General features: G+C 70.6%; 836 protein-coding genes, 14 tRNA genes, 3 rRNA genes, 8 pseudogenes and 5 riboswitches (2 of these 866 cut by a window edge). Of the genes and pseudogenes, 405 read left to right on the top strand and 456 right to left on the bottom strand.

Annotated features, from left to right (window positions below; translation table 11 throughout):
- Positions 1–731 carry the 3' portion of a vWA domain-containing protein gene (locus J2S55_RS21315; protein ID WP_306863789.1) on the top strand. The gene continues 1216 nt to the left of window position 1, outside the view, so only the last 731 of its 1947 coding nucleotides appear in the window; the start codon falls outside the window, past its left edge; its stop codon occupies positions 729–731.
- Between the two features lie 212 nt (positions 732–943).
- On the opposite strand, the gene J2S55_RS21310 is transcribed toward J2S55_RS21315, so the two are convergent.
- On the bottom strand, positions 944–1366 hold the full coding sequence (locus J2S55_RS21310) for a DUF6292 family protein (RefSeq protein ID WP_306863786.1): 423 nt from the start codon (positions 1364–1366) through the stop codon (positions 944–946).
- Positions 1367–1846: 480 nt separating this feature from the next.
- On the opposite strand from J2S55_RS21310, the gene J2S55_RS21305 reads away from it, so the two are divergent.
- Entirely contained in the window at positions 1847–2272 is a 426-nt protein-coding gene (locus J2S55_RS21305; protein ID WP_306863784.1) for a hypothetical protein, read from the top strand.
- Between the two features lie 191 nt (positions 2273–2463).
- On the opposite strand, the gene J2S55_RS21300 is transcribed toward J2S55_RS21305, so the two are convergent.
- Both J2S55_RS21300 and J2S55_RS21295 read right to left on the bottom strand, forming a co-directional pair.
- On the bottom strand, positions 2464–3603 hold the full coding sequence (locus tag J2S55_RS21300) for a cystathionine gamma-synthase (protein WP_306863783.1): 1140 nt from the start codon (positions 3601–3603) through the stop codon (positions 2464–2466).
- A gap of 233 nt (positions 3604–3836) precedes the next feature.
- Positions 3837–4049 carry a hypothetical protein gene (locus tag J2S55_RS21295; protein WP_306863781.1) on the bottom strand — a complete coding sequence of 71 codons (213 nt, stop codon included), beginning with the start codon at positions 4047–4049 and terminating at the stop codon, positions 3837–3839.
- A gap of 137 nt (positions 4050–4186) precedes the next feature.
- Here J2S55_RS21295 and J2S55_RS21290 point away from each other — a divergent pair, with 137 nt between their 5' ends.
- Positions 4187–5410: a sensor histidine kinase gene (locus J2S55_RS21290; protein ID WP_306863779.1), complete on the top strand. Its 1224-nt coding sequence runs from the start codon at positions 4187–4189 to the stop codon at positions 5408–5410.
- Here J2S55_RS21290 and J2S55_RS21285 read toward each other — a convergent pair whose 3' ends face one another.
- Complete coding sequence (locus tag J2S55_RS21285; RefSeq protein WP_306863777.1) at positions 5411–6781, bottom strand: cystathionine beta-synthase; 1371 nt, start codon at positions 6779–6781, stop codon at positions 5411–5413.
- A 133-nt stretch (positions 6782–6914) separates the two neighbouring features.
- Here J2S55_RS21285 and J2S55_RS21280 point away from each other — a divergent pair, with 133 nt between their 5' ends.
- The 3 genes from J2S55_RS21280 to J2S55_RS21270 all read left to right on the top strand — a co-directional run bounded on the left by J2S55_RS21280 (position 6915) and on the right by J2S55_RS21270 (position 10803).
- A complete protein-coding gene (locus tag J2S55_RS21280) occupies positions 6915–7889 on the top strand; it encodes an SGNH/GDSL hydrolase family protein (RefSeq protein ID WP_306863774.1) in 975 nt (324 codons plus the stop codon).
- A 54-nt stretch (positions 7890–7943) separates the two neighbouring features.
- Positions 7944–9293, top strand: a complete 1350-nt coding sequence (locus J2S55_RS21275) for an outer membrane protein assembly factor BamB family protein (protein ID WP_306863771.1) — start codon at positions 7944–7946, stop codon at positions 9291–9293.
- A 289-nt stretch (positions 9294–9582) separates the two neighbouring features.
- On the top strand, positions 9583–10803 hold the full coding sequence (locus J2S55_RS21270) for an acetyl-CoA C-acetyltransferase (RefSeq protein WP_306863769.1): 1221 nt from the start codon (positions 9583–9585) through the stop codon (positions 10801–10803).
- Between the two features lie 27 nt (positions 10804–10830).
- Here the strand turns inward: J2S55_RS21270 and J2S55_RS21265 are convergent, their stop codons facing one another.
- On the bottom strand, positions 10831–11982 hold the full coding sequence (locus tag J2S55_RS21265; protein ID WP_306863766.1) for an IS630 family transposase: 1152 nt from the start codon (positions 11980–11982) through the stop codon (positions 10831–10833).
- Positions 11983–12024: 42 nt separating this feature from the next.
- Between J2S55_RS21265 and J2S55_RS21260 the strand changes: the two genes are divergently transcribed.
- Positions 12025–12378 (top strand): hypothetical protein, encoded by a 354-nt coding sequence (locus J2S55_RS21260; protein WP_306863763.1) that lies wholly within the window; start codon positions 12025–12027, stop codon positions 12376–12378.
- A gap of 16 nt (positions 12379–12394) precedes the next feature.
- Here J2S55_RS21260 and J2S55_RS21255 read toward each other — a convergent pair whose 3' ends face one another.
- The 13 genes from J2S55_RS21255 to eno form a co-directional block, all read right to left on the bottom strand.
- Positions 12395–12805 (bottom strand): PPOX class F420-dependent oxidoreductase, encoded by a 411-nt coding sequence (locus J2S55_RS21255; protein WP_306863761.1) that lies wholly within the window; start codon positions 12803–12805, stop codon positions 12395–12397.
- A 113-nt stretch (positions 12806–12918) separates the two neighbouring features.
- Positions 12919–13146, bottom strand: coding sequence for a DUF4287 domain-containing protein (locus J2S55_RS21250; RefSeq protein WP_306875516.1), 228 nt, complete (start codon positions 13144–13146; stop codon positions 12919–12921).
- Between the two features lie 212 nt (positions 13147–13358).
- The gene (locus tag J2S55_RS21245) at positions 13359–14144 is read right to left on the bottom strand and encodes a Bax inhibitor-1/YccA family protein (RefSeq protein ID WP_306863758.1); all 786 of its coding nucleotides are present in this window, start codon (positions 14142–14144) and stop codon (positions 13359–13361) included.
- A 305-nt stretch (positions 14145–14449) separates the two neighbouring features.
- Positions 14450–14522 (bottom strand) — tRNA-Leu (locus J2S55_RS21240).
- 170 nt (positions 14523–14692) lie between these two features.
- Positions 14693–15220: a peptide deformylase gene (locus J2S55_RS21235; protein WP_306863756.1), complete on the bottom strand. Its 528-nt coding sequence runs from the start codon at positions 15218–15220 to the stop codon at positions 14693–14695.
- 76 nt (positions 15221–15296) lie between these two features.
- Positions 15297–15794 carry a glycine cleavage system transcriptional repressor gene (locus tag J2S55_RS21230; RefSeq protein WP_306863752.1) on the bottom strand — a complete coding sequence of 166 codons (498 nt, stop codon included), beginning with the start codon at positions 15792–15794 and terminating at the stop codon, positions 15297–15299.
- Between the two features lie 106 nt (positions 15795–15900).
- Entirely contained in the window at positions 15901–17217 is a 1317-nt protein-coding gene (locus tag J2S55_RS21225; RefSeq protein WP_306863750.1) for an NAD(P)/FAD-dependent oxidoreductase, read from the bottom strand.
- Positions 17218–17388: 171 nt separating this feature from the next.
- A complete protein-coding gene (locus J2S55_RS21220) occupies positions 17389–18186 on the bottom strand; it encodes a uracil-DNA glycosylase (protein WP_306863748.1) in 798 nt (265 codons plus the stop codon).
- A 178-nt stretch (positions 18187–18364) separates the two neighbouring features.
- Positions 18365–19711 carry a hypothetical protein gene (locus tag J2S55_RS21215; RefSeq protein ID WP_306863747.1) on the bottom strand — a complete coding sequence of 449 codons (1347 nt, stop codon included), beginning with the start codon at positions 19709–19711 and terminating at the stop codon, positions 18365–18367.
- A 230-nt stretch (positions 19712–19941) separates the two neighbouring features.
- The gene (locus J2S55_RS21210) at positions 19942–20901 is read right to left on the bottom strand and encodes a Ppx/GppA phosphatase family protein (protein WP_306863745.1); all 960 of its coding nucleotides are present in this window, start codon (positions 20899–20901) and stop codon (positions 19942–19944) included.
- Entirely contained in the window at positions 20898–21431 is a 534-nt protein-coding gene (locus J2S55_RS21205) for a DUF501 domain-containing protein (protein ID WP_306863743.1), read from the bottom strand. Before J2S55_RS21205 ends, J2S55_RS21210 begins: the two co-directional genes overlap by 4 nt.
- Positions 21432–21474: 43 nt before the next feature.
- Entirely contained in the window at positions 21475–21882 is a 408-nt protein-coding gene (locus tag J2S55_RS21200) for an FtsB family cell division protein (protein ID WP_306863741.1), read from the bottom strand.
- 189 nt (positions 21883–22071) lie between these two features.
- On the bottom strand, positions 22072–23349 hold the full coding sequence (eno, locus tag J2S55_RS21195) for a phosphopyruvate hydratase (protein WP_306863739.1): 1278 nt from the start codon (positions 23347–23349) through the stop codon (positions 22072–22074).
- Positions 23350–23460: 111 nt separating this feature from the next.
- Here eno and J2S55_RS21190 point away from each other — a divergent pair, with 111 nt between their 5' ends.
- Positions 23461–24204: a class I SAM-dependent methyltransferase gene (locus J2S55_RS21190; RefSeq protein ID WP_306863737.1), complete on the top strand. Its 744-nt coding sequence runs from the start codon at positions 23461–23463 to the stop codon at positions 24202–24204.
- 22 nt (positions 24205–24226) lie between these two features.
- Here J2S55_RS21190 and J2S55_RS21185 read toward each other — a convergent pair whose 3' ends face one another.
- The 3 genes from J2S55_RS21185 to mfd are packed head-to-tail and all read right to left on the bottom strand — an operon-like array spanning position 24227 to position 29374.
- Positions 24227–25183 (bottom strand): nucleoside triphosphate pyrophosphohydrolase, encoded by a 957-nt coding sequence (locus J2S55_RS21185; RefSeq protein ID WP_306863734.1) that lies wholly within the window; start codon positions 25181–25183, stop codon positions 24227–24229.
- 10 nt (positions 25184–25193) lie between these two features.
- The gene (locus J2S55_RS21180) at positions 25194–25817 is read right to left on the bottom strand and encodes a SurA N-terminal domain-containing protein (RefSeq protein WP_306863730.1); all 624 of its coding nucleotides are present in this window, start codon (positions 25815–25817) and stop codon (positions 25194–25196) included.
- Positions 25818–25843: 26 nt separating this feature from the next.
- Positions 25844–29374, bottom strand: coding sequence for a transcription-repair coupling factor (mfd, locus tag J2S55_RS21175; protein ID WP_306863728.1), 3531 nt, complete (start codon positions 29372–29374; stop codon positions 25844–25846).
- Positions 29375–29544: 170 nt separating this feature from the next.
- Here mfd and J2S55_RS21170 point away from each other — a divergent pair, with 170 nt between their 5' ends.
- The 3 genes from J2S55_RS21170 to J2S55_RS21160 all read left to right on the top strand — a co-directional run bounded on the left by J2S55_RS21170 (position 29545) and on the right by J2S55_RS21160 (position 32677).
- Positions 29545–30279 (top strand): class I SAM-dependent methyltransferase, encoded by a 735-nt coding sequence (locus J2S55_RS21170; protein WP_306863726.1) that lies wholly within the window; start codon positions 29545–29547, stop codon positions 30277–30279.
- Positions 30280–30358: 79 nt separating this feature from the next.
- Complete coding sequence (cysC, locus tag J2S55_RS21165; RefSeq protein WP_306863723.1) at positions 30359–31588, top strand: adenylyl-sulfate kinase; 1230 nt, start codon at positions 30359–30361, stop codon at positions 31586–31588.
- 135 nt (positions 31589–31723) lie between these two features.
- Complete coding sequence (locus J2S55_RS21160) at positions 31724–32677, top strand: sulfite exporter TauE/SafE family protein (protein ID WP_306863720.1); 954 nt, start codon at positions 31724–31726, stop codon at positions 32675–32677.
- Here J2S55_RS21160 and J2S55_RS21155 read toward each other — a convergent pair.
- Positions 32561–33643, bottom strand: coding sequence for a glycoside hydrolase family 26 protein (locus tag J2S55_RS21155; RefSeq protein WP_306863718.1), 1083 nt, complete (start codon positions 33641–33643; stop codon positions 32561–32563). The two genes, J2S55_RS21160 and J2S55_RS21155, sit on opposite strands and share 117 nt — an antisense overlap.
- A gap of 303 nt (positions 33644–33946) precedes the next feature.
- Here J2S55_RS21155 and J2S55_RS21150 point away from each other — a divergent pair, with 303 nt between their 5' ends.
- The 6 genes from J2S55_RS21150 to J2S55_RS21125 all read left to right on the top strand — a co-directional run bounded on the left by J2S55_RS21150 (position 33947) and on the right by J2S55_RS21125 (position 40612).
- Complete coding sequence (locus J2S55_RS21150) at positions 33947–35278, top strand: YveK family protein (RefSeq protein ID WP_306863715.1); 1332 nt, start codon at positions 33947–33949, stop codon at positions 35276–35278.
- Positions 35275–36585: an O-antigen ligase family protein gene (locus tag J2S55_RS21145; protein ID WP_306863712.1), complete on the top strand. Its 1311-nt coding sequence runs from the start codon at positions 35275–35277 to the stop codon at positions 36583–36585. The genes J2S55_RS21150 and J2S55_RS21145 overlap by 4 nt, the downstream gene beginning before the upstream one ends.
- Positions 36582–37481, top strand: coding sequence for a hypothetical protein (locus J2S55_RS21140; RefSeq protein ID WP_306863709.1), 900 nt, complete (start codon positions 36582–36584; stop codon positions 37479–37481). Before J2S55_RS21145 ends, J2S55_RS21140 begins: the two co-directional genes overlap by 4 nt.
- A complete protein-coding gene (locus J2S55_RS21135) occupies positions 37478–38335 on the top strand; it encodes a sulfotransferase domain-containing protein (protein ID WP_306863707.1) in 858 nt (285 codons plus the stop codon). Before J2S55_RS21140 ends, J2S55_RS21135 begins: the two co-directional genes overlap by 4 nt.
- A gap of 91 nt (positions 38336–38426) precedes the next feature.
- Positions 38427–39713, top strand: a complete 1287-nt coding sequence (locus tag J2S55_RS21130; protein WP_306863705.1) for a lipopolysaccharide biosynthesis protein — start codon at positions 38427–38429, stop codon at positions 39711–39713.
- Positions 39698–40612 (top strand): sulfotransferase, encoded by a 915-nt coding sequence (locus J2S55_RS21125; RefSeq protein ID WP_306863702.1) that lies wholly within the window; start codon positions 39698–39700, stop codon positions 40610–40612. Before J2S55_RS21130 ends, J2S55_RS21125 begins: the two co-directional genes overlap by 16 nt.
- A 146-nt stretch (positions 40613–40758) precedes the next feature.
- Here J2S55_RS21125 and J2S55_RS21120 read toward each other — a convergent pair whose 3' ends face one another.
- The 7 genes from J2S55_RS21120 to J2S55_RS21090 form a co-directional block, all read right to left on the bottom strand.
- Positions 40759–41598: a WecB/TagA/CpsF family glycosyltransferase gene (locus tag J2S55_RS21120; RefSeq protein ID WP_306863699.1), complete on the bottom strand. Its 840-nt coding sequence runs from the start codon at positions 41596–41598 to the stop codon at positions 40759–40761.
- Positions 41598–42539, bottom strand: a complete 942-nt coding sequence (locus J2S55_RS21115) for a glycosyltransferase family 2 protein (RefSeq protein WP_306863696.1) — start codon at positions 42537–42539, stop codon at positions 41598–41600. Before J2S55_RS21115 ends, J2S55_RS21120 begins: the two co-directional genes overlap by 1 nt.
- Positions 42536–43579 carry a sulfotransferase gene (locus tag J2S55_RS21110; RefSeq protein ID WP_306863693.1) on the bottom strand — a complete coding sequence of 348 codons (1044 nt, stop codon included), beginning with the start codon at positions 43577–43579 and terminating at the stop codon, positions 42536–42538. Before J2S55_RS21110 ends, J2S55_RS21115 begins: the two co-directional genes overlap by 4 nt.
- Positions 43580–43876: 297 nt before the next feature.
- Entirely contained in the window at positions 43877–45139 is a 1263-nt protein-coding gene (gene cysN, locus J2S55_RS21105) for a sulfate adenylyltransferase subunit CysN (protein ID WP_306863690.1), read from the bottom strand.
- A 118-nt stretch (positions 45140–45257) separates the two neighbouring features.
- Positions 45258–46172 carry a sulfate adenylyltransferase subunit CysD gene (gene cysD / locus J2S55_RS21100; RefSeq protein WP_306863687.1) on the bottom strand — a complete coding sequence of 305 codons (915 nt, stop codon included), beginning with the start codon at positions 46170–46172 and terminating at the stop codon, positions 45258–45260.
- Between the two features lie 20 nt (positions 46173–46192).
- Positions 46193–46960, bottom strand: coding sequence for a 3'(2'),5'-bisphosphate nucleotidase CysQ (locus tag J2S55_RS21095; RefSeq protein WP_306863685.1), 768 nt, complete (start codon positions 46958–46960; stop codon positions 46193–46195).
- A complete protein-coding gene (locus J2S55_RS21090) occupies positions 46960–48345 on the bottom strand; it encodes a sugar transferase (protein WP_306875514.1) in 1386 nt (461 codons plus the stop codon). The genes J2S55_RS21095 and J2S55_RS21090 overlap by 1 nt, the downstream gene beginning before the upstream one ends.
- A 156-nt stretch (positions 48346–48501) precedes the next feature.
- Here J2S55_RS21090 and J2S55_RS21085 point away from each other — a divergent pair, with 156 nt between their 5' ends.
- The gene (locus tag J2S55_RS21085; protein ID WP_306863682.1) at positions 48502–49047 is read left to right on the top strand and encodes a 3'-5' exonuclease family protein; all 546 of its coding nucleotides are present in this window, start codon (positions 48502–48504) and stop codon (positions 49045–49047) included.
- A gap of 140 nt (positions 49048–49187) precedes the next feature.
- Here J2S55_RS21085 and pth read toward each other — a convergent pair whose 3' ends face one another.
- From pth to J2S55_RS21060, 6 genes are all read right to left on the bottom strand, one after another.
- Entirely contained in the window at positions 49188–49793 is a 606-nt protein-coding gene (pth, locus tag J2S55_RS21080) for an aminoacyl-tRNA hydrolase (RefSeq protein WP_306863679.1), read from the bottom strand.
- 63 nt (positions 49794–49856) lie between these two features.
- Positions 49857–50471, bottom strand: coding sequence for a 50S ribosomal protein L25/general stress protein Ctc (locus tag J2S55_RS21075; RefSeq protein WP_306863676.1), 615 nt, complete (start codon positions 50469–50471; stop codon positions 49857–49859).
- Between the two features lie 287 nt (positions 50472–50758).
- Positions 50759–51736, bottom strand: coding sequence for a ribose-phosphate diphosphokinase (locus J2S55_RS21070; RefSeq protein WP_306863673.1), 978 nt, complete (start codon positions 51734–51736; stop codon positions 50759–50761).
- Positions 51733–53184: a bifunctional UDP-N-acetylglucosamine diphosphorylase/glucosamine-1-phosphate N-acetyltransferase GlmU gene (gene glmU, locus J2S55_RS21065; protein ID WP_306863670.1), complete on the bottom strand. Its 1452-nt coding sequence runs from the start codon at positions 53182–53184 to the stop codon at positions 51733–51735. Before glmU ends, J2S55_RS21070 begins: the two co-directional genes overlap by 4 nt.
- Positions 53138–53359, bottom strand: a complete 222-nt coding sequence (locus J2S55_RS48335) for a hypothetical protein (RefSeq protein WP_370879688.1) — start codon at positions 53357–53359, stop codon at positions 53138–53140. Before J2S55_RS48335 ends, glmU begins: the two co-directional genes overlap by 47 nt.
- Positions 53348–53422: transfer RNA gene (locus tag J2S55_RS21060), tRNA-Gln, on the bottom strand. Before J2S55_RS21060 ends, J2S55_RS48335 begins: the two co-directional genes overlap by 12 nt.
- Before the next feature lie 540 nt (positions 53423–53962).
- On the opposite strand from J2S55_RS21060, the gene J2S55_RS21055 reads away from it, so the two are divergent.
- The 4 genes from J2S55_RS21055 (at position 53963) to J2S55_RS21040 (ending at position 59078) form a co-directional block, all read left to right on the top strand.
- Positions 53963–54904 (top strand): acyl-CoA desaturase, encoded by a 942-nt coding sequence (locus J2S55_RS21055; protein ID WP_306863669.1) that lies wholly within the window; start codon positions 53963–53965, stop codon positions 54902–54904.
- Between the two features lie 178 nt (positions 54905–55082).
- Entirely contained in the window at positions 55083–56081 is a 999-nt protein-coding gene (locus tag J2S55_RS21050; RefSeq protein ID WP_306863666.1) for a TetR/AcrR family transcriptional regulator, read from the top strand.
- A 62-nt stretch (positions 56082–56143) separates the two neighbouring features.
- Positions 56144–58207, top strand: a complete 2064-nt coding sequence (locus J2S55_RS21045) for an RNA degradosome polyphosphate kinase (protein WP_306863663.1) — start codon at positions 56144–56146, stop codon at positions 58205–58207.
- A complete protein-coding gene (locus tag J2S55_RS21040) occupies positions 58200–59078 on the top strand; it encodes an NUDIX hydrolase (RefSeq protein ID WP_306863660.1) in 879 nt (292 codons plus the stop codon). Before J2S55_RS21045 ends, J2S55_RS21040 begins: the two co-directional genes overlap by 8 nt.
- 74 nt (positions 59079–59152) lie before the next feature.
- Here the strand turns inward: J2S55_RS21040 and J2S55_RS21035 are convergent, their stop codons facing one another.
- Both J2S55_RS21035 and J2S55_RS21030 read right to left on the bottom strand, forming a co-directional pair.
- A complete protein-coding gene (locus J2S55_RS21035; RefSeq protein WP_306863658.1) occupies positions 59153–60631 on the bottom strand; it encodes a CYTH and CHAD domain-containing protein in 1479 nt (492 codons plus the stop codon).
- Positions 60632–60721: 90 nt separating this feature from the next.
- Entirely contained in the window at positions 60722–61462 is a 741-nt protein-coding gene (locus J2S55_RS21030; RefSeq protein ID WP_306863655.1) for a trans-aconitate 2-methyltransferase, read from the bottom strand.
- A gap of 80 nt (positions 61463–61542) precedes the next feature.
- On the opposite strand from J2S55_RS21030, the gene J2S55_RS21025 reads away from it, so the two are divergent.
- On the top strand, positions 61543–62073 hold the full coding sequence (locus tag J2S55_RS21025) for a MarR family winged helix-turn-helix transcriptional regulator (RefSeq protein ID WP_306863653.1): 531 nt from the start codon (positions 61543–61545) through the stop codon (positions 62071–62073).
- Positions 62074–62121: 48 nt separating this feature from the next.
- Here J2S55_RS21025 and J2S55_RS21020 read toward each other — a convergent pair whose 3' ends face one another.
- The 3 genes from J2S55_RS21020 to rsmA all read right to left on the bottom strand — a co-directional run bounded on the left by J2S55_RS21020 (position 62122) and on the right by rsmA (position 65950).
- On the bottom strand, positions 62122–63927 hold the full coding sequence (locus J2S55_RS21020; protein WP_306863650.1) for an ABC-F family ATP-binding cassette domain-containing protein: 1806 nt from the start codon (positions 63925–63927) through the stop codon (positions 62122–62124).
- Between the two features lie 27 nt (positions 63928–63954).
- Entirely contained in the window at positions 63955–64857 is a 903-nt protein-coding gene (locus J2S55_RS21015; RefSeq protein WP_306863648.1) for a 4-(cytidine 5'-diphospho)-2-C-methyl-D-erythritol kinase, read from the bottom strand.
- Positions 64858–65086: 229 nt separating this feature from the next.
- Positions 65087–65950, bottom strand: coding sequence for a 16S rRNA (adenine(1518)-N(6)/adenine(1519)-N(6))-dimethyltransferase RsmA (gene rsmA / locus J2S55_RS21010; protein WP_306863645.1), 864 nt, complete (start codon positions 65948–65950; stop codon positions 65087–65089).
- A gap of 162 nt (positions 65951–66112) precedes the next feature.
- Here rsmA and J2S55_RS21005 point away from each other — a divergent pair, with 162 nt between their 5' ends.
- Both J2S55_RS21005 and J2S55_RS21000 read left to right on the top strand, forming a co-directional pair.
- The gene (locus J2S55_RS21005; RefSeq protein WP_306863642.1) at positions 66113–67753 is read left to right on the top strand and encodes a serine/threonine-protein kinase; all 1641 of its coding nucleotides are present in this window, start codon (positions 66113–66115) and stop codon (positions 67751–67753) included.
- Complete coding sequence (locus J2S55_RS21000) at positions 67750–69132, top strand: hypothetical protein (RefSeq protein WP_306863640.1); 1383 nt, start codon at positions 67750–67752, stop codon at positions 69130–69132. The genes J2S55_RS21005 and J2S55_RS21000 overlap by 4 nt, the downstream gene beginning before the upstream one ends.
- A 33-nt stretch (positions 69133–69165) precedes the next feature.
- Here J2S55_RS21000 and J2S55_RS20995 read toward each other — a convergent pair whose 3' ends face one another.
- The 3 genes from J2S55_RS20995 to J2S55_RS20985 all read right to left on the bottom strand — a co-directional run bounded on the left by J2S55_RS20995 (position 69166) and on the right by J2S55_RS20985 (position 73152).
- Positions 69166–70026: a TatD family hydrolase gene (locus J2S55_RS20995; protein ID WP_306863637.1), complete on the bottom strand. Its 861-nt coding sequence runs from the start codon at positions 70024–70026 to the stop codon at positions 69166–69168.
- A 62-nt stretch (positions 70027–70088) separates the two neighbouring features.
- Positions 70089–71870, bottom strand: a complete 1782-nt coding sequence (metG, locus tag J2S55_RS20990; RefSeq protein ID WP_306863634.1) for a methionine--tRNA ligase — start codon at positions 71868–71870, stop codon at positions 70089–70091.
- A gap of 25 nt (positions 71871–71895) precedes the next feature.
- Positions 71896–73152: a glycosyltransferase family 2 protein gene (locus J2S55_RS20985; protein ID WP_306863632.1), complete on the bottom strand. Its 1257-nt coding sequence runs from the start codon at positions 73150–73152 to the stop codon at positions 71896–71898.
- Between the two features lie 101 nt (positions 73153–73253).
- Between J2S55_RS20985 and J2S55_RS20980 the strand changes: the two genes are divergently transcribed.
- Positions 73254–74783 carry a hypothetical protein gene (locus J2S55_RS20980; RefSeq protein WP_306863630.1) on the top strand — a complete coding sequence of 510 codons (1530 nt, stop codon included), beginning with the start codon at positions 73254–73256 and terminating at the stop codon, positions 74781–74783.
- On the opposite strand, the gene J2S55_RS20975 is transcribed toward J2S55_RS20980, so the two are convergent.
- Complete coding sequence (locus J2S55_RS20975) at positions 74731–76290, bottom strand: dolichyl-phosphate-mannose--protein mannosyltransferase (protein WP_306863627.1); 1560 nt, start codon at positions 76288–76290, stop codon at positions 74731–74733. The genes J2S55_RS20980 and J2S55_RS20975 overlap by 53 nt on opposite strands.
- Positions 76291–76487: 197 nt before the next feature.
- Positions 76488–77327, bottom strand: coding sequence for a 16S rRNA (cytidine(1402)-2'-O)-methyltransferase (gene rsmI / locus J2S55_RS20970; protein WP_306863625.1), 840 nt, complete (start codon positions 77325–77327; stop codon positions 76488–76490).
- A gap of 130 nt (positions 77328–77457) precedes the next feature.
- Between rsmI and J2S55_RS20965 the strand changes: the two genes are divergently transcribed.
- From J2S55_RS20965 to J2S55_RS20955, 3 genes are all read left to right on the top strand, one after another.
- On the top strand, positions 77458–79074 hold the full coding sequence (locus J2S55_RS20965) for a dolichyl-phosphate-mannose--protein mannosyltransferase (RefSeq protein ID WP_370879687.1): 1617 nt from the start codon (positions 77458–77460) through the stop codon (positions 79072–79074).
- 112 nt (positions 79075–79186) lie between these two features.
- Positions 79187–80401 carry a hypothetical protein gene (locus J2S55_RS20960; protein WP_306863623.1) on the top strand — a complete coding sequence of 405 codons (1215 nt, stop codon included), beginning with the start codon at positions 79187–79189 and terminating at the stop codon, positions 80399–80401.
- Positions 80402–80581: 180 nt separating this feature from the next.
- Positions 80582–81877, top strand: a complete 1296-nt coding sequence (locus J2S55_RS20955; RefSeq protein WP_306863621.1) for an AI-2E family transporter — start codon at positions 80582–80584, stop codon at positions 81875–81877.
- Positions 81878–81988: 111 nt separating this feature from the next.
- Here the strand turns inward: J2S55_RS20955 and J2S55_RS20950 are convergent, their stop codons facing one another.
- Entirely contained in the window at positions 81989–82690 is a 702-nt protein-coding gene (locus J2S55_RS20950) for a hypothetical protein (RefSeq protein ID WP_306863619.1), read from the bottom strand.
- A complete protein-coding gene (locus tag J2S55_RS20945; protein ID WP_306863618.1) occupies positions 82687–83259 on the bottom strand; it encodes an RNA polymerase sigma factor in 573 nt (190 codons plus the stop codon). The genes J2S55_RS20950 and J2S55_RS20945 overlap by 4 nt, the downstream gene beginning before the upstream one ends.
- 402 nt (positions 83260–83661) lie before the next feature.
- On the opposite strand from J2S55_RS20945, the gene J2S55_RS20940 reads away from it, so the two are divergent.
- Positions 83662–84945, top strand: a complete 1284-nt coding sequence (locus J2S55_RS20940; protein WP_306863616.1) for an MFS transporter — start codon at positions 83662–83664, stop codon at positions 84943–84945.
- A 99-nt stretch (positions 84946–85044) separates the two neighbouring features.
- Here the strand turns inward: J2S55_RS20940 and J2S55_RS20935 are convergent, their stop codons facing one another.
- Positions 85045–85650, bottom strand: a complete 606-nt coding sequence (locus tag J2S55_RS20935) for a hypothetical protein (protein ID WP_306863615.1) — start codon at positions 85648–85650, stop codon at positions 85045–85047.
- Between the two features lie 261 nt (positions 85651–85911).
- The gene (locus J2S55_RS20930) at positions 85912–86085 is read right to left on the bottom strand and encodes a hypothetical protein (RefSeq protein WP_306863612.1); all 174 of its coding nucleotides are present in this window, start codon (positions 86083–86085) and stop codon (positions 85912–85914) included.
- A 3-nt stretch (positions 86086–86088) separates the two neighbouring features.
- Here J2S55_RS20930 and J2S55_RS20925 point away from each other — a divergent pair, with 3 nt between their 5' ends.
- From J2S55_RS20925 to J2S55_RS20915, 3 genes are all read left to right on the top strand, one after another.
- On the top strand, positions 86089–86280 hold the full coding sequence (locus tag J2S55_RS20925) for a hypothetical protein (protein ID WP_306863609.1): 192 nt from the start codon (positions 86089–86091) through the stop codon (positions 86278–86280).
- Between the two features lie 229 nt (positions 86281–86509).
- The gene (locus J2S55_RS20920) at positions 86510–87475 is read left to right on the top strand and encodes an RNA polymerase sigma-70 factor (RefSeq protein ID WP_370879686.1); all 966 of its coding nucleotides are present in this window, start codon (positions 86510–86512) and stop codon (positions 87473–87475) included.
- Positions 87476–87540: 65 nt separating this feature from the next.
- Positions 87541–87942, top strand: coding sequence for a hypothetical protein (locus J2S55_RS20915; protein WP_306863607.1), 402 nt, complete (start codon positions 87541–87543; stop codon positions 87940–87942).
- 292 nt (positions 87943–88234) lie between these two features.
- Here the strand turns inward: J2S55_RS20915 and J2S55_RS20910 are convergent, their stop codons facing one another.
- The 4 genes from J2S55_RS20910 to J2S55_RS20895 all read right to left on the bottom strand — a co-directional run bounded on the left by J2S55_RS20910 (position 88235) and on the right by J2S55_RS20895 (position 92221).
- Positions 88235–89044 carry a neutral zinc metallopeptidase gene (locus tag J2S55_RS20910; RefSeq protein ID WP_306863605.1) on the bottom strand — a complete coding sequence of 270 codons (810 nt, stop codon included), beginning with the start codon at positions 89042–89044 and terminating at the stop codon, positions 88235–88237.
- A 137-nt stretch (positions 89045–89181) separates the two neighbouring features.
- Positions 89182–89442, bottom strand: a complete 261-nt coding sequence (locus J2S55_RS48630; protein WP_442480498.1) for a DUF7710 domain-containing protein — start codon at positions 89440–89442, stop codon at positions 89182–89184.
- 261 nt (positions 89443–89703) lie between these two features.
- Positions 89704–90606: a VOC family protein gene (locus J2S55_RS20900; RefSeq protein ID WP_306863600.1), complete on the bottom strand. Its 903-nt coding sequence runs from the start codon at positions 90604–90606 to the stop codon at positions 89704–89706.
- Positions 90607–90901: 295 nt separating this feature from the next.
- Positions 90902–92221 carry a M14 family zinc carboxypeptidase gene (locus J2S55_RS20895; protein ID WP_306863597.1) on the bottom strand — a complete coding sequence of 440 codons (1320 nt, stop codon included), beginning with the start codon at positions 92219–92221 and terminating at the stop codon, positions 90902–90904.
- Between the two features lie 69 nt (positions 92222–92290).
- Here J2S55_RS20895 and J2S55_RS20890 point away from each other — a divergent pair, with 69 nt between their 5' ends.
- From J2S55_RS20890 to J2S55_RS20840, 11 genes are all read left to right on the top strand, one after another.
- Positions 92291–92902 (top strand): TetR/AcrR family transcriptional regulator, encoded by a 612-nt coding sequence (locus J2S55_RS20890; protein WP_306863595.1) that lies wholly within the window; start codon positions 92291–92293, stop codon positions 92900–92902.
- Between the two features lie 62 nt (positions 92903–92964).
- Positions 92965–94398, top strand: a complete 1434-nt coding sequence (locus tag J2S55_RS20885; RefSeq protein ID WP_306863592.1) for an MFS transporter — start codon at positions 92965–92967, stop codon at positions 94396–94398.
- A gap of 67 nt (positions 94399–94465) precedes the next feature.
- The gene (locus J2S55_RS20880) at positions 94466–95311 is read left to right on the top strand and encodes a M55 family metallopeptidase (RefSeq protein WP_306863590.1); all 846 of its coding nucleotides are present in this window, start codon (positions 94466–94468) and stop codon (positions 95309–95311) included.
- 91 nt (positions 95312–95402) lie between these two features.
- Complete coding sequence (locus J2S55_RS20875; RefSeq protein WP_306863588.1) at positions 95403–96962, top strand: serine hydrolase domain-containing protein; 1560 nt, start codon at positions 95403–95405, stop codon at positions 96960–96962.
- A gap of 243 nt (positions 96963–97205) precedes the next feature.
- Positions 97206–97466: a hypothetical protein gene (locus J2S55_RS20870; RefSeq protein WP_306863585.1), complete on the top strand. Its 261-nt coding sequence runs from the start codon at positions 97206–97208 to the stop codon at positions 97464–97466.
- Positions 97463–99052 (top strand): PucR family transcriptional regulator, encoded by a 1590-nt coding sequence (locus tag J2S55_RS20865; RefSeq protein WP_306863583.1) that lies wholly within the window; start codon positions 97463–97465, stop codon positions 99050–99052. The genes J2S55_RS20870 and J2S55_RS20865 overlap by 4 nt, the downstream gene beginning before the upstream one ends.
- A 54-nt stretch (positions 99053–99106) precedes the next feature.
- Entirely contained in the window at positions 99107–99859 is a 753-nt protein-coding gene (locus tag J2S55_RS20860) for a GNAT family N-acetyltransferase (protein WP_306863580.1), read from the top strand.
- On the top strand, positions 99856–100965 hold the full coding sequence (gene menC / locus J2S55_RS20855) for an o-succinylbenzoate synthase (protein ID WP_306863578.1): 1110 nt from the start codon (positions 99856–99858) through the stop codon (positions 100963–100965). The genes J2S55_RS20860 and menC overlap by 4 nt, the downstream gene beginning before the upstream one ends.
- Before the next feature lie 292 nt (positions 100966–101257).
- Positions 101258–101458 (top strand): Arc family DNA-binding protein, encoded by a 201-nt coding sequence (locus tag J2S55_RS20850; protein WP_306863574.1) that lies wholly within the window; start codon positions 101258–101260, stop codon positions 101456–101458.
- A complete protein-coding gene (locus tag J2S55_RS20845; protein WP_306863571.1) occupies positions 101455–101829 on the top strand; it encodes a type II toxin-antitoxin system death-on-curing family toxin in 375 nt (124 codons plus the stop codon). Before J2S55_RS20850 ends, J2S55_RS20845 begins: the two co-directional genes overlap by 4 nt.
- A 247-nt stretch (positions 101830–102076) precedes the next feature.
- Entirely contained in the window at positions 102077–102940 is an 864-nt protein-coding gene (locus tag J2S55_RS20840) for a pentapeptide repeat-containing protein (RefSeq protein WP_306863568.1), read from the top strand.
- On the opposite strand, the gene J2S55_RS20835 is transcribed toward J2S55_RS20840, so the two are convergent.
- A complete protein-coding gene (locus J2S55_RS20835; protein ID WP_306863565.1) occupies positions 102906–103298 on the bottom strand; it encodes a hypothetical protein in 393 nt (130 codons plus the stop codon). The two genes, J2S55_RS20840 and J2S55_RS20835, sit on opposite strands and share 35 nt — an antisense overlap.
- 270 nt (positions 103299–103568) lie before the next feature.
- Here J2S55_RS20835 and J2S55_RS20830 point away from each other — a divergent pair, with 270 nt between their 5' ends.
- Positions 103569–104162 carry a hypothetical protein gene (locus tag J2S55_RS20830; RefSeq protein ID WP_306863563.1) on the top strand — a complete coding sequence of 198 codons (594 nt, stop codon included), beginning with the start codon at positions 103569–103571 and terminating at the stop codon, positions 104160–104162.
- Between the two features lie 217 nt (positions 104163–104379).
- On the opposite strand, the gene J2S55_RS20825 is transcribed toward J2S55_RS20830, so the two are convergent.
- Entirely contained in the window at positions 104380–104988 is a 609-nt protein-coding gene (locus tag J2S55_RS20825) for a TetR/AcrR family transcriptional regulator (protein WP_306863560.1), read from the bottom strand.
- Between the two features lie 82 nt (positions 104989–105070).
- On the opposite strand from J2S55_RS20825, the gene J2S55_RS20820 reads away from it, so the two are divergent.
- The 3 genes from J2S55_RS20820 to J2S55_RS20805 all read left to right on the top strand — a co-directional run bounded on the left by J2S55_RS20820 (position 105071) and on the right by J2S55_RS20805 (position 108151).
- A complete protein-coding gene (locus J2S55_RS20820) occupies positions 105071–106243 on the top strand; it encodes a DUF418 domain-containing protein (protein ID WP_306863557.1) in 1173 nt (390 codons plus the stop codon).
- A gap of 68 nt (positions 106244–106311) precedes the next feature.
- Positions 106312–106566, top strand: coding sequence for a hypothetical protein (locus J2S55_RS20815; RefSeq protein ID WP_306875920.1), 255 nt, complete (start codon positions 106312–106314; stop codon positions 106564–106566).
- Positions 106567–106969: 403 nt separating this feature from the next.
- Positions 106970–108151, top strand: a complete 1182-nt coding sequence (locus J2S55_RS20805; protein ID WP_306863555.1) for an esterase-like activity of phytase family protein — start codon at positions 106970–106972, stop codon at positions 108149–108151.
- 206 nt (positions 108152–108357) lie between these two features.
- On the opposite strand, the gene J2S55_RS20800 is transcribed toward J2S55_RS20805, so the two are convergent.
- The 7 genes from J2S55_RS20800 to galU form a co-directional block, all read right to left on the bottom strand.
- Positions 108358–108431 (bottom strand) — tRNA-Ala (locus J2S55_RS20800).
- Between the two features lie 58 nt (positions 108432–108489).
- A complete protein-coding gene (gene sepX / locus J2S55_RS20795) occupies positions 108490–109095 on the bottom strand; it encodes a divisome protein SepX/GlpR (protein WP_442480489.1) in 606 nt (201 codons plus the stop codon).
- 124 nt (positions 109096–109219) lie between these two features.
- Positions 109220–109873 carry a GNAT family N-acetyltransferase gene (locus J2S55_RS20790; protein WP_306875504.1) on the bottom strand — a complete coding sequence of 218 codons (654 nt, stop codon included), beginning with the start codon at positions 109871–109873 and terminating at the stop codon, positions 109220–109222.
- 46 nt (positions 109874–109919) lie between these two features.
- Positions 109920–110393 carry a MogA/MoaB family molybdenum cofactor biosynthesis protein gene (locus J2S55_RS20785; RefSeq protein ID WP_306863551.1) on the bottom strand — a complete coding sequence of 158 codons (474 nt, stop codon included), beginning with the start codon at positions 110391–110393 and terminating at the stop codon, positions 109920–109922.
- A 53-nt stretch (positions 110394–110446) separates the two neighbouring features.
- On the bottom strand, positions 110447–110920 hold the full coding sequence (gene moaC / locus J2S55_RS20780) for a cyclic pyranopterin monophosphate synthase MoaC (protein ID WP_306863548.1): 474 nt from the start codon (positions 110918–110920) through the stop codon (positions 110447–110449).
- Between the two features lie 91 nt (positions 110921–111011).
- Complete coding sequence (gene glp / locus J2S55_RS20775) at positions 111012–112199, bottom strand: molybdotransferase-like divisome protein Glp (RefSeq protein ID WP_306863546.1); 1188 nt, start codon at positions 112197–112199, stop codon at positions 111012–111014.
- Positions 112200–112204: 5 nt separating this feature from the next.
- Entirely contained in the window at positions 112205–113104 is a 900-nt protein-coding gene (gene galU, locus J2S55_RS20770) for a UTP--glucose-1-phosphate uridylyltransferase GalU (RefSeq protein ID WP_306863544.1), read from the bottom strand.
- A gap of 25 nt (positions 113105–113129) precedes the next feature.
- Between galU and J2S55_RS20765 the strand changes: the two genes are divergently transcribed.
- From J2S55_RS20765 to J2S55_RS20755, 3 genes and pseudogenes are all read left to right on the top strand, one after another.
- Positions 113130–113717 (top strand): 5-formyltetrahydrofolate cyclo-ligase, encoded by a 588-nt coding sequence (locus J2S55_RS20765; protein WP_306863542.1) that lies wholly within the window; start codon positions 113130–113132, stop codon positions 113715–113717.
- A 44-nt stretch (positions 113718–113761) separates the two neighbouring features.
- A complete protein-coding gene (locus tag J2S55_RS20760; RefSeq protein ID WP_306863540.1) occupies positions 113762–115267 on the top strand; it encodes a potassium/proton antiporter in 1506 nt (501 codons plus the stop codon).
- A gap of 177 nt (positions 115268–115444) precedes the next feature.
- A pseudogene (locus J2S55_RS20755) lies at positions 115445–115636 on the top strand (FmdB family zinc ribbon protein); the annotation flags it as partial.
- 62 nt (positions 115637–115698) lie between these two features.
- Here J2S55_RS20755 and J2S55_RS20750 read toward each other — a convergent pair.
- Positions 115699–115980, bottom strand: a complete 282-nt coding sequence (locus J2S55_RS20750) for a hypothetical protein (RefSeq protein WP_306875918.1) — start codon at positions 115978–115980, stop codon at positions 115699–115701.
- Between the two features lie 368 nt (positions 115981–116348).
- Complete coding sequence (locus J2S55_RS20745) at positions 116349–116795, bottom strand: hypothetical protein (RefSeq protein WP_306863538.1); 447 nt, start codon at positions 116793–116795, stop codon at positions 116349–116351.
- 399 nt (positions 116796–117194) lie between these two features.
- On the opposite strand from J2S55_RS20745, the gene J2S55_RS20740 reads away from it, so the two are divergent.
- Both J2S55_RS20740 and J2S55_RS20735 read left to right on the top strand, forming a co-directional pair.
- Positions 117195–118004 carry an S-methyl-5'-thioadenosine phosphorylase gene (locus J2S55_RS20740; protein WP_306863536.1) on the top strand — a complete coding sequence of 270 codons (810 nt, stop codon included), beginning with the start codon at positions 117195–117197 and terminating at the stop codon, positions 118002–118004.
- Between the two features lie 335 nt (positions 118005–118339).
- A complete protein-coding gene (locus J2S55_RS20735; protein WP_306863533.1) occupies positions 118340–118945 on the top strand; it encodes an RcpC/CpaB family pilus assembly protein in 606 nt (201 codons plus the stop codon).
- 150 nt (positions 118946–119095) lie between these two features.
- Here the strand turns inward: J2S55_RS20735 and J2S55_RS20730 are convergent, their stop codons facing one another.
- Complete coding sequence (locus tag J2S55_RS20730) at positions 119096–120313, bottom strand: M15 family metallopeptidase (protein WP_306863531.1); 1218 nt, start codon at positions 120311–120313, stop codon at positions 119096–119098.
- 858 nt (positions 120314–121171) lie between these two features.
- Here J2S55_RS20730 and J2S55_RS20725 point away from each other — a divergent pair.
- Positions 121172–121244, top strand: a tRNA-Arg gene (locus J2S55_RS20725).
- 251 nt (positions 121245–121495) lie between these two features.
- On the top strand, positions 121496–122149 hold the full coding sequence (locus J2S55_RS20720) for an HAD family hydrolase (protein ID WP_306863529.1): 654 nt from the start codon (positions 121496–121498) through the stop codon (positions 122147–122149).
- 142 nt (positions 122150–122291) lie between these two features.
- Here J2S55_RS20720 and J2S55_RS20715 read toward each other — a convergent pair whose 3' ends face one another.
- On the bottom strand, positions 122292–123344 hold the full coding sequence (locus J2S55_RS20715; RefSeq protein ID WP_306863526.1) for a hypothetical protein: 1053 nt from the start codon (positions 123342–123344) through the stop codon (positions 122292–122294).
- A 570-nt stretch (positions 123345–123914) separates the two neighbouring features.
- Between J2S55_RS20715 and J2S55_RS20710 the strand changes: the two are divergent.
- Both J2S55_RS20710 and J2S55_RS20705 read left to right on the top strand, forming a co-directional pair.
- A pseudogene (locus J2S55_RS20710) lies at positions 123915–124402 on the top strand (transposase family protein); the annotation flags it as partial.
- 100 nt (positions 124403–124502) lie between these two features.
- The gene (locus tag J2S55_RS20705; protein WP_306863523.1) at positions 124503–124979 is read left to right on the top strand and encodes an NUDIX hydrolase; all 477 of its coding nucleotides are present in this window, start codon (positions 124503–124505) and stop codon (positions 124977–124979) included.
- A 44-nt stretch (positions 124980–125023) separates the two neighbouring features.
- On the opposite strand, the gene J2S55_RS20700 is transcribed toward J2S55_RS20705, so the two are convergent.
- The 9 genes from J2S55_RS20700 to J2S55_RS20660 all read right to left on the bottom strand — a co-directional run bounded on the left by J2S55_RS20700 (position 125024) and on the right by J2S55_RS20660 (position 131175).
- Complete coding sequence (locus J2S55_RS20700) at positions 125024–126394, bottom strand: tyrosine-type recombinase/integrase (protein WP_306863520.1); 1371 nt, start codon at positions 126392–126394, stop codon at positions 125024–125026.
- The gene (locus J2S55_RS20695) at positions 126391–126585 is read right to left on the bottom strand and encodes a helix-turn-helix transcriptional regulator (protein WP_306863517.1); all 195 of its coding nucleotides are present in this window, start codon (positions 126583–126585) and stop codon (positions 126391–126393) included. Before J2S55_RS20695 ends, J2S55_RS20700 begins: the two co-directional genes overlap by 4 nt.
- Positions 126585–127961: a replication initiator gene (locus J2S55_RS20690; RefSeq protein WP_306863515.1), complete on the bottom strand. Its 1377-nt coding sequence runs from the start codon at positions 127959–127961 to the stop codon at positions 126585–126587. The genes J2S55_RS20695 and J2S55_RS20690 overlap by 1 nt, the downstream gene beginning before the upstream one ends.
- 101 nt (positions 127962–128062) lie before the next feature.
- On the bottom strand, positions 128063–128194 hold the full coding sequence (locus J2S55_RS20685) for a hypothetical protein (protein ID WP_306863509.1): 132 nt from the start codon (positions 128192–128194) through the stop codon (positions 128063–128065).
- Entirely contained in the window at positions 128191–128367 is a 177-nt protein-coding gene (locus J2S55_RS20680) for a hypothetical protein (RefSeq protein WP_306863506.1), read from the bottom strand. The genes J2S55_RS20685 and J2S55_RS20680 overlap by 4 nt, the downstream gene beginning before the upstream one ends.
- Positions 128368–128383: 16 nt before the next feature.
- Positions 128384–128725, bottom strand: a complete 342-nt coding sequence (locus tag J2S55_RS20675; RefSeq protein WP_306863503.1) for a hypothetical protein — start codon at positions 128723–128725, stop codon at positions 128384–128386.
- Between the two features lie 18 nt (positions 128726–128743).
- The gene (locus J2S55_RS20670) at positions 128744–129445 is read right to left on the bottom strand and encodes a DUF2637 domain-containing protein (RefSeq protein WP_306863500.1); all 702 of its coding nucleotides are present in this window, start codon (positions 129443–129445) and stop codon (positions 128744–128746) included.
- Between the two features lie 21 nt (positions 129446–129466).
- Positions 129467–130840, bottom strand: a complete 1374-nt coding sequence (locus J2S55_RS20665; RefSeq protein WP_306863499.1) for an FtsK/SpoIIIE domain-containing protein — start codon at positions 130838–130840, stop codon at positions 129467–129469.
- Complete coding sequence (locus J2S55_RS20660; protein WP_306863496.1) at positions 130837–131175, bottom strand: SCO3933 family regulatory protein; 339 nt, start codon at positions 131173–131175, stop codon at positions 130837–130839. The genes J2S55_RS20665 and J2S55_RS20660 overlap by 4 nt, the downstream gene beginning before the upstream one ends.
- A 138-nt stretch (positions 131176–131313) precedes the next feature.
- On the opposite strand from J2S55_RS20660, the gene J2S55_RS20655 reads away from it, so the two are divergent.
- The 3 genes from J2S55_RS20655 to J2S55_RS20645 all read left to right on the top strand — a co-directional run bounded on the left by J2S55_RS20655 (position 131314) and on the right by J2S55_RS20645 (position 133589).
- Entirely contained in the window at positions 131314–131682 is a 369-nt protein-coding gene (locus J2S55_RS20655) for a GntR family transcriptional regulator (RefSeq protein WP_306863493.1), read from the top strand.
- A 564-nt stretch (positions 131683–132246) separates the two neighbouring features.
- Positions 132247–132999, top strand: a complete 753-nt coding sequence (locus tag J2S55_RS20650; protein WP_306863490.1) for a P-loop nucleotide/nucleoside kinase family protein — start codon at positions 132247–132249, stop codon at positions 132997–132999.
- Positions 132996–133589: a nucleoside/nucleotide kinase family protein gene (locus J2S55_RS20645; RefSeq protein ID WP_306863488.1), complete on the top strand. Its 594-nt coding sequence runs from the start codon at positions 132996–132998 to the stop codon at positions 133587–133589. The genes J2S55_RS20650 and J2S55_RS20645 overlap by 4 nt, the downstream gene beginning before the upstream one ends.
- 457 nt (positions 133590–134046) lie before the next feature.
- Here the strand turns inward: J2S55_RS20645 and J2S55_RS20640 are convergent, their stop codons facing one another.
- Genes J2S55_RS20640 through J2S55_RS20630 form a run of 3 tightly spaced genes read right to left on the bottom strand, consistent with a single transcriptional unit; the run spans position 134047 to position 134780 of the window.
- Positions 134047–134334, bottom strand: a complete 288-nt coding sequence (locus J2S55_RS20640; RefSeq protein ID WP_306863485.1) for a hypothetical protein — start codon at positions 134332–134334, stop codon at positions 134047–134049.
- Complete coding sequence (locus J2S55_RS20635) at positions 134331–134588, bottom strand: hypothetical protein (protein ID WP_306863483.1); 258 nt, start codon at positions 134586–134588, stop codon at positions 134331–134333. The genes J2S55_RS20640 and J2S55_RS20635 overlap by 4 nt, the downstream gene beginning before the upstream one ends.
- Positions 134589–134648: 60 nt before the next feature.
- Positions 134649–134780 (bottom strand): hypothetical protein, encoded by a 132-nt coding sequence (locus J2S55_RS20630; RefSeq protein WP_306863480.1) that lies wholly within the window; start codon positions 134778–134780, stop codon positions 134649–134651.
- A gap of 96 nt (positions 134781–134876) precedes the next feature.
- Between J2S55_RS20630 and J2S55_RS20625 the strand changes: the two genes are divergently transcribed.
- Positions 134877–135143, top strand: a complete 267-nt coding sequence (locus J2S55_RS20625; protein ID WP_306863477.1) for a GntR family transcriptional regulator — start codon at positions 134877–134879, stop codon at positions 135141–135143.
- Positions 135144–135563: 420 nt separating this feature from the next.
- On the opposite strand, the gene J2S55_RS20620 is transcribed toward J2S55_RS20625, so the two are convergent.
- On the bottom strand, positions 135564–135716 hold the full coding sequence (locus J2S55_RS20620; protein ID WP_306863474.1) for a hypothetical protein: 153 nt from the start codon (positions 135714–135716) through the stop codon (positions 135564–135566).
- Positions 135717–136217: 501 nt separating this feature from the next.
- Here J2S55_RS20620 and J2S55_RS20615 point away from each other — a divergent pair.
- From J2S55_RS20615 to J2S55_RS20600, 4 genes are read left to right on the top strand one after another with little or no spacing between them, the layout of a single operon-like run.
- A complete protein-coding gene (locus J2S55_RS20615) occupies positions 136218–139493 on the top strand; it encodes an ATP-binding protein (protein WP_306863472.1) in 3276 nt (1091 codons plus the stop codon).
- The gene (locus J2S55_RS20610; protein ID WP_306863470.1) at positions 139490–139969 is read left to right on the top strand and encodes a DUF7680 family protein; all 480 of its coding nucleotides are present in this window, start codon (positions 139490–139492) and stop codon (positions 139967–139969) included. Before J2S55_RS20615 ends, J2S55_RS20610 begins: the two co-directional genes overlap by 4 nt.
- 12 nt (positions 139970–139981) lie before the next feature.
- Positions 139982–142903, top strand: a complete 2922-nt coding sequence (locus J2S55_RS20605) for a DUF1156 domain-containing protein (RefSeq protein WP_306863467.1) — start codon at positions 139982–139984, stop codon at positions 142901–142903.
- A 2-nt stretch (positions 142904–142905) separates the two neighbouring features.
- A complete protein-coding gene (locus tag J2S55_RS20600; protein WP_306863464.1) occupies positions 142906–146211 on the top strand; it encodes an SNF2-related protein in 3306 nt (1101 codons plus the stop codon).
- Positions 146212–146360: 149 nt separating this feature from the next.
- Here the strand turns inward: J2S55_RS20600 and J2S55_RS20595 are convergent, their stop codons facing one another.
- From J2S55_RS20595 to J2S55_RS20580, 3 genes and pseudogenes are all read right to left on the bottom strand, one after another.
- Positions 146361–147569 carry an IS110 family RNA-guided transposase gene (locus J2S55_RS20595; protein WP_306863462.1) on the bottom strand — a complete coding sequence of 403 codons (1209 nt, stop codon included), beginning with the start codon at positions 147567–147569 and terminating at the stop codon, positions 146361–146363.
- 321 nt (positions 147570–147890) lie between these two features.
- A protein-coding gene (locus J2S55_RS48625) for an IS630 family transposase (RefSeq protein ID WP_442480488.1) occupies positions 147891–148960 on the bottom strand; the annotation gives its coding sequence in 2 pieces (ribosomal slippage) (positions 147891–148462 and positions 148462–148960; 1071 coding nt in all).
- A gap of 87 nt (positions 148961–149047) precedes the next feature.
- A pseudogene (locus tag J2S55_RS20580) lies at positions 149048–149890 on the bottom strand (IS5 family transposase).
- 357 nt (positions 149891–150247) lie between these two features.
- Between J2S55_RS20580 and J2S55_RS20575 the strand changes: the two are divergent.
- From J2S55_RS20575 to J2S55_RS20560, 4 genes are all read left to right on the top strand, one after another.
- Positions 150248–151249, top strand: coding sequence for a hypothetical protein (locus J2S55_RS20575; protein WP_306863456.1), 1002 nt, complete (start codon positions 150248–150250; stop codon positions 151247–151249).
- A gap of 641 nt (positions 151250–151890) precedes the next feature.
- The gene (locus J2S55_RS20570) at positions 151891–152463 is read left to right on the top strand and encodes a hypothetical protein (protein ID WP_306863454.1); all 573 of its coding nucleotides are present in this window, start codon (positions 151891–151893) and stop codon (positions 152461–152463) included.
- The gene (locus J2S55_RS20565; RefSeq protein WP_306863452.1) at positions 152460–152981 is read left to right on the top strand and encodes an ASCH domain-containing protein; all 522 of its coding nucleotides are present in this window, start codon (positions 152460–152462) and stop codon (positions 152979–152981) included. The genes J2S55_RS20570 and J2S55_RS20565 overlap by 4 nt, the downstream gene beginning before the upstream one ends.
- Positions 152972–153502, top strand: coding sequence for a phosphotransferase-like protein (locus tag J2S55_RS20560; protein WP_306863450.1), 531 nt, complete (start codon positions 152972–152974; stop codon positions 153500–153502). The genes J2S55_RS20565 and J2S55_RS20560 overlap by 10 nt, the downstream gene beginning before the upstream one ends.
- 28 nt (positions 153503–153530) lie before the next feature.
- On the opposite strand, the gene J2S55_RS20555 is transcribed toward J2S55_RS20560, so the two are convergent.
- From J2S55_RS20555 to J2S55_RS20545, 3 genes are all read right to left on the bottom strand, one after another.
- On the bottom strand, positions 153531–154193 hold the full coding sequence (locus J2S55_RS20555) for a DUF4186 family protein (RefSeq protein WP_306863448.1): 663 nt from the start codon (positions 154191–154193) through the stop codon (positions 153531–153533).
- Positions 154194–154417: 224 nt separating this feature from the next.
- Positions 154418–155911 carry a helix-turn-helix domain-containing protein gene (locus J2S55_RS20550; RefSeq protein WP_306863446.1) on the bottom strand — a complete coding sequence of 498 codons (1494 nt, stop codon included), beginning with the start codon at positions 155909–155911 and terminating at the stop codon, positions 154418–154420.
- A complete protein-coding gene (locus J2S55_RS20545; protein WP_306863442.1) occupies positions 155908–156354 on the bottom strand; it encodes a DUF6932 family protein in 447 nt (148 codons plus the stop codon). Before J2S55_RS20545 ends, J2S55_RS20550 begins: the two co-directional genes overlap by 4 nt.
- A 145-nt stretch (positions 156355–156499) precedes the next feature.
- On the opposite strand from J2S55_RS20545, the gene J2S55_RS20540 reads away from it, so the two are divergent.
- Together J2S55_RS20540 and J2S55_RS20535 are read left to right on the top strand one after the other, a co-directional pair.
- Positions 156500–156658, top strand: a complete 159-nt coding sequence (locus J2S55_RS20540; protein WP_306863441.1) for a hypothetical protein — start codon at positions 156500–156502, stop codon at positions 156656–156658.
- A gap of 18 nt (positions 156659–156676) precedes the next feature.
- Positions 156677–157465 (top strand): hypothetical protein, encoded by a 789-nt coding sequence (locus J2S55_RS20535; protein ID WP_306863439.1) that lies wholly within the window; start codon positions 156677–156679, stop codon positions 157463–157465.
- A 357-nt stretch (positions 157466–157822) separates the two neighbouring features.
- Here J2S55_RS20535 and J2S55_RS20530 read toward each other — a convergent pair whose 3' ends face one another.
- Entirely contained in the window at positions 157823–158179 is a 357-nt protein-coding gene (locus J2S55_RS20530) for a nucleotide pyrophosphohydrolase (protein ID WP_306863437.1), read from the bottom strand.
- Between the two features lie 161 nt (positions 158180–158340).
- On the opposite strand from J2S55_RS20530, the gene J2S55_RS20525 reads away from it, so the two are divergent.
- Entirely contained in the window at positions 158341–160239 is a 1899-nt protein-coding gene (locus tag J2S55_RS20525) for a DUF2075 domain-containing protein (RefSeq protein ID WP_306863435.1), read from the top strand.
- A 162-nt stretch (positions 160240–160401) separates the two neighbouring features.
- Here J2S55_RS20525 and J2S55_RS20520 read toward each other — a convergent pair whose 3' ends face one another.
- The 6 genes from J2S55_RS20520 to J2S55_RS20495 all read right to left on the bottom strand — a co-directional run bounded on the left by J2S55_RS20520 (position 160402) and on the right by J2S55_RS20495 (position 166944).
- Positions 160402–160578, bottom strand: coding sequence for a hypothetical protein (locus tag J2S55_RS20520; protein ID WP_306863433.1), 177 nt, complete (start codon positions 160576–160578; stop codon positions 160402–160404).
- A gap of 96 nt (positions 160579–160674) precedes the next feature.
- On the bottom strand, positions 160675–161604 hold the full coding sequence (locus tag J2S55_RS20515) for a hypothetical protein (RefSeq protein WP_306863430.1): 930 nt from the start codon (positions 161602–161604) through the stop codon (positions 160675–160677).
- Between the two features lie 3789 nt (positions 161605–165393).
- A complete protein-coding gene (locus tag J2S55_RS20510; RefSeq protein ID WP_306863427.1) occupies positions 165394–165894 on the bottom strand; it encodes a hypothetical protein in 501 nt (166 codons plus the stop codon).
- Positions 165895–166062: 168 nt separating this feature from the next.
- The gene (locus tag J2S55_RS20505; RefSeq protein WP_306863425.1) at positions 166063–166254 is read right to left on the bottom strand and encodes a site-specific integrase; all 192 of its coding nucleotides are present in this window, start codon (positions 166252–166254) and stop codon (positions 166063–166065) included.
- 271 nt (positions 166255–166525) lie between these two features.
- The gene (locus J2S55_RS20500) at positions 166526–166732 is read right to left on the bottom strand and encodes a hypothetical protein (RefSeq protein WP_306863424.1); all 207 of its coding nucleotides are present in this window, start codon (positions 166730–166732) and stop codon (positions 166526–166528) included.
- Positions 166729–166944, bottom strand: coding sequence for a hypothetical protein (locus J2S55_RS20495; protein ID WP_306863422.1), 216 nt, complete (start codon positions 166942–166944; stop codon positions 166729–166731). The genes J2S55_RS20500 and J2S55_RS20495 overlap by 4 nt, the downstream gene beginning before the upstream one ends.
- 153 nt (positions 166945–167097) lie before the next feature.
- Here J2S55_RS20495 and J2S55_RS20490 point away from each other — a divergent pair, with 153 nt between their 5' ends.
- The 4 genes from J2S55_RS20490 to J2S55_RS20475 all read left to right on the top strand — a co-directional run bounded on the left by J2S55_RS20490 (position 167098) and on the right by J2S55_RS20475 (position 168961).
- Positions 167098–167838, top strand: coding sequence for a helix-turn-helix domain-containing protein (locus tag J2S55_RS20490; protein ID WP_306863421.1), 741 nt, complete (start codon positions 167098–167100; stop codon positions 167836–167838).
- Positions 167839–167840: 2 nt separating this feature from the next.
- Entirely contained in the window at positions 167841–168317 is a 477-nt protein-coding gene (locus J2S55_RS20485) for an NUDIX hydrolase (protein ID WP_306863419.1), read from the top strand.
- Positions 168318–168405: 88 nt separating this feature from the next.
- A complete protein-coding gene (locus tag J2S55_RS20480) occupies positions 168406–168792 on the top strand; it encodes a nuclear transport factor 2 family protein (RefSeq protein ID WP_306863417.1) in 387 nt (128 codons plus the stop codon).
- Between the two features lie 10 nt (positions 168793–168802).
- Positions 168803–168961, top strand: coding sequence for a hypothetical protein (locus tag J2S55_RS20475; protein ID WP_306863415.1), 159 nt, complete (start codon positions 168803–168805; stop codon positions 168959–168961).
- A gap of 294 nt (positions 168962–169255) precedes the next feature.
- On the opposite strand, the gene J2S55_RS20470 is transcribed toward J2S55_RS20475, so the two are convergent.
- The 4 genes from J2S55_RS20470 to J2S55_RS20455 all read right to left on the bottom strand — a co-directional run bounded on the left by J2S55_RS20470 (position 169256) and on the right by J2S55_RS20455 (position 171706).
- Positions 169256–169798: a cytochrome b family protein gene (locus tag J2S55_RS20470; protein ID WP_306863413.1), complete on the bottom strand. Its 543-nt coding sequence runs from the start codon at positions 169796–169798 to the stop codon at positions 169256–169258.
- A gap of 197 nt (positions 169799–169995) precedes the next feature.
- Positions 169996–170355, bottom strand: coding sequence for a DUF1801 domain-containing protein (locus tag J2S55_RS20465; RefSeq protein WP_306863410.1), 360 nt, complete (start codon positions 170353–170355; stop codon positions 169996–169998).
- Between the two features lie 110 nt (positions 170356–170465).
- Positions 170466–171002, bottom strand: coding sequence for a dihydrofolate reductase family protein (locus tag J2S55_RS20460; RefSeq protein ID WP_306863407.1), 537 nt, complete (start codon positions 171000–171002; stop codon positions 170466–170468).
- 56 nt (positions 171003–171058) lie between these two features.
- On the bottom strand, positions 171059–171706 hold the full coding sequence (locus J2S55_RS20455; RefSeq protein WP_306863403.1) for a DUF998 domain-containing protein: 648 nt from the start codon (positions 171704–171706) through the stop codon (positions 171059–171061).
- Positions 171707–171805: 99 nt separating this feature from the next.
- Between J2S55_RS20455 and J2S55_RS20450 the strand changes: the two genes are divergently transcribed.
- A complete protein-coding gene (locus J2S55_RS20450; RefSeq protein ID WP_306863400.1) occupies positions 171806–171994 on the top strand; it encodes a hypothetical protein in 189 nt (62 codons plus the stop codon).
- Positions 171995–172003: 9 nt separating this feature from the next.
- Positions 172004–172183: a YciI family protein gene (locus J2S55_RS20445; protein WP_306863397.1), complete on the top strand. Its 180-nt coding sequence runs from the start codon at positions 172004–172006 to the stop codon at positions 172181–172183.
- A gap of 39 nt (positions 172184–172222) precedes the next feature.
- Here the strand turns inward: J2S55_RS20445 and J2S55_RS20440 are convergent, their stop codons facing one another.
- Positions 172223–173320: an FUSC family protein gene (locus J2S55_RS20440; protein ID WP_306863393.1), complete on the bottom strand. Its 1098-nt coding sequence runs from the start codon at positions 173318–173320 to the stop codon at positions 172223–172225.
- An 842-nt stretch (positions 173321–174162) separates the two neighbouring features.
- On the opposite strand from J2S55_RS20440, the gene J2S55_RS20435 reads away from it, so the two are divergent.
- From J2S55_RS20435 to J2S55_RS20425, 3 genes are all read left to right on the top strand, one after another.
- Positions 174163–175044, top strand: a complete 882-nt coding sequence (locus J2S55_RS20435) for a S1 family peptidase (protein WP_306863391.1) — start codon at positions 174163–174165, stop codon at positions 175042–175044.
- Between the two features lie 212 nt (positions 175045–175256).
- On the top strand, positions 175257–175727 hold the full coding sequence (locus tag J2S55_RS20430) for a hypothetical protein (protein ID WP_306863388.1): 471 nt from the start codon (positions 175257–175259) through the stop codon (positions 175725–175727).
- A 265-nt stretch (positions 175728–175992) separates the two neighbouring features.
- Positions 175993–176493 carry a hypothetical protein gene (locus J2S55_RS20425; RefSeq protein WP_306863386.1) on the top strand — a complete coding sequence of 167 codons (501 nt, stop codon included), beginning with the start codon at positions 175993–175995 and terminating at the stop codon, positions 176491–176493.
- On the opposite strand, the gene J2S55_RS20420 is transcribed toward J2S55_RS20425, so the two are convergent.
- The 6 genes from J2S55_RS20420 to J2S55_RS20395 all read right to left on the bottom strand — a co-directional run bounded on the left by J2S55_RS20420 (position 176490) and on the right by J2S55_RS20395 (position 183317).
- Entirely contained in the window at positions 176490–177209 is a 720-nt protein-coding gene (locus tag J2S55_RS20420) for an HIT family protein (RefSeq protein WP_306863384.1), read from the bottom strand. The two genes, J2S55_RS20425 and J2S55_RS20420, sit on opposite strands and share 4 nt — an antisense overlap.
- 237 nt (positions 177210–177446) lie before the next feature.
- A complete protein-coding gene (locus J2S55_RS20415) occupies positions 177447–177725 on the bottom strand; it encodes an antibiotic biosynthesis monooxygenase (RefSeq protein WP_306863382.1) in 279 nt (92 codons plus the stop codon).
- Between the two features lie 188 nt (positions 177726–177913).
- Positions 177914–178504: a DUF2867 domain-containing protein gene (locus J2S55_RS20410; protein WP_306863379.1), complete on the bottom strand. Its 591-nt coding sequence runs from the start codon at positions 178502–178504 to the stop codon at positions 177914–177916.
- Positions 178505–178661: 157 nt separating this feature from the next.
- On the bottom strand, positions 178662–180590 hold the full coding sequence (locus tag J2S55_RS20405; RefSeq protein ID WP_306863377.1) for a fumarylacetoacetate hydrolase family protein: 1929 nt from the start codon (positions 180588–180590) through the stop codon (positions 178662–178664).
- A 243-nt stretch (positions 180591–180833) separates the two neighbouring features.
- The gene (locus J2S55_RS20400) at positions 180834–182057 is read right to left on the bottom strand and encodes an MFS transporter (RefSeq protein ID WP_306863374.1); all 1224 of its coding nucleotides are present in this window, start codon (positions 182055–182057) and stop codon (positions 180834–180836) included.
- 702 nt (positions 182058–182759) lie between these two features.
- Positions 182760–183317, bottom strand: a complete 558-nt coding sequence (locus J2S55_RS20395; protein ID WP_306863372.1) for a YceI family protein — start codon at positions 183315–183317, stop codon at positions 182760–182762.
- A 304-nt stretch (positions 183318–183621) separates the two neighbouring features.
- Here J2S55_RS20395 and J2S55_RS20390 point away from each other — a divergent pair, with 304 nt between their 5' ends.
- Positions 183622–184356 (top strand): TioE family transcriptional regulator, encoded by a 735-nt coding sequence (locus J2S55_RS20390; RefSeq protein ID WP_306863370.1) that lies wholly within the window; start codon positions 183622–183624, stop codon positions 184354–184356.
- 118 nt (positions 184357–184474) lie between these two features.
- Here the strand turns inward: J2S55_RS20390 and J2S55_RS20385 are convergent, their stop codons facing one another.
- Positions 184475–184822 carry a VOC family protein gene (locus J2S55_RS20385; protein WP_306863367.1) on the bottom strand — a complete coding sequence of 116 codons (348 nt, stop codon included), beginning with the start codon at positions 184820–184822 and terminating at the stop codon, positions 184475–184477.
- Between the two features lie 230 nt (positions 184823–185052).
- On the opposite strand from J2S55_RS20385, the gene J2S55_RS20380 reads away from it, so the two are divergent.
- A complete protein-coding gene (locus tag J2S55_RS20380; RefSeq protein ID WP_306863364.1) occupies positions 185053–186129 on the top strand; it encodes a lytic transglycosylase domain-containing protein in 1077 nt (358 codons plus the stop codon).
- Positions 186130–186277: 148 nt separating this feature from the next.
- Here the strand turns inward: J2S55_RS20380 and J2S55_RS20375 are convergent, their stop codons facing one another.
- From J2S55_RS20375 to J2S55_RS20360, 3 genes are all read right to left on the bottom strand, one after another.
- Positions 186278–187069, bottom strand: a complete 792-nt coding sequence (locus J2S55_RS20375) for a permease-like cell division protein FtsX (RefSeq protein ID WP_306875501.1) — start codon at positions 187067–187069, stop codon at positions 186278–186280.
- A gap of 400 nt (positions 187070–187469) precedes the next feature.
- Complete coding sequence (locus J2S55_RS20365; protein WP_306863358.1) at positions 187470–187793, bottom strand: putative quinol monooxygenase; 324 nt, start codon at positions 187791–187793, stop codon at positions 187470–187472.
- A gap of 233 nt (positions 187794–188026) precedes the next feature.
- Positions 188027–190945: a toll/interleukin-1 receptor domain-containing protein gene (locus J2S55_RS20360; protein WP_306863355.1), complete on the bottom strand. Its 2919-nt coding sequence runs from the start codon at positions 190943–190945 to the stop codon at positions 188027–188029.
- Positions 190946–191138: 193 nt separating this feature from the next.
- Between J2S55_RS20360 and J2S55_RS20355 the strand changes: the two genes are divergently transcribed.
- Positions 191139–191855: a ferritin family protein gene (locus tag J2S55_RS20355; RefSeq protein ID WP_306863354.1), complete on the top strand. Its 717-nt coding sequence runs from the start codon at positions 191139–191141 to the stop codon at positions 191853–191855.
- Between the two features lie 139 nt (positions 191856–191994).
- Here the strand turns inward: J2S55_RS20355 and J2S55_RS20350 are convergent, their stop codons facing one another.
- The gene (locus J2S55_RS20350; protein WP_306863351.1) at positions 191995–192819 is read right to left on the bottom strand and encodes an alpha/beta fold hydrolase; all 825 of its coding nucleotides are present in this window, start codon (positions 192817–192819) and stop codon (positions 191995–191997) included.
- Between the two features lie 169 nt (positions 192820–192988).
- Positions 192989–193405: a VOC family protein gene (locus tag J2S55_RS20345; protein WP_306863348.1), complete on the bottom strand. Its 417-nt coding sequence runs from the start codon at positions 193403–193405 to the stop codon at positions 192989–192991.
- A 57-nt stretch (positions 193406–193462) separates the two neighbouring features.
- Here J2S55_RS20345 and J2S55_RS20340 point away from each other — a divergent pair, with 57 nt between their 5' ends.
- On the top strand, positions 193463–194074 hold the full coding sequence (locus J2S55_RS20340; RefSeq protein ID WP_306863345.1) for a TetR/AcrR family transcriptional regulator: 612 nt from the start codon (positions 193463–193465) through the stop codon (positions 194072–194074).
- 233 nt (positions 194075–194307) lie between these two features.
- On the opposite strand, the gene J2S55_RS20335 is transcribed toward J2S55_RS20340, so the two are convergent.
- Both J2S55_RS20335 and pdxR read right to left on the bottom strand, forming a co-directional pair.
- Positions 194308–195294, bottom strand: coding sequence for an aldo/keto reductase (locus tag J2S55_RS20335; RefSeq protein WP_306863343.1), 987 nt, complete (start codon positions 195292–195294; stop codon positions 194308–194310).
- Between the two features lie 255 nt (positions 195295–195549).
- Positions 195550–196959 (bottom strand): MocR-like pyridoxine biosynthesis transcription factor PdxR, encoded by a 1410-nt coding sequence (gene pdxR / locus J2S55_RS20330; RefSeq protein WP_306863341.1) that lies wholly within the window; start codon positions 196957–196959, stop codon positions 195550–195552.
- Positions 196960–197006: 47 nt separating this feature from the next.
- Between pdxR and J2S55_RS20325 the strand changes: the two genes are divergently transcribed.
- The gene (locus J2S55_RS20325) at positions 197007–197465 is read left to right on the top strand and encodes a carboxymuconolactone decarboxylase family protein (RefSeq protein ID WP_306863339.1); all 459 of its coding nucleotides are present in this window, start codon (positions 197007–197009) and stop codon (positions 197463–197465) included.
- 31 nt (positions 197466–197496) lie between these two features.
- Here the strand turns inward: J2S55_RS20325 and J2S55_RS20320 are convergent, their stop codons facing one another.
- Positions 197497–198381: a hypothetical protein gene (locus J2S55_RS20320; protein ID WP_306863336.1), complete on the bottom strand. Its 885-nt coding sequence runs from the start codon at positions 198379–198381 to the stop codon at positions 197497–197499.
- Positions 198382–198719: 338 nt separating this feature from the next.
- Here J2S55_RS20320 and J2S55_RS20315 point away from each other — a divergent pair, with 338 nt between their 5' ends.
- The 4 genes from J2S55_RS20315 (at position 198720) to J2S55_RS20300 (ending at position 202968) form a co-directional block, all read left to right on the top strand.
- Positions 198720–200048 carry an alpha-amylase family protein gene (locus J2S55_RS20315; protein WP_306863333.1) on the top strand — a complete coding sequence of 443 codons (1329 nt, stop codon included), beginning with the start codon at positions 198720–198722 and terminating at the stop codon, positions 200046–200048.
- Positions 200049–200167: 119 nt separating this feature from the next.
- The gene (locus tag J2S55_RS20310; protein ID WP_306863330.1) at positions 200168–200599 is read left to right on the top strand and encodes a hypothetical protein; all 432 of its coding nucleotides are present in this window, start codon (positions 200168–200170) and stop codon (positions 200597–200599) included.
- 198 nt (positions 200600–200797) lie between these two features.
- Positions 200798–201913 carry a sugar ABC transporter substrate-binding protein gene (locus J2S55_RS20305; RefSeq protein WP_306863329.1) on the top strand — a complete coding sequence of 372 codons (1116 nt, stop codon included), beginning with the start codon at positions 200798–200800 and terminating at the stop codon, positions 201911–201913.
- A gap of 68 nt (positions 201914–201981) precedes the next feature.
- A complete protein-coding gene (locus J2S55_RS20300; protein ID WP_306863326.1) occupies positions 201982–202968 on the top strand; it encodes an NAD-dependent epimerase/dehydratase family protein in 987 nt (328 codons plus the stop codon).
- A gap of 14 nt (positions 202969–202982) precedes the next feature.
- Here the strand turns inward: J2S55_RS20300 and J2S55_RS20295 are convergent, their stop codons facing one another.
- The gene (locus J2S55_RS20295; RefSeq protein WP_306863324.1) at positions 202983–204317 is read right to left on the bottom strand and encodes a hypothetical protein; all 1335 of its coding nucleotides are present in this window, start codon (positions 204315–204317) and stop codon (positions 202983–202985) included.
- A gap of 214 nt (positions 204318–204531) precedes the next feature.
- Here J2S55_RS20295 and J2S55_RS20290 point away from each other — a divergent pair, with 214 nt between their 5' ends.
- From J2S55_RS20290 to J2S55_RS20275, 4 genes are read left to right on the top strand one after another with little or no spacing between them, the layout of a single operon-like run.
- Positions 204532–205197, top strand: a complete 666-nt coding sequence (locus tag J2S55_RS20290; protein WP_306863322.1) for a glycosyltransferase family 2 protein — start codon at positions 204532–204534, stop codon at positions 205195–205197.
- Positions 205194–206099, top strand: coding sequence for a TIGR04282 family arsenosugar biosynthesis glycosyltransferase (locus J2S55_RS20285; RefSeq protein WP_306863321.1), 906 nt, complete (start codon positions 205194–205196; stop codon positions 206097–206099). The genes J2S55_RS20290 and J2S55_RS20285 overlap by 4 nt, the downstream gene beginning before the upstream one ends.
- Before the next feature lie 22 nt (positions 206100–206121).
- Complete coding sequence (locus J2S55_RS20280; protein WP_306863320.1) at positions 206122–207222, top strand: molybdopterin-dependent oxidoreductase; 1101 nt, start codon at positions 206122–206124, stop codon at positions 207220–207222.
- A gap of 17 nt (positions 207223–207239) precedes the next feature.
- Positions 207240–207653: a hypothetical protein gene (locus tag J2S55_RS20275; RefSeq protein ID WP_306863318.1), complete on the top strand. Its 414-nt coding sequence runs from the start codon at positions 207240–207242 to the stop codon at positions 207651–207653.
- Positions 207654–207698: 45 nt separating this feature from the next.
- Here the strand turns inward: J2S55_RS20275 and J2S55_RS20270 are convergent, their stop codons facing one another.
- From J2S55_RS20270 to J2S55_RS20255, 4 genes are all read right to left on the bottom strand, one after another.
- Positions 207699–208073: an STAS domain-containing protein gene (locus J2S55_RS20270; RefSeq protein ID WP_306863316.1), complete on the bottom strand. Its 375-nt coding sequence runs from the start codon at positions 208071–208073 to the stop codon at positions 207699–207701.
- The gene (locus J2S55_RS20265; RefSeq protein WP_306863313.1) at positions 208073–209479 is read right to left on the bottom strand and encodes a PP2C family protein-serine/threonine phosphatase; all 1407 of its coding nucleotides are present in this window, start codon (positions 209477–209479) and stop codon (positions 208073–208075) included. The genes J2S55_RS20270 and J2S55_RS20265 overlap by 1 nt, the downstream gene beginning before the upstream one ends.
- Positions 209480–209571: 92 nt before the next feature.
- Positions 209572–210510: an anti-sigma factor RsbA family regulatory protein gene (locus tag J2S55_RS20260; protein WP_306863310.1), complete on the bottom strand. Its 939-nt coding sequence runs from the start codon at positions 210508–210510 to the stop codon at positions 209572–209574.
- Positions 210507–210911: an STAS domain-containing protein gene (locus tag J2S55_RS20255; protein ID WP_306875498.1), complete on the bottom strand. Its 405-nt coding sequence runs from the start codon at positions 210909–210911 to the stop codon at positions 210507–210509. Before J2S55_RS20255 ends, J2S55_RS20260 begins: the two co-directional genes overlap by 4 nt.
- 341 nt (positions 210912–211252) lie before the next feature.
- Here J2S55_RS20255 and J2S55_RS20250 point away from each other — a divergent pair, with 341 nt between their 5' ends.
- The gene (locus J2S55_RS20250; protein ID WP_306863306.1) at positions 211253–212233 is read left to right on the top strand and encodes an NAD-dependent epimerase/dehydratase family protein; all 981 of its coding nucleotides are present in this window, start codon (positions 211253–211255) and stop codon (positions 212231–212233) included.
- 168 nt (positions 212234–212401) lie between these two features.
- Here the strand turns inward: J2S55_RS20250 and J2S55_RS20245 are convergent, their stop codons facing one another.
- The gene (locus J2S55_RS20245; protein ID WP_306863303.1) at positions 212402–212986 is read right to left on the bottom strand and encodes a YceI family protein; all 585 of its coding nucleotides are present in this window, start codon (positions 212984–212986) and stop codon (positions 212402–212404) included.
- Between the two features lie 140 nt (positions 212987–213126).
- Here J2S55_RS20245 and J2S55_RS20240 point away from each other — a divergent pair, with 140 nt between their 5' ends.
- Positions 213127–213516 (top strand): winged helix-turn-helix transcriptional regulator, encoded by a 390-nt coding sequence (locus J2S55_RS20240; protein WP_306863300.1) that lies wholly within the window; start codon positions 213127–213129, stop codon positions 213514–213516.
- Between the two features lie 11 nt (positions 213517–213527).
- Here the strand turns inward: J2S55_RS20240 and J2S55_RS20235 are convergent, their stop codons facing one another.
- Entirely contained in the window at positions 213528–213776 is a 249-nt protein-coding gene (locus J2S55_RS20235; RefSeq protein ID WP_306863298.1) for a hypothetical protein, read from the bottom strand.
- 169 nt (positions 213777–213945) lie between these two features.
- Positions 213946–214284, bottom strand: a complete 339-nt coding sequence (locus J2S55_RS20230; protein WP_306863295.1) for a DUF6204 family protein — start codon at positions 214282–214284, stop codon at positions 213946–213948.
- A gap of 299 nt (positions 214285–214583) precedes the next feature.
- On the opposite strand from J2S55_RS20230, the gene J2S55_RS20225 reads away from it, so the two are divergent.
- Genes J2S55_RS20225 through J2S55_RS20215 form a run of 3 tightly spaced genes read left to right on the top strand, consistent with a single transcriptional unit; the run spans position 214584 to position 219003 of the window.
- Positions 214584–215261 carry a TetR/AcrR family transcriptional regulator gene (locus J2S55_RS20225; RefSeq protein WP_306863289.1) on the top strand — a complete coding sequence of 226 codons (678 nt, stop codon included), beginning with the start codon at positions 214584–214586 and terminating at the stop codon, positions 215259–215261.
- On the top strand, positions 215255–216988 hold the full coding sequence (locus J2S55_RS20220; RefSeq protein ID WP_306863286.1) for an ABC transporter ATP-binding protein: 1734 nt from the start codon (positions 215255–215257) through the stop codon (positions 216986–216988). Before J2S55_RS20225 ends, J2S55_RS20220 begins: the two co-directional genes overlap by 7 nt.
- Positions 216985–219003 (top strand): ABC transporter ATP-binding protein, encoded by a 2019-nt coding sequence (locus J2S55_RS20215; protein WP_306863283.1) that lies wholly within the window; start codon positions 216985–216987, stop codon positions 219001–219003. Before J2S55_RS20220 ends, J2S55_RS20215 begins: the two co-directional genes overlap by 4 nt.
- On the opposite strand, the gene J2S55_RS20210 is transcribed toward J2S55_RS20215, so the two are convergent.
- Positions 218966–219964 carry an acyl-CoA desaturase gene (locus J2S55_RS20210; protein ID WP_370879791.1) on the bottom strand — a complete coding sequence of 333 codons (999 nt, stop codon included), beginning with the start codon at positions 219962–219964 and terminating at the stop codon, positions 218966–218968. The two genes, J2S55_RS20215 and J2S55_RS20210, sit on opposite strands and share 38 nt — an antisense overlap.
- 462 nt (positions 219965–220426) lie before the next feature.
- Between J2S55_RS20210 and J2S55_RS20205 the strand changes: the two genes are divergently transcribed.
- From J2S55_RS20205 to J2S55_RS20180, 6 genes are all read left to right on the top strand, one after another.
- Positions 220427–221758 (top strand): cytochrome P450, encoded by a 1332-nt coding sequence (locus J2S55_RS20205; RefSeq protein WP_306863277.1) that lies wholly within the window; start codon positions 220427–220429, stop codon positions 221756–221758.
- Complete coding sequence (locus J2S55_RS20200) at positions 221755–223347, top strand: peroxidase family protein (protein ID WP_306863274.1); 1593 nt, start codon at positions 221755–221757, stop codon at positions 223345–223347. Before J2S55_RS20205 ends, J2S55_RS20200 begins: the two co-directional genes overlap by 4 nt.
- Positions 223344–225671 carry a hypothetical protein gene (locus J2S55_RS20195; protein ID WP_306863271.1) on the top strand — a complete coding sequence of 776 codons (2328 nt, stop codon included), beginning with the start codon at positions 223344–223346 and terminating at the stop codon, positions 225669–225671. The genes J2S55_RS20200 and J2S55_RS20195 overlap by 4 nt, the downstream gene beginning before the upstream one ends.
- A gap of 113 nt (positions 225672–225784) precedes the next feature.
- A complete protein-coding gene (locus tag J2S55_RS20190) occupies positions 225785–226027 on the top strand; it encodes a hypothetical protein (RefSeq protein WP_306863266.1) in 243 nt (80 codons plus the stop codon).
- Positions 226028–226103: 76 nt separating this feature from the next.
- Positions 226104–228581, top strand: a complete 2478-nt coding sequence (locus tag J2S55_RS20185; protein WP_306863263.1) for an NACHT domain-containing protein — start codon at positions 226104–226106, stop codon at positions 228579–228581.
- A gap of 179 nt (positions 228582–228760) precedes the next feature.
- A complete protein-coding gene (locus tag J2S55_RS20180) occupies positions 228761–229570 on the top strand; it encodes an NAD-dependent protein deacetylase (RefSeq protein ID WP_306875496.1) in 810 nt (269 codons plus the stop codon).
- Positions 229571–229650: 80 nt separating this feature from the next.
- On the opposite strand, the gene J2S55_RS20175 is transcribed toward J2S55_RS20180, so the two are convergent.
- From J2S55_RS20175 to J2S55_RS20160, 4 genes are all read right to left on the bottom strand, one after another.
- Entirely contained in the window at positions 229651–230616 is a 966-nt protein-coding gene (locus J2S55_RS20175; RefSeq protein WP_306863260.1) for an endonuclease/exonuclease/phosphatase family protein, read from the bottom strand.
- 123 nt (positions 230617–230739) lie between these two features.
- Positions 230740–231516, bottom strand: coding sequence for an alpha/beta fold hydrolase (locus tag J2S55_RS20170; protein ID WP_306863257.1), 777 nt, complete (start codon positions 231514–231516; stop codon positions 230740–230742).
- 182 nt (positions 231517–231698) lie between these two features.
- Positions 231699–232409 (bottom strand): haloacid dehalogenase-like hydrolase, encoded by a 711-nt coding sequence (locus tag J2S55_RS20165; RefSeq protein WP_306863254.1) that lies wholly within the window; start codon positions 232407–232409, stop codon positions 231699–231701.
- Between the two features lie 28 nt (positions 232410–232437).
- Complete coding sequence (locus tag J2S55_RS20160; RefSeq protein ID WP_306863251.1) at positions 232438–235479, bottom strand: DEAD/DEAH box helicase; 3042 nt, start codon at positions 235477–235479, stop codon at positions 232438–232440.
- A 330-nt stretch (positions 235480–235809) separates the two neighbouring features.
- Here J2S55_RS20160 and J2S55_RS20155 point away from each other — a divergent pair, with 330 nt between their 5' ends.
- Both J2S55_RS20155 and J2S55_RS20150 read left to right on the top strand, forming a co-directional pair.
- Positions 235810–236166, top strand: a complete 357-nt coding sequence (locus tag J2S55_RS20155) for an effector-associated constant component EACC1 (protein ID WP_306863249.1) — start codon at positions 235810–235812, stop codon at positions 236164–236166.
- A complete protein-coding gene (locus J2S55_RS20150) occupies positions 236153–237793 on the top strand; it encodes a caspase, EACC1-associated type (RefSeq protein WP_306863246.1) in 1641 nt (546 codons plus the stop codon). The genes J2S55_RS20155 and J2S55_RS20150 overlap by 14 nt, the downstream gene beginning before the upstream one ends.
- Positions 237794–238420: 627 nt before the next feature.
- Here J2S55_RS20150 and J2S55_RS20145 read toward each other — a convergent pair.
- Complete coding sequence (locus J2S55_RS20145; RefSeq protein ID WP_306863242.1) at positions 238421–239587, bottom strand: hypothetical protein; 1167 nt, start codon at positions 239585–239587, stop codon at positions 238421–238423.
- Positions 239584–240102, bottom strand: coding sequence for a SigE family RNA polymerase sigma factor (locus J2S55_RS20140; protein ID WP_306863239.1), 519 nt, complete (start codon positions 240100–240102; stop codon positions 239584–239586). The genes J2S55_RS20145 and J2S55_RS20140 overlap by 4 nt, the downstream gene beginning before the upstream one ends.
- Positions 240103–240361: 259 nt before the next feature.
- Between J2S55_RS20140 and J2S55_RS20135 the strand changes: the two genes are divergently transcribed.
- Positions 240362–241318: an alpha/beta fold hydrolase gene (locus tag J2S55_RS20135; RefSeq protein WP_306863236.1), complete on the top strand. Its 957-nt coding sequence runs from the start codon at positions 240362–240364 to the stop codon at positions 241316–241318.
- Between the two features lie 89 nt (positions 241319–241407).
- Here the strand turns inward: J2S55_RS20135 and J2S55_RS20130 are convergent, their stop codons facing one another.
- From J2S55_RS20130 to J2S55_RS20120, 3 genes are all read right to left on the bottom strand, one after another.
- A complete protein-coding gene (locus J2S55_RS20130) occupies positions 241408–242406 on the bottom strand; it encodes an alpha/beta fold hydrolase (RefSeq protein ID WP_306863233.1) in 999 nt (332 codons plus the stop codon).
- A gap of 374 nt (positions 242407–242780) precedes the next feature.
- The gene (locus tag J2S55_RS20125) at positions 242781–243053 is read right to left on the bottom strand and encodes a hypothetical protein (protein WP_306863230.1); all 273 of its coding nucleotides are present in this window, start codon (positions 243051–243053) and stop codon (positions 242781–242783) included.
- A gap of 137 nt (positions 243054–243190) precedes the next feature.
- The gene (locus J2S55_RS20120; protein ID WP_306863227.1) at positions 243191–244045 is read right to left on the bottom strand and encodes a L,D-transpeptidase; all 855 of its coding nucleotides are present in this window, start codon (positions 244043–244045) and stop codon (positions 243191–243193) included.
- 81 nt (positions 244046–244126) lie between these two features.
- Here J2S55_RS20120 and J2S55_RS20115 point away from each other — a divergent pair, with 81 nt between their 5' ends.
- The 3 genes from J2S55_RS20115 (at position 244127) to J2S55_RS20105 (ending at position 247651) form a co-directional block, all read left to right on the top strand.
- Positions 244127–244825, top strand: coding sequence for a response regulator transcription factor (locus J2S55_RS20115; protein WP_306863224.1), 699 nt, complete (start codon positions 244127–244129; stop codon positions 244823–244825).
- A complete protein-coding gene (locus J2S55_RS20110; RefSeq protein WP_306863220.1) occupies positions 244822–246609 on the top strand; it encodes a sensor histidine kinase in 1788 nt (595 codons plus the stop codon). Before J2S55_RS20115 ends, J2S55_RS20110 begins: the two co-directional genes overlap by 4 nt.
- Before the next feature lie 235 nt (positions 246610–246844).
- Positions 246845–247651 carry an SAM-dependent methyltransferase gene (locus J2S55_RS20105; RefSeq protein ID WP_306863217.1) on the top strand — a complete coding sequence of 269 codons (807 nt, stop codon included), beginning with the start codon at positions 246845–246847 and terminating at the stop codon, positions 247649–247651.
- Positions 247652–247977: 326 nt separating this feature from the next.
- Here J2S55_RS20105 and J2S55_RS20100 read toward each other — a convergent pair whose 3' ends face one another.
- Entirely contained in the window at positions 247978–248796 is an 819-nt protein-coding gene (locus J2S55_RS20100) for an alpha/beta fold hydrolase (protein WP_306863215.1), read from the bottom strand.
- A gap of 154 nt (positions 248797–248950) precedes the next feature.
- Here J2S55_RS20100 and J2S55_RS20095 point away from each other — a divergent pair, with 154 nt between their 5' ends.
- Positions 248951–249613 carry a TetR/AcrR family transcriptional regulator gene (locus J2S55_RS20095; RefSeq protein WP_306863212.1) on the top strand — a complete coding sequence of 221 codons (663 nt, stop codon included), beginning with the start codon at positions 248951–248953 and terminating at the stop codon, positions 249611–249613.
- Here J2S55_RS20095 and J2S55_RS20090 read toward each other — a convergent pair.
- On the bottom strand, positions 249568–250164 hold the full coding sequence (locus J2S55_RS20090; protein WP_306863209.1) for a hypothetical protein: 597 nt from the start codon (positions 250162–250164) through the stop codon (positions 249568–249570). The two genes, J2S55_RS20095 and J2S55_RS20090, sit on opposite strands and share 46 nt — an antisense overlap.
- 228 nt (positions 250165–250392) lie before the next feature.
- On the opposite strand from J2S55_RS20090, the gene J2S55_RS20085 reads away from it, so the two are divergent.
- Positions 250393–251013: a pentapeptide repeat-containing protein gene (locus J2S55_RS20085; RefSeq protein ID WP_306863206.1), complete on the top strand. Its 621-nt coding sequence runs from the start codon at positions 250393–250395 to the stop codon at positions 251011–251013.
- Positions 251014–251074: 61 nt separating this feature from the next.
- Here J2S55_RS20085 and J2S55_RS20080 read toward each other — a convergent pair whose 3' ends face one another.
- On the bottom strand, positions 251075–252238 hold the full coding sequence (locus J2S55_RS20080) for an alpha/beta hydrolase family protein (protein ID WP_306863203.1): 1164 nt from the start codon (positions 252236–252238) through the stop codon (positions 251075–251077).
- A gap of 96 nt (positions 252239–252334) precedes the next feature.
- Between J2S55_RS20080 and J2S55_RS20075 the strand changes: the two genes are divergently transcribed.
- The 4 genes from J2S55_RS20075 to J2S55_RS20060 all read left to right on the top strand — a co-directional run bounded on the left by J2S55_RS20075 (position 252335) and on the right by J2S55_RS20060 (position 255361).
- Positions 252335–252499 carry a hypothetical protein gene (locus J2S55_RS20075; RefSeq protein ID WP_306863199.1) on the top strand — a complete coding sequence of 55 codons (165 nt, stop codon included), beginning with the start codon at positions 252335–252337 and terminating at the stop codon, positions 252497–252499.
- A gap of 36 nt (positions 252500–252535) precedes the next feature.
- The gene (locus tag J2S55_RS20070) at positions 252536–253075 is read left to right on the top strand and encodes a DUF4262 domain-containing protein (protein ID WP_306863196.1); all 540 of its coding nucleotides are present in this window, start codon (positions 252536–252538) and stop codon (positions 253073–253075) included.
- A 107-nt stretch (positions 253076–253182) separates the two neighbouring features.
- Positions 253183–254265 (top strand): hypothetical protein, encoded by a 1083-nt coding sequence (locus J2S55_RS20065; RefSeq protein WP_306863194.1) that lies wholly within the window; start codon positions 253183–253185, stop codon positions 254263–254265.
- Between the two features lie 31 nt (positions 254266–254296).
- Positions 254297–255361, top strand: coding sequence for a cobalamin-independent methionine synthase II family protein (locus J2S55_RS20060; protein WP_306863191.1), 1065 nt, complete (start codon positions 254297–254299; stop codon positions 255359–255361).
- 91 nt (positions 255362–255452) lie between these two features.
- Here the strand turns inward: J2S55_RS20060 and J2S55_RS20055 are convergent, their stop codons facing one another.
- From J2S55_RS20055 to J2S55_RS20040, 4 genes are all read right to left on the bottom strand, one after another.
- Complete coding sequence (locus J2S55_RS20055) at positions 255453–255785, bottom strand: carboxymuconolactone decarboxylase family protein (RefSeq protein WP_306863188.1); 333 nt, start codon at positions 255783–255785, stop codon at positions 255453–255455.
- Positions 255786–255797: 12 nt separating this feature from the next.
- Positions 255798–256016, bottom strand: a complete 219-nt coding sequence (locus tag J2S55_RS20050) for a carboxymuconolactone decarboxylase family protein (protein ID WP_306863184.1) — start codon at positions 256014–256016, stop codon at positions 255798–255800.
- A 228-nt stretch (positions 256017–256244) separates the two neighbouring features.
- Entirely contained in the window at positions 256245–257807 is a 1563-nt protein-coding gene (locus tag J2S55_RS20045; protein WP_306863181.1) for an FAD-dependent monooxygenase, read from the bottom strand.
- A gap of 10 nt (positions 257808–257817) precedes the next feature.
- Positions 257818–258411: an MFS transporter gene (locus tag J2S55_RS20040; protein WP_306863179.1), complete on the bottom strand. Its 594-nt coding sequence runs from the start codon at positions 258409–258411 to the stop codon at positions 257818–257820.
- Between J2S55_RS20040 and J2S55_RS20035 the strand changes: the two genes are divergently transcribed.
- The 6 genes from J2S55_RS20035 (at position 258410) to J2S55_RS20010 (ending at position 264188) form a co-directional block, all read left to right on the top strand.
- A complete protein-coding gene (locus J2S55_RS20035; RefSeq protein ID WP_306863178.1) occupies positions 258410–259954 on the top strand; it encodes a recombinase family protein in 1545 nt (514 codons plus the stop codon). The two genes, J2S55_RS20040 and J2S55_RS20035, sit on opposite strands and share 2 nt — an antisense overlap.
- A 473-nt stretch (positions 259955–260427) precedes the next feature.
- Positions 260428–260679, top strand: a complete 252-nt coding sequence (locus J2S55_RS20030; RefSeq protein ID WP_306863177.1) for a hypothetical protein — start codon at positions 260428–260430, stop codon at positions 260677–260679.
- Positions 260676–262112, top strand: a complete 1437-nt coding sequence (locus J2S55_RS20025) for a replication initiator (protein ID WP_306863176.1) — start codon at positions 260676–260678, stop codon at positions 262110–262112. The genes J2S55_RS20030 and J2S55_RS20025 overlap by 4 nt, the downstream gene beginning before the upstream one ends.
- 52 nt (positions 262113–262164) lie before the next feature.
- The gene (locus J2S55_RS20020; RefSeq protein ID WP_306863174.1) at positions 262165–263385 is read left to right on the top strand and encodes a helix-turn-helix domain-containing protein; all 1221 of its coding nucleotides are present in this window, start codon (positions 262165–262167) and stop codon (positions 263383–263385) included.
- 132 nt (positions 263386–263517) lie between these two features.
- The gene (locus J2S55_RS20015; RefSeq protein ID WP_306863172.1) at positions 263518–263904 is read left to right on the top strand and encodes a hypothetical protein; all 387 of its coding nucleotides are present in this window, start codon (positions 263518–263520) and stop codon (positions 263902–263904) included.
- Positions 263901–264188: a hypothetical protein gene (locus J2S55_RS20010; protein WP_306863169.1), complete on the top strand. Its 288-nt coding sequence runs from the start codon at positions 263901–263903 to the stop codon at positions 264186–264188. The genes J2S55_RS20015 and J2S55_RS20010 overlap by 4 nt, the downstream gene beginning before the upstream one ends.
- Before the next feature lie 981 nt (positions 264189–265169).
- Here J2S55_RS20010 and J2S55_RS20005 read toward each other — a convergent pair.
- Positions 265170–266120, bottom strand: a complete 951-nt coding sequence (locus J2S55_RS20005) for an MFS transporter (RefSeq protein ID WP_306863166.1) — start codon at positions 266118–266120, stop codon at positions 265170–265172.
- Between the two features lie 104 nt (positions 266121–266224).
- On the opposite strand from J2S55_RS20005, the gene J2S55_RS20000 reads away from it, so the two are divergent.
- The 4 genes from J2S55_RS20000 (at position 266225) to J2S55_RS19985 (ending at position 269996) form a co-directional block, all read left to right on the top strand.
- Entirely contained in the window at positions 266225–266560 is a 336-nt protein-coding gene (locus tag J2S55_RS20000) for an ArsR/SmtB family transcription factor (RefSeq protein ID WP_306863163.1), read from the top strand.
- A gap of 118 nt (positions 266561–266678) precedes the next feature.
- A complete protein-coding gene (locus J2S55_RS19995) occupies positions 266679–267230 on the top strand; it encodes an RNA polymerase sigma factor (protein WP_306863160.1) in 552 nt (183 codons plus the stop codon).
- A complete protein-coding gene (locus tag J2S55_RS19990; protein WP_306863157.1) occupies positions 267230–268141 on the top strand; it encodes a hypothetical protein in 912 nt (303 codons plus the stop codon). The genes J2S55_RS19995 and J2S55_RS19990 overlap by 1 nt, the downstream gene beginning before the upstream one ends.
- 448 nt (positions 268142–268589) lie before the next feature.
- The gene (locus tag J2S55_RS19985; RefSeq protein ID WP_306863156.1) at positions 268590–269996 is read left to right on the top strand and encodes a hypothetical protein; all 1407 of its coding nucleotides are present in this window, start codon (positions 268590–268592) and stop codon (positions 269994–269996) included.
- Here the strand turns inward: J2S55_RS19985 and J2S55_RS19980 are convergent.
- The 7 genes from J2S55_RS19980 to J2S55_RS19950 are packed head-to-tail and all read right to left on the bottom strand — an operon-like array spanning position 269929 to position 277864.
- Positions 269929–271842 (bottom strand): sensor histidine kinase, encoded by a 1914-nt coding sequence (locus J2S55_RS19980; RefSeq protein WP_306863154.1) that lies wholly within the window; start codon positions 271840–271842, stop codon positions 269929–269931. The genes J2S55_RS19985 and J2S55_RS19980 overlap by 68 nt on opposite strands.
- 59 nt (positions 271843–271901) lie before the next feature.
- Positions 271902–273227 (bottom strand): amidohydrolase family protein, encoded by a 1326-nt coding sequence (locus tag J2S55_RS19975; RefSeq protein ID WP_306863152.1) that lies wholly within the window; start codon positions 273225–273227, stop codon positions 271902–271904.
- Complete coding sequence (locus tag J2S55_RS19970; RefSeq protein ID WP_306863150.1) at positions 273224–274042, bottom strand: energy-coupling factor transporter transmembrane component T family protein; 819 nt, start codon at positions 274040–274042, stop codon at positions 273224–273226. Before J2S55_RS19970 ends, J2S55_RS19975 begins: the two co-directional genes overlap by 4 nt.
- 3 nt (positions 274043–274045) lie before the next feature.
- Positions 274046–274609, bottom strand: a complete 564-nt coding sequence (locus tag J2S55_RS19965; protein ID WP_306863147.1) for an ECF transporter S component — start codon at positions 274607–274609, stop codon at positions 274046–274048.
- Positions 274606–276285, bottom strand: a complete 1680-nt coding sequence (locus J2S55_RS19960) for an ABC transporter ATP-binding protein (protein ID WP_306863144.1) — start codon at positions 276283–276285, stop codon at positions 274606–274608. The genes J2S55_RS19965 and J2S55_RS19960 overlap by 4 nt, the downstream gene beginning before the upstream one ends.
- The gene (locus J2S55_RS19955; protein WP_306863141.1) at positions 276282–277442 is read right to left on the bottom strand and encodes an adenosylhomocysteinase; all 1161 of its coding nucleotides are present in this window, start codon (positions 277440–277442) and stop codon (positions 276282–276284) included. Before J2S55_RS19955 ends, J2S55_RS19960 begins: the two co-directional genes overlap by 4 nt.
- Positions 277436–277864: a Rossmann-fold NAD(P)-binding domain-containing protein gene (locus J2S55_RS19950; RefSeq protein ID WP_306863139.1), complete on the bottom strand. Its 429-nt coding sequence runs from the start codon at positions 277862–277864 to the stop codon at positions 277436–277438. Before J2S55_RS19950 ends, J2S55_RS19955 begins: the two co-directional genes overlap by 7 nt.
- A gap of 347 nt (positions 277865–278211) precedes the next feature.
- Here J2S55_RS19950 and J2S55_RS19945 point away from each other — a divergent pair, with 347 nt between their 5' ends.
- The 5 genes from J2S55_RS19945 (at position 278212) to J2S55_RS19925 (ending at position 284217) form a co-directional block, all read left to right on the top strand.
- Positions 278212–280077 carry a CASTOR/POLLUX-related putative ion channel gene (locus J2S55_RS19945; RefSeq protein ID WP_306863136.1) on the top strand — a complete coding sequence of 622 codons (1866 nt, stop codon included), beginning with the start codon at positions 278212–278214 and terminating at the stop codon, positions 280075–280077.
- A 142-nt stretch (positions 280078–280219) separates the two neighbouring features.
- Entirely contained in the window at positions 280220–281398 is a 1179-nt protein-coding gene (locus tag J2S55_RS19940) for a sensor histidine kinase (protein ID WP_306863133.1), read from the top strand.
- Positions 281395–282060, top strand: a complete 666-nt coding sequence (locus J2S55_RS19935) for a response regulator (RefSeq protein ID WP_306863130.1) — start codon at positions 281395–281397, stop codon at positions 282058–282060. The genes J2S55_RS19940 and J2S55_RS19935 overlap by 4 nt, the downstream gene beginning before the upstream one ends.
- Before the next feature lie 153 nt (positions 282061–282213).
- A complete protein-coding gene (locus tag J2S55_RS19930) occupies positions 282214–283461 on the top strand; it encodes a cytochrome ubiquinol oxidase subunit I (protein ID WP_306863127.1) in 1248 nt (415 codons plus the stop codon).
- Positions 283462–283470: 9 nt separating this feature from the next.
- On the top strand, positions 283471–284217 hold the full coding sequence (locus J2S55_RS19925) for a cytochrome d ubiquinol oxidase subunit II (protein ID WP_306863124.1): 747 nt from the start codon (positions 283471–283473) through the stop codon (positions 284215–284217).
- A 283-nt stretch (positions 284218–284500) separates the two neighbouring features.
- On the opposite strand, the gene J2S55_RS19920 is transcribed toward J2S55_RS19925, so the two are convergent.
- Positions 284501–284731, bottom strand: coding sequence for a hypothetical protein (locus J2S55_RS19920; protein ID WP_306863121.1), 231 nt, complete (start codon positions 284729–284731; stop codon positions 284501–284503).
- Between the two features lie 178 nt (positions 284732–284909).
- On the opposite strand from J2S55_RS19920, the gene J2S55_RS19915 reads away from it, so the two are divergent.
- From J2S55_RS19915 to J2S55_RS19900, 4 genes are all read left to right on the top strand, one after another.
- The gene (locus J2S55_RS19915) at positions 284910–286106 is read left to right on the top strand and encodes a sensor histidine kinase (protein WP_306863119.1); all 1197 of its coding nucleotides are present in this window, start codon (positions 284910–284912) and stop codon (positions 286104–286106) included.
- Positions 286103–286786: a response regulator gene (locus tag J2S55_RS19910; RefSeq protein WP_306863117.1), complete on the top strand. Its 684-nt coding sequence runs from the start codon at positions 286103–286105 to the stop codon at positions 286784–286786. Before J2S55_RS19915 ends, J2S55_RS19910 begins: the two co-directional genes overlap by 4 nt.
- A 289-nt stretch (positions 286787–287075) precedes the next feature.
- A complete protein-coding gene (locus J2S55_RS19905) occupies positions 287076–287432 on the top strand; it encodes a hypothetical protein (RefSeq protein ID WP_306863115.1) in 357 nt (118 codons plus the stop codon).
- Between the two features lie 153 nt (positions 287433–287585).
- The gene (locus J2S55_RS19900; RefSeq protein WP_306863112.1) at positions 287586–287987 is read left to right on the top strand and encodes a VOC family protein; all 402 of its coding nucleotides are present in this window, start codon (positions 287586–287588) and stop codon (positions 287985–287987) included.
- Between the two features lie 88 nt (positions 287988–288075).
- Here the strand turns inward: J2S55_RS19900 and J2S55_RS19895 are convergent, their stop codons facing one another.
- Entirely contained in the window at positions 288076–289734 is a 1659-nt protein-coding gene (locus tag J2S55_RS19895) for an alpha-amylase family protein (RefSeq protein WP_306863109.1), read from the bottom strand.
- Positions 289735–289877: 143 nt separating this feature from the next.
- On the opposite strand from J2S55_RS19895, the gene J2S55_RS19890 reads away from it, so the two are divergent.
- The 4 genes from J2S55_RS19890 (at position 289878) to J2S55_RS19875 (ending at position 296086) form a co-directional block, all read left to right on the top strand.
- Complete coding sequence (locus tag J2S55_RS19890; protein ID WP_306863106.1) at positions 289878–290285, top strand: hypothetical protein; 408 nt, start codon at positions 289878–289880, stop codon at positions 290283–290285.
- Between the two features lie 91 nt (positions 290286–290376).
- A complete protein-coding gene (gene secD / locus J2S55_RS19885) occupies positions 290377–292641 on the top strand; it encodes a protein translocase subunit SecD (RefSeq protein WP_306863104.1) in 2265 nt (754 codons plus the stop codon).
- Positions 292642–294514: 1873 nt separating this feature from the next.
- Positions 294515–294715 carry an EF-hand domain-containing protein gene (locus tag J2S55_RS19880; RefSeq protein ID WP_306863101.1) on the top strand — a complete coding sequence of 67 codons (201 nt, stop codon included), beginning with the start codon at positions 294515–294517 and terminating at the stop codon, positions 294713–294715.
- Positions 294716–294832: 117 nt separating this feature from the next.
- Entirely contained in the window at positions 294833–296086 is a 1254-nt protein-coding gene (locus J2S55_RS19875) for a PucR family transcriptional regulator (RefSeq protein WP_451931708.1), read from the top strand.
- Here J2S55_RS19875 and ccrA read toward each other — a convergent pair.
- Together ccrA and J2S55_RS19865 are read right to left on the bottom strand one after the other, a co-directional pair.
- Positions 296067–297377, bottom strand: a complete 1311-nt coding sequence (ccrA, locus tag J2S55_RS19870) for a crotonyl-CoA carboxylase/reductase (protein WP_306863097.1) — start codon at positions 297375–297377, stop codon at positions 296067–296069. The genes J2S55_RS19875 and ccrA overlap by 20 nt on opposite strands.
- Positions 297374–303790 carry an SDR family NAD(P)-dependent oxidoreductase gene (locus J2S55_RS19865; protein ID WP_306863094.1) on the bottom strand — a complete coding sequence of 2139 codons (6417 nt, stop codon included), beginning with the start codon at positions 303788–303790 and terminating at the stop codon, positions 297374–297376. The genes ccrA and J2S55_RS19865 overlap by 4 nt, the downstream gene beginning before the upstream one ends.
- A gap of 254 nt (positions 303791–304044) precedes the next feature.
- Here J2S55_RS19865 and J2S55_RS19860 point away from each other — a divergent pair, with 254 nt between their 5' ends.
- Positions 304045–305199 carry an alpha/beta hydrolase gene (locus J2S55_RS19860; RefSeq protein ID WP_306863092.1) on the top strand — a complete coding sequence of 385 codons (1155 nt, stop codon included), beginning with the start codon at positions 304045–304047 and terminating at the stop codon, positions 305197–305199.
- A 20-nt stretch (positions 305200–305219) separates the two neighbouring features.
- Here J2S55_RS19860 and J2S55_RS19855 read toward each other — a convergent pair whose 3' ends face one another.
- The 8 genes from J2S55_RS19855 to J2S55_RS19820 all read right to left on the bottom strand — a co-directional run bounded on the left by J2S55_RS19855 (position 305220) and on the right by J2S55_RS19820 (position 318596).
- A complete protein-coding gene (locus tag J2S55_RS19855; protein ID WP_306863081.1) occupies positions 305220–306014 on the bottom strand; it encodes a L,D-transpeptidase family protein in 795 nt (264 codons plus the stop codon).
- A 33-nt stretch (positions 306015–306047) separates the two neighbouring features.
- Positions 306048–307163, bottom strand: a complete 1116-nt coding sequence (locus J2S55_RS19850; protein ID WP_306863078.1) for an FAD-dependent oxidoreductase — start codon at positions 307161–307163, stop codon at positions 306048–306050.
- A 593-nt stretch (positions 307164–307756) separates the two neighbouring features.
- Complete coding sequence (locus tag J2S55_RS19845) at positions 307757–309106, bottom strand: hypothetical protein (RefSeq protein WP_306863076.1); 1350 nt, start codon at positions 309104–309106, stop codon at positions 307757–307759.
- A 309-nt stretch (positions 309107–309415) separates the two neighbouring features.
- Complete coding sequence (locus tag J2S55_RS19840) at positions 309416–310633, bottom strand: glycosyltransferase (protein ID WP_306863072.1); 1218 nt, start codon at positions 310631–310633, stop codon at positions 309416–309418.
- Complete coding sequence (locus tag J2S55_RS19835) at positions 310630–312003, bottom strand: MFS transporter (protein WP_306863069.1); 1374 nt, start codon at positions 312001–312003, stop codon at positions 310630–310632. The genes J2S55_RS19840 and J2S55_RS19835 overlap by 4 nt, the downstream gene beginning before the upstream one ends.
- Complete coding sequence (locus tag J2S55_RS19830) at positions 312000–315554, bottom strand: MMPL family transporter (RefSeq protein ID WP_306863066.1); 3555 nt, start codon at positions 315552–315554, stop codon at positions 312000–312002. Before J2S55_RS19830 ends, J2S55_RS19835 begins: the two co-directional genes overlap by 4 nt.
- On the bottom strand, positions 315554–317278 hold the full coding sequence (locus J2S55_RS19825; RefSeq protein ID WP_306863063.1) for a fatty acyl-AMP ligase: 1725 nt from the start codon (positions 317276–317278) through the stop codon (positions 315554–315556). The genes J2S55_RS19830 and J2S55_RS19825 overlap by 1 nt, the downstream gene beginning before the upstream one ends.
- 118 nt (positions 317279–317396) lie before the next feature.
- Entirely contained in the window at positions 317397–318596 is a 1200-nt protein-coding gene (locus J2S55_RS19820) for an NAD(P)/FAD-dependent oxidoreductase (RefSeq protein WP_306863060.1), read from the bottom strand.
- 141 nt (positions 318597–318737) lie between these two features.
- Between J2S55_RS19820 and J2S55_RS19815 the strand changes: the two genes are divergently transcribed.
- The 16 genes from J2S55_RS19815 (at position 318738) to J2S55_RS19740 (ending at position 334962) form a co-directional block, all read left to right on the top strand.
- Entirely contained in the window at positions 318738–319370 is a 633-nt protein-coding gene (locus J2S55_RS19815; RefSeq protein WP_306863057.1) for an IclR family transcriptional regulator, read from the top strand.
- Positions 319371–319673: 303 nt separating this feature from the next.
- Positions 319674–320192 carry a hypothetical protein gene (locus J2S55_RS19810; protein ID WP_306863056.1) on the top strand — a complete coding sequence of 173 codons (519 nt, stop codon included), beginning with the start codon at positions 319674–319676 and terminating at the stop codon, positions 320190–320192.
- Between the two features lie 356 nt (positions 320193–320548).
- Entirely contained in the window at positions 320549–320782 is a 234-nt protein-coding gene (locus tag J2S55_RS19805; protein ID WP_306863054.1) for a ferredoxin, read from the top strand.
- Positions 320772–322166, top strand: coding sequence for an NAD(P)/FAD-dependent oxidoreductase (locus J2S55_RS19800; protein WP_306863051.1), 1395 nt, complete (start codon positions 320772–320774; stop codon positions 322164–322166). The genes J2S55_RS19805 and J2S55_RS19800 overlap by 11 nt, the downstream gene beginning before the upstream one ends.
- A 39-nt stretch (positions 322167–322205) precedes the next feature.
- Complete coding sequence (locus J2S55_RS19795; protein WP_306863049.1) at positions 322206–323444, top strand: cytochrome P450; 1239 nt, start codon at positions 322206–322208, stop codon at positions 323442–323444.
- Positions 323445–323626: 182 nt separating this feature from the next.
- Positions 323627–324796, top strand: coding sequence for a homogentisate 1,2-dioxygenase (locus J2S55_RS19790; RefSeq protein ID WP_306863047.1), 1170 nt, complete (start codon positions 323627–323629; stop codon positions 324794–324796).
- A complete protein-coding gene (locus J2S55_RS19785) occupies positions 324778–325566 on the top strand; it encodes a hypothetical protein (protein WP_306863045.1) in 789 nt (262 codons plus the stop codon). Before J2S55_RS19790 ends, J2S55_RS19785 begins: the two co-directional genes overlap by 19 nt.
- Positions 325566–326702, top strand: coding sequence for a fumarylacetoacetase (gene fahA, locus J2S55_RS19780; protein WP_306863043.1), 1137 nt, complete (start codon positions 325566–325568; stop codon positions 326700–326702). Before J2S55_RS19785 ends, fahA begins: the two co-directional genes overlap by 1 nt.
- An 88-nt stretch (positions 326703–326790) precedes the next feature.
- Positions 326791–327993, top strand: coding sequence for a L,D-transpeptidase (locus J2S55_RS19775; protein WP_306863041.1), 1203 nt, complete (start codon positions 326791–326793; stop codon positions 327991–327993).
- A 108-nt stretch (positions 327994–328101) separates the two neighbouring features.
- Positions 328102–328536, top strand: a complete 435-nt coding sequence (locus J2S55_RS19770; protein WP_306863040.1) for an NfeD family protein — start codon at positions 328102–328104, stop codon at positions 328534–328536.
- Positions 328537–328538: 2 nt separating this feature from the next.
- Complete coding sequence (locus tag J2S55_RS19765) at positions 328539–329609, top strand: SPFH domain-containing protein (protein ID WP_306863038.1); 1071 nt, start codon at positions 328539–328541, stop codon at positions 329607–329609.
- A 206-nt stretch (positions 329610–329815) separates the two neighbouring features.
- The gene (tdh, locus tag J2S55_RS19760; protein WP_306863036.1) at positions 329816–330844 is read left to right on the top strand and encodes an L-threonine 3-dehydrogenase; all 1029 of its coding nucleotides are present in this window, start codon (positions 329816–329818) and stop codon (positions 330842–330844) included.
- Complete coding sequence (locus J2S55_RS19755) at positions 330844–332016, top strand: glycine C-acetyltransferase (RefSeq protein WP_306875493.1); 1173 nt, start codon at positions 330844–330846, stop codon at positions 332014–332016. Before tdh ends, J2S55_RS19755 begins: the two co-directional genes overlap by 1 nt.
- Before the next feature lie 19 nt (positions 332017–332035).
- Complete coding sequence (locus tag J2S55_RS19750) at positions 332036–333202, top strand: LysR family transcriptional regulator (protein ID WP_306863033.1); 1167 nt, start codon at positions 332036–332038, stop codon at positions 333200–333202.
- 264 nt (positions 333203–333466) lie between these two features.
- Complete coding sequence (locus tag J2S55_RS19745) at positions 333467–333835, top strand: STAS domain-containing protein (protein WP_306863030.1); 369 nt, start codon at positions 333467–333469, stop codon at positions 333833–333835.
- Positions 333836–334671: 836 nt separating this feature from the next.
- On the top strand, positions 334672–334962 hold the full coding sequence (locus tag J2S55_RS19740) for a MerR family transcriptional regulator (RefSeq protein WP_306875490.1): 291 nt from the start codon (positions 334672–334674) through the stop codon (positions 334960–334962).
- A gap of 133 nt (positions 334963–335095) precedes the next feature.
- Here J2S55_RS19740 and J2S55_RS19735 read toward each other — a convergent pair whose 3' ends face one another.
- Positions 335096–335341, bottom strand: coding sequence for a hypothetical protein (locus J2S55_RS19735; RefSeq protein ID WP_306863027.1), 246 nt, complete (start codon positions 335339–335341; stop codon positions 335096–335098).
- Between the two features lie 43 nt (positions 335342–335384).
- Between J2S55_RS19735 and J2S55_RS19730 the strand changes: the two genes are divergently transcribed.
- Both J2S55_RS19730 and J2S55_RS19725 read left to right on the top strand, forming a co-directional pair.
- On the top strand, positions 335385–337208 hold the full coding sequence (locus J2S55_RS19730; protein ID WP_306863025.1) for an alpha/beta hydrolase: 1824 nt from the start codon (positions 335385–335387) through the stop codon (positions 337206–337208).
- 193 nt (positions 337209–337401) lie between these two features.
- Complete coding sequence (locus J2S55_RS19725) at positions 337402–337908, top strand: SRPBCC domain-containing protein (protein WP_306863023.1); 507 nt, start codon at positions 337402–337404, stop codon at positions 337906–337908.
- Positions 337909–337944: 36 nt separating this feature from the next.
- Here J2S55_RS19725 and J2S55_RS19720 read toward each other — a convergent pair whose 3' ends face one another.
- Positions 337945–338679: a GbsR/MarR family transcriptional regulator gene (locus J2S55_RS19720; protein ID WP_306863022.1), complete on the bottom strand. Its 735-nt coding sequence runs from the start codon at positions 338677–338679 to the stop codon at positions 337945–337947.
- Positions 338680–338902: 223 nt separating this feature from the next.
- Here J2S55_RS19720 and J2S55_RS19715 point away from each other — a divergent pair, with 223 nt between their 5' ends.
- The 3 genes from J2S55_RS19715 to J2S55_RS19705 all read left to right on the top strand — a co-directional run bounded on the left by J2S55_RS19715 (position 338903) and on the right by J2S55_RS19705 (position 341494).
- Positions 338903–339571 carry a DUF4097 family beta strand repeat-containing protein gene (locus J2S55_RS19715; protein ID WP_306863020.1) on the top strand — a complete coding sequence of 223 codons (669 nt, stop codon included), beginning with the start codon at positions 338903–338905 and terminating at the stop codon, positions 339569–339571.
- 61 nt (positions 339572–339632) lie between these two features.
- Positions 339633–340733, top strand: a complete 1101-nt coding sequence (locus J2S55_RS19710) for a serine hydrolase domain-containing protein (protein ID WP_306863017.1) — start codon at positions 339633–339635, stop codon at positions 340731–340733.
- Between the two features lie 185 nt (positions 340734–340918).
- Positions 340919–341494, top strand: a complete 576-nt coding sequence (locus J2S55_RS19705; protein WP_306863016.1) for a YdeI/OmpD-associated family protein — start codon at positions 340919–340921, stop codon at positions 341492–341494.
- A gap of 180 nt (positions 341495–341674) precedes the next feature.
- On the opposite strand, the gene pip is transcribed toward J2S55_RS19705, so the two are convergent.
- Complete coding sequence (gene pip, locus J2S55_RS19700; RefSeq protein ID WP_306863013.1) at positions 341675–342634, bottom strand: prolyl aminopeptidase; 960 nt, start codon at positions 342632–342634, stop codon at positions 341675–341677.
- A 51-nt stretch (positions 342635–342685) separates the two neighbouring features.
- On the opposite strand from pip, the gene J2S55_RS19695 reads away from it, so the two are divergent.
- The 3 genes from J2S55_RS19695 (at position 342686) to J2S55_RS19685 (ending at position 346063) form a co-directional block, all read left to right on the top strand.
- The gene (locus tag J2S55_RS19695; protein ID WP_306863011.1) at positions 342686–344065 is read left to right on the top strand and encodes an MFS transporter; all 1380 of its coding nucleotides are present in this window, start codon (positions 342686–342688) and stop codon (positions 344063–344065) included.
- Between the two features lie 368 nt (positions 344066–344433).
- Positions 344434–345102 (top strand): HAD family hydrolase, encoded by a 669-nt coding sequence (locus J2S55_RS19690; protein WP_306863009.1) that lies wholly within the window; start codon positions 344434–344436, stop codon positions 345100–345102.
- Positions 345103–345376: 274 nt separating this feature from the next.
- Complete coding sequence (locus J2S55_RS19685; RefSeq protein WP_306863007.1) at positions 345377–346063, top strand: HAD family hydrolase; 687 nt, start codon at positions 345377–345379, stop codon at positions 346061–346063.
- 69 nt (positions 346064–346132) lie between these two features.
- On the opposite strand, the gene J2S55_RS19680 is transcribed toward J2S55_RS19685, so the two are convergent.
- The gene (locus J2S55_RS19680) at positions 346133–347023 is read right to left on the bottom strand and encodes an NAD(P)-dependent oxidoreductase (protein WP_306863003.1); all 891 of its coding nucleotides are present in this window, start codon (positions 347021–347023) and stop codon (positions 346133–346135) included.
- A gap of 277 nt (positions 347024–347300) precedes the next feature.
- On the opposite strand from J2S55_RS19680, the gene J2S55_RS19675 reads away from it, so the two are divergent.
- Positions 347301–348368 carry a GlxA family transcriptional regulator gene (locus tag J2S55_RS19675; protein WP_306863000.1) on the top strand — a complete coding sequence of 356 codons (1068 nt, stop codon included), beginning with the start codon at positions 347301–347303 and terminating at the stop codon, positions 348366–348368.
- Here the strand turns inward: J2S55_RS19675 and J2S55_RS19670 are convergent.
- From J2S55_RS19670 to J2S55_RS19640, 7 genes are all read right to left on the bottom strand, one after another.
- Positions 348296–349945 carry a GTPase gene (locus J2S55_RS19670; protein ID WP_306862997.1) on the bottom strand — a complete coding sequence of 550 codons (1650 nt, stop codon included), beginning with the start codon at positions 349943–349945 and terminating at the stop codon, positions 348296–348298. The two genes, J2S55_RS19675 and J2S55_RS19670, sit on opposite strands and share 73 nt — an antisense overlap.
- Complete coding sequence (locus J2S55_RS19665; RefSeq protein WP_306862995.1) at positions 349942–351831, bottom strand: GTPase family protein; 1890 nt, start codon at positions 351829–351831, stop codon at positions 349942–349944. The genes J2S55_RS19670 and J2S55_RS19665 overlap by 4 nt, the downstream gene beginning before the upstream one ends.
- Before the next feature lie 260 nt (positions 351832–352091).
- Positions 352092–352796, bottom strand: a complete 705-nt coding sequence (locus J2S55_RS19660) for a response regulator transcription factor (protein WP_306862992.1) — start codon at positions 352794–352796, stop codon at positions 352092–352094.
- Between the two features lie 65 nt (positions 352797–352861).
- Positions 352862–353440, bottom strand: coding sequence for a hypothetical protein (locus J2S55_RS19655; RefSeq protein ID WP_306862989.1), 579 nt, complete (start codon positions 353438–353440; stop codon positions 352862–352864).
- A gap of 28 nt (positions 353441–353468) precedes the next feature.
- Complete coding sequence (locus tag J2S55_RS19650; RefSeq protein WP_306862986.1) at positions 353469–354710, bottom strand: ABC transporter permease; 1242 nt, start codon at positions 354708–354710, stop codon at positions 353469–353471.
- Positions 354707–355438: an ABC transporter ATP-binding protein gene (locus tag J2S55_RS19645; protein ID WP_306862983.1), complete on the bottom strand. Its 732-nt coding sequence runs from the start codon at positions 355436–355438 to the stop codon at positions 354707–354709. Before J2S55_RS19645 ends, J2S55_RS19650 begins: the two co-directional genes overlap by 4 nt.
- Positions 355435–356616, bottom strand: coding sequence for an efflux RND transporter periplasmic adaptor subunit (locus J2S55_RS19640; protein WP_306862981.1), 1182 nt, complete (start codon positions 356614–356616; stop codon positions 355435–355437). The genes J2S55_RS19645 and J2S55_RS19640 overlap by 4 nt, the downstream gene beginning before the upstream one ends.
- A 149-nt stretch (positions 356617–356765) precedes the next feature.
- On the opposite strand from J2S55_RS19640, the gene J2S55_RS19635 reads away from it, so the two are divergent.
- The gene (locus J2S55_RS19635; RefSeq protein ID WP_306862978.1) at positions 356766–358694 is read left to right on the top strand and encodes an efflux RND transporter periplasmic adaptor subunit; all 1929 of its coding nucleotides are present in this window, start codon (positions 356766–356768) and stop codon (positions 358692–358694) included.
- Between the two features lie 178 nt (positions 358695–358872).
- On the opposite strand, the gene J2S55_RS19630 is transcribed toward J2S55_RS19635, so the two are convergent.
- Genes J2S55_RS19630 through lhgD form a run of 3 tightly spaced genes read right to left on the bottom strand, consistent with a single transcriptional unit; the run spans position 358873 to position 362191 of the window.
- On the bottom strand, positions 358873–360261 hold the full coding sequence (locus tag J2S55_RS19630; RefSeq protein ID WP_306862976.1) for a sensor histidine kinase: 1389 nt from the start codon (positions 360259–360261) through the stop codon (positions 358873–358875).
- Positions 360258–360965, bottom strand: coding sequence for a response regulator transcription factor (locus tag J2S55_RS19625; RefSeq protein ID WP_306862973.1), 708 nt, complete (start codon positions 360963–360965; stop codon positions 360258–360260). The genes J2S55_RS19630 and J2S55_RS19625 overlap by 4 nt, the downstream gene beginning before the upstream one ends.
- Before the next feature lie 35 nt (positions 360966–361000).
- A complete protein-coding gene (gene lhgD, locus J2S55_RS19620) occupies positions 361001–362191 on the bottom strand; it encodes an L-2-hydroxyglutarate dehydrogenase (protein WP_306862971.1) in 1191 nt (396 codons plus the stop codon).
- Between the two features lie 406 nt (positions 362192–362597).
- Here lhgD and J2S55_RS19615 point away from each other — a divergent pair, with 406 nt between their 5' ends.
- Positions 362598–363638, top strand: a complete 1041-nt coding sequence (locus J2S55_RS19615) for a hypothetical protein (RefSeq protein ID WP_306862968.1) — start codon at positions 362598–362600, stop codon at positions 363636–363638.
- Here the strand turns inward: J2S55_RS19615 and J2S55_RS19610 are convergent.
- Both J2S55_RS19610 and J2S55_RS19605 read right to left on the bottom strand, forming a co-directional pair.
- Positions 363622–367542 carry an SCO7613 C-terminal domain-containing membrane protein gene (locus tag J2S55_RS19610; RefSeq protein WP_306862965.1) on the bottom strand — a complete coding sequence of 1307 codons (3921 nt, stop codon included), beginning with the start codon at positions 367540–367542 and terminating at the stop codon, positions 363622–363624. The two genes, J2S55_RS19615 and J2S55_RS19610, sit on opposite strands and share 17 nt — an antisense overlap.
- Before the next feature lie 81 nt (positions 367543–367623).
- Positions 367624–368640: a hypothetical protein gene (locus J2S55_RS19605; RefSeq protein WP_306862962.1), complete on the bottom strand. Its 1017-nt coding sequence runs from the start codon at positions 368638–368640 to the stop codon at positions 367624–367626.
- Between the two features lie 290 nt (positions 368641–368930).
- Between J2S55_RS19605 and J2S55_RS19600 the strand changes: the two genes are divergently transcribed.
- Positions 368931–369899, top strand: a complete 969-nt coding sequence (locus tag J2S55_RS19600) for an aldo/keto reductase (protein ID WP_306862959.1) — start codon at positions 368931–368933, stop codon at positions 369897–369899.
- A 199-nt stretch (positions 369900–370098) separates the two neighbouring features.
- On the opposite strand, the gene J2S55_RS19595 is transcribed toward J2S55_RS19600, so the two are convergent.
- The 5 genes from J2S55_RS19595 to J2S55_RS19575 form a co-directional block, all read right to left on the bottom strand.
- Positions 370099–371004: a LysR family transcriptional regulator gene (locus J2S55_RS19595; RefSeq protein ID WP_306862957.1), complete on the bottom strand. Its 906-nt coding sequence runs from the start codon at positions 371002–371004 to the stop codon at positions 370099–370101.
- Positions 371005–371269: 265 nt separating this feature from the next.
- Positions 371270–371842: an RNA 2',3'-cyclic phosphodiesterase gene (gene thpR / locus J2S55_RS19590; protein ID WP_306862954.1), complete on the bottom strand. Its 573-nt coding sequence runs from the start codon at positions 371840–371842 to the stop codon at positions 371270–371272.
- Positions 371799–373040: an MFS transporter gene (locus J2S55_RS19585; protein ID WP_370879790.1), complete on the bottom strand. Its 1242-nt coding sequence runs from the start codon at positions 373038–373040 to the stop codon at positions 371799–371801. The genes thpR and J2S55_RS19585 overlap by 44 nt, the downstream gene beginning before the upstream one ends.
- A 245-nt stretch (positions 373041–373285) precedes the next feature.
- Positions 373286–373741 carry a MarR family winged helix-turn-helix transcriptional regulator gene (locus tag J2S55_RS19580; RefSeq protein WP_370879789.1) on the bottom strand — a complete coding sequence of 152 codons (456 nt, stop codon included), beginning with the start codon at positions 373739–373741 and terminating at the stop codon, positions 373286–373288.
- An 801-nt stretch (positions 373742–374542) separates the two neighbouring features.
- The gene (locus tag J2S55_RS19575; RefSeq protein ID WP_306862946.1) at positions 374543–376006 is read right to left on the bottom strand and encodes an NCS2 family permease; all 1464 of its coding nucleotides are present in this window, start codon (positions 376004–376006) and stop codon (positions 374543–374545) included.
- Between the two features lie 130 nt (positions 376007–376136).
- Between J2S55_RS19575 and J2S55_RS19570 the strand changes: the two genes are divergently transcribed.
- A complete protein-coding gene (locus J2S55_RS19570; RefSeq protein WP_306862944.1) occupies positions 376137–376427 on the top strand; it encodes a DUF2530 domain-containing protein in 291 nt (96 codons plus the stop codon).
- Between the two features lie 343 nt (positions 376428–376770).
- Here the strand turns inward: J2S55_RS19570 and J2S55_RS19565 are convergent, their stop codons facing one another.
- A complete protein-coding gene (locus tag J2S55_RS19565) occupies positions 376771–379857 on the bottom strand; it encodes a sacsin N-terminal ATP-binding-like domain-containing protein (protein WP_306862941.1) in 3087 nt (1028 codons plus the stop codon).
- A 94-nt stretch (positions 379858–379951) separates the two neighbouring features.
- Positions 379952–380770: a DUF3027 domain-containing protein gene (locus J2S55_RS19560; protein WP_306862938.1), complete on the bottom strand. Its 819-nt coding sequence runs from the start codon at positions 380768–380770 to the stop codon at positions 379952–379954.
- Between the two features lie 411 nt (positions 380771–381181).
- Here J2S55_RS19560 and J2S55_RS19555 point away from each other — a divergent pair, with 411 nt between their 5' ends.
- Positions 381182–382753, top strand: a complete 1572-nt coding sequence (locus J2S55_RS19555; RefSeq protein WP_306862935.1) for an MFS transporter — start codon at positions 381182–381184, stop codon at positions 382751–382753.
- A gap of 42 nt (positions 382754–382795) precedes the next feature.
- Here J2S55_RS19555 and J2S55_RS19550 read toward each other — a convergent pair whose 3' ends face one another.
- Positions 382796–383194, bottom strand: coding sequence for a cold-shock protein (locus J2S55_RS19550; protein WP_031169890.1), 399 nt, complete (start codon positions 383192–383194; stop codon positions 382796–382798).
- Positions 383195–383322: 128 nt separating this feature from the next.
- A complete protein-coding gene (locus J2S55_RS19545) occupies positions 383323–383952 on the bottom strand; it encodes an HAD family hydrolase (RefSeq protein ID WP_306862932.1) in 630 nt (209 codons plus the stop codon).
- 227 nt (positions 383953–384179) lie between these two features.
- On the opposite strand from J2S55_RS19545, the gene J2S55_RS19540 reads away from it, so the two are divergent.
- The 6 genes from J2S55_RS19540 (at position 384180) to J2S55_RS19515 (ending at position 393162) form a co-directional block, all read left to right on the top strand.
- Positions 384180–384803 (top strand): TetR/AcrR family transcriptional regulator, encoded by a 624-nt coding sequence (locus J2S55_RS19540; RefSeq protein WP_306862930.1) that lies wholly within the window; start codon positions 384180–384182, stop codon positions 384801–384803.
- Between the two features lie 306 nt (positions 384804–385109).
- Positions 385110–387476, top strand: a complete 2367-nt coding sequence (locus J2S55_RS19535; protein WP_306862927.1) for a helicase-associated domain-containing protein — start codon at positions 385110–385112, stop codon at positions 387474–387476.
- A gap of 183 nt (positions 387477–387659) precedes the next feature.
- On the top strand, positions 387660–388268 hold the full coding sequence (locus J2S55_RS19530) for an MgtC/SapB family protein (RefSeq protein ID WP_306862925.1): 609 nt from the start codon (positions 387660–387662) through the stop codon (positions 388266–388268).
- Positions 388269–388401: 133 nt separating this feature from the next.
- Positions 388402–390048, top strand: a complete 1647-nt coding sequence (locus J2S55_RS19525) for a DNA repair helicase XPB (protein ID WP_306862923.1) — start codon at positions 388402–388404, stop codon at positions 390046–390048.
- A 665-nt stretch (positions 390049–390713) separates the two neighbouring features.
- Complete coding sequence (locus J2S55_RS19520) at positions 390714–392732, top strand: HelD family protein (RefSeq protein ID WP_306862920.1); 2019 nt, start codon at positions 390714–390716, stop codon at positions 392730–392732.
- Positions 392733–392742: 10 nt separating this feature from the next.
- Positions 392743–393162: a GNAT family N-acetyltransferase gene (locus J2S55_RS19515; protein ID WP_306862918.1), complete on the top strand. Its 420-nt coding sequence runs from the start codon at positions 392743–392745 to the stop codon at positions 393160–393162.
- A gap of 322 nt (positions 393163–393484) precedes the next feature.
- Here the strand turns inward: J2S55_RS19515 and groL are convergent, their stop codons facing one another.
- The 6 genes from groL to J2S55_RS19485 form a co-directional block, all read right to left on the bottom strand.
- Entirely contained in the window at positions 393485–395110 is a 1626-nt protein-coding gene (groL, locus tag J2S55_RS19510) for a chaperonin GroEL (protein ID WP_306862916.1), read from the bottom strand.
- Between the two features lie 340 nt (positions 395111–395450).
- Positions 395451–395651: a cold-shock protein gene (locus J2S55_RS19505; RefSeq protein ID WP_012895270.1), complete on the bottom strand. Its 201-nt coding sequence runs from the start codon at positions 395649–395651 to the stop codon at positions 395451–395453.
- Between the two features lie 328 nt (positions 395652–395979).
- Complete coding sequence (locus J2S55_RS19500) at positions 395980–396255, bottom strand: MoaD/ThiS family protein (protein ID WP_306862908.1); 276 nt, start codon at positions 396253–396255, stop codon at positions 395980–395982.
- 23 nt (positions 396256–396278) lie between these two features.
- Positions 396279–397541, bottom strand: coding sequence for a threonine synthase (gene thrC, locus J2S55_RS19495; protein ID WP_306862905.1), 1263 nt, complete (start codon positions 397539–397541; stop codon positions 396279–396281).
- 14 nt (positions 397542–397555) lie between these two features.
- Positions 397556–397696, bottom strand: a riboswitch (SAM riboswitch).
- Positions 397697–397869: 173 nt separating this feature from the next.
- Entirely contained in the window at positions 397870–399366 is a 1497-nt protein-coding gene (locus tag J2S55_RS19490) for a S1 family peptidase (protein ID WP_306862902.1), read from the bottom strand.
- 248 nt (positions 399367–399614) lie between these two features.
- On the bottom strand, positions 399615–400172 hold the full coding sequence (locus J2S55_RS19485; protein WP_306862899.1) for an RNA polymerase sigma factor: 558 nt from the start codon (positions 400170–400172) through the stop codon (positions 399615–399617).
- Positions 400173–400273: 101 nt separating this feature from the next.
- Here J2S55_RS19485 and J2S55_RS19480 point away from each other — a divergent pair, with 101 nt between their 5' ends.
- Positions 400274–401698 carry an alpha,alpha-trehalose-phosphate synthase (UDP-forming) gene (locus J2S55_RS19480; RefSeq protein WP_306862897.1) on the top strand — a complete coding sequence of 475 codons (1425 nt, stop codon included), beginning with the start codon at positions 400274–400276 and terminating at the stop codon, positions 401696–401698.
- 216 nt (positions 401699–401914) lie between these two features.
- A complete protein-coding gene (locus J2S55_RS19475) occupies positions 401915–403072 on the top strand; it encodes an MFS transporter (RefSeq protein ID WP_306862894.1) in 1158 nt (385 codons plus the stop codon).
- Here the strand turns inward: J2S55_RS19475 and J2S55_RS19470 are convergent.
- The 3 genes from J2S55_RS19470 to J2S55_RS19460 all read right to left on the bottom strand — a co-directional run bounded on the left by J2S55_RS19470 (position 403059) and on the right by J2S55_RS19460 (position 404877).
- The gene (locus J2S55_RS19470) at positions 403059–403664 is read right to left on the bottom strand and encodes a hypothetical protein (RefSeq protein WP_306862893.1); all 606 of its coding nucleotides are present in this window, start codon (positions 403662–403664) and stop codon (positions 403059–403061) included. The two genes, J2S55_RS19475 and J2S55_RS19470, sit on opposite strands and share 14 nt — an antisense overlap.
- A gap of 35 nt (positions 403665–403699) precedes the next feature.
- On the bottom strand, positions 403700–404473 hold the full coding sequence (otsB, locus tag J2S55_RS19465) for a trehalose-phosphatase (protein ID WP_306862890.1): 774 nt from the start codon (positions 404471–404473) through the stop codon (positions 403700–403702).
- A 101-nt stretch (positions 404474–404574) separates the two neighbouring features.
- On the bottom strand, positions 404575–404877 hold the full coding sequence (locus J2S55_RS19460) for a DUF3263 domain-containing protein (protein ID WP_306862887.1): 303 nt from the start codon (positions 404875–404877) through the stop codon (positions 404575–404577).
- A 143-nt stretch (positions 404878–405020) separates the two neighbouring features.
- Here J2S55_RS19460 and J2S55_RS19455 point away from each other — a divergent pair, with 143 nt between their 5' ends.
- The 4 genes from J2S55_RS19455 to J2S55_RS19440 all read left to right on the top strand — a co-directional run bounded on the left by J2S55_RS19455 (position 405021) and on the right by J2S55_RS19440 (position 408043).
- A complete protein-coding gene (locus J2S55_RS19455) occupies positions 405021–405824 on the top strand; it encodes an SAM hydrolase/SAM-dependent halogenase family protein (RefSeq protein WP_306862882.1) in 804 nt (267 codons plus the stop codon).
- Between the two features lie 77 nt (positions 405825–405901).
- Positions 405902–406306 (top strand): Zn-ribbon domain-containing OB-fold protein, encoded by a 405-nt coding sequence (locus J2S55_RS19450; RefSeq protein ID WP_306862880.1) that lies wholly within the window; start codon positions 405902–405904, stop codon positions 406304–406306.
- The gene (locus J2S55_RS19445) at positions 406303–407487 is read left to right on the top strand and encodes a lipid-transfer protein (RefSeq protein WP_306862877.1); all 1185 of its coding nucleotides are present in this window, start codon (positions 406303–406305) and stop codon (positions 407485–407487) included. The genes J2S55_RS19450 and J2S55_RS19445 overlap by 4 nt, the downstream gene beginning before the upstream one ends.
- Positions 407488–407617: 130 nt before the next feature.
- Positions 407618–408043, top strand: a complete 426-nt coding sequence (locus J2S55_RS19440; RefSeq protein WP_306862875.1) for a hypothetical protein — start codon at positions 407618–407620, stop codon at positions 408041–408043.
- 156 nt (positions 408044–408199) lie between these two features.
- Here J2S55_RS19440 and J2S55_RS19435 read toward each other — a convergent pair whose 3' ends face one another.
- From J2S55_RS19435 to J2S55_RS19415, 5 genes are all read right to left on the bottom strand, one after another.
- On the bottom strand, positions 408200–409213 hold the full coding sequence (locus tag J2S55_RS19435; RefSeq protein WP_306862873.1) for an ABC transporter ATP-binding protein: 1014 nt from the start codon (positions 409211–409213) through the stop codon (positions 408200–408202).
- Positions 409197–410234 (bottom strand): ABC transporter ATP-binding protein, encoded by a 1038-nt coding sequence (locus J2S55_RS19430; protein WP_306862870.1) that lies wholly within the window; start codon positions 410232–410234, stop codon positions 409197–409199. Before J2S55_RS19430 ends, J2S55_RS19435 begins: the two co-directional genes overlap by 17 nt.
- A 9-nt stretch (positions 410235–410243) precedes the next feature.
- Positions 410244–411170, bottom strand: coding sequence for an ABC transporter permease (locus tag J2S55_RS19425; protein ID WP_306862867.1), 927 nt, complete (start codon positions 411168–411170; stop codon positions 410244–410246).
- Positions 411163–412086 (bottom strand): ABC transporter permease, encoded by a 924-nt coding sequence (locus J2S55_RS19420; RefSeq protein WP_306862865.1) that lies wholly within the window; start codon positions 412084–412086, stop codon positions 411163–411165. Before J2S55_RS19420 ends, J2S55_RS19425 begins: the two co-directional genes overlap by 8 nt.
- 121 nt (positions 412087–412207) lie before the next feature.
- Positions 412208–413851, bottom strand: coding sequence for a peptide ABC transporter substrate-binding protein (locus tag J2S55_RS19415; protein WP_306862863.1), 1644 nt, complete (start codon positions 413849–413851; stop codon positions 412208–412210).
- Between the two features lie 503 nt (positions 413852–414354).
- Between J2S55_RS19415 and J2S55_RS19410 the strand changes: the two genes are divergently transcribed.
- From J2S55_RS19410 to J2S55_RS19395, 4 genes are all read left to right on the top strand, one after another.
- The gene (locus tag J2S55_RS19410; protein WP_306862861.1) at positions 414355–415305 is read left to right on the top strand and encodes an ABC transporter permease; all 951 of its coding nucleotides are present in this window, start codon (positions 414355–414357) and stop codon (positions 415303–415305) included.
- A complete protein-coding gene (locus tag J2S55_RS19405; RefSeq protein ID WP_306862858.1) occupies positions 415298–416152 on the top strand; it encodes an ABC transporter ATP-binding protein in 855 nt (284 codons plus the stop codon). Before J2S55_RS19410 ends, J2S55_RS19405 begins: the two co-directional genes overlap by 8 nt.
- Before the next feature lie 153 nt (positions 416153–416305).
- Positions 416306–416827 (top strand): YbhB/YbcL family Raf kinase inhibitor-like protein, encoded by a 522-nt coding sequence (locus tag J2S55_RS19400; RefSeq protein WP_306862856.1) that lies wholly within the window; start codon positions 416306–416308, stop codon positions 416825–416827.
- 179 nt (positions 416828–417006) lie between these two features.
- A complete protein-coding gene (locus tag J2S55_RS19395) occupies positions 417007–417186 on the top strand; it encodes a hypothetical protein (protein WP_306862854.1) in 180 nt (59 codons plus the stop codon).
- 184 nt (positions 417187–417370) lie between these two features.
- Here the strand turns inward: J2S55_RS19395 and J2S55_RS19390 are convergent, their stop codons facing one another.
- Entirely contained in the window at positions 417371–418282 is a 912-nt protein-coding gene (locus J2S55_RS19390) for a hypothetical protein (protein ID WP_306862852.1), read from the bottom strand.
- A gap of 446 nt (positions 418283–418728) precedes the next feature.
- Entirely contained in the window at positions 418729–420135 is a 1407-nt protein-coding gene (locus tag J2S55_RS19385) for a KamA family radical SAM protein (protein WP_370879788.1), read from the bottom strand.
- A gap of 176 nt (positions 420136–420311) precedes the next feature.
- Here J2S55_RS19385 and J2S55_RS19380 point away from each other — a divergent pair, with 176 nt between their 5' ends.
- From J2S55_RS19380 to J2S55_RS19365, 4 genes are all read left to right on the top strand, one after another.
- Complete coding sequence (locus J2S55_RS19380; protein ID WP_306862848.1) at positions 420312–420932, top strand: DUF1707 SHOCT-like domain-containing protein; 621 nt, start codon at positions 420312–420314, stop codon at positions 420930–420932.
- Positions 420933–421029: 97 nt separating this feature from the next.
- A complete protein-coding gene (gene plsX, locus J2S55_RS19375) occupies positions 421030–422037 on the top strand; it encodes a phosphate acyltransferase PlsX (protein ID WP_306875487.1) in 1008 nt (335 codons plus the stop codon).
- 179 nt (positions 422038–422216) lie between these two features.
- Positions 422217–423971 (top strand): arginine--tRNA ligase, encoded by a 1755-nt coding sequence (argS, locus tag J2S55_RS19370; RefSeq protein ID WP_306862846.1) that lies wholly within the window; start codon positions 422217–422219, stop codon positions 423969–423971.
- Between the two features lie 143 nt (positions 423972–424114).
- The gene (locus J2S55_RS19365; RefSeq protein WP_306862843.1) at positions 424115–425443 is read left to right on the top strand and encodes a hypothetical protein; all 1329 of its coding nucleotides are present in this window, start codon (positions 424115–424117) and stop codon (positions 425441–425443) included.
- A gap of 134 nt (positions 425444–425577) precedes the next feature.
- Here J2S55_RS19365 and J2S55_RS19360 read toward each other — a convergent pair whose 3' ends face one another.
- Entirely contained in the window at positions 425578–425970 is a 393-nt protein-coding gene (locus J2S55_RS19360; RefSeq protein WP_306862840.1) for a cell division protein SepF, read from the bottom strand.
- 188 nt (positions 425971–426158) lie between these two features.
- Between J2S55_RS19360 and J2S55_RS19355 the strand changes: the two genes are divergently transcribed.
- Positions 426159–426950, top strand: a complete 792-nt coding sequence (locus tag J2S55_RS19355) for a PhzF family phenazine biosynthesis protein (RefSeq protein WP_306862838.1) — start codon at positions 426159–426161, stop codon at positions 426948–426950.
- Between the two features lie 109 nt (positions 426951–427059).
- Here J2S55_RS19355 and rrf read toward each other — a convergent pair.
- The 3 genes from rrf to J2S55_RS19340 all read right to left on the bottom strand — a co-directional run bounded on the left by rrf (position 427060) and on the right by J2S55_RS19340 (position 432385).
- Positions 427060–427176, bottom strand: a 5S ribosomal RNA gene (rrf, locus tag J2S55_RS19350).
- 148 nt (positions 427177–427324) lie between these two features.
- Positions 427325–430448: ribosomal RNA gene (locus tag J2S55_RS19345) — 23S ribosomal RNA — on the bottom strand.
- A gap of 414 nt (positions 430449–430862) precedes the next feature.
- A 16S ribosomal RNA gene (locus J2S55_RS19340) occupies positions 430863–432385 on the bottom strand.
- Together the 16S, 23S and 5S rRNA genes form the textbook arrangement of a ribosomal RNA operon.
- Before the next feature lie 566 nt (positions 432386–432951).
- On the opposite strand from J2S55_RS19340, the gene J2S55_RS19335 reads away from it, so the two are divergent.
- Both J2S55_RS19335 and mgrA read left to right on the top strand, forming a co-directional pair.
- Complete coding sequence (locus J2S55_RS19335) at positions 432952–435012, top strand: S9 family peptidase (protein WP_306862835.1); 2061 nt, start codon at positions 432952–432954, stop codon at positions 435010–435012.
- Positions 435009–436037 carry an L-glyceraldehyde 3-phosphate reductase gene (mgrA, locus tag J2S55_RS19330; protein ID WP_306862834.1) on the top strand — a complete coding sequence of 343 codons (1029 nt, stop codon included), beginning with the start codon at positions 435009–435011 and terminating at the stop codon, positions 436035–436037. Before J2S55_RS19335 ends, mgrA begins: the two co-directional genes overlap by 4 nt.
- Positions 436038–436157: 120 nt before the next feature.
- Here the strand turns inward: mgrA and J2S55_RS19325 are convergent, their stop codons facing one another.
- A complete protein-coding gene (locus J2S55_RS19325) occupies positions 436158–438584 on the bottom strand; it encodes a lysylphosphatidylglycerol synthase transmembrane domain-containing protein (protein WP_306862832.1) in 2427 nt (808 codons plus the stop codon).
- Between the two features lie 73 nt (positions 438585–438657).
- Here J2S55_RS19325 and J2S55_RS19320 point away from each other — a divergent pair, with 73 nt between their 5' ends.
- The 3 genes from J2S55_RS19320 to J2S55_RS19310 all read left to right on the top strand — a co-directional run bounded on the left by J2S55_RS19320 (position 438658) and on the right by J2S55_RS19310 (position 443040).
- Positions 438658–439095, top strand: coding sequence for an RpiB/LacA/LacB family sugar-phosphate isomerase (locus J2S55_RS19320; protein WP_306862830.1), 438 nt, complete (start codon positions 438658–438660; stop codon positions 439093–439095).
- A 303-nt stretch (positions 439096–439398) separates the two neighbouring features.
- Entirely contained in the window at positions 439399–440949 is a 1551-nt protein-coding gene (locus J2S55_RS19315) for a M28 family metallopeptidase (protein WP_306862827.1), read from the top strand.
- A gap of 75 nt (positions 440950–441024) precedes the next feature.
- Positions 441025–443040, top strand: coding sequence for a molybdopterin-containing oxidoreductase family protein (locus tag J2S55_RS19310; RefSeq protein WP_306862825.1), 2016 nt, complete (start codon positions 441025–441027; stop codon positions 443038–443040).
- Here J2S55_RS19310 and J2S55_RS19305 read toward each other — a convergent pair.
- Together J2S55_RS19305 and J2S55_RS19300 are read right to left on the bottom strand one after the other, a co-directional pair.
- Positions 443018–443809: an alpha/beta hydrolase gene (locus tag J2S55_RS19305; RefSeq protein WP_306862823.1), complete on the bottom strand. Its 792-nt coding sequence runs from the start codon at positions 443807–443809 to the stop codon at positions 443018–443020. The genes J2S55_RS19310 and J2S55_RS19305 overlap by 23 nt on opposite strands.
- A gap of 181 nt (positions 443810–443990) precedes the next feature.
- On the bottom strand, positions 443991–444440 hold the full coding sequence (locus J2S55_RS19300) for a GNAT family N-acetyltransferase (protein WP_306862822.1): 450 nt from the start codon (positions 444438–444440) through the stop codon (positions 443991–443993).
- A 91-nt stretch (positions 444441–444531) separates the two neighbouring features.
- On the opposite strand from J2S55_RS19300, the gene J2S55_RS19295 reads away from it, so the two are divergent.
- Positions 444532–444999, top strand: coding sequence for a hypothetical protein (locus J2S55_RS19295; protein WP_306862820.1), 468 nt, complete (start codon positions 444532–444534; stop codon positions 444997–444999).
- A gap of 24 nt (positions 445000–445023) precedes the next feature.
- On the opposite strand, the gene J2S55_RS19290 is transcribed toward J2S55_RS19295, so the two are convergent.
- The 4 genes from J2S55_RS19290 to J2S55_RS19275 form a co-directional block, all read right to left on the bottom strand.
- Positions 445024–445491 carry an SRPBCC family protein gene (locus tag J2S55_RS19290; protein ID WP_306862818.1) on the bottom strand — a complete coding sequence of 156 codons (468 nt, stop codon included), beginning with the start codon at positions 445489–445491 and terminating at the stop codon, positions 445024–445026.
- A gap of 42 nt (positions 445492–445533) precedes the next feature.
- Entirely contained in the window at positions 445534–445902 is a 369-nt protein-coding gene (locus tag J2S55_RS19285) for a VOC family protein (RefSeq protein ID WP_306862814.1), read from the bottom strand.
- Between the two features lie 64 nt (positions 445903–445966).
- On the bottom strand, positions 445967–446290 hold the full coding sequence (locus J2S55_RS19280) for a DMT family transporter (RefSeq protein WP_306862811.1): 324 nt from the start codon (positions 446288–446290) through the stop codon (positions 445967–445969).
- Between the two features lie 16 nt (positions 446291–446306).
- Positions 446307–446372: riboswitch (guanidine-III (ykkC-III) riboswitch) on the bottom strand.
- Positions 446368–447177, bottom strand: coding sequence for a class I SAM-dependent methyltransferase (locus tag J2S55_RS19275; protein ID WP_306862808.1), 810 nt, complete (start codon positions 447175–447177; stop codon positions 446368–446370). It overlaps the preceding riboswitch by 5 nt.
- 205 nt (positions 447178–447382) lie before the next feature.
- Here J2S55_RS19275 and J2S55_RS19270 point away from each other — a divergent pair, with 205 nt between their 5' ends.
- The 6 genes from J2S55_RS19270 to J2S55_RS19245 all read left to right on the top strand — a co-directional run bounded on the left by J2S55_RS19270 (position 447383) and on the right by J2S55_RS19245 (position 453899).
- Positions 447383–449206 (top strand): acyl-CoA dehydrogenase, encoded by a 1824-nt coding sequence (locus J2S55_RS19270; protein ID WP_306862803.1) that lies wholly within the window; start codon positions 447383–447385, stop codon positions 449204–449206.
- A 256-nt stretch (positions 449207–449462) separates the two neighbouring features.
- Positions 449463–450197, top strand: coding sequence for an NUDIX hydrolase (locus tag J2S55_RS19265; RefSeq protein ID WP_306862801.1), 735 nt, complete (start codon positions 449463–449465; stop codon positions 450195–450197).
- Positions 450194–451159 carry a lipopolysaccharide kinase InaA family protein gene (locus J2S55_RS19260; protein WP_306862799.1) on the top strand — a complete coding sequence of 322 codons (966 nt, stop codon included), beginning with the start codon at positions 450194–450196 and terminating at the stop codon, positions 451157–451159. The genes J2S55_RS19265 and J2S55_RS19260 overlap by 4 nt, the downstream gene beginning before the upstream one ends.
- 289 nt (positions 451160–451448) lie before the next feature.
- Positions 451449–452405: a hypothetical protein gene (locus J2S55_RS19255; RefSeq protein ID WP_306862797.1), complete on the top strand. Its 957-nt coding sequence runs from the start codon at positions 451449–451451 to the stop codon at positions 452403–452405.
- Complete coding sequence (locus tag J2S55_RS19250) at positions 452402–453622, top strand: adenylosuccinate synthetase (protein ID WP_306862794.1); 1221 nt, start codon at positions 452402–452404, stop codon at positions 453620–453622. The genes J2S55_RS19255 and J2S55_RS19250 overlap by 4 nt, the downstream gene beginning before the upstream one ends.
- A 52-nt stretch (positions 453623–453674) precedes the next feature.
- Entirely contained in the window at positions 453675–453899 is a 225-nt protein-coding gene (locus J2S55_RS19245; RefSeq protein ID WP_306862792.1) for a DUF6458 family protein, read from the top strand.
- Positions 453900–453909: 10 nt separating this feature from the next.
- Here J2S55_RS19245 and J2S55_RS19240 read toward each other — a convergent pair whose 3' ends face one another.
- Entirely contained in the window at positions 453910–454203 is a 294-nt protein-coding gene (locus J2S55_RS19240; RefSeq protein ID WP_306862789.1) for a Dabb family protein, read from the bottom strand.
- A gap of 269 nt (positions 454204–454472) precedes the next feature.
- Between J2S55_RS19240 and J2S55_RS19235 the strand changes: the two genes are divergently transcribed.
- Positions 454473–454751, top strand: coding sequence for a hypothetical protein (locus J2S55_RS19235; RefSeq protein ID WP_306862786.1), 279 nt, complete (start codon positions 454473–454475; stop codon positions 454749–454751).
- A 539-nt stretch (positions 454752–455290) separates the two neighbouring features.
- Here the strand turns inward: J2S55_RS19235 and J2S55_RS19230 are convergent.
- The 4 genes from J2S55_RS19230 to pdhA all read right to left on the bottom strand — a co-directional run bounded on the left by J2S55_RS19230 (position 455291) and on the right by pdhA (position 461254).
- Entirely contained in the window at positions 455291–457192 is a 1902-nt protein-coding gene (locus tag J2S55_RS19230) for an ABC transporter ATP-binding protein (RefSeq protein ID WP_306862780.1), read from the bottom strand.
- 568 nt (positions 457193–457760) lie between these two features.
- Entirely contained in the window at positions 457761–459170 is a 1410-nt protein-coding gene (locus J2S55_RS19225) for a dihydrolipoamide acetyltransferase family protein (RefSeq protein WP_306862778.1), read from the bottom strand.
- Positions 459171–459182: 12 nt separating this feature from the next.
- Complete coding sequence (locus tag J2S55_RS19220) at positions 459183–460166, bottom strand: alpha-ketoacid dehydrogenase subunit beta (RefSeq protein WP_306862775.1); 984 nt, start codon at positions 460164–460166, stop codon at positions 459183–459185.
- The gene (gene pdhA / locus J2S55_RS19215; RefSeq protein ID WP_306862772.1) at positions 460163–461254 is read right to left on the bottom strand and encodes a pyruvate dehydrogenase (acetyl-transferring) E1 component subunit alpha; all 1092 of its coding nucleotides are present in this window, start codon (positions 461252–461254) and stop codon (positions 460163–460165) included. The genes J2S55_RS19220 and pdhA overlap by 4 nt, the downstream gene beginning before the upstream one ends.
- Before the next feature lie 288 nt (positions 461255–461542).
- On the opposite strand from pdhA, the gene purS reads away from it, so the two are divergent.
- From purS to purL, 4 genes are all read left to right on the top strand, one after another.
- Positions 461543–461788, top strand: coding sequence for a phosphoribosylformylglycinamidine synthase subunit PurS (gene purS, locus J2S55_RS19210; protein ID WP_306862769.1), 246 nt, complete (start codon positions 461543–461545; stop codon positions 461786–461788).
- 222 nt (positions 461789–462010) lie between these two features.
- On the top strand, positions 462011–462400 hold the full coding sequence (locus tag J2S55_RS19205; RefSeq protein WP_306862766.1) for an ATP-binding protein: 390 nt from the start codon (positions 462011–462013) through the stop codon (positions 462398–462400).
- Between the two features lie 300 nt (positions 462401–462700).
- Positions 462701–463384 carry a phosphoribosylformylglycinamidine synthase subunit PurQ gene (gene purQ / locus J2S55_RS19200; RefSeq protein ID WP_306862763.1) on the top strand — a complete coding sequence of 228 codons (684 nt, stop codon included), beginning with the start codon at positions 462701–462703 and terminating at the stop codon, positions 463382–463384.
- Positions 463381–465678 (top strand): phosphoribosylformylglycinamidine synthase subunit PurL, encoded by a 2298-nt coding sequence (gene purL, locus J2S55_RS19195; protein ID WP_306862760.1) that lies wholly within the window; start codon positions 463381–463383, stop codon positions 465676–465678. The genes purQ and purL overlap by 4 nt, the downstream gene beginning before the upstream one ends.
- 194 nt (positions 465679–465872) lie before the next feature.
- Here purL and J2S55_RS19190 read toward each other — a convergent pair whose 3' ends face one another.
- Positions 465873–466769: a collagen-like domain-containing protein gene (locus J2S55_RS19190; protein ID WP_306862757.1), complete on the bottom strand. Its 897-nt coding sequence runs from the start codon at positions 466767–466769 to the stop codon at positions 465873–465875.
- A 230-nt stretch (positions 466770–466999) separates the two neighbouring features.
- Here J2S55_RS19190 and J2S55_RS19185 point away from each other — a divergent pair, with 230 nt between their 5' ends.
- The 4 genes from J2S55_RS19185 to J2S55_RS19170 all read left to right on the top strand — a co-directional run bounded on the left by J2S55_RS19185 (position 467000) and on the right by J2S55_RS19170 (position 472298).
- A complete protein-coding gene (locus J2S55_RS19185; protein WP_306862754.1) occupies positions 467000–469054 on the top strand; it encodes an adenylate/guanylate cyclase domain-containing protein in 2055 nt (684 codons plus the stop codon).
- A 98-nt stretch (positions 469055–469152) separates the two neighbouring features.
- Positions 469153–469821, top strand: coding sequence for a Crp/Fnr family transcriptional regulator (locus tag J2S55_RS19180; protein ID WP_306862752.1), 669 nt, complete (start codon positions 469153–469155; stop codon positions 469819–469821).
- A 201-nt stretch (positions 469822–470022) separates the two neighbouring features.
- Entirely contained in the window at positions 470023–471510 is a 1488-nt protein-coding gene (locus tag J2S55_RS19175) for an MFS transporter (protein ID WP_306862749.1), read from the top strand.
- Positions 471511–471752: 242 nt separating this feature from the next.
- Positions 471753–472298 carry a hypothetical protein gene (locus J2S55_RS19170; protein ID WP_306862746.1) on the top strand — a complete coding sequence of 182 codons (546 nt, stop codon included), beginning with the start codon at positions 471753–471755 and terminating at the stop codon, positions 472296–472298.
- Positions 472299–472310: 12 nt separating this feature from the next.
- Here the strand turns inward: J2S55_RS19170 and J2S55_RS19165 are convergent, their stop codons facing one another.
- Both J2S55_RS19165 and J2S55_RS19160 read right to left on the bottom strand, forming a co-directional pair.
- The gene (locus J2S55_RS19165) at positions 472311–473090 is read right to left on the bottom strand and encodes a methylenetetrahydrofolate reductase (protein WP_306862743.1); all 780 of its coding nucleotides are present in this window, start codon (positions 473088–473090) and stop codon (positions 472311–472313) included.
- Between the two features lie 188 nt (positions 473091–473278).
- Positions 473279–473953: a TetR/AcrR family transcriptional regulator gene (locus J2S55_RS19160; protein WP_306875484.1), complete on the bottom strand. Its 675-nt coding sequence runs from the start codon at positions 473951–473953 to the stop codon at positions 473279–473281.
- A gap of 83 nt (positions 473954–474036) precedes the next feature.
- Between J2S55_RS19160 and J2S55_RS19155 the strand changes: the two genes are divergently transcribed.
- A complete protein-coding gene (locus J2S55_RS19155) occupies positions 474037–475491 on the top strand; it encodes an MFS transporter (RefSeq protein ID WP_306862740.1) in 1455 nt (484 codons plus the stop codon).
- A 49-nt stretch (positions 475492–475540) separates the two neighbouring features.
- On the opposite strand, the gene J2S55_RS19150 is transcribed toward J2S55_RS19155, so the two are convergent.
- Positions 475541–477583, bottom strand: coding sequence for a PhoX family protein (locus tag J2S55_RS19150; RefSeq protein ID WP_306875481.1), 2043 nt, complete (start codon positions 477581–477583; stop codon positions 475541–475543).
- A 169-nt stretch (positions 477584–477752) separates the two neighbouring features.
- Here J2S55_RS19150 and J2S55_RS19145 point away from each other — a divergent pair, with 169 nt between their 5' ends.
- Positions 477753–478208 carry a sterol carrier family protein gene (locus J2S55_RS19145; protein ID WP_370879787.1) on the top strand — a complete coding sequence of 152 codons (456 nt, stop codon included), beginning with the start codon at positions 477753–477755 and terminating at the stop codon, positions 478206–478208.
- A gap of 110 nt (positions 478209–478318) precedes the next feature.
- Here J2S55_RS19145 and J2S55_RS19140 read toward each other — a convergent pair whose 3' ends face one another.
- Complete coding sequence (locus tag J2S55_RS19140) at positions 478319–479539, bottom strand: hypothetical protein (RefSeq protein WP_306862735.1); 1221 nt, start codon at positions 479537–479539, stop codon at positions 478319–478321.
- A gap of 463 nt (positions 479540–480002) precedes the next feature.
- Here J2S55_RS19140 and purF point away from each other — a divergent pair, with 463 nt between their 5' ends.
- On the top strand, positions 480003–481439 hold the full coding sequence (purF, locus tag J2S55_RS19135) for an amidophosphoribosyltransferase (protein WP_306862732.1): 1437 nt from the start codon (positions 480003–480005) through the stop codon (positions 481437–481439).
- A complete protein-coding gene (purM, locus tag J2S55_RS19130; RefSeq protein WP_306862730.1) occupies positions 481436–482461 on the top strand; it encodes a phosphoribosylformylglycinamidine cyclo-ligase in 1026 nt (341 codons plus the stop codon). The genes purF and purM overlap by 4 nt, the downstream gene beginning before the upstream one ends.
- Before the next feature lie 216 nt (positions 482462–482677).
- Here the strand turns inward: purM and J2S55_RS19125 are convergent, their stop codons facing one another.
- A complete protein-coding gene (locus J2S55_RS19125; protein WP_306862727.1) occupies positions 482678–482911 on the bottom strand; it encodes a DUF3073 domain-containing protein in 234 nt (77 codons plus the stop codon).
- Between the two features lie 150 nt (positions 482912–483061).
- Positions 483062–484165, bottom strand: a complete 1104-nt coding sequence (locus J2S55_RS19120; protein WP_306875479.1) for a Leu/Phe/Val dehydrogenase — start codon at positions 484163–484165, stop codon at positions 483062–483064.
- 222 nt (positions 484166–484387) lie between these two features.
- Between J2S55_RS19120 and J2S55_RS19115 the strand changes: the two genes are divergently transcribed.
- Both J2S55_RS19115 and bldC read left to right on the top strand, forming a co-directional pair.
- Complete coding sequence (locus J2S55_RS19115; protein ID WP_306862724.1) at positions 484388–485245, top strand: DUF8083 family protein; 858 nt, start codon at positions 484388–484390, stop codon at positions 485243–485245.
- Between the two features lie 319 nt (positions 485246–485564).
- On the top strand, positions 485565–485768 hold the full coding sequence (gene bldC / locus J2S55_RS19110) for a developmental transcriptional regulator BldC (protein ID WP_013133571.1): 204 nt from the start codon (positions 485565–485567) through the stop codon (positions 485766–485768).
- A 145-nt stretch (positions 485769–485913) separates the two neighbouring features.
- Here bldC and J2S55_RS19105 read toward each other — a convergent pair whose 3' ends face one another.
- Complete coding sequence (locus tag J2S55_RS19105) at positions 485914–486603, bottom strand: TetR/AcrR family transcriptional regulator (protein WP_306862645.1); 690 nt, start codon at positions 486601–486603, stop codon at positions 485914–485916.
- A 136-nt stretch (positions 486604–486739) separates the two neighbouring features.
- Here J2S55_RS19105 and J2S55_RS19100 point away from each other — a divergent pair, with 136 nt between their 5' ends.
- From J2S55_RS19100 to J2S55_RS19085, 4 genes are all read left to right on the top strand, one after another.
- On the top strand, positions 486740–487825 hold the full coding sequence (locus J2S55_RS19100; protein WP_306862643.1) for a LacI family DNA-binding transcriptional regulator: 1086 nt from the start codon (positions 486740–486742) through the stop codon (positions 487823–487825).
- 123 nt (positions 487826–487948) lie between these two features.
- The gene (locus J2S55_RS19095; RefSeq protein WP_306862640.1) at positions 487949–488197 is read left to right on the top strand and encodes a hypothetical protein; all 249 of its coding nucleotides are present in this window, start codon (positions 487949–487951) and stop codon (positions 488195–488197) included.
- Between the two features lie 70 nt (positions 488198–488267).
- The gene (locus J2S55_RS19090; RefSeq protein ID WP_306862638.1) at positions 488268–489125 is read left to right on the top strand and encodes an N-acetylmuramoyl-L-alanine amidase; all 858 of its coding nucleotides are present in this window, start codon (positions 488268–488270) and stop codon (positions 489123–489125) included.
- Positions 489126–489160: 35 nt separating this feature from the next.
- Positions 489161–490798 (top strand): beta-N-acetylhexosaminidase, encoded by a 1638-nt coding sequence (locus J2S55_RS19085; protein ID WP_306862634.1) that lies wholly within the window; start codon positions 489161–489163, stop codon positions 490796–490798.
- Between the two features lie 215 nt (positions 490799–491013).
- On the opposite strand, the gene J2S55_RS19080 is transcribed toward J2S55_RS19085, so the two are convergent.
- The 4 genes from J2S55_RS19080 to J2S55_RS19065 form a co-directional block, all read right to left on the bottom strand.
- Complete coding sequence (locus tag J2S55_RS19080; RefSeq protein ID WP_306862631.1) at positions 491014–491217, bottom strand: heavy-metal-associated domain-containing protein; 204 nt, start codon at positions 491215–491217, stop codon at positions 491014–491016.
- 41 nt (positions 491218–491258) lie between these two features.
- Positions 491259–492326 (bottom strand): quinone-dependent dihydroorotate dehydrogenase, encoded by a 1068-nt coding sequence (locus J2S55_RS19075; protein WP_306862628.1) that lies wholly within the window; start codon positions 492324–492326, stop codon positions 491259–491261.
- Between the two features lie 68 nt (positions 492327–492394).
- Entirely contained in the window at positions 492395–493006 is a 612-nt protein-coding gene (locus tag J2S55_RS19070) for a GAF and ANTAR domain-containing protein (RefSeq protein ID WP_306862625.1), read from the bottom strand.
- A 141-nt stretch (positions 493007–493147) separates the two neighbouring features.
- A complete protein-coding gene (locus tag J2S55_RS19065) occupies positions 493148–493618 on the bottom strand; it encodes a GAF domain-containing protein (RefSeq protein ID WP_306862622.1) in 471 nt (156 codons plus the stop codon).
- Between the two features lie 183 nt (positions 493619–493801).
- Here J2S55_RS19065 and J2S55_RS19060 point away from each other — a divergent pair, with 183 nt between their 5' ends.
- From J2S55_RS19060 to J2S55_RS19050, 3 genes are all read left to right on the top strand, one after another.
- Positions 493802–494185 (top strand): hypothetical protein, encoded by a 384-nt coding sequence (locus tag J2S55_RS19060; RefSeq protein ID WP_306862619.1) that lies wholly within the window; start codon positions 493802–493804, stop codon positions 494183–494185.
- A 105-nt stretch (positions 494186–494290) separates the two neighbouring features.
- Positions 494291–494977: a phosphatase PAP2 family protein gene (locus J2S55_RS19055; protein WP_306862617.1), complete on the top strand. Its 687-nt coding sequence runs from the start codon at positions 494291–494293 to the stop codon at positions 494975–494977.
- Positions 494978–495005: 28 nt separating this feature from the next.
- A complete protein-coding gene (locus tag J2S55_RS19050; RefSeq protein WP_306862615.1) occupies positions 495006–495710 on the top strand; it encodes a phosphatase PAP2 family protein in 705 nt (234 codons plus the stop codon).
- Here J2S55_RS19050 and J2S55_RS19045 read toward each other — a convergent pair.
- Positions 495700–496209 carry an isochorismatase family protein gene (locus J2S55_RS19045; RefSeq protein ID WP_306862613.1) on the bottom strand — a complete coding sequence of 170 codons (510 nt, stop codon included), beginning with the start codon at positions 496207–496209 and terminating at the stop codon, positions 495700–495702. The genes J2S55_RS19050 and J2S55_RS19045 overlap by 11 nt on opposite strands.
- Before the next feature lie 438 nt (positions 496210–496647).
- Here J2S55_RS19045 and J2S55_RS19040 point away from each other — a divergent pair, with 438 nt between their 5' ends.
- From J2S55_RS19040 to J2S55_RS19030, 3 genes are all read left to right on the top strand, one after another.
- Complete coding sequence (locus J2S55_RS19040; RefSeq protein ID WP_306862611.1) at positions 496648–496887, top strand: hypothetical protein; 240 nt, start codon at positions 496648–496650, stop codon at positions 496885–496887.
- A gap of 514 nt (positions 496888–497401) precedes the next feature.
- On the top strand, positions 497402–498211 hold the full coding sequence (gene lepB, locus J2S55_RS19035) for a signal peptidase I (protein WP_306862609.1): 810 nt from the start codon (positions 497402–497404) through the stop codon (positions 498209–498211).
- A 71-nt stretch (positions 498212–498282) separates the two neighbouring features.
- A complete protein-coding gene (locus tag J2S55_RS19030; RefSeq protein WP_306862607.1) occupies positions 498283–499230 on the top strand; it encodes a universal stress protein in 948 nt (315 codons plus the stop codon).
- On the opposite strand, the gene J2S55_RS19025 is transcribed toward J2S55_RS19030, so the two are convergent.
- The 4 genes from J2S55_RS19025 to J2S55_RS19010 form a co-directional block, all read right to left on the bottom strand.
- Positions 499163–501082: a glycoside hydrolase family 15 protein gene (locus tag J2S55_RS19025; protein ID WP_306862605.1), complete on the bottom strand. Its 1920-nt coding sequence runs from the start codon at positions 501080–501082 to the stop codon at positions 499163–499165. The genes J2S55_RS19030 and J2S55_RS19025 overlap by 68 nt on opposite strands.
- A 266-nt stretch (positions 501083–501348) precedes the next feature.
- Positions 501349–501723, bottom strand: a complete 375-nt coding sequence (locus tag J2S55_RS19020; RefSeq protein ID WP_306862603.1) for a DUF2267 domain-containing protein — start codon at positions 501721–501723, stop codon at positions 501349–501351.
- Positions 501724–501808: 85 nt separating this feature from the next.
- Complete coding sequence (locus J2S55_RS19015; RefSeq protein WP_306862598.1) at positions 501809–503335, bottom strand: extracellular solute-binding protein; 1527 nt, start codon at positions 503333–503335, stop codon at positions 501809–501811.
- The gene (locus J2S55_RS19010) at positions 503332–505344 is read right to left on the bottom strand and encodes a vWA domain-containing protein (RefSeq protein WP_306862596.1); all 2013 of its coding nucleotides are present in this window, start codon (positions 505342–505344) and stop codon (positions 503332–503334) included. The genes J2S55_RS19015 and J2S55_RS19010 overlap by 4 nt, the downstream gene beginning before the upstream one ends.
- Positions 505345–505757: 413 nt before the next feature.
- Between J2S55_RS19010 and J2S55_RS19005 the strand changes: the two genes are divergently transcribed.
- Positions 505758–506405 carry an O-methyltransferase gene (locus tag J2S55_RS19005; protein WP_306862593.1) on the top strand — a complete coding sequence of 216 codons (648 nt, stop codon included), beginning with the start codon at positions 505758–505760 and terminating at the stop codon, positions 506403–506405.
- Positions 506406–506551: 146 nt separating this feature from the next.
- Here the strand turns inward: J2S55_RS19005 and J2S55_RS19000 are convergent, their stop codons facing one another.
- The 14 genes from J2S55_RS19000 to J2S55_RS18935 form a co-directional block, all read right to left on the bottom strand.
- Positions 506552–507046, bottom strand: a complete 495-nt coding sequence (locus J2S55_RS19000) for a hypothetical protein (protein WP_306862589.1) — start codon at positions 507044–507046, stop codon at positions 506552–506554.
- Positions 507043–507426, bottom strand: coding sequence for a hypothetical protein (locus tag J2S55_RS18995; RefSeq protein ID WP_306862585.1), 384 nt, complete (start codon positions 507424–507426; stop codon positions 507043–507045). Before J2S55_RS18995 ends, J2S55_RS19000 begins: the two co-directional genes overlap by 4 nt.
- Positions 507427–507887: 461 nt before the next feature.
- On the bottom strand, positions 507888–509066 hold the full coding sequence (locus J2S55_RS18990) for a CU044_5270 family protein (RefSeq protein ID WP_306862582.1): 1179 nt from the start codon (positions 509064–509066) through the stop codon (positions 507888–507890).
- On the bottom strand, positions 509063–509584 hold the full coding sequence (locus J2S55_RS18985; RefSeq protein ID WP_306862579.1) for an RNA polymerase sigma factor: 522 nt from the start codon (positions 509582–509584) through the stop codon (positions 509063–509065). The genes J2S55_RS18990 and J2S55_RS18985 overlap by 4 nt, the downstream gene beginning before the upstream one ends.
- Before the next feature lie 917 nt (positions 509585–510501).
- The gene (locus J2S55_RS18980; RefSeq protein ID WP_306862576.1) at positions 510502–511476 is read right to left on the bottom strand and encodes a TauD/TfdA family dioxygenase; all 975 of its coding nucleotides are present in this window, start codon (positions 511474–511476) and stop codon (positions 510502–510504) included.
- The gene (locus J2S55_RS18975) at positions 511473–516998 is read right to left on the bottom strand and encodes a non-ribosomal peptide synthetase/MFS transporter (protein ID WP_306862573.1); all 5526 of its coding nucleotides are present in this window, start codon (positions 516996–516998) and stop codon (positions 511473–511475) included. The genes J2S55_RS18980 and J2S55_RS18975 overlap by 4 nt, the downstream gene beginning before the upstream one ends.
- Positions 516995–520159: a non-ribosomal peptide synthetase gene (locus tag J2S55_RS18970; protein ID WP_306862572.1), complete on the bottom strand. Its 3165-nt coding sequence runs from the start codon at positions 520157–520159 to the stop codon at positions 516995–516997. The genes J2S55_RS18975 and J2S55_RS18970 overlap by 4 nt, the downstream gene beginning before the upstream one ends.
- A gap of 4 nt (positions 520160–520163) precedes the next feature.
- Positions 520164–520367 carry an MbtH family protein gene (locus J2S55_RS18965; RefSeq protein WP_306862569.1) on the bottom strand — a complete coding sequence of 68 codons (204 nt, stop codon included), beginning with the start codon at positions 520365–520367 and terminating at the stop codon, positions 520164–520166.
- Positions 520364–525751, bottom strand: a complete 5388-nt coding sequence (locus tag J2S55_RS18960) for a type I polyketide synthase (RefSeq protein ID WP_306862568.1) — start codon at positions 525749–525751, stop codon at positions 520364–520366. The genes J2S55_RS18965 and J2S55_RS18960 overlap by 4 nt, the downstream gene beginning before the upstream one ends.
- Positions 525741–529373, bottom strand: coding sequence for a non-ribosomal peptide synthetase (locus J2S55_RS18955; protein ID WP_306862565.1), 3633 nt, complete (start codon positions 529371–529373; stop codon positions 525741–525743). The genes J2S55_RS18960 and J2S55_RS18955 overlap by 11 nt, the downstream gene beginning before the upstream one ends.
- Complete coding sequence (locus tag J2S55_RS18950) at positions 529370–530794, bottom strand: lantibiotic dehydratase (protein WP_306862562.1); 1425 nt, start codon at positions 530792–530794, stop codon at positions 529370–529372. The genes J2S55_RS18955 and J2S55_RS18950 overlap by 4 nt, the downstream gene beginning before the upstream one ends.
- A 43-nt stretch (positions 530795–530837) precedes the next feature.
- On the bottom strand, positions 530838–531653 hold the full coding sequence (locus tag J2S55_RS18945) for a lantibiotic dehydratase (protein WP_306862559.1): 816 nt from the start codon (positions 531651–531653) through the stop codon (positions 530838–530840).
- The gene (locus tag J2S55_RS18940; RefSeq protein ID WP_306862556.1) at positions 531650–532417 is read right to left on the bottom strand and encodes a thioesterase II family protein; all 768 of its coding nucleotides are present in this window, start codon (positions 532415–532417) and stop codon (positions 531650–531652) included. The genes J2S55_RS18945 and J2S55_RS18940 overlap by 4 nt, the downstream gene beginning before the upstream one ends.
- Complete coding sequence (locus J2S55_RS18935; RefSeq protein WP_306862553.1) at positions 532414–535863, bottom strand: amino acid adenylation domain-containing protein; 3450 nt, start codon at positions 535861–535863, stop codon at positions 532414–532416. The genes J2S55_RS18940 and J2S55_RS18935 overlap by 4 nt, the downstream gene beginning before the upstream one ends.
- A gap of 223 nt (positions 535864–536086) precedes the next feature.
- Here J2S55_RS18935 and J2S55_RS18930 point away from each other — a divergent pair, with 223 nt between their 5' ends.
- The 3 genes from J2S55_RS18930 (at position 536087) to J2S55_RS18920 (ending at position 541569) form a co-directional block, all read left to right on the top strand.
- Positions 536087–537904 carry an AfsR/SARP family transcriptional regulator gene (locus J2S55_RS18930; RefSeq protein ID WP_306862550.1) on the top strand — a complete coding sequence of 606 codons (1818 nt, stop codon included), beginning with the start codon at positions 536087–536089 and terminating at the stop codon, positions 537902–537904.
- Between the two features lie 488 nt (positions 537905–538392).
- Positions 538393–539817 (top strand): alkaline phosphatase PhoX, encoded by a 1425-nt coding sequence (locus tag J2S55_RS18925; RefSeq protein WP_306862547.1) that lies wholly within the window; start codon positions 538393–538395, stop codon positions 539815–539817.
- A 255-nt stretch (positions 539818–540072) separates the two neighbouring features.
- Positions 540073–541569, top strand: a complete 1497-nt coding sequence (locus tag J2S55_RS18920) for a serine hydrolase domain-containing protein (protein WP_306862544.1) — start codon at positions 540073–540075, stop codon at positions 541567–541569.
- 61 nt (positions 541570–541630) lie between these two features.
- Here J2S55_RS18920 and J2S55_RS18915 read toward each other — a convergent pair whose 3' ends face one another.
- Together J2S55_RS18915 and J2S55_RS18910 are read right to left on the bottom strand one after the other, a co-directional pair.
- Positions 541631–542047 (bottom strand): VOC family protein, encoded by a 417-nt coding sequence (locus J2S55_RS18915; protein ID WP_306862541.1) that lies wholly within the window; start codon positions 542045–542047, stop codon positions 541631–541633.
- Positions 542048–542051: 4 nt separating this feature from the next.
- The gene (locus J2S55_RS18910) at positions 542052–542888 is read right to left on the bottom strand and encodes a helix-turn-helix domain-containing protein (RefSeq protein ID WP_306862538.1); all 837 of its coding nucleotides are present in this window, start codon (positions 542886–542888) and stop codon (positions 542052–542054) included.
- A gap of 71 nt (positions 542889–542959) precedes the next feature.
- Between J2S55_RS18910 and J2S55_RS18905 the strand changes: the two genes are divergently transcribed.
- From J2S55_RS18905 to J2S55_RS18895, 3 genes are all read left to right on the top strand, one after another.
- A complete protein-coding gene (locus tag J2S55_RS18905; protein WP_306862535.1) occupies positions 542960–544174 on the top strand; it encodes an amidohydrolase in 1215 nt (404 codons plus the stop codon).
- A gap of 576 nt (positions 544175–544750) precedes the next feature.
- Positions 544751–544966, top strand: a complete 216-nt coding sequence (locus tag J2S55_RS18900) for a hypothetical protein (RefSeq protein WP_306862532.1) — start codon at positions 544751–544753, stop codon at positions 544964–544966.
- A gap of 286 nt (positions 544967–545252) precedes the next feature.
- A complete protein-coding gene (locus tag J2S55_RS18895) occupies positions 545253–546209 on the top strand; it encodes an NAD(P)H-binding protein (RefSeq protein ID WP_306862530.1) in 957 nt (318 codons plus the stop codon).
- Positions 546210–546448: 239 nt separating this feature from the next.
- On the opposite strand, the gene J2S55_RS18890 is transcribed toward J2S55_RS18895, so the two are convergent.
- A complete protein-coding gene (locus J2S55_RS18890; RefSeq protein ID WP_306862527.1) occupies positions 546449–546919 on the bottom strand; it encodes a MarR family winged helix-turn-helix transcriptional regulator in 471 nt (156 codons plus the stop codon).
- 75 nt (positions 546920–546994) lie between these two features.
- Between J2S55_RS18890 and J2S55_RS18885 the strand changes: the two genes are divergently transcribed.
- Positions 546995–549088 (top strand): MMPL family transporter, encoded by a 2094-nt coding sequence (locus tag J2S55_RS18885; protein ID WP_306862525.1) that lies wholly within the window; start codon positions 546995–546997, stop codon positions 549086–549088.
- Positions 549089–549145: 57 nt separating this feature from the next.
- On the opposite strand, the gene J2S55_RS18880 is transcribed toward J2S55_RS18885, so the two are convergent.
- The 4 genes from J2S55_RS18880 to J2S55_RS18865 are packed head-to-tail and all read right to left on the bottom strand — an operon-like array spanning position 549146 to position 552121.
- Positions 549146–549784, bottom strand: coding sequence for an NAD(P)-dependent oxidoreductase (locus J2S55_RS18880; protein WP_306862523.1), 639 nt, complete (start codon positions 549782–549784; stop codon positions 549146–549148).
- A complete protein-coding gene (locus tag J2S55_RS18875) occupies positions 549781–550605 on the bottom strand; it encodes an SGNH/GDSL hydrolase family protein (RefSeq protein WP_306862520.1) in 825 nt (274 codons plus the stop codon). The genes J2S55_RS18880 and J2S55_RS18875 overlap by 4 nt, the downstream gene beginning before the upstream one ends.
- Positions 550602–551342 carry a hypothetical protein gene (locus J2S55_RS18870; protein WP_306862517.1) on the bottom strand — a complete coding sequence of 247 codons (741 nt, stop codon included), beginning with the start codon at positions 551340–551342 and terminating at the stop codon, positions 550602–550604. The genes J2S55_RS18875 and J2S55_RS18870 overlap by 4 nt, the downstream gene beginning before the upstream one ends.
- On the bottom strand, positions 551339–552121 hold the full coding sequence (locus J2S55_RS18865) for an SDR family NAD(P)-dependent oxidoreductase (protein ID WP_306862514.1): 783 nt from the start codon (positions 552119–552121) through the stop codon (positions 551339–551341). Before J2S55_RS18865 ends, J2S55_RS18870 begins: the two co-directional genes overlap by 4 nt.
- Positions 552122–552192: 71 nt before the next feature.
- Here J2S55_RS18865 and J2S55_RS18860 point away from each other — a divergent pair, with 71 nt between their 5' ends.
- Positions 552193–552684: a MarR family winged helix-turn-helix transcriptional regulator gene (locus J2S55_RS18860; RefSeq protein WP_306862511.1), complete on the top strand. Its 492-nt coding sequence runs from the start codon at positions 552193–552195 to the stop codon at positions 552682–552684.
- A 274-nt stretch (positions 552685–552958) separates the two neighbouring features.
- Positions 552959–553243, top strand: a complete 285-nt coding sequence (locus J2S55_RS18855) for a hypothetical protein (RefSeq protein ID WP_306862508.1) — start codon at positions 552959–552961, stop codon at positions 553241–553243.
- A gap of 190 nt (positions 553244–553433) precedes the next feature.
- On the opposite strand, the gene J2S55_RS18850 is transcribed toward J2S55_RS18855, so the two are convergent.
- Complete coding sequence (locus tag J2S55_RS18850) at positions 553434–554150, bottom strand: TetR/AcrR family transcriptional regulator (RefSeq protein ID WP_306862504.1); 717 nt, start codon at positions 554148–554150, stop codon at positions 553434–553436.
- Positions 554151–554216: 66 nt separating this feature from the next.
- On the opposite strand from J2S55_RS18850, the gene J2S55_RS18845 reads away from it, so the two are divergent.
- From J2S55_RS18845 to J2S55_RS18835, 3 genes are all read left to right on the top strand, one after another.
- Positions 554217–554831 carry a hypothetical protein gene (locus J2S55_RS18845; protein WP_306862502.1) on the top strand — a complete coding sequence of 205 codons (615 nt, stop codon included), beginning with the start codon at positions 554217–554219 and terminating at the stop codon, positions 554829–554831.
- A 159-nt stretch (positions 554832–554990) separates the two neighbouring features.
- The gene (locus J2S55_RS18840; protein WP_306862499.1) at positions 554991–555998 is read left to right on the top strand and encodes a hypothetical protein; all 1008 of its coding nucleotides are present in this window, start codon (positions 554991–554993) and stop codon (positions 555996–555998) included.
- Complete coding sequence (locus tag J2S55_RS18835; protein WP_306862496.1) at positions 555998–556363, top strand: GntR family transcriptional regulator; 366 nt, start codon at positions 555998–556000, stop codon at positions 556361–556363. The genes J2S55_RS18840 and J2S55_RS18835 overlap by 1 nt, the downstream gene beginning before the upstream one ends.
- Positions 556364–556483: 120 nt before the next feature.
- Here the strand turns inward: J2S55_RS18835 and J2S55_RS18830 are convergent, their stop codons facing one another.
- On the bottom strand, positions 556484–557035 hold the full coding sequence (locus tag J2S55_RS18830; RefSeq protein ID WP_306862493.1) for a dihydrofolate reductase family protein: 552 nt from the start codon (positions 557033–557035) through the stop codon (positions 556484–556486).
- A 243-nt stretch (positions 557036–557278) separates the two neighbouring features.
- On the opposite strand from J2S55_RS18830, the gene J2S55_RS18825 reads away from it, so the two are divergent.
- Complete coding sequence (locus J2S55_RS18825; RefSeq protein ID WP_306862491.1) at positions 557279–558481, top strand: alkene reductase; 1203 nt, start codon at positions 557279–557281, stop codon at positions 558479–558481.
- A 58-nt stretch (positions 558482–558539) separates the two neighbouring features.
- Here the strand turns inward: J2S55_RS18825 and J2S55_RS18820 are convergent, their stop codons facing one another.
- From J2S55_RS18820 to J2S55_RS18795, 6 genes are all read right to left on the bottom strand, one after another.
- Positions 558540–561845: an AfsR/SARP family transcriptional regulator gene (locus J2S55_RS18820; RefSeq protein WP_306862488.1), complete on the bottom strand. Its 3306-nt coding sequence runs from the start codon at positions 561843–561845 to the stop codon at positions 558540–558542.
- Positions 561846–561879: 34 nt separating this feature from the next.
- A complete protein-coding gene (locus J2S55_RS18815) occupies positions 561880–563547 on the bottom strand; it encodes a hypothetical protein (RefSeq protein WP_306862486.1) in 1668 nt (555 codons plus the stop codon).
- A 297-nt stretch (positions 563548–563844) separates the two neighbouring features.
- Positions 563845–563918 (bottom strand) — tRNA-Phe (locus tag J2S55_RS18810).
- Between the two features lie 28 nt (positions 563919–563946).
- A tRNA-Asp gene (locus tag J2S55_RS18805) sits at positions 563947–564021 on the bottom strand.
- 106 nt (positions 564022–564127) lie between these two features.
- Positions 564128–564200 (bottom strand) — tRNA-Glu (locus tag J2S55_RS18800).
- Positions 564201–564293: 93 nt separating this feature from the next.
- Positions 564294–565793, bottom strand: coding sequence for a metallophosphoesterase family protein (locus J2S55_RS18795; RefSeq protein ID WP_306862483.1), 1500 nt, complete (start codon positions 565791–565793; stop codon positions 564294–564296).
- 33 nt (positions 565794–565826) lie between these two features.
- Here J2S55_RS18795 and J2S55_RS18790 point away from each other — a divergent pair, with 33 nt between their 5' ends.
- The gene (locus J2S55_RS18790) at positions 565827–566177 is read left to right on the top strand and encodes a metallopeptidase family protein (protein ID WP_306862480.1); all 351 of its coding nucleotides are present in this window, start codon (positions 565827–565829) and stop codon (positions 566175–566177) included.
- Between the two features lie 167 nt (positions 566178–566344).
- Positions 566345–567640: an MFS transporter gene (locus tag J2S55_RS18785; RefSeq protein ID WP_306862478.1), complete on the top strand. Its 1296-nt coding sequence runs from the start codon at positions 566345–566347 to the stop codon at positions 567638–567640.
- 1 nt (position 567641) lies between these two features.
- Here J2S55_RS18785 and J2S55_RS18780 read toward each other — a convergent pair whose 3' ends face one another.
- Positions 567642–568103 carry a PspC domain-containing protein gene (locus J2S55_RS18780; protein ID WP_306862475.1) on the bottom strand — a complete coding sequence of 154 codons (462 nt, stop codon included), beginning with the start codon at positions 568101–568103 and terminating at the stop codon, positions 567642–567644.
- A gap of 121 nt (positions 568104–568224) precedes the next feature.
- Here J2S55_RS18780 and J2S55_RS18775 point away from each other — a divergent pair, with 121 nt between their 5' ends.
- Entirely contained in the window at positions 568225–569382 is a 1158-nt protein-coding gene (locus tag J2S55_RS18775; protein ID WP_306862471.1) for an acyl-CoA dehydrogenase family protein, read from the top strand.
- 64 nt (positions 569383–569446) lie between these two features.
- Here J2S55_RS18775 and J2S55_RS18770 read toward each other — a convergent pair whose 3' ends face one another.
- Positions 569447–570070, bottom strand: a complete 624-nt coding sequence (locus tag J2S55_RS18770) for a 3'-5' exonuclease (protein ID WP_306862469.1) — start codon at positions 570068–570070, stop codon at positions 569447–569449.
- A gap of 118 nt (positions 570071–570188) precedes the next feature.
- On the opposite strand from J2S55_RS18770, the gene J2S55_RS18765 reads away from it, so the two are divergent.
- Positions 570189–570264: transfer RNA gene (locus J2S55_RS18765), tRNA-Lys, on the top strand.
- Between the two features lie 255 nt (positions 570265–570519).
- Here the strand turns inward: J2S55_RS18765 and J2S55_RS18760 are convergent.
- The 3 genes and pseudogenes from J2S55_RS18760 to J2S55_RS18750 all read right to left on the bottom strand — a co-directional run.
- A pseudogene (locus J2S55_RS18760) lies at positions 570520–570732 on the bottom strand (tyrosine-type recombinase/integrase); the annotation flags it as partial.
- 32 nt (positions 570733–570764) lie between these two features.
- Positions 570765–571616, bottom strand: a complete 852-nt coding sequence (locus J2S55_RS18755) for a tetratricopeptide repeat protein (protein WP_306862467.1) — start codon at positions 571614–571616, stop codon at positions 570765–570767.
- Positions 571617–571662: 46 nt separating this feature from the next.
- A complete protein-coding gene (locus tag J2S55_RS18750) occupies positions 571663–572124 on the bottom strand; it encodes a hypothetical protein (RefSeq protein ID WP_306862465.1) in 462 nt (153 codons plus the stop codon).
- Positions 572125–572318: 194 nt separating this feature from the next.
- Between J2S55_RS18750 and J2S55_RS18745 the strand changes: the two genes are divergently transcribed.
- Positions 572319–572471, top strand: coding sequence for a hypothetical protein (locus J2S55_RS18745; RefSeq protein ID WP_306862462.1), 153 nt, complete (start codon positions 572319–572321; stop codon positions 572469–572471).
- A gap of 747 nt (positions 572472–573218) precedes the next feature.
- On the opposite strand, the gene J2S55_RS18740 is transcribed toward J2S55_RS18745, so the two are convergent.
- Positions 573219–573437, bottom strand: coding sequence for a hypothetical protein (locus J2S55_RS18740; protein ID WP_306862460.1), 219 nt, complete (start codon positions 573435–573437; stop codon positions 573219–573221).
- Positions 573438–573692: 255 nt separating this feature from the next.
- On the opposite strand from J2S55_RS18740, the gene J2S55_RS18735 reads away from it, so the two are divergent.
- Positions 573693–574010, top strand: coding sequence for a hypothetical protein (locus J2S55_RS18735; protein WP_306862458.1), 318 nt, complete (start codon positions 573693–573695; stop codon positions 574008–574010).
- A 48-nt stretch (positions 574011–574058) separates the two neighbouring features.
- Here J2S55_RS18735 and J2S55_RS18730 read toward each other — a convergent pair whose 3' ends face one another.
- The gene (locus J2S55_RS18730) at positions 574059–574724 is read right to left on the bottom strand and encodes a tyrosine-type recombinase/integrase (protein WP_306862456.1); all 666 of its coding nucleotides are present in this window, start codon (positions 574722–574724) and stop codon (positions 574059–574061) included.
- A gap of 102 nt (positions 574725–574826) precedes the next feature.
- A complete protein-coding gene (locus tag J2S55_RS18725; protein ID WP_306862454.1) occupies positions 574827–575279 on the bottom strand; it encodes a hypothetical protein in 453 nt (150 codons plus the stop codon).
- 347 nt (positions 575280–575626) lie between these two features.
- Between J2S55_RS18725 and J2S55_RS18720 the strand changes: the two genes are divergently transcribed.
- Both J2S55_RS18720 and J2S55_RS18715 read left to right on the top strand, forming a co-directional pair.
- A complete protein-coding gene (locus tag J2S55_RS18720) occupies positions 575627–575983 on the top strand; it encodes a hypothetical protein (RefSeq protein WP_306862452.1) in 357 nt (118 codons plus the stop codon).
- 458 nt (positions 575984–576441) lie between these two features.
- The gene (locus J2S55_RS18715) at positions 576442–576684 is read left to right on the top strand and encodes a hypothetical protein (RefSeq protein ID WP_306862449.1); all 243 of its coding nucleotides are present in this window, start codon (positions 576442–576444) and stop codon (positions 576682–576684) included.
- A 152-nt stretch (positions 576685–576836) separates the two neighbouring features.
- Here J2S55_RS18715 and J2S55_RS18710 read toward each other — a convergent pair whose 3' ends face one another.
- Together J2S55_RS18710 and J2S55_RS18705 are read right to left on the bottom strand one after the other, a co-directional pair.
- The gene (locus J2S55_RS18710) at positions 576837–577130 is read right to left on the bottom strand and encodes a hypothetical protein (RefSeq protein WP_306862447.1); all 294 of its coding nucleotides are present in this window, start codon (positions 577128–577130) and stop codon (positions 576837–576839) included.
- A gap of 78 nt (positions 577131–577208) precedes the next feature.
- Positions 577209–577922 carry a LysR family transcriptional regulator substrate-binding protein gene (locus tag J2S55_RS18705; RefSeq protein WP_306862443.1) on the bottom strand — a complete coding sequence of 238 codons (714 nt, stop codon included), beginning with the start codon at positions 577920–577922 and terminating at the stop codon, positions 577209–577211.
- Between the two features lie 54 nt (positions 577923–577976).
- Here J2S55_RS18705 and J2S55_RS18700 point away from each other — a divergent pair, with 54 nt between their 5' ends.
- Positions 577977–578342: a DUF5997 family protein gene (locus tag J2S55_RS18700; protein ID WP_306862440.1), complete on the top strand. Its 366-nt coding sequence runs from the start codon at positions 577977–577979 to the stop codon at positions 578340–578342.
- Between the two features lie 162 nt (positions 578343–578504).
- Here the strand turns inward: J2S55_RS18700 and J2S55_RS18695 are convergent, their stop codons facing one another.
- Positions 578505–578690, bottom strand: a complete 186-nt coding sequence (locus tag J2S55_RS18695; RefSeq protein WP_306862437.1) for a hypothetical protein — start codon at positions 578688–578690, stop codon at positions 578505–578507.
- A 475-nt stretch (positions 578691–579165) separates the two neighbouring features.
- Here J2S55_RS18695 and J2S55_RS18690 point away from each other — a divergent pair, with 475 nt between their 5' ends.
- Positions 579166–579714, top strand: coding sequence for a Pycsar system effector family protein (locus tag J2S55_RS18690; RefSeq protein WP_306862434.1), 549 nt, complete (start codon positions 579166–579168; stop codon positions 579712–579714).
- 102 nt (positions 579715–579816) lie between these two features.
- Here J2S55_RS18690 and J2S55_RS18685 read toward each other — a convergent pair whose 3' ends face one another.
- Together J2S55_RS18685 and J2S55_RS18680 are read right to left on the bottom strand one after the other, a co-directional pair.
- Positions 579817–580209, bottom strand: a complete 393-nt coding sequence (locus tag J2S55_RS18685) for a hypothetical protein (RefSeq protein WP_306862431.1) — start codon at positions 580207–580209, stop codon at positions 579817–579819.
- A 96-nt stretch (positions 580210–580305) separates the two neighbouring features.
- Complete coding sequence (locus tag J2S55_RS18680) at positions 580306–580854, bottom strand: hypothetical protein (protein WP_306862428.1); 549 nt, start codon at positions 580852–580854, stop codon at positions 580306–580308.
- Positions 580855–581895: 1041 nt separating this feature from the next.
- On the opposite strand from J2S55_RS18680, the pseudogene J2S55_RS18675 reads away from it, so the two are divergent.
- A pseudogene (locus J2S55_RS18675) lies at positions 581896–583014 on the top strand (PLL family lectin); the annotation flags it as partial.
- Between the two features lie 64 nt (positions 583015–583078).
- On the opposite strand, the gene J2S55_RS18670 reads toward J2S55_RS18675, so the two are convergent.
- Both J2S55_RS18670 and J2S55_RS18665 read right to left on the bottom strand, forming a co-directional pair.
- The gene (locus J2S55_RS18670) at positions 583079–583861 is read right to left on the bottom strand and encodes a hypothetical protein (RefSeq protein ID WP_306862423.1); all 783 of its coding nucleotides are present in this window, start codon (positions 583859–583861) and stop codon (positions 583079–583081) included.
- Positions 583862–584141: 280 nt separating this feature from the next.
- On the bottom strand, positions 584142–584888 hold the full coding sequence (locus tag J2S55_RS18665) for an SAM-dependent methyltransferase (RefSeq protein ID WP_306862421.1): 747 nt from the start codon (positions 584886–584888) through the stop codon (positions 584142–584144).
- Between the two features lie 518 nt (positions 584889–585406).
- Between J2S55_RS18665 and J2S55_RS18660 the strand changes: the two genes are divergently transcribed.
- The gene (locus J2S55_RS18660; RefSeq protein WP_306862418.1) at positions 585407–586969 is read left to right on the top strand and encodes a glycosyl hydrolase family 18 protein; all 1563 of its coding nucleotides are present in this window, start codon (positions 585407–585409) and stop codon (positions 586967–586969) included.
- Between the two features lie 287 nt (positions 586970–587256).
- Here J2S55_RS18660 and J2S55_RS18655 read toward each other — a convergent pair whose 3' ends face one another.
- A complete protein-coding gene (locus J2S55_RS18655; RefSeq protein ID WP_306875475.1) occupies positions 587257–587946 on the bottom strand; it encodes a DUF4097 family beta strand repeat-containing protein in 690 nt (229 codons plus the stop codon).
- Positions 587947–588048: 102 nt separating this feature from the next.
- Positions 588049–588342, bottom strand: a complete 294-nt coding sequence (locus J2S55_RS18650; RefSeq protein WP_306862414.1) for a putative quinol monooxygenase — start codon at positions 588340–588342, stop codon at positions 588049–588051.
- 196 nt (positions 588343–588538) lie between these two features.
- Between J2S55_RS18650 and J2S55_RS18645 the strand changes: the two genes are divergently transcribed.
- The 7 genes from J2S55_RS18645 (at position 588539) to J2S55_RS18615 (ending at position 597975) form a co-directional block, all read left to right on the top strand.
- Entirely contained in the window at positions 588539–589975 is a 1437-nt protein-coding gene (locus tag J2S55_RS18645; RefSeq protein WP_306862412.1) for an MFS transporter, read from the top strand.
- A 39-nt stretch (positions 589976–590014) separates the two neighbouring features.
- A complete protein-coding gene (locus J2S55_RS18640; RefSeq protein WP_306862410.1) occupies positions 590015–591595 on the top strand; it encodes an FGGY family carbohydrate kinase in 1581 nt (526 codons plus the stop codon).
- A complete protein-coding gene (locus J2S55_RS18635) occupies positions 591592–593265 on the top strand; it encodes a glycerol-3-phosphate dehydrogenase/oxidase (protein ID WP_306862408.1) in 1674 nt (557 codons plus the stop codon). The genes J2S55_RS18640 and J2S55_RS18635 overlap by 4 nt, the downstream gene beginning before the upstream one ends.
- Positions 593262–594824: an FAD-binding oxidoreductase gene (locus J2S55_RS18630; RefSeq protein WP_306862406.1), complete on the top strand. Its 1563-nt coding sequence runs from the start codon at positions 593262–593264 to the stop codon at positions 594822–594824. The genes J2S55_RS18635 and J2S55_RS18630 overlap by 4 nt, the downstream gene beginning before the upstream one ends.
- Before the next feature lie 16 nt (positions 594825–594840).
- Positions 594841–595452, top strand: coding sequence for a glycerol-3-phosphate responsive antiterminator (locus tag J2S55_RS18625; protein ID WP_306862404.1), 612 nt, complete (start codon positions 594841–594843; stop codon positions 595450–595452).
- 450 nt (positions 595453–595902) lie between these two features.
- The gene (locus J2S55_RS18620) at positions 595903–596754 is read left to right on the top strand and encodes a DMT family transporter (protein ID WP_306862402.1); all 852 of its coding nucleotides are present in this window, start codon (positions 595903–595905) and stop codon (positions 596752–596754) included.
- 99 nt (positions 596755–596853) lie between these two features.
- Positions 596854–597975 carry an alcohol dehydrogenase catalytic domain-containing protein gene (locus J2S55_RS18615; protein ID WP_306862399.1) on the top strand — a complete coding sequence of 374 codons (1122 nt, stop codon included), beginning with the start codon at positions 596854–596856 and terminating at the stop codon, positions 597973–597975.
- A 54-nt stretch (positions 597976–598029) separates the two neighbouring features.
- Here the strand turns inward: J2S55_RS18615 and mltG are convergent, their stop codons facing one another.
- The 7 genes from mltG to J2S55_RS18580 form a co-directional block, all read right to left on the bottom strand.
- Positions 598030–598989 (bottom strand): endolytic transglycosylase MltG, encoded by a 960-nt coding sequence (mltG, locus tag J2S55_RS18610; protein ID WP_306862396.1) that lies wholly within the window; start codon positions 598987–598989, stop codon positions 598030–598032.
- Positions 598986–599498: a SigE family RNA polymerase sigma factor gene (locus J2S55_RS18605; protein ID WP_306862394.1), complete on the bottom strand. Its 513-nt coding sequence runs from the start codon at positions 599496–599498 to the stop codon at positions 598986–598988. Before J2S55_RS18605 ends, mltG begins: the two co-directional genes overlap by 4 nt.
- 106 nt (positions 599499–599604) lie before the next feature.
- A complete protein-coding gene (locus J2S55_RS18600; protein ID WP_306862391.1) occupies positions 599605–602433 on the bottom strand; it encodes a DUF5682 family protein in 2829 nt (942 codons plus the stop codon).
- Positions 602430–603545 carry an ATP-binding protein gene (locus J2S55_RS18595; protein WP_306862389.1) on the bottom strand — a complete coding sequence of 372 codons (1116 nt, stop codon included), beginning with the start codon at positions 603543–603545 and terminating at the stop codon, positions 602430–602432. Before J2S55_RS18595 ends, J2S55_RS18600 begins: the two co-directional genes overlap by 4 nt.
- A 12-nt stretch (positions 603546–603557) precedes the next feature.
- The gene (locus tag J2S55_RS18590; RefSeq protein ID WP_306862387.1) at positions 603558–605003 is read right to left on the bottom strand and encodes a VWA domain-containing protein; all 1446 of its coding nucleotides are present in this window, start codon (positions 605001–605003) and stop codon (positions 603558–603560) included.
- Positions 605000–606403, bottom strand: a complete 1404-nt coding sequence (locus J2S55_RS18585) for a hypothetical protein (RefSeq protein WP_306862384.1) — start codon at positions 606401–606403, stop codon at positions 605000–605002. Before J2S55_RS18585 ends, J2S55_RS18590 begins: the two co-directional genes overlap by 4 nt.
- Complete coding sequence (locus tag J2S55_RS18580; protein WP_306862383.1) at positions 606400–606891, bottom strand: hypothetical protein; 492 nt, start codon at positions 606889–606891, stop codon at positions 606400–606402. The genes J2S55_RS18585 and J2S55_RS18580 overlap by 4 nt, the downstream gene beginning before the upstream one ends.
- Before the next feature lie 315 nt (positions 606892–607206).
- Here J2S55_RS18580 and J2S55_RS18575 point away from each other — a divergent pair, with 315 nt between their 5' ends.
- On the top strand, positions 607207–608397 hold the full coding sequence (locus tag J2S55_RS18575) for a sensor histidine kinase (RefSeq protein ID WP_306862382.1): 1191 nt from the start codon (positions 607207–607209) through the stop codon (positions 608395–608397).
- Here the strand turns inward: J2S55_RS18575 and J2S55_RS18570 are convergent.
- Positions 608394–609026, bottom strand: coding sequence for a response regulator transcription factor (locus tag J2S55_RS18570; protein ID WP_306862380.1), 633 nt, complete (start codon positions 609024–609026; stop codon positions 608394–608396). The genes J2S55_RS18575 and J2S55_RS18570 overlap by 4 nt on opposite strands.
- A gap of 105 nt (positions 609027–609131) precedes the next feature.
- Here J2S55_RS18570 and J2S55_RS18565 point away from each other — a divergent pair, with 105 nt between their 5' ends.
- Together J2S55_RS18565 and J2S55_RS18560 are read left to right on the top strand one after the other, a co-directional pair.
- Complete coding sequence (locus J2S55_RS18565) at positions 609132–609335, top strand: DUF6229 family protein (RefSeq protein WP_306862377.1); 204 nt, start codon at positions 609132–609134, stop codon at positions 609333–609335.
- A gap of 17 nt (positions 609336–609352) precedes the next feature.
- Positions 609353–612265, top strand: a complete 2913-nt coding sequence (locus J2S55_RS18560) for a type 2 lanthipeptide synthetase LanM family protein (RefSeq protein WP_306862375.1) — start codon at positions 609353–609355, stop codon at positions 612263–612265.
- A 123-nt stretch (positions 612266–612388) separates the two neighbouring features.
- Here J2S55_RS18560 and J2S55_RS18555 read toward each other — a convergent pair whose 3' ends face one another.
- A complete protein-coding gene (locus J2S55_RS18555; protein WP_306862372.1) occupies positions 612389–614653 on the bottom strand; it encodes a bifunctional polysaccharide deacetylase/glycosyltransferase family 2 protein in 2265 nt (754 codons plus the stop codon).
- A complete protein-coding gene (locus tag J2S55_RS18550) occupies positions 614650–615192 on the bottom strand; it encodes a hypothetical protein (protein WP_306862369.1) in 543 nt (180 codons plus the stop codon). The genes J2S55_RS18555 and J2S55_RS18550 overlap by 4 nt, the downstream gene beginning before the upstream one ends.
- Before the next feature lie 553 nt (positions 615193–615745).
- Between J2S55_RS18550 and J2S55_RS18545 the strand changes: the two genes are divergently transcribed.
- On the top strand, positions 615746–616504 hold the full coding sequence (locus tag J2S55_RS18545; protein WP_306862368.1) for an IclR family transcriptional regulator: 759 nt from the start codon (positions 615746–615748) through the stop codon (positions 616502–616504).
- A gap of 123 nt (positions 616505–616627) precedes the next feature.
- The gene (locus tag J2S55_RS18540) at positions 616628–617521 is read left to right on the top strand and encodes an SMP-30/gluconolactonase/LRE family protein (RefSeq protein WP_306862365.1); all 894 of its coding nucleotides are present in this window, start codon (positions 616628–616630) and stop codon (positions 617519–617521) included.
- Positions 617522–617756: 235 nt separating this feature from the next.
- On the opposite strand, the gene J2S55_RS18535 is transcribed toward J2S55_RS18540, so the two are convergent.
- Positions 617757–618038, bottom strand: a complete 282-nt coding sequence (locus tag J2S55_RS18535; protein WP_306862362.1) for an extracellular solute-binding protein — start codon at positions 618036–618038, stop codon at positions 617757–617759.
- 201 nt (positions 618039–618239) lie between these two features.
- Between J2S55_RS18535 and J2S55_RS18530 the strand changes: the two genes are divergently transcribed.
- A complete protein-coding gene (locus tag J2S55_RS18530; RefSeq protein WP_306862359.1) occupies positions 618240–619265 on the top strand; it encodes an endo alpha-1,4 polygalactosaminidase in 1026 nt (341 codons plus the stop codon).
- Here the strand turns inward: J2S55_RS18530 and J2S55_RS18525 are convergent.
- The 4 genes from J2S55_RS18525 to J2S55_RS18510 form a co-directional block, all read right to left on the bottom strand.
- Positions 619226–619765, bottom strand: coding sequence for a hypothetical protein (locus J2S55_RS18525; RefSeq protein ID WP_306862357.1), 540 nt, complete (start codon positions 619763–619765; stop codon positions 619226–619228). The genes J2S55_RS18530 and J2S55_RS18525 overlap by 40 nt on opposite strands.
- A 2-nt stretch (positions 619766–619767) precedes the next feature.
- Complete coding sequence (locus J2S55_RS18520) at positions 619768–621060, bottom strand: alpha-glucosidase/alpha-galactosidase (RefSeq protein WP_306862355.1); 1293 nt, start codon at positions 621058–621060, stop codon at positions 619768–619770.
- Positions 621061–621073: 13 nt separating this feature from the next.
- Positions 621074–622009, bottom strand: coding sequence for a zinc-binding dehydrogenase (locus tag J2S55_RS18515; protein ID WP_306862353.1), 936 nt, complete (start codon positions 622007–622009; stop codon positions 621074–621076).
- 87 nt (positions 622010–622096) lie between these two features.
- The gene (locus J2S55_RS18510; RefSeq protein ID WP_306862350.1) at positions 622097–622927 is read right to left on the bottom strand and encodes a fumarylacetoacetate hydrolase family protein; all 831 of its coding nucleotides are present in this window, start codon (positions 622925–622927) and stop codon (positions 622097–622099) included.
- A gap of 387 nt (positions 622928–623314) precedes the next feature.
- On the opposite strand from J2S55_RS18510, the gene J2S55_RS18505 reads away from it, so the two are divergent.
- The 7 genes from J2S55_RS18505 to J2S55_RS18475 all read left to right on the top strand — a co-directional run bounded on the left by J2S55_RS18505 (position 623315) and on the right by J2S55_RS18475 (position 629102).
- Positions 623315–623476, top strand: coding sequence for a hypothetical protein (locus J2S55_RS18505; RefSeq protein WP_306862347.1), 162 nt, complete (start codon positions 623315–623317; stop codon positions 623474–623476).
- Positions 623477–623508: 32 nt separating this feature from the next.
- Complete coding sequence (locus tag J2S55_RS18500; RefSeq protein ID WP_306862344.1) at positions 623509–624273, top strand: SDR family NAD(P)-dependent oxidoreductase; 765 nt, start codon at positions 623509–623511, stop codon at positions 624271–624273.
- A 50-nt stretch (positions 624274–624323) separates the two neighbouring features.
- Positions 624324–625727, top strand: a complete 1404-nt coding sequence (locus J2S55_RS18495; protein WP_306862339.1) for an FAD-binding oxidoreductase — start codon at positions 624324–624326, stop codon at positions 625725–625727.
- Positions 625724–626935, top strand: coding sequence for a (Fe-S)-binding protein (locus J2S55_RS18490; protein WP_306862336.1), 1212 nt, complete (start codon positions 625724–625726; stop codon positions 626933–626935). Before J2S55_RS18495 ends, J2S55_RS18490 begins: the two co-directional genes overlap by 4 nt.
- A gap of 162 nt (positions 626936–627097) precedes the next feature.
- Positions 627098–627508 carry an NUDIX domain-containing protein gene (locus tag J2S55_RS18485; protein ID WP_306862333.1) on the top strand — a complete coding sequence of 137 codons (411 nt, stop codon included), beginning with the start codon at positions 627098–627100 and terminating at the stop codon, positions 627506–627508.
- Positions 627509–627658: 150 nt separating this feature from the next.
- Positions 627659–627880 (top strand): hypothetical protein, encoded by a 222-nt coding sequence (locus tag J2S55_RS18480; protein WP_306862331.1) that lies wholly within the window; start codon positions 627659–627661, stop codon positions 627878–627880.
- Positions 627881–627941: 61 nt separating this feature from the next.
- Complete coding sequence (locus tag J2S55_RS18475) at positions 627942–629102, top strand: carboxylate-amine ligase (RefSeq protein ID WP_306862329.1); 1161 nt, start codon at positions 627942–627944, stop codon at positions 629100–629102.
- Here the strand turns inward: J2S55_RS18475 and J2S55_RS18470 are convergent.
- Together J2S55_RS18470 and J2S55_RS18465 are read right to left on the bottom strand one after the other, a co-directional pair.
- The gene (locus J2S55_RS18470; RefSeq protein WP_306862326.1) at positions 629075–630787 is read right to left on the bottom strand and encodes an NAD(P)-binding domain-containing protein; all 1713 of its coding nucleotides are present in this window, start codon (positions 630785–630787) and stop codon (positions 629075–629077) included. The genes J2S55_RS18475 and J2S55_RS18470 overlap by 28 nt on opposite strands.
- Positions 630788–631047: 260 nt before the next feature.
- Positions 631048–631560, bottom strand: coding sequence for a hypothetical protein (locus J2S55_RS18465; protein ID WP_306862323.1), 513 nt, complete (start codon positions 631558–631560; stop codon positions 631048–631050).
- 595 nt (positions 631561–632155) lie between these two features.
- Here J2S55_RS18465 and J2S55_RS18460 point away from each other — a divergent pair.
- Complete coding sequence (locus J2S55_RS18460) at positions 632156–632551, top strand: nuclear transport factor 2 family protein (protein ID WP_306862320.1); 396 nt, start codon at positions 632156–632158, stop codon at positions 632549–632551.
- A gap of 613 nt (positions 632552–633164) precedes the next feature.
- Here the strand turns inward: J2S55_RS18460 and J2S55_RS18455 are convergent.
- The 4 genes from J2S55_RS18455 to J2S55_RS18440 form a co-directional block, all read right to left on the bottom strand.
- Entirely contained in the window at positions 633165–633761 is a 597-nt protein-coding gene (locus tag J2S55_RS18455) for a carboxymuconolactone decarboxylase family protein (RefSeq protein ID WP_306862319.1), read from the bottom strand.
- Positions 633762–634097: 336 nt separating this feature from the next.
- A complete protein-coding gene (gene soxR, locus J2S55_RS18450; protein ID WP_306862317.1) occupies positions 634098–634610 on the bottom strand; it encodes a redox-sensitive transcriptional activator SoxR in 513 nt (170 codons plus the stop codon).
- Positions 634611–635264: 654 nt separating this feature from the next.
- Positions 635265–635777: a DUF4440 domain-containing protein gene (locus J2S55_RS18445; RefSeq protein WP_306862314.1), complete on the bottom strand. Its 513-nt coding sequence runs from the start codon at positions 635775–635777 to the stop codon at positions 635265–635267.
- Positions 635777–636688, bottom strand: a complete 912-nt coding sequence (locus tag J2S55_RS18440; RefSeq protein ID WP_306862311.1) for an SDR family oxidoreductase — start codon at positions 636686–636688, stop codon at positions 635777–635779. Before J2S55_RS18440 ends, J2S55_RS18445 begins: the two co-directional genes overlap by 1 nt.
- 104 nt (positions 636689–636792) lie before the next feature.
- On the opposite strand from J2S55_RS18440, the gene J2S55_RS18435 reads away from it, so the two are divergent.
- The gene (locus tag J2S55_RS18435; protein WP_306862308.1) at positions 636793–637761 is read left to right on the top strand and encodes an AraC family transcriptional regulator; all 969 of its coding nucleotides are present in this window, start codon (positions 636793–636795) and stop codon (positions 637759–637761) included.
- Here J2S55_RS18435 and J2S55_RS18430 read toward each other — a convergent pair.
- Entirely contained in the window at positions 637742–638956 is a 1215-nt protein-coding gene (locus J2S55_RS18430) for a serine hydrolase domain-containing protein (protein WP_306862305.1), read from the bottom strand. The two genes, J2S55_RS18435 and J2S55_RS18430, sit on opposite strands and share 20 nt — an antisense overlap.
- Positions 638957–639374: 418 nt before the next feature.
- On the opposite strand from J2S55_RS18430, the gene pcaD reads away from it, so the two are divergent.
- From pcaD to J2S55_RS18405, 5 genes are all read left to right on the top strand, one after another.
- Positions 639375–640115, top strand: coding sequence for a 3-oxoadipate enol-lactonase (pcaD, locus tag J2S55_RS18425; protein WP_306875472.1), 741 nt, complete (start codon positions 639375–639377; stop codon positions 640113–640115).
- Positions 640116–640167: 52 nt separating this feature from the next.
- Entirely contained in the window at positions 640168–641901 is a 1734-nt protein-coding gene (locus tag J2S55_RS18420) for a pyruvate dehydrogenase (RefSeq protein ID WP_306862303.1), read from the top strand.
- Between the two features lie 93 nt (positions 641902–641994).
- Entirely contained in the window at positions 641995–643071 is a 1077-nt protein-coding gene (locus J2S55_RS18415) for a DUF2293 domain-containing protein (protein ID WP_306862301.1), read from the top strand.
- Complete coding sequence (locus J2S55_RS18410) at positions 643055–643435, top strand: MmcQ/YjbR family DNA-binding protein (protein WP_306862299.1); 381 nt, start codon at positions 643055–643057, stop codon at positions 643433–643435. Before J2S55_RS18415 ends, J2S55_RS18410 begins: the two co-directional genes overlap by 17 nt.
- A 354-nt stretch (positions 643436–643789) precedes the next feature.
- Complete coding sequence (locus J2S55_RS18405; RefSeq protein WP_306862297.1) at positions 643790–644506, top strand: hypothetical protein; 717 nt, start codon at positions 643790–643792, stop codon at positions 644504–644506.
- Positions 644507–644566: 60 nt separating this feature from the next.
- Here J2S55_RS18405 and J2S55_RS18400 read toward each other — a convergent pair whose 3' ends face one another.
- The 10 genes from J2S55_RS18400 to J2S55_RS18355 form a co-directional block, all read right to left on the bottom strand.
- On the bottom strand, positions 644567–645181 hold the full coding sequence (locus J2S55_RS18400) for a LysE family translocator (RefSeq protein ID WP_306862294.1): 615 nt from the start codon (positions 645179–645181) through the stop codon (positions 644567–644569).
- 124 nt (positions 645182–645305) lie between these two features.
- A complete protein-coding gene (locus tag J2S55_RS18395) occupies positions 645306–647090 on the bottom strand; it encodes an LVIVD repeat-containing protein (protein ID WP_306862291.1) in 1785 nt (594 codons plus the stop codon).
- Positions 647091–647210: 120 nt separating this feature from the next.
- The gene (gene kynU / locus J2S55_RS18390; protein ID WP_306862288.1) at positions 647211–648434 is read right to left on the bottom strand and encodes a kynureninase; all 1224 of its coding nucleotides are present in this window, start codon (positions 648432–648434) and stop codon (positions 647211–647213) included.
- A gap of 185 nt (positions 648435–648619) precedes the next feature.
- Positions 648620–649135: a 3-hydroxyanthranilate 3,4-dioxygenase gene (locus tag J2S55_RS18385; protein ID WP_306862285.1), complete on the bottom strand. Its 516-nt coding sequence runs from the start codon at positions 649133–649135 to the stop codon at positions 648620–648622.
- On the bottom strand, positions 649132–649554 hold the full coding sequence (locus J2S55_RS18380) for a RidA family protein (RefSeq protein WP_306862282.1): 423 nt from the start codon (positions 649552–649554) through the stop codon (positions 649132–649134). The genes J2S55_RS18385 and J2S55_RS18380 overlap by 4 nt, the downstream gene beginning before the upstream one ends.
- Positions 649551–650339, bottom strand: a complete 789-nt coding sequence (locus J2S55_RS18375) for a 2-keto-4-pentenoate hydratase (protein ID WP_306862279.1) — start codon at positions 650337–650339, stop codon at positions 649551–649553. The genes J2S55_RS18380 and J2S55_RS18375 overlap by 4 nt, the downstream gene beginning before the upstream one ends.
- A 76-nt stretch (positions 650340–650415) precedes the next feature.
- The gene (gene dmpG / locus J2S55_RS18370; protein ID WP_306862276.1) at positions 650416–651429 is read right to left on the bottom strand and encodes a 4-hydroxy-2-oxovalerate aldolase; all 1014 of its coding nucleotides are present in this window, start codon (positions 651427–651429) and stop codon (positions 650416–650418) included.
- Positions 651426–652415, bottom strand: a complete 990-nt coding sequence (locus J2S55_RS18365) for an acetaldehyde dehydrogenase (acetylating) (protein WP_306862272.1) — start codon at positions 652413–652415, stop codon at positions 651426–651428. Before J2S55_RS18365 ends, dmpG begins: the two co-directional genes overlap by 4 nt.
- A complete protein-coding gene (locus J2S55_RS18360; RefSeq protein WP_306862269.1) occupies positions 652412–653209 on the bottom strand; it encodes a 2-keto-4-pentenoate hydratase in 798 nt (265 codons plus the stop codon). Before J2S55_RS18360 ends, J2S55_RS18365 begins: the two co-directional genes overlap by 4 nt.
- Entirely contained in the window at positions 653202–654656 is a 1455-nt protein-coding gene (locus J2S55_RS18355) for a 2-hydroxymuconic semialdehyde dehydrogenase (protein ID WP_306862266.1), read from the bottom strand. The genes J2S55_RS18360 and J2S55_RS18355 overlap by 8 nt, the downstream gene beginning before the upstream one ends.
- A 74-nt stretch (positions 654657–654730) precedes the next feature.
- On the opposite strand from J2S55_RS18355, the gene J2S55_RS18350 reads away from it, so the two are divergent.
- Entirely contained in the window at positions 654731–655489 is a 759-nt protein-coding gene (locus tag J2S55_RS18350) for an IclR family transcriptional regulator (RefSeq protein WP_306862264.1), read from the top strand.
- Between the two features lie 60 nt (positions 655490–655549).
- On the opposite strand, the gene J2S55_RS18345 is transcribed toward J2S55_RS18350, so the two are convergent.
- Positions 655550–656281 carry a class I SAM-dependent methyltransferase gene (locus tag J2S55_RS18345; protein WP_306862261.1) on the bottom strand — a complete coding sequence of 244 codons (732 nt, stop codon included), beginning with the start codon at positions 656279–656281 and terminating at the stop codon, positions 655550–655552.
- A gap of 443 nt (positions 656282–656724) precedes the next feature.
- Here J2S55_RS18345 and J2S55_RS18340 point away from each other — a divergent pair, with 443 nt between their 5' ends.
- Positions 656725–657606 carry a hypothetical protein gene (locus J2S55_RS18340; RefSeq protein ID WP_306862259.1) on the top strand — a complete coding sequence of 294 codons (882 nt, stop codon included), beginning with the start codon at positions 656725–656727 and terminating at the stop codon, positions 657604–657606.
- Between the two features lie 45 nt (positions 657607–657651).
- Here the strand turns inward: J2S55_RS18340 and J2S55_RS18335 are convergent, their stop codons facing one another.
- Entirely contained in the window at positions 657652–658005 is a 354-nt protein-coding gene (locus J2S55_RS18335; protein ID WP_306862257.1) for a YbaB/EbfC family nucleoid-associated protein, read from the bottom strand.
- 17 nt (positions 658006–658022) lie between these two features.
- Entirely contained in the window at positions 658023–658376 is a 354-nt protein-coding gene (locus J2S55_RS18330) for a hypothetical protein (RefSeq protein ID WP_306862254.1), read from the bottom strand.
- 466 nt (positions 658377–658842) lie between these two features.
- Here J2S55_RS18330 and J2S55_RS18325 point away from each other — a divergent pair, with 466 nt between their 5' ends.
- From J2S55_RS18325 to J2S55_RS18310, 4 genes are all read left to right on the top strand, one after another.
- Positions 658843–659541 (top strand): dienelactone hydrolase family protein, encoded by a 699-nt coding sequence (locus J2S55_RS18325; protein ID WP_306862251.1) that lies wholly within the window; start codon positions 658843–658845, stop codon positions 659539–659541.
- A 110-nt stretch (positions 659542–659651) separates the two neighbouring features.
- Positions 659652–660194, top strand: coding sequence for a VanZ family protein (locus tag J2S55_RS18320; RefSeq protein ID WP_306862249.1), 543 nt, complete (start codon positions 659652–659654; stop codon positions 660192–660194).
- Positions 660195–660344: 150 nt separating this feature from the next.
- Positions 660345–661097: a GntR family transcriptional regulator gene (locus J2S55_RS18315; RefSeq protein WP_306862246.1), complete on the top strand. Its 753-nt coding sequence runs from the start codon at positions 660345–660347 to the stop codon at positions 661095–661097.
- A 126-nt stretch (positions 661098–661223) separates the two neighbouring features.
- Entirely contained in the window at positions 661224–661445 is a 222-nt protein-coding gene (locus J2S55_RS18310; protein ID WP_306862243.1) for a hypothetical protein, read from the top strand.
- A 160-nt stretch (positions 661446–661605) separates the two neighbouring features.
- Here the strand turns inward: J2S55_RS18310 and J2S55_RS18305 are convergent, their stop codons facing one another.
- Positions 661606–662673 carry a hypothetical protein gene (locus J2S55_RS18305; protein ID WP_306862240.1) on the bottom strand — a complete coding sequence of 356 codons (1068 nt, stop codon included), beginning with the start codon at positions 662671–662673 and terminating at the stop codon, positions 661606–661608.
- Between the two features lie 140 nt (positions 662674–662813).
- Here J2S55_RS18305 and J2S55_RS18300 point away from each other — a divergent pair, with 140 nt between their 5' ends.
- Both J2S55_RS18300 and J2S55_RS18295 read left to right on the top strand, forming a co-directional pair.
- Positions 662814–663374, top strand: coding sequence for a gamma carbonic anhydrase family protein (locus J2S55_RS18300; RefSeq protein ID WP_306862237.1), 561 nt, complete (start codon positions 662814–662816; stop codon positions 663372–663374).
- Between the two features lie 23 nt (positions 663375–663397).
- The gene (locus J2S55_RS18295) at positions 663398–664741 is read left to right on the top strand and encodes a hypothetical protein (protein ID WP_306862234.1); all 1344 of its coding nucleotides are present in this window, start codon (positions 663398–663400) and stop codon (positions 664739–664741) included.
- Between the two features lie 484 nt (positions 664742–665225).
- Here the strand turns inward: J2S55_RS18295 and J2S55_RS18290 are convergent, their stop codons facing one another.
- From J2S55_RS18290 to J2S55_RS18265, 6 genes are all read right to left on the bottom strand, one after another.
- Positions 665226–665507 (bottom strand): metal-sensitive transcriptional regulator, encoded by a 282-nt coding sequence (locus J2S55_RS18290; RefSeq protein ID WP_306862231.1) that lies wholly within the window; start codon positions 665505–665507, stop codon positions 665226–665228.
- A gap of 24 nt (positions 665508–665531) precedes the next feature.
- The gene (locus tag J2S55_RS18285) at positions 665532–666602 is read right to left on the bottom strand and encodes a glycosyltransferase (RefSeq protein ID WP_306862229.1); all 1071 of its coding nucleotides are present in this window, start codon (positions 666600–666602) and stop codon (positions 665532–665534) included.
- Positions 666599–667393, bottom strand: coding sequence for a hypothetical protein (locus J2S55_RS18280; RefSeq protein WP_306862226.1), 795 nt, complete (start codon positions 667391–667393; stop codon positions 666599–666601). The genes J2S55_RS18285 and J2S55_RS18280 overlap by 4 nt, the downstream gene beginning before the upstream one ends.
- Positions 667394–667549: 156 nt before the next feature.
- Positions 667550–669700 carry a (Fe-S)-binding protein gene (locus tag J2S55_RS18275; protein WP_306862223.1) on the bottom strand — a complete coding sequence of 717 codons (2151 nt, stop codon included), beginning with the start codon at positions 669698–669700 and terminating at the stop codon, positions 667550–667552.
- Positions 669701–669880: 180 nt separating this feature from the next.
- Positions 669881–670507 (bottom strand): TetR/AcrR family transcriptional regulator, encoded by a 627-nt coding sequence (locus J2S55_RS18270; RefSeq protein ID WP_306862218.1) that lies wholly within the window; start codon positions 670505–670507, stop codon positions 669881–669883.
- A gap of 127 nt (positions 670508–670634) precedes the next feature.
- Positions 670635–671447: a sugar phosphate isomerase/epimerase family protein gene (locus J2S55_RS18265; protein WP_306862217.1), complete on the bottom strand. Its 813-nt coding sequence runs from the start codon at positions 671445–671447 to the stop codon at positions 670635–670637.
- 160 nt (positions 671448–671607) lie between these two features.
- On the opposite strand from J2S55_RS18265, the gene J2S55_RS18260 reads away from it, so the two are divergent.
- From J2S55_RS18260 to trxA, 3 genes are all read left to right on the top strand, one after another.
- A complete protein-coding gene (locus tag J2S55_RS18260; protein ID WP_306862214.1) occupies positions 671608–672306 on the top strand; it encodes a class I SAM-dependent methyltransferase in 699 nt (232 codons plus the stop codon).
- Between the two features lie 106 nt (positions 672307–672412).
- The gene (locus tag J2S55_RS18255) at positions 672413–672793 is read left to right on the top strand and encodes a MerR family transcriptional regulator (protein ID WP_306862212.1); all 381 of its coding nucleotides are present in this window, start codon (positions 672413–672415) and stop codon (positions 672791–672793) included.
- Positions 672790–673104: a thioredoxin gene (gene trxA, locus J2S55_RS18250; RefSeq protein WP_306862208.1), complete on the top strand. Its 315-nt coding sequence runs from the start codon at positions 672790–672792 to the stop codon at positions 673102–673104. The genes J2S55_RS18255 and trxA overlap by 4 nt, the downstream gene beginning before the upstream one ends.
- Here the strand turns inward: trxA and J2S55_RS18245 are convergent.
- A complete protein-coding gene (locus J2S55_RS18245) occupies positions 673101–673268 on the bottom strand; it encodes a hypothetical protein (protein ID WP_306862206.1) in 168 nt (55 codons plus the stop codon). The two genes, trxA and J2S55_RS18245, sit on opposite strands and share 4 nt — an antisense overlap.
- Before the next feature lie 81 nt (positions 673269–673349).
- Between J2S55_RS18245 and radA the strand changes: the two genes are divergently transcribed.
- Both radA and disA read left to right on the top strand, forming a co-directional pair.
- Positions 673350–674750 (top strand): DNA repair protein RadA, encoded by a 1401-nt coding sequence (radA, locus tag J2S55_RS18240; RefSeq protein ID WP_306862204.1) that lies wholly within the window; start codon positions 673350–673352, stop codon positions 674748–674750.
- 79 nt (positions 674751–674829) lie between these two features.
- Positions 674830–675915, top strand: coding sequence for a DNA integrity scanning diadenylate cyclase DisA (disA, locus tag J2S55_RS18235; RefSeq protein WP_306862202.1), 1086 nt, complete (start codon positions 674830–674832; stop codon positions 675913–675915).
- 186 nt (positions 675916–676101) lie between these two features.
- On the opposite strand, the gene J2S55_RS18230 is transcribed toward disA, so the two are convergent.
- Positions 676102–676767: a hypothetical protein gene (locus tag J2S55_RS18230; RefSeq protein WP_306862201.1), complete on the bottom strand. Its 666-nt coding sequence runs from the start codon at positions 676765–676767 to the stop codon at positions 676102–676104.
- 112 nt (positions 676768–676879) lie between these two features.
- Between J2S55_RS18230 and J2S55_RS18225 the strand changes: the two genes are divergently transcribed.
- A complete protein-coding gene (locus tag J2S55_RS18225; protein ID WP_306862199.1) occupies positions 676880–677755 on the top strand; it encodes an iron-sulfur binding domain-containing protein in 876 nt (291 codons plus the stop codon).
- A 223-nt stretch (positions 677756–677978) separates the two neighbouring features.
- Here J2S55_RS18225 and J2S55_RS18220 read toward each other — a convergent pair whose 3' ends face one another.
- From J2S55_RS18220 to J2S55_RS18190, 7 genes are all read right to left on the bottom strand, one after another.
- The gene (locus tag J2S55_RS18220) at positions 677979–678929 is read right to left on the bottom strand and encodes a TIM barrel protein (protein WP_306862197.1); all 951 of its coding nucleotides are present in this window, start codon (positions 678927–678929) and stop codon (positions 677979–677981) included.
- Positions 678930–679334: 405 nt separating this feature from the next.
- Complete coding sequence (locus J2S55_RS18215) at positions 679335–681842, bottom strand: ATP-dependent Clp protease ATP-binding subunit (RefSeq protein ID WP_306862195.1); 2508 nt, start codon at positions 681840–681842, stop codon at positions 679335–679337.
- Between the two features lie 265 nt (positions 681843–682107).
- The gene (locus tag J2S55_RS18210) at positions 682108–682440 is read right to left on the bottom strand and encodes a histone-like nucleoid-structuring protein Lsr2 (RefSeq protein ID WP_012895497.1); all 333 of its coding nucleotides are present in this window, start codon (positions 682438–682440) and stop codon (positions 682108–682110) included.
- 118 nt (positions 682441–682558) lie between these two features.
- The gene (locus tag J2S55_RS18205) at positions 682559–682795 is read right to left on the bottom strand and encodes a hypothetical protein (protein WP_306862188.1); all 237 of its coding nucleotides are present in this window, start codon (positions 682793–682795) and stop codon (positions 682559–682561) included.
- Positions 682796–682824: 29 nt separating this feature from the next.
- The gene (locus J2S55_RS18200) at positions 682825–683151 is read right to left on the bottom strand and encodes a hypothetical protein (protein ID WP_306862186.1); all 327 of its coding nucleotides are present in this window, start codon (positions 683149–683151) and stop codon (positions 682825–682827) included.
- A gap of 574 nt (positions 683152–683725) precedes the next feature.
- Complete coding sequence (locus J2S55_RS18195) at positions 683726–684997, bottom strand: RDD family protein (protein WP_306862182.1); 1272 nt, start codon at positions 684995–684997, stop codon at positions 683726–683728.
- A gap of 241 nt (positions 684998–685238) precedes the next feature.
- The gene (locus J2S55_RS18190) at positions 685239–685889 is read right to left on the bottom strand and encodes an amino-acid N-acetyltransferase (protein ID WP_370879685.1); all 651 of its coding nucleotides are present in this window, start codon (positions 685887–685889) and stop codon (positions 685239–685241) included.
- 338 nt (positions 685890–686227) lie between these two features.
- Positions 686228–686378: riboswitch (cyclic di-AMP (ydaO/yuaA leader) on the top strand.
- 92 nt (positions 686379–686470) lie between these two features.
- On the opposite strand from J2S55_RS18190, the gene J2S55_RS18185 reads away from it, so the two are divergent.
- Positions 686471–687433, top strand: a complete 963-nt coding sequence (locus tag J2S55_RS18185) for a C40 family peptidase (RefSeq protein ID WP_306862181.1) — start codon at positions 686471–686473, stop codon at positions 687431–687433.
- 196 nt (positions 687434–687629) lie between these two features.
- On the opposite strand, the gene J2S55_RS18180 is transcribed toward J2S55_RS18185, so the two are convergent.
- Positions 687630–687830 (bottom strand): LuxR C-terminal-related transcriptional regulator, encoded by a 201-nt coding sequence (locus J2S55_RS18180; RefSeq protein ID WP_031157992.1) that lies wholly within the window; start codon positions 687828–687830, stop codon positions 687630–687632.
- 216 nt (positions 687831–688046) lie between these two features.
- Between J2S55_RS18180 and J2S55_RS18175 the strand changes: the two genes are divergently transcribed.
- A complete protein-coding gene (locus tag J2S55_RS18175) occupies positions 688047–688664 on the top strand; it encodes a TetR/AcrR family transcriptional regulator (RefSeq protein WP_306862177.1) in 618 nt (205 codons plus the stop codon).
- Positions 688665–689063: 399 nt separating this feature from the next.
- Here J2S55_RS18175 and lysX read toward each other — a convergent pair whose 3' ends face one another.
- From lysX to J2S55_RS18150, 5 genes and pseudogenes are all read right to left on the bottom strand, one after another.
- Complete coding sequence (gene lysX, locus J2S55_RS18170) at positions 689064–690566, bottom strand: bifunctional lysylphosphatidylglycerol synthetase/lysine--tRNA ligase LysX (protein WP_306862174.1); 1503 nt, start codon at positions 690564–690566, stop codon at positions 689064–689066.
- Positions 690567–690590: 24 nt separating this feature from the next.
- Complete coding sequence (locus J2S55_RS18165; protein ID WP_306862173.1) at positions 690591–691373, bottom strand: type III pantothenate kinase; 783 nt, start codon at positions 691371–691373, stop codon at positions 690591–690593.
- The gene (locus J2S55_RS18160; RefSeq protein WP_306862170.1) at positions 691373–693982 is read right to left on the bottom strand and encodes an L-aspartate oxidase; all 2610 of its coding nucleotides are present in this window, start codon (positions 693980–693982) and stop codon (positions 691373–691375) included. The genes J2S55_RS18165 and J2S55_RS18160 overlap by 1 nt, the downstream gene beginning before the upstream one ends.
- 890 nt (positions 693983–694872) lie before the next feature.
- Positions 694873–695256 (bottom strand): annotated as a pseudogene (gene panD / locus J2S55_RS18155) (aspartate 1-decarboxylase); the annotation flags it as partial.
- 155 nt (positions 695257–695411) lie between these two features.
- Positions 695412–697778, bottom strand: coding sequence for a M28 family peptidase (locus J2S55_RS18150; RefSeq protein WP_306862167.1), 2367 nt, complete (start codon positions 697776–697778; stop codon positions 695412–695414).
- A gap of 151 nt (positions 697779–697929) precedes the next feature.
- On the opposite strand from J2S55_RS18150, the gene J2S55_RS18145 reads away from it, so the two are divergent.
- Genes J2S55_RS18145 through J2S55_RS18135 form a run of 3 tightly spaced genes read left to right on the top strand, consistent with a single transcriptional unit; the run spans position 697930 to position 700269 of the window.
- A complete protein-coding gene (locus tag J2S55_RS18145) occupies positions 697930–698547 on the top strand; it encodes a DedA family protein (protein ID WP_306862164.1) in 618 nt (205 codons plus the stop codon).
- A complete protein-coding gene (locus tag J2S55_RS18140) occupies positions 698531–699634 on the top strand; it encodes a sensor histidine kinase (RefSeq protein WP_306862161.1) in 1104 nt (367 codons plus the stop codon). The genes J2S55_RS18145 and J2S55_RS18140 overlap by 17 nt, the downstream gene beginning before the upstream one ends.
- A complete protein-coding gene (locus J2S55_RS18135; protein ID WP_306862158.1) occupies positions 699625–700269 on the top strand; it encodes a response regulator in 645 nt (214 codons plus the stop codon). Before J2S55_RS18140 ends, J2S55_RS18135 begins: the two co-directional genes overlap by 10 nt.
- Before the next feature lie 113 nt (positions 700270–700382).
- Here J2S55_RS18135 and panC read toward each other — a convergent pair whose 3' ends face one another.
- Positions 700383–701240: a pantoate--beta-alanine ligase gene (gene panC / locus J2S55_RS18130; protein WP_306862156.1), complete on the bottom strand. Its 858-nt coding sequence runs from the start codon at positions 701238–701240 to the stop codon at positions 700383–700385.
- Positions 701231–702121 carry a Rossmann-like and DUF2520 domain-containing protein gene (locus tag J2S55_RS18125; RefSeq protein ID WP_306862153.1) on the bottom strand — a complete coding sequence of 297 codons (891 nt, stop codon included), beginning with the start codon at positions 702119–702121 and terminating at the stop codon, positions 701231–701233. The genes panC and J2S55_RS18125 overlap by 10 nt, the downstream gene beginning before the upstream one ends.
- A 361-nt stretch (positions 702122–702482) precedes the next feature.
- On the opposite strand from J2S55_RS18125, the gene J2S55_RS18120 reads away from it, so the two are divergent.
- Together J2S55_RS18120 and J2S55_RS18115 are read left to right on the top strand one after the other, a co-directional pair.
- On the top strand, positions 702483–703448 hold the full coding sequence (locus J2S55_RS18120) for an SAM-dependent methyltransferase (protein WP_306862151.1): 966 nt from the start codon (positions 702483–702485) through the stop codon (positions 703446–703448).
- 225 nt (positions 703449–703673) lie between these two features.
- Positions 703674–704285: a hypothetical protein gene (locus J2S55_RS18115; protein WP_306862148.1), complete on the top strand. Its 612-nt coding sequence runs from the start codon at positions 703674–703676 to the stop codon at positions 704283–704285.
- A 67-nt stretch (positions 704286–704352) separates the two neighbouring features.
- On the opposite strand, the gene J2S55_RS18110 is transcribed toward J2S55_RS18115, so the two are convergent.
- Positions 704353–705552, bottom strand: a complete 1200-nt coding sequence (locus J2S55_RS18110; RefSeq protein ID WP_306862147.1) for a cytochrome P450 — start codon at positions 705550–705552, stop codon at positions 704353–704355.
- Positions 705553–705921: 369 nt separating this feature from the next.
- Between J2S55_RS18110 and J2S55_RS18105 the strand changes: the two genes are divergently transcribed.
- Together J2S55_RS18105 and J2S55_RS18100 are read left to right on the top strand one after the other, a co-directional pair.
- A complete protein-coding gene (locus tag J2S55_RS18105; RefSeq protein ID WP_306862144.1) occupies positions 705922–706479 on the top strand; it encodes an RNA polymerase sigma factor in 558 nt (185 codons plus the stop codon).
- Positions 706476–706802 (top strand): hypothetical protein, encoded by a 327-nt coding sequence (locus J2S55_RS18100; protein ID WP_306862140.1) that lies wholly within the window; start codon positions 706476–706478, stop codon positions 706800–706802. Before J2S55_RS18105 ends, J2S55_RS18100 begins: the two co-directional genes overlap by 4 nt.
- 151 nt (positions 706803–706953) lie before the next feature.
- Here J2S55_RS18100 and J2S55_RS18095 read toward each other — a convergent pair whose 3' ends face one another.
- Complete coding sequence (locus J2S55_RS18095) at positions 706954–707814, bottom strand: TerC family protein (protein WP_306862137.1); 861 nt, start codon at positions 707812–707814, stop codon at positions 706954–706956.
- Positions 707815–707951: 137 nt separating this feature from the next.
- Positions 707952–708067, top strand: a riboswitch (SAM riboswitch).
- A gap of 52 nt (positions 708068–708119) precedes the next feature.
- Here J2S55_RS18095 and J2S55_RS18090 point away from each other — a divergent pair.
- Positions 708120–709418 (top strand): aminotransferase class V-fold PLP-dependent enzyme, encoded by a 1299-nt coding sequence (locus J2S55_RS18090; RefSeq protein WP_370879684.1) that lies wholly within the window; start codon positions 708120–708122, stop codon positions 709416–709418.
- A gap of 17 nt (positions 709419–709435) precedes the next feature.
- Positions 709436–710632 (top strand): NADH-quinone oxidoreductase subunit D, encoded by a 1197-nt coding sequence (locus J2S55_RS18085; protein WP_306862134.1) that lies wholly within the window; start codon positions 709436–709438, stop codon positions 710630–710632.
- 24 nt (positions 710633–710656) lie between these two features.
- Here J2S55_RS18085 and J2S55_RS18080 read toward each other — a convergent pair whose 3' ends face one another.
- The 11 genes from J2S55_RS18080 to dacB all read right to left on the bottom strand — a co-directional run bounded on the left by J2S55_RS18080 (position 710657) and on the right by dacB (position 720512).
- The gene (locus tag J2S55_RS18080; RefSeq protein WP_306862131.1) at positions 710657–711109 is read right to left on the bottom strand and encodes a DUF3180 domain-containing protein; all 453 of its coding nucleotides are present in this window, start codon (positions 711107–711109) and stop codon (positions 710657–710659) included.
- On the bottom strand, positions 711106–711603 hold the full coding sequence (gene folK / locus J2S55_RS18075; protein WP_306862128.1) for a 2-amino-4-hydroxy-6-hydroxymethyldihydropteridine diphosphokinase: 498 nt from the start codon (positions 711601–711603) through the stop codon (positions 711106–711108). Before folK ends, J2S55_RS18080 begins: the two co-directional genes overlap by 4 nt.
- Positions 711600–711962 carry a dihydroneopterin aldolase gene (gene folB / locus J2S55_RS18070; protein WP_306862126.1) on the bottom strand — a complete coding sequence of 121 codons (363 nt, stop codon included), beginning with the start codon at positions 711960–711962 and terminating at the stop codon, positions 711600–711602. Before folB ends, folK begins: the two co-directional genes overlap by 4 nt.
- Complete coding sequence (locus J2S55_RS18065; RefSeq protein ID WP_306862124.1) at positions 711959–712399, bottom strand: nuclear transport factor 2 family protein; 441 nt, start codon at positions 712397–712399, stop codon at positions 711959–711961. The genes folB and J2S55_RS18065 overlap by 4 nt, the downstream gene beginning before the upstream one ends.
- Positions 712396–713247 carry a dihydropteroate synthase gene (gene folP / locus J2S55_RS18060; RefSeq protein WP_306862121.1) on the bottom strand — a complete coding sequence of 284 codons (852 nt, stop codon included), beginning with the start codon at positions 713245–713247 and terminating at the stop codon, positions 712396–712398. Before folP ends, J2S55_RS18065 begins: the two co-directional genes overlap by 4 nt.
- A 265-nt stretch (positions 713248–713512) precedes the next feature.
- The gene (gene folE, locus J2S55_RS18055; RefSeq protein WP_306862118.1) at positions 713513–714094 is read right to left on the bottom strand and encodes a GTP cyclohydrolase I FolE; all 582 of its coding nucleotides are present in this window, start codon (positions 714092–714094) and stop codon (positions 713513–713515) included.
- A gap of 3 nt (positions 714095–714097) precedes the next feature.
- The gene (ftsH, locus tag J2S55_RS18050; protein WP_306862115.1) at positions 714098–716068 is read right to left on the bottom strand and encodes an ATP-dependent zinc metalloprotease FtsH; all 1971 of its coding nucleotides are present in this window, start codon (positions 716066–716068) and stop codon (positions 714098–714100) included.
- A gap of 282 nt (positions 716069–716350) precedes the next feature.
- Entirely contained in the window at positions 716351–716908 is a 558-nt protein-coding gene (gene hpt / locus J2S55_RS18045; protein WP_218919784.1) for a hypoxanthine phosphoribosyltransferase, read from the bottom strand.
- Between the two features lie 11 nt (positions 716909–716919).
- Complete coding sequence (gene tilS, locus J2S55_RS18040) at positions 716920–717936, bottom strand: tRNA lysidine(34) synthetase TilS (RefSeq protein ID WP_306862111.1); 1017 nt, start codon at positions 717934–717936, stop codon at positions 716920–716922.
- A 43-nt stretch (positions 717937–717979) separates the two neighbouring features.
- On the bottom strand, positions 717980–719080 hold the full coding sequence (locus tag J2S55_RS18035; RefSeq protein ID WP_306862108.1) for an Rv3626c family coenzyme F420 biosynthesis-associated protein: 1101 nt from the start codon (positions 719078–719080) through the stop codon (positions 717980–717982).
- A 49-nt stretch (positions 719081–719129) separates the two neighbouring features.
- On the bottom strand, positions 719130–720512 hold the full coding sequence (gene dacB, locus J2S55_RS18030; RefSeq protein WP_306862105.1) for a D-alanyl-D-alanine carboxypeptidase/D-alanyl-D-alanine endopeptidase: 1383 nt from the start codon (positions 720510–720512) through the stop codon (positions 719130–719132).
- A 105-nt stretch (positions 720513–720617) separates the two neighbouring features.
- On the opposite strand from dacB, the gene J2S55_RS18025 reads away from it, so the two are divergent.
- A complete protein-coding gene (locus J2S55_RS18025) occupies positions 720618–721106 on the top strand; it encodes an inorganic diphosphatase (protein ID WP_306862102.1) in 489 nt (162 codons plus the stop codon).
- 3 nt (positions 721107–721109) lie between these two features.
- Here J2S55_RS18025 and J2S55_RS18020 read toward each other — a convergent pair whose 3' ends face one another.
- The 7 genes from J2S55_RS18020 to J2S55_RS17990 all read right to left on the bottom strand — a co-directional run bounded on the left by J2S55_RS18020 (position 721110) and on the right by J2S55_RS17990 (position 729490).
- Complete coding sequence (locus tag J2S55_RS18020) at positions 721110–722390, bottom strand: C40 family peptidase (protein ID WP_306862099.1); 1281 nt, start codon at positions 722388–722390, stop codon at positions 721110–721112.
- 306 nt (positions 722391–722696) lie between these two features.
- Positions 722697–724463, bottom strand: a complete 1767-nt coding sequence (locus J2S55_RS18015) for an RNA polymerase sigma factor (protein WP_306862096.1) — start codon at positions 724461–724463, stop codon at positions 722697–722699.
- Positions 724464–724581: 118 nt separating this feature from the next.
- The gene (locus tag J2S55_RS18010; RefSeq protein WP_306862093.1) at positions 724582–725628 is read right to left on the bottom strand and encodes an alkaline phosphatase family protein; all 1047 of its coding nucleotides are present in this window, start codon (positions 725626–725628) and stop codon (positions 724582–724584) included.
- Positions 725629–725737: 109 nt separating this feature from the next.
- Complete coding sequence (locus tag J2S55_RS18005) at positions 725738–726541, bottom strand: hypothetical protein (protein WP_306862091.1); 804 nt, start codon at positions 726539–726541, stop codon at positions 725738–725740.
- Positions 726542–726604: 63 nt separating this feature from the next.
- A complete protein-coding gene (locus J2S55_RS18000) occupies positions 726605–728215 on the bottom strand; it encodes an ABC-F family ATP-binding cassette domain-containing protein (protein WP_306875465.1) in 1611 nt (536 codons plus the stop codon).
- A gap of 328 nt (positions 728216–728543) precedes the next feature.
- Positions 728544–728840, bottom strand: coding sequence for a hypothetical protein (locus J2S55_RS17995; RefSeq protein WP_306862088.1), 297 nt, complete (start codon positions 728838–728840; stop codon positions 728544–728546).
- 197 nt (positions 728841–729037) lie between these two features.
- Positions 729038–729490: a MarR family winged helix-turn-helix transcriptional regulator gene (locus J2S55_RS17990; RefSeq protein WP_306862085.1), complete on the bottom strand. Its 453-nt coding sequence runs from the start codon at positions 729488–729490 to the stop codon at positions 729038–729040.
- Positions 729491–729558: 68 nt separating this feature from the next.
- Here J2S55_RS17990 and J2S55_RS17985 point away from each other — a divergent pair, with 68 nt between their 5' ends.
- Positions 729559–729987, top strand: coding sequence for a MarR family winged helix-turn-helix transcriptional regulator (locus J2S55_RS17985; protein WP_306862082.1), 429 nt, complete (start codon positions 729559–729561; stop codon positions 729985–729987).
- Between the two features lie 143 nt (positions 729988–730130).
- Here J2S55_RS17985 and J2S55_RS17980 read toward each other — a convergent pair whose 3' ends face one another.
- Entirely contained in the window at positions 730131–730739 is a 609-nt protein-coding gene (locus J2S55_RS17980) for an NAD(P)-dependent oxidoreductase (RefSeq protein WP_306862078.1), read from the bottom strand.
- Between the two features lie 226 nt (positions 730740–730965).
- Positions 730966–731637 carry an MOSC domain-containing protein gene (locus J2S55_RS17975; RefSeq protein WP_306862075.1) on the bottom strand — a complete coding sequence of 224 codons (672 nt, stop codon included), beginning with the start codon at positions 731635–731637 and terminating at the stop codon, positions 730966–730968.
- 408 nt (positions 731638–732045) lie between these two features.
- Between J2S55_RS17975 and J2S55_RS17970 the strand changes: the two genes are divergently transcribed.
- Together J2S55_RS17970 and J2S55_RS17965 are read left to right on the top strand one after the other, a co-directional pair.
- Complete coding sequence (locus tag J2S55_RS17970; protein ID WP_306862073.1) at positions 732046–732648, top strand: TetR/AcrR family transcriptional regulator; 603 nt, start codon at positions 732046–732048, stop codon at positions 732646–732648.
- 253 nt (positions 732649–732901) lie between these two features.
- Positions 732902–733729: an alpha/beta fold hydrolase gene (locus J2S55_RS17965; protein WP_306862071.1), complete on the top strand. Its 828-nt coding sequence runs from the start codon at positions 732902–732904 to the stop codon at positions 733727–733729.
- 275 nt (positions 733730–734004) lie between these two features.
- Here the strand turns inward: J2S55_RS17965 and J2S55_RS17960 are convergent, their stop codons facing one another.
- The 3 genes from J2S55_RS17960 to J2S55_RS17950 all read right to left on the bottom strand — a co-directional run bounded on the left by J2S55_RS17960 (position 734005) and on the right by J2S55_RS17950 (position 738391).
- Positions 734005–734802, bottom strand: a complete 798-nt coding sequence (locus J2S55_RS17960) for a lytic polysaccharide monooxygenase (RefSeq protein WP_306862068.1) — start codon at positions 734800–734802, stop codon at positions 734005–734007.
- 285 nt (positions 734803–735087) lie between these two features.
- A complete protein-coding gene (gene fusA, locus J2S55_RS17955) occupies positions 735088–737193 on the bottom strand; it encodes an elongation factor G (RefSeq protein ID WP_306862065.1) in 2106 nt (701 codons plus the stop codon).
- 499 nt (positions 737194–737692) lie between these two features.
- Entirely contained in the window at positions 737693–738391 is a 699-nt protein-coding gene (locus J2S55_RS17950; protein ID WP_306862062.1) for a macro domain-containing protein, read from the bottom strand.
- Positions 738392–738782: 391 nt separating this feature from the next.
- Between J2S55_RS17950 and J2S55_RS17945 the strand changes: the two genes are divergently transcribed.
- A complete protein-coding gene (locus J2S55_RS17945) occupies positions 738783–740399 on the top strand; it encodes an ADP-ribosyltransferase domain-containing protein (RefSeq protein ID WP_306862060.1) in 1617 nt (538 codons plus the stop codon).
- Between the two features lie 118 nt (positions 740400–740517).
- On the opposite strand, the gene J2S55_RS17940 is transcribed toward J2S55_RS17945, so the two are convergent.
- Together J2S55_RS17940 and J2S55_RS17935 are read right to left on the bottom strand one after the other, a co-directional pair.
- Complete coding sequence (locus tag J2S55_RS17940) at positions 740518–741063, bottom strand: dihydrofolate reductase family protein (RefSeq protein ID WP_306862057.1); 546 nt, start codon at positions 741061–741063, stop codon at positions 740518–740520.
- 130 nt (positions 741064–741193) lie between these two features.
- The gene (locus J2S55_RS17935; protein ID WP_306862054.1) at positions 741194–741895 is read right to left on the bottom strand and encodes a helix-turn-helix domain-containing protein; all 702 of its coding nucleotides are present in this window, start codon (positions 741893–741895) and stop codon (positions 741194–741196) included.
- A gap of 262 nt (positions 741896–742157) precedes the next feature.
- Between J2S55_RS17935 and J2S55_RS17930 the strand changes: the two genes are divergently transcribed.
- Positions 742158–743039 (top strand): hypothetical protein, encoded by an 882-nt coding sequence (locus tag J2S55_RS17930; protein WP_306862052.1) that lies wholly within the window; start codon positions 742158–742160, stop codon positions 743037–743039.
- A gap of 237 nt (positions 743040–743276) precedes the next feature.
- Here the strand turns inward: J2S55_RS17930 and J2S55_RS17925 are convergent, their stop codons facing one another.
- From J2S55_RS17925 to J2S55_RS17885, 9 genes are all read right to left on the bottom strand, one after another.
- Positions 743277–744122 (bottom strand): permease-like cell division protein FtsX, encoded by an 846-nt coding sequence (locus J2S55_RS17925; protein ID WP_306862049.1) that lies wholly within the window; start codon positions 744120–744122, stop codon positions 743277–743279.
- 240 nt (positions 744123–744362) lie between these two features.
- Positions 744363–745112 carry a DUF6461 domain-containing protein gene (locus tag J2S55_RS17920; RefSeq protein WP_306862046.1) on the bottom strand — a complete coding sequence of 250 codons (750 nt, stop codon included), beginning with the start codon at positions 745110–745112 and terminating at the stop codon, positions 744363–744365.
- A gap of 142 nt (positions 745113–745254) precedes the next feature.
- Positions 745255–746022, bottom strand: coding sequence for a PIG-L deacetylase family protein (locus tag J2S55_RS17915; protein ID WP_306862043.1), 768 nt, complete (start codon positions 746020–746022; stop codon positions 745255–745257).
- 3 nt (positions 746023–746025) lie between these two features.
- The gene (locus tag J2S55_RS17910) at positions 746026–747213 is read right to left on the bottom strand and encodes an ROK family transcriptional regulator (RefSeq protein WP_306862040.1); all 1188 of its coding nucleotides are present in this window, start codon (positions 747211–747213) and stop codon (positions 746026–746028) included.
- Positions 747213–748043, bottom strand: a complete 831-nt coding sequence (locus tag J2S55_RS17905; RefSeq protein ID WP_306862038.1) for a carbohydrate ABC transporter permease — start codon at positions 748041–748043, stop codon at positions 747213–747215. Before J2S55_RS17905 ends, J2S55_RS17910 begins: the two co-directional genes overlap by 1 nt.
- Position 748044: 1 nt before the next feature.
- Positions 748045–748950 (bottom strand): carbohydrate ABC transporter permease, encoded by a 906-nt coding sequence (locus J2S55_RS17900; RefSeq protein ID WP_306862036.1) that lies wholly within the window; start codon positions 748948–748950, stop codon positions 748045–748047.
- A gap of 3 nt (positions 748951–748953) precedes the next feature.
- On the bottom strand, positions 748954–750363 hold the full coding sequence (gene ngcE, locus J2S55_RS17895) for an N-acetylglucosamine/diacetylchitobiose ABC transporter substrate-binding protein (RefSeq protein WP_306862034.1): 1410 nt from the start codon (positions 750361–750363) through the stop codon (positions 748954–748956).
- Between the two features lie 111 nt (positions 750364–750474).
- Positions 750475–751425, bottom strand: a complete 951-nt coding sequence (locus J2S55_RS17890) for an N-acetylglucosamine kinase (RefSeq protein ID WP_306862031.1) — start codon at positions 751423–751425, stop codon at positions 750475–750477.
- Positions 751419–752669, bottom strand: coding sequence for a 6-phospho-beta-glucosidase (locus tag J2S55_RS17885; RefSeq protein ID WP_306862028.1), 1251 nt, complete (start codon positions 752667–752669; stop codon positions 751419–751421). The genes J2S55_RS17890 and J2S55_RS17885 overlap by 7 nt, the downstream gene beginning before the upstream one ends.
- Positions 752670–752896: 227 nt before the next feature.
- Between J2S55_RS17885 and J2S55_RS17880 the strand changes: the two genes are divergently transcribed.
- A complete protein-coding gene (locus J2S55_RS17880; protein WP_306862025.1) occupies positions 752897–753202 on the top strand; it encodes a hypothetical protein in 306 nt (101 codons plus the stop codon).
- A 108-nt stretch (positions 753203–753310) separates the two neighbouring features.
- On the opposite strand, the gene J2S55_RS17875 is transcribed toward J2S55_RS17880, so the two are convergent.
- Positions 753311–753532, bottom strand: coding sequence for a hypothetical protein (locus J2S55_RS17875; RefSeq protein WP_306862022.1), 222 nt, complete (start codon positions 753530–753532; stop codon positions 753311–753313).
- A 278-nt stretch (positions 753533–753810) separates the two neighbouring features.
- Here J2S55_RS17875 and J2S55_RS17870 point away from each other — a divergent pair, with 278 nt between their 5' ends.
- Positions 753811–754017, top strand: coding sequence for a hypothetical protein (locus J2S55_RS17870; RefSeq protein WP_306862019.1), 207 nt, complete (start codon positions 753811–753813; stop codon positions 754015–754017).
- Between the two features lie 33 nt (positions 754018–754050).
- On the opposite strand, the gene J2S55_RS17865 is transcribed toward J2S55_RS17870, so the two are convergent.
- Together J2S55_RS17865 and J2S55_RS17860 are read right to left on the bottom strand one after the other, a co-directional pair.
- Positions 754051–754458, bottom strand: a complete 408-nt coding sequence (locus tag J2S55_RS17865) for a hypothetical protein (RefSeq protein ID WP_306862017.1) — start codon at positions 754456–754458, stop codon at positions 754051–754053.
- Between the two features lie 124 nt (positions 754459–754582).
- On the bottom strand, positions 754583–754969 hold the full coding sequence (locus J2S55_RS17860; protein WP_306862015.1) for a hypothetical protein: 387 nt from the start codon (positions 754967–754969) through the stop codon (positions 754583–754585).
- Between the two features lie 45 nt (positions 754970–755014).
- Here J2S55_RS17860 and J2S55_RS17855 point away from each other — a divergent pair, with 45 nt between their 5' ends.
- The 5 genes and pseudogenes from J2S55_RS17855 to J2S55_RS17840 all read left to right on the top strand — a co-directional run bounded on the left by J2S55_RS17855 (position 755015) and on the right by J2S55_RS17840 (position 757731).
- Entirely contained in the window at positions 755015–755155 is a 141-nt protein-coding gene (locus tag J2S55_RS17855) for a hypothetical protein (protein WP_306862013.1), read from the top strand.
- Positions 755156–755438: 283 nt separating this feature from the next.
- Positions 755439–755996 (top strand): hypothetical protein, encoded by a 558-nt coding sequence (locus J2S55_RS17850; RefSeq protein ID WP_306862011.1) that lies wholly within the window; start codon positions 755439–755441, stop codon positions 755994–755996.
- Between the two features lie 336 nt (positions 755997–756332).
- Positions 756333–756824, top strand: a pseudogene (locus tag J2S55_RS48330) (tyrosine-type recombinase/integrase); the annotation flags it as partial.
- A gap of 83 nt (positions 756825–756907) precedes the next feature.
- The gene (locus tag J2S55_RS17845; RefSeq protein ID WP_306862009.1) at positions 756908–757039 is read left to right on the top strand and encodes a hypothetical protein; all 132 of its coding nucleotides are present in this window, start codon (positions 756908–756910) and stop codon (positions 757037–757039) included.
- Complete coding sequence (locus J2S55_RS17840) at positions 757036–757731, top strand: hypothetical protein (RefSeq protein ID WP_306862007.1); 696 nt, start codon at positions 757036–757038, stop codon at positions 757729–757731. Before J2S55_RS17845 ends, J2S55_RS17840 begins: the two co-directional genes overlap by 4 nt.
- A gap of 118 nt (positions 757732–757849) precedes the next feature.
- Here J2S55_RS17840 and J2S55_RS17835 read toward each other — a convergent pair whose 3' ends face one another.
- Together J2S55_RS17835 and J2S55_RS17830 are read right to left on the bottom strand one after the other, a co-directional pair.
- Positions 757850–759085, bottom strand: coding sequence for an epoxide hydrolase family protein (locus tag J2S55_RS17835; protein ID WP_306862005.1), 1236 nt, complete (start codon positions 759083–759085; stop codon positions 757850–757852).
- 137 nt (positions 759086–759222) lie between these two features.
- Entirely contained in the window at positions 759223–759681 is a 459-nt protein-coding gene (locus J2S55_RS17830; RefSeq protein ID WP_306862003.1) for a nuclear transport factor 2 family protein, read from the bottom strand.
- A 404-nt stretch (positions 759682–760085) separates the two neighbouring features.
- Here J2S55_RS17830 and J2S55_RS17825 point away from each other — a divergent pair, with 404 nt between their 5' ends.
- Complete coding sequence (locus J2S55_RS17825) at positions 760086–760445, top strand: site-specific integrase (RefSeq protein ID WP_306862001.1); 360 nt, start codon at positions 760086–760088, stop codon at positions 760443–760445.
- Between the two features lie 290 nt (positions 760446–760735).
- Here the strand turns inward: J2S55_RS17825 and J2S55_RS17820 are convergent, their stop codons facing one another.
- Positions 760736–761134 carry a hypothetical protein gene (locus J2S55_RS17820; protein WP_306861999.1) on the bottom strand — a complete coding sequence of 133 codons (399 nt, stop codon included), beginning with the start codon at positions 761132–761134 and terminating at the stop codon, positions 760736–760738.
- A gap of 382 nt (positions 761135–761516) precedes the next feature.
- Between J2S55_RS17820 and J2S55_RS17815 the strand changes: the two genes are divergently transcribed.
- Positions 761517–762005: a hypothetical protein gene (locus tag J2S55_RS17815; protein ID WP_306861997.1), complete on the top strand. Its 489-nt coding sequence runs from the start codon at positions 761517–761519 to the stop codon at positions 762003–762005.
- Positions 762006–762148: 143 nt separating this feature from the next.
- Here the strand turns inward: J2S55_RS17815 and J2S55_RS17810 are convergent, their stop codons facing one another.
- The gene (locus J2S55_RS17810; protein WP_306861995.1) at positions 762149–763834 is read right to left on the bottom strand and encodes an IS4 family transposase; all 1686 of its coding nucleotides are present in this window, start codon (positions 763832–763834) and stop codon (positions 762149–762151) included.
- A gap of 308 nt (positions 763835–764142) precedes the next feature.
- Positions 764143–764646, bottom strand: coding sequence for a hypothetical protein (locus tag J2S55_RS17805; RefSeq protein WP_306861993.1), 504 nt, complete (start codon positions 764644–764646; stop codon positions 764143–764145).
- A 763-nt stretch (positions 764647–765409) separates the two neighbouring features.
- On the opposite strand from J2S55_RS17805, the gene J2S55_RS17800 reads away from it, so the two are divergent.
- From J2S55_RS17800 to J2S55_RS17775, 7 genes are all read left to right on the top strand, one after another.
- Entirely contained in the window at positions 765410–766204 is a 795-nt protein-coding gene (locus J2S55_RS17800) for an RDD family protein (protein WP_306861992.1), read from the top strand.
- A 783-nt stretch (positions 766205–766987) separates the two neighbouring features.
- Positions 766988–770035: a S8 family serine peptidase gene (locus J2S55_RS17795; protein WP_306861990.1), complete on the top strand. Its 3048-nt coding sequence runs from the start codon at positions 766988–766990 to the stop codon at positions 770033–770035.
- Positions 770036–770459: 424 nt separating this feature from the next.
- Positions 770460–770987 (top strand): helix-turn-helix transcriptional regulator, encoded by a 528-nt coding sequence (locus J2S55_RS17790; protein WP_306861988.1) that lies wholly within the window; start codon positions 770460–770462, stop codon positions 770985–770987.
- 154 nt (positions 770988–771141) lie between these two features.
- The gene (locus J2S55_RS17785; RefSeq protein WP_306861986.1) at positions 771142–772182 is read left to right on the top strand and encodes a S66 family peptidase; all 1041 of its coding nucleotides are present in this window, start codon (positions 771142–771144) and stop codon (positions 772180–772182) included.
- A gap of 78 nt (positions 772183–772260) precedes the next feature.
- Positions 772261–772584 carry a helix-turn-helix domain-containing protein gene (locus J2S55_RS17780; protein ID WP_306861984.1) on the top strand — a complete coding sequence of 108 codons (324 nt, stop codon included), beginning with the start codon at positions 772261–772263 and terminating at the stop codon, positions 772582–772584.
- A gap of 17 nt (positions 772585–772601) precedes the next feature.
- Complete coding sequence (locus J2S55_RS48325) at positions 772602–772799, top strand: winged helix-turn-helix domain-containing protein (RefSeq protein ID WP_370879683.1); 198 nt, start codon at positions 772602–772604, stop codon at positions 772797–772799.
- Complete coding sequence (locus J2S55_RS17775; RefSeq protein WP_306861981.1) at positions 772769–773329, top strand: transposase; 561 nt, start codon at positions 772769–772771, stop codon at positions 773327–773329. Before J2S55_RS48325 ends, J2S55_RS17775 begins: the two co-directional genes overlap by 31 nt.
- A gap of 110 nt (positions 773330–773439) precedes the next feature.
- Here J2S55_RS17775 and J2S55_RS17770 read toward each other — a convergent pair.
- Positions 773440–773512, bottom strand: a tRNA-Arg gene (locus tag J2S55_RS17770).
- Between the two features lie 129 nt (positions 773513–773641).
- Between J2S55_RS17770 and J2S55_RS17765 the strand changes: the two genes are divergently transcribed.
- On the top strand, positions 773642–773965 hold the full coding sequence (locus J2S55_RS17765) for a hypothetical protein (RefSeq protein ID WP_306861980.1): 324 nt from the start codon (positions 773642–773644) through the stop codon (positions 773963–773965).
- Between the two features lie 221 nt (positions 773966–774186).
- Here the strand turns inward: J2S55_RS17765 and J2S55_RS17760 are convergent, their stop codons facing one another.
- Positions 774187–774756, bottom strand: a complete 570-nt coding sequence (locus J2S55_RS17760; RefSeq protein ID WP_306861978.1) for a hypothetical protein — start codon at positions 774754–774756, stop codon at positions 774187–774189.
- Between the two features lie 132 nt (positions 774757–774888).
- Between J2S55_RS17760 and J2S55_RS17755 the strand changes: the two genes are divergently transcribed.
- Together J2S55_RS17755 and J2S55_RS17750 are read left to right on the top strand one after the other, a co-directional pair.
- Entirely contained in the window at positions 774889–776019 is a 1131-nt protein-coding gene (locus J2S55_RS17755) for a sensor histidine kinase (RefSeq protein WP_306861976.1), read from the top strand.
- Positions 776016–776651: a response regulator gene (locus tag J2S55_RS17750; protein WP_306861974.1), complete on the top strand. Its 636-nt coding sequence runs from the start codon at positions 776016–776018 to the stop codon at positions 776649–776651. The genes J2S55_RS17755 and J2S55_RS17750 overlap by 4 nt, the downstream gene beginning before the upstream one ends.
- 39 nt (positions 776652–776690) lie before the next feature.
- On the opposite strand, the gene J2S55_RS17745 is transcribed toward J2S55_RS17750, so the two are convergent.
- From J2S55_RS17745 to J2S55_RS17725, 5 genes are all read right to left on the bottom strand, one after another.
- A complete protein-coding gene (locus J2S55_RS17745) occupies positions 776691–777155 on the bottom strand; it encodes a MaoC family dehydratase (RefSeq protein WP_306861972.1) in 465 nt (154 codons plus the stop codon).
- Between the two features lie 10 nt (positions 777156–777165).
- Positions 777166–778509: a hypothetical protein gene (locus J2S55_RS17740; protein WP_306861969.1), complete on the bottom strand. Its 1344-nt coding sequence runs from the start codon at positions 778507–778509 to the stop codon at positions 777166–777168.
- A complete protein-coding gene (locus J2S55_RS17735) occupies positions 778509–778985 on the bottom strand; it encodes a SigE family RNA polymerase sigma factor (RefSeq protein ID WP_306861967.1) in 477 nt (158 codons plus the stop codon). The genes J2S55_RS17740 and J2S55_RS17735 overlap by 1 nt, the downstream gene beginning before the upstream one ends.
- A 93-nt stretch (positions 778986–779078) precedes the next feature.
- Positions 779079–780278, bottom strand: a complete 1200-nt coding sequence (locus tag J2S55_RS17730) for a TolB-like translocation protein (RefSeq protein ID WP_306861966.1) — start codon at positions 780276–780278, stop codon at positions 779079–779081.
- Positions 780275–780790 carry a SigE family RNA polymerase sigma factor gene (locus J2S55_RS17725; protein ID WP_306861964.1) on the bottom strand — a complete coding sequence of 172 codons (516 nt, stop codon included), beginning with the start codon at positions 780788–780790 and terminating at the stop codon, positions 780275–780277. The genes J2S55_RS17730 and J2S55_RS17725 overlap by 4 nt, the downstream gene beginning before the upstream one ends.
- A 356-nt stretch (positions 780791–781146) precedes the next feature.
- Here J2S55_RS17725 and J2S55_RS17720 point away from each other — a divergent pair, with 356 nt between their 5' ends.
- Positions 781147–782331 (top strand): esterase-like activity of phytase family protein, encoded by a 1185-nt coding sequence (locus J2S55_RS17720; protein ID WP_306861962.1) that lies wholly within the window; start codon positions 781147–781149, stop codon positions 782329–782331.
- Positions 782332–783216: 885 nt separating this feature from the next.
- Positions 783217–783411: a hypothetical protein gene (locus J2S55_RS17715; RefSeq protein WP_306861959.1), complete on the top strand. Its 195-nt coding sequence runs from the start codon at positions 783217–783219 to the stop codon at positions 783409–783411.
- 242 nt (positions 783412–783653) lie between these two features.
- Here J2S55_RS17715 and J2S55_RS17710 read toward each other — a convergent pair whose 3' ends face one another.
- Together J2S55_RS17710 and J2S55_RS17705 are read right to left on the bottom strand one after the other, a co-directional pair.
- Complete coding sequence (locus tag J2S55_RS17710) at positions 783654–784166, bottom strand: HPP family protein (protein WP_306861957.1); 513 nt, start codon at positions 784164–784166, stop codon at positions 783654–783656.
- Positions 784167–784395: 229 nt separating this feature from the next.
- Positions 784396–785256, bottom strand: a complete 861-nt coding sequence (locus J2S55_RS17705) for an alpha/beta fold hydrolase (protein WP_306861955.1) — start codon at positions 785254–785256, stop codon at positions 784396–784398.
- A gap of 104 nt (positions 785257–785360) precedes the next feature.
- Between J2S55_RS17705 and J2S55_RS17700 the strand changes: the two genes are divergently transcribed.
- On the top strand, positions 785361–785933 hold the full coding sequence (locus J2S55_RS17700) for a CGNR zinc finger domain-containing protein (RefSeq protein ID WP_306861953.1): 573 nt from the start codon (positions 785361–785363) through the stop codon (positions 785931–785933).
- Positions 785934–786123: 190 nt separating this feature from the next.
- Here the strand turns inward: J2S55_RS17700 and J2S55_RS17695 are convergent, their stop codons facing one another.
- The 3 genes and pseudogenes from J2S55_RS17695 to J2S55_RS17685 all read right to left on the bottom strand — a co-directional run.
- The gene (locus J2S55_RS17695) at positions 786124–787272 is read right to left on the bottom strand and encodes a diaminopropionate ammonia-lyase (protein ID WP_306861951.1); all 1149 of its coding nucleotides are present in this window, start codon (positions 787270–787272) and stop codon (positions 786124–786126) included.
- 98 nt (positions 787273–787370) lie between these two features.
- Positions 787371–787763 (bottom strand): Cpe/LpqF family protein, encoded by a 393-nt coding sequence (locus J2S55_RS17690; protein ID WP_306861949.1) that lies wholly within the window; start codon positions 787761–787763, stop codon positions 787371–787373.
- Between the two features lie 217 nt (positions 787764–787980).
- Positions 787981–788208, bottom strand: a pseudogene (locus J2S55_RS17685) (IS30 family transposase); the annotation flags it as partial.
- Positions 788209–789049: 841 nt separating this feature from the next.
- Between J2S55_RS17685 and J2S55_RS17680 the strand changes: the two are divergent.
- Together J2S55_RS17680 and J2S55_RS17675 are read left to right on the top strand one after the other, a co-directional pair.
- Positions 789050–789361 carry a DUF6342 family protein gene (locus J2S55_RS17680; RefSeq protein WP_306861947.1) on the top strand — a complete coding sequence of 104 codons (312 nt, stop codon included), beginning with the start codon at positions 789050–789052 and terminating at the stop codon, positions 789359–789361.
- 575 nt (positions 789362–789936) lie between these two features.
- Positions 789937–790371 carry a tyrosine-type recombinase/integrase gene (locus J2S55_RS17675; RefSeq protein ID WP_306861945.1) on the top strand — a complete coding sequence of 145 codons (435 nt, stop codon included), beginning with the start codon at positions 789937–789939 and terminating at the stop codon, positions 790369–790371.
- Between the two features lie 416 nt (positions 790372–790787).
- Here the strand turns inward: J2S55_RS17675 and J2S55_RS17670 are convergent, their stop codons facing one another.
- The 4 genes from J2S55_RS17670 to J2S55_RS17655 form a co-directional block, all read right to left on the bottom strand.
- Positions 790788–791246: a suppressor of fused domain protein gene (locus J2S55_RS17670; protein WP_306875463.1), complete on the bottom strand. Its 459-nt coding sequence runs from the start codon at positions 791244–791246 to the stop codon at positions 790788–790790.
- A 402-nt stretch (positions 791247–791648) separates the two neighbouring features.
- Complete coding sequence (locus tag J2S55_RS17665; protein ID WP_306861943.1) at positions 791649–792257, bottom strand: hypothetical protein; 609 nt, start codon at positions 792255–792257, stop codon at positions 791649–791651.
- A gap of 497 nt (positions 792258–792754) precedes the next feature.
- On the bottom strand, positions 792755–793735 hold the full coding sequence (locus J2S55_RS17660; protein ID WP_306861941.1) for a CU044_5270 family protein: 981 nt from the start codon (positions 793733–793735) through the stop codon (positions 792755–792757).
- Entirely contained in the window at positions 793728–794318 is a 591-nt protein-coding gene (locus J2S55_RS17655) for an RNA polymerase sigma factor (protein WP_306861939.1), read from the bottom strand. The genes J2S55_RS17660 and J2S55_RS17655 overlap by 8 nt, the downstream gene beginning before the upstream one ends.
- Positions 794319–794761: 443 nt before the next feature.
- Here J2S55_RS17655 and J2S55_RS17650 point away from each other — a divergent pair, with 443 nt between their 5' ends.
- The gene (locus J2S55_RS17650) at positions 794762–795949 is read left to right on the top strand and encodes a tyrosine-type recombinase/integrase (protein WP_306861937.1); all 1188 of its coding nucleotides are present in this window, start codon (positions 794762–794764) and stop codon (positions 795947–795949) included.
- An 85-nt stretch (positions 795950–796034) separates the two neighbouring features.
- Here J2S55_RS17650 and J2S55_RS17645 read toward each other — a convergent pair.
- Both J2S55_RS17645 and J2S55_RS17640 read right to left on the bottom strand, forming a co-directional pair.
- A tRNA-Ser gene (locus J2S55_RS17645) sits at positions 796035–796124 on the bottom strand.
- A 286-nt stretch (positions 796125–796410) separates the two neighbouring features.
- Positions 796411–796971 (bottom strand): YceI family protein, encoded by a 561-nt coding sequence (locus J2S55_RS17640; RefSeq protein ID WP_306861935.1) that lies wholly within the window; start codon positions 796969–796971, stop codon positions 796411–796413.
- A gap of 102 nt (positions 796972–797073) precedes the next feature.
- Here J2S55_RS17640 and J2S55_RS17635 point away from each other — a divergent pair, with 102 nt between their 5' ends.
- Positions 797074–797553 carry a MarR family winged helix-turn-helix transcriptional regulator gene (locus J2S55_RS17635; RefSeq protein WP_306861933.1) on the top strand — a complete coding sequence of 160 codons (480 nt, stop codon included), beginning with the start codon at positions 797074–797076 and terminating at the stop codon, positions 797551–797553.
- A gap of 236 nt (positions 797554–797789) precedes the next feature.
- Here the strand turns inward: J2S55_RS17635 and J2S55_RS17630 are convergent, their stop codons facing one another.
- A complete protein-coding gene (locus J2S55_RS17630; protein ID WP_306861931.1) occupies positions 797790–798401 on the bottom strand; it encodes a SigE family RNA polymerase sigma factor in 612 nt (203 codons plus the stop codon).
- Between the two features lie 217 nt (positions 798402–798618).
- Here J2S55_RS17630 and J2S55_RS17625 point away from each other — a divergent pair, with 217 nt between their 5' ends.
- Positions 798619–799569, top strand: coding sequence for a hypothetical protein (locus J2S55_RS17625; protein WP_306861930.1), 951 nt, complete (start codon positions 798619–798621; stop codon positions 799567–799569).
- Between the two features lie 5 nt (positions 799570–799574).
- Positions 799575–800420, top strand: a complete 846-nt coding sequence (locus J2S55_RS17620) for a MauE/DoxX family redox-associated membrane protein (RefSeq protein WP_306861928.1) — start codon at positions 799575–799577, stop codon at positions 800418–800420.
- A 113-nt stretch (positions 800421–800533) separates the two neighbouring features.
- Here J2S55_RS17620 and J2S55_RS17615 read toward each other — a convergent pair whose 3' ends face one another.
- Entirely contained in the window at positions 800534–801715 is a 1182-nt protein-coding gene (locus J2S55_RS17615; RefSeq protein WP_306861926.1) for an ATP-binding protein, read from the bottom strand.
- A 420-nt stretch (positions 801716–802135) separates the two neighbouring features.
- On the opposite strand from J2S55_RS17615, the gene J2S55_RS17610 reads away from it, so the two are divergent.
- Entirely contained in the window at positions 802136–802894 is a 759-nt protein-coding gene (locus J2S55_RS17610; RefSeq protein ID WP_306861924.1) for a M15 family metallopeptidase, read from the top strand.
- 100 nt (positions 802895–802994) lie between these two features.
- On the opposite strand, the gene J2S55_RS17605 is transcribed toward J2S55_RS17610, so the two are convergent.
- Positions 802995–804131, bottom strand: a complete 1137-nt coding sequence (locus J2S55_RS17605) for a DUF4328 domain-containing protein (RefSeq protein ID WP_306861922.1) — start codon at positions 804129–804131, stop codon at positions 802995–802997.
- A 217-nt stretch (positions 804132–804348) separates the two neighbouring features.
- On the opposite strand from J2S55_RS17605, the gene J2S55_RS17600 reads away from it, so the two are divergent.
- From J2S55_RS17600 to J2S55_RS17590, 3 genes are read left to right on the top strand one after another with little or no spacing between them, the layout of a single operon-like run.
- Positions 804349–805212, top strand: coding sequence for an NUDIX hydrolase (locus tag J2S55_RS17600; RefSeq protein ID WP_306861920.1), 864 nt, complete (start codon positions 804349–804351; stop codon positions 805210–805212).
- Between the two features lie 44 nt (positions 805213–805256).
- Positions 805257–806288: a permease gene (locus J2S55_RS17595; protein WP_306861918.1), complete on the top strand. Its 1032-nt coding sequence runs from the start codon at positions 805257–805259 to the stop codon at positions 806286–806288.
- A gap of 5 nt (positions 806289–806293) precedes the next feature.
- The gene (locus J2S55_RS17590) at positions 806294–807070 is read left to right on the top strand and encodes a TIGR03943 family putative permease subunit (RefSeq protein ID WP_306861917.1); all 777 of its coding nucleotides are present in this window, start codon (positions 806294–806296) and stop codon (positions 807068–807070) included.
- 7 nt (positions 807071–807077) lie between these two features.
- Here the strand turns inward: J2S55_RS17590 and J2S55_RS17585 are convergent, their stop codons facing one another.
- Together J2S55_RS17585 and J2S55_RS17580 are read right to left on the bottom strand one after the other, a co-directional pair.
- Positions 807078–807887, bottom strand: a complete 810-nt coding sequence (locus J2S55_RS17585) for a PrsW family glutamic-type intramembrane protease (RefSeq protein ID WP_306861915.1) — start codon at positions 807885–807887, stop codon at positions 807078–807080.
- A 52-nt stretch (positions 807888–807939) separates the two neighbouring features.
- A complete protein-coding gene (locus J2S55_RS17580; RefSeq protein WP_306861913.1) occupies positions 807940–808509 on the bottom strand; it encodes a cadmium resistance transporter in 570 nt (189 codons plus the stop codon).
- Between the two features lie 156 nt (positions 808510–808665).
- On the opposite strand from J2S55_RS17580, the gene J2S55_RS17575 reads away from it, so the two are divergent.
- The gene (locus J2S55_RS17575) at positions 808666–809382 is read left to right on the top strand and encodes a hypothetical protein (RefSeq protein ID WP_306861912.1); all 717 of its coding nucleotides are present in this window, start codon (positions 808666–808668) and stop codon (positions 809380–809382) included.
- Positions 809383–809404: 22 nt separating this feature from the next.
- A complete protein-coding gene (locus tag J2S55_RS17570; protein ID WP_306861910.1) occupies positions 809405–809917 on the top strand; it encodes a hypothetical protein in 513 nt (170 codons plus the stop codon).
- A gap of 84 nt (positions 809918–810001) precedes the next feature.
- Here J2S55_RS17570 and J2S55_RS17565 read toward each other — a convergent pair whose 3' ends face one another.
- The gene (locus J2S55_RS17565) at positions 810002–810766 is read right to left on the bottom strand and encodes a transposase family protein (RefSeq protein WP_306858828.1); all 765 of its coding nucleotides are present in this window, start codon (positions 810764–810766) and stop codon (positions 810002–810004) included.
- Between the two features lie 161 nt (positions 810767–810927).
- On the opposite strand from J2S55_RS17565, the gene J2S55_RS17560 reads away from it, so the two are divergent.
- Together J2S55_RS17560 and J2S55_RS17555 are read left to right on the top strand one after the other, a co-directional pair.
- Positions 810928–811518, top strand: a complete 591-nt coding sequence (locus J2S55_RS17560) for a hypothetical protein (protein WP_306858830.1) — start codon at positions 810928–810930, stop codon at positions 811516–811518.
- Positions 811519–811596: 78 nt separating this feature from the next.
- Complete coding sequence (locus J2S55_RS17555) at positions 811597–811899, top strand: hypothetical protein (protein WP_306861908.1); 303 nt, start codon at positions 811597–811599, stop codon at positions 811897–811899.
- 107 nt (positions 811900–812006) lie between these two features.
- Here the strand turns inward: J2S55_RS17555 and J2S55_RS17550 are convergent, their stop codons facing one another.
- Positions 812007–812324: a hypothetical protein gene (locus tag J2S55_RS17550; RefSeq protein ID WP_306861906.1), complete on the bottom strand. Its 318-nt coding sequence runs from the start codon at positions 812322–812324 to the stop codon at positions 812007–812009.
- 416 nt (positions 812325–812740) lie between these two features.
- Here J2S55_RS17550 and J2S55_RS17545 point away from each other — a divergent pair, with 416 nt between their 5' ends.
- The gene (locus J2S55_RS17545) at positions 812741–813184 is read left to right on the top strand and encodes a hypothetical protein (RefSeq protein WP_306861905.1); all 444 of its coding nucleotides are present in this window, start codon (positions 812741–812743) and stop codon (positions 813182–813184) included.
- A 127-nt stretch (positions 813185–813311) separates the two neighbouring features.
- Here the strand turns inward: J2S55_RS17545 and J2S55_RS17540 are convergent, their stop codons facing one another.
- Both J2S55_RS17540 and J2S55_RS17535 read right to left on the bottom strand, forming a co-directional pair.
- The gene (locus J2S55_RS17540; protein WP_306861904.1) at positions 813312–814244 is read right to left on the bottom strand and encodes a CU044_5270 family protein; all 933 of its coding nucleotides are present in this window, start codon (positions 814242–814244) and stop codon (positions 813312–813314) included.
- Positions 814237–814809 carry an RNA polymerase sigma factor gene (locus J2S55_RS17535; RefSeq protein ID WP_306861902.1) on the bottom strand — a complete coding sequence of 191 codons (573 nt, stop codon included), beginning with the start codon at positions 814807–814809 and terminating at the stop codon, positions 814237–814239. Before J2S55_RS17535 ends, J2S55_RS17540 begins: the two co-directional genes overlap by 8 nt.
- Positions 814810–815090: 281 nt before the next feature.
- Between J2S55_RS17535 and J2S55_RS17530 the strand changes: the two genes are divergently transcribed.
- The 4 genes from J2S55_RS17530 (at position 815091) to J2S55_RS17515 (ending at position 818239) form a co-directional block, all read left to right on the top strand.
- Positions 815091–815531 carry a YcxB family protein gene (locus tag J2S55_RS17530; protein ID WP_306861900.1) on the top strand — a complete coding sequence of 147 codons (441 nt, stop codon included), beginning with the start codon at positions 815091–815093 and terminating at the stop codon, positions 815529–815531.
- A gap of 462 nt (positions 815532–815993) precedes the next feature.
- Complete coding sequence (locus J2S55_RS17525) at positions 815994–816392, top strand: spore-associated protein A (RefSeq protein WP_306861898.1); 399 nt, start codon at positions 815994–815996, stop codon at positions 816390–816392.
- Between the two features lie 132 nt (positions 816393–816524).
- Positions 816525–817385, top strand: a complete 861-nt coding sequence (locus tag J2S55_RS17520) for a 3-methyladenine DNA glycosylase (RefSeq protein ID WP_306861897.1) — start codon at positions 816525–816527, stop codon at positions 817383–817385.
- Between the two features lie 392 nt (positions 817386–817777).
- Positions 817778–818239 carry a hypothetical protein gene (locus tag J2S55_RS17515; RefSeq protein WP_306861895.1) on the top strand — a complete coding sequence of 154 codons (462 nt, stop codon included), beginning with the start codon at positions 817778–817780 and terminating at the stop codon, positions 818237–818239.
- 330 nt (positions 818240–818569) lie between these two features.
- On the opposite strand, the gene J2S55_RS17510 is transcribed toward J2S55_RS17515, so the two are convergent.
- A complete protein-coding gene (locus J2S55_RS17510; protein WP_306861893.1) occupies positions 818570–819049 on the bottom strand; it encodes a hypothetical protein in 480 nt (159 codons plus the stop codon).
- A gap of 194 nt (positions 819050–819243) precedes the next feature.
- Positions 819244–819356 (bottom strand) — tRNA-OTHER (locus tag J2S55_RS17505).
- A gap of 85 nt (positions 819357–819441) precedes the next feature.
- Between J2S55_RS17505 and J2S55_RS17500 the strand changes: the two genes are divergently transcribed.
- A complete protein-coding gene (locus J2S55_RS17500) occupies positions 819442–819747 on the top strand; it encodes a hypothetical protein (RefSeq protein ID WP_306861891.1) in 306 nt (101 codons plus the stop codon).
- A 498-nt stretch (positions 819748–820245) separates the two neighbouring features.
- Positions 820246–820653, top strand: coding sequence for a hypothetical protein (locus J2S55_RS17495; protein WP_306861890.1), 408 nt, complete (start codon positions 820246–820248; stop codon positions 820651–820653).
- Between the two features lie 478 nt (positions 820654–821131).
- Here the strand turns inward: J2S55_RS17495 and J2S55_RS17490 are convergent, their stop codons facing one another.
- Positions 821132–821335, bottom strand: a complete 204-nt coding sequence (locus J2S55_RS17490; protein WP_306861888.1) for a hypothetical protein — start codon at positions 821333–821335, stop codon at positions 821132–821134.
- A gap of 763 nt (positions 821336–822098) precedes the next feature.
- Here J2S55_RS17490 and J2S55_RS17485 point away from each other — a divergent pair.
- From J2S55_RS17485 to J2S55_RS17470, 4 genes are all read left to right on the top strand, one after another.
- Entirely contained in the window at positions 822099–822251 is a 153-nt protein-coding gene (locus J2S55_RS17485; protein ID WP_306861885.1) for a hypothetical protein, read from the top strand.
- Positions 822209–822337: transfer RNA gene (locus J2S55_RS17480), tRNA-Ala, on the top strand. Before J2S55_RS17485 ends, J2S55_RS17480 begins: the two co-directional genes overlap by 43 nt.
- A gap of 262 nt (positions 822338–822599) precedes the next feature.
- Complete coding sequence (locus J2S55_RS17475; RefSeq protein WP_306861882.1) at positions 822600–823586, top strand: aldo/keto reductase; 987 nt, start codon at positions 822600–822602, stop codon at positions 823584–823586.
- 403 nt (positions 823587–823989) lie between these two features.
- Entirely contained in the window at positions 823990–824391 is a 402-nt protein-coding gene (locus J2S55_RS17470) for a hypothetical protein (RefSeq protein WP_306861880.1), read from the top strand.
- 431 nt (positions 824392–824822) lie between these two features.
- On the opposite strand, the gene J2S55_RS17465 is transcribed toward J2S55_RS17470, so the two are convergent.
- The 5 genes from J2S55_RS17465 to J2S55_RS17445 all read right to left on the bottom strand — a co-directional run bounded on the left by J2S55_RS17465 (position 824823) and on the right by J2S55_RS17445 (position 830899).
- Positions 824823–825332 (bottom strand): hypothetical protein, encoded by a 510-nt coding sequence (locus tag J2S55_RS17465; RefSeq protein ID WP_306861878.1) that lies wholly within the window; start codon positions 825330–825332, stop codon positions 824823–824825.
- 478 nt (positions 825333–825810) lie between these two features.
- Positions 825811–826773, bottom strand: a complete 963-nt coding sequence (locus tag J2S55_RS17460; RefSeq protein ID WP_306861876.1) for an ankyrin repeat domain-containing protein — start codon at positions 826771–826773, stop codon at positions 825811–825813.
- 338 nt (positions 826774–827111) lie between these two features.
- Positions 827112–827555 (bottom strand): hypothetical protein, encoded by a 444-nt coding sequence (locus J2S55_RS17455; RefSeq protein ID WP_306861874.1) that lies wholly within the window; start codon positions 827553–827555, stop codon positions 827112–827114.
- A 347-nt stretch (positions 827556–827902) separates the two neighbouring features.
- Positions 827903–827991 (bottom strand) — tRNA-Ser (locus J2S55_RS17450).
- Positions 827992–828109: 118 nt separating this feature from the next.
- Positions 828110–830899, bottom strand: a complete 2790-nt coding sequence (locus tag J2S55_RS17445) for a nucleotide-binding protein (protein ID WP_306861872.1) — start codon at positions 830897–830899, stop codon at positions 828110–828112.
- Positions 830900–831014: 115 nt separating this feature from the next.
- Between J2S55_RS17445 and J2S55_RS17440 the strand changes: the two genes are divergently transcribed.
- Both J2S55_RS17440 and J2S55_RS17435 read left to right on the top strand, forming a co-directional pair.
- Positions 831015–831971 carry an NAD(P)H-quinone oxidoreductase gene (locus J2S55_RS17440; RefSeq protein ID WP_306861870.1) on the top strand — a complete coding sequence of 319 codons (957 nt, stop codon included), beginning with the start codon at positions 831015–831017 and terminating at the stop codon, positions 831969–831971.
- A 5-nt stretch (positions 831972–831976) separates the two neighbouring features.
- Positions 831977–832486, top strand: a complete 510-nt coding sequence (locus J2S55_RS17435) for a bacterial proteasome activator family protein (protein WP_306861869.1) — start codon at positions 831977–831979, stop codon at positions 832484–832486.
- Here J2S55_RS17435 and J2S55_RS17430 read toward each other — a convergent pair.
- A complete protein-coding gene (locus tag J2S55_RS17430; RefSeq protein WP_306861867.1) occupies positions 832477–833274 on the bottom strand; it encodes an HAD family hydrolase in 798 nt (265 codons plus the stop codon). The two genes, J2S55_RS17435 and J2S55_RS17430, sit on opposite strands and share 10 nt — an antisense overlap.
- A 237-nt stretch (positions 833275–833511) precedes the next feature.
- On the opposite strand from J2S55_RS17430, the gene J2S55_RS17425 reads away from it, so the two are divergent.
- Positions 833512–833715 carry a cold-shock protein gene (locus tag J2S55_RS17425; RefSeq protein WP_179821289.1) on the top strand — a complete coding sequence of 68 codons (204 nt, stop codon included), beginning with the start codon at positions 833512–833514 and terminating at the stop codon, positions 833713–833715.
- Positions 833716–833993: 278 nt separating this feature from the next.
- Here J2S55_RS17425 and J2S55_RS17420 read toward each other — a convergent pair whose 3' ends face one another.
- Entirely contained in the window at positions 833994–835148 is a 1155-nt protein-coding gene (locus J2S55_RS17420) for an FAD-dependent oxidoreductase (RefSeq protein ID WP_306861864.1), read from the bottom strand.
- Between the two features lie 96 nt (positions 835149–835244).
- On the opposite strand from J2S55_RS17420, the gene J2S55_RS17415 reads away from it, so the two are divergent.
- On the top strand, positions 835245–835790 hold the full coding sequence (locus J2S55_RS17415) for a TetR/AcrR family transcriptional regulator (RefSeq protein WP_306861862.1): 546 nt from the start codon (positions 835245–835247) through the stop codon (positions 835788–835790).
- A gap of 109 nt (positions 835791–835899) precedes the next feature.
- Here the strand turns inward: J2S55_RS17415 and serS are convergent, their stop codons facing one another.
- The 4 genes from serS to J2S55_RS17395 form a co-directional block, all read right to left on the bottom strand.
- Positions 835900–837162 (bottom strand): serine--tRNA ligase, encoded by a 1263-nt coding sequence (gene serS, locus J2S55_RS17410; protein ID WP_306861860.1) that lies wholly within the window; start codon positions 837160–837162, stop codon positions 835900–835902.
- Positions 837163–837311: 149 nt separating this feature from the next.
- Complete coding sequence (gene pheA, locus J2S55_RS17405; protein ID WP_306861858.1) at positions 837312–838232, bottom strand: prephenate dehydratase; 921 nt, start codon at positions 838230–838232, stop codon at positions 837312–837314.
- Positions 838233–838498: 266 nt separating this feature from the next.
- Positions 838499–838960, bottom strand: a complete 462-nt coding sequence (locus J2S55_RS17400; protein ID WP_306861856.1) for a DUF4446 family protein — start codon at positions 838958–838960, stop codon at positions 838499–838501.
- Positions 838961–838982: 22 nt separating this feature from the next.
- Positions 838983–840299, bottom strand: coding sequence for a glycosyltransferase 87 family protein (locus J2S55_RS17395; RefSeq protein WP_306861854.1), 1317 nt, complete (start codon positions 840297–840299; stop codon positions 838983–838985).
- Between the two features lie 66 nt (positions 840300–840365).
- Here J2S55_RS17395 and J2S55_RS17390 point away from each other — a divergent pair, with 66 nt between their 5' ends.
- Entirely contained in the window at positions 840366–842567 is a 2202-nt protein-coding gene (locus J2S55_RS17390) for a hypothetical protein (RefSeq protein WP_306861852.1), read from the top strand.
- Here J2S55_RS17390 and J2S55_RS17385 read toward each other — a convergent pair.
- From J2S55_RS17385 to J2S55_RS17375, 3 genes are all read right to left on the bottom strand, one after another.
- Positions 842449–843909, bottom strand: a complete 1461-nt coding sequence (locus J2S55_RS17385; protein ID WP_306861850.1) for an MptA/MptB family glycosyltransferase — start codon at positions 843907–843909, stop codon at positions 842449–842451. The genes J2S55_RS17390 and J2S55_RS17385 overlap by 119 nt on opposite strands.
- Positions 843910–844046: 137 nt before the next feature.
- On the bottom strand, positions 844047–844727 hold the full coding sequence (locus J2S55_RS17380) for a glycosyltransferase family 2 protein (RefSeq protein ID WP_306861848.1): 681 nt from the start codon (positions 844725–844727) through the stop codon (positions 844047–844049).
- Positions 844724–845077 carry an STAS domain-containing protein gene (locus tag J2S55_RS17375; protein WP_306861846.1) on the bottom strand — a complete coding sequence of 118 codons (354 nt, stop codon included), beginning with the start codon at positions 845075–845077 and terminating at the stop codon, positions 844724–844726. Before J2S55_RS17375 ends, J2S55_RS17380 begins: the two co-directional genes overlap by 4 nt.
- 224 nt (positions 845078–845301) lie before the next feature.
- Here J2S55_RS17375 and J2S55_RS17370 point away from each other — a divergent pair, with 224 nt between their 5' ends.
- On the top strand, positions 845302–845814 hold the full coding sequence (locus J2S55_RS17370; RefSeq protein ID WP_306861844.1) for a hypothetical protein: 513 nt from the start codon (positions 845302–845304) through the stop codon (positions 845812–845814).
- Between the two features lie 26 nt (positions 845815–845840).
- Here the strand turns inward: J2S55_RS17370 and J2S55_RS17365 are convergent, their stop codons facing one another.
- Together J2S55_RS17365 and J2S55_RS17360 are read right to left on the bottom strand one after the other, a co-directional pair.
- Positions 845841–846968 carry a sensor histidine kinase gene (locus J2S55_RS17365; RefSeq protein WP_306861842.1) on the bottom strand — a complete coding sequence of 376 codons (1128 nt, stop codon included), beginning with the start codon at positions 846966–846968 and terminating at the stop codon, positions 845841–845843.
- Complete coding sequence (locus J2S55_RS17360) at positions 846965–847660, bottom strand: response regulator transcription factor (protein ID WP_306861840.1); 696 nt, start codon at positions 847658–847660, stop codon at positions 846965–846967. The genes J2S55_RS17365 and J2S55_RS17360 overlap by 4 nt, the downstream gene beginning before the upstream one ends.
- Before the next feature lie 117 nt (positions 847661–847777).
- Between J2S55_RS17360 and J2S55_RS17355 the strand changes: the two genes are divergently transcribed.
- From J2S55_RS17355 to J2S55_RS17345, 3 genes are all read left to right on the top strand, one after another.
- On the top strand, positions 847778–847945 hold the full coding sequence (locus J2S55_RS17355; RefSeq protein ID WP_306861838.1) for a hypothetical protein: 168 nt from the start codon (positions 847778–847780) through the stop codon (positions 847943–847945).
- The gene (locus J2S55_RS17350; protein ID WP_306861836.1) at positions 847942–848208 is read left to right on the top strand and encodes a DUF6412 domain-containing protein; all 267 of its coding nucleotides are present in this window, start codon (positions 847942–847944) and stop codon (positions 848206–848208) included. The genes J2S55_RS17355 and J2S55_RS17350 overlap by 4 nt, the downstream gene beginning before the upstream one ends.
- 68 nt (positions 848209–848276) lie before the next feature.
- Positions 848277–848966, top strand: a complete 690-nt coding sequence (locus tag J2S55_RS17345; RefSeq protein ID WP_306861834.1) for a YidC/Oxa1 family membrane protein insertase — start codon at positions 848277–848279, stop codon at positions 848964–848966.
- 49 nt (positions 848967–849015) lie between these two features.
- Here the strand turns inward: J2S55_RS17345 and J2S55_RS17340 are convergent, their stop codons facing one another.
- A complete protein-coding gene (locus J2S55_RS17340) occupies positions 849016–849471 on the bottom strand; it encodes an ATP-binding protein (RefSeq protein WP_306861832.1) in 456 nt (151 codons plus the stop codon).
- Positions 849472–849628: 157 nt separating this feature from the next.
- On the bottom strand, positions 849629–851551 hold the full coding sequence (locus J2S55_RS17335; protein ID WP_370879682.1) for a PAS domain-containing sensor histidine kinase: 1923 nt from the start codon (positions 851549–851551) through the stop codon (positions 849629–849631).
- Positions 851552–851625: 74 nt separating this feature from the next.
- Here J2S55_RS17335 and J2S55_RS17330 point away from each other — a divergent pair, with 74 nt between their 5' ends.
- A complete protein-coding gene (locus tag J2S55_RS17330) occupies positions 851626–852210 on the top strand; it encodes a methylated-DNA--[protein]-cysteine S-methyltransferase (protein WP_306861831.1) in 585 nt (194 codons plus the stop codon).
- A 30-nt stretch (positions 852211–852240) separates the two neighbouring features.
- Here the strand turns inward: J2S55_RS17330 and J2S55_RS17325 are convergent, their stop codons facing one another.
- From J2S55_RS17325 to J2S55_RS17310, 4 genes are all read right to left on the bottom strand, one after another.
- Positions 852241–853590, bottom strand: coding sequence for a purine-cytosine permease family protein (locus tag J2S55_RS17325; RefSeq protein ID WP_306861829.1), 1350 nt, complete (start codon positions 853588–853590; stop codon positions 852241–852243).
- Positions 853581–853720, bottom strand: a riboswitch (TPP riboswitch). It overlaps the preceding gene by 10 nt.
- A gap of 45 nt (positions 853721–853765) precedes the next feature.
- Positions 853766–854098: a rhodanese-like domain-containing protein gene (locus J2S55_RS17320; RefSeq protein ID WP_306861827.1), complete on the bottom strand. Its 333-nt coding sequence runs from the start codon at positions 854096–854098 to the stop codon at positions 853766–853768.
- A gap of 102 nt (positions 854099–854200) precedes the next feature.
- Positions 854201–854806 carry a TenA family protein gene (locus J2S55_RS17315; protein WP_306861825.1) on the bottom strand — a complete coding sequence of 202 codons (606 nt, stop codon included), beginning with the start codon at positions 854804–854806 and terminating at the stop codon, positions 854201–854203.
- 190 nt (positions 854807–854996) lie between these two features.
- Positions 854997–855593, bottom strand: coding sequence for a DM13 domain-containing protein (locus J2S55_RS17310; RefSeq protein ID WP_306861822.1), 597 nt, complete (start codon positions 855591–855593; stop codon positions 854997–854999).
- A gap of 109 nt (positions 855594–855702) precedes the next feature.
- On the opposite strand from J2S55_RS17310, the gene J2S55_RS17305 reads away from it, so the two are divergent.
- Positions 855703–856356 carry a GOLPH3/VPS74 family protein gene (locus J2S55_RS17305; RefSeq protein ID WP_306861821.1) on the top strand — a complete coding sequence of 218 codons (654 nt, stop codon included), beginning with the start codon at positions 855703–855705 and terminating at the stop codon, positions 856354–856356.
- Positions 856357–856486: 130 nt separating this feature from the next.
- Here J2S55_RS17305 and J2S55_RS17300 read toward each other — a convergent pair whose 3' ends face one another.
- Positions 856487–857467 (bottom strand): LCP family protein, encoded by a 981-nt coding sequence (locus J2S55_RS17300; protein WP_306861819.1) that lies wholly within the window; start codon positions 857465–857467, stop codon positions 856487–856489.
- A 622-nt stretch (positions 857468–858089) separates the two neighbouring features.
- On the opposite strand from J2S55_RS17300, the gene J2S55_RS17295 reads away from it, so the two are divergent.
- Together J2S55_RS17295 and J2S55_RS17290 are read left to right on the top strand one after the other, a co-directional pair.
- On the top strand, positions 858090–859532 hold the full coding sequence (locus tag J2S55_RS17295) for a hemolysin family protein (RefSeq protein WP_306861817.1): 1443 nt from the start codon (positions 858090–858092) through the stop codon (positions 859530–859532).
- Positions 859529–860563 (top strand): hemolysin family protein, encoded by a 1035-nt coding sequence (locus J2S55_RS17290; protein WP_306861815.1) that lies wholly within the window; start codon positions 859529–859531, stop codon positions 860561–860563. The genes J2S55_RS17295 and J2S55_RS17290 overlap by 4 nt, the downstream gene beginning before the upstream one ends.
- A 345-nt stretch (positions 860564–860908) precedes the next feature.
- Here J2S55_RS17290 and J2S55_RS17285 read toward each other — a convergent pair.
- Positions 860909–860991: transfer RNA gene (locus J2S55_RS17285), tRNA-Leu, on the bottom strand.
- 157 nt (positions 860992–861148) lie between these two features.
- On the opposite strand from J2S55_RS17285, the gene J2S55_RS17280 reads away from it, so the two are divergent.
- The 7 genes from J2S55_RS17280 (at position 861149) to pknB (ending at position 869936) form a co-directional block, all read left to right on the top strand.
- A complete protein-coding gene (locus tag J2S55_RS17280; protein ID WP_306861813.1) occupies positions 861149–861889 on the top strand; it encodes an FHA domain-containing protein in 741 nt (246 codons plus the stop codon).
- 17 nt (positions 861890–861906) lie between these two features.
- Positions 861907–862374 (top strand): FHA domain-containing protein FhaB/FipA, encoded by a 468-nt coding sequence (locus tag J2S55_RS17275; RefSeq protein ID WP_306861810.1) that lies wholly within the window; start codon positions 861907–861909, stop codon positions 862372–862374.
- Positions 862371–863708, top strand: coding sequence for a Stp1/IreP family PP2C-type Ser/Thr phosphatase (locus tag J2S55_RS17270; protein WP_306861808.1), 1338 nt, complete (start codon positions 862371–862373; stop codon positions 863706–863708). The genes J2S55_RS17275 and J2S55_RS17270 overlap by 4 nt, the downstream gene beginning before the upstream one ends.
- A 4-nt stretch (positions 863709–863712) precedes the next feature.
- Positions 863713–865092 carry an FtsW/RodA/SpoVE family cell cycle protein gene (locus J2S55_RS17265; protein WP_306861805.1) on the top strand — a complete coding sequence of 460 codons (1380 nt, stop codon included), beginning with the start codon at positions 863713–863715 and terminating at the stop codon, positions 865090–865092.
- The gene (locus J2S55_RS17260; RefSeq protein WP_306861803.1) at positions 865089–866546 is read left to right on the top strand and encodes a peptidoglycan D,D-transpeptidase FtsI family protein; all 1458 of its coding nucleotides are present in this window, start codon (positions 865089–865091) and stop codon (positions 866544–866546) included. Before J2S55_RS17265 ends, J2S55_RS17260 begins: the two co-directional genes overlap by 4 nt.
- Positions 866543–867982 (top strand): serine/threonine-protein kinase, encoded by a 1440-nt coding sequence (locus J2S55_RS17255; protein ID WP_306861801.1) that lies wholly within the window; start codon positions 866543–866545, stop codon positions 867980–867982. The genes J2S55_RS17260 and J2S55_RS17255 overlap by 4 nt, the downstream gene beginning before the upstream one ends.
- 82 nt (positions 867983–868064) lie before the next feature.
- Positions 868065–869936: a Stk1 family PASTA domain-containing Ser/Thr kinase gene (gene pknB / locus J2S55_RS17250; RefSeq protein ID WP_306861799.1), complete on the top strand. Its 1872-nt coding sequence runs from the start codon at positions 868065–868067 to the stop codon at positions 869934–869936.
- A 338-nt stretch (positions 869937–870274) separates the two neighbouring features.
- Here the strand turns inward: pknB and J2S55_RS17245 are convergent, their stop codons facing one another.
- From J2S55_RS17245 to J2S55_RS17235, 3 genes are read right to left on the bottom strand one after another with little or no spacing between them, the layout of a single operon-like run.
- Positions 870275–870847, bottom strand: coding sequence for an anthranilate synthase component II (locus J2S55_RS17245; RefSeq protein WP_306861796.1), 573 nt, complete (start codon positions 870845–870847; stop codon positions 870275–870277).
- The gene (locus J2S55_RS17240) at positions 870847–871002 is read right to left on the bottom strand and encodes a hypothetical protein (RefSeq protein WP_306861794.1); all 156 of its coding nucleotides are present in this window, start codon (positions 871000–871002) and stop codon (positions 870847–870849) included. The genes J2S55_RS17245 and J2S55_RS17240 overlap by 1 nt, the downstream gene beginning before the upstream one ends.
- Before the next feature lie 10 nt (positions 871003–871012).
- Positions 871013–871642: a class E sortase gene (locus J2S55_RS17235; RefSeq protein ID WP_306861792.1), complete on the bottom strand. Its 630-nt coding sequence runs from the start codon at positions 871640–871642 to the stop codon at positions 871013–871015.
- 209 nt (positions 871643–871851) lie between these two features.
- On the opposite strand from J2S55_RS17235, the gene J2S55_RS17230 reads away from it, so the two are divergent.
- The gene (locus J2S55_RS17230) at positions 871852–872097 is read left to right on the top strand and encodes a cell division protein CrgA (protein WP_306861790.1); all 246 of its coding nucleotides are present in this window, start codon (positions 871852–871854) and stop codon (positions 872095–872097) included.
- Between the two features lie 49 nt (positions 872098–872146).
- On the opposite strand, the gene J2S55_RS17225 is transcribed toward J2S55_RS17230, so the two are convergent.
- Together J2S55_RS17225 and J2S55_RS17220 are read right to left on the bottom strand one after the other, a co-directional pair.
- Positions 872147–872905 (bottom strand): rhomboid family intramembrane serine protease, encoded by a 759-nt coding sequence (locus tag J2S55_RS17225; RefSeq protein ID WP_306861788.1) that lies wholly within the window; start codon positions 872903–872905, stop codon positions 872147–872149.
- A 240-nt stretch (positions 872906–873145) separates the two neighbouring features.
- Positions 873146–873682 (bottom strand): peptidylprolyl isomerase, encoded by a 537-nt coding sequence (locus tag J2S55_RS17220; protein ID WP_370879681.1) that lies wholly within the window; start codon positions 873680–873682, stop codon positions 873146–873148.
- A gap of 243 nt (positions 873683–873925) precedes the next feature.
- On the opposite strand from J2S55_RS17220, the gene J2S55_RS17215 reads away from it, so the two are divergent.
- The gene (locus tag J2S55_RS17215; protein WP_306861787.1) at positions 873926–874453 is read left to right on the top strand and encodes a hypothetical protein; all 528 of its coding nucleotides are present in this window, start codon (positions 873926–873928) and stop codon (positions 874451–874453) included.
- 131 nt (positions 874454–874584) lie between these two features.
- The gene (locus J2S55_RS17210; protein ID WP_306861786.1) at positions 874585–875676 is read left to right on the top strand and encodes an Rv3169 family protein; all 1092 of its coding nucleotides are present in this window, start codon (positions 874585–874587) and stop codon (positions 875674–875676) included.
- Between the two features lie 165 nt (positions 875677–875841).
- Here J2S55_RS17210 and J2S55_RS17205 read toward each other — a convergent pair whose 3' ends face one another.
- Entirely contained in the window at positions 875842–876459 is a 618-nt protein-coding gene (locus J2S55_RS17205) for a hypothetical protein (RefSeq protein ID WP_306861785.1), read from the bottom strand.
- 101 nt (positions 876460–876560) lie between these two features.
- Here J2S55_RS17205 and J2S55_RS17200 point away from each other — a divergent pair, with 101 nt between their 5' ends.
- Together J2S55_RS17200 and J2S55_RS17195 are read left to right on the top strand one after the other, a co-directional pair.
- Complete coding sequence (locus tag J2S55_RS17200) at positions 876561–877253, top strand: response regulator transcription factor (RefSeq protein WP_442480487.1); 693 nt, start codon at positions 876561–876563, stop codon at positions 877251–877253.
- Position 877254: 1 nt separating this feature from the next.
- Positions 877255–878826, top strand: a complete 1572-nt coding sequence (locus J2S55_RS17195) for a sensor histidine kinase (protein ID WP_306861783.1) — start codon at positions 877255–877257, stop codon at positions 878824–878826.
- A gap of 15 nt (positions 878827–878841) precedes the next feature.
- On the opposite strand, the gene J2S55_RS17190 is transcribed toward J2S55_RS17195, so the two are convergent.
- The 5 genes from J2S55_RS17190 to J2S55_RS17170 form a co-directional block, all read right to left on the bottom strand.
- Positions 878842–879804, bottom strand: a complete 963-nt coding sequence (locus J2S55_RS17190) for a GNAT family N-acetyltransferase (RefSeq protein ID WP_306861781.1) — start codon at positions 879802–879804, stop codon at positions 878842–878844.
- Between the two features lie 251 nt (positions 879805–880055).
- The gene (locus tag J2S55_RS17185; RefSeq protein ID WP_306861779.1) at positions 880056–881276 is read right to left on the bottom strand and encodes a hypothetical protein; all 1221 of its coding nucleotides are present in this window, start codon (positions 881274–881276) and stop codon (positions 880056–880058) included.
- Positions 881273–881785: a SigE family RNA polymerase sigma factor gene (locus tag J2S55_RS17180; RefSeq protein ID WP_306861777.1), complete on the bottom strand. Its 513-nt coding sequence runs from the start codon at positions 881783–881785 to the stop codon at positions 881273–881275. Before J2S55_RS17180 ends, J2S55_RS17185 begins: the two co-directional genes overlap by 4 nt.
- A gap of 100 nt (positions 881786–881885) precedes the next feature.
- Entirely contained in the window at positions 881886–882422 is a 537-nt protein-coding gene (locus J2S55_RS17175) for a DUF6609 family protein (protein ID WP_306861775.1), read from the bottom strand.
- 152 nt (positions 882423–882574) lie between these two features.
- Positions 882575–883492 (bottom strand): LysR family transcriptional regulator, encoded by a 918-nt coding sequence (locus J2S55_RS17170; RefSeq protein WP_306861773.1) that lies wholly within the window; start codon positions 883490–883492, stop codon positions 882575–882577.
- A gap of 70 nt (positions 883493–883562) precedes the next feature.
- Between J2S55_RS17170 and J2S55_RS17165 the strand changes: the two genes are divergently transcribed.
- On the top strand, positions 883563–884477 hold the full coding sequence (locus tag J2S55_RS17165) for an NAD-dependent epimerase/dehydratase family protein (protein ID WP_306861771.1): 915 nt from the start codon (positions 883563–883565) through the stop codon (positions 884475–884477).
- A gap of 11 nt (positions 884478–884488) precedes the next feature.
- A complete protein-coding gene (locus J2S55_RS17160) occupies positions 884489–885382 on the top strand; it encodes an aldo/keto reductase (RefSeq protein WP_306861769.1) in 894 nt (297 codons plus the stop codon).
- A 58-nt stretch (positions 885383–885440) separates the two neighbouring features.
- Here J2S55_RS17160 and J2S55_RS17155 read toward each other — a convergent pair whose 3' ends face one another.
- A complete protein-coding gene (locus J2S55_RS17155) occupies positions 885441–886625 on the bottom strand; it encodes a hypothetical protein (protein ID WP_306861767.1) in 1185 nt (394 codons plus the stop codon).
- Complete coding sequence (locus J2S55_RS17150) at positions 886618–887079, bottom strand: hypothetical protein (protein ID WP_306861765.1); 462 nt, start codon at positions 887077–887079, stop codon at positions 886618–886620. The genes J2S55_RS17155 and J2S55_RS17150 overlap by 8 nt, the downstream gene beginning before the upstream one ends.
- Positions 887080–887842: 763 nt before the next feature.
- On the opposite strand from J2S55_RS17150, the gene J2S55_RS17145 reads away from it, so the two are divergent.
- From J2S55_RS17145 to J2S55_RS17095, 11 genes are all read left to right on the top strand, one after another.
- On the top strand, positions 887843–888391 hold the full coding sequence (locus J2S55_RS17145; protein WP_306861763.1) for a hypothetical protein: 549 nt from the start codon (positions 887843–887845) through the stop codon (positions 888389–888391).
- A gap of 410 nt (positions 888392–888801) precedes the next feature.
- Positions 888802–889914 carry a Vgb family protein gene (locus J2S55_RS17140; protein WP_306861761.1) on the top strand — a complete coding sequence of 371 codons (1113 nt, stop codon included), beginning with the start codon at positions 888802–888804 and terminating at the stop codon, positions 889912–889914.
- A 254-nt stretch (positions 889915–890168) separates the two neighbouring features.
- Positions 890169–890873 (top strand): MarR family winged helix-turn-helix transcriptional regulator, encoded by a 705-nt coding sequence (locus tag J2S55_RS17135; RefSeq protein ID WP_306861759.1) that lies wholly within the window; start codon positions 890169–890171, stop codon positions 890871–890873.
- Between the two features lie 46 nt (positions 890874–890919).
- The gene (locus J2S55_RS17130) at positions 890920–891309 is read left to right on the top strand and encodes a nuclear transport factor 2-like protein (protein WP_306861757.1); all 390 of its coding nucleotides are present in this window, start codon (positions 890920–890922) and stop codon (positions 891307–891309) included.
- A 248-nt stretch (positions 891310–891557) separates the two neighbouring features.
- A complete protein-coding gene (locus J2S55_RS17125) occupies positions 891558–891821 on the top strand; it encodes a hypothetical protein (RefSeq protein WP_306861755.1) in 264 nt (87 codons plus the stop codon).
- 213 nt (positions 891822–892034) lie between these two features.
- Positions 892035–893363, top strand: coding sequence for a cation:proton antiporter (locus J2S55_RS17120; RefSeq protein WP_306861753.1), 1329 nt, complete (start codon positions 892035–892037; stop codon positions 893361–893363).
- Positions 893364–893379: 16 nt separating this feature from the next.
- Complete coding sequence (locus J2S55_RS17115; RefSeq protein WP_306861751.1) at positions 893380–894792, top strand: pyridoxal phosphate-dependent decarboxylase family protein; 1413 nt, start codon at positions 893380–893382, stop codon at positions 894790–894792.
- Positions 894735–895334: a GNAT family N-acetyltransferase gene (locus J2S55_RS17110; RefSeq protein ID WP_306861749.1), complete on the top strand. Its 600-nt coding sequence runs from the start codon at positions 894735–894737 to the stop codon at positions 895332–895334. The genes J2S55_RS17115 and J2S55_RS17110 overlap by 58 nt, the downstream gene beginning before the upstream one ends.
- Positions 895324–895956 (top strand): DUF6875 domain-containing protein, encoded by a 633-nt coding sequence (locus tag J2S55_RS17105; RefSeq protein ID WP_306861747.1) that lies wholly within the window; start codon positions 895324–895326, stop codon positions 895954–895956. The genes J2S55_RS17110 and J2S55_RS17105 overlap by 11 nt, the downstream gene beginning before the upstream one ends.
- Positions 895957–896218: 262 nt before the next feature.
- On the top strand, positions 896219–897322 hold the full coding sequence (locus J2S55_RS17100) for a sensor histidine kinase (protein ID WP_306861745.1): 1104 nt from the start codon (positions 896219–896221) through the stop codon (positions 897320–897322).
- Complete coding sequence (locus J2S55_RS17095) at positions 897319–897954, top strand: response regulator (RefSeq protein WP_306861743.1); 636 nt, start codon at positions 897319–897321, stop codon at positions 897952–897954. The genes J2S55_RS17100 and J2S55_RS17095 overlap by 4 nt, the downstream gene beginning before the upstream one ends.
- Here J2S55_RS17095 and J2S55_RS17090 read toward each other — a convergent pair.
- A complete protein-coding gene (locus tag J2S55_RS17090) occupies positions 897941–898888 on the bottom strand; it encodes an LLM class flavin-dependent oxidoreductase (protein ID WP_306861741.1) in 948 nt (315 codons plus the stop codon). The genes J2S55_RS17095 and J2S55_RS17090 overlap by 14 nt on opposite strands.
- Positions 898889–898963: 75 nt before the next feature.
- Between J2S55_RS17090 and J2S55_RS17085 the strand changes: the two genes are divergently transcribed.
- Positions 898964–899689 carry a helix-turn-helix domain-containing protein gene (locus tag J2S55_RS17085; protein ID WP_306861739.1) on the top strand — a complete coding sequence of 242 codons (726 nt, stop codon included), beginning with the start codon at positions 898964–898966 and terminating at the stop codon, positions 899687–899689.
- Positions 899690–899846: 157 nt separating this feature from the next.
- Here the strand turns inward: J2S55_RS17085 and J2S55_RS17080 are convergent, their stop codons facing one another.
- The 5 genes from J2S55_RS17080 to J2S55_RS17060 form a co-directional block, all read right to left on the bottom strand.
- The gene (locus tag J2S55_RS17080; RefSeq protein WP_306861737.1) at positions 899847–900269 is read right to left on the bottom strand and encodes a hypothetical protein; all 423 of its coding nucleotides are present in this window, start codon (positions 900267–900269) and stop codon (positions 899847–899849) included.
- A gap of 147 nt (positions 900270–900416) precedes the next feature.
- A complete protein-coding gene (locus J2S55_RS17075; RefSeq protein WP_306861735.1) occupies positions 900417–901040 on the bottom strand; it encodes a hypothetical protein in 624 nt (207 codons plus the stop codon).
- Between the two features lie 242 nt (positions 901041–901282).
- On the bottom strand, positions 901283–901855 hold the full coding sequence (locus tag J2S55_RS17070; RefSeq protein WP_306861733.1) for a dihydrofolate reductase family protein: 573 nt from the start codon (positions 901853–901855) through the stop codon (positions 901283–901285).
- A gap of 179 nt (positions 901856–902034) precedes the next feature.
- Entirely contained in the window at positions 902035–902766 is a 732-nt protein-coding gene (locus tag J2S55_RS17065; protein ID WP_306861731.1) for an SRPBCC family protein, read from the bottom strand.
- On the bottom strand, positions 902763–903350 hold the full coding sequence (locus J2S55_RS17060) for an ArsR/SmtB family transcription factor (RefSeq protein ID WP_306861729.1): 588 nt from the start codon (positions 903348–903350) through the stop codon (positions 902763–902765). Before J2S55_RS17060 ends, J2S55_RS17065 begins: the two co-directional genes overlap by 4 nt.
- A 304-nt stretch (positions 903351–903654) precedes the next feature.
- Between J2S55_RS17060 and J2S55_RS17055 the strand changes: the two genes are divergently transcribed.
- Together J2S55_RS17055 and J2S55_RS17050 are read left to right on the top strand one after the other, a co-directional pair.
- The gene (locus tag J2S55_RS17055) at positions 903655–904305 is read left to right on the top strand and encodes a class I SAM-dependent DNA methyltransferase (RefSeq protein ID WP_306861727.1); all 651 of its coding nucleotides are present in this window, start codon (positions 903655–903657) and stop codon (positions 904303–904305) included.
- A 629-nt stretch (positions 904306–904934) separates the two neighbouring features.
- Positions 904935–905168 (top strand): hypothetical protein, encoded by a 234-nt coding sequence (locus tag J2S55_RS17050; protein WP_306861725.1) that lies wholly within the window; start codon positions 904935–904937, stop codon positions 905166–905168.
- A 319-nt stretch (positions 905169–905487) separates the two neighbouring features.
- Here J2S55_RS17050 and J2S55_RS17045 read toward each other — a convergent pair whose 3' ends face one another.
- Positions 905488–906651, bottom strand: a complete 1164-nt coding sequence (locus tag J2S55_RS17045) for a hypothetical protein (protein WP_306861723.1) — start codon at positions 906649–906651, stop codon at positions 905488–905490.
- Between the two features lie 412 nt (positions 906652–907063).
- Here J2S55_RS17045 and J2S55_RS17040 point away from each other — a divergent pair, with 412 nt between their 5' ends.
- From J2S55_RS17040 to J2S55_RS17030, 3 genes are all read left to right on the top strand, one after another.
- A complete protein-coding gene (locus J2S55_RS17040) occupies positions 907064–907657 on the top strand; it encodes a TetR/AcrR family transcriptional regulator (protein WP_306875453.1) in 594 nt (197 codons plus the stop codon).
- 227 nt (positions 907658–907884) lie between these two features.
- Complete coding sequence (locus J2S55_RS17035) at positions 907885–908163, top strand: hypothetical protein (RefSeq protein ID WP_306861721.1); 279 nt, start codon at positions 907885–907887, stop codon at positions 908161–908163.
- A 56-nt stretch (positions 908164–908219) separates the two neighbouring features.
- Positions 908220–909131: an alpha/beta hydrolase gene (locus J2S55_RS17030; RefSeq protein WP_306861719.1), complete on the top strand. Its 912-nt coding sequence runs from the start codon at positions 908220–908222 to the stop codon at positions 909129–909131.
- A 27-nt stretch (positions 909132–909158) separates the two neighbouring features.
- Here the strand turns inward: J2S55_RS17030 and J2S55_RS17025 are convergent, their stop codons facing one another.
- Positions 909159–909425 (bottom strand): hypothetical protein, encoded by a 267-nt coding sequence (locus tag J2S55_RS17025; protein ID WP_306861717.1) that lies wholly within the window; start codon positions 909423–909425, stop codon positions 909159–909161.
- A 253-nt stretch (positions 909426–909678) separates the two neighbouring features.
- On the opposite strand from J2S55_RS17025, the gene J2S55_RS17020 reads away from it, so the two are divergent.
- A complete protein-coding gene (locus J2S55_RS17020) occupies positions 909679–909828 on the top strand; it encodes a hypothetical protein (protein WP_306861716.1) in 150 nt (49 codons plus the stop codon).
- A gap of 289 nt (positions 909829–910117) precedes the next feature.
- Here the strand turns inward: J2S55_RS17020 and J2S55_RS17015 are convergent, their stop codons facing one another.
- On the bottom strand, positions 910118–912425 hold the 3' portion of the coding sequence (locus tag J2S55_RS17015) for a helix-turn-helix transcriptional regulator (RefSeq protein WP_306861714.1). The gene runs 380 nt beyond the window's last position; the window shows 2308 of its 2688 coding nt (coding positions 381–2688); the start codon falls outside the window, past its right edge; it ends in the stop codon at positions 910118–910120.

Genomic DNA, 912425 nt, shown 5'->3' with positions numbered 1-912425 from the left:
CCGGGGAGCTCACCGGCTCCTCCCGGCCCTGGCGGTTCGGCGACGAGCAGCCCATCGACGTGGTGCGCACGGTGGTCAACGGCGTACGGCGCGGCGGGGGCGGCGGCACGGTCACCCTGTCCGTCGACGACTTCGAGGTGGCCGAGACCGAGAGGCGCACAGCAGCGGCGGTGTGCCTGCTGGTGGACCTGTCCTACTCGATGGCCCTGCGTGGCACCTGGGCGGCGGCCAAGCAGACCGCGATGGCCCTGCAGGCACTGGTCAGCTCGAAGTTCCCGCAGGACTCGGTGCAGATCATCGGCTTCTCCAACTACGCCCGCGTCCTGCAGCCCGACGAGCTCGCCGGGCTGGAGTGGGACATGGTCCAGGGCACGAACCTGCACCACGCCCTGCTGATCGCGGGCCGCCACCTCGACCGCCACCCCGACTTCGAGCCGGTGGTGCTCGTGGTCACCGACGGCGAGCCCACCGCCCACCTGCGGCGCAACGGCTCGGCGGCCTTCGAGTGGCCCCCCACCCAGGAGACGCTGGAGCTGACGCTCGCCGAGGTCGACAAGATGACCCGGCGCAGGGCGACGCTCAACGTGTTCATGCTCGCCGAGGACGAGCGTCTGAAGGAGTTCGTCAACGAGGTCGCCCGGCGCAACGGCGGCCGGGTGTTCTCCTCCGGCGCCGACCGCCTGGGCGAGTATGTCGTCAGCGACTTCCTGCGGACCCGCCGCACCCGCTGACCACGGGAGCGGCGGCTACGGGCCGGGCCGTACGCGCGGGACCGGCCATGCCGACCGAGAGAGGGCCGGCCGCGCGTGGCCGGCCACGCTGACCGCGAGAGGGCCGTACGCGCTGATCGCGTGCCGGCCGCGGGCGGGCCGTTCGGCGGCGGCTCAGGAGCGGGAGCGGGCGCTGCGGGTCTCCCCGGCGGGGACGCCGCCGCGGACCCGGCTCACGCGTCGGCGTAGGCGAGGTAGCCGTTGAGCGCGAGGTCGAAGCCGTCGCGGTAGTGGCGGTAGGAGCGGTAGCAGGGCCGCCAGGCCGTGCTGTTGCCCACGCCCGCCCGGGCGTCGGCGACGGCGGAGGGGACCCGCTCCGGGCGGAGCAGCAGGCCACCGCCGAGATAGCGGCCCTCGGCGAGCACCGTGCAGGTCTCGCGGTCACCGGAGACATAACGGCCGCGGCGCCAGCCGCTCTCCTCGTCCCACACCAGCGCCTCACCGCCGGCCAGGAGGATCGTGACGGTGCGCGGGTCGCAGGGACCCTCCCACCAGTCGACGGCCTCGGCGCCCAGCGCCTCGACGACACGGCTCGCGTAGAGAGCCGGCTGCCTCAGCCACTCGTCGGTGTATGGCTCGACATGTTTCACACCCACAGTGGGCACTCCCTTGTGCCGTCGTGCACGGTCCGTTCCGGCGCCCGCCCGGCACGGCCGCGACCTCACCGCCGACGACCTCGTCACACAGGAACAGGCTCGCCAGTGATCCTACTCACTCCACCGGGATGCTCAGGGCCGAAATGCGAAGATCTACCGTCGCACGACGACTGAAACGGGACCATCCGAAAATGTGACCTCTCCGTGACAACCACTTCTCCGTCCGCTCGGTCTTTACTCATCGATGGCGCTCGCCATCAGGGAACAGAAGTGAGGTTGTCCGATGGTCACGGCGATTCTCGTGGCGCTGATGCTCATCGCCTGCGTCTGCTACGAGCTGTGCGCGGTCTCCCGCACCCGCGACAGGCGGGACGCCTTCAGGACGGAGTGACCCCGCGTCCCCGCCCCAAGACCGGCGACATCCGGAGAACTCCCGCGCGCCATACCCATGCGAGATCATCGAAGGCTAATGTCTGGCGCATGACAGACCTGCTGCTCTGGCTGCACATCGGTTTCGCGATCTTCGCTCTGGGGCCGGTCACCGCCGCCACCATGTCCACGCCCAGGTTCATCCGCGCCAAGGACGTCAACGTCCTGCGCTACCTGCACAAGACCACGCGCGTCTACGCCATCGCGGCCATCGGCGTGTTCGTGTTCGGCCTGCTGCTGGGCCGCGAGTTCCTGGGCAAACCCTACTTGTCGGTCTCCATGACGCTCTTCATCGTCGCCGCGGTGCTCCTGGTCCTCGTGGACCGGGACCAACTCGCCGCCATCCGGGTCCTCAGCGCGGAGAACCCGGGTGACGACGCGAAGATGCAGACCGGCCGGATCGCCGCGTTCTCCGGCGTGGTGGCGCTGATCTGGCTGGTCATCCTGGCGCTGATGGTCTGGGGCGACCCGTACTGATCGGGGCGCCTCAGACCCACCGGCCCCACGCCGGGGCGGGGCGGCCCGTACCCGCCGCCCCGGCCCGGCGCCGTCCAGCCCGGCGTCTTCCGGCCCACCGGCCACCGGCCGTACCGGTCTGAGCCGTACCGGCCTTACTGGCCTGTGCCGTACTGGCCTGTGCCGTAACTGGCCTGAGAGGCCGGGTACGGCTAGCCCAGCGCCTGGCTCAGGTCGGCGAGCAGGTCGTCGATCGACTCGATGCCGACCGACAGGCGGACCAGGTCACCGGGGACCTCCAGCGGCGAGCCCGCCGCGGAGGCGTGGGTCATCCGGCCGGGGTGCTCGATCAGCGACTCGACGCCGCCGAGCGACTCGCCCAGGGTGAAAAGCTTGGCCCGGTTGCACACCTCGACCGCCTCGGCCTCTCCTCCGGCGACCCGGAAGGAGACCATGCCGCCGAAACGCTTCATCTGCTTGGCCGCGACCTCGTGACCGGGGTGGTCGGGCAGCCCCGGGTAGAGCACCGAGGTCACCCGCGGGTGGGCCAGCAGGAGGTCGACCACCCGCTCGGCGTTGTCGGAGTGGCGGTCCATCCGCACCCCGAGCGTCTTGAGACCGCGCAGCGTCAGCCACGCGTCGAAGGGCCCGGCCACCGCGCCCATCGCGTTCTGGTGGAAGGCGAGCTCGGCGCCCAGCTCGGCGTCGGCCGTGACGAGCGCGCCGCCGACCACGTCGGAATGGCCGCCCACGTATTTGGTGGTGGAGTGCACCACGATGTCCGCGCCCAGCGACAGCGGCTGCTGAAGGTAGGGCGAGGCGAAGGTGTTGTCGACCACCAGCAGCGCGCCGTTGTCGTGCGCGAGCTCGGCCAGGGCCGCGATGTCGGCGATGCCGAGCAGCGGGTTGGTGGGCGTCTCCACCCATACGATCTTGGTCTTCTGGGTCATGGCGGCCGCGACCGCGCTCAGGTCGCCGAGCGGCGCCGGGTCGTAGCGCAGGCCCCAGCGCGCGTGCACCTTGGAGAACAGCCGGTAGGTGCCGCCGTAGGCGTCGTTCGGGATGATGACGTGGTCATCCGGCTTGCAGACCGTGCGGAGCACGGCGTCCTCGGCCGCCAGGCCGGAGGCGAAGGCCAGGCCCCTGGTGCCACCCTCGACGGCCGCCATGGCCTCTTCCAGGGCGGTCCTGGTCGGGTTGGCCGACCGGCTGTATTCGTACCCGGCGCGCAGCCCGCCCACGCCGTCCTGCTTGTACGTCGACACTGCATAGATCGGCGGGACGACCGCCCCTGTGTGGGGCTCGGCCTCCTGACCTGCGTGGATGGCAAGCGTCTCGAATCCTTCACTCATACCGCCAACGCTACTCGTAAAACCGCCTGCGCCATGCGGCAGCATGAGGGGGCCGCGGGCCGGACGGCCACCGATCAGGCCGCCCGGGGTTCGCGGTTGCCCGTTCCAGCCGGACGGCCACCGATCGGACCGCCCGGGGTTCGCGGTTGTCCGCTCCGGCCGGACGGCCCGCCGTACAGACCGCTCCGCCGGACGGCCCGCCGTACGGGCCGGACCGGGCGGCGGTCCACCGGTCAGGCCGCCTGGGGCTCGCGGCTGTCCACCAGGCGCGGCCGCAGCCGCACGACCTCTCCGCCGGCGGCCACCTGCGGGACCTGGATGTGGCGGCCGCTGGCGCCCTCGGCGGGCTCCCCGTTGATGCGCGACAGCAGGACGGGGTCCGCGAGTGCCAGAGACACCACGACCACGAGTCCGGCGGCCAGCAACATGATCCCGATGACGGTCATTTCCCTCTCCCCTTCGACACCTCAAGCATCGGTGGCGGGCCCCCCGCCCCGCCTCCGCTGAAGGGCCGGTCCGGGGGCGGACGGGTCGGCCGAACGGTTGATATGTCACTCAGCCGGGAGGCTTAGGCTCGGGGGCCGTGGGTGAAACACATCGCGTCGTTTACTGGATCCAGCGGCTCAGCGAGTTCGCGCTCATCGGGTGGCTCTCGCTGCTGCTCATGGTCGACCTCGCGGCGGCGGTGTCGGACGGCGGCTGGGCGATGTGGCTGAGCCCGCTGTGCGGCCTCGCCGGCATCCTGGCCGTGCTGTGGCGCCGCACGAGGCGGGTCGGCGGGTTCGTCGCCGTCCTGGTGCTGTCGCTCACCTGCACCCTGGTCATCGGGGCCACCGGCGGCCGCGGGTTCCCGGGGGTGGCCGAGACGGGATCGCTGCTGATCCTGACCATCGGCGGGCTGCGCTGGATCGAGCCGATCAAGCGGGCCGCGCTGTTCTCCGTCGCCTCGATGATCGTGCTGGAGACGGCGGCGGGGCGGACGAACCATGGCAACGAGTCCGTGGCCGCCAGTTTCCTCATCTTCGTCGGCTGGTCCGTCGCCGCCGCGGTCGGCGCCTACCTCCGCTTCCAGCTGGAGCGGCGCAGGGAGGCGGTGAACTCCGTACGGCGGGCCGAACGCCTGGAGCTCGCCAGGGAGCTGCACGACCTGGTCGCCCACCACATCACCGGGATCGTCGTCCAGGCGCAGGCGGCCAAGGTCGTCGCCGAGCAGAAGCCGGAGGCCGTGGTCCCCTCGCTGGAGGCGATCGCCAACGCCGGCGCCGACGCGCTCACCTCGATGCGCCGCCTGGTGAGCGTGCTGCGGGCCGAGGACGAGGCCGCCCGTTCCCCCGGCAGCAGGCTCGTCGACATGCGCACGATGGTGGAGCGCTTCTCCGCCGGCGGCCCCCGGGTCGCCTTCGACATCGGCCAGGGCATCGACGACGAGACCCTGGCCCCGGAGGTGATGACCACCCTCCACCGGGTCCTGCAGGAGTCGCTCACCAACGTCCGGCGGCACGCCCCGGGCACCGGCTGGGTGGAGGCGGACCTGCGGCTGATCGCCGCCCCCGACGGGCCGGCCGGACCCGGCCGGCGCTCCCCGAACGGCAGGCCGGATCCGCGGATCCGGCCGGGCCGCGCGACGGGCACGGTGCGACTGCGCGTGCGCAACTACGGCTCGGCCTCCGACACCAGGGTCTCCCGGCTGGGCGGCGGGTTCGGCCTGGTGGGCATGGCTGAGCGCGTCGAGGCGCTCGGCGGCCGCCTGGTCGCCGGCCCCACCCCCGAGGGAGCCTGGGAGGTGCTGGCGGAGTTTCCCGTCTGACTAGTGGTTGGCGAGGAAGGCCAGCAGGTCCTGCCGGGTGAGCAGCCCGACGGGCTTGCCGTCGTCGAGGACGACCGCGGCGTCGGCCTTCTCCAGCGCCTCGACCGCCATGGAGACCGGCTCGCCCGCGCCGATCATCGGCAGCGGCTGGGACATGTGACCGGCCAGCGGGTCGTTCGGCCGCACCCGGCCGCGGTAGAGGGCGTCGAGCAGGTCGCGCTCCAGGATCGAGCCGACCACCTCGGCGGCCATGACCGGCGGCTCCTCCTTCATCACCGGGAGCTGCGACACGCCGTACTCCCGCATGATGGAGATGGCCGTGTCCACCGACTCGTGCGGGTGGGTGTGCACGAACTCCGGCATGCCCGAGCCCTTGCGGGTCAGCACGTCCTTGACCAGGCCCTCGTCGCTGGAGGTGGTCAGGAAGCCGTAGTCGGCCATCCAGTCGTCGTTGAAGATCTTCGACAGGTAGCCCCGGCCGCCGTCGGGCAGCAGCACCACGACCACGTCGTCCGGCCCGGCCTGCTTGGCCACGCGCAGCGCCGCGACCGCCGCCATGCCGCAGGACCCGCCCACCAGCAGCGCCTCCTCGCGGGCCAGGCGGCGGGTCATGCCGAAGGAGTCCTTGTCGGAGACGGCGATGATCTCGTCGCAGATCGTGGTGTCGTAGGTGGCCGGCCAGATGTCCTCGCCGACCCCCTCCACCAGGTAGGGCCGTCCGGTGCCGCCGGAGTAGACCGAGCCCTCCGGGTCGGCGCCGATGATCTTCACCCGGCCGCCGGAGACCTCCTTGAGGTAGCGGCCGGTGCCGCTGATCGTGCCGCCCGTGCCGACGCCCGCCACGAAGTGGGTGATCCGGCCCTCGGTCTGCTCCCAGATCTCCGGGCCGGTGGAGTGGTAGTGGCTGTCAGGGTTGTTCTGGTTGGAGTACTGGTCCGGCTTCCAGGCGTTCGGCGTGTCCCTGGCCAGCCGGTCGGAGACGGAGTAGTAGGAGTCGGGGTGGTCGGGCGAGACCGCCGTCGGGCAGACCACGACCTCGGCACCGTAGGCGCGCAGGACCGCGATCTTGTCCTGGGCGACCTTGTCGGGCACCACGAACAGGCACTTGTAGCCCCGCTGCTGCGCGACGATGGCCAGGCCGACCCCCGTGTTGCCCGACGTGGGCTCCACGATCGTGCCCCCGGGGCGCAGCTCGCCCGATTTCTCCGCGGCGTCGATCATCCGCACCGCGATCCGGTCTTTCACCGAGCCGCCCGGGTTGAAATACTCCACCTTGGCCAGCACCTGGGCCGGCAGCCCCGCCGACACATTGTGCAGCCGGACGAGTGGAGTGTTGCCCATCAGCTCCACGAGTGAATCATGTACGCGCACCGGGTGATCACCTCGAAATACCAAAGCTCTGTCAGCTTGTTGTGTTGGGCGCCGAGATCCCCTGGGGGTGGGTGGGGCTCGGCTAGTTTCAAGGCAACGCTACCGCCGCGCCGCATCGAGGGAGCAACACCACGTGACCTGGACACCGGGGGCGGCGCGGGCCGCCCGGCGCATAGCGGCCGCAGCGGCCGTGGGCGGTGGCGGGCTCACCGCGCTCGGAGTGGCCACCTACGGTGTGCTGCTCGCCGAGGCGCTGGTGGCCCGCCGGATCGTCGGCCGCCCGCACGGCATGGAGGGACCGCCGTCGGACGGGCTCTACGGCGACTTCCCGGGCGAGCCGATCCGGATGGTCATGCTCGGCGACTCCACCTCGGTCGGCCTGGGCACCACCGACCCCGCGGAGACCCCGGCCGTGCTGATCGCCTCGGGGCTGGCCGTCGTCGCCGAGCGGCCGGTGCGGCTGACCGTGGTCGGCAAGTCGGGCGCGGCCTCCGCCGAGCTGGGCGAGCAGGTGGACCAGGCGCTCGACGCCGACCCCGAGATAGCGGTGATCTTCATCGGCGCCAACGACGTCACCACCCAGACGCTGCCCGCGCAGGCCGTACGGCATCTGCAGAAGGCCGTGCGGCGGCTGCGCGAGGCGGGGGCCGAGGTCGTCGTGGGCACCTGTCCCGACCTCGGCACGGTCCGGCCGATCGTGCAGCCGCTGCGCTGGGTGACCCGGCGCTGGAGCCGCCAGCTCGCCGCCGCGCAGACGGTCGCCGTGGTCGAGGCGGGCGGGCGGACGGTGGCCTTCGCGGACCTGCTGGGGGCGGAATTCGATGCAAACCCAGCCGAAATGTTCGGACCGGATCGTTTCCATCCATCTGTCCAAGGTTATCTACAGGTTGCTTACGCGGTGCTACCTTCTGTAGGCAGTGCGTTGGGACTGTGGCCCGAACCACGGGTCCGGCGCAGTGAGTCGATCTACCTCGCGGCGGCTATGGCCGCGGAGGAACCCGGCACCGAGGTCTCCGCGACCCGCGTCGCCGGCCGAGCAACCGGACCCCACGGACGGTGGGTGACGATGTTCCGCCGGAGGCCAGGGGCGCCGCCTCACGACGCCTGAACCCGGTTACCCTCCGCGGCGAAGTCGTGACCCTCTCGCCGACCTTGGAGTGGAATGCCCGTGATCTGGCCTCACGCGAAACCGGCCCTGCTGCTCGCCGGAGCCCTGGCCCTGGCCGGCTGCTCCGGCAGTGAAGCGGCCACACCGGCCCATCCCACCTGGCACAACACCGAGGTGAACGCGGTCAGCCGCACCACCGCCGCCGGCGGGGTCGCCATGACGACCTCCATGAGGCCCGACGGCGCCCTGGAGACGGTGGCCGTCGACCTCGCCTCGGGCAAGAAACTGTGGGCCCATCCCGCGACCATGGCCGGCCGTCTGCCGGGGATGGGGATCCCGGCGCCGGCGATCGTCGAGACCGGGCCGGGCCAGGCCGTCGCGGTGGCGATCGACCCCGCCAGGCGGGGCCGCTGGAACGCCACGCTCATCGCCCGTGACGCGAGGACCGGCGCGCAGAAGTGGACCCGCCCGGTGCACTCCACGTTCGGGCCGCAGCGGTGCGGGGCGTTCGTGTGCCTGTCGGAGCAGACCGCCCTCGCCACGGCCCGGGTCGTCGTGCTCGACCCCGCCACCGGCCGGCTGATGTGGAAGCTCCCCGGCATCGCCGAGGTCGAGTGGTCCGACGCCTCCCGCGTGGTCCTCCTGCGCCTGGCCCAGCACCCCGTCCTGGAGTCCTACGACCTGAAGACCGGGAAGGCCGGCTGGCGGCTCCCCGTCGAGCAGCCCCTCGGCACCGGGGTCGACATGTCGGGCGGCTGGTCGTTCGGCGCGACGGCCGACAACCTCATCGGCTACGTCGCCCCCTACACCCACCCGGAGACGGAGAAGGTCTCCGCCTTCGGCCTGTTCTCCGTCAAGCTCGCCGACGGCACGGTCAACTGGATCCGCCCCTCGGTGGTGCGCGTCTACCCCAGCGGCAGCCCCGGCTACGCACCGGTGGTCCGCCCGGTCGACCAGCAGGGCCAGTACGGCGGTTTCGCCCGGCTCGACGCCGAGAGCGGCCGGGTCCTCGGCCAGATCCCCGCCACCCAGGTCCCCGACTCGGGCTGGTGGCTGGCCTTCCCCGCCCGGATGGACAGGCTCGGCTTCCTCAAGCACGGCAGGCCGGGCAGCGCCTTCGACCTGGCCACCGGCCAGAACGCCGAGGTCAAGGACGCGCGGGGCTGGTCCTTCTGCGTCACCGATCCCAAGCCCCTCGCCCTCAAGGGCCAGAACCCGGGCTTCTACTCGGTCGCCTCGCTGTGCGAGTTCGAGCTGGCCGACGGCAGGAAGGTCGCGGGCTCCGGCGCCCCGCCGGCCTGGTTCACCGGCAGCCAGGACGGCTGGCGGACGTGGCGTGACGAGCGGGGCGGCCTGCACGGGATCAAGGACAGCACCGGCACCGCGCCGGGCATGTACGGCTGACGCACGGAGCGGGTACCGGCACCGCGCCGGGCATGTAAGGCTGACGCGCGGAGCAGACACGGCCGGCGCACTCCGGACATGTACGGCTGACGCGCGGAGCAGACACGGCCGGCGCACTCCGGGCCGGCCCGGCCGGGGGCGGCGCTCCCCCGTGACGGGCCCCGTCTCCGGGCGGGGTCCCGGTGCGCGCCGTACAAAGTTCTGTTTCATCCCGCCCCGGGGCGTGGCATCCGAGCTACCGCGCGGTAACCTCCGCATGAGGAGCGACCAACGAACCCAGGAGAGCCACATGCCCGAGGCAGTCATCGTCGCGACCGCGCGCTCGCCGATCGGACGCGCCTTCAAGGGGTCCCTCAAGGACATCCGCCCCGACGATCTGACCGTGCAGATGATCAAGGCCGCGCTGGCCAAGGTCCCGCAGCTCGACCCGGCCACCATCGACGACCTGATGCTGGGCTGCGGCCTGCCGGGCGGGGAGCAGGGATTCAACATGGCCCGCGTGGTCTCCACCCTGCTCGGGCTGGACACCGTGCCCGGCACCACCATCACCCGCTACTGCTCGTCCTCGCTGCAGACCACCAGGATGGCCCTGCACGCGATCAGGGCGGGCGAGGGCGACGTGTTCGTCTCGGCGGGCGTGGAGTGCGTCTCCCGCTTCGCCACGGGCAACTCCGACTCGCTGCCCGACACGCAGAACACGCTGTTCGACGAGGCCCGCGCCCGTTCGGCCAGGGCCGCCGAGGGCGGCGGCGGCGTCTGGCACGACCCGCGCGAGGACGGCGCGGTGCCCGACGTCTACATCGCGATGGGCCAGACCGCGGAGAACCTGGCCGGGCTCAAGGGCGTCTCCCGCCAGGAGCAGGACGAGTTCGGCGTCCGGTCCCAGAACCTGGCCGAGAAGGCCATCGCCAACGGCTTCTGGGAGAGCGACATCACCCCGGTCACCCTGCCCGACGGGACCGTGGTCAGCAAGGACGACGGCCCTCGCGCGGGCACCACCTACGAGGCGGTCTCGCAGCTCAAGCCGGTCTTCCGCCCGGACGGGACGGTCACCGCCGGCAACTGCTGCGCGCTGAACGACGGCGCCGCCGCGGTGATCGTGATGAGCGACACCAGGGCCGCCGAACTCGGCATCACCCCGCTCGCCCGGATCGTCTCCACCGGCGTGACCGGCCTGTCACCCGAGATCATGGGCCTGGGCCCGGTCGAGGCCTCCAAGCAGGCCCTGGCCCGGGCCGGCATGTCCATCGGCGACGTGGACCTCGTCGAGATCAACGAGGCTTTCGCCGCCCAGGTCATCCCGTCCTACCAGGACCTCGGCATCGACCTCGACCGGCTCAATGTCAACGGCGGCGCCATCGCGGTGGGCCACCCGTTCGGCATGACCGGTGCCCGGATCACCTCCACGCTGATCAACAGCCTCCGGTTCCACGACAGGTCGATCGGCCTGGAGACCATGTGCGTGGGCGGCGGCCAGGGCATGGCCATGGTCCTGGAGCGCCTCAGCTAGTGGTCGCGCCCGTTAATTCGTCGGGGGTCATCCGGCCAGCGGGTGCGGTGCATGCCGGTCGTGCTGTCTGATGCGTGCCAGGAGGCGGTTGAGGTCGGTGCGGGTGAACTTCCAGTCGAAGGGCCTGGCTGCGGCGTTGTAGTGGTTCTCGAAGGCGAGGATTTGGGCGGCGAGCTCATCGAGGTCCTCAAAGTCGTCGGGGCTGAGGAGCTTGCGCTGGATGACGGAGAAGTAGACCTCGATCTGGTTGAGCCAGGAGGCGTGGACGGGCAGATGGACCATCTGGGCGTTCGGGTAGGCGTCGCTGAGCCGGGCTGCCGCCGCCCAGTTCCGGTGCGAGGAGCCGTTGTCCACGACCCAAAAGACCCGCCTGGCCGAAGCGTATGGCTCGCTCTGCATCACCTGGTCCACGAGCGCGGTGAACGGCCTGATGCCAGTGGTTGGCTCGCACCGACCCATGACCCGGGCATGATGGACGTCGTAGGCGGCCAGGTAGGCGAGGGTGCCGAAGCGGTGGTACTCGCTCTCGATCCGCATCGCCCGCCCCGGCCCCGGTGGGAGCGGGAGGTGGATGCGCATGCGGGCCTGGACGCCGGGCTTCTCGTCGGCGCTGAGCACGTACTCGTCCTCACCGAGCGGCTCCCCTTCCCATTCCCGCTGGTAGAGGTCCAGGACGCGGGATGCCTTGAGGGCGAAGTGCGGGTCACGAGGAAAGATCCACGACCGGTGCTGCCAGGGCTTCAGGGCGTCGTCGGCGAGCCAGCGGCGCACGGTGGACGCCGAGGGCGCGGGAGCGATGCCGCTGGCTGCCGTATGGCGGGCCAGCTCGGGGCAGGTCCATCGGGCCAGGGGAGTTCCGCTCGAGGTGGGCATCTCGCACGCGAGGGCCTTGACCCCGGCCACGATGCGGGCGGAGAACACGCGCGGCCTGCCGGGGCGCGGCGCGTCGGCCAGCCCCTCGATGCCCTGTTCACAGTACCGACGCCGCCATTTGCGGGCCGTGTCCTGGCAGATGCCCAGTCGCTCCGCGATCATCCGGTTCGCTGTGCCCGCCGCGGCGAGCAGCACAATCTGTGATCGCAGCACCAGGCGAAACGGCGCTGAGCCGCGCCGGGACAGGGACTCCAGCTCAGCGCGCTCAGCGTCGCCAAGGCATATGACATAGGGACTGGAGGGCATGCCCTCCATGGTGCAGCCAGGCGGGTAGGGCACGATGGCCGTATGGCAAGGCCACCTGAGTCGACCATGACCTCGCTACGCCAGCGCCTGGCCGCCAGGGCACGCGAGCGCTGGCCTCAGCTCGCCGGCATCACCGTCCGCTATCACGGCGAGTTCGCCTATGTCGCCGGCCGGCTCCCCGATGGCACCACCCTGCCGCTCTGCCGGCTCCGCTACGCTGGATCCGCCACCAGCTGGGGGTTCGCCATTTACCGCGCCAGCCACGACGACTACGAGAAGTCCGTCCTGTCCACCGGCTACCCGGCCGGCACCCCGCAGGAAGCCCTCGACTGCGCCTGTGGCCTCTACCTCGGCGACACTACGGCCTGGCTCAACCCGCCATCCCCGACGAATTAACGGGCGCGACCACTAGTCACCCGTGGACGTCGGGACCGGCGCGGGTGATCTCGATCCTCAGGATCACCCGCCTGTCCCGCTCCATGGCCCTGCGGTAGTCGTCCCAGTCGGGGTGCTCGCCGGAGATGTCACGGTAGTAACTGACCAGGGGTTCCATCGCCTCGGGCAGCGAGACGATCTCCGCGGTGCCCTCGATCTGGATCCACTCACCGTAGAAGGCGTCGGTCGTCACGCAGAGCGCCACCTGGGGGTCCCTGCGGAGGTTACGGACCTTCGCCGCGGTCTCCCTGGTGCTGACGATCACGTGCCCCTCGGCGTCGACCCCTACGGTGACCGGGGACATCTGCGGCCGCCCGTCGGCGTGCCGGGTCAGCAGGACCGCGTGATGGTTGTCGCGGATGAAGTTACGTGCCTTGTCGAGATCCATGGCACCATCATGCACGCTCACCCACGCGAAGATCAGGTATGTGGAGGCCGGGCTCGCGCGTGCGAGGACCCGCGCCGCTGGACGGGGCGCGGGCCCTTCAGAAGGTAGGCGGCTTACAGGTGACGGCTGCGGCGGTGGCGCTCGTGCTCGTGCACGATGGCGGCGGCGTAGCCATGGGTCAGCCCGTGCTCGTCGGCGAGCCAGTTGGCACGCTCGTCGCAGCGCAGGAAAGACGGGCCGTTGTCGATAGCCTGGAACCACTCTGGGAGTGCGCGTCCCGTGATGTCCGGGACCCTTGCGATCAGCTTGCTCTGCGTCTCCATCGAGTGGTTCAACGACATGGGCACCTCCACGGATAGGGCTCCTTTGCTCGACAGTGCATCACGAGTCCGCAGATAGCAAGCCCTCACTAGCTGGTCATCGGTGATGATTCGTCGCTCATTGGTGGCTTCTCGTTCACCGGCGTTCCCATCCTGAGCAAGAAGAAACCCCCGCCTCCTGAGCAAGAAGAAACCCCCGCCGGAGACACTCCGACGGGGGCTCTCGCCTACGCTCAGTCGCTGCTGGAGAAGTAGCTCAGCAGACGGAGGATCTCCAGGTAGATCCAGACCAGGGTGACCGTCAGGCCGAAGGCCATCAGCCAGGAGTATTTCTCCGGGGCGCCGGCGCGCACGCCCTGCTCGACCGAGTCGAAGTCGAGCAGCAGGAAGAAGCACCCGACGAGGATCGCGGCGATGCTGAACACGTAGGCCAGGGCGCCGCCGGAGCGGATGCCGATGCCGTCGGCGATGAAGAAGGTCGCGACCCAGTTGACGAGCATGAGCCCCATCAGGCCCAGGCCCGCCGCCACGACGAACTTGGTGAACTTCGGCGTGACACGGACGATGCGCAGCGAATACACGACGAGTGTGGCGGCGAAGGCGAGGGCCGTGCCGACCACCGCCTGGAAGACGATGCCGCTGAACCGGTCGTTGTAGATGTGGCTGGCCACACCGACGGCGACACCGTAGGAGACCGCGTAACCGAGGATCAGCGCCGGGTTCATGCTCTGTTTGAACGAGATGATCAGACCGAGCACCAGGCCGACGAGCACGCCGGCGATCATCGCGCCGATGCCGAGGTTGAGCGCCCAGGCCACGGCCGCCGAGACGGTCAGGGTGCCCAGGGTGATGAAGCCGCGCACCACCACGTCGTCGATCGTCATGGTCCGCTGTGCGGGGGGTGCGTACGCCGGCCTGTCGTACATGCCCTGAAGCTGGTCAGGGGTGGGGGTCGGCGATCCCCACGACTGCTGGTGCCCCTTGGACTGCCGACTGAATACGGGGTTCTTACTCTCCATCGCTGCCTCCACGCTGCGACCTACGCGATCAGCGTATTAGATCGGTTGTCACACGGCCGTATCGTGTTGATATCCATGTCTGCCTGATCCATGTGGCCGTACGGCTACCGCCGAATGATCCAACGAACGGCCTGTCCGCCGGGTTCCCACCTCTCGCACCGCAATCGTCGCCCGTCCGTCGGGCCGGCCCCAGGGGTGGTCAGCCCCTCCGGCGGGCGGCCGCCCGAGCGGCCCCGGGAGATCGGTGCACGGACAGGCCCGTGCCCATATCCGGTCACGGGCCTGAACCAGCTGATAACCGTCAGTGCCCCCGGAGGGACTCGAACCCTCACTCGAACCCTTTTAAGGGGTTTGCCTCTGCCGTTGGGCTACGGGGACGCCGTAATCATACGTAACGGACCACTCATCCGAGGAGCACAACTTCGTATCAGGCGTCACACGGATCATGTCCCGCGGTCCGCCTCTCAGGCCCCGGAGGCGACGGCGGAACGGGCGGACGGGATACCGTTTTAAGCCAGAAAAACCTTAATAACCGCATAACACGCTTATCATCCACTTCTGGCCTGCTCAACCGTCGGCCCCATACGGTGGACCGCCCATGAATGGACGAGGCGGTCGAGGAACAGCACACCGTCGAGATGGTCGAGCTGGTGCTGGATGCAGCGGGCCTCGAAGGCGTCGGCGTCGACGGTGACGGGAGCGCCACTGCCGGGGCGTTCGCCCCGGACGGTGATGCGGGTGGCCCGCAGGACGTCCCCGGCCAGGCCGGGCACGGACAGACACCCCTCGCGAGTGGGCTCCCATCGGGAGGCGGCCACCAGGCGGGGGTTGGCCATGACCAGCTCCCCCGCGCAGGAGCGGGCCCCGGGGTGGAGGGAGACGTCGACGGAGAGCAGCCGCCAGCCCAGCCCTATCTGCGGCGCGGCCAGGCCCGTGCAGTGCCGCACCCGGCGCATGGTGGCCAGGAGGTCGGCCGCCGCGGAGACGACCAGGGGGTCGGCGGGGTCGACGGGGAGCGCCTGGGCGGTCAGCACGGGATGCGGGGCGATGATCAGCTCCCGGGCGGTGCCGGTCATGCCCCTGCGCCGCCCCGCCGTACGGCGCCGTCCCCGGCCCACCGCACGACACCGGCGGCACAGCGCCTCCGGCCCGTCACAGCACCTCCGGCTCGGCGGGGCGGAAGGCCATCCGGGAGCCGAGGTCGGCGGCCACCGCGGCCAGACGGCACATCAGGCCGGCCACGTCCACCGCCTCCGGCAGCCGCACGTCCGCGACCAGGACGTACAGCCGGCCGCAGAGGCGGGTCGTCATCCCGGTGATGTCGCCGCCGGCGCCGGCGAGCACCGCGCTGACCGCGGAGATGACGCCGGGACGGTCGGGGCCGTGGAGGGTGAGGACGTAGCCGAGGCCCTCCGGGGCACGGTCGAGGTCACGGCGGGACTCGACCCCGGTCACGGTGACGGCCATCCCGGGGAAGGCCGAGGGCGGTGGCAGCCGGCCGGAGACCAGCATCATCATCGCGACGTGGCCGCCGAGCAGCGCCACCGCCGATTCCTCGACGTTCGCCCCGCACCCGGCGAGCACCGCGGTCACCTCGGCGATCGTTCCCGGTCTGTCCACTCCCAGCACGGTGATCGCAGACAAGCCCACCCCCGGCCCCCTCCCGGCTCGGGCTGGGGCTCAAGGGGCGAGCATGACGGTCAGCAACAGACCCTGACGAGGACCCAGCGGTTTCCCACCTGCGGGCGCCCGGGACTCAGGTCGTCGCCGCCTCGCGGAACTCCGTGCGCGGAGCCTCGATCTCTCCGAGCGAGACGGTCTCCCGCTTGAAGAACAGCGCCAAGGTCCAGTCCGCCATCACACGGACCTTGCGGTTGAGAGTAGGCACCCGCGACAGATGGTAGGTGCGGTGCATGAACCACGCAGCCAATCCGCGAAGCTTGACCCCGTAGACGTTGGCGACGCCCTTGTGGAGGCCCAGACCGGCGACCGATCCGACGTACTTGTGCCGGTAGTCGACCAGTTCCTGCCCGTGGAGGCGGCGGGTGATGTTGTCGGCGAGGACCTTGGCCTGCCGTACGGCGTGCTGGGCGTTGGGCGCGCAGTACTGGCCGGGGTTGGTCATGTCGGGCACCCCGGCCACGTCTCCGGCGGAGAAGGCGTCCTCGACCCCGGCCACCGTCAGGCGGGTGGTCGTCTTGATCCGGCCGCGCTCGTCCAGCGGCAGGTCACCGGCGTTGACGACGGGGCTGGGCTTCACACCGGCGGTCCACACGATGGTCGCCGACTCGAACTCCTCCCCGTCGGAGAGCTTGACCAGGCCGCCCTCGCAGGACTCCAGCCGGGTGTTCATCTTGACCTCGATGCCGCGCTCGCGGAGCTGCTCGGCGGTCCACTTGCCCATCTCGGGGCCGACCTCGGGGAGGATGCGGTCGGTCGCCTCGACGAGGATCCAGCGCATGTCCTTGCGGGAGACGGTGCGGTAGTAGCGGACGGCGTCGACGGCCATGTCCTCCAGCTCGGCGAGCGCCTCGACGCCCGCGAAGCCGCCGCCGATCACGACGAACGTCAGCGCCCGGCGGCGCAGGGCGTCGTTGTCGTCGGACTCGGCCCGGTCGAGGAGTTCGAGCACCCGGTTGCGGAGCGCGATCGACTCGCCGACCGTCTTGAAGCCGATCGCGGCGTCGGCGAGGCCGGGGATGGGGAGCGTGCGGGAGATCGAGCCGGCCGCCATGACGACGATGTCGTAGCCGATCTCGTGCGGCGTGCCGACGTTCGGCGCGAAGGTGAGCGACTTGTCCGCGTGGTTGACCTTGGAGACCTTGCCGTTGAGGATCGTCGCCTTCTTGAGAACCCGGCGGAGCGGGACCACCACGTGCCGGGGCGAGAGGTTTCCCGCCGCCGCCTCGGGGAGGAAGGGCTGGTAGGTCATGTGGGATTCGGGGGTGAGGACAGTGATGCGAACGCTGCCGTCGCGCAGTTCCTTGCGGAGCGTGTGCTGCAGACGCAGCACGGTGTAGAGACCGACGTAGCCCCCACCGACGACCACGATGTGCTTGGAGTTGCGGTTCACTTCGGCGCCATCCTTAGGTCCAAGGCTTTGTGAAAGCTTTCACAAGCATACGTCCGCCTCCGGGGTCGCGCCATGCGCCCCTCGGGCAATTTGCGCGAAACTTTCCCGAATCAGGGGAAACAGTCTCCCTTCTCCCCTAAAAACCGGCCAAGATTCTCTTTGTGATCGAGTTCACAAGCTACGTAGAACGTTTGCCCTGGTGAAGAGCTGGTCAAGCATCTCGGCGGTCACGCGGCCGGTGAAAGTGTTCTGCTGGCTCGGGTGGTAGCACCCGAGAAGACGGGCCGGGGTCCCGTTACGGGTGATCTCCACCTCTGCGCCGTGCCCGAAGGGCGGCCTCGGGCGCGGCAGGTCGTATCCGGCCTCCTTCAACGCGGGCCAGACCGCCTGCCAGGCGAAGCCTCCCAGCGCCACCACCACCCGCACGCTGTCGGCGACCAGCGCCACCTCCCGGCTCAGCCAGGGGAAGCAGGCGGCCCGCTCCGACGGCTCGGGCTTGTTGGCCGGCGGAGCGCACCGGACGGCCGCCACCATGCGCGCGCCGATGAGCCGCTGCCCGTCGCCGGCGTGGACGCTGGTCTCCTGCGCGGCCAGGCCCGTCCGGTGGAGCGAGGCGAACAGCCAGTCCCCGCTGCGGTCGCCGGTGAAGATGCGGCCGGTGCGGTTGCCCCCGTGCGCGGCCGGGGCCAGGCCGACGATGAGGACCTCCGGCCGCTCCTCACCCCACCCCGCGATGGGCCGTCCCCAGTAGGTCTCCGCGGCGAACGCCCGCCGCTTGACGGCCGCGACCTCCTCGCGCCACTCCACCAGGCGCGGGCAGGCCCGGCAGACCGACTGCCGGGCGGTGAGTTCGGCGAGCGTACGGCTCGCCCCCGCGAGCGCGCTCACCTCCGAGGGGTCATGGGCGACGGGGGTGTCCGGCCGCGCGGGGTCGTCCGGCCAGCCGGATCCGGGAGGAACACAGGTCATGTCCTCGATGGTGCCCGATCCGAGCAGGCCGATCGACCGGAAGGGTCACCCGGGGAGCCGGAAGACGGAGAGCGGGAACACGGAGAGATGGAGAGCGGGAAAACAGAGAGGCGGCGCCCGCTTGGAGCGGGCGCCGCCTGTCCTACTTCGGATGTCCTACTTCAGACGAGACTCGGTGTCAGGCGCCGGTCTTGTCAGCGGACTTGTCGTTGGCCTGGGCGCAGACCGCGTCGTAGTTGACGGTCGTCGAGCCGCCGCCGACGATCCCGAACCTGACGGTCCCGGCCTTGAGGCCGTCCGACGCACCGGTGAAGGTGCTGGACTTGGTGCCCTCCGAGGCGAAGTCGAGCTCCTCGGACTTCACCACGGTGCCGTTGAGGCTCCAGGTGACGGTGACCTTGATCGGACCGGTGGCGTAGACGCTGCCGGTGCCGGTGACCGAACCCGCCGGGCAGCCGGCCGCGACCTGCTTGGCCGACGTGCCCTCCTGGATCCAGGCCTTGGAGTCCGGGGTCGGCACCTTGCAGGTGACCTTGCCCTGGACGGTGCCGCTGCTCGGGCCACCGTAGATCTCGATCGAGCGCCTGCTGGTCCCGGACGCCGAGGCGCTCCAGGAGTCGCTCACGCTGCGGCTCTGGTAGCCGTGACCGCCGAAGTAGACGCTCTCCCAGCTACCCGGGACACCGTCGCGGACCCAGCGGTACTTCACGTGGCCACGGCCGTACGAAGCGCTGATCGTGCCGGTGAAGGAGCGGGTGACCGGGCAGGTGCCCTCGTAGTTCGCCGGAGCGTCGACGGAGGCCGAGACCTTCGGCGATGAGTCCCCGCACCAGATCTTGAAGTAGGCGCGGTTGGAGGAGCTCTCCACCGGGTCGATGATCTGCAGAGCCGCCCAGCCCCGCAGGCTCTCGCGCGGCCTGATCACGTGGTAGACCTTGCGCGACCCGTCGACGCGGACGGCGTCGCGGTCGATGACGCGGCCGTTGACGACCCACTGGTAACGCACCCAGCGCGAGCTGGAGGAGGAGATGCGACCGATGAGGGTGGCCTCGCAGTTGCCCTCGTCGACCCAGATCCGGGCGCCGACGCTGCCGGTGTTGACGACTTCCTTGCCGCCGTCCCAGTCGTCACCGCAGGAGATCCTGAAGTAACCCTTGGCGGAGGTGACCTTGCGCGGGGCCAGGACCTGGACGGCCTCCCAGCCCTTGAGGTCGCCGCCCTTGAAGGTCGACGACTCCTTCACCGTGACGGTCTTGACGCCCTTGCCCGTGAGGGTGAACGACTTGACCGCGCTCTTGGTGCCGTTGCCGCGCAGGAAGCGGTAGACGACCTTGGTCTTGCCCCCGTAGGCCTTGACCTTGATCCTGGAGGAGAAGGTCACCCGGGTGGGGCACTCGTCGGAGTTCGACGGGGAGGCCTTGGTCTGGCTCACCGAGACGGCGGGCCTGGGGGTGGCTGCCGCCGCCCCCGCCTGGTTGGAACCACTGGCCGCCGCTGCGGGCGAGGCCAGAAGCCCTGCCGCCATGGTCGCCAGCATGGCCGCGCTGGCTCCAACGGCGGCTAGCTTACGAGCTAGTCCGGACATGAGGGGATGCTCCGTTTCGTTAGGAACGAGAGTGCGCTCCGGAGACGGTTGCCGCCCCGACACCAGCTGTGCCGGGCCCCACGGCAAAGCCTCGCTAAAGCTTCTTTACCTAACCATAAAACGGAACGATCTCTCAATACCCCCTCAGCATAGGAAATGTCTAGATGTTGTTAAGGTTTAGCCGCAGACCAGGCGATTCCGTCCAGAATGTCGTGTTCACTGACAACAACGTCGGTGAAACCGTACCTTTCCATAATTCGGGCCAGAATCAGGGCCCCGGCGCCGATCACGTCGACCCGGCCCGGATGCATGACCCCGATGGCCGCCCGCTCGTCGTGGGTCATCTCCAGCAGACGCTCGGAAACCTTCTGCACCTGATTTGCCGGAATTCGTGAGTGATGAATTTTATCCGGATCATATCCAGGCAGGTCAAGAGCTATTCCGGCGACAGTGGTGACAGAACCCGCGAGACCGACCATTGTGAGCGCCCGCTCCACCGGGATTTCCCCGGAGACCCGGTCGAGCGCCTCGTCGATGTCGGCGACCACGGCCTCGACCACCTCGGCCGGCGGCGGGCTGCCCGCCTCGCGCAGGTGCCGCTCGGTCAGCCGGACGCAGCCGATGTCCACCGACAGCGCGGCCTCCACGTGCGTGGACCCGAGCACGAACTCGGTGGAACCGCCGCCGATGTCGACCACGAGGTATGGCGGGCGGGTGCCGTCGGGGGTGGGCAGGCCGGTCTCGGGCGAGAGCCGCACCAGATCACGGGTGGCGCCGACGAACGACAGCTCCGCCTCTTCGGCTCCCGTGACCACCTCGGGCTCCACGCCGAAGATCTCGCGCACGCCGTCCACGAACTCCTGCCGGTTGGCGGCGTCTCTGGTGGCGCTGGTGGCCACCACGCGGACCGCGCGGGCGCCATGGCGGTCGATGAGCTCGGCGTAGCGGCGCATCGCGGCGAAGGTGCGCTCCAGGGCCTCCGGGGCCAGCCGGCCGGTCCGGTCCACCCCCTCGCCGAGCCGGACGATCTCCATCAGCCGCTCGACGTCGGTCAGGGTGTCGGCCTCGATGTCCGCGATGAGCAGGCGGACGGAATTGGTGCCACAGTCGATGGCCGCGACGCGGGTCACTTGGTCTCCTCTTCTTCTTGTGTTTCCTCGGTGCCGACGGCGCAGCAGGGCCCGTCGGCCCACCACTCACCGAGCGCGTCGAGGGCCTCACGGCCGAAGGGGTTGCTGCCGGGCACCGCCAGCTCGTGGCCGACCAGGGCGTGCAGGCACTTAACCCGGTTGGGCATGCCCCCGGTGCTCTGCATGTCCCTCGGCAGCGGCTCCAGGCCGTCCTCGGCGGCGGCCTTGTCACGGCGCGCGATGTAGTCGTCGTGGGCGGCCTGGTACGCCTGGGCCAGGCCGGGGTCCTCGGCCAGCCTCGCCTGCATCTGCCGCATCATCCCGGAGGTCTCCAGGGTGCCGATGGCCGAGGCGGCCCTCGGGCAGGTCAGATAGAACAGCGTCGGGAACGGCGAGCCGTCGGGCAGCCGGGGCGCGGTCTCCACCACGTCGGGCAGCCCGCACGGGCAGCGGTGCGCCACCGCCCGCAGACCTCGCGGCGTCCGGCCGAGCTGCCGCTCCACCGCCGCCACGTCGCGCTCATCCACCATTCGTGACACACCCCCTGAGAAGACGACACCCAGGTTATCGGGGTCACCCCGCGGCCCCGGCCGCCTTCTGCCCCTTCCCGGTGTCGGCCGCCTCAACCGACTCCCAGAGCGTCTCGTACCACGGGGGCCCGACCGCCTTCTTCTCCCCCGCCGTGCCCTTGCCCGCCGAGGGTTCCCTGCCCATGACGACGAAGCACTTGTGACCGGGATCGCAGTAGTAGAGCCGCTCCCTGGCCTGCCGCTTGATGTAGCCGGGGTCCTGGAGCTGCTTGCGGCGGTCGTCGAGGGCCTTGATTGCCTCCAGCTCCCTGGTCTGCTGCTGCTGGAGCTGGGCGATCTGGCGGCGCTGCGCGATGTATTCCCTGACCGGGTAGGCGAGGCTCATGGCGATCGCGCACACCACGATCGCCAGGATCGCGGCCCGCCCCGTCAGCTGCGGCCGTTTCGCCATACGCCTCTCCCGTCTGTGCTCTCCGCCGTGCCGTACGCGACGGCCCGGGCGCCCGGCCGGGGTCGCGCCACGGCCGGCTGTCACCGGGTGGGCTTCCCCGTGCCGCGGCCCGGACTCCGGCGCCGGGCGGTCTCTTCCGCGGTACGGCTCGCGCCCGGCGAAATCGGGCGCAAGCCGTAGGGTGCGAAACTACCGCTGGAAACGCGGGAACGCCGCGCGACCCGCGTAACGGGCGGCGTCGTCGAGAAGCTCCTCGATCCGCAGGAGCTGGTTGTACTTGGCCACGCGGTCGGAGCGGGCCGGGGCGCCGGTCTTGATCTGGCCGCAGTTGGTGGCCACGGCGAGGTCGGCGATCGTGGTGTCCTCGGTCTCGCCGGAACGGTGGCTCATCATGCAGCGGTAGCCGCTGCGGTGGGCCAGGTCCACGGCGTCGAGGGTCTCGGTCAGGGTGCCGATCTGGTTGACCTTGACCAGCAGCGCGTTGGCGGTGCCCTCGGCGATGCCGCGGGACAGCCGCTCGGGGTTGGTCACGAACAGGTCGTCGCCGACGAGCTGGACCTTGTCGCCGAGCGCCTTGGTGATGGCGTTCCAGCCCTCCCAGTCGTCCTCGTTCAGCGGGTCCTCGATGGAGACGAGCGGGTAGCTCGCGACCAGGTCCTCGTAGAAGGCGATCAGCTCGGCGGCCGACAGGCCCTTGCCGTCGATGGTGTAGACGCCGTCCTTGTGGAACTCGGAGGCGGCCACGTCGAGCGCCAGCGCGACGTCCTCGCCGGGCACGTAGCCGGCCTTCTCGATGGCGACCAGGATCAGGTCCAGCGCGTCGCGGTTGGAGGGCAGGTTCGGCGCGAAGCCGCCCTCGTCGCCCAGGCCGGTGGCGTAGCCCTTCTCCTTCAGCACGGCCTTGAGCGCGTGGTAGACCTCGGTGCCCATCCGCACGGCCTCGCGGAACGACCCGGCGCCGATCGGCGCGATCATGAACTCCTGGATGTCCACGTTGGTGTCGGCGTGCGCGCCGCCGTTGAGGATGTTCATCATCGGGACCGGCAGCACGTGCGCGTTGGGGCCGCCGAGGTAGCGGAACAGCGGCAGTTCGGCGCTCTCGGCGGCGGCCTTGGCCACGGCCAGGGAGACGCCCAGGATGGCGTTGGCGCCCAGCCGGGCCTTGTTGGGCGTGCCGTCCAGGTCGATCATGACCTGGTCGATGCTGCGCTGCTCGGCGGCGTCGAACCCGACGATCTCGTCGGCGATCTCGTCGGTCACGCCGAGGACGGCCTTCTCCACGCCCTTGCCGCCGTAACGCTCATCGCCGTCACGCAGCTCCACGGCCTCGAACTGGCCGGTGGAGGCGCCGCTCGGGACCGCGGCGCGACCTTCGCTGCCGTCGTCCAGCAGGATGTCGACCTCGACCGTCGGGTTGCCCCTGGAGTCAAGGATCTCGCGGGCGGTGACGCCCTCGATGGAAGCCACGAAGCGCTCCTAAAGTCGCAGGACAGTTTGCCTCAGAAGCCTATCGAGGACTACTTGTCGGTACGGCGGCCGCCGTCCCCACCGGCCGGGCCGTGTGATCCAATCAGAGGCATGAGCGATCTCACCGCGCTCGACCGGATCCGCGAGCTGCTGGACCCCGCCCTGCCCGAGCCCTCCACCGGCCACGGCTATCTGGACCTGCTCGGCGAGGAGCGCGTCGATGCGTCACCGGCCCAGCGGCTCATGCGCTCGGGATTCCTGCCGAGGATCTACGAGCGGGTCTGGCGGCCCGCGCTGATCGGGGCGATGAAGGGCCCGCTCGGGCCCGACACCCGGCAGGAGGTGGCGCTGGTCCGGGGGATGCTCGCGCTCGGGCCCGCCGACCAGGTGCTGGACGTGGCCTGCGGCCCCGGCAACGTGACTCGGGCCCTGGCCCGCGACATCGACGGCGGGCTGGTGGTGGGGATCGACGCCTCGGCGCCGATGCTCGCCCGCGCGGTCCGCGACACCCGGTCGGGCAGTGTCGGCTACGTGCGCGCGGACGCCGTCGACCTGCCCTTCCGGCCCGCGAGCTTCGACGCGGTGTGCTGCCTGGCCGCGCTCTACCTGTTCGCCCGGCCCTTCGACGCCCTGGCGGAGATGGCCCGGGTGCTCAGGCCCGGCGGCCGGATCGCCGTCATGACGACCCGGCGGCTGCCGCTGGCCGGCCCGCTCAACGACGTGGCGGGCGCTCTCTCGGGGGTGCGCATGTTCGGCGACCACGAGGTGACCGACGCCCTGGCCCGGCTCGGTTTCTCCGGGGTCCGGCACCGGGTCTACGGGCTCACCCAGTTCGTGAGCGGCCGCCTGACCTGACCGGGCCCCGGCCCCGGCGGCGTCAGGAGGCGCCGCCCGCCTCCCAGGCGCGGACCCGGTCGCGGTAGGCCCGGGCGGCGGCGCGCAGCTCGGCCTCCGGGTCGAGACCGGCCGCGCGCGCCTGCCGTACGAGCTCGAACAGGCGCGCCCCCAGGTCCTCGGCGGGCGGCCCGGAGGGGAGGTCTGCGGGGGCTCCGGCGCGCTCGGCGCGCCGCAGGAGCTGGGCGGCGAGGGAGAGCGCGGGCTGGCCCATCGGGACGCCGTCCAGGACCGACCCCGAGTCGCCGTCGTTCTTGGCCGCGCGCTCGGCCGCCTTGATGGTCTCCCAGTTGTCGCTGACCTCCTCGGCGCCCTCGACCCGGGTGTCGGCGAACACGTGCGGGTGGCGGCGGACGAGCTTGGCGACGATCCCCTCGGCGACGTCGTCGATGTCGAAGCCGCCGTCGCGGTCGCGGGCGACCCGCGCGTGGAAGGCCACCTGGAGGAGCAGGTCGCCCAGCTCCTCGCGCAGGGCCGCGTAGTCGCCCTCCTCGATGGTCTCCAGCACCTCGTAGGCCTCTTCGAGGAGGTAGGGCACCAGCGACTCGTGGGTCTGCTTGGCGTCCCACGGGCACTCGGTCCGGAGCCGGTCCATCACCGCGACCAGATCCAGCAGCCTCGCCCCCGGCAGGTCGTAGGAGCCCGGCACGACCTCGATCACCGGCGGGTCGTCGAGCGCCACCGCCGCGTAGCCGATGGAGCGCATCAGCGCCTCGTCGGCCTCCAGCCACACGACGGTCCCGGCGCACGCCTCCCGGACCAGGGCGGCCGGGTCCGGTGTCACGACCTCGACGGCGACCCCGGCCTCGGCGAGGTAGGGCAGGTGCGGATGACCGGCCGACCCGGTGCGCACCGGCCCCTCCTCGAGAACCTGCCACGCGCGGCGGCTGAGCAGCCCCGGGGCGACCCGGGGCGAGGTGGTGACGACGATCAGGGGCATGCCACCGAGGTTACTGCTGCGGCGCGGCCACGGCGGAGCTCGCGCCGAAGCGGCCGCTGTCGAGGAAGAGGCTCGGCTGCTCCTGGCTCGGCTGCGCGTTGATCTTGCCGTAGCGCGGGTTCCAGGTGATCTTCACGGACTCCAGGTCCTTGATCGCCTGCTGCTGGCCCCGCTGGAGGGCCGCCTGGTCGCTGCCGCCGCCGTATTTGGCCATCAGCTTGGTGATCATCAGCTTCGCCCGGGTGAAGTCACGCAGGTGCGAGGGCGCCACGGCCTGCTGGAGCATCTGCTGTTCGTACTGGGCCAGGCCGCCGGTGGAGGTGATGAGTTGGTCGACCTCGGCCTCGGTGGCCGTGATGCCCTTGCTCTCGGCCACCTTGGTGTATTGCTTGGCGGTGGCCAGCTGGAAGAGCACGACCTGCGGGACGCTGCCGGGGAACTGCAGCTGCGAGGCGGAGACGTTGGCCTTGGCCAGCGCCGCCTCGAACTCCCGCACGTTGCTGTCCAGCTGGCTGGAGCTGATCCGCTCCCCGCCCACGATGGCGGCGGCGCCGGCCTGCTCCGCAGAGCAGGCGGTCAGCGCGACACCCGCGGCGGCGACCGCCAGGATGACACGCACTCGAGTCGACTTCACATGCGATCCCTTCACGACAACGCCGCTCATTTTACCGGCACGTTCTCCAGGAACATCGCCTGGACCAGGTCGCCGCACCACTTGAGCAGCTCCAGGTCGCGCAGCGGCTGGCCGCCGAGCGGCCTGGTCTTGGGCACGGGCACCAGCAACGTACCGCTCGCCTGCTTCAGCAGCGCCTTCGGGTACAGGCGCTGGAGCCTGACCTGCTGGGAGTCCCTGAGCGAGACCGGGGCGAACCTGATGTGCTGGCCCTGCAGCGTGACGTCGGTCAGCCCCGCCCGGCGGGCGCGGATCCGGAAGCGGGCGACCTCCAGCAGGTTCTCCACCTCCTGGGGCGGCCTGCCGTACCGGTCGACGAGCTCGTCGCGCACCTCGGCGATCTGGACGTCGGCGTCGATCCCGGCGATCCGCTTGTACGCCTCCAGGCGCAGCCGCTCGGAGGTCACGTAGTCGTGCGGGATGTGCGCGTTGATCGGCAGCTCGACCTTGACCTCCGGCCGCTCCTCCTCCGCCGTGCCGCCGGACAGCTTGGCCTTCTGCTCCTGCACGGCCTCGGCCATCATCCGCACGTAGAGGTCGAAGCCGACGCCCGCGATGAAGCCCGACTGCTCGGCGCCCAGGATGTTGCCCGCGCCGCGGATCTCCAGGTCCTTCATCGCGACGTACATGCCCGCGCCCATCTCCGTGTGCTGGGAGATGGTGGCCAGGCGCTCGTGGGCGGTCTCGGTGAGCGGCTTCTCCGGCGGGTACAGGAAGTAGGCGTAGCCGCGCTCGCGGCCCCGACCGACCCGGCCGCGGAGCTGGTGGAGCTGGGACAGGCCGTAGTTGTCGGCCCGGTCCACGATCAGCGTGTTGGCGTTGGGCACGTCGAGGCCGGACTCGACGATCGTGGTGGAGACCAGCACGTCGAAGTCGCGCTCCCAGAAGCCCACCATGATCTTTTCGAGCTGGTGCTCGTTCATCTGGCCGTGCGCGACGGCGATCCGGGCCTCGGGCACGAGCTCGCGCAGCATGGCCGCGACCTTGTTGATGCTGGAGACGCGGTTGTGGACGAAGAAGACCTGGCCGTCGCGCATCAGCTCGCGCCGGATCGCGGCGCCGATCTGCTTGTTGTCGTAGGGGCCGACGAAGGTCAGGATCGGGTGCCGCTCCTCCGGCGGGGTGAGGATCGTCGACATCTCGCGGATGCCGGTCAGACCCATCTCCAGCGTGCGCGGGATCGGCGTGGCGGACATGGCCAGCACGTCGACCTGGGTCCGCATGTGCTTCATGGCCTCCTTGTGCTCGACGCCGAAGCGCTGCTCCTCGTCGATGATGATCAGGCCCAGCTCCTTGAACCTGACCTCCGGCGAGAACAGCCGGTGCGTGCCGATCACCACGTCCACCGAGCCCTCGCGCAGCCCTTCCAGCGTCGCCTTGACCTCGGAGTCGGTCTGGAAGCGCGACATCGGCCTGACGTTCAGCGGGAACCCGGAGAACCGCTCGGCGAAGGTGGACAGGTGCTGCTGGACCAGCAGCGTGGTCGGCACCAGCACCGCCACCTGCTTGCCGTCCTGCACCGCCTTGAAGGCCGCCCGCACCGCGATCTCGGTCTTGCCGTAGCCGACGTCGCCGCAGACCAGCCGGTCCATCGGGATCCCGCGCTCCATGTCGCGCTTGACCTCGTCGATGGCCTCCAGCTGGTCGCCGGTCTCGGCGTAGGGGAAGGCGTCCTCCATCTCCCGCTGCCACGGCGTGTCGGGCCCGAATGCGTGCCCGGGCGAGGCCATCCGGGCGGAGTAGAGCCGGATCAGCTCCCCGGCGATCTCCTTGACCGCCTTCTTCGCCTTGGTCTTGGCCTTGGCCCAGTCGGCGCCGCCCATCCGGTTGAGCGTGGGCGACTCGCCGCCGACGTAGCGGGTGACCTCGTCGAGCTGGTCGGTCGGCACGTAGAGCCGGTCGCCCTTGGCGTATTCGATCACCAGGTATTCGCGGGTGGCGCCCTGCACGGTCCGCTGCACCATCTCGATGTAGCGGCCCACGCCGTGCTGCTCGTGCACCACGTGGTCGCCGACCTTGAGCTGGAGCGGGTCGACCATGTTGCGCCGCTTGGAGGGGAGCCGCCGCATGTCCTTGGTGGAGGCCTTCTGCCCGACCAGGTCCAGGTGGGTCAGTACGGCCAGTCCGGGGCTGACGAAGCCGTGCTCGATCAAGCCGGTGCTGACGTGGACGACCTTCGCGTCCGGCGCCCGGTCGAGCGCGCGCTCCAGCCGGGCGGGCAGGTCCACGCCCTTGAGCAGCTCGACCATCCGCTCCGCGGGGCCGTGGCCCTCGCTGAGCAGCACGACGACCTTGCCCTCCTCCAGCCAGCCCTTGATGTCGCCCAGGGCCCGCTGGGTGTCGCCGCGGTAGGCCTCCGACTCGCGCGCCTGCAGGACCAGCCCGTCGCCGGGGCCGTCGCCGCCGAACGGCGCGATCGACCACCAGGGCTGGCCGAGCTCCCGGGCGTGGTCGCGGACCTCCTCCAGCGTGCGGAACGCCGCCGCCTCCAGGTCGATCGGCGCCTCTCCCCCGGAGGCCGCGTTGATCCAGGACGCCTCCAGGAACTCCTGGCTGGTCCGCACCAGCTCGTCGGCGCGGCCGCGGATGCGCTCGGGGTCGCACACGAACACCGCCGCCTGCGCCGGCAGGTGGTCGACGAGCAGGTCCATCTCCCCGGCGAGCACCGGCGCGAACGCCTCCATGCCCTCCATCGGGACGCCCTCGGCGAGCTGGTCCAGGATCTCCGCCAGCGCCGGATACCGCTCGGCGAGCTCCCGCGCCCGCTCCCTGACCTCCTCCGTCAGCAGCAGCTCGCGGCAGGGGGCCGCGAACAGCCCCTCCTCGGCCACCTCCAGCGACCGCTGGTCGGCGACCTTGAACCAGCGGATCTCCTCGACGCTGTCGCCCCAGAACTCCAGCCGCAGCGGATGCTCCTCGGTGGGCGGGAAGACGTCCAGCAGGCCGCCCCGGACGGCCACCTCACCGCGCTTCTCCACCATGTCGACCCGGTTGTAGCCGTTCTCGACGAGCCTGTGGACGACGTCTTCGAGGTCGGCGTCGTCCCCGGCGCGCAGCCGTACCGGCCGCAGGTCGCCCAGGCCCCGCACGATCGGCTGGAGCACCGCCCGGACCGGCGCGACGATCACCTGCAGCGGGCCCGCCGCGGCGTCACCCTCGACCGGGTGGGCCAGCCTGCGCAGTACGGCGAGCCGCTGGCCCACGGTGTCGCTGCGCGGCGACAGGCGCTCGTGCGGCAGCGTCTCCCAGGCCGGGAAGACGGCGATCGTGCCGGGGTCGAGGAGGCTGGTGAGCGCCGCGGCGAGGTCCTCGGCCTCGCGCCCGGTGGCGGTCACCGCGAGAACGGCCCGGCCCCCGTTCTTGGCCCCCTCCCGGGCCAGCGCGGCCACGGTGAACGGCCGCAGCGCGGGCGGCGCGATCATCGACACGTCGGAGGAGTCTCCCCCTCGGACGTCCTCAAGAACGGAAGCCAGCTTCGGCTCCCCGGCGACAAGGTCCAGCAGTCCGGAAAGGCTCATCAGATTCGCCCACAGCCCCACGACGGCAACACGACAGGCCCCCGGCCGGTGCGGCACGGGGGGTACCCCCCAAGGCTACTTGCCCGGGGACCCTCTCCCGCAGGGAGATCACTTCTGTGAGGAGGGGGAAATGCGCGACGAATCGTGTTGAGTTGACTACTCTTAGTCACATGTCAGAGGTACGGTCGGTCGTCACGCGAGACGACATGTTCAGCCGGCGGATCCGTGAGCAGTGGACGGGCCAGTCGGGCCGGCGACTCGACGTCCTGATCGCCGGATGCGGGTGGCCCGAGCCGCTGGAGCTGGAGCTGGACCAGATGGAGGCGCGGGTCATCGGGATCGACGAGGACCTGCCGGCCCTGCGGGCCAGCACGTCCGCGCGCAAGGATCTCGACTCCTGGGCGCTGGGGGATCTGCGGTCGGTGCCGGTGCCGCCGCGCTCCTTCGACATCGTCCACGTGTCGTTCCTGCTGGAGCGGATCGAGCATCCCGAGCTGGTGCTCGACCGGCTGCTCACCGGGCTGCGGCCGGGCGGGCTGCTGCTGCTGCAGATGCGCGACCGGGCCTCGGCCTACGGGGCGTGCGACCGGCTGCTGCCCGCGGCGCTGCGGCGGACGCTGTGGCACAGGTTCGCCCCCTCCGGCACCGTGGGCCCGCTGCCTCCCTTCTACGGACAGATCACCTCGCGCGAGGGGATGCACTCCTTCTGCCTGACGCGCGGGCTCATGGTGACCGACGACACCTCGGCCACGAGCGGACCGGCGCTGAGGGGGCCGCTGGGCAAGCTGGCCCGCGCCGCCTGCTCGGCGATGGAGACCTTCTCCAGGGGACGGTGGCCCGCCTCGCACGATGAGATCATCATGGTCATCCGCAAACCCCACAGCCACTTCGCCCGGCTGATCTGAGAGTCGGCGGGCTGGTGCGGGGGAGACGGAGTAGGTAAGCTGACGAAATCCGACTAATTCGATCGGGATTGTGGAGCAGATGACGGCGCCTTTCGAGTGGACCCCCGACGCGCGCGAGCTGGCCGATCTGGAGCTGCTGCTCTCTGGCGCCTTCCAGCCGCTGACGGGCTTCCTGAGCTCGGCGGACGCGCACGCCGTGGCCGAGCACGGCACCCTGGCCGACGGCACCCCGTGGCCCGCGCCCGTGACGTTCGCCCTGCCCGACGACCACCCCGCCGTCCCCGGTGACCGGATCACGCTGCGCGACCCCGAGGGCGCGGCACTGGCCGTGCTGACCGTCACCGACCGGCGGGACGGTCACGTCGCCGGCCCGGTGGAGGCCCTCGACGCGCCCGAGCACGGACCGTTCGCCCGGCTGCGCCGCACCCCGGCGGAGGTCCGCGCGGAGCTGGCCGGCCGGGAGGTGCTGGCGGTCACGATGCGCGGGCCGCTGGACGACCTGGCGGAGATCAAGGCGACCGCCGAGGAGCTGGGCGCGGCCGTCCTGCTGCTCCCGCTGGCCTTCGGCGAGGGCGGCCCCGCGGTGGTCCGCGCCGCTCTCAAGGCCCGCGACCTGCTGCCCGACGGCACCGTGGTGGCCGTGGTGCCGCTCGCCCCCCGCGAGGAGCCCAGCATCGACCTGGAGCTGCGCGAGCACGTGGCCGAGGCCTACGGCGCGACCGAGCACCTGGCCGGCCCCGAGCCCGTGACGCTCCCCGGGCCGCCGCACCGGCGGGGGCTGGTGGTCTTCTTCACCGGCCTGTCGGGCTCCGGCAAGTCCACCGTCGCCCGCGGGCTGAGAGACGCGCTGCTGGAGCGCGGCAGCCGCACGATCACCTACCTCGACGGCGACGTGGTCCGTCACCTGCTGTCGGCGGGGCTGAGCTTCTCCAAGCAGGACCGCGACCTCAACATCCGCCGGATCGGGTTCGTCGCGGCCGAGGCCGCCAGGCACGGCGGGCTGGCGATCTGCGCCCCCATCGCCCCCTACGCCGCCACCCGCGACGAGGTCCGCGCGATGGTCGAGGCCGTCGGCGCCGACTTCCTGCTGGTCCACGTGGCCACCCCGCTCGCCGAGTGCGAGCGCCGCGACCGCAAGGGGCTCTACGCCAAGGCCAGGGCCGGGCTCATCCCCGAGTTCACCGGCGTCTCCGACCCCTATGAGGAGCCCGACGACGCCGACCTGGTCATCGACACCACCTCGATCAGCGTGGAGTGGGCCGTCCAGCAGGTGCTCGACCCCCTGATCCAGGGCGGGTGGGTCCGCTGAGACGACGGACCCGCTGAGACGACGGGCCCGCCGCGGAGACGGGCCCGTCACGGAGACGGGCCCGTCACGGAGACGGGTCCGCCGAGATGACGGACGGCACGGCGAGCGAGACGAGAAGAGAAGGGATAACGGCCCGTGGACATCGACTTCCCCCTGGCCGCGGGGTCGTTCCTCGTCGCGATCGTCGTCGGCCTGACCGGCATGGGCGGCGGCGCGCTGATGACGCCGATGATGATGCTGTTCTTCAACGTGCCGCCCCTGGCGGCCGTCTCCAGCGACCTGGTCGCCTCGGCCGTGATGAAGCCGGTGGGTGGGGCCGTCCACATGCGGCGGGGCACGGTCAACCTGCGGCTGGTCGGCTGGCTGTGCGCGGGCTCGGTGCCGGCGGCCTTCTGCGGGGTGCTGGTGGCCCGGGCCTTCGGGGACGGCGAGCAGATCCAGCAGACGATCAAATACGCCCTGGGCGTCGCGCTGCTGCTGGCCGTCGCGGGGCTGGTCGCCAAGGCCTGGCTCGCGCGCCGCGAGGGGGGCGTCTCGGCGGACCTCGGTGAGATCGTCGTGCGCCCATTTCCGACCTTACTGGTCGGTATGGTCGGTGGCCTGGTCGTCGGCATCTCGTCCGTGGGCTCGGGGTCCCTGATCATCGTGGCGCTGCTCGCGCTCTATCCCGCGCTGAAGGCCAACCAGCTCGTCGGCACCGACCTGGTCCAGGCCGTCCCGCTGGTCGTCTCGGCCGCGCTCGGGCACCTGCTGTTCGGCGACTTCCAGCTCGACGTCACCGCCTCGCTGCTGGCCGGCTCGATCCCCGGCGTCTATCTGGGCGCGCGGATCTCGGCCTGGGCGCCCGGCGGAGTCATCCGGGCGCTGCTGGCGGTGGTGCTGCTGGCGTCGGCGCTGAAGCTCCTCGGCGTGGGCAACACCGCCACGCTCTGGATCCTGGCCGGCGCCGTGGCGGCCGGGGCCGCCGGATGGTCACTTCTCAGGGACCGCGGTGGCCTGGAGGTAGGGGTCGCCGGCGAGGTCGGAGAAGGATCTCAGGCCGCCGGCGGTGGTGTCGAAACGGGTGTCCCCTCGCGGGGCGCGCGGTGAGTCGAAGTAGACCAGCGCCTTGATCTGCGGATAGTCGCGCATCTCCCGGCGGACCGAGGAGAAGAACGACTCCTTGAACCCGGGCTGGCCGTGGCGCTCGAACACGCCCCACTCGGCGATCATGATGGGCTTCCCCGGGAAGCGCGACTGCATCCAGCGGTAGAACCCGGGCCACCCGGCGGACTCCTCGCGGGTCTTGTTGACCAGTCCGTCGAAGGTGTGCACCCGGCCGTCGACGTAGGGGTCCATCGCCACCCAGTCGACCACGTCGTCACCGGGGTAGAGCCGCTCGAACCAGGGCTTGGCCGCCCAGTTGGGCGCGCCCATGTAGGTCATGACCGTGACCGCGTTCGTGACGCCGCGCTGCCGCAGGCGCAGCACCACGTGCCGGAACATCGCGGAGTAGTCCTCGGCGGTCATCCCCGAGTCCGGGTCCTCCCGCACGTCGTCCTCCGGCTCGTGGTGGACGGTCAGGAAGAACCTCTCGGGGAAGGTCTTCCTGACATGGCCGGCCAGCCGGTCGATCCGCCGGTCCAGCGCGCCTGCGGCGATCTCCGCCCAGGTGCGGTCGGAGGACGGCTTCCAGTTGATCAGCAGGAGCCTGCGGCCGCCGGGGTCTCGCGCGATCTTCCGCTCCTCCCGGGTCGGGAAGAGCTCCGGGCCCCGGTGATAGAGGTGCATGATGCCGGCCGGACGGCCCATGCGCTCCTCGGCCCGCTCCAGCGCCCGCCGGGGAGGCAGGCCGGTGAAGATCTCCGGCGCGACCCCCCACCACGCCCCGCACGAGGGGATGAGCTTGGCGGTCACCTCACAGGCGGACGCCGACGGACGGATGCCCGGCAGGCCGCCGGTCCGGGCCGTGACGCGCTCGGACGGCTCTTCGGAGACCACGGGGGGCCGGCCGCACGCGCTCATTCCCAGGGCCAGCGCCAGCGCCGCACCGGCGATTCTGTCCTTGCGGGACAATATCCCTAAAGCGGCATTTATCCGATGCAACGGTCCCTCACTGATGCTCCCATGCACGTTTCCCGACTTTACCCGGAGCCCACTTTCCCACCTCCTGGACGTGCCACGTCACGCACTTTGCCACTCCGTGCCGGAGCCCACCCGAAAGGTGGGGGGAAATATCGGATAAACGCTAGTTATCGCACCGTGATTAGCCGGATCAATCTGAAGAAAATCTTGTGTATTGGACCGGGGAAATGGCGGACCGACCTATAGTTCCTAGGGTTCTCAAGCGCCGATGCCGCCCGAAAGGGACCTCACCGTATGAGCCTGCCGCCGGACGCCCCGGTCCACCGCTCCGGCGGAGAGCTGGCGGACTACGCCTCCCTCATCCGCCGCAGGTGGCCGATCCTGCTGTTCTTCCTCGCGGCCGGGACCGGCTGCGGCGCCGCCCTGCTCCGGCTCACCCCGCCCTCCTACACCGCCTCCGCGCAGGTGCTGGTCTCCCCGACGGGCCTGCCGGAGCAGACCAACCAGGTCACCAGCCGGCAGCGCGAGCCGCTCAACCTCGACACCGAGGCCCAGATCGCCCAGTCCGCGGTGGTCGCCGGGAAGGCCCGGGCCACGCTCAAGAGCACCCCGGGCCCCGTCGAGGTCTCCGTGCCGCCCAACACCTCGGTCCTGGAGATCTCCTACACCGCCGCCGACCCGCGCGCCGCCGCGGCGGGGGCCGACGCCTACGCCCGGGCCTACCTGGCCCACCGGGGCGAGTCCGCCACCCAGGCGCTGGACGCCCAGCTCAAGGCGCTCCTCACCAAGCTCAAGCAGGTCAACGCGTCGCTGGTCACGGTGGCGGACACGCTGCCCGGGCTGGCGAGGGGCACGGCGGAGCGGACCGTCGCGCTGCAGCGGCAGAACATGCTCAGCCGGCAGATCTCCAGCCTCACCCTCAGATACGACGCGCTCAAGACCGTCGCCGTCACCCCGGGATCGGTGATCAGCGACGCGGTCGCCCCGGCCGAGCCGACCGCTCCCAGCCCGCCCCTCCACCTCGGCAGCGGCCTCATGATCGGCCTGCTCGCCGGGACCGGCGCCGCCTGGCTCCGCGACCGGCTCGACACCAGGATCCGCGGGCGCTCCGACGTCAGGCGCCTGACCGGCCTCGACCTCGTCACCGGGGAGGAGATCGGCGAGCTGGCGGTCGCGGGGAGCGCCGTGCTGCTGGTCACCGTGCCGGGGACGTCCTCGCGCGACGTGGCGCAGGCCGTACGGCGGCTGGGCGAGCGCGGGATCCCCGTGATCGGCGCGGTCGCCACCCCGCCGGACGGCCCCCCGGCCGTGTCCGGCGGCCGGGCGGCGGAGAGCGGCAAGGCCCCGAAGCCCGGCCGGGTCCGGAAGTCCGGCCGGGTCTCCGCGGCGGGCCGGGGCTCCAAGACCGGCCGGACCCGCCCCGCCTCCGCTCCCGCCGCCGCCCCCGTCCCCGCTCCCGCCTCCACCTCCGCCGGCGGGACGGCCCACGCCGTCGCTCCCGGCCCCTCCGACCGGACGGCCTACCCCGTCACCGGGGGGCGGCCCGCGCCGGCCCCGCCCCAGGCCCCCCGACCGCCGCTGCCGCCGCACCCGCCCGCGGCCGACAAGATGGTCTTCCCCTCGTGACCCTCGTGACCCTCGTGCGGGGCCTCCACCCGGCGGCCTGGCCGGTCGCCGCGCTCCTGGTCGGCTACCCCCTCTGGTGGGCGCTGGGCTTCGGCGGGCTGTCGGTGATCGTGCTGGCCCCGCCGATGGCGCTGGTCCTGTGGCGGCGGCGGCCGATCAGGGCGCCGCGCGGGTCCGGCCTCTGGCTGCTGCTGCTGGCGGGCTACCTGGTCAGCGCGCTCATGCTCGGCGAGATGCCGCCGGGCACCTACGGCGAGCTCGGCGCCGGGCGGGTGATCGGCTACCTGATGCGCCTGCTCCTCTACGTCTCCCTGATGATCATGGTGCTCTACCTGGGCAACCTGACCGAGCGGGAGCTGCCGCAGCTCACCCTGGTGCGGATGCTCGGCGTGCTGTTCGTCACGACGGTCGCGGGCGGCCTGCTGGGCGTGCTCGCCCCGCAGACCGGCTTCACCTCGCCGGTCGAGCAGCTCCTGCCCCGCTGGATCAGCGGCAACTCCTTCGTCCACAACCTGATCCACCCCACCACCGCCCAGGTGCAGAAGGTCCTCGGCCACGCCTCCCCGCGCCCGGAGGCCCCGTTCGAATGGGCCAACGCCTGGGGCAGCAACGTCTCGGTGCTGCTCATCTGGTTCGTGGTCGGCTGGTGGGTGTACGGCGGGCCGCGCAGGCGCCTGGCCGTCGCCCCGCTGATCGCGCTGGCCGCCGTCCCGATCGTCTACTCCCTCAATCGCGGCCTCTGGATCGGCCTGGGCGTCACAACCGCCTACCTGTTCCTGCGGCTGGGCACGAAGGCCCGTGTCACGGTCTGCGCCGCCGCCGCCTGCGGGGCGCTGGTGTTCTTCCTCAGCCCGCTGCAGACGATGGTGGCCCAGCGGCTGGACAGCCCGCACAGCAACGACATCCGCGCCTTCACCGTGTCGGCGACCGTCGCCGCGGCGAACACCTCGCCGATCATCGGCTACGGCAACACCCGCAACGCGATGGGCAACCACCGCACCATCACCACCGGCAAGACCGGCTGGTGCGACACCTGCGGCCACCCGCCGCTGGGCAGCGACGGCCAGCTCTGGCACCTGATGATCACGCAGGGGTTCGTCGGAGCCGCGCTCTACGTGGCCTTCTTCGCCGGGGCCGTCCGCCGCCACTGGCGCGACCGGAGCCCGATCGGCCTGGCCGGGGTCCTGGTGATGATCCTCACCCTCCTCTACATGTTCGTCTACGACGGGCTGGTCACGCCGCTCAGCCTGTATCTCATCTCATTCGCGCTGCTCTGGAGGAACTCGATGGCGAGCAGGGCCACATGAACGACGCCCGCGCCCGGCTGCGCTACCTCGGCGAGACCCTCGACCTGCTGTTCCCCGGGCCCGGCCGGGCCCGGCCGTACAGCGTGCTCCCCCACCCGCTGCTCCCCCGCAGGCTGGTCCCCCGCGCGTGGTGGCACCCCGGCGGGAAGATCATGGTCCCGTCCGGGGAGGCCACGATCGAGACCTACCTCAGCGAGGCGCTGGGCACCCCCATCAGGGCCGTGCTGCACGTCCGGCCCGCCCGGCGGGTCAACCGCAAGCCGATCCTGGAGGCCCACGCCCCGGACGGGCTGGCCGCCTACGTGAAGATCGGCGACACCGACCGGGCCCGCGAGCTCATCGCCGACGAGGCGCGGACGCTCGACCTGCTCGCCGGCGTGCCGCTGAAGACCGTCGTCCCACCGGCCGTGCTGCACCACGGGTCCTGGCGCGGGCTGTCGGTGCTCGCGCTGAGCCCGCTGCCGGTACGGCGGGGCCGGATCCCCGCGGATCTGCTCGTCGACGCGGTCGGCGAGATCAGCCGGATCTCCGGCCCCGAGCACGCCTGGCACGGCGACTTCGCGCCGTGGAACATCGCGCGCGGGGCCGACGGGCGGCTGCTGGTCTGGGACTGGGAGCGGTTCGCCACCGGGGTGCCGCTCGGCTTCGACGCCGTCCACCACTTCTTCCAGCGCGCCCTGCGCCGCGCCGCCCCGGTGACCGCCGCCCGGGCCTGCCTGGCGCAGGCCCTGCCGGTCCTGGCGCCGTTCGGGCTGTCGGCGGCCGAGGCCAGGCTGACCGCGATCCGCTACCTGATCACGCTGGCCGACCGGCACGCGGCCGACGGCCACACCCCGCTCGGCCCGCCCGGCCACTGGCTCAACCCCGTCGTCGACTTCCAGGAGGCCCTGACGTGAAGCCCAGGCTGAAGCGTTCCGTCCACGCCGTGTCGCGGACCGCCGGGCGCCTCACCTCCGGGAGCCGGATGCTGCCCTCCTTCCTGATCGCCGGGGCGCAACGCTCCGGCACCACCTCGCTCTACCGGGCGCTGGCCCAGCACCCGCTGATCCTCAAGCCCGTCTTCCACAAGGGCGTCCACTACTTCGACGTGGCCTACGACCGGGGCCTGTCGTGGTATCGCGCGCACTTCCCGCTGCGGGCCACGGCCTCCCGGCTGGCCCGCCGGTACGGCTGCCGCCCGCTGGCCTTCGAGTCCTCGCCCTACTACCTGTTCCATCCGCTCGCCTGCCCCCGGATCGCCTGGGACCTGCCGGGCGTGAAGGTGATCGTGCTGGTCCGCGATCCGGTGGAGCGCGCCTTCTCCGCCCACGCCCACGAGGTGGCCCGGGGCTTCGAGACCGAGACCTCCTTCGCCAGGGCCGTGGAGCTGGAGGAGAGCCGGCTGGCCGGGGCGGTGGAGGGGCTGCGCGCCGCCCCGCACTCGGTGAACCACGCCCACCGCCACCACGCCTACCTGGCCAGGGGTCGCTACGCCGAGCAGCTCGCCCCGCTGGAGCCGCTGATCGGCCGGGACCGGCTGCTCGTCCTGGACAGCGGGCGCTTCTTCGCCGGGCCGGAGGTCGTCTACGACCGGGTGCTGGAGTTCCTCGGACTGCCGCACATCGGCGACCCGGTGTTCGAGCGGCACAACGCCCGGCCCCGGCCCGCGCCGATGCCCGACTCGCTCCGCCGCGAGCTGGCCGACCACTTCGAGGAGTCCGACGCCCTGCTGACCCCGTGGCTCGGCGCGGAGCCGACATGGCGACGCTGACCCCGCCCCGGCCCGCCGCCGGCCGGCGCGGAGCCGACAGGGGAGCACCGGCCTCGGCCCGGCCGCTCACGCCGGACGAGGAGGAGCCGACATGGTGACGCTGACCCCGCCCCGCCTGAGCGGCCTGGCACGGGGCGGGCTGGCCGGGGTGGCCGGGGCCGGGATCGGCGCCGCCGCGCAGTTCGGGGTGGTCGTGCTGGTCGTCCGGGGAGCCGGTCAGGAGGTCGCGGGCGCCTTCTTCGCGGCGACCGCGCTGTGCCTGATGGCCGCCGGGATCCTGCGGCTGGACGCCGGCAGCGGGCTGATCTACTTCATCGCCCGGTCCCGGCCGTTCGGCTACCGCTGCACCTCCGGCTACGTCCGCGCGGCGCTCGTCCCGGTCGGGGCGCTCTCGCTGGCCGCCGGGGCGACGGCGCTGTCCGTCTCCCCCGACCCCACGGTCCTGGTGCTGGCCGCGGCGCTGCCGGTGCTGGTGTGCGCCGACGTCGTGGTGGCCGCCTCCCGCGGGTTCGGCGCGATGCGGCCGACCGTGCTGCTGGACGGCGTGCTCCAGCCGGTGGGCCAGCTCCTGCTGGTCTCGGCCGTGGTGCTGGCGGGCGCGGAGTCGGTGCCGCTGCTCGCGGCGGCCTGGGCCCTGCCCTCCCTGCCGGTCCTGCTGCTGTCGGCGCTCTGGCTGCGCCGGCGGCTGCCGCGCGGCCCCTACCTGCCGGGGACCGCGCACGACCTGTGGCGCTACACCTGGCCCCGGTCGATGGCCGCCGCGATCCAGGCGGTGTTCCAGCGGCTCGACATCGTGATCGTGGCCGTGCTCGCCGGACCGGCCGAGGCCGCCGTCTACACCGCCGCCACCCGGTTCAAGGTCGTGGGCCAGCTCGTCAACCAGGGGCTGACCCAGGCCGTGCAGCCGAGGCTGGTGCGCGCGCTGGCCGAGGGCGACCTGGCGCGCGCCCGTGAGCTCTACCAGTCGACCACCATGTGGCTCACCCTGCTGACCTGGCCGCTCTGGCTGTGCTACGCCGCGCTCGCGCCGTGGCTGCTCGGCCTGTTCGGCGACGGCTACGCCTCCGGCGTCCCGGTGGCGCTCGTGCTGGCCGCGACGATGATGCTCGCCACCGCCTGCGGCATGGTCGACGTGGTGCTGACCGCCGCCGGACACACCGGTCCGAGCCTGGCCGTCCTCGCCGCCGCCATCGCGGTGACCCTGACGCTGGACGCGCTGCTGATCCCCGCCTGCGGGGCGTCCGGAGCCGCCCTCGGCTGGGCCGGGGGCATGCTGGTCAAGAACCTGCTGCCGCTGTGGCTGATCCACCGCCGGTACGGCCTGCGCCCCTTCGGTGTCCACAGCCGGGCCGCCCTGAGAACATGGCGGGCGCGATGACGCCGGTGCTGGTGACCGGGCTGCCCCGGAGCGGGACGAGCTGGACGGGCAAGATGCTCGCGGCCGGCGGCGAGCTGGTCTACGTCAACGAGCCGCTGAACCCCCAGCATCCGCCCGGGCAGAGTCCCGGGGTGCTCAACGCCCGGGTCACCCACCGTTTCCAGTACATCTGCCCGGACAACGACGGCCGCTGGCTGCCCGCCTTCTCCGACACCGTCGCGCTGCGCTACAGGTTCCTGGCCGAGCTGCGCCGCAACCGCTCGCCGTACGACCTGGCGAGGATGGTCCGCTACGGCACGGCGTTCACACTCGGTCGGCTGGCCGGGCGCCGGGCGCTGCTGGACGACCCGTTCGCGCTGTTCTCGGCCGGCTGGTTCGCCGAGCGGCTCGGCTGCCGGGTGGTGATCCTGGTCCGCGACCCGGTGTCGTTCGTCGGGAGCTGGCAGCGGCTCGGCTGGACGGTCTACTTCCACGAGCTGCTCGAACAGCCGCTGCTGGTCCGCGACCACCCGCACCTGGAGGAGCTGCGCCCGCTGGTCGGCTGCCAGGATCGGGTCGTCAAGGCCGTCGCCCTGTGGCGCGCGGCCCGGACCGTCGCCGCCGACCTGGCCGCGCGCCATCCGGGGATCCTGCTGGCCCGCTACGAGGATCTGGCCGCCGACCCGCAGCGGGGCTTCCGCCGGCTGTATGAGTGGTCGGGCCTGAGCTGGTCCGACCGCGCCGGGGAGCGCATCTCCCGCGCCTGCACCTCGGCTGCCACCGGCACCGGCGGCTTCGCCTGGAGCGGCCTGTCCCGCACCGCCTACCGGCCGATGGACTCCCGCCAGGCCCTGGCCACCGCAGCCGGACGGCTGACCCCGGAGGAGATCCACCGGGTCACGGAGCTGGCCGCCCGCTGACCCACGGTCGCCGCAGCCGCTCAGGGGCGCTGTCCGGCGTGTCCGGCCGCCGGCGCCCATGATCACGGCCGACACGGGCGGCGCCCGGGGAACGGGCTGTCTCCGGGAGCGGGCCGGCCTCGGGAGAACAGGCCGGCCTCGGGAGCTCAGGAGAACAGGCGGCGCAGCAGGCAGGCGGTGAGCAGCCAGAGCGCGAACGGCAGATCATGGAGCAGATACCGGCGGGCCAGCCGGCCGGGCTCGTTGAGCAGCCGGAAGAGCCACTCCAGCCCGGCTCCCTGCATCCACCGGGGCGCCCGGCGGACCGCGCCGGCCGCGAAGGCGATGGCCGAACCGCACCCGACGAACCAGGTGCCGGGCAGGTCCTTGCGGAGCGCCGCGATGAGCCGGTCCTGCTTGGGGAAGCCCAGTCCGACGAAGACCAGCCGGGGCCCGGCGGCCACCACGGCGTCCCGGACCTCCGCGTAACCCTCGTCGCTGGCCTCGAACCCGTACGGTGGGGTGTCGGTCCCGGCGACGAGCAGTCCTGGATGGCGGGCAGTCAGCCGTTCGGCCGCCTGCCTGGCCACTCCCGGCGGGCCGCCCAGCAGGTAGATCGGGTAGCGGTAGAAGGTGGCGGCCTCGGCCAGGGACCAGATCAGGTCGGCGCCGGTGACCCGGGCGGGGACGGGCGTGCCGAGCAGCCTCGCCGCCCACACCAGCGGCATGCCGTCGGCCACCACGAGATCGGCCCCCTCGATGATCCCGCGCGCCTCGGGATCACGGGCGGCGGCCCAGGTGATGTCCACGTTCGGAGTGACGAGGTGGCCGCCCTCGCCGCGTTTCAACGCGGCGACCACGTGGTCGACGACCTCGCCCTCGGTCATCGGGTCGATCGCCAGCCCCGCCACCTGCACCCTGCGGCGCAACCGCCTGCGGGTGGCCCTGTCCGGCCGCGACCGCTGGCGCGGGACGCTCAACGTCTCATGGACGGTCCTGAACGCCATCAGATGCCGTGCCCGCGGTGGTGCAACGTGCTGAGCACGGTCTGCGCCGAGACCAGGCCCGCCGCCACGGCGAGCGCGATCGGCGCGCGGAGTTCGCCGCGCCGCGCGGCGAAGGCCCGCCAGGCCCAGCGGCCCGCCTCCCGCCGCCGGCCGAGGGCGGCGTGGTGGAAGGCGAGCTGACCGTAGACCCGCGCCGCGCCGCGCGGATCCACGGCCAGATCAGGGTGCCGGGCGAGCATCCACTCCAGCCCGGCGATCCGGTCGGCCCAACGGGTGGCGTACAGGGAGCCACCCCAGCGGACGCGTACCAGAGGACGGTCGACATGCGCGATCGGGTGGCGCGCGGCGGCGCGCAGCGCCAGGTCCCAGTCCTCGTTCTGGCCGCCGGGCGCGCTCTCGTCGGCCCAGAGCGTGCCGCGCCGGAACAGGAACGTCGAGGAGTGCACCATCACCATGCGCGAGCGCACCAGGTAGGCGCGGGTGACCAGGCCGGTCCCGGCGAGGCGGGGGACGCGGCGCGAGCCGTACTCGACCTCGATGGCGCAGCTGGAGAACTCCGCGCCCGGCTCGGCCTCCAGCGCGGCGACCTGGGCGCCGACCTTGCCGGGCAGCCACTCGTCGTCGTCGTCGCAGAAGGACACCAGGTCGGTGCCGAGCGCCGCGATGCCCGTGTTGCGCGCCCCCGGCAGGCCGGGGCTGAGCCGGTTGGCCGCCACCCGGACGCCCCGCGGGGCCGTCTGCTCCCGCCGGGCCCCCGGAGCGCGGCGGGCCAGCAGGCCGGCCACCTGGTCGGTCACCAGCGCCGGGTCTGCGCCGTCGACGACGATGACGACCTCGACGGCGCCGGGATGGTCCTGGCCGAGCGCGGCACGCGTGGCCGAGCGCAGCTGTTCGGGCCTGTGCCCTCTCGTGGGGATGACCACGCCCACCGATGGACTCACGCGAGCCTCCCGCGATAGCCGTACTTGTTCATGAGCGGCCAGGTCAGTGCGGTGACCAGGCGTTGGTGCCGGGCCGAGGCGGCGGTGCGCCAGCCGTCGTCCGGGGTCAGCCCGATCCGGCCGACCGTGAAGCGCATGGGGTTGCCCGAGGCCGTGTGGGCCACCGAGAGCTCGGCCTCGCCGTCGGCGAGGAAGTCGAGGCGGGGCCGGAGGCCGATCCTGGCGACCACCCGCCGGAGCGTGTCGACCGGCGCGCCGAGGAGATCCTCGTAGCGGACCCGGGTGACGGAGACACCCCGGCGGCCCAGGAGTTCGAGGCTGAGGTTCTGGGCCAGCCAGTGCAGCGAGGTGCGGGCCGGCGACCAGCGGGTCATCGGGTGGCCGTCCTCGGGGCGGGCGACCCGCCGGTGCCAGGAGTGCGCGACCGCGCGGGGGTCGCGCACGACGTGCACGACGTGCACGTCGACTCCGGTGGCGGCCAGGCAGAAGGCCAGGGAGGCGTGCTTGCTGGAGTCGATCACGATCGGGCAGCCGGCGACCTCGCCCGCCGCGTCGTAGAGGCGGCGGTGGGCGGCGGCGTATTCGCCCAGCTCGGCCAGCCCCGGGGAGGGCCATCCGCCGGTGTGCCCGCCCAGCTCGGCCAGTCCTGGGAACGGCCGTCCGGCCCCGCCCGGCTCCCCCAGCCCCGTGGACGGCCGTCCGGCCACGCCCGGCCATTCCTCGGTGAGGAGCTGGGCCAGCGTGGGGATGCGGCGGGTGCGGTCCACCCGGTGGCGGAGCGCCAGCACCCGGTGGGCCAGTGCCTCCGACCAGCCGCCGAACGCGCGCTCGCCGACCTCGCGCCAGAACGGGCACGAGCCGAACGGCTCGCGGCATCCGCACGCCTCGTCCGCCAGCACGCCTCTGGCCCAGAGGTGCACGACCTCCCCGAGCGGCGCGATGCCGGGCACCTCGCCGAGGAGACGCTCCAGCAGCGTGGTGCCGCTGCGGCCGAGGCCGCCCACGAAAACGACCCTGGCGGGGGCCGGGCTGTCAGACACAGGCACGAATCCTTACCCAGCGGATACGGAACGTGCTGACAATAGCGCGGAGAGTAATCAATGGGTTAGGGAACAGACAAAGGATCTACCTGCGGGACGTCATGCCGAGACCGCGTCCGTCCACAGCCCACCGGCCCCGCCCCACCCCCCAGGGCAGACCGTCCCCCTGCTGTGTCCCGTCCGGAGTCTCCGGCTCCCTCCCCGCCTCTCCGGACAGCGCGACGGCCCCCTCCTCCGCCCGTGGTGACGGCGGTGGAGGGGGCCGGCGTGGGGTGCGCGGCGGGTGGCCGGGGAGCCCTACTTGGCTTCGACGATCATCCCGGCGCCGACGGTGTTGCTGGTGGCCTCGTCCACGAGGATGAAGCCGCCGGTAAGACGGTTTCGCGCGTAGTCGTCGACGAACAGCGGCTGGGTGACGCGGAGCGAGACCCGGCCGATCTCGTTCAGGGTGAGCGACTGGGCCGACTCGTCGCGGTGCAGGGTGTTGACGTCGAGCCGGTAGTGCAGATCGCGGACCAGGGCCCGCGCCGTGCGGGTGGTGTGCTTGATGGTCAGCTTGGTGCGCGGGCCCAGCTTGCTGGCGTCGGTCATCCAGCAGATCATCGCCTCCAGCTCCTGGGCGACGTGCGGCTGGTTGTTCGGACGGCAGATCATGTCGCCGCGCGAGATGTCGATGTCGTCCTCCAGCCGGAGGGTCACCGACATCGGCGCGAACGCCTCCTCCACCGGCCCGTCGAAGGTGTCGATCGACGCGATCCGGGTGACCAGGCCCGAGGGCAGGTGCATGACCTCGTCACCCGGCTTCAGCACGCCGCCGGCGACCTGGCCCGCGTAGCCCCGGTAGTCGTGGAGGGCCGGGTCGGTGGCCCGCTGGGGCCGGATGACGTATTGGACGGGGAAGCGCACGTCGACCAGGTTCCGGTCGGAGGCGATGTGCACGTGCTCCAGGTGGTGCAGCAGGGAGGAGCCGTTGTACCAGGGCATGTTCTCCGAACGCGAGACCACGTTGTCGCCGTGCAGCGCCGAGATCGGGATGAACGTCAGGTCGGGCGCGTTCAGCTTCGCGGCGAACGAGGTGAACTCCTCGCGGATCTCCTCGAACCGCTCCTGGGAGTAGTCGACCAGGTCCATCTTGTTGACGGCCAGCACCAGGTGCGGCACCCGCAGCAGCGTCGTCAGGAAGGCGTGCCGCCGTGACTGCTCCAGCACGCCCTTGCGCGCGTCGATCAGGACGATCGCCAGGTCGGCCGTGGATGCGCCGGTGACCATGTTGCGGGTGTACTGGATGTGCCCGGGGGTGTCGGCGATGATGAACTTGCGCTTGGGAGTGGCGAAGTAGCGGTAGGCCACGTCGATCGTGATGCCCTGCTCCCGCTCGGCCCGCAGGCCGTCGGTGAGCAGCGACAGGTCGGTGTATTCGGTGCCGCGGTCGCGCGAGGTGCGCTCGACCGCCTCAAGCTGGTCTTCGAAGATCGCCTTGGAGTCGAAGAGCAGCCGCCCGATGAGGGTCGACTTTCCGTCGTCGACGCTTCCCGCCGTGGCAAAGCGAAGGATGTCCATCAGAACTGCTCTCCAGAGGTCGTACGGCTTTCGCGGGAAGACTGCGTCGGAAGTGGCCCTCGGATCTCACGCGGCCGCCCTTCCGTGCGGGCCGAGCGGCGCGGCAGGAGGTCTCGCACTAGAAGTAGCCCTCCCTCTTGCGGTCTTCCATGGAGGCCTCGGAGGCGCGGTCGTCGGCGCGGGTGGCGCCGCGCTCGGTGATCCTGGTGGCGGCGATCTCGTTGATGATCTCTTCGACCGTCGCGGCGGCGGACTGGACGGCGCCGGTGCAGGTCACGTCGCCGACCGTGCGGTAGCGGACCACGGCCTCGAAGAGCGGCTCGTCCTCGTCGCGGGTGATGAACTCGCTGTCGGCCAGCAGCATGCCGTCTCGCTCGAACACCTTGCGCGTGTGCGCGTAGTAGATCGACGGGATCTCGATGCCCTCGCGCCGGATGTAGTCCCAGATGTCGAGCTCGGTCCAGTTGGACAGCGGGAACACCCGGATGTGCTCGCCCTTGCGGATCTTGGAGTTGTAGAGGTTCCACAGCTCCGGCCGCTGGCTCTTCGGGTCCCACTGGCCGAACTCGTCACGGAAGGAGAACACCCGCTCCTTGGCGCGGGCCTTCTCCTCGTCGCGGCGGGCGCCGCCGAACACCGCGTCGTACTCGTTGTCCTCGATCGCGTCGAGCAGGGTGGTGGTCTGCAGCCGGTTGCGGGAGGCCCGGCGGCCGGTCTCCTCGGCCACCCGGCCGGCGTCGATGGAGTCCTGCACGCTGGCCACGACCAGGCGCGCCCCCAGCTCCGCGGCCCGGCGGTCCCGGAACTCGATGACCTCGGGGAAGTTGTGCCCGGTGTCGACGTGCATCAGCGGGAAGGGGATCGGCGCGGGCCAGAACGCCTTCTCCGCGATGCGGAGCATGACGATGGAATCTTTACCACCGGAGAAGAGCAGACACGGACGCTCGAACTCGGCCGCCACTTCGCGCATGATGTGAATGGCCTCTGCCTCGAGGACATCGAGCTGCGACGTGGTGTAGTCGCACTGGAGCATCAGACTCTCCTAGCGGGGATTTATCGGTGCAGATCCCGGATTCCAGCGAGCAGCGTTGGCGCTAGTCCCGGTAGGGAAACAAGGATATCCGGCAGTGACGGGTCACCTTGGTTATACGTCAGCGGCGAGCCGTCGACACGGCTGGCGTGGGCCCCGGCGGCCAGGGCCACCGCCACCGGCGCGGCGGAATCCCATTCGTACTGACCACCGGCGTGCACGTAGGCCTCGACCTCTCCGGTGAGCACCGCGGAGATCTTCGCGCCCGCCGATCCGATCGGCACCAGGTCGGCGCCGGCCCGGGTGGCCAGGTTCTGGACGAACTCCGGCGGGCGGGTCCGGCTGACCGCGATCCGCGGCCTGGCCTGCGGCCGCGCCGCCGGCAGCACGGGGGGTTCGAGGGTGGACAGCGTGCGGCCCTGGGCGGGGAGCGCCACCGCCCCGGCGGTCAGCTCCCCACGCTCCCAGAGCGCCACGTGGACCGCCCAGTCGGCGCGGCCCTCCTCGGCGAACTCGCGGGTGCCGTCGAGCGGGTCGACGATCCAGACCCGCTCGGCCCTGAGCCGCCGGGGGTCGAGACGCTCCTCCCTGGTCGCCTCCTCCGACAGCACACTGTCACCCGGGCGCGACCGTGCGAGGGCCTCCATCAGGAACAGGTGCGCGGAGGCGTCGCCCTCCTTGCGGAGCGCGGTGGGGTCGGCGAACCCCTCTTTCTCCCTCAGGGCCAGCAACCTCTCACCGGCCTCGGTCGCCAGGTCCGTGGCGAGAGTGTGATCGTCGCGGATCGTCATCAGTATGCTCCAGCTCCTCGCGCGACAGCCGACCAAGTCTTCCACAGGATCTGCAGGTCCAGCGTGAGGGACCAATTCTCCACATAACGCAAATCCAACCGCACCGATTCCTCCCAAGATAGGTCAGATCGTCCACTCACTTGCCAAAGGCCGGTCATCCCCGGCTTGACCAGGAGCCTGCGCCGGACGTCGTCCCCGTAGCGGGCGACCTCGTCCGGCAGCGGCGGCCGGGGCCCGACCAGGGACATGTGACCGAGCATCACGTTGATCAGCTGAGGCAGCTCGTCCAGGGAGTGACGGCGCAGCCGGGCGCCCAGCGGGGTCACCCGCGGATCTTTCCGGATCTTGAACAGCACGCCCTGCCCGTCCCCGGTGAGCTCGATCCGCTGCCGCTCGGCGTCGGCGCCCATCGTCCGGAACTTGTAGATCGTGAACTCGGTGCCGCCCCGGCCCACCCGTGTCTGGCGGAAGAACGCGGGGCCGGGACTCGACATCCGCACGGCCACCGCCAGGGCGGCCAGCAGCGGCAGCAGCGCCACCAGCAGCAGCCCCGCCCCCAACCGGTCGAAGAGGTTCTTGACCACCTGACGCAGGCCGGCGATCTCGGGGTGGTCCACGTGCAGCAGCGGTAGCCCCGCCGCCGGGCGGATCGTGATCCGCGGCCCCGCCACCTCCATGAGCGCCGGCGCCACCACCAGATCGGTGTCGGTCTTCTCCAGCCGCCAGGCCAGCCGCCGCAGCGCCACCCCGTCCATCTCCGGACAGGCCAGCACGGCCACGGTGTCGGCCGCGATCTGCCCGACCACGAGCGGGACGTCGGACAGGTCCCCCAGGACGGGGACCCCCTCCACGTCGCCCATGCCGTCACGCGGCATGCAGACCCCCACGACCTCCATGCCGTGATAGCGCTCCCGGCGGAAGCGGCGGATCAGCTCGGCGGTCGCGGCCCGGTGGCCCACCGTCACGACCCGCCGCATGCAGCCGCCCTGCGCCCGCCTGCGGTGCAGGCGACGGCGCAGGCCGTAACGGGCCAGGAGGGTGAGGAAGGTCGTCAACGGGATCGCGAGCACCACGTAACCGCGGGCCACGTCGGTCTTGGTCCCGTAGGCGCCGATGGCGAGGGCCGCGGTGAGCATGAACCCGCACTGGAAGACCCGCTGGAACTCCTCGGACCCCAGGCCGAACAGCCGGGGCTCGTAGGCGCGGTTCAGCGCGACCGCGCAGACCCAGGCGGCGGGGAGCGCGGCGCTCAACATCACGTAGGGGATGACGTAGGGAGTAACCTCGCCGAAGCGGACGAACAGCGCGAGAAAACCGGCGAGGGAGGCGGAGCAGAGGTCTGCGGCGACGGCCCGCGCCCGGTAACCGCGCACCCACCCCGGCATGCGCGGCCGGGACACCGGGACGGATCTCGGCGCCGCCTGGACGACGGTCACGTCGCGCACGCGCTCCCCCTACGTAACCATTGACAAACGGACAGTCACCGAATGCTAGCGGGCGGAAGAAAGGCCAGGAGGTTGAAGACCGAAACGTATATCTCTGTGGACATTGAGGCTGATGGCCCGATCCCGGGGCCGTACTCGATGGTCAGTTTCGGCATGGCCGTGGCCGGGCGGATGACCGGAAAGGTCTTCGAACCCGTCGACCCGCAGCTCCACACCTTCTACGCCGAGCTGAGGCCCATCAGCGACGACCACGTGCCCGAGGCGCTCGCCGTCAGCGGGCTCGACCGGGAGACGCTGATCCGCGAGGGCGCCGACCCGGCCGAGGCGATGAAGGGCGCCGCCGGGTGGATCCGCGAGGTGTGCGGCAACAGCACGCCGGTGATGGCGGCCTATCCACTCTCCTACGACTGGATGTGGATGTACTGGTACTTCATGCGCTTCGGCGGCGCCTCGCCGTTCGGGCACTCACGCTGCCTCGACCTCAAGACGTTCTACGCCGCCAGGGCGGGCGTGCCCGTCGGATGGGCCACCAAACGGCAGATGCCCAAGCACCTGCTCTCCTCCCGGCCGCACACCCACAACGCGCTCGACGACGCCGTCGAGCAGGCCGAACTGCTGCAGAACCTGATGACCCTCACCTGAGCCGCCCGTACGGCACGGCGCGGAACGTCGGAGCGGCCCGTACGGCACAGCGCTGAACACCGGGGCGGCCCGTACGGCACGCCGGCGGGTCCGCCACGGCACGGCCGGCGCGGCACGGGAACGCCGGCGCCGCGCCCCGGCTACCTGGGCGGGCCGGAGACGTTCAGATCACCGGCGTGGAAGGTGTTCTGGGTCGCCTCGAGCCCTGAGCCGATCAGCGACTCCACCACGTCGGCGGCCCGGTCCACCAGGAACGCCAGGTCCTTGCGCTCGGCGGTGGCGAAGTCGCGCAGCACGTAGGCCGCGGCGTCCATCCGGCCGGGCGGGCGGCCGATGCCGAACCGGACCCGCAGGTAGTCCTTGGTCGCCAGGGACTTGGTGATCGACTTCAGCCCGTTGTGGCCGTTGTCGCCGCCGCCCAGCTTGGCCCGGAGCGCGCCGTAGGGGATGTCCAGCTCGTCGTGGACGGCGATCACCCGTGCCGGGTCCACCTTGTAGAAGTCGGCCAGGGCCTTGACCGGTCCGCCCGACAGGTTCATGTAGGACAGCGGCTTGGCCAGCACCGCGGGGGCGCCCGCCAGGCGGCCCTCCAGCACCTCGGCCCGCGACCGGTGCGCCTTGAAGCGCCCCCCGGCCCGCGCGGCGAGCTCGTCGAGCACCATGAAACCCGCGTTGTGCCGGTTCCCGGCATACTCCGGCCCGGGATTCCCCAGGCCCACCACCAACCAGCGGTCCATGGTCGGCATCCCTTCATATGCGCGTCAGGGCAGTCCGGTCGCGGACTGCCCTGACAGGTGTAGCAGAGAAAACTACTCGGCGGCCTCGGCGGACTCGCCCTCCGCGCCCTCGCCGGCCTCGGCGGCCTCACCCTCGGCCTCGGCCTCCGGCTCGGCGGTCGGGACGGCGGTGACGTGCAGGACCAGCGTCTCCGGCTCGGCGACCAGGGTGGCGCCCTGGGGGAGCTTCAGGTCGCCGGCGGTGATCTGGGCGCCGACCTCCAGGCCCTCGACGTCGACCTCGACACCCGTCGGGATGTGGGTGGCCTCGGCCTCGACCGAGACGGAGACGAGCTGCTGGTCGAGGATGCCGTCGGCCACCTCGCCCACCACGGTGACGGGGATGTCGACGGTGACCTTCTCGCCGCGCTTGACGAGGAGGAGGTCGACGTGCTCGAGGAAGCCCTTGATCGGGTCACGCTGGACGCCCTTGGGCAGCGCCAGCTCGGTGACCGCGCCCTGGAGGCGGATCAGCACGTTCGGCGTGCGCAGGGCGAGCAGGAGCTCGTGGCCCGGGAGGGACAGGTGCTGCGGGTCCGTGCCGTGTCCGTAGAGGACGACGGGCACCTTGTGCTCGCGACGGATCTTGCGGGCGGCGCCCTTGCCGAACTCGGTGCGCGACTCGGCGTTGATGACTACTTCGGACACGACGGATCTCCTAGGGATCTTCGACGGATGGAAAGGCGCGTTCTCCCTCACCCGCCCTAGCGGAAGGCGTTACGAACGCACTCAACCTGACCAGCCTACCGGCATATCGCCGGGCTCCGGCCCTGGCGCCCGCGGCGCCGCGCGTCGCGGGCGCCGCGGCCCGGGCGCCGCGGGCCGGGCGCCGCGGGCCGGCTGCTGAGGGCCGGTGGCCTACCTCGTGTTGTCCGCGACGCCGCGCGTCGCCGCTCGGTCCGGCCACCGGCATACCCTCGCGGGTCGGGACGCGGTCAGCTGTCGCCTTCGAACAGGCTCGTCACCGAGCCGTCACTGAAGACCTCGGTGATCGCGCGGGCGATCAACGGGGCGATCGACAGCACGGTGAGCTTGTCGAACCGCTTGTCCTCGGCGAGCGGCAGGGTGTTGGTGACGATCACCTCGGAGATCTTGGAGTTCTTCAGCCGGTCCACCGCCGGGTCGGAGAACACCGCGTGCGTGGCGGCCACGAGCACGTTGGTGGCGCCCTGCTCGTACAGCGCGTCGGCCGCCTTGCAGATCGTGCCCGCGGTGTCGATCATGTCGTCGATCAGCACACAGGTGCGGCCGCGCACCTTGCCGACGACCTCGCTCACCTTCACCTGGTTGGCGACGTCGAGGTCGCGGCGCTTGTGGATGAAGGCCAGCGGGGTGCCCAGCGTGTCGGCCCAGCGCTCCGACAGCCGCACCCGACCGGTGTCGGGCGAGACGATCGTGGTCGTCTCCAGGTCGAGCTTGTCCTTGAGGTAGTTGACCAGCACCGGCATGGCGAACAGGTGGTCCACCGGGCCGTCGAAGAAGCCCTGGATCTGGGAGGTGTGCAGGTCGATCGACATCAGCCGGTCGGCGCCCGCGGTCTTGAACATGTCGGCCATCAGACGGGCGGTGATGGGCTCGCGGCCCCGGCCCTTCTTGTCCTGGCGGGCGTAGCCGAAGAACGGCATGATCACGGTGATCCGTTTGGCGGAGGCGCGCTTGAGCGCGTCCACCATGATCAGCTGCTCCATGATCCACTTGTTGATGGGGCCGGTGTGGCTCTGGATGACGAACGCGTCACACCCCCGGACCGACTCCAGGTAGCGGGCGTAGATCTCGCCGTTGGCGAAGTCACGCAGCGCGGTGGGGGTCATCTCCACCCCGAGATGGCTGGCCACCTCCTCCGCGAGATCCGGATGCGCGCGCCCGGAGAAGAACATCAGGTTCTTCTCACCGGTCTGCTTGATGCCACTCACGACTTGCTCCCCTGCTGATTCCCGGCCTCGGCGGCCCGCAGCGCCGCCTCGGCCGATTTGGTGCCCGCGCGCCTGCGCGCGACCCATCCTTCAATGTTGCGCTGCTGGCCTCGGGCCACCGCCATCGCCCCGGGCGGGACGTCGTTGATGAGCACCGAGCCCGCCGCGGTGTAGGCGCCGTCCCCGACGGTGATCGGCGCGACGAGCATGTTGTCGCTGCCGATCCGGACGTGTTCGCCCACCGTCGTGTGGTGTTTCTCGACTCCGTCGTAGTTGACGAAGACACAGGCGGCCCCGATGTTGGAGCCCGCCCCGATCGTGGCGTCGCCGACATAACTCAGGTGGGGAACCTTCGCCCCCTCGCCCACCTGGACGTTCTTCATCTCGACGTAGGTCCCGGCCTTGGCCTTGCGGGCGAGCACGGTGCCCGGCCGCAGGTAGGCGTAGGGTCCCACCAGCGCCTCGGGGCCGATCTCGGCCTCGACGCAGACGGCGTTGCGGACCAGCGCGCCCTCGCCGACGACCGTGTCGGTCAGCGTGGCGGCCGGGCCGATCTCGGCGCCCTCGGCGACGGCCGTACGGCCGTGCAGCTGGGTGCCCGGGTGGAGCACCACGTCCTGTTCCAGGGTGACGTCGACGTCCACCCAGGTGGTGGCCGGGTCGATGACCGTGACCCCCGCGCGCATGTGGGTCTCCAGCAGCCGGGTGTTGAGCACCTTGCGGGCGAAGGCGAGCTGCACCCGGTCGTTGACGCCTTCCACCTCGACGTAGTCGGCCGCGATGTGCGCGCCCACCCGGTGACCGTCCTCCCGCAGGATGGACAGGACGTCGGTGAGGTATTCCTCACCCTGGACGTTGGAGTCCGACACCCGCTTGACCGCGTCGGCCAGCAGGGCCCCGTCGAAGGCGTAGACGCCGGAGTTCATCTCCCGGATCGCCCGCTGCTCGGGGCTGGCGTCCTTCTCCTCGACGATCTCCAGGACGGCCCCCGTGGTGTCACGGATGATCCGGCCGTAGCCGTACGGGTTGGGGACCTCGGCGGTGAGCACGGTGACGGCGTTACGGTCGCGCTCGTGCCGCTCCAGCAGCGTGGCGAGGGTCTCGGTGCGCAGCAACGGCGTGTCGCCGTAGGTCACCAGGACGGTGCCGTCGATGCTGCCGGCCTTCTCCAGCACGACCCTGACGGCGTGGCCGGTCCCCCGCTGCTCGGCCTGCACCACGGCCTGGGCGTCGGGGCTGGTCCGCGTCAGGTGCGCCTGGACGCGCTCCCTCTCATGGCCTATGACAACAATGAGCCGCTCGGGTTCGAGACCTCGAGCGGCGGTGAGCATGTGGTCGACCAGGGTGCGGCCGCACAGCTCATGCAAGATCTTGGGTGTTTTCGACTTCATCCGGGTGCCCTCACCTGCGGCAAGGACGATGACGGCGGCCGGGCGCGGCACACTCACGGACGAGGCTCCCTCGGCGTCGCGGCTGAGACATGACAAAGCGGGATGCCGGATGGCTACCACGAGGGCATCGTCCGGTCACCCACTCGACAACGTGAGGATACCTTCCCCACCGGGAACCCACCCAGCCGACCAGCCCGAACAATAAAACGGACAGAGATGATGGCTCCGGCACCAGGACTCGAACCTGGACAACAAGGACCAAAACCTTGCGGGCTGCCAATTACCCAATGCCGGATCAGCCTGGCGGCTCGGACGGGGCCCGAGTGCCCGGCCCCCCTACGATACCGAGCCCTTGATATCGAACGCGCCTCGATTTGGGTGTCTGTCGACCACGGAGGCGATCAGACGGGGAGAGAACGCCCGTGCCGCGTGGCCCCGGCAGGCCATGTCCACGGCCATGGCGCGCCCCACCCCCGCCGGACGCGACGGCTCCGGCCGGACACCGCACGGGAACGCACCGCCGCACGGGCGGACGCGGGCGCCGCCGTACGGGACGGGAGCCCTGCGGGGCAGGTGGACGAGAGTCCTGCGGGGCAGGTGGACGAGAGTCCTGTGGGGCAGGTGGGAGCAGGGGTCCGCGCACGGACACCGGGCGCGCCGTTTAGCAGGTCAAACCGGTGGTAGACAAGATACGAAACCACTACGGGATCTCCCGGTGAGAGTGAGCTTCCCTCCATTCGATGCTTAGGGATTCCTAACTTACGATGGCGTAGGTTACGGTGGCGTAGCCAGGCATGACCTCACCCTTACTCACCGAGCCTCCGCGAGGTAGCGCATGACCGTCATCGCAGATCGCCCTGCTCCGGGCCCCAAACCAGACGCCGACCCCGAGCCGAAGACCAGGCCCGAGATCATCACCTTCGGGGTGGTCGTGGCCGCGCCGCTGATCGCTCTGATCGCCGCCGTCCCGTTCGCGTGGGGCTGGGGCATGGGCTGGAGCGACGTCGTGATCGCCGGCGTCCTCTACGTGATCACCGGGCTGGGCGTGACCGTCGGCCTGCACCGCCACTTCACCCACGGCTCGTTCAAGGCCAAGCGGCCGTTGAAGATCGCGCTGGGCATCGCGGGCAGCCTCTCCCTGGAGATGTCGGTGCTCGACTGGGTGGCCACCCACCGCAAGCACCACAAGTTCTCCGACAAGGAGGGCGACCCGCACTCGCCGTGGCGGTTCGGGACCGGCTTCCGGGCCGTGTCCAAGGGACTGCTCTGGGCGCACATGGGCTGGCTGTTCGAGACCGACCGCGCCAACCGGGAGAAGTACGCCCCGGACCTGGTCAAGGACCCCGACATCGTCAAGCTGCACAAGTTCTTCCCGGTGATGGCGATCACCTCGCTGGTGCTCCCCGCCCTCCTCGGCGGCCTGCTGACCTGGTCCTGGTGGGGCATGGTGACCGGCTTCTTCTGGGGCACGCTGGTCCGGATCGGGCTGCTGCACCACGTGACCTGGTCGATCAACTCCATCTGCCACGTCTTCGGCGAGGAGGTCTTCGAGTCGCGTGACAAGTCGCGCAACGTCTGGTGGCTGGCCATCCCCTCGTTCGGCGAGTCCTGGCACAACCTGCACCACTCCGACCCGACCTGCGCCCGGCACGGCGCGCTCAAGGGCCAGATCGACCTCAGCGCGGGTGTGATCCGCTGGTTCGAGAAGGCCGGCTGGGCCTATGACGTCCGCTGGCCGACCCCCGAGCGGCTGGCGGCGAAGCGCATTGCCGCCTGACGGTCCCACCGGGGCCGCCCCGGCGGCCCGCACACTGCTCATGCAGCCCGACGCTCCCACGGAGGCCGCTCCGGCGGCCCGTGCGACGCCGGCGCCACCCGGAGCTCCCACCGGGACCGCCCCGGCGGCCCGGGGCGCGGTTCCCGCTTCACAGCCGGGGAGCGCCATTATTAGAACCGTGAGCGAACCCCGACGACGCATGTCAGGTAAGGAACGCCGGGAGCAGCTGATCCAGATCAGCAGGACCCTGTTCGCGGAGAAGGGGTTCGACGGCACGTCGGTCGAGGAGATCGCCGCGACCGCGAACGTCTCGAAGCCGGTGGTCTACGAGCATTTCGGCGGCAAGGAGGGCGTCTACGCGGTCGTCGTCGACCGGGAGATGCAGAAGCTGCTGGCCCTGGTGACGGAAGCGCTGTCGGCCTCGCACGCGCTGATCAAACTGGAGCGGGCCGCCCTGGCGCTGCTGGCCTACGTGGAGGAGAACAGCGAGGGCTTCCGGATCCTGGTCCGCGACTCGCACGCCGCCTCCGGGACGGGCACGTTCGCCAGCCTGATCAACGACATCGCCAGCCAGGTCGAGGACGTGATGGCCGACGAGTTCAAGGGGCGGGGCTACGCCCCGGAGCTGGCGCCGATGTACGCGCAGATGCTGGTGGGCATGGTGGCGCTGACCGGGCAGTGGTGGCTGGACGTGCGCAAGCCCCCTCGCGAGGAGGTCGCCGCGCACCTGGTCAACCTGGCCTGGAACGGTCTCGTCGGGCTCGATCCGCGTCCCCGCCTGACCGGCTCCTCCCGTGGCCCGGAGCAGCGGCGGGCGCCGCTGCCGCCGCGGCCGACCGACAAGGAACTGCGGGAGATGAGCAGGGCCCGCGAACGCGAGCTCAAGGAGCAGGAGAAGATCCGCGAACGCGAGCAGCGCGAGGCGGAGAAACTGGCCCGGGATCAGGAGAAGGCGCGGCTGCGGGAGCAGCGTGACCTGGAGAAGGCCCGCGAACGCGAGCTCAAGGAGCAGGAGCGGCTGCTCAGGGAGCAGGAGAAGGTCCGCGAGCGCGAGCTCAAGGAGCAGGAGAAGATCCGGGTCCGGGAGGCGAAGGCCGCCGACCGGGACGCCGTCCGGCAGGCCAGACTCGCCGAGCGCACAGGCGAGGGACAAGACAAACTTGAATCAAGCGAGTAAGCAACAGCGGCCGTTGAGCCGAAATTAACGTTCTGTTCAACCAAAGCGGGCATTCTGGTCATATGTCCGCCGAACCCGCGCACCCCGTCACCGAAGGACTGCCCCTTCCACAAGAACGCTTCCTCAACCGCGAGGAGAGCTGGTTGCAGTTCAATCAGCGGGTTCTCGAACTGGCGGAGGATCCGTCCCTGCCGCTGTTGGAGAGGGTCAGGTTCCTGGCGATATTCGCCAGCAACCTGGACGAGTTCTTCCGGGTGCGGGTGGCTGGCCTCAAACGGCGGATGGCCACCGGCCTGCTGCTGCGGACCAAGAGCGGGCTGAAGCCCCGCGAGGAGCTGGCCAGGATCGCCGCCATAGCCGACGACCTCGCGCAGCGGCACTCGGCCTGTTTCCACGAGCGGCTCTGCCCGCAGCTGGCCACCGAGGGCATCGAGATCACCCGCTGGGAGGACCTCGGCCGGGACGAGCGCACCGAGATGCGCAAGCTGTTCCGGGAGCGGATCCGGCCGGTGCTGACGCCGCTGGCCGTCGACCCCGCCCACCCTTTCCCCTACATCTCCGGCCTGTCGCTCAACCTGGCCGTGACGGTACGCAACCCCGCGACCGGTCACACCGTGTTCGCCCGGGTGAAGGTGCCCAGCCAGCTCCCCCGGTTCGTGGCGGCCTCCAAGGACCGCTTCGTCCCGCTCGAAGAGGTGATCGCCGCCCATCTCGGCCAGCTCTTCAAGGGCATGGAGGTCGTCGAGCACCATGTCTTCCGGGTGACCCGCAACGAGGACCTGGACGTGGACGAGGACGTCACCGAGAACCTCATGCAGGCGCTGGAGCGGGAGCTGCTCAAACGCCGCTTCGGCCCGCCGGTCCGGCTGGAGGTCGAGGACACCATCACTCCCGAGGTGCTCGACCTGCTGGTGGACGAGCTGGGGGTGGCCGAGCACGAGATCTACCGGCTGCCCGGCCCGCTGGACCTGACCGGGCTGCACGCGATCGCCGACCTGGACCGGGGCGAGCTGGGCTTCCGTCCCTTCGTGCCCGCTGAGGTCGTCCACGTCGAGGACGACATCTTCGCGGTGCTCCGCGAGCGGGACGTGCTGCTGCACCACCCCTACGACTCCTTCTCCACGAGCGTGCAGCGCTTCATCGAGCAGGCGGCGGCCGACCCGAGCGTGCTGGCCATCAAGCAGACGCTCTACCGGACCAGCGGTGACTCGCCGATCGTGGACGCGCTGATCGACGCGGCCGAGGGCGGCAAGCAGGTCGTCGTGGTGGTGGAGATCAAGGCGCGGTTCGACGAGCACGCCAACATCAGCTGGGCGCGCAAGCTGGAGCGGGCCGGCTGTCACGTGGTCTACGGGGTGGTGGGGCTGAAGACCCACTGCAAGCTGGCCCTCGTCGTACGGCAGGAGCCCTCCGGCGAGCTGCGCAGCTACTGCCACATCGGCACCGGCAACTACAACCCCAAGACCGCCCGGGTCTACGAGGACCTGGGGCTGCTCACCGCCGACCCGCTCGTCGGCGAGGACGTCACCGACCTGTTCATCCATCTGACCGGATACTCCAACCACTCGGCCTACCGGCGGCTGCTGGTCGCCCCGCACTCGATGCGCGGCGGGCTGCTGGCCAGGATCGAGCGGGAGACCGCCCACCAGCGGGCGGGACGGCCGGCCGGCATCAGGATGAAGACGAACTCCCTGGTGGACGAGCCGATCATCGACGCGCTCTACCACGCCTCCCAGGCCGGCGTCCCGGTCGACCTGTGGGTGCGCGGGGTGTGCACGCTGCGGCCGGGCGTCCCGGGGCTGTCGGAGAACATCCGGGTCAGGAGCGTGCTGGGCCGCTTCCTCGAACATTCACGGATCTACGAGTTCGGACGCGGGCGCAGGCCGGAGATCTGGATCGGCAGCGCGGACCTGATGCGCCGCAACCTGGACCGCCGGGTGGAGGCGCTGGTCAAGGTCACCAGCCAGCAGCAGCGGGTCTATCTCAGCGACCTCCTCGACCGGGCGATGTCGGAGGAGACCTCCACCTGGTGGCTCAACTCGGACGGGACGTGGTCCCGGCGCGGCGGCGAGGACCTGCAGACCCATCTGATCGGCACGCGGAGGTGGAGGACGATTGATGACTGAGCTGGACGTCCATCCGACAGACATGATCCGCGCCGCCGGGGCGGTGGTCTGGCGGGGCCCGGAGTCCGCACCCGAGGTCGCGCTCGTCCACCGGCCGAAGTACGACGACTGGACGTTCCCGAAGGGGAAGCTGAAGCCCGGCGAGCACGTCATCGCCGGGGCGCTGCGCGAGGTGGCCGAGGAGACGGGGATCACCGCCCTGCTCGGCCGGTCGCTGCCGCCCATCCACTACCTGAAGGGCAAGCGGCTCAAGCGCGTCGACTACTGGGCGGCCCGGGCCGTCTCCGGGGACCGCCACACCGCGGTGGAGGAGGTCGACGAGGTGGTCTGGCTGCCGGTGAAGGAGGCCAGGCGGCGGCTGACCTACGAGTGGGACGCCGGGCTGCTCCGCGCGCTCACCGCGGTGCCGCTGGAGACCACGCCGCTCGTCCTGGTCCGGCACGGCCTGGCCGGGTCACGCCAGGACTGGGAGGGCGACGACGACGAGCGGCCGCTCGACGAGGCCGGCAGGATGCAGGCCGAGGTGCTCGCGGACGTGCTGTCCGGCTACCACCCCACCGAGCTGATCAGCTCCCCCAGCAAACGGTGCGTGCAGACCCTGGAACCGTACGCCGGGCGGAGCGGCCTGGAGATCCGCCGCGAGCGCCTGCTGTCGGAGACCCACTACGAGCCCCGCGCCGCCCTGCGCCTGGTCTCCAAGGCCCTGGCCACTGACCGGCCCACGGCGCTGTGCAGCCACGGCAAGGTGCTGCCCGAACTGATCGCCGGGGTCAGTGACCGGCCGGGAGACGTGCAGTTGCGCAAGGGCGCGTTCATGGTGCTGCACCACACCGCCGGCCGGATCGTCGGCATGGACCGCTACCTCACCTAGCCGTACCGGCCGGGGCGCCGGGCGGCGAGCGGGGCGGCGGACGTTCCCGGTCGCCGCGGCGGGCCCCGCCGGGGTCACAGGAGCTTGTCGACGGCCTGCGTGGTCTCGGCCCAGATGCGGGGGAACTCCTCGAAGGCGCGCTCGGCCTCGGCCCGTTCCAGGCCGGTCAGCACGCCGTAGGTGAAGGTGTCCTCCCCGGCCAGCCTGGCGGTCTCGGCCTCGGCCGCCAGCCGGCCCTGTGCGACGACGCCGTCCAGGTGCGCGCCCAGCACCTCCTGTACGGACTCCGCCTGCTTGGCGAGCTTCTGCATCCCGAGCGCCTCGGCGGTGTAGCGGGCCCGCTTGGCCGCCTTGCGCACGTCGTGCATGGCGTGCTCGTGCTCGGCGGGGGCCTCGACGGCCTGGGCCCTGTCGTAGGCCCGGGTGACCCGGCGCCAGCCCTTGGCGGCCACGGCGTCCAGGGTCCCGGCGGGCCTGCGGGCGGCCTTGCCGAGCACGGGGGTGCCCACCACGTCGTCGAGGGCGTCGAGCAGGGCGAAGTAGCGTTCCCCGCCGAGCGTCTCCCTGATCCGGTCGTAGGCCTCGTGCTCGGCGTCCAGCAGGTCGGAGCTGAGCCGCGCCCGCACCGGACCCACGACCATGGCGCCGTCCAGGCCGTCGAGCCTGCCGGCGAACCGCGCCCGGATGACCTCCAGGTCACGCGCCTCGCCGAGGATCCGGCCGAGCCACTTGAGCTCCTCCTGGAGGTGCTCGCTCCCTTCGACGATCGTCCTGAACGACTTCAGGGCGCTGCGGAGCCTGCGGCTGGCCACGCGCATCTGGTGCACAGCGTCCTCCTCGGCCCGCCGTACCCGGGGGTCCTGGGCGAGCAGGGCGCCGGCCTGGGCGGAGAGGTAGCCCATGACGACCTCGCCGGCCGACCCCGACCTGGTCTCGGCGCGCGGCGGCTCGGGGACGGGCGTGACGGCGTTGAGCAGGCGGGAGAGCTTGCTGGCGGAGCCCGCGGGGACGGCCCCGGCTCTGGCCAGCCGCTTGCCGGTCTTGCGGAGCAGCTTCTCGTCGCCCTCGACCAGCTCCGCCTCGACCTCGCGCCAGCGCTCGGTGTGGGGCTCGGCGCCGAACACCGTGCCCTTGACCCGGTCGTCGGCGATCTCCACCAGCCGCACGCCCGCGCCGTTGACCAGCGCGGTCACCCCGCGGCGGGTGACGAGCTCGGCGATCGGGGCGAGGGGGGCACCCCGGGTGTAGGCGAGCACGAGATCCGCCAGCTCCGGGGGGACGGCCTTGATGCTCCGGGTCAGGGGATGGGTGATCTCCTGCTTGACGCCCTTGGCCTGGGGCAGTTTGAGGTGCCAGCCGGGGTCGGTCCCGCCCCTGCGCCGCCGCAGGGTGATGCCCCGGGTGGCGAGCCTCAGGTCGGGGGTGTCGAAGTAGAGCGCGACGAGCTGATGGGACTTGGGTCCGACGGCTTCCGCGATTCCCGGTATGTCGGCCAGCTCGGGGATCTCATAGTCCACCGGTACGTCGAATTTGTCCTCGATCTCGATTGCCACCGGTCATCCCCTGATTTGCCCAGATATCTACCGCGTTCTAGCAGTATTTATTGATGCCCGGTTATCCGTCTAGAAACTCTGGGCAATCGATCATTTCTGGGCCACCACGAAGATACGACGGAAGGGGAAGACCGTCCCGTACGGCCGGCGTGGGTACGCCTCCTCCAGCAGAGCGGCGCAGTCGCCGAGGAAGGCGTCCGCCTCGCCGGGGTCCAGCCGGTCGAGCATGGGGCGCAGCGCGGTGCCGGCGATCCACCTGAGCACGGCGTTCTCACCGGGGAGCACGTGCAGGTAGGTGGTCTCCCAGGCGTCCACCCGGCAGCCCCGCGCGGCGAGCAGGTCGAGATAGCCGGCCGGGCCGTCGACCGGCGACTCCCTGGCCAGGTCACCGAGCCGGTCCCGCCATCGCGTCCGGCACAGCTCGCGGACCAGGGCGTGGCTGGGGGCGTCGAAGTTGCCCGGCACCTGGAAGGCGAGCCAGCCCTCCGGGGCGAGCGCGCCGACCCAGCGCGGCAGCAGCTCCCGGTGCTCGGGCACCCACTGCAGGACCGCGTTGGAGACGATCACGTCCACCGGCCGCTCGGGCCGCCATCGCGTGACGTCGCCGACGGAGAAGGTCAGCCGGCCGCCGGCCGGGGCCTCGCCGATCATCGCCGGAGAGGAGTCGAAGCCATGGACGTCGGCCTCCGGCCAGCGTCTGGCCAGCTCGGCGGTGAGCTCGCCGCTGCCGCAGCCGGCGTCCACCATGTAGCCCGGACGCTCGGCCGATATCCTTGCGACGAGGTCGAAGAAGGGCCGCGCGCGCTCGTCGGCGTAGCGACCGTAGATCACGGGATCCCACATATCTCTTGACATCAAGATAATTGATATCGAGCGGGATATCTCGATGTCAAGAGAGATAGAATCGTGGCATGACCCTGCACCATGCGGACCACGACGCGGACGAGGTCGACCGGCTGGTCGCCGCCTGGCACCAGGAACGGCCCGACCTGGACGTGGAGCCGCTCCAGGTGCTCAGCCGGGTCTCCCGGCTCGCCCGCCACCTTGACCGCGCCCGCCGGGCCTCCTTCGCCGAGCACGACCTGGAGAACTGGGAGTTCGACGTGCTCACGGCCCTGCGCAGGGCCGGCGAGCCGTACGAACTGAGCCCCGGGGCCCTGCTCCGCGCGACCCTGGTCACCTCCGGGACGATGACCAACCGGATCGACCGCCTCGCCGCCGCCGGGCTGGTCCGCAGGCGCCCCGATCCCGAGGACCGGCGCGGGGTCCTGGTCTCCCTGACCGACGCCGGGCGGAGCCGGGTGGACAGCGCCTTCGCCGACCTGCTCCGCCGCGAGCGCGAGCTGCTGGCCAGCCTCGGAAAACATGAACAGCAGGCCCTTGCGGGCCTGCTGCGCACGCTACTCGTCCCTTTTGACGCGACCGACACCGGAGCGCACTGAGCACTCTTCCCCGGTGGAACGGGATAAACCGATCGGGGCGGACGGACCTCATTCACCGAGGCGGTCGGCCACCTCCAGCCATTCGCCCTCGACCGTGTCCTTCTCCGCGAGGATGTCCTTGAGCTCGGCGTCGAGGGAGGCCAGGCGGCCGTAGTCGGCGGCGGCGTCGGCCATGGAGGCGTGCAGCTTGGCCTCACGGTCACTCAGCCTGTCGAGCTGGCGCTCCAGGCGGGAGAGGTCCTTGCGGAGCTCGCGCTCCTCCTTGGCGGACAGGCCGGACGCGGGCGCCGACGCGGCCGCGGCCGCAGCCGTCGCCGGAGCCGCCGCGCCGGAGGCCGCCCGGGCCGACAGCGCGGCGCCCGAGGCGCGGCGCGCCAGGTATTCGTCGACGCCGCCGGGGAGCATCGACAGCTTTCCGTCGCCGAGCAGGGCGACGATCCGGTCGGAGACCCGCTCCAGGAAGTAACGGTCGTGGCTGACCAGGATCAGCGTGCCGGGCCAGCCGTCGAGCAGGTCCTCCAGCTCGTTGAGCGTCTCGATGTCGAGGTCGTTGGTCGGCTCGTCGAGCAGCAGCACGTTGGGGTCGTCCATCAGCAGGCGCAGCAGCTGGAGCCGGCGCCGCTCGCCGCCGGACAGGTCGCCGACGACCTTCCACTGGGCGTCGCCCTTGAAGCCGAGGCGCTCCAGGAGCTGGGAGGCGGTCCACTCCTTCTTGCCGACCTGGATGAACTTGCGGACCTCCTCGACGGTCTCCAGCACCCGGCGCGTGGGGTCGAGCTCGCCCAGCTCCTGCGACAGGTGCGCCAGGCGGACCGTACGGCCCCGCACGACCCTGCCGGAGTCAGGCTGGACCGTGTCGGCCAGCAGACGCAGCACCGAGGACTTGCCGGAGCCGTTCACGCCGATCAGGCCGACCCGGTCACCCGGGCCGAACTGCCAGGTGGAGCGGTCGAGGACCAGCGGGCCCTGCCCCGGACCGCCGGCGTGCAGGGTGACGTCCTCAAGGTCGTAGACCGTACGGCCCAGCCGGGCGGCGGCGAACTTGACCAGCTCGACGCTCTCCCGGGCCGGGGGCTCGTCGGCGATCAGCGCCTGGGCCGCCTCGATGCGGAACTTGGGCTTGGAGGTGCGCGCGGGCGGGCCCCGGCGGAGCCAGGCGATCTCCTTGCGCATCAGGTTCTGGCGGCGGGCCTCGGAGGCGGCGGCGATCCGGGCGCGCTCGGCCTTGGCGAGCACGTAGGCGGCGTATCCGCCCTCGTAGCGCTCGACCGAGCCGTCGACGACCTCCCAGGTCCTGGTGGAGACCGCGTCCAGGAACCACCGGTCGTGGGTGACGACCAGCAGCGCGGTCTTCCGGCCTGACAGGTGCCTGGCCAGCCAGTCGATGGCCTCGATGTCGAGGTGGTTGGTGGGCTCGTCCAGGATGATCAGATCGTGCTCGTCGATGAGCAGCTTGGCCAGGGCCGTGCGGCGCCGCTCACCGCCCGACAGGCTGCCGGCGAGCGCGGTGAGGTCGATGTCGCCGAGCAGGCTGGCCAGGATCTCGCGGATGCCCGCGTCACCGGCCCATTCGTGCTCGGGCCTGCCCCCCAGGACGATGTCCTGCACCGACAGCGCCGGGTCGAGGTCGTCGCCCTGGGACAGGGTGCCGACGTGCAGGCCCCGGCTGTGGGTGACCCGCCCGCCGTTGGGCTTGAGATCGCCGGCGATCACCGAGATGAGCGTGGTCTTGCCGCCGCCGTTGCGGCCGACCACCCCGACGCGGTCGCCCGCCTCGATGCCGAGGGAGACGTCGCTGAGCAGCGGCTTGGGACCGTAGGAGTGGGAGACCGACTCAAGATTGACCAGATTCATCGCCCTACAAGGGTATCGGCTCCCGGCCTATACCACCGTCGGACCGGGGACGGGACCGTAGGCGGTGATGACGTCGCGGGCCACGCCCGCGGCCCTCAGGGACAGGGCCAGCTGCTCGGCGTGGGCCTCGGAATCGGCCAGGAAGGCGCAGGTGGGGCCGGAACCGGAGACGAGGTCGCCGAGGGCGCCGTGCTCGCGGCCGGCCTCCAGGGTGCGGGCCAGCGATCGGCGGAGCATCACGGCGGCGGGCTGCAGGTCGTTGGCCAGCTCGGCGCCGAGGGCCTTGGCGTCGCCCCGGCGGAGCGCGGCCAGCAGCGGGTCGGCGGCCTGGGGCCAGGCGACCTTCTCACCGGTCGCCTCGCGCAGGCGATCGCACTCGGCGTAGACCCTGGCCGTGGACAGGCCGCCGTCGGCCAGGGCGAACACCCAGTGGAAGGTGCCCCCGACCTCCAGCGGGGTGAGCCGCTCTCCCCTGCCGGTGCCGACGGCCGTCCCGCCGAGCAGCGCGAACGGGACGTCGCTGCCGAGGTCGGCGGCGATCTCCAGGAGGTCCTCGATCGGCAGGCCCAGGCCCCACAGCTCGTTGCAGGCGACCAGCGCGGCGGCGGCGTCGGCGCTGCCGCCGGCCATGCCGCCCGCCACCGGGATCGCCTTGCGGATGACCAGGTTCACCCCGTAGGAGCGGCCCGCGTGCCTGGCCAGCGCGAGGGCGGCCTGGATGGCGAGGTTGTCGTCGTCCTCGGGCACCTGGTCGGCGGACTCGCCCTCGACCCGGACGCTCATCCCGGTCTCCGCCGTGGCCGTCACCTCGTCGAAGATCGAGACGGCGTGGAAGACGTTCACCAGGTCGTGGTAGCCGTCGTCGCGCAGCGGCCCGACCGCCAACTGCAGGTTGACCTTGGCGGGCACACGGACGGTCACGGAGTTCATGCGTCCCTCATCGGCGCTCGCTTGCTCGTCACGGTCCCGATCGTAACGGGGTGTCCAGCCACCCCGCGCAGACCCCCTCGGCGGGCCCCCGCCGCGGGCGTCCGGCACAGGCCCCTCCACGGGCGTCCGGCACGGGCCTCTCCACGGGCGTCCGCCACGGATCTCCCCCACGGGCGTCCGGCACGGGCCTCTCCACGGGCGTCCGGCACGGATCCCCTCCGTGGGTCCCTCAGCCGGCCGCCTCCGCCTCCGCGCGGTGCTCGGCGATCCGCGCGAAATCCTCGACGGTGAGCTGCTCGCCCCGCTGCGCGGGGTCGATCCCCGCGGCCCGGAGCGCCCGCTCCGCGGCGGCGGCCGTACCGGCCCAGGAGGCCAGCGCGGCGCGCAGGGTCTTGCGGCGCTGGGCGAAGGCGGCGTCCACGACGGCGAAGACCTCCTCGCGGGTGGCCTTGGTCGCCGGGGGCTCGCGGCGCGCCATCGCGACGAGGCCGGAGTCGACGTTGGGGACCGGCCAGAAGACCGTGCGGCCGACGGGCCCGGCCCGGCGGACGTCGGCGTACCAGGCCGCCTTGACCGAGGGGATGCCGTAGATCTTGGAGCCGGGCACGGCGGCCAGCCGGTCGGCGACCTCGGACTGGACCATGACCAGGATGCTGCGCAGGGACGGCAGGGTCTCCAGCAGGTGCAGCACCACCGGGACGGAGACGTTGTAGGGCAGGTTGGCCACCAGCGCGGTCGGCCCGTCCTCCGGCAGGTCGCCGGGCTGGACCCGCAGGGCGTCGGCCAGCACGACGGTGAGGCGCCCGGCGGACTCCGGGGCGCGCTCGGCGACGGTCAGCGGGAGCTGGGCGGCCAGGACCGGGTCGATCTCCACCGCCACCACGTGGCGGACCTCGGGGAGCAGCGCGAGGGTGAGCGAGCCCAGGCCGGGGCCGACCTCGATGACCACGTCGTCGGGCCGCAGCCCGGCGACCCGGACGATCCGGCGGACCGTGCCGCCGTCGATCACGAAGTTCTGGCCGAGCTTCTTCGTCGGCCGGATATCCAGCTTCTCCGCCAAATTACGTATTTCCACCGGACCGAGAAGGCTCATGCTGGTGCCCCGCCCGGAGGGACGACGCCTGCGTCCACCGGGCCGCTGTTGATGTCCGTTCGTCCGCTGCGTTCGCTCACGGCTGCACTCCCCACGTCATCCGACAAGTTTCGCGCATCGAACAGACTGCGATGACGCGTGATGGACACGAGAGGTTCCGTTATGGATAACGTTGCCACACGGGGGATCGTCGGCGAGGAAGGGGATCCGCCCCGTGGTGAGGACGTGAGCCAGGCCGGCGCCGAGGGGCTGCGCCCCGGCGATCCCGAGCAGGTCAGGGACTACCGGCTGCTCGGCCGCCTCGGCGAGGGAGGCATGGGCACCGTCTACCTCGCGCTGGCCCCCACCGGCCGGCCGGTGGCGCTCAAGATGGTCAAGGCCGAGTTCGCGGTCGAGGACGGGTTCGCCGCTCGGTTCCACGCGGAGGTGCGCAACGCCCGGCGGGTGGCCTCCTTCTGCACCGCCCAGGTGCTCGACAACGGCAACGCCGAGGACGGCCGTCCGTACATGGTCACCGAATACATCGCCGGCACGCCGCTGTCCCGCCAGATCGCGCTGCACGGTGCGCTCGAACCCGGCCCCCTGCACGGCGTGGCCCTCGGGGTCGCCGCCGCGCTGGCCGCCATCCACGTCGCCGGGCTGGTCCACCGCGACCTCAAACCCGCCAACGTGATCCTGTCGATGTCCGGGCCCCGCGTGATCGACTTCGGCATCGCCCGGGCGCTGGACTCCACCCAGGGCTTCACTCAGTCGGGCGAGGTCCTCGGCAGCCCCGGCTGGTGGGCCCCCGAGCAGGTGCGCGGCCTGGAGATCACCCCGGCGGCCGACATCTTCGCCTGGGGGTGCCTGGTCGCCTACGCGGGCAACGGGCGCCACCCCTACGGCCGGGGCGACCTGATCACCATGGCCACCCGGCTGCTGAACAGCCCGCCCGACCTGGGCGCGCTGCCCGCGCCGCTCGACGACCTGGTCCGCCGGGCCACCGCGATGGACCCCTATCAGCGGCCCACCGCCCAGGATCTGCTGATCGCCCTGGTCGGCGGCGGGATCGCGGCACCGGCCACGGCGGACCCCGCCCCGGCGGACCCGCCCACCCTCGCCACCGACATGCTGAACCGGTCGTGGGAGCCTCCCGCCGACGTGGAGCCCGACTCCACCCGGCCCCTGGCCGTCCCGGGCACGGACGCCCCCTCGGCCTCGCCGTCCCGGGCCGCGGCCGCCGCACCCGGGACGCGGCCCGTCCCGCCGGGTACGGCTCCCGCGCCGCCCGGTGCGGCTCCCGCCGGGAGACCCTCGCGACGGCGCCTGCTGCTCGCCGTACCGGCCGTGGCGGCGGCCCTGGCGGTCACGGCCCTCGTGCTGGTCAACGCCGGCGACAGGGCCACGCAGGGGCCGCGGGGGGAGAGCGTCGCCCCGACCGGCGCCACCGACGTGGGCAGGCGGATCGCCACCGGCTCCCTCATCGAGGACCCGCAACTGATCATCCCGCGGGCCCCGCAGTGCGGCCTGACCGGCTACCGGGGCGCCGTCCCGGCCCGCGGCCGGTTCTGCGTGCTCCGGTGGACCCTGCTCAACGCCACCGGCAGGGCGGCGCCGCTCAGCCGCGCCCCCCTCACCCTGCTGGACGACCGCGGGGCGGTCCACAGCCCCGAGCCGGTCTCGACCGGCCTGCCGGCCGCTCTGGCCCCCGGCGGCAGGGTGGACGGCGTGCTCGTCTACGACCTGCCCCCGGTCCGCAGGCCGCTGAAGCTGACCGGCCGGGTGATCGAGGGCGGGACGGAGATCGAGGTGAGGCTGTCATGAGAATCCTGGCGTCCCTGCTGCTCGCGGCCGCGCTCCCGCTGCTGCCCGCCGCCTCCGCGGTCACCGTCCCCGCGGTCTCCGCCGCCGACTGCTCCGGGGCGGGCGCGAGCGACTTCGACGGCGACGGCACCGACGACACGGTGGCCGGCGACCCGTTCGCCGCCCCCGGCGGGGTCGACGGCGCCGGCAGCGTGCACGTGCTGTTCGGGCGGGGCACGGGCGGCAGGGCCGTGAGCGCCCCCGTACCCGCCGCGGGCGACGGCTTCGGATGGTCGGTGAAGCTGACCCACCTCGACGCCGACCGGTGCGCGGACCTGCTGATCGGCGCGCCGTACGCCGACGTGTCGGGACGGGCCGACGCGGGCGCGGTCTACGCCGTGTACGGCGGGGCGGAGCGGGCGGCGGTCCGCGTGGTCGCCCCCGGACCGGAGGCCGACGCCCACTTCGGCTGGTCCCTGGCCTCCGGCGGAGGCGTGGTGGCGGTCGGCGCGCCGTACGAGGACGTCGGCGGGGTGACCGACGCCGGGGCGGCGTACCTGTTCGAGGCCGGCGCGCTCGGCAGGGGCAGGCGGATCTCCCAGGACACCGGGGGTGTCTCCGGCAACGGCGAGACCGGCGACCTGTTCGGCTGGTCCGTGGCGGTCGGCAGGCTGGGCGGCGCACCCGGCGAGCCGGACCTCGCGGTCGGCGCGCCGTACGAGAACGACGACGGGCCGGGGCGGCAGGACGGCGTGGGCACGCCCGACTCGGGGGCGATCTCCGTGATCTACGACGTGCGCGGCTCCCGGGAGACGTACGCCGGCCGGGGATGGAGCCTCCACGAGCTCACCGACGCCGGCGCGGGCGACCGGTTCGGCTACGCGATGGCCTACGCCGAGGAGGGCGACGTGGCCTACCTGGCGGTGAGCGCGCCGCTCGGCGACGGCGGCCGGGTGAAGGACTCCGGGCTGGTCCGGCTCTTCCAGGCGTCCAGCACCGCGGAGATCACCGCCGCGGGCGCCTTCGACCAGGGGGCGGAGGGCGCCGCGGGCGAGGGATACGGCTTCTCGCTGGCCTTCACCGGGGAGGCGGGCGCCCGGCTGGCCGTCGGCGTCCCGTTCGACGGGCCGGACCAGCGGGGCGGCGTATGGCTGACGCCGGTGCGGGAGCCGGGGCGGGCCCGGCTGGTCGGGCGGGGCGGGCCGGGCGACCGCTCCGGCTGGTCGGTGGGGTTCAGCGGGAACCGCCTGGTAGTCGGCGCGCCGGACCGGGGCGCCGCGGGGGCGGTGACGCTGCTGGGCCGCAACGACGCCACCGGGATCCCGCTCTCGCCGGGGACCGGCGAGGTGCCCGGCGTCGCCGGCGGCGGCTCTGCCGACTTCGGCGCGGCGGTGGGCTGACCGCCCGCCGCCCGCCGGGACGGGCGGGTGCGGTCACCAGCGGCCGAAGACGGTCTCCCCGTTGGCGTTGACGGCCGCGGCCAGCTCGTCCGCGCCCATCCCCTTGACCTCGGCCAGGCAGCGGAGCGTGAGGGGGATGAGATAGGGCGCGTTGGGCTTGCCCCGGTGCGGCGTCGGCGGGAGGTAGGGCGCGTCCGTCTCGACGAGCATCAGCTCCTTGGGCGCGACCGCCGCGGCCTCGCGGAGGTAGGCGGCGTTCTTGTAGGTGACCGGCCCGGAGAAGGACATGAAGTAACCGGCCTCGACGCACTGCCGGGCCATCTCGGCGTCGCCGGAGAAGCTGTGGAAGACCACGACGTCCGGGGCGCCCTGCTCGGCCAGCACGCGCAGCACGTCGTCGTGGGCCTCGCGGTCGTGGATCACCAGGGCCTTGCCGGTCCGCTTGGCGATCTCGATGTGGGCCCGGAAGCTGGCGTGCTGGTCGTCCTTGGAGGCCCAGTCGCGGTAGTAGTCGAGCCCGGTCTCCCCCACCGCCCTGACGTGCGGGAGGCGGGCGAGCTCCTCGATCTCGGCGAGGGTCTCCGGCGTCGAGGCGTGCGCCTCGTTGGGGTGGATCGCCACCCCGGCGTAGACGCCGTCGTGGAGCCCCGCGGTCTCGGCGTTCCAGCGGGAGGACGGCAGGTCGTAGCCGATCGTGACGAGCCGGGTCACGCCGACCGCGCGGGCCTCCCGCAGGATCCCCTCGACGCTCGCCCGGGCCGCCTGAGCGGCCTGGGCGACGGGGTCTCCGGAGGACGCCTGGCGGTTGCCCACCATGATGTCCAGGTGGCAGTGGCTGTCGAACACCTCGGTGGCCAGGGGCTCGGGGGCGGCGGGAAGCTTCGTCGTGCTCACACCGTCCAACCTATCGAGGTGCCGCCCAGGCCCGCGCCGGGCGCGGGCCTGGGCGGCCCGTCTCACCCGCTCAGGCGGGCGAGCTCCTCATCGACGATCTTGGGGTCGAGCTTGGGGAACAGCGGGGTCGGCGGGGCGAGCGGGATGCCGGCCCGGATCGGGGTGGACTCCCAGCGCGCGGCGCCCTCGTAGGAGCCGGTGATGATCGGGTAGGTGCGGCCGCCCTCCTCGTCGACCTCCTCGATCTCCGGCATGCCCGACCACAGGCCGGTGCCGCCGAGCATCTCGTAGACCTTGTTGGAGGAGTTGGGGAGGAAGGGGGTGAGCATGGTCTTGGCGTCGTCGACGACCTGCAGGGCCACGTGGAGGATGGACTTGACCCGCTCGGGGTTGTCCTTGATCTTCCACGGCTCCTGCTCGGCCAGATATTTGTTGGCCTCGCGGATGACGTCGAACGCCTCGGTGATCCCGTTCTTGAACCGGGAGCGCTCAAGCTCGGCGCCGACCTTCGGGAAGGCCGACCGGCTCCGCTCCAGCATCGCGCGGTCGGCGTCGGTGAGGTCGCCCGCCTCGGGGATGACGCCGAAGTTCTTGGCGGCCATCGAGATCGAGCGGTTGACCAGGTTGCCCCAGGCCGCCACCAGCTCGCCGTTGTTGCGGTTGAGGAACTCCGACCAGGTGAAGTCGGTGTCCTGGTTCTCCGGGCCGGCCACCGCGATGTAGTAGCGCAGCGCGTCGGCGTCGTAGCGGGCCAGGAAGTCGCGCACGTAGATGACGACCTGGCGGGAGGAGGAGAACTTGCGCCCCTCCATGGTCAGGAACTCGCTGGAGACGACCTCCGACGGCAGGCTCAGCGCGCCGAGCGAGCCGGGGGCGCCGTCGCGGGCCCCCTGGCCGTTGTAGCCGAGCAGGATCGCCGGCCAGATCTCGGCGTGGAAGACGATGTTGTCCTTGCCCATGAAGTAGTAACCACGGGCCTCGGGGTTCTGCCACCACTGCCGCCAGGCGTCCGGGGCGCCGGAGCGGCGGGCCCACTCGATGGAGGCGCTGAGATAGCCGATGACGGCGTCGAACCAGACGTAGAGCCGCTTGTTGGCCTGCTCGCTCCAGCCCTCCAGCGGGATCGGCACGCCCCAGTCGAGGTCGCGGCTGATCGCCCGGGGCTGCAGGTCGCCCAGGAGGTTGAGGGCGAACTTCAGCACGTTGGGCCGCCAGTCGCCCTGCTTGGACTGCAGCCAGGAGCCGAGCACCTCGGCGAAGGCCGGCAGGTCGAGCATGAAGTGCTCGGTCTCGACGAAGATCGGCGTCTCACCGTTGATCTTGCTGACCGGGTTGATGAGCTGGATCGGGTCGAGCTGGTTGCCGCAGTTGTCGCACTGGTCGCCGCGGGCGCCGTCGTAGTGGCAGATCGGGCAGGTGCCCTCGATGTAGCGGTCGGGGAGGGTGCGGCCGGTGGAGGGCGAGATCGCCCCCATCGTGGTCTTGGGGAAGATGTAGCCGTTGGCGTGGAGGCCCTTGAAGATCTCCTGGACCACGGCGTAGTGGTTGCCGGTCGTGGTCCGGGTGAACAGGTCGTAGGACAGACCCAGCGCCCGGAGGTCCTCGACGATCACCCTGTTGTAGCGGTCGGCGAGCTCCCGGGCGCTGACGCCCTCCTTGTCGGCCTGCACCTGGATGGGGGTGCCGTGCTCGTCGGTCCCGCTGACCATCAGGACCTTGTTCCCCACCATCCGCTGGTAGCGGCTGAAGATGTCGGACGGCACGCCGAATCCGGAGACGTGCCCGATGTGGCGGGGGCCGTTGGCGTAGGGCCACGCGACCGCGGTCAGGATGTGCTGGGACATGATGCCAAGCCTAAGGGACGCGGGCTCAGGCCTTGGTGCTCTCCCGGGATACGGCCTCGGCCGCCTCCTCGGCGCTCTCCCGGGTCACGGCCTCGGCGGCCTCCTCGGCCGCGGAGGCGGCCACGTCGACGAGCGTCTCCTTGGTCCGGCGGATGCCGAGGATGCTGACGAACAGCGCCGCGAAGATGGTCTGGAAGCTCATGATCAGCGCGGTGGCCGAGGGCACGACCAGGCGCAGCGACTCGGAGGGGATCAGCGTGCCGAAGCTGCGCGTCTGCCAGTGGACCAGCGAGGCGACCAGGCCGCCCAGACCGGCCAGGGCCAGCAGGCCGCCGACGACCAGGCCCTTCTCCAGGGTCACGATGTCGACGAGCTTGCGCACCCGCCTGTCTTCGGGCAGGAAGCCCTCCTCGGCCGCGTAGACCTTGGTGAACACCGCGAACAGCACCGCCTGGAAGCCGATCACCATCGCGGCGGAGGCGCCGACCAGGGTGTCGACGTCGAAGGCGAGCTTGCCGATGTATACCGGGCCGAAGGTCAGGGCGGCGCCCGCGACCAGGCCGATGGTCATCAGGACCATGCCCGGGATGAGGAACAGCCAGCGCGGGCTGTAGAGCATGAGGAAGCGCAGGTGGCGCCAGCCGTCGCGCCAGGAGCGCAGGTGCGGCGGGCGGGAGCGGCCGTCGGGCGACAGCGTGGTGGCCACCTCGCGCACGTCCAGCCCGGACAGCGTCGAGCGCACCACCATCTCGCTGGCGAACTCCATGCCGCCGGTCTGCAGGCCGAGCTTGAGGATGGAGTCGCGCCGGAAGCCGCGCAGGCCGCAGTGGAAGTCACCGATCGCGCTGGGGAAGAACAGGCGGCCGATGAAGGACAGCACCGGGTTGCCGAGGTAGCGGTGGAGCGGGGGCATGGCGCCCGGCGCGATGCCGCCCTTGAACCGGTTGCCCATCACCAGGTCGGCCCCGTCGCGCAGCTGCTCGACGAACGGCAGCAGCGCGGTGAAGTCGTAGGAGTCGTCGGCATCGCCCATGATGACGTATCTGCCCCGGGCCGCCCGGATGCCGCCCATGAGGGCGTTTCCGTAACCCTTGGCGTCGACGTGCACCACCCGGGCCCCGGCGTCCCGCGCGAGCTGCTGCGAGCCGTCGGTGCTGCCGTTGTCGGCGATCAGCACTTCTCCGTCGATCCCGTGTTCCCGCATGCAGGCCAGTGCCTTGCGTACGCAGGTCTCCACGGTCTCCGCCTCATTCAAACAAGGCATCACCACGGTCAGTTCCACGTCTCAACCCTTCATTTACGGCACAGGCCAATCTCATCATGATGCCCTCTAACCTCTACTGCGCGGGTCAACTCCGCGAAACGACTGGCATCCTGTAATGCATGGTGACCGTCGCAGAACGAGCACGTCTGGAGGTGCCTCCAGCTGACTGGAGCGCGCGCCTGCGGGCTTTCCTACGCCGCCATCGCCTCTTCGTGGCCGCGCTCGCACTGGCGTTCGTGCTGCGTGTGGTCACCATGCTCGGGTACGGCCCGGCCCTGTGGTTCAACGACTCCTTCGAATACGTGTCGGGGGCGGTCAACCCCGAACGCCCCAGTGCCCTGCGCCCGAACGGTTACTCCTTCTGGCTGCTACTGCTGCGTCCCTTCCACAGTTTCGGTCTGGTCGCCTTCACCCAGCACCTGATGGGCCTGTCCATCGCGGTGCTGGTCTACGCGCTGCTGCGCAGGAGGTTCGGGCTGCCCGGCTGGGGGGCGACGCTGGCCGCCGTGCCGGTGCTGTTCGACGCCTACCAGATCCAGCTCGAACACCTGATCATGTCCGACACGATGTTCATGCTGCTGGTCATGGGCGTCATCACGCTGGTGCTCTGGCACCGGAAGGTGTCCTGGCGGCTCGGCGCGGTCATCGGCCTGCTGCTCGCCCTCACCGCGCTGACCCGGTCGATCGGACTGCCGATCCTCGCCCTGGTCTGCGTCTACATGCTGATCAAGCGCACCGGGTGGAAGCCGATCGCGGCCATGGTGACCGCGTGCGCGGTCCCGGTGCTCGGCTACATGGGCTGGTTCGCCTCCGCGCACGGCAACTACGCCATGACCAACAGCGACGGCGCGATCCTCTACATGCGCACCGCGCTGTTCGCCGACTGCACGAAGATGGGGGTCGACCCCCGCAAGGAGCTGGAGCTGGCGCTGCTGTGCATCACCGCCCCGCCGAGCGAGCGCAGCTTCTCCGGCCAGAACTACCTGTGGTGGGCCAGGGGCGGCCAGCGCTTCCACGCCTTCGGGACGGGCAGCACGTTCACCCCGCAGATGAACCAGACCGCCGGGAAGTTCGCCAGGCGGGCCATCATGTCCCAGCCGGGCGACTACCTCGCCAAGGTGGCCGTCGACTTCTTCCGCGCCTTCCACTGGGGCCGGCCGCGCTTCCCCGACTACGCGACCTTCCAGCAGTACGAGTTCTCCTTCGAGGACAAGGTGCTGCCCGCCTGGTCGTCCTACAAGGGCACCACCGACGGCGACGCACGCAGATACGATCCGGGCCTGCCGACGGCGGAGATCCGCGGCCGGCAGAGCGTGATCGGCACCCAGCTCCACGACCCCTGGGCCTCCTTCATGCAGGCCTACCAGCGGACGGTCAGGCTGCCCGGCATCGTCGTCGGCGTCCTGCTCCTGATCGGCCTGGCCGGGGTGGCGGTGCGCTGGCGCACCCTGGGCGGACCGGTGCTGCTGCCGTGGCTGGCCGCCTTCGGCCTGATCCTGGCCCCGGCCGCGACCGCCGAGTTCGACTACCGCTACCTGCTGCCTGCGGTGCCGCTGGCCTGCCTCGCCGCCGCGATCTCCCTGCGCCGGGGGTTCGCTAGACCCACCGCGAAAGCAGGATCCGCGCCCACCACTGCGAGTGCGGAATGATCTCGGCGACGAGCACGGGGTGGAGCCAGGCGAAGTTGACCAGCGCGAGGATCATGAAGGCCCCGGCGAACGCGGCCCCGACCGCCCTGCGGTTGGGCGCGGCCTCCGCCTTCCCGATGACCAGTCCGGCGGCCAGGGTCAGTGCGAGGATCATGAACGGGACCATGGGGATCGCGTAGAACAGATACATGGTCCGGTTGTCGGCGATGGCCCAGTAGAACCAGGGCAGCCAGCCGACGGCGTAGGCCAGCAGCACCGCTCCGGCGCGCCAGTCGCGGGTGGCGACGTACCAGGCGATCATCGTGATGAGCGCGGCCAGCCCGCCGTACCAGATGACCGGGGTGCCGACCCCGAGCACCTCCTGGGCGCAGGTCTCGGTTCCGCAGCCGCCCGGCGTCTCCCAGAAGAACGCCACCGGGCGCAGCAGCAGCGGCCAGCTCCAGGGTTCGGACTGGTAGCTGTGCGGGGTCGCCAGGCCGGTGTGGAAGCCGAGGACCTGGAAATGGTAGCTGAACCACGACCGGATCGAGTCGAAGACGAAGTACGCCGGCCCCTGGGAGGTCGCCTGGGCCCAGTTGCGCCCCCAGCCCAGCGGGGAGGCGAACCAGCCGGTCCACGAGGCCATGTAGGTGAGCGCCGGTACCAGCGCCATGGCCAGGAGCGCGGTGGGCAGGTCCTTGCCGAACATCCCGCCGTACGGCCTGCGCAGTCCGACGGCGCGGCGGGCGCCGGCGTCCCAGACGAGGGACATCACGGCGAAGGCGATCAGGAAGAAGATCCCTGACCACTTGACCGCGCAGGCCGCTCCCAGGCAGAGTCCGGCGGCGATCCGCCAGGGCCGTGCGCCCAGCCACGGGCCGTGCTCGCTGAGTGGTGAGGATTCGTACCAGTCGGCCAGCCGGCCGCGTGCCCGGTCGCGGTCGACCACCAGGCAGGCGAACCCGGCCAGCACGAAGAACATCAGGAAGATGTCCAGCAGCGCGGTCCGCGACAGGACGAAATGGAGCCCGTCCAGCGCGAGCAGCAGGCCGGCCAGGCAGCCCAGCACCGTGGAGCGGGTCATCCGGCGGGCCACCCTCGCCATGATCAGGATCGAGAGCGTGCCGATCAGGGCGGCGGCGAACCGCCAGCCGAACGGGGTCATGCCGAAGATTTGCTCACCGACGCCGATCATCCACTTGCCCAGCGGCGGATGGGCCACGTACAGCGGGCAGGGGTCGACGTCAGGAGGGGTGCACCTGACCCAGATGTCGGTGTCGCCGGCGATGAGCATCCGGTCGGCGACCGGGTCCTCGATCGTGCCGAGCGAGGCCCGCTCCACACCGTAGGTGATCAGCGCGAACGCGTGCTTGACGTAGTACGTCTCGTCGAACATGACCGCGTGCGGGCGCCCCAGGCCGGTGAAGCGCAGGACCGCCCCGAACGCGGCCACCAGCAGCGGGCCGAGCCAGCCCCACAGGACGTTCCCCGGCATGGGCGGCGACAGCCGGTCCCGCGTTGATCCCATTTTCAGGATTATGGTGATAAATCATCTTTGGTGATGGAGTAATAGCGATCATTTAGCATTCCGCACCCTGAGACACCACCGCGGAGCCCCCTCCGGAGCCGGGCGGAGCGCCCTCGCGGGACGGCCCTCGCGGGACCGCTCTCAGGACGGCCCTCGCGGGGTCGCTCTCGGGACCGCCCGCGCGGCGCCGGAACGCGTCAGCCGCGGTGGACCGCGTCGTAGAGCTCCCGCTTGGGGATCCCCGCCGCCTTGGCGACGTCGACGATCGCCTGCTTCCTGGGCACCCCCGTCTCCTCGCGGCGGACGACCTCGGCGACCAGGTCCTCGATGACCGGTGGCAGGTCCTCCGGGACGTGCCCGGCGACGACCACGGTGATCTCCCCCTTGACGCCCTTGGCCGCCCACTCGGCCAGCTCTCCCAGGCCGCCCCGCCGTACTTCCTCGTAGGTCTTGGTGAGCTCCCGGCAGACCGCCGCGGGACGGTCGGCGCCGAACGTCTCGGCCATCGCCCCCAGCCCGGCCGCCAGCCGGTGCGGCGCCTCGAAGAACACCATCGTGCGCTCCTCCCGCGCCAGGCCGTCCAGCCTGCGCGCGCGCTCGCCGGGCTTGCGCGGCAGGAAGCCCTCGAAGCAGAAGCGGTCACTGGGCAGGCCGGAGACGGCCAGCGCGGTGGTGACCGCCGACGGGCCGGGCAGCGAGGTGACCGTGATCCCGGCCTCGACGGCCAGGCTGGTCAGGCGGTAGCCGGGGTCGGAGACGCCGGGCATGCCCGCGTCGGTGATGACCAGGACGGTCCGGCCCTCCTGGAGGGCCTGCAGGAGCTCGGCCGCCCGGCCGGTCTCGTTGGCGTCGTAGTAGGAGACGATCCTGCCCCTGATCTCCGCGCCCAGCTCACCGGCCAGGCGGCGCAGGCGGCGGGTGTCTTCGGCCGCGACCACGTCGGCGGCCTCCAACGCCTCCCGCAGCCGGGGCGAGGCGTCACCCACCTGCCCGATCGGAGCTCCCGCCAGCACCAGCCTGCCGTTGTCCATCACCATGCCATCCTCCCCCATTCCCGGTGAGATCCCATCCCAGGTGGGGTTTTCAGGAGGGGGAGAAGTTCCCTAATTAGGCATGTAGGCGGTGTTTCCCGGGTTCCCCGGCTGGAGGGGCCCGTACGATGTCCGGGTGGCCGTGACCGACTTCACCAACCAGGCGCCCAAGCAGCCGGAGCCCCAGCCGGGTGGCGGCTCGGCGGATTCCGTGCGCGACCGGCTGGTGCCGCCGATGCGCGGCGGCGCCCTGTGGGGCTGGCTCGGCCCGCTGCTGGTGGCCGCGTTCGGGGCGGTCCTGCGCTTCGTCGACCTGGGGCGCCCGCACGCGGTCATGTTCGACGAGACGTACTACGCCAAGGACGCGTGGGCGCTGATCAACTTCGGCGCCGAGCGGAACGCCGTCAAGGACGCCGACAAGCTCCTGATGCAGAACAGCACGGAGATCTGGCAGCAGTGCGCGCCGGCCGAGATCGACAAGTGCGCCTCCTACGTGGTCCATCCACCGCTGGGCAAGTGGATGATCGGCGTCGGCGAGCAAATCTTCGGCATGACCCCGTTCGGCTGGCGGTTCGCCGGGGCCCTGATCGGCGTGGTGTCGATCCTGATCCTGGCCAGGACCGCCCGCCGGATGACCCGCTCCACGGTGCTGGGCTGCCTGGCCGGCCTGCTGCTGTCCATCGAGGGACTCCACTTCGTCCTGTCGCGGACCGCGCTGCTGGACATCTTCCTGATGTTCTTCGTGCTGGCCGGGTTCGCCTGCCTGGTGGTCGACCGCGACCGGGCACGCGGCCGGCTGGCCGACTGGTACGAATCCTCACCACTCAGCGAGCACGGCCCGTGGCTGGGCGCACGGCCCTGGCGGATCGCCGCCGGACTCTGCCTGGGAGCGGCCTGCGCGGTCAAGTGGTCAGGGATCTTCTTCCTGATCGCCTTCGCCGTGATGTCCCTCGTCTGGGACGCCGGCGCCCGCCGCGCCGTCGGACTGCGCAGGCCCTACGGCGGGATGTTCGGCAAGGACCTGCCCACCGCGCTCCTGGCCATGGCGCTGGTCCCGGCGCTCACCTACATGGCCTCGTGGACCGGCTGGTTCGCCTCCCCGCTGGGCTGGGGGCGCAACTGGGCCCAGGCGACCTCCCAGGGGCCGGCGTACTTCGTCTTCGACTCGATCCGGTCGTGGCTCAACTACCACTTCCAGGTCCTCGGCTTCCACACCGGCCTGGCGACCCCGCACAGCTACCAGTCCGAACCCTGGAGCTGGCCGCTGCTGCTGCGCCCGGTGGCCTTCTTCTACGAGACCCCCAAGAGCGGGTGCGGAGCGGAGAGCTGCTCGCAGGCGGTGCTCGGGGTCGGCACCCCGGTCATCTGGTACGGCGGGCTGGCCGCGCTCATCACGATGATCGCCTGGTACGTCGCCACCCGCGACTGGCGCGCCGGAGCGGTGCTGCTGGCCTACGCCGTCGGCTGGCTGCCCTGGTTCTACTGGGCCATCGCCGACAACCGGACCATGTTCCTGTTCTACGCGATCCCCATGGTCCCGTTCATGATCCTCGCGATCGTGCTCGCCGCCGGGCTGCTCATCGGCCCGGCGGACGTCGCGCCGCGGCGGCGCGTCGTCGGCGCCTCGATCGTGGGCGCCTTCACGCTCTTCGCGCTGGTCAACTTCGCCTGGCTCTACCCGGTGCTCACCGCCGAGGTCATCTCATACGCGGAGTGGCATTCGCGCATGTTGTTTAAGAAGGGCTGGATCTGACCGTCCGCACATATGAGCTGCTTAGAGCTGATTCCTTAGGGTAGGCGACGTGCACGATCCATTACGTCACGTTCATCGTCAGGGCAGGCCCGCATACGGCAGACTTCGGAGCATGCCTGCACCGGACGTGGCCGCGCTCCTCTCCGAGCTGGAGCGGTCCGAGCCCGACTACGCCGAGCACGCCCGCAGTGCCATCGACTGGCTGACCGGCGGTGAGCCGTTGGAGACCATCACCGAGCTCAACGTGTGCGAGTTCCTGTGGTACACGCTGCCGACCAAGCTCGGCGGAGACCGCCCCGCCGTCGCCCGCGCGCTGGGCAGCCTGCTCCGGCTGGGCGGCCTGGAACGTTACGCCGCGCTCTGCTCCTCCACCACGACGGCGCAGATCCTGCGCACCTACGCCCGTTCCGGCGAGGACGCCGGGACGGCCGCCTACCAGAGCGCCCTGGACGCCACCGGGGTGCTCCCGCCCGACGTGCCCGAGCTGCGGTGGAGCTCGATCATGGGCCCTGAGGAGCTGGGCGCGCACGGCGCCTGCTCCGCCGCGCTGGAGCTGGCCATCGTCTCCGGGGAGCTCACCGCCGGCTCGCCCGAACGGCAGGCGCTGACCCGCCACTGGCTGACCACGCCCCGCGTCGAGCTCGGCGGGGACAACTGGCTCCACCGGGTCCAGGGAGAGCGGCTGAACCGCTGGGTGCTCGGCCGGGGCACCGCCTGGCGCGAGCTGGCCCAGCCCTTCGAGGTGCGCCTGCACGCCCCGATCCCGGCTCCGGCCGGGGAGCACCTCGAAGCGCTGCGGTGGCTGCTGGAGCTGGGCCGCCGGCCGGGCGGCATCCCGCTGACCCAGCGGCACAACCTGGCCCGCTCCGTGCTCGCGGAGAGCGGCTGGAGCGGCGCGGAGCTGGCGGCGGTCCGCGAGATGGCACAGGGCCGGATGGGCGCGCTGCGGCGCGCCGGGAGACGGCTGGTGATCACTCCGGCCGGGGAGAGCCTGCTCGGCGACCGCGATCTGCTCTGGGAGGCCGCGGCGGCGGCCCTCCTGGCCCCGGAGCCCGGGGAGGCCGGGTTCCGGGCGTCGGCCCGGGAGGTGGCGCTGATGCTGCTCGCCGACGGCTCCCCCGCCGACCGCGACCGCGTCGCGGCGGTGGTCGACTGCGAGGAGTGGCAGATCCCGGAGGTGGACGCCTCGCTGGCCGACCTGGGGCGGCGCCTGGACGCCTTCGGCCTCCGGCGGGCGGGCGAGCTCACCCCGGCGGGCCGGTCGGCCGCCCTGGCCGCGCTGCGGAGCCACGCGCTGCGGCCCCGCCAGTACGTCAACATGAGCTGAGCCCCCAAGTGGCCCCCGCCACCCCCTGAGCCGGGTCCCCGGACGTCCCGCGGGTCGGGTCCCCGGACGTCCCGCCACGCGCGGACCGGCCCCTCGGGAGCCGTCTCCGCCCCGGACTGGGCCGGGTCCCGCCGCTGCCCAGAGGCGACTAATCCGTCTCATCTCGGGCAGTGGCCGTCCGTGCCCGAGCCCCTCTCCAGTGACCGCGCCGAACCGGCCGCCCCCGCCGGCGGGGCAACCGCCGTACCGGCCGCCCCCGCCGTCGCCACCGCCCCGGCCGCCTCCGCGGTCTCCGCCGCCGGTCCGGACGGACCGGTCCTCACCTCGGCCGGCCCCGTGCACCCCCACGGAACCCCCGCCGCTCCGGTCCTCACCTCGGCCGGCCCCGTGCGGCCGTCGGCGGCCGCCGACGCGGCCTCCGCCGACCTCCCCTTCGGCCGGCCCGGGCGGTCGATGCGCAACAACCCGTTCGTGTTCGGCTTCACCGCCGCGCTGGGCGTGCTCACCGCCTGGTGGCTGGTGCAGGCGGTGATGAGCGCGAGTTCGGTGCTGATCCTCATCATCGTCTCGCTCTTCCTCGCCATCGGCCTGAACCCGGCCGTGGAGAACCTGCACAGGCGCGGGCTCCCCCGCCTGGCCGCGATCACCGTGGTCTTCCTCGGCGTCATCGCCGTCTTCGCCGCCTTCGGCCTGGCCGTGGTGCCCCCGCTCACCACACAGTCCACCGACTTCGTGGCCAAGCTTCCGCAGTACGTCCAGGAGCTGCAGAACAACCCGATGATCCGGGACCTGGACCAGCGCTTCCAGCTCCTGGACAAGATCCAGCAGTATGTGACGAGCGGCGACTTCGGCAGCCAGATGTTCGGCGGCGTCCTCGGCTTCGGCCAGGTTCTCATCGGGGCGGTCTTCAACGCGCTGACGGTCCTGGTCCTGACGCTCTACTTCCTCGGCTCGCTGAACTCGCTCAAGAAGATGGCCTACCGCCTGGTGCCGAGGTCCCGCCGGACCCGCGCCGGCCTGCTCGGCGACCAGATCATCGACAGCATCGGCGGCTACGTCGCCGGGAACCTGATCATCTCGCTGATCGCCGGGGTGACGACCTTCTTCTTCCTGGTCATCATGGAGGTCCCCTACGCCCTGGCCCTGGCCCTCATCGTGGCCCTGACCGACCTCATCCCGATGGTCGGCGCCTTCATCGGGGCCGGGGTCGCCTCCCTCGTCGGGTTCTTCGTCTCACCGACCGTCGGCATCATCTGCGTGATCTTCTTCACCGTCTACCAGCAGATCGAGAACTACTGGATCGCACCGAGCGTGATGAAGAGTTCGGTGGACGTCCCGCCGCTGGCCACGATCGTCGGGGCCCTGGTCGGCGGCGCGCTGCTCGGCGTGGTCGGCGCCCTGCTGGGCATCCCCATGGTCGCGGCGGTCCTGCTCATCGTCCGCGAGGTCGTCATGCCCCGGCAGGAGAGAGCCTGACCCCGCCGCCGACGCCCCTCCGGCCGCGGCACGCGGCAACTGGCACATGCCGGCCGGAGGGTCCACGGGAGGTACGGCGGGCGCCCGCCGTACCTCCCGTGGATCAGTGGATCAGCTGCCCGGGGGCGGGAACGCCTCGGGGTTCTTCGCCGGGTCTCCGATGTCGTTCCAGGACGGGTCGTCGACGACCGTGCACGGCTTGACCGGGCCGTCGATGAGGACGAAACCGAACTGCCAGAGCGCCCTGGGCTTCTCCGGGCCCGAAGTCTGGTCGTCGTTCTCGGTGAACATCATGACTGCGGTCTGCTCCGGCTTGATCTCCTTGGGGTAGATCCTCACCCCGCCGTTGCGGACCAGGTCGTACGCCCTTTCGGAGGGCGAGTCCTCCATCAGCTTCGAAGCCCTGGCCTTGACCTTGGGGTCCTTGCTCTTCAGGTCCGCCAGGTCGACGGACGACGACGGCCCCGCCATCCGCCCGCGGTCGGGGGCGCACCACTTGCCCGGCTTGACGTAGGAGACATCGGCCCTGACGCCCAGCTCGGCCAGGTCCCGTTCGACCTGGCCCGGGTCCCGGAACTCGTTGATCTGCAAGGTCAATGATCCGTCCGGGTTCTGGGTCAGCGCGTACGCCGGGCTCTCCGTCCCGGTGACCAGCGGCACGGCCACCACCGCCGCGGCGGCGATGCCCGCGGCCGCGACCCCCGCCAGCAGGCGGCGGCGCATCTTCGAACGGGCGGGTCCCCGTGCCGCCCGCTCGTTCCGCTCACCGATCTCTGCCTTCAGCTCCATGAGCAGTCTCTCCTCGAAGTTCATCGGAGTCCTTCCATGACAGTGGGCGGGACGACGCCGGGAACGCGGCGCAGCGACCGGCGGGCGCGGTGCAGCCGGACCCGGGCGGTCCCCTGCCGGATTCCGAGCGCGGCGGCCGCCTCCGCCACCGAGAGCTGGTCGATGGCGACCAGTTCCAGGACGGCGCGCTCGCTCTCGGGCAGTCCGGCCATGGCCTCGAAGGCCCGCCGGGCCGTGCTCTCCGCGTCCAGACGCTCCTCCATGCGCGACAGGTCGTCGGCGTCGAGGAGACGGCGTCCCCCGATCCGGCCGGCGATACGCAGTTCACGCGCCGCCCGCCGCCATTCGGCGGACAGGGTGTTGCGCGCCACGCCGTACAACCAGCCGATCTCACTGCCCAGGCCGGGGCGGTAGGTGTGCGCCGAGTCGAGCACCGCGATGAACACCTCCGCGACCAGGTCGGCGACCGTGTGAGGGTCGGCCACCCGGCGGGCCAGGAATCGCGTGACCGCTTCGACGTGGCACCGGTAGAAGGCTTCGAAAGCCTCGGGGTCGGTGGAGATCTCCGCCGACCCCTTCTGTCTGAGGCGCACCGGCCGTGCTCCCTTCGTCGTCCTCCCGAATACATCCCTGCTTGGAAGAAGGTGGACAGAGCGTTACATGGCCGGGCGAAAAGGATCGTTGCCTGGCCGGACGAGAGTGTCAACCACGGGAGCGGGCACGGTGGATCACGGTCCGGCCGGGCTCCGGACCGCCGGCGGGGCCGGGCCGGTCACCGGGTGGCGGACGCGGGCGCGCCGATGACCGCCGGGTGCCGGATCGCCGACGGAGCCGACCGGTCACCGGGTGCCGGACCTCCGACGGAGCCGGCCGGTCACCGGGTGGTGGACGCGGACGGACCGATGACCGCCGAGCTCCGGACGCGCCCGTGACCGCGTCCGGCCGATCTCCCCGATGGTTTGCGATGGCCGAACGATCATGGAAATGATGGCCGGATGACCACCCCCAGCCCGTTACGGTCCCGGCGGTTCCTGATCTTCGGTCTCGCCTTCGCCGCTCTCCACATCTCCTTCATGTTCGCCGAGCCGAGCCTGCTGGGAAGCGGCCCGGAGCCGCCGACGGACCCTCGCGACGTGATCGTCCTCAACGGGGCCGCGGGGACCCTCGCGCCCATCCTGCTGGGGCTGCCGCTCGGGGTGCTGGTCGACCGGGCGCGGCGCCGCCGGTCCGTACTGATGGTGATGGCCCTGCTGGGGACGGTGGCGGTGGCCTCCGTCACGGTGGCCGAAGGTCTGGGCACGCCCGGCGGTCCGCACGTCACCGCGGTGATCATGGCGACGACCGCCCTGGCGACGGTGGCATCGGTGGGCCAGGACGCCTACCTGCCGTCCGTCGTCGGGCGTGAGCGCCTGGTCCCGGCGAACGCCCTGCTGTCGGTGCTGCCGCAGCTCCTCCTTCTCCCGCTGGTGCCGGCGCTGTCCTTACTGGACGGGGACGAGTTCGCGCTTCTGGTCGTCGTCAGCGTGACGATGGCCGGGGCGGCGTCGCTGTGGCGCGGCGTCGCCGCCGTCGAGGAGCCACCGCCGCCCCGGGCGGGGCTGTGGCGGGAGATGGCGGAGGGGATCCGCTTCACCGTGAGGCAGCCGGTGCTACGGGCGATCACCCTGTATCTGGTGGTGTCGGCACTGTCGGCGGAACTCGCCGACGAAGTGACGGACGAGGCACGGAGCGCGGCCACGGACGCGGCACTGAGCCACATGCCGTGGGGCGAGTTCATCTGGTGGGCGGTCATGCTGCCGCTCTACAGTGCGCCTTTCCTGGGGGCGCTGCTGGCCGTGCTGCTGCACCGGAGGCTCGGCGCCTTCCGGCTGGCCTGGTCGGCCGTGCTGGTGAGCCAGCCGTTCATGCTGCTGCTCGCGCTGTCCGGCACGGGCTGGGGGCACCTCTGGCACCTGATCGGAAGATCCGTCCCGTTGGTCGGAACGATCGTCGTCGCCATCGCCCTGCTCAGCCACCGCCAGGCGATCATGCCCGACCGGCTGCTCGGCCGGGTGGGCGGCCTGCTGCTCGCGCTCACCGCCCTGGCCGACGGCCTGGGAACGCTGCTGGAGGCGCCCGCCGAGTGGCTCGCCGAGCTCGGCGGTCCCTCACCCACGCCGCTGACCCTGCTCCCCGGCCTGGTCCTGGCCACGGTGGCCGCGCTCGCCGCCGCCGTCCCGCTGCTGAGAGTACGGCGCCTCACGGCCGTCCCCGTCCCGGAGACGACGGCCGCCGGATAAGGACCCGGCACCCGGGTCCCCCGTGAGCCGCGCTCGCCCCCCCGTCCGGCGCTGGAGACGGTCTCGCCGGTGCGCGGCAAGGACGGCGAGCGCGGGGTCTCAGCCGCCGACGGTGAGAGCGACCTTACCGAACTCGTAGAAGGTGTCACCGTTCTCGTCCCCGTTGTGCCAACGGCCGATCATGACCTCGTTGTAGCTCGCCCGTCCGAGGTGGTCGCTCTCCTTCATCGCCGTGGTCCACCTCCGAGAGGCGACCCGCACCTGGGTGTCGCGCCAGTGCACCGTGCCGGTGAAGTACTGCGTCAGGCCGTTCTCGTCGCCGTCGTGCCTCCTGCCGAGGATGACCCGGTCGTTGAAAGCGGAGAAGCGGGAGCTGCTCTCCACAACAGTGGGGCTCCACCCCCCGTTCTTCACGAAGACCGGTTCACCGTCGATGACGATCCGGCCGCACCAGTACGTGGTCCAGCCGTTCTCGTCCCCCTTGTGGTCCCGGCCGGTCAGCACCTCGCCCTCCGGGCAGACGAAGACGCTGTTCGGTTCCCTGAGGCGCAGGGAGGTTCCGGGGAGGATCTCGATTCTCGGTACCGTGACCGCGGATGCCGTCGCGGCCGCGGGTGCCACCGGGGCCGCCGCGGACGCGGGTGCCCCGGCCAGCGTGACCAGGGCGGCCGCCGCCATCGCGACGGGCAGGGCCTTCTTGTACATGTCCATCTCCTCCGGTCCGCGTTTGCTCCGTCCGACGCGCGCCGAGAGCACGGTGCCGACGGCTCACGTCACCCCTGCGATCCGGGCCCGGCATGCGTGACCGGTGGCGCCGGTCCCGTCCCGCGGATCGTCCGCGGGTGCCGGAGAAGGCCGGTACAGGGGAGGGATCACATCGTGGCCGTCACCGCGCCGCCGGATCGTCCCTCTGCGGGGTGAGCGCCGCTCCGCCCCGGAGATGACCCCCGGCGCCCCAGCGGATGATCACGGCGACGACGGCTCCACGGAGGCGTCGTCCGGGAGCCGGTGGAGCGTCACCGATCTTCTTGAGCGAGCGTGCCGTGAGCCTCTGCCGACGAGCGTGCTGTGAGCCTCTGCCGAAAGGTCCTGCCAGTCGGCCCAGGTCTTGAGCCGGTCGGCGTAGACCTGCTGGATCATCGGGTGGAATCCCTGGCCGAAGAGGATCCGCAGGGGCGGGTTGTCGGCCTCGACGATCTTGAGGAGTGCCTGGGCCGCGGCGGCCGGGTCGCCACGCGACAGGGCGGCCTCGACGAAGTTGCGGCCGAGGCCGCGGGACGGACCGGTGACGAATCAGACCTTGCTCATGATGTCTTACCGTTCTCTCTGCGATGACGGCTGTGCGGCGGTCACCACGCGACGGGGCCAAGGCGATCGCTTATGAAGCCGTGGTGCCGCGTGGATCGTCCGTGTGGCGTCCTGACGAACATGAGGCACCGGCGACCCGGACTCTGTGACAGCGCGGTCACGTGACGTACGTCACCGATCACGGGTGTCACACGGCGGTGAGGGCCGGTGTCTTGTGCACGGAGCAAGGTGGAAAGCGAACAAGCAGGAGCCGGCGATGAACGAGCACAGCGAGGCGACGACGGGCCCGGTCGGGCCGCCCCCGGGTGGCGATCGGATGGACTCCGCCACCGAGGCCTTCGTCGCCCACCGCAACCTGCTGTTCACCGTCGCCTACGAGATGCTCGGCTCGGCGGCCGACGCCGAGGACATCCTGCAGGAAACCTGGCTGCGCTGGGTCAAGGTCGACCTGGGGCAGGTGCACGACCAGCGCGCCTACCTCGTCCGGATCACCACCCGGCAGTCGCTCAACCGGCTGCGCACCATGAAACGCCGCAAGGAGACGTATGTCGGCCCCTGGCTGCCCGAGCCGCTGCTCACCGCACCGGACGTGGCCGAGGACGCCGAGCTCGCCGAGAGCGTGTCGATGGCGCTGATGCTCGTCCTGGAGAGCCTCTCGCCGACCGAGCGCGCCGTCTTCGTGCTGCGTGAGGTCTTCGACGTCAGCTACGAGGAGATCGCGGCCGCCGTCGACAAGAGCCCCGCGGCCGTCCGCCAGATCGCGCACCGCGCCCGCCGGCACGTCGATGCCCGCCGCCCTCGCGAGGCGGTCTCCCCGAGCCAGGCCCGGGCGGCCCTGGAGACCTTCCAGCGCGCGCTCGAGACCAGGGACCTACAGGCCCTCCTTGATGTGCTCGCCCCCGAGGTCGTCCTGATGAGCGACGGCGGCGGCATCAAGCAGGCCGCGCCGCGGCCGATCACCGGCGCCGACAAGGTGGCCCGCTTCATCGTCGGCGGCATCGGCAAGTTCGTCGTCGGCGGCACCGGCAAGGCCCAGGCCGCGCTCACCGGTGACCCCACCATGGTCAACGGCAACCTGGCACTCCTCCTCCGTGTGGACGGCGAGCTCGACGGCGTCCTGGCGATCCGTGTCGAGGATGCCCGCATCAGCGGCCTCTACTACGTCCGCAACCCGCAGAAGCTGACCCGCGTGGCCTCCGAGACCCCGCTCACCCTGCGATGAACAGACCGGACCACCGAAACACCACTCATCCACTGCCACCCGCCAGCAAAGGGACACCACGCACCATGACCGGACAGACGACGGCAACGCACGGCGGCCACACCTTCCTGAAGATCGCGGTCGCCGTGCAGACCTTGAGCATCTTCTTCCAGGCGGCCACCGCCGGAATGCTGCTGTCGTCCCACGACACGGAGCTGCACCACATCGGATCACCCGTGATGTACGGCGCGACGGTGCTGTACGTGCTCGCCGCGATCCTGGCCTGGCGCCCGGGCGGCGGCACACCCCGCCCCATCCTGTACGCCACCGGCTTCCTCGTCCTCGCGTCGGCGCAGGTCGCGCTGGGCATCGCGGGCATGAGCTCGCTCCATGTCCCCCTGGGCGTCCTGATGTTCGGCCTCAGCACCTTGGCCCTTGGCCAGGTACTGTCCACCGCTCGGCGAGGCCGCTCCAGCACCCGGTCGTAGCCGCCGCCGACCCCAGGTTGTGCCCCCGCACCGGACCGGTCCCCGTCGCCTTCACGATCATCCACTCATCCCGCCTGGCCGTACGACCGGTAGCGCTCGCCCACCGCCTGGCCGTGGTCACCGCAACCTGAAAGGGTCCCCGTCGGCTCGATGTAGGTGTCGCGATCCACACCGAACCCGGAGACCCTCCTTCATTCCAAGAACAATGGACCATGAAGTTCCCACGCTGCGGCAGGGCGGCATCCACCTCTCATCTCGGAGTACAGCCCATGGCTTCCCTGGGAGGGCGTGATCAGGCGACGCGGGACGCCGGCGCGCTCCAGGTGTTGCAGGCGGCCGGGGAGGCAGCAGCGAATCCCTTCTGCAGCCAGGCGACCCGGTTCTTCCCTGTGCCGTGGCTACGTTCCTTGTCGAGACTGTCATCACCACTGCGCCGGTAGAGGTCCACGACCTCCTTCCAGTCCTTGTCCTGATAGTCCTCCTGCGAGGCCCAGATACTGCCCATGAACGCCGCCCCCAGGCAGTCGGCCTGCAACTCCACGCGACGGCTCTGCGCCAGCGCCTGCTCCTTCGTGGGAGCCGGCATGTTCCGGTAAGCGGTCCACATACCGGTGAGGTTCTGAACATGGTGGGCATACTCGTGCGCGATCAGGTGCAGCAGCACCGGGTCAGCCGGGTCCGCGACGGCGTAATCCTTGATCATGATCACCAACTGCCGCTCATCGACGCAGTAACGGCCGGTGACGTTCTTGCCCCAGGCCGACCCGCACGCATGGCCGGGCTTGGACATGAACCGGATCTTCGGTTTCTTGAATGCCAGACCGGCCTTCTTCAGCTGTCCCGACCATGAGGCGTTCAAGCAGCTCAGCATCGTGGTCAGGTGCTTTTGGGCGGCTGCGACGCTGCCGGAGCTCTCCGGTCGGCGGCCACAGGGCACCGTCAGCTTGCCGCCACGGTACAGCGGGTTATGGGTCAACGCCTTGGTACCGGTGGGAACCGGCGCACCAGCAGCACCGGTGGGACCGGTACCGGCGTGGGCGGTGCCGGTGAGCATCAGACCGGCCAGGGCCCCGGCCAGCAGGGCGATATGGGGGGTACGCATGGCGCCAAACTCTACAGAAACGGCAATAACGGAACGTCGCGCTGCTCTGCGAGGTCCCCAAGGGAAAAAGAGGGAAAGCCGCCCACGTCGCTCACCCTCGCAAGGCGAAAGTGTTCACCTGGCCGGGCCACCTCGTTCTAGTCCGGGTCCCCGTCGGTGTAGTGGAAGTGCTCCTGATGCGCGGTCGTGAAGCGCCCGACGGACGAGGGGGTCTGCTGATGGGCGGCGCGAGGCTGAAAGTGGCCGTGCTCGATCGCCCAGTCGTAGACACCCGTGTCGAGGGGGTACTCCGTGAGCATCCCTGTCACCTTGCCGGCCTTGATCCAAGACTCTGCGCGCTCTCGTGTCCGGAACACACCGGACGGCCACTGAGCGCCCTCGCCCAGGAAGACCCACACGGTCGCGAGGCTGGAATCGCTCACCGCTGATACACCTCATCACTGGACTCTGCGAAACCCGGAGGGGCACGGACCTGGTGGATGGACCGTAGTCACTCAGTCAGTCACCCGGCAACGCAGAAGGCCGCTCCCGATTCCGGGCAGCGGCCTTCGACCTGGTGGGGTGTCACAAGTAAGCCTGGCCTGGTACGGGAGCGAGGGGCGGAAGATCGCTTCCCGGGCCGAGTTTGACCTCCCCCAGGTGAGACCAGGGCTGCTGGATCAGTCGTAGGTGGCGATCTCGATGAGGTTGTGGTCCGGGTCTCGGATGTACAGGCTGGTGATCGGGCCAAGCGCACCGGTTCTCGGGACTGGCCCCGCTTCGATGGGTACACCCGCCGCGGTCAGATGGGCGGCCACCTGATGCAGGGGCGAGCTGGTGATCAGGCAGAGATCGGCGCTGCCGGGCTCCGGGTGAAGGGCATGCGGCCTGATCTCGTGCCCGGCCTGGTGCAGGTTGATTTTGCTGGAGCCGAAGGTGAGCGCCTGGCGGCCGTCGCCGAAGGCCACCGGCTCCATGCCGAGGGCGTCCCGGTAGAAGTCGATCGTCCGGGAGATATCGGCCACGGTCAGGACCAGGTGATCGAGGCTTGCGATGCGGACCGCGAAGGTCTCTTTGACGGCCTCCCAGGCGATCGGTGGCAGCAGGTGCCGACAACGAGTGAAGAACGCATGCAGCCCGGCCCCGTGTTCGGCGCGGATGTCTGCGTTGTGCCGAACGACGTCGATCTCGTTCGCGGCCGTGATCAGGAGAAATGCCGCCAGCTCGGCGTCGGAGGGCTCCACCGGCCGGCCCGTGAAGCGGTCCACGAAGCGCAGGGCAGGGTAGGTCGCTGCACGGTCGCAGGAGGCGTAGAGATATACCAGCGCCTCGGCCCGGGACCCGATCGTCTCGATCAGTGTGGCTCGATCGGTGAGGTCGAGGAGTCGGCGGTCGTAGCCGTCTGTGCCGTAGGTTGCGTGACACAGTCCGGCGAACCGCACGTCTTCGTCTGCCCCCCAGTCCTTGAGCTGGGCTGCGACGCGTTGCAGGTGCTGCAGGAGTGTGCCGCCGGGGTGAGGGATCTCGGCGGCGCCCTTGGAGGTGAGGAATGTCGTCGAATCCGTAAAGGTATCCGCTGCCATGATCCCGGTTATACGCCATCAGGCGAGAGCCGATACGGCAACGGACCGGTGAGCTCTCCAGCGGCGGGCCCCGCAGACAGGCGATGCCCTTGGCCCGCACCGACCAGCGGGCCAAGGGGGTGAACGCCTCGGTGGCGAACGTCTCGGGTCGTTGACAGACAGTGGCCGATCTACTCACACCGCATGTCGCCCCGACTGCCGGCGGCTGCCGTTTCCCACTGACATCTCGTGATGTCGAGCGCGGCGGAACCGGTAGCGATCATGGGGAACCAACGGGTGCACCCTGCGCCAGGGCTCAGGAGAAATCTGCCCGATTCACGGACTCCGCCGCGAGCAACGCCGCGCCGAGCTGCACGGCGACCAGCGAGCGGAGCGGGATCGGCGTGGCCACCGCCTCGGCTTCGGCCTCGGCGAACCACTCATCGAAGCGCGCCCCGAGCCGGGCCCGCTCGGCCCGGATGGCCGGTGTCTGGTTGCCCGCGCCGAGCTCGGCGTCCAGCATGCGCAGGTAAGTCCCGCAGTACCTCAGCCGCATGGTGTGCACGGTCTGCCGGTTGCCGACCATCTCGGCCACGGTGGCGGGCCGGTCGGTGCCGGGGAAGCTCTCCCACTCGCCGATGAACTCGTCGTGGGTGCCGACGAAGTCCTCCAGGGCGCGGCGGAAGGGGGAGCTGACGGTCAGATCGGCCCTGACGGAGGCGAGGGATTGCGCCAGTTCGGCGATCAGGGCGCGTTGCGCGGCGAGGCCGTCCTGGATCGCGTCGCCGTACTGCTGGTCGGTGGGGGTCTGGTCGGCGACGCGGGAGTCGGCCCAGTAGGGCAGTTCGGTGACCAGGTGCAGGGCGCCGAAGCGGTCGGCGTAGTCGACGCTGGCGCCGCCGATGCCGTAGGTGGCGGCGATCTGGGCGCCCCTCGGGGTCATGTAGGCGGCGGGGCCGATCGGCACGGCGCTCGGCACCTCCGGCGGCCCCATGTGCAGGGGCAGGCCCTCGGCGGTCGCGATGGCGGCCAGGCGGGCGGCGAGCGCGGGGTCGTGCTTGCTGAGGTAGTAGAACGCGCCCTGGAGCTCGCCGTTGTGCAGGGAGTAGACGAAGGCGGGCTTGACCTCGTCCATCAGCCGCATCAGCGCCTCGGTCTCCGGCAGGGTGCGGTCGAAGAAGTAGTCCTCGCCGGTCAGCGGGAAGGTCCATTCGACCTGGTCGACTTCGGCGGGGCGGTAGAAGTGCTCGGCGTAGGCGCGGCGGTCGCTCGGCCGGGTGTACCAGCCCTCGTTGAGGCGGGCGCCGTCGGGATCGACGCACGGGATGAGGTGCCAGCGGAAGCCGAAGTCCTCGCGCAGCGCGGCGTCCTCGACGAGCTGCCGCAGCAGCGCGCTGACGGTGAGCGCGCCGATGGGCTCGTTGGGATGGGGGCCGCCGATGATCACGGCGTCATGGGGGCCCGCGCCGATGGTCGCCACGCGCAGCGGCTCGCCCAGACGTGAGGTGCCGATGCGGCGCAGCCGTACCAGGTCGGGGTGGGCGGCGGCGAGGTCGTCGAGCTCGGCGTGCATCTGGTCCACGGTGGGGAACGCGGTGTAGTCCGGCACCCGGCTCATGTGGTGGGCGATGTCCATTTTCGAGCCTCCTGATAATCTGGATTATTTTAGTAAACCAGATTATCCTTCTGGCATGCAGGAGATGTCATGCGGCTGAACAGAGCGGAAAGCAAGGCGGCCAACAAGCGTGCGCTGATCGAGGCGGCGCGCGAGGTCGTCGGCAGGGAGGGCTCCAAGGCGAAGCTGGAGGACATCGCCGAACTGGCCGGCCTGACCACCGGCGCGGTCTACTCGCTGTTCGGCGGCAAGAACGACCTGATGGTCGCCTTGGTCGACGACTACACCGGTCCGCTCGACCTGCGCTCGATCGGGGCCGCCGAGCCCGGCATCCCGCTGGAGGAGGTCGTGGCCGAGGTCGCCCGCCGGTTCCTGCGCATGTCGGCCGACCCTCGGGCCGCCGGCGGGCTCCTGTTCGAGACGCGCGTACTCGACCTCGTGCTCAACGACCCCGACCTGCGCGGCAGGCTCAACGCCTCGATCAGGTCGACCGAGGTCGACCTCGCCGCGCTGTTCACGGGCCGGGAGCACGACGGGGCCGCCGTCACGGGCGAGCAGGCACTTCGCCTGGCCCGCGCGCTGAAGGCCCTGCTGTCCGGGCTCGGCCAGGGCGTCGTGCTCGGCGCCCACGAGGCCGACGAGGAGTTCTTCGTCGAGACCGCCCAGGCGCTGATCACGCCGAAGGTGCTCGGCCCGGCCTAGATCACGGCCGGGGTTCGGGGGACCACACGGCCGTACGTCACCCCACCCCGAAAGGCAGAACCATGTCCAGATCCGGCTTCGGCGTCATCGGCGCGCCGGTGTTGTTCATCGGCGTCCTCCAGACCATGGAGATGATGCTCTCGCCCGCGCTCCCACTCGTCCAGCGGGACCTGGCGGCCTCGCCCGGCGCGCTCGCCTGGATCTTCACCGGCTCGCTGATCAGCTCGGCGATCAGCACCCCGATCGTCGGCCGGCTGGCCGACATGTACGACAAGCGGCGTGTGCTGCTCGCGCTGATGGCGATCAGCGGCGCCGGGGTCCTCCTCGCCGCCCTGGCGCCGAACATCACCGTGCTGATCGCGGGTATGGCGGTCGAGGGCGTCTGGCTGGGCGTGCTGCCCCTGACCGTGGGGCTGTTCCGCGACACCCTCACCCCCGAGCGCGCCGCCACCGGCAACGGCCTGATGGTCGGCGTCGCCGCGCTGGCCAGCGCCCTCGGCCTCATCCTGGCCGGGCCGATCAGCTCGGCCCTCGGCTACCGGGCGCTGTTCCTGCTGGCCGTGGCCGGCGTGGCGGCGGCCGCCCTCCTGGCCTGGTTCACCGTGCCGGCCACCCCGCGCGCGGCCGGCGGTCGCGTCGACTGGGCGGGCGGGCTGCTGCTCGGCGGCGGCGTGGCCCTGCTCATGCTGGGCCTGACCGCCGTCTCCACCTGGGGCTGGACGGCTCCGGCCACCCTCGCCCTGTTCGCCGCCGCCGCGCTGACGCTGGGCCCGTGGGCGGTCGTGGAGCTGCGCGTCGCCGACCCGCTCGTGGACCTGCGGCTGCTGGCCGGACGCACTCCGGCCGGGGTGACCGCCATGGGGGTCCTGCTCGGCTTCGCCTCCTTCGGCCTCGTCGTCGCCCTGCCGATGATGCTGGCCGCGCCCGCCGACACCGGGTACGGCCTGGGCGCCGACACCCTGTGGATCGGCATCTACATGTTCCCCATGGGCGTCGCGGGCACCGTGATCGCGCCGCTGGTCGGGCCGATGACCAGGCTGCTCGGACGGCGCACGGTGCTGGTGCTCGGCAGCGCGCTCGTCTGTGCCGGGACCGGCGGGCTGGCCCTGTGGCACTCCTCCCCGTGGCAGGTCATGGCCGCGGTGACGGTCATGGGGCTGGGCGCCTCCATCGGCCTCACCGCCGGGCTCAACGCCGTGGCCTCCGACGTGCCCGGTGAACGCGCGGCCGGGGTCAGCGGCGTGGTCTTCGTCGCCAAGAGCGTCGGCGGCACGTTCGGGGCGCAGCTCGGCGCCATGGTGCTGGCCTCCGGAGCGGTGGCGGGGGTGCCCACCGAGCAGAGCTTCGTCGACACGTACCTGCTGTCGGCGGCGCTCGGCCTGCTGGCCGTCGGCGCCGCCTTCGTGATCCCGGCCGCTGTGCGGGACACCAAAGGCGGGCGCCCGGCTTCGGCCCCGGCGACGGAGCCTGCCGTTCCCCAGGCTGACATCCTGTGACGGCGGCCAAGGAAGTGACGGCGGCCGAAGAAATGACGGCGGCCAAGAAAAAGGAAGGGAGTAGCCGGTGCGGGTCTACATCTCCATCGACATGGAGGGCGTGACGGGCATCGCCACCATGGACCAGGTCGTCCGCGGTGGCCACGGGTATCCGCGATCACAGCGGCTGATGACCGCCGAGGCCAATGCCGCCATCGAGGGCGCGTTCGCGGCCGGGGCCGACAGCGTCCTGGTCAACGACAGCCACGGCACCATGGACAACCTGCTGCACGAGGAGCTCGATCCGCGCGCCCGGCTGATCTTCGGCACTCCCAAGCTGGACTGCATGGCCGAGGGCATCTCGGCCGAGCACGACGTGGCCATGTTCCTCGGCTACCACGCCGCGGCCGGCTCGCCGGGCGTGCTCGCCCACACCTACTCCTCGCACTTCTACGAGGTGCGGCTCAACGGCCGGCCGGTGTCGGAGGCCGAGGTCAACGCGCTGCAGGCCGCCGCGGTCGGCGTCCCGGTGGGGCTGCTCACCGGCGACGACGTCATCTGCGGCGTCGCGGAGAAGGCCTTCCCCGGCGTGCGGACGGTCGCCGTCAAGGTCGCGCACGGGCACACCGCCGCGGACAGCCTCTCGCCCGCCGAGGCCAGACGGCTGATCCGGGAGGCGGCGGCGGAGACCGTACGGGGGGCCGGGGAGCTGACGCCGCTCCGGCTGCCCGAGGTGTTCGAGCTTGAGATCGACATGCCGAGCACACCCGCGGCCGAGCTGGGGGCGCAGATCCCGGGCGTGCGCAGGATCGCCGACAAGACGCTCGCCGGCACCTTCACCACGCCCACGGAGGTGCTGGGCTGCGTGACGGTCTGCTACCACCTCGCCGCCGACGCCATGATCAGCCGGATGGCCCTGTATGGCAGGCGCTAGCCGGCCCGCTGGCCCGTACGCCAACCAGACAGGCCACAGGTTTGCCGCTCAGGCCAAACGGTTCGCGCCCGGGGATCCAGATACTGGAAAGATGGATCTTGAGCAGGTAGAACACGCCATCGCCGCCCTCCCCGGCGTCCGCCCGGACACCCCGGGCCTGGCGGTCGGCGTCTACGCGGACGGCAGGGCGCTGCACACCTCGGCCAAGGGCGTGGCCACCGTCGAGTTCGGCGTCCCGATCGACTCCCGCACCCGCTTCGACATCGCCTCCATCAGCAAGCAGTTCACCGCCGCGTGCCTGCTGCTGCTGGCCAGGGACGGCAGGCTGAGCCTGTCGGACGACGTCAGGACGCACATCCCCGAGCTGCGGCTCAACATGCCCGTCACGATCGCCCAGTGCCTGCAGCACACCGGCGGCCTGCCGGAGTGGTACGCCCTGCAGGCCGTCACAGGCGTCCCGCTCCAGGTGCTGGACGAGGAGCGGCTGATGAAGATCGTGGCAGGCATCCGCCGGACCATGTTCGAGCCGGGCACCGACTTCTCCTACTCCAACACCGGCTACATCCTGGCCGCCGTCGTGATCAGGCGGGTCAGCGGGCGGTCGCTGGCCGAGTTCGCCCGCGACCGGCTGTTCGGCCCGCTCGGCATGGACGACACCGTCTTCCGCGACGACGCCTCCGTTCCGTTGCCCCGCATGGCCTTCGGCTACACCGGTGCCGGCACCAGGGCCGACACCGAAGAGAGCGCGGTCGGCGACGGCGGCGTGGTGACCAGCGTCGCCGACCTCGCCCCGTGGTTCGGCTTCTTGGCCGACGGCCGGGTGCTGGGCGCCGACCTGCGCGAGGCGCTGCTGGAGAGGGCCGTGCTCGCCGACGGCGCCGTGCTGCCGTACGCGCACGGGATCTGCCACTTCACGGTCGGAGAGCTGAGCGCGTACGGCCACGCGGGAGGCATGCACGGCTATGTCGGGAACCTGCTGTACCTGCCGGAGCCCGGCCTCGGCGTGGCCGTGCTGACCAACCAGAGCGGGCTGGACCCGGTCGGCATCAGCATGCACCTGGCCCGCGCCCTCACCGGCCAGGACCCGGCGGCCCGGCCCGCCCTCGCCGACGCGGCCACGGGCGAGGCGGGCAGGACCGCGCTGCTCGGGCACTGGCGCGATCCGGCGGGCGGGGCCACGCTCACACTCGAACCCGCCGAGGAGGGCAGGATCTCCCTGACCGGCTCCGCCGCCACCGCCGTGCTCGCGCCCGGCGACGACGGCCGCTGGCACGGGCAAGGAGACGCCGAAGGGGCCTGGCTGGCGCTGGAGGACGGGCGGCTCCTGCTGGGTGACGCCAGGTCGATCCGGTGGCCGGCCTCCTTCACCCCGTGCGGCCCGCCGGGCGACGGCCCCGCGCCGGAGGGAGCCTGGCTCAACGACGAGCTCGGTGTGCTCGCCGTACTCCAGAAAGAGGTGCTGCGCGTCGGTCTCACGTTCGAAGTGCCCGTCACGCCCGCACCCGCGGGAACGTGGCGGGCGGGCCCCTTCGCCTTCTGTCTCGACGAGGGCGGCGACCTGCTGCTCAGCGGCTCCGGCCTGCGCGGGATGCGCTTCGTCGCACAGCCCAAGGGCACCGCGGCCGTCGGCATCCCTCCTGGCCTGGTCTAGGACGGGGGGTTGGCCTGCAGCACGGGCCGGGGCACGCGGAGTTCGGCTGTCGGGTCAGTGAACGCGGGAGGTCGGGCTCCCATCGTCCGGCCGTCCCCCGCTCATTCCCCGAGACCGTGCGGTTCGCCGTCCTCGACACGATGGTGGCCGCCACCCCCTGCAACGCCGACGAACTCCTGAAGCCGACGGACTTCTCGTCGACTGACGGAGCGGACAGAGTTCATCCCAGGAAAGGCTCACCCCATGCACGACCTCATCCTGCGTGGCGGCACCCTGCGTGACGGGTCCGGTCCGCCGGGCCGTACCGCCGACGTGTGCGTGTTCGACCCTGCGGCCATCAGGCACGACGGCACCTACGACGAGCCCGGCATACGGCCGGCGGGCGTCATCCACGTGCTCCTGGGCGGCCGGATGGTGATCGACGGCGGCGAGTTCACCGGCGGCGGGCATGGACGCCTTCTCCGCCGGGGCGGCGGGTGCCTCCAGCGGCGGGAAGCCGGGTGAGCGCACAGGGCCGGGTGACGCTCGGCGTGCTGCTCGACAGTCTCGGGCCGGAGGCGGTCACCGCACTGTGCCTGCCGTCCGGCCGCCAGGCCATGGTCGGCGCGCCCGTCATCTACGGCTCCGACGAGCCGCTGACCGCCTTCGACGGAGCGCTGCTGCTGGTCACCGTCAACCCGGAACCGTCCCTGCTGGAGCGCGCGGCCGAGGCGGGCGCCACCGCGGTCGTGGTGCGGGCCGGGCTCGGCAACGCCGTCGCGCTGACCGAGGCGGCAGAGGGCGCGGGCGTGGCGCTGCTGGCCGCCGCGCCCGGCCTGTCGTGGGGCCAGCTCTACGCGCTGGTCGATGCCCTGCTCGCACTTGTCGCCCCCGCGGCCGACCTGGGGGGCGGCGCCCAGGCAGGCGACCTGTTCGCGCTGGCCAACCAGGTCGCCGCCCGGATCGGCGGCGCCGTGGCCATCGAGGACCTGGCCATGCGCGTGCTCGCCTACTCCACGATCGGCGGCCAGCGCATCGACGAGCTACGCAGGGAGGGCATCCTCGGCAGACGCGTCCCCGAGCACCCGACGAACACCGAGGAGTACGCCGCCGTTTTACGCTCCGACCAAGCCGTCTGGAGCTTCGAGCCACGCGAGTACCTGCCGAGGCTGGCGATCGCGGTGCGCGCCAGGGGCGAGGCGCTCGGCACGATCTGGGCCATCCAGGCCGACGAGCCGCTCACGCCCGACGCCGCCACCGTGCTCGCCGAAGCGGCCGGGACCGCCGCCCCGCACCTGGCACGCATCAGCCTCGCCGCCGACAAGGCCCGCAGGAGCAGGGACGAGTGGCTGGGCTGGCTGCTGCGGGGCGTCGGCCCCGTCGGCGAGCTGGCCGCTTCCTTCGGCCTGCACCCGGAGGAGCCGGTCACGGTCGTGGCGGTCGGCGCCTGGGAGGTCAGGAGGCGCACCGACGTCTTCGCCGCCACGCACGCCGGAGACCTGCTGCGTACCGCCTACAACGCCTACCGGATCAGGGCCGCCGTCGGCGCGGTGGACGGCAGGACCTACGCCGTCGTGGCCGTCGAAGCCGGCACGCCGCTGCTGCGGCGCATCACCGCCGACACTCTCGGCCAGATCAACGGCCGCCTCGGCGGCCGCTGGCGGGCCGGCGTCGGCAGGACCGTGGCCTCGGTCACGCAGGCCCCCGCCAGCGCCAGGCAGGCCGACGAGGCGCTGCGCGTGATGTGCGGGCCGTTCGCAGGCGGCGAGGTGGGCCTGCACGAGGAGCTGGCGGCGGCGCTGTTCCTGCTGGACGCGGCGGCGTCGATGCGCACCAGCCCGGTGCTGCTGGGCGAGCCGCTGTCGCTGGTGGCCGAGCACGACGCCAGGCACGGCACCGACTACGTCCACAGCCTGCGCGTCTGGCTGGCCGCCCACTACGACGTGCCCAGGGCCGCCGAGACGCTGTCGCTGCACCCCAACACACTCAGGTACCGGCTACGCCGCATCGGCGAGCTGATCTCGCTCGACGACCCCGACGTCAGGATCGTCCTGGGCCTCCAGCTGCGGCTGGGCGAGATCCGGGCGTCCGGCACAAACAGCGGCGAGTGAAGTTTGGCTCGCACGCCAACGCCCCGGCGACGGCCCGGCGGAATGCTGGTGAGCATGGTCGAACTCCGCATCCTCCACGACACCTCCGAGTTCCAGGCCGCCGACCGGCTGCTGCGCCGCATCTGGGGCGTCAGACCGGGCGACGACCCGCCGCTGGCCGTCGACCTCATGTGCGCCTTTCACCACGCCGGCGGCTATGTCGGCGGCGCCTTCCTCGACGGCGAGCTCGTCGCCGCCGCCTCCGGGTTCCTGGCCGAGGGCGGCAGCCTGCACTCCCACATCGTGGGCGTAGCGCCCGAGGCGCGGGGCCGAGGGGTCGGCCAGGCGATCAAGGCGCACCAGCGCCGGTGGGCCGTCGAGCGCGGCCTGAACTCCATCTCCTGGACCTTCGACCCGCTCGTGCGCCGCAACGCCTTCTTCAACCTGGCCAGGCTCGGCGCACGGGCTGAACGGTACGTGCCCGACTTCTACGGGCCGATGAGCGACGGCATCAACGGCGCGGACGCCTCCGACCGGCTGTTCGCGCACTGGCCGGTGAACCCGGGCCCGGTCCCGGGACCGCCGCGCGGGAGCGAGGCGGCCGTGGTGATCCTGGACGAGACCGGGTCAGCGCACGAGCCGGGCGGCGCCGCCGTACTGCGCTGTGCCACGCCCGCCGACGTGGAGCGGCTGCGGCGCGAACACCCCGAGGAAGCCGCGAGGTGGCGGGCGGCGCAGCGGGCCGCGCTGGACGGCGCGCTCGCCGGCGGCTACCGCATCACCGCCTTCACCAAGGACGGCTGGTACGTGCTGGAGCGTGCGGCATGAGGATCGTCGAAGCCGAGCTGCACACGGTCGCGTTGCCGCTGCTCACGCCGTTCCGCACCTCGCTCGGCACGCAGACCGTGCGCAGGGCGCTGCTGGTGCGCGTGCGCGGCTCCGAGGGGGAGGAAGGCTGGGGCGAGTGCGTGGCCGACGACGAGCCCACCTACAGCCCGGAGTACCTGGAGGGGGCGGCCGACATCATCCGGCGTTTCCTCCTGCCGGGTCTGTTGACCGTACCCGACCTCGATCCGGCCGGCGTGGCGCCCGCGCTGGCGCACCTGCGCGGGCATCCGATGGCCAAGGCCGCCGTCGAGATGGCCGTCCTGGACGCCGTGCTCAAGGCACGCGGCCTTTCACTCGCCGCCTATCTGGGAGGGGTACGGCGCAGCGTCCGCGTGGGCGTGTCGGTGGGCATCGCCACCACCCTCGACGCCTTGCTCGACACCGTCGACCGGCACGTCAGCGCCGGCTACGCCCGGATCAAGCTCAAGATCGAGCCCGGCTGGGACCTGGAGCCGGTCAGGCTGGTCCGTGAGACGTTCGGCGCCGGGCTCATGCTGACCGCCGACGCCAACACCGCCTACGCCCCCGCCGACGCCCGCCACCTGGCCCGCCTCGACGCCTACGGCCTGACGCTGCTGGAGCAGCCCTTCGCCCCGGACGACCTGCACGGGCACGCCGAGCTCGCCGCCCGGATGGAGACGCCGATCTGCCTGGACGAGTCGATCACCTCGGCCCGCGACGCCGTCGCCGCGATCAGGGCGCGCGCCTGCTCCATCATCAACATCAAGCCCGGCAGGGTCGGCGGCTACCTGGAAGCCCGCCGCATCCACGACCTGGCCCAGGCGGGCGACGTGCCGGTGTGGTGCGGCGGCATGCTGGAGACCGGGCTGGGCCGGATGGCGAACCTGGCGCTGGCCAGCCTGCCCGGCTTCACACTGCCGGGCGACATCTCAGCGACCGCCCGCTACTACGATCGCGACATCACCGCCCCGGTCGAGCTGGAGGGCGACTCCATCGCGGTGCCCGAGGGCCCCGGGATCGGCGTCGCGCCGGACCCGGACGCCCTGGAGATGTTCACCGTCGACCCGCCCGTGCGCGTCATGTGACCCGTCGTGCCCGGAAGCCGCTGATCGTCTTCCGTATCCAGCCCGCGTAGGCGGAGGCGCATTCTGACGCGGCCGCCCCGCAGGCGTTCAGTCCCCGCAGCCGGCCGGGCGGGACCGGCCCGGAGAGGCCGCACGCCCGCCCGGTTCCGGCCCGACCGCCCGCCACCCACCGGGCGGCGGCATGATGACGTAGAGAAGATTCGACCTAGGATCGTCAGATTCAACGGCCGGCTCAGCCCGGCGGCCGGAACAATTCCGTTGCTCGGTACCGCATTGAGGTACCATTCAGTTCATGGATCTGCGACTTCGGCTTCCCGATGAGACTCACCGTCGGCTACGTGCCGCGGCAGATGAGGACGGCAACAGCCTGAACTCGGAGATCGTGATCGCCATCGAGGAGTATCTGACGCGCAAGCAGACCAGCGCGGTGCGGGCCATCGCCCGTAAGGTCGCCCAGCGCGATGCCGAGTTGCTCCACCGCCTGTCCCAATGACGCTCTACCTCACCAAGGCCGACGTCCTCGCCATCGCCGAAGAGATCCTGCCCACGGTCGGTCTACGTGACGGCGGCCAGCTCCACGCGGCCGTGCTGCGGCCGCAGACCACCGTCTTCGGCGAGGACGCCTACCTCGACCTGTGGACCAAGGCCGCCGCGTTGTTGCAGAGCCTGCTCATCGGGGATCCGCTCGTCGACGGGAACAAGAGGCTCGCCTGGACCTCCGCCGTCGTCTTCCTCGACCTGAACGGCGAGACGCTGAGCGGCACCGATGCCGACGCAGCCGAAGCTCTGGTGATCTCGGTGACCACCGGAGAGCTGAAGGACACAGCCGACATCGCCGAGCGGCTGCGCGCCCTGGAGGGATGAGCGGGCGAGCCGTGCCCGACAAGTGCCCCACGACGTCCGTCCCTGCACATACCATGACCGGTGAGGCCGGGAAAGGGCTCCCCGGACCGGCCTGGTCACTCGGCCGGCTGTTTGTCGGATCAGACTGCGAGACTCCGCGCATGCATGATCTCGTACTCTCACAGGGGGTCGCCGCAGCCGGTCCTCTCGCTGCGGTGAGGCGCTCTGCGGAAACGTCTCCTGGTCCCAGCCGCAGCAGGCGGCCGGCGTGAGCGCGTTCGAGCGGTTCAGCCTCCAGGCGAGCCCGGAAGAGTGGTCACCTGTGTGGATCGCTCGCGGAGAGCTCCGCCACCAGCGGTTCGACCTGCCCGCCGGAGTATCCAGCGTGACCTTCGACCGGGCACGGCTGGTGAACGTGGACTTCTCCGGAACGCGGTTCGCCGACGTCAACGTCCACGGTGGCGTATTCCAAAGCTGCGACTTCTCCGGCGCCGTCTTCGAACAACTGTCCATGGGCATCACCGGCATGCGAGGGCGCTGGGACGGGGCCGACTGGCCGCAGTCGGTCTTCCGCGATTGCGTGTTCCGGCGCACCCGCTTCGCGCCCTTCACCTTCTTCGGCAACGTCCGGTTTGAAAGGTGCGTGTTCGACCGCTCTCGCCTGAGGGACCAGACATTCACGTCCGAAGCCGAGTTCGTCGACTGCGTCTTCCGCGGCCGCGTGCGGAACATCAACTTCTGGGGCCGTCCGGCCGACCACCAGGCCGCGCTGGGCAGGGACCGCAATGACTTCACCGGCAACGACTTCACCGGCGCGGAGCTCGACTACGTCGCCTTCCACCACATCGACCTCCAGGCCCAGCGCCTGCCCGGCCTGCCCGGCTACGCGCTCCTCGACCGGATCAGTGAACGGGTGGAGGCGGTGCTGCCCCTGGTGGGGAACTGGCCGGACGCACGTCACCGGGAGCAGGCCGGCTTCAGCCTGGAGTTCCTCGCGGACAGGGCCCTGGAGCAGAACGACGATCAAGCGCTGGTGAGCCCTTTGGACATGGGCCGGAAGCTTCCGCCCGCGCTCCGCGAGGAGTTGTTCGAGGCGTTCAGGCGCATGCCCAGCGATACATCCCCTGGTTGAGCCGTACCGCCTCGCGGGCCAGGTCTCGCAGGGCCATGACGCGTCCGAGCTCGAACTCGTCGAGTAGTTCCTCCTCGGCGTACTCGCGCAGCCGCGCGTCGTCCACGGTGGCGAGCGCGGCGACGGTCTCGGGTGCCATCCGATCCACGCTCGCCGATTCGCCGTCGTCCGCAACGGCCTGGCTGTCCCCGAACTCGCTGAGGTCACGTCCGCTGAGCTCCGCGGCCAGCGTGTCGGGCTCGTCGAGCCATCCCTTGCAGTCGACATACGGCAGGTTCACGGCCCCCGGCCCTCCGGACAGGGCCGATCGGGCGGCCTGCTCGGAGTCCACCGTGAAGTAGTCGACGAGAACACCCATGGCGACCACTTTACCGATCACGCCCACACCGGCACGGGAGAAGAGTGCACACCTCAAGCGCACACCTCAAAGGGATTGGACTCCGGGGCGAGGACGCCGTGCAGTGTTCGACTTTTCGCTGACTCCAGCCCGCGAGAACCCCGTGGAGGCCGTACGGCCCGCCTCAGACGGAGAACCGGCCGCATAGTTCCTGATCAGACAGGAGGCCCGATTCCACCCGTCTGGAGTCGGGCCTTCGTCAGGCTGCTCGACCTCCGCCACAATGATCATGTGATCGATCACTACCGCGGCCTCTTCGAGTGGCAGGAGTGGCTGGAGAACGGGCTCTGCTGGATCATCGTGCAGCCCCTCAACGAAGAGATCACGGTGGACGATCTCCTCCGGCGGCTGAACGGGGGTCGCGACCCCGAGCATCGCGTCATGGAGTACCCCACGGAGGAGGCCCTAGATGAGCTCCAGCCCGTGTTCTTCGTCTTCGAAGGCGCAGGAACCTGGGGTTTCCTCGAATTCACCTACGGCATGGCCCCGTCCGGCCACACCCTCGTCGAGCTCAGCAAGGAGTCACGGGTGTGGATGACGACCTGGCACTTCAAGGGGGGATACACCGTCCTCTACGCGGCCGACGGCAGGATCAGGGCGCGGATGGGCGACTTCGTCTTCACCGAGCACATCGTCGAGGAAGGCGATCGGAGCATCCTGGCAGACTTGCGCATCATGCTCGACGGCCTCGACCCGCAGGACTACCGCGGCAAGCAGAGTGCGGCGTTCGCCTTCATGGAAGCGGCCACCGGCATGGGCCTGGAGAGTGAGTGGCTGGATGTGGAGAACGCCCCCGTCGTCATCCTCGACAACCCTGACGCCTGACCTGGTCACCGGCCGGTCTCCTCGTCACGATGCGGCGTCTCACCCCCTCCGGGGAGATCTGCTGACTTTCCACTGACTCCGCCCAACCAGCCGGCTTCTCCGCCGACGACGCTGCCGGTCATGTGGGGCGATCGTTCGTCTCCGTGGCCGGCGGTCACGGCATGCGCACCAGTGCCGGGTTTCCGGCCCGGCTGCAGGAGAGCGCCGTTCCCTGAGCTCACGCTCGCGATGCTCGCGGGTCGAACCCGATCGCGGGCAGAATCGCCTGATCGACGATCGCCGCGAGGTCCTCGTCGGTGGGCGGTGCCCCGGTGTCGATCAGGCGCTTGGTGACGAGGGCCTCACCGATGTCGGCCACGACCGGGGTGAGCAGCTCGGCCGGGAAGCGGTCCCGGTCGGCATAGTGCTGCAGCACGGTGCGGGTGAACGTGCCCCCCCGGTTGGCGAAGACTCGTTCGAAGAGCGCCTTGGACATCAGCGCGGCGCTCTTCGGGTCGGTGAGGATGGAGGCGACCGCGCGGCCTGCCGGGCTGAGAGCCCACTCGACCATGAGGCGCAGGGCATGGATGAGGTCACCGCGCAGATCGTCGGCCCCGGGGGACGGCTCCTCGACCGGGTGCTGGTGGTAGAGCGCGTCCAGGAGCACCTCTACCGGATCTGACCAGCGGCGGTACAGCGTGGTGCGGGGTGTGGCCGCGCGTCGGCCGATGCCCTCCATGGTCAGCCGTCCCACGCCGACCTCCACCGCCTCTTCCAGGACGGCATCGTGGATGGCCTTGATCAGTTCTTCGCCGCGTCGGCGCGGCCTGACGCCGTGGTCGCCCATCACCACCCCTTGCCCAGCTACACAGATGTAGCTTACCTTGAGCATAAGCTACATTTATGTATCTAATCCAGAGGGGACAACCATGTCCATTGCCCCACCGACCCCCAGGGACGTGGCCGCTCCCATCGCCCGGCGCGCGCTCGCGCCCGATCTCGCGCGCGGGCTGATGCTGCTGCTCATCGCGTTGGCGCACGCGCACCTGTACCTGCCAGGTCACGAGGTGGGCTTCCGCGGTTACACCCTCGACGGGGGCGCCCTCGACCGCCTGGTCGCCGGTGTGCAGATCCTCCTGGTGGACGGGCGCGCGCTACCGATGTTCGCCGCCCTGTTCGGCTACGGTCTGGTGCAGCTCGCCAACCGGCAGCTCGCCGCAGGCAGGAACTGGGCTCAGGTGCGCAAGGTGCTGCGCCGCCGGAACCTCTGGCTGCTGGCGTTCGGGTTCTGCCACGCGTTGCTGCTGTTCTTCGGTGACATCCTCGGAGCGTACGGACTGGTCGGACTCGTGCTCGTCGGGTTCATACGGCGCGAGGACAGGGCCGTGCTGCGGGCCGCCGTCGTCGGGCTCGTGCTGCACGTCGTGGTGCTGTTCGCATTCGGGCTGCTCACCGTCTCCGCACCCAAGGGCGACACGCCCGCCGCCATGGCGGACCCGATCGAGGCGACGGTGATGCGGCTGATCGGGTGGGTCTGGATGACGCCCACCTACTTCGCCGCCAGCGTGGTGCCGGCCTTCCTGTTCGGGATCTGGGCGGCCCGGCGCCGCGTGCTGGAGGACCCGGTGCCGCACCGGGGCCTGCTCTCCCGAGTCGCGGTCATGGGCGCAGGGCTGGCCGTCGCCGGAGGGGTGCCGTTGATGCTGATCGACACCCGGATCTGGACGCCGGCGGACATGCCGGCCGTGGCCGCGTACGCCCTGCACAGCGTGACGGGCATCGCCGGCGGGCTCGCGTACGCGGCGATCATCGGACTCGCCGCCGGCCGGATGCGACGTGGGCGTCCCGGCCCGGTCGTCAGGGCTCTCGCCGCATGCGGTCAGTGGTCACTGACCTGCTATCTCCTCCAGTCGGTGATCTTCGTAGCGGTGTTCGCACCGTACATGGGAGGGCTCGGCGCGCGTGTCGGCGATGCCGCGGCGTCCGGCATCGCCGTGGTGACCTGGCTGGCCACCGTGGTAATCGCCGCACTGTCGGCCTCCGGCGGGCGGAGGGGACCGGCCGAGACCGCCCTGCGGTGGTTGACGTACAGGCACCGCTGACTCATCTGCCGACCGGTGGTGAACCACCCGCCTCGGACTGGGACCGAAGCCGTTCCGGAAGCCGCTACTTGACCTCCGGAAAGATCTGCGCGATCAGTTGCCACTCCGGAGACTGCACCCGTTACACGGAGTTCGATCTTGGTCGGCAGGGCCACGAGTGGCAGTTCAGGGCCCACCGCAAACTCCTCAGCCACGAGGACTTCACGGCGGACATCGTCGGCTCCGCCCTGTTCAAGCCGCAGTTCCGGTCGCCGGCGGAGGCCGTACGGCCCTGCCGGCTCGCCCGGGACCATGGACGATTCCACGGCCGTGGCGGTTGCTGAACCGGCCCCGCCTGAGCAGGCGCAGCCTGTGCCGGCGGGTGCGGCGGATGGCCATTGGCGTTGCAGGACATCTTGCTCATCCCGCACACCGGCACCGCCTGGGAACACCTGCCGCAGGAGCTGGGCTGACGGCACGCGAAGACCCGCTCCTCGACGAGACCACGTGGACGGCGACGGTCCCGGACGGGTGGGTGGTCAGGCTCCCGCGGGGACGGAGGCGGACGGCGCGACCAGCGGATGTCATCGGCATTTCGCCATCGCTACAGCCTGCCGCCATCAAGTCCGTAACAGCAATTAATGGTCGACCGATTTGATCCGACTCGCCAATGCCCCATCACCGCTCCGCCCCTCAGGAGAAAACGTGCGACGTCGCCCTCTCGTTCTTTTGGCCACCGCGGCACTCATGCTGGTCGGTACCCCCGCCTTCGCGGCCGGCAAGGCGGCCCCGCCCACCGGCGACCCCGCTCGCGCGACCCTGCTCGCCCGCGCCACGCTGCCCGCCTACACGCCGGCCCCCGGCCCGCCCACCGGCGCCTTCAGCGACCCCAACAACGGCATGACGCCTCCCTACCCCAGCCAGCTGGTGCTCGGGATCTCGTCCATGCTCCCCGACGGCAAGGGCGCGTTCTGGGCCATGCCCGACAACGGTTTCGGGACCAAGGGCAACTCGGTGGACTTCCTGCTCCGGCTTTACCACTTCACGCCACACTGGGAAACGGCCCGCGGCGGAGCCGGGACCATCGACGTGGGCCAGTTCCTCTCACTCCGCGACCCGGATCACAAGATCCCCTTCAAGATCGTCAACGACGGCACCGCGGACCGGCTGCTCACCGGTGGCGACTTCGACGTGGAGGCGGTGACCCGGACCCCCGACGGGTCGATGTGGGTCGGCGACGAGTTCGGGCCGTTCCTCCTGCACTTCGACAGCACCGGCAAGCTGCTGCAGGCCCCGATCGCCCATCCCTCGCTCAAATCCCCGAACAGCCCGACGTCGGCGGACGGCGAGCCCACGACGGTGCAGGGCAGCCGCGGCTTCGAAGCCCTCGCTTCCTCCCCCGACGGACGCTTCCTGTACCCCTCGGTGGAAGGCCGGCTGACCGACGACGCCAACCCGTTCCGGCGCTACATCTACGAGTTCGACACCCAGAAGAACCAATACACCGATCGTTCCTGGCAGTACCGGACGGACGGCGAAGACTACCGCATCGCCGACATGCAGTCCCTCGACGCCAACCGGGCCATCCTGATCGAGCGTGAGGACGACGAGGGGCCCAAGGCCACCTTCAAGCGCGTCTACTTGATCGATCGGCGCAAGATCGACGCGGACGGCTACCTCGTCAAGACCGAGGTCGCCGACCTGCTGAACCTGCGCAACCCTGCCCACATCGGCTCGGACGACCCCGCCGGGGGTTACGGTCTCGGCGACCCCTTCAAGTTCCCCCTGCAGTCCGTGGAGGCCCTGCTCCCTCTGCCGGGCAACAGGATCGCCGTCATGCAGGACAACAACTTCCCGGACAGCGCCGGCCGTGTCCCGGGCAAGACGGACGCCACCGAGATGATCGTGATCGGATTCCCGAAGCGGTAGCACCGAAAGGCGCCGGAAGGGCCTGCCCCCAGAGCCGCTGTGCCCAGGCGACGACCAGCCTCGGAAACATCGAACAATCGGGCAGGGGAAGATGATCCTGCTGCCGGGCTGGGGCGCCTGGGAGCAGGGCATCATCGTCACCCAGTTGGTCACTCAGCAACGCAGAAGGCCGCTTCCGATCTCTCGGAAGCGGCCTCTGGCCTGGGTGGAGATGAGGGGATTCGAACCCCTGGCCCCTTCGATGCGAACGAAGTGCGCTACCGGACTGCGCTACATCCCCAAGACGTGCACTAGGTTAGCAAACTTCCGGAGCCGCTCGCGCCATTCGGAGCCGGAGATCAATCTCCGACCGCGCGGCGGGGGGTCTCGGCGTACTGGTCGAAGATCTCGTCCCGGTGCGCGGCCAGATCGATGATCTCCGCCACCGGCCGCCGGGCCTCCAGCTCAGCGGCCCGCCGGCGGGCGCGCCTGGCACGTTCCGCACGGGCCTGGGCGGCTGCCCTGCGCTGTTCGGCGTCGATCTGGACCGAGACCCGCAGGATGGCCAGATAGGAGCCCAGGAGCACCACGGAGGGCGCCACGGCCCACCAGGGGATCACCTGGACGGCGGCCGTCACCACCGAGGCGAGGACCAGCAGCGTGCACCAGAGGGTCAGCCGCCTGCGCTTGGCCACCCGCAGCGCCCGGCGGCGCCGCTCGGCACGGCGGCGCTCGCCCGGGGCCCGCGCGGGCCGGGGTCCGGTCGCGCCCTCGGGCACGACGCCGGGCTCGGTGTCGGGCCCGGTCTCGGGAGCCTCGGCCTCGGCCGGCTGCTCGTCCTGGGCGTACGGCTCGGCGCCCCCGTCGAGCTCGTCGAAAGTGGATCGGTCCCGGCGCAACCACATGGGAACGAGGACGCACAACCACATAATGACAATGGCCAGGTACAGAAGAGCGCTGCTCACGGCCACCTCCGGGCAGCATGAAAACGCCTGTGGTCTCTTGGCGTCTTCAATGTGCTCACGTCACGCACCGTAAGACCGCGTGTCACTATTTGACGAGTATTCAGTGCGGTGTGTCGCGAGATCTTCAAACCTCTTCATGCGGAGCGCCACCATGGGCTGCCGCTTCCCGTGCTCTCCGCCACCGCACGAGCAGGCCTCTTGGTGCGTCTTCGACCGTGAGCGCGTAACAAATATGGTCACGCCAAGCACCGTCGATGTGCAGATGCCGCCTTCTGATGCCTTCTTCCCTGAAGCCGAGCTTTTCAACCACTCGGCGGCTAGCGTGATTTTCCGGTCTGATATTCGCCTCCACCCGGTGCAGCCCGGTGGTGAAGAAACAGTGGTCGACCGCCATGGCCACGGCGGTGGGGATGATGCCCCGGCCGGCCAGGGCGCCGTCGACCCAGTAGCCGATCTGGGCCGACCTGGCCGAGCCCCAGACGATGGCGCCGACGGTGAGCTGCCCGGCGAAGGCGCCCTCGTAGGTGACGACCCAGGGCAGCGCGAGCCCCTGCCTGGCCTCCCTGCGGAGGGTGCCGGTCATCGCGATGTAGGGGCCGAGCCCCGTCCGGAACAGGGGGGTCTCGGGATTGCTCGGCTCCCAGGGGCGGAGCCAGTTGGCGTTGCGCAGCCGTGACTCCCGCCAGAGACGAACATCACGCAGGCGCAGCGGCCGGAGTCCCACCGGGCCTTCCGTCAGGGTCACCGGCCAGCCACGAAGTCGATCCACGCCCTCCATCATCCCCCCAAGACACGCCGGCGTGCCATGGAGTCCGCCAGGCGGTTCAGCGGGGATGGTCTCCCCCGCGGATCTGGTCCACGGCGTGCTCCAGCACCGGCAGGAGCACGGCCATGCCGTCGCGGACCCCGCCGGAGGAGCCCGGCAGGTTGACGATCAGGCTGCCGCCCGCCTGCCCGGCGAGCCCGCGGGACAGGATCGAGGTGGGCACCCTGTCGCGGTCCGCCTGGCGGATGGCCTCGGCGATGCCGGGGATCTCCCGGTCGAGCACCCGCCCGGTCGCCTCCGGGGTGAGGTCGGCCGGGGTCAGCCCGGTGCCGCCGGTGGTGACGATCACGTCGTAGCCCTCGGCCACCCCGGCCCGCAGCGCCGCCTCGACCGGATCGCCGTCGGGGACCACCTGCGGACCGTCCACCTCGCATCCGGCCCCCGCGAGGAGCTCCGCCAGCAGTTTCCCGGATTTATCCTCGTATATCCCGGCGGCGGCCCGGTTGGAAGCGGTGATCACCAGAGCTCTCATGCCGCCATCCTCCCAGCTCCGGCCACCGGACTCCCAGCCTCGGCCACCGGAGGTCATTCCTGCCGGGTCCACACCCCGGTCTTGCCACCGGTCTTCTCCTCGACCCGGACATCGGTGATCACCGCCGCCGGATCCACCGCCTTGACCATGTCGATCAGCGCGAGCGCGGCGACCGAGACGGCGGTCAGCGCCTCCATCTCGACCCCCGTCCGGTCCGCGGTCCTGACCCGGGCGGTGATCTCCACACCGTCGTCGACCACGGCCAGCTCGACCTTCACACCGTGCAGCGCGATCGGGTGGCAGAGCGGGATCAGGTCGGGGGTCCGTTTGGCGCCCATGATGCCCGCGATCCGCGCGGTGCCGATCGCGTCACCCTTGGGGATGTCGCCCGACCGCAGCAGGGCCACGGCCTCGGCCGACAGCAGCACCCTGCCGGTGGCGCTCGCCGTACGGACGGAGACGTCCTTGGCCGAGACGTCCACCATGCGTGCCGCGCCGGTCTCGTCGATATGTGTGAATCCACTCATACGGACACCATGCCCTGTGATCCGATGTCGGTGCTCATCGCCCCTGTGATCCGGTGCCGGTGCTCATCGCCCCGGCCCGCCCGCCGGCCGTTCAGAGCGGGATGACCTCCACGGTCGCGCCTCCGGGCAGCTCGGTGACCTCCTCCGGGACCACGATCAGAGCGTTGGCCGAGGCCAGGGCGGCGAGCTGGTGCGAGCCCTGCCCCCGCACCGGTGCGACCGACCCGTCGGCCGACAGGACCGCCCGCAGGTACGACCGCCTGCCCTCGGGCGAGCGGAGCGGCGAGGCGGTCACCGCGCGCACGGTCGGCGTCGGCCCGGCGGGCAGACCGCGCATCTTCCGCAGCGCCGGCCGGACGAACAGCATGAACGATACGAAGGACGACACCGGGTTGCCGGGCAGCGCGAAGATCGGGATCTGGTCCTCGCCCACCACGCCGAAGCCCTGGGGCATGCCGGGCTGCATGGCGACGCGGTCGAAGCGGACCGTGCCGAGCGGGGCGAGCGCCTCCTTGACCGGCTCGTAGGCGCCCATCGAGACGCCGCCGCTGGTGATCACGATGTCGGCCCGCAGGAGCTGGGCGTCGAGCTGGTCGAGGAACAGCGCGGCGTCGTCGGCCACGACCCCGGCCCGGTAGGCCTCACCCCCGGCCTCGCGGACGGCGGCGACCAGGGTGTAGCTGTTGGACTCCCAGATCTGGCCGGGGGCCAGGGGCGTGCCGGGCTCGGCCAGCTCGGCGCCCGTGGAGATCACCACGACTCTCGGGCGGGGCCGTGCCAGCACCCGGCGGCGGCCGACCCCGGCCAGTACGCCGAGCTGCGCCGGGCCGATGAGGGTCCCCGCCGGCAGCACGACGTCGCCGGCGCGCACGTCCTCGCCCGCCCGGCGGATCGCGTTCCCCTCCGGCGCCGACCGGCCGATCGTGACCTGTCCGGTGCCGCCGTCGGTCCACTCGACCGGGATCACGGTGTCGGCGCCCTGGGGCACCGGGGCGCCGGTCATGATCCGCGTGACCGTGCCGGGGCCCACGGCGAGCCGCCCGCCGTCGCCCGCGGCGACGTCACCGATCACCGGCAGCGTCACCGGGACCTGTCTGACGTCCTCGGCCCGTACGGCGTAGCCGTCCATGGCCGAGTTGTCGAACGGCGGCAGCGGGACCGGGGAGGTGACCTCCTCGGCCAGGGTGGTGCCCAGCGCGTGCTCCAGCTCCAGCTCCAGCGGGGCCAGCGCCCGCACGGTGAGCAGGATGTCGGCGAGGTGCTCGTCAACCGATCTCATCGGACTCATCGGGACGCCAGGAACTCCTTCAGCCATGGCATGAACTCCGGGGCCAGGTCGGAACGGTCGGCGGCGAACTGCACCACCGTGCGGAGATAGTCGAGCTTGTTGCCGGTGTCGTAGCGGCGGCCGCGGAACAGCACTCCGTGGACCGGTCCACCTTCGTCGCCGCCGCGTCCGGCCAGGGTGCGCAGGGCGTCGGTCAGCTGGATCTCGTTGCCGCGGCCCGGAGGCGTGTTCTCCAGGACCTCGAACACGGCGGGGTCGATGACGTAGCGGCCGATGACGGCCCAGTTGGACGGGGCCTCCTCCGCCGGGGGCTTCTCCACCAGGTCGGTCACCCGCACCACGTCCTGCTCGGAGGTGGGCTCGATGGCGGCGCAGCCGTACAGGGAGACCTGCTCCTTCGGCACCTCCATCAGTGCGACGACGCTGCCGCCGTAGGTGGCGCGGACCTCGATCATGCGCTTGAGGAGCTCGTCGCGGTAGTCGATCAGGTCGTCGCCGAGCAGGCAGGCGAACGGGTGGTCGCCCACGTGCTGCTTGGCGCAGAGCACCGCGTGACCGAGGCCGCGCGGCTCGCCCTGCCGGACGTAGTGGAGGGTCGCCAGGTCGGCGGGCTCGCGCACCTGGGAGAGCCGCTCGTCGTCGCCCTTGGCCTCCAGGGCGTCCTCAAGCTCGATCGCCCGATCGAAGTGGTCCTCGATGGAGCGCTTGTTCTTACCCGTGACCATCAGGACGTCGAGCAGCCCGGCGGAGACCGCCTCTTCGACGACATACTGGATCGCGGGCTTGTCGACGATCGGCAGCATCTCCTTGGGAGTCGCCTTGGTCGCCGGTAGGAAGCGGGTGCCAAGCCCCGCTGCGGGAACAACGGCTTTGGTCACAGGATGGAAGTCGGCCATAACCGAAACCATAGTGGAGGGATCCGTGGACAAGCTGAAGCTGCGTTCGACGATCGAGGCCGCGCGGGCCTCGATCCCCGAGGACGAGCGGCGCGCGGCTTCCGTCCGGACACGGGAGACGCTGCTGGACCAGCCGTGGGTCCAGATGGCCGGGCTCGTCGCGTGCTACTGGTCGATCGGCACGGAACCGGCGACCCACGGGCTCGTCTTCGCGCTGTGGAAACACGGCGCCACCGTGATCCTGCCGGTGCTCCGCGACGACGACGACCTCGACTGGGCGGTCTACGACGGACCCGACACGCTCGCCCCCGGCCGCTTCGGGATCATGGAGCCGGTGGACACCCGGCGGGGCGTCGACGCGATCAGGACGGCCGCCCTGGTCATCGTGCCCGCCCTGGCGGTGGACCGGTCCACCGGCGTACGGCTCGGCCGCGGCGGCGGCTCCTACGACCGGGCGCTGGCCAGGGTCGGCCCGAACGTGCCGACGGTCGCCCTGCTGCACGAGGGCGAGCTGCTGGAAGGCGTCCCCGCCGAACCTCACGACCTGCCGGTCCGCTACGCGGCCCTGCCGAGCGGGATCACCGCCCTCCCGTACGGTGTGCCTGACGACTAGGCCGAATGCGACACAATGGTCCCTGGAGTCAGAGAGGGGGCCAGATGGGATGGGATGTCTGGCTGCTTCTCGGGGCTGGAATCGTCATCTCGGCCATCCTCGCGGTGCGGGTCGCCCACCGGAGCGGGCTGCCGAGCCTCCTCATCTTCCTGGGCTTCGGCCTGATCGTCGGCGAGTCGGGCTTCGGGCTCCAGTTCGAGAACCCTGAGCTCGCCCAGCAGATCGGCCTGGTCGCCCTGGCGATCATCCTGGCCGAAGGTGGTCTGACCACCAACTGGAACCACGTCAAACGTTCCATCCCGACCGCGCTGGTGCTGGCCACCGTCGGGGTCGGGGTGAGCATCGTGGCCGTCGCCGTCCCGGTGCGCCTGCTGCTCGGCATGGACTGGCAGACCTCGCTGCTGCTCGGCGCGATCCTCGCCTCCACCGACGCGGCGGCCGTCTTCTCCGTCCTGCGCCGCCTGCCCCTGCCCCCGCGCCTGGCGGGCGTCCTGGAGGCCGAGTCCGGCTTCAACGACGCGCCCACCGTCATCGCCGTCATGCTGCTGAGCGCCGGCACCTCGCCCAGCCTGGGGAGCGCGCTGCTGCTGGTCGTCTTTGAACTGGCCGTGGGTGCGGTCGTCGGCCTGGCGGTCGGGCCCGTGGGGGTCTACGCGCTGCGCCGCATCGCGCTGCCGGTCTCCGGCCTGTATCCGATCGCGGTGCTCGCGCTGGCGTTCGTCGCCTACGCCGGCGCCGTACTCCTGCACGGCAGCGGCTTCCTGGCGGTCTACCTGGCCGCCCTCGTCATGGGCAACTCCCGGATGCCGCACCGGGCCGCCTCCCGGGGCTTCGCCGAGGGCGTGGCCTGGCTGGCCCAGATCGGCCTGTTCGTCATGCTCGGCATGCTGGCCAGCCCGTCGGAGATGCCGTCGGCGATCGTCCCGGGCCTGGTGGCGGGGCTGTTCCTGGTCGCGGTGGCCAGACCGCTGTCGATCATCGTCTCGGCCCTCCTCGTACGGCTGGCCCGCCTCGGCCGGCTGAACTGGCGGGAACAGGCGTTCCTGTCGTGGGCGGGGCTGCGCGGAGCGGTGCCCATCGTGCTCGCCACCATCCCCTGGGCCGCCCACTCGGTGGCCGAGGGCACCGCCAAGTTCGTGTTCAACGAGGTCTTCGTCATCGTCGTCGTCTACACCCTGCTGCAGGGGCCGACGCTCCCCTTCGTGGCGAAGATGCTCGGGATCTCCACCCCCGACGAGGCCCGCGACCTGGAGGTCGACTCGGCCCCGCTGGAGGAGCTCAACGCCGACCTGCTGCAGATCAAGGTGCCGCCGACCTCGAAGCTGCACGGCGTGGAGATCTTCGAGCTGCGGCTGCCCACCGACGCCCAGGTCACACTGATCGTCAGGGAGGGCCGGACGTTCGTCCCCTCCGACTCCACCCGGATCAGGGTCGACGACCAGCTCCTGGTCGTGACCACCGCCGCCTGCCGGGACCCGGTCGAGCGGCGGATCCGGGCGATCAGCCGCCGGGGCAAACTCGCCGGCTGGTTCGGCGAGCTGGGCACCTGAGCCCGGCGGGCCGGACCTCCGGATCGGACGGGCCGGACCTCCGGATCGGATGGACTGGGGTACCCCGATCCTGCGGGCCGGACCTCCGGATCGGACGGGTCGGGGTACCCCGACCCGGCAGGCCGGGCACCCGATTTTGGAGGGACGAACCCCTGGTCGGCACCTGATCCGAGTGGAATGCGACAGCTCCGACTCGCGTTTAAGCTTGTCGGCTGCGTACCATTAGCAGTCGCGTCTATAGAGTGCCAATCGGCGCGGACCAACGAGGAGGATCGCGTGCCCACCTACCAGTACGCCTGTAGTGCATGCGGCAACGAGTTCGACATCGTCCAGAAGTTCTCCGACGACGCGCTCACCGAGTGCCCGAAGTGCTCGGGCGAGCTCCGGAAGGTGTTCTCCGCGGTCGGCATCGTCTTCAAGGGCTCCGGCTTCTACCGGACCGACAGCCGCTCCTCGTCCACCAGCACGGTGAGCTCCGCGAGCACGAGCTCCTCGTCGGGCTCGTCCGGCTCCTCGGGTTCCTCCGGCTCGTCGACGGAGTCCGCGTCCTCGTCGTCCTCGTCGTCGGCGAAGACCGCCAGCAGCCCGGCGCCCGCGGCCTCCTGAGGCCGCCCCTCCCCGGGGCCGGCCCAGCCGCTCCGGGCGGGCCGAGCGCTCCGACGGACAGGCCGGCCACCGAGCCAGCCGGGCGGCCACTCCTGCGGACAGATCAACGGCCGGACAGGCAGGGCAGCCCGTCTGGAGAGCCCGACACCGTGCCTCTGAAGCCGGTTCAGCCGCTCCGGGAGCCGGGCCGAGCACTCCGACGGACAGGCCCGCCACCGAGCCGGCCGGGCGACCGCTCCTGCGGACAGATCAACGGCCGGACAGGCAGGACAGCCCGTCTGGAGAACCCGACACCGCGCCCCTGAAGCCGGTTCAGCCACTCCTACCGACAGATCAGCGGCCGGACAGGCGGGACAACCCGTCTGGAGAGCCCGACATCGCGCCCCTGAGACCGGTTCAGCCGCTCCCCGGGCGATCGGCCACCGAGTCGAGCAGCTCCTGGGGTTCGGAGGCCCGTCGGGGCCCCAGTCGCGGATCAGCGGTCCGCCCCCTTTACAGGTCTTCGTGACCAGCCGGTCGGCCACCTGCCCGCCGGCCGGGGCCGGCTCCAGGACGCCGTCGCCGGTCCGGCGGACCAGGGCGGGCGCGACGAGCAGCTCCGTGTACGGCATGCCCCCTTCGACCATTGCCCCGCGACCGGCACCCCCACCTCGACCGGCACCCCCGCCCGCTCGGCGAGCTCCGCGCCCGCCTGAGGGCCCCTGGCGCCCAGCCGTGCGAGCAGCCGCGCGGCGCCGCCGGGTGGCAGGTCCGTCCCGGCCGTGTCGCCCAGGCGGCGGGGGCAGTCCCCGCGCCTCTCCGCCTCGGCCGGCCGCCACAGCCCTCGCCCGACCTCCGCGGGCGAGGAGCGCTCGGCGGGCACGGCGCCGGACAGGCCCTCGATCACGCGGAAGGCGGCACCCGAGGCGGTCACCGAGGTCACGAGGCCATTAAGGTCACCGAGGCCACCCAGGCCGCTGAGGCCAATGGCATTCCGTTGAAGTCACCGAGACCGACGACGCTCTACTGAGGTCACCGAGACCAACAGCGTTCCATTGAGGTCGTCAAGACCGACGGCGCTCCGCTGAGGCCATCAGGTCGTCGAGGTCCATTGAGGTCACCGAGACCGGTGGTGTTCCGCACCGCGATCACCAGCGCCTGCGTCACCGGGCCGAGGCCCACTCCCGGAACGAGCGGGGAGACGCTACCGCCGACCAGTGGTTCCCACCGAGAGCGATCAGAACGCTATATTTGACGATCTGGTTATCCACAGGCTCGGCACTTATCCACAGGAAGGGATTCGCCCTCCTCCGGAGCTGTCCATAACGCTAATCTCGGCGCCATGGTCACTCGCGCGGATATCGGAGTCATCGGCGGCTCGGGCTTCTACTCCTTGCTCGACGACGCCACGGAGGTCGAGGTCTCAACCCCCTACGGCCCACCCAGCGACGTCGTCACCGTCGGCAGGATCGGATCGCGCCCGGTCGCCTTCCTGCCCCGCCACGGCCGCGACCACCGCTTCCCGCCCCACCGCATCCCCTACCGCGCCAACCTGTGGGCGCTGCGCTCCCTCGGCGTCCGTCAGGTTCTCGCCCCCAGCGCCGTCGGTTCCCTCCGCCCCGAGCTCGGCCCCGGCACCCTGGTCATCCCCGACCAGCTTGTCGACCGCACCTCCAGCCGCGCGCAGACCTACTACGACACCGGCGGCGTCGTCCACGTCGCCTTCGCCGACCCCTACTGCCCGGCCGGCCGCGCGGTGGCCGCGTCGACCGCCCAGTCCTCCCAATGGGACCTGACCGACAGCGGCACCCTGGTCGTCATCGAGGGCCCCCGCTTCTCCACCCGCGCCGAGTCCCGCTGGTTCACCACCAACGGTTGGACGGTCGTCGGCATGACCGGCTTCCCCGAAGCCGTCCTCGCCCGCGAGCTGGCCCTGTGCTACACCTCGCTGTCACTGGTCACCGACCACGACGCCGGGGTCGAGGCCGGCGAGGGGGTCACCCACGAGGAGGTCCTCGCCTTCTTCGCCACCAACGTCGCCCGCATGCGCACCCTCGTCACCGACGTCGTCACCGCCCTGCCCCAAGACCGCACCTGCCCCTGCAGCACCGTTCTGGACGGTCTCAAACTCCCCTTCGACCTCCCCGAATAGCCACCGCCTCCCGCCCCCTCCTATTCCTCGCCTTCCCCTCCACCGGATATCGGGTCCATTGGATACCGGGTCCCCTCCACCGGATGTCGGGCTCCTCACCCCCACCCCGTCGTCCGGCGGTGGCACCCCGCCGCCCCTCGCCCCGTCGATGGCAGGCCCCGCCCGGCCCGTACAGCGGGCGCCCCGCCGCCACCCCCGCCCCGCCGTACGGCGGGCATCTCGTCACGGGCTCCGCGCCGCCCGGCTCTCCCCGCCTGCTGTCTGCTACCTGTTCCCCCGCAACGGAGCATGGAGCACAGGGGCACAACAGAGTAAACGGAGTAATGGAGCCAGTCATGCGTGCCTTCCGCCGTCTCCTCGGCCGTCGCCACCGCCTCATCGCCGCCGCCGTCGCCGCCCTGGCGATGGCGTGCGCCCTCATCGGACTGCGGCCGGACACCGCGTCGGTGACCGTCCTCGCCGCGGCCAGAGACCTGCCCGGCGGCACGCTGGAGGCCACCGACCTGAAGGCGGTCGCGCTGCGGCCCGACACGGTCCCCGATGGCGTGGTACGGCCCGGCGCCCCGGTCGCCGGGAGGGTCCTGGCCGGCCCCATGCGGCGCGGGGAGCCGCTGACTGACCTCCGCCTGCTCGGCCCCGGGCTGCTGGCCGCCCACGGCCCCGGAACGGTCGCCACACCGGTCCGCGTCGCCGACCCCCAGAGCGCGCGGCTGCTGTCACCCGGCGACGTCGTCGACGTCCTGGCCGCCTCCTCCACCTGGGAGGGCGCCGTCCCCGCCCGGACCGTGGCCGAAGACGTCACCGTCATCACCACCCCGGACGGGGAACCTGACCGGGGAGCGCTCATCGTGCTGGCCACCACCTCGGAACAGGCGGTCCGACTGGCCTCGGCCCAGGCCGGCGGGCACCTGTCGATCACGATCAACCATCGCGGACGATAACCGCCGGCCGCCTCCCCGCTTCCCGCCGGACTTTCCCGCATCCGGACGGGCCTCCCACGCCCCCGGCCGGTCACACCGGCGGCGCGGCCCCCACGACAGCGAGTCCCTACGGCAGAGAGTTCTGCAGCAGCGCATCTACAGCGGAGAGATCTAAAGCAGGGAGCCCAGCTTCGGGTCATACTCCCAGTGCCAGGGCTCGAACGGGCTGATGTAGGCCCACTTCGGGTGGAACCAGCCGAACTTCTTGCCGTTGGCCTCCAGCCAGTTGAACTGGGGCGACCGGAAACGCTCCACGCCCCCGCACAGGTCGACGGCGAGCCCCAGACCGTGGTTGCTACGGCCCGGGACCGCCGCGAAGCCCGGGCGGCGGTAGTAGACCGACTGCTGCTCGGCCAGGTTCCGGTAGCTGTCGGTCACGCACATGGGCCTGCCGAACTGCCGCTTGTACGCCTCGTTGAGGCTGATGAACGCCAGCGCCGCGTCTCCGCGCAGCTCGTTGCCCCGCTGCTGGAGCGGGCACAGGTAGGCCTTGGGGATCAGCCCGTTGGCGAACTCGTTCGCCGACAACGCCTTGGTCGGGGCACAGCCCTCCGCGGGCTGTCCGCCCTTGTCGACCTTCACTCCCAGCTTCACCAGAGCCTGGGTCAGCGATTTCACGATCTTGCTCGAACGGACCCTGAGCGTCTCGATCTCGGCGCCCATCTGCGCCTCCGACAGCAGGGTGCCCGCCCGAAGCTCCTGCGCCTCGGCTGCCAGCCGCTCGCGCTCGACCTGCAGGCGGCTGCTCTCCTGGAGGATCTGATCGCGCTGGGCCACGATCTGGGAGACGGCCGCCATGGCCCGCAAGGTCGACGCATCGGACGCGCCGGACAGGAAACCGGCCACGTCGCTGCCCATGGTCTGGTGCTGGTAGAGCTGCCCGACGATATCCGACAGCGGCTGCCGCACCTGGGCGAAGGCCCTCTCGGCGGCCTGCAGCTCGCGCAGCTTGGCGGTGAGCTCCTTCTGCGAAGCCTGGATCTTGGCCCGCCGCTGCTCCAGGGCCTTCGTCGCGCCCTCCAGATCCTTGGACGCCTTCTCCGCCTCACGGCGCAACTCCGTGAGGTTCACCGGCTCGCGCCGCAGCCCGTCGAGGCTCGCGGACTCACCACGCGCCCCACGGAGACCGACCGACTCACCACGCAGCTCGCTGATGCTCGCGGACTCACCACGCGCACCGCGAAGACCGGCGGACTCGCCACGCGCCCCGGCCAGGCTCACGGACTCGCGGCTCGGCATGGCATGGCTCGTGGATCCGCGGGCGGCGACGGGCTGGACCTCCGCCGACGCCCGCTGCGTGGCAGCGGCCCCCGGCAAGAGGGAAGTCATGGTCGCGACAACGGCGATCAGACCCGCTGATCGACGAGGTGGCACTTTCGACCCCTCCGTTTGCGAACTCGTGACCTGGGTCAGGCACGCACGTTACTACAGCTGGCTGAGTGCCCGGGCCGGGCCCAGCACAGCCGATATGCGTTGAACACCCCATTTAGCAGCCCACTCCCTCAGACCTCTCGCCGCTCTTGCTCCTTACAGACCTCCCACAGCCAGGTATCCCGCCACTCCCCCGGACAGCCGAACCCGCCCTCCGTCCGCGCCGGCTGCGGCGGCGTCCGCCTCACCTGAGGCGGCTCGGACCGCCGGGGCACCACCTTCCGCACGACGTCGGGGACGTCCACCGGAGCGGCGTCCGCCGCCGAGCGCCGCACGTCGGCCACAACCGGGGACGTCCACCCCCCGTACGCCTGGACCGGATCCGGGGAAGGAGAGGGCGAGGGAGGAGGCACCAACCTCGGCTTCAGGATCACATCCCGGCCGGGCGCCACCACCGACGCCACGGCGGGTCCGCCCCCCTGAGCCACCACCCCCCGGGGCCCCACCTTGGCGACGTCCCCCCGGAGGACCCGGTCATATCCGGTGAGCTCGGCCACCAGAAGACCGCCCGCCAGAAGCGCGGGCGCCAGCATCGCCCCACACAGCACCAGCGGCCGCAGCGCGCGATGCCCTCGGATACGCCTCCGTCGCCGTTCGATCACGGAGCGTGACATTAGCCATCCCAAACCCCGGGTCTGTGCCCACTTGCCGCCCTTTTACCGCAGCTCAGCAAAGCGATAACCCGCCATCCACCCCCCACCCACCCTCCGACCGCACACGCACTCGCCATTTTCGCTACTCTTACCTGTAGCCCCTGCCTCCGTAGCTCAGGGGATAGAGCACCGCTCTCCTAAAGCGGGTGTCGCATGTTCGAATCATGCCGGGGGCACTCTCTTGACCAGCGATCATGCCCTTGACCTGGGTATGTCTTTCCGATCGCCATCCAGCTCTGTGCAGTCGTGTGCCGGCGTAGGCAGCCGTATGTCAGCGGCTGTGGGATATGCGTGGGATGGATCTTGGCGCGTTTGCGCAGGTCGTACCTCGTCGGAGCGGACCAGGGCCGGGCGATCCCACAGGGTCGGACTGTGGCCGGGATACAGATCGGCAGCACCGAGCCGGCCCCGCCTAAGATCGGGCATCGTGCAGCGATTGGCGCTCTTCGACCTGGACAACACGCTCATCGACTTGGATGCCGCCTTCCTGCTGTGGGCGGAGGAATTCGCCGAGGAACATCGACTTAGCCGGAAAGCCGTCGACTACCTTGTCAAGCTGGACCGTAACGGCCTGCCTCACCGTGAGCTGTTCTTCGCCAAGGTGCGCGAGCGGTTCAAACTGTCCGCTTCGGCAGTAGACCTGTGGGCCGCTTACCGCCGCCGGATGCCCCACCTTGTCGAGTGCCGTCCCGAGGTCATAGCCGCACTGGCAGAGCTACGCGCGTTCGGATGGCGGGTGGGGATCGTCACCAACGGCACGGCCGACAACCAACTCGGCAAGATCCAGCGGACGGGACTGGCCGATGCCGTCGACGGCTACGCGCTCTCGGGTGTCGAGGGCATCCGCAAGCCCGACGTCGGCCTGTTCGAGATCGCCGCCAGGCGGTGCGGCGCGGACATCGCCGGCGGAGGGTGGATGGTCGGAGATCATCCAATCGCGGACATCGGCGGAGGGCAGGCAGCTGGCTTGCGTACGGTCTGGATCAACCGCGGAACATGGACCGGCCATGAGCATTCCTCGGACCACGTGGTTACCGATGTGGCCTACGCGATGGACATCTTGCACGCCGCCCTTGATTGATCTCTTGGAGATCTATCAGACACCCGAGGCATAGGAGGCTGTCTACATAGCGCAGCCCTGGAGAGATAGCCGACCTCAGTGTGCATAACCATGGGCTTCCGGGAATCCCTTAGAACCACCAAGTCATCCAAGGATGAAATGGTTAGGACAGGTCTGCCAAGCGCAGCACCTCAATCACCCCCCGCAGCTCCTTCTGGATGCCTTTAATAGCCATCTCAACGGCAGGGTTTTCCAGGCCGGAAGCAGTGATCCGGAACTGGTGGAGGGGGTTCCAGTCAGCATCCTTGTGGTTCACCACCGTGCCATCGCTCCGCCGATTGGGGTCGGCCTCGAGTTCGACAAGTCCGAAGCGAGTAAGCAGTCGATGGGCTTCATAGGTTTCCTTGCCAATCCCGTAGTGCAGGACCCTTATATCGCTGGGGATCTTGACCTGGAACGTTTGGGTCATCTCCCGCCAGTGGATGAGCATCATGAGGAACGCTAGCTCGCTGTCCTCCAGCACATGAATCCATCCATTGAGGAACAGAGCAGCCGGGAGGGTGAAATGGTCGTCTCTTCTGGAGGGGATGGTGTACGGCACCGGGTCGGCGTGGGCCTGCAGGCCTGCTTCGTGCAAGAGCTGGAAGTGTTCGTAGGTGTCAACGCGCTTGCCTTGGTTAGGTAGGTGCACGAGCTGAATGTCGTCCTTGGCCAGCGCCTTGAGCGCAGAAACGATGCGGCGCTTCTTTTTGTCCGCGGTGCTCATGGCAACGTTGGTCGGCCCCCCCGTGGTGAGGTTGCTCCGGGGCGCCAGGAGGTCGACCCACCCGTGCCCGGGGGCGTCGTAGCTGATCACGGGGCGGCGATTGCTCGGCCGTTGACCGGGGCGGGCGTGGAGATGCGCCTCGTAGAGAGCTAGGAGATACAGGCGCAGCGAGCTACCCGTAGGCGAGATAAGGCGCGTGGCTGGCGGGCGGTGGATAGGAGCCGGGGCGCGACGGTCGGATGGGTCGATGGGAGGGGCGTCGGCCTGGTAGACGAATCCGCTGCGGATGCGGATTTCTGAGGGCGAGTTGGTCTTGAGGTTGGCCAACGTCCTGGTGGCCCTCTCAATGGTGGGCTCAAGGTTTCGCAACCGAGCGACCCGCGCCTGAAGCTGATTCCGAGTCTTGATATTCAAGATCACAAGTCTTCTCAAAAGATCTTGGAACGTCATGAGCTGAACGTCCTGACCCGCCTAGTACACCTATCTAGGTACCCATATCCATTACTGGACGCCAGGCGGGTCAGCGCGTTCACAAAGTCTACTCGCACAAGTCCCCCGTACGCCGCATCCTGGGAGCAGACGCCGAGGCCCTCAGGGAGTGAGGCCCCCAAGGACCATTCGACTGGCGTCACCAACATCACGAGCGAATGGAGTTTTCGCATGTCCAAGGTAACCCCCCAGACGGGGTCAGGGAAGTCGTCTCCTGAGCGGCTGCCGCTCAGGTGGGCCGTGATCGGCATAGCAGCGGCGGTGGTCGCGGCCGTGGCGTCCCCGGCTGGAGCCCTCGTTGTCATCGGCGCAGGCCTCGGCACCGCCGCAGCACTACATAAGATGATCATGTAAAGCTTGGGCGGCAGTGTGCAAGGGCACGCTGCCGCCCAAAATTCGGGCCTGTCCAGTGAGCTCTTTCCAACCTGGCAGCGCTAGTCAGCGTAGGCACCGGGAGCCGGGTTGAGGTGAGATAAGACTCCCGGTAAGACAGCAGCCGACCAAGATTCGATGCCCCAACCAGGAGCCTCGTTGCTGTCCTGCCCTGCCGTGATTTCGCTGTCTGACCGCACCCTGAGCCGTCCGCCGAGCTGATCCGCACCCGCCGCACCGAACGCCACCGCCGATGGCTGCGCCTGGATCACGCACTCCCGGTGCCGACCCATCTGCGTGGACGGCGGTACCTATGCCTGCCTGGCCGCCGGATTCACCATCGGAACCACCACCGCCTAGCGCTACGTGCGCGAGACGGCCGACCTCCTGGCCGACCTTGCCGAAGACCTGCATGCTGCCGTGCCGAAGGCCTCCCATCCGGCCTACGCCCCCTCAATGACGATCTCATCCCGATCGACCGGCTCCCCGATGAAAGCCCTACCACTCCGGCAAACACCACCATCATGGGGGTGAACGTCCAGCTCCTCGCTGATCCGACCAGCCGGTTGGTGCGGACCTCACCCGCGCTGCCCGGGGCGATACACGATCTGACCGCTGCACGACAGGTCGGACTGATCGACGCGCTCATCCCCATGCCAACCTGCCGGTCTTTCACTTGGTACAGGCTGAATGGGCTGAAGCTTCAAAAGCCTCTGAAATGGAAGCCACGTCGGTAGAGTCCTGACCATGGCCTGCCGGATCGATTTCTACAACGACCCCGCTGCCCCCAAGCCCAACAGCCTCGTCCCGTCAGTGAACATCGTGGTCACCAACGAGGCGGGCGAGATTCTGATGATCCGCCGGTCCGACAACGGCAACTGGGCCGTCCCCGGCGGCGCGATCGACCTCGGCGAGTCCCTGCCCGAGGCCGCGATCCGCGAGACGTTGGAGGAGACCGGGATCAGGTGCGAGATCACCGGCCTTGTCGGGACGTACACCGACCCCAAGCATGTGATCCTCTATGCCAGCAACGGTGAGGCCCGCCAGGAGTTCTCCATCGTGCTCACCGGCCAGGCCGTCGCTGGGGAGCCAACGCCAAGCGACGAGTCCCGGGAAGTGCGTTGGGTGCCGCGGGACGAGGTCTGCTCACTGTCGATGGACCGCTCAATGCGGCTGCGGATCGGCCACTTCCTCGAAGGACCGGGCAAGCCGTACATAGGTTGAGGCCCCGGCTTGCGCCGGGGCCTGGAGGCGAGCATCTATGGGGATCATTCGCCGAGAGCGTTGCCGATCTTCCCGTTCATCCGTTCCTGCTGTCCTTCCATGCACTTGGCGTACACCCGGTGGAGGACCTCCACGCTGTGCCCGGCTCGCTTGGCCACCTCGGTGGCTGGTACGCCCGCGTTGAGCCAGAGGGACAGGGCGGCGTGTCGCAGGTCGTAGGGGCGGGCGGCGAGCGGTGACCTCACCTGCTCATCGGTGAAGACGAGCGCTCGCGCTTCCTGCCAGACGTAGGAGCATGCCGAGCTGGAATAGGAACCTCCCTTGGTCGTCCGGAAGAGCCGGCCGTCGTCCTCGGCGCCGTAGGCGTCGACGTGTGCGCGAAGGATGGCGACCAGAACAGGCGGGATGGGAATCTCCCTGGTCTCCTTCTTCGCTCGGTGCTTGAGGCTGCGCGACTCGTGGGTCTCCCCCGAGTTGGTCCATCGCTTGTTCGCCTGCGGTCGCGCCCTCTCCAGGATGATCTGACCCCATCCCGATTCGGGCAGAGTGCAGTTCTTCAGGCGAAGGTCCGCCGCCTCCTCCGGGCGCAGACCCGCGTAGTAGATGCAGGCGAACAGAGCCTTGAGCCGGACGCCCCGAGTACGGCCGACCTTGGGCACGGCGGCCAGGAGCTGCTTCGCCTGAGTCGGGTTGATCACCGTACGGGGGTCGACGACGGTGACGGCCTTGGGCGGCTTCCACTTGATCTCGTGCAATGGGTTGGTCGCGAACACCTTCTGTTCCACCGCCAGCTCCAGGAGGTGATGAAGGATCGCTCGCTTCCGCCGTACGGTGTTGGCTGCGGCTTCCTTGCCGTCGAAGGTGACCGAGATGGCATCGAGTGCGATCCGGGCGACGCGTGCCTCTTGGAGATCCGCCAGCGGAAGGGACGCCTTCTCCAGCCAGCGCAGCGCCACGGTCTGCGTGCGGGTCAGCGTCCCCCGCCGGCCTTCCGGGAGCAGCACGTGGTTACGTAACACCTGTCGCAGCTCGTCGTCCTCCGGCCGATCTGGAATGTCGGCCACCAACACCGGGATCAACGACAGCAGCGCGTACGCCTCGGTCTCCCGCGTCCGCGGAGCTGTCCTCCGCCACCGGCCGACCACATACGACTGCGCGAAATGCATGAAAGACGGTCCCGAAGGCTCAGAGTCCGCCGCCAGCATCGAGACCGGCAACCCGGTGGCGACGTCGAACGCCTCTCCCTTCCTCGCTGCCTGGCGGAGGTCGGACAGGAAGTTCTCGGCCAGCGCCTTGGTCCGAAAGGTCTTTGACCGTGACTTGGTGCCGGCCTTCCACCGAGCTTCGAAGGATGGCGTCTTGCTCGACTGGTTCCGGCGGACTTCCCAGATGCGTACTTCGTAGGTGACTGTCACGACGCCTCCCTCAGCGAGTCGAGCCACGCTTCGAGGTCGCTACGCCGGACACGCAGCTCGTCATTGGGGTACTGGATGCAGACGGGCGCTTTGCCGAGCTCTCGCCACCGATAGAAGGTGCGGCGAGAGACTCCGTTCAGCTCGGTGAGCACTTCAGGCAGGGTGAGGAGCTTGTCATCATGCCGAGGCATCAGGCACCTCCCCCAAGCGCCGGAAGCGACGGCAGAGATCTCCCGGTCAACGCGGCTGAGAGAAGCGCGTCACCGGCCGACAGACCCTTTCCGGCGTACTCCCAGTGAGAGATCACGAGGACGGTGTCCTCGTCGAAGAGCGGAAGCCGCCCGGTGCTGACCGCTTCACCGCGCATGTACTCGGCGCGTTCCTGGCGGATGTCGCCGAGGGTGGTGGAGTAGCGGCGGCTCTTGGTGGAGAAGTGGCCGCGGAAGCCGAGCATGTGGGCCCATTTGATGAGCCGGAGGTCGGTCAGTTCGTCGAGGGCGCCCAGGCGCATGCACTCGGCGATGAGTCGCCGGGGGTGGTCGCGGAGGTCGAAGGCGGTCAGGTCGTCGAGGGGGTTGATGCGCCGGTCCAGGGTGCCGACGCATTCGGCGGCCTTGGTGGCGTACTTGGCGATGTAGGCGGCGACCGCCTGTTCGGTGAGGTCTCCGTTCATGGTGATCTCGCGGGTGTCGAGCTGGGCGCCCCAGCGCAGGCCCCGAGCTGGTTGGCTGGCCGCCGCAGGGGTGGTGACCGCGACGGCCGAGGCGGCGTGCCGTACGGCGTCGGCCAGGAGGTCGGCCGTCGCCCAGGCCGGGGGCGGTGTGGCGGGTCCGTCCGGGCCGTCGAGGCGGATCACGGCGTGGAAGTGGACGACGCCGCGGCGCTGGTATTCGGCGACCTTGGCGAAGGAGATCGTGACCTGGTCGCGGAGCTCCCGCAGGGTCAGGCCCCCGATTTTGGCGACGTGTCGGCGAAGCGCCAGGGTGAAGCGCCGCCACAGTTCCGGGGACATGGCGTTGAACAGCACGCTTCCCGCGTAGTCGTAGCACTCTGGGCAGAGTGGCTCGCCGAGGCAGGAGTCATCGGCGCCGTGCCGGGCCGTACAGGACATGATCTGACCGTGCGGGCATGTGGCGGCGTCGCGCCGGGCGTGACACGGCAGGACCGTGCCGTTCTTCTCTCGCCGGGTGTGGACGGTCCCGAAGGACGGGGCGGTGAGGGTGACGAACAGGCACGGGTGGGCGGTGACCGAGTCCGGGACGCCCTTGCCGCCCACCAGGCCGGCGCGGATGAGTTGGTAAGTGTCGGCCCGGTAGGTCTCGGCGCAGGACGGGCAGCGGGAGGCGCGGCGGGTCTTGCACGGGACGCGCAGGATGCCGTCCGGTTCGCATGCGGTGGTGTAGGAGTGCAGGCGCTGGCCGGTGGCGGGGTCGACGTGGTGGACGTGGCCGCGCAGGTGGATGGGCTGTCGGCAGCCGCCGGTCCGGCGGATCTGGGAGGCCCAGCGGGCGTATTGGGGGTCGTGGAGCCGGGTGATGAGTCCAGCTACCGCGTGGGTGCTTGGCATGATGGGTGCGTCCCTTCCGGGCTTTCGAGGTTCGGTGCGGGATGGCCCCCGACGTGGCGGACGTCTTGGCGGATGTGTGGTCACGCCGGGGGCGCCGAGGCTCAGCAGAAGCCGAGGCCCTCGCAGTGCTGGCAGGTCTGGCCGTGGCTGTCGACGCCGGTCCCGCCGCAGTGGCAGCACAGCCAGCGCTTGGGCGTGATGTCGACGGACGGGGCGTCGTGGTCGTCGGTCATGTGATCCATCTCCCGGTGTCGCGCTTGGGGGCAGTGTTGATGAACACGCGCCAGGTATGGGGCCGTTCGTGGAGCGGCATGATCGGCGATATCTGGCCGATGGGGAGGATCGTGCGGATCTTGTTGGCGGCGTAGGCGAGTTCGGCGTAGGTGCCGTCGATGCGGATGCGCATGGGGGTTCTCCCTTGGTCAGGCGGCGGGGGTGAGGGGGGCGGGGTCGATGCAGCCCGCATACGAGGTCTCGGCCTTGTGGCGAGCGCGAGCGGCGGCGAAGATGCCCACGGCCGTGTACTCGACCGGCCCGAAGGCCAGGTAGGTCCGGTAGTGGCCGTGGTCCAGGTCGCTGGTGTCGACCTCGGTGTCGAGGAGCGTGGCGATGGCGTCGATCTCGGCGCGGATGTCGGTGTCGGTTCCTCGGGCGTAGTAGGAGAGCCCGGTAAGCGAGGGGATGGGGACCTCGGGGCTGGCCTCCAGGAAGGCGGCCAGGTCGCGCAGGCCGTTGATGAGGGCGGCGCGGGGGACGGTGGTCATGGTGGTTCTCCTTTGCAGTCAGGCGGGGTCGGGGTTGTCGCGCAGGGTGCGCAGCAGGTCGGAGGCGAGTTGGCTGGACACCCCGAGGCGGGCGCGAAGGGTGTCGCGGGTGATGGGTCTGCCGTGCCGGTTGTGGTGTTCGTCGGCGACCCGGCGGGCGTAGTCGAGGAGCGCGTCCGTCGTTCCGGTGTCGTTCTGGCCGTTCTCGGCGCCGTTCTGGTCGGGTACGGCGGGGACGGGGAGCGGGACGGGCGTCGCGGGTTCGGCCAGGGGTTCCGGTACGGCGTCCGGGACGGGGACGAGATCCGGGGACGGTTCAGGACGGGGTTCGGAGGCCCGCCGTTCGAGCATGGAGACCGCGATCAGGAACGCGCCGGCCGGAGTCGCGGCGGTGATCCAGCCCCAGGCGGAGGGTTCGGCCTGGGCGAGGTTGGCGGCCAGGGACAGGGTGATCCCGCCGACCAGGACGAGGGTGGGCCAGGAGATCCAGCCGTCCCGCTGGCGTCCGTTCTTCCTGTCGCGCTGCCGTTCCCGGGCGGCCATGACGCAGGTGAGGTCGACGCAGACGGCCACGGCCCAGGCCATCCATCCGCTCTGCCCATGTTCGGTGGCGGTGTCGCGGATGTGGGTGAAGCTGCCCGCCCCGGCGATGAGCGCGAGGACGAGGACCGGTGCGGAGTCGGCCAGCCGTACGGCCAGGCGGGGCGCGGTCGTGGTCATGGTCGGGTCTCCTTCCGGATCTCAGGCGGCGAGTTCGGGGGTGTCGGAGCCGGGCAGTTCGTGGCCGAGGCCGGAGGCGGCGACCTGGTTCCAGGAGGGGGTGACGTCGGCGTAGGTGTCGGCGGCTTGTTCGGCGGCGGTGGTGGAGACGTAGCCGGACCGGGCGCGATACCACCGGCCGTCAGAGCCGGTGATCACGGCGACACCGGGTAGTTCTGGGGCGATGGATCGGGCGGCGACCAGGGCGTCGGGGTCGAGGTCGCCGAGGGTCATCACCGCGGTTTCGGGGTCGTTGACCCGGTGGCAGACGCGTCCGCCGATCTGGGCGCGTAGCGCGGTGACGCCGGGGCCGAGGTCGGAGCCGATCCGCTGGCCGGACAGGATCAGGTGGATTCCGAAGGCGCGGCCGAGCTGGGCGATGCGCAGCAGGGCGGTAGCCGTCCGGGTGACCTGATCCTTTTCGGCCTTGTCGGCGGTAAGGAACAGCTCGGCCAGCTCGTCGACCAGGACCACGACCGGGATGGGTCGGGCGGCGTCGGGAAGCTGCCAGATGTCGCGCACCCCGTAGCGGCGGCAGGCCAGCATCCGGGCGCCCATGACGGCGATCAGGTCGGACAGCAGGTCGAGGCACTCGGCGCGGGTCGTGGCCAGCGCGGTGAGCCGGGCGGCATAGGCCGACAACTCCACCCCGCCCTTGAGATCGAAGCCGACCAGGGCGACCGGTTGCGGGGCCAGGCCGACGATGAGCGCGTTGATCAGGTTGGACTTGCCGGACTGGGTGGCGCCGGCGTTCATCCAGTGCGGGATGAGCCGCAGGTCCATCCGCCAGGCCGCGCCGGTCTCCAGTACCCCGACGACCGGCCGCAGCAGGTCTTCCGCGCGCCAGCCGTCGTGCGGTTCAGCCGGGGGTACGGCGGGTGCGACGTGGGCCAACGGGTCGCGGGTGATCCCCTGGAGGGTGACGCGGCCGGGTCGGGAGCCGACCACCCGGACCGCCTCGATCCGCCAGGCGTGCGCAAGCCGTTCGCAGACCTTGGCGTAGTCGTCGGGCACCTGTCCGTCGAGCAGGTGGAAGGTGATGCGGAAGCCGTCCCGGATCGGCCGGGGCAGGCTCATCCAGGGCTTGGTGTCGACCGCGACCCGCTGGAAGCGCCGCTTGACCCGCACGACACCGGTGGAGGCGACCAGGCCGGGGACGGTGGTGAACCACCAGCGGTGCCGCTTCTTGGTCAGCCCGCAGCCGGAGGCCACGTGCCGCCAGGTCCAGCGCAGCCACAGGGCCTTGCGCGGGAAGACCAGCAGGTACCAGTAGGAGACCGGGGCCCAGCGCCGCCAGACGATCAGGGCGACCAGGACGGCGAGGAGCTTGAGTAAGGGGTGGCCGAGGTCGATCACAGGTCCGCCCCCGTTTCGGTGAAACCGGCGGGGACGAAGGACTGCGCCCGGTAGGAGATGCCCCAGCGGCCGCCCTGCTCCCAGACGTAGCCAACCAGGCCGACCGGGACGACTTCCTCACCGGCGGTGATCTGCGGTTCCGGCGTGATGCTGACCTTGACCAGTTCCATGCGGTTGAACTCGTCTTCGAACAGGAGGGTGAGCTCGTACATGACGTTGCCGTCCTTGTCGCGTTTGATCTCGCCGGTGTCCTTGTTGACCAGGCGGGGCTTGGCGGGCTTGACGCAGGTGACCTGGAGCTTGGTGACGTCGACGGGGATGGGGATGGTGCGCATGATCGTTTCCTTTGCTCGGTTGAATCCTTAGAACACATAGAACGCTTAGAATTCTAAGTTGTCAATGAGTGCCTCGCAGACTTAGTTGGTTTCTTTACCGAAGTGTGCTCAACTGGAGGTGAGACGAGGAGAGCGCAGATGATGGTGGAGAAGACCGGCCAGCCGGCCTACCTGCAGATCGTCGACGAGCTGCGCGGCCAGATCCGCAGCGGTGCACTCGCGCCCGGTGCGGCACTGCCGTCCATCGCCCAACTGGGCGAGCGCTTCGACGTCTCCGCCAGCGTCGTCAAGGCCGCGATCAGTGTGCTTCGCACCGAAGGCGTGGTCATCGGTCAGCAGGGCAAGGGCGTGTTCGTCCGCGAGACCCCCGCCGAGACCTCCAAGCCGGAGACGTCCGACGCGACCGCCGAGATCCTCGACCAGCTCGCCCAGACCCGCCACACCCTCAAAGAACTGGGGGATCGGCTCGCCGCTCTGGAGGCGGCAGTCTTCGCAGCGCCGAAGTGATCTCCCCGATCCGGCACGCCAACTCGTCCAGCTCCGCCCGAATCGCGGCCAATTCCCAGATGATGCGCTGCGGGTCGACGTTCATCGGTTTCTCCCTTGCTCTGCGGTGCGTTTCCCCTTTCGGGATGGCCTAAGTTCACCGTGAGCTGGGGGTTTCCGGTATCACGCCGATCTAGTTAAGCTTCTTCAGTTCCGCTCAACGACCATTTACACATGCGTTTTCACATGCACGACCGCACACCGCGCACCAACCCTTGAGCGTGAAGGCGAAGGTATGCAATGAAGACGACCCAGCGCCCCGGCTGGACCCCCTCCCGCCTGCGGGAACACCGTGAAGCCCACGGCCTTACCCTCGAAGCTGCAGGCGAACGACTCCGCCAGGCCGCCGGCCGCCACGGCCTGACCGTCCCGGCCGCCAACTTCCAAACGCTCTGGGGACACGAGCAGGGGACCGTGTTCCCCGGCCCGCATTACCGGCGCGCTTATTGTCTGCTCTATGAGGCCACCGAGCCCGAACTAGGCTTTCGTCCCGCTCTGCCCGGTGAATCACAGAAAGCGGAAATCGTGATTTCCGATCTGCCTGCGCCCGCTGATCCCGTCGCCGACAACGCCGCCGCCCAGGTCATCGAGGAGGCGTTCACCAAGGTCTCCGTCGGCGGCATCCAGGCCGATGGCTCCCCGCAGGCGCTTCTTCGTAACCGGGTGGTCGACGCCTGGCGTCGGCGCCACGGCGGAGGCAGCCCCAAGCCCATCCTCGTTCTCGTCGGCGGATACGCCGGATCCGGCAAGACCGAGTTCTCCCGCTTCCTGTCCGACATCACCGGTTGGGCGTTCCTGGACAAGGACTCCCTGACCCGGTGCATCGTCGAGCGGCTGCTCGTCTCCCTGGGCGGTGATCCCAACGACCGGCACACCGACCTGTATCTCAAGGAGGTCCGGCCGCTGGAGTACCGGTGCCTGATGGAGACCGCGTGGGACAACCTCAACGTCGGCACCTCCACCATCCTGTCGGCCCCGTTCATCGCGGAGCTCAAGGACGAGGCGTGGTTCACCCGGCTGGAGAACCGGTGCGCGGCCAAGGGCATCGACGTCGCAGCGATCTGGGTCCGCTGCGACCCCGAGTCCATGCGCGAGTACATCGAGTTCCGCGGCGCCGCCCGCGATGCCTGGAAACTGGACAACTGGCAGCAGTACGCCGAGGGCCTCCAGGTCGAGGCCAGCCCGCCCACCGCACACGTCACGGTCGACAACCGCCTCGGTGCGGCGATCAGTCTCGCCGACCAGACACGCGAGGCACTTAAGCGGATCCTGACGTGACCCTGAAAGGCATCGTCCTGTACGGCCCGCCGGCCAGCGGCAAGGACACCATCACCGCCGCCCTCGCCCGGTTGGATCCGCGGTTCGTGCTGCTGCCCAAGCTCAAGGTCGGCACCGGTCGGGCGCAGGGGTACGAGTTCGTCAGCGCCGAACACCTGGACAAGCTGCGCGAGGCCGGCCGGCTGCTGGTCGAGACCCGCCGCTACGGCAACGTCTACGCCGTCGACCGGCAGACCATCGAGGACCGGCACGCCGCCGGCTACGTGCCCGTCGCGCACATGGGCAACATCGCTGATCTGCGTCGGCTCACCGGCAAGGCGCCGGACGGGTGGCTGCGCGTGCTGCTGTGGGTGCCGCGCGAGGTCACCGAACAGCGCTCCCGGGATCGTGGAGACGCCGACACCGCCAAGCGCCTGACCGCATGGGACGAGACACTCGCCGACCTGGAGACAGGCACCGACGCGGGGTTCTTTCATCTGCGCCTCCACACCGACCGCATCGGGGTCGACGCCGCAGCCGGGGAGATCATAGGTGCCTACAACCGGTTGCGGGTGGCGGCGCTTCCTCGCGAGGAGGCATGCCCCCCGTGAGCCGGGCCGCGACGTCCGGCGGGATCAGATCCAGCCGCCACCAGGTCCCGCAGCAGGTGCACTCGGCTCCCGTCCAGACTCCCTGGGGACTCGACGCCCAACGCGCTGAGCTGTGGGAACAGACGTCGGAGGAGAGCCGGTAGCCCGCCAGCAGGACCGTCACCGTTTCCGCCCTTCTCCGTGCCGATGTCCGCTCGTTGAGCTGGTGGTGCCTCCCCCGCCCCTGACCGCCGTGGTGCCCGTGCCTCTCCCCAGGCCAACCCCGTCGGTGGGGATGGGGTGGGATGAACGGTGTCCATCTGGGGTGGGCGGACACCGCGGACGACGTTGACCTTTTGGGGCCTGACACGGGACGGCTGTCCGAGGCGGGGGAAGAGAGTGGGCCAGGAGTCACCCGGCTGACTCCTGGCAGGCGGGGCGGTGCACGTCCCTTCAGATTCCGCCCCGCCCCGCCCGTCTAACGGGCGCTCCCGGACAACAGCGCCGTCCAGGTCGCCCGAGCTTCACTGAGGGGCATGAGCGAGGTCTCGTGAATGTCGGGTCCGCGGTCGAGCTGGACCGTCCGCCGCAGGAACGCACGACCTCCGCCGGCGCACAGCTCATACACCGTGGCCCGGCACCAGCAGGTCCAGGCGACCGGCCGTGCCCGTTCCAACGAGGGATACGGCCGCTGCCACACCAGCCGCACATGCACGCGTTGGAGCATCGCCACGTGCGGGCTCACGCACTCATCCAGCGCGATCACGACGTGTTCTCCTCGGGGTGCGCGTGCTTCCTGCGCAGATCGCCGTAGCGGAAGGCGACCCGCCGAGCGGCCCGAGCGGGATCCACCGCCGGATGCCAGGCGTAGGTGAACCGCTGTCGCCGATCGTCCCAGCCGGTCCGCCACCAGAATCGCTCGCCGTCGCACCAGACGACGAGCCCGACCCAGACCGACACCAGCGCCAGGCCGTGCCCAGCGTGGACATCGGCCGGGATCTCGTGCCTGTCCAGAGCCACACGGAGTTCCTCGGCCGCATCCATCGGCCCCACGCCATCAAGGGAGACCGCGGTCATCCTTCACCTCCTACCGCGCTGGCCGTCTGCGGGCATGTCATTTCGGCTTTCAAGGTCGAACCTGTCTGAGTCGGACGGGTCGAACTCGAAGGCGTCCGCCTGTTCCTCGGACGCGGGTCTTTCGTCGTCGGCCATGCTCGCATCATAAGCACACCATGCTGTAGTACACCATAGAACACCGCAGTATGTGCTGGTGGAGGGGTCTGCACTGTGGGCTTCTAGCGTGTTCCCATGACCGAGCTGCGCGACGATCTGCCCAGGTGGCGACAGGTGCGAGACATCATCGTCAAGCGTATCGAGACCGGCCAGTACAAGCCGGGCCAGCGGATCCCCTCGGTCATCGATCTGACCCAAGAGTTCGGGATCGCCACCCAGACCGCGCAGAAGGTCATGAACGCCCTCCGCAAGGACCGCTGGATCCGGACCGAGCGCGGCATGGGCAGCTTCGTCACCACGATCGAGGAGCGCACAGCCGAGGCCGACGAAGCTCCCGAATAGTCGTCACAGAGTCCAAGATCACCGGAGGTCGACTCCTCTGGATGAGGATTTTCTCTACGTCTTTAAAGGCGATCCGCCTACGGCGTCTCGCCGCGCGTCGGGCGGCCGCCGGCCGCGCTGCGGCTCTTCGGCCGGTCGCGGCCGCGCCGCCCACGCGCTGATGTCCACCAAGCGGACACTCATGACTGGAAGAAGCCTCCCGGCAGTCTGGATGAGGCGACCGTAAGGGCTGCCGCGGGGCTTCCGAGCCTCCGGGCCTGGCGGCCCTACGGTTCGGGTCCCCTTGCCATCGGATATCCCGGGTGACAGTGGAGAGTCACCAACTGCGGGATAGCTCAGTCAGTCGTCCGATCTGGCTGGCTGGCTAGAGCCGGTCATGCCAGCCGGTCGTGCATGCGGCCCATTCGGGACCATCGAGGGTCAGGCCCGCCAGGCGGGCGAACTTCTCCGAGCGACACCCGACAGGCTGACGTGGTGGATCAACGTGGGCGTCTTCCGGTCGCCCATGCCGTACCGGACGAACACGCCGATGCACGGCGGGTGCTGCACACCGGGAAAGACTCGGGTGGACACGTCGGGTTGGTGCCCCTCTGGCGAGAGACGGAATCGCAATCCGACACCTGGGGCTGTAACAATCATCCGCTTCGGTCACTGCCGTACGGGGTTGGGGCGCTCGACTGCCGCAGACCGACTTCGTTGGTCCTTGCCACCGGATGACCACGGCTGAGGTGGTAGCTCAAGGACCCCGAGATTCGAGCCCGTTACGGAGCGATCGCACATCCCTCCGCGTCAGCTCAATTGGTACACAAGGTAGGAAATTCCTCAATGCGGCATGAGCATGACGAACAGCCCAAGTTTCATGGCCAGGATCAGCGAATGCTTGCGCCTCAAATGCTCCACAGGCCTCGTACTTTACTCGGGAGTCGACGTGCCAGATAACGACTTAGACGCGAATTGATCATTGATTTACCACGCCCCAACACCCTCTGGTGTCATGTCAAGGATCGGAGCTTTGGAGAAAATCTCACGCTCCTGGACTTCTTGAGCGCGTTAGTAACGATGGGGTGGAAGCTTGTGGCACATCTGGTACCGCTCCGGGAGGTATGTCATCCTCGCGACGACGTCCTCGAAGGCGGGTTGGCAGACAACCACTTCGCAGCCCAGCTGGATAAGGTGGTCCGCGACGCGGAGCACTATCCGGTGTACGGCAACGCAGAAGCATTCTTCGCACAGACCTACCCCACGAGCGGCCTGAAGACGCTACTCACCAAGACTTTCGGCCGCCTGAGCGGACTGAAGGGTGTCGTGGGGGAGAACGGCGTACTTCGCCCGACAACCTCGTTCGGTGGCGGTAAGACCCATGGCCTGACCGCCGTCTACCACCTCGCCAAGGGTGCCAGGCCGTCCAACACCACTGAGTTCCTCGACCTGAGCCTGCTTCCTGACGGCCCAGTCCAGGTCGCGGCCCTGGTCGGCGACGCGCTCGACCCCACCGCGGGTATCGAGACCAACGGCCATCGCACTTACACGATGTGGGGTGAGATGGCTGCCCAGATCGGCGATGACGCGTTCGCAGCGATGGAGGCGAACGACACCCAACGCACCGCTCCGGGCACCGCCACGATCAGGGCTGCCTTCCGTGGCAAGCCGACGGTTGTGATTATCGACGAGATAGCCAAGTATCTGCGCGCGGTGGCCTCCTCAGGGAGCGAGGACATACGCCGCATGGCCGGCGCGATACCGGTCTTCCTCGGCAACCTCTTCGAAGTCGCCTCCGATCCGACCAACAAGGTTTCGGTCATCATCACCCTGGCCGCGACCACCAACGCGTTCGGCGCGGAGACCACCGAGATCAGTGAGCTGACCGGTGAAGAAAAGGAAAAGACCGACGCCGCCAACACCGCCTCGGTCAAGGCCGCCCAGGAGATTGGCGACGTGCTCGCCCGCGCGGTGCAGCCGAGCGCGGTGATCAAGCCGGCCGATGACAACGAGATCGGCGAAATCCTCAAGAAGCGCATCTTCGCTTCCGTCGACGAGGACGCCGCCAAGGCAGCCGGGGACGCTTACCGAGACTTTTACGAAAAGCTCGCCAAAACCGAGCAGCTTGCCGGCGGCGCCGAGCACCCGGCTTCCTACGGCGATTTGGTTACCAAGAGCTACCCGTTTCACCCTGAGCTGGTCCGCGTCCTCGATAAGCGCCTGGGCAACATAACCCAGTTCCAGCGCGCCCGCGGCGCCCTGAAGCTCCTGGCTGAGGTCGTGGCCAACATCTACGTCACCAACGACAACACGGCGATCATTAACGTCGGCGACATCGACTATTCCAACGAGCCGGTCCTCAACCACCTCACCGACGGCCTCGGCCGCGCCGAGTATGCGAGCGTAGCCAAGGGCGACTTCGCCTCCAAGGCCTCCCACGCCGCTGTCGTCGACGCCGACGTCTTCCCCGGCAAGCCTGCCTACGCCACCCGCGTGGCCCGCACCGTATTCACTCACTCCCTGGAGATGGTGTCCACTGCAGGGGCAGGCCGCAACGACTGGCTGGTCGGCACTCTGCGTCCAGGTGAGGACGCCACCGTCTTTGAGAAGGCGCTGACCGAGTCGGAGAAGGTCTTCTGGCACCTGTCGTACGACGGTGCTCGCTGGCGCTTCAACATCGAGCCCAACGTCAACGCCATCATCGAGACCGAGAAGCGAAACGTCGCCAACACCGCGGTGGCCGCGGAAGTCGACAATCTGATACAGAAGGCGTTCGCCAACGACGGCGGTGTCACCGCGATCCATTTCCCATCAGGTCCTGCTGAGATCCCGGACAAGGATGTGCTGCGCGTGGTCGTACTCGACCACGATGTCGTCACCGTCGACCCGGCCCACGCCGACCAGCCACCGGCACAGATCGTAGAGATGCTCGATAAGGTCGGCTCGGTCGGTGCGCCGCGCAAGTACCGAAACTCCCTGGTTTTCGCCCTGGCCGACGCCGAGCAGGTCCACGTGCTCAAGGACCGTGCACGTGCCCTGATCGCTTCTAATAACCTCGCCGCCGATACTCACCGGCTGGGTCAGTTCAGTGAGGAGGTTCGCAAGAAGGTCGAGGCCTACGACAAGGAGGCCCGCCTCCAAGCACGCATCGCTGTCACTCGGTGCTTTAAGCACATCTACTACCCGGCCGACGAGAAGGCCACTGGCTACCTACGCCACCGGGAGCTTCCCGCCCAGTCCCAGGGCGACCCGAAGAATGCCACCTCCGCAGTCATCACCTTGCTGACCGACGAGGACAAGATCCGTACCAGCCCGTTCACCGCCTCCTTCCTGCGCAACCGCACCTGGGCCAACAAGGAGGCCACGAGCACGGCGGCGATCGCCGACTACTTCTGGTCCGACCACAGGGCTTCCATCGTTCGCAATACCTCCCTGCTGCGTGACGCGATTGTCAACGGCGTTAACCACGACCACTGGGTCTACTACGACTCGGCCAGCGGCAAGGCCTACACGGCCAATAACCAGGCTGGCATGTCGATCGCCTTCAGCGCCGACGCCGAGGTCATGACCATGGCCGAGGCACAGAAGCGCGGCCTGCTGGTCCGTAAACCCACCCAGACTGACCTTCGCTCGGTGCTCACCAGCGACCAGCTCACCGGCGCCGACGTCCGCACCCGCCTTGAGGCCGTCTGCGGCGGCGAGCCCTCCAAGACCGACGTGCTCGACCTGTTGGCCACCGCCGTCCAGTCCAGCGAGTACAGCTGGTTTGTCGTTACCGACACCGAGCCTGCCGCTGGCGTCCGGGCGCTCTCACCCTCGGCGATCAAGGACAAGGGCCTCGACACCCTCCATATCCTCCCCCGTGAGGCCTCCGACGAGATCGGCGTCGAGGTCCCCACTCGCATTGCCACCTCCAAGACTTTCACCGCGAACGGTCCCGGCGGCGCGGCCATGCAGACCCTGCTTGATGCCGTCTCCGACTACGCGATCCGCACTATCAGGACTCTCACTTTGAGGGTGAGTGCGGATACTGCGTCTGGCACTAGCGACATCGACCTCGCCGTCGTCTCGCTCGGCATGCTGCAGAAGCAGACCATCACGGTCCGCTCCACCATCCGCGCGGAATACAAGGGTCTCACCGGAGGCGGCATCCAGTTCCAGGGCACCGCCGAGCGTGCCGACTTCCAGGTGGCCTATGGCCACGCCAAGAAGGCGCTCACCGCCGCCACGAAGGTGGTCGGCGACGTCACCCTCACCTTCCGGTTCGACCCGGCACTCGACGTCAACGACCCACAGTTCGCGCAGATCCATGACGTCATCAAGAAGCTCGGCATGAAGAACACCACCATGACTGCAGAGGTGACCAAGTGACCGCCCCCCAGCGAGCGGCGACTGTCCCGAGCCGACGGCTCGCTGCCGTCACAGGCGTCCGTGGTTTCCGTCTCATTGTGCAGCCCGGCCGTGGCGAGACCTATGGCCTCACTATTGAGGAGACGTACGGCGAGGCTGGCTCTGTCCTTACCACGGCCGTCGCCACCCTCACTCCTCAGCAGACGGGCCGCGTCGTCGACGCCCTCTTTGCAGCCATAAGGGGATCGGGCCACCAACCCAGTGTGCTGACCTTCACCCGGAAAGCACCAATTCGGCTCGCCGAATCCGACGGCGTACGTCTGGCCCTGATTCTGATGGCCACCCAGCCCATTGCCAAGCACGAGCGCGTCCGCGCACTCATCGCTGGCATCAATGCCATGAGCACCGAGGAGACCTACTACTGGTATTCCAAGTGCATTGGCATCGACGCCAATCGCGCCCGTAAGGCCCTCCGCACCCTCCTCTCCGACGACTGAAAGAGCCACCTCATGAGCACCAAACCGCGTGTCCTCATTGAGGACTGGCTCCCCGTCGCTGAGCTCGGCATCGAGTCCCGCCGCGAAGCGGCCCCCATCCCGGGCCAGTTTCCGAAACTAAAGGCACTTCACGTGTGGTGGGCTCGCCGTCCGCTGGTGGCGTCGGCCACAGTCGTGTTAGCAGGCCTGCTCCCTGCATGGACCCCAGAGCTGGGCGACGTCTTTCCCGATCATCCCGAATTGTCGAACCCGGCAGCCTACAAACTCTGGGTCCTGAAGTTAGTTGGGATCTGGGGTGATCCCATTGCCGCACGCCGGCGGATTGCCGCCGCCACCGAGCGAGGGGAGACGCTGGGTGCAGCCGCATACGGGTACCGTCCAGCCTTCAAGAACCTACCGGGCGCTGGCGACATGGCACTTCTCCACGAAGTATTGCGTCACACCTGGGGTGGCTGCCTGCCGTTGGTGGCGGACCCAACAGCAGGAGGCGGATCCATCCCTTTCGTCTCAGCTCGGTTCGGTCTTCCTACCGCGGCGAATGATCTTAACGCGGTAGCCGCCGCCGTTCTAAAGGCCGGGGTCGAGATCCCCGTCCGCTTCGGCCACGAGCTGACGCCTGAGCTCAAAAAGTACGGGCACCGTTGGCGTAGCAGGGTGGAAGAAAGGCTTGGCAAGTTATTCGTTTACGAAAAGGGCGAGAAGTACCTTACCTATATCTGGGCGAACGCCATCCGCTGCCCACGTACGGGCGGACTCGTACCGCTCATCACTGATCAGTGGCTGGATAAGGCCAAGGGCCGCGAGACAGCCGTGCGAATTGTCGTGCACGACCAAGACGGCAACCTTCTGAGCGAGCCCACCTTCGAGATCGTTCGGGGCGACGAGATCGACTTCGTCCCCTCTGTCGGGCTGATGACTGGCGGCACCGCCCGCAGCCCTTATGACGACCTTGCGATTGATGACGCTTACATCAAGGCCGAGGCCCAGTCCGGTCGGTTCGAGCAGGTTCTCTACGCGGTTTACTACCGCAAGATTGACCGCACCAAAGGATATCGGGCGCCAAGCAGCGAGGATGCGGCATGCCTCGAGCGCGCCAGTGGCTACCTCGCAAAACATCGGGTTAGCTGGGAGGTGTCCGGCTGTCTCCCGACAGAGGAGATCACCGAGATCTCGAACTACGACCGCGGTCACCGTATGTACGGGATCACCAAGTGGGCAGAAATGTTCACGGACCGCCAGCTGGTTGTCCATGCCATCTTCGCAGAAGAACTCCAGCATCTCCTGACTGAAGTAGAAGAGGACCTTGGGCAGGAGAAGGCGCGTGCGCTTCTGACGGTGCTCGGGATGATCCAGGCCAAGGCGCTAAACTACAATGCTCGACTAACAACGTGGGATGTGGGTAGGCAGAAGACACGGAGTGTCTTCGAGAAACACAATTTCACGTTCAGATGGACCTTCGCCGAGTTCCAAGGTTCACAGGAACTTCCCTCTTTCGCACTAAATCAGGTCCTCGACGCGTACGATCAGCTGGTTACGCTGGTCGGACATGTGTCGCCAGATTCTTTGGCTGAGCCTAAAGCCCAAACGCCGGTCATGGTGACTCAGGGGACTGCAGCCAACCTCAGCGCGCTGGCGTCAGGGAGTGTTTCTCACCTGTGTATGGATCCGCCGTATTACGACAACGTCATGTATGCAGAGTTGTCTGACTTCTTCTACGTCTGGGAGAAAGCAACGCTTGGCCGCCTTTACGCAAACTTCTTCGCCGACACGGCGACCGACAAGGAGAACGAGGCGATCGCTAATTTCGCACGTTTCGCCGCGTTCGGGCGACGGAAGAAGCAACTCGCGGATGCCGACTACACAGCGAAGATGACCGGAATCTTTGCGGAGTGTAGTCGTGTTCTGCGAGAGGACGGCGTCATGACCGTGATGTTCACGCACAAGAAGGCCGAGGCGTGGGATGCGCTGGGCACCGCCATCATCGACGCGGGCTTCACGATTGAGACATCCTGGCCGGTAAACACCGAGTCGGAGACATCGTCCCATCAGAAAAACAAAAATGCAGCGAATAGCACCATCATGCTAACCTGCAGGAAGCGCGAGCAGGATAAGAGCAATGGACCGCTCTACCTCGAAGATGTCGAGGCCGAGATTCGGCGCGCAGCTCGCGATGCGGTGCTTCGGTTTCAGAACGACGGCATCGGCGGAGTCGACCTTCTGCTCTCGACCTATGGGCCAACGCTATCTGTCATCTCGCGTCGCTGGCCCGTGTACTCCTCGACACCGGACGAGAACGGGCGCGACCAACTTCTTCGGCCCGAGGATGCCCTGTCCCTGGCTCGAGAAGAGATCGTCGACCTTCGCCGGGCGAGATTGATTGGACAAGGCGCGAAGTCCGACACGCTGACCGACTTCGTCCTCCTCGCTTGGGACACCTTCGCGGCCAGGGAGTTCCCGTACGACACAGCCCGCCTGCTTGCCCTCGCGGTGGGTGGTCTTGATGTGGACAAGCTTGAGCGCGCGAAGATTCTCAAAAAGGGATCTGGCACAGTCAAGCTCCTGACACCCAGCGAGCGAGTGCGGCGCGGTGCCGAGAGCGATCTTCCAGGAGTACGTCCAGACGCAGAGTCCTTCGCGAACGTCATCGACGCGGTCGACACGGCCCTCTACATCGCTGAACACGACGACTGGCCAGCGGCCAAGAGGTTTCTCGACAAGCACGGCTACACCAGCGACGCAGGGTTCAACGCCGTACTGCAGGGCCTTGTCAACGCGATTCCCCGCACGAAGGTCAAGGGCGCGTGGGCGGTGCCCGAGGCGGGTCGTCTCGACACGATGTGCACGCTCTATTTCCCTGACGTGACCCTGCCCGAGGCCACCGAACTAGCCATGCAGGATGACGGCAAGCCCGACACGCTCTTCGAAATGGAGTGAGATTGGCTGAGCACGACGCCCTGTTTCCCGGTGCAGCTGCCAAGCCAACGGCACCGGCACAGGGTGGTCTCTTCGAGCACGATCCAGCCACGGCCGAGGACTCGTTCCGCAACGTGACGCTTAAGGCGATGTACTCGCCCAACGACGCACCGTTCGAGACGTTCTACGAGCCGTTGCTTTCCCGAGCTGTTGCCTACGACCGAGCGGTCGGCTACTGGTCCGGGGCAGAGCTGCAGTTTGCCGCACAAGGCACGGCGTACTTCATCGCCCGTGGCGGCGTGATGAGACTCATCGTCGGCGCCCAGCTCGGTAAGAAGGACCTCGACGCAGTGCTCTCCGGCACTCCACTCAACGATGTGGTCGCCGAGCGTCTACTGGCTGATCCTGGCCTGGAGGGCACGAAGATCGTGCAGAGCGAGCATCTCAGCGTGCTGGCCTGGATGGTCGCCAACAACCAGCTTCACATCCGAGTCGGCATCCCGGTCGACAAGCATGGCCACCTGCTTACCCATAAGGAGTCGGGCCGCTACTTCCATACCAAGTACGGCATCTTCACAGACCGTTACGGCCACAAGGTCGCATTCAGCGGCTCCAACAATGCCTCGGTCACCGCATGGGTGAAGAACCACGAGACCTTCGACGCCTACCGCTCCTGGCGTACCGAGTCCTGGGAGGACTACGGCAAGCCCAAGGAACGAGCCTTCGATCAGCACTGGCGCGGCCACCCCGACAAGGGGTGGGCGGTCATCGATCTGCCCACCGCCGTCCGAGAACACCTGATAGAGCACGCTCCTGACGCTCCGCCGTTTCCCCCCGACACTCTCGTGCCGCAGCCGAGGCCCAAGGGGGCCGATCACAAGACACCGCCTGTCGAGGTGGACGTCGATATCCAGGCGGCCTGGGACGAGCTGGTCGTTCTCCGGGATGCGCCGAAGGCGTTCGCATGGACTGGCGTGGGTACAGCGTGGGCTCAGCCGCTGCCGCATCAGGCCGAGCTGATCCACCGGGTGGTGTCGACGTACCCGCGGGGTTATCTCTTCGCCGACGAGGTCGGTCTCGGCAAGACCATCGAGGCAGGCATGGTGCTACGCGAGCTCTTCACCTCCGGCCAGGCAAGAAAGGCCTTGCTTCTAGTGCCGGCCTCGGTGATGAAACAGTGGCAGGAAGAACTCCACGAGAAGATGAACCTCGACGTTGCCCGCTACGACAAGGGCAACTTTGTCGACCGATTCGACCAGCCTCTCGAAGCTGACCCGAAGGCCAACCCGTGGTCGGCCTTTCCGATTGTGCTTGCCTCCTCTCACCTCGCTCGCCGCCGCACTCGCCGTACCGAGATCCTCGATGCCGGACCATGGGATGTCGTTCTCGTCGATGAGGCCCACCACGCCCGCCGCCGCGGCTCCAAGGCGACCGACACTCCCAACTCCCTGCTCGCGCTACTCCAGGAGATGAAAAAGCGCGGCCTATGGCGTGCGCTCTACCTCGCTTCTGCGACCCCGATGCAGATGCACCCCCACGAGGCCTGGGACCTCATCGAGCTCCTCCGGCTGCCTGGCAAATGGGGTGAGCAGGCGTTCTTCTTTACCCAGTACTTCACCTACCTCGGCGACCCGCCCGAGGGGCGCGGCTGGAAACTCATTTGCGACATGCTGGAGGATTACTTCTCCGACCCGCTCGCTGAACATGACTACGAGCTGGAGCAGCAGGTCAACGATGCGCTCGGATGGGCCGACGCGTTGACGGTGATCGGGATGGCCAGCAACCCACCCTCGCCTGACCTCAGGGCGCAGTTCCCCAATGCCACTTCCGAGTGGATGGATAAGTGGGCTCGTCGCCACACCCCGATGCGCGATCGAGTCTTCCGCAACACCCGCAAGACCATGCGGGCCTACCAGGCGGCCGGCGTCATCCCTGCCTCGGTCGTCATCCCGTACCGACATGTCACCGACGAGTTCATCCCCCTGGCTCCGAACGAGCGGAGGCTGTACGACCGTATCGAGGAGTACATCCGCCGTCACTACAACGCCTACAAGTCCGACAGGGCCACCAGGGCTCTCGGCTTCATTATGACCGTCTACCGGCGCCGACTGACTTCCTCCTTCGAAGCGATCAAGCAGTCCCTCCAGCGCCGCCTCGACGTACTCGAGCAGGGCAAGAGCCTGGCCGACCTCCTCACGGATGACGATGGCGCCGACCTGGAGAGTTCTCTCTTCGACCCCGAGGTCTTCGACGTCCGCGCCGACCGCCTCAAGAAGGAGATCGGTGAGCTCCGCTCTTTCCTCAACGACCTCGGCGATATCACCGGTGAGGACACGAAGGCCAAACAGCTCGTCGAGGATCTGGCCGAGTCGTTCAAGACGTATGACTCCGCGGTGGTCTTCACTCAGTACGCCGACACCATGGACTACGTCCGCGAGCGCCTCCTGGCCGCTGGCTACAACAAGCTTGGCTGCTACTCCGGCCGCGGCGGCGAGATTTACGATCCGGTCGCAGAGAAGTGGAGCTCGGTTACCAAGGCCGAGATCAAGAACCGGTTCCGCAACGGCAGCATCGAGGTCTTGATCGGTACCGACTCAATGAGCGAGGGCCTCAACCTGCAGACATCGGGCCGCCTCATCAACTACGACATGCCCTGGAATCTGATGCGCGTCGAGCAGCGCATCGGTCGCATCGACCGCATCGGCGCTACCTACAGGCATCTCCAGATCAGCAACTACTTTTACCAAGACACTGTCGAGGAGCAGGTCTACAAAGGCATCAAGGAGGACTATGACGACTTCACCAACATAGTCGGCGGCGCTGCACCTGTCCTTGGCACTGTCGAGAAGGTCATCGAAGACCTTGTCCTCGCCGCACACCTCAGCGACGAAGTCATCGCCAGCGAGATCGCCAACATCCGAACCCAAATCGACGACATCAACAACCAACCCGTTAACACCGACGACCTCGGCGCCCCTGACGACGGCATCAGCATCAAGACTCCACCGAACCTGGTAGGAGACATTACTCCGCCAGTCCTTGCCACCAAACTCACGGACAACCTTCTCTCAGGCCGCTGGCTGACCCCAGACGACGGACGTCCCGGTATCTACAACCTCTTCCTTCCGCGTGACGACGCCCGTGTGTCCTTCAGACGTTTCGACGGCGCGATATCCATCGAGTGCTACTTGGGTCAGCCACCCACGGCCTCAATCCCCGTGACATTCGACCGCGACATCTGGGACACCAGCAGCGACAGCGACCTTGTCTTCCTGACCTACGGGTCACCCGAGTTGGCCTCCCTCCTCCCCCGCGAACCCGGTGAGTGATAGATGGCGGCATGGATCACTCCAGCCGGATAGCAGCGCCCTTCGGTCCCCAACTCTTACTGATCTGACTCGAAAATAGGACCTCAGCCGGGCAGGCGGCAGCGAACCTCAGCCGGTGATCGTCGGATGAGGCTGTGCCCGCGGGGCGGTCAGGCGGCAGGCTGCTGGTCGGGCCGGTCGAGGGTGACCTTCTTGCCGGTGAGACGTTCGAGTTGGCGGACCAGGTCACGTTCCCGGCGCTGTCTGTTGATCTTTGATTCGTAGAAGTCGGCACCGAGATCTTGATAGCGGACATCAGGGTCGGACAGCAGATGCCAGACGATGGTGAGGATGCTGTTGCCTAGCGCGACGATCGCGCGTTTCTTTCCCCGGCGTCTGATCAGCCTGCGGTAGCGGGCGCCGAGGAAAGTGTCGGTGCGGCCCGCGACGACGACGATCTCGCCGAGGGTGGCGGCCAGCCAGGGGTTGCCCTTGCCGGTGGAGCCGCCCTTCTTCTTGCCCGCGGAGTTCTTGTCGATAGGGGCGAACTTGGCCCAGGACACCAGATGACCGGCCGTGGGGAAGGCGGCCATGTTCACGCCGATCTCGGCGATCAACTCTTGGACGGAGGTCACTCCGACCCCGGTGATCTCGTCCAGGCGTTCGGCCGCCGCGGCGAACGGCGCGATCAACTCTTCGATCCGGGCGGTGACCTCGGCGATGTCGCCGCTCAGCGCGTCGATGCGGCCGAGCATCTTGGCGCACAGGAAGGCATGGTGGTCATCGAAGTGACCGCGCAGCGCCTCTTTCAGCAGGGGAATCTTGTTGCGCATCGAACCCAGGGCCAGTTCGGCCAAAACGTTCGAGCTGTGTTCTCCCTCGATCATCGCCTGGAGCATCTTGCGCCCGGAGACACCGAAGATGTCATTGATCACGCTGGAGAGTTTGATCTGGGCGTCTTCCAGGAGCTTTTCCATCCGCTGCTTCTCGCGGGTGCGGTCGCGCACCAGGCTGCGCCGATATCGGGTCAGGTCGCGCAGCCGGCGGATCGGCTGGGGGTGCACCAGGCTGGGCCGGCACATGCCGCATTCGACGACTTTGGCCAGCCAGACCGCGTCCAGCTTGTCGGTTTTGGGGCAACCGGGCACGTTCTTGACGTGCTTGGCATTGAGTAGTTCGCAGGCGAAGCCCTCCGCCTCCAGCAGGTAGTAGACCGGTTTCCAGTAGGTGGAGGTGGACTCCATCGCGACCCGACCTTCTGCACCTGCTGGCAGCGCAACCAGTCGGCCAGTTCCAGCAGTGAGGAGGTCAAGGTCGCGTACTCGCGGACCTGCTGCACGCGTCTGCCGGGCTTTTCCTCGTGCGGCACCCGCACGCATGCCACCAGCGCGGTCTTGCCGATGTCGATCGCGCAGATGCGTTCGACCAGCTCTGTCGGCTCTTCGGTGAGCTCATTCATGGGGGCGGTCCCTGTTCGGCTCGGGGGTGGAGGCCGCCCGCGGGAGCTGCGGGGCAAGAGAGAATCGGACTCTCGCGCTCGAAGCGGCAATGCGGGGCCCCTGATCCAGCTCCCGGCGTCAGACTTTAACGCGGCCTCAGCCAGGCACCAAGATCAAACCGACGGCGGCGGGCGACCGTCCCCTATTTTCACGCCCAGCCGGGCGTCACAGCAGAGACACAGAGGACTTTAATGCGTGAAGTTACAGCGGCTTGAGAAGCAGGCCGGTCCCGGCCAGGCAGCCGTCGATCAGATACGGCCGATACTGGATCTTCTTCAGGCCTCGCTTGATCACGCGCGTTAGGTGGTCCAGGCCCGTGGCGGCGAGGTTGGCCAGCCCGTCACGGTTCAGCAGCGACCACAAGCCCTCCACCGGATTGAGATCGGGAGCATAGGCCGGCAACCGGACGACCCATAGCCAGTCGGCGTTGTCGGCGATGAATTGCCGCATCTGCGGGCAGGTGTGCCGGTTGAGGTTGTCCCAGATGAGCACGATCGGCGCGCCGAGCTGCCGATGCGCCATGGTGATCAGGTCCCGGTAGTCGCGCCAGGTGAAGCTCGCCGCCTCGTTCTTGCGCCGCCGGTAAAGGTGCACCCGGTAGATCAGCCGGGAGCGCCGGCCGGGCCGATAGCAGGCCAGTGCCGCGACGGAGACCCTGCCCGTGCGGTGGCCCGGTACCCGCACCACCGGGGTGGCGCCGCGCACCGCCCAGGTGCGGGCGATCGGCGGCCTCAAAGTGCGCCCGCACTCGTCTTCGAAGCAGACCCACGCGCCCAGGTCCGCCGCGGTCTTTCCACGGCCGGCCACACCTGCTCCTTCCATACCTCGATCGCCTTCTCGTCGCGTTCGCGGGCCCGGCGCGCGGGCACCTGGCACGACCAGCCATGGCGGGTCAGCAGTTTCCACACCCCGGGCAGGGAGTACGACACGTGGAACATCCGGCCGATCACCCGCCGGATGCGGGTCAGCGTCCAGTACTGGTCGTTCCAGCCGTGCGCGGCCGGGCCTCGCAGCAGCGCGGCCTCCAGCCGGGCGAACTGCGCCTGGCTCAGCCGCGGCAGGGACGCCGGTCCCCTGGAGGTCAGGGCCGCGCCGCCGCCGTGCGCCCAGGCGCGGCGCCATCGGTTGGCCGACATCCGGCTGACGCGCAGTTCCTTGGCGATCTGCAGGTCGGTGTATCCGCGGGCGAACAGTTCGGCCGCGCACAGCCGTACCTGTTCGCGCTTGGCTCGTTGTGCGGCGGTCAGCCCGCCGCCTTGCGCGTACCGCATGACCTGGACATACCGCCAGAAACCGGCAGTGTCACATGATCGCTTAACACCACGAATTAAAGATCAGTAGAGGGTGTCTGAAAAGCGTCAGATTGGTGCTCGGGCGAGGCGGTGGAGCAGGGTGAAGGCCATCGCCAGGTAGATGGTGCTCTCGGAGGTGGCGGGCAGGTATTCGTAGTCCTTGGCCAGGCGGCGGTAGCGGCCCCGCCAGGCGAACGTGCGCTCCACCACCCAGCGGCGCGGGACCACGGCGAACCGGGGCACGATCCGGGGCGGCGCCCCGACGGGCGCCCAGGTGGATCGCATCCCGCCATCGCGTCGGACGACCACCTGCAAGGTGATTCCGGTGACTTGCTTGACCCATTGCAAGAACGGCCCCCGATACCCCTGGTCCACCCAGCCGTAGGCCAGACGCGGGAAGGAGTCGCCAAGGCCGGTCAGCAGCACCGCTGCCCCGTCCCGGTCACTGAGGTTCGCCGCGCTCACGTGCGTCTTGCAGACGATCCCAAGCGTGTCAACGAGCAGGTGACGTTTGCGGCCGTTGACCTTCTTGGCGCCGTCGTAGCCGTGCAGCCCCCCTTTTCGGTGGTCTTGACGCTCTGGCTGTCCACGATGCCCGCGCTGAGCAGCGGGTGCCGGCCCTGCCTGAGGCGTTCGCGTTCCCGCAGCACCGTCGTGATCTGCTCCCAGCGGCCCTCGATCCGCCACAGGCGCCAGTAGTGGTAGACCGTCTGCCAGGGTGGCAGATCGTGGGGCAGCAGCCGCCAGGCGCAGCCGGCTCGCAGCCAGTAGGCCAGAGCGTTGATGATCTCCCGGCGCTCATGCACCGCGGGACGCCCCCCCCGGCTTGGCCGGCGGGATCAGCGGGGCAAGGGTCTCCCATTCGGGATCGGACAGATCCGTCGGATACGCAGCGCGCTTCCTCGACATCGGCGGCCTCCCGTACTTCCAGACGGGGCACTACGCCATCATCATGCCCATTCAGGGACTTTTCAGACACCCTCTAGTTGTGGCCCTATGACCACAGGTTCGCATGCGCACGAACTTTCCCAGACTCACGAGCTATGGCTGGAGTGCTAGGAGCACCCTTGCGTACCGCCAATCGCGGTCTGCGCACAAGTTATTCCGCTTCAGCATCAATCAGGTGCTGAAACTGTGGGTACATAGTCACATCACCAGTCGATTCTCGAAATGAGCCATAGAGGGGTAAAGCACTTAACGGACGCAATGTCAACCCTTAGAGAGCGCACCTCTCGAACTACCTACGCATACGACGGGTTGGTGACCATGGCCAGCATCAAGACAGACGATCTATCCACCGCATTGCGGGAGCGTTCGATTCGTCCAAGCACCCGCCAGTTGCTCATTTCACGCATTGAGGGATCCTCGCAGGAGAGGGATCTATCGGAGCCGCCAAATTGCGGCGGTCACGGCCGGATCCGGCACTTCCGCATCGAGACTCCGGCCCCCTGGCCTGCGAACCCGCTGCCACTGCTGCCAGCATCGCGTCGACTCGGTGTGTCCCCGGCCACCGCGAGCAACGCACAAGTCTTCCAAAATGCCGCCTGCAACTGGCGGTGTTGGTACTGCTTCGTTCCCTTCAATCTTCTCTCCGCTAACGAATCCCGCGCCTCCTGGCTGACCGCCGATGAGCTTGTCAACATGTACCTCGCTGAGCCAGAGCGTCCCCTGGTCATCGACTGCTCTGGCGGACAACCTGACCTCATACCGGAGTGGATTCCTTGGATGATGGACGCTCTGGCTAAACGCGGCTTACAGGACGAGGTCTACCTATGGTCGGATGACAACCTAAGCAATGACTACTTTTGGCGATATCTCACTCTGCAGCAGCGAGCTGAGGTTGCCGACTACCGGCTCTATGGCCGTGTCTGCTGCTTCAAAGGCTTTGACGCCGACTCATTCACCTTCAACACCAAGGCCGAACCCGATCTGTATGACCGCCAGTTCGAGCTCTTTGGCAGGTTGCTTGCACTGGGGATCGACCTCTATGCCTACGCAACGTTCACTGCCAGCCACGATCGTGGCCTGGCCCAGGCAATGACGACCTTCGTGGACCGCTTGCAGCAGATCCATCCCAACCTGCCACTCAGGCTTGTCCCGCTCCGCATCGAGGCCTTTGGCGTGGTTCAACCGCGAGTGGGCGAGATACAGCAACGAGCGCTGGCCATTCAGGAAGCGGCTGTCCTGATCTGGAACGAGCAGCTACGAAGCCGATTCTCCGCAAAGGAACGTGCGATACCCATGCCCGATGTCGCTATCCAAGGTTAGGTGCTATGCGGTTCGACTCAGAGAACGAGGAGTTCACAGCCCAGGCCCTTGCTTGGCTGCAGTCGCTAGATGAGGAGGTACGCGGCGACCTCCAAGCAGTGCTGCGCTTGTCGCCTGGCTACTATCCGACAACGCTTGCCCAATTATGGCTAATAGAGGTCGCCGAACAACGTCCGCGTGCCGCGGTCATGCCTGGCCCCGTGGTTAGGCAGACAGTTGAGCTGCCAGTGCCCCACCCTGCGGACTATGAGTGGCGCTTCACCGAGTCGGCAGCCCACGCCCTTCTTGGCCGGGCGACAGCGAACCTCCCAGACGGTGCCCCAATTGTACATATAGGGACACCAACGACATTCCTCCTCGGCTGTGAACGTTACAACCGATTCAGACATGTGCTTCTGGAAGGAAACTCCGCAGCGACCACTGCTTTGGCAGGGATACCGCACGTGTACTGCATCAACTTGATGAGGACGGATCCCCCAGCTCTGGAAGCACGTGTCGCGATCGTCGACCCCCCGTGGTATCCGGCAGAAACACGCGCCTTTCTTATGGCAACTAACCACACATGCATGATCGGTGCGCGTATCCTACTGTGCCAACCGACAATGGCCACTCGCCCTGGTGCTGCAGAGGAGCGTGCCACCTTGCTCGACGACTTGCCCCAGCTGGGGTTTGCCTGCGTCGACGTCGGTGTGGGCCACGTTCGCTACCGCATGCCCCATTTCGAAGCCTCATCGCTCAAGGTAACCGCGCCTCACTTACCTGTCCCCACGGATTGGCGTGCCGGCGATGTGTTAGTGCTCGAAAAGGTTGCCGATTCCAATATGTCCCGTCCCTCGGATCTTGATATGGAACTTTGGCGAGATTGCCGATTCGGACCAGTCCGCATCAAGACTCGACACACCAAGGGAACTGATCTCGGATCTCTTGTGGCCGGAGATGTTCTCGACACAGTCAGCCGGCGCGACCCCATCCGCCAGCAAATAGGTCTATGGACAAGCGGTAACCGCGTATTTTCTTTAACTCACGACCGCGCAATTAGCAAACTTATTGATCTTTGTCACAGCGATCTTATGCGTTCGCAATTTAGTGAAGCAAGTACACGAAATCACGCCCGCAAACTACGCTTGACCAGCCGTATAGCCAGCCGACTCTTTCATTTGCTCCTTGTTGAGTTTCAGGAGCATACGATACAAAAGGATCTTCAAGTACCATGATAGAACCGCGCATCCTCCACCAGATTGCCGCAGCCACCCGAACCCGTGATGACTGGAATCGGCTGAACCTATTCGACAACAGAAGCTCATCATCCGGCATCCATATCGCCTGCATGGTCGAACCCTTCCTCACCTACATACTCGAAGGCAAGAAGACCATTGAGTCTCGCTTCTCCAAGCCATTAATTTCTCCTTATCGTCGGGTGGCAGTTGGTGACACTGTATTGCTCAAAGCGGGTCCGATCGTGGCGTCCTTCAGTGTCGAATCCGTAGAGTTCATCGAGCTAAATACACGAGAGATCTCCAGACTTATCAGCAACTACAGTGATGCCATCTGCGCTGATAGCGAGTTCTGGGCCGCCCGAACGGACAAGCGCTACGCAACTCTCCTTGGAATCGCTGACGTCCGGCAGCTTACGCCACTTCGGGTAGATAAGCAGGACCGCCGCGGGTGGCTGGTCTTGCGCGATGGCTGCACACAGGAGTCCAATGAGCAATTGTCCTTATCATGGAATTAGTGGTCTGCCTGAGCGGCAAAATGGCCAGCGGCAAGACCAGTACTGCACGGCGATTAGCGACTCATCTTTCGAGCGCTGTTGTGCGCAGCTTCGGTGAGGTGGTCCGCAGCCACGCCATACAGAATGGGCACGCTTTAAATAGAGCAGCGTTGCAGAAACTGGGCTTACAGCTCATTGCCGCTGGCTGGCCACCGTTTATCGAGACTCTACTCACAGACGTGCCTGCTGATACGCATACTCTCGTGGTCGACGGCGTACGCCACGCAGAAGCGATCGAAGAACTACGCCGCCAGCTGCCTGACGCCCGCATCGTGACTGTCTACCTCATGCTCAATCAACACGCGCAGCACACACGGATGCAAGCACGGGGTGACCCCCCAGGGACAGGAAACCATGCTGTCGAGGCGTCACTAAGCCATGTACAGGCTGTGGCCGATCTTGTCATTGACAGCGAACTGTCACCTACTGAGATCGACGCCTGCATTCTCGACTACCTGTCGCTGACACCACCCGCGCTATGAAGGTGGTGTATGCAACCTCACCCATTCTTTAAGAGGCGTGAGGGTGCTGGTGCTTCAGAGTGATGGCTTCGTGAGGTCTGGCTGTGGGCAGGCGCAGCACCGTATCAGCCTTCGGTCGGCTAGGAATCTTCCGCGGTTGGTCATCCAAGTCAGGCAGGCGAGCCTGAAGGTAGCGACGCATTAGCTCTGCGAGGTAGGCGATCTCCTCCTCAGTGAGAGGCTGCCCCACCGGAATGCCATGCCAGTACTCCACGCACTTCCGGCAGCAGGCCGCCACGGCATGCATGGAGTAATCAAGCGCGTCTGCCTTCTCGGTGGCAATCGGCGTCTGTGTGCCGTCGCGGAACGGCTCAGCTTTGCCGATGCGCGATCGCAACCGCCGAGGCATCCGTTCCTCAAGTGCCAGGCGGCCTGCGCGATGGGCATAGTTCAATGCCCTCTGCCCGAAGGGGATGTGCCAGAAGTAGTGACGAATGCACTCACGCTGCAGCGCAGCGAAGGTGTGGTCGATATCTGCGAGATCCCGCTGCGCGACGCGCTCCATGGAGACGAGCGGCTGTTTGCACTCTCGGCATGTGCCGGCGCCCAGCACCGTTGCCAACTTATTACCGAGCTTGAAGCAGTGGAGATTGTCCTCGCAGGCACTGGCAAGGCATCGCACCTTGATCTTCCCGTCCAGCCGCTTCCACACGCCGCTCAACGGTGTGGTGGCTGTCGGAGCGCTCCAAACAGGCGGAAGCGGGGGAAGTCGCTCCGCCTCAAAGGGCAGACTGCCCAATGGCTGGGCAGCCGTGGTCCACTTCTGGCTTAGCGAATCCCCCGAACCTTCATGCATGGCTACCTCCGAAAGGGCTGACTCCATAGTGCGTTGGTTGACGAATAGGTGTCTAGGCATAGCGCACAGCGATACAAGACTCACGCTGCCAGGGCATCCATAAGAGCTGCCCGCTCAATGGAGTCCAGGGCGGTGAAGTCGAGATGCTCGAGTAGGAGGTCGGTGGCTGTGCGCCAAGGCGTACCCGCAACTTGGAAGGAGGTCGCAACCCCCCACCAATTAATCCCTCTGGTGGAGAGCTGAAAGGCCACGTAGTTCGCCAGTACATCAACTGGCACTTCCGCTTCCTGAGCCACAGCTGGCACAGCCCTCTTCAAACGTTCGATCGATCCTCCTGCCAGCAGGAAGCACCGCTCGATAACTGCCTCCCCCCGCCCTTGGAACAGAACATCCGCAGCAAAGGCGTTCGCTCGCTGCTCTTCAGGGTCATCGCTCCAGGTACTGACGTCACCTAACTCGTACCAGCTACGCAGCTCGCCGCGGCTGGGGTCGGATAGGTGAGGCAGTTCGTGGAGCAAATCGTGAAGCCACTTGGCCATCGAGTCGGTTGTCTGCTTCATGATCAGTATCGAACGGCCTCCAGCAGTAAAACATGCTCCATGGAAGGTACCCGGGTCCCGCAGCGCGATTACAGGGATACCGAGGTGAAATAGGTATCGCAACGTCGCCTCATACAGCTGTCCAGACGACATCTTGTTTACGGGGCCATCCTCGTCATGCTGCGCACCCACCTGAGCCCGAAGCAGCTTGTCGATGCCCGCTCGAGCAGCCCGTGCATCTGCAGGAGGTCGCGGTGCCCCCATTTGCTTCGTGGCCTTCAGCACGATCTCCGCTAGCCCTTCCGCGTAGCGGGTATAGGCATCGAGCTTCTGAGGCTCCGCATTAGCTGGCGCTTTGAACCGGGCGGTTGTCGCGAGAGGAGGTAGGGCAGTGTCGGCTGGCGCCAGCAGCTGCTCCACTTGCAACCCCAGCAAGCGGGCAGCGCGTTCAGCCACACCGAGCACCGCGGCAGGACTCGCCTTATCACCGATATCACGCAACAGCCTGCCCTCGACGACCTTGCGGTCGAGCTTGAGGCCCAGCAGTCGCTGCTTCAAGCGCCGCAGCGGCGACTCTATTGCCGGAAGCTGGATTCCGGCATCGAGCTCGACATTGAGTGCTCGCCGTACCTCTTCCAGACGCGTCAGAGAGGCCGACTTATAGCCCTCGTTCTCATACCGCTGGATCTGCTGTTCTTTGAGGCCCAGTAGATGGGCGAGGTCGCGCTGGCTCAGCCCCGACGCGATCCGGGCCTTGATGAGCGCCTGAGGGAAGTCGCTAAGCGAAGTAACTCGGACTCGCTCCACTCCCCCGGCGCGCAGCTCCTCATACTCTCGGAGCTGGTCATCGAGGCCGATGATCTGGCCATCCAGCGAGGCCTCCTCCAACTGGAACCGTAGGAGGTCGTGACCGTCGTCAACATGGCTTGGGTCTCGTAGCGTATCTGCGCGAGCAGCGTGCAGCTGCTCCAGCGCCTCAGCCAATACCTGGCGCTGACGAGCGGTGATGCGGTATTGGCGCTCATTCTGAATCATGGCAATGTCCTCAGATCGAGCAGAACAATTCCTTTGGCAGTGCCGTCCTTGCTCTGCTGAAAAAAGAGCTGGAAGGGCATCCCCGACCCTCGCTCAGTGCCGACCAAGAACTCGCCGAAGTACTTGGCCTTCTGACGCAGCCGTCCATTGCGGATGTCCACGGGGTCGATGAGCACTGGGTCGATCTTGGAGAGGTCTACCCCATCGTGGGCCCAAGCACAGTCGAAGTCGGACGGTTCGGCTTTGGATGTGGTGAAGCTGCCGTCCAACCACAGGTGCCGAGCGCCGGCGTCACGCAAGTTGGTCCCAGCTTCACGCAGTCCGCGCAACAACCGTTGCCGCTGGGCGCTGAAGCCAAACCGGCCCACCACCTCGTCCCAGGAGGCCCGGTGCAGGCCGGGCGGAAGTAATCCGTCATCGGTGAAGTCTGGCAGCACAAACACAACATAAATGTTGTGTTGTGCTGAGTCAACTTGATCTTGAGGCTGTCAACTTTCTAGTGCCGCATCAGACAGCGTTCGCCCCGTTGTGACGTACCGCGCCGCCTAAGTCCTGTCCTGGGCGATGCCTGGCCGTCAGGCTGTGCGGGTGGCGGAACGAGTACGCGTCCGTGAGATCGACGATGACGAGGGCAGGCGGCTACTGCGGATCAGCCGCCGGGGCGCCGAATCGGTGGTGACCTGGCGGCGGGCCCAGATGGTGCTGCTGTCCGCGCAGGGCATGGCCGTGGTGAGGGTCGCCAGGTGACGTTCACCAGTCCGAAACGTGATCCACGACTTCAACGTCGGCGGCTTCGCCTCCCTCTACCCCAGGTGCAGGGGGCTGGCCAAAGACTTTCACCTGCCCGAACGCCGGAAGGTCACGAAGATCGCCAAGTTCCGGTCGACCGGGCACGGCCTGCCGTTTTCAACCTGGAGCCTCACCAAACTGACGGACTTCCCGGCCGCCGAGGGGGTGGTCGACGACATCAACCACGAGGGCCTGCGCATCCTGCTCCACGAGGAAGGTGTCTCCTTTCAACGCGTGAAGACCTGGAAGACCTCCCGTGACCCGGACTACACGGCCAAGAAGACGCGGGTGGAACACCTGTACGCGATCGCCGGCGGCAAGGTCATACCCGAGAAAGGCGAGCCGGGTGCGGTGTTCTGCCTAGACGAGTTCAGGCTGTTGAACCTTCAGCCGCCCCCGGGCAGGCAGTGGGCCAAGCGCGGCGGCAAGCACAGGAACCCCGACCGTGAGCCCAGGCCCAGGCAGCGGGCAACTTATACCCGCCCGCAAGGGGTCCAGCACCTGCTTGCCACCCACGACCTGGCCCAGGACAAGCTTTATGGCCATATCAAGAAGACCAAGCCCCGGTCGAGGTTCCTGAAGTTCTGCCACTACCTGCGCACGCTCTACCCTCCGACGATCAGCCTGGCGATCGTCTGTGACAACTACTCCCCGCACCTGACGACCGGGAAGTGCCGCCGGGTGGCGGACTGTGCTCAGGCCAACAACGTCGAGATCGCCTACAGCCCGACCAACTTCTTCTGGCTGAGCCGCATAGAGGCTTAGTTCGTCGCCCTGCACTACTTCACTCTCGACGGCACACCGACCACGCCAGCTGCAAGGAACAGAGCAGCATGATCCGCCGCTACATCATCTGGCGAAATCGCCACGCAACGACGAGCGGCTACAAGCCGTGCTTGACAAGGCGAACCTTGCCTGATGCGACGCTAGCTCGACGGCTTCTTCGAAGAATGCCGGGCAGGGGCAGCCGGTAGGACCACTCGTCCAAGATGCTTGGGCGGGTTCACAGCCGCTCAAGCGGGTAACCTCCGAATCCCGTCATGGACATGTTTGCCCCTATCTGCGCCTTACAGCACCTTTCGCAATTCCACCGACTTCATCCGCCTGAATCACCGATTTCTCTCAGGAGGACAATGGGGGTGCCTTGCGTGCCGAACCTCGATACACATCAGGGGCGTACCGTCGTTCGGAAACGTCGATCTTGTCGTAAGCAGCCTCCACCAGGTCGACCTCTAGGGCGGCGGCGAGTTGTACGAGGTAGTTCAGCACATCAGCCAGCTCCCCACGGATCCGGCCCAGGGTCTCAGGGTCTGGACGCCGAGACTCCTCGGGAGTCAACCACTGGAACTCAGCCAGCAGCTCACCTGCCTCACCTGCCAAGGCCATCGCCAGATTCTTTGGGGTATGGAACTTCTCCCATTCACGCTCCGCACCGAACCGGCGAAGACGCCCGGCGAGTTCCTCAAGTTCTGTCGCCATGGGTGCCGACTTTACCGCCCTGTCGTCATTGGAACTCGCAATCGACGTCCGCAACAGGAGGTGACGGAGACCGACAATTGTCGGTCGACGGCGTTACGGTACGTCTCACACCACACATCACCTCCGTCTGGATGGCGTCACTTTGTGAAGGAGCGGCTTTCGTGGCCTCACGCTGTCTATACCAGGCAACCGCCGGTGAACTCGCCAACGTCATCTCCGAAGACCGTCTCATCAGAGAGCTCAGGCGCAGCTTCGATGAGCTGATCGGCGGCAAGCTGGACCATAGGGAAGTCGAATCGTGGCGCAACAGCATCCCGACGGTCGTCAATCTCCTGGTCGAGGCGGATCTGGCCGATGTGCAGGTGCTGGTGGAGTTCAAGATCCCGATCACCGACGTGCGTATGGACCTGGTCTTGGTCGGGTCCTACCCGGGCGAGGGCCGGATGTCGGTGGTCGTGGTGGAGAACAAGCAATGGGAGTGGGTGCGGCCGGATCCGGGCTCGGAGATGGTGCACGCTCCCGGGGCACCCAACAGTAACCCGCGGCTGCATCCGGTCAGGCAGGTCTGGGACTACCGTCAGGTTCTGATCGACTACGTTCCCCTGCTGAAGCAGTCGGCCGAGGTCTTCTGCATCGTCAACATGCACAACGCCACCGGTGAGACCCTGACGACGATCCGGCCCTCTGCCATGGGCCTGCAGTGCGATCCCGCCTATGTGCGGATGTATGGCAAAGATCATCAGGAGCAGTTCAAACGTGCTCTTCGCACTGTCCTGGCCCCCGAGAAGGCAACCCACTACGCCCAAGAACTTCTGGAGGCTCCGGTTTTGCCGACCGAAGGTCTGATGGCGGTGGTCAGCGAGAGCGTCTGCCGCCGGTCGGTCTTCCCGCTGCTGGATGAGCAGCGGGAAGCCTACGACTACGTGCGAGGCGCGGTCGCCAGAAGCAAGCAGGGCGCCCCCAAGGAGGCCATCGTGATCGTGGGCGGTCCCGGTACCGGTAAGAGCGTGATCGCGGTGGAGCTGCTGGGCGCTCTAAACCGCCAGGGCGTACGCGCCGTCCACGCCACCGGCAGTAAATCCTTCACCCAGACCCTGCGCGACAACGTTCAGAAGGTCGACCAACGGGCACGGCGCAGTTTCTCCTACTTCAACAGCTACACCCACGCCACCCCCAACAACCTCGACGTCCTGCTGTGTGATGAGGCCCATCGGCTGCGCGAGACCTCCCACAAACGCAACACAAACAACGGCTACGACGACGGCCGACAGGCACCGCCTCAGGTGCAGGAACTGATCAACGCTGCGCACGTCCCGGTGTTCCTGCTGGATGAGCACCAGTTGGTCCGCCGCGGTGAGGTGGGCTCCATCGAGCTCATCCGTGACACCGCCACGGCGATGGGAGTGAAGGTCCACCAGATCGACCTACGTCACCAGTTCCGCTGCGGAGGCTGCCCCGAATACGTCACCTGGATCGAGCAGCTCCTGGGCCTGGGTTCGGAGCAGGGCCCACAGCGGTGGCTGCCGCTGGACACTTTCGAGCTGTACGTGGCCCGCACCCCCGCCGTGATGGAGAACTTCCTGCGGACCAAGCTGACCCAGGGACACACCGCTCGCATCGCGGCCGGCTTCTGCTGGCCCTGGAGCGAACCTCAGCGCGACGGCGCCCTAATCAACGACATCAAGATCGACGATTGGCATCGCCCCTGGAACTCCAAGGCCGATCGCACGGTCAACGGCATTCCCCCCTCCAGCTTGTGGGCCAGTGCCCCGGCCGGCTTCAACCAGATCGGCTGCATCTACACCGCTCAAGGATTTGAGTACGACTACGCGGGCGTCATCTTCGGAAAAGACCTGACCTGGACCGAACAGGGGTGGAAGGCCGACCGTAAGGCCAATGAGGACACCATGGTCAATCGCGCCCCCCGCTTCGACCAACTGGTTCGCAACACCTACCGGGTTCTGGCCACCCGCGGTATGCGCGGCGCCGTTCTGTACTCCGAAGACCTCACCACCAACCGCCTGTTCGCCAGACTCGGCGTGCCCGTCCTGCCGGAGTAACGACCATTAGCCTCGTCCTAGCTGAGCGATGTACCGTACGCGGGTCTCACGGCTCGTCGGCTTGGGAAACTCACTCTCATCCATCGGTCCGCAAGCGGCACAACGGGATGTTGCGGCCCTCGTGCGGTCAAGGCGGTACTGCGTGACGCTCTTCTGTGGCTTCTACTCGCCCTTGGCCGCCTTGATCCACTTGGTGAACTCTCGGATCAGGTCCAAGATGAACACCCGTCCCGCCTCCCGGAACGGCAGATAGAGCCACACGGGCAAGGACAGCATGATGATCATCAACATCGGCAGGACAAGGACGGCGACGATGAGCGTGCGCTGCCAACGCGACAAAGGCATGAGCATGGGTGGTCCCTCAGACGACCGAAGACAGGGAAATCCCCACCAGGGCGTGAGGCAGATCCATACAGGCGACTAACGCACAACTAGCTAGAAGAGAGGAAAGAGGGAGCCCTTGACGACCTCCGCCCGATGGAACGCGAAATACTTGTCGCTATCCGCATTGTGCTCGGCGCATCGCCGACCGACCAGCTCCCGGGCAAGCTTGCCCAAATCCGACAGGTCGGTTTCTGGAATCGACGAGCGGATGACACCCTCGTTGTCGACGTAGATGTAGCCGTACTCGAACAAGGCGTCGCAGCCTGCCAGGCAGGCGCCCATCACATTGTTCAGGTCCAGCCGCTCGGTGTGGCTGGCTCGCGAGCGAAGCTTGATATGTGCCAGGCGCATCAGTTTCCGGGGCAGAGTGCGCCCGCACAACGCGCAGGTCAGAAGGGTCCGCTTACCAAACTTCGCCCCGCGCAGCTTCTGCTGTTCGCGCCGGCCGAGCATCATCCTGACCACATCGGTGGATCCGTCGATCGTCAGCAGATCGCCGAGCTTCGAGGCATCCTGCGGATGGGCGTCCTGGCGTGTTGCCGCGAGCGCCAGCACGGCGTCTGAGCTGCTGAGGACAGCGCTTCCCTGCTTGTTGGCCGACATCCGAAGCGCCTCCATGGCGTCAGCCGCCAGCATGGCTCCGGTCACGTCGGTGTCGTCGCTGAGAATATCGACATCCACCCGCTCCGGATAGATGTCATCAGGCCAGACCTGTGAAGCGTCGGTATACAACGGTCGGGTGATCTGACCGACGACGACCCGTTGCAGGTGCGCGTCGCGCCATCCATCCGCGGCGACGCGGCTGTTGGGGCCGCGGTGCCCGAACATGAGGTAGTCGCCAGTCTTAAGGGAGACGATGGTCTCCCGGCCGCCTGCCTTGCCTAAGGTGGCCGAGTGCCATCCCCAGATGCCGTTGTCGATCCCGATGGTGAAGTTGATGATCGAGTTGCGGGGAACGTAAACATACGCGGTCTTACTCACAGAGCGAAGTCTTCACTTTGCGCTTCCGAAGAAGCGAAGCAGGCACTGTGGCGATGAGCGGGTAAGGCTGATGAGCCACGGCTCGGTATGAACGGCATTGAGATCTCGTTTTCTTTTGCTGACTTGTTCCAGGAGGCAGACTTATCGTTCATGTAAGTCTGCTTATCACGGCTGCGATACGGCGTGCCGTCTCCACAGGATCAACGAAGTCCAACGAGGCGGTCTCACTAGCGCCTCGCTGTGGCATCTGATCCCGAGTGACTGCGGGTGGTGCGGCCAGGACGTCGCGCCACCACTTAAGGATCTCTTTTTCTACGGCCTCCGCTAGCGCCCCAGTTGTCGTTGCCCATTGGCAGTGAGCGCCATCAATTTTTGCCAGAGCCCATCCGGCCCTGCGGTGCTCGTGGAGTCGATTGGCTCCTCGGTTAGAGACACCAATCTTCACCGCGTTATGTGTCTCGGAAGTGACGAGATACACGATGGCGGGTAGAGCAGGGTCGAATCCATATTTTGCACAAGTGCGGCAACCACCTTGGCCCATACGGATTCTTGTGTAAGTTGGCGTGACGACCTGGCCGCATTTCAGGCAGCGTGAGGGCCAAGAGTTCCCGGACCCGGGATATGGAGTCAAAGGCTCCAAGTCAGCAGCCTGCATTACCTGGGAGGCGAGATGCGGATCTACGATCAATCCGGTGCAGTATCCGCAGGCTGCGTGGCCGCGGCGTACGTTGTTGTAGGCGGGGTAGACGGTTCGGCCACAGGCTATGCATTGGCACTCCCAAGACTGGTCGGCTCTACCTGGCCATGGCCCCTTCGGGTCAACACCGGCAGAATGCATGAGGGCAACTGCGTCCTTGAGGTCAACGGCTCGGCCAGCGCAGTACCTGCAGCCCGACTGGCCCGCTTTGATGCTGCTATATCGAGGGCTGACGATCTTGCCGCACGTCAAACACTCAGATTTCCATTTCATGTCCGAACCCGGGAAGTTGACACTGGGGCGAACTCCGGCGGCCTCCATGACCGCCCGGGCCGCCTCAACGTCGACCCGCTGACCAGAGCAGTAGGCGCACGCGTTGCTACCGTTGCGCACGTTGTGCAAGGTAGGGGTGATTTCTCGTGTACAGCTGGTGCAGCGAGATCGCCAAGGTGTTTTACTGCCCGGATAGTCCTCCAAAGGGACTGCGCCTGCTCGGATCATCACTACTTGTGCTGCCTTCTCAGAGATCCGGCTGGCCAGGCCTCCGCGAACCTTGCCGCAGTCCCAACATCCGCGCCCACCCTGCTGGATGGTGTTGTACCGCGGGATAACCTCCTTGCCACAAGTCAGGCACCGGCACCGCCAAGCCGCCTTGTTGAACCCCGGGTAAGGTTCCAGCGGCTCCAACCCCGCCTCGTGCATCACTTGCGCGGCTTTTTTGGGATCGATGCGTCGAGTCGCGCCACGCACAGCCGCACTACAGAATCGGCACGGCCGGGTACCCCTGCGTACGGCCTTGAACCACGGCGTCACCTCCTTGCTGCACGTCAGGCAACGGCACCGCCACGGAGAATGAGCGCCAGGGTAGGGCTCCAATGGCTCCACTCCCGCAGCCCGCATCACGGCGGTGGCCTCATCGTGCGAGATCTTTCGCGGCATGGCGGAACTATTGCATGAACCAGGACAAGATCATGCGATTTTGGAAGCTACCGCCTCAGCAAATCACTCAGGTTTCCATCTGGACGATGAGTCCAGGAAGCAGGTGAGGATGCATACTCGTCGTCACCTTCTAGAACATGCAGTGTCTTGGACGAGCCGCCATACCTCTATTGCCCGAACCTCCTGCAGATCGAACGTCTCCGTCCATCCGTTTGGCATCTCCCGCCTGGTCAGGAACGGTGGAATGCCGTATACGTCGCGAAGGATCTTCATGACTGCCTGTTCGATCCGTCTCGCTTCAGTACCCGTTTCCACTCGGTAAAGCTTGTCCTCGTGCCGCGTCCAGCCATTGCGTTCATGGGCTGCAAGCCGGTCAGTCCGCGTTGTTAAGCCTGTGATACCGATCTTCCCAGCTTCGTGTTCTTCGTGGGTGATGACGTACACGAGGGCAGGTGCGCCAGGGGCCGGGCCAGCCGGACGGCAGTAGAGGCAACCTCCCTGCCCCTGCCGGATGTTGCCATATTCTGGGGCCACGACGTTGTCGCAGGTTAAGCATCGACAGCGCCAGGGAGAGCGGCTTCCTGGATAAGGGACTAGAGGTTCCAGCCCGGCTTCCCGCATCTTCGCAGCTGCGAGTTCGGAGTCGAGGAGGGCATTGCCAGCGCAGTGCTGGCAGCGGTGTCCTCGACGAACAGTGGAAAGGCGCGGATGGGACACCTTTCCGCAGTCCAAACACTGTGACTTCCATGTCCAGCTGGCGCCCGGGTAGGGCTCTAGGGGTTCAAACCCGGCAGCGTTCATGTCCTCCACCGCAGTCTGCGGGTCAACCGGGGCTGTCCCAGAGCAGTACCGACAGCCGCCTTGGCCCTGCTGGACACGGTTGAAGCAGGGCGTGACCGTCTTTCCGCAGTTCATGCACTTGCATCGCCACGGCTCTTTACTGCCTGGATAAGGATCAAGGGGGTCCACCCCAGCATCCCGCATTAACTTCATCGCCGCCTGAGGGGCGACGCCGTTCCCGGCGCAGTACCGGCATCCGCCCTGGCCTTGCCGGATGTCACCAAGACGCGGTGTGACCTCTTGGCCGCAAACTGTGCATCGACACCGCCACGGCTCCTTGGTCCCTGGGTAAGGCTCTAGGGGTTCCAGTCCGACCTTGTGCATGTCCCTCACCGCCATTAGCGGATCGACTGGGGCGTTAGAGGCACAATCTCGACAGCCACTGCCACGCCGTCTGATGTCGCTGAGTCGGGGGGCCGACTCATGCCCGAAGGCTGTGCACCGGCTTCGCCATGGCTTCGTGGAATTGCCCGAGGAGGGGTCGAGAGGCTCGAAACCGGCAGCGAGCATCTGCTTCACCGCCAGCTCTGCCCCAATGGGCGCATAACCGCTACAGTTCCGACAGCCAACTCCTCGCTGGATATGGTTGAGTCGAGGCGAGGCTTCTTGGCCGCAACTCGTGCATCGGCATCGCCATGGCTCATGGGTACCTGGATAAGGGTCGAGAGGTTCCATCCCGGCCTTGAGCATGATTGCCACGGCCACCTCCGGGATGATGGGTGCGTTACCAGCGCAGTGCCGGCACCCGCCCTGCCCCCGCAGAATGCCGTCAAAGCGGGGTGTGACCTCCTTCTCACAGGTCACACATCGACATCGCCACGGCTTGCCGCTGCCTGGATAAGGATCGAGAGGTTCAAGCCCGGCCATCAGCATCCGAGCAGCGGCCTCATGCGGATCTCTTCTGGGGGGCATAGCCAAACATCTTGGGGCATCGCACCGACAAAATGGCTGGGACGATGAGTTACGCCGACGGGGATACATCCACGAACGTGATCAAGCAACTTCTCCACCGCATGGCAGCCCTCGGATAGAGCATCGACGTTTCAGCAGGACGCGGGACATGCGCGGGATGATCACACAAACCATGCGCGCTACACAGTGCGTTTGAGCACGTCAAGTTATGCGCGGGGGCGATGTGGTGCCTGCTCTCCTAAAGCGGGTGTCGCATGTTCGAATCATGCCGGGGGCACTCTTCTGACCAGCCGTTGAGCCTCTGACCTGGGGTTCAGCACGCCCTCTCTTGGCGATCACATGCTACTGAGTGCCACCATAGGCAGCCGTAGGTCAGCACCTGCGGGACATGCGCGGGACGATCATGGACCTGCTTCCGCCACCGGTCCCGGCGTCAGCCCCAAGCTCTCGCGTGTCCACTGGGTGATGGCCCCCATCTGGACGGCAGCCGGGCGAGGATCTCCCGCCGTGATGCGCCGGCCGAGCTGAAGGTCCTCCCCCTCCAGGCCGCTCTCCTCTTCGAGGATGCGACCGAGGTGGTAGGCGGCGGCCAGAACAGCGAGAGCCTCGTCCCTCAAATACCAGTAAGGGATCTCCATATAGGCAGAGTCCCCGGAATAGTCGAGCTGGAAAACACCGCGAGGCCCCTCGTACCGCAAGACAGGACCTGACATGTACTCCTCGGTCTCCACGTGCCCGAGCTCTTCGACGGCACGATGGACGACCCGGTCCCATATGGCTCTCTGCTCCGCGGTGAGATGGACCGGACGAGGCTCGTCATCAGCCTCCTCAAGGTCTACCGGCACCGATTCAAGCTCGGCTCCATCCGCGCGAGGACGCCCGAAATAGATGTCATAGGTCACAAGATCCGAATCTTAAGATCGCATCTCACGACGGTCCACCCACTTCTCGGCCAGCTCTTCCTCTCGACGGACGGCGCCCGTCGAGGAAGGACGGAGTCCGCTCACCCTGCTTTCTCGTGTAGAAAGATAAAAGCCCCGGTAACGCCGAGGCTTGTGTCATCAACCGATCTATTCGCCATCGAGAGCGTTGTTGATCTTTCCGTTGATGAGGTCCTGCTGGCCGCCCATGCACTTGGCGTAAACCCGCAGCAGAACGTCCACACTGTGACCGGCACGCTTGGCCACCTCGGTGGCCGGCACGCCTACGTTCAGCCAGAGCGACACGGCCGCGTGGCGCAGGTCGTACGGTTGAGCGGCCAACGACGACTCCGCCTGAGCCGGAGTCAGGGCGAGCTTTCGCGCCTCCTGCCAGACGTACTTTCGCGCCCCCCTGCCAGACGTAGGAGTGTGCCGAACTGGAGTAGGACCCGTCATTGGCCGTACGGAACAGCCTGCCATCCTTCGCCGTGCCGTAGGTCTCAATGTGCTCGCGAAGAATGGCCATGAGAACGGGCGGAATCGGAATCTCTCGTGTCTCCTTGTGCGCCCGGTGCTTGAGGCCGCGGGACTCGTGGGTCTCCCCCGAGTTGGTTCACCGCTCCGTCGCCTGCGGCCGGGCACGCTCCACGATGATGTGGCAGCCGGTGACTCGCCGGGCCAGGCCCGCCGCGCGGCTGGGAGGGACGTCGGCCAGGCGCATCCGCCGGTCCTCCTGGCGCATCCCGACCAGGACGAGCACATAGCCGACGAGTACGGTCGCGCCGAGCATGAGACCGATGATCAGGAGGATCGCGGTCACGTCCAGATCACCCCCGCCTCGACGATGCCGCGCGGACGGTTCGCCGGACGCCGGGACTGCTCGTTCCTCGTGGTCGTCCTGCGCTGGGCCGCCTGACGCCACACCCAGCGGTCCCCGGCTCGGCACTTGAGGCAGAGGAATCGCCCCCGCTCCAGGGCCGCGCCGCACTCGCAGGCGGGGGTCTCGTCGATCGGCTTGATGTGATTGATCACTGTCGACTCTCCTCTCGGTCGCTGCCGGTGGTGCCTTGCGATACCGAGAGTGCGACAAGGAGTTAGGACGTGATCACTACAGGATGGGACATGTTCGGGACGTCCGGTCTACGATTGCCAGGTCCCCGGACGTCCCCTCTACGGGCAGGTGAGATGGCGAACGAGCGGCTGCGGGTAGCCCTTCTCGAACGCGGGACATCGGTGGCCGAACTGGCCGAGGCGATTGCGGTCGACCCGAAAACGGTGGAGCGGTGGATCACCAAGGACCGCACGCCGTACCGAAAGCACCGTTACGCAGTGGCTTCGTTCCTGGAAATGGACGAGAGATACCTGTGGCCCGAGGCGCTGACGCCTCAGCAGGTGGCCGCCGCGTCCGAGAGCGAGATCATCACCGTCTACCCGCATCGCTGGGCCGTCCCCAGGGACGCCTGGGGACGTCTGTTCACACAAGCCGAACGAGAGATCGGTGTGCTGGTTTACAGCGGCATCTTCATCGCTCAGGACACCGGCATCATGCGGACGTTCACAGAGAAGGCCAAGGCCGGTATACGGGTGCGCATCCTGCTGGGTGACCCGGACGCGCTTGAGGCCGCCCAGCGTGGGGCTGACGGAGGCGTCGGTGAGGGCATGGCCGCGCAGACCCGGATGGCTCTGACGCTCTACCGCCCGCTGAGGCAGATCGACGGCATCGAGATACGGCTGCACCACACGATCCTGTACAACTCCATCTACCGCGGAGACGATCAGCTTCTCGTCAACGCCCATGTCTACGGCAAGTTCGCCGCCGATGCTCCGGTCATGCACCTACGTAAGGTGCTGGGCGGAGACATGGTCTCGACCTATATGGAGAGTTTCGAAAACGTCTGGGCCGGCGCCACTCTCGCAGGGTCCTGATCGTGGCCTACCGCATCGATTTCCACGACGCCCCGGACGCCCCCGCACCCAACAGCCTGGTGCCATCCGTGAACGTCGTGGTCACCAACGAAGCGAGCGAGATCCTGATGATCCGCCGGTCGGACAATGACAACTGGGCCGTGCCGGGCGGCGCGATCGACCTGGGCGAGTCACTGCCGGATAGGACCATCCGCGAGGCACTGGAGGAGACCGGAATCCGGTGTGAGATCACCGGTCTCGTCGGCACCTACACCGACCCCCGGCATGTCATCCTCTACACCTCCAACAGCGAGGCCCGTCAAGAGTTCGCCATCGTGCTGACCGGCCGCGCGATAGCCGGCGAGCCGACGCCGAGCGACGAGCCACGCGAGGTGCGGTGGGCGCCCCGCGACGAGGTCGACTCGCTGGCCATGGACCGGTCGATGCGCCTGCGGCTCGGGCACTTCCTCGACAACGCCGCCAGCCCGTACATCGGGTGAACGAGCTCACGCCGACGGGCTGCACGGCGACCCGAGGCACCTTTGCCCACACGTCCCCGAACGGTTCCTCACCCTGGAAGGCGATCCCATGGCCGAGCACACCCTCACCGATGAGCTGTACAAGGCCGAACGCCGTCTGCAGGCGGCGATGCTCGCCGGAGACGTCGAGGAGCTCGACCGGCTACTCGACGAGCGACTCGTCTTCACCGGCCCGCCGGACGGCGCGTGCCACCCGCAGGCCAAGCAGCTCGACCTCGACAACCACCGCTCGCGTAGGCAGGTCATGACCAAGCTCGTCCAGGAGGACCTCACCGTGGTCGTCGCCGGCACCACCGGCGTCACCTGCTTCCTGGGCGTGCTGGAGGGCACGTTCACGGGCACGCCGTTCGCCTCGCGGCTGCGCTACACCCGCACCTGGGTCCACACCGGCGAGCACGGCTGGCGCATCCTGGCCGCCCACGCCAGCCCGGCGTGATGTCACTCCCGTGCTCAGCCCGGCCTGTACGGCGCGCACGGCCGACTGGATGCAGTTGGACCGCCTGGCCCGTGCACAGGACGCCAACGGTGAGCTGACTGACTCCGAGCGGGAAGAGGTGATCCAGCTGCGCCGGCAGCGGGCCGAGGGCCACTGGACGCAGTTGTAGGCCAGTGATCGCTAACCATATGCGTACCGAGCTTGAGGTGGTTTGCTCAGGTCGCTGGCTTCTCTATGGCGGTGCACACTGCCGGGTTGTGACGATCGCCGGCGGTGGCGACGGCGGAGAGCCGTACGGAGCTGGGCGATCGCCGTAGCAGGACTTCCTCCGTTGGACCCATGGCATCGGTGACCGTGGCCGACGTCCGCATTCACACCGGTGACCACCAGATCCTCCACGAGGGACCAGCCCAGGCTGCGGAGCGGGCGGACGGAGGCCTGTCCTCGCCTCAGCGGGGGGCGATCAGAGGTAGAAGATCATCAGAATGGTGAGGCCGATGCTCAGGGCTATGAAGCCCGGCGTTCGAGGCTGCCTGGCGGCCTCCCTCCGTGAGGAGATCACCAATACGGCGCCCATGGCCAGCACCACCAGTAGGTGCAGGCCGTACCACATGGGGATGGGCAGTTTCCCGAGGATGGTCCCGGACAGCAGGTCGTCGGCGGCTCCGTAGCCGGAGAGGCCGGTGAGCACACCCAGGCCCAGCGCCGCGAGGGCGTATCGGAACCGTCCGAGCAGGGCCCAGAGAACCGTTCCAAGGACGAGCAGGGCCGAGGAGGTGTGGTGCAGTTGCCGGATGCGCAGGCCGCCGCGCACATCGAAGCTGAGGTTCAGGAGCGAGTTGTAGGCGGCGCTCATGGGAGTGCCCCGGAGGGGCTCGTAGGAGCCGCTGTAGGCCACCGTCTGGCCGCTGGGCACGTAGAAGAAGGCCAGGAAGCCTCCGGTCAGCAGGACGACCACAAAACAGTAGATCAGCATCTCGCCCACCAACTGCCTCAAGCGCTCCATCCGGCATATCTCACCACAACGGCCAGACACCGGCCCGGCGACAAGGGCCACCGACACAAGGAGAATGAGGAGGACGAGGAGGAGAGAATGGCCGAGAGACGCGGCAGGCCGAAGGGCCCCGGTGAGAGACGGGTTCTGGCTGCCGACAAGGCGGAGCCCCGCCCCGGATGCTCCGGGACGGGGCTCGGGGGCCTCGGTCAGTTTTCCAGGTCACGGGCCAGGCGCAACCACGTGGTGAACAGGTCGGGGTCGATGTCGGCCAGGGTGCGGAGCCTGACGGCGGCCATCTGCCTGGCGGCCGGCTCCAGGCGGCCGGAGGGGTCGGAGATCTCTTGGCCTCGCCACAAACCGAACGTCACGTAGGAGGAGTAGGCCTTGAAGTAGGCCACCGGGGTCTTGCCCGGGGCCGGGCCGAGACTCCAGACCGGGTGCCCGTGCCAGACCGCGCCCGCCTGAGGAAACACGGTGTCGACGATGGTCTGCAGCTTCTCGGCGATCTCGCGCAGGGCCGGGTCGAGGGCGGCGGCGTACTCGGTGACGGTGGCGGGCTTGGTCATCGCTGGCTCCTTGGACGGACTGGTAACGGAGGTCCAGGGACCCCTTGGGCAGGCTGGTAACGAGGTCCGGGGCTCCTTGGGCGGGCTGATAACGGGATCCAGGGACCTTCTTAGGCGGGCTGGTAATGGAGGTTCAGGACACCGGACTTGAAGGTGGTCGAATCGACCAGCTTGAGCGGCAGGCGGCCGGTGCTCTCGTCGAACAGCCGGGTTCCGGTGCCGAGCACGATCGGGTGGACCATCAGGTGGAGCTCGTCGATGAGGCCCGCACGCAGCAGCATCCTGGTCAGCGTGATGCTGCCGGTGATGCTGATGTTCTTGCCCGGCCGCTCCTTCGTCCTCCTCAGCTCGTCGATCACATCTCCGCTGATCAAGGTGGAGTTGTTCCACTCCGCCTTCTGCAGGGTGGTGGAGGCGACCAGCTTGGGGATGTTGTTCAGCTGGTCGGCCATCTCGCCGGTCCGGTGGGGCCAGACCTCGGCGAAGGACTCGTAGGTGGCCCGGCCCAGCAGGAGCGTGTCCGCCTCGGCCTGGATCGCCATGACCGCCGCGCCCATCTCCTCGTTCATGTAGGGGAAGTGCCACGTCTCGGGCGACTCCACGACGCCGTCCAGCGAGACGAACAGTCCGGAAACGATCTTCCTCATGGGTTTCTCCTCAGGGATGAAGTGGTGTGTGGTTCAGAGGGATGGAGTGGTGTGATTCAGGCGGACTTGCGGAAGCGGGCCGCGACCAGGGAGACCCAGGCCATCGCGATCATGACCCCCGTGGCGAGTGTCACCGAGCCGGCGTGCCCGCCGGTGATCGCCCAGCCGTCACCCACGATCAGGGCCACACCGGCCAGGCGGGAGGCGACGGCCGTGCCGCGGGCGCCGGTGCGGGTGAAGTACCGGCCGAGGACGAAGCACGCCGCGGCGAGGGCGATGAACGTCACCGCCCCCGTCACCATGTGCATGATGCTGTGCCAGCTCATCGCCGCCGGCGGCCCGGCGGGCGTACCCACGGGGAAGCCGTCGGCAGGATCCATGACGAAGACGCCCGCCCCGATCATTCCGATGCCGGCGGCCAGCGTCAGGCGCGGCACCCAGGTGCCGCCGGGCTCGCCGTACAGGGCCCCGCGGAACCCGAAGGAACCGGCGACGAGCAACGAGCCGACGATCAGGAAGTTGGTGATCTGGATCCACCCGAGCGAGCCGGTGGCGAACTGGCTGAACGGGTGGCGGACCAGGTCGAAGCCCTCACGGGTGAACGCCTGCGCAAGAGCGACCACGGTCCAGACGGGCATGGCGGCCGCAGCGGCGGTGAGCAGCGTGCGCGTGGAGGCGGAGCTGCGGGTCATCGTGCTGGTCATGTTCCCGGTTCCTTTCGTGGCTCTGCCTACACGTCGCCCAAGCGATGTGACAGGGAATGCAGGAAGGCCAGGGCCGCCGGAAAGGAATGGGAGTACGGCATGCGATCTCTCGTGACGAGCGTGAGCGAGCAGAAGGCGGACGAGACGCTCCGGATCGAGATGGGCACGTTCATCCAGGAGCCGGCACAGGCCGGGGTGCCGCCGGCCATCGGCGGGATGGAGTTGGGAGACAGCCTGCTCAAGTCCGCCGGTGGTAGGAGACAGCCTGCTCAGGTCCGCCGGTGGTAGGGAGACAGCGTGCTCAAGTCCGCCGGTGGCGGACTCACGGTGACCGACGGCCCCTTCGCCGAGGCGGAGGGGCCGTCGGGCGGGTCCGCGCTGATCGAGGCGGGGTCCAGGGAGGAGGCGTTGGAGCTGTCCCGCCGCTTCTTCAAGATCGTCAACGATGCCGTGGTCCGGATGGAGCAGATCTACTGACCAGCGCGCCGAGCCGGCGAGTCTTCGGGCTGTTCGGCCTCAGCCGCGCGTGCTCTCGTCGCTCGGCTCGTTCAGCGGGGTCAGCGCGGCCGAGGCCGCGTCGTGGTCCATGCCGGTCGCCTCCAGCAGATCGACAGCGATGGAGCGCAGCTGCGCGATGGTGACGTTCGCGGAGAAGCCCAGGTTTCTGGGCCGCTCCCGCGCGGCGACGGCAAGCAGCGCCTGCCTGGCCAGCATCGGTTCGCGTCCGGCCCCCAGTTCGAGCTGGAGCAGCAGCGCCGCCTCCGAGACCTCGCGCAGCGACTCGGCCAGCGCGGCCGGTGGCGGGCTGGCCTCGCCCAGCGCCGCGAGCGTGCGGCGGACCAGCACCCGCGCGTTACGCAGCGCCAGGTCCACCGGTACGGCGGCGGTCTCGTACCTGGTCAGTCTGGCCCGGTGATGCCAGCGCAGCGGTGAGATCATGATGATCTCCTTGCCGTTCTCCAGCGCCGCCTCGAACTCCTCGACCGCCGTCTGGGTCTTGCGTCCGCACTCCAGGGCCTCGGCGGCCAGGTCCACATCGCGCTTCTCGATCGCCTCCGCCGCCTGCTCCAGCACGGTGGAGAGGGCGTCGAGCACGCCGGACAGTTGCTTGCCCACGATGGTGAGCGGGCTGGCGGGCAGCAAGGCGACCGCGATGATGCCGATGACGCCGCCGGTGAGCGCGTCGGCCATCCGGTCCAGCCCGCCGACGTCCTCGCCCGGCACCAGCATGGCGACCAGCACCGCGGACGACCCGACCTGCGACACGAACAGCTCACCGCTGTTCAGCAGTCCCGCGATGGTCATGGCCAGCGCGATCACGAGCGCCATCTGCCAGGGGCCCGAGCCGATCCAGGACACCAGCAGGTCGCCGATGCCCACGCCCAGACTGACGCCGACCACCAGCTCGACCACCCTGCGCAGCCGCTGTCCGAGCCCCACACCCACACAGATCATCACGGAGATGGGCGCGAAGAGGGGGTGGGCGTGACCGAGCAGATGAACGGCGACGATCCAGGCCAGCGCGGCACCCACGGCGCACTGCGCGATGGATGGCGCAATGAGGCCGAACGTGCCCAGCCGTTTCCTAACTTGATCACTGAGCCACGTCCGCACTCCTCCACGATGGCGGATCTTTATGACATTGGGATCACATTTGCCCTGGATTCTTCTTATTCGGTCCATTCGGCGAAAGTCAGGGAGGCCACCGCCGCCTGCCCTTTGGCACCGGCGACCTGGGGCTCGGCGTGTGCTCTCTCAGGGATTCCGATGGGCTCTGGCGACGGGTCGATCCGTCTCTCCCGGCGGTCGGACGCCGCTACCGCCATCCCGAGCGCAGGCGTTTCAACGGCCGTAAGGCGTCAAGGCGTCAAGGCGTTGTGCGGGACCTTGTCTATGCTCTGCGACGCGATCCCGCGAGGGTTTCCGCTCCAAGGGCCGGGCTCCGGCTCGGGCGTGACGTGCTGACGGCGGTTACGCGACTGACACCGGGCCGGCGGCAGGGGCCGACTCCATGAGCCGCTGCTCGCCACCGGTCGACCGAGGCGAGACCGGCTCCAAGCCCCCTGTGATCACCGGCGGGGGCGGCGTCCCACCGGCGGTCAGTCTCGGCGGCGGGATGCCGCGGGCGACATCTTGGCCGATAACGCACCAGGTCAGCGCGGTGCACATGGTCCTGGTCGGCCTGGCTCATCGACGTCGGGCCGCAGGTAGCCTTGGGTGGCTGCGTGCCGAGCCGGTGGGTGCTTCTGGTCCGATCACCGGGAAACCGCCCGACTCGCCGCTGTCGGAAGTCCGCGGCGCGGACCGGTGGGTGAGCTGGGCCAGTGCGGCTGCCACCGGTTGAGCTCGCCGCCCAAGAACCGTGATCGAATCACGGAACGTTCGAGGTGTCTCCCCAGCCGCACCCCTCAACTGATGGGAGATCTGTGTTCAGGGCAACTGGCAGACGATCAGCGGTGCTCACCGCCCTCATGGCCACCGGGCTCGCACTGACCACCGCCACAACGGCCGCCGCGGCCACCGTCCACGAGGCGGTCTCAGCCCGCTCAGCGGGCGCAGGCCACCCCTCCATCATCGGTGGGAGTGCTGCGCCGGAGCCCTACTCGTTCATGGCCTCCTTCCGGCTGCGAGGGCTGCCCGGCCACCACTGCGGCGGTTCCCTTGTCGCCCCGGACTGGGTCGTCACCGCCGCCCACTGCAAGGGACTCATGAAGCCTGGCAGGACGCAGGTGCGGGTCGGCTCTCTCGACCGCGACGAGGGCGGAGCCCTCACCGGTGTGAAGCGTGTCATCACCTATCCCGGCCACGACGGACCCGGCCGGAGCGGGAAGTTCGAGAACGACATCCTGCTGGTCCAGCTGGACCGGCAGGTGGACCTCGAGCCCATCCGCATCGCCGACGACCCCGGCCGGGTGGGCGAGCCGAGCCGCGTCATCGGCTGGGGCATGGCATGCGAGGACAGGAACAATCCGACCTGCAAGAACGGCCCTCGGCGGTTGCAGGAGCTCGACACCGTACGCGTGCCCGACAACCGGTGCGCCTCCCTCAACCGCGGCAGCGAGCTGTGCACCGGCGAGCGCCGCGGGCGTGCGGCCAGCGCGTGCAACGGCGACTCCGGAGGTCCGCAGATCCGCAGGGTGGGCGGCCGGTGGGAGCTGATCGGAGCCACCTCACGCGATGGCGACGACGTGGAGGACCGCATGGACGGCGGCGCCGGCTGCTCCACCAACCCCAAGGGTGAGCCGGGAGTCGGCATCTGGACCGACGTGACCCACTACCGTTCCTGGATCACCGAGACCATCAAGGAACAGTCCGCGGAGCTTCACAGCGCCTCCTGATCACCCGTCGGACCGCGCGGTCGCCGATTAACTTGATCTTCAACCTGCGCGCTGTCGTCGGGCGGTCACGGTCTGTCCAGCCGCATGAGGGTTTGGCGTCCGAGAATCGGTCGGCGACCGGCTGACCAGACGCTCGGGACCACATCGGGAGCGGATCTCCGCCAGGCGTATCTCGGCCTCGACCGGCACGGCTACCATTCATGATCATGTCGATGTGGTTGAACCTCGCGAAGATCGATGTCGAGCTGCTGGAGTCCGTACAGGCGGACCCTGATCTGATCGGAGAGATCTTCTTCGATAACGGGCAGGCACCCGTCGGCTTCCAGCCGGAAACCGACATGTTCGGAGATGACTACCGAACCCTCAACGCCATCGCGGAGGGCAGAGCCAAGGCCGAGCATGAGAGTGCGCAGTGGAAGGAGTGCTATCCCTGGCTCGCGGCGGCGACCGGCGAGGACGGCGAGAACGACGTGGAGGGGTACGAGTTCGACTACGGTCCGGCCTTCGTCCTCGATCCCGGCCAGGTGACGGCCATCGCGCAAGGCCTGATGGGCGAGGGATGGGGATTCGGCGCCGCCCGGCGGGACGCGACAGACGGCACTTATGAGGGGTTCGAGGACCTCGGGCCGTTCTACGCGGCGGCGGCACGAGAGGGCAAGGCCATCGTGGGCGGGGTGAGCTGACCCGCTGCGGTGGCCACCGCACCGCTTCCGACGTGCCGTCCTCTCGCCGGGACGGCTGCGAACGGCCAGAGAGGACGCCGGAGGGCTGTCGCCTCGATCTCCTCGCGCTCCTCCTGTCTCATGCCTCACTCACGTTGTCCTCATACCTCACTCACGGTGAGTGAGGTCGCGGTCTTCGCGCCGGAGCCAAAACCCGTTGGTCATGTCTTGTCGGCACTCGTAAAGTGCCGATCATGGTGGAGACGATATCCGGGGAACACGCCCGATGACCCTGTTCACGCACCTCACCTCGGCCGACGACGTCCGCTCGATACGGCGGGCCGGCGTCCGCGCCCGCAGCCGAGGCTACGAGGGCACGGCCGGGGTGTTCTGCCTGCCGATCCTGCCCTCCTACCAGCTCACCCACCAGTGGGGCCGAGAGCTGCGGCGTGGTGGGCGGCGCACGATGGTCGCCGTCGACTTCCGGCTGCCCGACGACGAGCCCGTGTCCGTGGGCCGCTATGGACGGGCCCATCAGGAGCTTCCCAGCGCCGAGGCCGCGGCCCTGATCGCCGGGTGCGAGGACGCCCGCGGGTATGAGGTGTTCGTCTCCCGGGCGATCGGCGCCAAGGAGATCCACCGGGTCCGGGGGGTCAACCGGGTCACCGGCTGGCGATACATGCCCGACGCCCACGGCAGGTTCCCCTGCCCGTGTCCGGGATGCCTGCGGCGTGGGGAGTACGGCAGCGCGAAGATCCGCCAGGCGGCCGAGAGCCGCGGCTACTAGAGAAGCCGGCCGAGCGTGACGGCCATCTCGTCCATCTGATCGGCCTGGACGCCGTCGGCCCCGGTGCGCCCCATGAGCCCGAACACCCGGGGACCGCGGAGGTCCTCCGGCAGGTCACGCATGCGTGGCACGACATGGAAGTGCACGTGGTTGAAGCCTTCCAATTCGGCGAACTGCACCACGTAGGTCTTCACGCAGCCGGTCGCCTCCCGCAGCGCCCGCGACAGGCGGACCTGCCACAGACCCAGCGTGGACGCCTCGGCATCGCTCAGGTGCGCGACGGTCGTGACATGGCGCCGGGGGACCAGCACCAGCCACCCCGGCAGCGCCGTACCGATCGCGTGGGCGACACGCCAGTGATCGTCGAACGCGATCCTCTCCCGTGGCGGCAGCGTGTCGAACTGCGCTTCCTGATCGCAGGTGTAACAGCCCGAGAAGGTCGTCATGTCGTCCGATGCTATGAGGTCGGCATGCCGTCCGACCAGGCCGCGCCTCTGCTCCGCCGCGGCCTGGTCGGCGCGCACGGCCGAGGTGACGCACGGGGTCGCGTTGGCGATCGAGCGGCTGACCAGGTGTTCGGGGCCGTACCGAGAGTGGATCTCCATCAGGCGGACGTCGACGTCGAGGAGGTGTCCGTCCAGGCTGGCGGTCATGTCGCAGCAGGTCGACGCCGCCACCGGCTCCGGGTGCTCCTGGTCGAACTCCTCGTTCAGCACGTCCAGCGGATCGCGCCCGGTGACCCCGTAGCAGCCGGGCAGGGTCTGAGATCGCCGCGCGGGCGTACGTGGGGCGCCGCGGGGCGACCTTCGATCGTGGCCGTGCCGTACAAGAGCTCCGGGCGCGTCTCGATCGCCGGTTCAGTCGCGACCAAGGCAGGTCGGCCACCGCGGCTGGGCTTCACCGTACTCTCGCCCATCGGGGCCGTACGGGCGAACTCAAAAGCTTTGCCGGGGTCAGGCCGCCACGAGTCGAAGAATCTCGCGAGGGCGTGATTCGCGCTCGTCATAGGCGAGGTCCAGTCCTGCCGCCTTTATGGCGGCGAACGACGCGGCGAACGCGTCCTCGGACTCCCATTGCACGATGGAGATCACCGCGTCGGCCGACACCCAGCAGTCGGCTGAAAGGCATCCCGCTGTCCCCCGGAAGACCTCGGCGACCTGGTGGACGCGTGAGATGAACTCCTCGCGGTGAGAGGCGTGCGGATAGTGGCTTGCTACCATTCCTACCTTCATGATGCGCTCCTTGGCGTTTCTCGATGGTGTATCTGATATCGGATATCGGATCGTCGGCGAGCGTCCGGGCCGGACCGGCTCCAGGTGTGGCCGGTCACGGCGCCTTCCGCCCGCCGTCGCGGGTGGAGGTGGTGGTCGGCCCGGCGCTCAGCGGTCAGCGTCCTGAACGCGGTGGCCGCTGGATCCGGTCATCCAGCGCCCCGCTCGCCGACCCGCATCCGCCAGCCGTATCCGATCATTCGGACCAGCGCCGGGTCCACGATGAGGTGCCGGAACGGCCTGATCGCGGCCATGTAGACCTTCCCGAAGAGGCCGTTCGGCTTCACCAGCACGGCCATCTGGCCGCGGTGGCCACCGGCCCCGTCCGGGACCCAGCCGATGTGCATCACCGTGTGCACGGTCCGGTTGGCCATCTCCGCCGCCCACTCGTCGTCCGTCAGGTAGACCGAGCTGAACGGGACCGCGCGGAAGTCCGGCCCGGGGGAAGCGTCGCGGAGATCCGCCGGCAACCGGTCGCGCAGCGTCCGCACCCGCGCGCCGATGCCGGAGCCGGGCCCGTCCCAGCCGAGCAGCGCCCCGAGCTTCCAGCGGAGCGCGAACAGCGCGCGGGTGGCCCCGGAGAAGCGCCCCTCGCCGGAGCTCATCTGCCGCACCAGCCGCGGGAGGTCGTCAGGACCGCCCGGCGTCGGCAGCGCCCACACGTCCTCAACCCGGAAGTCAGGCGCGAGCTCATGGATCCGCCAGGGCCGGGAGGTGTGCGCGGTGTTCGGGATTCTCATCAGTGGACCTCTTCAGTTCAGATCAGAGGAGTACGTGGAGCGGGGGTCAAACCCGAGCACGCCGGCGACGGCGCCGGCGCCGGTCGCTCGCGGGAGCCCGTACGGCCCGCGGCTCACGAGGGTCGTGGAAGCCCGTACGGCCCGCGGCTCGCGGGGCTCACGGCTGTCGCCGGCTGTCCCATTCGGCCATCAGGCCGAACAGGGCGAGCTGGTCGAGTGCCGGCTGGTCGGGGTGGATCTCGCGGTAGCGCCGGTAGACGTTGACCACGACCCGTTCGGCGTCCAGCCAGTCGCCGTACTCGGCCAGGTCGATCCCGAACGCGGCCTCCTGGAAGTCCATGCCCTTGGCATGGGCGGCGTCGGCCTGCTCGACGACGTGGCTGAGATACCCGCGCACGGCGCGGATCCCGTCGGGGTCCGTCACCGGGCCGTGGCCCGGCACCACGGTCGGGGCGTCGAGGGCGAGCATCGTGTCGCAGGCGGCGATCCAGTTGGCGATGGGTCCGCTCCACACGATCGGCGTGCCGCCGATGAACAGCAGGTCGCCGGCGAAGAGCACGCCGGCGTCGGGTACGTGCACCACCGTGTCAGCCTCGGTGTGGGCGGGCCCGAGGTTGAGCAGACGCACCTCGCGCCCGCCCACGTCGAGGGTGAGCCGTCGGTCGAAGGTCTGGTCGGGCGTGCGCAGGCGGATGCCGCCGAAGTCGAAGGGCCCGAAGCGCTCGCGCAGGTACGGCGTGAGCGTGGGCCCGAGGTCCATGATCTGCAGGGCCGTGGTCAGCTCCGGCGCCATCTCGGTGTGCATCTCGTGCGCCGTCCCCTCGGCGGCGACGACGCGCACCGAGCCGGCGAGCAGCTGGCCGCCGTGGGTGTGGTCGCCGTTGGCGTGGGTGAGCACGGCGTGGCCGATCGGGTGCCGATCGGTGATCGGCTCCATGCCGGACAGCATCTCGGCGGTGAGCGGCAGGTCGTAGAGCGTGTCGACCAGCAGGGAGGCGCCCTCGCCCGCGACGAGGCCGGCGTTGCTCCTGCCGTACCCGCCGTCGGGCAGCAGCCACGCCCAGACGCCGTCAGCGACCTGGTGCAGCCCCTTCGTGTACGGCAGGGCGGGCTTGGCCGGGTTGACCCGGGGCCGGCGGGGCTTCGCGGTGGGGTCGGGCCTGGCGGCGAGCGGATGGGGGGCGGCGCTCGCCCGCACGGTCTGCCGCACCTCGCCCAGCCCCTCGGCGCGCAGCGACACCACGTCGCCGTCTTTGAGCCAGCCGCGGAAGGCACCGAGGTCGCCGAAGTCGAGGTGTTCGATCAGGCAGCAGCCGGGCACGGTGCCCGAGCCGAAGACGTCTCCCGGCCGGAGCTCGACGCCGCGGGAGGCGTAGGAGACGACCTCGCCGAAGGACCAGTCCATGGCGTCGGTACGGCCCTCGCCGACCGGCCGGCCGTTGACCTCGGCCCGCACCTGGAGCGCGAGCCCGCCGTCCGGGCCGAAGGGCAGCTCGTCGGGTGTGACCAGCCACGGCCCGAGCGTGGTCGCGCCGTCCTTGCCCTTCGCCTGGCCGATCTTGAGCTGGCTCTCGAGACCCTGCAGGTCACGGGCGCTCCAGTCGCAGAGGAGGGTGTAGCCGGCGATGTGCTCGATTGCCTGCTCGGGGGTCAGGTCGCGGCCCGGGGCGCCGATCACCGCGCCGATCTCCAGCTCGAAGTCGAACCAGGCGCTGCCGGGGGAGATGGGCACGTCGTCGTGGGGTCCGATGACGGTGGCGGGGTTGGCGAAGTAGAAGGCGGGGATCTGGTACCAGGTCGCCTCCAGCGTTCCCGTGCCGCCGGAGGCTCTGAGGCAGCCGCGCATGTGGTCGAGGAAGCACAGACAGTCCCGTATGGACGGCGGCCTGGGGATGGGGGCTCTCAGTGTGACGTCGGCGAGCGCGACGATCTCGTCGGGCTCGGCGAGCGCTCGCTCGCCCGCCTGCCGCAGCGAGGGGCCGAGCAGTTCGATCAGGGTCGTGCCCCTGGGCAACGCGTGGATCAGGTCACCGTCGATGACGCCGACCCGGTCGCCGTCAGCCGAGGCGTAGGTGACGAGGCGCAAAACGACCTCCTGTGTTGGTCAACATAGAATATGATTGCTAGCACAGAAGGAGGTGGCGTGACAACACGACGAGGCGGTGCTGCAGGTCAGGGCGTGAGCAGGCCCCGCGTGCGCGAGGTGCCGCCTCCAACCGCCGGCTCGGAACGCTCCTCCTCGCAGGGGAACGCCAGTGGGCAGGGCGTCATAGGGCAGGGCGCTATAGGGGAGCGCCGGCGGGCACGGCGCGGAGGTCCGGCTCCGCCGTCATCCGGCTCCGCTCCCGGCGCGCCGGGAGTCGAGCGGACCGCAGGCCACGGCGGACAGCACCGCGACCAGGCCCAGGGCGGCCAGCGCCACCGCCGGTCCACAGCCTCCGGCGTCGAGGAGCCGGCCTACGGCGACCCCTCCCAGGAAGGCGGACATGCCGGACAGGAAGCTGAGCACCCCCAGATAGGCCCCGAACCGATCGGCCGGCGCGCACCGCGCGACGGTCTGGAACAGCGCCGGCTGCATGAGCCCCTTGGCCAGCCCGTTGAGTACGGCGGCCGCCAGCAGCCCGGCCGTCTGACCGTCACCGCCTCCCGACGGCGTCACGAGCAGCACCAGATAGCCGGCCCCCGCGCAGAGCAGTCCGCTCCGCAGCACCCACGGGCGTTCCCCCCGTCCGCCCGTCGCGCACCACGGCTGAACCGCCGTCGCGACCATCGCCACCACCGAGAAGAACAGGGTCGTCGCGCCCGCCCCGACGTCCTTGAGCGGGACGACGGTCACGATCTGGTCGGCGAGCAACGTGCTGGGCGCGGCGACCACGGCGAAGCGTACGAACCTCCGATCGCGGAGCACCGCCGCCACTCCTTCGGCGACCGTCCGTGTGCCATGCCGGGCACCGGCCCAGCGTTCCGTACGGAGATGCGGGTCCGCGCGGAGATGCGGGTCCGCGCGGAGATGCGGGTCCGCGCGGGGAGCGGTGCGGCGCTCCTCCCCCAGCAGGGTGAACAGCACGGCGGCGATCGCCCACGCGGCCGCCGCCGCGGCCGACAGCACCCAGAACCCGGCAGTCAGCAGGAGCAGCCCGACAGGCGGACCGGCCACCGCGGCCACCTGCCCGGCGATCGTGTAGGCCGCGAACCCTCGGGAGCGGCGCGCCGGCGCCAGCCCGGCCAGCAGGGACTGGGCGGTGGGATGGAACAGCGCACCGCCCACCCCCAGCAGCACGGCCGCACCGAGCAGCCCGGCGAGCTCGTCCGCGGTCCCGAGCAGCACGAATCCCGCCGCGCGCAGCGTGCAGGCCAGCACCCCCGCCCTCGTCGCACCGATCAGATCGGTCACCGCGCCCACCGGCAGGAACAGCGCGTACTGGACCGCGATGCGCACACCGAGCACCAGGGTGATGGTCCCGGCGAGCATGCCGAGATCGTGCCGCAGATGGGCCACCAGATGCGCCATCACCGCGAAGAATCCGAGCGAGATGGCGGACTGCACCCCCACGACCACCACGATCACTCGCCGGTCGGACGGCCCGCCCGCTGGGCGACGGCACGCCACGGACTGCCCGGGAGAATTCACGCGAGCACGGTCCGGACGGCGGCGGCCGACTCCACCCGAAGCCGCAGCGGGCAAGTGGGGGTACGGCGGTGCGACACGGGGGACTCCTTGCTCTCGGCGAACGGTGAGAGCAGACCAGGTCGATCCAGGTCGTGTCTAATATCGACAAGAGGGTGCGATCGATACCGGAATGAATAACCATGCTGCTCAGACATGGTTCAGCGGCTGGCCCGGCACGGTCTGCGCACGCCGTGAAGCCCGGGGTCCGCGCTGAGAGCCGCCGGGCCGGATCACTCGTTCCCACGGAGCCGAGGGACCTGGTCGGGATTCCCGCAGAGTCGAGATCTGGTCGAGGTTCCTGTGGAGCCGAGAGACCTGGTCAATGTTCCTATGGACCCGTGAGACCTGGTCGAGGCCAGAGGGTCACGGTCCGTGCCGGTCCCTCAATGTCGATCCGTGCCGATCCGGGTGTTGCGGCGAGCGACGGAAGGCGAACGATGGAAGGCGAGGGACGATCGCCCTCGGATTACCGCGGTCCGCGCCTTACGGAGCACCCGCGGGCCGGGGTCCCCGTGGTCGGAAGTGTTCTCCGATGGTCCGCGCCCTCTCGGGAGCACCCACGGACCGGACCCCGCGTGGCCGGGGTCACCGCTTCGGGGTGAGGTCGGCGTCGAACCGTATCTCGACTCCGTCACCGACCTTGAGCGCGCCGAACAGCGCCGAGTAGGGCCGGATCCCCCATCGGGTCTGCACGATGGTCGCCGAGCCCTGTGCGCGGCTCCCGGCCAGCGAGCCCTGTATCTCGACGGGCTGTGTGACGCCGACGATGGTGAGGTCGCCCTCGACGCGGAACGACTCCGCGGTCCCGTCGACCCGGGTCGACCGGAACGTGATCATTGGGTTACGCCCGGTGTGAAGGATCTTCTCTCGGAGGATTTTCTCGATCTCCCGGCGGTCGGAGCCCGTGAGGGGCTTGACGCCACCGGTCCCTTCCCGGACTTCGAACGACCCGGCGTCGATCTCGACGGTCACCGAGGAGCCGGCCGGGTCAGTGGTGTCGACTGTGGCCTCGCCATGCCAGCGGGTGACCTCGATGGTGAGATCGTGGCCGGCCTTCGCCCCCAGCCCGCTGCGGGCCGTGTTGACGAGGAGCCTGCCGGACTCAGGCCCCAACGTGTAGCTACCGGTGGTGACGCCCACCATGCCAGGTTATCCCGCGTCCGAAGGACCCGTAGCGGCACCTACCGCCGGCATGACGTGCCTCCGGCGCTCCGGCGCTCCGGCGCTCCGGCGCGTCGTCGGCCGCCCTCAGGCGTACCGGCGGCGCTTCCGCCGGGGAAGGCCCAAAGCGGCGTCCTGGATCGATGAGTCGGCAGCCGTGGCGGTCCTGTCCGCTTCAATGAAACTGGCAGCATCTTCGACCACATCGTTGAACCATAAGTGTAAACTTTCATCCGTTTTTACTGGGCCAATGAGGTAATAACCTTCAACTCCATGAGGCGGTCACATGTCCGGTGAGCGACTCCGGCCGGTCGACCTGGCGCGTGAGCACGGCCTGTCGACACAGGCGGTGCGGAACTACGAAGAAGCCGGCATCCTCCCGCCGGCGGACCGCACACCCCACGGCTACCGGACCTACACCCCCCTCCACGCGCAGGCCCTTCGCGCGTTCACCGCCCTGGTGTCGGCCCACGGACACCAGACGGCAACGTCGATCATGCGGGCGGTGAACCAGGGCGCGGTCGAGGACGCCCTGGAGCTGATCGATGGAAGCCATCTCCAGCTCCTCGAGGACCGCCGGACGCTCTCGGCCGTGGAAAAGGCGCTCCGGGACCTGGCGCAGTCAGGAACGCCCGACCCTCCCCCGCCCGGCGTCACGTTCATCGGGCCGCTGGCCCGGAAACTGGGGATCCGGCCGGCGACCCTCCGCAAATGGGAGCAGGCCGGATTGATCCGTCCGCAGCGGGACCCGCAGACCGGTTACCGCGTCTACACCCCTGCCGACGTGCGGGACGCCCGGCTGGCCCACCAGCTCAGACGCGGAGGGTATCTGCTGGAGCAGATCTCCCCGCTGCTCGCACAGGTGCGGACAGCCGGAGGCCTGGCCCCCCTGGAGTCCGTCCTGGGCGACTGGCGCCGCCGGCTGTCCGCGCGCGGCCTCTCAATGCTGGCCGGCGCGGCCGAACTCGCCGCCTACCTGCGTCAGCGCGGCACCCTTCATGCAGGGGACGCCCTGGACTAGGTGTCGCCACCGTGCTGGCCGAGCGCGTCGAGGATCGGGCGTCGCGCGGCGACCGGTACCTGCCCGGCCGGCAGGGCCGGGCCCCGCGTCGGCCGACACCGCTGCCTGATCCCCGCGGTCATCGATGCTCCAGAACGTTGACCACACGGCCGTTCGGGTCGCGGACGAAGAACCGGCGGACTCCCCACTCCTCGTCCCGCAGCGGGTGCACGATCTCGGCGCCGCGCTCGCGCATGGCCGCGTAAGCCGCGTCCACATCGTCCACCTCGATGCTCACGTCCGGGATGACGGATGCGGTCTTGTCGCTGATCATGAAGCTGACCTGGGCCGCAGGCGTGGACGGAGAGGCGAGGGTCATGATCCAGCCGTGGTTCATGACCTCCTCCAGGCCGAGCAGGCCGTAGAACTCCGAGCTCTCCTCCAGGGCTTCCGACTGGATGTTGGGGACGATCCGACGGGCTGACATCGGCGACTCCTGCGGCAGAGGGGGTGTGGGTCTGATCCTTCCGTCCAGGATGGCGCATGTGTTCCCGGACCGGGTTCCGGCGCCGGTACGGCGGGCCGCCCCTCACCGCCGCGTCACCCGGGAAACATGTCGCTCGGGAAAGCGTGCCACCCGGGAAACATGCCACTTGGGAAAGCCGTGTCACCCGGGAAAACGGCCTGGGAGGTCGTCGCTCGGGTACGTTGGGGCCGATGAACGATCAGCGCGCGGGAGTCGCAGGGCAGGAGCGTGGCCGTCGGCCGGGTGGGCGGGCGGTGCCCGCGCGGCCGGACGCCTCGGGTGGCGGGCCGCCGGACATGCGCGCGGGCCGGTCGCGCGGGAGGCCGATGGCCGCCTCGCTCGTCGCCCTGGCCCTCGCGGTCTCCGGCTGCGCCGGCGCGCAGGGCGCCGCCTCACCGGCCGCTCCCGGCCAGACGGCGGTCCGGCCCGCCGCGGAGCGTCCGGCGACGCCACCGGCGAAGGCGAAGGAGTCCGCACCCCGGACGCCCGCGGGTCAGGCGCCCGCCCTGCCCGCTCCGGACGTGGCCATCCCCACCGACCCGTCACGGCTGGCCCGTTCCCTGACCGGCACCGTCGCGGAGCTGCGACGTGCCGTCGACGGCTGGATCCGCGACGGCGACCCCGCCAAGGGAGACCCCCCTGAGCCGGTGGTGCTGCTTGCCCTGCACCAGCAGCGCATCTACCGCTACCTGGCCCGCAACCCACAGGTCGCCTCCCGCACCTACGCCAGGCTGCCGAAGGCCCTGGCCGGGCAGGCGAAGGACAACGTGACGGCCGCCCGGAACCTGCTCTCCCTCGTCCGGCCCATCAGCAAGCCGGCGCAATTCCGCGTCCAGCCGCCCGAGCCCGCCGATGTCCTGCTCGGCCACTTCCGGCACGCCGCGCGCCGCTTCGGCGTCGAGTGGGAGGTGCTGGCGGCGGTGATGTTCGTCGAGACCAAGTTCGGCCGGGTACGGTCACCGAGCCACACGGGCGCCAAGGGCCCCATGCAGTTCATGCCGGGAACGTGGGACGCCTACGGGATGGGCGGTGACATCCAGGACACCCGCGACGCCCTGCTGGCCGCGGCCAACTACCTGCACGCCTCGGGGGCGCCGCGCGACTACCGGCGCGCGCTGTACGCCTACAACCACTCCCAGGCGTACGTCGACGCGGTGCTGCTGCACGCCCGCCAGATCAAGCGGGACATCAGGAACTACTACGCCTACTACAACTGGCAGGTCTTCGTGGTCACCACCCGCGGCGACCGCCGCCTCACCGGCCCCTGACCTCGCGACCCGGCACCGCTCCTGGCTCCCCCGAGTCGATTCACCTCTCGTAGGCCCGTCAGGTCGCGGGGAGAACCGGCTGCTGCGGTGACCGCTCTGCCGGGGCTCTGTCTCCGTCCTGAACGCTCCCGGCCACCCGGAGGCCGGGCTATCGCACCACGACCTTGCCGACTCCCGGGACGTTCCGGAGCGCTGCCTTGACTGCGTCTATCACCCGCCTGTCGGCAATCTTGATCTCGTAGCTCTCGACCACCTCATGGAGGGCGGGCGGCTCGCCCAGCAGGTACTCAGCGACCTTGCGGGTGTGCTCGGCGTCCTGGAAATAGACTTTGTCGATCCCGTCGACCCTCGCGAGCACCGCCTCGATCGCCTCCCGCTCCTGCCCGGTGGGCCGTCCCCGCCCCGTACAGGGCGGTTCCTGCTCCAAGCCCTCCCCACAGAGCTGAACCGACAGATCCGATTTTCCGTCCCAGAAGAGACGGTCGGTGGAAAAGTTCACGGACACCACGCCAGGCAGGTCCTCAACAGCCGCTCGCAGGCCGTCCATCAGGGGACGCGTCAGGTCCTCATCCCCGACATTCCGCAGGTGACCGTCGAACGACGGCGGAGCCTCCTCCTCGGTGAGAAGACCCTCCTCACCGAACTGCTCGGCCGTCTGCCTGGCCGCCTCTTCGGCACTCACAAACATGAACTTCTCGACACCGGGCACTCCGCGGATCGCCGTCTCGACCGCCCGCCGCTGCCGGTCGGTGACCCCCCTCCGGCATTTCTCGGCGCCCTCGCCCTCCCCCTTCTTGTCCGGACAGAGCCAGACGGAGAAGGACGTCACCGGCCAGGGCCCGTCAGGTGGGGGCAGGACGGTGAGGGACGGCCGGTCCCGGAGCAAGAAGGCCGCCACCACCGCACACAGAACGACGGCAACCACCGTAACCGTCGCCACCGTCAAGGGTCGCCGCCGAGGAACAGCCGACACGACCTTGCCAGAGCCAGAGACACCTTTTGCCGCAGCATCTCTCCCACCAGGGCCGGAAGTCACATGAGCCAAGATCCCGGAAGAACGGCGAGCCGGTCAAGCCTCCGATATCACCTCGCTTCCGACGCCCCGGTCATGCATCTATGCGAGGTGCCGAGCGGGGACCACGGGGCGAACGCCGTGGTCACCGACGACGCCGGAGACATCCTGATGATCCATAGCACGGACAGCCATGACTGGACGGCGCCCGGCGGCGCGATCGACCCGGGCGGATCCTCGCCGCCGGCGGCGATCCGGCGATGGACAGCCGACGCGGCTGCGGACCGGGCGCTCCCCGTCCGGTGCCGCCGGGCCGTACAGCGGCGGGTCAGGCCGGCGACAGCTCCGCCATCCGCGACCAGCCCTCGCCGGGCACCTCGACGTTGATGATCTCCGGTGTCTCCGCGATCACTTCGGGCATCCACGCCATGGCGGTCTTGAAGTGTTCGGAGCCCACGTGGGCCTCGCCCGCCGCGGATGAGGCGAACGCCTCAAGCAGGACGAACTGGTTGGGCGTCTCGACGCTCCTGGACCATTCGAAGAAGACGTTGCCCGGCTCCTGCCGGGTGGCCCGGGTGAAGTCGTCGACGAGCGAGAGCCATTCCTCGCTCCGCTCGGGACGGACGGTGAACTTGACGGTAATGAAGATCATGACCTGGTCTCTCTCGCCGTGGTGAAGCCGTGGTGAAGGGGCGTGTGCTCCGCGTGCGGGTGCCGCACCGGACAGGCACGCGACGCCATGACCACGATAGGCGAGAGCCCGGTCGGCCGGATGTCAAGGCGTCCCGAGCCGGCCTGTCTGTCACGCCCTGAGGCCGGCGGAGCCGATCACCGGGCAGCCGGGGGTCTCGGTGAGGACGTTCCGCTGATGCTCGGTCAGCGGATTCAGGACATCCCTGTCGGTGAGCTCCGCAGGCGAGGGGGAACTCCGTCCCTCCGACGGTCGTCCGTTCCGCGGCGGGCGGCGGCCCCGCCGCAGGGGGAGGTCGCCGGCGCCGGTGTGCCCACGTACTGCTCCCATTCCGCCGCCGTGAGGTCGCGGCCCACCGTGGCGCATGCCGTCGACAGCCATCTGCTGATGGACAGGTCCCACACCTGGGCCTCGCCGATCTCCTGGCCGGTGATGTCGTCCTCGGTCACGGTGATGAGGGAGGCGCCGTCAGGGGTGAGAGCCATCCCCGTCCGGGTGGTCGGCGACTTGCTGGGCAGGTCGAACGCGCCGAGTGTGGAGCCGTCGGCGATGTCGACGAGCAGAACGGTGCCGTCCCTGCGCTGCCTGGCGACGAGGGTGGACCGGGGAGCGGTGACCATCTCCCCCACGGGGTCCCCCTCGCCCCCGATCGACCGGATGTGGTGCTCTCCCCGCTCGTCGAACACGTCGAGCCGCCCGTTCTCCCGCTGCACGAGGAAGTGGTGCCCGGAGAAGCCGATCGCCTCCACCGGATCGCCCCGGACGGCACGCCGCCGTCCGGACGCCAGGTCGACGACCCACACCTGTCCGTCGTGCTCCCAGCGGGTTTCGAAGAATCCGGCCGTCATGGCTCCGGGGTTGACGACGGCGCTCGTCACGTCGTCGGGGTCGCTCACGGGCAGCGCGCGGGACTCACTGACGAGAGCGCCGTCGGCGACGTCCCTGACCGTGATGTCGCCGGACGGGTGGGCGATGATGACCCGGCGGCTGTCCCGCGACCAGGCGATCGACAGGGCCGCCGGGTCCTTCCAGGAGCCGAGAGGGCGGTTGTGCCCGTCCCAGACCCGGTAGCTGTCGCCGGCCCCGCCGTCCACGGTGAGGATCAGGTGTCCGTGCGGAGACCACGAGAGGGGGACCTGGCCTTTCACCGGGAAGTCCTGCGCGGGCGACCCGTCGGCATGATGGAACTCCGCCCCGCCCCGGTCGATGACGAACTGCCGCCCGTCGGGACGTACCTCGACGCGCGGGCCGGGGCAGGCCATGCATCCCCAGGGGACCTTCATCCTGATGCGCGTGCTGATCCGTGACACCTGCCGGAGGTCCCACAGCGTCAGTGTGCGCCCGGAGGCCGAGACCAGGCGGTCGCCCTCGGCGCCGAGGAACACCACGCCACGCTCGTTGACGGAGCTGTTGCCGGTCAACTCCCTCGGCTGTCCGTTCTGCTCCGCGGTCACATCGGACATCTTCTCCGCGGTCACATCGGACACGTAGACGGTGCCCGCGCTGGCCACGGCCACCCGGCGCCCGTCACCGCTGATCGCCATCGCGGTCGGCCGGCCGTTCCGGATGGGCGTGACGAAGTCGGGCTTCTCAGGGTCGTAGGACCGCTCCGCCCTGTCCCACACCGATGCGGGCGTTCTCCCGTTGGCCATGCCCAGCCTGCGGCCGGTGGGCGATATCGCGCCGGCCGGGTCGTACATGGGGAAGAAACCCGTTGAAACCGTCCTGTTCCTGAGGGGGCGCACCTCCCACTCCTCCAGCGCCCCGTCCGAGCCGAAGAAAATCACCGACGACTCCGACGGGAACACTATTTCGGCAGCCCCTTTGGGGAGGTCACGCGGGCGGAACGAGCGCCATTCCCCGTCGCGCCGGTCGAACACGGCGAGCCGGGCCGGCTTGTCGTACGGCTCCCCCGGCGGCTCGGAGAGGGCGACGAATCTCCCGGAAGGGGAAAGACCGACGGCGGTCGCCCTCATCGGCGGCCGGCCGGGGAGTTCCTGAGCGCCTTCCCGCGCGTCCCAGTACGCGATGGACACGCCGTCGGTGGCGGCCACCGCCTGTCCGCTGAAGCCGACCGACACGTCGACCACCGGTCTGGCCATGCGGGTGAGGTGTGTCCGCTCCAGTGTCGCGACGTTCCAGCGCAGAAGGTCACCGCCCCGGGTGCCGGCGACGACGGACTCACCGTCCCCCGAGGCTCTGACGACCGATATGTCCTCGGGGGCGTGGAGATATCTCACCAGGTGGGGGCTGGCCGTGACGGCTCTGAACAGCGCCGCCCGCGTCTGCGGGTTGTCATCCAGCCGGTAGGCGGCCACCGACAGCAGCTGCGCCACGTCGGCGTGGGTGCCGAGCAGGGAGTCCGCCGTGGCGGCCAGCTGACGGGAGTTGCTCACCTTCTCCCTGCTGGTCGCGACGTCGCGCTGCTGGAAGGCGACGGCGGCCGCGTAGGAGAGGCCTACCAGCAGGGCGGTGAGGACGGCGATGACGCCGCCGACCGTCTGGCGCAGCCGGCGCCGGTAACGGACGTGCAGCCCCACCATCGTGTCCTTGGGACGTGCGCGGATCGGCGCGGCGAGGTCCGCGACGACGAGGTCTCCCAGTGGCTCCGGACCGTCCGCTCCCGGTCCGGTGTCACCACCCGCCGCGGTGGCGCCCCGCAGGCCCTTCTCCCGCCGGAGGTCGGCCCATATCGGTTCTTGGGCGAAGGCTCCGGCGAGTTCCCGCCTGGGCAGTGCGGTGGTCGCGCACCAGTCGAAATCGTCGCCCTCCCAGACGATGTCACCCGCCGTCAGGGCGATCAGGAACCTGTCCGCCCCGCCGGGCTTGCGCGACATCCACCACTGGATCTCCCTGCGCACCCACGGCGACGCCGCCGACGCGGGCGAGGCGACGAGCAGGAACCACTCCGACCGGGCCAGCGCCCTCTCGATCTCCGGCCAGGCGCTGCCGCCGGCGGCGAGATCCGTCCTGTCGCGGAAGATCCTGAGCGATCTCGGTCTCCACCAGGGCCGCGCGAATCGCTGAAGCCTGTTCTGCAATTCCTCGGCGACAAAGGCGTCTCCGCCATGACTGTAGGATATGAAAGCATGATATTTACTTTTTTGTCGCATTGCAGGTAATCCGCGCCCGTTCACCTGATCACCAATGGCATTTATCGCGACCAGGAAAGCACATGATGGATTGACGTGATGCGGGCATCGCGACAATCCACCGTTCAGCCGGTGCGGCAGACCGCCTGATCTCCACCGAATCTCCACAGAAAAGCCAGTCATATCTGCATACGTCCTCCGTAGATTGCGGCTTATGGCAGATATGCACGACTTCGGCGGGTGGGTACGGGACTTCGAGGCCGAGGCCGAGCGCCGCGGGCTACAGGGCGATCCGGCCTGGGAGCGTGGGGCGCGGCTGGACCGTCCGGTGCTGCGCAGTTTGCAGCGCTTCCAGGTCGGCGAGGACGGCGACGGCGCGAACCTGATGGCCAAGGCCGCCGGCACGGGCGACGGGGCCTACGCTGAGGCGGTGCGGCTGTTCGTCGCCGAGGAGCGGAACCACGCGCGGCTGCTGGCGCTGCTGCTCGCCGCCGGAGGCGCGCGGACCATCACGGCGCACTGGAGTGACACGGTCTTCGTACGGCTCCGCCGGACGCTGGGGCTCCGGCTTGAGCTGCTGGTGCTGATGGTCGCGGAGGTGGTCGCCCTCCGGTACTACCGGGCTCTGCGCGACGGGAGCGGGGACCGGCTCACCTCGGACGTGGCGGGCCGGATCCTCGCCGACGAGCAGCGGCACGTGCCGTTCCACTGTGACCGGCTGCGGGAGTCGTTCCGGTCCACGCCCCGGGCGATCCGGACGGTCGTGCGCTGCGGCTGGTGGGTGCTCCTGCTGGGCGCCTGCGCCGTCGTCGTCTGGGATCACGGCCCCGCCCTGCGCCGTCTCGGGGTGTCCGGAGCGGCCTTCGTCACCGATGTCACCGGCCTGTTCTCGGCGGTGACCGAGAAGGTCTTCGGGGCGGGACGGCTCTGAACCGGACAGGCGGGCCCGGCACAGACCGGCTCGCCCGCCCATACCGAACAGGCAGGCTCGGCACAGACCGGCTCACCCGCCCGCACCGGACAGGCAGGCTCGGCAGACCGGCCCGCCCGCCCGCACCGGACAGACGGGCTCAGCCGTCCGTACCGGCCAGGAAGCCGAGCAGCAGCTCGTTGACCTCGTCCGGCGCCTCCAACTGCATCCAGTGGCCGGCTCCGTCGAGGCGTTCGTAGCGCCAGGGCCCGGTGACGTGCTCCGCCGTACCGGTCATCGCCCGCTCGGTGAGGAACCGGTCGCGGGTGCTCCAGACGCCCATGGTGGGCACCTGGATGGCGGGCAGGTCGTACGGCCAGGTGACCAGAGTCTCGGGCGGGACCCCGGTGCGGTAGATCGCCAGGCCGCTGCTGAGCGCCTGGGGGTCGCGCATGCGCTCGACGACCTCCTCGGCGTCGGGGTGCTCGGTCAGCATCTCGCGGAGGTTCCTGAAGTCGTCCTGAGCGAGCCACCGCTCGGCGATGTCGGGGAACTGGAACAGCAGCATGTACCAGGACTTCTCCCGCTGCTCCCAGCCCGCGGCCCGGAAGGCGGCGGGGTGGCCGACCGACAGGCAGGCGAGACCGGCCACCCGATCGGGTGCGGTGATGGCCAGGAGCTGCGCGAGCGTCGACCCCCAGTCGTGCCCGACCAGGTGCACCCGCTCGACGCCGACCTGGTCGAGGACGCCGGACAGGTCGGCGACGTACTGGCCGAGCTCGTAGCTCTTGAGGTCGGCGGGTTTGCCGGAGGCGCCGAAGCCGCGCAGGTCGGGGGCGATCGTACGGTATCCGGCGGCGTTCAGCGCGGCCACCTGGTGCCGCCAGCAGGCGTGGGTGTCGGGGTAGCCGTGCACCAGCAGCACGGCGGGGCCCTCCCCGCTGACCTGGACCTCAAGGTCGATGTCGTTGACATTGACGCGCATCACGTGGCTCCGATCGCGGACGGCGGCTCGGTGTGGACGGGGCCCAGTGCGGCACGTCCCCACCCGGTCCCATGATTGTGCCAACGGGACCGGGGACGGCCAACGCCCCGCCGGAAGTCGCCCAGACCGGCGACGTCACGGTTCGACCGACGTCACGGTTCGACCGACGTCACGGTTCGACGTACTGGTCGGCGTACGCCGTGGTGGGCGCGATGGGGGTGATCACGTCGATCAGGACCCCGTTGGGGTCGGCCACGATGAAGTGCCGCTGCCCGAAGTCCTCGTCGCGCAGCTCCAGTTCGGCCCGGAGCCCCCCGCGCACGACGAGCCGCTCCCACTCCGCGTCCACGTCCTCCACCTCGAAGTTGAGCAGCAGCCCCCGCACGGGAGCGCGATAGGCCTCGGGCAGCGTCGGATGGCCGTGGTCGAGCAGGGCGAGCTCGTACGGCAGCGCTCCCGGCCGCCGCAGGCTCACGTACCAGTCGGCCTCGAACGTCGGCTCGAACCCCAGCAGCCCGGTGTAGAAGTCGCGGGACTCCTGGAGCAGTGAGGTGCAGATAACCGGATAGAAGCTGGTCAGCGTCATACGGACTCCTTCACATACCGTCGGTATGTGAAGGTAATGTATTGACGTACCATCGGTATGTCAACGGACGGGGACGTGATGACGGACGGCGGCAGGGCGCAGCAGAGGGAGCAGACCAGGCGGGCCCTCATACGCGAGAGCAGACGCCTGTTCGCGGCCCTGGGCTACGGCGCGGTGGGCCTGTCGGAGATCGTCCGCGCCGCCGGGGTCACCAAGGGCGCGCTCTACCACCACTTCGACGGCAAAGCCGCCCTGTTCCGCGCCGTCCTGGAAGAGGTGCAGCAGCAGGTCGCCCGGACGGTGGCCGCGGCCGCCGAGGCTCACGACGATCCATGGACGCAGTTCACCGCCGGTTGCCAGGCGTTCCTCACCGCCAGCACCGACCCGGACGTCCAGCGGATCATGCTCGTCGACGGCCCCGCCGTACTGGGCTGGAACGAATGGCGCGCGCTGGACGAGGCCGCTTCGGCCCACCATCTGGCCGAAGCGCTCACCACCCTGATCGAGGAGGGAACGATCGCCCCGCAGCCGGTCGCGCCGCTGACCCGCCTGCTGTCGGGCGCGATGAACGAGGCGGCCCTGTGGCTGGCGGGGTCGGCCGACCCCGGAGACCTGGCCGACACCAGGGCCGCCCTGTCACAGATGCTGGAGGCGCTGCACGTCGGATGAGCCGCCGCCGGCCCGCGCGCACGGGCGGCAGCCGGCCCCTCGGGATCGATCGTCCGGTGACGCGGAGCCGGCTCCCGCGGGGCGACGGCGGGCAGGACGAGCGAGGGCGGTATGACGGCGAAGACGGTGATCCGACGGCCTCCGGACATGCCCGCACTCGCGGACCCGCCGCGTTCGCCGACCCACCGCACTCGCGGAGCCGGCCGGGGCGCCGACCCGCCCGGGTGGTACGCCTAGTGCGCCGCGTCCAGCCGGGCCCGCTGCTCCTGGGTCAGCTCCAGGTCCACCGCGGCCAGGTTCTCCTCCAACTGCGCCACCGAGGACGCCCCGGCCAGCGGGATCACCGGCAGCCGTCCGCCGATCTGCCAGGCCAGCACCACCTGGTTCACGTTCGCCCCGGTCTCCTCGGCGACCTCGCGCAGCACCGCCAGCCGGGCGGGCGTGCCCGGGTGGTCGTAGTCCGGCGGCAGCGGCTTGTCCTCCCGGACGTAGGCGCCGCCGAGCAGCGGCGAGTAGGCGACCAGGGTCAGGTCGGGCTCGGCCCGCAGGTAGCTGTGCAGCTCGGCCCCGGCATGGCCGAGGCTGCCGTCCTCGAAGAGCGGTTCGGGCATGTCGAAGCGGGGGCGCAGGTGGCTGTGCTGGTACTGCAGGACCTCGTAGCCGGGCAGCCCGGCCGCCGCGGCGAGAGCACGGGCCCGCTCCACCCGCCAGATCGCGTGGTTGCTCACCCCGAGCAGCCCGACCGTCCCTTCCGCCACCAGTCCGGCGAAGCCCTCGACGGTCTCGCCGAGCGGGACCGTCCGGTCCTCGATGTGCGCGTAGAGCAGGTCGATCCTGTCCACCCCGAGCAGTTCCCGGCTGCGCTCGGCGGACTCCCGGATCACCTTCGCCGACAGTCCCTCCGGGTTGTCGATGTAGCCGGTGCCGGGCGCGAGCGGCCGCGCTCCCAGCTTGGTGGCGATGACGATCTCGTCTCCGATGCCGCGGCTGCGCCGCCACCGCCCGAGCAGCGCCTCGCTCTGCCCGCCCTGGCCGCCGTCGACCCAGAAGGCGTAGTTGTCGGAGGTGTCGATGAACGTCCCGCCCGCCTCGACGTAGCGGTCCAGGATGGCGAAGGAGGTCTTCTCGTCGGTCACCGAGCCGAAGAGCATCGCACCGAGGGCGAGCACGCTCACCTCGCGGCGGGTCTCCGGGGCAGTGCCGATGGTGCGGTATTTCATGCTGTCCCCTTTGGTCCGGCCCTTCGTCTCCGGGCCTCGGACGGAAGTCTGGGACGTGGAGCGCGCTCCAGGTCAAGCCCGCCGGCCGCGCGGGATCCACCGGACGGCCCCGGACCCGGACCCGGACGGGCCTGAAACACCGGCCCCGGACCGGAACGGGCCTGGACACTCACCCTGAACCGGAGCGGGCCTGAACGGCCGGCCCCGGGCCCGAGCGGGCCTGAAGCTCGCCCGGACCCGAGCGGGCCTGGACGGCTAGCCCGCGCCGACCTGGGACAGGACGTCCGCGAGGGCGTCGAGTGCGGCCGGGTAGGCGTGCTCGCGCGGCGTGCCGTACCCGACGATGACCGCCTGCGGATGGTCACCGGCCCGGTGCCAGTGGCCGCCCAGGCTCCCCAGGGCCAGACCCCGCTCCGCGGCGCGGTCGAGCACCTCCTGCTCGCCGGGCCCACCGGGAGGCAGGTTGACCATCGCGTGGAGCCCCGCCGCGATCCCGTGGACGGCCAGGCCGGACACGGGTCCGAGCCGGTCCAGCAGGAGGTCGCGGCGGCGGCGGTAGTGCAGGCGGCAGGCGCGGATGTGCCGGTCGTAGACATGAGTGGTGATCAGGTCGGCGAGGGCCAGCTGCCCGATCACCTCGGTGTGGTGGTCGAGGTGCAGCTTGGCGTCCACCACCGCCTCGACGAGGCGGTGCGGCAGCACCATCCAGCCCAGACGCAGAGCGGGGCCGAGGGTCTTGGACGCGCTGCCCACGTAGACGACGTGGTCGGGCGCCATGCCCTGGAGCGCGCCGACGGGCTGGCGGTCGTAGCGGAACTCACCGTCGTAATCGTCCTCGACGATCAGGCCGTCGCGGGCGCGCGCCCACTCGGTGAGGGTGTGGCGGCGGGCCGGGTGCAGGGTGACGCCGGTCGGATACTGGTGGGCCGGGGTCACCACGAGCGCCCCCACCTTCCCGTGCTCGCCCATCAGGCCGGGGTGGGCCCCACGCCGGTCGACCGGGAGCGCGACGACGGCCGGACCGGCCCGCCGGACCACCTCCCGGTGAAAGCCCAGGCCCGGGTCCTCCATGGCCACCGCGTCGGCCCCGGCGTCGCCGAGCACCCTGGCCAGCAGGGCCAGCGCCTGGACGTAGCCGGAAGTGATCACGATCTGCCCGGGGGTCGCGAGCACGCCGCGGGTCCGCCCCAGATATTCGGCCAGCGCGGCGCGGAGCTCGGGCCGGCCGCGCGGGTCGCCGTAGTCGAGGGCACTGGCCGGCGTCGCGGCGAGCGCGCGCCGGATGGACCGCGCCCAGGCAGCGGCGGGGAACATGCCCACGTCGGGACTGCCCGGCCGCAGGTCGTGCCGGGGGACGGCGGCGCCGGGCCGCGGCGGCGGCTCCGGCGCGGACCGTCCGGTGAGGTCGGCGACCATGGTGCCGGACCCCCGGCGGGCGGTCAGGTAGCCCTCGGCGATCAGCTGATCGTAGGCGGCGCTCACCGTGCCGCGTGACAGGCCGAGCTGGGTGGCCAGCTTGCGGGTCGAGGGCATCCGGGCCTGCGGCGCGAGCCGCCCGGCGCGGACGGCGTCGCGCAGGGCGTGCTCCAGGCCGGCCCGGCGGCCGGTCGCGGTGTCGAGTTCCAGATACAGGTCGACCCCGAAAGTGGCCCAAAATTCCGACATAGATTTGGATCTTATTACCGGTCCAGTCGATCTCTAATGTCGAGGGCATGACCACGACGAACCCTCCCACCGTCCGGCTGGCGGTGGACAAGCTCGCCCCCCATGTCAACCGGGCGATGAACGCCCTCGACGCGGCCTCCAGGGAGACGGAGCTGGAGCCTGGCCTGCTTGAGCTGGTCAGGGCCCGCGCCTCGCAGCTCAACGGCTGCGCCTACTGCGTCGACATGCACTCCCGGGACGCGCGCAAGGGCGGGGAGAGCGAGCAGCGGCTGTTCGCCCTCCCCGTCTGGCGGGAGACGCCGTTCTTCACCGACCGGGAGCGCGCGGCGCTGGAGCTGACCGAGGCGGGCACCCGGCTCACCGACGGTCCGGTCTCCGACGAGGTGTACGGGCGGGCGGCGGCCCAGTTCACCGAGACCGAACTGGCCGAGCTCATCTGGACGATCACTGTGATCAACGCGTGGAACCGGCTGGGCGCCGTCGCTCACCCCTGGCCGCTGGCCTGACCGCCCGCGACCAGCCGGCGGGGGCGGCCGGTCAGAACAGCCAGTCGAGCAGGCCGCCGCCGCTGCTGTCCTGGCTCGGGCTCTCGCTGGGGGGCGTCTCGCTCGGCGCCGAGCTCTCCGTCGGGGCGCTCCGCGTCGGAGCGGGCTCCGTCGGCGGGCCGGTCTCGGGTCCGGAGGAGTCCTGCGGCCGGGAATCCAGCTTGTGGGAGCCGTCCCTCTCGCGCTCCCGGGTGGGGTCGGGGCTCGGCCGCGCCGGCGGACGGCTCCGCGTCGGCGTCGGCCGGGGCGGCTGCGTGCGGGGCACCGGGGCGCGGGAGACCTCCGGCTCGGGAGTCTCGCTCTCCTCGGCGGACGGCCGCGCCGTCTCCTCCGGCCCGGTGGACTCGGTGGGCTCGGCGGACGGCGTCTCCGGCTCCGGCCGCGGCGGTTCGGCCCTCGCGCACCCGGTGCCCGCCGGGCACGAGGTGTCGGGTGCGGACCCCACGGTGGAGGAGATCACCCAGCCTCCGACGAGCCCCAGCGCCACGATGCCCGCGACGACCGTCAGCAGCATCCTGCTCCGGCGCCGGGGCCCGTCGTCGGGCTCCGCGTCTCCCCTCCAGCCCGACCCCAGGAAGCCGCGGGTCTGCCCCGCGCCGTCGCGGGTCTCCCGCGAGGAGTCCCAGTCCTCCTGATCGTGGAGCTCGTAGGCGGCGTCCCGGGCCTCCTCGTCGCGGGTCTCGTACGAGACGTGCCGGGCCTCCTGATCATGGAGCTCGTAGGCGGCGTCCCTGACTTCCTCGTCGCGGAGCTCGTACGAGGCGTGCCGGGCCTCCTCGGCTCCGGCCCCTGCGACCTCGGGGGTCTTCCGGGACGCGTGTCCGTCGTCCCGGCCCGGCTCCTGGGCGACCTCCGGATCCCATCCGTCCGACAGCACGTCGCCATCCGGACGGTCAGGTCTGTGCTGTGGCGTGACGGGCCCCATGGGGCCGGTCCGCTCACGGGGATCCTCGTCGTATGGCCCTTGGATGCCGTCCTGCCCCACAACGACCCTCTCTGACGTGAATTTCGGTCGGGCAAATTCCTAGCAGATCCGACAGCGACCTGTCCGAAAAATTCACACACCGCGGGCAGTGTTCGAGGTTTTCCCCACCGCACGGAGCCGTCGGCCAGGCGGATGTCATCCGGCCGATGAGGCATGACGGCCGGAGCGAGGGTAGCCGGGACACATGCGGGCCGTACCGGTCCGGGGAGACCGGGGGTGAGGGGGCGTTCATGGCGTCATGGGTGGACCACGCGGTCCTGTGGCAGGTTTACCCGCTCGGGTTCACCGGCGCGGAGGGCTCGGCGCCGCCGCCGGGGGCGCCGGTCCGGCACCGCCTGCGGCAGCTCGACCCCTGGCTCGACTACGCGGTGGAGCTGGGCTGCTCGGGGCTGCAGCTGGGACCGATATTCGCGGCGGAGACCCACGGCTACGACACCGTCGACCACTTCCGGATCGATCCGCGGCTCGGCGACGACGAGGATTTCGACCATCTCGTCGCGGCGGCGCGCGGGCGGGGGCTCCGGATCGTCCTGGACGGGGTCTTCAACCACGTGGGCCGGGGGTTCCCGGTGTTCGCGCGGGCGACGGCCGCCGATCCCGATCCGCGTGCCGTGCGCTGGTTCCGGCGACCGGCCGGGAACGGCGGCGAGCCGGACTACGCGACCTTCGAGGGGCATCACCACCTCGTGGCCCTCAACCACGAGGAGCCCGAGGTGCTCGACCACGTCGTGCGGGTCATGAACCACTGGCTGGACCGGGGCGCGTCGGGCTGGCGTCTCGACGCGGCCTACGCGGTGCCGCCCGGCTTCTGGCGCGGAGCCCTGGAACAGGTGCGGCCGCTCCACCCCGACGCGTGGTTCGTCGGGGAGGTGATCCACGGCGACTACGCCGGATACGTCCGGGCGAGCGGCCTCGACTCGGTCACCCAGTACGAGCTCTGGAAGGCGATCTGGAGCTCGCTCAACGACGGCAACCTCTTCGAGCTCGCCTGGGCCCTGGACCGGCACGACGGCCTGCTCGACGCCGTGCCGCCACCGCTGACCTTCGTCGGCAACCACGACGTGACCAGGCTGGCCAGCCGTCTCACCGACGTCCGGCACCTGGGCCACGCGCTGGCCGTGCTGTTCACCGTGGGCGGCGTGCCCAGCGTCTACTACGGCGACGAGCAGGCGTTCCGGGGCGTCAAGGAGGAGCGGGCCGGCGGGGACGACGCCGTCCGCCCGGCCTTCCCCGACCGTCCCGGCGCCCTCGCCGCCTCGGGATGGCCCGTCTACCACCTGCACCGGCGCCTGATCGGCCTGCGCCGCCGCCATCCCTGGCTGGTCAGGGCCCGCACCGTTGCGGAGCATCTGACCAACCGGGCGGTCGCGCTGACCTCGACCTGCGCCGAGGCCCCGGGCCGCAGGATCGTCACCCTGCTCAACGTCGACGACCGGCCCCACCCGTTCCCGCTGGAGACCGGCGGGCTCACCGTCGAGGTGACGTCGGAGGCCGCGCCGCCCTCCGGCGACCCGGCCCTCGTCCCCGCCCACGGCTGGGCCGTCCTCAGTGGCCGGTGACCCCCGAGGGCGGCGTCCCGGGCGGGCGACGGCCCCCGGCCGGCGTGACCGGGTAAGGACCAGCCGAGCATTTGATCTGCGAGGACCACACATGGGAGCCGGGAAGGTACGGTCGGCTCATGTCTGAGCGCAGCATGCCGCACGACGCCGCCTCCTGGGCGTGCCCCCACGGGCAGGACGCCCGCCGAGGCTGCGTGGCCTGCTACGAGAGATCGGTCACCCCGGACCCGGCGCTGCCGTTCTGGGAGGTCGCCGCCTGGTTCACCACCGAGCAGCCGATCCCCATCAGGACCTTGCAGGACGTTCACCACCACGGCCGCCGTTTCGCCCTCGATCAGCCGTCCACGCCGCTGGTCTACCTCCTGACCGGTCACGCCCGCGCCCACGACAGCGTCGAGGCCCTGGCGGGCGTGATCGGTTTCCTCCTCCACAACCGGCATGTGGTCGCCGACTTCACCGTGACGGAGACCCGGGCCACGCCTCAGTCGCCCGCCAGGACCAGCGCCGCCCGCCAGACGGACGTGTGGCTCGACGACCGGCGAGCCACCTGAGAGGCGGGGCGGACCGGCCTCCGCCCCACTGCCGGAAAAGCGCTCCCCAGTGGGAGCGCCGGTGGACCAAGATCTCACCAGGATCGGGACCCGCCGGGCATCGCGTCCCCCGCGCCGGGTACGGCTGCCGCTAATTACACTAAATGCCCGGTTTCATAGCTAAAGGTGGAATTTCGGGGGTCCGTAGTGAAGAGAGCGGTGGCTCGCCTTGCGGCGGGCGGGATGGCCGTCGTCGCGGCGTTCGGGCTGACGGCCTGCGGGGTCATCGGGCGGCCCGGGTCCGACGAGACGGCCTCCGCTCCCGGCCGCGCCGTGGCCGAGGGCTTCAAGATAGGTCTGCTGCTGCCGGGGACGGAGGCGACGCGCTACGAGAAGTTCGACCGCCCCTACATCACCGAGAGCGTGGCCGAGCTCTGTCCCAGGTGTCAGGTCGTCTACGGCAGCGCCGGCCGCGATCACGACCGGCAGCGGCGGCAGTTCGACTCGATGCTCGGCGACGGCGTCAAGGTGATCATCCTGGACGCGGTGGACGCCAAGGCGATCGCGCCGTCGGTGTCCAGGGCCGTGGAGCAGGGCGTGAAGGTCATCGCCTACGACCGCCTGGCCGGCGGGCCGATCGACGCCTACACCTCCTTCGACAACGTCCAGATCGGCAAGATGCAGGGCCAGGCCCTGCTCGACGCCCTCAAGGCGGAGGGCGACCCCAGGCGGGGGCCGATCGTGATGATCAACGGCTCACCGGCCGACCCGAACGCGGGCGACTTCAAGAAGGGCGTCCACTCGGTCCTCGACGGCAACGTGGTGATCGGCGGGGAGTACGACATCCCGGGCTGGAGCTCCGACCTGGCCGCGTCCGACGCGGCCGGCGCGTTCGCCACGCTCGGCCCGGAACGGGTCATCGGGGTGTATGCGGCCAACGACGGCATGGCCGGCGGCGCCGCCCGGGCGATGCGGATCACCGGGATCGCCAAGGGCACGCCGCTGACCGGCCAGGACGCCGAACTCGCGGCCATCCAGCGCGTCCTGCTGGGCACCCAGACGATGACCATCTACAAACCGATCAGGCCCGAGGCCCGCAACGCCGCCCAGATGGCCGTCGACCTCGGCTCGGGCAGGACGGTGACGGGCGGCGCCGACGGCGAGGGGACCGTGGCCAACGGGACCTCGTCCTCGATCCCCGCCCAGATCATCCAGCCGATCGTGGTCACCAAGGACAACATCGAGGACACCGTGGTCAAGGATGGTCTCTGGAAGGTCGAGGAGATCTGCACGGCCGACCTCCGGGCCGCGTGCAAGTCCGCCGGGCTCACCTGAGCCAAGTTCACCTGAGAGACCCCGAGGACCGGCGCCCCCTCCGCCGAAGAGGGGATAGCGTCGGCCGCATGAGGACACTGGTCACCGGCTCCGCCGGGTTCATCGGAGGCCATGTGGCCGCCGCCCTGGAGGAGGCCGGGCACGAGGTCGTCGGCTTCGACCTGCGGACCGGCGGCGACGTCCGGGACCGGGAAGCGCTGGACCGCGTGCTGGGCGGTGTCGGCGCCGTGGTGCACCAGGCGGCGAAGGTGGGGCTCGGCGTGGACGTGTCCGACCTCCCGGACTACGCCTCGGCGAACGTGCTGGGCACCGCCACGCTGCTGGCCGCCATGGCCGGGCACGGGGTCGGGCGGCTGGTGCTCGCCTCGTCGATGGTGGTGTACGGCGAGGGCGCCTACGAGTGCGCGGCGCACGGCCGGGTGCGGCCGGGCCCGAGGGCGGAGCGCGACCTCGCCCGAGGGCGGTTCGAGCCGCGCTGCCCGCACTGCGCGCTGCCGGTCGGCCCCGTCACCATCGGCGAGGACGCCCCGGCCGACCCGCGCAACGCCTACGCCACGACCAAGCTCGCCCAGGAGCACCTGGCGGCGAACTGGGCGCGGGAGACGGGCGGCACGGCCGTCGCGCTGCGCTACCACAACGTGTACGGGCCCGGGATGCCGCGCGACACCCCCTACGCCGGGGTCGCGGCGATCTTCCGGTCGGCGCTGGAGGCGGGCCGGGCGCCGCGCGTGTTCGAGGACGGCCGCCAGCTCCGGGACTTCGTGCACGTGCGTGACGTGGCGCTGGCCAACCTCGCGGCGCTCGGCGGGGGGACCCCCGGGACGCTGGCCGCCTACAACATCGCCAGCGGGCAGCCGCACACGGTCGGGGAGATGGCCGCGGCCCTCGCGGCCGGACACGGCGGCCCGGCACCGGTGACCACCGGCGAATACCGGCTGGGCGACGTGCGGCACATCGTCGCCGGCCCGGAACGGGCGGCGGCGGAGCTCGGCTTCCGCGCCGCGGTGCCGTTCGCCTCAGGGATGGCGGAGTTCTCCACCGCCCCGCTGGGCTGACCGGGCGGCAGACCTCACCACGGGGAGCTGACGAGCCCCTGCAGCAGGAGCCCGGTCAGGGCCTGGGCGGCGAGCCACCACCGGCCGGGCGACGACGCGGCGGCCAGGACGATCCAGACCGCGTAGGGCACCCAGATCCGCTCGACCTCTCCCCTGGTCACCCCGCTGACGTCGAGGGCGAGCACGGCCACAACCGCCGCCGCGACCAGCGCGCGCACCCCTCCGGGCGGCGTCCGTGCCAGCCCGGCGGCGGTCGCGGGGCCGGTCAGGAGGGCCAGCACCGCCAGGTTGGCGGCCAGGAAGTAGAGGTAGGGCCGGGCGGCGCCCGGGTCGGCGGCCCACTCCGCGTGGGTGGCGAGCACCCCGAGCGGCCACAGGAAGCCGCCCGCGACGGCGGCCGCGGTCACCGCGGCCGCCCCCGCCAGGCAGGCGACCACGGTGGCGTGGGAGATCCGCGCCACCACGGCGGCGACCACCGGGATCAGCAGGTACGGCACGAGCCCGTAGCTGAGGTAGGGCAGGGCCCCCAGCAGCACCCCCGCCGCCCCGGACAGCACCCGGCCCCGCCCCCTGCCCCCGGACACCAGCAGGGCGACGCCCCAGGCGCCCACCCCGGCGAAGAAGGCGTCCATGGTCGTGGCGATCCAGACCGCGGCGGGGGTCAGCGCGAGGTACGGCAGGGCGAGACGGGCGCTCTCCTCCCCCGCCAGCCGCCGGACGGTGAGCGCGACGGCCACGGTCGCCGAGCATCCCACCGCGACGGCCAGCACCGCCGCCCAGAACGGCCCGGGCAGCCCGGCCTCCGCCAGGGCCCAGAGCACCAGGACGGGCAGCGGGGGATGGCCCCGCACATGGGTGGGGTAGCCGGGGAGCCGCTCGGTGAAGGAGGCCAGCCAGCCGAGTGGGTCGTCCCCCACGGCGGGCAGCACGGCCAGATACTCGTAGCGGCTGGTGAACGGCTGGGCCAGGCCGTCGCCGGAGACGGCCAGCAGCACCGTCCACGTCAGGGCCGTGCCGTACGCCACGGCCAGGGCCTGCCCGAAGCGGAGCCGGACGGCCAGGCCGGGCAGTACGGCGACCGCCGCCGCGGCCAGGAGCAGGGGCGGCAGGAGCGCGGCCGTCGGCGTGCGGAGCCGCCCGTGCAGCGGCGGCAGGCGGTCGATGGGCAGCGCGCCGCGGGCGCGCAGGACGGCCCCGGCCGCGAACGCCGCGACGACGAGCGCGGCCCAGACGGCGAGCGCCGCCCGGCTCCGGCGGCCACCGGAGCCGGCGCCTCGCCGGGACGGGCCACCGGCCGCGGACAGGCGCCTCCCAACGCCCCACCGGAACAGGCCACCGGCCGCGGACAACCGCCTCCCAACGCCCCACCGCAACGGGCCACCGGCCGCGGACAACCGCCTCCCAACGCCCCGCCAGGACGGGCCACCGGCCGCGGGCGGGCCCCCTGCCTGCCGCCGAGACTGTTTGATCACACCCTCACATTAGGTCTGACCTGCTATTTTTCCGCGACACGTCACCACTCCGTAAGGGTTGACAGGCCCTGCCGGCCGTAGCGTCGCAAGCATGGAGATCGATGTGGTGCTCCCGTGCCTGGACGAGGAGGCGGCCCTGCCGTGGGTGCTGGGACGCATGCCGGACGGCTACCGCCCGATCGTGGTGGACAACGGCTCCACGGACGGGTCGGCACGGGTCGCGGCCGAGCTGGGGGCGCTGGTGGTGAGCGAGCCCAGGCGCGGGTTCGGCGCCGCCTGCCACGCGGGCCTGCTGGCCGCGACGGGCGAGGTGGTGTGCTTCATGGACGCCGACGCCTCGCTGGACCCCGGCCAGCTCCCGCGGGTGACCGGGCCCGTCGCCTCGGGCCGGGCCGACCTGGTCCTGGGCAGGCGGGTGGCCGGCCCGGGAGCCGCCTGGCCGCTGCACGCGCGGCTGGGCAACGCCTTCCTCGGCTGGCGGCTGGCCCGCCGCACCGGCACCCGGCTGCGCGACATCGGCCCGATGCGGGCCTGCCGCCGGGCGGACCTCGTGGCCCTGGGCCTGACCGACCGGCGTTTCGGCTACCCGCTGGAGATGGTCCTGCGGGCGGCCGAGCGAGGCTGGCGGATCACCGAGACCGGAGTGGACTACCTGCCCCGCAGCGGACGGTCCAAGGTGACCGGCACCGTACGCGGCACGCTCCGCGCGGTCGGCGACATGCGCAGGGTCCTGAGCGGGCCGGGCGGCACCGGATGACCGGCGGCCGCGACGGGACCGCCCACCGGGACGCGGCCCGCGCCGGGGCCGGTCCGCGGCGGGGGCGGCTCCCCCGGGAGGACGGGGGCCGGGCCGTCCGCGGCGGCGGGGCCCAGGTCGTCGTCATCGCCAAGGAGCCGGTGCCGGGGCAGGTCAAGACCAGGCTCACCCCGCCGTTCACCCCGGAGGAGGCCGCGGCCCTGGCCGCGGCGGCGCTGGCGGACACCCTGGGGGCGGTGGCCGCCGCCCCGGTGGACCACCGGGTGATCGCGCTGCGCGGCGGCACCGGCCCCTGGCTCCCGCCGGGCTTCACCGTGGTGCCGCAGCGGGGCGCCGGCCTGGACGAACGGCTGGCCGCCGCCTTCGACGACGCCCACCGGGCCTGCCCGCTGCCCGTCGTCCTGATCGGCATGGACACCCCGCAGGTCAGCTCACTGCTGCTGGCCACCGCGGTGGCCGGGCTCGCCACCTGCGACGCCGTCTTCGGCCCCGCCACCGACGGAGGGTTCTGGCTGCTCGGCCTGCGCCGTCCCGACCCCGCGCTCCTGCTCGGTGTGCCGATGTCCCGGCCCACGACCGGCGCCGTCCAACTGCGGCGGCTGCGCGCGGCGGGTCTGTCGGTGGGGATGCTGCCTCCCCTGCGGGATGTGGACACCGCGGAGGACGCGCTGGCGGTGGCGTCCGAGGCGCCGTCGTCCCGCTTCGCCGCCGCCCTCGCCGGGCTCGGCGCGGGAGTGCTCCCGGCGGCCGGTCCGGCCCCGCGGCGGGGCCGCCGCCCCTCGGACGGAAGCGGCCCGGCGCCCCGGCCCCCGCCCCGGCCCCTCGGCCCCCTCCGCAGGAGCGGCCCCATGACCGGGCGCCTGTCCGGGGCGTCCCCCGACGCGACGGATCCACCTGCGTAGACTCGTGGAAGGAGGCAGGACGATGGTCGACAAGCCTGCGCTGACGGAGAAGGTGGTGTTCACCAGCGGGCTGCGCTCGGAGGGCGTGGCCGCCCGGCTCGGCGCGCTGCTGGGCATCAGCTTCACCCTCGCCCTGATCACCGGGCTGTTCAGCCACTTCATGCAGCACCCGCCGCCCTGGCTGGACTGGCCGTCGCGGCCCATCGGGCTGTACCGCGTCACCCAGGGGGTGCACGTCATCAGCGGCCTGGCCACGATCCCGCTGCTGCTGGCCAAGCTGTGGGCGGTCTACCCGAAGCTGTGGCAGTGGCCGCCGTTCCGCTCCGCGGCGCACGCGGTCGAGCGCGCGTTCGTCCTGCTGCTGGTCGCCGGAGCGCTGTTCCAGCTCTTCACCGGGCTGCTGAACATCGCCTACACCTACCCCTGGTCGTTCTTCTTCCCGGCCGCGCACTACTGGACCTCGTTCATCGTCTACGGCGCCCTGATCATCCACGTCGTCACCGAATGGTCCAAGGTCCGCCGGTCCGTCCCCGTCCCGCTGGAGCCGGCCCGGCGCCGCTTCCTGCTCACCATCGGCGCGGCCTCCGGGCTGACCGTGCTGCTCACCGTCGGCGAGGCCTTCGCCCCGCTGCGGCGGCTGGCCCTGATCGCGCCGCGGAACCCGGCGATCGGGCCACAGGGCCTGCCGGTCAACAGGACCTCCCAGGCCGCCGGGGTCAGGCCCGTCGACGCCAGCTACCGGCTGGTCGTCACCGGCGCGGTCCAGGCGGAATACTCCTACCAGGACCTGGTACGGCTGCCGCAGCACACGGTCGAGCTGCCGATCGCCTGCGTCGAGGGCTGGAGCGCGTCCGCGCGCTGGACCGGCGTCCGGCTCCGTGACCTGGTGGCGGGCGCCCCGCCCGACGCCCTGGTCACGGTGGAGTCGCTGGAGCGTCCCTCCGGCGTCTACCGGACCAGCGAGCTGCGGCCACCGCACTGGAACGATCCGCTGACCCTGCTCGCCCTGCGCGTCAACGGCGAAACGCTCCATCTGGAGCACGGCTACCCGCTCAGGCTCATCGCGCCGGACCGGCCCGGCGTCATGCAGACCAAGTGGGTCACGAAGGTGGTGGTCTCGTGAAGGCGGACGGTCACCGGGTGAGCGGTTACAGAATGGTCGGTTACGCCGCCGGGGCCGGGCTGGTCCTGCTGGGGTTCGCCGGGCTGCTCGCCGACGCCGACCAGACCCGGCCGCTGAGCTGGGCGGTGTGGTTCGGCGGGATCCTGATCGCGCACGACCTGCTGCTGGTGCCGTTGGTGCTCGCGACGGGCGTCCTGACCCGCCGGATGCGCCGGCCGTACCGGGCGGCGCTGGTGATCGGCGCGGTGATCACCCTCGTCGCCCTGCCCATGGTCCTGGGCTTCGGACGGCGCGCCGACAACCCCTCCCAGCTGCCGCTGGACTACGGGCTCAACCTCGTCGTCATCCTCGCCGTGATCGCCGCCGCCGGGTTCGCCGCCGGGACGCTCGCCCGCGTCCGCGAGGCGCGCCCACCCCGCCCCCGCGGCTGAGCCCCGCCCCGTCCCCGCGGGGCCTTCCGCCAGGGGGCCGGGGGCCTACGTGCGAGGAGGCAGGTCGTCGAGGGCGTCCTGGACCGTGGGGTAGACGGGGATGCGCGTCGTCAGACCGGTGATCCACAGGATGCGCGTGGCCCCGCGCTCGGTCCCCACCAGCGCCAGCCGGCCGCCCTCCCCGAGGGCGCGCCTCCAGCAGTTGACGATCAGGCCGGTGCCCCGGGAGTCGAGGAGGTCGAGACCCGTGAGGTCCATGATCAGACGCGGGCCGAACGCGGCGAAGACCTGGTCGACGAAGTCGACGGCGAGAGCGTGGACCGTGTGGTCGAAGCTCCCCCGGATCGCCACGACCGCCGCGCCCTCGGCGGCCCTGGCCGTGAACAGCGCCGCCGGCGTCTCCAGGCGAAGATCGGACATCAGCCGGCCCCGCGGACGTGCGGGCCGAGCTGACCGTCCTGGGTGACCTGGGCGACCAGGACGCAGGTGTCGTCGGCCGCGTTGGCCGGCACCATGGCGTTCATGACCGCCGACAGCCGCTCCTGGGAGGCGGGCGCGATCGGCCTGAGCGCCTCGGCCAGGGCGGCGCTCGTGAGATCCAGGCCCTCGTAGAGGTCGCTGCCGCGCTTCTCGATGAGCCCGTCGGTGAACATCACCATGAGATCGTCGGGCCTGAGCCGTACGGTGCCGCAGGTGTAGGTGGCGTCCTCGAAGACGCCGAGCAGCACGCCCGGGTGGAGCAGGCGCTCCACGTGGGAGCCCCGGGCCAGCAGCATCGGGGGGTGACCGGCGTGGGTCCACCGCAGGGTGCGGTCGGCCGGGTGGTAGCGGGCCACCAGCGCGGTCGCCAGCACGTCGGGCCGGAGCTTGCACAGCAGACGGTTCAGCACGGTGAGGATCTCCGCCGGATCGTGCCGGGCGAAGGCCAGGCCGGTGATCGCGTGGCGGAGCTTCGCCATGGCGGAGGCGGCGGCCACCCCGTTGCCGGCCACGTCCCCCACGGCGAGCAGCACGTCGCCGTCGTCCAGACCGATCGCCTGGTACCAGTCACCGCCGAGATACGCCGCCGTCTCGGCGGGCTGGTAACGGGCCGCCACCCGCAGGCCCGGCAGGGTGAAGGGCTCGTCCTGGACCGGCATGACGATCTTCTGCAGGTGGGCGGTGAACCGGTTCTCCTCCTCCAGCCGCTGCTCGCTGTCGTCTCGGACCCAGGTGGCCAGCAGGCCGTCGTCGTAGCGGGCGAGCCGCATGACGTAGTCCGACCGGTGCGGGACGCCGTCGGCGGCCTCGACGTGCTCATACCGGCTGGGCCGCTCGGACACGCCGGTCTCCATCACACGCAGGTGCGCCTGCCACAGCGGTGTGTCCAGCACCGAGGGGTAGCACTGCCGGACGCGCAGGCCGACCAGCTCCCCGCCCCGCCGGCCGTGAACGTCCTCCGCCTCCGGGCTCACGGCCTGGATGACGAAGTCGACGATCGTCCCCGAGGCGTCACGGATCGGCACGGACCAGCTCGCCGACCCGGGCATCACGTCGAGCATGACCTGCGCCCGGGCCGTCGAGGCCGACAGGCGCTCGGCGGCGGGCAGCACCTCCATGAGCCCCTCGAACACGCGATCGTCCGCCGGCGCCGAGCCGTCCGGGGCCGCGCACGCCTCCGGCGGGACCGCGTAGGCTCCCGCCGGAGCCGCGTACGCTCCCGTCTGGGCCGCACCGCGCCTGCCGGGGGAGGGCATGGTCTGTCTGGTCGATTTCAGGACGTCCGGCCTGCTGGAGGGCAGCAGGCGACGCTCATCTCCTGGGCTCAGGATCGCTTCCTTCCGCATGGCCGCGCGCCGGCCTTGAGGGAGCCGGGGTGACGGGGCGCCGGCACGGGCTTTGACAGATGGTGCAGATGGTCGTGTGCGGTCGGGGCGGTTCAAGCACTGAAATATACGCGGACGGTGGTGCCGCCCTGGATGGTGTGGACGCGGACGAGATCGCTGAGCAGGTTGGTGACGAGCAGGCCGCGGGATCCCCGCTGGCGGGGATCGACGGGCCGGCGTCCGGCAAGGGGGTCGACGATGTGACCGGCGTCGCTGACGTCCATGACCACATGCCCGTTCTCCGACCAGATACGCACGGTCCCCGAGCCCCCGCCGTAGTCGAGGCTGTTGGCCGCCAGCTCGCTGGCGATCAGCCGCAGGTCCTCGAGCCGCTCTCCGGACAGTCCCATCCGGCCGGCGTGTCCCACGACGAAGTCGCGCACCCGCCCCAGGTCGCCCGGGGAGAAGCCGAGGGCGGCGGCGTCCGCCGGGTCGCGCAGCGGCCGGTTGTAACGGCCGATGACGCGTTCGGGCGCGTAGTCGCGGCTGGGACGCGAGCCCGAGGCGTCCACGAGGAGGGGGTGGGTCATCTCCGCGTCAGCGATCACCGAGGGGGCGAGCCCGTCGAGGTCGTAGGGGCACAGGATGGTGACGGCACGCCCGGAGAACGCCAGGTTGATCAGCGCCTCGTGCTGGGCGCAGGCGGGATACTCCGTCTCCGAGCGGCCCGGCCAGATCGGCTCGCCGATGATGCGGACCCTGCCGGCGGGGTGGAGGTCGGCGAAGGCGTACAGGACCCCGGGGATGATGCGGCCCGGGTTCCGGCCGGCCTCCGTCATGTCGAGGAAGCGCACTCCGGAGGCCGCCGCGCCGAGCTCGTCCCGGAGCAGCTCCACGTTCGGCGCGGGCACGGCCACCGCGACCGGCTCCCCGGCCGCCAGGCCCTCGCGGACGAACGGCACGGTGCCGTCGAGATACTGCTGGGCTCCCCGGTAGAACAGCGCCGGGTGGACGAACGGATCCACCGTGGTGGTGGTCGCCGTCGTGCTCATTGCGTCTCCACTTCGATCGGGGAGGGGTCCGGTCCGATCAAGGTGAGTACGGATCTCAGACAGTAGGGCGCGTGGTGCAGGAACACCTTTTTCCCGACGGGGAGGCTACGCGCGGCCTCGGTCAGCAACCAAGCCCCCCGGACGTCTACGAACGTCAGCCCGGAGAAGTCGAGGTGCATGTCCTCACCCCTGATGACCAGTCCGCCCAACGCCTCCTCCCAGAGTCTCCTGGTCGTGCGGTCGATCTCACCGCTCACCCTCAGCAGGGCGGGCGCCTCCAGCAGGTCGACGTGGAGATCGTGGGGGCTCGGGTCACGGAGCCCGGCGGCCGGAGGCGGTCTGCACGGTCGCGCCTCTGGCCAGATCGTCATGATGACCGTCCTGAAGTCGGCGTTGAACACCTCCAACGTACCCGTTGTCCTCTTTCACAGCGAAAAGGGTGCGCCGACTCCATGGCGAAAGGGGACGAGAAGATCACGGCGGCGTGGAAGAGGTGACGGCGGCGCGGAAGGGGAGGTCACGGTGGCGGCGCGGAAGGGGACATCAGCGCGGCGCGGAAGGCAGCGCGACATGGAAGCAACACGGCGCGGAAAGCGGGGGGCGGAGCCACGGCGGCATGGAACGGAAAGCACGGCGGCACGGAAACGGAAAGGAGGGAAGACCGGTCCAGGCGTCCCTCATGCCGAAAAATTCCGGCATACCCCACTAATTCCGGTGCACCTTATGCAGGAAAATGACGGGCATGCGCATTCTGATCATCGGTGGGACCCGGTTCGTCGGCCGGCACATCACCGAAGCCGCGATCGCGGCCGGGCACGAGGTCTCCCTGCTGCACCGAGGGCAGACGGGGCCGGAGCTGTTCCCCGAGGCGGAGCACCTGCGGGCCGACCGCAACGCGGATCTGTCGGTCCTGCGTGAGCGGCGGTGGGACACGACGATCGACGTCAGCGCCTACCATCCGGGGCAGATCGCCTCCCTCGCCGGCGCGCTCTCCACGGGCCAGTACGTCTTCGTCTCCAGCACCGCCGTCTACACCGTCCCGAAGGAGCCGGGCTTCGCCGAGGACTCGCCGCTGGTCGAGCTCGACGGCCCGATCCCGGAGGCGGTCACCATCGAGACCTACGGGGCGCTGAAGGTGCTCTGCGAGCGCGCCGCGGTCGAGCACTTCGGGTCGGAAACCCTGATCGTACGGCCGACCTACGTGATCGGCCCGTACGACTACACGGGCCGGTTCACCTACTGGGTGAACCGGATCGCACGCGGCGGCGAGGTCCTGGCTCCGGGCGACCCCACGGACCCGATCCAGGTGATCGACGGACGCGACATGGCCGCCTGGATCATCGCCATGGCCGAGAAGGCGGGCTCGGGCGCCTTCCACGCGGTCAGCCCGCCCCCGCCGTTCTCCTTCGGAGACATGCTGGAGGCGATCGTGGCCGAGGTCGGACCGCCCGGGACCACGCTGACCTGGGTCGGGCAGGACTTCCTGCGCTCCGAGGGAGAGGACGGGCGGTCGCTGCCGCTCTGGTCGGAGGGCGGCGGGCACGCGGCGGTCAACACCGCGGATCCGGCCGCCGCCGCGGCGGCCGGTCTCAGCCCGCGTCCGTTCGGCCGGTCGGTGCGTGAGATCCGCGAGTCCGAGGCGTCCTTCTCGACGGACACCACGATCAGCCCGGACCGGGAGGCGGACCTCCTGGCCAGGTGGCGCTCCCGCCCTCAGGGATGATCACACCCTCACGGGTCCGGCGCCCGGGTCCGGCGCCCACGGGACGGCCGTCATGAGGTGGCGCGGGACCGGCGCGCGCGAACGGCCGTCATGGGGCGGCACAGGGCCGGCTCCCGCGAGGGATCGTCACGGGATGGCCTGCGCGGGTCCGGCTCCCGCGAGCGGCCGTCACGCGGTGGCGTCGGTCTGGAGGACCGCCTGGATCTCGATGACGATCTGGACCTTCTCGCTCAGGGCCACGCCACCGCCGGGGATGGGGCCGTTGTAGCTGACGCCGAAGTCCATGCGGTTGATCTCCCCGGTGGCCGTGAACCCAGCGCGGCCACCGGCGAAGGGGTCGGCGGCGAAGGGGTCGGGGCCGAACCCGTTGACCTCCAGCTTCAGCGGGACCGGGCGGGTCACCCCCTTGAGGGTGAGCTCGCCGTCGAGCAGGAAGCCGTCACCGTCGGGGCGGATCCCGCTGGAGCGGTAGGTCATGGTCGGGTGGACGTCGGCCTCGAAGAAGTCGGCGGAGCGGACGTGGTCGTCCCGCTGCTTGTTACCGGTGTCGACCGAGGCCAGATCGATGGTCGCGGTCACGCTCGACTCCAGCGGGTCGCCGCCGGTGACGATCCGGCCCTCGAAGGCGAGGAAGCGCCCGCGCACCTTGCTGATCATGAGATGCCGGACGACGAAGCTCACCTCGGAGTGGGCCGGATCGATGGCCCACGTGCCGGCGACGTAGCCGGGGATCTCGACAGCCTTGGTCGTCATCGTGTCTCCTTGGGTTACCTGGGGTAAGGCGGTTCCCTTTGATAGGTCGGTTCCGAAGGGGAACCGCCTCTATCCTGGTGACACTTCGCCAAAAGTGACAAGAAGGCACTTTCACCTCATTTAGTTACCTGGAGAGAACCATGGACAGCACGGCCTTCTCCGAGCGCACCAGGGCCGCCTGCCAGGCCCGCGAGATCCTGGACCGCGTCGGGGACAAGTGGTCGCTGTATGTGATCTCCCAGCTGAGCGACCGCACCAAGCGGTTCAACGAGCTCAAGCGCGACATCGACGGCATCAGCCAGCGCATGCTGACGGTCACCCTGCGCGGGCTGGAGCGCGACGGCATCATCTCCCGGACCATGTATCCGGTCATGCCGCCCCGCGTCGACTACGCGCTCACCCCGATGGGCCGCACGCTGCTCGACACCGTCGGCTCCCTCGTCTCGTGGGCCGAGGAGCACGTCGACGAGATCGAGGCCACCCGCGCCCGCTACGACGCCCGCACCGAGAGCTTCCCCGAGCCCGAGTGAGCCGCCGGGTCTCAGACCCCTATGTCCCGGGCGACGTTGTCGAGCCGGTCGGCCAGCAGGTCGAGCTGTTCGTCCGTGACCACATCACCGGCGGTGAAGTCCGCCACGTCCCGGCGGCGCGCGATGATCAGCGCCCGGTGGTCATCGTCGATCTCCCCCTTCTCCAGGACCAGGCAGTCGCCGCGGACGAACACCAGGGCGGTGTCGGGGTCCGGTGATTCCAGCAGCCGCCGGACGCATTCCCGGTCGATGAGCGCCATGGAAGCACCTCCTTGTCCGAAGGCGGCCATACCCTGCGCACCCGCCGGCTTAACGGACACGCAGGTCAAGCCGGTCCACCGGACGGCACGGCCCGCCCGGGACCGCGGCGAGGTCGGCCGGGCCGGCGGCGAGATCGGCCGGGCCGGCGCGGCGGCCGGAAGAAGCGCGTCAGCTCACCCGGCGGCCCTTCCTGCGGATGGGGATGGTGCTCATGTTCGTCATCGCCGGACGCGGATCCCTGAACCCGTAGCCGTGGGCCTCAAGGAGGGCGATCGCCTCCTGCTGGGCCGCGGCCTCGCCGCCCGCCGCGTCGGCTGACACCTGGCAGCGGAACGTGAACCAGCTCAAGGTCTCGTCATAGACGAAGGTGCCCTCCTCGCTGAAAGGGCTCCCGGTCACGTCCTGGTCGTCGGCCCGGCCGAGGCGGTCGAGGAGCGCGGCCCGGTCGGCGTCGCCCAACCGGTCGAACTTGCCACGAATGATCACTCGAAAGACGTGCCGCGTCATGGTGTCCTCATCCTTTCCGGACGGCGCGCGCCGGAGCCCGCCCGGCGGGCCACCGCCCCGGACGCACCCCGCCCGGCGGGCGGGTGCCGCGCTCCGCACCCGCCCGTCCATCGTTGAACGTAGTGCAAATTTGAAGTCCACTGCAAATTTATACTAGCCTCCAGACGGACCTCGATGCCCACCGGCGGCGGAGCGACCGGACCGCCACGGACACCGGGCCGCCCACCCCTGTAAACGGATTGCTCACCCTTATGAGTGAGTAACTCACTCACTCGCCGTGTAGGGTCATCCGCGTGATCATGACGTCCCATTCCCAGCGCGCCGCGCCGCTCCCGCCGGACGAGCGGCGTGCCGCGCTCATCGCGTCCACGCTGTCGCTGGTGCTCGCCCACGGCCCCGACGTCAACACCCGGCAGATCGCGCAGGCGGCCGGCGTCGCGGAGGGGACGATCTTTCGGGTCTTCGCCACCAAGGACGAGCTCGTGGACGCGGCCGTGGCCAGCGCCTTCGACCCCGACCCGCTGCTGCGCGACCTGGCGGCCATCGACCGCGCGGCCCCCCTGGACGCCCGGCTCGTCGCGGCGGTCGAGATCCTGCAGCAGCGCACGACGCGCGTCTTCCGGCTGCTGGACGCCCTGGGGTGCGGGAGTGCCGTCGAGGCCGGCCGCAACCGCCAGATCCGGCTCGGCCAGAACGTCGTCATCCGGCAGGCGCTCATCGACCTGATCGAGCCCGGCCGCGACCGGCTGCGCTGCGGTCCGCAGGAGGCCGTGCGCCGGCTGCAGCTGCTGACCGTCGCGTGCAGCCATCCCCGGTTCGTCGAGGACGACCCGCTGTCACCGGCGGAGATCGTCTCCATGCTGCTGGACGGCATCCGCCTGCGCCCGGAGCACGACGCGCCCGATCCGGACGCCACCGGCGGTCCGGAGACCTCCAACAGCTCCGACACCCCAAGCGGAGGGCACCACTCATGCTGAGCCGGCTGCTACGCACCTATCTCAGGCCCTACTCATCGACGCTGACCGCCGTGGTGGTGCTGCAGATCGTCGGCACCATGGCCTCGCTGTACCTGCCCAGCCTCAACGCCGACATCATCGACCAGGGCGTCGCCACCGGCGACGCCGGCTACATCCTGTCCGCCGGCGGCTGGATGCTGTTCGTGTCCCTGATCCAGATCATCTGCTCGATCGCGGCGGTCTACTACAGCGCCCGCGCGGCGATGGGATTCGGCCGGGACGTCCGCTCAGCGGTCTTCCACCGGGTGGGCGAGTTCTCCACCCGGGAGGTCTCCCAGTTCGGAGCGCCCTCGCTGATCACCCGCAGCACCAACGACGTGCAGCAGGTCCAGATGCTCGTGGTGATGGGCTGCACGATGCTGGTCTCCGCGCCGATCACGGGCATCGGCGGCATCATCATGGCGCTGCGCCAGGACCTCACCCTGTCCTGGCTCCTGGCGGTCTGCGTCCCCGTGCTGCTGGTGTCGATCGGACTGATCATCTCCCGCATGGTCCCCCAGTTCCGCGCGATGCAGGAGCGCATCGACCGGGTCAACCAGGTCCTGCGCGAGCAGCTGACCGGCATCCGCGTCGTGCGCGCCTTCGTCCGGGAACGCGAGGAGACGCTCCGGTTCGCCGGGGCGAACGACGCGCTGACCGCGACCGCGCTGCGCGCCGGGCAGCTGATGAACCTCATCTTCCCCGTCGTGCTGCTGATCCTCAACGTCTCCGCCGTCGCCGTGCTCTGGTTCGGCGCCGGCCGCGTGGACAGCGGCGAGATGCAGGTCGGCGCCCTCACCGCCTTCCTGATGTATCTGATCCAGATCCTCACCTCGATGATGATGGCCACCTTCATCTCGATGATGATCCCGCGCGCCGCGGTCTGCGCCGAGCGCATCGGCGAGGTGCTCGACACCGAGTCGTCGGTGCGCCCGCCCGACGATCCCGTACGGCAGGTGCACGGCCGCGCCGAGCTGGAGCTGCGGGACGTCGAGTTCCGCTACCCGGGCGCGGCGGCTCCGGTGCTGTCCGGCATCTCCTTCCGCGTCTCCGCCGGGCAGACCACCGCCGTCGTCGGCAGCACCGGAGCCGGCAAGACGACGCTGGTCTCCCTGGTGCCCAGGCTGTTCGACGCCACCTCCGGCACGGTTTCGGTCGACGGCGTCGACGTCCGCGACCTCGACCCCCAGATGCTCTGGACGCGCATCGGCCTGGTGCCGCAGAAGCCGTACCTGTTCACCGGGACCGTCGCGAGCAACCTGCGTTACGGCAACCCGGACGCCAGTGACGAGGAGCTGTGGCAGGCGCTGGAGGTCGCCCAGGCCCGCGACTTCGTCGAGGCGATGCCCGGGGGCCTCGACGCGCCCATCACACAGGGCGGCACGAACGTCTCCGGTGGTCAGCGGCAGCGGCTCTCCATCGCCCGAGCGCTGGTCAACAAGCCCGAGATCTACCTGTTCGACGACTCGTTCTCGGCTCTCGACCTGGCCACCGACGCCCGGCTGCGCGCCGCCCTACGCCCCTACACCGCCCAGTCCGCCGTCGTCATCGTCGCTCAGCGGGTCTCCACCATCGCCGGCGCCGACCAGATCATCGTGCTCGACGACGGCGTGATCGTCGGCATGGGGACCCACGACGAGCTGCTGGAATCCTGCCCGACATACATCGAGATCGTCGAGTCCCAACTAGCCGCGGGGAGCGCAGCATGAGCGACCGGCCCATGACGACCACGCCACCACGCCCGCCGGCGGGCGGCGGCCTCTTCGGGCGGGGCCCCTTCGCCGGGGCCGGGATGCTCGTGGAGAAGTCGATGAGCTTCTGGCCGTCCACGCGGCGGCTGATGCGGCGCCTGGCGCCCGAGCGCGCGAGGATCACGGTGGTGCTCGTCCTCGCCCTGATCGGCGTGGTGCTCTCCGTCATCGGGCCGAGGCTCCTCGGCTGGGCGACGGACATGATCTTCGACGGCGTGATCGGCAAGCAGCTGCCCTCCGGGATCACCAAGGAGCAGGCGGTGGCGGCCGCCCGCGCGGCGGGCGACGACAGCTTCGCGGACATGCTCTCGCGGATGGACGTCGTGCCCGGTCGCGGAGTCGACTTCGGCGCACTGGGCACGCTCGTGGTCTGGGCGGTGGTGCTCTACGTCGCGACGTCGGTCTTCGCCTGGCTCCAGGGCTACATCCTCAACGACGTGGTCCAGCGCACCGTGTACCGGCTCCGGTCCGACGTCGAGGACAAGCTGAACCGGCTCCCCCTGCGGTTCTTCGACGGCCAGCCGCGCGGCGAGCTGCTCAGCCGGGTCACCAACGACATCGACAACGTGTCCCAGACCCTGCAGCAGACGATGAGCCAGCTGCTGACCTCGCTGCTGACCGTGATCGGCGTGCTGGCGATGATGTTCGTGATATCGCCGCTGCTCGCGCTGATCGCCCTGGTGACCATCCCGCTGTCGATGGTCGTCACCAAGCAGGTCGCGAAGCGCTCGCAGAAGCTGTTCGTCGCGCAGTGGACCCACACCGGCACCCTGAACGCCCACATCGAGGAGGCGTTCACCGGCCACGAGCTGGTGAAGGTGTTCGGCCGCCGGCCGGAGGTCGAGCAGGCGTTCCAGGACCGGAACGAGGAGCTGTTCAAGGCCAGCTTCGGCGCCCAGTTCATCTCCGGGATCATCATGCCGACGATGACCTTCATCGGGAACCTCAACTACGTCGCCATCGCCGTCGTCGGGAGCATACGGGTCGCCACCGGGACGATGAGCCTGGGCGACGTCCAGGCGTTCGTCCAGTATTCGCAGCAGTTCACCCAGCCGCTGACCCGGGTCGCCTCGATGGCCAACCTGCTGCAGTCGGGGGTGGCCTCGGCCGAGCGGGTCTTCGAGCTGCTGGACGCCGAGGAGCAGGAGCCGGACCCCGCCGACCCGGTGCCGCCCGCCTCCCGGCGGGGCCGCGTCGAGTTCGAGCACGTGTCCTTCCGCTACGAACCGGAGCAGCCTCTCATCGAGGATCTGTCGCTGGTGGCCGAGCCCGGGCACACGGTCGCGATCGTCGGCCCGACCGGCGCGGGGAAGACCACCCTCGTCAACCTGATCCTGCGCTTCTACGAGCTGGACTCCGGCCGGATCACCCTCGACGGCGTCGACGTCACCGCGATGCGCCGTGAGGACCTGCGCTCGCACATCGGCATGGTGCTCCAGGACACCTGGCTGTTCGGCGGCACCATCCGCGAGAACATCGCCTACGGCAACCCCCGGGCCACCGAGGAGGAGATCCTGGCCGCCGCGCAGGCCACGTTCGTCGACCGGTTCGTCCGCACCCTGCCCGACGGCTACGACACCGTCATCGACGAGGAGGGCGGCAACGTCAGCGCCGGGGAGAAGCAGCTGCTGACCATCGCCCGCGCCTTCCTCTCCGACCCGTCCCTGCTCATCCTCGACGAGGCCACCAGCTCGGTCGACACCCGGACCGAGGTCCTGGTCCAGCACGCGATGGCCGCGCTCCGCTCCGACCGCACCAGCTTCGTCATCGCCCACCGGCTGTCCACCATCCGCGACGCCGACCTGATCCTGGTGATGGACGCCGGCCGCATCGTCGAGCACGGCACCCACGACGAGCTGCTCGCCGCCCAGGGCGCCTACCACCGGCTGTACGCGGCGCAGTTCAGCGGCGCGCTGGTCACCGATGACGACGAGGTCAGCGGGGAGGAGGAGGTGGCGGGGGTGCGGGGATAACCGGCGGTTCCGCCGGGGCGGCGCCCGCCCCCGCCCCGGCGGAACCGGCGGAGCGGCGGGCGGTCAGGCGCGCGGCGTCCGGCCAGCGCACGCCGTACGCCCAGCCTGCCCGTTCGAACCAGCGGATCAGGCGGGCGCTCGGGTCCAGCTGGCCTCTGAGCACCCCGTGGCGGGCGCAGGTCGGGTCGACGTGGTGCCAGTTGTGCCAGCCCTCGCCGAGGGTCAGCAGCGCCACCCACCGGACGTTGGAGGAGCGGTCCCTGCTCCTGAAGGGGCGTTCGCCGAAGGTGTGGGCGATGGAGTTCACCGACCAGGTCACGTGGTGCACCACGGCGTAGCGGACCAGCCCGCCCCAGAAGAGGGCGGTCCACATGCCGCTCCACGACATCGCCCACAGCCCTCCCACCGCGGCGGGCAGCAGGAACGACAGCACCGCGACGGCGGGATAGGCGGAGTCGAAGCGCCGGACGTCGGGATCGGCCATCAGGTCCGGCACCCAGTGCTGCCGGCTGGAGCGGCGGCGCGCGGTGTAGAACCAGCCGACGTGGGCGTGCGCCATGCCTCGCAGCAGGGCCAGGCCGCTGTCGCCGTAGCGCCACGGCGAGTGTGGGTCGCCGGGCCGGTCGGCGTACTTGTGGTGGCGGCGGTGCTCGGCCGTCCACAGCGTGACGGGGCCTTCGAGCGCCATCCCGCCGGCCAGCATGAGCGCGATCCGCAGCGGCCTGCGGCATCTGAAGGCGCGATGGGTGAAGTGCCGGTGGTAGCCGACGGCGATCCCGAAAACGCTGACCAGATACATGACGACGGCGATGACCGCGTCGCGGGGACCGATCCCCCACCCCCAGACGGCGGGGACCGCGACCGCCAGGGCCAGCACCGGCAGTATGACGAGGGCGACCAGATAGACGGCGCGGCGCCCGGCCGTGACCGCCACCGTCTCGGCCGCGCCCGGCTCCGGCACCGTCTCGGCCGCGCCCGGCTCCGGCACCGTCTCGGCCGTGCCCGATTTCGGCACCGTCTCGGCTGCCCCTGACTCCGGCACTGTCTCGGCCGTGCCTGACTCCGGCTGACCCGGCGGGAAGGCCGACGTGGTCACGCTACCTCCTTCTCCTGGCGGTCTTCTTCTGCTTCTCCTGGCGGCCTCCTGGCGGCCTCCTCGCGGTCGGCGGAGACCGACCGGTCTCCTCGCGGCGGCGGAGACCGCCTGCGCACGGTCCGGCCACCCATTCAACGGCCGGACGGCGGGGTGGCGGGACTTGCCGGGAAGTGACGTCTTGATTACGTACGGGAGTCAAAACAATGCATTCGGTAGCCATCCTGAGGTAATGTGACGCCCACCTGAGCAATGGCTACGGAAAGTGACGATCTCCGTCCGCCATGGCTTCAGCGGCCGGTTCACGCGTGAGACGGAGGGTCCTACGGCATGGGTGCTGTCGATCAGTCGGCTGCGGGCGACCACCTGGAGAGAACGGGCGACCATCTGGCGAGATACGACGCGGCCGTGGCACGCGATCCGGGGTCCGCCTCCGCCCTCGTCCAGGAGTGGATGCGCACCGACTGGCGCGCGCTGTTCGCGGAGCTCCGCGAACAGCGGCCGATCTTCGTCACGCCGGCGTTCACCGTCGTGACCCGTTACGCCGATGTCGTCGAAGTGCTCTCCCGGGAGGAGACCTTCACGGTCAGGGCCTTCGGCCCGCGCCTGGACGCGGCCCTGGGCGGGCCGTTCATGCTCGGCAGGGACGCGACGCCGATGAACTGGCGGGAAAAGGGGCTGATGCAGGTCATGCTCGCCCCGCAGGACGTGGCGGACCTGCGCGGACTGGTGGGACGGATCGCGGACGAGGCGTTGGACGCCGCGGCGCGGCGCGGACGGATCGAGGCCGTCGGCGAGCTGTTCCGGCACGTCGCCCTGCGCGTGTGCGGAGATTACTTCGGTTTCCCCGGGCCCACTCCGGAGACCCTGTCACGGTGGACGAGGGCCGTTGTCGTCGACGGCTTCGCCAACTTCCAGGGCGACCCGGCGGTCCAGGCCGAGTCGGTCCGTGCGGGCGAGGAGATGATGGGCTACCTGCGCGGCCTGCTCGCCGAGCGCCGGGCCGCCCTGGCGGCGGGGCGGGGACCACTCCCCGACGACGTCTTCACCCGCCTCCTCCACACCGCCCTCCCGGCCGAGGTCGGCGTCGGCGACGAGCGACTGCTGATCAACATGGCGGGGCTGCCCCTCGGATCCGTGGAGAGCGGGCCGGGCGCCATGGTGGAGGCGGTGGAGCAGATCATGCTCCGCCCGCAGGTGCGGGCGGAGGCCGTCGAGGCCGCCGCCGACCCCGACCCCTCCCGTTTCGACCGCTACGTCTGGGAGGCGCTGCGGTTCAGCCCGTTCTTCAAACTGCTCCCCCGGCTGTGCGAGCGCGACTACGTCCTGGCCGCCGGCACCCCGCGCCGGACGGTCATCCCCGCGGGGACGTTCGTGCTCGCCGCGCCGGCCTCGGCCATGTTCGACCCGGACGTGGTGGAGGAGCCCGACGATTTCCGCCTCGACCGGCCGGAGCACCTCCGGCTCTACTTCGGCCACGGCCACCACGCGTGCCTCGGCGTGCATCCCGCCCGGGCCGTCATCTGCGAAACCGTACGCCGCCTGCTCCGCCGCCCCGGCCTGCACCCGCTCCCACCGCCGGACGGGGTGATCGTCCGCGCCCACGGGATCTTCCCCGACCGATACGTCCTGGGGCTCGGCCCGGCGGGGAAGGGGGCGTGACGGTGAAGCCCACCAGAGCGAGCGCGCGGAGCATCGCGACCGACGGCGCCGCCAACCGGCTGAGGTTCCTGGCCCTGACCAACGGGCGCCCGCTCTGGGACCTCGCCCAGCGCGTCCAGCCCGTACGGCGGCGCCTCAACGCCTCGCTGATCGACCACGCGATCCGCGAGATGCCGCCCCGGCCCGAGCCGCTGAGCACCATGGCCGACTACACCTCGTGGGCCTCACTGACCGACCGGACGTTCAACGGGCGCCACATGCCACCGGCCACGGGAGACGGGAGCGGCCGGCCCACCCCCGAGCGCGCCGCCGACCTGTTCACCCGCGGCGACGCCATGATCCCGTGCCCCCGGTCCACCGTGCTGTTCGCCTACTTCGCCCAGTGGTTCACCGACGGCTTCCTCCGCGGCGACACCCACGTCCCCAGAGATCCGCGCAAGAACAGCTCCAACCACCACATCGACCTGAACCAGCTCTACGGGCTCGACGACACGGCGACCGCCGCCCTGCGGACGTTCGACGGCGGACTGCTCAAGAGCCAGCTCATCAACGGCGCGGAGTTCCCTCCCCACCTCTGCGAGAACGGCAAGGTCAAATCCGAGTTCTCCGCCCTCGGTGTGATCCGTTTCGCGGAGCTCACCGACGCGCAGCGCGACACCCTGTTCGCGACGGGCAGCGACCGGGGCAACATCCAGATCGGCTTCACCATGCTCACGGTGCTTTTCCTGCGCGAGCACAACAGGGTGGCACGCCTGCTGGCCGGGCACTATCCGCGCTGGGACGACGAACGCCTGTTCCAGACGGCGCGCAACATCCTCATCGTCCTCCTCATCAAGCTGGTGGTGGAGGAATACATCAACCACATCACCCCGTATCACTTCCGCTTCACCCTCGACCCACGGCTGTCGGCCATGCTGGCCCACGCGCCCTGGCACCGGCAGAACTGGGCCTCGGCGGAGTTCAACCTGGTATACCGCTGGCACAGCCTGATCCCCTCCACCCTGTCCGTGGGCGGCCGGGAGCTCCCGATGGCGGAGACCATGATCGGAGGAGCGCTCATCCCCGGGCCGGGTCTGGGCCGGCTCTTCGAGGACGCCTCCCGGCAGCGCGCCGGCCGTATCGGCCTGTTCAACACCGACCCCGTCCTGCGGGAGGTCGACGTGGCCAGCATCGCCGACTCACGCGCACTGAACCTGGCCCCCTACAACGGCTACCGCGAGCACTGCCGCTTCCCCCGCGTGCGCCGCTTCGATCAGGTCTCCGGTGACCCGAGGGTGAGCGAGGCGCTGCGTGGGCTCTACCGGAGCGTCGACGACCTGGACCTGTACGTCGGCCTGTTCGCCGAGGAGCCGGGGGCCCCGGAGGCCATGCTGCCGCCGCTCCTCACAAAGATCATCGCCATTGACGCCTTCTCGCAGGCGCTGACCAATCCCCTGCTGGCCTCGCGGGTGTTCAACGCCGCGACCTTCTCCCCGGCCGGGATGAAGATCATCGCCACCACGCGGACGCTGTCGGACGTGCTCCACCGCAACGTCCCCGAAGACCCGCGGCCGCGTCCGGTGAGCCTGACCTGGCAGGCGACGCGGTGAGCGGCGGAGATGCCGCCGCGGACCACCCCCGCCCCGACGCCCGCGGGGCGGGCGCCCCAGCCGGAGACTCTCCGGCCACAGGCGCCCCGGTCGAAGGTGCCCGAGCCGAGAGCCCCTCGGCCGGAGACGCCCCGGCCGGAGTCACCCCGGCCGGAGGTGCCGCAGCCGAGGGCGCCCTGGCCGAAAGTGCCCCGGCCGCGGTCGCGGAGCTGCTGCGTGCCGCGGCCCGTGAGCTGGCCGACATCGGGACGGCGGTCCAGGAGGCGTCCGTCCACGCCACCGCGGCGCTCACCGACGGTGCCGTGCTCGGCGCCCTGCCGCGCGCCCCGGCGGAGGGATACCGGGCACAGCGTGCCCTGCTCCGTGCGGTGACGGACCGCAACGGGCTCGGATACGCGGTCGCCGGCGGCCGGCTGGGCGCTCTCGCGGCCAAGCTGGGCGGCATGGCGGGCGCCGAGAGCCTGGCCGTCCTCATCCTGGCGACCTCGCTGCGGCTGCGGATCACCGCCGTGACCCTGAACCACCCGGAGCTGCTCGACGACCCGCTGCTGAGCAGGCTCATCGGAGCGGTCGGCGCCGACCGCGACATCGAGTCGGTCCGGGCACTGCGCGCCCTGCTGAAGGACCGCGGCGCCGTACGCACCCTCAGCGGGCTTGCCCCGGTCTTCGGCGAGGTTCTCGCCCTGCGGGCCCTGCTGGACGAGAACCCGCTCAACGACACCGCCGCGTGGCTGATCGCGACCGGGAAGGGGTATGCCAGCGCCGATCCGATCACCGGCCTGAGCAACCGGGCCATAGCGGTCCTCGACACGGGAGACGGAGCCGCACGCCGCCTGGAGCCGGACCCCGCCGAGGCCGCACGGCTGGGATCGCGGGGCTCGCTGCTCGACTTCCTCGCCAACATCGGCGTCGTCGGCACGACCGGGCGGATGCTCATCCAGAGCGTGACGGGCCCGGACGGCGTGGTGCGCCACGTCGTCCAGGTGCCCGGCATGAGACCCGGCCGGCCCGACACCGACTCCCCGCAGGATCTGCTCGGCGCCTTCAGCAGCGCCGTACTGGACAGCGGCCCCTACAGCCGCGCACTGATCAAAGCCATCGACGATTTCGGCATCCCGCCGGGGGCCGAGATCGCCCTGATCGGGCACAGCTCGGGCGGTGCGGCGATCATGAACCTGGTGCAGGACACCGGATTCTGCGCCCGCTACACCGTCACCCACGCCGTGGCCGTCGGATCGCCGGTCGACTTCAAGAGGCCCGCGGACCCGCGGACCTGGATCGCCAGCGTCACCAACCAGCACGACATCATCCCCACTCTGGACGGGCAGGGCGCGGGCAACTGCTTCGACCTGCATCCTGACTGGTATGTGGTGGACTATTTCGACTCGACCCACCTGTTCCCGATCTGCCACAGCATCGAGCACTACGCCGCCAACATCGCCAACGACCTGCCCGAGGCCCGCGACCGGATCGACCGACAGCTCACGCCGTACCGGGGGCCGGTCACCCGCTCACAGATCTACCTGCTGTTCGACCGCGCCCCCCACCCCGAGGGCTTCCCCTTCCTGACCGTGCCGACCTATCCGGCGACGACGTCGCGGGGAGCGCTCGAACTGCCGGTCAGGTGCCAGGACGGCTCCGCCCTCACCGCCTACTTCGCCGCCGACCCGGGCGTGGCGGCGGCCCTGCTGGAGGAGACCGGGCTCGGGCCCGCCGTCCGGATCGCGGGGCGTGCCCTCGTCGCCCTCCACGCCTCCTGGGACCGGCGGACCAGCCTGGGGGGCTACCGCGAGGTCGACCTCGGGATCATCGTGCACGATCCGTGGCGGCCGCGGCCGTTCCGGATCTGGCCCGATCTGCTCCGGAGGGCGGACCGCCGGCACTCCGGCAGCTGCTCCGTCGGCTCCGTGGTCGACGCCGACACCGTGTCGGCCGTGGCTCCGGAGATCTGGGGCCGCCGGCCGTCCGTCGCCCCCCTGGACATCCGGCTCACCGCGCGCTCCGCCCGTATCGTGGTCGGCGGCCCGGACGACAGGCTCCTCACCCTCCGGGGGCCGCTCGGCCCTGGAGTCCCGATCGAAGGCCGGGACCTGGTCAGCTACTCACGCCACGGGGGCACCACGCTGCGGTCGTGCGTCGAGACGCGGGGCCGGGGACGGGCGCATCCCGCGCCGCGGGCACGGCTGACCGTCGGACGGACGGCCCATCCCATGGCGCGGCACCTGCGCGACCTGGGCCTCGACGGCGCCCGCCCCCTGCTGTGCCTGTCCACCGCCGCCCACCAGACGCTCCGCGCCGCCGGCGTCCCGGTGCGGACCACCTGACCTGGCGTCCCAGCGCCGACCACCAGACCTGGCGGACCGGTGCCGACCACCTGAACGACGACCACCTGACCGCCTGACCGGCGTCCCCGACCACCTGACCGAAGGAGCATCCGATGCCCACCGCCCCCCAGGCGATCGCCGCCCACGCGGAGGTCCTGCGGTCCGATGCCCGCGTGCTCACCGAATGCGCCCAACGTCTACGGGAGATCGGGGCCAAGCTGGACGGAGCCGACACCGCCCCGCAGTGGCTGCGGGAGACCCTGAACGCCCACATCGCCGCCTGCGCCGCGGCCTCCGACGACCTGGCCGGAGCCGCGACCCTGCTACGCCTCTACGCCGACCGGGCAGGTCGCTGACGGGCCTGCGGGTTACCCGTGAACACGATGCGACGTTTCAATGCCGGATCGGGACGGAACGCATCATCATACGATCATGCGGAATCTGTGGCGGCGGTCGCGGGCGTCCACACGGCTGGGGCTGGTCTCGCTCGGGCTCACGATCCTCCTGAGCGGCTCGATCTACCTCATCATCGCTGCCGGAGGTCCTGAGTCGCTCGCCGTCGTGGCCAACATCGGGCAGGTCATCGGCCTCCCGCTGGCCGTGGTGAGCATCGTGGCGCCCTTCGTCATCGCTCGCCGCTCCACCGTGCCGGAGCCGGTGCGGGTGGCGCTGGCCCGCCAGATCCATCAACAGGAGTGCCAGGTGCGGGCCGCGTTGCTGCGTGGTGTCATCGCGGCCGATCTGTCCTTCGACGACACCGATCCCGCGGCCGCCGACTACGGCGCCGATCGCGGCCATGACAGCGACAGCCGGGAGCCAGAGGGCGGCGCGGTGGCGAGGTGGGTGTCGAAGAAGGCGGCGGGGCTGCTGTTCTGGCAGGAGACCGATCCCCTCCCGCCCCGGAACGGCGCCGGCGGGCCGCTGGCCGGACAGGGCACGCTGGCCAACGCCGCCGGTTATCTCTCGGCCTTGCCCGGCCAACGTCTGATCATCGTCGGGGAGCGGGGATCGGGCAAGACGATGCTCGTGATCCAAATGGTGATCGACCTGAACCAGGCCGTCCTCGACGACCCCGCCGCCGGCGGACCGGTCGCGATCCGGCTGAGCGCCGCCTCCTGGCCCACCGGCCGGCCGCTGGTCGACTGGCTGGCCGACCAGCTCGTCCTCGGCTACGCCATGTCCCCTCAGGAGGCCAGGCGCCTGGTCGCCGAGCACGCCGTCCTCCCGATCCTGGACGGCCTGGACGAGATGGACCCCGACCTCGTCCAGGCCGACGGCGGCGGCCCCGCCCCCGGCACCACCCCGGCGCCGGGCGACCAGGACGACGCCCCGGACAAGCGGGACGCCGCACCGGTGCGGGCAGCCGCGCTGATCGACGAACTCAACCGCTTCTACACCGGCGCGGTGTTCGGCCCGGTGGTGGTGACCACCCGCCCGGACCGTCACACCCAGCTGATCGAACGCGGCCTGCTGCTCGAACAGGCCCGTCAGATCATCATCCGGCCGCTCACCGTTCCGCAGGTCACCGACTACCTGCACAGGCGCTACCGTTACCAGCCCCGCCAGCACCACGCCTGGCAAGCCGTACTGGACCGGCTCGACCACTCCGGGCATGCGGGCGTGCGGGAGTTCCTGTCCACACCCTGGCGGCTGATACTGGCCACCAGCGCCATCGACCACGACCCCGGCCAGGCCGCCCAGCTCGTCCCTCACACCGACCGCCACAGCACGGAGACGGCAGCCCAGACCCGGCGGCGGCTGGAGGGAAGCATGCTGGCCAATTTCATCCCGGCCGCGACCGCGCTGACCCCCCGCGGCCGTGGCTCCTACACCCCCGAGCAGGTGGAGCGGTGGCTCACCGCGCTGGCCCGGCACCTGCGCTGGCAGGCCGACTATCTGCGGCACCACCCCGCCCCCAGGGGCATGTCCGAGGTCGACATCGTCCCGCACCTGCTGTGGCCGATCGGCGGCCTCCGCCTGACCCGTCTGCTGCACACCACAGCGCTGCTCGTCGGCATCGTCGCCGTCGCCGCCCTCGTCCTCACCCCGTTCCCACCCGCCCCCTGGCCCGACGGGACCCCTCGCTGGGTGTTAGGCGCCACCCTCGGGGCGTTGGTCCTCCCTTTCCTCTTCATCCGCACCGAGTGGCCCGCACCTCACATCGCCATGCGCAGCATCTCCGCCCCCGCACTCCAGGCCGGGCTCGGGGGCGGTCTCATCAGCGGACTCCTGACCGCGGGCTTGGCCGCGGTCGGAAGCCTCTTCGGCACCGTGAAGACCGAGCTCGTGCTGATGGCCGTATTCGGGATCGTGGGAGGGCCCGTCGGCGGGCTCGTGTTCGGGCTCATGGGCGGTCGAGGGTCGTGGAACCCGTCAGCCGATCTCGCCTCTCCTCGGCAGGCCGTCCGCCGCGATCTCGTGTTCGGGCTCGTGTTCGGATTCGTCTTCGGGACCGTGGGAGGGCTCGTGGGCGGACCGTTCGGATTCGTGTTCGGACTCGCATTCGTCATGCTCGCGGACTTTGCGTCCACGCAGGGATTCGCCCCGGGCGAGAGAGAAGACGAGGATCGCCTGTCACTGGTGATCACGATCGCGGTAGGTTTCGGGCTCATGGTCGCGCTCGGGGCCGGGGTCGATCCTCCGATGGGGATCCGGGCCGATCTCGGAGTCGGGCTCTGGTCCGGTCTCGTGGGAGGGCTCATGCTCGCGCCCGTGGGCGGGCTCACTGTGGGAAGCGGCGGCGCGTACTACGCGATCGGCATCATGCTCGCCGCCCTGCGCGGGCGGCTGCCCTGGCGGTTCACCGCGTTCTGCCAGTGGGCGTGCCAGGCGGGGCTCCTGCGGGTGGCGGGTACCGGCTACCAGTTCCGGCACCGCGAGTTGCAGTCCTGGCTCACCGATCACGGGTAGCCGGGCATGCGGTCCCCGGCCCGCCGACGCCTGACCCAGGCCCGGAAAGACGGATGGTCCCCGGCCCGCCGACGCCTGACCCGGACGCGGAGAGGTCGAGGCAGCGCGGCTCGACGGCGGCCGGAGGCCGCTCGGCACATGCGGTGGGGCAGCATGGAGGGGTGAGCGAGGGTACGAGCATGCTGGCGGAGCTGCTGACCGCGGGCGAGGTCGTGGTGCTGAGCGGGGCCGGGATCTCGACGGAGTCGGGGATCCCCGACTACCGGGGGCCGAGCGGCTCGTTGAAGCGGCGCACTCCGATGACCTACCAGGCGTTCGTCGGCGACGCGGCGGCCAGGCGGCGCTACTGGGCCCGCAGCTATGTCGGGTGGCGGGCGATGACCCGGGCGGCGCCGAACAGCGGCCACCACGCGGTCGCGCACCTCCAGCGGCGGGGCCTGGTGGCCGGCGTCGTGACGCAGAACGTCGACGGCCTGCACCAGGCGGGCGGCGCCCGGGCGGTCATCGAACTGCACGGCAGCCTGCACCACGTGGTCTGCCTGAGCTGCGGCGACTCGACCTCGCGGGAGGAGCTGGACCGTCGCCTGACAGAGGCGAATCCACAGTTCGGCGCCCGTGCCACCGCGGTCAACCCGGACGGTGACGTCGAGCTGGGCGACGCGGAGGCCGACGCGTTCCAGATGGTCGGCTGCCGGGCCTGCGACGGAGGGGTGTTGAAGCCCGACGTCGTCTTCTTCGGGGAGACCGTCCCGGTGGAGCGGGTGCGTGAGTGCTTCGCCCTCGTGGAGAGAGCACGCCTGCTCCTGGTCCTCGGGTCGTCGCTGACGGTGCTGTCGGGCCGCCGGTTCGTCCTGCACGCCGCGAAGCTCGGCATCCCCGTGGCGATCGTCAACCAGGGCCCCACCCGCGGCGACAGATACGCGACCCTCGCCATCGACGCCCCACTCAGCACAGTCCTCCCGGAGCTGATCCGTCTCGTCGACGTATGAGCCGTGACCACCGGCCCCGGCCCACCGGGAAGGCGCGAGACGGCCGCGGGCCCCGGCCGCCCGTGGACGTCCGGTGGACATCAGAGCTTGACGCGGGCCGCGATCGGCAGGTGGTCGCTGCCGGTGGCGGGCAGGGTCCAGGTGGCGACGGGAGTCGCCGCACGGGTCATGATGTGGTCGATCCGGGCGAGGGGGAGAGCAGCGGGCCAGCTGAACCCGAAACCCCCGTCCGCCGGGGTCATCCGGGAGATCACCGGGGCCAGACCACGGTCGTCGAGGGTGCTGTTGAAGTCGCCCAGCAGGACGACCCTGTCCAGCTCCTCCGCGGCGATGGCCGCGCCCAGCGCCACGGCGCTCTCGTCCCTCCAGTCGGAGCTGAAGCCGTCGGGCAGCCGGATACGGACCGAAGGCAGGTGAGCGACGTACACGGCGATGTCGCCGAGCGGCGTCCGCGCGGTGGAGCGCAGCCCACGGCTCCAGTCGCCCCCGACGCCCACCGGCCTGATGTCCACCGGCCGGGAGCCGGTAAGGGGATACCTGGACCAGAGCCCGACGGTGCCCACGACCGCGTGGTAGGGATGGCCGGGTGCGAGGACGGCCTCGTAGACGGGCAGGGCTTCAGGCGTCAGCTCCTCCAGCGCGATGAGGTCGGCCCCGGCTCGGGCCAGGACTCGCGCGGTTCCCCCGGGATCGGAGTTCTCGTCGCTGACGTTGTGCTGGAGCGCTGTCAGGTCGTGAGCCGCCCCGGGGTCGGCGGGCAGCAACCGCCCGCCGAAGATCGCGGCCCAGACCGCCGCGGGCAGCACCAGGGCCACCGTCGCGGTGGCCGAGCGGCGCAGCAGCGCCACGCCCAGCAGCACGGGAACAGCCAGGCCACCCCAGGGGAGGAAGGTCTCCAGCAGGCTGCCGAGATTGCCCACGGTGTTGGGCACGGCGGCGGGGAACGCCAGCAGCCCGGCCACCAGCACGGCGATCGACGCGAGGACCCACCCGCGCGTCCAGGGCGTCCGCCCTGGCCCCTCCCCACCCCAATGCCACCGGCCCATACGACACCGGCCTATACGACGAGCGCCCCTCCCGGCGGCGCTGCCCTTCCGGTCTCCGATGCTCATGCACCCGACCGTACGGGCCGCCGCCTGTCCCCGTGCACCACCCGACCGCGGGCCGGTTCAGGCCGTGAAGAACTCCACCAGCGCGGGGGCGATGGCGGCCGGGTCCACGTTGTGGGGCTGGCCCTCCAGCGTGCGGCGCCGCGCGTCGGGAAGCGCGGCGGCGACCGCCTCGGCGGCGTTGCTCATCCACGGGGTCGTGCCGCCGTCGATCACGAGCGTGGGCACCCCGACCGCGGCCAGCCGCTCGGTGGGCAGGGAGAAGTCACCGGTGATCGTGGCGTCGTAGACGAGAGTGTGTGCCAGCGCCTCCATCGACGACCAGAACGGCAGATCGCGCATCGGGGCGACGAACTCGGCGGGCATGCCCACCGCGTCGGTGAAGAACAGCTCCAGCATGTCGCCCCGGCGACCGTCGGCCAGGAGCTTGATCAGCCGGTCCCTGTAGTCCGCCGGCACGGCCGGGCGGCTGTCGTCGACGATGTAGGGCGTCTCCCAGACCACCAGCCGGGTGATGGCCAGCCCACGCGCCGCCGCCTCCAGGGCGATGATCCCGCCACCGGAAGTGCCGTACACCAGAGCCGATCCGCCGGCCTCGGCGATGAGGGCCTCGATGTCCTCATATTCGCGGTCGACGGCGTAGGGCAAGGTGTCGCCGCTGTCGCCACGGCCCCGCCGGTCGTAGTTGAACACGGTGAAGTCCTTGGCCAGCAGTTCGGCCAGCGGGGCGTTCACCGACCGGTCGGTGGGGCCGCCACCGATCAGGATGACCGCCGGCCCCTCCCCCATCCGGTCGAACACGATGGTGGTGCCGTCCTTCGAAATGACCTTGTTCATGGTGATCTTCCTCCGACTCCGGTTCCGGACCCCGCCGCGCGGCCGGGCCTGACGTGCCTCTGCCTACGCGTCGATCGGCGGACGGCTTTTTCGACAGGCCTCACGAATTTTTTTCGCGCAGGCGATGAGCGGCTCACCGCCGGCCCGTCCGAGGTCGAGATCCGCGGATCTTCGGACCCGCTCTACCGATCCGCCACGACGAGTACGGCCCGCACGACGGCGTCCGTGTCGGTGAGATCCTCCAGCACCAGCTCGGCACCGGCCTCCTTCAGGGCCTGGACATCGCTGGAACCGGTGGCGACGGCCACCACCCGCGCCCCGCCCAGGTGACCGGCGAGGACGTCGTTCGGCGTGTCCCCGACCAGCACGGTGTTGCGCATGGTGAAGGGCTCCCCGTACTTCCGGGCGGCACGCTCCTGCGCCAGGCCCACCAGCACGGCACGGTCCTCGTGGTCCATCCCGTAGGCGCCCACCTCGAAGTCCACGAAGTGCTCCAGCCCGAACGCCCTGAGCTTGCCGATCGCGAGAGGCTCCATGTTCCCGGTGAGCACCGACTGGACCACATCGCCCCGGCCCGCCAGCACGTCGAGCACCTCGCGCACCCCGGTCAGGACCCTGCCCCGCTCCGAGACCGCCGCCTCGTGAACGACGAACGCCTCGGCGAGGGCCGTCCCGAAGGACTCCAGAAGCCGATCCGACACCTCGACGCCATGCATCCGGAGCGTCTCCACCGTGATCGCCCAGTCGGTCCGCCCCGCCATGGCCGCGACCCGCTCCATCGACTGCCCGGTGACCGCACGGAAGGCATGGGCGTAGATGTCCCTGCCGATGCCATCGGCATTGATCAACGTGTGATCGATGTCCCACAGCACAAGCGTTCTCAGGGAGCCCACCTCCCGAGGATAACGGGGTTCCCCTTCCCTAAGGCGTAGCGAGGCTGGCCTGGTGGAAGACATCTGCGGGGAGAGGGTGCGCCAGCTGCCAGAGGACCTGCATCGGCCGATCACCCTCGGATGACACGTAGGTCATCGGTCCGGCGTAGAAGAACGGTGGGGCTCCGAGGGAGCCGTCCTCGTCTTTGCTCTCACGGAGGAAGAGGTGCACGGTCGAGCCGCCGTTGACGTAGCGCTGACCGGTCGGTGACGATGCGCGTGTGGTGCTCTGCGACTCCCAGTGGAAGAGCGTCGGGCTGATCGCGCGATCGTTGTACATGGTCGTCGGAGAGAATCCCTTCGACTTCCGCAAAGTGACGAAGAAAACGTCAGCCTCCGCCTCTGGCACCCACTTCACACCCTCGCGGACGTTACCGGGACGGTCCACGCCGAAGGCAGCCAGAGCTTCGTTCTTGGCATATCGAGCGTGAAGGCGCAGGGGTAAGCCCGCGACCTCCATGGTGACCCGGTGCATACGTTCCTCAAGAATGGATGCCACCTCACGTAGTTCTTCCCGTCGCTGAGGATGGATCTCCAGCAGGTTCAGCACCCCCTTCCCCGAGTCGAAGGGCACGTCGCCACCGAGCAGCGCAACATGCAACATGGCCAGCAGACGTTGATCGTCCGTTGAATCGTCGCGGAGCAGTGCCAGCCGTACCGGGTCATCGACGTGCAGTAGACGCCCGATTGCCCGACCGAGCTTGCGGTCGGCATCGTCCTCCACAACGGGACGGTTCTCAGCACGGCGACGCAACTCGGCCCAGCCTCCCTTAGCGGACCGGTAAAGGTCCTCCAGCTCAAGACCAGTCTCTTCCAGAAACCCTGCCAGCGAAATTTCGGGCATCGAGCGGAGTTCGGTGACGAGATCCTTCCATGGCAGACGGAGGGCGCGGCGCACGTTGGCGAGGACCATCTCGGTCACCACGCTGTCGAGTTGGAGATGACACCCGGCAGGGAGTGTTGGGTTCGGCAACGCCTCGGGGAGCCTACGCCGGGGCAACCCGGTGAGTGCACGCAACCGCAGGTCGAAGCGGAATTCGGCGCGCTGGTGGCCAACGAAGTCCAGCGCAGTGAGACACGTCTTGTTCGGGTCACGACGCAAACCACGACCGAGCTGCTGCAGAAAGACCGTGGCGCTCTCCGTAGGACGCAGAAATAGGACGGTATCCACCTCGGGAATGTCCACACCTTCGTTGAACAGGTCAACGGTGAACAGCGCGTTGACCTCCCCCTTTCTCAGGCGGTGTACGGCGAGGCGACGCTCATCAAGTGGCGTATCACCAGTCACGGCCAAGGAAGGGATGCCGTGCTTGGTGAACTGGTCGGCCATGAATCTGGCATGTTGAACGCTCACGCAGAAGCCGAGCGCCCGCATCTCACCAGGGTGCGCGATCTTGTCCTGTACGGCCTGCAAGATAAGGCGTACTCGGGCGTGGTTCCCGGTATATAGCTCGCTGAGAGCCACCTCGTCGTAGTGTCCGCGTCGCCACGTCACGTCAGCCAGAGAGACTTCGTCGTGGATGCCGAAATAGTGAAACGGAGCGAGAAGCTGCTGTTCAAGGGCCTGCCAGAGTCGCAGCTCGTAAGCGATCCGCCCGCCGAAGAACACACCGACATCGACCCCATCGGTGCGCTCAGGGGTAGCAGTCAGACCGAGAAGATACCGCGGCTGAAGATGTTCAAGCAGTCGCCGATACGTGGGGGCCTGAGCATGGTGGAACTCGTCCACAATCACCATGTCGAACCGGGCCGGGTTGAGCTCATCGAGATTGATGTTGGCCAGCGACTGAACTGAAGCGAAGACATGCCGCCACTTCTTCGGTCGGTGCCCAGCGACAAGCTTCTCCCCGAACTCCCCATCGCGGAGCGTCTGCCGGAAAGTAGCCCGGCTCTGGTCCAGGATTTTCTCTTGATGAGCGACGAACAGTACGCTGTCGACCTTGCCTGCAGCAGCAAGTCGGCGATAGTCGAGTGCAGCAATCACTGTCTTGCCGGTACCAGTGGCCATGACAACCAAGTTGTGCATACGGCCATGCACCTCACGCTCGGCTTCCAACTCTTCCAGTGCCTCCGCCTGATACCAACGCGGGAGCACATCCAACGTGGCGATCTCCAAAGGCAGATCAGTTGGAGTTGACCCACCCTCGCGCTTGAGCGCCTCAGCTAGCCGAGACCCGTCGCGAGCCGGGTCATAGTCCTCAAACGCCGGGTCGGCCCAGTACTGCTCGAACGTGGCAGTGAACGTCGAAAGCAGATGGGCCTGTTCAATCTGGGTGAGCCGCACGTTCCACTCCAGACCGTCCAACTGCGCGGCCTTGGAGAGGTTGGATGAGCCTACGTAGGCAGTCGAGAAGCCGGTGTGCCGGTGGAACATCCATGCTTTGGCGTGAAGTCTCGTGCTGTGCGTCTCGTAAGAGATCTTGACCGTGGCACCAAGGGCAACCAAGCGGTCCAGCGCGGCCCTGTCCGTAGCGCCGATGTAGGTCGTAGTGATCACTCGCAGCTCACCGCCTCTGGCAATGAACTCCTTGATCGACCCTTCGATGAGACGCAGGCCGTACCACTTGATGAAGGCGCAGATCAGGTCCACTCGATCAGCAGTCGCAAACTCACGCTTAACTTCAGTGCCAATGCTCGGCTGACCTCGCCCGTTCACGAGGAGAGCACTGGCGGACAGTGGGATCTCCGGCCTGGTCCGTGGCTCCGGCCGTCCAGGAATCCCCGATGGCCTCCGCACCTCGGTAAGCAACTGCCCGGGCTGAACGATCCTTTCCCCTTCATCCTCGGTGTCGAGGAACTCCCTGATGATCGCTTCGGCGATGTGGTTCGCTCGACCGATCTGCTGTTCAGGAGTCTTGGCCGCGCGTAGGGCGTGACGGGTCAGAGCGGCAATGTGCCGGATGAGATAGTCCTCCGCATCCGCCTGATCGATGGAGGTTACCTCCACGAGCTCGCCTGGAACTGCGCGTAGACGTCGGTCGAGGGCATGCGTGACGAGTTGCTCATAGACGCCAGGCGTGAGATCACTCATAAGCCGGAACTCTAAATGACTCGACTCCAGTACTCGACACGACGAAGCGGGCAAATCGGGCGCTTAGCTCTCACGCGCCACTGCCTCTACCCGCACGTACTGCATGGCGCTTTGTCTGAATGTGCCTCACGCCCCGTGACAGCAGAGCTGCAACCTTCCCACCATGGGCTAAGAGCTGGTCACGCTACGGGGGACTTCTGAGGCAAACGATCTAGACCAGCGAGAATCAGTTTGCTACCCTCCCTCTTCCCGCCTTCCTTAAAAAGGTACATATATACCATCATTCGGGTGGATGTGTATCGATAGGCGGCATAAGCGACAGGGGGCAGGGTGACTTTCAACATCCGTATCAGCGGAGAGCATGCAGAGCAGGAGCTACGGTCGCTCTACGACTGGCTGCTACGTGAGCCAGAAATCCTTGATCACGCCGACGTGCTTCTTGTCACGAAGGAGCCCTCTCCCGGCCAGATGGGCGACACTCTGGACCTGATCGCATTGGTAATAGCCAGTGGGCTACAGCTACCGAGCCTGGCTGCTGTGTTAACGAGCTGGCGCAAAACGCGACGCCACAAACCACAGGTGACCATCGAACGCGGCGGCACCACTGTCGCCCTCTCCGAAGCCGACCCCGATCTCATCATTCAGATTCTGGACGCCATGAAGGATCATACCATTGAGCCTTCCTGATCCGTTGAGGTCGCGTGCTGTACTGATTGGAACAAGTCAATACGAGCATATGCCGCCAATTCCTGCAGTCGAAAATAACCTACAAGAACTCAGCAAGCTTCTACAGAGCGCAGATCTATGGGGATTGCCTGCCGCTAATTGCATAGTTGTAAGTAATCCACAAACCGCCATTGACATGCTTGATCCTCTACAGCTAGCTGCAGAGGAAGCAAGGGATACCCTCATCGTTTACTTCGCCGGACACGGATTGGTTCACTCAACGGGAAGTGATCTTTATCTGTCCTTGGTCGGATCGGACGATAAGCGGATGTACCGATCAGTGGCTTACGATCATGTCAGAGACGAGCTAAGGGCCAGCAGGGCGCGCCGACGAATAGTCATTCTAGATTGTTGCTACAGCGGGCGCGCATTCGGCCTGATGAATGGTGTTGACCAGCCGACAGAACGGGTGGCAAACGGTGCAGCGCTACGCGGAACTTATCTCATGGCCGCAGCTGGGGAGAACAAAACTGCCGAAGCCGGGGATGAGTACACAGCATTCAGCGGAGAGCTAATCAGCCTCATTCAAAAAGGGATTCCTGATCAACCCGACCTACTAGACGTAGATACATTATTTACGCATGCGAGAGAGGCACTCCAAGACAAGGGATTGCCGGTACCACAGAAACGAGAAGAAGACTTCAGTTCAAAGTTAATACTTTTTCGAAACCGCGCCCATGGAAGAATTACTAAGGAGCATTACGGTCCGATTCCTGGAGTCACTCCAGGCGCACTTTTCCCTAATCGCCACGCACTTCACAACGCAAAGATACATCGGCCGCTTCAGGCGGGGATATGTGGAACCGCTGCACGAGGCGGCGCAGAGTCTATCGTAGTCTCCGGCGGATATAATGACGACGAAGACTACGGCAACACTATCATCTACACTGGTCACGGCGGTCGCGACCCGAACACTGGCGAGCAAATTAAAGATCAGTCTCCAACAGATTCTGGAAATGCCGCTCTTATCAAGAGCGTTATAACGGGGCTTCCGGTACGAGTGGTACGGGGCTCTGGCGGAAATAAGAAATTCTCGCCCGCTTCTGGATATAGCTACGACGGCTTATTCGCCGTAACAGACTACTGGGCGAAACCTGGCACCGACGGTCCGGCTATCCTACAATTCCGGCTAGAAAAGCTCATTGATCATGACGTGCACTCCAGAATAGATTTGAATCGCAAACTTCACCCTGGTCGCTGGGAACTCGTGGCACCCGGATCCTACGCCGACAGATCACTTGCTACCGAGGTGAAGCAGATATACGACTATGCCTGTCAAATTTGCGGAGTTATTCTCGAGGCTCCCGGTGGCTTGAAATTTGCCGCAACCGTACACATTCGGGGACTAGAGATGCCCCACAGCGGACCAGATGTCAAAGAAAACATGCTATGCCTCTGCTCCAATCATCGTGACCTCTTTAAATATGGCGCTATCACCATTGAGGATGACTTCAGAGTAATTGACCAGACCGATGGAGAGATAATCACGAATCTCACATTGAAGCATAAGGTCGATCTCGGCTATATCCGATACCATCGGAAACATCACATGATCGGCCAGCAACATCTAATAGTCGACCTTGATTAACTATTAAATGTTGCTGAGCAAGCCGTTCGATATTTCACAGCAAGGCTGCCACTACACGGTTAAAAGTGAGCGTACGCACCTGGACCTCCTCCAGTTCTCTCCAGCAACCAGAAAAAGGTTCCGAGATCGCAGTGAGATAGCCTCCGCGAGGCTGGTGGTCCGCAGCTCATCAGCCACTACCACCAGACCGAGGGCACTGTAGAAGACGGCTCTGCCCGGCGAGTCGAGTCGCCTGGCAGAGCCAGGATCACACACTGGAGGTGCGGCCACGTGTCCAATTTTGGTGAGCCATCCGGATCATCAGGGCCCGTTGGTATGCCGAGCAACCCCCGTCCCCTCTCGGCTGCCAGTGGTGTGGCCATCCGCCGTACGCCCGCCGAGGCTCCACCACCCCGCGATCTTTCCGGGAAGCCAGGGATGCCAAGACGTCATTCATGGCCTGCTGTGCCGTACGGGCGAGAGTCACCACCGGGCATGCACCCGTGGAACGGCCGTCTCGATGCCGCAGCGGGAAGTCCCGTGGCGAAAGGGAGTGACAAAGGCGGCGGTGTGACTTCTGTTCATGCTCGTCGGCGCGTTCACCGATCAGTTCGCGGTACGGCCCGCGTTCTGGCGCGAGCCGTGTCCTCAGCCTGCGAACCCCGCCCCTGGGATGACCAGTTGGAACGGGTGCTGGCCCGTATAGACGCCCAGCATCCGGGCCTGGCCGGTCGCGACGTTCACCGCGTAGGTGATCTGGCGGTTCTCCCAGATGCGACCTGACGGGAGGGTGGCGAGCGTGACCTCGGTGCGGTTCAGCCAGGCTCCGAGGGTGAGCAGGACCGTGTCCTTCGGCAGGCCGCGCACCGTAACCTTCCTACTGGTCCGGCCGGTCGTGGCGTCGAGGACGGCCAGGGTGCCGTCCATGTGCATGCCACCACTTTTGACCTTCTCCATGCCGAGGGCGGCGATGCTCCTGCCGTCGGGGGCGAGTGCGCTGAATCTTGTGTACGTCTCGTCGAGTGTGACGGGAGAGCCTCCACCCGGCCGGGGCATCAGCCAGGCCTTTCCCTTCGGCGGGTAACTGACCATCGTCACGGGATCGCCGCCGTCGGCAACGCTCGTCGGAGCCCACCCGCTCGGGAGGGGGGTGGTCGTCCCGGCACGCATGTCGATGAGCAGGCCGGGCTCCTTCCCCGCCGGGTAGGCGGTGAACGCCAGGTGGCGTCCGTCGTCGGACAGCACCAGGGACGCCCGCGGGCGCAGTCGCCGCTCCGCCACCGTGACGGGAGCCGTCAACTCCTTGCCGCTCTCCAGGTCGCGGACCTTGAACGTCTGCTCCTCACGGCTGTAGTAGGCCATCATGCGGCCGTCCCTGGTGATCGCCAGCGGGACGGAGTTCAGCGTGCCGGCCATGCCGAGTGCCTGGGGCACGTGGTAGGTCTTGCCGTCGCGGGTGACCACCCGCCACTCGCCGTTGCGGCAGTCCTCGGGCACGCCACGGGCGACGTGGCAGAAGGTCTTGTAGGCGTGACTCAGCGGCCCCACCCCCCGTGGCGGCAGGTCAGCGAGTGCGCCGTCGCCCCGAGAGGGAGAAGAGTCCTTCGGCGTGGCGGCGATGACGTTGTCGCGCCAGCCTGGCAGTAGGCCGGTGCCCGCCACCGCACCGAGCGCGACCACGGCGACCACGGCGACCACGACCAGCGCCACGCCGGTCCGCCGCCTGCGCCTGTCGCCTGTGATCGCACGGTCGGCCAGATCCACGGCCGGGGCCTCACCCGCGATGTCGGTCAGTGCGTCGTGCAGCCGGGTCATCGGTCCGCCTCCTGGATTTCGATCTCGGCGAGCAGGTGGGTCAGCTCGGGCGCGAGCGCGCGCAGGCGGCCCAGCGCGTGGTGGGTCTGGCTCTTGACCGTGCCGAGTGAGCAGCCCAGCAGGTCGGCGGTCTCGCGCTCGGTACGGTCCTCGTAGAAGCGCAGGACGATCACAGCGCGCTGCCGGGGGGTCAGGCGGCCCAGGGCCTGGCGTAGGACGATCCGGTTCACCGTGGAGTCGTCGTGGGAGTGCCCGCGCTCGGGTGGGTCGGCGCTCGGCAGTTCTCTCGTGGTACGGCGCCGCCAGGAGATGTGCTGGTTCACCAGCGCCTTGCGGGTGTACGCCTCGGGATTGCCGTGCCGTAAGAGCTTCGGCCAGTGCCCGGCGACCTTGATGAGAACGCTCTGCAGCAGGTCCTCCGCAAGGTGGGCGTCTCCCGTGAGCAGGTACGCGGTCCGCATCAGCGACTGCTGGCGGGCGTGCACGAACTCGTGGAAGCCGTCGTAGCGGTTCAATGTGATCCCCCTTCGCCCGTTACCAACGCGCGCGAGAGGCTGAAGGGTTGGAACCCTCACCGGAATAGCGAGTGCCCGGGTTGGTCCACGCGCCGCCGGGTGGACGACCGGACGCGGCCCCTGTCCTCACCAGGGGCTGAGGACGGGGGCGGATATTTTCCAGAAATCTTCTGGGTGGGATGTCGAGGACGTGGCCGTGGCTCCGACTCTGCTGCGATCGACCGAACCGAGACAGACGACAACCCCCGGGGGAACGAGCATGGAACCCACGAAGACGGACATCCTGAAGGTGCCCGGTGCGGAGCTGTACTACGAGGTCTGCGGCTCCGGTCCCGTCCTGCTGCTGATCTGCGGCGGGATCTATGACGCCGCCGGATATGCCGGCCTCGCCGAGCGGCTCGCCGGCCGGTACACGGTGGTGACGTACGACCGGCGCGGCAACTCGCGCAGCCCCCTGGCCGGGGCGCCGGAGCGGCAGAGCATCGAGGTCCACGGCGACGACGCACACCGCGTGCTGACGGCGGTGGGCGTCACGGCGGACGAGCCCGCGTATGTCTTCGGCAACAGCTCCGGCGCGGTCATCGGCCTGGAACTGGCCGCCCGCCACCCCGAGCAGGTGCGCGCCCTGGTCGCCCACGAACCCCCCGTCCTCGGCCTGCTGCCCGACCGTGACCACTGGCACGCCGTCATCCAGGAGGTGGAGGACACCTTCCTCAAGGAGGGCGCCGGGCCGGCGATGCAGGTCTTCGCCACCGGGATGGGGATGGGCGGCGAGCCGGCGCAGGGCGACGGCGGCGAGCCGGCGCAGGGGGACGGCAGCGAGCCGGCGCGGGGAGACGCGGCCGCACAGGCCCCGCAGGGGGACGCCGCCCAGGCATCGCGGGAGGAGCCGGCCTTGGAGACGGCGGAGGGACCGGACCCGGAGATGATGGGGATGATGGCGCGCATGGAGCGGAACATGCAGTTCTTCATCGGCTACGAGGTGCCGCCGTTCATCGGGTACGCCCCGGACATCGCCGCGCTCCAGGCGTCCTCGGCACGCGTCGTCCTGGCGGTGGGCGGCGCCTCGGCGGGAGAACCGCCGTACCGGGCCTCCTTCGCCGTGGCCGAGCGGTTGGGGACGCTGCCCGTGGTCTTCCCCGGCGACCACGGGGGCTTCGGCGCCCAGCCCGAGGAGTTCGCCGCCAAGCTCCACGAGGTGATCTCGAACCCCTGAGAACGTGGTGGTCCGGCAGCGCCACCACGCGGTCGGACGCCGACTGGGCATGGGCGGGGCCGGCGGCGGCCCCGGCCCGGGGCGGGCGGTCACCTCTGCCCGTAAGCGGCGATGACCTCGTGGACGGCGTCGAGGACGAGTCCGGGCTCGGCGTTCTGGACGTAGTGGTCCGTCGTGGCCGCGACCACCAGGCGGCCCCGGGCCGACAGTGCGGCAAGGCGCCTGGCGTGATCGGTCACCTCCGCCGGCTGGCCTCCTGCGGAGATGACCACGGCCGGCAGATCGCCCCATGCTCGCGGCCGGACCGTCGCGGCGACCTGGGCGGCGCTGTCCGCTGAGGCCCAGGCCTCGGCGCGGGCGGCCGCCATGCTCCGGTCCCCGTAGACGACGGTGGCGCCGGCGCGGGCCGCGGCGGTGGCGCCGGGCGGCACGAGGGCGTCGCCCGACAGTCTGAGCAGGCCGAGGCGGGCGACGAGCTGGTTGACGGTGAACTGGACGGCGAGCAGAGGGCGGGAGATCCGGAGCGCGGTGACGGCCGTCTCGTCGGTGACGTCGATCAGCACCAGCCCGGCGGTCAGGTCCCGCCACCGGTCGGCGAAGACGCGCACCGTGTTGCCGCCGTAGGAGTGCCCGACGAGGACGTACGGCCCCGCCTCCCCGGCCGCGGCCAGCAGGGTGCGCAGTTCCCCGGCGGTGCGCTCGGCCGTACGCGGCGACGGGCCGTCCTCGCTCCAGGCGTATCCGGCGCGATCGTAGGAGCACGCCCGGTTACCCGCGGAGAGCCGCCGCTGGATGGCCTCCCAGCTCGCGCTCGACTCGGCCAGCCCCGCCTCCAGCACGACGGTGGGAGCGCCTGTCCCGGTGCAGTACAGATGCAGGCGGTGACCGCCGACGTCGACCAGCCGCCCCGGCGCCCTGTGGCGCGCGGCATCGCCCTGCCGGGCGTCCGTCTCGTAGAGGAATCCCGCACTCGCCGCGAGCACGGCCAGGCCCGCGCCCCAGGCGGTGATCCGCAGCAGCAGCCGCCACGGTCGCCGCCGCTCTCTGGGCCGCGCCACCTGTGCGTCCTCGAACTCTCCGTCCGTCACACCTCGAACCTAGGTATGCGGCCCGTCCGTTTCCTCCTCCGCACAGCGGAACCCGCTGTGCCACCGGCGCTTCGGCCGCCGCCGTCCCCTCCTCCGTCAGGAGGAGCCGGCCCGTGGAGCGGACGTGGCGGCGCCTGGTCCGGAGGGACGGCGCCGCCACGCTTGGGCAGGAGAGGCCAGGACACCTCCTGACCTGCGGGGAGACTACTCCGCTGCGGCGGACGGTCCTACAGCGACAGCCGGATCGGACTTGGTCGTCCTCGTGGGGGATCCGCGACCGGGTGCCGGCCGGTCCAGGCCGGGACCGGCGATGATCCGCCCAGTGCTGCGGGCGCCCGCCGGTCACGGGCGCCCTCGCCGTCCGCCGCCTGTGCTCAGCCGGTGTAGCTGGGCTGCCGCACCGAGGGCTCGCCGGGCTCCGGTGCCGGGGCCGTGGTCGGATCCGCCTCGCCCCTGGCCGGAGCGGGCCGGGGAGTGTCGGATTCGGCGGGCGTGACCACGGGCCGGGGGGCGGTGGGCTTGGCGGGCTCGGCCGAGGGCCCGCTGACGGCCGGTCTGGCGGGCCCGGCGGCCATCGCCGTGCCGGCCAGACCGGCGCCGAGGGCCAGGGCGGCGGCGAGGCCGCCGAGTACGAGCTTGAGACGCATGTATCTCACCTTCCGTTGTTCTCCGTGGCGGAGCCGTTCTCCGCGGTGGAGCCGTTCTCCGTGTTCGACATGTGGTCGGTCGATCCATGACCGGTCGATGTCGATCCGTGACCGGTCGACATGTGGTCCGGAGGGCGTCAGCCCTTCACGACGACCGGGGTGCCGATCGCCAGGTTCTTCGCCATCCAGGTGATGTCGGCGTTGCCGACCCGGACGCAGCCATGGCTGGCCCGCGTGCCGATGGCCGCCGCATCATTGGTCCCGTGGACGGCGAGCTGCCCCGGGCCTCCGGCGAAGCGCTTCAGCGTCGGGGAGAACCCGCTCAGCCCGAAGGCGTAGGCGCCGTACGGCCCGCGCGGGTCCGGCGGGCGCACCAGCTCGGTGAAGAAGTAGCGGCCGGGGGGCGTGGGCGTGCCGGCCTGGCCCGTGGCCACCCTCCCCCGGCGCAGGACGCGCTCCCCGTCGTAGACCGTGAACCTGAACGCCGTGGGGTCGATCTCCACCCGGCGCGTGGTTCTGGCCAGCGTGACGTCATCCGCCCTGATCCAGCCCGTGCTGCCGTTGGGCCTGACCGGCAGCAGCACCCGCAGCCACCGGCCGTCGCGGCGCTCCACGAGGAAGACCCGCTCGGCGCCGTAGTCGTTGGGGCTCGCGAGCTCACGCCAGGGCAGGCTCGCCCCTTTGCGCTTGTACACCGCGATGCGTGGTCCCCGCACGGTCGCCACCTCCACGCCGGCCCCGGTCTCGGCGTGATCGACGGCGACAGCCCCGGTCCCGGCCTGATCAGTGGCGGTGCCGTCCCCGGTCCCGGCCTGACCGGTCGCGACAGCCCCGGTCCCAGCCTGATCAGTGGCGGCGGCAGCCCCGGTCCCGGCCTGACCGGTGGCGGTGAGTGCCTGCGGAGGGACCGGACGGGCCTCGGAGGCCGCGCACCCGGTCAGCGTGGCCACGGCGGCGAGTGCCGCCGCGGCGAGACAGCCGTTGAACTTCACGTGACGCAGACTGGCGGAGGAATGTGAAGGTCCTGTTTGCTCGCTGTCAACGACCTGTCTTGGTCACATAACCTCGTCCCGATGTGCGCATATGTGCTGGTTGCAGAGGACGACGTGAAGCAGGCCGAGCTGGTCCGCCGCTATCTGGAGCGGGAGGGCCACTCGGTGCTCGTCGTGCATGACGGGCGGGCCGCGATCGACGAGGCCCGCGGGCGCGAGCCCGACCTCGTGGTGCTCGACGTGATGATGCCGAAGGCCGACGGCCTCGACGTCTGCCGTGTCATCCGCGCGGAGTCGGACGTCCCCGTGCTCATGCTGACCGCCCGCACCACAGAGGACGACCTGCTGATCGGCCTTGACCTGGGGGCCGACGACTACGTCACCAAGCCCTACAGCCCGCGGGAGCTGATGGCCAGGGTCCGCACGCTCCTGCGGCGGGCGCGGCGTTCCCGGGACACCGTGGACCCCGAGGAGACGCTGAAGGTCGGCGATCTCCTGGTCGACCCCGCACGCCACCTGGTCAGCGTCGCCGGCAGCCCGGTGGACTGCACGCCCGCCGAGTTCCGGATCCTGGAGACGCTCGCCGCCCAGCCGGAGCGGGTCTTCACCCGCGCGCAGCTCCTGGAGGAGGTCCACGGGTTCGACCGCTTCATCACCAGGCGCACGATCGACGTGCACATGCTGAACCTGCGCAAGAAGATCGAGTCCGACCCGCGCAGGCCGACCCGGATCCTGACCGTCTACGGGGTCGGCTACAAGCTGACCGACGGCTCGGGATGAGGGTCCGGCGGCACGGCCTGCTCACGCGGCTGCTGGCGAGCTCCGTCCTGGTGGCCGTCTGCTCGATTTCGGCGACCGCCTGGCTGACCAGCCAGAGCACCTCGGGCGCCATCCGTGAGGAGCAGGACCAGACCCTGGTCACCGACACGCGCATCAACGACACCCTGCTCGGCTACGGCGCGACGCACGCGAGCTGGGACGGCGTCGGTCAGACGGTGCGTGACCTGGCCCGGAAGACAGGGCGCCGCATCGCGCTCACCACCGAGAGCGGCGAACCGATCGCCGACTCCAGCGACACTCTCCTGCCCGCCAAGCCCTCGGTGGTCGTCGATCCGCTGCGGGTGGACGTGACTCTGGTGCCGGGAGCGGCCAAGGACCGCATCGACCCTCGGGCGGTCGGGCCGTTCAAGCTCGCCGCCGCGGAGCGGTCCCGGCTGAGGAAGGCCGCCAACGCGGGGGCGGCCTGCGCGCGCCGCAACGGGCAGGAGGCCGACGTCGTCCTCTCCCCGTCCGGGCGTCCCTCCGTCGAGATCCCCAGCAAGAGCACCTATGTGGTCTCCGCGTGCGCCCTGAGGACGCTGGAGAGTCCCACCGCGACCGAACGCAAGGCGCTGCGCCAGCTCAACCACCTGCTCAACCGGTGTCTGTCGAGGCAGAACAAGTCCGAGGTGACCCTCGCCCTCGACCTGTCCTGGACGTTCAAGCCCGTCGCCCCCGCCCCCGCCCCCAGCCCGCGCGTCCTCGACCAGCAGCCCGTCTCCGCCTGCCTGGCGGGCGCCCGGCGCGAGCAGCTCAGGGCGTACGTCGCGCCCGCGGCCCTGCTCTACCTCGGCTCCTCGGCGCAGCAGCCCTCCACCGAGCTGACCTCGGCCGGGGTGGCGCGCATCGCGGGCACCGCGCTGCTCGTCCTGCTGCTCGCGATCACGGTGAGCTTCGTGATCTCCACCCGGCTGACCAGGCCGGTGCGGGCGCTCACCGAGGCGGCCCAGCGGATGCAGCGGGGTGACAGCTCCGCCCGTGTCGCGGTGACGGCCACCGGCGAGGTGGGCGAGCTGTCGGAGGCGTTCAACAGGATGTCGGAGCATCTGGAGCGGATGGAGGCGCAGCGCAAGGCCATGGTCAGCGACGTCTCCCATGAGCTCCGCACTCCGCTGAGCAACCTGCGCGGCTGGATGGAGGCCGCCCAGGACGGCGTCGCGGAGCTGGACCCCGCGCTGATCGACTCACTGGTGGAGGAGATCATGCAGCTCCAGCACATCGTCGACGACCTGCAGGAGCTGGCTCTCGCGGACGCGGGCAGGCTGCGGCTGCACCCCGAGCCGGTGAACGTGGCCGACCTGCTCGACCAGATCGCCACGGCGCACCGCGGCCGCGCCGACGCGGCCGGCCTCGCCCTGACGGCCGAGACCACCGGCGCCCCCGAACTCCTCGCCGATCCGGTACGGCTGCGCCAGGCCGTGGGGAACCTGGTGAGCAACGCCGTGCACTACACGCCGCCGGGCGGGCGGATCACGCTACGGGGCCGTCTCGCGGACGGGCACGTCCTGATCGAGGTGGCCGACACCGGCGTCGGCATCGCCGCCGAACACCTCCCCCACGTCTTCGACCGGTTCTGGCGGGAGGAGAAGTCACGGAACCGGCGGACCGGCGGCAGCGGGCTCGGCCTGGCCATCGTCCGCAACCTGGCCGAGGCCCACCACGGGACCGTGAGCGTCTCCAGCGTCCCGGGCGAGGGCGCCGTCTTCACGCTGCGGCTGCCGGTCGACCCGGGTCTGCCGGCATGAGCCGCTCCCGGCCCGGCGGAACCCGCACCAGGCGCCCCGTACCGACGAAATCCACACCAATCACCCGGTACCGACGGAGTCCACACCAGGCGCCCCGTACCGGCGAAACCCATACCAGTCGCCCGACATCGGCGGAATCCGTACGGATCACTACCGGTCCTGCAAGATCCGCACGAACCGGCGGAAGTTTCTCTAAGATCGATTCCAGCAGGACGGCGACAGATCGGAAGACAGCGTGGATGATCAGGCTACGCCGGACGGGGTCGACCCGAACGTGCCCAATGTCGCCCGGATGTACGACTACTACCTGGGCGGCAAGGACAATTTCGCCGCCGACCGGGCCGCGGCCGAACAGATCCTGAAGCTCTTCCCCGCGACCCGCGACTCCGCGAGGGAGAACCGCGCGTTCCTCTCGCGTGCCGTACGCCATCTGGTCGGATCAGGCGTCCGGCAGATCGTGGACCTGGGCTCCGGGCTGCCCACGCAGGGCAACACCCACGAGATCGCGCACGCGGTCGCGCCCGGCACCCACGTGACCTACGTGGACTACGACCCCGTCGTGTGCGCGCACGGCCGGGCGCTCCTGGCGGGCGGCGACGACGTCACCATCCTGCAGGCCGACGTGCGCGATCCGGAGAAGCTGCTGGCCGAGCTGGGCGGGCACGTCGACTTCGACCGGCCGGTGGCGTTCCTGATGCTGGCCCTGCTGCACTTCATCCCGGACGAGAGCGCCGAGGGCGCGGGCGCCCACGAGATCATCCGGCGGCTGCACGGGGCGAGCGCGCCGGGCAGCTACCTCGTTGTCAGCCATGCGATCGACGCCAAGCCGGACACCACTCCGGAGGCCCTGGAGATCTACAACCAGGCCACCGCGGCGCTGAACCTGCGCACGCACGCGGAGATCACCCGCCTGTTCGACGGCTACGAGCTGGTCGAACCGGGCCTGGTGTTCCCCAAGGACTGGCGCCCCGCCGATCACCCACCGCTGATCGGCGACCAGGACACCTCGATCGGCTACGCCGGCGTGGGCCGCAAGCCCTGAACGCCGCCCTCCTCGCCGGGGCGGGACCAGCTCGCCGATCTTGACGGTCATCGGGCCCGCCGGACCGTGAACGACCCTCACCGGCGTCCTGTCCTCGCCGAGCCGGCTGCCCAGGTCGACGGCCGGCTCCAGCCGTGGACGGAGGTCCGTACGGCGGGCAATCCGCGGCGACGACGGCTCCGAAGCATGTGAGACCCCGCCTGTTGCCGGCGGGTGAGGCTCGGGTGGTCCGGACGGCTCGTTCCGGACCGGCCCGGTGAACGGACGTGGCGGCGCGAGCTTGGAGGGGTGGCGCCGCCACGTCTGACCGGCCGGCGCGCCGCGGGTCACGCGGCAGGGTCCAGGGACCGGAGGAACCCGCCGACGGCCCGGGTGAAGCCGTCGGGGTCGCCGGTGTGGACGAAGTGGTCGGTCTCCAGCTCGACGAGGCGGGTGCCGGGGCGGCGTTCGATCATGGCGTGGGCCTGCTCGGCGGGGATGACCCCCTTGACGCCGCGCACCAGGAGGGCCGGGCAGATGCTCGCCAGCCAGTCGTTCCAGTGGTCACCGTGGACGAGGTCCTCGGAGTCGACGATGTCCTGGGGGTGGAAGGGCAGGCGCCAGGTGCCGTCGGGGCTCTCCCGCAGGGCGTCGCCGAAGAAGGCGGCGGCCTGGCCGAGACCTTCGATCAGCGCCTCGCGGGTGGGGGCCTGGTAGGGCAGGGCGAGCACGAAGGCCAGCGGGTTGGTGCCGTCGAGCCCGAGTGAGGCCGCCCCTTCCGCGTTGACGAGGGCACTGACCCGCTCGGGGTGGCGGGCGGCGAGCTGGTAGGCGTTGATGGCGCCGAGCGAGTGGCCCAGGACCACGGCCCGGTCGAGGCCGAGGTGGTCGAGCAGGGCGACGACGTCGGCGACGTAGCCCTCCCGGGAGTAGTCGGCCGCCCGGTCGGACTCGCCGTGGCCGCGCTGGTCGGGGGCGATGACCCGCCACTCGGGGGCCAGCGCGGCGGCCAGGGCGGCGAAGCTCGCCCCTTCGGACATGTGGCCGTGCAGGGCGACGAGGGGGCGGCCGGCCCCGCCGAAGTCGACGTAGGACAGGCGGCGGCCGTCGAGGTCCAGCTCGGCCCGGATGGGGGTGGTCGTCTGGAGGGTGTCGCCGCGGCTCATGTCTGTCTCCTCAGTGTCGTTCGGTGTCTCTTGCCTGACCCGAACAGTACAGAGGATTTGGGCGCTTGCGCAATGCATATGCCCAATTCGATCGCACAAGACATTTGTCTGAAAATCAGGCGGCGCGCCTGCCAGGGCAAGTAGCATCCCGGGTATGGGAAATCGTGAGGATCTGCTCGCCGGCGCCAGGCGCTGCCTGGAGGAGAAGGGGTGGGCGCGGACGACCGTCCGTGACATCTCCGCCGCCTCCGGAGGGGTCAGCATGGCCGCCATCGGCTACCACTTCGGCTCCCGAGAGGCGCTGCTGAACGCGGCGCTCATCCAGGCGATCGACGAGTGGGGCGCCGAGACCGGGCGCACGCTGGCCGCCTACGGCGACCCCGCCTCCACTCCCGCCGAGCAGTACGAGGCCATGTGGACGCGGATCATCGAGTCGTTCGGCGAGCACCGCAAGCTCTGGCTCGCCACCGTCGAGGCGCTTCTGCAGGCCGAGCACTCCCCCGACCTGCGGCAGTATCTGGCCGGCGCCCAGAAGGAGGGGCGCCGGGGGCTGGCGGCGACGCTGCTGGGCACCCCGGAGGAGGAGCTCCCCGACCCCACGACGCGCACCGTCGGCTCGGTGCAGCTGGCGCTGTTCTCCGGCGTGATGCTGCAGTGGCTGACCGACCCCGGGCAGTCACCCTCCGGACCCGAGGTGCTGCAGGGCCTGCGCGCCATCGTGGCCGGCCTCGGGCCGGCCACGGGCACCGGGGACCCGGCGGCCGGACCCGCTCAGCCGGCTCCGGGGACGACGACGTTCTTCTCCTTGAAGTCGTAGCCGTTCTTCAGGGCGTCCTGCTTCAGGCTGTCGAAGGCGTTCTTGCTGACATCGAGGTCGGCCTCCGTGGCGGTGCCGCTCTTCAGCTTGTCGGTGAGGCTGGTGAAGCTGTCGCTGACCGCCTGGACGCCCTTGCACAGCGTCGGGCTGGCCATGGCGAACTTCTTGGCGACCTTCAGCTCGTGGATGGCGAACAGGCCGGCCACGGCCGCCTTCACGAAAGTGCGCTTGCGCTTCTCCGCCCCGGCCTTGAAGCCCCCGCTCCGCAGCGGCCGGTAGATGTAACGGTAGAACGCCCCCAGCGCGAGGCCGGCGTGCAGCGCGAAGCGCGTCTTGGCGAACCGCCTGGTGTTGCCCGTGGTCGGACACTCCTCGTCGAGGCTCCCCTGGGCGCCCGCCGGCGGCGGGGTGCTCGCGGCCGCCGGGGGCGCGGCCCCCGCGCCCTGGGGGGCCGGGTCGGCCGGCCGGACACCGCCACAGCCGCCGATCAGCGTCACCGCCAGCATCACCGCCACCGGGAGGGTGGCGGACCGAGCTCTCCTTATAGCCATTTCTTCCCCCACGGAACCTTCATGGCGCTACGACCTGCACTCTCTCCTTTTTTCACTCCGTAGTCCAGCGAACACACTCGGTGATGACGCAGGGTTGGCCGCCGGGCCCTGGGCGCCGCTGTCACCCGGGGGCACTACCGTTACAGGGCCGGTCCTCCCCCTCGACGGCTCCGCAGGGGCCCGGAGCCGGTGACCTCCTCCGCCCCGGCACGGAAGGCACGACGAGTGATGGCTGAGCGCAAGTACGGCGTGCCCGCACCCGAGACCCGGACCACCATCCGGTCGCAGGACTGGGACAGCGAGGACCTGTCGGGCCGGCGCCACGACCGGGTCGCCTTCCTCGACGTGGACATGACCGAGACGTCGAGCCACGGCGCGGTCTTCCACGAGTGCACCTTCACAGGGGTCCGGTTCAACGCCTCCGCGCACTCCGACACCGCGTTCACGAACTGCACCTTCAAACGGTGCACGTTCTTCGACGCCACCTTCACCGGCTGCAAGTTCGTCGGCAGCCTGTTCGACGGCTGCACCTTCGACCTTCTCAAGGTCGAAGGCGGTGACTGGTCGTTCGTCGGGCTGCCCGGAGCCGGACTGCGCAGCGCCTCGTTCAACGACGTGCGGATGCGCGAGGCCGACCTCACGGGCGCGCGCGGCGAGGGGGTCACGCTCCGGGGCGTCGACCTGTCCGGCGCCTGGCTGCACAGCGCCGACCTCTCCCGGAGCGACCTGCGGGGCAGCGACCTGTCATCCCTGGACCCGTCCGTCGTCAAGCTGAAGGACGCGGTGATCGACATCCGGCAGGCCGTCACGATCGCCACCGCGCTCGGCCTGCAGGTGCGCTCCGACTGAGCCGGCCCCGGGCGGCGCCCCGCCGCCCCCGCACCGGCAGCCGGGCCCGCCGCGCGGGGAGCTACCGGACGGGGGTCACCTCGGGATACTCGGACGTCCCACCGCGCAGCAGCCGCCGCGGCCGGTGCTTGAGGCTCTGGTCGAAGAACGCGGTGAGATAGGCCCGCTGGGCGGCGACGCTCCGGCCGGGGTCGACGGTGCCGATCCGCTGGGCCCTGACCTCCGGCACGACCTCAAGCTCCTCATCCAGCTCCGGCAGGAACGCCTGGACGTCGGTGAAGCTGTAGTGCATCGCCCCGGGCATCGACAGGTCCAGCTTCCAGCCGGTCGACCTCTCCCAGAAGGACGTCCAGGCGGGGGCGGTCAGATGGTCCCTGATCCGCCCGTCCGCGGTGCTGCCGGGCGAGCCCATCAGCAGGAACGGCCGGTCGACCCCTTCGGTGGCCGCGGGGCTGGGGGCCTCGCCGCCGACGTCGTGGGCGAGCCAGCCGTCCAGATCGGCCCCGGCGTCCACCCGCCGATCGGCGCGCATCGCCTCGGCCGCGGTGTCGCCGCCGTAGGAGTGGCCGAACACCCCGATCCTCGACAGGTCCATCGCCGGGGCGAGCCCCTTCACGGACGGGAGCCGGTCCAGGACGGTCCGGATGTCCTCGCGCCGGGTCTCCAGGGCCTGGCGCATGTGCGTGAGCCGGTCCCCCTGCGGCGGTCTGGCCACCTCCAGCCTGCCGTCGGGGAACTCCACCGCCGGAGCCTCGTAGGTGTGGTCCACGGTCACCACGACGTATCCCCGGCTGGCCAGCTCCTCCACCGTCGAGGTGCCGAGCGTGCGCGGCACGCCGTACCCGGGCGAGTAGATCACCACCGGCCAGCGCCCCTTGGCGGGCGCGTCCTGGCGGGCGTGCGTGGTGACCGCGCCCCAGTCGACCTGGCCCGGCCTCAGGCCCAGCGCGGGTGCGCCGCCGTCGAAGTAGGCGGCGGCCTTCGGGGTCATGTACGGCGCTCGCGGCCCCTTCCCCGGCCGGGCCGGGTACCACACGCTGATCATCAGCTCCCGCGACCGGGCCTTGTCCACCAGGTGGACCTCTGTCGTCCCGAGGGCGTGCGGCCCGGTGGGCGGGGGCAGCTCGAAGGTGATCTTGGGGCTCTCGGGCACGGTGCCGGCGTGGGCCACGGCCGGGACCGCCAGGAGGGCGGCGGCGAGGAGGGCGGTCATTGTCTTTCGCATGAGCACCAATCTGGCCGCACGGGCCCCTGCGCCACCTCTGGCATCCGTCAGACCCCACCCCCGACTTCCGTCAGGGTCGCGCCCCGCCGGGCCGCCATGCGGGGGCTGGACGCCGGGCTGCCGACGCCCCTCGCCGACCTGCCGGCGGAGGCCGTACCGGCCCTGCGGCACCGGCCCCGCCACCGGCGGACAGCCAGGTCGGGGCTGGAGGAGGCGGGACCGGGGAAGACCGTCACCGGAGCCGACCGTCGCCGGAGCTGACGGTCACCTCACCTACGGACCACTACGCTCGACATCATGTTCGACCAGCTTGCCTGCCACTGTCTCCTGTGCGTCGAGCGCGACATCGAGCTCGACGAGCTCGACCGCGACATGATGCGGCACGTCCAGGAGCGCGGGTGGGGCGTCATCATGATCCCTGCGGACGAGGCCGGTCCCGGGTGGGCGTTCACCGTCGGGCTGTGGCACACGCTCCGCTCGCCCGAGGCGGCGATGTTCGGGCTCCGGGTCGAGGTGCTGAAGGACTGCCTGAACACCCTGGCCGACAGGGTCGCCGCCGGTCACCGTCTCGTCGCGGACCAGGAACGGGACGACGTCATCAAGGACTACCCCGTCGTCGCGAAGACCGTGGACACGAGCTGGTACCGCTCGCTGTTCGGCATGGCGCTGCACTTCTACCAGCAGCCGCCGCTGCCCTTCATGGAGATCGTCTGGCCCGACGCCGGGGGCCGGTATCCCTGGGACCCCGCCGCGGCGCCGAGACTGCGCGAGCTCCAGCCCGCGCTGTGGATCCCGAAGGACGACCACGCCCCAGGCCCGTGGACCGAGCTGCCCTGAGGCGTGTCCGGGGGCGCCCGGCATCCGGGGCACCCGACAGGTGTCCGCCGCGCCCCGCATGACACCCTGTCTCGGTCGATCAACACCAAAACGGGACACAGCGAGCAATGACCGATCAGGATACGGCCGACCGGGGCAGCGTCATCGACCTGCTGCAGCGCATCGGCTCGGTGGTGCTCCCCGTGGGCATCGCGCTCTACGCCCTGCTCTACCTCGGCATCCAGCAGGTGTACGGAGTCTTCAACATCAGCCCCGAACAGGCGGGCATCGACCAGGCGACCATGTTCGGCCGCCTCGTCGGGTGTCTCATCCTGCTGGCTCTGGTGGGCGCGCTGGTCCTGGGCGCGCTGGTGGCGGTCGGCTGGCTGGTGGACAGGGCCGCCCGGGGCCACGTGTCCAGGCTGGCCCGCGCCGTACGGGAACGGCCCTGGGCGGCGGCCGCCCTCGGCGCGGTGTGGTGCGGCGGGACGTACTGGGGCTTCCTCGGCTATCTCGGCCTCGCCGAGGGAGTGGGGCCCGCCACGGTCGTGCTGGTGGCGACGGGGATCGGGGTCGTCGCCTTCGTCGTGCCCTTCCGGCTGCTCCGGCGCCGCCCGACGGGCCGGGCCGGGATGCGGGTCGTGGTCGCCGCGTTCACCGGCATGGGGCTCGGCTTCGTGCTGATCGGGCAGATGGAGTCGGACGCGGTGCGGCTGGCCACCACGGGGCGGAGCAGCCTCGTGCTGACCCTGTCGGGCTTCCAGGACCAGTGGGTGCTCGCCACCCACCCGGGCAACGGCAAGCCCATGCGCGGGGGCGTGCCCCTGCTGCTGCTCGGTGAGCGCGAGGGGACCTACGCCTTCTACGACTGCGTCAGGCAGGAGACCTTCCGCCGTCCGACGGGCTCGACCGTGCTCCAGCAGATGGTGCTGGAGCCCGACCACGACGAGGGCTTCACCTGCGACTCTCTCGTCCCCGCCGGACCCGCCTCCGCCGAGCCCCGCGCGACCCCCATCCCCACCGGACCCTCCTCCGCCGAACCTCGCGCGACCCCCATCCCCACCGGCCCGGCCCCCGCCCGGACCGCTCCCGCCAGACCCCGCGCGACCCCCCGTCCCACCGGCCCCCGCCCCACCCGCCCGGCCCCCACCGAGGCCGCCGGCGGTCACCGGAGCGAAACGGGAGAGCGCTCCATATCCGTAAGTGATTGATGGGGCACGGATCGTTATTTACGATCACGGCATGGACATCCCCACCGAACCGATCGGCAGCATCCCCCGTCCTCCCGCTCTGCTGGCCGCGCTGACCGACCACGCCGCGGGCCGGATCGGCGACGCCGAACTGGCCACGCAGCAGGCCGGAGCCGTCGCCGACACCATCGCGCGGCTGGAGCAGCTCGGCTGCCCGGTCCTCGTCGACGGCGAGCAGTCCAAACCCAGTTTCGTCACCTATCCGATCGCCGGACTCGACGGCCTCAGCCCCGACGGGGCGGTCATTCCGTTCGCCGACGGGCACACCCGGCAACTGCCGTGCCTGACCTCCGGCCCGTTCCGCTACCGCGTCCACGCCTCGGAGTATCTGAAGCAGGCACAGCGCCACACCCGCCTGCCGGTCAAGCAGGCGGTCATCGCCCCGTCGGCGCTGAGCCTGCTCTATCCTGCCGACGGCATCGCCGACTACCCCCGCAAGGTCTTCCTGGACGACCTGCTCGCCGAGGCCGAGGCCGACATCCGCGGCTGCCTGGACGCGGGTGCGCACGCCGTACAGCTGGACTTCACCGAGGGACGGCTGTCGCTCAAGCTCGATCCCAGCGGCGGGCTGCTGGATGACTTCATCACCCTCAACAACCAGCTCCTGGAGCGCTTCAGCGCGGCCGAGCGGGCCCGGATCGGCGTGCACACCTGTCCCGGCGGCGACCAGGACTCCACCCACAGCGCCGACGTCGACTACGCCGCGCTGCTGCCCAAGCTCCTCGGGCTGCGGGCCGGCAACTTCTACGTCCAGCTGGCCGGCGAGCCCGACCCGGACCGGGCGCTGGAGGTCATCGGCGCCCACCTGCGCCCCGGGACCAGGGTCTTCGTCGGGGTGACCGATCCGATCGACCCTCAGGTGGAGACTCCCGAGCAGGTGCGTGACCGGGTGCTGCGGGCGGCCCGCCACATCCCGGCCGAGCAGCTGGGCACCTGCGACGACTGCGGCTTCTCCCCCTTCGCCGACGACACCTCGACCTCCCGCGAGGTCGCCTTCGCCAAGATCGACGCCCGGATACGGGGGACCGCGCTCGCCGCCGAGGCCCTGGGCGCCTGATACGGCCGGCCCCACGCGGGCCGCGCGCCGCCTTCCCCGCGGGGGGCTCGGCCTTCCCCGCGGGGGCGGGCGGCGCGCGCTCCGCGCGGGGTCATCCGCTCTGGGGCTCCGCGACGGGCGAGGTGGTCGTGTAGCCGTAGGCGATGATCCGGTCGGCCGCCATCGCGTAGTCCGCCGCGTCGTCGGGAGCGATCGTGGCCAGGCCGTCGACGTAGCGGTTGAACATGCAGAACGCCGCCGCGATCAGCACCGTGTCATGGATCTCCACGTCCGTCGCGCCCTCCGCCCGGGCCGCGGCGATCTGCTCGTCGCCGACCCGCTGCCCGCTCTGCTGGACCGCGCCCGCGATGGCCAGCAGGGCCTTCAGCTTGGCCGAGATGGGCGCGCCGTCCGGATCGGCGCGCACCTGATCCACCAGCGCCATCCCCTCCGGCAGCTACGCGGCGGCGAAGGCCGCGTGCGAGGAGGTGCAGAACCGGCACTGGTTCAGCCCCGACACGTACGCCGCGATCAGTTCGCGCTCCCCGCGCGACAGGGTGCTCTCCCCGCGCAGCAGCACCTCGGCCAGGTCGTTCAGCGGGCGGGCCGTCTCCGGGCGGAACCTCAGCAGTCCGCGGATGCCTGGTTCGTCGGTGTTCAACGTGATGTGTGGCATGAACGCTCCTTCAGTGACCATGGCGGAGAGGTGCCCGCGCGGCCTCAATGGAAGATCACCTGGCAATCACCCACGATCGCCGCGCCACCGTCCGCCGTCAATGGCCGATTTCCGCCACTCCCGCACCGCCACTCCCACACTGCCGCCCGCCTCACCACCATCCGCCGGACGCCGCGCCGCGGGACCTCCGGCGAACGGCGTCCGGTGCGGGGCCGGGCCCGTCGCGGCTCAGCCGGGCTCGCCGAACCAGCGGCGGAGCGCGGCCCGGAGGGAGGCGGCGTCGCCGGGGGGACACCAGGCGACATAGCCGTCGGGCCGGATGAGCAGCGGCTCGCACTGGGCCGCCCGTACGGTGTCCACCCGGTCTGCCCACCCCGCCACGACGTCCACCGGCCGCTCACCACCGCTCGCCGAGCCACCGCCCGAGCCGTTCCCCGGGCCACCGCCCGGGCCCCCGTACGAGGCGTTCCCCGGGCCACCGCCCGAGGCGTCCCCCGGGCCACTGTCCAGGCCGCCGTCCAGGGGGCACAGGAACAGGGGCCGGCCCCGGTGGAGCAGCTCCACCAGGCTGACCGCGCCGTCCTCGGTCTTGAGCTCGGTGTCCGGGGCGAGCCGGCCGGCGCCGGGGTGGCCGACGTCGTAGGCCGTCCGGGTGCCGCTGATCATGCCGCTCAGGTGGTCGTTGACCTGCTCCAGCCGCATGAGCTCGGCGAACAGCTCCCGCAGCGGGTCGACCCGGGGATCGGGGTCGGCCAGGGCGGTCTGCGCGCGGACGTTCCACAGGACCCGCGCCGCCACCGGGTGCCGCTCGCCGTGGTAGGTGTCGAGCAGCCCGTCGGGGGCCCATCCCCGCACCTGGGCGGCGAGCTTCCAGCCCAGGTTCATGGCGTCTTCCATGCCGGTGTTGAGCCCCTGCCCTCCCCAGGGGAAGTGCACGTGGGCGGCGTCCCCGGCGACGAGCACGCGCCCCCGGCGGTAGGTCTCCGCCTGGAGGGCCGCGTCGCCGTACCGGGTCAGGGCGCGCGGCTCGGCCATCCGGACCGGGTGGCCGGCGATGTGCTCCACCACACCGCGCAGCTCCTCCAGGGAGACCGGCGCCTGCCGGTCGGCGTGCGGGCCGCGGAAGTCGTAGGTGCTGATCCGGCTGTGGCCATGCGTCCCGCCGCCCCAGACCATCAGCCAGCCTCTCGGGGTGCGGTGCCAGCCACCGGGGAGGGGGTCCAGCAGCCGGACGTCGCCCATCAGCGCGGCGACGCCCGCCGGAGTGCCGGTGAACGCGATGCCCGCGAGCCTGCGCACGGCGCTGCGGGCGCCGTCGGCGCCGACCACGTAGCGGGCGGCCAGCTCGTACGGCCCGGCCGGCCCCTCCACGGTCAGCGTGACGCGGTCGGCGTCCTGGGTGAGGCCGACGACCTCGTGTCCCCGCCGGATCTCCGCGCCCAGGTCGGCGGCGCGGTCGGCGAACACCTGCTCGGCCCACGCCTGCGGGCTGCCGACGATGCTGGGCCCCTCTCCGGCCACCGCGCCGAGGTCCAGTTCGAACATGCCGGAGAAATGGAAGCGCACGCCACCGTAGGAGGATCTCCCCACCTCGTCGAGCAGGCCCCGGCGGTTCAGGCTCTGGGCGGTCCTGGCGTGCAGCGTGCCGGCCTTGGACTCCCCCGTCGGGGTGGGGAGCCGCTCCAGGACCACCGGTCGGACGCCCTGGAGGGCGAGCTCGGCCGCGAGCAGCATGCCGACCGGGCCGCCGCCGGCCACCGCGACGTCGAAGCTCGGAACGTCGGAACTCATGGGGATCTCCTCAGGCGTCCACGCGCGCGGGCCGGGGCTCTGCCGCCTCGCGACGTTGGAAGGTCAGGGCCAGGAAGGCGCTCAGCAGGATACCCGCGGCGGCGACGTAGATCGCGGCCCGCAGGCCGCCGGTGATCTCGCCGAGCAGGGCCTCGCCCGCCAGGCCGGTGACGTCCTGGCCGGCGACCGCGACGAGCACGGCCAGGCCGAGCGCGGTCCCGACCTGCAGGGCGGTGGACGCCATGCCGGAGGCGACCCCCTGCTCTCCGGCGGCGACCCCGGAGGCGGCGGCGATCCACATCCCGGTCCAGGTCAGGCCCTGCCCGAGCCCCATGACGACGATGCCGGGCAGCACGTTCCAGTAGGAGCCGCCCGCGCTCATGCCCGTGGCGAGCAGGGCGGTGCCGGCGGCGCCGGCGACGATGCCGGTGAGCAGGGTCAGGCGCATCCCGGTCCGGGTGGCCATCCGCTCGCCGATCTGGGTGCCGGCGGCGATCATGAGGGACGGCACGAGGAAGGCCGCCCCGGTCACGAGCGGGCTGTAGCCGTGGACGCTCTGGAAGTAGAACCGACTTAGAGGGAATATTTCAACGGAGGTGCTCATGTTACGTCTGGCAACACTGGCCCCAGGCTCGCCCATTCCGGTGGTCTCCTACGCCCGGATCTCGGCAGATCTCAAGAAGGACGAACACGGTGTGAGGGATCAGCACCGGATGAACCACGAGACCGCCAAGCGCCAAGGGTGGACGGTCGTGCATGAGTTCACCGACAACGACAAGTCGGCGTCCAAGGTCAACGTGGTGCGCGACGACTTCGAGGCGATGGTCTCGGCGCTGCGGGCGGGACAGCTTGCCGACGGCACCCCTGTTCGCGGAGTGGTGGTCGTGGCCGACGACCGCCTTGCGCGGCGTCCGGGCGACTATGAACGTTTCGTGGAGGCGTTCACGCTGCACGAGGGGTTCGTGTTCGCCGACTACCGGCAGGTCAAGAACCTCTACAGCGAAGACGTGGAGAGCATGGGCCTCTACAGCGTGGTCGGGGCCAGGATCGAGGCAAGGAAGATCGCGCGCCGGATGCGTGACTCACACCGCAACCGTGCCAGCGAGGGCAGGCCGGTGGGCGGTCATCGGCCATTCGGCTGGCAGGCCGATCGGCGGACGCTGGCCCCGGTCGAGAGCCGGATCATTCAGGAGGCGGCACGCGAGTTCATCGGAGGCCGCTCGCTCAACTCCATCGTCGGCCAGTGGCGGAAGTTGGGTGTGCGCACACCTCGGGGCAATGAGTGGAGCGTCCAGACGCTCCGAGTCATGTTCACCTCTCCTCGGCTGTGCGGATGGCGGCTCTTCCATGGAGAGATCATGCGGGATGCGGATGGCGAACCGATCATCGGGGAGTGGACGCCGATTCTCACTCAACAGGAGTGGCACGCCGTACAAGCGATCATCAACAGCCGTAGGGGGCGACGCGTCGGGGTGGACGGTGTGCCCCTCGGGCCGTTGCCGCTCCCCGGTGACGCACGCGAAGTCCACTACCTGCTTACCGGATTCCTTCGCTGCGGACGCCCTACCGAGGACGGCGGAATCTGCGGCAAGTCGCTACGGGTGACCACCCCGAAGAACAGCGCCACGCACCGCTACGCGTGTCAGGCGAAAGGCTCGGGTGGCTGTGGCGGAATCAGTCGGCGCGGCGACCTGGTGGACTTCTTCATCTCAGAACTGGTTCTCAATCGGATGGCGAAGAAAGCGGCATTCAACGCTCCTCGGGAATCCGTGGAGTGGGCAGGAAGAGATGAGCTGAAAGACGCCATGGAACAGCTCGCTATGCTCCGGGAGCAATGGCACGCACGGAACATATCCAATCAGAGCTACTTCCACGATCTACCGATCCTGGAAAAGAAGATCAATGGCCTTCGCAGCGAAAAGGCCAAGCACGACGCGGCGGTGAAGCGGCAGGAGGTTGCGGCGGCCGTCGATGTCGATGACATCCGGCGGCGCTGGTACCTCCCCGAGGAGGAAGGCGGCCTACCCCTGTCGCAGAAGCGGGCGCACATCCGGGCCGACCTCATCACCGTGATCATCCATTCGGCGGGGCCTGGTAGGCGGGCCTTCGACCCGAACCTACTGGAACCGGTCTGGCGGGAGGAGTAACAGCGAGACGTCTCAGGACGTCCTCGACGATTAGGGATCTGGCCACCTAGCCTCATGGTGACAGCTTCCTTACTCGTTAATACATGAGATTCATATGCAGCCGTATGCAGTTGGACGCCACTGGACGACAGTGGACCCCTGGAGACACTTATGAGGACGTCCGAGGCTCACCGAGAATGGCGGTGACGGGAACTTTTACCTGTGTTCATTCGTTCTCTTAGTGGTAGAACTGAAGGCACGAAAGAGCTCCGCCGTTCGGGAAGCAGCGAGAAACCAGCAGCGACAGAGAAAGAGCGCAGGACACCACCGGGCCACATGGCGAACACCGGCCGTTCCGATGGGGAGACCCGGCCATCGGTAGGCCAGCATCACCGGCAGCGCTCACTGGTTTAACAGTCGCATAAAAACACTCCGAAACTCTCGCTGATAAACGTCATCATACGAACAGTCATGCAATATCAGCATGCCTGGCAATGACGCTTATCGCTTTCCGAATCAAGCGGCGGCTTTCCTGCGAGGAAAGGAGTCGGTTGGTACCTCCTGAACTGGTACCGTACGCCGCGCTTGCCGAGGAGTGGAGCACGCGCATGATCGCTCAGGCCCCTGAGCGTTCCCCCGAGGCATGGCGGCGTGTGGCTGCCATCTACGGCATCGAGTTCTCTCACGAGATCGCCGACGCCCCCGCCCCTGTCTCCTCGGAGGCCGGAAGGGATGCTGCCGCGTGAGCACCGTCCCTCCGTTCTCCTCTGACATCCTGGCCGCCGTACAGCGTGCAGCCATGCCGGACTTCACCCGGTGGCAACGCATGGTGTACGCCACTGGCGGCTGTGCTCAGCCCGTCCGGCTCCACGGCGAACGCATCACCGTGGACGCCGGGACAGGTGAGGTCCTGGACGTCTACCGGACCGCCGACGAACCCACGGGTTTCCTACTGACCGCGTGCGGCAACCGCCGCGCATCCCGCTGCCCGGCCTGCTCGGCGACGTACAAAGACGACACCTATCACCTGATCATCTCCGGTCTCCGGGGCGGCAAAGGCGTCCCGGAGGATGTGAGCGGCCATCCTCGCGTGTTCGCCACCTTCACCGCTCCGTCCTTCGGCGCGGTCCACGCCCACCGGGAAGGGAAGGACGGCAAGACCGTGCCCTGCCGTCCCCGGCGCGATGTCCCCGTGTGCGAACACGGGCGGCTGGAAAGCTGCGGCGCACGCCATGACCGCGATGACCCCCAGGTCGGACAACCGCTCTGCCTGGACTGCTACGACTACCAGGGGGCGGTGCTGTGGAACGCCCACGCGGGCCAGCTCTGGCGGGAGTTCACCAAGGCCATGCCGTCCGTCTTCGCCCGCCTGCTCGGCGTCATCCGTACCGAGCTACGCCGGACGTTGCGGCTGTCATACGCCAAGGTCGCTGAGTATCAAGCGCGCGGCCTGGTCCACTTCCATGCTGTGATCCGCCTCGACGGACCGGAGGGGCCTGCGGACCGACCGCCGGACTGGGCAACGGCCCCCTTGCTGGACCGCGCGATCCGGCAGGCTGCCGGACAGGTCGCCGTTCCCGTCCCAAGCCGTTCTCCTGGCCCTGTTCCCGTTCTGGGCTGGGGCGATCAGCTCGACGTCCGACCGGTCTACGTCTCCTCGGACCTGGGCGGGGTCAGTGATCAGCGTGTGGCGTCCTACGTGGCCAAGTACGCCACCAAGGGCGCGGAGTCAGCCGGGACGGTAGACCGTCCGATCCGCAACATCTGGGACATCACCAGTCTGGACGTGACCGAACACGCCCGGCGTATGATCCTGACCTGCTTCAGCCTGGGTGAGTTACCCCAGTACAGGGACATTCCCCTGCGGCGTTGGGCTCACATGCTCGGCTACCGGGGGCACTTCTCCACCAAGTCCCGCCGCTACTCCACGACCCTGGGCGATCTTCGGCAGGCACGGGCCGACCACCGCGCCGAACAAGCCCGGCTGATCCTCGGTCTCCCGGAGCGGGACGACAGGGAAACGATCACCTTGCAGGACTGGCGTTATGCCGGGAGCGGGCACCGACACGGCGAAGCCTTCTGGGCCGATAACGCCCGACAACACATCGTCACCGCACGCAAGATCGCTCGTGAACGGGAAGACAACAGAACCGCCGCTGCGGAATGTCCACCTCTTTGAACTGGGCAGGCAGTTATGGTGGAGAAGCCGCGCGACTGCGAGGGGAGTCGGTATGACCGGACACGACTGGAATCCTGACCTGGCGCACACCGATCGCAGCGAGCACACCGGGCAGCGGATAGCCAGGGTACGGAAGCTCCGCAACCTCAGCCAAGAGGGCCTGGCCACGCTGGCGAACGTCTCTCGAAGTCTCATCGCCAAGGTTGAATCCGGCTCGAAACCGGCAACCCCTTCCCTCGTCGCCGCTGTCGCGCGGGCCTGCTCCGTGGACCCGGCAGAGATCAACGGCCAGCCGTATCGAGGCACCGACAAGCGCAGCGATGCCGTTCACGCAACGATCCCCGCGATCCGGATGGCTTTGGCTTATGTAGATGTCGCGCCCGAGTTGGATATGCCTCCTCGGACACTCGATGAACTGGCTCTGGAGCTCGTCAGGCTTCAGAAATTCCAGAAGGCCGCATCGCATATCCGACTTGGCGCTCTCCTCCCTGCGGTCCTGGAAGAGCTCACCGTGCAGGTCATGGAGTCGGATGCTCCTCGTGCCTGGCGTCTGCTCAATCGCGCCCAAAGCCTCGCTGGCTCCCTGGCGCGTCGCCTCGGCTACCACGACCTGGCACAGGTCGTGGTGGAACGGACATCTGTCTCTGCCCAACGCGCCGAAGATCCTCACCTACCTCACTTGGTCAGCCTGGGGCGGGCGCGGCTGCTGATGACGCTTGGCTCATGGGACGTCGCGCTCAAGATGATCAAACAGACTGCGGGCAAAGTCGATCAGGACAACCCGGTGTCAACGGAGGTCTTCGGCTCGCTCCATCTCAGCGCGGCCATTGCCGCCGCACGGGCAGGGAAGGTCTCGGACGCCTGGGAGCATCACGGGACCGCGACTGAGGCGGCGGCACGGGTCAATCCAAGAGATCGGCGTGACCCGTACGGTCTGCAGATGAATCCGGGCAATGCCGCTATCCACGGATGTGCGGTGGCCGTCGAACTAGGTGATTCCGATCAGGCGATACGGCTGGACCAAGGAGTTGATCTAGCTCGGGAAAAAGTCACCGACGAGCGCCGGGCGCACCACGAGTTGGACATGGCACGCGCTCACCTATGGGCTAACGATCATGACAAGGCGCTCAAGCGTATGATCGCTGCCGAGCGGACCGCACCGCAGATGACGCGCTTCCATCCCTCGGCCAGGGAGACGGTACGTCAGCTTGTGCGGGTCCACCGGAGAGTTCCGGAGCCCCTGCGGGTCCTGGAAAACCGCATGTCCCTCTAGGACAGCTTGTCAAGGGGTCTGGTGTACACAACATGTGCACACCAGACCCCTTGACCATTTCTAAGGTCACTGTGGCAGCGAGAACTACGGTCCTCGCCGCCCGAATCTGATGGTTCCGACCTTGGAGGCCAGGTGACACAGCACACGGCAACGGCTGAATCTCCAAAGGCAATCGATGAAGCCACAGCGGAGAGCCAGGACAAGGCGTTGGCCGTCGTACAGCGGCTTCTCAAGGAGCGGGGGATCCGCGCCCGGTGCCATCACACGATCAGTCTCGGGCTTTTCGCCAACCGCGCCGATGAGGTCACCTGGCCCAACCGGCCTCTCCGATGCTGGCTGGACCGGCACCCTCCTGAGCTGGCTGTCATCGGTTCTCAAGGCGGCTACGACGTCACGGTGACCATGGGGCCGCGCTCCGGCTCCTACCTGGTATCCCGACGCACCGACCCTGAGCCGCAGGTCGTCAGGCGCGAGCACCCGGAAAAGGTGGTCGACCTGATCGCGGAAAGCATGTCGTGACGGTGCTGGATGAGTGCCTGAGCCCGCACGTGGCCATGCTCCAGCGTGATCACGTGCGGCTGGAGTGGCGCACGCCGTACCCGGTGCTGGAGCGGGCGCGTGCGGTGGCCTGGACGTGCTTCTGCCGGGCGACGGTCTACGAGCTGTGCGAGGGCGGCGGGCGGGCGTTCATCCGTCGGACTGTCCAGCTCGACGGTAAGCCTGAGGTGCATGAGACCTCTGTCCGGCCGATCAATGAGACTCGGGCGATCTGGACGGGACTGCTGTCCGGTAGAGCCCGGTAGAGACGGGCGTGGCGGCGTGAATCCAGCCGGAGGGACGGCGTCGCCACGCCTGCCAGGAGTCAACCGGGTGACTCCTGGCCCATTCCTCCCCCGTCCTGGCACCGGCCGGTCTCGTGGCCTGGCTGAGGCTCGACTCCGTCCTAGCGTGCCCCCACACGCGCTGGTGCACTGTTGCCCCCACAGCGTGCACCGACGGAGACGGCACACGCTCAGGGATACGAGCACGTCAGGCAGCCGAGGGCGGGGGAGGAACCGTCAGCGTCCCTGGCGCACCATCGACGAGAGCGGAGCGGCCGGCGCCAATGCGGAGCACCCCGAAGGGGCCGCGTAGCGGTTGGGGCCGGTGGTCGGAGCGGCGGAAAGCAAGGAACAACCCCCTTGCTCATCCTGGATAGCTCATAGACGAGCATGAGTAGTCCGCTCCTGGTGAGTCCTCGTGATCGCTCTAAGAAACCTGCTGGCGGGCATATGGCGGGCCTGCAATGAGTGAACTGTCCCCGGATGTTCGGTGGGCTGGTGCTGAGGAACGAAGCGCCGGACCGTCGATCGCCCCCGACCCCGTACGGAGATCAGCCACCATCAGGCGATCGTGAGGGCGTTGCCGACTGCCTGGATGATCACAATCCCGACTGCTTCCGGTACGGATTTGCGGCAGTGCGTGGGTGGTCGGCGCGGCGGTTGGCTGCGGCGGGCGGCCTGGTGCGGCGGGCGGCGGGGTCTGACCGTCCGCGTGGCGCGGGCGCGGGCCGGGACCGGCCGCCAGGGCCGCATGCCCGGTCCCGATGTCCGCGCGGCGCGGGCGGGCACGCCCCGCCGTGCGGCGGCGCGGAGCGCTGCCGCCTTGACCCTGTAATGAAACTCGTCGCCGATCATGGTTCGTAGTCTCTGGATGATCACGCTCCCGATGCGGCATCGAGGGCATCGAGACACCACCTACGCACGTCAAAGCCCCTCGGCTCATCTCCTGAGCGTCGGGGCTTCCTAGACTGGGCTGAAACTGCATCTCGTTAAAAGCTTGCCTGGAGGCATGTTCTTCAAGTAGAGGGTCAGGAAGTACGGCAGGGCGTTGAACGTGGCCCCGAAGAGCAGGGTGATGGCCATCGATCCGCTCAGGCTGCGGTTGCCCAGCAGGCGCAGCGGCATGAGGGGGTCACGGCTGCGGGCCTCGATGACGAGGAAGGCCGCCAGCAGCACGGCGGCGAGGGCGAAGCCCACCAGGATGACCGGCGAGGTCCAGCCGGACTCGGGGCCCTGGATGAGCGCGAAGGCCAGCAGGGTGACCCCGGCGGTGACGGTCACCGCGCCGGGCAGGTCGAAGCTGCGGCCCCGCTGCCGCGCGCCGTCGGCGGGGATGAGCGGGTAGGCGAGCAGCGCGGCGCCACCGGCGAGCGGGATGTTGACGTAGAAGACCGCCTCCCAGCCGAAGGAGTCGGTCAGCACCCCGCCCAGCAGTGCCCCCAGGGACAGCCCACTGGCCCCGGCGCCGCTCCAGATCGCCAGTGCCCGGTTCCGTTCGGGGCCTTCGGCGAAGAGGGTGTTGACCAGCGACAGGGTGGCGGGGAAGAGCAGCGCACCGCCGAGCCCCTGCACCGCACGGGCTGCGACCAGCAGGCCGGAGCTCTCGGCGAGCCCGCCGATCAGCGAGGAGACCGCGTACAGCAGCAGGGCCGTGACGAACAGGCGCCGGCGTCCCAGCAGGTCGGCCGCCCGTCCGCCGAGCAGCAGGAAGCCTCCGTAGGTGACCGCGTACGCGCTGGTCACCCACTGCAGGGTGTGGGCGGAGAAGCCGAGGTCCCGGCCGATCTCGGGGAGGGCGACGAAGACGATGTTGAAGTCGAGCGAGGTGATGAGCTGGGCGAAGGCCAGCAGGGCCAGGGTCCGGCCGACATGGCGGCGCCGGGTGAGCGGCTGGGACGGAGAGGGGGACGGCATGGCCACCTTCACATTGTTCGGGAAATACGAACAGTTGGACAGTTCGGGATACTCGTACAAAGCAGGTCGCGCCGTCAAGTTCGACTCTTCCGTACAATCGCCCTATGACCGCCCTTCACCCGTCCAGCGAGCAGTTCCAGCTCGAAGCGGTGCTGGCCGCGCTCGGCCACCCGATCCGGGCGTCGATCGTGCGGGCCCTGTCCTCCGGCGAGGAGAGGTTCTGCGGCGCGATAGTCCCCGACGTGCCCAAATCGACCCTCACCCACCACTGGCGGGTGCTGCGCGAGAGCGGCGTCATCCGGCAGCGCCCCTCCGGCCGCAAGCTCTACATCACCCTCCGCCGCGACGACCTCGACACCCGCTTCCCCGGCCTCCTCGACCTGCTCCTGTCCGACGAGACCTTCGGCAGGACGGCCTGGCACGCCGCCTCCACCGGCTGAGCGCCCGCCACCGTCCCGGCAGCCGACGGAGAACCGTGAGACAGCCAGAAAAAGGGGTGAAACAGAAGCGCGGGTCCGGACAGGTGTAGGTGACGAGTCCCCTCCGGAAGGCAACAGCGTGGGCCCCCCTGACCCGAAGCAGCGCTTCGAGGAGATCTACAACGCGCACTACCCGGATCTCCTCGCCTACGTACGGCGGCGCACCGGCTCCCCCGACGACGCGGCGGACGCCATCGCCGAGACCTTCACCACGGCCTGGCGCCGGATGGGCGACATCCCCGACGGGCACGACGCGCGGCTCTGGCTGTACGGCGTGGCCCGGCGGGTCCTGTCCAACCGGCGGCGGGAGGAGAACCGGCGGACCGCGCTGGCCGTACGGCTCCGCGCGGAGCTGGCCGTCTGGGCCGAGAGGACCGTGGAGGAGGATCCCGACGGCGTCCGCCGGGCCTTCATGCGCCTGAGCCCCGACGACCGGGAGCTGCTCTCCCTGGTCAGCTGGGAGGGGCTGAGCAGCCAGGAGGTCGCCAAGGTGCTGGGCTGCTCGCGCGGCGCGGCCCGGCTGCGGCTGCACCGGGCCCGCAGACGGCTCGCCAGGGAGCTGGACTCCGGGGGATTCGACATGGCCAGATACGGCTCGCGCGCGGTCGCGCTGGCGAAGGGACAGCTGTGATGAACGACGTCGACCGCCTCGTCGCCGGGATCGTCCCCGACCCCGGCCCCGGCATGACCCCCGGCGCCAGGGAGCTGTTCGACGAGATCACGGCGGTCCCGGCCGTCGCGCCCGGGAGGCGGTGGCCGCGCCTGACCTCCGCCCGTCCCGCCGCGCGCGGACGCTCTCAAGGACGGTGGAACCGCCGGTGGTTGAGCGTGCCGGCGGTCGCCGGACTCGCCGCCGCGGCCATGATCACGGGCTGGGTGCTCCCCGGCGGCTACGGCACGGCTCCGGCCTCCGCCTCCCTCGACATCAAGCGGGCGGGCGGCTACTACGTCATCACGGTCAAGGACCTCTACGCCGACCCGAAGATGTACGAACGCGAGCTCAACGCCCGTGGCCTCGACATCAGGCTCCTGCTCGAACCGACCTCTCCGAGCATCGCCGGCCGGATGTTCGTGATGAGCGGAGGGGTCGAGGGGCTCCGGCAGGGACGGACCGTACCCGAGCAAGACTCCATCCGGACCATCGAGGCTCCGGGGCCCTGCAGCCGGTTCGGGGGCTGCCCGATCGGCCTGAGGGTCCCGGTGGACTTCAAGGCGAGAGGCGAGATCCTCCTCGGCCGTGTCGCCCGTCCCGGCGAGCGCTACACGATGCCGCCCGGCATCGACACGCCCGGTGAGCCGTTCCACTGTGTCGACTACGTCAACAAGACCGTCGACAAGGTGCGGGCGATGCTCCGGCAACGCGGTGTGGAGCCGGAGTTCACCCACTACGGCGCCAGGAAGGGCGAGAAATTCTCGATGCCGGGCGGCTGGTACGTCCACGACGGCGTGATGAGCGCGGCGGGTGAGGCGCTCCTCCTGGCCGGCCCCACGGCGAACGACGCCCCCCGGCCCAGGAGAGCCTCCTGCCCCAGGGGTTCCTGAACCCGGGCGCCAAGGGTCCCCGCCCTCGGGCCGTGCCCTCTGCCCGGCCAGGCCGTGCCCTCTGCCCGGCCGGGCCGCGTCCTCTGCCCGGCCGTGCCCGGCACCCGGTGAGCGCGTCCGGCCCGCGCCCCTGACGGCACGCCTCCGGCCCCGGCACGCTCCGCCGCCCGCGCCCCTCCGACCGCCTTTCCGGCCCGCGTGACCTGAGCGGTCGCCCCTCACCCGCCACGAGCTTCCAAGCGCGGCGAGCGGGGAGTCCCGGCCGCCGGAGTCGCCCCGTGCGCCATGCGCTCTCCTCCGCATGCGCGTTCCCCCGCCACGCCGCGTGCTCTCCTCCGCATGCGCCGACTCCCGCCACGCCGCGTGCTCTCCTCCGCGCGCGGGTCCCCTCCACGCCATGCGTTCTCCTCCGCATGCGCCGACCCCCACGACGACGATCGGATCCGGCGTGCTCACAGACCTCCACCCGGCGGCCACCTCCCGGACCCGCCGCGCCCTCGGCGGCCACCGCCTGTTCGCCGTGGTCCTCGCGCTGGCCGCGGCCCTGCGCGTGGTGACGATGCTCGGCTACCGCCCGGCCCAGCTCTACTGGTACGACTCCTTCACCTATCTGGACACCGCGGTCCACCTCAGGCCCTCGGCCACCTTCCACCCGATCGGCTACCCGCTCCTGCTGCGGGCCCTGTGGCCCTTCCACAGCGTCGAGGTGATCGCGGCCGTCCAGCACGCCATGGGCCTCGGGACCGGGCTGCTGATCTACGCCCTGCTCCGTCGCAGGTCGCTGCCCGCCTGGGGCGCGGCGCTCGCCACCGTGCCCGTCCTGTTCGACGCCTCGTTCCTGCGGCTCGAACACGCCGTCCTGTCGGACACGCAGTTCGTCTTCCTGGTCGTCGCCGGGCTCACCGCCCTGATGTGGTCGCCGGGGCTGTCGACACGGGCCGCCGCGGGGGCGGGCCTGCTGTTCGCGGCGGCCGCGCTCACCAGGACGATCGCGCTGCCCCTGCTCGTCCTGGTCCTGCTCCTGCTGGCCGTACGGCGGGTCGGATGGCGGCCCCTGGTGGCCACGGCGCTCGCCGGGACGCTGCCGCTGGCCGCCTACGCGGGGTGGTACGACCACCACCACGGCAGGTTCGCCCTCAGCGGCGCCGACGGGGTCGCGCTGTGGGCGCGCACGATGACCTTCGCCGACTGCTCGGTCGTCAAACCGCCGCCGGACCAGGCGAAACTCTGCCCCAACGGGACGGTCGTGGACGCGGCCTCGGAGTATGTCTGGGCCCCCGGCGCCTCGCTCAACAGACTCCCGGGCGACCGGTTCGGCCACAACGAGCTCGCCCGCTCCTTCGCGCTGCGCGCCATCGCGGCCCAGCCGTTCGACTACCTCCGCGAGGTGGTGAAGGACACCTCACTGGCCTTCGCCTGGACCCCGGTGGCCCACCCCAGGCGGGTCACCCCGGCCTTCGGCTTCGCGCACGGGAGCTGGTCGCTGCCGGCGCAACCCCTGATCGACGAGGTGAAGCGGGAGTACGACCCGGGCATCCGCGGTCTCTACTCGGTCGAGCCGTACGCCGACCTCCTGGTCGCCTACCAGTACCCGGCCTACCTGCGCGGCCCGCTGCTCGGCGCGATCCTGCTGCTGGGCGCGGCCGGCGCGGTGCTGCGGCGCCGTACCGTGCTGCTGCCCTGGGCGGTCGCGGTCGGTCTGCTGGTGGGCCCGGTGGCGGTGCTGGACTTCGACCATCGCTACGTCCTGCCGGTGGTCCCGGTCGCCTGCCTGGCCGCCGCGCTGGCTATTCGAGAGCTCGTACGGCCGACGCCTCCTGCGTCTCGGGCTCGGCGAGCACGGTCCGCGGGATGAGCACGACCGCCGTCGTCCCCCCGAAGGGGGAACGGCTCAGGGTGACCTTGATGCCGTGGCGGGCGGCGAGCTGGCTCACCACGAACAGGCCGAGCTGCTCGCTGTCGGCCACGTCGAACTCGGGCGGGGTGGCGAGACGTTCGTTGATCCCCTCGCGCTCCATGTCCTGCAGGCCGAGGCCCCGGTCCTCGATCTCGAGGACGTAGCCCCGCCCGACGGTCTCCCCCCGGACGTTCACCGGGGTGGTCGGCGGCGAGAAGACGGTCGCGTTCTCCAGCAGCTCGGCCAGCAGGTGGGTGACGTCGGCGGTGGCGGAGCCGGTCAGCCTGGCCTCCGGCAGCGGCGGGACGACGATCCGCTGGTAGTCCTCGACCTCGGCCACGGCCGCGCGGACCACGTCCATCAGGGAGACAGGGGTGCGCCAGGTGCGGCCGGCCGTGGCTCCGGAGAGGATGACCAGGCCCTCCGACTGCCGCCGCATGCGGGTGGTGAGGTGGTCCAGCCGGTAGAGGTCCTCCAGCGCCTCCGGCTGGGTGGTCTTGCGCTGCATGGAGTCGAGCTGGACGAGCTGGCGCTGGACCAGCGACTGGTTGCGCCGGGCCAGGTTGCGGAAGACCCGGTTGAACCCCTGGCGGAGCCGGGCCTCGCCCACGGCGGCCTCGACGGCCGTGCGCTGCACGGTGGAGAACGCCCGGCCGACGTCGGTGATCTCCAGGGTGGTCCCGGTCGTGGGGATGGGCGGCGCCTCGGTCTCCACGTTCACGGACTCGCCCTTGCGGAGCCGCTCGACGACCTGCGGCAGCCGCGCCTCGGCCAGGTCCAGGGCCGCCAGGCGCAGGCTGCCCAGCTCCTCGGCGAGCCCCCGGCCGAGCCTGGCCGACAGGATCATCGCGCCCAGGATCGCGGCGAGGCCGAGGCCGCCGGCAATGATGATCTTCGCGATGATGCCGCCCGCGGCGTCGTCGGCGCGGTCGTTCAACAGCTTGGCCCGGGTGATCAGGAGCTGGTCCATCTCGCCGCCGACCTCGGCGGCGGCGGCCTGCCAGGAACCCCGGTCCCGGGGGAGCCGCGAAGTCTCGATGATCTGCTTTTCGAACTCGGTGATCCGCCCGTGGCGGGGGGAGCTGAGAAGCTCCTCGAAGGGGCCGCGCAGCTCACCGTCCAGCACCGCCATGCCCTCGCTGAACAGCAGCCACCGGTTCGGCGCGATCACCTCGATCGCCTCGTACTCGTCGTGGGTCAGCGCGCCGGCGAGGACGGCGCTGGAGATCAGCGAGTCCTCCCTGGACATGAGGTCGCGGGCGTGCGCGATCCGCTGGAGCCCGATGGCCTGCTGGTAGAGCCCGATCTCCGGCACGGTGACGAGCTTGTCCTGGAGCCGGTAGATCGTGTCGGTGATGCGGCTGAACGCCTGGACGGCCTGGAGCCGGCTGGAGACGCGCCCGTCGACGTCCCGGCGGATGGCGCGCAGCCTGCCCACCTCGCCCATGACCTGCTTGATCGACGCGTCCAGCTCCGGCCCGATGATCGAGGTGGCCTCCAGCGAGGTGACCCGCGTGCGGAATTCGCTGACCGCCTTGTCCGTCCGCTCCCGGACCTCGGAGAGCTCCTCGGGCTGGGAGCCGGACTTGCTCAGCGCGGCGGCCGAGAACTTGCGCTCGTTCTGCATCTCGGTGGTCAACGCGATGGCGGGCGCCGACACCCGGTCGTAGAGCGTGGTGGCCTGGCGCAGCTCGAAGAGGTCACCGACGAGATAGCCGGTGACGAACGTCCAGAGTGCGATGAGCGCCACGATCGGGAGGCTGAGCAACGCATACAGCTTGAAGCGAATGGTCCGGGTTGCCATGACTCATGCCTGCCATATCGACGACCGCAATACCGACAAATAGTGCGAAAGATCGGAGATTAACATCCAACGGTGGCCGCTGTCCGCTGATCCCAGATCAGCTCGCCTCCGACGGCCGTCGCGACGCAGCGTCCCGGCCCCTCCTCGATCAGCGTCCGGTACGGCTCCCGCGCCGGGGAGACGTCGAAGACCGCGAAGTCGGCCGGTCCGCCGGGAGCGAGCCCCCCGGCGATCCCCAGGGCTCGGGCCCCGCCCAGCGTCGCGGCCTCGACCAGCCGCCGGTCCAGGTCACCGGCCCGGTAGCCCTGCCGTGTCGCGAGATCGCGCAGCAGCGCCACGTCCTCCAGCAGGTCCAGCGACGGCGAGGAGGACAGGGAGTCGGTGCCGACCGCGATGGGGTTGCCCTCGGCCAGCAGCGCGGCCACGTCCGGGGCCCGCGTGCCGACCGTCCGGTTGGAGCGGGGGCAGAGCGCGACGGCGGTGCCGCGCGCGCGGAGCAGGGCGCGGTCGGCGGCGTCGAGGTGGACGCCGTGCGCGACGTGGCACTCGGGCCCGAGCACGCCGAGCCCGTCCAGGAACGCGGTGGGCCCGAGGCCGGTGCCGCCCTCGCGCAGGATGGCGAAGTCGAACTCCAGCTCCCTGACCATCTGGGCCAGCGGCCCGGTGCCCGAGACCGTGTACTCCCGCTCGTGCGCGCCCTCGGCCAGATGGATGTGCCGGCGCAGTCCCCGGGCGCGGGCCAGCCCGGCCACCTCCCGCAGCGCCCCGGTGTCCAGCGTGTACGGCGCGTGCGGGGAGACGCCCATCGGCACCCCCGCCGCGTCGAGCATGGCCGCGAACCGCTCCCGCCCCGACTCCGCCCAGCTCGCGTCGGTGTCGCCGAGCGTCTCCAGGTACGGCAGGCCGCCCAGGCCGGCCTCCCGCAGCGCGGTGGCCGCGGGGAGGTCGGTGACGACGTCGGCCGCCGCGGTGGTCCCGGCGCGCAGCGCCTGCCGGGCGCCGTCGAGGGCACTGGCCGCCCAGTCGATCGCGGAGCCGTGGTAGACCTCGTCGAAGGCCGTGGACCACTCCTCGAAGGAGGCGTAGACGCGCTGCCCCACCTCGGCCATGTGCGTGTACTGCAGGTGGGTGTGGGCGTTGACCAGCCCGGCGACGATCGTCCCCGGCCAGCGGGTCTCCTCCCGGCCCGGCCACGCGGCCAGGACCTCCGCGCGCGGGCCGAGCGCGACGACGCGGCCCCGCCGTACGGCCAGGGCCCCGTCGCGGACGGGCGGCGCGCTGACCGGCAGGACCAGCGGCGCCGAGTGGATCACAGTCGGCGGCGCGGAGTGGGTCGCAGCAGGTGGGGCGGGGTGGGACGCCGCCGGCGGGGCGGGGCGGGTCACGGCGTCCACACCTCGCCGAACGGGCCGAAGACCTTGGCGGCGGTCATCGCCGCGGCGAGCGCCAGGAAGCCGCCCATGACCAGGTAGTCGGTGCGGCCGAAGCCGAGCTCGCGCATCCAGGTGCGGTGCTTGGCGCCGAAGCCGCGCAGGTCCATGGCGTTGGCGGTGTCCTCGGCGTCGATCAGCGCGTTCACCGTCACCGGGACGACGACGGGCTTCAGCGAGGCGAGTTTCCTGAACGGGTTGCGGCTGCGGCTGTGCTCGTAGCCGCGGACCCGCTGGGCGTCGATGGTCTCGCGCATCGAGGCGACCGTGGACGGCAGGAACCGGAAGGTCAGGTCCACGCCGTAGGCGAGGCGCTGCGACAGGCGCAGCCGCGCGAAGGCGGTGCCGAAGTCGGAGGGGGCGATGTCGAAGGCCACCGGGAAGCTGACCATCGCCAGGGAGACGTAGCGGACCAGCAGGGTCAGCGCGTACGACAGGCCGGCCCAGGTGATCTCCGTCCCGGCGAGCGGGATGGTGAACAGCGTCTCCCCGTCCCCCGAACGGGCATCCGTCGCGGTGAAGACGCTGTTGACCACCACCAGCACCGTCGTGAAGGTCAGCATGAAGATCCAGTTCGCCCTGACACCGCGCCACGGGATGCCCGCGGCGCGGTAGTACACCAGGGCGACCACGGCGCACAGGATGATGCCCCGCAGGTCGGCGACGTTCACCACCGCCACGAGATAGAGCACGGGGACCAGCAGGAGCACGCGCGGGTCACGGCGCGCGAGGAAGGAACCCGCCCCCAGATAACGTGGCGTGACGTCCATCGCTTACAGGCCCGCCCTCTTGGCCAGCGGCTCCCAGGCGGCGTCCAGCGCCGGGACGAGGATGACGACCGCGATGCCGTTGGCCAGCAGCGCCGGCAGGTAGTTGATGAAGACGAAGGTCTCGAAGTCGACCCCCAGGAGCCAGATGTCGGTGACCACGAAGAGCAGGCCGACCGCCGTCGCGAGGAGCGCCCCGAGCGCGGTGACCAGGTGCCGGACGGTCTCGTTGGAGATCGGCGGGATCACTGTGAAGATCAGCGCGGCGAGCGCGCCGACCAGGCCGTTGGCGACGCTCCAGTTCCACCAGAGCAGGCCCGCCCCCTGGATGAGGTCGATGACGATGTTGCCCACGCAGCCGACGAAGAAGCCGGCGATCACGCCGAAGCGCTTGCCGAAGAACGGCACCAGCGCGAACGCGGGACGGACGGCGACGCTCTGGGTCCCGGGGATGACGAAGCTGAACAGGCCGAGCACGGCGTACAGAGCCGCGCCGACGGCGCCGAACACGATCGTCCTGGAGTTGAGCCTCCACGGGGAGTGGCGCGGTGACAATGCCTCTGTACTCACGAAGGGGGGATTCCTTCCGGGTGGGGGATGAGGCGGCGCGCGAGGTCGAACGGGTGGGGTATCCCTCCCGCGCCATGGACGTGGTCGCGGATCGCCCGGACCAGGCTGGTCTGCCGGAGCCCCGCGCGGGACCAGATGTCCGCGTCGTGGGCCAGTTCGGCGGGCGGCGCGTCGGCGACGACCCGTCCCCCGTCGACGACGACGATCCGGTCGGCCGAGGTCAGCGCCAGGTCGACGTCGTGGGTGATGAAGTAGACGCTCTCGACGGCGCCCAGGACCTGGGTCATGAACCGCGTGGTGGTGTGCAGGTCCTGGCCGGCGGTGGGCTCGTCGAGGATGAGGGTGCGGGGCCGCATGGCCAGGGCCAGGGCGACGGTGAGGCGGCGCTGCTGGCCGAAGGAGAGCGTGCGCGGCGAGCGCTCCATGACGTCGGCCTCGTCGTCGAGGAGCATCGCGCGCAGCGCCTCCTCCGAGACCCGCCGGATCTCCTCCTCCGGCCGGCCGAGGTTGCGCGGGCCGAAGGCCAGCTCGTCGCCGACGGTCGCGCAGAACAGCGCCTGGCCGGGGTTCTGGAAGACGTATCCGAAGGTGGTGGCCAGCTCCCTGGTCGAGCGCTCGGTGACCGGCGCGCCGTCCACGTGGACGGTGCCGCGCAGCGGTTCGAGGAGCCGTACGGCGGCGCGCAGCAGGGTGGACTTGCCCGCCCCGTTCCGCCCGAGGACCGCGACCCGCTCGCCGCCTCCGAGCGCCAGGTCCACCCCGTTCAGCACGGCCCGCCCGCCGTACCCCAGCGAGGCCCCCCGGTAGTCCAGCCTCGCGGCCGTGTCCCGGCCGTCCCGTACGGCGGGCCCGCCGGGCCGCGCGGCGGGCGGCTCGGCGGCGTGGCCGGGCCGCGTGAGACCGGCGGGCGCGTCGGGCAGTTCGGCGGCGCGGGCCACCAGCGTCTCGAAGGGCAGCTTCACGTGGGCCACCGGCGCCGAGGCCAGGAAACCGGCCACGTCCCCGGCGTAGCCGCTCCGCCCGCCCTCCAGGTAGAGGACCTGGGTGGGCGCGAACCGCAGGATCTCCTCGACCCGGTGCTCGACGACCACGGCGGCCCCGCCCTCGTCGACGAAGCGGCGCAGCTCGCGCATGAGCCGCAGGCCCGCCGCCAGGTCGAGGTTGGCCAGCGGCTCGTCCACCAGGACGGCCCGGGGCCGCATCACCAGCACGCCGGCGAAGGCGACCAGCTGCAGCTCGCCGCCGCTCAGCTCGGCGGTGGCCCTGCCGAGCAGGTGCCGGATGCCCACCCGGTCGGCCACCTCGCCGATCCGGCGGCGGATCTCGGCCCGGGGCAGGCCCAGGTTCTCCGGTCCGAAGGCCAGCTCGGCGTCCACGGTGGTGCCGACGATCTGCTTGCGGGGGTCCTGGAGCAGGGTGCCGACGATGGTGGACAGCTGCCTGACGCTCTGCTCGGCCACCGGCCGCCCACCGACCAGGACCTCACCGGTCACCTCGGTGCGGTAGGCGTGCGGGACGAGCCCGTTGAGCAGCCGGAGCAGGGTGCTCTTGCCGCCGCCGGAGGGGCCGCTGACCAGCGCGAGGTCGCCGGGGCCCACGGCGAGGTCGACTCCGGCGAGCACCTGCCGCCCGGTGGTCTGGTAGCGGACCGAGGCGCCCCGCAGCTCGATGATCACAATCCTCTTTCCAGGAAGTCGCGCTGGCGCGCGGACGGCGTGTCGAGACCGATCCCCAGCGCGCGCAGCTTGAGCCGGGCGACCCGCTCGTCCAGCTCGCCGGGCATGAGGTGGACGGCGGGCTCCATCGCCGGGCCGTGGGTGACCAGGTGCTCCACGGCGAGCGCCTGCACCGACAGCGAGAGGTCCATGATCTCGATCGGGTTGCCCTCGGCCGCCGCGCAGTTCACGCACTCCCCCTCGGCCAGCACGGTGACGCCGGGCGGCACGTCGCCGGTCTCGACCTCGTCCGGCACACCCCCGGCGACGGCCACCACGGCGCCGGGCCGCATGGCGCGCAGGTGCTCGCGGGTGACCGTGTGCGCGACGCCGGTCGCGGAGAACACCAGGTCGGCCTCCGGGCAGGCGTCGAGGAGCGGGACGACCTCGAAGCCCTCGTGGTGGGCGCGCAGTGCCGCGAACGGCTCCACCTCCGTCACGACGACCCGGGCGCCGAACGCCCTGGCGTAGCGGGCCACGCCCTGGCCGACGTAGCCGTAGCCCGCGACCACGCAGACGGCGCCGGCGAGCTGGAGCCCGGTCAGGTCCAGGGCGGCCAGCACGCAGGACTGCCCGGTCCCGTGCACGTTGTCGAACAGGTATTTCGAGCGGGCGTCGTTCACGGCCAGCACGGGGATCCGCAGCTCGCCCCGGCCGGCCATGACCCGGAGCGGGTGCAGGCCGCTGGTCGTCTCCTCGGCCGCCCCGAGCAGCCCTCCCAGGAGATCGGCGGCGTGCGCCAGCCGTACGACCCTTGAGCCGTCGTCGGCCAGCACGTCGAGCCCCTGACGGAGCATGCGCAGCGCGGAGTCCCGGTCCTGCTCCGGCGAGGCGTCGGAGCGGGCGAGCACGGCGACGCCCTCGGAGACGAGGGCCGCCGCCACGTCGTCGGCGACCTCGCTCGCCGGGCAGGTCACGATCACCTCGGCCCCGGCGTCCCTGAGCGTCAGCGCCAGGTTCGCGGTCTTGGGCTCCAGCACGAGCACCAGGCCGACCCGGCGCCCGGTCAGGTCGAGCTCGCCGGCGATCGCGTTCAGCACCGGCATGGACCGGCGTGCCCAGGCGATCCGCTCCAGCCCGCGTGCCTGGAGCGAGGCGTCCCTGATGTCGGCTAGCACGCCATGTCCAGCACGAACACCTCGCGGTCCGGGCCGAGCCGGTAACCGGTGATCCCGTCGCGGACCCGCGTCCCCGGCATACCCGCCAGGACGCCGGCCGCCCCGGCCGGGCGGCCGTCCACGCCGGTCCGGGGCCCGGCGCAGGCCAGGATCGCCCCGTCCCGCAGGAGGGGCAGGTGCGCCTCGGTCGCCCCGATCACCAGGTCGGCGACCGCCACCGCGTCCTCCTCGGCGAGCACCCGGTGGCCCAGGAGCGCCGCCGCCGGGTCGGTCAGGAGGGTCTGGGCGCCCATCGCCCGCAGGCAGGCGGCCAGCTCCGGCTCGTGACCGATGACCGCCACGCGCTTGCCCGCCATCAACAGGTTGGTGAGCCGGAGGATGGTCTGGACCGCGGCCTGAGCCCGGCGATGTCCGTTGTTCATGACCCCTCATCCGACTGTTTTGCAAGATCCGATTAAAGGGGAGATCCACACCCAGTGACAATGCTCTTGAGCGGATAAACGGTACCGATGAGCGGACAAACGGTACCGATCAGCCCGGGTGAGCCTCCGCGGACGCCCTTCCGCGACGAGGAACGCGCTGAACCACGGCACCCGAGCCGCCCGTGACCCCACCCCGCGCCCCATCCCGGCCACCGCCCGCCCGCCCTCCACCAGGGCCCCTGGGCCCGGGATCCCCGAGGCCCAGGATCATGAATTTGCGAACACCAGAGCGACCTGTAATTTTTGTGCGATTGTTGGTCGGGCGTTTACCTACGGGGAGGGTACCGGTGTCCAGGGCGACGTTCCGGGAACGGGTGCGGTACTGGTTCGACAACACCATGTCGCGGGGCGCGGTCGCCCTGATCGGCTGGCTCGCCCTGATCTCGCTCGGGCTGATCCTGCTGGTCACCCTGTTGAGTCTGTGGCTGACCCCGGTCGAGGCGGCCAAGAACAACGGCTTCGCGGGCATGCTGTGGATGTCGCTCATGCGCACGCTGAGCCCCGGCAAGGTCGCCAGCGACACCGGGAGCACGCTGTTCGTCGCGCTCATGTTCACCGCGTCACTGGGCGGGATCTTCATCGTGAGCGCGCTGGTCGGCGTGCTCTCCAACGGGCTCAAGACCAAGTTCGAGCAGTTGCGCAAGGGCAAGTCCCGGATCATCGAGACCAGGCACACCGTGATCCTCGGCTGGTCGGACCAGGTCTTCACGATCGTCGACGAGCTGGTCCAGGCGCACGCGAGCCAGCGCGGCTCCGTCATCTCGATCCTGGCCGACAAGGACAAGGTCGACATGGAGGACGAGATCCGCCAGCACGTGGGCGAGACCGGGAGGACCAAACTGGTCTGCCGGACCGGGCGGCCCACCGAGCCGACCGACCTCGACCTGATGAACCTCGACGCGGCCCGCTCCGTGGTCGTCCTGTCCCCGCAGGGCGACGACCCCGACGCCCACGTCATCAAGACCCTGCTCGCCCTGGCCAAGCGCTCCGGCGACCACCCGCCGGTGGTGGCCGCGATCGCGAGCACCTCCAACATGGCCGCCGCCCGCCTCGCCGGGGGCCCGGCCGTCCACCTGGTCGACTCCGACGACACCGCCTCCCGGCTCATCGTGCAGTCGTCCCGGCAGTCGGGCACCTCCGTGGTCTGCATGGACCTGCTCAACTTCTCCGGCGGCGAGATCTACCTGCGCTCCGACCGCGACCTGGCCGGCATGACGTACGGCGACGCGCTCCCGGCCTACCAGACCGCCACGGTCATCGGCCTGCGCCGCGAGGGCCGGACCATGCTGAACCCGCCGATGGACACCGTGATCGCCGCCGACGACCAGATCATCGTGATCGCCCAGGACGACTCGATGATCCATCTGGCCGACGACATGCCGCAGGCCCAGGAGGAGTCGATCGTCTCGGCCGAGCCCGACAGGCCCGGCCCGGAGCGGACCCTGGTCCTCAACTGGAACGGCCGGGGCCACCAGATCATCCGCTGCCTCGACGGCTACGTCGCCCCCGGCTCCGTCCTGGACATCGCCTCCGACCACCCCGACGCCTCCGCCGGCTTCGAGGGCCTGGTCAACCTCACGGTGAACGCCAAGGACTGCGACACCACCGACCGCTACGCGCTGGAGGCCCTGGGGCTGGGCGTCTACCAGCACGTGGTGGTGCTCTCCGACGACCGCTACGAGCCCGCGCACGCCGACACCCGGACGCTGATGACCCTGCTCCAGCTCCGCGACATGCAGACCACGCTCGGCGAGCGCTACTCCATCGTCAGCGAGATGCACGACGAGAACAACCGCGCCCTGGCCGAGGTCACCCGGGCCGACGACATCGTGATCAGCGACACGGTCATCGGCCTGCTCCTGGCCCAGCTCACCGAGAACCAGCACCTGGTCGACGTGTTCGGCTACCTCTTCGACTCGCGCGGCTCGGAGATCTACCCCCGTCCGGCCGGCCAGTACGTCCGTGCCGGGGCCCCGGTCAGCTTCGCCTCGGTGATCGAGTCGGCCCGCCGCCGCGGCGAGACCGCGATCGGCTACCGCCTGGCCGACCGGGTGAACGAGGCCCCCCACTTCGGCGTCGTGCTCAACCCCGACAAGTCACGGCCGCTCCGCCTCGGTCCCGGAGACTCGGTGATCGTCCTCGCCGAGCGCTGACCCGCCGTCGCCGGAGAGCGGGAGCGGGAGCCGGCGCCGAGGACCGGGGCCGGGAGAGCAGGGCCGGGGCCGGGGCCGGGAGAGCAGGGCCGGGGCGGCCCGCCGTACCCGGCCCCGGCGGACGGTCGGTAGGGTGCCGGGCGTGGGACTCCGCCGCATCCCGATCGAGACCGTGGTCACCGCCCTGGTGATCCTGGGCGTGCTCGGCGGGAGCGCCGTCATGGCCCGGCTCCGGCCGGAGGTGACGCCCAACGCCTGGGACTACGCGATGCCGCTGGTGGCGTGCGCCGCGGTGGCGATGCGCCGCCGCCTCCCGATCCCGGCGCTGCTGCTGGCCGTGGCGGCGGCCGGACTCTACTATCCGCTGGCCCACCTGGACGGCTGGATCTTCCTCGCCGTGCTGCTCACCCTGTTCACCGCCGCCGACCTGGGCCATCTGGCGGCCGCGGCGACCATCACGCTCATGAGCCTGCTCGCCGTCGTCCTCGGCGAGGCGAACAGCCCGATCCGGCATCTCGACGACAGCCAGTTCCTGCTGCTGGGCGGCTGGGTGCTGGCGACCCTGGCGATGGGCGGGGTCTCGCGCAACCGGCGCGCCTACCTCACCGAGGCCCGGCGGCGGGTGGCGGAGGCCGAGCGCACCCGCGAGGAGGAGGCACGGCGCAGGACGGCCGAGGAGCGGCTCCGGATCGCGCGGGAGATCCACGACACGCTCGGCCACAACCTCTCGATGATCAACGTGCAGGCGGGGGCCGCGCTGCACCGGATCGGACAGCGGCCCGAGCAGGCCGAGGCGGCGCTGACGGCCATCAAGGAGGCCAGCAAGGAGGCCCTGCGGGAGCTGCGGGCCACGCTGGGCGTGCTGCGGCTGGTGGACGAGGACTCCCCCACCAGCCCGGCGCCGAGCCTGGCCCGGATCCGGGAGCTGGCCGACCGGACCGGGCTCGCCGTGCGGATCGAGGTCCTCGGCGAGCTCCGGCCCCTGCCCGCCGAGGTGGACCACGCGGCCGTGCGCATCGTCCAGGAGTCCCTGACCAACGTCACCCGCCACGCGGGCGCCGGCGCCGCCGAGATCACCGTCCGGTACGGCGGCGCCGACCTCACCCTGCGGATCGACGACCACGGCCGCGACGCCGGCGACGGGGGCCCCGGTGGCGCCCCGGAGCCGGGCGACGGCGACCGGTCGCGGCCCGGGAGCGGGTTCGGGATCGTCGGCATGCGGGAGCGGGCCGCCGCCCTCGGCGGCTCCCTGGAGGCCGGGCCCCGCCCCGGTGGCGGTTTCCGGGTCTCCGCCCGGCTCCCCCTGAGAGGAACTTCATGATCCGTGTGCTGCTCGCCGACGACCAGACGCTGGTCCGTGCCGGATTCCGGTCGATCCTGGAGGGCGAGGACGACATCGAGGTGGTCGGGGAGGCCGCCGACGGGGCGCGGGCCGTACGGCTCGCCGGGGAGCTCGGCCCCGACGTGGTGCTGATGGACATCCGGATGCCCGAGTTGGACGGGCTGGAGGCCACCCGGCGGATCGTCGCCGACGGCCGGCTGGCCGCCACCAAGGTGATCATCCTGACCACCTTCGACCTCGACGACTACGTGTACGGCGCGCTGCGCGCCGGGGCCGGCGGGTTCCTGGTCAAGGACACCGAGCCGGCCGAGCTCATCCACGGGGTCAGGGTGGTGGCCAGGGGCGACGCGCTGATCGCCCCCTCGGTCACCCGGCGGCTGATCTCGGAGTTCGCCGGGCGGGTGAAGCGGCCCGAGCCGGGGCCGGAGTTCAACGGGCTGACCGAGCGCGAGCGCGAGGTGCTGACGCTGGTCGCCGGCGGCCTGTCCAACGACGAGATCGCCGCGAGGCTGGTGCTGAGCCCGGCCACCGCCAAGACCCACGTGAGCCGGATCATGACCAAGCTGCACGCGCGGGACCGGACCCAGCTCGTGGTCCTCGCCTACGAGGCGGGCGTGGTCACCCCCGGCTGGATGGACTAGCGGCCGGCCCGGCCGGCCACGCGTCGGCGCCCAGAGGCCGCAGGGGTGAGGTGGCGGGTGTACGGACGGGCGGCGGGGACACAACTTCTGGAGTACGGCGTATGCGCGCCGGGAGGGACGCGCGGGCGGTGACCGTACCGGAAATCTGAGGGCATGGAGACGCTCGACCTCGCCCGCCTGCAGTTCGCCCTCACCGCAGGGTCACACTTCCTGTTCGTCGCCCTCACCCTGGGTCTGGCCACCCTGGTCGCGTTCATGCAGACCCGGGCGACGCTGACCGGCTCGGCCGTGCACCGGCGGATGACCCGGTTCTGGGGACGGCTCTACGTGATCAACTACGCGATGGGGATCGTCACCGGGCTGGTGATGGAGTTCCAGTTCGGCCTGGTCTGGAGCGGGCTGACGCACTTCGCGGGCAACGTGTTCGGCGCCTCGCTGGCGATGGAGACGCTCACCGCGTTCTTCGTCGAGTCGACGTTCCTGGGACTGTGGATCTTCGGCTGGGACCGGTTGAACCGGTGGGCGCACCTGGGGGTGCTCTGGGTGGTCACGCTCACCGCCTACGCCTCCGCCTACTGGATCCTGGTCTCCAACGGTTTCCTGCAGAACCCGGTCGGCGCCGAGGTGGTGGACGGCGTGCTCCGGCTCACCGACGCGGCGGCGGTGCTGACCAATCCGGCGGCGCTCACCGCGTTCGGCCACATCCTCTGCGGCGCGCTGGTGGTCGCCGGGTTCTTCGTGGCCGGGGTGAGCGCCCACCACCTGCGCAGGCGCACCGAGGAGCAGGAGTTCTTCCGCCGGTCGCTGCGGATCGGCGTGTTCACCGCGCTGCCCGCGCTGATGGCCACCGCGGCGTTCGGCGGCGTCCAGTTCGGTACGGCGCAGCCGATGAAGCTGGCCGTCTACCGCGGCGCGGCGCAGGAGGTGGCCCGGCTCCAGGCCGAGACGGCCGCCGCGCACGGGCCCGGCGACTACGCCCCGCCCGCCGGGCTGGTGCAGGGCAGCGCCACCACGATGATGATCCTCTTCGCGCTGATGCTGCTGATCGCGGGGCTGAACGCGCTGCTGGCGCTGTTCCCGTGGGCGGTCCGCCGGCTGCGGATCTGGCACGTGCTGCTGACCGCGGCGGTCCCGCTGCCGTTCGCCGCCATGCTCGCCGGCTGGGTGTTCCGCGAGGTGGGCCGTCAGCCCTGGGTGGTGTACGGCCTGCTGACCACCCAGGACGCGCTGGGCGAGCTGTCGCCCGGCGCGGTCCGGTTCTCGCTGGCCGCCTTCGCCTCGCTGTTCGGTCTGCTCATCGCGGTCAACACCTGGATGCTCGCCCGCAGCGCCCGCCAGGGCCCGGCGGCCACCGAGACCGGCCACGTCCCCGCCGAGCCGCTGCCGGCCCCGGCCTTCTGAGGAGATTCCATGGAGATCACGCTTCTGGCGTTCTTCGCCGTCGGCTACTTCGTCCTCGCGGGCGCGGATCTGGGGATCGGCATGCTCCTGCCCCACCTCGGCCGCTCCTGCGACGAGCGCGGCCGGGTGCTCGCCTCGATCACCCCGCTCTTCATGAGCAACGAGGTCTGGCTGGTCGCCGCGGCCGGGGTCCTGGTGGGCGCCTTCCCCCTCCTGGAGGGGGAGCTGCTCAGCGGGCTGTACGTGCCGTCCGTGGCGCTGCTGCTCGGCTGGGTGGTCCGGGACGCGGGGATCTGGCTGCGCGGCGGGGTCGACCGGGCCGCGTGGCGGCGCGGGTGTGACGGCGCCGTGGTCGCGGGGAGCTGGGCGGTGGCGCTGAGCTGGGGGTTCATCCTCGCCGCGATGGGCGAAAGGTCCGTCACCGGCTCCGCGGCGATCGTCGTGCCCGCCGTCGCCGCCCTGTTCTGCGCCCACGGGACGGCCTTCGCCGGCCTGCGGCTGGGCGGCGCCCCGAAGGCGCGGGCCCGGCGGCTGTCCGGAGCCTCGGGCGAGCGCCTGGTCTACGCCCTGACCTCGGGCGGGATGGCGCTGGTCTGTCTGCTGGCCGGGTCCCGCCTGCCACTGGCGGAGAACCTGGCCGATCCGGCGACCCTCGCCCTGCTCACCCCGGCACTGCTGGTGATCACTCCCGTGCTGGTGGCGTCGCAGGTGTGGCTCTGGCGGGTCTTCGACCGCGCTCCGATCAGGTCGCAGTGATCATGTAGGCCAGGCCCAGCAGGATGACGACAGGGATCAGCCACACCACGGCCTCGACTGCGAACTCCTTGTACACGGTCAATTTCTCCCTTTAGGTCGCACTAAATCCATAGCATTGGCAATGCGAAGCATATGCGCCCCCAGGGATGGTCCCGCACGCGGGCCCGGGACACCCGCCCGCTGTCGGCCGGGGACACGGCCGCGGGAATCGTTCCGGTGGGCGAGGGGCGCCCTGTACGGATGCGACGGGGTGCCTCCGGAGGTCATGGGGTGCCTCCGGAGGTCATGACGGCCGGGTCCGTTCCTCGGCGATGACCAGGATGGCCCCCAGGGCCGCCAGGGTCAGGTTCGCGTAGAGCTCGTAGCCGGCCAGGAAGTCCAGGCGGGGGAGGATGACGCGGTTGAAGAAGTTGAGGAAGACGCCGAAGAAGGGCTGGACGGCCAGCTGGTCGATGGTCCCGCTGACACCTTGGAGGATCATGACGATCCCCAGTAGCCGGATGATTCTGCGCATGATCGAACGCTAGGGACCGTCGCCCCCCGAGACGGATCGGTCATCGGGATCCTCCGCCTCGACCGATGTCGCCGCCCCTGGGCGCCGTGGCCGACGGAAGTATCGCCCGCCGCGACTTCGGTATCGCCCGCTGCTCGCGGCGGACCGGCCTCTCCTCGAAGCCCTAGGCTCGGGAAGAATGAACGGATCTGCGACTGCGTCCACGCGCCGGCGCGGCCTCCGCGACTGGGTCGTGGACACCGGCCTGTTCCTGCTCGCGGCGCTCTACGGGGTCCTGATGTCCGCCACGCGGCTGGAGGCGCTCCCCCTGCCGGGACCGAGCTGGCTGTTCGGCCTTGACCAGCTCACCGGTGTGCTGGGCTGCGTCGCGCTGTGGCTGCGCCGCGGCCGGCCGGTCGAGCTCGCCTTGGTGCTGGTCGCCCTGTCGACGTTCTCCGAGCTGGTGGCCGGCGCGATGCTGGTGGCGCTGTTCACGGTCGCGGTGCACCGTTCTCCGCGGACCACGGCGGCCATCTTCGCGCTCAGCATGCTCACCGCGCTCGGCTACGTCGTGCTCCGCCCCGAACCCGGCACGCCCGGTGTCCTGGTGCTACTGCTGGGCGTCACGATCCAGGGCGCCGCGGTCGGCTGGGGCCTGTTCATCCATCACCGGCGCCGGCTCGTGCTGTCGCTGCGCGACCGCGCGGCCCGCGCCGAGACCGAGGCCCACCTACGCGCCGAGCAGGCCCAGCTCCACGCCCGCGAGCGGATCGCCCGGGAGATCCACGACGTGCTCGGCCACCGGCTTTCGTTGCTGAGCGTGCATGCCGGCGCGCTGGAGTACCACCCCGGCGCCCCTGCCGAGGACGTCGCCCGCGCGGCCAAGGTGATCCGGGAGAGCGCCCACCAGGCGCTGCAGGACCTGCGCGAGGTCATCGGCGTTCTCCGCGCCCCGGTCGGCGAGCTGCCCCAGCCCACCCTCGCCGACGTCCGGCAGCTCACCGCCGAGTCGGGCCGGGCCGGGATGCGGGTGGACCTGTGGGAGGAGCTCACCGGGACCGTCCCCGACCGGGTGGGCCGCACCGCCTACCGGATCGTGCAGGAAGCCCTGACCAACGCCCGCAAGCACGCCCCGGCGGCCGAGGTGCGCATACACGTGGCGGGGGCGCCGGGCCGAGGGGTGACCGTCGAGGTGCGCAACACCGCCCCCGCCGCCGCTGCCACCACACCCGCGCCCATGACCGACACCACCGCCGCGCCCGCGCCCGCCGCGGGGTCCGGTCAGGGCCTCGTCGGCCTCGCCGAACGCGTCGCCCTGGCCGGCGGGCGCCTGGAACACGGGCCCACCGCCGCGGGTGGCTGGCGGCTGGCGGCCTGGCTACCCTGGCCGCCATGACCGCATCAGAGCCGTGGACGGTCGGCGTGCTCATCGTCGACGACGACCCGCTGGTCCGCACCGGCCTGGTGATGATGCTGGGCGGCGCTCCCGACATCCGCGTGGTGGCCCAGGCCGGTGACGGCACCCAGGTGCTGCCCCTGGTCGATCGGCACGCCCCCGACGTGGTCCTGATGGACATCCGGATGCCCGTGATGGACGGGCTGGCCGCCACCGAGGCCCTGCGCGCCCGTCCGGGCGCGCCGGAGGTCATCGTGCTGACCACCTTCGACGCCGACGACCACGTCCTGCGTGCCCTGCGCGCCGGAGCCGCCGGGTTCCTCCTCAAGGACACCCCACCCGACGAGATCGTGACCGCGGTGCGCCAGGTCGCCCAGGGCTACCCCGTGCTGTCCCCGGCGGTCACCCGGCGCCTCATCGCCCGGGTCGCCGACTCCGGCCGCGACCGGCGTCGCACCCGTGCCGGGGACCGCCTGGCACTGCTGAACGACCGCGAGCGCGAGGTCGCCGTGGCCCTCGGCCACGGCAGGTCCAACGCCGAGATCGCGGCTCTGCTCTACCTCAGCGTCCCCACGGTCAAGACTCACGTCTCCGGCATCCTCACCAAGCTGGGCCTCAACAACCGCGTCCAGATCGCGCTGCTGGTCCACGACGCCGGACTCCTGGACGACCAGGAGTGACGGCCCGCGGGATCCTCCGCCGCCCGCCTGTCCGGCCTCCTCCGTCCGCTACGCCGGCCCGGAGGGGGCACGCCTCTCCGACGCCCGCCTCCGGCTGATCGCGCTCAGCGCCTCCGTCCGGAGGGCGCCGGCCCGGCGGCTGCGAGGAGACGGCCGACCTCCGTCGGCTCTCTCCCGGCCGGGCAACGCGCCCCGGTAGGGAGTCGACACCTCGGGACGATGCCAGCCAGAGGCACTTCGGTTGCTGATTGTAGTGTTATGACTACATTTCATCGAAGGGGTGCGGGCGATGGCAGACACGGGTGACGGGCAGCCGGACGTCCTCAGCGAGCGGCTCACGCTCGGCACGGGCTTCACCGAGGACGACCACCCCCAGGTCCTCGAACGGCTCGCCTCGCTGGGGAAACGGCTGCGCTCCCATCCCAGCGACTCGGTGGACCTGCGGCTGAGCGTCAAGAACCGTGGCCGGGCGGAGCAGAAGGTGACCCTCGAATGCCGGCTCGCCGGCGCCGAGCCCCTGGTGGCCACCTCGACCGAGCAGGAGCTGTCCACCGCGCTGACCGAGGTCCGCGACGACACGATCCATCAGCTGGACAAGCTCAAGACCAGGAGGGATCCGCGCCACGACCGCCCGCACCGGCCGTGATCCGCCGTGGCCGGGCGTGATGCGCCGGCGGACGGTTGAGCTCCGTCGGAGGGGTGGGCGAGATCCGTCACTGACGGGCGAGATGCCGGGAATGTCAAGTATGGCGATCACGCTGTGCCCGGCAGGGAACCACCGACTGTCCGAGGAGCCGTCATGACCGTCCGAGAGCTGCGCCTGGTCGTCACCGCCGCCGACTACGAGGAGGCACTGCGGTTCTACCGCGATGTGCTGGGCCTGCCCGAGCGGGCCGCCTTCTCCTCCCCCGACGGCCGGGTGACGATCCTGGAGGCGGGCCGGGCCACCTTGGAGATCGCCGACCCGGCACAGGCCGATTTCATCGACCAGGTCGAGGTGGGGCAGCGGGTGGCCGGGCACATCCGGGTGGCCTTCGAGGTGGACGACTCGTCCGCCACCACCGCGGAGCTGGCCGGGGCCGGGGCCAAAGTGATCGCCGAGCCCGTCCGCACCCCGTGGAACTCCCTCAACTCCCGCCTCGAAGGCCCGGCCGGGCTCCAGCTCACGCTCTTCACCGAGCTGGGCCCCGAGGAGAGCTGACCTGGACCCGCCCCCCACCTCCGGAGAGCTCCCCGGGGGTTCCGACGAACTCCCGGATCAGCTCGGTGAGCTCGGCGGGCCGCAAACCCTAGTGGCTCTTGGCCGAGGTGCTCTCCAGGGGCGCGTCGGGGACGGCGGCGCGCAGCCAGCGGGTGCCGTACGGCTCGAGGCCGAACGTCACCCGGCCGTCCGGGGGCAGTTCGAGGCTGCCGTCCACCAGTAGGTCGGTCAGCAGCTCGCAGTGGCCGAGATCGCGCAGCACGAGCTCCACCCGCGCCTCACGGTCGGCGAAGTTGTGGACGGCGATCACGGTGCCGCCCTCGGCGTCGGCCCGATGGGCCAGCACGGCCGCGTCCCCGGCGTCCAGCACCTCGTAGCGGCCCCAGGCCAGCTCCGGCGACTCCCGGTAGCGCTCGACCAGCATGGTGACCCATCTCAGCAACGAGTCAGGGTCACGCCGCTGGTCCTCCACGTTGACCTTCCGCGGGCCGTACTCGCCGTCGGGAGAGGCGACGAGGGTCTTCGGGTCGGGTGAGAACCCTCCGGAGCGGGACCACTGCATCGGGATCCGGACCGCCATCCGGCCCTCGGCCCCGAGGTTCTCGCCCAGGCCGATCTCCTCACCGTAGAAGAGCACCGGCGTGCCCGGCAGGGAGAACAGGACGCTGTAGGCCAGCTTGAGGCGCCGCGGGTCGCCGTCGAGCATCGGGGGCAGCCGGCGGCGCAGGCCGCGGCCGAAGACCTGCATGTCCTTCTCTGGCCCGAAGGCGTCGAAGACCTCCTGGCGCTCGGCGTCGGTGAGCTTGTCCAGGGTCAGCTCGTCGTGGTTGCGGACGAAGGTGGCCCAGTGGGAGTCGTCTGGCGGGTCGGGCCGCTCGCGCAGGGACTCGGCGAGCGCCCGCGGGTCCTGCCGGGCCATCGACAGATGGAACCGCTGCATGCCGATGAAGTCGAAGCACATGGTGACCTGGTCGCCGTTGCCGTTGCCGAAATACTTCATCAGGTCCGGGTAGGGCAGGTTCACCTCGCCCAGCAGGATCGAACTGCCGTCACGACGGTTCATGAACGCGCGCAGGTCGGCGAGGAACTCGTGCGGATCACCACCGAGGCCCTCGATCAGGAACGGCACCGCGTCCACCCGGAAGCCGGACAGCCCCAGCTCCATCCAGAACCCGAGGATGCGCGCGATCTCGTCGCGGACCTCGGGGTTGTCGACGTTCAGGTCGGGCTGGAAGCGGTAGAAGCTGTGCAGGTAGTACTGGCCCGTCTTCTCGTCCAGCTCCCAAATGCTGTCCTCCTTGTCGGGGAAGACGATGGCCTTGGGATCGACCGGGTCGGGGTCGTCCTGCCAGACGTACCAGTCCCGCTTGGCGGAGTCCCGGCTGGAGCGCGCCTCCTTGAACCAGGGGTGCTCGTCGGAGGTGTGGTTGACCACCAGGTCGGCGATCACCCGGATGCCCCGGTCCCTGGCGGTGCGCATGAACTCCACGAAGTCGCCGAGGGTGCCCAGGCGAGGGTCGACGGAGTAGAAGTCCGTGATGTCGTAGCCGTCGTCACGGTTGGGGGTCGGGAAGAACGGCATCAGCCAGATGCAGGTCACCCCGAGCCGGTCCAGGTGGTCGATCTGCTGGGTGAGGCCGCGGAAGTCCCCGATGCCGTCACCGTTGCCGTCCTTGTAGGTCTCGACGTCCAGGCAGTAGACCACCGCGTTCTTCCACCACAGATCAGCTGTGTAGGTCAGTCGCATGCCGACGCACTACCCGCGTGCGGGCCGTTTACCGGAGGATCGCGCACGCGCCTCGCCGGAGGAGGGGCCCGTGCTCCCCGTCCGGGCACCGGCCACACCCGCCGCCGAGGGGCTACGGTGGGAGCGACACCCTGGAGGAGAACATGCGGCAGTCGAGGCGCGGAGCGCCGTTCGGCTGGCTGCTCGCCCTCCTGTTCCCGCTGCTCGTCGCCGGCGGGACGCACGCGGGCGGCGTCACCGCCCTCCTGGGACACGCCGGCGTCATCTCGGTCGCCGGGGAGCACCGGCCGCTGTTGCGCGAGGCCCGCCCCGGCGGGGAGCGCCGGCCGCGGTCCCACCAGGTTCTCCCCGGCGGGGAGCAGCACCTGCTCACCACGGGCCACGCCGGGACCGGAGCCGGGGGCGGCCACCCGGCCGTGGCCGGCCCGGCCGCCCGGCACCTGCCCCCCGCCTCCGGCTCCGGCCCGCGCCCGGCCGGCGCCGACGATCCACGCCCGCTCGCGGCCCTGCTGGTCAGGCCCGCTCGGGCACCACCCTCCACAGGCGTCTGAAGCACCTCGTAGCCGGGTCGCGGACACTCCGCGCCGGCCACGGGTGCTTCGCCGTACCCGGACACCATTCCCCAAGCCTGTGGAGGCTTCCATGTCGCGTGCCCCCGTGGTGCGCGCGGTGACGGCGTTCGCCGTCATCGCCGTCTCACTCGTCATCGCGTTGACCATGTCCCCGCGCCTCGGTCTCGACCTGCGCGGCGGCACCCAGATCGTCCTGGAGACCAGGGACTCCCCGACCGTCAAGGCCGACGCCGAGGCCACCGACCGCACCCTTGAGGTGCTCCGCCGCCGCGCCGACGCCCTGGGCGTGGCGGACGCGCCACTGGCCCGCTCCGGCGAGCGGCGCATCATCGTGGAACTGCCCGGCGTGCAGGACCCGACCAAGGCCGCCGAGGTCATCGGCAAGACCGCCCAGCTCACCTTCCACCCCGTCGTCGCCCTGGCCGACGCGGCGACCTCGCCCAAGTCCGGCGAACAGGTCGTCGCCGACGAGGACGGCGTCAAGCTGCTCATCGGCCCGGCCCGGCTCACCGGGGACGGTGTCGGGGACGCCCAGGCCGGGATCGACCCCCAGCAGGGCAGCGGCTGGTACGTCACCGTGGACCTGCGTGAGGGGGGCCGCCGGGCGTGGGCCGAGCTGACCGGTGAGGCCGCCTGCAACCCGGTGGGCGACCCGAAGCGGCGGGTCGCCATCATGCTCGACTCCAAGATCGTCGTATCGCCCCAGGTGAACGAGGGCGTGGCCTGCGAGGTGGGCCTGCCGGGCGACTCCACGCAGATCACCGGCTCCTTCACCGCCGAGGAGGCGGCGGACCTGGCCGCGCTGATCAAGGGCGGCTCGCTGCCGGTGCCCGTCGAGATCGTCGAGCAGCGGATCGTCGGCCCGACGCTCGGCGCGGCCGCGATCGCGGCCAGCGCCCAGGCGGCCGTCATCGGCGTGCTGCTCACCGCCCTGTTCATCGTGGTGACCTACCGGCTGGTGGGCTTCATCGCCGCCATCGCCCTGGCCTGCTACGCGCTCGTCTCCTACGCGGCGCTGGTGGCGCTCGGCGCCACGCTCACCCTGCCGGGACTGGCGGGTTTCGTCCTCGCGATCGGCATGGCGGTGGACGCCAACGTGCTGGTCTTCGAGCGCGCCAGGGAGGAGTACGCCGCCGGGCCGAGGCTCCGGCCGGCACTGGAGAAGGGCTTCCGCAACGCCTGGAGCGCGGTGGCGGACTCCAACATCACCACCCTGCTCGCGGCGGGACTGCTGTTCTTCCTGGCCTCGGGACCGGTGCGCGGCTTCGGCGTCACGCTGAGCATCGGTGTGGTCGCCTCACTGGTCACCGCGATGGTCGTCACCCGCGTGCTGGCCGAGTGGGCGGTGCGGCGGCCGGCGGTGGCGAGGCGGCCGGGGCTGACCGGACTGTCCGGCATCGGACGCGTCCGGACCTGGCTGAACGCGCGCGGACCGCGCCTGATGCGCCACCGCGCGGTGTATTACACGGTCACCTGCGTGCTGCTGGCCGGGGCCGTGGCCGGGGTGGCGGTGCGGGGGATCAGCTTCGGGGTGGAGTTCACCGGCGGCCGGCTGGTGGAGTACTCCACCGGCGTCCCGATCAGCGCGGACGCCGCCCGCGACCTGGTCGCCGGGGCCGGGTTCCCGGACGCGGTGGTGCAGGCGTCGGGCGAGGACGTCTCGGTGCGGACCGGCCGCATCGGCGACGCCGACCTGGCGAGGATCGAGACGGCGCTGGAGAGCGGGGCCGGGCCGATCGCCAAGGAGCGCGACGAGCTCATCGGGCCGAGCCTGGGCGAGGAACTGCGCCGCAACGCGCTGATCGCGCTGGGTGTGGCGCTCGCCGCGCAGCTCGGCTACCTGGCCTTCCGCTTCCGCTGGACGTTCGGCCTGGCGACGGTGCTGGCCCTGGTCGTGGACGCGTCGGTCGTGGTCGGCGCGTTCGCGTGGCTGGGCAGGCCGGTGGACGGGGTGTTCCTGGCCGCGATGCTCACCGTGATCGGCTATTCGGTCAACGACAAGGTCGTGGTCTTCGACCGCGTCCGCGAGCTGTGGGCGCGGCGGCCCCGGACGCCGTTCGCGGAGGTGACCGACACCGCGATCCTGCAGACCCTGCCCCGTACGGTGAACACGGGTCTGGGCGCGCTGTTCATCCTGGTCGCGCTGGCCGTGCTCGGCGGTGACTCGCTGACCGACTTCGCGGTGGCGCTGCTGATCGGCGTCGTCACCGGCACGCTGTCCTCCGCGCTGGTCGCCGCCCCGCTGGCGGTGGAGTTCGAGAAGCGCAGCTCCGCGCCGCCGCCGCGGCCCCGGAGCGCGCCCCGGCCTCGCGAGGGGTCGGGTGCCGTGGTCTGACGGCGGCCGGTCGGGATCGGCCGCCGTCGCCTCCGGGGCGACCCCTCGGGAGATCGGGGGCAGGCCCTCCGGGGAGGGCACAGGCGGGTGAAGGTGCGGGCCGAGACCGGCCCGCACCCTCACCTGTTACACCTACCGAGCTTCACCTGTCGAACGTCTGCCCCACCGGTCCGGACGTCTGCCCTACCGGTGCCCCGGTGTCCCCGTGTCCCGTTCGACCGCGCCGGCCGGCCCTCGGCCCGCGCGGTCTCCGGCACGGTCTTCACCGGGCGTGGAGTCCGATCCCGCTTCCGGCGGGGATCAGAAGCACCAGCTCTGGCAGGCCGTGAAGGCCGGCAGGACGTGCAGGACGGGGCGGGGTACGACCTGCAGGACGACGGGACGGGTGGGGACGGCAGGGCGGATGGAGACGGTGCGCACCTGCTGAGCCGCTCCAGGAGGACCGGGAGGTCCTTCCGGCCCCTGCGGGCCTTCCGGCCCCTGCGGGCCTTCGGGACCCTGGGGACCCTCCGGACCGGCAGGACCCTCGGGGCCTTCAGGTCCAGCGGGGCCCTCAGGTCCAGCGGGACCCTCAGGACCGGCAGGGCCCTCAGGACCGGCAGGACCCTCAGGACCGGCAGGACCCTCAGGACCCTCGGGACCCTGCTGGCCTTCCGGTCCCTGCGGACCTTCAGGTCCTTGGGGGCCCTCGGGACCCTGCGGACCTTCAGGGCCCTGCGGTCCCTCCGGACCTTGGGGACCCTCAGGTCCGGCGGGACCCTCAGGACCGGCGGGACCCTCAGGACCGGCAGGACCCTCAGGACCGGCAGGACCCTCAGGACCGGCAGGACCCTCAGGACCGGCAGGACCCTCAGGACCGGCAGGACCCTCAGGACCTTGCGGACCGGCGGGACCCTCGGGACCTTGCGGACCGGCGGGACCGGCAGGACCTTGCGGACCGGCGGGACCCTGGGGACCGGCCGGGCCCGGGGGGACCGCGCAGAGGAACAGCGGCAGGTGGAGCCACCTGCACAGCGGAATGTAGCTCTGCGGAGCCGAGCCGGTGGCCGGCTTCACATAGCTGATCTCACTGACCTGGGTGATCTCCGGAATGAAAGTGGCGCGATTCTCCCAGTAACCGAGGGAGGCGTTGCAGAAATCACTGGACACCCCTGCCGCAAGGGGAAGGAATGCCAGCTTTCCGCAATAGGGGTCATTTGCCTCATAGCGGGCATGCGCCTGATTCATCAGCCAGCCCGGCGCCGTGTCGGCACTCGCTGGGACAGACGACTGAGCAAGAACAGCCCCGGCGAGCGCGCCGCCAGCCAGGATGCGTTTCATAAGGGTAGCCACACCGTCTTCTCTCTCCTGCCCCAACCGCCGAAAAACCCGGCGCCGGCAGTTTTGAACCGACCGGGAACACCCACGAACAATGCCTTCCAAATCCAGTTGATGCATCAGACGAGAAACGCGCGTTTCTTTGCCGACGGTAAATATGAATCGCCAGATAAAGCCAATATGCATATCGCGTTAATATTCGCAGTAAACGGCCCTATTCTCGCAACACCGGCAACGGGGCCGAACCCGTCACGGCGGGCGGACCGGGCCACCGTCACGGCGGCACCTGGCAAGCGGGTCGCGCCGGGAGGCGGGGAGCACCTCCGAGCGGGCCCCTCGGACCGGCCGGGAAGCCCGCAGGATCGGCCGGAGGGACGCGCCAGGCCCGCCCGGGGACGCACCAGGCCCGCCCGGGGAAGCCCGCCGGGCCGGCCGGGGAGGCGCACAGGCGGCCGGGAGCGGCCTCCGGCGCCGCCGGCCCACCCTCCTCCGCGCCGCGATCCCCCGCTAATGTGCTTGCGTCTCATTTCCCTGCTGCCGGAAGGCGGATGCACCCGTGGCGGATGACTACGCGACGACTTTCAAGATCATTGATGTCGACGGTGACGGCCTGATCTCGGCCACCGAGATGACGCGCCTGATGGAGGTGCTCGGCCAGCCGATCACCCCCGAGGCCGCCGAGGCCGCCATCGCCAGGATCGACCTGGACGGCGACGGACTGATCTCCCTGGAGGAGTTCGCCGGCTACCTCAAATAGCCCCACCCCTCCCGCCGGAAGCCGCACATGTTGCATTTGAGACAAGAACAAGCGTTTGCTACTTGCTCAAAGTGTCAATGAGATCAGAATGTGAGGCGCACTCCGACGGGAGGGTCCATGGCGACAAAAGAAGATTCCAGGCTCGTTGCCACCGGTTTCGGTGACCGTAAGAGAAGATCTCACGACCTGTCCGACCAGCGGCTATGGAGATCCGCACCGGCGGAAGTGGCCAGGCTGCTGAGACCGGGCCTCACCGAGGTGGCCGATCAGGTGATCAAGGAAATCACGGTCCGGATCCCCGAATACTCCCGGCCGGCCGACGCGATCTACATCAAGGCCATCCGGCTGGCCGTGGACGAGGCCCTGCGCCAGTTCGTGGACCGGATCGAGAACCCCAGTGCGCCGTGGGAGCCCGAGGTCTTCCGCACCATCGGGCGCGGTGAGGCCAACGAGGGCCGCAACCTCGACCCCCTGCAGACCGCGATGCGGCTCGGCGCCCGGGTGGCCTGGCGGCGGCTGACCGAGCAGTCCGAGCACCTCGGCCTCACCCCGCAGCACCTCTACGACCTGGGCGAGGCCATCTTCGTCTATCTCGACCAGCTCGCCGACGCCGCCGCCGAGGGCTTCGAGGAGGCCAGGGCCCGCGCGGCCGGAGAGATCGAGCGCCGCCGCCGACGGCTGATGGACCTGCTGCTGAGCCAGCCGGCCGCCTCCCCCGACGCGATCGCCGACCTGGCCAAGGCCTCGGGCTGGCGGCTGCCCAGGACCGTGGCCGGGGTCGCCCTGGACGAGCACTCCAGGGGCTACCGCCCCCCTTCGCTCCCGCCGGACGTGCTGTCCGGCCTCGACCGGCCCGGCCCCTGCCTGATCGTCCCCGACCCCAACGGCCCGGGCCGGGCCCAGACCCTGGAGGCCGGGCTGCGCGGCTGGAAGGCCGCCGTCGGGCCCGCCGTACCGCTGGCAGCCGCCGCGACCTCGCTGCGCTGGGCCCGTGAGGCGTTGGACCTGCACCGGCGGGGCGTGCTCACCGAGGAGCGCGGCGTGCTCCGCTGTTCCGATCACATGGCCACGCTTATCGTGTTCAAGGACGAGGAACTGGTCAGCGCCCTCACCGAGGTGCGGCTCGCGCCGCTGGCCCACCTGCGTCCCAGCCAGCAGGACCGGCTGGCCGAGACGTTGCTGGCGTGGTTGCGGCACGGCCGGGGCGCCGGGGAGGTCGCCGCCCGGCTCCACGTGCACCCGCAGACCGTGCGCTACCGGCTGCGCCAGCTCGAGGAGCTCTACGGCGACCAGCTCAGCGATCCGGACATCCGGTTCGAGCTGGAGATCGTCCTGCGGGCCAGGCGGTCCGTCAGCTCCGGAACAGCCTGATCCGATCCTCACCGATGCGCTCCCTGAGCGCGCGGTCCTCGACGCCGAGGTCCTCGGCGGGGGCCAGACCCAGCACGCCGACCTTGCCGACATGCTTGTTGAGCTGTACGGCACGGGCGGCGTCGCCGGTCTGGTCGAGGGGGTAGACCGTCGACAGGGTGGGTTGGAGCACGCCCAGCGAGAGCAGCCGGTTGACCTCGTGGCACTCCTGGTAGTTCGCCCCGTGGGAGCCGACGATCCGCTTGAGCTTCATCCACAGGTGCCGGTTGTCGTACTCGTGGGCGTAGCCGCTGGACGACCCGCAGGTGACGACCGAGCCGCCGCGCCGCGCGACGTAGACGGACGCACCGAAGGTGTCCTTGCCGGTGTGCTCGAAGACGATGTGCGGATCCTCCCCCACCTGCCGCCGGACCTCGGCGCCGAGCCTGCGCCAGGACTTCTCGTCGTTGAGGTGGTCGAACTGCGAGCGGTCCACGATGTGCTCGCAGCCCATCCGGCGCAGGAGGGCGGCCTTCTCGTCGGAGCTGACCACGCCCACCGGGATACCGCCGCCGTTCCTGACGAGCTGCACGGCGTACGCGCCGAGCCCGCCGGTCGCGCCCCAGATCAGCACCACGTCGCCCTGCTTCATCCGGGAGCCGCGCTCACTGACCAGCATCCGGTAGGCGGTGGAGGCGCACAGCATGTTGCAGGCGGCCTCCTCCCAGGTCAGATGCCTGGGCTTGGGGAGGAGCTGGGTGGCCTTGACCACCGCGAACTCGGCCAGCCCGCCGTAGTTGGTCTCGAACCCCCAGGCGCGCAGGTCGGCGCCGAGCATGGAGTCGGAGTGGGTGATCGGGTCCTGCTCGTCGACGTAGGCGGGCGAGGTGACGACCCGGTCGCCGATCTTCCAGCGCCGTACGGCGGTGCCCATCCGGACGATCACCCCGGAGGCGTCCGAGCCGAGCACGTGGAAGTCCCGGTCGTGGCGCGGGTCCTCACGCCCGAACCGCTCCAGGAACGCGAACGTGGGGATCGGCTCGAACATGGCCGTCCACACGGTGTTGAAGTTGATGGCGCTGGCCATGACCGCGATCAGCACCTCGTCCGGGGCGAGCTCCGGCATCGGCACCTCGGACACGTGGATGGACCTGGTGATGTCCTTGTCGACGTCGTTGACGCCGTGCGGGCTCCGGCCGAACATGCCGACCTCGTCCTTACGGGTGTGGGCCGCCCGGAAGGTCGTGGGGACCTCCAGGCGCGCGAGCTCTTCGGGATCGGCACCGTCGACGACGGCCTGTGCGAGTGTCACAGCTGGCCTCCAAGGTGAGCGGCGATGACTTCGACGTGGGGCGGGTCGAGCAGGTTGAGGTGGTGCGACCCGGGGATCGTGACGATCTCCAGCCCCGGGCTGAACGGGCCGAATCCCCTTGTGGGGTCGTCGGCGTGGGCGTATCGGGTGTCTTCGACCGCCCAGGGGGTCGGGTCCGTGGAGCGGTAGAGCACCACGCGGCCCTCGTAGGTCCCGGCCCGGTATCCCTCGATGGCCCGGGTGTCCTCGTGCGAGGTGATCTGATGCCGGAGGATGGCCTCCCCCAGCAGGTCCAGCACCCCCGATCCGGCGATGCGCGCCTCGGCCAGGGCGAGCTGGCCGGCCTCGCTCAGGCCCGCGAGCTCGTCGTAGGCGAGCCGGACGGGCACCCCGTAGGTCTCGGTGAGATAGGTGGCGAAGTCGGCGTACCGCCTGGCCGCGATCCGGGTCCGCTCCGCGGCTGTCACCTCGTCCGGCAGGCCCGAGTCGATCATCGCCACCAGCTCCACGTTCTCCGCCCCGAGCTGCCGGGCGATCTCGAACGCCAGGATCCCCCCGAACGACCATCCCCCCACCCGGTACGGCCCGGCGGGCTGCACCTTCCTGATCTCCGCCACGTACCGGGCGGCCCGCTCGCTCACCCCCGCCTCGGCGCCGAGGGTCCCGACGCCGTCCAGGCGCTCCAGCCCGAACACCACCTGGCCGGCTCCCAGCGCCCCGGCCAGCAGCGCGTACACCCCCGTGGTCCCACCGGCCGGATGTCCCAGGAACAGCGGCACCCGTCCGTCCCCCGGCGCCGTGGGAGCGCCGGCCGCCGGTGCACCAGGCCCCGGCGCTCCGGCCGCCGTCGCCTCGGCCGCCGGCGCGGCGCGGCGGGCGGCCAGGTACGCGCGGGCCGCGGGGGTCAGCGGGCGGACGACGCCCCGGGCGGCCTCCTCCTCGTCGATCTCCCGGAGCAGGTCGGCGACCTGGGCCCCGGTGAGCACGCCGTCGGCGGCCAGCTCGCGGCCGGCCTCCCGGCCGAGGACGTCCAGCACGACGGGCAGGACGCCGGCCGGGATCTCCTCGGTGACCCCGGGCACGCGCCCGAGGATCCGGGTGAGGGCCGCCACGACCTGCCGTTCCGCCGCGTCCCTGGGCTCGACCGGGCGCGTCCCGGCGGTGCCGTGGATGCCCAGCCCGGCGGCCACGGCCACGGCGACGTCCCCGAGCGTCGCGCCCTGCAGCAGCAGCGCGGTCGGCACGGCCACCCCGAAGTCGTGCTCGATCATGCCCCGCACCCGGGTGGCCGCGAGCGAGTCGAGGCCCGCCTCGGTGAGCACCGTGCCCTCCTGGAGCCAGGCGGTCTCGAAGCCCAGCACGACGGCCGTCCGCTCCCTGACCTTGGCGACGACGGCCTCCAGGGCCTGGCCGGGCTCCATCGCGGCCAGCGCCTCGGGCCCCGCCCAGTCGCCACCGGTCACGGCCGCGCCCGCCAGGTCCGCGAAGTACGGCATACGCGCGATGCCGGGGAAGGCGGCGACGGCCGCCGCCGCGTCCAGCCGCAGCACGCCCGCGGCGTCCACCCCCCGGGCCAGGAGCGCCTCCAGCGCCTCGACGCCCTCGTCCGGGGTCAGGGGCGCGACCGCGGGCAGCACCGCCTGGCCGGCCCCGCCGACGTCGGCCCAGGTGCCCCAGTTGATCGTCGTCCCGGGCAGTCCCTCGGCCCGGCGCAGGTCGCACAGGGCGTCCAGCCAGGCGTTCGCCCCCGCGTAGGCCGCCTGCCCGGGTGACCCGAGCAGTGCCGCCGCCGAGGAGAACGCCACCCACCAGTCGAGAGGCGCGTCCCTGGTCGCCTCGTGCAGCTGCAGGCCGCCGTGGACCTTGGCCGACCAGACCCGGTGCAGGTCCCCGGGGCCCACGTCGGTGACCAGGTGGTCGTCCAGCACGCCCGCCGCGTGGATCACCCCGCGCAGCCGTACGCCGCCGGCGGTGACCACGTCGACCAGCCCCTCGGCCACGCCCGGCAGGGCCAGGTCACCGGTCACCACCTGGACGTCGGCGCCCAGCGCCCGCAGTCCCGCGATCGTCGCGGCCCCCGCGGCCGACGGCCCCGACCGGCCGCCCAGCACGATCCGCCCGGCCCCCCGCTCGGCCAGCCACCGCGCCACCACCAGTCCCAGCCCGCCGTACCCGCCGGTGATCAGATAGCCCCCGCCCCGCCGTACCACCGGCCCGTGCGCGCCGGCGCGGCGCCGGTCGCCGTCGTCCGGGAGCGCGGCCAGCCGGGCGGTGTAGCGGACGCCCGCCCGCCAGGCCACCTCGTCGTCCGGCCGGTCGGCCGTCAGCTCGGCCAGGAGCGCGTCCGGGCCGTCCACGTCGAGCAGCCGGGCCCGCAGCCCCGCCTGTTCGAAGGCCAGCACCCGGACGAGGCCGCGCAGCGCGGCGGCGCCGGGGTCGCCCGGCTCCCCGTCCAGTACGGCCTGCGCCCGGTCGGTGACGAGCCGCAGCCGCCGCCCGGTCCCCGCGAGCTCGGCGGCGATCCGGGTGACGGCGAGGTACAGGGCCTCGGCGCCGGCCGGGTTCAGGCCGCTCGGGGCCAGCACGACGACCTCCTCGGCCCCGTCGCCCGCGGGGAGTGCGAGCGGGGCCGGGACCGGCGCCGTCCGCCGGGGGGCGGAGCGCTGGGCCGGGACGAGGGAGGGCACGGGAGCGCCCGGCGCCACGCCGGGCAGGTCGAGGTGCACGCCGGGCAGGTCGAGGCGGCCGACGGTGTGCCCGGCGGCGGTGAGGTCACGGGCGAGGCGCCCGGCCCGCGGATCCCCCTTTACGGCCACGACGAGCCAGCCACGGGCCGGGCGCGGATCGGATCCATTCCCGGCCGGCGCGGTCTCGACACCTGGTCCCGGCTCCCACACCCGTGCCACGAGCTTGCCGGCCAGCGGGACCGGCACGGCGGTGGCCGGGATGTCCTTGGCCAGCAGTCCCACCGGAGTGCCGTCGCCTCCCAGCCGTCCGATCCCCACCGGCACCCCCGAGGGGCCCCGCAGCCGCTCGGCCAGCTCGGCGGGGCTCGGCGGGGGCCCGGCCGGGGAGGGGCCGGGCACGACGGTCGCGGTGCCGTACCGGATCCAGACGCCCGCGGCGTTCCTGGCGTCGATCTCGACCTCGCCGGACGGGGTGAGGGTGGTGGTGACCGTGGCGGGCAGGGGCAGCAGCGCGTCCAGGGTGACGCCGGTCAGCTCGGCCTCGCCCCGGACCTCGGCCCCCGCCGCCTGGGCGAGGGCCGCCACCACCGCCAGCGGCAGGACGGGCAGGCCGTGCAACCGCCAGAGCGAGGGGTCCAGGCGCCAGGGCGCCTCGGAGAGGTCGTCGACGGTCGTGGTCCACAGGTGCCCGGCGGGGCTCTCGACGTGCACGCCGAGCAGCGGGTGGCTGCCGGGCGGGAGCGCGGCGCGCCGGGCGGCGGAGACCCAGTGCCGCCCGTGCCGCCAGGGCGAGAGGGGAAGGTCGACGACCCGGCCGGAGGAGGTTGCGACCAGCGCGGGCATGGCGACCGCGGCCGCCGCGAGCTGCAGGCGCAGCTCCTCGTCGTGTCCCCGGCGCAGGGAGTGGATGATCACCGTGCCCGCGGGGAGCGAGTCACGCATCGCCGAGGCCAGGACGGGGTGCGGGCTGATCTCGGTGAAGACGGTGTGGCCGTCCTCGGCGGCGGCCTGGAGGGCGGTGAGCAGGCGCACCGGGCGGCGGACCCCGGCGGCCCAGTAGGCGGGCTCGAAGGTGGGGACCTCGCGGGGGTCGTCGAAGACGGTCGAGTAGAACGGGATCTCGGGCTTGCCCCCGGCGATGGCGGCCAGTGCCTGGCGGAGCTTCGGCAGGAGCGGCTTGACCTGCGGCGAGTGCCCGGCGCCCTCGGCGGTCAGCACCCGCGACAGCAGGCCCCGCGCCCTGACCTCGGCGGCGAACTCCTCGACCCGGCCGGGGTCGCCGGTGACGACGCACTGCCGCGGCGAGGCGTGGACGGCGACGTGGAGGTCGGCGGGGACCTCTTCCGCGGCCACCTCCAGCACCGCCATCGCCCCGCCGCCGCCCAGCGTCCCGAGCAGGCCGGCGCGCCGGCAGATCACCCGGACCGCGTCGCGCAGCCCGATCCCGCCCGCGACCACGGCCGCCGCGACCTCGCCCATCGAGTGCCCGACGACCGCCACCGGCCGTACCCCGTGCGACGTCCAGAGCCCGGCCAGCGCCACCTGCACCGCGAAGATCACCGGTTGCGCGGTGGCCACGCCCTCCGCCTCCCGGCCCCCGGCGACGATCTCCCGCAGCTCGATGCCCGCCTCGTCCCGGAACATCGGGTCCAGCTCGTCGATCACTCCGGCGAACACCGGTTCCTCGGTGTAGAGCCGGGCCCCCATCCCCGTCCACTGCGAGCCGTAGCCGGAGAACACCCACACCGGCCCGCGCCCGCCGGCCACCGCCGCCCCGGCGACGCCCCCGCCGCCCTGTACGGCCCGCAGCCCGGCCAGCAGCTCCCCGGCGTCCGCGGCCACGACGGCGGCCCCGGCCCGCCCGCGCCCGGCCCGCCGGGCGAGCGTGTGCGCGATGTCGCCGAGCACGACGCCCTCGGACGCGCGCTCCTCGGGTACGCGCTCCTCCGACGCGGCACGGTCGGACGCGGGCTCCTCGGACACGGCACCGTCTGACGTGACCTTCGCGGACGCGGCCGCCTCAGGCGGGACCCCGCCGGGTGCGAGCTCGGCGCCGACCCAGTCCGCGAGCACCCGGGCGTGGTCCCGGACCCGCTCGGCGGACACGTCCGTGAGCAGGAACACCTTCGCCCCCGGCCGATCGCCTCCGGCCTCGCCGTACCGGCCCGGGGCCGGGGCAGGGGGCGCGACCGGCGCGGCGCGCTCCAGGACGACGTGGGCGTTGGTCCCGCCGAAGCCGAAGGAGGAGACCCCGGCCCGGGGGTGGTCGCCCGGCCAGGGGGTCGGGGCGGTGACGACCTTGAGACGCTCCCAGGGGATGTGCGGGTTGGGCCGGTGGAAATGGACGCTGGGCGGGATCACGCCGTGATGGAGCGCGAGGACGGTCTTGATCAGGCCGGTGATCCCCGCCGCGGCCTCGAGATGGCCGAGGTTGCTCTTCGCGGAGCCGATGAGCAGCGGCGTGGTACGGCCGCCGCAGAGCGCGGCGTCGATGGCCCGGGCCTCGATGGGGTCGCCCAGGAAGGTCCCGGTGCCGTGGGCCTCGATGTAGTCGGGGCCGTCCAGCCCGGCGTAGGCGGCGCGCAGGAGCTCCTCCTGGGCCTCCGGATTGGGCGCGACCAGCCCGTTCGAACGGCCGTCCTGGTTCACCGCGGTGGCCCGGACGACGGCCAGGATCCGGTCGCCGTCGCGCTCGGCGTCGGCCAGCCGCTTCAGCACGGCGACGCCGCATCCCTCGGCCCTGACCATCCCGTCCGCCGAGGCGTCGAAGCTCTTGCAACGGCCGTCGGGCGCGGTCCCGCCACCCTGGTCGAACGCCATCGTGATCACCGGTGAGAGCAGCAGGTTTACCCCCGCCGCGAGCGCCAGGTCGCTCTCCCCCGAGCGCAGGCTCCGGACGGCGAGATCTGTGGCGACCAGCGAGGACGAGCAGGCGGTGTCCACCGACAGGCTCGGCCCGCGCAGGTCGAGCAGGTAGGACAGCCGGTTGGCGGCGATGCTGAACGCCGCCCCCGTCGCCGTCCAGGCGTCCACCTTCGCCGGATCGGCGGTGGTCAGGTAGGCGTACTCGTTGCCGGAGATGCCGACGAACGCCCCGGTGCGGCTGCCGCCCAGCGACCGGGGGGCGATGCCGGCGTGCTCCAGCGCCTCCCAGGCCGTCTCCAGCAGCAGGCGCTGCTGCGGGTCCATGACCTCGGCCTCCCCCGGGACGATCCCGAAGAAGTCGGCGTCGAAACCGGCCACGTCGTCCAGGAACCCGCCGTGCCGGGTGGTCGCGGCCAGTGCCTCGGCGGTGCGGGGGGAGCCGTCGTCGAAGGCCGCCCACCGGTCCTCGGGCACCCGGCCCACCGCGTCGCCGCCCGCCATGAGCAGCCGCCAGAAGTCCTCCGGCCCGTGCACGGACCCCGGGAGGCGGCATCCGACGCCGATCACCGCGATCGCCTCCTCGGGGTCGGCCGTGCGGCCGGCCGCCGGGGCGACGGCCGTACCGGACGCCAGGCCCCGCGCGAGCCGGTTGATCGTGGGGTACTCCCAGACCAGCGTGGGCCCCAGCTCCCGGCCCAGGAACACCTCCAGCTCGCCGGCCACCGCGACCGCGTCACGGGAGGACAGCCCGAACTCCTCCAGGGGGCGGTCGGGGTCGACGTCCGCCAGGGGCAGACGGCAGCGGGTCGCGATCCGCTCCCCGAGGAAGCGGCGGATCTCTTCTTCGCCGATCAGGTCCACGTGGCGGCTCCCAAGAACACCCGAGGTGATCGGCAAACTTACAGAGACAAATCGACATAAGGGAGCCCTGACAGCCCACAATCCACCAGCGCGTTTTGTCACCACTGTGATAACGGCCACCCGTTCGGGGGATTTGTTCGCGCGGCTCAATCACCTCTCCCGTTTCGTTGCGAACGCTCATATCCGCGCCCCGGGGGCCGGGCTTAGGGTCGCCTGCCACGGCCCCTGTCTCCAGGCCGGGTGGAGGAAAGACGATGCGACCTGCTCGACGCGGACTCCTGGTGCTGGCGACCGCGCTGATCGTCGGCCTGCCGACGGCCGCGCACGCCGACCTCGGCGGCACGGCCGGCGAGAGCCCGTCCGGCAAGAGCCCGTCCGGCCCCTGGCCGGCCGCGCTGGCCGGCAGCGCGCGAGTGGTGAAGGAGCGCCGGCTCGGCCCGCGCATGCTCGACATCCAGGTGTCGTCGCCCTCGGTCAACGCGATCCTGCCGGTCCGGCTGCTGCTGCCCCGAGGCTGGTCGAAGCGGGCCGGGCGCACCTGGCCGGTGCTCTACCTGCTGCACGGCGGCGCCGACAACTACACCTCGTGGACCCGGATGACCGACATCGAGGAGATGGCCGAGGACCTGGACGCGATCGTCGTGATGCCCGAGGCGGGCCGCGCCGGGAACTACTCCGACTGGTACAACGGCGGCAGGGGCGGGGCGCCCGCCTGGGAGACCTTCCACACCTACGAGGTGCGCCGCCTGCTGGAGATCGGCTACCGGGCCGGCGGCCGCCGGGCCGTCGCCGGTCTGTCCATGGGCGCCTACGGCGCGATGAAGTATGCCGCGCGGCACCCCGGGATGTTCCGCTTCGCCGGCTCCTACAGCGGCGTCATGTCCACCCGCCTGCCCGGCATCCCCGAGCTCATCATGAACGCGCAGACGGCCGAGCGGAAGGACCCGAAGGCCCTGTGGGGGGACCCGGTCAAGAACTGGCGGGTCTGGCGGGACAACGACCCCGCCTACCTGGCCAGGAACCTGCGTGGGACGAGCGTCTACATCTCCAGCGGCACCACCAGCCGGCTCGGCGAGCTCGACCCGCCCGGCGCGCCCTGGAGCCCCGCCCACCTCAGCGAGCCGATCTCCGCCTACACGGCCAAGGACCTGATCGCCAAGCTCCGTCGGTACGGCGTCAAGCCCGTGGTCCACCTGTACAAGGACGGCACCCACACCTGGCCCTACTGGACCCGCGAGTTCAAGCGCTCCTTCCCGATGATCCTGGCGGCCCTCGGCCTGGAGGGCGGCGGCCCGCCCTCCTCGCCGGATGAGCAGGCGCCCCCGCAGGACGAGGTGGACGACGGCATCGGGGACCTGCTCGGCCACCGCTCCTCGATCGTCATCTCCGGCGCCGGACCCTCCCGTTAACCTCCGGGCCCTCCGCTCCGTCAGACGTCCCGCTCGGGACGGCGGACGTAGACCTGGTCCCCTGTCTGGATCATCCGGAAGAGGGGCTTGGCGTTGTGGAGCGGGACGCGGATGCATCCGTGGGACGCGGGGTGGCGCGGGACCCGCTCGGAGCCGTGGAAGCCGATGCCGCCGTTGAAGTAGACCGTGTAGAACTGCTCGCCCAGGGGCCCGGTGGTCCATCCGGCCGTCCGCCACCAGGCGCGGAAGTCACCGGTGGGCGTGACGGCGACCCCACAGTGGCCTTTCTTGCAGTAGGACTCGCCGTTACCGGTCGAAATGTGGGTGACCAGCGCGGGCCTGCCGCCCTTCCAGGCCGTGAGCAACTGGCGGCGCAGGTCGATCTCCACCCGCGCGGGCCCGCCGTAGCTCACCAGCGGCCTGATGCGCGCCGGACGGGCCAGCGCCCGCCAGGTCGGCAGGTCGACCTGGTCGACGGGGGGCAGCCCGTTCGCCTTCTGGAAGGCCCACACGGCCACGCGCAGCGCGGGGTCGTATCCGGACCCGGCGGACCCCGGGCTGAAGCCCAGCCGGTCCAGCCGCCTGCGCACCTCCTCGACCCGGACTCCCTCGTCGCCGAGACGCAGGGTGGGCCACCGCGGCGGCGCGGGGGCGGCCCCGGCCTTCGGCGGCTGAGGAGTCGCTCCGGAGGCCGGCGCGGGGCGCCCGGAGCTCCGCGGCGAGGCGATGCCGGTGTGCGCGAGGATCAATGGCAGTGACACGGCCAGGGCGACGGCCGTGCCCGCGATCAGGAGGAAATGAACAGTTCTTCGCATGTTTCGCTTCCAACCGCTCTCGGGCGGAATCAGCTAGCAGGAATATGAGTATTCACGGTCCGCCACGGCTGAACGCACCAGCGCGACCGCCTCTTTCGCGCATCCCCAGGAGAAACTGAATCCGGCCCCACCGTGCGCGAAATTGTAAATGACCTGGTCCGCCTCATCCCACTCCAGGCAGACATTCTCATTCCGGAATGGCCGCAGTCCGGCCCGGACCGGCTCATCCGGGTCTATTCTGGCGTTCCGGAGTGCGGGCATGAACGCCAGGCAGCGCTCATACATCTCCCGCACGGGCCGATGATTGTCCAGATTGATGCCGGTGTCCCACTCGTCCTTCTCCGCCAGTCCGCCGAGAACGAGAAGCCTCTGGTTACGCGGCACGATGAAGACGATGTCCTGCTCGTCCTGGCCCTCGACGTGGGAGACGCAGTGGGCCTCGCTGATCCGGGGGCCGCCGAGCCCGCCGTTGCGGACCCGCACGAGCGCGCCGCGCAGCGGATACATGCCGATCCCGCGGAGCTGGGCGGTGCCGAGTCCCGCGCAGCAGACGATCACCTCGGCGCCGAACCGGTTGAGCAGCTCGGCTCTCCGCTCGGCCAGCGTCCCCTCGACCCGATACCGCCTGACCTGCACCCCGTGGGCCTTGACCTGGCGCATCAGCCACGCCATGTACTGGTCGGTGTCGATCATCGGGGCCATGTGGGAGTAGGCGTCGACCACGCCGTATCCGGGGCTGACGCCGTTGCGCTCGGCGAGCGACGGGTCGCGGACGAAGCCGCGCACCTTCCCCGCCAGCTCCTCCATCTTGTGCAGGTCGTGCGGGCTCTCGTCGACGGGGCGTCTGAAGTAGAAGTTGGATCTCCGCATGGCCACCCCGGGGACCCTGGCCCGCGCCAGTTCCTCGAACATCCCGTAGGAGGTGACGCACCACTCCTTGGAGCGGGCGAGGGAGATCTGGTCGTGGTGGTAACCGCACACCGCGGGCGGCCACTCCCACAGCGCGCCCGCGACGACCGAGACGATCTCGGGCGCGAACTTCTCCGCGATCACGGTGACGCGGAATCCCTCCCTGGCCAGACAGAGCGCGGTCGTCAATCCACTCACACCGGCCCCGACGACGAGAACCTTCTCCGAATTCGCGCGCACCTGGGAAAGCCTTCTTTCTTCAGTCCGTCCAGCTCGATCAGTTTTGGACGTGGCCGGCCACGGGAGGTCGGCGCGACGGACACCGAAACTCCCCCAGGTTAAATGGGGGTGTCCGCGGATTCCGGAACGGAGACGGGCCGGGCCCGGGGCGGGGTCGGCCGCGGATCGTTGGAGAAGCATTACCGATCAGCACGGCGAACCGGATCGAACGGGGACGGAGCCACGTCCCGGCCGACGCCCCGGATGACGGGCGCTTGACGGCCGGCAGGATTTCCGCCGTGGATCCATTGGCCGCGCCGGGCCGGTGTTGACGCGTTTTTGGCCGGCCCCCGGCGGTCACGGCGGGGGGAAGGGGGCTGGATTGCCTGCGTTCGGCGCAGGCTCGCCTATATGCCCTCGGTGGGGTCGTTGGAGGCGGCAGCCGACGCGGCCCGTCCGGCTGAGGGCGGACCGGCGACCGGGCCGGCGCGGCTGAGAGCAGCGGCCCGCGCCCCGGGGGAAACGGCTGAGTGCGGCGCCCCGCGCCCCGGTGGGAAACGACGGGCCCGCGACCCCGGTGCTGGGGTGCGGGCCCGTCGGCGGTGGCACTGAGGTCAGGCGGTGGTGAGGTAGACCTGGCTGAAGACCTCGGAGATCTTCTTGAGGTCGGTGGTCACGTCCACCTCGGGGGTGGTCGGGTTGTAGACCGCGGCCAGGCGGCGCTTGATCGGGTTGAGCTTCTTCAGGTCGTCCCAGGCGGTCAGCCGGTTCACCGTGCCCTGGGCGTTCTGGACGCGGGTCCAGAGGTTCACCTGCTGGGCGGCGCCGTCCATGACGGGCGTGGACGCGCGGGTGGCGACCTGCTCGGGCGTCACCTGGCCGACCAGTCCGGTCTCCTCGGCGGCGACCTGGGCCAGGACGTCCCAGGAGCGGGCCCGGACCTGGATCCACTGGTTGCGGTGGGCCTTCTCGGCGTCGATCTTCCAGGTCTCGTAGCCGCCGTACAGCAGGCCGGTGTCCAGGGAGATCTGGTCGGCGCGGCCGGCGCTCAGCAGGGTCTCGACCCGCTCCGGGACGACCAGCGGGTAGCGCTTGCGCATCTCGGTCTTGCACGCCTCGTCCGCGCCGCAGGCGAGCTCGGGCACCACCGTGTGCACGCCCAGCCGCTTGCCGGGGGCCGCCTGGCGCAGCGCCGCCGAGGCGGCCGTGACGAAGGCGGTGATCTCCTCGTCCGTCTTGAACGTCGTGTTGTAGCCGAGCTGCGAGGTGAACCGGATCCCGGCCACCTCGGGCCGGGCGGCCAGCGCGCCGACCCGCTTGACGGCCGCGGCGAACTGCGTGGCGCCCGCCTTCCAGTCGTCGGCCAGCTCGGTGTCGAGCCAGACCCGGATGCCGGTGGCCTTGGCGGCGACGACCGCCTGGCCGGCGGGGGTCTGCGCGGCCGCGGCGATCTCCTGCTCCGTCGTGGCGAAGCTCTGCGTGGCCGCCGTCTTGGCGGGCGAGGTGGAGGGGGCGGCGGCGCTGCCCGGCTCGGGCCGGCTCGGCGTGCCGTCGCCGCCTATCTCGTTGCCGTCGACCGAGCACTGCTGGCCGGCCTCGCACTCGGGCGTCCCGCCGTCCTCGGCGCCCTCGGGGGCCGGGGAGTTCTCGTCGCCGACGGTGTCGTCACCCTCCAGCGCCGGGCAGGAGCTTCCGGGGGCGGAGCAGTCGATGAAGTTACCCTCCGACGGGGTGGCCTCCTTGAGGCTGGCCCCGTCGTCGCTCAGCCAGAACATCGCGACGCCGAGCGCCTCCTCGGGCTTGGCCAGCCAATGGCACACGACGTATGCCGGGGTGTCGGCGCTCATCAGGTCGTTGCAGCTACGAGGGTCGTCCTGCGAGTAGGCGGCGACCGCGGGGGTCACGACCCCGGCGACCGTGAGCATGGCACCGACGGCGAGGGCCCGTCGCAGCGTGAATCGCATGTTCTGAAACTCCCCGGTAATGCCAGCCAAAACGGTTGCCTCGCACTCTACAGAGATCACCATCACCCCAACAGGGCCTGACACTAAAACGTCAAATTCCAGACATGTCCTGTCCAATTACGGCAAGAACGGACTGATCATCGCCGGTCCCGGGGCGACCGGCGACAAGTCCCGCCGGGGAGCCACCCGGAATCGACGGTCGTCGCGGAGGCGGGCGGGCAGGCGGTCCCCGCCGGGGAGCCACCCGGAATCGACGGTCGTCGCGAGGGCGGGCGGGCGGTCCCCCGCCGGGGACGGGACGTCCGCAGGTCAGACCCCCAGCGCCTCGCACGCGCGCCCCACCCCGTCCTCGGCGCGGAGCCGCTCCCCCAGCCGAGCCGCCGCCGCCCTCATCCGCCCGTCCCGTACGGCCTGCGCCACCCTCCCGGCCAGTGCCTCCACGGTGACCTTCCGCACCGGCAGCGGCGCGGTCCCCGCGCCCAGCAGTGCCACCCGGGCGCCCCAGAACGGCTGGTCGGAGAAGAAGGGGCAGACCACCCCCGGGACCCCCGCCCGCAGCCCGCTCCCCGTCGTACCGGCCCCGCCGTGATGCACCACCGCGGCCATCCGCGGGAAAAGCCATCCGTGGTCGGCGTCGCCGGTCACGAACATGTCCTCCGCCCCGCCGTACGGCATGCCCTGGAGGACTCCCCGCACCCCGGCCCGGCGCAGCGCCGCCACCACCGTCTCCGCCATCGCGCCGGGGTCGGCCGGGACCATGCTGCCGAACCCCACGTAGACCGGTGGCGGCCCGGCGTCCAGGAACGCCGCCAGCTCCGGAGCGGGCGCCCAGGCCCGCTCCAGCGGCCAGAACCCCGTCAGGTGCACGTAGCCGGGCCAGTCCACCGGGCGCGCGACGACCGAGGGGCTCACCCCGCACAGCACCGGCACCCGGCCGGCCCGCGCCTGCCGGAAGGGGCTGCCCCGCATGGGGCCGAGCGCGAGCACCCTGCCCCGCACCCGGTTCACCATGCGGCCGAGCAGCAGCCAGCTCACCCCCTCGACCAGCGCGTAACTGGCCCGGTTGCCCGCCCTGCCGAGGGTGCGCAGCGGGACCAGCGGGTTGGGGAAGGCCCCGGTGGGCTCGCTGGGCTGGAAGTGGAGCAGCGCGTACGGCATGCCGTACCGCTCGGAAAAATGGTGCCCGAAGCCGCCCAGCGCGGGCGAGAGCACCAGGTCCGCGCCGGAGCAGGCCGCGTCCACCTCGGCGACCAGCCGCTCGGCGAGCGGCTCCACGATCCTGCGGAACCCCCGGACGAATCCGGCCGGGCCGCTGCGCAGCCACGCCTGCCCCTCCTCGGACTCCACGATCTTCAACGGGTCGACGCTGATCGGGGCGGACCCGAGCCCGGCCTCCTCGACCAGCCCGCCGTACCGGGCGGCGGCGACGACCGTGACCTGGTGCCCCCTCGCGGCGAGTCCCGCCCCGAGCGCCACGCAGGGCTGGGTGTCGCCCCGCGACCCGAAGGCCAGGACCGCGACCCTCACCGGAGGGTCACCAGGCTCACGACGGCGCCGACCACGACCAGGCCGGCCGCGGTGAGCAGGCCGGCGGAGTAGCCGGCGGTGAAGCTCGCGGAGCTGTTGACGATCACCCCGATGACCGCGATGCCGAACAGCCCCGACATCTCACGTGCCACGCTGAACACTCCTCCCGCCACTCCCGCCCTGGACTCCGGGACGGCCCCCAGCACCGCCGAGCCCAGCGGCATGGTCAGCGCCGAGCCGATCCCGATCACGCACACGGCGGGCAGCAAGTCGGCCCAGCCGTCCCCGGGCCGCAGGAACCCCACGGCGGCCATGCCCGCGGCGACCAGGAGGAGCCCCAGGGCGACCGTGCGGCCCGCGCCGATCCGGCGCTCGACGGCCGGGACCAGCGGCGTGACCACGACGACGAGCAGCGCCAGCGGGACGAACGCCAGCCCCGACATGGTCGGGCTGAAGCCGAGGACCCCCTGCAAAAACAGCGCCGTGAAGAAGAACACGCCGTTGACGCCGAGCCCCCAGAGCACCTGGGCGGCCACCCCGCCGGTGAACGCCCGCGACCGGAACAGCGCGAGATCCACCATCGGGTCCCTGCCGAGCCTCTCGACGGCGACGAAGACGACGGCCGCGACCACGCTGACGGCCGCCGCCGCCGGGATCACCGGAGTGGTCCAGCCCAGCTCCGCCCCGAAGGTCAGCGCGAACGTGCCCGTCGACAGGACGACGACCGACGTCACGACCCCGGGGACGTCCACCCGGGCGGCCGCCCCGTCACGTGACTCGGGGATCGCGACGGCCGCGAGCGCGATGACGAGCGCGCCGAGGGGGACGTTGAGCAGGAAGACCCAGCTCCAGTGGGAGTGCTGGGTCAGGTAGCCGCCGACGACCGGGCCCAGGGCCAGCGCACCCGCCCCCGAGGCCATCCAGACCGCGACGCCGGCCGACCGCCGCCGGTCGTCGTTGCCGACCGAGACCACCGCCAGCATCGCGGGCAGGATCAGCGCGGCGCCGGAGCCCTGCACCAGCCGGGCGGCGACGAGCGCGCCCGCCGAGGTCGCCAGCCCGGCGGCGAGGGAGGCTGCCGTGAAGACCGCGAGCCCGGCGATGAGGACCCTGCGGCGGCCGTAGACGTCGGCCAGGCGCCCTCCGGCGAGCATGAAGCCCGAGAAGGTGAGGACGTAGCCGGTGACGATCCATTCGAGCGCCGCCAGGGACGCGCCCAGCTCGGCCTGGATGGTGGGCAGGGCGACCGTGACGACCGTGTTGTCCAGGGTCGTCACGAACCCGCCCAGGCCGACGACCAGTAACAACAGACCGTGCCGGGCGGGCCGGACCGGGGCGGCGCCCTCGGGGCCGGCGGCGAGGTCGCTCACTCCCGTACCTCCACCCACTCCCAGCCGGACCCGTCCGGCTTGGGCCGCACGACCCTCGTGGTCCGGGTCCCCACGGGGACCCAGCCGCCGCCCCCCTCCTCGATCTCCTGCCTCTGCTCCCACACCCCTTCCGGCTCCCGCACCGGTTCGGGCACCGGTTCCGGCTCCGGTTCCCGCACCGGCTCCGGTTCCCGCACCGGTTTCCGCACCGGCTCCGGCTCCGCTCCCGTCCGCCGGGACACGCCGCGCTCGGACTCGACCGTCGGCGGTACGGCATGCGCGGCCGGGGGCTCTCCGGCCCGTGCTCCGTTGACCGGCCCCGGACGGGACTCCGGACGGGCCTCAGGACGATGCTCCATGGCCGGTACGGCGGGTCCGACCGGCCGGCCGTCCTGCCGGACGAGCGGCTCAAGCTGGTCGATCAGATGGCTGCTGACCAGTGGCGTGCTCCGCGCGCCGGGCGCGTCCCCGGCGCCCGCCGTGGGAGCGGGCGTCGTGGCCGCCGGGGCGGCGGGGGCGGGTCCGGGACGCGGGCCGGGATCGGGAGGCGCCGGGTCGGGACGCGGGTGCGATTCCAGCTCCGCCCCGGAACGCGGGCGGGGGGCGGGCGTCGGCTCGGGACGCCGGTGCGGATCGGGACGCGGGCCGGAGGCGGGAGGCCCCGGGGCGGGACGGGGGTGCGGATCGGGCTCCGGCCGTACCCGGATGACCGGGGGCGGGGGGAGCTCCGGGCGGGGCGGCACGGGCGGGGCCGGCCTGGGGACGGGGCGGCCGGGGATCGGGGAGTGCACCGGGGAGTGGCGGGCGGGCCCCACGGCGTCCTGGACGGTGAGCAGGGGCTGCGGCGGGGACGGATCCTCGTGCTCCTCGGCCCAGTGCCAGCCCGGGCCGTCCAGGTTGGGCTTGATGACCTTCTTGACCTTGCGTGCCCGGGCCGGCTCGCGCTCCGGCGGGCCGGAGGGCTCCGCCGGGGTGGGAGGAGGCGAGCCGGGGTCGAGTCCCGGAAGGGGGTAGGGGTTCGACCGGTGCTGCCGGTGCCGGGTGTCCGAGGCCCGCGACGGCTCGGCCCGGGGCTCCGGACGCGAGGGGCGGGGAGGGGGCGGCGGAGCCGGAGTCACCCGAGGAGGGGCCGGACGCGAGGGAGGTGAGGGCGCGGGGCGAGGCGGGGTCGCGGGGCGGGGCGGAGCGGTGATCTGCGGGACCGGCGGGGAGGTGTCCAGGCGGTGCGCCGGGGTGACGTAGCGGCCGCCGGGGCCGTCCTCGCGCTCCACGGTGACGTAGGTGGGGGCGATCTCGGCGGGGCGGTGGTCGCGGACGTCGTGCTCGCGGATCTCGATGCGCCGGTGGATGCCCCGCAGGAAGTCCGGCAGCCACCAGTTGGCGTTGCCCATCAGACGCATCGTCGCGGGCACCAGCAGCGCCCGGACCAGCGTGGCGTCCACCACGATGGCCACGAACATGCCGACGCCGAGCATCTTCACGATGGTGATCCCGGCGGTGGAGAACGCCGCGATGACCACGAGCAGCAGCAGTGCGGCGCTGGTGATGACCCCGCCGGTCCGCTCCAGGCCGACCGCCACGGCGGCGGTGTTGTCCCCGGTCCTCAGCCACTCGGCGCGGACCCGGCTGAGCAGGAACAGCTCGTAGTCCATCGACAGCCCGAACACCACCGCCAGGATCAGCACGGTGATGGTCGCCTCGATGCTGCCGGTCGGGGTGAAGCCGAGCAGTCCGGCCAGGTTGCCGTCCTGGAAGGCCCAGACGATCACGCCGAAGGACGCGCCCAGGGACAGGACGTTCATCAGGATCGCCTTGATCGGCAGCAGGACCGAGCCGAACGCGGCGAACAGCAGCACGCCGGTCATCAGGCAGACCACCAGCGCGGTCCAGGGCAGGGTGGACTCCAGGCTGGCCTGCAGGTCGAGCTGGGCGGCGGTGGGGCCGCCGACGACCACGTCCTGGAAGTTCCGCTCCAGGGGGAGGTCACGGATCCGCTCGACCAGCGCGCGGGCCTCCTCCGACATCGGGTCCCTGTCGTAGCGGACCGCCAGCCGTATCGCGCCGTTGTTCTGCGAGATCCCGGTGACGTCCACGCCGGTGACGTGGTCGAGCGCCTCCAGCCTCTCCACGAAGGGCCTGACGTCCAGCGGGCCGACCTCGGTGACAGGGGTGATCCCCGAGTTGCCGACCCCGAGGGGGCCGCGCCGCGTCCCCACGTCCGAGGTGAGCGCGCCGGGCGCCGCCACGGTCATCGGCCCGACGAGGTCGCGTTCGACGAGCACGATGACCTCGATCGGCGACATCGCGTTCCGGGCGAACCTCGCGTTGATCTCCTCGGCGACCTGGCGGCTCTCGAACCGCTCGGGCAGCACCCGGTGGTCCACACTGCCGAACCGCGCGTGCAGGAACGGCGCGGCCAGCGCGATCAGCACCACGCCGACCCCCACGAGATAGGCCACGGGCCGGCGCATCACGCTGGAGGCGACCGCGTGCCAGGTCCCGCTGCCACCCTTGTGCCTGCCGAAGTCGGGCACGACCCGGACCGCGTCGACCTTGGGCCCGAGCACGGCCAGCAGCGCGGGCAGCACGATCAGCGCGGCCGCCATCGCGACCAGCACCACCGCCGCCGCGCCCAGGCCGATCGAGCGCAGGAACATCTGCGGGAACAGCAGCAGCCCGCTGAGCGAGGTGGCCACGGTCAGTCCGGAGAAGGCGACCGTGCGGCCGGCCGTCGCCATGGTCCGCACGACGGCCGTCTCCACCGGCGATCCCCGGCGGATCTCCTCGCGGAAGGCGTTCAGCACGAACAGCGAGTAGTCGATGGCCAGGCCCAGGCCGAGCATCGTCACCACGTTCAGCGAGAAGACCGAGACGTCGGTCACCTCGGTGAGCAGCCGCAGCAGGAAGAGCGCGCCGGCCACCGCCACCAGCCCGACGACCAACGGCAGCCCGGCCGCGACCAGACTGCCGAAGACCATGACGAGCAGGACGAGCAGGACCGGCATCGACAGGGCCTCGGCCTGCTGCAGGTCGGCGCCGGTCTGCGCGTTGAGGTCCTTGAGCAGCGGGATCGGGCCGCCGACCTTGACCGTGTATCCGGCCGGCGCCTCCCTGAGCCGGTCCTTGATCTGCTCGTAGCCGCTCTGTCTCGTCAGCTTCCCGCCGCGCAGGGTGATCAGGGCGTAGGTGGAGTGCCTGTCCTCGGAGACGAGTTCCTTGGCCTTGGTCGTCCAGTAGGTGGAGGTCTTCGCGACGCGCTCGGCGGGCAGCGCGCGGAGCGCGGCGTGCACGTCCCGCTTGAACTGCTCGTCGCCCGCCTCGAACGTCGGGTGCGTGTAGAGGACCACCACGTCGGGCGCGCTGCCGCCGAACCACTGCCCGCTCCATCGGGCGGCCGAGGTCGACTCGGCACCCGGATCCTCGAACCCGCCGTCGGCCATCCGCCCGAACAGTCCCAGTCCGAGGTATCCGGCGACGACCGTGAACACCGCTCCCAGCACCAGCAGGGACCAGCGTCCGCGGTAGACGGTCCGCCCGAACGACTCGAACATCAGACGCCGGCGTCCCTGGGTCCGGCCTGCCGCGCGCCGAAGGCGCCGTCCAGGTAGGCCCGCACGCACGCCCTGCGGGCGATCTTCCCGCTCGACGTGCGCGGTACGGCTCCCGCCTCGGTCAGCACGAAGTCGTGCAGCCGCAGGTCGTGATTCTTCGCGACGGCGGCGCGGACGTTGGCCGTGATCTCGGCCAGGTCCCGCCCGTCGGCCCTGCGTGATCGTTCGGCCACCACGACCAGGCGTTCGGTCTCCTCCCCGGCCACCGCGAACGCCGCCACGTGGTCCCGGCGGACGGCCGGGTCGGCCTCCTGCACGGTGACCTCCACATCCTGTGGATAGTGGTTGCGCCCGTCGACGATGATCAGATCCTTGATCCGCCCGGTGATGTAGAGCTCGCCCCCGTGGATGACGCCCAGGTCACCGGTCCGCAGCCAGGTGCCGTCCGCGCCGTCGAGCACGTTGCCGAAGACCTCGGCGCTGCGCTCCTCGTCCCGCCAGTAGGCCCGCGACACGTTCGGCCCCTGCACCCAGATCTCGCCGACCTCGCCGTCCGGCCTGGCCGTACCGGACTCCGAGGCGATGACCACCCGCTGGCCCGTCGGCACCCCGCAGGAGACCAGGTCGCTGACCCGCCCCCGCCCCGTGTACGGCACGGCCCGCCCGGCGGTCAGCTCGTCCCTGTCGAACAGGGTCACCCGGGCCGGCAGGTCCCGGTCCATCACCGTGACGAAGACCGTCGCCTCCGCCAGGCCGTACCCGGGGGTGTGCGCCTCGGGCCGCAGCCCGCACCCGGCGAACGTCTCGGAGAACCGGTCGATCGTGCTGCCCCGCAGCGGCTCGGCACCGTTGAGCATGACCGAGACCCCGGACAGGTCGAGCGTCGCCTTCTCCTCGTCGGTGACGCGGCCGGCCGTGTACTCGTAGGCGAAGTTCGGGCCGCCGGTGAACACGTCGTCGTACTCGCTGAGCATCCGCAGCCACCGCACCGGATGCATGACGAACGCCACCGGGTCCATGAACACCGCCTGGTTGCCGCCCACCATCGGCGCGGCGACTGTGGCGATCAGCCCCATGTCGTGGAAGAGCGGCAGCCACAGGGCCGCCGTCGACACCCGGGGGGTGGCCCGGAACGCCTCCCAGAGCTGCCGGGCGTTCGCGGTGAAGTTGGCGTGGCTGATCTCCACCCCGGCGGGGGCGCGGGTCGAGCCGGAGGTGTACTGCAGGTAGGCCAGGTCGTCGAGCCCGATCGGCTCGGGCTCCCACTCGTCGGCGAGCAGGTCGGAGACCGTGTCCAGCGTGATGACCTGCTTGGGCCGGGGCGCGGACCCGCCGTCCAGGAAGGCGTGGACGCTGTCCAGCGCGGAGGTCGTGGTCAGCACGCAGACCGGGTCGGCGTCGGCGTAGGCCCGGACCAGCCGGTCGGCGTGGCCCGGCAGGTCGGGTGCGAACAGCGGCACCGCGACCACCCGGGCGTACATCGCCCCGAGCATCGCGACCACGTACTCCAGCCCTTGCGGCGCCAGGATCGCCGCCCGGTCGCCGGGGAGCGTCACCTCGCGCAGCCGTACGGCCAGCGCCCGCGCCTTGAGATCCGCCTTCGCCCAGGAGAGCGTGTGCTTCACCCCGTCGTGCCCGGCGGAGTAGTCCAGGAAGGTGTACGCGGGAGCGTCCGGGATCTCTCTCGCCCACCGCTCGACCTGGGCGATCAGCGCATCGCTCATGTTCAAGGTCCCCTCGCCGAGATACAGGGACCTAGCAAGTTACGTCAGGCGACTCCGACAGTTCTTGCCAAAGACCTGCACATTCCGGGCCTCCGGTTATTACCGACATGACAACTGATCACCGGTCGGTCAGACCGCTCGTGCGCAGGCCCCGGGCGGCGGTCCGGGGGTGGAGGCCGAAGCGGGGTTCGGGCTCCCGCCCGCCGTCGAGGATCTCGGCGACGTACTCGGCCAGGGCCGGGGCGTGCTTGAACCCGTGTCCGGAGTCGCCGCCGAGCAGCCAGACCCCGTCCTGCCACTCGGCGAGCACCCATTCGGCGTCGGGGGTGAGGGTGTACTGGCAGACCTGGCTGAACAGCACCGGCGCCCCGGCCAGGCCCGGGAACCTGCGGCGGAGGTAGGCGCGCGAGGCCTCCTCGCTCGACGGCGAGATCCGCCGCTCCCCCGTCTCCGGGTCGTACGGTCCGCCCTCGGCGTCCGAGGTCACCTTCATCCCGAGCCCGTCGACGTCCCCGTGCCCGTAGACCGAGCCGTCGTAGTCGACCCAGGCGGGGGTGTCCCATCCGGGCTCCACCGCGAAGTGCACGGTGTCCTGCTTGGTCACGCGCAGGTCCGCGGTCCCGGGGAAGAGCCGGGGCAGCCACGCCCCGCAGGCCCACACCACCCGGTCGGCCCGCAGCACCTCCTCCCCGATCCGCACCGCGGGCCCGCCGGGTCCGCCGTCCGGCTCCGCCCACCCCTGGAACGCCGTGCCGTACGGCTCCGGCCCGCGCGGGACCACCACGTCGTACGGCTCCGCGCCGTACGGCTCGGCCCGCCCCCTGACCACCGTGACCCCGGCCGCGCGGGCCAGACGGGCCGTCACCTGCGTGGCCCGCCGGGCCCGGACCACCCCGGCCTGCGGCTCCCAGAGCACGAACTCCAGGTCGTCGCCCCGGAAGTCGGGGAAGAGGGTCCCCGCCCGGGCCGGGTCCCAGAGCTCGTGCGGGATGTCGAGCCGTTCCAGGACCGCGGCGCTCATCCGCTCCCAGCCCTGCTCCCGCCGGGCGAACCAGAGCATGCCCGTCTCGGCGTACAGCTCCTCGCCGACCCGCTCGCCGAGCCCCCGCCAGAGCTCACGGGCCCGCCGGGCCATCCGGGCGTACCAGTCGTCGCTCCCGTGCGAGGCCCGCAGCAGCCGCGTCTCCCCGGCGCTCGCCTGCCGCAGGTGCCCGGGTTGGTACTGCTCGACCAGCGTGACCCGCCACCCCGACTCCGCCAGCCGCAGCGCCAGCGACGTGCCCCAGATCCCCGCTCCGACCACGATGACGGACTTCATCCCCCGGCCACCCCTTTTTCTGTGGATCCCTTCACCGTGGACCACTCCCGGTCCCCGCCGCAAGGCCGCCGGGCCCCGCCCGCCTCCGTCCCGGGCACCACCGATAATCGGGAGCATGTTCCCAGCCCAGCAGGTGCCCTGATGCCGGCCGAATCGTCGCAGACCCTGGAACGCGGCCTGCGCCTGCTCCGCCTGCTGGCCGACGGCCGCCGCGGGCGCACCCCGACCGAGCTCGCGGCCGAGCTCGGTCTGAGCCGCCCGGCGGTTTACCGCCTGCTCACCACCTTGCAGAGCGAGGGCTTCGTCCGCCGCGACGGCGACGGCCGCGCCCACCTCGGCTTCGGCGTCCTGGTCCTGGCGCGCGCCGTCCAGCCGCTGCTCCGTGAGGGCGCCATGCCGACCCTGCGCAGGCTCGCCGAGGAGGTGGGCGCGACCGCCCACCTCACCGTGGCCGAGGGGGACGACGGCCTGGCGGTGGCGGTGGTCGAGCCCTCCTGGACGGACATGCACGTCGCCTACCGCGAGGGCTCCCGCCACCCGCTCACCCGGGGCGCCGCCGGCCTCGCCGTCCTCGCCCTGCGCCAGGGCCGCACCGACTACGTGGTCACCGAGGGCCAGCTCCAGGAGGGCGCCCGGGGCATAGCCGCCCCCGTCCCCGACGTCCCCTGGCTGGAGGCTTCGGTGGGAGTGATCTCCTTCACCCCGCTGGACCCGGCCGTCATCGGCCCCCGGGTGGCCGCCGCCGCCGCCGAACTGGCCACGGCCCTGGCCTGATGTCCGGTGCCGGGCCGGACGGGGGAGACGGGCGGCATGACGCGCCACGCGTCGGCTCCACGGTGTCGCACGCGGTGAATCCCCCCACCTGCAGAGTTTTGAAGGACCGCTCCGCTGCTCGCCATGCATTTTCAGCTTTTGATATGAATTCCAATTACTTCATACTGTTTGCGGATTTTCACGATCCTCCGCGGCCCGCTCATCCGGGGCGCCGCCGCCCCCGTTCCGGGGATACCCCGGGGCATGAAGGCCGCCAATGGGAATCACATTGACCGGGCAACCGGGATTCGCCATATTGGCACGATGATCTCTCTACGTCCCCTCGCGGGAGCGATCCTCACATCCGTTCTCCTGGCCGGTCTCGCCGCCGGCCCCGCTGCCGCGTCCACGCGGGACACCGCCTCGGCGTCCTCGGCGTCCTCGGCGCTGACCGCCGCGCGGCCGGGCAACGGCACGCTCCTCTACGACCGCCTCAGCAGCGGGCAGGGCACCCTGAAAATCAAGAACGGCACCGGCAAGGACGCGGTCGTCACCCTCGTCCGGGGCAGGTCCAAGGCGATCAGCCTCTACATCCGCGCGAGGTCGAACGCGAGCACCGACGTGGTCGAGGACGGCACCTACCGGATCTACTTCACCAGCGGATACAAGTTCAGCACCGCGAAGGGCAGGTTCACCCAGAGCGCCGTCTACCAGCGTTTCGACGACCGGCTGAAGTTCACCACGACCTCCTCCAGCTCCACCATCTGGACGCTGACCCTCAACCCCGTCAGGAACGGCAACGCCCGCACCAGCGGCGTCGACCCGGACGACTTCCCGGCCTGATCCGGGAGTGACTTCCCGGCCTGATCCGGGAGTGACTTCCCGGCGTGGACCGGGAGTGAGACGACTTCCCGGCGTGGTCCGGGAGTGAACGGCGGTCCCGGCGGGCGGAGCCTCCGGGACCGGCCGCCGGGGCCGCTCCCCGGCCGGGAGCACGGCCCCGCCAGCGCGCGTGCGAGACACCCGAAATCTCGGTGAGAACCGCCCATCGCTCACCGTTTGGGAGCCGTTTGGGAGAAGCCCGGCAAAGGTCACGCCAAAATGCGCAACACGGCGATTACCGGTGACGACTGCCCTGCCCAGCGCTTTTACGCTGGGCAGAACTTGATGACCGAACCCGTCGAAGGGACAGGGTCCTCATGAGGCTCGTCGTCGATCTCAACCGGTGCCAGGGATACGCGCAGTGCGCCTTCCTCGCCCCCGACGTGTTCACCATGCACGGTGAGGAAGCGCTGATGTACGACCCCGGCGCCGACGAGGCGCGGCGCGAACAGGTCATGAGGGCCGTGGCGGCATGCCCGGTCCAGGCCATCCTGGTCGACCGGACAGACGCGCCGATCGCGCTGGAGAGGGCGCAGGCCCATGACCGTTGACGGATCCGCGAGGGCGTTCAGGCAGCACGGCCGCGTGGTCGTCGTCGGCGCCTCCCTGGCGGGGCTGCGCGCGGCGGAGACGCTCCGCGAGGAGGGCTTCGTCGGGGCGCTGACCATGATCGGGGACGAGCCGTCCGAACCCTACGACCGGCCGCCGCTGTCCAAGCAGGTCCTGCTCGGCAAGGTGCCGGCGGACGGCACCGCCCTCCCCCGGCGCCGCGCGCTCGACGCCGAGTGGCGGCTCGGGGTCGCCGCCACGGGGCTGGACCTGACCGGCAAGCGGGTGCGCCTGGCCGACGGCCAGGAGGTCGGGTTCGACCGCCTGCTGATCGCGACCGGCACCCGTGCCCGGCCGTGGCCCAGGGAGACGGAGGCCGACCTGGACGGTGTCTTCGTCCTGCGCACCGCCGACGACGCCGCCCGGCTGGAACGTCGGCTGGCCGCCAGGCCCCGCCGGGTGCTCGTCATCGGCGCCGGGTTCACCGGCTCCGAGGTCGCCTCCGCCTGCCGTGAGCGGGGCCTGGAGGTCACGGTCGCCGAGCGCGGCCCGGCCCCCCTGGTGGGTGCGCTCGGGGGCGTCATCGGCGCGGTCGCGGCGGAGCTCCAGCGCGAGCACGGCGTCGACCTGCGCTGCGGCATCATGGTGACCGCGCTCGAAGGCGATCCGGCCGGGCGGCTGAAGCGCGCCCACCTGTCCGACGGCACCACGCTGGACGTCGACGTGGCGGTGATCGCGCTCGGCGCGATGCGCAACACCGAGTGGCTCGCGGGCTCCGGGCTGGGCGCCGGACCCCGGGGGGTCGCCTGCGACGCCGGGTGCCGCGCGTTCGACGTGCACGGCATCGTCACCGACGACATCTTCGTCGCGGGCGACGTCGCCCGGTCCCCGCACCCGCTCTTCGGCTACCAGTTCCTCTCCCTGGAGCACTGGGGCAACGCGCTCGCGCAGGCCGAGGTCGCGGCGCACAACATGATCAGCTCCGGGCCCGACCGCCGCCCCCACCTGTGGGTGCCGGCCTTCTGGTCGGCCCAGTTCGGGGTGAACATCAAGTCCGTCGGCGTGCCGCCCATGGGCGAGGAGCTCATCGTCACCCAGGGATCGCTCGCCGAACGCAGATTCGCCGCCGCCTACGGCCACCAGGGCCGCGTCATCGCCGCGGTCACCTTCGACCATGCCAGATGGATCGACTTCTATCGCGAGCAGATCGAGTCGGCCGCGCCGTTCCCGCCCGTCTTCGCCAACGTCGACCGGCGGCCCGAGGGACTGCGGCCGGTCGGGGCCGACTTCCCGGACCCCGCACTGCCCACCCACGGGCCCACCGTCACCCTGAGCGGCTACTCGCCCAGCGAGCGGCGGGTCACGTTCACCCCGGCCCGGGCCTGACAACCGGCGCGCCGGCCGATCACGTCCAAGGACTCCACCATGACTGCGACTTCGGGCACCCTGCTGCACCAGATCACCGATTACGCCAACCGCGCCGACCCCTACCCCCTCTACGCCGAGCTCCGCAGGACCCCGGTGGCGCGGCAGGACGACGGCGTCTACACCGTCAGCACCTACTGGGAGATCCTCAGCCTGCTCCACGACCCGCGGATCAGCTCCGACGTGCGCAACCGCACCCCTCAAGCGGGCGGCGACCTCCCGCCGGAGGACGACACGACGCTCCCGCCCAGCTTCCTGCGGCTCGACCCGCCCGAGCACGACCGGCTGCGCCGCCTGGCGACGCGGCCGTTCGGACCGCCGCACAGTCCCCGGCGGATCCACGACATGGGCGGCGACCTCGTCCGGATGGTGTCCGGCCTGATCGACGGCTTCCAGGGCCGGGAGCAGGTCGACATCGTCGAGGACTTCGCCTATCCCTTCCCGGTGATGGTGATCTGCAAGCTGCTGGGGGTCCCGCACCAGGACGAGGTGCTCTTCCACGGCTGGGCCGACGCGATCGTCGCCGCCCTCGACCCCAGCCCCGCCGAGGGCCCGCAGGAGCGGCAGCGCACCGCCCAGCGGGCCCGCACCGAGCTGGGCACCTACCTCGCCGGGCTCGTCGAGGAGCACCGCCGCGCGCCCGGCGACGACATGCTCTCCGCGCTGATCACCGACCACGGACCCGACGGGCAGATGTCGCCGGTGGAGCTGATCACCACCGCCGTCCTGCTCCTCATCGCCGGCCACGAGACCACCGTCAACCTCATCACCAACGGGACGCTCACCCTGCTGCGCCACCCGGAGGCCCTCAAGCGGCTGCGCGAGGACCCCGACCTGGCCGTCCCCCTGGTGGAGGAGCTGCTGCGCTACGAGCCGCCGGTGCAGCTCCTGCCCCAGCGCACCGCCCTGGCCGACATCGACATCGCCGGCACCGTCATCCCCGCCGGGGCGTCCATCTGGCTGATGCTGGCCTCCGGCAACCGGGACCCCAGGCGGTTCGACGACCCCGACCGGTTCGACCCCGGACGCCGGGACAACGAGCACCTCGGCTTCGGCAGCGGCATCCACTACTGCTTCGGCGCGCCCCTCGCCCGGCTGGAGGCGCAGCTCGCGCTGACCGGGCTGGCCCGCCGGCTCGACGGCCCGCGGCTCGTGGCGGACCCGCCCCCCTACCGGCAGAACCCGGTCCTGCGCGGCCCCCGCCACCTCCCCGTCGCCTTCGACGGCGTCACGGCATAGCGCGCCGCCGGGGCCGGTCACCCGTTGCGCCTGATCGACCCCGGAGCCGTCACTCCGGGCGGCTGAGACCCACCCCCGGGTCCGCGCGCCGGAGCCCTGGTTGACATCATCCCGCCGGTGAAAGATGGTTGTTCGTATAAAGGACAACAACGTCCGTTAATCGGACAAGCTGGGAGAAGCGGATGCCGTACTACCGCACCGTGGGCGAGGTCCCCAGGAAGCGACACGTGCAGTTCCGGCGGCCCGACGGCGGGCTGTACGCCGAGGAGCTGATGGGCGAGGAGGGCTTCTCCAGCGACTCCTCCCTGCTCTACCACCGCCACCTCCCCACGGCGATCATCAAGGCCGAGGCGGTCGAGCCCACCTCGGCCACGGCGCTCACCCCCAACCTCCCCCTCTCCCCCCGCCACTTCCGTACCCAGGACCTGCCGACGGGCGGCGACCTGGTCACCGGGCGCGGCCTGCTGGCGGGCAACGCCGACGTCCGCATGTCGTACGCCGCGAGCGAGACCCCCAGCGAGCTGTACCGCAACTCCATGGGCGACGAGTGCGTCTACATCGCCGACGGCCGGGTCAGGTTCGAGTCGACCTACGGCGTCATCGAGGCCGGCGCGGGCGACTACGTCGTCATCCCGACCGGGACGATCCACCGCTGGGTCCCCCAGGGCCGGGTCACGGCCTTCGCCATCGAGGCCGCCGGGCACATCCGGCCGCCCAAGCGCTACCTGTCCAAATACGGCCAGTTCCTGGAGCACGCCCCCTACTGCGAGCGCGACCTGCGCACCCCGCAGGAGCCGCTGACCGTCGAGGGCGAGGAGGTGCCGGTGCTGGTCCGCACGCGCGGCGGGCTGACCCGGCTGGTCTACCGCAACCACCCCTTCGACGTGGTCGGCTGGGACGGCTGCCTCTACCCCTACGCCTTCAACATCAACGACTTCGAGCCCATCGTGAAGCGGACCCACGCCCCGCCGCCGGTGCACCAGACCTTCGAGGGCCCGAACTTCGTGATCTGCTCGTTCTGCCCCCGGCCGCTCGACTTCCACCCCGACGCCGTCCCCATCCCCTACAACCACCACAACGTCGACTCCGACGAGCTGATGTTCTACGCGGGCGGCGACTACACCGCGCGCAAGGGCTCGGGCATCGACGTCGGCTCGATCTCGCTGCACCCGGCCGGGTTCACCCACGGCCCGCAGCCGGGCGCCGTCGAGGCCGTCATCGAGGCCGTACGGCAGGGGCACACCCAGACGAGCGAGCTGGCCGTGATGGTCGACACCTTCCGCCCGCTCGACCTGGGCCCCGCCGGACTGTCGGTCGAGGACCCCGCCTACGCGTGGACCTGGGCCCGATGACGCTCTTCCACGACCTCGTCGACGACGCGGGGCTGTTCCCGCCGACCGCGCTGCCGATGGCCGAGGCCCTCCGGCGGCACAGCGCCGACCTCGCCAAGGGCAGCCCGGTGCTCACCCACCGCTTCCTCTGCCCGGCCAGCCGCCTGCCGGAGCTCCGCGCCCGCCTGGACTCCCCGGTCAGGCTCGGCCTGATCCTCGACACCCCGGAGGTCCCACCGCTCGACGGCCTCACCGTCGAGCTGGTCGAGGTGCCGGGCGGCCGGGCCGTCGGCCTCGGCTTCCCGGCCCGCCAGTTCGTCGAGGTCACCGCCGCCCAGCTCCCGGTGGACGTGCCGCCCGGAGTCGGCCTGAAGATCCGGTGCGGCGGGCTGACCGCGGCGGCCTTCCCCACCGCCCAGGACCTGGGCTCCTTCATCACCTACTGCGCCGAGCACGGCCTCCCGTTCAAGGCGACCGCGGGGCTGCACAACGCGGTCCGCCACTTCTACCCGACGCTGGGCACCGACCGGCACGGCTTCCTCAACCTGGTCCTCGCGGTCTGCGCGGCGGTGGAGGGCGGGGACCCGGTGCCGGTGCTGCGCTCGACGGACGTGGGCGGGCTGGTACGGCTGGCGCAGGCCGTGCCGGACGCCACCGCCAAGCGTGCCAGGGAGCTGCTGGTGTCGTACGGCTCCTGCAGCACGAGCACCCCGGTCGAGGACCTGCTGGCCCTCGGCCTGATCACCGACACGACTGTCGACGCGCCCGTCGACGCAGAGGAGAACGCGTGATGTCTTGGGGCCTGGAGCACCTGCCCTACGGAGTCTTCTCCCGGCAGGAGGGTGAGACCCCGCGCGTCGGCGTGCGCTACGGCGAGCACGTGGTCGACCTCGCCGGGGCCCTGCACGACGAGGTGTTCGCCACCGGTTCGCTCAACGCCTTCATGGCCAGGGGCGCGGACGCCTGGCGCGACACCCGGGCGGTGATCCAGAACAAGCTGGGCACCGACCTGGGCGCGGTCGAGCCGCACCTGATCCCGCTGGAGCAGGTCACGCTCCACCTGCCGATCGAGGTGGCCGACTACGTCGACTTCTACTGCTCGCTGGAGCACGCCTCCAACCTCGGCCGGATGTTCCGTCCCGACGATGAGCCGCTGAAGCCCAACTGGCGGCACCTGCCGGTCGGCTACCACGGCCGGGCCGGGACCGTCGTGGTATCCGGGACCCCGGTCGTCCGGCCGTCCGGACAGCGCGGCGCCGGGGTCTTCGGCCCCTCGGCCAAGCTGGACATCGAGGCCGAGCTCGGATTCGTGGTCGGCTCGCCGACGGCCCTCGGCGAGCGGGCCGGCCGGTTCGAGGACCACGTGTTCGGTGTGACGCTGGTCAACGACTGGAGCGCCCGGGACATCCAGGCGTGGGAGTACGTCCCGCTGGGCCCGTTCCTCGGCAAGTCCTTCGCCACCTCCATGTCGCCGTGGATCACGCCGCTCGCGGCCCTGTCGGAGGCCCGTGTCCCGGGCCGGGAGCAGACCCCCGAGCCGCTCGACTACCTGCGCCGCCAGGAGCCGTGGGGGCTCGACCTGACGCTGGAGGTCGAGCTGAACGGCGAGGTCGTCTCCCGCCCGCCGTACCGGGAGATGTACTGGACGCCCGACCAGATGCTCGCCCACATGACCGTCAACGGCGCCCGCCTGCGCACCGGCGACCTGTACGCCAGCGGCACGGTCTCCGGCGCCGAGCCGGGCGAGCGGGGCTCACTGATCGAGCTGACCTGGAACGGCACCGAGCCGCTCAAGCTGCCCGACGGCTCGGCCCGGACCTTCCTGGAGGACGGCGACACCGTCACGATCACCGCGTCCGCCCCCGGCCCCGGCGGCACCGTGATCACCCTGGGCGAGGTGTCGGGGACCGTCCGGCCGGCGAGGTAGCCACGCCGCGTGACGCCGCGCGCCCATCTGATCACTGATCGCTAATGTGGGGTAGTCGATCATTCGCGTACCCCGAAGGCAGGAACAGATGCGGCGCGCCGCGGGATGTCTCCCGATCGTTCTTCTCCCGCTCGCGGTCACGGGGTGCTCATCGGTCGTCGCCGGCGACGGCCGCCCGACGACGGTGACGGCGGCCGGCGTGCGGATCTCCCCTCCCCTCGACTCGGTGCGCGCCCGCACCGGCCGGGGCCTGGTCGTCCGGGCCGGCACGGGCACGCTGACCGGGGTGAGCGCCTACGCGGGCGGCGCCCCGGTGCCCGGCCGGTTCGACCGCGCCCGGACCACCTGGCGCTCGGACTGGGCCCTGACCCCTGACCGGGAGTACATCGTCAACGTCACCTCGGCGGGAGCCGACGGCACCACGGCGACCGCCTCCGGCAGGTTCCGCACGCTCACCCCGGCCCGGACCTTCCAGGTCCGCTCCGTCACCCCCTACCCCGGCGAGACCGTGGGCGTCGGCATGCCGATCATCGTCGACCTCACCGCCCCGGTGGAGGACAGGGCCGCCGTCGAGCGGGCCCTGGAGGTCCGCTCCACCAAGCCCGTCGAGGGCGCCTGGCACTGGGTGAGCGACACCCAGGTGGTCTACCGGCCCCGCCGCGGCTGGCCGGCCCGGCAGCGGGTCTCCTTCACCGCGCACCTGTCCGGCGTCCGCGCGGCCAGGGGCACCTACGGCACGGCCGACCACACGGTGCCCTTCACCGTCGGCCGGGGGCAGGTCAGCTTCATCGACACCCGGACCCACCGGATGCGGGTCACGCGGGACGGCAGGACGGTCCAGCGGATGGCGATCAGCGCCGGCACGGCCACCACCGAGGAATACACCACGACGAGCGGCGTCCACCTGACCATGGACAAGGCCAGCCCGGTCCGCATGGTCTCCCCCGGCCGGGACAAGGGCGACCCCGGCTTCTACGACGTCATGATCGACCACGCGGTCCGCATCTCCGGCAGCGGCGAGTACGTCCACGCCAAGGACAACCTCTGGGCCCAGGGCAGGGCGAACGTCAGCCACGGCTGCGTCAACGCCCGCCCCGACCAGGCCGCCTGGTTCTTCGACACCTCCCTGCGCGGCGACCCCGTCATCATCCGCGGCACCGACCGCGAGCTGGAGTGGGACAACGGCTGGGGCTACTGGCAGCGCTCCTGGGAGGAGTGGCTCGCCGGCAGCGCCCTGCGCACCCCCGGACCGCCCCGCCGCCTGACCGCCTCCGCCCCGGCGCCGCCCTGACCGCAAGTCCCGCGACGCGGGCACTGACGGTGCTCCAGATAACGACATACGGTAGGGGGAGGAACCTCCTGGACATCCGAGCCGTTCATCTAAATAGGAGGCCGGAGCATGGAAGACTGGGTCATCTGGTTGGTCCTCGCGGTGGTGCTCGGTGTGGCTGAGATCTTCACCCTGACCACCGCCCTGGGTCTGCTCGGCGGCGCCGCCCTGTTCGCCGCCATCGCCGCCGGTCTCGGTCTGCCGATCCCCCTCCAGCTCATGGTGTTCACCGCCGCTCTGGCCGCGGGAGTGGTCGCGGTCCGGCCCATCGCCAGGCGCCAGCTCCAGCGGATGCCCGCCGAGCAGCGGTTCGGGGTCCAGGCGCTCGTCGGCAAACCCGCCTATGTCGTGCGAGAGGTCACCGGGCGGGACGGCCGGGTGCAGATCGGCGGCGAGGAGTGGTCGGCCAGGGCCTACGACGAGACGCTGGTGATCCCAGCGGGGGCCGTCGTCGACGTCATCGAGATCGAGGGCGCCACCGCGCTCGTATATCCCCGGGAGTGACCATGGATGCGCTGTTGATAGCCGGTCTGCTCATCGTCCTGTTCGCCGTGATGACCGTGGTCCGCTCGGTGCGCATCGTCCCCCAGGCCCGGGCCCGCAACGTGGAGCGGCTCGGGCGCTACCACAGCACGCTCAAGCCGGGCCTGAACTTCGTGATCCCCTACATCGACCGGGTCTATCCGATGATCGACCTCCGCGAGCAGGTGGTCTCCTTCCGCCCGCAGCCGGTGATCACCGAGGACAACCTGGTGGTCGAGATCGACACCGTACTGTACTTCCAGGTCACCGACCCCCGCGCCGCCGCCTACGAGATCGCCAACTACATCCAGGCCGTCGAGCAGCTCACGGTCACCACCCTGCGCAACGTCGTCGGCTCGCTGGACCTGGAGATGACGCTCACCTCGCGCGACACGATCAACAGCCAGCTCCGGGGCGTGCTGGACGAGGCGACCGGCAAGTGGGGCATCAGGGTGAACCGGGTGGAGATCAAGGCGATCGACCCGCCCAAGTCCATCAAGGAGGCGATGGAGAAGCAGATGCGCGCCGAGCGTGACAAGCGCGCCGCGATCCTCAACGCCGAAGGCCAGCGCCAGTCCCAGATCCTCACCGCCGAGGGTGACAAGCAGAGCGCGATCCTGCGCGCCGAGGGCGACCGGAGCGCCGCGATCCTCAAGGCCCAGGGCCAGTCCCAGGCCATCGACGAGGTCTTCCAGGCGGTCCACCGCAACGACCCGGACCCCAAGCTGCTGGCCTACCAGTATCTGCAGGTGCTGCCGGAGCTCGCCAAGGGCCAGGGCAACACGTTCTGGGTGATCCCCAGCGAGGTCACCTCCGCCCTCCAGGGCGTCTCCAAGGCGTTCACCGAGTCCCTGCCCCCGTCGGCGGCGACCCGCGAGGCCCCCGCGATCAGTGAGGCGACCGCCAGGGAGACCGCGCAGGCGGAGCAGGCCGCGGCCGAGGCGGTGGCCGAGGCCGCCGACGTCGACGCGGGACCCCGCCAGCTCGGGCCCGCCGCCGCCCCCTCCGACGCCCTCGCCGACCTGAACAAACACCACCACCCCTCCACCTCCTGACCCCACGCGCCGTACGGGCCCTACCAGCGCGTCCGATCGCAGGTGATCCGGCGGAGCCTCCGGGCAGACCCTCCGGGAGGGGCGCCCGGAGGGCGTCCGGACCGAGCGTGAAGCAGCACTGTGGGCGGGGTTAAGAAAACCGCGATGGACACCTTCGGAGCCGGCCGGGCACAGTGCGTAAGGTCGGACCTGAGGGGGGATCTGTGATGAAGGCGCTGGTCAAGGAGAAGGCCGAACCGGGCCTGTGGTTGCTGGACGTTCCGGAGCCGGTAGTCGGCCCCGGAGAAGTGCTGATCAAGGTGCTGCGGACCGGGATCTGCGGGACGGACCTGCACATCCGCAGTTTCGACGCGTGGGCGCGGCACACCCTGCGGACGCCGCTCATCGTCGGCCACGAGTTCAGCGGCGAGGTCGTCGAGGTGGCACCCGGCGTGGAGGACATCGCGGTCGGCGACCTGGTCAGCGGTGAGGGGCACCTGGTCTGCGGCAAGTGCCGCAACTGCATGGCCGGGCGGCGCCACCTGTGCCGCAACACGGTCGGGCTGGGCGTCAACCGGGACGGCGCCTTCGCCGAATACGTGACGCTCCCGGCCTCCAACGTCTGGGTGCACCGGGTGCCGGTCGACCCCGACATCGCGGCGATCTTCGATCCGTTCGGCAACGCCGTGCACACCGCCCTGGCGTTCCCGATGGTCGGCGAGGACGTGCTGATCACCGGGGCCGGGCCGATCGGGCTGATGGCCGCCGCCGTGGCCACGCACGTGGGCGCCCGCAACGTGGTCATCACCGACGTCAGCCCCGAGCGGCTCGCCCTGGCCGGCAAGCTCGGGGTCACCCTGGCGCTGAACGTCGCCGAGCGGTCCGTCGCCGACGGCCTGCACGACCTCGGCATGCGCGAGGGCTTCGACGTGGGGCTGGAGATGTCCGGGCACCCGCAGGCGCTCCGCGAGATGATCGCCAACATGACGCACGGCGGGAAGATCGCCATGCTCGGCCTGCCCGCCGAGGAGTTCGCGGTCGACTTCGCCACGATCGTGACCTCGATGATCACCATCAAGGGCATCTACGGCAGGGAGATGTACGAGACGTGGTACGCCATGTCCGTGCTCCTGGAGAAGGGCCTCGACCTGTCCCCCGTCATCACCGACCGCTTCTCCTACCGCGACTTCGACGCGGCCTTCGACACCGCCGCCAGCGGCAAGACCGGCAAGATCATCCTGGATTGGACCGCCTGATGTTCGACAACGTCCGCGACGACCTGCGCGCCACCCTCGACGAGATCGCCTCCGCCGGGCTGCTCAAGCCCGAGCGGGTCATCAGCACCCCCCAGCGCGCCGGCATCGCCGTGTCCGGCGGCGGCGAGGTGCTGAACTTCTGCGCCAACAACTACCTCGGCCTGGCCGACCACCCCGAGGTGGTGGCCGCCGCCAAGGAGGCCCTCGACCGCTGGGGCTTCGGCATGGCGTCGGTCCGCTTCATCTGCGGCACCCAGGAGGTGCACAAGGAGCTGGAGGCGCGGCTGTCGGACTTCCTCGGCCAGGAGGACACCGTCCTCTACAGCTCCTGCTTCGACGCCAACGGCGGGGTGTTCGAGACCCTGCTCGACGAGCGCGACGCGGTCATCTCCGACGCGCTCAACCACGCGAGCATCATCGACGGCATCCGCCTGTGCAAGGCCCGCCGCCTGCGCTACGCCAACCGCGACATGGCCGAGCTGGAGGCCCGGCTCAAGGAGTCCGCCGACGCCCGGCGCAGGCTGATCGTCACCGACGGCGTCTTCTCCATGGACGGCTACGTCGCGCCGCTGCAGGAGATCTGCGACCTGGCCGAGCGCTACGACGCCATGGTCATGGTGGACGACTCGCACGCGGTCGGCTTCGTCGGCCCGAACGGCCGGGGCACCCCCGAGCTGCACGGCGTGACGGACCGGGTCGACATCATCACCGGCACGCTCGGCAAGGCGCTCGGCGGGGCCAGCGGCGGCTACGTGGCGGCCCGCAAGGAGATCTGCGAGCTGCTCCGCCAGCGTTCCCGCCCCTACCTGTTCTCCAACTCCCTCGCCCCGGTGATCGCCGCCGCCTCCCTGCGTATCCTCGACCTGATCAGCGGCCACAGCGAGGCCCGCGAGCGGCTGCGCGCCAACACCGAGCGCTTCCGCACCAAGATGACCGAGGCCGGATTCGACATCCTGCCCGGCGACCACCCCATCGCCCCGGTGATGATCGGCGACGCCGCCGAGGCCGCCGCGATGGCCGAACGCCTGCTGGAGCAGGGCATCTACGTGATCGGCTTCTCCTATCCCGTGGTCCCGCACGGCAAGGCCCGGATCCGGGTCCAGCTCTCGGCCGCCCACTCCACCGAGGACGTCGACCGGGCGGTGGACGCCTTCGTCACGGCCCGCGGGTGACCTCGGCGAGAATGGAGAGGTGATAGACACGCGGCGGCTCAGGACCCTGCGCGCGGTGGCCGACCACCGGACGGTCACCGCCGCGGCCGCCGCGCTTCACCTGACCCCCTCCGCGGTGTCCCAGCAGCTCGTCGCCCTGGAGCACGAGGTGGGCCACCGGCTGCTGGAGCGCGACGGCCGGGGCGTCCGGCTGACCTCCGTCGGCCGGATCCTGCTCGGCCACACCAACGAGGTGCTCGCCCAACTGGAGCGGGCCGAAGCCGACATCGCCGCCTACACCGCCGGCACGGCGGGCGAGGTGAAGGTGGCCTCCTTCGCCACCGCGATCGGGCTGGTCGTCGCGCCGGCGGTGAGCACCCTGCGGGACAAGGAGCCGGGCATCCAGGTGCGGGTCCTCGACGCCGAGGGCGACCAGAGTCTCACCAAGGTCCTCGACGGCGCGGTGGACGTGGCCGTGGCCGTCGAATATCGCGGAGCCCCCGCCGAGGACGACCGGCGGCTGTCCCGGATCCCGCTCTACTCCGAGCCGTTCGACGTGGTGCTCCCCCGTGGCCACGCCCTGGCGGACCGTCCCCCGGCGGACGCGGGCCACGCCCCGGCGGGCATGAGCCACGCTCCGGCGGACATGGACCGCTCCTCGGCGGACGCGGGCCACGCCCCGGCGGGCATGAGCCACGCTCCGGCGGACATGGACCGCTCCTCGGCGGACACGGACCACGCCCCGGCGGACGCGGACCTCGCCGGAGGCGCCCTCCCGGTCACGGGGGTCCCGGGCGCCCTTCACCCCACGGGCCGGCCCGAGCCGCCCGCGGACGGCGGTCCCGGCCTGTCCGTCGCCGACCTGGCGGGCGAGACGTGGATCGGCCCCTACCCGGGCAATCCCTGCCACGACGTGATCGCCCTGGCCTGCGAGCACGCGGGCTTCACCCCCGAGTTCGCGCACTCCTCCGACGACTTCAGCGCGGTGGTCGCGCTGGCCGCCGCCGGGGCGGGCGTGGCGATGGTCCCGCGCCTGGCGCTGCGCGCGGCCGACCTGTCCGGCGTGGTGATCCGCCCGGTCCCGGGCCCGGAGCGGCGGGTCTTCGCCGCCGTACGGCGGGGCGCCGAACGGCACCCCCTGCTCGTCCCCCTGCTGGACACCCTCCAGGACGCCGCGGCGGCACTGCGCCGGGCCCCGTCACTGTGACGGAGGCGGGCGGCTCCCGGCAGGACGGCCACCGCCCCTGAGAGGAAGGTGGCCGCCCCGTCAGGCGGCAGACCACGGCGTTCCCGGTGACCCGCCGGGTGACGGGACGGCTCAGAGGGGAGCGCCTCCGCGGGCCGTACGGGAAGGGGATGCGTCTGTCCTCGCGCGACGTCATGCCTCCTTCCGTCGGCGGCGATGGGCATTCCCGCTCTTCATCGGGGTATCGCAGGGCTTCGCCGACGGTACGCAGGAGGAGGGGCTGAGGTGAATCATCACGAGCAGGAGTTGCGGGTGCGGGTGACCCATCGGGGGCATTGCAGCGTGCTGGAGGTCGGCGGGCACCTGGACTTCATCACCGCGCCCACGCTCACCGACCACATCGACACGCTCTGGGAACCAGACGTGGGCCCGCGCCTGGTGCTGGAACTGTCGCAGCTGACCTTCTACGACTCCACCGCCCTGGGGGTCCTGGCCCACACCCTGCAACGCGTTCAGGCCACCGCCACCAGCCGGCTCCTGCTCGTGGGGATCCCGGACGGCCTGCGGCATCTGCTGGAACGCACCGGCCTGCTGGCCCACTTCGAGCTGCGCGACAGCATCGAGCAGGCTGTCGCCGACCTTCTCTCGACGTAGGAATCATCCTTACTTCCTCGGGATCAAAAATCTGCAGTGACTGCGGTAGACACCTGAGCTAGTTGAGGATAGAGTTCCTGACATCGCAAGGAACGGATCCACGAGGGCAGCGCAAGACTCAAGCATCACGACGGACTGCCCGGGCGGACGTGGACAGCAGTGGACGAGGTAGGTAGATGGCAGAAGGTCGGACGTGCCAGGGCCAATGCAGGTGAAGGGTCCCGGCCGTGGACGCGCTGCCACAGCAGTAGTAGTGAATGGCAGAAGGTCGGACGTGCCAGGGCCAATGCAGGTGAAGGGTCCCGGCCGTGGACGCGCTGCCACAGCAGTAGTAGTGAATGGCAGAAGGTCGGACGTGCCAGGGCCAATGCAGGTGAAGGGTCCCGGCCGTGGACGCGCTGCCGCGTGGTGTACGAGTTCGGAGAAGAAGCAGGGATAAACGAAAGGAGTGTTGAACGCCATCAGGATCGCCCGTTGCCGGCTGAAGTTCGCCGCACGGGTACCGCAGCTCCACAGATTGGACGGTGGTCTACGGTCACGCATTCGCGATCCCCGCATCCCCGCCCCTATCGGGCGGCCCCATGCGGAAGCAAGTAAGTCGGCCAAATGGCCGCTAGATGGTGTTGAACCTCATGGGCCCCGGCGCATTATGGCGCCGGGGCCCCTATTGGCATTCGGAAAGGTATATGGATCAAGCACCGATGGCATCGGCCGTCCGATCGAGCCCCTCGCTCCAAGACATCGCCGATAGAGCCCACCCGGCCGAGAGGCCCCCCGCCGCCTCCGATGACACCCCAGGTCACCGATTCGACGACGAGGACTACCCCGCCTACAGCATGGGCCGGGCCGCCGAAATGCTCGGCGTCACCCCGGCGTTCCTGCGCAGCCTGGGCACCGCCAAACTGATCGAGCCGCAGCGCTCCGACGGCGGTCACCGCCGCTACTCCCGCTACCAGCTGCGCCTGGCCGCCCGCGCGCGGGAGCTCGTCGACCAGGGCACCGCCCTGGAGGCCGCCTGCCGCATCATCATCCTGGAAGACCAGCTCGCCGAGGCTCTGCGCATCAACGCCGAGCTGCAGCAGTCCCGCGACCAGCGGCCTGAGAACGCCGGTCGCCGCTCGGCGTGAGGGCCGGTGATCACGGCCCTCGTCGGCGATCAAGTGGTCCGCGGCCCCCTGCCCCATAGCGGCAGGGCGGCCGCGTCGTAGTCGCGGACCTCACCGCAGGCCAGGACCACCTCGCGCCACCGGAATCCCGCGCTCACCGCAGGCCAGGACCACCTCGCGCCACCGGAATCCCGCGCTCACAGCAGGCCAGGGGCAGGCCGAACGCGGCGAAGTGGCGCGGTTCGAACGACGCGATCGCGGTGATCCGGCCGTCGTCGACCCGCAGCACATCCAACACCTGGGCGCGGAACCGTCCGGCCAGGTTCCCGGTCTCGCCCGCCGTGGGGTGTTCGACGTAGTGCACCACCGCGGGCGTGAACGACCATAAGACGGACACCACTGCGAGAAGGAATCGGACTGCGCCTCCCGAGAAGGAACCCCCCATGTCCTTGAGGAACACCACCGGACTCGCCGCGCTCATCGCCGCCGGCGCCCTGGCGTTCGCCGTACCGGTCCCCGCCGCCGCGCAGAGCGCGCCGACGCTGGAGGATCACCCGTGCCCCGTGACGGTTCCGGAGGGGACCCGGTGTGGGTATCTGGTGGTCCCCGAGCGGCGTGACCTGCCGGACGGGCCGAAGACCAAAGTGGGCTTCGCCGTGCACCGCTCAACCGCCGGGGACCGCAAGCCGGATCCCGTCGTCTACACCAGTGGAGGCCCCGCCTCGGCGTCGATCCAGCTCACCGGCTATCTCGCCGAGATGTTCCGGGACCGCGACGTGATCGCACTGGAACAGCGTGGCAGCAGGTGGTCCGAACCGCGCCTCGACTGCCCGGAGACGGTCCGCGCGATGCTGGACACGCTCAGGAGCACCGGCCAGGCCGCGGAGGAGACGGACGTGATCGCCGCCGGTGCGGCGGCGTGCCGGAAGCGGCTCGGCGTGGACCTACGAGGTTACCGGACCGGGGAGATCGCCGCCGATGTGGTGGACCTGCGGCGGGCGCTGGGATACGCGCGGTGGAACCTGTTCGGGGTGAGCTACTCGACCCGGCCGATGCTGGCGGCAGCCGCCGCCGACCCCGAGGGCACCCGCTCAGTGGTGCTGGACTCCTTCCTCCCCGCCGAGGTGAACTGGTACGACGACGCCACCCGCGATCTGACCGAGGCGGTCGCGGAGCTGTCCGGCCAGGGCTGGCCGGACCTGAGCGGACGGTTCACGGCGATGGTCGCCGACCTGAACAGGAGCCCGGCGGTCATCACCACCCGTGACCCGCTGACGGACAGGCCGATCACCGTCCGGCTCACCGGTGACGACACGGCGACCATTCTCGGTGAGGCCATGCACTCGGTCGAGGTGCTCCCGATCGTGCCCGCCCTGATCGACGGACTGGCGGCGGGCCACCACGACCTGCTGCAGCCCTTGGCCGACGCGGCCGGGCCGGGGCTCGCCAGCCACGAGTTCGGCCTCTATCACGCGGTCCAGTGTCAGGACGAGACGCCCTACAACGCCTTCCCCCAGACGCGGCCCCGGCTGTTCACCGGGGTCCACGACCGGACGGTGTGCGACACCTGGAAGCTGCCCCGCGCCCCCGTCACGGCGGCCACCACCAAGGCGCCCGTCCTGGTACTGGGTGGCCAGTACGACCCGACCACGCCGAGCCGTACGGCCAGACCCGCCGCCGAGGCGCTGCCCGACGCCCGGTTCGTCGAGTTCGCCGGGGTCGGGCACGCGGTGTTCCTGTCGAGCCGGTGCGGCCGGCAGACCATCGCCGCCTTCCTCGCCGACCCGGCGGCCGCACCGCCCTGCGACCCCGGGCAGGCCGCCTACCGGGTCGTCCGGCCGGGGGAGATCCACCTCAGCTCCGCCCCCTACCGGGCGCAGCAGGCGCCGTGGACGCTGCTGCCGTTCGGACTGCTGGGGGTCACGGTGCTGGTCCAGCTCGTCGCGGGCGCCCTGCGACCGCGCCGCCGCCTGCCCACGCTGGTCGCGGGACTGGCCGGACTGGCCTTCGTGGGGCTGACGGTCGACGCGGTGTACGGGGTGATCGCGGAGAACGAGACCGTGCTGGCGCTGGGAGTCCCCTCGGTCCTGCGGTGGTACGGCCTCCTCGCCTGGCTCAGCCTCGCCGCCACCGTCGTGGCGGTGTTCCGGCCGCCGCACGCGGACGGGCCCGTCGTGAAGAGACCGCTGAGAAGGCGGGGCGCCCACCTTCTGGCAGCGCTCGTGTACGCGGGATTCCTCGCATGGTGGCACGTCTACTTCCTGTGACGGAGAGGCCCCCCGGCGGGGCGCCGCGACAGGGACGGGGAGCGGGCACGTATCAGGGCCGTGGGGAAGGCCGGCCACGTTCTCCGCCGGGTCCACGCCGCACCTTGTGGGAGCACTATCCAAAATCGAGAGCAGTGCTCTTTACATCAGCGCTCAAAAAGGAGATCATTGCTCTCGAAGCCAAGGAGTGATCATGAGCAAGCTGTTCTACCGCGGCCCTTCCCTCGCGGTCCTGCACACCGACTACGCCACCCGGCACCGGATCGACGCCGAGGCTCCGGTGACCTCCGAGTCCAGCGTCGTCATCGACGCCACCCCCGCCCAGGTCTGGGAGGTGCTGACCGACCTCCGCAACTGGCCCGCCTGGGCACCGGACTACGAGGTCCTGGAACTCGACGAGATGGCTCCCGGCGCCGACTTCCGCTGGCGGCTCGGCAAGGTCAGGATCAGGTCAAGGTTCGCGGTCGTCGCCCCCGGGCGCGAACTCACCTGGAGCGGCGTGGTCTTCGGCTACAAGGCCGTCGACCAGCAGGTGCTGGAAGCGCTCCCCGACGGCCGCACCCGGGTGACCATGCGGGAATCGCTCGCGGGCCCGCTCGTCTCCCTCTTCTTCGGCGCCGACAAGCTCCGCGCCGGCCACGACCGCTACCTGGCCGCCCTCAAGGCCGAGGTGACCACGCGGTCCGCGGCACTGCGCTGACCCGCCGAGGCCGTCCACCCGCGATCCGGACATGGCTCATGCGGTGCCGTCCGAGGTCGTTCCGGGTTTCGTGTGGAGGACCTCGCGGGCCTGCTCCGCTGCGCGGGCGATGCTCTCGGAGATGAAGTCGACGAAGCGGGCGATGTTCTCCAGGCGGGCGGCGGCCGGGGTGTCGGGGCCGAGGACCGCGACGCCCTGCCGTGCGGTCTCGCCGAGGTGGGCGGTGGCGCGGGCGCTGGCCATCGTTGATTGGTACATGACGTCGTCGTCGACGACGTAGCGCTCGCGGCGGCGTTCGTCGCGTTCGCGGCGGATGAGGCCCTGGCTCTCCAGGAACGCGACCGCTTTGGAGATGGACGCCGGGCTGACCTGGAGGCGCTGGACGAGCTCGGACGTGGTGAGGCTGCCGGTGTCGGTGGTGTAGAGGCAGGCCAGCGCCCGGGCCGTCATCTTGGGCAGGCCCGAGGCCATGAAGACGGTGGCGAACACCTCCTCGTACTCGCGCACCGCCTCGGCGTCGCGCCCGTGGGCCTGCGGGGGCGCCTCCACCCCCCGGGGCGCGGCCCGCCTGCGCCGACGGGCGCGGTGTTCGGTGGCGCGGTGGGCCAGGTCGGCGCGGTAGGAGGTGGGGCCGCCGTTGCGCATCACCTCGCGGGTGATGGTGGAGGTGGGGCGGTCGAGGCGTCGGGCGATCTCGGCGTAGGCGAGACCGTCGGCCAACCCCAGGGCGATCTGCTGGCGGTCCTGCTGGGTGAGTCTGCCTGCCGGCATCGTGATCTCCTCCGTGTTCCTCGGGTGCCCCCACAATAGCGTTCACTCTCAATTCAGTGCAACACTCAGAGAGATCTTGTTGCGTTATATTTCCAAACCATCGCAACGATTCTGCGGCTTCTACCTGCGTTGATGTCGATTATCCGCAACGTTGCCGTTGCGAGATACGTGAAGGCAACGTAGCGTTTCCGGCATCAGAAACAACAAGCGCACGGAGCCCACCATGCAGAAGTTCGACACCCCCACCCCGATCACCGCCATCCTGGACATCCCCGCCGGACACATCCGCCTCATCGCCGCCGACCGCACCGACACCACCGTCGAGATCCTCCCCGCCGACCCCACCAAGAACCGCGACGTGAAGGCCGCCGAGCAGACCACCACCGAATACCGCGACGGCACCCTGCGGATCAAGACCACCGCCACCAACCAGCTCCTCGGCCCCTCCGGATCCCTCGAGGTGACGATCCAGCTGCCCGCCGACTCCCACCTCCAGACCAAGGCCGCCAGCGCCGACCTCCGCGCCGTCGGACGCCTCGGCGACGTCACCGTCGAGACCGCCCACGGCCCGATCAAGCTCGACGAGACCACCGCCGCCCACCTCACCACCCTCGCCGGCGACATCACCGTCGGCCGCCTCACCGGCCCCGCCGACATCACCACCGCAAAGGGCGACATCCGCATCACCCAGGCCGTCCGCGGCACCCTCACCCTGCGCACCGAAGCCGGCAACATCTCGATCGACACCGCCCCCGGCGTCTCCGCCACCCTCGACGCCGGCACCTCCTACGGCCGCATCCACAACGCCCTCAACAACACCGAAGGCACCGCCGCCCAGCTCACCATCCACGCGACCACCGCCTACGGCGACATCACCGCCCGCAGCCTCTGACCCGCGGCCTCCATCCATCCGTTCAGTTGATTCCGTAACAGTTTCGAAGGAGCACACCAACATGTCCGTCACCCTTACCGACCAGGACCGCCCGGAGCTGCGGAAGGCCATCCAGAAGATCGTCGATTCCGGTTTCGCCGGGGTGCAGCTGCGCGTGCACGACGAGCGGGGCGAGTGGGTCGGCAGCGCCGGGGTGCGCGAGCTGGGCGAGACCGCGGAGCCGCCGACGGACGGGCGGTTCCGGATCGGCAGCTCCACCAAGCCCTTCGTCGCGACCCTGGTGCTGCAGCTGGTGGCCGAGGGCAGGATCGAGCTGGACGGCCCGGTGGCCGACCACCTGCCCGAGTTCGGGCTGGACCGGCGGATCACCGTGCGGATGCTGCTGCAGCACACCAGCGGGGTGTTCAACTTCACCGGCGAGTACTACGACGACGGGACGGTCGCGCCGGGGATCGCCTCGCAGGGCCGGGAGTGGGTGGACAACCGGTTCCGCACCTACCAGGACGAGGAGCTGGTACGGCTGGCGCTGTCCAAGCCGGCGCGGTTCGAGCCGGGGACGGACTGGAGCTACTCCAACACCAACTACGTGCTGGCCAGGCTGCTCGTCGAGAAGGTCACCGGCCGCTCGTTCGCCGAGGAGCTGCAGCGGCTGATCCTGGAACCGCTCGGGATGTCGGACACCGTGGCGCCGGGCACCTCGACGGAGATCGCCGGGCCGCACGCCCACAGCTACTACCGGTACGAGGAGGACGGCCAGGACAAGACGGTCGACGTCACCCGCCAGAACCCCTCCTGGATCTCCGCCGGTGGTGACATGATCTCGACCACCCAGGACCTCCACACGTTCTTCTCCGCGCTGAACGGCGGCAGGCTCCTGCCGGCCCCGCTGCTGGCCGAGATGCGCGAGCCGCACCCGAAGATCGGCTACGGCCTGGGGGTGTTCGCGCAGGACCTGGGCCCGGACGGCGGCACCGTCTTCCACCACAACGGCGGCATCGCGGGCTCCGCGGCGCTGATGTACAGCACTCCCGACGGCAGCAGGACCCTGACCGCCTCGCTGACCTATGTGGACGACGCCGCGCTGACCCTGGCGCAGACGTTCCAGACAGTGCTGCAGAGCCTCGTCGACGAGGTGTTCTCCGGCGGACAGGCCGCAGGCTGACGGAGCCGGGCCGGCTCGGCAGACGGGCCGATGAGTGAGCCCGCGCCCCGGGTCGTGAGGCCGGACCGGACGGTAGCGCGGGTGTCGCCGGCCCCCTGGCGCGGGATCGGTTCCGGAGGCGGACCGCGTGGACCGGGCGGGCCCCGTCCTTCACTCCCGCGGCGCCGGAGTGGTTGACTGCTGCGATGAGCCACGATCTGGAGACCCTCTCGTTCCCGTCGGCCGCGGCGTTCGAGGAATGGCTCGCCCTGCACCACGGCTCCTCGCCCGGAATCTGGCTCAGGATCAGCAAGAAGGTGGCGGGCGTCGAGTCGCTGGACTACGCCCAGGCACTCGACGTGGCCCTGTGCCACGGCTGGATCGACGGGCAGAAGGGCACGTCGGACGCCGGGCACTGGCTGCAGCGCTTCACTCCCCGCAAGGCGAGGAGCCGATGGTCGAAGGTCAACCGTGACAAGGCCGTCGCGCTGGTCGAGCAGGGCCGGATGCGGCCCGCGGGCCTGCTGGAGATCGAGCGCGCCAAGGCGGACGGCCGCTGGGAGGCGGCCTACGACGGATCGCGGACCGCCACCGTGCCCGAAGACCTGGCGCGGGCCCTGGCCGGCAACCCCGCCGCGCAGGAGTTCTTCGCGACCCTCGACAGCCGTAACCGCTACGCGGTGCTGTACCGCGTGCAGGACGCCAAGAAGGCCGAGACCCGGGCACGCCGTATCGAGCAGTACGTCACGATGCTGGCCGAGCACAAGAAGATCCATCCCTGACGCGCCCGGCGCCGCGGGCCGGCGTGCCGCCCACCGGCCGCCCGGACCGCCCGGGTCGCCGGGCCGTCCAGCCCGCCGGGCGCTCACGCGGCGGGATATGGCGGGACGTGGCGGCCCTCCCCGCTGTCAGCTCGCCGGGGGGCCCTCGACGCCGGTCCACCGAGGGGCCCCGATGTCAGCTCATCGGGGGGCGAACCGGTCGATCGCTCCGAGCACTTCCGCGCGCATCGTGGGGCTGCCGGTGTGCCCCGAGTCGTCGACGATGATCAGCTCGGCGTCGGGCCAGGCGCGGGCGAGCTCCCAGGCGGTGTCGGCCGGGCCGCTCAGATCGAGGCGGCCGTGGATCAGGACGCCGGGGATCCCGGCCAGGCGGCCCGCCTCGCGCAGCAGGACGCCCTCCTCCAGCCACGCGCCGTGCGCGAAGTAGTGCGCGCAGATCCGGACGAACGCCAACAGGTCGGCCGGGGGGCGGTCGCTGTAGGGGTTCCGTTTGCCGTTCGGCTCCATGGAGACCACCACGTCCTCCCAGGTCATCCAGTCGATCGCGGCCTTCTCCCGCACCTTCTCGTCGGGGTGCTCCATGAGGCGCGCGTAGGCCGCGACGATGTCGCCGTCACGGTCGGCCTCGGGGACACCGTCCCGGAACCGCTCCCACTCTTCGGGGAAGAACCGCCCGACACCCCGGTAGAGCCAGTCGATCTCCGATCGCCGGGTCATGGTGACCGCGGGGATCACGATCTCCGTCACCCGCTCCGGATGGCGCTCGGCGTAGGCGAGGATCAGCGTGGACCCCCAGGAGCCGCCGTAGAGCAGCCAGCGGTCGACGCCGAGGTGCTCGCGGAGCCGCTCCATGTCGGTGAGCAGGTGCTCGGTGGTGTTGAGGCTCATGTCGGCGGCGGGGTCGCTCGCGTGCGGCGTGCTCCGGCCGCAGTTGCGCTGGTCGAACAGGATGATCCGGTAGCGCTCCGGGTCGAAGGTGCGGCGGTGGCCGGCCGAGCATCCGGCCCCGGGGCCGCCGTGGACGACGAGGGCGGGCTTGCCGTCCGGATTGCCGCAGACCTCCCAGTAGACGAGGTTGCCGTCGCCGGTGTCGAGCATCCCGTGGTCGTACGGCTCGATCGGCGGATAGTCCGTGGTCACGTCGTGATCCCTTCTTCGACGGAAATACAACAGCGCTGTTACATTATGGGGGTGGATTCCCCTGATCTCGCCACCCCAGCGACCGGGCGCACACCGGCCGTGCCCCGGTCACGGATCCTCACCTGGCCCCTGATCATGGTTTTCCTGTCCACCTTCGGTGCGGGAATGAGTTTCTGCCTGCTGCTGTCGGTCGTCCCGCTGTACGCCTCCTCGATCGGCGCGGGCGGGTTGGGGGCGGGCCTGACCACCGGCGTCCTGATGGCCTCCACCGTGGTCGCCGAACTGTGCACCCCCCGCCTGGCCGCCAGGTTCGGCCACCGGGCGGTGATGGCGACCGGCCTGGTGCTGCTCGGGGTCCCGGCGCTGGCGCTGCCCGGCTCGACGAGCACGGCGACGGTCATGGCCGTGTGCGCCGTACGCGGCGCGGGCTTCGCGGTCAGCGTCGTCCTCAGCGGCGCGCTGGTGGCCGCGCTGGTCCCGCCCGAGCGCCGCGGTGAGGGGCTGGGCCTGTACGGCGTCGTCGTCGGAGTACCGGCGGTCGTCGCGCTGCCGCTGGGCGTGTGGCTCGCCGGGGAGATCGGATACCCGCCGGTGTTCGTCGCCGGGGCGCTGGCCGCGCTGGCCGGGCTGGCGGCGGTGCCGGCCCTTCCGGGCCGCGCCCCGCGGCCCGGACCGCGGGCGCCCGTCCCGGGACGGTCCCCGGCACCGGCACGCGATCAGGCGGCCGCACCGGCAGCCGCCCCCGGGCGACCGCCGGCACCCGAGCACGGGCAGACACCGGCGCAGCGGGCGCTCGGGCAGGCACCCGCACAACAGACATACGGGCAGGCACCGGCACAGCACACGTACGGGCAGGCACCGGCACAGCGGGCGCTCGGGGTCCTGGCCGGGTTTCGCACTCCCGCGCTGGTCCGGCCTTCGATCGTCTTCGCGGCCACCGCGATGGCCTCGGGGACCGTCGTCACCTTCCTGCCGGTCGCCGTGCCGCCGGGGTCCGGCGACCTCGCCGCGGTGGCCCTGCTCACCCAGGCCGCGGCGTCGACCCTCACCCGCTGGTGGGCCGGGTGGCACGCGGACAGGCACGGCACGGGCCGGCTGCTGGCACCCGGCGTGCTCATGGCCGCGGCCGGCATGACGGGGCTGGTCTTCACCACCGCCCCGGCCGCGGTGGTGGCGGGCATGGCACTGTTCGGAGCCGGTTTCGGGATCGCCCAGAACGCCAGTCTGACCATGATGTTCGAGCGGGCCCCCGCCTCCGCGTACGGCACGGTCAGCGCCGTGTGGAACCTCGCCTACGACGCGGGGCTGGGCCTGGGCGCCGTCGCCGCCGGCGTGCTCGCCGTACGGACCGGCTACCCGTTCGCCTTCGCGCTCACCGCCGCCCTGGTGCCGATCGCGCTCGTCCTCGCCCGTCCCCGGCCGCACCGCTGAACGGCGCGCTGCGCGCGGTGAACGGCTGACCGCGCCGTCCGCATCCGGTCCGGTCCGGTCCGGTCCGGTCCCCAGGCATGATCCGGACCGCCGGGACAGGTCCGGTCCCCAGGCATGATCCGGACCACCGGGATAGGCCCGGTCCCCCAGGCATGATCCGGACCACCGGGATAGGCCCGGTCCCTCAGGCATGGATCCGGACCACCGGGATAGGCCCGGTCCCTCAGGCATGGATCCGGACCACTGGGGATAACCGTCATGTCCGACGGCGCGTGCCCGGCGCCGGGAGCCGCCCGCCGTACCGGGCGCGTCCGGGACGGCCGGCCGCCGGGCGGCGCGTCCCCGCCGGCCGACAACAGGAGGGCGACATGGCCGACACCGCCATCATCGACGTCGACGGCACCCTGGTCGACACCAACTACCAGCACTCGCTCGCGTGGTACCGGGCGTTCGGCCGCTACGACGTGTGGCTGCCGCTGTGGCGCATCCACCGGCACATCGGCATGGGCGGCGACCAACTGGTGGCGGCCCTCGCCGGTGACGCCGTCGAGCGGCGGCACGGCGACGCGCTGCGCGAGGCGTGGGTGGAGGAGTTCGACAGGTTCATCGACGAGGTGCGGCCCTTCGAAGGCGCCACCGAACTCCTGGCCGAGATCGGCCGGCGCGGATTCGCCGTGGTCCTGGCCTCATCGGGCAGGCCGCAGCATGTCGAGCGCTTCCTCGACCTCATCGACGGCCGCGCGCACTGCCAGGCGTGGACCACCTCCGAGGACGTCGAGGCGACCAAGCCCGCCCCGGACCTGATGCGGGTGGCGCTGGAGAAGGTCCAGGGCACCTCCGGTGTCGCGGTCGGCGACTCCACCTGGGACTTCGTCGCCGCCGGCAAGCTCGGCCTGCCCGGTGTCGCGGTCCGCACCGGCGGCTTCTCACCCGACGAGCTGCGCGAGGCCGGCGCCTCCCACGTCTTCGACTCCCTCGCCGAGCTGACCGGCGACCTCGACCGCACCCCGCTGAGATCTCCGTCGTCAGGGACCTGAACCCCGCCCGACAGCGAGATCGCGGCCGTGGAGGAGGCGCTGAAGTTCGACCGGGCCCCCATGCAGGCACTCCCCGCACTCCAGCTGCCGCCGGAGCAGGTCGTGGAGATCGCGGCCGGTGTGATCATCGTGATCAAGTACGCCGCCGCCTCCCCGGGGACGGGCGACTCCACCGGTCACGTGATGATCGTGGCGGGCGCCCGTCCCGGCGGTGGCCCCGCCGGGATCCGTCCCCCTCCGCCGATCTCTCCGGGGGCGTGCCGACAATGGAGTGGTGGACTACCCAGAGCTACCCGGACCCGCGTTCCTGTTCGACCTGGACGGCACGCTGATCGACAGCGTCTACCAGCACGTCATCGCCTGGCGCAGCGCACTGTCGGGCCTCGGCATCGACCTGTCGGTGTGGCGCATTCACCGGCGCATCGGAATGAGCGGCGGCCTGTTCGTCACCGCGCTGCTGCGCGAGACCGGCCTGTCGCTGACCAGGCAGCAGATCGACGAGTTGCAGCAGGCGCACGCGGACGCCTACACCGAGCAGGTCGACTCGGTGCGTCCGCTGCCGGGCGCGTCCGACCTGCTGGCCGAGCTGAGCGCCCGCGGCGTGCCGTGGGCGATCGCCACGAGCGGCTACGCCAGGACCGCCAGGCTGGCGCTCGGCATGCTGGGGCTGACCGAGGACACCCCGATGGTCACCCGCGACCTGGTACGGCGGGCCAAACCCGACCCCGACCTCTTCCTCGCCGGGGCGGCGCTGCTCGGCGTCGATCCCAAGTACGCCATGGTCGTCGGCGACAGCGTCTGGGACCTGCTGGCCGCCCGCCGGGCCGGAGCGCTGGGCATCGGCCTGCTGTCCGGCGGTTACGGCAGGGACGAGCTTGAGCGCTCCGGCGCGTTCCGCGTCTACGCCGATCCGGAGGACATGCGCAACCGGCTCGACGAGCTGGGTGTCCGCTCCGACTGAACCACCGCCTCACGCGCCGCGGCCGCATGCGCCGCCCGGCCACGGCGGCCCGGCGCGCATGCGGGGCGGTCAGGCGGAGGGCCTGCGGAACTGCTCGATCATCGCCGCGTAGCCGTCGCCGCCGCGGCCCTCGGCCACCGCCCGGTCGGCGAGGGCCTTGACGAGCCTGGGCAGCTCGGTGTTGACGCCACCGGACTCACTCTCGTGGATGAGGTGGTCCATCGTCGCCACGTGGGTGTCGATGGTGGCGTCGAGCGCCGGGTAGGCGCCCTCGTCGATCTGGCCCGCGTAGGCGGACACGAAGCCGGTCACCGCCTCGATCCACCTGTTCGCGAAGGGGGCGAACACCGTGGCGTCCACCTTCGCCGTCCCGACCAGGGCGGCGCCGTGCAGGAAGCTGTTCAGCGTGCCCCACATGATGCCCAGCAGCGCCACGTCGTAGAGCGACGCCAGGCCGTGGTCGGCGCCGAGGTAGGTGGTGCCCGCGCCCAGGGCCTTCAGGGTCGGCTCGTGCGCGTCGTAGGCGTCCTGCGGCCCGCTGTAGAGCAGGAAGGCGTCGGCGGTGCCGATGACCGGCGGGATGGCCATGATCGCGCCGTCGAGGTAGGTGACGCCCTCGCCGGCCGCCCACTCGGCGCTCTCGCGGGCCTGCTCCGAGGTGCCCGAGGTCAGGTTGACCAGGACCCGGCCCGCGAGAGCGTCGCCCAGGGGGGCGAGGAGCCCGTGCGCGGCCGCGTAGTCCGACACGCAGACGATCACCAGCGGGCTCGCCTCGACCGCGTCCCGGACCGAGGCCGCGAGGGTCGCGCCCCGGGCGACGAGCTCGTCGGCCTTCTCGGCCGAGCGGTTCCACACGGTCGTGGGGTGGCCGTTCCCGAGGAACGTCCCGGCCAGCGCCTGACCCATCAGGCCCAGGCCGATGACCGTCACCGGGGACTGGCCGGCATGGGGGTTGTGCATCGTGTGCTCCTGTTCGGTTTCGCTCCGCGGTCCGTCACCGCCGGAGCATTCCAAGATCGCTGTAGCCGCCGGGCCCATGCCCGTCGCGGCGGTCCGGCCCGCGGCCACCACGGTGGCCGGTCGGCCGGCCGGCCCGTGACCGCCACGGCCGTGGCAGCCGGTCCGAGTCCGTCGTAGCGGTCGATCCGCTCGGTGAATACGTTCGCACCCCGCCCAGGGCGGCGACAGTGGCAGGACTGACCGTTTCCGCAAAATTCCTGCCGTACTCTTACGGGCCATGAGTGCTGGAACCGTCGCGATAGCCGTGGTCGACGACACCGACATGCATCTGTGGGACCTGTACGAGCTGAGCATCGCCTGCTCGGTGTTCGGCAAGCCGCAGCCCGACCTGGCCGATCCGTGGTACGACCTGCGGCTGTGCTCGGGGAGGCCGGCCGGCCCCGCCGGGCCGGGGTTCTCCCTACGGACCCGCCACGGGCTGGACGGACTGGCCGGGGCGGACACCGTGATCGTCCCCTCGGTGCCGGAGGCCGTCGTCGAGGAGGGCGCGGCCGTCCCGCCGGACCTGGTCGAGGCGCTGCGCCGGGCCGCCGACGCGGGGGCGCGCATGGTCTCCCTGTGCACCGGCGCCTTCGCGCTCGCCGAGGCGGGGATCCTCGACGGGCGCCGGGCCACCGCCCACTGGATGCACACCGACGACCTGGCCAGGCGCTATCCGAAGGTGACGGTCGACGACTCGGTGCTCTACGTCGACGACGGCGACGTGCTCACCAGCGCCGGCATGACCGCCGGGCTGGACCTCTGCCTCCACCTGGTCCGCCGCGACCTCGGGGCGCACGTGGCCAACCAACTGGCCCGCCGCATGGTGATCCCGGCCCACCGGTCCGGCGGCCAGTCGCAGTTCATCGACCTGTCGGTCCCCGTCACCGACGACGACGGCCTCAGCCCGGTGCTCCAGTGGGCGGCCGAGCACCTCGACCAGCCGCTCACGGTCGACGACCTGGCCCAGCGGGCGGGGGTGAGCCCGCGGACCTTCTTCCGGCACCTCCAGGCCGTCACCGGGACCACCCCGCTGAAGTGGCTCCTCAACCAGCGCCTGGCCCGCGCGCAGTCCCTCCTGGAGGAGACGGACCTGCCGATCGAGAAGGTCAGCGAGCTCAGCGGCCTGGGCACGGCGGCCAATCTGCGCCGCCACTTCACCCTCCACGTGGGTGTCACGCCCACCCACTACCGGCGCGCCTTCGACGGGGGCGCGGCCGCCCCGGCCCGTGATCAGGTTCCGGCGGGACTCCGGTCGCCGTCGCCGTCCCGGGCCGCCGTGACCGCCTCGGTGAAGCGGCGGTAGCGGGACAGCTCCTCGCTCACGGGCGCCAGCACGAGCTCGCGGGCGACCCGGTCCACGTTCGCGCGCAGCGCCCTGCCCGCCCTGCGCGCCCGCCGCCGGCCGCCCAGCCAGGCGATCCCGCGGCACAGCAGCGCGATCACCAGCCCGAGGACGGCCCCGCCGACCAGCAGCGCGGTGGGCCAGGGCAGTTCGCCCGCGGTCGGCAGGTACGGCTGCGGCAGCCGGAGGTAGTCCATCCCGAGCAGGCCGAGCAGCCACAGCCCGCCCGCCAGCATGGCCGCGGTCACCGCCCACTGCGCCAGTCCGGCCACCCGCCACCACGCGGGCCGCCGGGCCGCGCCGAGCGAGGCGGTGGCCACGGCCCGGTCGAGGCCGTCCTCCAGCTCGTCCCCGTGCGAGCGGGCCGCCTGCCGTACGGCCGCCGCCCACGGTGCGGGCAGCCCCACCGAGGCGGCCCCGGCGGCCTCGCGGATCGCGGTGTCCATCCGGGAGCGCTGCACGGCGGTCGCGACGGGGATCGAGGTCCGCCCCACCAGCCCGCCGGAGCCTTGAGTCTCGGCGGAGCCCAGGCGGAGGCGGCGGAGCGGGTCGGGCCGGAGCCTGCGGATCCAGCGGGTCGGCGGCCAGCCGGTGGCGGCGACCGACCGGTGCCGGTGGGCCTTGGCCACGGCCTCGACGACGACCGGCACCCCCGCCGCCTCGGCCAGCGCGGCGGTCAGGGCTCTGGCGGTGCCGTCCGCGGACGCCTCTGGCGCCTGCCCGCCCGCACCGCCGGAGGCCCGCAGGAGGGTGTCGGCGGCCGTGCCGACGTCGGCGGCCAGGCGGGTGGCCCAGGAACGCCGGTCGGCGACCCGGGAGGCGAGCAGGGAGCGCAGCTCGGGCAGGCCGGCGCCGGTGCGCGCCGAGACGCCGACCAGCGGCACCCCGGCCAGCCCGTCCTCGTCGAGCAGCCGCCGCAGGTCCTTCAGGCACCGCTCGGCGGCGGCCGGGGTCAGCCGGTCGATCTGGTTGAGGACGACGACCATGACGCCCCGGTGCCGGGCCAGCGGCCGGAGGTACCGCTCGTGCACGGCCGCGTCGGCGTACTTCTGCGGGTCGAGCACCCACACCAGCAGGTCGACCAGCTCGACCAGCCGGTCCACCTCCAGCCGGTGCGCCAGCTCGATCGAGTCGTGGTCGGGCAGGTCGAGCAGGATCAACCCGGCCGCCTCCCCGTCGGCCGGCACCTCGTGGCGGCGGGGGATCTCCAGCCAGTCGAGCAGCGGCCCGGCCCCGGCGCCCTCCCAGAGGGCGGCCTGGGCGGTCGAGGTGGTCGGGCGGGTGACCCCCACCGTGGCGAGGCCGGTGCCGGACAGCAGGTTGAACAGCGAGGACTTGCCGCTGCCGGTGGCCCCGGCCAGCGCGACCGCGGTGTGGTCGACCGACAGGCTCCGCCGTACCCCGGCGCGGGAGACCACCGAGCGCGCCCCGGCCACCGCGCCGGCGTCCAGCCGTCCCTCGGCCAGGTCGGCGGCCTCCGCCAGCCCCGTCAACCGGTCGTCCAGGGAGAGGGCGCCCGCGCGCCGCAGCAGCTTCACCTGTCGCCTCCCTCCCGGTCGGCCGTCCGGGGGACGGCGCCCGGGGGCCGCTCCAGCGGGTCCGGGGCGGGGTCCGGGCCGCCGGACGGGAGCGTGAGCCTGACGGGCGTGGCGGGCAGCCGTTCCTGCCGCTCCCCGGCCGGCAGCCCGACCCGGCGGCCCGGGGCCGGGATCTCCCGCTGGTGGTCCCGTACGGCGTGCGCGGCGGCCCGGAGGGCGGGGGCGGCGTCCTCGGGAGGCTGGACCGCGTCGAGAAGAGCGGTGAAGCGGGCCGCCTCGGCGCCGAGGAGGGCGGCGACGCGGGCCCGCAGGTCGGTGCGGGCCTTGACGGTGAGGGTCCGGACGGCCTGGTCGCCGAAGACGGCCTCCAGGAGTTTCTGGCTCAGCACGCTGGTGCCTCCGGCGATGCCGAGCTCGATGCCGGTCAGGCCGCCGGTGGAGGCGAACACCGCGAGCATCAGCAGCAGCCCCGCGCCGTTCACCCCGTAGGAGGTGAGCCGGGCGGTGGTCCGCCGGTCGGCTCCCTCCTCGCGGACCAGGCCGAGCACGTATTCCTGCCAGCCCCGGACCGCCGCCTCCGCCTTCACGGGCAGGTCGGCCGAGGCCCTGCCGAGCCGCCCGGCCCCGGCGACCCCGGTCTCCTCAAGCAGGGCGAGCCCCGAGGGATGCGACGACCACGACTCCAGCACGCGCTCGGCGGCGCCGTCGGCCGAGGCCCTGATCAGCGACTCCACCCCGCTCTCCAGCGCGACGCGCAGCTCGCTCTCGGGCGCGGGCCGCCCGGTGAACAGCGCCACCACGCGGTCCCTGAACCGGCCGACCCGGTTCTCCAGGGAGCGCATCAGGTCGCCGGTCCCGATGAAGTCCTGCCAGCGGGCCAGCACCTCGCCCCGGAGCAGCGACCCGTCCAGCATGCCCTCGTCGAAGGAGGCCAGCCCTCCGGCGTAGGCGGCCTCGGTCATCGAGCGCAGCTCGGCGGCCACGGCGTGCTGGCGGTCCACGGCGTCGGCGAGGGCGGGGACCCGGGTGGCGAGGCTCTCCAGGGCGCCGGACAGGGTCTGGCGGACCACGTCGGCGCGGGCCTGGGAGTCGGCCGCGATGCCGGTCAGCCAGTCGGCGACGGCCTCGACCGCCTGGCGCGGCAGCCGGGCGTTCTCCTCGGGCAGCACCAGCTCCGGCACCTCGAACAGGAGCGTCCCACCCAGCCCGTTGGCCTCCAGCAGCCGGGCCAGGTCCCGTCTCACCACGCCCAGCGCCTCCGGCGGGACCCGCGACAGGATGACGGCCAGGGCCGTGCTCCGCTCCCGGGCGGCGCGCAGGAAACCCCACGGCACCTCGTCCGCGTAGCGGGCCGCGGTGGTGGTGAACAGCCAGAGGTCGGCCGCGGCGAGGAGCTGGGCGGCCAGCTCGCGGTTGGCGGTGACGACCGAGTCGATGTCCGGCGCGTCGAGCAGGGCCAGGCCGGGCGGGAGGCCGGGGACGGTGACCACCCGGAGCGTGCCCGGTTCGGCGGCGCCGCCCCCCGTGACCCGGGGCAGGCCGGGCAGGACGTGCTGGGCGGTGAACCAGGCGCTGTCGGCGGGGCCGGTGACCAGGGTGGGGGCCAGCGTGGTGGGCCGCAGGACGCCCGGCTCGGAGACGTCGGCGCCGACCAGGGAGTTGACCAGGGTCGACTTGCCCGCCCCGGTGGAGCCGCCGACGACGGCCAGCAGCGGGGCGTCGATCGCGCTCAGGCGCGGGATGAGGTAGTCGTCGAGCTGGCCGGTCAGCTCGCGCAGGGCGCGCCGGGCACTCCCCACGTCGCCGGCCGCGAGGGGGAACAGGTCGAGGGCGAGGTGACGCCGCAGCTCCCGCAGCGCCTCAAGCAGACCGTCACTCCCACTCATAGGAGCGATCCTTCCCGCAGGGAAGGCCCCTAGACGTGATTTTGCCCCACCGCTCGACCGGGTCACGGGGGCGAACTCGGTAGAGCGATGGGGCCTTTCCCGAGGCTCCACGTGGAGGCCGTACCGGACTCGTCTCCCCCGCAGCTGGAGGCGAGCCCTGACCTGCCGCGCGGCCGCGGGTGATCGGGGGTCATGCGCTGACCATTGGAGCAAGCGAAGCTCAGGGCCAGGTCAGCCGGAGCTGAGTGTTCGCTGAAAGTTCAATCACCACGTGGTAACCGCAGCACGTATCCCACGCCGCGCAGGGTGTGGATGAGCCGCGGCTCGGTCACGTCGACCTTCCGGCGGAGGTAGGAGACGTAGGACTCCACCACTCCGGCGTCGCCCCCGAAGTCGTAGTTCCAGACGTGGTCCAGGATCTGCGCCTTGGACAGGACCCGGCCGGTGTTGACCATGAAATAGTGCAGCAGCTTGAACTCGGTGGGCGACAGCCGTACCGGAGTGCCCGACCGCCACACCTGGTGCGCCTCCTCGTCCAGCTCCAGGTCGCCGACCTGGAGGCGGGAGGGGAGGTCGAGATCCCCCCTCGTACGGCGGAGCACGGCCCGGATCCGGGCGAGCACCTCCTCCAGGCTGAACGGCTTGGTCACGTAGTCGTCGGCCACGCGCAGGCCCGCGACCTTGTCGTCGGTGGCGTCCCGCGCGGTCAGGAAGACCACCGGCACCTGCCCGCCCATCTCCCGCAGCCGCCCCGCGACCGCGAAGCCGTCCATGTCGGGCAGCATCACGTCCAGCACGACGAGATCCGGGCGGATCCGCTCCGCGAAGTGCACGGCCTCCCGGCCGTCCGCCGCGGTCACCACCTCGAACCCGGACCTGCGCAGGCTGGCCGAGAGCAACTCGCGGATGTTCGGCTCGTCATCCACGACCAGCAATCTGGCCTCGACTCTCTCCAGCACAACCATGAGGCTTGCTCACCCTGCTGGAACGCAGCTCAGCTCAGGCTGAACGTTTCCTGAGAACCGGGCCGTCACCGGCGCCCGCCTCCCTCGTTGATCGCGGTCGCGGTGATCGAGCCGTCCTCGGCCCTGCTCCCCTGGACGACCACCGTGCCGCCGGGCTTGAGGTCGGCGACCTTGCCCTCCCGGGCCACCCGGACGGCCGTCTCGCCGCTGGTGTTCACGGTGACGACGGATCCATCCATGGTCCTGACGTAGACCTTCTCGCCGTCGACCCGCTGCACCGTGCCGACGGCCATGCCCCCAGGACCGCCCGGACCTCCCTGGCCGCCCTGCTGCCTGCCCCCGAAGCCGCCGAACCCGCCCTGGCCGCCGGACCCGCCCTGGCCGCCGGACCCGCCGGGGCCCACACCCTGCCGCACGGCGGCGCCCGGGGCGCCGGAGGCGCCGGCCTGGCCGCCGAGCGCCTTCTGCGCCTGGATGCCCACGATCACTCCGGCGATGAGCATCACCCCGGCGCCGAGCACCAGCGTGAGCGTGGAGAGACCGCGCCGCGGCCGGACCGCCAGCTCGCTCTCCAGGTCACCCGCGAAAGGGGAGGTCTCCAGCACCTTCCCGGCCGGGACCGTCTCATCCGCGTTGCCGCCCATGTCTGTCTCCTTGGGTAAGCCGTACAGGTCACTCGTGGCGCAGGGCCTGGATGGGCCGGAGCTTGGCCGCCCGGTTGGCCGGGTAGCCGCCGAAGAACAGGCCGATGCCCACGGAGACGCCGAGCGCCAGCGCGATCGACGACGGCACGATCGCGGGCTCGATGCCCGCGATCGTGAACCGGCTGCCGACGAACGCGATCGCCACGCCCGACAGGCCGCCCACCAGGCTCAGCACCGTCGCCTCCAGCAGGAACTGGCCGAGGATCGCGCTCCTGGGCGCCCCGATGGCCTTCCTGATGCCGATCTCCCTGGTCCGCTCGGTGACGGTGACCAGCATGATGTTGGTGATGCCGATGCCGCCGACCAGCAGGGAGATGGCGGCGACCGCGCCGAGCAGGGCGGTGAAGACGCCGATGGTCGAGCTGATGGTCTCCTGCAGGGTCGCCTGGTTCAGGATGCGGTAGTCGGCGGTGCCCGTGGGGGTGATGTCGTGCCGCTGGTTGAGGATGGCCGTCACCTCGGCCTGCGCCGACTCCGTCGTGTCGGCGCCGGTCGCCTGCACGACGATCGAGCCGAGCGCGCCGAAGCCGGTCAGGCTCTGCTGTACGGCGGGCAGCGGCACGATCGCGACGTCGTCGGCGTCCTGCATCCCCGCGGAGCCCAGCTCCTTCAGCACCCCGACCACCGTGAACGGCACCCCGGAGACGCTGACCTGCCGGCCGACCGGGTCCGCCGCGCCGAACAGCTCCTCGGCCACGGTCCGCCCGATCACCATGACCTTCCGGGCGGCGAGCACGTCGTCGTTGACGAAGTAGGTGCCGCTCGTGACGGGTTTGTTCGTGGCCTCGAAGTAGCTCGGGTAGGTACCGACGAGCTGGGAGATCGTGTGGCTGGTCCCCTCATGGACGGCGGTGGCCGACGTGGCGGTCACCACCGGGGAGACGCTCCTGACCGACGGGGCCTGCTCGCGGTCGGCCAGCGCCCTGGCGTCCTCCAGCGTGAGCTGCCTGGCCTGCGTGCGCGGCCCGCCGCCCTGACCGCCGCCACCGCCGCCGAAACCGCCCCCGGAGAAGGACGCGGAGATGGTGAGGGTGTTGGAGCCGAGCCGCTGGATGTTCTGCTGGATGCTCCGCGAGGCGCCCTCGCCGAAGGCGACCAGCAGGATCACCGCGGCCACCCCGATGAGGATGCCCAGCGTGGTCAGGAAACTGCGCAGCTTGTTGGCCGCCAGCCCGCGGAGGGCGAAGCGGAGGATCTCGAACCAGCTCACGCGGGGACCTCCGGCATCCGGGGCGGTGGGCCGTCGACCGGGGCCTGGCGGCGGTCCTCGACGAACTCGCCGTCCACCAGGCGCATGACCCGCTTGGCGTGCGCGGCCACGTCGTCCTCGTGCGTGATGATCACGATTGTCCGGCCCGAGGCGCTCAGCCGGTCGAGGATCTCCAGCACGTCACCGGTGGACTTGGTGTCGAGGTTGCCCGTCGGCTCGTCCGCCAGCAGGAGCGAGGGCGAGGTGACCAGTGCCCGGGCCACGGCCACCCGCTGCTGCTGGCCGCCGGAGAGCTCGTTCGGCTCGTGGCGGACCCGGTCGGCCAGGCCGACCTGCTCCAGGGCCGCCAGGGCGCGGGTCCGCCGCTCGGCCGCGCCGACCCCGCCGTACGCCATGGGCAGCTCGACGTTGGCGAGCGCGCTCATCCTGGGGATCAGGTTGAACGACTGGAAGACGAAACCGATCTTCCGGTTGCGCAGGATGGCGAGCTGGTGCTCCTCCAGCGTCCCGACGTCGGTGCCGTCGATGAGATAGCGGCCGGAGGACGGCACGTCCAGGCAGCCCAGGATGTTCATGAGCGTGGACTTCCCGGAGCCGGAGGCGCCCATGATGGCCACGTAGTCGCCCCGCTCGACGGTGAGGGACACCCCGCGCAGGGCGCGGACCTGGGCGTCGCCCTCGCCGTACACCTTCCAGAGCTCCTGGACGGACAGCACCGGGGCGGTCATCGACCGCCTCCGCCGAGGCCACCACCACCGCCGCCGAGGCCACCGCCCCGGCCGCCGCCGCCGAGGCCGGGGAACCCGCCCTGCTGCTGGGTGGTACCGGTGGTCGCCGGGCGGACGACCTGGTCGCCCTCACCGAGCCCCGACTTGATCTCGGTGAGCGCGTCGCCCTTGACGCCGACCTCGACCTGGGTGGGCACCTGCCGTCCGTCCCGCAGGACGGTCACGGTGCTCCGGCCGCCCGCCGTGGAGATCACCGCGGAGGAGACCGCGAGCACGTTCTCGGCCTGCTCGACGACCACCTCGACCGTGGCCGTCTGGCCGAGCCGGACCTCGTCGGGCACGTCGGTGAAGGAGATCGTCACCGGATACTGGACCACGTTGTTGCTGGTGGCGGCGGTCGGCTGGATCTGGGTGACCTTGCCGGCCGCGGTGACGCCGGTCAGCGCGTCGAACCGGACGGAGGCCTTCTGGCCGACCTTGAGCTTGGTGATGTCGGACTCGGTGAAGTCGCCGACGAGCTGGAGCCTCCGGGTGTCGGCCAGTTCGATGAAGCCGCCGGATCCGCCCGCCGGACCACTCGAACCGCCAGAGTTTCCCGAACCTCCCGAACCTCCCGCGCCGCCCGACCCCCCGGAGCCGCCCGAGGAGGTGTTCGACGAGGAGCCGGAGGCACTGGAGGAGCCGCCGACCGTGCCGTTGACGGCGGTGACCGTGCCGGCGAACGGGGCCTTGATGACGGTGCCCGCCACGGTCCGCCGGGCCGCCCGGTAGGTGTTCCTGGCGTTGACGTACTGGGCGTAGGAGGCGGCCGTCGAGGTGTCGTCGTCCGCGGAGTCGAGAGCGGCGGCGGCCGCCTCCAGGCTCTCCTGCGCGGCGGCGTCGTCCAGCCGGGCCAGGATCTGCCCCTTGGTGACCTTCTGCCCGACCTCGACGTAGATCTTCTTCACCGTGCCGCTCGATCCGAAGCCGAGCGAACGCGCCCGGGCGCTCTCCACGGCCCCCGAGGCGGACACCGAGGCGACCACCGTGCTCCGGGCCACCGACACGGTCCGCGCCGCGGTGTCGGCGGAGGAGACTCCCCCGCCGAGAGAGGAGTAGGCGATCCCCGCGCCGCCCAGCAACAGGACCCCGAGGGTCCCGTTCACGATCAGCGCTCTGCGCTTGGTCGACAGCTTCACAGCGCCGTACCCTGACGCATTTTCCTTAAACGCACCCCTGGCTCCGGCTGAAGGTTTGCTGCAGACCGCGCGCCGCGCCCGGAGATACGCAGGAAACCTTCAGGGATTTGTGAGGAGAGAGTGAATCGAGCAGACCAATATGGTCCGTCATGAGACCGACCAATCTCCCGAAGCCCCTGCGGACGGGAGGACTCGCCCTGGCCGCCCTCGTCCTGGTGGGCGCGGGCGTGATCTACACGCTCGACGACGGCTCGGCTCCGGCGCCCCGGGTGGAGCTGGCCTCCGCCAGGCGGGGAACGGTGACGGCCGAGGTGTCCGCCGCGGGCAACACGGTGGAGGACAGCACCCGTGAGCTGGCCTTCGGCGGATCGGGAACGGTCACGAAGGTCTACGTCAAGGCCGGCGACAAGGTCGGCAGGGGCGAGGTGCTGGCCAGGATCGGCTCCGCGCCCGCACGCGAGCGCTACGCCGCGGCCAAGGCGCAGCTCTCGGCGGCCCGCGAGGCACTGGACGGGGCCCAGGACGCGGCGACGTCGCAGACATCGCAGACATCGCAGGCTCAGCCCCAGGTTCAGTCCCAGGCCCGGACTCAGGGACAGCAGACCCAGGGGCAACAGACCCAGCAGCAGGCCGGGCAGCAGGGCACGTCGGGCGACCCTGCCCGGCAGGCGGCCTGCGTCCCCACGGCGACGCCGGGCGCGTCGGCCCGGCCCACCGCCGCACCGGGCCCGAGCGGCACGGCCGGCCGGAGAGGAACGCCCGGCCCGGACGGCACCGCGGGGCCCGGTGGCACGGGCGGTCCGACCGGATCCCCGGGTCCGGGCCGCACCTCCGCGCCGGCCACGGCCGAGCGGCCGGTGGCGGTGGCCCCGGCGGGCGGGATCGCGCCCGCCGGCTACTTCCTCCGGCCCGCGGGTTACTTCCTCGGGCCCGCGCGGACACCGGCGCCGGTGTCGGCGCTGTCCCGGGCGCGGGCGGAGACACCGGCGCCGACGCCGACGCCGGAACCCACGGCCACGCCGACACCCGCCCCCACGCCCACCGAGGGGTCCCCCGAGCCCGCGCCGACGGTGACCGTCACGGTGACGGCGGCCCCGACGGTGACCGTGACGGCCACGGCCACGGTCACCGTGACCGCCACGCCGACGGTGGGCCGCCCGCCCGCGAACACGGGCCCGACCGGGTCCGGCCCGACGGCCCGGCCGAGCGAGCATCCCGAGCCCGGCCCGTCGGCCCGGCCCACGTCCACCACGACCGCGGAGCCCGGCGCGAGTCCCACGCCGACCGTCGGCCGCACTCCCGGACCGCGGGACACCGCGTGTCCGCGGCAGAGCCCCACCCAGGGCGCCGACCGGCGCTCCGGGGAGGACGGCGGCACCGGCCGGACGGACACCGGCGGCACCGGCACCGGCACCGGCGGGCAGCGCGCACTCAGCGTGGACCAGGCCGAGGCCGAGGTGAAGCGGGCGGAGGCCGACCTGACGGACGCCCGGGAGGAGCTGGCGGGCGTGCGGATCGTCGCCCCCGCCGACGGGACCGTCCTGTCAGTGGCCGGAGCCGTCGGCGACAGCGTGGGCACCGGCGCGTTCGTCACCCTCGGGGACCTCGACGAGCTCCAGGTGGAGGCGCTGTTCACCGAGTCGGACATCGGGGAGCTGAAACTGGGACAGCGGGCGTCGATCACGCTGGCCACCCGGGAGGGCGATGAGCACACCGGTACGGTGACCCGCATCGCGCCCACCGCGACCACCACCGACCGGCTGGTGAGATACGGGGTCGCGGTCGCCTTCGACAAGGCTCCGAAGGGCCTCATGGTCGGCCAGACGGCCACCGTCACGGTGACCGTCGCCGAGTCGGAGCAGGCGCTCTACCTCCCGGCGCAGGCCGTACGGTCCAAGGCGGGCGGAGGGTCGGTGGTCACCGTTCAGGGCGGCGTCGAGCGGGCCGTGCGGACCGGGGTCCGCAGCGACCGGTACATCGAGATCACCGCGGGCCTGCGCGAGAACGAGCGGGTGGTGCTCCCCGGCGGCACGGTCACCGGAGGCTTCCCCGACAGCAGCTGGCCGGCAGGCGCTTGACGCCCGTCCCCGCGCCGGGGAGCGGAGGGTCAGCCGGGGTCCGGCCGCCGAAGATCGAAGGATCAGCCCGGCTGCCGGGGACCGGGAGATCAGCCCGGCCCGGCCGCCGGGGGCAGCCGTCCTCGGCCGCTGGGGATCCGAGGATCACAACCCGGCTCGGCCGCCGGGGACCGGAGGATCAGCCGTCTTCGGCCGCCAGGGGGAGGGCCACCCGGAAGGTCGAGCCCTCCCCCGGGACGGAGTCCACCTCGACCGTGCCGCCGTGGGTGTCGACGATGGCCGCGACGATGGCCAGGCCGAGACCGCTGCCGCCGTCCTCGGGCGCGCGGCGGCCGCGGGCGGAGTCGACGCGGTAGAACCGCTCGAAGACCCGCTCGCACTGCTCGGCGCTGAGCCCCGGACCTTCGTCGGCCACCTCGATGACGGCCATGCCGTCCCGGGCGGACAGCGTCATCCGGACGGGGGTGCCGTCCGGGGTGTGGGTGAGCGCGTTCGTCATCAGGTTGCCCACGACCTGGCGGAGCCGTACCTCGTCGCCGGAGACGATGAGCGCGGCGCCGTCCACCGAGAGCGTGATCTGGCGGGCGGGGGCGAGGATGCGGGCGTCGTGGACGGTGTCGGCGGCGATGGCGAGCAGGTCCACCGGGCGCATGGCGACCGGCCGCTGCTGGTCCATCCGGGCGAGCATCAGCAGGTCGTCCACGAGCAGCCCCATCCGGACCGCCTCGGACTCCACCCGGCGCAGCAGCGGCGCGGGGTCGACGTCGGGTGCCTGCCGGTAGAACTCGGCGAAGCCGCGGATGGAGGTCAGCGGCGTGCGGAGCTCATGCGAGGCGTCGGCGACGAACCTCCGCATGCGCTCCTCGGAGCGGCGGGCCGAGGCCTCGGACTCCGACCGGGCACGGAAGGCGGTCTCGATCTGGGCGAGCATGCCGTTCAACGACTGGCCCAGGCGCCCGACCTCGGTGCGCGGGTCGGCGTCGGGGACGCGGCGGCTCAGGTCCCCGGCTGCGATCGCCTGGGCGGTGCGTTCGATCTCCTCCAGCGGGCGCAGGCTCCGCCGTATGACCACCACGCCCACCCCGGCGAGCGCGAGCATCAGCCCGCCACCGCCGAGCAGCTCCACCAGCGCGAGCTGGCCGATGATCTGCCGGACCTCTGCCATGTCCACGGCCACCAGAAGGCTCCTGCCGTTGTCCAGGGGACTGATGTGGACCCGCCACTCACCGCTGTTGAACGGCCCGTGCACCTGTCCGGGCGACACGTGCGGGGTGGGCTTGCCCTCCACGTCGCCACCGCTGAGCTGGAGGATGATCCCGCCCCTGGCGTTGCGGAGCTCCAGCCTGGTGTCGGCCGGGAGCGGCTTGCCGACCAGCGTCACGGCTCCGCGGTGCAGGCGGCGCAGCGTGGCGTCGATGGTCAGGTCCATCTGGCTGTCCACGCGGTCGATCAGGTAGCCGCGCATGATCGAGACGCTGCCGATGCCGATGAGGGTGAGCGCGATGCTCAGCAGGACCAGGATGATCCCGATCAGCTTCACCCGCAGCGGGAACCCATTGATGATCATGAAGACGGCGGCAGGCGGAGGACGTAGCCGACCCCGCGCAGGGTGTGGATCAACCGGGGATCGGTGTTGTCGATCTTCCGGCGGAGCACCGAGACGTAGGACTCCACGATCCCGACGTCACCCCGGAAGTCGTAGTCCCACACGTGGTCGAGGATCTGGGCCTTGGACAGCACCCGGCCGGCGTTCGCCATGAAGTAGCGCAGGAGCTTGAACTCCGTCGGCGACAGCGCCACGGCCCTGCCCCTGCGCCACACCTCGTGGCTCTCCTCGTCGAGCTCGACGTCGGCGAAGGTGAGCCGGGGCGGCCGGGCCGGCAGGTCTCCCGCGCCGGTACGGCGGAGCACCGCCCGGATCCGGGCCACGACCTCCTCCAGGCTGAACGGCTTGGTCACGTAGTCGTCCCCGCCCGCCGTGAGCCCCCGGATCTTGTCATCGGTGGCGTCACGCGCGGTGAGGAAGACCACCGGCGTGTCGGTGCCGCCGCCGCGCAGGCGCCGCACGACGTCGAATCCGTCCATGTCCGGCAGCATCACGTCGAGCACGATGAGGTCGGGGCGGTGCCGTTGGACCGCGGCGACGGCGTCCGTGCCGTTGCCCGCCGTGTTCACCCCGAACCCGGCGAACCGCAGGCTCGCGGCCAGCAGTTCGAGGATGTTCGGCTCGTCCTCGACGATCAGCAGGCGGGCTTCGGGTGAGTCGGTCACGGGTTTTATCTTCACTCGCCCACATGAAAAAGCAGTTAACGGGTCAACACAGAGGTTAACCCCACGATATGCCTGGCGATCGCCAAACTCGACGTCGCCGCCGGTGAGGGGGCGTTCCGCACCAGGGTAACGCGGCCGTGCACGTCGATCGCGAAGTCGTCGAGCATGCTCCCGTCCCTGGCGACCGCCTGGGCCCGGACCCCGCCGGCGGTCCTGACCAGGTCGGCCCTGGTGAGCTCGGGCACGTAGCGGCGCGCGGCCGCCAGGAAGGACCCCTTGGCCATGGAGCCGAGCACCTCCCTCACCCCGGTCCGCCAGTGCCTGGCCGCCAGTCGCCGGGTGCCCTGCCAGGCCAGGATCCGGCGCAGGTCGGTGAGATCGATGTCACCCCAGGAGTAGCCCTCCAGCGCCAGGGCCATGACCGCGTTGGGTCCGACCAGGACCTCGCCGTCGATCCTGCGGGTCAGGTGCACGCCGAGGAACGGGTAGCGGGGGTCGGGCACCGGGTAGATCAGCCCCCGGACGAGGTCTTTCGAGGCGCCGGCCAGCTCGTAGTATTCCCCGCGGAAGGGGACGATCCGCACGTCGCCGGCCGCCCCGGCCATCCGGGCGACGGTGTCGGTGCCCAGCCCGGCGCAGACGATCAGCCGGTCGAAGCGGAGCCTGCGCGGCCCGGCGAGCACCTCCACCCCGCCCGCGGTCTCCCGCAGCGCGCGGACCGGGTGGGACAGCAGCACCGAACCGCCCGTCTCCTCCACGTCCGCGGCCAGGCGGCGGGCGACGGCGGGGAAGTCGGCGATCGCGGTGTGCGGGGAGTGCACGGCCGCCACCCCGACGGTGTGCGGCTCGACCTCCCGCAGCGCCAGCGCGTCCAGCTCGGCGATGCCGGGGACCCCGTTCGCACGGGCGCGCTCGGCGATCCCGCGCAGCCCCGGCCGCTCGGCCGCGGTGGAGGCGACGACCAGCTTGCCGACCTCCTCGTAGGGGATGCCGTGCTCGGCGCAGTATTGCCGGAGCAGGGCCACGCCCTCGCGGCAGAGCCGGGCCTTCAGCGAGCCCGGCTGGTAGTAGATCCCCGCGTGGACGACCCCGCTGTTGTGCCCGGTCTGGTGGGCTCCGACCCGGTCCTCCTTGTCGAGGACGGTCACCGTGGCGCCGCGGGTCCGCGCCACCTCCCTGGCCACCGCCAGACCGACGATTCCCGCGCCGACGATCCCGATGTTCACGGCGCGACCCTACCGGCAGGGATGCCGACCTTCCCAGAGGTGGGATTCCCCTCCGCTCCGGGACCGGCCGTGACTTTCCACGCTTTTTCTGAATCGCACACGGCGAGAAACGGCTCAGGACCGGCGGCGAGGGGCGCGACCGCCACGGGCGAGCCGACGGAACCGGACGCTCCGGCCACCGGGAGGCACATGCCCGAAAGTTAACGGCAATCCTCTCCAGAAAAGAAGGGGATGCCCCGTCTCGTTATTGATCGCACCCATATGTAGGCAAGCTTTACCCCCACTGAGCAGGGAATACGGGAATACGTCCGCACGCGGAACGCGATGCGGCTATTCATTTCGGGGGAAACATATGAAAAGGTCGCATGCCGGGGCAGGGAGCCCCCTGCGTGTTCTCCTGACGGGTGTGGCGGTGTCGTTGGCCGCCCCCGCCCTCCTCCTCACCCCCCAGCCGGTCTCGGCCGCGCGGAACGGCACGGGCGGGGAGTGCACGATGGTGAGCGGGGGCTTTGAGGAGCCGGACGGCCTGCGCGGGCAGGAGCACCTGCGCGAGGACGTCCCCGGGTGGCGCACCTCGTCGAGTGACGGCCTCATCGAGATCTGGGGCCGGGACAACCGCGCCGCCCCGATGAACTTCACGGTCCCCCCCGACACCGGCGACCAGTTCGCCGAGCTGAACGGGACCTCGGTGGCCACGCTCCACCAGGACATCAGGACCTTGCCCGGCTCCACACTGGACTGGAGCCTGGCGCACCGTGGCCGTACCGGGAGCCCGGACAGCAAAGACGTCATGCGGGTCAGGATCGGAGGCGTCGTGCAGACCCCGGCCGGGCAGGACTCACCCGACATCGCCGACGGCAACGGCGGATGGGGCCACTACAGCGGCAGCTACACGGTCCCCCGGGGACAGTGGACGACCCGGGTGGAGTTCGTCTCGGTCTCCTCCGGGACGGGTCGGCCCGACTACGGCAACCTCCTCGACTCGGTCTCGATCTCCTGCGCCTCCTCGCTCGCCGTGCGGAACCGGCCGCCCAGCGTGCCGTACCTGGTGCTGTCCGGGCCGGTGAGGCACAGCATCGGCGGCTCCCTCGACTCGGAGGACCCGGAGGGCGACGAGGTGACCTACAGCGCGGGCGCCCCGGAGCCACGGCTGGAGGTGACGGTCGGCCCCGACGGGACGGTGACCGCCAGGGCCGGCCGGCCGATCCTGTACCAGGTGCCGGTCAGGGCCTGCGACGGGCAGGGCGCCTGCAGCCGGGGCAGGGTCGTCATCGTGGCCTACCACCGCGCCAAGCCGTCCGCCGGAGCCCGTCCCGCCGGCCCGCGCGTCAAGCCGCCGGCCCGCGCCTCAAGCCGGCGGCCCGGCGTGAGGCCGGAGGGGCCGGGCCGAGAGGGTCTGGCTGAGGGGCGACCAGGTGGCAGGGGTCGGGTCAGCGCATCCGGCTGACGGCGGCACGCAGGCGACGCACGTCCCCCAGCCGCGCCTCATAGGTCGCGCCGAGCACGACCAGCAGCAGTCCCCCGGCCGCCATCGGCACCCATCTCGGCACCATCACGACGATCTGCGCGATCCATGGCGCCAGCTCGTGCAGGGCGACGACGGCCAGGGTGAGGCCGCCGAGCAGCGCGGGCGCCTGGAGCCGGAAACGCGCCCCGACGAGCAGCACGGCCAGCGAGACCGCGCCGAGCAGCAGTGGCCGGATCCAGCCTGCCCCGGCGAGCAGCGCGATCACGCTGGGGACCAGGCTGGAGGCGAGCCCGGAGCCGTAGGCGACCCACGAGGACGTCTCGCGGCCCCTCGCCCGCCACCAGCCGAACGCCAGCAGGACCACCGAGAACGGCACCGTGTACGCCTCGACGACGGTGACGTCGGAGGCGAGCAGGCGCAGCCAGGAGGCTGCCAGCAGGAAGCCGGTCCCCACGTATCCGGCCCATCGCCGGTCGGGCCGCAGCGCCGTACCGGCCATCAGCACGCCGACGACCGCGCAGGCCAGCCCGGCCAGCGGCAGATCGGCGGCACCGAGCCACAGGCCCACGGCGGCGAGGGCGTAGCCGGCCGCCTCCACCCCGATCGCGGGCGTCGCCCTCCTGAACCTGCCCGCCACGGCCGCCGCCAGGCAGGCCACGGCGAGCACGCCGAACGCCGCGTGCCGTACCGGCCACTCCAGCGCCAGCCCGGCGGCGAGCACCTCGCCGCCGGCGAGGGCCGTCGCCAGCCCCGCGCCGGCGACCCGCGCGGCCCGCGCCCGCCCCCGGAAGGCGACCGCCGCCGCGACCGCCGCGACCACCGGCAGCACGATCAGCGTCGCGGGTCTGCTCATGAGCGCCCAGGAGAGCGCGGTCGAGGCCGTCCACAGCGCCGCCGCCCCACCGAGCGCCCAGTCCGTACGGCTCCGCGCGGCCGCCCAGGCCGACGGGCCGAGACCCACGACGAACAGCCCCACCTCCAGCCCGTACGGCAGGCCGACCGAGACCGGCAGGGTCACCACCACCACCGGCCAGGCCGCCAGCCCGGCCCGGAACGCGCCGCCGCCCCCGGCGACCTGCCAGGAGAGCAGCACCGCCGCCGCCGCGACCAGAAGCGCGACCACGACGAGGAGCGGGTGGCGGCCGGCGGGGACGTCCAGCGCGGTCCACGGCAGGGTGAGCGGCCGGTAGAACCTGAGGATCTCGGCGAGGGCGGCATGCATGGGGAGCAGCGCGAGCGCGGCGAGCACGGCCCCCAGCACGAGCCCCGTCCCCCTCCGAGGGTCAACGACCCCGCCCCCGGCGGTCCCGCCGCCGGCCGCCGATCCACCGGCGACACCAGTTCCGGCCGTCCCATGCTCGGCGGCCCCGTGCTCAGCGACCGGTCCACCGGTGGCTCCAGTCCCAGCCCCGACCGTCCCACCTGGGGCCGCCGATCCACCGGCGGCACCAGTTCCGGCTGTCCCATGATCGGCGGCCCCGTCGGGCCTGGGCTCGGCGGCCGTCCCACCGGGTCCGGACTCCGTGGCCATCCCACCGGGCCCAGGCTCGGCGGCCGTCCCACCCGGTCCGGACTCCGTGGCCGTCTCTGGGACGGGCCACCGGTGGAGGGCGAGGAGCCCGGCCGGCAGCGCGCCTGCGGCCAGTGCCAGCGCCAGTCCTTCGAGCACCGGCAGCCATCCCGTCCCGACGGTCACCGCCCAGATCAGGCCGGTCGCCGACAGCACCGCCATCGCCAGGGCGGCCGCGGCGGCCCGTGGCACCCGTGCGGTGAAGGTCGCCAGGCCGCACGCGGCCAGCAGGACCGCGAGCGCCGCGTACGTGGTGGTCCGCTCGGCGAGCGCGGTGGCCACGGCCAGCGTGGCGACCGCCCCGGCCGTCACCGTGAAGGCCCACGCCCGCCGTGGCCGCCGGGCCACGGTCAGGCAGGCCACGGACACGACGGCCAGGGCCAGCAGGACCGCGAGATCCACCGTGTAGCTCCAGCCGGAGGCGGCCGGGGTGACGGCCGCCGTGACTGTGCCGACGGCCAGGGCGGCCGGCCACAGGGACGCGGGCCCCCGGCGGGCCGTCACCGCCAGGGCCGCCGTCAGCAGCCCGAGCACGGCCACGCCCTCGGGGAACGGCGAGATCCACCAGTCTCCGGCGGGCCCGTAGGCACCCGTCCAGACCCTGTCCAACCGGTTGAACGGCGCGAGCAGTGTGACGATCACCGCGGGCAGGTACGGGAGCGCGGTGATCGCGGCCAGGGTTCCGGCGGAGACGGCGCCGGCCGAGCGGACCCGTGGATCTTTCAGGCCCGGCAGACGGAGCGCGGCCACCGCGACAGCCAGCGCGGCGACGGTGTGCGAGACGATCCACCAGTTGGGCGGGAGCAGCGGCCAGACCGAGGTGGCCAGGCCGATGGTCAGCGCGAGCACCGCCCCGGCCGTCAGCCCCCTGAGCCGGCCCACGCCCACCCGGGGCGCGACGGCCACGCCGGCCACGGCGAGCAGGACCAGCAGCGCCCCCTTGGCCAGCGCGCCGGCCAGGGGATCGGCGCCGAAGGGGGCGGTCAGCCTCAGATAGGAGTCCAGAGCCCCGTAGCCCACGCCCAGCGTCCACACGAGGCCGAAACAGAACCCCGCCGTCGCCCGGACCCCGGCCACGCGCCCCGGCCCCGCCACCGGCCCCCTCGCACCCGCCCTGAGCGGCCCCGCCACGGGCCCTTCCAGGCCGACGCCTTCCGGCACCGCCACGGGCTCGCCACCGCCGGCGCCACCCGGCACCGCCGACGCACCGCTCCCCGGTGCCGCCACCGGCCCTTCCACGCCTTCCGGCGCCGGCGTGGCCTTACCCGGCCTGCGGCCGAATACGAGGAGGGCGGCGTCGGCGGCGGCCGTCACCGCGAGGGCGGGGGTGATCCAGGGGGCCGGCTGGCCCAGGGCGAGCAGCGGGAGGGGCAGTTGGGCGAGCACGACCGCCATCGGCGCCGGCAGCCTCAGCGGGAGCAGCCGCGAGTATCCCGCCAGGAAGAGCGCGGCCAGGCCGGTCAGCAGGGCGGCGTAGTCGAGCCCGCCGATGCCGTCGATCCCGGCCAGGCCGACCCGCCGGGCGGCGTAGCCGTCCAGGAGGATCAGCGTGACGCCGAGCACCGCGACGGTCTCGGCGGTGGCGGTCAGCTCTCGCTTCACCAGGAGCTTCGGCGCGGCGAGAGTCAGCACGGTGATCCCGGCGAGGATCGCCGCCCGCCCGCCGATGCCGATCTGCCCCCAGCTGACCACGGTGAAGACGATGGCCGCCACGGCCAGCAGCAGGCCCCCGAGGACGAGCAGCAGGTTCTGCACGGCCTTCGGCGAGAATTCCCGCCGCGGCGCGACGCCCCCGGAAGGTCCAGGTGACGCGGGTGCGGCGGCCCGTGGCAGGGCGGGCACGGGGACCCCCGGCCGCCCGGACATCGGGGAGCTGGGCTGGGCCGCTGCGGAGAGGACCGGCCGCCCGGGGTCGGGCGCGTTCTCCGACGGCGTGCCGGGGAGCCCCGGGGAGGCCGCCCGGGGAGGTTCCGCCGGAGCCCGCTCGGGACCCGCTCCGGCCTCCGCGTGCCGTACGCCCGGACCGCTCCCGGCCTCCGCGTGCCGTACGCCCGGACCGCTCCCGGCCGGGCCGGGCCGCTCCGCCCGGAGCAGGCCGAGCAACCGCTCACGCTTGGCCAGGAGGTCCGCCTCCTGTGCCCGCAGCCCGGCCAGTGCCCTGTCGAGCTGCCACAGCTCGGCCGCCACGGGTCCCCGCAGCGGCAGCGCGCAGCGCGGGCAACGGTCGTGGCCGCCGGTGATGGCCGTGCCGCACTCCGGGCAGTTCACCCCCAGTGGACGGTACGGGCCGGGCGGTGGACTCTGATCGCGCATGGCATGAAGGATGCCGGGCGCGGGTCGCTGTTTGGTTGCGACGCCTCCCCGCCGCCGGCGGCGAGCAGCGGTCGGAGCCGTCTAACGGGTGCGGCGGGCGATGAAGGTGATCATTCCGGTGGCCGCCGCCGCGACCGCCAGCCAGACGGCCACGGCCGAGCCCGGCACCCCGGCGTCGGCGTCCTCGTCGGCCTTCGCGTCGGCCACCAGCGTGGTGCCGCGGCCGGCGCCCCTGCTGGCCACCGGCGTGGGGGTGGGCGTGGGCGCCGTCTCCTGCAGGACCCTGGCCGGTAGCGGCACCCGGTAGACCGGGCTGCCGGCCCCTTCGCTGCCGGTCAGCAGCGCCTTGCCGTCGGCCGTGTAGGCGATCGACTCGGCCTGCTCCAGGGGCGGCATCGTCACCCGGGCGATCTGGTCTCCCGGGGCGCGGTAGACCGTGGCGGAGAAGTAGGTGCGGATCACGAAACTCGATCCGTCGGGGGCGTAGGCGGCGTCGGTGGCCATGATGGGCGCGGAGCCGACCTTGCGGAGCACGTTGACCTTGTCGGTGCGCAGCCGCTTCGGGGCCGCGTAGACCGAGCCGGCGAACTGCTTGCTCACGATGTAGAGACGCCCTGTGCGAGGGTGCACCATGACGCCCTCGGCGTTGTGCCCGCCGTCCTCGTAGCGGAACCGGTAGCGCACGGCGGGGACGACGGCGTCGCGCAGCGTGGTGGGCTCCGCCACCTTGTAGACCGAGATGTCGGGCCAGGCCCCGTCGAAGTTGTCGCCGATGTCGGCGAACCAGAGCACTCCCGCCCCGGTCGCCGGGTCCCGGGAGGCGGCCATCCCCTCCCAGTCGCGGGCCTCGGCCCCTTGCAGGGTGAACGTCGCGCGGGTCCGCCCGCTGGATCCCACGGCGAAGAAGACCGGTCCGGCCGAGCTGTCGTTGTGGGTGTAGTAGACGTTCTTGTGCGTCGGCGAGACCGCCAGGCCGCTCGACTCGTTGATCCGCCTGTCCTTGAAGGTGAACAGGGGCGAGTCATCGTCCGCCCACGCTCCCGACCCGGCGAACACCGCCGTCCCGGCCAGCACGGCCACCGCGAGCACGCGAATCATGACATTGCCCGGCCTACTCCCCATTCAGTCATCATGCCCTGACGGCGGGGGCCGGTGGTGCCGCGGAAGCCTCTTGTCCGCACCAAGGTCATCTCTGCTTTGCCGAAAGCGGGGCGGCGGGCCACGCGGTCACGGCACGGCCGGCGGCCTGACCTGGGCGCCGTGCCGGAGAGAGCGGCGGTCCCGCGCTGCGGCGGGCGGCGGGCCCGCCCCGGCCGCCGGATCCCGTCCGGCGCCACTCCGGAAGCCGTACTCGCCTGGAGCGCACTCCAGGTCCTTAGTGTGGGCACATGGAATACACGCAGCTTGGCCGTACCGGCCTGAAGGTCAGCCGCCTGTGCCTGGGCACGATGAATTTCGGCCCCGTGACCTCGGAGGACGACTCCTTCGCGATCATGGACCATGCCCACGAGCTGGGCGTCAACTTCTTCGACACAGCCAATGTCTACGGTTGGAAGAAGGGCGAGGGCATCACCGAGAACATCATCGGGCGGTGGTTCGCCAAGGGCGGGGGCCGCCGCGAGAAGACCGTGATCGCCACGAAGCTCTACGGCGACATGGGCGACTGGCCCAACGACGGCCGCCTGTCCGCGCTCAACATCCGCCGGGCCGCCGACGCGTCGCTGAAGCGGATGCAGACCGACTACATCGACCTCTACCAGGCCCACCACGTCGACCGGAACACCCCGTTCGAGGAGTTCTGGGAGGCCATGGACATCCTCAAGCAGCAGGGCAAGATCCTGTACGTCGGGTCGTCCAACTTCGCGGGCTGGCACATCGCCAAGGCCCAGGAGGTCGCCGCCCGCCGCAACTCCCTCGGCCTGGTCTCCGAGCAGTCCCACTACAACCTGATCGTCCGGGCCGCCGAGCTCGAGGTGATCCCGGCGGCCGAGGACTACGGCCTGGGCCTGATCCCGTGGAGCCCGCTCGCCGGCGGCCTGCTCGGCGGCATCCTCCGGAAGATCGACAAGGGGCGGTCGGCCTCGGAGATGATCACCCAGCAGTTGGAGAAGCACCGCGACAAGATCGAGCAGTACGAGGCGTTCTGCGACGAGCTCGGCGAGGACCCGGCCAACGTCGGCCTGGCCTGGCTGCTCCACCAGAAGGCCGTCACCGCGCCGATCATCGGCCCGCGCACGCTCGACCAGCTCGACAGCACCACCAAGGCGCTGGAGATCGAGCTGGACGACAAGGCGCTGGCCCGTCTCGACGAGATCTTCCCCGGGTTCAAGACGGCCCCCGAGGAATACGCCTGGTAGCAGGCCGGCCAGGGCCTGTATCGAGGTCGCCGCGTCGTGTGCCGGCTTGATGGTTCCGGGCAGGCCGTAGCGCGACGACGAGTGAGGTCTCCGGCAGGCGGTCGGTCGACCAAGACAGACCGCCTGCCGGAGACCTCGTGGCCTCCTCAACTGACGCGTGTCGAGGCCCTCCCCTGAGCCGTGAGAAATCGCCCGAGTCCTACACCGAGCCCGAGCCGCGGGCGGCCGTGGACACCTCCGCCGCCATCCGGGTGAAGGCCAGGCCCTTGGCGGAGACGCCGGCCGTACGCCAGAGCAGCGCGTACTCAAGAGGTGGAGCGTCCTCGATCGGGAGGTAGACCAGGTTGGGTCGAGGGTAGTACCGGGCCCCCTGGGCGGCGGCGATGGTGACGCCCTCGCCCGCGGCGACGAGTGCGAGCAGTTCCTGCCAGTACGTCGTGCTCGTCGAATGGTGGATGGGCCGGCCACCCGGGGTGCGCTCGGGGAAGTGCCGCTCCCTGAAGTAGCCGGACATACCGTCGATGATCAGCACGGTCTCGTCGGCGAGGTCTTCCAGTGAGACCGTGGTACGGCCGGCCAGGCGGTGCCCGCTGGAGAGCGCGAGCACGGTCGGGTCGCGCAGGAGGACCGGCCCCACGGTCAGGTCGGGCTCGTCCACGGGCAGCTCGATGAGCTGGATGTCGAGTTCGCCCCGGCGCAGGGGGCCGAAGCGGTCCGACAGGTGCACCTCGCGGATCTGCACCTCGCACCGGGGATGCTCGCCGCGGAACCTCTCGATCACGGTCGTGACCAGCTCGCTGGCGTGCGGGCTGGAGAAGCCCACGCGCAGGACGCCACCGGTGCCGCGCGCCGCGTCCGCGGCCTTGGCCAAGGCTGCGAGGATCCCGTGATGGTGCGGGTCGAGGTCATCGCGCAACTGCCGGCCGAGCGGGGTCAACGCCACCCGGCGGCTGGTGCGCTCGAACAGCGGGGCGCCGACGCGCCGTTCCAGGGCCTTGGTCATCTGGCTCACCCGGGCGCGCGACACGTGCAGCCGCTCGGCCGCGCGACCGAAATGCAGCTCTTCGGCGAGCGTCAGGAACGTCTCCAGCTCCTGCCAGTTCATCGGCCCCTCCCCGCGGTAAGCGCACCTTACCGAAGGGTGAGAACTCCGCCATCGCCGGCTCCAACGCCATCGCGCTGTGGCCACCCGGTACGACAAGCTCGCCGTGCGCCACAGAGCCACGATCCTTGTCGCCGCGATCGACGGACGGCTTGAACGACCTCGGTACAGGCCCTAGGAGAGCAGGGTGCCGATCACCACGAGCAGCACGAGCAGTGCGAGCACCGTGGGCAGCAGCCAGCGACGGGGACGATCCACGCCTTGGAGCTTAGCTCCGCCCACCGGGTGTCGGCGCCGTGAGGGGGTATTCGGCGACCGTCTCGTAACGGACCACGGCGCCGAGATGGCTTCTCACCAGGTGGACGGCGCCCGCCTCCCAGGGGGTCCCGGCGAACGGCCCGAAGTCCTCGACCAGGCGGCGCAGGTCGACGTCGGCGCGGGACCTGGCCAGGGTCAGGTGCGGCCGGAGCCGCCGCCGGTCGGCGTTCACGGCTCCGGCACGCCGCGCCCCGGCCCCCAGGGAGTCGGCCAGCCGGACGAGTTGGGGGCGGGAGCCGTGCACGTCGGTCCAGAAGACGCGCGCCCGGCCGGGCGCGGGGAAGGCGCCCGCGCCGATGAGCGACAGCGTCATCGGCGCGTAGCGCGACGCGGCGCGGGCCAGCCGCGTCTCCAGGTCCGGCAGGACCGTCTCCGGCACCTCCCCCAGGAACGACAGCGTCACGTGCCAGGTCGCCGGGTCCGGCCAGCGGATCCCCGGCCAGGCGGCGCGGTGGGGTCCCAGCGCGTGGTCGAGCTCGTCACGCACCCGCTGCGGCAGCGGTAACCCCACGAACAGTCGCACGCGACCTCCTGCCGATCGCCCTGGTCAGCATTATCGCCGCACCGGTGCCGGCCAGGGTGAGCACCCCGCCGATCATGACCCCTACGCGGGGGCCGCCCAGCTCGGAGATCCAGCCGAGCAGCGGCGCGCCGATCGGGGCGCCGCCGGTGAACACCAGCACGTAGATACCCATCACCCGGCCGCGCATCTCCGGCGAGGAGGCGAGCTGCACGCTGGTGTTGGCGGCGGTGTTGATGGAGATCAACGCGACCCCGGCGGGGATGAGCAGGAGCAGATAGAGCGGGTACCACGGGGCCAGGCCGGTGGCGATCTGGAACAGTCCGAACGACACCGCGCCGCCGATCAGCAGCTTCCGGCTGGGCCGTACCCGCCGGGCCGCCATGAGGGCGCCGCCCAGCGCGCCCACCGCGAACATGCTGGAGGCCAGGCCGAAGGACGACGCGCCCGCGCCGAAGACCTGGCGGGCCATCAGCGCGATGGACATCGAGAACGACTGCGTGAACAGCGACACGAAGGCGACCAGCAGTATCGGCATCAGCAGGTCCGGCCGGGCCAGCACGTAGCGCAGCCCCTCGCGGAGCTGTCCCTTGGCCCTGGGCACCGGGTCGGGGGCGGTCAGTTCCGAGGCGCGCATCAGCGCCAGGCCGCCGAGCACGGCGACGAACGACATCGCGTTGATCAGGAACATCGGGCCCGTGCCGCCGAGCACGGAGATCAGCACACCGGCGACGGCCGGGCCGACCACGCGGGCCAGGTTGAAGCTGGAGGCGTTCAGCGCGATGGCGTTGGACAGGTCCTGGCGGCCGACCATCTCGACCACGAAGGACTGCCGGGTCGGCACCTCGACGCAGGAGATGAGGCCGAGGGCGAAGGCCATCACGTAGACGTGCCAGAACTGTGCGGCGCCGGTCACCACGAGCACGCCCATGGTGAGCGCCAGCAGGCCCATGAGCGACTGGGCGACCATCAGCAGTTGCCGCTTGGGGTAGCGGTCGGCGAGCATGCCGCCCCAGAGCCCGAACAGCATCAGCGGCAGGAACTGCAGCGCGGTGGTCACGCCCAGCGCGACGGCGCTGCCGTGTGTCAGGTCCAGTACCAGCAGGTCCTGCGCGGTGCGCTGCATCCATCCGCCGACGTTGGAGACCACTCCACCGATGGCGAACAGCCGGTAGTTGTAGTTGCGCAGCGACCGGAACATCCCGCCCCGCGCCTCGGGCACGGCCTGGGCCGTCCCGCTCTCGACGGCCTGCAGCTCGCTGGCGGCCGCGGCCCGGGCGAGCCGCCGCCGGCGCAGCCTCGCCCGCCATCCCAGGCTCCTGCCGGGTACGGCGCGCACGGCGTGCAGCCGTCGCATTCTTGCCCGCCACCCCGGTCCCGTGCCCGGTGCGGCGTGCGCCTCGGCGTCCTGCGGGGCCGCCGAGGCCCCGGGTTCCTCAGGCTCGGCTAGATCCGGCTGAGCTTCTCCAGGATCGGAGCCGCCTGCCGGAGCACCGTCCTCTCCTCGGGTGTCAGCTCCTTCAGCCGCTGCGTCAGCCACGCCTCCTTGCGGCGGCGCTCCTCCTTCAGCAGCGTTGAGCCCTGCTCGGTCACGCCCACGGTCACCTGACGCCGGTCGGTCGGGTGCGGCGTACGCGACACCAGCCCCCGCTCTTCCAGCGCGGCGATCACGCGCGTCATCGAGGGCGGTTGCACCTTCTCTAGCTCGGCCAATCCGCCGGGGGTTATCCCTGAATGCCGTTCCACGGCGGCGAGCGTCGCGAGCTGGGTGGGGGTCAGCGAGTGTCCCGCGGCCTGCCTGCGCAGGCGCCTGTTCAGCCGTGCCAGTGACACGCGCAGTGCCGAAGCCAGACCTGCGTCGCTTCGCAGGATCGCGGCCTGGCTCTTCTCGGAATTCGTTATCACGTCTCATTACCTTTGCTAACTATATACGGACTCACAAGATTCCCTTCCAGGCAACGTTTTCTTGGCGCGAGCCGTACAGCGTGACAGACCGGGCGGCGATCCCCAACCTCGGCGTGACGTCCCCGCAGGCAGGAGCCGGTGGAGGCGGCACGGCGGAGGACCGACCCACAGTGTACGTCCGCCCCCTCCCGCCACCCGGCGCAAGTAAAGGATCATCCTCCGTGAGGGCCCCCGCCGGACGCGATGCCCGACGGCAAGGCAGGAACCATCCCCGCCCTTGATCCGTCTGACAGCAGGTGAGGCTCCCGCCTGGCACGAGACGGTCCGCCCTGGCACTGTCGCTTGTTCTCGCCGGGGCAGGCATCGCCTACATGTCACGTCAGTCGCCGCAGCAGCCCGAGCAGCCTGTCGAGATGCCTGCGCTCGCACGTCCTCCCACCACCCCGACAGGGGCACCAGGTGGGGTGGCGGCTACCTTGGCCCCTCGGCGCAGCTGTATGACCGGTGCGCTCAGAGGACCGCGCTGCTCGGGTTCCCCGAACGGACCAAGGCTCCGGAGGACTGGAACGAGATCCGGTTCGGCACCGCGACACCGGATGGGCCGATCCTGTTCTGGAAGAGCACCGGCAGGCGCTACACAATCCTCGATCTCTCCCGCATCACCGATCCACCTTGCAAGGACTGAGGCCACAGGCAGAGACGGTCCGCACATGACCCCATGGACGTGATGCGGGTCCGTTGATCAGAAGGCCGTCATGGCGATCGGTCCCCGCGGATCGCCATGACGGCCTTGTGCGCTCAGCCCAGGCCGAGCAGGGACTTGATGGGCCCGAGCGCGAAGTACAGGACGAACAGGGCCGCGACCACCCACATCAGGGCGTGGACCTCACGGGACTTGCCCTTGGCCACCTTGATCAGGACGAAGCTGATGAAGCCGGCGCCGATGCCGTTGGCGATGGAGTAGCTGAACGGCATGAGCACGATCGTGAGGAACGCCGGGATGGCGATCTCGTAGTCGGTGAAGTCGATCTCGCGGATCGCGGTCATCATCAGGAAGCCGACGATGACCAGCGCGGGAGTGGCGGCCTCGTAGGGGACGACGGCGACCAGCGGCGAGACGAAGATGGCCAGCAGGAAGAGCACACCGGTCACGACGCTGGCCAGACCGGTGCGCGCGCCCTCCCCGACGCCCGCCGCCGACTCGACGTAGGTCGTGTTGGAGGAGACGGAGGCCGCGCCGCCGACCGCCGCGCCGATGGAGTCGACGAGGAGGATCTCGCGGGTCCTGGGCATGGTCCCGTCCTCCTTGATCAGCCCGGCCTGGCCGCCGACGCCCACGACCGTGCCCATGGTGTCGAAGAAGTCGGTGATCAGCAGGGTGAAGACGAGCAGCAGGGCCAGGATGACCGAGACGGAGCCGAAGGCGCCGAACGGGTCGAACTCCTTGAACAGCACCAGCGGGTTGCTGAACCCGAAGATCTCCTTGGGCAGCTCCGGCACGACGAGCCGCCAGCCCGAGGGGTTCGGGCTGTCCGGCGTCCCCGAGCCGCCGATCTTGCCGATGGCCTCGACGACGACCGCGAGGACCGTGGTGCTGAGGATGCCGATCAGGATGGCGCCCTTCACCTTCCGGGCCACCAGCACGGCGATCGTCAGCACTCCGACCACGAACACGAAGATCGGCCAGCTGGCCAGGTTGCCACCGATGCCGAGCTCCAGCGGTACGGCGGGCGCCTTGCGGACGAAGCCGGCGTCCACGAAGCCGATCAGGGCGATGAACAGGCCGATGCCGACGCTGATGGCGGTCTTGAGCTGGGGCGGGATGGCGTTGAAGACCGCCGTGCGGAATCCGGTCAGCACCAGGAGCGCGATGATCACGCCCTCCAGGAAGACCAGGCCCATGGCCGACTCCCACGACATCTGCGAGGCGATGCCGTAGGTGACGAAGGCGTTGAGGCCCAGACCGGCGGCCATCGCGAACGGGACCTTGCCGATGACGCCCATCAGGATGCTGAGCAGACCGGCGACGAAAGCGGTGCCGGCCGCGACCAGCGGCACGTTGGGCACGCTCCCGTCGCCGATGAACTGGCCGTCCGCGTCCTTGACGGTGGCGATGATCAGGGGGTTGAGCACCACGATGTAGGCCATCGTGAAGAAGGTGGCCAGACCGCCGCGGACTTCCCGGCCCACCGACGAACCACGGTCAGAGATGTGAAAGAAACGGTCAAGCGCGCTTATTTGGGAGGTTTTGCTGTCACTCACGGACGCAGGGTGGCAGCGAGCATCCGCTACCGGAAGGCCCAGGCCACGATGGTGATGGTTTCGAGATCGATCCGCGCCCTCACAGGGGCGTTTTGCGGGTAGTGAGGGCCCGTCGCCTAGGCTGGATCGTGTGAACCTGCCTAGCCGTCCGGATCTCCGGCCGTTGAAGACCAACGACACGGCCACGATCCTCGCGGGCACGTGCCTGTGGGCGGTGGCCCTGGCCGTGCTCTTGATCGTGCAGCCGGACCCTGGGCACCGCTGGTGGATCTGGACCTGCGTGTCGGGCATCTGCGGCGGCCTGTTCGGCCTGTGGTATGTCCGGCGCCGCGACCGCAGGGCCCCGCCGCCCGCCGCCGAGGAGCAGGTCGAGCCCGCGACGGCGATCCCGCCCATCTCCCCCACGCCGCCGACCCCCTGACCCGGCGGGAACCGCGCCCCCTGACCACCCGGGAACCGCGCCCCCTGACCACCCGGGAGCCGCCCCCCTGACCACCCGGGAGCCGCCCCACAAGGCACGGACGAGAGCCCCCTGGCCACCGCGAGAGCCGGCCCACCGGACACAGCGGGCTCCCTGGCCAACGCCGGAGCCGACTCACCGGACACGGGCGAGAGCCACCCCCGGGCACGGCGGGAGAGGGACACCCGCCCCGTCTCCCACACCCGGGCCGCCGCCCTCTGACCCGCATCCGGGCCGCCCTGTGACCCGCACCGGCCGCGAGGAGCGCGGCCGCGGCCGGGTGACACCGCTCCGCCGGCGGGACTCAGCCGGTCGAGGCGGTCCAGCTGTCCAGGTCGGCCTCGGCCAGCAGCAGGGGCACCGCGGCCGGGTCGCGCAGCAGCGCCGCGGCCGCCAGCCGGTCGCCCCACTGACCCGACGCCCACGCGAGCCCGCGGGCCAGGCCCTCCACGCCCGCGGCGTGCACCGCGCCCTCGAAGAACCGCCAGGCGGCGGGGACGCCGTCCACGAGTAGCTTCTCGTGCTCCACGTAGGTGGTGGGCGCGCCCGGCAGCAGTGAGCGCACGGCGGGTGGGACCTCGCGGACCGTGCCCGTGGAGGTCACCTCGCCGGTGGCCTCCTCCCCGGCCAGCGGCAGGTCGAGCAGCTCCGACAGCGCCTCGGCCAGGTCGAACGGGGCCAGGACCAGCGGCCGGTCCGCGACCAGCGGGAGCAGGTCGGGCGCCTCGACCACGACCGGCTCGCCCGCCTCGCCCCCGGTCCCGCCGGACAGCAGGCGGCCGTCCTCGACGTCGGCGACGACGATCTCGCCGTCGAGGACGGCGCGGACCGCGCGGGGCGGCGCGACGCGGGCGGGGGCGACGGCGGCCAGCGCCACCCACAGGGCCCGGAGCTGGGCGCGGTCCACCTCGATCGAGGGGTCGGCGAGCAGTTCGAGGAGCTCGTCGGGGCCGCCGTGCGAGGCGAGGAGGTCGGGCAGCGTGGTCCGGACGCCGATCATCGCCAGCGCGGCCTCGTCGAGGCCCGCGGGGGCCTCGCCGTACAGGCCGAACAGCAGCGGGTCGCCGGCCGGGAGCCGCAGCTCGGTGGGGCGCCTGCCACCCAGCACCGGATGGGTGGACAGCCACCAGGCGGTGTAGGAGGGCACCTCCACGACCTCGCCCGCGACCAGGACCCGCAGCGGGTGCAGGACCGAGCGGAGCGGCGGGCGCGACAGCAGGGCGAGCGCCGCGGGCCAGTCGGCGACGTATTCCAGGTCGCGGATCGCCGAGAACTCCCTGGCGATCGGCGGGACGTCCATCTCGGGCAGCAGGTCGAGGACGGCCTCCAGCCACTCGTCCTCACGGTCGAGGTCGTGGTCGCACTCGTCCGGGTCGATCATGACGTCGGCGTCGTTCACCACGGCGAAGCCGTCGAGCACCCCGACCGCGGCCAGCACCCGCGGGCCGTACTGCTCCACCAGCTCAGGCGCGGCCGTACCGAAGTGCGTCTCCTGGTCCAGCAGCCCGGCCAGCGCCCCGTCGGCCAGGAGCAGCTCACCGGCCGGGTAGAGCTCGCCGTCGGCGCCGCGCAGCGCCAGCTCGGCCAGCCACGGAGCCTCGCCGGCGGCCAGCCCGGCTGCCTCCACCAGCGCGAGGACCGCCTGGGCCACCGGCTCCGCGTCGGGGCTGTCGAGGGACTGCGCGACCGCGGCGCGGGTCAGCGGATCCTCCAGGACCGTGCGGGGCGTCGCCTCGCCCGCGCCGAGCCGCAGCAGCAGCGGGTGGGCGGCGTCGCGGTGGACGACGCGCAGCCCCAGCGGGGCGAGCACGGCCAGGTCCAGCGTGGAGCCGTCGCTCAGCAGCAGCGTGCCGCGCGGCCCCCGGACCAGGCGGCCGTCGGCCAGCGGCACCGGCAGGGCGCCGAGCGACTCGGGGTCGTCGGCGGGCAGCACCTCATACAGCGACCGCCACCAGGCCGGGTCCCTGTCCTCGACGGCGTCGCCGGAGAGCATGTCCACGACGTCGGCGAGCTGCACCCGCCGGACGCCGAGCGTGGTGATCGCCGGGTGCCGGGACGGCCACCCCGCGGGCAGCAGGCCGGGCACCATGCCGGCGATCTTCTCCAGCATCTCGGCCGGGCCCGCGACCGCGGACGCCTGCCGGCCCGCCACGACCAGGTCCCCGCCGTCGGCGGGCAGGCCCTCGCCGTCAGCCGGCGGGGAGAGGGCGGGCAGCAGCGGGACGTCGGGGAGCCGGCGCAGGATCGCCCGGCGGATCTGGGCGTCGAGCTCGCCCTTGCCCATCAGCCCGGGGACGAGATCGAGCAGCTTGGGCGTGCGGGGCAGCCCCGTGAGCAGTTCGAGGTAGGCGTCGGCGGCCCGCTCGACCAGGAAGTCGGTCAGCGGCCCCATGGCCACGTGCCGCCGGTCGGTGGCCATCGGGAAGGAGGCGATCAGCAGCGCGGGCAGGTCCAGCGGCTCGTCGCTCGGCGTCGGGGCGTGCACCACGGGCGGCACCCGCGCGGGCAGCGGCCGGGGCTCGCCCTCCTGCGCACCGTCGTGGAGGGCCTGCCCGGCGCCGCCGGCGGCCCCGTCGACCGGGACCGCCCAGCGGACCAGCCAGTAGGGCCGGGCCCGCTCCTCGGTCGGCCGGTCGGCGAACAGCTCGGCCACCTGCTCCGGGGTGAACCCGCCGGAGGCCGACACCACCCGCCAGCCGTCCGGCAGGACCGTGCGGACCTCGCCGTCCACGTCGATCTCGATCGACTCGAGAGCGGGCAGGCCGAGCAGCAGCGCGGGCCCGGCCTCCGCCAGCATCCGCCGGACCGCGTCCTCGGCCGCCCTGTCGCGCAGCGGCAGCCGTACGAGCGTGTCGAACCCGCCGGGCACCTCCACCGGGCCGGCGGGGAACGGCAGGCGCAGCAGCGGCACGTGCCGGCCGCGCTCGGACAGCTCCTTGGCCAGCGTGGGCTCGGCGGCCACCAGGGCCGTGGTCTGGTCACGCGACCAGCGGACGACCCCGGAGCCGAGCGAGCCGATCACCGGCTCGTCGGTGACCGACACCACGGCCGCGAAACCGACGCCGAACCGGCCGGCCATGCCGGATTCGTCCCGCTTGTTGGAGACGCGCAGCGTGGACAGGCTCTCGATCCCGGCCGCGTCCAGCGGGGCGCCGGTGTTGGCGGCCGACAGCACGCCCTCGCGCAGCGACAGCCGGAGCCGGCCGGGCACCCCCGCCCGGAGCGCGGCGTCGGCGGCGTTCTGGGCCAGCTCGACGATCAGCCGGTCGCGGTAGCCGCCGAGCGCGAAGTCCTCCTCGGCGTTGGCGTCCTCGCGGAAACGCGCGGGTGAGGCCGTCCATGCCGTCAGCACGGCGGAACGCAGTCGGTCGGTGCCGAAGATGTCAGTCACAGCGATGAGTCCAAAGGTCGAAGGGCCCGCAGGTCACGTCGCGCGGCAGCCGCCGGGCCGGGGAGCCCGGCGGCGTGCGAGGAACAGCGTCAGATCAGGAGTGGCCCAGCGGTTCGGCGTCGGCGTCGTCCACGGAACCGGTCAGGTCGGGCTCCGCGGACTCCTCGGTGAGATGGTCGTAGGCGAGATCGTCGAGGATCGGCGAGGTGGGCTCGACCTGGTGCGGCAGCACGGCCGCCTCGGAGTGCGCGCCGCAGCCGTGGTCGGCGGCGACCACGCGCCCGTCGTCGGGGGCGTACTCGTTCGTGCAGACACCGAAGCCGGCCCCCAGCACACCGGCCAGCGGCCAGTAGAAGCCGCAGGTCGAGCACTGGGCGGGGGCGGCGTGCGCGAGCGGGGTGTGCGGGCCGGACTCACCGGAGTGCCAGCGCCGCACGACACGGTCGCGGCCGATCGGGGAGAGCACCCGGGCCCGGCCGAGGCCGTACTCGAAGATCATTTGACGGTCGGCGTCGTCGGCGGTCTCGGTGTAGCCGGGCGCCAGCCGGTCGTCGTCGGCGGCGGTCGGCAGCAGGTCGCCCACCCCGAGGTCGCCGGGGCGCAGCCGCTCGCTCCACGGCACCCACTCCGGGGGCAGCAGCGCCCCGGCGCCGGGCAGGAGCACGACCTCGCTGACCGTCACGTTGCGCGCCCGGGAGGCCCGGGCGACGGTGACGGCCCAGCGCCACCCCCGGTAGGCGCGGTCGAGACAGGCGAAGAAGTGGGTGACGACACGCTCGCCCTCGCCCTCGACTCCGAGGTGTTCGCCCACCTCGTCGGGCCTGACGTTCTCCTCGATGGCGGAGCGGGCCAGGTCGACGGCGGCGACGCACGCCGGGTCGAGCGGCGCGGTGCGGGATCGAGTACGGCTCACGAGTCCTCCTCCGTCGGCCTCGCAACCCGACGGCCGCTGTGCTCTCTGGCTCGCTCGCTGCGCTGACTCACAGTTCATTCTCACCTATGCCCGGAGCGTACTGCACCGGTATCGCCCTACCACGCCGCCCCGGCGCACCGGGCAACCGGCCCGTCACCGGGGTCGCGGGGCGCGGACCCCGATTTTAGCGGGGCGGAAAAAACTCCTCGGCCCCTCCTCCCGCCCACCTGACGTGGCAGGCGCCCGTGGAGCCGGGACGGGAGCGGAGCGGGCCCGGCCCGCACGGGCGATACCGGTGGGACGGGAGCGCCACGATGTGAAGGGCGGGGTCCCCGAGCCCCAGCCATGGGGATGAGTCAATCGGGTAAGACTGGATGCGTGGCAAATGGGTGGGAACGGGCACGGAAGACAGTGGGCGAGACCTCACGTCTGATCGGCCGTTCGGCCGCCGGGGCGGGACGGGCCACCGCGCGCGCGGGCAGGAGCACGGGGCGGGCGACCGTGCGGGCCGGCCGCGGCGCGGCGAGCGGGACGCGGCGGCTCGGCAGGGCCGCGCGGCGGCTGACCCACGCCCAGGGGGCGGGCCGCACGGGGCTGGGCCAGTTGATCGAGCTGACCGCGACGCAGAGCGCCGGCGACGCGCTGGTCACCGCGGCCCTGGCCGGGACGCTGTTCAAGCTCCCGGTGAACGAGGCCCGCGGTCAGGTCGCCCTCTACCTGCTGATCACGATGATCCCCTTCGTGGTGGTCGCGCCGTTCGTCGGCCCGGTCCTCGACCGGTTCCGCGCGGGCCGGCGCTTCGTGATGGCGGGCACCCTGTTCGGGCGCGGTCTGCTCTGCTTCGCGATGGCGGCGGCGATCGTCCCGGACGACGTGCTCACCATCTTCCCCGCCGCGCTGGCCGTGCTGGTGCTGTCGAAGGCCTACAGCGTCTCGCGCGCGGCGATCACGCCGAACGTGCTGCCCGCCGACATCTCACTGGTCACCGCCAATGCCAGGACGGCCCTGTTCTCCCTGGTCACGGCCGGTGTCGCGATCCCGGTCGGGGCGGGCGTGAGCGCCTGGCTGGGCGCCGAGTGGGTGCTGCGCGGCGCGACGGCGGTCTTCCTGCTCCAGGGGGTCCTGGCCGTACGGCTGCCGCGTCACGTCGACTCCCCCGACCTGGAGGAGCTGGAGGAGGAGGGTGAGCGGCCGCCTCGCTGGCGCACCCTGCTCAACGTGGGCCCGGTGGTCGCCGAGGCGATGAAGGCCAACGTGGCCATCCGCCTCTACTCCGGGTTCCTGCTGTTCTACCTGCTCTTCCTCGTGCAGGACGGGAAGCTGCCCGGACTGGCCCCCACGGTCACGATCGGCGTGCTGGCCGTGGCGGCCGGAGCCGGCGGCCTGGCCGGGACCGCCGTGGCCTCCTGGGTGCGCAGCCGCTCCCCGCAGCTCATCGTGCTGTTCACCCTCGCGCTGTCGGCCGTGACCACGGTGGTCGCGGCGATCGTGTTCAACCTGTGGAGCGTGGTGGCCGTCGCCTTGGTCTCCGCGTTCGCCCAGGGGCTGGGCAAGCTCGCCCTGGACGCGATCGTGCAGCGTGAGATCGGCGAGGAGGTGCGCTCGTCCACCTTCGGCGTGGTGGAGGCGTTCCTGCAGGTCGCCTGGGTGCTCGGCGGGCTGGCCGGCCTGCTGCTGTCGCTGTTCGCCGACGGGCCGGCCGGACTCGCGGTGATGGCCGCGGCGCTGGGGGGCTCGCTCGGCTGGCTGCTGGTACGGCGGCGCGCGGTGGCCCGCGCGAGGGACGCCCGGGTCGAGGCCGCCCGGACCGCCGCCTCCGACGGCTCCGGCGACCCCGAGGATCCGGCCGACCTCGACGGGCGCTCCCCGGCTCCCCGGGAGCGGCACCGGCCGGAGCCGGCGGGGACGACCACCGCGGTCGTGCGGCGCGAGGACCCCCCGACGGAGCGGCGGACCAAGCCGCTGACCAACCCCCACGGCTAGCCGCGGGGGTCGCTCACCTGCTGTCCGGGCCTGCCGTCAGGATCAGTCGTCCAGGTCGTCCGCCACGGCGCGGAGCACGGCGGCGATCTTCTTGGCGTGCACGGCCTCGGGGTGCTTGCCCTTCTGATAAGAGGTGGAGACCGCGTCCAGGAGCTTGATCAGGTCCTCCACGATGACGACCATCTCGTCGGGCTTCTTGCGCTTGCCCTTCGGCTTGGCGGCCTTGGCCAACGTGGGGGGCTGGTCGATCACGCGGACCGAGAGCGCCTGCTGGCCGCGGCGTCCCTCGGCGACGCCGAACTCGACCTTCTGGCCCGGCTTGAGGGAGTCCACGCCACCGGGCAGCGCGGAAGAATGCACGAAGACCTCACCGCCGTCGTCGCGGGTGAGGAAGCCGAAACCCTTGTCGGCGTCGTACCACTTGACCTTGCCACTCGGCACAGGGGTGACCTCGTTCAGACTGTCGTGAAAAGGAATGGATGTAGATTATGCCCAGCGGAGGCCGAGGGCGACCGTCTAAACGGCTTTGAATTACACCAGTGCTAATCAGACTGCTAATCGGGACTGAATTACACGAGCGCGGCGGGCGTCCGCCAGCCGTCGAACCACTCGGCGAACTCGGTCAGGTCGCCGAGCACCGCGTCGGCCCCGTAATCGCGGAGCTCTCCCGCCGGGTAGCCACCGGTCGCCACCGCCACGCTGACGGCGCCCGCCGCCCGTGCCGCCTCGATGTCGCCGACGTGATCGCCGACATAGGCCACCGCCCCGAACTCCGCCAGGGCCGGGCCCTTGGCGGCGCCGAAGACCGCTCCGGCGATCTCGTCCACCTCCAGGCCGAGGAACTCGACCGTCCTGGTCGCGTCGAAGGTGTTCTTGCCCGTCACCACGATGACCCGGCCGCCGGCCCGCCGTACGGCCGCCACGGCCTGGCGCGCGCCCGGCATGAGGGTGGTGACCGGGACGGCGATCGAGGGATACAGCGACCGGTAGAGGGCGGCGGCCGCGGGGATCTCCTCCTGGGGCAGCCAGTTGGCCAGCTCCCACTCCAGCGGCGGCCCCAGCCTGGCCACCACGGCGGCGCTGTCGATGGGCACGCCGAGACGGAGCGCCACCTCGTCGAAGACGGCGGCGATGCCGGCCCGCGTGTCCGCGAGCGTCAAGTCCAGGTCGAACCCCACCGAGCTCATTCGGTCGATCACCGCTCCTCATCCCTCCGCGTTCCTCCGCGGAGTCCCGCCCCGCCGGCCTCTCGAAGCATGCCAAATCTCGGGGAACAGAGGTAATCCTGTGCCGCCGTACGGGTGGCGCCCGCCCGGGGCTCGCTCTGCCACGGACCCGGCCCGGCCCGGCGCGGGCCCGGCCCGGCGCGCCGAGAGCCGACATGTCCGGCACTGGATAGGGTCATGGGGGAGGTATCGGCAGAGAAATGACCAGATCGACGCGCGAGCGGATCATCGACGAAGCCCTGCGCCTGTTCGCCGAACGAGGCTACGCGGCGACCTCGGTGGCGGAGATCGAGGCCGCCTCCGGGCTGTCCCCCGGCGCCGGCGGGCTCTACCGGCACTTCAAGTCCAAATACGAGGTGCTGGCGGCGGCGGTGAACGAGCACGCCGCCCGGACCCGGGCCCAGATCGCCGAGACCCTGACCGAGATGAGCGCCGTCGACCCCTCGGTCGACATCGAGGAGCGCCTGGCGCACCTGTGCAAGGCCGGGCTGGCCAAGGTCCGCGAGGAGAGCGAGCTGACGCGCGTCTTCTTCCGCGACCTGAGCCAGTTCCCCGAACTGGTGGCGATCGTCCGCGAGGGGTTGCTGCAGCCCATGTTCGACGCGATCACCACGTGGTTCCGCGCCCAGCCCGAATACGCCGGGGCCGACCTCGACTGGCCCGGGATCGGCGCGGTGCTCGGCGGCGCGGTGGTCCACTACCGGCTCTTCCAGGAGACCGTCGGCGAGCCCCCCGGACGCGCCGAGCGCGACCGTTTCGTCAGCTCCTGGGTACGGCTGGCACTCGGCCTGCTGCCGCGCCCGGCCGTCCAGGCGATCGGCTGAAGCCGGTCCGGCCGGACCGCGGAGAGCCGTGCGGTCGGACCATGGAGATCGGACCATGGAGAGCCGTGCGGCCGGACCGCGGAGAGCTATGCATCCGGACCATGGAGATCGGACCATGGAGAGCCGTACGGCCGGACCGCGGAGGAGCCCGCCCCGGCCTGCCCCGTTCCGGGCCTCGGGAGGGTCCCCCACCAGCGCCCACGGGGGACCCCGTGGTGATCACCTGGGGCCCCGCGCGGCCTACCGCCCGGGAACGGGTTTTCCCCGGGCCCCGCTCTGTCGGTAAGGCCTCCTACCATTGACGGAATGAGCACGGAGTTCACCGAGTGGCTGCGCGGCCGGAGCGATGACCAGTTACGGGCTCTCGTCGCCGTGCGACCCGAGCTCATCACCCCGGTCCCGGCGCACCTCGAAGGGCTGGCCGGGCGGGCGAGCAGCCCGTCGGCGATCGGCCGCGTGCTCGACAGGCTCGACCTGTTCACGCTGTCGGTCATCGAGACGCTGGCCGTGCTCCCGTCGCCCCTCGCCTACCGGACGCTGCGCTCCCAGACGGCCCGCGCGCTGCGGGCGGGGGCGGAGCCGGCGCTCCCGGCCGCGCTCAAGGAGACGGTCGAACGGCTGCGGACCCTGGCCCTGGTCTACGGTCCCGACAAGGCGCTGGCCCCGGCCCCCGGCGTGCGCGAGGTCCTGGAGGCGCCCGCGGGGCTCGGCCCGCCGGCGACGGAGGTGTTCAGGCACCACCCCGCCGAGCGCCTGGCCGAGCTGGTCCACGACATCGGCGGCGACGGCGCCACCAAGGAGGCCCTCGCCGATCTGCTCGGCGACCCCGAGGTCGTCGGACGGCTGATCCAGGACGTCTCGCCGCAGGCCCGGTCCGCGCTCAACGAGCTGGCCTGGGGGCCCGCCAGCGGCCGGGTGCCCAACGCGCGCCGGGAGGTCCGGACCGCCACCGCCCAGTCGCCGATCGAGCAGCTGCTCTCGCGCGCCCTGCTCGGCGCCACCGGCGAGGAGACCGTCGTCCTGCCCCGCGAGGTCGGCCTGTTCCTGCGCGGCGGCCGGATCCACCAGGACCTCTCCCCGGTCCCGCCCGCGCTCGACGGCACCGTCCGCGACCAGGGGCTCGCCGGCCGCACGGCCGCGGGACAGGCGTTCACCTTCACCCGCGCGGTGGAGGAGCTGTGCGAGCGGTGGAGCGTCGACCCGCCCGGCGTGCTCCGCAGCGGCGGCCTGGCCGTACGCGACCTGAAGCGGGCCGCGGTCCTGCTCGACGTCCCCGAGTGGGTCGCCGGGCTGATCGTCGAAGTGGCCCACGCGGCCGGGCTGGTGGCCGCCAGCGGCGCGGTGGACGGCGACTGGCTGCCCACCCCGGCCTATGACGGCTGGCGGGTCAAGGGCACCGAGGACCGCTGGACGGTGCTGGCCACGACCTGGCTCACCATGGACCGGGTGCCGGGAGTCATCGGCGAACGCGACGAGCGCGACCGGCTGCTCAACGCCCTCCACCCCGACCTGCGCCGCTCGGCCGCCGCCGAGGTCCGCACCACCACCCTGGGCATGCTCGCCGTCGCCGGTCCCGGCCTGGCGCCCACCTCAGAGTCGGTGCGTGAGCGGCTGGCCTGGGAGCAGCCCCGCCGCCGCGGCGGCCACCGCGACCAGCTCGTGGAGTTCACGCTGCGCGAGGCCGAGCAGATCGGGGTCACCGGCCTCGGCGCGATCGTCGACCACGGCCGCGCCCTGCTGCCCGGCGGCGACCGCGCGCTGTCGGCGGGCCAGATCCTGGCCCCGCTGCTGCCGGAGCCGCTCGACCACGTGCTCCTCCAGGCCGACCTGACCGCCGTCGCCCCCGGCCCGCTCACCAGCGACCTGCGGCGGTGGCTGGGGCTGGCGGCCGAGGTGGAGTCCACCGGCGGCGCGACGGTCTACCGCTTCGACGAGCGCTCGATCCGGCGGGCGCTCGACGCGGGGCAGAGCGCCGACGAGATGCTGGCCATGCTGGAGCGACACTCCGCCACGCCCGTCCCGCAGCCACTCAGCTACCTGGTCACGGATGTGGCCCGCCGGCACGGCCGGATGCGCGTCGGCACGGCGAGCGCCTACGTGCGCTGCGACGACCCCTCACTGTTGGATGAGGTGATGGCCGACAGGCGGGCCCTCCCGCTGCGGCTGCGCCGGCTCGCCCCCACCGTGATCGCCTCCAAGACGTCCCGGCCGACGCTGGTCGACTCACTGCGCGCGATGGGCTACGCCCCGGCCGCCGAGTCACTGGACGGCGACGTGATCATCACCCAGCTCGACGTCCGCCGGACCGACGGTCAGCCCATCATCCGCTCCTCGGCCACGTTCAACGGCCTGGAGGCCGAGGTCGTGGCGGCGGCCGTCCGTGCCGTCCGCGCCGGCGACGCCGCGTATCAGGCGCGCCGCGCCCCGGTGGACGCCCCCTCCGGCCAGGTGCCCCGCTCCCCCGCGACCGCCACCATCGTCGCGCTGCGCGAGGCCATCCGGCAGGGCTCCCAGGTCTGGATCGGCTACCTCGACTCCCAGGGCAACGCCACCAGCCGGATCCTCGAACCCGCCCGGATGGAGGGCGGCTATCTCACCGCCTACGACGAGACCCGGGCGGCGGTGCACCGCTTCGCCCTGCACCGCATCACCGGCATCGCCGACATCAACTGAGGGGAGCCCCACACACGCGGATCCTCGGCCTCAACCGCGCACGCGGAGGGCTCCGTCGCCCGCCGGGACGCGGGGATTCCCCCGCGGTCCGGTCCCGCCGGATACGGCTGTGACACACGGCACAAGCCCCATATCGTGATATTTCTTGATGTTCCCGGCTCAACACGAAGCGAGAGATTCACAGTGAGCACTGGTAACCCCGAAGGTCCCAGCACGAACCCGGACGACTGGAAGAGCCCCTACAGCACGGGTCCCGGTCAGACTCCCGGGTACGGCCAGCAGCCCTACGGCCACGAGCAGTCCGGCCAGGGCTACGGGCAGCAGCCTGACTACGGGCAGGGACAGGGCTACGGACAGGGACAGGGTTACGGACAGCCGACCTACGGCGAGCCGGCCCAGGGCTACGGGCAGCCGACCTACGGCGAGCCGGCCCAGGGCTACGGACAGGGCTACGGACAGGGCTACGGCGAGTCGCCCTACGGGCAGAGCTACGGGCAGCCGGGCTACGGTTACCCGACCCCGCCGCGCCAGAACAACGACGGCGTCCGGACCCACGCGATCGTCGCGCTCGTCATCAGCATCGTGCTGGCCCTGAGCTGCTACGTCAGCCTGGGCGGCATCGCCGGGGCCATCATGTCCGGTATCGCGCTGGGCAAGGTCGAGAACGACCCCCAGAGCGCGCGGAACCTTCTCAAGTGGACCTGGATCGGCATCGGCATCAACGTCGCGCTGGTCGTCCTGGGCATCGGCGCCTTCATCGTCGCGGGCGTCAACGGCGCCTTCGACAGCTGAGCCGGTCAGGGACTGTCAGGAGGCTCATCTCTGTTGGACATACGGAGCGGGGGACGACGGGCCGGGAACGGCCCGGCGGATCCCCGTGCGAGTGTCACCATGGGCTCGCCGGCCGTACACAAGGGAGAAGTCTTTGACTGACGGACCATTGATCGTCCAATCCGACAAGACCCTGCTGCTCGAAGTCGACCACGACAAGGCCGACGAGTGCCGCAAGGCGATCGCGCCCTTCGCCGAGCTGGAGCGCGCTCCCGAGCACGTGCACACCTACCGGATCACCCCGCTGGCGCTGTGGAACGCGCGGGCCGCCGGGCACGACGCCGAGCAGGTGGTCGACGCGCTGATCGGCCACAGCCGCTACCCGGTGCCGCACGCGCTGCTGGTCGACATAGCCGAGACCATGGCCCGCTACGGCAGGCTCCGCCTGGAGAAGCATCCCGTCCACGGGCTCGTCCTGACCAGCACCGACCGGGCCGTGCTGGAGGAGGTGCTGCGCTCCAAGAAGATCCAACCGCTGCTGGGCGAGCGGCTGGACGCCGACGCGGTGGCGGTGCATCCGAGCGAGCGCGGCAACATCAAGCAGCACCTGCTCAAGCTGGGATGGCCGGCCGAGGACCTGGCCGGATACGTCGACGGCGAGCACCACCCGATCACGCTGACCGAAGACGGCTGGGAGCTGCGCCCCTACCAGCGCGAGGCCGCCGAGGCGTTCTGGCACGGCGGCTCGGGCGTGGTCGTGCTCCCCTGCGGGGCGGGCAAGACGGTCGTGGGCGCGGCGGCGATGTCGCACGCCAAGGCGACGACGCTGATCCTGGTGACCAACACGGTCTCGGCGCACCAGTGGAAGCAGGAGCTGATCAAGCGGACCTCGCTGACCGAGGACGAGATCGGCGAATACACCGGCACCAAGAAGGAGATCCGGCCGGTCACCATCGCCACCTACCAGGTGATGACGACCCGCAGGCAGGGCGTCTACCGCCATCTGGAGCTGTTCGACGCCCGCGACTGGGGTCTGGTGGTCTACGACGAGGTGCACCTGCTGCCCGCGCCGATCTTCCGGATGACCGCCGACCTGCAGGCCCGGCGGCGGGTGGGGCTGACCGCGACGCTCGTGCGCGAGGACGGCCGGGAGGGCGACGTGTTCTCCCTGATCGGCCCCAAGCGCTACGACGCGCCGTGGAAGGAGATGGAGAACCAGGGCTGGATCGCCCCGGCCGACTGCGTCGAGGTCCGGGTGACCCTGACCGACGACGAGCGGCTGGCCTACGCGATGGCCGAGTCCGAGGAGCGCTACCGGTTCTGCGCGACCACGCCGTCCAAGAGCCGGGTGACCGAGGCGCTGGTCCGGCGGCACCCGGACGATCAGGTGCTGGTGATCGGCCAGTACATCGACCAGCTCGACGAGCTGGGCGAGCACCTGAACGCACCGGTGATCAAGGGCGAGACGAAGGTCAAGGAGCGGGAGCGGCTGTTCCAGGCGTTCCGCGACAAGGAGATCCAGGTCCTGGTCGTCTCCAAGGTCGCCAACTTCTCCATCGACCTGCCGGAGGCGGCGGTGGCCATCCAGGTCTCCGGCACCTTCGGATCACGTCAGGAGGAGGCGCAGCGGCTCGGCCGCGTGCTGCGGCCCAAGTCCGGCGGGGGCGGGGCCCGCTTCTACTCGGTGGTCAGCCGGGACACGGTCGACCAGGAGTTCGCCGCGCACCGGCAGCGGTTCCTGGCCGAACAGGGCTACGCCTATCAGATCATCGACGCGGACGACGTGCTCGCCGGCGATTAGCGTCACAAGGCGAACACGCCGTCATCTGTGTCAATCAGGTCCACGAAATACCGCAGGCTTTCGACAAAGAAACCACCCCCTCGCTAGGCCGCGACGGCCACTGGCGACATACCCCCATGATCTGCGTGAGTCACCGGATTTGCCCGGGTTTTTCGCTATTTTGAGGCAGAATCACGGAGGGTGTCAGCGCGGTTACCGAAATGCCGGCCGATTGGGCCGCCGAAACCCCTTTCACCGGCCCCGGGGCGGTCACCCGCGGGCCGCGGAGACCGGGAGGACCGCCTCGCCGGGAGATCCCGGAGACGGCCGGGCGCCCGCCGCGCGACGGACGGCGGGCCCCGCCGGCGGAGCGGAACCCCTGGCGTCCGCGCCCCTCCGGCCTGCCCGGACGCGGCCGGGCGGGCGGCCTCCGAGGTCCGGCCGGCCCCGCGTCCCGCCGGACGGAGAGATCGCCCGGCCGGGCAGAGGGAGAGCCGGGCGGCTCCGGGCACGGGACGTAGAAGATTGGACACGCTCGGTATATCGGGATGGTCCGCGCGATTCTCCGGGAAACCACCCCGACAGGCGGTTAATCCTTTTGAGCGAGTGAAGACGGGCCGGTAAGCTAGCCGATTCGCTGCCTGATGACCTACCACCTCCGTTTATCGAATGGGAGGCGCTTCCGCGTGCCCGCACATCAATTGGCCCCCGACATAACCGGCGACCCGGCCGACACCCTCGCCGCCGAACGCGCGCACCTGGCCGCATCCAGGGCCGCCCTGCGCGCCATGCGCGAACACGCCCAGTCCCTGTCCTCCGACGCCGCCGGAGACTGGGTCTCGCAGCAGATCCTGCAGGCCCTGCTGGACCAGCGGGTGGCGGCGCTCGCCGACCACTCCGGCACCCCCCTGTTCTTCGGCCGCCTCGACCGGGACGCGGACGACGACCTCCCCGGCACCGTCTACGTCGGGCGCAGGCACGTCCACGACGACCGCAGCCGCCCCCTGGTGATCGACTGGCGGGCTCCGGTCTCCCGGGCCTTCTACCAGGCCAGCCCGGCCGATCCGATGGGCGTGGCGCTCCGCCGGCGCTTCGGCTACCACGGCGGGGACCTGACCGCCTACGAGGACGAGCCGCTCGACCAGGGCGGCGCCCCGCAGCACAGCAGGATCCTCACCGAGGAGATCGAGCGGCCCCGCTCCGGCCCGATGCGCGACATCGTCGCGACCATCCAACCCGACCAGGACGAGATCGTCCGGTCCGAGCTCGGCCAGACCGTCTGCGTGCAGGGCGCGCCCGGCACCGGGAAGACCGCCGTCGGCCTGCACCGGGCGGCCTACCTGCTCTTCACCCACCGGGAGAAGCTCGCCCGCTCCGGCGTGATGATCGTCGGCCCGAACCGGGCCTTCCTGTCCTACATCTCCTCGGTGCTCCCCGCGCTGGGCGAGGTCAAGGTCGACCAGACCACGGTCGCCGGGATCCTGGGCGACCACTCCGCCCCGGAGGACCCCGCGGTCAGCGCGGTGAAGGGAGACGCCAGGATCGCGCCGGTGCTCAGGCGCGCCCTGTGGATGCACATCGTCAAGCCCACCGAGGGCGTGCTGTTCACCAAGGGCGTCAACCGCTACCGGGTGGCCGACCACGAGGTCCGCGAGGTCGTCGCCGCGCTCCGCGGGACCACCCGTTACGGCCCCGGCCGGGCGGCCCTCGCCCAGCGGCTGGCCCACCTGGTGCTCGTCCGGATGGAGCAGCGCGGCGAGTCCCCCGACGACCGGGTGCAGGACGCGGTGGCGCGCTCCAAGCCGGTCAAGCAGCTCGTGGACCAGGTGTGGCCCAAGCTGACCCCCCAGCAGGTGCTCCACCGGCTCTTCAGCGACCCCGAGTTCCTCGCCGCCGCCGCCAAGGACGACCTCACCGCCGCCGAGCAGGCCCTGCTCCTGTGGGCCAGACCGGCCAAGTCCCACCGCTCGGCGAAGTGGTCGGCCGCCGACGGCGCGCTGATGGACGAGCTCGGCGACCTGATCGAACGGACCGCGCCGCTGGGGCACCTGGTCGTGGACGAGGCCCAGGACCTGTCGGCGATGCAGTTGCGCGCCCTCGGCCGGCGCTGCCGTACCGGCTCGGCCACCGTCCTGGGCGACCTCGCCCAGGGCACAACCCCCTGGTCGGCCCGTTCCTGGAGCGAGGTCCTCACCCACCTGGGCTTCGAGGACGGCGCGGTCACCGAGCTGACGCTCGGCTTCCGTGTCCCCCGCGAGGTGCTCGACTACGCCGCCAGGCTGCTGCCCGCCGTCGCCCCGGGCCTGGCCGCCCCCCGGTCTCTCCGTCCCGGCCTGGGCTCCCTGTCGGTACGGCCCGCCCCCGACCCGGCCGCCGCGCTCGGGCAGGCGGTACGGGAGGCGCTCGCCCGGGAGGGGTCGATCGGCGTCATCGTCCCGGACGCCTCGGTCGCGGCCGTGTCGGAGTCGCTGTCCCAGCTGGACCACCGCGTGCTGAGCCCCGACTCGGTGGAGGAGCACCGCCTGCTGGTCATCCCGGCGACCCTGGCCAAGGGTCTGGAGTACGACCACGTCATCGTGGTCGAACCGGCCGACATCGTGGACGCCGAGCCGCGCGGTCTGGCCCGCCTCTACGTGGTCCTGACCCGGGCGGTCACCTCCCTGACCGTCCTGCACACCAGGGAGCTCCCCGCGCAGCTCTGCTAGTTTCCGGCCCATGGGAATCAATGTCCGATATGGGGAGCTCGACGACGTCGACGCGCTGCTGTCCTTCTGGCTCGGAGCCGCCGAGGGGACCGACCGGCACGACGACCCGGCCAAGGTGGTCGCGCTCATCGAGCGCGACCCCGAGGCCGTTCTCATCGCGGAGGTCGACGGGGAGATGGCCGGCACCCTGATCGCGGGCTGGGACGGCTGGCGCGCCCACCTCTACCGGCTGGCGGTGGCCCCCGGCCGCCGCCGCCAGGGGATCGGGACCGCCCTGATCCGGGCCGCGGAGCAGCGTTTCGCGCAATTCGCCGCTTTCCGCGCCGACGCCATGGTCCTGCACGACAATGTCCTGGCCCATCACGCCTGGGGCGCCGCCGGTTATGCTCCCCAGCCGCAGTGGTCGCGCTGGGTCAAGGCCCTGAGTTAGGACACCCGGCCCGATTGCCCGCGATTCCCGCGCGGACCGCGTTTCCCCGCCGGGACGGCGTCTTGACCGGCTGCCGGCCGCGTAGAAAAGAACGTTGTTCGGCCCTTTGGGCCCGGCTGAACGGCTTCATCCGGCGGACACGAGCCCCTTTGACGGGAGACCCGCCCCTTTGATGGGTGACCCGTCCCTTTGATGAAGGGTGGCGCCCGGACGGACAACGGCGCACCGCCGCGGTGGCGGGTGTTCGACCGGCGGCGCCGGTGAACGCGGAAAGAGGCGACCCCGGACACCGGGGACGCCTCTTTCTGGGAAAGCTCCGGACTTAGAAGTCCATGTCGCCGCCGCCGGGCATGGCGGGAGCGGCACCGGCCTTCTCGGGCTTCTCGGCGATGACGGCCTCGGTGGTCAGGAACAGCGCCGCGATGGACGCCGCGTTCTGCAGGGCCGAACGCGTCACCTTGGCCGGGTCGATGATGCCCGACTCGAACATGTTGACGTACTCGCCGGAGGCGGCGTTCAGGCCCTCACCCGGGGTGAGGTTGCGCACCTTCTCCACCACGACGCCGCCCTCGAGGCCGGCGTTGACGGCGATCTGCTTCAGCGGCTCCTCCAGAGCCTTGCGGACGATCGCGGCACCGGTGGCCTCGTCGCCCAGCAGCTCCAGCTTGTCGAAGGCCTTGGCGCCGGCCTGCAGCAGCGCCACGCCACCGCCGGGGACGATGCCCTCCTCGACGGCCGCCTTGGCGTTGCGCACCGCGTCCTCGATGCGGTGCTTGCGCTCCTTGAGCTCGACCTCGGTCGCCGCGCCGGCCTTGATGACGGCCACGCCGCCGGCCAGCTTGGCGAGGCGCTCCTGGAGCTTCTCGCGGTCGTAGTCGGAGTCGGTGTTGTCGATCTCGGCGCGGATCTGGTTGACCCGGCCGGCGATCTGCTCGGCGTCGCCGGCACCGTCGACGATGGTGGTCTCGTCCTTGGTGACGATGACCTGGCGGGCGCGGCCGAGCTGGTCGAGCGTGGTCGACTCCAGCTTCAGGCCCAGGTCCTCGCTGATGACCTGCGCGCCGGTCAGGATGCCGATGTCGCCCAGCATGGCCTTGCGGCGGTCACCGAAGCCGGGAGCCTTGACCGCGACCGAGCGGAACAGGCCACGGATCTTGTTGACGACCAGGGTGGCCAGGGCCTCGCCCTCGATGTCCTCGGCGATGATCAGCAGCGGCTTGCCGGCCTGCACGACCTTGTCGAGGACCGGGAGCAGGTCCTTGTTGGCGGAGACCTTGGAGTTGACGACGAGGATGTAGGGGTCGTCGAGGACGGCCTCCATACGCTCCGGGTCGGTCACGAAGTAAGGCGAGATGTAGCCCTTGTCGAAGCGCATGCCCTCGGTGAGCTCAAGCTCCAGGCCGAAGGTGTTGCTCTCCTCGACGGTGATGACGCCTTCCTTGCCGACCTTGTCCATCGCCTCGGCGATCATCTCGCCGATCTGCGGGTCGCCCGCGGAGATGGAGGCGGTGGAGGCGATCTGCGCCTTCGTCTCCACGTCCTTGGCCAGCTTGGAGAGCTCCTCGCTGACGCGCTCGACGGCGGCCTCGATGCCCTTCTTCAGCGACATCGGGTTGGCGCCGGCGGCGACGTTGCGCAGACCCTCGCGTACCAGGGCCTGGGCGAGCACGGTGGCGGTGGTGGTGCCGTCACCCGCGACGTCGTCGGTCTTCTTGGCGACTTCCTTGACGAGCTCGGCCCCGATCTTCTCCCACGGGTCCTCGAGCTCGATCTCCTTGGCGATGGAGACACCGTCGTTGGTGATGGTGGGGGCGCCCCACTTCTTCTCCAGGACGACGTTACGGCCCTTGGGGCCGAGGGTCACCTTGACGGCGTCCGCGAGCTGGTTCATACCGCGCTCGAGACCGCGCCGGGCGTCCTCGTCAAACGCGATCATCTTGGCTGCCATACGGCTAGACCTCCCAAACGCAGGGTGGCTTGCACCAGATCGAGCCGACGCCCGCGACGGCATGTGGACCCGCGACTCCGTTCGGCGGGTCCCATCGTCTCGATCCAGGGTTGGCACTCTCCAACAGGGAGTGCCAACGAACTGTTTAGCACTCTACCCTGCCGAGTGCAAGCTGTGGGGCCCTGACCTGCACCCAGCTTAGAACGAGGTCCCGCCTTCACGGCGAAGGCCCGGCCCGCCGGTTGCGCGGCGAGCCGGGCCGACCGCCGGAAGATCCACGCGGACTGCGCTGCCGCGGGATCCGCCGACATTTCCCGACGAATGGACGGAAAGGGGTGCGTCAGACCGCCCGGACGGATTCCGCCTGGGGGCCCTTCTGGCCTTGAGTGATCTCGAACTCGACCCGCTGGCCCTGCTCGAGCGCACGATAGCCATCCATCATGATCGCGGAGTAATGGACGAACACATCCTTACCACCGTCTACCGCGATGAAGCCGTAGCCCTTGTCCGCGTTGAACCATTTGACGGTGCCTTGCGCCACTTCTGACTCCTCTTACTGGACTTGAGGACGCCGCCCATTCCTCTCGCGAAGTCCTCAATCTCCGAGGCGTAGACATCGCCTACGTCGATCGTTCTCGACCATACCTGTGGGACACCATAGGGCAACAGAGTCAATCAGCAAACTACCCCTTTACATACGCATTCAGGGGCGGAGCAGAGTTTTGCCGGTACGATTAATTGGTTAAAAATTGCATCATATCCCCAGGTCAGCAGAGGCGATCTTCCCCGCGAAACACGACACCCGCACGCGGCCGGGCCGCGTGCGGGTGTCAGGGAGAGGCGGGGTGGGCGCGCGGAGGCGCCGGGGGTCAGCCCCCCGCGACCGCCGGAATGATGGAGATCTGGACGCCGGACGGCGTGGCCGTGTCGAGGTTGTCGGCGAAACGGACGTCCTCATCCCCGACATAGACGTTGACAAAACGCCGAATCTTGCCCGTTTCATCGAGAATGCGGGCGCCGATTCCGGGGTGGTCCGCATCGAGCTTCTGCAGAACCTCCCGGAGGGTCTCCCCCTCCGCGGTCACCTCGGCCGAGCCGCCGGTGTAGGTCCGGAGAATCGTCGGAATCCGCACAGAAACGCTCATTATTCAGTCCCTTTCACAAGTTTCTAGGCGATAGCCGTACGGAATGCGTCAAGAGACGGCCGGATGACCGCGGTGGGACGCGCCTGGTCCGCCACCGCGTCGAGGGTCTTGAGGCCGTCGCCGGTGTTGAGGACCACGGTCTCGCCCTCGGGGTCGAGCCGCCCGGAGGCGACCAGCTTGCGCAGCACGCCGACGGTGACGCCGCCCGCGGTCTCGGCGAAGATCCCCTCGGTCCTGGCCAGCAGCCGGATCGCGTCGACGATCTCGGCGTCGGTGACGTCCTCCACCGCGCCGCCGGTGCGCCGGGCGATGTCCAGCACGTAGGGGCCGTCGGCGGGGTTCCCGATCGCCAGCGACTTGGCGATGGTGTCCGGCTTGACCGGGCGGATCACGTCGTGGCCCGCCTTGTAGGCGGCGGAGACCGGGGAGCAGCCCTCGGCCTGGGCGGCGAAGATCTTGTATGGCCGGTCCTCGACGAGACCGAGCGCGATCAGCTCCTTGAACGCCTTGTCGATCTTCGTGAGCTGGGAGCCGGACGCGACCGGGATGACGATCTGGTCGGGGATCCGCCAGCCGAGCTGCTCGGCGATCTCGTAGGCCAGCGTCTTGGAGCCCTCGGCGTAGTAAGGCCGGAGGTTGACGTTGACGAAGCCCCACTTGTCGCCCAGCTCGTCACCGATGAGCTCCGAGCAGAAGCGGTTGACGTCGTCGTAGGTGCCCTCGATGCCGACGAGCCTGCCGCCGTAGACCGACGCCATGACGATCTTGGCCTGCTCCAGGTCCGCGGGGATGAACACGCAGGCGTCCAGCCCGGCCCGGGCGGCGGCCGCGGTCACCGCGCCGGCCAGGTTGCCGGTGGAGGAGCAGGACAGGGTGTGGAAGCCGAAGTTGCGGGCCGCCTCGACCGCGATGGCCACCACGCGGTCCTTGAAGGAGTGGGTGGGGTTGCCGGAGTCGTCCTTCACGTGCAACGAACGGATGCCCAGCTCACGGGCGAGGTTGTCGGCCTTGACGAGCTTGGTCCAGCCGGGCGCCATGTTGGGCTTGGCGGCCACGTCCGCGGGGACGGGCAGCAGCGAGCGGTAGCGCCAGATGTTCGTCGGCCCCTCGGCGATCTGCTCCCGGGTCACGCGCCCGAAGTCGTAGGCGATCTCAAGGGGCCCGAAACACTCGATACAGGCGAAGCTGGGACCGAGGTCGTAGCGGGCGCCGCATTCGCGGCAGGACAGGGCCGCGGCGGGGCCGAAGTCGAGCGAGGTGGTGGTTTCAGTGCTTGCGAGCGCCATGAAGCGAGGCCTTTCCCTCATCTTCGTCTGCGACCACCCTGGCCGCAGACCGGAATTGGCACCTGTCCCGGCCGACCTCGTCAGATCACGAGTCTTGAACCGGGAGGGTTGCCGGGGCTTCGCAGGGCCGGTCCCTCCACCCCTCTGGATGAGCAAATATTCAGTTGGAACCTGGCGAGCAGGTCTTACGCACTCTACCCCGGCTTGCCTCCATCCTGACCAACCGTCTCACTGTTTGAGATGTAATGTGTTACCTGGCGGACAGTTCGCCGAGATCACGACGTCCGGGAGGCCGCCGCGCCGGGCACCCGACCCGGCGGCCGGGCCGTCACGGCGCCCTGAAGCCCAGGGCGTAGGGGCCGGAGCCGCGTGAGGCGTACACGCGATAGCGGTAGTAACCCGGCGTGCCGGTGTAATCGATCTTCTCGTCGGGGCCCGGCCCCTCCGAGAGGGCGACCGTGAGCCAGCCGAGGGCGCCCCATTTCTGGAGATAGAGGTCGAAGTCGACGCCGTCGGCGGCGTCCAGGCAGCCGGAGTGGAGGCCCGTGACGCTCGCCCGGTAGTAGCGGTTGTCGGGCTGGTAGGCGCCCTGACCGGCGCTCAGCCTGCCGGTGACGTTCTTCGGGTAACCCTTGCAGGCCGCGGCGGCCGGCGGACTGCCGCCGTCGGTCACCAGGGTGAGGCCGTAGGTCGTGAGGATCTCGCCGAGCGGCTGGAAGTAGGTGACGCCGCCCGTGGTGCAGTTGCCGGAGCCGCCGGAGGTGACCCCCTGGGCCTGGTCCTGGGAGACGAAGGAGCCCCCGGAGTCGCCTGGCTCGGCGCACACGTTGGTGCGGGTCAGCTCGTAGATGCTCCCCTGGGGGTAGGCGACGCTGGCGTCGCGCTGCAGGACCGTGCCGCAGTGCCAGTCGGTGGTGGAGCCGGCCCGGCAGACCGAGGCGCCCTCGATGGCCACCCTGGAGCCTCTGACGCGCACGGTGCCGCCGCTGCCGTTGTTCACCAGCGGCTTGGGCGTCCAGTTGGCGTTCACGGCAACCCAGGAGAAGTCGCTGCCCGGGAAGGTCGACCCCCGGAAGACGCCCTGGGCCGCCCGGTTGAAACCGGTGGTGGTCTCGTCCACCTTGCCGCAGTGGCCGGCGCTGACGAAGCCCTTCTGGGCTCCGCGGGTCACGGAGAAGCCGATCGAGCAGCGGTGCACGGTGCCGATGTAGTAGGGGTCGCCGCCCACCAGGTCGTAGAAGGGCCGGGGGTCCTCGCCGGAGGGCAGCACGCTCACCACGGCCCCGTCCATGTCGATGCTCTTCATGATGACCTCGGTCTCCGAGGTCTCCTTGGACAGGACGACGACCTTGTTGGTCTTCACGTCGATGTAGCTCACCGTCCCGCCCTTCGGGCGGCCGAGCAGAACCTCGTCGATCTTCTTCTTGGTCGACACGAGCTTCGTCATCGACGTGCCGACGACCTCGGGCCGGGCGCCGCCGGCGATGATCTGGGGGATGTCGGCGGGGTCGGTGGTGGCCACCACGAGGACCTGCGCGGTGGTCCCGACGAACCAGGAGCCGCCGAAGTGCGGGCCCAGCCGGTGGCGGAGGTCCTCCTCGACCGGCGCCAGGCGGGCCTCGTTGGCCAGGCGGGCGTGGACCTGTTCCCGGCTGAGACCGAGATCGCGCTCAAGCGCCTCGATCATGCCCGGCGGCGGGTTCCAGGCGGTCGGGACCACCGGGCTGTCCGCCGTCCGGTGCCTGGCGACGGCTGGGGCGGCCGTCAGGGCAAGTGCGGCGAGCGCCAGGACACACCCCGCCGCAAGGGGACGTCTGTGGGACATGGGTCTCTCCTCGACCTCAGCTTTCCGGGCATGAGGGGGGAGAGCGCCCCAATCGCCGCTTGATCGTGCGACATGGGCAACGCCACCTTAATTCAGGCGTTGCCACTCAAGGCCGTAGAAGCCGAACGCCACGCGGGAGACGATTCCGAACGCCCCGCCGGTGCGCCCCGGACCGCGCGGGCGCACGCGGGCCCGCCCCGGCCCCGGACCGTCCCGCCGTCCCCGGACCCGGCCGCCGCGCCGGGGTCTCAGAACCCGTAGGCGTCGCCCAGCGCGCCCTGGACGTATTTACGCGCCTGGTGGATGCGGGACTTGGCGGTGCCGAGCGGGATGCCGAGCTGCTCGGCCACCTCGTTGTAGTCGAGCTGGCAGATGTCGCGCAGCACCAGCGCCTGGGCCAGCTCCGGCTTGTCGGCCTCCAGCGCCTCCATCGCGTCGAGCAGGTCCAGCCGGGACCCGGCGATCACGCTCACCCGGGCGACATCGGGCTTCTGCAGCGGCAGCTCGTCGGAGCTCTGCTCGGCCGAGCGCCGCTTCAGCGACCGGTAGGTGGTCCGGGCGCAGTTGGCGGTCACGATGTGCAGCCAGGTGGTGAACCGGGCCCGCCCCTCGAAGCGTCCGATGTTGCGGGCCACCGCCAGCAGCGTGTCCTGGGAGGCCTCCTCGGCGTCCTGCCGGTAGGGCAGGATGCGCCCGCAGTGGCGGAGCACGTCCGGTTCGATCCGCTTCAGCAGCTCACCCAGCGCGCGGTGGTCACCCCCGGCGGCCATACGGGCCAGTTCCTCGGTCGTCTCGTCCAGCGCCATCAAGGGCCCCCATCACCGGTCACAGTCGCTCGACATCCTACGGTCGAGGGTTATGTTTGGTTAACCTTCGGGACAAGCATGTCCCTAGGCGAGGGGGTCTGATGAACGCGATCCTGGTGGCTTCCAACCGCGGTCCCGTCTCGTTCACGCTCTCCGAGGACGGCTCCCTGAGCATGCGCAGGGGCGGAGGCGGCCTGGTCTCGGGGCTGGCGGAGGTCGCCAAGGGTCTCAACATGCTCTGGGTCTGCGCCGCGCTGTCCGACGGCGACCGCAGCGCGGCGCGGCTGGCGCCCGGCGGCCGGCTCGACCACGCCGGCTACGACACCGGGGCGGTGCGGATGCTCGACATCCCCCCGACGATCTTCCACCGGGCCTACAACGCGGTGGCGAACTCCACTCTCTGGTTCGTCAACCACCTCCTGTACGACACCCCCAACAGGCCGCACTTCGACGCCAGGTTCCGCCGCGAGTGGGAGTCCTACCAGGCGTACAACGAGGCGTTCGCGACGGCGCTGGCCGAGGAGGCGGCGCACGGCGCCAGGGTGATGGTCCAGGACTACCACCTGACCCTCGTCCCGGCCATGCTGCGGGGCGAGCGGCCCGACCTGCGGGTGGCCCACTTCTCACACACCCCGTGGGCGCCGCCGGAGTATTTCAACCTGCTCCCCGACGGCGTCGGGATCGAACTGCTCGAAGGCATCCTGGGCGCCGACCACGCGGGGTTCCTGACCGCGCGCTGGGCCGGGGCCTTCATGGACTGCTGCGAGACGGTGCTCGGCGCGGAGGTGGACCGCGCCGCCCGTACCGTCACCCACGGCGGCAGGACCACCCGGATCGGCGTGCACGGCCTCGGCGTGGACGGTGAGACGCTCTGGGCGCGGGCCCGCGAACCCGACGTCGAGTCGCACATGGCCGCCCTCCGCGAGCAGGTCGGCGACCGCAAGCTGATCGTGCGGATCGACCGGACCGAGCTGTCCAAGAACATTGTCCGGGGGCTGACCGCCTACCGGGAGTTCCTGGCGGCCCACCCCGAGTGGCACGGCAGGGTCGTGCACCTCGCCTTCGCCTACCCCTCCCGGCACGATCTTCCCGAATACCGCGAATACACCGCGGCGGTGCAGCGCTGCGCCCAGGAGATCGAGGACGAGTACGCCACCGAGGACTGGGCCCCGGTGATCCTCAACGTGCACGACGACTACCCGCGCTCGCTGGCCGCCTACCGGCTGGCCGACGTGCTGCTGGTCAACCCGATCCGCGACGGCATGAACCTGGTGGCCAAGGAGGGCCCCGTCCTGTCGCCGCGCAGCGCGCTGGTCCTGTCCCGCGAGGCCGGCGCCGCCGCCGAGCTGGGCGAGCACGCTCTCCTGGTCAACCCCTACGACGTCTCGGCCACGGCCGCCGCCCTCCATGAGGGCCTGGTCATGCCCGAGGACGAGCGCGCCCGCCGGGGCGCCCTCCTGGCCGCCGCCGCCACCGCGCTCCCCCCGCACCGCTGGTTCTCCGACCAGCTCGCCGCCCTCAAATGAACCCCACGCTCCGCAGGTGAGGTCCCCGGGCGAGCCCCACGCCCCGCGAGTGAGCCTCGCGGGTGAGCCCCGCACTCCACGGGTGAGCGCCCTCAAGCGGGCCTCCGCGGACGGGTCCCCGGAGAACGGCGCCGACGACGAGCTCTCGGAATGTCCGGCCCGTCATGAGATAGTCCCCATGGAAGTCTCGACCCGCCGCCTGCCCGGGGGAGCCAGTTGACCACGATCGCGCCCGTCCAGCTGACCCGTGATCGCGCGACCTGGCTCGTCTACCTGCAGCTCGGCGTCTTCGCCACCTACCTGTACGGCCTCAGCGCCGCCCTCCCCATGCTCCGCATCGACCAGGGGGTGTCGCAGGCGGTCGCCGGGCTGCACGGCACCGCGATGGCGGTCGGCAGCATCCTCACCGGGCTCGCGCTGCCCTGGCTGACCAGGAGGATCGGCCGCCGGGCCGTCACCTGGACGGGCCTGGCCGGGATGAACGCCGGCGTGCTGCTGGTGGTGGCGGGCACCGCGCTGCCGGTCACCCTTCTCGGGTACGGCATCGCCAGCGGGATGGCGTCGATCACCCTCTACGCGGGCATGGCCGCACTCAGCGACCATCACGGCCCGGCGGGCGCGGCGGCGATCAGCGAGGCCAACGCCGTCGGGGTGTGCGTCGGCATCGCCGCGCCGTTCGTCGTCGCCTCCGCCGCGCAGACCGCGCTCGGCTGGCGGGCGGCGCTGCTGATGACCCCGGTCCTGACCGTGCTGCTCGCGCTGACCATGGGCCGCGTCTGGATCCCCGAGCGCGCCGGCGCCGAGGTCCGCCCCGGTCCGGAGGGCGGGGCGCGCCTCGGCTGGCGCTTCCACGTCGCGGGGGCCGTGCTGTTCTGCTGCGTCGCGCTGGAGTTCTGCTTCAACCTGTGGGCGGCGAAGCTCTTCGCCGACCGGACCGGCCTGTCGGCGGCGGTGGCGGCGACCGGGCTGACCGCGTTCACCGCCGGCCTGGCGGCCGGCCGCTTCGCCGGAGCACGGCTGGCCCTGTGGGTGCGGCCCCCGGTCCTGCTCGTCGGCGCCCTCGCGCTCACCGCCACCGGCTGGACGCTGTTCTGGCTGAGCCGCGACCCCGTGCTCTCCTACACGGGCCTGGCCCTGTCCGGGCTGGGGGTCTCGCTGCACTTCCCGCTGGCCCTGTCGCGCGTGCTGGACGCCTCCGGCGGACGGCCGGACCAGGCCACGGCCATCGCCTCCATCCTCGCCGGCCTCGCGGTCGGCATAGGCCCCCTCCTGCTCGGCGCGCTGGCCGACGGCTTCGGCATCCGGTGGGCGTTCGTGATGGTCCCCGTCCTGGTCGGGCTGGCCGTCGGCGGGGTCCTGGTCAGCTCCAGCTAGCGCGCCTCAGCGTGTCCGCCAGGCCGGGGGTGTTCCAGACGTCCACCACGAGGATCTTGGACTTGGGCAGATACCACTCGCGCTGGTCGAAGGTGGCGGTCTGCTCGCCGTTGCTGTGCTTGACGCACCGGCCGAACCAGGAGCGGTAGTCGGCCTTGTGCCCGGGGCCGACCTGGCGCACGCCGACGGCGGTGGCCTTGCCGAGGACCTGGCCGTACTTGCCGTTGAAGGGGCAGGCCTGCACGTCGCTGGCGGGGTAGAAGGGCTGCTCGGGCGTGTAGGCGGAGAACCCCTCGTGGCCGTACTTCAGAACCTTCGGGCCGAAGATCCAGAAGGCGTCGCACTTCGGGGTGAAATAGCCGGCGGAGGGCTTGCCGCACGCCCCGGTGATCACCTTGACCCGGTCGCCGTCGCGATACACCTGCCAGCCGGAGGGGATCGTCAGGCTCATCCCCCGGAAGGACAGGGTCTGCGTGGCCGACGCGGAGGCGGACATGGTCGAGGCGGAGGCGGTCGAGGCGGAGGCGGCCGCCGGGACGGCGAGCATGGCGGCGCCGGCCAGCGCGGCGAGGGCGTAAACGGTCTTTCTCATGCCGCGAAAGCTATCGGCCGCGACTTGACGATGACTTAACTCTCAATGGCATCGGAGATCGAGCCGAGCAGTTCCATCACCCCGTCGGGCCCGTCCACCACGATGTCGGCCTCCACGGCCAGCTCGGCCGAGCCGCTGAACACCGTCACCCCCGGCAGCCCTGAGGCCCGCACGGCCGCGAAGGCCGCCAGGTCTCCCAGGTCGTCGCCGGCGAACAGCACCGAGCGCGCCCCCCGCTCCCGCAGGAAGGCGCTCAGCGCCATCCCCTTGTCCGTCCCGGGCGGCCGCAGCTCCAGCACGAACTTGCCCGGTTCCACTGTCAGCCCCGCCTCGGCCGCCAGCTTGGCGACCGGCTCGCGCAGCGCGTCGAGCACGGCCTGCGGCCCGGCGGTCCGCCGGGTGTGCACGGCCACCGCCCGCTCCTTGTCCTCGATCACGGCCCCATCGAAGCGCGAGACCAGCGAGGGCAGCTCCGCCCGGACCCGCGCCAGGCCGGGGTGGGGAGGCGGCGCGGTGAGCGTGCCCGCCTCCCAGCGTTCGAGGCCGTAGTGGCCCAGCACCACCAGCCCCGGCACCCCGGCCAGGGAGCCGTACTCGACGGCCGTGGCGGCCGGGCGGCCGGTGACGACCGCCACGGCGCCGACCAGCCCACCGAGCCTGGCCAGCGTCGCGGGGCCGTCCGGGTGGATCCTGGCCGCCGCCGGGTCGGACACGATCGGGGAGAGCGTGCCGTCGAAGTCGAGCCCGATCACCGCCCCCGCGGGGTCGTCGATGATCGCCCGCAGTCCGTCGGGAGTGTCCACGGTCATGCTCGCTCGGCTCCTCGTCGGCTCCGCCGTCCTGCCCGGCTCATGTGGCTCGTCCTCCAGGGGTCGGCCCGGCTGCTTGTCTGTCTGGCCGTACCCACGGATCAGGGGCGCAAGCCCATCCGCCGGGCGGCGCGGTCGCGCCGGCGGGTCTCGCGGAGCCGGCGCAGGCGCTTGACCAGGATCGGATCGTGAGCGAGCGCCTCGGGCCTGTCGATGAGCTCGCCGAGGAGCTGGTAGTAGCGGGTGGCCGAGATGTCGAAGGTCTCACGGATGGCCTGCTCCTTGGCCCCCGCGTGGCGCCACCACTGGCGCTCGAAGGCGAGAAGCTCCCGCTCCCGGTCGGTGAGAGCCCGCGGGGCCGGCTCCTGGGCAGCACTGTCACCGGGGATCGGCGCAGTGTCCATTGGCTGTCCTCCTCGGTCGGGCACGCGGTGGTCACACCGCGAGCGCACGGCCCGCTGCCAGGATAGTCGGGAATTTCGGGCTGTTTACGACGCATGCATTTCCGGCTGTTCACAGCGGATGCGGAGACGTACAGTCACCAGATGTGACCTCTGTCATCACTCTTCTCACCGACTACGGCCTGGAGGACGGCTACGTCGCCGCCTGCCACGGCGTGATCGTCGGCATCTCGCCGGAGTCGCGGATCATCGACGTGTGCCATCTGGTCCCGTCCGGCGACATACGGCGGGCCGCGGCGATTCTGGCGCAGACGATCCCCTATCTGCCCGCCGGCGTGCACATCGCCGTGGTGGATCCCGGCGGCGGCTCGCGCCGGGCCGTGGCGGTCGAGGCCGGCAGCCACGTGTTCCTCGGCCCGGACAACGGCGTGCTGTCATGGGCGGTCCACGCCAGTGGCGGCGCGAGGGCGGCATACGAGCTGACCAACGAGGATCTCTTCAGGAAACCGGTCTCGCCGACCTTCCACGGGCGTGACGTCTTCGCCCCCGTGGCGGCGCACCTGACGGTCGGGCGGAGCCTGGCCGAGCTGGGACCGGAGATCTCCCTGGGGCGGCTGGTCTCGCTGCCCGCACCGACCTCGCTGGTGCGCGAGGGCGTGGTGGAGGGCGAGGTGCTGTCGGTCGACCGCTACGGCAACACCCAGCTGTCGGTCGGCGCGCGCGACCTGGCGACGCTGGGAGTGCGGCCGGGCGACACGCTGGCGGTCTGGCTGGGCCGCAGGCGGATCTCGGTGCCGTTCCGGGAGACGTACGCCGCGGTGGCCCCCGGAGAGCTGGTCGCCTTCGCCGACTCGGCGGGGCTGGTCGCGCTGGCGGTCAACTCCGGTGACGCCTCCCAGCGGCTGGGCCTCCCCCCGGGCGCCCACGTACGGCTGTCACCCGCCCCCTGAAACACGGCGCCCCTGAAGCACGGCACCCGTCCCCCCTTGGGGATGTTACCTAGCAAGCGCTTGTGTAATATCCTGTTATGGACGCACCCGTGATCGACGGCTGGTTCACCGTGGACGGCGGCACCGCGCATCTGCTCGGCACCCGCTGCGCCGACTGCCGGACCGTCTGCTTCCCGCCCCGGACGGGGTTCTGCCCCAACCCGCGCTGCGCGGGCGAGAACCTGGCCGAGACGCGGCTCTCGCGCCGGGGCACCGTCTGGTCCTACACCAACGCCTGCTACCCGCCCCCCACGCCGTTCGTGGCGGCCGAGCCGTACACGCCGGTGACGCTGGCGGCGGTGGAGCTGGCCGAGGAGGGGATCGTCGTGCTCGGCCAGGTCAAGGACCTGACCGTGGAGGAACTGCACGTCGGCATGGAGCTGGAGCTGACCTGGGGCCCGCTCGCCGACGGCCCGCCGGTGTGGATGTGGGGCAGGCCGTGAGCGCCGTCGTCCTGGGTGCCGGGATGCACCCCTGGGGGAAGTGGGGACGGCCCTTCACCGAGTACGGCGTGGCCGCCGCCCGGGCCGCCCTGCGCGACGCGGACCTGGCCTGGACCGACGTCCAGTACGTGGTGGGCGCCGGCACGATCAGGAACGGCTATCCGGGATTCGTCGCCGGCGCGACGTTCGCCCAGGCGATGGGGTGGAGCGGCGCGCGGATCGCGTCCTGCTACGCGGCGTGCGCCTCGGGCGCCCAGGCCCTCGACATCGCCCGCACCCGGATCCTCGCCGGGCTCTGCGACGTGGCGATGGTCGTCGGCGCCGACTCCACGCCCAAGGGGTTCTTCAAGCCGGTGGGCGGCGACCGCCCGGACGATCCCGACTGGCTCCGGTTCCGGCTGCTCGGTGCCACCAACCCGGCGTACTTCGCGCTCTACGCGCGCAGGCGGATGGCCCTGTACGGCGACACCGCCGAGGACTTCGCCGCCGTCAAGGTCAAGAACGCCCTCGCCGGCTCCCTGAACGACAACGCCCGCTACCGCAGAACCGTCACAGCCGGACAGGTGCTGGACTCTCCCATGGTGGCCGATCCGCTGCGGCTGATGGACATCTGCGCCACCTCCGACGGCGCCGCCGCGCTGGTGCTGGCCTCGGAGGACTTCGCCCGCCGCCACGGCGCGCGCGGCCCCGTACGGCTCGCGGCCGTCTCCACCGTGACGCCGTCCTTCCCCGACACCGTGCTCGGACTGCCGGACTTCGCCACCGACTCCACCGCCGCGGTGCCGCCCCCCGAGCGGACCTTCCGCGCCTCCATCGCCCACGCCGCCTACGAGGAGGCCGGCCTGGGCCCCGGCGACCTGTCCTTCGCCGAGGTCTACGACCTGTCGACCGCGCTGGAGCTCGACTGGGTCGAGGAGATCGGTCTCTGTCCGCCCGGCGAGGCCGGCAAGCTGCTGCGCGCCGGGGACACCTCACTCGGCGGCCGGATCCCGGTCAACCCCTCCGGCGGGCTCGCCTCCTTCGGCGAGGCCGTCCCGGCCCAGGCCATCGCGCAGGTCTGCGAGCTCACCTGGCAGCTCCGCGGGAGGGCCGGATCGCGCCAGATTACCGGGGCAAGGGTCGGCCTTGCCGCCAACCAGGGCTTGTTCGGCCACGGCTCCGCCATCATCGCCACTACTTGACGGAACCGAAGCATCAAGGTGTTGGACGCCTTCCCCGCAACCCGGAATACTCATCGCGACAACACGTAGTCACTCGGTTGCGGTGCGCATCACCGATGCGCCGCCCGAGTTGTCGGGGGAGAAAAAAATCATGATTCGTCGTCTTCTCATCACCACGGCCTGCGTCGGCGTCGCCGTCCTCGCGCCGGCCGCCGTCGCGTCCGCCTCCACCTCCAAGGCCGCGAACTGCTGCAACGACACCGTCATCGCGGGGGCCCCGGTCTTCGTCCCGACGGGCACCGTCACCTACGGCAACACCGTCATCCCGACCAGCGTGTCCTCCGGTTGCGGCGGCGGCGTGGTCTACGGCGGCTCGGTCTGCGGCTACGGCTACGGCGGCGGCGTCGTCTACGGCGGCGGCTACGGCTACGGCGGCGGCTACGGCTACGGCCGCGGCGGCTACGGCTACAACCGCGGCGGCACCGTGATCAGCCAGGGCAGCGGCGTCGGCCACGGCGTCGGCATCGGCGGCCTCGTCGGCATCGGCGGCGTCGGTGTCAGCGTCCTCGGCCGATAGTGGCGAGCGGACCGGTAACCGGTAACGGCAAGCGGTAACAAGCGGAGAGGGCGGCGTCCCCACATCTCGATGTGGGGGCGTCGCCCTCTCCGTTCTCCGGGATCCCGCGGGCCCCGCCGTGCCCTCCGGCGCGCGCCACGCTCGCGCACATGGCCCCTAGACGTGCACCACGTCGTGGGTCTCGGCGAAGTGGCAGGCGCTGGCGTGCGCGGTGCCCGGCCGGATCTGCAGCAGCGGCTCCTGTTCGGCGCAGATGTCCTGCGCCTTCCAGCACCTGGTGCGGAAGCGGCACCCCGACGGCGGGTTGGCCGGGGACGGCGGGTCGCCCTGGAGGATGATCCGCTCGCGCCGCTCGCGCCCCTCCGGGTCGGGCAGCGGCACCGCCGACAGCAGCGCCTGGGTGTAGGGGTGGGCGGGGCGATCGTAGATCTCGGTGTCCTTGCCGAGCTCGACCATCTTGCCCAGATACATCACACCGACCCGGTCGGAGATGTGACGGACCACCGACAGGTCGTGGGCGATGAAGATGTAGGCGAGGTCGAACTCGTTCTGCAGCCGCTCCAGCAGGTTGATGACCTGCGCCTGGATCGACACGTCGAGCGCCGACACCGGCTCGTCGCAGACGATGATCTCCGGCTGGAGCGCCAGCCCCCGGGCGATGCCGATGCGCTGGCGCTGGCCGCCGGAGAACTGGTGCGGGTAGCGGTTGACGTGGTCGGGGTTGAGGCCCACGACCTCCAGCAGCTCCTGCACCTTGCGGCGGCGGTCCCCCTTGGGGACGACGTCCTGGTGGATCTCGTACGGCTCGCCGATGATGTCGCCCACGGTCATCCGGGGGTTCAGCGACGTGTAGGGGTCCTGCATGACCATCTGGATGTTGCGGCGGACCCGCTTGAGCTCGCCGCCCCTGGCCTGGGCGATCTCCCGGCCGTTGATCCTCACCGAGCCGGAGGTCGGCCGCTCCAGCGCCATCAGGAGCTTGGCCAGCGTCGACTTGCCGCAGCCGGACTCGCCGACGATGCCGAGCGTCTCACCGCGCCGCAGGTCGAAGGAGACCCCGTCCACGGCCTTGATCGCACCGATCTGCTTCTTCATGACGATGCCCTGGTTCAGCGGGAAGTGCTTGACCAGGTCGCGGACCTCAAGGATCGGCTCACCCGTGGCTGCCATCGAGGACCTCCCTCCAGTAGTGACAGGCGCTGCTGCGTGTCGAGCCGATCTCGTGGAGAGGCGGCGCGTCGGTGACGCAGTTGTCCTGACGGTAGGGGCACCGGGGGTGGAAAGCACAGCCCGAGGGCATCGCGAGCAGGTTCGGCGGCATGCCCTTGATGGCGTACAGCTCCTGGCCCTTCTGGTCGACCCGGGGGATCGAGTCCAGCAGACCCTTGGTGTACGGGTGGGCGGGGGCCCGGTAGATGTCGTGCACGGGGGCGTTCTCCACGATCCGCCCGCCGTACATGACCGCGATCTTGTCGGCCACGTCGGCCACCACGCCGAGATCGTGGGTGATCAGGATCAGGCCCATGTTGCTCTCGCGCTGCAGCTCGGCCAGGAGCTCCATGATCTGGGCCTGCACCGTCACGTCGAGCGCCGTGGTGGGCTCGTCGGCGATCAGCACCTCCGGGTCGAGCGCGATCGACATCGCGATCATGATGCGCTGGCGCATGCCGCCGGAGAACTGGTGCGGGTAGTCGTGCACCCGCTGCCTGGCGCCGGGGATGCGGACCCGGTCCATCAGCTCGACGGCCTTCTTCTCGGCGTCACGCCGGGAGGTGCCCCGGTGCACCCGGAACATCTCCCCGATCTGCGAGCCCACGGTGAAGACCGGGTTCAGCGCGGAGAGCGCGTCCTGGAAGATCATCGAGATCCGCTGGCCGCGGACCTGGGAGCGGCCCTCCTCGGTCAGCTTCAGCAGGTCCGTGCCCCGGAAGCGGATCTCGCCCCGGGGGATGCGGGCCGGCGGCATGTCGAGGATGCCCATGATCGCCTGGGCGGTCACCGACTTGCCGGAGCCCGACTCGCCGAGCACGGCGAGCGTCTCGCCGGGGTTCAGCGAGTAGCTGACCCCGTTGACCGCCTTGACGACGCCCTGTCTGGTGACGAACTCCACGTGCAGGTCGTCGACGGAGAGCAGGGGTTCGTCACCCAGGGCTCCCTCGGCGGGCAGCACCGACGTTGACGTCTTCTTCACAGGTCCCCCTTACCGCAGCTTCGGGTCGAGGGCGTCGCGGACGGCGTCGCCCAGCATGATGAAGGCCAGCACGGTCAGGCTCAGGAACAGCGCCGGGAACAGCAGCGGACCCGGAGCCTCCAGGAAGCGCTCCCGGGCATCGGAGATCATAAGTCCCCAGGAGATGTCAGGCGAGCGTAGACCGACCCCGAGGAAGGAGAGACCTGCCTCGGCGGCGATGAAGCCGCCCAGGTTGATCGTGGCGACCACGATCACGGACGCGACCGCGTTCGGCAGGATGTGCCGGAACATGATCCGGGGCGCGGAGGCGCCGAGCGCCCGGGCCGCGACCACGTAGTCCTGGCTCTTTGCTGTGATCACCGCGGCCCGCATGATGCGGAAGGTCATCGGCCAGGTCAGTACGGCCAGCGCCAGCATGACGGTCCAGACGTTGCCCGTGCGGAAGACCGCCAGGATGAGCAGGGCGCCGAGGATCGACGGGATCGCGAAGAAGATCTCGGTGATCCGGGAGAACAGGGTGTCGAGCGCGCCGCCCTTGAACCCCGCGACGAGGCCGAGCAGGCCGCCCACCAGCGCGGTGACGACCGTGGTCGTCACCCCCACCACGATCGAGTTGCGGGCGCCGTAGATCGTGCGGGCGTAGACGTCACAGCCCAGGTTGTCGGTGCCGAACCAGTGGGCGCCGCTCATGCCCTGCCGGGCCTCGGCGAGCCGGCAGCTCGCGGCGTCGAACGGGTTCACGGAGGTGAAGAGCCAGGGAAATATCGACATGATCAGAAAAATGCCGATAAGGACGGCCGAGCCGATGAAGAGCGGACGGCGGCGCAGGTCGTGCCAGGCGTCGCTCCACAGGCTCGCGGCCTTGGGGGGCCGGGGAGCCTTGGCCCGCTTGCCGTGCTTGGCGCGCCTGGCGGCCGGAGCAAGGGTGTCACTCATAACGGATCCTCGGGTCGAGCACGGCGTAGAGCAGGTCGACGACCAGGTTGGCCAGGATGTAGATCAGCACCAGCACGGTCACGATGCCGACGACGACGGACTGCTCGCGCAGGTAGACCGAGCTGAACAGCTGCTGGCCGATGCCCGGCAGGTTGAAGATGGTCTCGGTGATCACCGCCCCGCCCATCAGCGTGCCGAGGTCGGCGCCGAGATAGGTGACCAACGGGATCAGCGCGTTGCGCAGCGCGTGCCGCCCGACGACCCGGCGCCGGGGCAGGCCCTTGGCCACCGCGGTGCGGATGTAGTCGGCGCGCAGGGTCTCCACGAGACTGGTCCGGGTGAGCCGGGTGAGGTAGGCGATCGACGTCCCGGCGAGCACGAAGCCGGGCAGCAGGTAGCTGCGCCAGCCGTCCGTCACGCCCGCGACGGGCAGCAGGCCGACCTTGACCCCCAGGAGCAGCTGGAGCACGAACCCGGTGACCAGCGTGGGGATGGAGATCAGCACCAGCGTGGAGGCCAGGACCATCGAGTCCTGGGCCCTGCCGTGGCGCAGCGCCGCGTAGAGGCCGAGGCCGACTCCGATGATCGCCTCCATGACTAGAGCGGTCATCGCCAGGTTGATGGTCACCTGGAACTTGCCGGCCATGATGTCGGTCACCGGCACCCCGGCGAAGGTGGTGCCGAAGTCGCCGCCGAACAGGCCCACGAGGTAGTACCAGTACTGCACCAGGAACGGATCGTTCAGGTGGTAGTGCTCCCGCAGGATGGCGGTGATGTTGGGGTCCACCCGCTTCTCGCCCGCCAGCGCCGCGATGGGGTCACCGGGCAGCGCGAAGACGATGGCGTAGATGAGCAGGGTGGCGCCCAGCAGGACAGGTATCGCCTGGACAAGGCGCCTGATGATGTAACGGCCCATTCAAGCCTCCCGTACACGCCTCGGGGACGGCCCCTCGCGACCGGCCGGGTCGTGCCGTGCGAGGGACCACCCGGAGGCAGCCCATGGGGCCGGGCTCACGCGCCCGGCCCGCCGCCGTCCGTCAGGCGACCTTCTCGACCTGGGTCCACTCGACCTGGTTGAGGAGGTTGAGCTTGATGCCCTTGACATGCTGGGAGAACGCGACGTTCGTCCGGTAGAAGTACACCGGGATGTACGGCAGTTCCTTGATCAGGATGTCGTCGGCCTGCTGGTAGTACTTCAGGCCCTGCGTCTGCGAGGCGGCGCTGTCACCCTTGGCGAGGAGGTCGTCGAACTCCTTGTTGGACCAGCCCGCGTAGTTCGAGCCGGTCTTGATCGCGACGGTGGAGAAGACCGGGGTCAGGTAGTTCTCGGCGGACGGGTAGTCGATCGCCCAGCCCATGCGGAACATGCCGCCGTAGGTCTTCTTGTCCAGCTCGTCGAGGATCGAGGCGAACTTCTCGAACGGCTTCACCGTGACCTGGACGCCCAGGTTGGCGCGGAGGTTGTTGGCGACGGCCTCGATCCACTCCTTGTGCGGACCGTCGGAGTTGTAGCCCAGCTCCAGCGTCTTGGGGCCGTTGTTCTCGGCGTACTGCGACTTGGCCTTGGCCGGGTCGTAGGTGCAGACCGCGCAGGCGCCGGGGCGGTAGCCGTCGAGCAGCGGGTTGATGAAGTCGTCGGCCGGGGCGCGGGTGCCGGAGAAGACCGTCTCGGCGATCGTCTTGCGGTCGATGGCCATGGAGATGGCCTCGCGGACCTTCACGTTCTCGTAGGTCTTGTTGTACTGCATCGGGAAGCCGATGTAGCCGACGCCGGCGTCGGCCTCGTCCATGTAGCGCTCACCGAGCTCGGCCTTGGCGCTGGCGATCGCCGACGGGGGCAGCGAGTCGTGGATGTCCAGGTTGCCGGCGCGCAGGTCGTTGAACGCGGTCTCGGAGCTCGCGTAGAGCTTGAACTGGAGCTTGTCGAACTTCGGCTTGTCCCCGGGGAACGCGTCGTAGCGGGTCAGGTCGATCGTCTGGTCGGTGCCCTTGTTGTAGGGCTTGTCGAACTTGAAGTAGCCCTGGCCGATCGGCTGCTTGGCGTACGCCTCGGTGACCTTGCCGGCGTCGTCGAAGGCGGCCTTGGGCAGCGGGTAGAACGACGTGTAGCCCAGCATCGTCTTGAACTGCGAGAACGGCTTGGTGAGGGTGATCTGGAAGGTCCGGGAGGTGGCCGCGTCGCCGATGACCCTCAGGCCCTTCATCCCCTTGGCGGAGACGGTCTTGCCCTCGCCCGGGTTCAGGTCGGCCCAGCCCTCGACGCGGCTGAAGAAGCCGTTGGCGCCCTGGGCGTTGTCCTGGTCGGCGGAGTAGTTCCAGGCGTCGACGTAGTTCTGCGCGATCAGCGGCTCCTTGTTGTGCCAGGTGTAGCCCGGCTTGAGCTTGATCGTCCAGACCTTGTTGTCGGTCGTCTTGATCGACTCGGCGACGTCGTTGACGACCTGCTTGTTCTCGTCGTAGCTGACCAGTGGGGCGAAGATGGCGGCCAGCACCTCGGAGCCCTCGGACTCGGTGGTGTCGCCGGGGTAGAAGAGCTTCTGCGGCTCGCCGAGTTCCATGCGCACGGGCTGGTCGGCCGAGGCCGTCCCACCACCCGCGGAGGTCTGGCCGCCGCACGCGGCCAGCCCCAGGGCGAGCAGCGCGGTACCGGCCGTGATCCGTGCGCCCTTAGTAACGCGCATAGTGGTAATTCCTCCCTTTACAGGCGGACGTCGCCGTTGAGGTCCCGGAGCCGGACGGCCAGGCGGAGGATGTTGTGGTCCCCCTGCCCTCGCCGTTCCGGCCAAGGTGTTGACGCCACACCAGTCGGACGCGACTATCCCGCACCGCTCCACACCTAAATGTCTCTGTGATGTTGCAGTTCGGTCACGCATGTGCCAGTTCGAGGCCATACGTCTACCGGCTTGACCAACCCGTGCCCACAGGCACACTAAAATCGGACACAAAGGTACATGTAGGACGCGAACGGTCACGCCAAAGTACCTCCGCCCCACGGGTGCTTGCATCCATTGCCCCCGCACGACCCTCGGCTGGGCTAACGTTGACCCCGTCGCAGGGGGACCGGAGGTTCGCAGGCGAACCGCACAATTGCCCTGGAACCTCTTCCGCGGAGATCCCGTCCAATGTGTGCGGCGGACCACCGCCGTAGGCACTTCAACCACTCGCATCCAATAGAGTCCTTGCCATGAGCCAGCCGGAATCCGCGATCGCGGACGCCCAGGCGGGCGGCCCGAATAACGGCACCCCTGACAAGGGGCAAGAGCCGCTGGCCAAGCTCGCCGAGCGTTACGGACTTCGGCGTGCCATCGCACGCCCCAGTCTGCCCGTCTACCTGCGCCAGTTGTGGGAACGACGGCACTTCGTCATGACCTACGCGACCTCGCGCAACGTCTCGAAGTACAGCAACTCAGCCCTGGGCCAGCTCTGGCAGGTCCTCACCCCCCTGCTCAACGCCGCCATCTACTTCCTGATGTTCGGCCTGATCCTCGGCGCGAGCAAGAACATTCCGAACTACCCGGCCTTCCTCATCACCGGGATGTTCGTCTTCACCTACACGCAGCGCTCGGTGAGCGGCGGCGCCAAGGCGATCTCCGGCAACCTGTCGCTGATCCGCGCCCTGCACTTCCCCCGGGCCGCGCTCCCGCTCGCCTACACGATCCAGGAGTTCCAGCAGCTCCTGATCTCGATGGGCGTACTGTTCGCGCTGGTGCTGATCACCGGCGAGCCGATCACCTGGTTCTGGCTGCTGATCCCGGTGGCCCTGCTGCTGCAGACGATGTTCAACATCGGCGCCAGCCTGGTCCTGGCCCGCGTGGGAGCCACCGCCCGCGACCTGAACCAGCTGCTGCCCTTCATCACGCGCACCTGGCTCTACGCCTCCGGCGTGTTCTTCTCCATCGAGGAGAAGATCGTGGATCCGGTCCACGGGGCGGGCCTGCCGCAGTGGGTCGCCGACGTCATGTACTTCAACCCGGCCGCCGCCTACATCGAGCTGATGCGCGACCTGCTCATGCAGCACACGCAGCAGGCCGTCCGGCCGTGGGTCTGGATCGTCTGCGTATTCTGGGCGTTGTTCGCCCTGATCGGTGGCTTCTGGTACTTCTGGCGAGCCGAGGAGAAGTACGGCCGTGGCTGAGTTGACCGAGGAGCTGTCCAGCGTGAAGGCTGAGGAACCCCGCGTCCCCACCAAGGACGTCAGGGTGCACCCCAACCCGGACCCCGTCGGCAACAGCCGTACGGGCACTCCGACGGTCATCGTGGACGACCTGCACATCATCTACCGCGTGTACGGCGCGGCCACCGACGCCGAGAAGGGCAACGCGGCCAACGCCCTCATGCGGCTGCTCAAGCGCCAGGGCAGGCCGCAGATGAAGGAGGTCCACGCCGTCCGCGGCGTCTCCTTCGTGGCCTACCACGGCGACGCCATCGGCATCATCGGCCGCAACGGCTCGGGCAAGTCCACCATGCTGCGCGCCATCGCCGGACTGCTGCCGCCCCACTCGGGCGCGGTCTACACCGACGGCCAGCCCTCCCTGCTCGGCGTCAACGCCGCGCTGATGCGCGAGCTGACCGGCGAGCGCAACATCGTGCTGGGCTGCTACGCGATGGGCATGAACCCCGCGCAGGTGAAGGACAAATACGAGGAGATCGTCGACTTCTCCGGCATCGGCGAGTTCGTGCAGTTCCCCATGTCGACCTACTCCTCCGGCATGGGCGCCCGGCTCCGTTTCGCCATCGCCTCGGCCAAGGCCCACGACGTGCTGCTCATCGACGAGGCCCTGGCCACCGGCGACCGCGACTTCAAGCGCAAGAGCCAGGAGCGCATCAAGCAGATGCGCGACGAGGCCGGCACGGTCTTCCTGGTCGCGCACAACCTCGACGTGATCGAGGAGACCTGCAACCGGGTCATCTGGCTGCACAAGGGCAAGATCAAGATGGACGGCGACCCCAAGGCGGTGCTCGCCGCCTACAACAGCGCCTGACGGCACGCCCGGGCCCGCCGCGGCCTCCCCGTACGGCGAGGCGGCCGGACGGCCCACGACGTGTCCACGGCGCGGGAGCGGCTGCCTGCGAGATCCTCCGGCGGCGGGGCAGGATGGGAGCGATCGACAAGACGCTCCTACCGGAGGTGAATCGTGTCCACACGGCCACCGATCCCATATGACTTCCTGCCCCAGGTCCCCGCGCTGACCGTCGAGAGCGACGACGTCCGCGACGGCGAGACGCTGTCCGAGGCCCACGTGTTCGACGGCTGGGGCGCGACCGGGCAGAACATCTCACCGCACCTGCGCTGGTCGGGGGCCCCCGAGGGCACCCTCGGCTACGCGGTGACGTGCTTCGACCCCGACGCCCCCACCGGCAGCGGATTCTGGCACTGGCTGCTGTTCGACATCCCGGCCGAGGTGACCGAACTGCCGGCCGGAGCGGGCGGTGCCGGCTCCGGCTTCGGCGTGCACGGCCGCAACGACTACAGCACCAACGCCTACGGCGGCGCTGCCCCGCCTCCCGGCTGGCCGCACCGCTACATCTTCGCGGTGCACGCCCTCGACGTGGACAAGCTGGGCGTGGACGCCGACACGCCGCCGGCCGTGGTGGGCTTCAACATCACCGCCCACACCCTGGCCCGCGGATACATCGTCCCGGTGTACGAGGCCTGAGGGCGGGCGGCCAGGTGTGGCGGCCGCGGCGCCGGAGCACGGCGGACCGGGCTCCGGCGCCCGTCGCCGGGGCCCCCGCGCCTCAGCCGGGCCGCCGGTGCGCCTTCGGCGACAATCACTGACATCGTGATCGGCACTCCGCTATGATTCGAACGTTGTTTCGATCCTAGGAAGCCGTCATGGAGTGGGGGCGCGCGATGCGAGAGCTGTCGACCGCGATCGACCACCTGGCCACAGAGGACCCGTCCGAGATTCCCCGTCTCCAGCTCACCGAGCAACTCATCGAGCTGCACTGGCAGATGGCCAGACTTCAGGCCCAGATCGCCCGGCGCACCTCGGTGCGGGAGCCGGGCCTCTGAGACCAAGGAAGACCGGCCGGTGCGCACCGGCCGGTCTTCCTGTCACCGCGGATGTCCGGCTCCGTGGCGGACATCCCATGCCGGCGCGGAGCCCGGCCCGGCAGCGGGCCCCGCGCACCGTCACGGCCGTCCAGCGGCGGCGTGGGCACCCCACGCCGCCGCGTCCGCCCCGGCGCCGCCGCGGTTACTCGGCGGCGGCCCTGGTGGCGCCCATGGTGCTGTCGGCCACGGAGTGGACGGTCTCGGTGACGGCCCTGGCGCCCTCCCCGGTGGTGTTGCCCACCAGCGGGGAGATCTCGTCACCGGAGGCGGAGCGGACGATCGGGGCGACGGCCCCGGCGACCGGCGCGGCCTCGGCCGGCGACAGGGTGCCCACCAGCGGGGCGACGGTGCCCGCCCGCTCGGCGCCCTGCGGGACGGCCTGGTTCACCGCGTCGACGAGGCCGCCGACCTCCGGCTGCCCCCCGGTAAGCCCCTGGACCGCCGCCGCGGGGACCTGGCCCGCCTGACCGGCCTGGCCCGCCTGACGGGCCTCGGCGGCCCGCACGGCCGCGGCCGCCAGGTCACCGAAACCGTCGGCGCCGTCGACCAGCATGTCCTCCCCCGTGGTGGAGCCGGTCAGCGGGCTGTCGAGGGCGATGCCGTCCGGCGAGACGCCGACGAGGTCCTCAACGGCGTCCGAGAGCGTCCCGAGCAGGCCGTCGACACCGTCGTCGCGCCGGTCGGCGGCGGGGCCGCCGAAGGGGGCCTGGCCGTTGAAGGGGGCCTGGCCGTTGAAGGGGGCCTGGCCGTTGAAGGGGCTCTGACCGTTGAAGGGGGCCTGACCGTTGAAGGGGGCCTGGCCACCTCCCAGCTCGATCCGCGGGTCTCGGCCGCCTCCCAGGGAGATCGGCCGGTCCTGCCCGTAGGACAGGGCGGACAGCATGTTCCGGCCGTCGAGCAGGCCGCCGGTGAGCCCCTCGACCGCCATGGAGACGTCCTCGGCCGCGTCCCGGCCGTCGAAGACGTCGCGCGCCTGCGCCTGGGCGGGGGCGCAGACCGCCGCCGCGAGGCCGAACGCCGCCACGGCCACAGCCGCCTTGATGACTCGCTTCATGATTGCCTTCCCAGCTTTGTAATCGGCACGCTTGATTTCTTGGAATCGTCAGGAAAAAGCGGGCCTGAGACCCGATATCACCGGCGGGCGCGATTTGGAGGGCTACACGAAACGCGCCGGCCGGAAGCTGCATCGGCATTTGTATCACCGCCCCGAGCGGCCCCCAAGTCCGCCCGCGATGATCGGATCTTCCTTGCGGGACGAGGCTGGGACCCCAACAGAGCAGCGCCGGGCGGGTCCTGGGACCTGCCCGGCGCTGCCGGTATATGTGGAAATAGTCCTGCGAAGGATTACGCTCCGCTCATCCTTATGCCGCAAAACCACTGGGACCCGGAGCACATTTTCGCGCCGCCGGGGACGGGAAACCGGGAAAGAGGCGGGAAAAAGAGTCCGCGGGTCACGGCGTCAGATTTTCCGGTTGCCGGGCACCCGCTTGACCGAGCGGATCAGGCGGACAGCCGCTGGGGGGCCGCCACCGGCTCGAAGGGTCCCGCGGACTCGGCGGACCCGGCGGGCCCGGGGAGGTCGGAGAGTCCGGAGAGGGAGAGGTCGGAAAGTTCGGCGGGGTCGAAGGGGAAGCGCTCGGCGAACGCCGGCCGGAGGTCGGTGAGCCAGGTGGCGGTGGGGTCGTACCGCGCGAAGAAGGGACGCCCGACCAGCTCGGGATCGCGCGCCTGGATGAGGTGGAGCACGAAGACCTTCTGCCCGGCGATCTCGGTGACGCCGTCCACGCAGACCTTGCCGGGCGTGGCCGACATGGAGGGGCCCCGCACCGTGCGACACAGCCCCGAAACGCTCGCGTACGCGTCCCTGAAGATCTCGTAGGCCCGGGCGAGCGGGACCGCGAAGTAGTCCTGCGGCCCGGTGTCCCGTTCGACGAACATGTAGTAGGGCACCATGCCCATCGTGAGCTGCCTGCGCCACATGGACGACCAGATCCCGGGGGCGTCGTTGACCGTCCTGATCAACGGCGCCTGGGTCCTGATCACCGCGCCGGTGGCGAGGATCCCGGCCACGGCGGCTTCGGCGACGGGCGACTCCATCTCCCTCGGGTGGGAGAAGTGCGCCATGAAGGCCAGGTTCTTGCCCGCGTCCACCACCGAGGCGAACAGGCGCAGCGTGTCGTCGGCATCGGGGTCGGAGACGAAGCGCTGCGGCCAGTAGGCCAGCGACTTGGTGCCGATGCGGATGGATTCGAGCTGCTCCACCTCCAGCAGCGGCTCCAGGTAGCGGCGGAGCACCGGCTCACTCATGATCATCGGATCGCCACCGGTGAACAGCACGCTGGTCACCTGAGGGTTGTCCTTCAGGTAGGCGATGAGATCGTCGATGTCGTCGGAGGCGAACTTGAGGTCGGGCTCGCCGATGAACTGCGCCCACCGGAAGCAGTAGGTGCAGTAGGCGTGACAGGTCTGGCCCTGCTTGGGGAAGAAGAGGACTGTCTCTGGATATTTGTGCTGCATGCCCGGCACCGGCTCCTGGCCGATCCGCGGGACGTTGAGGTCGAGCTGTCCGGCCGGGTGCGGGTTGAGCCGCATCCTGACCTCGCGTGCCGCCGCCTGGATTTCCGCGTTCGGCGCGCCCGCTCCCAGGAGACCTGCGAGTCTGGTGACGTCCGGCTCGGGCAGCATGTCCGCCTGAGGGAAGACCAGACGGTATATGGGGTCATCGGGTATGGCCGACCAGTCGATGAGCTGATCCACCACGTAGGCGTTGGTACGGAAGGGCAGCACGGTCGCCACCGCTCTGATCCGGAGCCGCTCCTCGTCCCCGAGGCCCGCCCGTCGCAACAGGTCGTCCAGATGCTTGGCGGTGTAGGCCCGGAACCCCCGAGTAGAGCCTTCCTTCAAGATCACTAAGTCTTTCCTCCGATTTTTGTCGATCTACACGTAAACCTCTCCAGCCAGTCGCGCGTCTACCGCGCTTATATAAGCGGACGCAGTCACCCCTGCAGCCGGTTCCACTCATCAGTAAGTTCCCAGGTAAAGTTCCTATCGCGATATATCTCGACTGGACGTACAATCCCCTCATGACCCCCCGCGACCCCGCTCCGCCGAGCCCCTCCGTCCCGGTCTCGCCACGTCCCCGCGTCCCCGCCCTGCGCGCCTCCGACGCCGACCGCGACCGGGTGGCCGCGGTGCTGGCCGAGGCACTCGCCACCGGCCGGCTGACCAGCGTCGAGCACGCCGACCGGCTGCAGGCGACCTACGACTCCGTGACCGTGGACGACCTCGTCCCGATCACCCTCGACCTGCCCGACGTCACCGCCACCGGCAGCGGCCCCGCCACCGTCCGGCAGGAGGTGAGCGCCGTCTTCAGCAAGGTCCTGCGGGGCGGGCGCTGGATCGCCGGCCGCCACACGACGCTGAACGCCACGTTCGGCGCGCTGATCGTCGACCTGTCCGACGCGGTGCTCCCCGGCCGTGAGATCACCCTTGAGGTCAACGCCTACTGCGGCAAGCTGATCGTCCGGGTCCCCAAGAACGCCCACGTCATCGACGAGGTCAGCGCGCTGTTCGCCAAGCGGCACATCTCCGGCGACCTCGGCGACGCGGGTGGCCCGGTCATCCGGGTCGTCGGCCGGACCACCTTCGGCAAGGTCGTCGTCGCACGGGAGAGGAGCGACTGGAATCTCCCCGACAGGCCCTGATCCCCGGTGGACCCATCCGGTGCCGGCCCCGCCTACGATGCGGACAAACCATCCCGCACGAGGTGACCGCTTGCCTGATACCGACCCTCCCGGCGTCATGCCGATCGCCCTGGACGCGATGGGAGGCGACCACGCCCCGGACGAGATCGTGGCGGGCGCCGTCCACGCGGTGCGGGAGCACGGGATCCCCGTCGTCCTCGTCGGCGAGCCCCGCCCCCTCATGGAGGCGCTCGCCCTGCACGACGCGCTCACCGAGATCCCGATCATCCGGGCCGAGGAGGAGCTGGCCATGGACGAGGGCGCCCTCGCCAGTCTCCGCCGCCCACGCTCCAGCATCGCCGTCGCCTGCCATCTCGTACGGCGGGGCGACGCCTCCGCCGTGGTCTCAGCCGGATCCACCGCCGGGATCGTGGCCACCGGAAAACTCCGGCTCCGCAGCCAGACCGGGGTGCTCAGACCCGCCATCACCGTCGCCCTGCCCACCCGGCCCACCCCCACCGTCCTGCTGGACGCGGGCGCCAACGCCGAGGTGAAGCCGGAGATGCTGGTGCAGTTCGCCCACCTCGGCGCGGCCTACGCGGAGACCGTCCTGGACGTCGCCGGACCCAAGATCGGCCTGCTGACCATCGGCAGCGAGCCGGGGAAGGGCAACAAGCTCGTCAAACGGGCACACGAGCTGCTGTCGGCCGCCCCCGGCCTGGACTTCGCCGGCAACGTCGAAGGACACGACCTGCTCACCGGGGTCGTGGACGTCATCGTCACCGACGGCTTCACCGGCAACGTGGCGCTCAAGACCATGGAGGGCAGCGTCCGCTACGCCTTCGCCGAGCTCCGCGAGACGATCAACGAGAGCCGCGCGGCCCGGCTGGGCGGGATGCTGCAGCGCAAGCGCGTCAAGGAGCTCAACCAGCGGCTGGACCCCGAGGTCCACGGCGGGGCCGTACTGCTCGGCCTGAACGGCACCGTGGTCATCGCGCACGGCTCCTCGCAGGCCAGAGGGGTGAGCGCCGCCTGCGTGCTGGCCGCCCGACTGGCCCGGCAAGGCGTGGTCGCCCGCATCGGCGAACGCCTGAGCGCCGCCCATCGGCCGCACCGCCTCTGGTGACCATCGGCCGCGCCGCCCCAGGATGGACCACCGCCGACGAGCCCGGCGCACACCCACATGACTCCGGCTGCGCCGCCTGGGAGCCCGGCCTCTCCAGCCGCGCCGCCGGCGGCTTTCAAGATCATGTAATCGCCCGAAATATCGCCGGCTCACGACCGGCCAAACGATACCCTTAGGTCATGACCGACCCGCAGCACGCCCTCACCGAGCGCGTCCAGCAGGCGCTGGCCGCCGCCTTCGGTGCGGACTACGCCGACGCAGACCCGCTGATCCGTCCCTCCCAGTTCGCCGACTACCAGGCGAACGTGGCGATGAGCCTGAGCAAGCGGCTGCGACGGGCCCCGCGGGAGGTCGCCCAGGAGATCGCCGACCACCTCACCGGCCGCGCCGGCGACGCGCAGGGGGAGCCCTTCCCCGGCACCGTCGAGGTCAGCGGCCCCGGCTTCCTGAACATCACGCTGTCCGACGACTGGATCACCGCCCAGACCGCCGGGATCCTGGCCGACCCGCGCAGCGGCGTCGCCCTCGTCGCCTCGCCGCAGACCGTCGTGGTCGACTACTCCGCGCCCAACGCGGCCAAGGAGATGCACGTCGGCCACCTGCGCACGACCATCGTCGGCGACGCCCTGGTCCGCGTGCACGAACACGTCGGCAACAAGGTCATCCGGCAGAACCACCTGGGCGACTGGGGCACCCCGTTCGGCATGCTCATCGAGCACCTGCTGGACATCGGCGAGGAGACCGCCGTGGCCCAGCTCGAGGCGGGCGAGGGCAACGCCTACTACCAGGCGGCCCGCGCCAAGTTCGACAGCGACCCGGAGTTCAACAAGCGCGCCCGCACGCGGGTGGTGACCCTCCAGGCCGAAGAGCCGGAGACCATGCGCCTGTGGCACATCTTCATGGACGCCACGGTCCGCTACTTCAACAAGGTCTACCACCAGCTCGGCGTGACGCTGACCGACGGCGACATCGCCGGCGAGAGCATGTACAACCACGTGCTCGCCAAGGTCTGCGACGAGCTCCAGGAGCGTGGCATCGCGGTCGTCAGCGACGGCGCGCTCTGCGTCTTCCCGCCCGGCTTCACCGGCCGCGAGGACCAGCCGCTGCCGTTCATGATCCGCAAGAGCGACGGCGGATACGGCTACGCCACCACCGACATGGCCACCATCCACTACCGCGTCCAGGACCTCAAGGCCGACCGGATCCTCTACGTGATCGGGGCGACCCAGGCCCTGCACATGTCGATGCTGTTCGCCTCCGCCAGGATGGCCGGCTGGCTGCCCGACCACGTCCGCGCCGAGCACGTCCAGATCGGCAGCGTGCTGGGCAGCGACGGCAAGATGTTCAAGACCCGCAGCGGCGAGTCCATCAAGCTGCTGCAACTGCTCGACGAGGCCGAGACCCGTGCCGCCGCCGTGCTCGCCGACCGCGACTACGACGACGCCACGCGCGGCGTGATCGGGCACGCCGTCGGCATGGGCGCGGTCAAATACGCCGACCTGTCGGTCAGCCACGACAGCGAATACGTCTTCGACTTCGACCGGATGCTCGCGCTGACCGGCAACACCGGCCCCTACCTCCAGTACGCCACCGCCCGCATCCGCTCCATCTTCCGCAAGGCGGACACCGACCCGGCCAAGGCGACCGGCCCGATCGTGCTCGGCCACCCCGCCGAACGCGCCCTGGCCCTGCAGCTCCTCGGCTTCGGCGCGATCGTGGAGGAGGTGGCCGAGAGCTCCGTGCCGCACCGGCTCGCCAACTACCTGTTCGAGACCGCGAGCGTCTTCACCACCTTCTACGAGAACTGCCCCGTCCTGAAGGACGACGTCGACCCGGCCACGCGCGCCTCGCGGCTCGCCCTGTGCGCGCTCACCCTGCGCGTGCTGGAGACCGGCCTGAGCCTGCTGGGCGTCCCGGTCCCCGAACGCATGTGAGCTATCCGCCGGATGATCGCCTTGATTCACCAAATCGAGGCGATCATCCGGCAAAATTGGGTTCGGCGCGCCTCCCGACAGGGATGACCGAAGCGCACTACGCTGGCGCGGTCACCGGTCACAACTTCGGAGAGTTCTCTGCCTTGAGCACCGACCTGACCGCGAGTCCCCACATCGGGACGGAGCTGCACCGCTACGCCGAGGCACTCCTGGCGAATCTGACCGCCGACGCAGCCCTCTCCACGGCGCCACCGAAGTTCCCGGATGTGACCGACCACTGGCTGGCCCCGGCGGTCGAGGCCCTCACCCTGCTCATGCGCGGCGAGGACGCGCTCGACCCGCTCGGCCGCGCCGCCCAGCTCGACGAGCAGCGGACCGCGCTCTTCCTCTGCCTGGCCCTGGCCGTCGCCGGCCGGGGCGACCAGATCCACGCCTCCTGGCTGGGCATCGCCTTCGGCGGGCTGTCCGCCGACAAGCCGGTGACCCACGGCCAGCGTGCGCTCTGGCTCGCCGCCGCCAAGGGAGCGTACGGCCCCGCCGGCAAGATCTTCGTGCTCCGCAGGCTCGACTCGGTGGCCACGCCCTCGGAGGTCGAGCCCGACCGGTGGTTGAGCGCGATGACCCCGCACGAGCCCTCGATGGTGGTGCCGCCGTCCCTGGTCGACTTCCCCGAGCTCGCCGAGCTTCCCGAACTGGCCGGGCCCGTCCAGGCCGCCGACCAGCTGGCCCGCCTGCTCGGCCGCTGTGTCGAGATCACCTCGACCCGGGAGAGCACCGGAACGGAGCTGGCCGGCCGCGCGGGCAGACCCACCGCCGCGTGGATCGAGGGGGAGCCGCTCGCGGTGCTGCGTCACCTGATCGGCTCAGACGGCGCCGAGCGCCCGACCGACTCGCTCACCGGTCACCTGCTCACCGATCTGCGTCCCGGCTCCGATCCGCACTTGGCCGCCATCGCCCTGCACATGGCCGCGCCGACCGTGCGGGCCGCCGCCGAGGGCCTCGTGCTGGCCACCCAGGTGGATCCGCCGGAATCGGTCACCATGCCGCTGCTCGGGCACCGCGTGGTGCTCCGCCCCGAGGGCCCTGACCCCGAGTCCCTGGCCGCCGCCGAAGAGCGGATCAGCGTCGAAGGCGTACCCGCCCGCGGCCGCCCCTGGCTCGCCTACGCGCTGCTCGCCCTGGGCGTGGCAGCCCTGGTGGCCGCGCTCGTCACCCCCGTGACGCTGCCGCTGGCGGCGCTCGCGCTGGCCCTGGTGGCCGCGGGAGGCCACCAGCTCTGGCGCCGGCGCAGGCACGAGCGGGCAGACGCCGAATACGTCACCGCGCAGCTCTCCGAGCTGCGCGAGCTGGCCGACAGCGCCGTGTGGGCACTGCACGAATACGCCCGCGAGAGCGACAAGCGCGCCCAGACCGCCGCCTCGGACCTGGCCGAGCTGACCCGTGTGCTCCGCAGGGGCCCCCGCGCAAGATAGCCGGAGCACCAGCCGGGAGCGCACCGGGAGCGCCCCAGCGCCACGGAGGAGGCCGCAGGGCGCCGGCCGCGGCGCAGGGGGGCATATGGGAGCGGCGAAGATCGCATGCCACCGGCCGTCCCGGTGGCCCGGGATCAGCCGGTGGTGATCTCCACCTCTGCCGGAGCCAGCAGGAAGACCTTCTCCGCGATGCGCTCTATGCGGCCCTCACAGCCGTAGGCCAGGCCCGCGGCGAAGTCGACCATCCGCGTGGCCTCGGCGGTGCTCATGACGTTGACGTCCATGATGACGGTCTGGCCGTCGCGGAAGTGCTGTCCGATGATCGGAGCGTCGTTGTACTTCCTGGGCGTCAGCATCACGATCCGCGAAGGCTCGCTCATCGAGCGCCAGCGCTTGGCCGCACGCTCCGAAGCGGGCTGCCAGTCCTCGCCCTCGCCTTCGACGTCGTCCTCGTAGTCATAGGACTCGTCGTAATCCTCTGCTCCGCCTAGGCCAAGGTAGGTCGCCACCTTGCGCACTGCCCCCATCGGCTCGTCCTTTCCTCAGGACCACGCCGCATCCGGCTTGTCCTACACCTTGGACGGTAACCGACGCCCAGAAGTTCGCCGCGCGACACGCCCAACGCTTATTCCCACTTTGTACGGCTAGCGCACTGGTTTGCCTGGCCCGCACACCCGCTTTCAGCCGAATATTGTCGATCAGTTAAAATTACGTCATGCACATCTATACGGTCGATTCATTTACCGACCAATTTTCCAAGGGTAACCCTGCGGGGGTCTGTCTACTCGACAATCCGGTTCCGGATGCCTGGATGCAGTCCATCGCAGCGGAGATGAGGCACTCCGAGACGGCCTTCGTGCTTGAAGGGGAAGACGGCGAGCCGTATTCGCTCCGTTGGTTCACGCCGGCGACCGAGGTGGCACTGTGCGGACACGCCACCTTGGCCACGGCGCACGTCCTGTATTCCACCGGATCGGCCCCGGAAACCCTTGAGTTCTCAACGAAGAGCGGGATCCTGTCCGTGACCAGGGACGGAGCCGGTCTGATCACCATGGATTTCCCGGCGAAGACGCTCGAAGCGGTGAGCCCGCCGGAGGGTCTGCTGGACGCACTGGGGGTCGTCAGTCCTCTCTGGGTCGGCAAGAACGAGTGGGACTATCTCGTGGAGGTCGAGTCCGAGGAGGCCGTGCAGAGCCTCGCTCCTGACTTCCTCATGCTGGAGAAGGTGGACGCCCGAGGGGTCATCGTGACCGCCCCCGCGTCGCGGTCCGGCATCGACTATGTCTCCCGTTTCTTCGCCCCCAAAGTCGGCGTCCCCGAGGACCCGGTGACCGGCTCCGCCCACTGCGCCCTGGCCCCTTACTGGACGGGCAAGCTCGGCCCCGACTCCCTGATCGGCGCCCAGCTCTCCCAGCGGGGCGGTGTGGTCCACACGACCCTGCGGGGCGACCGGGTCCGGCTGGCCGGGCATGCGGTGACCGTGCTCTCCGGCGAGCTTCACGTCTGAAGGCCCGCGGGGGCAGGCATGGTGGCGCCCCGTCCGCCCCGGACCGGCCGTCAAGTCCCCGGAACGCAGGAAAGGCCACCCCCGAAGGGATGGCCTAACCTGAATGATTGTCCGGCGGCGACCTACTCTCCCACACCGTCCCCGGTGCAGTACCATCGGCGCTGAAGAGCTTAACTTCCGGGTTCGGAATGTAACCGGGTGTTTCCCCTTCGCCATAACCGCCGTAACACTATGAAACTGTCAAACACACGCACATGCCGCGGTGTTCGCTGTTTCAGAATCGCATAGTGGACGCGGGCAACAACCCTGATCACGCGCTGCTCCGGACCCGGCGAAGGGACCAAAGCGCTGCAGAAACCAACAAGGTATGCTTTGTGGTCAAGTCCTCGGCCTATTAGTACCGGTCAGCTCCACACATTACTGTGCTTCCACCTCCGGCCTATCAACCCAATCGTCTATTGGGAGCCTTACCCCTCACGGGTGGGAGACCTCATCTCAAGGCGAGCTTCCCGCTTAGATGCTTTCAGCGGTTATCCCTTCCGAACGTAGCCAACCAGCCGTGCTCCTGGCGGAACAACTGGCACACCAGAGGTTCGTCCGTCCCGGTCCTCTCGTACTAGGGACAGCTCCTTTCAAGTCTCCTGCGCGCGCAGCGGATAGGGACCGAACTGTCTCGCGACGTTCTAAACCCAGCTCGCGTACCGCTTTAATGGGCGAACAGCCCAACCCTTGGGACCTACTCCAGCCCCAGGATGCGACGAGCCGACATCGAGGTGCCAAACCATCCCGTCGATATGGACTCTTGGGGAAGATCAGCCTGTTATCCCCGGGGTACCTTTTAGCCGTTGAGCGACGGCGCTTCCACAAGCCACCGCCGGATCACTAGTCCCAGCTTTCGCTCCTGCTCGACCCGTCGGTCTCACAGTCAAGCTCCCTTGTGCACTTACACTCGACACCTGATTGCCAACCAGGCTGAGGGAACCTTTGGGCGCCTCCGTTACTCTTTAGGAGGCAACCGCCCCAGTTAAACTACCCACCAGACACTGTCCCTGATCCGGATCACGGACCGAAGTTAGACGTCCAAAACGACCAGAGTGGTATTTCACCAATGACTCCACCATCACTAGCGTGACAGCTTCACCGTCTCCCACCTATCCTACACAAACCGTTCCAAACGCCAATGTCAAGCTGTAGTGAAGGTCCCGGGGTCTTTCCGTCCTGCTGCGCGTAACGAGCATCTTTACTCGTAGTGCAATTTCGCCGGGTCTGCGGTTGAGACAGCGGGGAAGTCGTTACGCCATTCGTGCAGGTCGGAACTTACCCGACAAGGAATTTCGCTACCTTAGGATGGTTATAGTTACCACCGCCGTTTACTGGCGCTTAAGTTCTCAGCTTCGCCACATTACTGCAGCTAACCGGTCCCCTTAACGTTCCAGCACCGGGCAGGCGTCAGTCCGTATACATCGTCTTACGACTTCGCACGGACCTGTGTTTTTAGTAAACAGTCGCTTCCCCCTGGCCTCTGCGACCCCCACCAGCTCAGGGAGCAAGTCCCATCACCAGCGAAGGCCCCCCTTCTCCCGAAGTTACGGGGGCAATTTGCCGAGTTCCTTAACCGCAGTTCACCCGATCGCCTTGGTATTCTCTACCTGACCACCTGAGTCGGTTTCGGGTACGGGCCGCCACGACACTCACTAGAGGCTTTTCTCGGCAGCATAGGATCACCCACTTCGCCACAATCGGCTCGGCATCACATCTCAGGATACATGGACCGCGGATTTGCCTACGGTCCTCCCTACATGCTTACCCCAGGACTACCATCGCCTGGGCTGGGCTACCTTCCTGCGTCACCCCATCGCTTACCTACTACCAGATCAGGCCAGGCGTTCACTCTGACGCCGCCCCCGAAGGGGCAACCGAGTTAAGGACCCTTAGTATCACTGGATTCAGTATTGGCGCATCGTAGCGGGTACGGGAATATCAACCCGTTGTCCATCGACTACGCCTGTCGGCCTCGCCTTAGGTCCCGACTTACCCTGGGCGGATTAGCCTGCCCCAGGAACCCTTGGTCATCCGGCGCAGAAGTTTCTCACTTCTGATTCGCTACTCATGCCTGCATTCTCACTCGCACGGCCTCCACAACTAGATCACTCTGCTGCTTCGCCGGCCGCACGACGCTCCCCTACCCATCCACACACCTAAACCACAAAGGCTCGGACACATGTGTGAATGCCACGACTTCGGCGGTGTACTTGAGCCCCGCTACATTGTCGGCGCGGAATCACTTGACCAGTGAGCTATTACGCACTCTTTCAAGGGTGGCTGCTTCTAAGCCAACCTCCTGGTTGTCACTGCGACTCCACATCCTTTCCCACTTAGCACACGCTTAGGGGCCTTAGTCGGTGGTCTGGGCTGTTTCCCTCTCGACTACGGAGCTTATCCCCCGCAGTCTCACTGCTACGCTCTCACTTACCGGCATTCGGAGTTTGGCTGACGTCAGTAACCTTGTCGGGCCCATCGGCCATCCAGTGCTCTACCTCCGGCAAGAAACACGTAACGCTGCACCTAAATGCATTTCGGGGAGAACCAGCTATCACGGAGTTTGATTGGCCTTTCACCCCTAAACACAGGTCATCCCCCAGGTTTTCAACCCTGGTGGGTTCGGTCCTCCACGCGGTCTTACCCGCGCTTCAACCTGCCCATGCCTAGATCACTCCGCTTCGGGTCTACAGCATGCGACTCAAACGCCCTATTCAGACTCGCTTTCGCTACGGCTCCCCCACACGGGTTAACCTCGCCACACACCATAACTCGCAGGCTCATTCTTCAAAAGGCACGCAGTCACATCACAGACGCCCGAAGACGTCTACGCTCCTACGGCTTGTAGGCACACGGTTTCAGGTACTATTTCACGACCCCTCACCGGGGCGCTTTTCACCTTTCCCTCACGGTACTTGTTCACTATCGGTCATCAGGGAGTATTTAGGCTTACCAGGTGGTCCTGGCAGATTCACACAGGATTTCTCGGGCCCCGTGCTACTTGGGATCCCCTCAAACAGTCGACAAGATTTCGCCTACCCGGCTCTCACGGTCTCCGGCGCAACTTCCCAGAAGCTTCGACTATCCCATCGATTTCTCACTGCCTGGAGGAGCGGCAGCTCCTCCCAGAGGGTCCCACAACCCCGCACACGCAACGCCTGCCGGCTATCACACGCATACGGTTTAGCCTCTTCCGCTTTCGCTCACCACTACTCACGGAATCACTAATTTGTTTTCTCTTCCTACGGGTACTGAGATGTTTCACTTCCCCGCGTTACCACCAACCGCCCTATACATTCAGGCGGAGGCAACACCACATGACTGGTGCTAGGTTTCCCCATTCGGACATCCCCGGATCAAAGTCAGGTTGGCGACTCCCCGGGGCTTAACGCAGCCTCCCACGTCCTTCATCGGCTCCTGATGCCAAGGCATCCACCGTGTGCCCTAAAAAACTTGGCCACAAAGATGCTCGCGTCCACTATGCAAATCTCAAACAACAAACAGCGACCGCACCCACCCCACCACCAAACACCCACACCAGAAGCTGAGGCAAAACCCCAACCCCGGCCAGGCCGGTATGACAGGAGGACGGTCCCGCACGAGGTCACACAGACCACGAAGCCCGCCACAGGCAGGCTCCGCATCCGGTCCGTTTCCTCAGGACCCAACAGTGTGTCCGGAACCCCGGAACCCCTCGACCCGCGTTCCCACTCCCGACCCTCACGAGGAGGATGGGCGGTACTAGCCGGTCAGCGATCCCGCTGAACCGATTAGCCAGTGCTCCACTAATGAGCGCGTCATGTGCAGAACACGCGCCTGCAGACATGACCTGGACCAGACCCTCAAGCTGAGGATGTGGCCGATGCTCCTTAGAAAGGAGGTGATCCAGCCGCACCTTCCGGTACGGCTACCTTGTTACGACTTCGTCCCAATCGCCAGCCCCACCTTCGACCGCTCCCCCCACAAGTGGTTGGGCCACGGGCTTCGGGTGTTGCCGACTTTCGTGACGTGACGGGCGGTGTGTACAAGGCCCGGGAACGTATTCACCGCAGCGTTGCTGATCTGCGATTACTAGCGACTCCGACTTCATGGGGTCGAGTTGCAGACCCCAATCCGAACTGAGACCGGCTTTTTGGGATTCGCTCCACCTCACGGTATCGCAACCCTCTGTACCGGCCATTGTAGCATGTTTGCAGCCCAAGACATAAGGGGCATGATGACTTGACGTCATCCCCACCTTCCTCCGAGTTGACCCCGGCAGTCTCCAATGAGTCCCCACCACCCCACAAGGGAGCGTGCTGGCAACATTGAACAAGGGTTGCGCTCGTTGCGGGACTTAACCCAACATCTCACGACACGAGCTGACGACAGCCATGCACCACCTGTCACCCGATCCGAAGAGGCACCCATCTCTGAGTGTTTCCGGGCGATGTCAAGCCTTGGTAAGGTTCTTCGCGTTGCGTCGAATTAAGCAACATGCTCCGCCGCTTGTGCGGGCCCCCGTCAATTCCTTTGAGTTTTAGCCTTGCGGCCGTACTCCCCAGGCGGGGCGCTTAATGCGTTAGCTACGGCGCGGAAACCGTGGAAGGTCCCCACACCTAGCGCCCAACGTTTACAGCGTGGACTACCAGGGTATCTAATCCTGTTCGCTCCCCACGCTTTCGCTCCTCAGCGTCAGGTAAGGCCCAGAGAACCGCCTTCGCCACCGGTGTTCCTCCTGATATCTGCGCATTTCACCGCTACACCAGGAATTCCGTTCTCCCCTACCTACCTCTAGCCAGCCCGTATCGAATGCAGACCTGGAGTTAAGCCCCAAGCTTTCACACCCGACGTGACAAGCCACCTACGAGCTCTTTACGCCCAATAATTCCGGACAACGCTTGCGCCCTACGTATTACCGCGGCTGCTGGCACGTAGTTAGCCGGCGCTTCTTCTGCAGGTACACGTCAACTTCGTCCCTGCTGAAAGAGGTTTACAACCCGAAGGCCGTCATCCCCCACGCGGCGTCGCTGCGTCAGGCTTCCGCCCATTGCGCAATATTCCCCACTGCTGCCTCCCGTAGGAGTCTGGGCCGTGTCTCAGTCCCAGTGTGGCCGGTCGCCCTCTCAGGCCGGCTACCCGTCGTCGCCTTGGTAGGCCGTTACCCCACCAACAAGCTGATAGGCCGCGAGTCCATCCCCAACCGAAAAAACTTTCCACCACCATCCCATGCGGGAAGTGGTCGTATCCGGTATTAGACCCAGTTTCCCGGGCTTATCCCAGAGTCAGGGGCAGGTTACTCACGTGTTACTCACCCGTTCGCCGCTCGAGTACCCCGAAGGGCCTTTCCGCTCGACTTGCATGTGTTAAGCACGCCGCCAGCGTTCGTCCTGAGCCAGGATCAAACTCTCCAAACAATGTCTACAGAGTTGCTCCCGGCTGAAAGCACCCACCACCGGCAAAGGTGGAGGTGTCATCAACCAAAGGAATCCGTCCTCCCACACACGTGGGTGGGACGGGGTTGTGCTTCATGCACTGGCTTTTAACACACTGTTGAGTTCTCAAGAAACGGACGCGTTCTCCGTCACCGTGACCATGGTCCCGGCTCCGGGGCGTTTCGTTCGTTCCGTTGTGCCTTTATTCTTTCAGGCCCGCTTTTCCGTGTCAAACCCGCCCGCTTGAAGCGGCTTGACTTGATCTAGCTGGCCCTACCGGAATTCCGGCCGCCCCGTTTCCGGAGCAACCCCTCAAACTTACCAGCCTCTGAGCGGCTCTGCGAACCGATCTTTGAAACCGTCGAGTTTCAGGGGATTGTCGACAAACATGGTGCAGACCACGCTGAAGTCACCGGAGTGATTGGAGTGGTTTGCGCCGGACCTCGCCGACATCAAAAGATTAGCAGTCCCTCAAGACCGCTTGAGACCGAACGGCGAAGCCCGCCGGGATCAGGGCCGGGCCCGGCGGGAAACATAGACTCGGCTGGGTGAGCAGCCAGACGCCGCCTACGGCGAAGAAGGTTCCCAGCGAGCGCGTGCACCACGGGGACACCGTGGTCGATGACTACGCGTGGCTGACAGTCAAGGACGACCCCGAGACGATCGCCTATCTGGAGGCGGAGAACGCCTACACGCAGCAGGCGACCGCCCACCTCAAGCCTTTGCAGGAAACGATCTTCCAGGAGATCAAGGACCGGACCCTGGAGACGGACCTCACCGTCCCCACCCGCAAGAACGGCTGGTGGTACTACTCCCGGACCGAGGAGGGCAAGCAGTACGGCATCCAGTGCCGGGTGGCGGCCGACGGTGAGGCGCCCCCGGAGCTGGAGGCGGGCGAGGCGCTCCCCGGTGAGCAGATCCTGCTGGACGGCAACGAGCTGGCCGGAGACAGCGATTTCTTCTCCATCGGCACCAGCGCGGTCAGCCCCGACGGCACCATGCTGGCCTACTCCGTCAACTTCACCGGCGACGAGCGCTTCACCCTGAAGGTGAAGGACCTCACCACCGGGGAGACCCTCCCCGACGAGATCTCCGGCATCTTCTACGGCGGCGCCTGGTCGGCCGACGGCACCGCGTTCTTCTACACGACCGTCGACGAGGCCTGGCGGCCCAACCAGGTCCACCGGCACACCATCGGCACCGAGGCCAAGGACGACGTGCTCGTCCACGAGGAGGGCGACGAGCGGTTCTGGATCGGCATCGGGCTCAGCCGCAGCGAGCGCTACCTCGTGCTCTCGGCCGGGAGCAAGATCACCAGTGAGATCCGCATCCTCGAGGCGGACGACCCGACGGGCGAGTTCCGCCTCGTCCGGCCCCGGGAGACCGGTGTCGAATACGGCGTCGACCACGCCGGCGACCACTTCCTGATCCTGCACAACAAGAACGCGGAGAACTTCGAGCTGGCCACCGCGCCGCTCGACGCCCCGGGTGACTGGACCCCGCTGATCGAGCACCGCGCCGACACCCGGCTGCTCGACGTCGACGCCTTCCAGAGCCACACCGTCGTGCACTTCCGCCGCGAGGGCCTCACCGGCATCCGCGTCCTGCCCGGGGGCGCCGAGCCGTACGAGATCTCCTTCCCGGAGCCGATCTACGATGTCTCGCCCGCGGGCAACCCGGAGTTCACCGCCGAACGGCTCCGCCTCGGCTACACCAGCATGATCACCCCGCCTTCGGTCTACGACTACGACCTGCGGACGCGCGAGCTGATCCTGCTGAAGCGGAAAGCCGTGCTCGGTGGCTACGACCCGGCCGACTACGAGCAGTTCCGCGAGTGGGCCACCGCCTCCGACGGCACCCGTGTCCCCATCTCGATCGTGGTCAGGAAGGGCACCGAGCGGCCCGCGCCCACCGTGCTGTACGGCTACGGCAGCTACGAGATCTCGATCGACCCGTCGTTCTCGGTGGCCCGGCTCAGCCTGCTCGACAGGGGCTTCGTCTTCGCCATCGCGCACGTCAGGGGCGGCGGCGAGATGGGCCGCCGTTGGTACGAGGACGGCAAGTTCCAGAAGAAGAAGAACACCTTCACCGACTTCGTCGCCGCCGCCGAGCACCTCAAGGCGGAGGGCTGGTCGAGCGCGATCGTCGCCCGGGGCGGGTCGGCCGGCGGGCTGCTGATGGGCGCGGTCGCCAACCTCGCGCCGGAGGCGTTCGCGGGTGTGGTCGCCGAGGTGCCGTTCGTGGACGCGCTGAACACGATCCTCGACCCGTCGCTGCCGCTGACCGTCATCGAGTGGGACGAGTGGGGCGACCCGCTGCACAACGCCGACGTGTACGGATACATGAAGTCCTACTCGCCCTACGAGAACGTGGACGGGCGGGTCTACCCGCCGATCCTCGCCATCACCAGCCTCAACGACACCCGCGTCTTCTATCACGAGCCCGCCAAGTGGATCGCGAAGCTGCGCGACCTCGCGGACGGCGGGCCGTTCCTGCTCAAGACGGAGATGGGCGCCGGGCACGGCGGCCGCAGCGGCAGGTACGACTCCTGGCGCGAGGAGGCGCTGACCCTCTCCTGGATCCTCGACACAGCCAAGGCGGACCAGTGACCTACATCGCGGCGGACGACAGATACGACGGGCTCCAGCCGTACAACCGGGTCGGCAAGAGCGGGCTCAAGCTGCCGGCGGTCTCTCTGGGGCTCTGGCACAACTTCGGCGACGACAAGCCCTTCGAGACCCAGCGGGCCATCCTCAGGAGGGCCTTCGACCGGGGGGTGACCCACTTCGACCTGGCCAACAACTACGGCCCGCCGTACGGCTCGGCGGAGAGCAACTTCGGCCGGCACTTCCGGGAGGACTTCGCGCGCTACCGCGACGAGCTGGTCATCTCCACCAAGGCCGGATACGACATGTGGCCCGGCCCCTACGGCGAGTGGGGGTCGCGGAAATACCTGCTGTCCAGCCTCGACCAGTCGCTGAAGCGGATGGGGCTGGACTACGTCGACATCTTCTACAGCCACCGGTTCGACCCGGACACGCCGCTGGAGGAGACGATGGGCGCGCTGGACCACGCGGTCCGGTCGGGCCGGGCGCTCTACGCGGGCATCTCGTCCTACTCCCCGGAGCACACGGCCGAGGCCGCCCGGATCCTGCGCGAGATGGGCACGCCGCTGCTGATCCACCAGCCGTCCTACTCGATGATGAACCGGTGGATCGAGGGCGGCCTGCTCGACGTCCTGGAGGAGGAGGGCGTGGGCTGCATCGCGTTCTCGCCGCTGGCGCAGGGCATGCTGACCGACCGCTACCTCAACGGCGTCCCCGAGGGGTCGAGGGCCTCGCTGGGGCACTTCCTCACCCCGGAGATGCTCACCGACGAGAGCATGCGCCACATCCGCACGCTCAACGGGATCGCCGAGGGGCGCGGCCAGTCCCTCGCGCAGATGGCGCTGGCGTGGGCGCTGCGCGACCGGCGGGTCACCTCGGTGCTGATCGGCGCGAGCAGTGTCCGGCAGCTGGACGACAGCCTCGGGGCGGTGGAGAACCTGTCCTTCACCGATGAGGAGCTGGAGACGATCGACAAGGACGCGGTCGAGGCGGGCATCAACATCTGGTCCCGCTCCAGCGAAGCCTGATCTCCCCGGGGGGCCTCCCGGGAGCGAAACCTGATCTCCCCGGGGGCCTCCCGAAGGGCCCCGGGGAAGGTCACAGATCTCCCCCGGGTCCAGGAAGGTCACAGGGACCTTCCCAGGCCGCTACAGGGCCTCGTGTCGCTGCAGGTAGGTGAACGAGGCCCAGCCCGGCAGCACCGGCAGCCAGAAGGTGAGCAGCCGGAACAGCAGCACGGCCGAGGTGGCGATCTCGGGAGAGAGTCCCGAGAGGGACAGGCCGGCTGTGAGGGAGACCTCGACGGCCCCCAGGCCGCCGGGGGTGGGCGCGGCGGAGCCGATGGCGTTGCCGGCGAGGAAGACGATGGCCACGGCGGCGAAGCTGAGGGAGCCGCCGAAGGCGCGGACGCTGGCGTCGAGGCAGAGCACGAAGAAGATGGTCAGCAGCAGGGTGCCGCTGAATCCCTCGATGATCTTGCGGGGCGACTGGAGCACGTCCAGCAGGCGCGGGATGACCCCGGAGAACAGCGACCGGATGCGCGCGGTGACCAGCCGGCGCAGGCGGGGGATGGACACCGCGACCAGCAGCAGCACGGCCACGGCCAGCATGATGAACACCAGCGTGCGCGACGGGGTGAAGGACGTGGCCGCACTGGAGCCGGTGATGTAGGCGAACAGCAGCAGCAGCGTGATGTGGAAGCCCAGGCCGATGAGCTGGGAGGCGCCCACACTGGCCACCGCCTGGCCCGGAGGGATGCCGCGTTTCTGCAGGTAGCGGGTGTTGATGGCGACGCCGCTCACCGCGGCCGGGGCGACCAGCTTCACGAACGACCCGGCGAACTGGACGAGCACGGTGCGGCCCAGCGGGAGCTTCTCCGGCACGAAGCCCCTGAGCATCAGCGCGGCCGCGACGTAGCTCATCATCGAGGCGACCAGCGCGACACCGGTCCAGCTCCACTTGGCCGAGCTGATCATGTTCAGGTTGATCTGGGTGATGTAGTAGACCAGGAAGTAGGCGGCGAAGGCGCTGGCGATGATGGTGATGAGAGTCCGCGGGCGGAAACGCTCCAGGCGGACCTCCTCGACCTCGACCTTGGGTTTGAGCTCGACGATCCGCTCACGGATCTCGGTCAGCAGCTCCTTGTCCTTGCTGAGCGCGGCCCTGGTCTCGCGGGTGAGCGCGATCCGCTGGAGCAGCGGGAGGGCGCCGGCCAGCGTGTTCGGCCCGGCGACGGCGGCGGCCGCGCGGACCGCGCGCTCGGCGCCGACGCGCAGGCTGAGGTAGGTGAGCAGCTGGGCGATGTCGAGGCGGAGCAGGAGGTCGCCGGCGGCGATCTCACCGCTGCGGGCGTCCATGAGGACGACGCGGCCCTCGTCGTCGACATGGATGCTGTCACCGGTCAGGCGCCGGTGCGCGAGCCGCTGGACCTGCAGGAGCAGGACCTGCTCCCAGATCTGGGCGAGCAGGTTGTCGTCGATCTCGTTGTCGGGGATGTCGGAGAGCGCGCGGGTGGCGGTGTGCTCGTAGGCGAGCAGCGCGGCCTCGGTGCCGATCTCGCTGGTGCCGACGAGCCGGGGGGTGCTGGCCCCGGCGGCCTGCGCGGCGTACGCCATCAGGGCTTCGCGCTCCAGCTCGGCGCGGAGGGAGCGGATGGCCCGGCGGCGGGTCTCGGTGTTGAGCCGGATCCGGCGCCAGAGGCGGTAGAGCAGGCCGGCGACCTGGCGGTCGCGGTCGAGGACGGTGACGTCGAGGCGGGTGCCGTCCTTGAGGCCGATGGCGTATCGCCGGCTGCTCTGGTGGTCGTCGTCGAGCCTGCGGGCCCGGACCGGGAGGTATCCCAGCTTGGCGACCGCCGCGACGATCGCGCTGCCCGGCGGGCGGGTGTTGGGGCTGCCCACGCCGTACAGGGTGGCGTAGCCGACGGCCAGGCCGACCAGGATGGAGACGACGACGCCGAGGATGGTGGCGGCGGTGGCGGCGAACAGCGCGATCGCGTTGAGCGCGACCGCGCTCCACAGGGCGGCGCGCCAGGTGGGCCGGCGGGAGATCCGCACCGCGGTGACGTAGGCGATGATCGAGGTGAGCAGCGTGTTGAGCGGCTCGACCCCCTTGCGGCCGCCGGTCAGCAGGAGCCGCAGGTCCTCGGGGCCGGCGCTGAGCAGCCACTCGCCGAGCGCGAAGGACAGCACCATCCCGGCGATGGCCGCGAACAGGCCCTCCGCCACCCGGAGGCCGTCGCGGTGGAAGACCCGCTCGATCGCGTAGGCGATGGGGACGCCCAGCATCGCCGCCCCGCTCAGCACCCCGGCCAGGCCGCTGAGCAGGAACGGCGCCCGGTTCGTGCCGTCGATGACGTCGCCTTCGAGGCCGTTGAGCGTCTTCTTGGCGACGAGCGCCAGCAGCACCACGGCCACCAGCACGAGCAGGGTGGCCAGGAAGCGCAGGAGATCGGACGGCCTGCGGATCCGCTGCGGGAGCAGCGGCTCGACGACGAGCACGACGGAATCGTCGCCCGTCGACGACCCCTTGTCGTTGGCGGGCGAAACTCTGCCGCGTTCTCTGATTTTCGTCACCGCCAGCGATTCTGCACGTTCCGCATTACAGGTGCGTCACCGATCTTCTCTTCCAGTGTCCACAATCGGAGGCATGCGTATCTCACTGGCCTCCGACAGTCTCGACGGTATAGCTCCCATCCTGATACCTGAGATCCGGAGGAGAGGCCACACGGTGATCACACACGGCGCCCTGGCGGACGAGCGCGCCGACTGGGCATGGTGCTGTTCCCGGGCCGCCCAGGACGTCACCTCGGGCGTGGCGGACCAGGCGATCGTGTGCTGCTGGACGGGGACCGGGGCGTCGATCGCGGCGAACAAGGTGCCGGGGATCCGGGCGGCCCTGTGCGTGGACGCGGCGACGGCGGCCGGGGCCCGGCGCTGGAACGACGCCAACGTGCTGGCCGTCAGCCTCCGGCTGACGTCGGCGCCGCTGCTGGAGGAGATCCTGGACGCCTGGTTCTCGGGCGGTGCCAGCGCCGACGAGACCGACCTGGCGAACATCGCCTACCTATCCGAGATTGAGAATTGACTCTCGGACCTGCGGCGATGGTGGCCTGTCCGGGCGACGGCCTGAAAAGCTGATCATCATGCGCTGCAGCCGGACCGCCGCCGCGGTCCTCCCGCACCCGGCGGCCCCCGGCCGCACGCGCTCACGCCCACGACACCACGACCGTCAAGTGGGCCGGAGAACGTCCCGAAGGCTGATTCGACTCCGCTCGATAACAAATGTGGAGCCGGTCTTTAAAGATCGCGATTACCCCTACTACCGTCCGTCTTATCGCGATCGCGGGGGATTTCCTGCTCCACTCTTGCCAGTGCTAGAGGAGTTTGCATGCGCGCACGCGTCCACAAGGGCCTGCTGGCCTCGATCGCCGCGGCTTCGGCCATGGCCCTGCCCGTGATCTCCGTCACTCCGGCCGTCGCCGCCGGGCCGGACCCCCAGGCGTTCAGCCGGTCGGTCAAGGCCCCGGCCGTCAAGCAGCACTTGGTGAAGCTCCAGCAGATCGCCGACGCCAACGGCGGCACCCGGGCGTCGGGCACCCCGGGCCACGAGGCCTCGGTCGACTACGTGGCGGGCAAGCTGCGTGCCGCCGGATACCAGGTCACCCTGCAGGAGTTCGAGTTCCCGTTCTTCCGTGAGGTCACCAGGACCGTGCTCAACCGGATCTCGCCCGCCGCGAAGACCTACGTGCGCAACACGGACTTCCGGACCATGACCTACTCCGGTTCGGGCAACGCCACGGGGACCGTGCAGGGGGTGGACCTGGTCCTGCCGCCGAGCCCGACCCCCAGTTCGAGCTCCGGCTGCGAGGCGAGCGACTTCGCCGGGTTCACCCCTGGCAACATCGCCCTGCTCCAGCGCGGCACCTGCAACTTCCAGGTCAAGGCCGAGCTCGCGGAGGCGGCCGGCGCCTCCGGTGTGATCATCTTCAACGAGGGGCAGCCGGGCGAGGGCCCCAACGACCGCCGGATCCTGCTGACCGGCACGCTCAACGCGCCCACCACCCACATCCCGGTCGTCGGCACCACCTTCGCCGTCGGCAACGAGCTGGCCGCCGCCGGGACGACGGTGACGCTCACGGCCGACACCGAGAGCGACCCGCACCGCAAGACGCGCAACGTCCTCGCGGAGAGCCGCTGGGGCGACCCGGACAAGGTCGTCATGCTCGGCTCCCACCTCGACAGCGTCACCGAGGGGCCGGGCATCAACGACAACGGCTCCGGCAGCGCGGGCATCCTGGAGACGGCGCTGAAGGCGAACCCCGTACCCACCAGGAACAAGCTCCGCTTCGCCTTCTGGGGCGCCGAGGAGCTGGGTCTGCTCGGCTCCAAGCACTACGTGGCCGGCCTGTCCGCCGAGGAGAAGGCGAAGATCAAGCTGTATCTGAACTTCGACATGATCGCCTCGCCGAACCACATCTTCGGGATCTACGACGGCGACGACTCCGACGCGACCGGCGCCCCGGCGGGCCCCGCGGGCTCGGACAAGATCGAGAAGCTGTTCGAGACGTACTTCACCAAGCTCGGCCAGCCGTACACCGGCACCGACTTCACCGGCCGCTCCGACTACGGCCCCTTCATCGAGGTGGGCATCCCCTCCGGCGGCCTGTTCACCGGCGCCGACGGCGTCAAGACAGCCGAGGAGGCCGCCAGGTTCGGCGGTGAGGCCGGGGTCGCCTACGACGAGTGCTACCACCAGGTGTGCGACACCATCGCCAACGTCAACGACAAGGCGCTGGCGGTGAACACCGGCGCGATCGCGACGGCGGCGTTCGTCTACGCCCACAGCCGCGACCTGCCCGGCGGCGGCGCTCCCAGCGGCAGCCGGCCGGGGACCGGCGGCGGCGGTCTCGGGCACGACCACGAGGACGTCCCCATGTGACACCGGCCGATCGGGCGGGGGACGCGGCCGGACCGGCCGCGTCCCCCTTTCACGCGCGCGGCTAAAGTCGAGGGCATGTCTCAGGATGAACTTCGGGTCCTGGGCGCCTGTCCGCTGGACTGCCCGGACACGTGCTCATGGGTGGTGACCGTCCAGGACGGCAAGGCCGTCAAGATGCGCGGCAACCCCGACCACCCCTACACGCGCGGCGCGCTCTGCGTGAAGGTCAACCGCTACCTTGAGCACACCCGGGCGCCCGACCGCATCCTCCATCCGATGCGGCGGGTGGGCCCCAAGGGGTCCGGCCGGTTCGAGCGGATCAGTTGGGACGAGGCCCTGGAGGAGATCTCCGTACGGCTGCGCGGGATCATCGACGAGCACGGCGGCGAGGCGATCTGGCCCTATCTGGGCACCGGCACGTTGGGCTACATCCAGGGGTCCGAGGGCGCGGCGGGCCGGCGGTTCTGGAATGTGCTCGGAGCCTCCAAGCACTTCCTGAACATCTGCTCGACGGCGGGCAACGTCGGGCTGGCGCGGACCAACGGCACGCCCGGCGGGATGGATCCCGAGACGTTCGCCCTGTCGAAGCTGATCCTGCTGTGGGGCACCAACACGCTGACCAGCGGGCACCATCTGTGGAAGTTCATCCAGGACGCCCGCGCGGCCGGGGCGCACGTGGTGGCGATCGACCCGGTCCGCACCCGCACCGCCGAGCAGGCCGACGAGCACCTGCCGATCCGGCCCGGCACCGACGCGGCCCTGGCGCTCGGCCTGCTGAACGTGGTCCTGGCCGAGGGGATGGAGGACCGCGACTACCTGGAGGAGCGCACCAGCGGCTGGGAGGGGTTCCGCGAGGAGATCCTGCGCCATCCTCCGGAGCGCGTGGCGGAGATCACCGGGCTGCCCGAGTCCGACATCCGCGCCCTGGGCGTACGGCTGGCGCACACCCGGCCCACCGGCATCCGCGCCACGATGGGCCTCCAACGGCACGCGGGCGGCGGCACCGCGATGCGCGCGATCGCCGCCATCCCCGGCGTGACCGGCGACTGGCGCCGCCCCGGCGGCGGGATCGCCTACTCCACCAGCGGCCACATCCACCTGAACATCGACACGCGCGAGGACCTGCTCGCCCGGCCCGTCCGGCAGCTCACGATGACCCGGCTGGCCGAGGGGCTGGACGAGTCGGTGAAGTGCCTGTGGGTCTACGCGGCCAACCCGATGGGCTCCACCTCCGACCAGAACCGCGTCCGCGAGAAGCTGCTGCGCGAGGATCTGTTCACCGTCGTGATGGAGCAGTTCCCGACCGACACCGTCGACTACGCCGACATCGTGCTGCCCGCGACCATGCAGACCGAGCACATCGACCTGCACGCGGGCTACGGGCACATGTATCTGATGTGGAACGAGCCGGCCGTCGAGCCGCCGGGTGAGTGCCTGTCCACCATGGAGACGTTCCGGCGCCTGGCCCGGCACATGGGCCTGACCGAGCCGTCGCTGTACGACTCGGACCTGGAGCTGGCCGAGCAGCTGCTCGCCTCGGGGCACCCGTCGCTGGAAGGCATAACGGTCGACCGGCTGCGCAAGGAGGGCTGGGTCCGGCTCAACGTGCCGCAGCCGTTCACGCCTTTCGCCGGCGGCTTCCCGACGCCCTCGGGGAGGCTGGAGTTCGGCTCCGGACCCGCCTACGTCCCCCCGCACACGGCCTCCGCCGGGCGCGGTCCGTACCCGCTGGCGTTGATCACCCCGGCCTCCCACACGTTCCTCAACACCACCTTCGGCAACAACCCCGAGCTGCTGCGGCGCTCGAAGGGGCCCCGGATCCTGGTCAGCCCGGCTGACGCCGCGCAGCGGGGGCTGAGCGACGGGCAGCCGGCGCGGGTGTTCAACGACAACGGCGAGTTCGAGGCCGTGGTGGAGATCAGCGACCGGGTACGGCCCGGCGTGGTGGCCTCCGCCAAGGGACACTGGCGCAAGCTGAGCCCCGGTGGCGCGACGGTGAACGCCGTGGTGGACGAGCGCGACGCCGACATGGGCCGGGGCGCCGTCTACCACGACAACCTGGTCGAGCTCAGCCCTTGTGCTTCTCGATGAAGGCCACGACGGCCTGGAGCGCCTTCGGCCCCTGGTCGCCGGTGAACAGCCGGCTGGCGTGGTCCCCGCCGGAGAGGACGAGCAGCTGGCGGTCGGCTGACTTCACGGCCTCGTTGTAGACGACCTGCAGCATGTCGAGCGGGGCGTCGGGGTCGGCGTCCCCGGTCACCTGGAGGAAGGGGGCCCTGAGCTCGTCGACCTCCCCCGGCTGGATCGTCCCGGAGATGCTGATGACCCCGGCCGGCGGGGGCTTCAGCTCTCCGGCCGCGAGCAGGGAGACCCGTCCGCCCATCGATCCGCCGACCAGGAACACCTTCTCCGCACCCGCCTTGCGCAGCCGCCCGGCCATCGCGACGGTGTCCTCCTCAGGGGCCGCCGTGTTGTTCCGGTCGAACAGCAGGACCCGGTGTCCGGCGGCGACCAGCCGGTCGGCCAGCGGGAGCCAGGTGCACACGGTGCCCTGACGCTCGTAGGAGACGACCACTCCCACGGGCCCCTTGCCCATGATCACACCCTTGGTGGTGGTGCCGCCGCGTTTGTACTCGAAGAGCTCGCCTGTCTTCTCGGTGACGCAGCCGTCGATGCCCGCCTCGGCGGAGCTCTCGGTGGAGCTGGGGACGGGGCTCGCGGCGGGGGTGGGGGTGGTGCTCCGGGTGAGGGTCGGTCCGGGCTGCGCGGTCGCCGGGCCGTCGGCCTGGCCGCCGGCCGTGCTCCCGCAGGCCGCCAGCAGCACGGCCAGTGCCCCCAGGCCCAACGCGTGTCGTCCCATCGCTGTCCTCGTCAATTCGCTCTCCCTGTCGGCGCGGACGGATTCTGTCAACGTGGACGGATTCTGTCGGCGCGAGCGGATCTTGTCGACGTGGACGGATTCCGCCGGTGCGGGACAGAGCCCGTCGGTGCGGACGCCTCCCGCCGGCGCGGGGCGGAGCCCGTCGACGTGAGCGGAGCCGTCAGCTCAGCGCGAGCTTGTACCCCTCGTGGGAGGCGACGAAGCCGAGGGAGTCGTAGAACCGGTGGGCGTCCTTGCGCGCCTTGTCGGTGGTGAGCTGGACCAGCGCACAGCCACGGGCCCGGCCGCGCTCGACCGCCCACTCCATCATCTGGCGGCCCAGGCCCCTGCCGCGCAGGGCGGAGACGATCCGGACCGCCTCGATCTGCATCCGGAGCGCCCCCCGGCGGGAGATGCCCGGGATGTAGGTGAGCTGCATGGTGCCCACGACCTCACCGTCCAGCTCCGCCACGATCAGCTCGTTGTTGGGGTCGGCGTCGATGGCCTCGAAGGCGGCGCGGTGCTCGGCGCCGAAGTCGCCGGTGCGGGCGGCGGAGATGGTGTCGTCGGCGATCATGCCCACGATCAGCGGGACGTCCTCTATCCGGGCGGTACGGAAGTTCACTGCCATGGCGGCCAACTTATCGGGGGGACGGAGCTCAGGGGCGGGTCAGGGTTGCTCCCCGATGTGGACAAGGGGCTCGGAAGGGCAGTCTGATGCCATGAACGACGAACTGACTCGACGTGACGAGATGTCCCTCGCCGGAGCGGCGCTGCGCGGGGCGCCGTGGAAGGCCGCCGCGGTGACCGGCGGCGTGGCCGCGGCCGCCAGCTTCGGCATGGGCCTGATCCTGCCCGGGGACGCCAGCCTCACCTGGGCTCTGTCGCTCGGCATCGGCCTGTTCACGCTGATCGCGGCGGTCGGCTCGGTCAGCAGGCCCAAGACCGGCGACCGGGTGACCCGGCAGGCCCGTCTCTGGGCCCTGCGCCACCCCTGGCGGTTCTCCCTCTACCCGGCGCTGGGCGCCGCCGCGCTCATGTATCCCGTGCAGCTGATCGTCGACGACGAAGGCGTCTTCGGCGCGGCGCTGGACGCGCTCCAGGGCGGTGTCGCGGTGTATCTGGTCACCGCCGTCCTGGCCCTGACCCTCAGGGGACGGGGGCAGTCGTCCCTGCCGCACGGTGGCTGAGCGGGTCCGTCCCGCCGGCGGCTCTCACGCCCGCTCGGCCACCCGCTTGATGCCCTCCAGGGTCCGCCGCATGTTGGCCTCGTTGTGGGCGACCCGGTCCCGGACACCGGTGACGAGGCCGCCGATGACCCGCATGAGGGGGTTGCGGGTGGTCCAGGTGCTCTGCTCCACGTGGCAGCCCGTCTCGGTGGGCGTGATACCGAAGCGCCAGACGGCCACGTGGATCAGACCGGCGGCCTGGACGTGGTAGGCGAAGGCCCGGCCGGGCTCGGCGGTGATCACCGTGCAGAGGGTGGACCAGCGCCGCCGCCCGTGCCTGTTGTGCCCGCGGAACCTGGCCCCGGGCCGCGCCTCCCGGACCGGTCCGACCCATCGGGCCCGCTCGCACTCCACGTTCCAGTCACCCATGTCGGTGATGTCGGTGACCAGGTCGTAGACCACCGCGGGCGGCGCCGCGATCTGGATGCTCACGGACGCGCTCGGGGGGCTCATGACCGCAGCATGTCCGACAGAACATCACTCCGGCAAGGGCTGCTACGCCTTCTCGTACCCCGCGCGGCAGACGCAGAACTCGTTGCCCTCCGGGTCGAGCATGGTCACCCAGCCGGTGCCGTCGGGGTTGCGCCGGTCGTCGTGGACCGTGGCGCCGAGCCCTAGCAGCCGCTCGACCTCCTGGTCGCGGGTGGTGCCCTCGGACCCGGTGACGTCCAGGTGGACGCGGTTCTTGACCGTCTTGCCCTCCGGGACCCGGATGAACAGCATGTTCAGCGCGCCCTGGAGGAGGATCTCGTCGTCCTCCTTGCCGCCGTCGGGGTGGATCACCCAGCCGGTGGCCTCGCTCCAGAAGGTCGCCAGCTCGTACGGCTGGGCGCAGTCGAAAGTCACGAAGTGAACGTCAATCATGCGCACACCCAATCGCGACACCACCTAAGTCGTCAAACCGGTTAGCCATGGCGCCCGCGCGGGATCAGTGCCCGCCGCCGGCGAGGTTGAGGCCGACGACTCCGGCGAGGATGAGGGCGATCGAAGCGATCTTGAGGAACGACACGTCGTCGCCGAGGAACAGCATGCCCAGCGACGCGGTGCCGACGGCACCGATGCCGGTCCAGACGGCGTAGGCCGTACCGACCTCAAGGCTCTTGAGACCGACCGCGAGCAGGCCGAAGCTGAGCACGGCGAAGACGACGAATCCGACGCTCGGCAGCGGCACGGAGAACCCGTGGCTCATCTTGAGCGAGTAGGCCATCGCGACCTCGAACAGACCCGCGACGATGATGATGACCCAAGCCATGACGGCTCCCTCCACAGGAGCGTCGTCTTTTCAGGCCGGGTACGGCGCGTCTCGTCCGGGAGCCTCCCGTCGGGGGCTCATCCGCTGGAACGCTGCGGGTCTCCTTCTGATTCCCACCAGAGTGTGAACCACCGCTCGCGCGGCAGCGGCCACATGTCCAGCTCGACCACCGCCGCGATGACCTCTGCGGCCCGGTCCTGACCGAGGCAGAGCCGCCGGCATGCGCTCTCGGCCAGCTCCTCCAGCGTGCCGAAGCGGCTCAGCGGGGCCGGCCGCCACTCGTGGCGGACCTCGTGGCCGAGCGCCTCGGCGACGGCGATCACGTCGTGGGCCGTGGGCCGCTCCGGGCGGCGCAGGCCGTGGAAGTGCTCCCACAGGGGGGTGAGCCAGCTCATCGGATGGCGCTCGGTGAGCTCCAGGACGACCCGGCGGCGGGCGTGGCCGGACAGCTCGGTGAGGAAGGCCGCCAGGTCGGGCACGTTGTAGACGACGTGGGCGGCGACCGCCACGTCCGCCACCGGGGTCTCGGCCGCGACGTCGGGCCACCGGCCCCGGACGGTCCGGACGGGGACGCCCAGCGCGTCCGCCCGGGACGTCAGCTCGGCCAGCATGTCGGCGGAGGGATCGACCGCGATCAGCTCCCCCAGGCTCCCGGCCAGCGGCAGCGAGGCGGCCCCGGCGCCGGCGCCGACGTCCAGCACGGTCCCCCCGGCCGGGAGCGCCTCGGCGGTCCGGGCGAGGGTCGGCCCCTCCGGCTCCGCGAGCGCGAGGTCGGTCCGTCCGGCGAACCGGGCCGGCGAATGCCCCCAGGGGTTCTCCGGCGCCCGCGCCACGATCTCGTCGGGGATGGCCCACTGGGCGAGGTCCGATCGCCACTGTTCGTCCATGCGGCCGAGCTTAGGAAAATTCGCCGGGCCGGTCGATCAACGTCAGGGCCGGGAGTCGCCCAGGTCACCTGACCTTCCCCGGAGGAGTGTGACAAACGTCCTATCAGTACGGTTTTCTAGGGGTTACTGACGGGTAGCATTGTCGGTAAGGTTACTGGCCAGTATGTAAGAGTCCCGGTTCCCCCGGTTTCAAGGAGCAGACCCCATGGGCCACTACAAGAGCAACATCCGTGACCTGGAGTTCAATCTCTTCGAGGTGTTCGGGCGCCGGGACATCCTGGGCACCGGCCCCTACGCCGACCTTGACGAGGACGTCGTGCGGACCATCCTCGACGAGGTCAACCGCCTGGCGACCGGCGTGCTCGCCGACTCCTTCGAGGAGGGCGACCGCAAGCCCCCGGTCTTCGACCCCGCCACCGGCACGGTGACGATGCCGGAGGGCTTCAAGAAGTCCTTCGCCGCCTACCGCGACGCCGGCTGGACCAACATCGGTCTGCCCGCCGAGATGGGCGGCCCCGGCCTGCCCAACAGCGTGAACTGGGCGCTGGCCGAGATGATCCTCGGCGCGAACCCGGCGATCTGGATGTACGCCAGCGGCCCGGCCTTCGCCCACGTGATGCACGCGATCGGCACCGAGGACCAGAAGCGCTACGCGCAGCTGGCCATCGACAACCAGTGGGGCGCCACCATGGTGCTCACCGAGCCCGACGCCGGTTCCGACGTGGGCGCCGGCCGCGCCAAGGCCGTCCGGCAGCCCGACGGCACCTGGCACATCGAGGGCGTCAAGCGCTTCATCACCAGCGCCGAGCACGACATGGCCGACAACATCTTCCACCTGGTCCTGGCCCGCCCCGAGGGGCACGGCGTGGGCACCAAGGGGCTGTCGATGTTCCTGGTCTCGAAGTACCACGTGGACCTGGAGACCGGCGAGCTCGGCGAGCGCAACGGCGTCTACGTCACCAACGTCGAGAAGAAGATGGGCCTGAAGGTCTCCACGACCTGCGAGCTCACCTTCGGCGAGAAGCACCCGGCCGTGGGCACGCTGATCGGCGAGGTGCACGAGGGCATCAAGCAGATGTTCATGATCATCGAGCATGCCCGGATGATGGTCGGCACCAAGGCGATCGCCACGCTCTCCACCGGCTACCTGAACGCCCTGGAGTACGCCAAGGCCCGCGTGCAGGGCGCCGACCTCACCCAGATGGCCGACAAGTCGGCGCCGCGCGTGACCATCACCCACCACCCGGACGTGCGCCGCGAGCTCATGCTCCAGAAGTCGTACGCCGAGGGCATGCGGGCGCTGGTCCTGCTCACCGCCACCTACCAGGACGCGGTGCAGATCGCCGGCTTCGAGGGCCGCCGCGACGAGCACGCCGAGGCGATGAACGACCTGCTGCTCCCGCTGGTCAAGGGCGTCGGCTCCGAGCGCTCCTACGAGCTGCTGGCCCGGTCGCTGCAGACCCTGGGCGGCTCGGGCTACCTGCAGGACTACCCGATCGAGCAGTACATCCGGGACGCCAAGATCGACTCCCTCTACGAGGGCACGACGGCGATCCAGGGCCTGGACCTGTTCTTCCGCAAGGTCCTGCGCAACCAGGGCGCGGCCCTCGGCGCGCTGTACGGCGACATCAAGTCCTTCGCCGCCTCCGAGGCCGGCAACGGCCGCCTCAAGGAGGAGCGCAAGCTCCTCGACGAGGCCGCCGACGAGGTCAAGGCCATGGCCGACACCATGGCGGGCTGGGCCATCGGCTCGCTGGAGACGCCGCAGGAGGTCTACAAGGTCGGCCTCAACACCACCCGGTTCCTCCTCGCCCTGGGCGACCTGGTGATCGGCTGGCTGCTGCTGCGCCAGGCCGAGGTGGCACTGACCGCGCTGGGCTCCTCCGACCGCGACAAGCCCTTCTACACCGGCAAGGTCGCCGCGGCCTCGTTCTTCGCCCAGACCGTCCTGCCCAGGCTCGCCGCCGAGCGCCGCGTGCTGGCCGCCACCGGCCAGGACCTGATGGAGCTCCCGGAAGAGGCCTTCTGACCTCTCCCACCCCGGCCACCTGCTCCCGCGGCAGGCCGGGCGAGGGGCGTCCCTGTTCCACAGGGGCGCCCCTCGCCCATTTCCCCTGCCCCCGCCCCTCCCCGCACAGAGTCCTCCAGCTCCCCGCACAGAGTCCTCCGTCCCTCCGCACAGATCTCCCGCCCCTCCACGCGGACACGGGGAGGCGGGGAGGCGCGTTGACACACGGGACAAGTTATTCTCATATTGAGAGTATCTTGGATGGGGAGGACATGCGATGGACGGATCCCAGTTCCCGGCCGGCTACGATCCGCGGGCCTTCCCGGCGGTCGCGGTGACGGTCGACGTGGTGGCGCTGACCATCCGCCAGGGCGCGCTGCAGGTGCTGCTGGTCGAGCGGGGCGAACAGCCCTACGCGGGACGGTGGGCGCTGCCCGGGGGGTTCATCCGGCCGGGCGAGGATCTGCCTGAGGCCGCGGCGCGGGAGCTGGCCGAGGAGACCGGGCTCACCCCGCGGGCGCACATCGAGCAGCTCGCCAGCTACGGGGCCCCGGAGCGGGACCCCCGGATGCGGATCGTGTCGGTCTCCTACCTGGCCTTCGCGCCCGACCTGCCCGATCCCCGCCCCGGTACGGACGCGGCGGACGCCGCCTGGCACCGCGCCGACCGGCTGCCGGAGCTGGCCTTCGACCACGGCCGCATCCTCGGGCACGGGCTGGAGCGGGCGCGGGACAAGCTGGAGTACACCCCGCTGGCCACCACGTTCGTGGGCGAGACGTTCACGATCTCCGAGCTGCGCGGCGTCTACGAGGCCGTCTGGGGCCTGCCGCTGCACGCGGGCAACTTCCACCGCAAGGTCCTGTCGGTCCCCGGATTCGTGGAGAGCACCGGGGAGACCACCGAGAGCGGCGGAGCCCGGGGCGGCCCCCGGGCGAGGCTCTACCGGGCCGGCGACGCCAAGCTCCTGCACCCCGCGCTGCTGCGGCCCGCCCGCGAGGAGGAGGTCAGATGACCACCACGGCCGAGGCGGTCGCCCTGGTGGCCGCCGCCCGCACACCGGACGACCTGTTCGGCCGGGAGGCCCCGCACCGGGCGTACCGGCGGCTGGCGCGGCTGCTCCATCCCGATCTCGCCTCCGGGCCGGACGCCGCGACGGCCTTCGTCAAGCTCGCGGGGCTGTGGGCGGCGCGGGACCGGGCCGACCGGGCCGCCGAGACGGTGATCACCACCAGGCGCGGCGCCTACCGGCTCACCGGCGTGTTCCGGCGCGGAGCCTCGGCCGTGCTGTACGGAACCGACGGCGACACGCTGCTCAAGATTCCGCACAGCCACATGGACAACGACCTGATGCGGCGCGAGGCGGAGGCGCTCACGACGATCGCGCGGGACGGCGATCCGCTGCTGCTGCCGTACGTGCCCCGCCTGGTGGAGTCCTTCCGGCACCGCTCGGGCGGGGTCGAGCGGCAGGCCAATGTGATCAGCCGGGCGCCGGAGGGGTTCGTGAGCCTGGCGGAGATCGCCCGGCGGCGTCCGGTGCTCGACCCGAGGGACGTCGCGTGGATCTGGCGGCGGCTGCTGGTGGCGGTCGGGACGGCCCATCGCGCGGGGGTGGTGCACGGCGCGGTGTTCGGGCACCACGTGCTGGTCCACCCGATCGACCACGGGCTGATCCTCGTCGACTGGGGCCAGTCGGTCCCGCTGGGCAGGCCGCTGACCGCCCTGGTGGCCCGGCACCGCGACGACTACCCGCCCGAGGTCCTCGCCAGGAGACCGGCGACCCAGGCCACCGACATCCACCTCGCCACCCGCTGCGTCGCCGCGCTCATGGGTGACCAGGCCCCCGCCCCGATCCGCGCCTTCGTCCGGGGGAGCCTGGCGGGCCCGCCGCGCGACGCCTGGCGGCTCCTGCGAGAGCTCGACGACCTGCTCGACGACCTGTACGGCCCCAGGAGGTACCGGCCCCTCCACCTGTGACCTCCGCGCGGGACCTCCCGGGACCGGCCGCGCAGGGCCTCCCGGGGGCCGGCCGTACGGGTCCTGCGGGCCGGCCGTACAGGGGTCCTCCGGGGGGCGGCCGTACGGCGGGCGGGCGCCACACCTGGACACGGAGGCGGCGCCGCAGAGGCGGTGTCATGTCCCGTCACGGAGGGGGGCCAGGAGCTCGATGGTCCGCGCCGGAGCGGGTTGACGCGGCCCCAAGTTATTCTCATACTGAGACTGTCTCTAGTTGAGAATAACGTCTGCCCGGCCTTGGGAGGCCCCCATGGGAAGCGGAATCTGGTCCACCGACGTCTACGCCGCCGCCGCGAGTTACCGCGCGGCCAGCGGTGCCAGCGCCTTCGCCTACAGCGACAGCGGCGCGCGCACCGTGCACGACGACCTCAACCCGTACGGCGTGGCGGCCCGGGAGAGCCGTGACTCCGACGAGCACCCGGCCACCGTGGCCGTCGCCGTCCTGTTCGACGTGACCGGCTCGATGGGCGGGGTGCCCCGCACGCTCCAGACCAAGCTGCCCGACCTGCTCGGCCTGCTGCTCCGCAAGGGCTACGCCGCCGACCCGCAGATCCTCTTCGGCGCGATCGGCGACGCCACCTGCGACCGGGCCCCGCTGCAGATCGGCCAGTTCGAGTCCGACAACCGGATGGACGAGGATCTGGGCAAGATCCTGCTGGAGGGCGGGGGCGGCGGCCAGCGGACCGAGTCGTACGAGCTGGCGATGTATTTCATGGCCAGGCACACCTCGCTCGACTGCTTCGAGAAGCGGGGGCGCCGGGGCTACCTGTTCATCATCGGCGACGAACTCCCCTACCCGAAGGTCAAGCGCCGCGAGGTCGGCAAGGTGATCGGCGACAGCCTCGGGCGGGACATCACGACCGAGGAGATCGTCGCCGAGCTGACCAGGATCTACGACGTCTACTACATCCTGCCCGCCGGGTCCGGCTACGCCGGCGACAGCCACACGCTGGCCGCCTGGCGCAAGCTGCTCGGCCAGAACGTGCTGGAGCTGGACGACCTGGACGCGGTCTGCGAGACGATCGCGCTCACGGTCGGCCTCGGCGAGGACGCCATCGACCTGGACCAGGGGCTCGGCGACCTCGGCGACCTCGGCTCGGCCGCGGGGGCCGCGGTGGGCAGGGCCCTGGCGAGGCTGGAGCGGGGCGCGCCGGTGGTGGGCGGGGAGCTCGACCTCCGCGGCGGCAGCGGCGTGATCCGGCTGTGAGCGAGCATGTGATCGTGGTCGACCTGGGCTACGGCGACGCCGGGAAGGGCACGGTCGTCGACTGGCTCTGCGCCCAGGGGCCGGTCCAGGCGGTCGTCAGGTTCAACGGCGGCGGGCAGGCCGGGCACAACGTCGTCCTGCCCGACGGGCGGCACCACACCTTCGCCCAGTTCGGGTCCGGGACGCTCCGGGGTGTCCCGACCCACCTGTCCAGGTTCATGGTCGTGGACCCGCTCGCCCTGGCCTCGGAGGCCGCGCACCTGGCCGGGCTGGGCGTCCCGGACCCGTTCGGGCTGCTCACGGTGGACCGGGACGCCCTGCTCGCCACGCCGTACCACGTGGCGGCGGGGCGGGCCCGGGAGCTGGCGCGCGGGGCGGACCGGCACGGGTCGTGCGGGATGGGCGTCGGCGAGACCATGGCCTACGCCCTGGGCCATCCGGGCCTCGGGCCGACCGTCGGCGACTGCGAGGACCCGGCGCTGCTCACGCGCAAGCTGCGCGCGCTCCGCGAGGCGCTGGGGGTGACCGGGCCCGCCGTGGAGGACTGCGTCGCCGCCTACCGGGCGTTCGCCGAACGGGTGGCCCTGGTGGACTCCTCCTACACGGCCGCCCTGCTGCGCGGGCGCCCGGTGGTCTTCGAGGGGGCGCAGGGCGTGCTGCTCGACGAGTGGCACGGCTTCCACCCCCACACGACGTGGAGCACGACGACCTTCGCCAACGCGCTGGCCCTGCTCGACGGGGTGCCCGCCGTACGGCTGGGCGTGCTGCGCACCTACACCACCCGGCACGGGCCCGGCCCGCTGGTCACCGAGGATCCGGAGCTGGAGGCGGCCGAGGCGCACAACGCGGACGGCCCGTGGCAGGGGCCCTTCCGGGTGGGCCACTTCGACGCGGTGGCCCACCGTTACGCGCTGGCGGTCGCGGGCGGCGCCGACGCGCTCGCGCTCACCCACCTGGACGCCCCGGTGTCGCGGATGTGCGTCTCCTACGACATCGGCGAGCTGCCGGCGGGGCCCCCGGGCGACCTGGACCGGCAGGCCCGGCTGACCGGGCGGGTGCTGAGGGCGCGCCCCCGCTACGCCGGCGGCATCGGCGCCGGCGACTGGCCCGCGGCCGTCGCCGACGCCCTGGGCGTCCCGGTCTGCCTGGGATCGGCCGGACCCACCGTCGCAGACAAGGTCCGCCTGAGTAGTGTGATCGCCCCCGAAAGGGTATGACCAACCACGCACGCTCCCTTTACCTGACCATTACTCGCGTCCGGAGGACCTGATGGGTGTCGGGGTCAGCATCTTCTTTCTCACGCTCGGCGCCATTCTCCGCTTCGCCATCGAGCCCGACGTCCTGGGCGAGGACGTGCACATCGACGTCATCGGCCTGATCTTCATGATCGTCGGCGCTGTCGGGATCGTGTTGAGCGTCGTACTGGCCCCCAAGCGCGGGCAGACGTCGGACGACCGCCTGATGCACCGCGAGAACACCCCGCCGGACGCCTAGTGCGCGGCGCCTAGAAGACGTACTGCACGGCCGCCCGTGAGGCCAGGATCGGCTTGATGTGCTCGGCGATCACGGCCTGGTGTGCCGGGTGGTCACGGTAGACGAGATAGTCGTCGAGGCTGTCGAAGTCCGCGACGGCCGCGAACTCGTGGTTGCCCGGGTTCACGCCCGCGTCGGCGCCGATGTCGTAGGCGCGGATCTCCCTGATGACCTCCGGCAGCTTGCCCAGCTCGGCCGCGACCGCGGCCCTCTGCTCATCGGTGGCCCCTTCGGCCCAGGTGAAAAGCACGACATGCCGGAACATGATCTTCCCTTCATTCGAGTTCCCAGCCAGCGTACGGCCACGCCCACAGCGGCCGGACAGCGGGGACTAAATCCCATTTAGCATGGGTAGAACTATTTGCCCGAAATAGGGTGATATGCACAATTTATTTCTTATTTATGCACCTCTGTGGTGCTTTGCCAAAGCATAAGTGCTTTGCGGTGTCTTGATCGCTCCTCCTCCGGCACGCTGTGGATTGTCCGGCAATCCATGAGGACGGATCCGTCTTCGCGTGAAAAACGGAGGATCGCATGAAAACCAAGACTGCCGCCTCGTTCGTCGCGAGCATGATGGGCGCGGGACTCCTCGCTGGAGCACTCGCGGCAGCTCCCGCAGGAGCCTCGGTCACGCCCGCGGCGTCGACCCCGGCCGCCCAGACCGCCACCACGGCCACGAGCTTCGTCACCGGCTGCGGCTGCTGGAGACGCCGCTGCTGCCGCTGTCGCGGCTGGGGCGGGGGCTGCGGTGGCTGGGGCGGGGGCGGCGGCGGCTGGGGCGGCTGGGGCAGTGGATGGGGCGGTTGGTGGTAGACCGGGGACGGACCGGCCGGCTCCCCGCATAGGGCCGCCGGCGCAGGATCACACATGACCGGGGCGAGAGCACGTCCCCTCCCCGGCCGGCCCGGGGAAACCCGGGCCGGAAAAACGGAGGCGTTCATCCGGCGGACCCTCACCCGAGGGTAAAACCCGATGGAGCATCCGCCTCCGCCGTCGAGCCCGCTCCTTTCCGGGAGCGGGCTCACTGTTTCCGAGAGCGGGCTCGCTGTTTCCGGGAGCGGGCTCACCGTTCCCAGGAGCGAGCTCACCGCGTTCTCCGCACCGCTTGGAGGCGATCCCCTCCGGCGGCGGAAGGCGGTCCCCTCCGGCAGTGGGAGGCGGAACGCCTTTGTTGGCCTCTCGGCCTCCGGAGCTCCCGCCCCCTGGGCCCGGAGTTCTCAGTCCTCCAGGCCCCGGAGCCCGTCCCGGAGCGGACGGGCCGCCGTGTTCTCAGTCCTCAGGCTCCGGAGCCCGTCCCGGAGCGGACGGAGGGCCCCTCCCCCAGAGCGGGCGGGGCCCTCGGAGACGGTCCCTCAGAGCGGGCGGGCCGCCGTGCCACGGCGCCTGAACAGGCTGATCCTCGGGCGGCCGGCGTCCCGGGCCGTTCCCAGGACGATCGTGTGAGCCGCCTCGGGGATGAGGCGGAGGTCATGGGTGATGAGGATGGTCGTGCGGCCGGACATGAGGCGCCGGAGAGGCTCCATGATCCGCGCCGCGGTGCGCGCGTCGAGCCCGGTCATCGGCTCGTCGAGGACGAGCACGGGGGCGTCGCGCAGGATCGCCCGGGCGATGGCGACGCGCTGGCGCTGCCCGCCCGATATGAGCCGGCCGCGCTGCCCGATGGGCGTGTCGTACCCCTGCGGCAGCGTGCCGATGAAGTCGTGCACGTCCGCCAGGACGGCGGCCCGGACGATGTCGTCCATGCCGGAGCCGGGGCGGCCGTAGGCGATGTTGTCGCGCACGGTCCCGGAGAAGAGCAGATTCTCCTGCTGGAGAATGGTGATGTTGTCGCGCAGCGACCGGCGCGGCAGGTCGCGGATGTCCACTCCGTCGAGGAGGATGCGCCCGACGGTGGGATCGTAGAACCGCAGCAGGAGCTTGGTGAGGGTGGACTTGCCCGCGCCGCTGGGCCCGGTGCACACGACGAGCTCGCCCGGCTCGGCGCTGAAGGACAGGTTCCGCAGCGTGGGGACGGTCCTGCCCGGGTAGGTGAAGCCGACCTCCTCGAAGTCGATCCGGCCGCGGCTCGGCGCCGCCGTGGGGACCGCCCCGTCGCGGTCGGTGACGGCGGGCCGGGTGCGCAGGATCTCGATGACGCGGTCGGAGCCCGCCGCCGCCTCGGAGACGGTGAGCGCGATCTGCCCCAGGTTCTGCACCGCCGGATAGAGATAGGCGAGGTAGGCGGCGAAGGCTAGCAGCCCGCCGATGGTGAGGCGGCCGGATGCGATCTCCCATGCGCCGAATCCCATGATGACGAGCAGGCAGACGGTCTCGATGACCTGGACGACCGGCCCGTAGAGCGCCGACAGCCGGGCCTGGGCCACGTTGGCCAGCAGCCAGGTGTGCCCCTCGGCGTGCAGCCGGCGCGCCTCGGTCTCCTGGCGGTTGTACGCCTGGACGAGGGACTGGTTGGCCAGCCCTTCCTCGATGACGCTGTTCATGGCTCCGTTGCTGAGCCGCTCGCGCGCGGCGACCCGCCTGAACCTCGACGCGAAGACCTTGGAGACGATCAGGAACGCCGGGACCATCGCGAACGTCACCAGCGCGAGATCCCACCGGATGTAGAAGGCGGCCCCGGCGAAGAAGATCACGCTGGCGACCGTCGTGAGGAGCCGGACCACGCCGGAGCCGACCAACTCCTCGATGGCCTCGATGTCGTCGGTGAGCCGGGCCATCAGGTCGCCCAGGCGGCGGTTGTCGAAGAAGTCCGGGGTGAGCGTCTGCAGGTGCGAGAACACCTCGCCCCGCAACCGCAGCAGGAAGCGCTCACCGCCCAGGGCCGTGGCGTAGGCGCCGGTGAAGGAGGCCGCGCCCGCGACGACCACGAGGCCGAGCCAGATGAGTGCGGGGGTCCAGAACGCCCCCAGGTTCTGGCGGCTGAGGACCTCGTCGGTGATGAACCCGAACAGCCAGATCGCGCCGACCTCGCAGAGCGCCGCCACGATCGCCAGCAGGACCCCGGCCGCGAAGAGCCTGCGGACGCCACGGGTGTAGGGCCAGAACCGCCGGAAGGTGTCCCGGATGGAGACCACCGGGGCGACCGGGGGCGGAGAGGCGTCCGCCGGGCCGGACCCGTCCGGCGGGGGGAGAGCGGCGGGAGCAGTGAGCGAGAGCCGGCGGGTGACCCGCCGGCTCTCATTCGAGCTGGTTACCACCACCAGCCGCCGCCCCAGCCGCCGCCCCAGCCGCCGCAACCGCAGCGACGACGACGACATCCGCCCCAGCCGAGCGGGGCGCGGTTAGCCGGGAAGAGCCTGTTCAGTCTCATTGATTTTCCCTTCTGACCGTTCTTTCGCGGGACTTGCAATTACGACAATAGCACCCACATGTGCACCAACCATCGAATTTAGGACGTATTGGACATGTTTTACCGGCTGCGCGGCAGCCCCTCCACGACCGGGCGGACGCACCTCTACCGACTTTCCGCCGCCGTCCACCTCTCCCCCAACCCGGGGGATTCTCCGTAAAGCCCGGCCCGGACAAATGCCAAGCGCAGGTCTCCACGATTCACGGGAAGGTCATCGGCACGTGCGGCGGACAGGCCGCCCCGAATACCCCGCATATCCAATAAATTCTTCATAAGAAGTCATCGGAACCACGGGGCAGTAAATGAACATTAAATCAACGCATGAACACACGAGCCCGCTCCCCGGGAGGGGGAGCGGGCTCGTGGCGGTTGCGACCACGGCCCCGGTCACGGACGAGAGCTCCGGTCACCGGGACTCCGGCCGGCGGGGCCGCGGCTGAAAGGAGGCTCCGACCAGGGAGCTCCCCAGCGGGACTTCAGTTCCAGGCGAGCATCCGGAGGGGGTCTTCCAGCATGGCGCCGACGTCACGCAGGAACAGCGAGCCGAGCTCCCCGTCCACGACCCGGTGGTCGAAGGAGAGCGCCAGCGTGCACACCTTGCGGGGCACGATCTGCCCGTCCACCACCCACGGCATGTCCCTGACCTGACCGAATGCCAGGATCGCCGACTCGCCGGGGTTGAGGATCGGGGTGCCCGCGTCCACCCCGAACACGCCCACATTCGTGATCGTGATCGTGCCGCCGGCCATGTCGGCGGGCTGGGTCCGGCCCGCCCTGGCGGTCTCGGCGAGGGCGCCGAGGGCCCTGGCGAGGTCCGGGAGGGACATGGCGTGGGCGTCCTTGACGTTGGGGACGAGCAGGCCGCGAGGGGTGGCGGCGGCGATGCCCAGGTTCACGTGGTGCTTGACCACGATCTCCTGCGCGGCCTCGTCCCACGCCGAGTTGATCATCGGATACCGGCGGGCGGCGACGAGCACCGCCTTCGCCACCAGGAGCAGCGGCGACACCTTGACCTCGGCGAAGTCAGCCAGCCGTCGCAGCCGCCCGACCGCGTCCATGGTCTCGGTCACATCCACCTGAAGGAACTCGGTGACGTGCGGCGCGGTGAACGCGGAGGCCACCATGGCCTGCGCGGTCGCCTTCCGCACCCCCTTGACCGGGATCCGCTCCTCACCCGTCCGTACGGCGTGCGCCACCGCCGGGGCGGCGGCCGCCTCCAGCGCCGACTGGACGTCGTCCCGGGTGATCGAGCCCTGCGGGCCGGTCCCGGTGAGCGTGGTCAGGTCGACCCCGAGGTCCTTGGCCAGCTTCCGCACCGGAGGCTTGGCCAGCGCCGCGCCCGGCCTCACGGACGCGGCGGTCCCGGAGGGCGCGGCGGCGGTACCGGTGACCGGCCCGTTCTCCCGCGCGGCCGGCGGGCCCGCGGACGGAGCGGAGGGGGTCAACGGCGCGGAGGGGGTCGACGGCGCGGAGGGGGCGGACGGCGGCGCCTTGCGGGGCCGGCGCTTGGCGGCGCCCATCTTGACGCCGTAGCCCACCAGGACGGGCTGGCGCTCTTCCTTGGGGAGCGCCGGCACCATGTCCTCGGCCAGCGCCTGCCCGCGTTCGGGGACGGAGGCCGGGGCCGGGGCCGGGGCGGCTCCGCCCCCGGTCCCGTCGTCGACGGAGATGATCGGCTTGCCGACGTCGACGGTCTCGCCCTCCTCGGCCATCAGAGCCGCCACCACGCCGTCGAACGGGCAGGGCAGCTCGACGACGGCCTTGGCGGTCTCGATCTCCACGATGATCTGATTGACCTTGACCTGGTCACCGGCCTTGACGTGCCAGCGGACGATCTCGGCCTCGGTCAGCCCCTCGCCCACGTCGGGGAGCTTGAACTCCTTCATCGTCTCCCCTTCTCAGAACGCGAACGCGCGGTCTACGGCGTCGAGGACCCGGTCCAGATCGGGCAGGTAGTGATCCTCCAGCTTGGAGGGCGGGTAGGGCGTGGACGGCCCGCCGACGCGCAGCACCGGGGCCTCCAGGTTGTAGAAGCACCTCTCGGTGACCCGGGCCGCCACCTCGGCACCGAAGCCGTTGTAGACCGGCGCCTCGTGCACCACGACGCAGCGCCCGGTCCTGCGGACCGACTCCTCGACCCGCTCGATGTCCAGCGGGTTGAGGGAGCGCAGGTCGATGACCTCCACGGACCGGCCGTCCTCCTCGGCCGCCGCCGCGGCCTCCAGGGAGGTCTTGACCATCGGCCCGTAGGCCAGAAGGGTGAGGTCAGTGCCCGGCCGTACCACCTGGGCCTGGTCGAAGGGCGTCCAGCCGGCGGCGTCGGCGGAGGTGTCCACCTCGGCCTTCTCCCAGTAGCGCCGCTTGGGCTCGAAGAAGACCACGGGGTCGTCGCACCGGATCGCCTGCTGGATCATCGTGTAGGCGTCGACGGGGTTGGAGCAGGCCACGACCCGCAGGCCGCCGGTGTGGGTGAAGTACGCCTCGGGCGACTCGCTGTGGTGCTCCACGGCGCCGATGCCGCCGCCGCACGGGATCCGCACCACGACCGGCAGCTTCACCTTCCCCAGCGACCGCAGCGGCATCTTGGCGAGCTGGGTGATGATCTGGTCGGCGGCGGGGAAGACGAACCCGTCGAACTGGATCTCGCAGACCGGGCGGTAGCCCCGCAGCGCGAGGCCGATCGCCGTGCCGATGATGCCCGACTCGGCCAGCGGGGTGTCGATGACCCGCTGCTCGCCGAAGTCCTTCTGCAGCCCGTCGGTGACGCGGAACACGCCGCCGAGCTTGCCCACGTCCTCGCCCATGATGAGGACCTTGGGGTCGTCCTCCATGGCCTTGCGCATGCCCTCGTTGAGCGCCTTGCCCAGCGTGAGAGTCGTCATCCCTCGAACCCCTCCAGGTAGGCGGCGAACTGGGCGCGCTCCTCGTCCATCAGCCGGTGCGGCTCCGCGTAGACGTGATCGAAGATCGCAAGCGGCCCGGGATCGGGCAGTTCGAGACAGCGTTTGCGCACGTCCCGGCCGAGCTCGTCGGCCTCGGCGTCGACCGCGTCGAAGAAGTCCTGGTCGGCGATCTGGTTTTTGAACATGTAGGCGCGGACCCGCTCGATCGGGTCCTTGAGCTTCCACGCCTCCAGCTCGCTGGCCACCCGGTAACGGGTCGGGTCGTCGGAGGTGGTGTGCGCGCCCATCCGGTAGGTGAACGCCTCGATCAGCACCGGGCCCTGCCCGGACCTGGCGTCGGCCAGCGCCTTGCGGGTGACCGCGAGACAGGCGAAGACGTCGTTGCCGTCGACCCGGACGCCCGGGAAGCCGAACCCGCTCGCCCTGCGGTACAGCGGGATGCGGGACTGCTTCTCCAGCGGCTCGGAGATGGCCCATTGGTTGTTCTGGCAGAAGAACACGACCGGGGCGTTGAACACCGACGCCCAGATGAACGACTCGTTCACGTCTCCCTGCGAGGTGGCGCCGTCGCCGAAGTAGACGATGGTGGCGGCCTCGGCGCTGTCGCGCTGGATGCCCATGGCGTAGCCGACCGCGTGCAGGGTCTGGCTGCCGATCACGATCGTGTACAGGTGGAAGTTGTGCTCGGCCGGGTCCCAGCCGCCGTGGTTGACGCCGCGGAACAGGCCGAGCAGGTTCACCGGGTCCACCCCCCGGCACCAGGCCACGCCGTGCTCGCGATAGGTCGGGAAGGCCATGTCCGTCTCGGCCAGCGCCCGGCCTGAGCCGATCTGCGCGGCCTCCTGGCCGAGCAGGGAGGCCCAGAGGCCCAGTTCGCCCTGGCGCTGCAGGGCCACCGCCTCCAGATCGACGCGGCGGACCAGGACCAGGTCCCGGTAGAGCCCGCGGATCTCCTCGGGCGTCAGATCGATGTCGTAGTCGGGATGCTCGACCCGCTCCCCTTCGGGGGTCAACAACTGGACGAGCTCCGGGGGTGCTTCCGCACCACGAGGGGCCTCGGCTGTCACGTGCCGCTCCTGTGTGCTCGGGGCCGTCGAGATGGGTTCGCCACCACCGTCCGGCCGGTTAGCCACGCATACGACCCGTTTGGTGGTGGTTCGCTTGCGTTTGTGGACATCGTGGCAGAGGTCACATACCTGTGCGCAAGCCCCACCCCGGCATCCATACGCTCCCCGTTCCCGCTGGACCCCGCTTTACCCTCGCACAGAGGGAGCCCGGACCCGGCGACGAACTGCCGGAGAAGCCCGTTACCCTTGAGACGCCGGACCGTCCCCGCTGCAACCAGGAGGAACACCGTGGCGCGCGTCATCGTCGACGTCATGCTCAAGCCCGAGATTCTCGACGCGCAGGGCCAGGCGATCGCCCGGGCACTGCCGCGGCTCGGCTTCTCCGGTGTCTCGGCGGTACGGCAGGGCAAGCGGTTCGAGGTGGAGCTCGAAGGCCCCGCCGACGAGGCCGCGCTCGCCGAGGTCCGCAAAATGGCCGAGACCCTGCTGGCCAACACCGTGATCGAGGACTACGCGGTCTCCGTGGAGCCGTAACCCGTCATACGTCACACAGAGCGTTTCCTTACGTCCGGGTAAATCACACTCTGGATGTGTCATAATCCCACGGCTTGACCAACAGTAAATAACATTAAGGTTATTTTGCGGTTAGCCCGGATTCTGAGGGGAAACCTTGACAGGGTGACGTCTGGCCCCGGGAGGGATCCGGTGGATATCGAGTTCTCGTTGGCTCTGCCGAGGGAAGCCATCGGCATTCCCATGGTCCGCAGAGCGCTGGGCGACTCGCTGCGCTCGCTCGGCGTCACCGAGGACTGCGTGTCCGACATCCTCCTCGCGGTCACCGAGGCGTGCGCCAACGCGGTGCGCCACGGCGGGCCCGCCAACCGCTACGAGGTCGAGGCCGCCATCGGCTACGGCCGCTGCGACGTCCGCATCATCGACAGGGGCCACGGCCTCACGCGGATGCCCGAGCACTACCCCCCGGCCGACACCGAGAACGGCCGGGGCATCCTCATCATGCAGGCCGTGGTGGACGAGATCTCCTTCGACATCGCGCCCGGCCGGGGCACCACCGTGCATCTGCGCAAGCACCTCGACTGGGACGAGGACGCCGCCTTCCTCCGCCGCCAGATGCTCACCGCCGTGTGACCGCCGCCGTGTGACCGCCGCTGTGTAAGCGCCGCCGGGCGGCCGCCGTACGGCCGTCGTCCGGTCGCCGACGCGGCCCCGCGCCGGCCCTCCGGACGCCTTCTCCGGCCGGTACGGCGCGACCCGCCGTTGTGCGATCCTCCAAGCCGCGGGCCGGTCCCCGGGCGGTGAGCTGTGTGATCGGACCGCTCCGCGTGTGACCTCTCGCCCAGGAGCGGATAGCCTGGGCGCACCGCCGCAGACCGCCATCCGATGTGTGAGATGTCGGCGCGGCGCTCGTTTGTGGAGGGGAACGCTGTCATGAGTGCTGCCCGCGTGGGCGTCGTCACTTTTCCCGGAACTCTTGACGATCAGGACGCGGCCCGCGCCGTGCGTCACGCGGGCGGCGAAGCCGTCCCGCTGTGGCACGCCGATCCCGATCTCAAGAAGGTGGACGCGGTCTTCCTGCCAGGGGGGTTCTCCTACGGAGACTACCTGCGCTGCGGGGCGATCTCCAGGTTCGCGCCGCTGATGGAGGAGCTGATCCCCGCCGCCAGGGCCGGGCTCCCCGTCCTGGGCACCTGCAACGGCTTCCAGATCCTCTGTGAGGCCCACCTGCTGCCCGGCGCGCTGATGCGCAACGCCGGACTGCACTACGTCTGCCGCGACCAGGGCATCCGGGTGGAGAACACCGCCACCCCGTGGACGTCCGACTTCACCGAGGGCCAGGAGATCGTGCTGCCGGTCAAGCACGGCGAGGGCCGCTACGTCGCCGACGAGGCGACCCTGGGCGCGTTGGAGAGCAACGGCCAGATCGTCTTCCGCTACGTCGGAGGCAACCCCAACGGCTCCCTGAACGACATCGCGGGCATCCGCAACGAGGCCGGGAACATTGTCGGCCTCATGCCGCATCCCGAGCACGCGGTCGAGGACCTCACCGGCGCTCCGAGCACGGACGGCCGGGGGTTCTTCTCCTCCATCCTGAAGAAGCTGGTGAACCTGTGAGCGAGCGAGCCGACAAGCGCGGCGGCCAGGCGCCCGACCCGAACCTGGACACCGTCGAGCGGGCCGAGGGCACCCCCGACGAGCGCCAGCCGTACGCCGAGCTGGGCATGAAGCTCGACGAGTACGAGCGGGTCCGCGACATCCTCGGCCGCCGGCCCACGAGCTCCGAGCTGGCCATCTACAGCGTCATGTGGAGCGAGCACTGCTCCTACAAGTCCTCCAAGGTGCACCTGCGGCAGTTCGGCACCAAGGCCCCCGAGTCCGAGGCGCTGCTCGTCGGCATGGGCGAGAACGCCGGTGTCGTCGACATCGGCGACGGCTGGGCGGCCACCTTCAAGATCGAGTCGCACAACCACCCGTCCTACGTCGAACCGCACCAGGGCGCGGCGACGGGCGTCGGCGGCATCGTCCGCGACATCATGTCGATGGGCGCGCGACCGATCGCGGTGATGGACGCGCTGCGGTTCGGCGCGGCCGACGCCCACGACACCCGGCGGGTGCTGCCCGGCGTGGTCGAGGGCATCAGCCACTACGGCAACTGCCTGGGCCTGCCCAACATCGGCGGCGAGGTCGTCTTCGACCCCTGCTACATCGGCAACCCGCTGGTCAACGCGCTCTGCGTGGGCCTGCTCCGCAAGGACCAGATCAAGCTGGCGACCGCCCCCGGGCCGGGCAACAAGGTCGTGCTGTTCGGCGCGCTGACCGGCCCCGACGGCATCGGCGGCGCGTCCGTCCTGGCCTCGGCCACGTTCGAGGACGAGTCGCACGCCAAGCGCCCCAGCGTCCAGGTGGGCGACCCGTTCATGGAGAAGCTGCTGATCGAGTGCTGCCTGGAGCTGTACCAGGCGGACGTGGTCGTCGGCATCCAGGACCTCGGCGCGGCCGGCGTCTCCTGCGCGACCACCGAGCTCGCGGCCAAGGGCACCGGCGGCATGGACGTCAAGCTGGAGCTGGTCCCGCTGCGCGACCCGTCGCTGCGGCCCGAAGAGATCCTGATGAGCGAGTCGCAGGAACGCATGATGGCCGTCGTCACCCCCGACGACATCGATGCCTTCATGGCGATCTGCACCAAGTGGGACATCCCGGCCACCGTGATCGGTGAGGTCACCGACTCCGGCCGTCTGGTGATGACCTGGTACGGCGAGACCATCGTGGACATCCCGCCGGGCACCGCGGCCGACGACGGCCCGGTCTACGAGCGGCCGTTCCACGAGCCGGCCGGCCAGACGGCGCTCAACGCCGACACCCCGGCACGGCTGGCCCGCCCCGACGACCTGCGGGCGACGCTGCTGAAGCTCCTCGGCTCGCCGAACCTGGCGTCCAAGGAGTGGGTGACCTCCCAGTACGACCGCTACGTCCGCGGCAACACCGTGCTGGCCCAGCCCGCCGACGCCGGCGTGCTGCGGATCAGCGAGGTCATGCCGGGCGCCGAGGAGACGACCCGGGGCATCGCGCTGTCGACGGACGGCAACGGCCGCTACGCCCGGCTCGACCCGTACGCGGGCGCGCAGCTCGCGCTGGCCGAGGCCTACCGGAACGTGGCGGTGACCGGCGCCAGGCCGCTCGCGGTGACCAACTGCCTCAACTTCGGCTCCCCCGAGGACCCCGAGGTCATGTGGCAGTTCGCCGAGGCCACCCGTGGCCTGGCCGACGCCTGCAAGATCCTCGGCGTGCCGGTGACCGGCGGAAACGTCTCCTTCTACAACCAGACGGGGTCCACCCCGATCCACCCGACCCCGGTCGTGGGCGTGCTGGGCGTGATCGACGACGTGGCCGGGCGGGTGCGCAGCGGCTTCACCGGCCCGGACGAGAAGGTCATCCTGCTCGGCGAGACGGCCGAGGAGTTCGGCGGCTCCGAGTGGGCCCACGTGGTCCACGGCCACCTCGGCGGCCTGCCGCCCCAGGCGGACCTGGAGGCCGAGGGCGCCATGGCGCTCGTCCTGGCCGAGGCCGCCTCCCGCGGCCTGCTGACCGGCTCCCACGACCTGTCCGACGGCGGCCTGGCGATCGCCCTGGCCGAGGCCTGCCTCGCCCAGGGGGTCGGCTGCACGGTCTCCCTGCCGGGCGAGGACGCGTTCGTCGACCTGTTCAGCGAGTCGTCGGCCCGCGCGCTGGTTACCGTGGCACCGGAGTCCTTCGCGGACTTCGCCGAGCTCTGTGCCGCCCACGAGGTCCCCTGCCAGGCCCTGGGCACCACCGGCGGCGCCTCACTGACCGTCGAGGGCGTCCTGGACATCCCGGTCGCCGAGCTCCGGGAGACCCACACGGCCACCCTGCCGGGCATCTTCGGCTGATCCACCGAACGTCGAAGGGGTACGGCCCGCGCCAGCACCCTTCTTGAGGTGAGAACCTCGAGGAGGGTCCATGAGCGGGCCGTACCCCTTCGACGTTGGCGGACGCCCCCGTTTTCAGGGCCGTCCTCCGACGTGGGAAGGCCTCCCGGCAGCCGCCCGGGAGGCCTCCCGCCGATGTCGCGCTCCGCCCGGGATCAGGAGGACATGCAGATCACGTAGACGAGACCGTTGGAGTTCTTGCCGCTCACGGTCCAGGCGGTCGGCGCGCCGGTGGTGACGTTGGGCGCGCTCGTGTAGATCTGGCCGGAGGCGCTGCCGCCGCCGCTGTAGCCACCGCCCGTGGCGACCTTGCCCGCGCCGCAGCTCACGCTCTGGGTCCCGCCCTGACCGCCGAAAGTGAACGGCTGGGTGAAGGTGGTGACGCTGGGAGCGCCGCCCGAGCCGCCGCCCGAACCCGGCGTACCGGGGTCACCCTTGTCGCCCTTGGGACCCTTCAGCGACGCGATGAAGTCCGCCTTGGACTTGTCCCTGTTGCCCGGCAGTTCGAGCCAGACCTCGTAGGCGCTCTTGCCGTCCCGGCCGTTCTCGCCGTCCTCGCCGGGGGTGCCGTTGCGGCCGGGCTCACCCTGCTTGCCCGGGGCGCCGTCCTGGCCGTTCTTGCCGGGCAGGCCCTGCTCGCCCTGCTTGCCGGGGGCGCCGTCCTTGCCGTCCTGACCGTCCTTGCCGGGGGCGCCGTCCTTGCCGGGCAGGCCCTGCTTGCCCGGGAGCCCCTGGATGCCACGGGCACCCTGCGGTCCCTGGGGGCCGGCGGGGCCCTGGGCGCCGTTGCGGCCCGCGGGGCCCTGCGGGCCCTGGGTGTTCACGCCCTGGGACTGGGAACCGCCGTCACCCCAGGTCACGCGGATCTCGGTGGTCCTGCACGCGGCCGTCGCGTTGACGATCCGCGCGTAGCGCGTCTTCTTGTTGACACACGCGTGCACCTCGGTACCGGCCGACGCGACGGCGCTGCCGCCCGTCGCGAAGAGGGTCCCGGCCAGCACTCCGACGGTCACGACGCCGATCGTGCGCCCGCCCGGCAACTTGAAAGCCACTGGGCTTCCTTTCTGCGACACCAGATCCTGGTGTGTTCAGTGATTCACCAGTTGCAGGGTTAGACCGTTCCAACGGTTGTCGCGGCAAACATAACGGTTCGGGAACGGACGATTTCCTGATCGCGGCAGCCCGGTGCGCGATAATCGGACCGTTCGGGGGAATCCCGCCCGATGGGTGTGGACGGACGCGACAGGGAGCCCGCCGGGATCCCCAGACACGGAGGCCACCCGTGCCGACGAACGATCTCATGAGCACCTCGACCGAGGAGCGCCCCAGGTCCGAGCCGTATCTCCCTCCGGCGACCCAGCCGGTCCGCGCGGTGGTCTGGGCGATCCACCTGGCACTGCCCATGCTCGGGCTCTGGCTGCTGCTGGCCAACCATGACGACCTGAACGGTAAGTGGCATGACAACCTCAGCCATTTCTGGCTGATCATCGCCGTGGCGGGGATCAACGTGGTCCTGGGCGTCATGATCGGTCAGGCGTCGGCCCGGCGGGCCGACGCCCGGCTGCTGCTGGTCTCGCTGGTCTTCCTGAGCAGCGCGGGCTTCTTCCTGATGCACGGCCTGGCCACGCCGAAGATCATCCTTGGGAAGGGGACCTACGGCTTCGACCTCTCCCAGCCGGTCGGACTCCTCGTCGCCTCGGTCTTCGCGGCCGTCTCGGCCCTGCCGCTCAGCGAGCGGGCGGCCCGGGCCGTGCTGGGAGCGCAGATCTGGCTCCGCGGCGGGCTCGCCGCGCTGCTCGCTCTCTGGGGTGCCGCCTCGCTGGTGCCGGGCCTCACCGCGCTGAGCGCCCCGGCTCCCGGGGCCGGCGCCGGTCTCGGAGGGGCCGAGCTGGCCGGGGTCGCCCTCTACTCGGTGGCGGCCGTGATGATGTTCCGGCTCCACCGCAGGCGTCCGGCCGCCATGCTGGTCAGCCTCATCACCGCCTACGCGCTGCTCGCCGAGGCGATGGTCGCCGGGATGTTCCGCCACAACTGGCACATGTCGTGGTGGCTGTGGCACCTGCTGCTGACCCTGGCCTTCGTGTTCGTCGCCTACAGCGCCCACCTGCAGTTCCGGCGGGAGGGCACCGGCGCGGGAGTGTTCGACTCGGTAGCCCTGTCGGCGACCGTTCTGAGGATCAGGGCCGAGTACGAAGACGCCCTGGAGGAGCTCGTCGGCCATCTCCGGCGCCGGGCCGAGACCAGGGTCCCGGTCGCGACGAGGTTGGCGGGCAAGTTCGGGCTCACCGAGGGGCAGGCGGCGGTGCTCGACCGGGCCGGCGAGGCGCTGGCCAACGAGCGCGAGCTGTCCGAACGGCTGGCCGCCCTGGTCGACACGGGCAGGCAGGCCCGCGTGGGACTGCCCGAGCGGGAGCTGCTGACCCAGGCCCTGGACCGGGTACGGCAGGCCTACGGCGACGTGCGCATGACGCTGGTGGCGGACGGGCGGGTCGCCATGGGGTCCAGGGAGTACGGCCCGGCGGACTTCCCCGGCGGCGAGCCCGTCCGGCTCGGCGGCGCGGTCGTCCATCCGCTGACCGTGAAGGGACAGCTCGCCGGCGCGCTGGAGGTGCCGGTGGGCAGGACCCCGCAGGACGAGGCGCTCGCCGCCACGCTGGCGGGCCAGCTGTCCATCGCCCTGGAGAACGCCCGGCTCTACCAGGAGCTGTCCACCCTGTTCCGGCAGTACATGTCCCCGGACGTGGCCAACTCCCTGCTGGCCGACCCCCGGACGGCGGCGCTCGGCGGCGAGCTGGTCGAGCTGACCGCGCTCTTCGCCGACCTGAAGGGCTTCACGAGCTTCTCCGAACGGTCCGCGCCCGGGGAGATCGTCGAGATGCTGAACCGCTATCACACGGCGGCCGTGCCCATCATCCTCAGCCACGGGGGCACGATCGTGCAGTTCGTGGGAGACGCGCTGCTGGCGCTGTTCAACGCGCCCGCCCCGCAGCCGGGGCACGCCACCGCCGCGGCCAGGGCGGCCCTGGCCATGCAGGAGGCGGCCGAGGAGATCGCCGCCGGGACGGCGGGCTACCCCCGGTTCAGGATCGGGATCAACACCGGCCTCGCGCTGGTCGGCAACATCGGCAGCCCCGAGCTGCGCGGGTTCAACGCGATGGGCGACTGCGTGAACGTGGCCGCCCGGCTGGAGGGCATCGCCGAACCCGGTACCGTCGTGATCGGCCAGAGCACCCTCGACCAGATCGCCCCCCGTCCCAGGGTCCGCTCCCTGGGCGAGCTCTCCCTCAAGGGCAAGGAACAGCCCGTCCACGCGTACGTGCTGTCCGGCCTGCCCTAGCGGTCCGTCGTCCGCGACAGCCGTACAGCCCGCGCAGCTCATACAGCCCGCTCCGCACAGCCCGCACAGCCCGCAACCGACATCGCCAGGAGGTGCCCGTGAGCCCTACCCCCGAGCCGGGCGAGTTCGCCAGCCTGCTCACAGCCGACGAGGTCACCGCGCTGCACGCGGCCGGCCGTCCCCGGCGCTGGGACCGGGGTGCGGTGGTGTGCACCGAGGGCGACGTCGCCGACTGGGTGCTCCTGCTGACGTCCGGCCGGGTCAAGGTCTCCTCGCACACCGCCGGCGGGACCGAGGTGATCCTGGCCGTACGCGGGCCGGGCGCGCTGCTCGGCGAGTTCGCCGCCCTGGACGGCCTGCCCAGGTCGGCCACGGTCACCGCGCTGGAGCCGGTCGAGGGGATCGCGGTCCGCGACTTCTCCGGTTACCTGCAGGAGCACGGCCGGGTGGCCGTACTGCTCATGCGGACGCTGATCGGCAAGATGCGCGACTCCGACCGCAAGCGGATCGAGTACGGCGCGTTCGACACCACGGGCCGGGTGGCGACCCGGCTGGTCGAGCTGGCCGAGCGGTACGGCGAGCCGGTCAACGGCGGGGTGCGGGTGACGCTGCCGCTCTCCCAGGACGAGCTGGCCGGCTGGACCGGGGCCTCCCGCGAGGCGGTCAGCAAGGCGCTGCGCTCGCTGCGGGACCGCGGCCTGATCGAGACCGGCCGCCGCCGAGTGATCATCCATGACATGGAGGGCCTCCGCAGAAGGGCCCGCTGAGACCGTCCGTCCACCGGGGTACCGCACCCCGGTGGACTGCCTCAGCGCGGCCGTCCCCGCCGGCCAGGCAGCCAGGCGGTTGGACCGTCAGGCCGTCAGGCGGCCGGACATAGATATGGACACGCGACCGGTCTACCGGGGCGTGTGCCCGGCGGCCGATCTCCCTCGGGGCCGGGGGCCGCGTGCGTCAGACTGGGGCGCATGGTCTCCATCCCCCAGGACCTGCCCGGCTCCCCCGAATACGTCTCCAGGCTCCGTTACGCGTGGCGGGTCTGCTCGGTCACCAGCCTCGGCCTGGTGCTGATCGGCATCTCCGGGAGCACCCTGAACGTCGCACTCCCCGCCGTGGTCAGGCACTTCCACGCCGACGCGTTCGCCGCGGGATGGATCCTGCTGGCGTTCCTGCTCGTCAACACCGCGACCCTGGTGTTCTTCGGCCGGGTGGCCGACCTGCTCGGCCGTAGGGAGGTATACCTCGCGGGGTTCGCCCTTTTCACGGTGGGATCGCTGCTGGCGGGGTTGTCGCCCGGCGTCTGGTTCCTGATCGCGATGCGGGCGGTGCAGGCCGTCGGAGCCGCCATGATCCTGGCCAACGGGACCGTGATGATCACCGACGCCTTCCCGCCCGACCGCCTCAGCCAGGGCATGGGCGTCTACATCGGCACCCTCTCGGTCGCCCAGCTCGCCGGCCCGACCCTGGGCGGACTGATCGCCGAGACCGCCGGCTGGCAGTGGATCTTCTGGGTGAACGTGCCCGCCGGGCTGATCGCTTTCGTCTGGGGCTCCTTCACCCTCCGCCGGGTCGCCCGGGGGCCACGCGAGCCGGTGGACGCCTCCGGCAACCTGATCGTCTTCGCCATGCTGTCGGCCGCGCTCATCGCCCTCTCCGAGGCGGGCTCGCGGGGCCTGTCCAGCCCGACCGTGATCGTCGGCGCCGCCGTCTCGGTGGCCCTCGTCCCGGCCCTGATCATCGTGGAGCGCAGGGCGTCGCACCCCGTGCTCAACGTGCGGCTCTTCGGTGAGCGCATGCTGGCCTTCGCCAACCTCGCCTCGTTCTGCAACGCGCTGGCCCGCGCGGCGCTGATCCTGCTCGCCGCCCTCTACTTCCAGGCGGCCAGGGGCGTCGACGCCGTCACCGCCGCCCTGGGCGTGCTCCCGGTCCCGGTCGGCATGGCCCTGGCCTCCCCGTCCGCGGGCTCCCTCGGCCGCCGCGTCGCCCCCTACGCGCTGTCGGTCGGGGGCTCGCTGCTGAGCGCGGCGGGGCTCGGCGTCCTGGCCCTGAACACCGACCCCGCCACGCCGTACTGGATCATCGGGGTGGGCCTGTTCCTGTGCGGCTGCGGCAGCGGCACCTTCCTCACCGGCAACACCACCCAGGTCATGACCGCCCTGCCGGCCGGGAGCCTCGGTCTGGTGAACGGCTTCCGGCTGATGATCATGAATGTCGGGATCGTGCTCAGCGTCGCCCTCACCCTGAGCGTCCTGACCAGCTCGGTCAGCGCCGAGCTGCGCGGCCAGGTCTACGAGGGCACGCTGTCACGCATGTCCCCTGTCGCGGTGGACCAGCTCATGGACGGCTTCCGGAAGACCTACGCCGTCCTGTTCGCCGTCGCCCTCGTGGGCGCCCTGATGTCCGCGCTGGCCCGGGCGCGGGCCGCGCCGCCCGGACAGGACCCGGCTCCGCGGTAGCGGGCCCGGCGGGGCGGACTCCCGCATCGGCGCGCCGCCCCGTCCTCCGGGCCGGCGTGGCGGGCGGCCGCCTCAGCGTGGCGTCCCGCCCGGCGCGACGCGGTCGGCATAATGAGATCGACAACCTGGTCAGAGCGGTCCCACCGGGACCGCCTCAGCCATCCCTCCCCCGTCACCCGCGCTCCGTCGCCCGGCGGGCACCTGCCGCCGGCGCCCGGGCGTCCGTCCGGCAGGAGGAGCAGGTGCGTTCCGTCATCGGGTTGGGAGTGACCGCCGCTCTCGTGATGGGCCCGGGTCTCCCGGCCACGGCCTCCCCTCCGTCACCGGCGGGCATCGGGGCGGTCACCCCGCCACCGGCGGGCATCGGGGCGGTCACCCCGCCACCGGCGGGCATCGGGGCGGTCACCGGCGACCACATCCCCGCCGAGCTGAAGAACCGCACGTCGCTCCGGGTCCTGCCGGAGTGGCCCCGCCAGAACAACAACGTCCGGATATTCGTGCACTGCCCCCCTACCTCGAACCACGCGATCATCGGCTCCACCGCGTTCACCCTCAAGGGCTCGACGCGGATCTACCGGGAGGTGGGGCTGGGGCTGTCCGACAGGGGCCTCGGACGCCGCGCCGTCTCCATCTCCTACTACGCCCTCCCGGGACGTCACGAGGTCTGCATGAAGTGCGTGAAGGTCACCATCGACGAACAGACCCGGATCAGGAAGATCCGGGTGATCAGCCGTTACTCCGTCCCCCTCCAGGTGCGCAGGTTCGACATCGGCCAGTTCTTCGACTGACCGGGGCCGTGCTCAGAGGGCGCCGCTCAGCCGGGACTCGACCTCGCGGTAGCGGGCCACCGGGATCAGGTGGACGCCGTCGAAGGCGCCCGAGTCACGGATGCGCAGCACCTGCTCGCAGGCGGCCTCGACGCCGGCGAGGCGGTCGGCCGCGACCCGCTCCACCAGGTCGGCGGGGATGTCGATGTCGGGGATCGCGGCGGCCAGGCGGCGGGCGTGGTTCTCGCTGGCGATGACCATCACCCCCGCGTAGACCGGCACGTCCACGGGGTTGGCCTCACGCCACCGGAGCAGCGCCTCGACCGAGAAGCTGACCTGGACGAACATGAAGTCGGCCGCGCGCTTCCAGGCGGGCAGCGGACGCAGCGCGGCGGCGGTGCCGACCCGGAAGGCGGGTGTCTGGGCGAAGGCGGGATCCTCACCGAGGGAGCGCACCTCGTCGATCATCGAGCGCACGGTGAGGTCACTGGTCCGGTTGCCCGAGCCGGGCTTGTCCCCGTAGATGAACAGGAACTGGTCGACCCCGTAGGCGGCGGCGGTGAGCAGATCGCGGCGGAACCCCAGCAGGTTGCGGTCACGGGAGTTGAGGCACGCGATGCTGCTCCCGCCCATCGCCTGGACCTCGTGCGCGACGGCGACGCTGGAGACCGTGGCCCGGCCGATGTGGTTGTCCGGGATCAGGAACGAGTGCGCGATCTTGCTGAGCGTGCCGATCTGGTGCCGGACATGCTTGAGGTCGGGGCGGGTCGGCGGCTCGACCTCGCAGACGAGTTCAAACGGACGATCAGTCATGTCGATCAAGTTACGGGGCCGGGTCCCCATCTGCCAGCCGCCTGATTGCTCCGTCACCCGGGGCCGGGCGTCACCCGCCCGGCCCGCCGCACCGTCCGGTCAGCCCGGGGTCCGGGCGGCGAGGAGTCCGGTCACCGTACGGCCCGCCCGCCGCACGGTCCGGTCACCGTACGGCCCGCACGGTCCGGTCAGCCCGGGGTCCGGGCGGCGAGGAGGCGGGCCGCCATGGCCTCGACGCCGGCCGTCAGGATGTCGACGCCGAAGGTGTCGTAGAGCTCGGCCGGGCCGCCCTCGGCGAGGGGGGCGGCCATCTTCACGATGTGCGGGTAGGTGTCCGGCGGCAGCGACTGGAGGGTGACGCGCTTGAGGCGCAGGCGCTCGGCCGCGTCCGGCTCCGACATGCCGGGACGGCGGTTCATCGGGCCGGCGGCCAGGGCGATCGCGCCCTGGAGCAGGTATTTCGAGATCAGGCAGCTCTCCTCGGGGGAGAACCTCGCCCGCTCGCACAGGCCGAGGGCGGTGTCCCACACCCGCAGGAAACTCGGCACGGCCATGTGGTCCACCTCCTCCAGCACGGGCGCCGCGCACGGGTAGCGCCGCAGCACCTTGATCAGGCCGATGACCAGCTCGCGGAGCTGCTCCTGCCACGGCCTGGCGGGGTCCCCGGTGACCACGAACCCCTCGATCAGGTGGTCGGCCATCCCGATGATCAGCTGTTCCTTGTTCTTGAAGTGCCAGTAGAGCGCCATCGGGGTCACCCCGAGCTCCTGGGCCAGTCGCCTGATGGTCACGGCCTGGAGACCTTCGGCCGAGCCGATCTCCAGTGCCTGCTCGACGACGGCCTCACGGGTCAGTTTTCCCATCACGCTTGACAACTATACGCCGTACACGTTCCACTATCCACCGTACATGTACGCCGTACAAGTACACCGTAGAGGGAGTCGGAGTGACGGATAACCGCAAGTGGTGGGCGCTGGGAGCGATCTCGCTGGCCACTTTCATGACCTATCTGGACAACAACGTGGTCAACGTCGCGCTGCCCACGATCCAGCGGGACCTGGGGCTGAGCATCTCGGGGCTGGAATGGATCGTGAGCGGCTACATCCTGGTCTTCGCCGGGCTGATGCTGGTCGGCGGGCGCCTGGCGGACGTCTTCGGACGGCGGCGGATCTTCATGATCGGCCTCGGGGTGTTCACGGTGGCGTCGCTCGCCGCCGGGCTGGCCACGGACGGCACCGCCCTGATCGCCGCCCGTGCGGCGCAGGGCGTCGGCGCCGCCTTCCTGACGCCCACCGCGCTCGCCCTGCTCACCTCGGTCTTCCCCGACCCCCGGGAGCGCGCGACGGCGGTCGGGCTGTGGAGCGCGGTCGGCGCGCTGGCCCTGGCCCTCGGCCCGCTGACCGGCGGGTTCATCAGCGAACGGTGGGACTGGGGCTGGATCTACCTGATCAACGTGCCGCTCGGGGCCCTGACCTTCGCGCTCGGGCTGTGGGCGATCAGGGTGGCCCCGCAGGACCGGGTACGGCACGGCCTGGACGTCTCGGGGCTGGTGACGTCCAGCCTGGCGCTGTCCGCGCTGACGTACGCGCTCATCGAGGGCGACGGCGCGGGCTGGACCTCGCCGGAGATCCTGGGCGCGTTCGGCCTCGCGGTGGCGTCGGCCGCGACGTTCGTGGTGATCGAGATCAGGAGCCGGGAGCCGATGATCGACCTGTCGCTGTTCCGGTCCCGGGTCTTCAGCGGGGGCGCGCTGTCGATGGGGCTGTGGTCGTTCGGGGTGTTCGGGATCTACTTCTTCACCGCGCTGTACCTGCAGAACGCGCTGGGCTTCTCACCGATGGAGGCCGGGATCTCGTTCGTGCCCATGGCGCTGGTGATGGCCGTGACCGCGGCCCTGGCCCCGCGGATCAGCGCCGTACTCGGGACCGCGCGGACCGTGGCCGCCGGGCTCCTGCTGATGGCCGTGGCGGTGTTCGGGATCTCCTTCGTCGGTGAGGGCGGCGCGTTCGGGGACCTGCTGCCGTGGTTCCTGGTCTACGGGCTGGGCGGCGGGCTGCTGGTGCCGCTCACCACGGCCGTCCTGGGCACGCTGCCCACCGGCCGCGCCGGGGTGGCCGCGGGCGTCCTGAACGTCTCGCGGGAGATCTTCGGCCTGCTCGGGATCACCGTTCTCGGGGCGATCCTCAGCGGCCGGCAGACCTCCCTCCTCCAGGACGGAGCCGGGCCGCCGGCGGCCTTCCTCTCCGCCTACCAGTCCACCCTGGTCATCGCGGCGGCCATCGTGCTGGTGGGCGTGCCGGTCAGCCTGTTCTCCCTGCGGACCCCCCGGACCCCCAAGAGCCAGGAGATCCAGGAGAGCCCGGGGACCGCCGTCGAGCGCCCCGCCGTACCGGTGGCGTGAGACAGGCCGGAGGTGCCGCCCGCGCCCGGCGCGGGCGGCACCGGAGAGATCAGGAGCCGATCTTCTTGCCCTGTCGGTGCCAGGCCACCACGACGGACGGGCGGGGCTGGCTGGTGCCGCCGTCGGGCCAGTGGCTGGTGGGGGCCTCCGGGGTGGCCCCGTTGGTCTCGCCGGGGTGCTGGACGGCCACGAAGACGCTGCGCTGGTCGGGGCTGACCAGCGGACCGCAGGTCTCGGCGCCGACCGGGACGCTCAGGAACTGGCGGAGGTGGCCGCGCTCGGAGCCGCGGACCGGCATCACGAACAGGCCGTCGTTGGCGCCGAGCTGGTTGCCGTCGGTGGAGATCCAGAGGTTGCCGTCGGCGTCGAAGGTGACGTTGTCCGGGCAGGAGATCGGCGAGACCTTGGTCTTGTCGAACCCGCCGAAGTAGGTCGAGGGGTCGCCGGGGTCGCCGCAGACCAGCGGCAGGGACCAGGCGAAGGTCGTGGCGCCGGCGTCGTCACGGCGCTCGGTGATCTCCAGGATGTGGCCGTGCTTGTTCGACGGGCGCGGGTTGGCCTCGTCCACCTGGGCCGGGGTCCGGTTGGAGTTGTTGGTCAGGGCGACGTAGACGCCGCCGGTGACCGGGTTGCGCTCCACGTCCTCGGGACGGTCCATCTTGGTCGCGCCGACCTTGTCGGCCGCCAGGCGGGTGTAGACGAGGACTTCCTGGGCGGACATCCCCGGCACGTGCGAGACGTCCCCGGTGACCAGCGGGATCCACTCGCCGGAGCCGTCGAAGCGGCCGTCGGCGGGGAGCTTGCCGGTGCCGTCGATCTCGGCGGCCGGGCTGTCGCCGGTGAACCTGGCCACATACAGCGTGCCCTCGTCCAGCAGCGTCCGGTTGTGCCGGTCGAAGCCGGGGATGTAGCGCTTCTTCGAGACGAACTTGTAGACGTACTCGAAGCGGGAGTCGTCTCCCATGTAGGCCACGACCCGGCCGTCCCTGGCCAGCGAGGTGGTGGCGCCCTCGTGGGCCAGCCGGCCGAGGGCGGTGCGCTTGACCGGGGTGGAGTCGGGGTCGAACGGGTCGATCTCCACGATCCAGCCGAACCGGTTGACCTCGTTGGGGTGCTTGGCCAGGTCGAAGCGCTCCTCGACCCGGTCGAACCGGCGGTTGCCGCTCGGGATGCCGACCGTGGCGCTCACGCCGTAGCGGGTGAGGGACGGCTTCTGCGTCTCGGGCACGCCGTTGCCGTTGACGAAGTACTGGTTGAAGTTCTCCTCGCCGCTCAGCACCGTCCCCCACGGGGTGGTGCCGCCGGCGCAGTTGTTGAGCATGCCGATCGGCCTGGTGCCCGCCGGGTCGGCGGCGGTCCTCAGCAGGTCGCTCCCGGCGGCCGGGCCGCTGAAGGCCATCGGGGTCTGCGCGGTGACCCGCCGGTTGTAGCGGCGGCGGCCCCGCGTGACCAGCGTCCACCGGCCCGACCGGCCCGCCCGCTCGACCTCGACCACCGAGCCGCCGTGCGCGGCCAGCGCGATTTTGATCTGCTCCTCGGTCGCGGTGTCGCCGCCCTTGTAACCGCGGAACATCAGGTTCTCGTCGGTGTACTCGTGGTTCACCCAGAGCAGGCCGCGCTGCTGTCCCAGCGGGAAGAACGTCACGAAGTCGCAGTTGTAGCCGAACTGGGCGGCCTGCGCGGCGGCGGTCTGGTTCTCGAAGTCGAAGGCCGGGGCGTCGGGCAGCACCGGGTCGCCCCAGCGGACCACGGGCGCCGCCTCGTAGCCCTCGGGGACCGTCACCTTGTCGTCGGTGTTCGGCGGGACGGCGGTGAAGCGGGGGGCGCCGCCGTGGCGGTCGCCGCCGGAGAGGGCGGCCTGCGCCGCCTCCGGGTCCGGGTCGGCGGCGGCCGGGGCCGCCGTGGCGATCCCCACGCCGGCCGCGAGCGCGCCGAGCGCGCCGGCCCGCAGCACGCCCCGCCGGGACATCGCCTCGGCGACCACGTCGCCGAAGTAGGCGTTGTCGCTGGTGTTCAGCACGTCGTGGGCGCACTGGTTGCCGCACCGGAACTGGCAGGTGAGCGCGCTACGTCCACCCTTGTGGGGGCTCATGAGCAGCGGGAGCGGTCTGCGCGGCGACAGGTTCGCCACAGGGTCCTCCAAGGGTGTGCGCGGTCGTTCCGGCCGAGACGCTATGTGGACAAGTAGAACCTGCGGTGAACGACGTTTGCCCGTGTGATGAACCATATGTCGCAATCAGCCGTGGCCCCGGACGGGCATGATGGAGTGCGTGCCACCTCACAAGCCCGATCCCGCCAAGGTCCGCGCCGCGCTGGACGCCCAACTGACCGCACTCGACGAGCCGTCCTACGACGGGCCCGGCGACCTTCCGGCGCTGCTGGCGGCCTGTGTGCCGGTGGTCCTGCGGGCCTACGGGCGGCAGATCCGTCCGGAGCGGGAGATCGCGCGCTTCGCCGTACGGCACCTGCTGGACCGCCTGGCCGAGGCCGCGCCCGGCCGGACCGTCGAGGTCCGCGTCCCCCCGTACGCGGCGGTGCAGTGCGTGGCGGGCCCCAGGCACACGCGGGGCACCCCGCCCAACGTGGTGGAGACCGACGCGCGGACCTGGCTGGAGCTGGCCACCGGACGGCTGGCGTGGGCCGAGGCGGTGGCGGCCGGGAAGGTCGCCGCGAGCGGCGCCCGGGCCGACCTGTCGGAGCACCTGCCGGTGCCGTAGCCGCCCGCCCGGCGCCCCGGACCGGCGCCGTTCCCGAGGGCCCCGCCGTCCCGGGCCGGTGCCGGCAGCCCGGGGACAGCGCGGCGGGCGGCGCGCTCCGCGGAACAGGCTCAGGTCTGGACGCCGAACTTGTCCTCGATGCAGCGCTGCTGGAGCTCGGGAGGCAGGTTCGCACAGTCACCGATCTTGCTGTAGAGCCAGGCCAGCAGGACCACGGCGATGATCAGGGTCAGGGCGCTCAGGGCGATGCCCACCCAGGCGCGGCCGCGGTTGGAGTTCTTGGCCACCGCGACGATGCCGATGATCAGTCCGACGACGGCCGTCAGCGCGCCCAGGCCGCACACGACGAGCAGGAAGAGGCTCACGATGCCGAGCACCAGCGCCGTGGTGCCGAGCCCGCCGCCCTCCTTGCGCGGCCCTTCCTGCCCCGGATAGGCCGGGTACGGTGTGCCCGGATAGGCGGGGCCTCCCGGGGGCGGCCCCTGGTACGGCTGGCCGGGCTGGTACGGCTGACCCGGCTGGTAGGACGGGCCGGCCTGGGACGGGTAGGACGGGCCGCCGGCCGGTGGGGTGGGGGGCGGCTGCCGGGACGGATCGACCGGCTCCTCCGGCCGGGCGGCGTGGACGCCGGTGTAGGGCGGAGCGCCGTAGGCGCCGCCGGAGACGTCTCCGGCGGAGGGCTCCTCCCCGGCGGGTCCGGGCCGCTCGCCGGGAGCGGCGCCGTACGGGCCGCCTGGCGGCGGCTCGGGCTGGGAGCCGCCGACGGGCTGCTCGGGAGCGCGCCGCGGGGTCGAGGGGAACCCCTCGGAAGGCGTCGGCGGGTCGTAGCGTGAGGGCTGGGCGGCGCTCGGCGGCACGGCCGCGCCCTCCCCACCCCTGTCGTCCCCGCCCGAGGTCGTCCCCTCCGAGGCGCTCTCCCAGCCCGGGTAGGCGGGCGGGGTGGCGCCCGGGACCGGGTAGGCGGGCGGAGCCTCCGCCCCCGGGGTGACCGGCGGCTCGAACGTCTCGGTGGCGTCCGGGTCCGCCTGGACCGGCTTGGGGACCTCCGGCGCGGTGGGCACGTCCGGATGTCCCGGCAGCACCGGCTCCTCGGGCGTGGAGACCGGCTGCCCCGGCGGGGTCTCGCCGGGACCGGCGGGCCGGGGGGACCACGGGGCGGGCTCCTCCGGCTCCTCGGGCTCCGACGGCCACCGCCCGGCCTGGGCGACGGGCTCCGACGGCCATCCTCCGGACGGCGTCACGCGCTCGGACGGCGACACCGGCTCGGACGGCGTCACGCGCTCGGACGGCGACACCGGCTCGGACGGCGTCACGCGCTCGGACGGCGACACCGGCTCAGATGGTGGCTGGGCGGAGGGACCGGCGGGCCCGGACGGGGGCTGCCCGCTTGAGGACGTGGGTTCGGGCGACGGACGTGGGGTCTCGGCGGGATCGGGCGCCGACCACGTGGAGGGGTCATCCGGGCGGAAAACGGTCTGGTCGGAGCCGGGGGCGGCCGGCTCGCTCGGAACGGCCGCGTCTTCGGAGATTCCGGAGGACTCCGGACCCGTCCCCTCCTGCTCGGATCGCCGGTCCCGGGGCTCGCGCCGCGGGTCAGGCTGGTTAGGGTCCTCAGGTGTTGTCACGTCTGTTCTCCCGACGCATAGGCATGCCGGATACCTCACACTCCCCCGCCGCCATGCGATGAAACAGACCGACACGGCAAAACCCCGACGATTGTTCGGCCAAAGTGGGACAACGGTAGACCTGGCCCCGGGGTGCGAGCAGCGAAGAGGCCGACCTAGACTGAAGCACGTGCTGAAGGGCGACGGCCATCTGAGCCATGACCTTGATCCCCATGACCGGCCCCCGAAGGACGCATGTGGCGTCTTCGGCGTCTGGGCACCAGGGGAGGAAGTCTCCAAACTCACCTACTACGGGCTGTACGCGTTGCAGCACCGCGGTCAAGAATCCGCGGGCATCGCGGTCAGCGAGGGCAGCCGGATCCTCGTCTACAAGGACATGGGCCTGGTGGCCCAGGTCTTCGACGAGTCGATCCTCGGGACCCTCCGCGGCCACCTGGCCGTCGGTCACTGCCGCTACTCGACCACCGGGTCGAGCGTCTGGGAGAACGCCCAGCCGACGCTCAGTTCGACCGAGGACGGCGGGCTCGCGCTCGCCCACAACGGAAACCTGATCAACACTCCGGAGCTGGCCCGGCGCCTGGCCCCGGGCGCGACCAGGGCGACCACCGACACCGAGGTCCTGGCGTCGCTGCTGGCCCAGGACCGCAGCCAGTCCATCGACGACGCCGCCGCCGAGCTCCTGCCGCAGGTCAAGGGCGCCTACTCGCTCGTCTTCATGAACGAGAAGACGCTCTACGCGGCCCGTGACCCGCAGGGCATCCGCCCGCTGGTGCTGGGCCGGCTGGAGCGCGGCTGGGTCGTCGCCTCCGAGACCGCCGCCCTCGACATCGTGGGCGCCACCTTCGTCCGGGAGATCGAGCCCGGCGAGCTGATCACCATCGACGAGCGCGGCGTGCGGTCCCGCAAGTTCGCGCTGGCCGAGCCCAAGGGCTGCCTGTTCGAATACGTCTACCTGGCCCGCCCCGACACCACGATCGCCGGGCGCAGCGTGCAGAGCACCCGCGTCGAGGTCGGCCGCGTGCTGGCCCGCGAGCACCCGGTCGAGGCCGACCTGGTCATCCCGACCCCGGAGTCCGGCACCCCCGCCGCCGTGGGCTACGCCGAGGAGAGCGGGATCCCGTACGGCCAGGGCCTGGTCAAGAACTCCTACGTCGGCCGGACCTTCATCCAGCCGTCCCAGACGATCCGCCAGCTCGGCATCCGGCTCAAGCTCAACCCGCTGAAGGAAGTCGTCGCGGGCAAGCGTCTGGTCGTCGTGGACGACTCGATCGTGCGCGGCAACACCCAGCGGGCGATCGTCAAGATGCTGCGTGAGGCCGGCGCGCGGGAGGTCCACGTCCGGATCTCCTCTCCCCCGGTCTCCTGGCCGTGCTTCTACGGCATCGACTTCGCGACCCGGGCCGAGCTGATCGCCGGTTCGCTCAGCGTGGAGGAGATCCGTGCCTCGCTCGGCGCCGACTCCCTCGGATACATCTCGCTGGAGGGCCTGACCCAGGCCACCACGATCCCCGCCGAGCGGCTCTGCCGAGCCTGCTTCGACGGCGTGTATCCGATCGCCATCGACCGTGACAACGTGGGCAAATACGTCCTGGAGGCCAAGCTGTGACCAGCTATGCAGCTGCCGGCGTGGACATCGACGCGGGCGAGCGCGCCGTCGAGCTGATGAAGTCGAAGGTCGCCCGGTCCCGGCGGCCCGAGGTCGTCGACGACGCCAGCGGCTTCGCCGGTCTCTTCGACGCCTCGGCCCTGCTGGGCTACCGGCGGCCCCTGCTGACCACCTCGACCGACGGGGTGGGCACCAAGGTCATGCTGGCGCAGGCGCTCGGCAAGCACGACACGATCGGCATCGACCTGGTCGGCATGGTCGTGGACGACCTGGTGGTCTGCGGCGCCGAGCCGCTGTTCATGACCGACTACATCGCCTGCGGGAAGGTCGTCCCCGAGCGGATCGCCGAGATCGTGGGCGGCGTCGCCGAGGGCTGCCGTCTGGCGGGCTGCGCCCTGATCGGCGGCGAGACGGCCGAGCACCCCGGGGCGATGGGCGCCGACGAGTACGACCTGGCGGGCGCCGCCACCGGCGTGGTCGAGGCCGAGAAGATGCTCGGCCGGGACCGGGTCCGCGAGGGCGACGTGGTGCTGGCGCTGGCCTCCTCCGGCGTGCACTCCAACGGCTACTCGCTGGTCCGGCACATCATCAAGCTCGCCGGGCTCTCCCTGGAGGCCGAGCTCGCCGAGCTGGGCCGGACCCTGGGCGAGGAGCTGCTGGAGCCGACCAGGATCTACTCCCTCGACTGCCTGGAGCTGGCCCGCGCGCTCGACGTGCACGCCTACGCGCACATCACCGGCGGCGGCCTGGAGGGCAACCTGTCACGCTCCCTGCCGCCGACGCTGGACGCGCTGCTGGACCGCTCGTCCTGGACCCCGCCGGCCGTCTTCGAGGTGCTCGCGGGGCACGGCAAGGTGGCCCAGGCCGACATGGACCGCACCTTCAACCTGGGGGTGGGGATGGCGGCGATCGTCCCGCCGGAGGCCGTCGACCCGGCTCTGGCCCTGCTCAAGGAGCGCGACCTGCCGGCCTGGGTGCTCGGCGAGATCGTCCCCGGCACCGGCCGGGCGCACTACCGCTAGCCCGCCGCACGGGGCGCCGGTCACCATCGTCCGGCGCCCCTCGGCACGGGTGCGGACCGCCCGGCGTCCGGCCGTGCCGCGTCTTCCGGATCAGGGGTGGGAACGCCGAAAAGCGCCCCGGCTCACCGGAGCGCTTTCAAAGACCGACCCGCGCGGAGAAACACCCGGCGGCTCTCAGCCACCGGGTGTCCTGCTCGTGCTCAACCTGAAGCTCGCCTAGCGGCGGCCGGGCGCGCCTTCGTCCCGGTCGTCTCCGGAACCGAAGTCATCGGCGTAATCGGCATACCGATCCGCCAGTTCATCGTAGGAGTCGTCGGCGTCGTCATTGTGGTTGGAGTCGTCTCTGACTCCGAGCTCGTCGCGAAGACGCTCAAGATCAGTGCCACCGCTGTTGTACTTCAGCTGGCGAGCAACCTTGACCTGCTTGGCCTTTGCTCGGCCGCGCCCCATTGGCTCGACCCCCTCGTGTGGGGTCGTGCCCGACCCCTCGTCGCTAACGCACCACGCACTGACGCCACCTGACTTGAGGCGTCAGCTCTCGTTCGACTACAACCGTACCTGTTTTACGCCCGGCTCGGTACGCCGTATGGGCGCGAGGGGCTAGTGGCCTAGCCAAATGCCCCTAATTCGCCCGACTTCCGACATTCTGCGTTCGGCTAGCCTATCGGCTGCGACAGCCGGAGGGATGCCATCCTCCGCCGCCGCCCGGAAAATCTTGAGAGTCGTGTCGTAGATCTGGGTCGCCTTTGCCTTGGCCCGTTCCATGTTGAACCCCTGGATCTCGTCCGCGACCTGGATGACGCCGCCGGAGTTGACCACGTAGTCGGGCGCGTAGAGGATGCCCCGGTCGGCGAGCTCCTTCTCCACGCCCGGGTGGGCGAGCTGGTTGTTGGCCCCGCCGCAGACGATCGCGGCGCGCAGCCGGGCGACCGTGTCGTCGTCCAGCGCCCCGCCGAGCGCGCAGGGGGCGTAGACGTCGATGCCGGCCGCGGTGAGCTCCACCTGGTCGGCGACGACCTCGACCTGGGGGTGACGGCTCCGGACCCGCTCGACCGCCTGTTCGCTGACGTCGCAGATCACGACCTCGGCGCCGTCCTCGACGAGATGGTCGACCAGGCGGTGACCCACCTTGCCCACGCCCTCGACGCCGATCCGCCTGCCGCGCAGCGTCGACGCGCCGTAGACGTGCTCGGCCGCGGCCCGCATGCCCTGGAACACGCCGTAGGCGGTCAGGATCGAGGAGTCGCCCGCCCCGCCCTGGGCGACCGTGCGGCCGGTCACGTAGGAGCTCTCGCGGGCCACGATGTCCATGTCCTCGCTGTAGGTGCCCACGTCGCACGCGGTGAAGTAGCGGCCGCCGAGGGACTGCACGAACCGGCCGTAGGCGCGCAGCAGCGCCTCGCTCTTGTCCGTGGCCGGATCGCCGATGATGACGGCCTTGCCGCCGCCGAGGTCGAGTCCGGCCAGGGCGTTCTTGTAGGCCATCGCCCGCGAGAGGTTGAGGACGTCGGCCAGCGCGGCCTGCTCGCTCTCGTAGGGATAGAACCTGGTGCCCCCGAGGCTCGGGCCGAGGGCGGTGTTGTAGATCGCGATGATCGCGTGGAGGCCGCTGCGCTCGTCGGAGCAGAAGATGACCTGCTCGTGCTTGGCTTGGCCGCTTACGGGGCTGGTGTCCTTGTGAGACAGCCCGAAGACGTCGGTCACGGTGGTGACTCCCGGTCGCCAGGTCCGCCGCTCCATCGCGGCGGAGATCACTCTCAGCGTAACCACAACTCCGGGCGGGACGATGCCGTCGAGGGACCGTTCTCACTACCCGAGACGCGACCGGCGGCGGCGCTTCTCACCAGCCGAGACGGACAAGCGGTGGCACGGCTCGCACGGGGTCGATACCGGACAACAGCAGGTCCTTCGTGACACGATGCGGACGTGCTGCCCTATGCCGCGTACCTCCGCGTCTACGAACCCCTGACCGCGTTCACCCCGTCGGAACGCGTCTCGTGGGCCGCCTACGCCGAGGCGACCGACCGGCCCCGCCGCGCGAGCGCGCTCCACGCCGAGCACGGCGAGGCGGTCCGCCGCCTCCTGGGGGTCCCGCCCGCTCCCGCACCCGCCCAGGAGAGCCCCAACGCCTATCTCAGGCGCGTAGAGGACGTGCTCTATGTCTGCCCCTGGCAGAGCAGGCTGAGATCGTGGCTGGCCTTCTCACGCTTCCGCGGGACGACGCCGGCGAGGTTGGTGGAGCGCTTCGTGCCGATCTCCATCGCCGAGCAGACGGCCGACGACTTCGACAGGTTCAAACGCCGCAGCGACTCGGCGGCGCTGCGCACCCACATCCGGACCTCGACGTGGCACGTTCCGACGTCGTGGTTCGTGCCCTTCGACGGCAACGAGCGCTGGCTGGTCCTCGACGGACGGCGCGGCCCCGGGGGCACGGTCACCACCCGTAACCTCATCTACGTCACCTCCATGGCCCACGCCCGGCGCCGCAGCGCCCGCGCCCTGCAGATCATCCGCAGGCAGGCGGGGGAGATCTCGGTGGCCACCGAGGTCGAGGAGGTGGCGCGCTGGCTGGAGGAGTTCCACCCGCACTCGCTGGTGGAGCTCGACTACGGCGGCATCGTCCATCTCATGGACGACGAGAAGCTCCAGGCGGACCAGTCCGTGGCCGAGCTCGCGGCCGCTCTCACGGGTCTGGAAACCGGCGAGGAAGAGTTGGCCTACGCCATGTACCAGCGGGTGATTCTCCGGTGGCGATCAATACAACTTCTCGAATCAGCAAACTGAGTCGCAAATCATCCCTCTGACCTGCATAAGTAGTTCGGTCGATGACCGGCGACACGTCTACGAACTGAGTAGTTTGCCGTTTTCACTGCGATACCACGAAACGTGTCGCTAGAATCACCGAGCGTGACAACAACAGGTGCACAAGAGAGATGAGTCACTCAAAGACTCGCCAATCGCTCTACGTGGCTGTATGGTCACATCGGGTGATGCCGCATATGGTCCGAACAGCCGCACGCAAGGGGCCATAGGGGGACATCCGTGACAAGCGTCAAGTCGCAGGATCGCTGTCGCCGGTCCACATGGAGGAGAGGCCGCACAAATGTCAGCTCGTACACCCGAGGCAGAGCCGCTGCTCACCCCGGCGGAGGTCGCAACCATGTTCCGCGTCGATCCCAAGACCGTTACACGGTGGGCGAAGGCCGGCAAGTTGACGTCCATCCGCACGCTGGGTGGGCACCGCCGCTACCGGGAGACCGAGGTTCGCGCGCTGCTGGCGGGGATTCCACAGCAGCGTTCCGAATAACACGGGGGCCGTCACGGGCCCAGGGGGGAACAGCCGCGCGCTCACCACGTGAGCGCGTAGGCCAAACGGGTTGTTGTGGGGAGCGGCGTCGCCCGTCCGGCGCCGCCCCGGCACGGCCCGGCACGGCCTCCGGAGGGTCGGCCGGTCACGGTGCGTGTTCGCGGACCAGATCCTCAAGGAGCTGCCGGACCTGCGCGTCGTGCTCCGCGGCCACCCCGAGCAGCGCCACCATCTGATCGACCAGCATGCGCTCAAGCCCCGGGCGCCCGATGTCCCGGTGCTCCAGCCAGTCGAGACCAGCCGTCTCGACGGAGGCGATCCACGACCGCAGCGTGATGCGGAGGGCGGGCCCCGGCTCGTCGACCCGCATCTGTTTCATGATGAGGCGGAACAGACGGTGCCGGACACTGTCGACGATCTCCCCGATCTCGCCGCTGCGATTGGCCGGGCCGCCCCTGAGCAGCGCGGCGAACCCCGCCGCGTGCTCCTCGACGAAGTCGAAGTAGCGCCCCAGTCCCCCGGCGAGGTCGTCGAGCGGCCGGCCGCCCCCCGGGGGCTGCAGGCGCGCCTCCAGCTCGGCCGCCGCGCTCTTCAGCGCGGCGACGTAGAGCTCCTGCTTGCCGCCGAAGTAGTGGTAGACCAGGGCCCGCGACGCACCGGCCGCCGAGGCCACGTCGTCGATGGAGACATCCTCGGCATCGCGCTTGCTGAACAGCTCCAGGGCCGCCGCCATGAGCTCCTCGCGGCGCCGGTCCACGCTGAGCCTGCGCCGCGCCGGTCGCGCGGCCTCCGCCGCAGGTCTGTCCTGCTTGGCAGCTCCGGATGTCGAACCCACAGTCCGCACACTATCGGAGTCCGTCCGCGGCGGCGGTGACGTCAAGATCGGAGTTCCCTTGGGCGGAAGCCGTACCCCATTCGGAACTCGATCGTTTTGAGTGACAGGTGCCCATCCACCACCCCGGGGGAGAGCCATGTCAGGACCACCGGTCAACACCACCGTCACCCGAGCCCGCGGGTTCGCCGAGCCCGTCTCACCGGACGGCGGCGGACCACGCCCACGGCCCACGATCCGCAACGTGGCCGAGCGGGCCGGTGTCTCCAAATCACTGGTGTCGCTCGTGCTACGCGGTTCGCCGCACGTCAGCGAGCACCGCAGGCAGGCAGTGCTGCAGGCGGCCAGAGAACTCGGCTACCGGCCCAACGCGGTCGCGCGCAGCCTGGTCGAGGGCCGCACCCACCTGGTCGGGGCGCTCGTCGCCGACCTGCACAACCCGTTCTACGCCGAGTTCCTCGACGGCCTGCAGGAGAGCCTGCACGGCGACGGCCTCCGGCTGCTCATCGGCAACAGCCAGTGGGACCCGGCCTTCGAGGACGAGGCGGTCGAGGCGTTCCTGGAGCTGCGGGTCGACGGGCTCGTGCTGCTCGGCATCGCGCCCACCAGCGAGACGCTCATCGAGGCCACCGGCTACACGCCGACGGTCGTGGTGGGCGAGCGCGACATCGACCTCGGCGGCGTGGACATCGTCGTGGACGACGACCAGCTCGGCGCCCGCCTGGCCATCGACCATCTCGTGGAGCTCGGCCACCGCCGGATCGCCCACATCGAGGGCTCCCGCTCCTCCTCCGGACGGTTCCGGTGCGAGGGCTACCTGGTGGCGATGCGCAGGCACGCGCTGGCGCCGTACATCATGGTCGAGCAGGGAGAGTGCACCGAGGAGGGCGGCGCGCTGACCGCGCGGAGCCTGCTCACCCGCGACCCCCGGCCCACCGCGATCTTCGCCGCCAACGACGCCGTCGCCATGGGCGTGCTCTCCGCCGCGGCCGAGCTGGGCCTGCGGGTGCCCGAGGACCTCTCCGTGGTCGGCTACGACAACATCCAGCTCGCGGCGGCCCAGCCGATCTCGCTGACCACCGTCGACCAGCCCCGCCGCGCCATGGGCCGCTCGGCGGCGACGCTGCTCAGTGACCGGATCGGCGACCCGGGCAAGACCTCGCGCCTGCGCCAGGTCACCCCCCGGCTCGTCGTACGGCGCAGCACGGGCCCCGTCCAGGGGTAAAGGGCCCGCCTGGAGCGTTGCAGCACGCCCAGGCGGGCCCTAGGACCTCGTCAAGTTCAGGTCAAGCATCGAAGTGGCGGCGGAGCCCTGGTGTTGACTCAGATGTGACGAGAGGGGGTAACAATGCGTGATCCGGAACTTGTGTCATGCGCTCAGCGCGCGGCGGCCGAGCTTGAGCGGGCCTGGGCGCACTGGCGGGCCGCCCGAGGCCGGAACGGCGACGCCGGAGCCGAGTCCGTGGCGAGTTACGTGGCCCATTCGATCGACCATCCATGGGGGCGTCCGCGCGTGGTCCTGGGACTGGACGCCGAGGACGCCAGGGAGCTCGCCTCGCTGCTGCAGAAGCAGGAGGCCGGCGAACACGTCTGGTGACTGCGGCCGGGCCACGGCGCCGGGCCGCGTAAGTTGGATGGTTGACGGGTTTCCTTCGAGGGGGATGAACGTGACCACCAAAGCATTCGCGGCGGCCCTTGTCCTGTGCGGCCTGAGCGCCGCCGCCTGCGGCGGCACCGCCGGCACCGTCAGCGGCGCCACCGCGGGCTCGGCGGGGAACGGCGAGCCCACCTCCCGGACGGTGTCCCGGGCCACCGAGGCGGCCCCGGCCGCCGCGGTCACCACGGCGGGTGGGAAGGCCCCGGCCAAGCCGCTGAGCGGCAAGGTCGTGGTCGTCGACCCGGGCCACAACGGGCTCAACTACAAGTTCCCCGCGAAGATCAACAAGCAGGTCAACGTCCTGACCCAGTGGAAGGCCTGCGACACCACCGGCACCGCCACCAACAACGGCTACAGCGAGGCCGCCTTCACCTGGGACGTCTCCCAGCGCCTGGCCAAGATCCTCCGGGAGCGCGGCGCGACGGTGAAGCTGACCCGCCCGAACAACTCCGGCGTGGGCCCGTGCATCACCGAGCGGGCGGCGATCGGTAACAAGGCCAAGGCGGACGCGGCGATCTCGGTCCACGCCGACGGGGCGGCCCCGGCCGGCCACGGCTTCCACGTGATCATCCCGAAGAAGATCAACGGTCCGGTGGACCCGGTGGTGGGCGCCTCCAGGGAGCTCGGTCTCGACGTGCGCGACTCCATCAAGTCCGTCGCCGGCATGCCCTACTCCACCTACATCGGCAGCAAGGCCCTGAGCTTCCGCAACGACCTCGGCGGCCTGAACCTCTCCACGGTTCCCAAGATCTTCGTCGAGTGCGGCAACATGCGGAACTCGGGTGACGCGGCCAAGTTCCAGAACCCGGCGTTCCGGCAGAAGATGGCGCTCTCCCTCGCCGACGGGCTGCAGAACTACCTCAAGTAATGCGTGGTCTAGGCCAACTTGGCATGATCTGAGGCATGACTGACCTCCTGCCGCTCCCTGCCGTCTTCGAGCCCGCGTCCGGCTCCTTCGCGCTCTCTCCCGGCACCTCCGTCTCCGGCCCCGCCGAGCTGGTGGACGGGCTGCGGTCGGCGCTCGCCGTACTGGACCTGCGCCCCGCGGAGGCGGGGGCCGTCGTGGTGGAGCGGGACGCGTCGCTGGGCGCGGAGGCCTACCGGCTGGAGGTGACGGCCGCGGAGGTGAGGATCGCGGCCGGAGACCGCGCGGGGGCGTTCTACGCGGGCCAGACGCTGCGGCAGCTCCTGCCCGACGCGGCGTTCCGGACCGTCGCCCAGGCCGGCTGGACCGTTCCGTCCTGCCGGGTGGAGGACGCGCCCCGGTTCTCCTGGCGGGGGGTCCACCTCGACGTGGCACGGCACTTCATGCCCAAGCGCGAGGTGCTCCGCATGGTCGACCTCATGGCGGCGCACAAGCTGAACCGGCTCCACCTGCACCTGGTGGACGACCAGGGGTGGCGGGTCGAGAGCCGGATCGCCCCCAGGCTGCACGAGGTGGCCTCGCACCGGCCGCGCACGGCCACCGGCCGGCGCGAGGACGGGCCCGCCTTCGACGAGGTGCCGCACGGCGGCTACTACACGCTGGACGACCTCGCGGAGATCGCCTCCTACGCCCGGGCGCGGGCCGTGACGATCGTGCCCGAGATCGACGTGCCGGGACACGCCTCGGCGATCCTCGCGGCCTATCCCGCGCTCGACGCGCGGGCCACGGACGGCCGGGAGCCCGAGCCCTTCACCGTGCTGGACCGGTGGGGCATCTCCCCCGCGATCCTGTCCCCCCTCCCGCCGACGGTCGACTTCCTGATCGCGGTGATCGACGAGATGCTCGGCGCGCTGGGCGAGACGCCCTACGTGCACGTCGGCGGGGACGAGTGCGTGCTCGACGACTGGGCCGCCGCGCCGGAGATCGTCGCCTACCGGCGGGAGCTCGGCCTGGAGAGCCTGAGCGACCTGCACGCCTGGTTCCTGCGCAGGCTGGCGGACCTGCTGGCCGAGCGGGGCAGCCGGGCGGTCGTCTGGGACGAGGCGTTCGTCAGCGGCATGCTGCGGCCCGACACGATCGTGATGCCGTGGCGCGGGCCGGGAGTGGCCCGGCGCGCCGCCGAGGCCGGGCACGACGTGGTGCAGACACCGGTCTTCCCGCTCTACTTCGACTACGCCGAGGCCGCCTCCGAGGAGGAGCCGCTCGCCATCGGTGAGGCGATCACCGTCTCGGACGTCGCGGCCTTCGACCCGGCGCCGGAGTCGTGGACGGCCGGGCAGCGGGAGCGTGTCGTCGGGGCGCAGTTCCAGCTGTGGACCGAGCGCCTGCCCGACGGGCGGGCGGTGGACTACCGGGCCTGGCCCCGGGGCTGCGCGCTGGCCGAGGTCGCCTGGTCCGGCGCGGCCGGCCCCGGGTTCGCCGCGCGGCTCGAAAGGCACCTGGGCCGGCTGGACGCGCTGGGGGTCGAGTATCGCCCGCTGACCGGCCCGCGCCCCTGGCAGCTCGGCGGGGCCGGCCACCGCCGGCACCGCCCGGGGGCCGTCAAGGTGGAGGAGGTCATGAAGCGCCTGGAGGAGCTGACCCACCTCGCGGACTCCACCCGGCCGAGCATGTGACCGTACGGCCCGCCCGTCACAGGCGGCGCCGTGCGGGAGCCGTACGGGAGCCGTGCGGGAGCCGTGCGGGAGCCGTACGGGAGCCGTGCGGGAGCCGTACGGGAGAAGGCCCTTGGAGGGGTCCGGGGCAGCACTCCGTACGGGAGTGGGCCGTCAGGGGCGTCCTGCGGCCGGGACGCGGGGTCCCGGCCTCCGGACGCCGCGGCCCCGCACGGTCAGCCGGCCACCTGGTAGCCGGCCTCCTCGATGGCGGCGCGGATCGCGGCGTCGTCGAGGGAGTCGCCGGAGACGTCCACCCGGCCGCTCCCCAGGTCGACCTCGACCCCGGTGACGCCGGGGACCTCGCCGACCTCCTCCTTGACCGAGCTGACGCAGTGGCCGCAGGTCATGCCGGTGACGGTATATGTGCTCACGCTCATCGCGCCTCCAATGTCCGGGAGTTACCCACCCAGGGTATTACTCAGCCCGCGGTGCGGCCGATGATTTCACGCAGGTCGCCGACGCCATGGCGGCGGAGCCGGCGGGAGAGCCCACGATGGATGCGGTGGGCCCAGAGGGGCCCCTCGTAGATCATCGCGCTGTAGCCCTGGACCAGGGTGGCCCCGGCGAGCAGGCGCTCCCAGACGTCGTCCACGTCCTCGACGCCGCCGACGGAGACGAGCACCAGACGGTCGCCCACCCGGGCGCGCAGCCGGCGCAGCACCTCCAGCGAGCGGGCCTTCAGCGGACGGCCGGACAGGCCGCCGGTCTCGGTGCTGGAGACGCCCTCGCGGCTGATCGTGGTGTTGGTCGCGATGATGCCGTCGAGCCCGAGCTCCAGGGCCAGGTCGGCGACCGCGTCCACGTCGCCGTCGGCCAGGTCGGGGGCGATCTTGACCAGCAGCGGGGTGCGCCTGGGGGTGCCGTCGGCGACCTCCTTGACCGCCTGGAGCAGCGGGCGCAGCAGCTCGACGGCCTGGAGGTCGCGCAGGCCGGGGGTGTTCGGCGAGCTGACGTTGACGACCAGGTAGTCGGCCAGCGGGGCCAGCTCCTTGGCGCTGGCCACGTAGTCGTGGACGGCCTCGGACTCGGGCACGACCTTGGTCTTGCCGATGTTGACGCCGACGATCGCCGGGACGCCGCGGGGCCTGCTCAGCGCCCGGGCCGCGGCGCTCGCGCCGGCGTTGTTGAAGCCCATCCGGTTGATGATCGCCCGGTCCCGGACCAGCCGGAACAGCCGGGGCCTGGCGTTGCCCGGCTGGGCGTGCGCGGTGACCGTACCGACCTCGACATGGCCGAAGCCGAGCGCGGACATGGCCTCCACGCAGCCGGCGTCCTTGTCGAAGCCCGCCGCCAGCCCGAACGGGCCGGGGAAGTGCACGCCGAAGGCCTGCACGCGCAGGGCGGGGTCGCGCGGTGCGAGACGGCGGTGGACCAGCCGCTTGACCACCGGCGTCACCGACAGGAGGCGGAGCGCGCCGAGCGTCAGGTGGTGCGCGGCCTCCGGGTCGAAGCGGCTGAGGACCTGCGTGAACACGAATCGATACATCACCGATCAGGTTAGTCCCCCCGCGGGGCGGGGCACGCCCCGGCCGCGCCATGGGGCGCCCTCCGCGATCACCGCAGTCCGCCGGCTCCCTCGCCGAGCACCTCCGCCGCGAGGTCGGCCACCCGGCGGCGGCTGTCCCTGGCCTGCTTGCGCAGACCGGTGAACGCCTGGGCCGCGGTGAGGTCGTGCTTGCCCATCAGGTAGCCGACGGCCCGCTCGATGACCACCCGGTAGTCGAGGGCGTACTGGAGCTGGTCGGCCAGGGCGCTCTTCTCCTCGGCGGCCATCGCCGCGGTGAGCAACTGCTCGATCACGTCGGCATACGCCTTGAGTGCCTGGATATCCGACTCGTCCCAGTCATAAGGCTCGGACTGGTAGACGTTCAAGGTGCCCACCGGAGCCCCGCCAAGCCGTACCGGCACTCCGGCGACCGCCCGCACCTCGGGGTGGAGCCGGTCGGCGAGCTGCGGCCAGCGCGGGTCCGCGTGCACGTCGGAGGAGGTCACCGCGGTGTTCTCCTCGTAGGCGGACACACATGGTCCCTGGCCCAGATGGAGCTGGGCGCCCTCAAGACTGCGCCCCCGGTCGTCGGTGGCGACCAAATAGCGCAGATCCTTGCTCTCCTCCGCAAACATCAGACCCGCCCCCGAATAGCCGAAAAGCGTGTCAACGACATCCACGGCCCGCTCCAACTGGTGGACTATGCCCGTCGCGGGAGAGGTCGTCCGGAGCCGTCTCAAGCTGGCGACCAGCGCTTCCGGGTCAATGTGCGTCATATGTGTGGCGCCTTTCAGCGTCGGCCTGGTTACTTGACTTGCTCACTACGACTGCCCGGAAGTAGGTGATTTATGAGCGAGGGTCTGCAGGACCATCACCATGAGCTCGCCGAGGCGTTCGCCCGTCCGGACTTTCGCGGGCTGCCATTCATGGCTGACCCGGTCGTAGAAATTCAGGGTGCCGATCAGCCGGCCGTCCGCGCGCAACGGCACCGACAGCACGGCGCGGATCCCGGAGGCATGGGGGGCCAGACCGGGGAAGCCGGAGGGGCGGGCGGCGCGGAGGTCGTTCACCGCGACGTCCGCGCCATGGGCGAGGCTCTCCACCGCCGGCCCGGAGCCGGTCCGCTCCTGCGCCAGCTCCAGCCGCCGGCCGTCGTCGTCGGAGCCGGCGACCGCGCGTAACCGGTCGTGATCGTCGATCAGCATCAGGGCCGCGCCGTCGGCGCCCAGAGCGTCCGCGAGAGCGTTCAGGGTGCGGTCGACGACCGTGGGGAATTCGACACCTTGGGCCATGAGGCTTCCTCCGCGTTGAGGTAGCTCCGCGGACGCAAGGCGGAATGAACTGCGCTTTGAAGACTAGTGGTGTGCGATGACTACGGCCAAGCGGTTCCCGCTCTCGCTTATAGCGTCACGGCCTTACATTGCCGTCAATAGATCGTTAAGCGTTCCGCAAGCAGGGACCGACAAGGTGGGAACATGAACAGCTTGTCACGTTCCGCCATCGTCCGTCGGCGTCGCACACTGGTGCATGTCGTGCTCCGCGATATGGCGGAGACCGGCGACACCACGGTACCGCCATGGTGGGAGTCCGAGATCCAGCGGGAGTTCGGCGGCCTGGACGGGTTCCTCGCCGAGCTGAGCCGCCAGTGGTGGACGGCCTACGCCGCGCACCTGGACGCGCTGATCGAGCTCGGCTCCGACGACCCCACGCAGGCGTGGGCCGACGTCGCCGGGCAGATGCCGCACCTTCGGGCCGTGCTCGACTCCTACACCGACGAGTCCGCCCTCGCCGAGGCCGAGCGGCGCCACTGCGACGTGCTGCGCTGGACCACCCGGCGCGAGGGGCGCCACGCCGCCTGAGACTGTCGGCGGTCCTAGGCATATCCGCCTGTCATCGGGTAGCCATGAACGATGGTCAGGCTACTCGATCATCACGATCATCATGATTCGGACCGTCGTCTGGGCGTGCGGCTGACGGTCGCCACGGTGGCGGTCGCGCTGTTCTCGATCCCGTTCGTCCTGCTGCTGGTGTTCGTGCTGTCCTCCTTCGCGCCGCTGAACGACCTCGACGAGAGCGTGGCCCGGCAGTTCCACGCCTACGTCCTGGCCGACCCCGGCTACACGCGCTTCCTCAACGTGGCGACGGAGGTGTTCGGCCCCACGACGTGGCGCGTCCTGGTGGCGCTGGCCGCGGTCTGGCTCTGGCTGCGGGGAGCGCGGCGCCCGGCGATCTGGGCGGTCGTCACGATCACCGCCAGCGGCCTGCTCAACCTGGCGGTCAAGGGGATCGTCGACCGGGCGCGGCCGGTGCTGCCCGACCCGGTGTCGTGGGCCCCGGGCGCCTCCTTCCCCTCCGGGCACGCGATGGGCGCGGCGACGGGCACCTGCGTCCTGGTGCTGCTCCTGCTGCCCTACCTGAAGGGCCGGCTCTCTCGGCTCGCCCTGTGGGCCGTCGCGGCGGTCATCACGGTCTTCGTCGCCTACAGCCGGGTCGCGCTCGGCGTGCACTGGTTCAGCGACGTGGTCGCCGGGGTCGCGCTGGGCGTGGTGGTGGTCGCCGGGACCGCCGCCGGGTTCGAGAGCTGGCGCCGGGACGAGGGGCGCAGACCGGTCGAACCGCTCAAGGAAGGCGTCGAGCCCGAGGCGTTCTGAAGGTAAAATTCAGGGTAGCTCGCGCCCCATGCCTAAACTGTCGGTCGACTTCAAGGGCGTGGCCCGTCTCATCCTGCTGCCATTGGCCGTGATGACCGCCCTGACACTCGGCGTCGGGCTCCTGATCACCAAAGTCCTCCAGACGACCACCCTCATCGCGAACGACGAGGGGGTGAACGCCCAGATGGTCAAGGGCCGGACGACCTTCTGGACCTCCGTCACGGACGTGGTGTCCAACCTGTCGGACACCCCGGTGATCATCACGGGCACCGCGCTGCTCTTCGTGGTCTTCCTGCTGGTGTTCAGACGCTGGAACGAGTCGATCTTCCTGGCGCTGGCGGTCTTCTCCCAGTCGGCGATCTTCCTGCTGGCGACCGTCTTCGCCGAGCGCAAGCGGCCCACGGTCGAGCACCTCGATCCGGCGCCGCCCACCTCCAGCTTCCCCTCGGGGCACACCAGCGCCGCCGTCGCCTTCTACTGCGGCGTCGCGCTGGTGCTGACCCTGCACACCCACCGCTACAAGATCCTCAACCTGCTGTGGTGGGCGGTCGGCCTGGGGATCCCGGTGGGGATCGCCTACTCCCGGATGTATCGCGGCATGCACCACCTGACCGACGTGAGCTGGGGCTTCCTGCTCGGCCTGGCCTGCGTCGCGGTGGCCGCCAACGCGCTGCTGCTGCGCAGGCCCATGGCCGCCGACCGGCCCGTGGTGCGGGACCAGGTCACGGCATGACGACCTCGTCGAGATCCACCACCTCGGCCCCCGCCGCGGCCAGCTCCCGCTCTACCTCCCGGGAGACGGCCGCGGCGGTCTCGTCCCCGTCGTAGGTCGCGTGGGCACCCCGTACGAGGGTGACCGCGTGCCCCCGCCCGAGGGCGGCCAGGGAGGTCTCCCGGACGCACCACTCGCTCTGCATCCCGGCCACGACGAGGGCCGCCGAGGGCGGCAGGACCGAGGCGAGGCCGGTGTCGAGGAAGGAGTCGGGGGTGCGCTTGTCGACCACGTGCTCTCCCGGGAGCACCTCGTGGACCAGCTCCCAGCCCGGGGTCCCCGGGAAGTCGGGGTCGGCCTCCCCGCCGTTGTTGCGCACGAAGACGACGGGCACCCCGCCCGCGCGGGCACGCTCCAGCAGTGTCGCGATCGCGGAGGAGACCTCGCGCGCGCCGGGCACCGGCTCCGGGGGCAGGAGCATGTTGCGCTGGACGTCGATGAGAATCAGGGCCCGGTTCATATGCGAACTGTAGTTCGCTTTATGCTGAAACCGGAAGGCATCAGAGCGATGCCGGGGAGACGTGGGGCGCGAGGGAGGACGCCGGGGGGAAGGCACGACGGCGCCGGGGAGGACCCGGAGCGCGGAGGGAGAGACCGAGCGGACGCGGGGCCCGGAGGGCGGCGCCGAGGAAAACAAGCACCATGCCCGGACCGGCAGGGAGAAAAGTGTTTTCCTCCACTTCCTATCCAGTTTCAGATCATGCGCGCCCCGGAGCGAGCTACATTCGGAGCTGCAAGCCGATACGCCGCGTCACCAAATGCAATTGAATGAATACCAAATGTCACAAAGTAAGATAAAAACCCCGTGGGCAGATTGACGTCTTCCCACTAGGGCAGGAGCAGCCAGCCGGCCGGACCCAGCGGTGTTCGACGGCTACCCTCAGAAAGGAAGCCGTCCATGGATCCCCAGCCCATCGTCTGCCATACATGCACAGGTGTTCTCCTCGCCGCCGACTCCCGCACATACACGCCGCAGCGAGGGCGCCTGATCGTGACCAACGGATACTGCAGCTGCCCGCCGGCCATGGAGACCGCCGCGGAGCCCGAGGCGCGCATGCCCCAGCAGCAGCAGCCGTACCAGCCGCAGCCCCAGCCGGAGCGGCTCCCCACCGGACAGAGCGCGATGGCGAAGGTCTAGGGCGAAGGTCTAGGGCGAAGGTCCAGGGGCCCGGCAGCCGGGTGGGCCGCCACGGCACCCACCCGGCCCGGCACCCCGGCGCGGCCCCGGCGGCTCCGCCCGACCCGGCACCCGGCCACGGCGTCCCGCCCGGCATCCCGCGCGGCCCCGGCGGCTCCGCCCGGCCCGGCTCCAGCCCGGTCCGCCACGGCGCCACCGGCGCGGGCTCAGCCCGACAGCCCCCACGACGCGACCACCGCGAGACCGCTCGTCCCGATCAGTCCGATGAGCACCACTATGGCGACGACCCGACGATTCATGTCTCGGAGCCTAGCGACAGGCCGCCGGTGAGGCGGCCGCACGCGTGGCGTCCGGTCCCCGGCCGGTCCGTGCCCCCTCCTCCCGGCGGAAGACGACGGCCGTCACGGTGTCCGGCCACCTCAACGTGGGGTAGCGGTGACGACAATGATTTAGGCTCATCAGCGTTGACTAGCGAAGACCGGGCTACGGCGTAGGCCGCCCCACCGAGGACGAGGTGCACGTGGTCGCCGAAGACATCGAGCAGTCGGCCAAGAGCGGCAAGAAGAAGCGTTCGTTCTGGGTGGAGTTCCCGCTCCTGGTCGGAATCTCCCTCCTACTGGCGCTGCTGATCAAGAGCTTCGTCGTCCAGGCGTTCTACATCCCGTCGGAGTCGATGGAGAACACGCTCCTGGTCAACGACCGGGTCCTGGTCAACAAGCTCGTCTACCACACCCGCGACATCGAGCGTGGCGACGTGGTGGTCTTCTCCGGGGTCGACTCGTGGAAGGGCGAGGTCGAGATCACCGAGCCGTCCAACCCGATCGCGGCCTTCTTCCACTGGGCCGGCACCGTCTTCGGCGTCGTCCCCGGCGAGAAGGACTACATCAAGCGGGTCATCGGCGTGCCGGGTGACACCGTGAAGTGCTGCGACGCGAAGGGCCGCGTCACGGTCAACGGGGTCCCGCTCGACGAGGAGGACTACCTCTACCCCGGCGACAAGCCGTCGGCCAGCACGTTCGAGATCAAGGTGCCGCCGGGCCGGCTCTGGGTGATGGGCGACCACCGCGGGGTGTCCTACGACTCCCGCATGCACCAGGGCGACCCGGGGGGCGGCACGATCCCGGCCGAACAGGTGATCGGTCGGGCCTTCGTGATCGTGTGGCCGTTCTCCCGCGCGACCACGCTCCCGATCCCCGACACCTTCTCCCAGCCCGCGCTGCGGGCCGCCGGAGCGGTCGGCGCCCAGGCCCCGCTCCTGCTCGGGGTCACCGGCGCGGTGCCCCTGGTGCTCTGGCGCCGCCGCCGGATCCTGAAGCGGACCTGACCGGCCGCACCGCCTCCCCTGACACCACCGCACCGCCTCCCCCGACACCAAAGGAAGTGCTCTGACCTGGCGTGGCGCTCGCCATCGCCGAGGAACAGGACAAGTATGGAGGTGAGGGGCACCGGGGGAAGCAGGGGGAAGAGGTCGCCATGCAGACAGACGACGCGCGGCCGGTGGTCGCCGGCTACGACGGTTCGAAAGCGAGCCAGCAGGCTCTCCGGTGGGCCGTGAACGAGGCCCGCATGCGGTTCATCCCCCTGGTCGTCTGCCACGCCTGGCAGTGGCCCTATCCCATGCCCCCCGTCTCCGACGAGGCGCTGGAGGCCGTACGGCTGATGGGCCAGCACGTGCTCGACATGGGGGTGAACCTGGCCCGTGGCCTGGCCCCCCGGCTGGAGGTGCAGGGACGGCTGGTCACGGGGTCGTCGGCAGTGGTCCTGGTGGGCGAGTCGTCCACCGCGGACCTGGTCGCGGTCGGCCCGCGTGGCGCGGGCGGCTTCCCGGAACTGCAGCTCGGCTCGACCGCGGCCCAGCTCGCCGCGCACGCGTACTGCCCGGTGGCCGTCGTCCGGGAGAGCGGCCGGCCCGCCGCGGGCCGCGTGGTGGTCGGCGTGGAGGGCGCCGATCCGGAGCGCTCGGGGCTCGGGATGGCGTTCGAGGAGGCCAAGCTGCGGCACGCGGTGCTGACGGCGATCTGCCTGTGCCCCGAGGACCTGGACGACACCCGGCAGCTGGCGACCCGCTTCTACAGCACCGTCTCGGTGTGGGAGGAGAAGTATCCCCAGGTGACGGTGGAGACCATGGTCGAGACGCGGCCCCACACGACGGTGCTGCACGGCGCGGCCGACCACGCCGACCTGGTGGTGATCAATGACCGCGGGCACGACGACCCGGCTGAGCTCCCGCTCGGCCCGACCGCCCAGTCGCTGCTGCGCGGAGCGTCGTGCCCGGTCACAGTGATCCCGTCACGGATGTTCGCCATGTCTTCTCGGTCAGCGAGCCGCGTTCCGCCCGGATGATGTGGATGACCGCGTTGATGAGGGCCAGGTGGGTGAAGGCCTGGGGGAAGTTGCCCAGATGGCGCCCGGTGACGGGGTCGATCTCCTCGGCGTAGAGGCCGAGGGGACTGGCGAAGGAGAGGACCTTCTCACAGAGCCTGCGGGCGCGGTTCTGCTCCCCGATCTCCGTGAGCGCCGAGACGAGCCAGAACGAGCAGATCGTGAAGGTCCCCTCCTCGCCGGCCTGGCCGTCGTCGGTCTCCTTCGGCAGGTAGCGCAGGACCAGGTCGTCGACGGTCAGCTCGTCGGCGACGGCCAGGACGGTGTTGCGGATCCTGGGGTCGCTGGGCGGCAGGAAGTGCACCAGCGGGATGAGCAGCAGCGAGGCGTCGAGGGCGTCGCTGTCGTAGTGCTGCTTGAAGATCCCCCGCTCGGTGACCCCGTTGGTGCAGACGTCGGCGTGGATCTCGTCGGCGGCGGCCTGCCAGCGGGTGGCCAGGTCGAAGTCCTGGCGGAGCCGGGCGAGCCGCGCCCCCCGGTCGGCCGCCACCCAGCACATGACCTTCGACGAGGTGAAGTGCTTGGGCTGGCCGCGCACCTCCCAGATGCCGCGGTCGGACTCCCGCCAGTGCTTGATGGCCTCTTCGACCTGGCGCTTCAGGATGGGCCAGATCCGCTCGTCCAGGCGGTCCCGGGAACGGGTGTGGATGAAGAAGGAGTCGAGGACCGCCCCCCAGACGTCATGCTGATGGTGCCGGTAGGCGGCGTTGCCGACCCGGACGGGCCTGGCCCCCTCGTAGCCCTCCAGGTATTCGAGGATGTGTTCCTCCAGGTCGCGCTCGCCGTCGACGCCGTACATGACCTGGAGCTCCTTGTCCCGCTCGGCGACGTCGGCGATGAACCAGAAGAAGTCGTCGGCCTCCCAGTCGAATCCGAGCGTGTACAGGCCCCACAGGGCGAAGGTCGAGTCACGGATCCAGCTGTAGCGGTAGTCCCAGTTGCGGTCCCCGCCCGGCGTCTCGGGCAGGGAGGTGGTCGCCGCCGCGATCAGCGCTCCGGACGGGGCGAAGGTGAGGCCTTTGAGGGTGAGGGCGCTGCGCTCCAGGAATCTGCGCCAGGGATGGTCGGGGAAGTCGCCCCGGGCCAGCCAGTGCTGCCAATGGTGGGCCGTCCACACGAGCCGGTCGTATGCCTCCTTGAAGGTGTAGGGCGGTTCGTGGGCGGTCCAGGACAGCGCGCAGAAGCGGGATTCCCCCTCCCTCAGCAGGGTCCGCGCCGTCGCCCGCGACCCCTCGAACCCCAGCCGCATGTCGGTGGTGAGCTTGAGCTCCAGGTTCACCCCGTCTCCCCGGGCGACGCCCTGGTGGTAGCTGCGGTCCGTGTAGGCCCAGTGGGCCGGCCTGCGGCCGTAGTCGAACACCGGCTCGCAGTCGAGGGTGATCTGCATCTCCCCGCTGACGCAGCGCACCGTGCGCAGCAGCACGTGGCTGGCGTCGTAGTCGGTCGGCGCTCTGCGGTGGGTGTTGGACAGCTCCTCGTCGTGATGCCAGGGGCCGATGATCAGCAGGTCACGGACGATGATCCAGCCGGTCGGCGTGCCCCAGCTCGTCTCCAGCACCATGGTGCCCGGAAGGTAGCGGCGCGCGGCCGGCACCCTGATGTCGGCGGGGCCGAGCCGGAACCCCCCGGCGTCCCGGTCCAGGATGGCGGCGAACACGCTGGGGGAGTCCATCCGGGGCAGGCACAGCCACTCGACGTTCCCGCTCGGCGCGACCAGAGCGGTGGCCTCGCAGTCGGACAGGAAACCGTAGTCCGCGATGGGCGGGAAGGGGGAGGCATCACAGCACGCGCCCATCGGTGGATCCACCGTCATGTGATCACCTGCTCTCCCCGGGAACCTCGTTCAGGTCCCGTCGATGATCAGATCGCCCTCGATCACCTGCCGTGAGCACGGGCACCCGCCGTGAGCGCGGGCCACGGCGCGTGGCCGGCCGGTACGGGGCACCCGCCCGTGCGGCCCGTGGACCGCGGCGGTCCGGCGCTCCCCACCGGTGATACCGATGGTGACTGTCCTACTATCGACTGTAAGCGGCCGTGTTCTCGGTTCGGAACATATGTCCGGGACAGCCCGCGGCCCCGTCAGGCCATCGGTTCGGCCATCTCCTGAAGCTCGGCGGGGAGCTGTGACATGGCGTTGTCGAAGACGTCTCCGGGAATCGCCTCGCGCAGCGTCGTGAGGACGGCCCGGACACCGCGCTCGGTCTCCTGCATGGTCAGCCCGGTCCGCCTGCTCACCCGCGCGACGAAGTCGTGGAGGCCGAACTGCTCGATCCTGTCCCGTACGGAGAGCGACTCCCGCAGCGGCTCGGGCAGCTGCAGGGCGAAACGGCGGGCCTCTCCGGCGCTCAGCCGGTCCCCCAGCGTTTCGAGTGTCGCGCGGGTGAGGTCGGCCGCCTCCTCCCGCGACAGACCGGCACGCTCCGTCACCGTCTGGATCAACTCCTTGTGCTCCACATCGATCCCCCCTCTGACCGGCTAGCGTTCCCGGTCGGCGCGGGAATGAACGTCCTGGTCAGGGCCGGTCTGTCCGGCCCCGCGCCTACTGCCCCTGCCCGCCTTCGGGCTTCCCGCAGTGGGCCAGCGTGCCGACCGTGTCATCGGGAGCCCTGCCCCGCCGCGCGTCGCGCAGGGCGTCGGCCAGCCGGCCGAGATCCAGCTCCTTGGCGAGCAGGTCACCGGTGACCACCGCGCGGGCACACGCGCGGAACACCTCACTGAAAACGGAGTAGTAGGAATATTTGGGACGCGACTCGGCCTTCCGCAGGCCCTGGTAGATCTTCTCGGCCAGATCCTGGAGCATCGGGGCGGTGATCTCGGTGTCCTCGCCGGAGGGCATGGAGCCCTTCCCCGTCCCCTCCCCGGGAGCGGCCAGCAGCTGGGCGCAGGTCCGCGGATTCCTTCGGTATTCCTCGTAGACGGATTCGAGCACGGGGGGATACCCGCTGCAGGCGAACAGCTTCAGCTGCGCGTCGTGCCCGGTCAGGAAGTCGATGAGCGTGCGGGCCTTGCCGGGGTTGTCGGAGTGCGCGGAGATCGCCAGGTTGAACCCGCCGAGGATGCCGACCCCGGGCAGGGCCGCCATGCCGAAGCGCAGGCGCCCCTGGTCGTCGTACATCGAGCGGTCGGTGGCCAGGCGGTGGAAGGCGAACGGCCAGTTGCGCATGTAGGCCACGTCGTCGTCGCGGAACGCCTGGAGACTGCTCTCCTCCACGGAGTTCTTCGACCCCCGCACCAGGAATCCGTCCCGGAAGGTGTTGAAGGTGTCTTCCTTGGAGAAGTTCTCCGCCCCACGCGCCAGGGTCCCCGCGCGCAGCATCTCGTGCCAGCGGGACAGCGCCCGGCGCACCCGCGGCCCGGAGTCTCCGTCGTCCAGCACGATCCGTTCGCCGTCGGTGACCCTTCCGCCCTCGGACCGGACCGCCTCCAGCAGGTTGACCGTCCCTCCCTCGTAGTCGCCGAGCTGCACGGCGTATCCGCCCTTCTCCCCGGCGTATCTCCACAGCTGCTCCACCGTGGTGGGCACGGACACGCCGCGGCGGTGGAAGAGCAGGGGCACATCGGTGACGTAGGGCACCGCGTACTGGACGCCGTCCACCTGACCGGCCTGCAGGACGTTGTCCACGAAGGGCTCGGCGTCCTGTGGATCGAGGGGATAGGGGCGGAGATAGCCGCTGCGGGCGAACTCGGCCATCCACGCGACGTCCACCGAGAACACGTCGTAGGCGCAGCTCCCCAGCCGGGCCCGGCCCGCCATCTCGGCCCGCTCCTCGTCGGTGCGGTCGGCCACCTCCACCAGGGTGACCTGGGTGGTGTGCGTGCGGTTCCACTCCTCGATGAGGTCGCGGCGGAAGCTCCCGGCGGTGATGTCGGCGCCGGTCGCCACGGTGAGCCGGTCCGGCCCTCCGCAGCCGGTGAAGGAGGAGACGGGCGGCGCGGGGCCCTTCCCGGTGAGGGCGACGAGCACCGACGCCAGGACCACCCCCGTCACCAGCCCGGCGCCGCCCCAGCGGCGCTGGGCCGGGTTCAGCCGGCCCAGCGGGTCGCCCAGCCGCCGGGTCACCGTCATTCCCGCCCCCTCCCCCGCATGCTGGAGATCAGATGCCTCAGCGCCTGCCGCATGTCGGATCCCGCCTCGACGCAGTCGTGGTATTTCCCGCGCCGCGGCGGGGAACGGTCGCAGCCGTTGTCGCCGAGGGCCAGGACGTGGAGGGCGGTGACGTGGGGCGCGCGGGCGAGCGTCCTGCCGATGCTCTCCCCGGGCCGCTCGTTGTCGAAGACGCCCCCGTCGGTCACGACGACGAGGGCCCGCCCGGGTGATCCGGCCCGCCTGTCAAGATCCATGATCATGTCCGATACGGGGGCGTCCGAGCCGCGCCCCACCGTGCCGATGACACTCTTGGTGAGCTGGTCGAACTCCGCACGGCTCACCGACGACCGGAGCTCCCTGATCCGGGTCCTGCCGCCGACCCGGGAGAAGGCGCTCAGCGTGAGGTCGTCGCGCGGGGTGATCACCGGCTTGACGTCGGGGAAGGTCTCGCGCAGCCGTACGAGCAGGGAGCGGGGCGGGGCGGCCATCGACCCGGACACGTCGAGGGCGATCTCGACGTCGAGGCGGGGGAGGAGGTCGAAGAACCGGTTCTGGGCCTGTCTCAACTGCCCCGGATCGCGCACCGCCGGCCCGGACGCCGGGCCGCCTGCGGCCCCCTCGCCGAACAGCGGGTGGGCGACCAGCCAGTCGCGCAGCAGGGCGAGCGCCGCCGCGCGCTCGTCGCTCCGCTCGTCCGGCCAGTCGATCGTGACGAACGGGTAGTCCAGCCTGGAGAGGCCGGGAGAGGAGAACTCGCGGAGCTTGTCCCGGCCGCTCGACGCGCTCTCCGGGCAGCCGGTGCCGTTCAGCCTTCCGCTGTTGTAGTCCGTCAGGCTGTGCAGCGGGACCAGCAGGGCCGTGCGCTGGGCGAGATCCTCGCCCCCGGGGCCGTGACCGGCGCTCTTGAACTGGCAGAGCAGGGAGCTGACGCTCTCGGCGACGATCCCCGGCCGCTCCCGGTCCACCACGTCGTCGAAGGATCGCAGGTCGGCGACCGCGACGAGCCCGGCGGTGGAGAGTTCGGGCTGCGGGTAGCTCACCGACATGCCGAAGCCCGAGCGGATGGCCTCCCACAGGCTCTGGAGACTGTGGTCGCCGGGCCGCTGGGCGGGGAGCCTCTCCCTGAGCGCCTCGGCACGCCCGCTGATCATGCCGATCACCAGGCGGTCGGAGGCGACCGACGGGCCGATGTGGAGCGTGGCGCCGCCCGCCTTCGCGTCGCCGGAGACGAGCCCGGCCTCACCGGTGCTGGTGGCGACCCAGGCGTCGGCCCGCGGGCCGTAGAGGCGGCGGAACGGCTCGTCCCCCTCCTGCCGCACGTCGTCGCGGTACCAGTTGTCGCCGAACGCGTAGGCGAGCTCGCCGATCGACGGCGCGACCCCCACCGAGATCGCGTACGGCGCGCAGCCGTCCACCAGCCTGCCCCGGACGAACAGGGCGGCGCTCTCGCGCAGAGCGAGGACGTTCTCCGGGGCGGTGATGACCCGCAGTTCGAGCGGCCGCGCGCAGTCGGGGGGCCAGATCCTGTCACTCAGCCACGTTCCGCCCCGGACCACCCCCCAGGGGACCATGACGAGGGCCGCCCCGATGAGGACCCCGACATAACCGGCCGACAGTTTCAGCACGGACCTCTCCAGCCACTGCCGCCCCCGGCCCGGCGGCCGGTCCCGGCGGCCGGGCCGCGGGCTTCTCGCGGCGCGGCGGCGCGGGACGAGCCGTTTCACCGGCGCCGGCAGCCGGCGGAGCGACCCGGCGGAGTCTCCCAGGGCCAGGAAGACGGCCCCGGCCAGGCCGGCCACCGCGCAGCCGAGCAGGGTGAGCCCCGCGCCCAGCGCCCGCGCCCCCTCCACCAGCACCGTGAACAGGGCCGTGACGCCGCCGCCGATCAGGGAGTGGGCCGCGATCTCCCGGAGTCTCGCGGGAGTGACGCCGGGCGGATCCCTGTCCGGTCCCTGCGGGTCTCCGCCCGGCGGGGAGGAGGCGGACATGGGAACCACCGCCCGTTCGACGATCTCGACGAGGAATCCGGCAGGGGCGGGGACGAGATGCGGCCGTCCCTCGTCCCTGGAATCACGTTAAATCCTAATAGCCATATTCCCCGAGTGCGGGGGACAGCGGATTTTCGCCCGCCCTTTTCGGAGCACCGTAACTCGCCGGAGACAGTCGCGAGTTTTATGCTCACCTATATATGAGTATTTGACAGCATAAAAAGCATGGAAGCGGACCGCCGGGGTCCGCCACCCGGGCGGACGGCGCCCGGCCGCGATGTCCGCCGCCGTGTGGGACGCCCGGCCGGCTTGAACTCGCGGCGGTGAGTGCAGTATCAGATGATCCGGGCAGTCCGTCGCCCGGTGCCCGGCCCCCGCCGGCCGCCGCGACAACGACATCCGAAGGAGATCACATGGATATCATCGACCCCGCCGTGAGCGACTACCTGCTCTCCCACTGCACGCCCGCCGACGACCTGCTGCGCGAACTGGCCGTCGAGACGCGGGAGGCGTTCCCCGGCTCCGCGGGCATGCAGATCTCCCACGACGAGGGCGAGTTCCTCACCATGCTGGTCCGGCTGGTGGGCGCGCGGCAGGCCGTCGAGGTGGGGGTGTTCACCGGATACTCGTCGATCTGCATCGCCCGGGGCCTGCCCAAGGACGGCCGTCTCCTCGCGTGCGACGTCAGCGAGGAGTGGACCTCGATCGCCCGGCGTTACTGGGAGCGGGCCGGGCTCACCGACCGGATCGACCTGCGGATCGCCCCGGCGATCGAGACCCTGCGGGCGCTGCCGGCCGATCCGGTCATCGACTTCGCGTTCATCGACGCGGACAAGGTCGGCTACCCCCTCTACTACGAGGAACTGGTCGTACGGCTGCGCCCCGGCGGCCTGATCGTCCTCGACAACGTGCTGCGCGCCGGCCGCGTGCTCGACCCGGCCGTCCAGGACGAGGCTGACGTGACCATGCGCCGGGTGAACGACCTCGTCGTCGCCGACGACCGCGTCGACTCGGTGATGCTGCCCGTGCGCGACGGCGTCACGCTCGCCCGCAAGCGCTGAGCGCTCCCCGCGCGGCGGGAGGGCCGGCCGGTCCGGCTCGGGCAGGTCCGGCCTGGCCGGGCGTTCCCTGCCAGGCGGGAGGGCCGATCGCGCGCCCTCCACCCGCGCGGGCCCTCCATCCGCGCGGGTGGAGGGCACGGCGGGCGTCAGTGGCGCCGCAGCGCCCGGGGCCGGTCCGGGACGGACCCGTTCCCCTCTCCCGGACGGCGGGCGAAGCCGGCCAGCAGTACCAGGAACGCGGCCTGGGCGAGCATGCCGGGCGCGAGGGGCGGCGTGGGGCCCACCGTCTTGGTGAGGGCGTACCACCAGCGGGTGACGGAGGGGAGGGTCTCCCAGGCGCCGGCGTACCGCTGGTCGAGGAAGCCCGCCTCGTAGTTGGCGGCCACGTGGACGTAGACGCCGAACAGCGCCACCGGCAGGACGACCGACGCGAGCACCCGGGCCACGGTGACCGCTTCCGCGGGCCCCCGGAGGGCGAGGAGTGTCACCGCGACCGCGAGAAGGGCCAGCGCCCCCCAGGGGAGTAGCTGCTGCCAGGTGTGCCAGTGCCGTTCGGTGGCCAGCTCGAAGGCAGTGCCGAGGACGCTCAGCGCGGACAGGCCGATGAGACCGCGGCGCAACAGCGTGTGGCCGGCGTTCACGGCTTCAGCGCCGAGACGATCTTGTCGACCGTCTCCTGCCCCGGGTTGTATTTGGCGAGGTTCTCGCGGAGTGAGGTGAGGTCGGCGTCATCGGCGGCGTAGGGCCGGTATTCGATGACCTCCTCCGCCCACCTTTCGGGGTTGGAGACGCCGGCGGCTCTGAGCGCGGCGATGATCTCGTCCTTGCTCGCGGTGTTCGCCGAGACCTTCTCGGTCCGGGGCCGGCCGCCGGCGGCCGTGGTGGGGCTCGTCGCGGGGCTCGTCGCGGTGGCCGGGGCGGACGTCTGGGACGCCTGCTCCGACGGTGATCCGCCGCAGGCGGTGAGCGCGGCGAAGGCGGCCAGTGCCGCCAGAGCCGACTTCGTTGTCGCTGGTCTCACTTTGATCCGTCCAGTCTGGAGTCTTGCCGGTCGCCTCCAGATTGGCCACGGCGTCTCAGCCAAAGCTCTGCGGGACATGAAAATCACCTGAAAATGGAGCTGCCGTGGCCCGATGAATACGCCGGGACCACCGAGCCCGGCACGGGCGGCCCGCACGACCGCTCCCCGTGCGACCGCTCCCCGCACGCCACCGCCCGTGGGCCGCCCCCGGCCCCGGCATGGGGCGGCCCGCACGACCGCTCACCACACGGCCACTCCCCGCACGCCACCGCCCGTGGGCCGGCCACCCGGGGCCGACCACCCGGCCCCCGGCGCGTGGTCGGCCCCGGATGTGCCGGCCACGCCCCCGCGACGGCCCCGCGGCGGCCGTGGCGGCGCGCCGCCGGAGCCGCCGCGGAGGCGCGGTTCAGGCGTCCGGTCAAGGGTTCAGGTGTCCGGGCAGGGTCCGGACGTTCGGGTGTTCAGGCGGGCTTGCCGTCGGTCCAGCCGGTCTCCAGGACGACCTGGGAGTTCCACCTGGTGCCCGGCGCGAAGCCGGCCTGGTGACCGCCCGGCCGGACCACGATGTTCTCGCTGGCCAGCGCCCGCCCGGTCGCCTCGTCGAAGATCAGGCGCCGCTGCAGGATCGCGCCGTCCTCCTCGCTGTCCCCCTTCACCTCGGTCCGCTCCTCGATCGCGACAGCGGTGCCGGTGCGCCCCTCCGCGTCGGTGACGTCACCGACGACCTCGATGCTCTCGAGGTCGGCGAGCATCCGGAAGGCCGCGCCGCGCACCTGCGGGGTGACCGGCATGTCCATGATCAGCCCGACGGTGACGGCGAACAGCCAGGCGTCCGACGACATCGGGGCGTCCGACTCGGTGTCGTGCCCGCTGTAGGAGCGCAGCAGCCAGGCCTTGAGGTCGCCCGGCTCCGACGGCAGACCGCGCAGGTCCTTCATGGTGACGTTCCGGCCCAGCCAGAACACCTTGTCCCCATCGACCAGGGGGGCGTGGCCGTCCTCCACCTTCCCCGGCTTGGTCTGCAGGGCCAGCTTGGCCCTCAGCTTGCCCGGCACCGTGACGGGGATCTCCGCGGGGGAGCCTGCCTGCCTCCAGGCCGCCTCGTCCTGCGGGCCCGCGGGCCGTGCCCCGAGGGACTGCGTCCGGCTCCACTGGTCCTCGCCGGTCGCGGACGGGGTCCAGCCCTCGATCCGCTGCCGGTCCATGACGACGTAGTCCGCGTCCGCGGCCTTGAACAGGGTCCGGCTCACCGACACCGTGTGCCAGTAGGCGCCCGCCCTGTCCGGCTGGCGGGCCGCCCCGTGGGCGGCGGCCAGCAGGACGTCTCGCGCGGAGAGCCGGATCTGCCGCTCCGGGGTCGCCGGGGCGCCGGCCTCCCAGGTGGTCTCCGGCGCGGCGGGGGCGGGCGCGCGCGGAGCCGTCCCGCCGGTCCCGGAGACCATGACGGCCACGGCGGTCACGGCCGCGGCCGCCCCGGCGAGGCTGAAACTCCACAGCGGCCGTACGGCCCTGCGCCTGCTGCGCGCCGGCCGGGCCTGCGCCATGGCGTAGGAGAGCTCGGCGGCCCTGGTGCGCTCGTCGACCGGGGTGTCGCCCAGGTGCGCGGGGCGTGCGGCCCGCAGCTGATCGATGGGGTTCATGACCACTCCTCGCTGAGATTCCTCACCCGGGGCCGGGACCGCGTGGCGGTCTCCATCTCCTGCTTGAGCCGCCTGCGCGCGCGGTGCAGCCGTACGCGGAAGGCGGCCTGGGAGCAGCCGACGACGCCGGCCGCCTCGCGAGGGGACAGCCCCTGCCAGGCGGTCAGGATCAGGATCTCCCGGTCGCCGTCGGGCAGCTCGGTCAGCGCCTTGAGCACGCCGAGCCGCTCGGCGACCTGCTCGGCGACGTCCTCCTCGACCCAGGCCCGCAGCTCGGCGCCGAGCGACTCCCGGCGGATCTCCGCCCGGATGTTGTCGCGCAGCACGTTGCGGGCCACTCCGAGGAGCCATGGCAGAGCCGGCTCCGGCACGTCGTCCAGCCGCCGCCAGGCGATCGCGAACGTCTCGCTCACCACCTCGTCCGCCACCTGCCGCCCCGCGCGACTGACCACGTAGGCCCACACGCGCTGCCGGCATCCGTCGTACATGCTGGTGAACCGGTGTGAATCGTCCGTCACCGCCCCGTCCCCTCCGTCCGGGTGTGTTCTTCTGACATCGGGAAGTGGTCGGGGCCGCCCCATTGTTACAGGCCCTTTTGTCACAGGTCCTCTGGATACCTCCCCACACCTCTCCCCACCGCCCCACCGCCCCCGGGCGGCGGACACCGGCGGGCGCCGCGGAGGAACGCCCCGGGTGCCACGGAGGAACACCGTGGAGGAAGGTGGAGGAAAGGAGAGAAGCCGCCATGCCGGACGGGTCAGTCGCGGGGTGGGACGCCGGTGACGCCTCCATCGATCACATGACGCATAAAAGGCATTAAATAGTGATCAGAACGGCTTTTGTGGCGCATATCTGTTTCCACGCAGGAGCCTCCACACCCCGGAGAGATCCCACGCGGAAACGGCCTTCCGCGAGAAGCCGTCCGCGACGGGAATCGGCGGGCGCGCGGCGATGGCGGACGGCCTCCCAGATGCCACCGGGGTGCCGACGACCACCCCCAGCCTCGGCCGACGGGCGGGGCGGCCGCCCACGGGCCCCACGACGGCCGTCCCCCTCCCCTGCCGGAGAACACCATCCGTAATTCCGATAACCGGGAAACGCGGCCCCGCGATCAGGTAACGTAAACCTCGGCAGGAATGAAAGGGAGCCTCCGGTGGCCGTAAAAGGCACCGGAGGCTCCCCTGCTCAAGGCATGCCGGCACGGCCATTCCACGCGGACTCTTCGGAATGCCGGAAATGCCGGTCATCTCATTCATATAAGGACCGCACCGGCACCTCACCGGCGGTCCGCCGGACGGGCGAGGAGATCGCCGCGGCCCGGCGGAGGTCATCGCACGGCGATCGCCGGAATCCGGCGGGGCCGGCACGACTGAGGGCCTGACCGCCGTCCTCGGCGGTCAGGCCCTCAGCCCGTTCCTGGTGGTGGGATCGGTGGTCAGGCCGTCATGGCGACCAGGATCCGGCGGGCGCCGGTGAACGGCTCCCGGCCGTGCGCGCACAGCATGTTGTTGATGATCATCAGGTCGCCCTGGCGCCAGGGGAAGCCGAAGGAGACCTCGTCGTAGGCGGCCTTGACGGCGTCGAGGTCGGCCGGGTCGATCGGGCTGCCGTCGGCCAAGTAGGCGTTGCGCGGCAGGTCGGCCTCGTCGTAGAGCGACAGCAGGGCCTCACGGACCTCCTCGTCCAGGCTGGTCACATGGAACAGGTTCGCCTGGTTGAACCAGACCCGCTCCCCGGTGCCCGGCTCGATCTGGTGGGAGGGCCGGTGGTGCCTGGTGCGCAGGCCGTCCTCGACCCACTCGAACGTCTGCCCGTGCCGCGCGCAGTACTCCTCGACCGCCGCCGGGTCGTCGGTCTGGAACGACTCCTGCCAGGAGAGGCCGAGCCCCTCCCGGAACGCCCTGGCGTACACGACGCCGTCGGCGAACCTGTCCCGCACCTCTTCGGGGATCAGCCGGAACACCGCGCGGCTGTCGGCGATCGGGGTGGCCCCGCCGGTGGCCGCGGCGGTGTCGCAGTAGAAGAACAGGTGCCCCGGCCAGGTATCGGAGTAGGAGTTCTCGTTGTGCATCGGCAGCGGCTGGTCGGCCGGATACTCGGTGGAGGTGTAGATCGACTCGGTGACGGACGTGCGCGGGGTGGAGCGTTCGGTGTAGCGCAGCGGCTCGCCGCCGACGGCCCTGACGATCTGGTCGAACAGCCCGAGGTCGGCCGGCAGGTCGCGCAGCAGCACCGCGCCGTGCTCGGCCAGGCCGGCCCGGAGCCGGTCACGGTGGGCCGTCACCCAGTCGAGGTGATCGGTCATGTCCGGCCCGAGAGCGTAGACCACGATGGTGGTGTGGTCGTTGCCGTCCAGCCGTCCGGTGACCGGGCCGAGCTGGGCCAGGTCGGTGGGAATGACACCCGTCATGATGCGGTGGTTCCTTTCAGGCGACGTTGCCGTTCCTGCATGCCGATGAGGTCGTCGGGGAGCGAGTCGGGCACCTCGGTGTCGAAGCGCCGCAGCAGCCGGATGGTGGACGCGCAGACGGTGACCGCGGCCATCATCAGGGCGAAGACGACGTAGGTGAGGCCCACGCCTCGCCCGTCCCCGGTGCCGATGATCGCGCCGACCGAGCCGGCGAGGGCGCCGTCCGGCAGCAGCAGGGGGTTGAACAGGGAGGTGGCCACGGGCGCCAGTACAGCGAAGCCGAGCGGCAGGGTGGACCACGAGATGGCCTGGTTGAGCGCGAGCACCCGGCCGTGGAAGCGCTGCGGCACCTTGACCTGGACCAGCGTCACGTAGATGCCCTGGGAGACCGTCATCGCCATCGCCATGAGGAAGACGCCCGACACGACCACCACCAGGGACGGCCGCAGGCCCATCACCAGGCAGCCGACGGCCATCCCCAGGTTGCCCAGGAACACGCCGACCATCCGGCGCTTGCGGGGACCGCCCCACAGCGCCATCACCACGCCGCCGGCCACCGCGCCCAGCGCCTCGGCCACCGCCACCTGGGCGACCTGGTCGACCGTGCCGAAGGAGAGCGTCAGCGGGACGGTCAGCACCAGGGCGGGCCCCAGGAAGACATTGGCGACGGCGAAGTAGATCACCATGGCCCGGAACCCGCGGAGGTTCCAGGAGAAGCGCAGCCCCTCGGCGATCGCGGTGACGAGCGGCTCCTTGCGGCGGAAGCCGAGCGTGTCGGGGAAGCGGACGACCAGCAGCACCGCGAGGGCGAACAGGTAGCTCACCATGTCGAGGGCGATGATGCCGGGCAGGCCGATCGCGACGTACAGCCCGGCGCCCAGCAGGGGGGCGAACAGCATCGCGAACCCGTTGGTGAGCTGGGTCAGGCCCACCGCGTGCCCCAGATAGCGTTTGGGCACCAGCTGCGGGACCGCGGTCTGGAAGGCCAGCCGCTGGTAGGTGCCGGCCATCGAGTTGAGCGGCAGCAGCAGGTAGATGACCCACAGCTCCAGCCGGTCGGACCACAGCAGCAGCGCGATGGTGAGCTGGACCGCGCCGGCGATGCCACTGGCGGCGATCATGACGCGCCGCCGGTCGAACCGGTCGATGAGCGGTCCGGCGATGGGCAGCATCGCCACCCCGCACAGCAGCGTCAGCGCCCACAGCAGGCCGAGGTCGGCCACCGATCCCGTCCGGTCGAACAGCCACACCGGTATGGCGAAGCCGGTCAGCGCCGACCCGGTCGCCGACACCAGCTGGCCGATCGCGACGCTGAGGAACCTGCGGCTGCTCGGCTGGACGGCGGGCGGGCCCGCGTCCTGGCCGGGCTCGGCCGGGTAGTGCGTGTCGTGCAGCGCCCACCCGGCGTCCGCGCCCCGCGCGTCGACGCCGTACTCGGCGGTCTCGCGCTGGGCCATCGCCGGGTGGATGGCCGTGACGATCTCGGCCAGCTCCTCGGCCCGGTGCTTGAGGAAGAAGTGCCCGGCCTGGTCGAGGACCACCAGCCCGGTGGTCTCGGTGAGGAACTCCCACTCCCGGTACCGCTCGCTGTGGTAGTCGGTGACGGGGTCCTCGGAACCGACCACCGAGATGATCGGGGCGGGCATCGGCTCCGGGTGCCGGTCGAGCAGCTCGGTGAAGTACTCCTCGGCCGCCCGGGAGTCGGCCCGCATGTTGCCGATGATCCGGTCTGCCTGCTCCGGGTCGAGCTCGTCGGTGTCGACGCCCATCCCCTTCAGCCAGTTGGCGTACTCGCGGTTGCTGCGCAGCTTCTCCAGCCGGGTCCGCAGCGCGCCGACGACGCCCTTGATCCTGGCGAAGGGGAACATCGCGCCGATGTAGACCGCGTCCACGTCCCGGCCGGCCTCGGTCAGCTTCCGGGCCACGCCGACCGCGATGGCGCTGCCGACGCCGCAGTGCCCGTAGAGGACCAGCGGGCCGTCGACCCGTTCCCGGACCTCCGCCACGATCCGGTCCACCAGCTCGTGGAAGGGGAGCCCCTCCTCCGTCAGGCCCACGTCGTGGCCGGGGATGGCCACCGAGTACAGCGCGTGCCCGGCGGGCAGGGCGTCGGCCAGCGGCTGGTAGACGATCGCGCTGCCGCCGCCGTACGGCACGCAGACGTAGGACAGGGTGCGCTTGCCGGTCTTCGGGGTCAGCTCGTACAGCAGCGGCTGCGGCCCGGTCGCCGCGTCGGCGCCGGCGTCGATGAAGACGGCCAGCTCGCGGATGGTGCGGTTCTGGAACAGGTCCATCACGCCGACCGGACGTCCCGACCCGTCCGACGCCTTGCGGATGCGGGCCACCACCTGCGTGGCGAGCAGGGAGTGACCGCCGGAGTCGAAGAAGTCGTCGTGGACGCCGAGCTGCTCCACGCCGAGGACCTCGGTCCAGATCTCGGCCAGCATCCGCTCCGTGGCGGTCTCCGGCTCGACCAGCTCGGCGGCGGCGTCCCGCGTCGCCTGCGGGGCGGGCAGCGCCTTGCGGTCCAGCTTGCCGTTGGGCGACAGCGGCAGCGTCTCCAGGGTGACGAACGCCGTCGGCACCATGTAGTCGGGCAGGCCCTGCTTCAGCGCGGCCCGCAGCTCGGCGACGTCGACGTCGGACCCGCCGGGGGTCGTCAGGTAGGCGACCAGCCGCTTGTCCCCCGGGCTGTCCTCGCGGACCACCACCACGGCGTCGGCGACGTCCTCGCGCTCCCGCAGCGCCGTCTCGATCTCGCCGAGCTCGATGCGCAGGCCGCGCAGCTTCACCTGGTGGTCGATGCGGCCGAGGAACTCCAGGTTCCCGTCGCGGCGCCAGCGCGCCAGGTCGCCGGTGCGGTAGAGCCTGGCGCCCAGGTCGGTGCCGAACGGGTCGGGGACGAACCGCTCGGCGGTCAGCGCCGGGCGGCGGTGGTAGCCCCTGGCCACCCCGACGCCGCCGATGTGCAGCTCGCCCGGCACGCCGACCGGGGCGGGGTTGCCGTGCCCGTCGAGGACGTAGAGCCGCATGTTCGCGATCGGGGCGCCGATCGGCAGGGTGACCGCCTCGGCGACGGCCTCGGGGCGGCAGTGCCAGGAGGTGACGTCGATGGCGGCCTCGGTGGGGCCGTACAGGTTGTGCAGCTCGCAGTCCGGGAGCACCGTCGTGAACGTGGCCGCCGTGGCCACGGGCAGCTCCTCGCCGCTGCAGATCACCCGGCGCAGTGCCGTGCAGTCCGCCGCGGCCCTCTCGTCGTCGGCGAGGAACACCGCCAGCATCGAGGGGACGAAGTGGGCGGTGGTCACGTTCTCGCTGATCAGCAGGTCGCGCAGGTAGGCCGCGTCCTTGTGCCCGCCGGGCTTGGCCAGCACCAGCCGGGCCCCGGTGAGCAGCGGCCAGAAGAACTCCCACACCGACACGTCGAAGCCGGCCGGGGTCTTCTGCAGCACGACGTCGTCGCCGCCCAGCCGGTAGGTCCGCTGCATCCACTGCAGCCGGTTGACGATGCCGCGGTGGGTGTTGGGCACGCCCTTGGGCTTGCCGGTGGATCCCGAGGTGTAGATGACGTAGGCGGCGTTGCCGGAGGTGACCGGTGGCCGCGGGTCGTCGCCGGGCCGGCCGGCCCACTCCGCGGGGTCGTCCAGGTCCAGGATGGTCGCGTCGGTGGCCGGGGCGCTCTCCCGCAGGTGTCCCTGGATCAGCACCACGGGGGCGTCGGCGTCGTCGATCATGAACGCCAGCCGGTCCGCCGGGTACTCCGGGTCGAGCGGCAGGTAGGCCGCTCCCGCCTTGAGCACGCCCAGCAGCGCCACCACCAGCTCGGCCGAGCGTTCGGCGTAGACGCCGACCAGTGTCTCCGGCCCCACTCCCAGGTCGCGCAGCCGGTGCGCCACCTGGTTGGCCCGCTTGTTCAGCTCGGCGTAGGTCAGGTGACGGCCCTCGAAAGTCACCGCGACCGCGTCGGGGGTACGGGTGACCTGGTCCTCGATCAGGCCGTGCAGGGTCGCCGCCTCGTCGAGCGCGGCACCGGTGTCGTTCCACACGTCCACCAGGAGCGTCTGCTCCTCGGCGTCCAGGATCGGCAGCTCGGAGACGGGGGTGGCGGGGGCGGCGACGACCGACCGCAGGAGGGTGACGAAGCGGGTCGCCATCCTCGCCACGGTCGCCTCGTCGAACAGCGCCGTGTTGTAGACGAACTTGACGATCAGCCCGTCCGGCACCTCGATGACGTGCAGCTCGATGTCGAAGCGGGTGGCCCGCAGGTCCATCGGCAGCCACGCGATGCGCAGGTCCGAGCTGCCCGCCTCCGAGATCCTGCCCATCTGGTAGTTCTGCAGGGCGAACATCGCCTGGAACACCGGCGAGCGGCTGACGTCGCGGGGCACGCCGAGCGCGTTGACGAGCTGCTCGAAGGGCACCTCGGCGTGGTCGAAGGCGTCGAGCACGCTGACGCGGGTGCGTTCGAGCAGCTCGTCGAAGGTGGGGTCGTCGCCGAGCCGCGCGCGCATCGGCAGCATGTTGACGAACATGCCGACCACGTTCTCCAGCTCCGCCAGCGACCGGCCGGCCGAGGAGGAGCCGACCGCGAAGTCGTCCTGGCCGGAGTGCCGCGCCAGCAGCACCTGGTAGGCGGCCAGCAGCGTCATGAACAGGGTGGCGCCGCGCTCCCTGGAGAGCCGGTTGACCGCTCCGGTGAGCTCGGCGTCGACGTCGACGATGTGCCAGTCGCCGTCGAAGACCTGGGTGGCGGGCCGCGGCCGGTCGGCGGGCAGCTCCAGGGCCGGCACGCCGGCGAGCCGGTCGCTCCAGAACTGGAGCTGGCGGTCCAGCTCGGGGCCGGTCTGGGTCTGCCGCTGCCAGTGCGCGAAGTCGCCGTAGGCGATCGGCAGGGCGGGGAGCGTGACCGGCGTGTCGGCGCGCTGGGCGTGGTAGGCCGCGGCGAGGTCGCGCAGCAGCAGGTCCACCGACCACCCGTCGCCGACGATGTGGTGGGTGGTGACCAGCAGCCGGTGGTCGTCGTCGGCCAGCCTGATCAGCAGGGCGCGGAGCAGGGGCCCGTCGGCCAGGTCGAACGGCTCGGTGGCCGCCTCGTCGATCAGCACCTGGGCCGCGGCCTCGTCGTCCGCCGTCACATACCGCAGCGGCACCGCGACGGAGGGCTCGACATGGACGGTGGGCCGGCCGTCGGAGTCGGCCGGGAAACGCATGCGCAGCGCCTCGTGCCGGACCGGGAGCGTCTGCAGGGCCCGCTCCAGCACCTCGCGGTCGAGCTCGCCGGTGAGGCGCATCGGGACCGGGATGTTGTACTGGCTCGTGCCCGGCGCGAACTGCTCCATGAACCAGACCCGCTCCTGCTGGTAGGACAGGGGCGGGGCGGTGCCCTCGGGGCGCGGCGCCACGGTGGTGGCGGCGCGCCGGCGCAGCCGCTGCTCCAGCAGCGCCCGGCGGGCCGCGGCGGAGGAGGCCGCCGCGGGTGCCGGTAATGGGGGCTGTGGGGGGGTTTCTGGGGTGGTCGTCATACCCGGCCGTCACCTTCCGCTGTGAGTAGCCGCTCGACATCCTCATCGCTGAGCTGGTCGAGGTCTTCGGTGAGCCGCCGTTCGATCTCGGCCGCGAGGTCGGCGACGGTGGCGTAGGAGAACAGTCCGCGGACCGGGATGTCGACCTCGATCTGGCCGCGGATCCTGGCGATGGCCCGGATCGCCAGCAGGGAGTTGCCGCCGAGCTCGAAGAAGTCGTCCTCGGCGCCGATCTTCTCCACCCCCAGCAGCTCGGCGAAGACCTCCGCCACCAGCTCCTCCGCGGCGGTGCGGGGCGCGATGTACCGGCGGTCCGGCGCCGTCACCGGGGCGGGGAGCGCGGCGTGGTCGAGCTTGCCGTTGGCCGTCAGGGGCAGGGCGTCGAGGCTGACGTAGCCGGAGGGGACCATGTGGGCCGGCAGGGTGGCGGCGAGCGCGTCGCCGACCGCCGTGAGGTCCGCATCGCCGACCAGATAGGCGACGAGCCGCCGGCCGTCGGCGGTGTCCTCGCGGACGCTGACGGCGGCGTCGCGGACGCCGGGCTGCGCGCGCAGCGCCGTCTCGATCTCGCCGGGTTCGATGCGGTAGCCGTGGAGCTTGATCTGGTCGTCGGCCCGGCCGACGAACTCCAGGGTCCCGTCGGCCCGCCGGCGCGCCAGGTCGCCGGTGCGGTACATCCGCCGGCCGGGCGGCCCGTAGGGGCACGGCACGTAGGCGGCGGCGGTGGCGCCGGGCCGGTTGAGGTAGCCCCGGGTGACCTGGGGGCCGGCGACGTAGAGCTCGCCGACGACACCGGTGGGGGCCGGCCGCAGCCCGGCGTCCAGCACATAGGCGGCGTTGCCGGGGGCCGGGCGGCCGATCCCGACCGAGCCCGCCTGGTCGACGGGGATCGCCTCACCCGGTGCCACGTGGGCCGCGACGCAGCCGACGGTGGCCTCGGTGGGACCGTACTCATTGATGACGGTGACGCCGGGGTGCCGCTCCCGCCAGGCGGTGACGGCGTCGGCGGGCAGCGCCTCGCCGCCCAGCACCAGGTCGGCGCTGGGGGCCGCCTGGTCGGGCAGCGCCGCCAGCAGCGCCAGGTGGCTGGGGGTGGCCTTGAGGAACGTCGGCCGCTCACCGGCCGCGAGGCCGTCGTCGAGGGCGGCCAGACGCACCGCTCCCCCGACGGTCAGCGGCCCGAACAGGGCGGTCACCGTCAGGTCGAAGGAGATCGGCGAGTGCAGCAGCGCCTGCCCGGCCAGGCCGGGGTAGGCGGCGCCGGCCCACGCCAGGTAGGCGGCCACCGAGCCGTGCTCGACCACGACCCCCTTGGGGGTGCCGGTCGAGCCCGAGGTGTAGATGACGTAGGCGATGTTCTCCGGCCCGGCCGCCTGCTCGGCGTTCTCCGGCCCGGCCGCCGGCTCCGCGGAGCCGGTCGCGGGCCGCCCGGCCCACTCGTCGGGGTCGTCGACGGCGAGCACGGTCGCTCCGCCGGCCGGCAGGTCGCCGGCCAGGTGCCGCTGGGTGAGCACCACCGCGGCGGCGGAGTCGGCGAGCATGTACGCCACCCGGTCGGCCGGGTAGCCGGGGTCCACCGGCACGTAACCCGCTCCGGCCTTCCATACCCCCAGCAGGGCGGGCAGCAGTTCCAGGCACGGCCCGGCGTACACCGCGACCAGCGACTCGGGGCCGACGCCCGACCGGCGCAGCCGCTCCGCCACCCGGTCGGCGGCTCCGTCCAGCTCCGCGTAGGTCAGCCGCCGATCACCGACGATCAGGGCGGTCGCGTCCGGGGTCCGCGCGGCCTGTGCCCGCACCATCCGGGGCACCGTGGCGTGCTCGCGCGCCGGCTCCTGCGGGCCCGGCTCCAGCAGCGCCGCGCGCTCGGCCTCGTCCAGCAGCGGCAGGTCGCCGACCCGGATCTCCGGGTCGGCCGTACCGGCGGCCAGGACGCGCAGGTAGCGCTCGACGAACGTCTCCGCGGTGCCCCGGTCGAACAGGTCGGTGCGGTACAGCAGCCGGCTGGTGCCGGTGGTCAGGTCGAAGGCCAGGTCGTCCTTGGAGGTGGTGTAGGGGATCGGCTCGATGCCGGAGTCGGGGATGTAGTTGAAGCCGATCTGGTAGAGCGGCTGCACCCCCGGGTCCCGCTGCGGCGCGATCGCCTCCACCACCGCCTGGAACGGGATCTGGCCGTTCTCCATGGCGTCGAGCAGGGTCACGCGGACCCGGCCGAGCAGCTCGGCGAAGGTCGGCTCGCCCGAGGTGTCGGCCCGCACCACCATCTGGTTGATGAACATGCCGATCAGCCCGGCGACCTCGGGCAGCTCCCGCCCGCTCATGGTCACGCCGACCACGGTGTCGTCGTCGCGCGACAGCCGGGACAGCAGCGCGACGTACGCGGTGAGGAACACCATGAACGGCGTCGCGGCCGAGCGGCGTCCCACCGCGGTGACCTGCTCCTGCAGCTCCTGCGGGATCGTGAAGCGGACCTCGTCGCCGGCGTAGCCGAGCCGGGCGGGCCGCGGCCGGTCGGTGGGGAGGGTGTGCACGGCGGGCAGCCCCGCCAGCCGCGAGCGCCAGTAGTCCGTCTGCTCGGTCAGCGCCTGGCCGGTGAGCTGGCCGCGCTGCCAGGCCGCGTAGTCGGCGTACTGGATGGGCAGCTCGGGCAGGTCGGCCGGCCGGCCGGCCACCGCGGCGGCGGCCAGCTCGGCCATCTCCCCGGTGAGAACGACGGCCGAGGTGGCGTCGAAGACGGCGTGGTGGACCACGAAGGTGATCACCCAGCGCGCGTCCTCGGTCCGGACCGCGACGGCCCGCCACAGCGGGGCGCGGTCGGTGGGGACCGCCGCCCTGGCCGCGGCCAGGGCGTGATCGAGGGCTCGGGCCCGGCGCTCCTCGGCCGGGAGCGCCCGCAGGTCGTGCACCTGCACGTCGAGGTCGACCTCGGCGTGCACCACCTGGCGCAGGGCGCCGTCGACGATCCTGAAGGACGTGCGGAGCACCTCGTGCCGGTCGGTGACGGCCCTCAGCGCCGCGACGACCTCGTCGGCCTCCAGCGGGTGCGAGATCTCGAACGAGCACGGCAGGTTGAACACCGGCGAGCCGGGGTCCATCTGGTCGGCCAGCCAGATCCGCTCCTGGCCGAACGAGGCGAGCGCCTCCCATTCCCTGGCGGTCACCGTGTCACCCGCCCTGGCGCAGGCTGAGCGGGCGCATGTCGGTCCACACCGTCTCGATGTGGTCCAAGCAGTCCTGCTTGGCTCCACTGAAGCCGGTCTCGTGCCACCCGGCGGGGAGTGTGCGGCCCGCCGGCCAGATCGAGTACTGCTCCTCGTCGTTACGCACGACCAGGTAGTGGTCGTCGGTCATGGTTCCTGCCTCGTTCATTTACGGTCCAGCTTGGGGATGGTGGTGGCCGGACGGGCCTGCTCGGCCTCGCCGTCGGCGGCCCGGAGCCGTTCGACGACGACCGCGAGCTCGGCCACGGTCGGTGACTCGAACAGGCTGCGCATCGGCAGCTTCACGCCGACGGCCTTGCGCAGGGAGGCGATGAGCTGCACCGCGATCAGGGAGTTGCCGCCCAGCGCGAAGAAGTCGTCATCGATGCCGACCCGCGGCACGCCGAGGCCGTCGCTCCACACCCGTGCGATGGTCGCCTCCAGCTCGGTGCGGGGCAGGGCGTGGTCGTCGCCCTCCGCCGCCTGCCCGGAGCTCTCCTCGGCCCCGGCGTCGCCGGCGATGCTGTCGGTGGTCCGGGCCCTGGCCCGTTCGGCGAGCTCGGCCACCGGCAGCGGGTTGATCACGACCTGGGGGCCGAGCCGCGCGGCCAGCACCCGGCGGAACGCCTCGGCGCCGTCCACGGGAGCGATCCCGTCGCCGGCCGGCGCGGCGGGCGCCGATCCGGCCGGGCCGCCGGGGGCGGCCAGGTCGCCGGTGACGGCGTCGCGGTCCACCCGGCGCAGCACGAAGTCGCCGATCTCCACCAGCACCCGGCCGTCCTCGTCGAACAGCGTCAGGTCCGCCGAGACCACGTCGTCACCGCCGTCGGCGTAGCGCAGGTGGCTCCAGAACCGCGCGGGCAGCGGCCTGCGCACCAGCACCCGGCCGTAGGAGAGCGGCAGGTAGCTGCCCTCCCCGCGTCCCTCGCCGAAGGCGGTGGCCACATCCAGCAGCGCCGGGTGCAGCACCCAGCGCTCCAGGTCGGCCAGGGCGGCCTCGGGCGCGACGATCCTGGCGAGCTCCTCGTCCGGGCCCACGTGGTGCTCGCCCAGCGCTTCCCAGCGGGGGCCGAAGGTGAGCATGCTGGTCCGTCCGGCCTCGCCCGCGGTCTCACCCGCGGCCTGGCGCGGCCGGCAGCGGGCCACGATCGACCCGGCGTCCGCCTCCGCGGCCGGCTCGGGGCGGACCCACCCGGCCGAGCCGCGCACGTGCGTGGCGGAGCGGCCCGCCGTACGGCTCGTCACCTGGAAGTCGACGCCGTCCGCCGAGGGGGTCAGCTCCACCCGGTACTGGGCGGTGCCCCCGTCGGGGACGGAGAACGGCTCCAGGAACGCCACGTCCCGCAGCTCCACGACGTGGTCGGCGTCCGGGGCGGGCAGGCACGCGGCCACCGCGGCCCGCACCGACTCCAGGTGGCCGGTGCCGGGGACCACCGGCACCTGGCCGATGCGGTGCTCGTCGAGCAGCCAGTGCGTGGCGGCGGAGACCAGCCCGTGGGCCTCGGCCTCCCCGTCCTGGCCGGTCACCCGGGTGGACAGGACCGGGTGGTCCACCGCCCCGGCGACCCCGCCGCGGGCGGCGCGGAACCCCTCGGGCGCCGACACCTCGACGGCCATGCCGACCTCGGTCCAGCCGCCCCAGTTCTGCGAGACGACCGGCGCGCGCCAGCCGTGGGCGCTGCGGGCGTAGGCGTCGAGGAAGTTGTTGGCCGCGCAGTAGTCGACCTGCCCGAAGCCGCCGACCACGGAGGTCACCGAGGAGCACAGGGCCACCCAGTCGAGCGGGAGGTCGCCGAAGACCTGCGCCAGGGCGAGGGTTCCGGCGATCTTGGGGGCCAGTACGGCGGTGGCCGTGGCGCGGTCCTTCACCTCGGCCATGCCGCCACCGGGCAGGCCGGCGGCGTGCACGATGCCGTCCAGCCCGCCGAACTCGGCGTCGATCCGCTCGCGCACCGCGCTCAGTCCGGCCGGGTCGGTGACGTCGGCGGCCAGCACCAGCACCTGGGCGCCCGCCTGCTCCATCCGACGGATCGCGAGGATGGCGCGGCCCGTGCGGTCCGCGCCGCCGTGCACCGCCAGGTGGGTGTCCCACTCCTCACGCGGCGGCAGGCCGTTGCGGCTGAGCAGCGCCAGCCGCGCGCGGGCCCGCCGCGCGAAGTCCTCGGCGAGGGTGATGCCGATGCCGCCGATGCCGCCGGTGATCAGGTACCGGCCCCCGTCGCGGACGACCGTGGCCTCGGAGACCTCCTCGCCCAGGGGCACCTGAGCGTAGTCGGTGACCCAGCGGCGGCCGGCGCGCAGCGCCACCTCCGCCTCGTCGGCGGGCCGCAGCAGCTCGGCGACGAGGTCGGCCGTCTGCGCGGCGCCCGCCTCCGGGTCGGCGTCGATGTGGCGGACGGTCAGGCCGGGCAGCTCCAGCGGGACCACCCTGGCGATGCCGGCGAGGGTGGCGTGCTCGGGGCGGGGCAGATCGCCCTGCGCGTCCGAGGTGCCCGACGACACCACGTCAAGGTGGACCCCGTCGGCCACCCCCGCGCCGGCCAGGGCCTGGACCAGGCTCAGCAGGTCGAAGAAGCCGCGCTCCTGCGCCTGCCAGGTGGCGGCGATCTCGCCGCCGGCCGGCAGGCCGTCCAGCGCCAGCGCGTGCACGATCCTGGCCGGGACACCGCCGGCCAGCAGCGTCTCGTGGTCGCCGGGACCGGCCACCCGCACGGCGGCGCCCCGGGCGCGCAGCTCGGCGACGAGCTCCTGCCCGCGGGGCCCGTCGGCCAGCACCAGGCAGTCGCCGAGCTCGGTCCGGCGGGGGTCGGGGGCGGCCTGGCGCCAGGTGGGCACCGCGAACCAGTCGGCCAGCGGCAGCGGGCCGCGGCGCCGGGCCGGGGCGGCGGAGGCGGTCTGGTCGACCGGGTCGGCGTCGATCCAGTAGCGCCGGCGCTCGAACGGGTAGACCGGCAGCGGCACCCGGCGGGCCGTCCCGGAGCCCGCGGTCAGCGGCACCCCGGCGGCCCACAGCGTGCCCGCCGCGTCGTAGACGGTGGCGGCGTCGCCGGTCCGCTCCCCGGGCCCGGGCAGGCTGGGCAGCGGCGCGGGCGCGCCCTTGGGCAGCTGCATCCTGGCCAGCCCGGCCAGCTGCCGGCCCGGCCCGCACTCCACCAGCATCGGCGGCGTGTCACCGTGCGCGGCGAACAGCCCGGCGACGCAGGCGCCGAACCTGACCGGCTGCCGCAGGTGGCCGGCCCAGTAGGCCGGGTCCGTCGCCTGCTCGGCGGTGATGGGCTCGCCGGTGACGTTGGACCAGAACGGCAGGCTCGGGGCCCGCCGCGGCACCGAGGCGACCAGCGCGGTGAACTCCGCGAGGATCGGCTCCATCATCGCCGAGTGGAAGGCGTGCGAGGTGCGCAGGGCCTTGCAGCCCACCTTCTCGGCCTTCAGCGTCTCGGCGAACGCCTCGATCGCCTCCGTGGGGCCGGCCACCACGCAGGTGCCGGGGCCGTTGACGGTCGCCACCGACACCCCGTCCGGCAGCCGGCCGGCCAGCTCCGACTCGTCCCGCTGGACGGCGAGCATCGCGCCCGCCGGCATCGACTGCATCAGCGCGCCGCGGGCGGCGACCAGGCGGACCGCGTCGGCCAGGGTGAACACCCCGGCGACGGTCGCGGCGACGTATTCGCCGATGGAGTGGCCGATCATCGCGGCCGGCCGTACTCCCCAGCTCCGCCAGAGCCGGGCCAGCGCGTACTCCACGGTGAACAGCGCCGGCTGGGTGTAGCGCGTCTGCCGGAGCGTCTCCTCGGCGTCGGGCGCGGTGCCGAACATCAGGTCGCGCAGGTCGAGACCGAGGTGCTCGGTGAGCAGGTCGGCGCACTCGTCGACGGCGGCGGCGAACACCGGTTCGGCCCGGTACAGCTCCGCGCCCATGCCCGCGTACTGCGCGCCCTGCCCGGAGAACAGGAAGGCCACGGCCGGCGGGGTGGGGCCGGCCTCGCCCTTGCGGCGGCGCTTGCGCTCGCGCAGCGCGGTGACCGCGTCGGCGCGGTCGGTGGCCACCACGGCGGCCCGGTGGGAGTACTCCTGCCGGCCCACCCGCAGCGTGTGGGCCACGTCGGCCAGCGCGAGGTCCCCGTGCGACTCCAGGTGCCCGGCCAGCCGCTCCACCGCCGCGTCCAGCGCGGTGGCGGTCTTGGCGGAGACCTGCAGCAGGTGCGCGGGCCGCGGGGGGAGCGGGTCCGCCTCGACGGGCGGCGCCTCCTCCAGCACGACGTGCGCGTTGGTGCCGCCGATGCCGAAGGAGCTCACCCCGGCGCGCCGGGGGCCGCCGTCCGTCTCCCACTTGCTGAGCGTGGACGCCACGTAGAACGGGGTGTCGGCGAAGTCGATCGCCGGGTTGGGCCGCTCGTAGTTGATCGTCGGCGGGATCAGCCCGTGCTTCAGCGCCAGCACCGCCTTGATCACGCTGATGATGCCCGCGGCCTGGCTGAGGTGGCCGATGTTGGACTTCACCGAGCCGATGCCGCACCAGCCGCGGTCCTCCGTGGCCTGCGTGTACACCGAGGTCAGGGCGGCCACCTCGATCGGGTCGCCCAGCGCGGTGCCGGTGCCGTGCGCCTCGACGTAGCCGATCGTGCGCGGGTCGATCCCGGCGAGCCCGACCGCCTGCGCGACCGCGGCGGCCTGCCCGTCGACGCTGGGGGCGGAGAAACCGACCTTGCCCGCGCCGTCGTTGTTGATCGCGTTGCCCCGCACCACGGCGTGGATGTGGTCGCCGTCGGCGATGGCGTCCTCAAGCCGCTTGAGCACCGCGACGCCGACGCCGCTGCCCCAGACGGTGCCGTTGGCGTCGGCGTCGAACGGCCGGCAGTGGCCGTCGGGGGAGGTGAACCCCTCCACGCCGATGTATCCGGTCGCGGGCGGGTGCTCCACGTTGACGCCGCCCGCCAGGGCCATGTCGCACTCGCCGCCGCGCAGCGCCTCGCAGGCCAGGTGGAGCGCGACCAGCGACGTGGAGCAGGCGGTGTGGATGGTGAAGCTGGGCCCGCGCAGGTCCAGCCGGTAGGACACGGTGGTGGCCACGTAGTTCGGCGAGTTGGCGGTGGCGAGCCCGATGCCGTGCCGGGTGTCCCACACCCGCTTGTTGCGGGCCAGGTTCTCCCACAGGTACTGGTTGCCGCCGGTGCCCGCGTAGACGCCGATGGCGCCGTCGTAGCGCGCCGGGTCGGTCCCGGCGTCGTTCAACGCCGAGTAGCAGGTCTCCAGGAACAGCCGGTGCTGCGGGTTGAGGATCTCCGCCTCGCGCGCGGTGAGGCCGAACAGGCCGGCGTCGAACTGGTCGTACCCCTCGACGTAGGGCGCCTTCGACACCCAGCTCGGGTCGTCGACGTCCTCCTCGGACACGCCCCTGGCCACCTGCTCCTCGCGGGTGAAGGTGGTGATCGATTCCACGCCGTCGACCAGGTTCCGCCAGAACTCGTCGATGTCGGAGGCGCCCGGCACGCGGGCGGCCATCCCCACGATGGCGATCGGTTCGACGCCCTCGTCGGTGACGTCACTGGTCATGGTCGTTCTCCTGTCCGGTGGTGCTGTGGACGCGTCGTGGGCGTCGCGTGCGGTTGCGCCGCGCCTCGGCCCGGGAGGCCGCGCGGGCGAGTTCGGGATTGCCGGCCTGGGGGTGCCCGGCGGAGCCGCCCGCCGGGCTTTCGGCGTCGAGATAGGCGGCGAGGGATCGGATGTTGGGGTAGCGGAACAGGTCCACCATCCGCAGTTCACGGTCGAGCTGGACGCACAGGCGGGCGTGCACGGCGGCGAGCGCCAGCGAGTGACCGCCGATGTCGAAGAAGTTGTCGTCGGGGCCGACGCCGTCCCGCTCCAGAACCTCACGCCAGATCGTGGCGATCAGCTCCTCGGTGGCGGTCGACCCGGTCCCCTGGCCCGCCGACGGCGCCACGGCCACCGGGTCGGCGACCCGCATGGCGCCGGGCGCCGCCTCCGGTGAGACCCGGCCGGGCAGCGCGACCGCGCCCATCGGGGTGGCCGGGTCGGCGGCCAGCGCGCCGACCACGTTCACGTAGTCGGCGAGCATCGCGTCGATCCTGGCGGCGTCGAACAGGTCGGGGTTGTAGACGACCTCGACGGAGAATCCGCCGTCCCGCTCCGCCACGTACACGGTCAGGTCGAACGGCGAGCCCGGCTTGTCGACCTCGATCGTCTCGCCGCGCACGCCGGGCAGCTCCAGCCGGGGCTCGGTCAGGTTCAGCACGTTGAACATGACCTGCACCAGCGGGGCGCGGGAGGTGTCCCGGCGGATGTCGAGCTCCTCGACCACGCGCTCCAGCGGCGCGGCCGGGTGCGCGGCGACGTCCAGCAGCTCGCGGGTGCAGCGCCGTACGTGGGTGGCGAAGTCGGTGCGGTCGTCCGACCGCAGCCGCAGCGGGACCATGTCGATGAAGAACCCGACCAGGTCGTCGAAGGCGGCCACCCGCCGGTCGGCGACGACCGCGCCGACCACGTGGTCGGCGGCGCCGGTGAGCCGGTGGAGCAGCCGGCCGAGCCCCGCCAGCAGCACCCCCGCCGGGGTCGCCCCGAGGTCGGCGGCCAGCGCGCGGACCGCGGCGTCGGTCCCGGGCGGCAGGGCCACGCGGGCCTCGGCGCCCCGGTAGGTCTGCACGGCCGGGCGGGGCCGGTCGCGGGGCAGGTCCAGCACGGTGGGCGCCCCGCTCAGGTGCCCGGCCCACCAGGCCAGGTCCGCCTCGCCGGTGCGGCTGTCCCGCTCGGCCCGCCAGACCGCGTAGTCGGCGTAGGAGGCCCGCAGCGGCGGCAGGTCCACCGCCCGGCCGGTGACGGCGGCCGTGTAGGCGGCCGACAGGTCGGTGTAGAGCGTGTCCCGGGACCAGCCGTCGAACACCGCGTGGTGCAGGGTCAGCGCCAGCACGTGCTCGTCGGGGGCCAGCACGTACAGCCACGCCCGCCAGGGGGAGCCGCCCGCCAGGTCGAACGGCGCGGACGCGCCGGCCGCCAGCCGGGTGCGCAGCTGCGCCTCCCGCTGCGCCTGGCCGTACCCGCTCAGGTCGACCACGGTCAGGTCCACGTCGGAGGGCGGCTCGCAGACGGCGTACGGCACGCCGGCCCGCTGCCGGATCCGCCAGCGCAGCACGTCGTGCCGCTCGGCGACGGTCCGCAGCGCCGTCCGCAGCGCCGTCACCTCCAGGGGGCCGCGCAGCCTCTCGGCCAGGGCGATGTTGTACGGCGCGGCCTCGGGCGCGAGCTGGTCCAGGAACCACAGACGGCGCTGCGGCGGGGCCAGGGTCGGCGGATGGCCGAGGGTGAGCTCCGGCCCCGCCAGCCGGGCGGCCCCGTCGAACCGGGCGGCGATCTCCGGCAGGGTGCGGCCGGCGAACACGTCGTCCACCGTCACGTCCAGGCCCAGCTCGCTGCGGGCGGCGGCGACCAGCCGCATCGCGGTGATCGAGTCGCCTCCGCCGGCGAAGAAGTCGGCGCCGACGCCGAGGCGCCGCCACACCGCCGCGAGCGCCCGTTCGGTGGCCGTCCCCCCTTCCGGCGAGTCGTCGGCCGGGCGTTCCTCGGCGGCCAGCTCCCGCAGCCGGGACCGGTCCACTTTGCCGGAGGAGTTGAGCGGCAGCTCGGGCAGGCGCAGCACGCGTCCCGGCAGCATCGCCACGGTCAGCCGCGAGGCGGCGTATCCGGCGTCGGCCGGGGCGTCCTCCGGCGTGAGGAAGGCGACCAGCTCCAGGCCGCCGCCGGGCCGCGGCACCGCCTCCACCGCCGCCTGCGCCACCGCCGGGTGCTCCTGCAGGACGGTGACGATCTCGCCCAGCTCGATCCGCTGGCCGCGGATCTTGACCTGTCCGTCGCGGCGGCCCAGGTAGACGAGCTGTCCGTCGTCGGCGTAGCGCGCCATGTCCCCGGTCCGGTAGAGCCGCGCGCCCGCCTCGCCGGAGAACGGGTCGGGCACGAACGCCGCGGCGGTCAGCGCGGGCCTGTTCAGGTAGCCGCGGGTCACGCCGGGGCCGCCGATCAGCAGCTCGCCCTCGGCGCCGGGCTCGACCAGGCGGAAGTGGTCGTCGACGACGTAGCAGCGGTGGCCGGGCGTCGGGTGGCCGATCGGCACCGGCGTGGCCTGCGGGGCGGCCAGCTCGGCGGTGGCGGCCGACACCGTCGCCTCGGTGGGCCCGTAGACGTTGACGAACCGGCGGCCCGGCCACCGGTTGACCAGCTCGGCCGGCACCGCCTCGCCGCCGGCCATCACCACCTGCCAGTCGGGCAGCGTGGCCGGGTCGAGCAGGGCCAGCACGGCGGGGGTGACGAACCCCCAGGTGATCCGGTGCTCGGCGACGAACCGCTGCAGCCTGGTCGGGTCGGAGCGGTCGGCGTCGCCGGCGATGTGCACCGACCCGCCCACGATCAGCGGGACGAACAGGTCGAGGGCGGAGGCGTCGAAGCTGAGGGAGGAGAAGCCCAGCGCGCGGGTGTCCGGTCCGGCCCCGACGGTCTCGATGGTTCCGAGGACGAAGTCGGCCAGGTTGTGGTGGGTGACGAGCACGCCCTTGGGCCGGCCGGTGGAGCCGGAGGTGTACAGCACGTAGGCGAGGTTGTCCGGCGCGGCCGGGCAGTCCGGCACCGCGGCCAGGTCGACGGACTCGGCCGGGCCGGGTACGGCGACGCACCGCAGGCCCGCCTCGCCGGCCGCCTCCGCGCCCGCCCGGTCGGCCACCACGACCTCCAGACCGGCGTCGACGGCCATGTCCCGCAGCCGCAGCCGGGGGCCGGCCGGGTCCAGCGGCACGTAGCAGCCGCCGGCCAGCAGCACGCCGTAGATCGCGACCAGCAGCGCGGGCCGCCGCTCCATGCAGATCCCGACCCTGGTCTCCGGCCCGACGCCGAGCGCGCCGAGCCGGGCCGCGAGCGCGGCGGCGCGGCCGGCCAGCTCCCGGTAGGTGATCTCCTCGTCCCACTGGGCGACCGCGAGCGCGTCCGGCACGGCGCGGGCCCGCGCCACGACGAGGTCGGCGACGGTCCGCCCCGAAGAGACGGTCCGCTCCGAGGAGAGCGTCTGATCGGCCTCCATGCGGTCCGCCTCCAGGTGGTCCGTTTCCAGGTGCTCCGTCTCCGGGTGGTCCGCCCCCACGCGGTCCGCCTCCGGCTGGGACAGACGGTCGCTCATCGCCCACCGCCCGCGGTGACGGGGTCGGTGATCTGCAGGCGCAGTTCGCTGAAGTAGCGGTTGCCCTGGTGGTCGGGGACCCAGGCCTGGTCGGGGGTGGGCAGGGCCTCGCTGATCACGACGGAGACCTCGGGGCCGGCGGTGCGGAGCATGGTGCACAGCACGCCGACGTAGTGGGGGCTGGTGAGGTCGAAGTAGCAGGGTTTCACTTCGGTGCCGATCTTGACGAAGATCTGGTCGGGCAGGTTGAGGCGCTGTCGCCAGGCGCGGGTGGCCAGGTAGCGTTCGCGTTCGTTGGTGATGTCGGCCAGTCCGGTCTCGGTGACGGTGGTGCGCCAGGTCTCGCGGGCGATGACCAGCCGGTCGATGGTGATCCGGGGCACGTGCGGCGCGGGCGAGGTGAGCTTGAAGGCGTCGACGGCGAGGCCGTTGAGCATGCCGGCGAACATCTCGATGAGCGGCCACCGGTGTCCGTCGGGGGCGGTGGCGATCAGGGTGCCGTCGTCGTCGGAGACGATGACCGAGGTGGCCGGCAGCAGCCGCTCCGGGTCGGCGCCCGGTGCCGCGGCGAACCCCAGCAGCCGGTCGGTGGTGCCGGTCAGCGACGGCGCGACCCGCCCGGTGTGCCGGGGCCAGGTGTCGGGGTGGAGCAGCCGGACCCGGTCCGGCCCGAGGTCGGCGGTCAGCTCGTCCCGGAGCCGGTCGACCTCGGGGTGCCAGACGGTGAAGAGGTCGCAGTCGAACGTCGGCCAGGCCGCGTGCAGCTCACCGAGGACCGCCTGGTAGTCGCCGCGGTTGACGGCGTCGACGTCGGGGGCGCAGATCTGCAGGTCGGGGCTGTGCAGCCGGGCCGCCGCCCAGCCGGGCCGCCCGGCGGGGAACAGCCGCGCCAGCGGCTCGGCCAGCTCGGCGGCCGAGAGCTGGACGCGCGCGCCGCTCCCGAGGCCGGCCGGCACGCCGATCAGCTCGGCCCACCGCCGGGCGAAGTCGTCGGCCACCGTGCGGAACGGGTTGTCGCCGCCGGTGAACAGCAGCCCCTGGGCGAGATACCACAGGTCGGCCAGGCGCACCGGGGCGTCGGAGCCGTCCCGCAGCTCGTCGTGGAGCTCCCGCAGGACGTCCCGGCAGGCCGAGCTGATCGCGTGGGTGAGCCAGTGGGCGGTGGCCAGGATGAGCGCGAGAGGTGGTGCGAGGTCGTCGAGGAGGGAGGAGCCGACGGTGACGTCGACGTCCCGGGTGGTGTCCTCGTAACACAGCGTGCGACCGGCGTACATCTGCCCGTCCCGCCGCCGCGGCGCGGCACCGGTGACCGCGGTGAACTCCGCGTCCAGCCCAGCCAGCGCCTCCTTCAACCCCACCGGGTCACCCGCGGCGGCGGCCACCGCGTCACGGGCCGCGCACAACCGCGCCAGCCCCGCCACCGCCCGCTCGCGCAGCTCGGCGTCCCCGATCGAGGCGATCCGCTCACGCAGGCACGTCCTCGGCGTCGCGGCCGATCGGCAGCGCCGCGTCCCAGGTGATCAACTCCCGCTCGACCAGCCGCTCCAGCAGCAGGTAGCCGTCCTCCGGCCGGTCCAGCCCGGCGACGACCTCCACCGCCGGGGTCCGTCCGTCACAGCGGGCCAGCACCGCCGCCTCCACCGGCGACAGCGCCAGCGGCGGCTGCATCGGTCGCAGCAGCGACCGCTCCTGCACGGTGAGATGGGGCAGCAGCGCGGGCGGCCACCAGCGGCGGACCAGCGGATCCCCGGCCAGATGATCGGCGTAGGCGGTCATCGCCCAGCCCTCGAAGAACACCCGTCGGTGGCGGAGCAGGCCCGGGCCGGTCCGGACGCTCAGCGCCTGCTCGGACCGCTCGACGTCGATCCAGCAGACCGGGCCGAAGAACCCGATGGTCTCGTTCTTGGCGCAGTAACGCTGCCAGTAACGGATCACCGCCCGCTCCCGGTCCCGCCGCCGCACATTACGGCTCGCCTCCGGACCACCGGCCACCAAGCCGTCCAAGGCGACCAGCACACCCGGGTTCTGCCAGGTCACCGCCTCACGGAACAGCGGATCAGCGGCGATCTCACAGATCTTGCGAGCACCCGCCGCGACCGCCTCGGCCAGCGTCTTGTCGAACATCTCCGCATCACCGTTACCGGCGAGCAGATCGTCGGCCGCGGCGGCGGCCGCGGGCGCCGCGAAGGCGTCCAGCCCGTCGGCGGGGAACCCCGTCGTGCGCAGCAACGCGTCCGGCCACACCGACCAGCCGCTGTCTCCCAGTCTCACCTTCGTCACAGCCCACCGCCCGCGGCCCTGAGGTCCGCCGACAGCAGGGTGGTCAGGTCCGCCAGCCTGTCCTGGAGGAAGAAGTGACCGCCGTCGAGGCGGTGCAGGGCGAAGCCCGCGGCGGTGTGCTGCTCCCAGGCGGCCACCTGCTCCATCGAGACGGCCCGGTCGAGCGTGCCGGCGAAGGCCGTGATCGGCACCGGCAGCGCCGGTCCGGGCTGGTAGACGTAGTCGTCCAGCCAGGCGAAGTCCGCCCGCAGCGTCGGCAGCAGCAGCTCCAGCAGCTCCGGCTCGGCGGCGACCGCCTCGGGCACGCCGCCCCCGGCCACCACCCGGGTCACCAGCTCGTCGTCGGAGACGCGGGAGAGCCCGTCGAAGGTGTCGGCGGAGGCGTGCAGATGCGGTGCGCGGGCGGCGCCCACATACAGCCGGACCGGCAGCGGCGCGTCGGCACGGTCCAGCCGCCGGGTCACCTCGAACGCCAGCCGCGCGCCCAGCGAGTGCCCGTACAGCGCGTAGGGGCGGCTGTCGGCGGTCACGGCGTCGGCGACCGCGTCGGCCAGCTCGGCCAGGTCGATCTCGGGCGGCTCGACGATCCGGTTCTCCCTGCCCGGTAGCTGGACGCCCACCACCTCCACGTCGGGGGCGAGGGCGGCCGGCCAGGGGTGGAACACGCCCGCGCCCGCGCCGGCGTACGGCAGGCAGAACAGCCGGAGCGGCGCGTGCGGCAGGGGCCGCGCGCACCGGAACCAGCGGGCCGTCAGGGTGGTCATCGGGTGCCTCCCGGCGGGTCGATCCAGTAGCGCTGTCGTTGGAAGGGATAGGTCGGCAGCGGTACCCGCCGCCCTGGGACGGCGGAGCCGGAAGGCAGCGTCTCCGGCGCGCCGGCCTGGGACATCAGCCGGTCGGGGTCGAGGGCCGCGATCGCCTCGGCGAGGCTGCCGCACTCCACGACGGCCCGGTGGGCGAAGGAACGGCGTCCGGCCGTCAGGGTGTGCGCCACGTCGGCCGGTGACAGGTGCGGGTTGGCGGCGAGGTGCTCGCGCAGCCGTACGATCGCGGCGCGGAGGGCCTCGGGAGAGCGGGCGGAGATCGGGAGCAGATACCGGCCCCCGGAGGCGGGCACCGTGGCCTGCGGCTGCGGCGCCTCGGCCACCAGGACGTGGGCCCCGGTGCCGCCGATGCCGATCGCGCTGACCCCGGCCACCCGCCGGCGGCCCTCGGGCCAGTGCACCGTCTTGGCGGGCAGGTAGAACGGCCCGCGCTCCAGGTCGAGCTGCGGGTTGGGGGAGTCGAGGTGCAGGTTGCCGGGGATCTGCCCGTGCCGTACCGACAGGACCGCCTTGATGAACCCCGCGATCCCGGAGGCGGCGTCGGTGTGGCCGATGTTGGTCTTGACCGCGCCCAGCGCGCAGTGACCGGTGTCCCGCGCGCCGGCCGCCCGGAAGGCACGGGTCAGCGCCTCCACCTCGATGGCGTCGCCCAGCGGCGTGCCGCTGCCGTGCGCCTCCACCATGCCGATCTCGTCGGGGGAGATCCCCGCGTCGCCGAGGGCCTCGGTCACCGCGGCCACCTGGCCGCTCAGACCCGGTACGGCGAAGCCGGCCCGGGCGGCGCCGTCGTTGCCGACCGCCCAGCCGGGGATCACGGCGTACACGTGGTCGCCGTCGGCCATGGCGTCGGCGAGCCGCTTGAGCGCCACCACGCCGCTCCCGCTGGAGAATCCCGAGCCGTTGGCCGCGGCGTCGAAGGCGCGGCACCGCCCGTCCGGGGAGACCATCCCGCCGGGGGTGTGCCGGTAGCGGGGCCAGGTGACGCTGACCCCGCCCGCGAGCGCGAGGTCGCAGCGGTGGTCGGCGAGGTTCTGGGCGGCCATGCACACCGCGACCAGGGAGCTGGAGCAGGCGGTCTGCACCGCGACCGCCGGTCCGGTCAGCCCGAGCCGGTAGGCGACCTGCCCGGGCAGGTGGTCGGCGCGCTGGTGGGGCAGGAGCCGCCCCTCCCAGTCGTCGGGGTCGTCCGGGGCGCCGGCGGCGGGGTTGCCGAACAGGTGGAACAGGAAGTAGCGGTTGGCCGAGGTGGAGGCGTACACGCCGATCTGGCCGTCGAAGCGGCCCGGGTCGTATCCCGCGTCCTCCAGGGCCTCCCAGGCCGTCTCCAGGAACAGGCGGTGCTGCGGATCGGTGCGGGCGGCCTCCTCGGCGGTGAACCCGAAGAACTCCGCGTCGAAGTCCGCCACCCCGTCCAGCTTCCCGCCGGCCCTCACGTGCGCGGGGTCGGCCAGCAGCCCCGCCCCGACGCCCAGCTCGCGCAGCTCCGATTCCGGGTAGTCCCAGATGGCGTCCACTCCGTCGGACAGCACGGACCAGAACGCGGCCGGGTCGGGCGCGCCGGGGAAGCGGCAGGCCAGGCCGACCACCGCGATGTGGCCGTCGAGGTCGTCGAGGTCGTCGAAGCCGTCGGCGGCGGAGGGGACCGCGGCCGGCGGCGGCGGGGGCGGCGTGTCGGCCGGGGCGGACAGGGCCCGGGCCTGGGCCCGCACCGTGGTGTGCTCGAACAGCGTCACCATCGGCACCGGAGTCCCGAACGTCTCGGACAGGCGCTGCTGGAGCCGTCCCAGGAGCAGGGAGTGGCCGCCGGCGTCGAAGAACGGCTCGGTCACGCCGATCCGCGCCACGCCGAGCACCTCGCACCAGGCGTCGTGCACGGTGGCCTCGGCGGGGGTGGCCGGCCGCTCGCCGTCGCGGACGGGGCCCGGAGCGGGCAGGGCCCGGGCGTCCACCTTGCCGGTCGGGGTGAGCGGCAGCGCGTCGAGCACCATGATCGCCGCGGGGACCAGGTAGTCCGGGAGGACCTCGGCGGCGCTCCGCCGCATCGCGGCCGGATCGAGCACGGCGCCGGGGGCGGGCTGTACGTGGGCGACGAGCCGGTCCCCGGCGAGCGTGACCACGGCCCTGGCCACTCCGGGCTGTCCGGCCAGGTGCGTCTCCACCTCGGCCGGCTCGACGCGGAACCCGCGCACCTTGATCTGCCGGTCCAGTCTGCCCAGGCAGACCAGCGTGCCGTCGGGCAGCTCGCGTCCCAGGTCTCCGGTGCGGTAGACCCGCCTGCCGTCGCCGTCGGTGGTGAATCGCGCGGCGGTGCGCTCGGGGTCCCGCCAATATCCCAGGGCCAGATACGGGCTGCGGATGGCGATCTCGCCCTCGCCGCCGTCGGCGTCCAGCAGGACCACCTCGTAGCCCGGCAGCGCACGGCCGATCGGCACCAGGGGACCCGGCTCCGGCCCGGCCTCCGAGGGGTCGAAGGAGATCCGGTGGTGGGCCACGAAGGTGGCCTCGGTGGCCCCGTACCCGTTGACGAACCGGCAGCGGTCGGCGAAACGCCCCCGGCCGGCGGCCACGTCGGAGCCGGTCACCCGCTCGCCGCCGAGCAGCACGGCGCGGACCGAGGGCAGCCGGCCGGCCGGCCCCAGCGCGTCGAGCACGTAGCGGTAGAGCGTCGGGGTGGAGTGGTAGACGGTCACGCCCAGGTCGGCCAGGCGGCGCACCAGCTCGCCCGGCCCGAGCGCGCGGACGTCGATCGGCACCACGGCCGCGCCGCTCAGCAGCGCGGGGTAGATGTCCGGGATGGAGGCGTCGAAGCTGACCGAGGCGAGCAGGCTGAGCCGGTCCTCGGAGGTGATCGACAGGCTCTCGATCTGGTTGCCGACGCAGTGCGCCAGGTTCCGGTGGCTCTGGGCCACCCCCTTGGGCACGCCAGTGGATCCGGAGGTGTAGCGCAGGTAGGCCACGCTGTCCGGCTCGACCGTCTCGGGGGCCACCGGCGCCGCCGGGGTCGCGTCCTCGACGAGGACCACGGCGCAGGACCGCTCGCCGAGGAGGGTCCGGGCGAGCGCCTCGTGCCTGCGGGTGGTGACCAGCACGCTCACATCGGCGTCGTCGACCATGTACGCCAGCCGCGGCACCGGATACGAGGGGTCCAGCGGGACGTAGACGCAGCCGGAGAGCAGGGTCCCCAGGATGGCGGCGATGACCGTCGCGTCGTGACCGGTCAGGAGGCCGACCCGCCCTCCCGGACGGCCGCCGGCCTCGGTGACGAGGCGCTGGATCCCACCGGCCGCGGCGGCGAGCTCACCGTAAGTGATTGAAGCATCAACCGAATACACCGCAACGCGGTCAGAATTGCTGTTAACGACGTCGAGGAATCGGCCGACTACCATCTGTTGCATTACCGGAATTCCCGCATGTTGTTCACCATCTAGATCCGCCGTTACCCCGTGTTACGCCGTTAGGTACGACTTGCGGCATCTGCCACATGGAACGTTAAAGGCCGGACATTGCCGATCATTAGCCGTAAGATTGCTATGTCCGCAAACGAGGTAAATGCGGCTTAGGGGTGTCCTTCCGCAACGGAGCGTGAGGGGCCCAGGCGGAGGAACAGGCATGATCGTCGACAGGGCTGTTCCCACCTACGACTTCCAGATTCTCGGACCGTTCCGGGTCTGCCGGGACGGGATCACGGTGGCGCTGCCGGCGCGGCATCCCCGCATGCTGCTGGCCGTGCTGCTGCTGCACAACGGCGAGGTCGTCGCCGAGAGACGGCTGCTGGAGCAGGTGTGGGGCCACGGCTCGGGCAGCACGATCGCCCTGCGCACCGCCGTGTCGCGGCTGCGCTCCTGGCTGCGCGACAAGGCCGGCGCGGTCGCCTCCATCGAGCACGTCGACAGCGGCTACCGGCTGCGGCTGCCGCCCCGGTTCATCGACGCCGCTCGGTTCCGCGCCGCGCTGGCCGCCGACTCCGACACCGCCGGCCTCGATCCCCACCAGCGCCTGTCCTCCCTGATGGGCGCGCTCGAACAGTGGTACGGCTCCGTGCTGGACGGCGCCCCCGACGGGGTGCGGGAGGACCCCGCGGTACGGGCCCTGGACGACGACCACGCCATGTGCCTGCAGCGGCTGGCCGCGCTCGCCATCTCGGTGCAGGCCCCCGAGCTGCTGCTGCCCAGGACCCGCGCCCTGGCCCGGGCCCGGCCGTTCGACGAGCCGCTGCACACGCGCCTGATCGAGCTGTACGCCGCCTGCGGCCGCCCCGCCGAGGCGCTCATGGAGTACGAGCGGCTGAGATCCCGGCTCGCCGACGAGCTGGGCGTCGCGCCCAGCGCGGATGCCCAGCGCGCCTACCTCACCGTGCTCGACCAGGACCCGCTCGGCGGGTTCGAACGGGTCCACGGCGCGGGATGGGGACGCACGATCGTGCCTCACCAGGTCCCCGCCGACACCGCCGACTTCCTGGGGCGCGACAAGGCGATCGCCGTGCTCCTCGACCACCTGGGTGGGCTGCTGAACGACCCGGCGTGGCCGGCCCCGCTGATCGCGGGCGTCACCGGCCCGGCCGGGGCCGGCAAGACCACCCTGGCCGTGCACGTCGCGCACCGGCTGGCGCCGATGTACATGGACGGCCAGCTCTACGCCGACCTGCGCGGCACCGGGAACGCTCCCGAGTCCCCGGCCCGCGTGCTCGGACGGTTCCTGCGGGCGCTCGGGGTCGGCAAGGCCGCCGTCCCGGACGACCTGGCCGAGCGCATGGCCCTGTACCGCAGCCTCATGAACGGCCGCCGCATCCTGGTCGTGCTGGACGACGCCGTGGGAGAGGCGCAGGTGAGGCCGCTGCTCCCCGCCTCCTCGGCGTGCTCGGTCCTGGTCACCAGCCGGTCCCGGCTGGTGGGCGTCAGCGGCGCCAAGTTCGTGGATCTCGACGGGTTCGACACCGACCACGCCATCCAGCTCCTGGCGGCCGTCGCCGGGCACGAACGGGTCATCGCCGAGCCTGACGCCGCGGCCGAGCTGGTCCGGCTGTGCGGCGGGCTGCCCCTGGCGGTGCGCATCTGCGGCGCCCGGCTCGCCGCCCGCCCGCGCTGGCCGCTCGCCGCCCTCGCCGCCCTGCTCCGTGACGAGCGTGGCCGCCTGGACGAGCTGAGCATCGCGGACCTGACCGTACGGGACGGCCTGCGGCACAGCTACTCGCGGATGAACGAGGAGGTCCAGCAGACGCTGGCCCGGCTGGCCCGGCTGGGGCCCGTCGACTTCACGATCGGCACCGTCGCCGCCGTCTGCGGCCTGGACCACGACTCCGCCGGGCGGCACCTCGGCGCCCTGGTCGAGACCCGCTCCGCCTCGGTGGTCGACAACGGCCAGGCCGGGCAGTTCCACTACCGCCTCGACGAGCTGGTCCGGCTGTTCGCCCTCGACCCGCGGGCCTGACCAATGTTCACAGGCGCGATATGACCTGATATGAGAGGCAATGCCCGAGCCTGATAACTCACCGAATTCGCGTTAACGCCGCCCGTATCAAGAACGTCACGGAGAATCCGGTCAAGCCGGGTCCGCACCCCACGCCTCACCCGCCCCCGGTCTCTTTATGATCACGAAAACATCGTTTTCTCCCGGCGCGCCGAGAAGGGTGTCAGGAGCCGGGTCCCCGCGTATCGCCCCGGCCGCGGTCAAGGTCGACGGAGGTCTCCCTGGCCGCGGTCAAGGTCGACGGAGGTCGCCGCGGCGCGGGGAGCCCACCGCCGCCGGAGCGGGGAGCCCGCCGTGCGCCGGACCGATGGCCCACGGGGCGCCGTCCGACGCCGCGGCCGATCGTTCGCCGTCCGTTCACCACGGTGACCGCATCGGGGAAAGAAGCGTTCAGCCTGGGGGACTTGAGTCCCGTCATACCTACCAAAATGGATGAAAAAGGTACTTCTATGACTCCCCCGATCTCGCGCCGCGACCTGCTACGTTCCGGGGCCGCGGGTGGCCTGGGCATCGCCATCATCGGCAGCGTCGACGCCATCGCCGGCCCCGCCGCCGCCCAGACCGCCCAGGCCGGCCTCAAGGCGGTGGGCTACGGCCCCGTCGTCGCCGACCCGGCCGGCCTGCTCGCACTGCCGCGCGGCTTCTCCTACAAGATCGTCGCCCAGGCCGGCAAGACGCTCCTGGAGACGGGCGAGCCGACTCCGAGCGACGCCGACGGCACCGGGTTCTTCCGGGGACGCAACGGCTCCGTCCTGGTCAACAACCACGAGATCGGCGGGAACGAGCCCTACCCCGTGCCGGCCCTGCCGGGCCTGACCTACGACCCCGGCGCACGCGGTGGCACCACCAACATCGAGGTCGACGGCCAGGGGAACCGGATCCGCGAGTACGTCAGCGTGGCCGGCACGCACAACAACTGCGCGGGCGGCATCACCCCCTGGAGCACCTGGCTGACGTGCGAGGAGACCGAGCAGCGCGCCGGCGGGGTCTTCCAGAAGAACCACGGGTACGTCTTCGAGGTGGACCCGTTCGACCGCGACGCCAACCTCGACCCGGTCCCGCTGAAGTTCCTGGGCAGGTTCTCGCACGAGGCCGTCGCGGTCGACCCGCACACCTCCGCGATCTACGAGACCGAGGACGCGGGCGGGCCGAACGGCCTGTACTTCCGCTGGACCCCGCCCAGGCACTTCCGGGGCGGCAAGGGCGCGCTCCGGGCGCTCGCGCTCGGTGAGGGCGGCGACACCGCCGGCACCCTGCAGGCCATGAGCTGCTTCAAGGGGAGCAGGCACATCGCCGACCTGTCCGAGGCCACCCAGCCGGGCACCCGCTACAGGGTGGAGTGGATCGACGTGCCGGACCGCGACGCCGCGACGGTCTCGGTGCGCAAGCAGTTCGCCGACGGCCAGGTCACCCGGAGCCGCAAGCTTGAGGGCGCCTGGTGGGCCGACGGCGGCGCCTACTTCGTCTCCAGCTACGCCCGCACCGACGACGGCAGCGTCAACGAGCACGACGGGCAGGTGTGGTTCTACGACCCCAGGTCGGAGACGGTCACCCTCAGGACCATCTTCGGGGTCAACCCGGACCCCGAGCAGGACACCGACTACGACGGCCCGGACAACATCACGGTCTCCCCGTACGGCGGGATCATCCTGGCCGAGGACGGCGAGGGCCTCTCGCACCTGGTCGGCGTCACCAAGCAGGGGAAGGCCTACCCGATGGCCCGCAACGAGCTCAACGACAGCGAGTTCACCGGCCCGACCTTCAGCGCGGACGGGAGGATCCTGTTCGCCAACATCCAGTCCCCCGGCTACGTGTTCGCGATCACCGGCCCCTGGGGCCGGCCCGGCAACGGCGACGGAGGCCAGCACGGCTGACGGCCGCATGACCGCGGGGCGCCACCGCATGACCGCCGGGTCACCTTCACGTGACCGCGGGCGCCGTCGCTGACGCGGAAGCCACCGCATGACCGCGGGGCGCCGCGCCCCCGGATGACGGTCACGGCCGGCCGCCCCCTCGCGCCCACCCCTGACGAAAGTCAGGGGTGGGCGGCGCCGATCGTGCGATACGGCCGCCCTCCCCTGCTCCTTATGGTCCTCGGAGTCCCATACAGAGCAGTGACGGAGTGCATCGTGAAGAAGCTGGTGGCATGTGCCGGACTGGTGGCCGCGGTCCTGATACCGGCGGCCCTGACCCCCGCCGCGGCCGCCGCCCCGCCCGGCGGCGCCCTCGACGCGGCTGCCGTCGACCGTTATGTGAACGACTATCTGCGGCGGACCGGCCTCCCCGGTGCCATGGTCGCGGTCACCAGGGGCGACCAGGTCGTACGTGCCGCCGGTTACGGGCACGGCGCGGACGGCAGGGCCGTCACGGCGCGGACGCCGATGCCGGTGGCCTCGCTCTCCAAGTCCTTCACCGCCCTGGCCGTCATGCGACTGGTCGAGGCGGGCAGGGTGGACCTGGACGCGCCGGTCCGCCGGTATCTGCCCGAGTTCCGGCTGGCCGACCCGCGGGCCGCCAGGATCACCGTACGGCAGCTGCTGAACCAGACCTCCGGCATGGCCGACTCCGCCTTCCCCGACCTGACCCTGCCGCAGCCGGACACGCTGACCGGCGCCGTCGCCCGGATGCGCGGCGCGGAGCTGGCCACCGCACCGGGGACCAGGATGAGCTACCACAACCCCAACTACTTCGTCGCGGCGCGGCTGGTCGAGGTCGTGGCCGGGGTCCCGTTCGCCGAATACATGTCCGCCGAGGTGTTCGGGCCGATCGGCATGGCGGACACCACCACCGTCGACAGCACCGCGGAGATGCCGGGCGCCGCCAGGGGATACATCCGCGCCTACGGCCAGGTGATCCCGCGCGCCCATCCCCGCTGGTTCACCAACGGGGGCCACGGCGTCGTCACCACGGCCACCGACCTGTCCCGCTGGCTGATCACACAGAACAGCGGGGGGCGGACCGCCGACGGCCGACAGGTCGTCTCCGACCGGAGCATCGAGACCATGTGGACCCCTCCCAAGGGGGGCACCTACGGGATGGGCTGGCGGCGCGGCGGTCCTGAGCACGGCTCCACGTGGGTCCAGCACACCGGCTGGCTGCTCACCCACAACTCCGTGCAGATCCTGGTCCCCGACGAAGGCTACGGCGTCGCCGTCGTCGCCAACACCGGGATGAGCCCCGACGACGACAGCGTGCTCATCGCGCGGGGCCTGGTGGACCTGGCCCAGGGCAGGACCCCGGAACCCACCGCGCCCTTCACCATGACCGCCGACCTCGTTCTCGCGGGCCTCACGATCCTCGCCCTCGCGCTCGGCGCGCGCGGCGCCCTCCGCTCACAGCGCTGGGCCCGGCGGAGGGCGGGGCACCCCCTGTGGCGGACCGTCCTGCGGCTGTCGCCGTACGCTCTCCCCTTGGTGATCTTCGCCTCGCTCGCCTCGATCTTCGGCTTCCTCTACAACCGGGCCGGCACCATGGAGCAGATCACCTACCTGTGGCTGCCCCTCTACGTCTGGCTCGGGACGGCCGCCCTGGCGGGCGCCGTGGTGATCGCGGCGCGCGGCTTCCACCTGATCAGAGCAGGCCGCCGGCCGTCCGATGTCCCGCCCGCCGTCCCGCCCCGGCCGTGATCGGGCCGGGGCGTCTCCGCTCCGCCGCCCGGACGGCGGGCTCAGGACCCGGGCACGGGGGTCAGCCCTGATAGGTGCCGAAGCTCCACAGGGCGCCCTCGGGGTCGCGCACGGTGAAGCCGCGGCCGCCGTAATCCTCGTCCCTGATGCCCCGCACTACCCGCGCACCGGCTGCGGTGGCCCGGGCGAACAGGGCGTCGAGCTCGTCGACCACCACGTAGGTCGAGCCGGTGCCCACCGGCTGACCGCACTCGTTGCCGGCTCCGGCCGGTCCGAGCATGACCCCGCCGTTCCCGGCCGGCCAGACGAGCTCGGCGTGGCGCACGGTCTCGCTGTCGCCGTAGCTGGCCCGCTCGACGAAGCCGAACGCCTCGACGAGGAAGGCGGACGCGGCCCGCACGTCGCGATAGGTCAGGCAGGTCCACACCGAGGGGGTGCCGGTGGCCGCGTGGGCGCCGGCGCTGTTGGTCTGTGTCATGGACTCATCCTGGAGCCGGGCCGCCCCCCTGGTCTTGGACGGATGGGAACTCCGCCAGCCATCCGGTCGCGGTGGTGCCGGCCAGGGCGCGGAACTCCCGGGCCAGGTGGGCCTGGTCGAAGTAGCCGCATTCGGCGGCCACCTCGGCCAGCGGCGGGCGGGCCGCGGACCGCATCCGCCGGCAGGCCCGCTCGAAGCGGATCACCCGGGCCGCCGTCTTCGGGGACAGGCCGACCTCGCGGCGGAACCGCTCACCGAGGTGCCGCCGGCTCCACCCCAGCTCCCGGGCCAGCTCGCCGACCGGCAACCGCCCGCCCGTCGCCGCCAGCCGCCGCCAGGCCCGGGTCACCTCCGCCGGGGGCTCGGCGCGACGGTCGTCGGCGAGCCCGGCCAGGACGTGGTCGAGCACGTCGAACCGCTGCCGCCAGCCCGCCGCGCCGGCCAGCCGGTCGGCCAGCTCTCCGGCGCGGCGGCCGAGCAGGGCCGCCAGGTCGACCACGTCGCCGACGAGCTCCCCCGCGGGCACGCCGAACAGCGTCCGGGCCCCCTGCCAGGTCAGGTCCAGCTGCACACCGTACTGCCGGCCGTCATGAGAGATCACGGCCGGGGCGTCGTGCAGTCCGGCGACCATCGAGACGGAGGAGACCGGCGGGCGGGCCCGGTCGGGCATCGCGACCACGTCGAGCGTGCCGGACAGGCACACGATGAGGGTCAGGTGCCCCGACGGCAGGCCGTGGTGCAGCCCCGGCGGACCGGTTATGCGGTAACCGGTGTATCTGGACACGGAACGGCGCAGCACCGGCGCGGGCCGGCACTGACCGTACTCCGGCGGCTCCTCCATCCGCCCAGGTTACGGCCCCGCCCCGGCGATCGCCCTCCGGCGGCCGGACGGGGTGCCGGTAGGTTCCCTCCATGGACATTGCCATCATCAGTGGATTTGTCGTACCGGTGGAGGGTGATCCGATCGACGGCGGCACCGTCCTGATCCAGGACGGCAAGATCGTGGCGGTCGGCCCCGACGCCGAGGTCAGCGTGCCCGCCGGTGTCACGACGGTCGACGCGGGCGGCTCGTGGGTGCTGCCCGGCTTCGTGGAGGCACACGGCCACCTCGGCGTCCACGAGGAGGCCGAGGGCTGGGCCGGCCAGGACACCAATGAGATGACCGACCCCAACGGCGCCCGGCTGCGCGCCCTCGACGCGATCAACCCGGCCGACCTCGGCTTCGCCGACGCCCTGTCCGGCGGCGTCACCACCGCCGTCATCAAGCCCGGTTCGGGCAACCCCATCGGCGGGCAGACGGTCGCCGTCAAGTGCTGGGGCCGTACGGTCGACGACATGCTGGTCCGTGAGCCGGTGAGCGTGAAGAGCGCGCTGGGCGAGAACCCCAAGCGGGTCTACGGCGACCAGAAGAAGCTGCCCTCCACCCGGCAGGGCGTGGCCGCGGTGATCCGTGACGCGTTCACCAGGGCGCAGGACTACCGGGCCAAGCGGGAGCACGCCGAGGCCGAGGGCAAGCCGTTCGACCGCGACGGCACGCTGGAGATCCTCGTCCGGGTGCTCGACGGCGAGCTGCCGTGGTGCCAGCACACGCACCGGGCCGACGACATCGCCACCGCCCTCAGGCTGGCCGACGAGTTCGGCTACCGCGTGGTGATCAATCACGGCACCGAGGGATACCTGCTGGCCGACACGCTCGCCGAGAAGAACATCCCGGTGATCGTCGGCCCGCTGTTCACCAGCAGGTCGAAGGTGGAGCTGCGCCAGCGGTCGCTGCGCAATCCCGGCATCCTGGCCCGTGCCGGCGTCGAGCTGGCGATCACCACCGACCACCCGGTCGTGCCGATCCACTTCCTCGTGCACCAGGCGACGCTCGCGGTCAAGGAGGGCCTGGACCCCGTGGTCGCGCTGCGCTCGATCACGCTGAACCCGGCCAGGATCATGGGCCTGGACGACCGGGTCGGAGCGCTGAGGCCGGGGCTGGACGGCGATGTCGTCATCTGGTCGGGCGACCCGCTCGACGTCATGAGCCGCGCGCTGCGGGTGTTCATCCAGGGCCGCGAGGTCTACAGTTTCTCGGCGGACAGGGGCGAGGGCGAGGTCGCCGACCCCTACTACCGGGCGCCCTGACCTGGCCCTCACCAGGGATGAGCCCCCATTAATTTTGACAAAAGCTCCATAGAGCCTTAAATCCCACAAAACGCGCCAAGAGGGTCACTTGGCGCGTTTTCTCATTGCTGGAGGCTGATTAGAGACTCAAGTAGACACCTAATGAGCTGGAAATTCGTCGCCGACTCGCGAGGCGGAGAGAAACTTAGATTCCCGACAGGTTGCCTATAGAAAGCAAGTATCCATAGAGCTATCATTTGGTTACCGGACGTATCAGTCTCACCGTCCGTTACCAAACGGCGATCGCGCTGCCACGATCCACGCGGCAGCGGACGCCCCGGAGATCAGACAGGTAGCGAGCAGACACGGCGGGGCATCGAGCGATCAGATGTCTTTGAAACCTGCGCGCCATTCCCGACGACGGAATACCGACGCCGATGCCGCCGGACAGCCCTCCGGCGAAGGCGTCCACACCAACTCAACAGGCCGAGGTCGGCCTCGTGAATCAGCAAACACGGCTACAGTACGCACGCCTGGCGCGCGTGACGAGAGAACTGTAGGCAGGCAGGGCGGCCCCGGCCTCCGATAGGAGGCATCATGAACCGACAGGCCCCGCTGTCCCTTGTCCTGGAGACAATGGCCGACAACCCCGACTGCCTCACGCTCTCCATCACGGCCCTGGCCCTGCTGATGCTCATCAGGAAGATCCGGAGGGTCCTCCGCCACCTGGTCGTCAGACTGAGGTCCTTGCTGGCGACAGCCGACTTCACCTTCCGGTGGAAGAACATCACCGTGGCCTGCGACCACCGGTAGCGGATCCGGCGATCTTCCCGGCCCCCGGACGGGGCGGCCGTCGCACCCGATGACCGCAGCCGGCCGGTCGGCGTCTCGGCCAGGGAGGTCACCTGAGCGGACGCCCCGAGACGACCGTCCCGGGGCGTCCGCGCAGCCGAGCCGCCGACACCTCCGCCGGACCGCACGCTCCGGAGCCGGTGCCGGCCGGCTCGCGGGGCTGGTAGCGTTGATGATCTCGGATCCGCAACCTCCCCCGGTCGCCGGGGTGGCGCAAGATCTCCACTTCACGTCGGAGGGCCTTGCCATGGGTGGAATCAATCGGGTCACGGATGCGTCGCAGGCCCGTCTGCGCCTGCTGACCGCCGTCAGCGCCAGGAAGGACGCGGGCAGCAGCCCCACAGGGATCGTCGGGCGGAGCCTGGCGCGGCAGCTGCTGGAGGCCGGGGATCGGGTGCGCGTCCTCGCCGAGCCCGGCCAGATGGACGGCTGGCCCGGCGGGGCCGAGGTCGTCGAGGGGTCCATCACCCGGCCGCTGGAGTGCGCCGAGGTCTTCGCCGGCGTTGACGGCGTCTTTCTCGCCGGAGCCGTGCCGGCGACGGTGCGGGATGCGCTGGAGGTCGCCCGGGGTGCCGGTGTGCGGCGGATCGTCGTGCTGTCCTCGCACGGGCCGGAGTACGAGGAGGCCTATCCGCCGGAGACGTGGTTCTGGCTGGCCGTCGAGCGGGCCGTCGAGCGCTCGGGGATGGAGTGGACGCACATCCGCCCGTCGGCGGTGATGGGGGCGGTGATCGAAGGCACCTATCCGGCCACGGGGTCGGACTGGCCGGACACGGTCAGGGGCGAGCGTGTCGTACGGGAGGCCTTCCTGGACGGCGGCCACTATCCCTTCGTCCACGAGGACGACCTCGCCGCCGTCGCGGTGGCGGCGCTCCGCGCCGACGGCTATGTCGGCACCGTTCTCGAGGCCGTCGGACTGCCGATCAGCACCCGGTCGCGCGTGGCGAGCATCGCCAGAGCCATCGGCCGCGACATCGCCGCTATCGAAGTGACGCCCGACGACAGCCGCGCGACCTGGCAGCGTCGCGGCTGGCCCGACAGCGGCATCGACGTGACGCTGTACGCCCTGGAGGAGTACGGCGCGCGGCTCGCCGAGCTCACCCGGTGGACGCTCGACCAGCGGCCGGCCGTACGCGAGATCATCGGCCGCCCGCCGCGCGGCTTCGACGACTGGGCGGCCGAGAACGCCCACCTGTTCCGCTGAACGTCCGCCTCACCCCGAGCTGAACGTCCGCCCTGCTCCGAGCTGAACGTCCGCCCTGCTCCGACCTGAACGTCCGCCCTGCCCCGAGCTGAACGCCGGCCCTGCCCGGAGCGGCGCCGGCCGCCGCTCCGGGCAGGCGGCGCGGGACGCCGCCGTCACCGGAGAGCGGGCGGTACGCGGTGAACGGGAGGACTCGACGCCGGTATGCAACCGTTCCGCCCGCCCGCTCGAAGGCAAGGTCAGGGAGAACGCGGCGTGGCTCGCAACACGTCGAGTTCCTCGTTCATCGCGTCGAGAAAGGCGGCCACGGTGCGCAACTCCTCCGGGCTGAAACGCCGTAGGGCGTTGTCCGTGCCACGGCCGAGCGGGCGGAAGAAGGCGGCGGCGAACTCCTTCGCCGCGTCGAGGTAGTGCAGGTGGACCACGCGCCGGTCGTGCGCGTCACGGACCCGGCGGATGTGCCCGGCCCGCTCCAGCCTGTCGAGGCAGGCGGTGATGGCACCCGACGTGAGGTTCAGCTCCTCCCGCAACCGGCCGGGAGTGATCGGCGACGGAGCGTCGAAGATCTTGATGAGGGCTTGGACGTCGGTGGTGTGCAGCCCGTGCTCGTGGGCGAACTCGTGGGCGATGCGGTTGAACTCGGCGGTCATCCGGCGCAGTCGTACCGCGAAGGACTGCAGGTCGACGCCCTCCTCGCTATCGCCGTTCATGCCGTCATGCTACATTAACTCAACGATTGAGTATCTCAATTATTGAGTTACATGGCATCACGGAAAGGCGACCTCATGGCGCGACAACCGATCCGCTGGCTCGTCCCGACGCTGCTGGTGCTGGTCTGGCTGGCCGTCGGCGGAGGGTTGGGGCCGTTCGCCGGCAAGCTCACCGAGGTGTCCACCAACGACCAGGCCGCGTTCCTGCCGCAGAGCGCGGAGTCGACGCGCGTGCTGGAGGTTCAGGAGGGTTTCCGCCAGGGTGAGACGCAGCCGCTCATCGTGGTGTGGACCGCGGGCGGGAAGGACATCACTCCCGGGCAGAGCGCCGCGGCGACCCGGACGCTCGCCTCGCTGCGCGGCACGGCGGGCGTCGCCGGGACGCCCACACCCGCCCTCGGATCGGACGACGGCCGGGCGCTGCAGGGTGTGGTCCAGCTCAGCCCCGACGTCGAGGACTCGCTCGGGGAGACCCTGGACCGGATCGGCTCGGCGGTGGCGGTCGACGGCCTGCGGGCTCAACTGGCGGGGCCGGCGGCCACCCGGGCCGACCTGTCCGGCGCTTTCGCCGGGATCGACGGCCTGCTGCTCGGGGTGGCGCTGATCACCGTGTTCGTCATTCTGCTGGCGGTGTACCGGAGCGTGCTGCTGCCTCTCGTCATCATCATCGGCGCGGTCTTCGCCCTGGGCCTGGCATGCGCCGTGGTGTACTTCCTGGCCGACCGCGGTGTCGTCCGGGTCGACGGCCAGGTGCAGGGCATCCTGTTCATCCTGGTCATCGGCGCGGCCACCGACTACGCGTTGCTGCTGACCGCCCGTTTCCGGGAGGAGCTGGCCACGACCGGCGACCGCTTCGCCGCGGGCCGCGTCGCGCTGCGGCGCTCGTTCGAGCCGATCGTCGCCAGTGCCGCCACGGTGGCCCTGGCTCTGCTCGCGCTGCTGCTCAGCAGCCTGACCAACAACCGCGCGCTCGGCCCGGTGGGCGCCATCGGCATCGCGTGCGCCGCCCTCAGCGCGCTCACCTTCCTGCCCGCGGTTCTCGTCCTGCTGGGCCGCGCCGCCCTGTGGCCGGCGAAACCGCATCCGGCCGACGCCAAGGCCCGCGGGATCTGGGGACGGGTGGCCGCCCTGGTCGACCGCCGTCCGCGCCGCCTCTGGATCGTGACCGTCCTGCCCCTCATCGGCCTCGCCCTCTTCGTGCCGCAGCTGAACGCCAGAGGGGTGCCGCTGGACGAGACGTTCGTGAACGACGCGCCGTCGGTGGCGGCACAGGCGACGCTGAGCGAGCACTTCCCCGGGGGCTCGGGGCAGCCCGCGGTCATCGTCGCCCCCGCCGAGCGTGCCGCGGCCGTGGAGAAGGCGGCCGCCGGCGTGGAGGGCGTGTCCGACGCCTCGGCGGTGACCCGGAACGGACGGCCGGGCGACGCCCCCAAGGTCGTCGATGGACTCGTGCTGGTGGAGGCGACGTTGCGCGACGCGCCGGACAGCGACGCCGCCCAGGACACGGTCAAGCGCCTGCGCGCCGCGCTCGCCTCCGAGAACGGCGTCATGATCGGCGGATACAGCGCCCAGCGGTACGACACGACAGAGACCGCCGAGAACGACACGCTGCTCATCGTCCCGGTCGTCCTGGCGATCATCCTGCTCATCCTGATCGTCCTGCTGCGCTCGCTGGTGACGCCCGTGCTCCTGGTGGTCACCGTGGCACTGAACTTCCTGGCCACCCTCGGCGTCTCCACGCTGGTCTTCACGCACGTGCTCGGATTCACCGGCAGCGACGCGTCCGTGCCGCTGTACGGCTTCGTCTTCCTGGTCGCGCTGGGTGTGGACTACAACATCTTCCTCATGTCCAGGGTGCGCGAGGAGACCGCGCGCCACGGGGCGCGGGAGGGCGTGCTGCGCGGGCTGGTCACCACCGGCGGGGTGATCACTTCGGCGGGCGTCGTGCTCGCCGCCACCTTCGCCGCGCTGGTGGTGATCCCCCTCGCCTTCCTCGTGCAGACAGCCTTCATCGTCGCCTTCGGCGTCCTGCTCGACACCTTGGTGGTGCGGTCCCTGCTGGTCCCGGCGCTGGTACGGGATCTGGGCGCGCGGGCTTGGTGGCCCAGCCGCCTGGGCCGGTCCGAGGTACGGCAGGCGTCCCGGGGCCTGACCGGGGCGTCGAGGTGACACCCGGGAGCGAGCGGTTACCGCGGGTCCACGCCTCACCGATCGTCAGGCCGGGGTTCACGAGGAGATCTCCACGATTTTCTCCCAGGTCTCGCGATCCTCGATGTGACTGAGCATGTAGTGGGCGAGATCCGCCCGCGAGATGCTCTTCGGGTCCGGCAGGTGGTGACCCGCTGCCGCCCGATATCGGCCGGTGAGCGGCCGATCGGTGAGCATCGGCGGGCGGATGACCGTCCAGTCGAGGGTGCTGGCCCTGACGATGCCCTCCATGGTGGCCATGTCGGCGTAGCCGTGACGGTAGAGACGCTGGATGAGATATCTGGTGACGAGCCGCTGCGGCAGCGGCGTGCCGGGAGGGATCTCCAGACCCGCGGAGGACAGGCACACCAGGCGCCGCACCCCGGCGCGGCGCATCGCTTCGATGATCTTCGCCGTGCCCTGGGAGTAGACGGTGGTGGGGTGCTTACGATCACGGCTGCCCAGGCAGGACAGGACGGCGTCGTGACCGCCGGTCGCGGCGCTCCACGTCCGGGGTTCCAACACGTCCCCGCGGATGACGGCCGAACGGGCACGGTCCTTCTCCGGGATCCCGTCCGGGGCACGGGCGACGACGGTGACATCGTGCCCGGCGTCGAGGGCCTGGGTCAGCAGCCGTGCACCGGTGCCCCCGGTGGCGCCGAAGACGAGCAGCTTCATGACACGCCGGCGAGCGCGTCGACCAGGGCGGCGGCCAGCGCCCGCTGGCCGGCGAGGGACAGATGCACCCCGTCGTCGAGATGGGACGGCTCTGCCGTCTGCCCGGCGATGACGGACCGGATGTCGACTGTGCTGTCGGGCAGTGCGTTCAGGATCTTCCCGACCGCGTCGATGTCGCGATTGGTCCAGGTGATCCCCGCTTGCTGGAAGGGCTGGTAGGCCGCGACGCGCTCCTCGTCCACCCCGGGAGGTGTGAGCCACACCCATCGCGCCGTGGTGCGCCGCGCCGCGAGATCGCGCAGGGCGCGCAGGTTGCGTTCGGTCTCCGTGAGGCTGACCAGGGTCGGCCCGTCGGCCGACCCGAGACGCTGGACGTCGTTGGCGCCCAGCATGCACAGCACCCAGTCCGGGCGCTGGAAGGACAGGCCGGGCAGCGCGGCCAGTGCCTGGGTGGTCGTCTGGCCGGTGACCGCCATGTTGACGAGGCTGATGTCGTCGGCGGGACGCCGCAGCTCGACAAGGTGGCGCAGGATCTCGAACCACGACAGCAGGTCGCCCGTCGTGCTCTCCCCGACGGCCACGACACGCCGGCCCGGCTGGAAGGGCAGCCGGTCCACCTTCTCCGCGAATCCGGGTTCTGCCAGCAGATCCAGCGCGGCGCGGCGCGCCTGCTCGTCATGCGCTTGACGCATCTGGCGGTAGGAGCCGACGTCAAGTCCGAACAGGGCGGCGACGCGGTCGTCGTCGAGCCTGCCGAGATAGCCCAGGACCTTCTGCGGGTGCTGGAACCGGATGAGTCGTTCGGTCAGTGCGGTGTTCACGCGGCTTCCTTCCGGTCTTCTGGCGTGGTCGATCGATCGCGGCTCGGAGCGGTCCTCTTGGTACGGGTGCGGGGCAGCAGGAAGCCCACGGCGATGAGCCAGGCCAGGGCCGTGAAGCGGGCCACGGGCAGCAGGAGGGCCGCCCCGGGGACCAGCAATGTCAGCGTGGACAGCTCCGCGACGGCGGCGACGGCCAGGCCGGCGAACGCGAGCGGGCGCGGCAGCAGCCCGGCCAGCCATCCCGGTACGGCGATGCCCGCCACGAGCAGCCCGAGGAAGACGACGTGTCCGGTACCGCCGGCGGCGAACGCGAGGTTCTGCAGCGCGCGGACCACGACGGGCTCGGCAAGCACCTCCGGCCGGGACACCGTCCACACGAACAGCGCGGACAGGGCCAGCATGGCGGCGGCCAGCAGGCCGCCGGCCAGGGCGATGGTGGCTCCCGGCGCGCGGATGCCGAGATCGCGCAGCCGTACGGAAGCGGTGGCGGCGTAGACCGCCATCGGCACGGAGGCCGCGAACTGCAGGAACGCGCTCACCCGTACGGCGTCCTGGTTGTCGTGGAAATACGCGAGGATCTCGGCCGGGGAGCCGAAGGGCGACGGGAAGGTGGCACCGCCCGCCATGGCCGTGCTGACGGCGATCCCGCCGAGGAACAGCGCCGTGAAGACCACGGCGAGGATCCCGAGCGGCGGCCCGGCGTTCCTCTGGGGCCGGGTGTTCTCCGAGCCCGTCACGCGATCACCCGCCCGCCGGTCAGGTCGAGCGTCACCCCGGTCACCCAGGACGACGCGTCGGAGGCGAGATACAGCACGGCCTGTGCGACGTCGTCGGGCCGGCCGATGCGGCCCAGCGGGTAGGCGGCGGCCAGCTCCTCCAGCTGCCCGGCGGACATGAAGCGCCGCATGCGGTCGTTGAGCACCGCCGAGGGGGCCAGGCAGTTGACCCGGACCCCATGCCGGCCGACCTCGTTGGCCAGGTGCCCGGTGAGCATCACCACGCCGGCCTTCGCGGCCGCGTACGCGGCGTTCGCGCCGCTCGGCCGGCGTCCCGCGGTGGAGGACATCGTGATGATCGACCCGCCCCCTCGGCCGATCATGCCGGGCAGGAACGCGGTCACCGTCAGGTAGACCGACGTCAGGTCGGATTCGATGACCGCGCGCCACCGATCGGCCCCCAGCTCGGTGGTCGGCGCGGGAGCGCCCTGGCCCCCGGCGAACGCCGCCAGGACCTCCACCGGCCCCAACTCGTGCTCCACCGTGTCGTGTATCCCCCGTACCGCGCCCTCGTCGGTGACGTCACCGGGCGCCGCCACCGCCGTACCCCCGGCTGCCACGATCCCGGCCACCACCGCGTCGACCGCGGCCCGATCGCGGCCGTTCACCGCGACCTTGACCCCGTTCGCCGCCAAGGCCCGGCAGGTCGCCGCCCCGATCCCCCGGGAGCCACCGGTGACCAGCGCGACCTTGCCCGCCAGGTCCGGGTAGTGCGGCTGTTGTCCGCCAACCTCGTTCAACGTCCCAGCTCCGTTCTCCTTGATGAACTATTCATAGCACAGAACTATTACACCTGGACTACTATCACGACATGAGCACACCACCATGGGCCGGCGCCGACGGACCCGCAGCGCGGTCCCGGCCGAGGGGAACGGCGTTCCTGCTTTCGCAGGTGGGAGCGCATGCCGCAGCACGGTTCGCGGAGCGGATCAGCGAACTGGGGGTGATCCCCGCCGACGTCGGGCTGCTGCGCATGATCGCCGCCCGTCCCGGGCGCAGCCAGCAGTCCCTGGCCGAGGAGATGGGGGTCGTGCCGAGCCGGGTGGTGGCACTGATCGACAACCTGGAGCGCAAGGGACTCGTCGAACGACGGAGGAACCCGCAGGACCGCCGTAACTACGCGCTGCACCTGGCCGAGGAGGGCACCCGCGTCATGACGGAGATGCGCCGGCTCGGCTCAGCGCACGAGGACGACATCTGCGCCGCGCTGGACCACACCCAGCGCGCCCAGCTCGCCGAGCTGCTCGAAGCCATCGCCGCCCAGCAGAAGCTCATCCCCGGGGTCCACCCCGGCTACCGATGATCCGCTCCTGAGGGACGGCCGAGAACCACCCGACCGCACCGGCGACGCCCGCCGCCCCCTCCGCCGCGCCCGCCGTCCCGGAGGAAAGGCGAGTCCCCGTCGGCGGCTTGCCGCCCTCGTCGCCCCGGCCGGCACCCGGAGCGGAGTCACCCTGTCACGGTGATCCTGAGCCCTGCCATTCGTTTACGGACCCTTGGCGTCAGAGGACGCACGGCGGGGGTATGTCGTCCCGCATGGGGCGATCTTGAGCCCAGGGACCAGGGGGAGGACAGGTATGTACGCGACGGTACGGCGATACGAGGGGATAACCGATCCCACCGAGGCGGGACGCCGGGTGAGCGAGGAGTTCGTGCCGCTCATCCGCCAGGTCCCCGGGTTCGTGGCTTACTACTGGGTCGACGCCGGCGACGGGGTGATGCTCTCCACCAGCGTCTTCGAGGACCGAGCCGGGGCCGAGGAATCCACCGGAAGGGCCGCGGACTTCGTGCGGGAGAAGCTCGCCTCCCTGCTTCCGAACCCTCCGCAGGTCACGGCCGGCGAGGTCGTGGCGTCCGGGTAGTGGCCGCCTGCCACCCGACGGCACCGGCGGGACAGGACTCTCCGGCCGAGGGCCACTCTCGACCGCCTACGGCCGCGTAGGGGCGCAGAGCCGTACCCGGAAGTCAGCGGACAGAGCTGAGGAGCGTCAGGATCGACGAGATGGCGCTCACCGTCGCCCAAGGCCATGGCATCCGCCCGTCAGCGGTCCCTCATCCTGTCGCCGGCTCATCACCACAGCGGGAGGAAGGATCGTTCTCATGGCCAAGGGCCGTTCCGCCGTTCCTCGCCCCCGTGGCAGCGGCATGATCTGTGGTCAGGGCGGCGAGGTGGCGGCGTAGCACCATGAGCATCGTCTCGGGATCCAGGCTGCCGGGGTGGAGCACGGCCTGCAGGGACATGCCGTCGAGCAGCGCGCACAGACCGCGGGCCTCCAGGGCGATGTCAGCGTCCGAGCGCAGGCGGCCGGCACGGCGGGCGCCTTCCAGGACGCGGGTGGTCAGCGCGAGCAGTCCGTTGTAGAGCTCGTCGGTGTGAGGCCGCAGCTCGGGGCGGGTGCGGGCGGCGGCGACGAAGGCCAGCCACACCACCGCCTCGCGCCGGCGCTCCCCGTCCAGGGGCAGCACCTCGGCGAGCATCCGTATGGCCGTCTCTCGCCGCTCGTGCGGCGTAAGGGGCGCGTCCGCGTCCAGCAGGCGGTCGGCGTGCGCGACCAGCCGGCCTGTCACCCGTTCGCTCATGGCCCTCATCGCGAACACCATCAGCTCGGAGTGCGCGGTGAAGTAGTGCCGGACCGAGCCGATGGCCAGTCCCGCCTCGGCGGCGACGTTACGTAGCGACGCCTGCTCCAGGCCGTCGCGCTCCACCACCCGGAACACCGCCTCGACGACGGCCCGGCGTCGCTCCTGCGGGTCCACGATCTTTGGCACCCAACTTTTATAGCACGTCCGTGCTACAGTTTTTTTAGCATGACCGTGCTACCAACGGAGGGCGCAGTGGACGGAACGTTATGGGTGGCCGTCGTGGCCGTGCTGGTGCTCGGCGTGGTCGTCAAGCGGTTCATCGGGGAGCCTCTCAACGCCCGCGACCTGTTCCTGCCGCCCGTCGTCCTCATCGGCATCGGTGTCTTCGGCCTGGCCAGGAACGTGCATCCGAGCGGCTACGACATCGTCTGGATCGCGGCGGCCTCCCTCATCGGCCTGCTCTTCGGCGCGTTGCGGGGCCTCACCCCGCGGCTGTTCACCAAGCACGGCCACCTCTGGCAGCGCTACACGGTCTGGACCCTGCTGGTCTGGGCGGTGTCCGCAGCGGCCAACATGGGGGTCGGCCTGCTCGCCGTGGCCGCGGGCGTCCCGGAGCAGGCGCGGCCGATCACGCTGTCCATCGGCGTCAGCCTCCTCGGCGAGGCGATCACGCTCGGACTCCGCGCCCTGAACACCGGGACACCCTTCGCCCCCGAGACCCCCTCGCCCCTCGACCGCGTCCTACGGCTCACCACCCACCCCGCCGGTACGGCTCGCACCCCGGACCACACCCCGGACCACCATGAGGGTTCGCCGACAGCTCGGCGCCCTTCTCCGCGGACCGGTCCGCCCGGACGATGCGGTTGAGGACGATGCGGTTGAGGATGATCCGGCCCCGGCCACGGCCATCCGGCGGCAGGGACGCCAGGGGAGGCGGAAGCCGGCCCGGCCGGGGGAAGCATCCTGTCACCCTTCAGGAGACTGTTTGCACTGTTATAGTCAAAAGCAAACAGTTGGAGGTTGGTGGTGTTCATCCCCATATCCCCCGCGTCTCCCCGTCACCCCGATCACGCCGCGCCGGGACGGCCCCGTCGCCTGATCCTGACGGCCGCTCCCCCGCTGCTCCTCCTGGCCGTGCCCATGGTCCTGGCCGCCTTGTACGGCGGGCGCCTTCCCGACCGCGTCCACATCGGCAACTGGGCCATCGACACCACGTACGAGCCCACCTGGCGAGGCTGGACCTCGCAACCCCTCCTCGGGACGGTGATGTGGTGTGAAGCACTGCTCGTCGTCTCGTTCCTGCGCTACTGGCGCCTGCCTCAGGTCCAGCGGGGCCTGGTGGCCGGCAGTTTCCTCATCGGCGTGGCCGTTCCGGTGTCCGGCGTGCTGTGGCTGCCGGCGCTGGCCGACGCCCCGGGCGCCGTGGCCCGGCCCGTCTGGCACCTGGCGGTGGAGATCGCCGTCACCGCGGGGGCGCTCGCGCTGGGCTGGGCGGTGGCGGGTCCGCTGCCGCCGGCGCCCGTGGCCACCGCCGCACCACCGCCGTACGCCCCCACCATGGCGCTCGGCCCGTGGCAGCGCGCCATGTTCGTGACTTCCGCCTGGTCGGCACGTAGGCTGCCGGCCGCCGCGGTGCTGGCCGCGCTCACCGCATGGGCCGTGTCCAACGGCTTCGGCGGGTGGCAGGGGGTGGCCTTGCTTGCACTGTTGACGACCTTCGAGGCGGCGCAGGCGCGCACCCGCCTGCAGATCGACGGCTCGGGCGTCACAGTGAGCCTCCCCTGGCTTCCCGTCCTGCGCCGGACGGTGCCGTACCCGAGGGTACGGTTCGCCGAGGCCATGAGCGCACCTCTCCCCGGGCGATACAAGCTGGACGACGGGGAGGCAGGCTGGGGCGTCGTCAACGGGAAGGGACCGGTGCTCGCCCTGTCGCTCAGTGACGACCGGTGGTTCGTCTACTCCACGCGCGAAGCGGAGACGGCGGCCGCGCTGGTCAACGGATGGCTGAGCAGGCAACGACAGGAGACGGCGTAGTGCTGATCGCAGTTGACCCCGCGTCGGCCCAGCCGCTCGCCGACCAGGTGGCGGGCTCCGTACGCGCCGCGCTGGCCAACGGCATGGCCGCCCCCGGAGACCGACTCCCCTCGGCGCGCAACGTGGCCACCGCCCTCGGCATCAATCTGCACACCGTTCTACGGGGCTACCAGCAGTTGCGCGACGAGGGACTGGTGGAGCTACGTCGCGGCCGGGCGGCCGTCATCACCGGCGCCGCCGACCGGTTCCGCCTCCGGCTCGCCGCGGCGGCCGAGGAGTTCGCCAGGGCCGCTCTGCACACCGGAGCCTCCGACGAAGAAGCACTCGCCGCAGCGCGAGAGGCCCTGCTCGCCATGCGAGCCTGACCGGACGGCAGGGCCCGGCTCGCGTGACTCACCGTCGCCCCGGCCGTGCTCGGCCCGGGGCGCCTGTGCTGCTCAGATGGCGTCCGCAGCCTGGTCTCCACGCCCCCCTGAGCCTGGTCTCTACGCCTCCTGCCCGGCCGCCGGGCGGTAGTCCAGGACGATGGCGCCGGAGCTGAAGGCGTGGGTGCCGGCCAGCCGCCAGGTCTTGGGGTCGACGCCATCGGAGAACAGGCGCTTGCCCTCGCCGACGACGACCGGGTGGAGGAAGAGCTTGAGCTCGTCGACGAGGTCGTGCTTGATCAGGTAGTTGACCAGGTCGCCGCTGCCGTAGACGAGGAGGTCCTTGCCGTCCTCGGCCTTCAGCTTGGCGACCGCCTCGGCGACGTCGCCGTCGATGACGGTGGCGTTCCACGTCGGCTCCTTGAGCGTGGTGGAGGCCACGTGCTTCGGGATGCTGTTCATCTCGCCCACGTCCTCGCCGGCCGCCTCCATCGCCTGCCAGGCCTGGGACATGCCGTCGTAGGTGACGCGGCCCAGGAGCAGGGCACGGCTCTGGGAGAGCTGGCCGGCCTGGAACTTGCCGTGGTCGTCGTTCCAGAACGGCCCGGTCCAGGCGGGCTCCTCCACGACGCCGTCCATCGAGATGTAGATGACCGCGACGACCTTGCTCATGTCCTGCTCCTCAAGAAGTGGCGGGCCTGTCCGGCCCTTCGTGGTGATGTGCCCTCAGCTTGGCCGAGCCCGTTTACGGATCACTTACGGCTTCCTTCAGGTGCCGGTGCTTGGCGCCGGAGACCGGCTGACGGCACCGCGCGCACAACCCGTCAGCGGGCCGTCAGCGCCTCCGAAGCGCCTGCGAGCACAGTCATCCCTGTCAGCAGCACCACATGGTGAGAACGCGCAAGGGAGCAGAGCATGACCAAGCACACGGACAACGAGACCGTGGTCATCGGCGGTACGGCGGGCACGGGCCCGGCCACCACCACGGACACACCGGTGACGTCCCGCTTGTTCGAACCCGCCGACCTTGGCGATCTGCGCCTGCCCAACCGGCTGGTGATGGCGCCGATGACCCGCAACCGTGCCGCGGCCGACGGCGTCCCGCGGCCGATCATGGCCACCTACTACGCGCAGCGCGCCTCCGCGGGGCTGATCATCGCCGAGGCCACCACGCCGAACGCCGTGGGGCAGACCTACCCCGACATCCCCGCGATCTACGACCAGGCGCACGTGGCGGGCTGGCGGCACGTCACCGACGCGGTGCGCGCCGCCGGAGGCCGGATGTTCCTGCAACTGCAGCACGGCGGCCGCGTCGGCCATCCCGACAACAGCGGGCTGACGCCGGTCGCGCCCTCACCGGTCCCGCTCCCGGACACGATCTTCACCCCCGGCGGGCACCAGCCCTCCGTGGTGCCACGTGAGATGACCGTCGACGAGATCCGCTCCACCGTGGCCGACTTCGCCGCCGCCGCCCGCAACGCCGTCGAGGCGGGCTTCGCCGGGGTGGAGGTGCACGCCGCCAACGGCTACCTCATCCACCAGTTCCTGGCACGGGGCACCAACCACCGCACCGACGCCTACGGCGGCTCGGTGGCCGGCCGCATCCGCTTCGCGGTCGAGGTCGTCCAGGCCGTCGCCGACGCGATCGGCCCCGAACGGGTGGGCCTGCGCATCGCCCCCGGGCTCACCGTCAACGGCATCGACGAGGGCGACACCGAGCGCATCTACCCGGCACTCATCGGCGCGCTGGCCGGCAAGGGCCTGGCCTACCTGCACGTCGTCTTCGCCGACCCCGACCAGCCGCTCTTCCACGAAATCCGCAAGGGCTGGCAGGGGACACTGATCGCCAACCCGATGCTGCCCTGGCCGGGACCGCTCCCCGCCGACGGCGGCAAGCACGCGGGCGAGAGACTGCTGGCCGCGGGCGCCGACCTGATCTCACTCGGCCGCGCGTTCCTGGCAAACCCCGACCTGGTCGAACGGCTGCGCATCGACGCCCCGCTCAACCCGGTGCGGGACAGACACCTGATGTACGTCGGCGGAGAGACCGGATACACCGACTACCCCACGCTGGCCGCCGCCCGGCAGGCCGGAACGCCCGAACCGGCCGCAGCCTGACCACCGCAGGCCAGGGCCGCCGGTCGGCGGCCGGCCGGTGCGCCCAGGCGCGAACGGCTCAGGGCGGAGGAGACAGCACTGCCCGGGCGGCGCGCGCGGCCTCCTCCGGGGACAGGTCCGCGCCCCGCCGGAACGCTTCGGCGAAGGCTGCCCGGCTCAGGGCCGCCGCCACCGCCGTCGTGATCCGGTCGACGTCACCGCGCTCGGCGGGTGGCAGCGGGGCGCCCACACCCTGGCGCGCCGCGTCCGCCGCACCGAGCAGCAGGGCCGCGCACCCGGCTCGACCCGCATCCCCGGAGAGCGCCGCCGCGCCCGCGAGACCCTCCAGGGAGAGGGCCATGGCACGTGGCTCGTCAATGGAGCGTGCGATCTCCAGGCCGAGAAGATGACGGGCGGTGGCCTGAGCCTCGTCCCCACGCAGTTCGGCGATGAACCCGAGCTCGGCGAGGAGCAGATGGTCACCCGCCGCCGAGGACACACCGGCGTCGCGGATGCGCAGCAGACGCGCCTCGGCGGCGTCGAGGTCGCCCGAGCGGCGTGCTCCCAGGGCGAGTCCCATCTCCGAGTGGATCTCACCGTATTTGTAGCCCTGCTCGACGGCCAACCGTCGAGCCCGCTCGTGCAGTTCACCGGCCCTGTCCCATTCCTGGGCGAGCAGCGCCAGCCTGCCGAGCCCGGAGTACCGGGCGGAGATCTCCGTCTCCAGGCCCAGCTCCTGTGCGATGCGCAGCCCCTCGTTCTGGAGGCGCGTGGCCTCCTCGTAGTCGCCCTTGATCTCGGCGAGCGCGGCAAGCGGCGAAACGGTCTGCAGCTCGCCCCAGCGGTCCCCGAGCTCGCGGAAGAGCCCGGCGCTGCGCATGCCGTCCCGCGTGAGGCCGGCGAGATCACCCCGGATCAGCGCGTGCATGGCTCGCAGCCCGAGGGCGGCGGCGGTGCCCCACCGGTCACCGGCGACGGTGAAGAGGTCGAGCGCACGGATGTTGGTCTCTTCGCCGGCAGTAGGGTCACCGGCGCTGAACAGCCCGTACGCGTACAGCCATACGGCCCGGCCGCGCCGTACGGGATCTCCGATCTCCGGTTCCGGGCATGCCTGTGCCTCGGACCGGCCCCCGGTCAGCAGCATGAACGCGTCGCGCAGCACGTGGAGTTCGGCGGCCTCGGGGGCGACGGCGAGCACGGCCGACAGGGCGCGGCAGGCCTCGCTCAGACGGCCGCGCAACAGCCACCACCAGGCGAGAGCGGTGGCGAGGCGCACCGCCGCGTGGGCCGGGGGGACGGGCGCCGGCCCGCCGGCCGGAGGGCGGCGTACCTCCTCGGCCGCCGCGGCACGCCGTGTCGCCTCGTCGAGCGCCGACCGTAGATTGGCGGCCTCGGCGTCGAGACGGCCGAGCCACACCTGCTGCCGGGCACCACGGAGACGGGGTTCGGCCCGCTCGGCGAGGTCCAGGTAGTAGCGCAGATGCCGGTCTCGTGCGCCGCCGAGGTCCTCCGTCTCTCGCAGGCGCTCCATCGCGTACGCGCTCACGGATTCGAGCAGCCGGTAGCGGGGACCCGCCGGACCGTCGACCATGACGACCAGGGACCGGTCGACAAGCCGGGACACCAGGTCGAGGACCTCCTCGCGGGGCACCCCGTCACCCCCGCACACCGCTTCGGCGGCGTCCAGGGTGCAACCGTCGCTGTGTACGGCGAGGCGGCGCAGCACGATGCGCTCCGGCGCGCTGAGCAACTCCCAGCTCCAGTCGATCATCGCCCGCAGGGTCTGCTGGCGCGCCGGTGCGCCCCGCTGCCCGGAGGTCAGCACCCGGAACCGGTCGCCGAGGCGCACCGCCAGCTCCCGCACGCCAAGGGCACGGACACGGGTCGCGGCCAGTTCGAGGGCAAGCGGAATGCCGTCAAGGCGACGGCAGATCTCCGCCACGGCCTCGTGGGTCTCGCGGGTAGCCCCGTCGAGCGAGAAACCCGGGGCCGCCGCGGCGGCACGCTCCGCGAACAGCCGTACCGCGTCGGCTGCCCTGAGCGGTTCCACCAGGAAGACCGCCTCGCCTCCCAGGCCCAGCGGCTCCTGGCTGGTGGCCAGGACACGCAGTCCGGGCGCGGCGCGCAACAGCAGTTCCGCGAGCTCGGCGGCCCGCTCGACGACGTGTTCGCAGTTGTCCAGGACGAGCAGGAGCCGGCGGTCGCGCAGGGCGGCGGTGAGCCGGTCGGCGGGTACCGGGGACGCACCGAGTCCGGGCAGGCCGGAGGGCGCGTCGTCCCGGACACCGAGCACGGCGGCGACCAACTGGACGAGGTCGGCCAGGTCCCCGCTCTGACCGGCGAGCTCGACAAGCCACACCCCGTCGGGCACGTCCCCGCCGGCGTCGCGGGCGAACCGGGCAGCCGTCTCCACGGCAAGCCGTGTCTTGCCGACTCCGCCCGTTCCGGTGAGCGTGACAAGGCGCGCGGTACGGAGGGCCCGGCCGACCTCGTCCATGGACCGGTCGCGGCCGACCAGCGAGGTGAGCTGGGCGGGGAGGTTCGACTGGGCGCGGCCGGCGCCCGGTGCCGCGGCGGCCCGATCCGGGCCGGAGCCAGGGCCTGGGCTGATGGCAGGACCCGCGCCGGTGCCGGGGGCCGGCGTCAGGGCGAGCGATACGTCCTGATGCAGGATCGCGTGGTGGAGCGCCGCCAGTTCCCGGGTCGGGTCGAGGCCCAGCTCGTCGGCGAGGCGGTCGCGCAGCTCCGCGTACGAGGCCAGCGCCTCGTTCTGACGGCCGGCCAGGTACAGGGCGCGCATCTGGACGGCGCGCAGCCGTTCCCGCAGCGGATGGCGTGCCACCAGGTCCGCGAGCTCCCCGATGAGCAGCGTGCGGTCGCCCGACTCCAAACGGGCTTCGGCCTGCTCCTCCAAGACGGCCAGACGCTGTTCCGTCAGGCGCTGCACCGCCGTACGCGCGAACTCCTCGTCCGCGAACTCGGCGAACGCGGGCCCGCGCCACAGCTCAAGCGCCTCGGTGAGTAGCGCGGCCCTCGTCCGTGGGTCACCGACAAGGCGGGCCTTGGTCACCAGGTACTGGAAAAGGCTCGCGTCCACTCCGTCTTCGGCCTCGTCGATGCGCAGCCGGTAGCCGGGCACCTGATACACCACGCGGTCACGGCCAAGGGCCCGGCGCAGCTGGGAGACCTTGGCCTGAAGGGCGTTGGCGGGGTTTCCCGGCAGTTCCTCGCCCCACAGGTCGTCGACGAGCCGGTCGGCGGAGACCGGCCGCCCCTCGTGCACCAGCAGATCGGCAAGCAGCGCCCTGACCTTCGCCTCGGGGACCCTGACCACCTCCCCCTCGCTGTCCCACACCATCAGTGGACCAAGCACCCCGAACCGCATGCGAGAACCGTACACACAGGGCGATGGCGGGGACTCAGCCGGACAGAGCGGCTCTCCCGGCCGGATAGATGAGAATGAGATCCACACCTGGACGCGTATACAGGCGCAGCCGGTAGCGGCCAGGACCGCGGCGCGCGAGATCGGGGAAGCGCACCTTGCTCGCCGACAGTGCCTGCATCACCAGGTGACCCGATTCACTGACGATGTCCGCCTCGACCACCTGGTCCCAGCCTCTGCGTCGCAGGAGTGGCGGGGCCGAGCGCAGCGCCTTCGCCGTGACACAGGTCGCCCAGTCCTGGCTGGGTGTGAAGATCAGGGCCAGCTGACCGCTGGTCGCCAGGGTGTCGACCGATCCCGCATCCCAGATCGCCGCGTAATCTTCCTCGGTGTCCCCTTCCGCGTCGTAGATGGCGTAGGGCTGGGAGTCCCAGTCGTAATAGGACGCGGTCGCCTGGGACCGAGTGCGTAGCGCGGGCCACGGGTCGCGGCACAGGGCGTCCTCCTTGCGCGCCTCGCGCTTCAACTGTTCGCGCTCGATCTTCTCCTTCTCTGTCTGCCGCTGGCCGATCTGGGCGGATGACAGCAACAGATCCGGATATTTCCGCCCGATCACCTCCGGGCAGAGCAGCGCGAGCAGCGCAGGCCGAGCATTGACCGGTTCCCCGGCCGCGAACCTGGTGCACGCATCCCGGCCCCTGCCGAGCAGTTCCTGGTCCGAGACATGCCGAGAAGGCTTGCTCACGCTGCACATGTAGGCCCGATCGCGCTCGTGGGCCGGGGTGTCCGCGACACGTGGCGGTTCCGACGGCGCCCAACATTCCATGAGCTCATCGCTCTGCCAGGTGTAGGTGAGATGTGGACGGCCCTCGGGGCCGACGACCATCAACAGGAGGACCGCGGGCACAGCCGCGACCGCTGCGGGCACCCGCAGAGCCGCCTTCCGCCGCGGCTCACGGTTCAGCTCATGTGCCGTGCGCGCCAGCCAGACGATGTAGAGCACATCCATCGCCTCGGCGATCGACTCGATCGTGCTGCCGCGCGTCAGGCTGTCTACGAGCTCTACCAGGAACGCGCTCGCGAATGTGCCCAGACCGATGAGGAGCGTCACTCGGCTCCAGCGTCCGTCGCGCCGCTGAGCGAGCAGGAGCATCACCATCACGACGAACGTGGCCACTCCCGCGGCCATGACAGTCGCCCAGTAGGCCGGGCTCACGAAGAGCTGGGGCTTCGAATCGTCCACCAGGTCGCTCACGAGCGACCTGGCCGGTTCCACCAGTCCGAGCAGGAGCAGAACCAGCCGGAAGGGCCGGCCTGACCCGGTGAGCACCACCGTGAGCAGCACGAGCGCAGGGACCCAGAGCGCCAGCCCGATGACCGTCTCGACCAGGTCCGGGAGGAAGGAGGGGATCAGCAGCCACATCACGTCGGCGTACAGCAGCAGCCGTAGCCACGTGGCCGCCCGACGCATCGGCACGGCCGCAGGCGCGGGTCCCCGCAAAACCTGCCACAGCATCCACGAGTTCACCAGTCCGAGCAGCAGCAACCCGCCCAGCACCGGCACCAGAGGAGACTTCCCGACGATCTCGCCGGGCGGGTACCACATGGTGACCAGCCATGCGGGTGTCGCGGTGCCGATCACCAGGCTGAGGATGATCGAACCGAGGGTGATGACCAAGTAGGCAGAAGCCGCGGAACGGTACATGCGCACAATGAGGCTTGATCGTAGTACGACCGAGTGATGCTCTCGTGGAGATCCAGCGGGGGTTCCCCGCACACTGCTCCCTGCTTGACCTTTCCGTCCGCTGCCGCCCGCCCGAAGGGGAGCGGGCCATGGAGGTCCCCGAAGGGGAGCGGGCCATGGGGGCGGGACCACGGCTGGAGCGCCCCGCTGGACGGACGAGGGCATCCTGCATCAACGTTGTCGTCAACGTTGCTGTCATTGGAGATCAAAAAGCCCCGAACGATGATCGTCCGGGGCGTCTTCCCTGCTCAGTTGCTGTGGTCAGGGGCGGGGTCGAACCGCCGACCTTCCGCTTTTCAGGCGGACGCTCGTACCGACTGAGCTACCTGACCTCGGTGGTGGATCGAACACCTACCAGAGCGGTCCTGACGGGACTTGAACCCGCGACCTCCACCTTGACAGGGTGGCGAGCACTCCAAACTGCTCTACAGGACCTTGCTTGGTCGGAAGTTTTCGCTTCCGTCCGTCTTGCCTTGCTTAGCTTACCAGTTCTTCGGAGGTCTTCGACCTGCCGTTTCCCTGGCGAGCGTCTGCTCGGCCGTGCCCCCAACGGGATTCGAACCCGTGTCGCCGCCTTGAAAGGGCGGTGTCCTAGGCCACTAGACGATGGGGGCTCGGAATTCTCATTCCGTTCCGTTGCCGTCTTCCGCTGGAGACCTCTGAAGCATAGGGGAGTTTTGCCCCCGATGCCAAAGCGGCGTTCCGGCTTAAGGCGTCGTGGTGCCGCTGGGCGATCCCGTCGGAGACGGGGCGCCTGTAGGCCCAGGGGAAATTGTACGGCCAGGGTCGGTCTCAACGTGACGCTCGATCTGAACCGACTGCTCGCCGAGTCCCCCCAGAGTGATGTCGTCCCAGGCCCTGAGCCTGTGCGTCTTGCGATCGAAGTAGAGAACCGAGGCCGCGACAGGGGTGGGTTCGTCGTGTTCCAGGGCGCGCAGGCCGGCACCGCCGGTGGAACCCTGGACGAGGAGACGGGTCCCGGAGGGGAGCAGTTCGGTGGACCGCTCGTGGGAGTGGCCGGCGAGGACCATCGGGGCCGCGCCGGAGAACGCCCTGGCGATCGTGGGGTCGTGCACCGCCACGAGGTCGACCGGTTCGAACGCCTGGCCGAGCCGGGTGGCGTGGGCACGCCCCAGGGCGGTCAGGGACTCGGGGTCGGAGTCGACGACCACGGACTTGTCGGGGGTGAAGCGGGGGTCGCCCAGGCCGTAGATGCGCAGCCCCGCCACGGTCTCGGCGGAGTCGTCGAGGACGACCGCGCCCTTCTGCTTGCCCACGGCCCGCTGGGTCGCCTTGGAGTCGTGGTTGCCCCTGACGAAGACGTACGGCACGCCGAAGCTGCTGACCTCCTTGACGAACTTGTCCTCGGGGCCGGTGCCGTGGTCGGTCAGGTCGCCGGTGTCCACGATCAAATCGATCTTGAACTGGGCGGTGATCGAGTGGATGAGATTCCACGCGATGAGGTTGAGATGGATGTCGGAGACGTGGAGCACCCGGATCGACTCGGGGTCGGAGTCGTAGACCGGCAGGGTGGAGACCGCGTCGTAGAGCTGGGAGACGTTGTTGACCAGCTTGGCCAGCTGGACCCGGTAGGACTCGAACTTCGTCACGATCGACTCGGCGTCGCCGACCAGGGACGGCGCTCCGGCGAGCAGGCCGGTGTACTTCGGCTCCACCACCGAATTCGGCCGGAACGTCACGGCGACGGCCGCGCCCGTACCGGCGATCATGACGGTGGCGCTCAGCAGGCTCGCCAGGGCCGGCCCTGGACGGCGGAAGACGATCAGCGCGGCGACGAGGGCTCCCGCCAGGCCGCAGAGGGCGGCACGCAGGATCAGCGTCTTGACCCCTTCGCGCAACTCCTTCTCCAGCAGGGCGGGGAACTGCCCGGAGATCCGGGGGTCGTCCAGCAGCGCGCCGGCCCGGGCGGGGTTGATGTTCTCCAGGGTGATGCGCAGGCCGACCGGGGCGTTGTGGGTGTCGAACAGGAGCGTGCCCAGCGGGTGGGCGTCCACGACGGTCTCCCCCGCCCAGGAGGGCTCCGCCGACATCCCGATCTCGACGGGGCCGACGGCGGCGTGCACCGGGCCGCCGAGCGCGATGCCCAGCCACGCGCCGCCCAGGGCGACGAGCACGACCGCGATCGCACGGGCGATCCGCCCCGCCGCGGCGCGGCGGAGAGCTTGGGTCCGGTCCGTGACGTTCATGCGGCTCCCCTTTACCCGAAAACACGGGGCACAATGGCAGGTGTGATCGAGGTCTCGAGAGAGAAGTTCGAAGAGCTCGTGGCCAACGCGCTGGACACGATCCCCCCCGAGCTGACGAAAGTCATGGACAACGTGGTTGTGGTGGTCGTGGACGATCCGCCGGAGCCGGATCTTCTGGGCCTTTACACCGGCATACCACTCACCGAGCGTGGTGAATGGTACGCAGGAGTGTTACCCGACCGGATCGAGATCTACCGCAACCCGATCTGCTCGATCTGCGAGACCGAGGACGACGTGGTGCAAGAGGTACGGATCACCGTGGTCCACGAGATAGCCCACCACTTCGGCATCGACGATGACAGGCTGCACTCCCTCGGCTGGTAGCCAAAGCCGCATTACATATCGACTTCTCGCATGCCCGAGATTTCCCAATTTACGATTACAGCTTGCATGAGGTTGGCCGCTTTCAGTTGCGCGCCGACACTTCAACGGGCACCGTAGGTTACGCACCGAACACCGACAGTCAATGCGCGTAAGCCCAGCGGAGTCCTATGGCGGCCACCAGGCCCGGCCGGCTACCCGGGCGGCACCGCCGCCCGGCCGAACGCCAGGCGACCTATGGCGAGGTCATCGCCGTCAGGGAGTTTCGCGCGCTCTGGCTCGGCCAGGCGCTCTCCCTCCTCGGCGACCAGCTGTCGCGGGTGGCGCTGTCCGTGCTGGTGTTCGAGCGGACGCAATCGCCACTGGCCACCGCGTCGGTCTACGCACTGACCTATCTGCCGCCGATCATCGGTGGCCCGCTGCTCGCGGGTCTCGCCGACCGCCACTCCCGGCGGCGCGTCATGATCGTCTGCGACCTGCTCCGGGCCGTCCTGGTCGCCTTCATGGCCATCCCCGGGACCCCGTTCCCGGTGCTGTGCGGCCTCGTCTTCTGCGTGGTGCTGCTCAGCGCCCCGTTCTCGGCCGCCAGGGCGGCGCTGCTGCCGGAGCTGCTCACCGGCGACCGCTATGTCGCGGGCTCAGCACTGCAGAACATGACCAACCAGGGTGCGCAGATGCTGGGCTTCGCCCTCGGCGGCGCCTTGGTCATGGGTATGGGACCGTACCGCGCGCTGGCGCTGGACGCGTCCACGTTCCTCGCCTCCGCGCTCATCCTGGTCTCGGGAGTGCGCCGGCGCCCCGCCCCTCTCGACGGCGGCACCGACCGGCCGTCCATGTGGACCATGACCCGCGCCGGGTCCAAGCTCGTCTTCGGCGATCCCCGGCTCCGGACGCTGGTGCTCTTCGCCTGGCTGTGCGGCTTCTACGTGCTCCCCGAGGGGATCGCCACCCCCTACGCCGCCACCCTGACCGACGAGCCGCAGCGGATCTCGTTCATCGCCGGCCTGCTGATGGGCGCGATGCCGACGGGGACCGTCGTCGGCGCCTTCCTCTTCAGCCGCTACGTCAGCCCGTCGAAACGGATCCGCGCCATGGGCTGGATGGCGATGCTGACCTGCGCGCCGTTGATCCTGTGCGCGATGGAGCCGCCGCTCGCCGTGGTGCTGGCCCTGTGGTTCGTCTCGGGCATCGGCGGCGCCTACCAGCTCGCGGCCAATGCCGCGTTCGTTCAGTGTGTTCCCCCGGAACGGCGGGGCCTGGCCTTCGGGCTCGTGCAGTCGGGCCTGCTGGCCTCTCAGGGCGTCGGCATCCTCGTCGGCGGCGCCGCCGCCGACGGGCTCGGCCCCGCGAACGTGGTGGCACTGACCGGCGCGGCCGGGCTGTCCGTCGCGGCCGCGCTGGCCATGCTCTGGGTCGGGTCCTGCCAGGAGATCATCGAGAAGGTCCGCGCCGAGGCGACCGTCTGACTCACGCCTGGGGCTTGGACTCGTTGTCGTGCTGAGGCACCGGATTGTGCGGGGCAGCCGGGGCCGGGTCCTGATGCGTCGGGTAGTGCGGCGCCGGGTCCTGGTAGGTCGGGTAGTGCGGGGCCTGGTCCTGGTGGGTCGCCTTGGCCCACTTCTGCTCGGCCTTGGCCCAGTTCTGCTCGGTCTTGGACTTCACGTCCTGCCAGACCGGGTTGTCCTTGTTCTTGTCGACCAGGTCCTGGATGATCGACCTGTCCTTGCCCTCATCGGGCAGGAGCAGCCAGCCGATCGCGTAGATCCCCACGCCGAGGCCGCCGAAGAAGGTGGCGATGGCGAGGGCCACCCGGATGATGTTGGGGTCGATCCCGATGTACCGACCGAGACCGGAGGCCACCCCCGCGACGATGCGGCCGTCCCTGGTCCTGCGGAGCTGCTTGACGCCCGAGAAGTCGTTTTCGTTCATGTCTTCAGACTGCCCGAGAAGGAGCCCCCATCACATCGGGATTCCCCCTGGCACGACCCTGACATCCCTGCCCAGAGCGCCGGCAATACCCTGACAGGGGCCGACGAGAGAGGAACATCCCATGGACGACCTTCTGCGCATCGACGACGGGCTCTCCGAGGAGCAGCGGCTCATCCGCGACACAGTGAAGGGGTTCGTGGCCGACAGGGTCCTCCCCCACGTGGGCGACTGGTTCGAGGAGGCCGTCTTCCCCGCCCGCGAGCTCGGCCCGGTGCTCGGCTCGCTCGGCGTGCTCGGCATGCACCTCGACGGGTACGGCTGCGCGGGCCTGGACGCCGTCTCCTACGGCGTCGCCTGCCGGGAGCTGGAGGCCGGGGACTCCGGACTCCGGTCGTTCGTCTCCGTCCAGGGCTCGCTGGCCATGTTCCCGATCTGGAAGTACGGCTCTGCGGAGCAGAAAGAGCAGTGGCTGCCCCGGATGGCCGCGGGCGAGGCGATCGGCTGCTTCGGCCTGACCGAGCCCGACCACGGCTCCGACCCGGCGAACATGCGCACCCACGCCAAGCAGGACGCCTCCGGCGACTGGATCCTCAACGGCGCCAAGATGTGGATCACCAACGGCTCCATCGCCGACGTCGCCGTGGTCTGGGCCCAGACCGAGGACGGCATCCGCGGCTTCGTGGTCCCCACCGACACGCCGGGCTTCTCCGCGCCGGAGATCCACAAGAAGATGTCCCTGCGGGCCTCGGTGACCTCCTCTCTCTACTTCGACGACGTCCGCCTCCCGGCGTCAGCCGTACTCCCCGGGGTCCGCGGCCTGAAGGGGCCGCTGTCGTGCCTGTCGGAGGCCCGTTTCGGCATCCTGTGGGGTGTGGTGGGCGCGGCCCGCGCCTGCCTGGAGTCGGCCGTCGACTACTCGAAGACCCGCGTCCAGTTCGGCAGGCCCATCGGCGGCTTCCAGTTGACCCAGGAGAAGCTCGCCTGGATGTATGTGGGCCTGGGCCAGGCCCAGCTCACCGCCCTCCATCTGGGCCGTCTGAAGGACGCCGGGGCCCTGACCCCCCAGCAGGTCAGCTTCGGCAAGCTCGCCAACGTCCGCGCCGCCATCGACATCGCCCGCCGCTCGCGCTCGATCCTCGGCGGCAACGGCATCACGCTGGAGTATCCGGTGATCCGGCACATGACCAACCTGGAGAGCGTCCTGACCTACGAAGGCACCGAGGAGGTCCACATCCTCACCCTGGGCAGGGCGCTCACAGGGCTGGACGCCTTCCACTGAGCCCGGGCCGGACCTCGCCCTCCCCGCGGCCCGCCCTCCCCGCGGGGCCTCGTCCGGCGTCCCGCTACCGCTGCCGGGCCCGCTTCTGGGGCAGGCCGCTGGGGCGCCACTGCGGGGCCTGGGCGGCCCTGTCCAGCTCGCTCTGCCAGGAGAGGCCCCGGCGCAGGTAGAAGCGGAGCAGCTCGGCGGTGGCGTGGGCATCGGCCAGCGCGGCGTGGGCGTTCGAGAACGTGATGCCCGCGCGCTCGCAGCAGGCGCCGAGGGTCCACTTCCCCGCCGGGATGAAGTCAGGGGCGAGCCGCTGCGTGCACATGGTCTCGGTCATCCAGTGGCTGCCGGGGAGGACGCTGAGGAAACGCAGGTCGAAGGAGAGGTTGTGAGCCACCAGGACCCGCCCGGCGACCCGCCGCCACACCTCGTCCAGCACCTCCTCGATCACCGGCGCGCCGTCGACCATCGCGTTGGTGATGCCGTGGACGTGCACGGCTCCGGTGCCGCGGCCGGGGTCGATCAGCGAGTGCCACTCGTCGACCGTCGCGCCGTCGGGGGCGAGGGAGACAAGCGCGATCTCGCAGATCCGGTCACCCTTGGCGGGAGAGAAACCGGTGGTCTCCACATCGACCACGACGTAACCTTGCTCTGCCGACAAGCGCGGACCGCGGGCGGGATCAAGCTTCGAGCTCGTCATAGATGCCACTGTATGAGAGCCGACTCCCCGGTTCTGGCTGCTATCGAGTAAACAGTGATCGCCTGCGGGCCTGGCGACGGGCGTTAGTGGACACTATCCTCGGTACGCTGTCTCCAGCGGGGCGTTAGCTCAATGGTTAGAGCTGCGGACTTTTAATCCGTAGGTTCTGGGTTCGAGTCCCAGGCGCCCTACCACTCGCAAGCAGGAATTTAGGCCCTGACCTGGGCCTTCGTTCCTGTCGATCTTCACTGGCACATGCAGCTGGATGCAGTCGAATGCAGCTGTCCGCCAGTGGTCCCGGAATATACACGGAATGGGACCACCGGCGTTTCCCCAGGTCAGCACGGGAGTTCCGGAAGCCCGCGGAACGATTCCGAGGGTGCGGGAGCCGACACGACGAAGGACCCCGGGGGTTGCCCAGGGTCCTGGCTGTCCAGCTGTCAGGGATCTCAGGTCGTGAGCGCTTCCAAGATCCGCTTGTTCGCCGCCTCGTGCTGCCCGTCGATGCACTTGGCGTAGACCTTGAGCAGCACGTCCACCCCGTGCCCCGCCCGCTCCGCCACTTCCGGCGCGTGGACTCCGGCGTTGAGCCAGAGGGAGACCGCCGCGTGCCGCAGGTCGTACGGCCTGCGCGCCAACGGTGAGGCGACCTGGTCGGGGGTGGACGATCCGGGACCTCGTTCCTCAGCCCGGCTTACCGTTCATCCCGAGCAGCCGTCAGATTGTTCCGCACGGTCACAGTGAGCGGGTGCTCCTCACCGAGGACACGGATGCGGTCGATGAGGTTCTGCTCGTGCAGAGGGAAAGCGCGGGCCAGGTCCCCAGCCGAGCGGTAGGCACTGGCGAGGTTGTTGCGGCTGGACAGGGTGTCAGGGTGATCTGCGCCCAGGACACGGATGTAGTCGATGAGGTTCTGCTCGTGCAGAGGGATGGCGCGGGCCAGGTCTCCGGCCGCTGCCAGATAGCGTCCCGCCAGGTCTTGCAAGGACAGCGCTCGGACCGCAATCTCCACGATGGATCCGAGTTCCTGAGCGGTGACGTGCTGGTGCAAAGCGGCGGCCTGCTCGATGAACGCCTCACGGTCGCCCCGATCCCACACCACCCGCTCCAACGATGGACCACACGCTCGCACCCATTCGGCTACCGTGCTCAGCGCCTCATCCAGCTGTCCCTTTTTGCGCGCCGCGTCACGGACCACCGTCTGAATGAAACGGTGCATGCTCACCGAGGAGCCGTCCACGCTCACCACGATCAGCGACGCATCCGCCAGCACCCCGATCGCCGCATCCACCCTCACCGCCCTATCCCCACTCACCTCCCCATCCAAGACGGGGTGGGCGGTGATGCGATGCAGCCACGAGCGCGGGACTCCGGCCGGCGACAGCACCGCCAATACCTCCAGCAGCCCCCGCTCCACCCGCACCCGCGTTCCCGAGCCGAGCTGCGCCAGCGACAGAAGCACCGCCTGAGCGGCCCCATGCGGATACCTCTCACCCGGGACGGTCGGCAGCATCCGCTCCAGTGAGACCGAACGCAGCCGCCGCACATAGGTGTGCGTAGTCCAGATGCTGGCTGCGGATCACCCAGGCCGCCTACGCCAACGCCAACGGCAACCGCTCCACCTCACCGGCCAGTAGCAACGCCCCTTGCTCATCTATCCGGCCGGAACGTTCCTGCAAGAACGCCACCGCCTCATCCACGGTGAACACCTCCACCGGCACCGCCGCCCCCAGCGCCTGGACCTGCCTCCGGTTGCTGGAGATCACCACCTGCACGCTTCCCAGCGCCGGCAACAAACCGGCCGCCAGTTCGGTGCCGGTCAGGTTGTCCAGCACCAGCAGGCACGGCCCGCTCTGGCGAGACAGCCAGTCCTTGAGCCGCCGCGCCCCCTGCCCGGCATCCTCCCCGACCATCGCGATCCCCACCGCCGCGGCCACGGCGTCCAACCCGGCCAGCAACTGGTCATCGGTCTCGGCATTGACCCACGCCACCAGCGGCCACCCCTCCTCGGCCCGCCGCCGTGCATAGGCCGCCGCGATCTGAGTCTTGCCCACCCCCCGCGCCCCGGTCAATGCGCACACCACCGCCCGCCTCCTCCAACTCCCGCATCAACCCTTCCCGCGGCTGAAAGGCCGTCGGCCGACGCGGAATATCCCCCACCACCGAGGAGGCAGCAGGATCCCGCTCCTGGTCCTGCTCGGAAGCGGCGACAGGGCCTGACAGCGACAGCGCACCGGAGGGAGACACCGTGATCTCCACCCGGACCGGAGCAGCAGGCGTCTCCACCGACGTCGCAGCCGCCTCGACCAGAGCCGTGCCCCCTTCTTGGGAGGAGACCCTGCGTGTCACCCATAACCCCACCCCGACACAGGTCATCGCTGCGGCGAACCAGCCGACCTGAGCCCACCACGGGCCTTCCACCTGGTTGGTGGCCACCCCGCCGGCCACCGTCGCCACCACACCCGCCCCCGTCAGGCTCCAGCGTCTGCCCCGGCTCACCGTCATATCTCCAGCTAACCGTGACCGGCCCGCGAGCATCGACATGAAGAGGACACGGCAACCAAACCGCGATCAACTCACTTAGATTTACCGAGCGAAGGGGGTCCGTTCCGGAAGCCGTGCCCGTCGCGTGCCCGATGGGGCGGGAAATGAGAGGAAATAACGGGGAATCGCGGGGAACTCGATCAGTGCCGTGAGCTGCGTTTTCGCAGGCTGGATAAGATCGGCATACGTCTTTGCAAGCAAGATGTCAGTCGCACACTACTGTGTCACGATCGCCAGTAAGTGGCTGATGGCGTGCGATGGTTGGGGGCGATCGACGGTCCGGGGGGCATTCCTCACCCCCGGCTCACTGAGCACCAGGGGCAACGAAGGCGCAGACGTTCCCATGCCCCGCGCGTGCCCGTCAGAAAGGTGATCAAGGGGGATTCACAGGGAACCATGGTCACTCGCCCCGCTCCCCCGCAGGTCAGCGTCTCACCAGCTCAGCGACCAGGCGCGATGGAGATTTCCCAAGCTGACAGCGCAGGATCGATTCCCATTGCCCATTCAAAGAGAGAAGGCCCAGGTCAGGAATGATTTCCCGGGCCTGAGCCTTCACCGACTTCTGACGTAGTCCTCTGGAACAGGAATGCCTTCGGATGTTTGTTCAGTTGGGTCGGCGTCCTCTGGTGCGATAGTGCTCGGCACGCTCCGCCGCCATACGTTCCCGTCGCTCCTGATCCAGGATCTCGCGAGGACCCGGAACTCGCCGCTTCTCATGTCTGATCGCCAGGCGGATCGCCCAGTAAAGGAAGAAGAACAACAGCACCGCCGGAACGCCCCATATAACCAGCAAGAGCAGAATCTCGGTGAGCCCGATCGCCATCTGATCCTCCACCTAGGGGGAACCAGCATGCCTGATCTTGCAGGTCACGTCCATCGGTGATTTCGCCCAGATGACTGCCCGCGGTCAGCTTTCACGTGCCGTCGACGCCGCTCCACGCTCATCGTCCCCAGACGTCGAGCTTGATCACATGCCAGAACAGGCGGGGAAGCACGGTCGCCCAGGAGAACCCGCAGCCAACCACCTCGCTCTGACCTACACCTCTGTTTTCACAGCTCAGCACCGCAACATCAGCAGATGACCCCCACGCTGACAACACGGGGTCCGTGGCGAAAGAACAAGCGGATGGCCTGTGACATAGACGACCCCACCGGGCTCGTCGGCGAGGAGCCGAACATCGTCACGCTCGTGATGGACTACGTCGAGTTCCACATCAATTGTCCAAAACTCACAGCACTTACGGACCCCCACATACAGATCGGCCCCCAAACTTGGATCTTCCCCGAGCCGGGATCACGATTGGACGAAGACAATCTTCATGGCCCCAAGGCTGCGCATTTCTTTCCCATGGAAAGGGGCGGGGGTCACTACCTGAAGAGAATGATGATCCGGTAGCCGCTGGGGTTTCACTTCGGGTTGCAGTACAGGGACGTTCAGAGCCGTTCAGGATGGACCACGCATGGACTCCGACCTGCATTGAACTGTCCGGAACAGCCGGCCATCCTTGGCGACGCCGTACCTGTCGATGTGATCGCGCAGGATGGCCACCAGTTCCGGGGAGATCGGCACCCGTCGTGTCGCCTTCTCACCGCGGTGCTTGAGCCCTCGTTCGTCGTTGGACTCCCCCGAGTCGGTGTAGCGCTTGTTGCTCTCCGGCCGGGTCTTCTCCAGGGTGAGCGCGCCCCACCCGGCCTCGGGAAGATCACAGTTCGCCTTGCGCAGCCCGGCCGCTTCAGCCGGGCGGAGACCGGCGAAGTACATGCAGGCGAACATGGCCGCCATCATCTGGCCACGGGTACGGCCCGCGTAGGTCACCGCGATGAGCAACTGACGAGCCTGCTCGGGGTTGACCACCGACCGGTGATCGATCTCACCACTGGACTTGACCTTGCGGAACTTCACCTTGTGGATCGGATTTGCCGGAAGCTCTCCCAGCTCCACGGCGTACTCCAGAGCGTGATGGAACACTGCTCGCTTGCGCCGGTAGGTCGAGGCCGCCGCCTTGCCGTCCAGACGCCGGGAGATGGCCTCAAGGCGGTGGTGCAGCGCGCCGCCGCACGGCCCAGCGTTGCGGTCCCCGGCCGTGCATGCGGCCTGAGGGCTGGTCACGGCCGGGGGCCGCACTCGGGCCGTTCGCCGCATGCCGGCCTCACCGCATCCAACCGTTAGCTCGCCGCACGTGGGCCGCAGCGCCGCCAAAAGGTCGCTCTGCTACCGCTTCCTGCCTACCTTGACAGAGGTCCACACGGCCATTCCCGCCAGCATCAGCATGCCAAGCGCCATGGTGGTGTATCCCGCCCAGCCGATCGAGCTGACCGAGTACGGATCTCCCCCATCCGTTGAGCTAAAAGTCATGAAGATCGACGCGAGCCCCATCATCGCGCACGTCACCATGCCCCCGGACAGGACCCCATACCTTACTGGCCTCCTGGCTGCTTCCCCTGATGACGGCATACCACGCTTCTGCTCCAGGCCCGCCCTGAACAAGCTCCACGCAGCAGTTCCCAAGGCCGCAGCCACGCCGAGAGCCGCCATAGCAATGAACACCCAGTCGAGCGGTTCGCGCACGTTGTAGATCCCAGTTATCCACTTGAGAACCTTGACCACCAATGCCAGCGCCATCACCGCCAGCGTTAACTTGACCAGCTTAGGCACTTGGGACATGCGGCAATTATGTCGCCTGCCTGATCCCATTCCAAGAGATGCCTCCGGCGGGGGCCTCAGCTCCAGGATGATCGCCAACCGCAAAAATTGGTTTCGTGGTGGCTGAGGTAGGGCCTGATCGTCCCGTCGGGGAGGAGCGTGTGCGTCCACACGGGGTTCTCAGACCATGCCCGCTACGTGCCCGTCAGGAGGGTCACCAAGAGGGAGTCGCGGGGACTCACGGGCAAGGCGAGACCGCTCCTGACCCGGAACACAGCAGGTCATGGGGTCGCGTACCGAGATCTTCCAAACTGGCGGACAACGACCGTATGACGGTTGGCCCGGCCACGTCCTTCTAGACTGCGGAAATGATCGAGTTGGGTTCGCGAGAGCGTACGCAGCCGCCGCCCCCTCACATCGTGTGGGAGAGTCTGGCCAACCCTCGGCGGTCTGGTGGACGGCAGTGGCTGGACCTGCACCCCGATGAGGTCGAGCCGCGCATCCTCCGGGCGGTGGAGCCGGAACTCGTGGTCTGGTCGTCACTGTGGCCGGAAAGGCCCGATGATGAGATCCGATTCGACATCCGCCCCGCTGAGAACGGATGCTCACTGCGCTGGACGTTGTTGACGCCTGGGGCAGTTCCGGAACAGGCCATGGTCGACGAGCTACGTCACCGGCTCAACTTCCTGATCAATGCACGGCTCCGGTTCTCCTTCGGGCAGTAAAGGCTCTCAGTGGGCGCGTACTGCAACAAAGGCACGCGACGGCTCACGTCCACACACGTCCAGCACTGGTCAGGGCCGAGTTCTGAGCCCCTGATAACGGCCGGGACGGTCCTGATAAGGAAGATGTCTCTCCCGAGCGCCGTGTCCGTCGCGTGCCCGAGGGGGCGGGGAACGAAGGGGAACAGCGGGGAGTCACGGGGAACGCGATCGGTGCGCTGAGCTGCGTCTCACAGGTCGAGCATGGTCGGCATGCGTCTTTGCAAGCAGCAAGCAGGATGTCAGGGGTTCGAGCCGTCACACAGCACGTGCTGTACTTCAGCGGTTCACCGGTCACCGGCGCCCTGCTGACCCCGTGGGTCGCTACTCCTGTTCGGTTCCGACCACGAACCTGCTTACCGGCTGCCATGCGCCCCTGCCGGTTACCAGACAGAATCGGGTTAAACGACGGAAGGTGCCGAATGGGCCGCCTGCGGGAAGCAGCTAAAGGGATCGCCTTCACGATGATCCTAGGATTGATCGGGTTCGGTGTGATCTTCGGAATATCCGCGCTGTTCGACCTGCCGTGGCTGGCGAACGTGCTGGACGGCCAGCCCATAAAGCTCATCGGCTTGCTCTTCCTACTGGTCCTGCTGGGACTCGTGGCCTTCGTCGGGTGGTTGGCGCGGAAGATCAGGGAAAGGCAACGCCAGCCGGCTGAGTGACATCCGCACATGTGAGTACCGGAGGACGCGGCGACCGAAGGTCGGGTGAAGACCCTGCACGGGGTTGCAGTTCACCGCCGTACCCGACCAACGCGCCGATCTCAGCGACGCGCCGCCTGCCGTACTCGCTGCACTTCCCCGAGCTGATGGCTTCAGCTTGCCGGACGGGGTAGCTCCGGGTAGTGCAAGACCTCCGCGTACATGATCCGCCCATCGACGACGTCGAGGATCAGATCACCTCTCGGTGGAAGCAGCGGCACGCATCTGTGCCCGGGGCCGTACGCTCCGTCCGGCCGCTCGGCCGTACAGAAGCTCCGGCAGAAGTCATCACCGCATCCGCACTCCTCGTAGAACCGGATGTCCCAGGCGAGACGGCGAGATCCTCCTCCCCCTTCTTCTCTCAGACACGCGACTTCTTCTCTCAGACACGCGACCTTCTCAGACACGCGACGAGATCCGCTACCGCCGCATCAGGTCGATCCGCAGGTCAAGCGCCCTACGACGACTTTGAAGCGGTGCACGGTTCAGCGGGGACGGTGGCCTTTCCTGCCCCGGCCGGTCTGCGCGCCCCGGCGACCCGACCCGTCCGGAGCGGGACTCCGCGGCTGCTTCCGCGCCTTCCCCTGGGCAGGCGCGGGGGTACGGCCCCGCGAGCTGTTCACCGTACGCCCACGGACGATGCCGATGAAGTCCTCCACCAGCTCAGTCGTCGCCTCCGCGGGCCAGGCCAGCGCGATCTGCGACTGCGGCGTCTCCACAACCGGTCGGTAGGTCAGATCTTTGCGGTGATGCAGGCGCGCCAGCGACTGCGGGACCAGCAGCAGCCCGGCCCCCGCCGCCACCAGCTCGATCGCCTCCGCCGTCGTGTCCGGACGCGTGAAAGCCGGCTGCCCGGGCAGGGCCGTCCACTCAAGGGTGTCGTCCATCGGACGGAGCACCTCCTCGTCGGCGAGATCGGCAACAGTCACCTCGTCGGCGGCGGCCACCATGTGATCCTTCGGCACCATGACCACGGTGGTCTCGACATAGAGAGGAATCACGCTGAGCCCTTCGCGGTCCACGGGCAGCCGCACGAACCCGGCGTCGGCGCCGCCGTCGTGCAGGAGCTTCACCACCTCGGCGGCGGCAACGGGGACCAGGATGAGTGGCACGTCGGGCACACGCTCGGCCCAGACGTTGACCCATTTGGCGGGCGTCACCCCGGGCACGTAAGCCAGCCGGAACTCCTTGTCAGTCACCTCCTCACGGTACCGGTGTCAGGGAAAGCGGCTTCGCGCCATACCCTTGACACCATGACCAAGCTCAAGACCACTCAGACGATGAAGCCCGCGACCGCGGCCAAGAAGCTGGGTGTGCTCCTCTCGGCCACTCCCGCCGAGTTCCAGGAGGGAGTCGTCTCCAGGGATGAGCTGAACGCGCTGCAGGCCGATCCGCCGGCATGGCTGGCCGATCTGCGGCGTAACGGGCCGCACCCCAAGCAGGTCGTCGCCGTGAAGCTGGGCATCTCCAACTCGGGCCTGGCCCGGGGCGGCATCACCGGGCCGCTCACCACCGCCGAGATCGACGCCATCAAGGCGGAGGACCCCGAGTGGCTGAAGCGCGAGCGGTCGGTTCAGGCCGAGGTGCGCAAGGAGGCGCAGCGCCTCAAGCAGCGCTAGTCAGCCGATGGAAGTGGCGATCTGGTCCGGTTCGGTCCGCCGCCATTCGGGCCGGCCGCTGAGTCCTTCCATCGCGGCCCGGCGCATGAGCAGCTCTACCGCGCCGTGGCTGACCGGGACGTGCCGGCCCAGGCGTAGCTCGGCATCGCGGGTGCCGAAAATTCATCCGTCCAGGTCAAGCAGCATGCCGGTACTCCCCGAGGACGCTGCCCAGACGATCACGTCGGCGGACGCCGAGCCGAGCAACCTGAGCTCGGTCGGCGCCCGAGCCGGGTCGCGGTCGGAGCGGTGCGGCCTGCCGAAGAGTCCGGTGTGGTCGGTGTCCGTTGTGGAACGTCTCGGATTCACGCAGGGCATGCAGAAGGTGGCGCCGGTTCCGGATAGATAGCCGGTTCCGGATAGATAAGGGGACGGCCCAGCGGTCCGCGCCGGCAGGTCTGGATCCAACGCTCCGTGATCGCGTTCATCTGCGGGATCCGGATACCGGCCGTGACCGCTCGGATCCCGGCGTCGATCAGCACTTCATCGAAGGCCGCACCCGACCGACCCGCCGCCCCCGGGGCCGCACCGCCACCCATTCGGACCTTGTGGTCAGCCGATTGATGCGGAACACCCCGGCAGGCGGCGTCATGAGGGACGGGGGACACTGAGAGCGTGGGCCGTCGTAACGGGACGCGGGTGTTCCGCCTGCGCGCCTCCGCCGCCGGGTCGAAGGTGATCCGACTCGTGCCGCCCGCGCCTGGAGCGTCGGAATCCTCACGTGTCCACCGGCGACCGGCCGACCGCACTGGTCCACGACGCCAGCGGAAAAGGATCGCCCACCATGAACCACCGTCCGGCCACACCCGGTCCCCGCTCAGGAGACGGCAGCGGCGCGCGGCACGCGTCCATGTCCCCGTCCCTCAGGGACCGGCTCGACGCCGCCACCGCCGCGGCCCGCGCCGAGCTGATCAGCGCCAGCGAGAAGAGGGCCGGCCTTCCACTGTCGTGGGCGGGCGTTGCCTACGGTGTGACGGTCACCCTCATCCTCACCGGTCCGGCCCGCTTCCCGGGAGTCGGGCGCTTCGGCGTCATCCTGGCGCTGATCCTGCTGTCGGCGGCGGTCCTGCTGATCCTGATCACCATCCGCCCGCCGTCCCCCGGCCAGGGCGGACAGCGGCTCCTCGCCTACGCCGAGGAGCCCACGCCCCAGGCCCTGATCGAACGGATGAACGCCGAGACAGCGGACTACGAGCTGTTCCTGGCCACCGACGCCCTGCGGATCGCCCGGATCGCGCGCACCAAGCACCGCAATCTGCGCTGGTCCGTCGTCCTGATCGTCACCGGCATCACCGTCATGACGATCATGGTCTTCCTGGAGCGCCTGATCTGACAGTGAGGATGCAGGTAACCGTGCCGTGGTCCGGATCGCCGTGCCTGGGGCTCAGCCGCTTACACGCCATCAGCGTCCGGTGCAGGCGTGGTGGCGAGTGCGTCATGTGGCCTTCCGTCTGCCACCTCGAGACTGGGTCGTGCGGGTCGGCGACGCTGCCCGCTTGTCGGACTGGCCACCTTTGGTGGTGGTGGTGTGCTGCTCCAGAGCCTTCATGATCTCCGGGGCGAGGGCGTCGGCCAGCGCGGGCGCCAGAGCATCGGCCAGCGCGTCGGCCAGCACCCGGGCGACCAGGAGCCGTTCGATCATCGATGCGCCCGTCGCCGCTCGTGGGGAGGCGAGAGCCGTTTCGATCAAAGTCGTGATGGGGTCCCCGCTACGGGCGCGGGTCTTCGTCGACGAGCTCGCCTCGCTGAGGATGTCACGGATGAGGTCATCGATCAGCGCGTCCACCTGCTCATGTTCGGTGGTTTTGTCATGTTCCTCTGACACCATGGATTGCTCCTTTGCCGTTGATGGGAGCCGTCCCTCGGCTGTCGATCGTGGGACAGTCGAGGGACGGCGTAGGTGCTTGGACCGGGCTGTCTGGTGTCAGCGACCCGCGAGCATGGCGAGCAGGAGCGGGTGCTCGATGAGGTTCTCCCCGCTCTCTTCGCGGCGGCGCATGAGCATGGCCAGCAGCAGCGGGTGCTCGAACATCCCGCCCCCGCGCTGCCTGCGGCGGCGGGTGAGCGCGGCGAGCAGCAGTGGGTGCTCGATGAGGTTCTCCCCACCTTCCTCCCGGCGACGCATGAGCATGGCGAGCAGCAGCGGGTGCTCGATGAGGTTTTCTCCGCTCTCTTCGCGGCGGCGCATGAGCATGGCCAGCAGCAGCGGATGCTCGATGAGGTTCTCCCCACTTTCCTCCCGGCGACGCGCGAGCATGGCCAGCAGCAGCGGATGCTCGATGAGGTTCTCCCCACCTTCCTCCCGGCGACGCGCGAGCATGGCCAGCAGCAGCGGATGCTCGATGAGGTTCTCCCCACCTTCCTCCCGGCGGCGCATGAGCATGGCCAGCAGGAGCGGGTGCTCGATGAGGTTCTCCCCGCCCTCACGCTCGGACGTCTCGGTGGATGCGGAGCGCTCGGTGGTCGTCGTCATATCATTTCCCTTTCAGGATCGGTGGTTTGCGCACCATTTTCGTGAGAGACGAGTGCCCCGTACCCGTGCCCAACAGGATCTACTCTGCGCAGCAGAATCCACCAAATCCCTATCGAGCTAGCGCTTTAACGTATCTGCCACTTCCAGCCGCACCTGCGCAGCAAAAACAAATTCTGAACAAAAATATCTTGGACTTGTTTTGGCAGGTATCACGGAGCCGTGGAAGGGACTCATCGTGGACCTCCGGTCGACGGGGCGCGAAGATGCGTGATGATCCGTACGGGCGAGCAGCGGCGGGTTCGACTCACCAGACATCCATGTGAACTGCCATGAAAGCGCTGCCCGCACGATCGTCCGCCTGTGGCCGGCCGTCGTAGGCGGCTGGGGGCGATCGAGCGACCAGGCTCGCCACCGCGACAAAGCAACAGGTCAATACCTTAATCAAGCCTCAGGTCCGTGCCGGAGAAGACGGGGAACCACGGTCACTCACGGGGAATCACGGGGAATCGACCCGCCCCGACCTGCTCCCTTTGTTTTCCCAGCCAAGGCGGCAAGGCCGGAAGATGATCCCCGAACTGACAGCACGGGTCCGATTCCCGGAGAACAGGCGAATGACCCGTGATCCAGTCGAATCCGCTGGACGGAGACAGTCGCTTTCCCGGCCCGGAGGCCGCACACTTCTTTCTTCTCTGCGAAGACGGGGCTACTCGAATTGAAGAGATGAGGGTCCGGTAGCGCCGGCCGTCATGTCAGCCCGACCCATTGGGTCCAGGGTTGCACTCCGGGTTGCGACACAGGGGCGTTCAGCAGTTCCGGAAGCTCGCGGGACGGTTCCGAGGGTGCGGGAGCCGACACGGCGAAGGACCCCGGGGGTCACCCGGGCCCCGGCTGTCCAGCTGTCAGGGATCTCACGTCGTGAGCACTCCCAAGATCCGCCTGTCCGCCGCCTCGCGCTGCCCACCGACACACTTGGCGTAGACCTTAAGCAGCACGTCCACCCCGCGCCCGGCCGCTCATCGCCCTTCCTCAGCCAGGTCGCGAGTCAGGGCGCGACCTTGCCCAGGCTCACGAAATACGCTGTGGTTGACTGTTTGCTATCAATCAGTCACTCTACGTGAGGATACGTCGCTCATGGATCTCACCATCGCCGGCATCCGCGTCGCGCGTAACGCCGATGGACGCCTGGAGGCGTTCGCCCGAGGCGCCGACAGCACCGTGCAGCACATCTGGCAGACCACCCTCAACGGCGACTGGGGTGAGTGGAAGAGCCTCGGCGGCACGTTCGGCAGCGCTCCGACCGTCTTCCGTAATGCCGGCGCATGCCTGGAGGTGTTCGCCCCGGACACCGACGGCCACGTTCAGACCAAGGGGCAGAAGACCCCCAACGGCGACTGGGAGGACCATTGGAAGGATCTCGGCGGCCAGTCCCTGGGCGGCGAGATCGCGGTGTTCCAGAACGCCGAGGGGCGGCTGGCCGTGTTCATGCGCGGAGTCGACAGCACCCTGCAACACACCTGGCAGACCATGCCGGACGACGGCTGGAGCGGGTGGAAGGACCTTGGCGGCGAACTCCGCAGCGACCCGGCGGTGTTCCAGAACGTGGACGGCCGGCTGGCCGTGTTCGCACGAGGCGACGACGACACCTTGCAGTGCATCTCTCAGACCACCCGCTACGGAGCCTGGGGCGACTGGAAAAACCTCGGCGGCAGCATGGTGGGCACTCCGGCAGTGTTCCTCAGGGCCGACGGGAAGCTGGAGGTGTTCGTGCACCGCTCCGACGACACCTCCGGCGACACCCTGTGGCACATCGGACAGACCACTGACGACGGCGGCTGGGGCGATTGGCAGTGCCTCGAGGGCGTGAACATCGCCGGCACCCCGGCGGTCTCCCAGGACATGCACCACCGCCTCGTCGTCCTCGCCCGTGGCACCGACTCCGCCGCCTGGCAGATCTCCCAGACCGCCGACGGCACCTGGGGCCCGTGGAGCAGCCTCGGCGGCGAGCTGGCCAGCGACCCGGCTCTGGCCCTCACCTTCGACGGCCGCCTGGAGGCCTTCCACGTCGGCTACGACTCCGCCCTGTGGCACAAGTGGCAGGACGCGGACGGAGCCTGGTCGCCCGACTGGGTGTCGCTGGGCGGCAACCTGATCGGCTTCTGAACCCAGGTGTGCGTGCCCGCGCCGCCGCCGGCGCGGGCACGCACACCCATCGTCGACGGCGCCGTCACGCCTCCGTGTAGGCCAGGATCCTCTGGCGATCCTCCTCGGAGAGCGGCTCCAGCAGGTCGGCGTTCTCGTGCGGGAAGTCCTTCAGGAGCGTTTCGAAGTCCTGGATCGCCACGGTGATGTCGATGAACTGCAGACCCCTGCTCACCTCGACGCCGGCCGGGATCGGGACCGTCATGCTCTTCGTCCCCCCGTTCTGATCGCCGGGGAGGCCGATGTTGGTCAACCTGGCAACGGTGTCACCGGCTCCGTTGATGTTGAGCAGGACGATCCCCAGCAGGGCCAGACCGCCGAGGATGGTGACCAGGATCGTCCTGTCCGACGCGTTCACCTTCACTGTGATGTAGGGACCGAGAGAGAATTCCACACCCGCGGGAACGTTGGCCGCCTGCGCCTGGACGGTGGCATGCGGGCTCATGCGCGCGCCCGAGGGGGACGGGACCTCCAAGGGGGTGATGACGAAATGGTCCTGTTCCCCCTGGGCGTACACGTTGAACGCCGATGTTATGGGATATTTCGTGTATGGATTGATCACATAAGTGTTGGGCGGCGGCAACTCGCCCCGGCCGGATGGGAAGGAGATTCCCAGCTGGGTCTCCCCTTGGTTCCCCACCCAGCATTGTCCGGTTTTATCCAAGAAGAAGACCGCCTGGCCGATCGCGGGGTTCACGCCGGAACCCGTCGGACCGAAATGAATGAGTCCACTGTCGTTGCCCTGAAGCATTCCCGCGATCTTTCCGATCGTCGTACCCACAGAGAGCGCGGTCTTCACCCAGTCCATGACGAACCCCTTTGGCATGTGATTTTTTCGGCTACGGCATGACAGCGATTCCATTTACTCACGAATGTCATGCCTCATATGTGACCGAAGGTTTCCCTCCTGAGTCTCCGTAACCTTCGGCACCATATGAGCTGAAAATATCAGCGCCTTCCGCGTTTCACGGATGGCCCGCCCGGCTCGCTCTTCCTGGTTTTGGTAAGATTTCCCCATCTATGCCCGGAGTCGCCATAGCAGGCCCCGGCTAATCCGAATGTCACCGGGCTCAGTGCCGGGGCGGTTGTCAGCGGTTGATCAGGGCGAAGACCCCCCAGCCCACGTATTCGCGTTCGTAACGCGCGTAGTGGGCGGGAGCTTCCGAGAGTTCGGCCCGCAGGTCGGCGGCGAGTCCGTCGTCGGGGTTGCGGTCGAGCCAGCGGCGGATGTTGAGCCACTGTGCCGCCCTGTAGCGGTCCCAGCTGTCCTGGTCGGCGAGCACCATTTCGACGACGTCGTAACCCAGTGCTCCGAACTGCTGGATGAGCCCTGGGAGCAGCCGGAGGTCGTCTTTGCTACGGGCGCGGCAGGCTTCGACGGTGTGCTGGTCGGGGGGGTCCTGACGCCAGTACGGCTCACCGATCAACATCATGCCGCCCGGCCGGAGGCTGCGGTTCAGCAGCTCGACCGTGCCGGCCAGGCCTCCGCCGATCCAGGTCGCGCCGATGCACGCCGCGAGCTCGACGGGTTCTTGCGCGACGTAGCCTGATGCGTTGCCGTGGATGAAGTTCACCCGGCCGGCGACGCCCAGCTCGACCGCGCGGGCACGCGCGTTCCCGGTGAACACCGTGCTGATGTCCACCCCGGTCCCGGTGATCTGATGGGCCTGAGCCCAGGTGCACAGCATCTCGCCCGATCCGCTCGCGAGGTCGAGCACGCGCGTTCCGGGCTCCAGGCGCAGCGCCCGCCCCAGAGTGGCCAGCTTCTCGCTGGTGAACGGGTTGTGGATGCGGTGACTGCTCTCGCGGATGGTGAAACTACGAGAAAGGTCCACTGACGGGATTCCTTACGTCCGTTGAGGTCATGGCGTTCACGGATGACGGCCGGTCGCAGCGGGCCGCCGGTGCCTGGAACCTCATGAGATGCACCCCGATCAGGACGTGGAAATCTTGAGCCCTGTGAAGATAGGACGCCACAGGTCATCACGTCTATCGGTTATGCGCGCGCCGAGCGCGATGATCACTGCCTGCCTGGCGGCCGCCCTCCTGCGGCCGGTCTCCCGTACGGGGCCGGGGCGGTCGACGGCCACTCCGGGCCGAACGGCCACGCCGTACCCCTCCCGCAAGGGGTCCGCGAGGTGCCGAGAGGGTTCCCGCTGGTGAGAGAGTTATTTGTTAAGAAACTTGACAGTGATGCCGTTGGTCCCGACCATGTAACCACGCGGATCCGTGCACTCATCCAGTAGCTCGCTGGCGAGCGAATCCACCGGCCTCGCCAGTGCGCCATCACCCGTACCCTCACCCCCCTCGATCGGCGCGGAGGCTCCGATCGCTCCTGGTCCGGGAGACCCGCATGCGAAACCGAACATCGCGTCTGCTGACGCTGGCAGTGTCGCTACTGCTGGCGGCCGTGGGCGCCCTCATCGCCCAGACGCCGGCCAGCGCGGCCAACCTGCTTGTGAATCCCGACTTCGAGACCGGAGCCCTCTCGCCCTGGACCTGCGCCGGCGGGCTGGGATCGGTGGTCGGTTCCCCTGCCCGCTCCGGCACGAAGGCGCTCGCCGGCGCGGCGAGCGCCTCCGACACCGCCCAGTGCAGCCAGTCCGTGACCGTCCGGCCGAGCACCGCCTACACCCTGACCGCCTGGGTCCGCGGCAACTACGTATACCTGGGCGTGAACGGCGGCGGATCCACCTGGACCTCATCGGCGACGGCGTACACGCAGCTCACCGTCCCCTTCACCACCGCGGCCAACCAGACCACCGCCGTGATCTACCTGCACGGCTGGTACGGCCAGGGCACCTACTACGCCGATGACGTGAGCTTCGACGGCCCCGGATCCTCGCCGTCCCCCACCCCGACGCCCACCCCGACGCCCACCCCAACACCGACACCGACCCCCACCCCGACACCGACGCCAACCCCCACTCCTACGCCCACGCCCACGCCCACGCCAGGGACGACGTGCCCGGTGAAGTCGAGGCCGGCGGGCAAGGTCCTCCATGGGTACTGGGAGAACTGGGACGGCGCGTCGAACGGTGTGCACCCGCCGCTCGGCTGGATCCCGATCACCGACCCCCGCATCCAGGCCCACGGCTACAACGTGATCAACGCGGCGTTCCCGGTGATCCGCTCCGACGGCACCGCCCTGTGGGAAGACGGCATGGACTCCACCGTCAAGGTCGCCACCCCGGCCGAGATGTGCCAGGCCAAGGCCGCCGGTCTGACGATCCTGATGTCCATCGGCGGAGCGACCGCCGGCATCGATCTCAGCTCCAGCACCGTCGCCGACCGCTTCGTCGCGACCATCGTGCCGATCCTCAAGAAGTACAACTTCGACGGCATCGACATCGACATCGAGACCGGTCTCAGCGGCAGCGGCAACATCAACCAGCTGTCCGCGTCCCAGGCCAACCTCATCCGCATCATCGACGGCGTGCTCGCCCAGATGCCCGCCAACTTCGGCCTGACCATGGCCCCCGAGACGGCGTACGTCACGGGAGGCAGCGTCACCTACGGCTCGATCTGGGGCGCGTATCTGCCGATCATCAAGAAGTACGCCGACAACGGCCGCCTCTGGTGGCTGAACATGCAGTACTACAACGGGAGCATGTACGGCTGCTCCGGTGACTCCTACTCCGCGGGAACGGTTCAGGGATTCACCGCCCAGACCACCTGTCTGGACAAGGGGCTGGTCATCCAGGGCACCACGATCAGGGTCCCCTATGACAAGCAGGTCCCCGGCCTGCCCGCCCAGCCCGGAGCGGGAGGCGGCTACATGTCGCCCTCCCTGGTGAGCCAGAGCTGGAACGGCTTCAACGGCAACCTCAAGGGCCTGATGACCTGGTCCATCAACTGGGACGGGTCGAAGGGCTGGACCTTCGGCGACAACGTCAGGAGCCTGCAAGGTCGCTGACCGGGTGCGCCCGTCCGGGCCTGCCGGTACGGACCCTGTCAGCACGCTGCCCCGGCCGCGCACGGGCCGGGGCAGCGTGCGCGGCCCCCACCGCGGACGGGCTCGCCTGCCGACGGGCTCACTTGCCAGCGGGCTCGCCTGCCGGTTACGCCGGTCCGGGCTTGCGGGCCAGGAGGCAGACGTACGGCCTCTTCCGCCCCTCGCCGGGCTCCTCCAGCAGCCGCGCGATGACGACGAGCCCGGTAGCCCGTCACCGGGCCCGGCACGGTCGGCGCGAGGACGGGACCCTAGGCGGGCAGGACCTTCGCGTCGCCCGTGACGGTGGTGATCGAGATCCGGTGCTTCGAGGCCGAGTTGTCGGTGACCTTCACCGCCACGTCGCCCGTGACCGCGTCCGTGGTCACGTTGTAGGCCCCGTCGGGGACGTAGACGGTACCGTTACCACTGGCGATCTCCATCTCGACGTCGTCGGGCCTGGCCGTGTACCTCAACTCGATGTCACCCGAGACCGTCTCGCCGATGAACTTCTTGCCGCCCAGTCCGCTGGCGACGATGTCGCCGGAACTGGTCGCCGCCTCGACCACCCCGGACAGGGTATGGAGTGTGATGTCGCCCGCTCGGCTGTCCACCTTCACGTGCAGGCCCTTGGGCACCTCCACCCGGTAGTCGACGCCGCACGAGCCCCAGTCCGACTCACACCGGTAGGACACGACCAGCGCCTCTCCCTCCACCCGGTGCTCCGTCTTCGGCTTGTCCCCGCGCCAGTAGAGAGTCTCGACGACCCGGATCCCGGTCCTGTCCTTCTCGACGACCGTGATGTCCCCCGTCCGGCCCCGGACGTCCAGCTTGGCCACCCGGTCCTCGACGTCGTAGGAGACCTCGTCCCGCGCGGAGGCCTTCCCGAGGTCCTGCAGACCGCATCCGGTCAACAACGCGCAAGAGGCCAGCAGTGCTCCGGCGGCGATCACGTTCTTCATCCTCACGACGAAGATCCTCCCGCCCGGCCGGGTGGCCGCGCATCGGGGGATCCCCTGAGAGAACCCCCAGGGGACCCCCAACCGGCGGGCGGCGGGATCGGGTCAGGGGTCGAGAGGCTCGTAGGCGACGACCTCCCGGGAGGCGAGGCGGGCCAGGCAGTCGCCGACGACGTGCTTCTGGAAGTGCTCGGAGGCGCGGTGCGCCTCGAAGGCCGCGGCGTCGACGTACTGTTCGTAGATCATGAACCGCCGGGGGTCGTCGACGGAGACGTGGGCCTGGTAGACGAGATTGCCCGGCTCCCGGCGGGACAGCGGGGTGATGGTCCGGATGATGTCGGCGACGGCGTTCTCCTCTCCGTCACGGGCGGTCCAGACGGCTTGCACGACATAAGACATGGTGTGCGACTTTAGGGTTAATGTCCTTGATTGTCACATTTGGGTCATGACTCTTGACATAACGGACATGCATAAATAACGTCCTGTTAACCGACAGGCACAGACGAAGACATCCCTGTCAGTGGTCTTCGTCTGTGCTTTCTGTCGTTCCTGGACCGCTGGCAAGGGATTCAACCCCCCTGAAAGGCGGCTGGGCATGGACGACGGCCCCGCGACCACAAGAACAGCAGTCATCCGCAACGCGGGAGACGCGGCCGATCTCATCGACACTCTCAAGACCCTGGGCGGCAGGGCGAACTGGATCTGGTTCCTCGCCCTGGCAGGTCTGTTCCTGGACGCCTACTCCAACGCGGCGCTGGGGGCCGGCCTGTCCCCCATGGTCAAGCAGCTGAACCTGTCACCCGCGCAGGTCGGCCTGCTCACCGCGATGGCCCCGGCGATCGCGATCGTCTCCAACCCCTTCGGTGGCTGGCTCGCCGCGCGGATCGGCCGGATCAGACCGCTGCTGATCACGAAGGTCGTCTTCGCGCTCGGCGCTCTGCTGACCGCGGCCGGCTCGGACTTCCAGACGGTCTTCGCCGGGCGGGCCCTGGTGGGCATCGCCTACGGCATGGACTTCGCCGTCGCCATGGCACTGCTCGCCGAATACACGCCCGCCTCCCTCAAGGGCAGGCTCAACTTCTGGCAGGGCGTCTGGTACACCGCGACGACCATGAACCTCCTGCTCACCCTGGTGTTCTACAAGTTCGACGTCGGCGCCGACATCTGGCGCTGGTCCGTCGGCTCCGCGGCCGTCTTCGCGCTCGCCCTGTTCGTGCTGCAGCTGACCTTCCTGGTGGAGAGCCCCACCTGGCTGGCGTCCAAGGGGCGTCTCCGGGAGGCCGTGGCGAACCTCCGCCGGATGTACGGGTTCGCCGCGCAGGAAGGGCCCCAGGAGGACGGGCAGTCCGGGAAGCCGGCGCACCAGGTCGGGCTGCGGGACGCGGGCGTGCTCTTCCGCAAGCCCTACCTGCCGCGGACCATGCTGTCGACCGTCATCTCCCTCACCCAGGCCATGCAGTACTTCGCCGTGGGCTGGTATCTGCCGGTGATCAGCCTTGAGCTGTTCGGCAAGGAGTTCGAGAAGGCGACCCTGGGTTCCATGGCGTTCAACGCCGTCGGCATCATCGGCGGCTGCCTGTCGGCCTACGCCGGCCGCCGGCTGGGTCTGCGGATCAGCTCCATGCTCGGGTACGCCATGGTGTTCGTCGCCCTGCTGGTCATGGGCGCGACGTTCAAGGAACTACCGATCGCGCTGGCCGCCATGCTGCCGGTGCTGTTCATCTTCTTCCACTCCGCCGGCCCCGGCCCCAACGGCAAGTCGATCGCGGCGCTGTCGTACCGCAGCGACATCCGCACGCTGGGCACCGGCGTGACCGGCATGCTCGGCAGCCTCGGATCGGTCGCGGGCCTGTACCTGTTCCCGCAGCTCCAGGCGGGCCTCGGGGTGGGCACCAGCCTGATGCTCCTGTCGGTGGTGCCGCTGGTCGGCCTGCTCACCTGCGTGGCGATCAAGTGGGATCCCACCCGCGTGGCGGTGAACCTGGAAGAAGAGACGATCCGCCTCCAGCAGCGCAAGCCGGTGTCGGCCTGAACGGTGTCCGGCTCGGACACGATGAAAGGACCTTCTCGGATGACCGGAGAACGCCGCCGCGGCGTGCTCAGCATCGATGAGGGCACCACGGGCACCCGTGCCGCCGTCGTCCTCGACGACGGTGGCACGGCACCACCCGCCTACCTGCCCATCTCGGTCTGCTCGCCTGACCATCTGCGCGTCGAACAGGACGGGACGGAGATCTGGGTGAACACCGTCCAGGTCTGCCGTGAGGCGCTGGACTGGGCCTCCGCGCACGGGGTGGAGATCACCGGAGTGTCGATCTCCACCCAGCGCGCCACGGTGCTGTTGTGGGACACGGTGACCGGCGCGCCGCTGAGCCAGGCCGTGGTGTGGCAGGACCGCCGCTACGCCGCCCGGCTGCGGGAGTGGGAGCCGGAGTGGGACGCGCACCTCGTCCAGCACACCGGCCGGCCGGTCGGCTCCCGGGCGCCGCTGCTGTGGGCGGCGGAGGAGCTCACCCGGAACGAGGCCGCCGGCCGGGCCCACGACGAGGGCCGGCTCGCCTTCGGCTCGATCGACACCTGGCTGGTCTGGAAGCTCACCGGCGGGGCGCGCCATGTCATGTCCGCCACGAACGCCGTGGCGACGGGCGCCTACGACCTGCGGACGGGGGACTGGCACGGGCCGTGGGTGGACTTCCTCGGCTGCCCGCGCGACCTGCTGCCGCGGATCGTGGACGAGGACGGCGACTTCGGTGTCACCGACCCGTCGGTCCTCGGTGTGCGGCTGCCCATCCTGTCCGTCATGGGCGACCAGCACGCGGCGATGATCGCGCTCGGCGCCCACCGGCCCGGTCAGGCCATGTGCGTCCACGGGACCGGCACGTTCCTCGACGCCGTCGCGGGCGACCGGCCGCCCGCCCACCTCCGCCAGGTGCCGGGGGTGCTCACCCTGGTCGGCTGGCGGTCCGCGGGCGCGTCCGTGTTCAGCCTGGAGGGGTACGCCCCGACGACCGGCTCCGCGATGCGCTGGCTGTGCGAGGAGATCGGGCTGTTCGAGTCACCGGCCCAGCTGGCCGAGCTCGCCCGCGAGCACACGGGGCCGACCCGGGTGCGGTTCCTGCCCGCGCTGGCGGGGCTGCGGACCCCGGTCTGGTCGCCGGAGGCCACCGGGATCCTCACCGGGCTCAGCCTGTCCACGACCCGGGCGGAGCTGGCGCGCGGCATCCTCGACGGCTTCGCGCACTCGGTGTGCGACCTGCTGGAAGGCGTGGAGGGGGCCATGGGCCGGCCGGTCACCGACCTGTTCTGCGGCGGCGGGCTCGCCACCAGCGACGTGTTGATGTCCAGCCAGGCGGATCTGATCGGCCGGCCCGTACGGCGCGCCCGCGACAACGGGACCGCCAGCCTCCGCGGCACCGCCTACCTCGGCGGCGTGCGGACCGGGCTGTGGCCGAGCCTCTCGGCGGCCGTCGCCGGGCTCCGGACCGCCCCCGTCTTCGAACCCACCCTGTCAGACGCCGGGCGCCAGGAGGCCCGCGCCGAATGGCGCGACCTGCTGGCCCGCCACATCACCCCCGCCGACCACGGCGCCCGGCCGCAGAGGCCCGGGGCCCGCGGCGCCGAACCCGATTCACAGGAGGAATCAACGTCGTGATCCGGCTTCCCGAACGTAAGGCGAGATCAGAGACGAAGAGCGCCATCCGGCGCACCGCGCTGAAACTCGACCGCCAGGAGCAGATCGAACGGCTCGCCTCCCAGCACGTGGACGTCCTCGTCGTCGGCGGCGGCGTCACCGGCTGCTACACCGCGCTGGACGCCGTCACCCGCGGCCTGACCGTGGCGCTCGTGGAGCGGGACGACTTCGCGTCGGGCACCTCCTCCAAGTCGTCGAAGATGGTGCACGGCGGCCTGCGGTACATCGAGCAGGGCAACCTGCCGCTGGTCCGGCGTTCGCTGCTGGAGCGGCAGCGCTTCCGCCACAACGCGCCGCACCTGGTGCAGCGGCTGCCGTTCGTCTTCCCCGTCCTCGCCCAGGACGGCGTCTTCGACGCGCGCATCGCCAAGGCCTTCGAGGGCCTGCTGTGGACCTACGACCTCGCCGGGGGATGGCGCATCGGCAGGCTCCACCAGCGGCTCAGCGTGCCCGAGGTCCTCGCCCGCGCCCCACGGCTGCGCGCCGACCGGCTCAAGGGCGGGCTGCTCTACTACGACAGCCGCACCGACGACGCGCGCCTGACCCTGACCATCGCGCGGACCGCCGCGCACTTCGGGGCGACCGTGCTCAACGGCGCCGCCTGCCGCGGCCTCGTCCGCGAGGGCGGCAGGGTGCGCGGCGCGACCGTCGAGGTCGACGGCCGTGACATCGAGGTGCGGGCGAGCGTCGTGATCAATGCCACCGGAGTCTGGTCGGACACGCTCGACGCCCTGTCGGACCCCGGCCACCGGCCTCGGATCCGCCCCGCCAAGGGGGTGCACATCGTGGTGCCGTGGACCCGGCTGCCCATCGACGGCACCGTGACCGTGCCCATCCCCGGCCGGGCCCGCCGCGCGACCTGCACCCGCTGGGGGGACGTGGTCGTGGTCGGGACGACCGACACCGACTACGAGGGCTCCCTGGAGGAGGTGCTGTGCACCCGGGAGGAGATGCAGTATCTCCTCGACGGGGCCAACACCGCCTTCGACGCCGACCTCACCCCGGACGACGTGGTCGGCTCGATCGCCGGGCTCCGTCCCCTGGTCGGCGGCAAGGAGGGGGCCACCCTCGACATGAGCCGCGACCACCGCATCTCGACGGACGCGCACGGCCTCGTCACCGTCACCGGCGGCAAGCTCACCACCAGCCGCCACATGGGTGAGCTCGTGGTCGACGAGGCCCTGAAGGTGCTCGGCCGCCAGGCCCGCTGCCGTACGGCACGCCTCCCCCTGCTGGGCGGCGCCGGCTACGACACGGAGGCCACCTCGGCCACCGGGGGGCTCGGCGCCCACCTGGGGGAGCGGTACGGCACCGAGGCCCGCTTCGTCGCCGACCTCTTCAACGAGGATCCGTCCCTCGTCGAGCCGATCATCGAGGGCACCGCCCACCTGCGGGCCGAGGTGGTCTACGCGGCCCGGTGCGAGCTGGCGCGGACCGTCGACGACGTGCTGTCCCGCCGCACCCGGATGCGGGTGTTCGCCCGGGACCTGTCGGTCAAGGCGGCCCCGGAGGTCGGCCGGCTGCTCCAGCGGGAGCTCGGGCTGTCCGACGACGAGGTCGCCCGGCAGGTCGACGACTACATCTCCGGCATCGACCGGGAGAAGACCGTACTGATGGAGGGACTTTCATGATCAGCAGGCAGACCATCACCCATCCGTTCAACCGGGGCGACTACGTCGTCGGCGCCCCCACCCCGCCGCGCTGGGCCGCCGACTGCCCGCCCGGCGCGGGAGAGGCCAGTCTGCAGACTGCCGTGGTGGAGGTCCCCGACACGGTCGTCGCCGAGCTGCGCGCGGTCGCCGCCGCCGTGCACACCGACCGGGACGAGGTGATCCTGCGCACCCGTGACTGGTGGGCGGGCACGTCCATCGGGGAGACGGACGGCAACCCCGCCACCCCGGACGCCGTGATCGTCGAGGCGTCCGACGAGGAGCAGGTGGCCGCCGTGGTCCGCGTCTGCCGCGCGCACGGCATCCCCCTGACGGTCTCGGCCGGCCGCAGCAACGTCCTCGGGGCCGCCCTGCCGGTGTTCGGCGGGGTCGTGCTGGACGTCTGCCGGCTCAACCAGATCATCTCCTTCGACGCCGAGTCGATGATCGTCGAGGTGCAGGCGGGCATGTTCGGCGACCTGTTCGAGAAGGAGCTGCAGGAGGTGCACGGCGCCACCACCGGGCACTGGCCGTCCGCCTTCGCCATCTCCACGGTCGGCGGCTGGGCCGCCTGCCGCGGCGCCGGCCAGCTGTCCACCCGGTACGGGAAGATAGAGGACATGGTCGTCGGCCTGGACGTGGTCCTCCCGGACGGGAGCACCGCCAGCTACGGCACCTATCCCCGGGCCGCCGTCGGCCCGGACCTCCGCCAGCTCTTCATCGGCTCCGAGGGCACCCTGGGCGTGATCACCCGGCTGCGGTTGCGGACCCACCGGCTGCCCTCCTACGCGACGGGCCTGGCGTACGGGTTCGACACGTTCGCCGCGGGTCTGGACGCCTGCCGGGAGATCCTCCAGAGGGGCGCGACCCCCGCGGTGCTGCGCCTGTACGACGCGCACGAGAGCGGCACCCATTTCGGCGAGCCGGGCACCAACCTGCTGCTCATCGCCGACGAGGGGGACCCGGCGCTGGTGGACGCGGCCATGGCGGTGGCCGAGGAGGTCTGCGGCGAGCGGGCGTCGGTGACGCTCGACGGCGACGCGCTCCTCGCCCGCTGGCTGGACGAGCGGATGATCGTCGGCAAGTCCGGTGACGGTTTCGCCAAGGGTCCCGGCTTCGTCGCCGACACCTGTGAGATCGCCGGGCCGTGGTCGTCGCTGCCGGCGATCTACGACGAGGTGGTCGCGGCCATCGAGGCGGTCCCGGGGACGCTGCGCGCCTCCGCGCACCAGTCGCACGCCTACACCGACGGGGCCTGCCTGTACTTCTCGCTCCGCGGTGACGTGGAGCGGCCCCGCCGCCGCGAGTGGTACCGGGCCGCCTGGGACGCCGCCAACGAGGTGCTCATCCGGCACGGCGCCGCGATCAGCCACCATCACGGTGTCGGACTGCTGCGCTCGCCGTACGTGGAGCGCTCGCTGGGCAGCGGCTTCGGCACCTGGGTGGCTATCAAGCAGGCCCTCGACCCGACGGGGATCATGAACCCCGGGAAGCTGGGGCTGCCCGACCGTTTCAAGGCCGGTACGGCCGACCAGGGCTAGCACATAAGGTGGATTGGTGAACCATCGTCCAAAACGTCCCGTTGACCGGCGCCTGCTGGCCGCGCTGGCGGAACATCCCGTCATGGCGTCACTGGTCGGTGTGGAGATGGCGGACCGGTTCACCACCACCTCGACCCCGCTCGGCATCCTCGCCTCGGTCCCGCTCGGCGACCTGACGGAGACGGTCCGGCGGACCGTCGCCGCGGGCAAGATCGTGTTCGTCAACATGGACTCGACCCCCGGTCTGGGCCACGACCCCGGCGCCCTGACCTACCTCAAGGGGATCGGGGCGATCGGGATCTGTTCCACCCGCGCGGCGATCATCGAGCGGGCGAGCAGTCTGGGCCTGCTGGCCATGCAGAAGGTGTTCGTCACCGACCGCTCCAACCTGCACCGCAGCCTCCAGTCCGTCGCCCGCTCCCGCCCGGACCTGGTCCAGCTCATGCCCGCTGTCGTGTTGCGCTACATGGAGCAGCAGGCCAGAGCGCTCGGCGTGCCGTATCTGGCGGCCGGGTTCGTCCAGGACGAGGCGGACGTGGTCGAGGCACTCCACCACGGTGCCGCCGGGGTCTGCACCTCGGACGAGGAGCTGTGGGGGCTGCGCCGCTCGGCCCTGCGCGCCTCCTGAGACACCTCCCGGCCCACCGGCCCACCCGTACCGCCCCGCCCTGACGCGCGGGCGGGTCCGCGTGACCCCAGATCACGCGGGGCGGGTCCGTGTAACCCCAGATCACGCGGGGCGGTCCGCGTGGCCTCGGCCGCCGCATGAGCGTGATCCGCCGGCGGCCATCCGCAGTGAGCAGTCTCCGCACGGAAGGACGACTCGATGACGCCGGTAACGCCGGATCTGTCCGGACCGCGCCCTGGGCCGCCGCCGGCGGCTCCCGGGGTACCACCCGGCGGCACGGACGGGAGCGCGTCCGGCGGCACGGACGGGAGCGCACCCGACGACACGGACAGGACCGCGTCCAGCGGCACGGACGGGAGCACATCCGGCGGCACGGACGGGAGCACATCCGGCGGCACGGACGGGGCCGCGTCCGGGCCGGAACCGCCGGCGGGCGGGAGCCCACGCCTGATGGCGGCCGCGCCTGCCGTGTTCGTCGTGCTCTGGAGCAGCGCGTTCATCGCCGGCATTCCGGGGGTCGCGGCCGCTCCGCCGCTGCTCCTGATGTTCGCGCGCTTCGCCCTGGCCGGGGTGCTGCTCGCCGGGTACGCCCTGATCACGCGCGCGCCCTGGCCACGCGGCCGGGCCCTGGCGCACATCGCCGTCTCCGGTCTGCTCATCCAGGCCGTCCAGTTCGGCAGCTTCTACACCGCGCTCGGCATGGGCTTCCCGGCGGCCGTCGTCTCCCTCGTCCAGGGGCTCAACCCTGTCGTCATCGTGCTGGCCACGCGCTTCCTCGGCGAGAGGGTCACCCGGCGGCAGGGACTCGGCTTCGCCCTCGGCGCGGCCGGTGTGATGCTCGCCGTCGCCGACCGGGTGAGCCTTTCGATCTGGGGCGTGGTGCTGTGCCTGGTCGGGCTGTTCGGCCTGAGCGCCGGCACCCTCTACCAGAAGCGTTTCGTCCCGCGCATGGACGTCCGCACCGGGACCGCCGTGCAGCTTCTCGCCAGCGCCCCGGCGGTCGGGCTGGCCTGCCTGGCCGTCGAGACCCCGCGGGTGTCGGACTGGGCGGCGTTCGGCGGGTCCGTGGCCTGGATGGTGCTGGTCAACTCCATCGCGGCGTTCATCCTGCTCAACATGATGCTGCTGCGCTCGTCCGCCAGCCGGGTCAGCACGATGTTCTTCCTGACGCCCTCGGTGACGGCGGTGCTGGCCTGGCTGCTCGTCGGCCAGTCACTGCACCCGCTCGCCGTCGCCGGGCTCGTCCTCGGCGGCGCCGGCGTCCTGCTCGCCAATCACCGGCCGGCACAGGACGAAGGGTGAACGGCCTGGTCCCGCCCCCGGCGGCTCCACCCGCGCGTCTGCCCCAGAAACCGATGTCGAACAGAACCCCGAACCCCGAACCCCCGGAGAGGTGATGTGATGAGAATCCGCGGAGCCGTCCTCGAAGAGATCGGCCGGTCGCGCCCGTACGCCGAGTCCCGGCCGCTGTCGGTCTCCGAGCTCGAACTGGACCCGCCCGGCCCCGGCGAGCTCCTCGTCAGGATCGAGGCGGCGGGCGTGTGCCACTCGGACCTGTCGGTCGTCGACGGCAACCGGGTGCGCCCGGTCCCCATGCTCCTGGGGCACGAGGCGGCCGGCCTGGTGGAGCAGGTCGGCACGGGCGTCGATGACGTCGAGGTCGGCCGGCGGGTCGTCATGACCTTCCTGCCTCGCTGCGGCGGGTGCGAGGGCTGTGCCACCGACGGGGTGACGCCCTGCGTCCCCGGAAGCGCGGCGAACAACAGGGGAGCGCTGCTGGCCGGCGGCGTCCGCCTGCGCCGGGACGGCGCCGAGGTCCTGCACCACCTCGGGGTCTCCGCCTTCGCCACCCACGCCGTCGTCGACCGGCACTCGGTCGTCCCGGTGGGCGAGGACGTCCCTCCCGAGGTCGCCGCGATCCTCGGCTGCGCCGTGCTCACCGGCGGCGGCGCGGTCATCAACGTCGGCAGGCCCTCCGCCGGTCAGACGGTGATGGTCGTCGGGCTCGGCGGCGTCGGCATGGCCGCGCTGATCACCGCCCTCGCCTTCGACGGCGTCACGGTCATCGGCGTCGACGGCAACCCGGACAAGCTCGTCACCGCACAGGAACTGGGCGCCCACGCGGTGTACCGCCCCGCCGAGGTCGTCGAGCTCGGGATCAAGGCGCCGATCGTCGTCGAGGCGGCAGGGAACGCCCGGGCCTTCGAGACCGCGGTCACGGCGACCGCGCCCGGCGGCCGCACCGTCACCGTGGGGCTCCCCGCGCCCGACGCCCGAGCGTCGATCTCGCCGCTCGGGCTCGTGGCGGAGGGACGGACCATCGTCGGAAGCTATCTCGGCTCGGCGGTCCCCGCCCGCGACATCCCCGTCTTCGCCCAGATGTGGCGCGAAGGCAGGCTCCCGGTCGAGGCGCTGGTGTCGTCGAGGATCCGGCTCTCCGCCGTGAACGAGGCGATGGACCAGCTCGCCGACGGGACCGCCATCCGCCAGGTCATCGTGTTCGACGACGCCGACGGCCGGTAGACCCGCCGAGGGTCCGGGGGACACGTGATCGCAGGCGGGACGCGCGCCGCTCCGTCACCCCTTCCTGCGGTTCTTCTGGAACTCCTCCTTCAGCTTGAGGAACTCGGATTCGGAGCCGGCGAACTTCGTGACGCCCTTCTCCGGATCGGTCGTCACGAAGAACAGCCAGGGGCCGGGGGCCGGCTTCAGGGCGGCCTCGATGGCGTCGTCCCCCGGGTTGCCGATGGGACCGGGCGGCAGGCCGAGGCGCATGTAGGTGTTGTACGGCGACCGGCTCCGGATGTCCTCGTTCGACGCACTGACGCCGTACTTGTTCAGGCCGTACATGACCGTGCTGTCCAACTGCAGCTTCATCTCGGGCGTGTGGTTCAGCCGGTTGTGGATGACCCGCGCGATCTTGGGCATGTCGCGCTTGTCGGTCGACTCGGCCTGGACGATGCTGGCGATGGTCAGGATCTCCAGTGGCGTACGGCCGGCGCGCCTGGCGCCGGCCACCAGGTCGGCGTCCTGGGCCGCGCGGTTGAAGCGGGTGACCATCGCGGCGAGGATCTCGCGGGGGCTCGACTCGGGCGAGACCTCGTAGGTCGCGGGGAAGGCGAATCCTTCCAGCGCGCCCTTGGCGTAGGCCGGCAGGCCGAGCGCCCCGCCGTCCTTGACGGCCCGCTCGAACTCCGCCACGGGCCTGCCGGTGGCGGTCGAGAGCCGATCCAAGATGTCCGAGAGCCGCAGCCCCGCTTTCACGGTCAGGGTGGTCCGCCCCCGTCCGGTCTCCACAAGCGCCTGGCCGGTGCCCTGCCCGGTGGACTCCCGCGGCACCGTCACCCGGGAGGACAGCCCTTCGACCGCGAGTGCGGCTCCGACCGCCAGCACCGTGACGGCGGCCGCCGCCGCCAGGGCGAGGCCACGGCGGGGGGATCGGCCTCCGTCGGCCTGGAGGAACCGGCCCGGTGGGGGTGGCTGCTCATCGTGGGCCATGTCGGAAAGGGTCTCGCGCAGCAGATCCTCGATGTTCATCGCAGCTCCCTCACGGTGCTCAGCTCGGGTGCGGCCTTCTTCAGGCGCTCCAACGACCGGTAGATCTGGCTGCGGACCGAGCCCACCCTGACCCCGAGCAGCCGTGCGATCTCGGTCTCGGACAGGTCTTCGAAGTAGCGCAGCACGAGTATGGTCCGCTGCCGGGGTGTCAGCCGGGCAAGAGCCGTGCGCATCACCAGGCGGAGGTCCACGATCTCGGCGTGCCCGTCGCCGATCTGTTCGGGCAGCCACCCGGTGGACACTTCCGCGATGCGGGAACGGCGCCGCCACCAGCTCACCTGCTCGTGGTACATGACGCGGCGGACGTAACCCTCGACGGCCGCCGGGTCGCGCAGGTCGCGCCACTTCGCCGACGTCTTGGCCAGCGCCGACTGCACCAGGTCCTCAGCGGCGTGCCGGTCACCGGTCAGCAGGTACGCGGTACGGAACAGAGCCTCCGACCGGTCGATGACGAACTGCCGGAAGTCCGCCGCAAATCCTGGATCCACCCGTCCTCCTCGCTGTGTCACCAGCCAAGGACGCGGGCAGGTCTCCGATCTATGCCGACCCGTCCGGGCCGACCTGTCTCCAGGACCGCCCGGGACGGCTCGTCGCTCAGCCCACCGCCTGGGAGAGCATGGTCCGGGACGGCGCGAGCAGTCCCGCGACGGCGTCGGCGGCCGCGGGATGCCGGGCCAGCAGTTCCGCCACCGCGGGGTGGCCGGGCCCGTCGGCGGCGGGGACGGCCTCCTGCCATCCGCCGTCGCATCCGAGCAGCGCGGCCACGGCGTCGCACGCCGCCGGGTGGCCGGCCAGCAGCCCGGTCACCGGCCCGGCCGGCGCGGCCACCCGTCCGGCGGGCGCCTGCGGCACCGCCCGCGCCGCCCACGGCGGCACCCACGTGTCGACGGCGGCCAGGCTCGCCGGGAACGTGCGGCCGGCTTCGCGGACGAGTACGGGCACGAGTTCGGGCGCCTGGTCCCGGAGGGTCGTGATCAATGTGGGCAGCCACGGGAGCAGGATGGCGTCGGGCAGCCGGGCGAAGGCCTTGGACATCATCTCGACCACGAAGGGCGCCAGCGCCGGAGCCGGCTCCAGCGCCTGGACGAACCCGCTCATGTACTGGGGGAAGGCCGGGATGACCAGCGGGTTGGCCAGCAGCTCGTCGCAGCGCGAGCGCAGCTCGGCCATCGGCAGCAGGCCGAGCTGGGACTGAGCGGCCCACAGCAGCGCCACCTTGGCGGGCGCCTCGGGATGCGACTGCCGTACGGCCAGTTCGAGCTGCGCGCGGTCACACCCCAGGGCGAGCGCGAGGCTCTCCATGCTGGACAGGAAGCCGAGCATGGCGGCCACCTGGCGGACACCGGTGTCGTCGTCCACGAAGGCGGTCGGCAGCAGCGTGCAGTAGTGCGCGTATCCGGCGGTGACGAAGTCCTCGCACCACGCCGGCAGCACCGGCTCGGTGGCGCGGTAGTGGGTCAGCAGCCTGCGGATCCGGCGCAGCACCTCGGGGGCGTCGTCCACGGTGCGCTCGGCGGCCAGCAGCTCGACCGCCCGCGCGCCGAGCTCGTCGGTGAAGCGCCGGCTGCCCAGGTAGAGGATGGCGTCCTCGACGGCCGCGAGGGCGACGGCGGCGGTGGCCCGGGGCTCCCACACGCTACGGCGCAGGCGCTGCTCCAGCACCTGCTCGACGGTGACTCCCTCGTAGCCCAGCTCGATGATCGCCCGCTGGTGGTGGCCGATCGCCAGGTCCCAGCTCTCCTGGATCGACCGCTCGCCCAGCTTGCGCGAGCCCATGATGGGACGGACGGCGCCGTCGGGCAGCAGGTGGCGCAGTATCCACAGCAGGTGGGAGCAGGGCACCAGCTCCGGGGACGCGTCGAGGTTCAGCAGCGCCCGCTGCACCGCGCGCTTGTCCAGGTTGAGTCCCAGCGGGCTCAGCCGGTCGTACACGTCCTGGGCCAGCGGCGGCAGGGCGTGGTAGCCGACCTGGCCGATCCGGTCACCGCCCAGGAGGATCTCGCACAGCCGGCGCACGTCGCGGCGGCCGGGCACCACGTCCTTCTCGATGCACGTGACCGCGGCGTCCTGGAAGTCGTAGGGCGTGGGACGGGCCCGGTTGCGCATGCCTGCGAGCAGGATGGACGTCTCGAACACGGCGATGGCGTCCGCCGTGCTGGCCAGGTAGCCGTTGCCGCGGGCCAGCCGGACGATGTCGACGCACCACCCCAGCAGCTCGGCCTCGTCAAGGCCGTCCAGCGCGGGCGGGTCCGACAGGAAACCGGACAGCCGGTCGGTGACCGGCCCCGGCGGGGCGGGCGCCGCCAGCGGTGCGCGCCCCGCCCGCTTGCGGGCGCCCTGCTGGCCCGCGAGCCGGTACGGCGTGACGCCCCAGCGCGCCACCGCCTTGGTCCAGGTCGCCGCGGCGATCGACACCGAGCCGGAGGCCAGCCCGAACTGGGCCTCGATGGCGGAGTGGCTGGAGGGGATGAGCCCGTACAGCCAGCGCGTGGCCGTGGGGGGGCTGATGTCGTAGGCCGGCGCCTCGGCCGCCAGCCCGAACTGCTCGACCCGGCTGGCCGCGTGGAAGGCGCCGCACACGTACAGGCACTGCGACGGGTCGACGCCGGACGCGGCCAGGTGCTCGCGCATCCGGGTCCACATGTAGCGCTCGCGGTCCTCGTCACGGGCCAGCCGGTCGCCGTCGCCGGGGCCCAGCCGCCGGAACAGGCTGCCGATCAGCACCATGACCTGGCGGTAGGTCTCGTAGTCCGCGCCGACCAGAGGCTGCTCCACATACTGGTCCCACCACTCGGACCAGTGCCGGACCTTGCCGTGGTGGAGCAGGTGCGCCTCCAGCTCGGCGAAGCGGGGCCGCAGGTCGCCGATCTCGATGCCGACGGCGTCGCCGTGCAGGGCCGCCTCCTCGCCGTGCCCGGCGGCGTCCTCGTCGGCCGTCGGGGGCTCGGCCGGCTCGCGGGGCAGCCACTGGAAGACGTGGTCGGCCGAACGGTCCACCAGCACCAGCTCGACGTCCGGCGTGTCGAGGGCGTAGGCGATGGCCTGGTACTCGGCCGACGCCTCGGTGATGGGCGCCACGACGCTGAGCGGCCCCCACGCCGGTGGGAAGCCGTCGAGCTCGGAGGCGAACGCCTGCAGCGCCACGGGGAGGCGGCAGTTGCGCAGCTCGTCCAGGAGCGGCTGCAGGTCCTCGCACAGCTCCAGATAGACGACCTTGGGCTGCTTCTCGCGCAGGCGCCGTGCCATGGCCAGCGCCGAGGCCGGTGAGTGGTGGCACACCGGGAAGATCTCAAGCTCCTCGCGCAGCGCCCGGTCGACGTCGTCGACCATGCCCGACAGGATGCCGGGCACGGTGCCCGGGGCGTCGGCGAAGGCGGTGGCGGCATCGAGCAGCTGCTCGCGCAGGGCGCCGAAAGGGCTCATGACAGCGTGGAGATCGCCTGGCGGCCGCCTTCGAGGAATTCCTTCCACTCCCCGCCGTCCTTCTTGCTCCGGGGCTCGACGACACCGTGCCAGTACTTGTTCAGGATGGCCAGGTCCTCCGGGCTGCGGCGGGCCAGCGAGCCCACCAGCGAGCCGGCCAGGGTCTCCGCCCGCAGCGTGCGGTCGCCGAAGAACTGGCTGTGCAGGATGGCGTCCTCCAGCACGCCGATCTGCTCGGCCGTGGACAGCGCCGACTCCAGCTTCTCGTCGTCGCTGGTGGCCGAGGCCGCCGCGGCGCGCAGGTCGGCGAAGCTCTGCAGCAGGATGTCCAGCAGCGTGGGCGGCAGCTCCAGCTCGATCCGGTGCCGGCGCAGCAGCTCCGTGGTGCGGAAGCGGACGATCTCCGCCTCGCTGCGCTTGTTCGTCACCACGGGGATGCGGACGAAGTTGAAGCGCCGCTTCAGGGCCGACGAGAGGTCGTTGACGCCGCGGTCCCGGCTGTTGGCCGTGGCGATGATCGAGAACCCGGGCTGGGCGAAGACGATGTTGTCGTCGTCGAGCTCGGGGATGGACACGTACTTCTCGGACAGGATGGAGATCAGGGCGTCCTGCACGTCACTGGTCGAGCGGGTCAGCTCCTCGAAGCGGCCGATCACCCCCTGCTCCATCGCCGTCATGATCGGCGAGGGGATCATCGACTGGCGGGACTGCCCCTTGGCGATCACCATGGAGACGTTCCACGAATACTTGATGTGGTCCTCGGTGGTGCCGGCCGTACCCTGAACGACGAGGGTGGAGTTGCGGCAGATGGCGGCCGCGAGCAGCTCGGCGAGCCAGCTCTTGCCGGTGCCGGGGTCGCCGATCAGCAGCAGTCCCCGGTCCGAGGCCAGGGTGACGATGCTGCGCTCGACGAAGCTGCGGTCACCGAACCACTTCTGGGAGATCTCGCGGTCGAGCCCGTCGGAGCGCTCGGACCCGAGCACGAACAGCCGCACCATCCGGGGGCTGAGCCGCCACGAGAACGGCTTGGGCCCGTCGTCGACGGACTCCAGCCAGTCGAGCTCCTCGGCGTACTTCACCTCGGCGGGGGCACGCAGCATCTCGTTGGTCATTCGCGGGGTCTCCTAGGCGAGGAAGTTCTTGAGCTCGAACACGAGTTTGCGGATGTGGCCCGAGATCACGGGGGTGCCCAGGTCCTTGAGTTTCTGGCGGAACCAGGGGTCCACACTCTGGTGTCCCGAGCTGTTCACCGAGCCGACCGGGATGAACTTCACCCCTGACCGGTGCACCGCCTCGAAGTCGGTGATCAGTGCTCGGTTGTCGTAGAAGTCGGAGATCCACACCATCACGGTGTTGCGCGGATCGGCGATCTTCGGCCGGGCGAGGGCCATCGCGACGGTCCCGTCGGTGCCGCCGCCGAGCGTCGTCCGCAGCAGCACCTCGAACGGGTCGTGCACCCACGGGGTCAGGTCGAGCGCGCGGGTGTCGTAGGCGACCAGGTGCACGTCCACCTTGGGCAGCCCGGCGAAGATCGAGGCGAGGATCGTGCAGTTCACCATCGCGTCGACCATCGACCCCGACTGGTCGACGACCACGATCAACCGCGCGGGCGTGGTGCGGCGGGCGGTGTGCCGGTAGTACAGCCGGTCCACGTACAGCCGCTGGTCCTCCGGGCTCCAGTTGGTCAGGTTCTTCCAGATCGTCCGTTCGAGGTCGAGGTTGCGGAAGACCCGCTTCGGCGGCACCGACCTGTCGACGACGCCGACGCTGGTCTTCTCGACCTGCGTGCGCAGCACCTCGGCGACCTCGTCGACGAACCTGCGGATCAGCGCCTTGGCGTTGGCCAGCGCGACCCCCGACAGGTTGGCCTTGTCCCGCAGCAACTGCTCGATGAGCGACATGCTCGGCGTGAGCTTCCTGGCCAGGGCCGGGTCGGCGAGCACCTCGCGCAGGCGCATGCGCTTGACGAGGTCGCCCTCCAGACCGGCCAGGACACCGGCCAGCTCGCCCGCGCCGGGACGGGAGCGCAGCTCACCCGGCTCGGCCCCGAGCGCCTGCTCGAACCAGCCGGCGTCCTGCTGCCAGCGGGCCAGGTCGGTGGCGGTGACGTTGCCCGTCCCGGTCGAGAACACGTTGAGCAGGAGCTTCGACACCAGAGCCGCCCGGCGCACCTCGGCCGCGCCGTCGCGCTCAGGCCGGTCAGCGCCATCATCCTCGGCCGCGCCGTCCCGCTCAGGCCGGTCACCATCGCCCTCGGGCGCACCGGCCCGCTCAGGCCGGTCAGCGCCGTCGCCCTCGGCCGCACCGTCACCTTCCGTCGGCTGGTCGCCGCCGTCGCGCTGCGCCATCAGGCCCCGCAGCTCGGCGCCCAGGTCCGGGAAGCGCTGCACGAGGGTGTCGACCGACACCGACGGGTCGAGCAGCGCCGGCGGCAGCCCGAGATCGTCGACGATGGCCACGCCGGCGGCCTCCAGCGAGGGCTGCTCGTCGGTGTCGAACACGCGCGCCAGAAGACGCCAGTAGAGCACCTGGCGCCGGTTCTCGTCGGCGCTGATCCGGGGGTCGCTCATCGCCGCAGCAACCGCCCGGCCCGCTCGCGCAGCACGGCCACCACGTCGCCGGCCCTGGCCTCGGCCTTGGCGGCCTTGGGGTCGGTGGGGCCCAGCGCCCAGTCGCCGTTGTACGCCGTGACCGGCTTGCGCTTGACCGTCGCCTGGACCGCCAGGGGCTGCAGCAGCCATCGGCCGCCGTCCCAGCGGATCAGGCCGATGCAGGCCGAGGAGGCGGTCACCAGCTCGGGGGTGAGCGGGCCGCAGGCCGGCAGGCGGTCGACGTCGACGTCGAGGGTGTTGCCGTCCAGGTCCAACGTGCCGTCGGCGGCCACCTTGTAGCCCTCCACCAGCACGGGTTCGGCGATGCGCACCGGATGGCGGTCCAGGGGCGGCACCGCCGGGGCGAGCGCGCCGGTGAGCTGGACCCGGGCGGTGGCGAACGGGTCGGCGGGCCCGCCCGCGCGGGCCCGGTCCTCATGCCACACCAGGTCACCGCTGCCCAGCAGGGGCAGGTCCGTGACCTCCAGGCCGCGGTGCTCGGCCAGCGCGCCCAGCAGCACGGGGTAGGCGCCGAGCAGCCGCCACAGGGTCGGGCCGACGATCGTGTCCACCTTCGCGGCGGCGACGCTGGTGCGCACCAGCCGGGACGGCCCGCCGCCGGCAGGCTCCAGCACGCCGTGCACCTGCACCTGCACCGCGGTGCCGTGCTCGTGCACGTCGGCGCCGAGGATCAGCAGCCGGCCCGACACCGTCTCCGCGGGCGCGGAACCGCCGGGCAGACCGCCGGGCTGCGACAGCAGCAGGGCACGCGTCCACAGGTCGGCCCAGCGCCGCGCGGGCAGCCGCTCGGCCGCCCCGACCGGGCATGACGCCCGCAGCTCGGCCGCCAGGCCGTCGAGCAGCACCGCCGGCCGGCGCAGCTCCGGTACGGCCAGCAGGGCCTCAAGTGTCTGGTCCGAGGCGGAGACGAGGTCGTGGTCGACGCCCCGCCATCCGGTGATGGCCAGCTCGTGGAGCCAGGACCGGGCCCCGCTGAGCAGGTTGTCGGCCACGGGCGCCGCCGTGGACGGCGCTTCCTCCCACGGGGCCCTGGACCGTCCCAGCGCGGCGTCGAGACGGCCGAGCAGGGCGTCGTGCACCGCGCCGAGCAGGGCGGCGCGCCCGCCGGCCAGCACCGTCAGATGCTCGCCGGCGACCGAGCCGGCGGCGAGCTTTCCGGCCGCCTCGTCCGCGCGTCCGCCGAGCGGCGTGGCGGCCAGGGCCCCGGCCAGGGCCGCGAGCGCCGCGGCGCGGTCCTCGCCGAGCCGGGCGAATCCGTGCACGAGGGCGTCGTCGAAGCCCGTCACCAGGTCGAGGGCCTCCCTGACTCCCACCGGGTCGCCGTCGAGCAGTTCGGCCAGCTGTACTCCGAGCATCATCGGGCCGCCCCCGTGGCCGGGAACCAGTGCAGTTCGGGGATGGGCTCGGTGGTGTCGGGCAGCTCCAGGTAGGCCAGGTGGCGCAGGAAGCGGCTGAACACGACGGCCGCCGGCGCGGGCTCGTGCCCGCCGCGCAGGCAGCTCATCAGGTCCGCGCCGTCGCCGACCTCGACGCGCAGGTAGCGGGCCACCCGGTCGAGGCCGTACTGCAGCACGGCCTCCGCGGCGAGCGCCTGCAGGTGCTTGCACGGCGAGCCGTACACCCCGCCGCACGGCCGGTTGTTGTTGGTGCTGCAGCTGAAACCGTGCGTCCCGGCGGCGATCGACGAGACGTACACCCGGGCGATGTCCGAACCGCTCGACACGACACCCTGCAGCCGTCCGTCCGCCAGTTCGACGAAGGGGACCTTCGCCAGTTTGCGGGGCTGGACGGGGGAGACCACCCGCGCCACGCTGCACTGCTCCCACGCGGTTCTGTCCGCGCTCACGATCCTCGACCTCCAGCCCAACGGCTCGCGGACGCCAGGCTGTGCTGCGGCATCTACGCGAACGGCCGATCCATGATCCGGAAATGTACCCCATGGGCGCGTCGGCTGCGACCTGGCTCCGGAGCCCGGCGCCGCCCCTCCGGGACCTGTCCGGCGGGACCCGGAACGTCCCGGAGCGGCCGCCCCCGCGGCCGTGAGGCCAGGGACGTGGGGGCGCGCCGTCCGGCCACGCGGCACCGGCGCCCCTTCCTCCGCCGGGACTTGTCGGAGATCATGACGACGCGGACATCGGCGGGGTCAGGGATGGGACGGGACGTGGGTCGATGGGGCACGCTCGGCTGGCGCGATCCGGAATGCCTCGCCGCCAGCCCCGGCCGCGAACGCGTGCACCGCTTCGTCGCGATGCTGCTGATCCTGCAGCGCCTCAGCTACCTGGTCCCGGCGGGCGCGAGCCTGTTCAACGCCGACGGGCTCTACGAGGACCGGGCGCTCAACGCCCTGCTGCTGGCCGTCGCCCTGGCGTGGAACGTTCTCCAGTCCGTGTCCGTACGGCGGCGCGGCTGGTTCGCCCCCTGGGTGGTCGGCGCGGACGTGGCGGTGACCTGCGTGCTCATGATGGGGGTCACCGCCAACTGCGTGGGCGCCGCCACGACCGGCACGGCCAACTGGTCCTCCTCCGCCCTGCTGTCCACGGGGGCGGTGGTCGGCGCGTTCACCACGCGGCCCCGCCACGCCCTCGCGCTCCTGCCGCCGATCGCCGCCTACGCGGTGGCGCACGCCGGCGACCTCGGCCTGCGCTACCCGCTCCCGCTCGACCTCGCCGTGCGCGTCAACGGCTACGTGTGGTTCGCGGTGATCGTCTACTTCATCCGCCGCTACCTGGCCGCCCAGGCGCGCCGCCTGGACGACCTGACGGAGCTGCGCCTGGCCGCCGAGGCGGAGCAGGCCCGCTCGACCGAACGGCTGGCCCACTACCGGCAGTTGCACGACACGGTGCTGACCACCTTGACCGCGATCGCCCGGGGCGGCCTGGACCACCGCGCCGAGCAGGTCCGCCGGCGCTGCGCCGCGGACGCCGAGTACGTCCGGGCCCTGATCGGGCAGGACTCGGCGGGCCCGCCGACCACGCTGAGCAACGGGCTGGCCCAGGCGGTGGCCAGGGCCGCCTGCCTGGGACTGCGCGTCAGGCATGCCGCCGCGGCGCTGCCGGAGCGGCTGCCGCCCGAGGTCACCGCCGCCCTCACCGACGCCTGCGGCGAGGCGCTCAACAACGTCGCCGTGCACTCGGGCGCCGGGGAGGCCTGGCTCACCGCGGTCACCGTGGACGGCGCGGTGACCATCCGGGTGGTGGACCGGGGCCGGGGATTCGCTCCCGGGGAGACGGAGTTCGGCTTCGGGCTGCGCTCATCGGTGATCGACCGCATGCGGGAGGCGGGCGGGAGCGCCGCGATCCTGGCGGCACCGGGGGAGGGCACCTGCGTGGAACTCGTCTGGCCCGCCGGCTAGGGCAGCAGGCCGTCCTCCCTGGCCCGGACGGCCAGCTCCAGCTTGGTGTAGGCGGGCCGGCCGGCCTTGCGGTATTTGTCCTTGACCCGCTCCAGGTAGTTCTTGGCCGTCCCCGGCTGCACCCCGGCGCTGCGCGCGGCGGCGGCCAGCGTCATCCCCGAGGCGTAGGCCAGCAGCACGGCCCGTTCCTGCGGTGACAGCGTGGGCCGGTCGGCGCAGCGGTCGGACAGCCAGCCCAGGGCGAGCTCGGGAGAGTAGGCGACGCCCTCCCCGACCACCTCCCCGACCCGCGCGATCAGGGCCGCCAGGTCGTGGTCCTTGGTCAGGTAGCCGCAGGCCCCGGCCCGCACGACCTTCCTGGCCATGTCGCCGGAGGGCACCACGCTGACCACCAGCACCCGGCGGCCGGCGCGCACCAGCTCGCGGACGTTGTCGAGGGGGTCGGAGCCGTCGGCGAGGAGCAGGTCCAGGATCACCACGTCGGCCTCGCCGGTCTCGGCCTCGGCCCCGAGCAGCGCGGCGACCGTGGCCCCCGTCGCCGCCAGCCGTACTCCGGGGACCCCCGCCAGCCAGGCGGCCAGTCCGTCGATCAGCATCTGGTCGTCGTCGACCACGGAAATGGTGATCACCAACCTCTTTCTCATAGACCCCATTTGCTGTCAAGTGAGCAGTTGTGGCGTCTATCGCCCCCCTCCTCCGCCTCAGATCATGGCCACACCGAGAAGGGAGTGGCCATGAGCGTGACCATCGAGAAGGCCGAGGAGATCATCGCCGCGTGGCGGGCGGGTGAGGAGCCCGGCGACGGCTGGGACAGCCCGGCGGGCCCGCTGCTGCCCAGCGGCGAGTACGCGGAGTCCGAGATCACCATGACCGGACCGCCGATCTCCGGCCGGTGCGGCACCGCGTGCACCGCCTCCCCCACCCGCTACTGCTGCTGAGCCGGAGGGCGGAGCGCATGGCCGGTGAATTCGACCCCCCGCTGGACGTCCTGACCGGACCGGCTCTGGCCGACCTGGCGGCCCGGCTGGGGTCGATCACCGGCCTCACCGCCGCCGACCGGCGGGCCCTGCTCGACGGCGCCGCCGCGGCGCTGGAGGAGACCGTCCGCCGCAAGGTCACCCGGGTGCTGGTGCTGGAGCTCAACGCGGCGAGGATCAGCGGCCGCCTGACGGCCGCCGACCCCGCCGCCCGCTGGGAACAGTGGCGCCGGAGCGTCGCCGAGCCCGCGTTCTGGCGGGAGCTCGCCGGCCACTATCCCACCATGCCGGGCAGGCTGCGGACCGTGATCGGCAACCGGTGCGAGGCCGCCGCCCTCCTGGCCCGCCGGTACGCCGCCGACAGGGCCGTGCTCCCCACCGGGGAGCTGACGAGTGTGGAGTTCGGCGCCGGCGACAGCCACCGTGGCGGGCACGCCGTCGCCGTCCTGCACGGCGTGGACGGCCGCGTGGTCTACAAACCACGCCCGCTCCAGGTGGACGCGGAGCTCGCCCGCCTCATCCCACGCGTGCTGCCCGGCGAGCCGCTCATCCGCGTGCCCGAAGTGATCGTCCGTGACGGGTACGGCTGGGCCGAGCACATCCGGCACCGCCACTGCGACGGCGACGCCGAGCTGCGCGCCTTCTACCGGGGGATCGGCCACTGGCTGGCGCTCATGCGCCTGCTGGGCGGCAGCGACCTGCACGCCGAGAACCTGATCGCGGCCGGACCCCACCCCGTCGTCGTCGACTGCGAGACGCTCTTCACCCCGCACGCCTCCGCCGCCCCCTCCGGCTACGGCCTGGCCGTCGACCGGGCGGTGAGCCTGGTCGAGGGCTCGGTGCTGCGCACCGGGCTGCTGCCCGGCCGGGGCGTCGCGCTGGGCTGGCGCGGGGTCGACCTCTCCGCCGTCGGCGCCCTGCCCGGACAGCAGCCGTACATGGAGCTGCCCGTCGTGCTCGGCGCGGGCACCGACACCGCCAGGCTGGGCGTGGAGCGCGTGCCCGTCCCGCAGACGGCCAACCACCCCAGCCCCGGACCGGTGCTCGGCCGCTACTGGGACCTGATCCTCGCCGGGTTCGACGAGCTGACCGAGCGCCTGCACGCGATGGACGGCCGGGGCGAGCTGGCCGGGGCGCTCGACGCCTTCACCGACTGCCCGATCCGGGTGGTGCTGCGCTCCACCGAGTCCTACGCCGAGCTGGGCAGGATGCTCTGGCACCCGGCCGCGCTGCACGACGAGGCGGCGGCGCGTGACAAGACCGCGCGGCTGCTGGCCGAGCAGGCCGGGAACGTGCCGGGCGCGCCCGCCGACCCCACCGTCATCGCGGCGGAGGTGGACGAGCTCTGCGAGGGCGACGTCCCCTTCTTCGCCACCACCCCGCGCAGGGGGCGCATGGACGGCCCCCGCGGTACCGCCCACGGACCCGGGCAGGATCTCGTCGCCGACGCGGTGCGCCGCTGGCGCGGCCGCGACCAGGCGCTGGACCGCCAGGTGATCCAGGCCGCCCTGGTCAGCGCCTATCTCAACGAGGGCTGGCTGCCCGACGAGAAGCCGCTGGCCCCCGCCCTGGTCCGCACCGACGACCTGGACGGCAGGCGCCGCACGGTGGCCGCGGGCATCCTGCGCGGCGTGCTGGACAGCGCGGTGCTCGCCGAGGACGGCACCGTCACCTGGATCAGCCCCGTCCTCAACCCCACCGGCTGGACCGTGCAGCCGCTCTCGTCCGACCTGTACGGCGGGGCGCACGGGGTGGCCGTGCTCCTGGCCGCCTACCTCCAGGAGGCCGGGCAGGGCCGGGCCGACCCGGTGGACGGGGTGGCGGAGCTGCTCGCGGGCACGCTGCGCACGATCAGGCAGATCGAGGACAGGGACGCCGAGCACCGGCGGGAGGGCGTGCGCCTGCGCCCCCAGCCCCCCGGCGGCTACATCGGCGTCGGCTCCCAGATCTGGGGCTGGCTGCTGCTGCGCCGGCTCGGCGCCGTCGGACGGGAGGAGGCGCTCACCCGGGCGTCCGCGCTGGCCGCGACGGTGCCCGGGTCGGTCGCGGCGGACGATGTGTACGACCTGGTGACGGGCATGGCGGGAGCGGTGGTGCCGCTGCTGGGACTCGCCTCCCAGACGGGCGACGGGCAATGGGCCGGACAGGCGGCCGCGATCGGGGTACGGCTGGCCGAGCTCGCCCAGAGCCGGGAGCCGGGGGTCTGCTGGCCGAGCGCCCGCTTCCCGCAGGGGCTCGGCGGCCTCGCCCACGGCGCCACCGGCATCGGCTGGGCCCTGTCCCGCCTGGCCGCCTCCCCCACCGGGGCGCCTGCCTCCGGCACGACCGCCCCTGACGCCGTGACCCCACTCTCCGGCGCCGGAACCGCCTCCCCCACCGGGGCGCCTGCCTTCGGCACGACCGCCCTGGCCGCGTTCGCCTACGAGGACTCGCTCTACGATCCCGGGCTCGGCGGGTGGCGTGACCTGCGTGAGGACGGGATCACCGCCGCCGCCTGGTGCCACGGCGCCGGTGGCGTCGGCGTGGTGGCCGCCGACCGGCTGGCGCGTGAGGGCGGCGAGCGGTGGCGCGAGACGCTGCGCCGCGCCGCCGCGGCCTGCTGGGGCGAGGGCCTGGGCTGGAACCACACGCTCTGCCACGGCGACCTCGGCGCCTGGGAGGTGATCGACCTGGCGCTGGCCGCCGGCGTCGGTCCCCGGGGCGTGGACAGGGAGAGGCTGGACGCCTCCATCCTCGGCGGCATCGAGGAGCACGGCCCGGTCAGCGGCCTGGCCAGAGACGTCTTCGCCCCCGGTCTGCTGCCCGGGCTGGGCGGCGTGGCCTACCAGCTGCTGCGCATGCGCGCCGGCGGCGCCCTGCCCTCCGTCCTGCTGCCCGACCCGGAGGGATGAGGTGTCCGGCCAGCCGACGGGGCCGGCCCGGCCCCAGGCGGCCCGGCCGTCCGGGGCCGGGCCGCCTGGGCCGTCCGGGCCGTCCGGCGCCGAGCCCGGGGACCGGGAGGCCGGGAGACCGTCTCAGCCCGCGAAAGTGCCCTCCCGGCGGATCGTCTGCCAGCGCAGGCGCACCCCGAGCACGGCGGTCGCCACCGACTGGATCACCACCAGGTACATCAGCTGCCGGTAGACGAACTGCTGCAGCGGCAGCACCCACAGTGCCGAGGCCCGCTCGCGGTCCAGGCGCAGCGCGTACCAGCCGCTGAACGCCTGGACGAGCACGAATCCCGCCCAGACGGCCACCACCGGCAGCGGATCTCCCACCAGCACGCTGTAGACGGCCATGACGTCCACGACCGGGGCGAGCAGCGGTAGCACCACCTGGAACAGCGTCAGGTAGCCCAGGCAGCGCCGGCCGAACGGGCCCGGCTCCGCGATCGCGCGGCGGTGCTTCCACATCGCCTGCAGCGTGCCGTAGCACCAGCGGTAACGCTGGCGCCACAGCTGCCCGAGCGAGGTCGGCGCCTCGGTCCACGCCAGCGCGTTCTCCTCGTAGACCACCCGCCAGCCGCCCCGGCACATCGCCATGGTCAGGTCGGTGTCCTCGGCCAGGGTGTCGACGCTGACTCCCCCGATCTCCCGCAGCGCCGAGCGCCGGAAGGCCCCGATCGCCCCCGGCACGGTGGGCATGCACCCCAGCAGGTCGAAGGCGCGACGGTCGAGGTTGAAGCCGATGACGTACTCGATGTGCTGCCAGCGGCCGATCATGCCGCGCCGGTTGCCGACCTTGGTGTTGCCGCTGACCGCGCCCACGGCCGGGTCGGCGAGCGGCCGGACCAGGTGCTCGATGGTGTCGGGCTCGAAGACGGTGTCGCCGTCCACCATGACCAGGATGTCGTGCGAGGCGTGCGCGATACCGGTGTTGAGCGCCGCGGGCTTGCCGCCGTTCTCCTGGCGGATCACCCGTACTCCGGGCAGATCGAGGGAGGCGGCGATGGCGGCGGTGCCGTCGGAGGAGCCGTCGTCCACGACGATCACCTCCAGCGCGCCGGGATAGCCGGTGTTCACCAGTGAGCGTACGGTGGCCTCGATCCCGGCCTCCTCGTTGTAGGCCGGGACGATCACGCTGACGGCGGGCGGCGCGGGCCATGCCGGGGCACGCCCGGCCCGCCTCTTGCCGCCCCGTGCGCGCCGGGCGTGCACCCATGCCAGGACCAGGAAGAACAGCAGCCGCAGCAGGGTGAGACCCCCGGCGACGGCCAGGACCCACGACATCACCGTGACGAAGCCGCTCGCCCCGCGCTGGGCGAGACCCAGCCCGGTGCCGGCGACGCGCTCCAGGTCTCCGGCCGGGGCGTGGGCGGAGGGCATACCGAGCGCGGAGGTGAGCGTCGTCGCCCGATACTTCTGCTCGGCGAGCCTGGTGAGCAGGCGGTCCACCGCGGCGACCGTCTGACCGCGGTCGCCTCCCGAGTCGTGCATCATGATCACCGCGCCTCTGCCCCGGCGGGGGAGAGCGGCGCGGACGATCTGGTCGACGCCGGGCCTGGCCCAGTCCTTGGTGTCCAGGTCGGTGAGCGCGACGATGTACCCTTCCCCTCCCATGACACGCAGCGCGCGCAGCTGGGGGCCGGTGACGGCCGCCGGAGAGGAGGAGTACGGCGGGCGCACCAGGCGGGTGTGCACGCCCGCCGCGCCGGCCAGCGCCTTCTGCGTCAGCGACAGCTCCAGCCGTAACCGCCAGTCCGGCACGGCGGCGAGGTCGGCGTGGGCGTAGGTGTGGTTGCCGATCTCGTGTCCCTCGGCGACGATCCGCCGGACCAGCTCGGGGTTCTCGGCGATCCGGGCGCCGACGGCGAAGAACGTCGCCTTGGCGGAGTGCTTGGCGAGCACGTCGAGCAGCTGCGGGGTCCAGCGCGGGTCGGGGCCGTCGTCGAAGGTGAGCGCCACCGTGCGGGCCGGGAGGCGGGCACTGTCCGGCCTGGCACCGGTGAGATTGAGCACCGGGCCGCCGTGCCGTACGTCGTCGAGCTCGGTGGAGGGCCGGTCGGCCGGGGGCGGGGCGGCGTGCGTCTCGCCCACCGTGCTGGTCGCGTACCCGTTGAGCAGCAGCGCTCCCGCCATCAGCACGACGCCGACCGCGACCAGGAACCAGTGCCCTCGCGGGTCGCCCTGCCGCCGGCGCCGTCCCCGGTCCGCGGGGCGCCCTCCTCCGTCCTGGGACTGCCCGGGCGGGGGCGGCATCAGGTCGGCGAGGGTGACGGTGGCGGAGTCGGCGGACCCCGCCGTCCCGGCCGGATCCAGCGGCGGCCATACCTGTGTCGCCGGTGGCGGCTGCGGGCTCATCCCTTCGCCCCTGAGGTCTTGTCCGGGTTACGGCCGGGCGGGGTCTTGGCGTGGCCCGGCGGCTCGGTCCGTCCGGCGGTCGGCTCCGGCGACTGCTCGGGCGCCGTCGGTTCCTGCGGTGGGGCGGCCGTGGAGGGGTCCTCGGCGGGCGGTGAGGCCGGCCGCTCCGAGGGCGCCGGCAGGGGCGTCACCCGCGCCGGGGAGGAGACCGTGGGCCGGGCCGTGCGGCGGACCGGCGGCGTCGGGCGCTGCCGGGCGAAAACCGTGGTGGCCTCCGCACTCGGCGTGGGCCGCGCCGACCGCGTGGGCCCGCCCTCGGGCCCGGCCGTGGTGGCGACGGGCGCCGGCCGCGTGGGACGGTCCCCGGGCCAGCCGACCAGCGGCAGCGACGTGCCGGTGAACAGTCCGCCGACCACGGCCGCCACCGACACGGAAATCAGGGCGCCGACGCCGATGCCGACGGCCTTCAGGAGTCGCCGGCGTCTGCCGGTCTGGTCGACGAACACGGCCGTGCCGGTGGGATGCTGCCTGTCACTCACGGACGCAGATGGTAGTGACACATGGTTACGTATGGGGAATTTCATCACGTTTGTGACCAGGCGGATGACGGACGGTGACCTCGCCGGACGGTGACAGCCGCCGGCCACGTCCGTGGAGACGGCCGGAGAATCCGCGGACCGCGAGGAATCCGCGGACCGCGAGGAATCCGCGGACCGCGAGGAATCCGCGGACCGCGAGGAATTCCCGGGACGGGGGAATTCCCGGCCAGGAGAGTCTCGATGCCTGGAGAATTCCGGGATTCTCGGTGAATTTCCGAGACGTTCATGGAACGGAGCGTGACGTCAACCTTTCCAGGCATCCGTGCGCACCTCACGGGACGCGCCTTTCCCGACCCGTGCGACCGGCACGCGCGGATCCCCGCCGGCCGACGTCGGTCACGCAAGGCCATGGATAGGCTGCACATTGTTTCGACGTTCCACCGTCACGGTTTCCACGCCGCACCGGCACATCCTCTCCGCCCCTGCCCAGAAGTAGCATCTGTTCCGTATAACGCTATAGCATTCCATTATCCGGAATATTTGAGGAGGATCCATGGGCGAGGCCCAGTCTCCGGTGGGAAGCGTCGACCGCGCCCTGCTGATCCTGCAGGAGATCGGCAGGCACAGCAGGGGGATGACCCTCGACGAGCTGGCCACCCGGCTCGGGCTGCCCAAGAGCTCGCTCCACCGCCTGCTCGGCGCGCTGAAGCACCGGGGGTTCGCCGCGCAGCCCGAGCCCAGCGGGCCCTACTTCCTCGGCTCCGAGATGCTCGCCACGGCCTTCCGCTTCCACGAGACCATGGACCTGCGCGCCATCGTCCGTCCCCTCCTGCTCCGGCTGAGCGAGGAGTTCGCCGAGACCGTGCACATGGCCACGCTCGACGGGGGCGAGGTCGTCTACCTGGACAAGGTCGAGGCGGTCCGTTCGATCACGATGACCTCGGTGGTGGGCGGGCGCAACGCCGCGCACTGCACCGGCGTGGGCAAGGCGTTGCTGGCCTGGACCTACCCGACCGACGAGGCCGTCAAGGCGTGGGCGGAGAGATACGGCCCGCTCGCCGCGCCGAGCCGCAACACCATCACGAGCCCGGCGAAGCTGGCCGCGCACCTGGCCCAGATCCGGGAGCGGGGCTACGCGCTGGACCTGGAGGAGAACGAGCCCGGCGTGCGCTGTGTCGCCGCACCCGTCTTCATGGGCAAGCCCACCCCCGTCGCCGCGGTGAGCGTGACGGCCCTCAAGGACCGCATGCCTCCGGCCAGGATGGAGGAGGTCGGCGCGGCCCTGCGGCAGGCGGTCGCCGAGCAGCTCTGACCCTTGACACCGCACTCCCCGCGGTGGTCTCCTCTAGCCTGTTCGGAATCAAATTCTGCATCACGGAATTAAGGGAGTGCGGATGAGACTCAGCAGCTGGCGCGTCCCCACCGTGAGCCCGCGATGACCAGGGTCTCGGAACCGGAGATCGTCCCGGTGCCCCGGGCGCGGCTGGGCGAGGGGCCACGGTGGGACGGACGCACCGGGACGCTCCTGTGGGTCGACATCCCGGCGGGCCGGGTGCACCGTCTCGACCCCTCCGACGGCTCGCACGGCGTGATCGACGTGGGACAGCCGGTCGGGGTGGTGGCCCCCAGGGCCGCCGGCGGGCTGGCGCTCGCCGTCCGGGACGGCTTCGCCGTACTCCCCGAGCCCCGGTGGGCGGCCCCCACGACCGGGGACGCCGCCGCGCACGGCGGCCTGGAGCTGATCGCGCCGGTGACGGCCGCCGAGCGGCCGGGCAACCGGATGAACGACGGCGCCTGCGACCGCGCGGGCAGGTTCTTCGCCGGCACCAAGGCGGAGGACGACACCCCCGGAGCGGGCGCGGTCTACCGGCTCGACCCCGACCACCGCTGCGAACGGGTGCTGGAGGGGGTCACGGTCTCCAACGGGATCGCCTGGAGCCCGGACGAGCGGCTGCTCTACTACGTGGACACGCCCACCGGACGGGTGGACGTCTTCGACTACGACCCGGGTGACGGGCGGCTCGGCAACCGCCGGACGTTCGCCGAGATCTCGCGGGGGATGCCCGACGGGATCACCGTGGACGCCCGCGGCCACGTGTGGGTCGCGCTGTGGGGCGGCGGCGCCGTCCTGCGCCTGCGCCCCGACGGACGGCTGGACCTGACCGTCGAGATCCCCGCCACCAACGTGACGAGCTGCGCGTTCGGCGGCCCCGACCTCGACGTGCTGTATGTGACCACCGCCTCCGACGGCACGGCGGGCGGCGAGCTGCTGCGCTGCCGCACCTCCGTCGAGGGGATGCCGGCCAACCCCTACCGGGAGCGCGCGTGACGGTCCCGGAGACCGGCCGGACGCCCCGCTGAGGCCCCGGGCCCGAGGACGTGCCCGCGGACCCCGCGGGCACGTCCTCGGGCCCGCGCCCCGGCTCAGCCCTTGACCGCGCCGGTCAGCGCCTGGACGAACCGGCGCCGGCCGAAGAGGAACACGCCGAGCACGGGGAGCGTCGTGAGCACCGTGCCCGCCATGACCGCCGGCCAGTCGGCGCGGTGCTGGCCCTGGAAGGTCGTCAGCCCCCCGGTACGGCGAGCACCGCGTCGGTCTTGGCGGCAGCCTTGACCCGCCGCTCGTCGTGCTCGAAGACGACCCAGTTGTCGGGCCCCGAGACCGTCTCGTGGTTGCCGTCCGTGCCGGGCAGCCGCGCGACGCCGTAGTCGAGTTTCGCCGCCTGCAGGTCCGGGAGCACCCACGGGCCGGACAGGAAGAGGGCCGGCCGTCCGGACTCGAACAGCTTCTGCCCCTTCTCGGCCGGGCTGGAGTCGAGGTAGACCGACTTATCGTCGGCCGTCATGCAGACTAGCTTTCCGCTATACGGAATACGCTGAAAAACGTGGCTACTTATGGAACGGGACAGGGTGTGCCGGCAGGCCGTCCACCGGCACCCTCCTCCCCGTGGGCGTCCGCCGGGACCGCCGGGGAGTTGACAAGCTCGCCTCCACCCCGATTTCCTTGATCGCGAAATTTAATTCCGCTATACGGAAAGTAGAGAACTTTGTTGGTCAACTTCCGGGCGCTCCGCCCGGCCCCGCTCCGCCTCGCCGGGCGGCTGGCCGTGGCGGCGGCCGTACTCCTGGCCCCGGTCACGGCCCTCGGCGCCACCGCCTCGGCCGACGCCGCCGCTCCCGCCACCGCCTCGGCCGCACCGGCCGGCGCCGCCGCGAGCGCGGCCATCTGGCGCCCTCCGGTGCAGAGCCGCTGGCAGTACCAGCTCGAAGGCAGCACGGCCCACGCGGCGACCGGCGGGATCGACGTCGACGTCTGCGTGACCCCGCAGACGGGCGGCGCCTGCGTCCGGCCGAGCGTGTTCGACATCGACCTCTACGTGGACGCCGCCGTCGCCGGCAACAACACGACCGTCAACACGGCGGCCGTCAAGGCGATCCACGCGCGGGGCGCCAAGGCGATCTGCTACGTCGACTCCGGGTCGATCGAGGAGTTCCGCCCCGACTACCGGCAGTTCGTCGACTGGCACAAGAGCCACGGCAACTCCCTGCTGGGCAAGCCCTTCAGCGCGGAGTTCCCCAACGAGCGCTGGGCCAACATCAACAACGACAAGGGGCAGCGTGACTTCCTCCTGCGGATGATGGAGGCCAGGGTCGCCAAGTGCGCCGCGGCCGGATTCGACGGCGTGGAGTTCGACGTCGTGCACGCGCACGAGGAGGGGGCCTCCGTCACCGGCTGGAAGATCAGCGCGGCGACCCAGCTCGTCTACAACCGGGCGCTGGCCGACATGGCGCACCGGCACGGCCTGTCGGCGGCGCTCAAGAACGACCTGAGCCAGGTCTCCGATCTGGTGTCGAGCTTCGACTACGCGGTCAACGAGGAGTGCTTCCAGTGGGGCGAGTGCGCCGAGCTCAAGCCCTTCGTCCAGGCCGGCAAGCCGGTCTTCCAGGTGGAGTACAAGACCTCGCCGTCGAGCTTCTGCGCCAAGGCGAACGCCGCCGCGCTCAACTTCAACGCCATCAAGAAGGCCTCCGACTACTCCCTGAAGAACCAGCCGTACAAGCCCTGCCGCTGACCCGGCCAGACGTTCATGCCAGCCTCGGTACGAGCCTGAGCGCGTTGCCGGTGTAGACCTGCTCCAGCACGTCGTCGGGGAGGTCGAGCCCGCTGATGGTCCAGCGGCCCATCAGCGGCGGGTCGTCCAGGGAGTGGGCGAACGCCTCGTCGCGCGGCCAGCCGCTCGCCGAACCCCGGCTCGGCGGCCTGCGACCAGTCGACGTGGCAGAACGTGGCGAACTTCCCGGGGTGGGCGGCGTCGTAGCGCTCGATGTTCTCGGCCAGCTCCCGGCCCCAGCGGCCGTCGAGGTTGACCATGCCGCGCAGGTTGAGCGCGTCCATCGTCTCCAGCAGCGCCGGCACGTCCTTGACCATCCAGTCGCCGTCCTCGGTGAGCCAGCGGCCGAGGTGGATGTGGGCGTCCACGGCGGGCAGGCGGGCGCGGTCGACGTGGTGGACGGGGACCCGGAGCTGGGAGACGGGGCGGTAGCGGGAGAGCGGTAGATCCGGGGTGCACACGGTCAGTCCCTGACGCCTTCGGGCAGCAGGTCCCCGTGGGCGGCGATCAGCTCGTCGACCAGCTCGCGGATCCGGCGGACCGGCAGGGTGGCCGCGGTGTTCGGGTCGAGCAGGGCGGCCTGGTAGACGTGGTCGCGGCGGCCTTCCAGGGCGGCCTTCACGGTCAGCTCGCTCACGTTGAGCGTGCTCCTGTTGAGCGCGGCGAGCTGGGTGGGCAGCTCGCCGATCCTGGTCGGCTGCACCCCCGCCCGGTCCACGTGGCAGGGCACCTCGACGCAGGCGTCGGCGGGGAGGTTGGCGATGAGCCCCCCGTTCCGGACGTTGCCGTGGATGAGGCGGGGGGTGCCGGTCTCCATGGAGTGGATGGCCAGTGAGGCCAGCTCGTCGCCGCGTTCGATGGTCACGCCCTCGCCGGCGTCGAGGGAGCGCTTCTGCGACTCGTACTCGGCGAAGCCGTCGGCCAGCCAGTCCAGGTAGACGCCGACCGGGATGCGGTAGTGCTCGACCTGGTCGGCGTGCGGGAGGAACCAGGGCAGGTATTCGGAGCCGTGCTCGCTCGACTCCGTCGGAAAGTAGCCGAAGTTCTGGTACACCTCCACGCGGACCCTGCGCCGCAGCTCGGGGTCGGCCTCGATGAGCTCGTCCAGCCGGCGGTACAGGTTCTCCCCGTTCCGCTCGAAGCGGAGCACGAACGCCTGGTGGTTGACGCCCGCGGTGGTGAAGGAGATCTCCTCCTCCGGCACGCCGACCATCCTGGCCAGGGTGGACTGGGTGTCGCGCGCGGCGTGGCAGACGCCCACGACGTTGCGGAACGGCGTGCCCGCGTAGACCGCCCACGGGATCATCGACATCGGGTTGGTGTAGTTGAACAGCACCGCGCCGGGGGCGAGCTCGGCGAGGTCGTGCCCGATGGCGACCATCACGGGGATGGTGCGCAGCGCCCGGAAGATCCCGCCGATGCCCAGGGTGTCGGCGATCGTCTGGCGCACGCCGTACCGGGCGGGGATCTCGAAGTCACGCTGTACGGCGGCCAGCCCGCCGACGGCGATCTCGTTGATGACATAGTCGGCGCCGTCGAGCGCGGCCCTGCGGTCGGCGTGCGCCTCGATCTTGGCTCCGACGCCCAGCTCGGCGACCATCCAGGTGGCCATCGCCTCGGCCGTGGCCAGCCGCGCGGGATCGATGTCGTGCAGCACGATCGTCGACTCGGTCAGCTCGGGGAAGGTCAGGATGTCGGAGAGCAGGTTCTTGGCGAAGGTGATGCTACCGGCGCCCACCAGGACGATCCGGGCCATGGGATACCTCGATTCAGGGGGCGAGCAGTGCCTTGACGGGGGTGGCGCGGCCGTTCATCAGCGCGGTGAAGATCTCGACGCCCTCGGCGAGCGGGAAGGTGTCGACCCAGCTCAGGTCCCAGCCGCCGACCAGGTCCACCGCGGCGGCGAAGTCGGCGTCGCGGTAGGCGAAGGAGCCGAGCACCCGCTTCTCGCCGCGCACGAGATCGGCGGCGTCGAATCCGGCGGTGCTGTCTGCCAGGCCCAGCCAGACCGTGACCCCGCCCGGCCGCAGGCGGGCCAGCGACTGCTCGTGGGTGACGGCCGCGCCGACCGCGTCGAAGATCACGTCGTACTCGCCGGTCAGCGTGGACACGGCCGCGTCGGCGCCCAGCCGGCCCGCGATCTCGCGGCGGCTGTCGGACCGGTCGGCGATCTCGACCCGCCCGGCCCCGCCCGCCACCGCGACCTGCAGGCAGGCCAGGCCGATGGCGCCGGCGCCGATGACGCCCACCCGCGCCCCCGCCGGAGCGCCGGCCAGCGCCCAGGCGTGGACGGCGTTGGCCGCCGGCTCGACGATGCCCGCCGCCGTCCAGTCGAGCCCCTCGGGCAGCGGGACCAGCGCGCCGGTGGGCACGGCGACCCGCTCGGCGAACGCGCCCGGCGTGTGCACCCCGACGATCCGCCGCTCCCGGCACACGTTGCGCAGCCCCAGCGCGCACAGGTCGCAGCGGCCGCAGGAGAGGATGGGGTTGACGATGACGGGGCGGCCGTCCTCCGTGCGGCCGGCGAACTCGTGCCCCATCACCAGCGGCGGCACCCGGAAACCGGGCGTCTTGACGCCGTGCAGCTCGCTGCCGCAGATGCCGGAGGCGACCACGTCCACCAGCACGTCGCCGGGGCCCGGCTCGGGCTCGGGCACCTCGCGCATCTCCACGGTGCCGGGCCCGGTGAACACCAGGGCCCTCACCGGAGCTCGCCGCCGGCCGGATGTGCGTATCTCACAGAAACTCCTGTCCAGGGGGTCGGATGCGGCACGGGGTCGGCCCGCCGGCCGTCACCTGCCGACGACGGGGTCGCGCAGGGTGCCGATGCCCTCGACGCTCACCTCGACGACGTCTCCGGGCCGGAGCGAGCGCCGCGGGTCCATGAACTCGCCGCAGCCCCACGGGGTGCCGGTCAGCACCACGTCGCCGGGTTCGAGGGTGAAGGCGCGGGAGCAGTAGGACAGCAGCTCGGCGACGCCGAAGAGCATCTCCGCGGTGCTGGAGTCCTGCACGGTCTCGCCGTTGACTGCTGTCCGCAGCCGGAGCGACTGCGGGTCGCCGAGCTCGTCGGGGGTCACGACGGCCGGGCCGAGCGGGCAGAAGGTGTCCAGGCTCTTGCCGCGTGTCCACTGGCCGTCGGCGAACTGCAGGTCGCGGGCGGAGACGTCGTTGGCCACGGTGTATCCGGCCACTCCCGCCAGTGCCTCGGCCGGGCTCGCGTGCCGGATCGGCGCGCCGATGACGGCGGCCAGCTCGACCTCCCAGTCGACCCGCTCGGTCAGCTCGCCGTCGATGACGATCGGCTCGCCGGGGCCGATCACGCTGGAGGGGAACTTGGCGAACATCAGCGGGCGCTCCGGCCTGTCCATCCCCGCCTCACGGATGTGGTCCAGGTAGTTCAGCCCGATCGCCACGATCTTGCCGGGCCGCAGCGGCGCCACGGGCACCGCGTCCGCGATCGGCCCGGCCGCCGAGGCGGCCAGCCGCCGGGTCTCGTCGATGCCCCCGGCCAGCACCGTCTCCAGCGGCGTGCCGGCCGGGACGTCCAGCGCGTACCAGAGCCCCTCTCGATCCACCGCGGCCAGCCGGGCCCCTCCGGCGCGCACCGTGCCGAGTCTCATTCACCCTCCTCATTTCATTCCGTATCGCAGAATGCAGTTCTGAACTGGCGACAGAACACCACCCGGGGCGATCGACTGTCAAGCGTCAGCGGAAAGATCCCAGATGAGAACGGTCGTCCTAGGGCACCACCCAGGAGGCACCGCGGACCGGGCGCCGGACCAGCCGATCCCCGCGCGGGACACGGCCCGGGGAGCGGGGTGGGACGCGCGGCGGACCGGCCGGTCCCGGCGGACACCCAGGCCGGAGCGGCGCGATCCGCTACAGAGCACACCTCGCCGGCGAGCACAGCCCATAGATTCCGAATAACAGAATGCTGGACCGCATTACGGAACTAATGCTAATTTCGACCAGCATCAGCCGTACAGCCGACAGGGACGGTCCCGCCGATGTATCTCGAACTCGACATCCCGGCACTGGTCATCGATCTCGATGCGGTCCGCGCCGACGTCGCCGAAATGGCGAAGGTGGCCGCGGCGCACGGCGTCGAGGGCGGCCGGGCCGTCACCGGACCACGCGTCGCCGCCCGCGGCGCGGTGCGCCGAAGCTGAAGGGGAAGGGGAAGGGGAAGGGGAAGGTCGTCATGCGAGGGCTGTCGGGAAAGCGGGTGCTGGTCAGCGGTGGCAGCAGCGGCATCGGCGCCGCCACCGCCCGGAGGTTCCTCCAGGAGGGCGCCCGGGTCGTCATCGGGGGGCTGGACCAGGCCGAGGTCGACCGGACGGTGGCCGAGCTGACCCCGCTCGGGGAGGTGAGCGGGCTGCCGGGCGACGTCAGCTCCGAGGCCGACGTGGCCCGGCTGGTCGGCGGCGCGGTCGCCGCGCTGGGCGGCCTCGACGTGCTGGTCAACAACGCCGGCACCGCCTGGCGCGAGCCGTTCCTGGAGATCACCCCGGACCACTGGGACCGGATCATCGCGGTGAACCTGCGCGGCATGTTCCTGGTCGCCCAGGCCGTGGCCAGGCACCTGGTGGCGCAGGGGACCGGCGGGGTGATCCTCAACATGTCCTCCACCAACGGGCTCGGCGGGGAGGCGGACTACGCCCACTACAACGCCTCCAAGGGCGGCGTGCTCCTGCTCACCAGGACCATGGCGGTCGAGCTCGGCCGGCACGGCATCCGCGTCAACGCGCTCTGCCCCGGCTACATCCGCACCCCGCTGAACTCGGCGATCTCGGCCGGGCTCGACGACGGCTTCGTCTCCGCCTACGAGCGCGACCACATCCCGCTCGGCCGGGCGGGCCTGGCCGAGGAGGTCGCCGCCGGATACGCCTTCCTGGCCTCCGACGACGCGGCGTTCGTGCACGGCACCGAGCTGGTGATCGACGGCGGCCAGTTAGCGATCATGTGATATCACACCGCCGTACGCCAAGGAGGCCGTACGCCAGGGAGAGAGGGCCCATGAACACCGCCTCACACGGGGAGCCGCTGGACGCCACCCTGCTGCGGGAGCTGCGCGCGATCGTCGGCGCGGACCACGTACGGCACGCCGACGGGGACGTCGCCGCCTACGCCAGGGACGCCACCCCGCTCTTCTCCGCCAGGCCCGGCGCCGTCGTCCACCCCGGCTCCACCGAGGAGGTGGCCGCCGTCCTCAAGCTGGCCGGCGCCCGCTCCGTCCCGGTCGTCCCCCGCGGCGCCGGGTCCAACCTGTGCGCCGCCACCGTCCCCCTCACCGGCGGCATCGTGCTGGTGCTGACCCGGCTCGACCGCATCCTGGAGATCAGCGCCGACGAGCTGCTGGCGGTCTGCCAACCGGGCGTCACCTCCGCCGAACTGGCCGGGGCCGCCGCCGCGCACGGCCTGCTGTACGCGCCCGACCCCGGCAGCAGGACCGTGGCCACGGTCGGCGGCACCATCGCCACGTGCGCGGGCGGCCTGCGCGGCCTCAAGTACGGCGTCACGCGCAACTACGTGCTCGGCCTGGAGGCGGTGCTGGCGACCGGCGAGGTCATCCGCACCGGCGGACGGCTCTGGAAGGACGTCGCGGGCTACGACCTCACCCGCCTGCTCACCGGCTCCGAGGGCACCCTCGGCGTGATCACCGAGGCGACGGTCGCGCTCACCCCGGCCCCGGAGGCCGGTGGCACCGGCCTGGCGTACTTCGCCACCCTGGCCGACGCCGGCCGGGCCGTGGCGCGGATCATCGGCTCCGGCCTCGTCCCGGCGACGCTGGAGTTCCTGGACGCCAAGTGCATCGAGGCGGTCGAGTCCTACGCCCGGCTCGGGCTCCGGTCCGACGCGGGGGCGCTGCTGCTGTTCGGCGACGACGGCGACGCCGCCACCGTCGGCCGCCATCTCGACCGCATGGCCGAGCTCTGCCTCGGCGAGGGCGCACTGGAGGCCACCGTCGCGGGCGCGGCGGCCGAGTCGGAGGCGCTGCTGGCCGCCCGGCGGTGCGCGCTGCCGGCGCTGTCACGGCTGGGCTCGGTCACGATCCTGGAGGACGCCAGCGTGCCCCGCCCGCGCATCGCCGAGATGGTCGGCCACATCGACGCCATCGCCGACCGGCACGGCCTCACGATCGCCACCTTCGGCCACGCGGGGGACGGCAACCTCCACCCCACCTGCGTCGTGGACGCCGGCGACACCGACGCGGTCGAACGCGCGCACCACGCCTTCGGCGACGTCTTCCGCACCGCGATGGAGCTCGGCGGCACCATCACCGGCGAGCACGGGGTCGGCGCCGCCAAACTCCCCTATCTCACCGAGCGGCTCGGTGCCGACCAGATGGCGCTGCTCCGCCGGATCAAGGCCGCTTTCGACCCCGCAGGCATCCTCAACCCCGGAAAGCTGGGCTCGTGAACGGTTTCACCCCCGAACTGCTCGACCGCTGCATCTCCTGCGGCTTCTGCCTCCCCGCCTGCCCCACCTACGCGCTCACCAAGGACGAGACCTCCTCCCCCCGCGGCCGGATCACGCTGATGCGCGCCCTGGAGGAGGGCACCCTGCCGGACAACGACCTGCGGCTCCAGGAGGAGTCGAGCTTCTGCCTCGGCTGCCGGGCCTGCGAGACCGTCTGCCCGGCCGGGGTCCAGTACGGCGCGCTGCTCGAAGAGTGGCGGGACCGGCAGTGGCAGGGCAGCCGCCGTCCCCTGATCGTCCGACTGCTGATGTTCGCGGTGAACGCCCGCCGGCGGGTGTGGCTGATGGGCCTGCTCCGCCGCCATGCCCGCACCCGCCCGGCCCGGTCCGGCCTGTTCCGCCGCCGAGCCCGCACCTCCCCGGCCCCCTCCGGCCCGCACCTGATGCTCGGCTGCTTCGAGCGCGCCCTCTACCCGCAGGTGAGCCGGGCCGCCCGGCGTCTCCACCCCGAGCTGGCGGCCCCGGCGGCGCAGGGCTGCTGCGGGGCGCTGCACGCGCACAACGGCGACTCGGCCCGCGGCCGGGAGATGGCCGTGGAGCTGGGCGAGCGGCTGCCCGGCACGATCGTCACCACCTCCGGCGGCTGCGCCGCCCACCTGGCCGACGTGCTCGGCCGCGACCGGGTCAAGGAGCTCTCGGAGTATCTGACCGGCGAGGAGACCGCCGGCCCCGGACCCGAGGCCGGCGCGGATCCGGCCGGGAGCGGCCGGGACGTCCCCGGCACCGGCGCGGAGGCCGCCGGGCCCGGCTCCGGGACCGGCGCGGACGGCCCCGGGACCGCCCGGGAGCTCCCCCGGACCGGTGCGCGCATCGCCCTGCAGGACTCCTGCCACCTGCGCAACGGCCTCGGCGTCTGGCGCGAGCCCCGGGCGCTGCTGGAGCGGATGGGCGAATACGTCGAACTGCCGTCGGCGGGGACCTGCTGCGGGGCGGCGGGCAGCTACGCCCTCGTCCGGCCCGGCGACAGCAGGCGGATCCTCGACGCCAAGCTCGACGAGATCGAGGCGGCCGGGGTCGAATACGTGGCCGTGGTCAACCCCGGCTGCTACCGCCAGCTCGAACAGGGCCTGCGCCGCCGGAGGTCCGCCGTGCGGGCGGTGCACCTGGCCGAGCTCGCGGCCGGCTCCGTCGGGCCCGCCGACCGCTGAGGGCCTCGCCCGTACGGCGCGCCGGCCGCGGGGCCCGCGGTGGCACCGCTGAGGGCCTCACCCGTACGGCGCGCGGGCCGGCGGTGGCGCGGCGGGTTGATCTCGCGGACCCCGCCTGATGTCGTGGAGCCGGACCCGGCCCCCCGACGGAAGGACCGCCACATGATCGACGCCAGGACCGGCTGGTACTTCATGCACGCCTCGGTCAAGGCCGTGGTGCTGGCGGACGGCGGCGTGCTGCTGTGCCGCAACCCGCGGGACAGATGGGAGCTGCCGGGTGGCTGGCCGGCGGAGGACGACGTCTGCCTGGCGGACGTCGTCCGGCGCGAGGTGCGAGAGGAGAGCGGCCTCGACGTGGTGGTGGGTCCCGTCGTCGGCGCGGAGATCCTGAGCATCGCGGACGCCGGAAAAGTGATCATCATCGCGCTGCGCGCCACGGTCGACGGCCCGGCCGCGCTGCGGCTCAGCCACGAGCACAGCGATCTGCGTTTCTTCCCCCTCGACGAGCTCCCCGAGGACCTTGAGGCCGGATACGCCGGCCTGATCCGCGCGGCGGGCGACCTCCCCGCCTGAGCCGTACGGCTCCCCGGGCCCGGACCGTGCGGGCGTGCCGGGGAGCCGTACGGGCACGTCGGGGAGCCGCACGGGCGTGCCGGGAGCCGGGCGGCTCCGGTTCAGCTCTTCAGGAAGAGTTCGACGACGGGGACCGCGACGTCCGGCCGGGTGACCGGCAGCCGCAGCGTCAGCGTGCTGTCCGGCGACGCCGTCCATCCCGGCGCGCTGCGCGAGGCCGTGGTCGGCGTCCAGGGCTCCTCGGTCACCGTCACGCTCCCGGACGGCGACCGCTTCGAGGTCCGGCCCGCCGCGGACCCCGACGCCCCCCTGATCCGCCCGCCGACACCGGACGGAGATGCCGCTTCGCGCCCGGGAACCAAGATCGGATAGGTACCGTGGCGTCGTAGGCACGCTGCCAATCACGGGCGCTCTGCCCCGGGCGGGAGTAGGAATGACGGCGACCGTGGACTCATCACAGCCAGCGCCCTTCGACGCGCTCTGCCCGCTGGTGGGGGTGGAGGAGGAGTATCTGGTCGTCGACCCGGTGACGCGGGCGGTGGCGCCGCGGGCCGCCGCCGTGGTGGAGCGCGCCGCCGCCGAGCTGGGCGAGCAGGTGGGCACCGAGATCACCCGGTTCCAGGTGGAGGCCAAGACGCTGCCGTGCGCCGGCATCTCCGAGCTGGAGGGGCAGCTACGGCGGATGCGGGCGGCGGTGTCCGCCGCGGCCCGGGACGGAGGGCTGGCCGTGGTCGCCTCGGGCACGCCGGTGCTCGGCGAGGTCGTCCCGCCGCCGATCACCGACCACCCGCGATACGGGGTGGGGATCGGCACCTACCGGGCGCTCCACGACGAGCAGAGCATCTGCGCGGGCCACGTCCATGTGCACCTGCCGGACCGGGAGCGGGCGGTGCTGGTGAGCAACCACCTGCGGCCGTGGCTGCCGGTGCTGATCGCGCTGATGGCCAACTCCCCGTTCTGGACGGGCCGCGACACCGGATACGCCAGCTGGCGGACGCTGAGCTGGGGGAAGTGGCCGGTGGCCGGGCCGCCCCCCTATTTCGCCTCCCTGGCCGAGTTCGAGGAGCTGATCGGCACGCTGACCGACACCGGGGTGCTGGTCGACCCGGGAACGATCTTCTGGGACGTCCGGCCCTCGGCGCGGCTGCCGACGTTGGAGGTGCGGGTGAGCGACGTGCCCGCCACGGCCGAGGAGTCCGCGCTGCTCGCGGCCGTGGTGCGGGGGCTGGTGGTGGTGTCGCTGGAGCGGGTGGAGCGCGGAGACCCGGGCCCGCCCCTGTCGGCCGAGCTGCTGCGGGCGGCATACTGGCGGGCGGCCCGCGACGGCCTGGACGGCCACGGCGTCGACCCGCTGACCGGCCGCCTGGTGCCCGCCGCCGAGCTGTGCGAGACGTTGCTGCGGCACATCCGCCCGGCCCTGGAGCGGACCGGCGACCTGGAGACGGTGGCCGGGCGGCTGGAGCGGCTGCGCGCCGCCGGCACCGGGGCGGCGCGCCAGCGGGCGGCCCACGACAGGCGCGGGCGGCCCGCCGACGTGGTCGACCATCTGATCGACCACCTGGTAAATCAGGACGGCTCGGGGGCGTGGGCCTGATCGGTCTCCGGGGCGTGCGGCCGATCGGTCTCGGCACCATGGGATCGATCGGTCTCGGCACCATGGGACCGGTCGGTCTCGGCACCGTGGGACCGGTCGGTCTCGGCACCGTGGGACCGGTCGGCCTCCGGGACGGCGGGGAGCCAGGAGGTCAGGAACGCGCGTAGCGGCTGCACGTGCCGGACCGGGTCACGCCAGACGGCGAGGAGGTCTTCCAGCAGGTGCTGCTCGGCGACCATCTCCCCGTGCCGCCAGGCCCGGGCGACGGGATGCAGGAAGGCGCTCTCGTCCGCCCGGTCGGGGGTCGGGTGCCGCTGGATGGCGAACACGTCGCCGTGGTCACGGGGCCCCCACCGCAGGGTGAGGGTGAAATACAGGGCGTGCTCGGCGAACCGGCCGGCCGCGTAGTCCTCCGGCAGGTCCTCGTAGTGCCGGATCCGCCCGGTGTCCTGGTCGAGCACATACGTGTCGCACAGGTATTCGAACTGGGTCCACAGCGCCGAGCTGTAGTTCACCCGCTCCAGCATGGTGGCCGTCAGCTGGTCGGGGTCGACCGGCAGCACCCGGTGGTCGAGCGGGGTCTCGTCGTAGCGCTCGGCGAGCAGCCGGGCCATGGTCCGCAGGTTGTAGCGGAACCCGTCGATGAACGCCGAGGAGGCGCCCTTGAAGTCGCGGCCCTGCATCAGGGTGCCGGCGAAGTAGAGGCCCTCGACGTTCGTCGACCGGAAATCGGGGCCGATCGCCGGCATGCGTCCGTTCGGGGCGAGTTCGGGCCGGCAGGAGGGGTCGAAGACGGAGGTGTCCATGGTGAAGCCGGTGCAGCGCAGCACCACGTCATATTCCAGCAGCGCCTTCTCGTCCTCGGCCATGGTGTAGGTGATCTCCACCTTGAACCGGTCGCCCTCGCGCCGGATCTGGTCGATCTCGCACTCCAGCACGCCGTGCAGGGTCTTGAACCAGTAGCTGTCCAGCAGCGCGCCGTACTGGCCCCGCACGTCGCCGGGGTGTTTGCTCGTCCAGGCGAAGCGGACCGGATGCCGGCTGGCGAGATGGACGACCGCGGCGTGGCCGAGGAGGGCCTGGGCGGTCTCGAACGCTGAGTTCCCCTTGCCGATGATCAGCACCCGCCGGCCGGTGAAGTCCTCCGGGGCGATCGGCATGTCCTCGTATCCCACCGCCAGCTCGATCCCCGGGATGTCGGGGATGTTCGGGCCGCCCCAGCCGGCCGCCATGACCAGGCATTCGGCGCGGAACGTCTGCCCTCCGGCGTGCGCGACGAAGAGACCGTCCACCTTCTCGATCCGGTCGACGGGGGTGGAGAAGCGCACGTTGAGGGCGTGCTCGCGCTGGAAGTCGGCCAGGTAGCGCACCATGTCCTCGGCGCACGGGAAGTATTCCTGCGAGTAGCGGGGGAACTGCAGACCGGGCGCGTCGTTGAGCAGGGAGTTCCAGTCCCAGCGCAGGTTGATCTCCGGGTCCTTCTCCCCGGTGTGGACCTTGTTCAGCGAGATCAGCCTGCGGTGGCGCGGATAGCGGCGGAAGAAGCCTCCCGGGGCCTCCTCCCGCTCCAGGGTGAGATAGTCGGCGCCGGCCCGCTGCAGGAAGTAGCTGAGCTGCAGTCCGCCGGGCCCGGCGCCGATGATCAGGTAGCGGTGGACGTGCTCGCCGGATCCCGTCGTCGTCATCGGCCCCGGCCCCCCGCCGCGGCCGTGCCGGTGGTGAGAGCGGTGTGTGGCAAGGGCACTCCTTGTGCGGTCGAGGCGGTCGAGGCGGTCGAGGCGGTCGAGGCGGTCGAGGGAACGGGACGCCTCACGTACGGCGTGGGCGGTCCTGTCGGTCGGCTCGGACTCCCCCGGCGTGGGGCCGGAAGCGTCCGACAGGGGCCGGCGACGTCGTCGCCGGCCCCCGTCTCACGGGGCGACGGTCTGGGAGGAGGGCGCACCGGTCAGGCCGCGGCGGGGGCGCAGCGGCAGGTCATCGCCGCCCGCTCGGCCGGGCTCGGCCTGCGGTGCAGCCACATCGCCACCACCATGGGGGCGAACACGATCGCGTTGTAGAACAGGTGCAGCTCGACCCGGGGCACCAGCAGCTGGATCAGGCTGGTCGGCACCGGCCTGCCCAGCAGGTTGTTGCCGGTCAGCGCCTGCAGGAGCAGCAACAGGTGCTCCAGGTGGTGCCAGACCTGGATGCCCAGCGAGATCGTCCACCAGGTGCGGGCGCGCCCGGTGAAGCCCCGCCGGAGCAGGAGCAGGCCGGCGAGCATGACCAGCGCGTAGCCGTAGTGCATCCACTCGGACGTCACCAGCCACGGGAACGGCCCCCCGAGCACACCGCGCGCCTCCGGGACCGGCCAGCCCATGACGTAGATCTGTACGGCCTGCGCCACGTGCTCGGCCCAGTGCGCCAGCACGATCACCAGATAGACGTTCAGCCCGATCCGGTGGTAATCGGTGTTCATCAAGGTGACCAGACCTGGTCTGGCCGGTAACGCACCTGAGTGGCTCGCCATGGGTTGTCCTCCGCGGGGGTCGGGTCCGCCGGGCAGTGGATGTGTCTCAGCCCCTCTCCCGCTCGCCGCGTGGCGGAGGGACCTTCTCGCGGAGCGGCGCCCGCTCCGGCCCGTCCGCCGGACGGCTGCCGCGGGGGCGGCTGGTCTCGGAACGGTTGCTCTGGGAACGGTTGCTCTGGGGACGGCTGGTCTCGGAGCGGCTGGTCTCGGGACAGCGCGGGAACGCGCCTCCGAATATCGGCCCGTCCGTTTTAAGCGTGATATTGAGCATAAATGGTCCTCTAACGGCGAGATGAAGGAATCTCCACGCCGCCTCAGCGCATAAAACCATCCGTCAAACGCTCATGATCGCCATATTGGCGCAGGCTGTCAACGGCCACTTTCCCGATCGCACGTTTCCGCAGGCCCCGCCATTCTGCACGTCCGACACAGCTATATGGCCCCACGGTAAGTGTGTCCTCACTCCCTTGTCGGGCCCCGCCCGTCAGGCGTAGCGTCACCGACGCCACGCAAATACACCCCAGCTACCACAAGGTGGGCATTCATGACCGAACACCCCAACATCGCCCTTGCCCGTGACAGCTACGACGCCCTCTCCAAGGGAGATCTGGACCACATCCGCGACAATCTGCTCGCCGACGATGTTGTCTTCCATGTTCCGGGCCGTGGCCCCCTCGCCGGCGACTATCGCGGAAAGGACCAGGTGCTGGGTTATCTCGCGCGGTTGACCGAAACGACTGACGGTTCGGTCCGTTTCGAACCGGAATCCATTCTGCCCGGCGATGACCGCGCCATGGCGACGGTCCGGGTCCGGGGAGAGCGTGCCGGCCGGCAGTTGGACGACCGCGGCGTCCACGTTTTCCGCATCGCCGACGGCAGGATCAGCGAGCGCTGGAGCTACCCGGAGAACCTTTACAGCACCGACGACTTCTTCGCGTAACCGGATGGGCCGATCACGCCCCGCCCCGGCGGCCGTCCGGCACTGACCCCGGCCGCCGGTCGATCACAGTGGGCAGACCCGCCGCCGTCCGGCTGTCGCCCCCGGATGTTCCGGGTGGCGCCGGAAACCTCCGCGGCGGCCGGGTCTGCCTCTGGCCTCTGGGCCGGCGTCTCTTCCATCACCTCTCCCACGCCCTCCCACGGTCCTTCTCCTGCTTCCTCCTGCTTCCTCCCTTCCTCCCTGCCCCTCCACGGCCTTTCCGCTTTCCTCTGCCTCCTCCCTCGGTCCTTCTCCTGCTTCCTCCTGCTTCCTCCCTTCCTCCCTGCCCCTCCACGGCCTTTCCGCTTTCCTCTGCCTCCTCCCTCGGTCCTTCTCCTGCTTCCTCCCGGCCCCTCCCACGGTCTCTCCCGGGCACGGGCACGCCTCTCACCAGCCTCCTTCCGCTCGGATGTCCTCCGGCTCCGGCTTCCTCGCTCCGGCCTCCCTCCTCGCTCGGTCTTCTCAGGTCGGTCCTCCTCCGGCTCCGGCCTCCCCTCCCGCTCGGTCTCCTCAGATTCGGTCCTCCTCCGGCCTCCCTTCTCGCTCCGGCCTCCCTGCCGGCTCCGGCCTCCTTTCAGCTCTGGCTCAGCGAGTCGGTCAGCACGGCCAGGTATCCGTCGCTGCGCTGCGCGCGCGCGGCATAGTGCGCCGGGTCGTCGGTGGCGACCGTGGCCAGGCCGTCGACGTAGCGGTTGTACATGCAGAACGCCGCCGCGATCAGCACCGTGTCGTGGATCTCCAGGTCCGTCGCGCCCGCCGCCCGCGCGGCGGCGACGTCCTCCTTGGAGACCTTCTTCCCGCTCTGCTGCACTGCGGCCGCGATGACCAGCAGGGCCCTCAGCTTGTCCGAGACCGGCGCCGCGTCCAGGTCGGCGCGGACCTGCTCCACCAACGTCATCCCCTCGGACAGGTGGGCGGCCGCGATGGCGGCGTGCGTGAAGAAACAGAACCGGCACTCGTTCAGCGCCGACACATACGTCGCGATCAGCTCCCGCTCACCGCGCGACAGGGAATTCTCCCTGAACAGCAGCACCTCCACCAGCCCGTTCAGCGGGAAAGCCGCCTCCGGACGGTATTTGAACAGACCGCGGATCCCGGGCTCGTCGGAGTTAAGGGTGATGTGCGGGGTCGAGGAACCCTCGTGGTTGTACTCACCTGGGCCGTTCCGCACCGGCCATTCGACGTCGCATGGTAAGACTCGGGGAGAAAGTATGTCCGCGAGTTTGTCGGCGACATCCGAGCGGACAATTTTGTCGGTGACATCCGAACGGACCGGAAGTGCGACTGCGTTCGTCATTTCTCGGCTCCCTTGCAGGCTGTTTATCTGTCCTCGCACGGATAACTGTGCGCGCTCCGCGACCTGCGGACCAGACAACCGGAAGTCAGCAACCTGACCGCCGACAACCGCTTCCTGCCAGCCGGAAATTTGACATCCCACACGTGCCGGATTAAACGACCCGACATCAGTCGGTGACCACGGCACGGAATGCTTCGGCGAACATCCCTTTTATGGACGGCCGGCCGGACCCTCGTCTGGGGGATCGCTCCGGCTCTCCTGGGCGAGCCGTCCGCCGAGGAGGCGGCGCGGGCCGGTCCCCTCGTCGCCGAGCCGGTCGTCGGAGTTGCGCAGGACACACCGGTCGATGGACAGGCAGCCGCAGCCGATGCAGTCGGACAGGTCGTCGCGCAGGCGGGTGAGCTGGTCGATGCGGGTGTCGAGTTCGGCACGCCAGGCCGCGGACAGGCGGGTCCAGTCGGCGCGGGTGGGAGTGCGCCCCTCGGGCAGCTCCGCCAGGGTCTCGGCGACCATGCGCAGCGGGATGCCGACCCGGTGCGCCACCCGGATGAAGGCGACCCGGCGCAGGGTGTCACGGGGGTAGCGGCGCTGGTTGCCCGCCGTCCTGCGGCTGCGGATGAGGCCCTTGTCCTCGTAGAAGTGCAGGGCGGTGACCGCCACGCCGGAGCGCGCGGCGAGCTGGCCGACGGTTAGTTCGGCTGCATCGAAAGGGGGTTTGGTCATGGCCGGATGCTACGGGTTGACCTCGACTATGGTCGAGGTTTCTTGTCGGGTGACGACGGCTCAGCCGACGGACACGCCGCGACCTCATATGGCCGGACGGCGGGGACGGGGATCCCGCGTGCCGGCGATCGGGCCGGAGGAGCCGCCGCGCGCCGGGGCCTGATCACGGCCCCGGCGGTCCCGATCAGCACCGTCTCCAGCGTCTGGCGGACGCCCCCGTCCGCCACCGAGGTGGCGTACATGGTCAGCCCGACGAGTGTCGTGGTGGCGAGCAGGATCGCGCCGGAGGCCGCGAGCAGCGGAGCGGCTCGCCGGACGCACGCCGGGACACCGGCGGTGCCCGCCCCGGCATGGAAGCGCTGCCTCCCGCGCGTCCGTCGCGTGCCGCTGTACGCACGTTCCGGCGAATCGGCGCCACAGGCAAGTTTGAGAAGAATACGGTGATAGATCCGATATATCGCGGCAACAGGGAAGTGATATTGAAATCGTGACATTAGCCGTTTCTAGCGGCATTACGACGTGCTGAACTGCGGTTCTGCCCCGGCCGGCCGGAGACACCCGTGGCCCGACGTCCACGCAGCGCCCGGCCCGGAATCCGCACGGCCGGCGCCGGGACGCGCAGCCCGGAACCCGTACGGCCGGCGCCGGGCGCGGCTATGGCTCGGGCGTCCAGGTCTCGTGCAGATGCCGCCAGCGCAGTCCGTGAGGGGCGTCCGGATCGCGGAGGAACACCACGGTGGCACGGCGGTTCCGGTCGGCGCCCGTGCCGTACTGCCACTCCTGGTAGGCGGCGACGAGCAGCGGCCCGGCCGCCGCGACCAGCTCCACCTCCCGGATCCGTATCTCGATCCCGGGCACCCGGCCGTGCGCGGCCTCGACCCAGGCCAGCACCTGTCCGCGGGTGAGCGAGGCGCCGTCCGGCCCGCTGAGCGTGAAGTCCGGCAGATGCGCCTGCGCGAAGGCCGCGAACTCCCCGGCGGTGCGCGGCGTCCTGCCCGACAGCCAGCCTTCGATGATCCCGTGCAGGCGGACGATCTCCGCCCGGCAGGCCGCCGCGTCGGCCGCCCCGCGAGGATTCCCGCTGGCCGTGCCGTGGGCGCCCGTGGCGGCCGCCTCACCCGGGACGTCTCCCGCCGTACCGCCCGCCGTACGACGCGGGGCGGTCATCACGCGGCTCCGGCGAGGGCGTGCCAGGGCTGGGCGGCGATCCAGGCGCGCAGCGGCGTGAGCCGGATCCCCAGGGTCTCCTCCACCGCCCGGTGGTCCACGCCGTACAGGGTCTCGCCGGCGTCGGCGACCCACCGGTAGGTCGCGGCCACTCCGGCCGCCGCGGGGGCGCCGAGCGCGTGGGCCAGCCCCGCCTCGAACTCGGCGGGATCCTGGGCGACGTAGTCGACCCGGCGGCCCAGCTCGGCGGCGAAGGCGGCGGCCAGCTCCGGACCGGTCACCGTGTCGGGCCCGCCGAGGTCGAGGACGGTGCCGGCCAGGCCGTCCCGGGTGAGGGCGGCCACCGTCGCCGCGGCGAGGTCGCCGTGGCTGAGCCACGCGACCGGGGAGCGGGCGGGCAGCGGGTAGCGCAGCACGCCGTCACGGACGAGCGGCCCCGCCGCCCAGGGGGCGCAGAGGTTGTCGAGATAGATCGGCGGGCGCAGGACGACGGTGGGCACGCCCGAACCGAGCAGCGCCGCGGCGGCGGCCCGCCTGGTCTCGAAGGCCGCCACCTCGGTGACGGCCTCCGGCAGGCGGTTGCCGGTGTTGAACACCAGGCGCCGCAGGCCGGCCGCGAGCGCCGCGTCGGCGACGTTGCGCACGTAGGAGGCGACCTGCTCCGGTCCGTAGATCATGGGGAGCAGCACCGAGGCGTGCGTCATCCCGGCGAAGGCCGCCCTGGCCTGCCCGGGGTCGCCGAGGTCTCCGGCGAAGGGCTCCACCCCGTCCGGGAGACGGCCGTGGCCGCCGGCCGAGCGGGTCAGCCCGCGGACCCGGTGCCCCTCCTCCAGCAGCCGCCGGGCGACGGCGCCGCCCTGCGCTCCCGTCGCGCCGACCACGAGGTGGCGCTGCGGCTCGGTCGATGTCATCACATACTCCATCAGTGATCGGGGCTGTGTGCCGGTGACCAGTCTGCGCAGCCCTGTTCGATACGATCGATATAGATGGGTCCCCTGAGATTTAAGGATCGTCCGTGGAATGTGACGGAGATCTGCTGAGCGAGCTGCTCGCCCCACTGCGCCTGCACGGCGTCTTCCACAGCCGGTGGTCGGCCCGGGCGCCCTGGGGCATCGCGGGCGAGCGGGAGCACTGCGCCCTGCTGCACTACGTGCAGGAGGGCGAGTGCACGGTGGAGATGCCCGAGGTGGCCGGGCCGATCCGGCTGCGCGCCGGCGACCTGGCCGTCTTCCCCCGCGGCAGCGGGCACCGGCTCGCCGACCGGCCGGGCCGTCCCACCGTCCCGCTGGCCACCGTCCTGCCCGCCAGGCAGCCCGGCACCGTGCGCACCGTCGAGATCGACGGCCCGGGGCCGGCGACGACCATGCTCTGCGGCGGGCTGCACTACGACGGAGCCGCCGCGGCCCCGCTCTACCACGCGCTGCCGGCGGTGTTCGTGCTCGACCGGGCGATGCTGGAGGGCCAGCCGCTGCTGGCCGACACGCTGCGGGGGCTGGCCGGCGAATGGGCGGACGGCGAGCCCGGCGCGGGGCTGGTGGCGCTGCGGGCCTTCGAGCTGACGTTCGTGCTCGCCCTGCGTGCCGCGCTGAGCGAGCTCACGCTCGGCGAACCGGTGCTGCGCGCGCTGCGCCACCCGGCGATCAGCAGGGCGCTGCTGGCGGTGCACAGCCGGTTCGCCGAGCCGTGGACGCTGGAGTCGCTGGCGGCCGAGGCTGGGCTGTCGCGGTCGGCCTTCGCCGCGACCTTCCGCGACCTCGTCGGCGAGCCGCCGATGCGCCATCTGACCGGCCGCCGGATGCAGGAGGCCGCCCGGCTGCTGACCGAGACGACACTGGCGCAGGGCCGCATCTCCGAACGCGTCGGCTACCGCTCCGGCGTCGGCTTCCACCTGGCCTTCCGTGCCTGGTGCGGCCAGACGCCCGGCGAGTATCGCCGCTCGCGCCCGGGCTCCGGGCTCGCCGCCGTCAGAAGTAGTTCGGCGTGAGGTCGGTCGTCGGCCAGGTGGTCACGGCGCCCGCCGCCTTGCCGAGCAGCGGGTCGATCGAGTCGAAGTCGGGCGTGCCCTCCTCCTCGCGGCGATTGAAGATGGCGCAGTAGCTGATGCCGTTCTGGATCCGGGCCAGGAAGCTGAAGGTGCCGGGCATCGAGCCGTTGTGCCAGGTGTTGAGCCCGCTGCCGTTCGAGCGGACCCACCAGCCGCCGCCGTACCACGACCCGTTGCCGTTGACGCCGATCTCCGGCTTGGCGAACACCTTGGCGATCGAGGCCGCGTTGAGCACCGGCCCGGCGGCGTCGAAGACCATGCCGAACTTCACCAGGTCGACGGCGGAGGCCAGCCAGCCGCCGTTGGCGTCCTGGTTGGGCATGTTGAAGCCGCCGTAGGGGTAGGGCACCACGGTCCCGGAGTCGTCCACCACGCTCTTGTTGGTGTATTTCGAGACGTAGGGCACCTCGGTCGACGCGGCCTCCGTCTTGAGGCTGCGGCCCAGCCGCATCCGGGTGATGCCGACGGGAGCCAGCAGCTTCTGCTGGATGTAGGACTCGTAGCTCGTGCCGGAGACCTTCTCGATGATCCGGCCGAGCAGCATGTAGCCGTAGTTGCTGTAGACCATCTTCGAGCCGGGGTCGAAGTCCAGGGGGCGCGCGGTGGTGTAGCGGATGATGTCGTCGTGACCGATCGGCAGCGGCACGTCCAGCGTGGCGGAGATGGTGTGGTCGATCCAGAGCTGGTCCTTCGAGACGTTCCGGTCCCAGCCGCCCAGGTGCTGCATCAGGCGGAGCACGGTGACCTGCGCGAGGCGCGGGTCGGCCTCGGCCGACAGGCCGAGCAGCGTGGTGACCGGCGCCGACAGGCCGAGCTTGCCGTCCTGGACCAGCCGCATGATCGCCGCGGAGGTGAGGTGCTTGCTCAGGCTGGCGACGCGGAACAGCGCGGTGGGCTGCAGCGGGGGCAGCCAGACCGGCATGTCGCCCGACTTCCGGTCCGCGTAGCGGTAGCCGCGGGCGAGCAGGATCTTGCCCTTCCTGGCCACGGCGAGCTGGGCGTGCGTGATCTGGCGCTCGGCGATGTACGTCCGTATGGCGGTGTCGAACCCGGCCAGCGCGGCGGGCACGGTCCCGGTGCCCCTGATGACGGGTGTGGCCTGGGCGGTCCCGGTGCCCAGAGCGACGGCGGGCACGAATCCCACACCCGCTTTGAGAAGGTTCCGACGGCTGAGCACTGTCACTTCCGACCCCCAAGTCACACGCGTATCACGAGGGTCAGCATCCTAAACGCCCACGAGACCAAATAAACGGTCATATCAGAACTGGTAAATGTGTGGACCGTTTCAATTTCAACGTCCCGGCCGGGCGAGGTCGGCCGGAGTCGGCGTGGAAGGACAGCTCGGAGGTCACGCGGTAGCGGTCGCCCCGACAGATCGAGCGGGTGGACTCGACGATCCGGCCGTCGTCACGCACCTGCCGCGCGTCTCACTGTGTCCAGCCGGGCCGGCCCCGGTGACCGGTCACCGGAGGCACCGCCCACCTGCCACGGCACCGCCGGCGCCCGCTCGGCTATGGTGTGCCCGGCGGGGAACCTCTGTCCGGCAGGTGAGAATGCTGCATTACGAGATCGACGGTCCCGTGACGGCGCCGCCGGTCGTGCTGTCCGGCTCGCTGGGCACCACGCTGGAGATGTGGGAGCCGCAGATGGAGGCGTTGGCCCGGCGCTTCCGGATCATCCGGCACGACCATCGCGGGCACGGGCGGTCACCGGCCGGCGGGCGGTGCTCGATCGCCGACCTGGGTGGTGACCTGCTGGAGCTGCTGGACCGGCTGGAGCTGCCGCAGGTCTCCTTCGCCGGGCTGTCGCTGGGCGGCATGGTGGGCATGTGGCTGGCGGCGCACGCGCCGGAGCGGATCCACCGGCTGGCGCTGCTGTGCACCTCCGCCAAGCTGAACACCCCCGAATTCTGGGCCGAGCGGGCGGACGCGGCGCGGACGGGCGGCACGGCGTCGATCGCCGACGCGGTCGCCGCCCGGTGGTTCACGCCGGGCTACGCCGGGCGCGAGCCGTACGTCGCGATGCTCGGCGGCGTCTCGGCCGAGGGCTACGCGGCCTGCTGTGAGGCCATCGGGGCCATGGACCTCCGCCCCGACCTGGCCGCGATCAGGGCGCCCACGCTGGTGCTGGCCGGCGCCGACGACCCGGCCACCCCGCCCGAGCACGGCGAGCGGATCGCCGCGGGCATCCCCGGCGCCCGGCTGGTCGTGCTGCCCGGAGCGGCCCACCTGGCCTCCGTCGAACGGCCCGGCGAGGTCTCCCGCGAGCTGATCGGTCACTTCCTCGGGGAGTGACCTGGCGAAAACCGGTGAGGTAACCCGATGACGCGATAGGCGAGGGGGGACCATGGGCACCGTTGCGGAGCAGTTCATCGACGTGTTGCGCCAGGCCGGGGTGGAGCGGATCTACGGGGTGGTGGGCGACAGCCTGAACCCGGTCGTGGACGCGATCCGCAAGAGCGCCGGCATCGAGTGGGTCCACGTGCGCAACGAGGAGGCCGGGGCGTTCGCCGCCGCGGCCGAGGCGCAGGTCACCGGGCGTCTGGCGGTCTGCGCGGGCAGTTGCGGGCCCGGCAACACGCACCTGGTCCAGGGCCTCTACGACGCCCAGCGCAGCGGCGCCCCGGTGCTCGCGCTGGCCTCGCACGTCTCCAGCGCGGAGATCGGCACCGGATTCTTCCAGGAGACCCACCCCGGGCGCCTGTTCGTGGACTGCAGCGGCTTCTGCGAGATGATCAGTACGGCCGCGCAGATGCCCCGGGTGCTGCGCACCGCCGTCCAGCACGCGATCGGCCACGGCGAGGTCGCGGTCGTGGTGCTCCCCGGCGACGTGGCGGACCTGCCGGCCAAGCACGACACCGGCACCCACGACGTCCTCACCCGGCGCGGCACCGTCCGGCCCCCCTCCGACCAGGTGGCGGAGCTGGCCAGGGCGCTGAACGGCGCGGAGAAGGTGATGCTGTTCTGCGGCGCCGGAGTGCGCGGCGCGCACCAGGAGGTCATGTCGCTGGCCGCGCGCACGCTGGCGCCGGTCGGGCACGCCCTGCGCGGCAAGGAGTGGATCCAGTACGACAACCCCTACGACGTGGGGATGAGCGGGCTGCTGGGATACGGCGCGTGCTACGAGGCCATGCACGAGGCCGACCTGGTGGTGCTGGTGGGCACCGACTTCCCCTACAACGACTTCCTGCCGGGCAGGCGCACGGTCCAGATCGACCACGACCCCGCGCAGCTGGGCCGCCGGACCCCGCTGGAGCTGGCCGTGCACGGCGACGTCGGCGAGACGCTGCGGGCGGTGCTGCCGCAGGTCGCGCAGAAGACGGACCGCCGCTATCTCGACAAGATGCTCTCCAGGCACCTGAAGACGCTGGACAACGTCGTCAACGCCTACACCCGCGACATCGAGCACCACACACCGATCCATCCGGAGTACGTGACGAGCGTCGTGGACGAGCTCGCCTCCGACGACGCGGTGTTCACCGTGGACACCGGCATGTGCAACGTCTGGGCCGCGCGCTATCTCACCCCCAACGGCCGGCGCCGGGTCATCGGCTCCTTCAAGCACGGCAGCATGGCCAACGCGCTCCCGCACGCCATGGGCGCGCAGCTCGCCGACCGCGGACGGCAGGTCGTCTCGCTCTCCGGCGACGGCGGGCTCGGCATGCTCATGGGCGAGCTCCTCACCGTCAGGATGAACGACCTGCCCGTCAAGATCGTGGTGTTCAACAACTCCTCGCTCGGCATGGTGAAGCTGGAGATGCTCGTCGACGGGATGCCCGACTTCGGCACCGACGTCACCCCCGTCGACTACGCGGCGATCGCCGCCGCGATCGGGCTGGGCTCGGTCCGCGTCGAGAAGCCCGCACAGGTCCGCGAGGCGCTGGCCACGGCCTTCGCGGCACCCGGCCCCTATCTGGTGGACGTGGTCACCGACCCCGACGTGCTCTCGATGCCGCCGCGCATCACCGCCAAGCAGGTCAAGGGGTTCGCCCTGGGGGCGGGGAAGGTCGTGCTGACCGGCGGGGTGGGACGCATGATCGACATGGCCAGGGCGAACCTGCGGAACATCCCCCGTCCGTGAGCGCGCCCCGCCGGAGTACGGCAGGCACCCGGAGCACGCCGCACCGGAGTACGGCGGGCACCCGGAGCACGCCGGATACGGCAAGCTGGTGGGGTGAGCAGACTTGAGCGCCGGATCGTGGAGGCGGCGGAGGCCGCGCTCGCCCAGCGGAAGTTCGTCACCGCGGTCGACGTGCTGACCGGGATCCGCTGGCTGCACGCCCGGCACGTCGACACCTGGCGGCAGGGCCGGGTGGCGGCGCTGGAGGAGCTCTCGGCGGTGGACGGCGCCAAGATGACCGACGCGGTGGCCGTGCTCCGGCGCTGGGCCCTGGCCAAGGGGCTCACCCCGAGCGAGACCGCCTACGTGTCCGGCGGCCGCGACCGGGGGGAGCTGCGCTTCGTCTCCGCCGGGGACGACAGCGCCTTCCGGGTCCACTGGATCTCACCGGACATGAGCGAGACCCGGCGGCGGCAGCTCGCCGAACGGCAGAGCAAGGCCCCCGACCTGGTGGTGGTGGAGTCGCAGCAGCCCTGGGAGTGCGCGGGCTGCGGCGACACCGGCCCCTACATGATCACGGAGAACGCCGGGCCCCACTGCCTGACCTGCGCGGACATGGACCACCTCGTCTTCCTCCCGGCGGGCGACGCGGCGCTCAGCCGGCGGGCGAAGAAGGAGAGCGGACTGGCCGCCGTGGTGGTCAGGTTCAACCCCCGGCGCAGGCGTTACGAGCGGCGGGGCATCCTGGTCGAGGAGGCCGCGCGGGAGCGGGCCGAGGAGCAGTGTCTGGCCGACGAGGAGCTACGGCTGCGCCGCCGCGAGCGCGACCGGGAGCGGCGGGCCGGCGAGGACGTGGAGTTCCAGGCCGGGATGGCCAGGGAGATCACCCGGCTGTTCCCCGGCTGCCCGCCCGAGCGGGCCGAGGAGATCGCCCGGCACGCCGGGCAGCGAGGCAGCGGCCGGGTGGGCCGGACCGCCGCCGCCAAGATGTTCGACGAGAACGCGATCACACTGGCCGTGGTGGCCTCGGTGCGGCATCTCGACACCGACTACGACCGGCTGCTGATGTCGGGGGTGCCCCGCGCCGAGGCCAGGGAGCGGATCCGGACGGCCATCGACCGGGTGCTGGGCCACTGGCGCGCGACTGTCGGTGCCCCCTTGCACAATGGCTCCCATGGAGAAGTGGCGTGAGGTCCGTCAGACGCTGCGCGAGTCCGCGCTGAGCCTGCCGGAGACCTACGAGGACCATCCCTGGGGCGAGAGCGTCATCAAGGTCAACAAGAAGATCTTCGTCTTCCTCGGCGTCGAGGAGCCGGCCGGTAAGTGGAGCCCGGCCGTCGGGGTGAAGCTGCCGGAGTCCAACGGCCACGCGCTCTCCGTGGCGGGCGCGGCGCCCTCGGGATACGGGCTCGGCAGGGCGGGATGGGTGACGATCCCGCTGATGGGCGTGCTGCCGGAGACCGAGGTGCTGCTCGACTGGGTCGAGGAGAGCTACCGGGCGGTCGCCCCCAAGAAGCTCGTCGCCAGGCTCGACGCCACCGGCCCGCTGCGCTGACGCCAGGCGCTCACCGGCCCGCCGTGCCGACCTCGGGCACCCACCGGCCCGCCGTGCCGACCTCGGGCACCCACCGGCCCCGACGGCCCGGTGACCGGCGCCGCAGGCGGGCCGTAACCGTGAGCAGATATCCGACAGACCGGCAGCGGACCGGCGTAAACGCCTTTTCACCGTGACTTTCCCTGTTTAGTGGACTCCGCCTCGGCATGGCGTCGCGAAGCCACCCTCGGTGGCTGTAAGGATCTCCAATGTCACGCTGAGTCACCAAGCGGACGGGCATGGGCCGTATTCCGGCCCGCGAGTTAGTCGCGGCCGCGGGCCGCGTTCCGGAAGGAACGGTATCTCCATATGTTCATGTCCAATCCCCGGAGGGGAGCCACCGCCACCCGCCCCCGGCCGATGCGGAGGCTGGCGACCCTGACCCTGGCCGGATCTCTCTCCATGGCCCTGACCACCGCCGTCGCCCCACCCGTGTTCGCGGCCGACGACCCGCACAGGGGGCGCGACCCGCGGAACGCCACGCTCAGGGATGAGGCCGACAGGAGGTGCTCGCCCGGCAACTTCTTCAGGTTCCACTCCTTCAAGCCGAGGAACTTCTTCGTTCCCCGCACCCGCTTCATCGACGGCCCCGGCGGCACGATGACGGCGTCGGTCCGGCGGCAGCACCGGGTCTACTTCGAGGTCGAGATCGAAAGGGAGAAGAATTCCGAGATCGACAGGCTCCATAGAGACTCCACCGCCAGGGCCGTCGGCACCACCACCTTCACCGACGAAGACACGCGCGCCCTGCTCCGCCGCCTGCGCAACAACGTCAACCCCCTGCTCGCCGAGGAGCTCATCGTCGAGACCGGGCACGACTACACGCAGGAAGTCAGCGACGGGATGTACGGCAACCTGTGGTACCGCGTCTTCGGCTACCGGGTGGGCTTCTCGTCATGGCACCAGCTCGAGGACTGCACCTCGCACCTGGTCGCCACCGGTATCGCCAGCGTCCCCGCAAGGGTGGAGGGCTGGAGATACTGGGAGACCAAGCACCCGATGTACAAGGGCCGCCGCCTGTCCGACAAGTGAGCCACCCGCCCGGCGGGCCGGATTCGGCCCGCCGGAGCCGGGACGTGAGCCGGGGCCGGGTCAGGGCTGCTGCACGGCCAGCCTGATCGCGAAGCCGACCAGGAGCAGGCCGGTGGCCTGCTCCACCCGGGCCCGGATCCGGGGCGTGCGGAGCAGGGCGCCGATCCGGTCCACCGCCACGTTGTAGAAGCTGAACCAGAGCAGATAGAGCCCGGCGAAGATGGCCGACAGCAGCATGGCCTGGTTCAGCGTGTCGCCGTGGGCGGGGAGAAACTGCGGCAGGAACGTGACGAAGAACAGCGCGACCTTGGGGTTGAGCGTGTTCGACAGGAAACCGTTGCGGACGTGCTGCATCGGGGAGCGGGCCGCCAGGGCGGCGGGCTCCGGGGCCGCGGCCGTGCGGCGGCTGGAGCGCAGGGCCTGGATGCCCAGCCAGAGCAGATAGACGACGCCCACGACCTTCAACACGGTGAAGGCGGTGGCGGAGGCCAGCAGCAGGGCCGACAGCCCAATGGCGGCGGCGGTGGCGTGGACGGTGAGGCCGATCAGGCCACCGAACATGGTCAACAGGCCGGCGGTGCGGCCGAAGGCGAGGGCGTTGCGCGTGATCAGGGCCTGGTCGGGCCCTGGAATCATGATCATTACAAGCGCCGTGACCGCGAAGGTCGTCAGCATGGAACGGGGGTCTCCCTGAACATCGGATGGTGCAGAGCGCCTTGTGGGCGCGCCCATCCTACGCATGCGGGGAGACCCCTCCTCCCACCCGGCCGGGGGGTGGGGGCCCCGGCCGGGCGAGGTATCACCTGGCGCTGTTGCGGAACGGCCGGGCGGGCCTGCCCAGGTCCGGGGCGCCAAGCAGCTTCTTGGAGGAGACGGCGTAGATGCCGTCGTTGGTGAAGACCCAGACGATCTTGCGGTCCCACTCGACGTAGGTGCCGTGGGTCTGGTTGCCCAGCGCGTAGTCGGGGACGCCCTTGCCGTAACCCGACGGGACGAACTGCGCGACGATCTTGGGGTGCTTCAGGTCGCGGGTGTCGAAGAACTGCACGCCCGCGTTGTAGAACGCGTACGGCAGCAGGCCCTGCCGGGGGTCGCCGGGCGAGGTGTAGTAGCCCGAGCGCTTGGGGCCGAAGCTGCCGCCGCGCTGGCAGTAGTCGCCGAACGGGGCGTCCGCGGCGGGCCGGGGCCGGGGCAGGGCGCCGACGATGCGGGGCCGGGCCGGGTCACGGACGTCGATCTGGAAGATGTCCTTGTAGGGCTCGTGGCAGTCCTCGCCCAGCGGGTAGCCGGACACGTAGATCATGCCGGTCTTCTCGAACTGGGAGACGTCCACGTTGTCGGCCTCGGTGCCGCCGACCGACATGGGCAGGTCCAGGTGGGCGACCTCGCTCATCTTGGCGGGGTTGGAGATGTCCAGCACCGACAGGCCGTAGCCGCCCAGGGCCGCGAAGCCGTACCTGCCGCCCTCCTCGACCGGCTTGGGGACGGCCAGCGGCATGCGCGCGCCCATCCAGGAGGTCTGGTTGCCGCAGCGCGGGTTCCTGGCGTAGTCGGCGGACTCGTCGGCGACCTGGCCCTTCCGGTGCCACTCACCGATCTTCTTCGGCCTGGCCGGGTCGGACATGTCGTAGGCCTGGTAGCCGGCCGAGTACAGGTAGGTGGGCACCTCGGTGTTGCTCCAGGTGTCCAGCGGAGCCGCGGCGACGAACATGTACTTGCCGCCGGTCCAGTACGGCACGTCCAGCGAGCCGGAGCCCTGCTGCGGCCCGTCCACCGGCGCGTTCAGCGGATTGTCCGCCGAGCCGTCGGTGGTGACGGTGGCCAGCAGCTTCCAGTCCTTCTTGCGCGGGCCGTCGAGCCGGTAGACCTTGAAGCCCTTGAAGCTCGTGGTCTCACGGAGCTTCCGGACGCCCTCGGGGTTGTGGAACTTGGAGTGCTCCACCGAGTCACCCAGCTCGCCGACCTGGCGCTTCTGCTCGAAGCTCTGGACCATGACGTAGGCGCCGAGCCTGGCGTTCCACTGGATGGTGGAGGCGCCCCAGTAGTCGTGGGCCTTCCAGTCCTTGCCGTCCTTGAGCTCGACGTTCTCGCCGTACTCGGCCTTGACGTCGCCGCGGCTGAGCGACTCGACGATCTTGACCTTCCTGACGTCGGTCACGTCGTAGACGCGGGCCTCGCTCCGGTCGTACTGGAACAGGTAGCGCCGGCCGTCGAAGTCGACGATGTTCTGCCAGCTGTGGAAGTAGTCCGGGGTGAACGCGGGGCCGCGGTAGGCGGCCTCCAGCTTGATCGGGCCCTCGATGTAGGACTCCGGGTCGTAGCCCTTGGTCCTGCCGAAGATGTCCTGGGCACCGCCGGGGAAGGAGAAGCGCTCCTCTCCCGCCGGGGTCAGGGACGGGTGCCGGAAGGTGCCGTCGAGCTGCATGCCGTAGGTGCCGGGCTGGGGGTCGGCCGGGCGGCGGTCGCCGCAGACCGAGGGGATGCCGGGATCGTCGGGGGCCGCTGCCCGCACCGCCGTCCCGGAGACGAGGACGAGACCCGCGACGCCGGAAGTGATCAGGGCATGCCGGAGGAAGTGGCGCATGGCGCGACCTTTCACAGGAAAGGAAGGAACGCCCTCAGGGTCCTGGTTCCGCCCACCTCCGGCCACGCCCCGTTCCATGGGATGGAACCAGGAGGGTTCCATCCCATGGAACGACGCCTCTCAGGTGACGGCCAGGCGCTGCTGGTAGCGCTCGTCGCGCCAGTGCTCCTTGTCCAGCACCTCGGCCAGGATGGCGGCCGCGTCGTAGACGTCGACGTAGCGGATGTAGAGCGGGGCGAAGCCGAAGCGCAGGATGTCGGGGGCACGGAAGTCCCCGTGGACGCCGCGGTCGATCAGCGCGCGCATGACCGGGTAGCCGTCGGGGTGGCGGAGGCTGACCTGGCTGCCGCGGCGCTCCGGGTCGCGGGGGGTGACCACCTCAAGGCCGTACGGCGCGCACAGCTTCTCGACCAGCTCTATGAAGAGCGACGTCAGCGCCACGCTCTTGGCCCGGACCTGGTCCAGGTCCACCCGCTCCCAGATGTCCAGCGAGGCGTTGAGCGGGGCGAAGGACAGCACGTGCGGGGTGCCCACGGTGAAGCGCCGGATGCCCTCGGCGGGGCGGTAGCCCGGTTCGAACGCGAACGGCGCCGCGTGGCCGTGCCAGCCGGTCAGCATCTGCTCGGCCTCGGCGTGGTGACGCGGGTGGGCGTAGACGAACGCCGGGGCCCCGGGGCCGGCGTTGAGGTATTTGTAGGTGCACCCGACCGCGAAGTCGGCCTGCGACACGTCGACCCGGTAGGCGCCGGCGCTGTGGCACAGGTCCCAGATCATCAGGGCGCCCGCCGCCTGGACCCGCGCGGTCACCGCGGCGGTGTCGTGGCGCTCCCCGGTCCGGTAGTCCACCTCCGACATCAGCACGCAGGCGACGTCGTCGGCCAGCACCTCGTCGAGGACCCCGAGGTCGCGGACCTCGTAGCCGCCCACCGCCTTGACCAGCCCTTCGACCACGTAGCGGTCGGTCGGGAAGTTGGCCAGGTCGGAGACGACCACCCGGCGGCCGGGGCGCAGGCGCATCGCGGCCGAGACGGCCTTGACGATCGCGATCGAGGTGGTGTCGCCCACCGCGACCTGCCCGGGGCCCGCGCCGATCATCGGGGCCAGGCGGTCGCCGGTGGTCAGCGGCAGGTCGAACCAGCCGGCGGAGTTCCAGCCGCCGACCAGTTGCCGGCCCCACTCCTCCGTCACGACCCGCGCCGTCGCGGCCGAGGCCGCCACGGGCATGGCGCCGAGCGAGTTGCCGACCAGATAGATCGTCTCGTCAGGCAGGACGAACTCGTCCCTGAGGTGCTTGAGGGGGTCGTCGGCGTCGAGGGCGGCGCAGTCCGCGCGGCTGATGGTCACGAATCATCTCCGGGTTAGGTGCTTACCAGCCCTTCTATCATCCCGACATCGGCGAAGGCCAGGATATTGGGCCGTTCCGGGACGCGGAACCTCCGTCCGGCGGGTGGGGAAGTCGGAGCCACTGCGTCCACAGGGGCCGGCCGGCCCCTGTGGACGCAGTGGGTGTGGACGTCGACGACCGGGGGCTACCCCTTGCCCGGGTGGAGCGCGCCGCAGCCGTCGCAGGTGCGGGCCTTCTCGTCGTCGTAGAAGGCCTGGAAGATCGGCGGCAGGTCGGCCACGATGTCACGGACCTGGAGCTCGACCTCGTGGACCACCGCGTTGCACTCCAGGCAGTACCACCGGAACTTCTCCAGCACGCCCTCCGGCCTGACCCGCTCCACCAGGAAGCCGACCGATCCCTCCTCCGGACGCTGCGGCGAGTGCGGCAGGCCCGCCGGGAGCAGCCACATCTGGCCCTCGCGGACGTGGACGGTCTCCGGCCCCTCGGGCGTCATGACGTTGATGTGCATGTTGCCGCGGACCTGGTAGAACAGCTCCTCGTAGGGGTCGACGTGGAAGTCGGTCCGCGCGTTCGGGCCGCCGACGACCATCACGATGAGGTCGCCGGCCCCCTCGAATATGATCTTGTTGCCCACCGGCGGCTTGAGCAGGTGCGCGTGCTCGTCGATCCACTTGCTGAAGTCGATGGGGGGGATCACTGGCGTTCCTCCGGTCGGTGGGCCACGGCCTGAATCTCGATGAGCAGGTGAGGGTGGGGAAGCTGGTGGACGGCCACGGTGGTGCGGGTCGGGCCGCTCTCGTCGAAATACTCCGCGTAGACGGCGTTGTATCCGTCGAAGTCGTCCATGTCCACCAGGTAGGTGGTGATCTGGACGAGGTCGCTCAGGTCTGCCCCGACCGCCCGGAGGATGTCGCCGATGTTCTCGATCACGGCCCGGGTCTGCACGGCGATGTCGAGCTTCATCGCGCCGGACCCGTCGGCCTCGGCTCCGGCGATCGTGTCGTCCGGCCGGCGGGAGCTGGTGCCGGACACGTATATGAGGTCCCCGGCCCGCTTGACGTGCGGGAACCTTCCGCGCGGCGTGGCCTTCCCGCTGACGACGAGTCCGTCGCTCATGACTGTCCTCCCACGACGTCGGACGGGGCCTGTGCGGCGGTGAACGAGACCGAGCCCAGGTGCTGGACCTCGACCCTGACGTGGGCGCCGGGGGTCAGCGGCTCGGCGGGCGTGGCGGCCCCGGCGAGCAGGATCCACCCGGGCTCCAGGACCACCCCGTGGGCCGCGGCCAGGCGCGCGGCCTCCACGACGGCCCGGCGCGGATCTCCGAGGATGGCGCCGGTGGACCCGGTCTGGACGGGACGGCCGTCGACCTCGAAGACGACGCCGAGGTTCCACCGGGCGGGGTCGTAGGGCCGCCACGGGCCGACCACGTATCCGGCGGCCGAGGTGTTGTCGGCGATCACGTCCGGCAGGGAGAACCGGAAGTTCTCATAGCGCGAGTCGATGATCTCGATGCCGGGGGCGACCGCCGCGACGGCGCCGGGCGCGAGGGCGTCGGCGACCGTGGCGATGCGGTGGCCGATCAGGTAGACGACCTCCGGCTCGACACGAGGGTGGATGTAGCACGAAATATCGGCGTATGAGCCGTCGAGGATGGCCGACGACTCCGGCACCCGGCCGAAGATCACGTCGTGCACGCCCATCTGGCGGCGCTTGCCCTCGCTGGTGAAGCCCAGCTTCACCCCCGACAGCCGGTCGCCCCGCTCCATCCGGAGCCGGAGCAGCTCCTCCTGGACCCGGTAGGCGGCGGCCACGTCGTAGCCCTGCCCGGGCTGCGGCACCGCGCGGACCGTCCGCGCGGCCTCGTCCAGCACGGCGGCGAGCCCGCGGATGTCGGTCACCGCTCCCCCTCCACTCCGGCGAGGCCGATCGCGCCGGTCGCGGGGCCCGCCCCATGGCCGGCGCCGGATGCCTCCGTCATCGCTCTCCCTCCGCCCGCGCCAGGTCCAGCGCGATGTCCACGATCATGTCCTCCTGCCCGCCGACCATCCGGCGGCGGCCCACCTCGGTCAGGATCGTCCGGGTGTCGACCCCGTAACGCGACGACGCCGCCTCGGCGTGACGCAGGAAGCTGGAGTAGACCCCGGCGTAGCCGAGCGTCAGCGTCTCCCGGTCCACCCGGACCGGCCGGTCCTGCAGCGGCCTGATCAGGTCGTCGGCCGCGTCCATCAGAGCGTGCAGGTCGCAGCCGTGCTCCCAGCCCATCAGGTCGGCCACCGCGACGAACACCTCGATCGGGCAGTTGCCCGCGCCCGCGCCCATCCCGGCGAGGGAGGCGTCGACCCGGTAGGTGCCGTTCTCGACCGCGACGACCGAGTTGGCCACGCCCAGGCCCAGGTTGTGGTGGGCGTGGATGCCGATCTCCGTCCCCTCGTCGAGCACCGAGCGGTAGGCGCGGACCCGGTCCCGGACCCCGTCCATGGTCAGCCGGCCGCCGGAGTCGGTCACGTAGACGCACTGCGCGCCGTACGACTCCATGAGCTTGGCCTGCCGCGCCAGCTCCTCGGCGGGCGCCATGTGGGACATCATCAGGAACCCGGCGACGTCCATGCCGAGCTCCCGCGCGGTGGCGATGTGCTGGGCGGAGATGTCGGCCTCGGTGCAGTGGGTGGCGACCCGGACCGAGGTCACGCCGAGCGCGTGGGCACGCCTGAGGTCGTGGATGGTGCCGATGCCGGGCAGCAGCAGGGTCGTCAGCCTCGCCCGCCGTACGGCTCCCGCGACCGCCTCGATCCACTCGTCGTCGGTGTGCGCGCCCGCGCCGTAGTTGAAGCTGCCTCCCGCGAGGCCGTCGCCGTGGGCGATCTCGATGGCCGCCACGCCGGCGGCGTCCAGCGCGGCGGCGATCTCGGCGGCCTGGGCCGTGGTGTAGCGGTGCCGGATGGCGTGCATGCCGTCCCGCAACGTCACGTCCTGGACATAGAGCCTCACGCGCCCACCCCTGTCTCGATGCTCTGCCCGGTGCGGTCCGGCCGCTCCGCCAGCCGTTCGGCGGTGCGCAGCGCGGCCGAGGTCATGATGTCCAGGTTCCCCGCGTAGGCGGGCAGGTAGTGGGCCGCGCCCTCCACCTCCAGGAAGACGCTCACCTTGGTCCCGCCGGTCCGGCTCCCGTCGGGCAGCGGCTCTCCGGCCGGGACCCTCTCGAACTGCACGTCCTGCTTGAGCCGGTAGCCCGGCACGTAGTCGCGGACCCTGTCCACCATGGCCCGTACGGCTCCCGCCACGGCGGCCTCGTCGCAGTCGTCGACCAGGCAGTAGACCGTGTCACGCATGATCAGCGGCGGCTCGGCCGGGTTGAGGACGATGATCGCCTTGCCCCTGGCCGCCCCGCCGACCTCCTCGATCGCCCGTGAGGTCGTCTCGGTGAACTCGTCGATGTTGGCGCGGGTGCCGGGCCCGGCGGACCTGGAGGCGATCGAGGCGACGATCTCGGCGTAACGGACGGGGACCTGCGAGGCCACCGCCGCCACGATCGGGATCGTCGCCTGCCCGCCGCAGGTGACCATGTTGAGGTTGCGCTCGCCGAGGTGGTCGTCCAGGTTGACCGGCGGCACCACGTAGGGCCCGACGGCGGCGGGGGTCAGGTCGATGACCCGCTTGCCGTGCGCGCTGAGCACCCGGTCGTTGTGCAGGTGCGCCTTCGCGGAGGTCGCGTCGAGGACGAGGTCCACACCGGCGAAGCCGGGCAGCCCGACCAGGCCCTCGACCCCTTCGTGGGTGGTGGCCACCCCACGGCGGCGGGCCCGGGCCAGGCCGTCGGAGTCGGGGTCGATGCCCGCCATGGCGACGACCTCCACCCGCTCCGACAGCAGCGCCTTGAACATCAGGTCGGTGCCGATGTTCCCGGAACCGATGATCGCGATCTTCACTCGCTCCGCGGGCGGCGGCGTGGCCGCGCCGGTGTCGCCGAGGGTCATGAGAACACCGCCCGCACCGAACCGAGACCGTCGATGACGGCCTCGAAGACGTCGCCGGGCTCGACGGGCACCATCGGGCCGAGCGCGCCGGTGAGCACGATGTCCCCGGCGCGCAGCGGGAAGTCCCTGCCGCCCAGCGCGTTGGCCAGCCAGACGGCGGCGTTCAGCGGGTGCCCCATGCAGGCCGCGCCCGCGCCGGTGGAGACCTCCTGCCCGCGCCGGCTCATGGTCATCCCGGCCAGCCGCAGATCCAGGCCGGCGAGCGGGACGGGCGTGTTGCCCAGGACGAAGGCGCCGCTGGAGGCGTTGTCGGCGATGGTGTCGACGAGCGCGATGTCCCACCCCGCGATCCGGCTGTCGACGATCTCGATCGCGGGCAGCGCGAAGTCGACGGCCCGGATGACCTCCGCCACCGTGAACGGCCCGCCGACCAGGTCGCTCTTGAGGACCAGCGCGACCTCGGCCTCGGCCCTGGGCTGCAGGAAGCGGCCGGCCGGGATGGGCAGGCCATCGAGGCAGGCCATGTCCGCGAAGAGCATGCCGAAGTCCGGCTCGTCGATCCCGAACTGCTTCTGCACCGCCGGGCTCGTGATGCCGATCTTCCGCCCGACCAGCCGCCGCCCGTCGTCCAGCGCCCGCCGGGTGTTGATCTCCTGTACGGCGTAGCCGGTCTCGGCGGTCCCGACCGGCAGCGTCTCACGCACCGGCGGGCAGGGCTTGCCGCTCCGGGCCGCCTCCAGCAGCCGGTCGGCCGCCTCGGCGAGCACGTCGGTCGCCTCGCTCCACTCAGTCATGTCCCGGCTCCAGCTTGATCGTGATCGTGGTGGGTTCGGAGTAGAAGTCCAGCGAGTGCGTGCCGCCCTCCCGGCCGATGCCCGACAGCTTCACCCCGCCGAACGGGGTGCGCAGGTCCCGCAGGTACCAGGTGTTGACCCAGACCAGCCCGGCCTCCAGCGACCGGGCGACCCGGTGGGCCCTGTTCAGGTCGGCGGTCCAGACCGTCGCCGCCAGGCCGTAATCGCTGTCGTTGGCCAGCTCGACCGCCTCGGCCTCGGTGTCGAACGGGGCGATGTGGCAGACCGGGCCGAAGATCTCCTCCCGGTTCACCCGGGAGTCGCGGGACAGGCCGGTCAGCACCGTCGGCTCGACGTAGTAGCCGCCGTCGCGGTCGTCCCCGAAGTGCGGCACGCCGCCCCCGGCATGGATCCGGGCCCCCTCGTCCTTGGCCAGCCCGTAGTAGGAGAGCACCTTGTCCCGGTGCTCCGCCGAGATCATCGGCATCATCGTGGTGTCCTCGTCCGCGGGGCGCCCGAACCTCAGCTCCCCCGCCCGCTCGGCCAGCCGCGCGGTGAACTCCTCGAAGACGGGCCGCTCCACGTAGAGCCGCTCGGTGCACAGGCAGACCTGGCCGCCGTTGGTGAAGACCGACCGCACGCTCCCCTCGACGGCCGCGTCCAGGTCGGCGTCGGCGAAGACCAGCCCGGCGTTCTTGCCGCCCAGCTCGAACGAGACCGGCTTGACCCGGTCCGCCACACTCTTCATGATCGTCGACCCGGTACGGCTCTCGCCGGTGAAGGTGACCGCGTCCACCCCCGGGTGCTCCACCAGGAACTGGCCGGTGGAGCCGGCGCCGAACCCGTGCACCACGTTCAGGACACCGGGCGGCAGTCCGATCGAGGCGGCGATCTCCGCCAGCACCGCGACCGAGCCCGGCGTGTGCTCCGAGGGCTTGACCACGATGGTGTTGCCCGCGACGAGCGAGGGGCCGATCTTCCAGGTCGCCAGCAGGAACGGCAGGTTCCACGGCACGATCACCGCGACCACACCCAGCGGCCTGCGCACGGTGTAGCTCAGCACGTCCTTCAGGTGGAAGGCGCTCTCCGGGCGCTGGGCGGCGATCTCGGCGAAGGACCGGAAGTTCGCCGCGCCCCGCGGGATGTCCAGCGTCCGGGTCTGGGTGATCGACTTACCGGTGTCGGCGATCTCCGCGGCCACCAGATCCTCGAAGCGCTCCTCGATCGCGTCGGCGAGACGGCGCATCCAGGCGGCCCGCTCGGCCACCGGCAGCGCCGCCCATCCCGGCAGGGCCGCGCGGGCGGCGGCGACCGCCCGGTCGACGACCGCCCGGTCCGCCTCGTGGACCCGGCGGACCGGGCGGCCGGTCACCGGGTCGTGCGTGGCGAACGTCGCGCCCTCGGCCGCCGGCACCCCACCGATGAAGTGGGTTACCTGGTCAGACAAGACTTCTCCTCACGATAGGACCCCGATGGGTCACTAGGTATGGGTATAGAGGTGGGAGCCGTTCATCGGCAACAATGCGTTCCGTGAAACGGAACCCGGACCGCCTCTCGATGCTGGAGAAGTCGTGGCTCGTGCTCGACTCGTTCCGCCCCACGGGAGGCCCCCTGCGCCTGGCCGACGTCGCCGAACGCTGCCATCTGCCCAAGACCACGGCCTTCCGGCTGCTCACCGAGCTCACCGAGATCGGCGCGGTCGCCCGCCGCGAGGACGGCTACTACCTCGGCCGCCGGCTCTTCGAACTCGGTTGCATCGTGCCCCTCGAACGGGATCTGAGACACGCGGCGCTGCCCTTCATGCACGACCTCTACGAGGCGACCCACGAGACCGTCCACCTGGGCGTGCGTGACGGCCTGGACGTCGTCTACGTCGAGAAGATCCGCGGCCAGGAGGCGTTCGCCCTGCCCTCCCGTGTCGGCGGACGGCTCCCGCTGACCTGCACCGGGATCGGCAAGGCCCTGCTGGCCTTCTCCGGGCCCGACCTGATCGACGAGGTCCTCGGCCGTCCCCTGCGCCGCCTGACCCCTCACTCGATCGTGGACCCGCAGCGGCTCGAGGAGACCATCGGCCAGATCCAGGCGGCGGGCCTGGCCTACGAACGCGAGGAGGCCCAGCTCGGCGGGGCCTGCATCGCGGCCCCCGTGTTCGGCGACGGCATGGCCGTCGCCGCCCTGTCCGTCTCCGTCCCGCTGGCCCGCTTCCAGCCCACCCGGCTGGCCCCCGTCGTCAAAGCCGCGGCGCTGGGCATCTCCCGCGCGCTGACCAGGAGCATCTGACCGGCCCGGCGGGCGGACGGGCCTCGCCGGGGCTCCGCGTCACATCGCACCAGGTGCGCCTCAGTCGGCGGCTCGCAGCTGGAACTGCAGGTCGGAGGCGTCTGGCGCCTCCAGGGCCGACACCACGGTCAGACCGGCGGCCGCGGCAAGGCCCTCGAACCCTGAGCGGGTGTACCAGTGCAGCACCCAGGGGCGGTCCACGACGGTGCTCTCGCCGTCGCGGTAGCGCTCGTAGCGCAGCACCGCCGTCTGCGTCCGCGTGGAATCGCTACGCTCCTCGGACAGCATCGAGACACGCAACTCGGCACCGTCGTCCGCCGTAGCGGTGCGCACCCGGCCGATCTGCTCGGCGGGCGTGGGCGACGGGACGAACAGCGGCACCAGGGCGGTGCCGCCCACGGCGAGGTGGTCGCGGATGCCGCGGAGGGCGGCCAGCGCGGTGGAGTCGTCGGGGAGCAGGTTGAAGGTCGGCCCGGCGAGGAAGATCGCACGGTAGCGGCGTGGCAGATCGAGCGCTTCCATGCGCTGGTGGTGGACGACGACATCGACGCCCTGCTCCCGCGCCCGGCGGCGGCACCGGTCCAGCATGTCCGCCGAGGCGTCAACGCCCTCGACGTCCAGACCGCGGCGGCGCAGTTCGAGCAACGGGTCGCCGTCTCCGCACCCCAGTTCCAGAGCCGGGGAACCGGCCTCTTGGACAAAGGCCGCGTAGGGCTCCGGGTCTTGGACGAAGGACTTCAGCGGCCCGTACAGATCGGCGACGATACCTGTGTAGAAATCAGCAGGATTCACGTCCGCACCCTACGCTTCAGCCGGATGCCCGGCGACATGATTTTCGGCGCCCTGCCCCCGCACCGAAGTGCCTTGTCCCCGCACCGAGGGAACGCCCCTGGCCCGCTTCCAGCCCACCCGGCCGGCCCTTCCGACTGGCCCCGTCCCCGGCCAACCCCGCCGTCGGAGCCGTGAGCGTGGAGGTGGAGAAAGTAGTTTGGACTACGAATTAAGGCCGACTTGTGAACCTCGTGATCACACCATCCCAGGCATGCTGAAATAGAGGATTTATATCCTCGAACGCCTTTTTTTGTTTTGCCGGAAATGGCGATATTGATCCAGCTATGGGGCTAACGTGGCAGATGATATTGACAGGATTCCGGACGGACCTGAGCTCGGAGAGCAGGACGTCCGGCGGTAGAAAAAGGATCTGTTACGTGAGTCCATCCCCCAAGTCGCTTCCGATGACAGGGTTTCTGTTCTCCGCCGTCGGTGTCGGCGGCGTGGTCCTGCAGATGCTGGCCGTCGCCTACCCCGATGGCGATCCGGCCAAGGCGCGCGAGGCCGCGCGGCTGTTGCGGCAGCTGGCCAAGCGAGTGGACGTCAGCCTGGACGACGTGGAGGAGGTCGCGGGCAAGGTGTGGCGGCCGCCCAACTCCGGCGCGGGCATCGACGCCTTCAGGAAATACTTCAACAACGAGATCGCGCCCTATCCGCCGCGGACGTCCGCGTACATCCGCGGGCTGGCCGACGCGGTCGACGACTACGCGGGCATGCTGGAGCAGACCCAGCACGCGCTCCGGACGATGGCCATGATCCAGTGGATCGAGCTGCTGATGTTCTTCTGCTGGCCGGCGATCGACAAGAAGGTCCAGGTGATGATCAACTGGGCGATGCGCAGGTCGCAGGCACGGCTGCTGCTCAAGATGTTCAATCATGCGGTGGGGAAGCGGTTCATCTACGCCGCGGGCGGCAGCCTCGCCTACACGGTCCTGGACCAGGCGGTCGTTGACGGGCTCAAGTTGGCCAGAGGCGAGGACATGGGGTCGTGGGGCGACCGCGGCGAGTACATGTTGAAGAACTTCGCCGCGGCCATGGTCTTCTACCACGTGGATCCCGCCAATTTCGGAAAGGCCGCGGACCTGCTGCCGAAGAACCAGGCGGCGCGGAACGCCGTCGTGTTCTTGACCGGCTCCACCATCTTCAGCACCACGGCGAACGCGCTCGACCGGCCCGGCGACGTGATCGACGATCCGGCCGGCCTGTTGCCCACGTGGGAGCAGATGCTCGCCAAGCTGGGTGTCGCCGCAGGCCAGGACCAGTTCAGGCGCTGGCGCGGATACTGACCGCCGGTGACCACGTAGCCAGTCCCGGCTGAGGTGACCACGTAGCTAGTCCCGGCTGAAACGCCTGACCCCGTCGGCGAACGGGGTCAGGCCGTCCGTCATCATCCCGGCCAGCCGCGCGGTCAGGTCCGTGGCGGCGGCGCCGGCGGCGGCGAGCACCGCCTCCGCCAGTGCGTCCGCGCCGAGCCGCATCGCCCGCGGGTCGATGCGCAGGCTGCCGAGCGCGCCGGTCGGCAGCACCTCGGCCCTCACCTGACCATTGGCCGCCTCACCTCGGCCGCGGATGGCGTTGAGGCCCTCCTGCAATTCTTCCAGCGGCCGAGTTTCGGCCTGGAACTGGGCGAGAAGGCGGCGCATTTCCTCGTCGAGGAAGGATGTGCCGTCGTCCGGTGTGATCATCAGGTCTCCAAGAAACGTCAGGGGTTGAACTTCTTGTCCGACTTCGAGTACTCGGGCGGGTCGGACACTTTCGGCAGGGATTCGATGCCGGCCCAGTTCGCGACCTCGAAGCCGATCTTCATTCCGGCCAGCCGTTCGGCGACCGCGGGATAGACGTCGTGTAGCGCGTTGACGTACGTCTCGGATTTCTTCAACGCCGTGGAATAGCCCTGCCTGAACGTGTTCGCCGTCTCGTCCGTGCCGGCGAAATCGCCCAGTGCGGCGATGGCGTCGAGAATCCGGCGGACGTCCTTCACCAGCTCGTCGTGCTCGGCGACGAATCCGCCGGCCGCCTTCGTGAAGATGCTCCCGTGGACATCGACGTCCGGCATGCCCGGACGTTCGAGCCCAGGCGAGGTCGGCGGAGGGGTGGGGTACGTGGGCGTGGGACTCGACGTGGGCGTCCCCGTGGGCGTGGGGCTCGACGTGGGCGTCGGAGTCGGGGTGGCTGTCCCCGTGAGAGTGGGTGACGGTGTGAGCGATGAGGACGGAGTGGATGAACCCATCTCAGACATGGCATTTCTCCTCGTCGATACGCCTTACCGTGCCGTCGCGCAGGCGCGGGACACAGAAATCCCCATATTACCTACACTAACTGTAGGAATAGTGTACTTTGTGGCGGCCGGGCACGGGTCCTGATGATCGACCTCACGTGAGGGCTACGCGGCCGGCGGCGGTCCATGGAGCCCCCTGCCGAAAGGGGAACCGCGTCATCGGCCGGCACGGCTCGCAACTCTTGCGGCTCAGCGGGTATGCGGTTCACTGGTCGTCCCACCCGATCAGTCCGCAGGAGGATCCATGGAAGCCCGCACCGAGACGGTCACCGTCGCCGACGGCACGTTCGACCTGCACCTGTGGCTGCCGGAGAGCGGCCGGGGGCCGGTCGTCCTGCTGATCCAGGAGGTCTGGGGGGTCGGCCCCTACATCAGGAAGGTCGCCGAGGACCTCGCGGGGCTCGGATACGTCGTCGGCGCGCCCGACCTGTTCTGGCGGCTGCGGCGCAACTGGGTGGCCGACCACGACGAGGCCGGGCTGGCGGCGTCGATGAAGGTGGCCTCCGAGTTCGACGTCCCGCACGGGGTGTCCGACTCGGCCCTGGCGCTGGCGCACCTGAAGGGGCTGCCCGAGGCCGAGGGAGGGGCCGCGGCGGTGGGGTTCTGCCTGGGCGGCTCGATCGCCTACCTCCTGGCGGCCACCACCGAGGTGGACGCGGTGCTGTCGTTCTACGGCTCCGCCGTACCGGACGCCGCCGGCCTGATGGAGAAGATCACCTCTCCGGTGCTGTTCGTGTTCGGCGGCTCCGACCCCTACATCCCCCGCGAGCAGGTCGCCAAGGTGGAGGAGGCCGCGGCGGGGCGGCCGGACATCGAGATGCACGTCGCCGAGCAGGCCGGGCACGCCTTCCACAACCACGAGGCGCCTCAGTTCTACGACCCCGAGGCCGCGCCGGTCGCCTGGGACCGGGCCGTGGGCTTCCTCAGGCGCCATCTCGGGTAGCCGCCGGCCGGCGCGGGTGACATTCCGGGCGGAGACCCTTGCCTGAAGGTCACCTTCCCGTAACCGCAGGGGCCGCCCGGCGGGGGGCCCGGACCCGGCATCATTGCCCCATGTACCAGGTGTGGCAGGTATGGGGAAATATCATCATCACGGCTGTGGTGGCGCTCCCGCTGGCCCTCGCCGCCGCCCGTCTCCTCGCCCTCCGCCGCCTCCGCGCCGGCCATCCCCTCCCCGTCCGCACGGCCGTCGCCGACGTCGCCGTGACGGCCGGGACCGCCCCCTGGATCTGGATGATCCTCACCCCGACGGCGGGCCCCGGCGGCTTCAGCCTCGTCCCCTTCAGGGACCTGTGGGCGGTGCTTCAGGGGCCGGGTGAGACGGCGTTCGTGCAGGTCGGGGGTAACCTGCTGGTCTTCGCCGCACTCGGCGCGATGCTCCCGGTCCGCTCGGCGCGCTCCGCCTCACTCACCAGGGTCGCCGCCGTGGCCGCCGCGGCGTCACTCACCGTCGAACTCCTCCAGTACGGCCTGCGGCTGGGCCGGGTGAGCTCCGTCGACGACGTGCTGGTCAATACAGCGGGTGCTGTTCTGGCCGCGTCCATCACCCGGCGATGGTGGGCCCAGCCAATAGCGGCTGGGACCGTTCCACGGTAACGGACCGGGAAAACTCCCGGAGATTGTCACACAGGCACGATCCTCTCAAAAGAAGCACGGGACCAACCTCTGCATCTGTGCGATCGTGGACAAGACGGGGCAAGTTCTCTGGAGACGCCAAACCCGGTTGGTGACAGAGGGTGATCAAACGTGCAGCAGTCCCCGGTTCCTCCCGAGCCCCCGATCTATCGGCGCATCGCCGACGGGCTTCGCGAAGCGATCCTGTCCGGCGAGCTCCGAGACGGGGATCGGCTTCCGGGCGAGAACGCCCTGATGGCGGAGTACGGCATAGCCCGCGCGACCGCCAGACAGGCCCTTTCCGTGCTCATCAACGAAGGACTGGCCGTGCCCAAGCGCGGCTCGGGAGTCTACGTCCGCCAGTTCCGGCCGATCAGGCGGCACGGCTCCCGGCGGCTCTCCCATGAACAGTGGGGGCAGGGCCAGGCGATCTGGGAGTCCGACACCAGAGGCCGCCCCTACACCGTGGACGACATGAACATCGACAGGGAGATCGCCGAGGACACCGTGGCCCGGGTGCTCAACAGCACCGAGGTGTGGGTGCGGCGGCGGCGCTACTCGGTGGACGGCCGGCCGGTCCAGCTGTCGGTCTCCCACTTCCCCGCCGCCCTGGTGGAGGACACCCCGATCACACAGCCCGACACCGGACCCGGGGGCGTCTACGCGCGCCTGGGCGACCTCGGCCACACCCCCGTGCGCTTCAGCGAGGAGGTGCGGGCCCGCATGCCCCATCCTCACGAGACCGTCCAGCTCGACCTGCCGGCCGGCACCCCGGTCATCGTGATCGGCCGGATCGCCTACACCGCGGGCGGCGTCCCGGTCGAGGTCAACGAGATGATCCTCGACGCCGCCTCTTATGTACTCCAATACGACTTCGATTCATAGATCAAGACGATCCGTCAACCGATAGGTTGACCTGTCCCCTGCGATCATTGATTTCTCTAGAGAAGTGCATCACCTTCGGAGGTGGAAGGTCACACGGCCGGGCCTGGGCGCGGGGAAGGTGCGTAGATGTCATTCGACCGACATCTGGCGGAGATCGCCCGGGAGTTCCCCGACTGGACGATCTGGCGGAGTGACGCGGGTCGGTGGTGGGCTACCCGCCACCACCCGCTCACCTCCGACCAGCGTGATCTCGGCTGCGCGATGACCGTCGACGCCGACGACCCGGAAGGACTGCGAGAGCAGTTACGCGATCAACAGGACCGTTCCGACGGGAGGGGTTCCTGGTAGCCGCCCGGTGCCCGGGTCAGCGGATCTCACGCGGCCCCGGCGCCGGGCCCCCAATCGCGGAAGCCCCCGACCCGATCGGGGGCGGGGGCTTCCGCTTGACCTCAGCGGCCGCGGGGCCGTGGTATGCAGGGGGCGGACCGGCCCGTGCGGGCCGCGGCCGTCATTTCCGCGCGGCGTACTCGTCGTCCTCCTTGGCGGCCCGGCCCAGGCTCACGTCGGTGTCGTCGAAGATCTCGGTGCGGTGGTCGCCGCCCTCCTCGACCTCGTCGTCCACGATCACGCGGACGGCCTCGACGTCGGACTCGACATCGGACTCGACGTCGGGCCCGGCGACCTCCCCGGCCGGAGCGGCCTCCACGGGGACGGGGACGGAGGCGGACTGGACGGGGAACAGCGGGAGCACGGAGGCCTCGTCGATCAGGGCCCCGGCGGCGTTCTCCCGGTGCAGCAGGTCGCCCAGCACGGCGCCCATCTCGTTGAGGCGGCGCATGACCTCGCGGTGGGTGTCGGTGAGGTAGGTGACCCGCCGGCCGGTCGTCTCGTCGAGGATCGTCGAGCGCTGCTGGGCCGCGGCCAGCGTGGCGTGGGCCTCGGCGTTGGCGGAGGACACCGTCGACTCCGCCTCGGTCCTGGCGCTCTCGATCGTCCGCTCGGCCTCGTTCCTGGCCGAGACGACCATCCGGTCGGCCTCGGCGCGGGCGCCGCGCAGGGTCTCCTCGGACTCCGCGCGCGCCGCGTTGAGGGTCTCCTCGGCGTCGCCGCCGGCCTGGGCGAGCATCTGCTCGGCGGCGGCGGTGGCCTCGGCGACCCGGCGCTCGGCCTCCTGCTGCGCGGCGTTCATGATGCCCTCGGCCCGCTCCAGCGCCGCGCTGACCATCCGCTGGGCCTCTTCGGCGGCGTCTTCGCGCAGTTTGCTGGCCTCGGCGTCGGCGACCTGCCGTTTGGAGGCCGCCTCCTCCTCACCCAGCTTCAGGATCTGGCTGAGCCGCTGGCCCAGCTCGTCGTAGTCTTGCGGAGCGTCGGAGAGCCTCCGCCGGACCTCGGCCAACTCGATCCGGCCCCGCTCGGCCTGCTCGATCGCCCGGGCGAGCCGTTCTTCCAGATCGCGGATCTGGTTGCGGTTGCGGTTCATGTAGTCGTGGACCTGACGACGGTTGTAGCCGCGCATGACGACCTCGAACGAGTCCTCATGCATCAGGTCGGGAAAGCTCTCGTGCTGGTTTGTCATGGCGCTGCCCGTGGAGGTTGTGTGGCGGGAAAGGAGACGTCAGGAGACGACTTTCCTGCTTACTGTCCAAGTCCGCAACCGGAACGCCCGACCTGCTTGCGGAAATATCGGGCAAGCTTACGCACCGTAACATCAATCACATGGACATCAGCCCCTACATCGCCGCCCTCGACGGGGACGCGATCCCCCAGATCCACCCAGATGCCTACGTCGCCCCCGGCGCGGTGGTCGTCGGCCGCGTACGGCTGGGCCGGGCCGCGAACGTCTGGTACGGCGCGGTCCTCCGCGGCGACGACGAGCGGATCGAGGTCGGCGAGGAGTGCAACATCCAGGACCTGTGCTGCCTGCACGCCGACCCCGGCGAGCCCGCCGTGCTGGAGCCCCGGGTCAGCCTGGGCCACAAGGCCATGGTGCACGGCGCGCACGTGGAGACCGGCGCGCTCGTCGGCATCGGCGCCGTCGTGCTCGGCGGGGCCCGGATCGGCGCGGGCTCGCTCGTCGCGGCCGGCGCCCTCGTGGGGCCGGGCAAGAAGATCCCGGCCGGGGTGCTCGTGGCGGGCGTCCCCGGCCGGATCATCCGCGAGCTGACCGACGACGACCGCGCCTCCTTCGCCCGCACCCCCGACAACTACATGGCCAAGGCCGCGCGGCACCGGGCGGCCGTCGCGGTCGCGCCGGGCGAGCGGGCCGGAGATCGCTGACGCGCCGGGCGGGCATCGGTAACATGACCGCCGTGCGGCAGTGGGACGGTTTCGACACCATCGAGAGCGACGTGCGCACCATGGTCACCGACCACCGGTGGGCGAGGCTCCCGCTGCCCGCCCGCGCCCAGGCCGTCGCGCTGCGCGTCCTGGCCGCCCCGGACGGCGGGCGCTGGCTGTTCGGCGCGCACGCCCGGTGGTACCGGCAGGATCCCGCCGACGGCCGCTGGCACCTGGCGGCGCCCCCGGCCGATCCGGGCTTCCGGGCGGCGGCGCACGTCGTCCACGCCACCACGGCGATCCTGCCGCACCTGGTCCCGGCCGGCCCCGACTTCACCGCGGACCGGGGGTCGGTCCAGGGGTTCGTCGGACCGGACGTGCCCCCCGAGATCACCGAACGGGTCCGGGAGCTGGTCATCGCCCAGCGCGGCAGGCGCAGGGAGGATTTCCCGCTCCACGGGCCGTCCGCCGCGCTCTTCGCCGGTGAGGTCGCCAGCCCGGTCGCGGCGGTCTGGGACACGCTCATGTGGTGCGCCTACGCCCCGGCCTTCGACGGCAACGAGGTGCTGCTGTCGATGTTCGGGGAGTTCCTGGCCCGCCCGCTACCCGGTGACGAGTGGGTCCGCTGGCTGCCTCCCTCCTCGCTCGACGACCTGGTGGCGCTGTACGGCGAGCGGGTCAGGGCGGGACACCCCGAGGCCGGTCTCCGGCTGGTCGCGCTGATGGCCGACACCGCCGACGCGATCCGCGGCGACCGGCGCTTCCGCCCCCGGGCCGAGGCCCTGCTGTGCATGGTGGAGCCGGTGCTCCGCCGGACCGGCCCCGACCACTCCATCGCCCACTACGGCGACGACGCCGTACGGCAGGCGTGGCTGTCGCGCTGCCCGCCCCACGTGACGCTGCCGGACTCCTCCCCGGGGGAGCACTTCCAGCACGCGCTCTACGACCTGGTCCAGACGCTGGGGTTCCTCGTGCCCAAGGGCGCCGACCCCCGGGCGGTGGCGACCTCGCTGCTGGCGGCCGACCTGTCGGCGACCGCCCCCCGGGCGGCCGACGCGCTCTACCCCTGGCTGGACCCGGAGCTGCGCCACATCCTCCATGTGGTGCTCACCGACCCGTCCCACCCGCTACGGGGGTGCTGGCCGCGCTCCGGCGGGCTGCACTCGGCGCTCCATCCACCGGACCGGGCCTCGGCGGCGGCCCTGCTGGGCGCCGCCTACGCCACGGGGCTCGCGTGGTGCCGGCTCAGCGGGACCACGGTGCCGGAGCGCGGGTTCGTCACGGCCGCGGCGGTCGTGCACCGGCTGACGCACGAGCGGGACGACCCGGTCCCGGGCATATCAGGGACTTTCCCCCGCCACTTCTGACACGCATCAGCATACTTAAACCACAAATTCAGTTATTTTCTCCTTACTCTCCTTATATCCCTCTATCCCCCCGCACATCGGCTGTTTGTCTGAATCGTGATCTCGGAATCGGGAAATGATCCTTCTGAGGGCGCGACCGTGCCGGAAGGAATGGTCCCGATGGGCCATGGGCACCAAAGACCGCCCGCCGTAACCTCGAAGTGGGTGTGGGCTGCGGAAGGAAGGACGACGCGGTGGGGCACGACGACCTGGACTCTAGGGTCCACGACCGTGTCGCGTTGGACGAGATCGCGCTCTATGCCGAGGTGCTTACCGCCGTCGCCATCAGCGAACGGCCACTCACCTTGGCGGAGCTCGACAACGCGCTCGGATTGAGTGCTTCGGCGATCTGCTGAAGCCGATGAGAGAACCGTCCGGACGACCTAGTCCCGGACTCCTCGACAGGGGTCCGGGACGTGGTCAGGAAAGATGGTCCGGTGACTAGTCACGAACGGACGAGGCGGGCGATCGCCGCCGTGGCTTCCTTGACCTTCTCCTCCGCCTCGGGGCCTCCGCTGTTGATGGCGTCGGCGACGCAGTGCCCGATGTGGTCCTCCAGCAGGCCGAGCGCCACCGCCTGAAGCGCCCGCGTGGCGGCCGACACCTGTGTCAGCACGTCGATGCAGTAGGAATCCTCTTCGACCATCCGCTGCAGGCCCCTGATCTGCCCCTCGATCCGCCGCAGCCGGGTCAGATAAGCCTGCTTGTCTCCGCTGTACCCATGCATGCCCCAACCGTACCCGGGCCTGGCTCAGCGGGAAGCTGCCGCGATCAGTTTCTCCCACTGTTCGGCAACCGGAGGCGCCGCGTAGGCGGCCGCGGCCGCCAGCGCGCCGGCCGACAGCTCCCGGCGCCGGCGCTCGTCGTCGATGAGCGCGAGCAGCGCGGACGCGTACGCCTCGATCTCACCCTCCCCCTCGGGGACCAGGACCCCGCTGCGGCCGTCGGCCACGAACTCGCCCGGCCCCCTCGGGCTGTCGAACCCGATCACCGGCACCCCGCTGGCCATCGCCTCGATCACGGTCATCCCGAGCACCTCGGCCCGGGAGCTCACCGCCACGATCGACGCCTTGGCGAACTCGCCGGTCAGGTCGGAGGTCGTGCCCATGAAGTAGACGTGGTTGTGCAGGTTGAGGTCCTGGACCAGGGCGCGCAGGCGCTTGTCCTCCGGGCCCCCGCCGTACAGCCGCAGCCGCCAGTCGGGGCGCTTGCCGGCGACGGCGGCGAAGGCGCGGATCAGCCGGTCGTAGGCCTTCACCGGCACCCATCGCCCGCCCGCGGCGACGATGCGGTTGTCCATCCGCGAGCGCGGCCAGGGACCGGCCGGGAGCGCGTCCGGGATCAGCCTGACCTCGGTGCCGCCGTTCAGCAGGCGGTCCCAGTCCTGGCGGCTCGTCTCGGTGGCCGTGGCGACCGCGTCGAGACGCGGGTAGAACTTCCTGATCGGCCCGGGCACCGGCGGGCGGCCCCACTCGCGGGCGATCCGCACGGCGTCGCGGGGCCCGTGCCGGGCCACCTGGACGCTCAGCCCCGGCCTGGTGCTGATGATCACATCGGCCTTGAGCGCGCGCAGCCGCCGCCACAGGGCGACCTCGGTGCGCATCTGCCCCGGCGGCAGCAGGTGCCGCACACCGGGCTGGGCGTCGACCACCCAGGACAGCCGCACCTCCGGCGCCACGGGGAAGAACGGTCTCTCCCGGTGGCGGCGGACGCTGACGATCTCGACGTCGTGGCGCCCGGCGAGCTCTCCCGCGAGGTTGACGGCCGACCGGACGTCGCCCCGCATGCCGTAGACCGAGGGGAGGAGCAGGCAGATCCTCACCCGCCGACCTCGATCCTGAGCTCGTCGTCGGCCGTGTAGCGGGGCCGGATCGGCACCCCGTCGATCTCCTCTTCCGGGTAGTGCAGGCGGCGGCGTTTGCCGTCCACGTCGTCGAGCCGGGAGCCCAGGCGGAGCGGCGCGGGCAGGCCGTCCACCTCCAGGGAGGGCTCCCACGTGCCCGACTGCTCGGGCGCGGCGGCGAGCACGTCGCACAGGGAGAGCGCGGCGTGGAAGCGCACCCCCTGGACCGTCGCGACGGCGGTCAGCTCGGCGTCGGGGTGGCTGCGGCGGAGCGCGAGCCGCGCCTCGTGCCGGGACTCGTCGTCGTCGAGGCCGGTGAAGGCCAGCAGCCCGGTGACCTCGAAGCGGCCCTCCCGGAACCAGACCGCGCGGACCTCGGCGGCGGGACCGGCCTCGTCGACCTTCAGGGCCAGGAAGCCGTTGCGGGTCCGGTAGGCCCGGTAGGCCAGCGTGCGGCGGCTCAGCGCGTAGGTGTCGAGATGGTCGAGGGAGAAGCCCGGATCGACGCTCGGCAGCCGGGTGCGTGTCCCGTCCTGCCTGAGGTAGACGTCCCAGCGGCCGGGGGTGAGCGCCAGCGGCGCGAGGGAGACGGCGAGGGTCGCGTCACGCGCGTCGGCGCCCGGGGTGCCCAGCACCACGGAGATCTCGACGGCGGTGACCCGGTGGCGCAGGACGAGCTCGGTGCCGCACGGGAGCGGCCCGTCGACGGACAGGCGGAGCGAGAGGACGTCGGTCAGCGTGACCTCGGCATCCGTGACGACGACGTGCATCGTCAGCCCCCTCCCCGTCCAATGAGCTACGCGACGTTGAGGTTACCGTGATTTTTCCGTAATCGACAGGAAGAGTTTCGGACCTAGCGTCCTTTTCTTATCATCTTTACCAATTGTCAGGCACGGCCCGCAGAGCAGGCCATGCCTGACCGGGATTCAGGACGCCTCGACGGGCTGTCCCTTAATCGATTTGATCAGGAGCTGGGAGACGTCCACGACCTCCAGCGTCTCCTTGGCCTCACCGGCGTTCTTCTTCTCGTTGATCGAGTCGCCCAGCATGACCAGGCAGAACGGGCAGGCCGTGGAGATGGTGTCGGGGTCGGTGGTCAGCGCCTCGTCCACACGCTCGGTGTTGATGCGCTTGCCGAGCCGCTCCTCCATCCACATCCGGGCGCCGCCGGCGCCGCAGCAGAAGCCGCGCTCCTTGTGGCGGTGCATCTCCTGGGCCTGCACGCCCGGGACCTTGGCCATGATGTCGCGGGGCTGGGAGTAGACCTTGTTGTGGCGGCCGAGGAAGCACGGGTCGTGGTAGGTGATCTTCTCCTCGATCGGCGTGACCGGGACCAGCCTGCCCTCATCCACCAGCTTGGCCAGGAGCTGGGTGTGGTGGACGACCTCGTAGGTGCCACCGAGCTGCGGATACTCGTTGGCGAGGGTGTTGAAGCAGTGCGGGCAGGTCGCGACGATCTTCTTGACCCCGGCCTCGTTCAGCGTCTCGATGTTCTGCTTGGCCAGCATGTCGAAGAGGAACTCCATGCCCAGGCGGCGGGCCGGGTCGCCGGTGCAGGCCTCCATCGGGCCGAGCACGGCGAACTTCACGCCCGCGACGTGCAGCAGCTCCGCGACCGCCTTGGTGGTCTTCTTGGCCCGGTCCTCCAGGGCTCCGGCGCAGCCGACCCAGAACAGGTATTCGGTGTCGTCGGGCATCTTCTCGTCGACGAGCTGGACCTCGATCGGGTCCTCGTCGCGGCCGGCGAGCTCCTCGATCCAGTCGGCCCGCTTCATCTCGGACATCCCCCACGGGTTGCCCTTGTTCTCCAGGTTCTTGACCATGACGCCGGCCTCGGACGGGAAGTTCGACTCCACCATCACCTGGTAGCGGCGCATGTCGAGGATGTGGTCGATGTGCTCGATGTCCACCGGGCACTGCTCGACGCAGGCGCCGCAGTTGGTGCAGGACCAGAGCACGTCCGGGTGGATGACGCCGTCCTCGCCGACCAGGGGCTTCTCCAGCAGCGCGAGCACGTCCTCGTGCAGGTCGGCGCGCTGCTCCTGGGTGGCCGTCAGGTAGGGCGCGACCTTGAAGGCGTGGTCGCGCTGGTCGAGGATCAGCATCTTCGGCGACAGCGGCTTGTCGGTGTTCCAGGCCGGGCACTGCGACTGGCAGCGGCCGCACTCGGTGCAGGTGTAGAAGTCGAGGAAGCCCTTCCAGGTGGTGTCCTCGATCTTGCCGCGGCCCAGCCTGTCACCGTCGAGGTCCTCGTCCTCGAAGTCGACGACCTTGCCGTCGATCCGCATCGGCTGGGCCGGGCCGTTGCCGTCCGGACGGCGGGAGAACATCACGTTCAGCGGGGCGGTGAAGATGTGCAGGTGCTTGGAGTTCACCACGATCACCAGGAACACCAGCATGACGCCGATGTGCAGCAGCAGCCCGACGTGTTCGAGCGCCTCGTTGGCCGTCTCCCCCAGCGGCCTCAGCACCGCGGCGGTGGCCTCGGAGGCGAACGCCCCGGAGGCGTAGGGGAGGTTGCCGGTGTTGAACGCCGCGCCGCGGAAGAGGAACATCGTCCAGATCACATTGAAGATCATGAAGAGGACGAGCCAGGCGCCACCGAGGTGCGAGCCGGAGAAGCGGGACTTGCGGCCGAGCTTCTTGGGCGAGTTCTTGACCCTGATGACCGCGAAGGCGATCAGGCCGACCAGGGCCGCGACCGCGATGAAGTCCTGCAGGAAGCCCAGGACGGCCCAGGTCCCGACGAGCGGGATGTGGAAGTCGGGCGTGCCGGTGACCGCGCCCTGGATCAGGGCACCGTATGCCTCCAGATATACGGTCGCCAGGATGAAGAAGGCCCACATGACGAAGAAGTGCGCGGTGCCCGAGGCGGTCCACTTGAGCAGTTTCTTCTGCCCGAAGACCTCGACGAGCTGGGCCTTGATCTCGTCACCCACATTGTTCTTGGCATATTCGACCCGCTCGGGCGCGGGCGGCCCGACGGTGGCGAGCTTGTAGAGGAACAGCACGCGGCGCGCGGCAAGCGCGACCGCGACCGCTGTCATGACCAGCCCGATGATCGCTACCCAGAGCACGGGTCCTCCCACAGACGACGTTGGCTGCCAGCGTACGACCGCCGGTCATCCACGGTGACGACGGGTCGCCACGAATACTACCGATCGGTAACTTGCCCCGGACCGCGACACGTGGTGACCGTGGTCACCATACGGTCACTTCGATGCCCAGAACAATGCTCTGTACACATCCCGGCGCCGTCAGGGCACGTCCAGATAGCGCTGGATCGTCGGCGCGAGCAGCTCCACCAGCTCTTCGATCTCGACCGAGGCGAGCGGCTCCAACTTGACCACGTAACGCATCAGGACCACCCCGAAGAGCTGGGCGAAGGCCGCCTCCATCCGGATCGGCGGGATCTGGAGGGACTCCGCGATCCGGTAGAGGACCGCGTGCGAGATGAACTCGCGGATCATCGTGACCACCCGGTCGTTGGTCATCGCGGTGCGGACCAGCGCCAGCACGGGCTGGCGGGCCCCGGCCTCGGAGGTCATCGTCAGGACGTACCGGGTCAGCCGCTCGCCGATGTCCTCGCGCGGCCCCGCCAGGAGCATCGGGATCACCTCGTCGGGGTTGATCGGCAGTTCCATGGCCGCGACGAACATCCCCTCCTTGCTCGCGAAGTAGTGGTGGACCAGCGCCGGGTCCACCCCCGCCTGCCGGGCGATGCCCCGGATCGTCGCCTTGTCGAACCCCTTCTCCGCGAAGGTCTCACGCGCGGCCGCGAGAATCTGCCCGCGCGTGTCCGCGGCTCCGGGCCTGCGCCCGGGACGCCTCTTACCGATCTCCGACCCGTCCACGGGCCGCCCGTCCAGGGATTGCTCACTCACAGGTCGTTCAACTCACAGGTTGTTCGCCCGCGTCGCCGCGGGTTGTTCCGTCTGCCCGCCCGCGTCGCCGCGGGCCGTCCGGTCAGGGACCGCTCCATCAGGGGACGTTCGGTCAGGGGCCGTCCGCTCATACGCTGGAGGGCGTGGCCAGGTGCAGGCGCGCGAAGGCCAGCGCCTCGGCGAGGTCGTCGATCCGCTCCGTACGGCTGGCGGCCTTGCGCGTGTTGATCTCCAACACGACCAGGCCGCCGTAGCCGTTGCCGGCCAGGCGCTCCAGGATCGGCGCGCACGGCTGCCCGCCCCGGCCGGGGACCAGGTGCTCGTCCTTGTTGGCCACCCCGACGCCGTCGGCCAGGTGCAGGTGGGCGAGCCGGTCGCCGAGCTTGGTGAACATCTCCATCGCGTCGACCCCGGAGACCGCCGTGTGCGACAGGTCCATCGTCACCTGCGGGAAGTCGTAGTCGACCGGGTTCCAGTCAGGCGAGTAGGGGACGACCTCGTTGCCCCGGGCCCGCAGTGGGAACATGTTCTCGACCGCGAAGACCACGTCGGTCTCCTCCCGCATCCGCGCCAGGCCGGTCTCGAAGTCCCGCGCGTAGTCACGCTGCCAGCGGAACGGCGGATGCACCACGACGGTCTTGGCGCCCACCCGCTCGGCGGCCCGCTGCGCCCGCTGGAGCTTGGCCCACGGGTCCCTGCCCCACACCCGCTGGGTCACCAGCAGGCACGGCGCGTGGATGGCCAGGATCGGCAGCTGGTAGTGGTCCGACAGCCGCTCCAGGACGTCGACGTCCTGGCTCACGGGGTCGGCGCCCACCATGATCTCGACACCGTCGTATCCCAGGCGCGCGGCCAGTTCGAAGGCGTCCGGCGTGCGCTCCGGGTATACGGACGCGGTGGACAGCGCGATCTTCGCACTAGGTACTCGGATGACGCTCATACGGCTTCCTCGCCTCCGGCCGGACTTCGCGTGAGCCGGCGTCGCCGCGCCCGCGGGCCCGATCGCTCCGCTCACTCACGATGCCAGCCTAAGCGCGACCGCGGACGAGTGGAGTCCGGCCTCGCTGATGCAGCGGAGATCACACCGCTACGGTGAGAGCATGCCGCGGTTCATGAAGGGCGCCATCCCCAGCCCGAACATCTGGAACACGCCCCACATTTACGAGCTGGAGAACCGGGCGGTGGACCCCGACGGCAGGGTCGAGGCCGCGATGGCCGCCATCCGGCCGTGGACCGGCGCGACGGTCCTCGACATCGGCTGCGGCAGCGGCTACCACCTGCCCGCCCTGTCGGCCACCGCCGCCCGCGTGATCGGCGTCGAGCCGCACGACGACCTCGTCCAGCTCGCCAGGCGGCGCTGCCGGCCGCTGCCCAACGTCGAGGTCCACCCGGCCACCGCCCAGGCCCTCCCGCTGCCCGACGCCTCGGTGGACGTGGCCGTCGCCCGCTGGGCCTATTTCTTCGGCCCCGGCTGCGAACCGGGCCTGGCCGAGCTCTCCCGGGTGCTGCGGCCGGGCGGCGCGGCCTTCGTGATCGACCTCGACGCCGGCCGCGGGGCCTTCGGCCGCTGGTTCAGCCGGACCGTCCCCTCCTACTCTGCCAGGGCCGTCGAGGACTTCTGGAGCCGTCAGGGCTGGCAGAGCCGGCCCCTCGACCTGCGCATGTCCTTCGAGCGCCGCGCCGACCTGGAGGCCGTGCTCCGCATCGAGTTCACCCCCGAGGTCGCCGAGCAGGCCATCGCCGAGACCCCCGGCCTGGAGCTCGCCTACCCCAATGTCCTGCGCTGGAAGCGGTTCTGACCGCTCCGGGACGCCACCCGCCGGACATCCGGGATGAAATACCCCACGGAACCGCTTGACCTTGACGTTGACGTCAAGGATTAGCGTGATCCCGTAAGGAGGACGGATGCGGATCGGGGAGCTCGCCAGACGGGCCGGGGTCAGCACCCGCGCGCTGCGCTACTACGAGCAGCAGGGGCTGATCACAGCGCGACGGGCGGCCAACGGCTACCGGGAGTACAGCGAGGCGGATCTCAAGCTCGTCACCGAGATCAGATCGCTGCTCACCGTGGGGTTCACCCTGGAGGACGCCCGGCCGTTCGTGGCCTGCCTGCGGGCCGGCCACGAGTCGGGCGGGTCCTGTCCGGAGTCGGTGGCGGTCTACCGGCGCAAGCTGGCCGAGATCGACGACGAGATCCGCACGCTGCTCGCCCGGCGCGCCGAGGTCGCCGGGCAGCTGACCGAGGTCTGTCCCGGATGCGTGTTCACCAAGCTGGGAGAGTCATGATCACTTTGACCGCCGACAACTTCGCCGAACAGGTTCTGCAGAGCGACAAGCCCGTCCTGGTCGACTTCTGGGCCGAGTGGTGCCCGCCGTGCCGGATGATCTCCCCGGTCCTGGAGCAGATCGAGGCCGAGTACGGCGACCGCGTCACGATCGCCAAGCTCAACTACGACGAGCACCAGGAGATCGCGGCCCGCTACGGCGTCATGGGCCTGCCGACGCTCAACCTCTACAAGGGCGGCGAGGTGGTCCGGCAGATCGTCGGCGCCAAGCCCAAGCGCCTGCTCCTGGCCGACCTCGAGGGCCACATCTAGCCGGGCCCGAGCTCCCGCAGGATCCGCAGCACCACCTCGGGGTCGCCACCGACCTCGGGCGGCAGGCTGACGTGGAGCTGGAGCGAGGTCACCCCCGGCCGGTGGAACCTCGCGGTCCGTTCCGGGCACTCCTCCGGCGTCCCGTTGACGGACAGCCCGTCCACGACCTCGCCGGGGAGCGCCTCGGCGGCGTCGGTGGGCCGTACCGGGTGAAAGTTGTCGGCCGGGACCGGTAACGTGCGGCCATGGCTAAGAAGGTCGGCTATCGCTGTGGTGAGTGCGGTTGGCAGACCGCCAAATGGGTGGGCCGCTGTGGCGAGTGCCAGGCCTGGGGCACGGTCGAGGAGGAGACCGCCCGCGGCGGCGTGCAGGTGGCCTCCGCGGGAGCGGTGTCGGCCCCCGCGATCCCGATCGGGCAGGTCAAGGCCGAGGTGGCGCACGCGCGCGGCACCGGGGTGCCCGAGCTCGACCGGGTGCTCGGCGGCGGCCTCGTGCCGGGCGCCGTCGTGCTGCTGGCCGGGGAGCCCGGCATCGGCAAGTCCACGCTCCTGCTGGAGGCCGCAGCCAAGATCGCGCGGCAGCAGACCGTCCTCTACGTCACGGGCGAGGAGTCGGCCGCCCAGGTCCGGGTCAGGGCCGACCGGATCGGCGCGATCCAGGACCGGCTCTACCTCGCGGCCGAGACCGACCTGGGCGCGCTGGTGACCCACGTGGAGAAGGTCCAGCCCGACCTGCTCATCGTCGACTCGGTGCAGACGATCGGCTCCGCCCAGGCGACCGGGGTGCCCGGCGGGGTCACCCAGGTCAGAGAGGTCGCCGGCAATCTGGTCCGGCTGGCCAAGGAGCGCGGCATGTCCACCGTGCTGGTCGGCCACGTCACCAAGGAGGGCTCGATCGCCGGCCCCCGGACCCTTGAGCACCTGGTCGACGTCGTGCTCCACTTCGAGGGCGACCGGCACTCCCGGCTCCGCATGGTCCGCGCGATCAAGAACCGGTACGGCCCCGTCGACGAGGTCGGCTGCTTCGACCTGCACGAGGGCGGCATCGAGGGCATCGCCGACGCCAGCGGCCTGTTCGTCTCCCACCGCGCCGAGCCCGTGCCCGGCACGTGCGTCACGGTCACCCTGGAGGGCACCCGGCCGCTGCCCGCCGAGGTCCAGGCCCTGGTCGCCCGGACCGAGGCCCAGCAGCCGCGCCGCTCCTCCTCGGGGCTCGACACCTACCGGGTGACGATGGTGCTGGCCGTGCTGGAGCGGCGGCTCAACGCCAAGCTGGGCGGCTGCGACGTGTTCACCGCGACCGTGGGCGGCATCAAGCTCAGCGATCCGGCGGTGGACCTGTCGGTGATGCTCGCGGTCGCCAGCGCGGCCGGGGACAAGGCGCTGCCCCCCGGGCTGGTCGTGCTGGGAGAGGTGGGCCTGGCCGGGGAGCTGCGCCCGGTGCGCGACGTGCGGCGCCGCCTGTCGGAGGCGGCGCGGCTGGGCTTCACCCGCGCCCTGGTCCCGGCCGGATCCCTCGACACGGGCAAGAAGCGCGACGGCGACCGCTCCCTGGTCCCGGTCGGCGGCCGTAGCACCAAACTCATCCCGGGTTTCGACGTCGTCGAAGCGGACAATGTCTGGGACGCCCTCACTCACGTCACCTAGAGGTGGCCATCCGGCGATCCCGGACTCCGCGGGACCTTCGCCGGTAAGCTGAGCGTGATACGCAGACCACGGGGGTCATGTGCCAGCAAACTACAAAGGGCTCGACGAACGCCGCAGGGCCGTCCTGGCCGCGGTCGCTCCGGGCACCGAACTACGCGACGGCTTGGAGCGTATTCTCCGCGGCCACACAGGCGGTCTGATCGTGCTCGGCTACGACAACACGGTCGAGGAGATCTGCAGCGGCGGATTCGAGCTGGACGTCGAGTTCTCCGCGACGCGGCTGCGCGAGCTCGCCAAGATGGACGGGGCCATCGTGCTGAATGCGAGCGACCTCAAGATCGTGCGTGCGGCCGTGCACCTGATGCCCGACCCGGCCATCCCCACCGACGAGTCCGGCACCCGGCACCGCACCGCCCAGCGGGTGGCCGTGCAGACGTCCCTGCCGGTCATCTCGCTCAGCAAGTCCATGCGGATCATCGCCCTCTACCTCGACGGCTTCCGCTACGTGCTGGAGGAGTCGGCGGCGATCCTGTCCAGGGCCAACCAGGCCCTGGCCACCCTCGAACGCTACAAGCTCCGCCTGGACGAGGTGTCCGGCACGCTGTCGGCCCTGGAGATCGAGGACCTGGTGACGGTCCGCGACATCGCGGTGGTCGCCCAGCGGCTGGAGATGGTCCGGCGCATCTCCGAGGAGATCGCCGGTTACGTGGTCGAGCTCGGCACCGACGGCCGTCTGCTCTCCCTGCAGTTCGACGAGCTGGTGGCCGGGACCGAGACCGACCGCGAGCTGATCGTGCGCGACTACCTGCCGGTGGCGGGCCGCCGCCCGCGCAAGTTCGCCGAGGCCCTCCACGACCTCGACCAGCTCTCCTCCAGCGACCTGCTCGACCTGTCCGTCGTCGCCCAGGTCCTCGGCCACTCCGGCAACGACGCCCTGGACAGTCCGGTGAGCCCCCGGGGCTACCGCCTGCTGGCCAAGGTCCCGCGCCTGCCGGGCACGGTGGTCGACCGCCTGGTCGACCAGTTCGGCAGCCTGCAGAAGCTCCTGGCCGCCAGCATCGGCGACCTCCAGGAGGTGGGCGGGGTCGGCGAGGCCAGGGCCCGCCACATCCGCGAGGGCCTGTCCAGGCTGGCCGAGTCCTCCATCCTGGAGCGTTACGTCTAGGCAGCCGTTACGTCTGGACGGTGCCGGCCGAGGAGCGACCCCGGCGGGGACGGCTCCCGCGCGGCGGCCACACCGACGGAGACGGCTCCACAGCAGTGGGGCACCGGCGGGAGCGGCTCCGGGCGGGGACGGCTCCCGCGCGGCGGCCACACCGACGGAGACGGCTCCACAGCAGTGGGCGTCGCGCTAGCGGAGGTGGAAGACGGCCTTGCGGCTCTTCAGACCGGGGCTGCGGGCCATGGCCACGTAGGTGCCGGCCAGGGCGCTGTCGCGGTCGGCCGCGCAGTCGCCACCGGAGCGGCGCCGGTCCCACTCGACCTCCCGGACGTACGGGACGCCCCGGTCGAGCTTGCGGATGTCGTCGGTGTCGCCGCTGACGCAGTCGGCCGACGACCAGACGCGGTCGCTGCCGGAGGTGATGCGGACCTCCATGGCACGGGGGCCGACGTCGGCCGTGCACATCACCTTGCCGATGTTCACCAGTGTGAGGATGAACCGGGGGCGGCTGTCCTGCGTGTAGACCTCTCCCAGTCCCTGCATGTTCAGCACGAGGTCGGAGGACTCACAGGCGTCACCGGGCCGCTTGGCCCTGGTGACCGGCCGGGCCTTCCCGGAGGAGGCCGTCGGGCTCGGCGAGGGGGTGATCGTCACCGTGGGCATGACGGTCACTATCGGATCCGGCGTGGGCGACCCGCTGAGCTCTGCCTGCCCCTTCGAGGCGCGCTCCGGTCCGCTCGACGAGCAGGCCCAGGCCACGACGGCGACCACCACGAGCACACCGACAAGGGCGGCCATCCGGCGCCGCCAGTAGACGTCCACCCCTATATCACTACGGAAAGTGTCCGGGTCCATACGGACAGTATGAAGATTCTTCACGAGTCATGAGGAGCGACCCGCCGCTACCTCTGCCGTTTCGGCGGGTGAAGAGGGGGAAGCGCCCCGTCTCCGGCACTATCGTCGAAAGGTGTCCGAGTCGAACCTCCTGCTGGAACCCATTCTCGGCTGGTATGCCGACAAAGCCCGCGACCTCCCCTGGCGCACGCCCGGCGCCTCCCCCTGGTCGATCCTGGTCAGCGAGATCATGTTGCAGCAGACGCCGGTGGCGCGGGTGCTGCCCGTCTGGACCGAGTGGATGGAGCGCTGGCCCACGGCCGCCGCACTCGCCGAGGAGCCCCCGGGTGAGGCCGTACGCCACTGGGGCCGTCTCGGCTACCCTCGCCGGGCCCTGAACCTGCACGCCTGCGCCCGGGCGATCACCGACCGGCACGGCGGCGAGGTCCCCTCCGATCACGCCACCCTGCTGTCGCTGCCCGGCATCGGCGAATACACCGCGGCGGCGGTGGCCAGCTTCGCCTTCAAGGGCCGCCACGCCGTCCTCGACACCAACGTCCGCCGGGTCATGGCACGGGCGGTGCGGGGCGAGGAATATCCCCCGAAGGCCACCACGCCCGCCGAGCGCAGGCTCGCCGAGTCGCTGCTGCCCGGCGCCGACGACGCCCCCGTCTGGGCGGTCGCCGTCATGGAGCTGGGCGCCCTGGTCTGCACGGCACGCGCCCCCCGGTGCGCCGACTGCCCGGTCAGCGACCTGTGCGCCTGGCGCCTGGCCGGCAAGCCCGCCTACGACGGCCCCGCCCGCAAGGGCCAGACCTACGCCGGCACCGACCGCCAGTGCCGCGGCCGCCTCCTCGCCGTCCTGCGCCAGGCCCACGGCCCCGTCCCCAAGGACGCCCTCGACGTGGTCTGGGACAGCGCTCGGCAGCGGGAGCGGGCTCTCGACGGCCTGGTCGCCGACGGCCTGGCCGAAGTCCTCGACGACGGCACCTACCGCCTCCCCGGCTGACCGGCCCACGGGCTCGCCCGCCGAGAACTCCTCCCGGCCGCCGGTACAGGGAGCGGCGGCACACCGGGACAGGCACGTGGCCACACCCCGGCCGGCCGGGCGCGGGCTGACCGCGCCCTCCGCGGCGGGGTCCAAGCAGGCGGGCCCAGGCGGGCAGCGAGGTGGCGCCCAGCCCCTCCGGAGCCGCTCAGGCGACCGGGCGGCCGGGCGCGGACCTGTCCGCTCAGGCGGCCAGGCGCAGGCCGAGCGCGGTGAGGTTGGTGCGGGCCCAGTCGAGCTCCTCGGCCAGCAGGTTGACCAGGGCGCCGGGGCCCCTGGTCCGCAGCGGCACGGCCAGGTCGTGGGTCTCGACCTCGATGTGCGCGGTGCCGTTCACCGCGCCGGAGAGCATGGCGGTGAGGGTGTCTTCGAGGACCGAGCGGGTGCTCGGCAGCTCCTGGCACGCCTCGCTCACGTGGTTGTGGACGTGGCCGAGCTTGACCACGGGGGCACCGGCGGCCGCCAGGCCGCGCAGGGCGGCTCCGGGCTCCTCCGCGCCACCGGCCAGGTGGCAGGCGTCGAGGCAGACCCCGAGGTGGTCGGAGTCGATGTCGCAGACCCGCTCCAGCGCCTGCGAGGTGGTCTCCAGCACGCAGCCGGGCCACGGCTCGAAGCCGACCCGGATCGTCTTGCCGGTGACGCTGTAGAGGCCGCGCAGCTCGCGGGAGAGGCGCTCCAGGCGGCGCGAGGCGATCGTGTGCAGGTCGGCCGGCCAGTCACGGCGCCACCCGATGGGGATGGTGGAGATGCTCCCGAAGCGGACGTCGTCCGGCAGCAGGAAGGCCAGGATCTTGGCCAGCGCCATCGTGTAGCGGTAGCGCTCGGGCTTGGCCCAGTCGGGGCCGGGGGCGTCCTGGTTGCGGCCGCCCGTGCCGTTGAGGCTGACGACCTCCAGACCGCGCTCCTCAAGGGAGCGGCGCAGGCGCACCAGCTCGATCCGGTCGGCGATGAGATGGTCGGCGACGCTCGGGGAGAGCCACAGGCCCACGCCCATCCGCTCCACGCCCAGGCGCTTGCGGACCGGAACCGCGTATCGGGTCAGGTGCGCGATCAGGTTCTCCAGGTCCTCGGCGGGATGTACGCCCGCGTTGTAGGACAGGTGAACGAGTGTCCCGCCCTCGTGCCGCAAACGCATCCGATGCCTCCCAGGCGTGCTCGTCTAAGCGCCCTGATTGCCCCACGCCGATGGTTGTGGCGTCACGGGTCAGCGGGCCTTCCCTGCCGGGAACTCGGCCCGGCCCGCACGAGCATCCCGCGCGGGCACCGATCTCCGCGTCACTCCGGGAGCTGATTCTTCGGTACGTCGCTGGGCTGACGTCGGGACCGACCTCACCGCAGTCGATACGACTTGTAGATCACTGGGCGAGTTGAGCCGGATTCACTCTACCGAGTGTAGTACTACCTTCGGTAGGGACGTAGCGCATTGGATAACAAATGAGTAGACCCCGCCGTGAATCTCCTCACGGCGGGGTCAACTCTTACCCGTTGAGCCGGACCCTGTCCCGCGGATCGCCTGGCGTCCGCGGGACAGGACCTGGCCTTAGTTCTGGATCGGCTCCGCGATGGCGGCCGCCGAGTCCGGGACGTGGTCGGCCGGAGCGGCCTCACCGACGAAGACGAACTTCGCGTTGTCGCCCTCGCCCTCGATGCTGATCTTGACGATCTGACCGGGACGGAGCTCGCCGTACAGGATCTTCTCCGACAGCGTGTCCTCCAGCTCGCGCTGGATGGTGCGGCGGAGCGGACGGGCGCCCATCACCGGGTCGTAACCACGGTCGGCCAGCAGCTGCTTGGCCTCGGGCGAGACCTCCAGACCCATGTCGCGGTCCTTCAGACGCTCGGCGACCTGCGCGAGCATCAGGTCCACGATCTTGATGATCTCCTTCGGCGTGAGCTGGTGGAAGACCACGATGTCGTCGACACGGTTGAGGAACTCGGGCCGGAAGTGCTGCTTGAGCTCCTCCTGGACCTTGGCCTTCATCCGGTCGTAGTTCGACTCGGTGTCGTTGGACTTCGCGAAGCCCACCCCGATGCCCTTGGAGATGTCACGGGTGCCGAGGTTGGTCGTCATGATGATGACGGTGTTCTTGAAGTCGACCACCCGGCCCTGGGCGTCGGTCAGCCGACCGTCCTCCAGGATCTGCAGCAGCGAGTTGAAGATGTCCGGGTGGGCCTTCTCGATCTCGTCGAAGAGGACCACGGAGAACGGCTTGCGCCGCACCTTCTCGGTGAGCTGGCCACCCTCCTCGTATCCGACGTAGCCGGGAGGAGAGCCGAACAGCCGGGAGACGGTGTGCTTCTCCATGAACTCGGACATGTCCAGCATGATCAGCGCGTCCTCGTCCCCGAACAGGAACTCGGCCAGCGCCTTGGACAGCTCGGTCTTACCGACACCGGACGGGCCGGCGAAGATGAACGAGCCACCCGGACGGCGCGGGTCCTTCAGACCGGCGCGCGTGCGGCGGATCGAGCGGGACAGACCCTTGATGGCGTCGTCCTGGCCGATGATCCGCTTGTGGAGCTCGTCCTCCATCCGGAGCAGCCGCTGGGACTCCTCCTCGGTGAGCTTGAAGACCGGGATGCCGGTGGCCGTGGCGAGGACCTCGGCGATGAGCTCCTCGGTGACCTCGGCGACGACGTCCATGTCGCCGGCCTTCCACTCCTTCTCGCGGCGTTCGCGCTTGAGCTGGAGCTGCTTCTCCTGGTCGCGCAGCGCGGCGGCCTTCTCGAAGTCCTGCGCGTCGATCGCGGACTCCTTGTCGCGCCGCACGTTGGCGATCTTCTCGTCGTACTCACGCAGGTCCGGCGGGGCGGTCATGCGGCGGATGCGCATGCGCGAGCCGGCCTCGTCGATGAGGTCGATCGCCTTGTCCGGCAGGAACCGGTCGCTGATGTAGCGGTCGGCGAGCTGCGCGGCGGCCACGAGGGCGCCGTCGGTGATGGAGACCCGGTGGTGCGCCTCGTAACGGTCGCGCAGCCCCTTGAGGATCTCGATCGTGTGGCTGAGGCTGGGCTCGGCCACCTGGATCGGCTGGAAGCGGCGCTCAAGCGCGGCGTCCTTCTCCAGGTGCTTGCGGTATTCGTCGAGGGTGGTCGCGCCGATGGTCTGCAGCTCACCACGGGCCAGCATGGGCTTGAGAATGCTGGCGGCGTCGATCGCGCCCTCGGCGGCACCCGCGCCGACGAGCGTGTGGAGCTCGTCGATGAACAGGATGATGTCGCCGCGGGTGCGGATCTCCTTGAGGACCTTCTTCAGGCGCTCCTCGAAGTCACCGCGGTAACGGGAACCCGCGACCAGTGCGCCCAGGTCGAGGGTGTAGAGCTGCTTGTCCTTGAGCGTCTCCGGGACCTCGCCCTTGACGATCTTCTGGGACAGGCCCTCGACGACGGCGGTCTTGCCGACGCCGGGCTCACCCACCAGGACAGGGTTGTTCTTGGTCCTCCGGGAGAGGACCTGCATGACCCGCTCGATCTCCTTCTCCCGGCCGATGACCGGGTCGAGCTTGCCCTCACGGGCGGCCTGGGTCAGGTTGCGGCCAAACTGGTCCAGCACAAGCGAGGTCGACGGCGCGGCCTCCTGCGGACCGCCCGCGGCGGCCGGCTCCTTGCCCTGGTAGCCGTGGAGCAACTGGATGACCTGCTGCCGCACGCGGTTGAGATCCGCGCCCAGCTTCACCAGCACCTGGGCGGCGACGCCCTCGCCCTCACGGATGAGGCCGAGCAGGATGTGCTCGGTGCCGATGTAGTTGTGACCCAGCTGCAAGGCCTCGCGGAGCGACAGCTCAAGGACCTTCTTGGCGCGCGGGGTGAAGGGAATGTGCCCCGACGGCGCCGACTGCCCCTGGCCGATGATCTCCTCGACCTGCTGACGCACACCTTCAAGACTGATGCCGAGGCTCTCCAGAGCCTTGGCGGCAACGCCTTCACCTTCGTGGATCAGACCAAGAAGGATGTGCTCCGTACCGATGTAGTTGTGGTTGAGCATCCGGGCCTCTTCTTGGGCCAGGACGACAACCCGCCGTGCGCGGTCGGTGAACCTCTCGAACATCTCGTCGCTCCTCACAGAGCGGTAAGGCAGGTCCGGGATGTCCGGGCCCTGTCATCCCGCATGGTAGCCCCGACCCGGCGACCGCTCTAAGCAGAAGACGTTCCCCGAGAGCAGGGCGTTCACCCTCCATCCAACTACTTACCGGGGGTGGGATGTTCCCGATACGCCGCAAGCGAACGACGTTTATCGACCCCTCAAACGCGTCATGCGGTCATGGCCGCCACCGGACCCCACCGTGGCCGCCATAACCGCATGATTCAACGATCTAGTGAGCCGCTTCGTACTGCTCGACGATCTTGGAGGCGATTCGACCGCGCTCGCTGACATTAAGGCCGTGCGACTTCGCCCATGCCCGGATGTCGGCGCTCTTCTCCCGAGTCAGTGCCCGAGCCCCACCTGCGCGGCGGCGGCGAGGGGCCAGCGCCCCGGAACGGCGGGCGCTCTGCACGAAAGGCGACAGGGAGTCGCGGAGCTTCTTCGCGTTTACGTCACTCAGGTCAATCTCATAGCTGGTGCCGTCAATCGCGAAGGCGACAGTCTCATTGGCCTCGCCCCCATCGAGGTCGTCGATGAGAATCTCCTGGATCTGCTTGGCCATCTACGCAATCCTTTCGCGGAGTATTGTTTCATTCGCAAGCTAAACATATACCCGCAATCGGAGAGCGGCAATTCCGGGAGCCCGGCGATTCTTGCCGGGAACCCAGACCGCGAGTGGATCAGCTGTTCTGCGACTCAGCCCGATCCGGCCGTTTTGCCGGTCGGCGGCCGGCGGCTTCACTGCGAAGAACCTTGACCACTCCGTAGATGAAGGCCCCGCCGACGACCACTGGAGGTATCAACGCGGACAATACGTCGCTCATTCGTCCTCGCTCCGCACCTGGGGTGACATTCTGAAGACCATGGAAATTTTCGGCGGCGGCGTCGTCGCCCGCGCCGGGGACCCGATCGATCACGCCGGATCCGCCTACCGATGACCTTAGCGTCACCGGCGGGCGGCGCGCGTCACCGGGGCGACCATGCGGCCGTGCACTACCTTAATGCTTCTCTCCAGCCGTCTTACCGGTTGCAGTCCGTAAAGCCGCCTGGAAAAACCCGACAGAGCGATCACATGATGATCAACTTTGCCGGAAAACCAATGCCCGCCCAGGTCCTCGACCGCGAGGCCACCCGCCGCCCCGCCGCGAAACCCCTGCTGAAGAGGGCTGCGGACAAGGGTGAACAGGATCGTCGCGGAGCCGGAGACCGTCACCGCGAGGTCGGCCGCGGAATGTCCGCGGTGATGAGAACAGCCGGTTGGAGAGCCGTCCACTTCACCGGGCGGGCAGCCCGCGGCGCAACGCCATCGTACGGAACAAGGCGGGGCTTCATCGCTTTCTTACCAAGAGTACGTCCGCCTCTGGCATGCGGGACATAGTCGTACCCCGTATAACCACCAAACGCGATCGGGTGCGCCAACAACCCCGGCAACACCATGGGGCCCGGCCGTGGATCGGCAAGAAGGTCTTCGCGGGCCGGCCCGAAGGCCCCGGAGATGGCGGAGAAGGCGAAGGAGAGAATCCAGTAGAGCGCCGCGGAGACGGAGCGGCGGCGATGCCGGAGGCCGGGCGCGCCCGCCATTCGGCCGCCGGCGCGGGAACTCCGGGCGGCAAGTGACCGCCATTGGTCCTCCATAGGACCACAGGGGCCGCGGGCGGCGGCGCCGCGGATCGGCTGCGTTTGTCGGCGCCGGCGCGCGAGGAGGCGGCCATAACGTTCCTCCCGGCGACGCGTATGGGTTTGCGCTTCCACCGCGGCGCGGCGGAACGCCGTTACGGGACCGGTTTTCTCATCCACGCATGAAATCGGGGCCGGCGGTTCAACCGCCGGCCCCGATATTCACGGAACTACTTGGTCTTGACGACGACCGTCTTGGCCACCTTGTCGTGCAGGGCCTGCTGCAGGGGCTTGTCCCACAGCGGCCAGAGCACGTCCACCAGCACGAAAACGCCCACCACCAGATTCACCAGCAGGGAGAGGAAACCCAGCAGAGCGGAGAGCCCGTTGACGATGTAGCTGCCGAACAGCACGAGAGCCCGCTTGAGCGCGCTGCCCATGTCGATGTTGCTGACCAGCTGGCCACCCACCGGGACGACCTTGATGCCGATGATCTGCTTGCCGAGGGTGGTGCCGTTGCGCCCCAGCATGAAGACCTCGTAGCCGATGAGGGCCACACCGACGATGAGCGTGTTCACCATCGACTGGAGGAAGATGTTGCCGGTCACCTCGTAGGTGGCCGGATCGAACGACGCCCTGAACGGCAGCGAGGCCACGAACCCGACGATGCCGGCGGGGATGCCCACGATCAGGAGGTCGAGGATGCGGGCCACCAGACGCTGCCACCACTCCGCGAGCGGAGCGGGGGCGCCGGGAGGCGTCGCGCCCTGCGGCGCGTATCCCTGGCCGTAGGCGGGAGCCTGCTGGCCGTAACCCTGCTGCTGCCCGTAGGCGGGCTGCTGGCCGTACGCCTGCTGCTGGCCGTAGGCCTGCTGCTGCCCGTAGCCCTGCTGGGCGTCCTGCTGGCCGTAGGCGGGAGCCTGCTGGCCGTAACCCTGCTGCTGCCCGTAGGCGGGCTGCTGGCCGTACGCCTGCTGCTGGCCGTAGTCCGGCTGGGCGGGCTGCTGCCCGTAGGACTGCTGCTGGCCGTAGGACTGCTCCTGGGTGGGCTGGCCGTAGGCGCCGGTCCCCGACTGCTGACCGTAGCCCTGCTGGCCGTAGGACTGCTCCTGGGCGGGCTGGCCGTAGGCGCCGGTCACCGGCGGCTGGCCGTAGCCCTGCTGCTGCCCGTAGGCGCCGGTCCCCTGCTGCTGACCATAGGCCTGCTGCTGGCCGTAGTCCGGCTGGGCGGGCTGCTGGCCGTAGGACTGCTGCTGCCCGTAGGCGGGCTGCTGGCCGTAGCCCTGCTGCTGGCCGTAGTCCGGCTGGGCGGGCTGCTGGCCATAGGACTGCTGCTGCCCGTAGGACTGCTCCTGGGTGGGCTGGCCGTAGGCGCCGGTCACCGGCTGCTGACCGTAACCCTGCTGCTGACCGTAGCCCTGCTGCTGACCGTAACCGGGCTGGGTCTGCCCCGGACCGGTATGCGGCTGTGAGGCATCCGATCGATATCCCACAATTGTCACGTCGGGATCATGTTCGCCAGGGGCTCGACCCGCATTGTGCTGTCCGTACTCCGGCTGTCCCGACGGTGTGCGATCGCGGTCGGGATCATCCTGATACGGCGGCTGTCCGGTGCTCACCGCGTCACCTCACTACTTCGACGGCGCATGTGGCCATATGTGAGGCTCACATGCTTGCTGCAGCACAAGGTATCGAGATAGGTATCAACAGTCATCTTTCTGATCGGTAACCGTCAAGGTCACGTCAGCCCTGATCGCGCGTCAGATGGAGCAGCATCCGGGTGTTTCCCAAGGTGTTCGGCTTGACGTGCTCAAGATCGAGGAACTCGGCGACACCCTCGTCATATGAGGCGAGAAGTTCGGCGTAGACCTCCGGGGAGACGGGCGTGCCCTGAATCTCGCGGAAACCGTGCCGGGCGAAGAACTCGACCTCGAAGGTGAGGCAGAAGACCCTGCGGAGCCCGAGTCCGCCGGCGGTGCGGATCAGCTCGGAGACGATCTTGTGACCGATGCCCAGCCCCCGGCAGGCGGGGTCGACGGCGAGGGTGCGGATCTCGGCGAGGTCCTCCCAGAGGACGTGGAGCGCCCCGCAGCCCACGACCGCGCCGGCCCGCTCGGCCACCCAGAATTCCTGGATGTCCTCGTACAGGGTGACCGTGGCCTTCTCCAGGAGGCGCGGGCCGGCTCCTCCGTAGGTGTCGACGAGCCGCCGGATGGCGCGCACGTCCGGCGTGCGGGCACGCCGTACCGTGACCGCGGCCGCGTCCGGAGCGGCCTCCGACCGGCCCAGCGGCCCCTGCCCCGCGTCCACGCCCGCGGCGTCGGCCTCCGGCCGCCCCACGGTCCCGGCGCCGTCCGCGGCCGGGGTGGAGGAATGCTGCGCAACCTGCTCCATGACCGATCAGCGTACGTCCTCGGCGCGCTCGAATTACGGCTCACCCTTAACTCGTGACCCGTAGCCACCAGATGACCCTCAGTAGTTGATTCATGACGCTGGGCTGAAGGTGTGAACGGAGGAGCGGAACTCGCCTTTCACATGGTCATGGAGCTGCGGAGACCTCCGACCGAGCCGCCCCGGCGCCTCATAGAACCAGCTTGGAGCGCATGTCGATCATGAAGTCGCGTGATCTTCTCGTGACATTTCAGTTGTGAAAGCTCTACCGAGTTTGTAGTTCTGGTTGAGCATGAACCTCCAATTGCACTAATGTCCGTGCTCGATGTCAGCGATGTTAAAGCGCTGAACCGCCGAATCCCCGGACCCGGGGAACCGGGGACCCACCCTTTAGTCCCCCGGGGTGAATCCGAGGTGGCACCAGCACCCTCGGTAGGGCTGCCTCCGGCCCGAACCCGTCAGCTAACCCGGTAGGCGGCCGAGAGAGGAGCCTGTTGGTGAAGCGCACGCGTGACCGTGGGAGAGAGCGCGCGGGCAGACATGCCCGCCGTCGAGAACACGCCTCACGTGGACTCACCCGCCGCATGACGGTCATCGGACTGGCGTTCGCCTCCCTGACCCTCGGCACCCCTCTGGTCTCGGCCACCGCCGACCCGCAGCCCGGTCTCCAGGAGCTCGCCAAACAGGTCGAGAAGCTGCACACCGAGATCGAAACGCTCACCGAGCAGTACAACGGCGGGCGGGTCAAGCTCAAGCAGGCGCAGCGCGCCGCCGCGAGCGCCAAGAAGACCCTCGCCGTCAGCGAGTCCGAGCTGGCGGCCCGGCGCACCAAGGCCAGCCTCCTGGCGCAGAGCAACTACATGTCGGGGGGCCTGGGCTCGACCCTCGCCTTCACCCAGTCCGCCGACCCCGACACCTTCCTCGACCTGGCGACCACGAGCTACGCCCTCCAGCAGCAGCAGAACGAGGAGGTCGCCCAGGTCGCCCAGGCGATCAAGGCCGCCGAGCGGGCGCAGGCCGGCGCCAAGGCCCGCACCGCCGAGGTCAAGGACCTCCTGTCCGACATCGGCGCCAAGCGCACCAAGATCGAGCGGCTCGTCACCAGGGTCGAGAGCGACCTCTTCAGCGAGGTGCGCAGCCGGGCCAAGACCACCCGGGGCAACCGGGTGAAGATCAGCGTGCCGGTCGTCGGCAGCGGCAAGGCCGCCGAAGCCGCCCGCTGGGCACTCAGCCAGCAGCTCAAGCCGTATGTCTGGGGCGCCGAGGGGCCCAACTCCTTCGACTGCTCCGGCCTGGTCATGTGGGCCTACCAGAAGGTCGGCATCAGCCTGCCGCACTACACCGGCGACCAGTGGACCGCGGGCACCCACATCTCCAAGGAGCAGCTCCGCCCGGGCGACCTGGTCTTCTTCTACAGCGACCTGCACCACGTCGGGATCTACATCGGCGCCGGCCTGATGGTCCACGCCCCCCAGACCGGTGACGTCATCCACATCGCCTCGATCGAGAACCGGCCCTTCGCCGGAGGCGTCCGGGTCGCGGACTGAGCCGCCGGGCCTGAGGCCGCGGCGGCCGGGGTCTCTGGGATCCCTTGCCGAGGCCGGATCCCTGACCTAGGCCGGATCCCTGACTGGGGCCGCGGCCGCGATCCCCTTGCCGAGGTCACGGGTCGGGCTGCGGGCTGCGGGCCGTGGGTTCCTGCCGAGGCCGCGGGCCGGGCGGCGGGCCGACCCTCCGCAGGAGCTAGATCAGACGGCGGCGGGCGGCCCAGGCCACGGCCTCGATCGCCGTGGCGACACCGATACGGTCGCAGATCCCACGGAGTCTGCGCCGGACGGTCCGGCCACTGATGTCGAGACGACGCCCCACCCGGTCCACGGTGACGCCCTTGGCAAGTTCTGCCAGGAGCACGAGATCTTCGTCACTTAGACCGATCTCGCCCATGCCCAGGAGGCTTTCGCCGCGACGGGAATCCACTTCGGGATATGCCATCTAGAGTCGCTCCCCCCGCACTGAACTCAGGCGTGAGTATGTTGGAATCAAGGCCGCCCGTCAGGAACGGTAAACGCCTTGTTCAAAGGTCGTCAAGCTCCGATCTCCATAGGGGCGACGGACGCTATTGACATAGCGTCCGCTACGTGAAGTACTCATGATATGTCAGTGCCTTTGCGGTTAAGTCGCAGCCAAGCCAAGGCGCGCACCCGCAAGCGCCTGCTGACCGCCGCGGGCGAAGTCTTCGCAGAACAAGGTTTCGCCGGGGCCTCGGTCGACGAGATCGCCTCCAGGGCGGGCCACACGGTCGGTGCCGTCTACTCACATTTCACCGGAAAAGATGACCTCTTCCTCGCACTCTTCGACGAGCACGCCGCCCACCCCCTTGACGGCGTCGGGGAAATCCCCTCCCAATGTGAGGACGACGAGACCGCCTTTGCGGCATTCGGCGACTATCTGGCCGGGGTGGCCGATCGACACACGGCCTGGAGCACGCTGGAAATGGAGTTTCTGCGCTATGCGCTGACCCGGCCGGAATTACTCGACCGTCTGGCCGCCCGCTGGTGGGCCCCCCGTACGGCTGTCGCCCGCCTGGTGGCCCCGCGCTGCGCGGCACACGACCCGGCCGCCGTGGCGACCGCGATCATCGGGCTCTTCGAAGGGCTCGTCACGCAACGCCGCGTCGACCGCGCCGCGGTGCCGTCCGAGCTGTTCGCCGAGGCGCTGCGCTGGCTCATGGCCGGGCTGGCCCGCACTCCCGGAAGAGCGAGGGCGGACACACCGTGAGAGCGGCCGTGAGAGCCCAGGAGCCGACTGCGGTGAGGTCCAGGTGCCAGGCGGTGAAAACCCGGAAGCCGGCGGCGGTGAACGGCTGAGAGCCGGCGAACGTGAGAACCGGCGAACGTGGAAGCCGGCGAACGTGAGGACCGGGAGCTGAGAGCCCGGGAGCCGGGACTCCTCGCGACGGCGCCGGGCCGGGCCGACCGAGCCGGGCCCGGCGGGCGAGAGCCGGAGCCGGGGTCCGGTGGGCGAGACCCGAGGCCCGGCGTACGAGACCCAGAGCCCAGTGCGAGACCCGAGCCCGGCGTACGAAATCGGGACCCGCGTGCGAGACCTGGGACCCGCGTACGAGACCCAGGACCGGCGGCGGGGGAGCCCCGCCGCCGGCCCCGGTCTCCGGAAGGCTCAGCCCGCCGGCTTGACCAGCGGGAACAGGATCGTCTCGCGGATGTTCTTGCCGGTGAAGGCCATGACGAGGCGGTCCACGCCGAGCCCCATGCCGCCGGTGGGCGGCATGGCGTACTCCAGGGCGGTCAGGAAGTCCTCGTCGAGCTGCATGGCCTCGGGGTCGCCGCCCGCGGCCAGCAGCGACTGCTCGGTGAGGCGGCGGCGCTGCTCGACCGGGTCGACCAGCTCCGAGTAGGCGGTGCCCAGCTCGGTGCCGAAGCCGATGAGGTCCCACTTCTCGGTCAGCATCGGGTTGTCGCGGTGCTGGCGGGTCAGGGGGGAGGTCTCCAGCGGGTAGTCCATGACGAACGTGGGCTGGATGAGGGTGTGCTCGACGAGCGCCTCGAAGATCTCCTGGACGAGCTTGCCCTGGCCCCACTTGGGGTCCCAGTGGATGTCGTGCGCGTCGGCGTGCTTGCGGACCTGCTCCAGCGGCGTCTCGGTGGTGATCTCCTCGCCCAGCGCCTCCGAGACCGACCCGTAGAGGGTGATCCGCGGCCACTCCGGCAGGCCGAGATCGACCTCGTGACCCTCGTAGGTCACCACGGAGTGGCCGAGCGCGGCCACGACCGCGCTCTGGATCATCCGCTGGGTCAGGTCGGCCATGTCGTTGTAGTCGAGATAGGTGCCGTAGGCCTCGAGCATGGTGAACTCGGGGTTGTGGGTGGCGTCCGCGCCCTCGTTACGGAAGTTGCGGTTGACCTCGAAGACCTTCTCGATGCCGCCCACCACGAGCCGCTTGAGGTAGAGCTCGATCGCGATGCGGAGGTAGAGCTCCATGCTGTAGGCGTTGATGTGGGTCTTGAACGGCCGGGCCGCCGCGCCGCCGTGGATCGGCTGGAGCATCGGCGTCTCGACCTCCAGATAGCCCTCGCCGTGCCAGAAGTCACGGATCGCCCGCACGACGGCGCTACGGGTGTAGGCCATCTTCCGCGCCTCGTCGTTGACGATGAGGTCCAGATAGCGCTGGCGGACCCGCGCCTCGGGGTCGGTGAGCCCGGCGTGCTTCTCCGGCAGCGGGCGCAGGCACTTGGAGGTGATGGCCCAGCGGTCGGCGAGGATGGACAGCTCGCCCCGGCGGGAGGTGATGACCTCGCCCTCGATGCCGACGTGGTCACCGAGGTCGACGTCACGCTTCCACGCCGCCAGGGACTCCTCGCCCACCTTGTCCAGGGAGATCATGACCTGGAGGTCGGCGGAGCCGTCGCGGATCGTGGCGAAGCAGAGCTTGCCGCCGGTCCGGGAGAGCATTACCCGGCCAGTGACGCCCACCCTGTCGCCGGTCGCGGTGTCAGCGATGAGATCGGCGTATTTTTCACGGATCTCGGCGTTGGTCGCGGTGCGCGGGAAGTTCACCGGGTAGGGGTCGACGCCCTCGGAGCGGAGGCGGTCGAGCTTCTCCCGGCGCACGCGCATCTGCTCGGGCAGATCCTCGGCTGGGTTCGTCACTTCATCGGTCACAGGGCAAGGTTACCGATGTCCGTGCTAGGCGGTGTTACGGTGATAGATCAGGCGGAGCCCGATCAGCGTGAGCCACGGCTCGTGCACGTCGATCGAGCGCGCCTCGCTCACCACGAGCGGCGCCGCGCTGCCGGTGGCGACGACGGTGACGTCGTCCGGGTCCTCGGACAGCTCGGCCGCCATGCGCTCGACGATCCCGTCCACCTGACCGGCGAAGCCGTAGATGATGCCCGCCTGGAGCGCCTCGACCGTGTTCTTGGCGATCACCGAGCGGGGCCGGATCAGCTCCACCTTGTGGAGCTGGGCCCCCGCCGCGGCCAGCGCGTCCACCGAGATCTCGATGCCGGGGGCGGTCACCGCGCCGACGTACTCGCCCTTGGCGGAGACGGCGTCGAAGGAGGTCGCCGTGCCGAAGTCGACGATGACGCACGGCCCACCGTACAGCTGGATGGCCGCCAGCGCGTTGACGATCCGGTCGCTGCCGACCTCCTTCGGGTTGTCCATCCGGACCGGCACCCCGGTCCGGATGCCGGGCTCGACGATCACCGCGGTGACGTCGCCGTAGTAGCGGCGGCACATCTCACGCATCTCGTTGAGCACCGACGGCACCGTGGAACAGAGCGCGATGCCATCGACGTCGGCGCCCTTGAGCAGCGGTGACTGCCCGAGCAGCCCCTGCAGCACGACAGCTATCTCGTCGGCCGTGCGCCGGGCGTCGGTGGCGATCCGCCAGTGCTCGATGACCTCGTCGCCCTCGAAGAGTCCGAGAACGGTGTGGGTGTTACCGACGTCGATGGCAAGCAACATCAATTCCCCCGAAGGTCCAGTGCGATGTCAAGGGCCGGCGCCGAGTGGGTGAGCGCTCCCACCGCAAGGTAGTCAACGCCGGTTTCAGCCACGTCACGGGCCGACTCCAGCGTCAGCCCCCCGCTGGACTCCAGCCGCGCCCTGCCGTCCACCAGCCGTACGGCCCGCGCCAGATCGTCCACGGTGAAATTGTCCAACAGGATCTCCTCGGCTCCCTCGGCGAGCACCGGCTCGATCTGGTCGATCCGGTCGACCTCCACCTCGATCGGCAGGCCGGGGTAGGCGTCCCGCACCGCCCGGAACGCTCCGGCTACTCCACCAGCGGCCACCACGTGATTGTCCTTGATCAGCGCGGCGTCCGAAAGCGACATGCGGTGATTGACCCCGCCCCCGCACCGCACGGCGTACTTCTCCAGGGCCCGCAGCCCGGGAAGCGTCTTGCGGCTGTCCCTGATCCGCGCCCCGGTCCCCTCCACGGCCCGGACCCAGTGGCCGGTGAGGGTCGCGATGCCGGACATGTGGGTGAGCAGGTTGAGCGCGGTCCGCTCGGCGGTCAGCAGGTCCCGGGTGGGGCCGGTGACGGTCATCAACACGTCGCCCCTCGTGACGCGCTCACCGTCCTTGACCCGGCGCTCGGCCGTGAGGCGGCCCTGGCTGAGGTAGGAGAACGCGCCCTCGGCGACGGCGAGCCCGGAGACCACCCCGTCCTCGCGGGCCACCACGTCGGCGGTGTCGGTCTGCCCGGCCGGGATGGTGGCGAGGGTGGTGACGTCGCCCGGGGCCTGGAGGTCCTCGGCCGCGGCGGCCGCCAGGACGGCCGTCACCGCGGCCGGGTCGAGACCAGCCTCGACCAGGTCCGTCTCCACCTGGGGCGGCAGCACGGTCGCCCGCTGTCCGTGCGGCACATACGTCATGGTCATTCCTTCCGCTGTAAGGGTCACGTCGAGGTGGCCCAGCCACCAGGCATCGTTACGTCCGGGGAAGTCCTCGCGCCAGTGCGACCCGCGGGTCTCCTCACGATTGCGGGCGGCCGCCACCAGCGCCGACGCGACCGTCAGCAGGTTGGTGGCCTCCCACGACTCGGTGCACGGCTCCACCGCCACCGGGGTCCACCGGATGCTCACCAGGGCCTTGGCGACCTCGGTCAGGGACTCCCGGCTGCGCAGCACGCTCGCGCCCCGGCTCATGTGGCCCTGGATCCTGGGCCGGGCCCTGGGGTCGACCAGGCCGGTGGGCCGGTCGTCGGTCACCGGCTCGCCGGGCGCGGGCCGTACGGCGGCCGGGGCCGCCTCGGCCGTGTCTCCCCACCGGTCCGGCTCCGCGCCGGAGCCCTCGGCTCCGGCACTCCGCCGCGCGTGGATGTCGGCGGCGATCCGCCCGGCGAAGACCAGTCCTTCGAGCAGCGAGTTCGAGGCCAGCCGGTTGGCGCCGTGCACGCCGGTGCAGGCCACCTCGCCGCAGGCGTACAGGCCCGGCACGCTGGTACGGCCGTGCAGGTCGGCGCGGACGCCGCCGCTGGCGTAGTGGGCGGCCGGGGCGACCGGGATGGGCTGGGTGACCGGGTCGATGCCGTGTTCGCGGCAGACCGCGTGAATCGTCGGGAAGCGGGTGCGCCACTTCTCCTCGCCGAAATGGCGGGCGTCGAGATACATGTGGTCGGCGCCGGTCTCACGCATCCGCCGCATGATCGCCTTGGCCACGACGTCACGGGGCGCGAGGTCGGCGAGCTCGTGGACGTCCTTCATGAAGCGGGTGCCCTCGGCGTCGACCAGCACCGCGCCCTCGCCCCGGACCGCCTCGGAGATCAGCGGCTGCTGGCCGGTGGAGTCCTCGCCGAGCCAGAGCACGGTCGGGTGGAACTGGACGAACTCCAGGTCCCTGACGACGGCGCCGGCCCGCAGTGCCAGCGCCACCCCGTCACCGGTGGAGACGACGGGGTTGGTGGTGGCGGCGTAGACCTGGCCCATGCCGCCGGTGGCCAGCACCACGGCCCCGGCCCTGACCGCTCCCACCCCGTCGCGCTCGCCCTCGCCCATGACGTGCAGGGTCACCCCGGCGGTCCGGCCGTCGGCGTCTTTGAGGAGGTCGAGCACGAGCGCGTGCTCGATCACCTCGATCGCCGACTCCTGGACGGCCTGGACGAGCGCCCGCTGCACCTCCGCGCCGGTGGCGTCTCCGCCCGCGTGCACGATCCGGTTGCGCCGGTGGCCACCCTCCCGGGTGAGCTGGAGCTCGCCCGAGTCGTCGGTGTCGAACCGGGCGCCCACCGCGATCAGCCCGCGCAGCGCGGCGGGCCCCTCGGTCACCAGGACCCGCACGGCCTCCTCGTCGCAGAGACCGACCCCCGCGATGAGCGTGTCGGACAGGTGCTCGGCCGGGGTGTCCTGCGGGTCGAGCACGGCGGCGATCCCGCCCTGCGCCCAGCGGGTGGACCCCGACGACAGCACGTCCTTGGTGACGACCAGGACCTTCGCCTCGGGGTCGAGGTGGGCGTACCGCAGTGCCAGGGTCAGGCCCGCGACACCGGAGCCCACCACGACCACGTCGGCCTCGACCGTCCAGCCCGGAGCGGGCGCGGTCAACCTCTGGGGGATGGCAGGGATCGCCATTGCCGCCTCCTCGCGAGGGGTGTTAGAGGCTCTTCATTTCGTCAACCTGACGATAACGGGCGCGCCGGAGTGACTCTTCCCCGGGGTGGCGGTAGCGCCGCTCGCGCGCGGCCCGGGACGCGCGGAGGATCCGAGAGGACACGCCGCCGACGGCAGGACGTGTCCCCCTCGGCTGTGAGGTATCCCTCAGGCGTGCCGCAACCCTCAGATCACGGACACCCACGCCCGGCGAGCACCCCGGCGCCGGGACCCGGATCAGAGGTCCCCAGGAGTCAGGGGTCCGGGGTCCGGAGTTCGAGGGTTCAGGGTTCGGGGGGCCAGGGGTCAGAGCCTGGAAGCCCCCCGGGCCGCAGGAGGGTCCAACGGACGGCCACCGGCTCCGTAGGACGGCCCGCCGACCCCTGGGGAGAGTCCGCCAGGCGCAGGAGGGTCCAACGGACGGTCACCGGCCCCGTAGGACGGTCTGCTGGGCCGCCGGACGCCAACCCGGCGGCCCAGTCCACAGCGGAGAACGCGCCACCACGCCCAGCGGGCGAGTCCTTCACGTGCGCGCCCCCACCTACAGCACAGCACTACACGTTGACCTGCGCAAACCCCGCCTAGCGGGAGGAATCCGCCGGGTGGTGGAGCCCGTCGCCACGCAGGAGGCCGGGGGCCGGGGCCACGGGGGCCGGGATGGGCGCGGCGGAGCCGGAGGCCGGAACCACGGAGTCCGGGATCGGAGCAGCGGAGCCCGGGGCCACGGGGTTCGGAATCGGAGCGGTGGAGCCGGGGGCCGGGGCCACGGGGTTCGGAATCGGAGCGGTGGAGCCGGGGGCCGGGGCCACGGGGTTCGGAATCGGAGCGGTGGAGCCGGGGGCCGGGGCCACGGGGCCCGGGATCGGGGCGGCGGAGCCGGGGGGCGGAGCGGCGAGGTCGTGGCCGAGTTCCACGATCCGGTTGTCACGGTCGACGTGGACGACCCTGGGCTGGAAGGTCCTCGCCTCGGCGTCGTCGAGCTGGCCGTACGCGATGATGATCACCAGGTCGCCCTGGTGGACAAGACGGGCGGCGGCGCCGTTGATACCGATGATCCCGGACCCCCGGGGGCCCGCGATCGTGTAGGTCACCAGCCGGGCACCGTTGTCGATGTCCACCACGTGCACCTGCTCGCCGGGGAGCAGGCCCGCGGCGTCGAGCAGGTCCGCGTCGACGGTCAGCGACCCGACATAGTGCAGGTCCGCCTGGGTGACGGTGGCGCGGTGGATTTTGGACGTGAGCATGGTCCGGAGCATGCGTCGATCACCTTTCGTCCGGTCGCGCCGCCCCATGAGCGTGCACGCCTGCGCGGAATATATCCGACGCCCCGGAGCCACCGGCGGCGCTACCGCCCCCTCCTCGCCCGGTGCCCGGCGGTCACCGCCCGGTCCACGTCCACGGACAGCACGGGCTATCGCGTGATCTTGCCGGAATCCGAGGACGGGCGCTGTGGGCGGTGAGAGGCGCTCGTCAGGGTGTAGGTGCGGGTAACCGCGATGAGGTCGCCGTCCTCCCTGGTGGCCGCGGTCAGGCCGGGCGGCCTTGGGCGGAAGCCCGGCACCGCGGACAGGTCGTCGGTCTCCGCGATGGCGGTGAGGCGGGCCCGGTCCGCGTCCGGGATGCGCACCGTGATCTGGACTCCCTGAGCGGGGATGCCCCGGAAGCGGACCTCCGCGGGCCAGGTGCCGGCCCGCTTCCCGGTGACGGGGACGCTCACGGAGCCGAACCTGCCGGCGGACGCGGTGGCCGCGGTGATCGGGTGGTCGATCCTCAGCGTCACCGAACGCGCTCCCCTGCCTGCCGTCACGTGCAGCTTGACCGTTTCCTGGTCGCGCGCCAGCACGGAGACACGCGGGCCGTCGGCCTTGATCACCGGCGCGGGACCGGTCCGAAGCGTGCCCCGCGCGTATCCCTCCGGCAGTGCCGCGGACTCGTGGCCGGACACGTACCGCCTGGTCCATTCTCCGGGGTCGGTGTCGGCGCTGACCCAGTGAGCGGTGCGGGTGTCGGCGTTCATGACGTACGCCAGGTGCGTGCGCTGCGGCCGGTCCGCGTCGAACCCGTCCACCAGCAGCCCCGCACCGACCAGTCCCAGGGCGAGGACGACGGCTGTCAGGGGCACGGCGACGGCCCGCTCCGGCCCGGCGCCGGGTGTGGGCAGGAACAGTTCGATGATCGGCAGCACCGTCAGCCCGAACAGTGCCAGCACCAGCGCGCTCACCCCGCCCAGCGCCAACCCCATCCCGTCGAAGGTGTTGGCCGCCAGAGAGGGCAGCAGCATCGCGGCCGTGACCGGACCCAGCATCGCCGCCGTCAGCCGTGCCCAGGCGGATGCGGAAATCAGGACGGCAGCCAGCCCGCCGAGCGCGCACAGCAGCGCCGGCAGGGCGAACAGGAAGGACGCCCCGGGCGCGTACCGGGCACACAGCACGCCGAGCCCGGCCGGCCAGACCAGCGCCCCGACCGACAGCGCCGCCGGCCCCAGCCTGCGACGCAACGGCAGGTACCAGCCGAGCAGCGCCGCCCCGGACAGGACCGCGACCGCCGCCTGGAACGCCTGCGGGCGATGCAGGAGGCCGCCCATGGTGTCGTAGGCGGGTCGCACGGCCACCAGCACCTCCCACAGCCCCTGCGCCAGGAGAGCCGATCCGGCCAGCGGGACGACGGCCGAAGCCGCCGCCCACAGCAGCCGGGGAAGGCTGAGCAGCCGCCTGACGCGGGCCAGCAGCGCCAATCCCGCCACCGCGAGGGCGGCCGACACCGCCAGCGGCCATACGAGCCGGTCCGAGTAGGTGATCATGGTTCCGAGGGCACGGAAATAGGTGACGTCATGGTCGGCGGGCAACGACCCGAGGTCCGCGTTCCCCAGGGCACGGGCCAGCGCCAGCATGTTCGAGCCGTGGTGCTGCAGGCTTCCGCGGTGAAGGTTGGCGATGGAGTCGTCGGCGGTGTGGTAGAGCGAGGAACGCTCGATGTAGGCGAAGTTCATGCCGGTGAACCCGGCCTTGGTCAGCGGGGTGAAGTCGGTGTTGTTCGGCAGCAGCCGATAGAGCTCCACCATGGAGGAGTCACCGCGCGGAGCCGGAACGGCGTTGACGAACGTCTCGACCAGCCGGGCGTTGTTCCTTGAGGTCTCGAACATCAGCGAGGGGCCGCTCACCCCGCGGGCCTCCCAGTTCAGCAGCACGCCGCCCTTGCGGGCCAAGGGGTGTTCGCGGACGAAGGCCTCGGCGCCGAGCACGCCGTCCTCCTCGCCGTCCGACATGAGCAGCACGATGTCATTACGCGGGCCGGTGCCCGCCCGCAGCGCCCGGACCGTCTCGATCATCGCGGCTACCGCCGCGCCGTCGTCGGAAGCACCCGGTCCCATCGCCGCGGAGTCGTAGTGGGCGGCGATGAGAACCGTACCGGTGGGGTCGGTCCCCGGCAGCCGGCCCACGATGTTGTCGACCTGGCCGAACGTCGCCAACCCCGCCGCCGAACGGGCCCCGACCGACCGCTGGACCTCGACCTGGAGACCCGCGGCGCGCAGCCGCCCGGCCAGGTAGTCCCTGGCTCGGTCGCTCTCGGCACTGCCGATGGGCCGCGGCCGGGTGGCGAACTCCGTCAGGTGGGCCACGGCCCGCTCGGCGCTGAACTCGCCGCTCGGGGCCGAGGCCGGCAGGGGCTGCATCGTGCTGTCCGTCATGGCGGACAGCACGACGACCGCGGCCAGCGCGAGAAGGGCGGCCAGGCCGGCCAACATCCGTCTCGGGACGTCGAACATCTTTCCGATCATGGCCAGGAACAGTAGGTTCGGCGGTTCGGCTGGAGGAATGAGGCTGATGTCCGCTTATGCCGGTGGTTTTCCGCAGGTGTGGTTTTCCACACCTGGAAACGGTCACACGCCTCATTCCGGCGATACCCTGACCGTTCATAGCCTCTGGGGCATGACAGATTGGCTGGTTGGGCTGATGGAGAGCTTCGGAGCGCCAGGTGCGGGACTGGCGATCGCGCTGGAGAATCTCTTCCCGCCCCTACCCAGTGAAGTGATCTTGCCGTTGGCCGGCTTCACTTCCTCCAGGGGCGAGATGGACCTGTTGACCGTTCTCGCGTGGACCACGGCGGGCTCGGTCCTGGGCGCGCTGGCGCTGTACTGGGTGGGCGCGCTGCTCGGCCGCGAGCGTACGCTGGCCCTGGCCGCCCGGATCCCGCTGCTGAAGATCTCCGACATCGACAAGACTGAGGCGTGGTTCCTCAAGCATGGACGCAAGACCGTGTTCTTCGGCCGGATGATCCCCATCTTCCGCAGCCTGATCTCGATCCCAGCCGGGGTGGAGCGCATGCCGCTGGCCGCGTTCACGCTGCTGACCACGGCCGGCAGCCTCATCTGGAACACGATCTTCGTTCTGACGGGCTACGTCCTGGGCGAGAACTGGTCGTTGGTGGAGGCCTACGTCGGCATGGGCACCAACGTGGTGATCGCCCTGGTACTGCTGGCCGTCCTGGTGTTCGTGGGCGTCAGGGTTGCCGAGCGACACCAGGGGCGACATGCGTCTCGCCGCTGAGGGGCTGCGGCTGCTGGGGGCGGTGCTGCTGGGGACGGTCACCGCCCTGCTCGACCTGGTCTTCCTCCTGCCGGCGCTGCCGTTCGCCGGCCGTCCGGCCGTGCGGGCGGTGGCCCGGCGGCTGGCCGTGCTCGAAGCCCGCCGGCTACGCCTCGACCCCGCCGCCCTCGGACTCGGCACGGGCCACTCCGACGGACGGGAGCTGCGGTATCTGGCGGCGCGGGCACCGGTCGGCGTGCTCGGCGGCCTGGTGGTCACATTGCTCGCCCTCGGCACGGAGGTGGCCGTCAAGCTCGTCTGGTTCTGGGGCAGGGGGCTGCCGATCGACGGCATGAGGCCGACCGTGCCGCTGCTGGCCTACGCCGCCCTGGGAGGAACGGTCCTGCTGTTCCTGGACCTGTCGGGCATGGCGGGGGTGCACGCGCTGGAGCGGCGGCTGGCCCTGCGGATGCTCGGTCCCGACCCCACCGAGGTGCTCCGGCATCGCATCGCCGAGCTGGCCGAGAGCCGCGCGGGCGTCGTGGCGGCGGTGGACGCCGAGCGGCGCAGGATCGAACGCGACCTGCACGACGGGCTGCAGCAGCGGCTGGTGGCGCTGTCGATGCTGGTCGGGCGGGCCCGCAGGGGCCGTCCCGAGCTGCTGGAGCAGGCGCACGAGCAGGCGCAGCAGGCGCTGGCCGAGCTGCGCGAGGTGGCCTGGCGGGTATACCCGTCGGGGCTGGACTCCCTCGGCCTGGGCGAGGCGCTGGCCGGTGTGGCCGAGCGGTCGAGCGTGCCGGTCAAGATCGTGTGCGAGCTGCCCGCACGGCCGCCGATGGCGGTGGAGACCGTCGCCTACTTCGTGGTCAGCGAGGCGGTGACCAACGCCGCCAAGCACGCCCGCGCCACCGCCGTCACCGTGGAGGTGCGCGAACGGGACACAATGGTCGTCGTGTGCGTACAGGACGACGGTGTGGGCGGGGCGGATGCCGCGGGCGGCGGATTGTCGGGGCTGGCGCGGCGGGTCGCCGCCCTGGACGGGACCTTCACGGTGATCAGCCCGTCGGGCGGGCCGACCACGATCGTGGCGGAGCTGCCGTGCGGGTGATCCTGGCCGAGGACTCCACGCTGCTGCGCGAGGGCCTGGTACGGCTGCTGCTGGAGGAGGGCCACGAGGTGCCGGCCGCCGTCGGCGACGGCGAGGCGCTGGTGTCGGCGGTGGCCGCGTACCGGCCCGACGCGGTGGTGGTGGACGTGCGGATGCCGCCCACGCACACCGACGAAGGGCTGCGCGCGGCGCTGGAGATCCGGCGGCGCTGGCCGGAGGTCAAGGTGCTGGTGCTGTCGCAGTACGTGGAGAAGAAGTACGCCACCGAGCTGATGAGCGCGAACGTGGAGGGTGTCGGCTACCTGCTCAAGGACCGGGTCGCGCAGGTGACCGACTTCCTGGACGCGCTGGAGCGGGTGGGCGCGGGGGGCGCCGCGTTCGACCCCGAGGTGGTGCGCCAGCTGCTGGCCCGGACGAGCCAGGTGGACCCGCTGGCCAAGCTGACCGCGCGCGAGCGCGAGGTGCTGGAGCGGATGGCCCAGGGCCAGACCAACGCCTCGATCGCGCAGGCGCTGCACGTGTCGCAGAGCGCGGTGGAGAAGCACGTCAACTCGCTCTTCGACAAGCTCGGGCTGTCGCACGCCACGGGCTACAGCCGCCGGGTGCTGGCGGTCCTGCGCTACCTCGGCTCCTGAGCCGAGGCAGCCGCGGAGACGGCGCGCCGCCGGATCGACTCCTGAGCCGAGGTAGCCGAGGCAGCCCCGGAGGCGGCGCGCCACCGGATCGGAGAACTCCGGTGGACGCCGCGCTAGAGGGTGACCGTCACGTTGTCGATCAGCCTGGTGGAACCCACCCGCGCGGCCACGGCGAGGATCGCCTCACCCCGGTGGTCGGCACCGACCTCCTCGAAGGTCGCCGGGTCCACCAGGACCAGGTAGTCGACCTCCACGGCCGGTTCCCCCGCCAGCACGGCCCGCGCGGTCCGCCGGACCTCCTCCGGCGTCGGCTCCGCGGCCCCCGCGAACAGGGCCTGGGACAGGGCCAGCGCCGTCCGGCGCTCATGCGAGGACAGGTAGCGGTTACGGCTGGACAGCGCCAGGCCGTCGGCCTCCCGGACCGTGGGCGCCCCGACGACGGAGACCGGGACGTCGAGGTCGGCGACCATCCGGCGGATCATCGCCAGCTGCTGGGCGTCCTTCTGCCCGAACACCGCCACATCCGGCTGGACCAGGTTGAACAGCTTGAGCACCACGGTGAGCACGCCGTCGAGGTGACCTGGCCGGAACACCCCCTCGACGATCGTGCCCATCCCGCCCGCCGAGACGCCGACCTGCCGGTCCGGTAGGTACATGTCATCGGCGGAGGGCGCGAACACCATGCTCACGCCCTCAGCCGCGCAGACCTCCAGGTCGGTGTCGAACGTGCGGGGATAGCGGGTGTAGTCCTCGCCCGGGCCGAACTGCAGGGGGTTGACGAAGATGCTCACGGCCACGTGCTCGGCCTGCTCCCGGGCCAGCCGGATGAGCGAGCGGTGTCCTTCGTGCAGCGCCCCCATGGTCGGCACCAGCGCCAGGGCCGCCCTTCCGGGGGACACCGCTCCGCCGATCCTCAGGGCCTGCCTCGCCTTGGCCAGCTCGGCGCGGTCACCCACCACGATCACGTCCATATGTTGCCTCCCAGAGCGTCCAGGAGACGCTCGGCGGCCTCCGGTTTGAGCAGCCCGGCCGCCAGCGCCCGGTCCGCCGTGAGCCTAGCGAGGGCCACGTAGGCGTCCGCCGCCTCGGGGGCGGCCAGGATCAGCGCGTCCACGTGCTTGCGGACCGTCCCGGCGTCTCCGCGCACCACCGGGCCGGTCAGCCCGCCGATGCCGAGCCGCAGCACGTTCTCCAGGGCGGCGCCCAGCAGCGGGCCGAGCATCCGGCCCGGCTGCTCCACGCCGATCTTCTCCAGCAGCTCGGAGGATTCCGCGACGAGCGTCACCATGTGGTTGGCCGCTCCCGCCAGGGCCGCGTGGTAGAGCGGCCGGTCCTCGTCCTCGATCCAGACCGGCTCGCCCTCCATCTCGATGACCAGCGCCTCGGCCACCGGGCGGAGCATCTCGGGCGCGGTGACACCGTAGGAGATGCCGACGAGCCGGCGGAGGTCGTCGTCCTTGCCGGTGAAGGTCATCACCGGGTGGAGCGCCAGCGGGAGCGCCCCCGCCTTGGTCGCCGGGTTCAGCACGGCCAGGCCGTACGCGCCGCTGGTGTGGGCCACCAGCTTGCCCCGCAGGTCGGCGCCGGTGCCGACCAGACCCGTGACCAGGTCGGGCAGCACGTCGTCGGGGACCGTCAGGAGGACGAGGTCGGATCCGGCCACCACGTCCTCCGGGCGGGTGAGGGTCAGGCCGAGCCGCTCGGCCGCCCGTTCCCGGGAGGAGTCGGAGACCCCGCTCGCGGCGACGACTCGATGGCCCGCCTGTGCGAGCGCGGCGCCGAGTGCCGAGCCGACCCGGCCGGCTCCGACCACTCCGACGGCCAACCGTGCCGGGCGATCGCCTGCGTCCATGACGTCCCGTCCTTCGACCAGATGGGGGCTCCGTGCCCAGTTGACCAGCGTAACGGGCCCGGCCACCGCAACCACGCCGAGGCGCGTGTCCGAAAGCGGCACCCGATTCCGGAGCCCGCCCCCGCTTGGGGATCGCCCCGTCCGGGCCCGCGTCCGCGTGGGGATCCGCACCTGCTCCGAGGACCCGCACCCGCCTTGTCCTGCGCCCTCCGAGGGGCCCCACCCGTCTGATCCCACGCCGTCTGACCCCGTTCCCCGAGGACCCGCGCCCGCCTGGTCCCGGGCCCTTCTGAGATCCGACCCGCCGTCCACCGGCTGTCCGGCGGCCCTCCCGTGGCCGGGCGCTGTAGCGTCTGTGGACGTGTGGCTCACCTGGCGCGCCGCGACGGAGCGGGCGCTCTACGGCGACAACGGCTTCTACCTGCGGGAGTGTCCCTCCGGGCACTTCCGGACCTCGGTCGGCGCGTCCTCCGTCTTCGCCGAGGCCGTGCTGTGCGAGCTCGTCGCGCTCGACGACGCGCTCGGCGGCCCGCCGGTGATCGACCTGGTGGACGTCGGCGCCGGTGAGGGCACCCTGGCGGCCGGGGTGCTCGCCGCCGCGCCGCCCGGGCTCCGGCCGCGGCTGCGGGTGACCGGGGTGGACCTGGCCCCCCGGCCCGCCCGGCTGCCCGGGGAGATCGCATGGGCGCGGACCGTGCCGGACGGGATCAACGGCCTCGTGATCGCCAACGAGTGGCTGGACAACGTGCCGGTGGACGTCGCCGAGCAGACCGCGGACGGGCCCCGGCTGGTCCTGGTCGACCCGTCGACCGGCGCGGAACGGCTCGGCGACAGGCCGTCGGAGGCCGACCTGGCCTGGCTGGCCCGCTGGTGGCCGATGCGGGCCCCGGGCGAGCGGGCCGAGATCGGCAGGCCCCGCGACGAGGCCTGGGCCTCGGTGATCGTACGGCTGGCCCGCGGGCGGGCGATCGCGATCGACTACGCACACCCTGTGGACGACCGCCCGCCGTGCGGGACGCTGGCCGGTTACCGCGACGGGGCGGCCGTCGCACCCGTGCCGGACGGGTCGTGCGACATCACCGCGCACGTGGCCCTCGACGCCTGCGCGGCCGCCGGGGAGCGCGCGGGGGCCGTCACCACGGCCCTGACCACCCAACGGCAGGCGCTGCGCGCCCTGGGCGTCACCGGGACCCGTCCGCCCGTCGAGCACGCCCGCGACGACCCGCGCGGCTATCTCCGCGCCCTGGCCAGGGCCTCCCAGGAGGCGGAGCTGATCGCCGCCGAGGGGCTCGGCGGCTTCGGCTGGCTGTCCCAGGCCCGCCTCTGAGAAGGCCTGGCCGCCGCTCGGGAGCGCGGTGCCGTGGCCGCCGACGCGCTGGAGGAGAACGCCGAGCGCGTCGGAGCCGGTGTGGTGGTGCCACAGCACTCCTGGCCGGCGCGTCCCGGGGGCACCCGGTCTCCGGAAATCCGCCGGATCAGAGGCGAACTTCCGGCTCCTTGATCGCATCAAAGGGATGTCGCTCATCCAACTGACCGAAAAGCGGTGTTCTTCATGATCAAGTTTGTCCTGTCCGGTGCCGCCGTCGCCCTGCTCCTCTGCGGTGCCGCCGCCGCCCCCGCCTCCGCGTCCTCCACGCGGGAGATCCCCAAGGGCTTCCTGAAGTACGAGCACAAGGAGGCCCGGAACAAGGTCTTCAACTGGAAGGTCAGCGACCGGGCACAACCCCTCGCCCTGCTGACCGACTGCCCGGGGAAGCGGCCGAGTGTGCGCAAGGCCGAGGACTCCCGTACGGTCACCGCCAGAGGCGACAGCGACTACCGCTATGCCGAGCAGCTGGTCGTCATGCCGAGCCCCGAGGCCGCTCAGCAGGTCATGAAGGGGGTGCGGGCCGGGGCCGCGTCGTGCGCCACGAAGAAGCTGGCCGTCAAGACCCGGCCGATCGCGAAGCTCGGTGACGAGGCGTTCACCTTCAGCGCCCAGGACGTCACGGCGGACAGCCTCGGCGGCGCCGAGCGGGCCGTGGTGGTCCGACGGGGCAGCTCCGTTCTGCTGTACAGCGAGTTCACGGCGTACGGCAAGGTCGGCAAGCACGACTTCGGCGGGCTGCTGGCCGATGCCGGAGCGGTGACTCCCCGGCTCTGCCAGGCCGCGAAGGAGTGCTGAGGCGGCGGCTCGCCCTCGTCGGAACCGGGTCGGTCGCCCCCGAGGGGTCCGGGGGCGACCGTACGGCTCAGACCCGCACGTCGAGGGAGGTCAGTCCGCGGATGATGTAGCCCGGCCCCCAGGTGGGCTCGGCGGCGAGCTCCAGCTTCGGGGCCCTGCGCAGCAGCGCGCCGAACGACTCGGCCAGCTCGATCCGGGCCAGCGGGGCGCCCAGGCAGAAGTGGATGCCCGCGCCGAAGGAGATGTGCGGGTTGTCCGCCCGGCCCACGTCGAGGCGGTCGGGGTCGGCGAACACCTCGGGGTCGCGGTTGGCCGAGCCGAACAGCAGCGCCACCTCCGTGCCGCGCGGGATGTCCACCCCGCCCACGGTGATGTCCTCAAGCACCCAGCGCTCGAACATCTGCAGCGGGGTGTCCCAGCGCATCAGCTCCTCGATCGCCGTGGGCAGCAGGCCGTGGTCGGCGCGGAGCCGTTCCAGCTCGGCCGGGTTGCGCAACAGCGACCACCAGCCGTTGCCGGTGACGTTGACGGTGGCCTCGTGCCCGGCGTTGAGCAGCAGCACGCAGGTGCCGACCAGCTCCTCCTCGGTGAGCCTGTCGCCCTCGTCGGCCACCAGGGCCAGCGCGCTGATCAGGTCGTCGCCGGGGTCGGCCCGGCGGGCGCGGGCCAGCTCGATCAGGTAGTCGGAGAACTCCTGGGCCGCGCGCACCGCGGTGTGCTGGGCCTCGACCGACGGGTTGAGCTCGTACATCCCGCAGATGTCGGCCGACCAGGGCCGCAGCAGGTGCCGGTCGGCCTCGGGCACGCCGAGCATCTCGGCGATCACGGTCACCGGCAGCGGCTCGGCCACCTCGGCGATCAGGTCGCCCCCGCCGCGCTCGACGAACGCCTCCACCAGTTCCCCGGCGATCCGGGCGACCTTCGGGCGGAGCGCCTCCACCATGCGCGGGGTGAACGCCTTGGACACCAGGCGCCGCAGCCGCGTGTGGACCGGCGGTTCGACGTCGAGCATCCCGGCCCGGACCACCCGCCAGAACGGGTCCTGGAAGTCGGGGTCGTCCGGCCTGCCGAACTCGGCGTGCGTGGCGACGTGCAGGTAGGAGCGGCCGAGCCGGCGGTCGCGCAGCAGCGCGTTGACGTCGGCGTGCCGGGCGATCAGCCACTGGCCGGTCGGCTCGAAGAAGCTGACCGGCCGTTCCCGCCTCAGCTCGGCGTAGACGTCATAGGGGTGGGCGACGAATTCCGGATTCCAAGGATCAAAGCGCACGTAAGCATCGTAATGTTCGCTGCCAAACTTGTGAGCTACGAGGCGGCCGGCCCGGCCGTACGCGAGCTCCGACAGACCGAACGGATCAACGGGCACAGGCCGTCGGGAGGTGTTTCGCGGCGGACGCAGGCCGGCTGGAGGTGTTTCGCGGCGGACCTTCGGGGATCTCCGCGGGATCGACCCTCAAGCGGGCTGAATCCTTTTCCGCCGAGACTCCCTCTTATATGAGTACCGGCCTTATATGCGTACCGGCGCCACGGCCGGTCGACGGACAGGAGGTTCCCTTGACCACCATGATCGTTATCGCTGTCGCGGCAGTGCTCATCTGCGCGTGCAGCGTCGCGTTCCTCCGCAAGCGGGCCCGGTCCCGTGGCTAGGGCCTCCCGATCCCGGTGGCCCAGCCGGCAGCTGATCGCGGCGGCGCAGCAGGGAGACCAGGCGTCGATCGCCGCTCTGGTCAGCGGGTCCCACCCGCACGTGCGGCGGTTCGCCTTCTCGCTGTGCGCGAGTCCGCAGGACGCCGAGGACGCCGCCCAAGAGGCGCTCATCATCCTCTTCCGCAAGATCGGCACCTTGCGGGCGTCCGGCGCGCTGGCCTCGTGGATGTTCCAGATCGTGCGCAACGAATGCCTGCGCCGCGCCCAGTCGCTGGTGTGGCGGGCCGAACCGGCCCTTGACGGATCCTGCTCCTCCGCGGAGGACGAGGTGCTGCGGGGCCTCGAAGTCGACCAGGTCGCCACCGCGATCGCCGCGCTGCCGGCCGATCAACGCCTCGTGCTGATCATGCGTGATGTCCAGGGCCTGCCGGGCCCTGTCGTCGCCAGATCCCTCGGGCTGAGCAGCGCCGCCATGAAATCCCGGCTGCACCGCGCCCGGGCCGCCGTCCGCGGCGACCTGCAGACCCAGAACTGGGGAGGAATCGAATGAGAAGCACGAAGATGACCGGCGACGCGGGCTTCGCCAGCAGGTCCGTCTCCCGGCACCTGCTCCGCGGCGGGCTCGGGTTCGGTCTCCTGATCGGAGCCGTCGCGCTGGTCCCGACGGCCGGACCGGCCAGTCTGCTGCTGGCGCCGCTCGGCCTGGTTGCTCTGCGCGGCTGCCCGACCTGCTGGGCCATCGGACTGGTGCAGACGATCTCGATGGGCCGTCTCCAACGCTCCTGCGTGGACGGCCGGTGCACCCTGACGGACGGAACCGGCGGAGATCTCCGCCGGACGGCGGCGGACCGCACGGGAGCTTCGGCAGGCTGACGACACGCCCGCCAGGAACAACCGACGGACATTCCGGGACGCCATGGCAGGCGCGGGCCCGCGCCCCGATGCCGACGGGTGGTGGCGCCCCGATCTCGGCGACCGGCTCCGGGCCGCGCACCACGACAGGCCGGCCGCTTTCACGGCGAGGTCACCTGACCGCTGAGCCTCCACCGTGATCGGGATCCGGCTCCGCCACCCGGTCCGACGGTCCACGCACGCCCTGGTCCTGCGGGGACCCGGCCCGCTCGTCCGCCTCGTAGCGGTGGTGCAGCTCGACCGGCCCGTCCTCCTCGGGCACGCCCTTGGCCGCCTTGCCGCGCATCCGGATGTTCAGCAGCTCCACGACGAGCGAGAACGCCATCGCGAAGTAGATGTAGCCCTTGGAGATGTGCTGCTCGAAGCCCTCGGCGATGAGCACGACGCCGATCAGCACCAGGAACGACAGGGCGAGCATCTTGATGCTCGGGTGCTTGTCCACGAAACGGCTGATCGGGCCGGAGGCGAAGAGCATCACGACGACCGAGACGATGACGGCCGCGACCATGACGCCGAGCTCGTCGACCATGCCGACCGCGGTGATCACCGAGTCGAGGGAGAACACGATGTCCAGGACCATGATCTGGAGGATCACCGCGGTGAAGGAGGCGGCGACCCTGCCGCTGGCGTGACCCGACTTGCCCTCAAGGCTGTCGTGCATCTCGAAGACGCTCTTGCCCAGCAGGAAGAGGCCGCCGAGGATCAGGATCAGGTCGCGTCCCGAGATCGGATGGCCGAAGACCTCGAACATCGGCGCCGTCAGCTTCACCACCCACGACAGCGCCAGCAACAGCAGCAGCCGGCTGACCAGGGCGGCGAGGAGACCCAGCTTCCGCGCCTTGTCGCGCTGGCCGGGCGGGAGCTTCCCCGCCAGGATCGAGATGAAGATGATGTTGTCGATGCCCAGCACGATCTCCAGGCCGACAAGGGTGACGAACCCTATCCAGATCTCGGGATCAGTCACCCAATCCATCGTTCACTCCTCCGTCAGGCGTCAGGGGTCACTGCCTAGACGACTGGGCATCACCGTGAGTTCCTGAACAAGGATCACAACTGCGCATTTCAACGACTTGCGGAGCCCGGCCAGGAGTCGGTTATAGTTCCCCTGTAGGTCATGAGTGCCAGTGACAAGCCCCGGCTCGCTGGCCGGCAACCCTCGCGTCCGCGGCGGGGTGCCCCGGGTGAGGACCTGGTCCGGCACGGAGCGTGCCGGGCAAGCGCGGGCTCCACGCACCAACGCCACGGCTTGGGGTCCGATGACCTCCGAGGAGTTCTGGCGTGTCCGCACTGACGATCTTCACCTCCGCCCCCGCCACGTCCGTGACCGTCCCCGCCACCCGCGCGTCCGAGGACCGGCGGATCCCCGCGGTGCTCGGCTCGGACCTCCAGGTCCCGGTCAGGGGCGGCAGGCTCGTCCCCTACGCCAACCTCGACTACGCCGCCAGCGCGCCCTGTCTGGAGCCGGTGAGCGCCGCCGTCGCCGCCGCGCTCCCGGCCTATTCCAGCGTCCACCGCGGTGCCGGGTACGCCTCCCAGCTCACCACGGCCCGCTACGAGCAGGCCCGGCACACGGTCCGCGCCTTCGTCGGGGCGCGCCCCGACGACTCGGTGATCTTCACCCGGAACACCACCGACGCGACCAACCTGCTGGCCCGCAGCCTTCCGGCGGGGACCACCGCCGTGGTCTTCGACACCGAGCACCACGCCTCGCTGCTGCCCTGGGCCGACGCCGTACGGCTCGCGCCCCCCGCCTTCCCGGGCGAGGCGGTCCGCGCCGCCGACGAGGCGCTGGCCGGGATCCACGGCCCCAAGCTGCTGGTCGTGACCGCGGCCTCCAACGTCACCGGCGAGCTCTGGCCGATCGCCGCCCTGGCCCACATCGCCCACCGCCACGGCGCCCGCATCCTCGTCGACGCCGCCCAGCTCGTCCCGCACCGCCGGCTCAACCTGACCGCACTGGACCTGGACTACGTGGTCTTCTCCGGCCACAAGCTCTACGCCCCCTTCGGCACCGGCGCCCTGGTCGGCCGGACCGACTGGCTGTCGGAGGCGGAGCCGTACCTGCGGGGCGGCGGCGCGGTGCGCTCGGTCGACGGCGACGGGGCCGAGTGGCACGACGACCCCGAGGCCCGTCACGAGGCCGGCACCCCGAACGTCCTGGGCGCCATCGCCCTGGCCGCCGCCTGCGACGCCCTGAGCGCCACCGGCTGGAGCCCGCTGCTGCGCGAGGAGGAGCGCCTCATCGGCCGCCTCCGCGCCGGCCTGGCCTCCGTCGAGGGTGTCCACGAGCTGTCCCTGTGGGGTCCCGACCACCCCCGCGTCGGCATCGTCTCCTTCGTGGTGGACGGCTTCACCGCCCGCGAGGTCGCCGAGGCCCTGTCCGGCGAGTACGGCATCGGCGTGCGCGACGGCAAGTTCTGCGCCCACCCCTTCGTCCGTCACCTCCTCGGCGCCAAGGACGGCGGCTGCGACGACGTCACCGCCTCCGCGGTCCGCGCCTCCATCGGGATCGGCACCACCGAGGAGCACGTCGACCGTCTGGTCGCCGCTCTGCGGGACCTGCTGTCGCGGAGCTGACGTGACAGCATGGCCCTATGACTGAGCGTCGTGCCGGAGGCGCGCCCCGGGAGATCAGCGTAGGGATCGGCGCCGGAGCGGACGCCGTGCACGGAGTGCGCGGCAAGGAGCTCGCGACCGAGGACATGGTCCTCAACATCGGGCCGCAGCATCCGTCCACCCACGGGGTGCTGCGGCTGCGGCTCACCCTGGACGGGGAGCGGATCAGCGCGGCCGAGCCGATCGTGGGCTACATGCACCGCGGCGCGGAGAAGCTGTTCGAGGTGCGCGACTACCGGCAGATCATCGTGCTGGCCAACCGGCACGACTGGCTGTCGGCGTTCGCCAACGAGCTGGGCGTCGTGCTCGCGGTGGAGCGGATGCTCGGCATGGAGGTGCCGGTCCGGGCGGTCTGGATGCGCACGCTCCTGGCCGAGCTCAACCGGGTCCTCAGCCACCTGATGTTCCTCGGCTCCTATCCGCTGGAGCTCGGCGCGATCACCCCGGTCTTCTACGCCTTCCGGGAGCGCGAGACCCTCCAGGCCGTGATGGAGGAGATCTCCGGCGGCCGGATGCACTACATGTTCAACCGGGTCGGCGGCCTCAAGGAGGACGTGCCCGAGGGCTGGACGGACCGCGCCGGGCGCGCCGTCGCGGACGTGCGGCGGCGGCTGCCCGACATCGAGCACCTGATCGCCGGGAACGAGATCTTCCTGGCCCGCACGGTCGGGGTGGGCGTGCTGGACCGGGAGACGATCATGCAGTACGGCGTGAGCGGCCCGATCGCCCGCGCCTCCGGGGTCGACCTCGACCTGCGCAGGGACGAGCCCTACCTCGCCTACGGCGAGCTGCCGGTGCGGGTCGTCACCCGGACGGCCGGAGACTGCCACGCCCGGTTCGAGGTGCTGCTGGAGCAGGTGAAGGTCTCCCTGGACCTGGCCGACGCCTGCCTGGAGCGGCTCCGGGAGCTGCCGCAGGGGCCGGTCAACCAGCGCCTGCCCAAGGTGCTCAAGGTGCCCGAGGGCCACACCTACGCCTGGACCGAGAACCCGCTCGGCATCAACGGCTACTATCTGGTCTCCCGCGGCGAGAAGACCCCCTGGCGGATGAAGCTCCGCTCGGCCTCCTACAACAACGTCCAGGTGCTGCGCGAGATGCTCCCCGGCCACCTGGTCTCCGACATGGTGGCCATCCTGGGGTCGATGTTCTTCGTCGTGGGCGACATCGACAAGTGACGCACGGGCCGCGCCGCCCCGGGGCTAGCGGTCCTCCTCCGAGGAGTCCTTGGGCACCTTGCAGCAGTATTCGAGGTAGAGGGCGGCGCAGACCAGCACCACGCAGCCCACGAACGAGCCGCCGGCGATGAGGAAGTCGCGGCGGGGCACGCCCTGCTCCAGCAGGTCGGCGGTGTAGATCGTGAACCCGGCGAAGACGCCGCCGAAGATCGCCCCGCCGTACGCGGAGGCCTTGGCGAGGGCCGCCAGCCGGGCCACCGCCAGCGGCTCGACGGGTTTGGTGTCGCCCTTGCGCTCGATCCTGGCCTTCGTCATCCACCCGCTGTAGATCTCGCCGATCGCCAGCAGGAGCACCGTGGGGATCGCGGTCCACGGCACGGTCGGCAGGGACGAGTAAAGAGGCTTCAGCAGCGCCCAGGTGATGATCGCGAACACGACGACGAGACCGACGAGCACGCCGGGACGGGTCGGCTTCAAATGGGCCTCTGCAGCGTCAGATCGGCACGCAGCCGCACGTAGTCCTGGTCCAGCCCGGCCAGCAGGTCCTCGACCCTGCGCCCGGCCAGCACCGCGTCCGGATCGGCCCGCAGCCACGGCACCAGCACGAACGCGCGCTCGTGCGCCCTGGGGTGCGGCAGCGTCAGCTCGGGGTCGTCGGCGGTGACGTCGCCCACGGCGATCAGGTCGACGTCCAGGGTGCGCGGCCCCCACCGCTCCTGGCGGACCCTGCCGAAGGCGTTCTCCACCCCCTGGGCGCGCTCAAGGAGCGTCCGGGGTCCCAGGGTGGTCTGCGCGATCACCACCGCGTTGAGGTAGGGGCCCTGCTCGGGGCCGCCGAACGGGTCGGTCTCGTATACGGGCGAGACCGCGACGAAGTCGAGCTCGGGGGCGTCGAAGAGCGCGTCGAGCGCGCCCTGCAGCGTCTCGAACCGGTCACCCAGGTTGCTGCCGAGCGCCAGCACGACCTTCATCCCCGGCTCCGGGTGATCGTCACTACCACGTCGTCGAACGGCAGCGGGATCGGCGCGGCCGGCTTGTGCACACTGATCTCCGCCGACAGCACCTGCTCGCGCGCCAGGCAGACCTCCGCCAGGCGCTGGGCCAGCGTCTCGATCAGGTTGACCGGCTCGCCCTCCACGACCTTCACCAGGTCCTGGGCGAGCTCGCCGTAGTGCACGGTCCTGGTGAGGTCGTCCCCGGCCGCCGCGGGCGCCGTGTCGAGGAAGAGCGTGGCGTCGACGACGAACTCCTGGCCGAGCTCGCGCTCGGCGGCCAGCACGCCGTGCCGTCCCCGTGCCCGCAGGCCCTTGACGCTGATCCGGTCTGTCACGCGGCTTCCTCTTCTTCCTCGTCCTCGTCGCCCTGCAGCACCGGCGAACCGTGGTGCAGCCAGAGCCGCCAGCCCGCCGCCGTCCTGATGAAGGTGTTGCTCGCCACCACCTTGCCCGCGGCGAAGCTGGAGTCGCCCTCGTCACCGGCGGTGAGGATGTTCTCCTCGCAGGTGAGAATGGCCACATCGCCCAGGACCATGACGCGGACGTCGGTCAGCACGAACTGGATGTAGGGGGTGTTGGCCATGATGAGCGCCCAGGAGCGCAGCACCTCCTGGCGGCCGTTCACGATCGGCCACCCCGGGTGCACGCAGCTCACCTGCTCGCCGTCGACGTCTTCGGCCCAGATCTCGGTCATCCTGTCGAGATCCGCGTTCTCGATGGCGGTGTAGAACGCCTGGTTGACCGTCTCGACAGCGGTGGTGTCGACGCTCATGCTCTCGCTCCCTGGACTGCGGCAGCCACGCGGACGGCGTCCGCGTTCGGGCGTACGTCGTGCACTCGCACACACCATGCCCCCGCCTGGGCGACGAGGGCGGTCACGGCGAGCGTGGCGTCATCACTGCGACTGAAAGGACGCGGGGTGCCGTCCGGGTCCGCCAGCAGCCGGCCCAGGAATCGTTTCCGCGAGGCCCCGATGAGCAGCGGGTGGCCCAGCTCGGCGAGCCGGTCGACGCCCGCCAGCAGGGCCCAGTTGTGTTCGGGGTTCTTGGAGAAGCCCAGACCCGGGTCGATCACGATCTGACTGTCGGCCACCCCCTCGGCCAGCACGGAGGCGATCCGCTTGGACAGTTCCTCCCGCACCTCGGTCACGACGTCGTCGTAGACCGCCCTGCTGTTCATCGTGTGGCTGTGCCCCCGCCAGTGCATCACCACGTACGGGACGCCGGAGGCGGCGACGACCCTCGGCATCGCCGGGTCCGCCAGACCGCCGCTGACGTCGTTGACCAGCCTCGCCCCGGCGTCCACGGCCGCCTGCGCCACCTCGGCCCGCATGGTGTCGACACTGACCGTGACACCCGCACGGCTCAGCTCCCTGATGACCGGCTCGACCCTGGCCAGCTCCTCCTCGAGCGACACCCGCGCCGCTCCGGGCCTGGTGGACTCCCCGCCCACGTCGACGATGTCGGCGCCCTGCTCGACCAGCTCCAGGCCATGCCGTACGGCGGCCGCCGGGTCGAACCACCGCCCGCCGTCGGAGAACGAGTCGGGGGTCACGTTGACCACGCCCATCACCAGGCATCGGCCCTTGTCGGGCATCCCCGGCACACTCCACGTAGTCATGCGGACAAGCCTAGGCGTTGTCCACTCTTCGCCCATCTCGCGGGTCCAGCTTGTGCCATAACGAATCAGCCCGTCCATCCCGAGGCAGTCGGCCGCGCATGCCGGACCTTGGCGAGTGTGGAGATATTAGCCCGGACGGAGCGGGATCGGAGGGCTTTCGAACCCGGCCGCAACGCAGAAACCTTGTCCGGACCGCCGTGGCGGTCCGGACAAGGCGGGGTCTCTGCGGGCAAGGGCTCGGACTGGCTCGGGCTCGGGCTCGGGCTCAGCGGAGGATGAGCGCCATGGCCTCGGCGCGGGTCTTGTCGCTGGTGCGGAAGTCGCCGCGCACGGACGAGGTGATGGTCTTGGCGCCGGGCTTGCGGACACCCCGCATGGTCATGCAGAGGTGTTCGCACTCGATCACCACGATGACCCCGCGGGGCTCCAGCACGCTCATGAGCGCGTCGGCGATCTGCGAGGTCATCCGCTCCTGCACCTGGGGGCGGCGGGCGTAGACGTCGACGAGGCGGGCCAGCTTGGACAGGCCGGTGACCTGACCCTTCTCGTTCGGGATGTAGCCGACGTGGGCGAGGCCGTGGAAGGGCACCAGGTGGTGCTCGCAGGTGGAATAGACCTCGATGTCACGGACGAGCACCATCTCGTCGTGGTCGACGTCGAAGACCGTGGACAGCACGTCTTCCGGGGTCTGCCCCAGCCCGGCGAACTGCTCCGCGTAGGCGCGGGCCACGCGGGCCGGGGTCTCCTGCAGGCCGTCCCGGTCCGGATCCTCACCGAGCGCGATGAGGATCTCGCGGACTGCTTTCTCGATCCGGGCCGAGTCGACCTGCAACGGCTTCACGCTCACGCTTCAGTTCCCGTCCCTGGGCACGGTGTCGGTGTGGCCCGCTCCCGCCGGGAGGGCGCCGTTGCCCGACTGCTCCTTCGGCGTCAGGATCGGCGGCCGGTTCGACGGCAGCCGCTTGCCGTAGCCGGAGTAGGAGGGGCGCTTCTCCTTGACGACGACCGGCGCGAAGATCTGCAGCACCTGGTCGCGGGAGAGCGTCTCCTTCTCCATGAGCTCCAGCACCAGGTTGTCGAGCACGTCGCGGTATTCGACGAGGATCTCCCAGGCCTGGTCGTGCGCGGCCTCGATGAGGCGGCGCACCTCCTCGTCGATCGTGGAGGCGATCTTCTCGGAGTAGTCGCGCTCGTGGCCCATCTCACGGCCGAGGAAGACCTCGGCGTTGCCGGTGCCGAACTTGCGGGCGCCGAGCTGCTCGCTCATGCCGTACTCGGTGACCATGCGGCGGGCGATGGAGGTGGCCTTCTCGATGTCGTTGGAGGCGCCGGTGGTGGGCTCGTGGAAGACGAGCTCCTCCGCCGTGCGGCCGCCCAGCAACATCGCGAGCTGGTCCATCATCTCCGAGCGGGTCGCCAGGAACTTGTCCTCCATCGGCAGCGTCATCGTGTAACCGAGGGCGCGGCCGCGGGACAGGATCGTGATCTTGTGGACCGGGTCGGAGTTGGGCAGCGCGTGCGCCACCAGGGCGTGGCCGCCCTCGTGGTACGCGATGATCTTCTTCTCCTGGTCCGACATGACGCGGGTCTTGCGCTCCGGACCGGCCATCACGCGGTCGATGGACTCCTCGAGCATCTCCATCGTGATCAGCTTCTGGTCGGCGCGCGCGGTGAGCAGCGCGGCCTCGTTGATCACGTTGGCCAGGTCGGCGCCGGTGAAACCGGGCGTCCGGCGGGCGATGACGTCGAGGTCGACCCCTTCGGCGAACGGCTTGCCGCGGCCGTGCACCCGGAGGATGCCCTTGCGGCCCTCCAGGTCGGGGCGGTCGACGGTGACCTGCCGGTCGAAACGGCCCGGACGGAGCAGCGCCGGGTCGAGGATGTCGGGCCGGTTGGTCGCGGCGATCAGGATCACGCCGCCCTTGACGTCGAAGCCGTCCATCTCCACGAGGAGCTGGTTCAGGGTCTGCTCGCGCTCGTCGTGGCCACCGCCGAGGCCGGCGCCGCGGTGGCGGCCCACCGCGTCGATCTCGTCGATGAAGATGATCGCCGGGGCGTTCGCCTTGGCCTGCTCGAACAGGTCGCGGACCCGGGAGGCGCCGACACCGACGAACATCTCGACGAAGTCGGAGCCGGAGATCGAGTAGAACGGCACCCCGGCCTCACCGGCGACGGCCCTGGCGAGCAGGGTCTTACCGGTTCCGGGCGGGCCGTAGAGGAGGACGCCCTTGGGGATCTTCGCGCCGATCGCCTGGAACTTGGCCGGGGCCTGCAGGAACTCCTTGATCTCCTGGAGCTCCTCGATGGCCTCGTCGGCGCCCGCGACGTCGGCGAAGGTGGTCTTCGGGGTGTCCTTGGTGATGAGCTTGGCCTTCGACTTGCCGAAGTTCATCACCCGGGAGCCGCCGCCCTGCATCTGGTTCATGATGAACAGGAAGATCAGCACGATGATGACGATCGGCAGGAAGCTCACCAGGAGGCCGAGGAGGAAGTTCTCCTTCGGCACGTCGACGGTGTAGTCCTTGGCGAGCTTGTTGGCCTTCTTGGCCTGCTGGAGCTGGTCGGCGAGCTGGACGCCCTGACCGGTCACCCACGAGGAGTAGTAGCGCTTGCCGTCGGTCGTGGTGACCTCGATGCGCTGGTCCTTGTCGATGATCTTCGCGTTGGAGACCTTGCCCTCGTCGATCCAACTAACGATCTTCGAGGTGTCGGTCTTCTCGAAATTGCCGTCGCCGCTCCACATCGTGGTCACGAGCAGGAGCAGCACGACGATGCCCAGGATCCACAGCAGTGGCCCACGTGTAAATCGCTTGAGATCCATCCGATGCGGAACCCCGGCGGGCCCGTCCCTTCCTGACCAAGGCCTGGCAACCCCGGGCGGACCCGGGGTTCGCGGTATCCCTAACCGCTCCAACTGACTCCCCAGAGACGCCCCGGAAGGTCATCTCTTTGGAGTCCGAAGGTACACCGGCGTGCCGCGCACAGTAACTGCCCGGGCGGTACCGGCTTTGCCCTACCAACGTACGTCAAGTAGGCCGGTGTTCCCCGCCGCTATGAGCAATGTCGCCGCCGTGGAGGGCACGCTTCGCGCAGGGCGTACTTTTCAGCCCGCTCCATACACATGCGGAGCAAGGGTCCCAATGAAGGGAAGGTTGCGATATCGCTCTGCGTAGTCGAGCCCGTAACCGATGACGAACTCGTTGGGAATGTCGAAACCGATGTATTTCACATCGATCGGCACCTTGACCGCGTCCGGCTTCCGCAGCGCGGCGCAGATCTCGACGGAGGCGGGATTGCGCGACTTCAGGTTGTGCACCAGCCACGAGAGGGTCAGGCCGGAGTCGATGATGTCCTCGACCACCAGCACGTGACGGCCCGCGATGTCGGTGTCGAGGTCCTTGAGCACGCGCACGACGCCCGACGACTTGGTGCCGGCGCCATAGGACGAGACGGCCATCCAGTCCATCTGGACCGGCACGTGCAGCGCCCTGGCCAGGTCGGCCATGACCATGACCGCCCCCTTGAGCACTCCCACGATCAGCAGGTCCTTGCCCGCGTAATCCTCGTCGATCCGGCTCGCGAGCTCCTTGATCTTTGCCTGGAGCTCTTCCTCCGGGATGAGGACCTTCGAGAGGTCCTTGCCCATGTCGGCTGCGTCCACCTGGGATTTCCTTACAAGACGGGGCGTACTGACTGTCTGGCGAACACCAGCGTGCCACACCGGCGGACCGCTCCCACCCCACCGGGGACCTCTATCCGCCGTTGCCCCCGCCAGTCGGTGACCAGACGGTCGACCTGGAGGATGTGCCAGGCCGCGAGCGTGCCGGGCGGGGCCCCGGCCTCGATCGCCGCCCGCCGCAGCACCCGCCGCCGCACCGCGGCCGGCACCCCCGCCACCTCCGAGACGGTCACCGCCACCGCCCCGATATCGCTTAGAGCGGAATCGGGGACGGCCGCCCGCGCGTAGACGGCGTCGGCCCACTCGTCGAGCGCGTCGGCGTCGTCACGGCACAGCGCGGCGGTCCGGGCGAGCGCCTCGGCGACCCCGGGACCGAGCCCCTCCTCCAGGGCGGGCAGCAGCCGCTCACGGACCCGGACCCGGGTGTAGCGGGGGTCGAGGTTGTGCGGGTCGTCCCACGGGGACAGCCCGAGCGCCGCGCAGGCCGCCACGGTCGTCGCGCGGCCGAGCCCCAGCAGCGGCCGCCGGTAGAGTCCCGCCCGCGCGGGCATCCCCGCCAGCGAGCGCGTCCCGCTCCCCCGGGTCAGCCGCATCAGCACGGTCTCGGCCTGGTCGTCCCTGGTGTGCCCGAGCAGCACGGCCGCCGCCCCGAGGCGCCCGGCGGCCTCCGACAGCGCCGCGTATCTCGCCTCCCTGGCCGCCGCCTCGGGGCCCCCCGAGATCCCCACGGAGACGCTCAGCGCCTCCACGGGGCCGAGCAGCCCGAGGGCGGGGGCGAGCCGTACGACGTCGGCGGCCCGGTCCGGAGAACCCTCCTGGAGGCCGTGGTCGACGGTCAGCAGCCCGGCGCGGAGCCCGGCGCGCGGCGCCACGGCCCCCAGCCCCGCCGCGAGCGCCAGGGAGTCGGCGCCGCCGCTGCACGCGACCAGCACGAGGTCGCCGGGCTCCAGGTCGGCCAGGGCGTGCCGTACGGCACGGCGGACATCGGCGACGACCGGAGGCGGACCCATGCCGCCATTGTCCGGCCTCCCGGCGGCAGGTGGCGCCGCCCGGTCAGCCGGTGGTGCCGTCGGCCTCGGCCGCGGGGAGGGCCGGGTCGCCGATCACCCTGGCGATCCAGCGCTCGGGGTGGCTGATCTCGTCCTGGGTGGGGAGGGTCTGCGGGGAGGTCCAGACCTTGTTGAAGCCGTCCATGCCCACGCTGTCGACGACGGTGCGGACGAAGGCGGACCCCTGGGCGTACTGCTTCATCTTGAGGTCGACGCCGAGCAGCTTGCGGACCGTGCGGTCGAGCCGGGACCCGCCCTCCCTGCGGTGGTGGAACTTGGCCCGGATGTCGGCGACCGAGGGGACCACCGAGGGGCCGACCGCGTCCATGACGTAGTCGCCGTGGCCCTCGACCAGGGTCATCACCGCGGTGAGCCGGTCGAGGATCTCCTTCTGCTCGGGCGTCTGGATCGCGTCGATCAGGTTGCCCTCACCGCCCCGGACGGCGTCGGCGACCGCGTCGGCGGCCGAGCGGAGCCGCTCCAGGAGCGTGGACAGGTCGATGTCGGAGGCGAGCAGGAACTCCGTCATCTGGGAGCGGACGTATTCCCGCAGCCAGGGGACGCCGGTGAACTGCACCCGGTGGGTCTCCTCGTGCAGGCAGACCCACAGGCGGAAGTCACGCGGATGGACGTTGAGCTCCTGCTCGGCGTGGACGATGTTGGGCGCGACCAGGGTGAGCCGGCCGGCGGCCGCCTGGCCGTCGGGGTCGGGCGGCAGGAACAGTTCGTACTGGCCCAGGACGCGGGAGGCGAGGAAGGCCAGCACCGCGCCGACCTCGACCCCGGTGATGCGCGATCCCACCGCGGACACGATCGCCGGCGTCTGGTCCCGGCGCGCGGCCATCCGCTCGGTCAGCGGCTCCAGGACCACCCGGAAGCCCTCGACGTTGGCCTTGATCCAGCCGGACCGGTCGACGATCGTGGCGGGCTGGGGCGCGGTCTCGGTGTCGATCCGGGTGAACTCCCGGACGTGCCCCTCGGCCTCGCGGGACAGCTGTCGCAGCTCCGCGACCGCCTGCCGGGCCTCCTCTCGGCTCACTTGCGGCCCGGGGCGCACCAGGCGCGTTCCGGTCGTTACGGCGAGATCCCAGTCGATCACCTGCATACCGTCCACCGTACGCGCTCTCCTTCCGAGTCGCGCGCCGAGCCGCCGGTCAGCTTGCGGCAACGACGGCGGCGAGCCTGTCGAGGGCCGCCTCCGCCTTGCCCCAGCCGGGCGGGATGTCGTCCGCCATGAAGGCGAAGGTCACCAGCCGGCCGCTCCGGGTGGTGGTCATGCCGGCCAGTGTGCTGACCCCGTTGAGGGTGCCGGTCTTGGCCCGGACCAGGCCGTAGGCGGAGTCGCTCTTGCCGAACCGGTGGCCGAGGGTGCCGCTGAACCCCGCCACGGGCATGCCGCTGACGATCGGGTGCAGGTGGGGGTTCGCCGGGGCGGCCGCCACCGCGATCAGCCGGGCCAGCCCGGCGGGAGCGATGCGGTTCTTGGGCGACAGCCCGCTGCCGTCGAAGACCCGCACGCCCTCGGCCGCCTTCAGCCGGGTCAGCACCTCGTGGACGGCCTGCGCGGCCCCGTCGAAGGAGGCGGGCCTGCCCTCCTTGATGGCCACCTGCCGGGCCAGGGCCTCCGACAGGTCGTTGTCGCTGCGCGTCAGCGCCCGCTCGACCAGGGCGTAAACCGGCGCGGAGTCGACCCTGGCGATCTCCTGGGCGCCGGCCGGGGCCTTCGCCCGGCCACGGGACTTGGAGACCGTGATGCCCTGCTTCGACAGCATCGAGACGAAGGCGCCGTGCGCCGCCCGGGAGGGGTCGGAGACCCGCTGGCGGCTGCCGGGGGCGACCCTGCCCTCGTCGACCATGAGCGCCGTGACGGGGGCGACCTCGCCGTCGGGCAGGTAGTTGGGCTTCCACGTGGGGGCGGTGCGCGGCCCGGTGTAGAGGCTGTCGTCGTAGGTCACCGTCACCTTGGTGGTCCCGGCCGCCTTGAGCGCCCTGGCGGTGCGCAGCGCGAGGGAGGCCAGCGAGGCCGGCTGGGGATAGACGGGGACCCCGGACGGGCGCAGGGCCGTCAGGGTGGGGTCGCCACCGCCGACCAGGATGATCGAGTCGGGTGAGGAGCCGCGGACCACCCGGGTGCTCAACCTCGCGTCGGGCCCCAGGGAGGCCAGCGAGGCGACCGAGGTGACGAGCTTGGTCGTGGAGGCCGGGGTGACGCCGATGTCGGCGCCGCTGCCGAACAGCGTGGCGCCGGTCTCGGCGTCGAGAACCACGGCGCCGACGCGCTTGCCCAGCGCGGGGTCACCCAGCGCCCCGGTGAGCCGCCCCACCAAAGTAGTCTTGGCCGGGAGAGGTCCGTTCCCCCCCGCGGCCAGCACCGGACTCGCGGTGATGACCGGGACGGGAGGCGGCCCCGCCGGAGCGGCCGCTTCGTGCGTCTCCTCCACCAGCAGGTCGCTGGTGAGCAGGTGGGCGCCGGCCGCGACGACGAACAGTTGCAGCAGGACGAGAGTGACGAAGGCCACCCACCGCTCATGCCGCATGACGTCGCCGACCTCTCATCTATTCGATATCCAACAGGTATTAACGCTTACGAGACACTAATGCCCAGCCGGGGGTGCCCGGAGGGGTTGAGCGGAGGAACAGCGGTGGAGTTCGACGTTCTCGTTGAGATTCCCAAGGGCCAACGGAACAAGTATGAGGTGGACCACGAGTCAGGGCGGATCAGGCTCGACCGGATGCTCTTCACCTCCACGCAGTACCCCGCCGACTACGGCTTCATCGAGAACACCCTCGGCGAGGACGGCGACCCCCTCGACGCCCTCGTGCTGCTCCAGGAGCCGACCTTCCCCGGCTGCCTGATCAAGTGCCGCGCGGTCGGCATGTTCCGCATGACCGACGAGAAGGGTGGCGACGACAAGGTCCTGTGCGTCCCCGCCACGGACCCCCGGATGGAGCACATCCGCGACATCCACCACGTGCCGGAGTTCGACCGCCTGGAGATCCAGCACTTCTTCGAGGTCTACAAGGACCTGGAGCCCGGCAAGTCCGTCGAGGGCGCCAACTGGGTCGGCCGGGTCGAGGCCGAGGAGGAGATCGCCCGCTCCGTCAGGCGCGCCGAGGACCACGAGCACTGAGCATCACGCCGGACGGGTCGCGCCGACGAAGTCCCTGCGCCATATCGGCGCGACCCGGACCACGTCCCCGGTCTGCGGGGCGTGCACCATCAGGCCCCGGCCGATGTAGATCCCCACGTGGGAGATGTCGCCCGGGTTCCGGGTGATCCTGCCGAAGAACAGCAGGTCGCCCCGGCGGAGCCGACTGATCCGCACATGCTGTCCCGATGTCCACTGGGTGCCCGTCCAGTGGTCGATCCTGACCCCGGCCCGGGCCCACGCCCGCATGGTCAGACCGGAGCAGTCGTAGTTGCGGGGCCCCGTGCCCGCCCACACGTAGGGCTTGTCGAGCTGGGTGAGCGCCCAGTCGGCGGCGATGTCGCCCCGCGCCGCCTGCCACGTCGCGTTGAGCGGCCAGGTCTGCCCCGCCACCTCGCGGGCCGCCACGAACCGTGCTCTCATACGCGCCACCGCCGCGCTCCGGTGATCGCCCAGCCGGGCGCGCTCCTGCGCGACCCTGGACCACTTGAGGACGGCGACCCGCTTGCCGGCCAGCCGCTCGGCGGCGCCCGCCTCCGCCTTCATCTCCTTGTCCAGCCGCGTCCTGTCCGCCTCGATCCGCTGGACCTCCGCCGCCTGCCCGGCCACGGCCTCCTCGGCCGCCCGCGCCGCTTCGGCCGCCCGCTCCGCCGCCGCCCACCGCTCGCGGTAATCGATCTCCGCCCGTACGGCCTCCGCCTGCGCGGCCCCTGCCTGCGCGGCCTCTGTCTGGGCCTGGAGCACTTCCGCGACATCCGGAGGGGGGCTCACGGCCATCCCGTCGCTCTGGACCGGGGCCGCCACTCCGCTGTCTCCCCGAAGGGGGATCACAGCCGCCCCGCCCACGTCCCGGACCGGGGTCGGCCCCCCGTCACCTCGGCCCGGGACCACGTCACCCCGGCCCGGGACCGCGGCCACCGCCTCGCGGGGCTTGTCCGCCCCGGCGGCGGCCCGCTCCCTCGCCCTCCGGAGAAGCTCCTCCGCGCGGGCCGTCTCGGCCCGCTCCCCGGCGTGGAGCTCGATCAGCCTGTCCGCCTGGGCGCTCAGCTCTCCCAGCCGGGCCTTGGCCCTGGCGAGCAGGGCAGTGGTCGCACCGAGCTGTTTACTCCGTTCGCCGGCCTTGGAGCGGGCCCTGGCGACCTCCTCTGCGGACGGCCCCAGCCTGTCTTGCATGGCGACGGCGGGGACAGCCGCACCCGTGATCAGGCAGCAGGTCAGACCCGCCACCACCGCACCGGCACGGCCGTATCTCTCGACAGACCGCATGCGCTCACCTCCTGAAACGCCCTGTATGGCTACATGTCATCTCGTGACGAACGATCTAGCTCAAGATTCCCGTTAGTCACTCTTAGCACACATGTAGCTCACATAACGTAATCAACACAGGTGAGCACAGCTTCCCAGCAGCCTCTCCGGTTCTGACCCTGGGTCTGGACGGCCGGGCGGCCGGTGCCTGCGGGCTCCGCCGCCCTGTCCGCCGGGGCAGGCGGACCGGAGTGCCGGTCGGGCGACGGCGGCGTGGCGGGCCTGCCCGTCGGCGGACGCCGGAGCCGCCGGAGCCGCCCGAGCCGGCTACGGCGTCGTGGAGGTCGCCGAGGTCGGTCCCGGACTCGCGGGAACCGGTTCCGCCGTCGGCTTCGGGGCCGGTTCCGCCGTCGGTTTCGCCGTCGGCTTTGGAGCCGGTTCCGCGGTCGGCTTCGGGGCCGGTTCCGCCGTCGGCCGAGGAGTCGCCGGGGTCGGTTTGGGAGCAGTCGGGGTCGGCGCCGTGGTGGTAGGCGCGGGCCCGGGCACCGTGGGCGCCGTGCCGGGAGTGGTCCGGCACGGGCGCGGCGGCCTGCCCCCCTGGTGGTGACGGGGCGGCCCGTGCCTGTCCGGTGCGCCCAGCCGTGGTGGGCCGGGGAGCACCGGCAGGGCGGGCCGGACCGGCCTCTCGGGCGGATGGGGGCCCGTGGGACCGGAAGGGGGACCTGTGGGGCCGCTCGGCCCGTCCGTCCGCCCGTCGGTCCGCCCGTCCGCCCGCTCGTCCGTCCGCCCGTCGGTCGGCATGGGCACCGGGATCGGCACCGGGACGGGCCTCGGGGCGCGCCGGCCGGACAGGGAGTCGGGCACGCTGACGGCGACCGGCACAGCCGGCCCGAGGGAGCCGACCGGGTAGGCGGACGACCCGCCGCGGCGGGGCTCCGGGGCCGTCGCGGTGCCCCTCGGCTCAGGGTCGTGCGGCGGGCGGACGCCCGGCGGCTCGCCGGTCACCGGTGGCGCCCCCGGCATGGCGCCGACGGCCGTCCCGTCGGAGCCCACGAGGTGGGTGAGGACCAGCACGACCGCGGCGGCCGCCGCGACCACGGCCAGCGCACCGGCCGCCGGACGAGAGCGTCGACGGCTCCCGTGACCCCTCCCCGCGGGGAAGCCCGCGGCGTCCAGGGCGCCGGCCCTGCGGGCGACACAGCGCCGGTAGGGGACGAGTCCGGGGTCGGTGAAGCAGCTCATCACCCGTACGCGCAGCGTCTCCGGCAGCACGACCGCGGGCAGCAGGTCGAGGACCCTCGCCGCCGAGACCTGCCTCGCCCGGTGCGGCGCGCAGGCGTCGCACCGGTTCACGTGGCGGATCAGGCGTTCACGCGCGTCCGGGGTGAGCCCACCGGCGGAGCCGGCCGACAGCCGCGCCCGGCCCGCGCAGTCATGCGGCCCCCTACGGGCGAGGACCTCCGCGGTCACCACGTCACGCAGCCGCTCCCGCGCCGATCCGCACATCGCGCCGGCGCGCCTGGCCGAGACCCCCAGCACCGCGGCGAGGTCGGCGACGGACAGGCCGTGCCGGGAGACCAGCTCAAGGACCTCGCGCTCCTCCGGTGACAGGCTCCGGACGGCGTCACGGGCCATCGCCCGCAGACCGGCGTCGCCGCTCCCGGCGGCCACCGGGGACGGCGACGACGCGGTCCGCGGACCCGGCCCCACCCCCGACACCCCGTCCGGGCCCACCTCCGACACCCCGCCCGGCTCCGGCGCAGCCGCCGGCTCCGGCGCAGCCGCCGGGCCCGTGGCCGTCCCACCCCGTTCCGGCGCGGCCGTCGGGCGGCGCCGTACGCACTCCCCCCGAGCGAGTGCGTACAGCCACGCCTCCAGCCGATCGGGGTCGGCGAGCGCGTGAACATGGGCCTCGGCCGCGATCAGGGTGTCGCGGAGCGCCACCTGCGCGCCGTCGGGGCCGTCGGGGCCGTCGGGGCCGTCGAGCATGGACCGGCAGTATCGATAGATGTTCTCGGCATGCAGGTCGTAGAGCGCGGCGAGGGCGCCCGCCTCCCGCGCGCGGAGGGCTCCGACCAGGGCACTGCGATTCATGTGACTGACGGTAAAGGACTGGTAACTATCAGTTCCAGCGATTCATGTGCCTTGACCAGAGCTGTGTCCATACAGTCATCCACATCGGTAAACAGTGGCGCGCTCCGGTGAATCTCGATCAATGGCTGTTCCCGGCGCTCACCCTGCTGAGCGACCCCCCGTCGAGGTCTCCGGGGAGGGGGATGCCGAGCTGGGCGAAGACGGTGGCCGCCACGTCCACCTGGCGGGCGTCCCGCCTGCGCGCCCCCTGCTCGATCCCGGGTCCGGCGGCGAGCACGAAAACGCTGCGCTCCGGCGCCGAGACGCCACCGTGGCCCCCCTCGTCCTTGTGGCCGTGATCGGTGGTGACGATGATCGTCCATTTCTCCGCGGCGAAGGTGGGCCTGGCGCGGATGGCGCCGAACAGCCGGCCGAGATAGCCGTCCACCGTCTCGATCGCCTCGCGGTAGGCGGGGCCGAGCACCCCCGTCCGGTGCGCGACGGCGTCGGTGACCTCAAGGTGCATGAAGGCGACATCGACCTGGCTGGCCTGGATGAGATCGGTCATCCTGTCGATGATGAAGGCGTCCTTGTCCCCGATCTCGTAGGGCTTGAGGTGGCTGGTGGCGTGCCAGTCGACCAGGTCGCCGACCGCCCCGGCGTGGACCAGGTCCCGCCAGCCGGTCACGGCCGCGGTGTGCAGGCTCGGCCGGATCCTCTCCAGCCGCGTGAGAAAGTCCGGATATTTAATGAACTGGCGGCCTTCGAAGGAGTTGTTGTGCACACCGTGCTTGCCCGGCGCCACCCCGGTCAGCACGGTCGCCCACCCCGGGCCGCTGCTGGAACGGACCTTCCGCAGCACCTCCAGCCGGCCGGTGGCGAGGGTCCCGGCCTCCATGAGTTGCCGGAAGTGCACCGCCCCGGTGGCGAGGACCCGGTCGTAGCGCACCCCGTCCAGCCCGACGACCAGCACCTTCGGCTGTGGCGACGGCGGGCTGGGAGCCGGCTCCGGGGTCGGGGTGAGCGTCACCGTCACGTACGGGAGCAGCGGAGGGGTGGCCACCACCACGACGCTGGGCGCGGGCAGCGCCGGAGCGTCCGGCGCGCCCGGGCCCGGGCCGCAGCCCGACGCCAGCAGCAGGGCCAGCGAGGCCGTCAGGACCCTCGGCGGCTCCCGGTGGCGCACCCTCACCTCCCGGCGACGGGCCCGGCCGGGCCGCCGCGCCGTACAGGACGCGTGGAGAACACAGGCCCGGCCGGACCGTCCCGCCGTACGGCGCGCGTGGAAGGCTCGGTCACGGCCGGGCGTCACCGGTGGAGACGGCCGGGCTGCCCCGGTCCTTGGCGAACGGGGCCGTGGTCGGCTTGGCGGTGTGCACCGGGGCGATGCCCCCCAGGGCCAGCTCCTCGTAGGGGCGGCTGCTCGATCCCCAGGTGCGCGCGACCAGCTCGGCCTTGGCGATCTTGCTGGTGTCCGGGACGCTCTCGATGTTCAGGATGAACCGGCGCTTGGCGCCCGCGCGGACGTCGTCCACGAACGTGCTCCCGCCGCCGAGCAGCTTGCCGTTCTTGTCCCGCAGGAGCGCGGTGACCGCCAGGCTGCCGGCCGGCAGCCGGTACGGCGTGCCGACGTATCCGGTGATCAGGTAGCTGTGCTCCTTGCGCTCGGTCAGCACGTCGGAGACGGGGAACGACCTGAAGGCCGAGACGATCCGGGCCGCCTGGTGCCACTCGGCCGGGCGGTACTGGATGCTCACCCGCGACGGCCGCTCGGCGGCGACCACCTGGCCGGTGAAGGAGAGCGCCCCGGCCGGAGGCACGGCGTCCAGGGGCTGCTCCAGTCGGACGACCTCCTTGCCCTTGGCGTCCGTGGCGATCACCGTGGCCACCACGTGCTCGCCGAAGTGCCACGGGTTGCTGTTGGCCAGCACCCCCGCCCAGTTCACCACATATCCGTCGTCCCCCTTGAGGACGGAGGAAGCCTCCTCCTTCACCGAGAGCGGCTTGAGCGAGGCGACCTGCTGCTCCGGCCTGGGGCTGGAGCATCCGGCGAGGAGGAGCAGGGCGAGAGCGCCGACGATTCGGGTGCTGTACGTCACCTAGTGGTGATAACCCGTGAACGTGCCCCTCTCCAGGGGACACGCCCAGCCCGGGCGGACTCTTTAACGCTGCCGGACCACCCTGGTCTCATCCCAGATCGGTTCAGGTGATTCGTATACCTTCCCATCCGATCCAAAGACGAGATAGCGGTCGAAGTCGTCGGCGAACCAGCGGTCGTGGGTGACTGCCACCACGGTGCCGTCGAAGGCGTTCAGCCCCTCCTGCAGCGCTTCGGCGCTGGCCAGGTCGAGGTTGTCGGTCGGCTCGTCCAGCAGCAGCAACGTGGTGCCGGACAGCTCCAGAAGCAGGATCTGCAGCCGCGCCTGCTGCCCGCCGGACAGCGTCTCGAACCGCTGCTCGGCGATGGTCCCGGCCAGCTCGTAGCGGGACAGCGCCTTCATCGCCTCGTTCTTCAGCCGGGCGTGCTCGGTCATGACGATCTCGCAGGGCGTCCGGCCGACGAGCTCGGGGCGGGCGTGGGTCTGCGCGAAGTGGCCGGGGACGACCCGGGAGCCGAGCCTGGCCACGCCGGTGTGCCGGACGTCCTCACCGGCGATCAGGCGCAGGAAATGGGACTTCCCGGAGCCGTTGGAGCCCAGCACCGCGATCCGCTCGCCGTACCAGATCTCCAGGTCGAACGGCTTCATAAGGCCGGTCAGCTCCAGGCTCTCGCAGATCACCGCCCGCTTGGCGGTCCGGCCGCCCTTGAGCCTCATGTTGATGAACTGCTCCTTGGGCGCCGCCTCCGGCGGCCCGGCCTCCTCGAACCGGCGCAGCCGGGTCTGGGCCGAGTGGTAGGCGGCGGCCATGGTGTCCATGTATTTGGCCTTCTGCTTGAGCATGAGGACCAGCCGCTTGATCTTGGCGTGCTCCTCGTCCCAGCGCTTCTTCAGCTCCTCAAGGCGCTCGTTGCGGTCCTTGCGGGCCTGGGCGTAGGTGCCGAACCCCCCGCCGTGGATCCAGATGTTGCCGGACTCGACGGTGACGATCCGGTCGGCCGCGTTGGCCAGCAGCTGCCGGTCGTGGCTGACCAGCACCACCGTCTTGGGCGTCTCGCGCAGGGCCTGCTCCAGCCAGAGCTTGCCCGGCACGTCCAGGTAGTTGTCCGGCTCGTCCAGCAGCAGCGTCTGGTCGGGCCCCCGCAGCAGCGCCTCCAGCACCAGCCGCTTCTGCTCACCGCCCGACAACGTGTTGACCCCGCGGTATTTGCAGTCGTCGTACGGCATGCCGAGCGCGGCCATCGTGCAGGTGTCCCAGAGCACCTCGATGTCGTAGCCGCCGGCGTCGGTGTAGTCGGTGATGGCCTGCGCGTAGCGCATCTGCGCCTTCTCGTCCTCGCGTTCCATCATCACGAGCTCGGCGGCGTCGAGCCGCTCGGCGGCCTGCCGCACGCGCTGCGGGGCGACGCTGAGCAGCAGCTCGTGCACCGTCCGCCCGTCGCGGATGCCGCCGATGAACTGGCGCATGATCCCCAGCCCGCCGGAGCTGGCCACGCTCCCCTCGACCGGCTGCAGGTCCCCGGCGATCAGCCGCATCAACGTCGTCTTGCCCGCCCCGTTGGGCCCGACGAGCGCGGCCTTGACCCCGTCGCCGATCCGGAAGGACACATCGTTCAGCAACGGCCGCCCATCCGGCAGTACATACGTCAGATGGCCGACCTCTACGTGCCCCACGGCGATTCCCTTCCCTAGTTCCTCGCGCAGGGTACCTGTCACCATTCCGGCCGGACACCACCTTTTCCACCGCCGAGAACCCGGAGACGTCCACCGCTGAGAACCCGGAGACGTCATTCGGAAGACAACGGGGTGACCGACCGGGTTCCGAAGGGGCCGTTGACCATCGAGACGGCCGAGTCGAACGGCGCCGGGACGTTCCTAGCTGCCTTCCGCCGGCGCGGCTCGCACGACACCTCGTTGCCGCCGGCACGGCAGCGGCCGGCGGCGGGGATCGGGGTGGGCCCGCCCGGGGGGATCGGGGTGGGCCCGCCCGGCCGCGCGGTCGTCAGAGGTCCTCGTCCCGGATCACGTCGAGGTCCATGTAGCGCGGCGGCCCGTCGCACAGCTCCCGCATCCGGTCGGCCAGTTTGCCGGTCTGCGGCAGCTCGCTGTTGCGCATCGCCTCCTCGTAGGACGGGAACCGGACGATGGCGACGTAGTGACCGGGGCGGGCGCGATCGCGGGTGAGGGTCGTGTGCGTGACCGTTCTCCCGCCTCCGGTGGAGTCCCGCCACTCGTCCATCAGGCGCTGGACCTCCTGCTCGTCGGCGGTGTCGAATTCGATGACCTGTATGAAGCTCATGAGGTCCTCCCTGTCCGCGTCCACTACTGAACGACTCCATCTCCGGGAGCGGGTGCGGACAAGCAGGCTCGGGTCAAAACGCGCCCGGCTTTGCATGACTCGGCGGGCGGCCGGCGCTTTCTCCGGTTCTCCTGCGAGAGTCTCCACGCGGGCGTCCCGGTGACCGCGCCGGGGCGTCCGGGCCCCGGCGACGCGTCTCAGCCGCCCCGGTGACGCCGTCCCAGCGCCTCCACGAAATCCCCGAGCAGGCGGGCGAACTCCCGCTGGTCGTGCTCCGGCCAGTCACGCATCGCCGTACCGAAGACCTCTCGCCGGAACCGGTGGACCTGATCGGCCTGCTCGACGCCCAGGTCGGTGAGCTCCAGGGTGCTGCGCCGGCCGTCCGCGGGGTCGGCCACCCGCCGTAGCAGCCCGGCGTCGACGGCCCTGGCGACCAGGCGGCTGGCACGGGGCTGATCGACGCCCATGCGGTCGGCGACGGAGCTCACCGTGGCCGCCTCCGGCCCCTCCTCCACCGCGTCGATCACCGCGAACAGCGCGGGATCCGGATGGCCGCCGCCCGCCAGGCGCTGGATCGCTCGGCGGCTCTGGCTGCGCCGGATCGCCACCATCGCCCGCTCGACGGCCGCGACCGCCTGGGAGTCCTCCATACGGCCACTATACATGTATGAATACATGTTATTGTCAAAATACATGTATCAATCCTGAGGACGGCACCATGGAAGTCTCCGAGATCACCAGCGAGCAGCGCCCCCTGGGCTATTGGATCAAGCAGCTTCACGTCGCCATCGAGCGCTCCCTCGACGACCTGCTCGGCGGGGAGGGGCTGACCCGCCGTCACTGGCAGGTGATGAACGTCATCGCCGCGGAACCCCGCACCCCGGCCGAGCTCGACGCCGCGCTCGGCCCCTTCCTCAGTGCCGCGCAGCCCTCGCTGCTCCCGGTCGCGGAGGAGCTGAGCGAGCGCGGCTGGCTCACCGAGGGCGGGCCGCTCGCCCTCACCGAGGCGGGCACCCGCGCCCACGCCGACCTGCACGACAAGGTGACCGCCGCCCGCGTCCGCGTCACCGAGGGCGTCAGCGCCGAGGAGTACCGGACGACCGTCGACGTCCTGAGCCGGATGACCGCCAACCTCGGCGGCCGGTGACGGTGTGACGGCGGCCTGGAAACCCGGCGCCCCGCAGGAGCTCGGTGCCCCGCAGGGGCTCGGCGCCCGCCGGCCTGGGAGCAGCCGGCGGCGGCGCGCTCCCGGACGCGCTAGTAGCCGGCGGTGAAGCGCTCCCGGACGCGCTAGTAGCCGGCGGTGAAGCGCTCCCGGACGAAGGAGCCCTCCTCCAGGGTGTCGAGAAGGGCGGCGGCGAAGTCCGGGATCGTGATCCGGGTGTCGGCGCCGCTGATCGGAGCGTCGCCGGCCTTGACCCGGTAGGCACCGGTGCGCTCGCCGTCCACGAGGTGGACCGGGGGCGGGCTGGCGTAGGACCAGTCCAGCGCGCCGCCCTGGGCGCGGAGCAGGTCGAGGGCCTCGCCCTGGGCGCGGGCCTCGGCCAGATACTCCTTCGGGAAGTTCGGGCTGTCGACGAACCGCCGCCCCGGGGCCTGCTCCAGGCTGCCGCCGCCGCCCACGACCAGCAGCCGCCTCACCCCGATCCCGGGCAGCACGTCGATCAGGGTCCGGACCGCCGCGGGCACGGTCTCGGGCCCCTTCACCGCCAGCACCACCGCGTCGTGCCCGGTCAGCACCCCCGCGATCGAGCCGCGGTCGAGCACGTCGGCGTCGACCCCGTTCCCCAGCGAGGAGGCGTCCCTGGCGACGGGCGTGACCTCGTGGCCACGGTCGCGGGCCTCCCGGACGACGGCCGAGCCGATGTGACCACTGGCCCCGACAATTGCGATCTTCATCTGCTGCCCTTTCCACCACGGTCGAGGAAGTCGGCGACGGGGGGTGGTCTGCGGCGGCTTCTCTTCAAGTGCGGGATGCCCGGTGTCGACCGGATGCAACTCCGCTCCGGGCACATCCTTCAGGAAAGCCCGCGTGCCTCTTCCGCCCGCGCGCCTTTCCGCCCGGATTCCGCCCGCGCGCCTTTCCGCCCGGGCGGGGACCGCCGCGCCGCCGTGACGGCGCGGGTCACACGTTCCGGGACCGTCCCGCCAGCCGCCGGTGGATCTTCTCCGTGAAGTAGGGGTTGAGCGCGTCGCCGGCGTCGAGCAGCCGCGGCAGCAGTCCGGCCTCGGTCGTCAGGGCGCGGAAGAGGAACTCGACCGTCACCGCGTGGTCCGGCCTGGAGACGACCTCGACGACGTCGCCCGCCTGGATCTCGCCGGGCGCGATGACGCGGAGATAGGCGCCGGGCAGGGCGGCCTCGGTGAACCGCCGGACCCACCCCTTCCGGTCCAGCCAGCCCGCGAACGTGCGGCACGGGATGCGGGCCGAGGTGACTTCGAGGATCAGGTCCGTTCCGATCCGCCACCGCTCGCCGACCAGGGCGCCGTTGACGTCGAGGCCGGAGGTGGTGAGGTTCTCACCGAAGACCCCGTTGGACAGCTCGCGCCCCAGCTCCTTCTCCCAGGTGTCGAGATCCTCACGCGCGTAGGCGTACACCGCCTGGTGATCGCCGCCGTGGTCGCGGAGATCACCGATCGTGTCCCCCGCGACACCGCTGCCCGCCGTACCCATCGGGCCGGGGGCTGCCACGGCGACCGGCCCGTCGGCGGGGCGCTTGTCGATCCCGGTGAGATCGGCGCTGGTGTAGTCGGCGGAGTGCGGATGAGCGAGGTTCACCGAGAGAAGCCGTGACATGTTTTCACCCTATAAGGGGTAAAGCGGTCTCCTGTGTAGGAATTACCGCACCGGGGCCGGACCAGGACGGCGACCAACCCGCCGTCGCCGGCCCGGCACCCATCCGCGCACCTCGGGGCTCACCTGCGTGCCCCCGGGCTCACCTGTGCGTCCCGGGCTTGGGCAGCGGCCTGGGCCGCGGCACCGACCGCGGCGGCATGGGAGCCTGGCGCGGGCGGACCGGCCGGGACCGGGGAATCTGCTGCATGGACGCACCGGTCCAGCGGGGTACGGCGGGCAGGACGGTGAACTCGACTCGCATCCGGTCTCTCTTTCTCATTGTCGCTCTAGGCGTAGTACTCTGTTCGGAGTGGTTTGAACGTAGTACTACATCCAGAGTGGTGTCAAGCAAGATTATTGGGAGATCCGATGCGGCAGAATCCGGCACGGCGGGCGGCGCTCGTCGACGCGGCCATCGAAGTCCTGGCACGCGAGGGGGCGCGCGGCCTGACCTTCCGCGCCGTCGACGTCGAGGCGGCGGTGCCGAACGGCACCGCGTCGAACTACTTCGCCAACCGCGACGACCTGCTCACCCAGGCGGGCGCCCGCTTCTACGAACGGCTGCAGCCCGACGCGACCACCCTCGCCCGGGCCCTGGAGGGGCCGCGTGACCGCGACCGGGTCACGCGGCTGATGCACGAGCTGGTGGGCCGGATCACCGACTTCCGCTCGGGCTACCTGGCCCTGCTGGAACTGCGCCTGGAGGCCACCCGCCGCCCCGAGCTGCGCGCCGTGCTCACCCGCCAGATCCGCGCCGACGTCGAGGCCAACATCGCCTACCACCGGGAGTCCGGCCTGCCCGGTGACGACACCACGGTGGTGCTCCTCTACATGACCCTGAACTGGCTGATCGTGGAGCGGCTCACCCTGCCTGACGTCTTCCCCGGGCAGCAGCTCCACGACCTGATCACCGACGCGGTGGAGCGGCTCCTGCCCCCGGACCCTCCGCACGGCTCCGGGGACCGCCCCTGACGGCCCCGCCGAGACGCGCGCCGTCGGGGTCGCGCCGGGCGAGGTGCTCGCCGCGCCGGTGAAGCCGGTGGAGGGCCGAGCCACGACGGCCGGCGCCGCGTCGCGGGCCGTGGCCGAGGACCGCCTTCGGGCAGGAGCAGGCTCTCACCAAGGAAGGACAAAAGGTGGGAATTGTCCAGAGTGGCCCTGATTGGGCCAGGGAAGTGTCGTTGTGGCCTTCAGGGGGAGGCCGTTTCCACAAGGGGGACCTGCGATGGGGCACATCACCACCGAAGACGGCACCGGCATCTTCTACAAGGACGGGGGCTCCGGTCAGCCGGTGGTCTTCAGCCACGGCTGGCCGCTCAACTCCGACGCCTGGGAGGACCAGATCCGCTCCGTCGCCGAGAACGGCTACCGCGCCGTGGCCCACGACCGGCGCGGGCACGGCCGCTCCAGCGCGACGTGGCACGGCAACGACATGGACACCTACGCCGACGATCTCGCCGAGGTGATCGAGAAGCTGGACCTGCGGGACGTGGTCCTGGTCGGCCACTCCACCGGCGGCGGCGAGGTCGCCCGCTACATCGGTCGCCACGGCACCTCCCGGGTGGCCAAGGCCGTCCTGCTCGGCGCGGTCCCGCCGCTGATGCTGAAGACCGACGCCAATCCCGAGGGGACCCCCATCGAGGTCTTCGACGACATCCGGGCCGCGGTGGAGAAAGACCGCGCGCAGTACTGGAAAGACCTCAGCGTCCCCTTCTACGGCGCCGACCGGCCCGATTCCGACGTGTCGGAGGGTGTGCGCGAGGCGTTCTGGCTGTGGAGCATGCAGGTCTCCCTGAAGGCCGCCTACGACTGCATCAAGGCATTCTCCGAGAGCGACTTCACCCAGGACCTCAAGCGGTTCGACGTGCCGACCCTGATCGTTCACGGGGACGCCGACCAGATCGTGCCCATCAACGACTCGGCCATGAAGTCAGCCGAGATCGTCGCGGACGCGACCCTGAAGGTCTACCCCGGCGCCCCGCACGGCCTGGCCAACATCAACCCCTACAAGGACCGGTTCAACAGCGACCTGCTGGCCTTCATCAAGGGCTGACAGGCCCGCCCGCCGGGCCCTGCACGAGGGCGCCGCCTTACTCCTGGGATCGCGGAAGGACTCCTGGGATCGCGGAAGGCGTGAAACGGCATCCTGGAGTTCCGCAGGACGTTCAGACGCCGATCCGGACCGGCCGGAGACCCGCGCTCCCTCGGAAAGCTCCCTGGAAAGCCCTCAGGAAAAGGCTCCTTCGGAAAGCCCCTCAGGACCCTCAGGAAACCTCAGGACCCTCAAGAAAGGAGCGCGGGCGTCGATCGCCGTCGGGCGTCACCGGCTCACTGACGCTGCCAGAGGGCCGGGACGTAGGGCGGCTCCCAGCCGGGCAGCGCGGTGTGCCGCTGGAGGCACCGGTAGGTGGCGCCGTTGTAGACCGCCTGGTCACCGGCCGCGTAGAGGGTACCGGCGGCCCAGGGGCCGGCAGGTCCCTGGGTGGGCGAGACGGTGGGGGTCGGCGTGGGCGAGACGGTGGGGGTCGGCGTGGGCGAGACGGTGGGGGTCGGCGTGGGCGTCGGGGTCGGGGTCGGCGTGGGGGTGGGCGTCGGGGTCGGCGTCGGGTCGGGGCCGCTGCCTACCTTGACATCGACGCAGTTGTAGAAGGCCATCGCGGTGTCGGCGATGTTCCAGATGGCGAGCACCTTGAGGCGGCCGGTCCGGCCTCCCAGGTTGACCACGTGCGAGACCGTGGAGCCCGGCACCTTGCCCCGGTCGTCGAACACCGCGACGCGGGTGCCGCCGACGAAGTACTCCCACGTGCTGGTGGCGTGACGGGCCTCGATCCGCCAGTTGAAGGTGACCGAGTCACCGACGTTGGTGACCGGCCACGCCTTGCTGTCGTCGTCGAGCGGGGCCCAGCGGGCGTCGCCGCCGCTACAGTTCCGCTGCCCCTTGGGGCCCTCGACGCTGGCCGGCTCCCAGATGATCTGGCCGCAGTTGGCGACCTTCCCCTGGGCGCAGAGTGCCTGCCGGCTGGGAGGGGAGGTGATGTAGCCGTGCGCCAGTGCGGGCGAGGCGACGAACACCACGGACGCGACCGCGATGACCGCCGCCGCTAAGACTCTGATCAATTTGCGCATGTCGTGTTTCCTTCGCTGGGGGGGTGAGACCCAAATATAAAGGAAACTTTACTAACAGTAAATGTCCGTCGGACTCCGATCGTGCCCAGTCACAGGCCGCGGAGAGGCTGCGGCACGGCCCCGTCCGGAGCGGTCCCGGCTCGGCCCTGTCCGGGAGCGGTCCCGGCCGGGCGTCCCCGTCCGGGAGCGGCCCCATCCGGAAGCAGTCCTGTCCGGAGCGGTCCCGGTTGGACGTCCCCGGCTGGAGCGGCCCCGCCCACGGGTGGGCGGGGCCGTCGCCGGGTTCTACCGGGGCGGCGTCGCGTTGGACGCGGCGCCCGGCACCGGGGCGTGACCGGCGGCCCGAGTGGTGAAGGTCACCCGGCCCTGGGTCCGGCTGCGCAGCCGGGTCGCGTAGCCGAACAGCTCGGCCAGCGGCACGGTCGCGGTGACCACCACCGTGCCCGCCCGCGTGGTCGAGCCGGAGACCCGGCCGCGCCGTGCCGCCAGGTCGCCCAGCACCCCACCGACGGCGTCGTCGGGCACGGTGACCGTGACCTCGACCATCGGCTCCAGCAGCAGCATCACGCTGGCGCGCAGTGCCTCCCGCAGCGCGAGCCGGCCGGCCGTCCGGAACGCCATCTCCGAGGAGTCCTTGGAATGGGTGGCTCCGTCGGTCAGCGTGACCCGCAGGCCGGTCACCGGGTGACCGCCGAGGGGGCCCGCGGCCAGAGCGTCCCGGCAACCGGCTTCCACCGCCCGGACGTACTCCCCCGGCACCCGCCCACCGACGACGGTCGAACGGAACACGAAGTCCACCGCGCCGCCGTCGGCACGGACGGCGTCCGGGACGGCCTCCAGCGGCTCCACGTCGAGGACGACGTGGGCGAACTGGCCGGCGCCGCCGTCCTGCTTGACGTGCCGGTACAGCAGCCCGGACACCCCGCGCCCGACCGTCTCCCGGTAGGCCACCTGTGGCCGGCCGACGCTGACCTCCAGCCCGCGGTCGCGACGGACCTTCTCCACCGCGACCTCCAGATGCAGCTCGCCCATCCCCGACAGCACCGTCTGGCCGGTCTCGGGGTCGGTCCGGACCGCCAGCGAAGGATCCTCCTCGACCAGCCGCGCCAACGCCGACGCCAGCCGGTCGGTATCGGTGCTCCTGCGGGCCTCGACCGCCACGGAGACCACCGGATCGGCCACGACCGGCGGTTCGAGGACCAACGGCTCCGCGGGCGCGCACAGGGTCGCCCCGGCGCGGGCCGCCTTCAGCCCGACCACCGCGACGATGTCCCCGGCCACCGCCCGGTCCACCTCCATGTGCCGGTCCGCCTGGACCCGCAGGATCCGGCCGATCCGCTCGGTGCGCCGCGCGCCGGCGTCCAGCACCGTGTCTCCCTTCTCGACCGTCCCCGAATACACGCGCAGGTAGGTCAGCCGTCCGGCGGCGGTCGAATTCACCTTGAAGACCAGCGAGGCGAACGGCGCCGCCGGGTCGGCGGCCCGCTCCCGCACCGTGCCGTCCTGGACGCCGCGTACCGCCGACACCTCCAGCGGCGAGGGCAGGTAGGCCACGACGGCCTCCAGCAGCGGTTCGATCCCGCGGTTGCGGTAGGCCGATCCGCACACCACCACCACGCCCTCTCCGGTACGGGTCAGATCGCGCAGCGCGGCGGCAAGAGTCCCGGTGGAGACCGCCGACTCCGCGCAGAACTCCTCCAACGCCACAGGGTGCAGTCCGGCCACCACCTCCTCAAGGAGCCGCCGGCGACGGTGCGCCTCCTCCCGCAGGGCGTCCGGCACCGGCCCGTCCCTGCCCGTCTCACCGCCGTCGGCCCAGATCAGCGACCGCATCCGCAGCAGATCCACCACCCCGGTGAACCCGTCCTCCCGCCCGATCGGCAGCTGCGTCACCAGAGGGGTCACCCGCAACCGTTCGCGGATCGACTCGACCGCCGTGTCGAGGTCGGCACCGGCGCGGTCCAGCTTGTTGACGAAGGCGATCCGCGGCACTCCGTACCGGTCGGCCTGCCGCCACACCGACTCGCTCTGCGGTTCGACTCCCGCGACGCCGTCGAACACCGCGATCGCGCCGTCGAGCACCCGCAGCGAGCGTTCCACCTCGTCGGAGAAGTCGACGTGGCCCGGGGTGTCGATGAGGTTGATCCGGTGACCGTCCCAGACGCAGCTCACCGCTGCGGCGAAGATGGTGATCCCACGATCGCGCTCCTGGGAGTCGAAGTCGGTGACGGTCGTCCCCTCATGCACTTCGCCACGTTTGTGCGTGGTGCCGGTGACGTAGAGGATCCGTTCGGTGATGGTGGTCTTGCCGGCGTCGACGTGGGCGAGGATGCCCAGATTGCGGATGCCGGTCAGCGGGTCGGTGATATGACGGTGCGGGTTGCCACGCATGCCCTTAGCCCTTAGCTCTCAGCCCTTGGGACGATCGGAACAGGACAGCGCAATTTCCGGACGGAACGACCTGGGGTCAGGCCACGCAGAGATCCATGCTGCGGGACGACCCCGTCGGAGAAACACCCGGCCGGTTGGTCCGACATCGGGCAGCTGAAATCAGGCGTCCGTCACGGACGTCCGGTGCCGACCGCGCAGCCGGTACCGGGGACCAACGAAGACACCAGAATCACCTCGTACCGTGACTGGGGAATGACCACAGCGGTGCGGTAGCGCACAGCCCACTCCCCTCACTCGTCAAGGTGCGCGCCGCGGCGTCGCGGCAGCGCGTTTCATGATGAATGTACTGAAACCAATATGGGCGGGAAACCGGTTTTCTGATCAGCGGCGACGCACGGTCGACCACGGGTCCGGCCGTTCCGGATCGGGCGGGGCCCGCTCCGTCCCGAGCCGCGCTCCCTGAGCACCCGCGGGCGCGGGCCGGCACCTGGCGACGGCGTCAGCGGGATCCGCCGGGCCGGTGACCGTCGCGGGACGGCACGTCGGCGGGCGGCTCGATCCGCACCCGCTCCTCAGGACGGCTCTCAAGGTCGTCGAGTTGCTCGCGGACCGTCTTCCGCAGGTCGTCGTAGTCCCGGAAGGAGTAGTCGTTGAACAGGGTGTAGCCGGTCCACATCAAGTTGGCGCACACCCGCGGCGGCACCCCGCCCGTCGCCACGCCCATGCCGACCAGCGCCACCGACTCGATGCTGCCCGGCTCCTTCTCGTTCTGCATGTGGATGGCCTGGAACGCGGCGGCGCACGCCAGGGCGACGTTCAGCGTCTCGCTCACGTTCTGCACCGACTGCACCATCGTCGGCGTCGAGATCAGGAACTTCGGGTTGATCGCCCCGGACGGTACGCACACGGCGCTTCCCACCGGCAGCGACCCTCCGGACTGATCGCGGATCGCCCGCTGGACGCGCAGTTGGATCCCCGCCCCGAGATATCGCTTGATGACCGCGTCGACCCCGCCGTCCATCCGCCCGCGGGAGTTGGTCGGGCTGACCCAGGCATCGACGTGCTGGTCGAGGATCGACCCCTTGGAGATCTCGACCTCGGGGGTGTCGGCGAACGCCGCCCGCCACGATTGCACCACCTCCGCGTTGACGTCGACCAGCACCACCTTGAGCAGTGGCTTCACGTGCTTGACGGTCATGGCTCACTCCGGGCGCGGGGAGGGGTGTTTCCGGCATCCACGAAGATAGCGCGCCACACCGACAAACCGGATCTTGCTCGGAGATCCGGGAACGATCTGCACGCTCGCGGACGCGCCGACTCCGGGTGGTCCGGGAACGATCTCCACACTCACGGACGCGCCGACTCCGGGTGGTCCGGGCTCGAACCCTCCCGCGGACCAGGCCCTGCGGCGGACCGGCGCTCACGACCGGAGAGCCCACCCACTCCAGCGGATGGGCTCTCGGGTTCTCCGACATCTTCTCCGAGGACATCTCCTCCGAGATCGCATTCGGGATCTTCACACGGCACAATTCCCCCACCTCAACCACCCGTGCCGTCACCGGTACGGCCCGCCGATCCGGAAGCTCACGATGAGAGACGACAACGCCCCCACCCCGCCCGGCCCGAATGACCCGCTGGCCCTCGCCGAACTCTTCAAGGGCGGCGGCGAGCCGTGGCTGCCGCTCCTGAAGCCGGTCATCGAGGCGCAGCCGGCCGCGGCCACGTTCATCGGCCTGGACCGCAGCCCGCAGGTCGTGCCCGTCCGAGAACTGACCTTCCAGGCGCTCAAGCCCAACCCTCCGCACAAGTGGAAGGTCGTCGTCTTCGGCCAGAACCCCTACCCGCGGGCTGAGAGCGCCACCGGCATCGCCATGTTCGACAACGCCTTCCACGACTGGAAGGACAGCCAGTTCGGCAAGGTCATCACCATCCGCTGCATCATCAAGGCGGCGGCGATGTGGAAGCACGGCATCCCCAAGAAGACGCCGATCGCCGACATCCGCGCGCTCCTGAGGGAACACGACACCGTGCAGCCGCCGGAGTGGTTCCAGGCGATGCTCACGCAGGGCGTGCTGCTGCTGAACGCGGCACTGACCGCCAGCGGCGACGGGGCGATGGCCACCGACCGGCACACCGCGTTCTGGCGGCCGGTCGTCGAGAAGCTCGTCGAGGAGATCCTGAGGGCCAAGCAGAACGCCGACGAGCAGGACCGGGGCGTGGTGTTCGCGTGGTGGGGAGTCCACGCCCGCAGCCTGAAAGAGGTCGTACTCCGGCTCCAGAAGAAGTATCCCGAGGTGGAGGTCCGGCACATCGACCACTCCAACCCCGCGGCACAGGGCGACATCTTCTGCGACGGGGACCACTTCGACGCCGTGAACACGGCACTCAGGGAGCTCGGGGCCGACGAGATCGACTGGCTGCCCAGCAAGGGGTGGAACGAGCTCGCGGCGCGGACCGGCGGGACGGACGCGGACACGGCCGACCGCATGGGGGCGTTCATCGCCTCCACGATGGAGCTGCACAAGCTCTACCTCGAACGGCTCGCCGGCGTCAAGGACGAGGGGCTGGAGCTTCCGGCGATCACCGGCGTGTTCGACACCCCGCTCATGGACTTCCGCGAGGCCGTCGCCCCGGTGGCCAAGCTGCTGTCGGGTCTCGACCGGCACATGGAGCAGTCGTACCGGTTCGGTGAGAAGCAGCCGGGTGACGCGGCCGGCGGCCTGTCCGCCGACGAGATCGCGGCCCTCTACCTCTACACGTGCGAGTCGGCGTTCTACCGACAGATCAACGCCACCCTGCGCGACCCGGACCGCACCCGGATCGTCCCGTACCTCCCGTACCTGCGGCTCTTGTTCTCGGCCGTGTCGCGTCTGCCGGCCCGCAAGGAGTCGCTGTGGCGCGGGGTGTCGCTGGACCTGCGAGCGCAGTACCCTCTCGGCCGCACCGTGACGTGGTGGGGCGTGTCCTCGTGTACGTCGGAGCTCAGCGTGGCCCAGGCTTTCCTCGGCCGCCGCGGCAAGCGGACGCTCTTCGAGGTGCTCCCCGTGCGGGCCGTCGGCATCCGCAGCTTCTCCGCGTTCACCGGTGAGGAGGAGTTCATCCTCGCCCCCGGCACGCAGCTCAAGGTGACCGACGTGAAGGTCGAGCGCGGCGGCCTCTACACCGTGAGACTGACCGAGCTGGCCGAGCAGCACCTGGTGGCGTGAGCGGCGGAGGCGCGCCACGGCGGCGCGCCACGGCGGCGCGCCACTCGCGGCGCGCCGCCGTGATTCACGGACTCCGACCACGACGGCGCCCCGCGGGTATCGGTCAGCCGGCGGTCGGTCAGCCGGCGGCCGGAACGTAGGTCAGGTTGAGCACGCCGGTCTGGAACGTCTCGGACTTGACCAGCTTCAGCGGGTGGGTCGGGGTGTCCTCGAACAGCCGCCGGCCACGGCCGACGGCGATCGGGTGGAGGAGCAGGTTCAGCTCATCGAGCAGCCCGTCGGCCAGAAGCCGGCGCACGGTCGTCGCCGAGCCGGACATCTGGATGTCGCCGTCGGTCTGCTCCTTGAGCTCGCGCAGCTTGGCCGTGACGTCACCGGAGACGATGGTGGTGTTGTTCCAGTCCGCCTTCTCCAGGGTGTCCGACACGACGTACTTGCGGGCGTTGTTGATGAACTTGGCGAAGTCCTCGTCCGCGTCCGCCGTCGGCCAGTACGCCGACCACTCCTCGTACAGCTTGCGGCCCATCAGGAACGCCGCCGCGTTCTGCACGCCCGCCCCGATCGCCGCGCCCATCTCGTCGTTGAAGTACGGGAAGTGCCACTGGTCCGGCGACTCGACCACACCGTCCAGCGAGATGAAGAAGTTCGAGACGATCTTGCCCATTGCGGTGCTCCCTTGTCGTTGGGTTACGAGGAGTGGCTCACGATCGCGGCCCGGATCAACCGGCCTCCACGCGACGACCTCCCGTTCGGTGGCGATGGCCGCGACTGGGAGATTAGGCGAGGACGGGCACTCAGGTCTTGTACAGAAGCGACAGCGGCTCCGACGGAGCCCGATCGCTCAACTGCGTGGCGGTCCGCCCGATGTAGCGGGTCAGCGACCGCGCGAGGTGCGGTTGGTCGAAGTATCCGAGCCGGTGGATCACGTCGTGGGCCGGCGTGCCCTCCTGGATCAGGACCGCTGCCTGCCTGGCACGGTCGATCTGCCGGACGGCACCGCGGGTGAGTCCGGTTGTCGCCACGAAGCGCCGCTGGACGGTGCGTTCGGACACCCCGGGCGACGCGCCGCGGAGCACCGCGGCGACGATCGGGTCGCGGTCCAGGACGCCCTCACGCACCATCCGCCGTACGAACGCCTCGGCGTTGTCGTAGTCGGGAGGGTGCCAGGCGGAACCCTTCAGCCAGAACGATCTGCGCGTCACGCCGGGGATCTCCGCAGAACCGTCGACGAGCCGATCGACCGGAAGGTGGGGCATCGAGGTGCCGAGCGAGAAGCTGATACCGAAGAACGTGGCGTCTTCGGGGACGGGGGCCGGACTCGCCTTTGACCCCGGCCCTTGAACGGCGGCGCTGGCCTGACCGCGGTGCTCCCAGAAGACCAGATCCCAATGGGCTGTCGCGATCGACGTCATCCGGTCGACGTCATGGCTGCTGCTCCGCCACACCCGCTCGATGTACGGCGAATCGGACGGTCGACTCTCGACCTCCAACCCCATCCGAGTCATTCCCCCTCGCCCCATTGGCGCTGCCGGCGCCGCCGGGCAGGCAGTGCGGCACGAGACCCGCCAAGGACATCATGTCATCCGGTGAGCCGGCGGCAGCGGACGAGAGCGGCGGCGATGGTGACGGAGAAAACGGAACAGACAAGGTCTCCGACGGAATGTGCCCGTTATCATCTCAGTTGAGCCTCGCCTTTCCATTGAATGCTCTAAAAGTCCGTTGAATGCCCTAAAAGCTCAACAAAAGGACAAATGCCCCATGAGACGATGGGCTGCCCTGGCGGTCGCCGTACTGCTCGCGTCCGTACCGGTCTCCACGGGTCCCGCCGCCGCGCAGGCAGGCGCTCCCGATCCGGCCCGCGCCATCAAGCGGCAGTTCCGGAGCGAGCACGGCGTCCGGATCTCCGAGACCAGCCGCTACTTCTTCGGCGAGAAGTCGACGGTCTCCGGGAGCGGGACCCGGATCAGCGGTAGCCTCCAGTTCGCCCCGTCAGGTCCGGTGGCCGCCGATTTCACCTGGCGGGACCTTCCCCGGCCGGGGACCGAGGGGCTCCCACCCGAGAAGTCGGCCCCCCACCATGTGATCCGCGTCGGCAAGGACGTCTACGACGACGCCGACCAGTATCCCGGGCCGGTCCCGGAGGGCAAGAAGTGGATCCACTTCCCGAACGAACACAGGGGGAGCATGGGCCGGGACATGGCCCGGGACGCCAGCCTGCAGCCGCTCAACGTGTACGACCCGTCCATGATGAAGGCCGTGCTGAAGTGCTCGACGAGCAGGCCCGTCTCCGGCGGCTCCCTTTACCGGGGCACCATGAGTTACAAGGAGCTGAGCAAGATCTCCAGGGATGCCCTCATCAGCTGGACCTCGGGGCGGCCCATCGGTGAGAGGAGCAAGGGGAAGGTCTCCTGGCAGCTCTGGACCGACCGTTACGGCCTGCCCAAGCGCCTGGTCACCACTGACACCGCGGGAGGTGGGAGAGATCCACTGGTCAAGCGGAGCGACACGCGCTACACCGACTGGGGATTCCGTCTCGACATCACCGCCCCGCCCGCCGACGAGGTCATCGACGAAGACGATCTGCTGGATTACGTCCGCGCGCAGAACACGCCCATTCCGATGGACGCCAAGAACACCTGAGGCGCCGTGGTCGGCCGGCACGTTGACGGTCTTCCACTCCTGGGTGCTGACGAGGCGGTACTGAACAGCTTGCGCGCCGGCGGGAAGCCCCTCGAAGTAGCCGCGGACTCTGAAGGTCAACAAGTGCTTCGACACGGTGGTCCGCTCGAAGACGATGGTGGCCCAACGAAGGATCTAGGCAGATCCAGATATGTGCGGACCTGAAGCCGCCTTAGGTTGTCCGCGCTGACTTCTCGATCACGACCAAATACCTAACCCGTCCAGAACAGATACCTCGACCCCTCCCCATGTTCCGGGCATCCCCTCCACCCTGTCCATGATCGAGGGGATGAGCGCCGGGTCGTCAAGTTTGACGTAGTAGTTCTCGTAGTAACCATCCAACGGCCTGGACTTGGCATCGTCACCCCTGCTCTGGGGGCCAGGATTCCTCACGCGCGAAACCAAGGCTTCAACCTTCTTGGACACCCACATGTTATGCGCCTGGTCCGCAAAGTAGATGCGCCTGACGCCTTTCATGCTCCGCAGGAGAGTCTCGATCGCCGCCCGCTCGCCGGCTGTCGCCTTGCCCCGCCCTTTACAGGGCTCCGCCTCGCTGGTGTTACTGCACAGGACGATGTTCACATCAGCCTTGTCCTCCCAGAAAGGAGTGGGTATAACCTTAAAAAATGCGATTCCAGGCAGTGCCTTGATGGCTGAATTGACTGCAGGGGCGTCACTCCACCGATGCAGCCTCCCGCTGAACGTATCCGTCATATCCTTTTCATCTATTATTCCTATCAGGTCAGGAGAGTCCTCCAACATCTCGTCCAGCGCCTCCTTCTTGCTCTTGTAGTGGAGGTCCTTGATCCGGGGCAGCCGCCGGAGGACCTGATCGATCGCGCGTCTCTGCGCCGGAGTCGTTTCCTTGTCTCCACAGGCATCCGAACCGCTGCCTTCGGTGCACAGGAGGATGACGAACTGTCCTCCTTCCGGCCAAGAACCGACCGGGGGCGCGAGGATTTCCGGGAACCGGTCCGCCTCGGCGGCCGAGGTACCGAACAGGAGGACCGTCATCGCAGCAAAAGCGAGAAAGACACGGAACATGAGGCAACTATGTCAGGAAATCCGAATAGACTCCGCACGTAGCTCCCAAAGGCCAATACCGGCAGACGGTAGAGCGGGCTGGTGAGACGCGGCCGTGAAGTCGAAAAGGTCGAGAAGAACAGTCGATGAGCCCTGCGCCGCCGGCGGCTCGACGGGCGGCGCATCAGATCAAGACACTGAAAAGCCCCTGAGACGGCGCCACCCGTCCAGGGGTTTTCCGCCGGAGCGGGTTGCCTGTCCTCAGCCGTTGCGCCGATTCCGGATCACATAGCGGGTGTGGGCCCCGTCCATCCACTCCCTGTCGATCTCCCTGCCCGTCACCCTGCCGACGAGCGCCAGGGCCGACGTGAGGCAGGTCGCCATGGGCGGACTGTATCCGTTGTGGACAAGCCCGATGAAGTCGCCCCACTCGCCGGGGAGGTCCTCCTGTCCGTAGTCTTCTCCGCTCTCCAGCCGGGCCTCCTCCCACGCCCAGTACTCCAGCCACCCCGCCGGCAGTTCGGGATCACTCTCCCAACCGGAGTCACCCAGGTCGAAAAGCAACCCCTGAGCGTAGGGGTCGAGCGCGTGAGGATCACTTCCCCAGCGCTTTCCGGGGACGGTGACGCTGAGCCCCGTGACATGCTCACCGTTGACCGCGTATTCGAGATCACGCGGCCCGTTGATGTCCCAGCGCATCAGCAGCGCCCGCCCGCCGTACGAGAGCTCCCGCAGAGCCCCCTCGCAGCCGAACCCCTGCACCTGGATGATCTGTGTCCAGTCCGCCGTCAGCCGACCGGCCCAGACGACCCCCGCCTCACCGTCGGAAGGCCGCCGCTCACGCATGACATCCATCCACGTGCACTCGACTGAGTCGTCCACGTCCGCGACCGACACCCCCAGCCGCCGGGCGGCCTCCCACACCTCCAGACCTTCCACCCACGCGGCCATGAACCACTCACCCATCCCGTAGGACCGGACGAGATGCCATAGACGCTCCGACCGCCGCATTCCCGCTCCCTGCCCGCTCAGTGCTCGTCCCCGGTCCGCGCCTGCCCGGGGAGAGACCCTTGGCCGCCCACACGGCACTACCCACGGTCCCGCTCCACGTCGTCCGGTCATCAGAACGACCAACCGGGTGGCCTGACACTCGTCATCGGGTCAGCAGCGAAGCTCGGCCGAACGGCATCAGCCGGCGTAGCTCGGCCGCGTCGGCCTGCCTGCCGTACGGCGCGAGCTGGAAGGTCTCCGGCCCGAGGAACTCCGACCAGTGCTTGCCGACGAAGGAACGGCAAGCGTCCATGTCGTCGGCCGGGGGCACCTGGTCCAGGAGACCGCGCTGGAACGGGGCGAACTCCAGGAACTGGGAGGCGTGCGCCAGGCAGGCGTCCAGTTTGGCCTGCGCCACCGGTGCCACGTCCACCACCACGTCGTCCCGGTGCGCGGGGCCGGAGGCGTAGTCGGTCATCAGCAAGCAGACCGGCTGCCGTTCCAGGGCGGGCTTGCCGCACTCGACGTTGCGCACGGTGACAAGCTCCACGGCCTGCTCGGCCAGCTTTCCCGCGGCCCGGTTGTCCGGGTGACCGGCGCCGTCGCCGTGCAGGGCGATCACCAGGTCGGGCCGCCAGGCGCGGATCTCGCGCATCAGTCTCAGGCGCAGCTCCACGGTCGGTTCGAGAAGGCCGTCATGCACGTCGAAGATCTCGTAGTCGACCACTCCGAGAGCGTCGGCCGCGCGCCAGGCCTCCTCCGCTCGGCGGCGGGCCAGCGGAGCCCGTTCGAGCTCGTGGTGCCCGGCGTCGCCGTTGGTGAGCGTCAGGAACTTCACCGCGTGTCCCGCCCCGGCCAGCAGGGCGGAGGTGCCGCCGGCGTAGAGCTCGGGTTCGTCGGGGTGGGCAGCGATCACCAGGGTGCGCAACATCTCTCAGCTTTCGTTGACGGGGCCGGTACGGCCTGCCGTACCGGCGTGGAAGACCTGTTCACGAGCCAGGTCGAGGGCGTGGCGGACGGCGCCTTCGAGCACGGCGTTACCGCTGACGCGACTGACGGCGACGGTGACGGGTGCGAGGCCGGTGGGGGCCAGGAGCTCGGCGACGCGGATGCGCAGCGGCTCGCCCGCCGCTGTGCAGAGGGGACCGCCGAGGACGACGCGGCCGGGGTCGAGCACGCCCACGGCCGCGGTCACGCCGAGCGCGACACGTTTGGCGACATCGTCGAGGAACCCGACGGGAAGCTCGGCGCGGAGGAACCGCGTGACCGCGCGGAGGGTCGGCTCGACGTCCGCTCCGTGCGCCTTGGCCAGCTCGGCCAGCGGGGCCGCACCGAGCAGCGCGCCCAGCGGACCCCCGTCCGGCCCGTAGAGCCGCCCGCGGCTCACCGGATCGGGCACGATCACGGAGCCGACCTCGCCACCACGTCCGGTGACCCCGCGCCACAGGGCATCGTTGAGCACGGCCCCGGCGCCGACCCCGTTCCCCACCCAGAAGAGCACGAAGCTGCTCCCCGTGTGCTCTTCCAGCTCCCGGATCGCGACGAGGTTGACGTCGTTCTCCAGCCGGAAGCGCTCGGTGCCCAGCCGCTCGCGCAGGTCGCCGAGGTCGTCGAGGTGCGACCAGCCGGACAGCTGCACCGCCTGGCGCAGCCGGTGACCTCCGGCGTCGACGACTCCGGGCACGCCCAGCACGATCTGGTCGAGGTCGTCGAGCGTGACCCCGGCGTCGTGGGCCGCCGCCTGCACCGCCTCGGTCAGGAACGTCACCGCGTCGGTGCCCTCGCCGGGGGCTTCGGCCTGGTAGCCGCCCCGGACCTCGCCGGTGAGGTCGGCCACCGACACCTCCACGGCGCGCGCCGTCAGATCCAGCCCCGCGACCCAGGCGGCCGAGCCGTTCAGCCCCCACAGTTGGGCGGCGGGGCCGGCGTTGCCGGGTTTGGTGCCGGCCTTGCGCACGAGGCGCCCGTTCTCCAGGCGGCGCAGCACCTCGGCGGCGGAGGCCTTGGAGAGCCCGGTGTGGACCTCGAGCTCGGCGCGGGTGAGCGGACCGTGCCGGAGCAGCAGCTCCAGGGCCGCTCGTTCGTTGAGCGTGCGGAAGACGGTGGGGTTTCCGGTGGACACTACTTCACTGCTCCTGACGTCAGCCCGGACTGGATGTGCCGCTGGAAGAAGATATAGGCCACCACGACCGGCAGGACCGTCATGCTGAGCGCCGCGAACAGCGCCGGCCAGTCCGCCTCATACCCGGCAATGGTCGAAATGTCCGCGATACCTTGCGTGATGACCCAGTTACTCTTGTCCCCGGGCAGCAGCACCAGGGGCAGCAGATACTGGTTCCACTGGCCGAGCACGTTGAAGATGGTCAGGCTGACCATCCCGGGCTTGGCCATCGGCAGCATGACCTGGAAGAAGGTCCGTGTGTACGAGGCTCCGTCGATCATCGCCGCCTCGGCGACCGCGTCCGGCAACCCCCGGAAGAAGGAGGTGAGGAAGAAGACGGTGAAGGGCAGCGAGTACGCGATGTAGACCAGGATCAGCCCGACGTGCGTGTTGAGCAGCCCGAGCCCGTCGACGACGAAGAAGAGCGGCACCAGGGCGAGGAAGACCGGAAAGGCCATGCCCGACACGAACAGGAAGTAGATCAGCCGGTTGCCGGGGAATTTGAAGCGGGCCAGCACGTAGGCGGCCATGGAGCTGAGCAGCATGGTGCCCGCGACGCCGAAGAAGACGACGACCACCGTGTTGAGCAAGTACCGACCGACGCTGGCACGTTCCCAGGCCCGCACCCAGTTGTCCCAGCGCAACTCACCCGGCAGTTGCAGGGCGTCACCGAAGATCTCGCCGTTGCTCTTGAAGGAGGCCAGCAGCGTCCAGATCAGCGGGGCGATGATGAGCAGCGCCCACACCGCCAGGACGGCCTGCGAAAAGCCCCCGAAGACTTTGCGGCCCATGTCAGTAGACGATCCTCTCGCGCCTGGTGACCCGCATCGTCAGAGCGGCGAAGGTGAGGGTCAGGAAGAACAGCGCCACGCCGAGCGCCGAGGCGTAGCCGAACCGCGAGTAGCCGAAGGCGTTCTTGTAGATCTCCGTGGCCAGCACCGTGGTCGCGCCGTCGGGTCCGCCCTGTTCCATGGACAGCACGTTGACCAGGGCGAAGCCGTCGAAGGCCGCGATGCCGAGGTAGATCCAGCCGACCTGGACGGTCTCCCAGAGCAGCGGCAGGGTGACGGAGAAGAACATCCGCGCACGGCCCGCGCCGTCCAGGGAGGCCGCTTCGAAGATGTCCTTCGGTATGGCGGCCATTCCCGCGGAGAAGAGCACGACGTAGAAACCGACCGCCTGCCAGACCATGACGGCGATGATCGACCAGAGGGCGAGCCGCTGGTCGGTCAGCCATCCGACCGGTTCGCCCCCCAGCCTGACGAGAGCGCCGTTGATCACACCGCTGGAGTCGGGGCGGTAGACGGCTTTGAACAGCACGCCGACCACCGCCACCGCGAGCACCTGAGGCAGGAAGAAGACGACCCGGTAGAAGCCGGAGCCCTTGACCCCGGTCATCGTGCCGCCGCGTGAGCCGCCTGCCGCGTTCAGCAGATAGGCGAACAGCAGCGCGAGGGAGACGGTGGCCAGCGGCATGGTGACGAGCAGGACCAGGTGGTTGCGGAGCGCCTGCCAGAAGGCCTCGTTGCCGAACATCCGCTGGAAGTTGTCCAGCCCGACGAAGTCGAGCCCGGCCGAGACTCCGCGCCAGTCGGTCAGCGCGATCTGGAACGCCTGCACGTACGGGCTGATCACGAAGACGGCGTAGAGGAGGACGGGGAGGAGCAGGAACCCCGCGACGAAGCCGTGCCGCCTCATCGGTCAGACGCTCCGGGTCTGCTTGGCGATGGAGGAGTCGGCCTTGAGCTCGTCCGCCTTCTTCTGCATGTTCGCGCAGAACTGGTCGGGAGTGGTGCGACCGGCCATGACCGAGTTGGTCTGGGTCTGCCCGTAGTCGAACAGCTCCTTGTACCAGGTCTCGAAGCGGGCGTCGGTGATGGTGTTCTTCCCGGCGGCCTCCTGGGCCTTGGCGGCGCTGTTGACCGCCGAGGTGAGCTGCAGGCCGTCCACCAGGCCGTTGACGATGGTGAGGTTCTTGGTCATCTCGGTGTAGCCGCGCGCGCCCTCCTTCGAGAGCATCATGCGCAGGTACTCCAGGCCGCCCTGCGGGTTCTTGCCCTTGGCGGCGACGAAGAATGCCTCGGAGACCCCGATCATGATCGCTTCGTACGGCAGGGCGTCCGCGGAGGTGATGCTGGGCACCGGTGCGATGGCGTACTCAAAGGTGTCCGGCCTGTCCTTGGCCATCTCGTTCTCCAGCCAGGAGCCGCACGGGTAGAACAGGACCTTGTCCTGCAGGTGCTTGACCTGGGTCTGCGTGTGGTCGAGACCGAAGTAGGCCTTGTCCCCGTAGTCCTTCTGGATCTGCGCCCAGGCGGCGACGGCCTGCCGGACCGGCTCGGCGGTCCAGGCGCCGTCGGCCAGGTTGTCGATGTCGATGATGACCTTGTTGCCACCGATCTTGGCGGCGCTGTAGATGAGGTTCCACAACTGGTAGAACGGGCCGACCTGGCCGGGGTAGGCGAACAGGGTGATCCCCGCCTTCTTCGCCTCCTCGCCGAGGGCGTTGAACTCCGCCCAGGTCCTGGGGACCGACCAGCCCTTGGCCTCGAAGAGCTTGGCGTTGTACCAGAGGGCGCGATGGGCGACGGTGTACTGCAGGACCCGCGGCACGCCGTCGATCAACGAGTTCTCGTAGGCGCCGCCGACGAGAGTGTCCTTGACCTTCTTGTCGGGGAAGGCCAGGGAGGGGGCCTCGAAGAGCGGGGTGAGGTCGGCCAGGTGTCCCTCCTGGACCAGCGACTGCAGGTCGAGCGCCTCCGGCCCGGAGTTGTTGACCACGTCGGGCACGTCACCGGCGATGAAGCGGGGGCGCAGCTGGGTGCCGACCTTCTGCGTGGCGACATGCTTGATCTCGGCCTGCGGGTAGGCCTTGCGGTAGGCGGCCTCATGGAGGTCCACGGCGTACTTGTCGCCGTTGCCGCCGCTGAAGATGACGACCTCCAGCCGCCGGGCGGCGTCCACCCCGAGCGGGTTGTTCGCGGAGGTCGCGGCGGCGGAGGCGGTGGGGCCGGGGGCGGCGTCGCGACCGGCGGTGACGCAGGCGGCGAGGGGGGTGGCGAGCGCGGCGAGACCGAGCCCGCGCAGAACGTCGCGGCGAGTAGGGGACATGCTTCCTCCTGGACGCTAACCGTCCGGATACCTTCCAGACGGTTAGCGGCTGACTATAGGTCGCGGTTCCGTTACCCGTCAAGGACGCGGCGGGCCCGGGATCACCGGAGCTCAGAACTGCCCGAGCAACCGGGCTTTCGCGTCCTCACCTGCGCCGATGTGGTCCAGGGCGCTCAGCGCCGCGCCCGCGATGGGCGGCAGTTCGGCGACGACTCGCTCGGCCAGCGGCGCGCGGGCCGCGAACCGCTCGTCGAGCAGCGCGGTCAGCAGCGGATCACGGGCTCGCAGAACGCCCCCACCCAGGACCACCTCGGTCGGCGTTCCGAGCAGGTCGAGACGGGCGAGGCAGACCTGGGCCATCGTGGTGATCTCGTCGGCCATCCGCGAGACCAGCCCGAGCGCGATCTCATCACCGCCGGCGGCCACCTTGAACAGCCCTGGCGTCAGCTCCAGCAGCCGTTCCCGCTCCAGAGCGCCGAGGTGCACATCGACCACCACCCGCTCGACCGTGTCCGCGCCGAAATGCGATCTGACCAACTCGGCCAGCTCGGTCGGGGCGCCCCTGCCGTCCTCGGCGCGGATGGCGTACCAGAGCGTCTCGGCCGACAGGCCGAGGCCGCCACCCCAGTCGCCGCTGATCGCCCCCAGGGACAGGAAGCGAGCGATCCGCCCCGTCGGCGAGACGCCGACCGCGTTGATCCCCGCGCCGCAGACCACCGCGACGCCCCACGGGCCGGATGCTCCCGACCGGAGGAGGGCGAAGGTGTCGTTCCGCACCACGACGTCGCGGGCCAGCGCGCGTCCCGAGATCTCGGCTCCGATCGCCTGTTCCTCCTCCGGCAGGTCCGCCCCGGCCAGAAAGGCGACCAGGTGATCGGCCTGGCCGGTGAGACCGACCGCCTGCCGTACCACGCTCTCGATGACGTCGGCGGCGGGCCCGACTCCCCCGCTCTGCGGTACGAAGGGCCCGCCGCGGCCACGGGCGAGGATCTCCCCCAGCTCGTTCAGCAGCACCACATCGGTCTTGCTGTTGCCTCCGTCGACGGCCAGCACGCTCACCACGACAGGTGCCCTCCGTTCTTCTCCAGCAGAAGCGCGGTCAGCTCGGCGGCGATCGCCTCCTGTCCCACCAGCGGATGCGCCAGAAGCGCGTTGTGCACCCGGTCCGCTCCGCCGTACAGTGCCGCCTGGAGGGCCAGCTCCTCGTAGGCGGAGACGCCCGCGATCAGGCCGGCGTAGAGCGGCTCGACCGGCTCGACCGGCAGCGGTACGGCTCCCGCCTTGGTGATCTTCGAGGGCACCTCGATGACCGCGTCGTCGGCGAGGAAGGGCAGCGTACCGTTGTTGCGGGTGTTGACCACCTGCACGTCGCCACGGTCACCGAGCAACGAGGCGATGAGCGCCACGGCCGCCTCGGAGTAGAACGCTCCGCCGCGCTTGGCCAGCTGCTCGGGTTTGGTGTCGAGGCCGGGATCGGCGTACAGCTTGAGCAGCTGCTCCTCCAGCGCCGCGACCTCGGCGGCCCGGGAGGGCCGGGTCCGCTGCTCCTCGACCACGAGGTCGTGGGCGTAGAAGTAGCGCAGGTAGTAGGAGGGCACGGCCTGGAGGCGCTCGATCAGCTCCAGCGGCAGGTGCAGGTCGTCGGCGATGGCCTGCCCGTGCTCGGCGATCAGCTTGGGCAGCACGTTCTCGCCGTCCACGTGGACCGCGCGCTCCCAGGTCAGGTGGTTGAGCCCGACGTGCCCGAGCTGGAGCTGTTCGGGGGCCAGGCCGAGGTAGCCGGCGAACCGGCGCTGGAAGCCGATCGCCACGTTGCACAGCCCGATCGCGCGGTGCCCGGCGTCCAGCAGTGCCCTGGTCACGATGCCGACGGGGTTGGTGAAGTCGATGATCCAGGCCTCGGGCGCGTGCTCCTTGACCTTGGCCGCCAGGTCGAGCACGACCGGCACCGTGCGCAGGGCCTTGGCCAGGCCTCCGGCGCCGGTGGTCTCCTGTCCGACGCAGCCGCACGTCAGCGGGAACGTCTCGTCGACGGCGCGTGCCGCCTGGCCGCCCACTCTGAGCTGGAAGAGCACCGCCTGCGCACCTTCGACGCCCTGCCGGACGTCGGCGGTGGCGACGACCTTGGCCTGATGTCCGGCCCGAGCCAGCATACGGCGGGAAACCCCTGCCACCAGCTCCAGGCGGGAGGCATCGGGATCGACGAGTGCGATCTCGGTCAGCGGGAGCTCGTCGCGCAGACGGGCGAATCCGTCCATCAGCTCCGGCGTGTAGGTCGAACCGCCTCCGATAACGGCGAGTTTCACTCCGGCATCCTTCCTTGAAGTTAGGAAACTTTCCTAATTTTGCGTTCAACCTAGAAACACGAGGAGCATTCAGTCAACTCGGGACATCAACGGCCAAGCGGTCCGGCGGATGACGCTGGAGTGCGGACGCTCGATCGCCCGGCCTCCGGGACGGGCCTTCTTCCATGTCGCCGCCTACACGGGTGCCCGGCGCGGGGAACTGCCCAACCTGCGCCGGTCGATGCCTCTTGCCGGTCAAGCTTTCGCACGGCTTCTCGGCCACCTTCGCCCTCTGGCTCGCCGTGCATCCATCAGACCTGCAGACCGCCTATGAGGTGTGGACAGCGCCGGAGTACGCCGATCTAGAGTTGGCCGGCTTCGTCGCCAATGCCGTTGAGCCTTGGGGCGCAGAGCTTCTGGCCGCTCCCGCACGTGCCGTCGTGAAGGATCCGGAACATGTGCCGTACATCGTGGAGACTTCCCATGAACTGCTGGGCCAGGTGATCACCGACGAGTGGCCACACCGCGAGGTGCTGAACGCGATGCCGCGATAGCCCGTTGATGTTTCCGCGAACCCCAGTGAGGCTGAGCGCCGGTCGTCTACCTGGCCTGACGCTGTGGGCGATCGTGAGGGTGGTACCAGCTTGACCTCAGTAGGTGCCTTACTCCGGCAGATCCAGCCCATGAGCTTTGAGCGCCTTGCGAGCCTGCTGGAGGCATTCTTCGGCGGAGTCAGCGTCGGCTCGAATGGCCCATCGGTCACTTCGGGGTCCGCCGCTCGCGTGGAAGGTCCAGGGCCGAACGCCCCCACGCTCGGCGTCCACCCTGATCAGGGCGTTCACATCGCGTTCCAGGAGCCATCCGAGCACCGCGATCACGTCCATCCGAGCAGCATATGGTCGCGGCGGCGCGTCGCAGGGGCGTCGAATCGGTTGGGTACGGCGGGCGCGCGGGTCGGTGGACGGCCCGGGCGCCGCCGGCCGGGACCGGCCCCCAGGCCGCACTCCCGGACGGCGGGCGGCAGAGGGCCGGGTACGGCGGCGGGATGAGGTGCTCGGGCCGGTCTGGGGCTGCGTCGACCTCGGCGGCGAGCAACTGTGGATCTCCCGTCAGCTCAACCGGGTCCGTGGGCAACTCCTCCATCGGGAGACGGCCAAGACCGATGACTCGTCGGCCTCACTTCCCCTACCTCCTTCCCCTGCTCGGCTTCTGCCTCACCGCACTCAAGCACCGCCGGCGCACTCAGGAGGACGCGCGCAAGGCGGCCGGTGAGAAGTGGAAGGTCTCCGATCTCGTCTTCACCACGCGGAACGGCCCACCGATCGAACGGCGTAGCTTCAATCGCGCCTTCGGGGCTCACTGCCGCTGAGAGGGCCTTCGGCTTGGGATCCACGGGCTCTGATCAATGATCGAACCAGGCCCTCACCGAGGGGAGGAGCAGCAGGACGACCGCCACGGCCGGCAGCACCAGGCCGACATCGAGCATGCTGTGAACGCCGAGATCGGCATCAAGAGCAAGACCGACCACGGAGAAGAGCACCGGCAAGCTCTCGACCGCAACCGCTGCGAACCACACACCCCGCTTGCGCGAGTCCCATCTGAACGCCAGCCAGCCGATCAATCCGGTGACTACAAGAATGGACGTCAAGGACAGGAAGCCCGCGGCACCGTCCGGCTCGGCGCTCCCTCCGAAGAGAAGGCCGGAGAGCAGCACGACGGCCACCAGCCCGAGCATCGCCTGAATCATCATGACGACCTGTGCGCTCTTCGCCGCACGCGGCATGAGACCGGTCTTGTCTACCGTGACCATGGGACCCCTCGGGGAAGTCGATCAACGCTCATCCTCACCAACTCCAGGGGACCCGGCAGAGTTCCTACTGGCTGAGGCGATCAGCTCTGCCCGCCGGAGGCTGCTCGCAGCACGCCCTGCCGGTTCACCACTCGGGGAGCTCATGTGCGTCGGGATAGAGCATGACGATCTTCTCCAAGAGCTCAGAGCTGTCTGTCCGCACATCCCAGTGGCCGCTGTCGAATGCCCGGATCCTCACCTCCGGCACCGACGAGCTGCCGCCGTGGCCCACGAGTTCTCCATCGATGAGCTGGCAGTCCACGCTGAACAGTTCAACGAGCTCACTCGTGCTCACCAGTGAGCTCGCCGTGGCCTCGGTGATCGCTTCAAGCTCGGGGGAGACGAGCCAGTCGATGATCAGCCGCCAACGGTGGTCTTCGATCACCGAGCCAAGGGAGGCAAGAACCTCCGCCAGGCCGACATAGCGGCCCCCTCGCCAAGCTGCGAACGAGAGGATGCGGGGCCCAGTCACGTTCTCCTCCTCCCACCGGGCACGTACCGGACGCGGATCTCCTACATGCCGACGCAGTTCGTCCACTCGGACACGGACGACGCCGAACAGGGCGACCACCTCGAATACCACGTCGAGATGTGGGCGACCAGGGAGGTGACCGACATCCATGTCCTGAAGCAGGGTCCTACTCCATGGGCCGGATGACCTACTGAACCGCAAAGGGGTTGCCGCCTCGCCAGAAGCGTCCTGGCCCGCTCAGCCAATGAGCGCAGGTCGGGCAGCATGCGATCACGTGAGAGGGCGCCGCTGTACGCGACTGCTGTACACCACATCTGTGGACGCAACCCCACCTACTCCACGAGGGCGGTCCCGCGGTCGTCGCTGGTGCCGTCACGCAGGATGTACCGGACAGGCAGGGCCGCGGTCTCGGTCCGCGCTCAGACTCGTTTCCCAGTGGACCACAAGTACCGGTCCATAGCGTGCCGCCATGAGTTCGCATCTACGCACACGGGTCGCCGGTGTCCTCTTTGTCCTGGCGGTCCTCGCGGTGGCGAGCGCCCTGGTCGGTGCCATCGGGCACTACACGGTCCTCGACCGGCCGGTCCTGCTGGGCACCCTGGCCGCGAGCCTGATCATCGTCTCCGGGGCGCTCGTTCTCGGGGGAGAGCCCCACGGGCCCGTCATCGCGCTTGGGATGATCTGGATGACGGTGGGGTTCGTCACCTACGTGAACAACTGGCAGCTGCATGCCCAGATCCCCGGCCCGACCGGTAGCGGACTGGAAGTGCGTGTCCTGTACGACGACTGGATCATCCCTGACTGGGCGCTCGTGGTCCGCAAGAACGACGGCCTGCTGACGCGTGAGTGGCCCTTGGTGGAGCGCTTCAGCTCCGAACACGCTGACGGCCTGCCTGTGGTGACCTGGGTCGATCCCTCGCACGTGCGCCTGGACGACAGGCCGGGCGATGATCGGGCGCTCTGGGGCGGGCGGATGATCGTCCTGGACCCCGAGACCGGGCGATCGCTCGAGCCGACCGCCCGGTGAGCGCCTTCTGAGGTCCGGCCGCCTCCTGCCGACCGGTCGAGTGAGGAAAGCCCGTAGAAACGATCAAGTCCTGGGGCGGGGTGTACCCCTGACCCGGACCTTTGGCGTTGAAGCGGGTCAAAAACCGCGACGCCGATGCCGATCGCAAGTCCAAGCCCGTGATCTCCGAGCTGAAGGCCCGTAAGTCACGCCGGACGCTCTGCCTGACTCCCGAGCTGGTCGACGCGCTCAAGCGGCACAGGGGCGCGCACAAACAGAGGGCAGGCGCGCACAACGCTCAAGCGGCACAAGGGCGCGCACAACAGAGGACGCCTTCAGGCCGGACAGGAGTGGACCGAGCACGGGCTGATCTTCTCGACCGCTCTCGGCAGTCCGCCCGGCCCCGACACCCTCTCTGACCTGTTCTCGAAGCTCGCACGGAAAGCCGGGCTCGGCCACTGGCACCCGCACGAGCTGCGGCACTCCGGGGCCTCGCTCGTGCCCGCCCGGGGCACACCGCTGCACGTGGTCTCCGACGTTCTCGGGCACGCGAGCGTCGCGATCACGAAAGACCTCTACGGAAACTCTCGGAATCGCATCAGACGGGCGAAGAGCGGCGGGCCACGAGGTCAGAGCGGCATTCAGCCAAGGCTCCGTCTGTCTACAACTTGGCGGCTTGAGCCCATCGCCGCACTGGCCCGGAACATCGCACTGGCCCGGAACGTCGCCGCACTGGCCCGGAACGTCGCCGCCGACCGCAGGGGGCATGCGACCATTGGGGCCCGGCCCCGTCTCCATGACTCCTCCCCGGCGGCCGGCCGGGACGGCCGATCAGCACCGCGCAGCTGACGCAGCGGCTGAACCGGCTCGGGATCCGGCCCAGCCAGGCCCGCAGCACCGCACTCCTCCAACTCGCCACCGCGATCCCCGCCGTGATCCTCGCCCGAACCCTGGGCATCCACACCGATGTCGCCGTCGCCTGGCAATGTCTGTCCGCGGGCGGCTGGACCAACTACGCCGCCGAGATCAGCCGCCGCACCTCAACACAGGAGGACATCAGATGACCAGCCATAACTCCCTTGCGGACAGCGAAGTCCGGGATCCCTTCGGCACGTTGCGCCGCGCATTGTGGATCGGCGGTGGTCAATGGGCCGGAAAGTCGACCGTGGCCCGGCTCTTGGCCGTCCAATACTGCATCACCGTCTATCACTACGACTACCACGACGCCCGCGGTCACAACGATCGCCGGATCGCCCGTCGCGTCGACCTCGGCGAGCCCACCACCGAGCCCGACCCGGACAAGGTGTGGGTCCACACCACCCCAGAAGAGATGGCCACCACGACCCTGGCCGGTTTCCCGGACCGGTTCGAGTGGGCCCTGGACGACCTGCGCGCGCTCGTCTCAGGCCACCCGATCATCGCCGAAGGCTGGGGACTCCGCCCCGAACTCGTCGCACCCATCATCGACTCACCGCGCCGGATGGTCGTCATGGTGCCCACACCAGAGTTCCGCCAACACCAGCTCCAAGAACTACCGCGCGCCGCCTCGCTCGGGCACCGCGTCAGCGATCCGGCCCGCGCACAGGCCAACCGCCTCACCCGGGATCGCCTCGTCGCGGAGGACGCCGTCCGCACCGCCCACCAGCTCGGCATCCGCGTGATCGAAGTCGACGGTTCCCGCGACGCCGCCGCGATCGCGGAGATCGTCGCCGACCATTTCAGCCCCTACCTCCCAGAGCAAGATCGCAAGCCCTGATCAACAGAGGCATTCACAGGGTTCCAATACCCGACGTCACCATCACACCTGATGGAGGGCGACAAGCGCGGCGACGGAAACGATCTCCGGGGCCCTGCCGGACAGGCCCACACCATGGTCAGCGCAGCTTTCGGAAGGTTTCCCGGACGTCGTCGGTGAAGGCTTCGGGGTTCTCGTAGTGGACGAAGTGGCCGCCCTTCATGTGGGCGTTGACGTTGATCACGTTGAAGGAGCTGCGCGTGGGGCCGTTGTCAAAGGCGGCGATGCGCTCTTCGACGGTGTTGACGCCAGGCGGGTAGGCGTCGCCGAGGAGGAAGGTGAAGCCGGCCGGCGGCTCGACGACGGGCCGGCGGTTGTGGGAGGGCACCCACGGGTAGCGCACCGCGTTGCGGTACATGCGGATGGAGGAGCCGATGGCCTGGTTCACCCAGAAGGCGGTGGCCTCGGTGAGGATGAAGTCGCGGGGGAAGTTCTCCTCGAAGTCACCCCTCTTGTCGCTCCACTTCTTCCACCTCCGCAGGAGCCAGGCGAGCATGCCGATGGGAGAGTCGTTCAGGCCGTGGGTGAGGGTCGATGCGTCGAGCATGTGGACCGCGACGTGGGAGACGTAGGTGCTGATGAGGTTCTCCAGGGCCGCCCGCAGCTCCGGTTTGGCGTCCTCAGGAATCTTGGCGCCGTCGGTCAGGTCCCAGAACCGCTCGTTCGCGAACTGGCCCGGAGGCATGTCGTGACCGTAGTGCAGGCCGATGATGCTGTCGGCGTACTTGTGGCCGAGCGCGCTGGTGACGAGGGCGCCGTAGTCGGAGCCCGCCGCGGCGTACTTCTCGTAGCCCAGCACCTCGGTCATGAGCTTGTGAATGATGTCGGCGATCTTCCAGTAGTTCAGGTCGCCCCTGCCGACGGGGGTGGACCAGGCGAATCCGGGCAGGTCGGGGATGATGACGTCGAAGGAGTCCGCCGGGTCACCGCCGTGGGCGGCGGGGTCCGTCAGCGGGCCGATGAGCGGGAGGCTGAACCCGCTGGACCACGGCCAGCCGGAATGAACGGCGAGCGGGACCGGGTTCGGGCCCTTACCGCGCACGTAGTAGAAGTGCACGGGCGTGCCGTCGATCTCGACCTTGTACTGGTCGTAGGTGTTCAGCCGCTTCTCCTGCGCGCGCCAGTCGAAGCCGTCCGCCCAGTACTCCACGAGCGGCTTGAGGTAGGCGGTGCTGATCCCGTAGTACTCCTCCTCATTGTCCAGATCATCGAAGAAGCGGGTCTTCTTCAGACGGTCCTTGAGGTCGTCCAGGGCCTCCTGGGGAACATCGATCTTGTACGGTTCCAGCGCGCTGAACTTGTTGTTGTTGCTCACGGCAAGGCTGCTTTCCGTAGTGGTGAACGAGAAGTTGCTGTCCGGCAGGCGGGTGCCGCCGCCTACCGGTGTTCTGATCGCGCCGTGGTCGGGTGTGACCGGCCGCCGGGCGAGGTGTGAGGGGGCCGCAGGTAGCGTCAGCTGGTGAAGTCCAGGCGGACCCGGGTCTGCTTGAGCTCGGCGATGTACCAGGAACCGTCCGTCCTGACGAAGCGTGCGTGGTAGTGGCCGAAGCCGTGCATGCCCCTGAAAGGAATGTCCTCGGACACGGCGGCGTCCTCGGGCCGGGTGATGATGTCCTCCATCGCCCATACGCCGTGGGCGGCGGTCGCCGAGTCGACGTCGATCTCGTCGGAGAACAGGTGGTGGACCAGGGTGACGCCGGGGCCGCCGCCGGCGCCGACCGTGGCGGCGATCCCTTCCCGGCCCTCCATGTGCAACCAAACCGATCCGTCCGGCTTGTGCGGGGTGAACGTGCCGTCTGGCGTGAACAGATTCGCCAGGTCCTGCCAGCGCTGATGATCCGCGTAACGGACGTAGCGAGCCATCAGGCGACGAAGATCCTCAGTAATGCTCAGACGCTCAATGGCATCCATGATCGATCACCCCTCTACCGGTGATGTGGACGGACATCCCGCCGGTGTTGTGCTTCGGCCGGCCGGGGCCTCAAGCGGGCTGCTCTGTGTCTCATAGGCGACATGCGCGCTCCCGCCACACGGCAACGGGTCTTCGCAGATCTCCTGCGCCGCCAGTCCGTCCCCAAAGTCAACACGCGCCCGGTGAGGGTTGGCGATCAACCTGCTCGGTGATGTGGGCATCACCGAAAGGTTGGCGACTTCCGTTCTGGACTTCACGGTCCACTCATCATGCGGTGTCACAAATGGACTAGCAAGTCCAAAAACTATGCACCGGTTACCCGAGCCGACATCGACCCCCCTCTCCGGAACGGGCACGGGACCGGGGTGAGTCACTGGCCGAGCACCTGGTGTGGCACCCGGCGATGAGGACGCCAGGCCTGCTGCCGCTCGAGGGAACCGCGAAGAGCGGCAGGAAACGCATCGTCAGCCTCGACGACGGCACCATCGTGGTCCTCCGCAACCAGCACAGAATGCAGACCGTCGACAGGCTCAAGGTCGGCCCTGAATGGCGAGGTGACGACGGGCTGCGTCTTCACGACCGGCTGGGGCGAGCCCGTCCACCTCACGCGACCGCGCTCCTCCTGGCCGGCGTGCCCGTCCACGCCGTCGCGGCCCGCCTCGGCCACGCCGACCCGTCCATCACACTGCGCGTCTACGCTCACATGATCCGTGCGGCGGAAGCCTCGGCGGCAGACGTCTCCGCCCGGGCGATCGGCGAGTAACGCAGCCACCCTGTTGGCAAGATCCCAAGAGTGTCCTGGCAAACATGGAGGCCCGCTCCAGGATCTCCGGTCTCCCTGGAACATGTTGGTACGGCGGTGAACCGCAGCCCGAACTGCAACCCGTGAGAACTCCTGACCTGCGCGGGCACTCAGGCCGATCGACCCGATGAGCTCTGCCGACGTAGCCAGTCATTGCTACCGACGACCAAACACCGCCACCGCGGCCCCAAGGCGAGCTCGGCATCAGGGCACGGAACGGAGAGTGGACAAGGAGTACGACAGGCACGGCGTCAGTCATCGTGCATCGCACCGCGACCTCCCCGCCGGGTGGCGACGAGGAGCGCGATGGCGCTGATCGCGTAGGCGACGGGTGCCAGCGCCCAGTATCCGCCCTCGGGGCGCGTACCGAAGTGGAAGTCCGGCTGACTACCGGCGAACATGTCCGCGAGCACGTCCGCGAGCACGTCCGCGGGGATGCCCTCCGGCGGGAGGGTGATCGGGAGCTCTCTCAGCACAAGCGGTAGATGGAGCAAGGCCAGGACGCCGCAGATTCCGCTGATGACGTCGACCAGCGTGCGATTTCTTGCCATGGCGACAACGCCCACCAGAAATGGCAGGACGCCGATGACGAAAAGGTCGAGGACTAAGAGATCTCGCTTCGAGGCCCCGGCGATGTCGCCGGCGATCATCGCCAAAGGCAAGGGAGGGGAAGACCATCTGCTCTCTGTCGTCGTAGCGAGCAACGCCCAAGGCACCAGCGAAGCGCTCACCGCCACCACGACCCACGCCCACGAACGCCGGCCGGTCGGCGTGTTCCTCCACGTCGGCACCGGAAGAGCGTACAGGGCATGTTCCCGAGTTGCCCCGGTACAGGTAGACGCCCGCTGGACCCCGATAAGAACAATTCGGCAATTCGGCAAGAGGTCCCGTGTTGACTCGTGTTGCTTTCTCGACACCGCCCGAGGGGGCGATAGCTCAGCAAAGCGACAGGCCGGGTCTCCGCAACTTGCCGACCAGTGGGATCCAATTGCCGACCAGTGGGATCCAAGCAGGTTCCGTTAGAGCAGGGGCATGAGTAATGAGATACACCCCTTGAGCCGGCGGGAAGGCCCGGTGCCCCCAGTGGAGCGCGAGAGGCGGACGGTTCCCTTTGACGCCTCCCTACCCGACGTGTGTGTGCACCGGAAGACGTGCTTCGCGCTGTACGTCCAATCGGAAGGCGGTATGGGCTGGCTTCTGAGCAAGCTAGCGTTCTACTGGGCGTTTTACGGGATCGTGTGGACGGGGGTGATCTGGTGGTGGGTGCTGCCGGGGCTCGCACTCATGCTGGCGGTGACGCTCCCACTCCTCCTGGCCTCATCCGTGGTGTACCGCAGGCGGGGGCATCGTGGTTGGTGCTGGGCGCTGCATTCGCTGGACCTGGAGGAGATCATCCCTGACGTGCTGACGCCGTTCGCCTTGATCGAGCTGTTCTTCATGTGGATCCTGTGGCCCTTCCGTCGGCTCTGGCACCTCTTCGCCTGGATCTGGAGGCTCTTGTCCGGGCTGGGAGATCTCTAGGCCTTCAGGACTGAGCGGTCGTCAAGGCTTGTCCGCCCGTGATCCTGGCCTCGGATCTTTCAGCAACACGAAGCGGCCTGCCCCCGACAGGGGAGCAGGCCGCCTTGAAGCAAGGCCGCGTAGTTAAGGTCGTGGGACCTGTGTCAAGGGAGGGTGTAGATGCCACGGCCGGTCTTGCGGATCAGACCTTGGCGTGCCCATTGGGCCATCTGCACGCAGAAACTGTGTAGGTCCGGGACGCCGAGTAGCTGTCCGACCTCGCGCGCGTGCCAGGAGCGGCCGAGCTGAGTCTGCATGAGGGCGAGGACGTGTTGTTTGCGTCCGATGCGGGCTCGGGCGGCGGGCTTGTCCCGGCGGGCGGCTGGGGTGGGCCGGGTGGTATCGGCCAGATGGCGGTCCAATGCCCACGATCGCAGGGGGCGTGGCTGTACGGCAGGTGGTGCGGTGCGTCCATGGTGGATCAGGAAGCACAGGCTGGTGATGGTCACGCTGCCTGGTGGCCGGTCGTCGGTGCGATGGGTGTGGTAGCGGGAGATCGGGGACTTGACCTTGCGAATGCTGAGGCGCCGGCGGCGCGCGGGCAGCAGGCCGGCCAGGACCGCCCGGCCGATACCGCCCAGCAGATCGACAGCGCCGTCATCGGTATCGGGCAGGATCCGGTGGGCGGTGATGACCTGCTCGCGGGCCCGTTGCAGGGCGGTGGTGAAGCAGGCCCGATCGGGGTCGGTGCCCGGACACGTCTCCACGGCGTCGGTCATGGCCCGGCGCAGGACTTGGTAAAGGGTGAGCGCGGCCCACATCTCCTGTTCGATGCCGGCCGGGTCGCCCGAGCGCAGAACGGCGCCGGTCATCAGGGTGTGGCGCAGTGCCAGATAGGCCGATTCGATCTCCCAGCGCTCGTGGTAGAGCTGTATCAGTTGCTCGGCCGGATCGGTGCGATGGTCGGTCAGGGTGGTGACCAGCCGGTAGCGGCCCTGGACGCGGCGGCCGTCGGCCAAGGTCACGATCACGTCGGCGTCGATGATACGGACCTTCAGACCGGCCAGAACGGACAGAAACGAGCCATCGGATAGCTGAGCCAGCACCGGTGGGCGGCGACTGGTGCGGATACGGACCAGCAGTTGGGCGCCGGTGGCGGTGACCTCCCTGAGGAAGGCGTCGGCGTCGAAGGCGCGGTCGGCCAGCACGAGCATGTCGGAGCGCAGATGCTGTAGCAGGCGCAGCGCGTAGGTGCTCTCGCCTGCGGCAGGAGCGCCGAAGGTGGCGCCGATCAGGGCGCGGGTGCCGGTCTCGACCAGCGTCATGAGCATCAGCATCGGATAGCCCGCCCAGGCTTGGCGGTAGCAGGCGCGGCCGTAGTGGTCGCGGTTGCGGGTCGTGTCGGGGACCTTCAGGGAGCTGCAGCCGTCGAAGGCGACGGTGCGCCGGCGGCGGTAGCACACGCCCGGGGTGTGCGGCTGAGCTATGGGTCCGGCCAGTACCTCGAACAACGCCTTCAGCGGGGCTGATCCTATGCGGCGGCGCAGATCACGCAGCGCCTTGTCGGACGGGGTGGGCACGGCAAGGCCGTGCAGGCCGGCGACCAGTTTGTCCCATACCCGCAGGTAGCCCATGCGCGGGAATAGGCCGAGCGCAAGCGTGAAGTACACCCCGACCCGTGAGGGTAGATCCCGCAGTCTGCGCTGCACGGTTCTGGTGTCGGCGAGGACCGCGTCGACCATCTCGAAGGGGACATGCTGGGTCAGCTCGCCCAGGTGGCCGGGGGCGTAGATGCCGTCGGCGACCGTGATGGCACGCGTGACGGTGGTGGTGGCAGACTGGCAGTTCAACGGGACCTCTAAAACGGGACGATCTTGGCGGATTGCCCTGATTTATCAGAGGTCCCGTTGCTGTGTCTGCCCTGAACGGCACACCCGCAGATCCCTTGACTCAGCCCCCGAACCCTTAACTACGCGGCCTTGCGCCTTGAAGACGTGGAGAAAGTCCTCATCCGCAGCCCATGGCTCGTGGGTGACCCCTGGTGATCTTGAGTCTGTAGTGCGGTGACCACCTACGTTCACCGGGTCCGGGAACACGCCGGGCGAGGTTGGGGTCGCCTGGATCTGTGAGCCTTACATTCGACGGCGACGTGTGATGCTTAACGTGTGATGCTTGAGGTGGACCCTCGTGGGGTGAGCACGGACCTTCGCCGGGTTTGATCAGGTGGTGTGGGGATCGGCGCCTCAGCGACCGCTGCGAGCAGCTCGATCGGGAACTCCGGATCGGCCTGGCCGACGGCGAGCGCGATCCACCGGCCGGTTTCCAGCCGCCAGAGGAGCATCGTGCCGCTGAGCTGGCAGAGCGTGATCATCGGCTCCGGAGCCGGGTCCTCACCCCGCAGATAAGGCCATAGATCGATGGTCTCGGGCTCGCCCCAGCGTGTCGTCAGAGTGGCCACCAGTGCCTGGAGGGCGGTGTCGATCTCCTCCTCGGCCGCCTCGACGGTCTCCTCGCTGCGGTCGTCCCAGAAATCCCGGCTGGCCTGCAGGACGCACACGTGATGACCCGGCCCGCTGGAGCGACGTCCCTCCCGCGTGCCCTCCCCCGGGAAAGGAAGGGCCAGCAGGTCGTCGACGACAGCGAGTCGATCTTCCGTGGTCATGCCATGAGGCTAGTGAGCCGGTGAAGGTAGGTGGACATCGCAGTAGCGGCTACTCCGATTCCGCTATGGCGATCTCCGCAGGAAGCACGCGCACCCTGAGGGGAACGCGTCGTGATCGCGCTGGATGAGTGCGTGAGCCCGCACGTGGCGGATGCCTCTCACGCGGAGCATGCCCCAAGGCACTCGATCGATCAGTGGTGGCCTGCAGACGCCGTTGCTGCATTTCGCTGCTGTACGGGCATGTCAAAGGCCCTCCGGGATGATCCCGGAGGGCCTCTGACCTGCTGCGCGGCCGAGAGGACTCGAACCCCTAACCTTCTGATCCGTAGCCGGTTCGAGATCGTCCATGGACGACCACCACTGTCACGAATGGCTGCTCGGCGGCCCTTCCTGCTTGATCGGTTTCCAGGTTCGTACACCGGCGTCCAGGCACGTTGTTAGCAACAGCGTTAGCAAGATCCCCGGGCCAGCGCCTCTTCAAGGCGACACGTCCGTCGGCGTTGACGTTCATGATCAGCCGAAACGCTGGATCATGGACACGAGCTCGTTCTGAGCCTTGGGAGCCCACCCGATCAACGCCACCACCACGGTGCCACGGGTCGGTATGGAGGCTTCCCCATACCGCTAGGGTGTCGCGAAAACGGAGATCATCTTGTCGCGATTAGCCCAACTCGCATGGGCGACCGCCCTAGCCGCCGCAGCGTACTCGACCTGGAGCGCCTGGCAAGTCGAGTACGGGTCCTCCTATGCCGTCCTTGGCTGCGTGAGGTTCTTCGACACCGGTGGCTTCGGCCTCACCAGACTGGCGTCGGCACCTCTGGGGGACGCCTACGAGATCGCGGACCTGGCCCTCCTATGGGGCGTGCCCTCCATCCTCGTCCTCACGGGGTTCCTGATGTCGGCCGCCACCGGGAACGGAGCGATCACCGGGCGCCGGGTGGCCGGCCTGCTCGTCCTTCTCGCGATCGTCGGACCGGCCGCCCCTTCGTACATGGCTGAGGACGGCTGCTCGATGATCCCCGTCCTCAGCAGCGAATGGTTCGCGACCGTGGCGAGCGCCTACGGGCCTGCGCAGTCGGCCCTCCTGCTCTCCGCGTTGCTGGTGCTGCTGGCCTCCCGGACCGCAAGGGACACCTGGCCGAGTGGGTTCGCCGAGCGCCGGGCGGTGGCGTTCACCTTCGATTACTTGATCTTCGTCGCCTTACTGAGCCTCTTAGAGGGAGGGGTCAGCAGCTTGGACTACGGCCTCCTGAACTGGTTCAGGGTCAACGAACCGACATCGCTGCTTGTCGCCGTGCCCGCGTTCCTTTACGTCCTGACGGGACGGACGTTCGGCAAGCGGCTGATGCGCATCCGCGTCGTCTCCGCCGACACCGGCCACTGGCCGGGTTGGCGCAGGGCCGCAGTCCGCGCGCTTGTCTTCCCCGTCCTCGTCTGCGTGCCACAGTGCGGCCTGGTCGTGCTCCTGGTGGACGTTCTGTGCTCGGTGGCCGACCCGGCCGCTCGCACCTTGCACGACCGCCTCGCCGGCACTCGGGTCGTGCGCGACCTGCTGTAGCTGCGGTAACTGCGGCGCAGCGGCTCGCGGCGCTCGACAAGCCGGCCTGACTCCCGATGGTCCGTCTGGGCCGTCGTCCCCTCGCGGACCGGCCGCCCTTTCGGTCGGGGTTTCACGATCGCCCTCTCACCGCTGGCCGGCACCCGGGCCGTCTGTGTCCGTCCCGGCCTTAAACGGTGGCATCGTGTTTCGATCTAGGCGCAGCGTGAGCGCCTACTTGCAAACGGGAGCCGGTCACGAGGTTGACGCCTAGTTTGCCTGGTCAGGCGGCAGATATGGAACGTCAAGGCATACTTCCATGAGATGACGTTGCTGCACTTGGCTGCTGTACAGCAGCCAAGTGATAGGGCTCTACCAACTGGTCTGTAGCTGGACTACGGACGTCACGATCCCCAGAGCAACCAGAACCATCCTCCTCAGATGCGCCTCGCCTGACTCCAGTTTCAGCTTCGTCTAACGTCTGAAGCGCCCACGACTTCCTCGGATAGCGCTCTGTACAGGCGGACTGTCTTTACCCTTGCTCCGATGCGCGTCGGCGTCAGTCGGCGCCCTCAGTGCGTATGGCGCTTGGTCTCCGGCCCGAGCGGGGGTCTGTAACCCGATCCGCCTCACTGTCCAAAGGTAACAGGACGTAGATCTTTATCTTCGGACTGAGAGGTAAGCATGAGCTTAGGCAGTGGGCTGACGGCCATGATCCTAGCCGGAACGGCCGGTATCGCGGCTGTTCAGGAGCCCGTTCCTCTTCACGGGGGGAGCATCGCGCGAGGAGGGGACACGGGCAGCGTGACCCTGCTGACCGGGGACCGCGTCATCGTCACGGGCAAGGGTCACCGTGTGGAGCCGGGTCCGGGCAGGCGGGTGCGCTACGCCACGCAGCGCCGCGACGGCCATCTTCTCGTCTTCCCCTCTGACGCGATGCCGCTGGTGGCCGAGGGCGTGCTGGATGAGCGGCTGTTCGACGTCACCCAGCTCTTGGAGTGGCGGTACGGCGACGCGGACAGGGCTGACATTCCGGTGATCGCGCAGTCTGCCCAGGGCGCGGCGCCCGCGCTGCGAGCCGCGCGGCAGACTCGGCAACTGGCCCATCTCGATATGACCGCCTTGCACGTTCCCAAGGCTGGGGCAGGCGAGACCTGGAAGGACCTGATCGCCGGCTCCCGGACCCTGGTGGCGGAGAAGACCAGGTTCTGGCTCGACGGGCGCCGCTCGTTCGCCCTCGATCAGAGCGTCAAGCAGATTGGCGCCACGGAAGCGTGGAAGCAGGGTCTGACCGGCAAAGGTGTCACGGTGGCCGTGCTCGACAGCGGCTACGACGCCGACCATCCGGACCTTAAGGATGTGGTCACTCAGACTCGGAACTTCACTGATAGTCCCGACATGCGTGATGTCATCGGGCACGGCACGCACGTCGCCTCGATCATCGCCGGCGCCGGGGAGAAGTACCGGGGCGTGGCGCCGGACGCCAAGCTCGCCGTCGGAAAGGTAGGCGATGACTGGTCCACCGACTCCGCCGTGCTGGCGGGCATGGAGTGGGCAGCCGTCGACATCAAGGCCAAGATCATCAACATGAGTCTCGGTGGAAAGGACACCCCGGAGCTGGATCTCCTGGAGCAGGCGGTGAACACGCTGTCCGCACAGACCGGAGCACTGTTCGTCGTGGCAGCCGGCAACTCCGGTGACCTCGACACGGTGAACAGCCCGGGCAGCGCCGACGCGGCTCTGAGCGTCGGCGCCGTCGACAGGTCGGACCGAATCGCCGAATTTTCCAGCCACGGCCCTCGGGCGGGCGACCATGCGATCAAGCCGGACATCACCGCCCCCGGCGTCGAGATCGTGGCCGCGGCGGCCAAGGGCACGGCCGACGGCCCCTACGTCGCGCACAGCGGCACCTCGATGGCTGCCCCGCACGTGGCGGGAGCCGCAGCGATCCTCGCCCAACGCCACCCCAACTGGACGGGTGAACGGCTCAGGGCGGCATTGATCGGCACCGCCAAACCCACCGCGGACGTCACGCCGTACCGGCAGGGCGCCGGGCGGGTGGACCTGGTCCGCGCACTGACGCAGCCGGTCGTGGCCGTACCGGGCAACGTCTGGGCCCTCTTCCCGTGGCAGGACTCCGGCACGCGGGAGACGACCAGGACCATCACCTATACCAACTCCGGCGACGCCCCCGCCATCCTGGACCTCGCCATCGAGAGCGACGTGCTGAGGCTGTCGGCTAAGCGGCTGGAGGTTCCTGCCGGAGGGGAGGCCTCGGTGACCCTCACGATCAATGCCGATGGGAAGGCGCCGGGGGACTACCCCGGAATCGTCACGGCCAGGTCGGGCGACACCGTCATCCGAACTCTGGCCGGCGCGTACGTGGAACCGAAGTCCTACGACGTGACCATCACCGCGATTAGCCGGGACGGCAGGCCTGCCACCGCTTCCGGGCAGGCCTACAACCTGGAGACCGGCAGCCGGCTGATCCTGCCCTTCAAGAACGGAGTGGCCAAGGCCCGGCTGCCCGAGGGCCAATGGAACCTCTACGCGGAACTGGTGGAGCAGTCCACGATCGCGATCACGATCGCGAACGTACCGCTGAAGGTCGACGGCGGTGACCGGGAAGTGGTGCTGGACGCGCGCCAGGCCAAGCAGATCCGGTTCTCGCTGGACGAACCGACCGCCGTGCCCGACCACACCTTGGAGCTCGCCTTGGCCAACGGGTCCTGGAACTTCCAGTGGATCGCCGGAGGAGACCCCAACGAGAACTTCTTCGTGCTTCCGGTCCACCAGCCGGGGCTGAGGTACATGACCAGGACCATCTGGCACAAGAAGGAAGCCTCGCCCAGCCCGTATCGCTATGACCTCGTCGACTACCGTACCGGCGGCATCCCGGACGATCCTTACTACCGCGCCCGTACGAGTGATCTCGTCAAGCTGACCGCGACCTACCGGGCATCCGGCGTGGCCGCCAAGGGAGAGGTGTTCCTGGGCCCTCGCTTCCCTGGATCCGACTCTTCGATGATGTCCCCGACTCCTGCCACCGACCTGCCGGGCACCATGACGCACTACCGCACTCTCGGGTTCACCTGGGACTCGCAGTTTCAGGTGGGCACGTTCTCGGCGATCGGTACCGACCGGTATTCGAAGGCCAGCCCTCGCCGTGAGGTGTGGAACGCCGCGGTGACCGGCCCGGCGTTCACCACCTCCGGCGGCGGCCGTACCGGGAACGAGCTGAGCTTCGCGGCCCCGCAGCTCTTCACCGACGGCGTGACCGGGCGGACCGGCACCGACACCTCCGCCACCGGCACCGTCACACTCGCGAAGGGCGACGAGATGATCGCCGAAACCGACCTGACCGACTGCGCGGACCGGGAACCCTGCTTGACGGCTGAGCTCCCGGCGGAGGCCTCTACCTACACGCTCACCGCCGCAGCACGCAGGCAGGTGCCGTACGCGACGCTGTCCACCGCGGTGGACGCGGTCTGGACTTTCCGCTCGGCCAGTACGGCCAAGCCGCAACCGCTGCCCCTGATGGCGGTGCGCTACGCACCTGTCGGCCTCGACGACTCCAACCGAGCCAAGCCGGGCTCCCTGACCCGGTTGCCCATCTGGATCGAGCGGAACCCTGGAGCGTTCACCTCCGCGGTGAAGTCCGTCAAATTGGAGGCATCCTTCAACGACGGTGCGACTTGGCGTCCGGTGCCCTTGCACCCCACCTCGTCGGGGTGGACGGCACTGCTCACGAATCCCGGCACGCCGGGATTCGTCTCGCTGCGCGCCACGGCGACGGATGCCGCCGATGACAGCGTCACGCAGACGGTCAACCGCGCGTACGCCGTCGGCTGACCGCACAGGACGGGGGCTCATGCCCCCGCCCTGTGCTGCCGACAGCCCTGGGAGAGCGCCCACGGGATCAACGCATTCCCATAAGAGATCATGGAGTCATGGGGGGCGTGGTGTACCCAGCGGAGACTGGCCTGAGATCCGCAACAGCGCCGATGCTTGATTCCTTGCCACCGCCATACCTAGTGACCTGGTACGACGTGTGCCGTTCGCGCTGCCGTTCGGCCTGGTGAGGAGAGAATCGCCGCCCTCTTGTGACTTTTCGGACGATTCTGACCAAAAGGGGTGTCAAACGACGAAGGGAGCATGCCAGTACGTCGCAAACAGGCGGAGATCGCTACAGATCACGTGGCGTTCGAAGCCTTCTACCGGCGGCATGTCGATGCGGTCACCCGCTTCCTCGCTCGGCGGGGCACAGGACCCCCAGTTGATCGAGGCGGCCAAGTGCCTGGACAGACAGGTCCGTGACCGAGGCGTGGGCATTCGCACGATCGGGTTGGACAGCATTCGTAACGATGGCCTTACGCTGGCGTACGCGGAATGGCTGGTCGAGATCGGCGCGCAGGTTCGCACGGTGTCGACCCTGCCCATCCGGATGTTGATCTATGATCGCCGGATCGCCTTTCTCCCGGTGGACGCGTCGAATACCCAAGTAGGGGCCGTGCAGGTGTCGGAAAGCGGGACCGTGGTTGCAGTCCTCGCGTTGTTCGACCAGATCTGGAATGTGGCGACGCCCATCGGGTCGCAGCCGCGCAGGGACGAGGCCGGACTGCTGCCACAGGAACGGCAACTGCTCAGCCTTCTGGCCGAAGAAATGACGGACGAGGCGGCCGGTCATCACCTCGGCCTGTCTCAGCGCACCGTGCGACGCATGATGGCCGCGATCATGGAGCGATTAGGTGCTCGTAGCCGTTTTGAGGCAGGGTTGCGCGCGGCGCGACAAGGCTGGCTCTGACCCCACGCCTCCGCTTTCGGGTGCCGCTGCCTTCGGGTGCCGTCGCGATGCGGGCTCGCGTGCCTTTTGCCGCGTCCGGCAAACCGTCGTTGTGATGGCCGCGCATCAGTACAATCGCGTTTGATTTCCGTCGGACGATCATGTGGAAGAGGACATGCGCCCTGACTTCATCATGCCCCCGAAGCTGACGGCCGGGCAGCGGGTGGCCGTGGTCTCTCCTTCCTTCGCGGCACCTGGGATGTTCCCCGCCGTACACGAACTGGCGATGCGGCGGCTTCGAGACGAGTTCGAGCTGGAGCCGGTGGAATATCCGACCACCCGCCGATTGGGGGCCTCGCCGCGGGAGCGGGCGGCCGATCTCATGGACGCGTTCTCCGACCCGGACATCCATGCGGTGCTGGCCACGATCGGAGGCGATGACCAGCTCTGCGTGCTGCCCTACCTGGACCCCTCCGCGGTGGCTCCCAAGCCGTTCGTCGGCTACAGCGACAACACCAACCTGCTCAACTGGCTGTGGAACCTCGGCGTGGTCGGCTACCACGGCGGATCGACCATGGTGCACCTGGGGCGCGGCGGCGGACTCCATCCGGTGACCAGCGGTTCACTGCGGGCCGCGTTGTTCTCCGGCGGCGATGTCGCGTTGCACCCGGTCGATGTGTTCAGTGAGGACGAGCTCGACTGGAGCGATCCCGCCTCGCTGAACCAAGCGGCACCGACCCTTCCCAGCCCGGGCTGGAGCTGGCATCAGCCCGATCGGGTCGTCACCGGGCCCACCTGGGGTGGCAACCTGGAGGTCCTGCACTGGAATCTGGCCGCCGGCCGATGGATACGTGCGGTCGAGGACTACGCCGGTTGTGTGCTGCTGCTGGAGACGTCCGAGGAGATGCCGCCGGGGCAGGAGGTGTTCCGCATGCTGCGGAATGCCGGCGAACGCGGACTGCTCGCACAGTTTCCGGCGATCCTCGTCGGTACGGCGAAAGCCACGAATCTGTCCAGGGTCAGCAGTCCTGAAGAACGAGAGAGCTACCGCACCGAGCAACGCGAAACGATCCTGCGGATCCTCGGCCGTTACCACCCTGAGGCCATGGTCGTGTTCGGCGTGGACTTCGGGCACACCGATCCCCAATGGATTCTTCCCTACGGTGGAATGATGACCGTGGACGGTCCTGCCCGGCGCATCATCGCCCTCTATTGACGCCGTACCGATCAAGAAACGTAGGCGTGACAAGCTCACGCCCCCTGATCAGGACCGTTTTCGCGGGTGACAGCCTGGATGTATGAGGTATTCAGACAGAAGCGGAGGGCTGTCTGCGCGGGTGCGGAACAGCGGCAGGCGCTGCGGTTGCGGGCGGCGGACATGTTCGCCGGAGGCATCAGGCCCCCGCGGGTGGCTCAACAGCTGGGAGTGACGCGCAAGTCGGCCTATGAGTGGCATCGGGCATGGCAGATTGCTGGCAAGGCCGCGCTGGCGTCCAAGGGAGCCAGCGGCACCGGCTGCAAACTGACCGATGAGCAGCTGACGCACCTGGAGACGGCGCTGGAGCAGGGAGCCGCCACCTATGCCAGCGCTGGACGGCGTCGCGGGTCGCCACGCTGATCGCTGAGACGTTTCGCGTGCCCTGCACCGCCCGTGATGTGGTGTATCTGCTGAGGCGATTGGGCTGGTCGTTCCAGGTGTCGGCGCACCGGGCCGCCCGACGCGACAGCGCGCGGGTCGCCGAGTGGACGAGGCGGGTGTGGCCGGCGATAAAAGCACCTGGGCGGCTTGGGGATCGTGACTGGTGTTCGCCGACGAATCCGGCCAAAGCCTGAGACCGCCCCGAGGAAGGATCTGGGCCCGCATGGGCCAGACCCCGGTGCTGGAGGTCTCCTATGGTGATCGGGGCCGGGTTTCGATCGCCGCCCTGATCCGCGTCCAGCCTGGCCGCCGCGTCCGGCTGATCTATCGCACGATCACTTACCACCAGCGCCGGGGCGAACGGAAAGGCTTCGTCACAACCGACTTCAAGGCCCTGCTGCACGACGCCCATGCTCAGCTCGGTGGCCCGATCTCGCTGGTGTGGGATAGCTTGCCCGAGCACGTCAGCGCCCGGATGCGTGAGTGGATCACCGCCCAGGCCGACTGGCTGCTGGTCTACCGGCTACCGCCGTACGCGCCCGACCTCAACCCGGCCGAGGGCATCTGGTCCAACCTGCGCATCACCCTGCTCAACTTCGCCGTCCGCGGCATCGATGAGCTCACCGCCTTGATCAAGCACCGGCTCAAACGCATGCAGTACCAGCCCGAGCTACTGACCGGGTTCATCGCCCAGACCGGACTCATGATCTACGACTCGATGTAACCCTCAGCTTTCTCGCTCAGCAGCAAGGGTGTTGGCAAGAACCCCGGACGGTCAAGAAAGAAGAAGGCCCCTGAGCGGATAATCCCTGCTCAGGGGCCTTCTTGCATCTGCGCGGCCGAGAGGACTCGAACCCCTAACCTTCTGATCCGTAGTCAGATGCTCTATCCATTGAGCTACGGCCGCTCGCTGCGTAAGTAATCATAGCGGGTCTTGGGGCGTGCCTCGAACCACTTAATGGATCTGGATCTGGCGAGATCTTCGTGCCTGGATTCCCCGGCGTCCGCCGGGGGTCGCCGCCGGTGGCGGATGGGGATGAACCAGCCGGGGACGCCCATGCCGGAGGAGGACGCCCGGCGGGCATACGCGTTCCCCGGGTCGATGGAGCAGGTCCGGGAGGGGCTGCAGCACCTCTACGAGCACATTCACGAGGTTCCGGCCTTCCTCGTGCCGTGCATCATCGGGCGGACCGAGAACGAGGGCGTCCTCGAACAGGCCAACACCTTCGGCTCCATCATGCCTGCGGTGTGGAGCTCCATGCCGGCCGCGCGCGCCCGCTCGCTGGGCACGGCCTGGCTGGGGCCGCTCCACCTGGAGCGGGAGGGGCCCAGGTCCCCGGCATACCGTACGGACAGGTGATGCAGGTGGCCTTCGTCCCCCTGGCCTACACGATCGGGACGGATTTCAAGCCCGCGCGCAGGGGGCCGATGGAGGAGGTCACGCACTGGGACGCTGGTGATCCTCCCCGGGGACCCGGCGGCCCGCTCCGTGCCCCGGCGGCCGTCCCCTCCGAGTGCGCGGCCGCCTTCCGGGGACACGGCTACCGCCCCGGGGACACGGCTACTGCTCCCGGGACACGGCTACCGCTCCGAGTGCGCGGCCTCCCTCTCAGGAGAGGCGGCCACCTTCTTCGGGAACAGGGTGTAGCTCACCGGCCAGAGCACCGCGATCAGCGGGACCTTCAGCATGCTGACCATGAAGGCGGTCAGCGCCTCCGTCCGGGAGGGGGCGTCGACGATCCAGACCAGGCCGTACAGCAGGGCGCAGGCGAGGCCGTACGCGATGACGATCCGGAGCCACATGCCCCATTCGTACCGAGCTCTGGCCATGCCGCCGGGCGGGGGCTTCCAGGGCTCGGGGCCTCCGGCGAAGCGGTGGGCGAACTTCGCGTCGGCCCATTTCAGGGTCCGGTGGCCGAAGACGATCGAGTAGGCGAGATAGGCGCCGGCCAGGCCGTGGCGCCAGTCCGCCTCCGCGCCGCCACGCATGTCGACCACGGCGGCGGCCAGCAGGATCACGTCCAGCACCGGCACCAACAGCAGCAGCGCCGTGCTGAGCCGCCGCATGCGCCACAGGTAGCGCGAGGCCAGGCCCAGCCCGAGGAAGACCCAGAACCCGATCTCGCAGCCGATGACAACCGCCAGAATCATGCGTCAATGATCCCGGGCCGCTACCGGCCGGGGCATCGTCGGCACTGATGAACCGGCCTACATCCTTGTGTGTACGGCGGACCCGCCTGCTTCCGGATCAACGGGACGCCCGGAGATGATGAGATAAGGGACATGAGACGGGACGACGTGCTGTGGGCCGTGGCCTCCTTCGTCGTCGGCATCGTCCTGCTCTTCGCCGGCGCCTACCTGCACCGGTCGACGCCCGCCTACCTGCTCGCCGGGCCGCTGCTGGTCAGCTGCCTGGGGGTCGCGGTGCGGCGGACCTCGCCGAGGGCCGCCCTCGCGCTGGGCGTCGTCGCGCTGACCGCCGACGGCTTCCTCGGCCCGTCCATGGGCACGATCGCGGTCTTCACCGACAACCTCTACGCCTCCACCCGGTACGGCCCGGCCCGGCTGGGCAAGTGGTTGCTCGGCGTCACCTCGGTCTTCGCCGTCATCGGCGGGACGACCGCGGTGTTCATCTTCCGCGACCTGGGCGTCCTGCCGGTGACCGCCGTCCAGCTCGGCCTGATCGGGATCACCCCCGTGCTCACCGGGATGGTCATCAGGCAGTTCCAGGAGCAGGCCGAGCTGGAGCGCGCCCGGGCCGAGCAGGTCGCCCGGCTGGCCGAGCTGGACCGGCAGGCGGCGGTGGACGCCGAGCGGGCCCGGATGGCCAGGGAGCTGCACGACATGATCGCCAACCACTTCAGCGCGATCGCCATCCAGTCCACGGCCGTGCTGTCCCGCAGGGATCTGGACGCGGAGACCGTGCGGGGCGTGCTGGAGTCCATCCGGGAGAACAGCGTCCAGGGCATGGCCGAGATGCGCGCCATGATCGGACTGCTCCGGCAGGACGGCGAGGAGGCCGAGGCCACGCGGCGGCGGGTCGCCGAGGCGGAAGAGCTGGTGGAGCGGGCCCGGGAGGCGGGGCTGGACGTACGGCTCCGCGTGGACGGCGACATCCGGGAGCTGCCCGCCCCGGTGGATCTCGCCGGATACCGGATCGTCCAGGAGTCGCTGACCAACGCGCTCAAGCACGGCGGCAAGGTCGCCGACCTGGTGATCGGCTACCGGCCGGGCCTGGTGACGCTGACCGTGGACAATCCGGTCGGCGGCGCCGGGCGGGCGCTCCCCGGCGCGGGCGCCGGGATCATCGGCATGCGGGAACGGACCACCCTCGTCGGCGGCCTCTTCGAGGCCGGGCCGTACGAGGACGGCTGGCGCGTCCGCGCCGAACTGCCCACCGGGGAGATCTCATGACCATCCGAGTCCTCGTCGCCGACGACCACGCGGCGGTCCGCGCCGGGATCGTCCTCATCCTCGGAGGTCAGGAGGACATCGAGGTCGTCGGGGAGGCCGCGGACGGCGAGCAGGCCGTCGCCATGGCCATCGCCCTACGGCCCGACGTGGTGCTGATGGACATCCGGATGCCGAAGCTGGACGGGATCTCCGCGACGCGCGAGCTGAGCGGGATCGCCGACGTCCTGATCCTGACCACGTTCGACATCGACGAATACATCTTCGGGGCGCTGCGGGCGGGGGCCGCCGGGTTCCTGCTCAAGAACACCGACGCCGGCGCGCTGGTGGACGCGCTGCGGGTGGTGGCCCGGGGGGACGGGCTCATCTCGCCGTCGGTCACCCGGCGGCTGATCTCGGCCTTCGGGACGTCCGTCCCGGAGCGCAGGCCGCAGGAGATCGGCAGCCTGACACCGCGTGAGCGTGAGGTGCTGGCCTGCATCGGGCGGGGCATGTCGAACGCGGAGATCTCCACCGAGCTGGACATGGCGGAGGCGACCACGAAGACCCACGTCAGCAGGGTGCTGAACAAGCTGGGTCTCCGCAGCCGCGTCCAGGCCGCGATCCTCGCTCAGGAGCTGTCAGCGGGGACGTAGGGCTCCGATCTCGGAAACTCCCGGTCCCTCGACACCCGCTCAGGACGTCTTCTCGGGGACGTAGAGGGAGAGGGTGTCGGCGACGCAGGCGGCCCGCTTCTGGCCTTCCACCTCGATGGTCAGGCGCATGCTCGACAGGTAGCCCGAGGGGGTCCCCTTGACGTCGCCGAGCTCCGCTCCGGCCCGGATCCGCGCGCCGACCGGGACCGGCGCGGGGAAGCGGACCCTGTTGAGCCCGTAGTTGATGCCCATGGCCAGGCTGCCCACCTCCATCAGCTCCGTCATGAACGACGGCAGCAGCGCCAGGCTCAGGTAGCCGTGGGCGATGGTCCCCTTGAACGGGCCCTGCGCCGCCTTCTCGACGTCGACGTGGATCCACTGGTGGTCGTCGGTCGCGTCGGCGAACAGGTTGACCTGTTCCTGGGTGACCTGGCGCCATTCGGTGTAGCCCAGGTGCTCGCCGACGGCCGCCTTGAGCTCCATGACATCCTTGAAGATCCTCATGCTCGGAACTTTATTCCGCCGGAGGGACGGCGAGAAGGTTCAGCACCGTGTACTCCGTCGCCTTGCCCACCTCCTCGGTGCCGCAGGCACCCTTGTGGCAGACCTTCTCCGTCTTCACGGTGCCCGCCCGCCAGTAGTGGATCGAGCTGGGGCTGGAGGAGATCCCGGTGCCCATGCCGCCCGAGGTGCCGTCCTCGCTCACCCACCCGATCCCGCCCGCGGCGCCCGTGGCCAGGTCGTAGGACGCGGAGAAGAACTTTCTGGAAGGACCGGACAGGGAGACCGTGAGATGGCGTCCCAGCGCGATGTCCAGGTCCCCTCCGTAGGAGAGATCCGCCACGTCCCGGCTGTCCGAGCCGTCCGGCCGCTGCACGAGGAGACCGCCGCCCTTCCGCTGCCCGGCGCACCAGGTCTCGGAGCAGCGCAGCCCGCTCACCCCGTCGGGCACCTGGATCTCCTGCCGCTCGCCCGTCTCCAGGTTGACGAGCGCGCTCTGGTTCTTCCACATGCCGCTGGACCTGACGTAGTCCGCGGCCCACGGCCAGGAGAGCAGGTGGAGCCCTTCTCCGCCGGGGACCTTCTCCGGAGTGCCTCCGGTGATCGGGACGCGGGAGACGCCCCCCGAACGGTCGGACCAGAGGACGTGGTCGCGGGTGACGGCGATCCGCTCCACGTCCACGCCGCCGGACACCTCTGCGATCCGCTTGGCCGTACCGCCGGAACGGGGCACCACCCAGAAGTCGGCCCACTTCTCACCGCTGTTGGGCCTGGTGCCGTACCAGGCGATGTGCTCGGGACCCACCTCGACGTCCTGGACGAAGTAGCCCTTCACCCCCGGCGGCTCGGTCATCTCGGTGAGGATCCTGCGCTCGCGGGTCGCGGTGTCGTAGACCTCCAGCCGCCCGGCCTTCTCGAAGGAGGACTCGGCGGTCAGCAGCAGCTCGGTGGCGCTCAGCCCGGTCACCGGCCGGTAGCGCCAGCCGTCCGGCGCCGCGGCCGGGATCGTGGACACCGCCGAGGGCCAGACCTCCGCGGCGGGCCGGACGTCGAGCCGCCCGGCCTCCTCGGCCCCGTCCTCGCCGGCCCGGTCCTCGGAGGACGGCGCGGCCGTCACCTTGGTGAGCGCATTCCCTTCTCCGCCCCCGCTGGAGAAGGATCCCCTGGCCACCGCCGTACCGCCACCGATCACCGCGATCACCCCGGCGACCGCGAGCGCTGACTGCACCCGCCTGCGCGTGCGCCGCCCGCGCCGCCGGTGGACCGCCGCGAGCAGGTCGTCCACCGGTGGAGGCGCGGCGTCGGCCGCGCCGGCCAGCGTGCGGGCCAGCTCCGCCTCGCTCCTGTCGTACGTCATCACACTCGCCCCGTTTCGAGATCGGTGACCCGGATTCTGAGTTTTTCCAGCGCACGGGCCGCCTGGCTGCGTACCGTGCCCCGCGAAACGCCGAGGAGCTCGGCGATCTCCTGGTCCGGCAGGTCCTCGTAGTAGCGCAGGACCAGCACGGCCCGCTGCCGGGGCGGCAGGCCCTTCAGCTCCTTCCACAGGCCGATGTCATCGTCGAGACGGTCATCGGTGTAGGCCGTCTCCGGGACCGCCGCGACCAGCCGTTCCCTGCGCAGCCGCCGCCAGATGCTGATGTGCAGGCGGGCCATGGTCGTACGGACGTATCCCTCCGGGTCATCTCTTTTCCGGATCCTGGACCAGGCGTCTCCCAGGCGCATCAGCGCCTCCTGCGTCAGGTCGGCCGCGTCCTCGGCGTTGCCGGTGAGGACGTAGCCGTACCGGTACAGCGCGTCCCCGCGCGCCGCGACGAAATCGCTGAACTCCACGATCCCAGGGACGCACGGGGGGACCGTTCTGTTGCATCACCCGGCTCTGTTGCATCACCCGGCCAGCTCCCGGTCAGGGAATCCTGGCCCCGGTCAGGGAATCCTGGACAGGTCGATCACGTACCTGCCGCTCGCGGTCAGATATGTCATCATCCGCCCGGCCCGGTCGGCGACCGGGACCTCGCCCCGCGCGGCCTCGTCCCTGATGCCCAGGTCCGCCAGCGTCCCGGTCTTCAGGTCGTAGAGCCCAAGGCCCGGGGCCTCGCCTCCGAGGGTGCGCACGTAGAAGCGGCTCTGGCTGGGCGGCTCCGGGATCTGGAAGCCGGTCGGCACCTCCTGCTGATCTGAGCCGTCACGCAGCCGGGTGAACGCTCTGGCGCCGCCGGAGGTCGTCGCGAGGCAGGACTGAACGCCGCAGGCGAGCAGCTGCGTTCCCTGGCCGGCCGGTGCCGCGTCGCCGGCCTGCCCGGTCTCCAGGTTGACCAGGTGGGTGAACGGCGCCCCGTCCTGGGGGCTCCACGTGCCCGGCGAGCCCGCCCACGGCCAGGACAACAGGTGCAGCCCGGTCCCACGGTCGACCGGCGTCACCTGGCCCCCGTCCAGAGGAACGCTGAACACCCCGCCCTTCAGCACGGAGAACACGATCGCGCCTTCCGCCACGGCAAGGCTGTCGATCACGTCGCCTCCGGTCTTGTGCTCGGCCACCTGCCTGACCTCGCCGCCGGTCAGCGGCACGGCCCAGAGGCGTACGGAGGTCTTCGTCGACGTCCACCACGCCACCACGCCCTCACCCATGCTGAAGCCCGCGACGCCCCCCGCGGCCTTCCTCGGCCGGCGCACGTCCGCGATCTTCCGCAGATCCCTTCCGGCCAGGTTGTAGAGGTAGAGAACCTCAGGCTGCTCGACCTTGCGCCATGCCTTGATCAGCAGCATCCCGTCGTCGGTCAGCGCGACGGGACGCAGTTCCCTGCCCTCGGGGTCCTTGACGGGTATCTTCCACACGGCCTGCGGCCACACCTTCTCGACGGGTCGCGCGGCGACGCTGATCGCCACGGACGGCGCTTCCGACGGGCCGACCGCGGGCAACGCCCTCCCGTCGCCGGCCCTCTGCAGGCCCACGACCGCCCCGCCGGCGACCACCACCACGGCCGCCGCCGCGAGCAGCGCCTGGGACCTGTGCCTGCGCCGCCGGTGGCCGGTCTCCAGCCGCTCCGCCGCCGAGGGGGCCAGCCGCGGCGCTCGATCGGCCACGTGTTCCAGGGTCCTGCTCAACCGATCTTCGATGCCAGTCATCGCCGCTCCCCACGATCCGACATGACGCCTTCCTCGATGTGCTCGCCCACCGTGGACCGGAGCTTGCCGAGCGCCCGCGACGCCTGGCTCCGCACGGTCCCACGAGAGATCTTCAGGGCCGCCGCGATCTCCTCGTCGCTCAGCCCCTCGTAGTAACGCAACACCAGCACCACCCGCTGCTTGCGGGGCAACCCGGCCAGTGCCTCCCACAGGGCCTGCTCGTCTTCGCCGGGCAGCGCGTCGTGGTATCCGTGCTCCGGTGGGTCCCAGGCCAGCAGTTCGCGCCGCCGCAATCGCCAGGCCGCCGTGTGCAGCCTGGCCATGGTGGTGCGCACATAACTTTCCGGATTGTCCTTGGCACGCAGTCTCGGCCAGGAGGCGCGCAGCTTCAGCAGCGCCTCCTGCACCAGGTCGGCCGCGTCGTGCGGGTTCCCGGCCAGGACGTAGCCGTAACGCAACAGCGCATCACCGCGCTCGGCGACGAACCCGGCGAACCGAGGATCTGCTTCCAACTGCCTCCGCCTTCCGCCGTCCGTGTCACCTCTCAGATGGACTTGCCCGGCGAACTGTTGCATCGTCCTGTGGAGAAGCGCGGGAGTCCCCCGGCCGGAACCGGTCACGGGAGGACTCAACAGGGGGCGGAACCGGTCACGGGAGGACTCAACAGGGGCCGGACGATGCGGGGCGGGAGAGTCCCCCGTCTCATGAGCGGAACGCCGGACAGGCCTTAAGGCTGGTTCTGTCCTGCCATCCGACTATCTGTAGCCATATGCACGTGTCTGAAGGTTTTTGTACGGCTCTGCCGCTGTTTGCTGTGCGGCCCGCACCACAACATCGGCAGTTCACGCGGGCTCCCTAGCGTGCCGCCATGAGACGACGCATGACGATCACCCTGGGCGCGGCCGTACTGGCACTGGCGATGGCCGCGCCCGCGGTGGCCGACCCCTGGCACCCCGGGTCCGACCGGGCCACGCTGACCGGGTTCGCCTCCCTGCCCGCCCAGACGTTCGTGCCCGGGAGCGAGCCGTCGGGGGCCCAGCTCGGCACTGCCCCGGTCAACGGTGTGACCCCGCCGTTCGCCGCGCAGCCGGTGCAGGGGTTCAGCGGCATCGTGCGGCGGCACGACGGCACCTTCGACGTGCTGTCCGACAACGGCTACGGCGCCAAGGCCAACAGCGCCGACTTCCTGCTGCGGGTGCACCGGATCAAGCCCGACTTCCGGCGGGGCGAGGTCAAGGTGCTGGGCGGGTTCGGCCTGAGCGACCCCGACGGCCATGTGACCTGGCCGCTGGTCCGCGCCGACCGGATGCTGACCGGCGCCGACTTCGACGTGGAGTCGATCGTGCGGACCCTCGACGGGACCTACTGGATCGGCGACGAGTTCGGCCCGTTCCTGCTCCACTTCTCCCCCTCCGGCAAGCTGCTGGAGGCCCCCGTCCCGCTGCCCGGCGTGAAGGCCCCGGAGAACCCGTCCCTCGGCGGGGAGCAGCCCAACCTGGGCCGGAGCAAGGGGTTCGAGGGCATGGCCCGCTCGGTCGACGGCCGCGCCCTCTATCCGCTGCTGGAGGGCACCGTCTCCGGCGATCCGGCCGGAACGCTGCGGATGCACGAGTTCGACCTGCGCCGGCACGCCTACACCGGCAAGCGCTGGACCTACCGGCTGGACAGCCCCGACAACGCGATCGGCGACATGATCGCGGTCGACCGGCACCGGTTCCTGGTCATCGAGCGCGACAACCTCCAGGGGGAGGAGGCCAGGACCAAGCGCATCTATCTCGTGGACACCCGTGGCCAGGAGCTGCGCAAGACCCTCGTCGCCGATCTGCTGGACCTGGCCGACCCACGCGGCCTGGGCGGCTCCGGGGAGACCTTCCGCTTCCCGTTCCAGACCATCGAGGACGTCGTGATCCTCGACGACTGGACGCTGGGCGTGCTCGACGACAACAACTTCCCGTTCTCCTCCGGCCGCACGCCGGGCAGGCCCGACGACAACGAGTTCATCACCGTACGGCTGCCGCGTCCGCTCCTGGCCAACCCCCGCGTCTACCTGTGACCGGCCGGCGTCTGTGAGCCGACGTCTGTGAGCCGCCGCCCTCCCGCGGTGCCGGGAGGGCGGCGGCACCGTGCCCCGGTGCAGCCGCGACCCGCCGAATCTCGGCCAAGCACTCTCATCGCAAATCAATCACATCTAATTCGATTATCGGCGCCGAAGGAACAATTCGACGGGAAACGCAGAGCGCCGGAAGCGTGCGCGAATTGCGTTTTCCCGTCACTGCGACACTCATTTAATCTCCGTTAACCGGATCGACGTGCCATCCCACCGGACAGCGGGTATCTCCCGGCTGCCGCCGCAACGGCGGTCTCATCCGATGCCGATTCACTGAAATCACCGACGATACGGAACTAAATGACTCCCAATGACAGCAGGGGCGTCCCGTCTCCGCGGCCCGGCAGGCGGGGCCGGGCTTGGATCACCACAATGGCGGTGATCAGCGCATTTCTCGCGGTATCACACCAGGCTCCGGCCGGTGCCGCCGATAAATCGGACACCGTCCGCCCGCGCTCCGCCTTCCCCAACGGCGGGGCGGCGCTGAACCACTATTTCAGCATCGCCTCCCAGAAGTCGGCGGCCCGCGCATGGACGGACTGCAGAAACGGATACGCCAAGAATTCCAAATGCGTACGCGGCCCGCAGGGAGCCCGGGGCCCTCAAGGCCCTCAGGGTCTGCCCGGCCCTCAGGGGTCACAAGGTCAGCAGGGTCCGCAAGGTCAGCAAGGCCTGACGGGGCCACGGGGCCCCCAGGGGCCGCAGGGGTCGAGCGCGAGCGTCGCCACGGCGTTCCAGGGCAGCCTCACGTTCATCGGGGCCGTCAAGAGCAACGGGGCGACGTTGATCCGGGACCTGCGGACGGTGCCCCGCTGGGTCGACATCTCATCGGTGGCGAACTATCCCGGCAGCGTGGTCGGCGTCTCCATGGCGAGCATGGGCAACGACATCCATGTCACGGTGCGGAGCGCGATCGGCGAGATCGCCCACACGAGGTGCACCGTGCAGCCCACCCCCGGGACCCCCGGGAACCCGGCGTGGCCGGGTAACTGCACCGCCTTCGTCGATCTGACCCCGCCGAACTGAGCACCGCGGCCACGCCGGACCGAGTGCGGCCGGGACCCGGCTGGACGCCTGAGGACGCCGTGCCCGCCACCGGGCGGGCACGGCGTCCTCACCGGGCCGCATGCCTGGTGGGCGGATCGGTGTCCCCGATGTCGGAGGAAAGCCTCCGATGTCCGGGAGCAGGATGTGGGACAGCTCGATGCCACTGGTGTGGTGCCGCTCCGGGCGGCAGGAGTCGAGGAGACCGGGCCGTCCCGCTCCGGTCAGCGCCAGTAGGCGGGGTAGCGGTAGCCGGGCAGTGCCCGGCCGAGGGCCATGCCGCCGAGAATGACGACCACGCCGGCGGCCAGCACGGGGTTGAGCAGGAAGACCGGGTCCGGGTCGGTCAGGCCGATCAGGGCCGCGGTCGCCGTCGCGGGCGGGTGCGGGGCGCGCAGCAGCAGCATGGGCGCGGTGGCCAGGCCCGCCGCGACGACGGCGGTCCAGATCGACGGCCCGCTCAGCACGGTGATCGCCAGCGCGAGCGCGGCGGCGCTGAGGTGGCCGAGCATGATGCTGCGAGGCTGCGCGAACGGCGCGGCGGGGGCGACCGCCACGATGGCCGCGCTCGCCGCGAACGGCAGCGCGAACAGTGGGAGGCTGGTCGCGGAGGTCACCGCGGCGAGCAGGAGCAGCCCGGCCAGGGTGGCCAGGGTGGTGACGAGGATGGCGACCGCCGACGGCCGCGCGGGCGCGGCCGAGGGCTTGGACGTCAGGCTGGAGGCAGGGATCGCCATCGGAGATCTCCGTTCGTGCTTCAGAACGCTGGATGAGCCGCTTCAGGACACGGGATGAGCCGCTTCAGGACACGGGATGGGCCCGGGGCCCGGCCCGCCCGAGGGCGGACCGGACGCTCCCGCCAGTCGGCAGACCGGATCAGCCGGACCGGCCGGGTCAGCCGGGCAGGCCAGGTCAGCCGGGCAGGCCAGGTCAGCCGGACAGACTGGGCCAGCCGGACAGGCCGGGTCAGTCGGACAGACCGCGGAGGAAGCCGCGGATCAGGGCGGCGCTCTGCGCCAGGCGCGTGGTGAGCGGGAAGTGGCCGGCGTCCAGGAGATGGATGCGGGCGTCCTTCAGGTCCCGGGCGTAGGCCCGGGCCCCGTCCGGACCGAAGATCTCGTCGTTCCGCCCCCAGACGGCGAGCAGCGGCGGCTGCTGGGTGCGCAGATACTCCTGCCAGTCGGGGTAGCGGCCGGGGTTGACCCCGTAGTCGAGGAACAGGGCCAGCTGGATCTCCTGGTTGCCCCGCCGGTCGAGCAGCGCCTGGTCGAACGCCTCGTTGTCAGGGTTGACCAGCGAGACGTCGGGGACGCCGTGGGTGTACTGCCAGTGGGTGGCCTCGCGGGTGAGCAGGCCGCGCAGCGCGTCACCGTTGGCCTGGCTCGGATTGGCCCAGTATGCGCGGATGGGGTCCCAGAAGGGGGTCAGGCCCTCCTCGTAGGCGTTGCCGTTCTGGGTGACAATGCCGGTGATCCGCTCGGGGTGGCGCAGGGCCAGCCGGAAGCCGACCGGCGCGCCGTAGTCGTGCACGTAGATCGCGTATTTGGTCAGGCCGAGCGAGTCGAGCAGCCGGTCGACGATGTCGGCCAGGTGGTCGAAGGTGTAGTCCCACTCGTCCGCCGCCGGGGCGGAGCTGTGCCCGAAACCGGGATAGTCCGGTGCGATGAGGTGGAACTCGTCGGCCAGCTCCTCCATGAGGTCCCGGTAGGCGATCGACGAGGTGGGGAAGCCGTGCAGCAGCACGAGCGTGGGCGCGGAGGGGTCACCCGCCTCGCGGTAGAAGACGTCCAGCTCATCGATCCTGGCTGAGTGGTGGCGGATTGCCATGACGATCATCCCTAACCATCTAAAAGCGTTTTGCCGGTTGGCGATGCCAAGGTAGCGCGCCACCACCAACCGGTCAAGTCCACTTAGAGGGTTATATTGGAAGCATGACGAGAACGCGGCCACTGCTGGGCGAGCCCCTGGCGCTGGACCTGGTCAACACCGCCTGGGTGGAGCAGGGCGCCTGGGTGGACTTCTTCGACGATTTCGGCGGGACGGAGTCCTGGCTCGCCGAGCACGGCCTGCCCGGCGACGCCGAGCAGGCGAGGGAGCCCCTGGTCATGGCGCGCCAGGCGCTGCGGACCGTCCTGAGCGACAGGCTGCGGACCACCCTGAGTGACGGGGAGGAGCAGCCCGGCGCCACGTCCGGCGAGGGTGAGGCCCTGCTCGACGCCGTCCTCGAGCACGGTTCACGGCGGCCCCGGTTGCGGGGCGCGCAGCCGTACGAGAAGATCGTCGTCGACCATCCGTCCTGGCACGCGGCCTGGCTGGCGGCGGCCGACCTCGTCCGCCTGATGGGCGAGCGCCCCGAACGGATCCGTAAATGCTCCAACCCCGCGTGCGTGCTCTGGTTCTACGACACCAGCAAGAACGGCAGTCGCCGCTGGTGCTCCATGGAGGCCTGCGGCAACCGCGCGAAGAGCAACCGGTTCCAGAAACGCCACAGGTCCCTGGACTGACGGTGAAGCCCGCTGGAGTTCGGCGGAGACCACCGTCGCCGCCGACCGCGCCGTAACGCCGGCACCCCAGGGCGGGCCGTCAGCTCGGCTCAGACCCGGGCGGACCGTCAGCCCGGCCCGGACCCGGGCGGACCATCAACCCGGCCCTGGGTGACAGGAGCGCACCAGAGGTCCGCCCCGGGGCGGGCCGTCAGAGAGCGCCTTCGGTCCCCACGACGAGAACGCTGGAGCCGGGTCCCAGCTCCAGCGCGGCACGCGTGTCCTGGTCCAGGGAGAGCAGACCGGCCGCGCCGGCCGCGCCGCAGGCCGAGACCCGCACGCCCTCGGCCGCCAGGAGCCGTGCGGCGGCCTCGGCCTGCCCGTCGGTGACGGTGACGAAGGCGTCGGCCAGCCGGGACAGCAGCCGCCAGGCCAGCAGGGACGGCTCCCGGCAGTCCAGCCGCCCGAGCCGGGTCCGTCCGCCGTCGACCCGCGTCGGCCTGCCCGCGCGGGCGCTCGCCAGCAGGCACGGAGCGGCCTGCGGCTCGACGACGACGACCCTGGGCCCCTCACCCCAGCGGTCGCGTACGTACCCGGCGGCCGCGGCCGCCAGCCCGCCCACGCCCGCCTGGACGAAGACGTGCGTAGGTGCCTCACCTGCCTCGTCTGCCTCGCTCGGCTCGGCCGTCTCGCCCAGTCCGCCTATCTCGTCGAACAGGACGGTGTAGCCGCGCATGATGTCGAGGGGGACGGTGGTGTAGCCGTCCCACGAGCTGTCGGAGACCAGCCGCCAGCCGTGGCGTCCGGCCGCCTCCAGGGCCGTGGCCATGCTCTCCTCGTAGTCGCTCCCTCCGCGCCGCACCTCCGCGCCGAGGGAGCGCAGCCGGTGGGCGAACTGCTCGGGGACGTCCTCGCTGAGGAACACGATCGGCCTGCCGCCGAGCCCGCGCACCGCGGCTGTCACGGACAGCCCGTGGTTGCCGGCGCTGGCGCAGACGAACGGGGTGCGCGCGGCGACCTCCCGCAACCGCGCCTCGGCGGGCCCTGGACCATGGCCCCCCTCCGTCCCCGTCCCCGCCTCCGCCTCGGCCTCGGTCCGCACCAGCCGGGCGACGGCGTACATGCCGCCCAGGGCCTTGAAGCTGCCCAGCCCCATGCGCCCGCTCTCGTCCTTGATCCGGATCGAGGCGACGCCCGCCGTACCGGCCAGCGCGGGGAGGGGGTGCAACGGGGTGCGGCCGTAGGCGGGATGACCGCGGAAGAAGGAGCGGGCCCGCACGGCGTGATCGACGCCGATCAGCTCGCGTTCCCTCGCGGTGTAGGTCTCTCGTCCCGTGTTCAGCCAGTTCCGCTTCTCCATGGCGGAAATGCTAGAGAGCGGCGGACGCAGATGCCCTGATCGAGCGCCGAGATCATACGGCCGAGTCCGGGGCCGTTGCCGCCGTCGCCCCCGTGCCGCTACTTGGGATCGAAGAGCAAGTAGTCAATCTTTCCGTCCGCATCGACAGAGATCTTCGTGCCGTACTTCTGCCCCAGGGGAATGGATGTCAGCCCGACCAGCTCTGTCGGTCTGATGCCGCTCAGTTCGTCCACCGCCAGCCTCTTCAGGCTCTGGGCGATCTCATTGAACTTCCGCGGAGGAATCTCCTTGAGGAAGTCCTGGCTCAGATGCTCGTTCAGCTCGCTCTCGGCAAGAGGAGCGCGATTCACGGCATCCAGATACCACCGCAGCTGCTTGCCCACCGGGCTGTCGGGGATCGCGACCCCCTTGCCACCGTCAGCACTCGCGCATCCTGCCAGCAGTACGGCGAGCAGGACGAGAAGGGCGGCCAGTGTCCGGGACCGTCGCACCCATGACTCCTTGGGATCAGATAGTTGGGGCGAAATACTACCGATCGATCTTTCCCGGACCATGAACGTCTACTACCTCCGGTCGCGCTTCTCCTTTTTTCTTTCACGATCCGAGGGCCCGGGGGACGGATGACAACCGCAACCCCGGCAGTGCTCGGACAGCAGAAAGGCCCCCTCCCGAGGTGGCGCTTTCTAGGGGTCGTCGCAACACACATGATCAATTAGTGGCTGTAAGCAGCATAGCGAGACGCTCGGCTGGGGTATCCCAGTCGAGCGTCTTTCGTGGTCTGGCATTCAGTTCAGCAGCGACGGCGTCGAGCTGGTCGCGGGTGTGGGCGGACAGGTCGGTGCCTTTGGGGAAGTACTGGCGCAGTAGACCGTTCGTGTTCTCGTTGAAGCCGCGCTGCCAGGGGCTGGCCGGGTTGCAGAAGTAGACGGGCATGTCGACGTCGGCCTCGGTCCGGATGCCGGCAGGGCAGAGCCGAGCAGCCTTCAGGAGGAAGGAATCCTGGAGATCCACGCTCTGATTGTGCCCGACCACGGGCCAGCCCTCAGCTCAGGCGCCTCCTGATCCGTAGGCCCCCAAACGATGACCGGGATCGTTCAGAGCCGTTCACCGTACTGCCTGCCGGAGCTCCGATTGTTCAAGACTGTCCGGATCAGTTCATGATCACCTACCCGGGTGGCTCCCAGGATGACTCCCAGAAGCCCAGCGGGTCACCTGCTCGCAAAGACGTAAGCCGATCATGATTGGTCTGCGTCTTTGCTGCTGGGGCCACTGATCGCGTTCCCCCTGAGTCCCTGCTGCCGCTCCCCCTCGATCACCGCTCCATCGGGCACGCAACGGGCACGGTGGCTGATTCGGCGGGTACGGCCGGGACACTTGACCGGCGAGGAGGAGCCTCCGAAGGGTATTGGGCGTCTCCGGAACCACCTCATCGGCAGCCCGCGCCGGCCTCCATCGCGGCACCTATCAGCGGCGAGGAGCGTCAGGTTGCAGCGCGAACGCGCGCACCTCCCCGCCCGGACCAATGATCATCCCGGAGCCGGAGTGCCCCCGCCGGAGGCATCTCGACTTCGCACTCGACGCCTTGCCCCACTAATCACATTCGGACAAATAGCAGATAAGGGAATTTAACGCCTCAGATTTATATTAGGTGGCCCAATTTCTATATTTAGGAAGTTCCTGGAAGAACTCTAGAAAATCTCTTAAGAACCACATATCCTTCGCTGTGGCACGATCCATAAGGGTCGTTCTCAAACGGGGAGAAACGAAGGGAGTCGACATGCCGGATATCGACCTTGGGGTGGCCACCGACTGGGATGAAGGTGACACTCACGGCCGAATCAAGCTGCGCCAGAACCAGATCTACCCGTCCTCTCCGAAGAAGGACGTGCTCATAAGCTCACCGGTGAGCATCGAGTTTTCGGTGAACACAAACCTTTCCACCTCTCAGGAGGCGGACAAGATTTACTTCACGACCCACCACGGGTCACAGAAGAAGATCATCGCGATCCTGGACTCCAGCGGGAACCTCCACATCGCCGGCCAGGTGAAGACGGGCCAAACGAACATGACCTACGAAACGGGCATGTAGCGCCTCGTGGCGCGTGGGCACTGGTCCGTCGGCTGGCACAGCCTCGACCGGGCGACGGCCAGTGCGGCCGATAGCGTCCGCCAGGACGACAAAATGCTCGCGGCCGGCAGCGACGCACCAGTGCCTGTGCGCGACACCTGATCGGGGCCGGCGGAGTTCCCGTCGGCCCCGATCAATAGAAGGAAATGACTACCTCTGCTCGGATAGGGCCCGCCGCCTCGAAGAGGTGTGTTGTGTCCATCGCAAGATGTCGAGCAGTTGTTGACGCGGAAGGTGATTGCACTCCGAATGCTCATCCCCGCAAAATCTCGATGGATTTCCACCGTCAGCGTCAAAGTCCATCGAAATGGTCAAGCTAATTGGGTGGCACGCCCGCTTCTTTAGCCTCCTGAGGGAACTCCGGGGCCGCTCCTGCTGAAGTCGTCGAAATCGACGTCTCCGCTAGCCATTCGAAAGTTGTCGCTCAGCCCATCCGCCGCTATTTCGCGGGTGCCCCGATCCTCACCGGTGCGGTGAGAGGTGGCACCGCTGGCCCTGCAAGAAGAAGTGCAGTAATCACGGGCACAACCCCAGCTGTGAGGAGGACTGCAAGAAGCAGGGGGCACACCTGCTTCAAGAGGACCTGCCTCAAGGACTGTACGAGCCACGCCGACAGGTGCCCGGAACGTACGGGTGGGGGCGTCGTCTTCCGGCAGCGCAAGGGCAAGAGCAAGCTCACCCTTCAGTGCCCTCCCGAGCTCCTCGCACTACTCAAGGTGCACCACAAGCTCCAGGCCGCGGACCGGCTCAAGGCGGGGGGTCGCGGGGAGGATCACGACCTCGTGTTCGCCACCCGGCACGGCGGTCCGATCGAACGCACCGAGGACTGGAAGATGTGGAAGGCGATCCTCAAGCAAGCGGGAGTGCGGGACGTCCGAGTGCATGACGCTCGCCACACGGCCGCGACGCTTCTCATCGAGCAGGGTGTGAACATCCGCGTCTTCAGGAGGTCCTGGGCCACACGAGGGTGACCACGACCGAGCGGTACACGCATGTGTCCACACCCCTCATGCGCGACGCCGGGGAGCGGCCGGCCTCGGCACCCTGGGGAAAACCCTGAGCCCCCGTTATGCCCCGTTGCAACCAGGACTGCAACTATGACGCCTTTGGAGATCAGAAAGGCCCTCTCCCGAGGTTTTGGGAGAGGACCTCTGATCTACGGAGGCTCGGGGATTTGAACCCCGGATGGGCGGTAAACCCAAACCGCACTAGCAGCTCGGGGCGCCACCGTTCAGGACAGTCCCACCTGGACCAATACGCTCGGCTGGTCCGCTTGGAACAGCGTGGCACGACGGTGAACCGCAACCCAAACTGCAACCCGAACCGGCTCATCACCTGTGCGAACGCGGATGCTCCCAACCATCGCCCCTTACGCATGGAGCCGCCGTCAGACGACTGATGGCCGGTGAGGGTCGGTGAAGTCGATCTCTTTTTCATCGAAGAGTGATTCGAGGGCCTCCAAGCCGACATCTACGAAAAGGTCTCGTTCTGCCTGGGTGATCGGCAGGAGCCTGAGGATACGAGCATGGCCGCTGTCCCACGTGCAGACCTTGAACTCAGGGCCGAAGGGGTGGGGCATGCTGATCAGGTACCGGTCGCATGGTGAGTCGGCGAACCACGGTCGTCCGATAGGGACGACGTGACCGTGATCAAGACGCTGGTGAGGCGGGCCGGCAAGGTAGTAGGCGTTCATGGTCATCGACTCAAGGTGCTGCCAGTCGTCGGTCCGCGCGGTGAGGACGAATTCCAAGCCATGGCCATGGTCTGAGGTGATGTTCGCGCACCCTGAACTTACATAGACCCAGCCGCGGAATCGTGGCCCCGCCCGATACGGAAGATTCGGAATCCGGGAACACGCTCCTCAATGGGGCCGGGGACTCCCGGCAGGCAATCGACCACGTGCCCTTGGAAGAAGTCCTCCAGGTGGTCACGCAGGGCGTGATGGGCTCCGTCCATGTCAGTCCTCTCATGGCGGACACGACTCGTAAACGCCATGCTGCCCGAGCTTCTCGTCTGCCTCGTCCCACCCCGGAGGGGCAACAGCCTGGAGGAGCCGGGATGTTGGGTTTGCCTGGGACACAACAGGCGGGACGATCAGGCCCACCTCAGCCACTTACCGACCTACCGGTCCCTTCTGGCGATCGTCCCGGAGCCGAACTCCCCGCCGGGGACATAGCGGTTTTACAGAGGGCCGTGCTCCCGGCGACGACATGCCCTCCCAACAGGGCGAAAGCATTCTCCCCGGCCTCTACCACGTAAGATCATCCCGCATATATCCCACGGGCGGCACGACCTCCACGACGTGCGCTGTTCCGGTGGGTGGCCGCATCTCATGCATGGTGATCACGTCGCCCGGCTTGAGGTGTCGCCAGTGTTCAGGGGTGAGGGGAAGCAGTCGCACCGATGCGCGCCCTCCCGGCTCCAGAGGGTCGCGGCCCTCGATCCAAAGGCCGGCGATGCTGAGCAGGGGTTCCCCCTCAGGCGTGCGGCGGCCGAGGTCCCACATGGGCCGGAGCAATCCGCCAGCAGGTATGGATGTTGTACGGCCCCCCTCCCCGGCGGGCAGCAGGCGAAGCTCAGCCAGAAAGGCCCCGGTACGGGCCTCACTGCGCCGCCATTCACACCAGGCGACATCTGACTTGAGCCACATCAGGCGGGCAGCGTCGGCCAGCAGGCCCCAGAATTCCGGCGGCTGTGGATGGGCGTCACCGAGTTCTTCGAGAAGGAGAAGGGCCATCTCCCACTCGTCGTGCTTCAGGTACTCCAGCACGTCGGGCACGCCAACACCGAGTTCAGTCCGAGCGTCGGCGGGACAGAGCCGGGCCGCCTTCAGAAGAGGGGAGTCCTGGGAGTTCACGACCCGATTGTTCCTGGTGAGAGCTCAGCCACGGACTAACGCCTTCGTGATCGGCACCTTCTGATCCGTAGATCCCCAAACGATGTCCAAGGCCATTCGGGATCGTTCGACGCGCTGGCTGGCAGTCGCCCCGCTGTTCAGGTTCGTTCGGCTCAGTTCATGATCGTCCACCCCGGTGGCTCCCAACGTGGCTCCCACAAAAAGCGGATGAAAGCGGAGCGGGACTCTGGCTGCGCGATGCTTCGTGGCCTGCGGTGGAACACACATGCGATCGGACCAAGCCGCTTCCATTCCGCATGCTCAGGCCCGAAATCCTGTACGCCAGTAGCCTTGATCATCAGCCTGGGAACCCGCGACGACACTGGTCACGACGCTATTACGCCAAGCCCGGCGCCCCTGTGCATGCCGTCCACCGTCCTGGCTCATGCGGCCGCGCACGACGAACAGGCCCCAAGCCGGCCCTCATCTTTGCGTGCTTCCCGCCCACGGGTGAGCGCTCAGCCCCGCTGACCGGGACGTTCCACGATCACCGACGTCAGCAAGGCCGTGCTCCACACCGCTCCCTTGCGGGTGGCGGGCTCGCTGCTGCCAGGCATGAACGCATCGCGCAGCCAGACCGTCCGAGTTCCCAGGTAGCGGTAGGTGGCCGGATCCAGGATCTCGTATTGGCGGAAGGGCTGCGCATCGCCGGCGCGCTCCAGCCAGACGCCCAACCCACTGCGACTGGCGGCGTCGCTCACGCCCTGCTCGATCCGGACGCCGGGAATGAGCGCCAGAGCGCGGAACATGGCCGCCTCCAGCCTCGGTGGCATCGTGCCGTACCTGCTCAGGTAGAGCATGATCACGCGATATGCGCGGGCGTCGGCGGGTTCGATGCTCTTGGGCACCCCCTCCTCGCGGGCTCCCTCGATCCAGTGACGATCACCTGTGATCTTGGCCAGCAGCTTCCTCGGGTCAGTGGGCAGCTTGCGTAGCTTGGCGTCGTACTGCTGCGGCGACAGGTCGTCATCGCCGGGATCCAGCGGGTTGTGTTCCTTACCGACGGTGAGCTGGCCGTCCTCGTCGAAGGAGGCGGCCTGCCTGCCGTCATAGCGCAGCCATTGTTCCTGGGTCTTGGTCGTCTCTGAGTTCGGCTGCTTGTCCAGAGTCTTGGTGTAGTGCCACTGCGTCGGCAGCGGCACCTGGGCGCTCCTACGCCTGCTCGCCACATCGGCGGCGCGGACCAGCACCACGCTGGAGTCGAGCCGAACGACTGAGGGTGTAACCGCTGGCCCCTGAGCAGGTGGTTGCGGCCATAGGGTGGCCACGGCGACCGAGGCGGCGGCCCCCAGCGCCCCGATCGCAAGCAGGCGGCGCCCCACTGATCGCCTGCGCCCCCGTATCCGCTTCAGCAGCCGCCGGCGCTCCGAGATGATCCACTCATGGCCGGGCTCGGGGACCTTGGCACGCCACTCGTGCAACGATCGCAGGTCATCCATCAAAAGACTCCTCTCGGGTCATCGCGGGGTCGGATCCGCCGAGCGCCTGGCGTGTCCTCGTCCTGGCTCGGTTCAGGCGGGATCTGACAGTGCCGATCGGGATATCCAGTGCACGGGCCACGTCCTGATATGACATGTCGGCCCAGGCCACGAGTAACAGCACCTCCCGATCACCGGGTGACAGCTTTGCCAGCGCCGCCGCCAGACCGGCCTGCTGTGCGGCGACCCGGTCATCGACACGCTCGGCGTACGGCTCGACGATCTCGTCGATGCCGCTGCGGACCAGCGCCCGGTAGAACCGAACCTCCACACGTCTGTGTCGGCTGATGAGCCGAGCGGTGATGCCGTACAGCCAAGGCCGTGCGTCAGGATGGCTCATGTCATAGCGGCCACGGCGCCGAAAAGCGGTCAGAAAGGCGTCGGAGACGATGTCGTCGGCAAGAGAGGGGCCCAGCCGCCGGGCAACGTAACGCCGTAACGCGGGCGCGTGCCTGTCGAACAGGTCGGCGAAGGACTCCGGGTCGTGCTCCGACCGCCGTATCAGCTCGGCGTCGACAGCCCTACCGGATTCGTCATCGGTCACATGGTGCTCCAAACCCTGAGCGGTGGTTCACCAGCTTTCGCCCGAAGGGTCGGCGCGAGTTCGTGTCAGGGGATGTGATCTGCGTCACGCAGCGATCAGATCGTGACGCGACCCGCGACATCTGATCGGAAGGTCTCCAAACGATGTCCAGGATCGTTCAGGCCAGTTCGCCGCGCAGGTCGTGACCGAGTCGCCTGTTCAGATCAATCCAACTCGGTCCGGAGCCGTACGGCCCGTTGGCTCCCAAAATCGGAGTGCCGACGGTTTACAGGGCGTCACTCGTCCTGCTGTCCAACAATCTCTGACCTGCGGTGCAGCCGTGCGGACGACGGCCTGCCACAGAGATCATTCCGCGCATTCTCCGGATCATGGAAGACAGCGCCTCCCAACTGATCTGGGCCTCGGCATGACGCTCGACCCTCAACCACCTTGCTCAGTGAGCCGTGCTGAGGAACGAAGCACGGATCGTCGATCGCCCCCAACAATCAACGGTGGCCAGCCATGCAGTGGCGATCGTAGTGCTGTATCTGTGCGGCGGGGCGGCAACCCTGGTCGGTGCGTTCGGTTGGTGCGGCGGGTCGGCGTGCGGTGGCCGGCCCGGTGTCCCGCCGCCGTCCGGGACCGGCTCCCCGGCCGCACGCCCGGACGGCGGGCGGGCGGAGGGCCGGGGGTACGGCGGCGCGCCGCGCCGCCACTTGACCAGCACCGTGCTCAAGGTTCATCGCATCCTGTCGCGGGCGCTAACCATCGCGGTGCGCCGCAACAAGCTCACGCGGAACGTCGCGACCCTCGTCGAGGCTCCCTCGGCAGCTTCCACCGAGATCGAACCACTGAGCCGCGAGGAGGCTCGCAACATCCTCGACGTGGCCGGCACCCGGCGGAACGGGGCGCGCTGGTCGGTCGCTCTGGCTCTCGGCATCCGCCAGGGCGAGGCGCTCGGGCTCCGCTGGCAGTACGTCGACCTGGAGACCGGAGTGATCAGGGCGTGGTTCCAGATCCAGCGCACCGAATGGCAACACGGGTGCGCCGATCCCCATAAATGTGGGGAGAAGTGGCACCGCTGGCCCTGCAAGAAGAAGTGCAGGGATCACGGGCACAACCCCGGCTGTGAGGAGGACTGCAAGAAGCAGGGGCACACCTGCTTCAAGAGGACCTGTCTCAAGGACTGTACGAGCCACGCCGACAGGTGCCCGAAGCGCACGGGCGGGGGCATCGTCTTCCGCCAGCGCAAGGGCAAGAGCAAGCTCACCCTCCAGTGCCCGCCCGAGCTTCTCGCGCTACTCAAGGCGCACCGCAAGCGCCAGGCCGCGGACCGTCTCAAGGCGGGGGATCGCTGGGAGGATCACGACCTTGTGTTCGCCACCCGGTACGGCGGCCCGATCAAGCGCACCGAGGACTGGAAGGTGTGGAAAACCATCCTCAAGCAGGCCGGAGTTCGGGACGTCCGTGTGCACGACGCTCGACACACGGCCGCGACGCTTCTCATCGAGCAGGGTGTGAACATCCGCGTCGTTCAGGAGGTCCTGGGCCACACGAGGGTGACCACGACCGAGAGGTACGCGCACGTGTCCACACCGTTGATGCGCGATGCCGGGGAACGGCTGGCCTCCGCGCTCTGGGGAAAATCCTGAGCGTTGCAACTAGGACTGCAACTACGACGCCTTTAGAGATCAAAAAGGCCCTCTCCCAAGGTTCTGGGAGAGGGCCCCTGATCTGCGGAGGCTCGGGGATTTGAACCCCGGATGGGCGGTAAACCCAAACCGCATTAGCAGTGCGGCGCCATAGACCTGACTAGGCGAAGCCTCCTGGTTGCCGTGTGGCTCAGCACAGAGTACCGGCCATCCGCCAAGGCAGCAAAGCGGCCACCGGTCGCGTCGCCGAGAACGGGACCGGTGAAGTTATCCACTATCTGTGGATAACTTGCTCCACAACTGTGGATAGAGTCAAGTCTTCGCAGCTCGACACGGTGGATATCTTGTGGATTCTCGTAGTGCGAGACACAGATTCTCAACCAGCGGACACAGCAGAGACTCCCTCCCCGCCCACGCCGGAGGCGGGGACACGGGGAGGGAGTCCGAGTAGATCACGGGGATCAGACGGGGTTGGCCTCACCCTCGATCTCGATCTTGATCTTCTTGCCGACCAGGACGCCGCCGGTCTCCAGGGCCTGGTTCCAGGTCAGGCCGAAGTCCTCACGGTTGATCTCGGTGGTGATGGAGAAGCCCCACAGCTCCTGGCCCCACGGGTTGGTGCCGGCGCCGCCGTACTCGACGGTGAGCTCGACCTGCTTGGTGACGTCGCGGATGGTGAGGTCGCCCAGGACGGTGAACTCGCCGCCGGAGTAGCCGACCACACGGGTGCTGCGGAAGGTGAGCTCGGGGAACTTCTCCGCCGAAAGGAAGTCGTCGCTGCGCAGGTGGCCGTCACGGTCGGCGGAGCCGGTGGTGATGCTCTCCGTCTTGATCGTGAGCTCGGCGGAGGAGTCGAGAGGGTTCTCGGCGATGGTGACGGTCCCGGAGAACTCTCCGAAGTTGCCGCGGACCTTGCTCACCATCATGTGCTTGGCCATGAAGCCGATCCGGGTGTGGGCGACGTCGATGGCGAAGGTTCCGGGGGCCGGAATCTGCAGGTCTTCCCAGGTCCGAGTGCTCATGTCTACTCCCGATCGAGATGCTTGCCGTGCGGATGTTTGCGACAACAGATTTCTACACGAGGAATATTCCGCACGTCAACTATCGTCGGATACAGTGTGGACGTGACCCTGTTTGACGATTCCCGACTGACCGCCATGGGCCTGCTGGCCGAGGCCCACACCGGCCTGTCCGCGAAGATGCACCTGTCCTTCTCAGCGGCGGGACTCTCAGACATCGACTTCGAGACCCTGATCCGGCTGGCGCGCTCACCCGGCCAGCGCCTGCGCATGAGCGATCTGGCCGCGCAGACCAGCCTGTCCACCAGCGGGGTGACCAGGGTCGTGGACCGGCTGGAGCGCGAGGGGCTGGTCGCGAGGCAGGCGTGTGCCAGCGACCGCCGGACCTCCTACGCGACCATCACCGAGGCGGGCACCGACCGGCTCGGCGCCGTGCTCCCCCAGCACCTGGCCGACATCGAGACCTGGTTCACCGGCCTGCTCACCCCCGAGCAGCTCAGCACCTTCCTCGCCACGCTCAGGATCATCCGCGACGCCGTACGGCCGTGCGCTACGGCGGGGGCGGAGCTCACAGCGTCCGGATGACGGAAGGCGCACAGCGGTCGGATGGGAGAGGGCGCACAGCGTCCGGCCGACGGGAGCCCCCGTCCGGACGACGCCGGATGAGCAAGAGTTCCCCTCGGCCGCTGGATGACGGGAGCTCCTCTCGGCCACCGTCGGGCGGAGAGGCTCCCTCATCCCCCTCGGGCAGGGGAAGTCCCCGTCCGATCCGCCCTCGGGCAGGGGAAGTCCCCGTCCGCCGTCGCGCGGCACCCGCGGATCTAGCGCTGGGCCTGCGTCTCCATCTGCCGCTGCTCCGGGATCGTGAGGTCGCCGCGGAGCTTGGCCATCGCCCGCGAGACCGTGCTCTTGACCGTGCCGACGCTGATCCCCAGAGTCTTGGCGATCTCCGGTTCGGTCATGTCCTCGTAGTAGCGCAGCATGACCGCGGCCCGCATGCGGGCCGGCAGCCGCTCCAGAGCCTGCTCCACCCGCTCGGGCAGATAGCCGTGACCGTGGCCGCCCACCAGAACCGGTTCGGGGATCTCCTCCGACGGATACTCCTCCAGCTTGCGCCGCCGCCACCAGGAGATGTTGATGTTGATCATCGCCCGGCGCACGTAGGCGTCCAGGGCCGCGCGGTCCTGGATGCGGTCCCAGGCGAGGTACGTCTTGACCAGCGCCGCCTGGAGCAGGTCCTCGGCGTCGCTGGGCTGCCCGGTGAGCTGGTGGGCGGCGCGTAGCAGCGCGGGACCGCGAGCAACGACGTACTCGCGGAACTCCTCGTGGGTCCCGCCGGTCACCGCGATCACCAGCCCGTGGTCAGGGTGCGTCTCGTGGCCAGAATCGCAGCCGGAGCCCATAATTCGGCTGAACCGGAACCTATATTTCATCCCCTCAACGGCAAAAACAGCCCAGCCCCGTGATCACCGAGCCGCGGGACATTGGGTGCGGGTTTGCCCCAATGTGGGGGACAACGCGTTGCACCAGGGATGGGAATTTTGATACGTGGTCGGACACCTGCCGGAGTTATTGGCGCAAGCGGACGGCGGGACCCCGGCAGGCATGTGACGCTAACGGGGAAACCTCGGCGAAACATGGGGAGTGGCGATGCCGTACCGCAGCGTTGACCGCCGCCGCGTACTGGCCGCGGCCGCGCTCGGCCGGACCCTGGAGGAGCCGGGGGCGGTCTCCGACGACGGCGAGCTCCTCCAGGCGGTCACCGGTGAGATCCTCGACGTCAGCCCGCACCTGATAGTCGTCGACACCCCCGAAGGCCGTGAGGAGCGGCTCGTCATCGCGCCGTGGGCGACGGCCTGGCGCGGCGAGGCCGTCGCCCCGGCCGACCTGCCGCTGGGCACCCATGTGGTCATCAGGGCGCTCCGGTCCGGCCGGGTGGTGGACCGGATCTGGGCCGACATCACCCGGATCACCGGCGTGATCCAGTCCATCGGCTCCGGCTCCCGGGACCGCACCATGGAGCTGTACTGCGGGCCGCACCGGGGACGGCGCACGGTCGTCATCCCCTACCGCGCCTCGGGGCGGCTGCGGGTCCGGCACCCGCAGTTCGAGCCCGGCTATCTGTTCGACGCCATCGGGGTCCGTGAGGACGGCGTGGCCCAGGCCCGGCTGCCGGCGACCTCGCAGCCGCCCTACCGGTGGACGGCCGTGCCGCAGCCGCCCCCCGGCTACAGCGGTGTGCAGTCACGGATCTCCGGCACCGCCACCTGGTCGGACGCCTTCGACTGCGACGAGTCGGGGGCGGCCTACCCCATGTTGGAGCGCTCCGACGCCGACTGCGAGGACGCCGGGGTGTCCTGCGCGGGCCTGCCCTACCTCGCGCTGGGCTCGACGCTCAACGTGCGCAACGTGTGCGCCGGGCGCACCTCGGTCCTGCCCGTCGTGGCCTGCGGCTGTCTGGCCGGCCGGTTCTGCGACCGGTGCCTGGAGTGCGGCACCTCCCCGCGGGGCCGGATCGTGGAGCTGTCGGCGACCGCCTTCGTGGAGCTCGGCGGCGACCTGACCAGAGGGTGCTTCAACGCCCGGGTCGGATTGGGGTGACAGGGATGCTGACGACGATCGCCGCCGCGCAACTGCCGGTGCTGGGCGCGCTGCTGGCCGCGGGCGCGCTGGCCAAGGTGCGGACCGCGGTGAGCGAGTCCGAGCCGGGCGCGCTGAGCAGGCTCGGGCCGGCGGTGCTGGTGGCCGACCGCTGGCGCGCGCCCGCCATGCTCGGCTGCGCGGCCGTGGAGGCGGTCCTGCTGGTCGGCCTGGCGGTGACCGGCCATCCCCTGTTCCGGTGGGGCACGGCCGCCTTCTTCGCCGTGTCGACCTACGTCCTGTGGGAGCTGCGCCGCCGCCGCCCGGACGTGGGCTGCGGCTGTTTCGGCGAGGTCAGCGCCATCCCGGTGGGGCTGCGCTCGCTGGGGCGCACCATGACGCTGACCGCCATGGCCGTGGGCACGGTCTGGGCTCCGCCGGTCTCCGGCTGGTCGACACTGGCCGGCATCACCTGGCACCAGATCGCGGCCGCGGCCGGCGGGCTGCTGGTGCTCGCCGCCCTCTCGCCGGAGATCGAGGAGGCCGCGGCCCGGCTCCGGCACCGTGCCCCCTGCGAGCAGCGCCCGCTGGATCCGGCGACGGCGCTCAACCGGCTCCGTTCGAGCACCGCCTGGCGGGCGCACGAGGGACTCCTGTCGAGCACGGACCCGGTCGACAGCTGGCGGGAGCTCTGCTGGCGGTTCTTCGTCTATCCGGGACGCAGCCATACCGGGGACCCGGCGGACGTGGTCTTCGCGGTCTATCTGAGCGGGCGCCATCCGGCGGTGCGGGTGGCGATGGTCGGCGCCGACGGGCGGCAGATCGAGATCGGCTCTCTGCGGGAATCTATCCCCGTATCGGCCGGGCACTAGAGAGCCCTAGATTTTCCTACCCAGCGCGATTCAGCTCTATATAGCTCTCTAGCTTCCCCACTAGAGAGCCATATAGAGGTCTAGGAGACTCTCACACTATATCGAACATATGTTCACACGGGCTGGGAACGCAGGAACTTTCCGAAGTGCGGCACGGTGAACGCGATCAGTCCGCGCTCGGCGCTGTAGATCAGGCCCTTCTTGATGAGGCTGTCGCGGGCCGGGGAGAGGCTGGACGGCTTGCGGCCGAGCCCCTCGGCCACCTCTGCGGTGGCCACGGGCTCGTCGCCGATGGAGGCCATCGCGTGCATGTAGTCACGCTCGGCCGGGGTGGCCCGCTCGTAACGGCTGCCGAAGAACCCGACCGCGAGCTCCTCTTCGGCCTCCGGCGCCGAGACCCTGATGTCGTCGACGGTGATCGGGCTGCGCAGCGCCAGATCCCAGGCGACCTTGCCGTATGCCTGGACGAAGTAGGGGTAGCCGTCGGCGGCCTCGTAGAGCGCGTCGAGGGCCTCCTGGGTGAACGCCACGCCCTCGCTCTCGGCCGGGGCGATGAGCGCCAGATCGGCCGCCTCGCGGTCGAGCCGGTCGATCCTGGCGTAGCGGAAGAGCCGCTCGGAGTAGCTCTTGCTGGCCGACAGGACGCTGGGCAGGTGGGGCAGACCGGCGCCCACCACGATCAGCGGGCCGCCGCTCTGGGAGAGCTCGTGGCAGGCCGCGCAGAGCGCCGAGACGTCGGGGGTCTGCACGTCCTGCATCTCGTCGATGAACAGGGCGATGCCGACGCCGAGGTCGGTGGCCACCCCGGCCGCGTCGACGAACAGCTCGGTGAGGTCGATCTCCAGGTCTCCGGAGTCGGCCCGGCCCCGGCTCGCGGGCACGTCGATCCCGGGCGACCAGTGCGAGGTGCCCTTGGCCGCCGACGGATCGCGCATCGCGAACGCCTTGAGCACACCGAGGAACTCCTCGATGCGCTCGGGCGCCCGGTGCCGGGGCGCCAGCTCACGGATCGCCAGGTGCAGGGCGGCGGCCACGGGACGCCGGATCGACTGGTCGGGCCGCGCCTCGATCTTCCCCGTCCCCCACAGCCGCTGCATGGCCATCGACTTGAAGGTGTTGAGGAGGACGGTCTTGCCGACACCGCGCAGACCGGTGACGACCATGCTGCGCTCCGGGCGGCCACGCGCCACCCGCTCCAGGACGATTTCGAACTGCTGAAGCTCGCGGTCGCGCCCGGCGAGCTCTGGGGGACGCTGCCCCGCACCGGGGGCGTAGGGATTGCGCACGGGGTCCACGCTCTCGGACTTTATGACGGGATATAGCGGCCGACGTAGATTTCCGTAGAAAGCGCTACGGCGTGTCGCGCGATGCCGGACGGAACCCCGCAGAACAGGAGCATGTGCCGTCGGCCGCGTCGCGAGCGTCGCCATGACATCACTCCTCACCTGCGGAGACATCGTCCGAACCCGTGTTCGATCCGGTGCCTCAGACTGTAGCGCGGCTTCGAACACAGGACCGAGATTTCCCGGAGAAAGCTCAGCTAAAGAATGTCGGCGCCCCGCCGACACGGATCAAACCGGGACGGAAGCCATCCGGGTCCGGGCCGCCACCGCCTCTTATAACTTGAGGTAGCCGGTCAAATACAATGGAGGCTTGTCTCTGTCGGTTGTGGCGAGTCGGCTGTGGGGTGGCAACAGGTGAGCAGCTCTCCGTTGATGACACGCGTCCGGGCGGCCGCCGCGCTGGCCGTCGGCTGTCTGGCGGCGGCCGCGTGCAGCGCGACCGCCACCTCGCAGCCCGCACAGCCCACCTCGACCCTCACCCCGGCGCCCGTGCCGCCGACCCCCTCGACCAGGCCGACCACCTCCAGCCCGTCCCCCGCCGCGAGCCCGACCTCGACCGCCCCGCCGAAGTTCTCCGCCAAGGTGACCAAGGTCGCCCGTGACCGGCTCCGGCACTCCTGGCGGCCCGGCTGCCCGGTCCCCGTCGGCGACCTGCGGCTGATCACGATGACCTACTGGGGCTTCGACGACCGGCCGCACACCGGCGAGCTGGTGGTGAACAAGAGCGCGGCCGACGACATCGTCACGGTCTTCAGGCGCCTGTACGACTGGCGCTGGCCGATCCGCAGGATGGAGCTCGTCGACGTCTACAAGGGCGACGACTTCGACTCGATCGACGCCGACAACACCTCGGCCTTCAACTGCCGCCCGGCGACCGGGTCCAGCAACTGGTCCCAGCACGCCTACGGCAGGGCGGTCGACATCAACCCCCGGGAGAACCCCTACCTGTCCTCCGACGGCTCGGTGGCGCACAAGAACGCCCGCAAGTTCGCCAGGCGCCCTATCGACGCGCCCGGCGTGATCAATCCCGGTGACCGGGTGGTCCGGGCCTTCGAGAGGGTCGACTGGGAGTGGGGCGGCTACTGGTCGGGCATCAAGGACTACCAGCACTTCAGCAAGAGCGGTGGCTGAGGGCCGGGAGGGTCCTCCCGGCCCCGCTCCGCCGGGGGTCCCGGCTCGGCGGATCGCGCCGTCCCGGCCATGGACCCGACGGGCCCCGCGGGCGGCCACCTCACATCGGCGTGGCCCAGCCGTACGTCGGTGAGGTGTCGGCGCCGGGCTGGAACAGCTCCCAGCGGTTGCCGTACGGGTCCCGGAAGGCGGCGACCGTGCCGTGGGGCCCGCGCCGCGGGGCCTCCTCGAAGGTGACCCCCTCCGACAGCATCCGCTCGTAGTCGCCGGCGAAGTCGTCGGTGTGCAGGGACAGCCCCACCCCGCCGCCGGCCCGGTCCTCCTGTCCGGCGGTGCCGGCGCGCACGAGCAGCAGCGCCGTCTCCCGCGAGCCCCGCGGGCGGACGGCCACCCGGCGCCCGCCGTCGTCCTGGGCCGTGTCCTCCACGAGCTCGAAGCCGAGGACGCCGACGTAGAAGGCGACGGCCTCCTCGTAGTCGCGCACGACAAGGGCGACGCGCCCGAGGTAGGTCGCACGGCCGCCGCCTCCGAGCCCCCTGACCCCTTCGGAGGGCGGCGCCGGCACGGGCCGGCGGCCGGCGCGGGCGGTCTCCTGGAGATCGGTGATCGTCAGGACGACCCGGATGGCGAGCAGGCCCGCGACGATCGGCAGCACGACGCCGGCCGCCAGGGCGGCGGTCTTCAGGCCGTCCGCCTCCGAGTACGCCAGGCCCACGGACACCCCGTCGGTGGCCGCCGACAGCAGCCAGGTCAGCCACCACGCCCAGATCAGGCCCGGGCGGCGGATCCTGAAGAGGTCGCTGCCCGGGCGCAGGCCGCCGGGCTGGGAGGTGGCCCAGATGTCGTCGAGGAGCCCCTTGGGGACGAACAGATTGACGACGGGGAGGATCCAGCCGAGCACCAGGTACGGCGCGGCGTAGACGTGGAGGACCCCGGGAGAGATCGCGTACGCGTTGGCGCGGGCGCGGAACAGCCAGCACACGAAGGCGATCCCCGCCGGGAGGTAGAGGAGCGCGCGCAGGATCTGCCACCCGTGGACCGCCTGCCACATCCAGCCGCCGAACAGCGGCCAGTCCCCGCCGAAGAGGATCCGCGTCAGCGATCCGTAGAGGAGCTGCGCCACCGAAACGCCGGCGGACAGGACCGAGACCGACGCGACCAGGGTCACGGCGACCGTCGCGAGCGCGCGGATCGGGCGCAGCGGGCGGACGGGCACGGAGAACGCGCTCGGATTCATGGGGCCCTTCAACCGGGGGGAGCTGGGCCAGTATGCGGATCATGACATGGGGATATCAAGCCATATAAGTAGCGCTACCGGCATCTACTCCGCCATTGGCGAGCCCCGCTGATGCGCCCGGCGGAGATCTTCGGTCGGCCATGAAGTCCGACATATCAATTCTTATTGGTACGGCCCACACCTCGGAGGGCGATACCTCTTGGTGCATCATTGATCCATGGCGGCCAGAGACGGCGATGGATGGGCTCACTGCGATCGCGGGCATCGGCACTGGGGTGTGTACGGCGCCTCCGGCCTGCTCGCCGTCCATCACGACACCGCCGGGACGCCGCGCGTCCTGATGCAGGAGCGTGCCGTCTGGAGCCACCACGGCGGCACCTGGGGCCTGCCCGGCGGTGCCCTCGACAGCCACGAGGACGCCATAACGGGCGCGCTGCGCGAGGCCGGGGAGGAGGCGGCCCTGACCGGCGACGGCCTCCGGGTCCAGGGGGTCTACCTCGACGACCACAGCGGCTGGTCCTTCTCGACCGTGATCGCCCAGGCCGCCGACCTGCTGGACGCGGCCCCGGCCAACGGTGAGAGCGTCGACCTGCTCTGGCTCACTCCCGAGGAGATCGCCGCCAAGGAGCTGCACCCCGGTTTCGCCGAGACCTGGCCCATGATCAGCCAGGCGCTCAGCCCCATGGTGATCGTCCTCGACGTCGCCAACATCGTGGGCGCCCGGTCCGAGCACGGCTGGTGGAAGGACCGCGCCGGAGCCGCCGCCAAGCTGGTCGCCGAGGTGAGCGCCCTCTCCTCCGGCGGCCTGCGCGACCTCCCCGGTGACCTGCCGGCCCTGGAGCGGTGGTTCCCCCGCGTCGTCATGGTCGTCGAGGGCGCCGCCCGCGGCGTCTCGCCGCTCCCCGGCGTCTCCGTCGTCGCCGCCCCCGGGGCCGGCGACGACACCGTCGTGCAGGCCGTACGGGACGCCCAGCCCTGGGAGCGCGTCCTGGTCGTCACCGCCGACCGGGGCCTGCGCGAGCGGGTCACGGCCCTGGGGGCCGCGGTGACCGGCCCCAGGTGGCTGCTGTCCCGTCTGTAGATGTTCCACGTGGAACATCGCAGAGATCTGCCACGATATGGCGCATGTCCGAGCTTCGAACCGAGCCGCGGGGTCACTGGACCGATGACGACGGGTCGATCCCCCCGGACTCCTGGGGGCGCGGCACCGCGCCGAGCCGCTCGCTGCCGTGGGGCTTCGCGCTCGTCGTCGTCCTGCTGGTCGTGGGGCGCTTCACGCTCGCCCCTCATCTGACGGCGCCGGCGCTCCAGACGTGGGCCACGATCTTCGTGGCGATCTGCGTGCAGGCGCTGCCGTTCCTGGTCTTCGGCGTGGCCCTGTCCGCCGCGATCACCGCGTTCGTCCCGGCGTCGTTCTGGACCAGGGCACTGCCCAGGCATCCGGCCGCCGCCGTGCCCGTCGCGGGAGTGGCGGGCGCGGTGCTGCCCGGCTGCGAGTGCGCCTCCGTCCCGGTGGCGTCGGGGCTGATGGCCCGGGGGGTGACCCCGGCGGCCGCGCTGGCCTTCCTGCTCGCCTCACCCGCGATCAACCCGATCGTGCTGGTCGCGACCGCGGTCGCCTTCCCCGGACAGCCGATGATGGTCGTGTGCAGGTTCGGGGCGTCGCTGGCCGTGGCGGTCCTGGTCGGCTGGCTCTGGCTGCGGTTCGGCCGGAGCGAGTGGCTGCCGATCCCCTCCCGCCCGCACGGGGACGGCCCCAGGTGGGCGCGGTTCGGCGAGGCGATGCGGCATGACCTGCTGCACGCCGGCGGGTTCCTCATCGTCGGCGGTCTGGCCGCCGCCACGCTCAACGTCACGGTCCCCCGCGAGTGGCTGACCGCGCTGGCCGAGGTGCCGTGGCTGGCCGTCCTGGTCATGGCGCTGCTGGCGGTGCTGCTGTCGATCTGCTCGGAGGCCGACGCGTTCGTGGCGGCCTCGATGACCGCGTTCTCACCGACCGCGAAGCTGGCCTTCCTGGTGGTCGGGCCGATGGTGGACCTGAAGCTCATCGCGCTGCAGGTCGGCACGTTCGGCAGGGCGTTCGCGCTCAGATTCGTCCCGCTGACCTTCGCGCTCGCCGTCCTGGTGAGCGCCCTCTCCGGATGGCTGCTGCTGTGAACCGCGTGACCCAGAACCTGGTCCTCACCCTGCTCGGCTGCGCAGTGCTGCGGATCTCGGCCTTCTCCACCACGTATCTGAACTACGTCAAGCCCGGTTTCCGGCCGTTCCTGATCGGCGCCGGGGCGGTGCTGCTGGTCCTCGGCCTCACCGGCCTGGTCCAGGCGTCACGGTCGAGGAAGAGCTCCCCCGAGGCCCACGCGCACGGCGGTGCTCGGGACCGCTCACCGGACGGTGCCCGCAGCCGTGCCCAGGGCCATCCGCCGGAGCACGGCCACGCGCACGGCGGCCCCCGGGTCGCCTGGCTGATGTGCCTGCCGGTGTTCGCGATCTTCCTGGTCGCGCCGCCCGCCCTGGGCTCGTTCGCCGCCGCCCGGTCCGAGACTCCGCCGCCGCGTGACCAGGCCCTCAGCGCCTTCACCCCGCTGCGCGGCGACGGCCCGGTGGACATGCCGATCGGCGAGTTCATCGGCCGGGCCTGGGACGACGACAGCAAGTCCCTCACCGGCCGCGCGGTGAAGCTGACCGGCTTCGTCGTCCCTTCGAAGAAGAAGGGCCAGTGGTACGTCACCCGCATGCAGATCGCCTGCTGCGCCGCGGACGCGTTCCCGCTGAAGGTCGCGGTCAGGGGGATCCAGTCGCCGCCCCCGGACACCTGGGTCGAGGTGACCGGCACCTGGATCCCGCAGACGTTCGGCACGATGCCCAACGGGGTCGTCTACCCGCAGCTGTCCGGCACGGATCTCATGAGGATCGACACTCCGGACGAGCCCTACGAGTAGGCGGAGGTCAGGCGCGGGACGGCGCCGGAACCGGGGACGGCGCCACGGTCAGGTCGCGGGTGGCCCGGTGGAACAGCCAGTAGCTCACCCCGGCGACGAGGAGGAACAGCAGCCGGGCCGGGCCGGGGATGTCGAGCATGAGCAGGCCGTCGTTGAGCGAGTGCAGTACGGCTGCCGCCACGAAGGCGCCGACGACGGAGAGCGTGATCACGATCCGTCCCCTGAGCTGCCAGGCCCCGAAGGCGACCGCGCAGATCAGGCCGGTCCAGGCGAGATGACTGAAGGGGGTGGCGAGACCGCGCATGAACAGCACCATGCCGGCGTTGACCGCGCCGGTGGCGTCGACGCTCCTCCAGGCGTAGGACATCGACTCCATGATCGCGAAGCCGGTGGCGCAGGACAGGCCCAGCGCCACCCCCGCGGCCTTGTTCAGGTAGCGGCCGGTGATCGCGACCATGAGGAGGGGGACGGATTTGGCCGACTCCTCGATCCATCCGACCTGCAGGATCGAGGGGCCGTGCTTGTCGGGGATGAGCAGGGCGTTGAAGTATCCGCCGAGCAGGAGGGCGGCTCCCCCGCCGAACAGGAACATCCCCACCAGCGTGACGCCCGGGACACTGGCGCCGATCCCGGTCCGGTCGTGGATGGCGACCAGGAGGCCGACCGGTCCGGCCGCCGCCCCGTAGAAGAACGCCGCGGGCATGACCGCGCGGTTGCCGACGGCCTCGGTCATGGTGATGAGCGCGGCCGACAGTGCCGCTGTGGCGATCCACACTTTGAACCACCGGTGCCGGTAGAACCTAAAATGTTCACGCATGCGAAGTAAATCCCCATTTGGGGTGTCGTAAATTCGGGCGAATCGCCCATCTTTACCTAAAGGCCGACTCCGCCACGATGACCGCGCCGATCACCATGAAGACCACCGGGACGAGCCATCTCCCCGACCGCTCGACCAACGTGATGATCTTCTTGTGCGAGCCGAGCCAGGAGGCCGCCGCGCACCAGACCGCGACCAGGACGGCGAACACCGCGACCGTGACGAGACTGGACGCCAGGCCGATCGTGCGGAACATCGGGGTGTAGACCGAGATGTTGTCGGCGCCGTTGGCGACCGTCACCCCGGCGATCGAGACCACGCCGGAGGCGACCGGCGCCGCCCCGTCGCCGTCGCCCTTCCTGATCAGGCCCCACACCCCCAGGCCGAACGGCACCAGCCCGAGCAGCCCGACCCACCTGTCCGGCACCACGCTCAGCCCGAGCGCCGCCACGGCCGAGACGGCCACCAGGACGGCGATGCCGGCGTACTGGCCCGCGACGATCTGCCAGGGCCGGGGGACGCCGCCCGCCCGGGAGGCCAGGAACAGCACCGTCAGGATGACGATGTCGTCCACATTGGTCCCGGCGAAGACGGCGACGGCCGTACCGATCGATTCACCCACGGGCGCATTATGGGGCCTGCCAGGATCCTCCGGGCCACCGCACCCGATCCTGACGGGTCGGCGATCACCATGGCCGTCGGCGGCCGTCGGGCATTACGATCACATTCGTCCGCCCCTGTCAGCCAGCCCGTCCCTGTCAGCCCCCGGAGGCCTCGCGTGGGCTATCCGCCGGAGTACGGCCAGCCGCCGCGAGGCGAGACGGGCCGAGGGCTGGCCGTGATCGTGATGATGATCGTCGGCGTGCTCATCGCGACGGTGGTCTCCATGATGGCGGTGCTGGATCCGGCTCCCGCGCCGAAGAGCCCTTCCGTGACCCGGGGGCCCGAGCATTCGGAGAGCGCGGTCCGCCAGGCCGCCCAGGTGGGACTCGACGCCTACTCCAGCGGGTCCTACGACGACTTCTGGGACCTGTGGAGCACGCAGGCGCAGGCGGCGATCACGCGCGAGGAGTACGTCCGGCTCTTTCAGTTGTGCCCGCAGCCCGTGTCGGACGTCCGGTTCACCCTCACCACCGTCACGGTCACCGGCGACAACGCCACGGTCCAGGCGACCCGGCTCAGCGAGACGACCGACTTCGACTTCCTCTTCGAGAGCGGCTCGTGGCGCTACGTGCCCACGCCGGAGGATTTGCAGGAATACCAGACCAAGGGGACCGACCAACTGGCCCAGGAGCGGCGGGCCGCCGGGGTCTGCGGCGCCGCCGTCCCCACCACCGCCCCCGACCCGTCCAACCCCGGCGTCTCGACTCCCGCCCCGTCCGATCCCGGCGTCCCCACCTCAGTCCCGTCCTCAGCCCCGTCCTCAGCCCCGTCCGACCCCGCCGCCTCCGTCCCCGGGCCCACGGCGTCCAGTCCCGTCACCCCACCGGGATGATCCGTTTCATCCGGTACACGGATTGATCTATCCGTACACCGGCATATCGATTGATCACCAAAGTCACAGAAAGGCGCTGCCGGTTCCGGAATTCACGGCTACTGTCAAACACATGGCCCATCCCCTGCCGGCCTGGCGAGGCGACACAGGTTCGGACAAACCGGAATCGACTGATCAGGATGCCGTCATGCAGGAGCCGGATCCCATTCCCCTGTGGCTGGCGCATCTCCGTCCCAGAGACGGGCAGGAGAAAATCAGTCCGTCCACTCCCGACACATCTATCACCATAGAGTTGGATAAAGCAGATTTTGAGGCGCTTTCCCGTAAAGCGCGGTCGACGGGCAGCAGGATCGCCGATGTGATCCACGCCGCCGTCCAGCGGGAGATCGGCAACCGGCCCCATGTCATCACGTTGATGCACCGCTGGGACCTGCACCGGGAAGACCTCGACACGGCGGCCGACGCCCTCGGGGTCGACCAGCTGTCCGAGACGGAGTGGAGCCAGATCGGCATCCGCCGGAGCCGGAGGAGCTGACAGCATGCTCCCCGGCAGAGTGCTCGACGTCAGCGCGTTGATCGACATCGCGGTGGCCAAGACCGAATATTCACGGAACGTTTTTCATCTCGATTCGAGAGCCTGAAGTACGAAGATGGCCTTGACGAGCTGACCTGCTCGCAGAGGGCAGCAGCGGAGTTTCCGCAGGATCCGCCAGGTCTTCAGGACGGCATTGGCGCGTTCACCGGGGCCGCGGAGCTTGGCGTGGGCGGAGTTGGCGCTCTTTTGCGACTGCGGTTTGCCTCGGCCCTTGTACGGCACGAGTACGCGCTGACCTGCGCCGACGTATCCCTTGTCGGCCAATGTGATCAGCCCGGAGGCCTGCAGTCGGCGGATGAGGCCCCAGATCCGGGCCGCTTTGAGGTCGTGGACCGAGCCGGGCATAGAGCCGGAAGTCCAGAGCGGGGTGCCGTCCGGGGCGGCGAGAGCCTGAATGTTCATGCCGTGCATCTTGTGTTTGCCGGAGTAGTAGGGCCGGTCGGCGGCCACCCGGTCGATGGGGATGAGCGTGCCGTCCAGCACGACGAAGGCGTATCCGGCGCGTTTGGCCGTCCGTAGCGCCTGGTCGAGGGTGGGTGAGCGTTTGGCGAGCAGGGCGACGGTCTCGCGGACGTAGCGCCAGGCGGTTGCGGTACCGATGCCGAACCCGGCGGCGATCTCGGTGAACGTCTCGCCCTTGCGCAGGTAGACGAGCACGAGCAGGGCTTGCTGTCCGGGGTTGAGCCGTCGCCAGGGTGTGCCGATCGCCTTGCGGTGCCGTCGGATGGCTCCGGCCACGTAGTTCAGCGTTGAACGCGACAAATCGACCGCGGCACGGTAGAACAGCACCCGAAGCTCCTGGCTGTGACGGATGTGATTGTGGTGATCAACCCGTCTACCAGGAGCTTCTCTACGTCATCAGGCGAACGCCGCGCTCGCGATCATGCTGTGACCAGCAGCTCGTCGCCCGCGACAACCCATATCGCGTTCGGAACTTCAGCGGAGGATACGTGGCTTTCCAGGGATTGACGGAACACTACGAGAACTTCATGCAGGAAGGTTCGGACTGGTTGTCCGTGGGGTTGGCCTGGACCGCCGTCCTGCCGGTCGAAGGACGGCTCTCGCTGAGCGAGGTGGCGACCCGCCTGATCGGAGACGGGCAGCCGCCGGTGATCGAGCTCGACAGCGAAGAGGCATACGAGGCCGATGCCGTTCTTCTGGGCCAGATGGGAAACTCAACGATGATCGTCGAGACTTTCGGGAACAACTATGTCTGGGAATCGGGAGTTCTCGATCGGCTCAGCGTGAACGCGCAGGTCTGGCATGTCTCATGGGAGGTGACGGGGAACTCCAGGCTGATCCACGCCGCGCGCGGACGGGTTCTGGCCGAGGTCCAGCATCTGAATCCCGCCGACGCCGTCGGGGAAGACCTCGCCGCCGTTGAGGCCGAGTTGGCGGCCCTGGGTCCGACCATCAGCGCTCCGTGGCCGGCCACACAGGCCATGGCGCTGGCCATCGTGGAGGCGCGCACCGGCGCGCGCCTGGAGAGCGACTGGTTCGATCGTTCCCATCCGGCCGTGATCGTCGGCGACCCCGCGTAGGCGCCCTGATCGCGGCGGCTCGTGTCTTGCTGCTCCAGATCGCCCAAGGATGAAAAAGGCTCACGGAGCATCGCCGCCATGTGCCTTTTCCGCGGCGGCGGTATATGCATCCCGGCGACCGGGCTGGCGGCGGTCCTGTCCATCTCTCCGATATCCACCCAGGTGGAGCTGTTCGAGCTCGTCACGACACCCGGCGTGAAGATCGACGACTTCACCCACGGAAAGGTCGGAGAGATCGCGGAGATTCTCGACGGCTCACGAGACGTCACCGCGGGGCACGTCATCTGGTGCGCCCAGAGCACCAAATGGCCGATCCTGACAGATCGGGGCGCGGAGCTCGTCCAGTACGACCAGCACATCATGATTGACCCGCTGCCCTAGCGACACCGGGGAGACCGGGGAGACCGGGAGTTTCCGGCGGCGAGACCGGGCCCGGCACTTCCCGGGACGGTGTCGACCGACTTCCGTGTGCCCGCCGGCGACCAGGCTCAGCAACTGCCGAAACCGTCGCCGTACCCCTCCACGTAGCCGCGGTCCCAAGTATCGCCGCGGAGGTTGTAGTCGTGCCGGTAGCTACTGCCGTCCACGCAGTCGTTGAAGCCGTCGCTGAATCCCCGCCCGTAACCCTGCCGGCAGGCCCTGTCACAGGGACTGGGCTGGACCGCGCCCGGCACCGCCTGCGGGGCGCCGGCCGCCGCTCCCCCCGTTCCCTCCGCGGAACCGGCGACGACGGCGCCCCCGGCCGGCCCGATCACGAGAGCGGCGAGGAGCATCGGGTTGAGCAGTAGGCGTCGCCCGCCATGCATGGCTGCCTCCTTTCCCATGGAGCCGCCACGGCGGGCATCCGACCACCGAGACGGCCCTGACCTGCACATCCCATCCTGACCAGCGCCATGCGACCCTGCCACGACGCGGGCGTGACGTGGACGTGACACGGACGTGACGGCCTACGGCGAACCGAGGGACGGCCCCGGACCGCCGGCCACCCCACCTCTCGACGGAGAACCGCCGGTCGCCCCGTCCCCGGGTGGAGACCCATCGCCACCGAGTGATCACTTGGGTGCGCCCGGCTCCGGTCCGCACCCGTACGCCCGGCTCCGGTCCGCGTGCTGCGCCCGGCTCCGGTCCGCGCGGTGCGGGATCCGGAGCAGCCGGTCACCACCGCCCGAGGCAAGATCCTCATATGAGAGATGACCTGGCGGGTCGTATGGGAGATGGCCCGGTGGATCGTACGGGAGACGACCTGGCGGGTCCTACGGGAGATGACCTGGTGGAGCTGCACATCCGCGACGGAGACCTCGCCGATCCCGGGTCCTGGGTCTACGTCTGGCTGCTGGAAGGCCGCGTGCTCTATGTGGGGACCACCGGCCTTCCCCCGGAGGTCAGGACCTGGCTGCACCTCCATGACCCCGACCCCGACATCGGCCGCGTGAGGGCCCGGTATCCGGGCATCGGAGCCGACCCGATCGACGTGGTCGCCTTCCGGCTGCCCGGATCCCTACCGCGCTCGGAGGTCAAGGTCGCGGTGATCGCCCACCTCGGCGCCGCGGGGCTTCTCTCTGCGCACTACGTGGGCGATCCGCCACAGCACGGGCCCGTCGGAGACGGGCTGTCTCCCCTCCTCCACCGGATCACCCGTCGGATCGGCGGGCCTGAGACCGGATGATCAGGTCACGGCCGCTCCTGATCGGCTGCCCCGGCTGACCGCCTGCCTTCTCTCCCTGGCAGCCGTCCGCTCCCCGGCAGCCGTCCCGGAGCGGAGGTGCCCTCGGGCGGTCGGCCGACGGCCCGGGCTACCGGGGCAGGTGGTCTGTCCACTCGGCGACGATCGACGCCGTCCCCTCCGTGATGAAAAGCTGTCCCCCACTCTGGGGGACGTAGAAGTTCGTGTCACGCACCCATGAGGTCTCCGGATCGACGACCAGTCTGACCTGCCCTGACGACAGGGAGACCTGCAGGCCGTGCCCGCCCTGGACCGCGCCGAGGCTCTGGACGTCCGGCAGCGACGCGATCGCCCGGAAGGCCGCGGCACGGACCTCCGGCGAGACCGGCGCCTGGCTGATCAGCGAGGTCAGCGCTTCGAAGACGGAGTCGTCCTGCTCGTCCGCGGACAGCCGGCCGGCGCTCGTCCTGATGTCGCCGCGCTGCACGCCATCGGCGATCCCGGTCCGCAGCGCGGCCCGCAACGCGTCCGGATCGGCCGGCAGCCGCCGGAGCTCCTCGAAGCTCATCTCGAGCGGCCCCAGCCGGAACGGCTGCGCCCCCGTGAAGTGCTGGATCTTCCCTTCCCCCTTCAGCTCCGGCCCTCTGAGCCAGGTCTGGCCGTCGCGCTGGAACCAGTACTCTTGCCGGCGCCGCTCGGAGACCCTGCCGTCGTCGTCCTTGTGCACCACCGTGACGTGCCAATACTTGCCGGATCCCTCCGGGATCCGCTCCGCGGTCGTGGCCGCCACGAGCAGCACCTGCCGGGCGGACAGCCGCTGCGCCGCAACCGGCGGACCGCTGGGGGAAGCGGCGGGCGCCGTGACACCCGAGGCGATCATGACCACGGCCGCGGCGGCCACGGCGGCGGTCAGCGCCAGACCGCCTGCGAGCCGGCCGATCCCGCGCCTGCGGACCGGGGCACCGCGCATCGCGTTCCGCAGCTGGTGCCGCCGCCGGTCGATCACGTCACGTGACGGCTCCGGCTTGGCCAGCAGGGCGCCGACCTCGTGCAGGTCATCCATGGAGATCCTCCTGATCGATCACGTTGTGGAGCTTCTTGCGGGCCCGGCTGAGCCGCGAGCCGACCGTGCCGTAGGAGACGCCGAGCGCCTCGGCCACCTCCTGGTGGCTGAGCTGTCCCAGGGAGACAAGCGTGACGACGTCGCGTTCTCCCCGGTTCAGCGCGGCGAGAGCCTTGGCGAGCTGCGGCTTCATCCGCTCGGCGGCCACCGAGTTGAGGACGCGGTTCTCGTGGCTGTCGGCCACGGGCTCGTCCCCCGCGCGGGCCAGTGCCCGGTAATGACGTGCCTCCTTACGCCGGTGCCGAGCCATCAGGTTGGTGGCGATGCCGAACAGCCAGGGCCGCAGGCCGCCGCGTCCGGGGTCGAACCGTTCACGGTCGCGGAAGGCCACGCAGAACGTCTCCGCGGCGATGTCCTCTCCCACCTGCACGTCCAGGCGTCCGGCCGCGTACAGGTAGATATCGCGGAAGTAGCGGTCGTAGACGGCGGTGAACAGCTCCGGGTCCCGCCGGAACCGGTCGACGAGCTCGGCCTCGCTCACCTGCTCACGCGTCTCGGCGGTCAAATACCCGTCTCCCTCATGCGAGTGCCTCCGGGTGAGATGGTCAACTGTCACCCACGCTTCGCCGTGAGCCCGGATCGCTTTCCCGCGTCGGCCGCGCGACACGACGCCGGGTTGGGGCACCGGAAGGCAGGCGCCCCGTCGGTCGCCATGCGGCTCTCGCGAGCCGTCCCGGCCACAGCGCGATCTTGCGAGGATGTACGGGTCCCTGAATGATGACCAGCACATCGGATGGAAGCAGCACGGTGGATTTCACAGTCGAATACGGACCTACTCCTGACGAAGTGGCACGAGCGCTTCAGCAGGGCTCCAAGCAACAGCTGAAAGTCGCCTATGTGGTGCTGCCGTCGGTCCTGTCCGTGTCGGGCCTCGTCTGCATCCTGGTCGACGCCGTCGGCATGGGAGTCGGCATGCTCGTCGGAGCGGTCACCTTCCCGTTCGTAATGGTCTGGTCACTCCGCCGGATCGCCAAGCGGCAGCTCACCCATCTCTGCGTGCCCACCGTTCTCCGGATGACCGACGACGGGTACGAATACCGGACCGACCAGACCACTACCACGATGCGGTGGTCCCTGTTCGGACGGGTCGTGACCGGCCCCGAGTTCTGGCTGTTCTTCGTGAACAGGCAGTGCGTGGCCTTCCTCCCCAGACGTGCCTTCAACAGCGAGCAGCAGGCCGAATTCGACCGCTTCCTGGCCTCCCGGCAGAACCCGGGGCTCACCTGAGCACCGCCCCGTCGCCTCCTCGGATCTGACCGCTCGTTCCTCTCCAGGGGCCGGGTCCCACCTCGGTGATCGACGCGGCGAGAGGCATGGCCGAGACCCGATGGGCAGGCCGCAAGAGGAGGGCGCCTCCCTGCGCCGATCCCTGTGCCAAGCAACAGGAATCAGCGAGATCACCTGCGCGAACGGCCGCTGCTCACCGACGGCGCACCGATCGGTGCCGGATTTTACACAGCCTTGACGCTTACCTAACGGATATGTATAACGTACATGCAGATGATCGCGTGCGGCCGCCCTGAGGCCGTGAGACTCGACGGCCGCCGCGACGGGTCCGGCCCCGCCCGGCTGTCTTGTTGACATGGCGACACCGGAAGGGCGTGCCTGCATCGATGCCTACCAGCCACGCAGGTGTGCGGCTGGAGAAGGTTCCGCTCCATCGAGCGGCTACCAGTCAGGAGAATCTCTGTGCGTAAATTCAAGCGGGGAGCCACACTCGCGCTCGCCACTGCGGCCGCGCTTGTCGGATCCCTCACCACCGGCAGCCCGGCGATGGCGGCGTCGTCGCCGATCGCGGCATGCGGCGGCGGCTCCTATCACGTGATCGACCAGCACGACCTGGGCAGAGCCACCGTCTACCTGCTGTACAACGGCAGCACCAACTGCGTGGTCACCTGGAAGGACAGCCCGAACAACGTCCGCGTCAACGCCGTGATCAGGCGCGAGCGCGGGAAATACGTCACCGACCCCGGTAACTTCTCGACCTACGCCGGCCCGGTGAAGATCTCCGCCGCGGGGAAGTGCGTCCAGTGGGGCGGCGATTACGGCAACAAGCAGTACACCTCGCCCCTTGAGCACTGCGGCTGATCAGGACCCCTGACCCACGCGGATCCGCCCGGTTCCGGTCTCCCGCGGGTGGCCTGGCCCGGGCGGCCCCCTCCCGGCGCGGACGTCCGGGCGGCCCACCGGACAGCACCGGACCGCGCGTACCATTCAGCGATGGAAGTTTTGGAGCCGGAGGTGTGGCGGGCTCGGACGGAGGCGCACCGGAAACGGGTCGAGGCATGGACGGCGCCGCACTTGGCGCGCAGGGCCCGAGGCGAGGCCCATCCCATCGAGGACTTCCTGTTCACCTACTACGGGCACCGGCCGACGCGGCTGCAACAGTGGCATCCGGGCACCGGGGTGGTGTTGAAGGAGGCGCGCGATTTCGGCCGCTTCTACCTCGACACCCCCGAGGGAGTCACGCTCGACACCGCGGCGCTGATGGACAGGCGCAGGGCCACCGTCGAGTGGATCGCGCGGCTGCTGGCCGCCACTGCGGCCCGGCCGGCCTATCTGGGCTGCTTCGGCCTGCACGAGTGGGCGATGGTCTACAAGACCGCGCAGATACGGCACGGCGCCTGGCCGCTGCGGCTCGGCGGGGACGAGATCGCAGAGGTCGTGGAGCAGCGAGGCGTGCGGTGCGGTCATTTCGACGCCTTCCGCTTCTTCACCCCCGAGGCACGCCCGCTCAACGCACTGCAGCCGACGCGGCAGCAGCAGTGGGAGCTGGAGCAGCCGGGTTGCCTGCACGCCAACATGGACCTGTACAAGTGGGCGTACAAGCTGTCGCCCCTGGTGAGCAGCGAGCTGGTCGCCGACTGCTTCATGCTGGCCCGTGACATCCGCACCGTGGACATGCGGGCCAGCCCGTACGACCTGAGCTCGCTCGGCTATCGGGCCATCCGGATCGAGACGCCCGAGGGACGGGCTGAGTACGCCGCCGAGCAGCGGGGCTTCGCCGAGCGGGCGCGGCCACAGCGTCAACGCCTGCTCGACGCCTGCGAACAGCTGCTCGGCGGCCCTGACCGACGGTGACCGGCCCGGGCCCGAGCCCCTGTGGCCTCCGCCCCGGCACGGCGCCTGATCCGGCACGGCGTCTGACCCAAGGGAAATCCATGGTCAGACGCCGTTTCTGAGGCCCGGCGGAGAGCGTGGGATCCGAACCCACGAGGCCGGTCACCCGGCCCGGCGATTTTCAGGAGCGCTGCGCTGTCAGCGGGACAGGGCCTCGTACCAGGGCGGGAGCATCCTTCCAGCCCCTGGCCGCAGAAGACCATCCCGCACTGTCCCGACTGCTCTCGCCTTCTGCTCGCTGGAATCCGGGTTGCTTGCTGGAATCCGGGTGAGATTCACGGCTTTCTGTCACTGAAAGACTTTTCTCCCCAGCGATTGACCGACCCTCTCCACTGTCCGAGATCATGTCAAGCATGTTGTTCAGCCGCTTTCTTGCCATCGGGCTTCTCAGCGGGGTCGCGCTGCTTCCTCTCCTCTGGCTCCAGCGGGGCGACGGATTCGAGCACCTGCGTCTGGCCGCGCTCATGGGTCTGGACATCGGCCAACTCTTCACCGTCCCGATCGCCCTGGTGGTCGGAGCCTGGAAGGCCAGCTTCTGGAACAAGCGACCCCGTCCACCGGCTCCGGGCTCCGTCCTGGGAGGGATCACCTTCGCGTTCGGGGCTCTGGTCATGACACAGGCGATAGCCACGACACGATGGCTCCGTGGCGGACCTTCCGGTGTCGGCGATCCGGACGGCGAATTCGTCATAGCAATGCTCGCCGTGCTTTCGGGAGGAGTCGCCCTACTCGTCGGCACAGTGATCCTGGTCAAACGGAGCATCACCGTCAAGCGTTCTCGGAAGGTGGGCGTCCTGACACCCACGGGCCAGTGATCAACTCGGTGAGATGTCGGAGGCCTTTCAGGACTCCACTGTGACGGGCTGAGGTTTTGGGACCCGGACCCGGACCCTGGACCTGCGGACCACGACCCCTGGACCTGCGGACCGGAAGTAGTCGATCCGGCCAAGATCTGAGGCTCTGGCCTGTGGGTGCGATGTCCGTGAGCATTCGCTCGGTTCCGGTGTCACTCGCCCTCTTGGCTGCACTCGTGGCCGCACGGCCACACACGTACGGTGGAAGGCCTCGGGAGCACCGAGCCCCTTCTGCTGTACCTCTGCTTCTGCTGTACCTCTGCGCTGCTCTCCATGCCCGGCTTCCCGGCATCAGCCGACTCCCACGCCCCAGCCTTCGTTGAGCTTGGCCAGCAACAGTTTCACTCCGGGACGATGTCCACCTCCTCCGGACGGATCGTCAGCGGCACGGTGGAGCACGTCCGTGGCGTCGCGGACGCGCCTCGCGATCCCTTCGATGAGGCCGGCGGGCCCGTTCAGCGGATCCACATAGGTCTCGAAGCCCGGTTCGGGATGGAAACATCCCCACCAGTCCAGCAGCGCGTTCAGTGCCTCCTGTCGGGGTGGTCCTGTCCGTTCACCAATCGCCCTCAGGAACACGCCCGTCGCGGGAACTGCGGCCGGGTAGAGAGTTCCGGCGTGATCGTTCGTGACCGCGTACCGGAGATCCGCGAGCGCACGGGCGGCCTGCTGAGCGGCTACGGACCGGACCAGTGCCTCCATCGCCGCCTGGGCGTTCTCAGGGAGATACCAACGCGGGCCAGGTATCCGTGCCCAGTCCACATCCTCCACTGCTGTCCTCCCGCCACTCCCCGAGCGGATTCCCCAGACCCGACCGGGGAAACACGACCCAACATCATTCCGCGTATATGCCGCGAACGTCGGCAGAGGATCCTCACAGCGGCGTACGGCTGCGCGGCCCGGAAACGGTCAACGGCGCCTGGCCCGAGGGAAATCCATGGTCAGACGCCGTTTCTGAGGCCCGGCGGAGAGCGTGGGATCCGAACCCACGAGGCCGGTCACCCGGCCCTAGCGGTTTCAAGAGGACTCCGTTCCGGACGGCAGCAGGGCCTTCTGCCCGGGCGGAAGCACCTCCTCCGTACTCCTGTAATAAAGATCATCCTGCGTATGTCCCATGCGGCCAGCCGTCTGGATAATGACGGGGGGATCGAGAAGGTGATGCCATGGAGGACTACCAGCGTGTGCTCATCGGCCGAATGGTCGAGCGCATCGACCTGTACGACTCCGATGAGATTCCCCTGCCCAAGCTGGCCGAAGACCTTCGCGGCCTGTTCGAGGCAGCCGACCCCCGCGGACTGAGCATCAGGGACTCGTTCGAGGACATCTGGGCCGAACTCGATGCCGAGAGCGAGCTCAGGACTGAACCATGGGCGCCTCCCGGACTCGCCGACGACGCTCACTTGCGCGAGATCCTCCGTCGGCTGCGCACCTGGATCGAGTGGCACGGCCTCGCCCCTTCTGATCCGTAGGCCCCCAAGCGATGTTCGAAGGCGTTCGGGCGCGTTCGCCACGCAGGTCGCACACGAGCCGCCTGTACGTACCAGTCCAGGGTTGTACGGCCCGGTGGCTCCCAGGTCGGTTCCCGGAACGGCTCTGGAAACCGGCTCGACGCTGCCACTCTCCTCGCCCATACTCGTGGTGGTGGTCCGCTGGGAAGCCCGCCCCCGTACCTGCAAGGTGAGCCTTTCGGCAACGCGTCGGGGCACCGGCGCGGCGACGGTGTCTTGGAACTCGGCGGACCACTCAGAGAAGCGAGCAAGACAGCAACCAGGCTCCCGGTGGGCTGAGGCACGAAACCCCGGCCCACCGATCGCCCCCGGCCCCGTACGAAGATCAGCCACCGCCAGGCGATCGTGAGGGCAGTACCGGTTGCGGTGATGTGAGGCCATCGGTCCCCGGCGGCTCCGAGCCGGATGGGCAGGGCTGCGAGGCTTCTCTTAAGAACGTGCCGGCTCGATAATCACTGCGTGACCAAGATCCCGATGTGGTCCAGGATGGCGTCCGTCCTGATGGTGCCGGCGCTGGCGCTCAAGGTCCTCACGGTGACCTTCTGGGCGGGTGGCACCGTACGTGAGGTGCTTGACGGGGTGTTCATCGTCGTCGGTGCTCTTGCCGCAGCGCTCTACCTAGGAGCCGGTGTGCGGGGGTTGGCCAAGGCGCGCGGGCATGAGTATCCCAAGTCCTTTCCGGGGAAAGCAGCCGATGGGCTGCGTAAGCGCATGGTGGTGTCTTCGGCGCTCCGGCTGTCCATTGCCCTGACAGGGCTGTATGCGATCTCCGGGACTTTCGTGTCGGCGGTTCGGTCGGGCCGGTACGGAGCCAGGCCGCTCGGCTGGGGGATGGAGGTCATCGGGCATCTCCCCACGGTCCTGTGATTCGCCGTAGTGGGGATTTGCGCGGTGACCGTGGTGTGGGCCTCAATGACGTCAGGCAAGTAGCGAGCCGGCGGCTCGAAGAAACCTGTAGGTGGCGGTGCGGCCCTCGTACGGCGGCGCGCCGCGCCGCCGCCTTGAAGGTCGGCGGTCGTCAGAAGTCCAAGACCCTGCGAACGAGGGCTCTCGCTGAGAATTTCCTGTCGGATCTCCGGCAGGCGGCCAAGCGGGTGAGGGCTTCGACGTGGAAACCGGATTGCCCATGTCCATGGCCATGGTGAAGTCAGGGTGCATGTCCGATCCGAGCCAGGCGATTCCAGGCCGGATGCCCCAGAGCGTCACGCAGGAGTCCCCAGGCGCCCCTGAGCATCGCTTCATCCTCGCTGAGCCGCGACATGGGTTCATTCTGACGCGCGACGCGCGTACTCCACATGGCTGATCATCCCGGAGCCGGAGTGCCCCCGCCGGAGCCCTGGGTTCATCAGGAGTAGAAGCCCTCCCAGTACTCCTCATGACTCTCGGTGAAGTCGTCGGGACGCGTCTGGCGCAGCTCGCGATACCGGTCTACGTAGAAGTCGAGGGCTTCATGAAGGGTGCATCCGAAGGTGTCCTTGATGAGCTTGATGCCTCTGATCCTTTGGCCCTGGATGACGAGGTCGTCTAATCCGGCCAGTTCATTGCTCATGCGGTGATCCTGGAGCCGGAACCGCTGCTCCGGCAAACCGTTTCTCGGTCGGGCAGTCGGGCGCTGACGCAGAGTGCTGGTGTGCTCAGCGTGAGTTGTGGGCGGCGGCGCGGCAATCTTGGCCGGACTGTCAGATCAGTACGGCGCGGCGGGTGTGCGGCGGCCGGCCCGGTGTCCCGCCATCCTCCGGGACCGGCCCCCAGGCCGCCCGCCCGGACGGCGGGCGGAGGGCCGGGGTACGGCGGCGCGCCGCGCCGCCGCTTGACGCACTGACACTCCGGCTCGACGGCGGGGCCGCTGCGGCCACCACGATCGCGCGTAAGCGGTCGGTCTTCTACAACGCACTTCAGTACGCCGTGGACCTGGCTGCTCTCCGCCCGGCCGAGGACCTCGGGCTCCGCAAGCAGGACTGCCACCTCCCCGAGACTGGGTGGGGACGGCTCGTCCTGGCCAAGTCCCAGCCGCAGGCCAACAAGAGGTGGGCCGATTCCGGGCAGGCCCACGACGACCGGGGACTCAAGCACCGGGCCGAGGATGAGGGGCGTCCCGTGCCGATCCCGCCGGAGCCGGTGGCCGGCCTGCGGGAGCACATCGAGGAGTTCGGAGTCCACCAGGACGGGCGGCTGTTCCGGACCTCGCGCGGCGGCGTGATCTCCGTTAGGACGTACTGCGATGCCTGGAAGGCGGCTCGGCTCCTGGCGCTGGCTCCCGAGCAGCAGGTATCCCCGCTGGCGGCCCGACCGTACGATCACGGCGCGCGGCCGTGTCGCTCTGGCTCAACGCCGGTGTGGCGGCCCCCGAGGTGGCCGAGCGGGCAGGGCACGGGGTGGACGTGCTGCTCAAGGTCTACGCCAAGGGCATCGACCGGGGCGCGGAGATCGCCAACCGGCGGATAGACGACGCGCTCGCGGCATGATCACACCTACGCTCAAGGGCCCCTTCACCACGGGGCCCTTCGTTGGCAGCGAAGGGGTCGGGGTTCGAATCCCCTTGTCTCCACCAGAGGGCCGTTCGCGAGACGGCGTGAAGGGAGTTGACGGGATCCCGTCGATCGGCTTGATCGGGCGGGATTTCGTTGGTTCCGGGCTGCCGGAGTCGTCGGTCAGGTTGTCGCCGGGCTGGCGAGGTGGCCCTTCAGGCTGGTTCGGGCTCATGCGGCGGCTGTCGTGAAGGGCCGGAGATGAAGTCCACGCCCGGTTGACTTAGAGCGCGCTCCAACACCTAGCGTCGTGGGCAGACGGCTTCGAACCTGGGAGGCAGCACCATGACCGACATCTCCACCCGGCACCTAGGCGGACTGGCGGTCTCCGCGCAGGGCCTGGGGTGCATGGGCATGAGCCACGGCTACGGCACCGCAGACGACGCGCAGTCGATCGCGACGCTGCGCCACGCCCTCGACCTCGGGGTGACCTTCCTGGACACCGCCGACTTCTACGGCGCCGGGCACAACGAGCAGTTGATCGGGCGGGCCATCGCCGGGCGCCGCGACGAGGTGGTACTGGCCACGAAGTTCGGCTTCGCCAACCGCTTGGGCGAGCCCACCCGGATCCGCGGCGACGCCGCCTACGTGCGGCAGGCGTGCGAGGCGTCGCTGCGCCGGCTCGGGGTCGACCACATCGACCTGTACTACCAGCACCGGGTCGATCCGCAGGTGCCGATCGAAGAGACCGTCGGCGCCATGGCCGAGCTGGTGCGGGCCGGGAAGGTCCGCCACCTCGGGCTGTCCGAGGCCGGCGCGCGAACCATCCGGCGGGCGCACGCGGTGCACCCGATCGCCGCGCTACAGAGCGAGTGGTCGCTGTGGACCCGCGACCTGGAGGCGGAGATCGTCCCGCTCTGCCGCGAGCTCGGCATCGGCCTGGTCCCGTTCTCTCCGCTTGGGCGCGGCTTCCTGACCGGCCGGTACAGCTCGGTCGAGGGGCTGGCGGAGACCGACGTGCGGCGCAGCCAGCCGCGTTTCGCCGACGGCAATCTCGAACGGAACCTGGCGATCGTCGCGGAGCTGAACGAGCTGGCCGCGGCGAAGGGGGTCACCGCCGGCCAACTGGCCCTGGCCTGGGTGCAGCACCGGGGCGACGACGTGGTGCCGATTCCCGGTACTCGGCGGCAGCGGTATCTGGAGGAGAACCTCGCGGCCCTGGCCGTCGAGCTGTCCACCGAGGATCTCGCCGCCATCGAGGCCGCCGCCCCGCCCGAGCAGGTCGCGGGCACCCGCTACGACGCGACCAGCCTCACCTTCGTCAACGGCTGAGCCCGCCGCGGTCGTGCTCGATGCAGCGCCCATCGCCGGTTCGGGAAACCGTCGCCGACTCAGGAAACGATCACCCTCCATGCGGGAAGCGATCATCTGAGGCATCCGGTCCGGCCAGGTCGCGCCCACTCGTGCACACCCCGTCAGAACACAAGGCCCGGCTCCAGAACATGGAGCCGGGCCTGTCGCTGTGCAGAAAAGCCAGTGGACCCGCCCTCCCGGGAGGCGCAGCCGAGATCGACAAGCGTCATCGTCGCGACACCGGTCGGGACCCGGTGAGCGGAACCGGTACGCCCCATCGGAGTAAGGCGGCTCTGAGCAGGGCAGGAGCCTTCCTCTTGGCACTGCCAACAGAAGATCATCCTGCGTATATCCCACGTGCTCGGTTCGATACCTTGACGATGTGTCGATCAGCGAACGCCGTCTCTCAGCCGAGGAGCAAGCCGTCATCCTGGCTCTTCTCACGCAAGATTTTCCTGGCGTGGATGAACTTCGCGCTCAGGTCCCTTCGGCAATTGTGGCCGGACGGTGTGGGTGTGGATGTGCAACGGTGGATCTTCGGGCAGGAACAGGGCCTCGTGCGCTCGCCTCCCCGGTACAAGACGGAGTGCTGATCTCCGCCAGCGTGCGCGGGCGCGATGACGGTGTCTTACTCCTCGTCGAGGACGGCCATCTTTCGTACCTTGAGGTCTACACCGTCGATGACGAGCCGGCCTCGCTCCGCAGCCTGAAGATCTCACCGTTGACCCACCAGGCTCCTGGGGGTGATGTCGTGGAGGCGACAAGGCTCAGATTCGACTCGTGAACCTACGGATTAAAAGTGGAGGGCGCTTCTTGCCTTTCGTAACGCTCTGACCTGGCGCTTCGGGTGCTGTCGCATCCTCTCCGAGACTGGCTGTTCCGCGCATACTCCGGATCTTGGAATCCGGCTCTTCTGTCGGGCTTTCGGCAATCCTCGGTATCTTCACTATGCCGTCAGGATGGACCGTGACCAGCCACGCTATCCGGTGGGCCGGGGCTGAGGAACAAAATCCCGGACCGTCGATCGCCCCCTGCCAGCTACAGCGACTGGCCACCGAAGGGCGATCGTAAGTGCGATACCAACTGCCGACGGTTTTACAGCTCGTGACCGTTGCGAACTATGCACGTCCTTCTACCTGCGGTGGAATCTCCGAGGCGCACCTTCATGCTCTTGATCATTACACGCATATTGCACACGCCGCCCGGCCACGAGGCTCAGGTGGCGGCGTCGTTCAAATGAGCGATCCATTCGCCCTGCTTGACGACGACGGGCGGGGACGGCTGTGCGGGCCAGATCTGTAGGTAGTGATGGTTGCCGGCGAAATCCGGCCGCTTCTCAAGCGTGCTGCAGACGTGGTAACGCAGCCGGTGGAGGCCTGGACCGGCTGGTAGCGGAGGAAGGGGACGCATCGCCGTATCGTCCCAGTCCATGCACCATCCGATCAGGGAGACCTCGCCGGTCGCTGACAGGAAGTCGATCTCCACGATCTCCTCGTACCCGTCGAGGTCGGCGCCCGGGTCGTGGTCAGCAATGGTCACCGTGAAGGGAATGCCGTCGCCGTGCTGATACACGATCGACAGTTCGGCCATGGCCTTCCGTACCGTGACGAGCGCGACGGACCACACCACGTCGCCCGCGTCGTCGCCGTCCCAGTCCGTCAGTAAGACAGTGCTGCAGTCCTCGACATCCACTTCCACCCGGACGGTCTCCGCATAGGGGCTCATAGGTGGCGATCGTAGAGTCCGCCACCGACAGACCGGCCAGCTGTCCGCAGTTCGAAGATCAGCCACGTTACTCGGTGGGTCAGGGCTGAGGTACGAAGCTCTGGACCTTCGATCGCCCCCAACCATGTCCGGTGGCCAGCCATACCATGGCGATCGTAGGGCTGCATCTGTGCGGCGGCGCGGCAACCCTGACCGGCGCGTTCGATCGGTACGGCGGGGCCGACGTGCGGTGCCCGGCCCGGTGCCCCGCCGCCGTCCGGGACCGGCCCCCAGGCCGCACGCCCGGACGGCGGGCGGGCGGAGGGCCGGGGGTACGGCGGCGCGCCGCGCCGCCGCGCTTGATACCCATAAGAACAATTCGGCAATGTCACCCGTGGAGCTGCGGCCCTCCGAGTAGGCGGGTGCCGTCGTGGTGGCGGATGGCCGGCGCCTGGTCGTGGTGCATGGCGTCGAGAACGCGGATGGCGAAGTCCGTACGTCAGACCCAATAGTCCCGCTCGGGCAGTCGCCGCCAGATGTCGGGTGGGCCGATGATCGGCCGAGCGTCGGCCAGGCGCAGGCCCGCACCGGCGCAGCAGAAGGCCAGGGGGTGGCCGTGGTAGAGGTGGGCGGCGAGAATCCTCTCTGCAGGGGCGTCAGGGGAGATGCCGTGGATGCCGAGCGAGTCCCAGAACTCGCTGGCGTCATCTCGGGTGATACGCCCGCTGTTGCCGCCCTTGGGATTGGAATACATGCTGTAGCAGACCGTGCCCGGCGAGACGCGCTTGACGACGCCGGGAGTGGACGGGGTGTATCCCCAGGGTTGGGTGATGACGCAGCCGCCGGGCACGTCCGTGATCCCGACGATCAGTTCGGCGTCCGGAACGTTCCACCAGGCCTCGTAGAGCCTTTCCACGTCTATCCCGTCGGCAGGTGTAGCTTCCAGCCGTGCTGTCGCCTCAGCCGCGTTGATGTCGGCCACGCAGGCCATACTCAGGCCGTCGTAATGAAAGTCTCCCAGTGCGGTGATCAAACGTCTGGCCTCCGTCATCGCGGCGGCTTCGGCTTCGGACAGACCGATCTCCGGTGAGGGCATGGGGAAAAGGCCAGGAGTCGGGCCGGCCAGGCTGAGGCGGCCAGGAGACCAGCCGTCCATCATGAGGCGCCATGGGTCCGCCCCAGCGGAAACGAGGGCTCGGGCGTTGTCCGGGCGGCCTTCGAAGACGGACACCCACAGCGCAGTACAGCCCTGATGTTCCGCGTCGACGTCATCGACGCGCATGGCCAGCTCAGCGACCACTTCAGGCGAGCCGCGCTCAGCCGCGACGTGTAACGGCTTCTCGAAGATGCGCACGCCGGAGTTCGGATCGGCGCCCCCATCGAGCTGAGCACGGATCAGGTCGAGGTCCGTCCACCCGTCCCAGGAGACGTAGAACCATCCGGCTTCGCCGGTGACAGCCACGGCACTCCTTAGGGGAACATACGGGACACGTGCGCCGATCATGGCGCACGAGGCCGACAGATTCGCCCCGGCGCCCTGATCTGTCTGCGGGAGGGCATCCTCCAGCGATCACGGCCACACCGGCTGGTGGGAGGCCGATGGGGCGGCTCGTCCTGGCCAGGTCCAAGCCGCAGGCCAACAAGAGATAGACCGGCTCCGGACAGGCCCACGACGATCGCGGCCTGAGGCATCGGGCCGATGACGAGGGGCGACTGGTGCGTACTGTGAGGCATGGAAGGCGGCCCGGCTCTTGGCGCTGACTCCTGAGCGGCAGATGTCTCCAGTGGCCACCCGCCTTCTCAGGAAGGGCGAAGAGTCGCCGTGAGCGACCAGAACTGTAGTTTGAACAGGGCGAAGCCGACGATGTCCGCTGTGAAGTCCTCGTGGCTGAGGAGCTTCCTGTGAACCCTGAACTGCCACTGGTGGTCTGGGTAGCCCAGTTCGAACTCTTCGTAATATTCCGATTCCCCGGAGTAGCAGCTGGTCGCGCAGATCCTTCCCGAGGGAAGGTGAATGGTCCCTGACCAGCTTTCGTCCCAGTCCGAGGCGGGCGGCTCGCCGTCCCAGAGTTCGTACTTGATGAGGACGTGATCACAGTAGGTGGCGTCAAGTGCGATGGACTGGGGAACGACGTCGGCTCTCTCAGGCTCGAAAAGATCCCACTCCCCTTCGACGTCTACGACTCCCCCCAGGTACCGCTCTATCTTGCGCGAGCCGAGAAGTGTCTTGATGATCTCCGCCATGGCACTCCTTGAGGGCACGTGTTGGGTGCATGCGCGCTGATCATGACGTGCGAGACCGACAGTTCGGGCCAGCTCAAGGGAGAACCGCAAAGCGGGGCATTCTCGACAGGCTGATGGCCTTGACTGTCGGGCGGCTGGGCGGAGCCAGCGAAAGTTATCGGGCCCGACGCCTCCCCCTGGAGTTTTACGGCGTGACCTGGGGAAACGCCTCAAGATCCATCCCGCGTACATCCCACGACCGCCGGCTGAGGGCCGCTCACGGTGGTGTACGGCTGCGCAGGCCGGAAACGGCCAACGGCGCCTGGTCCGAGGGAAAGCCCTGGTCAGACGCCGTTTCGCAAGGTGAGCGGAGAGCGTGGGATTCGAACCCACGAGGACTGTCACCAGCCCTAGCGGTTTTCAAGACCGCCGCCATCGTCCACTAGGCGAGCTCTCCTGGCGCCACGTCCGAAGAACGTGTCAGATGCACCTTAGCCTCTCACCGCCTCAAGCGTGCACGGGACTTGGCAGGCGTCTCGTCTCGCGTGGGAGGCGGGACGCCTGCCGTACCGGACTCAGAGCTGCCCGCCGGCGAAGCCGTCGCCCACCGAGGCCGCCAGCCGGAGGAAGGACTCCCGGGTGGCGGGCTGCAGCCTCTCCAGATCGATCTCCGCGCCCTCTTCGAGATGGGGGTCGTAGGGGACGCGGATCACGGCGCGGCAGCGGGCCGCGAAGTGGGCCTCCAGGCGGTCGAGGTCGACTGTGGACTTCGACCGGGGACGGACACTGCACAGCACCACCGTGGCGGAGCGGACCAGATCCTCGTAGTGGTGTGCCTCCAGCCAGTCCAGCGTCGCCGAGGCGGCGCGGGCTCCGTCCACGGAGGGGGAGCTGACCAGGACGAGCTGGTCGGCCAGGCCGAGGACGCCGGACATGGCCGAGTGGAGCAGGCCGGTGCCGCAGTCGGTGATGCAGATCGAGTAAAAGTTCTCCAGGACCTGGGCCACCGACTGGTAGTCGGACGCGCTGAACGCCTCGGACACCGACGGGTCGCGGTCGGAGGCGAGGATCTCCAGGCGGGACGGGGCCTGCGAGGTGAACGCCCGTATGTCGACGTAGCGCTTGATCTGCTGGCGCTCGTTGAGCAGGTCACGGACGGTCGCGGAGGTTTCGAGTTCGAGCTTGTCCGACAGGGTGCCGCGGTCGGGGTTGGCGTCGACCGCGATGACCCGGTCACCGCGGATCTGGGCGAGGGTGGCGCCGAGACCGACCGTTGTGGTGGTCTTCCCGACGCCGCCCTTCAGGCTGAGCACGGCGACCCGGTGGTGTCCCGTGGCGACCGGCGTGCGGGCACGGCCGACCAGCTCACGGCGGCGGCGGACCTCGGGGGACTCACCAGGCTTGATCAATCCCGCCGACGCCTTGTAGATCAGCTTGCGCCAGCCCCCGGCGGGCCCGTTACGGCGCCCCCTCAGCAGCGACTCGGGGTCCAGACTGTCGGCCGACGGCCTGGGGGTGCCCGGCGTCTGCTGCCGGGAGGACGTGCTGAAGGCGGGCGTCGGGGCCGCCTGACGGCGGCGCGCCTGGTACGGCTCCCGCGCCGGCTCGGACGTGACCCGGTCCGAGGAGAAGGGCTTGTCCCGATCCGGGGCGAAGGGCTTGTCGCGGTCCGAGGAGAAGGGCTTGTCGCGGTCCGGGGCGAAGGGCTTGTCGCGGTCCGAGGTGAAGGGCTTGTCGCGGTCCGAGGGGAAAGCCGACTCCCGATCCGGGGCGAAGGGCTTGTCGCGGTCCGAGCTGAAAGGCGCATCCCGGTCCGGAGGGAAAGGCCTGTCCCGATCCGAGGCGGAGGCTATGTCCCGGTTGAGAGTGGGGGAAGTGTCCCGGTCCGAGGAGATGGGCTTGTCCCGGTCGGGAGCGGGGGCCACCGCCTCCTTGGGGGTGAAGGCCGTGTCCCGGTCCGGGCCGAAGAGCTTGTCCCGGCCCGGAAGGAAAGCCGTGTCCTGATCCGAGGAGAAAGGCCTGTCCTGGTCCGGGGAGAAGGGCTTGTCCCGGTCAGAGGAGAAAGGCCTGTCCCGATCTGAGGCGAAAGGCTTGTCACGGTCCGGGGTGAAGGCCGTGTCCCAGGTCCGGCCGGAGTCCGGGATGCGGGGGACGGTCGAGCCGAACAGATCGGGGGCACGTTCCAGCGGCGCGGCAGACGTCGAGTGATCGGCACCGAAGGACTCGGGCACCCGGAACGGCTCGACGGCCTCAGGCTCGGGACGCCCGAGGACCGACCGGAGTGTCTCCCCGGAGGCGAACGGCTCGGCGGCTCCGGAGGCGGACCGGTCGCGGTCCTGCCCGGCACCGCCGAAGGCGGAGAGGTCGTCATGACGGCCCGGGCCGTCGGCGCCGGAGCGAGCGTCGTCCGGCCCGGCGCCATCGGCGCCATCGGTGCCGGAGCGGTCGTCACGCTCGGAGGCGGAGCGGTCGTCGCTCTGCTCGGGGCCGCCGGGACCGGAGTGAGCCTCGTCCTGTCCTGGACCGCCGGAGCCGGGCCGGTCATCCTCCGCTCCGGCGCCGCCGGAGGATCCGGCACGGTCGGAGCCGACGACCGGCAGCGTGAACCGGTCATGCTCGGAACCGGCGCCGCCGAAGGTGAACCCTCCGGGGCCGGCGGCCGGCAGCGTGAACCGGTCGCGGTCGGAACCGCCGCCGAAGGCGGACCCCCCGGGTTCCGGGGCAGAGGGCTTGAACGGTTCGAGCGTGGGGCCGGACGGCTCGGCGGGGGCGAAGGTGAGAGGCTCGGCCGGCTCCTGCGGGCGGCGAGGCTGCTCGAACAGGCCGCGGGAGGGCTCCTGCTCGGGCTCGGCACGCGGCGCACGGACCTCAGGCTCGGCACGCGGTGCGCGGAGCTCGGGCTCGGGCTCGGCACGCGGTGCGCGGAGCTTGGGGTCGGTGAACTCGCCGCCGGGCTCGTCCTGCTCCTGACGGGGCAGCGGCTTGAGAGGGGCCAGGAAGCCGTCGTTGTCATGGCTGGAAGGCGCCGTGACGGAGGGCAGGGTGAAGGCGCTCACCGTGTCGGACGCCTCCATCCAGTCGGCCGCGTCGGCGTCTTCGGCCGGCGGGTCCGTCACGGGTGCGGAGGCCCCCGCGGGGTCGTAGGCCGAGTCGACGGCTGTGCGGAACAGCGGCGAGGAGACCGCCGCGGGCTCGGAGGGCACCAGGCCCCACGGGTCCTTCGGGTATGGCGAAATGGCGGTGTCGTCCACCGCGTCCGTCGTGGTGCTCCTCATCGCGACGGGAGGATCGTCCTCCTGATCCTTGATAGCGTCGAGCCAGGCGAGCTGCTCCTCGAGAGACTCTTCACGATCGTGTCTCGCCACCGTGTTCCCCCTCGGGATGGGCATAAAAGGGCAGCAAACGCATAGCAGGTTAACGCCCTGTGTTCTCATCAATGCGGGCAACCACCAAGTTGAGCCCACGGGATAGCTTGGTCACATGCACGCCATCGTGATCGATAAACCTGGTGGACCTGAAGTGCTGACCTGGCGAGAGGTCCCCGATCCCCGCCCCGGACCGGGTGACGTCGTCATCGACGTGGCCGCCTCGGCGGTCAACCGGGCCGATCTGATGCAGCGGACGGGCCTGTACGACCCGCCTCCGGGCGCCTCGCCGTATCCGGGGCTGGAGTGCTCCGGGGTGGTCGCGGAGGTGGGCTCGGACGTGGAGGACTTCAGGCCGGGCGACCGGGTGTGCGCGCTGCTGTCCGGCGGCGGCTACGCGGAGCGGGTCGTGGTGCCCTGGCAGCAGGTCATGCGGGTGCCCGACGGCGTGGACCTGGCCGAGGCGGCGGCCCTGCCCGAGGTGGCGTGCACGGTCTGGTCCAACGTGTTCATGACGGCGCGCCTGAGGAAGGGTGAGACGCTTCTCGTCCACGGCGGCGCCAGCGGGATCGGCACGCTGGCCGTACAGCTCGCCAAGGCGTTCGGCTCGCGGGTGGTCGTCACCGCCGGATCGGCCGACAAGATCGCCCGTTGCCTGGAGCTGGGCGCGGACGAGGGGATCAACTACCGCGAGGAGGACTTCGCGGAGCGGGTCCGGGCCGATGTGATCCTCGACATCGTCGGCGCGAAATACCTGCCAGGGAACGTGAAAGCCCTCAAAACGGGCGGCCGGCTGGTCGTGATCGGGATGCAGGGCGGCTCGAAGGGCGAGCTGGACCTGGGTGCGCTCCTCGTGAAACGGGCCTCCGTGCACGGCACCACGCTACGCGCGCGCCCGGTCGACGAGAAGGGGGTCATCGTGCGCGGTGTCGTGGACAACGTCTGGCCCCTGGTCGACGCCGGGGCGATCCGGCCCGTGATCCACGCGCGGGTGCCGATGAGCGAGGCCGCCGAGGCCCACAGGATCTTGGAGTCCGGTGACCACATTGGGAAAATCCTGCTAGTAAGTTGAATGCTATGAACGCAGAGGAGAGCACTCCGCACATAGTGGTCATGGGCCCCCAGGGTGTCCAGGCCGAGGAGGACGGCGAGGGACGGTCGGTCGCCGAGCTGGTCGAGCAGCCCGCCAAGGTGATGCGGATCGGCAGCATGATCCGCCAGCTCCTCGAGGAGGTCCGGGCAGCTCCGCTGGACGAGGCCAGTCGCAAGCGGCTCAAGGAGATCCACCAGAGCTCCATCAAGGAGCTCGAGGACGGTCTGGCTCCCGAGCTGGTCGACGAGTTGGAGCGCCTGTCACTCCCGTTCACCGAGAACGACAACGGCACCCCGCCGAGCGACGCGGAGCTCCGGGTCGCCCACGCGCAGCTCGTCGGCTGGCTGGAGGGCCTGTTCCACGGGATCCAGACCACGCTTTTCGCCCAGCAGATGGCGGCCCGCGCCCAGTTGGAGAACATGCGCAAGGCGCTGCCCAGCGGCGTCTCCCTCACGCAGGAGGGCCACCAGGGCAGCTCCGGCCCCTACCTGTAAAGATCCTCAAGGACTCTGGCGACCCCGTCGTCGTTGTTGGCCGCGGTCACGTGATCGACCGCGGCCAGCACCTCGGCGTGGGCGTTGGCGACGGCGTAGGAAGTGCCCGCCCACCGCAGCATCGGCAGGTCGTTGGGCATGTCCCCGAACGCGATCACCTCGGCCGACGTGATCTCCCGGCCCTCGGCCAGGGTGGCCAGCGCCGAGGCCTTCGTCACGCCGTGCGCGCTCATCTCGATCAGGGCGCGGCCGCTGGAGTGGGTGGGCGTGACCAGGTCGCCGACCAGCCCGTAGACCGTCTCCTGGAGGATGTCGGGGTCCATCCGGGGGTGCAGCGCCAGGAGCTTGGCGCACGGCCGCGAGATGAGCGTGGCCGTCCCGACGCGGAGTCCGGCGACCGCCTTACCGTCCCAGCCACCGAGACGGAAGTCCGATTCGTGGGCGAATCCGCCTTCGTATTCCACTGAGAACGCCAGCTCGGGAACCTTTTCGCGGAGCCGTCTCACGACCTCTTCAAGCACATCTGGGGGGATGAGGTGTGATTTGACGATCTGCTCGGTGTGCAGGTCGTAGACAAGGGCACCGTTGGCGCATATGGCCAGCCCTCTATGGCGTACGGCTCCCGCGACCGCGTGCATCCACCGGGGCGGCCGGCCGGTCACGAAGATCAGCGTAGCTCCGGCGCTCTCCACACGGGCGAAGGCGGCCGCGGTACGGGGTGAGACGGTGCCGTCCGAGCGCAGGGCGGTGCCGTCGAGATCAGTGGCGACGAGGCGGGGGCATCCCATAACAGGTTCCAGTCTGCACTGTGATCCCCGGTACGCCAGCCCCGGGGATCCATCTACGAGGAATCTTCCTCATGGCGGGAACACGAGTGCGCCAGATAGTGTTAGATGTGATGGCGTTGTATTAGCTGAATCCCGTTGTGAAAACCAGTTTGACTGAGCCACCCGGGGCTTGCTGTACGACACATGGGGTTCACGAGGTGTGAATCCCAAAGTTTCAAATCCTGAGGGAGAGCTTTAATGGCTCAGGGAACCGTCAAGTGGTTCAACGCTGAAAAGGGCTTCGGCTTCATCGCACCGGACGGCGGTGCACCGGACGTGTTCGTGCACTTCTCCGAGATCCAGGGCAGCGGCTACCGCAGCCTTGAGGACGGTCAGCGTGTCGAGTTCGAGATCACGCAGGGCCAGAAGGGTCCGCAGGCCTCGCAGGTCCGCGCCGTCTGACGCATAGACCTCTGGTAGCGAGGAAGGCGGGGTTCGCTTAACGCGAACCCCGCCTTTCTCGTTCCCGGGCCGCCCCGTGGACCGCCCCCACGGCCTCCCCGCCCGCCCGCGGACCGGCCCTGCGGTTCCCGGCCCGGCCTGCCCCGCCTGTGAACCAGGCCCGCCCCGCCCGCGGACCGCCCTCACAACCTCCCGGGCCGCCCCGTGGACCGCCCCCACGGCCTCCCCGCCCGCCCGCGGACCGGCCCATGGCCTCCCCCCCGCCCCGCCTCGGGGTCTCACCGGTAGATCAGGCCCGACAGCCGCCAGGCCAGGCCGCGGCGGAAGGCGGGGACACGCGCCAGGGTCCGCAGGACCAGGTTCCGGACCGGCCGCAGACGCTTGTCCACGGTGGCCAGCCGGGTGAGCCGCCCGGCGAAGGCGACGACCTGCTCCGCCACGGGGCGGCGGGCCGCCGCGTAGGCGTCCAGAGCGCCCTGATCGCCCTTCAGAGCGCCGAGGAGGGCCTCACCGAGGGCGGTGGCGTCCTGGATGCCGGTGTTCATTCCCTGGCCCCCTGCGGGGCTGTGGACGTGCGCGGCGTCGCCCGCCAGCACCACCCGCCCGGCGCGGTAGGCGTCGGCCACCCGGTGGTGGACCCGGAACCGCGATCCCCAGACGACCTCGCGCACCACGGCCCGGTCCCGCTCAGGCCCCCGGCTGTCCAACAGCGCCTGGACGAAGGCCGCGTCGGGCTCGGCCGGCGCCTCGTCCACGGTGGCCACGATCCGGTGGGTGCCGTCGGGCAGCGGGGCCACCACGACCAGCCCGGCGGGCGAGAAGTAGAGGATGACCTCGTCATCGGGCACGCCGCCGGTGAGCCGCACGTCGGCCAGGCTGAACGACTCGGCGTACTGTCCGCCGGTGAAGCCGATGCCCGCCTGCTCGCGGACCGTGCTGTGCATGCCGTCCGCGCCCACCGCGTACTTCGCGGTGACGGTGGCGCCGCCGGCGAAGACCGCGGTCACGGCCTCACCGTCCTGGGTGAGGCTCTCCAGCGTGTACGGCCTGGCGACCCGGCCGCCCAGCTCGGTGAGGCGCTCCAGCAGGGTCCGCTCGGTCACCGCCTGGGAGACCATCAGCGTGTAGGGGTAGCGCGTCGGGAGCGTGTCGAACCGCACCGGCACGAGGGCCCTGTCACGGTCCTTGATCGTGAACCGGGGGGCCTGGATGCCCTGGGCGGCCAGCCGCCCGGCGACCCCGAGGGGCTCCAGGACTTCGAGCGTCCTGGCGTGGACCACCGCGGCCCGCGAGGTGTTGTCACCGGCCGCCTGGTTGTCGACGACGGTCACGTCGAACCCCTGCCCGGCGAGGGAGACGGCGACGGTGAGGCCGGTCGGGCCTGCGCCGATGACGAGAACGTCCGTGCTGGTGGGGAGCATCTCGACCTCCATGAGTCGATGTCAACGCTTGTTGGTCAACAGCCGTTGGCATAACTGTGCGCCCTCCGCGCTAGCTATGTCAACAGTCGTTGGCCTACAGTTGTTGACATGAGGAGAACCTCCGAGGAGACCAAGGCCGTGATCCTGGCCGCGGCACGCGAGCGCTTCGCCGCGGACGGCTACCAGCGGGCCACCATCCGCGCCATCGCCTCGGACGCGGGCATCGACCCGGCCATGGTCATGCGCTACTTCGGCAACAAGGAGAAACTGTTCGCCGCAGCAGCCGACTTTGACCTGAGATTTCCGGATCTGAATGCGATCCCCCGCGAGACCGTGGGGAAGACGCTCATCGCCCACTTCCTGGATCGCTGGGAGGACGACGAGGGCATGCTGATCCTGCTGCGCACCGGCGTCACCAACGAGGCCGTCGCCGCGCGCATGCGCGACATCTTCGCCCTCCAGCTCGGCCCGCTGATCGCCCGCCTCCACGGCGACCCGTCCCAGGCCCCGTCACGGGCGGGGCTCGCCTCCACCCAGGTCCTCGGCATGGCCCTGTGCCGCTACGTGCTCCGCCTGCCACCCGTCGTCGCCATGTCCAGGGACGAGATCGTGGACTGGCTCGGGCCCACCCTCCAGCGCTATCTCCTGGAATAACCAGGTTCTCTGGAATCCGGCGGCCGTGCGGGATCCGGCCGCCGGTCCGGGGGCTGAACGCGCGTGGGCCCCCGCCGGGGTTCGGCGGGGGCCCACGTCGTGGCAGGGGTTACTTGACGGGTTCGAGGACGTCGAGCCCGACGTAGGGGCGCAGGGCCTTGGGGACCACGACGGAGCCGTCGGCCTGCTGGTGGTTCTCCAGGATGGCCACGATCCAGCGGGTGGTGGCCAGGGTGCCGTTCAGCGTGGCCGCGTGCTGGGGCTTGCCGTCCTTGTCGCGGTAGCGCACGGCCAGGCGGCGGGCCTGGAAGTCGGTGCAGTTGGAGGTCGAGGTGAGCTCGCGGTAGCGGCCCTGGGTGGGGACCCACGCCTCGCAGTCGAACTTCCGCGCCGCGCTCGTGCCCAGGTCGCCCGCGGCGGTGTCGATGACGCGGTAGGGCACCTCGATCTTGGCGAGCATCTCCTTCTCCCAGGCGAGCAGGCGCTGGTGCTCCTCGCTCGCGTCTTCGGGACGGCAGTAGGAGAACATCTCGATCTTGTCGAACTGGTGGACGCGGATGATGCCCCGGGTGTCCTTGCCGTAGGAGCCGGCCTCGCGGCGGAAGCACGAGGACCATCCGGCGTAGCGGTAGGGCAGCGCGGCGCCGTCGAGGATCTCGTCGGCGTGGTAGGCCGCCATGGGCACCTCGCTGGTGCCGACCAGGAACAGGTCCTCGTCGGCCAGGTGGTAGACCTCGCTCGCGTGGGCGCCGAGGAAGCCGGTGCCCTGCATCGTCTCGGGCTTGACCAGAACCGGCGGGATCATCGGGACGAAGCCCGCCTCGATCGCCTGCTGCATGGCCATGTTGAGCAGCCCGAGCTGGAGCCGCGCACCGACGCCCTTGAGGAAGAAGAACCGCGAGCCGGAGACCTTCGCGCCGCGCTCCATGTCGATCGCGCCGAGCAGCTCGCCGAGCTCCAGGTGGTCCTTGGGCTCGAAGTCGAAGGTCGGCTTCTCGCCGATCTCCTCCAGCACTACGTAGTCGTCCTCGCCGCCCGCCGGAGCCCCCTCCTCCACGAGGTTGGGGATCGTGTAGAGCAGGTCGTCGAGCTCCTTGGCCAGCTTCTCGGCCTCGGCCTCGGCCGACTTGACCTGCGCCGCGAGATCCTTGGCCCGGTCGAGGAGTGCGGTCTTCTCCTCGCCGGAGGCGCGGGAGACCGACTTGCCGATGCTCTTCTGCTCGGCGCGCAGCGTCTCGAAGCGACTCAGCGCGCCGCGACGGCGGCCGTCGAGGTCGAGCAGCGTTTCGACGACGGAGTCGTCCTCACCGCGGGCACGCTGCGACGCCCGTAGCCGGTCGGGATCCTCACGAAGGGTACGCAGGTCAATCACAGATCAAGGCTACCGATGCGGAGCCGGCGTTCGCGCCCCATATAGAGCTCGCGTCCATATATCGGGCCCGGCCGGGGCCGTCCGCGGGCGCGGGGGCCGCGCCCGCGCCCCTCCGGAGACCCTCCGCGCCACGCCGGACCGTGCGCGGGTCAGACCTGGCCGGTGCGGACCCTGGAGAGCCAGTCCGTGGCCTCGGCGAAGTCACCGTTGGCCGTGCCGGGCTTGACCTGCGGCGAAACGCCGTCGGCACGGGGGTAGCTACCGAGGAAGCGCACGTCGGCGCAGACCCGGTGAAGACCGGAGATCGCCTCGCCGACCCTGGCGTCGGCCACGTGGCCCTCGAAGTCGAAGTGGAAGAAGTAGCGGCCGATGCCGTCGCCGGTGGGCCGCGACTCGATGCGGGTCAGGTTGACGCCGCGCACGGAGAACTCGGTGAGCATCTCCAGCAGCGCGCCCGGGTGGTCGTCGGTGAGGAAGGCCACCAGGCTGGTGCGGTCGGAGCCGGTGGGCTCGGGCGGCGGGCCGGGCCGGGACACCCGGACGAACCGGGTCACGGTGTCGGAGCGGTCGCCGATCCGGGCGGCCAGCTCGACCAGGCCGTAGTGCTCCCCGGCGATGCACGCGGCGATGGCGGCGTCATACGGTGAGCCGGGGAGGGCGACCTCCTGGGCCGCGGCGGCGGTCGACGGGGCCGCGACGACCACGGCGTCGGGCAGCTCGCGGGCGATGAAGTTGCGGCACTGGGTGATGGCCGCCGGGTGGGTGAAGACCCGCTTGATGCGGCCGATCTCGGTGCCGGGCCGGACCAGGAGCGAGAACTCGACGGGCAGCAGCAGCTCGGCGGTGATGAGCAGTGGCTCCCCCCAGGCGAACTCGTCCAGGGTCGTCGGGATGGCGCCTTCGAGCGAGTTCTCCAGGGGGACGACGGCGCCGTCGGCCTCACCCCGCCGGGCGGCGTCCAGCGCCGCGCTGATGTTGGCGCACGGCAGGCGCTCGGCGTGCGGTGCCAGGATCCGCAGGGCCTCTTCGGTGAAGGTGCCCGCCGGTCCCAGGTAGGCGAGTTTGGGCATGACAACAGGCTATCCGCCGCCTATCCGAAAGTGTGCGTAAATCACACATCCACGCAGCTCACCTCCGCCCCCGCCACTCCTCCGCACCCGCTTACGACCCCCGCTCGCGACACCGCCGCCCGCCGCACCCGTCCCGCTCACGCCGCCGCCCGTACGCGGCTCACCCCTGGTCAGAAGCCGCCGCCCGCACACGAGGGCATCCCGGCCGGAAGCCGCCGCCCGCACGCGGGGCTCACCCCGGCCGGAAGCCGCCGTCCGCGCGCGGCTCACCCCTGGCCGGAAGCCGTCGCCCGCACGCGGGGCTCACCCCGGCCGAAATAGGGCTCCACCTCGGGGCCGAGACCGAGCCGCGCCGCGCGCACCGCGTGCTCCTCCTCCGGGGACAGGGGCTGGCGGCCCTTGCCGCCGCGGAGCGGGCGCACGTAGGTGCGGGTCTCCGAGCGGCCGTTGATCGAGGTCAGGACGATCCCGTCGCCGAGCCCGTTCATCAGCGCGACCGAGAAGGACAGCTCCCCGGTCATCTCCTCCAACGCGTCGTAGCGGAAGACCGCCACATCCCTGATCGCCCTGAGGTCTCCGGGACCGCCGGTCCCCTCGACCGCCTGTCTGGCGAGGATCCGGTCGCAGTCCTTCGCCGCGCCGCGCGCCTGCCGCAGCGCCAGAGAGCCGATCAGGACGCCGACGACCCCGGCCGCGGCCCCCGCGGCGATCCACATGGTAACCAACACGGCACACAGAGTAATCGTCAGGTCACTGAACTGTCCGGAAAACCTCTCTCCGCCTCGGCAGCCAGACCCCGAGCAGCCAGACCAGGGCCAGCGCGCCCAGCCCGAACCCGTTCTGAACGATCTTTCCCAGCACCGGGCTGAGCACCGGGACCTCCGCCGCCTTGATCGCCACCCCCCACCAGGGGATCGGCAGCACGTAGTAGAGCCAGACCCCGGCGGCCACCCGGACCCGCACCGGGTCACGCCCGTCGCCGGCCAGCGCGCCGAGGACCACGACCACCCAGGCCAGGTGGTGGATCCAAGCCACCGGCGACAGCAGCACAGCCATCAGGCCGACGAGCGCGGCCCCGGCCGCGGCGTGCCCGTCGAGCAGCGCCCGGCGCGCGTGGCGGAAGCCGTACCAGCCGACCACCGCGACCAGCGCCAGCCAGATCAGGCTGGTCAGCCAGTCGGGCAGGTAGAGCCGGATGAGCATGCCGCGTATCGACTGGTTGGTGGTGGCCGCGTTGGCGCCGAGCCGTTCGGGGTCGAGCAGCGCGTGGAACCAGAAGTCGGCGGCGTCGGCGGGGATCACCAGGAAGGGCAGCAGGGTCAGCAGCGCCGCGGTGAAGGCGGCCATGAAGAAGGTCCTGCGCTGCTCCGGCCGCGCGTCCGGGCCGAAACCGGTGATGAGCAGGTAGATCAGGAAGACGCCGGGGGTGAGCTTGACCGCGGTGGCCAGGCCGATCAGCATGCCGCGCGGCCACACGGGGCGCCGGGCGAGGCAGTCGGCCAGGCAGAGCGCGACCAGCAGGATGTCCACCTGGCCGAAACGGACCTGGTCCCTGACCGGCATCAGGTAGGTGCAGGCGACCATCAGCAGCGCGAAGGCCATCGGCAGGCCGATGCCGCCGGCCCGGCCCGGCATGTCCCGTCCCCGCGCCGCCCACCGGCCCGGCACGGCGCGGGCCAGCACGTCCCGGTACGGCACGGCGGGGCCCAGCAGGGCGCGGAAGCCGTGTCCGACGCTGACCGCCAGCGTCGCGAAGACCAGGGCCGTCCACGTCCACTGCGCCGCCGGCCAGGCCATCGCGGCCAGCGGCGTGGCCAGCAGCGCCGCGATCGGCGGGTAGGTGAACGGCAGGAGCTGCGGCGCGGGCGTCACGAAGTCGTAGACCGGCCGCCCCTCCAGGATCGCCTGTCCACCGGTACGGTACACATCCAGGTCGACCAGGCGCTGGTCGTCGACGTTGCCGAGCCACTGGAGCACCAGCGGGGCCACGGCCACCGCGATGAGCAGCAGTGCGAGCGGCCACATCCACGGTGGCCGTCTGGTCCTGGTCGCCTCGCCGGTCGTCACGACCAGGCAGGTTACCGTGGGCCTGAGGGAAAAGGGCCGCCAACGGGACGGATACGGGGGAACCGGATGGGTTCAGCGCACGAGGGCGGGACACGGCTCACCGGCCGGCGCCCCGCCGCCCTCCGCGCGGCCTGCGCGCTCCTGACCGCCGTGCTCCTGGCCCTGTGCGGGGCCGGCACGGCCGCCGCCTCGGCCCGGTCGCTGCCCGCCAGGGTCGTGGTGGTCGGGGTGGCGGGGCTGCAGTGGAGCGATCTGGACCAGGCGCGGACGCCGAACCTGTGGAAGCTCGTGGAGCAGGGCGGGGCCGCGTCGCTGTCGACCCGGGCGGTGCCGCTGCCCGGACGGGGTGTCACCTGCCCGGTCGCGGGCTGGCTGACCGTCTCGGCGGGGCAGCGGGCGGGCGCCCCGGGCACGGACTGCGGGCCGCCGCCGGCGCCGGTCCCGGCGCCGGACGGCGGGGCGAGCGTGCCGGGCTGGCCTGAGCTGGTCATCTACAACACCGAGGAGACCTCCTACCGGCCGGTGCTCGGGCAGCTCGGGCAGCTCGTGGCGGACGCCGGGGGGAAGGTGGCCGCGGTCGGGCCGGGGGCCGCGCTGGGCGCCGCAGACAGGTCAGGAAAAGTCGGTAAATATGCGGCGACCGTCGAGGAGCTCGGCGATCTGGCACCATACCGGCTGGTCGTGGTGGAGGCCGCCGACCTCGCATCCGCCCTCACCCCGGTGACCGGGCAGGCCAGGCAGGCGGCGGTGGCCGGCGCCGACCGCCGGGTGGGCGCGGTCCTCGACCGGCTCCCGCCGGGGACCACGGTCCTGCTCGGCGGCCTGTCCGACGCCTCGGCCGCGCCCCACCTGCACGTGGCGATCGCCCACGGCCCGTCCCCCGACGGCGCGCCGTACCCGCACGGCTACCTGACCACCACCTCCACCCGCCAGGACGGGCTGGTCACCAACACCGACCTGACCGCCACCGCGATCGGCCTGCTCGGCCTGGCGGCCCCGAACGGCGTCGTGGGCCACGTCTGGCAGAGCGCCGGGCCGAGCGGGGAGCCGGCCGCCGCCACGGTGCGGAACCTGGCCGGCGAGGACCTGGCCAGCCAGGTGCTGCGTGAGGTGCGGGGGCCGTTCTTCGCGGTGTTCGTGGCCGTGCAGATCCTGTTCTACCTGCTGGCGGCCGTCGCGATCCGGCGGGGCTGGGGCGGCTCGCGGGCGCTGACCGCCGCGCGGGCCGTCGCCGTGGTCAGCGGCGCGATCGCGGTCGCCACCTTCCTCGCCCAGCTCGTGCCCTGGTGGACGTTCCCGGCCCCGATGGCCGCGGTGATCCTGACCATCGCCGGCATCGCCTGCGCGATCGCCGGGATCGCCTCCGCCGGGCCGTGGCGGGCCCACGTGCTCGGCCCGCTGACCGTGGTCGCCGGCATCACCTCGCTGGCCCTGCTGGCCGACGTGATGACCGGCTCCAGGCTCCAGGTGAACGCGGTGACCGGCTACGAGCCCGTCACCGGCGGCCGCTTCTACGGCTTCAGCAACATCGCCTTCGCCGTCTACTCCGCCGGGACGATCCTGGCCATGGCCGGGGTCGCCCAGTGGCTGATCTCCCGCGGCCGGCGCACGCTCGCGATGGTGATCTGCGCGGCCTACGGCCTGTTCGCGGTGTTCGCCGACGGATGGCCCGCCTGGGGCGCCGACTTCGGCGGGGTCCCGGCGTTCCTGGTCGGGGTGGCCGTCTTCCTGATCCTGCTGTCCGGCAGCCGGGTCTCACCGGTCAAACTCGGCCTGGTCGGGCTGGCGGGCGTCCTGCTCATCGGGGTGATCGCGGTGGCCGACTGGCTCAAGCCGCCCGCCCGCCGCACCCACCTGGGCTCCTTCGTCCAGCAGGTGCTGGACGGCGAGGCCTGGACCGTGATCGGCCGCAAGCTCGGCGCGATGGTCGGGGTCACGGTCGGCAACTGGTCGCTGACCCTGCTCTCCCTGGTCGCGCTGGCCTTCCTCTTCCTGGTGCTGGACCGGCCCTCCCGGTGGGGCGCCTCCGCGCTGGGCCGGGCCTACCTGCTCGCGCCGGCGCTGCGCGCCGGGCTGATCGGCGCGCTGGCCTGCGCGCTGATCGGGTTCCTGATGAACGACTCGGGCATCGCGATCCCGGCGATGGCGCTCACGGTCGCGGTGCCGCTGACGCTGGCCGCCTGCGTGCGCGCGCTCCAGCTCTCGCCGCCCACCACAGCAGAGCGAGCGTCAGCGCCAGCAGGGACCACGGCACCACCCGCTCCCTGACGAGGGTCTTCAGCCAGAGCAGGTCCTCCGGGCGCATGGCCTCCCTGGCCGGCAGGTAGCCCAGGGAGAGGATCGTCACCCGGGCCACCATGAAGCCCTCCAGCGCGGGCCAGGAGGCCATGGCCAGCAGCGCGAAGGCCAGCCCGTCGTACCAGGGCAGCGCGTACGGCGCGGCGAACAGCCAGGCGACCACCATCACCGCGGCGACCGCCGGGGCCGTGTGGTGGGGCGCGGCCCGCAGCAGCAGCCAGGCGAGCACGGCCAGCAGGAGCAGGGAGCCGGCCTGGATCCAGGCCGTGTAGGCGCCGGGCCCGGACAGCGCCTGGAGCCCGAGCTTGACGAGCTGCCACGGCGTGCCGAGCGAGACCTTCTTGCTGGCCGCGCCGAGCTGGTCGAGGACGTGCGGCCCGGCGACGCCGTAGACGGCCAGCACGGTGGCCGTCGCGGTGCCCGCCACGACGGCGAGCCTGCCGGGCGAGCGGCGCAGCTCCCACGCCGGGCCGAGCGCGACCAGCCCGGCGTTGAGCTTGACCCCGATCCCCACCCCGAGCAGCAGCCCGGAGCCCGCGCCACGGGCCATGAGCGCCGCGACCATGCAGGCGACGGCCAGGGTGTCGACGTGCATCCCGGCGGCCAGGTGGTAGAGCAGCAGGGGGTTGGCCGCCCACAGCAGCGCCGCCCGCCGCTGCAGGTCCGCGTCCGCCCTGGTGAAGCGGTGCAGCAGCAGCGCGGTGCCGATGAACGCCGCCGCGTTGAAGGCCGCCATCACGGAGACCGTCAGCCTGACCGAGTCGCCTCCGGCGAGACTGGCCAGCGCCTGCACGGCGGTCGCCACCGGGCCGTAGACGCTCGTCACACCGGCCCACTCCTCCACCGCTCCGGTGACGGGGTCGCCGGGCAGAGCGGCGGGGGTGACGGCGTAGGGATCGTGGCCGAGCGTGACCAGCCGGCCGTAGGCGGCGTAGTTGAGGTGGTCGGCCGAGCCCGACGGCGGCAGGAAGGCCGCCAGCGCCGCCGCCGTGCAACCGGCCGCGAGCAGCCACCGCGGATCCGGCCCCCACCGGGACCGCAGGGCGGCGGCGAGCCCGAGCCCGCCCAGCACGATCGCCCCCGCCGCCATCGCGATCACCAGATGGCCGTCGGGGCGCAGGTTCAGGGAGTAAGGGGGCTGCCAGGACGGGCCGGGCAGGCCGGGCACCATGGCCGAGGGGCCCAGCAGCCCGATCAGGAGCGTCAGCGCGGCCGACAGCCCGACGGCCGCGTACGCGGCGGCGTCGAGCCCCCGCGGCGCGCCGGACGCGGGAACCCGTCTCTCATCGACATCCGACGGAACCCGAGTCACCCGCAAATTCCAGCACATCCCGCGCAGTGCCCGGAGCGGGCCGGCCGTGGCAGGCGGCTGCGCCCGCGGACCGGCGGGGCCCGGACGGCCTCCCGCGGGTGGGCGCGCCCGCGGACGGGCCGGCCGTGGAGGCCCGTCTACCTACGGGCCAGCAGGGCCCGGGCGACGTCGCGGAACTGCCTGGCCCGGTGGAGCTGGGCCTTCCAGTCGGTGCCGGTGGCCCGGTGGCTCATCTCCACCTCGACCTCCCGCACGCGGAACCCCCTGCGGAGCAGGTCGATCGTCAGAGCGGTCTCCACACCGAAGCCGTGGGCCAGCGGCCGGGCGGCCTCGAACGCGGCCCTGGTCAGGCAGCGCTGGCCGTTGAGCGGCTGGGTGGGCGTCCAGCCGGTGGCGCGCTCGATGCCCTGGCGTGCGAGCCGCACCACGAACCCGTGACCGCCCAGCTTCACGCGGGTGGCGAACACGGCGATGGTCATGTCCGCCTCACCCGTCATGACCGGCTTGATCAGGGGCGCGGCCGCGTGCGCGCTCTCGCCCAGGTCGGCGTCGAGGAACAGCAGGTGGCGGGGCTCCTCCCCGTCGAACAGGCGCACGGCCTCCGCCCCGCTCTCCATGGCGGCGGCCTTGCCCCGGTTGCGGCTGTGCCGCACGACACGGGCGCCGGCGGCCTTCGCCACCCGGCCCGTCTGGTCCGTCGATCCGTCGTCCACGACCATGACGAGGTCCACACCGGACAGCGCCAGGGCCGCGGTCACGGTGGCGCCGATCCGGTCGGCCTCGTCCTTGGCCGGGATGATCACCGCTGTGCCGGTCATCCCTTGGGCTTGGCCGTCAGCAGCTTCCCGGGCACCGCCTCGTGCACGGTGAACACCGAGTCGAGCCCGGTGACCTGCAGGATCTTGCGTACGGCGGGCCGCGGCGCCGCCAGCTCCAGGGTGCCGCCCCGCTCCTTCAGCCGCTTGAGCGCCGAGAGCAGCACGTTCATGCCGGTGGAGTCGCAGAACTCCACTCCGGACATGTCGATGACCACGTAGGTGGTCGGGCTCTCCTGGAGCAGCCGAGTGAACTCGGACTGCAGTCCAGGAGCGGTATATAGGTCGATTTCGCCGGTAACGGCCATGACGGTGTGACCGACATGAGATCGAGTTGAGACTTTTAGCTCCACAGCGGGCACACTAGCGGCGCGGAGGCCGCTGGTCACGTTCTCTCGACTAACCCGAGTCGTCGGCCCTTTGTCCCCCGTTTCGCCCTCATGGAAACCGCGAGTGCGCGAAACTTGACACTGTGCAACACCGGCTTAGCCGGAAAGGGGGGAGACCCGGAATCTCCCGACCGTCCCTGCGCTACGTCAGTGGCGGCCGTTGAGTAGAAACGGGCTCGAACGCATCAATGAACACCGACCTTCCTGAGGATCCCCAGCGACAGCGGCTCCGGGAGCACCTGGAGTCCATGATCACCCGCACCGAGAAGGCCACCTCGTGGCACGATGCGGCCAACTCCCTGCGCGGCCTGGTGAACCGCGAGGGATACGTCCCCATCAGAACCCGCCTGGCGAGCGAGGACCTCGACTTCCTCGAAGGCGCGCGCGAGGAGCTGCTCGGCTTCGCCGCCCTCGGGGTCAGGCTCCTCGACCTGCACCAGCCCCGCGACGCGGGCGGCATCACCAGCGACGCGGCACGCCCGATCCTGCGCTGCCGCAGCTGCATGTGGCGCTGGCCGTGCCCCACCTTCCGCGCCATGGCCGAGTCCTTCGGCAGTCCCCGGCCCCCCACCTCCTGCCAGCACGTCGAACCCGACGACGGCGAGAGCGGCGACGACACGCAGGTGACGCTCGTCATACCGGTCCGGCCCGAGGGCGAGGTCGCGGTGCTGACGACCCGCACGGGGCGGCGGGAGCCATGACCGCCTGACCCGGCCGCGGCCGGGGCTCAAGCGGACAGCGGGAGCCGGATCTCGAACCGGCAGCCGGGCCCGGCGTTGACGACGTCGATGGCCCCCTCGTGGGCCTCGACGATGCCGCGGGCGATCGCCAGACCGAGCCCGGCTCCCGTACCGTCCGCGGTCGGGGTCCGGGCCGCCTCGCCGCGGAAGGCGACGTCGAACACGCGGGGCAGGTCGTCGGCCGGGATGCCGCCGCAGCAGTCGGCGACCTGCAGGCGGGCGACCCCGCCCTCCGCCAGCGCGCGCACCCGGACCGTGCCGTCGCCCGGGGTGTGCCTGATCGCGTTGACCACCAGGTTGCGCAGGGCCCGGGACAGCTCCCCGGCGTCGGCCTGGACCGGGACCGCCTGGTCGACCTGGCCCGCCAGCCGTACTCCCTTGGCCCGGGCCAGCGGCTCCACCCCGGCCAGGGCGTCGGCGACCAGGTCGCCGAGGCCGATCCGCCGCCGGGACAGGCGCAGCGCGCCGGCGTGGATCCTGGACAGCTCGAACAGGTCGTCCACCATGCCCGACAGCCGCTCCACCTCCAGGCGGATCTGTGTGTGGTAGCGGCTCACCGTCCTCGGGTCGGCGACCACCCCGTCCTCCAGGGCCTCGGCCATGGCCCGCATACCGGCCAGCGGGGTGCGCAGGTCGTGGCTGACCCAGGCGACGAGCTCGCGGCGGGCGCTCTCCAGGGCGCGCTCGCGCTCGTGGCCCAGGCGGAGGCGCTCGTATGCCTGCTCCAGCGTCCTGGCGATGGTGTCGAGCTCCGCGGGCAGGCCGCGGGGCGGCACGAACTCCCCCGAGGGCGGGACGGCGTGCACGGCGGCGACCAGCCTGCGGCTGGCCGCCACGACCCGGCGGGCGAGCACCGTCGCGACCCCCATGCCGACCAGGCCGCCGACCACGACCACGCTGAGCACGATGTCCCTGGGCGTGCCCTCGATGATCATCTTCAGGGTGATGGCCACCACGCCCCCCACCGTGGCCAGGACCGTCACCACGGCGACCACCGCCAGCATCACCCCGATCGACCGCTCCCGCAGCAGCCGCATCACGCCGAGCCCGGCCAGGGCCACCAGCAGGCCGAGCCCGGCCGTGACGGCGACGATCAGCAGGATCTCGGGGATCATGTCTGCGTCAGGGGTTCGTAGCGGTAGCCGACGCCCCACACCGTGACGATGCGCCGGGGGGCGGTCGGGTCCGGCTCGATCTTCTCGCGGAGGCGGCGGACGTGGACGGTCACCGTGGAGGAGTCGCCGAAGGACCACCCCCAGACCTGGTCGAGCAGGGCGGAGCGGCTGAAGGCCTGGCGGGGGTTGCGCATGAGATGGGCCAGGAGGTCGAACTCCCGGGCGGTCAGCGTGATCCGGTCGTCGCCGAGCCGTACCTCGTGGGCGCCGACGTCGACCACGAGGGCGCCGTCCCTGAGCACGCCGGTCCCGGCCGGCACCGAGGCGCCGCGCGCCCGCCGCAGCACCGACTGCACGCGCAGCGCCAGCTCGCGGGGGCTGAACGGCTTGGTGACGTAGTCGTCGGCGCCGGTCTCCAGGCCCACGACCCGGTCGATCTCCTCACCCAGCGCGGTCAGCATGATCACCGGGACGGGCCAGCGCTCCCTGAGCTTCCTGCAGACCTGGAGCCCGTCCATCTTCGGCAGCATGAGGTCGAGCACCAGCAGGTCCGGCGGGTTGGACAGCGCGCGCCTGAGCGCCTCGGCGCCGTCTCCCACGCACTCGACCTGATGGCCGTCGCGCTCCAGGTAGCGGGCCACGACCTCGGCCACCGTCGGGTCGTCGTCGACCACCAGAATCCGCGTGCTCATGGTCCCCACGGTAGGCCCGGGCGCGGCCGATCCCTATGCCGCGTCACCACTCCGTAAGCACTGGATCGTTATGGTTCCGGCCTCCATCGGGCCGGTCGCCGGACGTACGGTGGCCTCATGAGTCGTACCGTGATGGCAGTCCTGGGCGTCATCCTCGCGCTCTACGTCGTGTTCGGGCTCGTGCTGCCCGCGCTGTTCGGGCTGCTGAAGTTCCTGGTCGTGCTGGCACTGGTCGCCTTCGTGGTCGTCGCCGTGGTCACGGTCGCGGGCAAGTTCGCCAAGTGAGCCTCCTGCTCGCCCTCCAGACGCTGTCGGTCTGGATCTTCGACGGCGGCGGCGCCGTGACGGCGACCGCCGTGGTCGGACTGGGCGTGCTCCTGCTCGCCTGGGCGCTGCGCGTGCTGCCCCTCGCCTCCGGGGCGGGGCGGGGAGCGCCGCTGGCCCGGCGCGAGCGGGCCAGGCGGACCCTGTTCGTCCGGCAGCGCGACCCCGACGCGGCCGGGCGGTCACGGCCGAGAGCACCGTCAGCGGGCCCGGCGCCCGCGTAGCACCGCGTCGACACGTCCGGACCGCGGGCGCCTTCTGTGCTGATCCCACACCAGTCAGAAGGGCTCCCATGTTCGACCCCGTCATCGAGTTCACCGCCGGTCTCATCACCGCGCTCGCCGGGCCGCTGGGCTCCACCGCGCCGGCGATCGTCCTGTTCACCCTCGCCGTCCGGCTCCTGCTGCTGCCGCTCAGCGTCATGCAGGCCAGGGGCGAGCGGGTCAGGGCACGGCTGGCCCCCCGGCTCCAGGAGCTGAGGAGCAGGCACGGCCACGACCCCGAGCGGCTCCGCCGGGAGCTGGCCGCGCTCTACGCCGGGGAGAAGGCCTCCCCGCTGGCCGGCTGCCTGCCGGGCCTGGCCCAGCTGCCGTTCCTCATGGTGACGTACCGGGTCTTCACCTCCTCGGTGATCGCCGGGCACGCGAACGCCCTGCTCACCCACGGGCTGTTCGGCGTGCCGCTGGGCCAGCAGCTCGCCGGCGCGGTCGCCGGGTACGGGCTGCTCAGCGGGCCGACGCTGGTCTTCGCCGGTCTCTTCCTGCTGCTGCTCACCGTGGCGTCGGTCACATCGCGCCGGATGCGGCGCGCGATGGGCGACCAGGTCCAGCCGGAGGCGCTCCGCAGGGTGATGCCGCTCCTGCCGTACGCGACGGTGCTGGCCGCGGCCGTGCTCCCGCTCGCGGCCGGGATCTATCTGCTGGTCACCACGGCGTGGACGGCCGGCGAGAGGGCGCTGCTGTACCGTCCGGCCCCCGCCTGAGAATGATCACGATCTTGTCCCGCTTCACGGCGATGAAGCGGGACAGGACCTATCCGCACTCCCGCAGCGCGGGCTCGGGCATGGAAACCTGACCATTACCGTTACTCACAGTGCTGACAGTCGTGACCACCGCCCAGACAGTGGTGATCTCACCGTCGTGCCTGACCCCCCATTTGGCGGCCAGATACTCGACGATGCCGAGACCCCTGCCCCCCAGTGAGGAGAGCGTGGGCCGTCCGGCGCGCGGCTCTGTGGCGGCCCCTCCGTCACTCACCGCAACCTCGACGTATCCGTCAGTCCAGCGCCACGCCACCCTGATCTGACCGGACGGTAAAGGATGCGCGTGCCGGAGCGCGTTGCTCAGCAGCTCGCTCACCACGAGGACCGCATCATCTATCGCGGTCTCGTAGACCCCCCATTCCTGCAGGTCAGAGCAGAGGCGTTGGCGTGCGACGGCGACGCTGGACGGTGCATACGGCAACAACACGACGCTCGACGCACTCACCTCCCCGTATCCCTGTTCCCCCCTGAGGAACACACCCCAGTACGACCGAAATGCCCCGTTAGATGGTCTTAGAAACCGGGCGTCAATTACAGCTTGTGCACATTCGACAATAGATCAGCTCATCCGTTACCGGGTCGTTACCGCATCGGCGTGTCACTTAGGTAAGGGCGCCTGGCGTGTCGGCAATGCGCAGGGCCAGGCGCATGCGGGTGCCGCCGCCCGGCCGAGGGTGCGCCGACACCTCGGCCCCCTGGGCCTGAGCCAGGCTGCGCACGATGTAGAGGCCCAGGCCGACCCCGCCGAACCGGCGGCGGTCGCTGCTGTCTCCCTGGACGAAGCGCTCGAAGACGCGTTCTCTGCTGGCCGGGGCTATGCCCACGCCCTCGTCGTCGACGACCACCACCACCCGGTCGCCGGCCGCCCAGGCCTCGACCCTGATGAGGCCGCCGTCCGGCGAATACTTGAACGCGTTCTCCAGGAGCTGGCCGAGCATGATGTCGGTGGCCAGCGCGTCGCCGGAGACCGGGGGCAGGTCGCCGGGGACGCTCACCTCGACCCGGTGCAGGTCCGACAGGACCGGCAGGCCCAGCGTGGCGGTCCGGAGCAGCTCGCCGAGGTCGAAGCCCTCGATCTTGAGAGTGAGCTCGCCCGCCCCGGCCCGGGAGCCCAGCAGCACGTGGTCCATGAGCTGGCCGAGGGAGCGCGCCCGCTCGGCGATGGTGTGCACCGCGGCCCGGCGCTCGACGTCGGTCATGCTGTCCCAGCGCGAGTCGAGCGTGCCGGCGAAGCCGCGCACCACCGTGATCGGGGTGCGCAGCTCATGGCTGGTGGTGGCCAGGAAGAGATCTTTGGCCTCCTCCAGCTCCTTGGCCCGGGTGATGTCGCGGAAGTCGACCACGATCTCGCCCGTCTCCACGATCTCCGCGCAGAGCACGTCCAGCCAGGCGCCCGAGGGCAGTTGGAGGGTGAGCTTGTCACCCGGCTCCGGCAGCGGGAACGGCGGCGGCCCGCCGATCACCTCGGCCGCGGGGAAGCCCGTCAGCTCGCCGGCCGCCGGGTTCCACTGGATGACCCGGCCGGTGCTGTCGAGGACCGCGATGCCGTCGGCGCTGGCGTCGAACACCGCCCGCTCGTGGGCGCGCTGCCGTACGGCCTCCTGGTAGGCCATGGCGTTGCCGACGGCGATCCCGGCGTGCCCGGCGAGGAGTTCGAGCAGCTCCAGCTCGACGTGGCCGGCCTTGCGCTTGGCGAACAGGGCGTACAGCGCGCCGTACGGCCGACTGCCCACCGCCGCGACGCCGAGCGCGATGGTGTGCAGGCCGGGCAGCTGCGACCAGATCAGCTCGTCCAGCCGGGCCTGGTCACCGGTCTCCAGCATCACGGTCCGGCCGGTGCGCAGGAGCTTGCCGACCAGGCTCGTGCGCAGGTCGGCGGTGGAGTCGCGCAGCGAGTCGGGGAGCCGGTGGCTGGCCACGAGGCGGACCCGGTCGCCCTCGATGAGCACGAACCCGCCCGCGTCGGCCCCCGTCAGCTCGGCGAGGCTGGCGGCGATCCGGTCGAGGACCGCGGGCAGCTCCCGCTCGGCGTTGATGTCGGCGACCACGTCGGTGAGCCTGCGGACCAGCTGCGCCCGGCGGACGACCCGGTCCTGGGCCGTCTCGTCGTCCTGGGTCAGGTGGTAGACGCTGACGTAGCCGAGCAGGGCCCCCGCCTCCGACCGCAGCGCGCTGGTGTCGACCCGCACGTCGACCAGGCTGCCGTCCCGGCGGAACCGCTTGGTCCGCAGCGAGACCTGGCCGCCGGTGCGGACCCGCTCCAGGACCGCGTTGTGCTCGGCCATCAGCTCCTCGGGCACCACCGGGGCGCGGCGGCCGAGCAGTTCCTCCGCCGGCCAGCCGAACAGGCGTTCGGCGGCGGGATTCCAGGCCAGGACCGTCTGGTCCCGGTCGAGGGCGACGATCGCGTTGGGCGCGCCGGCGACGACCGCACGGCCGATGCCGTCGTCACTGGCGGCCCTGATGTCACCCACACACCCATAGTGCCGTGTCAACCGGCCTGATCTTGGCACTTTCGTCCGCATGTGCTGACACTCGTTGGGGTGATCCGTCCGATACGCTGCGGTCACCACACGCCTGGATACGAAAGGGTGGGGCCATGTCATCCGGTGACATCGACGCGCTGCTACGGGTGACCTCGCCCGACTACATAGGGAACACCCACCCCGACATCGCGTTCGGCACCCTGGACGGCCCGGTGGGGCGTCTCGTCCTGGCGGTGACGCACCGGGGGGTGGTGGCGTGCAGCTACGAGGACGAGAACATCGTCTTCGAACGCGTCAGCCGGGAGGTCGGCTCCTTCATGGGGCCGGACGCGCGGCGGCTCGACCCGGTCCGCCGGGAGCTGGACGCCTACTTCTCCGGACGGCTGCGCGCCTTCACCATCACGGCCGACCTGCGGCTGGCGACCCCGTTCGCCAGGACCGTGCTGCAGAAGATGACCGCCGTCCCGTACGGGACGGTGACCACCTACCGCGAGATCGCCGAACGGATCGGCCGGCCGCGGGCGCTGCGCGCGGTCGGCAACGCGCTGGGCAGCAACCCCGTCTGCGTGATCGTGCCCTGCCACCGGGTGGTCGAGAGCGAGGCCGTCCTCGGCGGCTACGCGGGCGGGGCGACCGCCAAGGAGCGGCTGCTGCGCGTCGAGGGGGCCGGCCGGGGCCGGCCGCCCGGCACCCCGTAGCCCCGGGCCCCAGGCGGGCGGCCCCGCCCGCTACGGGCGGCGGCGGCGGAGCGCGCCGAGGCCGAGGGTGACCAGGCCGGAGACGACGAACGCGCCGACGGCCGCGCTCATCCACGGCTGCGGGGTGAAGCCGACGGCGTCCCGGGCGCCGTTCCAGATCGCCGCCCACCACGACACGGTCGAGGGCGCGGCGAGCATCCACCAGGTGACGAAGCCCAGCAACCACGGGGCCACCATGAGCCAGCGGGAGGGCGCGTTCTCGGAGGTGTCCCAGTCCTTGCCGTGGCCGAGCAGGAAGTAGTCGACCGCCAGCACGCCGAGCATCGGCACGAACACCGCGCCGATGATGCCGAGGAAGGCCCCGTAGGAGTTGACGTCGACGACGAGGGCCATGCCCGTGGTTAGCACTCCGATGCCCACGGAGAAGATCCGGCGGTCCACCCGGGGCATCAGGTTCTGCAGCGACATCGCGGTGGAGTAGACGTTCGCGAACGACTGGTCGGTCTCGCGCAGCACGAGGACGCCGAAGAACAGCGCGCCGAGCGGGGCCGCCACGAACGGGGCGAACACGGCGGTCGGCTGGCCCAGCACCGCGCCGTGGCCGGCGAGCGCCACCGCGTAGACGCCGACGGCCAGGCACGCCACCTGGGCGACGGTGTAGCCGCCGACGACGCCGGTGAAGGCCGCGCGGCTGGAGCGCGAGTGCCTGGCGTAGTCCGCCGCGACCGGCACCCACGACACCGACAGGGCGATCACGAAGTCGACGGCCGAGGCGAAGGCGTCCCAGGAGCCGCCGGTCTGGGCAGGGGTGTCGCGGACGAACACCACCGCGAACCAGACAACCGAGATGATCACGCCGGCCGTGACGAAGCGCCGGATCAACCGGATGGCACCCAGAGGATAGATGGTCAGCGCCGTCGTCAGGACCCCGGCCGCGATCGCCCAGACCGCGTAGGGGACGGACGTTCCGAAGATCGCCTGCGCGCCCATCGCGACGACCCACAGCTCGAACGCGCCCCAGCCGATCATCTGGATGATGTTGAGCACGGTCGGGACGGCCGAGAGTCTCGCGCCGAACAGCCCGCGCAGCAGCACCATCGCGGGCTGGCCGGTCTGCGCGCCCGGGACCGCGGCGAGGCCGACCATGGCGGTGCCGATGAGGCTGCCGACCAGGGAGGCGACCAGCGCCGCGGTGAAGGTGAGCGGGTTGTCGTCGAGCAGCGGGTTGATCAGGAAGAGCGCGAAGGAGAACCCGAGCAGGCTGACGCCCAGATTGGCCCAGAACGCGCCCTGGTCGAGCGCGCCGAGGGTCTTCGGCGGAGCTTGGTCGAGAGTGAGAGGCGCCTCGGCATGCTTGGCATCGATGACGTCAGACGTCATGGAAAGCTCCCTACGCCGGCATTACCCGGACAGGTTCATGCGGTCGGCGGCGCGTCGGAGGGCCTGCCCGGCCCTCTACGTGGTTCCGCCCTCTCAGCCCGGTTGCGCCCGAGCTCCCGCGGTAGATGATTCGCCGTGAATTATGTCATTTCCTCCCTTCTGCGCAAGGGCCGGGTCAGGCCACGAACGGGTCCTGACCGCTCTCGCTGACCATCGGACGGCCCGCGGACTCCCAGGACTGCATGCCACCGCCCACGTTGATCGCGTCCCAGCCGACGTGCCCGAGCCAGGCGGCGGCGTGCGCGGAACGGCCACCCACGCGGCAGACCACGTAGACGGGCGCGTCCTTCGGCACCTCGTCCACCCGGGCCTGAAGCTCGCCGAGCGGGATGTGGACGGCCGCCGGCGCGTGCCCGGCCCGCCACTCGTCGTTCTCTCGTACGTCAAGCAGGAACGCGCCGTCCGGCACGTCCCGCGCATCGACCTCAGGAACACTCATGACAACCATTCTTTCAAGTCCGTCACCAGATGGGGGGTAAAGCGGCTCGTCCGCCCGTGACCCCGCCAACATATGCGCGCGGGCCACCTGGACCGGCCCCGGAGGACCAGGTCAGGGCACGTCCCAGAAGGCCAGCTCGTGGGCCATCCCCTCGGTGAACAGCTCCTTGGCCCGGCCGAGGTCGGGCACGGCCTCGTCGATCATCACGGCGATGCGTCCGGTCAGCGCGGCGAAGTCGGGATGCGCGTAGGTGTCGACCCAGGCCCGGTAGCGCGGCTCGGCCGGGGGATTCTCCGCGAGGACGCGGCCGAGGGTGGAGTAGCCCCACATGCAGGGATACAGCGCGGCCAGACCGTCGGCGTAGTCCGCCGCGGAGCCGAGCAGGAACGAGGTGTAGGCGGCGCAGGCCGGCCCCTTCTCGGCCCTGTCGAGGTCGGCGCCGAAGCCCGCCGACAGCGACCGGTGCAGGTTCAGCTCCTCGTGGAAGGTGGCGTGGGCCAGGTCCACCAGGTCACCCAGGTGCCCGTCGGGGGCCTGCCAGGCCAGCCGGGAGAACACCCGGACGTAATCGAGGAGGAACAGGTAGTCCTGCTCCAGCCACGACCGGAACACCGGCTCCGGCAGGTCCCCCCGGGCGATCCCCACCACCGTCGGGTGGGCGAGCTGCGCCTCGACGAGCGGGCGGCCGATGGCGTGGAGTTCCGCAGAGATGCTCATAAGCCGAGCATTGTCTCAACCCAGGACCCGGCGCCGATCTCCGCCCCGGGCAGCCCCGCCGGCTCCGGACCAGAGCCCCGGCGGCCCCGCCCCAGTCCCGGCTGCCCCGGACAGCCCCGGGCAGCACCACCGGCCCCGGACCAGCCCCGGGCAGCACCACCGGCCCCGGACCGGAACCCTGGCGCCTGTCTCAGGTCAGAGCCGCGGCGCCGAAGGAGACGCTGAAGCGCCTGCACCAGATGGTGACGGTCTTCAGGCTGTCCAGGTCGGCCCCGGCCGGGATGGCGTAGTTCGCGTTGCCCCGGTTGCCCTTGAGCTCGCCCAGTTCGAGGTGCTCGCCGTCGTCGAGGTTGAACCACCCGGCCCTGCCCTCCTTGACGGGCTGGTCGCTCAGCCAGACCCGGAGGTCGGGGCCGTCGGAGGTGTCCAGGTCCTCGATCCTGAGCACCCGGCTCCCGTCGGCCAGTTCGAGCACCCTGGCCCTGCCCTCGGTGCTGTGCTCGTGCGCGACGAACGTGCCCGTGGCCAGAGTCTCGGGCCGCTCCGCGGCCTGTCCGGGCCCGCCCGGCGACGGAGTGGCCGTGGCCTGCGGGGAGGTGCCTGGCGGGACAGCGGTCTCCGGGGCCGCGGTCCGCGGGGCCGCCGCGACCGGCACGGCCTCGTCCACCTCGACGGTGGTGAACAGGCGCCAGGGCTGGAACAGATACAGGGCGACGCCGAACGCGACGGCGCCCAACGTCATGACCACCCAGGTCGCCGGGTGCCGGAGCAGCTTTCCGATCCGCATGATGTCCTCCGGGGCCCGATCCTCGAAGCGTCCTCCAGGCCCTGGTGCGAAGCTATCCCGGCCGGCCGCCGCCGGCGATTACGTAGTGCTTACGGCATAGGGTCGGAGCATGACGACCATCGCCGAAGAAGTTCTCCTGCTCGCCTACAGCGAAGCGGAGGGCAGGCAGCTGGTCAGCTCGTCGGAGCTCGACGCCGCGCTCGGCGGCGCTCTTCTGGCGGAGCTGACCGTCAACGGCCGGATCGACCTGGCCGGCAAGAAGGTGACCGTCCTGGACCCCACCCCTCTCGGCGAGGAGGAGCTGGACGCGACACTGGCCAGGATCGCCGCCGACACCAAGGAGCGCAAGCCCGACTGGTGGATCTACAAGCTCCACTCGGCCAAGCTCCGCAAGCGCCTGCTCTCCCGCCTGGCCGAGCGTGGTGTGCTGGGCGAGGAGACGCGGAAGATCCTCGGGATCTTCCCCAGCACCCGCTACCCGGAGCGTGACCCCAGCGTCGAGCTGGCCGTGCGCGAGCGCGTCCAAAGCGTGCTGTCCGGAGCCGTCCCCGACAGGCGGATCGCCGTGCTGATCGCCGTCCTGCACGCGGCCAAGATCGATCGCAAGGCGTTCCCGGGCGCGAGCAAGGAACGCATCAAGGAGATCACCGAGGGCGACTGGGCCGGCGAGGCCGTCGCCAAGACCATCGCCGCGATCAACGCCGCCGTCATGGCCGGCGTGATCGCCGCCACCGTCGCCGCCTCCACCAGCGCGTCCACCTGAGCCGCCGCCCCGGCCGGGGCCGGGGCGACCGGGGCCGGGCCGGGGATCCGCGACATCGGCCCCAGGAGGCGGCGGGCAGGCGGCTGGCAGGCGACCGGCCGGGACGCCGGCCCGGGGCCGGGGCGAGCCGCTACTTGCCGAGGGCGTCCTTGGGGACCGGCTTGTCCTGGGCCAGGGCCTCGAACATGCGCAGGGCCTTGGTCCGGTCCCACTTGACGACCGACTGGCCGTTGATGGTCGGCAGCGAGCCGACCGGGACGACCGTGGTCACCGGGTTGTCACCCATGGCGAGGCCGAGGGAGAGCAGGTTGAAGGCACCGGTCTCCTCGCCGACGGACACGGAGTCGGCGGCGTTCAGCGCGAGCGGGACGGAGCGGAAGGGGTTGATCAGCACTCCGGGGCTGGCCGCCTTGTTCACCACCGCGGAGAAGAACTGGCGCTGGCGCTGGGTCCGGTCGAAGTCGGGGATGGCGCCGGTGGCGCGGGTGCGGACGTAACCGAGGGCCGTGCCGCCGTCCATCGTCTGCAGGCCCTTCTTCAGGTCGATGCCCGCCTTGGGGTCCTTGATGGCCTGCTTGACGTTGATCTCGACCCCGCCGATGGCGTCGACGATGCCCACGAAGCCGCCGAAGCCGATCTCCATGTAGTGGTCGATGCGGAGCCCGGTGACCTTCTCGACGGTCTTGGCCAGGAGCTTGGGGCCGCCGTCGTCGTAGGCGTAGGCGGCGTTGAGCTTGTCGCTGCCGTGGCCGTCGATCGGCACGTAGGAGTCACGCGGGAGGCTGACCAGGGTCGGCCGGTCGCCGCTGTCGGGGATGTGCAGCAGCATCATCGTGTCGGTCCGGCGGCCGATGGAGTTGCCGGTGGCGAGCTTCCTGCGCTGCGCCTTGGTCAGGCCGGCGCGGCTGTCGGAGCCGACCAGCAGCCAGTTGGTGCCGGGGGTGTCGGCAGGGCGGCCGTCGTAGTCGGTGAGCGCCTCGATCCGGGTCAGCCGCGAGTTGACCGTGAAGTATCCGCCGACGGCGAGCACCACCAGCACGACGAGCAGGCCGATGAGGATCCGTGCGATCAGCCTGCCCGGCCGCTTCGGGCGCCAGGTCGTGCTCGGCATCCGGATCCCGCCTTTCCCTCCTGAGGAACCACCTGACGGACCGCCCGGACGGTCGCCCGGGGGGCCGTCCGGCGGCACGGAGTGCGCGGCCTGGCCCGGGAGCGGCCGGACCGGGCCGGCGCCCTCCCTGGCCTTGCCGTAGACCCGCGAGGTCGCCCGCGGCCGCGTGTCGTCGGCCCCTTCCCGCGGCGTCTCCGGGCCGGGCCCGGCGGCCGGCCGGCTCCGCCCCGGCGCCGGGTGGGCGGGCTGTCCCGCGGCTCGCGGCGGCCCGGGCTGGGGCGATCGCAGCGCGCGTGTGCGATCGTCGTCTTCCGGCCTGTCACCCACGTCGTATCCCCGCCACTTCTTGAACACACGATGAGAACGTCATTATCGACGCTACGTCGTGGTCCCGTCGCGCGCAGACGTCTCTCCAAGCTTCCCCCATGTAAAAGTACGCAGAAGGATGCTTAGTCACCAACGATGTGATCGTTGGCCGATCCGGAAACATCGACCCCCACACGGGTCGTTACGGTAAGGGACGACCTCTGCCCGAAAGGATGATCGTGTCCACTCCGGACTCATGGAGTACCTGCCCGTGCACATGCACGGGGACCGCTGACCCAACCGGGAGAGCCGCCCGGTGAACACGGCTCTCGGCCTGCTGGCCGTACTCCTCCTCACCTTCGCGACCGGTTACTTCGTCGCGCAGGAGTTCGCCTTCGTGGCCGCCGACCGCGGCGTGCTGCGCGAACAGGCCGACGCCGGTGACACCGCCGCCAAGCGCGCGCTGGAGGTGACGGGACGCCTGTCGTTCATGCTTTCGGGCGCGCAGCTGGGCATCACCGTGACCGCGCTGCTCGTCGGCTTCATCTCCGAACCCGCCATCGCCACGGTCATGCGCCCGGGGCTGGAGGCCGCGGGGGTGCCGGCGGCGGCCGTGCCGGGCGTCTCGGTGGCGCTGGCCGTCGCGGTCGCCACCGTCATCCAGATGGTGCTCGGCGAGCTGGCCCCCAAGAACCTGGGCATCGCCCGCCCCGAGCCGGTGGCCAAGTTCCTCGCCGGCTCGACCATCGTCTATCTCAGGATCGCCGGGCCCGTCATCCGGCTGTTCGACTCCGCCGCCACCGGCCTGCTGCGCCGGGCGGGCGTGGAGCCCGTGGAGGAGGTCGAGCACGGCGCCAGCCCCGAGGAGCTGTCCCGGATCATCTCCGAGTCCGCCACGGCCGGCGACCTCCCGCCGCGGCTGTCGGAGCTGCTGGAGCGGGCGCTGGAGTTCGGCGACCGCACCGCCGAGGACGTCATGGTGCCGCGCCCCCGCCTGGTGCTGCTGCGGGCCGAGCGTCCGATCTCCGATCTGGTCGAGGCCATCCGCGAGCACGGCCACTCCCGCTACCCGGTGCTCTGCAAGGAGAACGGCGAGGACGTGGTCGGCGTCACCGGTGTGCGGGAGCTGCTCAGGTCCGGCCTGAGCGACGGCCCGCTGGAGCAGATCACCCGTTCGGCGCTGCTGGTCCCGGACTCGCTGCCGCTGCCGGTCGTGCTGGAGCGCATGCGCGCCGCCGGCGACGACCTGGCCTGCGTCATCGACGAGTACGGCGGGCTCGCCGGCGTGGTCACCGTCGAGGACCTGGCCGAGGAGCTCGTCGGCGAGCTGATCGACGAGAACGACCCCGAGCCCGCCGGGGTCGTCGCCAACGACGACGGCACCTGGGACCTGCCGGGCACCCTCCGGCTCGACGAGGTCGAGCGGGCGACCAAGCTGGCGCTCCCCGAGAGCGACGGCTACGACACCATCGCCGGCCTGGTGCTCGCCACCCTCGGCCGGATGGCCGAGCCCGGCGACCAGGTCACCGTCACGCTGACCCTGGAGACCGATCTCCTGGAGAACGACAGCGCGGACGAGGCCGACGCGGTGCTCACCGTGCTGTCGGTGCACCGCAGGGTCCCCGAGTGGGTACGGCTGGCGCCCGCGCCGGCGGAGGCCGCCGAGGACGGCGGCGAGCCCGCGATGACCGCGCCGCGGATGATCGGGCGCGGCGCCGACACACCCATGATCGAGCGGAGCGCGGTGGACGGCCGATGAGCATCACCGGAGCCCTGCTGCTGGGCGTGGCCCTGTTGATCGGCAACGCCTTCTTCGTCGCCGCCGAGTTCGCGGTCATCTCGGCCCGCAGGCATCGCCTGGAGGAGCTGGCGGGCAAGGGCGGCCGGTTGACCCGGGTCGCCGCCCGCGCCGCCGTACGCGGCGGCAGGGAGCTCTCCCTGATGCTGGCCGGTGCCCAGCTCGGCATCACGCTGTGCTCGCTCGGCCTGGGCATGGTGACCGAGCCGGCCATCGAGCACCTGCTGGAGCCGGTCTTCGCCGCGGTCGGCCTGCCCGAGTCGCTGCGGGTGCCCATCTCGCTGGTGATAGCGCTGGCGCTGGTCACCTTCCTGCACATGGTGATCGGGGAGATGGCCCCCAAGTCGTGGGCGCTGACCCACCCGGAGACCGCGGCGATGGGCCTGGCGCTGCCGTTCCGCGGCTTCACCTGGCTGGTCCGGCCGGTGCTGGCCTCTCTCAACGCCCTGACCAACGCGGTGCTGAGGCTGTTCGGCGTGCACCCCAGGGACGAGCTGGCCACCACCAGGACCCCGGTCCAGCTCGCCATGCTGGTCGGCGAGTCCGGCCGGATGGGCCTGCTCGACCGGGACGAGCACGACCTGCTGACCCGGGCCCTGCGGGTCCACCAGCAGCCGGTCGAGCGCCTGATGCTGCCCATCGGGCAGGCCACCTGCGTGACCCGGGACGCCACCGACGAGCAGGTGCGCCGCACGGCCGCCGACAGCGGGCACCTGCGCCTGCTGGTCAACTCGGGCAGGCCGGACGACGTCCTGGGCGTGCTGCACGTCAGAGACGTCCTGGTCCGTCCCGGGGCGGGCCCCGCCGAGCTCGCCCGGCCGGTGCCCAGGCTGGACAAGAGCACGACGATCCCCGAGGCGGTCTCCGTGCTCCAGGACGCCCACGCCCATGTGGGCCTCGTCACGGACGGCGGCGGCAAGGTGGCCGGCATGGTCAGCCTCACCGATCTGCTCGGTGAGCTCCTGGACGTCCGGGTCCTCGTCACGGGTTGACGGACAGGACGGGCCGGTTGACGGACAGGACGGGCCGGGGGGACTCCCCCCGGCCCGATTTCTCTGTCAGCGTAATCGGCCCGGATGGACGGCATGACGTGTGCAAGCGGCCGGAAAGTGATCGTCAAGCGGGGCGGGGTAGAAGAGACGCACGCCATACCGGCACAGAATCGAGAAGACACCCACGTAACCGCCGGGACTTCTCTATAACGGAGCGAACGGCTACTTTGATCGATGATCACCCCGACCGGCACCAGACCCACGGACGGACCGATGAACGCGCGGATTCCCCGGAAAACAAGAGAGCCCCGGTGCGCTGACCGCGCTTCCGGAGCTCTGCTGGAGTGGGCGAGGAGGGATTTGAACCCTCACGTCCTTTCGGACACACGGACCTGAACCGTGCGCGTCTGCCGTTCCGCCACCCGCCCTTTTGGGTGCGGTGGAAACATTAGCACGGATCAGCCGGTACCCACGAACCCGGATACGATCCTCCTAGACGCGGAGCGGAACAGCTGGGTGCGAGAGAGCGAGGAACAAGCCCCCAAGCGGCCGTGACCTAGTTAGACGGAGGAAGGGAGGTACCCGGTGGGAGTCCTTCAGCGCTTCGAGCGGAGGCTCGAAGGTTTGGTTGAGGGAGCCTTTGCGCGGGCGTTCAAATCTGACCTTCAGCCGGTCGAGGTTGCCAGCGCGGTTCAGCGTGAGATGGACGAGCGTGCGGCGATCGTCGCACAAGGGCGCACGCTCGTGCCGAACGACTTCGTGGTCGAGCTGTCCACCACCGACAGCGAGCGCCTGGAGGTCTACGCCGACAGCATCAGCCACGAACTGGCCAACCTCGCCAGGGAGTACGCCAAGGAACAGGGCTACTCCTTCGTGGGACCGGTCCGGGTGCGCTTCGAGACGGCGGACGACCTGGCGGTCGGCCTGTTCCGGATCCGCTCCGGCGTGATCCGCGGCGCGACGGTCGAGCAGGACGAGATCCGCCAGCCGGTGAGCGACGTGCCCGCGGCCAAGCCGCACGCCTTCGGGGGCCGTCCCCGCCTGCTGGTCTCCACCCAGGACGACCCGCAGGGGCAGCGGTCCTACGACCTGACCACCCCGGTGACCCTGCTCGGCAGGGGCACCGACTGTGATCTACGGCTGGTCGACCCGGGTGTGTCCCGGCACCACGCCGAGCTGCGCGTGGAGGGTCCCCAGGTCGTGCTCGTCGACCTCGGCTCCACGAACGGCACCTTCGTCAACGGCCAGCCGGTACGCCGGGTCGAGCTCCAGAACGGCACTCGCGTGACGCTGGGGCGGACGACTCTGGTTTTCCGGCGCGATTAAAGGTAAACAGACGGTCCATGTCCGAGCTCACGCTGCTGCTGATCCGGCTCGCGTTCCTCGCGGTGCTGTGGTTCTTCGTGATTGCCGCGGTCGGCGTGATCCGGACAGACTTGTTCGGATCCCGCACGACCACCGCCGCCCCCGCGCGCAAGGCTGCCAAGCCGATCAAGCCCGCGGCCAAACCCAAGAAGGGGGAGCCGCGGCAGATGGTCGTCATCGGTGGTCCCCTGCAAGGCACCACCATCACCCTCTCAGAGACGCCGATCACCATCGGCCGGGCGACCGACGCCACGCTGGTAGTCAGTGACGACTACGCCTCCAGCAAGCACGCCCGGCTCTTCCCCCAGGACGGTCAGTGGATCGTGGAAGATCTCGGTTCGACCAACGGCACATACCTCGACCGCTCCAAAGTCACCCGTCCGACCCCGGTGCCGCTCGGTGTTCCGATCCGCATCGGCAAGACCGTCATCGAATTGCGCAAATGACCATCGCACTCCGTTACGCCGCCCGCTCCGACGTCGGCCTCCTCCGCGAAGGTAACGAGGACTCGGCGTACGCCAGCGGCCGACTGCTCGCCGTCGCCGACGGCATGGGCGGCCACGCACACGGCGAGGTGGCCAGCTCGGTCGCCATCGCCGCGATGTCCTCCCTCGACGAGGACCCGCAGGGGGGTGACCTGCTCAGCGCCATCGAGGCGGCGGTCAGGGAGGCCAACCGCAGACTGCACGACATGGTGGGGCGCGACCCGAGCCTCAAGGGCATGGGCACCACCCTGACCGCCATGCTGTGGTCCGGCACGAGGGTCGCCCTGGTCCACGTCGGCGACTCACGCGCCTACCTGCTGCGCGCCGGGGAGCTCTACCAGATCACCCACGACCACACCCTGGTGCAGTCGCTGGTGGACGACGGCCGGATCACCCAGGAGGAGGCCGCCACCCACCCGCAGCGCTCGATCCTGCTGCGGGCGCTCGACGGCAGCGGCGAGGTCGACCCCGACCTGTCCCTGCGCGAGGCCCAGGTCGGCGACCGCTACCTGCTCTGCTCCGACGGGCTGTCGGGGGTGGTGAGCGCGGAGACGATGCACCAGACGCTCTCCACGATCGACGACCCCGAGACGGTGGTCCGCGCGCTCATCGACCTGGCCAACCGCGGCGGCGGCCCCGACAACATCACCTGCGTGCTGGCCGACGTCCTGGAGGTCGACGAGGGGCTCGCCCTCCCCGTCGAGGCCGCCGTGGTGGGCGCCGCCGGGTCGGCCCGGCCGCGGACCCCGCCGCCGGACACCCCGGCCGGGCGCGCCGGCGTGGTCACCATGCCCCAGCCCGTCATCGTCGACGACGATCCCGAGGAGCCGGTCGTCAGGGCCGCCGGCCGGCCGGTCAGGCGCCGCCGGGCGTGGCCGCTTCTGGCCTCGGTGGGAGGCGTCGTCCTGGTCGGCGGCGGCCTAGGCTGGTACTTCGGGAGCCAGTGGCTCGACGATCAATACTTCGTAGGGGCGAAAGGGGATGAGATCGTGGTTTTCCAGGGCGTGAAGACCAATATCGGCCCCATCGAGCTCTTCGACGTCGCCCGGAGCACCACCGAGTCGATCAAGGCCCTCGGCGCGTTCCAGCAGGGCCAGGTCCGCGACGGCATCCCCGTCGCCAGCGTCGACGCGGGCCTGAAGAAGATCCAGGAGCTCAAGTCGTCCGCGGCGAAGCCTGACACCAAGCCCGAGACGAAGCCCGAGACGAAGCCCGAGACCAAGCCCGACGGGAAGACCAGGCAGACCTCCCGGCCGGACGGCACCGCAACCCCGGAACCCACAAGGTCACAGTAGACACATGAGCACCCCAAGCGTCGAGCCCGTCCCCCTGCCCGCCAAACGTCGGCTGGCCCAGTTGGCGATGCTCGCCTTCGCGGTCGTGATCGTGATGTTCGCCTACGCCAACGTGGGGCTGGCGATCGACAAGCAGATCCCCTCGGGCATGCTCACCTACGGCCTCAGCCTGGGCGGGTTCATGCTGGCCGCCTACCTCGTGCTCGCCAGGTTCGCGCCCTGGGCCGACCCGCTGATCCTGCCCCTGGTGACGCTGGTCAACGGCCTCGGCCTGGTGATGATCTACCGCCTCGAACAGTCCAAGGCGTTCGGCGCCTCGGCCACCACCCAGCTCCTGTGGACGGCCGTCGGGGTCGTCCTGTTCAGCGTGACGCTGATCGTGCTGCGCGACCACCGCGCGCTGCAGCGGCTGACCTACACCGCCGGAGCCGTCGGACTCCTCCTGCTGATCTCGCCGCTGCTGCCGTTCATCGGCAAGAACATCAACGGCGCCCGGATCTGGATCGAGATCCCCGGCCTGGGCCAGCTCCAGCCCGCCGAGTTCGCCAAGCTCGCCCTGATCGTCTTCTTCGCCAGCTACCTGGTCGCCAAGCGCGACGTGCTGGCGCTGGCCGGGCGGCGGCTGCTCTTCATCGACCTGCCCCGCGCCCGTGACCTCGGCCCGATCCTCATCGTCTGGGGCCTCAGCCTGGGCGTGCTGATCCTGCAGAAGGACCTCGGCTCCTCCCTGCTGATCTTCGGCACGTTCATCGCGATGCTCTACATCGCCACCCAGCGCACCTCGTGGGTCCTGATCGGCATCCTGCTCTTCGTCGGCGGCGCGATCCTCGCTGGGACGATCTTCGAACACGTGCACGCCCGCTTCGAGGTCTACCTCAACCCGGCGGACCCGGAGCTCTTCAACAAGGTCGGCGGCAGCGAGCAGCTCATGCAGGGCCTGTTCGCCATGGCCACCGGCGGGATCCTCGGCACCGGGCTCGGCCAGGGTCACCCCGACAGGATCCCGCTGGCCATCTCCGACTTCATCTTCCCCGCCACCGGCGAGGAGCTGGGCCTGACCGGGCTGATGGCCCTGCTGATGGTCTACGCCCTGATCGTGGAGCGGGGCCTGCGCACCTCCATCGCGGCCCGCGACCCGTTCTCCAAGCTGCTGGCCGGCGGCCTGTCGTTCATCCTGGCCTGGCAGGTCTTCATCATCGTCGGCGGCGTCACCAACCTGATCCCGCTGACCGGCCTGGTCACCCCGTTCATGTCGCAGGGCGGTTCGGCGCTGCTGGCTAACTGGATCCTTATCGCGCTGTTGGTACGCATGTCGGATGCGGCGCGGAAACCGCCGCCCCAGGCCATCCAGGACGAAGGAATGACGCAGGTGTTCCAGCGATGAACAGTCCCCTCAAGCGCGTCGCCCTGGCCTGCCTGCTCATGTTCGGCCTGCTCATGCTCAACGTGAACTACCTGCAGGCCGTGCGGGCGGACGACCTGCGGGCGGACTCGCGCAACGTCCGCAACTTCTACGACCGCTACCAGGTCGAGCGCGGCCGGATCACCGCGGGCGACAAGGTGCTCGCCGAGTCCGTCGACACCGGCGACAACACCTTCCGCTACGCACGGCGCTACCCCGAGGGCAAGGTCTACGCGCCCATCACCGGGTTCTTCGCCCCGGAGAGCACCCGCGACATGGAGCGGGCCGAGAACGACCTGCTCGACGGCACCAGCGCCGACCTGCTCATCCGGCGCAGCATCGACCTGTTCACCGCCAAGAAGACCAAGGGCGCCAACGTCGACCTGACGATCAACCCCAAGGCGCAGGAGGCGGCCTACAAGGCGCTCGGCGCCAGCGGCAAGAAGGGCTCACTGGTCGCGCTCGACCCGAAGACCGGGGCGATCCTCGCCATGGTCTCGATCCCCTCCTACGACCCCAACCCGCTGTCCAAGGCGGACAAGGCCGCGGTCAACAAGGCCTACAACAAGCTGGCCGAGGACAAGGACCAGCCGCTGCTGAACCGGGCGATCGAGCGCACCTACCCGCCGGGCTCGACCTTCAAGGTCGTCACCATGGCGGCCTACCTGGAGAGCGACGACACCATCGGCCCGCAGACCCAGGTGGACGCCCCGCAGCGGCTCGACCTGCCCAACACCACCGCCGACCTGCCCAACTACGGCGGTGCGGCGTGCGGCGCCGGGCGCGTGACGCTGACGTTCGCGCTGGAGCGGTCCTGCAACACGCCGTTCGGCAAGATCGCCATAGACCTCGGCTACGACGCCATCAACGACCAGGCCGAGAAGTTCGGCATCGGCGGCGACGCGCTGGAGATCCCGCTGCCGGTCGTGGCCAGCGACTTCGGTCCCGAGGAGGACAAGGCCGCGCTCGCCCAGGCCTCGATCGGCCAGCGCAGCAACCAGATGACCCCGCTGCAGATGGCCATGGTCGCCGCGGGCATCGCCAACAACGGCGTGGTCATGAAGCCCTACCTGGTCAACAAGATCGCCGACGCGGAGGGCGGCGAGATCGAGAGCGCCGACCCCACCGAGCTCAGCACCGCGGTCAGCGAGGACACCGCGCGCAAGCTCCAGGAGATGATGGTCAGCGTCGTCAACAACGGCACCGCCAGCGCCGCGCAGATCCCCGGAGTGACCGTCGGCGGCAAGACCGGCACCGCCGAGACCGCCCCGGGCCGGGACCCGCACGCGTGGTTCATCTCCTTCGCCCCCGCCGAGGACCCCAAGGTGGCCCTCGCGCTCATCGTCGAGTCCGGCAGCGCCGGTGACGACGCCTCCGGAGGTCACACCGCCGCGCCCATCGCCAAGAGCGTGATGGAAGCGGTGCTGGGTAGATGACCGCGTTGCTCGGGGGCCGATACCGCCCGCTGGGGCGGATCGCGACGGGCGGCATGGGCGAGGTCTGGCGGGCCAGGGACGAACTGCTCGGCCGCGAGGTGGCGGTGAAGCTGCTGCGCCGGCACGTGGCGGCCGATCCGGCCTTCCGCGAGCGGTTCCGTCGCGAGGCCAGGATCGCGGCGGGGCTGGCCGACCCCGGCATCGCCCAGGTCTTCGACTACGGCGAGGCCGACGACGTCGCCTACCTCGTGATGGAGCTGGTCCCCGGCGAGTCGCTGGCCGGCATCCTGGCGCGCGACGGCAGGCTGAGCGCCGGCAACACCCTCGACGTGGTCTACCAGACCGCCAGGGCCCTGCAGGCGGCGCACAGCTCGGGGATCATCCACCGGGACATCAAGCCGGGCAACCTGCTGGTCACCGGGGCCGGAGTGATCAAGATCACGGATTTCGGCATCGCCAGGGCGCTGGAGGGCTCGTCGATGACCCAGACGGGCACCGTGCTCGGCACCGCCCAGTACGTCAGCCCCGAGCAGGCGTCAGGAGAGCCGCTGACCTTCGCGACCGACGTCTACTCGCTCGGCGTGGTCGCCTACGAGTGCCTGGCCGGCCGCCCGCCGTTCGTCGCCGAGACGCAGGTGGCGATCGCGCTCATGCATCTCAGCGAGGATCCGCCGCCGCTGCCCGGGAGCGTGCCCCGGGCGGTGCGGGAGATGGTCACCGCGTGCCTGTCGAAGGACCCCGAGCGGCGGCCGGCCGGGGCCCGGGAGCTGGCCGGCCGGGCATACGCGCTGCGCGGCTCGCTCGCCCCGGCGGGCGCCGCCGACCTGGCCATGCTCACCGATCCGGCGGGGTGGCGGGCGGAGCCCGCCGGCGAATGGCCGCGGGAGGTCACCTCCGCCCTGGCCGCCTCCCCGCCGGCGCCTCCCGGCCCGGCCGCGGGGTCCGGCCCCGGCGGGCCGGCCGGGGACTCCCGTCCGGCCACCGCGAGGACGGCACGGACCGTCCCACGGCGCCGGGGCCTGCGCCGGAGGACGGTGATCGCCGCCGCCGCGGGGTGCGCCGCCGCCGTCGGACTGGGCGCGCTGGCGGTCCACAACCTGACCGACCGCCCCGGCGACAGCAGGCCGGAGGAGCCCGCCGTCCGGCTGAGCCCGATCACCAAAACCCCGACGGTCCGGCCGAGCAGGACCAAGCCGGCGACGAGCAGATCGCCCGTCCCACCGGCGAAGCCGACCCGTCCTTCGCCCACGCCGTCGGCTACGGTAAGCACATCGGTCAAACCCAGCCCCCGGCCGACCACGTCGCCATCGCCCAGCCCCAGCCCCAGCCCGACTACCTCGACTCCGACGCCCACCGCCCCGACGGCGACACCGAGCCTCACACCGAGCACCACTCCCGGCACCGGCGACACAGAGCCGCCAAACGGGGAGACGTGATGCGGCGAGGGGTCGATGATGGACACCGGTGGCCCAAGAGCTCACCGGCACCCAAGATGAACGGTAAGGGACAGTGCAGGAAATGACTCAGCCTCGACGCCTCGGCGATCGCTACGAGCTTGACGGCGTCGTCGGGCGTGGCGGCATGGCCGAGGTATATCGCGCCCGAGACATCCGGCTGGATCGGATCGTCGCCATCAAGACCCTCCGCGCGGACCTGGCGAGAGACCACATCTTCCAGGCCCGTTTCCGCCGGGAGGCGCAGTCCGCCGCGTCACTGAACCACCCGTCCATCGTCGCTGTCTACGACACCGGCGAGGACGTGGCGGGCGGGGCGCCGGTGCCGTACATCGTGATGGAGTTCGTCGACGGCCGCACGCTGCGCGACCTGCTCCGCGCCGACCGGCGGCTGCTGCCCGAGCGGGCGGCCGAACTGGTCGACGGGATCCTGCGGGCGCTGGACTACAGCCACCGCGGCGGCATCGTCCACCGGGACATCAAGCCGGCGAACATCATGATCACCAACAACGGCGACGTCAAGGTGATGGACTTCGGCATCGCCCGCGCGATGGCCGACTCGGCGGCGACCATGACGCAGACCGCCCAGGTCATCGGCACGGCACAGTATCTGTCGCCGGAGCAGGCCAGGGGCGAGCGGGTCGACGCCCGCAGCGACATCTACTCCACCGGCTGCGTGCTGTACGAGCTGCTGACCGGGCAGCCGCCGTTCACCGGCGACTCCCCCGTCGCGATCGCCTACCAGCACGTGCGCGAGGACCCGATCCCGCCGTCGCAGATCGACCCGGACATCCCCAAGTGGGCCGACGCCATCGTGCTCAAGGCGATGGCCAAGGACCCCGCTCATCGCTACCAGAGCGCCGGGGAGATGCGGGCCGACATCCAGCGGGCGATGTCCGGCATGCCGATGGACGCCCAGACGATGGCGCTGGCCAACAACTACGGCGCGGCCACCCGGACCATGCAGCAGGCCCCCGCCCCCGGCGGACCGGCCACCCAGCGCACCACCGCCGTCCCGGCCTACGAATACGGCACCGAGGAGGGCGGGCGCGGCGAGCGCGGCCGGCGCCGGCAGCAGAGCGGCGGGGGCAACACCGCGGTCAAGACCGCCGCGTGGATCCTGGTCCCGCTGCTGGTCATCGGTGCCTTCATCGGCGTGGGCTACATGTTCCTGAGCTCCCCCGGCGACTCCACCGCCGGCAGCAAGGTCAAGATCCCGTCACTGACCTCGCAGACCGCGGCCTCGGCGACCAAGACGCTGGAAGGGCTGGGTCTGAAGGTCAAGCGGGTCGACAAATACGACGAGGAGCTGGAGAAGGGCACGGTCATCGACACCGACCCGGCCTCCGGCACCGAGGTCGACAAGAACAGCGAGGTCACGCTCACCGTCTCCAAGGGTGTGGAGAAGGTCGAGGTGCCCAACGTGGTCAACATGACCGCGGACGAGGCCAAGGCGGCCCTGGAGGGCGCGGGCTTCGTCCCGAGCCTGCGGACCAAGGTCTCCAGCGCCCCGCAGGGCAAGGTGATCGAGAGCGACCCCGAGGCGGGCAAGCAGGCCCCCAAGGGCAGCACAGTCCAGATCTACGTCCCCAAGGAGGCCGCTGAGGTGCCGGGCGTGGTCAACCTCACGGTCGGCGACGCCAAGCGGATGCTCAAGGAGGCGGGCTTCCGATACAAGGTCGTCGAGCAGGAGAGCGACCTGCCGGAGGGCACCGTGCTCAGCCAGGCGCCCGAGGCCGGCGCCAAGCTCCAGCCTGGCACCACGATCACGCTGGTCGTCTCCAGCGGGCAGGCCCCGGAGCCGACCGAGCCGGCGACGCCCCCGACCCAGGACCCGAACATCACCGAGGACCCGCAGCCGGACACCCAGCCGACGGATCAGCAGACCGAGGACCCGTTCGTCGAGGACCCGCCCAGCGACGACCTGGGCGGCTGACCGCCGGCCCGTGAAGGCCTCATGAGGACGGCCCCCGCCGACCCGGCGGGGGCCGTCCTGTCGTCGTAACACGGGGGGACGGTTCTCCGGGCCCGGGGACGGGGCCTGGCTGGGACGTGAGGGCCCGATCTCCTCGGGGCCGGGGCCCGGGTCCCCGGCGGGCCCGGTCTCTCCGCGCTCGGGCTTCTCAGGCTCGGTCTCTCAGCGCTCAGGCTTTTCAGCGCTCGGGCTTCTCCGCGGTCCGGGGCGCTCGTCCTCGGGGACGAGAAGAGCCCTTCCGCCACTCGGGGGCGATGGCGGAAGGGCTCACTGGTTAGTCGTTCAAGACGGTCGTGGCGTTACACGATTCCCGCGAGCCAATTTCCGAGCAGTCCGTGGCCGTGTTCGGAGATCACCGATTCGGGGTGGAACTGCACGCCCTCGACGGGCGCGGTGCGGTGGCGCAGGCCCATGACCAGGCCGTCGCCGGTGGTCGCGGTGATCTCCAGAATCTCCGGGACCGTCTCCGGCACCACGGCCAGCGAGTGGTAGCGCGTCATGGTCACCGGGGACGGCAGCCCGGCGAAGACGCCGCGGCCGTCGTGCGTGATCGCGCTGGTCCGGCCGTGCATCAGCTCCGGAGCCCGCGCCACGGTGGCGCCGTGGGCGACCGCGATGGCCTGGTGGCCGAGGCAGACGCCGAGCAGCGGGATGCCGTGGGTCTCGCAGTGACCGACGAGCGGGACGCTCACCCCGGCGTCCTCGGGGGTGCCGGGCCCCGGGCTGATCAGGACCCCGTCGAAACCCGTCGCGTCCTCGGGCACGACGTGGTCGCGTGGGCGCACGTCGCAGGTGGCGCCGAGCTCACGGAGGTATTGGACGATGGTGTGGACGAAGCTGTCGTGGTTGTCCACGACCAGGATGCGGGCCATCAGCCCACCGTGGTGTGGTCGAAGGAGACGCGGGGTTCGAGCCAGGGGAACACGACATACCAGAGTACGGCCGCCGCCAGCCCCGCCAGCACCACCGCGACGAACACCTTGGCCGCCGGGCCGCCGGGGAACAGCCGCCAGATCCAGCCGTACATGGGACTCTCCTCATCTGCGACGGTCCTCACTCTCGTCCAGTTCCCCGAAGACGATGAGCCGCTGCGCGGCGGAGTACTCCGGGTGACAGGTGGACAGGGTGATGAGGGCCCTGGTGGGCTTGCGGCCGGGCTGGCCGGGGACCGGGGCGATGACTCCGACCTCGGTCGGTTCGACGACGCGGGTGCCGGTGACCCGGTAGGTGTAGCGGGCCTCGCGGGCGTCGACCACGATCTCGTCGCCCCGGCGGAGCTCGTCGATCCGGTTGAAGGGCGCGGCGTAGGTGGTCCGATGCCCCGAAAGCACGAAATTTCCAGTCTTTCCTGGCATGGCGGAGCCGGGATAGTGGCCCGGACCCATCCGCAACTGGTCGAAGCCGACCCCCTCCACGACGGCGTAGCCGTAGTCGTCTCCGAACCGGGGGATGCTCAGCAGCGCCATCGCCCCGCCGAGCCGGATCCGGCCGGGCCCGGCGGGCTCTTTCCGCTCCTCGGCGAACTCCTTGAGGAGCTGCCCGCGCAGCACTGTCTGCTGCTGGACCGTGTAGGTACCGGTCCCCCAGAGGAGATATGCACAGAAGAGCAGAATGATCACCCCTGCGGTGATGCTCAGCTCCCCGAACGTTCTCAGGGCGGCTCTCATGGGCTCAGGCTAATGACGGCAGATCATCCCGGACGGGTATGGACCGCGCGGTTGGCCCAAGGTTTGCGCTGTGATGATCCCTTCTGGGATCGCCATGTCCCGTGTGTGCCGACTATTCTTACTCGGGTCTTCGCCCACCAGCGATTACGCTAGCTGACACACCCTGCGCGCGATCCGGATCGCGCAGGGTCGACGCAGGAGAGACCCCAGTGCCCAAGCCCAAGACTCGTAAGAAGGCGGTCTACACCCCGCCGCAGACGACCCAGCAGGTCAAGATGAGCCCGCGCTGGCTGGCGCCGGTCATGGTGGCCTCCTGGATCATCGGGATCCTGTGGATCGCCGTCTACTACGTGGCGCCCAACGCGCCCTTCATCGGCGCCCTCACCAACTGGAACCTGCTGATCGGGTTCGCTTTCATCATCTTCGGTGTGGTGTTGTCCACCCGCTGGCGTTAGTTTTTTCCACAGAATTTATCCACACCCTGGGGAAGCATCAGGGTGTGGATCAGCCGGAGAGGCCGTACGCGGCCTGGAAGGCGTACGGCGGCAGCAGCGCGACCAGCGCGAGGAGCACCACGAGCACCGCCACGCAGCCTCCCCACTGGACCGCGTTGCGGCTCTTCGGCGGGGCGTAGGCGAGGATCCCGCTCACCAGGGCGCCGGTGATCAGGCCGCCCAGGTGTCCCTGCCAGCTGATGTTGGAGATGACGAAGGTCAGCGCCGCGTTGATGCCGATCAGCCAGAGCACGCCGCGGGCGTCGTAGCCGAGCTTCCTGGAGACCACGAACAGCGCGCCGAACATGCCGTAGATCGCGCCCGAGGCGCCCACCGCGATGTCGCCGAACAGGTAGATGGCGACGGAGCCGCCGAGCGCGGACAGCAGGTAGAGCGCCAGGAAGCGCAGCGAGCCGAGGCGCCGCTCCAGCTCGGGGCCGATGGCGTAGAGGGCCCACATGTTGAACAGGATGTGGGTGAGCGCGAAGGAGCCCGAGCTCAGTGGCATGTGCAGGAAGGCCCCGGTGATCAGCCGCCACCACTCGCCCCCGTAGGCGACGTTGCCGGAGCTCATCGCGAAACGGCTCAGCACCCAGTCGGGGCTGAGGGTCTCCGCGGCGTAGGCCAGGATGTTGACGATCAGCAGCGCCCAGGTGACCCGGGGCGTGGTGACCGCTCGGCCGCCGAAGACCGACTGTGCCTGCCGTACCGTCTTGTTGCCCTGGGACACGCACTCGGGGCACTGGAAGCCGACAGAGGCGTCACGCATGCAGTCGGGACAGATGGGACGATCGCAGCGCTGGCAGCGCACATAGGTCTCACGGCCGGGGTGCCGATAGCACGTGGGAACGGCGGCGGTGTCAGGCTCGCTGGGTGGCTGGGTGGTCATGGCGTCTCGCTGGCCCCTTCGACCGTGCTGTTATCCACAGACTGCCAGCCTATTCATGATCCTGAGTGTCCGGGCACGTGAAACGGCGGCCTCCTCGCGGAGACCGCCGCTCCGCGGGCGTCAGCCCTGGACGCGGTCGATGGTGACCGACTCCAGCACGACCGGGTCCTTGGGCCGGTCACGGGCGTCGGTGTCGGTCTTGATGATGGCGTCGACGACGTCCTGACCCTCGACGACCTCGCCGAAGATGGAGTGCTTGCCGTTGAGGTGCGGCGTGGGCACCACCGTGATGAAGAACTGCGAGCCGTTGGTGCCCTTGCCGAACTGGATGCCGGCGTTGGCCATGGCGAGCAGGTAGGGACGGTTGAAGTAGAGGTCGGGGTGGATCTCGTCGTCGAACTTGTAGCCCGGGCCGCCGGTGCCCTGGCCGAGCGGGTCGCCGCCCTGGATCATGAAGCCGTCGATGACCCGGTGGAAGATCGTCCCGTCGTAGAGCTTGTCGGTGGTCTTCTCGCCGGTCTGCGGGTTCACCCACTCCCGGGTGCCCTCGGCCAGCTCGACGAAGTTGCGCACGGTCTTGGGCGCGTGGTCCGGGAAGAGCTGGATCTTCACGGTGCCGCGGTTGGTCTTCAGGTTCGCGATCAACTTCTCAGCCACGATCGGATTGCCCCCTTCTGGTATTGGCTAAAGCCTCTGCAACATAGTGCTCTTGTGGTGTTTTAACGGTTGCGGCCGTAGCCGGTCCATCTAGCATCCTCCCACGGCCGGTCATGATTGAGCCTCGCCCGATCGGGCAGGGGAGGCAACGGGGCCCCGACGACAGGGGAGGTTGAAGTGCCTCTTGCACAATTTGGAAAGCGCCACATCGAGATAGTGATACCGGACACGCGGCTGGGTTACATGAAGGCTCAGCTCGCACGCGCCGCCGACCGGGTGGGCCCGATGGCCACCCACGCCCGCGACACGGCCGCCCATGCCCGCGACGCGGCGACCAACGCCCGAGTCGCGGCCAACGAGAAGGTCTACCTGGCCAGGGGATGGGCGGCACCCAGGCTGGACGCCGCCGCCCACTCCTTCGAGGAACAGCTCGCGCCGAAGGTCAGCGCGCTGCTGTCGCAGGCCGCCACGAAGATCGATCCCACTCCGGCGGCCAGGTCACGCAGATGGCCGATGGTCCTGCTGTTCACCGGTCTCGCGGTCGGGGCCATCGGCTTCGCGATGTACCGCAAGAGCACCGACCAGTGGACCGAGGCGATGAAGGACAGCACGTCCGACGCGTCCCGCTGGATGAGTGAGAAGGCGCACGCCACGGCGGACAAGGCCGTCGAGATGGCGCACGGCGTCAGGTCGAAGGCCGGTTCCACGGCAGGCGGGCCCGGCGATGAGGCCGAGACCGCGGCGGATCAGGCCTCCACCAAGTTGCCCTGATTTATCGGATCACACCGGTTATCGGAGTACGGCCCGCGCCCCGGTCGCGGGCCGTACTCCTGTGTGCCGACCGTGTTGACTCTCGTACCAAGCGCTTGTTAGAACGTGTTCCTCAGGCCGAAGGAGCACCGATGACGCTGTCGCCGCTCGACGACTACCCCGTCCACCAGTCGCCCGACGTGATGCGGCACGTCGTGACCTCCGACCGCAACTTCTACGACCGGTACTACTTCAACTGTCACGCCGGCTCCGACGAGCTGATGCTGATCGTCGGCGCCGGCCAGTACCCCAACCTCGGCGTCACCGACGCCTTCGCCTGCGTGCGCCACCGGGACCTGCACCGGGTCGTCCGAGCCTCCCGAGAGCTCGGCGACGACCGGATGGACACCCGGATCGGCCCGTTCCGGATCGAGGTGATCGAGGGGCTCAGGCGGCTGCGGATCGTGCTCGACCCCAACGAGCACGGCCTGTCCTACGACCTGACCTGGGAGGCGACGATCCCGGCCACGCTGGAGCCCCGGCACCATGTGCGCAGGCAGGAGCGGGTCGTGTTCGACTCCTCCCGGATGGCCCAGACCGGCCGGTGGAGCGGGCACATCCTGATCGGCGACGAGCGCGTCGAGATCACCCCCGACCGGTGGCAGGGCACCCGCGACCGCTCCTGGGGCATCCGGCCGGTCGGCGAGCCCGAGCCCCCCGGGATCCAGGCCCGCGACCCGGGCACCTTCTACTGGCTCTACACCCCCGTCCAGTTCGACGACCACGCCATCCTGTGCATCCTCCAGGAGGACGACAAAGGCCGCCGGGTGCTGGAGGAGGCGGTCAGGGTGTGGGGCTTCGGATCTCCCCGGGAGGGCGAGCAGGAATATCTCGGCCGCCCCGAGTACCGTCCCGAATACGTGGCCGGCACCCGGGACGTGCGAGAGGCGACGATCTCCTTCTCGCCGCCGGGCGGCAGGCCCTTCGACGTGCGCTGCACTCCGATCCTCCCGGTGCACCTGATGGTGGGCACCGGATATGGCCTGGAACCGGACTGGAGGCACGGCATGTATCAGGGCCCCGGCACGGTGGTCCAGGGCGTCACCCACACCCTGCCGGAGGACGCCGCCCGCATGTGGGGCCTGGTCGACGCGGTCGGCCGGTTCGAATACGACGGCCAGGTCGGCTACGGCCTGTACGAGTACTGGGCCCTGGGCCCGCACCCGTCCTTCCCCGACGCCTGATCCCGCCCGGCGCGGGCCGCGCCGCAGGAGTCCCGCCCAGGCTCCCACCGGGTACGGCCCGCACCGCAGGAGTCCCGCCCAGGCTCCCGCCCGGCGCGGACCGCACCGCCGGGCTCCGTCCGGTACGGCGCCGAGCCCTGTCCGTCACGGCCGCGCGTCACCGGGCTACCGGCCGCCGGCCTCCTCGGCCGGCTCCGCCTTGAAGTCCTCGGCCCGCTCCGCCTTGGAGCAGGTGACGATCACGCCCTCGGCGGGCGGCACGGCCTTGCCGACCTCTACCTCCTCGGCCGGGAGGACCCTGGCCGCAACAGTCTCGTCGTCCTTGGGCGAGAGGATCCCGCCCTTCTCGGTCCCGGCCCGCTCTGATGAGTCGAGCGGGGTGGCCGGCAGGGCGGGGACGGCCTTCACCACGTCAGGGAGCCCGGGGGCCTCCGCTCCCTCGGGGAGCTTGGCGATCTCCGTCCCGTCGGGCAGCTTGGTGACCGTCACCCCCTCGGGAAACTCGGGGATCTCCGCCCCCTCGGGGAGCTTGTCGATCTTCATCCCGGTCGCGGGCATGGTGGCCTTCGCCGGCGTGCCGCCCTTGGCCTGGAGCTCCTTCACCTCGGCCTCGGTGAGCTTGCGCGCGAGGACGGCATGCCCCTCGGCCCCCTCGCACGTGACGGCGACGGTCTCGGCCGGCGCGGTCGGGGCGGGGGCGTCGGAGGCGTTGGCCGCCCCGGTCAGGGTCGCCATCAGAGCGCCGGCGGTGACCACGGCCGCGGCGAGGTAACGGATGCGCATTCTTGCTCTCCTCGGTTGATCGGATCTGACGGCCACACCGTCCCGCACGCCACCTGAACCCACGCTGAACGCGGCCGAACCCGTCTTCAGGTTGGCTTTAGGTGGGGTACGGCACGCTGGGCGGCATGCGCGTGCTGCTGGTTGAGGACGAGAAGCGCCTGGCCGACCTGCTGAAGGGCGGCCTGGCCGGCGAGGGGTTCGCCGTGGACGTCGCCCACGACGGGCGCGACGGGCTGTGGATGGCGAGCGAGAACGCCTACGACGTGATCGTGCTCGACGTCATGCTGCCCCGGATGAACGGCTACACCGTCTGCGCCAGGCTCCGCGAGGCGGAGAACTGGACGCCGATACTGATGCTCACCGCCAAGGACGGCGTGCACGACGAGGCCGAGGCCCTGGACACCGGGGCCGACGACTTCCTGTCCAAGCCGTTCTCCTACGTGGTGCTGCTGGCCCGGCTGCGCGCGCTGGTGCGCCGGGGCGGCCAGGCCAGGCCGGTCTCCATCACGGTGGGCGACCTGACCGTCGATCCGGCCGGGCTCCGCTGCCGCCGGGGCGAGGTGGAGATCTCCCTCACCCCGAAGGAGTTCGCGGTCCTGCACGGCCTGGCCCGCAGGCAGGGTGAGGTGGTCTCCAAGAGCGAGCTGCTGGCGCAGGCGTGGGACTTCTCCTACGACGGCGACCCGAACATCGTCGAGGTCTACATCAGCGCGCTACGCCGCAAGATCGACGCTCCGTTCGGCCGGTCGTCCCTGATGACCGTGCGCGGCGCCGGATACCGGCTGGAGGCCTGAGATGTCGCGCCTGTCGGTCAGGGTCAGGGCAACTCTCGCCGCCACCGCCATCGTCGCGGTCGCGCTGGGCGTCGCGGCGGCGGTGCTCGTCGGCGTGCTCCGGGGCAGCCTCGTGGAGAGCGCTTCGGCCGACGCCGTCCGGCGCGCCGACGTCACCGCCGGCCTGATCACCGCGAGCCCCGGTGTCCTCGTCAGCAAGCAGGCCGAGTCGCTGGATCCCGACATCCAGGTCCTCGACAAGGACGACCTTCCGGCCGGGGAGTGGGGAGCGGCCATCGCCCAGCCGGCCCGGTCGATCCCCCTCGGACCGACCGTCTATGGACCGACCGTCTGCGGACCGACCGGCCCGGAGACGTCCGGTCCCGGGTCCGGCGGCCCCACGCCGGGCGGCCCCGGCTCGGGCGTCACCCGGCCGGCCAAGACCGAGCCGGACACCACCCGGCCGGGTGACCTCAAGTCGGACACCACCCGGTCGGCCAAGTCCGAGCCGGACACCACCCGGTCAGACGACCTCAAGTCGGACACCACCCGGCCGGTCACCGGCCGGGAGGCGGCTGTCCTGGAGGCCTCCGTGGCCGCCGAGCGGTGGGCGCCCGCGAGCATGTTCACGGTGGCCAGCATGCCCGTCGAGACCGATGAGGGCACGCTGCTCGTGCGGGCCAGGGCCTCCCTGGAACCCGCCAAGGCCGCCCTGGAGAGCCTGAACGGACTGCTGCTGCCCGGCATCCCCGGACTGCTCCTGCTGGTCGCGGCCCTGACCTGGCTGGCGGTCGGCCGGGCGCTCGCGCCGGTCTCGGCCATCCGCGCCGAGATGGCCGACATCACCGCCAGCGATCTGCACCGCCGGGTCCCGGTGCCGCGCTCCCGCGACGAGATCGCCCGTCTCGCCGAGACCATGAACCGCACGCTCGACCGCCTGGAGCTGGCCGTCGACCGGCACAAGCGCTTCGTCGCCGACGCCGCCCACGAGCTGCGCAGCCCGCTGGCCGTCCTGCGGACCCGCCTGGAGCTCGCCCCGCCCGGACCGCTGGCGGCCGAGGCGCTGACGGACGTGGAGCGGATCCAGGCGCTCACCTCCGACCTGCTGCTGCTGGCCCGCCTGGACGCCGGTGAGCCGGCCTGTCACGGCGAGGTGGACCTCGGCCAGGTCGCCGCCGAGGAGGCGGCCCTGTCCCGGCCCAGGCCGGAGATCCGCGTCGGGCTGGAGGTGGCCGCCGACGTGGTGGTCCGCGGCTCCGCCGAGGAGCTGCGCCGCCTGGTGGCCAACCTGGTGGACAACGCGGTACGGCACGCGGACTCCGCGGTCACCGTCCGCCTGGCCCTGGAGGACGGCGAGGCCGTACTCGACGTGTGCGACGACGGACCCGGCATCCCGGCCGAGCACCGTGAGGCGGTCTTCGACCGATTCACCCGGCTGGACGAGGCGCGGGACCGGGACGCGGGCGGGTCCGGCCTCGGCCTCGCCATCGCCCGGGACATCGCGGTACGGCACGGCGGTGGCCTGCACGTCGCCGAGGGAGACCCCGGGGCCCGGCTCCGTGCCCGTTTCCCGCTCAGTCCGCCGGCCGGGTGAAGGGCACGTCCCCGCTCAGCCGATCGGCAGGGTGTAGGTGGTCGTGCGCTGCTCGACCTCGAATCCGGCGCGGGTGTAGACCCCCAGGGCGCCGGTCGGGTTGTCGGCGTCCACCCCCAGCCCGGCCTTCGCGTAGCCCTGGGCGCGGAACTCGGCGAGGGCGTGGGCGAGCAGCGCGCCGGCCACCCCCTTGCCCCGCCACTCCCGCAGGGTGCCGATGATCTGGATCCACGCCTCGCGGACCCCGGTGGCCTCGGTGTCGGCCTCGTAGTAGTAGGTGAGCAGCACCGCCACGCTCCCGCCCGACCGGTCCCGGACGAGGAAGGAGCTCTCTGGACGGAATGCCCGCACACCGACGACGGCGCGCCTCCAGCTCTCCGGGGTGTGGGGGGTGCTGCCCCAGTGGTCGGCGAAGGATGCGTTGTACACCTCGCGGGCGGCCTCCTGGAGATCCCCGCGACAGGTGACGATCTCCAGGCCGCCGGGCAGGACGGCCGCGGGCGGTGCCACGCCCAGGTCGCGGCTCATGCCGTAGAACCACCGGGCCGGGGTCATCCCCTTCCGGACGGCCAGCGCGGCCGCGCCCTCGTTGCTGTCGAAGGCGTGGAGGTGGAGTTCGAGCGGCCGGCCGGGGAAGCGGCGTCCGTGCAGCACCGGCGTGGTGCGGACGGCCCAATCGAGCAGGTGGCCGCCGAGGCCGCGGCGCCGGTACGCCGGGTGGACCGCGCCCCACAGGGTCATCTTGTGGACCGGGTCGGCGGTGGGGCGGCAGGCGGTGACGCCGAAGGCCACCATCCTGTCCCCGTCCCACGCGGCCAGGGTGCCCTCGGCCAGGTCGAGCAGCGGGTTGTCGAGGTCGTCGGCGAGGTCACCGGCGCCGTAGTTCTCCCCGACCCGGTCCGCCCTCTCGACCTCGGCGAGCAGTTCCGCCCAGCTACCCGCGTCGTCCCTGGTCAGCGGAGCCCAGTCGAACGTCATGATCAACAGCATATGTTGACATACGGCCATACGGCCAAGGATTTTCACCGCCGTGCGGGCCAGCCCGGACCGGCGAGCCGAGGCCCGTGCCGCCGGTCCGCCGACAGGGATCCCCCTGTCGCGCGGCGGCCCGGCGCGGGCCACACGGAATCTCCCCGTACGGCCCGCACGCACACCCGGTACGGCCCGCGACCCGCCGCACGGTCCCTCGGACGGCCCGCACGGTCATCCCAGGCGGCCCGCGCGGCCGTTCAGCGGCGGGTGAAGACGGGCACCCACGAGCCGGGCCGCTGACTGTTCTCGCGGTAGCCGGTGAGCGGCACGGCCTCGCCCCCGTTCACGTCCACCAGGAGCAGCCGGTTGCGGAACTCGCTGCCGACGCAGCTGTTGAACCCCTTGGACTCGCACGCCCACGTGATCACGTGGTCGTCGTCCGCCCAGGCGACGAGCTGCTCGACCCACTGCCCCTCGATCGGCTTGACCGATATGACCTCGCCGGTGCGCACGTCCTTCAGGCCCATGGCGGCGTTCTTGTCCGGGCTCCGGGCCGCGATCCACCGGCCGTCGGGCGACACCCCGGCGGTCTCGTAGGTGTCGGCCGCGCCCGGCGGCCCCTGCCGCGGGTTTCCGTCCAGGTCGTAGAACTTCTTGGTGCCGGGCGGGGTGCTGTTGTGCTCCCAGACCAGGGTGCCGTCCGTGCTCCAGGCGAAGTCCAGGCGACCGCCGAAGCGGTTGTTCTCGTCCGGCTCCAGCGGGTGGAACGCGGTCTGCCCGCTGTCCATGTCGACGACGGTGTAGCCGGTCCGGGTCGTGGGCAGCATCTCCCGGCTGTTGTTCACCAAGGGGTAGGACTCGTCGGGATTGCCGCCGTAGTTGGTGACCAGCAGCTTCGTGGCGTCGGGAGACCAGCTCACGGCCCCGGCCGGGCGCTCCAGGTCGATCCACCGGACCTCGTCCCCCGGGGTGGTGATCACCCCGACCCGCCGTGCGGGGACCGTCTCCATCACCGCGACGGACTGCCCGCCCTGCGCGACGTCGAGCCACGCCCACGGCGTCCGCTCGTAGGTCTGCCGACCCTTGTCGTAGCGGTACCAGGTCCGCCTCAGCACCTGCCGTCCGTTGGGGATCCTCTCCTCGTCCCAGACGTAGTAGGAGTAGAGCGCCGTACCGCCCGCCGCCACCAGGGTCTTCGGCGGCGTGGACTCCAGGTCGCCCACGGTCTCCGTGGACGGGCTCGGATCGGTCAGGACGGCGATGGCGGGCCGCGTGTCGCCGCCCCCCGCCCCCTGGAGCAATGCCGGGACCGTGAGCGCACCCGCCACGACGGCCGCGGTCGCCCCCGCGACCACCGCGAACGTCCTGCCCCTGACACGCCGGCGCTTCCCGAGCGCCTTCGACGCCAGGTCCGTGGGGATCTGCGCCTCGTCGGACCAGTCGTGAAGGGTCCGCCTGACGAGCTCGTCGATGGTCATGCCGTGGCCTCCCCGAAGATCGTGTACGGCTCCCGCAGCTCGGGTGCGAGCTCGCGCAACCTGGCCAGGGAGCGGTGGGCGGTGCTGCGGACCGTGCCCACCGAACAGCCGAGGATGTCGGCCACCTCGGCCTCCGGCAGGTCCTCGTAGTAGCGCAGGATCAGCACGGCCCGCTGCCGGGCCGTCAGCCGGGCCAGCGCGCGACGCATGACCAGCTGCAGCTCGACCCCGTGCGTGCCATCGGCCACGGCCCGGTCGGGCGGCTGGGCGATGACCGTCTCCCGTCGCCGCCGCCACCAGGAGACCTGCTGGCGGTACATCGCCCGCCGGACGTATGCCTCGGGTGTGCCCACGCTCCGCCACCTGACGACCGTTCTGGCCAGCGCGGTCTGCAGCAGGTCCTCCGCCGCGTGCTGGTCGCCACCGGTCAGCAGGTAGGCCAGGCGCATCAGCGCGGGGGACCGCGCCGAGACGAATTCGCGGAACCGTCGCTCCTCTGCGGCGTCCACGATCACCTCCACTGTGTGGTTACGCCCTACAGACGCACCGGGTGGCCGCCGCTATGCTCCGCGTGCCGTACGGATCCGGAGCGGTGCCCGCCCTGCCAGGTCACGTGTAGGTGAGCGCGGGGTGGAGGAACAGCATCCAGGAGCCCACTCCGACCTTCAGCAGCGCGTCGATGCCGCCCACCAGGCGGAGCGGCGACCTCGGCGTCACCTTCAGCCCGATCCAGGCGTTCAGCGACGTCACCACGCCGAGGATCGCGATCAGCGGCCCGTGCGCCATCCCCATGATGACGAAGTGCAGGCCGACCACGAACAGGATGCTCAGGATCATGGTCCGGTCATCCCGGTCCTTGAACGTGGTGACCACGTAGTAGATGAGACCGGCCTCGACGACGAAGGAGACGACCAGTGCGGCGATCTGCACCAGGGAGGGCGTGCCCAGGGACGGCTTCAGCAGCGCGCTGAGACCGCTGGCGACGAATCCGGTGACGAACCCGCCGATGCCGAGCGGTATCCACTTGCTGGGGAAGATCCAGCCGAGCAGGAAGCCGAGGCCGACGAAGATGAGGAAGAGGCCGCCGCCACGGATCAGCGGATAGGGGTGGGGCGGGACGGCGTCCAGTGCGAGCAGGGGGATCATGACGCTCTTTCGGTCAGCGCATTGACTCTGGCAACCTGACCTTAAAGCCATAAACGAGATCTATCGCGTTTTGGCCAGAAATGTGATCACGCCCGCACCGAGGGTGACCTCCGCCCCCCTGCCGCGCGCCCGCCGCCCGGCCGCCCGAGACCTCACCCGCCGCAGTGGACCGCGCCGCCGGGCACGGCCAGGCGCAGCGCCTCGGCGAGCGCGGCGACGTGCGGCCGCGTCAGGCGCCGGCGCGCGACGGCCACCCCGATGTAGCGGGCGGGGCGCGGCGGCCCGACCGGTACGGCCACCAGTTCCGCCGACGGCCGGAGCGCGACCTCGGGGATCATCGCGATGCCCACGCCGGCGGCGACCAGCACCTGGGCGAAGAAGTAGTCGGTGGTGCTGGCCGAGACGCGCAGCTCGGAGCCGGCGAGTGTGGCGTAGCGGTGGAGGAAGTCCCCGGTCTTGAGGCAGCCCAGCACCCATCGCTCGGCGACGATCTCGGCCAGGTCGACCGACGCGCGGCCGGCGAGCCGGTGGCCGGCGGGCACGACGACGGACATCGGGTCCTCCATCAGCGGCGTCCACGTCAGGCGCGAGCGGTCGCCGGGCCGGACCGGCGGCGGACTGTCGAAGTGGTAGGCCAGCGCGATGTCGGCCCGCCCCTCACGGATCATCGGCAGGCTGCCCTCCGGCTCGTGCTCCAGCACGGTCAGCTCGACCTCCGGGTGATCGGCGGTGAAGCGGGCGAGCGCGGCCGGCAGCAGATAACGGCCTCCGCTGGTGAACGTCGCGACGGTGAGGGTGGCGCGGCCGGTCGTGAACCGGTCGATCTGTTCCTGGGTGTGCCGCAGCTCCGCCGAGATCGTCTCGGCGGCCTCGACGAGCAGCCGGCCCGGCTCGGTGAGCACCGCCCCGCGGGTGCTGCGGTGGACCACCGGCGTCCCGAGCGTCCGCTCCAGCGCGGCGATCTGCTGGGAGACCGCCGACGGGGTGAGCAGCAGCGCGGCGGCGGCCCGGCTGAAGCTGCCGTGCCGGGCGACCTCGCGCAGGATCCGCAGCCGCTGGACATCGATCATCAGTTTCCCTAACAGCCGCTTAAGCAGATCACCACTTCTGCTTAAAACCGTATATGGACAGGATGAAGGCATGAAAGAGGTATGCGTCATCGGCGGCAGCCGCTACTTCGGCCGGCACCTGGTCGCAGGGCTACGGGACCGGGGCGTCGACGTCACGCTCGTCAACCGCGGCTCGCAGGCGCCGCCCCCGGGCGTGACCCACGTCGTGGCCGACCGCGACGACGAGCGGGGGCTCGCCCGGGCACTGGGCACCCGTACCTTCGACGTGGTCGTCGACCAGGTGTGCAACACGCCGCTCCAGGCCGCCGTCGCCGCGCGGGTCTTCGCCGGCCGCACCGGACGGTATGTGATGACCTCGACCATCGAGGTCTACGACCACTCCCCGGCCGGCGGCGTCCCCGCGGCCGCTCCCGGCACCCCGATGGCCGAGACGGCCGTCGACCCGGAGCTGTGGCCGGTGGATCCGGGCCTGCCCTGGCACGACCGGGCGTTCCTGGAGAACCAGTACGGCGAGGGCAAGCGGCAGGCCGAAGCGGTCTTCACCCGCGAGGCCGCGTTCCCCTTCGTCACCGTGCGGTCCGGTCACGTCATGGGCGGCGGCCCGGCCGACTTCACCGGCAGGCTCCGGCACTACGTCGAACGGATCCGCGCGGGCCGCCCCATCGTGGTCCACCGTGACAACCATCCGTCGTCGTTCGTCCACCACAGGGAGATCGCCGAGTTCCTGCGGTGGACGGCGGGCGCCGACTTCACCGGCGCCGTCAACGCCCGTTCCCACGGTGAGTTCGACGTCTTCGAGCTGTGCGACCGGATCGCCTCGCACACCGCCGCCCGGCCGGTCTACGACAGGTCCGGGGGCGCCGAGGTCTCGCCGTACTCGTTCGGCCACTACTACGGCATGGACAACAGCCGGGCCGGCCGGCTCGGCTTCGCCTTCTCCCACACCCGCGACTGGCTGCCGGACGCCGTCGCCCAAGCACTGTGAGGTCACCGGACATGCGTACCCGCCACATCGGCGGCGTCCCGGTCAGCGCCGTCGGACTGGGCGCCATGCCCCTGTCGATCGAGGGGCGGCCGGACGACCGCCGGGCGGTCGCCACCATCCACGCCGCGCTCGACGCCGGCGTGACGCTGATCGACACCGCCGACTCCTACCACTGGCACGCCGGCGAGAGCGGCCACAACGAGGAGCTGGTCGCCCGCGCGCTCGCCGCGTACGGCGGCGGCACCGCGGAGGTGCTCGTCGCCACCAAGGGCGGCCGGGGCCGGCCGGGCGACGGCTCGTGGACGGTCGACGGCTCACCGGACCACCTCAAGCGGGCCTGCGAGGCGTCGCTCAAGCGGCTCGGCGTCGACACGATCGGGCTGTACCAGCTCCACAAGCCGGACCCCGCCGTCCCCTGGGCCGACTCCGTCGGCGCGCTGGCCGAGCTGCTCGACGAGGGCAAGATCCGCATGGCCGGCGTCTCCAACGCCGACGCCGGGCAGATCCGCCAGGCGCACGACATCCTGGGCGGCAGGCTGGCCTCGGTGCAGAACCGGTTCTCCCCGGCCGTCCGCGCCGGCGAGCCGGAGCTGCGCCTCTGCGAGGAGCTGGGCGTCGCGTTCCTGCCCTGGAGCCCGCTCGGCGGCATCTCCCGCAGCTCGCTCGACGGCCGGTCCCGCTCCGGCGTGCCCGACCCGGCGTACGCCGCCTTCCACGCGGTCGCGCGCGAGCACGGGGTGAGCCCGCAGCAGGTCTGTCTCGCCTGGCTGCTGGCCCGGTCCCCGGCCACCGTCCCGATCCCCGGGGCCAGCCGCCCCGAGACGGCCCGCGACTCCGCGGCGGCCGCCGGCCTGGTGCTCGGCGCGGACGAGATCACCCTGCTGGAGGCCGCCGAAAGCCGGTAGGCCCTCCTCCCGGCGGCCGACCGGCCGGCCACCGGCCCTGACGCCGCGTCACCCGGCGTCAGGAGGGATCGTCACGGAGACCGCTCGCCGACAACCTCTGCCGGCGCGCGGCGATGCGGCGGAAGCCGAAGACGAGGAGCGGCACCGCGGCGGCGAGGGCCACCAGCCCGGCGAGTGTGACCGTCAGCATCAGGGGGGAGTCCAGCGAGGCCGGCGGGCCCCAGGTGCCGGCCTTCTCCGGGAAGGTGAGGGTGCCGGTCACCGTGTGCTTGACCCGGCCGCTCTGGAGGGCGAGGTGGAACTTCCACGGCCCGTCCGGGAGGCCCTCTCCCAGGACCACGGCCATCTCCCCGCGCTCTCCCGGCGCCACGGTCACGTTGCGGGCGGCCCGGAAGGGGCCGGCGCTGAGCGAGCTCGGGCCGTCGGACAGCGACAGTTGCCCGCTGATGTCCAGGGCGCGTTCGCCCGTGTTGAAGACGCTCGCCACGATCCGCGGCCGGCCGTCCTCGGCGCGTTGCGGGAGCACCTCACCGACCCGGAAGTCCGACGGGGGTTCACCGCCCGGCCCGACGTCGAGATAGGTGCGGATCCCGACCCGGTTGACGAGGGCGACGTTCCCCTGCGGACCGGGGGCCGACGAGGAGACCTCCGCCCAGATGACGGCGTATCGCTCTCCCCTGACGGCCATCGCCGGCACGTCGATCGTGGCCTTGGCCGTCGCGCTGCCGTGCGCCTTCAGGTCGACCGCGGAACGGCTGAGCCTGATCCACGAGCTCAGCTCGTTCGGGGTGCGGGCCGGCGCGAACGCGAAGCCGCCCTTGCCAACGGAGGCGCCGCTCGCGTAGAGCTCGACGTGCTGAGGTCGGGACGAACTGTTGGTGACCTTGAAGCGCCTCGTGAACTCGGTGCCGGGGTTGACGTGGTCGACGATGAAGATGCGGGCCCGCGGGTCGTCCATGCGGTTGGCCGGGGCCTCCAGGAGCATGATCCCGATGGACTCCTTCCCGGCCCCACGGGTGTCCTTCCCGGCCGTACGGGAGCCCGGTCCGGCAGGACGGGAGCCCACGCCGGCCGGATGAAGATCTCCGGCCGGGCGGGAGCCCACGCCGGCCGGACGGGAGCCCGCCGGGCCCCCGTCCGCGATCGCCGGGGTGCTGACCGCCCCGTGCAGGATGAGCGCTCCCTGAAGGATGAGCGCGGACAGCGCCGCCGGCGCGCGCCGCCGCAACAGTGGGTTACGCAACGGAGTGGTTCACCGTGCCGGTGTAGGTGCCCGCCACCGCCTGGGCGGGGATGTTGATCACGATGGTCGGGTTCCAGGTGGCGGAGTTGTCACCGGACCCGCTCGTCTTGCTGAAGGCGGTGCGCGAGACGTCCAGCGTCTGGGCGGCCGCCGCGTCCACCTGCCCGGGGACGAAGGTCCCGGTGCCGGTCGTCGCGGTGGCCGGACCGGACCAGTACAGCACCGCGGTGTTCGGGATGGTCTCCGCGGCCGTGCCGCCGCCGGTGGTGAAGCCGCCCGGGGCCGCGATCACCGACGCCGTCCACGTCGCGGTGAGCGCGGCGCGCTGGTCGGAGACCGTGACCGAGCCGAGCTGCCCGCTGATCTGGGTGCCCGGGTTGCCGCTGCCGAGGTCGACCGGGCCGTCGGGCACGGTGATCGTCAGCCCGTTCGGGGCGGTCACCGTGAACGTCACGGTGGTGGGACACGTGGTTGAAACAGGGCATGTGCCGGCCTGGGCCGGGAGGGCGACTATCGCCATTGCCGCGACCAGGCCCGCGACACCTGCCAATGAGCTGCCGAGACGGCTTCCAGACACTACCGATCCCTTCATCGAACCCGACCATGCCCGGGTTGTCCTTGCGTGATCACATCCTGCTCAGCGCGCCTCCTCCGGAAACTGTCCATATGAGCGTCTGGCAACTTTTGGTGATCTTCTGGTGACTATTGGCGATCACAGGTGGCAAATGTGACCATCGGTCGCACCGGCCGGCGCGTCTCCCCCCGCGGAGCGGCCGGGCGTCCCGGCCCGGGGATGGTCCGGCCCGGGGATGGTCCGGTCGCCGGGTGCGGGATGACGGACCCGGCGGGGAGCTGCTCCGCCGGGCCACGGGAGCCTCTCCGCCGGGGCCCGCCCACCGGCGGGGCGATTTTCCGAAATACGGCTGCCTGCGGTGAAATTCACCGGCGTACGACCACCTGAAGGGAAATTCGGCGAAGGCCATGGACGCGCACCGGCGCGCGAGCGCAATTCCAGCCGGGCGCGGAAGATTCTATCGTCGCCTTACCCGCAATTTGCCGCCCACGGACGGGATACGGGAGTGCGACCCAAATCAGGTGGCCTAGGCTGCCATCGGCTTTTCTCCACACCAGCGGATATCTGCTCCACGTCCGCCACCCGAAAGAGGATTTAACGCAATCGGAATGAGGAAAGGGCAGTGCGGACAATCCCGTCACTGATGGCTCCGATCGCCCTGCTGCTCTGGCTCGGCGCCCCCGCGGTCTCGGCCGCCGACAGCTCGGCCGCCGGCGCGGGGAAGGGGAAGGAGAAGGGGAGAGAGACCGCACGAGTGCTACGTGCCACCGAGCTGTTGATCACCGTGCCCAACGGCCCGGTGAACCTCGGCACCGGCGCCGCGGGCAGCACGCTCAGCGGCTCCCTCGGCACGGTGACCGTGTCCGACACCCGGCCGGGCAACCGCACATGGGTGGCCACCGTTTCGGCCACGGACTTCACCCGCGCCGGCGGAGGGACCATCACCAAAGCGAACATCTCCTACTGGTCCGGCCCCACCACCGCCTTCTCCGGCACCGCCGTCCGCGTCCCGGGGCAGCTCACCGCCGCCCAGCAACTCCCGCTGTCCACGCCGGTGACCGCGTTCACCTCGACCAAGGGGTCACTCGTCGCCGCCACCTCCACCAGTTGGGAGCCGACAATCGTCGTCAACATCCCGTTCTCCACCATCCCGGGCGTCTACACCGGCACCATCACCCACTCGGCCGCCTGACCGCCGGGTCCCCGCGGCGGGACGTGCCGCGCCGGTCGGCGCCCTCCCGTCCGGGGCCGCCCCGGAGCCGCGGTCCCGATGTACGGCGGAGCCGTCCTCCCTTCCGGCGGGAGCCGTCCGGTTCTCCGGCGAGATCCGCCCCCTGCCCGCGGACCCAGCCATTGAGTTGGCGGTCTTATGACCAGCCACGAACATAGATGAGCGAAGGCGCTCGTCGGACCTGAGAGATATTTGGACAACCGGGCCCGGACAGGGATAAAGAATTCCCTCCGGATCAGGCTTTCAGGGTGTTTGTCCTAATGTCGAGAATTTCCTTCCGCAGCGGTCCCACATCGCGGATCTCAGCCGTCCGACAGCACCCGGATGCCCGCCCGGCGTTATTTGTGTTTCTTCTTTATGGAAGGGATGTCATGCGCCACTGTTACAGACGCCTCGGGTATCCGCTCGCGGCCCTGGCCCTGATCCTGACGATGAACGTGCCCGTGTCCGCCTCCACCGCCCCGACGCACCGCCCCACCCCGCGCCCGTGGGTGAAGCTCTGCCTCAAGCTCAAGCAGAAGCACTCTCACCGGCACATCCGGTGCCGCCCCCCGCGGCTGCCCCGGCCCAGGATGGCCCCCATGTCCATGCTGGAGTCCCAGCTGACCCCGACGATCAATGAGATATCGGTGCCGACGAGCCCGTCGGCGGTCCTGGGGATCACCAGCGGCCCCGACGGGAACCTGTGGTTCACCGAGAACTACGCCAACAAGGTGGGACGCGTCACCACGGCGGGCGTGTTCACCGAATACACCATCCCCACCTCGAACTCCCAGCCGGCGGGCATCACCACCGGCCCCGACGGGAACCTGTGGTTCACCGAGGCCGCCGGCAACAAGATCGGGAAGATCACCACCGGCGGGACGATCACCGAATACACCCTGCCCAACTCGGGCTCCTACCCCTGGAGCATCGCCGCCGGCCCCGACGGGAACCTGTGGTTCACCGAGTCGGACGGCAACCGGATCGGGAAGATCACCACCGGCGGGACGATCACCGAATACACCCTGCCGACCAGCGGCGCCTACCCGCTCTACATCACCCCGGGCCCGGACGGCAACCTGTGGTTCACCGAGCCCCTCGCGGCCGGCATCGGGAAGATCACCACCGGCGGGACGATCACCGAGATCGCCGGTCCCACCGGTGCGATGCCCATCGGGATCGTCACCGGGTCGGACGGCAACCTGTGGTACACCGACGGCACCGGAAAGGTCACCTCGGCCACCACCGGGGCCGGCTTCACCGAATACTCGCTCACGGATCCCAGCGGCTTCCCCTGGGGCATCACCAGCGGGCCGGACGACAACCTGTGGTTCGTCGAGCAGCTCGGCAGCAGGGTCGACAGCATCACCACCGGCGGGACGCTCAACGAGTACGCGCTGCCGACCGACTTCTCCGGACCGTTCGAGATCACGACCGGTTCCGACGACAACCTCTGGCTCACCGAGGACTGGTACGACCAGCTCGCCATAGTGACCCCCTGACCAGGCCGTCCCCGCGCGAGCCCGCCGTACGTCGGCGGCGGTCCTGCTCCCTCCAGACATGACCGCCGCCGGTGGGCACCGCGAGCGCGGCGGGCCGGGAGCATGACCCGTCTCCCGGTCCGGGCACGGCTCTCCCGGCCCGCCCCGGGCACGACCGACGCCGGGTGCCCCTCCCTCCGGCCTCCCAGGTCCGGCCGGGAGGGACACCCGGCGTCGACAAATTATCGAAGCACGTACTAAAGTGCTCCTTCATCATGAAGGACGTACATAAATCATCGACCGACTTCGACCGCGACCCCGACGGCCGCCTCTTCGACCCTCAGGCGAGGGCCGCCATGTCCCGGTTCGCCGGCGGGGACGACACCCTCGCCCTCGAAGCCGCGGCCTCCGTCCGCACCGCCTTCCACGCCGTCGAGCGCATGCGCGCCCACGGGGCCCAGGGCCGCGGGCTGAGCTCGGGGGCTCTGGACATCCTGCTCCGCCTGGACGCCTCGGCCGACGACGGGACCAGCATCGGCGAACTGGCCCAGTCGGCCGGAGTGAGCTCCCGCAACGTCACCGGGCTGGTCGACACGCTCGAACGCGACGGCCTGGCGCGGCGGGTCCCCGACCGCCACGACCGGCGCTCCGTCCTGGCCCAGATCACCCCCGCCGGGCGGGCGTGGATCGAAGCCTTCCGCCGGCCCAGCCAGGCCGCCATGGCGGCGATCTTCCGGGGCTTCACGCCCGACGAGCTGACCCAGCTACGCCACCTGTGCCTGCGCCTGGCCGACAACCAGCACCGGCTCGCCCGGCACCTGAGCCAGATCACCGGCCTGGACCAGGCCACCGACCCAGGCCAGACCGCCGACCCGAGCCAGGCCACCGGGCCGGGCCAGGCCGCCGATCCAGGCCAGACCATTGACCCGAGCCAAACCGCCGGGCCGGGCCAGACCGCCGACCCGGGCACCCAGCCGTGAGCCCGCCCCCCACCGGCCGTCAGGACGGCCACGAGATCGGAGCCCGATGACCCCCGAGACCCAGACCCGGCAGATCGTCCGGGGCTACCACGAGGCCAGATTCCGGGGAGACGTGCCCGGAGCCGCCGCGCGCCTCGCCGGAGCGTTCACCTTCCGGAGCCCGCTCATGAGCTCCACCGACCCCACCGGCCACCTGGCCGGCCTCGCCGGATTCCTCCAGGTGGTCACCGGCGTCGACATGATCAGTGAACTGTACGGCGAGTCCGAGGCCACTCTCGTCTACGACGTGCACACCGCCACCCCCGCCGGCACCCAGCGCACCGCCGAGCACTTCCGCCTCGACGGTGGCAAGATCACCTCGATCACGCTGATCTTCGACGCGACGCCCTGGCAGCCGATGAGGGCGATGGTGGACCAGGCCCCGACCGGCGGCTGACCCACGGCCGGGGCCGGGCGGCCACCTGTCCACGAGTGACCGTGGCCGCCCACACCCGGCCACATCCCGACCGCCGGGCCCCACGCCCGACCGGACCCCGCCACAGGGCCTCGCGCCCGGCAGGACCTCCGCCGTGAGGCCCCGCGCCCAGCTTTTTCGCGCATTCGTATTTCCCGGGCAAGGACGCCCGCGGCCGGATCCGCAGACAATTCCTTCGGGTATCTCCTCGGTGCCGGATCAGCCGGCCGATGGCATTCTGGCTTTCGATCGAACTCCATGCGCGCACGCGTAGAGAAGAGGTCTCGATGGCCGGAGAATCAGGGACTCACCACAATGTGATCATGGCAGGCTGCGGGTCTGCCGATCTGACGTTCGGCGCCCGATCGGTGCAGATCGGAGGGGTGAGCGTGACATTCCCCGGTGGCGCGGAATTTCCGTCGGAGTATGCCGAGGAATATCCCGACCATCGATGGATACGGCCCTGGAGAAATCCGGAGGACCCGAAAAAATGATGCCGATCGATTTCCACGCCAGAAATTCCACTGGAACCTTCGCGCGAGGAACCAGCGGCGACGATTACCACGCCGGCCGGTCCGGTCACGGCGGCCGCGGAACGCGCGATGCGGACCGGCGCATTCCGCGGGAGAACAACCGACCGCCGCTGGCCGGGCGGTCCACGGAACCGGAGTGCGAACCCCCGACCGATCTACCCGGAGGTTGATCCCATGGCCCCCATCTCCCCCATCGGGGCGCACGCGATGCTGCTGCTCCTGCTACAGCTCGGTGCGCTGCTCCTCCTGGCACTCGCGCTGGGCCGCCTCGCCGTACGGCTGAAGATGCCGGCGGTGGTCGGCGAGCTGTGTGCCGGGGTCGTCCTCGGCCCCTCGCTCTTCTTCCAGGTGGCCCCCGACCTGGCCGGCTGGCTGATACCGCGTGAGGCCGAACAGTTCCACATGCTGGACGCGGTGGGGCAGATCGGCGTGCTGCTGCTGGTCGGCATCACCGGAGCCCACCTGGACATGAAGCTGATCCGCAGGCAGGGCGGGGCCGCCGTGAAGGTCAGCGGGTTCGGGCTGGTGATCCCGCTCGGGCTCGGCGTCGGCACCGGCCTGCTGCTGCCCCAGGCACTGAACGGGGGCAAGGACCAGACGGTGTTCGCGCTCTTCCTCGGGGTCGCCATGTGCGTCAGCGCGATCCCGGTGATCGCCAAGACGCTCATCGACATGAACCTCATGCACCGCAACATCGGCCAGCTCACCCTGACCGCGGGCATGGTGGACGACGCCTTCGGCTGGCTGATGCTCTCGGTCGTGTCCGCGATGGCCACCACCGGCCTGCGCACGGGCACCATCGCCCTGTCCCTGGCCTACCTCGTCGCCGTGCTCGCCTTCGCCGCCGTCATCGGCCGTCCGCTCGTGCGCAAGGCCTTCCAGCTCGCCGGCCGCTCGGCGGAGGCCACCCCGACCATCGCGACCGCGGTCGTGCTGATCCTGCTCGCCTCCGCGGGCACCCACGCCCTCGGGCTCGAAGCCATCTTCGGGGCCTTCGTCGTGGGCATCCTCATCAGCGAGTACGGTAAGCCCGACCCGGCCCGGCTGGCGCCGCTGCGCACCGTGGTCCTGGCCGTCTTCGCCCCGCTCTTCTTCGCCACCGCCGGGCTCCGGATGGATCTCACCGCCCTCGCCAGGCTGGACGTCCTGGGCTTCGCCCTCCTCATCCTCGCCGTCGCGATCGCCGGCAAGTTCATCGGCGCCTACCTGGGGGCCCGGGCCAGCCGTCTCAACAAGTGGGAGGCCCTGGCACTGGGCGCCGGGATGAACGCCCGCGGCGTCGTCGAGGTCATCGTCGCCATGGTCGGCCTGCGCCTGGGTGTCATCAGCACCGAGATCTTCACCATCATCATCCTGGTCGCGGTCGTCACCTCGGTCATCGCCCCGCCCATCCTGCGGATCGCCATGGCCCGAGTGGAGCAGACCCCGGAGGAGGACGAGCGCCACAAGGTCCACCTGGACCTGTCCACGCCGGTCAGGCCCGTCCTCGAACGTGTGGGCTGAGGGAGACCGGTCAACGATGGATCTCCAGCACTGGCTGGGCCGCGCGGTCGAGGCGGTGAACGGGTGGAGCGCCGGCTTCGGCCCGTTCACCCCCCACCCCTCCCACCACGTCGGCGACGAGGAGTTCGGCGCGGCCTTCGCCGACCTCACCAAGCGCCTGCAGGACAACTACCCCTTCTTCCACCCGCGTTACGTCGGGCAGATGGTGAAACCGCCCCACCCGGCGGCGATCGTCGGCTATCTCGCCGCAATGCTCGTCAACCCCAACAACCACGCCCGCGAGGGCGGGCCCGCCACGGCCGACATGGAACGGGAGGTGATCGCGGAGCTCGCCGCCATGTTCGGCCTCCCCGACCACCTCGGACATCTCACGACCAGCGGGACGATGGGCAACCTCGAGGCCCTGTACGTCGCCCGCGAGAGCCACCCGGGCGCGGGGGTCGCCTACAGCGCGGACAGCCATTTCACGCACGCGCGGATGTGCCGTGTGCTCGGCATGGCGGGCCACAGCGTGCCGGTCGACCTGCACGGCAGGATGGATCTCGACGCGCTGGAGGCCCTGCTGCGCCGGGAGCGCATCGGCACCGTCGTGCTCACCGCCGGGACGACGGGGACGGGCGCGGTCGACCCGGTCCACGGGGCCCTGGCCCTGAAGGAGCGCTACGGCGTGCGCCTGCACGTCGACGCCGCCTACGGCGGGTTCTTCACCCTGCTCGCCGGCCAGGGCCTGTTCGACCCCCGCCCGTGGGAGGCGATCCCGTCCTGCGACTCGGTCGTGGTCGACCCCCACAAGCACGGGCTGCAGCCCTACGGATGCGGTGCGGTGCTGTTCGCCGACCCCGCCGTCGCCCGGCACTACCGGCACGACTCCCCCTACACCTACTTCACCGAGAGCGACCTTCACCTCGGTGAGATCAGCCTGGAGTGCTCCCGCTCCGGCGCGGCGGCGGCCGCGCTCTGGCTCACCCTGCGGCTGCTGCCGGCGACCCCGGACGGGCTCGGGCGGGTCCTGCTGCCCGGCCTCCGGGCGGCGCGGCGCTGGGCCGGGCTGCTCCAGGACTCCCCGCACCTGACGCTGTTCCAGCCGCCGGAGCTGGACATCGTCACCTACTTCCCGTCCGAGCCGACGCTGGCCGGCGTCGACGCCGCGACCGCCCGGGTGCTGAACGCGGGCATGGCCGGCGCCGACCCCGTCTACGTCAGCGCCCTGCGCGTGGACGGCCACGCGCTCACCGGGCGCCATCCCCGACTGGTGGCGGACGCCCCGCACGCCCGCGTCCTCCGCAGTGTCCTGATCAAACCCGAAGCCGGCGACATCCTTGAGCACCTGCACCGCCGCCTTGAGGAGCTCGCCGGAGGAAGGAGTCACCCTTGTCCAGTCCCGTCATCACCCTCCGACCGGCCACCGGCGCCGATACCGGACCCCTGACCACACTTCTCGCGGAGTCGTTCTTCGATGACGCGCTGACCGTCTGGGCCTTCCCCAACCCCCGTCGACGGCAGCAGATCCTTCCCGGCTTCTTCCGGATATTTCTTGATTTATCAATCTCGCAGGAGGGTGCGCTCACGACGGAGGACCGCCAGGCGGTCGTGCTTTCGACCCCGCCCGGAGCCGAGGACCCCGGTGCGGACTTCACCACGCGGCTGCGCGAGGTCGCGGGCGAGTACGCCGACGCGCTGCTGACCATCGTCAGGCTCCAGGAGGCGCACCACCCGGCGGCCCCCCGGCACCTGTATCTCGGTTTCGGAGCGGTCGCACCGCACCTGCAGCGCAGCGGCCTGGGCGCCCAGATGATGCGGCAGGTGCTGGACGGCTGCGACCGCGACGGCGTCCCCGCCTACCTGGAGGCGAGCTCCCCGGGCGGGGAGGCGGTGGCGCGCCGGTTCGGGTTCGAGCACCACGGACCCGAGATCGTGATGCCCGGCGGCCCCCGCCTGCGTCCGATGTGGCGGGATCCGTATGTGCTCTGAACCACGCCTGTGGTCCGCCGCCGAGGTGGCCGCGGGCTTCGACCATCCTCGTCTGCCGGAACTGCGGAAGATCCTGGATTGGAGCCGCGGATATCTCACGGCGGGCCATCCCGAGCTGGGCCGCCGCGGGCCGGTGTGCCCCTTCAGCGCCCCCTCGTTACGGCGTGACCTGTTCTATCTGGCCGTTCAGGACGACGTGACGGACGTCGAGCGGATAGGTGAGGCGCTGTCGGCCTTCCGGGAACGGTTCCAGGCGATGGCCGGCACGTTGCCGCCCTCCGACCGGGAGCTGCTGACCTTCGTCGTCATACTCCCCGACTTCGACCACGACGACTCCGGGGAGCTGGACGAGCTGCAGCGGCGCATGAAGCATGAGTACGTCGCCGACGGGCTGATGATCGGCCAGTTCCACCCCACCTGCGCCGAGGCGGGTCTCTGGAACGAGGAGTTCCGCCCGCTGCGCTCCCCGATCCCGCTGCTGGCGATCCGCACGATGCTCGGCCTGGATCTCCCCTTCCTCTGGGACGAGACCAGCAACCTCGATTCCTATCTCGAACGCTTCGCCCCGCTGATCCCCGGCCGGGTACGTTCGCAGCTCGTCAGCAGGATGGCGTCCAGCTGACCGCCCCGGCGGCCGGCGGCGTCAGGCTCTCCACGCCCTCCGGGCCCGGCCGGGATCCCCGCAGATGATCCCGGCCGGACCGGGCGGACGGTCGGCTTCCGGCCATCCGCGGACCTCTCTGCGGTTCAAGCGTCAGGCGTCAGGCGGCGGGCGGCGGGCGGCGGGTCCATCTGCCGTCCGGCGGATCCCGCGCGGAGGGTGCCGTGGACGCTCTCCCTTTCGGGAGATCTCCCGCGGCCGGGCGTCCCAATAGAGTCGGCCCATGGATCTGGTCGCCGCGCTCCTGGCGCTCGCCGCGATGACCGTGGCGCTGGTGCCGCGCGTACCACCCGCGTGGCCGGCCATGGCTGCCGGGGCGATCTCGATCGCGATCACCGCCGCGCATCCGCTGGGCGGATGGCACAGCGACGCCATCTCCTGGACGCTGGCCGAGGTGCCGCCCCTGCTCGCGCTGACACTCCTGGCCGTCAGACACGCCCCGGCCCCGCAGGCCGCCGTCTCGGCCGGGCTCGCGGGAGGCGCGGTCGCGCTGATGCTCGTCCGCGTGCTCTGGCCCGGCGACTTCGCCTTCGCCGTCGGCTCCTGCGCGGGCTGGGCCCTCCTCGCGGTCGCGGCGGCGGGCGTCGGCCTCTACCTCCGCATGCTGGACAGCGGCCGGCGCCGCGCGGTGGCCGAGGCCAAGCGGACACAGCGGCTCGTGCTCGCCCGTGACCTGCACGACTTCGTCGCCCACGACGTGAGCGGGATCCTCGTCCAGGCGCAGGCCGCCCAGCTCGCCCCCGGACCGCTCCCGCCGCAGGTCGCCGACGCGCTGCGGCGCATCGAGGAGGCGGGTCAGCGGGCGCTGACCGCCATGGACCGGACCGTCCAGATGCTCCACGGAGCCGACGAGGCCGGGTCCGGCACGGCGGGAGCGCTGCCGGGGGTCGACGGCCTGGCACAGCTCGTCGCCGGCTACTCCCCGTCGGTGCGGGTGGACCTCTCGGTCGATCCCGGGCTGGAGCGGCAGCTCTCCCAGGAGACCTCCGCCACCGTCTATCGGGTCGTGACGGAGGCGCTCACCAACGTGCGCCGCCACGCCTCCGAGGCGACCTCGGTGGCGATCGCCGTCGCCCGCGTGGGAGAGTCGGTCCGCGTACGCGTCACCGATGACGGCGGCGGCCACTCCGAGGCGGCCGGCCGCGGCGGCTTCGGCCTGGTCGGGCTCACCGAGCGGGCCGAGGTGCTCGGCGGTTCGCTGTCGGCCGGCCCCGAGCCAGGCGGCTGGCGGGTCGAGGCGCTCCTGCCCGCCCATCCGCCCCGGAGGCTCCGGCACGCCGGCGCGCGTGTGAGGCGCCCGACCGCCGACCGTGGAGAGCCGACATGACCACCCGGATCCTGATCGCCGACGACCAGGAGGACGTGCGGATCGGCTTCCGGCTCATCCTCGGCTCCCAGCCCGACATGACCGTGGTGGGAGAGGCCGCCGACGGCCGCAGCGCCGTCGACCTGGCCCGGCACCTGCGGCCCGACGTGGTGCTCGCCGACGTCCGCATGCCGAAGCTCGACGGGCTTGAGGTCACCCGGCTGCTGGCCGGGCAGACCCGGGTGATCGTCGTGACGACCTTCGACCTGGACGAGTATGTGCACACCGCGCTGCGCAACGGCGCCTGCGGCTTCCTGCTCAAGCGGTCGGGGCCCACGCTGCTGATCGAGGCCGTCCGCGCGGCCATGGCCGGCGACACGCTGATCAGCCCGCAGGTCACCGTACGCCTGCTGGCTCACCTGCGCGCGCCCGCCGCGTCACCCGCGCCCGCCGAGCCGTTGACGGGGCGCGAGCTGGAGATCGCCCGCCTGGTCGCCCACGGCCGCACCAACGCCGAGATCGCCACCGAGCTGTTCATCGGCTCCGGCACGGTGAAGACCCACGTCGCCAACGTCCAGCGCAAGCTCGGCGCGGCCAACCGGGTCGGCATCGCGGCCTGGGCGTGGAGCTCCGGCACCGTCACCGGTCCGTAGCCCGCGCCGGCCGCCGGTCGATCTCGGCGATCAGCTCCAGCTGTTCGAGCTGCGCGTCGAGGGTCGGGGCCGCGATGCGGCAGACCAGGTGCTCCGCGCCCGCCTCCGCGTAGCGGGCCAGCGTGCCGGCCACCCGCTCGGCGGGACCGGCGACCAGCACCTGGATCGTCCGCACCGTCTCGTACGGCAGGCCGTAGGTGGCCCGGCAGTAGGCGTCGAGCTCCCGCTCGCCCCGCTCCGCGTCGTCGGTGACCAGCACCGTGACGAACAGCGCCGGGGTGACCGCGTCGGCGGGGCGCCCCGCCGCCCCCGCGGCCTGCCGTACCGACTGGAGACCCGCGCGGTAGTCGGCGGGGTCGGGCGGGTAGGGCAGCCACCCGTCGTAGTACCGCCCGGTGCGCTCCAGCGCCGACCGGCTCGCCCCGCCCAGCCAGATCGGCGGCCCGCCGGGCCGGTAGGACGGCGTGGACTCGGGCAGCTCGTCGAAGTGCAGCACCTTGCCGTGGAAGGACCGCTCACCCGCCCACAGCGCCCGCCACAGGGCGACCGTGTCGTCCAGCCGCCCGAAGCGGCGCTCCCACGGCACCTCCGACACCGCGTACTCGATCTCCGACCGGCCGGGGAAGCCCGCGCCCACGGTGACGGTCAGCCGGCCGGCCGACAGGTGGTCGATGGAGGCCAGCTCCTGCGCGGCCGTGACCGGACGGCGGAAAGCGGGCAGCAGCGCCGCGGTGCCGAGCGTGACGCGTTCGGTCACCGGCGCGAGGGCGGCGAGCATCGCCAGCGGCTCGACGCGCGCGCCGAGCAGGGTGTCGTTGGCCCAGACCGAGTCGTAGCCGAGCCGTTCGGCGTGGACACCGAAGTCGACCAGCCGCCGGGCGTCGTTCCACTGGCTGTGGTTGGTGGGGAGCAGGACCCCCAGTCGCGTGTTCATGGAACGGATCGTGCTCCTCACTGTGAATATCAACAATTCCCTCAAGGGAATCGACGGACCCAGCAGACTGGGAGCGTGGACTTCTCTCAGACCCTGCGTGCGACCCGGCAGCGCCGCCACCTCAGCCAGCTCGACCTCGCCCTGCGCGCCGGCACGACGCAGCGCCACCTCAGCTTCATGGAGAGCGGCCGTTCCCGGCCCGGCCGGACCATGGTGGTACGGCTGGGCGAGTCGATGGAGCTGCCGCTCAGGGAGCGCAACGATCTCCTGCTCGCGGCCGGCTACGCCCCCGTCTACCCGCAGACCCCCCTCGACGACCCGAGCCTGGAGCACGTGCGCACCGCGCTGGGACACATCCTGAGCGGACACCTGCCCTACCCCGCGATCGTCGTGAACGCCAGGCACGAACTGGTGCTCGCCAACGACGCGTTCGGCCTGCTCACCGAGGGCGTCGCCGAGCACCTGCTGCGCCCGCCGGTCAACGTGCTGCGCCTCTCACTGCACCCGGAGGGTCTGGCGCCGCGCATCGTCAACCTGGCGCAGTGGGCGCAGCACATCCTCGACCGCATCCCGCGCGACGACCTCCACGACGAGCTGTCCGGTTACGTGCCGCACGTCGCGCCGGGGCCCGAGCACGTGGGCTTCGCCGCCCCCGTGCGGCTGCGCTCGGCACGCGGCGAGCTGCGGCTGACGACCACGATCACGACGTTCGCGACCGCGCTCGACGTGACCGTGGCGGAGCTGAAGCTGGAGGCGTTCCTGCCCGCCGACGCGGCCACGGCGGCGCTGCTGGCAGAGTGACAGTCCCCACTCGCCATCGGCCCGGCAGGGAAGGCGGCGCCCCCCGGTCTCCATCGGCGTGGCAGGGGAGGCGGCGACCCCCGGTCGCCGTCGGCCCGGCAGGGGAGGCGGCGGCTCTCGATCGCCCGGCCTTGACGGCTGTCCACCGCCCGGCCGGTCAGGCGCCGGGGAACATGTAGTCGGTGGCGATGCGGCCGTTCCCGTCGAGGACGAGGACTTCCAGACCGCCGCCCACCGCCGCACCGCCACCGGCGGGGACCATCTCCCAGTTGAACTTGACGACGTCGCGGAGGCGGATGGCGTTGTCCACCGGCTGGAAGACGAACTCCCCGGGAGCGACGAACTCCTCGTAGCTGCGGGTCACCCGGACTTCGAGCTCGTCGTGCCCGTGCGCTTCGAGGGTGGTGGAGTCGAAGCCCAGCCCCGCGGCGATCTCCCGGATCTCCTGGGGCGGCTGAAGGATCTGACCGCCGTCCTCGGCCCACAGCTCCTTGATGGCACTGCGGCGCAGCTCGGCGTCCGGCTCGTTCCACAGGGCGACGTAGCGGCCGGCCAGCTCACGAGCATCGATATAGGTCACTGCTTCTCCTTGGCTTGCGTGTCCGTGTCACTCCCAAGCTTGTGAGAGGGGCCGCGGATCAACAATTCCTCGGAGGGAATGGCGGGCTCCATCCGGCCGCGGACCGGTCGGCGTGCCGGACGCCCTCGCCCGGCACGCGATCCGCGGTCAGCTCCAGGTGGCGCGCTTGAGCACCCCCGACAGCCCCGGGGTGTTCCAGACGTCCACCACCAAGATCTTCGACGCGGGCAGGAACCACTCCTGCTGGGTGAAGCTCGTCGTCCGCCGTCCGCCGCTTTCCGTCACGCACTGGTTGGGCCAGGCGGTGTACTTCGCCTTGTGGCCGGGTCCGACCTGGCGCAGACCCGTCGAGGAGGCCTTCTCCCCGGGGTACCAGCTGGTCTTGGCGTCGAAGGGACAGGACACCACTCCGCTGAAGGGGTGGAACTGGCTCTCGCCCGTGTAGGTGATGGAACCGCCTCCGACCGGGACCTTGGTGATCGCCCTCGGGCCGAACACCCAGAAACTCCGGCAGTTCGCGGCGAAGGGCTCCGGCTTCTTGCACTTCCCGGTCACCACCACGACGCGGTCCCCGTCACGGTGCGCCTTCCACCCGGCGGGGAGCTTCAGGTTCATCCCCCGGAAGGAGAAGACCTCGGCCTTCGAAGCCGACAGGTCCGAGGAAACCGCGGTCATCGGTGATCCCGGTGCGGCCGAGGCCGCGGCTGGGGTGGCAAGTACGGCGGCCGCGGCGGCCAGGCCGACGGCGAGGGAAAGAGATCGTTTTCTCATGCCGGGAAGCTATCGGCCCCCACTTGTCGATCTCTGTGCTCTTGGTTGTGGCGCAATGTCCCCGGCTGGATGACCCGGCATACCGGCGGAGTCCTCGCGGGCCGTGCCGCCGGCCTCCGGAGGGTGTCGTGACGGTCGAACTCCCGTCGGACGGGCAGGCCGCCGGGCGCGGAGCGTCACGCTCTGACAGCGCCACGGCAGCGCCCCGTCCGGGGCGGCGCTGACGGCGCCGCCGACCCGGCCTACCCCTCGGCGACCGGCCGGTAGGTGCACACGTGCACGCCCGTGCCGCTGGTGACCGTGGAGACCAGCTCAAGCGTGCGCAGCGCACCGTCATCGGGGAAGATCGTCTTCCCGCCACCGAGGATCACCGGTTCGATCATGAGCCGGAGCTCGTCAACCAGGCCCTCGTGCAGGAGAGTGCGCACGAGCGTGGGGCTCCCCATGACCAACAGGTCGCCGCCGTCGGTCTCGTGCAGCTCCCGGATGCGGGCGACGGCCCCGTCACCGGGGATGCGTGTGGTGTTGTCCCACGTCAGCTTGTCGTCGCCCAGCGTGTCGGACACGACGTACTTCGGTATGGCGTTCATCCGGTCGGCGAACGGGTCGCCGGCTCGCCCGGGCCACGCCGCCGCCATCGTCTGCCATGTGCGGCGCCCGAACAGCAGCGCCTCGGCACTGGTCATCGCGTCGCCGAAGGCACCGCCCACCACCTCCGGGTCGAAGAACGGGTGCGACCAGCCGCCGTGGGCGAAGCCGCCGTCGGTGTCCTCCTCGGGGCCGCCTGGCGCCTGCACGACGCCGTCCAAGCTCATGAACTCAATGATCACAATGCGCACGGGTCTCGTCCCTCCTGGGTCGTTCCGCTGATTCGGGGTTGCGCTGCCGGGGATCCGGGGCTGCGCTGCTGGATGGGGCTGTGTTGCCGGGTTCCGGCACCGCTTGGATGGGGCTGCGTTGCCGGGTTCCGGCACCGCTGGTCAGGACCGGCCGGTCAGCCGAAGCGCTCGGCCGTCCAGGCGTCCCACGCGGCCTGCTCGTCGCGGCCCGTGAAGTTCTGGTGGCCGAGCACGAGGGCGTCGCCGCGGGCGGTGCCGGAGTGGATGAACCGGTACAGGCCCTCGTCCGTCCGGATGCCCAGATTGACGGGCAGGTTCGCGTAGTAGACGACCCCGGCGGAGCCGTTCGGGAGCCGGACGCCGTCGCCCTCGCCGACGTCAGGCGTGACGCCCAGCGACTCCGTGACGGTCTTCCAGACGGTGTCCGGGCCGCCCGCTCCGGGCCGGACGACCGTGGTGACCGACGGGGTGCGGCCGGTGAAATATGTGAGGTACTGCTTGAGGGTCTCCAGGTAGATGGGCCAGCCGGCCTTCATCGCCTCGAACTCGGTCTCCCAGTCGTCACCGAGCATGCCGCTCTGCACGAGCCGCAGCACGGTCGTGCCGCCGCCGCGTCCCTCGACGAGGTATTCCAGCGCCATGAACTGGCCGTCGGGGGCCTCCGCACCGCGGGTCGCGAGGCGGGTGCCCGGCTCGTAGGCGGTGATCGTGGCCTGCTCGGTGTGGCCCATCATCGTGAGGCCGGCCGGACCGCCGACGGACGTGTCGAGCTCGGTGCGTCCCATGAACCAGGAGTCGACGCCCGGCCCGGTCGCGATCGCGTCCCAGACCTGCTCGGGAGTGGCGCCGAGCTCGATCTCCTGGCTCAGCTCGAACGGGTGTGTCATCGGGCTTCCCTCATGCTCGGATGGACGGCGACGACGATCCGGTGGTCGCGGCCGTGCGCGGCGGACTCGTCGTGGTATTTGGACACCAGGGCCGTGACGGCCCCGGCGAGCTCCTCGGCGAACGCGGCCCGGTCGGCGGCCGAGGCGAAGCGCACCTCGCCGTCGATCGCGAAGGTCGCGACGCGCTTGCGCGCCTGGGCGGCGCCGGTGATGAGCGCCCCGACGTCGCGGACAAGCCGGGCCGCGACGGCCAGCAGCCAGCTCACCGACAGCTGGTCGGGGGAGCGCGCCGGGTCGGGCTCGACCGACGCCAGCGCGGTCGGAGAGATCACGTAGGAGGCCGCGGTCGCGCGCATGATGCGCTCGTTGACGTTGCCCTTGCGCCGCTCCTCGATCATCTCGACGAGCCCGTGCGCCTCCAGCGTCTTCAGGTGGTAGTTGACCTTCTGTCTGGGCAGGCCGACCCTGGCGGCCAGCATGGTCGCTGAGCCGGGCTCGCTGAGCTCGGCCAGCAGCCGGGCCCGGATGGGGTCCAGCGAGACCTCGGCGGCGGCCGGATCTTCGATCACGACGATGTCCTGCATGATCGCAGGCTATAGCCGACAAATTTTCTTGTCAAGAAACCTTTATTTGCCGGCGGACCGGCGACATCCGCCCGTCCCCGAGCCGTGATGGCCGGCGATCCGCGGGCGGACACCGGACTTCGACCCGTCGCGTACGCCGAACCGGTGGGTCGCGTATGCCGAGCCGGTGAATCATGTACACCGAACCTGCGGGTCGGTACGCCGAGCCGGTGGATGGGCGTGATCGTCATGGCGGCCCGCACGTGGCCCGGCGCCCTGTGCAGCGACCATCCACGGCGCCGAACAGGCCCTAGCATGGCCACCCATGACCGAGCCGGACTTCCTCACCGCCACCCGCGCCGCCTACGACAGCGCCGCCGCCCTTTACACCGAGCTCGTCGGCGAGTGCTTCCACTCCGATCCGCTCAACTACGGGATGATCCCCGTCTTCGCCGGGCTGGTCCGGGCCTCCGGCGACGGCCTGGTGGCGGACGTGGGGTGCGGCCCGGGCTACATCACCGCGCATCTCCGTTCCCTCGGCGTCACCGCCTTCGGCGTGGACCTGTCACCGGAGATGATCGCAATCGCCCGCGACGCCCATCCGGAGCTCCGCTTCGAGGTGGGGCTGATGAGCGCCCTTGAAGTGGAGGACGCCTCCCTCGCCGGGCTCCTGGCCAACTACTCGATCATCCACACCCCGCCCGAGCGGCTCCCCGGAACGCTCGCCGAGTTCCACCGCGCGCTGGCGCCCGGCGGTCACCTGCTGATCTCCTTCCAGGGCTACGACCACCCCACCGAACTGGCGGAGGCGTTCGACCACAAGGTGTCCCTCGCCTACCGGTATTCGCCCGACCGCGTGGCCGAGCTGCTGCTCAAGGCCGGGCTCACCGAGGTGGCCCGGCTGATCGTCGCTCCCGGAGAGGACCCCCGGCGGGGCTTCCCGCAGGCCCACCTCATCGCCCGCCGTACGGCCTAGCCCTTCAGCTCCCGCGCTCACCAGCGCATGGACGTCTGGCCTGTGTCGATCGAAGTCCTCGCCGGAATTCCTCCGCCTCGGGGGAACCGGCGGGGACGTGTCGCGGCGCATCGAGCCGGCAGGCCGCATCTCGGGCGAGACGCTTCGGGGTATGCGGCGATCTCCCTGACGGCCTCCACGACGCCCACCGGGCAGAGGCCCTCGCGCTGAATGCCGTCATGAGCACAGACTCAAGATCTCTTGAATGCGCTTTCCGCATCTGTCTTCCCAGGATTCCGCCAACAATGTCGCCGATTTCCTTGCCTGTCATTTTCCGCCCCCGTGGCGCCACACTGAAATCTCCTGGGAAGTGACGCCCAGGATTCCACAGGCGATACGGACCCGCAGCCCGGAGGCCAGTGGTGGCCAACTGGGGCGTAATGCCATATTTCTCTGGTGGATGTGAATAATCACATTTATGTAGTGATGAACCAGAAGTAACTTTTTGCCGCTAGCTGGGAGATTTAACCTGACGACGCGATTAGTGTGAGTGATGTTCAGCGCCGCATCGGCGTATCCCGGGACCCGGAACCGACGCCCGTCATCCCCGTCAATCGGGGTTCGGTCCTCACCTCAGGGAGTGATCTCTGATGCTCAAGCGTTTGCTCTTCGCCGTCGCGCTGGCGGCGTCCACGCTCTTCGTCGCCGGCACCGTCACCGGCACCGCGCAGGCCTCCGCGCCAAGCTCCTGCGCGTCGGCCCAGCACCCCACCTCCCCCAATCCCAACCTGTGCAAGTGGAGAGACGACGGCTGCTACTACTGCTACAGCTACAGGGACGCAAGGTGGGACCAGCAGTACTGCAACGGCGGCTCCGATGGCTAGCCGCCTCGGTGACTAGCCCCGATGGACAACGGCAGCCCGGCGGAGCACTGCCTCGCGGGGCTGCCCGCGCGTGGAGGGACGCCTCGCGCAGTTCTGCGGCTTCCGACAGACGGCGCGTTTCGATGACACCGATCACCTCGCGCGCCCTTCAGCGGCTAGGTTCACATATAAAGGAAAAAATACGGGAAGATCAAGCCAGGAAGAATGCATATTCAATCGTGTCCCTGACCCAGGTGGGATAGAGCTTACGCACACCGCACCACCCACCGAGTCCCCTTTGGGACATACACATTGCCATGCACCCGGGAATCTGAACCGATCAGTCGGTTCCTCGGTCTCCGAAGGAGGGATATCCCGGCAGCGGAGCGGCATCCCATCCTCCGGCGACCTTCTGCAGCAGCAGCCGCATCGTCTCCGCGAGTGCTGGGAACTCCTCGATCGTGCTCGCCATCTCCCAGCGATGCCTCAGCAGTTGCCGTCTCGTCGGGACCGGTCGGCGGGTCCGGTGAAGCGGCCCGTCCTCCAGGGTGCGCGGCAGCAGCGCCACCGTCGCGTCCACCGTCCAGACCGCGGTTGCCCGCCGCATCCCGGCCTGCCATACCGTGTCCTCGGCCAGCACGGGATAGGCCGCCACGATCTCCGCGCGGAAGGCCTGCTCGATCTCCTCCGCCAGCCCGGGCGGCAGTCTGAAGACGCACCAGCAGGTGGAGAACGGCATACGGCAGTATGCGGCCGTCAGGAAGACCGATTGGAAGCAAGCGGCCTCGAAGTCGATCAACCGCAGGCCCTCCGGGGTGAGCAGGTTGTTGTCGGGGCAGGTGTCTCCAGGAGTGAACGCCGGATATTCCTTCCCGATCGCCGTCCCGATCTCAGCCAGCTCCCCCGCCAGTTCTCGCGGCACGGCGATTCCGGTCCCGGTGAGCAGCGCGAGTAGGTCGGCGGCGTTCTGCTCGATCCACGGCTCGTCCTCCCACGACGCCATGCCCTTGTCGTATCGGATGCGCAGCTGCGCGAGATCGGCGCGCCTGCGCACCGACTCCGCAGCCAGTCGTCCGAGCCCGCGGGCCCAGGTCAGCAAGCCCTCTGCGGCGGCTTTGGGATCGTCCCCGAGCAGCACGTCCGCCAACGTCGGCGCGCTCCCGAGATCCACCATCACCAGCAGCGGTACCGCGGCGTCCACGCCCAGTAGCGCAGGACCGGCCAGTTGCAACGAGAGCCCGGCCGCCTCAGACGTAAAGGAGCGCAGTCCCTCCGGCTCGTTGGAGAACGACTTGACGATCACGCTGCCGCCGGCGGCCGTCCGGCAGCGCAGCACGGTGCTGCGGGTGCTACCCCCCAGATCGACCGGATCGAATAGCTCGGTATCCAGCAGGGTGCCTGCAGCACGCAAGATCAAATCCACCTCGGCATCCTGCCACTGCCGGCCAGGACGTCGCACTCGCTTATCCGACTCACCGGTTCCGGTTGAAACGATCGGTTTCACTTCCGCGAGAAGTGCCGGCTACTTCTCTGGAGTCTTCCTGGCCTTCTCTGGGGTCTTCCCGGCCGGGGTGCCTCCTCATCAGCGACGCTGACGGAGCTGCCGAGGTTGAGCACGGTATAGATCTCGCCGGCCTCGCGGAGCCGCTCCAGACGAGGGCAGCGGCCCGCCCCGTCATCCGACGGCAAGGGAACCCGTACCGCAGGGCCGCCAGGCCCGAGCACCGCAAGCGGCGCGGACGGCCAGGCGGCCGAGCACCTTGCCGGCCGGATCACCACGACCCCGCTGCCCCCCCGAGACCGTGCGGTCCCTGCCCGACGGGGTCGGCGGGGTCCACGGCCGATCGGCGGGGCGACCGGTTGCGGACGGGACTCCGCCGTCCAGTTAATTGCACATAATGCAATTCTTGCGTACTGTGCAGATCGTGGGTGCGGTGGAAGAGCGTCGCAGACGCAACAGGGCACGGAAGCGACGGCTCATCGGAGACGCGGCGGTGAGCCTGGCCCTGGAGAGGGGGCTGGAGAGCCTGACCGTCGAGGGGATCGCCGAGGCGGCCGACATCTCCACCCGGACCTTCTTCAACTACTTCTCCACCAAGGAAGAGGCCCTGACGGTCGGGCCCTCCTCGTCGGCGGAGGAACTGGCGGCACTGGTGACCGCGCGTCCCGCGGACGAGCCGGTGGTCCGGTCCATGCGATTCCTGGCCAAGGAGATCGCCGAATCCTTCGTGCCCAGCCGCGAGCAGGTCGCGCTGTGGCGCCGTAACCCCGAACTGCTCGCCCGGGCGCGCAGACCCGCCGATCAAGAGCAGATCTTCGTGACCCTCATGCGGACCGTGGCCGATCGGATGGAGGCCGACCTGCCGCGTGAGGTCTACCCCAGCGTGCTGGTCGTCACGACGTTCTCCATCATCGAGTGGGCCGTGCGGGCCTCCTGGCAGGACGACGTCGGCAAGTCTCTCGACGATCTGATCGACGAGGCCTTCGACCTGATCGAGCGCGGCCTGTAAACCCCGCCTCGCGGGAATCGGAAGATCCATAGAACACGCCCGGAGAGGCCACAGGAGGGCCGGTAGGGCGTCAATCCACGTCAGCGAAACGCCGCACCCGCCGGCCAGGGCACCGCCCTGGCCGCGGCCGGTGCCGTGGGTGCCGTCGCGCGCCCGCCCGGCGTGGATTCCGCGCTGCCCGCATTCGGGTCCGGCGGCGAGCCGGACCATCAAATGATCAGGAGTGGGTGATCGTCGTGCACGGTCTGGGCGTGATGGGGATCTTCACCGCCGGGAACGCGGGAGTGCTGGTGCTCGGATCCGCCACCCGGGGCGCCCCCGGGTGGCGGGTGCCCGCTGTGCTCGGCATCCTCGCGGGCGCTTTCGGTCTGGTCATGGCGATCCTGTTCCTGTTCAACCAGTTTCTCGGGCTCGGACTCGGCACGATGGAGCGTCTGGCGATCTACCCCCTGATCGTCTGGGCGGCGACGGCGGGCGTGGCCATGATCGCCGGACGGCGACGGTGAACGGGCGCGCGCCCGACCACCTCACCGCCGTCACCTCCACCTGGGAAAGATCCCCCATGACAAGCATGCAAGCGCGGCTGACCACCGTCATGGTCAGGCTGATGGGCGTCAAACGGCGCATGTACGGCAGCGCGGAGAAGGTACACAAGAGCATCGCCGCCGATCGCAGGAGAGGCCCCGCCGTACCCGGCTTCAAGGATCGGCTCTCCGTCGAGGAGCAGCACGTGGCCGGTCACCGCGTCTACACGGTGCGCCCGAAGTCCGGGCACACCAACCGTCACCTGTTGTACCTGCACGGCGGTGGCTGGTCCTTGTCGATCACCTCGCTGCACTGGGATTTCATCGGCACGCTGGCCGAACGGCTGGGCTGCTCGATCACCGTCCCCCTGTACCCGCCGGCCCCCGAGCACACCGCCCGCGACGTGTGGGCCATGCTCCTGCCTCTCTACCGGGACCTCGTCGAGCGGTTCTCCCCGGAGGTCCTGACCGTGATGGGCGACTCCGCCGGGGGCAACCTCTCCCTGTCCCTGATCATGCAGGCCAGGCAGGCCGGTCTGCCGCAACCAGCACACCTGGTGCTGGTGTCGCCGTGCGTCGACATCTCCTGCAGCGACCCGGCCATGGTGGCGCTGGAGCGGGTCGACCCGATTCTCGCCCCCGAGGGCGTGCGCGAGGCCGGCCGCCTGTACGCGGGAGGCCTGGACCCGCGTGATCCGGTGGTCAGCCCCCTGTACGGCTCGCTCCGCGGGCTGGCCCCCATCACCGTGTTCACGGGCACCCTCGACATCCTCAACGCCGACGCCCACCGGCTCAGGGACAGGGCCCGGCAGGAGGGCGTGTCCCTGGACTGGTTCGAGTACCCCGGCGTGATGCACGTCTGGCCCCTGTACTCCCTGCCCGAGTCCAGACGGGCGGTCGACGAGATCGTCGCGACCGTCGAGAAGTCCCCCGCGAGTGACCGTGACTGACCGCCGTCTACCACCCTTGATGACCCGCTAATGGCCCGGCGACCCGGGAAGATCCTGCGAGGCTGTCGTCCGCCACCGACGCGCGAGGAATCGACCGCCCGACCGCAACCCACGGAAGAGAAGCCGGACCGACCCGAAGAGAAATGCGATCTCGAACAACAGGGAGCACATGAGCAGGACTTCGCTGAGCGACTCCCGGTCGCTCTCGTGTGCCCATCCGACGAGTACGGACGAGGCGACCACGCCCAACAAGTATCCGAGCATCGCCAAAGCCTCGTTGTACCCGGTGCGCATGAGTTGATCTTAGGCCGACCCCAACGCCTTCAGGGCTCTACAGATCCGTCCGAGGGCTACACAGCGAGCGGCTCCGCCAGAGGCCCGACGGCCGGCATCCATGAGCCTCTTCCTTATCAGGACTGTCCCGGCCATGCTCCAGGGCTCGGAACCCGGCCCTGACCAGTGTTGGACGGGTGTGGACGTGAGCCAGCGTGTGCCTGTGTTGCAGTACCCGTTGCAGTACTTTGACATCGCGGGCAGATTGAGCCACATGATCGAGATCGACGGCCCTTTCTACCGGGTCAGCGAACCGGGCTTCACCTCGATGAGCGATGCCGTACGAGACATGATCGCGACCGGAGAGATCGACAGCGCCTGTGGTGTGCTTCCGGCTGATGACGAGGAACAGACCGCGGATTAGAAGCGGAAGGCGCTTCCCGTCCTTCACGATGCCCTGACCTGGCGCTTCGGGTGCTGCCGCATCCTCTGGGACTGGCCGTTCCGCGCATGCTCCGGACCTTGGAATCCGGCTCTTCTGCCAGGCTTTCGGTAAGCCTCGGCATCTCCATTACGCCGTCAGGACGAACGGTGATCAGCCACGCTATCCGGTGGTCCAGGGCTGAGGAACGGAGCCCTGGACCGTCGATCGCCCCAACCCTGTACGGAGATCAGGCGCCGCGGCTTCGGTCCGACTTCCGAGCGGACATCGGTCAGTCGGGCACCGGCGAAGACCGGGCGACAGCCGCCAACTGAGACCGCGAGGTGATACCAAGCTTGGGGAAAGCCTTGTAGAGGTGATAGCCGACGGTCCGCGGGCTGAGGAAAAGCTGAGCGGCGATGTCGCGGTTGGAGGTGCCGTTGGCCGCCAGCCGTACGATCTGGCGTTCCCTGGGGGTGAGTACGCTGAGCGGGTCGTCGGCCTTGCGCGGCGCCGCCGGCACGTCTCCGGTCGCGCGCAACTCCGCCCGGGCGCGCTCGGCCCACAGCTCCGCGCCGAGCCGGTCGAAGATCTCCAGCGCACCCCGTAACTGTGCGCGGGCGTCCGCTCGCCGCCGTGCCCGTCGCAGCCACTCGCCATAGGCGAGCTGCGTCCTCGCCTGTTCGTACGGCTGATCGCCTGCCTCATGGCAGCGCACGGCATGCGCGAAGTGCGCCTCGTCCTTCTCGACGAGGGCACGGCAGCGCAGGGCGATCGCGTCCGACGACGGCTGACGGACGTGCCGCGCCCACTCCAGGTATCTGGCAAGCGGCTCCTTCGCCCGCTCGGGCCGGCCGCCACGGATGGCGGCCTCGACCTGGTCGGCGGCGGAGAGGACGGTGAGGCCCGTCGACGGGATGGCCTCGAACTGCTGGAGGGCGGCGTCCGGACGGCCCAGGCCGAGTTCGAGTCGGCCGAGTGCCCAGCGCCCGATGGCCGCCGCGAGGGCCAGTCCCTGGCCGTCGGCTCTCGCGATGCCTTCCTCGGCGTTGGCGCGACACTGCTCCACATCCCCTTGGTGAGCGAGCACCCAGGCGAGAGAGCACATGAGATGACTGACCTGATGCTCGTGCCCCAGTTCCGCCGCCAGCCGCAGCCCTGCGTTCAGGGTTGCCCTGGCCTCGCCGTACCGGCAGAGCCACCCCTGCGCGAGACCATGATCCTGGAATGCGACGGCGAGCCAACCGATCATTCCGCTTTTCCGGCACTCCGCCACGACCCGTCCGGCGATCTCCTCGTAGCGGGCGGCGCGGCCCAGCGGGAAGCACAGGGAGGCGGTGAAGGTCAGCCCAGGCACTCCCAGCTCGGCAAGCGCATGTCCGTCGACCGCCTCGCCCATGAGCTCGGTCCCACCTCCGATGTCACCGCTCAGCATGCGGGTCAGCCCAAGCGCCCCGCGGACCAGCGGCGAGTCGATCTCCGGGAGCACGCGGAGGCCGGCGGCCGCCTCCTCGGCCAGCCCCGCATCACCGGCGGACCAGGCGCAGCGGATGGCTTCCACCAGCAGCCAGGTGGCCCGCTCGGAGGAACGGGCCATCACCCGAGGAACACCGTCCATGACGATCCGGCCCGCCGCGAGCGGTGTGCCCTGCTCGAATTCGCGATGGGCACGTACCTGGATCAGCGCGCTGATCACGAGGGGGTCATCCACGTCAGGCGTGGCGCTGTCAGCGAGCGCGGCCGCACGCCCCATCAGCCCGGCATCGCTTGCTGCCAACGCGGCAGCGGCCAGCCGTCCCGATCGCCGTACCGGATCGGCGGTGAGCTCGGCAGCACGCTCGTAGGCGGCCGCGGTCGCGGCGTAGCCACCGCGAGTACGCGCCCGTTCCGCCACCTCCTCCAACTCTCGCGCGACTCCCTCGTCAGTGCCGAGCACGGCGGAGGCCAGGTGCCACGCCCGCCGGTCGGCCGCATCCACGGCGACCGAGTCGGTCAGGGCGTCGGCGAGGGCTCGATGTACGGCAAGGCGCCGGGTGACCGGCGCGCTCTGGTAGGCGGCGGCCCTGATGAGGGGATGACGGAAACCGATGGTCGTCCCCCTGATCTCCATCAGGCGGTTCCGCTCGGCTGATTCGAGGCCCTGGAGGGAGGCACCCGCACCCACCACGGTCTCAAGCTCACCGGACCCGTCCGCCGCCGCGATCAGCAGCGCGGTGCGCGCCGCCTCGGGAAGCGCGGCTATCTGGTTCCGGAACATCTCCTGAACTCGATCGGCGACGGGCATGGCACCCACCGGCGACAATCGCCCGGCGCGCTGTTCGGCGGTGAGCGCGGCGGGCAGTTCGATGAGCGCCAGGGGGTTGCCGTCCGCTTCCTCGATGAGGCGTTCCCGCACCTGTGGCAGAAGGACATCCGGAAGCAGGGCAGCGGCGGCGGCATCGTCCAACCCACCCAGCCGGAGCTCGGACAGCCCTGCGGCGGGGAAACCCTCTCGAGCGGCGAAGATCATAGCGACGCCTTCAGCGTCGAGGCGGCGGGCGGCGAACAACAGCGCGTCGATGGACGCCTGGTCGAACCACTGTGCGTCATCGATGAGACAG

The sequence above is a fragment of the Streptosporangium brasiliense genome (genome assembly GCF_030811595.1).
Lineage (GTDB): Bacteria > Actinomycetota > Actinomycetes > Streptosporangiales > Streptosporangiaceae > Streptosporangium > Streptosporangium brasiliense.
Note: the sequence above shows the minus strand (reverse complement) of the source record. Positions and strands in the feature narration are given on the sequence as shown.

Bases quoted from the DNA above. Each gene is read 5' to 3' on its own strand.
- J2S55_RS21305 (WP_306863784.1), top strand. From the start codon at position 1,847: ATGACAGACCTGCTGCTCTGGCTGCACATCGGTTTCGCGATCTTCGCT.
- J2S55_RS21300 (WP_306863783.1), bottom strand. From the start codon at position 3,603: ATGAGTGAAGGATTCGAGACGCTTGCCATCCACGCAGGTCAGGAGGCC.
- J2S55_RS21295 (WP_306863781.1), bottom strand. From the start codon at position 4,049: ATGACCGTCATCGGGATCATGTTGCTGGCCGCCGGACTCGTGGTCGTG.
- J2S55_RS21275 (WP_306863771.1), top strand. From the start codon at position 7,944: ATGCCCGTGATCTGGCCTCACGCGAAACCGGCCCTGCTGCTCGCCGGA.
- J2S55_RS21270 (WP_306863769.1), top strand. From the start codon at position 9,583: ATGCCCGAGGCAGTCATCGTCGCGACCGCGCGCTCGCCGATCGGACGC.
- J2S55_RS21265 (WP_306863766.1), bottom strand. From the start codon at position 11,982: ATGCCCTCCAGTCCCTATGTCATATGCCTTGGCGACGCTGAGCGCGCT.
- J2S55_RS21260 (WP_306863763.1), top strand. From the start codon at position 12,025: ATGGCAAGGCCACCTGAGTCGACCATGACCTCGCTACGCCAGCGCCTG.
- J2S55_RS21255 (WP_306863761.1), bottom strand. From the start codon at position 12,805: ATGGATCTCGACAAGGCACGTAACTTCATCCGCGACAACCATCACGCG.
- J2S55_RS21250 (WP_306875516.1), bottom strand. From the start codon at position 13,146: ATGTCGTTGAACCACTCGATGGAGACGCAGAGCAAGCTGATCGCAAGG.
- J2S55_RS21245 (WP_306863758.1), bottom strand. From the start codon at position 14,144: ATGGAGAGTAAGAACCCCGTATTCAGTCGGCAGTCCAAGGGGCACCAG.
- J2S55_RS21235 (WP_306863756.1), bottom strand. From the start codon at position 15,220: ATGACCGGCACCGCCCGGGAGCTGATCATCGCCCCGCATCCCGTGCTG.
- J2S55_RS21220 (WP_306863748.1), bottom strand. From the start codon at position 18,186: ATGACCTGTGTTCCTCCCGGATCCGGCTGGCCGGACGACCCCGCGCGG.
- J2S55_RS21215 (WP_306863747.1), bottom strand. From the start codon at position 19,711: ATGGCGGCAGGGCTTCTGGCCTCGCCCGCAGCGGCGGCCAGTGGTTCC.
- J2S55_RS21205 (WP_306863743.1), bottom strand. From the start codon at position 21,431: ATGGTGGATGAGCGCGACGTGGCGGCGGTGGAGCGGCAGCTCGGCCGG.
- J2S55_RS21200 (WP_306863741.1), bottom strand. From the start codon at position 21,882: ATGGCGAAACGGCCGCAGCTGACGGGGCGGGCCGCGATCCTGGCGATC.
- J2S55_RS21190 (WP_306863737.1), top strand. From the start codon at position 23,461: ATGAGCGATCTCACCGCGCTCGACCGGATCCGCGAGCTGCTGGACCCC.
- J2S55_RS21185 (WP_306863734.1), bottom strand. From the start codon at position 25,183: ATGCCCCTGATCGTCGTCACCACCTCGCCCCGGGTCGCCCCGGGGCTG.
- mfd (WP_306863728.1), bottom strand. From the start codon at position 29,374: ATGAGCCTTTCCGGACTGCTGGACCTTGTCGCCGGGGAGCCGAAGCTG.
- J2S55_RS21170 (WP_306863726.1), top strand. From the start codon at position 29,545: ATGTCAGAGGTACGGTCGGTCGTCACGCGAGACGACATGTTCAGCCGG.
- cysC (WP_306863723.1), top strand. From the start codon at position 30,359: ATGACGGCGCCTTTCGAGTGGACCCCCGACGCGCGCGAGCTGGCCGAT.
- J2S55_RS21150 (WP_306863715.1), top strand. From the start codon at position 33,947: ATGAGCCTGCCGCCGGACGCCCCGGTCCACCGCTCCGGCGGAGAGCTG.
- J2S55_RS21140 (WP_306863709.1), top strand. From the start codon at position 36,582: ATGAACGACGCCCGCGCCCGGCTGCGCTACCTCGGCGAGACCCTCGAC.
- J2S55_RS21130 (WP_306863705.1), top strand. From the start codon at position 38,427: ATGGTGACGCTGACCCCGCCCCGCCTGAGCGGCCTGGCACGGGGCGGG.
- J2S55_RS21125 (WP_306863702.1), top strand. From the start codon at position 39,698: ATGGCGGGCGCGATGACGCCGGTGCTGGTGACCGGGCTGCCCCGGAGC.
- J2S55_RS21120 (WP_306863699.1), bottom strand. From the start codon at position 41,598: ATGGCGTTCAGGACCGTCCATGAGACGTTGAGCGTCCCGCGCCAGCGG.
- cysN (WP_306863690.1), bottom strand. From the start codon at position 45,139: ATGGACATCCTTCGCTTTGCCACGGCGGGAAGCGTCGACGACGGAAAG.
- cysD (WP_306863687.1), bottom strand. From the start codon at position 46,172: ATGCTCCAGTGCGACTACACCACGTCGCAGCTCGATGTCCTCGAGGCA.
- J2S55_RS21095 (WP_306863685.1), bottom strand. From the start codon at position 46,960: ATGACGATCCGCGACGATCACACTCTCGCCACGGACCTGGCGACCGAG.
- J2S55_RS21090 (WP_306875514.1), bottom strand. From the start codon at position 48,345: ATGCCGGGGTGGGTGCGCGGTTACCGGGCGCGGGCCGTCGCCGCAGAC.
- pth (WP_306863679.1), bottom strand. From the start codon at position 49,793: ATGCCGACCATGGACCGCTGGTTGGTGGTGGGCCTGGGGAATCCCGGG.
- J2S55_RS21055 (WP_306863669.1), top strand. From the start codon at position 53,963: ATGACCGTCATCGCAGATCGCCCTGCTCCGGGCCCCAAACCAGACGCC.
- J2S55_RS21045 (WP_306863663.1), top strand. From the start codon at position 56,144: ATGTCCGCCGAACCCGCGCACCCCGTCACCGAAGGACTGCCCCTTCCA.
- J2S55_RS21040 (WP_306863660.1), top strand. From the start codon at position 58,200: ATGACTGAGCTGGACGTCCATCCGACAGACATGATCCGCGCCGCCGGG.
- J2S55_RS21025 (WP_306863653.1), top strand. From the start codon at position 61,543: ATGACCCTGCACCATGCGGACCACGACGCGGACGAGGTCGACCGGCTG.
- J2S55_RS21020 (WP_306863650.1), bottom strand. From the start codon at position 63,927: ATGAATCTGGTCAATCTTGAGTCGGTCTCCCACTCCTACGGTCCCAAG.
- J2S55_RS21015 (WP_306863648.1), bottom strand. From the start codon at position 64,857: ATGAACTCCGTGACCGTCCGTGTGCCCGCCAAGGTCAACCTGCAGTTG.
- rsmA (WP_306863645.1), bottom strand. From the start codon at position 65,950: ATGAGCCTTCTCGGTCCGGTGGAAATACGTAATTTGGCGGAGAAGCTG.
- J2S55_RS21005 (WP_306863642.1), top strand. From the start codon at position 66,113: ATGGATAACGTTGCCACACGGGGGATCGTCGGCGAGGAAGGGGATCCG.
- J2S55_RS21000 (WP_306863640.1), top strand. From the start codon at position 67,750: ATGAGAATCCTGGCGTCCCTGCTGCTCGCGGCCGCGCTCCCGCTGCTG.
- metG (WP_306863634.1), bottom strand. From the start codon at position 71,870: ATGTCCCAGCACATCCTGACCGCGGTCGCGTGGCCCTACGCCAACGGC.
- J2S55_RS20980 (WP_306863630.1), top strand. From the start codon at position 73,254: ATGGTGACCGTCGCAGAACGAGCACGTCTGGAGGTGCCTCCAGCTGAC.
- J2S55_RS20975 (WP_306863627.1), bottom strand. From the start codon at position 76,290: ATGGGATCAACGCGGGACCGGCTGTCGCCGCCCATGCCGGGGAACGTC.
- rsmI (WP_306863625.1), bottom strand. From the start codon at position 77,327: ATGGTGATGGACAACGGCAGGCTGGTGCTGGCGGGAGCTCCGATCGGG.
- J2S55_RS20960 (WP_306863623.1), top strand. From the start codon at position 79,187: ATGCCTGCACCGGACGTGGCCGCGCTCCTCTCCGAGCTGGAGCGGTCC.
- J2S55_RS20950 (WP_306863619.1), bottom strand. From the start codon at position 82,690: ATGAACTTCGAGGAGAGACTGCTCATGGAGCTGAAGGCAGAGATCGGT.
- J2S55_RS20940 (WP_306863616.1), top strand. From the start codon at position 83,662: ATGACCACCCCCAGCCCGTTACGGTCCCGGCGGTTCCTGATCTTCGGT.
- J2S55_RS20935 (WP_306863615.1), bottom strand. From the start codon at position 85,650: ATGTACAAGAAGGCCCTGCCCGTCGCGATGGCGGCGGCCGCCCTGGTC.
- J2S55_RS20930 (WP_306863612.1), bottom strand. From the start codon at position 86,085: ATGATCCAGCAGGTCTACGCCGACCGGCTCAAGACCTGGGCCGACTGG.
- J2S55_RS20920 (WP_370879686.1), top strand. From the start codon at position 86,510: ATGAACGAGCACAGCGAGGCGACGACGGGCCCGGTCGGGCCGCCCCCG.
- J2S55_RS20915 (WP_306863607.1), top strand. From the start codon at position 87,541: ATGACCGGACAGACGACGGCAACGCACGGCGGCCACACCTTCCTGAAG.
- J2S55_RS20910 (WP_306863605.1), bottom strand. From the start codon at position 89,044: ATGCGTACCCCCCATATCGCCCTGCTGGCCGGGGCCCTGGCCGGTCTG.
- J2S55_RS20900 (WP_306863600.1), bottom strand. From the start codon at position 90,606: ATGGCAGCGGATACCTTTACGGATTCGACGACATTCCTCACCTCCAAG.
- J2S55_RS20895 (WP_306863597.1), bottom strand. From the start codon at position 92,221: ATGGACATCGCCCACCACATGAGCCGGGTGCCGGACTACACCGCGTTC.
- J2S55_RS20890 (WP_306863595.1), top strand. From the start codon at position 92,291: ATGCGGCTGAACAGAGCGGAAAGCAAGGCGGCCAACAAGCGTGCGCTG.
- J2S55_RS20885 (WP_306863592.1), top strand. From the start codon at position 92,965: ATGTCCAGATCCGGCTTCGGCGTCATCGGCGCGCCGGTGTTGTTCATC.
- J2S55_RS20875 (WP_306863588.1), top strand. From the start codon at position 95,403: ATGGATCTTGAGCAGGTAGAACACGCCATCGCCGCCCTCCCCGGCGTC.
- J2S55_RS20870 (WP_306863585.1), top strand. From the start codon at position 97,206: ATGCACGACCTCATCCTGCGTGGCGGCACCCTGCGTGACGGGTCCGGT.
- J2S55_RS20860 (WP_306863580.1), top strand. From the start codon at position 99,107: ATGGTCGAACTCCGCATCCTCCACGACACCTCCGAGTTCCAGGCCGCC.
- menC (WP_306863578.1), top strand. From the start codon at position 99,856: ATGAGGATCGTCGAAGCCGAGCTGCACACGGTCGCGTTGCCGCTGCTC.
- J2S55_RS20850 (WP_306863574.1), top strand. From the start codon at position 101,258: ATGGATCTGCGACTTCGGCTTCCCGATGAGACTCACCGTCGGCTACGT.
- J2S55_RS20845 (WP_306863571.1), top strand. From the start codon at position 101,455: ATGACGCTCTACCTCACCAAGGCCGACGTCCTCGCCATCGCCGAAGAG.
- J2S55_RS20835 (WP_306863565.1), bottom strand. From the start codon at position 103,298: ATGGGTGTTCTCGTCGACTACTTCACGGTGGACTCCGAGCAGGCCGCC.
- J2S55_RS20825 (WP_306863560.1), bottom strand. From the start codon at position 104,988: ATGGGCGACCACGGCGTCAGGCCGCGCCGACGCGGCGAAGAACTGATC.
- J2S55_RS20820 (WP_306863557.1), top strand. From the start codon at position 105,071: ATGTCCATTGCCCCACCGACCCCCAGGGACGTGGCCGCTCCCATCGCC.
- J2S55_RS20805 (WP_306863555.1), top strand. From the start codon at position 106,970: ATGCTGGTCGGTACCCCCGCCTTCGCGGCCGGCAAGGCGGCCCCGCCC.
- J2S55_RS20790 (WP_306875504.1), bottom strand. From the start codon at position 109,873: ATGGAGGGCGTGGATCGACTTCGTGGCTGGCCGGTGACCCTGACGGAA.
- J2S55_RS20785 (WP_306863551.1), bottom strand. From the start codon at position 110,393: ATGAGAGCTCTGGTGATCACCGCTTCCAACCGGGCCGCCGCCGGGATA.
- moaC (WP_306863548.1), bottom strand. From the start codon at position 110,920: ATGAGTGGATTCACACATATCGACGAGACCGGCGCGGCACGCATGGTG.
- glp (WP_306863546.1), bottom strand. From the start codon at position 112,199: ATGAGATCGGTTGACGAGCACCTCGCCGACATCCTGCTCACCGTGCGG.
- galU (WP_306863544.1), bottom strand. From the start codon at position 113,104: ATGGCCGACTTCCATCCTGTGACCAAAGCCGTTGTTCCCGCAGCGGGG.
- J2S55_RS20760 (WP_306863540.1), top strand. From the start codon at position 113,762: ATGGGATGGGATGTCTGGCTGCTTCTCGGGGCTGGAATCGTCATCTCG.
- J2S55_RS20740 (WP_306863536.1), top strand. From the start codon at position 117,195: ATGGTCACTCGCGCGGATATCGGAGTCATCGGCGGCTCGGGCTTCTAC.
- J2S55_RS20735 (WP_306863533.1), top strand. From the start codon at position 118,340: ATGCGTGCCTTCCGCCGTCTCCTCGGCCGTCGCCACCGCCTCATCGCC.
- J2S55_RS20730 (WP_306863531.1), bottom strand. From the start codon at position 120,313: ATGACTTCCCTCTTGCCGGGGGCCGCTGCCACGCAGCGGGCGTCGGCG.
- J2S55_RS20715 (WP_306863526.1), bottom strand. From the start codon at position 123,344: ATGACGTTCCAAGATCTTTTGAGAAGACTTGTGATCTTGAATATCAAG.
- J2S55_RS20705 (WP_306863523.1), top strand. From the start codon at position 124,503: ATGGCCTGCCGGATCGATTTCTACAACGACCCCGCTGCCCCCAAGCCC.
- J2S55_RS20695 (WP_306863517.1), bottom strand. From the start codon at position 126,585: ATGCCTCGGCATGATGACAAGCTCCTCACCCTGCCTGAAGTGCTCACC.
- J2S55_RS20690 (WP_306863515.1), bottom strand. From the start codon at position 127,961: ATGCCAAGCACCCACGCGGTAGCTGGACTCATCACCCGGCTCCACGAC.
- J2S55_RS20685 (WP_306863509.1), bottom strand. From the start codon at position 128,194: ATGACCGACGACCACGACGCCCCGTCCGTCGACATCACGCCCAAGCGC.
- J2S55_RS20680 (WP_306863506.1), bottom strand. From the start codon at position 128,367: ATGCGCATCCGCATCGACGGCACCTACGCCGAACTCGCCTACGCCGCC.
- J2S55_RS20675 (WP_306863503.1), bottom strand. From the start codon at position 128,725: ATGACCACCGTCCCCCGCGCCGCCCTCATCAACGGCCTGCGCGACCTG.
- J2S55_RS20670 (WP_306863500.1), bottom strand. From the start codon at position 129,445: ATGACCACGACCGCGCCCCGCCTGGCCGTACGGCTGGCCGACTCCGCA.
- J2S55_RS20660 (WP_306863496.1), bottom strand. From the start codon at position 131,175: ATGCGCACCATCCCCATCCCCGTCGACGTCACCAAGCTCCAGGTCACC.
- J2S55_RS20655 (WP_306863493.1), top strand. From the start codon at position 131,314: ATGATGGTGGAGAAGACCGGCCAGCCGGCCTACCTGCAGATCGTCGAC.
- J2S55_RS20630 (WP_306863480.1), bottom strand. From the start codon at position 134,780: ATGGCCGACGACGAAAGACCCGCGTCCGAGGAACAGGCGGACGCCTTC.
- J2S55_RS20625 (WP_306863477.1), top strand. From the start codon at position 134,877: ATGACCGAGCTGCGCGACGATCTGCCCAGGTGGCGACAGGTGCGAGAC.
- J2S55_RS20605 (WP_306863467.1), top strand. From the start codon at position 139,982: ATGAGCACCAAACCGCGTGTCCTCATTGAGGACTGGCTCCCCGTCGCT.
- J2S55_RS20595 (WP_306863462.1), bottom strand. From the start codon at position 147,569: ATGCGTGCGGGTGCCGCACGAGGAAAAGCCCGGCAGACGCGTGCAGCA.
- J2S55_RS20575 (WP_306863456.1), top strand. From the start codon at position 150,248: ATGGCCAGCATCAAGACAGACGATCTATCCACCGCATTGCGGGAGCGT.
- J2S55_RS20565 (WP_306863452.1), top strand. From the start codon at position 152,460: ATGATAGAACCGCGCATCCTCCACCAGATTGCCGCAGCCACCCGAACC.
- J2S55_RS20560 (WP_306863450.1), top strand. From the start codon at position 152,972: ATGGAATTAGTGGTCTGCCTGAGCGGCAAAATGGCCAGCGGCAAGACC.
- J2S55_RS20550 (WP_306863446.1), bottom strand. From the start codon at position 155,911: ATGATTCAGAATGAGCGCCAATACCGCATCACCGCTCGTCAGCGCCAG.
- J2S55_RS20530 (WP_306863437.1), bottom strand. From the start codon at position 158,179: ATGGCGACAGAACTTGAGGAACTCGCCGGGCGTCTTCGCCGGTTCGGT.
- J2S55_RS20490 (WP_306863421.1), top strand. From the start codon at position 167,098: ATGGCGAACGAGCGGCTGCGGGTAGCCCTTCTCGAACGCGGGACATCG.
- J2S55_RS20480 (WP_306863417.1), top strand. From the start codon at position 168,406: ATGGCCGAGCACACCCTCACCGATGAGCTGTACAAGGCCGAACGCCGT.
- J2S55_RS20470 (WP_306863413.1), bottom strand. From the start codon at position 169,798: ATGGAGCGCTTGAGGCAGTTGGTGGGCGAGATGCTGATCTACTGTTTT.
- J2S55_RS20465 (WP_306863410.1), bottom strand. From the start codon at position 170,355: ATGACCAAGCCCGCCACCGTCACCGAGTACGCCGCCGCCCTCGACCCG.
- J2S55_RS20460 (WP_306863407.1), bottom strand. From the start codon at position 171,002: ATGAGGAAGATCGTTTCCGGACTGTTCGTCTCGCTGGACGGCGTCGTG.
- J2S55_RS20455 (WP_306863403.1), bottom strand. From the start codon at position 171,706: ATGACCAGCACGATGACCCGCAGCTCCGCCTCCACGCGCACGCTGCTC.
- J2S55_RS20450 (WP_306863400.1), top strand. From the start codon at position 171,806: ATGCGATCTCTCGTGACGAGCGTGAGCGAGCAGAAGGCGGACGAGACG.
- J2S55_RS20430 (WP_306863388.1), top strand. From the start codon at position 175,257: ATGTGGTTGAACCTCGCGAAGATCGATGTCGAGCTGCTGGAGTCCGTA.
- J2S55_RS20425 (WP_306863386.1), top strand. From the start codon at position 175,993: ATGACCCTGTTCACGCACCTCACCTCGGCCGACGACGTCCGCTCGATA.
- J2S55_RS20415 (WP_306863382.1), bottom strand. From the start codon at position 177,725: ATGAAGGTAGGAATGGTAGCAAGCCACTATCCGCACGCCTCTCACCGC.
- J2S55_RS20410 (WP_306863379.1), bottom strand. From the start codon at position 178,504: ATGAGAATCCCGAACACCGCGCACACCTCCCGGCCCTGGCGGATCCAT.
- J2S55_RS20395 (WP_306863372.1), bottom strand. From the start codon at position 183,317: ATGGTGGGCGTCACCACCGGTAGCTACACGTTGGGGCCTGAGTCCGGC.
- J2S55_RS20390 (WP_306863370.1), top strand. From the start codon at position 183,622: ATGTCCGGTGAGCGACTCCGGCCGGTCGACCTGGCGCGTGAGCACGGC.
- J2S55_RS20385 (WP_306863367.1), bottom strand. From the start codon at position 184,822: ATGTCAGCCCGTCGGATCGTCCCCAACATCCAGTCGGAAGCCCTGGAG.
- J2S55_RS20380 (WP_306863364.1), top strand. From the start codon at position 185,053: ATGAACGATCAGCGCGCGGGAGTCGCAGGGCAGGAGCGTGGCCGTCGG.
- J2S55_RS20365 (WP_306863358.1), bottom strand. From the start codon at position 187,793: ATGATCTTCATTACCGTCAAGTTCACCGTCCGTCCCGAGCGGAGCGAG.
- J2S55_RS20360 (WP_306863355.1), bottom strand. From the start codon at position 190,945: ATGCGACAAAAAAGTAAATATCATGCTTTCATATCCTACAGTCATGGC.
- J2S55_RS20355 (WP_306863354.1), top strand. From the start codon at position 191,139: ATGGCAGATATGCACGACTTCGGCGGGTGGGTACGGGACTTCGAGGCC.
- J2S55_RS20350 (WP_306863351.1), bottom strand. From the start codon at position 192,819: ATGCGCGTCAATGTCAACGACATCGACCTTGAGGTCCAGGTCAGCGGG.
- J2S55_RS20345 (WP_306863348.1), bottom strand. From the start codon at position 193,405: ATGACGCTGACCAGCTTCTATCCGGTTATCTGCACCTCACTGCTCCAG.
- J2S55_RS20340 (WP_306863345.1), top strand. From the start codon at position 193,463: ATGTCAACGGACGGGGACGTGATGACGGACGGCGGCAGGGCGCAGCAG.
- J2S55_RS20335 (WP_306863343.1), bottom strand. From the start codon at position 195,294: ATGAAATACCGCACCATCGGCACTGCCCCGGAGACCCGCCGCGAGGTG.
- pdxR (WP_306863341.1), bottom strand. From the start codon at position 196,959: ATGTCGGAATTTTGGGCCACTTTCGGGGTCGACCTGTATCTGGAACTC.
- J2S55_RS20325 (WP_306863339.1), top strand. From the start codon at position 197,007: ATGACCACGACGAACCCTCCCACCGTCCGGCTGGCGGTGGACAAGCTC.
- J2S55_RS20315 (WP_306863333.1), top strand. From the start codon at position 198,720: ATGGCGTCATGGGTGGACCACGCGGTCCTGTGGCAGGTTTACCCGCTC.
- J2S55_RS20310 (WP_306863330.1), top strand. From the start codon at position 200,168: ATGTCTGAGCGCAGCATGCCGCACGACGCCGCCTCCTGGGCGTGCCCC.
- J2S55_RS20300 (WP_306863326.1), top strand. From the start codon at position 201,982: ATGAGGACACTGGTCACCGGCTCCGCCGGGTTCATCGGAGGCCATGTG.
- J2S55_RS20290 (WP_306863322.1), top strand. From the start codon at position 204,532: ATGGAGATCGATGTGGTGCTCCCGTGCCTGGACGAGGAGGCGGCCCTG.
- J2S55_RS20285 (WP_306863321.1), top strand. From the start codon at position 205,194: ATGACCGGCGGCCGCGACGGGACCGCCCACCGGGACGCGGCCCGCGCC.
- J2S55_RS20280 (WP_306863320.1), top strand. From the start codon at position 206,122: ATGGTCGACAAGCCTGCGCTGACGGAGAAGGTGGTGTTCACCAGCGGG.
- J2S55_RS20270 (WP_306863316.1), bottom strand. From the start codon at position 208,073: ATGTCCGATCTTCGCCTGGAGACGCCGGCGGCGCTGTTCACGGCCAGG.
- J2S55_RS20265 (WP_306863313.1), bottom strand. From the start codon at position 209,479: ATGCGGAAGGAAGCGATCCTGAGCCCAGGAGATGAGCGTCGCCTGCTG.
- J2S55_RS20260 (WP_306863310.1), bottom strand. From the start codon at position 210,510: ATGAGCACGACGGCGACCACCACCACGGTGGATCCGTTCGTCCACCCG.
- J2S55_RS20250 (WP_306863306.1), top strand. From the start codon at position 211,253: ATGCGCATTCTGATCATCGGTGGGACCCGGTTCGTCGGCCGGCACATC.
- J2S55_RS20245 (WP_306863303.1), bottom strand. From the start codon at position 212,986: ATGACGACCAAGGCTGTCGAGATCCCCGGCTACGTCGCCGGCACGTGG.
- J2S55_RS20240 (WP_306863300.1), top strand. From the start codon at position 213,127: ATGGACAGCACGGCCTTCTCCGAGCGCACCAGGGCCGCCTGCCAGGCC.
- J2S55_RS20235 (WP_306863298.1), bottom strand. From the start codon at position 213,776: ATGGCGCTCATCGACCGGGAATGCGTCCGGCGGCTGCTGGAATCACCG.
- J2S55_RS20230 (WP_306863295.1), bottom strand. From the start codon at position 214,284: ATGACGCGGCACGTCTTTCGAGTGATCATTCGTGGCAAGTTCGACCGG.
- J2S55_RS20225 (WP_306863289.1), top strand. From the start codon at position 214,584: ATGACGTCCCATTCCCAGCGCGCCGCGCCGCTCCCGCCGGACGAGCGG.
- J2S55_RS20220 (WP_306863286.1), top strand. From the start codon at position 215,255: ATGCTGAGCCGGCTGCTACGCACCTATCTCAGGCCCTACTCATCGACG.
- J2S55_RS20215 (WP_306863283.1), top strand. From the start codon at position 216,985: ATGAGCGACCGGCCCATGACGACCACGCCACCACGCCCGCCGGCGGGC.
- J2S55_RS20205 (WP_306863277.1), top strand. From the start codon at position 220,427: ATGGGTGCTGTCGATCAGTCGGCTGCGGGCGACCACCTGGAGAGAACG.
- J2S55_RS20190 (WP_306863266.1), top strand. From the start codon at position 225,785: ATGCCCACCGCCCCCCAGGCGATCGCCGCCCACGCGGAGGTCCTGCGG.
- J2S55_RS20185 (WP_306863263.1), top strand. From the start codon at position 226,104: ATGCGGAATCTGTGGCGGCGGTCGCGGGCGTCCACACGGCTGGGGCTG.
- J2S55_RS20180 (WP_306875496.1), top strand. From the start codon at position 228,761: ATGCTGGCGGAGCTGCTGACCGCGGGCGAGGTCGTGGTGCTGAGCGGG.
- J2S55_RS20175 (WP_306863260.1), bottom strand. From the start codon at position 230,616: ATGGGCCGGTGGCATTGGGGTGGGGAGGGGCCAGGGCGGACGCCCTGG.
- J2S55_RS20170 (WP_306863257.1), bottom strand. From the start codon at position 231,516: ATGAACAAGGTCATTTCGAAGGACGGCACCACCATCGTGTTCGACCGG.
- J2S55_RS20160 (WP_306863251.1), bottom strand. From the start codon at position 235,479: ATGAGTGATCTCACGCCTGGCGTCTATGAGCAACTCGTCACGCATGCC.
- J2S55_RS20145 (WP_306863242.1), bottom strand. From the start codon at position 239,587: ATGACCCGGCTGCACGACGCACTGACCGACATCGCGGGTGAGGCCCCG.
- J2S55_RS20135 (WP_306863236.1), top strand. From the start codon at position 240,362: ATGGAACCCACGAAGACGGACATCCTGAAGGTGCCCGGTGCGGAGCTG.
- J2S55_RS20125 (WP_306863230.1), bottom strand. From the start codon at position 243,053: ATGCGTCTCAAGCTCGTACTCGGCGGCCTCGCCGCCGCCCTGGCCCTC.
- J2S55_RS20115 (WP_306863224.1), top strand. From the start codon at position 244,127: ATGTGCGCATATGTGCTGGTTGCAGAGGACGACGTGAAGCAGGCCGAG.
- J2S55_RS20110 (WP_306863220.1), top strand. From the start codon at position 244,822: ATGAGGGTCCGGCGGCACGGCCTGCTCACGCGGCTGCTGGCGAGCTCC.
- J2S55_RS20100 (WP_306863215.1), bottom strand. From the start codon at position 248,796: ATGAGCCGCGGCGACACCCTCCAGACGACCACCCCCATCCGGGCCGAG.
- J2S55_RS20095 (WP_306863212.1), top strand. From the start codon at position 248,951: ATGGGAAATCGTGAGGATCTGCTCGCCGGCGCCAGGCGCTGCCTGGAG.
- J2S55_RS20090 (WP_306863209.1), bottom strand. From the start codon at position 250,164: ATGGCTATAAGGAGAGCTCGGTCCGCCACCCTCCCGGTGGCGGTGATG.
- J2S55_RS20085 (WP_306863206.1), top strand. From the start codon at position 250,393: ATGGCTGAGCGCAAGTACGGCGTGCCCGCACCCGAGACCCGGACCACC.
- J2S55_RS20080 (WP_306863203.1), bottom strand. From the start codon at position 252,238: ATGCGAAAGACAATGACCGCCCTCCTCGCCGCCGCCCTCCTGGCGGTC.
- J2S55_RS20075 (WP_306863199.1), top strand. From the start codon at position 252,335: ATGCGGGGGCTGGACGCCGGGCTGCCGACGCCCCTCGCCGACCTGCCG.
- J2S55_RS20070 (WP_306863196.1), top strand. From the start codon at position 252,536: ATGTTCGACCAGCTTGCCTGCCACTGTCTCCTGTGCGTCGAGCGCGAC.
- J2S55_RS20065 (WP_306863194.1), top strand. From the start codon at position 253,183: ATGACCGATCAGGATACGGCCGACCGGGGCAGCGTCATCGACCTGCTG.
- J2S55_RS20060 (WP_306863191.1), top strand. From the start codon at position 254,297: ATGGACATCCCCACCGAACCGATCGGCAGCATCCCCCGTCCTCCCGCT.
- J2S55_RS20055 (WP_306863188.1), bottom strand. From the start codon at position 255,785: ATGGCGCTGGTGGATCAGGTGCGCGCCGATCCGGACGGCGCGCCCATC.
- J2S55_RS20050 (WP_306863184.1), bottom strand. From the start codon at position 256,016: ATGCCACACATCACGTTGAACACCGACGAACCAGGCATCCGCGGACTG.
- J2S55_RS20045 (WP_306863181.1), bottom strand. From the start codon at position 257,807: ATGAGTTCCGACGTTCCGAGCTTCGACGTCGCGGTGGCCGGCGGCGGC.
- J2S55_RS20035 (WP_306863178.1), top strand. From the start codon at position 258,410: ATGTTACGTCTGGCAACACTGGCCCCAGGCTCGCCCATTCCGGTGGTC.
- J2S55_RS20040 (WP_306863179.1), bottom strand. From the start codon at position 258,411: ATGAGCACCTCCGTTGAAATATTCCCTCTAAGTCGGTTCTACTTCCAG.
- J2S55_RS20030 (WP_306863177.1), top strand. From the start codon at position 260,428: ATGACGCTTATCGCTTTCCGAATCAAGCGGCGGCTTTCCTGCGAGGAA.
- J2S55_RS20020 (WP_306863174.1), top strand. From the start codon at position 262,165: ATGACCGGACACGACTGGAATCCTGACCTGGCGCACACCGATCGCAGC.
- J2S55_RS20005 (WP_306863166.1), bottom strand. From the start codon at position 266,120: ATGCCGTCCCCCTCTCCGTCCCAGCCGCTCACCCGGCGCCGCCATGTC.
- J2S55_RS20000 (WP_306863163.1), top strand. From the start codon at position 266,225: ATGACCGCCCTTCACCCGTCCAGCGAGCAGTTCCAGCTCGAAGCGGTG.
- J2S55_RS19990 (WP_306863157.1), top strand. From the start codon at position 267,230: ATGAACGACGTCGACCGCCTCGTCGCCGGGATCGTCCCCGACCCCGGC.
- J2S55_RS19980 (WP_306863154.1), bottom strand. From the start codon at position 271,842: ATGGCAACCCGGACCATTCGCTTCAAGCTGTATGCGTTGCTCAGCCTC.
- J2S55_RS19970 (WP_306863150.1), bottom strand. From the start codon at position 274,042: ATGGACGTCACGCCACGTTATCTGGGGGCGGGTTCCTTCCTCGCGCGC.
- J2S55_RS19950 (WP_306863139.1), bottom strand. From the start codon at position 277,864: ATGAACAACGGACATCGCCGGGCTCAGGCCGCGGTCCAGACCATCCTC.
- J2S55_RS19935 (WP_306863130.1), top strand. From the start codon at position 281,395: ATGATCCGTGTGCTGCTCGCCGACGACCAGACGCTGGTCCGTGCCGGA.
- J2S55_RS19930 (WP_306863127.1), top strand. From the start codon at position 282,214: ATGGAGACGCTCGACCTCGCCCGCCTGCAGTTCGCCCTCACCGCAGGG.
- J2S55_RS19925 (WP_306863124.1), top strand. From the start codon at position 283,471: ATGGAGATCACGCTTCTGGCGTTCTTCGCCGTCGGCTACTTCGTCCTC.
- J2S55_RS19920 (WP_306863121.1), bottom strand. From the start codon at position 284,731: ATGCGCAGAATCATCCGGCTACTGGGGATCGTCATGATCCTCCAAGGT.
- J2S55_RS19915 (WP_306863119.1), top strand. From the start codon at position 284,910: ATGAACGGATCTGCGACTGCGTCCACGCGCCGGCGCGGCCTCCGCGAC.
- J2S55_RS19910 (WP_306863117.1), top strand. From the start codon at position 286,103: ATGACCGCATCAGAGCCGTGGACGGTCGGCGTGCTCATCGTCGACGAC.
- J2S55_RS19905 (WP_306863115.1), top strand. From the start codon at position 287,076: ATGGCAGACACGGGTGACGGGCAGCCGGACGTCCTCAGCGAGCGGCTC.
- J2S55_RS19900 (WP_306863112.1), top strand. From the start codon at position 287,586: ATGACCGTCCGAGAGCTGCGCCTGGTCGTCACCGCCGCCGACTACGAG.
- J2S55_RS19895 (WP_306863109.1), bottom strand. From the start codon at position 289,734: ATGCGACTGACCTACACAGCTGATCTGTGGTGGAAGAACGCGGTGGTC.
- J2S55_RS19890 (WP_306863106.1), top strand. From the start codon at position 289,878: ATGCGGCAGTCGAGGCGCGGAGCGCCGTTCGGCTGGCTGCTCGCCCTC.
- secD (WP_306863104.1), top strand. From the start codon at position 290,377: ATGTCGCGTGCCCCCGTGGTGCGCGCGGTGACGGCGTTCGCCGTCATC.
- J2S55_RS19875 (WP_451931708.1), top strand. From the start codon at position 294,833: ATGGCGACAAAAGAAGATTCCAGGCTCGTTGCCACCGGTTTCGGTGAC.
- J2S55_RS19860 (WP_306863092.1), top strand. From the start codon at position 304,045: ATGCGACCTGCTCGACGCGGACTCCTGGTGCTGGCGACCGCGCTGATC.
- J2S55_RS19855 (WP_306863081.1), bottom strand. From the start codon at position 306,014: ATGCGAAGAACTGTTCATTTCCTCCTGATCGCGGGCACGGCCGTCGCC.
- J2S55_RS19845 (WP_306863076.1), bottom strand. From the start codon at position 309,106: ATGCGATTCACGCTGCGACGGGCCCTCGCCGTCGGTGCCATGCTCACG.
- J2S55_RS19830 (WP_306863066.1), bottom strand. From the start codon at position 315,554: ATGTTCGAGTCGTTCGGGCGGACCGTCTACCGCGGACGCTGGTCCCTG.
- J2S55_RS19825 (WP_306863063.1), bottom strand. From the start codon at position 317,278: ATGAGCGATGCGCTGATCGCCCAGGTCGAGCGGTGGGCGAGAGAGATC.
- J2S55_RS19820 (WP_306863060.1), bottom strand. From the start codon at position 318,596: ATGAAGTCCGTCATCGTGGTCGGAGCGGGGATCTGGGGCACGTCGCTG.
- J2S55_RS19815 (WP_306863057.1), top strand. From the start codon at position 318,738: ATGCCGGCCGAATCGTCGCAGACCCTGGAACGCGGCCTGCGCCTGCTC.
- J2S55_RS19810 (WP_306863056.1), top strand. From the start codon at position 319,674: ATGATCTCTCTACGTCCCCTCGCGGGAGCGATCCTCACATCCGTTCTC.
- J2S55_RS19805 (WP_306863054.1), top strand. From the start codon at position 320,549: ATGAGGCTCGTCGTCGATCTCAACCGGTGCCAGGGATACGCGCAGTGC.
- J2S55_RS19800 (WP_306863051.1), top strand. From the start codon at position 320,772: ATGACCGTTGACGGATCCGCGAGGGCGTTCAGGCAGCACGGCCGCGTG.
- J2S55_RS19795 (WP_306863049.1), top strand. From the start codon at position 322,206: ATGACTGCGACTTCGGGCACCCTGCTGCACCAGATCACCGATTACGCC.
- J2S55_RS19790 (WP_306863047.1), top strand. From the start codon at position 323,627: ATGCCGTACTACCGCACCGTGGGCGAGGTCCCCAGGAAGCGACACGTG.
- fahA (WP_306863043.1), top strand. From the start codon at position 325,566: ATGTCTTGGGGCCTGGAGCACCTGCCCTACGGAGTCTTCTCCCGGCAG.
- J2S55_RS19775 (WP_306863041.1), top strand. From the start codon at position 326,791: ATGCGGCGCGCCGCGGGATGTCTCCCGATCGTTCTTCTCCCGCTCGCG.
- J2S55_RS19770 (WP_306863040.1), top strand. From the start codon at position 328,102: ATGGAAGACTGGGTCATCTGGTTGGTCCTCGCGGTGGTGCTCGGTGTG.
- J2S55_RS19765 (WP_306863038.1), top strand. From the start codon at position 328,539: ATGGATGCGCTGTTGATAGCCGGTCTGCTCATCGTCCTGTTCGCCGTG.
- tdh (WP_306863036.1), top strand. From the start codon at position 329,816: ATGAAGGCGCTGGTCAAGGAGAAGGCCGAACCGGGCCTGTGGTTGCTG.
- J2S55_RS19755 (WP_306875493.1), top strand. From the start codon at position 330,844: ATGTTCGACAACGTCCGCGACGACCTGCGCGCCACCCTCGACGAGATC.
- J2S55_RS19740 (WP_306875490.1), top strand. From the start codon at position 334,672: ATGGGCCGGGCCGCCGAAATGCTCGGCGTCACCCCGGCGTTCCTGCGC.
- J2S55_RS19730 (WP_306863025.1), top strand. From the start codon at position 335,385: ATGTCCTTGAGGAACACCACCGGACTCGCCGCGCTCATCGCCGCCGGC.
- J2S55_RS19725 (WP_306863023.1), top strand. From the start codon at position 337,402: ATGAGCAAGCTGTTCTACCGCGGCCCTTCCCTCGCGGTCCTGCACACC.
- J2S55_RS19720 (WP_306863022.1), bottom strand. From the start codon at position 338,679: ATGCCGGCAGGCAGACTCACCCAGCAGGACCGCCAGCAGATCGCCCTG.
- J2S55_RS19715 (WP_306863020.1), top strand. From the start codon at position 338,903: ATGCAGAAGTTCGACACCCCCACCCCGATCACCGCCATCCTGGACATC.
- J2S55_RS19710 (WP_306863017.1), top strand. From the start codon at position 339,633: ATGTCCGTCACCCTTACCGACCAGGACCGCCCGGAGCTGCGGAAGGCC.
- J2S55_RS19705 (WP_306863016.1), top strand. From the start codon at position 340,919: ATGAGCCACGATCTGGAGACCCTCTCGTTCCCGTCGGCCGCGGCGTTC.
- J2S55_RS19690 (WP_306863009.1), top strand. From the start codon at position 344,434: ATGGCCGACACCGCCATCATCGACGTCGACGGCACCCTGGTCGACACC.
- J2S55_RS19680 (WP_306863003.1), bottom strand. From the start codon at position 347,023: ATGCACAACCCCCATGCCGGCCAGTCCCCGGTGACGGTCATCGGCCTG.
- J2S55_RS19675 (WP_306863000.1), top strand. From the start codon at position 347,301: ATGAGTGCTGGAACCGTCGCGATAGCCGTGGTCGACGACACCGACATG.
- J2S55_RS19665 (WP_306862995.1), bottom strand. From the start codon at position 351,831: ATGAGTGGGAGTGACGGTCTGCTTGAGGCGCTGCGGGAGCTGCGGCGT.
- J2S55_RS19660 (WP_306862992.1), bottom strand. From the start codon at position 352,796: ATGGTTGTGCTGGAGAGAGTCGAGGCCAGATTGCTGGTCGTGGATGAC.
- J2S55_RS19655 (WP_306862989.1), bottom strand. From the start codon at position 353,440: ATGGGCGGCAACGCGGATGAGACGGTCCCGGCCGGGAAGGTGCTGGAG.
- J2S55_RS19645 (WP_306862983.1), bottom strand. From the start codon at position 355,438: ATGACCGCCCCGGTGCTGTCCGTCCAGGAGCTCTGGAAGGTGTACGGC.
- J2S55_RS19635 (WP_306862978.1), top strand. From the start codon at position 356,766: ATGAGACCGACCAATCTCCCGAAGCCCCTGCGGACGGGAGGACTCGCC.
- J2S55_RS19630 (WP_306862976.1), bottom strand. From the start codon at position 360,261: ATGATCATCAATGGGTTCCCGCTGCGGGTGAAGCTGATCGGGATCATC.
- J2S55_RS19610 (WP_306862965.1), bottom strand. From the start codon at position 367,542: ATGCGCGATCAGAGTCCACCGCCCGGCCCGTACCGTCCACTGGGGGTG.
- J2S55_RS19605 (WP_306862962.1), bottom strand. From the start codon at position 368,640: ATGATTCGCGTGCTCGCGGTGGCCGTGCTGGCCGGGACGGCGGTGTTC.
- J2S55_RS19600 (WP_306862959.1), top strand. From the start codon at position 368,931: ATGGAATACACGCAGCTTGGCCGTACCGGCCTGAAGGTCAGCCGCCTG.
- J2S55_RS19595 (WP_306862957.1), bottom strand. From the start codon at position 371,004: ATGAACTGGCAGGAGCTGGAGACGTTCCTGACGCTCGCCGAAGAGCTG.
- J2S55_RS19585 (WP_370879790.1), bottom strand. From the start codon at position 373,040: ATGTTCCGGTCGCTGCGCAACTACAACTACCGGCTGTTCGCCATCGGT.
- J2S55_RS19540 (WP_306862930.1), top strand. From the start codon at position 384,180: ATGACCAGATCGACGCGCGAGCGGATCATCGACGAAGCCCTGCGCCTG.
- J2S55_RS19535 (WP_306862927.1), top strand. From the start codon at position 385,110: ATGAGCACGGAGTTCACCGAGTGGCTGCGCGGCCGGAGCGATGACCAG.
- J2S55_RS19515 (WP_306862918.1), top strand. From the start codon at position 392,743: ATGGGAATCAATGTCCGATATGGGGAGCTCGACGACGTCGACGCGCTG.
- groL (WP_306862916.1), bottom strand. From the start codon at position 395,110: ATGGCAGCCAAGATGATCGCGTTTGACGAGGACGCCCGGCGCGGTCTC.
- J2S55_RS19500 (WP_306862908.1), bottom strand. From the start codon at position 396,255: ATGAGCGTTTCTGTGCGGATTCCGACGATTCTCCGGACCTACACCGGC.
- thrC (WP_306862905.1), bottom strand. From the start codon at position 397,541: ATGGCGCTCGCAAGCACTGAAACCACCACCTCGCTCGACTTCGGCCCC.
- J2S55_RS19490 (WP_306862902.1), bottom strand. From the start codon at position 399,366: ATGTCCCACAGACGTCCCCTTGCGGCGGGGTGTGTCCTGGCGCTCGCC.
- J2S55_RS19485 (WP_306862899.1), bottom strand. From the start codon at position 400,172: ATGGCGCTGGACGAGACGACCGAGGAACTGGCCCGTATGGCCGCCGGG.
- J2S55_RS19480 (WP_306862897.1), top strand. From the start codon at position 400,274: ATGAACGCGATCCTGGTGGCTTCCAACCGCGGTCCCGTCTCGTTCACG.
- J2S55_RS19470 (WP_306862893.1), bottom strand. From the start codon at position 403,664: ATGAGAAAGACCGTTTACGCCCTCGCCGCGCTGGCCGGCGCCGCCATG.
- otsB (WP_306862890.1), bottom strand. From the start codon at position 404,473: ATGACCGTGGACACTCCCGACGGACTGCGGGCGATCATCGACGACCCC.
- J2S55_RS19460 (WP_306862887.1), bottom strand. From the start codon at position 404,877: ATGGACACTGCGCCGATCCCCGGTGACAGTGCTGCCCAGGAGCCGGCC.
- J2S55_RS19450 (WP_306862880.1), top strand. From the start codon at position 405,902: ATGGACGCACCCGTGATCGACGGCTGGTTCACCGTGGACGGCGGCACC.
- J2S55_RS19440 (WP_306862875.1), top strand. From the start codon at position 407,618: ATGATTCGTCGTCTTCTCATCACCACGGCCTGCGTCGGCGTCGCCGTC.
- J2S55_RS19435 (WP_306862873.1), bottom strand. From the start codon at position 409,213: ATGGCAGCCACGGGTGAGCCGATCCTTGAGGTCCGCGACCTGGTCAAG.
- J2S55_RS19425 (WP_306862867.1), bottom strand. From the start codon at position 411,170: ATGAGTGACACCCTTGCTCCGGCCGCCAGGCGCGCCAAGCACGGCAAG.
- J2S55_RS19420 (WP_306862865.1), bottom strand. From the start codon at position 412,086: ATGGGCCGTTACATCATCAGGCGCCTTGTCCAGGCGATACCTGTCCTG.
- J2S55_RS19415 (WP_306862863.1), bottom strand. From the start codon at position 413,851: ATGCGCGTTACTAAGGGCGCACGGATCACGGCCGGTACCGCGCTGCTC.
- J2S55_RS19410 (WP_306862861.1), top strand. From the start codon at position 414,355: ATGAGCCAGCCGGAATCCGCGATCGCGGACGCCCAGGCGGGCGGCCCG.
- J2S55_RS19395 (WP_306862854.1), top strand. From the start codon at position 417,007: ATGGAGTGGGGGCGCGCGATGCGAGAGCTGTCGACCGCGATCGACCAC.
- J2S55_RS19390 (WP_306862852.1), bottom strand. From the start codon at position 418,282: ATGAAGCGAGTCATCAAGGCGGCTGTGGCCGTGGCGGCGTTCGGCCTC.
- J2S55_RS19380 (WP_306862848.1), top strand. From the start codon at position 420,312: ATGACCCCCCGCGACCCCGCTCCGCCGAGCCCCTCCGTCCCGGTCTCG.
- plsX (WP_306875487.1), top strand. From the start codon at position 421,030: ATGCCGATCGCCCTGGACGCGATGGGAGGCGACCACGCCCCGGACGAG.
- argS (WP_306862846.1), top strand. From the start codon at position 422,217: ATGACCGACCCGCAGCACGCCCTCACCGAGCGCGTCCAGCAGGCGCTG.
- J2S55_RS19360 (WP_306862840.1), bottom strand. From the start codon at position 425,970: ATGGGGGCAGTGCGCAAGGTGGCGACCTACCTTGGCCTAGGCGGAGCA.
- J2S55_RS19355 (WP_306862838.1), top strand. From the start codon at position 426,159: ATGCACATCTATACGGTCGATTCATTTACCGACCAATTTTCCAAGGGT.
- J2S55_RS19320 (WP_306862830.1), top strand. From the start codon at position 438,658: ATGCGTATCTCACTGGCCTCCGACAGTCTCGACGGTATAGCTCCCATC.
- J2S55_RS19315 (WP_306862827.1), top strand. From the start codon at position 439,399: ATGCGCGCACGCGTCCACAAGGGCCTGCTGGCCTCGATCGCCGCGGCT.
- J2S55_RS19310 (WP_306862825.1), top strand. From the start codon at position 441,025: ATGTCTCAGGATGAACTTCGGGTCCTGGGCGCCTGTCCGCTGGACTGC.
- J2S55_RS19305 (WP_306862823.1), bottom strand. From the start codon at position 443,809: ATGGGACGACACGCGTTGGGCCTGGGGGCACTGGCCGTGCTGCTGGCG.
- J2S55_RS19300 (WP_306862822.1), bottom strand. From the start codon at position 444,440: ATGGCAGTGAACTTCCGTACCGCCCGGATAGAGGACGTCCCGCTGATC.
- J2S55_RS19295 (WP_306862820.1), top strand. From the start codon at position 444,532: ATGAACGACGAACTGACTCGACGTGACGAGATGTCCCTCGCCGGAGCG.
- J2S55_RS19290 (WP_306862818.1), bottom strand. From the start codon at position 445,491: ATGAGCCCCCCGAGCGCGTCCGTGAGCATCCAGATCGCGGCGCCGCCC.
- J2S55_RS19285 (WP_306862814.1), bottom strand. From the start codon at position 445,902: ATGATTGACGTTCACTTCGTGACTTTCGACTGCGCCCAGCCGTACGAG.
- J2S55_RS19280 (WP_306862811.1), bottom strand. From the start codon at position 446,290: ATGGCTTGGGTCATCATCATCGTCGCGGGTCTGTTCGAGGTCGCGATG.
- J2S55_RS19275 (WP_306862808.1), bottom strand. From the start codon at position 447,177: ATGGACGAACAGTGGCGATCGGACCTCGCCCAGTGGGCCATCCCCGAC.
- J2S55_RS19270 (WP_306862803.1), top strand. From the start codon at position 447,383: ATGGGCCACTACAAGAGCAACATCCGTGACCTGGAGTTCAATCTCTTC.
- J2S55_RS19265 (WP_306862801.1), top strand. From the start codon at position 449,463: ATGGACGGATCCCAGTTCCCGGCCGGCTACGATCCGCGGGCCTTCCCG.
- J2S55_RS19260 (WP_306862799.1), top strand. From the start codon at position 450,194: ATGACCACCACGGCCGAGGCGGTCGCCCTGGTGGCCGCCGCCCGCACA.
- J2S55_RS19255 (WP_306862797.1), top strand. From the start codon at position 451,449: ATGGGAAGCGGAATCTGGTCCACCGACGTCTACGCCGCCGCCGCGAGT.
- J2S55_RS19245 (WP_306862792.1), top strand. From the start codon at position 453,675: ATGGGTGTCGGGGTCAGCATCTTCTTTCTCACGCTCGGCGCCATTCTC.
- J2S55_RS19240 (WP_306862789.1), bottom strand. From the start codon at position 454,203: ATGTTCCGGCATGTCGTGCTTTTCACCTGGGCCGAAGGGGCCACCGAT.
- J2S55_RS19235 (WP_306862786.1), top strand. From the start codon at position 454,473: ATGAAAACCAAGACTGCCGCCTCGTTCGTCGCGAGCATGATGGGCGCG.
- J2S55_RS19230 (WP_306862780.1), bottom strand. From the start codon at position 457,192: ATGTCGTCGTCGTCGCTGCGGTTGCGGCGGCTGGGGCGGCGGCTGGGG.
- J2S55_RS19225 (WP_306862778.1), bottom strand. From the start codon at position 459,170: ATGAAGGAGTTCAAGCTCCCCGACGTGGGCGAGGGGCTGACCGAGGCC.
- J2S55_RS19220 (WP_306862775.1), bottom strand. From the start codon at position 460,166: ATGACGACTCTCACGCTGGGCAAGGCGCTCAACGAGGGCATGCGCAAG.
- J2S55_RS19205 (WP_306862766.1), top strand. From the start codon at position 462,011: ATGGTCCGCAGAGCGCTGGGCGACTCGCTGCGCTCGCTCGGCGTCACC.
- purQ (WP_306862763.1), top strand. From the start codon at position 462,701: ATGAGTGCTGCCCGCGTGGGCGTCGTCACTTTTCCCGGAACTCTTGAC.
- J2S55_RS19175 (WP_306862749.1), top strand. From the start codon at position 470,023: ATGGTCTCCATCCCCCAGGACCTGCCCGGCTCCCCCGAATACGTCTCC.
- J2S55_RS19165 (WP_306862743.1), bottom strand. From the start codon at position 473,090: ATGACTGATCGTCCGTTTGAACTCGTCTGCGAGGTCGAGCCGCCGACC.
- J2S55_RS19160 (WP_306875484.1), bottom strand. From the start codon at position 473,953: ATGGGAAAACTGACCCGTGAGGCCGTCGTCGAGCAGGCACTGGAGATC.
- J2S55_RS19150 (WP_306875481.1), bottom strand. From the start codon at position 477,583: ATGAGCCCCCACAAGGGTGGACGTAGCGCGCTCACCTGCCAGTTCCGG.
- J2S55_RS19145 (WP_370879787.1), top strand. From the start codon at position 477,753: ATGGAGTGCGTGCCACCTCACAAGCCCGATCCCGCCAAGGTCCGCGCC.
- J2S55_RS19125 (WP_306862727.1), bottom strand. From the start codon at position 482,911: ATGGGGCGCGGCCGAGCAAAGGCCAAGCAGGTCAAGGTTGCTCGCCAG.
- bldC (WP_013133571.1), top strand. From the start codon at position 485,565: ATGTCAGCTCGTACACCCGAGGCAGAGCCGCTGCTCACCCCGGCGGAG.
- J2S55_RS19100 (WP_306862643.1), top strand. From the start codon at position 486,740: ATGTCAGGACCACCGGTCAACACCACCGTCACCCGAGCCCGCGGGTTC.
- J2S55_RS19095 (WP_306862640.1), top strand. From the start codon at position 487,949: ATGCGTGATCCGGAACTTGTGTCATGCGCTCAGCGCGCGGCGGCCGAG.
- J2S55_RS19085 (WP_306862634.1), top strand. From the start codon at position 489,161: ATGACTGACCTCCTGCCGCTCCCTGCCGTCTTCGAGCCCGCGTCCGGC.
- J2S55_RS19080 (WP_306862631.1), bottom strand. From the start codon at position 491,217: ATGAGCGTGAGCACATATACCGTCACCGGCATGACCTGCGGCCACTGC.
- J2S55_RS19075 (WP_306862628.1), bottom strand. From the start codon at position 492,326: ATGTATCGATTCGTGTTCACGCAGGTCCTCAGCCGCTTCGACCCGGAG.
- J2S55_RS19065 (WP_306862622.1), bottom strand. From the start codon at position 493,618: ATGGCCCAAGGTGTCGAATTCCCCACGGTCGTCGACCGCACCCTGAAC.
- J2S55_RS19060 (WP_306862619.1), top strand. From the start codon at position 493,802: ATGAACAGCTTGTCACGTTCCGCCATCGTCCGTCGGCGTCGCACACTG.
- J2S55_RS19050 (WP_306862615.1), top strand. From the start codon at position 495,006: ATGCCTAAACTGTCGGTCGACTTCAAGGGCGTGGCCCGTCTCATCCTG.
- J2S55_RS19045 (WP_306862613.1), bottom strand. From the start codon at position 496,209: ATGAACCGGGCCCTGATTCTCATCGACGTCCAGCGCAACATGCTCCTG.
- J2S55_RS19040 (WP_306862611.1), top strand. From the start codon at position 496,648: ATGGATCCCCAGCCCATCGTCTGCCATACATGCACAGGTGTTCTCCTC.
- J2S55_RS19025 (WP_306862605.1), bottom strand. From the start codon at position 501,082: ATGACGGTGGATCCACCGATGGGCGCGTGCTGTGATGCCTCCCCCTTC.
- J2S55_RS19015 (WP_306862598.1), bottom strand. From the start codon at position 503,335: ATGACGGTGACCCGGCGGCTGGGCGACCCGCTGGGCCGGCTGAACCCG.
- J2S55_RS19010 (WP_306862596.1), bottom strand. From the start codon at position 505,344: ATGTCCGCCTCCTCCCCGCCGGGCGGAGACCCGCAGGGACCGGACAGG.
- J2S55_RS19005 (WP_306862593.1), top strand. From the start codon at position 505,758: ATGGATATCATCGACCCCGCCGTGAGCGACTACCTGCTCTCCCACTGC.
- J2S55_RS18990 (WP_306862582.1), bottom strand. From the start codon at position 509,066: ATGAACCCCATCGATCAGCTGCGGGCCGCACGCCCCGCGCACCTGGGC.
- J2S55_RS18980 (WP_306862576.1), bottom strand. From the start codon at position 511,476: ATGACGGGTGTCATTCCCACCGACCTGGCCCAGCTCGGCCCGGTCACC.
- J2S55_RS18975 (WP_306862573.1), bottom strand. From the start codon at position 516,998: ATGACGACCACCCCAGAAACCCCCCCACAGCCCCCATTACCGGCACCC.
- J2S55_RS18965 (WP_306862569.1), bottom strand. From the start codon at position 520,367: ATGAACGAGGCAGGAACCATGACCGACGACCACTACCTGGTCGTGCGT.
- J2S55_RS18960 (WP_306862568.1), bottom strand. From the start codon at position 525,751: ATGACCAGTGACGTCACCGACGAGGGCGTCGAACCGATCGCCATCGTG.
- J2S55_RS18955 (WP_306862565.1), bottom strand. From the start codon at position 529,373: ATGAGCGACCGTCTGTCCCAGCCGGAGGCGGACCGCGTGGGGGCGGAC.
- J2S55_RS18940 (WP_306862556.1), bottom strand. From the start codon at position 532,417: ATGACCACCCTGACGGCCCGCTGGTTCCGGTGCGCGCGGCCCCTGCCG.
- J2S55_RS18935 (WP_306862553.1), bottom strand. From the start codon at position 535,863: ATGGTAGTCGGCCGATTCCTCGACGTCGTTAACAGCAATTCTGACCGC.
- J2S55_RS18930 (WP_306862550.1), top strand. From the start codon at position 536,087: ATGATCGTCGACAGGGCTGTTCCCACCTACGACTTCCAGATTCTCGGA.
- J2S55_RS18925 (WP_306862547.1), top strand. From the start codon at position 538,393: ATGACTCCCCCGATCTCGCGCCGCGACCTGCTACGTTCCGGGGCCGCG.
- J2S55_RS18915 (WP_306862541.1), bottom strand. From the start codon at position 542,047: ATGACACAGACCAACAGCGCCGGCGCCCACGCGGCCACCGGCACCCCC.
- J2S55_RS18910 (WP_306862538.1), bottom strand. From the start codon at position 542,888: ATGGAGGAGCCGCCGGAGTACGGTCAGTGCCGGCCCGCGCCGGTGCTG.
- J2S55_RS18905 (WP_306862535.1), top strand. From the start codon at position 542,960: ATGGACATTGCCATCATCAGTGGATTTGTCGTACCGGTGGAGGGTGAT.
- J2S55_RS18900 (WP_306862532.1), top strand. From the start codon at position 544,751: ATGAACCGACAGGCCCCGCTGTCCCTTGTCCTGGAGACAATGGCCGAC.
- J2S55_RS18895 (WP_306862530.1), top strand. From the start codon at position 545,253: ATGGGTGGAATCAATCGGGTCACGGATGCGTCGCAGGCCCGTCTGCGC.
- J2S55_RS18890 (WP_306862527.1), bottom strand. From the start codon at position 546,919: ATGAACGGCGATAGCGAGGAGGGCGTCGACCTGCAGTCCTTCGCGGTA.
- J2S55_RS18885 (WP_306862525.1), top strand. From the start codon at position 546,995: ATGGCGCGACAACCGATCCGCTGGCTCGTCCCGACGCTGCTGGTGCTG.
- J2S55_RS18880 (WP_306862523.1), bottom strand. From the start codon at position 549,784: ATGAAGCTGCTCGTCTTCGGCGCCACCGGGGGCACCGGTGCACGGCTG.
- J2S55_RS18860 (WP_306862511.1), top strand. From the start codon at position 552,193: ATGAGCACACCACCATGGGCCGGCGCCGACGGACCCGCAGCGCGGTCC.
- J2S55_RS18855 (WP_306862508.1), top strand. From the start codon at position 552,959: ATGTACGCGACGGTACGGCGATACGAGGGGATAACCGATCCCACCGAG.
- J2S55_RS18830 (WP_306862493.1), bottom strand. From the start codon at position 557,035: ATGAGCAAGGTCGTCGCGGTCATCTACATCTCGATGGACGGCGTCGTG.
- J2S55_RS18825 (WP_306862491.1), top strand. From the start codon at position 557,279: ATGACCAAGCACACGGACAACGAGACCGTGGTCATCGGCGGTACGGCG.
- J2S55_RS18820 (WP_306862488.1), bottom strand. From the start codon at position 561,845: ATGCGGTTCGGGGTGCTTGGTCCACTGATGGTGTGGGACAGCGAGGGG.
- J2S55_RS18815 (WP_306862486.1), bottom strand. From the start codon at position 563,547: ATGTACCGTTCCGCGGCTTCTGCCTACTTGGTCATCACCCTCGGTTCG.
- J2S55_RS18795 (WP_306862483.1), bottom strand. From the start codon at position 565,793: ATGAACGTCACGGACCGGACCCAAGCTCTCCGCCGCGCCGCGGCGGGG.
- J2S55_RS18790 (WP_306862480.1), top strand. From the start codon at position 565,827: ATGGCAGGTGTGATCGAGGTCTCGAGAGAGAAGTTCGAAGAGCTCGTG.
- J2S55_RS18785 (WP_306862478.1), top strand. From the start codon at position 566,345: ATGGCGGCCACCAGGCCCGGCCGGCTACCCGGGCGGCACCGCCGCCCG.
- J2S55_RS18780 (WP_306862475.1), bottom strand. From the start codon at position 568,103: ATGAACGAAAACGACTTCTCGGGCGTCAAGCAGCTCCGCAGGACCAGG.
- J2S55_RS18775 (WP_306862471.1), top strand. From the start codon at position 568,225: ATGGACGACCTTCTGCGCATCGACGACGGGCTCTCCGAGGAGCAGCGG.
- J2S55_RS18770 (WP_306862469.1), bottom strand. From the start codon at position 570,070: ATGACGAGCTCGAAGCTTGATCCCGCCCGCGGTCCGCGCTTGTCGGCA.
- J2S55_RS18740 (WP_306862460.1), bottom strand. From the start codon at position 573,437: ATGGCGATCGGGCTCACCGAGATTCTGCTCTTGCTGGTTATATGGGGC.
- J2S55_RS18735 (WP_306862458.1), top strand. From the start codon at position 573,693: ATGACCCCCACGCTGACAACACGGGGTCCGTGGCGAAAGAACAAGCGG.
- J2S55_RS18725 (WP_306862454.1), bottom strand. From the start codon at position 575,279: ATGTCCCAAGTGCCTAAGCTGGTCAAGTTAACGCTGGCGGTGATGGCG.
- J2S55_RS18720 (WP_306862452.1), top strand. From the start codon at position 575,627: ATGATCGAGTTGGGTTCGCGAGAGCGTACGCAGCCGCCGCCCCCTCAC.
- J2S55_RS18715 (WP_306862449.1), top strand. From the start codon at position 576,442: ATGGGCCGCCTGCGGGAAGCAGCTAAAGGGATCGCCTTCACGATGATC.
- J2S55_RS18700 (WP_306862440.1), top strand. From the start codon at position 577,977: ATGACCAAGCTCAAGACCACTCAGACGATGAAGCCCGCGACCGCGGCC.
- J2S55_RS18690 (WP_306862434.1), top strand. From the start codon at position 579,166: ATGAACCACCGTCCGGCCACACCCGGTCCCCGCTCAGGAGACGGCAGC.
- J2S55_RS18685 (WP_306862431.1), bottom strand. From the start codon at position 580,209: ATGGTGTCAGAGGAACATGACAAAACCACCGAACATGAGCAGGTGGAC.
- J2S55_RS18680 (WP_306862428.1), bottom strand. From the start codon at position 580,854: ATGACGACGACCACCGAGCGCTCCGCATCCACCGAGACGTCCGAGCGT.
- J2S55_RS18670 (WP_306862423.1), bottom strand. From the start codon at position 583,861: ATGGACTGGGTGAAGACCGCGCTCTCTGTGGGTACGACGATCGGAAAG.
- J2S55_RS18660 (WP_306862418.1), top strand. From the start codon at position 585,407: ATGCGAAACCGAACATCGCGTCTGCTGACGCTGGCAGTGTCGCTACTG.
- J2S55_RS18655 (WP_306875475.1), bottom strand. From the start codon at position 587,946: ATGAAGAACGTGATCGCCGCCGGAGCACTGCTGGCCTCTTGCGCGTTG.
- J2S55_RS18650 (WP_306862414.1), bottom strand. From the start codon at position 588,342: ATGTCTTATGTCGTGCAAGCCGTCTGGACCGCCCGTGACGGAGAGGAG.
- J2S55_RS18645 (WP_306862412.1), top strand. From the start codon at position 588,539: ATGGACGACGGCCCCGCGACCACAAGAACAGCAGTCATCCGCAACGCG.
- J2S55_RS18640 (WP_306862410.1), top strand. From the start codon at position 590,015: ATGACCGGAGAACGCCGCCGCGGCGTGCTCAGCATCGATGAGGGCACC.
- J2S55_RS18630 (WP_306862406.1), top strand. From the start codon at position 593,262: ATGATCAGCAGGCAGACCATCACCCATCCGTTCAACCGGGGCGACTAC.
- J2S55_RS18620 (WP_306862402.1), top strand. From the start codon at position 595,903: ATGGCGGCCGCGCCTGCCGTGTTCGTCGTGCTCTGGAGCAGCGCGTTC.
- J2S55_RS18615 (WP_306862399.1), top strand. From the start codon at position 596,854: ATGAGAATCCGCGGAGCCGTCCTCGAAGAGATCGGCCGGTCGCGCCCG.
- mltG (WP_306862396.1), bottom strand. From the start codon at position 598,989: ATGAACATCGAGGATCTGCTGCGCGAGACCCTTTCCGACATGGCCCAC.
- J2S55_RS18600 (WP_306862391.1), bottom strand. From the start codon at position 602,433: ATGAGCCCTTTCGGCGCCCTGCGCGAGCAGCTGCTCGATGCCGCCACC.
- J2S55_RS18595 (WP_306862389.1), bottom strand. From the start codon at position 603,545: ATGACCAACGAGATGCTGCGTGCCCCCGCCGAGGTGAAGTACGCCGAG.
- J2S55_RS18590 (WP_306862387.1), bottom strand. From the start codon at position 605,003: ATGAGCGACCCCCGGATCAGCGCCGACGAGAACCGGCGCCAGGTGCTC.
- J2S55_RS18585 (WP_306862384.1), bottom strand. From the start codon at position 606,403: ATGATGCTCGGAGTACAGCTGGCCGAACTGCTCGACGGCGACCCGGTG.
- J2S55_RS18565 (WP_306862377.1), top strand. From the start codon at position 609,132: ATGAGCGTGACCATCGAGAAGGCCGAGGAGATCATCGCCGCGTGGCGG.
- J2S55_RS18560 (WP_306862375.1), top strand. From the start codon at position 609,353: ATGGCCGGTGAATTCGACCCCCCGCTGGACGTCCTGACCGGACCGGCT.
- J2S55_RS18555 (WP_306862372.1), bottom strand. From the start codon at position 614,653: ATGAGCCCGCAGCCGCCACCGGCGACACAGGTATGGCCGCCGCTGGAT.
- J2S55_RS18545 (WP_306862368.1), top strand. From the start codon at position 615,746: ATGGGCGAGGCCCAGTCTCCGGTGGGAAGCGTCGACCGCGCCCTGCTG.
- J2S55_RS18540 (WP_306862365.1), top strand. From the start codon at position 616,628: ATGACCAGGGTCTCGGAACCGGAGATCGTCCCGGTGCCCCGGGCGCGG.
- J2S55_RS18535 (WP_306862362.1), bottom strand. From the start codon at position 618,038: ATGACGGCCGACGATAAGTCGGTCTACCTCGACTCCAGCCCGGCCGAG.
- J2S55_RS18520 (WP_306862355.1), bottom strand. From the start codon at position 621,060: ATGGCCCGGATCGTCCTGGTGGGCGCCGGTAGCATCACCTTCGCCAAG.
- J2S55_RS18510 (WP_306862350.1), bottom strand. From the start codon at position 622,927: ATGAGACTCGGCACGGTGCGCGCCGGAGGGGCCCGGCTGGCCGCGGTG.
- J2S55_RS18505 (WP_306862347.1), top strand. From the start codon at position 623,315: ATGTATCTCGAACTCGACATCCCGGCACTGGTCATCGATCTCGATGCG.
- J2S55_RS18500 (WP_306862344.1), top strand. From the start codon at position 623,509: ATGCGAGGGCTGTCGGGAAAGCGGGTGCTGGTCAGCGGTGGCAGCAGC.
- J2S55_RS18495 (WP_306862339.1), top strand. From the start codon at position 624,324: ATGAACACCGCCTCACACGGGGAGCCGCTGGACGCCACCCTGCTGCGG.
- J2S55_RS18485 (WP_306862333.1), top strand. From the start codon at position 627,098: ATGATCGACGCCAGGACCGGCTGGTACTTCATGCACGCCTCGGTCAAG.
- J2S55_RS18475 (WP_306862329.1), top strand. From the start codon at position 627,942: ATGACGGCGACCGTGGACTCATCACAGCCAGCGCCCTTCGACGCGCTC.
- J2S55_RS18470 (WP_306862326.1), bottom strand. From the start codon at position 630,787: ATGACGACGACGGGATCCGGCGAGCACGTCCACCGCTACCTGATCATC.
- J2S55_RS18465 (WP_306862323.1), bottom strand. From the start codon at position 631,560: ATGAACACCGATTACCACCGGATCGGGCTGAACGTCTATCTGGTGATC.
- J2S55_RS18460 (WP_306862320.1), top strand. From the start codon at position 632,156: ATGACCGAACACCCCAACATCGCCCTTGCCCGTGACAGCTACGACGCC.
- soxR (WP_306862317.1), bottom strand. From the start codon at position 634,610: ATGACCAAACCCCCTTTCGATGCAGCCGAACTAACCGTCGGCCAGCTC.
- J2S55_RS18445 (WP_306862314.1), bottom strand. From the start codon at position 635,777: ATGACCGCCCCGCGTCGTACGGCGGGCGGTACGGCGGGAGACGTCCCG.
- J2S55_RS18440 (WP_306862311.1), bottom strand. From the start codon at position 636,688: ATGACATCGACCGAGCCGCAGCGCCACCTCGTGGTCGGCGCGACGGGA.
- pcaD (WP_306875472.1), top strand. From the start codon at position 639,375: ATGCTGCATTACGAGATCGACGGTCCCGTGACGGCGCCGCCGGTCGTG.
- J2S55_RS18420 (WP_306862303.1), top strand. From the start codon at position 640,168: ATGGGCACCGTTGCGGAGCAGTTCATCGACGTGTTGCGCCAGGCCGGG.
- J2S55_RS18410 (WP_306862299.1), top strand. From the start codon at position 643,055: ATGGAGAAGTGGCGTGAGGTCCGTCAGACGCTGCGCGAGTCCGCGCTG.
- J2S55_RS18405 (WP_306862297.1), top strand. From the start codon at position 643,790: ATGTCCAATCCCCGGAGGGGAGCCACCGCCACCCGCCCCCGGCCGATG.
- J2S55_RS18400 (WP_306862294.1), bottom strand. From the start codon at position 645,181: ATGCTGACGACCTTCGCGGTCACGGCGCTTGTAATGATCATGATTCCA.
- J2S55_RS18395 (WP_306862291.1), bottom strand. From the start codon at position 647,090: ATGCGCCACTTCCTCCGGCATGCCCTGATCACTTCCGGCGTCGCGGGT.
- J2S55_RS18380 (WP_306862282.1), bottom strand. From the start codon at position 649,554: ATGAGCGACGGACTCGTCGTCAGCGGGAAGGCCACGCCGCGCGGAAGG.
- J2S55_RS18365 (WP_306862272.1), bottom strand. From the start codon at position 652,415: ATGACCCTCGGCGACACCGGCGCGGCCACGCCGCCGCCCGCGGAGCGA.
- J2S55_RS18360 (WP_306862269.1), bottom strand. From the start codon at position 653,209: ATGACTGAGTGGAGCGAGGCGACCGACGTGCTCGCCGAGGCGGCCGAC.
- J2S55_RS18350 (WP_306862264.1), top strand. From the start codon at position 654,731: ATGCGTTCCGTGAAACGGAACCCGGACCGCCTCTCGATGCTGGAGAAG.
- J2S55_RS18340 (WP_306862259.1), top strand. From the start codon at position 656,725: ATGACAGGGTTTCTGTTCTCCGCCGTCGGTGTCGGCGGCGTGGTCCTG.
- J2S55_RS18335 (WP_306862257.1), bottom strand. From the start codon at position 658,005: ATGATCACACCGGACGACGGCACATCCTTCCTCGACGAGGAAATGCGC.
- J2S55_RS18330 (WP_306862254.1), bottom strand. From the start codon at position 658,376: ATGCCGGACGTCGATGTCCACGGGAGCATCTTCACGAAGGCGGCCGGC.
- J2S55_RS18325 (WP_306862251.1), top strand. From the start codon at position 658,843: ATGGAAGCCCGCACCGAGACGGTCACCGTCGCCGACGGCACGTTCGAC.
- J2S55_RS18320 (WP_306862249.1), top strand. From the start codon at position 659,652: ATGTACCAGGTGTGGCAGGTATGGGGAAATATCATCATCACGGCTGTG.
- J2S55_RS18310 (WP_306862243.1), top strand. From the start codon at position 661,224: ATGTCATTCGACCGACATCTGGCGGAGATCGCCCGGGAGTTCCCCGAC.
- J2S55_RS18305 (WP_306862240.1), bottom strand. From the start codon at position 662,673: ATGACAAACCAGCACGAGAGCTTTCCCGACCTGATGCATGAGGACTCG.
- J2S55_RS18300 (WP_306862237.1), top strand. From the start codon at position 662,814: ATGGACATCAGCCCCTACATCGCCGCCCTCGACGGGGACGCGATCCCC.
- J2S55_RS18295 (WP_306862234.1), top strand. From the start codon at position 663,398: ATGACCGCCGTGCGGCAGTGGGACGGTTTCGACACCATCGAGAGCGAC.
- J2S55_RS18290 (WP_306862231.1), bottom strand. From the start codon at position 665,507: ATGCATGGGTACAGCGGAGACAAGCAGGCTTATCTGACCCGGCTGCGG.
- J2S55_RS18280 (WP_306862226.1), bottom strand. From the start codon at position 667,393: ATGCACGTCGTCGTCACGGATGCCGAGGTCACGCTGACCGACGTCCTC.
- J2S55_RS18265 (WP_306862217.1), bottom strand. From the start codon at position 671,447: ATGAGCGTCATCCGAGTACCTAGTGCGAAGATCGCGCTGTCCACCGCG.
- J2S55_RS18260 (WP_306862214.1), top strand. From the start codon at position 671,608: ATGCCGCGGTTCATGAAGGGCGCCATCCCCAGCCCGAACATCTGGAAC.
- J2S55_RS18255 (WP_306862212.1), top strand. From the start codon at position 672,413: ATGCGGATCGGGGAGCTCGCCAGACGGGCCGGGGTCAGCACCCGCGCG.
- trxA (WP_306862208.1), top strand. From the start codon at position 672,790: ATGATCACTTTGACCGCCGACAACTTCGCCGAACAGGTTCTGCAGAGC.
- radA (WP_306862204.1), top strand. From the start codon at position 673,350: ATGGCTAAGAAGGTCGGCTATCGCTGTGGTGAGTGCGGTTGGCAGACC.
- J2S55_RS18230 (WP_306862201.1), bottom strand. From the start codon at position 676,767: ATGGACCCGGACACTTTCCGTAGTGATATAGGGGTGGACGTCTACTGG.
- J2S55_RS18220 (WP_306862197.1), bottom strand. From the start codon at position 678,929: ATGCGTTTGCGGCACGAGGGCGGGACACTCGTTCACCTGTCCTACAAC.
- J2S55_RS18215 (WP_306862195.1), bottom strand. From the start codon at position 681,842: ATGTTCGAGAGGTTCACCGACCGCGCACGGCGGGTTGTCGTCCTGGCC.
- J2S55_RS18210 (WP_012895497.1), bottom strand. From the start codon at position 682,440: ATGGCCAAGCAGATCCAGGAGATTCTCATCGACGACCTCGATGGGGGC.
- J2S55_RS18190 (WP_370879685.1), bottom strand. From the start codon at position 685,889: ATGGAGCAGGTTGCGCAGCATTCCTCCACCCCGGCCGCGGACGGCGCC.
- J2S55_RS18185 (WP_306862181.1), top strand. From the start codon at position 686,471: ATGACGGTCATCGGACTGGCGTTCGCCTCCCTGACCCTCGGCACCCCT.
- J2S55_RS18180 (WP_031157992.1), bottom strand. From the start codon at position 687,830: ATGGGCGAGATCGGTCTAAGTGACGAAGATCTCGTGCTCCTGGCAGAA.
- J2S55_RS18165 (WP_306862173.1), bottom strand. From the start codon at position 691,373: ATGTTGCTTGCCATCGACGTCGGTAACACCCACACCGTTCTCGGACTC.
- J2S55_RS18160 (WP_306862170.1), bottom strand. From the start codon at position 693,982: ATGGCGATCCCTGCCATCCCCCAGAGGTTGACCGCGCCCGCTCCGGGC.
- J2S55_RS18150 (WP_306862167.1), bottom strand. From the start codon at position 697,778: ATGATCGGAAAGATGTTCGACGTCCCGAGACGGATGTTGGCCGGCCTG.
- J2S55_RS18145 (WP_306862164.1), top strand. From the start codon at position 697,930: ATGACAGATTGGCTGGTTGGGCTGATGGAGAGCTTCGGAGCGCCAGGT.
- J2S55_RS18140 (WP_306862161.1), top strand. From the start codon at position 698,531: ATGCGTCTCGCCGCTGAGGGGCTGCGGCTGCTGGGGGCGGTGCTGCTG.
- panC (WP_306862156.1), bottom strand. From the start codon at position 701,240: ATGGACGTGATCGTGGTGGGTGACCGCGCCGAGCTGGCCAAGGCGAGG.
- J2S55_RS18125 (WP_306862153.1), bottom strand. From the start codon at position 702,121: ATGGACGCAGGCGATCGCCCGGCACGGTTGGCCGTCGGAGTGGTCGGA.
- J2S55_RS18115 (WP_306862148.1), top strand. From the start codon at position 703,674: ATGATCAAGTTTGTCCTGTCCGGTGCCGCCGTCGCCCTGCTCCTCTGC.
- J2S55_RS18100 (WP_306862140.1), top strand. From the start codon at position 706,476: ATGAGAAGCACGAAGATGACCGGCGACGCGGGCTTCGCCAGCAGGTCC.
- J2S55_RS18095 (WP_306862137.1), bottom strand. From the start codon at position 707,814: ATGGATTGGGTGACTGATCCCGAGATCTGGATAGGGTTCGTCACCCTT.
- J2S55_RS18085 (WP_306862134.1), top strand. From the start codon at position 709,436: ATGACTGAGCGTCGTGCCGGAGGCGCGCCCCGGGAGATCAGCGTAGGG.
- folK (WP_306862128.1), bottom strand. From the start codon at position 711,603: ATGAAGGTCGTGCTGGCGCTCGGCAGCAACCTGGGTGACCGGTTCGAG.
- J2S55_RS18065 (WP_306862124.1), bottom strand. From the start codon at position 712,399: ATGAGCGTCGACACCACCGCTGTCGAGACGGTCAACCAGGCGTTCTAC.
- folP (WP_306862121.1), bottom strand. From the start codon at position 713,247: ATGACTACGTGGAGTGTGCCGGGGATGCCCGACAAGGGCCGATGCCTG.
- ftsH (WP_306862115.1), bottom strand. From the start codon at position 716,068: ATGGATCTCAAGCGATTTACACGTGGGCCACTGCTGTGGATCCTGGGC.
- tilS (WP_306862111.1), bottom strand. From the start codon at position 717,936: ATGGGTCCGCCTCCGGTCGTCGCCGATGTCCGCCGTGCCGTACGGCAC.
- J2S55_RS18035 (WP_306862108.1), bottom strand. From the start codon at position 719,080: ATGCAGGTGATCGACTGGGATCTCGCCGTAACGACCGGAACGCGCCTG.
- dacB (WP_306862105.1), bottom strand. From the start codon at position 720,512: ATGCGGCATGAGCGGTGGGTGGCCTTCGTCACTCTCGTCCTGCTGCAA.
- J2S55_RS18020 (WP_306862099.1), bottom strand. From the start codon at position 722,390: ATGCGGTCTGTCGAGAGATACGGCCGTGCCGGTGCGGTGGTGGCGGGT.
- J2S55_RS18015 (WP_306862096.1), bottom strand. From the start codon at position 724,463: ATGAATCGCAGTGCCCTGGTCGGAGCCCTCCGCGCGCGGGAGGCGGGC.
- J2S55_RS17995 (WP_306862088.1), bottom strand. From the start codon at position 728,840: ATGAGCTTCATACAGGTCATCGAATTCGACACCGCCGACGAGCAGGAG.
- J2S55_RS17990 (WP_306862085.1), bottom strand. From the start codon at position 729,490: ATGGAGGACTCCCAGGCGGTCGCGGCCGTCGAGCGGGCGATGGTGGCG.
- J2S55_RS17985 (WP_306862082.1), top strand. From the start codon at position 729,559: ATGGAAGTCTCCGAGATCACCAGCGAGCAGCGCCCCCTGGGCTATTGG.
- J2S55_RS17980 (WP_306862078.1), bottom strand. From the start codon at position 730,739: ATGAAGATCGCAATTGTCGGGGCCAGTGGTCACATCGGCTCGGCCGTC.
- J2S55_RS17975 (WP_306862075.1), bottom strand. From the start codon at position 731,637: ATGTCACGGCTTCTCTCGGTGAACCTCGCTCATCCGCACTCCGCCGAC.
- J2S55_RS17970 (WP_306862073.1), top strand. From the start codon at position 732,046: ATGCGGCAGAATCCGGCACGGCGGGCGGCGCTCGTCGACGCGGCCATC.
- J2S55_RS17965 (WP_306862071.1), top strand. From the start codon at position 732,902: ATGGGGCACATCACCACCGAAGACGGCACCGGCATCTTCTACAAGGAC.
- J2S55_RS17960 (WP_306862068.1), bottom strand. From the start codon at position 734,802: ATGCGCAAATTGATCAGAGTCTTAGCGGCGGCGGTCATCGCGGTCGCG.
- fusA (WP_306862065.1), bottom strand. From the start codon at position 737,193: ATGCGTGGCAACCCGCACCGTCATATCACCGACCCGCTGACCGGCATC.
- J2S55_RS17950 (WP_306862062.1), bottom strand. From the start codon at position 738,391: ATGACCGTCAAGCACGTGAAGCCACTGCTCAAGGTGGTGCTGGTCGAC.
- J2S55_RS17945 (WP_306862060.1), top strand. From the start codon at position 738,783: ATGAGAGACGACAACGCCCCCACCCCGCCCGGCCCGAATGACCCGCTG.
- J2S55_RS17940 (WP_306862057.1), bottom strand. From the start codon at position 741,063: ATGGGCAAGATCGTCTCGAACTTCTTCATCTCGCTGGACGGTGTGGTC.
- J2S55_RS17935 (WP_306862054.1), bottom strand. From the start codon at position 741,895: ATGGGGTTGGAGGTCGAGAGTCGACCGTCCGATTCGCCGTACATCGAG.
- J2S55_RS17930 (WP_306862052.1), top strand. From the start codon at position 742,158: ATGAGACGATGGGCTGCCCTGGCGGTCGCCGTACTGCTCGCGTCCGTA.
- J2S55_RS17925 (WP_306862049.1), bottom strand. From the start codon at position 744,122: ATGTTCCGTGTCTTTCTCGCTTTTGCTGCGATGACGGTCCTCCTGTTC.
- J2S55_RS17920 (WP_306862046.1), bottom strand. From the start codon at position 745,112: ATGCGGCGGTCGGAGCGTCTATGGCATCTCGTCCGGTCCTACGGGATG.
- J2S55_RS17915 (WP_306862043.1), bottom strand. From the start codon at position 746,022: ATGTTGCGCACCCTGGTGATCGCTGCCCACCCCGACGAACCCGAGCTC.
- J2S55_RS17905 (WP_306862038.1), bottom strand. From the start codon at position 748,043: ATGGGCCGCAAAGTCTTCGGGGGCTTTTCGCAGGCCGTCCTGGCGGTG.
- J2S55_RS17900 (WP_306862036.1), bottom strand. From the start codon at position 748,950: ATGAGGCGGCACGGCTTCGTCGCGGGGTTCCTGCTCCTCCCCGTCCTC.
- ngcE (WP_306862034.1), bottom strand. From the start codon at position 750,363: ATGTCCCCTACTCGCCGCGACGTTCTGCGCGGGCTCGGTCTCGCCGCG.
- J2S55_RS17875 (WP_306862022.1), bottom strand. From the start codon at position 753,532: ATGGACGTGATCGCGGTGCTCGGATGGCTCCTGGAACGCGATGTGAAC.
- J2S55_RS17870 (WP_306862019.1), top strand. From the start codon at position 753,811: ATGACTCGTCGGCCTCACTTCCCCTACCTCCTTCCCCTGCTCGGCTTC.
- J2S55_RS17865 (WP_306862017.1), bottom strand. From the start codon at position 754,458: ATGGTCACGGTAGACAAGACCGGTCTCATGCCGCGTGCGGCGAAGAGC.
- J2S55_RS17855 (WP_306862013.1), top strand. From the start codon at position 755,015: ATGCCGACGCAGTTCGTCCACTCGGACACGGACGACGCCGAACAGGGC.
- J2S55_RS17850 (WP_306862011.1), top strand. From the start codon at position 755,439: ATGAGTTCGCATCTACGCACACGGGTCGCCGGTGTCCTCTTTGTCCTG.
- J2S55_RS17840 (WP_306862007.1), top strand. From the start codon at position 757,036: ATGACCAGCCATAACTCCCTTGCGGACAGCGAAGTCCGGGATCCCTTC.
- J2S55_RS17830 (WP_306862003.1), bottom strand. From the start codon at position 759,681: ATGGATGCCATTGAGCGTCTGAGCATTACTGAGGATCTTCGTCGCCTG.
- J2S55_RS17825 (WP_306862001.1), top strand. From the start codon at position 760,086: ATGAGGACGCCAGGCCTGCTGCCGCTCGAGGGAACCGCGAAGAGCGGC.
- J2S55_RS17820 (WP_306861999.1), bottom strand. From the start codon at position 761,134: ATGATCGCCGGCGACATCGCCGGGGCCTCGAAGCGAGATCTCTTAGTC.
- J2S55_RS17815 (WP_306861997.1), top strand. From the start codon at position 761,517: ATGAGTAATGAGATACACCCCTTGAGCCGGCGGGAAGGCCCGGTGCCC.
- J2S55_RS17805 (WP_306861993.1), bottom strand. From the start codon at position 764,646: ATGACCACGGAAGATCGACTCGCTGTCGTCGACGACCTGCTGGCCCTT.
- J2S55_RS17785 (WP_306861986.1), top strand. From the start codon at position 771,142: ATGCGCCCTGACTTCATCATGCCCCCGAAGCTGACGGCCGGGCAGCGG.
- J2S55_RS17780 (WP_306861984.1), top strand. From the start codon at position 772,261: ATGTATGAGGTATTCAGACAGAAGCGGAGGGCTGTCTGCGCGGGTGCG.
- J2S55_RS17765 (WP_306861980.1), top strand. From the start codon at position 773,642: ATGAACCAGCCGGGGACGCCCATGCCGGAGGAGGACGCCCGGCGGGCA.
- J2S55_RS17760 (WP_306861978.1), bottom strand. From the start codon at position 774,756: ATGATTCTGGCGGTTGTCATCGGCTGCGAGATCGGGTTCTGGGTCTTC.
- J2S55_RS17755 (WP_306861976.1), top strand. From the start codon at position 774,889: ATGAGACGGGACGACGTGCTGTGGGCCGTGGCCTCCTTCGTCGTCGGC.
- J2S55_RS17750 (WP_306861974.1), top strand. From the start codon at position 776,016: ATGACCATCCGAGTCCTCGTCGCCGACGACCACGCGGCGGTCCGCGCC.
- J2S55_RS17745 (WP_306861972.1), bottom strand. From the start codon at position 777,155: ATGAGGATCTTCAAGGATGTCATGGAGCTCAAGGCGGCCGTCGGCGAG.
- J2S55_RS17740 (WP_306861969.1), bottom strand. From the start codon at position 778,509: ATGACGTACGACAGGAGCGAGGCGGAGCTGGCCCGCACGCTGGCCGGC.
- J2S55_RS17730 (WP_306861966.1), bottom strand. From the start codon at position 780,278: ATGACTGGCATCGAAGATCGGTTGAGCAGGACCCTGGAACACGTGGCC.
- J2S55_RS17720 (WP_306861962.1), top strand. From the start codon at position 781,147: ATGAGACGACGCATGACGATCACCCTGGGCGCGGCCGTACTGGCACTG.
- J2S55_RS17710 (WP_306861957.1), bottom strand. From the start codon at position 784,166: ATGGCGATCCCTGCCTCCAGCCTGACGTCCAAGCCCTCGGCCGCGCCC.
- J2S55_RS17705 (WP_306861955.1), bottom strand. From the start codon at position 785,256: ATGGCAATCCGCCACCACTCAGCCAGGATCGATGAGCTGGACGTCTTC.
- J2S55_RS17700 (WP_306861953.1), top strand. From the start codon at position 785,361: ATGACGAGAACGCGGCCACTGCTGGGCGAGCCCCTGGCGCTGGACCTG.
- J2S55_RS17695 (WP_306861951.1), bottom strand. From the start codon at position 787,272: ATGGAGAAGCGGAACTGGCTGAACACGGGACGAGAGACCTACACCGCG.
- J2S55_RS17680 (WP_306861947.1), top strand. From the start codon at position 789,050: ATGCCGGATATCGACCTTGGGGTGGCCACCGACTGGGATGAAGGTGAC.
- J2S55_RS17660 (WP_306861941.1), bottom strand. From the start codon at position 793,735: ATGGATGACCTGCGATCGTTGCACGAGTGGCGTGCCAAGGTCCCCGAG.
- J2S55_RS17640 (WP_306861935.1), bottom strand. From the start codon at position 796,971: ATGAGCACTCGGACCTGGGAAGACCTGCAGATTCCGGCCCCCGGAACC.
- J2S55_RS17630 (WP_306861931.1), bottom strand. From the start codon at position 798,401: ATGAAATATAGGTTCCGGTTCAGCCGAATTATGGGCTCCGGCTGCGAT.
- J2S55_RS17625 (WP_306861930.1), top strand. From the start codon at position 798,619: ATGCCGTACCGCAGCGTTGACCGCCGCCGCGTACTGGCCGCGGCCGCG.
- J2S55_RS17620 (WP_306861928.1), top strand. From the start codon at position 799,575: ATGCTGACGACGATCGCCGCCGCGCAACTGCCGGTGCTGGGCGCGCTG.
- J2S55_RS17610 (WP_306861924.1), top strand. From the start codon at position 802,136: ATGACACGCGTCCGGGCGGCCGCCGCGCTGGCCGTCGGCTGTCTGGCG.
- J2S55_RS17605 (WP_306861922.1), bottom strand. From the start codon at position 804,131: ATGAATCCGAGCGCGTTCTCCGTGCCCGTCCGCCCGCTGCGCCCGATC.
- J2S55_RS17600 (WP_306861920.1), top strand. From the start codon at position 804,349: ATGGCGGCCAGAGACGGCGATGGATGGGCTCACTGCGATCGCGGGCAT.
- J2S55_RS17595 (WP_306861918.1), top strand. From the start codon at position 805,257: ATGTCCGAGCTTCGAACCGAGCCGCGGGGTCACTGGACCGATGACGAC.
- J2S55_RS17585 (WP_306861915.1), bottom strand. From the start codon at position 807,887: ATGCGTGAACATTTTAGGTTCTACCGGCACCGGTGGTTCAAAGTGTGG.
- J2S55_RS17555 (WP_306861908.1), top strand. From the start codon at position 811,597: ATGTGCCTTTTCCGCGGCGGCGGTATATGCATCCCGGCGACCGGGCTG.
- J2S55_RS17550 (WP_306861906.1), bottom strand. From the start codon at position 812,324: ATGCATGGCGGGCGACGCCTACTGCTCAACCCGATGCTCCTCGCCGCT.
- J2S55_RS17540 (WP_306861904.1), bottom strand. From the start codon at position 814,244: ATGGATGACCTGCACGAGGTCGGCGCCCTGCTGGCCAAGCCGGAGCCG.
- J2S55_RS17520 (WP_306861897.1), top strand. From the start codon at position 816,525: ATGGAAGTTTTGGAGCCGGAGGTGTGGCGGGCTCGGACGGAGGCGCAC.
- J2S55_RS17515 (WP_306861895.1), top strand. From the start codon at position 817,778: ATGTTGTTCAGCCGCTTTCTTGCCATCGGGCTTCTCAGCGGGGTCGCG.
- J2S55_RS17500 (WP_306861891.1), top strand. From the start codon at position 819,442: ATGGAGGACTACCAGCGTGTGCTCATCGGCCGAATGGTCGAGCGCATC.
- J2S55_RS17490 (WP_306861888.1), bottom strand. From the start codon at position 821,335: ATGAGCAATGAACTGGCCGGATTAGACGACCTCGTCATCCAGGGCCAA.
- J2S55_RS17475 (WP_306861882.1), top strand. From the start codon at position 822,600: ATGACCGACATCTCCACCCGGCACCTAGGCGGACTGGCGGTCTCCGCG.
- J2S55_RS17465 (WP_306861878.1), bottom strand. From the start codon at position 825,332: ATGAGCCCCTATGCGGAGACCGTCCGGGTGGAAGTGGATGTCGAGGAC.
- J2S55_RS17455 (WP_306861874.1), bottom strand. From the start codon at position 827,555: ATGGCGGAGATCATCAAGACACTTCTCGGCTCGCGCAAGATAGAGCGG.
- J2S55_RS17440 (WP_306861870.1), top strand. From the start codon at position 831,015: ATGCACGCCATCGTGATCGATAAACCTGGTGGACCTGAAGTGCTGACC.
- J2S55_RS17435 (WP_306861869.1), top strand. From the start codon at position 831,977: ATGAACGCAGAGGAGAGCACTCCGCACATAGTGGTCATGGGCCCCCAG.
- J2S55_RS17430 (WP_306861867.1), bottom strand. From the start codon at position 833,274: ATGGGATGCCCCCGCCTCGTCGCCACTGATCTCGACGGCACCGCCCTG.
- J2S55_RS17425 (WP_179821289.1), top strand. From the start codon at position 833,512: ATGGCTCAGGGAACCGTCAAGTGGTTCAACGCTGAAAAGGGCTTCGGC.
- J2S55_RS17420 (WP_306861864.1), bottom strand. From the start codon at position 835,148: ATGGAGGTCGAGATGCTCCCCACCAGCACGGACGTTCTCGTCATCGGC.
- J2S55_RS17415 (WP_306861862.1), top strand. From the start codon at position 835,245: ATGAGGAGAACCTCCGAGGAGACCAAGGCCGTGATCCTGGCCGCGGCA.
- pheA (WP_306861858.1), bottom strand. From the start codon at position 838,232: ATGCCCAAACTCGCCTACCTGGGACCGGCGGGCACCTTCACCGAAGAG.
- J2S55_RS17390 (WP_306861852.1), top strand. From the start codon at position 840,366: ATGGGTTCAGCGCACGAGGGCGGGACACGGCTCACCGGCCGGCGCCCC.
- J2S55_RS17380 (WP_306861848.1), bottom strand. From the start codon at position 844,727: ATGACCGGCACAGCGGTGATCATCCCGGCCAAGGACGAGGCCGACCGG.
- J2S55_RS17370 (WP_306861844.1), top strand. From the start codon at position 845,302: ATGAACACCGACCTTCCTGAGGATCCCCAGCGACAGCGGCTCCGGGAG.
- J2S55_RS17365 (WP_306861842.1), bottom strand. From the start codon at position 846,968: ATGATCCCCGAGATCCTGCTGATCGTCGCCGTCACGGCCGGGCTCGGC.
- J2S55_RS17360 (WP_306861840.1), bottom strand. From the start codon at position 847,660: ATGAGCACGCGGATTCTGGTGGTCGACGACGACCCGACGGTGGCCGAG.
- J2S55_RS17355 (WP_306861838.1), top strand. From the start codon at position 847,778: ATGAGTCGTACCGTGATGGCAGTCCTGGGCGTCATCCTCGCGCTCTAC.
- J2S55_RS17345 (WP_306861834.1), top strand. From the start codon at position 848,277: ATGTTCGACCCCGTCATCGAGTTCACCGCCGGTCTCATCACCGCGCTC.
- J2S55_RS17335 (WP_370879682.1), bottom strand. From the start codon at position 851,551: ATGCGGACGAAAGTGCCAAGATCAGGCCGGTTGACACGGCACTATGGG.
- J2S55_RS17330 (WP_306861831.1), top strand. From the start codon at position 851,626: ATGTCATCCGGTGACATCGACGCGCTGCTACGGGTGACCTCGCCCGAC.
- J2S55_RS17325 (WP_306861829.1), bottom strand. From the start codon at position 853,590: ATGACGTCTGACGTCATCGATGCCAAGCATGCCGAGGCGCCTCTCACT.
- J2S55_RS17320 (WP_306861827.1), bottom strand. From the start codon at position 854,098: ATGGTTGTCATGAGTGTTCCTGAGGTCGATGCGCGGGACGTGCCGGAC.
- J2S55_RS17315 (WP_306861825.1), bottom strand. From the start codon at position 854,806: ATGAGCATCTCTGCGGAACTCCACGCCATCGGCCGCCCGCTCGTCGAG.
- J2S55_RS17310 (WP_306861822.1), bottom strand. From the start codon at position 855,593: ATGCGGATCGGAAAGCTGCTCCGGCACCCGGCGACCTGGGTGGTCATG.
- J2S55_RS17305 (WP_306861821.1), top strand. From the start codon at position 855,703: ATGACGACCATCGCCGAAGAAGTTCTCCTGCTCGCCTACAGCGAAGCG.
- J2S55_RS17300 (WP_306861819.1), bottom strand. From the start codon at position 857,467: ATGCCGAGCACGACCTGGCGCCCGAAGCGGCCGGGCAGGCTGATCGCA.
- J2S55_RS17290 (WP_306861815.1), top strand. From the start codon at position 859,529: ATGAGCATCACCGGAGCCCTGCTGCTGGGCGTGGCCCTGTTGATCGGC.
- J2S55_RS17275 (WP_306861810.1), top strand. From the start codon at position 861,907: ATGTCCGAGCTCACGCTGCTGCTGATCCGGCTCGCGTTCCTCGCGGTG.
- J2S55_RS17270 (WP_306861808.1), top strand. From the start codon at position 862,371: ATGACCATCGCACTCCGTTACGCCGCCCGCTCCGACGTCGGCCTCCTC.
- J2S55_RS17265 (WP_306861805.1), top strand. From the start codon at position 863,713: ATGAGCACCCCAAGCGTCGAGCCCGTCCCCCTGCCCGCCAAACGTCGG.
- J2S55_RS17260 (WP_306861803.1), top strand. From the start codon at position 865,089: ATGAACAGTCCCCTCAAGCGCGTCGCCCTGGCCTGCCTGCTCATGTTC.
- J2S55_RS17255 (WP_306861801.1), top strand. From the start codon at position 866,543: ATGACCGCGTTGCTCGGGGGCCGATACCGCCCGCTGGGGCGGATCGCG.
- pknB (WP_306861799.1), top strand. From the start codon at position 868,065: ATGACTCAGCCTCGACGCCTCGGCGATCGCTACGAGCTTGACGGCGTC.
- J2S55_RS17245 (WP_306861796.1), bottom strand. From the start codon at position 870,847: ATGGCCCGCATCCTGGTCGTGGACAACCACGACAGCTTCGTCCACACC.
- J2S55_RS17240 (WP_306861794.1), bottom strand. From the start codon at position 871,002: ATGTACGGCTGGATCTGGCGGCTGTTCCCCGGCGGCCCGGCGGCCAAG.
- J2S55_RS17235 (WP_306861792.1), bottom strand. From the start codon at position 871,642: ATGAGAGCCGCCCTGAGAACGTTCGGGGAGCTGAGCATCACCGCAGGG.
- J2S55_RS17225 (WP_306861788.1), bottom strand. From the start codon at position 872,905: ATGCGTGACGCCTCTGTCGGCTTCCAGTGCCCCGAGTGCGTGTCCCAG.
- J2S55_RS17215 (WP_306861787.1), top strand. From the start codon at position 873,926: ATGAAGGCTCAGCTCGCACGCGCCGCCGACCGGGTGGGCCCGATGGCC.
- J2S55_RS17210 (WP_306861786.1), top strand. From the start codon at position 874,585: ATGACGCTGTCGCCGCTCGACGACTACCCCGTCCACCAGTCGCCCGAC.
- J2S55_RS17205 (WP_306861785.1), bottom strand. From the start codon at position 876,459: ATGCGCATCCGTTACCTCGCCGCGGCCGTGGTCACCGCCGGCGCTCTG.
- J2S55_RS17195 (WP_306861783.1), top strand. From the start codon at position 877,255: ATGTCGCGCCTGTCGGTCAGGGTCAGGGCAACTCTCGCCGCCACCGCC.
- J2S55_RS17190 (WP_306861781.1), bottom strand. From the start codon at position 879,804: ATGACGTTCGACTGGGCTCCGCTGACCAGGGACGACGCGGGTAGCTGG.
- J2S55_RS17185 (WP_306861779.1), bottom strand. From the start codon at position 881,276: ATGACCATCGACGAGCTCGTCAGGCGGACCCTTCACGACTGGTCCGAC.
- J2S55_RS17175 (WP_306861775.1), bottom strand. From the start codon at position 882,422: ATGATCCCCCTGCTCGCACTGGACGCCGTCCCGCCCCACCCCTATCCG.
- J2S55_RS17170 (WP_306861773.1), bottom strand. From the start codon at position 883,492: ATGATCGATGTCCAGCGGCTGCGGATCCTGCGCGAGGTCGCCCGGCAC.
- J2S55_RS17165 (WP_306861771.1), top strand. From the start codon at position 883,563: ATGAAAGAGGTATGCGTCATCGGCGGCAGCCGCTACTTCGGCCGGCAC.
- J2S55_RS17160 (WP_306861769.1), top strand. From the start codon at position 884,489: ATGCGTACCCGCCACATCGGCGGCGTCCCGGTCAGCGCCGTCGGACTG.
- J2S55_RS17145 (WP_306861763.1), top strand. From the start codon at position 887,843: ATGGCTCCGATCGCCCTGCTGCTCTGGCTCGGCGCCCCCGCGGTCTCG.
- J2S55_RS17140 (WP_306861761.1), top strand. From the start codon at position 888,802: ATGCGCCACTGTTACAGACGCCTCGGGTATCCGCTCGCGGCCCTGGCC.
- J2S55_RS17135 (WP_306861759.1), top strand. From the start codon at position 890,169: ATGAAGGACGTACATAAATCATCGACCGACTTCGACCGCGACCCCGAC.
- J2S55_RS17130 (WP_306861757.1), top strand. From the start codon at position 890,920: ATGACCCCCGAGACCCAGACCCGGCAGATCGTCCGGGGCTACCACGAG.
- J2S55_RS17125 (WP_306861755.1), top strand. From the start codon at position 891,558: ATGGCATTCTGGCTTTCGATCGAACTCCATGCGCGCACGCGTAGAGAA.
- J2S55_RS17120 (WP_306861753.1), top strand. From the start codon at position 892,035: ATGGCCCCCATCTCCCCCATCGGGGCGCACGCGATGCTGCTGCTCCTG.
- J2S55_RS17115 (WP_306861751.1), top strand. From the start codon at position 893,380: ATGGATCTCCAGCACTGGCTGGGCCGCGCGGTCGAGGCGGTGAACGGG.
- J2S55_RS17105 (WP_306861747.1), top strand. From the start codon at position 895,324: ATGTGCTCTGAACCACGCCTGTGGTCCGCCGCCGAGGTGGCCGCGGGC.
- J2S55_RS17100 (WP_306861745.1), top strand. From the start codon at position 896,219: ATGGATCTGGTCGCCGCGCTCCTGGCGCTCGCCGCGATGACCGTGGCG.
- J2S55_RS17095 (WP_306861743.1), top strand. From the start codon at position 897,319: ATGACCACCCGGATCCTGATCGCCGACGACCAGGAGGACGTGCGGATC.
- J2S55_RS17090 (WP_306861741.1), bottom strand. From the start codon at position 898,888: ATGAACACGCGACTGGGGGTCCTGCTCCCCACCAACCACAGCCAGTGG.
- J2S55_RS17075 (WP_306861735.1), bottom strand. From the start codon at position 901,040: ATGAGAAAACGATCTCTTTCCCTCGCCGTCGGCCTGGCCGCCGCGGCC.
- J2S55_RS17070 (WP_306861733.1), bottom strand. From the start codon at position 901,855: ATGAGCTTGGACGGCGTCGTGCAGGCGCCAGGCGGCCCCGAGGAGGAC.
- J2S55_RS17065 (WP_306861731.1), bottom strand. From the start codon at position 902,766: ATGACACACCCGTTCGAGCTGAGCCAGGAGATCGAGCTCGGCGCCACT.
- J2S55_RS17060 (WP_306861729.1), bottom strand. From the start codon at position 903,350: ATGCAGGACATCGTCGTGATCGAAGATCCGGCCGCCGCCGAGGTCTCG.
- J2S55_RS17055 (WP_306861727.1), top strand. From the start codon at position 903,655: ATGACCGAGCCGGACTTCCTCACCGCCACCCGCGCCGCCTACGACAGC.
- J2S55_RS17050 (WP_306861725.1), top strand. From the start codon at position 904,935: ATGCTCAAGCGTTTGCTCTTCGCCGTCGCGCTGGCGGCGTCCACGCTC.
- J2S55_RS17030 (WP_306861719.1), top strand. From the start codon at position 908,220: ATGACAAGCATGCAAGCGCGGCTGACCACCGTCATGGTCAGGCTGATG.
- J2S55_RS17025 (WP_306861717.1), bottom strand. From the start codon at position 909,425: ATGCGCACCGGGTACAACGAGGCTTTGGCGATGCTCGGATACTTGTTG.
- J2S55_RS17020 (WP_306861716.1), top strand. From the start codon at position 909,679: ATGATCGAGATCGACGGCCCTTTCTACCGGGTCAGCGAACCGGGCTTC.